This is a genomic window from Pseudomonas sp. F-14 TE3623 (genome assembly GCF_053629015.1).
Genome location: NZ_JBRJHM010000001.1, coordinates 1,852,501 through 2,759,563, shown reverse-complemented (window position 1 = coordinate 2,759,563; position 907,063 = coordinate 1,852,501). Strand labels below are relative to the sequence as shown.

The window sequence follows — 907,063 nt, the reverse complement described above, 5'->3', positions numbered from 1 at the left end:
GAATGCAGCCGCGCTCGACGACCCGCCATTCACTGGCGGGGATACTGCGGGGAATGGTGTCGAAGGGAATCAGGCGCTCTGTCCCCTGCTCATCACCATAGAGCGTGAATGTAATCCCGGCACGATGAAATAACAGATCGGCCTCGCGTCGCCGTTGTGCCAAAAGCTCGTCAGGCGTTTCGGCCAGCCAACGGGCAAACTCCCGATAATGCGGGCGGACCTGGCCGCCGGCATCGTACATCTCATCAAAATAGGTGCGGATCATGCCGTACTCCTTGTCACCCGGACATCCAAGCCTTCGCAAGGCCCGTGCCATCGGCATAAACGCTTTGATATCAATCAGTTGGATAATGGCGTTGTATGCACCGCACCAATCCTGTGCGGTAAATGCCCCAACCTGATCGCCCCCGCTTCATGGCGAAGCAATGCTGTCGCCTATCTGCAGCATAGTCAGAGTTGATTTCACTGCCCGGGGGGCGGTGCGGATAATCGACGCATTCGCTGGAAACCTTATTGTTCTTCCCTTTTAGCCGCCTGTTCAGGTGGCTTTTTTTGCGCTTTTGAAACGTTATGAATCAAAAGCACGATCAAGAGATTCAAACCGCGAAACGAAAACGGCCAACCCAAAGGTCAGCCGTTGCTGAGTGTTGTCACTGTTCATAAAGTTATGCGAGTAGCCCTCGTACCTCCTGCTTGACGCCCCATCCCTCGATGATACCGCCCAGAGGCTCGACCACCGCCTCGAAGTCCTGTTCAAAGTCGCCGATCCCGTCGTAGGTGGCGTACATCACTTTGCTCAGTTCCAAATGCCACGCGCCGTCGTCGCGCACGCTGATCTGGGCATTCAAGGATTCACCACTGAAATGACCTGCCGCCCTGCGTGCCCGCTCCTCGTCCGGGAAAATGGCGTAGAACTCGATGGGGTGGAATCGTGAAAAGTCGAAACCGCCTTCTTTCATGCGGCGCAGCACGCTGCTGCTGATGTCTTCTTGATAGGCTGTGCTCATGAAACGTCCCCCTCAGACTGATGGATAGACTTTCCGTATTCCCTGCACTTTCAACCGATTGGTGAAAGTGATACGGCAACAGAGGTTGCCGACGGGAAACAAGCATGTAGCTGACAAGACCAGACCTTAGCGAGTCATTCGCTGATCTCGCTTGCAGAGTAGCCCCAAGATAGAGCTGCTGCCAAGGTCTGGTTGTGAATGTGACAGGAGGTGTATCAGATCGGGGTAATACTGATGATTTCAATGCTGTTCTGGGATTTCAGACTTTTGACGGTCGGATCATCGGTACGACCCTCCAGATCATTGAGATCCAGTTCGGCAGCGACCGGCAGGCACCGGGCGCGAATGAGCTTGGCGGCTTGCTCGCTGTTCGGGCATTCCTCGCACTCGAAGAGTTCGTCCACTGTTTCACCGTGATCATCCACGAAAGTGATTTTCCACTTTTGCATCGGTGCCTCCTCGATAAAACCCATGGATGGGCTTACAAGTATCTGGACTTTTGCGCTGACTGATCGTTCAAACGAATTGCGGTGTTCTGACAGGAAAAACAAGACCCCTTGTGGGAGCGGGCTTGCTCGCGAAAGCGGTGATTCAGTCAATATGCATGTCGACTGAATCACCGCTTTCGCGAGCAAGCCCGCTCCCACAGGGGAGTTGTGTGCAACCTTTAGTCGTTGCTGGGTTTGTTCACCGCTTGCAGTACGTATTGCGGCAAGGCGAACGCACCGATGTGGATTTCCGGGTTGTAGTAGCGGGTGATGATGCCGCTGCCGGCGAACCGCTGTTGCAGGGTTTCGCGGGACAATTTGCGATAGGCGGTATTGGTTGCGCCCCAAGCGAAGGTCATCGCGCCGCCGATGTAGGTCGGCACGGCCGCCTGATAGAAGTGCCAGTCCGGAAACAGGCTGCGCAGACGGCCGGCGGTGGTTTTGACTTCTTCGATTTGCATGAACGGCGTGCCATTCTGGGTCACCAGGATGCCGCCTTCGTTCAGGCAGCGACGGCAAGCCTGGTAGAAGTTTTCGGAGAACAGCACTTCGCCCGGGCCGATCGGGTCGGTGGAGTCGGAAATGATCACGTCGAACTTTTCGGTGGTGGTGGCGACGAAACGCATGCCGTCGTCGATCACCAGGTTCAGGCGTGGATCATCGAACGCCCCCTTGGAGTGATTCGGCAGGAATTCCTTGCACATGTCGACCACGGTGCCGTCGATCTCGACCATGGTGATGTGCTCGATGCTGCGGTGCTTGGCCACTTCACGCAGCATGCCGCCGTCGCCGCCGCCGATGATCAGCACGCGCTTGGCAGTGCCATGAGCGAGGATCGGCACGTGGGTGAGCATTTCGTGGTAGATGAATTCGTCGGCTTCGGTGGTCTGGATCACGCCGTCCAGTGCCATTACCCGGCCCATGCGCGGATTCTCGAAGATCACCAGGTGCTGGTGTTCGGTGCGCACTTCGTGCAGCAGTTTTTCCATGCGAAAACGCTGGCCATAGCCTTCGTAGAGGGTTTCCAGGTACTCGCTGGTTAGAGTATTGCTCATGGGAAGTGCTCCGTGAATGCGGGTGGCAACGGACGGTTACCCGCCCATGACGGCCAATTGATCGCCTCGATCGACCGGGAAAGACGCGCATTCTATGTCGCGGAACATGACAGGTCGAACGTTCCCCGAGCGAACATTATTCTCAAAGGCTCGATGAACCAATGTGGGAGCGGGCTTGCTCGCGAAAGCGGCTTATCATTCAACATTGATGTCGACTGACAGTCTGCATTCGCGAGCAAGCCCGCTCCCACAGGGTCCGGCGTTCCTACAGGGGAAAAGTGTCAGTCTGTCAGATCCGCACATTGCCTCGCGGCCCGGCGATGGCCCAGATGATCAGGCCCAGGACCGGCAGCAGGAGGATCAATAGCACCCAGATGATTTTCATCCCGGTTTCGGCGCCACTTTTAAGCACGTTGATGATGGCCCAGATATCCAGGGCAAGAATAATCAGACCGACCAGGCTGTTGAACGTGGAACCCATGGTGACGCTCCCGAAGAGTGGTATGCACTCTTAGGATAGTCGGGCCTTGCGAGGGTTCCGTTTTATTACCGTTCTAGACAGCTTCAGACATGGATCGCCACTTTCAGGGCTTCCAGGGCGGGCGCGGCGGCGATGCCGACTTCGGCGCACAATTCGAGAACCCGTGGCACGTCATTACCGTAGACCAGCACCACTTGCAGTTCATCGTCGAGCAACTGGCTGAAGTTCATCAGCGTGTAACCGCCGTTTTCCTTGTTCATGCTGCTCATCTGCACCTGAATGCGATTGAGCGCCGTCAGGGCTTCGGTCTTGGCCAGCTGCTTGGGTTTGATGTTGAAATCGACGCTGGGACCGAACGAAGCGACGATCTGCGCAAACAGGTCCATGTAGGTGTCAGCCTGGAACAGCACGGTTTCCGGCAAGCTGCCGACGACCACCCACTCACCCAACGAAATCGGGAAGGTTTCGTCGTAGTTGATGTCCGGATTGGCCGCCAGAAAAGCCTCTGGATCGGCGTAAGCCTGAGCCGCTTCGTCAGCGACTTTCAGGATTTCGTCATCGCTCATGCACCCGGAGCTGATTTTGCTGATGAGTTCGACGAGTGCGGCTTTCATGAGGTGGATCCTGTAGCGAGGGAGATTTGAGGGCGCGAAGGATAGCGCAGGTTAAACGCAAAGACGAAAAGATCGCAGCCTTCGGCAGCTCCTACATTGGCATGACGTGCGCGCTGTAGGGCTGCCGAAGGCTGCGATCTTTTAATGTTATCAGCCGAGCAGTTTTTGCAGCTGAGCCGTGGTATCCACCGCGCCCATGGTTTTGGCCGCGTCCAGCGCGGATACGCCGTTGGCATCCTTGGCTTTCGGATCGGCGCCTTTGCTGATCAGGTAGTCGACGATTTCGACGCGGTTGAACATCGCCGCCATCATCAATGCAGTGCGACCGTCGAAGGACGAACCTTCCACTTGCGCGCCACCTTCCACCAACGCCTTGACCACCGCCAGATCACCCTTGAACGCCGCGCCGGCAATCGGGCTCTGGCCGTTGTCGTTGCGGATTTCCGGATCGGCCTTGTGCTCGAGCAGGACTTTTACCGTCTCGACATGGCCGTGGTACGCAGCGAGCATCAGCAAGGTATCGCCCTTGTGGTTGCGCAGGTTCGGCGGCAAGCCCTTGGTCAGCAGCGCAGCCATCATGGCCGCATCGCCCTCGCGCGCTTTGTTGAACACCTGTTCGGCAAATTCGGCAGCCTCTTCGGGTGTCATCTGGCGGCTTTTGTCTGACATTGGGGACTCCACATTCGGTCAATCGGAAAAGCCGATAGTTTCCCGAGCGCTCCGGAACCTGTCACTTCTTTTTTCTCATGGAAAGCCATAGCCACATTTAATAAGAGCCACATTCAATAGCGGTACCTGCCACAGTGAATATCCGCCAGCACCTGCTCGGTGACTTGCACATAAGTCTGGGTGCCCGGCAACCAGGCGTAGATCGGGTCATCGCCGGTTTTGTTCGGGTCGAAGGCTTCGTCCTTGAGTCGGGTTTTCTGGTATTTGAAGGTCCCGGTGGTTTCCATTTTCACTTTCACCCGTAGGAAAAGTGGCACCGCATAGGCAGGCATTTGCTGCCTGGCGAAAGCCAGCAACTCGCTGAAATCCAGGGTCGCCAGGGATTCAGCCGGCGTGATTGCAGCCATCCCGGCACGTCCGTTGGTGTTGTGGATTTCTACGCCATAAGCCACGGCTTCGGCGATCTGCGGGTGTTGCAGGAGGATGTTCTCGACCTCGGTGGTCGAGACGTTTTCGCCCTTCCAGCGGTAGGTGTCGCCCAAACGATCGACAAACTGGGCGTGGCCAAACCCGATGTTGCGCAGCAAGTCACCGGTATTGAAGTAACGGTCGCCCTTCTTGAACACGTCGTGGAGCACGACTTTGGCGGTCTTCTGCGGATCGGTGTAGCCGTCCAGCGGCGCCTTGTCGTCGATCCTCGCCAGCAGCAAACCCTGCTCGCCCTTGGCCACTTTGCGCATGAAGCCCTTGGCATCACGGGTGGGTGCACCGCTGTCGTGGTCGTACGCCACCAGTTCCCAGGACATCAGGGAAAAACCGATGGTGTTGTCGAAGTTGAGGATATTGGTGAAGCCGATATTGCCGTCGCTGGCGGCGTACAGCTCGCAGATATGGTCAACGGCAAAACGCGTCTTGAACTCGCTCCACGCGCCGGGGCGCAGACCATTGCCGATCATCTTCGTCACGCTGTGCCGACTGTCATCGACGCTGCGCGGTTGATCCACCAGGTAGCGGCACAATTCGCCGACATAACCGAGGGTGGTCGCCCGGTATTTGCGCACGTCGCTCCAGAACTGGCTGGCGCTGAACTTGCGGCGGATGGCAAACCCCGACGCCCCGCTGATTGCCGAGCCCCAGCACACGCAGAGCCCGGTGGCGTGGTACAGCGGCAAGGTGCAATAGACGACGTCCTGCGGCTGCATATCCAGGGCAATCAGCCCGAAGCTGGCGGAACTGCGCATCCAGCGGCCATGCTTGAACACCCCCGCCTTGGGCAACCCGGTGGTGCCCGAGGTGTAAATGTAGAAACAAGGATCGTCGAGAAAAACCTGCTGACTGCTGACGGGGTTATCGCTGCACGCTTCGGTGCTGACCCTCATCAGGTTGATGAAGCCATCGGGCGAATTGCCCGGGTCGCGATAAGTGTCTTGATCGGCGACAAACCAGGTGCGCGCCGCGTCGATGGACACCCGCTCGCGGACCGCATTGAAGGCCGGAACCAGCTCTTCTCCGACCACGATCGCCACCGGCGCCCCCAGGTTCAGGCTATGGGCCAGGGTATCGCGGGTCTGGGAGGTATTGAGCAAGGCGCTGATCGCGCCGACCTTGGCCACCGCCAATATCGTCACCAATAGTTCCGGACGATTTTCGATAAAGATCGCCACCACATCGCCCTTGCCGATGCCTTGGGCTATCAAATGATAGGCGATGCGATTGGCCCACTGATTGACCTGTGCATAAGTGAGCGCTACCTCGCCCTGCAGCAAGGCCGGACCATCGGGATTACGCAATGTCGCCTGCTCGAAGCTCCAGCCAAGGCCGCACGGTTGGGTCGGGTCCTTGACGTTGGCGGCTTTCATGCCCTTCACCACGCGGGGAATGGCTTTGGCAATGGAAGGCAGCTTGCGGAGCATCATGCCCCAGGTAATCGTGTCGTTCAGCGTGCGGCTCATGGTGCTCCCGTTCGATCTTCTTATTGTCGGGTGGCGTTGATTGAGGCCGAAAATACGTCAGCGGTTCTTGCGCTGTACACGCAGTTTTTGAAATGTTTTGTATCCGCGACTGAAGCGTTCAGACCGAAGATCGAAAAGCGGAACCCTGGCGTTGTGATTGGTTCCATCGAATCGATGCCGACCACGCAAAATGCAGGATGCACGATGACCATTCATGCAGATTGCACGAAAGCACAAAAACACAATTTTATTAACTTATTGATTTATATGAATTTTTAAAAAATAGGGCGCTGGCACAATCACTGCAACTACCTCTCCATGTTGCCCTTCAAAGCACTCACGGAGCTGATAGACATGAGCCTGATCCAGGAAAAATTTTCGTCGCTGTTCTCCAACTTCGAAGTGACCACCCAGCCACGGCCTGACGGCGGCATTCTGCTGACCCTTCGCAGTACGGACGGCAAAGTCTTCAAACGTTCGATTTCCTACCAGCAATTGCATGCCGGCGATCAGCTGTCATGGGTGATTAGCGCGATACGTCGTGACGTCGCCGAACAGGCCAGCGAACTGCCGCAGATCTCCATGCTGCAAAGCCAGCAACGGTTCGCCTTGCCGACCTATCACTCGGTTTAAAAGCACAACGCTACAAACAAACAGGCCGTGAGAGCTTTCGCTTCACGGCCTGTTTTGTTTTCTGGAGCGTAATCCATGTGGGAGCGAGCCTGCTCGCTCCCACATGTTATGTGCGTTGATCTTTAAAAAGTGGAAGGATTTATCCGCGCAAAGCTGTCGACGGTCACATGCCCTGCCAGTTCTCCACCCTCACGGGCCAAGCCACAGGTTGCCATCCCGGCCGCCTGCGCGGCATCCAGCTCTTGAACGATGTCGGACAGAAACAGAATCTGCGAAGCCTCGACGCCAATTGCCTGGGTAATGCGCTCGTAGGACTGCGCTTCGCGCTTGGGCCCTGAGGTGGTGTCGAAATGGCCGCTGAACAGTGGCGACAAATCCCCCGCGTCCGAGCAACCGAAGATCAGTTTTTGCGCCTGAATCGAGCCCGAAGAATACACAAACAGTTGATAGCCTTCCTGATGCCAGCGCTTGAGCGCTTCAACGGCATCCGGGTACACGTGGCCTTTCAACTGCCCGACCTGATAACCCTGCTCCCAGACCATGCCTTGCAACGCCTTGAGTGGCGTGGCCTTGCGGTCTTCGGCGATCCACCCCAGCAGGATTTCGATGACCCGTTCGACGTCGGCTTGCGGCTCACCGCTGTCACGCCGAACAGCGGCGAGCTGCTCGGCAACGTCGGCGCGTTCGGCGTTTTCGCGAACGAAATCCGGTAGGTGTTTGGCCGCGTAGGGAAACAGCACGTCGAACACAAAACTCACCGCACTGGTGGTGCCTTCGATGTCGGTGAGAATCGCTTTGATCGGCATCGACTCAGTCCTCGAGACGCGGGAAGCGGCTGGCGATGTCATCGCCGGTGAAACTGGCCACCCAGCCTTCGGGGTTGTTGAACAGTCGGATTGCGACAAAATGCGGGTGCTCGCCCATGTCGAACCAGTGCTTTGTGCCGGCCGGCACCGAGATCAAGTCGTTTTTCTCGCAGAGCACGGCGTAGACGTAATCGCCGATGTGCAGGCTGAACAAGCCACGGCCGGCGACGAAAAATCGTACTTCGTCTTCAGCATGGCGGTGTTCATCGAGGAACTTGGCGCGCAACTCGGCTTTTTGCGGGTGATCGCTGTTCAGGCTGATCACGTCGACAGTGATGTAACCGCGCTCGGTCATCAGCTTGTCGATTTGCTCCTGATACGCGGCGATCACTTCTTCATGGCTGGCGCCGGGCTGGATTTTCGCCGTGGCTTGCCAACGGTCGAAGCGCACGCCCTGCTCGGCCAGGGTCGAGGCAATGTCCTCGAGGTGGGTCAGGACTTTGTTCGGTATTTCAGGGCTGGAGACGTGATAAACGGACAGGCTGCTCATCTGGGCAACTCCTTAACGGTTCATGCTTTATGGTTCGAGAGCGAGCGCGTCTTCAACTCGCACTCGAACAAAAATTCAAAGGCCTCGATCTGCCGCAGCGCGTCGCTCATGCGCGCGCCCCACGTGTAGAGGCCATGGCCGCGGATCAGGTAGCCGACGCAATCGGGGTGGGCATCAAGCCAAGGCTGCACCTTGGCGGCCAGCCGTGCAATGTCCTGATCATTGTCGAAAATCGGCACGCGCACCCGGGATTCGTGGGTCGAGACGCCGCTGAAGGCTTTTTGCAGTTCGTAGTCTTCGAACTCGATGAAGTCTTCCGGCGTCAGGCGCGACAGCACCGTGGCATTCACCGAATGGGTGTGCAGCACCGCGCCAATCTCCGGGCGCCAGCGGTAGAGCTGAGTATGCAGCAGGGTTTCGGCGGACGGTTTTTTGCCCGGCTCCAGGCTATTGCCCGACAGGTTGGTGGCCAGCACATCATCCAGGCTCAACTGGCCTTTGTGCTTGCCAGACACCGTCAGCAAGGCTTCGGTCGGCGACAGGCGGGTCGAGTAATTACTGCTGGTGGCCGGCGACCAGCCACGCCCATACAGAAATCGCCCGGCGTCGATGATTTCCTGGGCGAGGTGTTCACGGGTAAGGCTCATGGCCTGTCCTCTTGCATACGTGTTGCAATGATAACGGCAGCGGCGAAGGCTGCGAGGCTGGCAATACTAAAGGTCAATGTGGCGCCGAGGGCATTCCAGCTATAGCCGGAGTACAGCGCGCCCAGTGCACCGCCAGTGCCGGCCAGCGCGGCATACAACGCTTGGCCCTGTCCTTGCTGACGCGCGCCGAAGCTACGTTGCACGAACTGGATGGCAGCCGCGTGAAAGCTGCCGAAGGTTGCGGCGTGCAGCACTTGGGCAAACAGCAGCACCCAGAGAAACTCGGCAAACGAACCGAGCAACAACCAACGCAACGCCGCCAGCAGGAAACTCGCCAGCAGCACTCGGCGCACCGAGAAACGCGTAAGGATTTTGCTCATGGCCACAAACATCAAGACTTCGGCAACCACGCCGACTGCCCAGAGCATGCCGATCAGCCCGCGACTGTACCCGAGTCGCTCAAGGTGCAGGGTCAGAAAGGTGTAATACGGCCCGTGACTCATCTGCATCAGCGCCACGCAACCGTAGAACGCCAATACCCCGGGGTTGCGCAATTGCTGGAGGAATCCCTCCCCCGCCAACCGTTCACTCTGAATCGGTTGCGCGTTAGGCACCCATAAACTGCTGACGACGATCCCGGCCATGATCAGCACCAACGCCACCGGATAGATGTCCAGGCTGAGCCATTCGAACATCCGTCCGAGGGCGACCACGGTGATGATGAAACCGATGGAACCCCACAGGCGAATCTGACTGTAGCGAGATGTCTGGCCGTTCAAGTGCGCCAGGGTGATGACTTCGAACTGCGGCAATACCGCGTGCCAGAAGAACGCGTGCAAGGCCATGACCATCGCCAGCCAGGCGTAGCTTTTGCTGACGAAAATCAGTGAGAAGGTCAGCAGCGTACAGACCGCGCCGAACCGCACGATGGCCAGCCGTCGCCCGGTGTAGTCACCGAGCCAGCCCCAGATATTCGGCGCCACGCAGCGCATCAGCATCGGGATCGCCACCAGTTCGCCGATGCGCGCACTGGAAAAGCCCAGGTGATCGAAGTACAGCGCCAGGAATGGCGCTGTCGAACCGAGCAAGGCGAAATAGAACAGATAGAAACTGGAAAGCCGCCAGTACGGAAGCGCCGCCATGGTCGTCAGACCCCGGCGGCCATAAGGTCAGCCATTAAAGCTGACCCAGCACCGGAGTGCTCACGCGCACATTGAGGTTCTGCCCGCGGTGACGCAGCAAGTGATCCATCAACACGATGGCCATCATCGCTTCGGCAATCGGTGTGGCGCGGATGCCGACGCACGGGTCGTGACGGCCCTTGGTGACGACCTCAACCGGGTTGCCATGGATGTCAATGGAACGGCCCGGCGTGGTGATGCTCGAGGTTGGCTTGAGCGCCAGATGCGCAACGATCGGCTGACCGGACGAGATGCCACCGAGAATGCCGCCGGCGTTGTTGCTGAGGAAACCTTCCGGGGTCATTTCATCGCGGTGTTCGGTACCACGTTGGGCGATGCTGGCAAACCCGGCACCGATTTCCACGCCTTTGACCGCGTTGATGCTCATCAGCGCGTGGGCCAGTTCGGCATCGAGACGGTCGAAGATCGGCTCGCCGAGGCCAGGCATCACGCCTTCGGCAACCACGGTGATCTTCGCACCGACCGAATCCTGGTCGCGACGCAACTGGTCCATATAGGCTTCCAGCTCCGGCACTTTGTCCGGGTCAGGGCTGAAGAAAGCGTTTTCTTCCACCGAATCCCAGGTCTTGAACGGAATTTCGATCGGGCCGAGCTGGCTCATGTACCCACGAATGACGATGCCCTGGGTGGCCAGGTACTTTTTCGCAATCGCCCCTGCCGCCACGCGCATGGCGGTTTCACGGGCCGAACTGCGACCGCCGCCGCGGTAATCACGCTCGCCGTATTTGTGGTGGTAGGTGTAGTCGGCGTGGGCCGGGCGGAACAGATCCTTGATCGCCGAATAGTCCTTGGACTTCTGGTCGGTGTTGCGGATCAACAGGCCGATGGCGCAACCGGTGGTGCGGCCTTCAAACACGCCGCTGAGGATTTCGACTTCGTCGGCTTCCTGGCGCTGGGTGGTGTGGCGGCTGGTGCCGGGCTTGCGGCGGTCCAGGTCGCGCTGCAGATCCTCAAGGGAAATCTCCAGGCCCGGCGGGCAGCCATCGACAATGGCGACCAACGCCGGACCATGGCTTTCGCCCGCGGTGGTGACAGTGAACAGCTTGCCGTAGGTATTGCCGGACATGCGGGACGCTCCGTGAAATCGAAACTAAAATACGTAATGCGCGCCAGTATACGCAGGCTACCCGACTAGTTCATCCTCGAACCTTATGGGTGCCTGCGAGTCCAACCGGCACCTTGTTGATGATGGCGTGATGATGCTGCGAGTTCTAGCCTTGAGCCTTACCTTGTTTACCGGCTTTGCACAGGCCACTGTCCTGCAACGCCCGATCACATTGGACACGGGCAGCGGCGAGCTTTTCGGCTCGCTCTTGCTGCCCAAGTCCGACACGCCTGTACCGGTTGTCCTGATCATTTCCGGCTCCGGTCCTACGGATCGTGACGGAAACAACCCCGATGGCGGACGCAACGACAGCCTCAAACGGCTGGCCTGGGTGCTGGCCAAACACAACATCGCCAGTGTGCGCTACGACAAGCGCGGCGTGGCGGCGAGCCTGGCTGCGACTCCAGACGAACGTAATCTGTCGGTGGAGGCCTATGTGGCCGACGCCGAAGCCTGGGGCCACAAGCTCAAAGCCGATCCACGCTTTGGCAAACTGATTTTGCTGGGCCACAGCGAAGGTGCGTTGATCGCCAGCCTGGCGGCGCCAAACGTCGATGCCGCGGCGGTGATTTCCATGTCCGGCAGCGCCCGGCCGATCGATCAGGTACTGCGCCAGCAGCTAAGCAATCGCCTGCCGCCTCCCTTGATGTTGCGCAGTAATGAACTGCTCGACAGCCTCAAGGCCGGCCGCACCGACGACAACGTGCCCCCGCAATTGCAGGTGATTTTCCGCCCCAGCGTGCAGCCATATCTGATTTCGTTGTTCCGCCAAGACCCGGCGGCGGCCTTCGCCAAATTGAAAATGCCGGCGCTGATCATCCAGGGCAGCAACGACATTCAGGTCGGCGTCGGTGATGCCCAGGCGCTCAAGGCGGCCAAACCGGACGCCGAGCTGGCGCTGATCGAAGGCATGAACCACGTGATGCGCATCGTGCCCAACGATGTGAAGCGGCAATTGGCCTCCTATAAGGATCCGCAATTACCACTGGCAGCCGAACTCGGCGCGCGAATCCTCGGGTTTATTGACGGACTTCGCACCCGTTAAGCGCTGTCAGTGGACGTTCTCAACTCGTTTTCACGCCGCGGGAAAACGAGTTGAGAACGGCCTCTACCCTCCAGTCCTGAAAAAAACGGCCGATAAGCCTTTGTCGCCAGCGCACTGGCTGGCGGCAAGCAGGGCTTGGACAGGATCTCGCCGTTATGACTGATACCCAGACTTCACCCGACACCACCGCTGAAAAAGACGCACCGCCAGCGGTCGAGCTGCCGTGGGCGGACGTCCACGTCGAGCACCACAAAATGCTCCGCCTGGCGCCGCTGCAAACCGACCGCAACACTGGCGGACGGCCGTTGCGCTTTGTCGAATTCGGTTACGCCGAGCGCAATAGCAAGGAACACAGCCTGCTGCGCATGACCATCAAGCTGCCGGGCCAGCGGGTGCGCAAAGAACAGAATCATCTGGACGTGTGGGTCAATCACACGACCAAACGCGTGCATTTTGGGCCGGAAAGCGGTTTGCAGATCGAGCCGATGAACCGCGGTATCGGGCGCTATATGGCCGCTCAGGGCATTACCTGGGCGAAGAAGAGATGGCCCGCCTACACCGTCGACGGCACTGACCTGAACAACAAGGATGCGCTGAACGAAGACACCCGCCTGCGCCGCGATCACTTTCTGCGGGTGCACGGTTTTGACGTGGTCTACGCCGACGCCCAGCATTTGAAGGGCAGCGTTAAAGAGGTGTCGGTCGGTGATTTGCTCGGCGACTGGAACAGCGAAAAGCTACAGCAGGTAGAAATCCTCGAAGCCGCGCAGATGCTCCAGCAAGCCGAGCAGAACCTGGCGGAACAGGAAGTCAAACTGAAGAAGCACGAAGAAAAAGTCAGCAAGTACAAGCGCGAAGACGCCGGGCTGCGTTTTACCATTACCTGTCTGGTGGCGTTTGCGGTTTTTCAGGCGGGGTTGTTGATCTGGATTGCTACGCACCGTTGAAGGCTTGAGACCGCGGCGCGGCCATCGCGGGCAAGCCTCGCCCCCACAGGTTTTGTGTCGTGTCCAAATGATGCGGCACACACAAAACCTGTGGGAGCGTGGCTTGCCCGCGAAGGCTTTCTAAGGTCAGACGCGAGAAGCAAACAACGCCTGATGATCGCGGCATTGCTCAGCTGTCAGCATGAACACCCCATGCCCACCGCGCTCGAACTCAAGCCAGGCGAAGTCGACTTCCGGGTACAGCGCTTCGACGTGAACCTGGCTGTTACCCACCTCGACAATCAGCAAACCCTTCTCGGTCAGATGATCCGCCGCTTCGGCGAGCATGCGGCGCACGAGGTTCAAACCGTCGTCGCCACAGGCCAGGCCCAGCTCCGGTTCGTGCTGATACTCATCCGGCATGTCGGCGAAATCTTCCGCATCGACGTAAGGCGGGTTCGACACGATCAGGTCGAAACGTTGACCCGGCAAGCCATCGAAACCATCACCCTGAACGGTGAACACTCGCTCATCGACACCGTGACGCTCGATATTCTGGTTCGCCACTTCCAGCGCTTCGAACGACAGATCGGCCAGTACCACTTCGGCATTCTGGAACTCGTAAGCACAGGCAATGCCGATGCAGCCGGAACCGGTGCACAGGTCGAGAATGCGCGCAGGTTCGGCGCCGAGCCACGGCTCGAAACGCTTTTCGATCAGCTCGCCAATGGGCGACCGCGGGATCAGCACGCGCTCGTCGACAATGAACGACATGCCACAGAACCAGGCTTCGCCCAGCAGGTAAGCGGTCGGAATGCGCTCTTCGATGCGGCGTTTGAGCAAGCGTTGCAGATTGACCAGTTCATCATCTTCCAGACGGCAGTCCAGATAGCTGTCGGCGATTTCCCACGGCAAGTGCAGCGCACCCAACACCAGTTGACGGGCTTCGTCCCAGGCGTTGTCGGTCCCATGGCCGAAAAACAGATCCTCCCCATGGAAGCGGCTGACGGCCCAACGGATATGGTCACGCAGGGTACGAAGTCGGGAAGTGATCACGGGGCAAACTCCAGAAAAAACGACTGACGATTCTAACAGCCAAAAGACGCCACGACGACGCAGGAAAAACACCGGATCAGATGTAGGACTCTTCTATTTTTTCAGCAAGCTATTGAACAGAACGAGTATCTTGACAAGGCTGCGACCCAACAACGGCGGTGCCTACGATGGTAGCGATTCACAGAAGCGCTCAGCCAGAGGACAATGTCGCAAAAGCCCCACCCGAAGGAGCCCCAGAATGTCCGTTCCAAAAACGATGTTTCAACTCAGCGGCCGTGGTTACGCAGCGGCCAATCTGGGTCATGCGACCCTTGTCATCATCGATGCCCAGAAAGAATACCTCAGCGGCCCCTTGGCACTGAGCGGCATGGATGCTGCCGTCGCGAACATCAAGCAACTGGTGGCCGCTGCCCGTGCAGCCGGTCGGCCGATCGTACACGTGCGCCACCTCGGCACCGTTGGTGGGCTGTTCGACCCGCAAGGCGAGCGCGGCGAGTTCATCCCGGGGCTCGAACCACAGGGCGACGAAACCATCATCGGCAAATTGCTGCCGAGTGCGTTTCACGGCACCGAATTGCTGGAGCGCCTGCAGAATCTCGGCTCGCTGGACCTTATCGTCTGCGGCTTCATGAGCCATTCCAGCGTCAGCACGACTGTGCGCGCCGCGAAGAACCTGGGTTTTCGTTGCACATTGGTTGAAGACGCCTGCGCGACTCGCGACCTGCCTTACAAGGGTGGCGTACTCACTGCCGAGCATGTGCAACACACCGAAATGGCGATCATGGCGGACAACTTCGCCACCCTCGCCCTGACGCACGAACTGATCTGATCGACCGTCGATGAGCGGTCCATGCCGCCGCTCATCCGCAAAAGCCTCTCATTTGCTGTAATTGCCCTAGCCTCAGGAACATCCCGGTCAACTCCCGGTCGAAGGGCCGATACCCATTGAGGAAGGTCGGAATGAAGTTATCCGATGGTTTTGATGCACGCCGCTTGCGGCCCAAAGGCCAAAGCAACTGGCGTTTTCGCTTCGGCGCAGCGTTCGCTGCCTTGCTGGCGACGTGCGGTGTGTTGCTGGCGATGGCCGGCGCGGCCAGCCTGCTGGGCCGGCCACCGGCGCTGGGCGAGTTGAATGCCAGCCCGCTGGGCTCGGCGATCATTCTGGGCGTGGGCCTGTTCGTGCTGTACATCGGCGTGTGGCTATGGCGACGCTGCCGTCGCCGCTCGCGCCAGTCGCAAGAGCTGAATATGGCACCGCATCTGATGAAAAAACACGACTGAGCCCAACGCCGGACGTTTTGTCGCGCCCGATTCGTCCCGACTTGGGTAAACTGGCCGCCCTTCGCGGAGGCTGACATGCAAGACGACGATTTTTCCCTGTTCAAAAACGCGATCCAAGGCGTCAAGCCGATCAAGCACGATCGCGCCGAAACCGGCAAACCCAAGGCCGACCGCGCGCAAATCGCCAAGCTGCGCCAGGCCGCCACTGTGCGCACCGATGCCACCACCGTTGACGGGCTGTCCGATCAGTTCGTCATTGATGTCGGCCCCGAAGATGAGCTGATGTGGGCCCGTGACGGTGTCCAGGAAAGCCAGATGCGCAAGCTCAAGATCGGACAGATTCCGTTTGAAGGCAGCCTCGACCTGCATGGCATGAATGTGGAAAAGGCCCGTGAAACCCTGTGGGCCTTTCTGGCAGAAGCGACAAAATTCGAAATCCGCTGCGTACGTGTCACCCACGGCAAAGCGGTTCGCCTGGACGGCAAGCGGCCGATGATCAAGAGCCACGTCAACACGTGGCTGCGCCAGCATTCACAGGTGCTCGGCTTCACCTCGTGCCAGCCGAAACACGGCGGCGCCGGAGCGGTTTATGTGATGCTCAAACGCACCATGATGGAAGGTCGCGACGAGTGATGCCGTCGCTTCACGCTTGCAGCGCCGTGTCCGTCACCGTACCCTTGCCCTTTGCGTAAAATCCCACAGGTAGTTTCATGTCCCTGGAACAGAATTACACCGACATGTTCAGAGGTGTTTACTAAGTTTTCAAGGGCAATGAAATCAAGGACTTAACGCCCAGGCCAACTCAGAATTTCCTGCCAAAACGCAGTCATTGGTACAAAAATTGGTACGGGATCCCCTCCTCAAGCAACACATAAAAAGCCCCGCTCCGGTTGTACCGTGCGGGGCTTTTTTACGACTTACAGCTGGTGCTCTGAACGCTGGCTGAAAGGCGGCTATCGGCCAAAAGCGGCCCTTGATTATCTACAAAATCAGGGCCCATTCAGTAGCCGCAGCAAGAAAGTCGGTGTTGGTTATCAGAAGATCCCGCAGTCCTCAGCTACGGATTAGTCAGAGCCAGCGGCGAACCTTGGCCTTGTAGCGGCGGTAGTCGTCGCCGAACTTCGCTTCGAGATAGCGCTCCTCGCGAGCGATCACCTGCCTCTGGATCACGATTAGCACCAACGGAAGCAAAGCCAAGGCGATCGCTCCGTCGAAGCTGACCGCAATGCCGGCGTAGACCAGCGCCATGCCGAGATACATGGGATTGCGGGTCCATCGATAAGGGCCGGTCGTTGCGATGAGGGTCGTTGGTCGCGACGGCGGAACGTGGGTGCCCAGGCGCCGAAACAGCCCCGTCGCCGCAAGCATCGTCGCCGCGCCGGTAGTGAACAGCAGCGCGCCCGTCGCGACCAGCAACCACCGGTCGATGCCGAAAGAGCGCAGGGCTACGAACCGCTCCGCCGCCAGCCCCAAAAGCAGCGCTCCCAGATAGATGAAGGGCGGAGGGAAGCGCACCCCCGCGCTGTCCGGATCGACGGCCATGTTCATCTCCTCTCTATGCGCTCAAGCCAGCATCGACTGCTGGGCGAAAATACCCGCCATCGCGCCCTGCGATGATGCCTGGGTGACCGAGGGCAATATGGGCGTGGTGAGATCGCCGGCGGCGTAGATGCCGGGCGTGCTGGTTTGGCGGCGCTCGTCGACCTTGAGCACGACGCCGGTGGGCGTATCTATCGTGGCAAGGCCCAGCGATTCATGTAGGTTTGCGGACGGCTTGTTACGCGGATGAGCAAACAGGATGTCGACCCCGACAGTGGAGCCAGTGTCGAGATTGACGGTAGCGATATGCCCCTGGTGATGGGCAATCTCGACGATCCGCCCGCCGACGACAGGTATGTTGCGGTACGCCAGATCGGCCTGGATATCAGGCGTAATGTCGTGACCATCGGCAAAGACAGTCAACCTGTCGGTCCAATCGAGGAACAGCCTGACCTGGTTGTGCGATTGCGGGCCGGACCATACGAGGCCCCAATGCTGGCCGGCGGCTTCAAAGCCGTCGCAATAGGGGCAGGGGACGACGGACGTGCCCCAACACTCGGCAAAGCCTGGAATATCAGGCATCTGGTCGGCGACGCCATAGCTCAGGATCACGCGGCGGGTCCTTAGGCTTTCGTGATCGTCAGTGACAACGCAGAAATCGTCGATTACGCCAGAAATTTTCTCCGCCCGGGCATTGACCAGCCTGACCGTTGGATAGCGAGCCAACTGCTGCCGCGCCGCGGCCAGGATGTCCAGCGGCGGCATGTGATCGTGACCGAGCAGACCATGCGAATGGCCGGCAAAGCGGTTACGCGGCCGGCTGGTATCGAGAACGATGACCTTGCGACGGGCACGGCCGAGCTGCAACGCGCCGGCGAGGCCGGCAAAACTTCCGCCGATGATGATGACGTCATTCATGGTGATGGGCTCCGCTGGAGGGCAGGTTGTAACCTAGCCTTTGGATTGCATATTTAAGACACTGAATGGTATCGTATATCTTAATTTAAGATACTGTAAAGTACCAATATCATGACCGAAACCATACAGGGTCGGCGCGGCCGGCCCACCAACGAGGCGCTTGCCCAAACGATACTCGACGCCGCGAGCCAACTTTTTGTGGAATTGGGTTTTCAAGCGACGACGTTGGACAAGGTCGCCCAGCGGGCGAAGATATCCAAGCTCAGCATCTATAGGCGCTTCGAGAACAAGGAGGCGCTGTTCAGCGCAGCCATCGCGGCCGGCTGCCAGCAGTCGTTTGCACCACCGGCCCTGCTTGAAGGTGCTGAAGGTTCGGTCGAAGACCAACTTATGGCGGTGGGAACATCACTGCTGCGCACGCTGTTGAGACCAGACGTCAGCAGTATTGAAGCCATGGTCACGGCCGATAAAAAGAGTCAAAACGCCCTGAGCAAGCGCCACTACGAAGCCGGCGCTGCCCATGTCATCGCCTACATCGAGGCCCTGTTGCGCCAACTTCACGCGAAGGCGCTTCTCAACGTGCCCGATCCCCTCCAAGCCGCCCGCTTGTTTGCCGCGCTCTTCAAAGGGTCCGATCTGCTGATGATCGCCCGCTTCGATCAGGCGAGAGCAGAGGACGAAATCGAATCCTACTGCCGGTCGGCCGTCGCCATGTTCATCGCCGCGCACGGTCGCAGCGACCAAGATTTATAGACTCCTTCAAACTGCTGTCTCTGGCCAGGAGCGGCTGCTATTGGCCGATTTCTGCCTGTCGCCAACGTCAGCTTTGGGTCCAAAAGTAAGCCAGGCATAACCTACCACTGACATACGCCGATTGTGCTGGAGTATTTCGGTCGTTAAGCCACAACCCCATGTGTTTATTGGGGCTCGGCGCATATCACCCCCCGCATGCACAAACGCATGATTGGCATTGAATGGCATGGATTGGCGTACGGTTTGCCCCATTTTTGCCCCACACTCATCAGTCCCGCATCCCCTAGTTCACGTTCCCTCCAGGGAACTCTAATGATGGGAAACTAAATCCCTTTGACAGGCAACAATCGGCCAGAAGCGGTCGCTCGGCAGGTCCTGATTTTTGGATGGGCAAGTGATACACATCTGGTATTGCCCAACGAACATCGGTAAGCGTACGAGGAATACGCCTTGTGCAGGGTATGCGCGCGGTGAAGGCCGTACTCAAGTTAGTGCCGTAGGCCAGTGGCATGGACGTTAGCCCTATGAGACCAATGGCGTGCACTAGAGCTGGAGATTGCTAGATCGCGTTAGCCAGGCGGCTTGCCTTGAAGGGAATGGCGTTCAAGCAGCCATTCGGTGAAGGAATTGAGTGCTGCCGAGAATTTAGCGGCACGCGAACTCTATTTATTCCGTTACCCAATTTAGCTCGTGACTTAGGCCCGCCACGGTGGAAGAGCCCCTTCGAAAAGTGAAAAGGCTCGACCCAGAAAACTGTTGAAGCGAGCGGCATCATGTCGCAGCCCTGCCTGTTGACCACCAATCAGGCACAGATGGGCCACCCGACCAATCACTTCTGCTTCGCCTGGCAAAGGGACCAAGCGCCGGCACGTCCGTATCGCGAAGTCTAGTCGTCTTATGTCAACACGCTGCTGAAACTCGCCTACCAACGGATCGTGCAGCGACCAGGCGCGGATGGAAACTTCCCGCCCAGGTTGTTTTTCAGCGGCAATACTCAAGTAGCGTTTCAAGATTTCGCCCGCACTACGACCCTGCGCCGCATAAGCGAGCATGCGCTCCGTGTAGTCTTCTTCCCAAGCGGCCAGCAAGGTGCGGACAAAGTCTTCGCGATTACGGAAATGGTGATAGAACGATCCGCGGGTCACATTCAATCTGCGCGATAGACTCTCGGCCGAAACACCACTATGTCCTATTTGGTCGAGGGCCTCAAAACCAGCCGCGATCCAATGGTTGCGAGTTAATTTTCCCACCCGTTATTTCGCTCCATATTTCGCGCCATACAGACTGTGTATGGTGCGCAACCGATTGATACGCTGCGAACACCAGCAAAGATAGCCGTTGCGTTTTGCACGCTAGCACTTTTCATGGAGCTCGCCTTGAAGAACATCGTTCTGGTTGCTTTCGACCAATTCACTGATATCGACCTATTCCTGATGTGGGACATTTTGGGCCGCAACATTGAGGACTGGCACGTCCGGATATTGGGTTCTAGCGCTATCGTGCGATCGGCGCACGGCCTGCCAGTTTCGGTGCACGGTCCGCTTTCCGAGGCCAATAGTGCCGACGCGGTATTGTTTGTCAGCGGCAAGGAAGGGATACCCGCTGCACTTGCCGCCCCAGATTTCCTGCCGTCGTTTGAACTTGACTCCAGACGCCAGCGAATCGGCTCGATATGCGCCGGAGCTTTCATTCTCGAACGGCTTGGGCTGCTCAGCGGCCAAGCAACTACACACCCGGATGCACGATCGAGCTTGCAAGCTCTGGGACTTGAACCCGTGGACCAGCCTCTTGTATGCCAGGGGAACGTTGCAACTGCTGGTGGATGCCTTTCGGCGCTCTATCTGGTGGGATGGCTGGTTGAATCCTGGTTCGATGTCGGCAAGCGCCGTGCGACGTTGCTCCCTGTTTTGCCAGCTGGGCAGCAAGAGTTCTATGATGCCTTGATCGGGCTCAGTATCCGACAAGGAACGTTATACGACAAACCATCGAAACAAGAAACGCGACATGGCATGTCATCTAATTGGTAGTTGGAACTCAGGAGAGATCCCCGATGCCCCGAGACTTTGAGCTCATTATGTCCGTGCCAGTACCCCCGAGGTCCGGCATCACCCACCTTTACAAGTCGATGAACCTGGCGGACGCTTTTGCGATTCGGCTCCCGGCGGGCACCTCTCGCAATCCAGATTTGCTTGCTCGATTCATCCTTTCCCACCAGCCATCCTGGATCGGATGGCTCATGAAAGTCCGAGACACTATCGTTGCCTGTTTTGGTATCAAGACAGCCAAACATTTGGCAACACTTGCGAATCGGATTCAAATCTTCAAGATCTACAGCTCGAACCAGACTGAAATCGTGTTGGGAGAGGACGACAAGCACCTCGACTTCCGGATATCGATCCTGTGTTTTGGAGAGGCAGATCCAGAAGGCAGTCGCCAACTCGTTTTTTCAACCGTGGTCCAGTGCCACAACCGTCTAGGCAGGGCCTACATATTCGTTATTGCCCCGTTTCACCGCTTGGTTGTTAAGGCTAGCCTCCTCCGTGCAGCGCGCATCGGTTGGCCTCTGGCTACCGGCCCCCAAGGCTGAGAACCGTTGCTGATCCATTGGGCACGAGATCTCGTCACTTTGACGGTGCCACGCGGGTGCTGGATTTCAACGCAGATGCTCGATGAAGGAGCCAGGTGATTTCAGGGACAGACCACATTTTCTAAATGTGGTCTGCCCCCTAATGACCTTTTCTGCCTTTCGCCACCGGCAGCTATGGGTCGATTCTGTTGAAAAAGTCGGTTTGCCCAAACCGCTCGAATAATGATGGGTGAAAACACCTCTTTTGCACGCTGCTACGTGAAATCCGAGTCCTGAACCTTCTGCCCAAAACACAGAATTCAATCTCAGGCGCGTACTTTTTGCCGTGGAAACCGAAGCAGACTTTTTCAACAGAATCGGTCGGATGCAGTCATTAGGAAACCCAATTACATGGATAGGGATTCGAACCCCTTCACGTGTTGCTGAGGACCGCTCCAGACATTAAAAGCGACGTTTTCATACTCCGTCTGAGGCCTACTACGGCCTGTGGCGGCCCTGAATCTGCCCTAATTTTGCCCTAGAAACATTCCCACTTAGCAGAGCTGACCGTGATCGAGCTTGGGGCTTGCGGTGGCAAGGCAATCCCAATGATGGATTGGGTCTAGCAGTCCTCCAACGCCCCAGCCAGCCCGGCCAATCCGATGCGACTTCTTCGCGCCGTAGCTGTCAGTACCGATGCAAAACTGACCCACCCTACCGGTTGAAAACTGACCCACTTGGGCAAAATGCAGCTTTTGCGAGCTGCCCATGCTGTCCAAGGAGCAACACGTGGAAATCAGTGTTCTTGTTCGTCAGGGTTTGTCTATTCGAGCTATCGCTCGGCAGATGGGCTGCTCACGCAATACCATTCGACGCCACCTCAAATTACAAGCCCAGCGCCAACCCGTCGTCTACGGTCCGCGCGCGGAGCGCGTGGGCAAGCTTGCGCCTTTCGAGGCCTTCCTGCGTCAACGCGTAGATACCGCTCGGCCACACTGGATCCCTGCGATTGTTCTGCTCAGAGAGATCCGAGAACAGGGCTATACGGGCGGTTACTCCATCCTCACCAGCTTTCTGCTGACCTTGAAATCCAAGGCCAACGAGCCCGTTGTGCGCTTTGAAACAGAGCCTGGCGAACAGATGCAGGCGGATTTCACGATCATTCGACGTGGCCGCGATCCGCTGTTGGCATTTGTCGCAACGCTGGGTTGGAGTCGCGCCACTTACGTTGTTTTCTCGCGACGGGAAGACTCCGCAGCCTGGTGCGCTGGCATTGAAAAAGCCCTGCATTTCTTCGGCGGCACGCCACGCAAAGTGTTGTTCGACAACGCCAAGACCATCATCCAAGAGCGCGATGTCTATGGCCCCGGCGAGCACCGTTGGAACCCGGCTCTGTTGAGCTTGGCAGAACGCTATGGCTTTAGGCTAAAGGTTTGCCGGCCCTATCGAGCGCAAACCAAGGGCAAGGTTGAGCGCTTCAACCACTACCTGAAAAACAGTTTCGTCGTGCCGCTGGCAGCGACACTTAATCAGGTTGGTTTGGTGCTGGATGTCGAAGTCGCGAACAGCAAAATCGGCCCTTGGCTGATCGATATCGCCAATGCCCGAACTCACGCTACGACCGGTGAAATCCCTCAGTATCGCCTGGATAAAGAGGTGCACTATTTGCTGCCGCTGCCAGCGCTTCAAGGCGTTCCGAGCGTTCTGATACAAGCCATTCAGCCCATACCGGTGGAGAGCCTGCAACATCCACTGTCGGTCTACCAAGCCCTGCTTGAGGTGCGAGCATGAGCCTTCAACACCTGCGCATTGAAGCGCTCTGCCAACAGTTCAAACTCGATACCTTCGCCACGGACTGGCCCGCTCTGGCGCAGCGAGCAGCCGAAAAAGAAACGAGTTACGCCGACTTCCTGGAACAACTTCTGTTGGGTGAAGATCGCGCCAGAAACGAACGGCGGCGACAGACACTGCTGCACTTGTCCGGGCTGCCGGCTGTAAAAACCGTTGAGCAATACGACTTCAAATTCGCCAGCGGAGCGCCGCAAAGTCAGATCCTTGAACTGGCCGGACTGGCCTTTATCGAGCGTAAGGAAAACGTGGTGCTGCTGGGGCCGTCCGGCGTTGGCAAAACGCACTTGGCCAGCGCGCTAGCGCACCGGGCGATCATGGCGGGCATCTCGACAAAGTTCATCACCGCCGCCGATCTGACATTGCAACTGGTCGCCGCACATCACCAGGGGCGTTTGGCTCAGTATTTCAGTCGAGTGGTGCAGCGCTCGAAATTGCTGGTGATCGATGAAATAGGCTACCTGCCTTTTGGCCGTGACGAAGCGAATCTGTTCTTCAACGTCATCGCCAAACGCTACGAACATGGCAGCATCGTGCTGACCAGCAATTTGCCGTTTAGCCAGTGGGCAACGACCTTTGCGGATGACTCGACACTGACCGCCGCGCTATTGGATCGGCTTCTGCATCATGCGCATATCGTTCAGGTCAGCGGGCAAAGTTACCGGTTGAAGGACAAGTTGAAATCTGGCCAGGTGGTACCGCGAGAGACGGCTTCGCCGAAGCTATAAACAGACTTTAAATACCGCCGGGGTGGGTCAGTTTTACTTCGGTAGGGTGGGTCAGTTTTCAACCGGTGTTGACACGTAGCAATTTCTAAGCAAGCTGCAATTACTACCTCACATGGGCACTGCCGGTACTATGCTTGGGTTTTCTCGAGAGGAATCGACACTATGCCAAGCGATTATTCACTGTCGGAACTACTGGAAAGGCTGTACGAAAATCAGGAGGCCTTGGAGGCGGCCATTATGGAATTGACTCTACTCGTTGAGGAGCAAGGGGCACCGGAAGTGGGTGGAAATGTCCGTGGAGCCCTGGAGACGATGAGAGAGAATGCCGGCTATATCAAACAAGGCTTGGCTCGGCTGAAGAAACGGGACATTGGTTAGCCGATTATGTCTAACTTCGTGCTCCACATCGGAATATCTTTATTGGCAGGCATGGTAGGCGGCGGCATTTTCTTCATTCTGATAATTCTGTCCCTAAGCCAAATTAAACCGGAATTAAGAATATCGAGATACATAGCCAAATCAGTCCATCAAGGTGTGGCGCGCTACGACTTTAAGATTATAAATTGCTCTTCGCGACGAGCCGTAAAAAACATCAGCGTCGAGTTTATTCTAATTAAAAACAACGAGAGCGAGAGTGGGAGTGGGAATAGTTCTGCACATATCCTGAGCGGAACAGATATATATAATAGCAACATTTCTAGCTTGGATAAATATAATAAGCACGATAAAAAAGCCGGATACACAGGAAGAGTCTCAACCCACCTCAACCTGGACGAGCTATTAGCGACTGGAAATTTAAGCTTTCAATTAAGCGTAACAGCTACCGACTCCTTCAGTGGAGTAACCAAAGTTTTTGTGCAGACTTTTTCCGATAAATCCCTAATAAAATTAGGACTCCACGAACTGGGTGTATCAGTGAATGTCTCGCCGCAACCAAATTCATCAATCCAATCTGTTATCTAGAACGTGGCGCACTCTTTTTGCCGCAGTCCCGATCTCCGACCTGTTTTCCCGATCGCACTAATCAATGCCATGTCCTTCGCAGGCTGGAAGCACTATTTCTCCATCGCGATGGGAGCAAGAAAGGGCCGGTTTCGACGCGCTCCCAAAATCCCCAATAGCACCAAAAAAAGGTGCCTACACTGAAGGTTCCAACTCTTGCTGCAATCAGACTGCCGCCTCCGAGGAACCGACGAGTGAATCGACATTGGAAACGACTGTTGCCCGTCTCAGGCGTAGTCATCGTTGTGGAAGGCGACCCAACAATACGTGCATTTATGATGGAAGTTTTGTCTGACATCGGCCTTCCTCTCTTGGGTTTCGAAAACGCCGACGATGCATTTACACACCTATCAGAGATGCAAGGAGAATGCCCGCTCGTGATTGCAGATCAAGGGTTACCTAGACAATTGCAAGGGACTGAATTCATCGAAAAGGTGAAAAGCCAATGGCCTTCCATAGCCGCGATTCTGACATCTGGCTATGACGAGGGGTCCCATGCGGTGCCCCCTTCAGGGATCTATCTGCGTAAGCCTTGGTCTTTGGATGAGCTGGTGGCTACGGTCGCCACCTTGCTTCAACCGGGTACTCCCATTCATAAACGGTGGATCTATACTTATTAATCCCGTTACCCATTGCGGGCATCGCCATGACTGAAAAATACTTCATTGGCATGCTGTTGGCGCTGGGCATGGTATGGATTGCGGTTGTTTGGTGGATCGTGGTGCCGTATGTGGGAGGCACCTTCCCGTGACAGGATGTGAAATGACGCCAATGGCCTGAAAGGACTACCACCCTAGCCATTTGCAGCTTCGGTGGAAATTGAATTACCAGCCAATATGCGTCTGGCTAGAGCTTGTCAGGATTCGAAAAGCCGCCTCCGATTTTCAGTCGCCGGTCTTATAGACCGGGGTTTCCAGAATGTCCGCAGCCCCCCGCGCCTTTGAGCGTTCTGTAACCCTTCTTCATTTCTTTGCAAAGTCTTGCACACTGTAAATTTGCCACTCATCCCACAGAGCCCCTGGCATGCCTGGGTCCGCCCGCCGATTGCACCATCACGATCCTTTGGACAAAAAAACGGAAGCAAGGCCTGTCGGCGGGAGGGATAAGTGCTTTTCGTCATGCTTTTTTTGCCATCGGGTGTTTTTGGGTCGGGCTGCTATGATTTCAATATCAGACGATGAGCCAAAGGGGCATCGCGATGAGCGAGAACGGGATGCTAAAAATTAGCTACAAGGAGCTCGGTTATCCGCTGGAGATGTTTATCGCCGTGCCGTTGTCTGCGAGAGCAGATGAGTACGCTGCGCTGTTCAATATTCTTAGACACTATAGGAAAAGCGTCGGCATCGATTTGGCCGTAGCCGGGGCAGAGAAACTGCGTCCAGAGGTAGCAGCGTTAGGTATAACCGACGTCATGTGGGAATTCATATAGGTCGGCCCGATGCATGAGAATGCCCAACTGGAATGCCATGGGAATATCAGACAGTGAGTCAAAGGAGCACAAGGATGAACGTGAACGGGCTGTTAATAATCACCTTCAAGAGATGGGACCGGCCGCTACAGATGTATATAGTCATCCTCTCTACGACGAAAGTAGATGAGGTCACTGTGTTGCTCCAGATTTTAAATCGCTTTGAAATCCGGAAAGGCATCAATATTGAGTTCAATGAAGCAGAAGCAAATCAGTTGCGTCCGCGAGTGGCAGCGCTAGGTATTACCGATGTTGCATGGGAGCGAATGGGATCCTACCATGCGCCAAAAATTGTCCTACAATCTATGGTTCATCCCACGTAATGGAGTACGCGAAATGGCCTCACCAGGATCCCATCGGCCTAGAGAGAAAGACCGCGACATTGAGGGAAGTGGCGCTGCACCCTCCAAAGAAACTGATCGTTCCTTGGAGGACTATTATAAGTCGTGGTACCACTCGACCACTTGCGAATGTGGTTGCGGTGGAGCCGGAAAAAACTGGATTGCCCGACAACGGGAAAAAAAATAAGAAATAAGCAGTTTGCAATGCATCGAGCGGCTAGACGATATCCTGCCGCTCGGTCTCGATTTGCCGCCATAAGGCTTCTTCAATGAGCTCAGAATACTGTTCGGCGAGAGCCGCGCAAGCATTGCGCCCGGCGTCGGTGGCCACGCCGTTTTCGTCATATACCTGGCCCGACACCACGCGAAACTCCAGTTCACGATAGCCATAGGCATCCCAGTCACTGGTGGTGACCTCCGGATTGGGTGGCTCATCCAGCAACGAGGTCACTTCGCATTGCAGGCAGTATTGGTCGATGTTCACCTCATACGGCATATGCGCCTCCCGCTACCGCTGGACGTGCTGCGCATAGCTATTTTGAGCGTTGACCTGAACAAAAGTGCAGGGAAAGCTTGATCCAGCGAATACTGCTTTTCTCACCCTCATCTCAGCCCGCCCCCTCCTCCCCAAACTCTGCAGCTCGTCGACTAACCCTCGCCAGAATGCTTGCGCCTCGACTACTGTACATACAACCAGCATCTGTACAGCGAACCCGTCTGATGAATTTTGAACAGGCTAAAGCGCTGAGGCTTCAGCAGTGGCGCTCGACCCTCGACGATCACGATTTTCGATTGCAAAACCCCGAGGCGCACCGACAGCACCTTCACTCCATGACCGACGCTCTGGTGGCCGAAGGGCTGATCGATACGTTCGAACAATTCGATATGAATGAAATGGCCAACGCCGCGTACTGGCATGCCGTGGAAGAACTGCAGAGCCATCCTGTCCGCTATTGCGGTGCATCGTTCTATGACGTCGTGGCCTGCGACGGCTCCCTGATACTCGGGAAAATCGGACAAACCATTTTTAACGCGAGAAGAAACAACCAGGACATCGCTCGTACCACCTACGATGGCAAGGTCTATCGAGACGGCACCGGAGCAAATCTTGTTTTCAACCCATCAGGCGTCACGGCACGCATTGAAGGCCTTACGCTGACCCTGCTCGATGGTCGACAGTTCGATCTCATCGAAATGGGTCGGATGATTCTCGGAGTCATCCACAAGCCAATTGAAGACCCCGATATTTATCGTGCCCTGGTCGACGCGGCGCAAGTCGCGGGGGAAGGTCGCGACCTGAACGCCTACGAAAAGATGCGGCCGTTTATTGATCTGGCCAGATTCAGTACTTGCCCGACTTGTGTCGACCGCTTTGACCGAAGAGAAGATTGCCCCGCCTGCTCCGGACAAGGTTTCGTCATCAAGCCCACAGGTTCTGATCTACGCTGAAAACACAATCGGAGGGCTCCAACCATGTGCGGACGTCTTTCTCAGTACCGCGGCATTCATGACTTTGTCGCGGCGCTCAGCATTCCAAACACATTGATTAACTATGCAGGCGACCAGCCTTTCGAGCTCTACAACGCCGCGCCGCCCGCTCAGCTCGCCCTCTTTCACCAGGAAGGTCAGTTTTTGCGAGCCGATAGGGTGCGCTGGGGATGGCGGCCGCGCTGGGCAATGGATCATTCCGCGTTGATCAATGCCCGGGTAGACAGAGTTGCCCACGATCCATTCTTCAGGGCGATATGGCCGCACCGGGCGATCACCGCGATCGACAACTGGTTTGAATGGATTGATGAAGGCGGGCCAAAGAAGCAGCCCTACCTGATCCGCCGGAAGGATCGCGCACCAATCCTCTGCGCCGCGATAGGTCAATACCCCCACGCCGAGCATGCACCGGACGAGCACGACGGCTTCGTGTTCATCAGCGCCGACAGCAAGGGCGGCGTGGTGGATATACACGACTGGCAGCCGGTGGCGCTCAATCCCGAATTGGCGCGGGAATGGCTGAATCCGGCCACATCGGAAAAGCGCGCTGAGCAAATAATGCTATTACAGTGGGAACCGCCCGAGGCTTTCGAGTGGTTCAAGGTCGACCGCGCTATCGGTAATCTCCGCAATCAGCAAAGCGGCCTGATCAATCCCAGCGATCCGCTGATCTGAGTGCCTGCTCTAAACTAATAGCAGCGTTGGGACCTAAATCAGCTCATCCAACGCGCCATGATCACCAGCTCGCCGCTGATCTCATCCTTTGCCTTGGTTTGTTTCGGCGTAGCGTGCGCCGTGAAAGCACACTATTTTTCAACCAACTACAAACCAAACAACAGCTCCAGTCACCGATGATTAATTTGACCACCCTATCTGTCGATAGGGTGGCCCGCCGCCAATCAGAATATACTTTTGATAAATGCTGCAATTTTCGCAAAAGTTTGCTTGATCGCATCAAATGCGTGAACAATCCAACTTGGCAATGTTCTGATTGCATTAACTATGAAATCAGTGATTTCATTAATAACGCCCGAAATCCCCTTCTCAACAACATTTGTCATAAAACTAACAAGCGCATTCTGCTCTGATGGGCTCATGTTACGGGCAAGGTCTTCGGCTTTATCATAGGCCTTATCAATCGCCCTATTTGCGTTATTTGTGGCGTGTGCCTTGCTTTGCTCCATTTGCTGCTTGAAGGCCGCGCTGGCATTGGCATCTCTCGCACTATTCATGTACGTATTTGTAATGGTCGTAATCTCATTTTGAGCTTGGTCAGCGGTGGCGGTGGCACCTATATTGGCCACGGCCTTTATTTGCTGCAGAGCATCATCAAGCGCATCACTGTTAGAGATTGGAAGCGATCCCAATTGCTCACCCGCCGAAAGACCGATGGTACCTCCAGACGGATTCGCGATGCTTTTGTGGGCCAGTGCGCGCTGCTTTTTCAAAACAGCCAGAAAATCGTTTGAAGCGACAGTTGCAAAAGTCATGTCCATTTTTCCTTGTGCGATTCTAAAAGTGCTCGGAGTTTTCCTTTTCGCGCCTTCACTGTAGCAGAACAAAACGAATGGATTAGAACAGCCCACCTAATGCCGCTGGCTCCCAATTCATGATCACCAACTCACCGCTCACCTCAGCCTTCCCTTGCCGCTGATTGGTGTTGCTATAGCGGATGTCCAAAGTCTCGAAGTGAAAGCCTCCGAACACTCGTCGAATATCCGGATGATCATTGATGCTGACCATCACCTTGCCTTTGCAGCGACGCATGAAGTCGGCCATCCGCTCGTAGTTTTCAAACGAGAAGTCAACGCCATAACCGGCGGTCTGCCAATAAGGCGGGTCCATGTAATGGAAGGTATGAGCACGGTCGTAGCGTTCGGCGCATTCGAGCCAAGGTAGGTGTTCGACATAAGTGCCAGACAGACGCTGCCAGGCGGCCGAGAGGTTTTCCTCGATCCGCAACAGGTTGATGGCAGGGCCGGTGGTGGCGGTACCGAACGTCTGCCCGGTGACCTTACCGGCGAAGGCATGGTGCTGCAGGTAGAAGAATCGGGCGGCGCGCTGGATGTCGGTGAGGGTTTCGGGGCGGGTCATTTTCTGCCACTCGAACACCTGGCGCGAGCTGAGCGCCCATTTGAACTGGCGCACGAATTCTTCCAGATGGTTCTGCACGACGCGGTACAGCGTGACCAGGTCGCCGTTGATGTCGTTGAGGACTTCAACCGGCGCGGCCTGGGGCCGCATGAAGTAGAGTGCGGCACCACCGGCAAAGACTTCGACGTAGCATTCATGGGGCGGGAAGAGCGGAATGAGGCGGTCGGCCAGGCGGCGTTTGCCGCCCATCCAAGGGATGATGGGTGTAGACATAGAGAGCAAGACCTTTACTGTATGGATAAACAGGTGCTAGGCTCGCCGCGCTTCGTGCACGGAGTAAGAGCCTGGCTGGACTTGCAGGGACAATCTGCAGGGACGGCGGCCGGATTGGATGTTGACGCATCCACTCCGGTCGCTCTTTTTTACTTCGGTGTTGAGACTTCTTTGGCATAGGCCTGACAGGCCGCCAGGGCGATCAGTCTTTGGTCGCCGGCATCGGTGATGCCGATAATTCGTTGAGCATGCGCCGGGTCAAGTTGGGCTCTTGTGGCGCCATGAACCACGCTGCCGGTTGAGGTGGTGGCTGACACTGTGCTGTCACTGGCTGACTCGGTGGCGTCGAGTAGGACTGACAGGCGCAGATCAGCAGTGGCAAGGCGGTCGCGCAGGCGACCTTGATCACGTTGGGCATCGCTCAGAGCTCGGTAGTGGGTTTGTTCACTGGCTGAAAGCCGCTGCTCCAGGGCCAGACGTTTGTCCTGTTCGGCTTGTTGCTGCGCAGCAGCGGTCAGCGTCAGTTGGTTGAGGTGTTCCGCCTGCAGGCGGGCTTGTTGCTCCAGCTGCCGGCCGTAGCGCCAGTCCTGAACCTGCCACGCTAACGCGGCAGATCCACCGGCCAAGGCGGCCAGCAGCACGACGATGGCCAGCAGCCGATACGGCGTCGGGATCACGTCGATGACACGCATAGCACTGCCCTCGCCCGTTCCCACAATTGCAGCCGATCCGCTAGGCCATTGAGGCCACCGTTAATCTTGCGGGTGATCGCCTCAAACTCATCCCGATCCGCCAGGGCGTTTAGCTCGCGCCCCCACCAGAACCACGCGGCCGACTCGGCCGCCCATTGCGGCAGCTCGAGCAACTCCGGGGTGCGCAGCAATCGCTCGTCGCCGAACAAGGCCAAGCTGCAGCGCAGGTAGTTGTTGCGGCCGGTCACCTGGATCAGGCCACGACCGCGATAGCGCTGGCCATCACCGTCCGGCTCTGGTGTATTGCCAAGCTTCACGGCCAGACTGCCGGTGTCGTACTTGCCCAGGTACTGATCGCCGCCCAGTTCGCGGACGTACTGCAGTTGACCGGACTCGTGCCCGACCTGGGCCAGGAAGGCGGCCTGTCGCTTCGGCGTATTGATTTGCCGGTGGGCCATGGCGGTGTTTAGGGCGGATACAAAAACGCCCGCTTGGCGGCGGGCGTTCGGCATGATGAGTTGCAGCTGTTTCTCGGTTAAGGACATACAAACTCCAGGCATAAAAAAACCGCACTCGGCGGCTATGGATTCGTTTTCGCGTTACTTCAGGGACACGACTTTGACCGGCTTCGCCTCTTTCTTCTTTTTCCTGCCTTTGGCCTTGGCCTTGCCGTTCTTGCCGCCGTTGCACTCGACGGTGGTCGACCAACCGGCTTGGGTGTAGACCTGCTCGACCGAATCAATCAGGTATTCGCCATCGAGCCCGACCTTGAAACCCTGGGCATTGATGGACCGCTCGGCAAACAGATCCGTGCGCCCGACCATTTCAAAGCGAACATCCGCGCTCGAGCGGTTGAACGCCGCCAAACGCGCCTTGGCCGCCGATTCCGCGGCGGTCTTGTTCGGGTGAATGTGCCGATCGGTATGCACCGCCGGCAGGCCGTCCGGCACGTCGTCATTGTCCAGGGAGACGACCGAAAGCTTGCCGGTCTTCTTGTCCTGGTGCTTGGTGGCCACCGCCTTGTGCGCGCTGCGATCGCCAAAGCGAAATTGCCAGCGACTGACGTCACTGCGGGTCAGGGTGACCGCCCCGAACGCCTTGCCGCTGGCCGTCTGCCCGCCTTGGCGGGGCATCACCAACAGCTTCCCGTCGCCCACCTTGGCGGTACAGTCGTATTGCTTGGCCAGGCGCGTGATGAAGTTGAAGTCGGATTCGCTGAGCTGGTCTGCCCGGGCGACCTTCGTCGTGACCGGGCACACCGGCTGCCAGCCGTTTCGCGTGGCGACATCGCTGACGATCTTGGACAGCGGCACGTTCTCCCAGCTACCGCTGCGGATGGTCTTGCCGCTGCCGCGCATGTCGCTGGCCTTGCCTTTGATCACGATCACATCCGGCGGACCGGATACCGTGACCTCGTCCACCACATAACGCCCCAAGCGCGCCAGGGTCGTCTCGGCATAGCCCAGGTAGATCTCGATACCAATGCCCTTGCGGGGCAGCGTCACCAGCCCGTCGCGGTCATCGATGCGCAGTTCGAACTCGTCCGACTCCATGCCGGGCTTGTCCGTGGTGCTGAGCTGCAACAGCCGATCGTTGATCAGGCTCGTGATATCGGTACCATCGGCCACGATGCGAAAGATGGGCGTCATGAATTTTTTCCAAAAAAATACCCGCACAAGGCGGGCAAGAAAGTAAGGAGCTTGAAGCGATAAACGACACGAGTGTAGACCATCAATCCCATAGCGTTACCTGCTCTGTAGCAGGAGCCAGCAGATCCGGCAGCGTGATGACTACTCCGGCGCGATAGGGTTGAGGCTCGTCAGCCAAACCCTGATTGGCATCCAGCACCGCCTCGACACTGCCGACCAGATGGCCGTAGTAGTTGTGACAGATGGTGTCCAACAGATCCCCGTCAGACGTTCTGCATGTCGTCGCCATAGCGTACAAACTCCAGCGTGAACCCTTGTTTGCGCGGGATGCCACCCTGCATCAGCGCGCTCTGTTCTTCTTCAATGCTCTTGAGGCACCAGTTCCCCAGCACGTCGCCATAGCCCGTCACCAGGCTCAACGGTTCAAGCCTGGCGCCGATCGCGCGTAACGTGTCGAGCTGCTTGAGGCCGCCCTTGAACCCCGGAAAAATCGCGCCCTTGAGCGTGATCTTCTCATCCCCCATGCCCACGGCCTGCTGCGCCGGCCGGCGTGACAGGCGCTCCTGTGAGGCCCAGCGGAATTCGGTCGAGCGTCGCAGCTCGTCAAAGGCCGCCGTGTCGAGGTTGAAGAAATACGGCTGCGCCTTGGGGTCTTTGGGCTGGATGATCAGCAAGTGCGGGAACGGCTTCACCGCCTCCGGCGCCGGCGTCGAATCCGTGGCAAAGGCCCTGCTGGGCACGATGTTGGCCAGCGCCGGACTGGCCTTGCCGGCGATCTTGTTGATCGCCGTCGCTGCCTTGCCCGCCTGCTCCTTCAGCACCCCCATGCGCTCGTCGATCTGCGACAGCGCCCGGGTGGCCGTGTTGTACGTGGCCACCACCTGCCCGACCTTGGCCTGAGCCGCACTCACCCCGCGCATGACGCGCTGTAACTTGGCCCCGATCGCCGGCCCGACAAAGGGCAGCCCCTCCAGCTCGGACGTCGCGCCGGTGATTTCCCCGATCGCGCCATTCACCGGCCCCAGCATGCCGTCCAGGCTGCGCCGGCCGGTTTCCCCGGCGGAGGCCAGATACTTCAGCCCCGACTGTAATTGCCCCAATGCTTCCATGAGCCCTCCTGATTAAACGTGCGGTTCGTCGTAGAGCTTGCGGCCTTCCAGTTGCTTGGCGACATCGCGGTAATGCTGATCGAGGAACGGTTTGATTTGCGCATACACCGCCGCCCCGTCTTTCACATCACCGTTAACCACCAGCGAAAACGGCGCCTGAATATCCACCTTGGATTCGATCTTGGCGGGCTCCGGCTTCACGGCCGGCGCCAGGACCTTGGCCAGCGGCCCCGCCCCGATATCGGCGCTGGCCGGCGGCAACATCATGGAGCGCGCGGCATCACCGGGCTGCGTTTCGGCAGCCGGCATCACCGGAGCGTCGCCACGGGCCATCACCAGCGACCCGGCCACTGGCGCGGCGAACGACTTGGCAATGCCACCTATCACCGGCGGGATGTCCTTGCCGGCATTGCTCATCATCAGCGGCCCGGCGGCCGGCATCCGCTTCAGCTCATCGGGCGTGCCAAACATCGACTTGCCGATCGCACCACCCAGCGCGTCACCGCCCTGGCTGCCGAGATACCCTCCAATCAACCCGCCGACAAATGTGCCGATCACCGGCAACACCGCCGTACCGATCGCCGCACCAGCGGCGGCACCGGTCAGCGTGCCCGCCAACCCACCCGCCGCCGCGCCGTAGCCCTCGGCCTTCTCGTCCTGTGTCTCGGCGTTCTGATAGGTGTCATAGGTCTTGTAACCGGCCTCAGCGACCGCGAACACCGCCGCCCCTTTGACCACAGCACCGATACCACCTCCACCACGCACGCCGCCCTTGCCGCCCACCCGGCCTTTTTTGCCTTTCTTGCCTTCGCCACCAGCATCGAGGTCGCCGCCATCCAGCCCGCCGGCACCACCGGCCGGCATGTTGGTGACGATCACCTTTTGCGGGATGTTGGGATTGCCCATCAGCGAGCCGCGCCCGATGTTCATCAGGCCCTTAGCAATCTTGAAGCTGCTCATGGCGGTCTGAAGGCCAATCACGGCCGCGACGGCCGCACCGATGCCCGTCACCAGCCGGGGCGACTCATCGGACAGCTTTGCGAGGCCTTGCGTGACAGAGGTCACCCCGTCGACTACCGCGTCAGTCACCGGTCGAAAGGCATCACCGATACCACGCATGGCGTCGTCGATGCCCTGGACCATTTCTGCCTGTTTCTGTGCGGACGACTGCCGGCGTTCCTCAAGGTTCTTGTCCAGAATCCCCGTGGCGCTGGCCGACTCGCTTTTCAACTTTGCATACAGATCCTTGTTCTGCATGTACGCGGTCAAGGCGCCCTTGACCTGCATGTCGGCGAACAAATCGCCGGTGCGCAAGGCCTGCTCCAGGGAGGCAATCATGGCCTTGGCTTTTTCCGGATCGGTCTCCTTGCTGATCTTGGCCGTGGCTTCCGCCATGGCGGCGGCCTTCTTCGGATCGGTTGCCGCGATGTACTTCTGCGCCAGCTCAAAGCTGGATTCCAGCGTGGACTTGCCATTCTGCAGGCCGGTGTTCATTGAGCCCTGATAATCGATCCCGGCCTTTTTGTAGGCCTCGACCGTGTCACCCGAACCGATCTTTTCCATCCAGTTCTTGAGGTTGTTCGCCGCCTCGTCCGAGCCGCCGGCGGTCTTCATTTGCACCTGAAGCATCGCGCCCAGTTGCGTGACCGAATCCATACCGGTGATGCCCAGCTTGCCCATGCCCGCCAGCAATTCAGGGAACCAGCGCGCCATGTCGGCCGCCTCGAAGCTGCCCGCCTGCCCTTGGTAGGCGATCGCCTCCAGCGCCTTTTGCATCATGGCCGGATCGGTGATTTTGGCGTTCTGCCCCAGGGCGTTGATCATGCGCGCGGTTTCGCCGCCATCAGAACCCTGGCCCACGGCGAACTTGGCCGCCGTCGGGGCATATTGCAGGGCCTTGTCCAGCTCCATGCCAGCCCCCACCAGCGCGTTGACCACTTCGGCCACCTGATTGCGCGCCATGCCGGTGTCGCGAGACGTGTCGATCACCGTCTTGGACAAGACGGCCTCTTCGGGCTTATTGGCAATGTTCGACTTGATCGCAATGTCACGAATGATCGCGCCGTAGTCCGCGCTGATCTTCGCCGGGATCGCCAGCGCCGCCGTGCCGGCGACCGCTTGGCCAACACTGTTTCTCAGGCGCTGCTTGCCCTCATCGAGCTGATGGTGACCTTTGGCTTTCAGCTCGGCCTTGGCCGCCATCTGACCCATGGTGTTGTAGGCCTTGGCCAGATTGCGGACTTCAACGCCTTGCTTCTTCAGGCTGCTGAGATTGCTTTCCAGCTGTTTCAGTAGCGCGCCGGCGCCCTTCTCGCCCGCCATGTGTGCCTTGCGCCATTCATCGCGCAACCGCATGGTGTCGCCAATGGTCTTTTCCAGCACCCGGGCTTTTTTGCCTTCGGCCTCCAGGCGCTTGATGCGACTGGTGACATCCTTGAACGCGGAACCCACGGTTGAGCTGACCGCCCCGCCAATGACCAGGCCGAGCGCGTGTTTGTTCGCCATGTACTTGCCCTATACGTCGGGTCGATCAAACAGCGGCTCAATCCGTGAGCCACCAAACCATCTCTGAAAAGGGCATGGCCGTAATCTCGGCGACAGAGAAACCGGTCTCTTTCGCCAAGCGTTGGGCCGCCATTTTGAGGGTGGTCGCGTTAAACGTCGTCTTCTTCGACCAGGCGAAAATAGCCCGCCGATAGGCGCTGATAGTCCTTGTATTTCAGGCTCAACAACTCCGCCTCGGTGAGCCCCAGCAAGCTGCTAAACAGCGACAATTCCTGTTTTTCATAATCGCCATTGCCCGCCACCTTGGAGGCGCGCCAATCCATGACGCTGGGCGCACGCATCATCAGTTTGTCGGTCAGGACACCGCTGATCAGGGTTTTGTATTTGAGCGTTACGGTAACGCCCTCATCGCTCAGCTTCAGCCAGCTCGGCAGTTCTTGGTCTTGGGTTACTTGGGTCATGTGCTTTTGTCCTTAGAGGCCGAGAGCCGAGCGTTCGGCGGCTGCTTGATCGACGCCGTCGACCACCATCACCATGTTGAGCGGGTCGATCTCGTACATGACCCGGCCGTCGATCTCCAGCTTGTAGTAGACCAGTTTGACCGCGTGCTTGATTTCAGCCTTGTCGGCCGGTTTCCAGTCGCCCATGTCGACCTCTTTGATGCCGCCGCGCATGGTCACAATGACCGGCGTGACCACGCCCCGCAGGCCCTTGAAGGCGCCGCGGAACACGAGATTGCAAGCGGTCTGATCAGCCAGGCCGAAGTACTTCAGCGCCTCGCGGCGCACGCCGTTGGTGGTAAACGCCGCTTCCAGCTTTTCCAGCCCCATGGCGATTTCGACCGGCGACAACATGCCGCCGCCCTGGTAGTCGTCGGTCTTTTGGGTCAGCTTGGGCAGCGACAGGGTCGGCACGTCGCCGGCGAAACTGACGCCGTCGACGAACGCGTTACAGTTGGAGAGAACTTGAGGAATCATTGAACGGCCCCCTTAGGCTGCTTCAAGAACTTCGGTCGCCCATTGATCGGTGACTTCGAAGAGGAAATTCGGGTTTTCCGCCGGCGGCACGTCGGTGAAACGGATGCGCCAGTAGACTTTGCCCTGCATGATTTGGCTGGCCGTGCTCATTTCGTCGTCCGCGTAGACTTCGAAATTGATCACCGCCCCCCGGTTCTTTTCGTCGCGCATGAACGCCTGAAGGCCTTCGGTGACGTCCTTGACATAGGTCTTGGTGATCGAGCGGTCGACCGCCCACTTGTGCCCGGCCTGCACCGCATCCATGAGGATGTCGCAAGTCCTCACGCGGGTGATGAACGCCCATTTCGGATCGCTGGACAGCGTGCGGTTGCCCCACAGACGGAAACCGCCGTCGCGAATGATCGTGGTGATGTTCGCGTTATTGAGCAGGTTGGCCCGGCAGGTGGCGTCGCCATCCAGGTACTCGACCGGGCGGCTCGTGCCGGTGATGCCGACAAACTCCTTGTTCGATGGCGACGCCCAGTAGCCGTACTCGGCATCGGTCCAGGCAAACAGACCCGCCGTCCACGCCGAGCCTGGGGCATCGACCGTCGCGCTCTCGACCGTGTCCCAGAACTGCACACCCGGATCGACCATAAACAGGCGCTTGCTGCCGAAGTTCAAGGCATAGGCCATGGCGGCCTCATCGGTGGTATTCGGCCCGTCGATGATGGCGATCGCGCGCAACTTGCCGGCCAGGGCATCCATGGCTGTGGCCACGGCCTGCGTCGACGAATGCCCCGGGGCGATCAACAGTTTGGGCTGGGCGTTGTGCTTGCTCTTGCCGTCCAGCAGCGCCTGAAGGCCGGTACGCTGGCCATCGGCGAGAACTCCACCGATGATGGCGGACGTTTGCAGCGCGGCGTCTTCGAGCTTGGGCACGCCGACAGCGACGATCACCGCCTTGGCACGCACGTAGATCGCGGCCGCCGCTTTGGCGATGGCCGAGCCTGCGCCGAACGCCGCGATGGCTTCGCGCTCAGAGGTGATCAGCTTCAGCTCGCCGGCCTTGGCCGTACCGCCGCCGAGGAGGCCTGGGGTGAAGGTGCCGCACAGACCGATGATCGACGACGACGGCAGCGAAATGGTCCGCGCCCCGGTGTCGAGCAGCGTGGTCGTAACGCCGTGAAAGAAACTCATAAGGCAATCTCCAGAAACGAGAAAGCCCCGCATAAGCGAGGCTGTGAGGGATGTTCGTGTTACGCGTAACGGAAAAGAAAACGCCCTGTCAGTGCGGGGCGTTTATTGGGCTTGGTCGGCGATCCAGTCCGGTGCCGTTGGCCGGTGCTGGCTGTCGGAAAAATCTGGCGACTGAGGCCAATCGCGCAGGGCCTGCATGTATACCAAAAGTTCGTTAAATTGCACGGGCATCAGCGTCGTTTGCTCGCCAATGTCGAGTTGGTCGCGGTGCCGCTCACGCAGCCACTTAACACGCTCGATCTCTGCATCACGCCATAACCGCTCTTGCACCGAAAGCGCCTCGGCCGTTGGCGGCAAGGGATCGATCAGAACCGGCAGACCCTGCGCATCGTGGCCGCGAATCTTTCCGGGGGCCGGGTTGCCAATCACCGACAGAAAGCGCTCTTCATCGATAGGGACCACATCGGCCGGCATATTGGCGCCGTGTACGCTGGCCAGGTAGGTGCAGCCCGTGGTTTTACTGTAATAGCGAGTGTCCATGGCGTGTCCTTAGTAACCGATAGAGAGGTAAGTGACTTTGGCGTTCTGGACGACCGCTGACCACTCCAGCGCCGCCCACATGAAGCCTGAAAGACTCTTGCCGGTGAGGTACGCATTCCAGTTACCGGCGGCACTTTCTGCACAGGACAGCAATGTCTGATAGTGGGCATTAGGAAATGCCAGCGGCAGCGAATAAGGCACTGAGACGCCACTCGCAATGTCGCCGACCGGAATTTGGCCCCACTGAATAATCAGGCCACCCAACCATGTCGGGAAAACGATGTAGCCGTTGTCTGCGCGGCTGATCGCGAACCCCCAACGCAATTTTTTCGGGGTGACGATCGTGGTGTCATTCACGCCGGCATCCGTCAGCGCCTGTGTGGCGATTTTGGCTGTGCCCTGATTAGTTTCCGTAGCCTGAGCCGCCAAAGCAGCCAGTGCGGCAATATCAATATTTCCCTGATTGATCGGCGCGTTCCAGGCCTTGATGCACCACATCACCGCCAAGTTGCGCGGGCGGGTTTCACCGCCCCCCATAGCATCGCCGTTTAGAGCTTCCACTCCCGATGTTTTACTGGTCGTATCAGGCTGCCCAGAAAGGCCCAGCTGCACCGTAGCAGCCACAGACGAACCAGTACCGCCGCCGTACTTTGCCGACATGTAATGCTGGTGTTCTTTGACTTCATCACCCTGATAGCTACCGATGGCCCGCCCAGCATCGATCCCGCGCCCATGGTCCCAGCCACGCAGGAACTCGCCGCGCGACTCAGGCAGACGGAAATTGCCCACCCCTTCGTTGCCCAGGTTGAAGGTAGTACCAAGGAACGCCGCCAAATCTGGATAGGCCGCAATACTCTTGACGCTGCCGTCAATCTCCAGAAACCCGGGCGCGATCTTGTCCAGTGGAAACGCCACCGTGGCCCCTACTGGCAACGCCGAAGCCTGCGCAATCATCGCCTCGATTTGGGCCTTGGTGAACGCGTCCGTGATGCCCATCCCGGCCAACGTGTTGGGGTTATCACCCGATACCACAATCCCCCGATCGTTGGTCTTGACTCGCGTGTATTCGCCGGGCGCCTTGTTCTTCGGCAGCACTTCCAGAATGGCCGCGTCGACGTAGGCGCGCGAGGCCAGCACAATCGCCGGATCGATCTTGAGCGTGATGTTGCCGGTGCTGGTGACGATGAAGTTCATCCGCACGATTTGCGTGCGGCCCGAGCCTTGCGACAGGATCGGCTTGAAGCTCGGCGCACAGTTGGCCACCGCCACCAGATCCCCATCCGCGTCGTACAGACCGATTTCGCGAATCCACTTGCCACCCTCCTCCGCCGGGATAATCTGCTCGGCGATCAGCACCGCAGGGTTGATCGGGTCGATCTTGAGCTGATTCAGCGGCCGGCGACGCCATTCGTTGATCAGCGTGGTTTGCGAGGCATTGGGGATCGGGTCGGTGTTGTTAGCATCGCCCACACCCATTTCGGTGATCTTCCAGGGAATGCCGAGCGCATCGGCGTTCGCCTGCTTGGCCATTCCCACGTTCGTGAGGATGGCGAAAAACTGGGAATTCACATCAATCATGGTAAACGTCCAGGGTATCTATGGAGTGTTCGCGCCCCACCACGCCGAAGCGGCCCGTGACCTCGATGTCACGCATCACCGGCGGGTAAACGTCGATTTCGTCGCCTTCGTACAGGGCGACACTGATGTTCAGATTGCCTTGGGTTTCGAGGCTGATCGCCAATCCCGTCAGGTGCCGGGTGACCGGCTTGGCGTCGTCGATCAGGCGTTCCAGCTCCTGATACATTTCTTCGGTGATCCCGGTATCCAGAACACCAACCTTCAGCGCGAAGGTGCCCGGCACGCCTTTGGGCACCGTCTTGAACCACTCGACGATTTCGATCAGGTAGCCCAGGGGCTCGACCACCCGGCGCAAGGCGCCGATGGTCCCCTTGTGGGCATGGATGTAGAACGAGGCCTTGATCGCGGCGCGCTTGGTCGCTTCAGGCCACCGGTAATCCCAGCGATCGACTGACCACGCCCATGCCAGATGGGGCAGCAGATGCACCGGGCAGGTATCGGCGTTGTAGAGCGTGCGCAGCGGGACAATCGTGCGCTCGTAAAACGTCGCCTCCAGGGCGCGCTCCAGTTGCGTGCTATTGCTGGGCAGCAGACTCCTCATGTCGCCCCCGCCATCGTCACGCTATAGTCGAAGCACCAGGCCGCCTGCGCCTTGGTCGGGGCCAGGTCGACCCAGCCGGGCAACTCGACCCGGGAAACGCCGGCAACGTGCAACTGAGCGTCAATCGCCGACCGCGCCACCTCAACCCCCAACCGCTTGCGGGGATTGATCCAGGCCGCCAGTCGCTTGATGGCCTCGGCCAAACTGGCATCCCCCTCAGGCCCGGCGCTGCTCATGTGCAAAATGGCGTCGATGCGGTAGCGGATAATCTCCGCGCTCTGCACCGTCACCCAGTCGGTCAGCGGCCGCACATCCTCATCATTCAGTGCCGTGTCCACGACGGCCAATAGATCAGGGCCGGCCTCGCCTTCCCCTTCCGAACTCAGCACCGTTACCGTAACGCAGCACGGCGCCGGGCTTTCCGCCGTGGCGTCCGCCACCAACCCCGACGCGTTACGCGAATGCAGGATGTAGCTGTTACGCGGGCCGGCCGTGGTCAACCCCTCAAAGGCCAACTGGATGCGCTCGCGAAACGGATCGTCCTTTTCCCTGATCTCCGGTACCGGCGGCACCGCTGTCAGATCCTCGGCCTGAATCACCAGGCGCTTCAGGTTGTAATTAGCTCCCAACTGGTCGAGGTCGCTGCCTATGGCATGGGCCAGTAACAGCGCCTTGGCGCCGTCGTTGACCCGGGCGCGGTTCCCGACCTTGATGTAAGCCCCGAGCTCGATCACTTTGGTGACCGGGTCACTTTCCAGCGTCGCGGTCCAGTTGCTCCCCATGTAGTCGCGAAAGACGCCCAGCCCTTCCTCATAGGTCGCCTCAAAGTCCAAAGGCTCCAGCACATCTGGCGCCGGCAGGGCCGACAGATCCAGTAGACTCATACGCTGACCTCCACAAGAAAGCTGTCACCGAGGTAGTCGCCGGCAATGCTCAGATTGATTTGCCCGCCCAGTACCGACAGCACGCGCACGCGCTCCAGCTTCAGCCGCGGCTCCCAGCGTTCCAGGGCACGAATGGCTTCCGCTTGCACGGAGCTTTTCCACCCCTCATTGACGGGCAAGTCCACGTAGGAGCGAACCTTGCTGCCGTACTCCGGCCGGTGCCGGCGGCTACCCAGTGACGTGCCCAGGACGTCACCCATGGACTGGCGCAGATGCTCGATGCCGGAAATGGGCTGGCCGGTATGGCGATCCATTCCGATCATCTACATCACTCCTTCAGCGGCTCAAGCTCGGGATGGGCATTCAGGTACGCGACGGCCTGCTCATCGGAAACGGACACCTCGACGCGCCCCTTGGCCACCGACAGCGTGCGATCACTGTCAGGGATGATCAGGGTGCGCGACGTATAAACCTTGTCGCGAAAGGTCAGCAGCAGATCCGTCGGCGACTGATCGGCGGCAGGCTGTTCGGTGGTCTTGGCCATGTTTTCTCCAGGCATAAAAAACCCGCACTAGGCGGGCTGGATGGATTGTTGATTAGTGCGTGTGATGGTTGTCGCTGGATCCTGCCGCGAGGATCGAGGCACCACCGGTGATGTCCTGCGTTACGTGTAACGTGCCGGCAATTTCCACTGCCGCGACCAACTTGATCGCGGCCGATTTGACCGTCATAGAATCGGGAGTCAGTGCGGCCTCGGTGCCGCCGACCTTCACCGTCACGGCGTTATCCGTCACGGTGACCTCGGTGCTGCCGACCTTGATCATCACTGTCCCGGTGGGCAGCGTGATGGTGTAGGTCTTGGCCTGCCAGTCGTAGATCAGCGAGCCCCCATCATCAAAGCGCCAGACCTCCACATGATCGCGGTTGTCCGGCTGGGCCCCGGCATTGCCATACAGGCCCGGGATAAAGGTGCCCATGGCTGCCTGCCCGCTGGGGTTGAACAACACGCCTTGCTCGCCCAGGCTCGGCGCGCGCCAGTGTCGCGCCTTGCCGGCCGCGAGGCTGTGCCAGCGCACCCAGGCGCTGATCCATTCGCCATTGGAGACACGGATCATCGCCGCCGGCAGATCCACGCCGACCACCACGCACGGCATCAGCATGGCGGCGATCATGCGGTCATGTTCCGCACTGGCGTAGCTCACGACAGATCCTCCGGCGCTACAAAATCCTCTTTGGCATCGTCATTGATGCCAACCATCAGCGTACCCGGCGGCTCGTCCGGCCATGGCCATTCCTCAACACCCAAATAAATCTGGTGGGTCCACTCCACCAACCAGACCACGTAGCCGTCGAGCTCCGGCTTGGTCCAGTCCTGTGTGGCCTGCACGAACTCGGCTGGCTCTACCTCCAAGCCCCAGGTTTGCAGGCGCAACAACACGGCCAATTGCGCCGCCAGGTGCGCGGCCTGCTGGCAGTGCTTCGGGCGGATCGGATCAACGATGATCCGCGCTTCGAACCGGCAAATCAGGCTGGTCTCGCCGGTACCGATATCAACACCCGGTTCCATTTCTGCCATTTCAATGAACACCACCGGCAATGCGATGCGGTCCTTGACGTTGGGCCACGCTGTGACCGCTTTGACGCCAGACAGATTGCTCGCCAGGTGCTGCTCGATCGTCTGATAAAGTTGGTCCAGGCTAAAAGTCTCGTCAGACATGGGCCGCCCCCTTCAGGTACTTCTGCAGCTCAAAGTTGAGCTCTTGTTGCAGTATCTCCAGCAGACGTGCATCGGCCCGTTTGACCCAGGTGTCGAAGTGCGGACGGGCTTGCTCCAGCGACACCTTGGCTTTGGCCAGCGGAAAGCGATCGCCGTTTTCCGCAACCCAACCCGAACTGGCACCACCGCCTCCCGACACTGTGCTGTCGGGATAGTCGTCCGCGTTGAAGTGCTTGCTCGCGGTGCGGATCCAGATGTCGGGTTTGTTGCCATAGACCTTCTTGAGGAAGGCCCCTTGATACCGCCGACCGGCCACCGACACGCCGCTGCCGGACTGCCGTGCTCGCCCGATCCGGCTGGACTCGATCGCGTTGAGACCAAACCACAACTTGCCACTCGTGGCTCCACCGGACACCGGATAACTGCGCAGACGCTGACGCACCGCCGCGACGGCGATGCGCTCTTGCCGGCTGACTGCTCGGGCAATGTGAGTGCGCAGCCAACCCAGCGTCTTGTTGATCGCTCGACGGTGCGCTGCTGCGGCTGCTTTCGGTACCAGCTTGGCGAAGTCTTGGAACGCTTTCAGGTCCGCCGCCGAGGACTGGATGGACAGCATCCCGCCCCCCGCCGACGGTTTGAAGTAGCTGCCGACACTCATGCGCGCATCCTCAAAATCAAGGCGACCAGACCGTCACCGCTAGGCTCCAGCTGCAGCAGGTCATACTCGCCACCACCGTCCAACTCTGGCAGTTCGATGGTGACCAGCAAACCCTGCTCCAGTCCATGCGAGTCGCTGACGCGAATCTCGAAACGAGGCTCGCGCAGACCGGTGTTGAGCTTGCCGATCTTCGGCTGCAGCCAGGGCGCGGAGAACATGCCCAGCACAGGTTCCTCCCGGCCTTCGATCCGCGCGGTGTCACCCAGGGTCTCGAACACCACCGCGTCGACTTCGGCGATCAGATCGCGAAAGCCCATGGTCAGAGCTCCAGCAGGATCTGCGCGAGCGGTCGGGTGCACAGGTGCAGCGGGTTCGATTGGGCTTCACCGGCCATGCCTTTGTTGAACGGCATCGGTTCGATCTTGCTGTAGTACGGCACGCCCTCAGTGTTGACCGTTTCCATGTAGTCCGCCGGGGCAAACACCGAGATGTACAGGTCCGGGACGCCTTCAGGAATCAACAGCGCCTTGTCGTCATGGATGAAAGTCACGCCCGCGATCTTGCCGCGATAGCGCTCCCAGACGATGCCGCCAAACTCGAAGCTTTCACGGGCATCACCGCGCAATGCGGCCGCCTGCTGGCTGTTGAGGAACGTTTCCTTGACCGACTTGTGGACGATCAGCTTGTTCCAGAAGTTCTTGCCACACAGCGCCCGCGATCCGCTGCTGGTGACACTGCCCAGTGCATCCTCCTGCAAGTCCAACGCTTCGCCGCATTTGACCCGCAGCTCCGTATCGGGGCTGTTGAGGCCCATGGACATTTTCTTACGCGTCACGCCAAAGGTTTTATAGATGTCCAGCAGGACCGTCGAACCGTCTGCATCCAGAATCTGGCCATTGAGCGCACCCATGCGCTGGAATTCGTGCGTGGCATCGAGCTGTCGACGCGCTTTGGCCAGCCGTTTGTTGACCACGTCCTGCACCGCCTGCAACTCGGAACGCGTACCGAACGCGCGGATCCCCTGAATCTCATCAGCCTTGATCGCAAAGCGCTGTGGCAGGTGTACGGTGTTGAACGGGATCAGGTTGCGTTTGGTGCCGCTGACCACCAGACCGGACGTGCCGCGCTCACCCGCCGGGACCAGTGCCAGGGTGTCGCCGTCCTTTTCAATCTGCACCGTCAGGGTGGTGATGCCCTCTTCCTGAAACAGGCCGAGGCTGCTAATACGGCCCGGCAGGTATTCCTGTTCGTTGATGGCGGCGGTCAGCGAAGAGACCGAAAACGCGTCATCGTTAAAGATTTCAATGTCAGCCATGAAGCTATCTCCAGAAAGCAAAAAACCCGCACTCGGCGGGTTCGGTAATCAGGGGATCGTCTTAGCGGACGATCAGGAAATGGGTGGCCAGCGCCTTTTCAGCGGCCGGATCCAGACCGGTGAGATGGGCTTCGCTGACCTCGGCCAAGCGCACCACGGCACGGCCGCGACGGACCACATCGGACTCGCCCAGTGGACCGTAGAGAATGGCGATAGCGTTTTCGCTGCCGTCTTCGGCGGTTGGGTTGTACGGGGCGAACTCACCGCTAATGCTAACCAGGCCGAGGATCTGCCCCGGCTCCAGCGCCGGCCCAGCCGCGACGTTGATGGCTTCGCGGGAAATGGTGCCGGCGGCTTCGGACAGGAGGAACTCGCCTGCATGCATCGGCTCTCGTTGAATCGTCATCGTCTTGCTCCTGTAGCAGATTGGGGTTTAGCGGTTTGCGCGGCTTGGCGCGCCGACCAGATAGAGGGTTGATCGATTTGCTTGGCCTGCACCTTCGGTGCTGGGTCGTCGTCCAGCGGTAGACTGTTGTCGATTTCGAAGCCCTTGCCGCTGCCGACGATCTTGTCGAAGAGGCGCGCCCGAACCGCCGCTGCATCCAGGCCGGCCGCGACGAACTCGACACTGAACTCTGGCAACCGTGCTGCCACACAGAGGTCATTCACGGCCTTGGCGCGGGTCAGCCCCGCCTGAACGATCTCCTCGCTTTCGAGGTTGGTCGAACTGAGCAACGGCGCCACCAGGTTGCTGATGCCCGCCTCGCCGCAACGCTGGGTGATCATCAGCGCTAATTTGGCTGCATCGACTACGGTCGGCTCCGGTGGCGGGTTGTCTGGCTCTAGTTCGGGATCCGGTTCAGGTGACTCGTCGAGCTGGGCCAGCAGTTCGGCCGGTGCGTGCTGGTAACGCTGCAGCACACCACCCTGGCCGAGGCAGGCCTTGACCTTGATCCCGTCACCGACTTCATCGGCCAGGCCCAAGACCACGGCTTCGTTGGCGGTTAGCCAAGTTTCAGCGGCGACCAACCGGCGCAACTCGACCTCATCGATCTCCGGCGCCTTGGCCTTGTAGGCCGCAATGATCGCCTCCATGGTTTGGTCGAGGACATCGGCCACCTTGCGGAAGTCTTCGGCATCCCCGGCCGCGTAGGTCCATGGGTTGTGAATCATCAGCATGGCGTTGGCTGCAATGACAACCTTGTGCGCACCGCACACCGCGACGCTGGCCGCACTGGCGGCCAGCGCGTCAATCCGACCGGTGCAACGCTCGCCCAAACGCGACAGCGCGTTGTGCATGGCCAAGCCGTCAAACAAATCGCCGCCGATGCTGTTGAACGCGGCGATTACCGGCGAGACGCCATCGTCCATGGCGCGCAGATCCTGCACGAACTGATTGGCGGTAATACCCCAGGCGCCGATCTCACCATAGACGAACACTTCAATGACTCGCTCGGCGGCTTCGCCGCTGGCTTGCAGGGCATACCAGGTTTTGTCCTGTACCTGCACGCGTTGGCCCGCTCGGTTATAAATGCGCGGGCGCGCTTTCTTGCTCATGGTTGCTCCTTGTCGTCGATGGGGACGAAAGCTTCGAGAGTGGTGTAATTGAGGCCTAGAGCTGTGGCCCGGGCCAGATCGGCGGCGTTTTCCGCGTCGACCGTTTCCGCGTCATAGCCGGTGCGCAGGACCATCTCGCTACGCGAGGCAAAGCCCGCCTGCACTTCCATCCGCCGGGCCTGCACGTCCTGCACCGGCTGGATGTAGGCCCAGCCTTGCGGCACCCAACGTGTGCGCAGGTATTCGCGACGACGCTGTGCGTAGTCTTCCAGCACCAGAGCGCCCGACAGCACCGCCATGTCCATCCAGGCAGCCCGGACCGGGCGGCAGAGCTGGTGGACGTAAACGCTGAATTGCAGTTGCTCCAGGCGACGCCGGAATTCGTTGAGCACCACCCGCAGCGCCCGGTCGTTGACCTCGCGCATGTCGCCCGTGAGGATCTCGTAAGGCGTCCCCGTCCCCGCTGCCGCAGCCATCAGCTGCTGTCGCATGAAGTCCGGGTAGTTGTTACCGGCATCCGGCGGCTTGGAGAACTCGACCTCTTCACCCGGCCCCAGCTCTTGCATAGTGCCGGGCTCCAGCGCCACCATCGGCGTGAAGCCGTCACGGTCCAGGCTCAACGGTTGGCCGGTGACGGGATCTCTCGGCACTGGTCCAGAGTCCTGCGGCGGTCGACTGATGAAACCGGCAAACAGGTTGGCCACCTCCTGACGGAACAGCACCGCGTCGTCGTAGTTGTCGAGACTGCGCAGGCGCTTGAGCACCGGCGACAATCGCGGCACACCGCGCAACTGACCCGGCTCGACTGGCTCGAAGATGTGCAGCACCTGGGCGGCCGGCACGCGCACCAATTGGTTGTATCCGGCGTTCAGTGACGACGCATCACGCGGATGCGACAGGTACATCCAGTACGCTTCTCGTTTGCCGCCCGGAGTGAACTCGATCCCGGCACGGATGATGTTGCCGTCTCGGGTGGTCTCGAACTTGTCGTGCGGAACAAATTCCGGCGCCAGCGCCTGGATCTGCAACGGCACCGCCAGGCCCTCGTCCAGACTGCGCGGCCGCAGGCGAACAAAACATTCGCCGGAGGTCTCTACCGTGCGGGCGATCAGCGCCTGCTGGCCGTAAAAGTCGGTGCGCTCATCCGCGTCCGACTCGTCGACCCAGTCCTCCCAGAGTTCCTGCAGCAACTTGCGCAGGGCTTCGTCGTCAGTCTTGGGACGCGGCGTGATACCGGTGCCAATCAGGTTACTGACGCGCTTGTCGATCACGTTGTAGGCATACGGATCGTTGCGAACCGCTGCCCGTGAACGCGAGCGCAAGTTGCGCAGTGCCGGGGTGTTGATGCTGTTGATCCCGTTGTCGGGAGCATCCCAGCCAGTGGATCGGCGCCCCTCTCCGGCGCCTTCGTAACTGGCCTTGATGTTCGACGGCAGCAAGAATCCGTTACGGGTCAGCGTCGGATAGTGGCGGGCCATTAGACTCCTTTGCCTCCGTGGTACAGCCGAACCACGCGCGAGCGTGGCCCGGCAGCGCTGATCAGCGACGTGCGGATTTCTTCGCGAGCCTTGAGCAACTCGTCAACGGTGCGGTACTCCACGGTGCGGTCGGTGTAGCGCACGGTTTTCTCACCGCGAGCAATAGCCGCCTCAACCGCGTCGAGGTGCTTCTGGGTAAATGACATATCAGCGTCTCTTCAGGTAACCGCTGGTGGAACTGCGGCGTTGAGGTGGCGGTGCTGCGGGTCGCGATGGCGCGGCCGGAGCAGCGAGTTGCGGAGTCGGTTGTAGAGCAACAACGGGGGTTGCATGACCAGCACTGCTAACGCGTTCGCCCTGAACGGGCTTGATGCCCAGGGCTTCGTCAAACAGACCGGATTGTGCCAGGGACTGACGCACCCGCTCCCAGTCGTGTTCCTTGTAACGGTTGAGGCCCAAGTAGTGCGCCATCGCCAGGCAGTACACCATCAGGTCGAGTGCTTCGTTACGCTCAGCCTTGCCCTTGACCCATTCGATTCGCTTGTGTCCGCGGATGTAGCGGGCGACCTTGCGCTCCGCAACGCACTGGTCGAAGAAGTCATCCGGCAGGTCATTGGCAAAGTGCAGCGCGCCCGGACCGGCTTCGAACGGGTAGCGGTTGTAGATCCAGTCCTTGGCAGTGTCGGTACCAACGAACCAGAGCTCGGCGCCATTGCGTTCGGTCTGTCCCTTCCACGTTACGTCGACCATCGACGGCCGCTGAGCAATCACCGGCTTGCCGGGCTTGCTCGCACCCTTGATGGCGAACACGTTTCGCCAGCGACGGACGCGGCAGAACTGATAGACCTCGTCGGTGTGATGACCACCGGAATCGACGGCCACCGCAAGAATGCCGAGGCCGACACCGCACGGGTGGCGGTATTTAGCCTTGAGCAGTTCATCCAGCGCGGTCCAAGTACGCTCGTCTGCGGGATCACCCGAAACCACCTGGTAGTCGACGACCCAGCGCTCCATGCCCACGCCCCAGCCCATGGCCATGAACTCCAGACGGTTGGCCTGAACGTCGACGGCACCGGTGATCATCAGCACGGCAGCCGGCAGCGAGCCAAGACCGAAGCCTTCCAGCCGCGCCCGTTGTCTGAGCACATCGGCTTTGGTTTGCTCTTGGGCGGCGTCCCAGACCTTCGCCAGACGGGTGTTGTAGAACACCTGCATCGGCTCAAGATCGCCTTTGGCCTGGGCCTTTTTGGCCTTCTCGAATTGCTTGGCCAAGGACTTCCAGTCCATCCAGCCCAGCGGCGAATACAGCGCGTTGAGGTGAAAGCCGACCGTCTCGCCATCACCCTCGGCATGGGCACGCCACTCGCCGTTAGCAAGCATCTCGCCCTTGTAGTATTCCTCGATCAGCACGTCGCAGTCAGGGCCTGCGCACTGGTAATGCACGACGCTGAAGTCCTGCGAGTAGTGCAGCCGTTCCCACTCCAGGGTTTGCATGTGTCCGCAAGTCGGGCAAGGCACGTAGTAGTGGCGCTGATCGCTGCCGTCGAACAGGTCGGCGATCCGCGACGCGCCCTTGATTGTTGGCGAGCTGGAGAAGTAGAACTTAGCGTTGCGGCCGAAGGTGCTGCCCCGGGTTTCCGCCAGCTCGATGGGGTCGCCCTCCTCGCCGATATCCACCTCCCAGCGATCAATCTCGTCGCCATAGACATAGCGTGCCGACAGCTCCGACAAGTTGGCCGCCGAACCGGCGGTGGTGACGTACAACGTCCCGCCCTCAAACTCCTTGGTGTCCATAGTGTTGCGTGAATCCCGCGAGCGGTTGGCCGCCACTCGTTCGCGCAGCACTGGCGTGGCCTTGATAGTCTTGCCGATCCGTGACGACACCCGTTTGGCCAGGCCTAGGCTTGGCAGCAAGGCCAGAATGTTGGACGGCGCCATGTGCATCAGGCCGCCGATCCAGTTCAGGCCGATCTGGGTTTTCATCAGCTGCGACGCGACCATGGTGATCACGCGCTTGCAGGGGTGAGCCGGTGACAGACAACGCATGGGCTCGCGGGCATATGGCGTGCGCGAGGTGCGGTACTGGCCCGGCTCAGCGGCGCCGGTGTCACGCGGAATCCGCATGTATTCATCGGCCCACTGATCGATCCAGACGTCCGGGTCGGGCCGTAGCCCACGGAAATACGCCTCGCGGTACACCTCTGCACCGTCAGGAATTTCCGTGGGCATGGGCTTAACTCGTGGTCAGTTCGTGTTCAAGGTCCGCTGAAGACATGCGCTCGGCGTCTTCCAGCGAGCGACGGATCGCCGCCGTGAGGTGCTTTTCGATTTCCCAAGGATCCGTCATGGAGGCCAGTTCGGGCGCTAGCTGCGGTGGCATGCCCAGCAGCTGATCGCGCAGCATGCGGCCGGCGTTGTAGGCGCCGGTCTGAACCGCCGTCATGGCGACCAGAGAACCCTTGGCCTTGTGCAACTCGATCTCGGCGAGCTGGGCCAGGTTGTGTTCGCGCAGTGCGCGGGCTTTCTGAAAGTCGGGCAGCTGCCCCGCAGGAGTAATCGCGGGCGGCGGCGCAGCCATTGAAGTCGGCTCGACCTGACTGGATAGCTGGCTGTACACGTCACGCTGAAGCCGGTCTTGGTGGTGGCGGTCAGCGACGGCGGTCTTGCTGGGGTCAGCGGTGTCGCGAATCAACGCTTCGCTGGCCAGCACATCCACCTGCTTGCCGTCGGCGGTCAGCACCAGTCGGTCGTTGTTTTTCAACCAGGTGATGTAGCTGGGCGCCCTGCCGATCCGAGCCGCGAAGGCGCTCTTTGACAGGTACATTGGTTCTGTCATAAGCCCTCCTTTTCAACGGCTTTTCAATGGAAACCTTTCAATTTCAATGGATTGAATTTCAGTAAGCTGGCAACCCTGCCGCTAACACTTTCCCGCGGGTTTCCGACCCCGTACCCCTCGGATAACTCCAGGGTCCCCGGCGATTTTCGGCGCCCCGGAACGGTGCATCACCCCTGTTCGCTGCGTGCCGGCGACACCTCGCTGACGCCCAGCCGCTTGGCAGCCCAACGTTCGTAGAGACCGATGGCAACATCGGCGCCGGCCATCGCGGTCAGACAGCCCAAGCTGCCCGCCGTCCAGATCGACATACCTGCGGCAATCATCAGCATCATCGCCGACACGCCGCAGACAATGCAGGCACCGGACCGCAGCGCCAGTCGCCGCAACAATGCCCAGCCCCGCGCCCCGTCTTTATCGGCTCGCCACATCTCACCCGATACGCCGCCGACCAAGGCCAGAACGATCACTAACCAAATCGGCATCTCTGCCAGCGCTTGCTGCTCGTTTGTCATATGATTTTCCTGATTAATCGTCGACGACTCTTCGGTTGTGTATTGCGCTGCCAAGTCATTGCTGAGTTTCATAACTCGCATGTTCTTTTTTTCTTATGGGGGTATTCATGACGGGCTTTGAGTTGGTAAGCCTTGCAGTTGGTGTTGCTGGTGTACTGGCAGGGTTGGTAGCTGTTCCTGCTTTTGTCCTGATGTGGACACAAGCCACTGAAGACCAGAAAGAACGCTTCCGAAGGTTTTGGGCCAAGCTGGGTCAAAAGGCATACAGGGTCTGGGTTTACTTATCCTGTGCAGTCCTTGTAGCGACTGGGGTCGGGAAAGTGGCTCAGTTTGCAACCAACTCCGCCCCCATGACTCGGCTCGACGTTCTGCTGCTGCTCATGAATTTGATGAGCCTTACCGTCTTTTCAGTGGTATCGCTGGTTGTGATCGTTGGCTTTCAGCTAACGGACAAGAAGAAAAGCGCACACGCCGCAAGTCTGTAATTCAAAAACGCAAAAACCCGGCGCAATGGCCGGGTTTGGTGTGTGGTGCCTGCCGCTCTCTGCGGTCGCACCTATCGAAGATGACTACTTTTTACAGGTGGATTCCGGTGGCAGCAACCCCACTTTAATGCCACCCGGTGAATATGTGGGTAACGCAGGGTGAACGCCTAGGCAATGTCGGTGAATACACCACCTCGGCTATTTGTTGCTGTTGTGCTGTCCCATCTGTCCCACCTTTCAGAATCGAAGTGGGACGCCTGAGAGCGCCTACATTCGGGGCTTTGCCCCACTGTCCTACTTTTCTATCTTCTTTCTCGTGTAAAGGAAGGAATTGAATAACACGCGTGCGCGCCACGGGCGCGTGCTGGTGTCCGCTGTGCTCACATGGGCGGGGCGCTCCAACAGGCGGGACGGTGGGACAGCCCAACAACGACGCGGCCCGCGCTTGTCCCACCACGTTAAAACGCAGTGGGACAAGGCGGGCCAGTGGGACAACGACAGCCGGAGTTGTGCCTGGGGTCACGCAGCCTTCCCCATCAACATGCCGGCGATACACAGGTGCGCCTCATGCAAGCGCTGGTAATAGGTCTCGCGACTGCAACCGCAATGGGTGTACTTCTGCGACAAGAAGCTTTCGTGATTGCAGTAGTGCTCTCGCACGACCACCGACAACTGCGGCGCCAGATGCTTGTTCACGATCAGCTCGATATCCGCCGATTCATCCAGCAGCACCCGGCTGCCGCGAGTCCCGCGAATCAGCTCTCCTTTGCATTCCATCAACATCGCAATCATGTTGCCGCCGCCCAATTCCGAACCGCCTTCGTGTTGGCTGTGCAGATCCTCAGCCCACAGCTTGAGCATCTCGTCGATTCGCTTAATCAAAGCAAGGCTCCTCAAACGCTTCCCGCTGCAACGCCGAGGCACCACCCCAACCTGCCGGTTTCTTGTAGGCCCACGGACGCTGCCCACTCTTCGCCAACGCCGGCATGCGGGTACGCCTCCAGCCAAGCCGATGCATGATTGCCCCCACCCGCATCTGCTCAGGCTTGCCCCAATGCCCGAAGTCGAGCTTCAGCGCGCTGGTCAGCACCTCGCTGCCAGTTGTGGTTTCACCGATCTGCGATTCCTCCAACCAGGTCAGGATTGGCCCTTCCCATTCGTCCACCACAAAACGCTCATCCTGTGCCTCGGCGAACATCGGGGCTTCGTCAGGCGTCACCCACCAGATATCCCCCGCCTCATAGCAGAACATCGCCTCGGCCCAGAGCTGATCGCGGATCTCGCGTAGTTTCTCCAGGTCGACCTTGGTGCAGGCGACCGGCCAATAGCGCCGGTTACCGGTGGCGTCCTTGAGGTACTCGTCCTGGTTGGTCGTACCCACGAACACACACTGGCGTGGCACGTCGTTCGTTCTGCGGCCGTAGCTCTCGCGGTAGGTATCGGTGGATGCGGAGAAAAACTGCTTGGCCTTGGTGCTCTCAGCCTTGTTAAAGCTGTCCAGCTCGCCCAGCTCGACAATCCACTTGCCGCGGATTGCCTGAAACCCGTCCTTGTCGCCCAAGGCAAAAGGCGTGTCCATAAACCATTCGCCACCAAGGATGCTCATCGCCGTCGATTTACCAGCGCCCTGTGCACCTTCCAGAATCATCACCGAGTCAGCCTTGCAGCCGGGCTTCATCACCCGCCCCACCGCCGAGAGCATCCAACGCTTGCCGACCCTGGCCGAATAGCCGCTGGCCTGCACGCCCATCACATCGGTCAGCCAGCTTTCCAGCCGAGGCATCCGGTCCCATTCAAGTTTGTTCAGGTACTCACGCACCGGATGAAACGCATGGTCATGCGCCACGACACTCACCGCCTCAATCACGTGCGACGACTTCACCCGCAGGTTGTACTGCTGCGCGAGCCACTTCATCACCCGCACGTCGTCGATATCAGCCCAGTCTCCGGTGCCACCGCCATAAGGCGCGGAGCGTAGCTTGACGATCTTGGAACTGAAGGCGCTGTAACTGATCACCCCAGCCCAGCGTTCGTCGTTGCCGAGAATCAACTCGACGTTCTGCATGTGCGCGATCAGCGCACCGTTTTCAGTGCGGGCTAATTGATCCTTCCAACCACCCGCTGCCGGTGGCTTGACCACCGCTAGGACCTGACGACGGACCGCCTCCAAGCCTTCGGCAACGTGCAGGTCATTGAAATCGGTCCACTTGTCTTCCCGCTCACCAGAGAAGATCGGCGCAACAACCTGACCGCCGACGATCAATGCGGCGTTGTTCGCCTTTTCTTCACCGGGGTTCCAGGGCTCGCCATTAGGGCGCTTGGTCTTCCAGTCATCATCGCGGCAGACGATTAATGGGCAACCCGGAAAGCGCTCGCGCATGGCCTTGCAGACAACCAGCAAGTTACCCGCGTCGAAGGCGATGGCCACGGTCAGCGAGGTCGCCATGTGCAGGCTGGCGCCGGTAGCGTACCCCTCACACACCAGCACTGGTTCACCCGGTTCAGGGTGAGGACCAATCAGGTGAAAGGCGCCCTCTTTGGACATCCCGTAAGGCCAGTAGGATTTGTCCCGACCGGTGTCTTCCTGCTTGGTAGGAAACACCACCTGGAGGCCGACGATCTGATCCCGCACGTTGCACATAGGCACCAAAAACGCGCCCGTGCGCGGCGCGTAGCGAACACCAAAACCGACGATCTGCTTTCGTGCCAGATAGTCGCTGCGGCCCTTTTCCGGCATGCGCTTGAACAGGCCCGCCGCCCGGTTTGCCGCTCGACGTGCCGCGTTGGCCGCGATCTCGGCCGCGCGGCGCTTGGCGTCTTCCTGCCGAGCGCGCATGACCTCACGCTCTTCCGGCGACATCCGCCCGGCCTTGACTTTGATCTTTTGCGACTCACCCGAACGCCAGTCACCGAAACTGCCGAAGATCAGCGTTTCATTTTTCTCGGTCCGATGCTCATGGACGACGTACCAACCGTTTTTTTCCTTGCCCTTGTCCTGCGAAGTCTTGCACCGGGTCAGCTTGCCGAAAATCAGCGGCTGCTCAGGCTCAAGGCCATAGTCTGCGAATTGACCCAATACCTCATCGAGCATGCCGGGCCTCTCGCGATTCTTCGATGGACTGGCAGCTCAAGCACTGAGTGCAACCCGCTTGAGCCAACCGGCGAGACTCCGGAATCGGATCATCACAACTCTCGCAGAACAGAAATGAATGCACCGCCAAAGCGGGCTTGGCGGCGTTACGACGGGCAGCCAGGGCTTGATCAAGACGCTCCTGAACCAGATCATTAGCAAAGTCGGCGATATCAGCCATGGTCGACACCCCGCGTTGTCTGATTGACATAGGTGGCGCGGTTGAACATCCCCAGCAGCCCCTGAATACCGCGAAACACCTGCAGGCGGATCGCGGCCAGTTCGTGGTCACTGACCACGCCGTCACCGATGCTCTTGGCCCATGTATCAGCCAAGTCCGCTACTTGCCGAAAGTACTCAGCAATGCCGGTAGTCAAGGTTTCCGGCATGTCGTTGGTGTACGCCTCGGCCAATTCCTGCCAGGTCGTATCCCCCACCAACGCGTGTACCGCATCCAGAATGCGACGGTCCTTGGTCAGCTCCAGGATCTCGCCAAACTCCTGAATGTTGACCGTGTGACTTGGGTGCGTTGGAGAAAGCTTGTGCTGCAGCGTGCTGGCGTTTCTGCCGGTGGTGGCGGCAATTGCAGCGGCGCCGCCGGGATAGTCCCGAGCAGCATGGTAAAGCGCTAGATCGAGCGGCAGAATTTCCCGCTGCGCCCGTTCTACAGAACTCAGAGCGATTCGACTCATGGCATTAATCCTTGTAAGTTGCCAGTGCCGCGCGACATGCAGTGGTGATACATTTGCCGCGTGGCTTGAAAGGGCCCAAACGCCGGCTAGATCCTCAAGATCGATACCGGCACCGTGTCGAGGCAAACGATCCGTCGTTCACCTCTGGCGCAACAGCTGCCCAATCTGTGGTGGAAAAGGCAGCAACACCAAGGCTTCCGAGCCTTGGAAAGCGCGGTAAAAGAAGGCGGTTTAGCATGTGGTGTGCCCGCCTATCTTTATCGCGACCCGACAGCGCTGTGGTGGTGCGTGCCGGGAGGAACTGGGCGGCCCTTGGGTCGCCTTTTTTCTAAGCAGCTTTTGATGTTTCCCGCTCTGGTGGAAAAACATCGTCAAGTGAGCAAGCGGCCCCCAATTGATTCAGAGCAGAGGTGATTGCCCTACACTCACTGAGGCCTGGCATTCTGTGACCAGACTCGTAGTTACTTAGCCTTGTCTGGGTCCAACCAAGCAGCTCACCAAGATCCCTTTGTTTTATCTGTGCCTCCTTTCTGAGGCTGGCAATTCGGTTCATGAATCTGACTCCTTTTGACCTCGCACACTCTAAACACGCATCGTGATTATTTCAACACGATAAGTGAGAAAAAAACATTTCATTACGTGATAAAAATTCCGAATGGAAACTTTAGGCTCCCGCATCAAGCGGCTCAGAAAACAAAAAGGGTTCAGCCAGAAACAATTGGCTGAAGAATGCGGCTGGTCATCACAATCCCGAATAGGGAACTACGAGAGCGACCTCAGGGAACCTAATCTCGCAGACCTGACACTGCTTGCTCCTGCGCTTGGCGTATCGATCGCAGAGTTGATTAGTGGCACCAATTCTCAACAACTCGTTCCGGCACAGGCCAATCTTGAACCGCAGATACTGAGCAGGGCACCCAAAAAGACAGCAGGTGTTGTCAAGCCGATTGGACCTACGAAGGAAGGAGTGGTGCCAGTAGTCGGCACGGCAAAACTAGGCATGGATGGTTATTTCGAGGCACTAGATTTCCCTGTCGGGCATGGTGATGGCTATCTCCACATTTATAGTGATGACCCTAACGCGTACGGCCTCAGGGTCATCGGCGATAGCATGCATCCACGAATCAAAAGTGGCGAATACGTTCTCATTGAGCCCAACAAGATATACGTCACCGGAGACGAGGTGATGGTTCAAACCCAAGACGGCCGGTCAATGATCAAAGAGTTCATCTACCTGCGAGATGGCGTATATCGGTTTGACAGTGTCAACCAGGACCATAGCCCCCTTCACCTCGATCAGCATGACGTCTCCAAGGTACATCTAGTGGGCGGGATACTGAAGTCATCACGGTTTGCGCATGACAAGCCCGAATAATCACGCACCGTGTTGACACGGTAAACACAATACGTGATATTTGTCTCACTCTTCCACCACAGAGCGAGGCAACACCATGCACACCACAGCAACCTTGCACGTCCATCCCGCGTGCACCAGCAACCGGAAACTAATCGAGCAGCTGCAATCCACCACCGGCTGCTTGATCATTATCCACAACAACAAACCCAAGCTCGTCGCCCAAAACTATCAGCCCTTCCCCTCCGACCCAAATGGCGGAGGGCACGCAGCATGAGCAAGTTCAAACTCGACAACCGCACCCTGCAGTTGCTCAACGCTCAGGTCAACCTGACCGAGACCTTCAATCACGTACTGAGGTCGGCCCCCAAACGTGAATCCTTGGCGTTCCGTCTCAAGGTTGAACGTGACACATCGGAGACCATTTTCGTCGTCGAACTGGGTAGCGAACGCCACACGCTGACCTTGAAAAACGCCAAGAAGATGCACCTCAAACTGGCCGACTTCATCGAAGAAATTGCCAACGGCCCGTTCGACCCGAGCAACACCAGCGACCTGGAGCATCGTCCTCACGCAAGCCGCGAATACGGCCGGTTTGAAATCCAGGACAAACAGCGCGTGTTCGAGCTGGTGCGCACCGGCGGCACACTGAGTCTCGACATGGGCTTCGACGTCCCCCTGCACGTCGCGGTGCACCGCACCCACACGCGCCCCGGCGTCACCACCATTCTCAGCATTGGCGTAAAGAGCCCACACACCAAATGCTTCACCGTGTGCGGCACCGATGTCGAGATCTACGGCAAGGTCACCGAGTCCATTAACCATCTCGCTGCAGCGGCAACCCCAGCCGCGCACGCTGCATGAGGGGGATGCCATGGAACGCACGCTCGCCCAAGCCGCAGCCCAACTTGGCCTGACCCGGACCCAGCTAATAGCTCTCATGCAGGAAAAAGGTCTGCTCAACGAATGCAGATTGCCGGCTTACCCCATCCGCGACCGCGAATACCTGCGGGTCAAGGATGGACAGTGGTATCACGAAAAATTCGGCCTGCAGTACAGCCAGTCGACCCGGGTCAAGCAAGCCGGCATCCGTTGGCTGGCCGACCAGTTGAGTATCGACCTTCCTGCTATCCCGGCAGACAACCGTGACGTGGCCTAGGGAATATGCCCGCCAGATCATCGCCATGCGGACACGCGAGGAGCGCAATGCCGCGCTCCTCGAAGTGCCCGAACATCTGCGCGAGCTGACCAGATGCCACTGCCTGAATGCCTGGAATCATCCAGCAAGAAAACAACGCAAGGAGGCTGAACAAGCCGATGACTAACACCGGACAATCCCCACTCCGGCTACAACCCGCACCCGAATCGGCCACCGTAGAACTGCTCTACCGCACCTTCGGCGACGTGTTGATCCCACTGGAAAAAGTACGCGAGCAGTACTTCCGCAACCTCAACGAGCAGTCGTTTGTAGCGGAGATCAACAGCGGCCGGATTCAGCTTCCCATCACCACGCTGGACACCAGCCGCAAGGCACCGAAGTACGCCCACATCCGGCATGTCGCCTCACTGATCGACATCCGTGCCTACAAGGCGGATGAAGAAATGCTGCGACCGCAGGACGAACCAACCGAGTAAGACCACCAACCCAAATGGCTGCCACCACCAGCCAAGTGATACCAGGAGCACACCACATGACAGCGATTCAACCAGCGCCTGATGGACCAACTCGCTATCGAACACCGGAGGAAAGCGGCATGAAAACGAACCGGCATACCACCCAGGCATCGACCGCTTTGCTCCGCCACGCTAATGGCGTCGACGCACAAAAAACAAAGAGTCTCTGCTGCGCAGCAGCAGGCATTACTGCGTCTATCAGCGCCACTGCCGAAGCACTTATACCCCACGAAAAGCTGCGCCAAGCAGCCACATCCAATGCAACGCTAAACGCTTGGGATCGCCCGCCCGCGCAGCCTGTTGTGGGGTATACGCACTTCGACAACTCAGCAGAACCACTCGCTCAGACCTACCAGATCGACAAAATTCCGGAAGACAAGATGGCCGAACTGGTCGGCACCACCCGCCGAGCGTTGCAAGGCAAGCGCGCCAGAGGCGTCATCCCCAAAGGGGTCTGGAACACCATCGACAGTCGCATTTACTACAGCCTAAGGAGATACGAAGCATGGCTCGAGAGCCAATGGGATTGCCCACCGGAGTTGAATTTGCTGGACAGTCCGTCCGTATTCGCTTCACCTGGAACGGGCAACGCCGTTGCGAAACCCTCCCCTATCCCCAAACGCCGAAGGGGATTAAGGCTGCCGCCGACCTACGCGCTCACGTAACCAGCCTGATCAAGCATGGCGTGCTGGATGATCAGCGCTATGCCGAACTGTTCCCCAACTCCACTTACGCCAACTACTCGGCGACTCCCCGTTTCGGGGAGTACGCCCAGGAGTGGCTTAACAGTCGCGAGATCGTGGCCGGGACGCGCAAGAACTATCTAGGTTCCCTCAATTTGTACTGGATGCCCTACCTCGCAATGCTGCCCATCGACAGCATCACGTCGGTGATGCTGCGCAAGGTGGTAGCGAACACCGAATGGCCATCACCGGGTGTGAAGCGCTCGGCGATCCAGCGCCTGACCACGGTGTTCGGCACCGCGGTGAAAGACGGGCTGATCAACCGCAACCCGGTTGAATCGATCGAACTGCCGGCGAAAGCCAAGAAGCCGATTGACCCCTTCACGGTGGATGAGGCCAATAAGATCATCGCTCACCTGTACGAGACCCTGACCCACTCGATGCGCATCTACGCGGCGTACTTCGAGTTCGCCTTCTATACCGGCATGCGCCCGAGCGAAATGGCGGCGCTGCGCTGGGAGGAGGTCGACCAGGAGAAGCGCCTGGTCAACGTGTGTCGGATCGTCGCGGACTACAAGATCGAGGAGCGCACCAAAACCCGCACTATCCGCCAGGTCATGCTCAACAGTCGCGCTTTGCACGCTATAGAACAAGCCGAGCGCATGGCCAAGCAACGCACGCAGCAGAGCCGCCGCAAGCAAGCGAAGTCGCCGTTTGTGTTCCCGCCGACCAAGAACTTCGAGTTCATCCAGCAATCGAGTGTGACCGACAAACATTTCCAGGCTGCGCTGACCGAATTGGGGATTCGCACTCGCCGGCAATACAACTGCCGACACACTTACGCAACCATGTGCCTCATGGCGGGTATGAACCCTGCGTTTATTGCCACTCAACTCGGTCATAGCGTTCAGATGTTGCTATCGACCTACGCCCGATGGATCAACTCCAGCACCGACTGGGGTGAGCTCGGGAAGCTCGAAAACAGCTGGAGTGGTAAAAAATTGCTACAGACAGAAACAGTACCCCACTGAAACTATGGAATCAGCCTCTGTGACACTGGAACCACCCCGCTACGTTATAAGAGCGGTTTTCTAAGTGTCCCGGGGCCTTATTGCAGACTTTAGAATCAAGCCGCTTATAGCCGATAGCAATAACACTTATTTTATATATTTCGGATACCTATAGCTTCTGAAATCCGCCCTTGCTAACCGGATTGGCTTGGCTTGGCCGGGAGCGGACAGGCCTGAGGCCTTCATGTTCTTCCCGTGGCTCCAATGTAAAGGTAAATACGCTACCGTTGATGCCAGAGAGTTTACTTCTACTCTTCATGCGAAGCTATGACCTCGTTTTTTGCATTGGTAGGTAACTATCACCCTTGGCGAAGCCCCGAACTTCTTCACTTTTAGTTTCAGCTCAGGCACTTAGGATCAAGAAAACGTCATTCAAATTATCCTCCCTTTAGCCATAAATAAATAATTGACGAATTAGGCATTCAAACATTTGACAGAGTGAGTTCTCCCAACAAGAATTGCCCAGCGCGTTTCCAAGGTTGGGATCGCGCAACAAGGAGAAATTCTTTTCTAGAATTTCAGCGCAGATAAAAAAAGGAAATTAAAATGTCTGAAGCACTCAAGGAAAAAATCTCGAACGACATCTTTGGGCCAGTTCAAACCTACACCCTCTTCAATCAGAGTGGCATCCTGATTACCTTGGATGTGCCCAGCCCAGTGATGCTCAATCTGAACAGCCAGGACTATTACCCCCCCCTCACGGACCTATCCACAAAAGTCGTTCCAGTTGTGAAGAACACCTCGGGTCTTGACCTCAAATCGGCGACGTTCACTATCCAACTCAATGACGTAAAAGAGGACGACAACACGATCGCGAATGTGCGGTGGTGGAGCACCGGTCAGGCACAGGGGCTACAGTCCATGGTATTCACTTGTGGACCGATTGATAACGGGACCCAAGACTCAGGTACCGCCACCACTTCTGGATACGCTCGAATCCGGTGGGCCACCATGGCGAACACCGGGCGCAAAAATGAAACCTTTACCGTGAGCGATGTCTCGCTCACCTTCAAAGCTGCTTCTTCGATTACTACGGGTGCAACTGACGGGCCGATTGTCAGGGTTGGCTAGCTGATCTGCCACCGCGGGGCCCAGAGTTCCGGTCCCCGCGGTCCTCCCCGCCGCTGCGATGTTTTGCCAAATCGACATGCTGGACGGACCGAAAAGGTTTGAAGCCGATTCGCCGGTCTTAAGTCAAGGTTAAAAGCCACCGCGCCAGCAGTGTTCAACCGCAGGGTTTGCCCTTTAACTCACCTGATCGGTTGAACCCGTCGAACCCGTTTCCTCTTCATTGGCTACGACCGAATCGTGCCTGACAGCCATGTGGATCAAGCGGTAGTGAGAACACCTGCACCGCTCTGGCAGTCAACTCCCCCCGAGAAACGCTGGGTGCCGCCAATGGGCCCAAAACGTGTCATCGAACGTTGGCTAGTGCCCAACACATCCAGTGCCGACGGACTCACTTGGCAGACGATTCGGTTGTAACAGACTCAGGCGGTGACAGCCGGCCGCCAATCAGATTTTATGGCTCACACCAGTCCCTTTTTGACTGGGAGTCATCACCTTAACTCGCCCGGCAGACGAAACAGCGCTTGGCATCGAAAGGCTGTTTCTCCTTCACCCATTTGCAGCTTCGCGCCCGCCGGCAATACAACTGCCGACACACATACGCTACCATGTGCCTCATGGCGGGTATGAACCCTGCATTTATTGCCACTCAGCTCGGTCATAGCGTTCAGATGCTGCTATCGACCTACGCCCGATGGATAAACTCCAGCACCGACTGGGGTGAGCTCGGGAAGCTCGAAAACAGCTGGGTTGGTACAAAATTGGTACAGACTGAAACAGTACCCCTCTGAAACCCTTATGGAATCAGCCTCTGTGACACTGGAACAGAATTACACCGAGATTCTCGGCCAATTGGGCGAGGACGCCTCCCGCGAGGGCCTGCTCGACACGCCAAAACGTGCCGCCAAAGCCATGCAGTACCTCTGCCGCGGTTATGAACAGACACTGGAAGAGGTCACCAACGGTGCCTTGTTCAGCTCCGACAACAGCGAGATGGTGCTGGTCAAGGACATCGAGCTCTACTCGTTGTGCGAGCACCACATGCTGCCGTTCATCGGTAAGGCGCACGTTGCCTACATTCCGAGCGGCAAGGTCCTGGGGCTGTCGAAAGTCGCGCGCATCGTTGATATGTACGCCCGACGCCTGCAGATCCAGGAAAATCTCAGCCGCCAGATCGCCGATGCGGTCCAGCAAGTCACCGGCGCCATCGGCGTTGCAGTGGTGATCGAGGCCAAGCACATGTGCATGATGATGCGCGGTGTAGAGAAACAGAATTCGACGATGATCACCTCGGTGATGCTCGGCGAGTTCCGCGAAAACGCGGCCACCCGCAGCGAGTTTCTCAGCCTGATCAAGTAACTCGCAGCACGAAGAAAACCGGCACTGATCGCCGGTTTTTTTTCGCCCGTGAAAAATCAGGTAAGCTGCGCGCCTTCTGTTTGCTCCTGTGAGGCTTGTACCGTGTTAGTAAAAGCGCTTCGTGTCGGCCTCGGCCAACTGATCATCTTCATTGATTTCATTACTCGTCCAGGCAAGAAGCAGCGCCCCGCCGCTGCTCAGGCTCAGGTCGAAACGGCCGCCAAGGACCTGACCCTGTATCAGTTCCACGCCTGCCCGTTCTGCGTGAAAACCCGCCGCACCCTGCGCCGCCTGAACGTTCCGGTGGCATTGCGCGATGCCAAGAACAACGAACAGGATCGCCAGGCTCTGCTGGAGCAAGGTGGCAAGATCAAGGTGCCGTGCCTGCGCATCGAAGAGAATGGCCAGACCACCTGGATGTATGAATCCAAGGTGATCATTGATTATCTGGATAAGCGGTTTGCTGCTGCCTGATGGTTTTGTGGCGTGATGGATGACGTCTTCGCGAGCAAGCCCGCTCCCACATTGGTTTTGTGTTCACTATCGATCCAATGTGGGAGCGGGCTTGCTCGCGAAGAGGCCGGCACAATCACCACAAAAATCCAGACAAAAATAAACCGGCCGACTGGCCGGTTTATTCGTTTCTACCCCCTCTCCCACCAACAGCCTCAGGCCGCTTGCGCCGCCTGAGCCTGACGCACCACCGTAGCCAATCGCTTGAGCCCTTCGTCCAGCCGCGCCGGGTCGATATGGCTGAAGTTCAGCCGCAGATGACCGGGGTTCTTGTCCGGCTCTGGGAAAAACGGTTCGCCCGGCATAAACGCCACATCCGCCGCCAGCGCAGCCTTGAGCAGCGTGCGGGTATCCAGCGGCTGCTTGAGCGTCAGCCAGAAAAACAACCCGCCCTGCGGCACGTTCCACTCCGCCAGATCGGAAAAGTGCGTTTCCAATGCCGACTGAAACGCATCCCGACGAACCCGATAGAAGTCCCGCAACTCACCCAAGTGCTGTTGGTATTTCTCAGTGCCGATCCATTGCAGCGCTTGCCACTGCCCGATGCGGTTGGTGTGCAGATCGGCCGATTGCTTGAGCCGCAACAAGTGCGGAAACAGGTCCGGACTGGCGATCAGGTAACCAACCCGCAAGCCCGGCAACAGGGTTTTCGACACGGTGCCGGTGTAGATCCAGCTGGCCTTGTTCAAGCGACTGACGATCGGCGTGGCACTGCCGCCGTCGAAGGTCAGTTCGCGATAGGGTTCGTCTTCGATCAGGGTCACGCCGAACTCGTCGAGCAATGCCGCCACTGCATCTCGCTTGGCCTCGCTGTAGCGCACCGCCGACGGGTTCTGAAACGTCGGAATCAGGTAGGTAAACGCGGGTTTGTGTATTTCCAGACGACTGCGCAATTGCGCCAGGTTCGGGCCGTCGGCTTCCAGCGGGACGGTGATGCAGTCGGCGCCGAACAGCTGAAAAATCTGCAACGCCGCCAGGTAGGTCGGCGCCTCAAGCAGAATCTCGGTGCCTTTGTCGATATAGAGCTTGGCCGCCAGATCGAGGGTTTGCTGGGAACCGCTCACCACCAGCACCTGACTCGCCTCGCACGGCACGCCCAACGCTCGGGCTTCGGCCGCCAGCGCCTCACGCAGCGCCGGTTCGCCTTCACTCATGCCGTATTGCCCCATGGACAGCGGCATGTCCGCCCACTCGACTTTCGGCAGCATGGCTTCGGCCGGCAAGCCGCCAGCGAACGACATCACTTCCGGACGCTGGGCGGCGGCGAGGATTTCACGGATCAAAGAACTTTTAAGGCGCGAGACACGTTCGGAAAAAGCCATGGGGTCACCGGTAGCGAGGCCTGAGGAAAATGAGTCAAACTGGTTGACCGAAATTACGACAGACCGAGCGGATACGTCAACATGCTTGACCTTAAAAACCCCAGCACTCAGCAACAAGCCATGGAAGCGTTTTTCTTCGGTTACCAGGCGTTCACCGCCAAAGCCGACGAAATGCTCGAGCGTCGCGGCTTGAGCCGGGTGCATCAACGCATCGTGTTTTTCATCGCCCGTTACCCTGCCCTCAGCGTCAAGGAGTTGCTGGCGTTGCTCGGCGTGAGCAAGCAGGCGCTGAACATTCCGCTGCGGCAATTGGTGGAAATGCATTTGGTGAACAGCGTCGCGTCCGAGACCGACAAGCGTAAGCGGCTGCTGGAACTGACCGACGATGGTGCGCGGTTTGAGCAGTCACTGCGGCGCGAACAGGTGAAATTGCTGGAGCGGGTGTTTGCCGAGGCTGGGGAGACGGCGGTGAATGGGTGGCTGGCGGTGAATCTGGCGCTGGGTAAAGCCCAGGTCTTTCCAAGCTGATCGTTCCCACGCTCTGCGTGGGAATGCATCCCGTGACGCTCTGCGTCACATCAACGGCGGACGCAGAGCGTCCATGGCGGCATTCCCATGCAGAGCGTGGGAACGATCGTCTATAGCCGATATATCCCGATCAACAAACTTTTCGTCTACAAAATCAAAAACATTATTTGCTTTATTTGTATACAAAAGCATAATTCGCTTCGTGCGAGTTCCTGACCAAGAGGTCAACAAATTCGCAAGTGCCTCAAAGGGCCGCTGCCACCCTCATGGGTCCGGCCCTGGAAATAACAATAAAACTCTTGAGGAGTACTCGCTGTGGAAAGCCGCAAATCCGAAGCCCCGACGCTGGAACTCTCGCCGCCATTACGCAATGGCTGGCTGGAGCGCATCTTCAAACTCAGCTTGCACGGCACCACGGTGAAGACCGAGCTGATCGCCGGTCTGACAACCTTCATCACCATGGCCTACATCATCTTCGTCAACCCGAACATCATGGCCGATGCCGGCATCGATCACGGGGCGGCGTTCGTCGCCACATGCATCGCCGCCGCGCTGGGTTGCCTGCTGATGGGCCTGTACGCCAACTGGCCAGTGGGCCTGGCGCCGGGCATGGGCTTGAACGCGTTCTTCACTTACACCGTGGTCGGCACCATGGGCTACAACTGGGAAACCGCCCTCGGTGCGGTGTTCGTTTCCGGTGTGTTGTTCATGTTCCTGACCTTTTCCCGGATTCGCGAATGGCTGCTCAATAGCATTCCAGTGAGTTTGCGCTTTGCCATGGGCGCCGGTGTGGGCCTGTTTCTGGGGCTGATCGGTTTGAAAACCGCTGGCATCGTTGTCGATAGCCCGGCCACTCTGATCAAGCTTGGTTCCCTGCGCGAGCCTGGCCCGCTGCTGGCGGCCATCTGCTTCCTGATGATTGCCGTGCTCAGCTATCACAAAGTGTTCGGCGCGATCCTCATCAGCATCATCACCGTGACCCTGGCCGGTTGGGGCCTGGGCCTGGTGCACTACGAGGGCATCATGTCTGCCCCGCCGAGCCTGGCACCGACCTGGATGGCCATGAATGTCGCCGGCGTATTCAACGTCAGCATGATCAGCGTGGTGCTGGCCTTCCTCTTCGTACACATGTTCGACACCGCCGGGACACTGATGGGCGTCGCCCAGCGCGCCAACCTGGTGAACGCTGACGGCCGAATCGAAAACCTTTCCCGCGCCATGAAAGCCGACAGTGCTTCCAGCGTATTTGGTGCGGTGGTCGGTGTTCCGCCAGTCACCAGCTATGTGGAAAGTGCCGCTGGTGTAGCAGCGGGTGGTCGGACTGGTCTTACCGCCGTGACCGTAGGTGTGCTATTTATTGCCGCAATGTTTTTCGCCCCGCTGGCTGGCATGATCCCCGCTTATGCAACCGCAGGTGCACTGATTTATGTGGCGATGCTGATGATGGGCGGCATGGCGCATATCGAATGGGACGAAGCGACCGACAGCATTCCGGCGATCGTTACCGCGATCATGATGCCGCTGACCTTCTCGGTCGCCGACGGCATCGCGCTGGGCTTCATCACTTATGTGGCGCTGAAGGCCGGCACCGGTAAGTACAAGGAAATTTCCGTCAGCCTGTGGGTGCTTTGCGCGATCTTCATCGCCAAGTTCATTTTCTTGTAAGCCGTCTACGTTTCAAAAACAGTGTTTCAAATCAGCCTCACCCCGTCGGGTGAGGCTTTTGTGCAAATGGAGGAAAGTGATGAGTCTGGAAACCTGGCTGCTGTTCAGCGGCGCTGCGCTGGTGGTGATCCTGATCCCGGGGCCACTGTCGTTGCTAATGATCAGCAACAGTCTGAATTACGGTTTGCGCCGTTCTTACCCGGCGTTTCTGGGCGGCGTGATTGCGTCGATCTGCCTGCTCAGTGCTTCGGCGCTTGGCTTGGGCGCATTGTTGCTGGCGTCGGAACAGCTGTTCAGCGCCCTGAAAATCGTCGGCGCGCTGTACCTGTTTTATCTCGCCTGGCAGAGCTGGCAGCAATCGCGCCTGCCAACCCAAGGCGCCGAAGTGCCCCAGGCTGCACCAGTGCCGCGCTTTCGCGCACTGTTCGGGCGCGCGTTCATGCTCGGCGCGAGCAATCCGAAAGACATTTTGTTCTTCGCCGCTTTCCTGCCGCAGTTTTTGAGTGCCGAGCAACCCTTCTTGCCGCAGTTGCTGGTGATGATTGCCACCTGGACCGTGCTGGATTTGCTGTGCAAATTGGCTTATGGGCTGGGTGCTCACGGCGCCGCGCGGTATCTGCGCAGCGGCAAGGGGCAGAGCTGGTTTAACCGGGTGAGTGCGGGGTTGTTCAGTGGTGCCGGCGCGGCTTCGTTGTTGAGTCGTTAAAAGCAAAAGCTTCGCGAGCAAGCCCGCTCCCACATTTGATCTCTGCCGGTCACAAATAATGTATACGCAGAAGATCCAGTGTGGGAGCGGGCTTGCTCGCGAAGGCGTCATCAGCAACACCACATATCTCAGGGCAAAAAAAAGCCCGCAGTGTGAGCGGGCGAAAGACCAAAGAAGCTTATGCGCAGCTTTTTTTGAGAAGAAGGGGACTGGGGGGGAAAGTCCTAGCTTCCTCTGTAGGTCGAATAGCTATACGGCGAAATCAACAACGGCACATGGTAGTGATCCTGTTCCGCAGAGATGCCGAAACGCAGCACCACCACATCCAGGAACGCAGGCTCAGGCAGCTGAACCCCACGGGCGCGGTAGTAATCACCCGCGTGAAACTGAAGCTGATAGACCCCGGACCGATAGTCATCGCCTTGCAGCAGCGGCGCATCGACACGGCCATCGCTGTTGGTGAGCGCAGTGGCGACCCATTCCAGCTGCGAACCTTCAACGCGGTACAACTCGACCTTGATCGAACTGCCCGGGCAACCGTGTGCAGCGTCCAAAACGTGTGTAGTCAAACGTCCCATTGATTCTGCGCGCCTGCCTGCGTGGAGCAGTCAGACCTCGCGCCTCCCGAAGCCAGTTGAAAAGGAGACCGCACCGTTTCGGAGCACGAAAAGCTGCGGCGAGCGACTGATTAAGACATTTTTCAAAAAAATTGTACACAATAAAAACGACATTTTTACCGCTACCACCGTCATTCAGCCTTTGGCAGCGAATCTTGCGCCAAACCATAAGATCAAAGGACCTCTTATCCATTAGCTGACCAGTCAGGCAGGTTTCTTGCAATACTCTCCAAAGAGGGCAGTCAGTGAAAAATGCAAAAAATCAGGCTTACAAAGTGAATATAAAGTTGTATACAATCACTCCATCACTGTGACGCCAGCCTGCCCTCTCATCGCCAGGCCGCCACACACACCCTGACTTTGAATAAGTCGACACGAACAAGAAGGAAGACTGCAGTGAGCGCTGACTATCCACGCGACCTGATCGGTTACGGCAGTAACCCTCCTCACCCACACTGGCCGGGCAATGCCCGGATCGCGCTGTCCTTCGTGCTCAACTACGAGGAAGGTGGCGAGCGCAATATCCTGCACGGCGATAAAGAGTCCGAAGCTTTCCTCTCGGAGATGGTTTCGGCGCAGCCGCTGCAAGGCGAGCGCAACATGAGCATGGAATCCCTCTACGAGTATGGCAGCCGTGCCGGCGTCTGGCGGATTCTGAAACTGTTCAAGGAATTCGACATCCCGCTGACCATCTTCGCCGTGGCCATGGCCGCCCAGCGCCACCCGGACGTGATCCGCGCGATGGTCGATGCCGGTCACGAAATCTGCAGCCACGGCTATCGCTGGATCGACTACCAATACATGGACGAAGCGCAGGAACGCGAGCACATGCTCGAAGCGATCCGCATCCTCACCGAAATCACCGGCGAGCGCCCACTGGGTTGGTATACCGGCCGCACCGGCCCGAACACCCGTAGGCTGGTGATGGAAGAAGGCGGTTTCCTCTACGACTGTGACACCTACGACGACGACCTGCCCTACTGGGAACCGAACAACCCGACCGGCAAGGCGCATTTGGTGATCCCGTACACCCTGGACACCAACGACATGCGCTTCACCCAGGTCCAGGGTTTCAACAAGGGCGACGATTTCTTTGAGTACCTGAAAGACGCCTTCGATGTGCTGTACGCCGAAGGCGCCGAGGCTCCGAAAATGTTGTCGATCGGCCTGCACTGCCGGCTGATCGGCCGTCCGGCACGTCTGGCTTCGCTCAAACGCTTTATCGAATACGCTAAAAGTCATGAACAGGTGTGGTTCAGCCGTCGCGTCGACATCGCCCGTCACTGGCACGAAACCCACCCGTATCAAGGGGCCGCGAAATGAGCCACTTCCAAACCCTGAAGCCATCGACCCTCGGCCGCGACGCGTTTGTCGCCGCCTTCGCCGACATCTACGAACACTCGCCATGGGTGGCCGAAAAGGCCTTCGACCTGGGCCAGGACGCTTCGATCGACGAGATCGAAACCCTGCACCAGCGCATGAGCGACATCCTGTTGAGCGCTGATCACGCAAGCCAACTGGCCCTGATCAACGCGCACCCGGACCTGGCCGGCAAAGCCGCCGTCCAGGGCCAGCTTACCGCAGCCAGCACTGAAGAACAGTCTGGCGCGGGTATTCACCAATGCACGGCCGAAGAGTTCCAGCGCTTCACCGAGCTGAACGACGCCTACAAGGCCAAGTTCAAGTTTCCCTTCATCATGGCGGTAAAAGGCAGCAACCGGCATCAGATCCTCGCAGCGTTCGAAACGCGCATTCACAACTCGGTCGACACCGAATTCAAATGCGCGCTGGCGCAGATCAACAAGATCGCATTGTTCCGATTACTGACCCTATAAGCGAGCCTGGCCCGAGTGCTCTTAAACGCGAAAAGTATCCAGGGCCCTGCAAGCATCCCAAGCCAACTTATTTAAAGGCAGACAAGAAGAATGAAAGCTTACGCCGTACCTTTCGAGAAGTTCGTCAACCTGGCCGACGCCCGTCTGGGCACCAAAATCATCTCGGTCACCGATGACTGGTTCGCAGACGCCAACCGTCTGTTCCAACCGACCCCGGCCGTGTGGAAGGAGGGCGTGTTCGATGACAACGGCAAGTGGATGGACGGCTGGGAGTCGCGCCGCAAGCGCTTCGAAGGCTACGACAGCGCGGTGATCCGCCTAGGCGTACCGGGCTCGATCAAAGGCGTGGACATCGACACTTCATTCTTCACCGGCAACTTCCCGCCGTCGGCCTCCCTGGAAGCCTGCTTCCTGGCCTCGGGCGAGCCGGACGAAAACACCCAGTGGACTGAAGTGCTGTCGGCCGTCGAGTTGCAAGGCAACAGCCACCACTACCATGAAATCAACAACGACCAGGCGTTCAGCCACCTGCGTTTCAACATCTACCCGGATGGCGGCGTCGCCCGTCTGCGTGTGTACGGCATTCCGTTCCGCGACTGGTCAGCTGTGGGCGACAACGAACAGGTCGACCTGGCCGCAGCTCTGAACGGTGGCCGTGCGCTGGCCTGCTCCGACGAACACTTCGGCCGCATGAGCAACATCCTCAACCCGGGCCGTGGCATCAACATGGGCGACGGCTGGGAAACCGCACGTCGTCGTACACCGGGCAATGACTGGGTGATCGTCGCGCTGGGTCATGCCGGCGAGATCGAGAAAGTCATCGTCGACACCCTGCATTTCAAAGGTAACTACCCGGACACCTGTTCGATCCAGGGTGCATTCGTGAAGGGCGGCACCGACAGCCAGATCGAAACCCAATCGCTGTTCTGGCGTGAACTGTTGCCAAGCCAGAAGCTGGAAATGCACGCCGAACACACCTTCGCCGAGCAGATCAAGGCGCTGGGCCCGATCACCCACATCCGCCTGAACGTGTTCCCGGATGGGGGCGTGAGCCGCCTGCGGGTATTGGGCAAGGTCGCGAAGTAACACCCGATCGTTCCCACGCTCTGCGTGGGAATGCATACCGTGACGCTCCGCGTCACAGTGGACGCGGAGCGTCCATGGCGGCGTTCCCACGCAGAGCGTGGGAACGATCAAATTATAAAGACTAAGAAGACCAGCATGCGCACATTGACGATTGAACCGCTGACCAAAGAAGCCTTCGCCCCTTTCGGTGACGTGATCGAAACCGACGGCAGCGATCACTTCATGATCAACAATGGTTCGACCATGCGCTTTCACAAACTGGCTGTGGTCGAAACCGCCACGCCAGAGGACAAGGCGATCATCAGCATCTTCCGCGCCGACGCGCAGGACATGCCGCTGACCGTCTGCATGCTGGAGCGTCACCCGCTGGGCAGCCAGGCTTTCATTCCGCTGCTCGGCAACCCCTTTCTGATCGTGGTCGCGCCACTTGGCGATGAACCTGTATCAGGCTTGGTCCGCGCCTTCGTCACCAACGGCAGGCAGGGCATTAATTACCATCGCGGCGTTTGGCACCACCCGGTGCTGACGATCGAAAAGCGGGATGACTTCCTGGTGGTTGATCGCAGTGGCACAGGCAACAACTGCGATGAGCATTTTTTCAAAGAGGATGAGCGTTTGATCCTCGCCCCCCACCAATAAGAGAAGGTCTGATCACTCGACGACAGAGTGACAGGCGAGAGGTAAAGACTGTGGAAGCACATCTGTTGGAATGGCTGAACCTGAGCGTGCGCTGGGTTCACATGATTACTGGCGTGGCCTGGATCGGTGCGTCGTTCTATTTCGTCTGGCTGGAAAACAACCTCAACCGGGTCAATCCGAAAAACGGGCTGGCGGGCGATTTGTGGGCGATCCACGGCGGCGGTATCTATCACCTGGAAAAATACAAACTGGCTCCACCGACCATGCCGGACAACCTGCACTGGTTCAAGTGGGAAGCCTACTTCACCTGGCTGTCGGGGGTCGCACTGCTGTGCGTGGTGTTCTACTCCAACCCGACGCTGTACTTGCTCGCTCCGGGCAGCAGCCTGACCGGCCCTGAAGGTGTTCTGCTGGGCATCGGTTCGCTGTTCGTCGGCTGGTTTGTCTACTCCTTCCTCTGCGACTCGGCCCTGGGCAAACGCCCTGCCCTGCTCGGTTTCATCCTGTTTGTGCTGATCATTGGCGCCGCTTACGGCTTCAGCAAAGTGTTCAGCGGTCGTGGTGCGTACCTGCACGTCGGCGCGATCATCGGCACCATCATGGTCGGCAACGTGTTCCGTATCATCATGCCGGCGCAGCGCGCCTTGGTGGCGGCGATCGCCGAGAACCGCACGCCCGATCCGGCGCTGCCGGCCAAAGGCTTGCTGCGTTCGCGCCACAACAACTACTTCACCTTGCCGGTGCTGTTCATCATGATCAGCAACCACTTCCCGAGCACCTACGGCAGCCAATACAACTGGCTGATCCTGGCCGGGATCGCGGTGCTGGCGGTGTTGGTGCGTCACTACTTCAACACCCGTCATGACAGCCACAAGTTTGCCTGGACCCTGCCCGTTGCGGCGGTCGGCATGATCTGCCTGGCCTACGTGACCGGGCCGGCACCGATGTCCAGCGCACCGGAAGTGGCCAAGGCGCCTGGGACCATCGAGTACCAGCCGCTGCCGGAAACGGCCCTTGGTGGTGGCAAGAAACCGGCTGAAGCTGCACCCGCGGCGGCCCCTGAAACTGCACCCGCCCAGGCATCAAATGCCGGTCCTGCCTTCGACAAGGTGCACGACGTGATCCAGGAACGCTGCACGGTCTGCCATTCGGCCAAACCCACCAGCCCGCTGTTCAGCGCAGCGCCCGCGGGCGTGATGTTCGATACCCCGGAGCAGATCAAGCTCCAGGCCCCGCGCATCCAGGCCCAGGCTGTTGCCAGCCAGATCATGCCACTGGGCAACATCACCCAGATGACCCAACAGGAACGTGACCTGATTGGTGCGTGGATTGTTCAGGGGGCCCAAACCCAATAAGCAACACGCCGTTGTGGCGAGGGGGCTTGCCCCCGTTCGAACGCGAAGCGGTCGCAAAACCAGAGGATGCGGTCCTCCAGATAGGACGCGGTTGTTGGTTTTGGGGCTGCTCCGCAGCCCAACGGGGGCAAGCCCCCTCGCCACAGGTCCACCTGACACAAATCACAAGAATAAAAAAGATCCGAGGTGTTGCATGTCCGAGCTATCCGAAGCCCGCATCCCCGACGCACCCGCCATTCAGCGCTTACCCCTTTTGCAACTGATCCTGGTCGGTCTGCAACACGTTCTACTGATGTACGGCGGAGCCATCGCGGTGCCGCTGATCATCGGGCAGGCCGCAGGGCTGAGCCGTGAAGAAATCGCCTTCCTGATCAACGCCGACCTGCTGGTGGCCGGCATCGCCACCATCGTCCAGTCGCTGGGCATCGGCCCAATGGGCATCCGCATGCCGGTGATGATGGGCGCCAGTTTCGCCGCGGTCGGCAGCATGGTGGCCATGGCCGGGATGCCTGGCATCGGCCTGCAAGGGATTTTCGGTGCGACCATCGCCGCCGGATTCTTCGGCATGGTCATCGCGCCGTTCATGTCCAAAGTCGTGCGCTTCTTCCCGCCACTGGTGACCGGCACCGTCATCACCTCGATCGGTTTGTCGCTGTTCCCCGTGGCCGTGAATTGGGCCGGCGGCGGTGCTGACGCAGCTCAATTCGGTTCGCCTGTTTACCTGGCTATCGCTGCATTGGTACTGGCTACGATTCTGTTGGTCCATCGTTTCATGCGCGGTTTCTGGGTCAACATTTCGGTGCTGATCGGTATGTGCCTGGGCTACGTCATCTGCGGCGTCATCGGCATGGTCGACCTCAGCGGCATGGCCCAGGCACCGTGGCTGCAAATCGTCACGCCACTGCATTTCGGCATGCCGCAATTCCACCTCGCGCCGATCCTTTCGATGTGCCTGGTGGTGGTGATTATCTTCGTCGAGTCCACCGGGATGTTCCTGGCGCTGGGCAAAATCACGGGGCAGGACGTCACGCCACGGATGCTGCGTCGCGGCTTGCTGTGTGATGCCGGCGCTTCGTTTTTCGCCGGTTTCTTCAACACTTTCACCCACTCCTCTTTCGCCCAGAACATCGGTTTGGTGCAGATGACCGGCGTGCGTTGCCGTTCGGTGACCATCGTTGCCGGCGGCTTGCTGATAGTGCTGAGCCTGCTGCCGAAAGCGGCATTCCTGGTGGCGTCGATTCCCCCTGCGGTACTCGGCGGCGCGGCCATTGCGATGTTCGGCATGGTCGCCGCCACCGGGATCAAGATTCTTCAGGAAGCCGACATCGGTGACCGTCGCAACCAATTGCTGGTGGCGGTGAGCATCGGCATGGGGCTGATCCCGGTGGTACGCCCGGAATTCTTCGCGCACCTGCCAATGTGGATGAGCCCGATCACCCACAGCGGCATCGCCATGGCCACGCTGAGCGCCTTGGCGCTGAACCTGTTGTTCAACATTCTTGGCGGTCACGAGCGCGAAACCGTCAACGACTGTCACGCGCACTAACAAGTAACAACACAAACCCTGTGGGAGCGGGCTTGCTCGCGAAGGCGTCGTATCAGTCGACATTCATGTTTCTGACACACCGCTTTCGCGAGCAAACCCGCTCCCACAGGTTGGATGCCTGCGCCTCAAACAATAAAAACAAGAGGGAGCAACAGATGATTCGGACAAAAACCAGCGTGCTGTTGGGCACTGGCCTGTTGGCCGCGAGTCAAGCCATGGCCGGGGATTTGCTGCTGTGGCAGACCAACAGCCTGAGCTATCTGTATGGCAAGGATTTCGCGGTCAACCCGTCGATCCAGCAGACGATAACCTTTGAGCACGCCGACCGCTGGAAGTACGGCGACAACTTCCTGTTCGTCGACAGCACTTACTACAACGGCGAGAAAGACCGGAACAAAGGCGTTCACGCCTATTACGGCGAGTTCAGTCCGCGCCTGTCTTTCGGCAAAATCCTCGACCACCGTTTCGAATTCGGCCCGATCAAGGACGTGTTGCTGGCCATGACCTACGAGAATGGCGAAGACGACACTGAGGCCTATCTGATCGGCCCCGGTTTCGACCTCTCGGTACCGGGCTTCAATTTTTTCACCTTGAACTTCTACTATCGCCAGACCGAAGGCTCGCGTCCCGGCGACGATGTCTGGCAGATCACGCCGGCCTGGTCCTACACCCTGCCATTGGGCAGTTCGAACCTGTTGATCGACGGCTACATCGACTGGGTCGTGGATAACGACCAAAACTCACATGGCAGCTACCACGCCAACCTGCACTTGAACCCGCAGATCAAATATGACCTGGGGAAGGCCTTGGGCTGGCGGGAGAAACAGGTGTACGTCGGCGTCGAATACAGCTACTGGAAAGACAAATACGGCATCGAAAACAACGCCAACCTCGACACTAACGAGAACACCACCAGCCTGCTGGTGAAGGTGCATTTCTAGATGATCCGCAACCGTGCTCCAAACCTGTCGTCGATGCGCTGTTGCGGGGCACTTGAGACCTGGCCGAGGAGTCAGTATTCTCCGCGGCCGCCCGAATCTGGTCTAAAAAAAAGCCCGGATTTAATTCCTGACCAGAAAGCCAACTTATCCCGGCGCTGGACGGTACCAAGGCACTCCAAAACCACTCTCAATCGACTGCTCTTGAGCCGCCGAACGGGAGTTTTTTGGCTTTTTAAAAGCCTTGGCTCAGCTCTTGCTAACAGCACTGAAGCTGACCGATTGGATGATTTTTTACAGCTAAAGAAAAAGGCGCCACACCAGAGCGCCGACCTTAGAAAAATAACGTGGAACCACCTACTTTTTGGGAGCAACCGAATGAAACGTACGTGCACCAGCCTGATGCTCGCGGGATCCTTGCTGGCCGGGGGCCAGGCAATGGCCGGCGACTTGCTGCAATGGCAGAACAACAGTCTGACCTACCTCTATGGCAAAGACTTCCAGGTCAACCCGCGCATTCAGCAAACCGTCACCTTCGAGCACGCCGATGCCTGGAAATACGGCGACAACTTCGTGTTCGTCGACAAGATTTTCTACAACGGCAAAGAAGACAGCGGCGTCGGCTCGAACACCTATTACGGCGAAATCAGCCCGCGCTTGTCGTTTGGCAAGATCTTCGATCAGAAACTGGAGTTCGGCCCGGTCAAGGACGTGCTGCTGGCCATGACGTACGAATTCGGTGAGGGCGATACCGAGTCCTACCTGATCGGTCCTGGTTTCGACCTGGCGATTCCCGGGTTCGACTACTTCCAGTTGAACTTCTACCAGCGTCACACCGAGGGCAGTCGCCCGGGTGACAACGTCTGGCAGATCACCCCGGTCTGGTCCTACACCATTCCCGTGGGCGATTCGAACATCCTGATCGATGGTTTCATGGACTGGGTGGTCGACAACGACAAGAACAGCAAAGGCACCTACCACGCCAACCTGCACTTCAACCCACAGATCAAATACGACTTGGGTAAAGCCCTGAACATTGGCGAGAAGCAGTTGTACGTCGGTGTCGAGTACGACTACTGGTCAGACAAGTATGGGATCAAGGACAGCCAGTACTTCAAGACCGATCAGAGCAACACGAGCTTCCTGGTGAAGTTCCACTTCTAATCGTAAAAGCTTCGCGGGCAAGCCTCGCTTCCACAGGTTTTGTGTCGTTCGCCGATGATGTGAACGACACAAAACCTGTGGGAGCGAGGCTTGCCCGCGAATTGCCGCACCGCAAATCTCAAGCCGAAACCGCAGGCTCCACCAACCCCAGAAACCGGCACAGCTCATCCCGCTTGGCCAACGCATCGCGCCGCCCCAGATCGATCAACTCGCTGCAATACCCCGCCTCAAACAGCAGATAACTCAGCACCCCCGCCCCGCTAGTCTTGGTCGCCCCCGGCCCGCGCAAAAACAGACGCAAGGCCGCCGGTAATTCCTGGCGATGCCGCGCCGCAATTTCATCGATTGGCTGACTCGGCGAAATCACCAGCACGTCCACCGGCGCTGCTCCCAATGCACGACTCGGTACGCCGTCGGGCAGCAGATGGCTGAACTGATTCAGACGCTGCAGCAACTCGATGTCACTTTCCAGGCTGTCAATGAACGTACTGTTGAGCATGTGCCCGCCTATTTGTGCCAGGGTCGGCTGCTGACCGGTGTAGGCGCGTTGCAGCGGCTGTTCCGGGTCGACCCCGCGCGGGTTGCCGCTGACGCCCACCACCAGCACGCGGCTGGCACCCAGGTGCAGGGCCGGGCTGATCGGTGCCGATTGACGTACCGCGCCATCGCCAAAATATTCTTCGCCGATTTTCACCGGCGCAAACAGCAATGGAATCGCCGAACTGGCCAGCAAGTGTTCGACGCTCAATTGGGTCGGCACGCCGATTCGCCGATGGCGCAACCAGGATTCGATGGTGCCGCCACCCTGATAAAACGTGACGGCCTGACCGGACTCATAGCCAAACGCCGTGACCGCCACCGCCTTCAATTGCTTTTGCGCGATGGCCTCGGCAATCCCGGGCATGTGCAGTTTGTCGTTGAGCAAACCGCGCAGCGGCGAGCTGTTGAGCAGGGCCACTGGCACCGGAGCGCCAATCCCCATCAGATTGTGACTGACAAAACGGGTGGCTTGGTGGATCACCCCAGGCCAGTCGCTGCGCAATACCAGATGGCTACGGAAACCTTGCCAGAAGGCGGTCAGACGCTGAATCGCGCCGCGAAAGTCCATTGCCCCACTGGCCAGGCTGACCGCGTTGATCGCGCCGGCCGAGGTGCCGACGATCACCGGAAACGGATTCGCCGCCCCCACCGGCAGCAGCTCGGCAATCGCCGCCAGCACGCCCACCTGATAAGCCGCCCGAGCCCCGCCGCCGGAAAGTATCAACCCTGTAACCGGTTCAGCAGAACTCATCGCAACACTCCATGGTGCTTAAAGGGATCGGTGACTCAACCGCGTTTGGCGTACAGCTTCGGTTCGCCCGGTGGACGGCTCTTGAAGCGGCGATGTGCCCAGAGGTATTGCTCCGGACATTCGCGCAAAGCACTTTCGACCCACTGGTTGATGCGAATGCAGTCAACCTCTTCCGTCTCGCCGGGAAAACCCTCGAGCGGCGCATGAATCACCAACCGATAACCACTGCCGTCAGCCAGGCGTTGCTGAGTGAACGGTACGACCAGCGCCTTGCCCAGCCGCGCGAACTTGCTGGTGGCGGTGACGGTCGCCGCCTGAATCCCGAACAACGGCACGAAGATACTTTGCTTGGCGCCATAGTCCTGATCCGGTGCGTACCAGATCGCTCGGCCTGCCCGCAGCAGTTTGAGCATGCCACGCACGTCGTCGCGCTCCACCGCCAGCGAGTCAAGGTTGTGCCGCTCGCGGCCACGACGCTGGATGTAGTCGAACAGCGGATTTTTGTGTTCGCGGTACATGCCATCGATGGTGTGCTGCTGACCGAGCAGCGCCGCGCCGATCTCAAGCGTGGTGAAATGCACGGCCATCAGAATCACGCCCTTGCCGTCGCGCTGGGCCTGCTGCAAATGTTCCAGGCCTTCGACATGAGCCAGTTTCGCCAGACGCCTGCGCGACCACCACCAGCTCATGGCCATCTCGAAGAAGGCGATGCCGGTGGAGGCGAAGTTTTCCTTGAGCAGACGCTTGCGCTCGGCAGCGGTCTTTTCAGGGAAACACAGCTCAAGATTGCGCTTGGCAATGCGCCGTCGGTCGCCGGCCACTCGATACATCAATGCACCCAAGACGCGACCGACCGACAGTAACGCCGGATACGGCAGCTGCACAATCAGCCACAACAGCCCCAAGCCACACCACAGCGGCCAGAAACGTGGAGAAAGAAATGCTGTTCGAAAACGCGGGCGATCCATTAAAGGTTCCGTCAAGACAGTGGCCGCGCATTCTACATCGTTCGACCCGGCTTGCGGCCTGCGGGCGTTCTCGTTATAAGTCTCGGCACTTTTAGTGACAAGCCGTTGTATGCCGACCATGAGCCAAACCGAACCGCTAGACCAAAATCCCGTGTTCCAGTTGAAGGGCAGCATGCTCGCCATTACGGTGCTGGAACTGGCCCGTAACGACCTTGAGAACCTTGATCGGCAACTCGCCGCAAAGGTCGCCCAGGCGCCCAACTTCTTCAGTAACGCGCCGCTGGTCCTGGCCCTGGACAAACTCCCGGCCAGCGAAGGCTCGGTCGATCTGCCCGGACTGATGCGCATCTGCCGCCAGCACGGCCTGCGCACCCTGGCGATCCGTGCCAGCCGCATCGAAGACATCGCCGCCGCCATCGCGGTCGATCTGCCGGTGCTGCCGCCGTCCGGTGCCCGTGAGCGGCCGCTCGACCCGAACGAAGGCATCGTTGCAAAAAAACCGGAAAAACCACCGGAGCCGACCATCAAACCGACCAAAATCATTACCTCGCCGGTACGCGGTGGCCAGCAGATTTATGCTCAGGGTTGCGATTTGGTGGTGATTTCGTCGGTCAGCCCGGGGGCGGAACTTCTCGCCGATGGGAACATCCATGTATACGGCGCGATGCGCGGTCGTGTCTTGGCCGGCGTCAAAGGTGACACGAAAGCCAGGATTTTCTGTCAGCAAATGACCGCTGAACTGGTCTCCATCGCCGGCCACTACAAGGTTTCCGAGGATTTGCGTCGTGATCCATTGTGGGGCGCGGGCGTACAAGTCAGCCTGTCGGGCGACGTGTTGAACATCATTCGGCTTTAACGGATACTGCCGCATTTTCCAAGCATCTCTAAAACGTAGCGAAAACGGCTCAAACGAAGTAGGAAAAAGGCTAAAAGCAGTGTTTACCGGGGGTAAACGCCGCTCAGAACCGGATTCCAGCCAAGGCTGTCCGACTGCAGTAGTTTTTCAAGAGATGTTTTTCAGGGGCTAAACGTCCTTTTTCCTTAGGGGTAAAACACCTTGGCCAAGATTCTCGTGGTTACATCCGGCAAGGGTGGTGTGGGTAAGACCACCACCAGCGCCGCTATCGGTACCGGCCTCGCTCTGCGTGGTCACAAAACAGTTATTGTCGACTTTGACGTCGGCCTGCGTAACCTCGACCTGATCATGGGTTGCGAGCGCCGCGTGGTGTATGACTTCGTCAACGTGGTAAACGGCGAAGCCAACCTGCAACAGGCGCTGATCAAAGACAAGCGCCTGGAAAACCTCTACGTCCTGGCCGCCAGTCAGACCCGCGACAAAGACGCGCTGACCCTGGAAGGCGTGGAAAAAGTGCTGATGGCACTGAAAGAAGACTTCGAATTCGTGGTCTGCGACTCCCCGGCGGGCATCGAGAAAGGCGCCCACCTGGCCATGTACTTCGCTGATGAAGCGATTGTCGTGACCAACCCGGAAGTGTCATCGGTACGTGACTCGGACCGCATGCTCGGCCTGCTGGCCAGCAAGTCCCGTCGCGCCGAGAACGGCGAAGAGCCGATCAAGGAACACCTGCTGCTGACCCGCTACAACCCTACACGCGTGAGCAACGGCGAAATGCTCGGCGTCGAAGACGTCAAGGACATCCTCGCAGTTACCCTGCTGGGCGTGATTCCGGAATCGCAAGCCGTCCTCAAAGCCTCCAACCAGGGCGTGCCAGTGATTCTCGACGACCAGAGCGACGCCGGTCAGGCGTACAGCGATGCGGTCGATCGTCTGCTGGGCAAAACCGTGGACCATCGTTTCCTCGATGTCGAGAAGAAGGGATTCTTCGAGCGACTTTTTGGAGGTAGGTAATGAACCTTTTTGACTTCTTTCGTGCCAACAAAAAGCCTAATACCGCCTCGGTAGCGAAAGAGCGTCTACAGATCATCGTGGCGCATGAACGCGGCCAGCGCAGTACGCCGGATTACCTGCCAGCCTTGCAGAAGGAACTGGTGGAAGTGATCCGCAAGTACGTCAATATCGGGTCCGATGACGTGCATGTCGCTCTGGAAAACCAGGGCAGCTGCTCGATTCTGGAACTCAATATCACCCTGCCAGATCGCTGAGTCGATCCGACAGGAGCCACGGCGGCGCAGAACCTTCGAGCCTGTGTAGGAGCTGCCGCAGGCTGGGATCTCTTGATCTTGTTTTAAAAGCAAAATCAAAAGATCGCAGCCTGCGGCAGCTCCTACACGGACAGTGAAGGTTCTGAGCCGCCGTTGGCGTTTGTTACGAGGCTGTTTTAATGCCGTTGTCCAACATCCGCATCATCCATCAGGACGCCGCCGTACTGGTGGTAGACAAGCCGACCCTGTTGCTCTCCGTCCCTGGCCGGGCCGATGACAACAAGGACTGCCTGATTACGCGTCTGCAAGAAAACGGCTACCCGGAAGCACGAATTGTTCATCGGCTGGACTGGGAAACCTCCGGCATCATTCTGCTGGCCCGCGACCCGGATACACATCGCGAGCTGTCTCGGCAATTTCACGACCGCGAAACCGAAAAGGCCTACACCGCCCTGTGCTGGGGGCAACCGGAACTGGACAGCGGTAGCATCGACCTGCCCCTGCGCTACGACCCGCCGACCAAGCCACGCCATGTGGTGGACCACGAGTTCGGCAAGCATGCCTTGACCTTCTGGCGTGTGCTGGAGCGTTGTGGCGACTGGTGCCGCGTCGAGCTGACGCCGATCACCGGCCGCTCTCACCAGTTGCGCGTGCACATGCTCTCCATCGGCCACCCGCTGTTGGGTGACGGGCTTTACGCCCATGAGCAAGCACTCGCTGCCTGGCCACGTCTGTGCCTGCACGCGAGCATGCTGAGTTTCACTCACCCGCAAAGCGGCGAACGCTTGCGATTCGAGTGCCCTGCGCCCTTCTGAATAACACGCCGGACACACATAACGCCCTTCCGTCGAAGGGCGTTTTTATTTGCTATTTGCTAACACAAAACGCCGTTAAGATAACGTGAAGAAATTGTTATGGTTTTGTAAAAAAATCGTGAAATGATCGCACTTAGATATCAGGCAGGACGCCCTTGTGTTCAGCAGTAAGACACTCCAACTCGACTACCCCTTCACTTTCAGCCTGTTCAACACCACGCTGCACTTGAGCGAACAGCCTTGCGTCGAAACCCGACAGGCGCTTGAACAGCTGATTAACAAACGCCGCGCTCGCAAACTCTCACGGGCAAGCGCGCCACTGGTATCCGGCGATACACCGCTGTTTGCCAAGGTCCAGCCGCTGGACTCCTTCAAGGCTAAAGTCCGGGTAACCCTGGGCAAGCCGCAGCGCAATGGCCGATTCGACTGGCCACTGGAAGAGCTGATCAATACCCATGAAGCGCAACACCGCGGGGTGCAAATGCCACCTCTGCAAGGCTTCGGCTATACCCGTGATCGAATGGGCCTGACCCAAGAGTATTTCATTCTCACGCGCCTGCTCGACGACCATGTCAACGGCGTGCAATGGCTCATCCAGCACCCGAAGCACGTCGAAGCCTTCATTCTCGATGCGTTCGAATTGCTGCATTCCTTGGCCCTGAAGAACATCACGCACATGGATTTCTGGGCCGGCAACATCATGATTCCCGAAACACGCAAACCTCTCAAAGCCATCGATTTTGAAAACTGCTTTTCCGGCAAGACTGCTCATTCCAGCGAAACCCTGGGTTTCCAGTTGGGATTCTTTTATCGCCGGGATATCTACAAGTTCATCACCGAAGCCGACTATGACCGTTTGGTGGATGAATACGTCAGACAGCAACCCGACTTTTCGCGGGAAAAATTCGACCCGGTATATCTCGCAAGCAAACATGAACACGTTGGCCGCAAGCAGCGTCGCGAAGTGTTCCTCTGTGGCGAACTGATCACCGGCTGACTTTCCAGTAGTCGTTACACCGGATGGCATTGTGTCTGCAATGCCGTGGGCCAATACGTTAAACTGGCGCCACTGCTGTCTGGAGCTTCTTATGCGCGAAGAGTTGAACCAAGGCCTGATCGACTTCCTCAAGGCCTCCCCTACCCCGTTCCATGCCACCGCCAGCCTAGTTCAGCGTCTGGAAGCGGCCGGCTTTTTGCGCCTCGACGAACGCGAGCCGTGGACCACTGAAGCCAATGGTCGTTACTACGTCACCCGTAACGACTCTTCAATCGTCGCGTTCAAAATGGGCCGTCATTCGCCCTTGCACGGCGGCATCCGCCTGGTCGGTGCGCACACCGACAGCCCGTGCCTGCGGGTCAAACCCCAGCCGGAGCTGCAACGCCAGGGTTTCTGGCAACTGGGTGTCGAAGTCTATGGCGGTGCACTGCTGGCGCCGTGGTTCGACCGCGATCTGTCTCTGGCCGGCCGCGTGACGTTCCGCCGTGATGGCAAGGTCGAGAGCCAATTGATCGACTTCAAGGCACCGATCGCGATCATTCCGAACCTGGCCATTCACCTCAACCGCGAAGCCAACATGGGCTGGGCGATCAATGCCCAGACCGAACTGCCGCCGATCCTCGCGCAATTCGCCGGTGACGAGCGTGTGGACTTCCGCGCCGTGCTCACCGATCAACTGGCCCGCGAACATGGCCTGAACGCCGACGTGGTGCTCGATTACGAGCTGAGCTTCTACGACACCCAAAGCGCCGCGGTCATCGGCCTGCATGGCGATTTCATTGCGGGTGCGCGCCTGGATAATTTGCTGTCGTGCTACGCCGGCCTGCAAGCATTGCTGACGACTGAAACCGACGAAACCTGTGTGCTGGTCTGCAACGATCACGAAGAAGTCGGTTCCTGCTCGGCCTGTGGCGCCGACGGCCCGATGCTTGAGCAAACCCTGCGCCGTCTGTTGCCTGAAGGGGATGAATTCGTACGGACCATTCAGAAATCCCTGCTGGTCTCGGCCGACAACGCCCACGGCGTGCACCCGAACTATGCGGACAAGCACGACGCCAACCACGGCCCGAAACTCAACGCCGGCCCGGTGATCAAGGTCAACAGCAACCAGCGCTACGCCACCAACAGCGAAACCGCCGGTTTCTTCCGCCATTTGTGCATGGCTGAAGAAGTACCGGTGCAGAGCTTCGTGGTACGCAGCGACATGGGCTGCGGTTCGACCATCGGCCCGATTACCGCCAGCCATCTGGGCGTGCGCACCGTGGACATCGGCCTGCCGACGTTCGCCATGCACTCGATCCGCGAGCTGTGCGGCAGCCATGACCTGGCGCATCTGGTCAAAGTGCTGAGCGCGTTCTACGCCTGCCGCGAATTGCCGTAGTCCTTGGTGATTAAAAGGTAACTCTTGTGGCGAGGGAGCTTGCTCCCTCGCCACGATGATCTTCATCACCTCCGCTCGCCCGAAAGCCGCCTAGACTTGCAATACCCCTCTCCGACAAGGCTGTCACCATGATCTCGATGTCATCATTCCACTCCATGCTGATCCCGATTCTTTCCGGGATGATCATGCTGGCCATCGGCTTCAACTTTCGCGACAAGAACGTTGGTGTGTTCGCGATGTGGGTTGGCATGCTGATGATCCTCGCCACCGTGATCTACAAGATCCTCGCCAAACTCAACGAATAAATCCTCCCGCCTGGCTCGCATTGATTTTGACGGGCTCGTACACTCGGCCGATTCGTTCATCCGAGGTTGACCGTGTTCGCTCGTCTTTTTGCCCTCCCGTGTTTATTTCTTGTCTGCCTGATGACACTGCTGCCGATGGCACCTGCCCAGGCGGTCAGTTTACCGGGGCTGCTCAATGGCTCGGCGAAAACCCAGCCGCAAGCACAGGAGCCGCTGGGGCAATCGCTGGACGAAGTCATCAAGTCTCTGGAAAACGATCAGCAGCGCACCCAGCTACTGACGGACCTGAAAAAACTGCGCGACGTCACCCAAAAGGCTCAGCCAACCACCGAAGAAGGCGTGCTGGGCCTGATCGGCGGCACCCTGGCCGGTTTCGAAAAACAATTTTCCGGCGCCGACAGCCCCCTCAATCGCTGGTCCGAAGAGGTCGATCTGGCCAAGGATGAACTGGCGGCGCTGATGCTGCCGGCCAATGAATGGCTGCCGATCATCTTCGCTTTCGCTGTGATCCTGATGGTCTGGAGCCTGCTGGCCGCCGCCCTGATCTGGCTCGGCCACCGGGTACGCATGCGCTTTGGCCTGACCGAAGAATTGCCGCAACACCCCAAGGCGCTGGACATGCTGCGCTTCGCCTTACGCAAACTCGGGCCGTGGTTGATTGCCTTGGTCATGACGGTTTACATGACCTACGCCCTGCCTTCGTCATTGGGCAAAAGCCTGGCCATGGTGCTGGCCTATGCGCTGGTGGTCGGCACCTGTTTCTCAGCGATCTGCGTGATCGCGTTTTCCGTGCTGGATGGCCCGCATCGTCATCGCGCCTTGTACATCCTGCGGCATCAGGCCTTTCGCCCGTTGTGGCTGATTGGCAGTTTCGCCGCCTTCGGTGAAGCCCTCAGCGATCCACGTCTGGTTGAAAGCCTCGGCAGTCACCTGGCTCACACAGCAGCGACGTTCGCCAATGTGTTGGCGGCGATCTTCACCGGTTTTTTCATTCTGCGTTTCCGTCGGCCCATCGCCCACTTGATCCGCAACCAGCCGCTGTCCCGGCGCCTGACTCGTCGAGCCTTGAGTGACACGATCGAAATCCTCGGCACCTTTTGGTATCTGCCGGCGCTGGTGCTGGTGGGCATTTCGCTGTTCGCCACCTTCGTCTCCGCCGGCGACACCAGCACTGCCTTGCGTCAGTCACTGATCTGCACCGTGCTGCTGGTGTTGTGCATGGTCATCAACGGGCTGGTGCGCCGCCACTCACTCAAACCGCAACGCAGCGTGAAGCGCCACGCGCTGTATTCGGATCGCCTGAAAAGCTTCTTCTACACCCTCGCCCATCTGCTGGTGTGGCTGGCATTCATCGAACTCGGCCTGCGCGTCTGGGGCATGTCGCTGATCCGCTTCACCGAAGGCGAAGGCCATGAAGTCAGCGTCAAACTGTTCAGCCTCGGTGGCACGCTGATTTTTGCCTGGCTGATCTGGATTCTCAGTGACACCGCCGTGCATCACGCCCTCACCCGCTCGCGCAAAGGCCTGGCCAATGCTCGCGCACAGACCATGATGCCGCTGATCCGCAACGTGCTGTTCGTGGCGATTTTCATCATCGCGCTGATCGTCGCTCTGGCGAACATGGGCATGAACGTTACGCCGTTGCTGGCCGGTGCCGGTGTGATCGGTCTGGCCATCGGCTTCGGCGCGCAGTCACTGGTGGCCGACCTGATCACCGGGCTGTTCATCATCATCGAAGACTCCCTGGCCATCGACGACTACGTGGACGTCGGCGGCCACCTGGGCACGGTCGAAGGCCTGACCATCCGCACCGTACGCCTGCGGGACATCGACGGTATCGTTCACACCATTCCGTTCAGCGAAATCAAAAGCATCAAGAACTACTCCCGGGAATTCGGCTACGCGATCTTCCGGGTGGCGGTGCCCTCCAACATGGACATCGACGAGGCGATCAAACTGATGCGCGACGTCGGCCAGAAAATGCGCACCGACCCGCTGCAACGGCGAAACATCTGGTCGCCGCTGGAGATTCAGGGGGTAGAAAGTTTCGAGTCCGGCAACGCGATTCTTCGCGCACGCTTTAAAACCGCACCGATCAAACAGTGGGAAGTTTCCCGGGCGTTCAACCTGTCGCTCAAGCGACATCTGGATGAAGCCGGGCTGGATCTGGCGACGCCACGGATGAGTGTCCACGTCGCCACGGCGACGGGTGGGCCGCAGAAAGAATAGCCTTGGCTTCCAGGCCGCCATCGCGAGCAGGCTCACTCCCACATGGGGTTTTGTGAACGACATAGATCCATTGTAGGAGCGAGCCTGCTCGCGATGGCGGCGACTCGGTTTTTCTGCGAACTAAACCACATCCACCCCGACATGAATCGCATCATGGCGCCAGAACTCCAGGTCACAATCGATCAATCGCTGGTGCTGATCGTAATTGACCCGGGCAATCCGCAACCCCGGGCTGCCCACCGACACCCGTAAAGCCGCCGCTGCGTCCACCGACAACGCCGTTGGCACAATCTCGAAGCGCACCCGTCCGTAATGCAAGTCGTAATGCCGGGCATACAGTTCGGTCATCGACTGATTCAGATCGAAGTCCAGAATCCCCGGGAAAAACTGTGGGTTCAGGTAGTGCTCCACATACAGCACCAATCGCCCGTCAATCCGTCTTGAGCGGCAGATCTGGATCACGCTCGACAGCGCCGGCAACTGCAACCAGGCACACACCGCCGCCGACGCCGGTTGCAACCGCGCCGAGATCACCTCGGTGGACGGCACCCGCCCCTGCGCACTGACCATCGCGTGAAAGTGGCTGCGCTGCATCAGGTTATAAGCCAGCCGGGGTGGCGATACGAACCAGCCGCGTCGCTCCTCGCGATAAATCTGCCCCTGGGCCTCCAGTTGCAATAACGCCTCACGCACGGTGATACGCGTGGTACCGAACAACTCACTGAGCTTGCGCTCCGCCGGCAACTTGCTCCCCGGCGCCAACAGACCGTGGTCGAGCTGCTCCTGCAGAACCTGCCCGATGGCTGTCACCGCTTTGGTGGTCTCGATGCGCATCAACGTTACCTATCTGGACTAGACCAGCACTGATTCGGGGCAGAACCGTCATTTAAATCGGTTCCATCAACTGCCTGCAAGCCTAGGCACTGCATATGACTGACAGATGACAAAGCCGCCGAACGGTTGCGCCAGACGCCTGCAATTTTATGGCCAAGTCCCTTTCATATCAGCTCTTTAGCCATGGTCTACGCTTATCTCGCACCCCGCGTATCCGAGCGCAGAAAATTCAGGCCGACCGGTCGTCGACATCAAAATGTCATCCAATCCGCCTAAATTGGCTCAGGTATTGCTGACCTAGACCAACACAACCGCAATCGCAGCGTTGAAAACGCCCAAAGGAGCTTCGGATGAAACAGTTTTTCCTGGCATCACTGTTAGGCTCGACCATTGCCCTGTGCACCTCCGCCATGGCGGCGGATGATCTGAAAACCCTGGAAGCCGCTGCGAAAGCGGAAGGCTCAGTCAACAGCGTCGGCATGCCCGATGACTGGGCCAACTGGAAAGGCACCTGGGAAGACCTGGCCAAGAAATATGGCCTGAAACACATCGACACCGACATGAGCTCGGCTCAGGAAATCGCCAAGTTCGCCGCCGAAAAAGACAACGCCACCGCCGACATCGGCGACGTCGGTGCCGCCTTCGGCCCGATCGCGGTCAAGCAGGGCGTGGTGCAACCTTATAAGCCAACTACCTGGGAACAGATTCCGGATTGGGCCAAGGACAAGGACGGTAACTGGGCGCTGGCCTACACCGGCACCATCGCATTTATCGTCAACAAAAAACTGCTGCACGGTTCTGAAGCACCGACCAAATGGGCTGACCTCAAGACTGGCAAGTACAAAGTTTCCATCGGTGATGTAAGCACCGCGGCCCAGGCTGCCAACGGTGTACTGGCCGCCGCCCTCGCCAACGGTGGTGACGAGAAAAATATTCAGCCAGCCCTGTTGCTGTTCGCTGACATCGCCAAGCAAGGCCGCCTGTCAATGGCCAACCCGACGATCGCCACCATGGAAAAGGGTGAGATCGAAGTCGGCGTGGTCTGGGACTTCAACGGTCTGAGCTACAAGGCCAAGATGGCGAATCCGGATGACTACATCGTGCTGATTCCATCCGATGGCTCGGTGATTTCCGGTTACACCACCATCATCAACAAATACGCGAAAAACCCGAACGCCGCCAAGCTGACCCGCGAATACATCTTCAGCGATGCCGGCCAAATCAACCTGGCGAAAGGCAACGCCCGTCCGATCCGCGCCGAGCACATCAAACTGCCGGAAGACGTGAAAGCCAAACTGTTGCCTAACGAGCAGTACAAAAAGGTTACGCCAATCAAAGACGCCGACGCGTGGGAGAAGACTTCCAAGTCGCTGCCGCAGAAGTGGCAGGAAGAAGTCATCATCAACATGCCGTAACACCGCAGATCCCCATTCGGGGATCAGATGGAGACCCAATGTGGGAGCGGGCTTGCTCGCGAAGAGGGACTGACATTCAACATTGATGTTGGCTGACAGTCCGCCTTCGCGAGCAAGCCCGCTCCCACAGGGGATTGGTTGCGTACTTGAATCATCTGTTTTTGCGGAGTCCCAGCCCTATGAAGCACAACGTCATCCTTGTCGTGCTCGACGGCCTCAATTACGAAGTCGCGCGCCACGCCATGGGGCATCTGCAGGCTTACGTTGGCGCAGGACGCGCGGCACTCTACAAGCTGGAGTGCGAACTGCCGGCCCTGTCCCGACCACTTTATGAATGCATCCTGACCGGCGTTACGCCGATCGACAGCGGCATCGTTCACAACAACGTCTCGCGCCTGTCCAACCAGCGCAGCATCTACCATTACGCCACCGACGCCGGCCTGAAAACCGCGGCCGCGGCCTATCACTGGGTCAGCGAGTTGTATAACCGTTCGCCGTTCGTGGCCGCCCGGGATCGTCATACCGATGACCCCAGACTACCGATCCAGCACGGTCACTTCTACTGGAACGACCACTACCCGGACTCGCACCTGTTCGCCGACGCGGAAAACTTGCGCCTGCGCCACGCGCCGAACTTTTTATTGGTCCATCCCATGAACATCGACGACGCCGGGCACAAGCATGGCCTCGACACCTCGCAGTACCGCAACAGCGCCCGCTCGGCTGACATCATCCTCGCCGATTATCTGCAAGGCTGGCTCGACGCCGGTTACCAGGTGCTGGTGACGGCTGACCACGGCATGAACAACGACCGCTCGCACAACGGCCTGCTGCCCGAAGAACGCGAAGTGCCGCTGTTCGTCCTCGGCGATGCCTTCAGCTTCAACAAAAACGCCGCACCGAAACAGATCGACATCTGCGGCACCGTCTGCGAACTGCTGGGCGCGCCCCACGACAAACCTGTGTGCCGGGAGCTGCTCAAGTGAACGCCATGACCCGCGGTAAATGGCTGGCCGCTCTGTGCCTGGTGCCCTTCGCGATTTTCTTCTTCGTGTTCCAGATCGCCCCGCTGCTCTGGGTGATGATCAACAGCCTGGAATCGGAAGAGTTCGGCTGGGGCCTGGCCAACTTCAGCAAAATCTTCAACTCGAAGTTCTATCTGCAGGCGATCCAGCACAGCCTCGAGATCAGTTTCTGGTCCAGCGTGTTCGGCATCATCATCGCCGTACTCGGCGCCTACTCCTTGCGCCGGGTCGACTCGAAACTGCGCAACTTCGTCAACGCCTTCGCCAACATGACCAGCAACTTCGCCGGCGTGCCCCTGGCCTTCGCGTTCATCATTTTGCTGGGGTTCAACGGCACCTTCACCATCATGCTCAAACAGGCGGGGATCATTCAGGATTTCAACCTGTACTCGAAAACCGGGCTGATCATTCTCTACACCTACTTCCAGATCCCCTTGGGCGTGCTGCTGCTCTACCCGGCTTTCGACGCCTTGCGCGAAGACTGGCGTGAGTCCGCCGCGTTGCTCGGTGCCAACGGCTGGCAATTCTGGCGGCACATCGGTTTACCGGTGCTAACCCCGGCGCTGCTCGGCACATTCGTAATCCTGCTGGCCAATGCCCTCGGCGCGTACGCCACGGTATACGCCCTGACCACCGGCAACTTCAACGTATTGCCGATCCGCATTGCGGCGATGGTCTCCGGCGACATTTCCCTCGACCCGAACCTGGCCAGCGCCTTGGCCGTGGTGTTGGTGGCGTTGATGACCCTGGTGACCATCGTGCATCAGCTGCTGTTGAAGAGGAGCTACCATGTCTCGCGTTGAACTGGGGCCCGTCGGTGTCTATCACCGCGTCGTGGCGTATTTGTTGTTTGCCATTCTGCTGTTGCCGCTGCTCGGAACGCTGATCTACTCGATCTCCAGCAGTTGGTCCGCGACGATCATGCCCAGCGGTTTTACCTTCAAGTGGTACCTCCAGCTGTGGAGTGATCCGCGCTTTCTCGACGCGTTCGGCCAGTCGTTGCTGGTCTGCGTCGGCTCGTTGATTCTGTCGGTGGTGCTGATTCTGCCGCTGCTGTTCGTGGTGCATTACCACTTCCCGAAACTCGACGCTTTGATGAACATCCTGATCCTGCTGCCCTTCGCGGTGCCGCCGGTGGTGTCGTCGGTGGGGCTGTTGCAGCTCTACGGCTCGGGGCCGTTCGCGATGGTTGGCACGCCGTGGATTCTGATCGGTTGCTACTTCACCGTGGCGCTGCCGTTCATGTACCGAGCGATCACCAACAACCTGCAAGCGATCAACCTGCGCGACCTGATGGACTCCGCACAACTGCTCGGCGCCAGCACCTGGCAAGCGGCATTCCTGGTGGTGCTGCCGAACCTGCGCAAGGGTTTGATGGTGGCGTTGCTGCTGTCGTTCTCGTTCCTGTTCGGCGAGTTTGTGTTCGCCAACATCCTCGTCGGCACCCGCTACGAAACCCTGCAGGTTTACCTCAACAATATGCGTAACAGCAGCGGCCACTTCACCAGTGCGCTGGTGATCTCCTACTTCTTCTTTGTGCTGGTTCTGACCTGGGCTGCCAATATCTTGAACAGGGACAAAAGCGAATGAGCTACGTGAGCGTCCAACATCTTCAAAAAAGCTACTCTCAAATAGGGCAGTCCGGCACCACGGTGTTCAGCGACATCAACTGCGAAATCAAGAAAGGCGAATTCGTCACCCTTCTCGGTCCATCCGGTTGCGGCAAGTCCACCCTGCTGCGTTGCATCGCCGGGCTGACCTCGGTGGACGGCGGCAAGATCCTGCTGGAAGGTCAGGACCTCGTCCCGCTGAGCCCGCAAAAACGCGGAATCGGTATGGTGTTCCAGAGTTACGCGCTGTTCCCGAACATGACCGTGGAGCAGAACGTCGCCTTCGGCTTGCGCATGCAGAAGGTCAACGCGGACGACAGCCACAAGCGCGTTGCCGAAGTGCTGGCACTGGTAGAGCTCAAGGACTTCGCCGCCCGTTACCCGCATCAATTGTCCGGTGGCCAGTGCCAGCGTGTCGCCCTGGCTCGCTCGCTGGTGACCCGGCCTCGGTTGTTGTTGCTGGATGAGCCGCTGTCGGCATTGGATGCACGCATTCGCAAGCACCTGCGCGAACAGATCCGACAGATCCAGCGCGAACTGGGCCTGACCACGATCTTTGTCACTCACGATCAGGAAGAAGCCCTGACCATGTCTGATCGAATCTTCCTGATGAACGAGGGAAAGATCGTACAGAGCGGCGATGCCGAAACCCTTTACACTGCGCCAGTCGATGTTTTTGCCGCAGGCTTCATCGGCAACTACAACCTGCTGGACGCCGACAGCGCGTCGAAACTATTGCAGCGACCGATCACCCATCGTCTGGCGATTCGCCCGGAAGCCATCGAGCTGAGCCTGAACGGCGAACTCGACGCGCAGATTCGCAGCCACAGCCTGTTGGGCAACGTGATTCGCTATCGGGTCGAAGCCCGGGGCGTGGAATTGGTGGTGGATGTGCTGAACCGTTCGGCGGCCGACCTGCACCCCGATGGTCAGCGTCTGGCGCTTTCCATCGATCCGACGGCCCTGTGTGAGGTAGCCTGATGACTTTGCTGATGTTGAAGAGAGAACTGCACTGATGGCCCTGGCAATTTTTGATCTGGACGAAACCCTGATCCACGGCGACTGCGCCACCCTCTGGAGCGAGCAAATGGGCCGCCTGGGCTGGGTCGATCCCGAGTCGTTCATGCGCAAGAACAATGAGCTGATGGACGCCTACAGCCACGGCAAATTGCGCATGGAAGAGTACATGGACTTCAGCCTCGAACCGATGATCGGTCGCACGCCGGAAGAGCTTGAACATTTGGTGGCGCCTTGGGTGGAAGACTTCATCGAGCCGATCATCTTCAGCGACGCCACCAAAGCCATCGCCGCCCATCGCAAGGCCGGCGACCGGATCCTGGTGATCTCGGCCTCGGGCACACATTTGGTCAAGCCGATTGCCGACCGCTTGGGCATCGACGAGATTCTCGGCATCGAGCTGGAACTGCTGCACGGGGTGTACAGCGGCAATACCATTGGCACCCTGACGTACCGCGAAGGCAAGATCACCCGGTTGATGGAGTGGCTGGATGCGGAAGAGGAAAACCTCGAAGGCGCGAGTTTCTATTCCGACTCACGCAATGATTTGCCATTGCTGCTGAAGGTGGATTTCCCACATGTGGTGAATCCGGATCCGGTGCTGCTTGAGCACGCCGAAAAGGCCGGCTGGCCGATCCATATCTGGAAATAACCCGCCCCTGTGGGAGCGAGCCTGCTCGCGATGAACGATAACGCGGTCTTACAGATGAACCGCGTCGCCTGAATCGCGAGCAGGTTCGCTCCCACAGGTTCAGAGCATTGTCGTCAGGTCAGGCTGTCGTCGATCACCAACACCAGTTTGCCGGAAACCTTATTGGTCGCCAGTTCCGCAAACGCCGCTTCGGCATCCTTGATCGCAAATGTCCTGGCCAGTTGCGGGCTCAAACGCCCTTCGGCAAACAGCGGCCAGACATGCTGGCCAAGATCACTGAACAAATCGGCCTTGAACTGCTCGTCGCGACTGCGCAGGGTCGAACCCAGCAGTTGCACACGCTTGGCCAATACCTGCGCCAGATCCAGCTGCGCTTCACGACCACCCATCAAACCGATCAGTACCCAACGACCATCGCGAGCCAGCAGCTTGAGGTTCAACGCCGCATAGTTGCCACCCACCGGGTCGAGGATCACATCGAACGGCGCGAGATCATTCAAGCTATCCAGATCGCCATTGCGCACTACGCCACCCTGTGCGCCCAACGCTTCGCAGTAAGCCAGACGCTCGGCAGAACCGACGCTGACCCAGCACGGGTTACCAAACGCCTTGCACAGCTGAATGGCAGCTGAACCGATTCCACTCGCTCCGGCGTGCAGCAGAACTTTCTCACCCGGTTTGAGCGCAGCCAGTTGAAACAAATTCAGCCAAACGGTCGCATACACTTCCGGCAGTGCTGCCGCCTCGGCCAGGGACAAACATTCGGGAACCGGCAACACATGCCGTCCGTCGACAACTACCTCTTCAGCCATCCCACCCCCGGCCAGCAAGGCGCAAACCCGATCGCCGACCTGCCAGGAAGAGCCCGGACCGACCTCGCTGATCACCCCGGAGCACTCAAGACCCAGTACTTGACTGGCCCCCGGCGGTGGCGGGTAAAGTCCTGCTTTCTGTAACAAATCGGCGCGATTGAGTCCTGCTGCCGCTACTCGGATGCGAACTTGTCCTACATCGCACGTAGGACTCGGCTCTTCAACCCACTCCACTCGCCCCTCAACGCCTTGCAATGCTTTCACAGTGCCTCCATAGTGAGTCTGGACTGAGCCCGAAGCTGTAGCGCCGGGCTTTTTGCATTATGCGACCGGTCCCTGTGGATCCGGCGACTTCAAAGACGGCCTAATATGCGTTATCAATTGTCCCCGCGTCGAATCAGCATGAAGCATCTGCTCCCCAGCACCGCCCTCGCTCTTGTCATTGGTCTCGGTCTTTTGCCGATGTCGAGCAATTCGTTCGCAGCCAACAGCTGGGACAAGCTTCAGCCCGATCGTGACGAAGTAATCGCCAGTCTGAACGTCGTCGAATTGCTCAAGCGTCACCATTACAGCAAGCCACCGCTCGACGATGCACGCTCCGTGATCATCTACGACAGCTATATCAAGCTGCTGGATCCATCGCGTAGCTACTTCATGGCCAGCGATATTGCCGAATTCGACAAATGGAAAACCCAGTTTGACGATTTCCTCAAAAGCGGCGACCTGAACGCCGGGTTCACCATCTACAAGCGCTACCTGGATCGCGTCAAGGCGCGTCTGGACTTTGCCCTTGCCGAGCTGAACAAAGGCGTCGACAAGATCGACTTCACCGCCAAGGAAACCTTGCTGGTCGATCGCAAGGATGCCCCTTGGCTCAAGACCAACGCAGAACTGGACGACCTGTGGCGCAAACGCGTCAAGGACGAAGTGCTGCGGATGAAGATCTCCGGCAAAGAGTCCAAGCAGATTCAGGAAACCCTGACCAAGCGTTACAAGAATCAGCTGGCGCGTCTGGACCAGACCCGTGCGGAAGACATCTTCCAGGCGTACATCAACACCTTCGCCATGTCCTACGACCCGCACACCAACTATCTGTCGCCGGATAACGCGGAAAACTTCGACATCAACATGAGCCTGTCCCTGGAGGGCATCGGCGCCGTGTTGCAGAGCGATAACGATCAAGTGAAAGTCGTTCGTCTGGTGCCTGCCGGTCCGGCCGACAAGACCAAGCAGGTTGCACCGGCCGACAAGATCATCGGCGTGGCCCAGGGCAACAAAGAGATGGTCGACGTGGTCGGCTGGCGCCTGGACGAAGTGGTCAAGCTGATTCGTGGTCCGAAAGGCACCGTGGTGCGCCTGGAAGTGATTCCGGCCAGCAATGCACCGAACGACCAGACCACCAAAATCGTGCCGATCACCCGCGAAGCGGTGAAGCTTGAAGACCAGGCGGTGAAGAAGTCGGTCCTCAACCTCAAGCAGGATGGCAAGGACTACAAGCTCGGCATCATCGAGATCCCGGCCTTCTATTTGGACTTCAAGGCCTTCCGTGCTGGCGATCCGGACTACAAGAGCACCACCCGCGACGTCAAGAAGCTGCTGACCGAGCTGCAAAAAGACAAGGTCGACGGCGTGGTCATCGACCTGCGCAACAACGGCGGCGGTTCCCTGCAGGAAGCCACCGAGCTGACCAGTCTGTTCATCGACAAAGGTCCGACCGTACTGGTGCGTAACGCCGATGGCCGGGTCGATGTACTGGAAGATGAAAACCCGGGCGCATTCTACAAAGGCCCGATGGCATTGCTGGTCAACCGTTTGTCCGCCTCGGCTTCGGAGATTTTCGCCGGTGCCATGCAGGACTACCACCGTGCGCTGATCATCGGCGGCCAGACCTTCGGTAAAGGCACCGTGCAGACCATTCAACCGCTGAACCATGGCGAACTGAAACTGACCCTGGCCAAGTTCTACCGGGTTTCCGGTCAGAGCACCCAGCATCAGGGCGTACTGCCGGACATCGATTACCCGTCGATCATCGACACCAAGGAAATCGGCGAAAGCGCCCTGCCGGAAGCCATGCCGTGGGACACCATTCGTGCGGCTATCAAGCCTGCGCTTGACCCGTTCAAACCGTACATCACGCAGCTCAAGTCCGAGCATGACGTGCGCACGGCCAAGGACGCGGAGTTTGTGTTCATCCGCGACAAACTGGCCCTGGCGCAGAAGTTGATGAGCGAAAAAACCGTCAGCCTCAATGAAATCGACCGTCGTGCACAGCACGCCGATATCGAAGCCAAGCAACTTGCCATGGAAAACATCCGTCGCAAGGCCAAGGGCGAAGAGCCGCTCAAAGAACTGAAGAAAGAAGACGAGGATGCCATCGCGGCCGAGCAGGACAAGACCAAGCCAGAAGACGATGCTTATCTGAGCGAGACCGGGCGGATTCTGCTGGATTACTTGAAACTCAACACCGCGGTTGCCAAGCACTAAGTTGTTACAAGCAAGATGATGGCAATTTAATGTTGACGCTCCCCTGAGCGTCATCAAACAGTCATCATTCTGTCGTGAAATACAGGACTGGGCGTGCTCTTTAACGAGAACACGCCCAGTCCTTTTTTTATCGCCAGAGAACGCCATGACCACGACCGAACAGCTGAGTGCCTTGAGTTCAATACTGACTCAAAGCGGTTTGCACAGCCTGTTCCAGCCGATCATTTCCCTCTCTGAACGACGCATCATCGGTTATGAAGCCCTCAGCCGTGGTCCCTCCAATAGTCCGTTGCACTCCCCCGTCGCCCTGTTCGCAGTAGCCCGCCAGGCCGGTCGCCTCAGCGAACTGGAGATCGCTTGCCGTCAAAGTGCTTGCCGCCGTTTCAATGAACAGCAACTGCCCGGCAAACTCTTCCTCAATGTGTCCCCGGAATCCCTGCTCGAAGCCGCCCACCAACCCGGACGCACCCTGCAACTGCTGCAGGACTTCGGCATACCACCGAGCCAGGTGGTGATCGAACTGACCGAACAGACCCCGACCGACGATTTCCAGTTGCTGCAAACCGCCCTGCATCACTATAGGGCAATGGGCTTTTCCATTGCCCTGGATGATCTGGGTGCGGGTTATTCGAGCTTGCGGCTCTGGTCTGAATTGCGCCCGGATTACGTCAAGATCGATCGGCACTTTATCGACGGCATTCATCAGGACGCGCTCAAGCGTGAGTTCGTCGGCTCGATCCTGCAGATAGCCAAGGCTTCGCGTGCAAAAGTGATCGCCGAAGGCATCGAATTGCCGGAAGAACTGGCGGTGCTGACCGAAATGGGCGTCGATCTGGTCCAGGGTTATCTGCTCTGCCGACCCCAGGAGCATCCGCCCCGGGATGTCCGAACCTTGATGCCCAAACCAAACAGCGTCGCCGCGATACTGAACGAGGAAGTCAGTGACCTCAGCGCCCTGCTCAACGACCAACCGGCGGTGACCAGTGATACCCCGACCGCCACCGTGCTGGAAGCTTTCCGCCGCCAGGCCAACCTGAACTCCCTGGCGGTGCTCGACGAACAGGGTCAGCCCTGCGGCATCGTCCACCGTCATTCGCTCTCGGACGCCCTGCTCAAACCCTTTGCCACCGACCTGTTCGCCCGCAAACCCATCAGCCGCTTGATGAGCGACGACTTCCTCGCCGTGGAGCTGAGCCAGTCGCTGCAACAGGTCAGCCGCTTGATCACCAGCCGCGCCCGCCAGCGCATCGAAGAAGACTTCATCATCACCCTCAACGGCGGCTATCTGGGGCTGGGCCGAGTGATCGACGTGCTCAAACTGATTACGGAACTGAAAATCCAGCAAGCCCGCTACGCCAACCCGCTGACCCTGCTACCGGGCAACGTGCCGATCCAGCAGTGCCTGACACGGCTGCTGCAACAGAAACGGGAATCGGTGATCTGCTACGTGGACATCGACAGCTTCAAACCCTTCAACGACATCTACGGCTACGGTCGCGGGGATGAAGTCCTGCTGTGCCTGGCACAATGTCTAAACGACCGCGTCGACCCTTCCCGCGACTTCGTCGGCCATATCGGCGGCGACGACTTCCTGCTGGTGCTCGGCCCGGAAGACTGGCGCAAACGCCTGAATCAACTGCTGGATGACTTCCACAGCCAATGCCGACGCTTTTACCGCAGCGAACACCTGGAAGCCGGCTGCTTCATCGCCCCCAACCGCCAAGGCGTAAGACAAGAGTTTCCACTGCTGTCACTGTCCATCGGCGTGGTGCATTTGCATCCACAGGCCTGTGGACAACTCGATGCGAGCCAGTTGGCAGAGATGGCATCACAGGCCAAGCATCACGCGAAGAATGTGCCGGGGTATAGCGTGCATGTGATTGATAGCCTGGCGATGCCCGGACCTGAAGAAGAACTACTCATTGGACATCGCTGATTGATCTGACGCCTTCGCGGGCAAGCCTCGCTCCCACAGGTTTTGTGTTGTTTGTGAATATTGCGTACGACACAAAACCTGTGGGAGCGAGGCTTGCCCGCGAAGAGGCCCGCTCAGGCACCATAAATTTCCAGGGCTAATCCGTCACTAGGCATCGCCTGAAGGCCGAGCCCGCAACCGCCGCCCAATCACATCCAGCACATCGCAGCCATCGCGCAGTGGAATGGCACAGAGCAAGGCAAAGTCGCTGAGTATCGTCGAATCACACTCGACTGAACCGCGCATGGACAGGTTCTCAAGTACCTGCGTGACGGCGCGAATTCGATAGTTGGCAGCGTCATACTAAACATCGAGCGGCGCGTGGGTATCGACGAACAGCGTGGGCATGTCATTGCAGTTGCTGGTGAGCGCCATGAAACGGCTATTGGGGTGGGGAATTGGTTTTTCGTAGGGTGGGTCAGGGGTAATTACTGTCATTGTTTGATTCCTAACGTATGGATTGGAGCCGCCAGAAATCACTTCCACGCAATAGGTGGCGGCTGTACGCAGGTGTGGAAGACCAGGACGTTAGGCACCTGGCGCACTCGAAAGCGCCCCGCGCACAGCCACCATAAAACACAGGCGATAAAAAACGCCGAACTGGTGGCGCTTGATGCGCCTAACGATAGAAGGGCTTCCACGCCCTGTCACTGAATTTGCAGTGACAACCCCAAGACTATCGATGGAGCGCATCGCGCACCAGTTCATGAAAACCGCTACAACTTGAAGGAAATCTCCGATGGATCTGCCCGGCAATAAACGCGCGAGACTTTGCGGGGGATCAATCAGGAAAGAAGTCGGGAAAGGATGATGTTGACGTAGGGTGATTCTCTAATGATCACTCAACTAATCAACAAGCAGGAATAAACGCAAACGTGGCGAGAGGTTTCCCTTTCGCCACGTTAATTTGTCAGACACACAATTATTTAATCCGCAGAACCACGAGACGCCAACTCTTTCAATTTGAGTTCGGCCAGCGGATGCCCGGCCTTCGCCGCCATTTCCCACCAGCGAGCCGCTTCAGCCGGATCAGGCGCCTTGCTCGGCGTTCCGGCCAGGCTGATCACACCAACCTGATAGGCCGCCTTGCCATCCCCCGCCAACGCGGCCAGGCGCAGTAATCGCACACCTTCCTCGCGAGCCCCAAGACCGACGCCGCGAAAGGCTAGAATGTGGCCGTAGAAGCTCTGGGCGCCGACATCACCCAGGTTCGCCATACGCGCGAACTGGCCCTCGAGCCAACTCCAGCCTCGCGGCTGACGCACAAACCACGACCAGTGGAACAACCGGCGGGCCAGCCAGTAACTGGCCCGCGCCTTGAGTCGTAAAAACACTCAGGCTTCCGCCGACTCGGGGTACTCGTATTCGAACACTCGCACCACTTCCGAGGCATGCCAGGACGCGGCAGCCACGCCATCGGACGGTCCGGAGAAGCGCCCGAGGCGCTCGACACATTCGAAGAAGCCGGTGCGCGGCAAGCGGCTGGCGCCCTGGCTGATCACCAACGAGCTGCGCAACGGCTGCTCGGCTCTGGCATCCAGCGCCGCCAGGTGCTCAAGAGCTGCGGTCAAGGTTTGCATGGCCGGCGTGGGTAGCTGCAAACGCTCCAGCAACGCCCGATAAGTCAAAAGATGGCGCTGACGACGCGCCTGATCCAGCTCCCCCAGCAATCCATCCCAGTGTTGACGACTGATGCGTACGCTCACGATTCATCCCTCCATCCTGGCACCGTCAATTCCCAGGCGAGGCTGCGGCGAATAGCAGCGTCGGGTTGACGCTCACCGCTTTCGATCAAGGCGAGATATGACGGGCTGATGCCTACCGTGCGGGCGAGCGCCTCAATGGCGATGCCCTTCCCTTCGCGCAAATTGCGTAGTTGATCCAGACCCGGAAGAGTCTGGTCTGACGCCGCCGCGGGAGGCACTGTGGCGTCACGCGGTGGTTGTTGCTTGATGCCTGCTGCTTTCAGTAGAGCCTGATACTGAGCCCATGGCAGAACCGCATATTCGGGTTCGCCTTCGCGTGTAATTATCTGAATATCCATGACTACCCCGTAGGACAACGACACTTAGCGAGTCGGCGCTTTTCCTTAGAAGTGTAATCCTAACAGCGGCCAAGGTCGCGGTGGGGTATGAATATATGGAGGATTCTGAATTGGCTCAGTTTTTTTTCGGGCCTTGCAGCTGTAATTGTTCGGGGGTATCAGGCAAGCGCTCGACTACCGCGAGCTTCTCCGGCAGCTGACGCTTACGCCAGGCGCGGAAGGCGTTGAGCTCGTCATCGAGGACTTTCATCAACCAGGCCAGCACGGCAATGTCGTCGAGCATGCCGAACATCGGGATGAAATCCGGGATGGCATCCACCGGGCTCAGGAAATACATCAGGCCGGCCACCACAGAAATCAGTGCTTTCGGGCTGATGGCCCGGTATTCGCCACGCCAGTAAGCCAGGCAGAGTGCCTGCAACAGGCGCAGATCGTCTTTGAGTTTGCCCAGACGATTACCCTGGCTGGCACCTTTGCTGGCAACCGCGAACAGCAGGGTCGGCAAACGACCACGGGCGAGCAGGCGTCCGGCCAGAGGCAGGAAACGAGCGAAATTCCAGGGCGTTTTCATTTGTTCCTCTCGCTGAAATGTTATCCACACAAATTGTGGATAACCTTGTGAACAGAGCTGCATTTCATCGCTGAAAGCCCCGTTTCATAAGGGTCTGACTCAGATCGGGCGTTTTTTACTCACATAAAAAAACCCAAGATTTCATTGACTTGGCGTTCTGACCCGTCTAGCTCGAGCGCCCTCACTGGCTATGACTTCAGCGTATCGCATCCGTTCGCTTTGTTTACCGCCACTGAACGCCAGATGCAACAACGCCCCGCATAAGCGAGGCGTTGTTTTTAGAGCAGACGCGTATTACTTGGTGGCGTCTTGTTTTGCTGGATCCTTGATGGCCAGCAGCTCCAGGTCGAATACCAGCACCGAGTTGGCTGGGATCGCAGGGCTTGGGCTCTGGGCGCCGTAAGCCAGTTCGCTAGGGATGTACAGTTTGTACTTCTCGCCAACGTGCATCAGTTGCAGGCCTTCGACCCAACCCGGAATCACACCGCTGACCGGCAGATCGATCGGGCTGCCGCGCTCGACGGAACTGTCAAAAACGGTGCCGTTGGTCAATTTACCGGTGTAGTGAACAGTCACTACGTCGGTCGGCTTAGGCTGAGCGCCATCGGCTTTCTTGACCACTTCGTATTGCAGGCCGGAAGCCGTGGTGGTGACACCCGCTTTCTTGCCGTTCTCTTCGAGGAATTTCTTGCCGGCGGCTGCCGACTCTTCGCTCATCTTGGTCAGACGCTCTTCAGCACGCTTTTGCAGTGCGGCGAAGGCTTCGACCAACTCTTCATCTTTCAGCTTCTGTTCTTTCTTGCCAACGGCATCTTCGATGCCCTGGGCAACTGCTTTGGAATCCAGGTCATCCATGCCTTCCTGAGCCAGGCTTTTGCCCATGTTCAGGCCGATACCGTAGGAAGCTTTTTGCGCCGGGGTTTTCAGCTCTACGCTGGTCTGCGAATCACAACCCGCAAGTACCAGGCCAACCAGGGCCACCGCCGCCGCCAACCGATGCTGTTTCATGCTATTTCCTTGTTCATGCGCCTAAAGGGCAATCGAGTAAAGCCGCGAGCTTATCAGGCCGCCACGACCAATGGCTACCGGCATGAGAGCAGGAAACGTCTGATAAGTTCAGGTGTTTAAACGCATTTCGGCTATAGAAGGATGAAGCTTCTGTCATTTGGCTCTTATAGACTCAAGGGCCGGTTCCCACAGCCTCTGGCGTAATGGCCTCTTGCCGCACCTCGTCAGCTGAGGCATAAGGGAGCTACAAATTGACAAGGATGTTTTATCTTGCGCCTCATATTCCGCTTGCTGATTCTGATCGCCGTATTCCTGGGGCTAGGCCTCGCCCTCGTGCTGTATTACGTCGCCAACCCGAGATTACCGGCCTGGTCACCGGCGCAACAGGTGAATTACCTGGAGCAATGGAGCGCCGCCGACCGCCAGGCTTACTACTTCACACCTCAAGGTACCCAGGTCAAAGGCTTGCGTTATGACTGGTTCAACGCCTTGGAATTGCCCTTCTCGCAAAAACGATTCGCCGCTCCTGAATACCTCGCACGCTTTGGTTTTCTGATCGACCCGAGCCAGAAAGCCACGCCGAACAACCCCGGTAACCTGCCCGTCGGTTTTGCCCGTCATCAAAACCCCGGCAGCCAGGACGAGTTTCTGGACATCACCTGCGCCGCCTGCCACACCGGCGAATTGCGCTTCAATGGCCAGGCCGTGCGCATCGACGGTGGCTCGGCCCAGCATGTATTGCCGTCCAGCGTCCCTACCTTGCGTGGCGGCAGCTTCGGCCAGGCACTGGTGGCCAGCCTCGCCTCGACTTACTACAACCCTTGGAAATTCGAACGTTTCGCACGCAACGTTCTGGGCCAGGACTACGACGCACGGCATCAACAGCTGCGCCAGGATTTTAAAGTCTCACTCGATACCTTCTTGAAAGTGGCCTGGAACGACACCCATCGCGGTCTCTACCCCACCGAAGAAGGCCCTGGCCGCACCGATGCCTTCGGGCGTATTGCCAACGCCAGCTTCGGCGACGCGATTTCACCCGCCAACTACCGTGTGGCTAACGCTCCGGTGGACTACCCGCAACTGTGGGACATGTGGACCTTCGACTGGGTGCAGTGGAACGGTTCGGCGCAGCAACCGATGGCCCGTAATATCGGAGAAGCCTTGGGTGTGGGCGCCACGCTGAATTTCTTCGACAGCAGCGGGCAGCCGTTCAAGGGCGACGACCGCTACCCGTCCAGCGTCCGGGTGCGCGATCTGCACCGGATCGAAGAAACCCTGCAACGACTCAAACCGCCCGCCTGGCCGGAAGCTCTGTTGGGCAACATCGACAAGCCCCTGGCCGCAAAAGGCCGTGAACTATTCGCTGAAAACTGCGCCGGGTGCCACGTACCCCGCGTCACCCAAAGCGATGGCAGACCGGTGCATCATCTGAAATTACTGCCTGTGGAGGAGATTGGCACAGATGCCGGCGCCGCCAACAATATTGCTGATCACCGCTTCGATCTGACGGCCTTGCAGTGGGATCCGGCAGAGCTTGCGCAACTGGACGTACAACTGCATCCAAAACCCACAGAACCCTTGGATATGAGCCAGTTGTCCGTGGCCAAGGGACTGGCTTACGTCACTGCTTTCGTGAGCAACCAGGCCTACCGCGAAGCCAATGTGACACCTGCAGAGCGCCCGAACCTGGATGGATTCGGCCTGCCGATCGGCGTTCAAGAGTTGCGTAGCTATAAAGCCCGACCATTGGCAGGCGTCTGGGCCACGCCGCCGTTTCTGCACAACGGTTCGGTGCCGACCATCTATCAACTGCTCTCGCCACAAAGTGAACGCGCCGCCACGTTCTACAAGGGCACCTTCGAATACGACCCCAAACATTTGGGCTATCGCACCGAAGCCTTCACCAACGGTTTTGTGTTCGACACCCGTATCACTGGTAATCACAACAGCGGCCACGAGTTCCGCGCAGGCGAGCGCGGGAACGGCGTCATTGGTCGTCTGCTGCAACCGGAGGAACGCTGGGCGCTGCTGGAATACCTGAAGGTGTTGGGCGGCCCGCTTGAGTCGCAATTGCCAGTCCGCCTTCTCAGTCAAAAGGATTGACCCATGCTGATCACTCTCTGGTTGCGCCTGGGCGCCTTCCTCGGCAAAACCCTGCTGTGGCTGCTGGGTCTGGGCCTGCTCGGCTGGGCGCTGATCATGGCCTGGTCCGCCTGGCAGCATCGCGGCCCGGTATCAGCTGAAGAACTGATTCCGGACGGCGAAGCGGCGATGACCCAGGACATCATCCAGACGGCCGTGCGCATCGTCGATCAACACCGTGAAAGTACTCGCTACCTGCGCGATGCCCATGCCAAGGCCCATGGCTGCGTGAAGGCCGAGGTTCAGGTGCTGCCGGAGCTGGCGGCGGAGTTACGTCAAGGCGTGTTCAGCGAGCCCGGCAAAACCTGGCAAGCGACGATGCGGCTGTCCAATGGTAATGCGTATCCGCAGTTCGATAGCATCCGCGATGCTCGGGGCATGGCGATCAAACTGTTCGATGTGCCTGGTAAACAGCTGCTGAATGACCAACAAGGGCGCAGCGAACAGGATTTCGTGATGTTCAACCATCCGAACTTCTTTGTCAGCGATGTCGCCGAGTATCGTCAGAATGTGGCCGCTCAGGCTGATGGCAAAAAGGTCATGGCGTTCTTCCCGGGTTGGGACCCGCGCACCTGGCAGGTTCGCCATCTGTTTATTGCGCTGGCGACGCTCTCCCCTGCCCCCACAAGCCCGACGCAGACCACTTACTTTTCGGTTTCGCCGTACAAGTTCGGTGAAGCCAATGCCAAATTCCGGGTGATGCCGGATCCTGATAACTGCCCGGCCTACGCGCTGCCCACGCAAAATCAAAACCTGCCGAACTTCCTGCGCAGTGCGCTGAACCAGCAGCTGTCGACCGATCGGGTGCCGGCGTGTTTCGTCTTGCAGATCCAGCGTCAGGATGCGGGCAAGTACATGCCGATCGAAGACACCAGCATCGAATGGCGTGAACGCGATGCACCCTTCGAAACCGTGGCCCGGATCAAACTGCCTGCCCAGGATTTCGACACCCCGGCGCTGAACCTGCAATGCGACAACCAATCGTTCAACCCATGGTTCGGCCTTGAAGCCCATAGGCCGATTGGCGGGATCAACCGGTTACGCAAAGCGGTGTACGAGGCCGTCAGCGACTACCGGCACAGTCGTAACGCCGAACAATAGGCAAGGCAGAAACGAAAAAAGCGACCAGAACAGGTCAATGCTGGTCAGGTGCGGAACCTGCGGGAGCGGGCTTGCTCGCGAAAGCGGTGTATCAGGCAACATCAATATTGACTGTGCCGCCGTCTTCGCGAGCAAGCCCGCTCCCACATGGATTGCGTTTAACTGGCATTGCCCGAACAGGTCGCATTTGCAGTGGGAACCAGCACAAAGCCAAATCCCAGACAGCAAAAAGCCCGCATTAAGCGGGCTTTCTGTGGTGATCTGGCGTTCAGCGTTCCAGATACCGAATATGGCGCAGCGGACGGGACTCGAACCCGCGACCCCCGGCGTGACAGGCCGGTATTCTAACCGACTGAACTACCGCTGCGCGTAGCGTTGAAAGTAAGTGGTGGGTGATGACGGGATCGAACCGCCGACATTCTGCTTGTAAGGCAGACGCTCTCCCAGCTGAGCTAATCACCCTTTACCTTCGTTGCGGGGCGCATTGTGCCACAGATTTTCATAAAGTGTTGATTTAATTGATAAATTTATCAAAAAAATCTGAAAACCGGTAAAACGACACGACCTGCAGGAACAACGTTCAAACCATGGACAGAAAAAAACCCGCGTTAGCGGGCTTTTCCGTGGTGACCTGGCGTTCAGCGTTCCAGGTTACCGAATATGGCGCAGCGGACGGGACTCGAACCCGCGACCCCCGGCGTGACAGGCCGGTATTCTAACCGACTGAACTACCGCTGCGCGTAACACTAAAGCGAATGGTGGGTGATGACGGGATCGAACCGCCGACATTCTGCTTGTAAGGCAGACGCTCTCCCAGCTGAGCTAATCACCCTTCACTTTCGGTGTGGCGCGCATTCTACGGAGCGACCCAACCTCTGGCAAGAACTTTTTTAATTAATTTTCTCAGGCCTTCCAAAGGCTTAGAGAAGGGTTGGCCTATGGCACACGGAGGACAATAATGCCCCCCTTTGTATAAAGGAGAGACTCACCCCATGTGGTTCAAAAACCTGCTTATCTATCGCCTGACCCAAGATCTGCCTTTTGATGCCGAGGCGTTGGAAACTGCACTGGCCACCAAACTGGCGCGTCCATGTGCAAGCCAGGAGTTGACCACCTACGGTTTCGTCGCGCCATTCGGTAAGGGCGAAGACGCGCCGCTGGTGCACATCAGCGGTGACTTCCTGCTGATCGCCGCCCGAAAGGAAGAGCGCATTCTGCCGGGCAGCGTCGTACGCGACGCGGTGAAGGAAAAGGTCGAAGAGATCGAAGCCGAACAAATGCGCAAGGTCTACAAAAAGGAACGCGATCAGATCAAGGATGAAATCATCCAGGCCTTCCTGCCCCGCGCCTTTATCCGCCGCTCGTCGACCTTCGCCGCCATCGCGCCGAAACAGGGCCTGATCCTGGTTAACTCGGCCAGCCCGAAACGTGCCGAGGACCTGCTGTCCACCCTGCGCGAAGTGATCGGCTCGCTGCCAGTGCGTCCGCTGACGGTGAAGATGTCGCCGACCGCCACCATGACCGAATGGGTCACCACCCAGAAAGCCGCGAATGATTTCTTCGTGCTGGATGAGTGCGAGCTGCGCGACACCCACGAAGACGGCGGCATCGTGCGCTGCAAGCGTCAGGACCTGACCAGCGAAGAAATTCAGCTGCACCTGAGCACCGGCAAAGTGGTCACTCAACTGTCGCTGGCCTGGCAGGACAAACTGTCGTTCGTGCTCGACGACAAAATGGTGGTCAAGCGCCTGAAGTTCGAAGACCTGCTGCAAGATCAGGCGGAACAGGACGGTGGCGACGAAGCCCTGGGCCAACTGGACGCCAGCTTCACGCTAATGATGCTGACCTTCGGCGACTTCCTGCCGTCGATGGTTGAAGCGCTGGGTGGTGAAGAGACCCCGCAAGGTATCTAAGCCGACGCACAGTCTAAATGTGGGAGCGGGCTTGCTCGCGAAGGCGTCCTGACAGTCAACATCATCGCTGAATGTCAGACGAGCAAGCCCGCTCCCACATTGGTTTGTGGTGCTACTTAACAATAAGGATCAGGCCATGCGCGCACTGGCTGCATTGAGTCGTTTTGTCGGCAACACTTTCGCTTACTGGGTACTGATTTTCGCCGTCGTGGCGTTTCTGCAACCGGCCTGGTTCATCGGCTTGAAAGGCGCCATCGTGCCGCTGCTGGGGCTGGTGATGTTCGGCATGGGCCTGACCCTCAAGCTCGAAGACTTCGCCGAAGTCGCTCGCCATCCATGGCGCGTGGCCCTGGGCGTGGTTGCCCATTTCGTGATCATGCCCGGTGTGGCGTGGTTGCTCTGCCAGGTTTTCCACCTGCCGCCAGAAATCGCCGTCGGGGTGATTCTGGTCGGCTGCTGCCCAAGCGGCACCTCGTCGAATGTGATGACCTGGCTGGCGCGCGGCGATCTGGCGTTGTCGGTGGCCATTGCCGCTGTCACCACCCTCCTCGCTCCGCTGCTGACACCGGCGCTGATCTGGTTGCTGGCCTCGGCCTGGTTGCCGGTTTCGTTCATGGAGCTGTTCTGGTCGATCCTGCAAGTCGTGCTGCTGCCGATCGTGCTCGGCGTGCTTGCCCAGCGCGTACTCGGTGATCGGGTTCGTCACGCCGTAGACGTGTTGCCACTGGTGTCGGTGGTGAGCATCGTGATCATCGTCACTGCCGTGGTGGCCGCCAGTCAGGCGAAGATTGCCGAATCCGGCCTGCTGATCATGGCCGTGGTGATGTTGCACAACAGCTTCGGTTACTTGCTGGGTTACTTCACCGGGCGCCTGTTCAACCTGCCACTGGCCCAGCGCAAATCCCTGGCACTGGAAGTCGGCATGCAGAACTCCGGCCTGGGCGCGGCCTTGGCCAGTGCGCACTTCTCGCCGCTGGCGGCGGTGCCAAGCGCGTTGTTCAGCGTCTGGCACAACATTTCCGGGGCGCTGCTCTCGACGTATTTCCGTCGAATGAGCGAGAAAGAAGACCGGCAACTCGCTGCTCAACAGGCAGCGGATTAAGCCGCAAACTTGATCCTCGGATTAATGATGGGCACTCTAATGCGCAATGCGGGGACGACCTCGCGGCTCGATCGAGTGATTAATCCGGGGACGACCCCATCCATTGATGGAGGTCTTTGATGTCCTGGATCATTCTGTTTTTCGCTGGCCTGTTCGAAGTCGGCTGGGCGGTTGGCCTGAAATACACCGACGGTTTCAGCCGCCCTCTTCCTACCGCACTGACCGTCGCCGCCATGGCGATCAGCCTTGGCCTGCTGGGCCTTGCCATGAAGGAATTGCCGCTGGGCACGGCCTATGCGGTCTGGACTGGCGTGGGCGCGGTGGGCACGGTAATCGCCGGGATCATTTTGTTTGGTGAGTCCATGGCGTTGTTTCGCCTGGCCAGTGTGGCGCTGATCATTGCCGGGTTGATTGGGCTCAAGGTTAGCGCTTAGGCCACTACCGCTTTCGCGAGCAAGCCCGCTCCCACATTGGACCGCATTCCACTGTGGGAGCGGGCTTGCTCGCGAAGAGGCCCGCAAAGTCACCGACTATCTAACGGCCCCACGCAATTCCCCCACCAACCCTTGCAACGTCGCCGGTTCAGCCACTTCAACGGCCACCGCCGGCCCCGCCACCAGGGTCACCCGCGACCACAGCCTGCGAAACACGCCCTTGTCCGGATCACGACTGAAGAAACTCCCCCACAACCCCTGCAACGCCAGCGGAATCACCGGCACCGGCGTTTCTTCGAGAATCCGCGTCAGCCCGCCCTTGAATTCGTTGATCTCGCCATCGGAGGTCAACTTGCCTTCAGGAAAAATGCACACCAGCTCACCATCCTTCAGGTACTGGGCGATGCGGGTGAAGGCTTTTTCGTAGATCTGAATGTCTTCCTGACGCCCGGCAATCGGAATCGTCCCCGCTGTGCGGAAGATGAAGTTCAGCACTGGCAAGTTGTAGATTTTGTAATACATCACAAAGCGAATTGGCCGACGCACTGCGCCGCCAATCAGCAACGCGTCGACGAACGACACATGGTTGCAAACCAGCAATGCCGCGCCTTCATCGGGAATCAGTTCCAGATTGCGATGCTCAACGCGGTACATGGAATGGCCAAGCAGCCAGATCATGAAGCGCATGCTGAACTCGGGGACGATTTTGAAGATGTAAGCGTTGACGCCGATGTTCAGCAGCGACACCACCAGGAACAGCTGCGGGATTGACAGCTTGGCGAGGCTCAGCAAGACGATCGACACAATCGCCGAGACCACCATAAACAGGGCGTTAAGAATGTTGTTCGCAGCGATCACCCGCGCCCGTTCGTTCTCGACGGTACGCGACTGGATCAGCGCATACAGAGGCACGATGTAAAAACCGCCGAAGATCCCGAGCCCAAGAATATCGATCAACACCAGCCAGGCGTGGCCAAACCCAAGGACTTCGATCCAGCCATGGCCGGCAACGCTGTCCGGAATTCCACCGGAATGCCACCACAGCAACAGGCCAAACACCGTCAGACCGAATGAGCCAAACGGCACCAGACCGATCTCGACTTTGCGCCCGGAGAGCTTCTCGCAGAGCATCGAACCCAGTGCGATACCGACCGAGAACACTGTAAGAATCAGCGTTACTACGGTCTCATCGCCGTGCATCCATTCCTTGGCATACGCCGGGATTTGCGTCAGATAAATCGCCCCGACAAACCAGAACCACGAGTTGCCGACGATCGAACGCGATACCGCGGGCGTTTGCCCGAGGCCCAGCTTCAAGGTGGCCCAGGATTGGCTGAAGATGTTCCAGTTCAAACGCATTTCCGGCGATGCCGCCGCGGCTCGGGGAATGCTGCGGCTGGCCAGGTAACCGAGTACCGCGATCCCGATGATTGCCATGGACACGACCGGCGCGTAGTTGCTGGTGGACATCATGATCCCGGCACCAATCGTCCCGGCGAGAATCGCCAGGAAAGTGCCCATTTCCACCAGACCGTTGCCGCCCACCAATTCTTCTTCGCGCAAGGCCTGCGGCAGGATTGAGTACTTCACCGGCCCGAACAGCGCCGAGTGGGTACCCATAGCAAACAGCGCCAGCAGCATCAGCGACAGGTGATCGAACATGAAACCGACCGCCCCTACCGCCATGATGACGATCTCCCCGAGCTTGATCAGTCGGATCAGTGCGTCCTTAGCGAACTTTTCCCCGAATTGCCCGGCCAAAGCCGAGAACAGGAAAAACGGCAAGATAAACAGCAACGCACACAAGTTGACCCAGATCGAACGGTCACCCTCGATGGTCAACCTGTACAAAATGGCGAGGATCAGCGACTGCTTGAAGATGTTGTCATTGAAGGCCCCGAGGGACTGCGTGACAAAAAACGGCAGGAAGCGCCGAGTGCGGAGCAAGGTGAATTGTGAGGGGTGACTCATCTTCCATGTGTCCCTGATTTTGGCTGGAGAGTGGCGCGGATACTGTTATTGGATGCCGGACATCGATCCAGGCCACAGATTACCTAATCTTTGCCCCTTATTTCTTTAATCCTGCAATGCACGGCGAGACAAACAGCTCACCTCGCCACGCACCCTGTACCGTCCGATTGGCGACAAGCAGCCACATCACTGCCAGCATGGCCACCAACACGCAACCAAAGACACTGAAAAACGTCAGGCTCAAGGTGCTGGCCAGTTTCAGCGTAGCCAGTGAATAGACACCCAGCGGGAAAGTGAAGCCCCACCAGCCGAGGTTGAACGGGATACCGGCGCGCAAGTAACGCACGGTGATCAACAGCGCTATCAGCATCCACCAGAGCCCGAAGCCCCACAACGTGATGCCGGCCACCAAGCCAAGCCCAGCGGCGATCTCGCCAATACCCGGCAGACCGTTGGCGGCGAAGATCGCTGGCGCGTCGGCGCCCAACAGCAACATGCCCAGCGCACCGGTGCCAATCGGCCCAAGGGCCAGCCAGCTCGAGGCGGCCATGTTTTCGTGGGGCAATTTATGCAACGCCATGCGCAGCAACAGGATGGTCAGAATGCTGAACGCTACCGGCAGGGAAAAGGCCCAGAGCACGTAGCTGGTCACCAACACCACCAGTTGTGAATGAGCATCGGCCAAGTGCGGCGCCAGCAAGCCACCGCTGGCAGCCGCCACTTCCGCTGCCACCACCGGCAACAGCCAGACGGCGGTCATCTGGTCGATGCTGTGCTCCTGCCGGGTGAACATCATGTAGGGAATCAATACCCCGCAGGCCAGCGACATCGCCACGTCCAGCCACCACAGTATTTCGGCGAGATGGATCACACCGTCACCCCAGCGCGGTAAACCGAACAACAGAAAACCGTTGATGATGGTCGCAAGGCCCATGGGAATGGTGCCGAAAAACATCGAAACCGTGGAGTGTCCGAAAATCCGTCGCGCCTCGTCGAAGAACATGACCCAACGGGCGGCATACATGGCCGTGAACACAACAAACAGGACAATATTGAACAACCACAGGCCTTCGGCAAACGCATGCAGACCGGGATTCGATACCGGCAATTGCGCAAGCGCCAGCGCCAACACGCCAGTGCCCATGGTCGCCGCGAACCAGTTGGGAGTGAATTGTCGGATGGCCTCCCGAGGGTGCTGCAAATGACTGAGCGGTTTGATACCGGGTTTAACGCTATGGGTGCAGGTCATGGTGAACTCCTGTCCTCTTGTGAGGTGGAGTTCATGGTAGATCCGAATCGAATATCGATATAACGGGTAATATCTCTAACTGTTATCTGCTTTACAGATACTGCATCAGACGCTGCCTTCAGTCTCGATCACCAATATGCGCGCCACACCCAGTGGATGAGCCACGTGCTCGGTGCCTACCGAGGCATAAAAAATATCGCCGATCTCGAGTAGCGTTTCCTTTTCCAGTCCTTCTTCGCGATAACGCATCTGCACCTGCCCATCGAGCACCACGAACACTTCCTGGCCATCGTTGATGTGCCATTTATAGGGCTGATCGGTCCAGTGCAAACGGGTGGTAATGCCGTTCATGTTGGCGATGTCCAGCGCCGCCCAGGCGCGGTCACCGGTGAAGGACTTGCTGCGGATGATCTTCATGGGGCGGTCCGTCGAAATGAATGGCGGTGCCAAGGCTAACGGTCATCGAACATCGACGCCACAGGCTTTGACAGTCTGCACACGTATCAACCCGACCAACGCACCAAGCGACAGAATAATCAGCACCGCGCCATAACCATCGGTGGTTGCCACCAGGCCAAAGGTCCGCGTCAGACCGCCAGCCAGCAACGACGGCAAACAGAACGCCAGGTAACTGAGCGCATAAAACGCCGACATCAAACCCGCCCGCTCATGAGGCAAGGCCAGCGGCACGATGCTTCGCAAGGCACCCAGGAAACCCGCTCCAAAACCGCCGCCCGCCACCAGGGTACCGAAGAAGAACAACGGCAGGCTGGCGCTGTGTACCGCCAGCAAAATCAGCGCAACACCCGCAGGCAACAGGCTCGCGCCCAACAGCAAGACTTTGTCGGCCGGCCGATTGCGCAAGGTGTAGATCATCAATGCACCGGTCACTGTCAACACGGCCACCGTAGCCCCGCCAATCAGATTCGAGGTGGACCCAGTGGCGGTCCGCACCAGAGACGGCGCCAGGGAAGCGAAAAAACCACCGAGCGCCCAAACCGCTAGATCTATCGGCAGCACCCGCCACAGCATCCGCCGCGCCTGAATCGGCACATGCAGGGTCGGGCGCAACGAGGCCCATGCACCTGGTTGCCGACTGACGCTTTCCGGCAGGCGCCAGACGTACAACGCTTGCATCACAAACAGCGCGAACAGCACCCAATAGGTCAATTGCAGCGGCAGCGGCGCAAACTCGGCCAACACACCGCAGCCCATGGCACCCAGCGCCATGCCCAGCAACGGCGCGACGCTGTTGACCATCGGCCCTTGCTGACGGTCGGTGTCCAGCAGCGCCGCACTCAAAACGGCGGTGGCCATGCCCGTGGCAAAACCCTGCAGGACCCGCGCACTGATCAGCCAGGCGACGCTGTCGGCGTTGATAAACAGCAACATTGCCAGCATGTTCAGCAATACGGCGGTAAAAATCACCGGTTTGCGCCCCAGATAATCAGAAAGCGAACCGACCGTGAGCAACGCCGCCAGCAAGCTGAGGGCGTAGACGCCGAAAATCAGGGTCAGGGTCGCTGCCGAGAACTGCAGGTGTTCTTGATACAAGTGATACAACGGCGTTGGCGCGGTGGAAGCGGCGAGAAAACTGAGTAAGGTGATCGCCAGAAACCACAGGCTGGAACGGTTTGATGTTAGACGGGACATAAGCACACTCCGCAAAAGCTAACTTTTTGCTTTTGCGGAGTGTGCTACTGGTAAACGCTTAAAGCAAATTCTTTGTGTTAAGGTCCGCCGTATGGCTATTAAAGAAGGTTTACGTCCTGGTGGCCGCAGCGCCAGGGTGCAAGAGTCAATTCATTCGGCAGTCCGCGCCCTCCTCGAAGAACAGGATCGCGCGAGCGTGACCGTGCCGCAAATCGCTGCCCGAGCCGGGGTGACGCCGTCGACCATTTACCGGCGCTGGGGTGATCTGTCGGCGCTACTGGCCGACGTCGCCCTCGCCCGCATGCGCCCCGACAGCGAACCGGCCAACACCGGCAGCCTGCGCGGTGACGTGCGGGCCTGGGCGGAGCAGTATCTGGACGAAATGAGTTCCGAGCCCGGGCGCAACATGATGCGAGACGTGCAATCCAGCGCCACGCCGGGCTATTGCGTGACGATCATTGGCGGGCAGTTGCAGACGATTCTGGATCGCTATCCCGGGCAGCCGAAGCCGAGTGTCGATCGACTGATCAATATGGTGGTGGCGCCGACGGTGTTTCGCATCCTGTTTGCGACGCAGGCGCTGGAGGTTGAAGAGTTGCATCGGTTGATTGATATTGCGCTCAGTCAGTAACGCCGCCTTCGCGAGCAAGCCCGCTCCCACACTGGATTGAGGATGCCCACAAATTTTGCGTTCACTGACGATCGAGTGTGGGAGCGGGCTTGCTCGCGAAGAGCCCCGAAAGCACACCAAAAATCCAACTGACTCCCAACCTGCGACACCCCACCACGCCACGACCTTGGTCGACACTGACTAACTCAAGCGGTCATGCGAGACTGTCCTGACCGGGCGGAGTCTCGGATGTCTTTTGTCTGGAGTTCCCATGTCGCTGTCCATCGGGCTGATCGCCACCGTCGCCCTGGCCTATATGGCCATCCTGTTCGCTATCGCCTTTTACGGTGATCGGCGCAGCACGCCGTTGCCGCCTCGGGTGCGTGCCTGGGTGTACAGCCTGTCGCTGGCCGTTTATTGCACCAGTTGGACATTCTTTGGCGCCGTGGGCCAGGCGGCCGAACAACTCTGGTCATTCCTGCCGATCTACCTCGGGCCGATCCTGCTGCTGGTGTGCGCGCCGTGGGTTCTGCAAAAAATGGTGATGATCAGCAAACAGGAGAACATCACCTCCATCGCTGACTTCATCGCCGCCCGCTACGGCAAATCCCAGTCGCTGGCGGTGGTGGTGGCGCTGATCTGTCTGGTCGGCGTGCTGCCGTACATCGCCTTGCAGCTCAAGGGCATCGTGCTGGGCGTGAACCTGTTGATCGGCGCCGGTGCCGACGCCATGGGCACGCGCGCGCAAGACACGGCGCTGATCGTCTCCTTGGTACTGGCGCTGTTCACCATCGTTTTCGGTACTCGCAACCTCGACGCCACGGAACACCACCGCGGCATGGTGCTGGCGATTGCCTTTGAATCGTTGGTCAAGTTGTTCGCGTTTCTCGCGGTCGGCGCGTTCGTGACCTATGGCCTGTACGACGGTTTCGACGACCTGTTCGACCAGGCCATGCTCGCCCCGCGCCTCGAAGCGTACTGGAAAGAAACCATCAACTGGCCGTCCATGGTGGTGCAAACCGGCGTGGCGATGATGGCGATCATCTGCCTGCCCCGGCAGTTCCATGTAACCGTGGTGGAAAACATCGATCCCCAGGATCTACGCCTGGCCAAGTGGGTGTTCCCGGCCTATCTGGCGCTGGCGGCGCTGTTTGTCGTGCCAATCGCGCTGGCCGGTCAGATGATGCTGCCCAGTTCGGTGCTGCCCGACTCCTTCGTCATCAGTCTGCCTCTGGCGGAATCTCATCCTGCCTTGGCGATGCTGGCGTTTATCGGCGGTGCTTCGGCGGCGACCGGTATGGTGATCGTGGCCAGCGTGGCGCTGTCGACCATGCTTTCCAATGACCTGCTGCTGCCGTGGTTGCTGCGGCGCAACAACGCCGAGCGACCGTTCGAAGTATTCCGCCAGTGGATGCTTTCGGTGCGGCGGGTAAGCATCGTGGTCATTCTGCTGCTGGCCTACGTCAGTTATCGACTGCTGGGCTCCACCGCGAGCCTGGCAACCATCGGCCAGATCGCCTTCGCTGCCGTCACCCAACTGGCCCCGGCCATGCTCGGCGCGCTGTACTGGAAACAGGCTAACCGTCGCGGAGTGTTCGCTGGGCTGGCCGCAGGCACGTTCCTCTGGTTCTACACCCTGGTGTTGCCGATCGCCGCCAAAAGTCTCGGCCTGCCCTTGAGCAGTTTTCCGGGCCTGGCCTGGCTGCAAGGCAACCCGTTGAACCTGCCGATCACGCCGCTGACTCAAGGCGTGGTGCTGTCCCTGGCGGGCAACTTCACCTTGTTCACCTGGGTCTCGCTACTGTCACGCACCCGGGTTTCGGAACACTGGCAGGCTGGCCGCTTCATCGGCCAGGAAATCAGTGCTCGCCCCAACGCCCGCTCAATGCTGGCGGTACAGATCAACGACTTGCAGCAACTGGCCGCCCGTTTTGTCGGCGAAGAGCGGGCTCGTCAGAGTTTCCTCCGTTTCGCCTACCGTCAGGGCAAAGGCTTCAACCCGAACCAGAACGCGGACGGTGAATGGATCGCCCATACCGAACGCTTGCTGGCCGGTGTACTCGGCGCTTCCTCGACCCGGGCGGTGGTAAAAGCCGCCATCGAAGGTCGGGAAATGCAACTCGAGGATGTCGTGCGGATCGCCGACGAAACCTCGGAAGTGCTGCAATTCAACCGCGCCCTGCTGCAAGGCGCCATCGAGAACATCACCCAGGGCATCAGCGTGGTCGACCAGTCGCTGAAACTAGTGGCCTGGAACCGGCGCTACCTTGAGTTATTCAACTACCCCGACGGTTTGATCAGCGTTGGCCGGCCGATTGCCGACATCATTCGCTACAACGCCGAGCGCGGTCTGTGTGGGCCCGGCGAAGCGGAAGTGCATGTCGCCCGCCGCTTGCACTGGATGCGCCAGGGCCGGGCCCATACCTCCGAACGGTTGTTCCCCAATGGTCGAGTGATCGAGCTGATCGGCAACCCGATGCCCGGCGGCGGTTTCGTCATGAGCTTCACCGACATCACCGCGTTCCGCGAGGCTGAGCAGGCACTGACCGAAGCGAACGAAGGTCTCGAGCGACGGGTCACCGAACGGACCCACGAGCTGTCGCAACTCAACGTTGCCCTGACCGAAGCCAAAGGCACCGCCGAATCGGCCAACCAGTCGAAAACCCGTTTTCTGGCTGCCGTCAGCCATGACTTGATGCAACCGCTGAACGCCGCACGACTGTTCTCTGCCGCCCTCTCCCACCAGGAGGAAAACTTATCCAGTGAAGCCCGGAAACTGGTTCATCACCTGGACAGTTCACTGCGCTCGGCCGAGGACCTGATCAGCGACCTGCTGGACATTTCCCGCTTGGAAAACGGCAAGATCAACCCTGATCGCAAACCCTTCGTGCTCAATGAGTTGTTCCATACATTGGGCGCCGAGTTCCAGGCACTGGCGCAGGAACAGGGGCTGAAATTCCGCGTCAGGGGCAGCGCGCTGCGGGTCGATAGCGACATCAAACTGCTACGGCGGATTTTGCAGAACTTCCTGACCAATGCCTTCCGCTATGCCAAAGGGCCGGTGCTGCTCGGCGTTCGGCGGCGCAACGGTGAGCTGAGCCTGGAGGTCTGGGACCGTGGACCGGGCATTCCGGAAGACAAACTGCAGGTGATTTTCGAAGAGTTCAAACGCCTCGACAGCCACCAGACCCGGGCCGAGAAAGGTCTGGGCTTGGGCCTGGCGATTGCCGATGGGCTGTGTCGCGTGTTGGGTCATACCTTGCGCGTGCGCTCCTGGCTGGGTCGCGGCAGCGTGTTCAGTGTCAGCGTGCCGCTGGCTCGGGTACAAACCGCGACGCCGGCCAAGGTGGCCGAACTCAATGGCCATTTGCTCAGCGGCGCGCAGGTGCTGTGTATCGATAACGAAGACAGCATTTTGATCGGCATGAATAGTTTGCTCACGCGCTGGGGTTGCCAGGTTTGGACCGCGCGCAACCGTGAGGAATGCGCGACGCTGCTCGGTGATGGGATGCGTCCGCAATTGGCGCTGGTGGATTACCACCTGGACGATGGCGAGACCGGGACCGAGTTGATGGCGTGGTTGCGCACGCAACTGGGCGAGCCGGTGCCGGGGGTGGTGATCAGTGCCGACGGACGGCCAGAGACGGTGGCGCAGGTGCATGCAGCGGGCCTGGATTACCTGGCCAAACCGGTGAAACCGGCGGCGTTGCGGGCGTTGTTGAGTCGGCATTTACCGTTGTAGTGCGGCAGGTTTGAACCCTGCAGTGGGGCGATTGACGCCTTCGCGAGCAAGCCCGCTCCCACAGTGGATTGGTGTTGTTGCACAAATAGAGTGAACGCCACAAACCCCTGTGGGAGCGGGCTTGCTCGCGAAGCTTTTCGGCTACTCCGGCAGTTCGGCCAAGCCATCAACATCCGTCATCGCCCGCTCCAGCAGGTCCGCCGGCAAGCTCTTGCTGGCCCGCGCCCCGAGCAACTTGAGCTGCTCGCTGCGACTGACCAGGTTGCCGCGGCCTTCAGTCAGTTTATTGCGTGCAGAGCTGTAGGCTTTGTCCAGTTGTTGCAGGCGATTACCGACCTCATCCAGATCCTGAATAAACAACACGAACTTGTCGTATAGCCAACCGGCGCGCTCGGCGATTTCCCGGGCGTTCTGGCTCTGGCGCTCCTGCTTCCACAGGCTGTCGATAACCCGCAAAGTGGCCAGCAACGTGGTTGGGCTGACGATCACGATATTGCGGTCGAATGCCTCCTGAAACAGCGTCGGCTCAGCCTGCAACGCCGCAGAAAACGCCGCTTCGATCGGGACGAAAAGCAGAACGAAATCCAGGCTGTGCAAGCCGTCGAGCCGCTTGTAGTCCTTGCCGGCCAAGCCTTTTACGTGAGTGCGCAAGGACAACACATGCTGCTTGATGGCAATCTGGCCGATGGCATCGTCCTCGGCCGCTACATATTGCTGATAGGCCGTGAGGCTGACCTTGGAATCGACCACGACCTGCTTGTCGCCGGGCAGGTAAATAATCACATCCGGCTGGAAACGCTCACCGTCCGGCCCCTTGAGATTGACCTGGGTCTGGTACTCACGCCCCTTCTCCAGCCCCGCATGCTCAAGCACCCGCTCGAGAATCAGTTCGCCCCAGTTGCCTTGGGTTTTCTGCCCTTTCAAGGCCCGCGTCAGGTTGGTGGCTTCGTCGCTCAGGCGCAGGTTCAGTTGTTGCAGCCGTTCCAGTTCCTTGGCCAGGGAAAAACGCTCGCGGGCTTCAGCCTGATAGCTTTCCTCGACGCGCTTTTCGAACGACTGGATACGTTCCTTCAACGGATCGAGCAACTGCCCCAAACGTTGCTGACTGGTTTCGGCAAAACGCTGCTCACGTTCATCGAAGATCTTGCCCGCCAACTCGGCGAATTGCGCGCGTAGCTCGTCCCGCGAGCCTTGAAGGTCGTTGAGGCGCTGCTGATGGCTTTCCTGCTGCTCACGCAGCTCGGCATTGAGGGAGGCGGCCTGCGCGTCGAGGCGGCGCAACTCAGCCTCTTTGCCGGCGCGTTCGATGTTCCAGGCGTGGGCCGCGTCGCGGGCGTCGTCGCGTTCGATCTGGAGCAGTTCGACTTCACGGCGCACGGCGGCCAGATCGGCCTGTTTGGCGGAGTTGGCCTGGCTCAGGTCGGCGATTTCATCACGGCAGGTGTCAAGCTGAGCATTCAAGCCGTCCTGCGTCAGCTGGGCGATGGCAAGGCGCTCTTCCAGCAGCGCCAGCTCGGCCTGTCCCGCACTCGCTCGACGCTGAAGTTGCCAGGCCAGTATCAGTAACGGCAGTGCAGCGCCCGCCAGACCCAGCACTGCGCTGGTCAAGTCCATCGCCATAACCACTCCTGCCGATTAGTTAAAGCGTGAAGGTTAACCAAGGCGTCAGGTCTTGGACAGCTCAGTCTTCGGTCTGGCCCAGTTCCTGTTGCGCGCGTCGGTCGCCCGCACGCGCGGCCTGACGCAACAGTTCCTGGCCAATTCGGCGATCCCGGGCGTTACCGCATTCGCGGCACATCAGCTGGCCGAGACGGCTTTGCGCGGCCACCACGCCTTCCCGGGCAGGCTGCTTGAGCAAGCGTCCGGCGAAGTGTTTGACGTTGGAGTTTTCGCCCAGGCGCGGGCTGTCCAGCAGCCACTCGGCCACGCGCATCGAAAAGCGCTTGGGTGGGGTAACACCAGGGGGTGTTGAGGCAGCAGAGATTGATACTGAGCGAAACTTCATAAAGCACTGTGGGGCAGATCGGAAGGCGCGCCACTCTACTCTTTTTTTCGTACAGGTAAAGTCGAAAAAAGCCTGCACGCCCGTCCTAGAGCAAGCGCTTGGGACAATCCACAGAAGCTGTGGATAACTCAGTGGACAACCGTCTTTGAACTCGCGCAAAGCCCTGTGGAATGGGGCTCGCAGTCAAACTGACGATTTTTTCACCAGTAAAAAAAAGCGATGTTTTTCATTGACTTAAATTTTCGTTACAGGCACCCACTCCCGTTGAAGCCAGGATGACAGTGGGATGACAGTCCGCGCAACTTATGTGCACAAGTACCTGCGAGGCGGTTATATCGATGCGCTTTTTCGGCGCGTTTTTCCGTAAAGCCAGGGGATAAACCCGGGCAACCCGCGCAACGATTGATCCTGGCTCGATCGTCCTCTCGGATCAACGGTCGGGTTCTGGGCTATTACGGGGCGCGGGTCTGCCGGTGGCTCTGTCGATGGTCTTCGAATCACTCAGCCGGGACTAGTCGACAGGCACCCCAGCGATCTTTTTTGCGATCAGGCTTCCCTTTGGCAATTCAATCCGTTAGTATCCGCGGCGTTAGTACCAAGCTGAAAGTCAATTCTGGTCGAACAAATCCCCCGGTCAGCCTTCCCTAAGAGAAGCCTCCACCGACAAAACGGGATCGACCACCTCGATGGTTTCCAGGTAAATCTTGCACCAACACAGCCTTTGAATCGAAAGCAAAGGGTGTTGCCAAGCTCACTTACTCTGACCGAACCAGCCTGCAAATTGATCAGGATCTTCACCCCGGGCCCAGAACCTTTGCCCTTGATGTGTTGCCTGCCCTCCTAAGTACCTACCTGCCAGCCCAAGCGCGCCAATTTATCAGCGCTTCAAACTGGCTGCTTTGTTCCAGTCGGGTTCTTCGTTCGACCAATGGTGGTCGTCGTCACTGGAACGTTTTAACTTTGCACGGTTCTTATCCGTGTCGCTTGTAGGAACACCAATTATGTCCACTCAAATCCACACTCAGGATGCCATTCGCACCCTAACCAACGCTTTTGCTCCAATGAACTGCCTGATCATGGCCGCTCGCAAAGGCTGCTTCAGCTTCACTCTGGTCAACGAACACGGCATCGCGCGTCACAGCGAACGCCTGTACCCGGATCAATACTCCAGCGCAGAACCGCTGCAGGCTGTGATCGAGCGTACTCGCCAGGCACTGGTTGCCTGAGACGCCAGAAAGGCTGAAAACCTCAAAAGCCCTGCTGAAAAGCGGGGCTTTTTATTGCCCGATATTTCTCATTTCGTGGTCAACGGCTAAGCACCAACCGATATAACGGTTATAACTCGAAGCCGGAAATATTTTAAAAACAGTCCTTTACAGCGAAATAATGACACTACACTTCAACTCAAGCGGCTTGATCCGCTTCCGGCGAGCCTGAATCGATCCACTGCTGCCAAGGCCCCCTTCAGGTATCGCCGACCACTTGATGTTTCGAGGGCTTTATGGGAATCGCTGCCAGCGAACTGTGTCGTTATGTGATCCGTCCGACGTTGATCTATCTCGGACGCCATAGCGCAACTGCCGAATCCCTGCTGCTGGGCATTGCCGCCAGTCAGTCAGCCCTTGGGTCAGCCTTGCACGACCGCCGTGGACACGGCCTGTACCGAATCGCCGAACCCCGCCACCAGGCCCTATGGGATCACTATTTGGCCTTGGACCCGGATCGCGCGAGCCTGGTCCGCGGCCTGGCCAGCCAGCATGCTTTTCTCAGCGGGCCGCATCTGGAATTGACCGTCAACCTGCGTTACGCCACTGCCATCGCCTGGCTGCTGGTAGAAGAACAGAACACTCCCCTCCCCGCCTCCGATGACCTGTTGGGAATGGCCCGAATCTGGCGCCAGACTTTCCAGCCCCAAGGTCGTCTGCGAGATTTCACCTACGCCTGGCAAACCTGTGTTTCATCGTTGAATCAGGTCGCCTGCTGACCCACCCATTTCCGAAGATCGCGTAACTTGTCGCGATTTTGGTCGGATTGTCCTACAAAACCGCTCTAAATCAAGCGTTACAGGCTATAGCGCCCGGACGAAAATGTTGGTAATTTTCGCCCCGGTGATCACCAGGAGTTCTAATAATGAAAAAAGTAATGCTCAAAACCACCCTTAGTCTCGCCGTTGCCTTGGCATCCACCCAGATCTTCGCAAGTGGCTTTGCCATCAACGAACAAAGCATCAGCGGGATGGGCACAGGTTTTGCCGGGCGATCTTCTTCTGCCGACGACGCAAGCACCATTTTCGGCAACCCTGCCGGCATGTCTCGCCTCAAGCGCGAACAAGTGACCGGCGGCGCTGCACTGCTCGACGCACACACTGACATCAGCCACGCCAGTTCCAGCCCGAACAGCGGCAGCAACGATGGCGACATGGTTCCCTTCATCGCCGTGCCGATGGGTTACTACGTCAAGCCAATCGATGAACATTGGGCATTCGGTGTGGGCATGTACGCGCCATTCGGTCTGGTGACCGATTACGAGAACGGCTTTGCCGGCCGTTACTTCGGCAGCAAGAGCGAAGTAAAAATCGTAACCCTGCAGCCAACCGTCAGCTACGCCTTCAACGACAAGGTGTCGATCGGTTTCGGTCCGACCATCAACCGCATTGACGGCACCCTGGAATCGAATCTGTCGCTGAACCCTCGCGCAGCGGACGGTAACGTCAAGATCAAGGGTGACGACACCGCGCTGGGTTACAACATCGGCATCCTGGTTCAGGCCACCGACAGCACTCGCGTCGGCCTGACCTACCACTCGAAAGTGAAGTACAAGCTCGAGGGTGACACCAAGGTCAACTACAACCTCCTGGGGGCCCTTGGTCAGAACCCGAGCCAGAAGTACGACGCGTCGCTGGACATCACCACGCCTGAGTCGGTCGACTTCTCGGTCACTCACCAGCTGGACGATAAATGGACTCTCTACGCAGGCAGCACCTGGACTCGCTGGAGCCGCCTGAAAGAAATCTCCGTTGAGAACAGTGGCGTTCCTGCCGCTCTGAACGGTCGGTTTGGCACCATCACCGAAGAACAGAACTGGCATGACACCTGGGCTCACGCCATCGGTGCTTCGTACCAATTGAACAAGCAATGGGTCCTGCGTACCGGCCTGTCCGTCGACCAGGCACCGACCAACAACGAAAACCGCTCCCCACGCATTCCGACAGGCGATCGCAAGATTTTCAGTCTTGGTGCTGGCTGGAGCCCGACCGACGACTTGACTATCGACGTAGCGTACTCGTACCTGCGCGAAGAATCGGTCAAGGTCAACAACAGCAACGGCCGTCAGAACTACAGCGCAGAGTATGAAAACTATGCGAACGGTTTCGGTGTTGGCGCGACCTACCGTTTCTGATGATTCACGGCGACTCCCTCGCCGCCTGAATTGAAAAAGCCCCGCACTCTTGTACAGAGGCGGGGCTTTTTAGTGGCCGTCGATCAGGGTTTCGAGGCCAGGGCTTTCTCAACTGCCTCGATGAACTCGGGATTATCCGGCTTGGTCAGGCTGGAGAAATTGGCGATCACTTTGCCTTGGCGATCGACCACGTACTTGTAGAAATTCCACTTGGGCGAACTGCTTTGTTCAGAGAGAACCTTGAACAAATGCGTTGCATCATCGCCGCGGACTTTCTGTGGCTCGGTCATGGTGAAGGTCACGCCGTAGTTCACGTAACAGACTTTGGCAGTCTCTGCGCCATCTTTGGACTCTTGCTTGAAGTCATTGGATGGAACACCAACCACCTCAAGCCCTTGATCCTTGTAACGCTGATACAGCGCCTCAAGGCCTTTGAACTGCGGGGCGAAGCCACAGAAGCTCGCGGTATTGACCACCACCAGTGGCTTGCCGGCGAAGCGCTGGCACAGATCGATGGATTCCTTGGCACGCAGCTTGGGCAATGAGCCTTGTAATAATTCCGGGCATTCTGCCGCCTGGGCCAACCCGGTAAAAGCCGTCAGCAACGCGGGGACTGCAAGCCAGCGCATCAGCATGTCGGTGCATCCTTGAACAATCGTCAGAAAACGAAATTACTCGCCTTCGCCGCTCGCTAGCAAGCACCCATGCCCAACTGCATCAACGCCAGGCCACCCTGATGCCAGCCCCACCACGCCAGGGCCAGCAGCAATATGCCGACGGCGCAAGCAGCCATTCGCGGCCAAAGACTGTTCATGCGGCACTCATCCGGGTTTGCAGACGCGCCACCGGCTGCTCGCGCACCGGCCAGTTCAGGGCTGCGGCCACCAGACTCAAGAGAATTGCCACCTGCCAGATCAAGTCGTAACTCCCGGTTCGGTCATACACCACCCCACCCAACCAGCCGCCGAGGAACGAGCCGAGCTGATGGAAGAGGAAAACGATCCCACCGAGCATGGACAAATTTCGTACACCGAACAAGGTCGCCACCGTGCCGTTGGTCAAGGGCACCGTCGACAACCAGAGAAAGCCCATGGCCATGCCGAACAGATAAGCCGTGATCTGAGTGACCGGTGCCCAGAGGAACAGCACAATCACCACCGCCCGCAACAGATACAGACCGGTGAGCAGGCGCGGTTTGGACACTCGCCCGCCGAGCCAGCCTGCTGTATAGGTGCCAAAGATATTGAACAGCCCGATCAACGCCAACACCGTGGTGCCGACGGAGGCTGGCAAGTGTTGGTCCACCAGATAGGCCGGCAAGTGCACGCCGATAAACACCACTTGAAAACCGCAGACAAAAAAACCAAACGCCAACAGCCAGAATCCTGAATGGGAACAGGCTTCATGCAGCGCTTCAGAGAGGGTTTGCTCGTGCCCAAGAACCGGCAGCGGCTTGTCCTTGAGCATGCTCACCAGCGGCACAATCAGCGCCACCACCAGGCCCAACACCAGCAGTGCCGCGGACCAGCCAAGCCAGCCGATCAGCCCCAGCGTGCCGGGCAACATGGCGAATTGACCGAAAGAACCGGCGGCGCTGGCGATCCCCATGCCCATGCTGCGTTTTTCCGGTGGCACGGCACGGCCAACCACGCCGAGGATCACCGAGAACGAGGTGCCCGACAGGCCGATACCGATCAACAGCCCGGCGCTCAAAGACAAGGTCACCGCCGAATCAGACAGCCCCATGAACACCAGACCCAGGGCGTACAGAACACCACCGATCAACACCACTTTCGCAGCGCCAAAGCGGTCGGCCAGTGCGCCAGTGAACGGCTGCGCCAGGCCCCAGATCAGATTCTGCAAGGCAATGGCGAAAGCAAACACTTCGCGGCCCCAGCCGAACTCGGCACTCATGGGCGCCAGAAACAGCCCGAAGCCGTGTCGCACACCCAGGGATAACGCCAGAATCAGCGCACTCCCCAACAGCACCCAACCGCATGTACGCCACATTGATGTCATTCTTGTTCTCCGGTAGCGGGTATATACCCGCTTAAGATCGAACAAACTGGCCTCAAGCCAATTCGTCCAGCAATTTCAGCAAGGTTTCACGCTTCTCGGCACCCAGACGGTCGATCAACCGTTGCTGCGCCGCTTCCCATGCCGGCAAGGCCGCTGCCAGACGTTCGCGCCCTGTCTCGGTGAGCAGGACGATGCGATTGCGCATGTCCTCACCCTCAACCAGCGTCACCAGGCCTTCACCTTCCAGCACTCGCAGATTGCGCCCGAGGGTGCTGCGATCCAGTCCCATGGCTTCAGCCAGAGACGAGATGCTCGGCTGATCCAGACGCTGCAGATTGCACAGCAGAGAATACTGGGCAACGTTGATCCCGAAGCCGTCAAGGGCGCCGTCGTAATGCCTGCTGACGCCTCGAGCGGCGCGACGCAGGTTAGTGCACAAACATTGAGAAGGAAGCATAGTGCGTGTATATACCCGCGGTTAAATGAAAGCAAATTTTTTGAAACATATTACCTGTGGGAGCGGGCTTGCTCGCGAAAGCGGTGTGTCAGGCGATACCTATGTTGACTGTGCCGCCGTCTTCGCGAGCAAGCCCGCTCCCACAGGGATTCAGAGCAGTGCCAACCCCACCAGCACCGCCACCTCCAGCAATTCCAGCAACGCCCCCGCCGTATCGCCAGTCGCCCCGCCCAGTCGTCGCACCATCACTTGCCGCAACCAGGCAAACACAGCCACCGCCAGCGCAAGCGCCCATACACCGCTGAACCCGGCCATCAGCACACAGGCCACCGCACTGATCACCAACACCTGTTTGCCGGCCAAACGCGGTAGATGATCAGCCAGCGCCTGTCCTAATCCACCGGGACGCACATACGGCGTGGTGAGGAATAACCCCAGTAACGCGCTGCGGCTAATCAGTGGAACGATGATCAGGACCACACTGTGCTGCTGCTCGATCAACGCCAGCAGCGCGGCGAATTTGAGCAGCAACACCAGCACCAGCGTCACCACGGCGATCGGCCCGCTACGTGGGTCTTTCATGATGGTCAGGGTGCGTTCACGGTCGCCATAGCCACCAAGCCACGCATCGGCGCTATCGGCCAGGCCGTCCAGGTGCAACGCGCCGCTGAGCAAGACCCAAACGCTCAGCAGCAGTGCGGCGTGAAGCAATAATGGCGTGCCCAGCAATAGCCAGTTCAGCCCCCACAGAATCGTGCCGAACAGCAAACCGACCAGCGGATAAAACAGCAACGACCGGCCCAGCTCCTCGGGCGTCGGCATGCCCGGCAGACGAATCGGCAGACTGCTCAAAAATTGCAGGGCGATCCAGAACGGCAACATGATTAGATCGCTTCCCTTAACAAGACGCCGGTTTCGACCGACAGCGAGAACAGCGCGCCATGGCCGACTTCAACGTTGAGCAACTGCTCACGCGGCAATCCGCGCGCTTGAGCCAGCAACAAACGCATGACGCCGCCATGGCTGATCAGCAAGATTCGCTCACCGGCATAGGCCGCGTGCAGCCGCTCGATGGCCGCCAACACCCGCGTTGAAAAGTCCGTAACCGGCTCACCCTCAGGCGGCGTGAACGAATAAGGATCGGCCCAGAACAAGCCCAACGCCTCGGCGCTGGTCTCCATCAGCGCCGCCGCGCTCTGCCCTTCCCAGGCGCCGAAGTGCAGCTCTTGCAGATCCTTATCCAGTTGCACCGGCAAACCCAGTTGCGCCCCAAGCTCTTCAGCAAAACGCGCACAACGCTGCAACGGCGAACTGACCAGTCGATCCCAGGGCCCCTGCTCGATCACCGCGGCGCGCATTTGCTCCCAGCCCTTGCCGGTCAGCGTATCGTCTAGGCTGCCGCGCAATCCGCCGCCGAGTTCAGTTTCGCCGTGGCGCAACAGGTCCAGGCGCAAGATCATGCCGGACGATCCGCCACTGCGGCTTCGGCAAACGTCGCCATCTGCCCGTGCAGGTCGCAGGCCAGACGAAGCAATGGCACGGCCAATGCCGCACCGCTGCCCTCGCCCAGTCGCAGGCCGAGGTCCAGCAACGGTTCGGCGTTCAGGGTTTCGAGCACATGGCGATGACCCGGCTCGGCGCCGCGATGACCGAACAGCAACCACTCACGGCAGGCCGGATTCAAACTCACCGCCACCAGCGCGGCGACGCTGCAAATAAACCCGTCGACCAACACCGCGACACCTTCCTGAGCACAGGCCAGGTACGCGCCGACCAGCGCAGCAATTTCAAAACCGCCGAGGTTGAACAGGGTCTGCAACGCATCGCCCCGTTGAGCGCTGTGCAACACCAAGGCGCGTTCGATGACCAGGGCTTTATGGTTGACACCCGCCGCGTTCAATCCGGTGCCCGGCCCGGCCAGATGCACCACAGGGCAGTCGAGCAATGCACAGGCCAACGCACTGGCCGCGGTGGTGTTGCCGATGCCCATTTCGCCACCGATGAACAACTGCGAGCCGGCTGCGATGGCGCGCTGCGCACTGTCACGACCCGCCTGCAAGGCGAGTTCGCCCTGGGCCTGCGTCATCGCTGACCCCTGGACGAAATTCGCCGTACCCGGGCCGATGTTCAGGTGACGCACACCCGGCAGATTCAACGACGGCGTGACGGTGCCGAGGTCGACCACTTCCAGGGATGCCCCCAACTGCCGCGCCAACACGCTGATCGCCGCGCCGCCGCTGACAAAGTTGTGCAGCATCTGCCCGGTGACTTCCTGCGGAAACGCCGACACGCCTTCGGCGACCACACCATGGTCACCGGCAAAAATCGCGATCCACAGCCGATCGAGCGTCGGCTTGACTTGCCCCTGCAACCCGGCCAATTGCACCGCCACCGATTCTAGCCGGCCGAGCGAGCCGGCAGGCTTGGTCAGTTGCTGTTGACGCGCCTGCGCCTGCTCGACCGCTTGCGCATCGATTGGCTTGCACGGGTTCAGCCACCAGGAGTGAGTCATAACGCAGTTCCTTTCAAAGTCAGGGGCAGGCCGGCGACGGTCAGGACGACTCGCTGACAGCGCTCGGCCAAGGCTTGATGCAGCCAACCGGCTTCATCGACATAGCGGCGAGTCAATTCGCCCAGCGGTACGACACCCATTCCGGTCTCGTTGCTGACAAAAATGATTTCACCCGGCAATGACGCCAGGCAGTCCAGCAAAGCTTCACGCTCGGCCGACAAGCGCTCGGCATCATCTAGCATCAGCAGATTGGTCAGCCACAGCGTCAGACAATCCACCAGCAAGCAACGATCGGCACTGGCGTTTTCGCGCAGCACGCGGGCCAGTTCCAGCGGTTCTTCGATCAACGCCCACTCGGCTGGACGACGGGCGCGATGATGAGCCACCCGTTCGTTCATTTCATCGTCCAGGGGTTGGCTGGTGGCGATGTAGGTGACTTGGAGCTGACTGTCTGTCGCCAGTTTTTCAGCCAGGCGACTTTTGCCGGAGCGGGCGCCGCCGAGGATCAGTTGCAGCATGGTTCATTCCTTTAAATGTGCGGTGAGGCGACTTCAGTCTTCGCGAGCAAGCCCGCTCCCACATTGGAACTGCAACACCTCACATCCAATGTGGGAGCGGGCTTGCTCGCGAAGAGGCCAGCACATTCCCCCTAAAACCCACAGAGTTCACGCAACAACCCGGTATCCAGATGCTTCTCCACCAGATCCGCCAGCCGTTCGATATCGCGCTCGCGCAAGGCGTGGTAATCGACCTCCTGCACATCCTGCAACCCGGCCCAGCGCAACAGCGCACTGCACGCTGCCGGCGACTCGAACAGGCCATGCAGATACGTGCCGAAAATCTGCCCATCGACACTTTGCGCGCCATCGCAGCGACCATCGTCGAGCTGCACCGCGGCGTTTTCCAGCGCCGGTCCGGTGGTCACGCCGGCATGGATTTCATAGCCGCTGACCTGCGCATCCTCCAGCGCCAGGCGCCCACGTACATTGCGCAACTGCTTCTCTTCTTCGAGCTGCGTTTCGAACGCCAGCAGGCCCAAACCGACACTGGAACCCGGCGCGCCTTCGAGGCCCAGCGGGTCATGCACCTGCTCGCCGAGCATTTGCAGACCGCCGCAGATCCCCAGCACTTTTCCACCGTAGCGCAAGTGCCGCGAGATAACTGTGTCCCAACCGTTGGCCCGCAGATACGCAAGGTCGCTGCGCACGCTTTTCGAGCCGGGAAGAATGATCAGGTCGGCCGGCGGAATCGCCTGACCGGGGCCGATGAATTGCAGGTCCACTTGCGGATGCAGGCGCAGCGGATCGAAATCAGTGTGGTTGCTGATGCGCGGCAGTACCGGCACCACCACGTTGAGCACCTGATCGGCCTTGTCGGTCTGACGCTGATCGAGGCCGTCCTCAGCCTCAAGATGCAGGTCCATCACATACGGCAAAACGCCGATCACCGGTTTGCCGGTGCGCGCCTCCAGCCAATCGAGGCCCGGTTGCAGCAAGGCGATGTCGCCGCGAAAACGGTTGATGATGAAGCCTTTGACCCGTGCCTGTTCACTGGGCGACAGCAGCTCCAGCGTACCGACCAAATGCGCGAAAACCCCGCCGCGATTGATGTCGGCGATCAACACCACCGGGCAGTCCACCGCCTCGGCAAATCCCATGTTGGCGATGTCGCCGGCGCGCAGGTTGATCTCTGCCGGCGAACCCGCGCCTTCGACCATCACCACCGGATACGCCGCGCTCAAACGTTCATGAGAGGCCAGCACCGCTTGCATCGCGATGGCCTTGTAGTCGTGATAAGCGACCGCGTTCATCGTCGTGACCGCGCGACCATGAATGATCACCTGAGCGCCGGTATCGCTATTGGGTTTGAGCAACACTGGGTTCATATCGGTGTGCGGTTCGAGGTTGGCCGCCTGGGCTTGCACCGCTTGAGCGCGACCAATCTCGCCACCGTCGGCGGTTACCGCGCTATTGAGGGCCATGTTCTGCGGCTTGAACGGCACGACGCTGACGCCCTGGCGAGTGACCCAGCGACACAGCGCCGTCACCAGCGTGCTTTTACCGGCGTCGGACGTAGTGCCTTGCACCATCAAAGTAGCGCCCTGCACCATCAAAGTCGCGCCCGACACCTTCAACGTAGTCATTGCGCTTCCTTAACGTAAGCTTCAAGCGCTTGCTCGAGACGTTGCCAATCCGCTTCATCGGCGGGCAAGCCAAACCGCAGGCTGCTGTTGTGGGTGAACAACCGCAGCAGAATGCCGCGCCGGGACATGAATTCATGCAGCGCTTCGGCGCACTCGGTGATCAGCCATTGGAACAATGCGCAGCCGCCCTGAGGTTTGAAACCGTACTGTTCAAGCAGCAACGCCAGACGCTCGCCGGCCTCGTCAGTACGAATGCGCTGTCGAGTGTGCCCGTCCGTATCCGTCAGGCACGCCTGGCCCAGTACTCGGGTCGGACCGCTGACCGCCCAAGGGCCGACCTGTTCGGCCAGCAGTTTGAGCAACTTGCGCTCGGCCAATACAAAACCCAGCCGCACACCGGCCAAGCCGAAAAACTTGCCGAAGGAGCGCAGCACGATCAAGCCGATCTGATTGGCAAACGGCGCCAGACTCAAATGCGGGGTGTTGTCCATGAATGCCTCGTCCACCACCAGCCAGCCGCCGCGCTGGGCCAGCCGCGCATGCCAATCCAGCAGGCGAGCCGGGGTCAGGCTCAGCCCTGTCGGATTGTTCGGGTTGACCACCACCAGCACGTCGAGGCTGTCGAGAAAGAAATCGACTTCCGACTCCAGCACTTCACGCACGATGTAACCGTTGCGACGCCAGGCTTCAGCGTGCTCGGCGTAACACGGCGACAGCACGCCGACTTTGCCGGCCCGGCGCAAACGCGGCAGCAACTGGATCGCCATTTGCGAGCCGGCTACCGGCAACACTTGGGCCGCACCGTAATAGTCGCAGGCGGCCTGCTCCAGCCCGTCATCGGTTTCCGGCAACCGAGCCCAGGCCCGCAGCGGGATGTCCGGGACCGGGAATGGCCAGGGCGCCAGGCCACTGGACAGGTCGAGCCAATCGGCTTCGGCAATGCCGTATTCAAGCGCCGCCTTGCGCAAGCGGCCACCGTGCTCAAGCATAGAACTCAGCCCCCACGCAGAGAATCAGCAGCCATAACCATACCCCGCGCTGGACCAATTGCCAGCCACGGTCGATGGAATCGGCATCCGCCGGCACGCCTTCGCCCAACTGCGGACGCTGATGCAGTTCACCGTGATAAATCGCCGCCCCGCCCAACTCGACACCCAGCGCACCGGCACCGGCCGCCATCACCGGCCCGGCATTCGGGCTGTCCCAGGTCGGGCCTTGTGTACGCCAGCACTTCAATGCCAGTCGGGTTTTACCCAGCAGTGCGTAGGTCAACGCCACCAGGCGTGCGGGAATGTAGTTCAGAACATCATCGATCTTCGCTGCCGCCCAACCGAAACGTTCGAAGCGTTCGTTGCGATAACCCCACATCGCATCGAGAGTGTTGCTCAGACGATAGAGCACCACGCCGGGCGCACCCGCCACGGCAAACCAGAACAGCGCGGCGAACACTGCATCGCTGCCGTTCTCCAGCACCGACTCGGTGGCGGCGCGGGCAACTTCGGTTTCATCCAGTTCGCTGGTTTGACGGCTGACCAGATAACCAACACGTTTGCGCGCCTCGATCAGATCATCACTACGCAGGGCCTTGGCCACTGGCTCGACGTGCTCGCCGAGACTGCGCATGCCAAGGGCGCAATAGAGCACGAGAATCTCGACGATCCAGCCAACGTAAGGCGCCCAGGAAAGTGCGGTGGCCAACAAGGTCAGCGGCACGACCGCCATCACCCAGGCCGTAACGCCATGACTGCGCCAGCCGCGGCCACCGGAGTTGAAACGTTGCTCGATGCGATCGGCAAAACGACCGAACGCCACCAGCGGATGCCAGCGTCTGGGTTCACCCAGTAGCGCATCCAGCGCGACCGCAGCGACACTCAACAACGCCACACTCATTGACTCACTCCCCAATAATTTTCATACAGCAACTCGCTGAGTGGACGCGCCTGCGCCCAGCCTTCGAGTACCAACATCGGCGCCGGATAGAATTCCTTGACCGGCCCCAGGCAAAGAACGGCCAAAGGCTTGGCCCCGCTCGGTAAACCCAGCAAGTCCGCGAGCGCTTGCGGCTCGAACAATGACACCCAGCCCATGCCCAGGCCTTCGGCGCGGGATGCCAGCCAAAGGTTCTGGATGGCGCAGGACAACGAAGCCATGTCCATTTCCGGCAATGTACGACGACCGAAGATATGCCGCTCACGATCGTCCATCAGCGCGGCGACCAGCACCTCGGCGCAGTCGTTGATGCCTTCGACCTTGAGCTTCATGAATTCGTCGGAGCGCTCGCCGAGGGCTTCGGCGGTGCGGATGCGTTCTTCTTCCACCAGTTGCTGGATCTTGCCGCGCAGTGCCCGGTCGCTGATGCGGATGAAACGCCAGGGCTGCATCAGGCCGACACTCGGCGCCTGATGCGCGGCTTCGAGCAGACGACGCAGCAACTCGGGCTCGACCGTGCCGCCGCTGAAGTGCCGCATGTCGCGGCGTTCGGCGATGGCTCGGTAAACGGCTGCGCGTTCGGCTTCGGAAAATGCGTTGTCTGTCATGGCCTCTTCGCGAGCAGGCTCGCTCCCACATTCGACGGTGTAGATCCTGAAGAAACTCGGTCCACTGTGGGAGCGAGCCTGCTCGCGAAGGCGGCCTTAAGATCAGGCACAAACAGCGCGGCAATCGCCGATGGATTGGACGGAAAATAAAAATGCACATAAGAGGCCGTCATCCGCCCCTCACGATAAACCGCCTCCGCCCCTCGCCCGCCATTCGGGCTCAGCCCACGAGCAATCGGCTCAAGTTCGGTGCTGGTCAGCGAGTGGTGATAGGTGTGCCCACGCAGCAAACCTTCCGGCAATTCGACCGCCTGCAAGGCCAACGCGGCAAGACGCTTCTGCATTACAGCATCACCGGCCAGCAAACCGACCAGTTCAGCGCGAGTGCCCTCGACATCGGTCAATGAGTCGAGCAAATACAGCATGCCGCCACACTCGGCGAGCAACGGTTTACCCGCCGCGTGATGAGCGCGGATCGCGGTCAGCATCGGCGTGTTTTGCGACAACGCCACATGGTGCAATTCCGGGTAACCGCCTGGCAAATACAGGCTGTCTGTCTCCGGCAATTCGGTGTCGCGGATGGGTGAGAAGAAAGACAATTCGGCGCCCATGGCCCGCAACAGATCAAGGCTCGCGCCGTAGGTAAACGCGAAAGCTTCGTCCCGGGCCACGGCAATCCGCACACCGGCCAGCAACGGTTCGGCGGCGATCATTTCAGGCGCGGCGAACTCCACGGCTGGCGGTAGAGCCACATCGCAACTGCTGGCCAAGGAGTCGGCCGCCGCATCGAGACGCAGGTCGAGATCATTCAGCTCGCTGGCCTGAACCAGACCGAGATGCCGACTCGGCAATTCGATCCCGGTCTCCCGGGACAAGGCGCCGTACCAGCGCAAGCCTTCAGTCAGGCTACCTTCGAGCAACTGCGCATGGCGCACGGTGCCGACCCGGTTGGCCAGCACACCGGCAAACGGCAAGTCCGGCTGATAACGCGCAAGGCCCAGGGCCAGCGCGCCAAACGTCTGCGCCATGGCGGTGCCGTCGATCACGCCGAGCACCGGCACACCGAAGTGCCGCGCCAGATCGGCGCTGGACGGCGTACCGTCGAACAGCCCCATGACGCCTTCAATGAGGATCAGATCGGCTTCGCCAGCGGCCTCCCACAATAGACGCCGACTTTCCTGCTCGCCGACCATCCACATGTCGAGTTGATAGACCGGTGCACCGCTGGCGCGCTCGAGAATCATTGGGTCGAGAAAATCCGGGCCGCATTTGAACACGCGAACCTTGCGCCCCTGATTACGATGCAAACGAGCGAGCGCGGCGGTGACGGTGGTCTTGCCCTGACCGGAGGCCGGCGCGGCGATCAGTACCGCCGGGCATTGACGATGGCTATTCATAAAGTGCAGCTCACAACTCGACGCCTTTTTGCGCTTTGATTCCGGCCTGGAAGGCGTGCTTGATCATGCCCATTTCAGTGACGGTGTCGGCCAGCTCGATCATCTCCGGTTTGGCGCCGCGACCGGTGACCACCACGTGTTGCATCGGCGGACGGGCCTGCAAGTCGCTGAGCACCTGATCGAGATCGAGGTAGCCGTGCTTGAGGGCGATGTTCAACTCATCGAGCACCACGAGGCCAATGGCCGGATCACGCAGCAATTCGCGGGACACCGCCCAAGCGGCTTCGGCGGCGGCAATGTCACGCTGGCGATCCTGGGTTTCCCAGGTGAAGCCCTCGCCCATCACATGAAAACGCACCTGCTCCGGGAAGCGCCGGAAGAACAGCTCCTCGCCGGTGCTGGTGCGCCCCTTGATGAACTGCACCACGCCGCACTGCATGCCGTGGCCCATGGCCCGCGAAAGCATGCCGAACGCCGAGCTGCTCTTGCCTTTGCCGTTGCCGGAAAGTACCAGCAGCAAACCGCATTCATTCGGCGAGTTGGCGATGCGTTCGTCGATCACCGCTTTTTTGCGCAGCATGCGCGCCAGATGGCGTTCGTCACGATCGGGGGTATCAGTCATGGGGAGCTCTCCGTTGAGGCTGGATAACGGCGGGCAGGCACAAGAATAGACGGCAAGAAGCCTGGCATCGCCCACCGTGATGCCGTTGGATGAATCAGGCCGGTCTCCGGGCTCATGAGCGGCTTTGCGCCTGACTGCGCGCCTTCCCATGTCGTTGACACAGTGGCTCAAGGCGCAGTCTTCACTCATTTACCGTTGCGGGGGCAGCGCCGGGATCGTGATCATTCTTCGCTGGAAGAAATTCACTCACCGGCTTCCCTGTTTCACTCTGTCGACCAAGGTCACAGAGCACCTGAAACAAGCCGCGAAGGTTAGAGGGTTGGGGGTGGAGCGTCAATTAAAGCCGGGGCGCCGCTGAGCGAATAACTGCCATCGATCAATTAACTGACGCCAATCTTGTGCCAAACTGCCAGCAGTGATATCAAAGAGCCACAACCTGACAACACAATAACAAGGGTGAGCCACATGCAAGGCATGATCATCAGCAATCCGAAGCTGGAATTCCTGCGGCCGGTGCTGGAACGCTGGTTTGACTGTATCGACCGCTTCAACGCCATACGCGGCGATAACGATACACCTTACTGGTACGACGAAAACGCCAACCTCGGCCTGCTCTCCGCCGCGGCCTGGATGGCAGAAATGGTCACGCTACAACAAACATCCACGCGCAAACAGACCGAAGAAGGCGAACGCAACGCCCGCGCCGATCTGTTTATCGCCAGCAGCGAAGAACGCGCGTATCTCCAGGCCACCCAGCGCTGGCCGCGAGTCAATAACCTGAACCTGACCCAGGCACTGGCAGACATCACCAGTGACGCGAAGCGAATCAGCTACGCCAGCGATCTGAAACTCGGCTGTCTGTTTGTCGCACCACAAAAAGCCCAGCACAGCGCCACCCCGGAAGAACTCCAGGACATGGTCGACGACCTGCAAAAGGAACATACCTGCGCCGTGGCCTGGTATTTCCCTTACGCCTACCGCAAGTTGCGTAATGAAGCCGGCAACTACCATCCAGGCATCGCTATTTTGCTCAAGGAAGCCCGCGGCTGACCGGTTGAACCATCGAGCGTCTACGCTTCTCTATGATTACGTCCATGCATTCATAGGGAAGATCAGTAATGCGCAAACCCCAGCTCGTTTTCATCATCGCGCTCGCCGGAGGGCTCGCCGCCTGTGGTGAAACCTCCAGCCTGCAAGTCTCGGATGGCACAGGCCCCTCGCCCAAACTGCCAGAACCGAATAAAACCCTGATCCCGACGGTGAACATCGCCCCGGCGATTGGCTGGCCTGAGGGTAAGAAACCCGTCGCCGCGGCAGGGACTCAAGTGGCGGCGTTTGCCGAAGGCCTCGAGCACCCGCGCTGGCTCTACGTATTGCCCAATGGCGATGTTCTGGTAGCCGAAACCAACGCGCCGCCCAAACCCGATGACGGCACAGGCATTCGCGGTTGGGTCATGGGCAAAGTCATGGGCCGTGCCGGTGCCGGCGTCCCCAGCCCGAACCGCATCACCCTGCTGCGGGACAAGGACCACGATGGCGTCGCCGAAACCCGCACGGTATTCCTGGAAAACCTCAACTCGCCATTCGGCATGACCCTGGTCGGCAATGACCTGTACGTCGCCGACACTGATCGTCTGCTGCGTTTCCACTACGAAAACGGCGAGACAGCGATCAAGGCGCAGCCGATCAAGGTGGTCGATCTGCCGGGCGGTACACTGAATCACCACTGGACCAAAAATGTCATCGCCAGCAAAGATGGCAGCAAGCTGTACGTCACCGTGGGCTCGAACAGCAACGTCGGTGAAAACGGCATGGACCAGGAGGAAGGCCGCGCGGCGATCTGGGAAGTGGATCGCGCCACTGGCAATCATCGGATCTTCGCCTCGGGGATTCGTAATCCAAACGGTCTGGCCTGGGAGCCTCAGAGCGGCGCACTGTGGACCGCCGTCAATGAGCGTGACGAAATTGGCAGCGACCTGGTGCCGGACTACATCACATCCGTGAAGGACGGCGGGTTCTACGGCTGGCCTTACAGCTATTACGGCCAGCACGTCGACATTCGCGTCGAGCCGCAAAACCCCGATCTGGTGGCCAAGGCCATTGCGCCAGACTACGCGGTGGGACCACATACCGCGTCACTGGGCCTGACCTTCGCCGAAGGCAGCAAACTGCCTGCACCGTTCACTCAAGGCGCTTTCATCGGCCAACATGGCTCGTGGAACCGCAAGCCGCACAGCGGCTATAAAGTGATTTTCGTGCCGTTCAGTGCCGGCAAACCGACCGGGCAGCCGGTGGATGTGCTCACTGGTTTCCTCAATGACGAGGAAAAAGCCATGGGCCGGCCGGTGGGCGTGGTGATCGATCAGCAGGGTGGCTTGCTGGTGGCGGATGATGTCGGGAACAAGGTGTGGCGCGTTTCCGCCGCCCAATAACTGCAACACATATTACCTGTGGGAGCGAGCCTGCTCGCGATGGGGTCAGCACATTCAACAACGATGTTGCCTGATGCACCGCTATCGCGAGCAGGCTCGCTCCCACAGGGATCAGCGTTTACGACAGAACGTCAACCTATCGCCCAGCGGTAACAGGCACAGGCCCACACGCGAGTCATCCTTCAAGCGTGCGGTCATGACAACCTCCGCTATGGATTATGTGCCAAGTGCTCGGGTTGCAAGACGCGCTTGGCGCTCAGATAGGCTTTCTGCCAGTAAGCCTTGGACAAACTGTCCAGCTTGACCGTGCCGCCCGTGGCTGGCGCGTGGACGAAGCGGCCTTCGCCGACGTAGATCCCGGCGTGGCTGACCTGGGAACCACCATTGGTGGCGAAGAAAATCAGGTCACCGGTTTGCAGGCCTTCCTTGCCGATATTGGGGGCCTGCATGCCGATCATCTCGCGGGTGGAGCGCGGCAAGGAAATGCCTGCGACATCGCGATACACATAACCGATCAGACCGCTGCAATCGAACCCGGAATCCGGCGTGTTGCCGCCCCAGCGATAAGGCGTTCCCACCAGACCCAGCGCGCGAAACAGCACGTCTTCTGCCGCAGGGGAAAAGGCTTGGGAAGGACCGAAAACAATCGGAGCGCGGACCACCGGCGCAGGTGGCGGTGTGCGGCTGGCGCAGGCGCTGAGCAGCGCTGCGAAGAACATGAGTGCGAGGCGGGCCGACATCGTCATAAACAGAACATCCTGATCTGGCTGCGGCTTTTTCCACCGAAAAGGCAGAAAAGAAAACCGCCTGCGTAGAACGCAGGCGGTTTGCCATCAATAATAGATCAGGATTCTAGCGGCTACGCAGCAAACTTCAAGTAAGACTTTAAGTTCGCCTTACAAACTGTCCGCTTACTTGCGTGCCGTGACGATAGCCGGGGCCGCTGCCGGCGCCATCGCGAGTGCACGCTTGGCTTCGATGAAGGTCTTGCTCCAGTAACTGTCGCCCAGGCTATCGATCCGGACACCACCGCTGCGGCGGCTGCTGGAGTGGATGAACTGGTTGTCACCCAAGTAGATCCCGGCGTGACTGACACGACCGCGACGACCATTGGTGGCGAAGAACAGCAGGTCACCTGGCTTGAGGGCGCTGCGAGCAACCAGGGGAGCGTCAACGTTGATCATTTCGCGAGTGGAGCGCGGCAGGTTCATGCCGGCCTCTTCACGAAACAGATAACCGATGAAGCCGCTGCAGTCGAACCCAGCCTCGGAGGTGCCGCCGAAACGGTAACGGGTACCGATCAGGGACATGCCACGTTCGAGGATGCTGTCGGCCAGAACCGGAAGCTGGTACGACTTGCCGCCGGCGAAGTCTGCCAGTTCTTTATCGGTGGCCGTCTCTTCCTGGTAAAGAGTTTCCTGGAAAAGAACGGAAGACTGCGCGGTAACTGAATTTGAAACCTGCGGTTGTGGCGCTTGCTGGGACACTGGAGAGTGGGCAGCGCAACCGAACAACAGGGTGACGAGTGCGAGAGGCACGAGGGGTGCGAAGCGATTTAGCATGGGCACGACCGTGGCTGATAGTTTCTAAAGAAGCCGAGACTATGCCCGCTATCAACCTCATTTGCAAATTCAATCGATCTTTATGTGACTTATCGGTTTCTCGTTTACATCTAAGCGCTTAAGCCCATTTTGAACCTTTGCGCAGCCTGCCGTCTTGCAGGAAAGCGGATTTGTTGACGCCTGTAATATGCCGAAACCCGTGTAAAACCTGAGTCTGATCCAGGTTTTTACCAACCAAGGGTTTCTTTCAGGAACGGGATTGTCAGCTTGCGCTGAGCTTGAAGGGAGGCCTGATCGAGGCGTTCAAGCAGCTCGAAAAGCGCACTCATGCTGCGGGTACCGCGGGTCAAAATAAAATGCCCGACTTCATCGGTCAGGTGCAGGCCGCGACGGGATGCGCGCAACTGCAAGGCACGCAATTTGTCTTCATCAGAGAGTGGCCGCATCTGGAAGATGAGTGCCAGTGTCAGCCGCGACTTGAGATCTGCCAGCTTCACCGGCAGTTCGCGCGGGGATGTCGAGGCGGCGATCAGCAAACGCCGGCCGCTGTCACGCAGACGATTGAACAGATGGAACAACGCCTCTTCCCAATCCGCCTTGCCGGCAACCGCCTGCAAATCGTCCAGGCAGACCAGTTCGTATTGTTCGAGGTTGTCGAGGATTTCGATGCCACGATCCAACAACTCGGCCAACGGCAGGTACACCGCCGGCTCCCCCAGTTGTTCGAAACGCAGACACGCTGCCTGCAACAAGTGCGTGCGCCCTACCCCGTCCTTGCCCCAGAGGTAAATCAGGCTTTCCGTCCAGCCGGCGTCGGCTTCGCAGAGCCGCTCGACATAGCCGAGTGCAGCGGCATTGGCGCCTGGGTAGTAATTGATAAAGGTAGCGTCATCACGCAGACGCACACCTAGGGGCAGCTGAATCGGTTTCATGCTGACTGAACAGTTCCAAAGGAACCGTTAGTGGCCTCTGTGTAAAGTTTGCGAAGTTTATACCCGTGCGGCTGACCGCACAATGCGACAGACCATAAGCAAAATCAAAGGTTTGCGTTAATGCATTGGTTTTATGACAGATTCTTTGACGGCGCATATGACAGCCACGCCAGCGATACGGGCAAACCTGGCACGAAACCAGACTGCCCGCTACGAGCGATTAAAAACTTACAGCTCGGATTCGTCGACACCGCCGTAGATATCTGAATCCTTATACAAATCGTGTACGTGACGCACCAGGACCATGATCACCGCCGCCACCGGCAACGCCAGCAACACACCGGTAAAACCAAACAGCTCGCCGCCGGCCAGGATCGCGAAGATCACCGCCACCGGGTGCAGGCCGATCCGGTCGCCCACCAGCAATGGTGTCAGGACCATGCCTTCCAGCGCCTGACCGACCATGAACACCGCGACAATACCGATCATGGGATACAAATCGCCACCGAACTGGAACAGACCGGCAATCAACGCCGCACCAATCCCGATGACGAACCCCATGTACGGCACGATCGCCGCCAGACCGGCAATCAGACCGATCAACAGCCCCAGCTCCAGCCCGACGATCATCAAGCCTGCGGCGTAGATCACGCCCAGCGCCAGCATCACCAGCAACTGACCGCGCACGAATGCCCCGAGCACTTCATGGCATTCTCCCGCCAGGGACATGACGCGCTCTTCACGATCACGCGGCAGCAGGCTGCGGATCTTGGCCATCATCAGGTCCCAGTCGCGCAGCAGATAAAAACTCACCACCGGAATCAGCACCAGGTTGGCCAGCCAGCCAATCAGTGCAAGACCTGAAGCCGTCGCCTGACTCAGCACTACGCCGACCACATCGGTGGTCTGGCCCATGTGCGCGCTGAACGCCGCCTTGAGCTTGTCGAACTTCCAGAAGCCGTCCGACAACCCGATCTTCGATTGGGCCCACGGCACGGCGGTGTGCTGCAACCAGTCGAGCATTTGCGGCGCCAGTTCATACAAACGGAACAGCTGCTTGGCGAGCATTGGCACCAGCACCAACAGCAACGCGGTGACGATCAATGTGAACAAGGCGAACACCGCCACCACGCCCCAGGTCCGTGACAGACCGTACTTCTCCAGCCGATCCACCAGCGGGTCGAACAGATAAGCCAGCAACAGCGCCACCAGGAACGGCGTCAGGATCGGGTGCAACAGGTAAACAAACGCGCAAAGCAGGACCACCCCACCGAGCCAGAACCAACGCCGTGTATCGGCCATGTACCACTCCTGCTTCTATATAAGGAAAAACTACCAGCGAAAACGTAACTGCGGCGTCGGTGCCGGGGCCGGCGCTGCGACCGGTGTCGAGCCAGCCGCCACGGGTTGAACAGGCGCAGCGGGGGCCGGCGCCTCACCGGCCGGAATTTCCTGCAACTTGGCCAAAGACAACTGCGCCCGCAGCTGATCGGGGCTGCCGTTGACCCGATAAAGCACGCGGTCGCCGTCGACACTCTGCAGACGTGCGCCAAAAGGCTCCAGCAAACGCCCGAGCGTCGCATAACGCTCCAGGCTCATCCCCTGCACTTCCAGCAATTGCTCGCTCGACGCACCCGGCTTGGCGGCAAAACGCGGCGCCAGGCGTTGGCTGACCGCCAGCATCACCGCATCGGCCAGCGCGGCGGTATCGGCGCCCTGCACGTTACCGGCTTCTTTCTGATCGCCCAACCACAAACGCCACTTGGCTTGCCATTGGCCACCCTCTTCACGGGCATGCACCGCCAGCAAGGCGTCGGCATTGTAACGGTCGGATGCGCCCCGCAGCGGTGCCGGGTCTGCACTTTCCAGATTCGGCGCAGTGGCGACAATCTGCTCGTTCAGGTCCGCCAGTGGCAAACGCAGCGGAAGCCCACGATGTTGCGCCGCTCGAAGCAGTGGCGTGGCACTGGCCTGGCCATCGCCGACCAGGCTTGAACCTTCAGTGGAATCGTTCAACCACCAACCGAGAATCGACGGCCGGTTGCTGCCCCACATGGCCAACCCGGCACGCCGCAAGGCCTGTTCGGTGGTGGCCGGATCGAAATCGACTTTCAGCACTTGCGGCGGCCCGGCCTCATAACCGAACTGGCTGATGATCTGCTGAGGGTCTTTGCGCACGGTCGCCAGGCCCGGGCTCTGCGCCGCCTTGGGGTCGCCGGTCAGGCGCAACACCAACGTATCCAGCGCCCGCTGAGTCGCCTGATCGCGCTCCTCTGGCGTCTGGCTGCTGACAGGTTCGCGCACTTGATAGAGGCTTTTGACTGTTTCGGCATGACTGGTCAGGCTGACCATGGATAAACAGCCCACGAACAAGAATTTAAGAAAACGCATAAAAAGATTCCTGACGACAAGAGCGGCTGGAACAGACCGCGTGAAGATGATTGAACCGGGGTCTGTTGACCACACGTTCAAGCAAAACATTCACCCGATCCCGGTAAGTTTTCGCACTGTCATAACGATAGACGGTTAACGTCGATACCTTATACAGCCATCCGGGACGCCACCAACACGGGCAATATCGGTTTTTTTAACGCGATATGCCTCTGCCCGTCGGCACGAGGATGGCCGCTGCCCCTCAAGCCTGATAAAATCGCGCGCCTTCGCAGACCGGCAACAGCCGGGCACCCTGAAATTCGCGGATGGCACTCGCCTTCGTTTGTTTCGGCGGTCCCACTGGACTCGGTCGTTACCCCTGAATCCCCCCTAAAGGCCTGGATCATGAGCAAGCAACCCTCCCTGAGCTACAAGGACGCCGGTGTAGACATCGACGCCGGTGAAGCATTGGTCGAACGCATCAAGAGCGTCGCCAAGCGCACTGCGCGCCCGGAAGTCATGGGCGGCCTGGGCGGTTTCGGCGCCCTCTGCGAAATCCCGGCCGGTTACAAACAACCGGTACTGGTATCGGGCACTGACGGCGTCGGCACCAAACTGCGCCTGGCGCTGAACCTGAACAAGCACGACAGCATTGGCATCGACCTGGTTGCCATGTGCGTGAACGACCTGGTGGTCTGTGGCGCCGAGCCGCTGTTCTTCCTCGACTACTACGCCACCGGCAAACTGAACGTCGAAACCGCGACCCAGGTCGTGACCGGCATCGGCGCTGGCTGTGAACTGTCCGGCTGCTCCCTGGTCGGCGGCGAAACCGCTGAAATGCCTGGCATGTACGAAGGCGAAGACTACGACCTGGCCGGCTTCTGCGTCGGTGTCGTGGAAAAGTCCGAAATCATCGACGGTTCCAAAGTCGCTGCCGGCGATGCCCTGCTCGCCCTGCCGTCTTCCGGCCCGCACTCCAACGGCTACTCGCTGATCCGCAAGATCATTGAAGTGTCCGGCGCAGACATCGAAAACATTCAGCTTGACGGCAAACCGCTGACCGACCTGCTGATGGCCCCGACCCGCATCTACGTGAAGCCGCTGCTCAAGCTGATCAAAGAAACCGGCGCCGTCAAAGCCATGGCCCACATCACCGGTGGTGGCCTGCTGGACAACATTCCGCGCGTTCTGCCAAAAGGCGCACAAGCGGTGGTTGACGTTGCAAGCTGGACTCGCCCTGCCGTGTTCGACTGGCTGCAAGAGAAAGGCAACGTCGATGAAAACGAAATGCACCGCGTACTGAACTGCGGCGTCGGCATGGTCATCTGCGTGGCTCAGGAGCACGTTGAAACCGCGCTGAACGTACTGCGTGAAGCTGGCGAGCAGCCTTGGGTCATCGGTCAGATCGCCACCGCTGCCGAAGGCGCGGCTCAGGTTGAACTGAAGAACCTCAAGGCTCATTGATGTCCCAGACCTGTGATGTGGTGGTGCTGTTGTCCGGCACCGGCAGTAACTTGCAGGCCTTGATCGACAGCACGCGGACCGGCGACAGCCCGGCCCGCATCGCTGCGGTGATCTCCAACCGCGCCGACGCCTACGGCCTGCAACGCGCCAGGGACGCGGGTATCGACACCCGCACCCTGGATCACAAGGCTTTCGAAGGTCGCGAGGCCTTCGATGCCGCGCTGATCGAACTGATCGACACCTTCAACCCCAAACTCGTGGTACTGGCCGGCTTCATGCGCATTCTCAGCGCTGACTTCGTGCGCCACTATCAGGGTCGCCTGCTCAATATCCATCCCTCGCTGCTGCCCAAATACAAAGGGTTACACACTCATCAGCGCGCGCTGGAGGCCGGCGACACTGAACACGGCTGTTCCGTGCACTTCGTCACCGAGGAACTCGATGGCGGACCACTGGTCGTACAGGCAGTAATACCGGTAGAGTTGCACGATTCGCCGCAGAGTCTGGCGCAGCGAGTCCATACCCAGGAACACCTGATCTACCCGATGGCCGTACGCTGGTTTGCCGAAGGCCGTTTATCACTCGGTGAACAAGGTGCTTTACTGGACGGACAGTTACTCGCGGCCAGCGGCCACTTGATTCGAACCTAGGAGATTTTATGCGTCGCGCCCTGCTCTTCGCTTGCGCTCTGCTCGCCCTGCCGTTTGCGCAGGCCGCAGACCTTCAGCCCTTCTCCGCCAGCTACACCGCCGACTGGAAACAGCTGCCCATGAGCGGCACCGCCGAACGCAGCCTGACCAAGGGAGCCAACGGCGTCTGGAAACTCAGCTTCAAGGCGTCGATGATGATCGCCAGCCTGACTGAAGAAAGCACCCTGACCCTAGACAAGGACACGCTGCTGCCGCAGTCCTACCACTTCGAACGTGGTGGCCTGGGCAAAGCCAAGAAGGCTGATCTGGATTTCGACTGGACCAATAAGATGGTCACCGGCACCGATCGCGGTGACGCCGTCAAGCTTCCGCTCAACCGCGGCATGGTCGACAAGTCCACCTATCAACTGGCGCTGCAGCATGACGTGGCCGCCGGCAAGAAAAGCATGAGCTATCAGGTGGTCGATGATGGGGAAGTCGATACCTATGACTTCCGCGTGCTGGGTTCGGAGAAAGTCGACACCAAGGCTGGCCAGATCGATGCGATCAAGGTCGAGCGCGTGCGCGACCCGACACAAAGCAAGCGCATCACCGTCCTGTGGTTCGCCAAGGACTGGGATTACCTGCTGGTCCGTTTGCAACAGGTCGAAACCGACGGCAAGGAGTACAACATCATGCTCCTCGACGGTACGGTCAACGGCAAGACGGTCAAAGGCAGCTGATCTGCAACAACATGAAAGCCCCGCAAACGCGGGGCTTTTTTTCGTCTGGCATTTGGCCGGGCGAGAGCGCGATCAGCGCACGGTAAAGCGTTGCTGGGCCAGCAGGCGATCGCCCTGGAACACCATGAAACGCCATTCACCGGGAACGACTTCGTGGCTTTCGGTGAACTCGTATGCCATCACATCCTGCGGAGCACCGGGTACCAGTTTTTGAGTGACTTCCAGTTTGTCGTGACGCACGCCATCCGGAGTGCGAATGCCCGGAGTGAAATAGAGCAAAGTCAGCGGTTGGTCTTCGGCGACCTTGCCGGCCTGGTAACGCATACCGAACTTGGTGCCGAGTTTGGCGGGGACGATTTCAGTTTGCTGGATCTGTTCATTGCTACGGCGCAAAACTCGCTCGCCCGATTGCAGTTCGGCTTTCGGGCCAGCAAACACGCCGTATTCCACTGGGCCTTCGACGCGGACTTCGGCACTGGCCAGACCACTGACGAACATCATTGTGGCCAGGGCGGCTAAACGGGTGAGGTGCATGGTGCGCTCCTTGATTGAGATGGCCGGAGCGTATGACACGGACATGACTTATTGATGACAGGTCCGAGTTTGGCGACAGGTTCAACAAATGGGTTGAATTAGCTATCGCTTTCGCGAGCAAGCCCGCTCCCACACTGGATCTCGGTCGTTTACAACATCTATGTACACAGGAGATCCAGTGTGGGAGCGGGCTTGCTCGCGAAGGCCGCGCCGCGAAATCAGCTTTTACCTACGGAACGAGGCAAAATCGCCAAAAAGTTATCCCGCGCAACCTTTCTGGCAACATCCTCCGGCAAGGCATCAAGAAACGGATCGAAGCCGCGCATTTCCTTACCGAGCTTGTTGAAACGTCCCACCACATCGGAACCGAGCATGAAGCGCTCCGGAAAGCGCTCCACCAGCTTCACCCATTCATCCCGAGGCTTGCCCTGCTCGTCCAGCAGGTAAGGCGTCAGCATGCTCCAGGACAGGTCAACGAACAGATTGGGGTAAGCCTCGAGCATTCGCGACAGCGTCGGCAACAGAAAATCCAGCTGAGTCTGATGCCGATGAATCTCCGCACTGGTGCCTGCATGAGCCCAAATGAATCGCGTGTGTGGATGATTGCGCAGCGGCTCTTCGACTTCTGCCAGGTACAGCGGATTTTTTTCACGCTTGGAGGTGATGTTGGAATGCAGCATCACCGGCAAATCATTCTCGGCAGCCAGGTGGTAGATGCGGGTCATCGCCTCATTGTTGGCCCGCGGCGTGTCGCCGGCCGTCAGCGCAGTCAGATCGTCGTGACGGGTAAAAACTTCGCCAATGCCCTGCCAAAGCCCGGGATTGAGGTCGAGCATGCGCTGGATGTGTGCCGCGGAGTTTTTGTCATTCGGGTTGAAGCCAGACAGAAACGGGTGGAATCGCTGGCGCTGCTCGGGCGTCAGCTTATTCACCGCCGCCGCGACGATCACATCGGTCGCGCTGTACCAGTAGGCATCGGCGTCATCGCCGGCGTAATAACGTGGGCGCTTGGGTTCATCTTCGTGCCATTTCTTTGCCACAGGAATGCCGGAAATCATCACATGCTCAATGGCATTGTCGTCCATGGCCGTAAGCAATTTCGACATGCCCGCCGTTTCCTGAAAGAAATCGACGTAATGCAGGTGCGCATCGCTGTAGGCATATTCGCGGGCATAAGCATCAACGCAGCACAGCGCCAACAGCCAGGCGAGGCTCAAGCGGATCGGGGGCACGGGATTCTCCTGGATATGAGCATCTGCGGTATGAGCAACATAGACCGCACCACGCAAACCAGGGTTCAGCCGGCAAGAAAGTGGAACGCGAACTTGAAGGAATGCTCTATAACTTCACGGTCTTTTTTGATCGAATGACTTTTCCACTGCCCGCGAGGTTTCCCATGACTGTTACCGTCAATACTGTCTCCGCCGAAGGTTTTCGTCACAGCGTCCAGATCGATGAGCACGAGCTTTTTGCCGATGTGCCGAAAACCTCGGGCGGCGAAGGCACCGCGCCTGAACCACACGACTACTTCGACGCAGCTCTGGGTGCCTGTAAGGCCCTGACGCTGAAAATGTATGCCAAGAAAAAGGACATCCCGCTGACGGGCGTCGAGGTTGAGGTCACGCGCGACAACAGCGAAGAGCAGAAAGGCAAATATGCCCTGCACGTCGAACTCACGCTCAAGGGTGTGCTCACCGACGCCCAGCGTGACGAGCTGCACCGCGTGGCCGACCGCTGCCCGGTACACAAGCTGATGACCACTTCCGACATCAGCATCGAAACCCATCTGTCCGAAGGTGCCTTCAGCCAATAGCGGCAAGGGCTGCGCAAGCGGGTTATGCTCCCTGCGTCACCCGCTCAGCCTGGAATGCACCATGAACACGCCACTCGTGATCCGCCCCCGCGCCGAAGATGTCGAAGGCCAGCCGATTCTTCGTCCGTTGCCGTCAGCCAAATGCCGCAACGTCGGGCCTTTCGTGTTTTTCGACCACATGCTCGAAACCCGTTACCCGGCGGGTAAAGGCATGAACATCCGTCAGCATCCGCACATCGGCCTGTCCACCCTCACCTACCTGTTCGAAGGGCAAATCCAGCACAAGGACAGCCTCGGCTCCGATCAGGTGGTGAATGCCGGCGATGTCAGCTGGATGACGGCAGGTAGCGAAATTGCCCACGTCGAACGCACGCCCGAACCCTTGAAAGACAGCGGCTTTACGATGCACGGCTTGCAGATCTGGCTGGCGTCGCCCAAGGATCGTGAGCACGGCCTGGGACACTACAGCCACCATCCGGCTGCCACGCTGCCCGTCAGCGATAACCTGGGCGTGAAGATACGGATGATCGCGGGGTCAGGCTTTTGCCTCGAATCGCCAGTCCCGGTGCTTTCCCCTACGCTGTACGCCGAATTGAACCTGCAAACGGCGACCACATTGCTGATTCCCACCGAGCATGAAGAACGGGCACTGTATGTGCTGAGCGGTGAAGCGAAACTGGATGGCGAGCTGCTGGAGCCGCATTCGCTGGTGGTATTGCCGGTCGGGGAAGAGATGACCTTGTTCGCCGAGAGCGACTGTCATGCCGTGCTGTTTGGCGGCGCGCCGCTGGATGGGCCGCGACGGATCAACTGGAATTTCGTGGCCAGTGATCCGGCACTGATCGATGAAGCACGTCGGCGTTGGGCGGCCGGGGATTGGCCGACAGTGCCTGGGGAAAGTGAGCGGATCGAACTGCCGAAACACCGAAGCCCGCCAACGCCCCTGTAACGATCAAAAAAAAACCCGCCGAAGCGGGTTTTTTACAACGCAGTTAAACTGACAGTTCAACCAGCAGCTTGTTCAGACGGCGCACATAAGCGGCCGGGTCTTTCAAGCTGTCGCCGGCCGCCAGGGCCGCTTGATCGAACAGAATGTGCGACAGGTCGCCGAAGCGCTCGTCGCTCTGCTCGTTGTCGAGTTTCTCGATCAGCGGGTGAGCCGGGTTGAATTCGAAGATCGGCTTCGAATCCGGAACCTTCTGACCGCTGGCTTCCAGGATCTGACGCATTTGCAGGCCCAGGTCCTGCTCGCCGATGGCCAAAATCGCCGGGGAATCGGTCAGGCGATGGGAAACCCGCACTTCAGCAACGGAGTCGCCCAAAGCGGTCTTGAGACGCTCAACCAGGCCTTCTTTGGACTTGGCGACTTCTTCCGCGGCTTTTTTGTCTTCTTCCGAATCCAGATTGCCGAGGTCCAGGTCACCGCGTGCCACGTCGACAAAGCTCTTGCCGTCGAAGTCGTTGAGGTAGCTCATCAGCCACTCGTCGATGCGGTCGGTCAACAGCAGCACTTCGATGCCTTTCTTGCGGAAGACTTCCAGGTGCGGGCTGTTTTTGACTTGCGCGTAGGTTTCGCCAGTCAGGTAGTAGATCTTGTCCTGACCTTCCTTGGCGCGAGCCAGGTAGTCGGCCAGACCTACAACCTGCTCGCCGTCGTCGCCCTGAGTGGACGCGAAACGCAGCAGGCCGGCGATTTTCTCTTTGTTGGCGAAGTCTTCTGCCGGGCCTTCTTTCATGACCTGACCGAAGTTCTTCCAGAAACCTTTGTATTGCTCAGGCTCGTTCTTCGCCAGTTTTTCCAGCATGTCCAGAACGCGCTTGGTCAGCGCCGACTTCATGGAGTCGATGATCGGGTCTTTCTGCAGGATTTCCCGCGACACGTTCAGCGACAGGTCGTTGGAGTCGACCACGCCTTTGATGAAGCGCAGGTACAGCGGCAGGAACGATTCGGCCTGATCCATGACGAATACACGCTGCACGTACAGCTTCAGGCCTTTCGGCGCTTCACGCTGGTACAGGTCGAACGGAGCACGGGTCGGTACATAAAGCAGCGAGGTGTACTCAAGTTTGCCTTCGACCTTGTTGTGGCTCCAGCTCAGCGGGTTTTCGAAATCGTGAGCGACGTGTTTGTAGAACTCCTGGTATTCCTCGTCTTTTACTTCAGTGCGAGGACGAGTCCACAGGGCGCTGGCGCGGTTGACGGTTTCCCATTCAACGGCAGGCTTGTCTTCGCCTTCAACGGCTGCCACTTCTTTCGGCAACTCGATCGGCAAGGCGATGTGGTCGGAGTACTTCTTGATGATGTTGCGCAGACGCCAGCCATCGGCGAATTCGTCTTCCGCGGACTTCAGGTGCAGAACGATGCGAGTACCACGGTCGGCTTTCTCGACAGTAGAAATTTCGAACTCGCCTTCGCCCTTGGACGACCAGTGCACGCCTTCGCTGGCAGCGAGGCCGGCACGGCGGCTGAATACGTCAACTTTATCGGCGACGATGAAGGCCGAGTAGAAACCGACACCGAATTGACCGATCAGGTGCGAGTCTTTTTTCTGATCGCCAGACAAGTGCTTCATGAAATCGGCAGTGCCGGACTTGGCGATGGTGCCCAGATGGGTCACCGCGTCTTCACGGCTCATGCCGATGCCGTTGTCTTCGAGGGTGACGGTTTTAGCGTCTTTGTCGAAGCTCACACGGATTTTCAGTTCAGCGCCGCCTTCCAGCAATTCAGGCTTGGCGAGGGCTTCAAAGCGTAATTTGTCGACAGCGTCAGAGGCGTTCGAGATCAATTCGCGAAGGAAAATTTCCTTGTTGGAATACAGCGAATGGATCATGAGGTGCAGCAGTTGCTTCACCTCGGTCTGGAAGCCCAGGGTTTCCTTTTGAGTTTCCACACTCATGGTCATCAAACTCCAATCAGATGGCAGTGGCCGCGACCTTGAGGGTCGGCGGCGGGTTGTCCTCAGAGTTGGGGGCTGAGATCAGGATTTCAAGGGCTCTTCGATTTTGAAATGAGCGCGGGCCGTGGCAATGGGCTCGGCCTCAGTGCTTTGCCAGGCGGTAATCGCCACGTTTGCCACCCGGCGCCCCTGACGACACACCTGGCATCTGGCCCAGGTATCGCGAAACTGTCCCGCGCGCAGGTAGTCGAGGGAAAAGTCGATAATCTTCGGCACGCCGGGCGAACCGGTGAAGATCAGCAGGTGCAGTGCCGCCGAGAGCTCCATGAACCCGGCAATCACCCCGCCATGGATCGCCGGCAATAAAGGATTACCAATGTTGTCCTTGTTGGCCGGCAGACGAAACAGCAGCTCATCCCCCACCCGCGAGCATTCAACGCCGATCAGTCTGGCGTAGGGAATCAGGTCCAGCAGCGAAGCGTAGTCCCCCTGCGCATGAGCCTGTTGAAGTTGTTCCTTGAACGTGTCGGTCATTTCGCACCTCCGGCGATGGCACCGGCAAAACCTTTGGTGCCTTTGATGCTCTTGCCCATGCGCATGAAGGTGCCCACCACATGGGCGATGGGCTGTTCGGGGTCGTCCTGATAGGCAAAACCGCGCGCGAAGATCACGTCGGTGGTCACTCGGTAGCATTGGGCGAAGCCGTATACGTCCTTGTGCGGCTTGGCGGCATGCATGTAGTCGATGCGCAAGTCGAGCGTCGGACAGACTTCGAACTCGGGCAACACGCAAAGGGTGGCCATACCGCAGGCAGTGTCCATCAGTGAGGTCAGCGCACCGCCATGAATCACCCCGGTTTGCGGGTTGCCGACGATCTGCGGGTTGTACGGCAGAATCACCGTCAGCCCTTCGCTACTGGCGCTATGAACACGCAAACCAAGCACCTGACAATGCCGCAATGCCGACAGGAATCGCGTCGCACGCTCAAAAACGGGGTTTTCGGCCATTTGATAAAACTCTTCTTAGTGTCTGGGCAAAGTAGCGGGCTAGAAGGCAAAAGTTCCGCAGCAAAACAAACTTATATATCTGTGCGAATTGAGGAACTTAACCCTATTCGCTGTGCTCGAAAGGCCAGTAGATATTTTCCATAAGGAGAAACACCCCATGCGTAAGACTTTAGCTATTGCCTTGATGTTGACCGCTTCCCTCGGTCTCGCTGCTTGCGATAAAAAATCCGAGGACAAAGCTCAAGATGCTAACCAACATGCCGAGCAAGCTCAGGAAAAAATGAGCGAAGCTCAGGATAAAGTGAACGACGCAGCAAAAGAAAACGCCGAAGCTGCCAAAGCTCAGGCCGAATCGAACGAAGCTGCGACAAAAGAAGCCGCGCCAGAAGCACCTAAAAACTAAAAGCGTTTTTAGTGATAAAAGAAAACCCGCCAAGTGCGGGTTTTCTTTTATCTGCGGCTTTTGTTTGCAATGCAGTATTAGATCAAAATCGTCCTAAAAGTCGGACTAATCATCAGCAACAACGAACACACTAAACCCACGAACCACACCAGACTGCGCTGCCAGGCCAGATCTCCCCAATAGCACAACAAGTAAATGATGCGTGTGATCACGAAGATGATTGCCAGCGTATCGATCAGCCACCCCGCCGTCTGCGTGGTGTGCGCCATCAACACCCCTACCGCAAACAATATGAACGCCTCGAAACTGTTCTGATGGGCCGCCAATGCGCGGGCGCCGAAACCGGTTAGTTGGGCCTGTTGCTGACGCGGCAGGTGATTGTCGTAACCGCCCTGCTCGTTCATGGCTTTGGCCACCGGAATCTTTGCCACGTAAATCAACAATGCGCTGATCAACACACACCAGAACGGAATACTCATCAAGCAGCCTCCTTGTTTGCTTCAGGCAATGGCGCCTCTGTAGGGGTATAGACCATCACATCAAGAACGTCGGAGTGAAACTCGCGGCGATACAACACCAGCACGACGCCGGCACTCATCAACATGAACAACCAGGGGCTGACGAACCACGCCAGCATGGTCATGCCGAAGTAATAGGAACGCAGACCGAAGTTGAACTGGTTGGCCGCCATGGAGATGACACGGGCGGCTCGGGAAGCGAAGGCTTTACGCTCTTGCTCGGACACATGGCGCTCGCCGATCATCGGCGCCGAGCCCACGAGAATCGCCGCAAAGTTGTACTGACGCATGCACCAGCTGAACGTAAAGAACGCATAGACAAATACCAGCGCCAGGCACAACAACTTGATCTCTGACATCCCTTGGGAAGCCTGTTGCACCATCGGGATATCCGCCAGCAACGAAACGGCTCTGTCGGACGCACCCAACACCGTGAGAATACCGGCCAGGATAATCAGCGTACTGGAGGCGAAGAACGAGGCATTGCGCTCCAGGTTACCGATCACGCTGGCATCGGCAATGCGATTGTCGCGCAACAGCATGCGGCGCATCCAGTCTTCGCGATACAGGTGCAGCACGCTGGCCAGGCACGCAGTGTCGCGGCCCTTCCATGAGGCGTAACGGGTGTAACCGCCCCAGCAGACGACAAACCAGAGCGCGGCGAGGATGTGGATCAGATTGGCGTGGATGAACGACATGCAGGTCCTTGTGATGTGTTTGCGGGGAACTGAAACCCTGTGGGAGCGGGCTTGCTCGCGAAGGCGGTGGGTCAGTCGACATCAATGTCGAATGATAAGCCGTCTTCGCGAGCAAGCCCGCTCCCACATTAGATTTGGTAGTGCTTCGACGTTAGCGCAAGGAAAAAGACACCGCATCCTGCCCATAAAAAATGCCCCGTATCGATTGATACGGGGCATTTCTATTTTTGTGCACGACAACTCAAGGCCCGCTTGTGGCGGGCCATGAAGCAGTTTAAGCCAGCGCTTCGGCGCGCTTGCCCAGCAGACGATCGCAGACCACGGCGACCACCAGGGTCATGAACGACGGCACCAGCCACGCCAGACCTTGCTCGCTCAGCGGCAGATGAGTCAGCTGAGTCGGCATCCAGTCAGCCAGACCAGCACCCTTGAGCGCATCGATCAGGCCGAAGATGAACGACACCAGCATCACCGGACCGACGATGCGGCCCTGCTCATGCCAGAAGTCCTTGCAGAAGCTCAGGGCTACCAGGGCGATGCACGGCGGGTAGATGGCGGTCAGCACCGGGATCGAGAACGCAATCAGCTTGGTGAGACCCAGGTTGGACACCAACAGGGAGAACGCTGCCAGGATGATCACCAGCGTCTTGTAGGACAGTGGCAGTACACGGCTGAAGTATTCGGCACAGGCACACGTCAGACCAACCGCTGTCACCAGGCAGGCCAAGGAGATCAGCACCGCAAGGAAACCGCTGCCGAGCGAACCGAATGTGTGCTGCACGTACGCGTGCAATACCGCCGCGCCGTTGGCAGCACCGGTGGCGACTTCATGGCTGCCCGAACCGAGACGGAACAGACTGATGTACACCAGCGCCAGACCCACGCCGGCAATCAGCCCGGCGATGATCGCATAACGGGTGATCAGCGCTGGCGATTCCACACCGCGGGAGCGGATCGCATTGACGATGACAATGCCGAATACCAACGCGCCCAAGGTATCCATGGTCAGGTAACCATTGATAAAGCCTTGGGAGAACGGTGCTGCGACATATTCAGGAGTGGCCACGCCGATATCACCGGCCGGCAACGCGAACGCGGCAATGCCGAGAACGGCCAAGGCGATGATCTTCAACGGTGCAAGGAAACGTCCTACGGTGTCCAGCAGACGGCCCGGATAGAGCGAGATGAAGAACACCAGCAGGAAGTACACCGAGCTATAGAGAAACAGCGCCAGCGGGCTCTCGCCAGTCAACGGCGCCAGACCCACTTCGAACGACACCGTCGCGGTGCGCGGCGTCGCGAACAACGGGCCGACAGCGAGGTAGCACGCGGCTGCCAGCAGGCCACCGGCGACTTTACCGATCGGGCTGCTCAAGGCATCCATCGCACCACCGACCTTGGCCAGGGCGACAACGGTGATCACCGGCAGACCGACCGCGGTGATCAGAAAACCCAGCGCCGCCATCCAGACATTAGGCCCGGACTGCAAACCGACGATAGGCGGGAAGATGATGTTGCCAGCCCCGACGAACAGGGCAAATGTCATAAAACCCAGTGCCAGGATGTCCTGGCCTTTCAACACTTTCATTAAGGAAATACCACACTACTGAATCGGAATTTAGAGAGGGATTTCCCTTATGGGTGAGGGAAATGCTGTCGGCCCGTATAGGACTAACCCGTTTAGCGCGTTGCTACCTTGTGGGCCGCGGACGCAAAAATGGCTGCTAGCCTAACGAATTTGCACGACAAACGCACTGTTACGGGGCGAACTATCCGATACGCGACACTTCGATGTCGCGTTTACATACCTAATTTTCCTACCTTGGATCACCCGGAAACGACAAAGGCCACCCGAAGGTGGCCTTTGTTTGGTGAAGCGTCAGTTAAGCGCGAGGCTTACTTGATCGCCCAACCGGTCAGCTCGGACAAAGCCTTGCCGATGTCTGCCAGCGAACGCACGGTTTTAACGCCTGCGTCTTCCAGGGCAGCAAACTTCTCGTCTGCAGTGCCTTTGCCGCCAGAGATGATTGCGCCAGCATGGCCCATGCGCTTGCCCGCAGGGGCAGTCACACCAGCGATGTAGGAAACAACCGGCTTGGTCACGTTTGCCTTGATGTAGGCAGCCGCTTCTTCTTCAGCCGAACCGCCGATCTCACCGATCATTACGATCGCTTCGGTCTTCGGGTCTTCCTGGAACAGCTTCAGGATGTCGATGAAGTTCGAACCCGGGATCGGGTCACCACCGATGCCGACGCAAGTCGACTGACCGAAACCGGCGTCAGTAGTCTGCTTCACAGCTTCGTAGGTCAGGGTGCCGGAACGGGAAACGATACCGACCTTGCCTGGCAAGTGAATGTGACCTGGCATGATGCCGATCTTGCATTCGCCTGGAGTGATCACGCCTGGGCAGTTAGGACCGATCAGGACTACGCCCAGTTCGTCGCACTTGACCTTGGCATCCAGCATGTCCAGGGTAGGAATGCCTTCAGTGATGCAAACGATCAGCTTGATGCCGCCGAATGCTGCTTCCAGGATGGAGTCCTTGCAGAAAGGAGCTGGAACGTAGATCACGCTGGCGGTGGCGCCAGTGGCAGCTACAGCGTCTTTCACGGTGTTGAACACTGGCAGGCCCAGGTGCTCGGTGCCGCCTTTGCCAGGAGTTACGCCACCCACCATCTTGGTGCCGTATTCGATGGCTTGCTGGGTGTGGAAACTACCTTGCGAACCGGTAATACCCTGGCAGATAACTTTGGTGTCTTTATTGATCAGGACGCTCATTATTTGCCCTCCGCAGCTTTAACGACTTGTTGAGCAGCGTCGGTCAGGCTGGTAGCAGCGATGATGTTCAAACCGCTTTCTGCCAGTACTTTAGCGCCCAGCTCAGCGTTGTTGCCTTCAAGGCGAACAACAACCGGGATTTTCACGCCGACTTCTTTCACAGCACCGATGATGCCTTCGGCAATCATGTCGCAACGAACGATGCCGCCGAAGATGTTGACCAATACTGCAGCGACGTTAGTGTCGGACAGGATGATCTTGAACGCTTCGGTAACGCGTTCTTTGGTAGCACCGCCGCCCACGTCGAGGAAGTTGGCTGGTTTGCCGCCATGCAGGTTGACGATGTCCATGGTACCCATGGCCAGGCCAGCACCGTTGACCATGCAACCGATGTTGCCTTCCAGTGCTACGTAGTTCAGTTCGAACTTGGCAGCGTGCGCTTCGCGCGGATCGTCTTGCGACGGATCGTGGAAAGTCTTCAGCTTAGGCTGACGGTACATGGCGTTGGCGTCGATGTTGATCTTGGCGTCGAGGCAATGCAGATCGCCGTCAGCCTTGATCACCAGCGGGTTCACTTCCAGCAGAGCCAAGTCGTGATCCTTGAACAGCTTGGCCAGACCTACGAAGATCTTGGCGAACTGAGCAACTTGCTTGCCTTCCAGACCCAGCTGGAATGCCAGCTCGCGACCCTGGAATGGCTGAGCGCCAACCAGTGGATCGATAGTGGCCTTGAGGATTTTTTCAGGGGTGTCGTGAGCGATTTTCTCGATGTCCACGCCACCTTCGGTGGAAGCCATGAACACGATGCGACGGCTCGAACGGTCAACGACAGCGCCCAGGTACAGCTCTTTAGCGATATCAGTGCACGATTCAACCAGGATCTTGGTGACTGGCTGACCATTGGCATCAGTCTGGTAAGTCACCAGACGCTTGCCCAACCACTGTTGAGCGAATGCTTTGGCGTCTTCTTTGCTGCGAACCAGCTTTACGCCGCCCGCTTTACCGCGACCACCAGCGTGGACCTGGGCTTTGACAACCCACTCGGTGCCGCCGATTTTGTCGCAAGCTTCTGCTGCTGCTTCCGGGGTGTCTACTGCGTAGCCGGTGGAAACTGGCAGGCCGTACTCAGCGAACAGCTGCTTACCCTGATACTCGTGAAGATTCATGCTTATTACCGTCTTCGTTAGGTACTGCGCATTCGGTGCTGCACTAGTTGAAGTGCCGCACCACCTGTGACTGCTGCTTGCGTAGCTGAGCTACGCAAGACTGCGTCCAGCGGACATTCCGCGGTGAGTCTTGCATGCAAGGCTCACGACGGGCCGTACCGCCGTGGTTTCTTATTGTCTTAACGCTTCTTGCGGTTGGCGATGTGGATGGCGCCGCCATTCACAGCCAAAGCTGCTTCGTGCAAGGCTTCAGACAGGGTCGGATGGGAGAAAACCATCATGCCCAGGTCTTCAGCGCTGGTGCCGAATTCCATACCGATCGCGCCCTGCTGAACCAGTTCTGCAGCGCTCGGGCCAATCACGTGGACGCCCAATACGCGGTCAGTCTTGGCATCAGCAATGACTTTCACGAAACCGCCGGTGTCGTTGGCTGCCATGGCACGGCCACTGGCTGCGAACGGGAAGGTGCCAACGTTAACTTCAACGCCTTCAGCCTTCAAGGTCTGCTCGGTTTTGCCGACCCACGCGATTTCCGGGTGAGTATAAATAACTGACGGGATCAAATCATAGTTCATCTGGGCTTTGTGGCCCTTGATGCGCTCAACGACCATGATGCCCTCTTCCGAGGCTTTGTGTGCCAGCATCATGCCGCGAACCACGTCACCGATGGCGTAAACGCCCGGTACGGTGGTGGCGCAGTGATCGTCAACGTGCACGAAACCGCGCTCGTCCAGGGTCACGCCGCAATCAGCAGCCAGCAGATCAGTGGTCACCGGACGGCGACCAACGGCTACGATCAACTTGTCGAACGTGATGTTCTGTTCGCCGTTGGCATCGGTGTAGTTCACAACGACTTCGTCGCCGTTCACTTTGGAACCGGTAACGCGAGCGCCCAGCTTGATGTCCAGACCTTGTTTGGTCAGGGTTTTCAGCGCTTCCTTGGAAACGGCAGCGTCAGCGGCCATCAGGAAGGTGTCCAGCGCTTCGAGAACGGTAACTTCTGCGCCCAGACGGGACCAGACCGAACCCAGTTCCAGACCGATCACGCCAGCGCCAATCACGCCCAGACGTTTTGGAACCGATTGGAATTCCAGCGCGCCGGTGGAATCGACGATCACATTCTGGTCGACCGGAGCCGGTGGAATGTCGATCGGACGCGAACCTGGAGCCAGAATCACGTTCTCGGCTTCAATGATTTCTACCGAACCGTCAGGCTTGGTGACTTCGACTTTCTTGCCGGCCAGCAGTTTGCCGTGGCCCTGGATCGAGGTCACACCGTTTGCCTTGAACAGGGTCGCAACACCCGAGGTCAGGCCTTTGACGATGTTGGCTTTACGGCCGACCATTGCTGGCACGTCCATGGTCACGCCAGCGTGATTGATACCGTGGATCGCGAAGCCATCTTGGGCTTCGTGGAACTTCCAGGAGCTGTCCAGCAGCGCCTTGGATGGAATGCAGCCGACGTTCAGGCAAGTACCGCCGAGGGCCAGTTTGCCTTCCTTGTCGGTGTATTTCTCGATGCAGGCAGTGGAGAGGCCCAGTTGCGCTGCTTTAATGGCAGCCACGTAGCCGCCAGGGCCCGCGCCAATCACTACCACGTCGAATTTCTGAGTCATGTGTCATTCCTTCTCGAATCAAACCGGACGGCCCCTTTTGGGGACCGTCGTGGGACGAAGCTGGTCATTACAGAAGGGCCGCCCATCGCTGAGCGGCCCGTGCAACGAAATCAGATATCCAGCAGCAAACGAGCCGGGTCTTCCAGCAGGTTCTTGATGGTAACCAGGAAGGTCACAGCTTCTTTGCCGTCGATCAAACGGTGATCGTAGGACAGAGCGAGGTACATCATCGGACGGATAACGACTTGACCGTTGATCGCCATAGGACGCTGCAGAATGTTGTGCATGCCCAGGATGGCCGCTTGTGGCGGGTTGACGATCGGGGTCGACATCATCGAACCGAAAGTACCACCGTTGGTGATGGTGAACGTACCACCGGTCATTTCGTCCATCGACAGCTTGCCGTCACGAGCCTTCTTGCCGAAGGTGGCGATGCCGCCTTCGATTTCAGCCAGGCTCATCAGTTCGGCGTTACGCAGAACCGGTACAACCAGACCGCGGTCGCTGGAAACAGCAACACCGACGTCAGCGTAGCCGTGGTAAACGATGTCGGCACCGTCGATCGACGCGTTGACAGCCGGGAAGCGTTTCAGCGCTTCGGTGGCAGCCTTGACGAAGAACGACATGAAGCCCAGGCGCACACCGTTATGGCTCTTCTCAAAGAGATCCTTGTACTTCGAACGCAACGCCATGACTTCGGTCATGTCGACTTCGTTGAAAGTGGTCAGCATTGCCATGTTCGATTGAGCTTCAACCAGACGCTTGGCAACGGTGGCCCGCACGCGGGTCATCGGTACGCGCTTCTCGATGCGATCGCCGGCAGCGAACACTGGAGCAGCAGCGGCAGGCGCAGCAGCCTTGGCAGGCGCGGCAGCCGGAGCGGCTTTCTTGGCGGCAACAGCTGCTACCACGTCTTCCTTGGTCACACGACCGCCTTTGCCAGTGCCGGCAACGGAAGCGATGTTGATGCCGTTTTCTTCAGCCAGCTTGCGAGCAGCCGGTGCAGCAACAGGATCGTCTTCGCCCGCTTCGGCAGGAGCAGCGGCAGCGGCAGCAGGTGCAGCAGCGGCGGCTGGAGCGGCAGCAGCACTGCCCTCACCGATGGAGCCCAGAACTTCGTCGGACAGAACGGTGTCGCCTTCGTTCTTGACGATAGCGCCCAGCACGCCGTCAGCGGTAGCCAACACTTCCAGTACGACTTTGTCAGTTTCGATGTCGACGATCAGTTCGTCACGCTTGACGGCGTCGCCCGGTTTTTTGTGCCAGGTGGCAACGGTGCCATCGGCAACCGATTCCGGGAAAGTGGGGGCTTTGATTTCGATAGCCATTATCTGTGGGTCCTTAAATTCGGTTTCAGGTGCGCGAAGGCGTTAAACAGTAAAGGCGTCTTGCAGCAGTTGTTCCTGCTGCTCAGCGTGCATCGATGCATAACCACAAGCAGGGGCAGCAGAAGCATCACGGCCCGCGTACTCGAGTACGAGAGACTTGTCGTGATTGCCAACGATGCGGCGCATGTGGTGTTGGCTGCAGTACCAGGCCCCCTGGTTCATCGGCTCTTCCTGACACCAAACGATATGTTTGAGGTTGGTGTACGGAGCCAGGACTTCGTTCAAGTCGTCCTCAGGGAATGGGTACAGCTGCTCGATACGCACGATGGCGATGTCATCACGACCTTCGGCACGGCGTTTTTCCAGCAGGTCGTAGTAGACCTTGCCGCTACACAGAACAACGCGCTCGACCTTTTTCGGGTCCAGGGCATCGATTTCCGGGATAACGGTCTGGAACGAACCTTCGGCCAGATCTTCCAGAGTCGAGATGGCCAGTTTGTGACGCAGCAGCGACTTCGGAGTCAGAACGATCAACGGCTTGCGCAGCGGGCGAATCACCTGACGACGCAGCAAGTGGTAGATCTGAGCCGGCGTAGTCGGAACGGCGACCTGAATATTGTGCTCGGCGCACAGCTGCAGGTAACGCTCCAGACGAGCCGAAGAGTGCTCTGGACCCTGACCTTCATAACCGTGCGGCAGCAGCATGGTCAGACCGCAGAGACGACCCCACTTGTGCTCGCCACTGGTGATGAACTGGTCGATAACCACTTGGGCACCGTTGGCGAAGTCGCCGAACTGGGCTTCCCAGATCACCAGCGCCTCAGGCGTGGTGGTCGAGTAACCGTATTCGAACGCCAGCACGGCTTCTTCGGACAGGAACGAATCGTACAGGTCGAAACGTGGCTGGCCCTTGTACAGGTTTTGCAGCGGGACGTAGGTACCCGCGTCTTTCTGGTTGTGCAAGACAGCGTGACGGTGCGAGAACGTACCGCGACCGATGTCCTGACCCGTCATGCGAATCGGGTGACCTTCGAACGCCAGGGTCGCGTACGCCATGGTTTCGGCGTAACCCCAGTTGATCGGCAGGCCGCCGGCTTGCATTTTCTGACGGTCTTCGTAGATTTTCGAGACTTGGCGCTGAACCACGAAGCCTTCTGGAATTTCCAGCAGCTTGGCGGACAGTTCCTGCAAGGTTTTCAGATCGAAGCGAGTGTCGTGACGCGCGGTCCAGGCGTGGCCCAGATACGGACGCCAGTCCACGAACAACTCTTTGTTCGGCTCTTTGACCAGGCTTTTTACAACATGCAGACCGTTGTCCAGCGCATTGCGGTATTCGTCGACTTTCGCCTGAACACGTTCTGCGTCCAGCACACCGCCCTGGGTCAGACGATCGGCATACAGCTCACGGGTGGTGCGCTGTTTGGTGATCTGCTGATACATAATTGGCTGGGTGCCGCTAGGCTCGTCGGCCTCGTTGTGGCCGCGACGGCGGTAGCAGACCAGGTCGATCACCACGTCACGCTTGAACTGCATGCGGTAGTCGATGGCCAGCTGGGTCACGAACAACACGGCTTCCGGATCATCACCATTTACATGGAGGATCGGCGCCTGGATCATCTTCGCAACGTCGGTCGCGTACTCGGTGGAGCGCGAGTCCAGCGGGTTGCTGATGGTGAAACCGACCTGGTTGTTGATCACGATGTGCACGGTGCCGCCGGTCTTGAAACCGCGGGTCTGCGACATCTGGAAGGTTTCCATCACCACACCCTGACCGGCGAATGCCGCGTCACCGTGGATGGAGATCGGCAGAACCTTCTCGCCGGTAGGGTCGTTACGACGATCCTGACGGGCGCGAACCGAACCCTCGACCACCGGGGAAACGATTTCCAGGTGAGAAGGGTTGAACGCCATGGCCAGGTGAACTTCACCGCCGGTGGTCATCACGTTGGACGAGAAGCCCTGGTGATATTTAACGTCACCGGACCCCAGCTCGACCTTCTTCTTGCCTTCGAACTCGTCGAACAGCTCGCGCGGGTTCTTGCCGAAGGTATTGACCAGTACGTTCAGACGACCACGGTGGGCCATGCCGATCACGATTTCCTTGGTGCCGTAGGAACCGGAACGCTGGATCAGCTCGTCGAGCATCGGAATCAGGCTCTCGCCGCCTTCCAGACCGAAACGCTTGGTACCCGGGTATTTGGTCCCGAGGTATTTTTCCAGGCCTTCGCCGGCGGTGACGCGCTCAAGCAGGTGGCTCTTGATGTCGACGGAGTACGTCGGACGGCCGCGCACGCTTTCCAGACGCTGCTGGAACCACTGGCGCTGCTCGGAATCGGTGATATGCGTAAATTCAGCGCCGATGGTGCGGCAATATGTCTGCTGCAACGCTTCGTGAATTTCGCGTAGGCTCGCCTCCTCTTTGCCGATGAACAGGTCGCCGGCACGGAAGGTCGTATCAAGATCGGCATTGGTCAAGCCGTAATGATTGATTGACAGGTCTGCAGGTGCAGGACGCTGCCACAGCCCCAGCGGGTCAAGCTGGGCTGCCTGGTGGCCACGCATACGGTAGGCCTGGATCAATCGCAGCACTTCAACTTGCTTCTTCTCGTGCTCACTGCTCACGCTGCCGGCGGAAACCGGTTGGGCGCGGCGCTGGTTCTTTGCCAGCAAGACGAAATGATCGCGAATTGTGGAGTGCGAAACATCGGTGGCAGTGTTGCCATCAGCAGGCAACTTCTGGAAGTAGGTGCGCCACTCTTCTGGCACAGCGTTAGGGTCGTGCAGGTAGAGCTCGTAGAGCTCTTCCACATAGGCAGCGTTACTACCGGATAGGTAGGCGCTGTTCCACATGCGCTGCATCACGCTTTCTTGCATGCTTGGTCACCCTCGGTTAGGGGAACACCACCGGCGTCGACACCGAGAAAACTTGCAGAAGTCCGAATGCAGCGACTAAAACAAGCCACTTAGGATCACGCTGATAGTCCGGGTACCAGCCCGGATGCCCCTGCTTGTCTCATTTCTTCAAAATAAGAGCCGCAGCCTTATAAGCTGCTGCTCAGGTTAAAACTACGGCGCCGGTTGAAGCCTGCGCCGTAGCATCTACGGGTACAGCGGTCCTACGGGTACAGCAGCTGAATCACACGCCGCTTTGCAGCAGCATGTTACGAATGTGACCGATGGCCTTAGTCGGGTTCAGGCCTTTCGGACAAACGTTGACGCAGTTCATGATGCCCCGGCAGCGGAATACGCTGAACGGGTCATCCAGCGAAGCCAGACGCTCGGATGTCTTGTTGTCGCGGCTGTCTGCCAGGAAGCGATAGGCTTGCAGCAGAGCAGCCGGACCCAGGAACTTGTCCGGGTTCCACCAGAAGGACGGGCACGAAGTCGAGCAGCAAGCGCACAGGATGCACTCGTACAGACCGTCGAGCTTTTCACGCTCTTCAGGGGACTGCAGACGCTCGATGGCCGGAGCCGGCGTGTCGTTCTGCAGGTATGGCTTAACCTTTTCGTATTGCTTGTAGAAGATGCTCATATCGACGACCAGGTCACGGATAACCGGCAAACCTGGCAACGGACGAACGATCAGCTTGTTACGTTTTACGACGGCAGACAGCGGCGTGATGCATGCCAGACCGTTCTTGCCGTTGATGTTCATGCCGTCGGAACCGCAAACACCTTCACGGCAAGAGCGACGATAGGAAAAACCTTCGTCCTGCTCTTTGATCAGGGCCAGCACGTCCAGCACCATCAGGTCTTTACCACCGGTATCAACCTGGAATTCCTGCATGAACGGCGCAGCGTCCTGATCAGGGTTGTAACGATAAACACTGACTTGCAACATGGCGGCCACCCTTAATAAGTCCGAATCTTAGGTTCAAAAGTCGGAACAGTCTTCGGCGAGAAGTTCACAGCACGCTTGGTCACGCGCTTGTCACCCGGGAAGTACAGGGTGTGGCACAGCCAGTTTTCGTCGTCACGGTCTTCGAAGTCTTCACGGGCGTGAGCACCGCGGGACTCTTTGCGTACTTCTGCAGCGATGGCAGTGGCTTCGGCCACTTCCAGCAGGTTCTGCAGTTCCAGCGCTTCGATACGCGCGGTGTTGAACGCCTGGCTCTTGTCGTTGATCTTGACGTTGGCGATACGGCCACGCAGATCAGCCAGCTGAGCAATACCCTTCTGCATGTATTCGCCGGTGCGGAACACACCGAAGTAGTTCTGCATGCAGTTTTGCAGTTCGCGACGCAGGGTTGCCACGTCTTCACCTTCGGTACGCTCGTTCAAAGCGGACAGACGTGCCAGGGCCGCGGTGATGTCAGCGTCGGTGGCCTCATCGTATTCGATACCGTCGGTCAGCGCTTTTTCCAGGTGCAGGCCGGCAGCGCGGCCGAATACCACCAGGTCGAGCAGCGAGTTGCCGCCCAGACGGTTGGCGCCGTGAACCGATACGCACGCCACTTCACCCACTGCGAACAGGCCAGGGATGATTTCGTCTACGCCTTCGTCGTTCTGGGTGATTGCCTGACCGTGAATGTTGGTCGGAACGCCGCCCATCATATAGTGGCAGGTCGGAACAACCGGAACCGGAGCAACAACAGGGTCAACGTGTGCGAAAGTCTTGGACAGTTCGCAGATGCCTGGCAGACGGCTGTGCAGCACTTCCTCGCCCAGGTGGTCGAGTTTGAGCATTACGTGGTCGCCATTCGGACCGCAACCGTTACCGGCAATGATTTCTTTAACCATCGAACGGGCAACAACGTCACGACCGGCAAGGTCTTTGGCGTTCGGAGCATAACGCTCCATGAAACGCTCGCCGTGCTTGTTGATCAGGTAACCACCTTCACCACGGCAACCTTCAGTAACCAGAACACCGGCGCCGGCGATGCCGGTCGGGTGGAACTGCCACATTTCGATATCTTGTACCGGTACGCCGGCACGCAGCGCCATACCAACGCCGTCACCGGTGTTGATCAGGGCGTTGGTGGTCGAAGCGTAGATACGACCTGCACCGCCGGTGGCCAATACAGTGGCCTTGGCACGGATGTAGGTGGTTTCACCGGTTTCGATGCAGATGGCAATCACGCCGACGAATGCGCCTTCCTGGTTTTTCACCAGATCAACAGCGTAGTACTCGTTCAGGAACGTGGTGCCAGCTTTCAGGTTGCCCTGATAAAGGGTGTGCAGCAGCGCGTGACCGGTACGGTCGGAAGCGGCGCAGGTTCGGGCGGCCTGGCCACCTTTACCGTAGTCCTTGGACTGACCACCGAACGGACGCTGATAGATACGACCTTGTTCGGTACGCGAGAACGGCATACCCATATGGTCCAACTCGTATACGGCGGCAGGACCTTCCTGACACATGTATTCGATAGCGTCCTGGTCACCGATATAGTCGGAACCCTTGACGGTATCGTACATGTGCCAGCGCCAGTCATCGTTCGGATCGGCAGACGCAATGGCGCAAGTGATGCCGCCCTGGGCCGACACGGTATGCGAACGAGTCGGGAAAACCTTGGTGATCACGGCAGTCTTGTGACCGCCCTGTGCCAGCTGCAGCGCTGCGCGCATGCCGGCACCGCCACCACCAATAATGATGGCGTCGAAAGAAATCGTTGGAATGTTAGCCATGGATCAGATACCCCAGAGAATCTGCACACCCCAGACGAAGTAAGCGAACATCGCAACGCCGCATACTGCCTGGAAAAGGAAACGTACTGCAGTCGCGGACTTGCCCAGCGCCATCGGCGTCAGGTAGTCAGTCGCGATGGTCCACATGCCGACCCAGGCGTGAGCGCCCAGGGCCACAAGGGCCAGCAGACTGAAGATACGCATCCAGTTGCTTGCGAACAGTTCGTGCCATTGGGTGTAGCCAATGCCAGGATTCGCAACGAGGTATCCGATCAGGAAGATGAAATAAGCCGCGAGAACGACCGCAGACACACGCTGTGCCATCCAGTCATAGAGGCCCGAACGCGACAGGTTCGTAACGCTGGTTACCATATCCAAACTCCCGCCAGAACGATCAACACCGCAGACACGGCGATAATGATTTGCGAGCCCAGCTTGCCGCCTTCCAGCGTCTCACCGATGCCCATATCCATAATCAAGTGGCGCACACCGGCTACCAGGTGATACAGAAGAGCGGACAGGAGGCCCCATGCTACGAACTTGGCCAGCGGACTGGTCAAGCATGCCTTCACGTCGGCAAAACCTTCCTCGGAACCCAGAGACTTGCCCAATGCATACAGCATGAAGCCAAGGCCCAGGAAGAGGATGATGCCGGAAACACGGTGAAGAAACGACGTAACGCCGGTGATGGGGAGTTTGATGGTCCTTAGGTCTAGGTTTACAGGTCGTTGGCTTTTCACGGCTTTTTTTCACACTGAAGAGCCCCTAACAATCAGGGCAAAGTTGTTGGGGAGTGCACTGGTCAGGTAACCACCACCCAGGGATGCGACCCCCAATAAAGCAGGCCCAAAAGCCCCTGGCGGTCGGTGGCCGAGTATAGACAGTTAGGCTACTAATGACAACGCGTTCGCCTTCCCCTAATAGCTGATTGCACAAGTGAGATAAAAGGCGTAAATGGCAGGCAATTTCGAGGAAAAAGTCCGGTTAAAGCCTTCTGGAGCAAGACTTTAGGCAAATTGACATTCGAATTTATCTCACTATAGTGGTGCGGGCCCTGCGTGGGGGGTCTGTCTGATGATTTCAAGCATAAATAGGAGGCCACATGGCTGACAAAAAAGCGCAGTTGATCATCGAGGGCGCAGCCCCCGTCGAGCTGCCCATTTTAACCGGCACCGTTGGTCCCGATGTTATCGACGTTCGGGGCCTGACGGCCACGGGCCGTTTCACCTTTGACCCTGGTTTCATGTCGACTGCCTCGTGCGAGTCGAAGATCACCTACATCGACGGCGACAACGGCATTCTGCTGCACCGCGGCTACCCGATCGAACAGCTGGCTGAAAAGTCGGACTACCTGGAAACCTGCTATCTGCTGCTCAACGGCGAATTGCCGACCGCAGAACAGAAGGCCCAGTTCGTAGGCACCGTGAAGAACCACACCATGGTTCACGAGCAATTGAAGACCTTCTTCAACGGCTTCCGTCGCGACGCCCACCCGATGGCCGTCATGTGCGGCGTAGTTGGCGCCCTCTCGGCCTTCTACCACGACTCCCTCGACATCAATAACCCGCAGCATCGCGAAATCTCCGCGATCCGCCTGGTTGCCAAGATGCCGACCCTGGCCGCAATGGTTTACAAGTACTCCATGGGCCAACCCATGATGTACCCGCGCAACGACCTGTCGTACGCGGAAAACTTCCTGCACATGATGTTCAACACCCCGTGCGAGATCAAACCGATCAGCCCGGTACTCGCCAAGGCCATGGACCGGATCTTCATCCTCCATGCCGACCACGAGCAGAACGCATCGACTTCTACCGTACGTCTGGCCGGTTCGTCGGGTGCCAACCCGTTCGCCTGTATCGCCGCCGGTATCGCTGCACTGTGGGGCCCTGCCCACGGCGGTGCGAACGAAGCCGTTCTGACCATGCTTGACGAGATTGGCGATGTTTCGAACATCGACAAGTACATCGCCAAGGCCAAGGACAAGAACGATCCGTTCAAATTGATGGGCTTCGGTCACCGGGTTTACAAAAACCGCGACCCACGCGCCACCGTCATGAAGCAAACCTGCGACGAAGTACTGAAAGAGCTGGGCATCACCAACGATCCGCAACTCGAACTGGCCATGCGCCTGGAAGAGATCGCCCTGACCGATCCGTATTTCATCGAGCGTTCGCTGTACCCGAACGTCGACTTTTATTCGGGGATTATCCTCAAGGCGATCGGCATTCCGACCAGCATGTTCACCGTGATCTTCGCGCTGGCGCGGACCGTCGGCTGGATTTCCCACTGGAAAGAAATGCTCTCCAGCCCGTACAAGATCGGCCGCCCGCGCCAGTTGTACACCGGCTACGAGTCGCGTGATATCACCAAGCTGGAAGACCGCGAATAAGACCTGTCTTGCGATAATGTCTTGAGCTGTACCGGGAACGGCCTCTATTGGATAGGGGCCGTTTTTGTTTGTGCCTGACGTTGAATGACGCGGCGGCCTGAGGGCCGACCGGGCTCTATGGTTGTGTCCATATCCGTTTCTTCGGTTGCGCCGGCTGGCGGTTCCGCTCTTACAGCGGGTCACTTTCGAAAAGCGCGAAAGTAACCAAAGCGCTTCTGCCCCTGTCGTTCGGTGCCTCGCCTAGGCTCGGCATACCCTCGCTCCGGTCCTGCTCCGTGGGCCCGCCGCCATCGGCCATCCATGGCCGGGGGCGGCTAACCCGGCATCCATGCCGGGTTGCCCACTGCGCAGAACCTCCACTCGGCCTCTCGAGGGGGCGGTGCGTCAAAATCAAAAGCTGCAGGCGAGCTAACGCTCGGCCTGTTGAGTGGTGAAAAGCAGAGCGGATATGCTCTGATTTTTTTTGGGAGCGGGCTTGTCGGGTCGCCGCATCGCTGCGATGGCGCCTGTCAGCCGACCAATTTTCCCCGGATGTACCCAGTCCAACTGTGGGAGCGGGCTTGCTCGCGAAGCTGTTGATCTTGCCGTTGCTTTGGCTTTGGCTTTGGCTTTGGCTTTTGATCTTGATCGTGATCTGTTGCCCCTTTCCCAGAGGCCGAACGCAGGTATTGCGCAGGGGGCACCGCGGCAAGGATGCCTCGGTAGCCGCCCCCGGCCATGGATGGCCGATGGCGGCGGGCCCCCGGAGCAATGCCTTCGTTATGGCATGCCGAGCCTAGGCGAGGCACCGAATGGAGGGGCAAAGCCTTTTGGTTCCTTTTCGGCGTTTGGAAAAGGGACTCGCTGTAAGAGCGAAACCGCCAGCCGGCGTTACCGCAGAAACGGATATGTACACCATCAAAGAGCACGGTCGGCTATCAGGCCGCCTTCGCGAGCAAGCCGAACAGAGTGCGATAACCGCCCAATAAAAAATGCCCCGATCTCTCGACCGGGGCATTCGTTTTAGCGCGGCTTATATATAGAAGCCTTAGTGCGAAACCGCCCCACTCGCCCCCAACCCGGTCTGCGAACGAACAAACTGCGGGAAGAACAGCGCCCGCTCGTTCACGCCCTCGGCGGACTTGTCAGTGATCGAGAAGAACCAGATCCCGACAAACGCAATGGCCATAGAGAACAGCGCCGGGTATTCATACGGGAAGATCGCCTTCTCGTGACCGAGGATCTGCACCCAGATGGTTGGCCCCAGCACCATCAAGCCAACAGCACTGACCAGACCCAGCCAGCCGCCGATCATCGCACCGCGAGTCGTCAGCTTCTTCCAGTACATCGAAAGCAGCAGCACCGGGAAGTTGCAGCTCGCCGCGATGGAGAACGCCAGGCCCACCATGAACGCGATGTTCTGCTTCTCGAACAGAATGCCCAGGCCGATCGCCAGCACCGCCAGAGCGATGGTGGTGATTTTAGAGACGCGGATCTCGTCCTTCTCGTTGGCCTTGCCCTTCTTGATCACACTGGCATACAGGTCATGAGACACCGCCGATGCGCCGGCCAGGGTCAGACCAGCTACCACCGCCAGGATGGTTGCGAACGCCACCGCCGAGATGAAGCCCAGGAAGATACTGCCCCCGACCGCGTTGGCCAGGTGCACCGCCGCCATGTTGTTGCCGCCCAATAGCGCGCCGGCCGCATCTTTGAAGGCCGGGTTGGTGCTGACCAGCAGGATCGCGCCGAAGCCGATGATGAAGGTCAGGATGTAGAAGTAGCCAATGAAGCCGGTTGCATACAGCACGCTTTTACGTGCTTCTTTAGCGTCGCTCACGGTGAAGAAGCGCATCAGGATGTGCGGCAGGCCAGCGGTACCGAACATCAGCGCCAGACCAAGGGAGAACGCCGAGATCGGATCTTTCACCAAGCCGCCCGGGCTCATGATCGCTTCACCTTTAGGGTGAACCTTGATCGCCTCGGAGAACAGCGCGTTGAAGTCGAAGTTGACGTGTTTCATCACCATCAGCGCCATGAACGAGGCACCGGACAGCAACAGCACCGCCTTGATGATCTGCACCCAGGTAGTCGCCAGCATGCCGCCGAACAGCACGTACAGGCACATCAGGATACCGACCAGGATCACCGCAACGTGATAGTCGAGACCGAACAGCAGCTGAATCAGTTTACCGGCACCCACCATTTGCGCGATCAGGTAGAACGCCACCACCACCAGCGAACCGCAAGCGGACAGCGAGCGAATCTGGGTTTGCCCCAGGCGGTAGGACGCCACGTCGGCAAAGGTGTACTTGCCCAGGTTGCGCAGGCGCTCGGCGATCAGGAACAGAATGATCGGCCAGCCCACCAGGAAGCCGATCGAGTAGATCAGGCCGTCGTAGCCCGAGGTGAACACCAGGGCGGAAATACCCAGGAAGGACGCCGCGGACATGTAGTCACCGGCAATCGCCAGACCGTTCTGGAAACCGGTGATCTTGCCGCCCGCCGCATAGTAGTCGGCGGCCGAGTTGTTTTTCTTGGAAGCCCAGTAAGTGATATATAAAGTCGCGCCGACGAACGCCACGAACATCAGGATCGCCGCGACGTTCAGGGGTTGTTTGGTCACTGCACCGGTCAAGGCGTCAGCCGCCCAGGCGCCAGGTGCAAAAGCTGCGATGCTCAATAGAGCCATTAGACGCCGGATCATTGCTGAGCCTCCTTGAGAATCGCATTGTTCAAGTCGTCGAATTCGCCATTGGCGCGTCGCACGTAGATGCCCGTCAGGATAAAGGCCGAAACGATCAGCCCGACTCCGATCGGAATGCCCCAGGTAATCGAAGACTCGGGGCTGATTTTCGCGCCCAGAATATGCGGCCCGTAAGCAATCAAAAGGATGAATCCGGAGTACAGCCCAAGCATGATCGCTGAAAGAATCCAGGCGAATCGTTCTCTCTTGCTGACCAGCTCTTTGAAGCGCGAGCTGTTTTGAATCGAGAGGTAAATGCTGTCGTTCATTGTTTTTATCCTCGCAGCACAGATTTAGTTGGAACGGTATCCACTCTATGCGGCTGCCGGACAGGTTCCAGACGACCTTAGTATTAGAACGACATGACAGAGTCGCCATTTTTCAGCATGCATTAAACATATAAAAAAGCAAAAGGCCCCTTGGCATATATGCCAAGGGGCCTTGAGAGATACTGACTAGACGCTTCAGGTCAAATCATTTGGTCCAGTCGGCAACGCGGTCCGGGTGTTTGGCAATCCAGTCTTTCGCTGCGGCTTCAGGCTTGGCGCCCTCCTGAATAGCCAACATGACCTCGCCGATTTCGTCTTTCGACGCCCACTGGAAGTTCTTCAGGAACTTCGCAACTTCAGGTGCTTTGGCATCCAGGCCTTTGCTACCGATGCTGTTCACGGTTTCAGCCGCGCCATAAACGCCTTTCGGGTCGTCCAGGAAGCGCAGTTTCCACTTGGCGAACATCCAGTGCGGCACCCAACCGGTGACGGCAATGGATTCGTTTTTCTTCTCGGCACGAGTCAGCTCGGCAATCATACCGGCGCCGGAACTGGCCTTGAGGGTGTAGCCGTCCAGGCCATAGTCCTTGATCGCCTGCTCGGACTTGAGCATCACGCCTGAACCGGCGTCGATGCCGACGATACGGTTTTTGAAGCTGTCGTCGGTTTTCAGATCGGCAATAGACTTGGCCTTGACGTACTCCGGCACGATCAGGCCGATTTTCGCATCCTTGAAGTTCGGGCCGTAATCGACGACCTGATCCTTGTTCTTGGTCCAGTATTCACCGTGGGTCACGGGCAGCCACGCCGACAGCATGGCGTCGAGTTTGCCAGTGGCCACACCCTGCCACATGATCCCGGTGGCAACCGCTTGCAGCTTCACGTCATAACCGAGTTTCTGCCTGATCACTTCTGCGGCCACGTTGGTCGTGGCGACGCTGTCCGACCAGCCGTCTACATAACCGATCGTCACTGCCTTGCCTTCAGCACTGGCCACTGTAGAACTGATCGCCAGCACCAAAGCGGCACCTGCGCCCAAGAGTCGTCGCATCTTCATCGTTACTTCCCCGAAAGTGCTGCGCTCGACGGATGCCGAGCCGCTCAACGTATTGTTATGGTGCACAGCGCCCCCATCACGCCTCACTGCAAACTCGTTCAAACATCAGCGGAGTACTGACGATTGGATGATCAACCTGACGCCCACGATGACCTGCTCTGCCAGCGACCTCAAGGCATCGAGAAACGACATCAGAAGGCCATTAATTGCAACCGTCGCAACTCCATCCGCCACCCCGCCCGAACTTTGCATGTCAAAATTATGCAGGCCACCAAGCGCGGGACAAATGCAGGTAACATGCGCGGCTTTGTTCCCAGACGGCCTGACCATGCCCGCGACATCCCGCTTTCCTTTTTTTGCTTATTTATTCGCCTGCCTGCTGGGGCTTTTTGCCCTCGGTGGCTTCTGGTATGGACTCGGCAAACCGGTGATCCTGCCGGACGTGGCCAGCGCGACGCACAAGCTGCAATGCGCCTCCTACACCCCGTTCGATAAAGACCAATCGCCGTTCGATGTGCCGTTCAAACTGCGCCCCGAGCGCATGGACGCCGACCTCGCACTACTGGCAACCCGCTTCGAATGCATCCGCACTTATTCCATGACCGGCCTCGAGGCCCTGCCCGACCTGGCACGCAAGCACGGCTTGAAGCTGATGATCGGCGCCTGGGTCAACAGCAACCCGGTGGACACCGCCAAGGAGGTCGACCTGCTGATCGCCTCGGCCAATGCCAACGCCGATGTCGTGACCTCAGTGATCGTAGGTAACGAAACCCTGCTGCGCAAGGAAGTCACCGGCGCACAGTTGGCAACGCTGATTAACAAGGTCAAAAGTCAGGTCAAACAACCGGTGACCTACGCCGACGTCTGGGAATTCTGGCTCAAGCACCCGGAAATCGCCCCGGCAGTAGACTTCCTGACCATCCATTTGCTGCCGTACTGGGAAGACGATCCGTCGAACATCGACGCCGCGCTGCAGCATGTGGCCGAAGTGCGTCAGGTGTTCGGCAACAAATTTGCGCCCAAAGACGTGATGATTGGCGAGACCGGCTGGCCGAGCGAAGGCCGTCAGCGCGAAACCGCCCTGCCGAGCCGGGTCAATGAAGCCAAGTTCATTCGCAGCTTTGTGATCATGGCCGAACAGCAAGGCTGGCATTACAACCTGATCGAGGCTTTCGACCAGCCCTGGAAACGCGCCAGCGAAGGTGCGGTCGGAGGTTATTGGGGACTGTTCGACGCCGATCGCCAAGATAAGGGCGTACTCGCCGGACCAGTCTCGAACGTACCGTACTGGTCGCAATGGCTGGCGGTGGGTGGCTTGATCTTCATCGGCACGCTGATTCTCGGCGGTCGCGTTCGCAGTACCCGCGCGGCGTTGGTTCTGCCACTGCTCGGTGCGTTGGCGGCCTGTTCGATTGGCGCCTGGGGCGATCTGGCCCGTGTCACCACCCGGTTTGCCAGTGAATGGCTGTGGGTCGCCTTGCTGACAGGGTTGAATCTGTTGGTGCTGGCGCATGCCGCGCTGACCTTGAGCGCTCGCACCGGCTGGCGTGAACGCGCCTTCAATGCACTGGAACGTCGCGCCGGCTGGTGGCTGGCAGCGGCAGGTTTTGCCGCGGCGGTGATGATGCTGGAGCTGGTGTTCGACCCGCGTTATCGCAGCTTCCCTAGTGTCGCGTTCATCCTGCCGGCGCTGGTGTACCTGTGCCGTCCGGTGAACGTACCGCGTCGGGAAATCGCCGTGCTGACCTTCATTATCGGTGCCGGTATTGCGCCGCAACTGTATCAAGAAGGTTTGCAAAACCAGCAGGCCTGGGGTTGGGCGCTGGTGAGTGTGTTGATGGTGGCAGCGTTGTGGCGCAGCTTGCGGGTTCGCAAGGGCTGATTTTCAGCGCGCCTGCTGGCCTCTTCGCGAGCAAGCCCGCTCCCACATTCGATCGCATCTAACATGAGAATGCGGTCAACTGTGGGAGCGGGCTTGCTCGCGAAGGCTGACTATCAGGCGCTGCGAGAAGCCCGGACCAGACGCAAAGCAGCAATCACCACCGCAAACACCGCCAATGTCGTGTTGTACAACGCCAGCGCCGGAAACCCGAATACCAGCGCCAGCACCGCCAACCACCACCCCGCTCGCCCCGGCAGCACAAAACCGATAACGGCTGCGGCCAATGCCGTCCAGCCCAGCACCTTGAAATGAATCATCAGGCCCAGGTTCGAACGAATCTGGCATTCCCAACGACTGGCCTCATCAACGCAAATGCCGACCCATTGAGCGTCCTCCATGAAGCCATAACGCGCGCCATAACTGGCGGCCAGCCATAACGGCAGAAGAACGAGCAACAGGATCACGGGCAGACGGCGGGACATGCAACACTCCAATAAACGAAATCGGCGGCCAGCTTAATCCCCCGCCCGCGGTAAGCAAGTGACATCAACAGATAACTGTTCATGAAATAGCTGCAAAGTGTATCGTTCCGCTACCGTTGCTCCGAAATCAGGCCTGATTGGTGCCCATCATGGCACTTTGGCGCAATTCCTGTGGTCATAGCCTGCGAACTTCATCCGGCACCTTCCTCTAAGGGATCTAGTCATGCTCCGTTCCTTGCGCTGCGCCGCCCTGTTTGGCGGCTTGTTTTTAAGTGCGTCCGCACTGGCGGCCGACATTGATGCCGCCAGTTACGGCTACCCCCTGACCAACCCGTTCGAGGCGACCATCGCCACGACACCGCCGGAGTTACGCCCGGAATTGCCGCTGGACGACGACATCAATCAGGAGGATCGCAGCGTCACATTGCGCCCGGAGCGTGAATTCAGCCTGCCGGACAACTTCTGGCCGGTAAAGAAACTCACCTACCGCATCGCCACACAAGATCAAGCGGCACCGTTGATCTTCCTGATCTCCGGCACCGGTGCACGCTATGACAGCACCCTCAATGAGTATCTGAAAAAGCTCTACTACAAGGCCGGCTATCACGTGGTGCAGCTGTCGTCGCCGACCAGCTTCGACTTCATGACCGCCGCTTCGCGTTTCGCCACCCCCGGCGTGACCAAGGAAGATGCCGAAGACATGTACCGGGTGATGCAGGCCGTGCGGGCGCAAAACCCGAAACTGCCGGTCACCGACTATTACCTGAGTGGCTACAGCCTCGGCGCCCTGGATGCGGCCTTTGTGGCGCACCTGGATGAAACCCGTCGCAGCTTCAATTTCAAGAAAGTCTTGCTGCTCAACCCGCCGGTCAACCTTTACACCTCGATCACCAACCTGGACAAGCTGGTACAAACAGAGGTGAAAGGCATCAACAACAGCACCACCTTCTATGAGCTGGTGCTGGACAAACTGACCCGCTACTTCCAGCAGAAAGGCTACATCGACCTCAACGATGCCCTGCTCTATGACTTCCAGCAGTCCAAGCAGCACTTGAGCAACGAGCAGATGGCCATGCTGATCGGCACTTCGTTCCGTTTCTCGGCGGCCGACATCGCCTTCACCTCAGACCTGATCAACCGCCGTGGCCTGATCACACCACCGAAATACCCGATCACCGAAGGCACCACCCTCACGCCGTTCCTCAAACGTGCGCTGCAATGCGACTTCGACTGCTACCTGACCGAACAGGTCATTCCGATGTGGCGCGCCCGCACCGATGGCGGCAGCCTGCTGCAACTGATCGATCAGGTCAGCCTGTATGCACTCAAGGATTATCTGCATGACAGTCCGAAAATCGCCGTCATGCACAATGCCGATGATGTGATCCTCGGCCCTGGCGACCTGGGGTTTCTACGCCGGACCTTCGGCGACCGTTTGACTGTTTATCCATTGGGCGGCCATTGCGGCAACCTCAACTATCGCGTCAACAGTGACGCAATGCTGGAGTTTTTCCGTGGCTAAATACCCCCTGCTGATCGCAGCGTTACTCTGTGCAGGCGTGGCCAACGCCGACAACAGCAAAGCCAATGCACCTGTGGTGGTCGATAGTGACGGCTTCAAGGAACCGCTGAGCAAACTCAAGTTCAACCCGGGGCTGGATCAGCGCGAGTTCGAACGCTCGACGCTCAACGCGCTGAACGTCTACGACCCGCTGGAAGAGTGGAACCGCCGCGTCTACCACTTCAACTACCGTTTCGACCAATGGGTGTTCCTGCCCGTGGTCAATGGCTATCGCTACATCACCCCAAGTTTCCTGCGCACCGGCGTCAGTAACTTCTTCAACAACGTCGGCGATGTACCGAACCTGGTGAACAGCCTGCTGCAATTCAAGGGTCAGCGCTCGATGGAAACCACCGCGCGCCTGCTGCTCAACACCACCATCGGTGTCGCCGGTCTGTGGGATCCAGCCACCTCCATGGGGCTGCCGCGCCAGAGCGAAGACTTTGGTCAGACATTGGGCTTCTACGGCGTACCAGGCGGCGCCTACTTCGTGCTGCCGATCCTCGGCCCGTCGAACCTGCGTGACACCGCAGGCCTGGTGGTGGATTACACCGGCGAATCGGCGATCAACTTCCTGAACGTGGCCGAAGTCAGCTCCAACCACCCGGAAGTCTGGGCACTGCGCGCCGTCGATAAGCGCTATCAGAACAGCTTCCGCTATGGTCAGCTGAATACGCCGTTCGAATATGAAAAAGTGCGTTACGTGTACACCGAGTCGCGCAAGCTGCAGGTTGCCGAGTAATTCCGACGGCAACAAAAAAGGCCATTCGATTTGCGTCGAATGGCCTTTTTTATGTGCGGCGTCTCAAACACCACCAATCAACTGTGGGAGCGAGCCTGCTCGCGATGAGGTCATCACATTCACCATCAATGTTGACCTGCTAGACCGCTATCGCGAGCAGGCTCGCTCCCACAGGTTCAGGCCTTTACCGTTTTCCAAACCTTGCTGACAGCCATCACCCCAACCAACACCGCCGCACCCGCCACAATCCCGGCCACCGCGTTCAGCAATGTCGGCACGATAAACCCGGCCCCACCAGCACCCGCGCTGACACTCTCGATCCAGTGATGAATCACCGGCACGCCGTGGGTCAGAATCCCGCCGCCGACCAAAAACATCGCCGCGGTGCCAATCACCGACAGGCTTTTCATCATGTACGGCGCCGCACGCAGAATCCCGCCGCCGATGCTTTTGGCCATCTGGCCGGGCTTCAGCGCCAGCCACTGACCGAGGTCGTCGAGTTTGACGATGCCGGCCACCAGGCCGTATACGCCGATGGTCATGACGATGGCGATGCCCGAGAGCACGATCACTTGCTGGGTCAGCGAAGCGTCTGCCACGGTGCCCAGGGTGATGGCGATAATTTCCGCCGAGAGGATGAAGTCGGTACGGATCGCACCTTTGATCTTGTCCTTCTCGAACGCCACCAGATCGACCGCCGGGTTGGCCACAGCCTCGACCAGTTCTGCGTGTTCAGCCTGATCTTCAGCTTTGCTGTGCAGGAATTTGTGCGCGAGTTTCTCGAAACCTTCGAAGCACAGGTAAGCGCCACCGACCATCAACAACGGCGTGACCAGCCACGGAATGAACGCACTGATGGCCAACGCCGACGGCACCAGGATCAGCTTGTTGAGGAACGAGCCCTTGGCAACCGCCCACACCACAGGGATTTCCCGCTCGGCACGCACGCCGGAAACCTGCTGGGCGTTGAGCGCCAGATCGTCGCCAAGCACGCCGGCGGTTTTCTTCGCGGCCATTTTGGTCATCAACGCCACATCGTCCAGTACGGTGGCGATGTCGTCGATCAGCACCAGCAAACTGCTTCCTGCCATGAATCAGGTTTCCTTCTTGAATGAATGGTGCGCAGCATAGCGCGACCCGAGGCCAGACGGGGCATTCTTGAGCGCCGCGCGAGGCCGGTGCTACCATGCGCAACCGCCAGAACAGGCAAGGAACTCCTTGGTTTATGAGCACCATCCGCGAGCGCAACAAAGAACTGATCCTGCGTGCCGCCAGTGAAGAATTTGCCGACAAGGGCTTCGCTGCGACCAAAACCAGTGACATCGCGGCCAAGGCCGGGCTGCCCAAGCCTAACGTCTACTACTACTTCAAATCCAAGGAAAATCTCTACCGCGAGGTCCTGGAAAGCATTATCGAGCCGATCCTGCAGGCCTCGACGCCGTTCAACGCCGACGGCGTGCCCAGCGAAGTACTGAGCGGCTACATTCGCTCGAAAATCCGCATCTCCCGTGACCTGCCCTTCGCCTCCAAGGTGTTCGCCAGCGAAATCATGCACGGCGCCCCGCACCTGAGCCCCGACCTGGTCGAGCAGCTCAACGGCCAGGCCAGGCACAACATCGACTGCATCCAGACCTGGATCGACCGCGGCCAGATCGCCCCGATCGACCCCAACCACCTGATGTTCAGCATCTGGGCCGCCACCCAGACCTACGCCGACTTCGACTGGCAGATCTCTGCGGTTACCGGTAAACCCAAACTGGATGAGGCCGACTATGAAGCGGCGGCGCAGACGATTATCCGGTTGGTGCTTAAGGGGTGTGAGCTGGACCGGTAGACCGCGGTGCGGCCTTCGCGAGCAAGCCCGCTCCCACATTGGATCTACTGCGTACACAAAATCGGTGAACAACCGAGATCAACTGTGGGAGCGGGCTTGCTCGCGAATGGGGCAACTCGGTTCCCTATCAAACCCAAATGGCATCCCACAACGGATAGTCACCCAACTTCTCAACCAGCCCCGCCCGCAATGGGTTGGCAACGACATACCGTGCCACTCTTACCAAACTCTCCTCTTGCCGCAGCGCATGATCATGAAAACTCTGCTGCCAAAGACTGCCTGTCCGTCCACTCGCCGAATTGATTGATCGAGTGCTCAAGGATTTCGCCTGGCACATCAACTGCCCCAGCGATCCCTTTTGCAATTGAACAAGCCAATGAAAATGATCGGGCATGACAACCCAGGCCAATGAATCGGCAAAACCCTCGCTCTGTGCTTGCTTGAATTGATGTACGACCATCCTGCCCAAGGTGTAATCCTTGAAAACAGGCTCCCGCCCAAGGGTATTGGCCGTCAGTAGGTAGATGCGGTTTTGCTCTGCATAGCGACCAATGCGCAGGCGATGTGATGCTGACAGTTCAGGCATTCCTTTGCCCCTTCATGGATGAAATCATGAAAAGGCTAGATCAGCGAATACCGGATAGTGGGGCAGACTTTTAGCTGGATGTGTCTGGAACATCGCCTTCGCGAGCAAGCCCGCTCCCACCGTTGATCTGCGGTGTTCACACAATTTGTGTCTACCGACGATCAGTGTGGGAGCGGGCTTGCTCGCGAAAGCGGTAGATCAGTCACCGAATAATCAAGCGGTCACCCCCGCATCCGCCCTCAACCCCTGCGCCTCGATCGCCCTGATCGCACACTGCTCATCAACATCAGACAAATCACCGCTGATGCCCACCGCCCCCAACACACTCCCATCCTGATCCCGAATCAACACGCCGCCCGGTACCGGGACGACGCTGCCTTGCCCCAGGCTATTCAGCGCGGCGAAGAAAGCCGGGCGTTGCTGGGCGTCCTGGGCCAGCAGGCGTGAGCCTTTGCCCAGGGCGATTGCGCCCCAAGCCTTGCCGATGGCGATCTGCGGGCGCAGCAGGCTCGCGCCGTCTTCGCGTTGCAGCGTTATCAAGTGCCCACCGGCGTCCAGCACGGCAACGGTCAAGGGCGCGGCAGAGATTGCACGACCTGCGGAGAGGGCCTGAGTGGCCAGATTGACTGCGACGTTCAAGGTTAAAGCGCTCATGGTGCCGTCCTCATTTTGTTATTGGGAAAGCCGTTGGATTGCTTTCTGTTGCGCAATCCGATGCAACAAATAGAACACAATGAATTATTTTTTTGTATACAATAATTTTCCAAAAGCGCCACATGCGACGAAAAGCCACAGTCCTTCGGGCTTCCGACGAATGAAACAGCTGCTTGAGAAAATGGATTGACCTGCGCCGTCCGCCGTGAATACACTCTGCGCAAAGCCACTTGTATACAATTACAAAACGTAAGAGGCACAAAACAATGAGCAAAATGAGAGCAATCGAAGCCGCCGTTCTGGTGATGCGCCGTGAAGGGGTTGATACCGCTTTTGGCATCCCCGGAGCCGCGATCAACCCGCTGTACTCCGCCTTGCAGAAGGTCGGTGGCATCGATCACGTCCTCGCTCGCCACGTTGAAGGCGCCTCGCACATGGCCGAGGGCTACACCCGCACCAAGGCCGGCAACATCGGCGTGTGCATCGGCACCTCCGGCCCGGCCGGTACCGACATGGTCACCGGGCTCTACAGCGCCTCGGCCGACTCGATCCCGATCCTGTGCATCACCGGCCAGGCCCCGCGGGCCCGGATGCACAAGGAAGACTTCCAGGCCGTCGATATCACCAGCATAGTCAAGCCGGTCACCAAGTGGTCGACCACCGTTATGGAACCGGGCCAGGTGCCTTACGCGTTCCAGAAAGCCTTCTATGAAATGCGCTCCGGCCGTCCAGGCCCGGTGCTGATCGACTTGCCGTTCGACGTGCAGATGGCTGAAATCGAATTCGACATCGACGCCTATGAACCGCTGCCGCTGGCCAAGCCGACCGCTAACCGCGTGCAAATCGAGAAGGCCCTGGCCATGCTCGATCAGGCTGAACGTCCATTGCTGGTCGCCGGTGGCGGCATCATCAATGCCGACGCCAGCGAGTTGCTGGTGGAGTTCGCTGAGCTGACCGGTATTCCAGTGATCCCGACCCTGATGGGCTGGGGCACCATCCCGGACGATCACCCGCTGATGGTTGGCATGGTCGGCCTGCAAACCTCGCACCGTTACGGCAACGCCACGATGTTGAAGTCGGACGTGGTGCTGGGCGTCGGTAACCGTTGGGCTAACCGTCACACCGGTTCGGTCGACGTTTACACCGAAGGCCGCAAGTTCATTCACGTCGACATTGAACCGACCCAGATCGGCCGCGTGTTCACCCCGGACCTGGGCATCGTATCCGACGCCGCTGCCGCGTTGACCGTGTTCATCGAAGTCGCTCGCGAATGGCAAGCCGCCGGCAAGCTGAAAAACCGCAGCGCCTGGCTGCAAGACTGCCAGCAACGCAAAGCCAGCCTGCAGCGCAAGACTCACTTCGACAACGTGCCGGTCAAGCCGCAACGGGTTTACGAAGAGATGAACCAGGTGTTCGGCAAGGACACCTGCTACGTCAGCACTATCGGTTTGTCGCAGATTGCCGGCGCGCAGTTCCTGCACGTCTACAAACCGCGTCACTGGATCAATTGCGGTCAGGCCGGCCCGCTGGGCTGGACCATTCCGGCAGCACTCGGTGTGGTCAAGGCTGATCCGACCCGCAAAGTGGTGGCGCTCTCGGGCGACTACGACTTCCAGTTCATGATCGAAGAACTGGCGGTGGGCGCGCAGTTCAAGCTGCCGTACATCCACGTTGTCGTGAACAACTCGTACCTGGGGCTGATCCGTCAGGCTCAGCGCGGTTTCGACATGGACTACTGCGTGCAGCTGTCCTTCGACAACCTCAACGCTCCGGAACTCAACGGTTACGGTGTCGACCACGTCGCTGTCGCCGAAGGCCTGGGTTGCAAGGCGCTGCGGGTATTTGAACCGGATCAGATCCAGCCTGCCCTGCGCAAGGCTCAGGAACTGATCGAGGAGTTCAAAGTGCCGGTGATCGTCGAGATCATTCTGGAGCGCGTGACCAACATTTCCATGGGCACCGAGATCAACGCCGTCAACGAATTCGAAGACCTGGCGCTGGTCGGCAACGATGCGCCAACGGCGATTTCGCTGCTCGATTAACTGCTGACCGTTCCCACTGTGGGAGCGAGCCTGCTCGCGAAGGCGGCTTCACATCCAACAAAGATGTTGGCTGACATACCGCTTTCGCGAGCAGGGCTCGCTCCCACAAGGGACCTCACACATATACGGGAGACCACCATGCCGCGTTTCGCAGCCAACCTGTCCATGCTGTTCACCGAACAGGATTTTCTTGCCCGTTTCGACGCTGCCGCCAAGGCCGGCTTCAGTGGTGTCGAATACCTGTTCCCCTACGATTTCAGCTCCGCCGAAATCAAAGCCAAGCTCGATGCCAATGGCTTGACCCAAGTGCTGTTCAATCTGCCAGCCGGTGACTGGGCCAAGGGCGAGCGCGGTATCGCGTGCTTGCCGGATCGGGTCGAAGAATTCCGCGCCGGTGTCGATCTGGCCATCGCTTACGCCAAAGTGCTGGGCAATACCCAGATCAACTGCCTGGCCGGTATTCGTCCACAAGGCGTCGACGATGCCACCGTGGAAAAGACCTTTGTCGCCAACCTCAAGTACGCGGCCGACAAGCTGCAAGCGGTGGGCATCAAACTGGTAATGGAAGCGATCAACACCCGTGACATCCCGGGCTTCTACCTGAACAACACGGCGCAAGCCCTGTCGATTCGCGAGCAGGTCGGCAGCGCCAACCTGTTCCTGCAATACGACATCTATCACATGCAAATCATGGAGGGCGACCTGGCCCGGACCATGGCCGCGCACCTGGGCGAGATCAACCACATCCAGTTGGCCGACAACCCAGGGCGCAACGAACCGGGCACTGGTGAAATCAATTACCGCTTCCTGTTCGAACACCTGGACCGCATCGGTTATCAGGGTTGGGTTGGCTGTGAATACAAGCCGCTGACCACCACTGAAGCGGGTCTGGGCTGGTTGAAAACCCATAACGCGATTTGATCTGACACCTGTGGGAGCGGGCTTGTGTGGTGAGGGGGCTTGCCCCCGTTCGGCTGCGAAGCAGTCGTAAAAACCGGCACATGCGTTCTACCTGACTCACCGCGAAAAAACATTTGGGGTCGCTTCGCGCCCCAACGGGGGCAAGCCCCCTCGCCACAAAGAGCTCATCGGTCCAGAGCCGGGAGCCACACAAAAACAAGAGGATTTTCTCATGGCTAAAATCGGATTTATCGGCACCGGCATCATGGGCCACCCAATGGCGTTGAACCTGCAGAAAGCCGGTCACAGCCTGTTCCTGTCGGCACACCACGACCCAGCCCCTGCCGATCTGGTCGCCGCTGGTGCCATCGCGCTGGCGAACCCGAAAGAAGTGGCCCAGGAAGCCGAGTTCATCATCGTCATGGTTCCGGATACCCCGCAGGTCGATGACGTGCTGTTCCGCGCCGACGGCGTTGCAGCGGGCGTGAGCAAGGGCAAAGTCGTGATCGACATGAGCTCGATCTCGCCGACCGCCACCAAAGCCTTCGCTGCCAAGATCAACGAGAAAGGCGCTCAATACCTCGACGCACCAGTGTCCGGCGGTGAAGTCGGCGCCAAAGCCGCGACCCTGAGCATCATGGTCGGTGGCGATGCCGATGCGTTCGAACGCGCCCTGCCACTGTTCCAAGCCATGGGCAAGAACATCACCCTGGTCGGTGGCAACGGCGACGGTCAAACCGCGAAAGTGGCGAACCAGATCATCGTCGCGCTGAACATCCAGGCCGTGGCCGAAGCGCTGCTGTTCGCCTCGAAAAACGGTGCCGATCCGGCCAAGGTGCGTGAAGCGCTGATGGGCGGTTTCGCATCATCGAAGATCCTTGAAGTTCACGGCGAACGCATGATCAAGGGCACCTTCGACCCGGGCTTCCGCATCAGCCTGCACCAGAAGGACCTGAACCTGGCCCTGGCCGGCGCTCGCGAACTGGGCATCAACCTTCCGAACACCGCCAATACCCAGCAAGTGTTCAGCACCTGCGCGGCTATCGGCGGCAGCAACTGGGACCACTCGGCGCTGATCAAGGGCCTGGAACACATGGCGAATTTCTCGATTCGCGATAAATAAAGCCTTGCGCAAAAACCTGTGGGAGCGAGCCTGCTCGCGATGAAATCGCCGCGATGCACCTGACATACTGCGGCGCCTGAATCGCGAGCAGGCTCGCTCCCACAGGGAACCGAGTCGCCCTCCAATAACAAGAATTCCGGGAGCCCGCCATGTCGGTCGATCCGCAACAACTGCTGCGCGAGCTGTTTGCCACAGCCATCGACGCGGCCCATCCGCAGCACGTCCTCGAAGCCCATTTACCCAAAGATCGCAGCGGTCGGGTGATCGTCATCGGCGCCGGTAAAGCCGCAGCCGCCATGGCCCAGGTGGTCGAGCGCTGCTGGCACGGCGAAGTGTCGGGTCTTGTGGTGACCCGTTACGGCCACGGCGCCCCGTGCGAAAAAATCGAAGTGGTCGAAGCCGCGCACCCGGTGCCGGATGCTGCTGGTTTGGCTGTCGCGAAACGGGTGCTGGAACTGGTCAGCGACCTCAGCGAAGACGACCGCGTGATCTTCCTGCTCTCGGGCGGAGGCTCTGCCCTCCTCGCCTTGCCCGCCGCCGGCATCACCCTCGCCGACAAACAATCGATCAACAAAGCCCTGCTCAAATCCGGTGCGACCATCGGCGAGATGAATTGCGTGCGCAAGCACCTCTCGGCAATCAAGGGCGGTCGTCTGGGCAAAGCCTGCTGGCCGGCCACGGTTTATACCTATGCGATTTCCGATGTACCGGGCGACCTCGCCACGGTCATCGCGTCCGGCCCCACTGTGGCCGACCCCAGCACCTCGGCCGAAGCGCTGGCGATCCTCAAGCGTTATGGCATCGAAGTCCCGGTCTCGGTGCGCAACTGGCTGCAAAGCCCGGAATCGGAAACGGTCAAACCCGGCGATCCGAGCCTGGCCCGTAGTCATTTCCAATTGATCGCCCGCCCACAGCAATCGCTGGAAGCGGCAGCGGTGAAAGCCCGTCAGGCTGGCTTCAGTCCGTTGATTCTCGGCGACCTGGAAGGTGAATCCCGAGACGTGGCGAAAGTCCACGCCGGCATTGCCCGGCAGATCGTCCAGCACGGCCAGCCGCTGGCAGCGCCGTGCGTGATTCTGTCCGGCGGCGAAACCACCGTCACCGTGCGCGGCAATGGCCGTGGCGGGCGCAACGCCGAATTCCTGCTGAGTCTCACCGACAGCCTCAAAGGCCTGCCCGGCGTCTACGCCTTGGCGGGTGACACCGACGGTATCGACGGCTCGGAAGACAACGCTGGCGCCATCATGACCCCGGACAGCTACGCCCGCGCCGCCGCCCTAGGCCTGAGCGCCAGCGATGAACTGGACAACAACAATGGCTACGGCTATTTCGCCGCGCTGGATGCACTGATCGTCACCGAGCCGACCCGCACCAACGTCAACGACTTCCGCGCCATCCTGATTCTCGAGAGCCCTAAACATGACGCCTGATAAGAAGGTCAAAATCCTCGCCACCCTTGGCCCGGCCACCAACGGAATCGACGACATCCGTGAGCTGGTACAGGCCGGAGTCAATATCTTTCGCCTGAACTTCAGCCACGGCGATCACGCCGACCATGCACAGCGCTATCAATGGATTCGTGAAGTCGAGCGTCAGCTGAATTACCCGCTGGGGATTCTGATGGACCTGCAAGGCCCGAAACTGCGGGTCGGCAAATTCGCCGAGGGCAAAGTGCAGCTGCATCGCGGTCAGGCCTTGCGTCTGGACCTGGACTCGACGCCGGGCGATGAGCGCCGGGTCAACCTGCCTCACCCGGAAATCATCGCAGCGCTGGAGCCAGGCATGGACCTGCTGCTGGACGACGGCAAGCTGCGCCTGCGGGTGGTGACCAAGTACGCCGACGCCATCGACACCACGGCGCTCAATGGCGGCGAGCTGTCGGATCGCAAAGGCGTCAACGTGCCGCAAGCGGTGCTGGACCTGAGCCCGTTGACCGCCAAGGATCGTCGCGATTTGAGCTTCGGTCTGGAGCTGGGTGTGGATTGGGTCGCGCTGTCGTTCGTGCAACGCCCGGAAGACATCCGCGAAGCCCGCGCACTGATCGGCGACAAGGCGTATTTGATGGCGAAGATCGAGAAGCCATCGGCAGTGACTCAACTGCGGGAAATCGCCGAATTGAGCGATGCGATCATGGTCGCTCGCGGTGACTTGGGCGTGGAAGTCCCGGCCGAAAGCGTGCCGCAGATTCAGAAAAACATCATCAGCACCTGCCGCCAACTCGGCAAACCGGTGGTGGTGGCGACGCAGATGCTGGAGTCGATGCGCTTCTCCCCGGCCCCGACCCGCGCCGAAGTCACTGACGTCGCTAACGCGGTGGCCGAAGGTGCGGACGCGGTGATGCTGTCGGCGGAAACCGCGTCCGGTGAGTACCCGCTGGAAGCCGTGCAGATGATGAGCAAGATCATCCGTCAGGTGGAAAACGGCCCGGACTATCAGACCCAACTCGACGTGAGCCGACCGAAAGCCGAGGCCACGGTGTCGGACGCGATCAGCTGCGCCATCCGCCGCATCAGCAACGTGTTGCCGGTGGCGGTGTTGGTTAACTACAGCGAATCCGGCACGTCGAGTCTACGGGCGGCGCGGGAACGGCCGACGGTGCCGATCCTCAACCTGACACCGAACTTGCAAACCGCGCGGCGTTTGACGGTGGCGTGGGGCGTGCATTCGGTGGTCAATGATCGGCTGCGCCAGGTGGATGAAGTGTGCTCGACGGCGCTGGAGATTGCCCAGGCACAGGGCATGGCTCAGCGGGGGGATACGTTGTTGATCACGGCGGGAGTGCCGTTCGGGCAGCCGGGGTCGACCAATTCGTTGCGCATTGAGACGTTGATTTAGCGCCTGTACCGGCCTCTTCGCGAGCAAGCCCGCTCCCACATTTAATCTGTGTTCGACACAAGACCAATGTGGGAGCGGGCTTGCTCGCGAAGCAGGCGACTCGGTCCCCCAGACACACAGACCCCATCATGCCTGCCAACCACTTCAACACCCACTGCCCCGACTGGGCCACTGCCCTGCTCAATGGCTTCAGCCAAATCTTTCTCCAGCGCCATCCGCTGTGCGGTCTGCTGTTTCTGTTGGCGATTCTATTCAGCGCGCCGGCCTTGCTCGGCGGTGCGTTGCTGGGAGGGGTTGCCGGGTTGCTCACCGCGCAACGTCGCGGGTACACCAAGGCTGATCGTCAGGCCGGGCTGTTCAGCTACAACGGTATTCTGCTCGGTCTGCTGCTGAGCCTTTATTTCCCATGGTCAGCGCTGTTGCCACCGCTGATCATTGCCGCTGGGGGCCTGAGCGCGATGCTCACCCAGCAATGGCTCAAGCGTTCGCGCGATCATCATTGCCTTCCCGCCTATACTGCGCCCTTCGTCGGGATGAGCTGGTTGCTACTGTCGTTTGCCGCTCCCCAGCAACCCGCGCTGCTGATCGAAATGACCACACTCAACTTGCTCGCCGCGTCATTGAAAGGGCTCGGTCAGGTGCTGTTTCTCGGTCATCCGCTGGCTGGAGCTCTGATTGCCACGGGTTTGATGATCGCTGACCGTCGTGCCTTCCTGTGGGCTCTGCTCGGCTCCGTTGCCGGCCTTGGATTCGCCCTTCTGCATCACGAAACATTAACCGCCCTGCAGGGTTTGAGCGGCTACAACGCCGTGCTCGCCGCCCTCGCCTTCAGCCAAAATCGTCGCCAACCTTGGCTGCCATTGTTGGGAATCCTGCTGGCGGTGTTACTCACACCGGGGTTCGCCGCACTCGGCCTGGCCATGTTGACCGCGCCTTTCATCCTCGCCTGCTGGCTGATTCGCGCAGGCATTCGGGTGCTGCGTCAGGCCGCCATAGACAGCGCGCCTTGCGCTACCGGGGAGAATCGACCTAGGCTTCGCTGATTCTCGATTCAGGCGTTTTCCATGGACAGCAGTAAAAACTGGCGTGAAGAGCTTTACGTCATCATCTTCCAATCCGATACCCCGGCCGGCCGGCGCTTCGACAGCATTCTGCTGTTGATCATCCTCGCCAGCCTGGTGATCGTGATTCTGGACAGTATCGACAGCGTTCACCAGAACTACGCCGACATACTGGCGTACATCGAGTGGGGCTTCACCGTCGTTTTCGCCATCGAGTACGGCCTGCGCCTGTACTGCTCGCCCAAGCCGCTGCGCTACGCGTTCAGCTTCTATGGGCTGGTGGATTTGCTGGCGATCGTGCCTGGCATTCTCGCGCTGTATTACAGCGATGCGCAGTACCTGCTGATCATCCGGATCATTCGGATGCTGCGGATTTTCCGCGTGCTCAAACTCAGCCCGTATCTGAAGCAAGCCAACTATTTGATGACGGCTCTGCGCGGCAGCAAGCAGAAGATCGTGGTGTTTCTGCTCAGCGTCAGCACCCTGGTGACGGTGTTCGGCACTCTGATGTACGTGATCGAAGGCCCGGAACACGGCTTCACCAGCATCCCCAAAGGCATCTATTGGGCCATCGTCACGCTGACTACCGTGGGTTTTGGCGACATCGTGCCCAGGACGCCGTTGGGTCAGGTGGTTTCATCGCTGGTGATGATCACCGGTTACTCGATCATCGCCGTGCCAACAGGGATCTTTACCGCGGAATTGGCCAACGCCATGCGCGGTGAACAATTGCAACACGATTGCCCGACCTGCCAGAAAAACAGTCACGAACACGGCGCAGCATTTTGCTCCCGTTGCGGCAATGCGCTGTTCAAGAAACTGGAATAAGCAAAGTGCTTTTTAATCTTTAAAGGACTATGCGAGCCCGGCTATAGTCGCTGGCAAATTGCCAACACTTTCCATAGAACATGTTTGATAAAACAAGGAATGCGCAGTGAAAAAACTCTTTGGCGCCTCACTTCTGGCCGCTGGCCTGGCCTTGGGTAGCATGGCTCAGGCTGCACCGACCCTGCTTAACGTTTCCTACGACGTGATGCGAGATTTCTACAAGGACTACAACGCTGCCTTCCAGAAACACTGGCAAGCCGAGCACAACGAAAACATCACGCTGCAGATGTCCTTCGGCGGTTCCAGCAAACAGGCGCGTTCAGTGATCGATGGCCTGCCGGCTGACGTCATCACCATGAACATGGCCACTGACATCAACGCCCTGGCGGACAACGGCAAACTGGTCCCGGACAACTGGGTCACGCGCCTGCCAAACAACAGCGCGCCATTCACGTCGGCCACCGTGTTCATCGTGCGCAAAGGCAACCCGAAAGCCCTGAAAGACTGGCCGGACCTGCTCAAGGACGGCGTGCAAGTGATCGTCCCCAATCCGAAAACCTCGGGCAACGGCCGCTACACCTACCTCTCGGCCTGGGGCTACGTGCTGAAAAATGGCGGTGACGAAAGCACGGCAAAATCCTTCGTCGGCAAACTGTTCAAACAAGCACCGGTGCTGGATACCGGCGGCCGTGCAGCCACCACCACGTTCATGACCAACCAGATCGGCGACGTGCTGGTGACCTTCGAAAACGAGGCGGAAATGATTGCGCGTGAGTTTGGTCGTGATCAGTTTGAAGTGATTTACCCGAGTGTTTCCGCTGAGGCCGAGCCACCAGTGTCTGTGGTCGACAAAGTGGTCGAGAAAAAAGGCACTCGCGCTGCCGCTGAGGAATATTTGAAGTACCTGTGGTCGCCTGAAGGTCAGGAAATTGCGGCTGCCAACTACCTGCGTCCCCGTGATCCTGCGGTATTGGCCAAGTACACCGATCGCTTCCCGAAAGTGGATTTCCTTTCGGTGGAGAAGACCTTTGGTGACTGGCGCACGGTGCAGAAGACCCACTTCAATGATGGTGGGGTTTTTGATCAGATTTACAGCGGTCAGTAATTCCTGAGCCAAACGAAAAGGCGACCTGCAATGGTCGCCTTTTTTGTAGGTGCATGCTTGTGTGGCGAGGGGGTTGCGTCATGCCGTTACATTGGCGGGGTTATGCCGTCCTTGCCCGCTGCAACCGATTGGGCAGTGAGTGTCCCGTCGGCGCTTTGGGTGACGAACGTTACGATCTTCACGCCCACCTTCAGCAAGCTCCGATCCCCCGGCACCAGATTCACGATCGGCACATCCTCCGGCACCAGAATTTTCTGCTGGCCGCCCTTGTAGTTGACGGTCAGAACCCGGCCGTTGCTGACCACCAGATCGCCGACGCTGCCGTTGGTCATGCTGCTGCCCTTGACCAGATCAAAGGGCCGATGACCGTCACCGCTGCCGGCCAGTTCCGGTGGGAACACGTGCACTTCCAGGGCCTTGAGAGCGCCATCTTCCTGCGGCACGGCAGCCGAGCCGATGTAGCTGCCGGGTTTGATGTCTTCGATGTTGGCCACGGTAACGGCGCGGACTTTGGTGTCCTTGGTCAGGTTGATCACCACGTCTTCGCCGCTGTTGACGTGGACTTTCAGAATGTCGGCGCTGATACCGGTAATCTCGCCGCGTACACCGATGCGCATACCCGGCGCGTCCTGGGCCTGAGCCAAGGTTGTCGCGAACACAGTGATCAAGGTGACTGCTGAAGCGCCTCGGATCAGATGACGGAACATCGCATTCATGAAAGTGCCTTCCGGTTTATGAAGCGTTAAGAGAGAACATAAGCACGCTATCGAACAAGATGTTAGTGAATGTATCATCGGACGCGACGATCGCGACCGACGATTCAAAGGTCCAAATGAACAGCCTCTCTCAATCATTCTTCAGAGGCATGATGACTATCACCCTATTCCCTCTTCCGCCGCTCTAGCCAGCCTATTAGCCTCTGCGCATTCCTTCTTGTTCAACGAGACCCGTTATGAATCCAACGACTCAGGTGCCCCTCGGTGCCGCGACAATGACCCGAGGCATGGTGCTGCTCTTCGCCTTCTGCTGCGGCGCCATCGTGGCCAACATCTACTACGCCCAGCCGATCATCGGCCTGATCGCGCCGGACATCGGCCTGACCGACACCATGGCCAGCCTGATCGTTTCGCTGACGCAGATTGGTTATGCGCTGGGTCTGTTCTTCCTGGTGCCGTTGGGTGATCTGCTGGAAAACCGCCGCTTGATGATCATCACCACCGTGGTGGCGATTGCCAGTCTGCTGGGCGCCGCGTTCACCGATCAGCCGAATGTGTTTCTGTTGATCTCGTTGCTGGTGGGGTTCAGCTCGGTGTCGGTGCAAATCCTGATTCCACTGGCCGCCCACCTGGCGCCGGAAGAATCACGCGGCCGCGTGGTCGGCGGCATCATGGGTGGTTTACTGCTGGGGATTCTGCTGGCTCGACCGGTGTCCAGCGTAATAGCCGACCACTTCGGCTGGCGTGCGATGTTCGTCATCGCTGCGGTATTGATGGCGGCCATCAGCATCGTGCTGGCCCTGACCATCCCCAAGCGCCAGCCTGATCACAGTGCTTCTTATGGCCAGTTGTTGGGTTCGCTCTGGACGCTGTTGCGTCAGCAGCCGGTGTTGCGTCAACGGGCGTTTTATCAAGCCTGCATGTTCGCCACCTTCAGTCTGTTCTGGACTGCAGTACCGCTGGAACTGTCGCGTAATCATGGCTTGTCGCAAACCCAGATCGCGATCTTCGCCCTGGTCGGCGCCATCGGCGCGATTGCCGCACCCATCGCCGGTCGACTGGCCGATGCCGGCCATACCCGCATCGCCTCGCTGCTGGCCCTGCTATTCGCCAGCCTGAGCTTCCTGCCCGCCTTCATCCACCCGGTCTACAGCGTTATCGGCCTGGCCGTGACAGGGGTAGTGCTGGATTTCTGCGTGCAAATGAACATGGTCCTCGGCCAACGCGCGGTCTACACCCTCGACGCTAAAAGCCGCGGCCGTCTGAATGCGCTGTACATGACCAGCATCTTCATCGGCGGTGCGTTTGGTTCTTCGGTGGCCAGCGCGGTGTATGAGCATGGTGGCTGGTTGTGGATCGTGATTGTGGGTAGTGCGTTTCCGTTGTTGGCGTTGTTGCGGTTTTTGAGTGTTTCGCAGAGGCGTTCGTTGGCGACGGCTTAGGACGCTAAAAGCTTCGCGGGCAAGTCGGATCGCCGCACCGCTCGCTCCTACAGGGGTAATGCAAGACATGTAGGTGTGAGGCTTGCCCGCGAAGGCGATTCGACTGATGCCACTCAAGGCCGAACCAGTTTCTCCATCGCCGCATCCGCGAGAAAAGAGGAGCGGCTTTTGACATTGTGCTCTCGCACATAGCGGTCAATGCGCTGGATCACGTAGCCAGGCAGCGTCACATTGACCTTCTCGGTCTTGCCCAGATACGGCGAGATGTCGAGTTCCAGCATCCCCCACCCCATGTCGGCAAATTCCGGATTCTCGCGGTGCGCAGCCGCTGAGGTCGGCATCGGAATTGACTCCCCGCCTGCCATGAGCTCCTGCAGCATGATGTGGGCAATTTCGACCGCCGCGTTGTAAGCATCTTCAAACGTATCCCCGGCCGTTACGGCACCTGGGATATCGGGGATCTGAATACCGATGGCGGTGTTCTCGTCGCCCCACTCGATACAGATTGGGTATTGCATTATGGATCTCCTGCCAAACTGGCTCCCGGGCAATAAAGCCCGGCTCGCCTCCTGATGCTTTTAACCGTCCCGACCGGCAAATCCTTCTTCGGATGAGGGACGGGTATCGTGTAAGGGTTGTAACGGTGAGTGAAGATGTGATGACTGCCGGTGACCCGTTCCAGTGCCCAGCCCGCCTCTATCAGTTCCTTGATCAATAACCTGCTCTGCACCATCAGCCTCCTTGCTCCGGCTCAAACAAAAATAACCCTGGAGTTACTTTTACTCAAGCACAAAAAACCGGATAGCGACGCTCGGTTGTTTTACAGGGTGTGATTTTGATCGGACCTACAAAGGCTCTGGATTACGTCCAGGCCTTGCTGTTAAAAGAGCCTTAAACAAGCTCTTTTTTCGTTTATTGCGATTTTCGTTTGATTCGAATAGCCTTTCAGCATCGCTACTCAGAATGTTGAAATTTCATCATGTCCTTAATCATCCACCCACCGATCAACCTGCCCATGGCGCGCGAAGTTCAGGCCGCTATCGAAGGCCAGCGCGCCCTCGCGGCCTATCTCGCGACTCAATTCGAAACCCAATGCATCCAGATTTTCGACGAACAGAATGAAGCTCACAGCGTCGAACTGCCCACTTCAGCCCTTCGATTGCTGGTCGACATCCTCGCTGCATTGGCAGAAGGCAATGCGGTAAAGGTCGTCCCGGTTCATGCGGAACTGACCACCCAGGAAGCGGCGGACTTACTCAATGTCTCACGCCCGCACCTGATCAAACTGCTGGAGTCCGGCGAGTTGTCCTACCACAAAACCGGCAAGCACCGACGTGTGCGCTTTGCCGATTTGATGGATTATAAAAACCGGCGCGACACCGCCAGCGAGCAAGCAATGACGCTTCTCGCCGAGCAAGCACAAGCGTTAAGGACAGGATAGGAGTGAGGCACTCCCCTTTACCGCTGTATATGACGCATGTGTTTTGTACCCAGCTCCCCTGAGAGACTTTCTGATGTGGCTAGCACTCTCAGGACGTTTTCGGGCGCGATGGTCACTGGAGATACACAACGAATGGAAGCGCAATCTGTTGAAAAACCGTCCGGACCTGACAACAGAGCAATTGGATCGCACGTCCGACTTGATGGATCAGGCCATACCCGATGCTTGCGTATCCGGTTACGAAAAGCTGATCGAAGGGCTCACATTGCCCGACATCGATGACCGGCATGTTCTGGCTGCCGCCATACGCTGCAACGCCAGTGTCATTGTGACTTTTAATCAGAAAGACTTTCCCGATGAAACACTCGGACCTTTTGGCATCGAGGCCCAGCATCCTGACGAGTTCGTCGATAACCTCTTTGACCTGGACCCGGCAGCGGTTGTCGCGGCAGCACAACGGCAACGCAAACAGCTAAAGATGCCGCCAATGGATGTCGGTACCTATCTTGATCTGCTCTTTCGCCAAGACCTGATTCAGTCGAGCAAGGCGTTGACCAATTATCGGGCGATTCTTTAATCGCCTCTCACAAACCCTAAAAAGCAAAACGGCGATCCTCAGATCGCCGTTTCCATTCACTGCCCGAATTGCCGTCCCAACCCACCCGGCACGCCATTGATGTTCGTCTCTTCCCACGGCCCGTTCGGGCTGATCGAACGGCTCCAGCCGTTGTTCCAGCGGTAGTAGGTGCGCTGGCGGTAGAAGGTGTTGGTCTGATCATCGAGAACGTAAACACCGAGTTTCGCGTCCCAATGGCTGTTGCCCCCCGGTGGCGGGGCGAAGCTGGCGGAGGTGCGCGGCACGGGTTTTGACGGTTTGACCGGAGTGCTTGGTTTACTCGGTACCGTCGGCGGGGGCGGTTTGGTGCTTGGCCCCGAAGGCGGGATCGGCGGCAGTCGTGTGGGCTCGGGCTGCTGGACCGCACAAGCGCTTAACCCCAAAACCATGCTGAGGAGAGTGATACGAGCGATGGCGGTCATTGTGGCGTTTCCTGTTATTTATCCGGACTGTCGATGATTAGTTTTTGTTGCGCGGTGGTGCTGGTGGCCAAGGGTTGGCTGCGACCGATCCATTCGCCGGCAGTCGGTTGGCCAGCGCGGGAGATGCGCGCAACCAGTTGGACTTCAGGGAAGTTCGACAGTTTCAACTGCGGCATCATGGCGTCGGCATCACCCAGTTCGACGGTTGCCGGCAAGTCGGCGACAGTCAGACGCTTGGCGGCCAGCGGCGCGGGCGGGCCGGAAATGGCGCGGGCGAAAATGAACACGCTGTCACCCGGTTGGACCTTGGCTTTGAGCTCTGGCGCCAGATCGACCTGCACTTTGAGCAGTGCTGCAGCTTTGGCCGCAGGCGCCTGGGCAACCTTGCCACCACTGGCTTCGAGTTTCTCGGCGGCGCGAGTAATGCCACCTTGCAGCGCGACGCGGGATTTATCATCCGGCGGCAGTTGCGCCAGCAGGCGATTCCAGTAGTCGATGGCGTCTTGGTAACGCTCGCCTTCGAAGGCCGCGATGCCCAGCAGACCGAGGCTGGTGACTTCTTTCGGATCAGCTTTCAGCGCTTCGTCGGTCAGGGCCTGAACCTTGTCCGACCACTTCTTGCCGTCGGCGAAATATTGCGCCTGGGCCCATTGCCCGAGCAGTTCCGGCTGACGACCGGCCAGGGTCACGGTGCGTTCGAAGATCTTCGCTGCATCAGCCGGACGGTCCTGAGCCATGTAGGTGCGGCCGAGGAAGTACAGGCCCTCGGCCGAGTCCGGTTGGGCGGCGACCGCACGCTCCAGGCGACGGGTCATCTCTTCCATCGACTGCGGCGCCTGGGCGAACTCGCGGGTCAGCTCGACTTTGTCGCTGGCGCCGAAATGCAGGTACAGCCCAAGGCCCAGCACCGGTACCAGAATCGCCGCCAGCAAGGGCAATGGTTTGCCCAGACGCGACACGCGCGGCGCCTCGACGCCTTCGGTGTCGGCGAGCAGTTCACGAGCAGCTTCGGCGCGGCCGGTGTCCATTTGTTCGGCGTTGAGCACGCCCTCTTCCTGCTGAGTCTGCAACTCAGCCACGCGCTCCTGATAAAGCGCGACGTTCAGTGCCGTGCGGTCCTCTTCAAGCTGGGCACGACGACCACGCAGAACGGGAATCAGCAGAAAACTCAGGGCAACCAGGAGCAGCAGACCTGCAGCGAGCCAGAAATCAATCATTCTTGGTTTTATCCAACAGGTGGTCGAGGCGCTCGCGCTCCTCGGCAGAAAGCGTGTCCGGGCTGTCAGTGCGTTGCACGCGACGACGGCGGACGATCACGGCGATGATCACAAAACCGCCCAGCAACAGGCCGGCGGGGCCGAACCAGAGCAGTGCAGTTTTGGCGTTCAGGGCAGGTTTGTAGCGGACGAAGTCACCGTAGCGGTCGACCATGAAATCGATGATCTGCTGGTTGTCCTTGCCCTCGCCAAGCATGCGAAAAATCTCTTTGCGCAGGTCGGCGGCGATCGGTGCGTTGGAATCGGCGATGTCCTGATTCTGGCACTTGGGGCAACGCAGCTCTTTGGTCAGCTCGCGAAAGCGCTCACGGTCGCCTTCTTTGGCGAACTCGTAGGTGTCGATGGCCGCGTGGGCCACACCGGCCATGCTCAAACCCAGCACGGCGGCGGCGATCCAGCGCTTCATGGTTTGGCCTCGTCGACCAGCGCCTGATACTTGGCCGCCAGTTTTTCGCGCCAGACTTGCTCGTCGATCACGCCGACGAATTTGTCGCGGATGATGCCCTTGGCGTCGATGAAGAAGGTTTCCGGTGCGCCGTACACGCCAAGGTTCAGGCCCAGGGTGCCGGCATCGTCACGGATGTCCAGTTGATACGGGTTGTGGAACTCGGCCAGCCACTTCAAGGCATCGGTGTTGACGTCCTTGTAGTTGACGCCGTAGATCACCACGCCCTGCCCGGCCAGTTTGTTCAGCACCGGGTGCTCGACCCGGCAGGAAATGCACCAGGTGCCCCAGACGTTGACCAATGCCGGTTTACCCAGAAGGTCCGCTTTGGTCAGGGTTTTGTCACCCTGCACCGAAGGCAACGAAAACTCCGGGAACGGTTTGTTGATCATCGCCGAAGGCAGCTCGGCCGGGTCCAGGTACAGACCCCGATACAGAAAAACAGCAACCACCAGAAAAATCGCCAGTGGCAACAGCATCAACCAACGTCTCATGCCGTGGCTCCCGTCATGCCGAGCGCTTCACGCACGCGGCTTTTCACCTTGACCCGATAACGGCGATCAAGCGCCGCCAGCAGCCCGCCGAGCCCCGTAAGCAACCCACCAAACCAGATCCAGCGCACGAACGGTTTGACGTGCACGCGGACCGCCCACGCGCCCTCGCCCAACGGTTCGCCCAATGCGACGTAAAGGTCACGGGTGAAACCGGCGTCGATCCCGGCTTCGGTCATCACCGAATTTTGCACGGTGTACAGGCGTTTTTCCGGGTGCAGCACGCTGACTTCCTTGCCGTCGCGGATCACCCGCACGGTGCCCTTGTCGGAGGTGAAATTCGGCCCTTCGAAGTGCTTGGCGCCTTCGAACACAAATTGGTAGCCGGCCAGGCTCATGGATTCACCCGGCGCCAGGCGCAGATCACGCTCGGCACTGTTCTGGCTCGACAACACGACACCCAGCGCGCACACGGCAATGCCCAAATGCGCGACTTGCATGCCCCAATAGCTGCGAGTCAGGGTAGGCAGACCTTTGATCAGGCCCTTGTGGCGAGTCTTGTCGAAGATATCCCGCACACCGGCCAGCAACACCCAGGCAGCCAGCATGAATGTCGCCAGAACTGCCCAATTGAAATCGCCGTAAGCGACGCCCGCCACGATGGCCAGCGCAGCGCTGCCGAGCAACACCGGGGTCAACATGCTCATCAGCCATTTGACCGGGGTGTCTTTCCAGCGCACCAGCATGCCGACCGCCATCACCACCATCAGCAACGCCATCAATGGAATGAACAGCGCGTTGAAGTACGGCGGGCCGACCGACAGCTTGGCGCCAGTCATCGCATCGAGAATCAATGGATACAAGGTGCCGAGCAGGATCATCGAAGCGGCCACCACCAGCACCAGGTTATTGCCCAGCAGCAGGGTTTCCCGGGACCAGAGGTTGAAACCAACATGGCTCTTGACCACCGGAGCGCGCAGAGCGAACAGCGTCAGCGAACCACCGACCACAAACAGCAGGAAGATCAGGATGAACACACCGCGCTCGGGGTCGGACGCAAAGGCGTGAACCGAGGTCAGCACGCCGGAACGCACAAGGAAGGTCCCGAGCAAACTCAACGAAAACGCGGCGATGGCCAGCAGCACCGTCCAGCTCTTGAACACCCCACGTTTTTCCGTGACCGCCAACGAGTGAATCAGCGCCGTGCCCACCAGCCAAGGCATGAAGGATGCGTTTTCGACCGGGTCCCAGAACCACCAGCCACCCCAGCCGAGTTCGTAGTAGGCCCACCAGGAGCCCAACGTAATACCGATACCGAGGAAAGCCCAGGCCACGATGGTCCACGGACGCGACCAGCGCGCCCACGCCGCGTCGAGACGACCGCCCAGCAGCGCGGCAATGGCGAAAGCAAACGCCACAGAGAAACCGACATAGCCCATGTACAGCATCGGCGGGTGAACGATCAGGCCGATGTCTTGCAGCAGTGGATTGAGGTCGCGCCCATCCGTCGGCATCTGCGGCAGGATTCGGGCGAACGGGTTGGACGTCAGGATCAGGAACAGCAGGAAGCCGGTGCTGATCATGCCCATCACTGCCAATACGCGAGCCAGCATCACTTGCGGCAATTGTCGGGAGAACACCGACACCGCGAAGGTCCAGCCGCCGAGGATCAGTGCCCACAGCAGCAACGAACCTTCATGAGCGCCCCAGACGGCGCTGAATTTGTAGTACCACGGCAAGGCGCTGTTGGAGTTGCTGGCCACGTAAGCAACGGAGAAATCATCCGCCATGAACGCGTAAGTCAGGCAACCGAAAGCGAATAGCAGAAACGCGAACTGTCCCCATGCGGCCGGCTGGGCCAGGCTCATCCACAAACGGTCGCCACGCCAGGCACCGAGCAACGGCACCACGGCTTGAACCAGCGCGAAGCACAGCGCGAGGATCATGGCCAGGTGGCCGAGTTCGGGGATAAAGATTGCGGACGTCATCGATCAACCCTCCTTCGCGGGCGTTGGAGCAGATTGACCACTGTCTTTCAAAGCCTTGGTCACTTCCGGCGGCATGTACTTCTCGTCGTGCTTGGCCAGTACTTCGTCGGCCACCACCACGCCGTCAGCATTGAGCTTGCCGAGGGCGACAATGCCCTGCCCTTCACGGAACAGGTCCGGCAGGATGCCGCGGTAGCTGATAGTCACGGATTTGTTGAAGTCGGTGACGATGAATTTCACGTCCAGGGAATCGCCGGAACGTTGCAGCGAACCTTTCTCGACCATGCCACCCGCACGAATGCGCGTGTCTTGCGGCGCTTCACCGTTGGCGATCTGGGTCGGGGTGTAAAACAAATTGATGTTTTGCTGCAGGGCGCTCAGGGCCAGGCCGACAGCAGCGCCGACTCCGACCAGGATCGCGAGAATGATGATAAGACGCTTTTTACGCAGCGGATTCACTTGCCGTTCTCCCGGCGCAGACGACGCGCCTCTTGTTGCAGATACCGCTTGCGGGCCAGGATCGGCGCCGCCACGTTAAGGGCCAGCACCGCCAGGCTAATGCCGTAGGCTGACCAGACATACAGGCCGTGATGGCCCATGGCGAGAAAGTCGCCGAATGAAGCGAAACTCATCGAGCGGCCTCCAGACTGTTCTGCACTTCGGTTTTCACCCAGCTTGCCCGGGCTTCGCGCTTGAGCACTTCAAGGCGCATGCGCAGCAACAGCACCGCGCCGAAGAAACAGTAAAAACCCAGCGCCGTCAGCAGCAGTGGCAGCCACATTTCGACTGGCATCGCCGGTTTTTCGGTAAGCGTGAAGGTCGCGCCCTGGTGCAGGGTGTTCCACCACTCCACCGAGTATTTGATGATCGGGATGTTGATCACGCCGACGATCGCCAGCACCGCGCAGGCCTTGGCCGCACTGTCACGATTGCTGATGGCGTTGCCAAGCGCAATAAGACCGAAGTACAGAAACAGCAGAATAAGCATGGACGTAAGTCGCGCATCCCAGACCCACCATGAGCCCCAGGTCGGTTTGCCCCAGATCGCGCCGGTGACCAGCGCCACGGCGGTCATCCAGGCACCGATCGGCGCGGCGCATTGCAGGGCGACGTCGGCCAGCTTCATCTTCCAGACCAGCCCGACGATGCCGCACACGGCCAGCATCACGTAGATGGACTGCGCCAACATGGCGGCCGGGACGTGGATATAGATGATCCGAAAGCTGTTGCCTTGCTGGTAGTCCGGCGGCGCGAAGGCCAACCCCCAAACCACACCGACGCTAATCAGCAGCAACGCCGCGACGCTCAGCCATGGCAACAGTTTGCCACTGATACCGTAAAACCATTTGGGTGAGCCGAGCTTATGAAACCAGGTCCAGTTCATTGCTGTTTCCATCACGGTTGCTGTTCGTCATCACGAGCAGCGAAGGGTCTTTACTGATCAAAATTTGATCAGACCTCATTATTCGCCGACGCTGATCTTCAGGCCAGCAGCGATTGCAAAAGGTGTCAGGGTTATCGCCAGGGCGGTCAGGCTACCAAGCCACAAGAGATATCCGGTCGCCGGCATGCCCTGCAATGCTGCCTGCAAGGCGCCACTGCCGAGAATCAAGACCGGGATGTACAGCGGCAGAATCAGCAACGCCAGCAACAAGCCGCCGCGCTTCAATCCTACCGTCAACGCCGCGCCCACCGCACCGAGCAGGCTCAGCACCGGTGTACCCAGCAATAAAGAAAGCAGCAACACCGGCAGACAGGCGGCAGGCAAACCCAGCATCAACGCCAGCAAGGGTGCGAGCAACACCAGCGCCAGGCCGGAGAACGCCCAGTGTGCCAGCACCTTGGCCAAAACCAGAATAGGCAGGGGGTGCGGCGAAAGGACCCACTGTTCAAGCGATCCGTCTTCGAAATCACTGCGAAAGAGCCCGTCCAGCGAGAGCAAGACCGATAAAAGTGCTGCCACCCAGACCAGCCCCGGGGACAAGGTTTGCAACAATTGAGGCCCGGCGCCGACCGCCAACGGGAACAAAGAGACGACGATGGCGAAGAACACCAGTGGATTCGCCAATTCGGCAGGGCGGCGGAACAGCAAACGGGCCTCGCGGGCGACCAACAGGCCGAATACACTCATACGGCCCAGTTCCCCAAATCAATGTCGCGATAGCCGGCCGGCATCCGGGTCAGCGTGTGATGAGTGGTCAGGACCACCATGCCACCCCGCTCGCAATGCGCCGCCAAGTGTTCTTCGAGTTGCGCCACGCCTTGTTTGTCGAGCGCGGTGAACGGCTCATCGAGAATCCACAGCGGCGGGCTGTCCAGGTATAACCGCGCCAAGGCCACGCGACGTTGCTGGCCGGCCGACAGGGTGTGACAGGGAACATCCTCGAAACCGCGCAGCCCCACCGCCGTCAGCGCCTGCCAGATCGCCTCATGGGAGGCCGGTTGATGCAAGGCGCAGAGCCAACTGAGGTTTTCCTCAGGGGTCAGCAAATCCTTGATGCCGGCGGCATGGCCGATCCACAACAGGTTTCGCGCCAGTTCGCTGCGTTGCTCGTGCAATGGCTGGCCGTTTAGCAATACTTGACCGGCGGTCGGGTGCATCAAACCGCATAGCAGGCGTAAAAGGCTGGTTTTGCCACTGCCGTTGGGGCCGCTGATTTGCAACATTTCGCCACTGGCCAGTCTCAATTCGAGATTTTCGAAGAGCAGCCGAAGGTCTCGCTCACAGGCAAGGGCAACGGTTTGCAGGACAGGACTGGTCAAGAGATCACGGGCCTTTTGCGGTTCAAGTCGGCAGTGGAGCGGCCGCTAAAGAGATGCAGGATAGATGCATTGGCGGCCCGTTTTAGAGAGCTGCGTCAATCAATTGCAATGTTTTCAGCGCCCAGGTGCAACGGAGCGGCATTATACATGCCATGCCCGACTCTAAAGAGCGCAATTTCCACAGGTTGTGACCGCATATGACAGGCGAAATGAACATCCTTCCGCTGCCGCAGACCACGCCCGCGACTTCGCGGCCGCTGGTGGTGAGTGGTGAGCTACTCAAGCTGCTGACGCCGATGGAGGGCCTGATTTCCGTTGGGCAAACCGCCAAGGCTGAAGTGCTCTCGCTCAAGCAGACGGATCAGACCTTTCAGCTGTTGCTCAAAGTCACCCTCGACAGCGGCCGCCAGACCACGGTCCAGGCCACCAGTACTCAGCCGTTGCCTCAGGGCACCAGCCTGGCGATCACTCAACCTTCAGCGGGCAACCTGGCAGTCACGGTGCAACAGGCCATCGCCTCCAGCATCGCGACCCTCACCCGCATCGACACGGCGCAACTGCCGGTCGGCACCTTGCTGCAAGGCAAAGTGCTGACCTCTCAGGTAATGCCGCAGGTGCCGGGCCAGCCGACGGTGTTTCGCTCGATGGTGAGCCTGCTCAACACGGCGCTGAGCGGCAGCACGCTGAGCATCGACAGCCCGACGCCACTGCGCATCGGTACGTTGCTGAGCGCCCTGGTGCAAGACACCCAGACCCTGAAATTCGTCCCATTGAGCAGCCGCCAGGAACAGTTGGCGGTGACGCAGCAATTGGTCAACCAGCAAAGTCGCCAGGGCTCTCTGGATGGCTTGCTCAAACTCCTGCAGAACCTGCCGCCGTCGGATCAGACCTCCAGCGACCTGCGCGCCGCCGTGGACAAATTGCTCGCCGGCCTGCCGGATGTTCAGCAACTGAGCACGCCCAAAGGCCTGGCCCAAGCGCTGGCCAACAGCGGCCTGTTCCTTGAAGCGAAACTGCTGACTGGACAAAACCCGACGCTGACGCCTGACATGAAAGGCGACCTGCTCAAACTGATCGCACAACTGACGCCGGGGCTACCGGCCAACACCAATCTCAACGCAATCATTGCCGCCAACACACTGGCCCAGGCCATGCCGAACTTCGTGCGCAGCGCTTTGGGCATGCTGGGACAAGTCAGCGCCAAACCATTGCCGACCAGTTTTCCGCTCCCCGAGCGTCTGCTGCAAAGTCAGGACGGTGAAGGCGATCTGGAACATTTGCTGCGCCTGGCAGCAGCGGCCGTCTCGCGTCTGCAAAGCCATCAACTGTCGAGCCTGGAACAGACCGGCCTCACCGACGACGGTCGCCTGCTCAGTACCTGGCAACTGGAAATCCCCATGCGCAACCTGCAGGACATCGTGCCGTTGCAGGTCAAATTCCAGCGCGAAGAAGCGCCCGAGAAAGAACAACCGCACGAACGCCGCGACGAACGCGAACCCATGCAACAATTGTGGCGAGTCGATCTGGCGTTCGACATGGAGCCGTTAGGACCGTTGCAGATTCAGGCACAGCTGATCAAAGGCAGTCTCTCCAGTCAGTTGTGGGCCGAGCGGCCGTACACCGCGAGCCTGATCGAAAGCAATCTGGCCAGGCTGCGCGAACGCCTGCTGGCGTCAGGCCTGAACGTCGGCGATCTGGATTGCCACCTCGGCACACCGCCGCAAGGCCCTCAAACCCGCCTCGAACAACGCTGGGTCGACGAAACCGCATGAACGAATCCACCACACCGCGCCAGGCCATCGCCCTCAAATATGACGGCAGCCACGCCCCTACCCTCACGGCCAAAGGCGACGAGGAACTGGCGGAAGCCATTCTGCAGATTGCCCGTGATTATGAAGTGCCGATCTACGAAAACGCCGAGCTGGTGAAACTGCTGGCGCGGATGGAATTGGGGGAGAGTATTCCCGAGGAGTTGTATCGCACGATTGCCGAGATTATTGCGTTTGCGTGGAATTTGAAGGGTAAGTTTCCGACAGGGCATGATCTGGAAGCGGTGATGGTAGAGAAGGATGTCACCGATCGAGGGGACGATTACTGAGGATTCGAGGACGCCTTCGCGAGCAAGCCCGCTCCCACAGTGAATTGGCGGCGTTCACACATTCTGTGTCCACCAGCGATCCACTGTGGGAGCGGGCTAGCTCGCGAATAGCGATCTCAACGCCGGCGCGGAAATCAGTTCTTGTGCAACTTACTCATCAACTCCGCCTCAGCCTGGGTCAACCCGCAAGATTGAGTCAGTTCATCGACACTGGCCCCCATCCCCACCAGGCGCGCTGCCTGAGCGAATGAAAGACTCGACGGATCACGTTGCTCCAGCTGGGCCAGTTTGTCCGGCAACGGGCCGACAACGGCGCGCAGTTCGTGCAGGTCTTCACCCATGCGCACGTTGCCGTTCTGGTAGTCGTCGACGCGTTTGGCCAGGTCCTTGATGCGCTGATCGCGCAGCGCATCGCCCTCGGCCTGTTGCGCGGCGATCTGCCGCTGAGCGCGGATGTACGCCAGGAACATCGCCAGCGTGCCTGCCCAGAAGAGGAACAGGACAATGACAGCTACCTCAAGAATCAATCAGATACTCTCCAGTTCCGACCATTCTTCTTCGCTCATCATCTTGTCCAGCTCGACCAGGATCAGCAGTTCGTTGTTCTTGTTGCACACGCCTTGGATGAACTTGGCGGACTCTTCGTTACCGACGTTTGGTGCGGTCTCGATTTCCGACTGACGCAGGTAAACCACTTCAGCCACGCTGTCGACCATGATCCCGACCACTTGCTTGTCGGCTTCGATGATGACGATGCGGGTGTTGTCGCTGATTTCGGCATTCATCAGGCCGAAGCGCTGACGGGTGTCGATCACGGTGACCACGTTACCGCGCAGGTTGATGATGCCCAGCACGTAGCTCGGAGCACCCGGGACCGGGGCGATTTCGGTGTAGCGCAGGACTTCCTGAACGCGCATCACGTTGATGCCGTAGGTTTCGTTGTCCAGCTTGAAGGTTACCCATTGCAGGATCGGATCTTCGGAACCCTTTGCAGCTGTCGCCTTATCATTCATACCCTGACCCCTCAAAAAACCGCCCTGGCGGTGTGTGTTCTGTGCGACGGCACTGAATGCCGTCGCCTGTCTGTTGTGCAGCTTTATGTCGGTTTGTGGGTCGGCTTGCTGCCGCCCATGTGCTTTGCCCCACCGCTGGCGATCAGCTCGGCCAGTGCGGAAACGTCGAGCAAGGCACACATGTGTTCAATCACCGTGCCCGCCAGCCACGGCCGTTGGCCCCGGTGGCTGCGCCATTTGATTTCGTTCGGGTCCAGGCGCAATGAGCGGCTGACCTGATGCACTGCCAGCCCCCACTCATAGCCCTGAACCGAAATAACGTATTGCAGGCCCTGGCGGAAATCATCGCGATAACGATCCGGCATGACCCAGCGCGCGGTATCCAGCACTTTCAGGTTGCCGGCCTGGCTCGGCAGGATCCCGAGGAACCATTCCGGCTGGCCGAACAACGGCGTCAACTCGTGACCGGCCAAAGAATAAATCGAGCCCAGGCATACCAGTGGCACCGCCAGGGTCAACCCGGCGACGTCGAACAACAGGCATTCGAACGGCTCGGCAGCCCATGCCGGACGACCGTCGGTTTCCACCGGTGGCGGCGTGTTGCTGGGTGGCAGATGAACTTCAACCACTGGCGGCACCAACGCTTGCAGCAGTGGTGCAATCGTCGACACGGGCGCCAGAATCGGTGCCGGCGCTTCCATCACGGCCACCGGTGCTTTCACCACTGGCGCAACGATGGGTGCAGCGGCCACGGCCGGTTTCTGCGCATCACGGGCCTGTTCTTCAAGCACGGCAGCCTGGAACTCATCCAGCGCAGCTTCAACCTCGACAACCTCAGGAAGCGCCTCGACTTCTGGCAGCAACTCTTCGGTCGCGTCCTGCAGCAAGCTGTCCAGATAAGACTGGAGGGCCAGTTGCGGGCGCGAGGTGATCTTCACCGGCCGAGTCATGCGCACACCATCGCAGGCGCTGCCGAAGGCTGCGATCTTTTGGCGGATTCGAAGATGTCACAAAGCAAGATCAAAAGATCGCAGCCTGCGGCAGCTCCTACAGGGATTGAGTTCATCTCACGCCACCTGCGGAACAAGTTGCGCCGCCAGCAGATGCTTGAGCAGTGCACGGTAAGCAAGAACGCCACGGCTCTTGCCGTCGAATTGCGATGGCGTCAGCCCTGCTCGGCTAGCGTCACGCAAGCGGGTGTCGATCGGGATGTAGCCTTGCCAGATTTCTTCCGGGTACTTGTCGCGCAGCACGCGAAGGGTGCCGAGAGACGCCTGGGTACGACGGTCGAAAAGGGTCGGCACAATGCTGAACGGCAGCGCCTGTTTACGCGAGCGGTTGATCATCGCCAGGGTATTGACCATGCGTTCCAGGCCTTTGACCGCCAAGTGTTCGGTCTGCACCGGGATCACCAGCTGCTGGCTCGCCGCCAAGGCATTGACCATCAGTACGCCGAGCAACGGCGGGCTGTCGATTACGGCGTAATCGAAGTCCTGCCAAAGTTGCGCCAGGCTCTTGGCGATCACCAGGCCCAAACCACTCTGGCCCGGCGACTGGCGCTCAAGGGTTGCCAGCGCGGTACTCGATGGCAACAGGGAAATGCGTTCGTCACTGGTGGGCATCAGCAACTGACCGGGCAAGCCTTGCGGCACATTGCCCTTGTGCAAAAACAGGTCGTAGCTGCTGTGTTCCAGGCTGTCGGGGTCGTAACCGAAGTAGCTGGTCATGGAGCCGTGGGGGTCGAGATCGACCACAACCACGCGCTTGCCCGCCTCAGCCAGCAAACCGGCTAAAGCGATGGAGGAAGTGGTTTTACCGACACCACCCTTTTGATTGGCGACTGCCCAGACTCTCATTCGGATTGTTCCTCCCGGTCGAAAAGATCGACCGAGAAATAGCTCAACGTATTAATGCGGGTGACGGAGAATTGACGGCGCTCTCTCGTCCCGGCGACTTGACCGGAGCCGGTGCAGTTTGTGTGCCAGCCCGCTTCAACGCGGCATCCGGTTGTGCATTGGCCGTTCCGGTACCAGTGAGGCTGCGGCGTACATCGAGATTTCGTGAAACCACCAACACCACCCGACGGTTACGCGCTCGGCCTTCGGCGGTGGCGTTATTGGCCACCGGCTGGAACTCGCCATAACCTACCGACGCCAGCCGACCGGGGTTCACGCCCTGCATCGCCAGCATGCGCACGATGCTCGCCGAACGGGCCGAGGACAGCTCCCAATTGGTCGGGTATTGCGCGGTGCGGATCGGTTGATCGTCGGTGAAGCCTTCAACGTGGATCGGGTTGTCGAACGGCCTGAGGATCGCGGCGACCTTGTCGATGATGTTGAACGCGATGTCGCTGGGCATCGCATCGCCGCTGCCGAACAACAGGCTGGAATTGAGCTCGATCTCGACCCATAACTCATTGCCGCGCACGGTCATCTGGTTGGAGCTGATCAAGTCGCCGAATGCTGCGCTGATGTCATCGGCAATGCTTTTGAGCGGATCATTGGCGGCCTGGGCGATGCCGGCGTCGATCTGTTCGCTGTCCTTGACCAGCGGCTTGGCCGGGGTCACGGTCTTCGGTCGCTCGTCACCAATCGGGATCGGCTTGAGGGCTCGATCGGAATCGGTAAACACCCCGATCAGCGCCTCGGAAATGACCTTGTACTTGCCTTCGTTGATCGAAGAAATCGAGTACATCACCACGAAGAAAGCGAACAGCAACGTAATGAAGTCGGCGTAGGAAACGAGCCAGCGTTCATGGTTTACGTGTTCTTCAGGTTGCCGGCGACGAGCCATGGTCCATTTCCCCCATCAATCCATGAAGCCCTGAAGCTTCAATTCGATAGAGCGAGGGTTTTCACCTTCGGCGATCGACAGAATGCCTTCCAGCAACATCTCGCGATATCGCGACTGCCGCAACGCGATGGACTTGAGCTTGGCGGCAACCGGCAGCAATATCAGGTTGGCACTGGCCACGCCATAGATGGTGGCGACGAAGGCAACAGCAATGCCGCTGCCTAGTTGCGACGGATCGGCCAGGTTGCCCATGACGTGGATCAGGCCCATCACCGCACCGATGATGCCGATGGTCGGCGCGTAGCCGCCCATGCTTTCAAAGACTTTGGCGGCTTCGATGTCGCGGCTTTCCTGGGTGTAGAAATCCACTTCCAGAATGCTGCGAATCGCTTCCGGCTCGGCGCCGTCCACCAGCAGTTGCAGGCCTTTTCGTGAGTAGCTGTCGGGTTCGGCGTCGGCCACTCCTTCCAGACCGAGCAAACCTTCCTTGCGAGCGGTCAGACTCCAATTCACTACGCGATCGATGCCGCCGGCCAGGTCCACGCGCGGTGGAAACAGGATCCAGGCGAGAATCTGCATGGCGCGCTTGAAGGCACTCATCGGCGATTGCAGTAGCGCCGCACCGACGGTCCCGCCTAGTACGATCAACGCTGCCGGGCCGTTGGCCAACGCGCCGAGGTGACCACCTTCAAGGTAGTTGCCGCCAATGATGGCGACGAACGCCATGATGATCCCGATAAGACTGAGTACATCCATCAGAGACACGCCTCGACCAGGTGTCGGCCGATATCGTCCAGGCTGTAGACCGCGTCCGCGAGCTCGGCTTTGACGATCGCCATTGGCATGCCGTAGATCACGCAGCTGGCTTCGTCCTGAGCCCAGATCGCACTGCCGCCCTGCTTGAGCAGACGCGCGCCTTCACGACCGTCGGCGCCCATGCCGGTCAGTACCACCGCCAGAACTTTGTCGCCGTAGGATTTGGCCGCGGAGCCGAAGGTGATGTCCACGCACGGCTTGTAGTTCAGACGTTCGTCGCCCGGCAGGATTTTCACCGCGCCACGGCCGTCGATCATCATTTGTTTGCCGCCCGGGGCCAGCAGCGCCAGGCCCGGACGCAGGATGTCGCCATCCTCGGCTTCCTTGACGCTGATGCGGCACAGCTTGTCCAGACGTTCGGCGAAGGCCTTGGTGAAGGCTGCCGGCATGTGCTGGATCAACACGATCGGTGCCGGGAAGTTGGCCGGCAACTGCGTCAGCACCCGTTGCAGGGCAACCGGGCCACCGGTGGAGGTACCGATGGCGACCAGTTTGTAAGCTTTGCGTTTCGGCGCTGGAGACGATGGAGTCGCTGCATGGGTGCGAGCCGGAATCGGCGCCGGAGCCGGTGCCGAACGCGCCGGCGCACTGCTGCCGTAGCTGCTGACGCTCGAAGGCGCAGGCGTCGGGGCTGGCGCAGCTACCGGCGCCGGGGCGCTGTAGGCGCTGACACGACGGTTACTGCGCGAGATGCTGAGAATCTTTTCGCACAGCAGTTGCTTGACCTTCTCCGGGTTACGGGAGATGTCTTCGAAATTCTTCGGCAGGAAGTCCACCGCGCCGGCGTCCAGCGCATCGAGGGTGACCCGCGCGCCTTCGTGAGTCAGCGAGGAGAACATCAACACCGGGGTCGGGCAGCGCTGCATGATGTGCCGCACTGCCGTGATGCCATCCATCATCGGCATCTCGTAGTCCATGGTGATCACGTCTGGCTTGAGGGCCAGAGCCTGATCGATCGCCTCTTTTCCGTTGGTCGCCGTACCGACGACCTGGATATTCGAATCCGCTGAAAGAATTTCCGAGACGCGGCGGCGGAAAAACCCCGAATCGTCCACCACCAGGACTTTGACTGCCATAAACACTCCGTTAGACGGGGCGAGGCTCAGTCGCCCCGCTCCCCCAGAATCAAATACGCCGTGCGGCGTAACGCTTGAGCATGCTCGGAACATCGAGAATCAGCGCAATGCGGCCGTCACCGGTGATGGTGGCGCCGGACATGCCGGGGGTTCCCTGGAGCATTTTGCCCAATGGCTTGATGACCACTTCTTCCTGGCCCACGAGTTGATCGACGACGAAGCCGATCCGCTGAGTGCCCACCGAAAGGATCACCACATGGCCTTCGCGCTGCTCTTCGTGAGCGGCGGAACTGACCAGCCAGCGCTTGAGGTAGAACAGAGGCAGCGCCTTGTCCCGCACGATCACCACTTCCTGGCCGTCCACCACGTTGGTGCGCGACAGGTCGAGGTGGAAGATCTCGTTGACGTTCACCAGCGGGAACGCGAACGCCTGGTTGCCGAGCATGACCATCAGCGTCGGCATGATCGCCAGGGTCAACGGGACCTTGATGACGATCTTCGAGCCCTTGCCCTTGGTCGAGTAGATATTGATGGTGCCGTTGAGCTGGGCGATTTTGGTTTTCACCACGTCCATGCCCACGCCGCGCCCGGAGACGTCGGAGATTTCGGTCTTGGTCGAGAAGCCCGGAGCGAAAATCAGGTTGAAGCAATCGGTCTCGCTGAGACGGTCCGCCGCATCCTTGTCCATCAGGCCTTTCTTCACGGCGATACCGCGCAGAACATCAGCGTCCATGCCTTTGCCGTCATCGGAGATGGACAACAGGATGTGGTCGCCTTCCTGTTCAGCGGACAGGATCACTTTGCCGCTGCGAGGTTTACCCATCGCTTCGCGCTCGGCCGGCTCTTCGATACCGTGGTCGACCGAGTTACGCACCAAGTGGACCAGCGGGTCGGCCAGGGCCTCGACGAGGTTCTTGTCGAGGTCGGTTTCTTCGCCGACCAGCTCCAGGTTGATCTCTTTCTTGAGCTGGCGAGCCAGGTCGCGAACCAGACGCGGGAAGCGCCCGAAAACTTTCTTGATCGGTTGCATCCGGGTCTTCATGACCGCGGTTTGCAGGTCGGCCGTGACCACGTCGAGGTTCGACACGGCCTTGGACATGGCTTCGTCGCCGCTGTTGAGGCCCAGACGGACCAGGCGGTTACGCACCAGTACCAACTCGCCGACCATGTTCATGATTTCGTCGAGACGCGCGGTATCGACCCGCACCGTGGTCTCGGCTTCGCTGGCCGGTTTTTCCGGTGGCGGCGCAGCCGGGGCACGGGCAGGAGCCGGTGCAGCAGCCGCAGCAGGCTTGGGCGCTTGGGCTTGTGGTTCAGGTGCTTTGGCAACAGGTGCCGGCGCCGCAGCCTTGACGACTGGGGTTGCTACCGCGGAAGCAACAGAACCGGTGCCCACTTCAGTGAACTTGCCCTTGCCATGCAATTCGTCGAGCAGCGATTCGAACTCATGATCCGAGATCAGATCGCTGCCGGCCGCTTTAGCAGTTGGCGCAGCCGGGGCCGGGGCCGAAGCAATCGCCGACTCCAGCGCATCGACCGCAAAGTTGCCTTTGCCGTGCAGCTGATCGAGCAGTGCTTCGAACTCGTCGTCGGTGATGTCGGAGCTGTCGCCTGCCGCTTTCGGGGCAGCCGGTGCGGCGGGCGCCGCGACCACTGCATCGGGGGCGAACTGGCCTTTGCCGTGCAGTTGATCGAGCAACGACTCGAACTCGGCATCGGTGATTTCGTCGCTAGCCGCCGCATCGGCGGCAGGCGGCGAAGCAACCACGGGAGCCTCGGCCTGAGCCTTGACGGCATTCAGCGAGTCCAGCAGCTGTTCGAATTCGTTATCGGTGATGTCACCTGATTCGCTTTCGGCGGCAGGTGCCTGCACCACTTCAGCGACAGGTGCCGCTTCATCGGCGGTTTGCGGCTCGGCCAAACGGGCCAACGCTGCAAGCAATTCAGGCGTGGCAGCCGTGATCGGGCTGCGTTCGCGGACTTCGCTGAACATGCCGTTCACCGCGTCCAGTGCCTCGAGAACCACGTCCATCAGTTCCGAGTCGACGCGTCGTTCACCCTTGCGCAGAATGTCGAACACGTTCTCGGCGATGTGACAGCACTCCACCAGCTCGTTGAGCTGGAGGAAGCCGGCGCCCCCTTTTACAGTGTGAAAACCGCGAAAAATTGCATTGAGCAAATCCGCATCATCCGGTCGGCTTTCAAGCTCGACCAGCTGTTCGGACAGTTGCTCTAGAATCTCGCCGGCCTCAACCAGGAAATCCTGAAGGATCTCTTCATCGGCGCCGAAGCTCATTAAGGGGGTGCTCCTGAGGTCTAAAAACCTAAAAAACCTAAAATACTAAAACTCTAAAATCCTAGGCTGGATAACAAATCGTCCACATCGTCCTGACCGGACACAACGTCTTCTCTTTTATCGGCATGAATCTGCGGACCTTCACCCTGAGAGAGATGTTTTTGCGGATCTTTTTCAGCAAGCATCGCTTCACGGTCATGTTCGATACCCGCAAAGCGGTCGACCTGACTGGCCATGAGCACGAGCTTGAGCAGGTTGCTTTCAACGTCGGTGACCAATTGGGTCACGCGCTTGATCACCTGACCGGTGAGGTCCTGGTAATCCTGGGCCAGCAGAATGTCGTTGAGGTTGCTCGACACGACGCGGTTGTCTTCGCTGCTGCGTGTCAGGAAACCGTCAACCCGCCGGGCCAGTTCGCGGAACTCTTCAGCCCCGACTTCGCGGCGCATGAACCGACCCCAATCCGTGCTCAGCGCCTGAGCTTCGTCGCTCAGGCTGTTGATCAGCGGCGTGGCGTTTTCCACCAGGTCCATGGTGCGGTTGGCCGCGGCCTCGGTCAGCTTGACCACATAACCCAGGCGCTCGGTGGCATCCGTAATCTGAGACACTTCCTCGGCTTGCGGCATGTGCGGGTCAATCTGAAAATTGACGATCGCGCTATGCAGCTCGCGAGTGAGCTTGCCCACTTCCTGGTACAGGCCGCGGTCACGGGTCTGGTTGAGCTCATGGATCAGTTGCACAGCGTCGCCGAACCTGCCTTTTTCAAGGCTTTCGACCAGTTCGACCGCGTGTTTTTTCAGGGTCGACTCAAAATCGCCCTGTGAAGATTCGTTATGCTCCATAGCTCCCCCGTGACGGACTGGCTTTGCACATCAACCGATGCGTTCGAAGATCTTTTCAATCTTGTCTTTCAACGCTTGAGCCGTGAATGGCTTGACCACATAGCCGTTCACACCCGCCTGAGCGGCTTCGATGATTTGCTCGCGCTTGGCTTCGGCCGTGACCATCAACACCGGCAGGTGTTTGAGTTTTTCATCGGCACGCACGTGGCGCAGCAGATCAATACCGGTCATGCCGGGCATGTTCCAGTCCGTTACCAGAAAGTCGATGCTCCCGCTGTTGAGGACCGGAATCGCGGTAATACCGTCATCCGCCTCGACCGTGTTGGTGAACCCAAGGTCACGCAACAGGTTTTTTATGATCCGCCGCATCGTTGAGAAGTCATCAACGATGAGGATTTTCATATTCTTGTCCAATTCGACCTCCAAGCAGTCTTAAAACGCGCGCAGCACCTGAACGCGCCGTTCAATCAATTCGGCGTAACACTCAACAGTTGTATGGATTACAACGGGCCGTGACGGGTGCAGCAAAATGCCGTACCAACCTCGTTCGCAGTGTCCCCACACTGCCTGTCAGCGCGCTCGCCACTCCCCCAAACGCCCCCGCAAACGGGCCGCGCACTGGCTGTGTAACTGGCTGACCCGCGATTCGCTGACCCCCAGGACCTCACCGATTTCCTTGAGATTCAACTCTTCGTCGTAGTACAGCGCCAACACCAGTCGCTCACGCTCCGGCAAATTGGCAATCGCGTCCGCCAGCGCCGCCTGGAAGCGTTCATCTTCCAGATCGCGTGACGGCTCGAGATGAGCACTGGCGCCATCCTCGTGCAGCCCTTCGTGTTCGCCGTCCTGCAACAGATCGTCGAAACTGAATAACCGGCTGCCCAGGGTGTCGTTCAAAATCCCGTAATAATCGTCGAGACTCAATTGGAGTTCGGCCGCAACTTCGTGATCTTTAGCGTCACGGCCGGTTTTAGCTTCAATCGAGCGAATCGCGTCGCTGACCATGCGGGTATTGCGGTGAACCGAACGTGGCGCCCAGTCCCCCTTGCGCACTTCATCGAGCATCGCGCCGCGGATTCGAATGCCCGCGTACGTCTCGAAACTCGCGCCTTTGCTGGCGTCGTATTTGGTTGATACTTCAAGCAGGCCGATCATCCCGGCCTGGATCAAGTCTTCGACCTGGACACTGGCCGGCAAACGCGCCAGCAAGTGGTAGGCAATGCGTTTGACCAGTGGCGCGTAACGCTCGATCAGCTCGTACTGCGCGTCACGTGCCGACTTCTTGTAGAGGTTGTAGCCACTGGCTGTCATAGGACGGGTCCTGCCGTTTGTTGCACGAGGCGCTCGACGAAAAACTCCAGATGCCCGCGAGGGTTGGCCGGCAGTGGCCAGGTATCGACCTTCTGCGCAATGGCCTTGAACGCCAGGGCGCACTTGGAGCGCGGGAAGGCTTCGTAGACGGCACGCTGCTTCTGCACGGCCTTGCGCACGCTTTCGTCGTAAGGCACCGCACCGACGTATTGCAAGGCGACGTCGAGGAAACGATCCGTGACCTTGGTCAACTTGGCGAACAGGTTGCGGCCTTCCTGCGGGCTCTGCGCCATGTTGGCCAGGACGCGGAAACGATTCATGCCGTAGTCGCGGTTAAGCAGTTTGATCAGCGCGTAGGCGTCAGTGATGGAGGTCGGCTCGTCGCACACCACCAGCAAGACTTCTTGCGCTGCGCGGACGAAACTGACTACCGAATCTCCAATGCCCGCAGCGGTGTCGATCACCAATACGTCGAGGTTGTCGCCGATGTCGCTGAAGGCCTGGATCAGGCCGGCATGCTGGGCCGGGCTCAGATGAACCATGCTCTGGGTGCCGGACGCAGCCGGGACGATGCGGATCCCGCCAGGCCCCTGCAACAGCACGTCACGCAGCTCACAGCGGCCTTCGATCACGTCGGCCAGGGTACGTTTGGGTGTCAGCCCCAGCAGGACGTCGACGTTCGCCAGCCCCAGATCGGCATCCAGCAGCATGACGCGCCGGCCGAGCTCAGCTAGAGCCAGGGACAAGTTCACTGACACGTTAGTCTTCCCGACGCCACCTTTGCCGCCGGTCACCGCGATCACCTGTACGGGATGCATGCTGCCCATGTTATTTCTTTACCTTGTCTTACTTAGACGGAGGCCACATTACTGGCTGCGCGTTCACAAACTGAACAATGCATGGCAGACCATCGATGTAGGTACAAAAACTGTTCATTAATACCTCAGCCAACCCGCTTGGTCGGACTGTGGTAAAGGTCAGCGAACATGTCAGCCATGGCTTCTTCGCTGGGTTCTTCCTGCATTTGCACGCTAACGGCGCGACTGACCAACTGATGACGACGCGGCAGATGCAAATCATCCGGGATCCGCGGGCCATCGGTCAGGTAAGCCACCGGCAGTTCATGACTGATGGCCAGGCTCAACACCTCGCCCAAGCTTGCCGTTTCATCCAGTTTAGTCAGGATGCAGCCGGCAAGGCCGCAACGTTTGTAACTGTGATAAGCAGCGGTTAGAACCTGTTTCTGGCTAGTGGTTGCCAAGACCAGATAATTTTTTGATTTGATGCCGCGTCCGGCCAGGCTTTCGAGCTGCATGCGCAGTGCCGGATCGCTGGCCTGCAGGCCGGCGGTATCGATCAGCACCACGCGTTTGCGCAGCAAAGGCTCCAGCGCCTGCACCAGCGATTGGCCCGGGTCGACATGAGTCACTGACACATTGAGGATGCGGCCCAGAGTCTTGAGCTGTTCCTGAGCACCAATGCGGTAGCTGTCCATGCTCACCAGCGCGATGTTTTGCGCGCCGTACTTGAGCACATAACGCGCGGCGAGTTTGGCCAGCGTGGTGGTCTTGCCCATACCGGCTGGGCCGACCATGGCAATCACACCGCCCTCTTCCAATGGCTCGACTTCCGGGGTGGCAATCATCCGTGCCAGGTGCGCGAGCAACATGCGCCAGGCCTGACGGGGTTCTTCAATATCGGTAATCAGTGCCAGCAGATCGCGCGACAACGGGCCGGACAGGCCGATGCGTTGCAAGCGACGCCAGAGGTTGGCCTGGGCTGGACGGCTGCCTTGCAATTGATTCCAGGCCAGCGAGCCGAGTTGAACTTCCATCAGTTCACGCAGGCTGTTGAGTTCGAAACGCATCGAGTCGAATGCACGCGGGTCGACGCCGGTCGCTGCGACAGGCGCAGGTGCCAGGCGCCGAGGTTCGGCCAATGTCGGTTCGATCAGCGGCTCGGCGGCGGTCAATGGCAGGCCGGCGAACAATTGGCGATTGGTGGCTTTGTCGCTCTCGCCATCGCTACGCAGGCTCAATTCGGCCTGGGCGGTGACGATCCGCGACTGGGTCTTGCGCAGCTCGTCCTCGAGTTCCATATTCGGAACACGCGGGGCCAGCGCCGACAATTTGTAATCCAGGGCAGCCGTTAGCTCGACACCGCCGGCGATCCGGCGATTGCCAATGATGGCGGCATCGGCGCCCAGCTCATCACGAACCAGTTTCATGGCCTGACGCATATCGGCGGCGAAAAAACGCTTAACTTGCATAAACCACTACCTCAGCCGTTGGGCCCTACTGTCGCAACGATGGTCACTTGCTTGTTGTCAGGGATTTCCTGGTAAGCCAACACATGCAAACCCGGGACTGCCAGTCGGCCAAATCGCGAGAGCATCGCGCGAACCGGACCGGCCACCAGCAGAATCACCGGTTGACCTTGCATTTCCTGACGCTGCGCCGCTTCGATCAACGAGCGTTGCAGTTTCTCTGCCATGCTTGGCTCCAGCAGAACACCCTCTTCCGAGCCTTGTCCTGCCTTCTGAAGACTATTGAGCAATATTTGTTCCAACCTTGGCTCCAAGGTGATCACAGGCAGCTCCGACTCAGTACCTACAATGCTTTGCACGATTGCACGGGATACGCCGACGCGCACCGCGGCCACCAAAGCGGCAGTATCTTGACTCTTGGCGGCGTTGTTCGCGATGGCTTCGGCGATGCTGCGAATGTCCCGTACCGGCACCTGTTCGGCCAGCAACGCCTGCAAGACTTTGAGCAACTGCGACAGCGAAACCACCCCCGGCACCAACTCCTCGGCCAGTTTCGGTGAGCTTTTGGCCAGCAATTGCATGAGTTGTTGGACTTCTTCGTGGCCAATCAGCTCGCTGGAATGCTTGTACAAAATCTGGTTCAAATGCGTTGCCACTACCGTACTGGCATCCACCACGGTGTAGCCGAGGGATTGCGCCTGGGCCCGCTGGCTGATTTCGATCCAGACCGCCTCCAGACCAAAAGCCGGATCTTTGGCGGTAATGCCGTTGAGCGTGCCGTAGACCTGCCCCGGGTTGATCGCCAGTTCGCGGTCCGGGTAAATCTCGGCCTCGGCCAGGATCACGCCCATCAGGGTCAGGCGATAAGCGCTGGGCGCCAGGTCGAGGTTGTCACGGATATGCACGGTCGGCATCAGGAAGCCCAGGTCCTGGGAGAGCTTTTTACGCACACCCTTGATCCGCGCCAGCAACTGACCACCCTGGTTGCGATCCACCAGCGGAATCAGGCGGTAACCGACTTCCAGGCCGATCATGTCGATCGGGGTCACGTCATCCCAGCCAAGCTCCTTGGTTTCCTGGGCGCGGGCCGGCGATGGCAGCAGTTCCTGCTGACGCTTGACCTCTTGCAGGGCCTGAACCTTGACCGCGTTCTGCTTCTTCCAGAACAGGTAAGCGCCACCGGCCGCCAACGCTGCCATGCTCAAAAAGGAGAAGTGCGGCATGCCCGGCACCAGGCCCATCACCGCCATCAAGCCAGCGGCCACCGCCAAGGCTTTCGGCGAGGCGAACATCTGACGATTGATCTGCTTACCCATGTCTTCTGAACCGGAAGCACGGGTCACCATGATCGCAGCGGCGGTCGACAACAGCAGTGATGGCAATTGCGCCACCAAACCGTCACCGATGGTCAACAAGGCATACACCCGACCGGCATCGCCAAAGGTCATGCCGTGCTGGAAGATACCGACCGCCATGCCGCCGATCAGGTTGATGAACAGAATCAGCAGGCCGGCGATTGCGTCACCGCGCACGAACTTGCTGGCACCGTCCATCGAGCCGTAGAACTCGGCTTCCTGGGCCACTTCCATCCGGCGCAGTTTCGCCTGGTTCTGATCGATCAGGCCGGCGTTCAAGTCGGCGTCGATCGCCATCTGTTTGCCGGGCATCGCATCGAGGGTGAAGCGCGCGCTCACCTCGGAAATCCGCCCGGCGCCCTTGGTTACCACGACGAAGTTGATGATCATCAAAATCGCGAAGACCACGATACCAACCACGTAGTTACCGCCGATCACCACTTCACCGAAGGCCTGGATCACCTTACCGGCGGCGGCGTGGCCGTCCTGACCGTGGAGCATCACCACCCGTGTCGAGGCCACGTTCAGCGCCAGTCGCAGCAACGTCGCCACCAACAGAATGGTCGGGAACACCGCAAAATCCAGCGGCCGCAAAGCGTACACGCAGACCAGCAACACCACGATGGACAAGGCAATGTTGAACGTGAAAAACACGTCCAGCAGGAACGGCGGCACCGGCAACATCATCATGGCCAGCATGACCAGCAGCAACAGCGGCACACCCAGATTGCCCCGACTGAGGTCGGCAACGTTTGTGCGTGCAGTGTTGAATAACTGAGAGCGATCCACCGGTTTTCCCCGTTCCTTTAAAGCAAACTTTTGACGCCTGAAGCAGGCGCAGGGCGGCTATTGCAAGAAGCCTTCCAACTTTTGCCGGGGCTTGAAATAGAGGTCTGTTTCGGGGATTTGTATTGCCTGAACCGACGCCTTCGCGGGCAAGTCGGAACGCCGCCCGCGAAGAGGCCAGCATTGCCAACACAACTAACAGGAGTCGCGCCGCAGATCCGGTGGAATTGGCAGATCGCCATGGAGCCGGCCGCGAACAGACGCAGGACGGCTATCACCACTATCGCCGAGGAATAAAAAATCAGAGAACCCGGCGCACTGGCGGAGTCAGCCCGCAGTCCAAATTTGCTTTGGATTAATGGCGCCAAACTGCAATTCGCGGCCCACCATGTAGCGCGTCCCCCTACGCATTCGAGTGTCCTCCACCGCCACAAAATCTTCCTCAGCATAACCAAGCACAACCGCCGTAGCAGGCGCTATAAGGGGGAACGAAAACTCGTGACCCTGCATAAGGTTAAGCGCCCACCCAAATTGAATGATCGGCAAATCGTCTATCAGCATCGGACGCTTATCCTTACGACGAAAGTCCATCCGCGAAGTAACCTGCAACTTCCCATCGACCACTGCAAACTCTGGTTTGCCGTATCGACGTTGTAACGTGCCCGCTGACCACTCCGTCATGTAGTACAAGGGATTGGTGAAAACCTCGAATAAGACCAAACTGTTTCCAATGCTGCCCGCCGCACCAAAGAGAAGGAATAGTGATAGGCCAACCCTTCCAGCTCGGGCCGAATAGCATTGAGCGGATTATTCAGGTAATCCTCAATGTACTGATTGGCCATGTGGACAAAATGCGTAAAGTCCAATGACATTCTGAACGTAACCGAGTAACCGATCGCCCGTTCAGAGGAATTTTCCTCTAAAACACCCGAAACAAACGCCAACTCCATCCCTTGAAGCTTTCTGTACTGACGCTCTGCCATGACCGTGCTCCCATGAACATCACCTGGAAAGATTTCCGAGCCCATGACAACGCGTCAGACGGTGGGCGTCTACTGTCAGAACTAACAGGTAAAGTTTTTTCGGATAGATGGAAGGCCGCGATCTTTTGATCTATCAGGAATCGCGACGCAGATCCGGCGGAATCGGCAAATCATCCTTGAGCGGATCCGGGCGCTTGCCCTTGCCGGCGCGGTACTGGCGGATCTGGTAGACGTAGGCCAGTACCTGGGCGACTGCCAGATAGAGCCCGCCGGGAATTTCCTGCTCTAGCTCGGTGGAGTAGTAGATCGAACGCGCCAGCGCCGGCGATTCGAGCAGCAGCACATTGTTGGCCACGGCGATTTCGCGGATCTTCAAGGCCAGGAAGTCGCTACCCTTGGCCAACAGCACCGGCGCATTGCCTTTGTCTGGATCGTACTTGAGGGCCACCGCGTAGTGAGTCGGGTTGGTGATGACCACGTCGGCCTCGGGAATGGCCGCCATCATCCGCCGCTGGGACATCTCGCGTTGCAACTGGCGAATGCGTTGCTTGACCTCTGGCTTACCTTCCTGATCCTTGTGCTCGTCGCGCACTTCCTGCTTGGTCATCAGCAGTTTCTTGTGGCTTTCCCAGAGCTGCACCGGCACGTCGACCGCAGCGATGATGATCAACCCACAAGCCATCCACAAGGTGCTCCAGCCGACCACTTGCAGGCTGTGAATGATCGCCATGTCCAATGGCTCATGGGCGATGCGCAGGAGATCGTCGATGTCCGCCGACAAGACCGCCAACGCCACGAACAACACGATGAAAAACTTCGCCAAGGCCTTGAGCAACTCCACCAGCGCCTTGGCCGAGAACATTCGTTTCAGCCCCGCCCCCGGATTCATGCGACTGAACTTGGGCGCCATGGAGCCGGCCGCGAACAGCCAGCCACCCAGGGAGATCGGACCGATCAGCGCAGCCAGCAGCAGGGTGATCATTACTGGCTGAATCGCAACGAGGGCGATCTGCCCCGAGTGCAGCAGGTACGTGCCCATGGAACGCTGATCCAGAATCACTTCCCGCGAGAGCGAGAAGTTCATGCGCATCAGCTCCATCATGTCCTGCGCCAATGCGCCGCCAAAAATCAGCAACCCGCCGGCGCCGGCGAGCATGACCGCCAGGGTGTTGAGCTCCTTGGAGCGCGCAATCTCGCCCTTCTCACGGGAGTCCTTTTTACGTTTCTCCGTGGGGTCTTCTGTTTTGTCCTGACCGCTTTCGCTCTCAGCCATGACTCAGCGCGCCCGTGCCAGTTCGCGTAACAACTGCAAAGCCTCGGAGGCCAGCGGTTGATACTGATTGAGAATGTCCGCCAGACCGACCCAGACAATGAACAGCCCGAGCACCAGGGTCAGCGGGAAGCCGATCGAGAAAATGTTCAACTGCGGCGCCGCCCGGGTCATCACGCCAAACGCAATGTTGACCACCAGCAACGCCGTGATCGCCGGCAACACCAGCAACAGTGCCGCACCGAGTACCCACCCGAGCTTGCCGGCCAATTCCCAAAAATGATGGACCATCAACCCACCACCGACCGGCAACGTGGTGAAGCTTTCGGTGAGGACTTCGAACACCACCAAGTGGCCATTCATCGACAGGAACAGCAGGGTCACCAGCATGGTGAAAAACTGCCCGATCACCGCCACAGACACACCGTTCGTAGGGTCGACCATCGAGGCAAAGCCCATACCCATCTGGATCGCGACAATTTGCCCGGCGACCACAAAAGCCTGGAAGAACAGCTGCAAGGAGAAACCCAACACCGCGCCAATGATGATTTGCTCGGCGATCAGCAGCAGCGCGCTCAGGTCCAGCGCGTTGACCGGCGGCATCGGCGGCAGGCCGGGGGCGATCACGAAGGTGATCGCCAGGGCGAAGTACAGACGGATGCGCGTGGGCACCAGGGTCGTGCCGAAAATCGGCATGACCATCAGCAACGAGCCGATGCGAAACAGCGGCAACAGGAACGTCGCCACCCAGGTGCTGATCTGGGTATCGGTCAGCTGCAGCAGCGACATGGTCTAGCCGATGACCTGAGGAATACTGCCGTACAACTGCAGGATGTATTCCATGAAAGTCTGCACCAGCCATGGGCCGGCGACGATTAGCGTCACCAGCATCACCAGCAGGCGCGGCAGGAAGCTCAGGGTCTGTTCGTTGATCTGGGTGGCTGCCTGGAACATCGCCACCAACAAACCCACCAGCAGGCTCGGAATCACCAGCACGGCAACCATCATGGTGGTCAGCCACAACGCTTCGCGAAAGATGTCTACGGCAACTTCCGGCGTCATGGTGAAACGCCGCCGAAGCTGCTCGCCAAGGTACCGATGATCAACGCCCAGCCATCCACCAGCACGAACAGCATGATTTTGAACGGCAGGGAAATGATCAGTGGCGAGAGCATCATCATACCCATCGCCATCAGTACACTGGCCACCACAAGGTCGATGATCAGGAACGGGATGAAGATCATGAAGCCGATCTGGAACGCGGTTTTCAGCTCAGAGGTCACGAACGCCGGCACCAGAATCGTCAGCGGCGCCTGATCAGGCGTAGCAATGTCGGTGCGCTTGGACAAGCGCATGAACAGTTCCAGATCGCTGCTGCGAGTCTGGGCCAGCATGAAATCCTTGATCGGCACCTGCGCCTTGGTCACGGCATCCTGAGCGGTGAGTTTCTCCGCTAGATACGGCTGCAAGGCATCCTGATTCACGCGATCGAATACCGGCGCCATGATGAACATAGTCAGGAACAGCGCCATGCCGGTGAGGATTTGGTTCGACGGTGTCTGCTGCAAGCCCAGGGCCTGACGCAGGATCGAGAACACGATAATGATCCGGGTGAAACTGGTCATCAGCATGACGAACGCAGGGATGAAACTCAGCGCAGTCATGATCAGCAGGATTTGCAGGCTGACCGAGTATTCCTGAGCGCCTTCGGCGTTAGTGCCCAAGGTGATCGCCGGGATCGACAACGGATCGGCGGCGAACGCCAGCGGCGCGACCAGCATCAGGGCCAGCGTCAAGACGATGCGTAGCGCACCCATTACTTCTTATCCTTGTGGTCCTTGCCCAACAGCTCCAACAGGCGCTGGGCAAACTCTGGGGTCGCTTTTTCAGTCCCGCTCGGCACTTGCACCGGCTCCTTGAGCACATGCAACGCAGTGATGCTGCCGGGGCTCAGGCCGAGCAGGATTTGTTCGTTGCCGACCTGCACCAGCATCAAACGATCACGGGGACCTAGCGCCCGTGAACCGATCAGCTCGATCACCTGCCCCTTGCCGGCCGGCCCAGCCTGTTGGACCCGGCGCAGCAGCCAGGCGAGGAAGAAGATCAACCCCAGCACCAGCAGCAAGCCGAACACCAACTGCGTCAATTGCCCGGCCACACCGCTACTGACGGCCGGTGCGGCAGCCGCTGTCGCAGCCGACGTCGTGGGCTCGGCCGCCAAAACGCTTAACGGCAAGGCCAGCGCCAACCCAAGCACAAAACCCAGAACCTTTTTCACTCAGCGCAGCTTCTTGATGCGTTCGCTTGGGCTGATCACGTCGGTCAGGCGAATGCCGAACTTTTCGTTGACCACCACCACTTCACCGTGGGCGATGAGCGTGCCGTTGACCAGCACGTCCAGCGGCTCGCCGGCCAGACGATCGAGCTCGATCACCGAACCCTGGTTGAGTTGCAGCAGGTTGCGGATGTTGATATCGGTACTGCCGACTTCCATGGAAATCGATACCGGAATATCGAGGATCACATCCAGGTTCGGACCGTCCAGCGTCACCGGATCGTTGTTCTTTGCCACGCTGCCGAATTCTTCCATCGGTAGACGGTTGGACGGCGAACTGGCGGCGTCGGCGGCCAGCAAGGCATCGATATCGTCCTGCCCGGCGTCACCGGTTTCTTCCAGGGCTGCAGCCCACTCATCAGCCAGTGCCTGGTCGTCCTGGGCGTTCATATCGTCATTCATCATTTGTCCTCGGCGGGCACCTGCTCAATCAAGAGCAGTCAATTAAAAGGGGGGGTTGGAGCGCCGGTCAGCGGCGCTCGATCGGCTCGATCACCTGCAACGCAAGGTTGCCTTTGTGCGAGCCCATCTTGACCTTGAAGGCCGGTACGCCGTTGGCGCGCATGATCATTTCTTCCGGCATCTCGACCGGAATAATGTCCCCGGGCTGCATGTGCAGGATGTCGCGAAGGCGCAGCTGTCGGCGGGCCACGGTGGCACCGATCGGTACGTCGACGTCCAGCACGTCTTGGCGCAAGGCGTTGATCCAGCGCTCGTCCTGATCGTCGAGGTCCGACTGGAAGCCGGCGTCGAGCATTTCACGCACCGGCTCGATCATCGAATACGGCATGGTCACGTGCAGGTCGCCGCCACCGCCATCGAGCTCGATGTGGAACGTCGACACCACAACGGCTTCGCTCGGGCCGACGATGTTGGCCATGGCCGGGTTCACTTCCGAGTTGATGTACTCGAAGTTCACTTCCATGATCGCCTGCCAGGCTTCCTTCAAATCGACGAAGGCCTGTTCCAGCACCATGCGCACGACACGCAGCTCGGTGGGGGTGAATTCACGCCCTTCGATCTTCGCGTGACGGCCATCGCCGCCGAAGAAGTTGTCCACCAGTTTGAACACCAGTTTGGCGTCGAGGATGAACAGCGCAGTACCGCGCAGCGGTTTGATCTTGACCAGGTTGAGACTGGTCGGCACGTACAGCGAGTGCACGTATTCGCCGAACTTCATCACCTGCACGCCACCGACGGCAACGTCCGCCGAGCGGCGCAGCATGTTGAACATGCTGATGCGGGTGTAGCGGGCGAAACGCTCGTTGATCATCTCCAGGGTCGGCATGCGTCCACGGACGATGCGATCCTGGCTGGTCAGGTCGTAGCTTTTGACACTGCCGGGTTCGGCAGCGTTATCGGTCTGTACCAGACCATCGTCGACGCCATGCAATAGCGCATCGATCTCATCCTGGGACAGCAGGTCCTGCACGGCCATGTCGTGTTCCTACTGCAGTACGAAATTAGTGAAAAGCAACTGTTCGATCACCACTTTGCCCAGCTCTTTCTGCGCCACTTCCTGGACGCTGGCCGTGGCCTTCTGACGCAACATTTCCTGCCCGACCGGGGTCGCCAGCGTGGCGAAATCCTGACCGGAAAACAGCATCACCAGGTTATTGCGGATCACCGGCATATGGACTTTGAGCGCTTCCAGATCGGCCTGATTGCGGCCCTGCAGGGTGATACTCACCTGCATGTAGCGCTGGCGGCCGTTCTGGTTGTAGTTGGCCACGAAGGCCGGCGCCATGGGCTCAAAGATCGCCGGCTGCTTGCCGACCACAGCGGTTTCAGCCTCGGGGGCAGGCTTGCTTTGGGCGCTGTGCATGAAGAACCAGGTCGCCCCCACGGACAAGCCGATCGCCAGCAACAAGGCCACGACGATCACAATGATCAGCTTGATTTTGCCTTTGGTTGCGGGGTCTTTCACTGGTGCTGCGTCGCTCTTAGCCATGCCAATAATCCGTCACTATTCGGGTTTTCACAGTCGCACGGCAAGGCAAGAGCAAGTGTTATGCCAGAAGTGTCGGGAGGTAGGGAGACGGCGAATGATCGGCGAGCACCAATCAAATGTGGGAGCGGGCTTGCTCGCGAATGCGGGGTGACAGCCAACATAAATGTTGAATGTGAAATCGCATTCGCGAGCAAGCCCGCTCCCACAAGGTTTTCTGCGTTTGATCAGGCGTAGTAGTCGACGGCGCTGGTGCCAATCACGCTGGCAGTGTTGGCGGCTACTTCAGCGACAGTAGCAGGGAGTTCTTCATCGACAGAATCGAGGCGACCGCCACTAGCGTTGGTACGTCCACCTTGCCCCTGTTGAGCCTGCTCCTGACCCTGTCCCTGCCAGCCACGAGACTGATCGGAAACGTTGACGTCGACCTGTCCCATGCCCTGCTGCGCGAACATGTCACGCAAGCGATGCATTTGCCCGTCGAGCGCTTCGCGAACGCTGGGGTGGGCGCTCATGAAAGTCACCTGGGTCTGCTGATCCGGAACCATGTTCACCCGAATATCGAGGCGCCCCAGTTCGGCCGGTTGCAACTGGATATCGGCCGCCTTGAGATTGGCACTGGACAGGTACATGACCCGGTTGACCACTTCTTCGGTCCAACCGCTCTGATGCATGGCGATTGGCTGATTCACCGGCAATGCATTGGCAGTCTTCGGCGTTGCCGCCTGAGTCAGTGCCGCCAGACGGTTGGCGAAATCATCGACACGAGTATCGCTGCTGGCGGACTTGAGGTCCTTGAGGCCGTCATCGATCAGGCCACTGAAAGCCTTTTCGCCACCCTGACTGGTGCTGTCCTGATCGGCTTGCACATCCAGCATGCTCGCCATGCCCGCGGCAAAGTTTTGTGCCGAAGTCGGCTCGCCGTCGACTTGAGCCGAGGCTGGTGCCGCTTTTGGCTGGGCCTGGCTGGCGGCCGAAACGTGCCCGCCCTGCTCCATGGCCATGCGCACGGCTGGCAGCGCATCGAGAGGATCGGCTTCGGGGTCGAAATCTGGATCGATGGTCGCAACAGTCTGTGCCGCTGCCGCGGTAACGACGGCGGCGACAGGTGCCTCAACGGGTTGCACAGTGGCCACAACGGCTGGGGTTTCCGGCACAGCGGCTGGCACCACCGGCTGCATCAACGCAGGATCGAGGGCCGGATCGACAGGCGCGGTATTGGCCACCGGCGTCGACGCCTCGGACGGATCCGACGTGTCATTGCTGGCCGTCTTGTCGTCAGCCTGCGCCGGTTTATCGGCGGGCAAGGATTTGCCGCTATCGGCAACAGTCGGTTCCGGGGCGGCAGACTTGTCGTTGATCACGTCTTTTTTTGCCGACGCTGTCCGAGACTTTGTCGCGTGCGGGTTTAGCCGAGCCATCCGCCAGGGCGGAGGGTTTATTCTGGGCCTGATTGGCATAGACCTGAGCGAAGCTGGAGGCCTTGTCCCCGGGCTCAGCTGTCAGCGCCGGAGCATTGGCGGACGCGGCTTGAGCCTTGGCCGTCGTGGCGGCCTGAAGAAGAATGTTTGGGGTAACGGGCATAAAACGGTCTCCGCTGCACTGGGATCGTAGGTACAGTTGAGTAAGTTATTAGCAAGGGTCGAGCCAGCTTTGTTCGCTGACCGCTAAAAGCGTCGGACGGTAGTTTTATTCAGCAAGGGAACGCTGACGTTCCGCTTCGTAGAGTGGCCGGACAATGGCAAATTCGCCGTCAATTTCTCCGACCAGCGCCTCAATGCCTTCGAGGCTTTTCTGCTTGGCTCGCTGCTCCAGCTCATGGCACAGCTCGGCCAGCCGGGTAGCGCCCATATTGCTGCTGCTGCCTTTGAAACTGTGCGCAGCGGCGCCCAGTTTATCGGCATCGTCAGCCTGACGTAGCAGAGTCAGGCGCTCTTCGGAATCGGCGAGAAAGGTATCGAGCAATTCTGGATACCCGTCTTCCATAACTTCCTGCAACGCGCTCAGCACGTCACGGTCCAGATGTGTATCAGCCACTTGTTCACTCCTTGATCAAGAATGCCTGGGATTATGCCAGAGCCTCCCAGAAGAACTCCACGTGAGCACTTCGACCATTATCGGTCCAGCGTGCATGATGGCTCAATTGACGGATCAAACTGACGCCACGTCCCGACAGACGGACACCATCGACGGGACGCTCCATCACCCGGGCCACATCGAAGCCCTTGCCACTGTCTTCGACCCGAATCGACAAACAACCGCCCTCACCTTTTGGCATCACCTGCAAATGCACCCGCACATAACCGTCGCGCAATTCGTCCAGGCGCGCATTGCGCTGCTGATAATAACGCGCAAAACCCGAAGCATCGCGCTTCAGACTCGAATCCAGGCCCAGCACGCCATGCTCCAGGGCATTGGAATAAAGCTCTGCCAGCACACTGTAGAGTGCGCCACTCTGAGCCCGCAGGCCATGCACCTCAAGCAGCAATTGCAACAAGTACGGCAGCGGGTTGAAGCGTTTGAGCGTGGCGGCGCGGAACTCGAAACTCACCGACCAGTCCAGCGGACTGGATTGGCCGCTGTCGGAGTACACCGGCGCTGGCGGACTCAGTTGCGCAGCCTCCAGCAGACTGACCTCAACCATGCTCACGTCATCGCGGGCCTCCCCGCGAAAGTCCCGCAGGGCCTGTTCGATCTCTTCGAACAGCGCATCAGGCTGACGATTGGCCGCAAACACCTGCTCCAATCGTTCTACGCCAAACAATTGTTCATTGGCATCGCAGGTATCGATCACCCCGTCAGATAGCAGAAACACCCGATCCCCGACGGCCATCGGGAACACCTCAGTGCGATCATCGAAGGTTTGCGGACTCAGCACGCCCAGCGGCAAGTGCCTTGCCGTCAGAGCGATACGTTCGCCGCTGGCGGTGCTGTGCAAGTAACCGTCCGGCATCCCGCCGTTCCAGACCTCCACCGATCCTCGCTGAAAACTCAGGCACAGCAAAGTCGCACAGCAGAACATGTCCACCGGCAGAATACGTTTGAGCTTGGCGTTCATCTCGCGCAGGGTTTCGGACAAACCGTAGCCCTTGGCCGTCATGCCATAGAAGACTTCAGCCAAGGGCATCGCGCCGACGGCGGCCGGCAAACCATGACCGGTGAAATCGCCGAGCAACACATTCATGTCGCCAGCAGGGGTGAACGCGGCCAACAACAGATCGCCATTGAACAGCGCATAGGGCGATTGCAGGTAACGAATATTCGGTGCGTTCAGACAACCGGAATGGGCGACCTTGTCAAACACCGCTTTGGCTACCCGTTGTTCGTTCAGCAAGTAATCGTGGTGCCTGGCGATCAGGTCGCGCTGCTCCAGCACCGTAGCTTGCAAACGTCGCAAGCGATCCATGGCCTTGATTTTGGCGGCGAGGATCACCTGGTTGTAAGGCTTTGCCAGAAAATCGTCGCCCCCGGCCTCCAGACAACGGGCCAGCGCCTCGCTTTCGGTCAGCGACGTCAAAAAGATGATCGGCACCAGGGTTTCGCCGGCCAGCGCCTTGATCTGCTGCGCAGCCTCGAAACCGTCCATCACCGGCATCATGGCGTCCATCAGCACCAGGTGCGGTCGTTGCGAGCGGAACGCTTCGACCGCCTCGGCGCCATTGGCTGCCGTCAGCACTTCATGGCCCTGGCGCCGGACGATAGTCGACAGCAGCAGGCGATCAGCCGCACTGTCTTCAGCGATCAGTATCGTCAGCGGTTCGAGCTGCTGCATGATCAACTGATGTCGAACAACTTGTCGAAGTTGGAAATGGCGAGGATTTTCTTCACATCGGAACTGCTGTTGACGACGCGAATATCGGAACTGTCGCCACCGGCGTGATCACGCAGCAAGAGCAGCATGCCCAGTGCCGAGCTATCGAGATAAGTGGCTTTCTTCAGGTCCACCACAATGGACTCGGGTTTACTGTTGAGTCGCTCGTAGGACTCGCGAAACTCCTGATGCCGACCGAAATCGAATCGTCCCTCGATCGAAATCGTCAGCTTCTTCCCATCCTGAGATACTTCTGTAACGACTGACATTTCACGGCTTCCTTGTCATTGGCGAACGTACGTGTACAAGGTTTAGCACTTGATAGGGGCTGGAGCAAGGTCAAAAGATCGCAGCCTTCGGCAGCTCCTACATTGACCGAATGCAAACCCGATCCTGTAGGAGCTGCCGAAGGCTGCGATCTTTTAAAACCGGCACTCAATACGGATCATGACGCGGCAACCGCTGGGACAGTTCATCCAGCAACTTCTGCTCGCGCTTGTCTTCCAGTTGCCGCGCCTCATCCCTGTAGCGCTGAACCAGTTTGCGCAAGCCTTCGACCCGGGCAAACGCCTGCTGCCAGGCTTCCCGGGACTTGTCCAGATTGTTTTGGTGCCAGTTCAGGCTCTGACGCTGCTGGTCGATGGCCGTGCCCAGTTGTGCGAGAAAGCCCTGATAACCCAGCAACCATTGGCCCGACACGCCGCTACTGCCGCGCACGATCCATTGTTCCTGGTATTCGAGGCGGAAGTTTTCCAGGTCGGCGAGTTTGCTTTCCGCCAGACGAACCTGGCCCTGGAAGTGCCCGAGGCGCATGACTGCGGTTTTTTCGGCCTTTTCGGCCATTTCCACCACAGGTGCAAGGCGTGCCGCGCGGCTCTGGGCCATGGCTGGTTAGCCGCCCGCTGCCGGGGCGAAGATCGAGGCGAGATGGTTTTCGCTGGCGCCCATGCCGATGTTGTCGTTCAAGCCCTGGCGCAGGTACATGGTCATGGCTGGTTGCAGATTGATCGCGGCGTCAGTTTCCCGGTCACCGCCGGGCACATAGGCGCCGACGCTGATCAGGTCGCGGCTCTGCTGATAGCGCGACCAGTATTGCTTGAACATCTGCGCGTGGTTCATGTGCTTGATGCCGACCACCGACGGCATGACCCGACTGATGGACGCTTCGATATCGATGGCCGGGTAATGCCCTTCCTCGGCCAGACGCCGGGACAGCACGATGTGCCCGTCGAGCACGCCCCGCGCCGAGTCGGCGATCGGGTCTTGCTGATCGTCGCCTTCGGACAATACGGTGTAAAACGCAGTGATCGAACCACCGCCCTTTTCGGCATTACCGGCCCGCTCCACCAGTTTCGGCAGCTTGGCGAACACCGACGGCGGATAGCCCTTGGTCGCTGGCGGCTCGCCAATGGCCAAGGCGATTTCCCGCTGGGCCTGGGCGAAACGGGTCAGGGAATCCATGAGCAACAGGACGTTCTTGCCCTTGTCGCGGAAATATTCGGCGATTCGCGTGCAGTACATGGCCGCGCGCAGACGCATCAGTGGCGCATCGTCCGCCGGCGACGCCACCACCACCGAACGCTTGAGCCCTTCTTCACCAAGGATGTGCTCGATGAATTCCTTAACTTCTCGACCGCGCTCACCGATCAGCCCGACGACGATAATGTCGGCCTCGGTGAAGCGGGTCATCATGCCCAACAGCACACTCTTGCCCACGCCGGTACCGGCGAACAGCCCGAGCCGCTGACCACGACCGACCGTCAACAAACCGTTGATGCAGCGAATGCCCACGTCCAGCGGCTGGCTGATCGGGTCACGCTTGAGCGGGTTGATGGTCGGGCCGTCCATCGGCACCCAATCTTCAGCCTTCATCCCGCCCTTGCCATCCAGCGCGCGACCGGCGCCATCGAGCACCCGCCCGAGCATGCTCATGCCCATCGGCAAGCGACCGGTATCGGCCAAGGGCACCACACGGGCACCAGGGGCGATGCCGGCGACGCTGCCGACCGGCATCAGAAAAACTTTGCTGCCAGAGAAGCCCATGACTTCAGCTTCGACCTGCACCGGGTGATAGCTGTCGTCGTTGATGACCATGCAGCGGCTGCCCATGGCGGCGCGCAAGCCTTCGGCTTCAAGGGTCAGGCCGACCATGCGCAACAGGCGACCTTCGAGGATTGGCGCGCCGGCAAGCACAGTGGCCTCGGCGTAGCTACCGAGGCGCTTGGCGAAGCTGGTGCGATCAAGGCGCATCGGGGTCGTCCAGTTCCGGCTCGACCGGGACAACCGCAGGCTTTTCGTCGTTCGGCAGCTCCAGGCTCAGGTCCGGCGCGGCCGGGTGCAGCGCCTGATCGTGCAACTGATCAAACAGCTTGGCCATGACTTGGGTGATACGGGTTTCAATGGTGGCGTCGATCCGACTGTGCTCGGTCTCGACCCGACAACCGCCCGGCAACAAGGACTCGTCCTCAACGATGCGCCAGGTTTCTTCATGACGCTCGCGCAGGGCTTTGACCTGTTCGAAATCCTGCGGATTGACGTACAGCCGCACGTTGCCCACACCCAGCGGCAAGAGTTTGAGCGCTTCGCGCATGACGTGTTCGATCTGCGTCGAGTCGATGGCCAGTTCGCGCTGAATCACTTGTTTGGTGATGTGCCGCACAAGGTCGACCAGCGACTTTTCGATCTGGGTGTCCTGCTCGGCAATCGGCTCGAACAGATTGACCATCAGTTGTTCCAGGCCAGCGATCTTGGCCGTCAGGGCCACTTCGGCTTCCTGACGGACTTTGAGCGTGGTGCTGTGAAAACCTTCTTTCTCGCCAACAGCGAAGCCTTCGTTGTAGGCCTCCTGGCGAATGCTTTCGAGCTCTTCGAGGGTCAGTGGCTGGACTTCTTCCAGCGGCACTTCTTCCATTTCCGGCGGTTCGGGCTCTGGCTCCGGCTCGGGTTCCGGCACAAACGGATCGAAGCTGGGCAGTGACCAGATATCGAAACCACCGACGTCCTTGGCACGGATCAGGTCGGTATTGGACTCATCATGTTTGGACGACATAGTGACCTTAAATCATCTCTTCGCCGCCCTTCCCGCCGAGAACGATTTCTCCGGCTTCGGCCATACGGCGGGCAATGGTGAGGATTTCTTTCTGCGCGGTTTCCACATCGCTGACGCGCACCGGGCCTTTGGCCTCGAGGTCGTCGCGCAACAGTTCGGCCGCCCGTTTGGACATGTTCTTGAAAATCTTCTCCTTGACGCCTTCGTCCGAACCCTTGAGGGCCAGCACCAGGACGTCCGAGGACACTTCGCGCAACAGCGCCTGAATGCCGCGGTCGTCGACATCGGACAAGTTGTTGAACACGAACATGAGGTCTTCGATCTGACCGGACAGGTCTTCGTCGACTTCGCGGATCGAATCCATCAACTGACCTTCGATCGAGCTGTCGAGGAAGTTCATGATGTCGGCCGCACGCTTGATGCCACCCAGGGTGGTGCGCGAGGCATTCGAGTTGCCGGAGAACTGCTTCTCGAGAATCTGGTTGAGTTCTTTCAGGGCCGCGGGCTGCACAGTGTTCAGCGAAGACACTCGCAGGATAATGTCTAACCGGACCTTGTGGTCGAAGTTACCCAGTACTTCACCGGCCTGATCCGGGTCGAGGTACGCCACCACGATTGCCTGGATCTGCGGGTGCTCGTAACGGATCACGTCGGCGACGGCGCGCGGTTCCATCCACTTCAGGCTGTCGAGGCCACTGGTGTTGCCGCCCAGCAGGATCCGGTCGATCAGGCCGTTGGCCTTGTCTTCGCCCAGGGCCTGGGTGAGCATTTTTCGCACGTAGTCATCGGAGCCGACGCCCAGGCTGGTCTGGTCGCCGACGATGTCGACGAACTCGCTCATGACCTGTTCGACCTGCTCGCGGTGCACGTTGCCCATCTGGGCCATCGCCACACCCACACGCTGGACCTCTTTGGGCCCCATGTGGCGCAGCACTTGCGCGGCGTCGGTAGAACCCAGGGACAGCAGCAGAATCGCGGCTTTGTCGACCTTGGTCAGTTTGGCGGCAACGGCTCGGTTATCACTCATCTGCGTTAATCCACTCTTTCACGACCTGGGCCACGCGACCCGGATCTTCTGCCACCAGACTCTTGATTGCGTTCAACTGTGCGTCATAGCCTTCGCTCGGGCTCGGCAGCAGGATGCTGGTCGGGCCACCGAGGCTGACGCGGTCGTTGGCCAGTTCGCCGTCCAGGCCGCCCATGCCACCGAGCTCGACGTCACTGCCCAGGCCTGCGAGTTGCTTGTCTTTGCCGCCACCAGTGATGTTGTTGAGCACCGGACGCAGCACGCCGAACACCAGCACCAGGATGAACAACACACCCAGCACTTGCTTGACGATGTCCCAGAACCACGGCTGGGAATAGAACGGAATTTCGGCGATCACTTCACCGCGCTCGGCGGAGAACGGCATGTTGATCACGCTGACGCTGTCGCCACGGCTGGCGTCGAAACCGACCGCATCCTGTACCAGACGGGTGAAGCGCGCCAGTTCATCGGCGCTCCACGGCGCACGAGTCGTTTCGCCGTTGGCCGCATTGACCTTGACCTGATCATCCACCACCACCGACACCGACAGGCGATTCAAACGACCCTGTTGTTGTTTGGTATGGCTGATGGAACGGTCGAGTTCGAAGTTCTTGGTGGATTGTTGACGCTTGTCGGCCGGGTACGGCGCCAGCATCGGCTGGCCGGTGGCCGGGTCCATGATTTGCTGACCGTTAGCATCGAGCAATGGCTGGCCTGGCTGCACCATGCCGGCCGACGCGGTGGCGCCACCGGTGGTTTGCGGCGCCGAGGCTGGCGACGGCGGCTGGTTGCTCAGGGCACCCGGCACACCTTGCGGGCCATTGCTGGCGGTACGTTGTTCGTTGACCGATTGCTCGCTGCGCAACGCTGGCTGATCCGGATTGAACTGCTCGGAAGTCGACTCGACGGCACTGAAATCCACATCGGCCGAGACTTCGGCTTTATAGCGGTCATTGCCCAACACCGGTTGCAGGATGTTGTGCACACGCTGGGTCAGCATGCTTTCCATGCGGCGGCTGTAATCGAATTGCTTGCCGGCCATGGTCAGTTCGGAGTTTTCCGCCTGATCCGACAGCAGGTTGCCCTTCTGGTCGACCACGGTGATCTGCGACTTGCTCAGTTCAGGAACGCTGGTCGCCACCAGATTGATGATGGCGATGACCTGGCCTGGCTCCAATGAGCGACCGGAATAGAGTTCAACCAGAACCGAAGCGCTGGGCTTGCGTTCATCACGCACGAACACCGAGCTTTTCGGAATCGCCAGGTGCACGCGGGCACCCTTGACGTTGTTCAGGCTGGAAATGGTCCGGGCCAGTTCGCCTTCGAGGCCGCGACGATAACGGGTCGCTTCCATGAACTGGCTGGTACCCAGCCCCTGCTCCTTGTCGAGGATCTCGAAACCGATGTTGCCGTCGCTGGGAGTGACACCAGCGGCCGCGAGCTTGAGCCGCGCACGGGACAGGTCATCGGCCTTGACCAGCAAGGCACCGGAGTTCGGTTCAACGGTATAGGGAATATCGGCGGCGGCCAGGGTTTCCATGACCTGCTTGGCATCCATGCCGGCAAGGCTGCCGTACAGAGGCCGGTAGTCTGGCTGCTGGGACCACAACACCACGGCAAAACCAATCGCCACGCTCGCAGCCAGGCCGACCAACAGGCCCACCTGACGCAACATGGTCATCTCGGAGAGGTTTTCCAGGAAGGACAACCCGAACAGCGGCGGTTTGCCGTCTATTGGGGTGGCCTTGGCCGGAACATTATCGGCGATTGCTTCTGCCATGACTCAATCTCGTCCTTAAACCGGCATCTGCATGATGTCTTGGTAAGCCTGAACCAGCTTGTTACGCACTTGGGTCAGTGCCTGAAAAGACACGCTGGCCTTCTGTGAGGAAATCATTACGTCCGTCAGGTCGACGCCGCTTTTGCCGATCTCGAAGGCACTGGCCAACTGACTGGACGCCTGCTGGGTGTCGTTCACTTTATTGACGGCCTGACCGAGCATGTCGGAAAAGCTGCTGCCACCCAATTCAGGGACTGCGGCAGTCGATTTCGGCGCAGACATGGCATCCATTTGCATGGAGCGCATGTCCAGCATCAATCGATTGAATTCAATACCTTGGCTCATGGTTTCTCTCTTTGACGAAGCTACGTCTTTGGCTACCCGCAATTTTTTGACACTCACTCGGCGGGTAGTGAGGTGTTAGCAACAAGGGTGCCAGCTCGGTGGCCGCTCTAAACAAAAGCCTTCCGGGCTTTGCTTTAACCATGAATCACCGCAAAACAAATGTGGGAGCGGTGTTGCTTGCGTCAACTTTCAGGTGGCGAACAAGTAGCCTTCCACGTCCATCCCGGCGTCGCGCATCTGCGCCAGCTTGTAACGCAAGGTGCGCGGGCTGATGCCCAGTCGCTCCGCGGCTTCTTTGCGGCGGCCGCGCTCAGAGCGCAAGGTGTCGATGATCATCTGGAACTCACGGCGCCGCAGGTCATCGCCGAGGGCGCCCGCCGATTCGGCTTCGACTTCTACTGCGCGCACGGGTGTCGGCGCCAATGCCGGCAACGGCGCGCACGCCACAGGTCCGACCAGGCAGAAATCCTGCGGCTGGATCAAGCCGCCCTGCTGCAGAATCAAAGCACGCTGGATCGCGTTATCCAGCTCACGCACGTTGCCCGGCCATGGATAACCGATCAGGCACGCCTGCGCCTCAGGCGAGAGCTTCGCCGCAGCATGCTTCATTTTATTGACGTGTTTGGCCAGCAGTCGCTCGGCCAGCGGCAGGATGTCGGCGGTGCGCTCGCGCAACGGACGCCAGGCCAGCGGAAACACCGACAGGCGATAGTAAAGGTCTTCACGAAAACGCCCCGCCGCCACTTCAGCGGCCAGGTCACGGTTGGTGGTGGCGACCACTCGGATGTCCAGCGTGATCGGCTTGCGTGCGCCGACTCGCTCGACTTCACGCTCCTGCAATACCCGCAGCAACTTGGCCTGCAGGCCGAGGGGCATTTCAGAGATTTCATCGAGCAGGATCGTTCCGCCATCGGCCTGCTCGAACTTGCCGGCCTGCGCCGCGATGGCGCCAGTGAAGGAACCCTTTTCGTGACCGAACAAGGTGGCTTCGAGCATGTTGTCCGGGATCGCTGCACAGTTGATCGCAATGAACGGCTGACTGACGCGGTGAGAGTGCTGATGGATGTAACGCGCCAGCACTTCCTTGCCGGTTCCGGACTCACCAGAGATCAACACCGTGGAGTCACTGCGCGCCACCCGTGCGGCCAATTCCAGCAATTGCGCACTGGCCGGCTCGAACGCTACAGGTCCCTCGCTCTCGGTTGCGCCGAGATTGCCCAAGGCGTGACGCGCCACCAGATCGAGCAAGGCTTTGGGTTCGAACGGCTTGACCAGGTAATCGGCTGCGCCCTGACGCATGGCGTCGACTGCGCGCTCGACCGCACCGTGAGCAGTCATCAGCAGCACCGGCAGTTGCGGCTGACGAGCCCGTAGCAATCCCAGCAGTTGATGACCGTCCATGCCCGGCATGTTGACGTCGCTGAGCACCAGGTTAAACGCCTCGGCGCCGACAGCCTCTAGCGCCTCTTCCGCCGAACCGACCGCCGTGTAATCGTGCCCGGCAAGCAACAGCGTATCGGCCAATGCTTCCCGTAGCGCGCGGTCATCCTCGACCAGTAAAACCTTGATGGCCATGTCCTTCACGTCGCTCCCTGAGCACTGGATTGTTCCGCAGAAAAAAGCGGCAAGATCACTTGTGCGCAAGTGCCGCGACCCAGGCGCGAGCGCAGCTGCAATTCTCCCTGATGGGCGCGGGCCACTGCCTTGACCACGGTCAGGCCCAGGCCGGTGCCGGTGGTTTTGGTGGTAAAAAATGGCTCGCCCAGTCGCGCCAGCACCTTCGTGTCGATGCCACTGCCGCTGTCACTGACGCACAGCCGCAGGTTGTTGCCGCGGGTATACAGGTGAACTTTCAAACGGACATCGCCGGCACTTGCCTGAATGGCGTTCTCGATCAGATTGAGGATCGCCCCGACCAAGGTGTCGCGATTGCACAGCAACTCACCGGCATGACTGTCGCACTGCCAGCGAATCGGCAGGTCCTGAACATGGGTCAGCGCTGCCGCTTGAAGCGACTGCATCAGCATCTTGGGGGTGACGCGGTCAGTCAGCGGCAGCTCGCCGCGAGCGAATACCAGCATGTCGCGAACCTGGTGTTCCAGCTCATGCAGGCGCTCTTTCAGGCGCCCGGCAAAACGTTGCTGGGTCTCGACCGGCAACTCCTGCTCAGTCAAATGACTGGCATAGAGCAACGCAGCGGACAATGGTGTGCGAATCTGATGAGCCAACGATGCGACCATGCGACCGAGAGACGACAGGCGCTCATGACGAGCCAGTTGATCTTGCAGATGACGGGTTTCAGTCAGGTCGTTGAGCAGCACCAACTGGCCGGGCTCGGCATCCAGCGAGCGCGTGGCGATCGACAAACGCCGACCGTCCTTGAGAGAGATTTCGTGACCGTCATCCTCGCGCGGCGCAAAGCATCGAGCGATCACATGACGCCACAGCTCGCCTTCGAGCGGCAGGCCGAGCAGTTCACTTGCAGCGGGATTGGCTTCGCGCACGATGCCTTGGGCGTCGATGACGATGACGCCGCCGGGCAACAGATCGAGGAGATTTTGCAGACGGTTGGCCAGGCGTTCCTTTTCCGCCAGCTCCTGCATGCGTTGAGCACTGACCACCGCCAGCTCGCCCTTGAGCTCGGTGACCCGGGCTTCGAGCATGCTGTAGGAATCGGTCAATTGGCTCGACATCTGGTTGAACAGCGCAAACGCCTGCTCAAGGCCAAGCCGGCTTGCCTGCTCTACGGACGACGGTTGCCCCGAAGCATCTGGGACAGGAGACATCTGGGCGGCTGGGGGCATCGTGCTCTCTCGCGTGGTTGACCGTCAGTTAAACGGAACGTTGCGAGGGATGTAGCAATACCCGTGCCTAAAAAAAACCGCTTATAAATGAAGGAGTTGAAAAACAGGCGTCAATCATCCGCCTGTTCATCTCCGTCACGACGGCTCATGCCGTACTTGCGCATCTTCTCTACCAGCGTGGTGCGACGAATCCGCAGCCGTTCTGCCGCCCGCGCCACGATGCCATTGGCATCATCCAGCGCCTGCTGAATCAGCCCTTGTTCCAGACCGCCGAGGTAGTCCTTCAGGTCCAGGCCTTCCGGCGGCAGCAGGGCATTGGCGGTGAAGTCGGGGGTATGACCGTTGATGGCCACTCGCTCTTCAAGATCGCTGCGCAGGCTGTCGACCAGTTGCTCGTCTTCGTCATCGACGTAGCGGAATTTCTTCGGCAACTCGACCACACCGATCACCCCGTACGGATGCATGATCGCCATACGCTCCACCAGGTTGGCGAGCTCGCGAACGTTGCCCGGCCAGCCGTGACGGCACAGCGACATGATCGCTGCCGAGTTGAAACGGATCGAACCGCGCTTCTCGTGCTCCATGCGAGAGATCAACTCGTTCATTAGCAACGGGATGTCTTCGACGCGTTCGCGCAATGGCGCCATCTCGATCGGGAACACGTTCAAGCGATAGTAGAGGTCTTCGCGGAAAGTGCCGATCTCGATCATGCTTTCGAGATTCTTGTGGGTCGCCGCAATGATCCGCACATCGACGCTTTGGGTCTTGTTGCTACCCACACGCTCAAAGGTGCGCTCCTGCAAGACACGCAGCAGCTTGACCTGCATCGGCAGCGGCATGTCGCCGATTTCGTCGAGGAACAAGGTACCGCCGTTGGCCAGCTCGAAACGCCCGGCACGACTGGTGATCGCTCCGGTGAAGGCGCCCTTCTCGTGACCGAACAATTCGCTTTCCAGCAACTCGGCCGGGATCGCCCCGCAGTTGACCGGAACGAACGGCGCGTCACGACGCTTGGAGTGGTAGTGCAGGTTACGCGCGACCACTTCCTTGCCGGTCCCGGACTCGCCGAGGATCAGCACGCTGGCGTCGGTGTCGGCGACTTGCTGCATCATCTGACGGACGTGCTGAATCGCCCGACTGGTGCCGACAAGGCTGCGGAAAAGATTGGGTTCACGGTGACGACCGCGCTCACGGGCCTGGTCATACATCTCGCGATAGACCTGGGCACGGTGCAACGAATCGAGCAATTTGCTGTAGCTGGGCGGCATTTCGAGAGTCGAAAGCACTCGGCGACGCTGGTCTTCTGGTAAGTCAATGGAAGAATTATCACCCATTAACAAAACTGGAAGGAACTCATCCCAGGTTGAGAGTGTCTTTAACAGGCCCAAAAGTGCACCAGGAGCATTTACCGTCCCGATGAGGACACAGATTACTTCACGACTTGATGACAAAGAGCCGACCGCCTGCTGCCAGTCATGGCTGCCACAGGGTAAATTTTCTTCGCCAAGAAAATTTAAAATCACCGCCAAGTCGCGGCGGCGGACGCTATCGTCATCAATCAGCAGAATTTTGGTTTCACGCCACATGCAATAGCAACTTCCCTAGTCAACTCAATGCCCAAAATGAGGGGCAAGCTAGACGCTTGCAGACACGTTATGCCTGTAGACGCCTGAAATCTGGAACCAGCCACTAGTTAAGTCAAAAAACCGTGCACAGTCAAATTTATGGCGCACTATGTTTGGATTAACTGAGGGTTAACTACCCAAACAGATGGTAAACCTTTGCCGCGTTCTGCGCTTGGTGGATCTGCGACATCTCATCGACTATCGCTTGGCGCTCCCCCGTCGCCGCCTCCAGAAGCTGTTTATACACTCCCAGCAACTCCTCAAGGTTGTCGCGCAACGCGGCCTCGTCCACCGAAGCTTCACTCAAGACGTCTTCCATGCAGGAACGGCAAGCCAGGTCCAATTCACCAATGGCTTCCCAATTGCGCTCGGCCAATGCCCCGACGAGGGCATCGCGGGTTTGTTCGATACGCTGCAAGACAAGACTCATGGTGATCTCCTTAAAACTGCGGACCCGGCGCGGCAATGGCATCCCAACCGTCTTTGACCGTGCGAAGCAGGTCGGCGACTTCGTCGAGAATTTTTGGATCGGTCTTGAGATTGGCTTCAGCCAGACGCTTCATCATGTAGGTGTAGAGGTTATCCAGCTCAGTCACCGAGTCAGCCTGGTTTTCCAGATCCAGACCTTCACGCAGACCTCCGATGATGCCGATGGCCTTGCCGATCAGAACGCCTTTGTTGGCGACATCCTTGCGCTCCATGGCACCTTTGGCCTGAGCGATGCGATCCAGACCACCTTCCATAAGCATTTGCACCAGACGATGAGGACTGGCCTCGGAAGTCTGGGCTTGCGCGCCAATCTTCTGATACTGCCGAAGGGCTAACATCGGGTTCATGCTGTACCTCATTCAAACTCTGTGATTCGTATATTCACTCTATCGACACGGCGTCAAAAATCTTTAGACCAAACCAAAAAAAGCCCGACAAGCGGAATCCGCTGCCGGGCTTTTGGCGTTTATGCACTACGAGGCGTTTTTCTGCGCGTTCATCGCCTCGAACATTGAGGTGATGTTACTGGCAGTTGCCTTGAGTTTGCCGACCAGAGAATCCATGTCGTTGTATTTTTTGGTCAGCACAGCAGTCAGCGTCTCGATACGGCGATCCAGGGCTGCCTGCTGGTTGGCCAGATTCGACTTGGTCTTGGCCAGGCTGGTCGAACGGGCATCGAGGATACCCTCGCTGCCCGTGACCGTGTAAGGGGTGATTGCATCGTTCATGCGCGTCAGCAAGCCCTTGGCGGCATCGCCAGTCGCCGTCGGATCACCCAGGAACAGCTTCTGAACCTCACCACCGAGCTTTTGGGTATCCATCGCGGTCGTGAACTTGGTGCTATCGAAATCCAGCGCACCGGTTTTCTGATTGGTGGTGATGCCCAGTTGCGACAGAACAGTGAGCTTGTCACCTGCGCCGGTAGTGACCAACGGCTGACGAATGGATGCCAGAATGCCGCGCGCCAATGGGTCACCGGTGAGTGCAGCGGCGATGGTCGGATTGCCATCGTCATCCAGAGAAGGTTTGGTCAACGCATTAACACTGGTCACAACCTGGTTATATGCGTCAACGAAAGCTTGAATGGATTTTTTCAGGCCATCACTGTTCGGGCCGACCGTCACTGTCGTCTCACCACCACCGGCGACCAGATTCAGGGTCAAGCCGGAAATAGCTGCGTCAACCTTGTTACTTTTACTGGTCAGCGCAAGCCCGTCCACGGTGAACTTGGCGTCCACCGCGAATTCGCCGATGGCACCCGCCGAAGTAGCGGTCGGTGTTGCACCCATTTGCTGGCCGGCATTGATCTCCAGACCCGCAATACCGCTGAGGGTGATATCGGAACCGGCACCGGTCACCGTGGAACCCAACACCAGACGCGAACCAAACGAGTCAGTCACGATGTTGGCACTGAAGCCATTGGCGCCTTGCTGGGTGTTAATCGCATCCCGAACCGACTGCAACGTCGCGCCCGCCGGAATGGTTACAGAACTGGAAACGCCATTTTGCGTGATATTGAGCGTGCCGCTTGGGATAGCACTGCTGGTACCGCCGGCAAATGCTGCGGTGGCCACTTTGGATGAGGTCGCCAGATTAGTGACCTTGACCACGTAAGTACCGTTGACAGCCGTGTTACTCGCTACAGCGGTCAATACTTTCGCGTCGGCGGAGGTGGCGTTAAAGCCCAGGAATTGCGGAGTCTGCGTATTGCCCAGATTCTTGATTGCAGTCTGGAAGTTCGCCAGGACACTTTTGAGGGAACCAATACCGGAAATCTGCGCGGTGTTGGTGGTCGTCTGACGGTCGATCTGGTTCTGTTTGGCTGCTTTGTCGGCGTTGACCAAGGCTTTGACAATAGCACCGGTATCAAGGCCAGAGCCTAAACCTGTGCCCGGTAGAATTGGACTTGCCATGCATATCTCCCTTCAGTGTGTCGCCGGTCTTTTGACCACTACAACGTCCAAAAGAACATAGCAACAATATTCATGCCAGCTGTCAGGCTTTCGCGCTGAACAACAAGCTGCTTGCATCATTCAAACTATTAGCCAGTTTCAGGACTTCTTCATTGGGGATTTGGCGAACCACCTCACCCGAGTCACTGGCAATAACCTTGACGACTACTTTTCCTGAAGGCTCGTCGATCGAGAACTCCAGATTGCGTTTGACCGACTGAACGAACTTTTCAATTTCCTGAACGGCCATCTTGAGTTTGTCCCGCTCGGATACCGCGTCGTTCTTTTGTTCATCATTGACCGGCGCCACCACCAAGGCATCGGTTCGAGGCTTCTCCACCGGCTTGTCAGCAACAGTCGTCGCCGGCTTCGCAGCTGGATAAGACAAGTTCAGCTTAACGCTCATATCCATGTCCATCACCTCTTAAACTGAAAAAGCGAGAGAGCGCGCATACGCACTCCCCCGCCAAAACACATCAGCTATTACTGAAGCAGTTTCAGTACAGCGGATGGCAGTTGGTTGGCCTGGGCCAGAACTGCGGTGGAAGCTTGTTGCAGAGTTTGTTGCTTGGTCAGCTGTGCAGTTTCTGCAGCGAAGTCGGTATCTTGTACGCGGCTCAGTGCAGCACTGGCGTTTTCGTTGATGTTCTGCAGGTTGGAAATGGTAGTCGAGAAACGGTTTTGAGCAGCACCCAAGTCAGCGCGAGTGGCGTTGATGTTTGCCAGAGCAGCGTCGATAGCCGAGATAGAGGCATCAACGTTAGTATGGTTAGTTGTATTATCAACGCCGGAAATGACAGTACCGGTCATGCCCAGGGCGCTGGCGTCGAAGCTGGTCGACAGGGTCAGAGTGATCTGGTTGTCGGAAGTAGTGTTCGAACCTACCTGGAACTCCATCGCACCAGCAGTACCGTCGATCAGCGCTTTGCCGTTCAGGTTGGTCGACTGAGCGATACGGGTCAGTTCAGCGATCGACTGTTGGTATTCTTTGTCCAGAGCGGTACGGTCAGCGGTGCCGTTGGAGTCGTTTCGCGCTTGCAGTGCGATTTCACGCATACGCTGCAGAATGTTGGTCGACTCTTGCAGAGCGCCTTCAGCGGTCTGAGCGATCGAAACACCGTCGTTGGCGTTTTTGATAGCCATGGTCTGGCCACGGATTTGCGAAGTCATACGGGTAGCGATCTGCAGGCCGGCGGCGTCGTCTTTGGCGCTGTTGATTTTCAGGCCGGAGGACAGGCGGGTCATCGAGGTCGACAGTGCGTCCGACGCACGGTTCAGGTTCTTCTGAACACTCAGGGAAGTAGTGTTGGTATTTACTGTTAAAGCCATGACGAATTCCTCGTTGGTTGGGTACTGCGGCTTCCGGCCCTGGCAACCGCCCGGTATGGCCTAGAGAACCTTCGTAATAGTTATCGTCGCCAACGCAGGTTGCTTGAGGGGATTTTTAAAATTTTTTGCCATCACCCTGCCACCCCCTGTAAAACCAAGGCTTAGCGACGATCCAACCACCAAAAAATGACGCCAGAGAACTGCCACAACCCTTTCTTACAGCCCCGCTCCCGCTGATCTGCCACGGCATTACGCGGAATTGACAGCCATCAGCAAATCGATCAGTTCGTATTCAAGGTAGTCCGCCAGCGCCAGCCAATCCTGTCGTTCCTGGCTATCCAGCATGCCTGTCAGCAATGCCATCCACCGGGCCGCGATCTGGCTGTCTGCCCCGCCGACCCGCGACTGCACCCGCTCCGCTACCTCAACCATGACCAGCGCAGCCTCGACATCCCTTCCCAAGCGAAACAACGCTGAACATTGCCGGGCCTGATCAACAAGTAACACTTCGCTCATCGACTGAACTCCGGATGAAATGTCGTGCCGGCAATCATGGCTCCGGCTCGACTACTGTTGTAGAAGGCTACTTGTGGCTGCGCAGCGATATAGCGCTCCAGCTCACACAAGTAGCTGCGGAAGTTGAGCTGTGTCTTGACCCGCTGCCCATTCCCGTCCAACACCCAATGGCGAGCCGCGCCCAATTGCGGGCCAAGATCGCCATCATTCCAGCCGGCATGAGTCTTATTGTTGGGGAACGCGAAGTCAGCCCCGAACAGCGTGATCTGACTGGCCCCCATTTTCACCGCCAGATCCACCGCCGGATGAATCACGCTGCCGCCTGCAAACAGCCCGGCGCGAGGCAACTGCTCACGCAAATCACGGAAAACCGGGCTCGCCGAGTAGGCGACATAGCGTTTGCCTTGCCAGGCCTGCAACACGACAGGGTCCACCAGCGGCATGTAGACCAGTGTGGTATTTGCGCTGTCCTCGGGTGGCAGGTGACGCTGCGAGATACGCTGATCAATCGTGACGACCACATCCGGCTTGATGCCGTGCTCGATCAACGGCCGGTAAGCGGTATCGACACAAACGAACAGTGGTCGCGGGGTCTGGCCGCGAATGGATCGCAAGGTCACGAAGTGCTGTTCCAGACTCGGCCCGGTGGCGATGACGAACATTGGCTGGCCAGCGTGTGTTGCGAACAATTGTGCGGCGTCGCTATCAATGCGGATCTGTTCGACACTTTCCAGCAGGCGTGCCGCTATTTCCGGAGTGTCCGGATCGAACTCACGGTTGTTGAATGTCAGATGGGTTTCGCTGATCAAGCGGTCTCGGATCCTGGCGTTGTAGTCATCGGCCAACACCAGCTCTGAAGGCAGGGCAAAGAACGGCAAACAAATTTCAGCCAAATCACCAGCGTAGTGCAGCTGGACACGCGAATCGCTGAGCCACGACTGCTGATCGAGCAATTGCAAGACCAGCCCAAACACTGCGCCGTTGAGGATATGTACATGTAGTTGAATCGGCCCTGAACGCTGCAGCAGTTCCAGTTGCAGATCACCCAGCCCCGTGCCGTAAACATGCAACACCGGACTGTCGACCGGCAGGCTTTCGGCCTGAAGCTGCGCTTCGCGGATGCGGTCATGGCGACTGGTCAATTGAATGCCGTTGATGCTCAGGGTCGAGCCGAGCCCTTCCACCAGATCGGCCTGCAACGGGCCCGGATCTTCAGTCAGCAGACGCTCAGCCACGGCCGGCCAGCGGCGCTGGATGACCTCGGCGTTGCGCTCAAAGAACTCGCTCATGGAGCCTCGCTTTTCATTCGGGCAAAAAAATAGCGTTCAAGGTTACACCTTGAACGCTATTTTTGTGCCTGGCTTTTAGATGTTCAAGGGCGATAGATGATCGCCGAACCCCAGGACAGTCCTACCCCGAAACCACTCAGCGCCACGCGCTTCCACTTCGAGTCCAGCACGTGTTTTTCCAGCAGCAGCGGAATGCTCGACGACACGGTATTACCGGTCTCGACCATGTCCTTGATGAACTTCTCGGGCTCGCCCTCGAAACGCCGCGCCACGGCGTCGACAATTGCCGCGCTGCCCTGGTGAATGCAGAAGGCGTCGATATCGTCAGCCGTCAGGCCGGAGTCGCCCAGCAGCTCGTGCAAATGCGCCGGCACTTTGAGCAGCGCGAAGTTGAAGACCTGACGGCCGTTCATGAAGAACACCCCGTCGGAAACCTTCAGGTGCGGCGCGCCGGAACCGTCAGTGCCGAACTTGGCCTTGCCCAGCTGCCATGGTGCATCTTCGCCCATCCAGGTGGCAGTGGCGGCATCGCCGAAGAGCATGGTGGTGTTGCGGTCTTCCGGGTCGACGATCTTGGAGTACGGATCAGCGGTCACCAGCAAGCCATTCTTCAGGCCAGCAGCTTCCATGAAACCCTTGATGGCGTAGATGCCGTAGACGTAACCGGAGCAGCCCAGGGAAATATCGAACGCAGCCACGGTCGTCGGCAGGCCCAGTTTGTCCTGAACGATGGCGGCGGTGTGCGGCAGACCTTCTTCGTCACCATTCTGGGTAACGACGATCAACACGTCGATGGCTTCACGCTTCAATTCGGGATTGTTGGCGAACAGCGCGTTGACTGCTTCGACACACAGATCCGAGGTTTCCTGACCGGCATCTTTGCGCGGCAGAAAGGCCGAACCGATCTTGCCCAGGATGAATTCTTCATCCTTTTCGAATTTTGCACCTTGTGCGTAATTGTCCACGCCGGCTACAGGAACGTAGCTCGCAATGCTCTTTATGCCAATCATTACGGCTTCCCAATAATAAACAGCCCAATACCACCGCTCGCAAGGAATCGAGGGGCGCCGACAAACAACGAATAACGTCGCCCTCAAGGGGGCGACAGCAGGAAGAATAAAAGGCCATCACTGGGCTAAAAACAGTCCAGGCGCCATCTCCCCTTTTTATACAATACAGTGAAGATGCGCGTTATGACTCGCAGGTCACGCTATTTTGCCGAATCAGACCCACAACAGGTTATTCGACCAGCGACCAGTCCAACGGCGTTCCGCGTTTGATGGCTTGTCGGGCGCGGCGGCCCAGAAGGGCTTCAGCGTGTTTGGGGGCGAGCCCCAGGCCAGGCCGGATGGCCCGCAGATTGGCGGCGGTGAAAGGTTCTCCGGCGACCATGTCCTGAGTGATGTACAGCGAACGGCGGTATACCAGAGACTTGCGCTCGGCCTCGGTCACGCCGTAATGCACCTGGCCCATCGCCTGCCAAGCGCGTTCGGTTTCAATCACCAGGCTCGCGAGTTCAGCAGGCTCCAGGGAAAAACTGGCGTCCACGCCACCGGCGGCACGGTCAAGGGTGAAGTGTTTCTCCACCACCGTTGCCCCCAGCGCTACTGCAGCGACGGACACTCCGACGCCCATCGAATGATCGGACAAACCGACTTCACAGCCAAATAACTCGCGCAGATGAGGAATGGTGCGCACATTACTGTTGGCTGGCGTCGCCGGGTACGTGCTGGTGCACTTGAGCAACACCAGATCCTTACAACCGGCCTCACGGGCGGCGCGCACGGTTTCATCGAGCTCGGCGATGCTGGCCATGCCGGTGGAGATGATCAGCGGCTTGCCGGTGGCAGCGACCCGCCGGATCAATGGCAGATCGGTGTTCTCGAAACTGGCAATCTTGTAGGCCGGCACGTCCAGGCTTTCGAGAAAGTCCACCGCCGTGTCATCGAACGGTGTAGAGAACGCCAGCATGCCCAGCGCTTTGGCCCGGGCGAAAATCGGCGCGTGCCATTCCCACGGCGTATGGGCCTTCTCGTACAGCGCGTACAGCGAAGAACCGGCCCACAGGCTGTTGGGGTCCTTGATGAAGAACGCGCCTTCGGACAGGTCCAGCGTCATGGTCTCGGCGGTATAGGTTTGCAGCTTCAAGGCATGCGCACCGGCCTTGGCCGCGGCTTCGACGATTTGCAGCGCCACGTCCAGCGACTGATTATGGTTGCCGCTCATCTCGGCAATGATGAACGGCGGCGCATCGGCACCGATCGAGCGGTTGCCGATCTTGAAACGGGTCATGGGTGATCCTTTAAAACGCGTGTGAACGCACAAGCACTCTGAGTGAAACCTGCCTCGCGGAAAACTTTCAGCGACGCCTGGTTGGCCGGCAGCACCTGAGCGGTGATGGCTTGCAGTGACGGCCAGTAAGCGGTCACAAAGGCTTCGCCCCGCGCCAGCAACGCCCTCCCCCAACCCAGGCCGATTCGGCTTTCGAACAAATAAATCGAGACTTCGGCATGAGCATCGTCGAGGTCATAACGCAGCACACCGACCGGACCGTCATTCGCCTCGGCGATCAACAGCAACCGCCGCGGGTTGCTCAGGCTCGCGGCCAGCCAGGCCTGATGCCGTTGCCAGTCGATGATGTGCGTGTCCAGCGACCAGCGCCGTACCGCCTCGGCATTGCGCCCGTCGAATAACAATTGCGCATCGTCCTGAGTGGCCCGACGAACCGGCAACACCGCCCCCGCCAGCGCTGCTGCGACCCGCTGCGCCCCACGGCCATCGACCAACTGCCGCGAACGTTCGGCCAGACTTTGACGAATTCCCTGATTGCCCACGACAAAACCGATGGTCTGGCGCAATTGCTCGACGCCGACCTGCTCGCGGTTGCCCAGGAACACATGAGCCCCCGAGGTCGCCATCACCTCGCCGTTGGCCTGCTGATTATTCGAGACCGCAATGCAGATCGTCGGCAGCCCCATGGCCGCCCGCTCCCAGCTGGTACCGCCACCGGCACCGATGAACAGATCGACCTCGGTCATCAGCCGGTAAAAGTCGCTGACAAAACTGTGCAGGCGCCAGTTCGGGCGATAGTCCACCAGACTCTGCATCTGCTCCCAGGCCGGGTTATCGGCACCCGCCACGAAATCGACTTCCAGCTCATGGAGGTCCGCCAGCGCCAACATCGCGTGGTGGGTCTGCATGGCCGCATCGAAACCGCCGAAGTTCACCAGCACTCGCCTGGCTCGAGGTTTGATCTCGATTGCCGGGCAACAGAACTCATCACGCAGCAGGGCAAACCGTGGGCCCAGCAGGGTCTGGCAATCGGGCGTCAGCAGTGAGGCATAAGCCTCTGGCGTGCCCGACAGATTTTGATTGAGCAGCAGATCGACGCTGTATCGCCGAGTGGCCAAATCGTCCACCGCCGCGATTCGCGGAGCCCAGCGGCGGGCCGCGGTCTGCCAATGGTGATCGAGACCATAGTGGTCGACGATGATCCAGTCGAAAGCCGGATGACTTTCCAATGCTTGCCCCAGCGCAGCGATGTCCGCCTGCCACGGCAGCATCGACTCGATGGCCTGCTGTGGGTCTTCATCGGGATAGCGCTCCGGCAGCGCGAAAGTCTCGAAATCCTCAGACTGCAGACTGTCCAACCGATGCCCCGGCAACTGACGACAAGCGAAGGAAACATGCGCGCCCTGCTTGCGCAACACCCTGGCCAGGGTCAGGCAGCGGGCGATATGGCCAGTGCCGATGGTCGGCGATGCATCAGCGCGGATCAGTACCCTCATTGCAGCTCACCCCCAGCCTTCAAGGCGGAATAGAGATATTCGGCACGCGTCCAGTCTTCAAGCGTGTCGATATCCTGCACCAGATGCCGCGGCAGAATCACCGGCAGGCTTGCCGGCGAGAACAGCACATCGCCACGCAACCAGGCCTCGCTGCGCCCCCAGTAGAACTGGCCGGCATCTTGAAAAGCTTCGGGCAAGTCCTGGGAACGGGTCTCGCGAAATTCCGGGTAGAGCGAGGTCAAGGCGCCCTGCTCGTCCAGGGTCAAGGCCCGTTGTACCGGGAAGCCAAAACCGGCGACTGAAAACACGAAAGACTTGTCCGGATGCTGCACCAACAACTCATGCCCCTGACGCAAATAACGCGCCTGCAACAGGGGCGCCGTCGCGTAGACGCAGCACGCATAGTCGAACGCTGGCAATTGCTTCAAAGCATGCACGATCACCGCTGCGGTCCCGATGAAATCGTCGGCAAGCGCTACGGGCCGCATGAACGGCACTTGAGCCCCATGGGCCCGTGCGACCTCGGCGATCTCTTCATCGTCGGTGCTGACGATCACCTGGTCGAACAGATCCGACTCCAGAGCCGAGCGAATCGAACGGACGATCATCGGCACGCCGTCGAACGGCTTGAGGTTCTTGCGCGGAATTCGCTTACTGCCACCGCGGGCCGGGATGATCGCAACACTGCTCAAGATTCACTACTCCTCAAGTCACTACGCCTCAAGGATCAGTCGTCGTAATTGCTCGACCACATAATCCTGTTGTTCATCGCTCAGCAGAGGAAACAGCGGCAGGCTGATGGCCTCGGCGTAATAACGTTCGGCCTGAGGGAAATCACCCTCGGCAAAACCCAGGTCGCGATAGTACGGCTGCAAGTGCAGCGGAATATAGTGCAGGTTCACACCCACCCCGGCCGCTCGCAAGCCTTCAAACACCTGTCGATGGCTGAGGCTGATCCGCTCCGGCTGCAAGCGCACCACGTACAAATGCCACGCCGATTCGGCCTCAGGCTGCGCGCTGGGCAAAGTCAGCGGCAAGTACGCCAGCAACCGGTCATAACGCGCCGCCAGTTCACGCCGACGCTCGATGAAACCATCGAGCTTGTTCAGCTGCGACAGACCGAGGGCCGCTTGCAGGTCGGTGATGCGGTAATTAAAGCCCAGTTCCACTTGCTGGTAGTACCAGGGACCATGGCTGAGTTCGGTCATCTGCGCAGGGTCACGGGTCATGCCGTGGCTGCGCAGGCGCTGCAAGCGCTCGGCCAGCTCCGGGCGATTGGTCAGGACCATGCCGCCTTCGGCGCTGGTGATGATCTTCACCGGGTGAAAACTGAACACCGTCATCGCCGCGAATTCGCCGCAACCCACCGGACGCCCGGCATAAGACGCACCGACCGCGTGGGAGGCATCCTCGATCACGGTGAAACCATAGCGCTCGGCCAGTTCGGCGATCATGCGCATATCGCAGCTCTGCCCGGAGAACGCCACCGCCACCAGCACTTTCGGTAGTTTGCCGTCGCGCTCGGCGATCTCAAGCTTCGACGCCAAAGTGTAGGCGTCGAGGTTCCAGGTCAGCGGATCGATATCGACGAAGTCGACGTCGGCGCCGCAGTAACGCCCGCAGTTGGCCGAGGCCAGAAAGGTGTTCGGCGTGGTCCACAAGCGATCGCCGGGCCCGAGGCCGGCGGCGAGGCAGGCAATGTGCAACGCCGCCGTGGCATTGCACACCGCCACCGCAAAATCGGCCTGGCAACGTACGGCCATGGCCTGTTCGAAACGCTCGATGGTCGGCCCTTGCGTCAGCCAGTCAGACTGCAACACGGCCACCACCGCATCGATGTCCGCCTGATCGAGGCTTTGCCGACCATACGGAATCATGCCGACAGCTCCGCGTGCAGGTCAGCGATCTGGCCGACCGACAGGAAGTGCGGGTTGGTGTCGGAGCGGTACTCGAAATCTTCGCTCACCGGCCGGCCCTGCTCGCCCAGTTTGTCGACGGCAAAATCCACGTCGACGCTGGTGAAACGAATCGACGGCTGAATGGTGTAGTGATCATCGAATTCCAGGGTCATGCGCGCGTCGTCCAGCGGCACCATCAGCTCATGGAGTTTTTCCCCCGGACGAATGCCGACGTTTTTGTGCGGCAAATGTTCAGCCATGCCCCGCGCCAGATCGACGATGCGAATCGACGGGATCTTCGGCACAAACACTTCGCCGCCGTGCATGCGGGCGAAGCTGTCGAGCACAAACTTCACGCCGTGATCGAGGGTGATCCAGAAACGCGTCATGCGCTCGTCAGTGATCGGCAGCTCTTTGGCGCCCTCGGCAATCAGTTTGCTGAAGAACGGCACCACCGACCCCCGCGAACCGGCGACGTTGCCGTAGCGCACGACGGCAAAGCGGGTCTGCTGTTCACCGGCAATGTTGTTGGCGGCCACGAACAGTTTGTCCGACAGCAGCTTGGTCGCGCCGTACAGGTTGATCGGGCTGGCGGCCTTGTCGGTTGACAGCGCGACGACTTTTTTCACGCCGTTGTCGATGGCAGCGGCGATGATGTTTTCCGCGCCGTTGACGTTGGTACGGATGCATTCGGTGGGGTTGTATTCCGCCGCAGGCACTTGTTTCAGGGCCGCGGCATGCACCACGTAATCGATGCCGCGCATGGCCTGACGCAAACGCTCGGCATCGCGCACATCACCGATGAAGTAACGCATGCACGGCGCGTTGAACGTCTGCTGCATCTCGTACTGCTTCAGCTCATCGCGGGAAAATACCACCACCCGTTTGGGTTGATATTGCTCCAGCAGCCGGCGGATGAAATTGCGCCCGAACGAGCCGGTGCCGCCAGAGATGAAAATCGATTTACCGTTGAACATGCCTTGAGTCCTTTTACCTGTCAGCCAGGCTTATGCGAGCAACTGCGCCCAGTTCACACGGGTCGGTTTGCTGAGAGTAAAGCCCTTGCCGGTCAAGGCCAGGTTCTGGTTGTAGGCTGAATCCTGTTCGAAGCGCGATTGCCACTTGTCGCGCAGAGCGGCTGCCGCCTGCGGGTGATCCGGCAAAGTGCCGGGATGGGTGATTTGCACTTGCGGGGTCCATACGGTCAGCAACCCGGCATCAGCGACTTTCAGGCAAAAGTCGACATCGGCATACGCTTGCTCGAAATGTTCTTCATCCAGCCCGCCCAGTGCGTCGAACACCTCCTTGCGCACCATCAGACAAGCATCGGAAACGGCCGAATAGTTCTGCTCGACCAGCAGACGATGCATGTGCCCCGGTGCATCTTTTTTCTCCCCGATGAACGCAGAAGCCACGCCATCATTGAGACCCAGAATCAGACCGGCACCGGTCACGCTGCCTTCGCGATCAACCAGTTTGGCACCCACCACACCCACTTCAGGACGCTGAGCCTGGTTGAGCAAGGCTTCGATCCAATTGGCATTGACCACCTCGGCGTCCGCCGCGAGCAGTATCAGATACTCACCTTGGGCCTGAGCAGCGGCCTGGTTGAGCAGTGCTGACGGGCTCACGCGCTGCTCGTTCTTGATCAGGCGAATCCGCCCGCGGCCGTTTTGCTCCAGACTGTCGAGCCACGTCAGCAGGTCGGTTGACTGACTGTGATTGTCGGCGATGATAATTTCGTTGTTCTGATAGCGCGTGCGCTGCAATACGCTCACCAGGCAGCGCTGCAATTGCTCCTGACCGCCTTCGCTGCGCACGATGATCGATACCTTCGGACGCGCGGCATGGCGGTAGTCGATCCGCAAGCCACCAAATGCCTTGGCACTCACCTGAGCCTGATAGCCACGGGTTGCCAAGTGGCGCACCAGGGTCTGACGTTGGTGCTCGTTCGGTGCCAGCTCCACCGCCGGGGTGATAAGCAATGGCTCGGCCAAATGCGCCAGACCCGCCAGCCCGCCAGTTTCGATCAGGCGCAGCAGCAGGTCGAATTCCAGTGCATCGCTGAACTCGCGGTCGTAACCACCGACATCCACTAGCACCTCACGTCGGATCAGCCAGTGCCGGGCGGTCAACGCCGGCAGACTTTGCAGCAGGTCGAGGTTGAAGGCCGGGCGGAAAACTTCGGTCAATGTGCCGTTACTACGACGCTGAATCTCATCCATCGCCACCGCACGGCAACCTTCGGCGTTCTGCAACTCAAGGCTGGCGCGCAGCAAGCCGGCAGCGGTGAACTCATCACCGGCCTCGGCCAACAGCAGCCAGTCCGAGGTCGAGCGCTGGGCAAGCTGGTTCAGTCTATCGACGTAGTTGCTTGCGCTGACCTTTACAAAATGCACGGTATTTTGTTCGGTGGTGACCTCGGGCAAATCACCGGTGGTGAAGACCACCACCTTGAAAGCGCGGAAAGCGCTTTCCATCAGACTGTCGAAGGTGACCTGCAACTTGTCCATGTCGGCTTCAAGGTCCAGCAACAGAATGCCGAACTGAGGCCCGCCCTCGTTGGCCGCCAGATGTTGATTGATTTTCCGTACCGCGGTGTCGTTCGGCTCGCGGGCCTGTAGCCAGTTCAACAGTCGACCCGAGGGCATACTGTCCAGCAACTGACGACTGTCGTAGGTCGGTACGCTGTCCAAACGTGCAATCCAGTCCATCAATATTTCCGCATCGGCGCTCTCCCCCATGTCCAGCAGTTGCTGCACCAGCTTTTGCACGACCCGACGGTTGAAGGCGCCCAACTGTACGGCATGCAGCAAACGGTTCTGAATGGTCTCGGACGTGTCATTGGAATAGAGGCGCTGCAATGTGTGCTGTTGAAGTAATGCACCTTCCATTTCTTCCAGCTGCAAGCGTCCAGCGGGCATCGCATGGAGCAGGAATTCGCACTCGGTCAGTTGATCAAAAAACGCCTGGTTGTAGAACGGCATCTCGACATACTGCTGAGGCCCGAATGCGCGTTTCGGGCCGATGGTGGGGTCCTTCCAGTAGGACTCGAAGATCGGTTCGATCGTCAATGCATTGCGCGCCGCCAGGCTGTCGGCCAGGGCCTGGAAACTTTGCAGGGCAAACTCGGCGGTCTGCGTCTGGTTCAGGTCACTGATGCCGGTCGGCAGCGTGGCGAGGAAACCGGCAAAGCGCTCACGCTCGGCGACGGAGCGTGCGTCTTTGAAACTCAGGACGTGAATGATTTCGGTATTGTGATCCGAACGGCCATAGTTGACCTCACGCACCACATAAGGCGTTGGCAAAATCCGCGCCTTGGCCCGCGCGAGCATGTAATACACATGGCCGATTTCCTGCCACTCGAAAATCGTGCCTTGCGGCATGGCCGCGTACCAGTCCTGCAACAACGAAGTGCGGTGCACCGCATAGAACGGCGGAATGTACTGGCTCATGTAGTCCAGTACACGATCCTGACCGCGCTCGGCGTTGTAATCCTCTTTCACCTTCTTGTCGCGACGGTAGTACTGCACATAGTTGGAGTGCGTCAGGTACATCAGGCAGTAGCCGTGGCACATACCGTAATCGGGGTTGGCCTCGAGGAAGTTCACCGACTCGGTCAATGCATCGTGCAGCAGGAAATCATCGTCAGCGGCCAGTACCATGTAGGGCGTGGTGACCTGGCTTGCGCCGTACGCAAGCTTTTGCTGAAACCCCGTATAGGTGAACTGCGGCAAATGGCGATAGTCGACCGACGGAAAATCGTCCGCGATGCGTTCGTCGCCCTGCACGGACGAATCCAACACCAGCACCTTGGCGGAGTAACTGCTGTAGTACTGCAAGGCGCGTCGCAGGAACGCACTGCGGTTGTGGGTGATTAAAACCACCGTGAACAGCTCGTTCAGCGGTGTCACGTTGGTTTGAGTGCTGCTTTGAACCTGCATTTTCCTATCCCCACAACCGGCCGATCGCCAAGTACCTGAAGCTGTTTTTTGATTAACGAACGCGACGCAGATAGCCGTCCGGCGCCACGGTGATCAGCAATTTGTTTTGCAGCTGCCGGTCAATTTCGAAGTCCTTGTTCTCTTCCAGGTACTTCCATACGGCAGTTTTCGGGTTGTCGCCCGGGCCCCATGGACGATCCGGGAAGAAGTCGGCCGGCATGTCTTCAACGACGGTGTCCATCACCACGCAGTAGCTGTCCACCGACACCAGCGGTGCATACAGGCGCAGCTCTTCGAGCACGTGATCGTGGGTATGGTTGGAGTCCAGCACCAGAATGACTTTCTTGCCTTCGGCGGCGGCGCGCACTTGTGCGGCGATCGCAGGATCAATGCTCGAACCTTCGATCATCTTGATGCGCTTGCTCATCGGGTGGCTTTCGATGGCTTCACGGTTGTGCGGACGAATGTCGAGGTCGATGCCCAGCACTTCGCCGTGGCCTTGCAGCTCCAGCAAGGAGGCGTAGTAAATGATCGAACCGCCGTGGGCGATGCCGCACTCGATGACCAGATCCGGTTTGACCTGCCAGATGATTTCCTGCACCGCCATCATGTCTTGCGGCAACTGAATGATCGGACGGCCCATCCACGAGAAGTGATAGCTGTATTTGTGCTTGGCCGATTCGTTGAAGAACTCCTGGGCCAGACCGGTGAGTTTCTGGTCGTCACCCTGACGCGCGATTTCTGCCTGGCATTCGGCTTCGAAGGCTTTATTGATGGTGTTGTCGGTCATTTTTGGAATCTCAATAGTCACTGGAACGAAGCGCTGTCGACGGCGTGGTAGACGTAGCGTCCACCGGTCATCCGCTTGATTTCTTCGAGGTAATTGGAGTTCATCACAAACAGGTTGGCGCCTTCGGGCAGAGCGTCCATGGCCTCTTGCGGCGAGGACACCCGCGCGCCGCTCAGGGGCAGATATCGGCCCTGTTTGGCCGGGTTGATATCCACCACGCGATCCACCGCCACACCCGCTCGTTGCAGGAACAGCGAATAAATCACGCCTTTGGACGAGGCGCCCCAGATCGCCGAACCCTGTTCGGGAGCGGCCTGAATGATCTGCACGGCGCTGTCGAGGCTGGCGGTGAAACCTTCGGGCAGCGTCAGGCGCGGCACCGGTTGCTCCGGGGTCAGACTCAACGTGGCCAGGTCGGCGACGATATACAGGTATTGACCACCGAACAGGTGACCGGCTTCGTGCACGGTGCCGAACATCCGGCGCAGGTCATCGAGGCGGAAATAATTGACGTGTTCGTAGAACAGATCGAACCAGGCACGGTGCTCGAGAATCCAGTCGAAACACGGCACTTCGATGTAGATCTGCCCGCCCTGATTGGCCTCGGCGATGACCGCCAGAAAGCTCAACGGTTCCTGAATATGCTCCAGCACATGGCGCAATACGATGGCATCCGCCGACAGCCCCAGGCCGCGAGTGAACGGCGCCCTGATCACATCGCAGTTGTCGCCTTCGTAGGCCGGGTCGATGCCGGTGATGGCGTAGCCCAGGCCTTTTAGCAGCTCAAGAAAATAGCCTTTGCCGCAGCCGACTTCGATCAGCGCCTGACCCTTGAAGTGGCGGGCGATGATCCCTTCGACATCACTCAGGTGCTTCTGGAACTGGCCGGAATGCGCCTGCTCGTTCTGATAGTCAGCGTCGTAGCTGAGCTTGTCGGCGTCGAAGGCCTGATTGAAGATCAGCCCGCTCGCCTCGTCTTGCACCAACACCATGTCGGCGCAGGCCGAAGCTTTCGCTGATTGCGCATCGGCAAAGGTCCGGTTCTGCAACACCGGCAGGTCGGCGACCCGATACAACTCATGCCTCATGCTCTGCTCCCAGTAGCTGTTGCAAGCAGTCCGCCACGCCCCAGAACGCCATCGGCTCGTGGGTCGGGTATGGGTAATGACCCAGACTCAAATCGATCGATGCGCCGCGCTCACGCAACCGTTGTTCGACCAGCGCTCTGACCGATATCGGCTGGCCGCTGGAACAATTGATCACGCCGTCAAATTCGCGCTGTTGCAGGATCGCGGCGAGGTAACCCGCGGCCGTGTTGATCGCCAGGTAATCACGCAACTGCTCGCCGGCCGACATATTGAAACTGTCGTCCCCGGCCTCGATTGCCCGATCCAGTGCCGCCAGCAAACTGTTGGGGTTCTGCCCTTCCCCGTGCAGGTAAAACAACCGCGCCCATTGCAAGGTGAATGGCTGTTGGCGCTGCAGGTTTTCGAGGAACAGACGCAAAGTGTTCTTGGCCAGCCCGTACGGGTTACTCGGCCGCGCCTCGGTCTGTTCGCTGAGTGGCCCGCTCTGCATGCCGTACTCGAAGCAGGTACCGGTCACGAGAATTTGCTTCACGCCCGCTGCCACCACGCTTTTGATAAAGCAGTAATCGGCCATCAGGTTGTGCTCGAAGTGAAATAGCGCCTGATAGTTCGGCAACCCTGGCCAGGCGAGATGCGCCAAGGCATCGACGCCATCGGTCAGTGCGCCGAGGTCCAGGTCGGCGGTATGAATATCCGCCGCCACGAACTCCACGGCGTTGATCCACGGCAACTGCGCAGCGGTCTCGGCGTTACGTGCCACGGCCCGGACTTCGCAGCCACGGGCGAGCAAGGATTCGACCAAATGACGGCCGACGAACCCGGTGGCTCCGGTCACGAGCACTTTCACAGCACGGTCAACTCAGGCACGGCGATCACGAATCGGCCGTCCCACTGCCGCACCTGAGCCAACTGTTGACTTACCTCGCGCAACAGGTTCCACGGCAACACCAGGATGTAATCCGGCTTTTCCAGATCGATCTGCGCCGGCGAAACGATCGGAATACGACTACCCGGCATGTACTTGCCCTGCTTGTGCGGATTGACATCGGCCACCCAGGCCAACAGGTCCGTTTTGACCCCGGCGTAGTTGAGCAACGTGTTGCCCTTGGCCGCAGCACCATAACCGGCTACACGCTTGCCGTCGGCCTTGGCTTGCAACAGGAACCGTAGCAGTTCGTGCTTGATGCCCTCGGCCGCTGGCGCCAGGGTTGCGTAGTATTCGGGGTTTTTCACCCCCGCTGCACATTCGGCCTGCAGCTGCTGCTGAACACTTGTCTGCACCTCTCGGCGAACACCGTCGGCACGCTGGACGAACACCCGCAACGACCCGCCGTGGGTCGACAGCTGACTGACGTCGAACACCTTCAGGCCATTGCGCTCGCACAAGGTCTGCACGGCAGTCAGGGACAGGTAGGAATAGTGCTCGTGATAGAGCGTGTCGAACTGCTGGCCGGCCATCAGCGTCAGCAGTTGCGGAAACTCGAACGTCGCCACACCGGTCGGCTTGAGCAAGCAGGCAAAACCACCGAGGAAATCATTGATGTCCGGGACGTGGGCCAACACGTTGTTGGCGACCATCAGGTCGGCGGCCCAGCCTTCGCTGTTCAGTTGCGCAGCGGTGTCGCGACCGAAGAACAGTTCGCGAATCTGCAGACCTTTTTCCCGCGCCGCTTGCGCGGTGCCGCGGGTCGGTTCGACGCCCAGACAGGGAATGCCGCGCCCCGCCACATACTGCAACAGGTAACCGTCATTGGCGGCGATTTCCACCACGCGGCTGTCGGCGCTCAAGCCGAAGCGCTCGACCATCTCGGCCACATAGCGCTCGGCATGGGCCAGCCAGGTGCTGGAGAACGAACTGAAATACGCATACTCGGCGTCGAACAGGCTATCGGCGCGGAAGTAATCCTCGATTTGCACCAACCAGCAGTGCTGACACACCGCAGCCTTCAGCGGCATCCATTGCTCGGCCTGCTCCAGTTGATCGGCGCGCAGGTAGGCATTGGACGGCGGCGATGTGCCGAGATCGATCAGTGGCAAGGCCAAAGAAGTACCGCAACCACGGCAGTTGTTCATAGACGCACTCCAGAGAAGTGTTCATCGAGCAAGGAATGGCTGGCGTCCCGGACCGCCAGATTATTGACAGGCAACGGCCAAGTGATGGCCAGCCGTGGATCGTTCACCGACAAACCGCCCTCGTGCTCCGGTGCGTAATCGGCGCTGTGCAGATAGAGCAATTCGGCATCATCGGTCAGGGTCTGGAAACCGTGGGCAAACCCGGCCGGGATCAACAGGCTGCGGCCGTCACCCGCCTTCAGGTGCTCGGCGTGCCAATGCAGAAAGGTTTCTGAGTCGGGACGCAAGTCCACCGCCACATCCCAGACTTCGCCCCGCAGGCAAGTGACCAGCTTGGCCTCCGGCGCATTGGAATTTTGATAATGAAGCCCCCGTACACTGCCTCGTAAACGTGTGCAGGAATGGTTGATCTGGCGGATATGAAACGGCTCGCCGAAGGCGCTCAAGCTGCCTTCGCAGAACAGCCGGGCAAATTGCCCGCGGTCATCTTCAAAACGTTTGTGCTGCACGCTGAACAAACCGGCCAGCGGCAAGGCTTTCAACAGAAATTCACTCATAGTGCGCCTCGGTACAGGTTCAACTGGCCCAGGGTGACTTCACGCATGTCATCGCCGTTCTGCCACGCCAAGTGCCAATCGAGGGTCTGGGTCAGGCACTGCTGCAACGACCAGCGCGGTTGCCAGGCCAACAGTTGACGGGCACGGCTGCTGTCCAGGCGCAACAGGCCGGCCTCATGCAAATTACTCGGTTCGATGCGCAAGCCACGCGCTTGCGGCCAGCGGCTGGCGAGCAGCTCGACCACTTCGCCGACGCTGCACATGTCCGCTTCGCTCGGGCCAAAGTTCCACGCGCCGGCAAACGCCGGGCCTTGCTCGTAGAGGCCGGCGGCCAATTGCAGATAACCGGCCAACGGTTCCAGGGCGTGCTGCCACGGGCGCACGGCCTGCGGGTAGCGCAGGGTCACGGGCTCATTCGCCGACCAAGCCTTGAGCACGTCGGGAATCAGGCGCTCAGGCGCGAAGTCCCCGCCGCCCAGTACATTACCGGCGCGCGCGGTGGCCAACGCCAGACCGTGTTCCGCGTACTTGTCAGCCGGGAAAAACGACGCGGCGTAAGACTGCGCCAACAATTCACAGCAAGCCTTGCTGCTGCTGTAAGGATCGTGACCGCCGAGGGCTTCGTCTTCGCGGTAAGGCCACAGCCATTCCTTGTTGGCGTAGACCTTGTCGGTGGTCACCAGCACGCAGGCGCGCACGCCACCGACCTGGCGGATCGCTTCGAGCAGATTGAGGGTTCCCATCACGTTGCTGGAATAGGTGCCGAGCGGATCGCGATAGCCTTCGCGCACCAGCGGCTGGGCCGCCAGGTGCAGGACGATTTCCGGCTGCACTTCGGCGATCAGCTCCAGCAAGGCGCCGAGGTCACGCAGGTCGCCGCGCTGATCGTTGATGCCCTCATGCACCCGGACCAGTTCGAACAGGCTCGGTTCGGTGGACGGATCGAGCGAAAACCCGCTGACCTCGGCACCGAGGCTTTGCAGCCACAACGTCAGCCAGCTGCCCTTGAAACCGGTGTGGCCGGTCAGCAGAACCCTTTTACCGCGCCAGAATTCCGGACTCAGGCCCATTGCTTCCATGGGGCCTCCCCGCTCTGCCACAACGCTTCGAGGTGGTTCTTGTCACGCAAGGTGTCCATCGGATGCCAGAAGCCTTCGTGCTCGAAGGCCTTCAACTGTTCATCCTGGGCCAGACGGGCCAAAGGCTCGGCTTCCCAAGTGGTGTCATCACCGCCGATGTACGGCAGCACTTTGGGCGAAAGCACAAAGAAACCGCCATTAATCCAGCCGCCGTCACCACGGGGCTTCTCGGTGAAACCGAGCACCTGATCGCCGTGACGCTCCAGGGCACCGTAACGGCCCGGCGGTTGTACGGCAGTGACGGTCGCCAGACGACCGTGGGCGGTGTGGTAGTCCACCAGTTGACGGATATTGATATCGGAGACGCCGTCGCCGTAGGTAAAGCAGAAGGCCTCTTCATCCTTGAGGTAGCGGCCGGCGCGGAGCAAGCGGCCACCGGTCATGGTTTCCTCGCCAGTGTCGATGAGGGTGACGCTCCACGGCTCGCTGTAGTTCTGGTGCACGTCCATGCGGTTGTTGCGCATGTCGAAGGTGACGTCGGAGGTGTGCAGGAAGTAGTTGGCGAAGAAATCCTTGATCGCATAGCCCTTGTAGCCAAGGCAAATCACGAAGTCATGAATCCCGTGGGCGGAGTACTGTTTCATGATGTGCCAAAGAATTGGCTTGCCGCCGATCTCGATCATCGGCTTGGGCTTGAGGTGCGACTCTTCGCTGATGCGCGTGCCCAGGCCACCCGCCAGAATTACTGCCTTCATCGTCTCCCCTCTTGTTCTTCACAGAGCTCGGCCAAGCTATTTCAGGCTTTTGCGGGCTGTCTGGCTAAAACGCTCTGCCGTGGTCAGGCGCTGGCGTACCGGCCGCAGCGCTCGTTTTATGGCGATATGAGGGGGACTTGCAGGAAACGCGCCAGCTCATAAATCCAAATAGAAGGCACAAAAAAGGGACGAACCCGGATCATGTAGACCGGGTGCGTCCCCAAGCGTATGGCCTTTAATACTGGATCAGTTTGGCAACCAGCCCTCGGCCCAGTAATTGAGGTTGTTGCCCTTGAGCATGTAATCGCGCAGCACCTCTTCTCTCAGTGCATCACCCATGCGATAGCTCGCATCAGGGTCGGACAGGTGCATGCGGATTGCCTCAAGCCATTCTTCGGTACTGTTGCTCACAACCTTGGTGCAGGGTAGATAGCCGCGATAGGCTTCGGTGTCGGTGCAGATCACCGGATAACCGCAGGCGCCGTACTCCAACAAGCGCAGGTTGCTCTTGCAGTCGTTGAAGATGTGGAACTCCAGGGGAGCCAGCGCCAGGTCGAGGTTCAGGCTGGCCAGTTTGGCCGGATAGGCTTCCAGGCCGACGCTGGGATGAAACTCATGGACAAAAGGACGCAAAGCCGGCGGACACATGCCGAAGAACACCCATTCGACTTCGTTGGCCAGCAGGCGCACCACGTCCGCAATGATGGCCAGATCTCCATCATGGCTCGTCCCGCCACCCCAACCCACGCGAGGTTTGCGAGAAGTGCGGCGCTGACTGGTGAGCCCGACCCAGAGGTGCGGCGCGAGCATGTTCGGGACGACCCGGATATCGTGATGCATGTCACGCAATGCATCAGCCAAAGGCCGGGTCGAGACCACGACGCGATCACACAACCCTACGCCACGACGCACTATTTTATCGACCCCGACCTCGGCCTTGCGCAGGTGTGCGTTCTTTTTCGGAACATCAATCACATAATCGTCAAGTTCGTAGATCCGGAAAGCGCGAGAGCAGTTTTTGATTCGTTCGACCTCATTGACCGCGCCCTGGCTATAGCGCCCCTGCAACACGATCACGTCGGGAGAACGCCGCTCGAGCTCAATATCCGTCGGCGCCTGATAAGTCAGGTGCCCCACCACACGCCCGGCCGCCTCCAACTCAAGGAACGGCTGAGTGACCCGGTAATGACCCACGGCAGTCGTATTGATTGGAATCGCCAGAACATTGGGCAAAAGCTGACGCGAGAACGGGTTCCAGCCATCCTTGAGTCCCGGCTCCAAACTGAAATTACTGGTGCCCAGACTCAGATTGGGGTTGTAGGCCGGATCCCTGGCCACCACTGGCAACCATCGCTGGTAAAAACTTTTTTGCTCGGCCTGCAACACCTTGGGAGCGGGATTGAAGGCAGAGGACGGAACCACTCGCATCAACTCGGCGTAGGGCGTCCACACCACCAGGTATCCGCTTTGCTTCACACGCAGACAGAAGTCAGCGCCATTGAGTGCTTGCGCCAGATTTTTCTCGTCCAGGCCATGAAGATCATCAAAAACCTTCTTGCGCACAAGCAGGCAATCGATGCCCACGGCACTGAAATTCTGCACTGTCTGCTGGCGCTGCATGTAACCCGACGTGTTGAGCGGCTCACCACGATTGGGAACACCCACGGCACCCCGCAATCCCAGCACCAGGGCCGTCCCCTCGATACGTCCTTGCGGGCTCAGCAGCCGACCACCGACCACGCCGACTTCCGGACGCTGAGCGTGATTGAGCAACTCGTCGAGCCAATCCGGGTTGATAACGACACTGTAGGGGCTGAGAAACAGCAGATAGTCGCCGCGGGCGTGGCCGGCAGCGAAGTTCTGCACTGCCGCCAGATTGTCGCCATGATCGCAGCGCAACACCCGAAGTTTGTCACTGCCCACCTGCTCCATCGCCGACAGCCAATTGCAGGCATCCACAGCCGTGCTGGCGTTGTCTACAATGAGAATCTCATATCGCGTGCAAGCGGTTTTATCCAACAGACTTTCGACACAACGCTCCAGAGAGCCGAGCTCATTGCGGGTCGCAATGATGATCGAAACCATGGCCGGCTGATCGTGCAGATAATCCACACGGTTGATCATAGGCTGGCTGCCGGAGCGGATGCGGTGGGGTGCGCCGAGCCGCTCCAGATGCGCAGCCAGCACACACGGGTTCTGTTGGATGACCTGCGGTTGCGCCAGCCACTGGGACAGACGCAAGGTGGACTCCACAAGGACTTCGGCAATATGACCGATAGCGTGCGGCCCGTTACTCTCCACCACACGCCAGACCAGATCATGCACACCCAGCTCGCCAAAACCGTCTGCCATGCCGCCCAGCTCGATAACCCGTTGCCGCTGCAGGGCCAGCACCCGGCCGATATAGGGGTAGCTGCGCATCAGATCCAGGTTGAAATCCGGCTTAAACACCGGCTCGATCGATACCTCATCGCGCAATCCGCCTTCGTCACTGTAAAGGCAGCGCACGTCAGGCGTTTCAACTATGCGCTCTGCCAGTAACAGTAAAGCCAGTTCATTCAAGCGATCGCCCGCGCGAACCAGATAGATCCAGTCTGCGTTGTCCAACTGGGCCAGCAGGCGATTGAACTGGGCAACCGAATCATCTTCCAGACGCACATGACGCACGCCGTCGCACGAGGCGCGCTGCGAATCGGACAGCACCACCACTTGCTCGGCGGCATAGGTTTGCTGACGAATGCTCTTGAGCGTCTCCTCGAGCGCCGGAACATCGCCTTCGCTGTCGAGAACAATCGGCACGATGCGCGGACGCCAGCTCCAACTCTGCAAACGAGCCTCGAGCAAACGTTGCTGAGCCGGGTTCAAATGACGGCAGGACAGCCAATGCCCATACATATCGGTAAAGCTGTCGCAGTCGTCACCTACCCGAGTGCGCACCACCGTTTGAATGAAGCCCAGTTGCCGGCCAAGACTGGTTTCTTCCCAGGCATACGCTTGACCCTCAATCGCATCGGCCAGTGCCAGATAACGCACCCAGCCCGGTGCAGGCGCTGGCTCGCCACTGCGCAAGGCAAGCATTTGCTTGAGCCAATCGAGCTCTGTCATTACCGCAGCCTTGATTGGCGCCTGATTGCTCAGCCGCGCCGGATGCAAGCGCTCAAGACTCAATACCTGACTCACCACCACCAGATTGCCACGCCGTAGCAGACAGGCGAACAAGGCGAAGTCCAGACGGGCGACAAAACCTTCGCCAATCTGGGTCAGGGCCGGCAAATATTCCAGCGCATGTCGGGTTCGCAACAATGCCCCACTAAGACCACTGAGAAAGTTGATCGGGGTGCTTTCCAGAATGCCCAGCAGATCCTCGCCCTTGAACAAGGTGACACCTGTGGAAAAGCAGCAGTTTTCCACACGGTCGGAAAGCAGGATGTAATCACCGTCGTAAAACTGCCGCTGGCCGATCACCAGGTTGACGTCTTCGTGGTCGATGAAGCCGATGATCTGCTGAGTGATGCATTCAGGGAGCAGTTGGTCGTCGTCGCACAGCAACTTCAGATAGTCACCGCTGGCCTCTTGCGTACAGGCCATGAGGTTGGCCTGAAAACCCAAGCACTGCGGATTGCGCACATAGCGCAGGCGAATCGAGACAGGCACCTCACAGGCATCGACAATCTCGCGGATCTCGTCACCTCCACTGTCATCGCAGACGATCACTTCAAGATTGGCGTAGGTCTGACTCAGCGCACTTTGCAGCGCTGTCTGGAAGAACTGCGGGTTGAAGGCGGGAATGGCAATGGTGACAAGAGGTGCTGGTTTCACGGCGGGAGAACTCGCGAGCGGCGGGAGCTTACTTCAACGAAGTGAAACTCCCCGAACCGCTGAATAAAGACGGTTTGCACTCGGCAGTCGCAAGCCTTCGCGAGATCATCGCGAAGGCCTTGACTCAGACTTTGTTGAACAGCCCCAACTGAGCGATCTTGCTGAACGCCAGTTGCGAAGCTTGCAGCATGGTCTGCTGCAGAGTCAGGCGGGTCATCACTTCAGCCGGATCGGAATCGCGAATGGCCGATTGGGTCTGGGTGTTGGCGAGTGCCAGGCTCTGGTTGATATCGGTCTGAGTCACCAATGACGCACCGCGACCACCTACAGAACTGATACTCGAAGCAAGTTGATCCATGCCGCTGGACAGGTTGCCGATACCGGCAGTGACTGCAGCGTTCATTTTCTGAGTGATAATCGGATCATTGTTGGTTGGCGTCGACAGCGCTGTTTTCAGTTGGCTGACGGTATCCAGAATGTTCTGGGTCTGATGCGTATTGACCGCCACCGAGAACTGATCACCTGCCCCCGGCGTACCGGCCAAGGTGAACGAGACACCCGATGCTGTCGCGGTCGTACCGGCCATGGTACCGGTGGACACCGGCTTACTGTTGGCGGTCACTGGCGCGGCATAAAGTTCGAAGTTCGTCGCACTGGTGAACTTGAGAATCGCCCCGCCGCCCGGGAAGCTGGCATGGTAGTCGATGCTGTTGGTTACAGAAGCGTCAGTCACCAATGCAGTCGACGGATTGCCCGGACTGCGCGATGTGTTGAAGCTGTCCGGCTTGGCTGCCAGCGTGAAGCTGTGCCCGGCGATGACCGTGTCTGGGGTGGTATCACCCGACTTGAGGTTGATATTGAGTTTCAGGTCAAGACCACGAAAACTCACGGTTTGAGTGGCTGCGTTACTGGAAGAGAACACACCGCCCTGACTGGCTTCTGCCGTTACGTCATTACCCAGCGCATCGGTGATTTGTAACTGTGTGCTGCTCAGGAACGACACGGTGTAAGGCTCGCCGCTGCGGAACTTGGCGTTGTAAGTGACATCGGAGCCCACCTGACCGTTGGACAACACCACACGACCATCATCGACCGCAGGCGCGGTGAGCGTGGTCTGCGTCCGGGTGGTGTTGATCGCCTGCTGGAACACCTCCCAACCCGTGCTGTTGGTGGCCATCGACTGGGTATCGCCAATTGGCAGATCCAGTGTGACCTGATCACCGTTGTAGGTGTAGCTGCCATCGGTGTTGCGGCTGAACGGCACGACATCGCCCTTGGATCCGGCAAAGATGTACTTGCCGTTTTCATCCTTGGTGTTCATCAGGCTGAGCAATTGCTCTTCAATCTGACCCAATTCGGAAGCGTTCGCCTGGCGGTCGGCATCGGTATAGCCGGCGTTGCCAGCGCCCAACGCCAGCTCCTTGGCGCGTTGTAGCACGTTGCCGATACTGGTCATCACCGCTTCGGTCTGCCCGAGCGTGCCCTTGATGGTGGTCATGTTGGCTGAGAATTGGTCGAGCATCGAAGCCTGTTGACCCAATTGCAGCAAGCGCGCAGCGCCGACCGGATCATCGGCCGCGGTGTTGACGCGAACGAGGCTGCTGGCCTCTTCGCTGCTCTTGACCACGTTGGAGAAATTCTTCTGATAGTTGGCAGCAGAGGACTCGTAAAACTGGGCGGTAGAAATGCGCATGGGCTACGACTCCTTAAAGACTGTTGATCAGTGTGCTGAAGATTTCCTGCGCAGCCTTGATGATCTGCGAAGACGCGGTGTAGTACTGCTGATACTTGACCAGATTGCCGGTTTCCTCATCGAGGTCGACACCCGATAGCGAATCGCGAGCGCCTTTGGCATTGGCCAGAATCGCTTCGGTGGCAGCGCTATCGAGTTTTCCCTGGGCCGCCTTGGCACCAACACCCGAGACCAGTTTGCCGTAGGCATCGTTCAGGGAAATACCGTTGCTGGCCGAACCGGTGTCCACAGTCTGCTTGGTCTGAAGACCGGCCAGTACGGTGCCGTTACGGTTGTCCAGGGAACCTGGCTGACTGAGCGACACGTTGATCGCCGTCGAGGTACCCGGCGAGCCCGCGATGGTCATGTCGAATGATGCAGTACGCTGCACGACTGGCGGTCCCGGATCATTGATCGCGGCACCGTTGGCGTCGACCAGAGGAATGGTCAGGCTCAGCGTATTGTTCTGGCCCGGCACAATGGTGCCGCTGCTGAGTGGGTTACCTTGGGCATCGAGCATCTGGTAAGTCTGAGTCGTACCACCGGCCGCACCAAACACGATCTTGACCGGCGTCGAAGTCTTCAGGCCGTTCTGGATCGCTGTAGTGGTGGCCGAGTCATAAATATCGAACTGCGTAGTCAGGGTCGGTTGACCGCTGGCCGGAATCGTCAATGTGCCGCTGCCGCCAGCAGCAATTGCCGCACCCAACGGTGCCGCGATGGCCAGACGCTTGGAGTCGGTCATCTCGGTCTTGATGTTGGTCGCCGCGTTGCGGGTCGGGGTGATCTTGAAGGTGTCGCCGGCGGCTGCAGTACCACCGGTGAGTTTCATGGAGAAACCATCGATCACTGGCGGCGGCGTGGTCAGCGTGCTGAACGCGCCCATGGCGGTGCCTTCAGGCAGGCGCTGCAAGGTGTAGTCGGTGGCACTGGTGAACGTGACCTTGTAATCGTTGATGGTCAGCTTGCCGCTGTCCTCGATGGTCACATCGAAATTGCCCGAGCCCGCACTGTTGCCGACTGTGGCAATACTGCGCTGGGCCATTTGCGCGGCACTGTTGATGCTGTTGAACAGATTCGAGCCGAAGTCACCGTTCTTGTCGATGCCTTGGGCCTGAATGGTATCCATCTGATCGGCAACGACCAGCGCCACACGCCCCAGCTCGTTCATGGCCGGGTCCAGCACGGTGCTGCGATAGCGCAGCAAACCGCCCATCTCGCCACCGGTCATCACCGAGGTGACATCGATGGTGCTCGAACCGCGATTGAGCTGAATGGCCGAACGCGACGGGTCGGCTTTGCTCGGCACCACTTCCAGCTTGCTGACGGTGCTGCCCATGACCAGCGGCTGACCGCTGCCCAGGTAAACATCAAGGTTGCCGTCACGCTCGATCACTTGCGCACCGGTGAAGGTGGACAACTGGCGTACGGTCTCGTTGCGCGCGTCGAGCAGGTCGTTGGGCATGCCGCCGGCGTTGGAAACTTCAGAAATCTTCTGGTTCAGCTGGGCGACGGTGGCGGCCAGTTTATTGACCTGATCGGCCATGTCCGCCAGGTTGCCATTGACGTTGGCGTTCTGCTGCGTCAACTGGCTGGAGATCGAGTTGAATCGGTTGCTCAGGGCTTGCGCATCGCTGAGCAGCAGTTGGCGGGAAGCATCGTCGCCCGGTTTGGCGTTGACGTTCTGTACCGAGGCGAAGAATTTGGTCAGGGCGCCATTGAGACCGGTGCCGCTGTCCGACAGCAACGCATCGAGCGGGCTGATCTGCCCGGCGTAGGCCGCCGAGTCGCTATTGAGTGAAGTGGTGGTCTGCAGCTGCGCATCGAGGTAGCTGTTGTACACCCGACGCACATCGGCCAGGGTCGTACCGGTGCCGATGTAGACATTGCCGAACTGATTCGAGGCCTTGGTGCCCTGCACGGTTTGCTGGCGTGAGTACCCGGAGGTGTCGGCGTTGGCAATGTTATTGCCGGTAGTCATCAGCGCGGTTTGGCTAGCGGATAAACCCGACATCCCGATATTGAGCAAACTCATGGTTCAAACCTTATACCTTGTGCCTATAAAGGCGTGGTGGAAGCGCCCGCCGCAGCGTAGTTTTGGTAACTCGTCATCTGCTTGGCTATCTGCGAAATCTTGCTTGCGTAATCCGGGTCGGTTGCATACCCGGCTTTTTGCAACTCGCGTACAAACTGTTCTGGGTTATCGGCCGACTTCAGCACATCTTGATAGCGATTATTGCTTTGCAGCAGCGTCACGAGGTCATGAAAGCTGTCTTTGTAAGAGCCGTAGGAACGGAACTCGGCCGTCTCCTTGACCCTCTCGCCATTTCTGAATTCGCTGGTGATCGCGCGCGCCGAATCGCCCTTCCAGTTACTGCTGGCCTTGATGCCGAACAGGTTGTGGCTGCTGCTGCCATCCTGGGCGCGCATGACCGATTTGCCCCAACCGGTTTCCAGGGCAGCCTGAGCCACCAGATAACGCGGATCGACACCGATACGGTCGGCAGCTTCTTTGGCCATCGGCAACATGGTGTTGACGAATTCGTCGGCGGAACTGAAGGCTTTCTTTGGCGGCGCCAAGGGTATTTGAGCCATGGCACGACCATAAATCTGCAGGCGTCCGCCGGCTGCTGTATCCGTTTGCGAAGCCAGCCAATCGCCGTTGTAAAGGGGACCGGAACCGGTCTTGGTGCTCTGCGGTAATTGGATATTGTTCTGCACCGTTGTGGCGGTCGTTGCAGGCTTCGATACCGACGGCACCAACCCGGCGAGCAAACGATCGGCCAGTTTCGGCGGCAGCGCCAGACGCCGCTGATTGATCAGCGCCATGTCATTGCGATGAGCGCCCTCGCCCGCGCTTGCCGGCGTCTTCACCGAACGCGAAGCCCACAACGGGCGCTCACCATTGAGACGCGACAGCGGCCCGTTGGTGGCGACTGTACCGGCGGCAATCGGCGTTTCCACGGCGGCTTTCGCGGCAGCTTGCTTGGCAGCAGACGCTGCCGCGGCCTCCCCCGGCGCCATCGGTTTGTTCTTCGACATCTGCCGCATCAGCACGTCCGCCAGGCCAATACCGCCGCCTTCGCGGGACATGGAAACGGCCAACTGCTGGTCGTACATTTCCTGGTATTGCTTGGCTGCCGGTGTGTTCAGCGGATTGTCCTGGCCCAGCGCTTCGGTGGCCGAGCGCATCGACTTGAGCATTTCACCGAGGAACAGCGATTCGAATTCCTGCGCCACTTTGCGCATGTTCGCATCGCTGTTCTTGTCGCCGACCTTGAGCTGGTTCAGGCGGTTCAGGTCCGAGTAGGAACCCGAGTCGCTGCTGCTGACCAGACCGCTTTTACGCATATCCATGGCCGCCGTCCTCAGATCACGATCAGGTCGGCTTGCAACGCGCCGGCCTGCTTCAGCGCTTCGAGGATCGCCATCAAGTCACCCGGTGCCGCGCCGACCTGGTTCACCGCTCGGACGATTTCGTCGAGGGTGGTGCCCGGGCCGAACTTGAACATCGGCTTGGCTTCTTGCTGAGCGTTGACCCGCGAGCGCGGCACGACCGCTGTCTGCCCGTTGGACAGCGGGCCGGGCTGGCTGACGATCGGGTCTTCGGTAATGGTTACGGTCAGGCTGCCGTGGGTCACGGCGGCCGGGGAAACCTTGACGTTCTGACCGATCACGATGGTGCCAGTGCGCGAGTTGATGATGACTTTCGCCACCGCCTGGCCCGGGTCGACTTCGAGGTTTTCGATGATCGACAAATAGTCGACCCGCTGGCTCGGATCGAGTGGCGCAGTCACGCGAATCGAACCACCGTCGATGGCCTGAGCGACGCCAGGGCCAAGCATGTTGTTGATCTTGTCGACGATGCGCTTGGCAGTGGTGAAATCTGAACGGTTGAGGTTCAGGGTCAGGCTGTTGCCTTGATTGAAACCGCTTGGCACTGCACGCTCGACCGATGCACCACCCGGGATGCGACCAGCCGACGGAACGTTGACAGTAATCTTCGAACCGTCACGACCCTCGGCATCGAAACCACCAACCACCAGGTTGCCCTGAGCGATAGCGTAGACGTTGCCGTCGATACCTTTGAGCGGCGTCAGCAACAACGTACCGCCGCGCAGGCTCTTGGAGTTACCGATGGACGCGACGGTGATATCCACCTGTTGACCCGGCTTGGCGAACGCTGGCAAGTCGGCACTGATCGACACCGCCGCGACGTTCTTCAACTGCACGTTGCCCGAACCTGCCGGCACCTTGATGCCGAACTGCGAAAGCATGTTGTTGAACGTCTGCAGGGTGAACGGGGTCTGGGTCGTCTGGTCACCGGTGCCGTTAAGCCCGACCACCAGGCCGTAGCCGATCAATTGGTTGGAACGCACGCCGGAAATACTGGCGATATCCTTCAGCCGCTCGGCTTGAGCATCAAAGGCTGCGGACAGCAACAGGGCGCCCACCATCAGGTGCTTGAAGTTCAACATGCTCACCAGAGAAGCCACCTAGAAAGGGAACAGCGGGCTGAGGAAGAAACGGTCGAACCAGCCTGGCTGACTCGCATCGGCAAACGCACCGGTGCCCGAATAGGTGATGCGTGCATCGGCGACGCGGGTCGACGACACGGTGTTGTCGGTGGCGATGTCATCGGCGCGAACGAGGCCGGCAATCCGCACCAGCTCATCACCGGTGTTGAGGGTCAGCCACTTCTCGCCGCGTACAGCGATGATGCCATTGGGCAACACGTCAGCAACGGTCACGGTAATCGAACCGGTCAGGCTGTTGCTCTGGCCGGACTTGCTGTCGCCCTTGGTGGCGCGGTCGGCGCTATAGCCGGCGTTCAGACTCAGGTCATTGCTACCGATCGGGTTATTGGTGGTCAGGCTGGAGCCGAACAACGAGGTCAGGCCGACACTGGTGTCGCTGTTCTTGTCGATCTGCGAGTTGGCGTTCTTGCTCGCCTGGGTGCGCTCGTTCAGGGTGATGGTGATGATGTCACCGACCCGGAACGCCTTGCGGTCGCTGTACAGGTTCTGTTCGAAACCGGCCTGGTAGATCGAGCCATTATTGGCGGCAGCCGGCAGCGGCGTGCGCGGCAACACCGGGGCGTAGTAAGGGTCATTGGGCTTGGGCGGCGGGGCAACGCAGCCCGTGAGCACGACGACCCCACTCAGTGCCAGAACAGATACAAAGCGATTCATGACCCTACCTCACGGTATTGCAGGCGACCTCATGGCCGCCTCATAGACTTGATTACAGATTCTGCGTTACGAACGAGAGCATCTGGTCGGCGGTGGAGATCACTTTGGAGTTCATCTCGTAGGCGCGCTGAGTGGTGATCATGTTGACCATCTCTTCAACGGTGCTGACGTTGGACGTTTCCAGGGTGTTCTGCAGCGTGGTGCCGAAACCGGCGAGGCCCGGGGTGCCGACTTGCGGTGCGCCACTGGCAGCGGTTTCCAGGAACAGGTTGTTACCCACCGCTTGCAGACCGGCCGGGTTGATGAAGTCGGCGGTTTGCAGGTTGCCGATCACCTGGGAGGCCGGGTTGCCGGCAACGGTGATGGACACAGTGCCGTCACGGCCGACGGTGAAGGTCTGGGCGTCGTTCGGAATGACAATCGCCGGTTCCAGGGCGAAGCCGCTGGCGTTGACGATCTGGCCGTTGGAATCCAGGTGGAAGGTACCGTCACGGGTGTAGGACGTGGTGCCGTCCGGCTGCAGAATCTGGAAGAAGCCGCGACCGTCGATGGCCATGTCCAACGGCTGCTCGGTGGTTTGCAAGCTACCGGCGGTGAAGTTTTTCTGGGTGCCGACGATGCGCACACCAGTACCCACCTGCAGACCCGACGGCAATTCGCTGTCCTGGGTCGACTGGGCGCCTGGCTGGCGTTTGATCTGATACAGCAAGTCCTGGAACTCGGCGCGGTCACGTTTGAAACCCGTGGTCGATACGTTCGCCAGGTTGTTGGAAATGGTGGTGAGGTTGGTGTCCTGGGCGGACAGACCTGTTTTGGCAACCCATAGAGCCGGAAGCATTCGATTCTCCTCGTGCGCCTGTTTTACGGCGCGACGTTCTGATAATTAGCTGATCTGCAAGACCCGAGCCATGGCCTGGTCATCGTCTTTGGCGGTGTTCATCATCTTGATGTGCAGTTCGAACTGCTTGGCCAGCGCCAGCACCGAGGTCATTTCTTCCACGGCATTGACGTTGCTCGACTCAAGGAACCCGGACACCAGCTTGACGTTGGCATCGGCTTGCGCCGGCTTGCCGTCCTTGGTGTGGATCGAACCGTCCAGGCCTTTGGTCATGTTCTTGAAGTCTGGGTTGACCAGTTTGATGCGGTCGACTTCGGCCATCACCCGTGGGCCTTCACCCATCGCACGGATGCTGATGGTGCCGTCTTCGCCGACTTCGATTTGCTGCTCGGGCGGCACGGCAATCGGCCCGCCATTGCCTACCACCGGCATACCGTTGCCGGCACGCAGCACGCCCAGCGCGTCCACGTTCAAGCTGCCGGTGCGCACGTAGCTTTCACCGCCATCGGGGTTCTGCACGGCGATCCAACCGTTGCCTTGCACCGCGACATCGAGGTCGCGACCGGTTTGCACCAGCGCACCCGGGGAGAAGTCGGTGGCCGGACGCTCGCTCATGGCAAACGCACGCGCCGGAAAGCTGTCACCAAACACCGGCATCGAACGGGCCTGTTCCAGGTCCTTCTGAAAACCGTTAGTAGAGATGTTCGCCAGGTTGTTCGCATGAGCCTTCTGCGCCAGTGCATTCTGGCTGGCGCCGGTCATTGCCACATAAAGGTACTTGTCCACACTCTTTCCTCTGCATGCCGGACGTTTGCCGCCCACCGCTGTACTGCTGAGCCATAAGCAATTTGCAGACCAACTTTTTTCTGGCGGCGCCGGGCCCGGCAAACAAAGGACTTGAGGGATTCAGAGGGGATTGGGGGAATGTGTCGAAGACGAAAAACCGGCGGTGTTATGCCGCTTGCGGCAAGCGTCGACCTTGGCAGCCAACACGGCCCCCTCGCCACAAAAGCTGTCTAGCCCGGCTCTTTACCGACCTCATACTCACGCAACTTATTGGCAATGGTCGTATGCGAAACCCCCAACCGCTTGCCCAGTTGCCGACTGCTCGGATGCTCGGAATACAAACGTTCCAGCACCGCCTTTTCAAAGCGCCCGACAATCTCGTCCAAGCCGCCCTCAAGGGAAAAATCGCCAAGCGGCTGACGCACGCCGTAGTCAGGCAGACGAATGTGCTCGGCTTTGACTGTCCCGCCGTCGCACAGGGAAACCGCCTGGAACAGTACGTTTTCCAATTGCCGCACGTTGCCCGGCCAATGATAATGGCTGAGCCGTTCCATCGCCGCCGGCGCCAGTTTCGGCAACGGACAACCGATCTGCCGACTGGCCTGATCGAGGAAGTGCTCCACCAGCGGCGCCAAGCCGTCGAGGCATTCTCGCAGCGGCGGGATGTGTAGCGAGAGCACGTTCAAGCGGTGGTACAAATCCTGGCGAAATTCACCGCGAGCACACAGCTCGGACAAGTCCACTTGCGTTGCGCAGATCACCCGCACATCCAGATAGACCTCTTCATCACTGCCGACACGACGGAAGCAACCGTCCTGCAGAAAGCGCAGCAATTTCACCTGTAAGCGCGGGCTCATTTCGCCGACGCCGTCGAGGAACAACGTGCCGCCCGCTGTCAGCTCCAACAGCCCGAGCTTGCCTTCGGCCCGCGCCCCTTCGAAGGCACCGGGGCCGTAGCCGAACAGTTCGGTCTCGGCCATGGACTCCGGCAGACCGGCGCAGTTGAGCGCCATCAGCGGTGATTGCCCACGCGGGCTCGCCAGGTGACAGGCCCGCGCCAACAACTCTTTGCCGGTGCCGGTTTCGCCTTCTATCAATAGCGGCGCATCCAGCGGTGCCATGCGCCGCGCTTCGCGCACCACCGCCGCCATCACTTTCGAACTCTGGAAAATGCTGTCGAAGCCGCGCAATTCCTGCTTGCGCACGTTATAGATGCGCTCGCCCACCCGATCCGCCCGGTGCAACGTCAACACCGCACCGGCCATGGCCTCGCTTTCGTCATGCTCCGATTGCAGCGGCGCGATGTCGGCGAGAAACACGTCACCCTTGACCTTCACCCGCAAGCCGTTGATCCGTGACTTGTTGGCGCGCACCAGCTCCGGCAAATCGAAATCTTCGGCGTACCGCGACAGTGGTATCCCCGGCACCTCGTCCACCCGCACCCCGAGCAACTGCGCTGCTGCACGGTTGGCCGCGACGATGGAGCCGCCCATGTCGATCGACAGCACCGGAAACTCCAGGGCCCCGAGCAAGGCATTGAGCTCCATGTGCCGACGCTCGCTGGGCATCAGCCCTACGCGCTTGACGCCGAATACCCCGCCAATCGCCTCAAACTTCGGACGCAACGCCTGGAACTGAATGTTGATCAGGTTCGGGCAGTGCAGATAGATCGCATTGCCGTGCTCACCACCCACTTCGCCGCGAGCAACGTTGATCCCGTACTCGACCAGCAGGTTGAGAATATCGCGCAGGATACCGATGCGGTTCTGGCAGTGGACTTTGATACGCATATAAAGGCCCGTAACAGCGGTGATCGAGGCCCGGCGCAAGAAATTTTCTGCGTGGGCACCAAGTTAGTCGTCAAGATTATGTGACACCTGTGAGCCATTTCAAACCCGCAAATATCAATACTTGCGCCTTAGCGATCAATCCGTAACGAATACTTTACGAAAAGCCGAGATTTTTCCTACTCTCACCGCGGATCACCTGCTGCAACACCGCACCCCTTGGGGTATTTCTAGGTCTATAGCTGTACACACAACAAGAACGAATCCCCTAGCAGGAGAGCAGCATGAAGCAGACGCAATACGTGGCTCGCGAGCCCGATGCGCAAGGTTTTATCGACTACCCCGCCGAAGAACACGCGGTGTGGAACACGCTGATCACTCGCCAATTGAAAGTGGTCGAGGGCCGTGCGTGCCAGGAATACCTGGACGGTATCGAAAAACTCGGTCTGCCCCACGACCGCATTCCGCAACTCGGTGAAATCAACAAGGTCCTCGGTGAAACCACCGGTTGGCAGGTTGCCCGAGTCCCCGCGCTGATTCCCTTTCAGACCTTTTTCGAATTGCTGGCAAACAAGCAGTTCCCGGTGGCGACCTTTATTCGTACCCGCGAAGAGCTGGATTACCTGCAAGAGCCGGACATTTTCCACGAGATCTTTGGCCACTGTCCGCTGCTGACCAACCCCTGGTTCGCCGAATTCACCCACACCTACGGCAAACTTGGCCTACAGGCTTCCAAGGAAGAACGCGTGTATCTGGCGCGCCTGTACTGGATGACTATCGAGTTCGGTCTGGTCGACACCCCACAAGGCCTGCGCATCTACGGTGGCGGTATTTTGTCCTCGCCGAAAGAAACCGTTTATTGCCTGTCAAACGAGCCTGAGCATCAGGCGTTCGACCCGCTGGAATGTATGCGCACGCCGTACCGCATCGACATTCTGCAACCGCTGTACTTTGTCCTGCCCAACCTCAAGCGCCTGTTCGATCTGGCTCACGAAGACATCATGGGCATGGTCAAGCAAGGTATGCAGTTGGGGTTGCACACGCCGAAATTTCCGCCAAAAGCTGCGTGACCCGCGCCTTTTGGCATCAAGTGAGTCTGTTACGGATCGCCGCTTTGCTTTAGCGTGGTCCCACTGACGACCGTTTTTCAAAACACTCGATTTCAGGAACACATCATGTCCACATTAAACCAAGCCCATTGCGAAGCCTGCCGCGCCGACGCCCCTCAAGTCAGCGACGAAGAATTGCCGATCCTGATCAAGCAAATCCCTGACTGGAACATCGAAGTCCGCGACAGTGTGATGCAGCTGGAAAAAGTTTTCCTGTTCAAGAACTTCAAACACGCGCTGGCGTTCACTAACGCCGTCGGTGAAATCTCCGAGGCCGAAGGTCACCACCCGGGCCTGCTGACCGAGTGGGGCAAAGTCACCGTCACCTGGTGGAGCCACTCCATCAAAGGCCTGCACCGCAACGACTTCATCATGGCCGCGCGCACTGACGAAGTGGCCAAGAACGCCGAGGGCCGCAAATAATGCATTTCGACGCCATCGGTCGAGTACCTGGCGACCCGATTCTCGGCCTGATGGAGGCCTATGCGCTGGACCCTAACCCGCGCAAATTCGACCTCGGCGTGGGTGTCTATAAAGACGCCCAGGGCCTGACGCCAATCCTCGAAGCGGTGAAGCTCGCCGAGCAGCACCTGGTGGAGCGTCAATCCACCAAGACCTACATCGGCGGTCACGGCAATGTAGCGTTCGGCAAGGTCATCAATGAGTTGGTGCTTGGCGCTGATTCGGCGCTGATCACCGAACAACGGGCCGGCGCCACTCAAACGCCGGGCGGCACTGGTGCATTGCGCTTGAGCGCTGACTTCATCGCCCAATGCCTGCCGGGCCGTGGCGTGTGGTTGAGTAACCCGACCTGGCCGATCCACGAAACCATTTTCGCGGCGGCCGGGGTCAGGGTCAGTCATTACCCATACGTGGGCAGCGACAATCGTCTCGATGTGGAAGCGATGCTGGCGGTGCTCAATGAAGCCCCCAAGGGCGATGTGGTGCTGCTGCATGCCTGCTGCCACAACCCGACCGGTTTCGACCTGTCCCATGACGATTGGCGTCGGGTGCTGGACGTGGTGCGCAGTCGCGATTTGCTGCCACTGATCGACTTCGCCTATCAGGGCTTTGGCGACGGCCTGGAGCAAGATGCCTGGTCGACCCGGCTGTTCGCCGCCGAGTTGCCGGAAGTGCTGATCACCAGTTCCTGCTCGAAGAACTTCGGCCTGTACCGCGACCGCACCGGCGCATTGATTGTCTGCGCGAAAACCGCCGACAAACTGGTGGATATCCGCAGCCAACTGGCCAACATCGCCCGTAACCTGTGGTCGACGCCACCGGATCATGGCGCCGCCGTGGTCGCGACCATCCTCGGCGATCCAGAGCTGAAAAGCCGCTGGGTCGACGAAGTGGAAGCCATGCGTTTGCGTATCGCGCAGTTGCGCAGCGGTCTGGTCGAAGCACTTGAACCCCATGGTTTGCGCGAGCAATTTGCGCACATTGGTGTGCAACGCGGGATGTTTTCCTACACCGGTTTGTCGCCGGAACAGGTCAAACAGCTGCGCGAGCATCACAGCGTGTACATGGTGAGCTCGGGCCGGGCTAACGTGGCGGGGATTGATGCAACGCGCCTGGACTTGCTGGCCGAAGCTATCGCTGACGTCTGCAAGTAACCATCAAGCACTGCAAGTCACTTTGTGGGAGCGGGCTTGCTCGCGAAGGCGGAGGGTCAGTCGACATCATCGTTGCCTGACACTCCGCTTTCGCGAGCAAGCCCGCTCCCACATTTGCACGGTGTCGCCCCCTCTTGCTGACCTGTCTAGACAATCCCATCCGTCGCAACAATTGGATATAAAAGTCTATTTGTCATTTCTCCTGCTGTATCCTGCGCAGGCTTTTTTAAAAGCGCGGATCTACCAGATCTATCAACAGACTTAGCGAGGAGCGCGACATGCACGAGATCCCTAATCTCCCCTTCCCAAGCCTGCACGAAACTGAGCAGACAACCACGCAACAAGCCGGTGCCCAACAGCCCGAGACGAAAGAAGCACCTGAACGCCGCCAGGCCGACAGCGAAGACTGATACACCCGCACGACCAGACCGTGTGGAAAGCGCTAATATGCGCTTTCCACACCGCCTGAACCTTGAGCTTTCCCATGACCGATGAATCCAGCGTCACCTTCAACGAAGCTCAGGCCAGCGTCCTGATCGGCACCGCCGAGAAGATGATCGAGATCTGGAACCGCCTTTCCCCCGAGAAACAAGCCGCTCTGCTGGCCCGCTTCGGCAGCGAAGAAAACGCCTTGGCCGCCTTGGTCACGACGCAATTGGTTGCCCCCGCAAAATCCTGATTATCCCCATCCGGCAAATAGTTTTACTTTTTCACGACCCGCGACCGTCCGCGCCGCTATCATAAGCAGCCTATCTATCCTGCTGCCCCGTGGATCTTTACCCATGCCAGAAACCCAGCGCCCCATGACGGTCACGCTGCAAGTCGTTTCCATCGTCCTGTTCACGTTCATCGGTTACCTGAATATCGGCATTCCCCTGGCCGTATTGCCGGGCTATGTCCACAGCGACCTCGGTTTCGGCGCCGTGATCGCCGGGCTGGTGATCAGCGTGCAATACCTGGCCACCCTGCTCAGCCGCCCTTACGCCGGGCGCATCATCGATAACAAGGGCAGCAAGCTGGCGGTGATGTACGGCCTCGCCGGCTGTGGTTTGAGCGGTGTGTTCATGTTGATTTCGGCCTGGACGCAAAGCCTGCCGATGTTGAGCCTGATCAGCCTGTTGATCGGCCGACTGGTGCTCGGCAGCGCAGAAAGCCTGGTCGGTTCCGGGTCGATCGGCTGGGGCATCGGCCGGGTCGGCGCGGCGAATACCGCCAAAGTCATCTCCTGGAACGGCATCGCCAGTTACGGCGCGCTGGCGGTCGGCGCGCCGCTGGGGGTGCTGCTGGTGAGTCAGTTGGGTTTATGGAGCATGGGCGTGAGCATCGTGCTGCTGGCCGTTCTGGGCCTGGCGCTGGCCTGGCCAAAAACCGCTGCACCAATCGTTGTAGGCGAACGCCTGCCGTTTATGCACGTGCTGGGGCGGGTGTTTCCTCATGGTTGCGGTCTGGCCTTGGGCTCCATCGGCTTTGGCACCATCGCCACATTCATCACCCTGTATTACGCCACTCAGCACTGGTCCAACGCGGTGCTGTGCCTGAGCCTGTTCGGCGCCAGTTTTATCGGTGCGCGATTGCTGTTCGGTAACCTGATCAACCGCCTCGGCGGCTTTCGCGTAGCGATTGCCTGCCTGTCAGTGGAAACCCTTGGGTTGTTGCTGCTGTGGCTGGCACCCGATGCACACTGGGCACTGGCCGGTGCGGCGCTGAGCGGTTTCGGCTTTTCGTTGGTGTTCCCGGCGCTGGGCGTGGAAGCGGTCAACCTGGTACCCGCCTCCAGCCGTGGCGCGGCGGTTGGGGCGTACTCGCTGTTTATCGATTTGTCGCTGGGGATTACCGGGCCACTAGCCGGTGCGATTGCGGCTGGATTCGGGTTTGCCTCAATCTTCCTGTTTGCCGCATTGGCTGCTCTGAGTGGCCTGGCACTGAGCGTTTACTTGTACCGGCAGGCGCCAAAGTACAGGGAGGAACGCAACACCCGCTAGAAATCCACCTTGCCGCGTCCAGCCTTGATGCTGCCGCGTTTGGTCTTGGATTCGAGCCGACGCTTCTTCGAACCGAGGGTCGGCTTGGTCGGGCGGCGTTTCTTTTCCACTTTGGTGGCGCTGAGGATCAACTCGGTCAACCGCTCCAGCGCATCAGCGCGATTGGCTTCCTGCGTACGGTATTGCTGGGCCTTGATGATCAACACGCCGTCGCTGGTGATGCGGCTGTCGCGCAGCGCCAGCAGCCGTTCCTTGTAGAACTCGGGCAAGGACGAGGCCGGAATGTCGAAGCGCAGGTGCACGGCGCTGGAGACCTTGTTGACGTTCTGCCCACCGGCGCCCTGGGCGCGAATGGCCGTCAATTCGATCTCGGCATCCGGCAGATGCACGTTGTTGGAAATCACCAGCATGGAAAAAAGTCCGTATTCAGAACAACAAGAATACCGCGATTAGACAGAAGAAATGCGGCCCCTGTGGGAGCGTGTATGGAACCCATAAACAACAAACCCGGCACAGGGCCGGGTTTGTTGTTTATGCGTTTTGCACTTACTTGGCAGCGGAACCTGCAGCCTGCAAAGCATGCCGCTCACGACGCTTGTTCTTGATGCCGTAGCAGACCCACATGAACGCGACCCACACCGGAATCGCGTACACCGAGATCTGGATGCCCGGGATCAGCAGCATCACGCCGAGGATGAACACCACGAACGCCAGGCAAACATAGTTGCCGTACGGGTACCACAGAGCCTTGAACAACGGCGTCTGTTTGGTCTTGTTCATGTGCTGACGGAACTTGAAGTGCGAGAAGCTGATCATCGCCCAGTTGATCACCAGGGTGGCCACCACCAACGACATCAACAGTTCCAGTGCATGTTGCGGAACCAGGTAGTTCAGCAGCACCGCGACCAGGGTCACGGCAGCCGACGCCAGGATCGAACGCACCGGCACGCCACGCTTGTCGATCTTCGACAAGGCCTTCGGCGCATCGCCCTGCTCGGCCATGCCCAGCAGCATGCGGCTGTTGCAGTAAGTGCCGCTGTTGTACACCGACAGCGCCGCGGTCAGGACCACGAAGTTGAGGATGTGCGCGGCGGTGTCACTGCCAAGCATCGAGAACACTTGCACGAACGGGCTGCCGCTGTAGGAATCACCCGACGCGTTCAGGGTCGCCAACAGGCTGTCCCATGGCGTCAGCGAAAGCAGGATAACCAGCGCACCGATGTAGAAAATCAAAATCCGGTAGATCACCTGATTGATGGCTTTCGGGATCACGGTTTTCGGCTTGTCGGCTTCAGCAGCGGTGAAACCGAGCATTTCCAGGCCACCGAAGGAGAACATGATAATCGCCATGGCCATCACCAGGCCGCTGACGCCGTTCGGGAAGAAGCCGCCGTGTTCCCACAGGTTGGTCACAGAAGCTTGCGGGCCGCCGTTGCCGCTGACCAGCAAGTAGCTGCCCAGGGCGATCATGCCGACAATCGCCACAACCTTGATGATCGCGAACCAGAACTCGGCCTCACCGAAAACTTTGACGTTGGCCAGGTTGATCAGGTTGATCAATACGAAGAATCCGGCTGCCGATACCCAGGTCGGGATGTCCGGCGCCCAGTAATGGATGTATTTGCCGACCGCAGTCAGCTCGGACATGCCCACCAGGATGTACAGAATCCAGCAGTTCCAGCCCGACAGGAAGCCGGCGAAACCGCCCCAGTATTTGTGGGCGAAGTGACTGAAGGAACCGGCGACCGGCTCTTCAACGATCATTTCGCCCAGCTGGCGCATGATCATGAAAGCGATGAAGCCGCAAATGGCGTAGCCGAGAATCATCGACGGGCCGGCGGATTTGAGCACGCCGGCCGAGCCGAGGAACAACCCGGTACCGATCGCGCCACCGAGGGCGATCAGTTGAATATGGCGATTTTTCAGGCCGCGTTTCAGCTCGCCTGAATGCGAGTTTTGTCCACTCATGAAAAGGGTCTCACGCAAGGTTTGATGATGTTCAGTAGACGTTGCTGCTCGGTTGCGATTTCAAGCAGCGCCGATCAAACCCCAGCGCAGGCACCAGGAGTTCAGCGTTTTTACGACAGTCATGCGTCACCTGTTTATTTTTATCTGTGACGAAATCGAACCCGACACGCTCGTGACGCGGCGGAGTGAACAAGGCGGATAGCCTTGAGGTTTGCGCTGTTGCGCAGAGGGTCACAGTTAAAACGCGGCGCATTGTACACCTGTAACCCCCTGCTGCCAGACACCGCTGGATCAGCGCGTCGGTTGCCGGGATTGCCTGTGTCCGCCTCGAGGGTCTCGGGCGACTGCAAAAATTGAGTAAGACCTTTGCAGGTCATCGATAAGGGCAGCGGAAAAATCGCCCTTCGGGGAGAGATGGAGATGAGTCACGGCGTACATTGCGCCTCCTTCTTGTTATGCACCTGCACGACAGGCATGGGGCGCATCTCACCCTTCATACGCTGCCGAAACAAGCGTGCCAGAGCCCTTGAAGACTACAAACCCGGCGGTTGGCGGAAGGTTTTCCTTACAGACCTTACACTCGCGGCATTCCACGGGGTTTAAGAGGGCTTTTCGTAAGGTTTTATTGACAAGGCGTAACGTAAATTTTCCAAATCAGATCCAGAAGCCCACTGACTGTAAATTGACGATAGGAAGCTTCCTAAGTAAATGTCCTGTTTAGTTTTCTGTTTTTTATTAAGAAAATTGGCTTTCGAAAAATGGAATAAATAGTTCAAATGAAAATTGTTTAATTATTTTTTTGCATTCTAAAACCCTGTGAACTAGGTTTTCAGCGACTTGCCGAGCCGCATCGACCGGCATGTTGATGTGCTCTTCAACGAGTGAAAAGCACGCCGCTGTTCTTACCGAAGAAGTCATCTAGGAGATTCACCATGCAAGCACTGGACAAAGACTTGGACACTGAGCTGCAACTGGACGATTGGTTTGAAGCACCGACCCATGATGCCGCCGTCGAAATGATGCAAGCCGACGCGGTTGTTCCGTTCGGCACGGCGATGTGGCCTCTGTAAGACATCCCGGCAGGCACGATCCGGCCGGTCGTGCCTGCCACTTTCTCGGTTTGTCAGGGAGGACTACATGGATAAGCAACGTGCCATCTCGCATTTCCTTTACTACCTCGAACATCACCCTGCCGTTGCCGGTATCAACCCGGCGAAGGTCTTGCTCGGCCATACCGCTGATTACGAGGCACTGACCGGCGCCATCGCCGAACAGGCCGGTAACAGCCCACGGTTCAGCTTCAGCGCAATGCGTCTGGACCTCGAACCCACCGAATTGCTGACCCAGGCGATTACCGACAGCGATCTGTACATTTTCTTCTACGACTCTTCCACCCTGCCCAACCCGCGTCCCGACGGCCCGGAGTTTGTCCGCGCGCTACAAGGCGTGATGGCGGAGAACTGGAAGAAGTCGTTGCTGTTCAAGGATTACGGCGATTACTTCTACGACACCTTCAGTGTCACCCCGCAGCGAATTGCCGGGTTGAACAGCCACTTGATCCAGCGCATGTCCCACGCCACCACCCTGAGTTTCAAAGATGATCATGGGTCGTGGTTCGAAACACCCTTGAGCAGTATCAAGAAGTGGACCGACATCAACGGTATCGGCAACTTCGACCTGGCGCCCGGCGAGATCGCTACTCATAGCGAGGCCATTAATGGGCGGGTGAAGTTTATGGGGACTTTCCTCAGTACGATTCCATTTGCCCGCAAGTACGGCGTATTGGCGTCACCGCTGGAGTTGTGGATCGAAAACTCCACCATCAGCAAAATCGCCACCGATGTGCCGGGGCTGGAACATGACTTCAACAAGTACCTGGACGCCAATCCGTCCAATCGGCGCATCGAAGAGTTGGGGATCGGCACCAACGAAGGCGTGAAAGATTTGTATGCGCGCAATGCCGGGTTCGAGGAGCGCCATTGCGGCTTGCACCTTGGCTTGGGCGGAGGTGCCAAAGGTAGCCATCATTTGGACCTGATCTTCTCCAGTGGCGTGTTGGCGCTGGATGATGACCCGCTGTTTGATGGACGGTTTGTGTTTTAACCCAAGATTTTGCGGTGATGCGGCTGACGTCTTCGCGAGCAAGCCCGCTCCCACAGGTGACCGAGTTCTCTTAGGGGAATGCGATCAAATGTGGGAGCGGGCTTGCTCGCGAAGACGGACTCACAAACACCACATCACAAAAACCAGCCCCCAAAAAAAACGCCATCCCAAAGGATGGCGTTTTTCATGAAGCGCTTACCGATTACTCAGGCTTGCGACGACCGAAGCCCGGACGCTGGCCGGAACCGGCTGGTGCGCCGCGGCGTTTGCCCGATGGCGCGTCACGGTCGACCAGCACGATGCCTGGGCGTTTCTTCGGCGCCGGCTTGGCCGGGCGCTTGGTGTCGGCCGGGCGGTCTGCCACGGGCGTACCACGACCGGCAGGCGCGCCGCGATCGCTACGACCACCGGACGGAGCGCCACGGCCTTCGCCGCGCTCAGTGCGACCGTTGGCCGGACGCGGTGTACGTGGACCGCGCTCGCCGTCCTGACGTGGTGCTGGCTTGCGGGCCGGACGTTCGCCTTCGATCTGTGGCTCGCGGGATTCGCGCGGGCTGGCAGCGGTCGAACCAGCGGCTGGACGCAAGGTACGCACGCGTTCGGTCTTGCCCACCGGACGGGACGATTTGCGCTGCATACGCTCAAGCTTGTCTTTGCTCTTGGCGTTCATTTGCGGCATCGCCACCGGGGTGAGGCCGACTTCAGCGCTGAGAATGTCAACTTCGTACTGGCTCATTTCGCGCCAGCGGCCCATTGGCAGGTCGGAGTTGAGGAACACCGGACCGAAACGCACGCGCTTCAGGCGGCTAACCACCAGACCCTGGGATTCCCAAAGACGACGGACTTCGCGGTTACGACCTTCCATCACCACGCAGTGGTACCAGTGGTTGAAACCTTCGCCACCCGGAGCCTGTTTGATGTCGGTGAACTTGGCCGGGCCGTCTTCGAGCACCACGCCTGCCTTCAGGCGTTCAATCATCTCGTCGTCGACTTCGCCACGTACACGTACCGCGTATTCACGGTCCATTTCGTAGGATGGGTGCATCAGGCGGTTGGCCAATTCACCGTCGGTGGTGAACATCAGCAAACCGGTGGTGTTGATGTCCAGACGACCGATGTTGATCCAGCGACCTTCTTTGGGGCGCGGCATCTTGTCAAACACGGTCGGACGACCTTCAGGGTCGTTACGGGTGCAGATTTCACCGTCGGGTTTGTTGTACATGATCACGCGGCGTACCGACTCGGCGGCTTCTTCGCGCTTGATCACCCGGCCATCGATGGTGATGGCGTCATGCAGGTCGACGCGCTGGCCGAGGGTGGCGTCTTTGCCATTGACCTTGATGCGGCCATGGCTGATCCAGGCTTCTACGTCACGGCGCGAGCCGACGCCGATACGGGCGAGGACTTTCTGCAGCTTTTCGCCTGCAGGGCCGATTTCCTGGTCGTCTTTCTGGTCGTTGATACTCATCTGGGCACCTCCCGGTGTGGTCTGTTCAGGTTTTTGCCTGAAGCGATGTAAATCTGGGTACTTTTTGAAGAACTTGGGCGAAGGGATCGCCGAAGGGTCGCGAATCATACGCTCATGGAGACGTTCGCGCATCAGAGACTAGCTGATCGATGGAAGGTTATTTGTTTTTCCGCCGACCGGTGGCACTGAGCTCGATTAACCGCAGTCAACACAACACCCTGTGGGAGCGGGCTTGCCCGCGATTGCGGTGGGTCAGGCAGCAATGATGTTGACTGACACTCCCTCTTCGCGGGCAAGCCCGCTCCCACAAGGATTCCCATTGCCCCCAGGCTTTGGGTCAATCGTCGAACTGGCGGCGCTCGGCTTCGATTGCTTCTGCCAGAGCCTTGGCTTCGGCTTCTTCGTCGGTCAACTCGGGCTCGGGTTTCGATTGTTCGAGCGCGGCGACGGCGGCCAGGAGCTTTTCGCGAGCTTCGGCAACGCCAAGAATGTCATCTTCCTGTTCTGGTTCTGGTTCAGCTTCAGCTTCAGCTTCGACCTGAGGTTCAACTTCGGCTTCAGGCTCGGGCTCTGCCAACTCCCCTTCGGTCTCGGTCACAGCCCCATCCCGCAGCAAATCGTCGAAGTCGGTCTTGAGCCCCTCTTCCATGGTGTCCAGTTCCAGCAACAGCGTGTGGAAACTGGTTTCCTCCTTCGGCTCTTCCGGTTCAGCGCTGGCGTCGGCCAGTTCCTGCAAGCCTTGCGGCACCGGAGCGTCGTCGAAATCGAGGACAGGATCAGGCTCCAGCTCACGCAGTTCGGCGAGCGGCGGCAGGTCGTCGAGGTTTTTCAGGTTGAAGTGATCGAGAAACGCCTTGGTGGTGGCGAACATCGCGGGTTTGCCGGGTACGTCGCGGTAACCGATGATGCGGATCCACTCACGTTCCAGCAGGGTTTTCACGATGTGGCTGTTGACGGCCACGCCGCGCACATCTTCGATCTCACCCCGAGTGATCGGCTGGCGATAGGCGATCAGGGCCATGGTTTCGAGCATGGCGCGGGAATAGCGTTGCGGCCGCTCTTCCCACAAACGTCCGACCCACGGCGCGAACTTTTCGCGGATCTGCAGGCGATACCCGGAGGCGACTTCCTTCAATTCGAAAGCGCGGCCGTCGCAGGATTTGGCCAGAATCGTTAGCGCTTTCTTGAAAACAGGGGGCTCGGGCCGCTCGCCTTCTTCGAAGAGTTCGAACAGGCGTTCAAGCGATTGCGGTTTTCCCGAGGCCAACAGAAAGGCTTCAAGCAGTGGCGCCAGCTCGCGGGGTTCAGTCAGGTTCATGATTCAACTCGTTATTCGGCTCGGGCCCGGACATGTATGGCCGCGAACGGCTCATTCTGCACCAGCTCGACCAAGGATTCCTTGACCAGTTCGAGGATCGCCATAAAGGTCACCACCACCCCCAGGCGTCCTTCTTCAGCGGTGAACAGCTCGACAAACGGCACAAAACCGCCACCTTTGAGCCGTTCCAGCACATCGCTCATGCGCTCGCGGGTGGACAGCGCTTCACGGCTGACCTGGTGGCTTTCGAACATGTCGCCACGGCGCAGGACCTCGGCCATGGACATCAGCAACTCTCCCAGGCTCACATCCGGCAACAATTTGCGCGCCCGGGCTTCCGGGGCATCGAGCTTGGGCACCACCACGTCGCGGCCGACGCGGCTCAGGCCATCGATGCCTTCGGCGGCAGCCTTGAAGCGCTCGTATTCCTGCAGACGACGGATCAGTTCGGCGCGAGGATCGTCTTCTTCGTCTTCGATCGTCTCGGCACGGGGCAACAGCATCCGCGATTTGATCTCGGCCAGCATCGCGGCCATCACCAGGTACTCGGCGGCCAGCTCCAGGCGCACCGACTGCATCAACTCGACATAGCCCATGTACTGACGGGTGATTTCCGCCACCGGGATGTCGAGGATGTTGATGTTCTGTTTGCGGATCAGGTACAGCAGCAAGTCGAGCGGACCTTCGAAGGCCTCAAGGAATACTTCGAGCGCATCCGGCGGGATGTACAGGTCCTGCGGCATTTCCATGACCGCCTGGCCATAGACCATGGCGAAAGGCAGTTCTTGCTGGGCGCCGGCCTGGCTGTCGACGGGTTCTACTGCAGACATCTAGGCCTCGGCCATGAAAGGCGCAGGGTCGCCGCAACCGACGCGGATGACTTCCGGTTCGCCGTCGGCGAGGCTGATCACGGTGGATGCCTTGATCCCGCCGAAACCGCCGTCGATGATCAGGTCGACCTGATGCTCGAGCAACTGGCGCATTTCGTAAGGATCGCTCAACGGATCGGTGTCGCCAGGCATGATCAGGGTCACGCTCATCAGCGGCTCGCCGAGTTCTTCCAGCAATGCCAGGGCAATAGGATGGCTTGGCACACGCAGGCCGATGGTGCGTTTTTTCGGGTGCAGCAACAGCCGCGGGACTTCGCGGGTGGCGTTGAGAATGAAGGTGTAAGGGCCAGGCAAGTGAGCCTTGAGCACACGAAAGGTGCCGGTATCGATCTTGGCAAACAGCCCCAACTGCGACAGGTCGCTGCAGATCAGCGCGAAGTTGTGCTTATCATCCAGCTGACGTAGCCGGCGCACGCGCTCCACGGCGTTTTTGTCGCCGATTTGGCAACCAATGGCGTAGGAAGAGTCTGTGGGATAAATCACCACCCCGCCGTTGCGGATGATCTCTACAGCCTGTTTGATCAGGCGCGCTTGCGGGTTTTCCGGATGAATCTGGAAAAATTGACTCACATTCTCTACCTGTTCAGACGGCGGCAATAATTGGGTCATGTTTGAATCGACACCACAGTGGTGGCAGATCCTCCGGGAGCGGGCGGTATTCACCGATCTCGGACCAGCCTCCAGGGCCATGAAAATCACTGCCGGCGCTGACCAGCAGACCAAACTCGCGGGCTAGAATCGCCAAACTGCCCACCTGTTCGGCGGGTTGATGGCCATTGACCACTTCTATCGCGTGGCCCCCTGCTTGAATATAGTCGGCAATCAGGCGACGACGCTTGCTGCGAGTGAAATCGTAGTGCCAGGGATGCGCCAGGCTGACCCAGGCACCCGCGGCGCGCAGGGTTTCGACGGTGTCTTCCAGGGTCGGCCAGTGTTGTTTGACGTCCCCCAGTTTGCCGGCGCCCAGCCATTTGCGGAACGCTTCGGCGCGATCCTTGACGAAACCTTCGCGCACCATCCAGTCGGCAAAATGCGGACGGGCCGGCGCATTACCGCTGTCGCCCAACTCCTGTTGAATGGCCCGGGCGCCGTCAAGCGCCCCCGGCATGCCTTTCAACGCCAACTTGCGGCTTATTTCTTCGGACCGTAGCCAGCGGCCATCGTGCAATTTCGCGATGGCCTCGACCAACGGCGGCGCATTGACGTCGAACCCGTAGCCCAAAACGTGAATGGTCGCCCCGCCCCAGGTGCAGGACAATTCGACGCCATTGACCAGTTGCATCCCCAGCGCCGTCGCGGCGCTACGGGCCTCGTCGAGGCCTTCAAGGGTGTCGTGATCGGTCAAGGCCAGGACTCGCACGCCTTTCTCGAACGCACGCGCAACCAGTACCGCAGGCGCGAGGGCGCCATCGGAAGCCGTGCTATGGCAGTGCAAATCAACATTCACAGGACTGTGTAACCTCAAATCAGCTGACGCTATCGCGCGTCAATATGTTTGTTATTATGCCGCCACATCCTGCTTCTGGCTGCCACTGTGAAACAATTCATCGACTTCATCCCGCTCCTGCTGTTTTTCATCGTCTTCAAAATCGATCCACGGATCGTCGACATCGGCGGTTATCAACTGTCTGTCGGTGGTATTTACAGCGCCACCGCAGTGCTGATCATCAGCTCCCTGGTGGTTTACGGCACGCTGTTCATCAAGCAGCGCAAGCTGGAGAAGAGCCAGTGGCTGACCCTCATCGCCTGCCTGGTCTTCGGTAGCCTGACCCTGGCGTTCCACAGCGAGACCTTCCTGAAATGGAAAGCCCCGGTGGTCAACTGGCTGTTCGCCCTCGGGTTCATCGGCAGCCACTTCATCGGTGACCAGCTGCTGATCAAACGCATCATGGGCCACGCGCTGACCCTGCCGGAGCCGGTCTGGACCCGTCTGAACATCGCCTGGATCGGGTTTTTCCTGTTTTGCGGCGCCGCCAACCTGTTCGTTGCGTTCACCTTCCAGAGCTACTGGGTCGACTTCAAAGTCTTCGGCAGCCTGGGCATGACGTTGCTGTTCCTGGTCGCCCAGGGCATTTACCTGTCCCGCCACCTGCACGATGCCGACACCACAACGCCAAAAACCGAGGACTGACATGCTTTACGCAATCATTGCCACAGACGTCGCCAACTCCCTGGAAGCCCGCCTGGCCGCACGGCCTGCGCACCTTGAGCGCCTGCAAGTGCTGAAAGGCGAAGGTCGTATCGTACTGGCCGGCCCGCACCCGGCGGTCGACAGCAATGATCCGGGCGCTGCGGGTTTCACCGGCAGCCTGATCGTCGCCGAATTCGATTCGCTGAGCGCCGCACAGGCCTGGGCCGATGCCGATCCGTACATTGCCGCAGGCGTCTACGCCAACGTTTCGGTCAAGCCGTTCAAGCAAGTCCTCCCGTAAAGTTCTCCCGCGCGATGAGTCTTGTCGGTTCATCGCGCGTTCAATCGCTCATTATTCTCGTTTACCGGCCGACAACCTGCCCAATACTCGTATTGGAATCAGGAGTTGCGATGCGCAAAGGTCCGTTGTGTCTGATGTTGGTGACGTTGTCGATCATGGCGCCCGCCCATGGTGAAGAAAGTGCCAATGGCGGTAGTTCGACGCCGCTGTCCTTGAGCGCCGGCAGCCAGATCACCGAGTTGCAGCAGCGCTTGAAGGCAAGCGAACAGCAACGAGAAGAATTGAGCAAACAACTGCAAAATACCAATAGCGAACGCGAAAGCGCCCAGCTGAGCCGGTTGCGCCAAGAGAATCAGCGCCTGAAGCTGCAACTCAAGGAAGCCCAGGCCAGCAGCCCGCTTCCACGCCTGCTGACAGATCAGCAGCAATGGTTCGTTATCGGTGCCGCAGTAGCGCTATCGGCCCTGCTCTGCGGTATCTTCGCCAGTGGTGCAACCAGAAAACGTCGGCAATGGCTAAATTGAGTGAGTCATGAGCGAGCTGTTATTAATTGATGATGACCAGGAGCTGTGTGAGCTCCTGAGTAGTTGGCTGAGCCAGGAAGGCTTTCAGGTCCGCGCCTGCCACGACGGCCAGAGTGCTCGTCGCGCACTGGCTGAAACGTCCCCCGCGGCCGTGGTGCTGGACGTGATGCTGCCGGATGGCAGCGGCCTGGAACTGCTCAAGCAACTGCGCAGTAACCACCCGGATTTGCCGGTGCTGATGCTTTCGGCCCGTGGCGAACCGCTGGACCGTATCCTCGGCCTGGAACTCGGTGCCGATGATTACCTGGCCAAACCGTGCGATCCGCGGGAACTGACAGCCCGCCTGCGCGCGGTGTTGCGTCGCAGTCATCCGACGGCAGTCTCCAGCCAGCTCGAATTGGGCGACTTGTGCTTCAGCCCGGTGCGTGGCGTGGTCAGCATCGATGAACAGGAGTTCACCCTCACCGTCTCCGAAAGCCGTCTGCTCGAAGCCCTGCTCAAGCAGCCCGGTGAACCGCTGGATAAACAGGAACTGGCGCAAATCGCCCTCGGTCGCAAACTGACCCTGTACGACCGCAGCCTGGACATGCATGTAAGCAACCTGCGCAAAAAAATCGGCCCGCACCCCGACGGCCGCCCACGCATCGTTGCCCTGCGCAGTCGCGGTTACTACTACAGCCTCTGAATCCGAACGCGATGCGACCTGCGACCACCTCCGTAGGAGCTGCCGCAGGCTGCGATCTTTTGATCTTGATCTTGGTCGGTAAAAGCAAAATCAAAAGATCGCGGCCTGCGGCAGCTCCTGCGCCAGACCGTGGTGCATCGTGGAATTGTCAGGAAGGTAGAAAATCGTCTTTACCCAAGCTTTACGCTCCGCTGACCGCCGCTGACCTTGATCTCCGTAATCTGCACACATCCGGAACGTACCGGGAACGAGACAAGGAGATACACCATGCGCAAGACTCTTATCGCTCTGATGTTTGCTGCCGCCCTGCCGACCGTTGCCATGGCCATGCCTGAAGGCGCAGGTCCGATGGGTGACCACATGGACGGCTCACGCCACGGCGGTCAGATGCACGGCATGCACGGTAAAGGCCCTTACAGCCAACTGGACCTGAGCCGCGAACAGCGCGAGCAAATCCGCAAGATCATGGGCGAGCAGATGCATGAGCGTCAGCAATTGGTCGACAAGTACCTGGAAAAACTCTCGCCAGCCGATCAGAAAGCCCTGAAGGACGAGATGGCGAGCAAGCACAAGAAAGCCGAAACCGACGTTCGCGCACTGCTGAAACCGGATCAACAGAAGCAATTCGACGAGATCCAGAAGAAAAAGGCTGAACGTCGCGCCGAATGGGCCGAGTTCAAGGCCTGGAAAGCGCAGCAAGCGCAAAAAGCGCAATAATGCGCTAACCCTGGACCCAACGGCTAAACCCCGTTGGGTCTGTTGCCACTCAATTTAATGTGGGAGCGGGCTTGCTCGCGAAGGCGGTGTGCCAGACAGCGCTACAGTCGCCTGACACGCCGCCTTCGCGAGCAAGCCCTCTCCCATATGGATTTGCGCTAGTTGAGGATTTTCTGTGCGCTCATTGTTCTGGCGTATCCTGGCCAGCTTCTGGCTGGCCATTGCTCTGGTTGCAGGGCTTTCCATTCTGCTCGGGCACATGCTCAACCAGGACGCGTGGATTCTCAGTCGCCACCCGGGCCTCAACACCCTGGCCGAACAGTGGACACAAACCTACGAAAGCCAAGGTGAAGAAGCCGCCCAGGACATTCTGGAACAGCGCAAGCGTCAGTATCACATCAACGTTCAAGTGCTCAACGAGGCAGGTGACCCGGTGGTCCGCGGCACCTTCCCTCGGCGAGCGGCGGCCTTCGAGGCACGGCAGAACAATGACGATCGGCGCCTGCCATGGCGGCGTCTGACCGATGAATACACCAGCGCCAAGACAGGCGACACCTACCTGCTGATCTACCGCGTTCCGCACCCGGAACTGGATGCCTGGCACCGCGAAAGCCTGCTTTGGCCGTTGAGTGCGCTGGGCATCGCGCTGGTGGTGTTGACTCTGTTCAGCTTGCTGGTGACCTTTTCCATCACCCGGCCACTGAGCCGTTTACGAAGCGCCGTGCATGACTTGGGGCAGACAACGTATCAACAGAACAGCTTGGCGCAACTAGCCAACCGCCGCGATGAATTCGGCGTGCTGGCCAACGACTTCAACCGCATGGGCGCACGCCTGCAAAGCCTGATCGGCAGCCAGCGACAACTGCTGCGGGACGTGTCTCACGAATTACGCTCACCCTTGGCCCGACTGCGCATTGCCTTGGCGCTGGCCGAGCGGGCCAATCCTGAGGAGCGGGAAAAACTCTGGCCACGCCTGACCCGTGAATGCGATCGCCTGGAAGCGCTGATCAGCGAAATCCTGATACTGGCGCGCGTCGATGCCGACAACGCCAGTGCTGAAGAAGTGGATCTCAACGCGCTGCTCAATACCCTGCAAAAAGACGCTCAGTTGGGTTCGCCCGAGCAGAGCGTGCGCCTTGAGGCCGAGCCGCAACTGAACCTCAAAGGCTGGCCGACCATGATCGAGCGCGCCGTGGACAACCTGCTGCGCAATGCCCAGCGCTTTAACCCGGTCGGGCAACCGATCGAAATGCAGGCGTTGCGTCAGGGCGACAGGATTGTGGTCAGCGTGCGCGACCACGGCCCCGGCGTAGAGGCCGAGCATTTGAATCAGCTGGCTGAACCCTTCTATCGGGCGCCGGGACAAACAGCGGCCGGGCATGGCCTGGGCCTGGCCATCGCGCGCCGTGCGGCGGAACGGCATGGCGGCAGTCTGGTGCTGGCCAATCATCCGGAGGGCGGGTTTATTGCCAGCCTGGAATTGCCATTGGTGCCGGGGGCGGTGGTTCAACCCTGAACCCTGTGGGAGCGGGCTTGCCCGCGATGGCGGCGGCACATTCAACATCTCAGTGCCTGACACTCCGCTATCGCGGGCAAGCCCGCTCCCACAGGGGAATCGTTTCCTTAGTTACTACCTGTCCAGGCGCTAACGAACTCGGTCAAATCAACCTTCTCCGCCACCCGCGGTTCTTTCTGCGGCGTGCCAAGGTAAAGAAACGCAATCACCTCTTCCCCTTCCGCCAACCCCAAACCTTTAGCCACATGCGCCGAATAAGCCAGCTCACCGGTGCGCCACACCGCGCCAATGCCCTGCGCATAGGCCGCCAGCAAAATCCCGTGAGCTGCACAGCCTGCCGCCAATAGTTGCTCGGACTTGGGATACTTGTCGTGCTCCTGCAAACGCGCAATCACCACAACCACCAGCGGTGCACGCAACGGACCGTTGCGCGCCTTGTCCAGCAAGGCTTCGGACACATCACTGTCTTGCAGCTTCGCCGCTTCGGCCAGCAACTCGCCCATTTGCTCGCGCGCCGCGCCTTCGACTGTCAGGAAGCGCCAAGGCTGCAAGTGGCCATGGTCTGGCGCGCGCATCGCGGCGGCAAACAACACTTCCCGTTGCTCGGCAGTGGGCGCCGGATCGAGCAGTCGTGGGACGGAAACACGGTTGAGCAAAGCGTCGAGAGCCTGCATCGGCCACCTCCTGTAGAAAATGTTTGGCTATTCTAGCGTCAACTGTCGTGACGGCGTCGGTTTACATGCCCTGCCTCGCAGGTAGAATGGCGCCCTTCCTACTATCAGCCCGAGCGGACTTCATGGCGTTGCCGACCTTACGGATCATTGGTTTCATCATCGGCATCTTCCTGATCACGCTGGCCATCGCCATGGTCGTGCCCATGGCCACCCTGGTGATCTTCGAGCGCACCAGCGACCTGCCGTCGTTCCTCTGGGCGAGCATGATCACCTTTGTCGCCGGTCTGGCCCTGGTGATACCGGGGCGCCCCGAGCACATCCATCTGCGCCCGCGAGACATGTACCTGCTGACCGTCAGCAGCTGGCTGGTGGTGTGCATTTTCGCCGCTCTGCCGTTCCTGCTGACCCAGCACATCAGCTACACCGACTCGTTCTTCGAAAGCATGTCCGGCATCACCGCCACCGGTGCGACGGTGCTCAATGGCCTGGACAACATGTCTCCCGGCATCCTGATGTGGCGTTCATTGCTGCACTGGATCGGTGGCATCGGCTTTATCGGCATGGCGGTAGCGATTTTGCCATTGCTGCGCATCGGTGGCATGCGGCTGTTTCAGACCGAGTCGTCGGACCGTTCCGAAAAGGTCATGCCCCGTTCGCACATGGTGGCGCGTTTGATCGTTGCGGCCTACGTCGGCATCACCATTCTCGGCAGCCTGGCGTTCTGGTGGGCTGGAATGAGCCCGTTTGATGCCATCAATCACGCGATGTCGGCGATTTCCACCGGCGGTTTCTCCACCTCCGACCAGTCCCTCGCCAAGTGGCCGGAACCTGCGGTGCATTGGGTCGCCGTCGTCATCATGATTCTCGGTGCCCTACCGTTCACCCTGTACGTAGCGACCCTGCGCGGTAACCGTCGGGCCTTGATCAAGGATGAACAGGTTCAAGGCCTGCTTGGCATGTTGCTGGTGACCTGGCTGGTGCTAGGCACCTGGTACTGGTGGACTACTCAGCTGCATTGGCTGGAAGCCTTGCGGCATGTGGCGCTGAACGTGACGTCGGTAGTGACCACCACCGGTTTTGCACTGGGGGACTACAGCCTGTGGGGCAACTTCTCACTGATGCTGTTCTTTTATCTGGGGTTTGTTGGCGGCTGCTCGGGTTCGACCGCTGGCGGGATCAAGATTTTCCGTTTTCAGGTTGCCTACATTCTGCTCAAGGCCAACCTTAACCAGTTGATTCACCCGCGCGCGGTGATCAAGCAGAAATACAACGGCCACCGTCTCGACGAAGAGATCGTGCGCTCGATCCTGACCTTTTCGTTTTTCTTCGCCATCACCATTTGCGTCATCGCGCTGCTGCTGTCGCTACTGGGCGTGGACTGGATGACCGCGCTTACCGGCGCGGCCGCCACGGTGTCTGGCGTAGGCCCGGGGCTTGGCGAAACGATTGGCCCGGCGGGTAACTTCGCCAGCCTGCCGGATGCCGCGAAGTGGATTCTCTCATTCGGCATGCTGCTGGGCCGGCTGGAGATCATTACGGTGTTTGTTCTGTGTATCCCGGCGTTCTGGCGTCACTGATCGGCAGGGGCGTTTCCATCAGCCGCGTCCGGTATTCGCCGGGGGTGGAATCGAACCAGCGTCGGAAGGCGCGGAAGAAGTTGCTCGGATCGGCAAACCCCAGCAGGTAGGCAATTTCCAGCAGAGTCATGTTCGGTTGCGCCAGGTATTGCTCGGCCAGTTCACGTCGGGTGTCATCCAGCAACGTCTGAAAACTCGTGCCCTCTTCCTGCAAGCGACGCTGCAAGGTGCGTTGCGACAAGTGCAGCGTCTGGGCCACCGCATCGCGCTTGGGTTCGCCCTGGGGCAGCAGACGGCATAACACCTGCCGTGCCTTGTGGGTCACGCGGCTCTCGGAAAACCGCGCCAGATACTCGCCGGCAAACCGGTCGTGGAGCCGCGCCATGGCCTCGTTGGCGGTGGGCAGCGGTGCCTCCATGTCGGCGCGCTCGAAGATCAAGGCGTCATAAGGTGCGTTGAACATCAACGGGGCGTGGAAGGCTTGTTTATAGGGTTCAAGATCAACGGGGTCATCGCCTTGCAGCAAGACCTTGCGCGGCTGGAGCGCGCGGCCGGTCAGCCAGCCGCAAAGTGCCAGGGCGCAGGCCATTGATGCTTCGGCACTCTGTCGGGTCGGCGGCAGGTGATCGCCATGGACCGTCAGAATCAGCGCATAACCCTCATCCAGCAATCGGAAACTCAAGTCGGCACTTTCGGCGATGATTCGCTGATAACGCACCAGACGTTGAAAGCCTTCGGCCAGGGTCTGACTGGACATCAAGGCATAACCGGCGACATGGAAGGACGCCGGTCGCACCACCTTGCCCATGTTCAGGCCGATCGCCGGGTTGCCGGACAGCTCGACCGCGCGCTGCCAGAGCCGCGTCATGGAATCTTGCGGGAAGCGCGCATCCGGATCATCCAGTGCTGCATAGTCGAGCCCTAGCTGCTTGAACAGAACCCGGCAATCCAGGCCGTCCATTTCCAGTGCTTTGACAATCCCCATCGCCCAGCTTGCAGAAGTCGTTCGTTCGCTCATGGCGTTTTCTACGTGATGGCCGCATGCCACGACCCAAGACCCAAGGATAGTAAAGTGGCGCCTATTGTCACTGGCTGATACCAATGATCACTCTAGACTTAAATAAGCTACCCGCAGAACAACTTGTCGCGTGAACAGCCACCACAGAGATCGCAGTCGTGGAAAACATCAAACGCTTCAACAATTTCGCTGAGTTTTACCCGTATTACCTCAGCGAACATCGCAACAGCACCTGTCGACGATTGCACTTTGTCGGCACCTCCTTGGTTATTTTCATTCTGGCGCTGACCATCGGCAACGGCGCGTGGTGGATGTTGCTGGCCCTGCCGCTGGCCGGTTACAGCTTCGCCTGGGTCGGGCATTTCTTCTTCGAGAAGAATCGTCCTGCCACCTTTCAGCATCCTCTTTACAGCCTGCTCGGCGACTTCGTCATGTACCGCGACATGATTCTGGGTCGCGTGGCGTTCTAGGCTCCATTGGCCACAAAAGCGTTTTGAGCAGCCAATGCAGCCTTGGATCCAAGTCCTACACTCAATACATCCCTTTCGATCAGAACAAGAGGATAGCCGATGAATGTCCATGCCCGTTTTACCCATATGCAGGACGGGACGCAGGAAGAGTGGGCGATCATCGCCGCAGATTTCAGCGCCTATGCCCGGCAATTGCCCAAACGGATCGTGGCGCACCTGAAGTTACTGGAGGGGGATTTTGGCGGTTTCCCGGTGGATCGCCTGACCCACTCCCTGCAAACCGCCAGCCGCGCCTGGCGCGATGGTCGCGACGAAGAATACGTGGTCTGCGCCCTGCTCCATGACATCGGCGACACACTGGGCTCCTACAATCACCCGGACATCGCGGCGGCGATCCTCAAGCCGTTCGTCAGCGCCGAGAACTTGTGGATGGTGGAGAAGCACGGGATTTTCCAGGGGTATTACTTCTTTCATCACCTGGGCATGGACCGGCATTTGCGCGAGCAATTCAGCGGTCATCCGCAGTATCAGGCGACCATCGAATTTTGCGCCCGGTACGATGCGGCGGCGTTTGATCCAGCGTACGACACGCTGCCGCTGAGCTTCTTCGAACCAATGGTGGAACGGCTGTTTGCGCAGCCGAAGAATTCGATTTACAAGGCGGCGATGGAAGAGCACGCGCCGGCCTGATGAATGTCGGGGACCGCTGCGCGGTCCATTCGCGAGCAAGCCCGCTCCCACATTGGATCGTCGGTGGTCACAAATATTGTGTTCACCGACGATCCAATGTGGGAGCGGGCTTGCTCGCGAAGAGGCCCGACCAGACACTCCATTTCTCGCAGGTTATACCGGCTCCACGACCTTAACCGCCTTCAACTCGGCCTCCCGCGCTTGGGCATCGGCCAACCGATACAACTCGATCGACCCATCCCAATGCTCGATCAGCGCCGTGCACGACTCCACCCAATCCCCGCAATTGAGGTAATCCACCTCGCCGACCTTACGAATCTCGGCATGGTGAATGTGCCCGCACACCACCCCGTGCAGCTCGCGTTTGACGCATTCGTGGGCGATGGCTTCTTCAAAGTCGCTGATGAAACTGACGGCGGTCTTGACCTTGTGTTTGAGGTACGCCGACAGCGACCAGTAGCCGTAGCCATAACGGGCACGCCAATGGTTGAGCCAGCGGTTGAGCGTCAGGGTGAATTCGTAGGCCGAATCGCCGAGAAACGCCAGCCAGCGGTGGTAGCGGGTGATCACGTCGAACTGGTCGCCATGAATCACCAACAGATGACGGCCATCGGCGGTCACGTGCACGGCTTCGTCCACCAACTGAATATTGCCCAAAATCAGCTTCGAATAACGGCGCAGGAATTCGTCATGGTTGCCGGTGACGTAGATCACTTCTGTGCCGCGCTTGCTCATGGTCAGCAGGCGACGGATTACATTGGTGTGCGCCTGGGGCCAATACATGCCGCTGCGCAGTTTCCAGCCGTCGATGATGTCGCCGACCAGGTAGATCTTGTCGGTGTGATAGCCCTTGAGAAACTGCGACAGGTGTTCGGCCTGGCAGTCCCGGGTGCCCAAATGCACATCGGAAATCCACAAGGTCCGCACACGTTGCTTACGGCTGGGTTTGGCGAGCTCGGCGCTGGTCATGGGCAACCCTCAGGACAAGTTTTGGCAAGCTTGCGCCGGTCGGGTTAATTGCCCATGACAGTGGCAAGTCAGTCTTGTGACAGCGCGAGTCGGGCCGCACCCGGTGTAGACTGGCGACCTGCACAGGAGACCTGCGATGAGACCGATCCTCACGCTACGCCAGTACACCCACGACCTGATCGTCCACAGCCATGACCACGCGCAACTGGTGTTCGGGCTGTCGGGTGCGCTGGATTTCGAGGTCGACGGTCGTGGCAGTCAGGTGGTGCAACAGAGTTTCGTAGTCGTGCCGTCCGGTTTTCATCATGCCTGCGGCAGCGCCAACGGCAGTCGTTGCCTGGTGCTGGATGTGCCGAGCGACCAATGGGTTTCGCAGTCCCTTGGCGATCACGCCGAGGCCAGCCGCCGCATGCTCGACAACGCTGGGCGCCTGCCCCTGGACGCCGGGCAAAGCCAATTGGTCAGTTGGCTGGCGGGGAGTCAGGTCAGTGATCCGCTGATTGCGCAGCAAGGTGCAGTGCTGTTGCTGGCCAGTTTGAACAACGCCAAACCCGACAGTGTGGGCGGTCGGCGTCTGCCTTATGCGGCGCTGAATGCGCACATCGATCAATACGCGGCCTATCCACTGCAAGTCGCCGATCTGGCGCGCATTGCCGGGCTGTCCAGTGCGCGATTGCACGCACGGTTCGTGGTGGAATGCGGGCAGACGCCGATGGACTACATTCGCAGTCGTCGGCTGCACATTGCCGTGAGCCTGTTACGCGATTCGGCGTTGCCCATTGGCGAAATCGCCTGTCGGGTCGGTTACAGCTCGCAGAGTGCGTTCGCCGCGGCCGTGTTGCGCGAGTTCGGTGCCTCACCCGGTAAATTGCGCCGCGAGGCTGGCGACAAATGACGCGAGTCTGGCGACAGACATAATCGGCTCAGCACGATTCAATGTAGGAGCTGGCGAAGGCTGCGATCTTTTGACCTTGTTTTTGGAGATCAAGATCAAAAGATCGTCCGAACGCGGCCCGAGCCTTCGGCAGCTCCTACACATTTGTTCGTTTGTCGTTAAGGATTGCAATGACTCCCCGTACCGCCCTTGGCGCTCTGCATATCGGTGCACTGATGTTCGGCCTGACTGGCGTATTCGGCAAACTCGCCGCTGCCTCGCCGGCCATCATCGTGTTCGGCCGTGCCGCGTTTGCCGTCCTCGCCCTGACGTTTTTCGCACGGTTCGCCAGCAATACCCGTTGGCAGAAACTCGATGCAGTGGACCTGCGCCGCCTGCTGCTCAGCGGTTTGCTGCTGACCGGGCACTGGGTGAGTTTTTTCATCGCGGTGAAGGTGGCCGGGGTGGCGATCGCGACCCTGGGTTTTGCCAGTTTCCCGGCGTTTACCGTGGTCCTCGAAGGACTGATCTTCCGCGAGCGCATCCGCGCCAATGAAATCCTGCTGGTGGTGCTGGTCAGTATTGGACTGGTACTGGTCACGCCGGATTTCGATCTGGCCAGCGGCGCCACCACTGGCCTGTTGTGGGCGGTGGCTTCCGGCTTGCTGTTCGCCCTGCTGTCTCTGACCAACCGCGCCAGCACCGGACGAATTCCGCCGGTGCAGGCAGCACTGTGTCAGAACGTGGTGGTTGCGATCTGCCTGCTGCCGGTGGCGGTGCCGCAGTTGAGCGAAGTGCGCGCCATCGACTGGCTGTGGATCGGACTGCTCGGGGTGTTCTGCACCGGCGTCGCCCACAGCCTGTTCGTCGCCAGCCTGGCGGTGATCAAAGCCCGGACTGCGTCAGTGGTGTTTGCTCTGGAGCCGGTTTACGGCATCACTCTGGCTTGGCTGTTGTTTGATGAAAACCCGACCCTGCGCATGTTGATCGGCGGTGCACTGATTATCGTGGCTATCGTGGTCTCGAGCCGGTTGTCCGGCAGTTCAAGCAAGAACGCCGTGGCGGCAGAAGCCGCGTCTCACTGAGTGCGGTCGTTGTGGCCCAGGTCGCGGTCCGGATCGATCTGATCGCGGACCCGCTGCTTGAGCACCTTGGCCTCGGGAAAACCACCATCGGCCTTGCGCTCCCAAAGCTGCACATCGTCACAGAAAATGTGAAAAACCCCACCGGTGCCGGGCACCAGGGACACTTTGCCCAAGTCATCGCCGAAGGTGCTGAGCAGTTCCTGGGCCAGCCACGCGGCGCGCAACAGCCATTGGCATTGCGTGCAATAGGTGATGACGATTTCCGGTTTACATGCGGTCATGATTGGCAAAGTTCCTGAGCCTGAGGGGCAATAGCGGTAAAGTGCGCTTCAGCGTCGGTGTTAATGATGCGGACGAACAGGCGGTTTCACAGGAGCGAGGCCAGGTGTTATCGAATACCGGCCAACAGCGTCCGGGCCGTCTCCTTGAGCGGTTCATCGCCTTCCTTGAGTAGCTCGTTAAGCAACTCGATGGCGCTGTCCAGATCGCCGTCGTCGATGCAGGTCTGGGCCTGTTCAAGTTTACCCGCACTGCTAGGCCCCGCCGGTTCAAGATCCATCAATTCAGCACTGAGCGGCTCAAGCTCCAGTGGCTGGCCGGGATCGCTGAACTCGTTGAGAAAGGCCTCGTCCAGAGACTGAGCGTCAGGTTCGGCGATCCACTCAAGCTCGGGCTCGTCCAGCGTCGGCTCCTCGGGCATTTCGAAGACATCGGGCAACACATGCAGATTCGAAGTGAACCCGGAGTCGTCTACCTGCTCTGACTCATTCGACGGTTTAGCGCTGGATGATGAGTTTTCGAAGGGACTGATCAGGTCCCAATTCGAATCCATCGACAGGTCATCGAGGTTCAACTGGAACTCATCGCTCGGTGCCGCTTCAGGGATTGCAAGCGTGGGAGGAACCACTGCCACGGCGGCGACCACCGGTGCGGCGCTGATCAGTTTCGGATGGCGGGCGCGGATGTCCTGAAGTTGCTGTGCATCGAACCCGGCGTCGCGCAGGCTACTTTCCTGCGCGTCATAAGCTTGCACATCACCCTGTTTACCGAGGACTTCCAACAACTGCACAGCCAGATCGGTGCGCTGGGGTTCCCTGACCAACGCATCTCGCAACAAACCGGCTGCCTCGGACAAACGGCCATACGCCAGGTAGATGCCTACCCCTTCCAGCACGTCGCCTGCGGGAATCTCTTCGGCCGCTCCGGCTAGCGGTTGCGGCCGGGGCGCCGGACTGGCCGGTTCTGTTGCGCGGCTGAGCACCGGTTCATGACGCGACGGCAGCACGGGTAACGGCTCGGACTGGACCTGATCCTGATCCTGCTCCTGCTGTCGTTGACGGCGAATGAATACACCAAGCAACGCCAACGCCACCACCGCCAGCAACCCGATGATCAGCAGCCACGGAGTCGGTTCAGACTCCTCTACGACAACGGGCACCGGTGCCGTCACCTGGGGAGCGACCGGCTCTACCGATGCCTGTTTGACTTCCGCCAATTGGGTTTGCAGCTCGATCACCTGCTTTTTCTGGCCGGCGATCTGCTCGTCCTGAGCCTGAAGCTTCGCATTGAGTTCATCGATGGTTTTTTGCAACTGTTGGTTCTGCAGCACGCTCGCGGCCAGTTGTTCGGCAACAGCATCATTCGCGGGCGCAGCAGCTGGTTTTTCGACATCAGGCTTGGGCGTCGTCGCCTTCGCAGCAGGTGGCGGTGCAACAGCCGGTTCGACGGACGGGAACGCGGAAGACTGAGGGCGCGGCGCGGGGTCGTCGTTGACGGGAACAATGCCCGGCGAACCCGGCGGATCGATCAGCACTGTGTACTCGCGCAGCAAACGCCCGTTGGGCTGATTGAGCTGAACCAGAAAATTCAGGAAGGGCTCCTTGACCGGTTTGCTGGAAGTTACCCGGATCAAGCTGCGGTTGCCCCGCAGGATCGGAGTGAACTTCAGGTCGTTGAGGAAGAACACCCGTTCGACGCCAGCGCGACTGAACTCGTCCGGCGTCGCCAGGCTGACCGATAGCTCGCCCTCTTCCAGACCACCGGCGTCCACCAGGGCGATGTCGGCATTGAACGGCTGATTCAACGCCGAATGCTGAGTGATCTCGCCCAACCCCAGCGCAGGGGCCAATGCCGAGTAAGTGACGGCACCACCGACCAGCAGCAGCCTGGTGCAACACCGCAATACAACGTGCCAACTCTCGAGCATGAGCATCCCTTAGATAACCAGAACCAACCTGTACGTATTCGCACATCCGGTACGAACACGATATTGCCTAGTAGTTCTTTATAGTCTGCCCAACGGGGTATCTCAAAAGTCCGGCGCGTGGTTGTGCCTCAAGATTTTTCCAGGTTGGCCAGGATGTGCCCGTGGACTCGCATGCAGACCTTCAAATCCGCCTCATCGACGCCTTCGAACAGTTCGTGGCGCAATTGAGTGGCAATGGTTTCAATTTGTTCGATCAAGGGCCGGGCCGGGGCACAGAGGACGATTTTTTTCGCCCGACGGTCTTCCAGCACGGATTGGCGCTGCACCAGCCCCTGACTTTCCAGGCTGTCAAGCAATCGAGCCAGGGTGGGCCCTTCGACGCCGACGCTTTGCGCCAGTTCGCGTTGGGTGGGGGCATCATCGAAACGCGCCAGATGCAGCAGCACCAGCCAGCGCGCCTGGGACAGACCCAGGCCAGCCAGTCGGCGGTCCAGTTCGGCACGCCAGCCCCGAGACATCTGGGCCAGTTGCATGCCAAAGCGGTGTTGATCGGTTAACGGCATAAAACACTCATGGTTAGACTGAAATAGAGAAAAACTAATTATTAGTCAGCTAAGCATGACCTTTGGCTATAGGCAAGGCTTGCTCTGTACTGAATCGTTACATCTGTGCCGCAGGTCATTCAGACTTCGAATTCCGACTGCAGGGCGGCACGAACGCAATACAAAACACCTTCCGGAACTCTCCCTGCGAACAGCGCGGCAATCTCCGACACCGGCGGCAGTTCGCCTTCGCCGTCGAGGAAAGCGTCCTGAACTTCGCCCATCAATTCTTCCGGCAGGTCCAGCGCCTGCTCAAGCGACAACTGCTGCTTGCCAATCGCCTCGGCGAGCATCGCGTAGACGTTCTTTTCCGAGCATTGCAGCTGACCGGCGATCTGCAACGGTGTCATGCCGGCCCGAGCCAGTGTGATCAGCTCGTGGCGCACATCGGCCACCACTTTCGGCGCCTCGACCTGACCGCCGAGCACTTCGAGGAAGGCCTCGCCGTAACGCTCCAGTTTGCGCGCACCAACGCCGCTGACCGTGGCCATTTCTGCCAGCGAGGTCGGCTGGCTGCGGAGCATTTCCAGCAGGGTCGAGTCGGGGAAGATGACGTACGGCGGCACGCCATGCTCTTCGGCCAGTTTGCGACGCAGGGCACGCAAGGCTTCCCACTGTTCGCGTTCTTCGCCGCGAACCAGTTGGCTGGCCTGGCTCTTGCTGCTTTTGGCGGTGGTTTGCGGCTTGAGGTCGCGGCGCAGTTCCAGGGTCACTTCGCCCTTGAGCAACGGCCGACAGGTGTCACTCAGCCGCAGCCCGCCGTAGCCTTCGAGGTCGATGTCGGCCAGACCACGGGCAACAAGCTGGCGGAACAAGGAGCGCCATTCGCTTTCCCCCATCGCTTTGCCTACACCGTATACCGACAAATGCTGATGACCGAAGCTGCGGACCTTTTCGTTGTCCTTGCCTAGCAATACGTCGACCAGATGACCGACGCCATAACGCTGACCGGTGCGGTAAATCGCCGACAGCGCCTGACGGGCCGGCTCGGTGGCATCCCAGGTCTGTACGCCGTCGACGCAGTTGTCGCAATGGCCGCAGGGCTCGGGCATGTCTTCGTCGAAGTACGCGAGCAGGGTCTGGCGGCGGCAGCGGGTTTCTTCGCAAAGCGAGAGCATGGCGTCGAGCTTGTGCTGCTCCAGACGCTTGTGGCGCTCGTCGCCTTCGGAGTTTTGCAGCATCTGCTTGAGCATCACCACGTCTTGCAGGCCGTACGCCATCCAGGCATCCGCCGGCAGGCCATCACGACCGCCGCGACCGGTTTCCTGGTAGTAGGCCTCAAGGGACTTCGGCAAATCGAGGTGCGCGACAAAACGTACGTTAGGCTTGTCGATGCCCATGCCGAACGCCACGGTGGCGACCATGATCAGCCCTTCTTCGTTGAGGAAGCGCTTCTGGTGATGGGCCCGCGTGTCGTTGGGCAGACCGGCGTGGTACGGCAGCGCCGGGAAACCCTGCTCGCTGAGGAACACCGCTACTTCATCAACCTTTTTGCGCGACAGGCAGTAAACGATACCCGCATCGCTGCGCCGCTCGGCGAGGAACGCCAGCAACTGCTTGCGCGGCTGTTCCTTGGGCACGATGCGATAAAAAATGTTGGGGCGGTCGAAACTCGAGAGAAAGCGCTCGGCATCCTGCAAATGCAGGCGATCGACGATTTCTTCGCGGGTGCGCTTGTCGGCCGTCGCGGTCAGGGCAATACGCGGGACGTTGGGGAACAATTCCGCCAACTGGCCCAACTGCAGGTATTCCCGACGGAAGTCATGACCCCATTGGGACACGCAATGCGCTTCGTCGATGGCGAACAGGGCGATTTCAAGGCTTTGCAAGAACGCCAGCATGCGCGGCTGAACCAGGCGCTCGGGCGCCAGGTAGAGCATTTTCACCTCGCCGCGCTTGATCCGCGCCGCCAGATCACGCTGTTGCTCAGCGCTCAGCGTGGAGTTCAACGCCGCCGCAGCGACGCCCAGCTCTTCGAGGGTGGCGACCTGATCGTCCATCAGCGCGATCAGCGGCGATACCACCACCGCCAGGCCTTCGCGCAGCAGTGCCGGCACCTGGAAGCACAAGGATTTGCCGCCACCGGTAGGCATCAGCACCAGGGCGTCGCCGCCACTGGCCACGCGCTCAATGATTGCACCCTGACGGCCACGGAAACTGTCGTAGCCGAAGATGTCCTTGAGGACGCGTTGAGCCTGTTCGAGCATAAAAACTCCAAAAATCACCGAAACATCCCTGCAAGGCTGGTTCAGAATCATGAAAGCTGCACCGACAAATCGTAAGTGCGCATTGCATGACGCTGCACATTTCAGCCGTGACGCCAGCAGGGCATCACAAAACGCGCGAGTATACCCGACGCCTGTCCGGCAAAGGGCGCCGCTGAGAAGACACATGAAAGCCAACTTGTGGGAGCGAGCCTGTTCGCGACAGCGGTGGGCCAGTCAATATTGTTATTGAATGTTATGTCGTTATCGCGAGCAGGCTGGCTCCCACAGGGAATGCTGTGTCCCGCATGCCTGCATAGGGGCAAATATGCCGAGCGGCTGGCCTGAGCGCTCAAGAAGGCCTAGAATTCCCGCATCGTATATTCCCCAAGGTAGCCCTTTAATGTCCTTCGCTGAGCAACTAACCCGCCTGCAAGTCTTCCTCGACGCCGACGAGCTGCATGACGAGGCGCTGGACTACGTGGCCGCCCACGGCTACCTCACCGCGCTGTCGATCTGTTCCGAAAGCGTTCCCGACCGTGAATGGATCGACGCACTCTTCGCCGAAGAGCCGCATTACGCCGACGACACCGAGCGTGAAGCGATCGAATCCACCCTGCTGTTGCTCAAGGCGCACATCGCCCGCCAACTGGCGTCCGACGAAGAGTTCGAGCTGCCGTGTGACCTGGACTTGGGCGAAGAGCCGGATGACTCCGACCTGCGCGGCTGGTGCATCGGTTTCATGGAAGGCGTATTCCTGCGCGAAGCCGCCTGGTTCGAAACCGCCGAAGACGAAGTCAGCGAAATGCTGCTGCCGATCATGGTCGGTTCCGGTCTGTTCGACGAACAGCCAGAGTTCGAAGACATCGCCAAAGACGCCAACCTGATGGACGACATGATCGTGCAGATCCCGGAAGCCCTGACCGCGCTGTACCTGCTGTGCCAGGCGCCAGACGAAAAACCGGCGATTCTCAAGCCACGTCACCACTAAGGTTTTGCCTATGGACAACCCCATAGGCAACCGCCCCCTGATGTTGCGCTACGTCCTGCTGGCCATCGGCTGGCTGAGCGTAGCGCTGGGGGTGATCGGGATTTTCCTGCCGGTGCTGCCCACCACACCGTTCCTGTTGCTGGCGGCCGCCTGTTTCGCCCGCAGCTCGCCGCGTTTCTATCAGTGGCTGGTTGAACATCCACGGCTGGGGCCGTGGGTTCGCGACTACCTGAGCGGCAATGGCATTCCGCTCAAGGGCAAGGTCTACGCCATCGGATTGATGTGGGCGAGCATCCTGCTTTCCTGCTATCTGGTGCCCCTGCCGTGGGCGCGCGGGTTCATGCTGACCAGTGCAGTGCTGGTGACGGTTTATATCCTCAAGCAGAAAACCCTGCACAAATCTTGAGATTGATCGTTCCCACGGTCCCCGTGGGAACGATCATCGACTCTGCGTCTTTCGTCCGACGACCTGCCCTTCCTCGCTGAAAACACCGCCTAGACTTCAGACATCTGCACCCGAGCAGCCAGACATGTCCCGCAGTCCGCGTAGTCCAGGATGGTCAACGCTCCGACTTCGGTTCGGCGGATGGCTGCTGCTGACGAGTTTTCTGCTGGCAGGGTTGGGCAGCGTATGGGCCGACTGGGACTTTGCGCAGATTCTGCAAACGGCCGAAAAACGCTACGCCCCCCTTGGCCTGGCCCGGGGACGGATCGAGGCCTGGAGTCAAATGCTGCAAAGCGAACGCAACCAGCCTGAGCGCGAACAACTGAACGCGGTCAATCGCTTCTTCAATCAACAACTGAGCTTTCAGGACGACACGCGTATCTGGCGTCAGACCGATTACTGGGCCACGCCCGTCGAATCCTTGATCAAGGGCGCCGCCGACTGCGAGGACTACGCCCTGGCGAAATATTTCAGCCTGCGTCACCTAGGCATTCCCAGCGAGAAACTGCGCATCACCTACGTCAAGGCCCTGACCCAGAACCAGGCGCACATGGTGTTGACCTTCTACAGCAGCCCCACGGCCGACCCGCTGGTGCTGGACAATCTGACCGGGGAGATCCGCCCCGCGTCCCAACGCAAAGACCTGTTGCCGGTGTACGCCTTTAACGCCGAAGGCCTGTACTTGCCGGGAGCCCATGGTGGCAAACGCAGCAGCGACTCGAAAAAACTGTCGCGCTGGCAAGACGTGTTGAAAAAAATGCAATTTGAAGGGTTCGCCGTGGGCGAAGGCTAGCCGCTACTGCAAGGAGCGTTTATGTCACTGCGTAAACAGTTGTTTCTCGCCATTTGCCTGTTCTTGCTGGTGGCCTTCGGCGGCAGTTTTTTTGTCAGCCTGGAAAGCTCTCGCGAACAGACGCTCAGCCAGTTGCGCTCCCACGCCCAGGACGCCGCCACGGCGCTGGGCTTGTCATTGACTGCACAGATCGATGACCCGGCGATGATCGAGTTGATGGTCAGCTCGATTTTCGACAGTGGTTATTTCAGCAGCATCCGGGTCGTCAATATTGTGGATGAACAAGTGTTGGTGGAACGCAGCGCACCGCCGCAAATCGAGGGTGTTCCCGGCTGGTTCGTCAGTCTGGTTGACCTGCGTCCACAGGGTGGCGATGCGCTGATCATGCGTGGCTGGGAGCAAGCGGCTCGGGTCGAAGTGCTGAGCAATCCGCAATTCGCCTTGGCCAAACTCTGGGACAGTACCCTCGGCAGCCTGATCTGGTTGCTGATTTGCGGGTTACTTAGCGCGGTATTTGGTGGCTGGCTGTTGCGCCGGCAATTGCGCCCGCTCGACAACATGGTCAAACAGGCTGAAGCCATCAGCAAACGCGAGTTTCGCAGTTTGCCGAAACTGCCGCGCACACCGGAACTCAAACGCGTGGTGCTGGCCATGAACCAAATGGTCGAGAAGCTCAAAGCGTTGTTCGCCGAAGAAGCCGCGCGCAGCGAAAAACTGCGCTCCGAATCTTATCAGGACAACCTCACGGGCCTGGCCAACCGGCGCTTGCTGGATGAACAACTGGCCGACCAATTACTGGTTTCCGAGCAAAGCCGCGACGGCCATTTGCTCATGCTGCGGATCAATGACCTGATCGGCCTCAACCAACGTCTGGGCGGTCAGCGCACCGATGCCCTGATTGGCGCCGTCGGCGAATTGCTCAAACGCCTGACGCTGCCACCAGAACGTCGAACCTGGCTCGCGGCGCGCAATCGCGGTGGCGAATTCAGCTTGCTGACCCCGGGCCTGGACAGCAAGGATGCTGCACGCCTGGCTTCCGAAATCAGCGCCACCCTGGAAAACCTGCGCCTGACCGGTGCCAGCGACTGCATGCCCGTGGCACATCTGGGCGTGGTCGCCTATCACCCCGGCGAACCGGCGAACGACGTGCTGCTGCGCCTCGATCAAGCGCTGACCCAGGCCCGGCAACACCCCGAGCGGCCGTGGATACACATGACCCATTCCGATACCGCGCCGAACCAGTCCCAACACGATTGGCGCAGCTGGATCGACGACGCGCTGACCGAGGGTAAGATGCAGCTGTATTTTCAACCGGTGGTGCAGTGCGCCGATACCAGCCAGGTGTTGCATCACAAAGTCCTCGCGCGCCTGCTCGACCCGCAAGGCGACGCGATCGCCGCCGGACATTTCCTGCCGTGGATCGAGCGCCTTGGCTGGTCGGCACGATTCGATCTGGTGATGCTCGAAACCACTCTCGAATATCTGGCCGCCAACCGTTGGCCACTCGCGTTGAGCCTCTCCGGCAGCACCCTGCGCGATCAAGCGCAGCTGCAACAAATTCTCGATCTGCTGGAATCACTGCCGGAACTCGCGCCACTGCTGACCCTGGAAATCGACGAACGCCAACTGCCGCCCCCCGAAGAACTGCAACGTCTGAGCCACAGTCTGCTCAACACCGGTTATCGCATCGGGCTGCAGCACTTCGGCGGTAGCTTCAACCAGATCGGTAACCTGACGCAGTTGGGGCTGGCTTACCTGAAAATCGACGGAGCCTATATTCGGGGCATCGATGAACAGACTGACAAACGCCTGTTCATCGAGGCGATTTTCCGGGCAACCAACAGCATTGATTTGCCGTTGATTGCCGAGATGGTGGAAACGCAGGGGGAACTGGAAGCGATTCGGGAGCTGGGGTTGTTTGGGGTGATGGGAAGACTGATTGGGCCACCGGAGCCGATGTGAGTCGCAAGGCCCGCATGATCAGATACACCGCGTCATCGTTCATCGCGAGCAAGCTCGCCCCCCAAAGGTGTTCAGTGCCAGCGCCTCAGGGCCGGCGATCCTCGACCCGAGCCTGACTCTTGCTCCAATCGGTCAGCAGGCTGTAAGCCACGGCCAACAACGTCGGGCCGATGAACAGACCGATAAACCCGAACGCAATCAACCCGCCAAACACCCCAAGCAGCACAATCACCAACGGCAAATTCCCGCCCCGACTGATCAGGTACGGCTTAAGTACGTTGTCGACTCCGCTGATGATGAACGTACCCCAGATCCCGAGGAACACCGCCATCCCGTACTCACCCTTCCAGGCCAACCACGCCGTGGCCGGAATCCACACCAACGGCGGCCCCATCGGAATCAGACTCAGCAAAAACGTCACAATCCCCAGCACCAGCGCCCCAGGCACGCCGGCAATCAGGAAACCGATCAACGCCAGCACGGCCTGAGCCGCCGCCGTACCGATCACCCCATTGACCACCCGCTGCACCGTGCCCGCCACCAGGTCTATGTAATACCCGGCGCGGTCGCCAATCAGCCGTTCCAGCAACCCATGGACAAACACCGCCAACCGCGGACCGTCCCGGTAGAAAAAGAACACAAAGACAATACTCAACGTCAGCTCGAGGATGCCACCGCCAATCTGTGCACTGCGCGCCAGCAACCAGTTACCGACCTGCCCCAGATAAGGCTTGATCGCCAGCATCATCGCTGCGCCTTGCTGATCGATGCTGTTCCAGATACCCACCAACCGCTCGCCGACCAAGGGAATACTGCCCAGCCAGGTCGGTGCTTCAGGCAGACCGTCGACTTGCACATCCTTGATGAACACCGTGGCATCGCGTACATGATCCGCCAGGTTGAAGCCCAGCCACACTAGCGGTGCTGCCACCAACAACATCCAGCCCAACGTCAGTAACAGCGCCGCCAGGGATTCACGGCCATTGAGCCAACGGGTCAACAAACGCATCAGCGGCCAACTGGCAAACGCCAGCACCGCCCCCCAGAACAGCGCCGACCAGAACGGCGCCATTACCCAGAAGCTCGCGCCAAACAGCACCAGGAGCAGAATCTGCACCAACAGCCGATCGTTATTGGGCATGTATGATCCCGAAAAAAGTCAGACGAAAAAGTCAGTCAACGAAGAGTAGGCGAATGCGCAGAACACGTTCGCCCAATGAAGCTTACCGCAACAGCTCGAAGTGCAGGCCAGAGCCTTCGACGTTGCCGGTTTCCATCCGTGCCGACCGTACGCCTTGGCCGATCAGCGCCTGGCGCCAGGCTTCAGCATTGGGCCCCGAAACATTGACGCGCAATGTGGTGTCCAGGTTCAGGCCTCGGGAAATCAAACGCAGCCAGGTGTCGTCAGGGTCACCGTCGAGTTTGGGAAAATCAAGTTCACCGGTGCTCTTGAGCTGCCGCAGCAAGGTCGCGGAAGTTGGCAGCAAATCACCCAGCGGCGCCGTGGCATCGAACTGTTCGACGTGCAGATAAGCCCTGCGATTACCGCGCGTGATGCTGTAAAGCGCCACGAGCGTATTGTCTTGAGGGGCCGCCAGACGCAACAGCAAATAAGCCTGCTGATTATCGGCGCCATACAATTTGGCATTACCGAAGACTTCATTGGCCCACAGGCTGCTTTCGCCACAATCCCGGGCCTGGCACCAGAACAACAACTCGGCGCCCTGCTTTTGCAAGGCTTCGCGAGCGTTGGTGAAGGCATCGGTAGAGGAATGCTCCGGTGGTAATTCGTAGGTCACCGAGGTGGTTTGACCCCGGGCGGTGACTTGGCCGTCAAAGCGCAACTGACCACTGATCTTGCGGATAGAACCCAGCGGGTAGATCCGCTCAAGCTCGACAGCCGGGCGATAGTCGACGATCTGCGCATCGGCCATACGCGGCACGATCGGCAGGTCCTGACTGCCAGGGATATCAGCGGCAAATAAAAGAGGACTGAAACAACACAGCGCCAGCAGAGTGAGTGAACGCATGGAGAGACTCATCGAATCAGCATGGCCTGGGCACCCTTGATGACACTGTCGTCATCGATGCGCTCGGGCACCAGTAAACCGCGTTGGATCGCAGGGCGCGCCTCCATGGTCGCCATCCAGCGCTGCAGGGCTGACAAGCCATCCACCGCGACACCGGACCATTCATGGCCACGAACCCACGGAAAAGTGGCAATGTCGGCAATGCTGTATTCGCCCGCCAGAAACTCTACGGCTTGCAGACGCGTGTCGAGCACTTCATACAAGCGCCGGGTTTCATGTTGATAACGGTCGATGGCGCCTTGGAGTTTTTCCGGGAAGTAACGGAAAAACACGTTGGCCTGGCCCTGCATCGGCCCGATCCCACCCATCTGGAACATCAGCCACTGCAACACCACCGAGCGCCCCTTGGGGTCCTGGGGCAGCAGTTTGCCGGTCATCTCGGCGAGGTAAATCAGGATCGCGCCGGACTCGAACACGGCGAAATCGCCATTGGCACGGTCGACAATCGCCGGAATCCGGCCATTGGGATTGATCTTGAGGAAGTCCGGGGACTTCTGTTCCTTTTTGTCGAAACTCAAGGCATGCACCGTATAGGGCAGGCCGAGTTCCTCGAGCACGATAGAGACCTTGTGGCCATTCGGGGTCGCAGCGGTGTACAGATCTATCATGGTTGTCTCCCATTTCAACCCGCCCAGCCTCGACAGTTGCCGGGCGCAAGTCAAGGAACGGCGAAGAACCGATTGAAACAGTCTGCGACAAGGTCGGCACCGGGTTCGTCATTCAGGTGCAAATGATGGCCGCCAGGCAACTGTTCACGGCTAAAGGGTAGACGTTCCAGCAACTCGGGATGTTTGGCGAGCATGCCGTCAGCCGCGACCACCAGATGTGCAGGACAACTGACACGCTGGACGAAGGCCATCGCCTGTTCAGTGGTCAGACGTAGCGGCGATGGAAGGGTCAGGCGGTTGTCGGTGCGCCAGGTATAACCGCCCGGCACCGGCATCAAGCCACGCTGGGCCAGCAGTTCGGCGGCTTCGCGACTGACCGCCACCAAGCCTTTCATTCGTGCTTCGATGGCGCGATCGAGGGTGTTGTAGACCGGTTTGCGTTTGTCCCGCAGATCCAGCTGCGCTTGCAGGGCCATGCCCATGCGCTCGGCAGCGTTTTCGCCTTTGTCTGTAGGAGGAATGATGCCGTCGATCAAGGCCAGATGAGTCACCCGCTCCGGCAACGACCCGGCCAGCACCAGCGAGACGATCGCCCCCAGGGAATGCCCCAGCAGTGCAAAACGTTTCCACCCCAACTGCTCGGCCACTTGCAGCACATCGTGGGCGTAGTCCCACAGCGCGTAACCGGCGCCATTTGGCCGATGCCCCGAGTGACCATGCCCGGCCATATCCAGCGCGATGATGCGCAAACCCTTGAGCTTCGGTGCCAACCTCGCAAAGCTGTTGGCGTTGTCCAGCCAGCCGTGCAAGGCGATCACCGGCAAGCCGTCCTCGGGCCCGAACAAGTGCGCCGCCAACTCGATATGCGGCAGGCTCAGGCGAACTTCTTCGACGACGCTGTTCATGCGCAATCCTGTTGGCTGCGACCGTCCCAGCGACTGAACAGATTCTTCAGCAGCGTGGCCGTGTCTTGTGGACGTTCGAGGGGAAACATGTGCCCGCCGGGCATGGTCAAGGATTCGCCCAAGGGCATGCGCCCGACGGAACGGGCGTGATGGCGCATCACCACACGGCTTTTGTGCCCGCGAACCACCGCCAGCGGCACTTTCAACTGCCGTGCCCGACCGGGGCTGGTGTGGGGCACGCCACGGTAGATGCTGATTTCCGTGGCCGGGTCGAAACGCAGGCGCAACTTGCCACCGACATTGTGCAAACCATGTTGAAGATAAGCCTCGAAGCATTCCGGATCGAAGCCACGAAACAGGGTTTTACCGGCGAAATACAGGCGGGCTGAGTCCAGATCGGCAAACTCTTCCCGTCGTCCCAACGTACGGCCGGCGGGGGTCAGCCGATCGATGAAACCGAAGCGCTTGGCGGCCCGGATCACCCATTGATCGGCGCGGGTCAGCACCGGCGAATCGAGCATTACCACGCCGCGATACAGCTCAGGGCAACGCAAGGCGGCGTGCAGGTGCAGCACGCCGCCAAAGGAGTGACCGACGCCCCAGACCGGTTCCGGTTGCTGCTTGAGGTGATGAAGCAGCTCATCCACCAGATTGTTCCAGTTGTCGTCCGCCGGAAAGCGCGGGTCGTGGGCGTGCTGCTCCAGATGCGTCACCTGATACTCGGGCGCCAGCGCCACGAACAACTTGCCGTAGGTCCCCGAAGGAAAGCCATTGGCGTGGGCGAAAAATATCTGTTGCGACATACCTGCAAATCCATGAGCGAGAACGGGGGTTGATTGTCCGTAAGACCATGTCCTACAGCAATGACCATAACTGCCAGGAATGGTGGTAGGAGATGTCGCCGCCAAAATTAAAAGATCAAAAGATCGCAGCCTTCGGCAGCTCCTACCGAAGCCTGCGATCTTTTGATCTTGCTGCTTCAACGCGCCGGCGGATTCTCCCCCACCGGCACCACCGCCATGGTCAACCGCGACACACAACTGGCTTTGCCCTCGTCGCTGCTCAAGCGGATATCCCAGACATGGGTCGTGCGGCCAATGTGAATCGCCTTGGCCACCGCCGTCACTCGCCCACTGCGCAGGCCGCGCAAATGATTGGCGTTGATTTCCAGGCCCACGCAATAAAACTTGCTGGCGTCGATGCACAGGTAACTGGCCATCGAGCCAACGGTTTCGGCCAGCACCACGGAGGCGCCGCCGTGCAACAAACCATAGGGCTGGTGCGTGCGATGGTCGATGACCATGCTTGCGGTCAGGGACTCGTCATCGAAGGCTTCGAAGCGAATATCCAGCACTTCGCCGATGGTGTTTTTCTGGATTGCGTTCAACTGCTCGACGTTGGGAGTGGTGCGCCACAGACTCATCGTTACGTTCCTTTGTTGGAGTTGTTCGTGGCTCAATCCTGCCACAGCACCGCCTCGCTGCGCTCGCTCCATTCTGCAAACCGAGCACCGTAAGCCGCTTCGATCATGTTGCGCTTGATCTTCAGGGTCGGTGTCAGGAAGCCGTTTTCCACCGCCCAACTGTCCTTGACCACTACCAACCGGCGCAAGCGCTCATGCCTGTCGAGAACGCCGTTGACCTCCTCCAGCAGTTTTTCCAGACTCGAATGCAAACCCGCCCGAGCCGACCCCTTCGCGTCCTGCTGACCGACCGCCGACAGCACGCACAACCCCAGTGGTGCGCTCAGCCCATCGCCAACCACGCACACTTGTTCGATCCGCGCATGCACCGCCAGGCGATTTTCAATCGGTGCCGGGGCAACGTATTTGCCTTTGCTGGTTTTGAAGATTTCCTTCAGGCGCCCGGTCAGGCGCAGGTTGCCTTCGGCGTCTTCCTCGCCCTTGTCACCGGTGCGCAGGAAACCGTCTTCGGTGATGGCTTCGGCAGTTTTCTCAGGTTCCTTGAAATAGCCGAGCATGGTCGCGCCGCTGCGCACCAATACTTCACCAGACGGCTCGATGCGCACTTCGACTTCCGGGCATGGCTTACCGATCCAGCCGGGTTTGTTCTGACCCGGCAGGCCGATGTGGGAATAACCGCAACTTTCGGTCATGCCATACACCTCCAGCACATCCAGCCCCAGTTTTTGGTACCAGCGCAACAAGGTCTGCGGCACGGGCGCAGCACCGGACAAGGCGATGCGCAAGGCGTCCAGCCCCAGCCCGGCGAGGACTTTGTGCCCTACCCGTTTGCCGATGAAGGGCAAGCCGAGCAGAAAGTCGAGGCGTTTAGCCGGGATCTTGCTGTAAACGCCCATCTGGAATTTGGTCCAGATCCGCGGCACACCGAATAGCGCGGTGGGCCGGGCACGTTTTAAATCAGTGAGAAAAGTGTCGAGGCTCTCGGCAAAAAATACTGTTTGCCCGGTGTAGATCGACGCCAACTCGACGAACATCCGCTCGGCGACGTGGCACAGCGGCAGGTAGGACAGCAGGCGATCCGACTCATTCAGGCCGAATAACTGCGTGCCGCGGGTGGTGGCAAATCCCAAGGTGCCGAAACTGTGCATCACGCCTTTGGGTTGGCCCGTGGTGCCGGAGGTGTAGATGATGGTCGCCAGTTGATCGGCGAAGGGTTTGGGGTCGTCCTGAATCGGCGAACTGCGCTGCAGATCGGCCCAGCTGAAATCGAAAGTGCCGGCCGGACACAGCGGCAGGCTGATGGTCGGCAGGTCGGGGTTGACCCCAGTGGACATGCCCGGCCAGTCATCCAGCTTGCCAATGAACACCAGCGCGGCTTCGGAGTGATTGAGTACCTGAGCCACGGAATCGGCGGTCAGATTGGGATATAGCGGCACCGAGACGTGCCCGGCCATCCAGATCGCCAGGTCGGCGATGATCCAGTGGGCGCAATTTTTCGAGATCAGCGCGATATGGCTGCCTTGTGGCAATTCGCGAGCCCGTAGCCAGTGGGCGGCACAGCGCGCCTGATGGCCGACGTCGGCCCAGGTCAGCGTTTCGACCTGGCCGCCCCCCATTGGCTGGACCAGAAAGCGCTGGCGGGGATGACGGGCTTCACGCTCGTAGAAGGCGTCCAATGGCAAACGGGAAGCAGCAGACATGCGACTTGCTCCTTTATTTTTTGTCTGGAGCAAGCGTAGTCAACCAAGCAAGTGCTTGGTTGACTATTTCACACAAAAAAATCAGGAGCGACACTTAACCTGTGGGAGCGAGCTTGCTCGCGAAGAGGGCGTATCAGTCGACACCATTGTTGCCTGACACACCGCCTTCGCGAGCAAGCCCGCTCCCACATTAGCCCGGGTTCGTCGGGAACTATGGGTGCTTGATGCCGTTGAGCTTCATCGACCCGATCAGCAGTTCATTGTTCTCCAGCTCGGCCAGCCCGGCGGTGCTGACTTTTTCCGGTGGATAGCCAGCGCCGTGCTGCAGATAGCTCAGCAGGTTGCCCACCAGCGGATTGTGACTGACCAGCAGGACATCACTCACCGATACAAGCTGCTCCGCCACTTTGTCCGGATCAGTATCCGGGGTCAGCCAGTCGACCGTGCGAATCTCGGGCACGAAACCCAGCGCCGTACGCACAATTTCTGCCGTCTCCTGCGCTCGCAGAAGAGGGCTGGAATAAATGGCGGTGAGCGGCTTTCCGATCAATTGGGCGGCAGTGCGCAACACCTCTTCACGCCCCTTGACGGTCAATGCCCGCTCGGAGTCCGGACGAGTGCCGTGAGGTTCGGCTTCGCCATGACGCAATACCCAGAGTTTCATAGTTTTGGCTCCTCATCTCGGGCCGGATGCGGTGCTGGCGCCACAACGTGCGGAGCTTCACCTTCCGGTGTACGCGGCGTCGGCCAGTCGGCGAACGGCCAAGGCTTCTGGTCGCTGTGAAAGCTGCCGAAACGACCGATCTGCGCCAGAAACTGGCTCAGGCTGTCGCCGAAGTTCATCAGGCTGGCGCTCGGTGCGCCATAAATCAAACGATAGATCAGCTGCACCAATACCACCGCACCGAGGATCAATTGCGCCACTTGCCAGACCAGCACATAGACAATCATCCACAGCACCCGCAGCAGGATGGATTCGTACTTGGCTTCTACTTTCGGATCATTCATGTCTTGCTCCCTGCCCTGTAGATGGGGTGTTTAGTTGAAACCGCTGGTGGAGATAAAGTCGACGTCGGTTTTAGGCTCGGCACGCATCAGTAGACCGATGACCTGCTCCAGCGTGCGCCCTTCAAAGAGGATGGCATGCAATCCGGCGACCAGCGGCATATACACGCCCGCTTCCTGCGCCTTGGCCTTGAGCACCTTCAGGGTGTTCACGCCTTCGGCGACTTCACCAAGACGCGTCACCGCATCCTCAAGGCTCAAACCCTGACCGAGGGCAAACCCGACCTGATAGTTTCGGCTTTTCGGCGACGAGCACGTCACGATCAAGTCGCCCACGCCCGCCAGCCCAAGGAACGTCATCGGGTTGGCGCCTTGATTCACCGCGAAGCGGGTCATTTCCGCCAGCGCCCGGGTGATCAGCATGCTCTTGGTGTTTTCACCCATGCCCAGCGCCACCGCCATGCCGGCGATGATCGCGTAAACGTTTTTCAACGCCCCGCCCAATTCCACGCCAAAGCGGTCAGCGCTGGCGTACACACGAAAGGTCTTGCCATGCAGCGCTTCCTGAACCCGTTGGCAAAGTTCTTCGTCTTCACTGGCGACCACCGTGGCGGTCAGCGCGTGTTCGGCGATTTCACGAGCCAGATTCGGGCCAGACAGTACGCCGATGCGCGCTTGTGGGGCGATCTCTTCGAGAATCTCGCTCATCAGCTTGAAGGTGTGAGCCTCGATGCCTTTGGTCAGGCTCACCAGCAATTTGCCGCTCAAACGCTCGGCGTGAGGGACCAGCACCGAGCGCAGCGCGCTGGACGGCAGCGCGACGAAGCACAGGTCGCAGGCCTCCAAGGTGGCTTGCAGGTCCGTGACCGCTTCCACCGCCGGAAGAATCTTGATGCCTTTGAGGTAACGCGGGTTCTCGCGATTGACCCGAATGGCCTCGGCCTGTTCGGGGTCTCGCATCCACAGCCGGACCTGATGCCCATTCTCGGCCAGCAGATTAGCCACGGCGGTACCAAAACTTCCGCCTCCCAGGACCGCAATTGGGCGCTGTTCAGTCATATGCAATCCGTTAATCCATACCAGTGGCGATGCCGGCATTATACGGAGCGGCCCGGTCGCGGCCAGCCCCAGCATCAATTACCGACACTTGTAGGAAGAAGACCAAGAAAACCGAGGAAAATGCCCACAACGTGACTGGAAAAGTCTTTGCGCTCGGTTAACATGCGCGCCAACTAATCGCTATCAAGGCCGTGCCGTGTCTTTTGGCTTTCCCTGCCCTCGCTCGCCGATGGTACTGGCGCTGATCTTCAGCTCGCCATTGCTGGCCGACGATCTGTTTCTCGACAATGATCCGTTGCCGCAAGTGCTGACGGCGACGCGCCTGAAGCAGTCGCCTGCGGCCGTGCCGGGGAGCATGACGGTGATCGACAGCGAACTGATCAGTGCCAGCGGCGCGCGGGACATCAGCGAGTTGCTGCGGCTGGTGCCGGGAATGATGGTCGGTAATATCAGCGGCAATCAGGCGGCGGTGAACTACCACGGCACCAAGGCCAGCGAAGCGCGACGCATGCAAGTATTGATCGACGGCCGCTCGGTGTACCGCGCAGGCCTGGCCACGGTGGACTGGAGTGATATTCCGGTGGCCATGGAAGACATCGAGCGCATCGAGGTTTTCCGTGGCCCGAACACCGTCAGCTACGGCGCCAACGCACTGATGGCGGTGGTCAATATCATCACCCGCAAACCGGCCGACAGCCACGGCACGCGGCTGAAAGTCACCCGTGGCCAGCGCGGTATCAACGATTTCTATGCCAGCCAGGGCATGGGCTGGGACAGCGGCGACTTGCGGCTGTCATTGTCCGGCCAACAAGACGACGGCTTCGACTCGGATCGCACCGGCGCCGATTACCGCGACAGTCGTCGCTTGAACCGCTTCAGCCTCGCCGTCAGCCAGATGCTCAATGAAAACCAGAGCATCGACTGGCAACTGAATGCCAAGGACGGGACTAACCAGCGGCCCTATACCTACCGTCCGGTGTTCTCAGGGATTACCGCCGCGGGGAACAATTCCGACGTCATCGCCAAGGACTATGCCGGCTCGCTGCGCTGGAACCTGGACATCAATCCCGATCACAGCCTTTATATTCAAGGCTCGGCCCAACACTGGGATCGCCAGCAGACCTGGCGTGCCTGCGATGCCGAGATCTCGTTCAGCCCGGAGCTGACCCAACTGTGGCAACTCAACCCGAACTACACCGAACGTCTGGCGCGCAACATGGACCGCTACACCGTTTCCGGCGCACCGGCAGGGACCGCGGCTGAGCGTGCGCTGGGCAATCAGGTACTGAGGCAATGGCAAGACGGCGCCCGGCAAACCCTCTGCGGCGACATTGACCAGAGCGCCCGGGAATCGCGCTACGACCTCGAACTGCAAGACACGCTCAGCCTGTCCGACAGTCTGCGGCTGGTCAGCGGCATGAACTATCGTTACGACCGGGCCAATTCCGAGACCTACTTCAATGGCACGCTCGACGACACCACCTGGCGGGCGTTCGGCCAACTCGAGTGGCGCGCCACCGAGCACTGGTTGCTGCAGGGCGGTGCGATGTACGAAGACACACAATTGACCGGTAACTCACTGACCCCACGGGTGGCGGTCAATTACCTGATCAACCCGCGCCACGGCTTGCGCGCGGTGTATTCGGAAGCCATCCGTTCACCGGACATGTTCGAGAACAACGTCAACTGGAGTTATCAGGTGACCAACCTGAAGCCCAGCGCCTACGGCCAGTCCAGCGCCCGTTATTTCGTCAAGACCCGCGGCCCGGGCGACCTCGAACAGGAACGCATGCGCTCCAGAGAGTTGGGCTACAACGGCTACTTCGCAGAGTGGGGGCTGGCGGTCGACGTGAAGCTGTTTTACGACGAAATCACCGGCATGATCAGCGAACCGTTGCGTAACAACCAATACATCGCCAGCAACTCGAACAGCTCGCGCTTCAGCGGAACTGAAACCCAGCTGGATTGGCGCGTCAGCAGCGCCGATCGTCTGCGCCTGACTTATGCCTACGTCGATGCCGAGGCCAGCAACCCGCTGGATGCACAACAGACCGCGCGCAACAGCGGCTCCGCTGGTTGGCTACGCAGTTGGGGCCAGGGCTGGAACAGTGCGCTTTTCTACTATGGTGCCGACGCCCTCAACGGTTATCGCTTCGAACGGGTCGACACCCGCATCGCCAAACGCATTGGTTTGGGCAAGGCCAATCTGGAACTGGCCGGGATCCTCCAGCAACGCCTCGACAATCAGCCCACCACCTTCGTCGACAACAACTACGACGATCGCCGGGTGCTCTACTTCAGCGCGGAGCTGGAGTTTTAAGATGCCGCATCGCCCGCCACCGAAGACGCCAACCCTTGGCTGCCTGCTGGCCGGGTTGTGCCTGGTGTTTACCGGGCTGCTATGCAATCTGCCGGCACGGGCCGCTGACATTCTGCTGACCGGTGCCGAGGACAGTCCCGGCATGCAGTCTTTCGTCCAGGCCCTCAGCGAGCTGCGCCCCACCGACAGCGTGCGCTTCCAGCCTGTCGCCAGCCTACCGGCGCCAGGCCAACTGCCCGTCGACACCCGCCTGATTCTGCTCGACTTGCCGAGCCTCGACTGGCGTCTGCAAGACGCTCAGGGCCCTGCAACGCTGGTTCTGCGCATCAGCCGTCTGCAAGCCCGCCAACGCTTGGGCAATGAAATGCCCACGCACCTCAGCCTGCTCTGGAGCGATCCTCCGCTGGATCGACAGTTGCGCCTGACCCGACTGCTCCTGCCTGAGGCTCGACGGGTCGGCGTGCTTTTCGACAGCCACAGCGAATTCTTGTTGAAGGAAGTGCGTCAGGCCGCCCTGCCCCTGGGCCTTGAAGTGGTCACCGAGCGTTGGGATAACACCAATGACAGCCGCCCCTTGCAGGCCCTGCTGAAAAACAGCGATGTGCTGCTGGGCCTGGACGACCCTGATCTGTACAACCCGAAAACCGTGAAAAACCTGCTGCTCAGCAGCTATGCGCGGCAACTGGCACTGATCGGCCCCAACGCAGCCTTTGTCAGGGCCGGCAGTCTGGCCAGTACTTACAGCGACCAGAACGATTGGCTGAAGATTCTCGACGAACTGCTCGACCGCCCTTCGAGCACCTGGCCGCGCGCGCTTTATCCGCAACACTTCAAGGTCTTAAGCAACCCGCAAGTGGCTCGTTCACTAAGTATTGAACCGATGAATGAAGCCTCTGTCGCAACACAGCTGGCCGAAGGAGAACGCCGCCCATGACCTTCCGTCGCGGTTGGGACATCAATACCCGCACCCAGATCATCAGCCTCGGCCCGGCCCTGCTGCTGACGTTGCTGCTGATCAGTTTTTTCACCTTCGTGCGAATCCAGGACCTGCGTCAGGAACTCAATCACACCGGTCAGCTGATCGCCAATCAACTGGCGCCGGCCACCGAATACGGGGTCATTTCGGGCAACAACGAGGTGCTCGAGAGTTTGCTCAAGGCCACCCTGGCCACGCCCAACGTACGCTTTCTGGAAGTGCAGGACAGAGCCAACCGGATTCTGGTGTACGTCGAACAACCGTCGGAAGCCCACCACCGCTCGCATCAGGTCGAAGTGTTCCAGGCACCGGTGCGCCTGCAACGCATCGCGCTCAACAATGACTTTTTCCAGAACAGCCGCACCGTCGCCAGCGCGCCGGGCGAGGATTATCTGGGCCGGGTGATCGTCGGCCTGTCCAATGACGCCTTCAACCAGCGCCAACAGGAAATCCTCTTCAAGGCCGGGATCCTCGCCTTGTTCGCTCTGCTGTTTACATTTTTACTGGCTCGGCGCCTGGCCGGCAGCCTGTCGCAACCGATCCACGACATCGGCAACGCCGTCAAGGCGATTCAGAAAGGCGACTACAAAACGCCCCTGCCGATTGTCGACGACACTGAACTGGGCGCCCTGTCGCAGCACATCAATAACCTTGCCCAAGGCCTTGAGCAAGCCAGTCGCGAACAGCATCAGGCCATGGCGCAATTGATCCAGACCCGCGAGGAAGCGGAAAAGGCCAACAACGCCAAATCCGATTTCCTCGCGATGATGAGTCACGAATTACGCACGCCTATGAATGGCGTGCTGGGCATGCTGCAACTGCTGGAAACCACGGAGATGACTGAGGAGCAGATCGAGTACGCGGCGCTGGCCTCGGAGTCCACCGAACACCTGCTCAAAGTGATCAACGACATTCTCGATTTCTCGCGCATCGAGCGTTCGGAACTGGAGCTGGAGCACATTCCATTCAACCTCGCGGACCTGATCGGCAGTTGCGCCCAGTCGTTCCAGCACAGCGCGGTGCAACGCGGGCTAGAACTACAACTGCAGGTACCCGAGGACATGCGCGCCCTGCAGGTTCAGGGCGATCCGACGCGGATTCGGCAGATTCTGGTCAATCTGGTCGGCAACGCGCTGAAGTTCACCGAACGGGGCCGCGTCACGATCGAACCGCAGTGGCAGTCCCTGGATCACGAACTGCTGTGGTTCACCTGCACCGTGCGCGACACCGGGATCGGCATCCCGGCCGAAAGCCTGGAATTAATGTTCAATGCATTCCAGCAGGCCGACAGTTCTATTTCAAGACGTTACGGCGGCACTGGACTGGGCCTGCCGATTGCCCGCACTCTGGCTGAGCGGATGGGCGGCACCTTGCGCGCTCAGAGCGAAGAAGGCGTTGGCTCGGTGTTCACCCTGGAAATCCCTTTGGCTCTGTATAAGCAGCCACTGCCGGTGCTGACGCCACGAGGACATACCGGCAATGACCACGGCGAAGGTCGTGATGTGCTGCTGGTGGAGGACAACGCGGTCAATCGCACCGTTGTCGAAGCAATGTTGCGCAGTCTGGGCTTTACTGTGAGCGTCGTCACCGATGGTGCACAAGCGGTGCGTAGCGCCAAGAGCCGGAGTTTCGACGCGATTCTGATGGACTGCCGACTGCCGGTCATCGACGGCTACGAAGCCACCCGACAGATTCGCCAACTACCCGGCTGTGCTGACGTGCCGATCATCGCGCTGACGGCCAATGCCTTGCAGGGCGACCGTGAAGCCTGTTTATCGGCGGGAATGAACGATTACCTGGCCAAGCCCTTCAAACGCACGGATCTACAGCAAATTCTGCAGCGTTGGGTGCAGTAGTGCAGGCCTTTCGGCTATCTGCGACTGGCGTGAAACACGAAAGTGCGGCAGTCTTAGGCACCCGAACAGGCCCGAAAAGGGGCTTGAATAATAATTTCAGTGCACAAGTGTACATTCATGTCCTTGGTGCTGTGACTTTCACCACAACGCAATAGTCTATGAGTAGGCTGCTGACTCGAGGCATGAACGCTTCGATCGGCCGGGAAGATTCGCCCCACCCTGCCGCATGGACTATTGAGGAGCTCGCATGACCAAACAAAACGCCTTTACTCGGGAAGACCTGCTGCGCTGCAGTCGTGGTGAGTTGTTCGGCCCAGGTAACGCGCAACTGCCCGCCCCGAACATGCTGATGGTCGATCGCATCACCCATATCAGCGAAGAGGGTGGCAAGTACGGCAAAGGTGAATTGGTCGCCGAGCTGGATATCACTCCAGACCTGTGGTTCTTCGCCTGCCACTTCGAGGGTGATCCGGTAATGCCGGGCTGCCTGGGCCTCGATGCCATGTGGCAACTGGTCGGTTTTTTCCTCGGCTGGCAAGGCTTGCCAGGCCGCGGACGCGCCCTGGGTTCGGGCGAAGTGAAATTCTTTGGCCAGGTACTGCCAACCGCCAAGAAAGTCACCTATAACATCCATATCAAACGCGTCCTGAAGGGCAAGCTGAACATGGCCATTGCCGATGGTTCGGTGACCGTCGACGGCCGCGAAATCTATACCGCCGAAGGCCTTCGGGTCGGCGTTTTCACCTCCACTGACAACTTCTAAGGGTTATCCGCATGCGCCGCGTCGTTATCACTGGTCTGGGCATCGTTTCGTGCCTGGGCAATGACAAAGAGACCGTCTCCGCTAACCTGCGTGCAAGCCGCCCTGGCATCCGGTTCAACCCGGAATATGCTGAAATGGGTCTGCGTAGCCAGGTTTCCGGCTCCATTGACCTTCCCCTCGAAGAATTGATCGATCGCAAGATCTTTCGCTTCGTCGGCCACGCGGCGGCTTACGCCTACCTGGCCATGAAAGATGCCATCGCAGACTCCGGTCTGACCGAAGAGCAGGTTTCCAACGTGCGTACCGGCCTGATCGCCGGCTCCGGTGGCGCGTCGACCTTGAACCAGATGGAAGCGCTGGACATCCTGCGCGAGAAAGGCGTCAAACGCGTGGGCCCGTACCGCGTCACGCGGACCATGGGCAGCACCGTTTCGGCTTGCCTGGCCACGCCGTTCAAGATCAAAGGTGTGAATTACTCGATCTCCTCCGCGTGCGCCACCAGTGCTCACTGCATCGGTAACGCCATGGAACAGATCCAGATGGGCAAGCAGGACGTAGTGTTCGCTGGCGGCGGTGAAGAAGAACACTGGAGCCAATCGTTCCTGTTCGACGCCATGGGCGCACTGTCCAGCCAGTACAACGAAACCCCGGAAAAAGCTTCCCGTGCCTACGACGCCAAGCGTGACGGTTTCGTCATCGCCGGCGGTGGCGGTATGGTCGTGGTCGAAGAGCTGGAACACGCTCTGGCCCGCGGCGCGAAGATCTACGCGGAAATCGTTGGCTACGGCGCGACCTCCGACGGCTACGACATGGTCGCCCCAAGCGGCGAAGGCGCCATCCGCTGCATGCAGATGGCCATGTCCACCGTCGACGCACCGATCGACTACCTGAACACCCACGGCACCTCGACTCCGGTCGGCGACGTCATGGAAATGAAAGGTGTGCGTGAAGTGTTCGGCGACAAGGCTCCAGCCATCAGCTCCACCAAGAGCCTGTCGGGTCACTCCCTGGGCGCCGCCGGCGTTCACGAAGCGATCTACTGCATGCTGATGATGGAAGGCAACTTCATGGCGGGTTCCGCCAACGTCGACGAACTGGACCCGGAAGTGGCAGACATGCCAATCCTGACCAAGACTCGCGAAGACGCCACCATCAACACCGTGATGAGCAACAGCTTTGGCTTCGGTGGCACCAACGCCACGCTGGTACTGAAGCGCTGGCAGGGTAAGTAATACCCCGCCGCTTCGCTTCAAATAAAACGCCCCGACTGGTTCGGGGCGTTTTTTTTTGCCTGAATAAAGCAGCCAGTTAAGCACAAACCTGTGGGAGCGGGCTTGCTCGCGAAGACGACCGCACATTCAACATCAATGTGTCTGTCAGACCGCTTTCGCGAGCAAGCCCGCTCCCACAGGTTTTGCGGTGCTCAATCGATCAGGCTCGAACCGTGGTTTTCTGCCTCTCGAACATGAAACATTTGTCATGAAACTCAATGGCCTGCGACCGAATGTCGCGTATTTCGCGGGCTGCAGGACTTTTGCCGATTCTGCAAAAATGGGTTGCCGAACTCTGTCGTTTACTTAGCCAGCTAACAAAATATATAACAAAGGCCTGCACACGCCTTGCTGCAGATAACAGAGATTGGAGCTAGCAGATGACTGTAAAAGTAACTGAACGCGACGATTCACATATGTCCCATGAAGGCATCGCCGCCGGTATCCGCATCTGGGATGTACATCAACAAGACCTGTTGGTCGGGATGTTTCACTCCGAAACCGAAGCCCACCAATACAAGGCCGAACTGGAAACACTGGAGCAGCAGCGCGAAGCGCGTTCTGCATAATGACCGCATTGAAAACGACAAACCCCGCCATGAGCGGGGTTTGTCGTTGTTGCAGTCTCTAACGGCTTACCACATCAGATCATCAGGGATCTGATAGGCCGCGTACGGATCGTCTTCGACGCTGACTTCTTCTGTCTTCACATTCAGCTGCACGATGCGCTGTGGATCGCGCTCCTGAATCTTCAGAGCCGCTTCACGCGGGATCACTTCGTAACCGCCGGCGTGGTGCACGATCGCCAGGAAGCCATTGCTGAGCTGGTTGCGCATCAGGGTGTTGACGGAGATGCGCTTGACCTTCTTGTCGTCGACGAAATTGTAGTAGTCCTCGGTGGTCAGCTTGGGCAGGCGCGAGACTTCGATCAATTGCTTGACCTGGGCGGCGCGGGCCTTCGCTTCGGCCTTCTCCTGCTGCTGGCGGTTCAGTTCCTGGTCGCGCTTGACCTTCTCGGCCATGGCTTCCTGAGCGGCACGCTGCTGGGAGTCATCGAGTTCAATCTGACCTTTGTGGGCCAGACGTTGCTGCTTCTGCTTCTCTTTGCCGACCTGTTTGGCCTGCTTTTGATTGACCAGCCCTGCTTTGAGCAACTGGTCGCGAAGGGAAATGCTCATGGTGCTTATTTCTCACTTAGGCAACTGCTCAACCGCAGCTGGGCAAATTCTTTTCCTGACGTTTGGCTTCGCCCCACAAGGCGTCCAACTCTTCGAGGGTGCAATCTTCTATGGGACGGTGGGTGTCGCGCAATGCCTGTTCGATAAATCGGAAGCGTCTTTCAAACTTTGAGTTCGCGCCGCGCAGTGCGGTTTCCGGATCGACCTTGAGGTGTCGCGCCAGATTGACCACAGAAAACAGCAAGTCGCCGACTTCATCGGCAATCGCTACCGAGTCATTGTCGGCCATGGCTTCGAGCACTTCATCGAGCTCTTCGCGCACCTTGTCGAGCACCGGCAAGGCGTCCGGCCAATCGAAACCGACCCGCCCTGCGCGCTTCTGCAATTTTGCCGAACGGGACAGCGCCGGCAACGCGGCAGGCACGTCGTCGAGCAAGGATAACTGCTGCGGCGCCGAAGACTTCTCGGCGCGCTCTTCAGCCTTGATCTCTTCCCAGCGTTGCTTGACCTGCTCCTCATTCAAACGCGGGATGTCCAGCGGCGCGTACAGATCACCGGTAGGGAACACGTGAGGATGACGGCGGATCAGTTTGCGCGTGATGCTGTCGACCACGCCTTCGAACTCGAAGCGCCCTTCTTCCCGGGCCAGTTGGCTGTAATAAACCACCTGGAACAACAAGTCGCCCAACTCACCCTGCAAATGATCGAAGTCCCCGCGCTCGATGGCGTCAGCGACTTCGTAGGCTTCTTCCAGGGTGTGCGGGACGATGGTCGCGTAGGTTTGCTTGATATCCCACGGGCAGCCGTACTGCGGGTCGCGCAGACGGTTCATCAGGTGCAATAGATCTTCAAGGTTGTACATCAATCACTCTCACTGCAAAACCCTTGTGGGAGCGGGCTTGCTCGCGAAGACGGCGGCACATCCAACATCAATGTGTCCTTCAGACCGCTTTCGCGAGCAAGCCCGCTCTCACATTTGATCGCCGCGAACCATGTCGTTACGGCGTGCGGTTACGGCGGGTTTCGATGATGTTCGGCAACTGGGAAATCCGCCCCAGCAACCGCCCCAACGCATCCAGCCCCGGAATCTCGATGGTCAGGGACATCAACGCGGTGTTGTCCTCTTTATTCGAACGGGTGTTGACCGCCAGCACGTTGATCCGCTCGTTGAGCAGCACCTGCGACACGTCACGCAGCAGACCGGAACGGTCGTAGGCGCGAATGATGATGTCCACCGGATAGGTGAGCACCGGCACCGGCCCCCAGCTGACCTGAATGATCCTCTCCGGCTCGCGCCCGGCCAGTTGCAGCACCGAGGCGCAGTCCTGACGGTGAATGCTCACGCCACGGCCCTGGGTGATGTAACCGACGATCGCATCCCCCGGCAACGGCTGGCAACAGCCGGCCATCTGGGTCATCAGGTTGCCGACGCCCTGGATCTGAATGTCGCCACGCTTGCCCGGTTTGTAGCCGGTGGCTTTGCGCGGGATCAGTTCCAGCTGTTCGTTGCCGCGTTCCGGCTCGACCAGTTGCTGCGCCAGGTTCACCAGTTGTGCCAGGCGCAAATCGCCTGCGCCCAATGCGGCGAACATGTCCTCGGCGGTCTTCATGTTGGCCTTCTCGGCCAGCTTGTCGAAGTCCACCTGCGGCAGGCCGAGGCGATTGAGTTCGCGCTCGAGCAAGGTTTTACCGGCCGCGACGTTCTGATCGCGCGCCTGCAATTTGAACCAGTGAACAATCTTCGCCCGTGCCCGCGAGGTGGTGATGTAACCCAGGTTCGGGTTCAGCCAGTCGCGGCTTGGGGTGCCGTGCTTGCTGGTGATGATCTCGACCTGTTCACCGGTTTGCAGACTGTAGTTGAGCGGCACGATACGCCCGTTGATCTTGGCGCCGCGGCAGTTGTGACCGATTTCGGTGTGCACGCGGTAGGCGAAGTCCAGCGGTGTCGCGCCCTTCGGCAAGTCGATGGCGTGACCGTCCGGGGTAAAGATGTAGACCCGGTCCGGCTCGATATCGACCCGCAATTGTTCGGCAAGGCCACCAATATCGCCCAGCTCTTCGTGCCACTCGAGGACCTGACGCAGCCAGGAGATTTTCTCTTCGTAGTGGTTCGAGCCGGACTTGACGTCGGTGCCCTTGTATTTCCAGTGGGCGCAGACCCCCAGTTCGGCTTCCTCGTGCATGGCGTGGGTGCGGATCTGCACTTCCAGCACCTTGCCTTCAGGGCCGATCACCGCGGTGTGCAGCGAGCGGTAGCCGTTCTCTTTCGGGTTGGCGATGTAGTCGTCGAACTCTTTCGGGATGTGCCGCCACAGGGTGTGGACGATGCCGAGCGCGGTGTAGCAGTCGCGCATTTCCGGCACCAGTACACGAACCGCGCGCACGTCGTAGATCTGGCTGAACTCCAGACCCTTGCGCTGCATTTTGCGCCAGATCGAATAGATGTGTTTGGCCCGGCCGCTAATGTCGGCATCGACGCCGGTAGCCTGCAACTCGTCTTTGAGTTGGGTCATCACATCAGCGATAAAGCGCTCGCGATCCAACCGTCGCTCGTGGAGCAACTTGGCGATCTGCTTGTACTGGTCGGGCTCAAGATAGCGGAAGGACAAGTCCTCCAGCTCCCACTTGATATGACCGATACCGAGGCGATGGGCCAGCGGCGCGTAAATGTCGAAGACTTCACGGGCGACGCGGTTGCGCTTCTCGTCGTCGGCAGTTTTCACCGCGCGGATCGCACAGGTACGTTCAGCCAGTTTGATCAGCGCGACGCGCACGTCGTCGACCATGGCCACGAGCATTTTGCGCAGGTTCTCGACCTGGCCCTGAGTGCCCAGCACCAAGGATTGACGGGGGCTCAGGCTGGCGCTGATCGCCGCCATGCGCAACACGCCGTCGATGAGTTTGGCGACCACCGGACCGAAACGCTGGCTGACCGCCGGCAATTGGATCTGACCTTCGCGCACGCCGCGGTACAGCACCGCTGCGACCAACGAATCCTGGTCGAGTTTGAGGTCGGCGAGAATCTCGGCGATCTCAAGGCCGGTGCGGAAACTCGAGGTCCCTTCGGACCACAGATTCTTCGCCGCATTGGCTTGTTGTTCGGCCTCGCGAGCGAACTCGCAGGCTTCCTTCAAGGCTTCGCGATCCAGTGCCGCATCGACACTGACCGCATGATCGAGCCAAGCCTCGAGATTGATACTGCCGTCGGTGTTGATCGGCTGGTGTGCTCTCACCTGTACCATCTTGCTTTACCTTCCCTACGACGCAGATTCAATGCGTCAAATCGCTGACCTTTGCTGCCCGTGTGCACTCGCGGGGCTAAGACGAATGCGCTTTGCACGAGCGGGTCAGTCGGACCAGACGAGCCGTCCTAGCTCGCTTCAAATAACGCCATGGCCTCGACATGTGCCGTCTGAGGAAACATATCGAGAATCCCGGCACGTTTTAACCGGTAGCCCTGCTTGATCAATTCGACTGTGTCGCGCGCCAGCGTTGCAGGGTTGCATGACACATACACCAATCGTTTGGCGCCCAGGGACGCCAGCTTGCGCACCACCTCGAAAGCGCCGTCGCGAGGTGGGTCCAAGAGTACCGCACAAAAGCCTTCATCTGCCCATTCGGCATCGGCCAAAGGCTGGGATAAATCGGCCTGAAAAAACTTCGCATTATGCAAATTGTTGTCAGCGGCATTCGCGGCGGCCCGCTCGACCATTGCCTGCACGCCCTCCACCGCCACCACTTCGCGGACGGTTTTGGCCAGCGGCAAGGCAAAGTTGCCCAACCCACAAAACAGATCCAGAACCCGCTCATCAGATTTCGGCGCCAGCCACGCCAACGCCTGGGCGACCATTGCTTCGTTGACCCCGGCGTTGACCTGGATGAAATCTCCTGGCCGATACGCCAGGTTCAAGTCCCACTGTTCAAGGCGATAGCCCAGCGACTGATCGGCCTCGACCGGTTGCGGCTCGCCGTCGCCATGCAGCCACAACTGGGCTTCATGGAACGCGCAGAATTCCTTGAGGATGGTCATGTCGGCTTCGGACAACGGCGCCATGTGCCGCAGCAATACCGCCAATGACGAACCGCTGAACAACTCCACATGCCCCAGTGCCTGAGGTTTGCTCAAGCGCCGCAGCATCTCCGGCAAGCGGGTCATGATCGGTTGCAAGGGCTGTACCAGCACCAGGCATTCGTTGATGGCGACGATGTCCTGACTGCCGGCAGCGCGGAAGCCGACTTCGAGTTTTTTCGCTTTCATGTCCCAACGCACCGCCACTCGGGCGCGACGACGGTAGCCGAATTCCGGACCGCTCAACGGCGCTGCCCACTCTTCAGGTTCGACACCGGCCACCCGCGACAATTGCTCGGCGAGCATGCGCTGTTTCAGGGCGAGCTGTTCGTTGTGGGGCAAATGCTGCACGCTGCAACCGCCGCAGCGAGCGGCATGAGCGCACGGTGCCGGGCGGCGCAATTCACTGGCCTGGAACACGCGCTCGGTGCGCGCCTCGACCACTTTGCCGTGGGCACCCAAGACCCGCGCCTCGACTTCTTCACCGGCCAATGCGCCGATGACGAACCAGGTGCGACCTTCGAAAAACGCGATACCGCGACCGTCATTGGCCAAGCGCTCGATGGTCAAGCGCTGCTTTTTGCCGGTCGGGACTTGCGGGGCCTTGCTGCCGCCCGTGGGCTGGAAGCGCAGGCCTCTCTCTTGCTTGGCCATCAGTTGGGCGCGTCGAAAATGCCGGTCGACAAGTAACGGTCGCCACGGTCGCAGATGATCGCGACGATCACCGCGTTTTCAACTTCTTTGGACAGGCGCAGCATCGCCGCCACGGCACCGCCCGAAGACACGCCGCAGAAGATGCCTTCTTCGCGCGCCAGACGACGGGTCACGTCTTCGGCTTCGCTTTGCGCCATGTCGACGATCCGGTCCACGCGCTCGGCCTGGTAGATCTTCGGCAGGTATTCCTGCGGCCAGCGACGGATGCCCGGAATCGCCGAGCCTTCCATCGGTTGCAGCCCGATGATCTGCACGTTGTCGTTCTGCTCTTTCAAGTAGCGCGAAACGCCCATGATGGTGCCGGTGGTGCCCATCGAGCTGACGAAATGAGTGATGGTGCCTTCGGTCTGGCGCCAGATTTCCGGACCGGTGGTGGTGTAGTGCGCCTCAGGGTTGTCACCGTTGGCGAACTGATCCAGCACTTTGCCGCGGCCTTCGGCTTCCATTCGCTGGGCGAGATCGCGAGCGCCTTCCATGCCTTCTTCCTGGCTGACCAGAATCAGCTCGGCGCCATAAGCCGTCATGGCGGCTTTACGCTCGGCGCTGGAGTTGTCCGGCATGATCAGGATCATCTTGTAACCCTTGATCGCGGCAGCCATGGCCAGGGCGATCCCGGTGTTGCCCGAGGTCGCTTCGATCAGCGTATCGCCGGCGTGGATCTGCCCGCGCAATTCGGCGCGGGTGATCATCGACAGCGCCGGACGGTCCTTGACCGAACCCGCCGGGTTGTTCCCTTCGAGCTTGAGCAAAAGGGTGTTGCTGGTGGCGCCAGGCAGGCGCTGCAAACGGACCAGCGGAGTGTTGCCGACGCAATCGGCGATGGTTGGGTACTGCAAGGTCATGGCGTATTCGCAATCCAGACTGCGGGGGCGCCTATCATACCGGCAAACGTGCGCAGGCCATATCACGCAAAGTAAGGGGCTTATGGCGAATGGGAATAAGGGGCTGGATCAGTACTCTTCACCTTGCGCGACATTCAATGCATAGAACTCATGCAACTTGGCCTGCAACAACTGTTTGTCCGGTAGCTGCACCTGGTATTCAGCGATCAGCGCTGGCGACAGGCTGCGGTTAAGGGCGTATTCAACCACCTCGTCATCCTTGCTGGCGCAGAGCAATACACCAATGGCCGGGTTTTCGTGGGGTTTGCGCTCCTTGCGATCCAGCGCTTCCAAATAGAAGTTCAGCTTGCCCAAATACTCCGGTTTAAAACGACCGACCTTAAGCTCAATGGCTACAAGACAATTAAGGCCGCGGTGGAAGAACAGCAGATCCAGGGCAAAATCACACCCACCCACTTGAAGCGGATACTCGGAACCGACAAAGCAGAAATCGCGGCCGAGTTCGCTCAGGAATTCTTTGAGGCGCGCCATCAACCCTTTATGCAGATCAGTTTCGGCATGGCCACCCGGCAGGTCGAGAAAATCGAGCATGTAGGCGTCGCGGAATATCTCAAGCGCTGCCGGGTGGGCTTGTCTCAGCACTGCTGAGATTTTTGCTGGTTGGGTCACGCTTCGTTCGAACAGTGCGGTCTTGAACTGACGCTCTAGTTCGCGCTTCGACCATTTCTCCTGAACTGCCAAACGGACGTAGAACTCCCGCTCTTCCGGCCGTTTACTCTGGCTGAAAATGATCAGGTTGTGCGACCAGGACAATTGTCGCACCAGTGGTGCGACTTTCTCTTCAGCGTGATAAGTCTCATAGAACTGGCGCATGCGAAACAAGTTCGACCGAGTAAAACCGCGCAACCCAGGTTGAGACGTGGCCAGATGCTCAGCCAGTTGGCTGACCACAGAATCGCCCCACTCAGCCTGTTCCAGTTTGCGACTGATGTAAGCACCCACCTGCCAATACAGCTCGATCAACTGGGTATTCACCGTCTGCATGGCCTGCTGTTTGGCACTTTGAATCAGCGCAAGCACTTCATTGAAACGATCGTCGGTTGCGTTGTCGGGGACACTGGATGCATTCATGCCGAACTCCTTGAGGACGAGGAAAAACGCGAGTCTATTCCGTCGAATCAGGCATAAGGTGTCGGCAATACCCTTTAGGAAAGGTCGTACAAATAAACGGGAACGCTCCGGCAAAAGCTGAACGGCGGTGGCTGGAAGAGCGGCATCGCGAGCAGGCTCGCTCCCACAGGAGTCTAGGTTGATCACACTATCTGTGGCTTACACACACCCAATGTGGGAGCGAGCCTGCTCGCGATGGCGTCCTTAAAGATGCCATCATTCTCAGTCACCAACCGCATATTCAGCCGCAATCCACGTCCGGTATTCTCCGCCCAAAGCCGCCCACCCTGCCGCTGCACCGCATTCCTCGCGATGCTCAAACCCAATCCAAATCCGCCATCCCCCGGCCGCGAACCATCGAGCCGGATGAACGGCGAAAAAATCCGTTCAAGATCCTCGTCAGCCACCCCGCCGCCCTCGTCTTCCAGCCATAGATGCCAGAAGTCGCCATCGCGCCGACCACCGAGCGTCACGACACCGCCCTTGGGTGAATGACGAATGGCGTTGCGCAGAATGTTTTCCAGCGCCTGGGCCAGGGTATTGAGATGGCCGCGCACCCAGCAGGATGCATCCACCGCGCAGTGCAACTGACTCACCGGCCAGCCACTTTCATAGCAGGCGTTTTCCGTGAGCATTTCCCATAAGGCCTGAACCTGGATCGCTTCATCGGGCAACGGCGCGCGCTCGGTGTCGAGCCAGGCGAGTTGCAGGGCGTCCTCGACCAGGCGCTGCATGCCGTCGACTTCTCGGCCAATGCGTTCACGCAGTTGCCCGAGGCTTTGCTCGCTTTCGCTGGCCACCCGCAGCCGGCTCAGCGGTGTGCGCAATTCATGGGACAGGTCGCGCAGCAGTTGCTGTTGCAGGGCCACCGTGCTTTGCAGGCGCTCGGCCATGTGATCGAAGGCCCTGCCCAGTTCACCCAATTCATCCGAGCGGTTGGTGGTGCGACTCGATAAACGCACAGTCAGTTGGTCGGCGCGCCAGGCGTTGGCCTGTTCGCGCAGGCTGTTCAATGGCACGACCAGCAATCGATACAGCCCCACGCACAGCAGCAGGGTAAACAGCCCGGGAATCACCCCATTGGTGATCACCCGCCAAAACACCCGGTAGCGTCCAGGCATGAAACGCTGAGGCAACTCGATCACCAGGCTGCCGGCAGACGGGTCGTTGGGAAATGGAATTTTCAGCCACGGCAGGCCCTGATTACGCCGACTCACTGGCCAATCCAGACCGCGCAAAAAAGTCAGTCGCTGGATTTCCTGGTTGGCCAGCGGATAACTGCTCAAGGATTGCAAGTCGCCACCAATGACACCGACCCAGGTCGACTCGTGCTGGCCGATACGCCGCAACCAGGCATCAATGCCTGCACTCTGCTGTTCGTTCCACGCCCGCTCCGCCTCGGCGGCGTAGCGCGTCAGGGTGCCCCGGGCTTCGTCGGACAGGAAGAGGTTCTTCTTTTCCATGTAGCGGCCCCAGGACCAGCTCAACCAGATCATCAGCAGACAGAACGCCACCAACAAACAAGCCAGTTTCCAGAACAGTGAATGCCGGCCCGGCACGTCAGACCATTTCATCGGCCGCACTCAATACATACCCCTTGCCCCAGACCGTACGCACTTCGCGCTCGGTGTAACCGATGGCCTTGAGCTTGCGGCGAATCTGACTGATGTGCATGTCGAGGCTGCGGTCATGGGGCGCATAACCGCGCTGTAACACCTGCTGATAAAGGAATGCCTTGCTTAGTACTTCATCACCGTTGCGATTCAATGTATCCAACAACCGATATTCGCTGCGAGTCAGGCCGGCCGCGTGCTCGCTCAAAAAGACCTCGCACCGTTCATCGTCGAAACGCAGGCTGTCCATCGCAGGTGCAATCGGTGCCGGCGCCGGCCGCCGGTCGAGCGCCACCCGCCGCAGGATCGCCTCGATGCGCACCCGCAACTCGGCCATGCTGAAAGGTTTGGGCAGGTAATCGTCGGCGCCGAGGCGAAAGCCACTGATGCGATCCGCCTCCGCGCCCAGCGCCGACATCAGCACCACCGGCGTGGAATGGCTCTGGCGCAATTGGGTCAGCACCGCCAGGCCATCCAGCCCCGGCAGCAGAATATCCATCAACACCACATCGAAGGCTTGTTGGCGGGCAATGTCCAACCCTTCCTGGCCGTTCTGGCACCAGGTCACCTGAAAACCGCTGCGCCCCAGATGCTCATGGACGTAGGCACCGAGCACCAGATCATCTTCGATGGAGAGGATGCGGGGATGGTTAATAGAGATGGGAGTCATGAGTATCTGCAAATAATTCTCAGTTGCCGATTATTCAAGATTGCCCCACCAGGGGCAAGCCAAGGTTTGCCCCCGAGAGCAAAGCATTGATCTGGCCGACGAATGACGACATCAATTTTACGAAGATTGCCCGCATGCAAATCGCTACACTGCGCAGGTGGCGCGTGCCGGAAGTACGTGCAGGTCAATAAACAGCTGGATGCGGGAGAGATGCGTGCTCAAGAAACTGGGAATTAAAGGCCGCGTGCTGTTGCTGACTCTGTTGCCGACCACCCTGATGGCGCTGGTCCTGGGCGGCTATTTCACCTGGATGCAGCAATCAGACCTGCAATCCCAACTCATGCAGCGCGGCGAAATGATTGCCGAACAGTTGGCGCCGCTGGTGGCCCCGGCCATGGGTCGCAAAGACGACGACCTGCTGGAACGCATCGCCACCCAGTTCCTGGAACAAACCGACGTGCGCGCGGTGACGTTCCTCGCCCCCGACCGCACACAGTTGGCCCACGCCGGTCCGACCATGCTCAATCAGGCCCCTTTGGGCAACGGCTCACAGCTGTTGCCCAAAGGGGCAATGACGCCACGCGCTACCTGCTGCCGGTGTTCGGCAAGCACCGCAACCTGGCCGGCGACCTAATCCCCGATGAAGCCGACCGCCTGCTGGGTTGGGTCGAACTCGAACTGTCACACAGTGGCATGTTGCTGCGCGGTTACCGCAGTCTGTTCGCCAGCCTGCTGCTGATCGGCGGTGGCCTGGTCGGTGCGGCGCTGCTGGCGTTGCGCATGGGCCGGACCATCAACCGGCCATTGAGCCAGATCAAACAAGCCGTGGCACAGCTCAAGGACGGTCATCTGGAAACCCGCCTGCCGCCCCTCGGCAGCCATGAGCTGGATGAACTGGCGTCCGGCATCAACCGTATGGCCGGAACCCTGCAGAACGCTCAGGAAGAATTGCAAAACAGCGTCGACCAGGCCACCGAAGACGTGCGTCAGAACCTGGAAACCATCGAAATCCAGAACATCGAGCTCGACCTGGCGCGCAAGGAAGCCCTGGAGGCGAGCCGGATCAAATCAGAGTTCCTGGCCAACATGAGCCATGAAATCCGCACACCGCTCAACGGCATTCTCGGCTTCACGCATTTGCTGCAAAAAAGTGAATTGACACCACGCCAGCTCGATTACCTGGGCACCATCGAAAAATCCGCCGATAGCCTGCTGGGGATCATCAACGAGATTCTCGACTTCTCGAAAATCGAGGCCGGCAAACTGGTGCTCGACCATATTCCGTTCAACCTGCGCGACCTGCTGCAAGACACCTTGAACATCCTTGCCCCGGCTGCCCACGCCAAAGAGCTTGAGCTGGTGAGCCTGGTTTATCGCGATACTCCATTGTCGCTGGTGGGCGATCCCCTGCGACTCAAGCAGATCCTCACCAACCTTGTGAGCAATGCGATCAAGTTCACCCGCGAAGGCACCATCGTCGCCCGGGCCATGCTCGAAGAAGAGTATGAAGACAGGGTGCAACTGCGCATCAGCATTCAGGACACCGGCATTGGTCTGTCGAACCAGGACGTGCGCGCCTTGTTCCAGGCCTTCAGCCAGGCCGATAACTCGCTGTCCCGACAACCTGGCGGCACCGGCCTGGGGCTGGTGATTTCCAAACGCCTGATTGAACAGATGGGCGGCGAGATCGGCGTCGACAGTACACCGGGCGAAGGCTCGGAATTCTGGATCAGCCTGAGCTTGCCCAAAGCCCGCGACGACGCCGAAGACCTGCCCGGTCCACCGCTGCTCGGACAACGGGTGGCGGTGTTGGAAAACCATGAGCTGGCCCGTCAGGCCTTGCAGCATCAACTGGAAGACTGCGGCCTGACAGTCACGCCGTTCAACACCCTGGAAAGTCTGGCCAACGGCGTGACCGGCGCCCATCAGACCGATCAGGCAATCGGCCTGGCAGTGCTCGGCATCACCAGCAATGACATGCCGCCGGAGCGCCTCAACCAGCATATCTGGGACCTCGAACACCTGGGTTGCCGAGTGTTGGTGCTGTGCCCGACCACCGAACTGACGCTGTTCCACCTCTCGGTGCCCAACCCCCACAGCCAGCTGCAGTCCAAACCGGCCTGCACGCGCAAACTGCGGCGGGCCCTGTCCGATATGGTCAACCCGCGCCAGCAGCGCAGCGACCCCGGCGAGCCCCTTTCCAGCCGCGCGCCGAAGGTCCTGTGCGTCGACGACAACCCGGCCAATCTGCTGCTGGTGCAAACCCTGCTCGAAGACATGGGCGCCAAAGTGCTCGCAGTGGAAAGCGGTTACGCCGCGGTCAAGGCCGTACAGAACGAAACCTTCGACCTGGTGCTGATGGACGTGCAGATGCCCGGCATGGATGGCCGCCAAAGCACCGAATCCATTCGCCAGTGGGAAAACGAGCGGCATTGCACGCCGCTGCCGATCGTTGCCCTTACCGCCCACGCAATGGCCAACGAAAAACGCGCGTTGCTGCAAAGCGGTATGGATGACTACCTGACCAAACCCATCAGCGAACGGCAACTGGCGCAGGTGGTGTTGAAATGGACCGGCCTGGCGTTGCGTAATCTGGGGCCGGAGCGTTCCAGCGAAAGCAACAACGGTAATGATTTGCAGGTGCTCGATCACGAAGAAGGCCTGCGTCTGGCGGCCGGCAAGGCTGATCTGGCGGCGGACATGCTGGCCATGCTGCTGGCCTCCCTGGAGGCTGACCGCGAGGCCATTCGCGTCGCTCGTGAAGCCAATGACCAGAATGCCCTGATCGAACGAGTCCACCGCCTGCATGGGGCCACCCGTTATTGCGGCGTCCCGCAACTGCGCGCCGCCTGCCAGCGCAGCGAAACCCTGCTCAAGCAACAGGACGCAAAAGCCCCCGGCGCGCTGGAAGAACTCGAACGAGCCATCAATCGCCTGGCGGCCCATGCGCGTATCAATGCCTGATGCAGCGCAATAACGCCGGGCGCCTTGAAGGCTAAGCTCATGGCCTGTAGCAGCTGCCGAACGCAGGCTTCGCCAGCTGCTACAGGTAACTTCCAGGAGGACAACATGCGCACGATTCTTTTCAGCAGCCAGACCTACGACCGCGACAGTTTCTTGAGTACCGACCTGCCCGCCGGCATCGAGCTGCATTTCCAGCCGGCGCGACTGAGCCTCGACACGGTGGCGCTGGCGGAGCATCACGAAGTGGTCTGTGCCTTCATCAATGATGACCTCAGCGCTCCGGTACTCGAACGTCTGGCCGCGGGCGGTACACGCCTGATTGCCCTGCGCTCGGCCGGTTACAACCATGTCGACCTGGTGGTAGCGAAGCGCCTGGGGTTGGCGATTGTGCGGGTTCCGGCCTACTCGCCTCACGCGGTGGCCGAACATGCGGTGGCGCTGATTCTGGCGCTTAATCGCCGACTGCACCGTGCCTATAACCGTACGCGCGAGGGGGATTTCAGCTTGCATGGGCTGACCGGTTTCGACCTCGTGGGCAAGACCGTCGGCGTCGTCGGTACCGGGCAGATCGGCGCGACTTTCGCGAAAATCATGAACGGCTTCGGCTGCCAGTTGCTGGCCTGTGATCCTTACCCGAACCCGCAGGTCGAAGCGCTCGGCGCGCGCTACCTCAGCTTGCCGCAACTACTCGCCGAGTCGCAGATCATCAGCCTGCATTGTCCGCTCACCGAACAGAGCAAACACTTGATCAACAGCAAGTCACTGGCGCAGATGCAGCCGGGCGCAATGTTGATCAACACCGGGCGCGGCGGTCTGGTGGACACGCCGGCGCTGATCGATGCGTTGAAGGACGGCCAATTGGGCTATCTGGGGCTGGATGTTTATGAAGAGGAGGCGCAGCTGTTCTTCGAGGATCGCTCCGACTTGCCGCTGCAGGACGATGTGCTGGCGCGCCTGCTGACCTTTCCGAATGTCATCATCACGGCGCACCAGGCCTTCCTCACCCGCGAAGCCCTGGGCGCGATTGCCGCGACCACCCTGCAGAACATCGCGGCCTGGGCGGCCGGTTCGCCACAGAATCAGGTCGAGAGCTGATCGACTCAGGCCTTGGACAAAAGGATCATCAGGGCCAGCCAGCCGAAGCCCAACAAGCGCTGCCCCAGCGAATGACCGCGACGCAGCAGGAACCAGACAAAAAATGGCGGCAGCAAGAAAATCATCAGTTTCAGCCAGAGTTCCACCGGACGCGGCCCACCGGGTGCCGGTGCCGGGATCTCTGCCTCGACTTCGGCTTTACGTTTGCGCCCGAAAGCGGCCGGGGTCACCCGGGGCACGCTTTCATTGGTCGGTAAACGCCCGAAAGAAAGAGGCGCCTGCGTAGGCGTTGCCGTCGACGTAGCCGCTTGCACTGCCACCGCAGGTGCACCGCAATGAATGCAAGCAGGCGCCGTGGAGCTGATGCGTTGCTTGCACTCAAAACATTCGATCAACGCCATTTCCGTTCCTTAGAGATGCAAAAGCGGCAGTGTGCCATGACTCGACAGGTAATTTGAACCAGATCGAAGGTCACATGCCCGCGCCATGCTGCGTTCATGCCCGTGCTAGCATATCGCGCATATTTGGAGGACCCATGGTCGAACACGATTTCCGCTACAGCCTGATGAACCCGCAACACACCCTCACCGAATGCCGCGCCCTTGTGCCGGGGCGTTATCAAGTCACCGGCAACGGCGGCTCGATTCGTAATAACGACGTGCTGGTAGTGACCCTTAAAGGCAGCAAGGACTTGTCCATGCGCCTGACCGTCGAAACGGTTCGCCATCTGATCAATCCGCCGGGCCAATGGGTCGCGGTGGCCAGTGGTCCGGTGTTCGGCGAACTGGCGATCCACACCTGGAAGGTCAATTGCGACAGCTGCGCCAAAGAACTGAGCTTTGAGTTCGCGGTCGACGCCAAGCTGGGCAACAAGGCGGAAAAACCGGCGGCCACTGCGCGCATTGCCGAGCTGGGCTGGGCCACCGTTGCCGACAAGCACCTGTGCAAGAAGTGCCAGGAGCCTGCGTGATGAAACGCCTTGCTCTGAGCGCCATGGCCGGCGCCAGCCTGTTGGGCTGCGCCGCCGAACCGGTGCAATTGCAACACAACCGCAGCTACATTCTGGAATGGATCGGCGAGCGTCCGCTGATGGACTACAGCCATCTGACCATCACCCTCGATGAAGACGGTCGGGCCTATGGCAACGGCGGCTGCAACCACTGGTTTGCGCCGTATACCCTGGAAGGCGACAAGCTGAGCTTCGGCAAGATCGGCAGCACCCGCAAAATGTGTGCGCCGGCGTTGATGGAGCAGGAAAAACGCTTCCTGCAGGCGCTGGAAAACGTGCAGCGCTGGGATGTTTCACCGATCGACCAGATGCGCTTCTGGCCGGCGCAAGGCAAACCGTTGCGTTGGTGGCTTGAAGAGGGTTGATCTCCACGGCTGTAACCAAGTGACTTGTGGCGAGGGGGCAAGCCCCCTCGCCACAAAAGCTCCCTCGCCACAGGTCGGCGCTCGATCAGTTAGTCGCCTGCAACGCCTCAAGCTTCGCCATCACCCCCGCCGCCGTCTGCTCACCCATCAACTGTTCCCGCACCTTGCCCTTGTCATCGATGATGTAAGTCACCGGCAGCGCTTCACTGCGCGGCAATTCGAAAAGGTCGGCCGGGTCCTGGGCCAGCACGGTGAAGGCGATTCCCAGTTTCTCGCTGGCGCTTTTCAGCTCTTCGCCCTGCACATTGTCGAAGTTGACCCCGAACACCCCGATCTTCTTGCCCTTGAGCTGCTCGGCCAGCACGTTCAACTCGGGAATTTCGGTACGGCACGGACCGCACCATTCGGCCCAGTAATTGAGCACCAGCCATTGTTTGTCCAGACGCTCGGCGGCGACTTTGTGACCGTTCTGGTCGACGCCATAGTCGTTGCCGCAGCCCCCCAGCAATAACGCTCCCAAGATCGCCAATGCTGCTGCCAGTCGCCTTGTCATGTCTCAATCCTTGTCAAAAATAGAATGCACCTGCGACCCATCGCCTCCCAAGGTTCTGGATTACGCGCCGCACAGTTAGAATAGCCGCCACCTTACGCAAGATGCGACCCGCACATGACCGATCTGACGCTTTATCACAACCCGCGCTGCTCGAAATCCCGCGGTGCGCTCGAACTGCTCGAAGCCCGTGGCCTGGCCCCGACCGTGGTCCGCTACCTGGAAACCCCGCTGGACGCCGCGCAAATCCAGAGCCTGCTGAGCAAGCTCGGCATCAGCGCCCGGCAATTGCTGCGCACCGGCGAGGACGAGTACAAAACCCTCAACCTGGCCGACAGCAGCCTGAGCGAGGCGCAACTGATCGCCGCCATCGCCGCGCACCCGAAACTCATGGAGCGCCCGATTCTCGAAGTCGGCGACAAAGCCATCATCGGCCGTCCGCCGGAGAATGTGCTGGAGTTGCTGCCGTGAGTGCGCCGTATATTCTGGTTCTGTATTACAGCCGCAGCGGTTCGACCAATGAAATGGCCCGGCAGATTGCCCGTGGTGTCGAGCAGGCCGGCCTGGAAGCCAGGTTGCGCACGGTGCCAGCGATCTCCACTGAATGCGAAGCCGTGTCGCCGGACATTCCCGATGAAGGCGCGCTGTACGCCAGCCTCGACGACTTGAAGAACTGCGCCGGTCTGGCCCTCGGCAGCCCGACCCGGTTCGGCAACATGGCCGCACCGTTGAAGTACTTTCTCGATGGCACCAGCAACCTGTGGCTGACCGGCGCGCTGGTGGGCAAACCGGCCGGGGTCTTCACCTCCACCGCAAGCCTGCACGGCGGCCAGGAAACCACGCTGCTGTCGATGATGTTGCCGTTGCTGCACCACGGCATGCTGATCACCGGCCTGCCTTACAGCGAGTCGGCGCTGCTGGAAACCCGCGGTGGCGGCACGCCTTACGGCGCCAGCCATCACGCCGGTGCCGATGGCAAAAGCGGTTTGAATGAACACGAAGTTGCGCTGTGCCGGGCCTTGGGCCTGCGGTTGGCGAAGACTGCGCAAAAGTTGGTGAGCTGATATGGCCAAAAAGCCGAAAATTCTGCCTTCCATCGAATGGCTCGAACCGCGAGTACGGGCGATGCGCGTCATCAGCCTGCTGTGCTTTTTCGGCCTGGTGGGACTGCTCTGCGTCTACTACCTGGTATTCGCCGACCTGCATGGCGCGCGACCGTGGGTGATTCTGCTGATCGAACTGGTGCCGCTATTGTTGATGGCGCCGGGGATGATCGTCGGCAGCGCCCGTGGGCATTCGTGGATGTGTTTTGTGGTGAACCTGTATTTCATGAAGGGCGCATTGGCCGCGTATGACCCGAACCGGCAGCTGTTCGGTTTACTGGAGATGGGCGCGAGCCTGGCGGTGTTCTGCTCGGCAATGTTGTATGTGCGGTGGCGGTTCCAGTTGAACCGCAAGTTGGCCGGAGAAGGCGAGACCAGTGTCGCCTGACAGGACGCTATCGCGGGCAAGCCCGCTCCCACATTGGATCTTCAGTGGTCACATAATTTGTGAACACTCAAAAATCCTGTGGGAGCGGGCTTGCTCGCGAAGGGATCGACTCGGTCTCAATGATTCACGGTGTACGCCAGCATCATCGAAATCTGGCTCATCGGCCGCCCACCGCTCTCTTCGTGCCACTGGTTGAACGCATTCTGCACCGTGGCCATGTCCCGCAGGCTGGTCGGCACCTTGTCGACGATCTTCTGCGCACTCAGCGCCGCCACCACGTCGTAGCTCGGCACGAAGGTGTCCTTGCCGACCATCCGCAAGAATCGCGGTGCCGATAACCCGCCCAACTGGTGCCCGTGTTTTTTCAGGTAGGTCCACAAACCGACGATATCGGTCACCGGCCATTCGGCGATCAACGCGCCAAAACTGCCCTTCTCATGGGCCACGTCCAGAATGAACTGCGCATTGCGCGGCACGCTCTTGAGCTTGCCCAGGTGGCGGATGATTCGCGCGTCCTGCATCAAGCGCTCCAGATGCTCGGCGCTCATCAGCACGACTTTTTCCGGGTCGAACTTGAAGAACACCTCTTCGAACGCCGACCACTTGGCGTCCACCAGGCTGTGCTTGAGCCCGGCGCGGAACACCCGCAACGCCATGGTCGAGAGGTAGCGGTCATCGCTGATCTTGCGCAATTGCGCCGGGGTCTTGGGAACGGGCAGATGGGCTTCCAGTTCAGCTGCCGAACCGAAGCGGTTCAAGCAGTATTCGTTCAGCCACTTGTAGTCGCGCATGCCCTCTCCTGAGGATTGAAATGAAAACGGCGCCTGTGAGCGATAAAACCTGTGAGAGCGGGCTTGCTCGCGAAAGCGGTGTGCCATTCAACATGAATGTCGGCTGACACTACGCATTCGCGAGCAAGCCCGCTCCCACATATTGCTCAGAGGTTTACTACGTTGACGAACCGCGAAGCCGCCGTTTCGTCAATCTTGAGGCTGGTGAAGTCAAACAGGTTGCGGTCCGCCAGTTGCGACGGAATCACGTTCTGCAAACTGCGGAAAATGCTTTCGGTACGACCCGGGGTCTTGCGTTCCCACTCCTGGAGCATCTCTTTAACCACTTGGCGTTGCAGGTTTTCCTGGGAGCCGCAGAGGTTGCACGGGATGATCGGGAATTGCTTGAAGTCCGAGTAGGCCTGAATGTCTTTTTCATTGCAGTAGGCCAGCGGGCGGATTACCACGTTGCGACCGTCATCGGCGCGCAGCTTCGGCGGCATGGCCTTGAGCGAACCGTTGAAGAACATGTTCAGGAAGAATGTCTCGACGATGTCGTCGCGGTGGTGACCGAGGGCCATTTTGGTCGCGCCGATTTCATCGGCAAAGGTGTAGAGCGTGCCGCGACGCAGGCGCGAGCACAGCGAGCAGGTGGTCTTGCCTTCCGGGATCAGCTCCTTGACCACCGAATAGGTGTCTTTCTCGACGATGTGGTACTCGATGCCCAGTTCTTTGAGGTAAGCCGGCAGCACGTGCTCGGGAAAGCCTGGCTGCTTCTGGTCCATGTTCACGGCCACGATCTCGAACTTGATCGGGGCGACCTTCTGCAAATGCATCAGCACGTCGAGCATGGTGTAGCTGTCCTTGCCACCGGACAGGCAGACCATGACCTTGTCGCCATCTTCAATCATGTTGAAATCGGCGACAGCCTCACCGGCCTGGCGGCGAAGGCGCTTTTGCAGTTTGTTCTGGTTGACCGTGAGAGTGCCCATGACGCGAAATCCGTGAGGTGTGACGAAAGGCCGGCATTTTACGCAAAAACCCTTTCGGGGCGAAGCCTGCACTTTTAATGACTTGAGCATACCCCTGTGGCTCCCCACAGGATTCATTCGGCACAGACCCGGCGGCGATTAACAAGATTGTTTACAGCGCGATTTGCTCTAAGCCCCTCGCACTATTACCGGTAACTCCTTTCTATACTGCGGCATAAGGTCGCACACGTATTCAGACCTGTACTTACCTGGCCACTTTGGCCCGTAAGCGCTCCGCTGGGGGGCGATGGCAACAACAAGAGGAGTGACTGGCATGATCCATCACGTAGTGGGGCTCTTCACCCACCCTGACCAGGAATGGAAAGAAATCCGTGGCGACCAGGAGGAAAGCATCAGCCACATGTACCTCACGCACACCCTGATTCTGGCGGCGATCCCCGCCGTATCGGCGTTTATCGGCACCACGCAGGTCGGCTGGGTCATTGGTAACCGGGCGCCGGTGATGCTGACCATGGAAAGCGCGCTGTGGATGACCATCATGTCGTACCTGGCGATGCTCGGCGGTGTCGCGGTGATGGGCGCGTTCATCCACTGGATGGCCCGCACCTATGACGCCAACCCGAGCCTGGCACGCTGTGTCGCCTTCGCCACGTACACCGCGACTCCGCTGTTCATCGGCGGTCTGGCGGCGCTGTACCCGCACATGTGGTTGGGAATGATCGTCGGCACCGCAGCCATCTGCTACACGGTGTACTTGCTGTATGTGGGCCTGCCAACGTTCATGAACATTCCGTCGGACGAGGGATTCCTGTTTTCAAGCTCGGTGCTCGCCGTTGGACTGGTGGTGCTGGTGGCGATCATGGCGTTCACGGTGATTGTCTGGGGACTTGGCGTGGGGCCGGTCTATACCAATTAGCAACTCACCCACCAAAAACAAGATCTGCCAACACAGGCCGCCGCAAGGCGGCCTACTAATGTGAGGTACGACCATTCGGCGCCTGAGCGATTCGCAAGTCCCGAGGGTTGCGGCATACTCGACGTCTCTGGAGATCCATCAAGCATGCCCGAGCAACTCAATACCCGCGTCGAAGACTGTTTCCAACAAGCCGAATCCTTTTTCAAACGACCTTTCAAACGCCCCGTGGTGAGCCTCAAGCTACGCGGGCAAAAAGCCGGTGTCGCGCATCTGCACGAGAACCTGTTGCGCTTCAATCCGCAGCTGTACCGGGAAAACACCGAAGACTTCCTCAAACAAACCGTGGCGCATGAAGTCGCGCACCTGATCGCCCATCAATTGTTCGGCGACCGCATCCAGCCTCACGGCGAAGAGTGGCAACTGATCATGCGCGGTGTTTACGAACTGCCGCCCAACCGCTGCCACACCTACGACGTCAAACGCCGCAGCGTGACCCGCTACATCTACAAATGCCCGTGCGCCGACAGCGATTTCCCGTTTTCGGCGCAGCGCCATGGTCTGGTGAGACAGGGGCGGCGGTATTTGTGCCGGCGGTGCAGAAACACATTGGTGTTTAGTGGGGAGATGCGGGTCGAATAACGGGATTTGTGGTGTTTGGGCCGGCCCCTTCGCGAGCAAGCCCGCTCCCACATTGGATGTGTGTCATGGCGAAGGTTAAATGTGGGAGCGGGCTTGCTCGCGAAGGCGCCCTTACAGGCACTACACAACCACCCTGGCACGCCGCAATTCCTCGATCCGCTCAACACTAAACCCCAACTCCCCCAACACCTGATCCGTATGCTCACCCAGTCTCGCCCCGATATGCCGCGGCTCAGGCAATCCATCCGAAAACTTCAACGGGCAAGCCATCTGCGCCTGAGTCGAACCATCGCCCCTCGGCACCTCAGTCACCAATTCCCGCGCCTTCAACTGCGGATGCCGCACCGCTTCGCCCAGGCTCAACACCGGTTCGACACACGCGTCGAGTTCGGCAAACAGCGCGCACAACTCGTCAAAATCGTATTTTTCGAATTCAACTTTCAACGCCTCCTTGAGTACCTGTTGCCGGGCGGGTATGGATGACAAGCCCTGGGGCGCCAGTTCCTCCACCCCCAGCGCCGTGCAGAGTTGCTGCATGAACACCGGCTCCAGACTACCCACCGACAACCAGCGCCCATCGCGTGAACGGTAGTAATCGTAGAAGCTGCCGCCGTTGAGCATCTGCTCTTCCCTGCCCGGCTCCACGCCACAGGCCAGGTACCCGGCACCCGCCATGGCATTCAGGCTGAAGGCGCAGTCGGTCATGCTCACATCCAGATGCTGCCCCTGCCCGGTCTGCTGCCGCACGATCACCGCTGCCAGCAGGCCGATCACCCCGTGCAGCGAGCCACCGGCGACATCCGCCACCTGCATGCCCAACGGCACCGGCCCGCTGTCGACACGACCGGTGTAGCTCGAAAGCCCCGCCAGCGCCAGGTAGTTGATGTCGTGGCCGGCGCGATCCTTGTAGGGGCCGGTCTGGCCATAGCCGGTGATCGACACATAAATCAGCTTCGGGTTGATCGCCTTCAAGGCTTCATACCCCAAACCGAGCCGGTCCATCACGCCCGGACGAAACTGCTCCAGCACGATGTCGTGGTCCTGCAGCAATTGCTTGATCACCTCCAGCGCCTCGGGCTGCTTGAGGTCCAGCGCCAGGCTGCGCTTGTTGCGATTGAGGTACGCGTGGCTGGCCGACACGCCTTGATCATGCGGCGGCAATACTCGCAACAGGTCCATGCGGGTCGGCGATTCGATGCGCAGCACCTCGGCGCCCATATCTGCCAGCAGCAACGAGGCGAACGGCCCCGGCAGCAGTGTCGAGAAATCCAGAACCTTGAGTGATGCCAGTGGACCGAGCATAAGTGTTCTCCAGTGCGATCCCCCAAGCCTAGGCAGCCGAGGACATTGCAGCAATCACCTTATGTGTCAGTGGCGGTGACCGTTGCGCTCAAATTGCAGGCATGAAAAAACCCGCCGAAGCGGGTTTTTCATGCAGCCAGAGTACTTACTTGACGCTGGCCGGGGTTGGGCCTTCAGCCACACCCAGATCGTCGACTTCACGCTCGTCGGAGATACCGCGACCGCCGGAAGCCAGCTCGACTTGCAGCTTGTCTTCGTCCAGCTCTTTGACCCACTTGGCAACCACGATGGTGGCTACGGCGTTACCAACAAGGTTGGTCAGCGCACGGGCTTCGGACATGAAGCGGTCGATACCGAGGATCAGCGCCAGGCCGGCCACCGGCAGAGTACCCACGGCCGACAGGGTGGCTGCCAGCACGATGAAACCACTACCAGTCACACCTGCCGCACCTTTGGAGGACAACAGCAGCACCAGCAGCAAGGTAATCTGGTGAGTGAGGTCCATCGGGGTGTCAGTCGCCTGAGCAATGAACACAGCCGCCATGGTCAGGTAGATCGAAGTACCGTCGAGGTTGAACGAGTAGCCAGTCGGGATCACCAGACCCACAACCGATTTCTGCGCACCCAGGCGTTCCATCTTGATCAGCATGCGTGGCAGTGCGGATTCCGAAGAGGAAGTGCCCAGCACGATCAGCAGTTCTTCACGGATGTAGCGAATCAGTTTGATGACGCTGAAACCGTGTGCGCGGCAGATCGCGCCCAGTACCAGGACCACGAACAGGATGCAGGTGATGTAGAAGCAGATCATCAGCTGACCGAGTTGCACCAGCGAACCGACACCGTAGGCACCGATGGTGAAGGCCATCGCACCAAACGCGCCGACTGGAGCGAGCTTCATGATCATGTTGATGATGTTGAACATCACGTGAGCAAAGCGATCGATGAAGTCCAGCACCGGTTTGCCATAGGCACCCAGGCGATGCAGGGCGAAACCGAAGATCACCGAGAACATCAGCACTTGCAGGATGTCGCCATTGGCGAAGGCGCCGACGATGGTGTTCGGGATCACGTTGAGGACAAAGGCAATGATGCTCTGGTCTTTACCGGCCGAGATGAAACCGGCGATTTTGCTGGTGTCCAGGGTCGTCACGTCGATGTGCATGCCGGCGCCCGGTTGCACGACGTTGACCACGACCAGACCGATCAGCAAGGCAATGGTGGAGACGATTTCGAAGTACAGCAGCGCATAGCCGCCTGTCTTGCCCACCGATTTCATGTTCTGCATGCCGGCGATACCACTGACGACGGTACAGAAGATGATCGGCGCGATGACCATTTTGATCAGTTTGATGAACCCGTCACCCAGCGGCTTGAGGGCTACACCGGTCTGCGGGTAGAAGTGACCGAGCAGGATGCCGATAGCGATGGCAACGATCACCTGGAAGTACAGGGATTTATACAGTGGCTGACGAGTCGTCATTGCAAAGTTCCTCAAGAGTGCCTCAGAACAACATCCATCTGTTGTCCCTGACACCTCAATTGCGAACCCTCCTGCACTGGAGGGATTTGTTTTGTCGAGCTGCGCTACGGCAGACCTCTGCGGCTTGTATCGCAAGCCCCGTGCCACCTTCGAAAAAAACCCTGCCAGCCTTGTGACATCAAGGGTTACAGGTTTTTCTTCGTCACCAATCAGCTACAACGATGTGGCGGATTTCCGCCCATCAGCCAACCCTCATCCTGCAATTTGGCGGATATCCGCCTTGTTCATTCTCGACGGGCACCGCTACCATCCATTGCTCAGTGGACGGACCTGCCCTCTATGCGCGAACGCACCATCGCCAGCCATTTCGCCCGCGCCGCCCTCGGTGGCGCGCGCCGGCATGGCTACGACTATTCGAGTCTGTTGCAGCAACTGGGGATCAGCCCCGAGCTGCTCGAGGAGCCGCGCGCCCGAATCGCGCCCGAGCAGTTCGCCCGATTAATCCAGGGGCTGTGGTTGGCTCTGGACGACGAATACCTGGGCTTCGGACAGGCCCCGAGCAAACCCGGCAGCTTCGCGATGATGTGCCACGCGGTGATCCACAGCCGCACGCTGGAGAAAGCGCTCAATCGCGGTTTGTTGTTTTACAGCCTGTTCCCCGGCGCGCCGCGTCTGACGCTGAGCCGCGAAGGCGACAGGGTTCGCCTGAGCCTGGACGATTCGCCGCTGTGGGACCCGGACCATTTCCTCAGCGAGAGCCTGTTGGTGATCTGGCATCGGTTCGGCAGTTGGCTGATCGGCCAGCGCATTCGTCTGGAGCAGGCTACGTTCAGCTACCCGAGGCCCGAACACGGGGCCGAATACGACTTGCTGTTTTCCTGCCCGCTGAGCTTTTCCACCGTAAAGAGCACGACGGCGCAAAGCAGTCTGTTATTTCACAGTCGCTACCTGAACATGCCGCTGTTGCAGGACGAACGAACCCTCAAGCACTTTCTCGAGCGCTCCCCCGCCGACCTGCTATCGCGCCCCGACGAAGGCGACAGCCTGAGCAGCCGGCTGCGGCGCTTGCTCAGCCACGACAGTGCGCGCTGGCCGGACCTGGAAGCGGTGGCCGCGCACCTGCACATCAGCCCGCAAACCCTGCGTCGACATTTGCGCGAAGAAGGCACGAGTTTTCAGGAGTTGAAGGATCAGTTGCGCCGGGACATTGCGATTTATCACCTGGGGCGTGCGGACCTGTCGTTGCAACAGATTGCCGAGCAATTGGGGTTTTCCGAGCCGTCGGCGTTTCACCGGGCGTTCAAGAAATGGACGGGGTTGACGCCGGGGGCCTATCGCGCCCAAGAGCTTTAAGATCAAAAGATCGCAGCCTGCGGCAGCTCCTACCTGGGATTGTGTTCGACCGAGAGATGGCGGCGAACACCGAATCTGTAGGAGCTGCCGAAGGCTGCGATCTTTTGATTTTTTTTCTGGCTAGCCTCGCGGATCGAGGTTATCCAGCACCCGATTCACCGCCAGCTCGCCGAGCATGACCACTGATTGAATCCCCAACATCATGTTGCGATGTGGCATGTCCATCAATCCGGCGAACTCACTGAGCATCATGCTCGCCGAGGCCAGGGATGCACAGGCATTGACCAGCAGGGTTTCGTTATCGACCTCGGCACCGACGTGGTAAATGGTGCTGGGTTTGCGCGGGGTGTCTTTGGGGATGGGCGGTTTGAGGTAGTAATCGAGGGCGCGGTCGGCGGCTTCGTTGAGTTTTTTGGAATCGAGGGATTCGTAGGGGGAAACGTCGTCGGTTTCCGGAGGATTTGGCGTTGGTTTGAACATGGTGAAACTCCTTGATCAATGGAGTCGCCACATGTCGCTGCTAAACGAGAAATGGTGGCGACTGTACGCGGGTTAGCAGACCAGGGATCAAGAAACCCGGCGCACCGAAGTGCCCCACGCACAGCCACCATAACGCAGACCAGCGTAGGCAAAAATAGCCGACTGATCGAGAGGTGGCACTGCGTGCCTTGATATTTACCGAGCTGCTAAACCCGATCGCTGATTGGTCAGCGACCCGGAAACGATAGAGCCCGGCCTCAAGGCGCACAAGCCGGCGGATTCTGGCGTAGTCGTAGGCAGCGGCGCAAGGATGTGTAGCCTGGGAGAGTATCTGGAAGTGTCGTTTAAACAGTGCTTGTTTAGCGGTCTGACTGTGGGTCTTGTGCTGGATGGGCTGGCCTCTTCGCGAGCAAGCCCGCTCCCACATTGGATCTCCTTAGAACACATTATTTGTGACCGACACTAATCAACTGTGGGAGCGGGCTTGCTCGCGAAGGGGCCCGAGAGAACACCCTCCAACTTCCAGTCAAACCACCGGAAAATGAATCCGGAACGCCGCGCCGCCCATCGGCGAATCCCCCAGTGTCAGCTTGGCGTTGTAGCTTTCGATGATGTCCTTGACCACCGCCAACCCGATCCCCTGCCCCGGATGCTGGCGATCCAGCCGCTCGCCTCGCTGCAGAATCCGCGCACGCTGGTCCGGTGGCACGCCCGGGCCGTCATCTTCGACGCACAACTCAATCCCGCTAAGGGTTTCGCGCACGCTGATGCGCACTTCGCCGAGGCACAGGCGATAGGCGTTTTCCAGCAGGTTGCCCATCATTTCCAGCAAGGCGCCTTGCTCGATCGGCACGTAGCACTGCTCCGGCAGGTCGAACGCGACACGCACACGTTTGTCGCGGTAGACCTTGTCCAGCGTGTCGCAGAGGCTTTTCAGTACAGGGCGCAGGCGCACCTGATGGCGCACCAGACCGCTTTTGCGCAGGCTCGCGCGTTGCAGCTGATAGCCGATCTGCTGGCTCATGCGTTCGATCTGGGTTTGCAGCACCCAGGCCTGCTCGCGCTCTTGCGGCTTTTGCGCCATGTCTTCGCTGACCCCTTGCAACACCGTCAGCGGGGTTTTCAGGCTGTGAGCCAGGTCGTCGAGGGAATCGCGATAACGGCTGCGCTGTTCGCGTTCGCTGTGCAACAAGCGGTTGAGCGAGCCAGTCAAGCGCAGCAGTTCACGAGGGTGTTGTTCGCTGAGGCTTTCCCGGGTGCCGCTTTCGATCTGGTCCAGCTCCTGGCTCAGCCGACGCAACGCCTGCAAGCCCCAGGTCAGGCCGATCCACAGCAAGGCGAGCAATACCAGCAAGGCTGCGCCGAAGCCCAGGTAAAGATTTTCCCGCAGGCCTTCGAGGGTGACTTCGTATTCGCGCACCGGTTGCAACGCGACGATGCTGAACGCCGCGCTTTTGCCACCCAGCAGTTTGACCTCGACGTCATAGACGAAGAACTCTTCCCCATTGGCTTCGCGAATTCTCGCGAACTCATTACCGCGTCCGTCGTAACGCGGTTTGTAGTTGATCTTCTCTTCCTGGGTAGCCTTCGAGCGCCAGACCAGATGAGCTTCGCGGTCAAAGATGTAACCGAGTAAACGGCTGTCGGTGAGGTTGAAGCGCTCATCGGGCAGCTGCGTCGGCATCTGCAGGGTGTTGTTTTCCACCCGCGCGGCGGAGATCAGCGTGGTGACGTCCGACGCCAGGCGCTGCTCAATGGAATCCTGTAACGCCAGGCTGAACGCGCCCTGCATCGCCGGCAGTAACGCCAGCATGAACAACACCGCCAGGATCGTGGCGGCGAGCATCAATCGGACACGAAGGGAACGAATCAAGTGCAGCGCTCGTTAAACAGGTAGCCGAGGCCACGCACGGTATCGATCGGCTTGAAGCCGGATGGGCCTTCGAGTTTGCGGCGCAAGCGGCCGACCAGCACTTCGATCACATTCGGATCGCGCTCGTCGTCATCCGGGTAGAGCTGCTCCATCAAGCGGTCCTTGGCCACCACTTGCTGGTGATGGCGCATCAGGTACTCGAGGATTCGGTACTCGTACGCGGTCAGCGCCAGCGGTTGTTCATCGAGGGATGCCTGTTTGCGGTTGAGGTCCAGCAACAAGGGACCGGCGACGATGGTCGACTGGGTGAAACCGCTGGAGCGGCGCAGCAAGGCATTGAGCCGGGCGTCCAGCTCTTCGAACTGGAACGGCTTGACCACGTAGTCGTCGGCACCGGCGGCGAGGCCTTCGACCTTGTCCTGCCAGTTGCCGCGCGCGGTGAGGATCAGAATCGGAAAGCTCTTGCCCTGGGAACGTAACTGACGAATCAGGTCGAGCCCACCCATGCCCGGCAGACCGAGGTCGATCACCGCCAGGTCATGGTTGAACTGCCCGGCCTGGTACAGCGCCTCCTCGGCATTGGCCACGGACTCGACCACGTGGCCGCTATCCGTCAGACGGGTTTGCAGGTGATGGCGCAACAGCGCTTCATCTTCGACGACCAGCAATTTCATAACGCTCTCCTGGGCAAATCAACATCTCCAAAGACATAACGCGTCCAAAGGCACGCAAACCTCGATGGCTGACAGGGCGACGCCAGTCAATCAAGCCGCGGAACATGTGGGAGCGGGCTTGCTCGCGAAGACGGTGGCACAGTCAACATTAATGTCGCCTGACACACCGCTTTCGCGAGCAAGCCCGCTCCCACAGTGATTGCGTTTAACCAACTGAGGCATACCCTCACGAAACGCTTTTTAGAAAGCGTAGTTGGCGGACAGGTAGGTCTGGGCACTGCTGGTCAAGTCCAGCGAACCCTGTTTGCTGCCCCCGTGCTCGCTCATCTCGGTGCTGGCGTTGCTGCGCAGGTAACGGTAACCCAGCTCGACCGAGGTGTTTTGCGAAACTTGCTGCAATACACCGACCTGACCGCCAATGGCGTAACCGATGTCGCTGTCACGGCTGAAGCCTGGTGAATCCTGGGTCAGTTTGGTCAGCCCGGCGGTGGCGCCACCGAATAATTTGGTGCTGCCGCCCACCGGGTAGAACAGATCGTAGCTGCCCAGCAGGTTTTCCTGGCGCAGTTTAATGCCATTGTGCGAGCCCGACACATTGTCGTAGGTGGCGTAGTAGCGGCCCTGACTGTCTTGCTGACCCAGACGCACGCCCCAGGTGTTGTCCTTGCCGATCACACCGTCGGCATTCGGGTGGTTGAGGTTGTCGTTCAGGGCGCTGGATTTTTTAACCTTGTCGCTGGTCTGGCCAAAGGTCAGGCCGGCGAAATTGGTGGTATCGGCGTGGGCCGCCACACTGGCGCCCATCATGGTGAAAGCCAGAAGCAGTTTTTTGAAAGTAGTCATTGGGGAGTTTCCTCATGCGCTATGTGCTTTTTGGGTACGGGGCAAGGTTACTGCCCCCTCCCTGTACTGCCCCTGAACGCACTCTGAACCTGAGCTGAATCAAATCGACTACGCTGTTCTCACGATTCTTAATAAGGAGATTTGATCATGCGTGCGTTCTTCGCCCTCGTATTACTGGCTCTGAGCGGCGTCAGCCAGGCCGCCATCCAGACCCAGGAAATTCCCTACCAGAGTGCCGACGGCACCAAGCTGATCGGCTATTACGCCTACGATGACGCCATCAAAGGCCCGCGACCGGGCGTGGTGGTGGTACATGAGTGGTGGGGCCTCAACGATTACGCCAAGCGCCGCGCCCGTGATCTGGCCGGTCTAGGCTACAGCGCGCTGGCCATCGATATGTTTGGCGATGGCAAGAACACCGAACACGCCAAAGACGCCATGGCCTTCATGCAAGCCGCATTAAAGGACAGCGCCGCAGCCAGCGCGCGGTTTCAGGCCGGGCTCGATTTGCTGAAGAAACAGCCGCAAACCGATCCGGACAAACTGGCGGCCATCGGTTATTGCTTCGGCGGCAAGGTGGTGCTGGATGCCGCGCGTCAAGGCGTGCCGCTGGCAGGCGTGGTGAGTTTCCATGGTGCGCTGGTGACCAATACGCCGGCGACACCTGGCAGTGTGAAGGCGAAAATCCTGGTCGAGCATGGCGCCCTGGACAGTATGGTCACGGCGGAAAACGTGATGGCATTCAAAGCAGAAATGGACAAGGCCAAAGCCGACTACAAATTTGTCACCCTCGAAGGCGCCAAGCATGGGTTCAGCAATCCCGAGGCGGATCGTCTGAGCCATGGCGACCACGGCGGGCCGGACATTGGTTACAGCAAGACCGCGGATGAGAAGTCTTGGGCGGACATGCAGGCGTTTTTCAAGAAAATCTTTGGTTGATCAGGTAGACCGCGGCGCGGCTATCGCGAGCAGGCTCGCTCCCACAGGGGATCTTCGGTGTGACATAGATCCAATGTGGGAGCGAGCCTGCTCGCGATGGCAGCACCGTCGATCTGAACCTTGGGACTACCCAGCCTCAAGGCAACCCGGCAAAATGCCGGTCATGAATCCCGTCCCCGCCCTACCCGTCTGCTGCACTCCACTCGACGCCCATTGGCCGCTGCCGTTTGTGCTGCCCGATACGGTCTTGTTGGGTACCCACTTCGATACCAAGCAACTGGCCAGCGATGATTTCCAGCGCAGCGCCATCGAGCCGCCCGCGAGCATCCAGCGGTCGGTGGCCAAGCGCCAAGCCGAATTTCTCGCCGGGCGGGTCTGCGCTCGGGCGGCGTTGCAACAACTGGAAGGGCTGAATTTCATTCCCGCCATTGGCGAAGACCGCGCACCGGTGTGGCCAGCGCATATCACCGGCTCGATCACCCACAGCACCGGCCGTGCCGCGGCGATTGTCGCGAACAAGGCGCACTGGCGCGGTCTGGGGATGGACCTGGAAAACCTGCTCTATGCAGAGCGGGCCGAACGCCTGGCCGGGGAAATTCTCACCGGGCCTGAAATGCAACGCATGGCTGCCGGGGCTGAGGATCAACTGGCAATGCTGGTGACGTTGACGTTTTCAGTGAAGGAAAGCCTGTTCAAGGCGCTCTACCCGATCGTGCAGAAGCGCTTCTATTTCGAACACGCCGAAGTGCTGGAGTGGAGCGCGGGTGGTGAAGTGCGGTTGCGGTTGCTGACAGACCTGTCCAGTGAATGGCGTAACGGCATTGAGCTGGATGCGCAGTTTGCAGTGATGGATGGGCAGTTGTTGAGTCTGGTCAGTATCAAGGCTTGAGGGTTTTCAGCGCCTGTCAGGGCCTCTTCGCGAGCAAGCCCGCTCCCACATCTATGGTTACCCCCTTTTCTGCAATACTGTTTTTGATGCGTGTTTGGCTTGCTTTCATCTATCCGGCGTCTGAGTGGGGTTGTGGCCCCGCGCCTCGATGAGAATCGATGCCCGACGATCCTAATTATTCGAACGGCCTTTCAGCCGTGTGGGAGCTCAGGGTTGTCGTCAGGCCGGTTAGCCGTTCACGTCATCAGTTATCCAGCATCGCAAAACCAGGTGGGTGGTGCTCGGGTGACAGCAGGGTCAGGCGTTCATCGCGGCTGGCCCTGCATCGAATTCAGTGTGGTGGGCCGCAATCGCCCAGGCGATCCTCGCCAGCTTGTTGGCCAGCGCGCAGACCACATGGTTGGAGTGATGGTGGACCAATAGCTGCCGGACCCAGTCCGCCAGCCAGCCTTTCTGGCGGTCCAGCTGCATCAAGTAAACACGGGCACACTGGACAAGCAGGCGCCTCTGGTTGCGATCGCCGCGCTTGCTGATGCCCAGCAGTACGGTCTTGCCGCCCGTGGAATGTTGTTTGGGCACCAGCCCGATCGAGGCCGAATAGCCCCGGCCGCATTTGAACTGTTTGCCATCGCCCAACTCGGCAGCCAGGACGCTGGAGGTGATCGGGCCGACACACGGCATGGTCATCAAACGGGCCGCCAGATCATCTTCAGCGGCCTGGCATTCCACGTCCTTGTCCATTGCCTTGACCTGCTCATCCAGATAGTTGAAGTGTGCATGCAGCAGCGTCAGAATTTTTTTGGTGCGCTCAGAAAATGAACCCGCCTCCAGCAGCGCCGGCAGCTCTTTGATGGATTTGAAGCCTGGGGCCAGGCTGACGCCCACCTCCAGAAGAACGGCGTGAATCCGATTGACGGTCGCGGTGCGGTCCTTGATGAACGAATCGCGTGTCGAATTGAGCATGGCCAGCTCTTGCTGAGCCTGGGTTTTGGGGTGCACAAAGCGCATCGTTGGACGCGTCGCCGCCTCGCAGATCGCCTCGGCATCAGCGAAGTCGTTCTTGTTGCTTTTCACGTAAGGACGCACAAGGTGAGGAGCAATGAGCTTGGGCGTATGCCCCAGCTTGGCGACCTCCTGCGCCATGAAGTGGGCTCCGCCACAGGCCTCCATCACGACGGTGCAGGGTTCAAGGTTCGCCAAGTGTTGAATGAGCGCCACGCGAGTAAACTTTTTGCGGTAAAGCTCATGGCCTCGATCATCTTGCGCATGCAGGTGAAAGGCGTGTTTTCCCAAATCGATGGCGGCAATAGCTACTTTCATGGCAACGGTCTCCGGTGAGCCCCCTGCGAAAGCTTAGTGGGCGATCGCAGGGGGCGGCGGGGGTAGCCATTTCATTATTGGATCTCCTGTGGACACACAATGTGTGAACAACACAGACCCAATGTGGGAGCGGGCTTGCTCGCGAAAGCGGTGGATCATTCACCGCAGACCTCAACGCCGCTCCTGATTCCTCGGCCAGCTCAAACTGAAACAGGCCCCGCCCAGGCTTTTGCTCTTGCCGATCAACGCTCGCCCGTCATGCCAATGGATGATTCGCCGCACAATCGATAACCCCAACCCATGCCCGCCCGAGGCGCGGGTGCGGCTGTCATCGAGGCGCAGGAACGGAGTGAAGATTTTCTCCCACGCGGTTTCCGGCACACCCGGCCCGTCATCCTCGACATCCACCCGACAGCGCTGCTGTCCTACCTGATAACTGACGGTCACCCGCGAATGGGCGTGGCGCATGGCGTTGCTCACCAGGTTCTGCAACGCTCGGTGCAAGTAACGCGGCTCGGCCTCGACCCAGGCGTCGTCGCAATCGGCGGCCGACAGGCACAAGCCGCGCTGCACCGTAACCTCGGCGCGCAGTGGCGCCAGTTCTTCGATCACCTGATTGACCAACGCATCCAGATCGATCCGCTGAAAGTTCAGCGCCGGCGAACCCTGCTCCAGCCGCGCATAAGTGAGCATCTCGTCGACCAGCCGATCGAGATCCTCGATGTCGTGGTCCATCCCTTCGCGGTATTTTTCCAGAGCCTCAGGCGTGGTGGCCGAGCCGATCATCTCCAGGCCAAAACGCAAACGCGCGACCGGCGTGCGCAGTTCATGGGACACGGCGCGCACCAGCTCTCGCTGTATCGCCAACAATTGCTGCAAGTGCTCGGCCATGCCGTTGAACGCCGACGCCAGACGCCCCACCGAGTCCGCGCCGCGTGCCGGTACGCGGGTTTCCAGGCTGCCCTTGGCGATGCGCGTGGCGGCGGCTTCCAGCCCGCGCAAACGGCGCTCCAGCTGGCGCACCAACAGATAGACAATCAAACCGATCAGGCTCAGACCAAGGGCCGCGATCAGCACCAGCCACTCGGGCGGGTAAGGATTCATCTGATACAGCGGTCCGATTTCCAGCACCCACGGTGTACCGACCATGCCGGCAAACACCCGGATCGAATCGCCACCCTTGCCCAGCGCCATCACCGTGTCGCCTTCGGATATGCGGCGACTCTGGTCTTCGTCCATGTCGGCCTGATCGATCGTGACCAGCTGCAGATCAAAGCCGAAACCCTTCTCTTCCTTTAACTGCGCCAGACGCTTGGGCTGCTCGGCCACCGGATAGCGCACCAGTTCATCGGCCAGCAGGTAAATGGTCGCCCGCGCCAGTTGCTCGCTGATCTGCTGGACTTCCCCCGTGAGCACCAGTTGTTCCTTGTCGCTGACCAAGCGGTAAACCTTTGCCGCGTGCGGGCCGGTCTGCTCCACCAAGGCCTGGCCGCGCAGCACGCGGGTGCGCTGGGTCAGATCGAGGTCGGTCTGGGGGAATGTCTTCAGCGCCAACGGAATGCCGAGCAAGCGCTCCCACACCAGCAAGGCCCGATGGCGCTCGGTTTCGTTCATCGGTTGCAGGTTATCGGCCATCAACGAAAACGTGCCGTGGGCCAGACGCTCGCGGTATTGCTCGCTGCGCACCTGATTGAGCAAGTGCAAGGCCAGCACGCCGAGCACGGCCACCAGAATCAGCGCCGCGCACATGCCGCCGTAGATGCGCAGGAAGATCGAGTTCACAGGGTGCAGGCTTCCGGAACGAACAGATAGCCTTTGCTGCGGATGGTTTTGATCAGTCGCGGATGCTCAGGGTCATCGCCGATCTTCGGCCGGATGCGTGAAATGCGCACGTCGATGGAACGGTCCTGGCCGTCATAACCGATACCGCGCAGCGCGGTGAATATTTCTTCGCGGGACAGAATACGCCCGGCGTTGGCCACCAACAGCCAGAGCAAATCGAACTCGGCACTGGTCAACTCGATGCCTTTGTCATGCAGCCAGGCCTCGCGCAACGCGTTATCCACCACCAACGGGCCGAACTGCAGACGCCGTTGTTTTTCCGGCGCGGTTTCAGGGGGTTCACTGCGCCGCAACAAGGCCTGGATGCGCGCCAGCAGCAGGCGTGGGCGCACCGGTTTGCAGACGTAGTCATCAGCGCCAAGGTCGAGGCCGAGGATTTGATCGGTGTCATCGGTGCGCGCGGTGAGCATCAGGATCGGGCCGTCATATTTGTCGCGAACCTTGCGGCAAATGCTCAGGCCATCTTCGCCAGGGAGCATCAGGTCGAGGATCACCAGGTCCGGTTTCTCCTTGATGATGCGTGCCGCGGCGAGGGCGCCGTTGCCCTCGATCGACACGCGCAGGCCATTGGCTTCGAGGTAGTCGCGAGTCAGTTCGGCCAGACGCTGGTCGTCCTCGACAATCAATACCTGCCAGACTTCTTGCTCCACGGTGACCTCTGCTTGCCAACATCACTTTAAAGGGACGGATCCGCCCGTCTTTTTGTAATGATTGGGGAGGATAAGAATGCATCTGCATTGGCCGATTGTATAAACGGCGCACGTCTGGAACACAAGCGGGTAAATGCGTTCGGACACGACGGTTTTTTGTGATAGGGTTCGCGCCCTTAAAAATCCGAATGACTGTTTTCAATCGCTGAAAATCAGTGAAAAACAGTCCGCTCCAGCTAGGTCGCGGCCTACACGCTCGTTCCACCTTTCACACACAATTTACGCACAGGTTTATCCACAGGTAGAACGTTGCAACACCCTCAAAAACGCATTATCTTGTACCTCGGCGCTAAAAAAACCCTACATGTAGGGTTTTAGCTTAAAAGCCCAACCACATTTCAGACCAGAAACTCAAGCGCTTTATTGCCTGTTTATGGTTGAACCAAGCACGATTTTACAAGCCCAAACCGCCTGTGCGGATGGCACCGTTTTTTCAGGCCAGAACAGCCAGAACGGTACGGGTGTTGCAGTCAAAACTGGCACCCCAGAAAGGAATCCGGCTTCGAGCCCAGGCTCGCGGCCAAAGACTTCGGCAAGGAAGCGGCATCATTAGCCTTCTTCCTACTGTCCCGAAGTTGTTATGCCCGACGCCACGTCGGTTGTAGTGCTTCAGGACAGAACGGTGGGCACCGTAATGGTGCCCAAACAAACATAGAGAATGTGGAGACAACCCCCCATGCAAACCGACACAACTCGCGAGAACCCGCAGGGCACCTTGCCGCAGGCCGCCGATTCGAATTCGGATCTGTCCGCCACCGCGCCTGGCCAACTGCGCGTGATCAAGCGTAACGGGACTGTCGTTCCTTACACCGATGACAAAATCACCGTCGCCATCACCAAAGCGTTTCTTGCAGTTGAAGGCGGCACCGCTGCCGCTTCGTCGCGCATCCACGACACCGTTGCTCGCCTGACCGAACAGGTCACCGCGACCTTCAAGCGTCGCATGCCATCGGGCGGCACCATCCACATCGAAGAAATCCAGGACCAGGTCGAACTGGCCCTGATGCGTGCCGGCGAGCAGAAAGTTGCCCGCGACTACGTGATCTACCGCGACGCCCGCTCCAAGGAACGCGCGGTACGCGCCCCTGCCGAGGACGCGGTACAGGCTCACCCGTCGATCCGCATTACCCGCGCCGATGGCAGCCTTGCACCTCTGGACATGGGTCGTCTGAACACCATCGTCACCGAAGCGTGCGAAGGCCTGGAAGAAGTCGACGGCGACCTGATCCAGCGCGAAACCCTGAAGAACCTGTACGACGGCGTGGCCCTGACCGACGTCAACACCGCTCTGGTGATGACCGCCCGTACGCTGGTCGAGCGTGAGCCGAACTACTCGTTCGTGACCGCCCGCCTGCTGATGGACACCCTGCGTGCCGAAGGCCTGAACTTCCTGGGCGTCGCCGAGAGCGCGACCCATCACGAGATGGTCGACCTGTACGCCAAGGCGCTGCCTGCGTACATCGCCAAAGGTATCGAATTCGAATTGCTGAACCCGGTTCTGGCGTCCTTCGACCTGGAAAAACTCGGCAAGGCAATCAACCACGAGCGCGATCAGCAGTTCACGTACCTGGGCCTGCAAACCCTGTACGACCGTTACTTCATCCACAAGGACGGTATCCGCTTCGAACTGCCGCAAATCTTCTTCATGCGCGTGGCCATGGGCCTGGCGATCGAAGAGAAGAACAAAGAAGACCGTGCAATCGAGTTCTACAACCTGTTGTCGTCCTTCGACTACATGTCCTCGACCCCAACCCTGTTCAACGCCGGTACCCTGCGTCCACAGTTGTCGAGCTGCTACCTGACCACCGTGCCGGATGATCTGTCGGGCATCTACCACGCGATCCACGACAACGCCATGTTGTCGAAATTCGCGGGCGGCCTGGGCAACGACTGGACGCCGGTTCGTGCACTGGGTTCGTACATCAAGGGCACCAACGGCAAATCCCAGGGCGTTGTACCGTTCCTGAAAGTAGTGAACGACACCGCCGTCGCCGTTAACCAGGGTGGCAAGCGCAAAGGCGCTGTGTGTGCTTACCTGGAAACCTGGCACATGGACATCGAGGAGTTCATCGAACTCCGTAAGAACACCGGTGATGACCGTCGTCGTACCCACGACATGAACACCGCCAACTGGATCCCTGACCTGTTCATGAAGCGTGTCTTCGATGACGGCCCATGGACCCTGTTCTCGCCATCCGAAGTTCCGGATCTGCACGACCTGACCGGCAAGGCTTTCGAAGAGCGTTACGAGTACTACGAAGCCCTGTCCCAGTACCCGGGCAAGATCAAGCTGTTCAAGACCATTCAGGCCAAAGACCTGTGGCGCAAAATGCTGTCCATGCTGTTTGAAACCGGCCACCCATGGCTGACCTTCAAAGACCCGTGCAACCTGCGCAGCCCGCAGCAGCACGTGGGCGTGGTTCACAGCTCGAACCTGTGCACCGAGATCACCTTGAACACCAACAAGGACGAGATCGCCGTTTGCAACCTGGGCTCGATCAACCTGCCGAACCACATCACCAACGGCAAGCTGGACACCGCCAAGCTGGAACGCACCGTGAACACCGCCGTTCGCATGCTCGATAACGTTATCGACATCAACTACTACTCGGTGCCGCAAGCGAAGAACTCCAACTTCAAGCACCGTCCGGTCGGTCTGGGCATCATGGGCTTCCAGGACGCTTTGTACCTGCAGCACATCCCTTACGGTTCCGACGCTGCCGTCGAGTTCGCCGACAAGTCGATGGAAGCGGTCAGCTACTACGCGATCCAGGCGTCCTGCGACCTGGCCGACGAGCGCGGCGCTTACGAGACGTTCCAGGGTTCGCTGTGGTCCAAAGGCATCCTGCCGCTGGATTCGCAACAGATCCTGATCGAACAGCGCGGCCAGCAGTATATCGACGTTGACCTGAACGAAACCCTGGACTGGGCACCGGTTCGCGCCCGTGTACAGAAAGGCATTCGTAACTCCAACATCATGGCCATCGCACCGACCGCGACCATCGCCAACATCACTGGCGTGTCGCAGTCGATCGAACCGACTTATCAGAACCTCTACGTGAAATCGAACCTGTCGGGCGAATTCACCGTGATCAACCCGTACCTGGTTCGCGACCTCAAGGCTCGCGGTCTGTGGGACTCGGTCATGATCAACGACCTGAAGTACTATGACGGTTCGGTACAGCAGATCGAGCGCATCCCGCAAGAACTCAAAGAGCTCTACGCAACTGCGTTCGAAGTGGACACCAAGTGGATCGTTGACGCGGCCAGCCGTCGTCAGAAGTGGATCGACCAGGCTCAATCGCTGAACCTGTACATCGCCGGCGCTTCGGGCAAGAAGCTGGACGTGACCTACCGCATGGCCTGGTACCGTGGTCTGAAAACCACTTACTACCTCCGCGCCCTGGCCGCGACCAGCACCGAGAAGTCGACCATCAACACCGGTAAGCTGAACGCTGTTTCCAGCGGCGGCAACCACGGTGACGACTCGGTCCTGGCTGCTCCTGCCGGCCCTGCTCCAGTGCCGAAGGCGTGCGCGATTGACGAGCCGGATTGCGAAGCCTGCCAATAAGCTGAGCGGGTGAGCGCTGAAAGGCGCTTACCTCGACAACCCCCGATCAGTCCTCTGGATTGGTCGGGGGTTTTCTTTTGCCTCAAGGAAAGTGGGACTGTGCTGACGCCATCGCGGGCAAGCCTCGCTCCCACAGGTTTCGTCGTTCACGATTCCTACGTACGACACAAAACCTTGTGGGAGCGGGCTTGCCCGCGAAGAGGCCATCACTGACAACGCAAAAATTCGGCACCCGAGACAAATCCCGACCATAAAAAAAGCCCCTCTCACGAGGGGCCGCTTTCTGCAGCGCTAACCAGCATCAGGTCATCTGAATGATGGTCTGCATGATGGTGCTCTGGGTGGAGATGGTCTTGGCGTTTGCCTGGTAGTTGCTCTGAGCTTTGATCAGTTCGACCAATTCGTTGGTCAGGTTGACGTTGGACTCTTCCAGGGAGTTGGACACGACCGAACCCAGAGTGCCGGTTGTCGGCGCATCGACACCCGCCACGCCTGAGGCGAAGGTTTCTTTCCAGCGGGTACCACCGATCGGCTGCAAGCCTTGCTCGTTGGCGAAGCTGGCGACTGCAACCTGGCCGATTGCCTTGGTTTGCTGGTTGCTGAAGTTGGCGGTCATGACGCCGGTGGCGTCGATGGTCAGGCTGGAGATCTGGCCGGTGGCGTAGCCGTCCTGAAATTGCTGGGTACGGGCCGTCGGCGAGTTGTAGGAGGTGGTTTTGGTCATGTCAAAGCTCACACCACCAGTGGCTGCAACCGAACCGTTAGGACCCCAGACGTTCGGCGTTACGGTGGCATTGGTCACCACGCCAGGCACCCAACCGGTCAGCTGGAACGTTTTGCCGGTCACAGCAAAACCGGTACTGCCAGTCATGGTGTTGACGGTACCGTCAGAGTTGAAGGTGACGGTGGCAGTCACTGGCACCGGTGGCTCAGTGGCCGGGTTGGAAGGCGAACGACCGTCTACGTAGGTGTACATGGTCCATGCGTTAGTACCGGTTTTCACGTAGTACTGATCCAGGGAATGCTGGTTACCCTGGCTGTCGTAGATCGGGGTGGAGATCGGCTTGTTATAGCTCAATGGCTCGGCCGGGTTGAACGGCGTAACGGTCGGAAGGGTTTCCGAGGAGTTCAGGTTCATCGTCTGGTCGACGCGAGTGGTTGCCTTTGGCGACAGGCTTGAGGTGTCGATTTTCAGGTCGGTCAGTACGCCATTGATGATCTTGCCGTTGGCATCAACGCCATAACCCTGCAAACGGTTGCCGTTGTTATCGACCACATAGTTTTCAGCGTCAGTCTTGAACGCACCGGCACGGGTGTAGCTCAAGGAACCGTTGTCGCTAAGGATGAAGAAGCCGTTGCCCTGGATGCCCATGTCGAGCACGTTGCCGGTGTTGTTCACGTCGCCCTGGCCGAACTGCTGGGAAACGTTGGCCAGACGCACGCCGTTGCCGACGGTCTTGCTGCCGGTACCCAGGCGAGTGGCCGAGTACACGTCTTCGAATTCTGCACGGGAGGATTTGAAACCGGTGGTCGCGACGTTGGCGATGTTGTTGCCGGTCACGTCCAGTTGTTTGTTGGCTGCATAGAGACCGCTAAGGCCGATATTGAAAGACATATTCCACTCCTTGTGCCGTGTTAGTCGGCTCTATATACCAATGGTTTGTACTTTGGACAGGGCAACGCTGCCCATGCCTGCCAGGTTCAGCATCAACTCACCGCCAGTCTGGCTGATGGTCACACTGTTGACCGTTGCCGGCAGGTAAGTAATCAGTGAGGTGTTTGTGCTGTCGATGGTGGTCGACGCGCCGAAGGTGTAAGTACCCGCCGGTGCCACCGCGCCCGCATCGTCCTTGCCGTCCCAGATGAAACTGGCGTTACCGGCACTTTGACTGCCCAACTCGAGCGTACGGATGGTCTTGCCTTCCGAGTTGGTAATCTTGACGGTGGCGGCGGCAACCGAGGTTGGCACCACGATGGTCCCGTTGAGGCTCTTGGAGGTGTCGACCACCGCTTTGTCGGTCTGCGCGATGACCGAACGGCCCACCAGTGAAGAAGCCTGCAAGGCTTGCGAGGAGCTATAGCTGCTGGCAAGGCCGCTGACCGTATCGTTCAGCGTGGTGATACCTTCCAGGCTACTGAACTGCGCCAACTGTGCCACGAACTCGCTGTTGTCCTGAGGATCGAGCGGGTTCTGGTTTTTCAGCTGAGTCACCAACAGTTGCAGGAACGCGTCCTTGCCCAGCGACTGACCGCCGGTAGCGGCCGAGGTCAGGCTGTCTTTGGTGGTAGGGGTCTGGACCGAAGAGTTGGCCAGAACATCGCTGATAATGCTCATATGAATCGCCCCTTATCACTGACCGAGGGTCAGGACCTTCTGCATCATGGTTTTGGCGGTATTCATCATTTCGGCGTTGGTCTGGAACGAACGGCTCGCGGAAATCATGTCGGCCATTTCTTCGACGACGTTGACGTTCGGGTAGTAGACGTAGCCCTTGCCATCGGCAGCCGGATGGTTCGGCTCGTAGCGCGCTTCAAGGTTGCTCTGGTCTTCGACCACGCCCAGCACTTGCACGCCTTGACCGGCCGCGTCCTGGTTCTGGAACAGCGAATCGCTGCCGCCGCTCTGGCCGCCCTGGAACATGGTGGCGAATACCGGGTGACGGGCACGGTAGGTCTGGTCGATGCTCGACGAGACGGTCTCGGCGTTGGCGATGTTCGAGGCGACGGTGTTCAAGCGAGTGGTCTGGGCACTCATGCCGCTACCGGCGATGTTGAAAACACTGGCAAGGGACATGACTTACTCTCCACGCAGGGCTGATACCAGCCCTTTGAATTTACTGTTGAGCAGGGTGAAGCTGGCCTGGAAGTTGACCGCGTTTTGCGCGTAGTTCGACTGTTCCAGTTGGGCGTCCACAGTGTTTTGGTCGATCGACGGTTGCATCGGCGTGCGATACATCAGCGACTCGTCGCCATTGCCCATGCCTTCAGCTTCGATGTGACGGCTGTTGGTCATGTTCAAGGCGAACTTGCCGTTTTTGGTCTTCTCGTTCTGCTCGGCGAGCACTTTCGAGAAGTCCAGATCCCGAGCCTTGTAGTTCGGGGTGTCGGCGTTGGCGATGTTGTTGGCCAGGACTTCGGCACGCTGAGCGCGGAAGCCCAGGGCTTGTTCGTGGATACCGAGCGCTTTATCGAAGCTGATGCTCATGTCGGGAAACCTTCGGGTGACCTGATTTTCGTACGATGGATATAGCAAGCGGCGTGCCAATTCAAAAAAGCCCGTAAACCGGGGCTTTGCGCGCGGTGGCAAGACGGCAATGCCAGAAAAGCGGCAACCGGTTTCCGTCGCCTGCCGCTTTTCTGCCGCTTATCACGATCGAAAGAACATCATTTCCCTCTGTGGGAGCGGGCTTGCTCGCGAAGGCGTCGTGTCAGTCGACATTTGCTTTGACTGGCATACCGCATTCGCGAGCAAGCCCGCTCCCACATTGGATTGTTGTAGGTTCAGGGAAATCATCAGGCATAAAAAAACGGGAGCCCCCCCTAAGGACTCCCGTTTTTTTATGCTTGCCGCTTTTGAATCACTTCGCCTTGTAAATGATCCCCGGGCTGCACTGGACCATCTGGTAATGATCCGGCAAACCGTTCAGCGCTTCGGACGCACCAAGGAACAGATAACCGCCCGGCTTCAGCGTGCTGTGAATGCGCAACAGGATGTCTTTCTTCACCTCGGCGGAGAAGTAGATCAGCACGTTGCGGCAGAACACGATGTCGAACTTGCCCAGGCTCGCGTAGCTGTCCAGCAGGTTGAACGAGCGAAACTCCACCCGGCTCTTGATCGGCGCCTTGATGGCCCAGCGTCCCGGCCCTTTCGGGTCGAAGTAACGCTGAAGGCGCTCGGGCGACAGACCGCGACCGATGGCCAGGCTGTCGTACTCGCCGGTCTTGCAGTTGGTCAGCATAGTGCCGGACAGGTCCGTGGCAACAATCTGCACGCCCATTTTCAACTGGCCCATGTTGACCCGCTCGAATTCATCGATGGACATCGACAGCGAATAGGGTTCCTGGCCCGACGAACACGCTGCCGACCAGATCCGCAGGCGCTGGCCGGGGGCTGCCTTGATCGCTTCGGGCAATACCTTGTTCTTCAAGACTTCAAACGGATAGGTGTCACGAAACCACAGGGTTTCGTTGGTGGTCATGGCATCCACTACCATCTCGCGCAAACCGCTGCGTGGCTGGGTCTGGATGCGCTGAACCAGCTCACCCAATGATTTGATGCCCTGCTGTTCCATCAGTTTGTTGAGACGGCTCGAGACCAGGTATTGCTTGTTTTCACCGAGCAAAATGCCACAGGCTTTTTCCAGGAATACCCGGAACTGTTCGAAATCCAAATTACCCGTAGACAAAGATGCCGCCTCTTAAATCGTGTTGACCGCCAGGGGCAAAAGGCCCCTAGCTGTTATCTGCTGCTTTGATCCGGTCGACTACCCGGGATGCCAGGTCATCAGGACGGAATTTGGCCAGGAAGTCATCGGCACCGACCTTCTTGACCATCGCCTGATTGAATACACCCGACAACGAAGTATGCAGGATGATATGCAGCTTTTGCATGCGCGGGTCGTTGCGGATTTCGGCCGTCAGGGTGTACCCGTCCATCTCCGGCATCTCGATGTCGGAGATCATCATCAGGAACTCGTCTTCCGGCTTCTTGCCCTCGTCGACCAGCTTGCGCAGGTAATCCAGCGCTTGCCGACCGTCGTTCAACGCCACCACTTCGACTCCGACCGTTTGCAGGCAACGGCTCACCTGCTTGCGCGCCACCGATGAGTCATCGACCGTCAGCACCCGCAAGGACAACGCCTTGTGCTGAGTCTCGACATCCACCACGCCCGACGAAATCGCTTCCGGCGTCGGCGCCACTTCCGCCAGCACCTTTTCGACGTCGATGATTTCAACTAGCTGATTGTCGACCCGAGTCACCGCCGTCAGGTAGTGATCGCGCCCGGTGCCCTTGGGTGGCGGATGAATCTCCTCCCAGTTCATGTTGACGATGCGCTCCACCGACCGAACCAGGAAACCCTGGGTCTTGGTGTTGTACTCCGTGATGATCACGAAGGGATTGCTTTGATCTTTCAGCGCTCCGGAACCGGTCGCCATCGCCAGATCCAGAATCGGAATGGTCGCCCCCCGAATATTCGCCACACCGCACACGACAGGACTGGACTTGGGCATCAGGGTCAGCTTGGGGCATTGCAGCACCTCGCGAACCTTGAACACGTTGATCCCATACAGCTGCTGGCCGTCAAGACGGAACAACAACAGCTCAAGGCGATTCTGCCCTACCAGTTGCGTGCGCTGGTTCACCGAATCCATTACACCAGCCATGCCCAGACTCCTACACCAACGCTAAGTGTGTTGCGACGCACATTCATCACTAAACGGCACGGCGCTTGCTTTTTAACTCTTATGAACACAGAACCGACATTTTTCCGACACCTGACACTAACCTGTCGCAGATTGCTCTGCGCAATGTCGGCCGCTTGCCTGTTCAACGCTGGCAGCCCTGCCCTTGCTGACGCGGTTACCTTGCCTGACATGCTTATCGGCGTCACTCAGGGCTTTCTTGAATTCACCGTAGAAGACTATCTGGCGACGAGTCAAACGCAAGGACGCTATGAGATCGAGGTCAACCAACTCGATCCGCGCCTGCGCATGCCCATGTGCGACAAGGAATTGACAGCCACCCTTGAGAGCCCGGCGAGGCCTCTGGGCCGGGTCACGGTCAAGGTTCGCTGCGAGGGCGCTTCCCCTTGGACAGTCTTCGTACCCGCTCAAGTACGGCTGTTTCGCGACATCGTGACCACCACCCGTCCGCTCAAACGAACAGGGATTATCGAACCGCAGGACGTGACCCTGCGCGAGCGCGATATCAGCTTGATAAATCAGGGTTTTCTGACCTCCGTCGATCAGGCGATCGGACAAAAACTTACCCGACCAATGGTCGCCGATCAGGTCATTACCCTGGTGCACCTCGAACAGGCGGAAGTGATTCGCAAGGGCGATCAGGTGGTGATTACCGCCCGCAGTGGTACGCTCAGTGTACGTATGCCGGGTGAAGCGCTGTCCAACGGCGGCATGAGCGAACAGATTCGCGTGAAAAACCTTAACTCCCAGCGGGTCATCAAGGCGCAAGTTACCGCGCCCGGCCAGGTGGAAGTGGCCATGTAAGGATCTCTGTTCGTGAAAAAATGGCGCGCTACTCGCCTGTTCCCTAAACTGTGCCGCATGCAGGACACGCGCTGGCGCATGCAAGCTCATTGATAAATGGGCCTAAAGTTTTCCGGGGGAGAGCCGAAAACATGGCAAGCGTCCAAATACCCAGAGGTTTTTTGTCATGGTCATCGATTTCAGTCGTTTAAACAGCTCCTCGTCACTTACGGGCAGTACACGTACCAGCGCTGCGAAGGAAACCGCCGAAGCCGGCCAATCCGCGCCGCTGAATACCCCGGCCGAACAGGCTGGTACCACCAAAAGCGGGGAGTCGGTACACCTCAGCAATGAGGCTCAGCAGTTGCAGAAGGTCACTGACAAGCTGCGCGATCAGCCTGCCGTCGACAAAGCCCGCGTGGCCGAGTTGAAAGCAGCGATTGCCGATGGCAGCTATAAAGTCGACAGCAACCGTGTAGCCAGCAAACTGCTCAACTTCGAAGCCCAGCGCTAGGCCACGGCCCGCGCCAGGCTTTTGGACGCTTAAAACCCAAGGCCAGCCATGCACGACACTAATTTACTGCAACTGATCATCGACGACTTTGCCCCGGCGCAACACCTGCTGGAGCTGCTGCAAACCGAGTCCCTCGCGCTGCACGGTCGCGACATGCCACTGCTTGAAGAGATTCTGGCGCAGAAACAGGCATTGATCATTTTGCTTGAGCAGCATGGCCGCAAGCGCAGTGAAATCCTCGCCAGCCTCAACCTGCCGCCCAATCGTCAGGGCCTGGAGCAACTTGCCAGCCATTCGAGCATTGGCGACCAGTTGCTAGCACAGAGCGACGTGCTGACCGACCTCCTGGCCCAGTGCCAGGCCGCCAACGTGAATAATGGCCAGTCGATTCTGGTGCAGCAGGCCGCCACGGCCAACCAGCTGAAAATCCTCACCGGCGGCGAGCCACCAGCGCTCTATGATGCCCGCGGTTCAACCTCCAAACTCGCAAAACCACGCCCGCTCAGTCAGGCTTGAGCCTTTCAATGAGCACGCTCTATCAAGACGCGAAACATGCTGGCAGAATGCTAGCCAGTAGTCATATTTGTCTGGAGATTGATGCCCCGTGTTCAATGCCTTAAACGCGGAAGATGCTCCGCAGCCACCCAAGGTGCTCACCACGCCCCTGGAAATCTCCGGCAATCTGCGTCAGCTGCAAGACAGCCATGACCCGCTGATCATCACGTTCCATGAGCGCAGCCAGCGCTTCCAGAGTTATCTGGTGGACATCGACCGTGACAGCAACATGATCGCCCTGGACGAAATGATCCCGCGCGACGGCGAACGCTTTTTGTTGGCCGGCGAGCCGTTCAAGGTCGAAGGCTTTCACGACGGTGTACGCATCGCCTGGGAAAGCAATGGCCCGCTGACCATCGACGAATCCGGCGATGGCCGTTGCTACCGTGGCGCGCTGCCCGATGAGGTGGTTTACCACCAGCGCCGCAATGCTTTCCGCGCTGCGTTGAAGCTGGCGCAATTGGTCAATGTCGATCTGGGGGGTGACAAACTCAAGTCGCCCGTCAGCGGCAAACTGCTAGACATCTCAGCCACCGGCTGCAAGTTACGCTTCGAGGGCGACATCACCGCCAGCCTGCAACTGGGCCAGGTCTACGACCGCTTCGTCGCCGCCCTGCCCTTCGGCAGCATGACGGCACCGGTCGAACTGCGTTACCTGCACTTCGAAGAGAAGATCAACACCACCTTCGCCGGCGTGCGTTTTCACAACATGAGCGGCCTGGTGCAGCGGCAGGTCGAGCGGTTCGTCTATCAGCTTCAGCGCGAAGCGCGGCGCTTCGATAAAGACGATTTCTGATTCGCCGCCCCTATAAAAAACGGGCAGTCCCTTGCGGTGACTGCCCGTTTTTTTATGCCTTGATCAAGGCCTCGCTTCGGTAAAGCTTTGCTCGCGCCCCGTGTCAGGGTCTTCTGATTCCGAGTCTGTTTCTGTTTCAACTTCTGATTCGGGCTCGGCATCCGGATTGAAATCAGCTTCCGGGTTGACCGGGTTCTGCATCTGATCCTGCACCACCTGCTCATCGACTCGCGGGTCAAGGCAAGCGACCAGTGGCGAACTCGACATACTGTCCGGCATGGCCACGTGATGCAGCGGAGCATCGTCTACCTGATGCAGGTTGGTGACCGCTTTCGGGCGGATTCGCCACACCAGCACCAGGGCGAAGAAGCTGAAGAAGGCATAGAGCATCTGACTGCCGAACAGCTTCATCAGCACCCCGGCCACCAGCGGCCCGATACTCGCGCCGACACCGTAGGTCACCAGTAGCATCGCCGTCAGCGACACCCGGCGATCACCCTCGACGTGGTCGTTGGAGAACGCCACCGCCAACGGGTACAGGCAGAACTGCACCAACGAACAGAAAAACCCGGCGATGAATAGCACCTCCAGCGGCACCTGCCGCATGATCGCCAGCGGCAATGCAGCCAGCGCCAGGCTAAACGCGAAGCAGCGGATCAACAGCGCCCGGTCATAGCGATCCGACAGCCAACCCAACGGCCACTGCACCACTAAGCCTGCAAAAATGCAGCTACCCATGAACAGACCGACCTGTTCGGTGGACAGCCCTTGCTGCGAGGCATACAGCGGCGCCAGACCGTAGAACGAACCGACGATCAAACCCGACCCCAACACCGTACTCAACGACTGCGGCACGCGCTTGATGAAGAACCGTGGCTCCATCGGCGCCGGGTGCAAAGGCGCCGGGTGAATCCGCCGCGTCAAGGCCACCGGCACCAGGCACAGGGCGAAGCACAGGGCAACCAGCATCAGCAGTTCCAGACCCAGGCCCGGGTGCATGACCAGAATCAGTTGACCCAGCACCAACCCCAAGTACGAGGCGATCATGTAACCGCTGAACACCACGCCACGCTGCTTGGCTTCTGCCTGCTCATTGAGCCAGCTTTCGATCACCATGTACTGGCACATCATGCCCAGGCCGACGATCACCCGCAGGAACAACCACGCGGGCAACCAGTCCACCAAGCCATGGCCCAGCACTGCCGCGCCAACGATCCCGGCGCAGGCTGAATAAGCTCGAATATGCCCGACCCGGGCAATCAGCCGGTGGCCGATCTTGCCGCCCAGCACCAGGCCGAAATAGTTGGCTGCCATCAACGCACCGACCCACAGGCTGTCGACGTTATCGGCCGCCAGGCGCAGGGCAAGGTAAGTACTCAACAGGCCCGAGCCGATCAACATCATCAGCGAGGCGAAATACAGCCCCCGAAAAGATTTCAAGATTTGGCGCATCGGCTTTCCGAGCGGCTCCTTGCAGTGAGTATCGGGCTATCGACAAACGATAGCCCGACGGCGACGGGTCGTCAGGCCTGGGCTGCTAGAACACGCCGTTCCCAGGGAGTAATTTCATCAAAGAAGCTGGTCAACTCCATGGTCTTCGAAGCGATGTAGCCTTCGATGAACTCCTTGCCGAACAGTTCCTTCGCCAATTGGCTACGTTTCAGACGTTCGAGAGCGGCATGCAAGGTACACGGCAACGAAAGATTATCCGGCACAACGAACTCACCCTGGATCGGCTCGCTCGGCTCCAGTTTGTTTTCGATGCCATACAACCCCGCGGCCAGGCTCGCGGCGATCGCCAGATACGGATTGGCATCGGCCCCCGGCAAGCGGTTTTCGACCCGACGAGCGACCGGTGAACTGGCCGGAATGCGCAGCCCGGCCGCGCGATTGTCGTGGGACCAGCAGGCATTGTTCGGCGATGCGAAAGGATGGCACAGGCGCTGATAGGAGTTCACGTTCGGCGCAAACAGCGCGGTGAAATCCGCCAGGCCGGCCTGCTGACCACCGATGAAATGACGGAAGGTCGCGGTCGGCTCGCCGGCCTTGTCGCTGAACACGTTACGCCCGGTGCCGATCTCCACGATGCTCTGGTGAATATGCATCGAACTGCCCGGTGTGTGGGCCAACGGCTTGGCCATGCAGACCACGGTCAGGCCATGCTTGAGCGCCACTTCTTTGAGCAGATGCTTGAACAACAAGGTCTGGTCGGCCAGCAGAAGCGGATCGCCGTGCAGCAGGTTGATCTCGAACTGGCTGACGCCCATCTCGTGCATGAAGGTATCGCGCGGCAAGCCCAGCGCCGCCATGCATTCGTAGACTTCATTGAAGAACGGCCGCAAGCCGTTATTGGAACTGACGCTGAACGCCGAATGACCGTCCTCACGACGACCGTCCAGGCCCAGTGGTGGCTGGAAGGGTTGCGTCGGGTCAGGGTTGGGCGCGAAGACGAAGAACTCCAGCTCGGTCGCCACCACCGGCGCCAGACCGAGAGCGGCGTATCGAGCGATCACGGCCTTGAGTTGGCCGCGGGTCGACAACGGCGAGCTCTCGCCAGTCAGCTCGTCCGCATCGCAAATGGCCAACGCCCGAGGCTGCTGGCTCCAGGGCAAGCGGTGGATCTGCGCGGGATCAGGCACCAGCGCCAAGTCACCATCATCACTGCCGTAAAAGCGCGCCGGCGGATAACCGCCCATGATGCATTGCAGCAGCACTCCCCGCGCCATCTGCAAACGCCGCCCTTCAAGAAATCCTTCGGCGGTCATCACCTTGCCGCGTGGTACGCCGTTCAGGTCCGGCGTGACACATTCAATCTCATCAATGCCCGTCAATCGCTGCGCGAGTGAACGATGGCCATCGGTTGTCATGACGCAATCCTTGTTGTTGTACGAGCCGCGAACGGCGACTCGTACAAAATAGGCTCCGGCTGTTCGGAATATCAAGCAGCGTCAAACAAAAAGATATTCAGGGAAGGTAAAGGCTGAACACGCCGCCGCCCAGTGGGCCGCCGTTGCTGACTTCTGTGCGTCCGCCCACGCCATTGCGCTGATGCAACGCGGCAATTCGCCCGGCAAAGTACAGGCCCAGGCCGGTGCTGCCACTGCTGTGATTGATGCCCTGCACGTAATCGGCCTGACGCCCGATCATCTCGGCTGGATAACCCTCGCCATCGTCATTGATGGTCAGCACCAGTTGCCCGGCCTCGTCGCTGACGCTGATCAACAAGGCATGGCGGGCGTAACGAATGGCGTTGTTGATGCAATTGGCAAGCACCGAGGCAATGAGCTCACGATCGAAGAAACCCAGCGGGCTCAACGGGTCCACTTCATAGGTCGCGATAATGCCGCGGCTGGCGAACACTTCTTGATGAGCCGCCAGTTGCGCCTCAATGAAATCATCCAGCTCATGGTAGGCCGGTTGCAACGGCATCTGGTTGACGCCGAGTTTGTACAGCCCCAGCAGCTGCACCAGCATGCCATTGAGGTGGGCAAACTCGAAGTCGATCACGCCCTGCTCCGGGGTGTGCTGCTCCGGATCGGGCAGGCGCGCCAGCCATTGGCTGTGCGCCTGCATCAGCATGGCCAGTGAGTTCTTCATGTCATGCACGGTGGAGGCAATCACCGTGGAAAAGTCGAGTGACGGTTCGCTGTCGATCATTCGCCGAACGCCTTGATTTTCAGTTTCTGGTAGCGCGGATAACGCGCGTCGGTATCGGGCATCAGGCCGACGGTTTTCAGGCAGGCGCGACATTCTTCCAGTTCGGCCGACGGCACGCTGGTGTCGGTGCCATGCAGCAGCGACTGCGCCATGTTCAGGGCAATACTGATGTTTTTCGGCTGCAGTGCCAGGGCTTTGCGGAATACATCCCGGGCTTCCACCAGGTTGCCGGTCTTGTACACCCGCACGCCCTGACGGTTAAGGTCGGCGGCCGCGTTGCCGGAGTTGAGGATGGTCGGGTCGTCGGTCAGCTTGGCGATGCCTTTCATCACGGTCGGATCGTCGCCGTAGATCTCCGCACAGTTTTTCAGCATCGAAGCGCCGGCACTCGCCTGCCCGAGCATTTGCAACTGCTTGGCCACCAGCAGCGCCGCTTCGGCGCTCATGAACTGCTCCATGCCATCGAGGCGCATCATCGCCTGTTCGGTGAGCTTCTCGGCGGTTTCAGCATCGTTGAGCAGCAGGCTGGTGGCTTTCATCAGGCGCGCACGAATTTGCAAGCCGGGATCGGAAGGATTCTCCTTCGCCACCGCACTCAGCGTTGTGTTGATTTCAAGGCGGGTCCGGGTGTCTAGCCCCTTCTCACTGCCTTTGCTGATCAAGGCATGGGCCAGGCCGAGGTTGCTTTCCGCATCCTTGAAACGTGACTGCGCCCCTTGGGCCACGGCCTGTCGATAAGCTTTGGAGGCGGTATCAAAATCCTCGTTGGCCATCGCCAGCTTGCCCAGCAACGCTTGCCGGCGCACCGCCAGCGGCGACAGGCGAATAGCCTCTTCCAAGACTCGCTGCGCCCCCTTGGTGTCCCCTTCGGCGACCAGCACATCGGCCATGCCGTCGTAGAGAGCCGGCATCATCGGGAAGACTTTCAGGGCTTTTTCATAAATGCCTTTGGCCTGGCTGACCTGACCACGCTTGAACAGCAACTGGCCCAACCCGGCAAACGCCCAAGGCAAAGGCCGATCAGCAATGATGCTGTCATAGAGACGCTCCAGCGCTTCGTTCTGGTTCAAGTCGCGCAACGCATCGGCGCGGTAACGCAGGCACAGCGGCGAATAACGAATGTCCTGCTTGCACAGGGCGATGCAAGCATTGAGCACTTCAACCGGTTTGCCCCGGTCAAGGGCTTGCAGGATCGGTTTGAGCAAGGTTTTGCGCTGCTCCAGGCGCTCCAGGCGCTGGGCCAGGCCCGAACGGTTGAACGGCTTGGTCAAGTAAGCATCAGGCTCATGTTCCAGTGCGCTGAGCACCATGGCCTGGCTGGTTTCGGCAGTGACCATGACAAACACGCTTTCATGGCTGATCAGCTTCTCGATCATCAGGTCTTCAAGCACCTGCTGACCGTTCTTTTTGCCATCGCCCAGGTGGAAGTCCTGCAGGATGAAATCGTAGGACTTCTGCGAGCACATGCGCAGCGCCTGTTCACCGGTATCGGCGGTATCGACGTCCTTGACGCCCAGCTCCCGCAGCATGGACCTGACGGAACTGCGGAAATCCGAGAAATCATCGACGATCAGAAAACTCTTTTGGTGATACGACAGCATCGAAGATTTCCAGGCAATTAAGAAGAACAACCCAAAGGCAACCACACGGGCGAGCTCAGCTTCGCGGCCTTTTTGACGCGCAGATGATAGCGGGAGGCCATAAGCCATCAAGCAATTTCGCATAAACCCGTGACGCCAGTTGCCGGCCGTCAGAAGTAAAAATGACAACGACTGGTCGGGTTATCGGCCAGTAGTCGCGTTCCCTTGAAGCAGCAGGAGTGCAATTGCGCATTTGCTTGTCAAAAACGTATATAGGCCCATAAATGCGCGCTAAATAATTGAAGGGGTTATTGAAAAACGGGATTATTCTGTTTTATGACCCGCGCTTTTTATACCCGCTTGCATGCACAGCGTTTTACATCGCCAGCAAAGGCAGAATGAAATGACCACCACCCCCAAGCCTTCGGCCACGGCTCCCGAGCGACAGGCCTTGAGTCCCAGCACCCTGGACTTTCCGGTGGTAGGCATCGGCGCGTCGGCGGGCGGACTCCAGGCCATTAAGTTGTTCTTCGAGAACATGCCTCACGACAATGGCATGTCGTTTGTAATCATTCTTCATCTGTCGCCCGACCATCAAAGCATCGCTGACAAGATCATCCAGGAATCGACCCGGATGCCGGTCTTGCAGGTCACCGAAACCGTGCCGATCGAGAAAAACCGGGTGTACGTCATCTCGCCGGCGCAGCGACTGACGCTGAATGACAACAACCTTGAAGTGGGTGAAAACGATCCACAGCTGGGACGCCACGCCTCGATTGATCTGTTTTTCCGCGATCTGGCGCAAGTGCACCGCGAGCGCGCCTTCTGCCTGGTGCTCTCGGGCACCGGCTCCGATGGCGCGGTCGGCTTGTCGCGCATCAAGGAACAGGGCGGTATCACCCTCGCCCAGGTGCCGGAAGACGCCGAGTTCGACGGCATGCCACGAGCGGCCATCGAGACCGGCATGGTCGATCTGGTGTTGCCCGTGGTGGAAATGCCGCAAAAGCTGCTGGACCTGTGGCACAACTCCCGGGAAATCACCTTGCCCGCCGCCAACGATCCGGAACTTCAATCCTTCGCGTCGGTGTCCGAGCGTGATGCAGCGCTCGCCGAACAAATGCTGCACGACATCCTGATCCAGTTGCGCACCGGCACCGGCCATGACTTCAAGCACTATAAACGTGCGACGGTATTGCGCCGGATCGAGCGCCGGATGCAGGTCACTGGCCAGCCAGACTTGGGGGCTTATTACCATTACCTGCAAAGTAATCCCGAAGAAACCAAGGCGCTGCTGGGGGACATGCTGATCGGCGTGACCAATTTCTTCCGTGATCGCGAAGCCTTCGAAGCGCTGGAACGCGATGTCATACCGCAACTGGTCAGTGCCGCGGTGTCGGCGCAGCCTGAGAAAGAAGAAATTCGAGTGTGGTCGGCTGGTTGTTCCACCGGCGAAGAAGCCTATAGCCTGGCGATGCTGGTCAACGATCAGCTGCAACAGGAAGCCAGCCAGGCCTCGCTGCAAGTTTTCGCCACCGACATCGACGAGCGCGCCATCAGTTTCGGCCGGGCCGGTCTGTACTCGCAAGCCATCGTCACGGATGTGCCGCCCCCCCGTCTGCGGCACTATTTCATCAAGGAAGACGACCACTACCGGATTCGCAAGGAAATCCGCGAGAAGGTGCTGTTTGCCAAACACAGCCTGCTGTCCGACCCGCCCTTTTCGCAAATCGACCTGATCGTTTGCCGCAACTTGTTGATCTATCTGGATCGCGAAGTACAGCGCGAAATCCTTCAGATGTTCCACTTTGCATTGCGTCCCGGCGGCTTCCTGTTCCTGGGTTCTTCCGAAAGCGCCGAAGCTTGTCATGAGCTGTTCACGCCGGTGGACAAACGCAACCGGATCTTCCGCGCCAAGACCGGCACCGCCAATAGCCGACGCACGCCCACCGTGCCGCGCGGTGGTTATGTGCGCACCAGCGTTTCCCGGCAGGAACCGCAACACACCGTGCAGCGCAAGCTGTCCTTCGCCGACATCCACCAGCGCGCCCTCGAACGCTCCGGCCCGCCGAGCATGATCGTCGATACCAACGCCGACATCTTGCACATGAGCGAAAGTGCCGGGCGTTTCCTGCGGCATGTGGGCGGTGAGCTGTCACGCAATCTGTTGACGTTGATCCTTCCGGAACTGCGCCTGGAAATCCGCACCACGCTGTTCCAGGCACAGCAGAGCGGCGTGGCCGTCAAATCCCGCGAGGTGCCGCTCAAGCGCGAAGACCGACGTTACAAGGTCAGCCTTGAAGTGCAGCCCTACAAGGACGAAGAGTCGGACGGCGATTTTGTCCTGGTGATTTTCGAGGAAGTCGAAGTCGATCCTTCGCAGACGGCCATGACCCTGCTGCAAACCGAGAGCCAGGTACTGTCCAACCTGGAGCGTGAACTGCAGCGCACCAAGCTGCACTTGCAAGACACCATTGAACAATCGGAAATTTCCAGTGAAGAACTGAAAGCCTCCAACGAAGAAATGCAGGCGATCAACGAAGAACTGCGTTCGGCCACCGAAGAGTTGGAAACCAGCAAGGAAGAGCTGCAATCGATCAACGAAGAGTTGCTGACGGTCAACTACGAACTGAAAACCAAAGTCGAAGAAACCGACAAGATCAACGACTACCTGACCAACCTTATCGCCTCCACCGACATTGCCACGGTCTTTGTCGACCGCAGCATGCGGATCAAGTGGTTCACCCCGCGCGCCACCGACATTTTCAGCATGTTGCCGATGGATACCGGCCGCTCCCTGCTCGACATCACGCATCGCCTGGACTACGACGACCTGGCGGGTGACGCCGCACAGGTATTCGAACCATTGAACATGATCGAACGCGAAGTCAGCAGTACCGACAAGCGCTGGTACATCGCCCGCCTGCTGCCCTACCGCTCCAGCGAAGACCATATCGACGGCACCGTGCTGACCTTCATCGACATCACCAAACGCCGCGCGGCCGAAGAAGAACTGCGCCTGGGCGAAGAACGCATGCGCCTGGTGGCCGAAAGTACCCGCGACTACGCGATCATCACCCTCGATGAACAGGGTGTGATCACCAGCTGGAACAAAGGCGCCGAATTGATCTTCGGCTACAGCAAGGCCGAGGCCGAAGGCGCGTATTACGACTTCATTTTTTCCGCCGAAGACCGCGCCACTGGGGTGCCCGAAACCGAACTGCAGGCCGCACGCACCCATGGCCGATCCGAAGATGAACGCTGGCACCTGCGCAAGGATGGCAGCCGTTTCTATTGCAGCGGCGAAGTAACCCTGCTCAACGGTGACCATCTTCGGGGCTACGTGAAAATCGCCCGTGACCTGACCGGTCACAAACGCCAGCATGAAGAGCAGAGCCAACAACTGGCCGAGACGCTGAACACCAATTACCTCAAGGATGAGTTCTTCGCGGTCATGTCCCACGAACTCAAGCACCCGCTGAACCTGATCCAGCTCAACGCCGAACTGCTGCGCCGCTTACCGGTGACCAAAGCGGTTGCCCCGGCCGCCAAAGCGGTCAGCACCATTTGCGATGCCGTCAGTAGCCAGGCACGGATCATCGACGACCTGCTGGACGTCGCCCGTGTCCGTACCGGCAAGCTCAAGCTGAAACCAATCGCCGTGGATCTGGCCAGTGTGCTGCGCGATATTCACGACGTCGTTCTCAATGATCGGCACAGCACCACCGTTGAGTTGCAAGTTCCTTCGGAGCCGTTGATGGTCCATGCCGATCCAACGCGCCTGGAGCAGATCATCTGGAACCTGGTGAACAACGCACTGAAATTCACCCCGCCCAATGGCCGCGTGCAATTGATCGCGAGCAAGGCTGGGAACATGGCGCGGCTGGACGTCAAAGACAACGGCACCGGCATTGCGGCCGAGAACCTTGAACACGTATTCGACCTGTTCGGGCAGGCTGAGACACAACACACCAACCACCAACGCGAGGGGCTGGGCATCGGCTTGTCATTGGTTCGCCAATTGACCGAAGCACAAAAGGGTACGGTTGAGGTGAGTTCACCGGGCATCGGGGCCGGCTGTACCTTCAGCGTTTACTTGCCGCTGGCCCACGCCGAAGGTGAAACTCAAGCCGCAGCCCCGATCGACGAGGCGTCAGGAAGATTGAGCGGCTTGACGATCCTGCTGGTCGACGACTCTGCCGAGGTGCTGGAAACCTTGAAAATGCTGCTGGAAATGGAAGATGCCGAAGTCGTTGCCTTTGATCGTCCGGCGGCCGCTCTGGACGCGGCGAAGAGCACCCGTTTCGACCTGATCATTTCGGACTTGGGCATGCCGGTCATGAACGGCCATGAGTTGATGAATGCACTGCGTCAGTTGCCGCTCACCAAGGATGTGCCGGCCATTGCCCTGACCGGTTATGGCTCCAGCAGCGACATTAAAAAGGCCCGTCAATCAGGTTTTAACCAGCACATTGGAAAACCGGTTTCCTACGATGACTTGATCGCTACCATCGAGACCCTGCGCCAGCCCCGGACCTGACGAGCCGGCAATGGCTCAGCGTAAATAGGCGCGTTGCACACAAACGCGCCGATCGATTGCTTGTCTCAGTCGCTCCTTGTGGTCTGCCCATACCTTGGGATCGACTTTAGACGCTCGCATGAGGTTCAACATGGCCGCCTTGGCGGCCAGGTATTCCGACCAAGCGTCTTCGCATCTGAGCTTCAAACGCTCATGCTCGCTCATTTCCATCCGCCGCAACGCCAGTACCGACTCATCGGTGATGACCGGGCCTAGCGCCAACTGCACCCGATGCGGTGCGACGAACCCCTTTGTGTCCGCCATTATCTCCCTGGCTCGCTGAGCCCCCCACTTCAACGCCGCGCAGTAAGGCTCTTCGCGGTCCCTGTCGTGAAACTCCTCACACAGCATGACCCCATGATCATCGTAAATACCTATGAACACCTGGGTGACACCTTCATGACTCACCCGCACCCGCACTTCCACTTGCACGCCATCGCTGAGCACTTCTTCATGAGTGTGGAGAGGTAACCGGTTATCGGTCCATAACCAGAACCGCGCGCCTCTGTGTCGCATTGCTTGGCTCCTTGTGGAGTGAGCAGTAAGGCACAGCAATGACAGACTTTCCATGTAGGTCGTCGGGTGGTTCGGGCGTAAAAAAAACCGCCAAAGCAGAGGCTCTAGCGGGCGTTTTTAACAGCTGAATGCTGAGATTTGATGAAGTCCAAGAGCCGGTATTCCTCAGCCAGACCATGCCCCACTTGGGTTTCAGCTCATTCGACCAAGCCATTATTGAGTGCCTCTGGCCCCCTTCGCCAAAAACAAATCGACATAATATTGACACCCAAATACCCGCCTGTCGGAATATTGGCACACCGCACTGTTAGCTGCGGTTAACACCTTTACAAAGCCTGCCCCCACAACTAAACACACATCAAACTGATATCAGGAAAGGCCGTATCCCTGAGTCAGTGCTACCTCAAAACACGGCCTCATCCAGCCATTATTTCAGGAGTCCCTGCCACATGGGTGCTCTCAGTCTATTGCGTGCCATGTGCAGCGCAGCCCCAGCTTCGGGCTCACATTCGCCCGACCTGTCCTGCAATCCGCTCCTCAAGCGCGGCGAATTTTTCCATCCTCGCAATACCCACGCGCCTCTGCCTACAGCGCCTGGCCCGTCAGGCCGGCGATGTCCGGCGGCCGCCTCGCACCACTCTTGAACTACCTGAGCGGTGCAAGAACCGGACTTCGTCCTGTTAGCAGTCCCTAGCGATTCTAAAAATAAAAAAATGGCATTTTCGGGAGAAAGACATGGCTACCACCACAACGACCAGCGGCGGCACCGTTACTTCGCTTTCCAACACTCCGCAGGCGCAGGACGACATTTTCACTACCGGTGTTATTGGCACGAGCACCGCGGACATCACAGAAGACCTGCTGGGGGTCGTGTACCTGGACGTCATGTCCAATGACCTCGGCGGCAGCGCAAAGACATTGTGGTCACTGGATGACGCGACCAGTCTTTCCACTGCCACCAAGATTTATGCGCCGGCCGATCTCCTGATCCGGGACACAGGCAGAATTGAGGCGACAAGTACTGACACCAGTTTCAACGGGGCAAAGATCTGGATTACGTCGGATGGCAAGGTCGGCTACGACGCCGCAACGTTGTCGACTGCTTTCAAGGCACAACTCCAGTCACTTGCCGCTGGAGCGTCCCTGACGGACAGCTTTACTTATGCGATTCGTCTCGGCAACGGCACGCTCAGCTGGGCCACTGCGCAGGTGCAGTTCGCTGGCGTGAATGACAGTGTGACGATGAGCATCGGCGTTCAGGCTGGCACGGTAACCGAAGATGCGACCATGACGCCGAGCCCGACCGACTCGCTGAGCACCTCGGGCACTATTGCCTTTAGCGATGTTGACCTGAGTGACACGCATACCGCCTCTTTCGTGGCTGCGGGAGGCAATGCCACCGCGCTGGGCAACTTTACCCTTGCATCAGTCACTGAAGCGGCCAACGCAGCCGACGGCACGGTTAACTGGACTTACGCCCTGGATAATGCGGCAGCCCAATCCCTGGCCCAGGGGCAGACAGTTACTGAAACCTATGTGGTCACCATCAATGATGGGCATGGCTCGTCGACCACGCAGAATGTGACTATCTCCATCACCGGCACCAACGATCAGGTGCAGATCACCAGCGGTGTGCAGGCCGGCGATGCCGGGGAAGACAGCGGCGACTACGCGGCCAGCGGCAGCATCACCTTCGCCGACGTCGACTTGATCGACACCCACAGCGTCACCGTCACGCCGGGCGCTTCCGGTTATCTGGGCAACTTCACCACCGATCCACTGAGCGACAGCATCGGCACGGGAAGCGGTTCGCTGGGCTGGAACTTTGTGGTAAACAACTCCGCGTTGCAGTTCCTCGGCGAAGGCCAGATTGTCACCCAAACCTATAACGTGGCGATCGGCGACGGCGCGGTGCAGACCGTGACCATCACCATTACCGGCATCAACGATCAGGTGCAGATCACCAGCGGCGTGCAGGCCGGCGATGCCGTGGAAGACAGCGGCGACTACGCGGCCAGCGGCAGCATCACCTTCGCCGACGTCGACTTGATCGACACCCACAGCGTCACCGTCACGCCGGACGCTTCCGGCTATCTGGGCAACTTCACCACCAATCCACTGAGCGACAGCACCGGTACGGGCAGCGGTTCGCTGGGCTGGAACTTTGCGGTGAACAACGCCGCGTTGCAGTTCCTCGGCGAAGGCCAGATCGTCACCCAAACCTATAACGTGGCGATCGGCGACGGCGCGGTGCAGACCGTGACCATCACGATTACCGGCGACAACGATCAGGTGCAGATCACCAGCGGCGTGCAGGCTGGCGATTCCGGGGAAGACAGCGGCGACTACGCGGCCAGCGGCAACATCACCTTCGCCGACGTCGACTTGATCGACACCCACAGCGTCACCGTCACGCCGGGCGCTTCCGATTATCTGGGCAGCTTCACCACCAATCCACTGAGCGACAGCACCGGTACGGGCAGTGGTTCTCTGGGCTGGAACTTCGCGGTGAACAACACCGCCCTGCAGTTCCTCGGCGAAGGCCAGAGCGTCACGCAAACCTATAACGTGGCGATCGGCGACGGCGCGGTGCAGACCGTGACCATCACCATTACCGGCGACAACGATCAGGTGCAGATCACCAGCGGCGTGCAGGCCGGCGATGCCAAGGAAGACAGCGGCGACTACGCAGCCAGCGGCAACATTACCTTCACCGACGTCGACCTGATCGATACCCACAGCGTCAGCGTCACGCCGGGCGCTTCCGGCTATCTGGGCAGCTTCACCACCAATCCACTGAGCGACAGCACCGGCACGGGCAGCGGTTCGCTGGGCTGGAACTTCGCGGTGAACAACGCCGCCCTGCAGTTCCTCGGCGAAGGCCAGAGCGTCACGCAAACCTATAACGTGGCGATCGGCGACGGCGCGGTGCAGACCGTGACCATCACGATTACTGGCACCAACGACCAGCCGACGCTGACGATTACCGACACCACCGGCGCAATGAGCGAAGGCAATGGCACGGCCACCCTGAGCGACAGCGGTGCACTGAGCTTTGCCGATCTGGACAGTACCGACACGGTCACCGTGTCGCAGACCGCCAACGGTGACATCGCCTGGAGCGGCGGCGCCCTCAATGCGACCGTGGCCTCGGCACTGGTAGCTGGTTTCTCGGTCGACCAGAACAGCTGGGACTACAGCAGCAATCAGAACCTCGACTTCCTCGGTGCGGGTGAAACCATCACCTTCTCGTACGCGGTGGTCGCCACTGACGACAGCGGCGCAGCTAATGCCGCCTCGGCGACGCAGACGGTGACCATCACTATCACCGGCACTAACGACGCGCCCGTGCTCAGCTTCGTGACGGGCAACGATGCCGGCGCAGTGCAGGAAGACACCGCGCTCAGCGTGAGCGGTCAGTTCAGTTCGGCCGACATCGATCATGCTGCCACGGCCACTTGGAGCATCGCCGGTACGAATACCGGCGCCTATGGCTCGATCGCGGTGGATAGCACTGGAAAATGGACTTACACCTTGGCCAATGGCACCGATGGTGTCGCCAGTGCAGTGCAGTCGCTGAAGGCTGGCGAAAGTCACGATGAGGTGTTCAGCGTGCAGGTCAGCGATGGCCTCGGCGGCGTAGACACCCAACTGGTGACCGTTACCGTCAGCGGCACTAACGATGCGCCGGTCCTCAGCTTCGCGACAGGCAATGATGCCGGCGCAGTGCAGGAAGACACCACGCTCAGCGTCAGCGGCCAGTTCAGTTCGGCCGACATCGATCACGCGGCCACGGCCACTTGGAGCATTGCCGGTACGAATACCGGCACCTACGGCTCGATCGCGGTGGACAGCACCGGCCAATGGACTTACACCCTGGCCAATGGCACCGATGGTGTCGCCAGTGCGGTGCAGTCACTGAAGGTGGGCGAGAGTCATGACGAAGTGTTCAGCGTGCAGGTCAGCGATGGCCTCGGCGGCGTAGACACTCAGTTGGTGACCGTCACCGTCAGCGGCACTAACGACGCGCCCGTGCTCAGCTTCGCAACGGGCAATGATGCCGGCACGGTGAAGGAAGACACCACGCTCAGCGTCAGCGGCCAGTTCAGTTCGGCCGACATCGATCACGCTGCCACGGCCACTTGGAGCATCGCGGGTACGAATACCGGCACCTATGGTTCGATCGCAGTGGATAGCACTGGGAAATGGACTTACACCTTGGCTAATGGCACCGATGGTGTCGCCAGTGCGGTGCAGTCGCTGAAGGTGGGCGAGAGTCATGACGAAGTGTTCGGCGTGCAGGTCAGCGATGGCCTCGGTGGCGTAGACACCCAACTGGTGACCGTTACCGTTACCGGTACTAACGATGCGGCCGTGTTGTCCTCGGCCAACGTCACACTGACCGAAACCGATGCCCCGATGACCACCACCGGTACGCTGACCATCAGTGACGTCGACAGCGCCGCGACCTTCGTCGCGCAACCTGGCACCGCCGGCAGTTATGGCCAGTTCTCCATCGGCACCAATGGTGCCTGGACCTATGTCGCCAATAACGCCCACAACGAGTTCGTCGCCGGCACCACCTACACCGACACTTTCGCGGTGAGCAGCGCCGACGGCACCCTCACTTCGGTCACCGTGCATATCCTCGGCACCAACGATGCCGCGGTGTTGTCCGTCGACAGCGTCAACCTGACCGAAACCAATGCCGCCGCCGACATCTCCACCAGTGGCAACCTGACCATCAGCGACGTCGACAGCGCCGCAACCTTCGTCACCCAGACCAACACCGCCGGCAGCTACGGCCAGTTCTCCATCGGCACCAATGGTGCCTGGAGCTATGTCGCCAATAACGCCCACAACGAGTTCGTCGCCGGCATCACCTACACCGACACCTTCGCGGTGAGCAGCGCCGATGGCACCGTCACCTCGGTCACCGTCAATATCCTCGGGACCAACGATGCCGCGGTGTTGTCCGCCGACATTGCCAACCTGACCGAAACCAATGCCCCGCTGACCGCCAACGGCACCCTCACCATCAGCGACGTCGACAGCGCCGCAACCTTCGTCACCCAGTCCAACACCGCCGGCAGTTATGGCCAGTTCTCCATCGGCACCAATGGTGCCTGGAGCTATGTCGCCAATAACGCCCACAACGAGTTCGTCGCCGGCACCACCTACACCGACACCTTCGTGGTGAGCAGCGCCGATGGCACCCTCACTTCAGTCACCGTGCATATCCTCGGGACCAACGATGCCGCGGTGTTGTCCGCCGACATTGCCAACCTGACCGAAACCAATGCCCCGCTGACCACCAACGGCACCCTCACCATCAGCGACGTCGACAGCGCCGCAACCTTCGTCGCCCAGTCCAACACCGCCGGCAGCTATGGCCAGTTCTCCATCGGCACTAATGGTGCCTGGAGCTATGTCGCCGACTCCGCCCACAACGAGTTCGCTGCAGGCACCACCTACATCGACACTTTCTCAATGAGCAGCGCCGATGGCACCCTCACCTCGGTCACCGTCAATATCCTCGGGACCAACGACGCCGCCGTGCTGTCCTCAGCCAGCATCACGCTGACCGAGACCGATGCCGTCACCGACATTTCCACCAGCGGTACGCTGACCATCAGCGACGTCGACAGCGCCGCGACCTTCGTCGCCCAGTCCAACACCGTCGGCAGTTATGGCCAGTTCTCCATCGGCACGGACGGGGCCTGGAGCTATGTCGCCAACTCTGCCCACAACGAGTTCGTCGCTGGCACCACCTACACCGACACCTTCGCGGTGAGCAGCGCCGATGGCACCCTCACTTCAGTCACCGTGCATATCCTCGGGACCAACGATGCCGCGGTGTTGTCCGCCGACATCGCCAACCTGACCGAGACCAATGCCCCACTGACCACCAACGGCACCCTCACCATCAGCGACGTCGACAGCGCCGCAACCTTCGTCACCCAGACCAACACCGCCGGCAGTTACGGCCAGTTCTCCATCGGCACTAATGGTGCCTGGAGCTATGTCGCCGACTCCGCTCACAACGAGTTCGTCGCCGGCACCACCTACACCGACACCTTCGCGGTGAGCAGCGCCGATGGCACCGTCACCTCGGTCACCGTCAATATCCTCGGGACCAACGATGCCGCGGTGTTGTCCGCCGACATCGCCAACCTGACCGAGACCAATGCCCCACTGACCACCAACGGCAGCCTGATCATCAGTGACGTCGACAGCGCGGCGACCTTTATCGCGCAGCCTGGCACCGCCGGCAGTTATGGCCAGTTCTCCATCGGCACCAATGGTGCCTGGAGCTATGTCGCCAATAATGCCCACAACGAGTTCGTCGCCGGCACCACCTACACCGACACTTTCGCGGTGAGCAGCGCCGACGGCACCCTTACCTCGGTCACCGTGCATATCCTCGGGACCAACGACGCCGCAGTGCTGTCCGCCGACATCGCCAACCTGACCGAAACCAATGCCCCGCTGACCACAGCTGGCACCCTCACCATCAGCGACGTCGACAACCCGGAAACCTTCCAGGCCCAATCCGGTACCGCCGGCACCAACGGAACCTTCGCCATCAATACCGCGGGCAACTGGAGCTATACCGCCAACTCGGCCTTCGACTCACTGAATGTCGGCGACAGCTTGACCGACACCTTCACGGTACTCAGTGCCGACGGCACTGCGACCGCGGTGACAGTCACCATCAACGGCACCAACGATGCCGCAGTGCTGTCCTCGGCCAGCGTCACGCTGACCGAAACCAATGCCCCGCTGACCACAGCTGGCACCCTCACCATCAGCGACATCGACAGCCCGGAAACCTTCCAGGCCCAATCCGGTACCGCCGGCGCCAACGGAACCTTCGCCATCAATACCGCGGGCAACTGGAGCTATACCGCCAACTCGGCCTTCGACGCACTCAATGTCGGCGACAGCCTGACCGACACCTTCACGGTACTTAGCGCCGACGGCACCGCGACTTCGGTGACGGTGACCATCAACGGCAGCAACGACTCCCCGACGATCACCTCTAACGGAGGTGGTGCGACCGCTTCGGTCAGCGTGGTGGAGAACACCACGACGGTCACGACGGTGGTGGCCAGCGATGCTGATCTTCCGGCACAAACCCTGAGCTACAGCATCGTCGGCGGAGCGGATGCCGCGAAGTTCTCGATCGTTTCAGGCACCGGCGCGCTGAGCTTTATCTCTGCGCCCAACTTTGAGGCGCCGACTGATTCGGGAACGAACAACGTCTATGACGTAATTGTGCGGGCATCGGACGGCACGCTGTTTGACGACCAGTCGATCGCGGTGACCGTGACGGGAGTCAACGACAACACCCCGACGATCACCTCCAACGGGGGCGGTGCGACCGCTTCGGTCAGCGTGGCGGAGAACACCACAGTAGTCACAACAGTGGCGGCGACCGATGCCGATCTACCAGCGCAAACCCTGAGCTACAGCATTGTCGGCGGAGCAGATGCCGCGAAGTTCTCGATCGTTTCAGGCACGGGCGCGCTGAGCTTTGTTTCTGCGCCCAACTTTGAGGCACCGACTGATTCAGGAACGAACAACGTCTATGACGTGATTGTGCGGGCATCGGACGGCACGCTGTTTGACGACCAGGCGCTCGCGGTGAGCGTGACGGGCGTCAATGACAACAGCCCGGTGATCACCTCCAACGGTGGTGGTGCGACAGCTTCGGTCAACGTGGCGGAGAACACCACGGCGGTCACGACAGTGACGGCAACCGATGCTGATCTTCCGGCGCAAACCCTGAGCTACTCGATCCTGAATACGGCCGGGACGGACTTCAGCAAGTTCTCGATCAGTTCAAGCGGGGTGCTGACGTTCAATTCGGCGCCGGATTACGAGAATGCCCAGGATGTCGGTGGTGCTGACGGTGACAATGCCTATGTTGTGGACGTTCTGGTGGCGGACGGCAATGGCGGAACCGACACCCAGACGATTACGGTGAATGTGCAGAACGTAGTTGAAACTCCAGTTGATACCGTGGCGCCGACGGTGACTTCCATAACCGCGGCCACAACGTCAGGGACACCGTTAGGGAACACCGGTAGCGGCAAAATAACCATCACGTTCAGTGAAGCTGTGAGTAACTTCGATATCGATGATTTAAGTATCACCGCAGACCGCGGAACCCTCAGCAACTTCTCCGGTAGTGGCAATACTTATACGGTGGACTTCACAAGAACCAACAATGGATCTGTAAAAGTCAGCGTTGCAAACACCTATACGGACTTGGCTGGTAATACGGGCGTTGCGTTCGGCCCTAGTACAAACCTCCCGGCAGGTGTGGCTGGCGAACCCATCAATCTAGCCCTCAACATTCCGTTGGCCGAAATTAGCAGCCTGATAACGGTGACGATCGGCGGTGTTCCCTCGGGATGGACATTCAGCGCAGGAACCGACAACGGCGACGGCACCTGGACCGTGCAGACCAGCGATCCCGGCTCACTGACCGTGACAACCCCGGCCGACTTCGCTGGTGCGCTGGTGCTTGATGTCAACATGACCTGGACCAATGCCGATGGCAGCATTGGCAACGCCTTCGTTTTCGACAACGTCGAAGCCTACGCCCCCGGCTCACCGATCTTCGCCCTGTCAGCGGACGACAACCTCACCGGCTCCAGCGGCGCCGATCTGTTCGTCTTCGCCCAGCCGATCGGCAACAACGTCATCCACAGCTTCGATGCGGCGGCAGACAAGATCGACTTGATCGGCTTCGCGGGCGTCACCAACTTTGCTGATTTGAGTATCACTAACGACGCCAACGGCAATGCGCTGGTCAGCATCAGCTCCGGCCAGTCGGTCACCCTTAAAGGTGTCGATGCCGCTAACTTGAGCGAAGCGAACTTCCAGTTCGATGTGGATCCGGTCATGACCAATACCGGTACCCTCACCATTGCCGACGGCGCGATCATGCCGTTCGGTGGCAGCATTCATAATAGCGGCACCATCGAACTCGGCTCCACTGGCAGCGAGACCAATCTTGAGATTCTGTTCCGTGGCGCGACCTTGACCGGTGGCGGCCAGGTGCAGCTATCCGACAGCGCGCAAAATGTGATTTTCGGCGGCAGTGCCGACACCGTCCTGACCAACGTCGACAACCGTATTTCCGGCGCCGGCCAGTTGGGTGCCGGGCAGATGGTATTGGTTAATGCGGGGTTGATCCTGGCCAGCGGGCTGAACAGCCTGGTGCTCGACACCGGCACCCACACCATCACCAACAGCGGGGTGCTGGAGTCCACAGGTGAAGGCGGCATGACGGTGGTCAGTGCGGTCGACAACTCCGGCCACTTATGGGCCAACGGTGGCGACATGCGCCTGCTGGCCGACGTGATGGGCAACGGCAGCGCCACCATCGACGGCGATGCGACACTGACCTTTTCTGGCGCGGCACACGGGTCCGTCGCGTTCCACGGCGAAGGCGCGGGCACACTGGTGATCGCACAGGCCGAAGCGGCGGGGTCCTTGGTCGGCATCCTCGGTCTGGAAAGCGATGACATGCTGACCTTCGGCGATCTCGCCTTCGGCGCCAACACCCAGCTCACCTACAGCGCCAACGCCTCTGGCGCCGGCGGCCTGCTGACGGTGGACGACGGCGTGCACCGGGCCGAGGTGAACTTGCTGGGGCACTACTCAGTGGATGACTTCCAGGCCACCGACGGCGGCGAGGCCGGTACCCAGATCAGTTACAACGGCGCATCCAGCGGCACACTGGTGGGCAGCATGGCGGCGGACGTACTCAGTGGTGGCGACGGCAACGACATCCTCGCAGGTCGTGGCGGGGAGGACACGCTCAGCGGTGGCGCAGGAGCCGATATGTTCGCCTATCTCAACGTGGCTGAAGGCGGAGACACCATCCTCGACTACAACTTCGCCGAAGGTGACGCGCTCGACCTCTCCGCACTGCTCAGCGCCAACTTCGTTAGCGGCGTCAGCCAGGCGTCCGACTTCGTCCAACTGGCGCAGTCCGGCAGCGACATCACCGTGAAGGTGGATGCCGATGGTGCAGCCAATGGTACGAACTTCGCCGATGTGGCAGTCCTTGCCAACACTGGCACGAGCGGTACCGATCTGGTGCGCACCTGGTTCGGGGAGGCTGACCATACACTGACGGCGTGATGTTGGGCTGGAGTTGAGCAGTTAATGATAGTGGTGTCCCAAGGCAGGTCGAACCATTATCCGGCTACTCAACTCCTTCGCTCACGCTGCATGGAACCGCCGCCCCTGCTGGTCCCGACCGCAGAGCCTGTTTTTGCAGACTGGCCAGCTGGTTGTGGATTCAACCGGTGGATGTAACACGCTAGATAAGCATTTGGGCTGCGTCTCATAGTTTAATGTGCACCTCCCTGGAAAAGGATTTCATCGTGTACATCAAAGGACGCTACATCGTGTCTGCCTGCGCGCTGCTGTTTTTCCAGCACGCACTGGCGACCGGAATGGACTGCACAAAAGCGGCAAACGCTGTCGAAAACACAATTTGCGCGAACAAAGGGTTGTATGAACTGGATACGCAAATGGGTTCGGCCTATCGAACGCTGATGAACACCGCTTCGCAGGCGCAGGTTGAACTGAAGAGATCCCAGCGCCAGTGGTTGAAAGTGCGCAATGAATGCGTCGAAGACGTCGCCTGCCTGGACCAACACTATCGCGAACGCTTGCAGGTATTACACGTGCAATGGGTCGACGCCGTTGCCTATCAACCCGGCGACGTCGATAAACAGGTGATGGAGGATTTGCAACAACGCATCCTGGACCTGAGCAAGGACAATCCGGAGTTTGCGCTGGAGCGGGCACTCGACTCTATGGCGTTCGACAGCGGCGCAACGTCATTCTCTGGCGACTTGGGTGAAGATGAGCAGCCCCTCTTTCCCAAGACCATTCCCCAAAATGTCACGGAGGACGAGTGGAAGGCACTGAAAGCGTCCAACATCGACGGCGCCGCTGAATCCGGGCGGACCTCATACACGCTGATGGATATGGATAGCGACGGGCAGCGTGACCTCATCGTTGAAACCTATTCCGGCGGCACCGGGATGTTCAGTTACACAGAAACCTACCGTCGCAGTGAAGGTCGGTTCATCAGCACGACATCGGGGCCAGCCCATGAATCCGGCTCACTTTTCTATACCAATGACCGCGGCGCCAACCAATCCGTGAACTGGATCAAGGTTCGCGGAAAAATGTACTTCGCCTACCGAAACGGTAGCTACGGCGTTGACCAAGTCTTTCTTCTCAATCCCCTGAAGATCAATAACAAAGTGCCCACACTGACCGTGCGCTACGGCTATCAACTGACAGTGCCTCACACTCAATATTTGGAGGGCAGCACTACCCCTTTCGAACTGGAGCCCGCGCTGCAAAAGGTACTGGCGAAAGCCTTGATCAAAGTGAATGCAAGTGAAGCACTGGAGACTGGCCAGCAGAAAACCCCGATCTGCCCCATCCCCTCTTCAGTACAAGACAGTGATGACTATTACAGTTTCGGGGCGAGTTATTACGCAGTCGAACCCGTCGCCGATATGCCGGTGGTCATCGGCAATGAATGCTTCATTGCAAGACTGATCAATTGGTACGGGAGCTACGGCGACAAGGACGGACTGTTTGCACAACTGACGTTGCGCAAACCGGGATCTGAAGACCAGGTACGCAGTTATTCGGTCAACGGACGTCGACATATCACACAGGTGAGCACATCGATTGGCAAGGCCGAAGGTGGGGCTGAATATTTTTAGTCCGTTATCCACCGATGGACAGTCACAAAAAAGCCCCACCAGATCACTCTGCGTGGGGCTTTCAAATATGTGGTGTCCCAAGGCAGGTTCGAACTGCCAACCTTCCTCTTAGGACGCAACAATATCAACTAATTACAGCACCCTTTGGGCCACTGGCGCCACAAGTGGCTTTCATGCCGTCAGTGCCACGGGGGTTCCGTCGACTGTGTAGGTGCTGCTGCCCTAGGTAGTGTTACTTGATTGATAGATGTTACACCTAAGCATGCCTCCATCAACTCAATGCTTGTGAAAATGATGGGTAGCCATTGCCCGCAAGGATTACAAGCAGCGCCGCGATCGGCAGGCACAGGGTATCGAGAAGGCCCGGGCCGCGGGCAAGTACTAAGGCCGGCCAGTGGATGCCGATCTGCACAAACGGCTGAAGGAGTTACTGAAAGCTGGTCTGGCTCATCTCAAAATCATCGATTTTTTGAAATCACACCACTCATGTATTGATTTAAATCGCGCAGATCCTTAACACTCCAAGAGTGCGTCGATAGCTTTACACCATTCTCTTTCAATGTTCTTGGAATCAAGTCTCCATTTGGACGAAGTATTATCGATGACACAATAACGCCCGGATAGTCATTTAGGCGTTCTTTGAAAGTGGATGTTGTAAGATCAGGTGTAGGAGGATTGCTTTTATTAGCCAATGGTCCTGTTCCTTTGAGATCTATTCCGTGGCACATAACGCATCTCTGCGAATAGAGATTTTTCCCATTGACATTATCCGCGAAGGATAGTGATGTTTGAATTAGCGATAAAATCCCTAGCGAAGCGATGAATAATATTTTCATTTCTCATGTGGCCTTGTTGTATAAATCAGATCCGAATAGAGGGCAAACCCCGGAGGGGCCACTGCAACACTCAATTCTCTCGATAACATTTGAACCGAGATTGTTCATTATCAATATGATCGCGCCCGCGAGAGGTCGATTGGCTCGCCGGCATTGCCCCGCAAGCCCTCAAACCACGGTCTTCAATTTCGCGCGACGGCCAGGCGCAAGACTGGCTTGACGTTTCTTGCATCGTCACCCCACAGGGCGAGAATTCCAGCAGGCTTTTCCATCAGCATCTTCCCTGAGCCGTGAATACGAAAAAGCCCCCTCCAGATCATCCTGAAAGGGGCTTTATTTATTCCTCCTGCTGCCACGCTGCTCTCACAGAGAAACGTAGTAGTCAGGAGAATGGCCAGAAAGGCCCGAGTTATATGGTGTCCCAGGGCAGGTTCGAACTGCCAACCTTCCCCTTAGGAGGGGGATGCTCTATCCAATTGAGCTACTGAGACACAAGTCGCCCCGCAAGGAATGCGGAGCGATGGACGGCGTGCATGTTAACGGGCAGGCCCGCTTTTGTCATGTCGTCCGTAGGCTTTTTAAGTGTAGGCAGACGCCTCACGGTAGCGTGGCTTTGTTTACCGTGCAAATTGCATCACCGCAAAATGCCATCATTGCAAAATGCAATGCGGGTATTTTGCAAAAATATCTTAATTCATTGTTTTTAAAGGATTTAATAGCCGTTAAACTTTTGGCATGCAGGCTGCTTCGGCTGTTCTCACAGAACACAGGAGGTCAGCCCTATGAACAGCGCTCTGTTAGTCGCAAACGCGGTCGCTTTGGCGGTTCTGGTGGGTTTTCATTTCTTCCCCGAAAACGATGTTGCGACGATTGCTCAACGCATCCCCCATTACCTGCAACTGCAAAAAACACCGCAGTTGGCAGTCATGAGCGATCAACGCGGTTTTGTCAGCCAAGAGGTGAGCCAGGAGACTGTTCAGCCGCGTACACACTCTTTCGAACGCTTGGTATTTTGAATCCCCCCATCAGGAGCACCGTATGTCCAAATCAGCCGCAGGATTTTTCGTCCTCGCCTTACTGAGTGGCATCCTTCATCTGTCATTGGTCGAGGACACGGTCGTCACCCTGCCCCTGATTGCTTGCGGCGTGTTCGGTGCATTGTTCGTGTTGGCGCTGATCGCCGGGCGCAAGATCAAGTTCGATCCGGTGTTGCGCTGAGGCTCAGCAGTTTCAGTAGATTGGCAACGGTGCCAGCAAGGTCGCCGGAGTTATCGAGTCGGCGGATCTGCAGATCACCGATTGAATCATCAGCCGTAAACAGCGCATTACGGCGCAGTCTTGCTTCAATTTCTGCCGGGCTCTCACGCCCCCGCCGTAGCAGACGCTCGCGCAGGGCTTCATCCTTGACCGTCAACAACACCGGCAATAGCGTGGGATAGCGCTGTTGCGCTTCTGCCAGGTGCCCGCGAGAACCGTTGATCAACACATCGCGACCGTCCGCGAGCCATTGGTCTATGCGCACAGGAATACCGTAACTCAGCCCATTGGCTTGCCACGACAATGCAAAATCCCCTTTGGCTCTGCGTCGCTCGAACTCTTCGCGGGAAACCTCGATGGCGTCTTCACCCACGGACTCCGCCGAGCGCGTGATAACGCGGCGCACGACTTCACAATTGCCTGCGCGCAACGGCCCGCGAGCGGCTTCGATGAGGCTGTCCTTGCCGGATCCCGAAGGCCCCATTAAATAAATCAGCCTGCCATCCATCCTGAAATTATCCCGCGCCACGTGCCCACACTAGTAAATCGGCCATTTGCCACTATCCTGTATAAGGTAAGGAACAAGGATCGAATCCGCATAGCATGCACCTTCAGGCGTCTTCGGGCATCACCTGTCGGGCAAGAGGACGCGGTTCAGCGATACGGACTCATGGATTATTTTCAAACCAGTCCGCATTTCTGATAATAGGTGCTGGCATTAAGCCTTTACCCAGATCAATATTTGTCACAGAATTGACGCCAATGATCTGGCTAATTTGAGGCATGATGCGCGCCTCTATCAATTCAGGTTGAACATTTGGCCGGAGTGCTTGTCCTATCTGACATCCTGCGGCCTATCCCGAGAACCGCTCCCCTGAACTAACCGGTTAAATATATGCGCCCATTGAAACAGGCAATTTATTCCAGCCGTACGGCTGACAAGTTCGTCGTACGTCTGCCAGACGGAATGCGTGAACGCATTGCCGAGGTGGCTCGCAATCATCATCGCAGCATGAACTCCGAAATCATCGCGCGCCTTGAGCAGAGCCTTATTCAGGAAGGCGCGTTGGGTGAAGAATTGAGCATGCGCCTGGACAGCCCCGAGCTGTCATTGCATGAACGCGAACTGCTGCAACGCTTCCGCCAACTCTCCCACCGTCAGCAAAACGCTCTGGTTTCGCTGATCGCCCATGACGCCGAAATGGCCGCAGACGCTTCCTGATTTATCCCGAAAGCTCAAGCCAGCGTAATTGCTGGCTTTTTTTTGCCTGAAATTTGGCTAAAAAAAACCCGCCGATCAGGCGGGTTGTTTTTTGAAGCAGGATGTTAAAGCAGGAAAATCGTCGCCAGCCCGAGAAATATGAAAAAGCCACCGCTGTCGGTCATGGCAGTGATCATCACACTTGCACCCATTGCCGGGTCGCGCCCAAGCCGTGCCAGGGTCATCGGAATCAAAACCCCCATCAATGCGGCAAGCAACAGGTTAAGCGTCATGGCGGCGGTCATCACCACGCCCAGGGACCAACTGCCATAAAGCAGGTAGGCCACCACACCAATCACGCCGCCCCAGACCAGACCATTGATCAAACCGACCGCCAACTCCTTGCGCATCAGCCGCGATGTATTGCCGGTACTGACCTGATCCAGCGCCATGGCCCGAACGATCATGGTGATCGTCTGGTTACCCGAGTTGCCACCGATACCGGCAACGATCGGCATCAATGCCGCAAGTGCTACCAGTTTCTCGATAGAGCCTTCGAACAGGCCGATCACCCGGGATGCAATGAACGCAGTAATCAGGTTCACCGCCAGCCAGGCCCAACGGTTGCGCAGGGATTTCCAGACTGACGCGAAAATATCTTCTTCTTCACGCAGACCCGCCATGTTGAGAACTTCGTTTTCGCTCTCTTCACGAATCAGGTCGACCATTTCATCGATGGTCAGACGACCGATCAGCTTGCCGTTCTTGTCGACCACGGGGGCCGAGATCAAGTCATAACGCTCGAATGCTTGAGCGGCCTCGTAAGCGTCTTCGTCCGGATGAAAACTCACCGGGTCGCTGGCCATGACTTCCGATACTTGCTTTTCCGGGTCGTTGACCAGCAGACGCTTGATCGGCAACACGCCCTTGAGCACGCCGTCGTAATCGACCACGAACAGTTTGTCAGTGTGGCTCGGCAGCTCCTTGAGACGGCGCAGGTAACGCAAAACCACTTCGAGACTGACATCCTCACGGATGGTCACCATCTCGAAGTCCATCAGCGCACCGACTTGCTCCTCGTCATAGGACAACGCGGAGCGGACGCGCTCACGCTGTTGACCATCGAGGGTTTCCATCAGCTCGTGGACGACGTCTCGCGGCAGCTCGGAGGCCAGGTCAGCGAGTTCGTCGGCATCCATGTCCTTGGCCGCTGCCAGGAGCTCGTGATCGTCCATGTCGGCGATCAGGGTTTCACGAACCGAATCGGATACTTCGAGCAGAATGTCGCCGTCGCGATCGGCCTTGACCAATTGCCAGACCGTCAGGCGATCGTCCAGCGGCAAGGCTTCAAGGATGTAGGCAACGTCGGCGGAGTGCAGATCATCGAGCTTGCGCTGTAACTCGACGAGGTTTTGCCGGTGAACCAGGTTCTCGACCCGGTCGTGATGCGGACCTTCCTGGCGGTGAGTCAGGTCTTCGACCACCCGCTGACGCTGCAGCAGCTCAACGACTTGAGCGAGGCGGTCTTGCAAGCTTTCCTGCGTTTTCTTTACTTCAACTTCAGACATAGGCGAACTCCACTCCCAGCAGCGGGGCACGCCGGAAGGATCAATCAGTCAATTCATGATTGGAAAAACGGGGTACTGAGTAACTACTGGGTAAGTCCATGGAGGTATTCCACAAGCCCCGGCGGGGCTGACGGGCGCAATGATAACACCGCCTGACGGTTTTAAACGTTAAAAAATCGCGGCTGAAACAAGTGCTTGCGAGACAAACTTGAGCGCCATCCTGATCCATAAAACTGCGACGACTTATTCTGAAAAGAAAACACACTGCCGCCTGAAAATGTAATGACTACCCTTGATGGAGACCGTCATGGAGGACGTCGAATGCCATCGATTGCTCGTTATTTACTTGCCGCCCTGCTCTGCCTGCCGCCCCAGGCGCTTGCTACGACCGTCCACCGGTGCGAAGCCGCCAATGGGCACATCACCTTCACGACCTTGAGCTGCACGGCTGGAGAAAGCCTCTCACTTCAGGACGTACACTCGTTTTTGCCGGGCAGCGCGACGCCCCTGATGCCAGAAGCAGAGTTTCGCGAAACACCTGGTACGAAATTCCAAAGGAGAGAGCCGACGATCGTTGGTCAGTCCGAGGGTAAATGTGGAAATCTGCTCAGCGCGAAGGAACGCCGCATAGCGATCATCAATCAGCGGATCGTTGCCGGCATGAGTCAGCAGGACGTCGAAAACGCTCTCGGCAAGCCAGACAAGATCAACACCCGCAATTCAGCCACAAGCTATCGCTATGACAACAAGCGCGGGCGAAGTGCTCATATCGAGTTCGACGAGAAAGGTTGTACCAAAGGAAAAGCCAAATCGCAGACGGCAAAAAGCCCGCGTTAAACGCGGGCTTTTTGGTGTTTGGTGCACTCGACAGGATTCGAACCTGTGACCGCTCGGTTCGTAGCCGAGTACTCTATCCAGCTGAGCTACGAGTGCATTTGTGTTTTTATACCAGATCACAACTGGTTGAAGCCAAGTTATTCACATTACTGCAAACAACTCTTAAATGGTGCACTCGACAGGATTCGAACCTGTGACCGCTCGGTTCGTAGCCGAGTACTCTATCCAGCTGAGCTACGAGTGCATTTGTTGCCGCGCATTATAGGCCGTTGAATCTTTTTGTAAAGCGCTTTTTTCTAGTAATTTCAACAACTTACCGAAGAAGCCAGATTACAACGTACTACGCAAATAATGGCGGAGAACGGGGGATTCGAACCCCCGACACCCTTTTGAGGTGTACTCCCTTAGCAGGGGAGCGCCTTCGGCCACTCGGCCAGCTCTCCGCAACACGGGGCGTATCTTAACCAACCTTTTCCCCGTTTGCAAACATAAAAAACGATAAAAATTAATGGCTTGGTTCTTCGTCCTTCTCTTTCTTTATACGCAGGTAAATTTCTTCACGGTGCACAGCAACCTCTTTCGGGGCATTGACACCGATACGCACTTGATTTCCTTTAACGCCGAGCACGGTCACAGTGATTTCGCCATCACCAATAATCAGGCTTTCTGCGCACCGACGAGTCAGAATCAGCATACCTTTCTCCTCACGCATTTCATTTCAGGGACAACAGTCTGCAAAAAAAAGGCATTCGACCTACAACCAGAACGATCGCAGCCCTACATGCCTGAGTATTGACTAGCGCGGGCAAAAGAACAGCTTTGGGCCGCGCCATTCAAAAAAACAAAGGGCGCGGTCAGACCGCGCCCTTCGGGAAACGCATTACTCGCCCTGTCGGGCCGGCGCATCCAGTTCGAAAGCCGTGTGCAGAGCGCGCACAGCCAGTTCCAGGTACTTCTCTTCGATCACCACGGATACTTTGATTTCCGACGTCGAGATCATCTGGATGTTGATGCTCTCTTTCGCCAGCGATTCGAACATACGGCTGGCCACGCCCGCATGGGAGCGCATGCCAACGCCGACGATCGAGACCTTGGCAATCTTGGTATCGCCAATGACTTCACGGGCACCGATCTCGCGAGCAGTGTTTTCCAGCACGGTTTGCGCCGCCTGGAAGTCATTGCGGTGCACGGTGAAGGTGAAGTCGGTGGTGTTATCGTGCGCAACGTTTTGCACGATCATGTCGACTTCGATGTTCGCGGCACTGATCGGGCCGAGAATCTTGAACGCCACGCCCGGGGTGTCTGGCACGCCACGGATGGTCAGCTTGGCTTCATCGCGGTTGAAAGCGATGCCGGAAATGATCGGCTGTTCCATGGTTTCCTCTTCATCAATAGTAATGAGGGTGCCCGGACCCTCCTTGAAGCTGTGCAGTACGCGCAGCGGAACGTTGTACTTGCCGGCGAATTCCACCGCACGGATCTGCAACACCTTGGAACCGAGGCTGGCCATTTCCAGCATCTCTTCAAAGGTGATTTTGTCCAGGCGCTGAGCCACGGACACCACACGCGGGTCGGTGGTGTAGACACCGTCGACGTCGGTGTAGATCTGGCATTCGTCAGCCTTCAGGGCCGCTGCCAGCGCCACGCCGGTGGTGTCGGAACCGCCACGACCGAGCGTGGTGATATTGCCGTGCTCGTCGACGCCCTGGAAACCGGCGACAACCACCACGCGACCGGCCTTCAGGTCACCGCGAATCTTCTGGTCATCAATCTGTAAGATACGCGCTTTATTGTGCGCGCTATCCGTCAGAATCCGTACCTGATTGCCGGTGTACGACACCGCTGGCACGCCGCGCTTGATCAGCGCCATGGCCAACAGTGCAATCGTCACCTGCTCACCGGTGGATACGATCACATCCAGCTCACGAGGAACCGGCTGACCGTCGCCACTGATTTGCTTGGCCAGATCGATCAGACGGTTGGTTTCGCCGCTCATTGCAGACAGCACAACCACCAGGTCATCGCCCGCATCGCGGAATTTCTTAACCTTGTCGGCGACCTGCTCGATTCTCTCGACAGTGCCGACTGAGGTGCCTCCAAATTTCTGTACGATCAAAGCCATTTCAAAGCCGCCTCTGCCCATGAAGGGCGCCCAATAATCACTCAAACAGCGTTCTGGCCCGCCACTAGACCACGGGCCAGAAACACTGCCTTATAAACCCTGCTCTACAAATGGAACAGTCAGGGCCAATGCGGCATCCAGTGCGCCAGCGTCAATACCGCCGCCCTGCGCCATGTCTGGACGACCACCGCCCTTCCCGCCCACTGCCGCAGCAGCCTGTTTCATTAAATCACCGGCTTTGAGTTGGCCAGTCAGGTCTTTGGTCACGCCTGCAACCAGAACGACCTTTTCCTCATGGACACTGCCGAGCAGGATCACTGCGCGGCCGAGTTTGTTTTTCAGTTGATCGACCAGCGCCAGCAGCGCCTTGCCATCCTGACCGTCCAGACGCACGGCCAGCACTTTCACGCCTTTGACGTCCAGGGCAGAAGCCGACAGATCGTCGCCCGCCGCGCTGGCCGCCTTGGCCTGCAACTGCTCGAGTTGCTTCTCCAGCAGACGGTTGCGCTCCAGCACAGCCGACAGCTTGTCGATCAGGTTATCGCGGCTGCCCTTGACCAGGTTGGCCGCTTCCTTGAGTTGTTCTTCAGCCGCGTTCAAGTAGGCCAGCGCTGCTGCGCCGGTCACTGCCTCGATACGACGCACACCGGAGGCCACACCGCCTTCGCTGATGATTTTCAGCAGGCCGATGTCGCCGGTACGGTTGGCGTGAATACCGCCGCACAGCTCGACGGAGAAATCGCCGCCCATGCTCAGCACGCGAACACTGTCGCCGTACTTCTCGCCGAACAGCGCCATGGCGCCTTTTTGCTTGGCGGTTTCGATGTCGGTTTCTTCGGTTTCAACTTCGGAGTTCTTGCGAATCTCGGCGTTGACGATGTCTTCCAGCGCTTTCAGCTGTTCAGGCTTGATTGCTTCGAAGTGGCTGAAGTCAAAGCGTAGACGCTGACTGTCGACCAACGAGCCTTTCTGCTGAACGTGCTCGCCCAATACCTGGCGCAATGCGGCATGCAGCAAGTGAGTGGCGGAGTGGTTCAGCGAAGTCGCGTGACGCACTTCGGCATCCACATGAGTCTCCACCGGAGTACCCACGATCAGGCTGCCCGAATCCAGCACACCGTGGTGCAGGAACGCGCCGCCGGTCTTGGTGGTGTCGCGCACGTCGAAACGCGCAGCGCCAGCCTGGAGGAAGCCGCAGTCGCCAATCTGACCGCCGGACTCAGCATAGAACGGGGTCTGATTGAGAACGACTACGCCCTCTTCGCCTTCGCTCAGTACGTCAACCGATTGCCCGTCTTTATAGAGAGCAACGATTTTGGCGGAACCACTATGAGCGGTGTAACCGGTGAACTCAGTGGCCACATCAACCTTGACCAGGCTGTTGTAGTCCATGCCGAAGGAGCTGGCGGAGCGAGCACGGACGCGCTGGGCTTCCATTTCGCGCTCGAAGCCTTCCTCGTCGATGGTCAGGCTGCGCTCGCGAGCGATGTCGCCGGTCAGGTCCATCGGGAAGCCGTAAGTGTCGTAAAGCTTGAACACCACGTCACCCGGCACCACGTCGCCTTTGAGGTCGGCCAGATCCTGCTCGAGGATCTTCAGGCCTTGCTCCAGGGTCTTGGCGAATTGCTCTTCTTCGGCTTTCAGGACGCGCTCGATGTGCGCCTGTTGGGATTTCAGCTCAGGGAATGCTTCACCCATTTCGGCGACCAGGGCCGCAACGATCTGGTAGAAGAAGCTGCCCTTGGCGCCCAGTTTGTTACCGTGACGGCAAGCGCGACGAATGATCCGGCGCAGCACATAACCGCGACCTTCGTTGGACGGCAGCACGCCATCGGCAATAAGGAAGCCGCACGAGCGAATGTGGTCAGCCACGACTTTCAGCGAAGCCTGAGCGTCGTTGGTGCAACCGATGGCTTTGGCCGATGCGGTCAGCAGGCTCTGGAACAGGTCGATTTCATAGTTCGAGTGTACGTGCTGCAGCACGGCACTGATCCGCTCCAGGCCCATGCCGGTGTCCACCGACGGCGCTGGCAACGGGTGCAACACGCCATCGGCGGTGCGGTTGAACTGCATGAACACGTTGTTCCAGATCTCGATGTAACGGTCACCGTCTTCTTCCGGCGAGCCCGGTGGGCCACCCCAGATGTCGGCGCCGTGATCATAGAAAATCTCGGTGCAAGGACCGCACGGGCCAGTATCGCCCATGGTCCAGAAGTTGTCGGAAGCGTACGGCGCGCCTTTGTTGTCGCCGATGCGAACCATGCGCTCGGCTGGCACGCCGATGTCTTTGGTCCAGATGTCGTACGCCTCGTCATCGCTGGCGTAGACGGTGACCCAGAGCTTTTCTTTCGGCAGGTTCAGCCACTTCTCGGAGGTCAGGAAGTTCCAGGCGTAGGTGATGGCGTCACGCTTGAAATAATCACCGAAGCTGAAGTTACCCAACATTTCGAAGAAGGTGTGGTGACGGGCGGTATAACCGACGTTTTCCAGGTCGTTGTGCTTGCCGCCGGCGCGCACGCATTTCTGGCTGCTTACAGCGCGGGTGTACGCGCGCTTTTCCTGGCCCAGAAAGCAGTCCTTGAACTGGTTCATCCCCGCGTTAGTGAACAGCAGGGTTGGGTCGTTGCCCGGAATCAAAGAGCTGGAGGCTACACGGGTGTGGCCTTGCTCTTCGAAGAAGCGAAGGAAGGCTTCACGGATTTCTGCGCTTTTCATTAGGTTCTTCCACGGAGGCTGCGGCCAAAGGCCTGTTCGAAACGTCAACAGACGAAGCGACGGCAAAGGGCCGCATTATATCGGCCCTGCGCGCGGGGTACAGCGTGTTTATACGATAGAAACGGTCAATTGGACCGCTAACGCGATTAGATGCGGGAAAAGTCGACGAATGTAGCGACGACCTGCTCGATTTGCGCACGGCTGACGTCCATGTGCGTAACCATTCGCAGGCGACCGGCAGCGCTGAGCTTGATCCCGCGCGTCGCCGCGAAGGCCTTGATCGCGTCAGCCTTGTCGCCCATCTGCACGTAAACCATATTGGTCTGCACCGGCTCGACCTCATAGCCCGCCGCGCGCAAGCCTTCAGCCAGCTTTTGTGCGTTGACATGGTCATCGGCCAAGCGCTGAACGTTGTTGTCCAGCGCATACAGCCCCGCCGCAGCGAGAATCCCGGCCTGACGCATGCCGCCGCCGACCATTTTGCGCAGACGCCGCGCCTTGGCGATCAACTCGACCGAGCCGCACAGCACCGAACCGATCGGCGCGCCCAGACCTTTGGACAGGCAGACCGAAACCGAATCGAAATGCTGAGTGATCTCCCGGGCGTCGACACCCAACTTGACCGCCGCGTTGTAGAGTCGTGCGCCATCCAGATGCAGCGCCAGACCGTTTTCACGAGTGAAATGGCGAGCCCGGGCCAGATATTCCAGCGGCAAAACCTTGCCTTGCATGGTGTTTTCCAGCGCCAGCAAACGGGTGCGGGCGAAGTGGAAGTCATCCGGCTTGATCGCAGCGGCGACCTGCGCCAGGTCCAGCGAACCATCGGCCTGCACTTCCAGCGGCTGCGGCTGGATCGAACCGAGCACAGCCGCGCCGCCACCCTCGTATTTATAGGTGTGGGCCTGCTGACCGACAATGTATTCGTCACCGCGATCGCAGTGGGCCATCAGGCCAAGCAAGTTGCTCATGGTGCCCGTCGGCACGAACAGCGCAGCGGCAAAACCCAGTCGTTTTGCCAGTTCGGCCTCCAGGCGGTTGACCGTCGGATCTTCGCCATAAACGTCGTCACCGGTGGCCGCATTGGCCATCGCGTCGAGCATCCCTGCGGTCGGTTGGGTGACGGTGTCGCTGCGAAGATCGATAACGCTCATGAATCTGGCCTCGGTAAGCAGGGAGAATCCCTTTTGGATTGGAATTACTGCGGTCATGTCGGCGAATAATCAAGCCTTGAACGAGGAAAAGGCACGTTACTCCTCGAGAAAGCACAATCCATGTGGGAGCGGGCTTGCTCGCGAAGGCGGACTGACAGTCAACATTTGCGTTGAATGTTAAACCGCTTTCGCGAGCAAGCCCGCTCCCACAGGTTCTGCATTTTGATTGACCGGTATTGGACATGCACGCCCCGAAAATATGTGTTAAAAACGCTTCGCCGCCAAACAATCTGGCGGCAAAACGTTCTCAGGGCGGGGTGTAACTCCCCACCGGCGGTAATTGCGCGCAATGCGCATAGCCCGCGAGCGCTTGGCGACAGGCACGGCAATGGCTGTGATGACGACAAGGTCAGCAGACCCGGTGTGATCCCGGGGCCGACGGTCATAGTCCGGATGAAGAGAGAACGGGATTGGCGCCGCCTAGGCTCTATACCAAAGCGCCGTCCGCAGGCATTTGTGCCTGCGTACCCTAAAATCCCATTCGATTCATAACGCCCTGTTTTTCACACAAACAGGAGTCAGAACATGCAACCCACCGCAATCGATAGCAAAAGCAAAAACCATCAGGGCGAGCGCGTCGCGTTCATCCAGGCCTGCTGGCACAAGGAAATCGTCGATCAGAGCCGTAAAGGCTTCGTCGCCGAAATGATTGCTCAGGGTTATCAGGAGTCAGACATCGATTTCTTCGAAGTCGGCGGCGCCTTTGAAATTCCGCTGCACGCCAAACTGCTGGCCAAGTCCGGCCGCTATGCCGGCATCGTCGCGGCGGGCCTGGTGGTCGATGGCGGCATCTATCGCCACGAATTCGTCGCTCAGTCGGTAATCAGCGGCCTGATGCAGGTTCAGCTGGAAACCGAAGTGCCGGTGTTCTCGGTGGTTTTGACCCCGCACCACTTCCATGCCGGCGAAGAGCATCAGAAGTTCTTCTTCGAGCATTTCGTGCATAAAGGTCAGGAAGCGGCGAAGACGTGCGCGGATACGCTGCACAAAATGCGGGCGTTGCGTCGCAGTGAGCCACGCGCAGTAGCCGTTTAAACACAAACCTGTGGCATGGGTGACGTCTTTGGCTTCACCCAAATCAAATGTGGGAGCGGGCTTGCTCGCGAAAGCGATTTAACATTCAACGTATTTGTTGACTGTTAGTCCGCTTTCGCGAGCAAGCCCGCTCCCACATTTGTTATATGTTGTGCTTAAGCGAGGTTTTCGTCGGTAGTCGGCACGATCAGGATGCCGGCGCGCAGGCCGTTCTTGACCCTGGGGTTCGGGAAGATGATCCGGGCGCCCTTCTCTTCGATGATCCAGCGGGTATTGGCGATATCCTCGGCCAGCACATACCCCACTTTCAACTCCGAAAAGTTTTCGATATCCGCCGGCAGGTTCAGACGGAAGCTATCGCTGTGCTTGATGATTTCCCGTGCGACGCTGAACAACTGCAAGCCATCCAGCCCTTCGTCGGTCATTGGCGGCTCGGTGCCTTCGATGATCTGCTTCAGGCGGGTTTCAAGAAGGTCGACGTTGACCCCGTCGTTCTGCCCGAACGGCCGGGCCTTGCCCAGCTCCAGGGTGAAGGACTCGGCATCGAGCTTGTCGTAGGTGTAGGAGCTGAAGACGATGGAGGGTTTGTTCTGCAGCAGCACTGCTTCCATGCCGGCGGCGCGCAAGCGAGCCAGTTCCTGGCGTGAATGCTGACGACCTTCTTTCCAGGGATACAGGGCGAACTGCTCGATTTTCGAGCCACGGATCGCTGTGTGCAGGTCGTAGTGCAGGCGATTGCGGTCCGGCAGGCTGAAGAAAGTCGCCGCCAGCCGCTCTAGCTCACAAGCGCGTAACGCCTCGGAACCGCTGGTTTGTTCGTGACGGCCGTTGAACAGCCGATTGACGTCCTGCTCGATAAAACGCTCGCCGCGGCGGATAGCCTCGGGGTTGCCGAACAGAAACAGAATACGTGCGCGCGGCTTCAAGTCACCGCGGGCGATGTCATGCAACAGACGATCGAGCAGCTCGATCGGCGCTGTTTCGTTGCCATGGATGCCAGCCGAGAGCAGCAGGTCCAGGCCATTGTCGCGGGCTTCAGGTGGCCGGACTTCCAGCGCACCTTCGCTCAACCAGCGCATCCGCACGCCTTCGACAGTCAGTTGAGTCTTCTCCGCCGGTTCGCGGCCGGCGAGGGTCAGTTCAAGCAGTTTGCCGAGGGCGAGCATAGAGCGGTTTCCTTAGTGGTCGTGATTGCAATCCGGGCCGTGTACATGGTCCTCATCATCACCGACGTCGGCCGGTTCCATCTCCAGTTGCAGACTTACCAGATTAGTCGCCAATGGGCGCAGCAGCAGGTTTGCGTATTCAGCGTCACCTTCTTCGACGTCCACGCCGATCAGCAACTGGCCACGGCCGTCCTGCTGGATCCACAGCTCTTTGCCTTGCCACATGACCGCGACGCGGGTGCAGGAAGTTTCCAGTTGCGTGCCGTCGGTGTCTTCAAGGATCAGCTGCAGGGTATCGCTCATGTGTTTTACGCTCTCGACGTTCAATTGATCTGGAATGGATAAACCGCGCCCAGTTTAAGGATTTGCGTCAGTTCATCCAGTGCCGTCCGGCACTCAAGCAGCAATTGCGGGTCCGCGAGATCGTTTTCGGTCATGCGGTCGCGGTAGTGCTTGTCGACCCATTCGGTCAATGTGCCGTACAACGGTGCCGTCATGATAACCCCTTGGTTGACGGCCGCCAGTTCGGTTTCGTTAAGTGCGACACGTAACCGCAGGCAAGCCGGGCCACCGCCGTTCTGCATGCTCTGTTTGAGATCGAAAACTTTTACTTCGCGGATCAGGCTGCCAGAACTGGTCAGGCCTTGCAGGTACTGCCAGACACGCTCGTTGCCACGGCATTCTTCCGGCACGATCAATAGCATGGAGCCGTCAGGACGCGACAGCAGCTGGCTATTGAACAGGTAGGAACGAACGGCGTCTTCCACGGTGACCGCGGAACGCGGTACGCAGATCGACTGAAATTTCCCACCGACTTTTGCGAGTTTGCCGTGCAGTTCAGCGAGCATCTGTTCGGTGTCGAGGAAGGCGTCCTCGTGATAGAACAGCACTTCGCCGTTACCCACTGCGATCACGTCGTTGTGGAACACACCTTGATCGATCACCGAAGGGTTCTGCTGCGCATAGACCACGCCCTCATCGCTCAGACCGTGCAGACGCGCGACGGCCTGGGACGCTTCGAGCGTCTGGCGTGCCGGGTACTTCTGCGGATTCGGGTAACGAGTGTCGAACGCACTGCGACCGAACACGAAAAACTCGACGCCAGCTTCACCGTAGTCACGGCAGAAACGGGTGTGGTTGGCCGCGCCTTCGTCACCGAACTGCGCGACGGCGGGCAAAGCAGCGTGGTGAGCAAAGTGCTTCTGATCGGCGAACATCGCCCCCAGTACGCGGCTGGTGGTCGGGTGTTCGATGCTGCGGTGGTATTTGCAGTTCAGGTTGGCGGCGGTGAAGTGCACGCGACCATCCGCGGTGTCGGCACTCGGGCTGACCGTGGCGGCGTTGGCCACCCACATGCTCGACGCCGAGCAACTGGCAACCAGCAGCGGCATGGCATCTCTAGCGGCGCGCTCGATTACCTGAGCATCGGTACCGCTGAAACCCAGGCGGCGCAGTGCGGCTACGTCCGGACGTTCTTGTGGCGCCAAAACGCCTTGCTGAAAGCCCATCTCCATCAGCGCTTTCATCTTCGCCAAGCCTTGCAGCGCGGCTTCCTTCGGGTTCGAAGACTGCTGGCTGTTGCTCTGGGACGCGACGTTGCCGTAAGACAGGCCGCCGTAGTTATGGGTCGGCCCCACTAGACCGTCAAAATTGACTTCATAGGATTTCATCAGCGAGGCTCCACGAGAATCTGTTGTTATAGGCATCAGTAACTAACTGTTCAGTGCGACCAAGTCGCGACCATCGCGGGCAAGCCCGCTTCCACAGGTTCGGAGGTGTTCACAAATTTTGTGTTCCTCTCAATCACTGTGGAGCGGGCTTGCCCGCGATTGGCGTTAAGCCATCTTCACGCCAGGCGTCAAAGCAGCAGGCAACACCAAGTTCGGGGTTTCCAGCGAGGCTACCGGGTACGCGCAGTAATCTGCGGCGTAGTAGGCACTGGCGCGATGGTTACCCGATGCGCCGACACCGCCGAATGGCGCGCTGCTCGCCGCACCGGTCAGCTGCTTGTTCCAGTTGACGATACCGGCGCGGCTTTCCAGCCAGAACTGCTGATAACGCGCTTCGGAATCCGACAGCAGACCGGCCGCCAGGCCGTAGTCGGTGTCGTTGGCTTCAGCGATCGCCGCTTCAAAATCAGCGTAGCGGATCACTTGCAGCAGCGGACCAAACAGTTCTTCGTCCGGGCGATCGGCAACTGCCGTCACGTCCAGAATGCCCGGGGTCAGCAAGGCTGCCTGAGCCTGAGGCTGAGTCATTTCCAACAGCGCCACGGCGCCGTTGGCCAGCAGATGTTCTTGCGCATCCATCAGCGCTTTCGCAGCGCCGAGGGAAATCACCGAGCCCATGAACGGCGCCGGTTGCTGATCGAACGCACCGACTTCAATCGTCGAGCTGACCGCCACCAGACGCGCCAGCAGCGTATCGCCCCAGGCGCCTTGCGGCACCAGCAAGCGGCGGGCACAGGTGCAACGCTGACCGGCAGAAATGAATGCCGACTGAATGATGGTGTAAACGGCGGCATCGAGGTCCGCAACCTGATCCACCACCAATGGATTGTTGCCGCCCATTTCCAACGCGAGGATCTTGTCTGGACGACCGGCAAACTGCTGGTGCAAGTGATTGCCGGTACGGCTGGAACCGGTGAAGAACAGACCGTCGATGCCCGGGTTCGCCGCCAGGGCGATACCGGTTTCGCGAGCGCCTTGCAGCAGGTTCAGCACGCCAGCCGGCAGACCGGCTTCGATCCAGCACTTGACCGTCAGCTCGGCAACTTTCGGGGTCAGCTCACTCGGCTTGAACAGCACACTGTTACCGGCCAGCAGCGCTGGCACGATGTGACCGTTCGGCAAATGGCCGGGGAAATTGTAAGGGCCGAACACCGCCACCACACCATGGGGTTTGTGGCGCAACACCGCAGTGGCGTCGCCCAGCGGGCCGCTCTTCTCGCCGGTACGTTCGCGGTAGCTTTGCACCGAGATGGCAATCTTGTTGACCATGCTGGTGACTTCAGTCGCCGCTTCCCACAGGGGTTTGCCGGTTTCTTCACCGATGGTGCGAGCCAGTTCGTCGGCGTGATTCTTCAGCGCAGCGGCAAAGGCTTCCAGCACACTGATGCGCTCTTCCAGGGTACGGCGGGCCCAGCCTGGGAACGCCTGACGCGCAGCTTGCACAGCCGACTCGACCTGACCGGTCGTGGCGCCTTCGCCGGTCCACAGCACTTGCTGGGTCACCGGGTTTACCGATTGAAAGGTTTCACCCTGGCCAGCCAGCCATTCACCGGCGATGTATAGCGAATTCATTATTTCGACTCCCGAGCAGCGGACAACGGAACGGCGCGCACTTGATCGCCGGCGTTGAGTTGAAGACGTTTGGCGGTCAGCGGATCGACCACCAAAGTGCCGGCGGCGAAGCGTGCTGGTGCGGCAGTGATCCGGCAGTCTTCACGCTTGCGGTTATGAATCAGGAACGGCGTGGAATCGTCACCCGGAGTGCCGATGGCCAGCACCAGCGCCTGGCTGTCGCGTACTGCGCGAATCTTGGTGGTTTCGCATTCCACCGCAGGGCCGGCATCGAAGATGTCGACGTAGCCTTGGTAGCTGAAGCCTTCGCTCTTGAGCATCGACAGCGCCGGCTCGGTGTCCGGGTGAACCTGGCCGATCACGTTGCGCGCATCTGGCGACAGGAAGCAGGTGTACAGCGGGAATTTCGGCATCAGTTCGGCGATGAACGCCTTGTTGCCCACACCGGTGAGGTAATCGGCCTGGCTGAATTCCATCTTGAAGAAATGCCGACCCAGGCTTTCCCAGAACGGCGAACGCCCGGCGTCATCGGACACACCGCGCATTTCGGCGATGATTTTGTTGCCGAACAGTTGCGGGAACTCGGCGATGAACAGCATCCGCGCCTTGGCCAGCATGCGGCCGTTGAGGCCAGTGCGGAAATCGGCGTGCAGGAACAACGAGCACAACTCGGAATTGCCGGTCAGGTCGTTGGCCAGGAACAGCGTCGGAATTTCGCGGTAGATGTTCAGCTCTTGCGAGGCGCTGACGGTCAGGCCGACCCGGAAGTTGTACCAAGGCTCACGCAGGCCGACGGCGCCGGCAATGGCGGAAATACCCACCACGCGGCCGTTGTCGTCTTCGAGCACGAACAGGTAATCCGCATCGCCCCGCCCGGCTTCGCCGCGGAAGGTCTTCTCGGCCCAGCCGACCCGATGGGCCAGACGCTCTTCGTTGGCCGGCAAGGTGGTCAGGCCGGTGCCGGTGCTGCGGGCCAGGTCGATCAGAGCGGGTAAATCGCTGCTGCGTACGGGACGAACGATCATGCTATCTCCTCAAACGGGCCGCTGACGCCACCCGTGAAACTCGCTGCTTTACTAAGCATTCATTCTTTATAGGCATAGCAGCAGGCGTTAAACCGCCACCAGGCGCACGCTGGCACCTTCGCCGACGCCCAAGGCTTCGGCCGCTTCCAGATCCAGGGTCACGGGTTTGCCCGGCGCGTAATCGAGCTCAAGCAAAACAGCGCGGTAATCCTGCAGTTGGGCGTTGGCCACCAGGTACTGACGACCGGCACCTTTGACCGGCTCGCCGATTTTCACCGGGACTACACGGCTCTGGGCGATCGAACGGATCCCCGAGACGCGGGCGTGCAGAGTCGGGCCACCGTCGAAAATGTCGATGTAGTGGTCGGTCTCGAAGCCTTCGCGCATCAGGATGTCGAAAGTGATCTGCGCCCGTGGGTGCACCTGGCCCATCGCCTCTTGAGCGGAGTCCGGCAGCAACGGCACGTAGATCGGGTAATGCGGCATCAGCTCGGCCAGGAACGTGCGGCTTTTCAGACCACACAGACGCTCGGCAGCGGCGTAGTTGAGGTCGAAGAAGTTGCGACCGATGGCATCCCAGAACGGCGAGTCGCCATTTTCGTCGCTGTAACCGACGATCTCGGTCACCACCGAATCGGCAAAGCGTTCCGGGTGGCTGGCCACGAACAACAAACGACCACGGGAATTGAGCTCCGCCCAAGGCGAACCCACCAACTCCGGCTTCACGTAGAAACTGGTCAGCAAGCTGTTGCCAGTCAGGTCGTGGCACTGGGAGAGCACGTGGATCTTGTTGTGAATCTTCAGCTCGCGGGAGGCATGCACGAAAGTTTCGTTACGAAAGCTGTAAAACGGCTCGGAGTAACCGGCCGAGGCAACGATGGCAGAACAGCCGACCAACTTGCCGGTGGCCGTGTCTTCGAGGACGAAGAAATAGCTCTCTTCACCGTTGAAGCTGACTTCGGCGGCGAACGAAGCTTCGCTAGCCGCGATCTTGTCGCTCAGGCGTTCAACGTCATCCGGCAAGGAAGTGACACCAATCGGGCTGTCCGCAGCCAGACGCTGTACCTCGCCCAGATCAGCCATTTGCGCGGGGCGCATCACCAGCATGGTGTCACTCCTTTCTCATTTAACACTTTTAGGAAAAATAACCGGGCTGTCATTGAAGACACTCGGACTAATGTGGGAGCGGGCTTGCTCGCGAAAGCGGTGGGTTAGTCGACATCATTGCTGTCTGACCCACCGCTTTCGCGAGCAAGCCCGCTCCCACATTGAATCTGGCCCAGCATAAAAATCGGGTTCGACGCCTGAACAGTTCAGGCGTCGAAGGGACTATCAGGCTTGCGTCAGCTTCGCCGCGGCGCGCTCGAAACGGTCCAGACCGGCATCGATATCGGCGTCTTCAACCACCAGGCTTGGCGCGAAACGAATCACGTCCGGGCCGGCTTGCAGAATCATCAGGCCTTCACGCTCGGCGGCGTTGAAGATGTCTTTGGCCTTGCCTTTCCAGGCATCGTTCAGCACGCAACCGAGCAGCAGGCCCAGACCGCGGACTTCAGTGAAGAGGCCGTACTTCTCGCCGATCTGCTCAAGACGGGTCTTGAACTTGTCGTGCTTGGCATTGACGCCGTTCAGCACTTCAGGCGTGTTGATCACATCGATCACCGCTTCAGCGACAGCACACGCCAGCGGGTTGCCGCCGTACGTGGTGCCGTGGGTGCCGACGACCAGGTGTTTGGCCAGGTCTTCGGTGGTCAGCATCGCTGCAATCGGGAAACCGCCGCCCAGGCTCTTGGCGCTGGTCAGGATGTCCGGGGTCACGCCGTAATGCTGATAGGCGAACAGCTTGCCGCTGCGGCCCATGCCGGTCTGAACTTCGTCGAAAACCAGCAGCGCGTTGTGCGCGTCGCACAGTTCACGAGCACCTTGCAGGTAAGACAGCTCGGCCGGCAGTACGCCGCCTTCGCCCTGGATCGGCTCCAGAACCACCGCGCACGTCTTGTCGGAAACAGCGGCTTTCAGCGCGGCCAGATCGTTGTAAGGCACGTGGGTGATGCCAGTGATCTTCGGACCGAAGCCGTCGGAGTACTTCGACTGGCCACCGACGTTCACGGTGAACAGGGTACGGCCGTGGAAGCTGTTGAGCGCGGCAACGATTTCGTACTTCTCGGTACCGAAACGGTCATGGGCCACGCGACGGGCCAGCTTGAAGGCGGCCTCGTTGGCTTCGGCGCCAGAGTTGCAGAAGAACACACGCTCGGCAAACGTGGCGTCGACCAGCTTGTGGGCCAGGCGCAAGGCCGGCTCATTGGTGAACACGTTGGACACGTGCCACAGCTTGTTCGCCTGCTCGGTCAATGCAGCGACCAGCGCCGGGTGCGCATGGCCCAATACGTTAACGGCAATCCCGCCGGCGAAGTCGATCAGCTCGCGGCCAGACTGGTCCCAAACACGGGAACCGGCACCACGCACAGGAATGAAAGCGGCTGGCGCGTAGTTGGGAACCATTACCTGGTCAAAATCGGCGCGTTCTACCGCAGCGTGCTCAACGGACATCGGAGTCTCCTGAAGAGGAACACTCGCCTGAAACTGGCGAGCGATGAGGGGATTGTAAGGACAGTTTTCAGCCCGGCCTTGCCGCCAAGCGACAACTTCTTATAGCGCAAACACAGGTTTGGCCCGGGTTTATGGCAATGCGACAAATAGCGTCGCAAAGGCGCAGTTTAAACTGCCTGCAGGGTTTGCGGCAGGTTGCGAGGATCTTACTCATCCGGATTTTGCGGTGGCGGTATATATGTACCGCACGTCGCTGGCGCTCATGGTGTTTTCTGAAGCCTTCTTAACGCCAACGGCAACCTTCATGAGCCTTATTAACGAAAATCCGGACGCTATCGATCTCGATCCGATGCCACCCTTCAGCAGGGACACCCATTACCAGCATCTGGTGAGCGTCATCCCCCACTGGCTGACGCAGGCGACTCCGCAAAAGCGTGAAGCCTTGAGCAAGGCCAAGCCTCGCCTGCCGACCGGCCTCAACAACGCGTCCCGCAGCCAGCACGCCGAATTACGCACACTCAATGCCTTGCACTGGCAAGCGCAGAATCGCGTCGATCAGTCCCTGGCCAAGGTAAAAAATGCCAACGACTTTGCCGAACCGTTGCTGGTTGCAGCGCTGAAGGAGCGCTTCGGTCTGGAGCTGGACGTCCACCAAACCTTTTTGCGTCTTTATATTCCCGCCCATATCCCGTGGCTTCGACTGAAGTCGGGCGCGGCGCGCATCTGGACGGTGTCGCTGCTGGACGCCGCGCTGCACAACTTCGAAAGCAGCGAGACCGAGGACGACGCCTTTGAGCCCGCCTCGACCTACATCAGCGCCCCCTCCTCTGTAGGGCATTTCAATGAACTGCCGCACGTCCTGCTAAAAATGCCCATCACGGCATTCACACAGCTGTGCCGGGAACTGGATATTGGCGAACACTACAAAACGTACCTCGAAGAAAACCTGGGCATCAGCAACCCGGCGCTCGCGGCGACCCTGCAACCCAGCATCCGCGACAGCCAGAAAACGGCCCTCAACACCGCCCTGCAAATGGCCTACATGCAAAACCAGCTTGGCGGCGATGTCCATCGCCTGATCCTTGGCTTACTCGACGGCCTGCAACATCTACGTCTGCGCGGACAGGCATGGGGCTGTCATGAACTGACTATCATGAACGCACGCCTGACTGGCATCGTGCTGTTTTCCCCGGATCTGGAACGTGCGCCTGAAGTGGCCCGAGTGGTGGCCTATATCCCCGACGACCCCGAACACCCGATCAAGGAATATGCCTCCTCCGGCGCATTCGCCCAGGAGTTGACCCAGCGCTTGCGCAGTCCTGACTATCAACAGTTCTTCAGCCGCTTTATCGATCATGAGGATCGCGGGCACTTCTTCGCTCAGTTAAACGACCGACTTGTCCCCATTACCTGGCAACCGGTTCAACCTGGCGACCCACGCCCCACCTGGAGAGAAAAACCAAGCCAGCGCGCCAACCTGCAAATGACGGCGACGCCGATCAAAGGCGATCTGTGGGTCCATCTCTACCAACGCAAACTCGACAAGATCCTCAACGATGCCCGAGTCATCGCGGTATCCACGGCGACGGTCGATCAGAAAGCTCGCTGGGCATTATGGGACTCCTTCACGGAAATCGCTTCGGCACTGCTAAACATCGCAGCCTTTGTCGCCCTGCCATTCGTGCCATTCCTCGGCGAGCTGATGCTGGCTTACATGGCGTACCAGTTACTCGACGAAACCTTCGAAAGCATTGTCGACTGGGCAGAAGGTCAGACGAGCGAAGCCTTCGAGCATTTCATGGGCGTGGTTGAATCGGCCGTGCAACTGGGCACCTTTGCTGTCGGCGGCGTCGTGGCAGCGGCCGAGTTTCGCGCCGTGTTGCCGCGCGAAATCGTTCAGTTCATCGACCGGTTCCATTCGGTCAAAACGCCCCAAGGCGAAAGCCGCTACTGGAAGCCGGATCTGAGCATTTATGAACAGCCCGGCACCCTTCCTCAGGCTGCCAGCCCCAATGAACTCGGGCTGTACCGCCACGACGGTAAAACCCTGTTGTCACTGGATAACAAACCCTACGCCGTCAGCCAGGACTCCGTAACTGGTGAGCACCGCATCGATCACCCGAGCCGTCCTGAAGCCTATAAGCCCGCACTCAAACACAATGGCGCCGGAGCCTGGCAGACCGAAATCGACCAGCCGTTGAGCTGGGATCAAGCTACCGTGCTGCGCCGCCTCGGCCCTGACATGGAGCGATTCGCACCCTCGATGCGTGAGCGAATGCTGCAGATCAGCGGCTGCCACGAGAATGCCTTGCGCAAGATGCATGTGAATTCCAGTCAGACGCCTGCGCTGCTCGCCGATACACTGAAGCGTTTCAAGATCGATCAGGACATCCAGACCTTCATCGAGCTGATCGGCAGCGAGCAACCGACCGACTACCTGAAAGCCGACCTCGTCACGCAACTGGAACTGCTCTGCGACAACAGCTACTGGCCTGCTGACAAAGGACTGCGCCTGGTCGACAGCAAAGCACAAACCCTCTGGGAACGCGGAGCCGATGGCCAACCCATGGTCCAGATCAATCAGGCGCACCTCAGCAACGGCGACCTGATCAAAACGCTATTGCTGAACTTGGGAGAAACCGAAACCAGAACGCTGATGGGCGAACATTTCGGCACGCCCTCCCCCAGCTTGAGCACCCGCGCCCGCACGTTGCGCCGGACCTTGGCAACGCTCGCCGAGAGCAAGCGAGAAACCCTGTTCGACAATCGATACCGCCGACTCGATCGCGCTACCTCTGGGCTCACGCAAAAACTCATCGACGCCGAACACGGTTTGCCGAGCAGCGTGGCAGAAGCACTGCTGCAAACCGCCAGCGATAAAGAGCTGCAACAACTGGGGCGCGGTATCTTGCCCGAACGCCTCGAACAACTCACCCGTGAAGCCCAATTACAAGTCAGGATCACCCGGGCTTACGAAGGCCTGGAGATTCCCTCAAGCGCCAACAACCCCGACACCGATCGACTGGCCCTGCACACCCTGAAACGACTGCCGGGCTGGTCAGGGCAGATACGCCTGGAAATCCGCGAATACGCCCATGGTGGACGCCTGCTCGACAGTGTCGGCAATGCCGATGCGCCAATCCGCAAAGTGCTCGTTCTAAATGCGGATGGCAGTTATCAGGCGTTTGACGATGCCGGTCTTGAGCTCAGCGGCGCGAGCACGTTCTATCTGGATCTATTGCAGGCGCTACCGGACAGCGAGCGCTCGGCACTCGGCATCCACATTGGCGAAGGTGAAAAACTCAAACGGCTGATTCGCACCCATGCCCTGAATCGCGAGGAACTGCACTCAGTCCTGACGCAACACCCAATCCTGAAGCCCACCTACGATCCGACCGTCATGCGTTTGCTCGGTGGCACGGATGGCTATCATCGCGCAAGGTTCGGTACGCCAACTCTACAGGCCTACGCCCATGACCTTTTCCCGCACTTGTCACGCGAGGAACTGCAAACCTTTGTCGAACGCTTGCAACAGCACCCGAACGGCCCACGGGCAGAGCTGACCCGGCTCATGGCCGAACGCGCCCGACTCAGCAATGCCCTGCAACTCTGGCGTAACGAAATCCCACTGTTCATGCCGGATACCCAGATCAGAATCACCCCTGAACAATTCAGCATTCAGCAGCGAAATCGCCGATTACTGGCAGACGAATTACTCGATTGCTGGCGACAACAAGCCACACCGCTCCATGGTGAGGCCCCTCTGGTCGAATTCCGTTTTTCCCAACCAATACTGGGTGAATTTCCGGTACTCGGCGAGGGCTTCAGTCACGTGACAAGCCTGTCGCTGGACGGCCATAGCGCCACACGCGGGATGCATGATTTTTTGCGAGGATACTCAGGCTTGCGTCGCCTCGCCTTGCGCGGCTTCAGGCTGAATCACCTTCCGCAAGCCATTGTGCAATCGCCGAACCTCACCGAACTGATTCTCAGCGACTGCGCCATCACCCTCACACCAGAGAGCCACGCCACCCTGTCAGCGCTGAACAAACTGGTGGTTCTGGATCTGTACAAAAACCCGCTGGGGTTCAACCCCACTGTCGAGAACATGCCGCAGCTAAGCTACATCGACGTATCGGACACCGGCATTTCCGGCCTCCCTCCCGGTTTGCTGACGCGCCCACACCTTCGAACTGCCCTGCTCAATGACAATCACATCCAGGAACTGCCCACCGCGCTTTTCGATCTCCCCACTGCCACCAGCGAGGGCGTCGACCTGGGCGGTAACCCGCTTTCGGCCGCCACTCGCGAACGCATAAAAATCCATTTCGGCCGTACGCGTCAGGACTTCGCCGTGTTTGCCGAACAGGCTGATATCAATCGGGTGCAGGCGCTGTACCCAGGCATGGACCAGGAAGAAGCCAGTGAGTTTATCTATCTGCAGCCTGGGACATTGGCCGACGGCAAAATGGCGATCACACGCCTGGAAACCGAATTCAACACCCTCAACAACGACCTGTCAGCCTGGACAGCAGACGTACCGGCGGTGCACCCGGTGAGCGGAGCCCCTTTCACCGCGCAAGAGTTGCTCAGCGAACATTCGATCAGGGATGAATTCAAACGGATTGTGGAACTTTGCTGGCGCCGGCAAACCGATCTGGACGATTTCAATCAGCAACTTCAACCCACCTACGAGCTGAGCCTGCCCACCATTATTATCGGTAACTTGCCGGCGCTGCGGGCCGACTTCAGTCACGTCTCGCTGCTGTATTTACACAGCGTTGATGGACTGACCTCAGGGGCCGAGCGTTTTCTGGAGAGCTTTCCCCGTCTCAAGGGGCTGACCATTCGTAACTACCGGCAGCAGAATTTCCCCGAGCCGATTTCCAGGATGGGCGATTTGACCGCATTGTCGATGACCGATTGCCAACTCACCCTGACGGCGCAAAGTGCACTGGAACTGGCACAGATGGAGCGGCTTGATTATCTGGACCTGAGCGACAACCCGCTGGGTGCCACGCCAGACGTGAGCCAGATGCCTCGTCTCACGACCCTGTTGCTGAACAACACCGGCATCACTGAATTGCCGCCGGGCCTGTTGCGACTCAAATCCCTGGACACCGTGGATCTGAGTGAAAACGCGATCACCCACATACCCGCCGATATTCTGGAATTGCCGCGGGACGTCAGTGAGAGCATCAATCTGAGGGGCAATCCACTGTCAGAGGAAAGCGTACAAACGCTGATCAATTATTTCAGGCAGACAGGTTTCGATTTCGGAGTCGATGAGGTCATTGATCAAGCGGAAATGGAGGTGTCGTCGTCCGAAGGCTCTGACGTCGATGAGTGATCGACGCCAGACTTAACGACGGATCAACCGCGTTCCGACGGCACCGATGACAACTCGAACGGACTGCTGCTGCGCCGCTGGTTGCGATCTTCCCGCGGCGTGGCGCCGAAGAAGTTGCGGTAGGCGCTGGAAAAATGCGGCCCCGAAGAGAAGCCACACGACAGGCCGATCTGGATGATCGACTTGCTGGTTTGCATCAACATCTGCCGGGCCTTGTTCAGGCGCAATTCCAGGTAGTACTGGCTCGGCACACGGTTGAGGTATTGCTTGAAGATCCGCTCCAGTTGCCGACGCGACACGCACACATGCTGGGCGATTTCGTCGGTGGTCAACGGCTCTTCGATGTTAGCTTCCATCAGCAACACCGCTTGGGTGAGCTTCGGATGACTGGACCCCAAACGGTTCTGCAACGGAATGCGTTGGCGCTCGCCGCCTTCACGGATGCGTTCGACAACCAGTTCTTCCGACACCGCACCAGCCAGTTCAGCGCCGTGATCACGGGCCAGCACTGCCAGCAGCAAGTCGAGTACCGACATACCTCCGCATGCGGTGAGGCGATCGCGATCCCAGTCAAACAGGTGACTGGTGGCAATCACTTTCGGGAAACGCTCGGCGAAATCGTCCTGCCAGCGCCAATGCACGGCAGCGCGGTAACCGTCGAGCAAACCCAACTGCGCCAACGGGTAAACACCGGCAGATAAACCGCCGATCACACACCCGGCTCGCACCAGTTGTTTCAGCCCACTGCTGAGCGCTGGCGCAAGTGAGGTCGGCGGCTCGTCGGCGAGCAAGAACAGTTTCTGGAAGTTTTCGAGCTTGCCGGCCCAGGGCTCACCCGGCAATTGCCAGGCGCCTTCGATCTGCGGTTCGGCCTGCAAAAACGACAGTTCGTAAACAACGTCCGGGTGCACACGCTGGGCAACACGCAAGGCCTCCTCAGCCAGCGCAAGCGTCAGAGCTTTAGTGCTGGGCCAAATCAGGAAACCAATTCGATGGGCAGTCATGGCGGGCAATCCGAAACGAAAACAGTGATGAAGGCATGGGCCAATGCTAGCCCGTAAATGAACGCAAATCTCAAAACTAATAGCGATCACCTGTGGGAGCGGGCTTGCTCGCGAAGGCGGTGGTTCAGATAGCAACGATGTTGACTGATACACCGCTTTCGCGAGCAAGCCCGCTCCCACAGGGAATTGGGGCCAGCCTTTAGGTTGCGAAGCATGCACTATACCGGTGCGCAACGGGAGTTCGGTTTACTTCAGGCTGCCCGAGAGGAATTGTTGCAAACGTTCAGACTGCGGATTGACCAGCACTTCGCGCGGGTTGCCGCTTTCTTCGACGACGCCTTTGTGCAGGAACACCAGCTGGTTCGACACTTCACGGGCAAAGCCCATTTCGTGCGTCACCACCACCATGGTCCGGCCTTCCTGCGCCAGGGCCTGCATGACTTTCAGCACGTCACCGACCAATTCAGGGTCCAGAGCCGAAGTCGGTTCGTCGAACAGCATCACCTCTGGTTCCATCGCCAGTGCACGGGCAATCGCCACACGCTGCTGCTCGCCGCCGGACATGTGGCCAGGGTAAGCGTCTTTGCGATGAGCAACACCGACCTTGTTCAGGTAGTGCTCGGCCTTCTCGCGGGCTTCGGTCTTGGACATGCCGAGCACGTGGACCGGCGCTTCCATGATGTTTTCCATCGCGGTCATGTGCGACCACAGGTTGAAATGCTGGAACACCATCGACAGGCGCGAACGCATGCGTTGCAGCTGCTTCGGGTCGGCGGCTTTCAGCGCGCCGTCCTTGTTGGCGACCAGTTTCAGCTCTTCATTGTTGAGCAGAATCTTGCCCGCGTGCGGCTGCTCGAGCAGGTTGATGCAGCGCAGGAAAGTACTTTTGCCGGAGCCACTGGAGCCGATGATGCTGATCACATCGCCAGCCGCCGCTTTCAGGGACACGCCCTTGAGCACTTCGTGACTGCCATAGCGTTTATGCAGGTCTTGGACTTCAAGTTTGTACATGCGGTCGGTTCTCACAAAAACAGTCAGTCAGTCGTTGAGCAAGCGCCCGTGACGCAGCGCATCGCGCCCCGCCACCTTGGCCAGCCAGAAACCGGGTTGGGCATAACGCAGCCGTTCAATGGCAAACAGCACCCCGGACGTACCAGCACACACCGTGCTGACCCGATCCGATAACGGATCGATCACTTCAAAAATCTCATCGCCCGCTTCAACCCACTCACCGGGTTTACGCAGGAAACTCACCACGCCAGGATGCGGCGCGAACAGCAATTCTGTGCCTTCGAACGGCATGCCTTCGCAAGCCTCTTGCGCAGGCTTTGGCCACTCACCGCTGATCAAGCCCTGTTCAGCGAGGAACGCCAGAATGCCTTCGGCGTAAGCCTGCGCCTCTGGGCGACCGGTATCGGATTGGCCGCCCAACTCGATGGTCGTCGCCAAGCAGGCCAGTGGAATCTGAGCGTCCGGAAATAGACGCGACAGACGCAGCCATGGCAGCGAACACGCTTCATCAAAGGAGCTGCCGCCGGAATCTTCCGCCAGCAGGCCGACCTTGACGTTCAAGTGTGCAGCCAGTGAACGCCAATGCGGCCAGTGTTGCGGCAAGGCATACATGTGCAGCGCCGCTTCGCAATCGCAGTGCAAATCCAGCACCACGTCGGCATTGCAGGCATGGCTGAGCAAAATGCGCTGCATGCCTTGCAACTGACTCGCGGCAGGCGGCAATGCAGCCAGCACATCGCTCATGGTTTCACGGATCAAACGGATATTGGCGTGAGGATCGTCACCCAGGTGCCCTTGGAGCTCAGCGGCAACCGGCTCGCTCAGTTCGACGAAATCCCGGTTGAAGTTCTTGCCGCTGCCGGCTTCGAAACGCCCTTGATGGTTACCCTGAAGCAGTTGACCGAGGCCCAGTGGATTGGCCACCGGTACCAGTTCAATCACACCGTTCAGCAAGCCTTGGGCTTCGAGTTCGGTCAGGCGCTTTTTCAGCTCCCAGGCGGTGCGCATTCCCGGCAGTTCATCGGCGTGCAGGCTGGCCTGAATGTAGGCCTTGCGCTCGCCAGCGCCGAAGCGGAACACCGAAATCCGGCGTTCGCTGCCCAGGTGGCTCCACGGCAAAGCATGATCGATGCGTTCCATATCAGTGCTTCCGCGGGGCCAGATAGCCCAGCCAGCGGTGCTCGGCCATTTTGAACAGGCGCACCAGAATGAACGTCAGGCACAGGTAGAACACGCCGGCGGTGATGTAGGCTTCGAACGGCAAGTAGAACTGAGCGTTGACCGTGCGCGCGGCACCGGTGATGTCGATCAGGGTCACGATGGACGCCAGACTGGTGGTCTGCAGCATCATGATCACTTCGTTGCTGTATTGCGGCAGTGCCCGGCGCAGGGCCGATGGCAGCAAGATCCGCTTATACATTTTGACCCGCGACATGCCCATAGCCTTGGCCGCTTCGATCTCGCCGTTCGGCGTGGCGCGCAGGCTGCCGGCGATGATTTCAGCGGTGTAAGCGCTGGTGTTGATGGCGAAGGCCAGGCACGCACAGAACGTGGCGCTGGACAGCCATGGCCAAAGGAAGCTTTCACGCACCGCTTCGAATTGCGCCAGACCGTAGTAGATCAAAAACAGCTGCACCAGCATCGGCGTGCCGCGGATCACGTAGGTGAACAGCCAGGCACTCATGTTGACGACCGGCTGCTTGGAGACGCGCATCAGCCCCAGCGGCAGTGCTGCCAACAGGCCGAAAAACAGCGACAGCGCGAGCAATTTAAGGGTGGTCACCAGGCCGCCGAAGTACAGCGGCAAGGCCTCCCAAATGACGTTGTAGTCGAAGATCATAGATCAGCCGCCCTTACGCCTACCGAGTAGCGCTTCTCAAGGTGACGCAATGCCAGCAACGAGACGCTGGTAATCACCAGGTACATCGCCGCCACTGCGAGGAAGAAGGTGAAAGGCTCGCGGGTAGCATCTGCCGCCTGCTTGGCCTTGAACATCATGTCTTGCAGACCGACCACCGAAATCAGTGCGGTCGCCTTGGTCAATACCAGCCAGTTGTTGGTGAAACCCGGAATCGCCAGACGAATCATCTGCGGCACCAACACCCGGAAGAACACCTGAAAACTGCTCATGCCGTACGCCATGCCGGCTTCTGCCTGCCCCTTCGGGATTGCCATGAAGGCACCGCGAAAGGTTTCCGACAGGTACGCACCGAAGATGAAGCCCAGGGTGCCAATACCGGCGGCCAACGGGTTCAGGTCGATGTAGTCGTCATAGCCGAGCATCGGCGCGACGCGGTTGAGCAGGTCCTGGCCGCCGTAGAAAATCAGCAGGATCAGCACCAGATCGGGAATACCGCGGATCACCGTGGAATACAGGTCGCCCAGCCAGGCCAGCCAGCGCACCGGCGACAGACGCAGCGCAACGCCGATCAGCCCCAGAACGATGGCCAGGGCCATGGACGACAAGGCGAGCTGAAGCGTCAGCCATGCGCCATCGAGGATGACAGCCCCGTAGCCTTTCAACATGATTCAGGTCCTCGAAAGTTGGGATGAAAAAATGGCGCAAACCTCAGAGATCCTGCTGCTTGCGCCATTTCGGACTTGTTGCGGGGACGATTACTTGCCGTAGATATCGAAGGCGAAGTACTTGTCCTGGATTTGCTTGTATTTGCCGTTCTCGCGAATGGCCGCGATCGCGGTGTTGATCTTCTCTTTCAGCGCGTCGCCCTTGCGAACCGCGATACCTACGCCGTCACCGAAGTATTTGACGTCGGTGAAGGCCGGGCCAACGAAGGCGAAACCCTTGCCAGCGTCGGTTTTCAGGAAACCGTCATCCAGCAAGGTCGCGTCTGCCACGGTGCCGTCGAGGCGACCGGCGGCCACGTCGAGGTAGATTTCGTTCTGCGAACCGTAAGGCTTGATCTCGGCACCCAGTGGGGCCAGGACTTCGCGGGCGAAACGCTCGTGGATCGAACCACGTTGCACGCCGATGTTCTTGCCCTTCAACTCAGCCAGGTTTTCGCTGACCTGAGTGCCGGCCTTCATGACCAGGCGAGCCGGGGTGTTGTAGTACTTGTTGGTGAAGTCCACGGACTTCTTGCGGTCTTCAGTGATCGACATGGACGACAGGATCGCGTCGATCTTGCGCACTTTAAGTGCCGGGATCAGGCCGTCGAACTCTTGCTCGACCCATACGCACTTGACCTTCATCTCTTCGCACAGGGCGTTACCGATGTCGTAGTCGAAACCCACGATGCTGCCGTCCGGCGCCTTGGAGGCGAACGGAGGGTAAGCTGCTTCGATACCGATTTTTACAGGCTTGTCATCGGCGAAGGTCGGCAGGGACAGCACGGACAGTGCCAGGGCGCCAAGCAGCACAAGTTTCTTCATCTTGGGACTCCATCGGTAAAGGGCAAAAACGGCAGAGTGAGCGACAGCCCAATATGCGAATGGGTTAAACAGCTAAGCGGTGCTGCGTCCTGGGATGCATGCGCTGAATTCAACATTGAGTTCAACACCGGCAACGACGAGCGAGTGATCGGCATTCTAACGACAGGCCCGAAGCCGATATTTCTTCAATGCGACAACAAATTACAGATGCACCGAGAAAGCCGCTTGAGCGCGTTGACAGCCTTGCAATTTCATGCAAGAGCAAAAGACAGTGAACCGATCTATATTGCAAATTGCGGGCCTATTATTGGCAAACCCTTCTAATCCAGCAAGCGCAGCGTTGTGTCTTATTTTTCATGGCCGATTGAGAGGCCCTGAGACTGGGCTTTGCGTTTCCCAATGCCTCGTATCGGAGCGTGCGGTTACACATTCAGTTACTTGAAGGGTGATGGGTAACAGTGGGACAGCGCCTACAGGCGAACCGATAAATATTGGTTCGGGTTTATTTATGTGGCGCCTGTCAGACCGCCTTCGCGAGCAAGCCCGCTCCCACATTTGATCTCCAGTGAACACAGATTTTGTGCGCAACTCAGGTTCAATGTGGGAGCGGGCTTGCTCGCGAAGAGGCCCGAACAGCCACCACCACCCCCAACCTGATCACCATAAAAAAACCCCACCAAACTCAACGTCTGGCGGGGTTTCGATGACTCAAGAACCGCTGTTAAGCGACGTTCATGGTCTTGTGCGTATCAATCAAATGCTGCACCACACCCGGGTCGGCCAAGGTCGAAATATCCCCCAATCCATCGTATTCGGCCGTAGCAATCTTGCGCAGAATCCGGCGCATGATCTTGCCCGAACGGGTTTTCGGCAGGCCCGGCGCCCACTGAATCACATCCGGCGAAGCAATCGGGCCGATCTCTTTACGCACCCAGTTTTTCAGTTCCAGGCGCAGTTGCTCGCTCGGCTCTTCGCCACCGATCAACGTGACATAGACATAAATGCCCTGCCCCTTGATGTCGTGCGGCACACCCACCACCGCCGCTTCGGCGACTTTCGGGTGCGCGACCATCGCGCTTTCGATCTCGGCAGTACCCATGCGGTGCCCGGAAACGTTAAGCACGTCATCCACACGCCCGGTGATCCAGTAGTAACCGTCCTCGTCACGACGCGCACCGTCACCGGTGAAGTACATGCCACGGAAGGTCTTGAAGTAAGTGTCGACGAAGCGGTCATGGTCGCCATACAGCGTGCGCGCCTGGCCTGGCCACGAATCGAGAATCACCAGGTTGCCCTCGGCCACGCCTTCGATGATGTTACCGAGGTTGTCCACCAGCGCTGGTACCACCCCGAAGAACGGACGTGACGCCGAACCCGGCTTGAGCGCGTGAGCGCCCGGCAGCGGGCTCATCATGTTGCCGCCGGTCTCGGTCTGCCACCAGGTATCGACGATCGGGCAACGGGATTGACCGACGTTCTTGTAGTACCAATCCCACGCTTCCGGGTTAATCGGCTCACCGACCGAACCCAACAGACGCAGGCTGCTGCCATCGGCGCCTTCTACAGCGGCGGTGCCCGACGCCATCATCGCGCGAATCGCGGTAGGTGCGGTGTAGAGGATGTTGACCTTGTGCTTGTCGACGATCTTCGCCACCCGGGTGATGTCCGGATAGTTCGGCACGCCTTCGAACAGCAGCGTGGTCGCGCCATTGGCCAACGGGCCGTAGACGATATAAGTGTGGCCGGTGACCCAGCCGACGTCGGCGGTGCACCAGTAGATTTCGCCCGGACGGTAGTCGAACACGCGCTCGTGGGTCATCGCCGCATACAGCAGATAACCGCCGGTGGTGTGCTGCACGCCCTTCGGCTTGCCGGTGGAACCGGAGGTATAAAGGATGAACAGCGCTTCTTCGGCGCCCATCTCTTTCGGCGCGCACACACTGCCCGCCACTTTCATCAGGTCTTCGTACCAGATGTCGCGATGCTGGTTCCACTTGATATCGCCACCGGTGCGCTTGCACACGATGACTTTCTGAATGCTGCTGGTTTCCGGGTTGGTCAGCGCGTCGTCGACGTTGGTCTTCAGCGGAATTTTCTTGCCGGCACGAATGCCTTCGTCAGCGGTGATCACCACTTTGGATTTGCAGTCGATGATCCGGCCAGCCAGGGCTTCCGGCGAGAAACCACCGAACACTACCGAGTGAATCGCGCCGATCCGGGTGCAGGCCAGCATGGCGACCACGGCTTCGGGGATCATCGGCATATAGATTGTCACCACGTCGCCGCGGTGCACATCCTGGCCGCGCAAGGCGTTGGCGAACTTGCAGACTTGTTCGTGCAGCTCACGGTAGGTGATGTTGCGGCTTTCGGCAGGGTCATCCCCTTCCCAAATAATCGCGATTTGATCGCCGCGCTCGGCCAGATGACGGTCGAGGCAGTTGTAGGAAACGTTCAGCGTGCCGTCGGCGAACCATTTGATATCGACATGGTGATCGTCGAAGGACGTCTGCTTCACCGTGGTGAAAGGCTTGATCCAGTCGAGGCGCTTGGCTTGTTCACGCCAGAAGCCGTCCGGGTTGACGACCGACTGCTGGTACATGGCCTTATAGGTGGCCTCGTCAGTCAGCGTGTTGGCTGCTACCTCGGGACGAACGGGATACAAAGAAGCCGCACTCATCTTTCTTACCTCGGTGGAATAGTTGTTTTTGTATGGCCCCAGTTGTAGCCGGGCCGGGCCTATAGAACCATTCGACGATGGTAGTAACAAGCCCCTACAAAATGTGGCTATACCGCGACAAGGCGCTCAAACCCGGCTGTTCTAGGCTTCTTGGGGGATTGTTACCGAATTTGCCAAAGGTGTTTATCAAAAGCACGGCTATATGCACGCCACCCCCAGGCCTAAAATCAGCCTCGCCAACACGGCAACGCGATTAACCCAGTTGCAGCCCCCACAAAGGCAGTTAATCCAAGACTCTTTATTAAAGCTCCACACGCAATCCCAAAAAGATTGCGTGACCCCCTTCGACTTCAGAAAGGTAAATTTGAAATGAAAGCTTTATTGGTTCTGGCCCTCAGCAGTCTGTGCGCAACCGCCATGGCGGATGAGGTCTCGACTGATGTCGCACAGCAACAACCCGCCATTGAGGAATACACCTACTCCACCCATCTGGACATCGCCAAAGTTATATCGATGAGCGAAATCCCGAACGTCTGCGAAGTGGTTCCAGCCAAAATGGAATACGACGACTCCAAAGGTCAGCGGCACATTCTGCGCTACAGCGTCATGGGCAACGGCTGCTCTAACGGCTGATCCGCCCCCTTCTATCTCCCAAGGCTCGACCCATCCTTTTTAAAGACAGATGAAGCGCCAGGCCTTATATCGACAAACACGATTGTTTTAAGCGTTTATTTGCGCTTTTTAATCAAAATAGTTGGCGTAGGATGAATTCCACACCCAAGGCACAAAACGCCAACGAACCTGGAGCCACTACCATGAAAACCAAACTGATCCTCGCCCTGACCCTTTCCGTCCTGGCCGCTAACACCTTCGCCGCCGATGGCTACGACCGCACTGGCTCGTCTACTTTCACTGAAGCGGCTGTCGCTTCTGATGGTTACGACCACACTGGTTCGGCTTCTTTCGCTTCTGATGGTTTTGATCGCACTGGCGCTGCCAAGGTGGCTGCTGATGGTTTTGATCACACTGGCGCCGCCAAAGTCGCCGCTGATGGCTTCGATCACACTGGCGCTGCCAAGCTCGCTGCCGATGGTGCTGACCACGTAGGTGCAGCTCGTTTCAGCTGAAAACTGAATACGACCTCACAGCCCGACTTCGGTCGGGCTTAGTTGTGTCTTAAGTGGTCAAAAATCGACCAAAACCACTACATGTAGTAAAAAATGCCGCTTCTGGTTATTTTTTGAGCAATTTATTTCAAGAATATTTTCAGCCAAAAACTGCACACAATCTCACCCACAAAAACGCCTCCCCTCCCCTGAAAGCCCCGCCCCACCTGGCTTGCAACACAACAGCAGACCCTAACGGCGCCAACACCCAGCCCTCACCGTCAAAAACCAGCCAAAACAGACGAAAAAAAAACTTCCTCCGCCAAAGCCCTGTAAACCCTCGCTCCAACCTGAAAACGCCCCTCGCCGACCGCTCCGAGTGCCATTTCGCCGCACCACGGGGCTGAAAATTTCCTTATAATGCGCACTTAAACGGGCCTGCAATATTCCCTTACAGGGGTGAAAAGCCAGTCTGAAGCCCACGCAGAAGCGACTCATGTTTTTTGCGCCCATCAGCGGCTTCGGAACACCCGTACAAAATTCTGTTTGTTGCCTGCTTACCGCCGCAAAAAACGGTACTGCTGCAAAAAACGATTTCCTTTAGATCCAACGCGGCCAGAAACGGCTGTGTGAAAAACCAACCTATCAGTTTTCACACGGGCAATCTGGCCCTCACGCAGGAGACGACACGTCATGCTGAGCTGGGACGAATTCGACAAAGAAGATGACGGCGAAGTCGCTGTAAAAGGCGCCAACGCCGGCCACGCTTCTGAAGCCAACATGGACCGCCTCGACAGCGCCGGTGGTGCCGCCGCTCAAGAGGCCCGCGCCGTGACCGCGACGGACTCCGCCGCAATCGCCCGCGCCAAGGCTGCCTTGGACTCCCTCGACGTCGCCGAAGGCCTCGCCGAACTGGAAGGCGCCTCTGCCCGTGTAGCTGTCGATGAAAAGCGCATGATCAACTGCCGCGCCGACCTCAACCAGCTCGTCCCATTCAAATATGACTGGGCATGGCAGAAGTACCTGGACGGCTGCGCAAACCACTGGATGCCGCAAGAAGTCAACATGACCGCCGACATCGCCCTCTGGAAAAACCCGGAAGGCCTGACCGACGACGAGCGCCGCATCGTGATGCGCAACCTCGGCTTCTTCTCCACCGCCGACTCCCTGGTTGCCAACAACCTGGTCCTGGCCGTGTACCGCCTGATCACCAACCCGGAATGCCGCCAGTACATCCTGCGCCAGGCGTTCGAAGAGGCGATCCACACCCACGCCTACCAGTACTGCATCGAATCGTTGGCCATGGATGAAGGCGAGATCTTCAACATGTACCACGAGATCCCATCGGTCGCGAAAAAAGCCACCTGGGGCCTGAAATACACCCGTTCGATCTCCGATCCGAAGTTCGAAACCGGCACCGTCGAAACCGACAAAGAATTGCTGCGCAACCTGATCGCCTACTACTGCGTTCTGGAAGGCATCTTCTTCTACTGCGGCTTCACCCAAATCCTCTCCATGGGCCGCCGCAACAAAATGACCGGCGTCGCCGAACAGTTCCAGTACATCCTGCGCGACGAATCCATGCACCTGAACTTCGGCATCGACGTGATCAACCAGATCAAAATCGAAAACCCGCATTTGTGGGATGCTGAAATGAAGGAAGAAGCTTCGCAGATGATTCTGCAGGGGACTCAGCTGGAGATCGAATACGCTCGTGACACCATGCCTCGTGGGGTGTTGGGCATGAATGCGGCGATGATGGAGGACTACCTGAAGTTTATTGCTAACCGTCGTCTGTCGCAGATTGGTCTTAAAGAAGAGTATCCAGGGACGACTAACCCGTTCCCTTGGATGAGCGAGATTATGGACTTGAAGAAAGAGAAGAATTTCTTTGAGACTCGGGTTATTGAATACCAAACCGGTGGTGCGCTTAGCTGGGATTAATAGCCTAGCTCGCCATGATTTGACGATTGCAGCCTGAGTCGACAAGTCAAAAAAGCAAAGCCCCGATCTGATCGGGGCTTTTTTATGGGCAATGAGTAGTCCTTTTCCATCCCTACGTCACAGCGCTAAATCTCCTACAGCACTTACAGCTGCTTCTCCATTGATACCCGCTAAAAGCACCTCTAAGCTCCATCGCAGGTGCCTAAGAAACGCCCAACGTAGAAAGCTTGGTCAATCACACAGATTCGCAATTCACCCTTTGGTGGTTTGTCGTTGGAATGTGACGGCTTTGCTCGTTGGGATTTTCTAATTCCACTCTACGTTGGGTCTGGCCCTGTCCCCTTAATACGTAGAGGTCACGGATTATGTCCACTCAACTCGCATCCAGAAATTTATCCACACCAATGAACGACGAGTGGGAGCCTCTCCCATGCACCCTATTCACTCGCCACGACATTCATCTCCACGCCCTACTCTTCGAAAACCAAGCCTGGTTTTGCGCGCGCGATATAGGGCGATTGATGGGTAAATATTTGGACGAGCGAATGTCCCGAAAACTCGATATGGATCAGCGACGGATGTTGTTGGTACATGCTCATGGAGTAGCAGAGGAGCGACTGATGCTCAGCGAGTCGGGCGTGTATGCATTATTGGTTTATCACTATTGCCCCGAATATCGCTCACTACGCGAATGGCTGACGCATCAGGTTGTAGCTGCACTGCGTGACGCAAGACCAGCGCAGGCAGTTGAGCGTCCGACCTTGAGCGTTCTGGATTGGCCACAGATGCAACTGAGTTTGCTGCATTGGCAGAATGAACCATGGATTCGGATGCGGGACATGCCTTGCATCCTGCTGACTCAACAGCAAACATCTTGGTGGAGGAAAGCTTCACGGCTATTTCTATTTTAGAAAGCCGCTAAAAATGGGTGCAGCTTTCTGCACCCATTTGATTGGGAGCATTGAGCATCACGCCGACTGTTCACTTGATCGCTGTTGCTGAGAGTGAAGCGGGAACCCTTCAGGAGCGCCTAACAATACGCCACGCTCCATATCAAACGGCAGCACCCAAAGCTTGAGTTGCGGTGCAAACTCGAATACCTGCAACGGCGCATCAAACGCAGATCGTCTTGGATAAATCAGCACCAACTCCCCCTCGCCCGATAGGTATTTGTGGCCATAGGCGAACAACTGATAGAAATCAGACTGCTTCAAACCGTAGCTCTTATCCTCACCAGATGAGTTCAACCGCTTCCATTTTGTGTCTAGCACCCAGCGTTTATTCTGATGGTGAACTATCAAATCCGGTCGCAATTGAAAGAAGTTTTTGCCTTTGTGCTGACACAAATATTCAGTGTGGGCTTGAGTTTGAAGCCGAGCGTCTTGCAGCAGATCCCTGTCTAGACTCGCAGCTACATAGCGCTCAAACAGCTTCTCCATAGGAAACAACAAGCTCATGCCATGCCACTCCCCGGCGACCGCCAAAGGCATCTTTTGATTGATAATCAGCTCGCACCAGGGCTTCACTGGCACGTAGTGCGCCATCAGTCGCTCGCTACTCCATTGTTTGAAATCCTGCTGCACATTGCGACTTGGAGGAACCTCTAACAACACACTTCTTAACTCGTGAGCCAGACGCCAGTTACCAGCATCTTTTGTTGCTTTGCAGACCTCATCTAACGCGAATTTGAGTAAGCGGTTTTCTGATCGGTCGGGCAAATAGATATCGTGTCGAATCTGGAAATGGTGCTGGCGCCCAGGGGGTTGGCGCATTTGCTTAACCACATCCAATTGACCACGTAGGAACCGTTGTTCCTCCTCTACGCGCTGGTAGTCAAAGCGTAGACCTCGCTTGATCAAGTGATCCAGAGCCAGTAGGAATCGGCCCATGACCCATTCGCTCAGCGGTGCATCGAAATTTTGAAGATCTGCCGCGCCGACTTCACGGGTGGGTAAATTTAGAGAAGCTTGGATCATGCGCCGCAACAACACTCTGCTCTGCTTAATGCAGTCCTCTCGCTCAAAATGTTTGGGGAGAATTTCAAGACGCGTGCCACAGGGTGTTTCCAACACACCAACGTAGTTGTCGAGTTTGAGTAAACACCGATTTTCAAGCTGAACCAGTGCAGCTCCAGCATTGCTGAAAGTAGCATTCAATTTGCACAGCCAGTCAAAGGCGGAAACCGATACCTGAGCAAGATCCAATGTCGGCTCAGTGATTTTATCTGTCGTCAGCCTCGCGTACTCGCGGACCGTGATGATGGGTTTCACACCGTCACGCCTTTCAATGCGCTGATTACGGCCGCGCCAAGATGGCGAGTATTAAACTCAAGACCACTTGCATGGTGTGTTGTCAGGCCATGTGCTGCGGCAAGCTCTCGCAAAATAGGTTTAGATGGGCTGACGATCTTCCCAGACTTTAAAACCTCGATTGATCCGCTTTCAAGCTGACGAACCTGAATGTCGTCTTTTTCAGCTTCAATAGCCTCCTGGACCTTTGGAGGTACTGCTTGGTGATCAATGACGCCCCAGAAAGACTCAATCCGAGCAAAGGCGTCTTCGTTGATAATCCATTGGTTATTTTGGTTACTTAGCACCACTTGATCGCCAAACAAAGATCCTGAGTTGAATAGCGCCTGCGCGATAAAGCAGTTTTCAGGGGCCTTGCGATGATCGTTAAGGACCCATTGAATCCGTAGCCAATCTTCGAAGAAATACTCTTGCAGCAATGGGAGCACTTGCTCGCGAAAGATTTGGCCCAATCGCTCCAGCGTTGGCTCATCCTTTAACGGCATGAAATACGCGTGTCCTAAGCAATGATCTCGGTCTAAAAGCATTTCAATTCGTTGATTCATCACTATTAGGAGTTGGGCAACATTGAGTTCCCCCACGGTGACGTCGTTCAGCAGCTCAGGCTTAGGCGGCATTTCGCGGAACGTGAAACGACGACGCAGTGCGATATCTAGACCGGCCAATGAACGATCAGCGGTGTTCATGGTGCCAATGAGGTAGACATTACTCGGAACGCTGAAATGATCCTTCGAATACGGCAGCGTCACCTTTAATGCCTCGTCGACTCCTGCACGCTTGGATGGCTCGATGAGAGTAATCAGCTCACCGAAGATCCGAGAGATATTGCCGCGATTTATTTCATCGATGATGAGTACGCGTGCGTCGCTGGATTGAGTTGTTTCCTTGACCTTTGCGTCTTCGGATGACGTATCCAAAATCCGCTGAACCAAAACCGGCAAAATATTGTTGTAGCCATTGATGAGATATGGTTCCAGCTTAGTTTCTGACACTTTGTCAAAAACTAGCTTGTTGCGAACATCTGCGACGGTTAACCGCCCTGCCCGCACATATTCAGCGAGCGTGTGAAGAATACTCATCCCAATCGGTAGCTCTTTACCATTAGGTTTAACCAAGCTCAGCAACTCAGCAGATGCACTCGCGACTATGTACCCCGAACCAAATGACTCCCCCTTTATAAATAGAGCACCGGGGCTCTTTACTTTGGCCATGGCAGAGGTGCACATTTTTTTGAACACACCATCGACGACTTCGTAGCGCAATTGCCCATCTTCTCCGCTTTCAGCACGTAGACCTTCGACGAAGTCCTCGTAGCTGAAGCTTTGATGAAAGGTGACGAACTCAACGTGCCCATCTTCGGCTAACTCATCAAAGCGTTTCTTTAAAGCCACCCGTTTGCCTTTGTTGGCCCGAAGAAACTCAGGAGCAAGAATTTCCAGCGCGGCCTCGATAGTGGCGAACGTCTTACCGGTTCCCGGTGGGCCAAACAAGATTTGGTTAAGTGCAGGCGAAGTCATCGAGTCGCTATCCTTGCTACGTGAGCAAATGGTCATCGCGGGGTGCGGCTCGATCACAGTCGACACGGGTTGCAGAAACCGAAACTCGACGTAGGAAATAGCGCACAGCCGCAGGAAATTTATCCTACAACGGTAGCTACATTGCCATCACTGGTAAAGCCGCACAGAGAAGTAGATCGCGCAGTGGAAAAAGCTGTGCAGGACGAACGCTTAGCGACTATAAAAACGATCCCCTCAAAGAGCCCGATAGCCCATGAAATTCGACCTCGCCTACTGCCTCAGCCTCGACGACAAGCTGTCGATCTATGACGTGCGCGATTTGAATTTCGACGAGACGATGGAGTTCGATTCCGCCAAGGAGCATTTCCAGTGCCCCAACGATGCCTGCCGTTCAGCGTTTGATGCGACCAACGTGTTGGGGACGTTCAACGCCAAGAATGTGAATTACGTGCGCACGCCGCACTTCAAGAACATTCCCAGCACGCGGCATGTCGAGGGTTGTCCTTATGTCAGTCTGAAAACGCCGGCGTCGGGACTGGATGCGGATGGTGCGGAATTGGATGACAGTCGGGAGGAGCATTTCCCATCGGAGTTGTTGCTGACTCGGCGTGAGTATGTGCGCAAGCCGTCCAACCCGGCTGTGGCTGCGGATGTCATGCGGGATGACCCCAAACCAACTTCAGCGGCCAGTAACGTCGAGCATCCGAGCCGGGAGTCGGCGCCCGACAAGACCAGTGTCTTCGCCCACCCGGTGGAGTGTTTTGTGTCGAACTTCGAGGACAAGGAGCTTCTCAAGCGCATGCCGCTGAAGATTGGCGAGCACACGGCGCCTTATGGGTCGTTCTTCAAGAAGATCGAATACCTGCAGGACAACAAGGGGTTGATTTACTGGGGAAAAATCAAGGAGATCAAGGATTACACCCAGAGCTTTCGCATCGATTTCGAACAGAAGGTCTGGTTCAAGCAACCGGACGAGGCGAAGAAGAAGCCTTACTCGGTGAATGTTTACCTGAGCAAGAAGCTGATCGACAACTACCGCAAGCGCAAAGCGTTTCTGGAAGAGATCAAGCATGCCGTCGACAGTGAGGCGCAGTTGTATTGCTTCTTTTATGGGGTAACGCCGGAGTTGAAGCAGGTGCCGAGCAAGAAAAACCCCGAACAGACGTTCGGGGTGTTTAGCGCGAATATTGAGAATCTGGATCACTTCATTATTCGTGAAGCGCCGGGGTTGGCGGCGAGCTAGGAATTAGTTCTGAGGCAGTTGGAGTTTGACCGCGCCGGGATGTTGCTTGACCACGGCGTACGGCAGCACTGACCAGCCCGGATCATCGCAATTGCGTTGCACGCGGGCGAAGTACGGTCCCAGGTACAGGCCTTTGGCGGTGAAGTGCCAGTTGGAATAACCCCAAACACTTTCGTCGGTGTAGTCGCAGTCGTTCTCGTCCGTCGGTTTCTGCATTTCGCCGGGGTACAGTGTGGTGAATTGTTTGATCAGCCACGGCACGAACACTTCGCGCTGATAGGTGAATCGCGCGTTGCTCTCTTCCTCGGTCAAGGATGTGTCGCCCGCGCTGTCGCGATCGGCGTGCAGCAGTGGCTTGCCTTTGCCAACCCACAGCACGTCGTCCAGCGACAGGCTATGACCGGTGTGAACGTCGAGGTTGATCGGTGAATCGCCAAAATCCGGGTGAGCGCCGCCGCAGCTGTAGCTGGTGGCGATGCTCAGGCTGACCACATCGGGCGATAGGAATTGGGGGCTGACACCTTGGTCGAACTCGGCATATTGCCCACCTTGCAGCAAACAGCCGTGATAGCTGATGACTTCGCTCCAGAGCCGCTCCAACAATTGCTGATTGACCCGCTGCTGGTCGGCTTTCGGGTAGCCGGACTCGATGCTGAACATGGAGAGAGTGGACTCGGGCTGCGTCCACCATTGCAGGTCGTAGCCCATGAAGGACTCTTTCTTGCCCGGTTTGAGCTTCAAGCCTTGCAGGCGAAGATATTCATAAGGATCGCTTTTCGGCAGCGCGGCGATGAAGGGCAAGGCGTCCGCCGCCGGTGCCGGCAGCTTGGCCTCGGTCAACTGCATTTGCAGGATTTTACCCTTGGGGCTTTTCCATTCGCCCTGCCAGCCGTTGGCCGTTTCTTGCAGCTTCAGGGTCGGCAGGGGGTTGTCGTCGCCGTAGCGGTTATTGCCTTCGGTTAGCGTCAGGGTCTCTTCTTGCAGCGAACCGCTCAGCTCCAGGTCGCGATGGTACTTTTCATAGAAGTAGCGGCCGGTCACTTCGTCAGGCTGAAAGAGGTTCATTTCCAGCACGATTGGCATCTTGCCCAGCGTGCCGGTGAACACTCGTCTCCCATCCTCGCCATGAGCAGTGGAACACAGCATGAGTAACAACGCGGCGACTGGCGCCAGACGTAACAATCCTTTGAGCATTAATCGATCCCTGAATGAGTCGGAAGCAGCGCCGGCAGGTTGAAGGCGGCGCAGGTTGAACGAGGACGGATTATGGCGAGGTTGCAGGAGGGAATCGAGCTTCATTGCGCACTTCACTTCATCGCCATACTGAGCATCACCACCACCAGCAAACCAATATAAACCCGCGCATGCACCCGATCCGGTATCCGCCCGATCCACGGCGTGGCCAGCCGAATCCCCACCAACGCCCCAGCCGTCAGCACCAAAAACGCCAGCACATCCACATAACCGATAAACCACGGCCCCAGATCAAACTCGGTAAACCCCGCCATCGCCATGTAAGTCAGCGTCCCGGCCACCGCAACCGGCAGACTCAACGGATTGGCCATGGACGTTGCCCGAGACATGCTCAGCCCACAACGCCGCAATAACGGCACGGTCATGACGCTGCCGCCCACGCCGAGAAACGTGGCGATGGTGCCGATGCCTACACCGCCGCCAGACACTTCTGCCCTGCCCAATCGCCGTGGGATTACGGCGTCGGACTGTGTGAGAAAACCGCGTCGGAACAAGCAGTCCAGTATCGTCACGCCGAGGTAGGCGATGAAGGCAAAACGGATCAGCTCGCCACTCGCCCACATTGCAGCAACGGCTCCGACGATCGCGCCCAGGCCGATGAACCCGCCCAACGGCCACACGTAACGGCGAATGAGATTACCGGCGCGTTGATGTTTTGCGGTGGCGATCAGGGCGTTGACGATCATCACGCAGGTCGAGGTGGCCACGGCGATGTGCATCGCCGATTGGCTGATGGGATCGTCGGCGCCGTGACTGGCCGTGAGCATGCGGTACAGCAAGGGCACGACGACGAATCCGCCGCCGAAGCCGAACAGCACGGCGGTGACGCCGGTCATGCAGCCGAAGAGTGCCAGCAAGAGGTAGAAGAACATCGCGCATCGTCCGTTGGTTGAGAGTGAAAGAACAATCCATGTGGGAGCGGGCTTGCTCGCGAAGACGGCGGCACAGTCAACATTGATTTCGCCTGACACACCGCTTTCGCGAGCAAGCCCGCTCCCACATGGATTGCTCTTAACTTACTGGTATTAGGGCTTGGCCTGCTTCAGCAAGTAAGCCAATAATGTTTGCGTTTACGCCAACTGCTGGATGCCGCTCGATGCGCAATGTTTCGATTGATCTGCTGGACGATACGCCACGGCCGGTGGTGGCTATCGGTACGGATTACCCCGACGGTCGTCTATTGCCGCGCCATACCCACCGGCGGGCGCAGTTGTTGTACGGTGCCACCGGGGTGATGCAGGTGAGTACGCACGACGGCAATTGGGTGGTGCCGCCGCAGCGGGCGGTGTGGATTCCGCCGGGGGTGGCGCACGAGGTGTTGATGCTGGGGGTGAGCACGCGCAGTTTGTACATCGAACCGGGGGCGGTTGATTTGGGCAACCGCTGCCAGGTGATCAGTGTTTCGCCGTTGATGCGGCATTTGTTGATGGAGGCGGTGGAGGTTGCGCAGGAGTACGACGAGGCTGGGCGCGATGGTGCGCTGATCGACTTGCTGCTGCATGAATTGGCCCGTAGCGCTCACCTGCCGTTGCACATTCCGTTGCCCATGGATTCGCGGCTGCTTGGGTTGTGTCAGACGTTTCTCCAGCATCCGAACACTCATCAATCGCCGCAGCAATGGGCCGATCAGTTGCATATCAGTTTGCGTACTTTCAATCGTTTGTTCCGCCAGCAGACTGGCCTGAGTTTCAGCCAATGGCGGCAGCGGGCCTGTGTGGTGCTGGCCTTGGCGCGGCTGGCGGTGGGCACGCCGGTGACGCGGATTGCGCTGGATTTTGGTTATGACAGCCCGGCGGCGTTCTCGACGATGTTTCGTCGTGTGCTGGGGCAGGCACCGTCCGTTTGGTTGGAAGGGGTGAAATAGAGAGGGCACAGTCGCCAATGTCAGCCGGTCAAGCGCAATTCATGTGGGAGCGGGCTTGCTCGCGAAGACGGCGGCACAGTCAACATTGATGTTGCCTGATACACCGCTTTCGCGAGCAAGCCCGCTCCCACAGGTTCTGCGCTTGGCACTTCATTTTCTTTACTGATCGGTCTTAGCCACTGCCTTGTTCTGACAGCAACTCAAAACTCTGCTCCTTCACATCCTGGGAATCCAGACCGATCTGCACCCGGAACTCGCCCGGCTCGGCGGCGTATTCCAACTGGCTGTTGAAGAACTTCAAGTCGTTCTCATTGATGCTGAAATGGACTGCTTTCTCCTCTCCGGCCTTGAGCATGATTTTTTGAAAGTTCTTCAGTTCTTTGACCGGACGGCTGACGGAGCCCACGACATCGCGGATATACAGCTGAACCACCGTTTCGCCATCGCGCTGGCCGATGTTCTTCACCATGATGCTGGCGACGAGATTGTCGGTCTTGCTCAGCGTGGTCGAAGACAGGGCCATGTCGGTCAGGCTGAAATCGGTATAACTCAGCCCATAGCCGAAGGGATAAAGCGGACCGTGGGATTGATCGAAATATTGAGACGTGTAGTTGCGAAGCGCACCCGCTATGTAGGGGCGACCGGTGTTCAAGTGACTGTAGTAATTCGGGATCTGCCCCACGGAGCGCGGAAAGGTGATGGGTAATTTGCCAGACGGGTTGTAGTCCCCGAACAACACATCGGCAACGGCATTGCCCCCCTCGGAGCCGCTGTACCAGGTTTCCAGAATCGCATCGGCCTGTTTCTGCTCCTTGCCGATGGAAAGTGGCCGGCCGTTCATCAATACCAGTACCAGCGGCTTGCCGGTGGCTTTCAGGGCAGTGATCAATTCACTCTGGCGCCCAGGCAGATCGAGGCTGGTTCGACTGGCCGCTTCATGAGACATACTGCGGGGCTCGCCCACTACCGCAATCACCACATCGGCTTGCTGTGCAGCCTTCACCGCTTCGTCAATCATTTCAGCTGCCGGACGAGGGTCGTTCGCGATTTCGGACACTCCCTGGTACTCCAGGTATTTAACGACCTCCTGATCCTCCTCGAGATTGGCGCCTCGGGCATAGATCAGCGAGCCTTGGCTCATCGCGTTTTTCAGCCCGTCGTAGATCGTCACCGATTGCGCGGGCACGCCGCTTGCGGACCAACTGCCCATGATGTCGACGGTACTTTTTGCCAACGGGCCTATGAGTGCGATCACGCCCTCTTTTTTTAACGGCAAGAGCGAATTTTCATTCTTCAGCAGCACCAATGTCTTGCGCGCGACCTCACGGGCCTGCGTTCTGTGCAGACGGTATTCGGCGTTGTTATCAGCGGGGTCTTCACTGGCAACGCCGATGCGCCGGTAAGGGTCTTCGAACAGCCCCATGTCGTACTTGGCCCCCAGCACTTCCCGCACCGCGTTATCAATATTGCTCTGGGAAATAGCGCCTGACTCAAGCAGCCCCGATAGCTCCGGCCCATAGGAGAAATCGTTCATGCTCATATCAACGCCAGCCCTGATCGCGAGCCTGGCCGCTTCGCGGTGATTCTTCGCAACACCATGCTGAACCAGATCGTTTATCCCGTTATGGTCGCTGATGACCAGTCCCTTGAAGCCCCATGCTTTGCGCAACAGGTCTTGCATCAACCAGGCATTGGAAGCGGCTGGCACGCCATTTATCGAGTTAAGCGCCACCATCATCGCCCCCGCGCCACCCTCAATTGCCGAACGATAAGGTGGCAGGTAATCCTGGTGCATTCTGGCCAGGCCCATGTCGACGCTGTTGTAGTCGCGCCCACCCTCTACAGCCCCATACAACGCAAAGTGTTTGGCGCTGGCCATGATGCTGTCGGGTGCATTCGGGCTTGTGCCCTGGTAGGCCTGAACCATCGCTTTGGCAATGCGCGAAACCAGGTAGGTGTCTTCGCCAAAGCCTTCGGAGGTGCGTCCCCAACGAGGATCCCGGGCGATATCTATCATCGGGGCGAAGGTCATATCGATACCGTCCGCACTGGCTTCTTTTGCCGCTATGCGACCGCTTAACTCGATAGCGCCAATATCCCAGCTGGAGGCCAATGCCAGGCCAATGGGGAAAATGGTTCGATGGCCGTGTATCACGTCCCAGCCAAAAAACATCGGTATTTTCAGGCGACTTTGTTGAGCCGCGTCCTGCATGGGTCGGTTTACGTAACGGCTTACAGAGCCGTAGGTAGCACCGATTCGCCCGGCGGCGATCTCTTCGCGTATTTTTTCGGGCGTCATCTTTTCATCAATAGCGATCAGCCGCAGTTGGCCGATTTTTTCCTCCAGGGTCATCTGATTTATCAGGTTGGTGACGAAGGCATCTTTGCTCAACAATGCCATATCAGCCGCGACGGGCAGACTTGTAAAACCGATCAGGGCACATAGCAGACGTAGTCTTTTCATGATTCCCTTCCCTGCATAACGCTGTGACGCACTGCGTCATAAACGCCACCTTTCCCTGTATTGAAAATCAGAAAGCTGACGTTCAATCATTGCTGCTACGGGAGCTGAAAGCCCTGAGCTATCGGGATCCCGCATAGAAACAGCGTAGTCGCTCCCAAGCTCCTGCCTGACTGAAAAGTGTAATCAATCAAAAAAATGAGTTTGATCCGGGATCAAAACAACTGTACAAAAACACAGTACATTTTGAATCAGCACTCTCGAGCCCGGAGAACACCATGGCCACTCTTGCGATGAAAATCACCCTGGAACGTATCGCCCTCTTCCAGTTCACCCCCGCCCACTGTGCCCAGGCCCGAGCGATGCTGGGCTGGAGTGTTGAAGAATTGTCCGAGGAGTCCGGGGTTTCCGTTGACGCCATTCAGCGTTTCGAGGCGGAACGCGATGTGCTGGATGTCACCCGGCTGGCGTTGGCGTATCGGTTTGAGTCGCAAGGTCTGGTGTTCTTCCCGGGGTTTGCACCGGGCAGAGGGATGAACGTGAGAGGGTCGACACCGGATCCGGTGGGGCGGGCGGATTATGCGATGGTTGAGTGAGTGAAGTTATCGATTGAAGGGTTTGCGCAGGATCACGCAAAAGGAATCATCCTGAGCATGACATACCGGGCCAGTGACACCGCAAACTCACTGGCCCGGTTACATCCCTTTACTGCTGTTTAAACGCCGGATCCTGGCGTTCTAACGAAGCCTGTTCATAGCTGTAAGCCAGCGCCAACAATTTAGGTTCACTCCAGCGCGGGCCGTAAAAGAACACAGAGGTGGGCAGGTCGCCATTCATGCCCGACGGGAGTGTGATCGCTGGGTAGCCAGCTGCTGCGGCACTGAATTGCGAGTATCCGTCGGCATCGGCGATCAAGGCGTCCAGATTGTGCTCGGACAGTTGCTCATCGATGGCGCCCTTGAAGTCGGCCGTGAACGCCGCGAACAGTTCAGTCGCCTGTTCGTGGGTCATGTCCAGTTCGTTGATTTCTTTGAGCATCTGCTGACCGTAACCTTCGGGGCCAGGATTGAGTTCGTTGAAGTCGATCAATGCTTGAAGCGTTTGGATCGGCAGCCCGGAGCGGCTGGTCAGGTACTCGGGCAGTTCATGTTTCATGCCCGCCATGAGCGCGTTGAAGTAACCGTCAATGTTCGGCAACCGGACTTTTAATGGCACTAAGGTAGCGCCTTGCTCTTCCAGTGTGGCCAGAGCTATCAGGAACTGAAAATCAGGACGAAGCACGGTGCCGTTCGGCCCTGTGTACTCGACCGGATAACCGATTCGCTTGCCGCTCAATGCGTCTGTGGCGAGCAATGCGGTGTAATCGATACCTACCGGTGCGTCGCCGGTTGCGGCGTCCGAGGCATCGACACCTTGCAGGGCGTTGAACATGAGCGCGGCGTCACGAACGGTGCGCGTCATGGTGCCGGGAGTGTCTTGCAGGCGTGTGATCGGAATGATGCCGGAACGGCTGAACAGCCCCAGCGTCGGCTTGACACCCACCACGCCGTTGGCCGAGGCCGGACAGGTGATCGAGCCATTGGTTTCGGTGGCAATGGCCAGTGGTGCGAACCCGGCGGCTACGCCTGCGGCCGAACCGGAACTGGAACCGCATATTTCGCCACCCAGTACGTGGGGATTTTTCCCTTGGCCGCCTCGACCACTCCAGCCATGGGGCAAGCCCATTTGCCGAACGTAAGCCCATTCGCTCATGTTGGTTTTGCCGAGAATAACCGCGCCTGCGTCGCGAAGCTGTTTGACGACAAACGCATCGTTTGCCGCTGGTTGGCCGATCATGGCCAATGAACCCGCGCTCGTTTGCATTGTGTCTGCGGTATCGACGTTGTCTTTAAGCAGAACCGGAATCCCGTGAAGCGGACCGCGAATTTTTCCATCCTCACGTTCTTTGTCCAAGGCCGTCGCAATCTCGATGGCCTGGGGATTGAGCTCCATGATTGCGTTGATTGCTGGCCCTTGCTTGTCCAGTGCCTCGATACGCGCCTGCAAGTGTTTCACCAATGCTACAGAGGTGAGTTCGTTACGCTCCATCTGTGCAGTGAGTTCGCTGACGCTCGCGTATTCGAGCGCATTGACAGCAGCTGATTTCGTAGCGCTGCCATCCGCATAAGCGGAACCCGCGACTGAAAGCAGAATGGCCTGCGCCAGCACCGTCATGCGTTTTTTGAAAATGTCCTTCATGTAAAACGTCCTTGTTATGGCTAATCACGAGTGAGTCATTTCACTCGCCGCACAGCCTACCGAAGCCGTAGGAAACGACTGTCAGCAACAAGGATCGGGCGCTGTACGAAAGTTCATCCAGACTTGTAGCCGCTACAAGCCAAGTGCCCTTTTTCCTTCATCGTACTTTCCAGATCCAGCCACCAGGTGCGCCCACGCTGCGGATGCATCACATTGAACGCCTCGCCCATCTGCGGCGTGGTGATCGACACGCTCCGCTCCCAGGCCAACGCCAAAATACGATCGAAGGGTTCGTACCAGGCGTGCATCGACAGGTCGAAGGTGCCGTTGTGGATTGGCAGCAACCAGCGCCCCTTAAGGTCTATGTGCGCTTGCAGGGTTTGCTCCGGCTGCATGTGAACGTGCGGCCATTCGACGTTGTAGGCGCCGGTTTCCATGAGCGTGAGGTCGAACGGACCGTACTGTTCACCGATGCGTTTGAAGCCGTCGAAGTAGCCGCTGTCGCCACTGAAGAAGATCCGCGTGTCGCCGTCGATCATCACCCACGACGCCCAAAGCGTGCTGTTGGCGTCGAACAGCCCGCGACCGGAAAAGTGCTGCGAAGGGGTGGCGACGAATCGAAGGCCATCGACCTCGGTACCCTGCCACCAATCCAGTTGCCGTACTTTGCTGGCATCGACACCCCACTTGATCAGGGTGTCGCCCACACCCAGCGGTGTAAGGAAGTATCGGGCTTTGTCCGCCAGTTTGAGGACGGCCTGATAATCGAGGTGGTCGTAGTGATCGTGGGACAGGATCACCGCTTCAATCGGCGGCAGTTCTTCGAGGCCGATCGGCGGCTGGTGGAAACGCTTCGGGCCGGCCCATTGCACCGGAGAAGCGCGTTCGGCGAAAACCGGGTCGGTGATCCAGAATTTGTCCCGCAGCTTCAGCAATACGGTGGAATGACCAAGGCGATAGACGCTGTGGTTGGGTGCAGCGATCAACGCAGCCTGGGTCAGGGTTTGCACCGGGACCGGGGCGGACGGACGGCTGTCGCCTGGTTTATGGAAGATCATGTTCCATATGATGCGCAAGGTTTTGCGAACACCTTGGCGCTGCACCGGCACATGGTTTCGGTACTGCCCTTGAGCCTGTCGTGAAGCTTCAGGCGTTGAGGCGTTATCCGCTGGAGAAGTTGAAGTGGCCATGACTGAGTGACTCCAGAAAAACCGCACGATTGACGATTTTCCGTTTGGGACGATAAATGGCCAAGGCACGCACGCATCAGCCGCAGATTCTATTTTTTACTGGGCAGGATTAACAAAATATTACACTGCACAGTGTAGTTCCAAGGTTGCATCAAAGCTGATCACAAGTAAACTACCAAGTGTAGTTACCCACTTCTTCCTGCCTAAGCGTATTTATGACAGCTCCACAGCGCCTCACTGACCGTAAACGCGAAGCCATCATCCAGGCGGCGATTGCCGAATTTCGTGCCAACGGTTTCGACATCACCAGCATGGACAAAATCGCCGCCACCGCTGGCGTGTCGAAGCGCACCGTGTACAACCACTTCCCGAGCAAGGAAGAGTTGTTCGCCGAAATCCTCAATCAATTGTGGGCGCGGGTAACGGCTGAACAGGAAGCGGCCTATCGCCCTGACTTGCCCCTGCGCGATCAGTTGCGCTTGATGTTGCAGGCAAAACTGCAGATGCTGGCCGATGACAATTTTCTCGACCTGGCGCGGGTGGCGATCGCCGCCACCATCCATTCTCCCGAGCGTGCGCAGAACATGGTCACCCGAATGAGTGAACGCGAAGAAGGCCTGACCGTGTGGATTCGCGCTGCCCAGGCCGATGGCCTATTGAAACCGGTCGCACCCGAGTTCGCCGCGCAACAGGTCCAGGGATTGCTCAAGTCCTTTGCCTTCTGGCCGCAGATATCCATGGGCCAGCCAGGCTTGTCGCCCGAGATGCAGCACACCGTTGTGGAGTCGGCGCTAGACATGTTCCTGGCCTGTTATGAGCTCTGAGTCGAGCTGCAAAAAATGACACTGTCCGCGGCTTTATCGCTGACCGATCGCTCTGAGTAGAAACACCGAGATGTGTTTCAGAATGAAACTGGTGCTGGAGCTATAGTGAGCCTCAGTCCCAGCGGCCATGCAGAGAGCACCATGAGCACCCCGACCCGCGAAACCCAAACCGAAACCACCGGCCCCGTCGATCACCTGCGCTTCCATCGCCCTCACGCTCATCTGGCACCTACTTTCGGCACTGACCGTTTTGCCTTGCGCGCCGAGGCCTTTGCGCGGTTCTTCGGCACGCCGACGTTTCTCGGCGCCCAGACCTTGATTGTGGTGGTCTGGATATGCCTGAACCTGTCCGGCGTGACTGATTTCGATATGTACCCGTTCATCCTGCTCAACCTGGCGTTCAGCCTGCAAGCGGCCTATGCCGCACCGCTGATTCTGCTGGCCCAGACGCGTCAGGCGGCGCGGGACAAAGCCCAGTCAGACGCCGATGCGCGCCATCGTGAAGCCTTGGCCGTGGCCAACAGCGATCGTCAGGCCCAGGCCGCGCGACACACCGCGCAACTGTTGGAACTGCTGGAGCAAAACACCCGGCTCACCGAAATCACCAAGACCCTGACCGAACGCATCGAAAGCCTGACGTCGGAAATGCATCAACACTTCGTAGGCAAAGAGCCGCCGAAGGCGTGATCCGACTCAAGGCAACTTCAGCGCCCGCCCCAACTCATCGAACAACGTCACCACCGAGCGCAATGCGCGGCAGTCTGGTCGAGTGAGCAACCACAGCGCCGTGTCGTAACCGTGCAAGGACTCGGTCAACGGTTGCAGTCCATCACCGATGAGGAAGTCCGGCAATGCCGCGACACCCAGCCCGGCCCGTACCAACTCGGTCACCGATAACATGCTGTTGCAGCGATAGCTCGGTATCACGCCAGGCAATTGTTGACGTCGCCAGGCGACGGTGGGGTGATCGGCTAGGAAGTCGTCGGGAGCGATCCAGGTCAATGCAGCCAGGTCGTGGGAATCAACCGATTGCAGATAGGCCGCGCTGGCACAGACCCGATAGGAAATATCCGCCAGTCGCCGGCCAACCAAATGCTCGGGTGGTGTGCGGGTCAGCCGCAAGGCAATGTCGGCGTCGCGACGGCTGAGGTTGGCGAAGTCGTTTGAGGTGCAGAGTTCAATGGTCAGCGCCGGGTAAGACGGCATGAACCGCGCCAGCGCCGGCAACAATAAACTTTGCAGGACCGAATCGGTGCAGGTCAGGCGCACGGTGCCGCTGATGACTTCACCGCCCTGCTCCACGCCAATGCGCGCCGCCTCCAGCGCTTGTTCGGCGCGTTCAGCCTGCTCGGCCAGGGTCTGCGCCAGCGTGGTCGGCAGGTAACCGGCGCGGCTCTTTTCGAACAGTTGCTGGCCCAACGCGGCTTCCAGACGGCGGACGGCGCGAAACACCGTCGAGACGTCGACTTTCAACAACGCCGAGGCCCGGGCCAGAGAGCCGCCGCGCACCAGGGCGAGGATCAGGGACAGGTCCGGGTAGTCGAGTCGATAGTGCGTCGGTGCATTGATCACTTGGGATAACGCCAATATTGATTGCGTGAACGCCAATCTATAGTGGGTGCCAGGAATCAACAAGCGTCGAGATCACTCATGGAAACCAGCGCCATCCGCATCGCCCTGATCGGCGATTACGACCCACAGGTCATCGCCCACCAAGCCATTCCCGTTGCCCTCGGCATGGCCGCCGAGCACTCAGGCAAGGACATACAGTTTCAATGGTTGGCCACCGACACCATCAACGCCGATACGCCACTGAATGATTTCGATGGTTTCTGGTGCGTGCCCGCCAGCCCTTATCGCGACATGAACGGTGCGTTACGGGCGATCGGTTTTGCCCGCGAGCAGCAGCGACCTTTCCTCGGCACTTGCGGCGGTTTTCAGCACGCGGTACTCGAATTCGCCCGCAATGTTCTGGGCTGGGAGGATGCCGAACACGGCGAGACATCGCCCGAGGCGACGCGAGCATTACTCACGCCGCTGACCTGTTCGCTGGTGGAAGCCGTCGACAGCATTCATTTGGTTGAAGGCTCGTTGATCGCCAAGGCGTACGAAAACGCTGAGATTCGCGAGGGATATCGCTGCCGTTATGGTGTGAATCCTGAGTTTGAACGGGAGCTACTGAAACAACAGTTGCACGCGGTTGGCCACGATTCGGCGGGGGATCTGCGGGCGGTGGAGCTAAACGATCATCCGTTCTTCGTCGCCACGTTGTTCCAACCGGAACGCGCCGCGCTCAAGGGTATTCTGCCGCCGTTGGTCCGTGCGTTGATCGAGGCTTGTGCGAGGCAACAATCATGATCGCCCAGACACCGGCAACGCCTTACTACGCAGTGATTTTCACCTCACTGCGCACCGACGGCGATCACGGTTACGAGCAGGCCGCCGAACGCATGGTGGAACTGGCTCGGGAGCAACCCGGCTTCCTTGGCGTGGAATCGACCCGGGGTGCGGATGGGCTTGGGATTACGGTGTCCTACTGGGATAGCGAGGCGGCGATCCTGGCCTGGAAACACCATCCCGAGCACAGCGCGATTCGCGAGCGCGGGCGATCGACCTGGTATTCGGCGTGTCATACGCGGGTATGTAAGGTTGAGCGGGCGTATTTGTTTGAGCAGTGATTGCTGCGGTGTTTTTTAAATCGCCTTCGCGAGCAAGCCCGCTCCCACATTTGATCTCGGTCGTTCACAGATTTTGTGTACGCATAAGATCCACTGTGGGAGCGGGCTTGCTCGCGAAGAGGCCCGACTGGACACCGCAAAAACATCAACCCCGCACCAAACTCCTCACCGCCGTAATCTGCGGCACTTCCCGCCGGTTCATGTACACCCGCAACGGTTCGGTGATGTTGATCCGGTCGTCGATGTTCTGGTCCAGCAGCAACTGGATCAGCTCGCGCTTAAGCGTCATGGTCTGCTCGGGGCCTGGTGCCCAGACGAATTCACTGGTGGGGATGATGCCGTCATCAGCCACGTCCATGCCGAACGAGTCTTCGCTGAAACGAACAATGTATTGGCCGGTCTTGCGATTGAGGCCGACGAAGCCTTTGAGTTGGTCGGCGGCCTGGCAAATGAGCTGGGAAGTGATGCGCATGATAAACCTCACAAAAGGTCGTAAAGGACCGGTGATCGATGGTTTACACGCAGGGCAAGCGAACGGGTTTCCCTCTGCCGGGGAAATTGCCGGGGCCAAGAGTACTGCAAAGAGCCGCACAAAAGCGCTGAAAAAAAATGCTTTAAATACGTTTATGTCGGTCTGGCGATAGCGCAAGCGGCGCTCAGTTGTTAAAAGATAGGTCTTTGAAAATCCATCGCAAAAGGACTTCGACCATGCCTGTCACCTTCACCAAGAGCGCCCTGCTGCTGAGCTTGATGCTCGGACTCGGCCAGGCACAGGCCGCCAACGAGCCAAGCCCCACCGCAGTGGCGACCCGTCTGGGCATTCCGCACCCGGCGGTGATCGCCCACCGTGGTGCGTCTTTCGATGCACCGGAATCCACCGCCGCGGCCTACAAACTGGCCCGCGATCTGGGCGCCGACTACCTGGAGATGGACCTGCAACGCAGCAAGGACGGCGTGTTGTTCGCCCTGCACGACAACAACCTGCAACGCACCACCGACGTCGCTACCAAGTTCCCTGAACGCAAGGACAGCCTGGCCAACGAATTCACTATCGCCGAACTCAAAACCCTGGATGCCGGCAGCTGGTTCAACAGCGCTTACCCGGATCGCGCGCGTCCGTCTTATACAGGTCTGAAGATCCTGACCCTGGACGAAATCATCGACATCGCCCAGGGCAACCCGCTGCACAAGCCTGGTCTGTACATCGAAACCAAAGAGCCAAAGCAGTTTCCCGGCATCGAGCGTGACCTCAAGGATAAATTGCAGGACCGCGGCTGGCTGAGCCCGACCGGCTCAAAACTGGCGAAGAGCAATCTGGCGGTCGGCCAGGGCAAAGGCAAAGTAGTGCTGCAAACCTTTGAGAAGAGCAGCCTCGAATTGCTTGAGAAAGAAATGCCGCAAGTGCCGAAAATCCTGCTGCTGTGGGTGGGCGAAGGCAGCATCGAGCCGAAATCCAAAGTGACGTTCGCCGAGTCCGGTGACAAGGACAAAGCGACCTACTACGCCAGGCAGGAGCCAAAAGACAAAGCCGAATTCCAGCAATGGGTCGAGTACGCCAAGGCCCAGGGCGCTATCGGTACCGGCCCTTCAGCCGCACTGACCAAGGGTGGCGATCAGAGCTATTCGGACCTGGTGAAACCGTGGATGAACCAGTACACCCACGATCAGGGCCTGCTGGTGCACGTCTACACCATCGACGATGCGGTGGACTATCAGAAAGTGGCGGAGGCCGGTGTCGATGGCATCTTCACCAACCGCGCCAGCGAACTGCTGAATTTCTATAAGCGTCCGGCGGCGGCGAGCGTTGCGCAGTTGTTGCAGAACAACGGTTACTGATTCGAGACCGTGGCGCCTGTTTCGCGGGCAAGCCACGCTCCCACAAGGTCTGCGCAAAACCTGTGGGAGCGCGGCTTGCCCGCGAAGCTTTAGTTTGGCGCCACGGGCAATTAAGGGTGAATTAAGTTGCACGAGCTAACCTGATCCCACTTAAACAGCTCATCCAAGGAAAGAACTTCATGAAAACCTTAACTGCCCTGTTCACCGCTGCTGCCCTGACCCTCACTGCTGGCCTGGCCCAGGCTGACGTTCGCGTCGACCAGATCCCTGAGTTGGTCAAGAGCGGCAAGATCAAACCACTGGAAGAACTGAACCAGGCGGCCTTGAAGTTGCACCCGGGTGCCACGATTACCGACACCGACCTGGATAACCACTTCAACGGCTACGAATATGAAGTTGAACTGCGTATGGCTGACGGCACCGAGTGGGACGTGGACTTCGATGCCACTACCGGCAAGGTTCTGAGCGACAAACAAGACACGTGATTCAACAGCAAAAAGCCGCACGACTTTCGGGTCGTGCGGCTTTTTTGCGTTCGGCGTCAGGCAGTTTGCTGAAGTGACGAACGAAGCCGCGACAATTCGCGCAAGCCCGCTAGAATCCCTCAAAACCATTTGGCATGTTGAAGCAGAGAACCAAGGATATGGGGCAAACAGCGGCAGCAGACATCACCACAATCAGCCGGATCAGTGCGGTGCCGGCGATTCTTCAGGTGATCAGTGAGCTGACCGGCTTGCGGTTCGCGGCGGTGGCCCGTGTTACCGAAGAGGCTTGGACTGCCTGCGCGGTGCTCGATCGACTGGATTTCGGTTTGCAGGTGGGCGATGAATTGGACCTGGTCTCCACCCTGTGCAACGAAATCCGCCAGGGCCACCATTCGGTGGTGATCGACAAGGCCAGTGAAGATCCACTCTATCGCGATCATCAAACGCCCCACACCTATCAATTCGAAAGCTACATTGCCGTCCCGATATTGCGCACCGACGGGCGCTTTTTCGGCACTATTTGTGCCCTTGATCCCAATCCGGCACCGCTCAAATCCAGCACGATCCAGAGCACCATGGAGTCGTTCGCCCGGATGCTCGCGCTACAGATCGAAGCTGATGAAAACCTGCAACGGACCGAAGCGGCGCGGATCAAGGAACGCCAAACCGCCGAACTGCGCGAACAGTTCATCGCCGTGCTCGGCCATGACCTGCGCAACCCCCTGTTCGCCATCAGCGCCGGCGCCGAAATGCTCCTGCGCAAAGTCTCTGACCCGGCGAATGAACGACGGGCCAGACACATCCTCACCAGCGCTCGGCGTGCGACCAAACTGGTGGACGATGTGCTGGACTTCGCGCGGGGGTCACTGGGCCGAGGCATTCCGGTGAATATCGAGCCTTGCCCGGATCTGGGGGATGCGTTGCGGCACGTGATTTCCGAGATCCAGAGCATTCACCCAAAACGCATCATTCAGTCGTCGATTGGCGACCTGAGCAATGTTCATTGCGATCGCGAACGGGTCGCGCAATTGCTATCCAATCTGGTGGCGAACGCCGTTGTCCACGGAGACCCCAACGGCCCGATCGAGGTCAGTGCGCAGATCAAGGAAGGACACTTTGTATTGAGCGTAAGAAACCAAGGGCTGATTGCCGAAGATGCGCTGCCGCATCTGTTCCAGCCCTACTCGAAACCAGCCAGCGCAACACCGCAGGCCGGCCTCGGGTTGGGGTTGTACATTGCCAGTCAGATTGCGCAGTCCCATGGCGGGAAGCTGGAGGTGGTATCGACCGAGCAACAGGGCACGACATTTACCTTCAGCTTGCCCTCACGGACTTAAGCGGCGGTGCTGACCACCGAACCCGACGTACTGCCACCCTCATCCTGCAACGCCTGCAACAACGCCGCCGTCACCGTCTGCAACGAAGCCGACGTGGCATCGACGGGCGCGGCACGGACTTGAGAGTGACTGTGCACCGATTCGGTATCTGAACCGATACACAGCCCATTTCACTAAGCGCTCAATCGCGCCGTCACTTCATTCAACTGCCCCGACAAGCCATGCAGATTGTGGCTGGCCGCTTCGGTGCGCTGTACGTTGTCCAGGTTAGTACTGGCGATGCTGGTGATTTCGGTGAGGTTGCGCGAGATGTCTTCAGCCACTGAAGTCTGCTCTTCAGCGGCAGTGGCGATCTGGCGGTTCATGTCGCGAATGGCCTCCACGGCATGGGTGATGCGCTCGAGCATGGCGCCGGCCTGAGTCACTTGCTCGACGCTTTCTTCGCTGCGCGACTGACCGCTTTCGATTGCCTGGGCCGCGTCCACCGCACCGGTCTGCACGGTTTGAATGATCTGGTTGATCTCTATGATCGACGCTGCCGTGCGCTGGGCCAGGCTGCGCACCTCATCGGCGACCACCGCAAAACCACGCCCGGCTTCTCCGGCACGGGCCGCTTCGATTGCGGCGTTGAGCGCCAGCAGGTTGGTCTGTTCGGCGATGCCGCGAATCACTTCCAGCACTTTACCGATGCGTCCACTGTCAGCTTCCAGACGACGGATGACCGTGGCGGTGTTGGCGATTTCGCCGCGCATTTGGGTAATGGTGTGAATGGTGCCCTGCATGACTTTTTCGCCCTGCTGAGCGGACTGGTCGGCATCGTCGGCCGCACGTGCCGCGTCGGCTGCGTGACGCGCGACTTCTTGCGCGGTGGCGGACATTTCGTTCATCGCCGTGGCCACCTGATCGGTGCGGTTGAATTGCTCGTTGGTGCCGCTGGCCATGAGGCCGGCAATCGAGTTCAGCTCGCCGCTGGCGCTGTCCAGGTCCGTCGCGCTGCGCTGCAAACGGCTGAAGGTTTCGGCGAGGAAATCGCGCAAGGTGTTGGCGGCCTTGGCCAGGTTGCCCAACTCGTCCTGACGGCTGCTGGCCACGCGCTCGGCGAAGCGCCCCTGGCTGAGTTGTGCCACATAGTCGATCAGTTTACGGATCGGCTCCACCAGGTTGCGGTTGACCAGCCACAGGCTCAACAGGCCAATCAGCAGACCCGACACTAACATCACGATGATCCCCAACAACACCGTCTGATCGGCGCTGGCACTGATCAATGCCGACTGCTCGGTGCCCTGCTTGCGCAGTTCGCTGACCAGTTCACTCATCTGCTCGCTGGCAGCACGGTCCACGCCTTTGACCGCGTTGTCGCCAGCCGTTGGATCAGCACCGGCTGCCACGTAGGCATCACGGCCCTTTTGATAGGCCGTACCTAATACACGATGCTCTTCACGCAAGCGTTCGATGCGGGTCTTGAGTTGCGGCTCGATGCCCTTCTGCCCGGCCAGTTCACCGAGGATGCCCTGCACGTCGCGTTGGCGGTCCTCGAACTGCTTCCAGTATTTGTCCAGGTCCGCTGGTTGCTTACCGCGCAGCAGAACGTTTTTCCATTCCTGGACCTGCACCTTGAATTGCAGGTTGGCTTCATCGATCAATTGCGACGCGTGCAATGGACCTTCGATCAGGTTCGCGTAGCTCTGAACGCCACTGGACAGAAAGTGAAAGCAGGCCAAAGCGATCAGCAACATCGCCAACAGGCTGCCGCTCAACAGGGCGAGGATTTGCGCTCTCAGGGATTTTTGCAAAAACATCGAGTGATATCTCATGACAGGGATAAGGCACGCCCAAGTGGCGTGCAAGATGTCCGGACATCCCTGTCAGCGACGCTGGTTCACCACCAGAATCGGAAGATCAACATTAGCGTCATCGGCGGGGCAGAGCCTTTCTTGAGCCCTTCCGACCACCGGTAGGAGGCGAATTTTCAGCACCATTCAACTGTCACAAAACCTTCAAGTTGCGTTGCGATGATGGGGCTCAAGTGAACCTGTGAAACCCGTGACAGGCGTCCCCCTCACAGCGAGACCTCATGAACCACAGCATTGACCAGCGCCATCGCGATTCCGATCTGTTCGGCCTGCTTTACGGTTTCAGTTTTCGCCCCGGCGAGCGTGGCCGAGAGATCGATTCGGCCAAGGCGTTGCACTGCCTGCAACAACCGGACGACAGTGATGAATTCCTCTGGCTGCACCTGAACCTGGCCCATGCTGCGTGCGAGCGCTGGATGAAAAGCCATCTGGCATTGCCCGACGAGTTTTTTGAAGCGCTGCACGAAGGTTCTCGCTCGACGCGCATCGAGCATGTCGATTCAGCGTTGCTGGCGGTGGTCAACGACGTGGTGTTCAACCTCAGCAGCATGGTCTCCTCGGATGTCTCGACGCTGTGGGTTTGCGCCCGCAGTCGGCTGATCATCAGCGCACGCCTGCAACCGCTGCACTCGGTGGACAAGCTGCGCTCTTCGGTGAAGGCCGGTGAATGCTTTCGCTCACCGCTGGAATTACTGGTGCATTTGCTGCGCGATCAGGGCGAAGTTCTGACGCAGATCGTGCGCAAGACCAGCCTCAGTGTCGATCAGATCGAAGATGAGTTGCTGTCTTCGCGCCTGTCGACCAACCGCGCCGAACTGGGCGCCAACCGCCGGGTGCTGGTGCGCCTGCAAAGATTGCTGGCGTTGGAGCCGGGGTCGTTGCTGCGCCTGCTCAATCGCCCGCCGCAATGGTTGCAGAAGGAGGACGTCAAGGAGCTGCGCAAGTCCACCGAGGAGTTTGCGCTGATCATCAACGACCTCACGGCCCTCGGTGAACGGATCAAGCTGTTGCAAGAAGAGATCGCCGCCAACCTCAATGAACAGAGCAACCGCACGCTGTTCACCCTGACCGTGGTCACGGTGCTGGCGCTGCCGATCAACATCATTGCCGGTTTCTTCGGCATGAACGTCGGCGGCGTGCCGCTTTCCGGCGATCCGGAGGGGTTCTGGATTCTGGTGGCGCTGGTCGCGACGTTTACCCTGATTGCCGGACGCTGGGCGTTTCGTAAGCGCCAGGATTATTGAATCCTTCGGCCCCACCGATACATTGTGGCGAGGGAGCTTGCTCCCGCTGGGTTGCGCAGCGACCCCAAATCCTGCAACCCGGTTTCTTCAGATAGAACCAGGTTACCTATTTGACGACTGCTTCGCAGCCGAACGGGAGCAAGCTCCCTCGCCACAGATGTTTGCCTGCCCCACAAAAAAACCAAACACTGACCCAGCGCAGCCTCTCTGTAATATTTAGCAACGATCATGACCGATACTCCTTCTCTGCTCAGGATTATCCGGCATGGCTACGCCTTCCTTCACCGCTGCTGCCCAGGCTCCCGCCAGCAGCGCCAAGCCGCAGCTCGATAAAAAACCCGGCCTGCTCACTATCGTGATGTTCTTTGCAGTGCTGGGCTGCGGACTGTTGTTCACCGCCTATAGCCTGATGCATGACATGAGCGAACTCGGCACGGTGGTCACGACCTGGACGCCGTTTCTGCTGTTGGGCGTCGCGCTGCTGATTGCCTTGGGCTTTGAGTTCGTCAACGGTTTTCACGACACCGCCAACGCCGTGGCGACGGTGATTTATACCAATTCCTTGCCGCCGAATTTCGCCGTGGCCTGGTCCGGGTTCTTCAACTTTCTGGGGGTGTTGCTTTCAAGCGGCGCGGTGGCGTTCGGCATCATCGCGCTGTTGCCGGTGGAGCTGATTCTGCAAGTCGGTTCCTCCGCCGGTTTCGCGATGATCTTCGCGCTGTTGATCGCCGCGATCCTGTGGAACCTCGGCACTTGGTGGTTGGGTTTGCCGGCGTCTTCGTCGCACACCCTGATCGGCTCGATCATCGGTGTCGGCGTGGCCAACGCCCTGATGCATGGCCGCGACGGCACCAGTGGCGTGGATTGGGCCCAGGCGACCAAGGTCGGTTACGCGTTGCTGCTGTCGCCGCTGATCGGCTTCGCCTTTGCTGCGCTGTTGCTGCTGGCGTTGCGCGCCTTCGTCAAAAATCGCGCGTTGTACAAGGCGCCGAAGGGCGACACCCCGCCACCGTGGTGGATTCACGGCATGTTGATTCTGACCTGCACTGGAGTGTCCTTCGCTCATGGTTCCAACGATGGCCAGAAAGGCATGGGCCTGATCATGCTGATTCTGGTCGGTACCCTGCCGATGGCGTATGCGCTGAACCGGACCATGCCGGCGGATCAGGCCTTGCAGTTCGCTGCGGTGGCTGAAGTTACTCAGCAAGCGCTGATGAAAAACTCGCCGCTACCGGCACCCGCCGATCCACGCCCGGTGCTGACCGATTACATGCGCAGCAAGGAAGCCACGCCGCAATTGATACCCGCCCTCGCCGCACTGGCGGGCCACATCGGTAACGAAGTGAAGGGGTATGGCTCGCTGTCGAAAGTCCCGGCCGAAGCGATGGGCAACGTGCGTAATGACATGTACCTGACCAGCGAAACCATTCGCCTGATGGACAAGAACAAGGTCGGCAACTTCGACGCCGATACCACCGGCAAGCTGCAATTGTTCAAGCAACAGATCGACAACGCCACACGGTTTATTCCGCTGTGGGTGAAGATCGCGGTGGCCATAGCCTTAGGGCTGGGCACCATGGTTGGCTGGAAACGCATTGTGGTGACGGTCGGCGAAAAAATCGGCAAGACGCACCTGACCTACGCCCAGGGTGCCTCGGCGGAAACCGTGGCGATGTTGACCATCGGCGCTGCCGACATGTTCGGCCTGCCGGTGTCGACCACCCACGTATTGTCTTCAGGCGTGGCCGGAACCATGGTCGCCAACGGTGGTGGCTTGCAGATGAAGACCATCCGCAACCTGCTGATGGCCTGGGTGCTGACCTTGCCGGCGGCGATTCTGTTGTCGGGCAGTTTGTACTGGTTGTTCACCCAGCTGTTCTGAAGCACCGCACTACCCTGTGGGAGCTGCCGCGGGCTGCGATCTTTGCTTTTAAACCTCGCAAGCCCTGCGCACCAACAGCCGATCACGCACCACGTCGTAACCCCAGTGGTATACGTAGGTGTATGGCAGGAAAAACAGCAGCACGCCAATGTCCAGCAAGAACGCCTGCCACAGGCTGATCTTCAACCACCAGGCAATCAACGGCACGCCGAACGCGACCAGACCGCCTTCGAACAACAGCGCATGCACCACGCGGACCCACGCGTTACGCACAATGGCAAAGCGCTTGAGCAACCGGTCGAACAGGCCGTTGAAGACCACGTTCCAGGCCAGGGCAAGGGCTGCAATGGCCATGGTTACCGCGCCCATTTCCAGGATGGGTTTGTCCATGACCCAAGCCAGCAGCGGAGTACAGATCAATATCGCCAGCAGTTCGAAACCGATGGCCTGGAAAATTCGTTCAGTGATGGATTTGTTGGCGTTCATGGCCAGACTCCCTGAGTGACTACGGTTGCCATGATCTGTCATCACACCGATACTTCATAACCAATAACCATCGATCAAGGCGATAGTTCATGGCTTCCCACGAAGTGTTGCTGGCGTTTGTCCAGGCGGCGACTCAAGGCTCATTTTCTGCTGCAGCGCGCAAGCTCGGTCGTAGTCAATCGACCATCAGCGCCGCAGTGGCCAGCCTGGAAATCGACCTGAACCTTGCCCTCTTCGACCGCAGCAGCCGCAAGCCGAGCCTGACCCCGGCCGGGCACGTCATGTTGCAGCGGGCCGAAGAGATTCTGGCCGCCACCAGCCGTCTGGAAATGACCGCCAGCCAACTGTCCCAAGGCGTCGAGCCGAAGCTGACCGTGGCGATTTCCGACACTTATCAGTCCGACCGTTTTGAAGCGGCGCTCAGTGCTTTTGAGCAGCGTTATCCAGATCTGGAACTTGAATGCCTGATCGCCGAATGCGATGACCTGGTGGCGCTGGTGCAACGCGGCCGAGCGCATGTCGCCTTCGCCGAGATGCAGGACAGCTACCCACCAGACCTGGTCAGTTCGACGGTGGACGAGCGCACGGAAATCGCCCTGTTCGTGTCCCATGCTCACCCGTTGGCGAAGCTGAAGGGCATCGATCAGGACGTGCTGCAACAGCACCGCGAGCTGCGTCTGGCGACAATCGTCAATCCGTATGAAAGCCGGGCGAAGGGGCGCGTCTGGTCGGCGCCGAGTTACCTGATGCTGCTGGAAATGGCCCAGGGCGGGTTCGGCTGGGCGCCGTTGCCTCGGTGGCTGGTGGGGCGGTTTGGGGCAGGTTCGTTGGTGGAGCTGAAGGTGCGCGGCTGGCCGAAACCCGTATGCGTCGATGCGCTCTGGTCGCGGCTGCACCCACCGGGGCCGGCGGGCAGTTGGTTGCTTGGCAAGATGCTGGAATAGCGGTGCTGCCATTCGCGAGCAAGCCCGCTCCCACATTTGATCGTCGGTGTACGCAGAATATGTATCCGACACAAAACCACTGTGGGAGCGGGCTTGCTCGCGAAGAGGTCAGCCGCCGCGCCACACATCCATGATCACTCCAACGCCTTGAGCCGCCCCTCGATAAACCGCCGCTCGGGCACTTGCTGTGTCAATTCCAGCGCCCGTTCATACGCCGCTCGCGCCTCATCCACCCTCCCCAACTGCCGGTAAAACTCTGCCCGCGCCGAGTGCGCCAAGTGGTAATCCAGCAACTCGCCCCGCGCCAGAATCCCTTCGATCAACGTCAACCCGGCCAACGGGCCATCTCGCTTGGCCAGCGCCGCTGCACGGTTCAGTTCAATTACCGGTGACGGCACGGCCCGCAGCAGCACATCATACAAACCGACAATCTGCGGCCAGTCCGTTTCCGCCGCCGTGGGCGCTTCGGCATGCACCGCCGCAATCGCCGCTTGCAGGCAATAAGGCCCGAAACGCCGCGTCGTCAGCGCCTGTTCCACCAGTGCGCAGCCTTCGGCAATCAAATCGGCGTCCCACAACGAGCGATCCTGCTCGTCCAGCACAATCAGCTCGCCGTCGGGAGAAGTCCTGGCCGGGCGCCGGGATTCGTGCAACAGCATCAGCGCCAGCAGCCCCATCACTTCCGGTTCGGGCAGCAATTCCATCAACAACCGACCGAGACGAATCGCTTCACGCGTCAGGTCTTCGCGGGTCAATTCGTTGCCGATAGACGCCGAGTAGCCTTCGTTGAACACCAGGTAAATCACCCGTAGCACACTGTCGAGACGCTCGGGCAGTTCCGTCAGGGTGGGCACCTGATAAGGGATTTTCGCGTCTCGAATCTTGGCCTTGGCCCGCACGATACGCTGGGCGATGGTGGCCGGTGCCGCGAGAAAGGCCCGGGCGATTTCTTCAGTGGTCAGGTCGCAGACTTCACGCAGGGTCAGCGGCACTTGGGCGTCCGCCGCCAATGCCGGGTGACAACAGGTGAAAATCAGCCGCAAGCGATCGTCTTCCACATCTTCATCACTCCAGTCAGCCTGCTCCAGCTCTTCCAGTTGAGCGATCAACATCGGCCGGGATGCGTTAAAACGCGCACGCCGACGTAACACATCGATGGCCTTGAAGCGCCCGGTAGACACCAGCCAGGTGCGCGGATTGTCCGGCACACCGTCACGCTGCCAGCGTTCGACCGCGACGAAGAACGCCTCGTGCAGCGCTTCTTCGGCGAGGTCGAAATCGCCGAGCAGACGGATCAGGGTCGCCAGAATCCGCCGCGAGTCTTCGCGGTAGACCTGCTCGACTCGCGCCCGTACCGACTCGCCAGGCATCAGTCCGGTATGCCTTCAGTCACCAGCGTCTCCAGCCGATCGAGGCTTTGCCCCCAACCGTCATGAAACCCCATGGCCTCGTGCGCCTGACGATCCTCTTCGCTCCAATGCATGGCGCGAGCGGTGTAGAGGGTTTTGCCGTTCCGGTCTTCGAGCGTCACTTCGGCGGTCATGAACGGCTTGCCGGAGGGAATCCAACCGGGAAGGAAAGCGTCGGTGAACACCAGACGCTCCGGGGCGACGATCTCCAGAAACACGCCCATGGTCGGGTACTCGGAGCCATCCGGCGCCCGCATCAGGGTGCGAAACTGACCGCCCACCCACAGGTCCATTTCGCACTCGGGCGTGGTCATGCCGTGAGGCCCCCACCATTGGGCGAGCAACGCGGGCTCGGTCCAGGCGCGGAAGATTTTGCTGCGCGGCGCATCGATCAGGCGGCTGATGGACAGCTCGAATTTGGCCGGCTTTCGCTGGACGGATTGCGGACTCATGAAAGAACTCCTGTTGTGATTGTTATTCAGGGATTCAACTGGCGAACGGGCCGCACCTCGACACAGCCGACCCGGGCCGCCGGGATGTTGCCGGCGACCTGGATGGCTTCATTGAGGTCCTTGGCATCGATCAGGTAGAAGCCGGCCAACTGCTCCTTGGTTTCAGCGAACGGGCCATCGGTGACCGCCATTTTGCCGTTGCGCATGCGCACGGTGGTCGCGGTCTGCACCGACTCCAGCGCTTCGGCGGCGATCATCCGGCCGCTGCCCTGGATCGACTCGGCGTAAGCCATGCACTCGGCGTCATTGGGGCTTTCGGGCAGCGAGTGCAACTCGTGCTCGTTACTGTAGACCAGGCATAAATACTTCATGGGGACTCTCCATTCTTTGGGGCTCTCCATCTCTTGGAGCTCTGCCCTGATCGAACTGATCAACTATGGCTGCAGATGGGTGCTTTGGCGTTGCTTTCCGATAAACAGCCTGACGAATCAGACCGACCATCAGGGTTCCAGATTGAACATCGCCGCGCCGCTCGTCATGTCGAACGGTGCCGACCAGTGTTCGTGGACGATCTGCCATAGGCCCGCTTCCTGGCGGTAACACGCGGTGACACGCATCCAGCAGGCCTGGGTTTCAGCCTTTTCATTGGTGCCGCCGCAATGCGCCAGCCAGTGAGCGAAAGCGATCTCCTGCGACGGCACGATGTCGATCTCGTGGAACTCGAAAATGTGCGGGCCGGGGCACATCTCCATGCATTCCTGCCAATGCGCACGGTAGGCCGCCTTGCCCTTGAATTGCAGCGCTTTGACGGCATCGAAGGAGACGATGTCGTCGGCGTACAGGGCCATGACCTTTTCCACGTCCTTGGCGATGACCGCCTGGCGATAGTTCTCGATCAGGTTATGGATTTGTGTCTGAGCATTCATGATGGTTCTCCGTGTTTTTTTGTTGAAGACACCCTTAGTCGTCTGGCGAAAAGCCAAATCGACAACCGAAATAAAAATAATCCATGGGTGCAAATTCGCTAGAATCCGAGGCTCATTTCCGTTGGAAAAAGGACACTCCAGTGACTGCCCGACTCGTGCCTTACGAAAGCCTGAACGCTCTGCAGCGCCAACAGGTCGAGGCGATCGAAATCCACGCCGAACAAATCAGATTCTCCGGCGACATTCATGGTGCGTTGCACACCTTGCTGTCCAAGCCTGGCCCTGGCGTCAAAGGCTTTGCCCTACTGGTGGAGGATGTTCCGGTGGCCTTCCTGCTGCTCAAGCGCCCGCCGGTGCTGCCGGCCTGGGCCGATGAACACAGCGCAACTCTGCACGCCCTGCAAGTCGATCGCCGCGCACAGGGCAAAGGCTATGGCAAAGCCTGCCTGCAAGCCCTGCCCGAGGTTGCGCGCCAGGCCTGGCCGGAAATCAAAGGGCTGGAGTTGTCGGTGGATGCGGACAATGAGTCGGCCATCGCGCTGTATGCCAAATATGGCTTTGTCGACAGCGGCGAAGCGTACAAAGGCCGGATCGGTTACGAGCGGCGGATGGGGCTGGTTTTCTGATTCGTAGAGGGATGAACGATGTTGAATTCAATCGAAGCGCTGGAAGCGATCTACGGCCTGCCCCATGACCGCGCCGTGCGCAAGCAGATCCCGTTTCTGAACGAGGACTATCAGGCGATGGTCCGCGCCTCGCCATTGGTGATTATCAGCTCGGTCGGCCCCGACGGCATGGACGGCTCGCCGCGTGGCGATACACCGGGTTTCGTGCGGATTGTCGATGAACGCACGCTGGCGATTCCGGATCGACCGGGCAACAACCGCATCGACACGCTGCGCAATGTCGTGCTCGATTCGCGAGTATCGCTGCTGTTCATCATTCCGGGGATAGGCGAGACATTGCGGGTCAATGGCACGGCGCAGATCAGCGCTGATCCCGGGTTGCTGGAGAGTTTTGCAGTCAACGGCAAACCGGCGCGCACGGTGATGCTGGTGACGGTGGAAGCGGCGTATTTCCACTGTTCGAAAGCGATTGTGCGTTCGGATTTGTGGAACCCGCAGAAACACCTCGAACGCTCTGCCCTGCCGACCGCCGGGGCGTTTCATAAGCGCCTGAACGATGGACAGTTCGATGCCGAGGCGTATGACCGGGAAGCACCGGTGAGAGTGCGCGATAGCCTCTACTGATCACCTGACACCACCATTCAATGTGGGAGCGGGCTTGCTCGCGAAAGGGCCATTACATTCAACATCAATGTTGGATGACAGACCGCCTTCGCGAGCAAGCCCGCTCCCACATTGGATCTGCGAACCGCCACAACCCTTTGAGCACGGGCTCTGGCGGTTTTTTATGGTCACTGGAATTTCATTAAAACCCTGCTGTACTCAGGCAAGGTTCTGGAGATGGTTCTGTAGTCCATCTGCTGGATGCACAACGACAGTGTTATCTCGACAGGGAAATTCGCTATGTCTTTGTTCAAACGCTCGGCTACAGAATTGGTGGGGACGTTCTGGTTGGTGTTAGGGGGGTGCGGCAGTGCGGTCCTGGCGGCGGCGTTTCCAGAGGTGGGGATCGGTTTGCTGGGGGTGTCCCTGGCATTCGGTTTGACCGTGCTGACGATGGCCTTCGCTATTGGCCACATTTCGGGCTGTCATCTCAACCCTGCGGTTTCGGTCGGGCTGGTGGTCGGCGGACGATTCCCTGCCAAAGAACTGCCCGCCTACATCATCGCCCAAGTGATTGGCGGGATCATCGCAGCGGCTCTGCTGTACTTCATCGCCAGCGGCAAACCCGGTTTCGAACTGGCCAGCGGCCTTGCATCCAATGGCTACGGCGAACACTCGCCAGGCGGCTACTCGATGGCAGCGGGGTTTGTCAGTGAACTGGTGATGACCGCCATGTTCATCCTGATCATTCTCGGCTCCACCGACAAACGCGCCCCGGCCGGACTGGCGCCCATCGCCATCGGCCTGGCGCTGACCCTGATCCACCTGATCTCGATTCCGGTCACCAACACCTCGGTCAACCCGGCTCGCAGTACGGGCCCGGCGTTGATTGTCGGCGGTTGGGCAATTCAACAACTGTGGCTGTTCTGGCTGGCGCCGATTCTGGGTGCCGTCATCGGCGGCGTGACCTATCGCTGGCTGGGTAAAGAGGACAGCTAACAAGGGACATAACGCGAAGATCAGCCTTGTCGGTAGGGCAAGGCGGTCTTCGCTTCTTCTGCATACCCCATGACCCCGACCCGCTCACGCTCAAGGAAATCTTTCACCGCCGACTTCAAGCCCGGGTGGCGCAGGTAATGCCAGGAATGGGTGATCACCGGCTCAAAGCCACGAATCAACTTGTGCTCGCCCTGAGCGCCAGCGTCGAAACGTTGAAAGCCGTTGGCAATCGCGTAATCCATGCCTTGATAGAAACAGGTCTCGAAATGCAGGCGATCGAACTCCGCCAGGCAGCCCCAGTAACGACCATAAAAACTGTCGCCACCGACCAGACTGAAGGCCATGGCCACCGGTCGAGAGCCTTGTTTAGCCAAAACCACACGAATCGATTCCGGCATGCGCTCGGCCAACAGACTGAAAAATTCCCGCGTCAGGTACGGCACTTGCCGACGCACCGCGTAGGTATTGGCGTAGCAGGCATACACAAAGTCCCACTGCGCCTGATCCAGTTGTCGTCCTTCCAGCCATTCGAAATCGATGCCCTGCCCGGCCACTTGCTCACGCTCCTTGCGCATTTGCTTGCGCTTGCGCGAACTGAGGGCGTCGAGGAAGTCCTGAAAATCCCGATAACCGCGATTCTGCCAGTGGTACTGACAGCCAATGCGCTGCAACCAGCCAGGCTGTTCGGCCAATGCCGCGTCGGTGAATGGATCGGTGAAGTTGATATGGGCGCTGGAGAGTCCTTCGATTTCCAGATAACCCGGCAGGCTCTGCAGGAGCTCGAAACCGTCCTCGATCGTCGCCGCCAACAATCGCGGCCCGCTGACCGGGCTGAACGGCACCGCCGTCAACAGCTTGGGGTAGTAGTCGATGCCGGCACGCTCGCAGGCTTCGGCACCAGGCATGGTCGAACACATATTCGCCGTAGGAATGCCATTTGCGGTAACTGGGCAGCGCGGCGATCAGGCGATCGCCTTCAACATGCAGCAGATGCTCGGGCTGCCAGCCGGAATGCGGGCCGAGGCTGCCGCTGTCTTCCAGCGCGCTCAGAAAGGCATGACGCAGAAACGGCTGAGTTTCCGGCACCAGCGCGTCCCAGGTGTGCGGCGCGATTTCGGACAGACTTTCCAGACGTTGCAGCGGCATTAGCATCCCAACCATCATTTTCTACAGATGGGACGAGTATCGCTTATCTGATTGCCTAACCCGAAACAAAAAAAACCCCGCCAAGGCGGGGTTAAAACGAGAGGAGCATTAACGGATGAAGAAAGAGCTCGTACAGCGTTTACTGCAATTTAGAACACGTATTGAGCGCGGACCACGAAGCCGTCACCGCTGTCATCACCGGTACGACGTGCCGGGGTAGTACCGCTGGCAGCCGTGGCATTGGTCACGTTGTCCGTCTTGGCCTTGAGGTAGGCGCCAGTGATTTTCACGGCTTCGTTGGCGTACCAGTTGACGCCCAGGGTGTGCACTTGGGCTTCGGCATCGCCGACATCGCGGGTCAGACTGGCGGTGGTGATGTTGTCGTCTTCGACGGTCAGGCTGTCGTAACGATAGAACAGCTCCCAGGCGCCGATGGACTTGTTGGCTGGCTTGATCGCGTCGAACTTGCCGACTTTATAGCCACGGGCTTCGCCGGTGAGGGTGTAGGCACCCTGAACGTAGAAACCGTGCCCCTTGATGTCTTCAAGGTTGCTGGCATCGGCCTTGGTTTTGCGGGCGATGTATTCACCCTGGATCGAGGCCGGGCCCATGGCGAATGCGGCTTCCAGGCCGTAAGCGTCGTCACGGTCATAGGAGCCGGCAGCCGAAGAGGAACTGCCGCCCAGCACCGGACGGTTGCCGTTGGTGCCAGCATCGTTGCCGCCGAGGGTTTCCACGCCACGCATGCCCATGCGGGTGCGATAACGCGAATCGAAGGCCGTGTCGGAGACATCACGGGACGCCACGTTCACACCAAAGTGCAGCACGCTGCCGGCGTCATGCATCGGCGCGAATACAAAGCGGCCGTTGACCTGTTTGACGCTGTTGCCATCAGTATCGTCGGTGTCTTTGCTGAACACGCCGGCGGAAGCGTAGAACGAATCAGCGAAGGTGCTGGAGGCTTGCAGGCCCAGACCATTCTGGTGGCTGTTGGCCCAATCGACCATGTCGTACGCCATGTTGCGTTCTGGAGCGGTGACCCACTTGGAGCTGGTGGCTTTTTCCAGGCCGAAATCCGGGTCGAAACGACCGACTTTGATCGAGACCGGTTTGAAGCCGTTGTAGGCCAACGACGCTTCGTCGAAGTAACCGTTGTCGGAATCACCGCTGTTGTGGGAGAAGTCGTAGTTGATGGTGTAAGCCCAATCCGTGTACAGCACACCAGACAGCTCCAGGAACCCACGACGGATGTAGGCCGCGTCAGCAGTATCGCCGTTTCTGGTGTAGACGCCATCGAACTGGCTGTAGTCAGCCTGCAAGCGACCGCCGAGTTTGAAGCTGAATTCTTTATCGGTAGTGGCGACTTCGAGGCCGCCCTTGGTTTTGACTACGATATCGGCGCCGTCAGTGGTGACGGTGCCAGCGAAAGCCTGGGCGGTTACTGCCATGGCCAGTGCGCTGGCGGCAAAACCGGCGAAGTGCTTACGGATCATCGAAGAGTTCCCCTAATTGGTGGTCTGTAGCTTGGAAACACGCGGGTCTGGCCCGCTTGTGTTGGGAGGGAATCTTGGAGGCGGGGTATTTCAGCCGGGTTGCTGATAGATAAAGATTTTATGACAGGGGAACTTTTTTACTTCGAATTGAAATAACGAAAATGCAGCGCCAAGGGATGAGCTGCAAGCCGCAAGCTAGAGCGGCTGAAGGGGTGTGTTACGGGCGGGAAAATCTACGGTTTGTTCTTCAGATGCTCGTTGGCAAGCCGTTCAGCCAGCGCATCCAGATCAGCTACAGGCGGCTCGGGCATCACCTTCAGGGTGGCCTGCATCAACCGCATCTGCCGAATGAACCGTCGGCAATTAGGGCAGAACATCAAATGATGCCGCACCATCAGTCGCTCTCGAAAACTCAACTGGCCATCGAGATAATCACTGGAGCGCGCCACTTGTTCTTTGCAGGTCAACATTCGCCGGTTTCCTCAAAATGCTCCACGGTCGCAAAGACCTTCAACCGTGCCCGATGCAGCAGCACACGAACATTGGAGAGCGAGATCTCCAGAAGATTACAGATCTCCTCCAGCTCCAGCCCCTGTCGCTCGCGTAACAGCAAAACACTGCTTTGCAGTTCCGACAGGCTGAGCAACGTGTGCTCCAGACATTCGCGCAGCTCGTTTTCGGTCAACAGGGCCTCTGGGGTGTCCTGATGCCAGGCGTACGGCGCCACCAGCCAATGACCATCAGTCGATGAAAAACGATCGTCATCGACCGTGCCGTGAGGCGACGGCAGGTCATCGAGCAGCACTTCCCGGCGGTTTTGCTTGTAGCGGCTTTTGGCCGAGTTGGCGGTGATGGTCAGCAGCCAGGTCTTGAGGCTCGAACGCCCCTCAAACCCGCCGAGATTGCGCACCACCGACAGCCAGGCATCCTGTACTACCTCGTCGACGTGTCGGTTGCCGACGATGGCATAGGCCACCGCGCGCATGGCGCTCTGGTAAGTGCTGACCAGTTCCTTGAAAGCCCTCTGCTCGCCCGCCAGCAGGCGTTCGAGTAGTAGAGCGTCGTCAGCTGCGGCCATGCAAACCTCGTTTCAGAACCACCGATATTCCAGTGTCGGACACCATTGTGGGAGCGGGCTTGCTCGCGAAGAGGGAGTGTCGGTCGACATGAATGTTGCCTGATACACCGCCTTCGCGAGCAAGCCCGCTCCCACAGGTTCCGCGCCTTAACCGAGAATGGCATTGGGACAATGCCACCTCGCGACAGCTTCAGCGCTTGCGCAGAATCACGCTACCGATCGAGTAGCCAGCGCCGAACGAGCTGAGTACAGCCAGCGAACCGCTGACCAGATCGTCCTGATTCTTGTGAAACGAAATCACCGAACCGGCGGAACTGGTGTTGGCATAGGTGTCGAGAATCACCGGGGCTTCTTCTTCGGTGGCTTCGCGGCCCAGCAGCTTCTTGACGATCAGGTGGTTCATGCTGAGGTTGGCCTGGTGCAGCCAGAAGCGCTTCACGTCGCTGACGTTGAGCTTGTTTTCTTCCAGGTGCGTGGCGATCAGCTCGGCGACCATCGGGCAGACATCGCGGAACACCTTGCGGCCTTCCTGGACGAACAGTTTGTCGGGGGCACCGATGCCCTCTTCCGCGGCGCGGTTGAGGAAGCCGAAGTTGTTGCGGATGTTGTTGGAGAACTTGGTCAGCAGTTTGGTGCTGACTACATCGAACTGATACTTGGACGTCGCGAGATCCGCACGTTCGATGATCACCGCGGTGGCGGCGTCGCCGAAGATGAAGTGGCTGTCACGGTCGCGGAAATTCAGGTGACCGGTGCAGACTTCCGGGTTGACCATCAGGATCGCTCGGGCCTGGCCCAGTTGCACGCTGTTGGCCGCAGCCTGGATGCCGAAGGTCGCCGAGGAGCAGGCGACGTTCATGTCGAAACCGAAACCCTGAATGCCCAGCGCTTCCTGAACTTCGATGGCAATGGCCGGATAGGCGCGTTGCAGGTTGGAGCAGGCGACGATCACGCCATCGATGTCAGCGGCGGTCTTGCCGGCACGCTGCAAGGCTTGTTCGGCCGCACCGATGGCCATCTGGCAAAGCACCGACCACTCGTCGTTGGAACGTTCTGGCAGGCGTGGTGCCATGCGTTGCGGATCGAGAATGCCGTCCTTGTCCATGACAAAGCGGCTTTTGATGCCGGACGCTTTTTCGATAAACGCTGCGCTGGATTCGGTCAATGCCTGGATTTCGCCGCGCGCGATGGCGTCGGCGTTGTCGGCGTTGAACAGCGCGACGTAAGCGTTGAAAGACTGCACCAGCTCTTCATTGGAAATGCTGTTGGCCGGGGTATACAGGCCGGTGCCGCTGATGACGACATTATGCATGGTCGTTTCTCTAATCCGTTCAGGCAGAAAGCGCTGGCACCGACGTACCAACACACAAAGGGTCTATTCCAGGTTCCGGACGCAAACCTGGCATCGCTTTACTCCGATCCGCCCGGCCCGTGAAGGCTCAAAACCGCGGGACTGGCGTTTATAGGCGCGAAGTTTGCCATAAACGCTGGCTTTTGGCGCCTTTTGCGAGAGCAACAGCATACGTGTGGGAGTCGGTGTGGCGAGGGGGCTTGCCCCCGTTCGGCTGCGTAGCAGTCGTAAAACCAGCGCACTCGGTATAACTGATACACCGGGGCCACAGGTTTGGGGCGGCTTCGTCACCCAACGGGGCGATGCGGCGTTCCGACAAGCCCCCTCGCCACACCGGCTCCCACAGGATCAAGGCTCGACCTGGCTCCATTGCTTGTTCAGGCGTTTGTCGGAGATCGGCACCTTGGTCCCCAATTGCTGAGCGAACAGCGAAACCCGGTATTCCTCCAGCCACCAACGATAGAGTTCCAGCTGCGGATCGCGCTTGCCTTCCTGGGTGTGTTTGTTGGCGCGGGTCTGGTATTGGCTCCAGAGCCCGGACAATTCACCGCTCCAGACCCGGTCTTTCTGCACCTGAGCGCCGAGTTTTTCGAAACGTTGCTCGACAGCCTTGAGGTAACGCGGCAGTTCCTTGAGCCACGGCATTGGCGTTTCACGCACGAACCCCGGATACACCAGATGGCTGAGCTGCTGCTTGATGTCGTTCAAGGCCACGGCTTGCGCCAGGTCGATCTTGCCCTTGAAGCGTTTTTGCAAGCCGTGCCACAGCTTGAGAATCTCCAGCGTCAGCTTGGCCAACCGTTCGGCGTGCTCGGTCCAGCCACCGCGTTTACGCTCAGCCAGCGACGCCAGTCCGGCACCATCGCGTGGCAATGGGTCTTCACCGTCGAGAATGCAGCTGTCGAGACTGGCCAGCAGAATGTCTTCCACCAGGCTGTCGACACGCCCCATGTCGCGGTACATCAGGCCCAACTCGGTCAGCCCCGGCAACTTGCCGCGCAGGAACTTCGCCGGTTCCGCCAATTGCTGCATCAGCAAACGCTGCAAGGCCCGGCGATGCTGGAACTCGGCTTCGGCCGGGGTCGAGAATCGACCTTCCTTGACCATACCGCCCTCTTCCACTAGCGCCGGATACACCGTCATCGATAGCCCGGCGATTTTCTGCTGGGTTTTCTCGGCAACGGCGGCAAAGACTTTCGGCTCCACCGGTTGTTGGCTCTTCGCCGTTTGCGGCACCGCCAACGCAGCCTGACTGGCCTCGGCAAAGCGCGCGGTCAGTTCGGCCAAGTCACGGCCTTCACCGAGGAACTTGCCCTGACCGTCAACGATTTCCAGGTTCATCCGCAAATGGCTTTCGACCTGCTGCGAGGCTTCGGCCCAGGCTTCATCGCTGACCCGCGCGCCGGTCATACGCAGCAACTCGCGGCCCAGCGCCTGAGGCAACGAGCCCTCGGCAAACGTGATGCGCTGCAACGCGGCTTTGACGAAGTCCGGCACCGGCACGAAATTCTTGCGCAGGGCCTTGGGCAGGTTGCGCACCAGCGCAATGCACTTGGCCTCGATCACGCCCGGCACCAGCCATTCCAGTCGTTCCGGCGGCAGCATTGGCAACAGCGGCGCCGGCACGCGCAAGGTCACGCCGTCGCGCGGATGGTTGGGCTCAAAGTGATAACTCAGCGCCAGTTCCAGATCGCCAATGTGCAGGGTGTCCGGGTAATGCGCGGCGGTGACTTCGCTGGCTTCGCGAGCCAGCACGTCTTCTTCGCGCATGATCAGCAGCTGTGGGTCTTTCTGACTGTTGACCCGGTACCAGCTGTCGAAAGTCGCGGTCTGGTGAATCTCTGCTGGCAGTCGCGCATCATAGAAGGCGAACAAGGTTTCTTCGTCGGCGAGGATGTCGCGGCGGCGCGCCTTGGCTTCCAGTTCGTCGAGCTGTTCCAACAACTGTGCATTGGCAGACAAACACTTGGCTTTGGATTGAATCTCGCCACGCACCAGACCTTCGCGAATAAAAAACTCACGAGACACCACCGGGTCGATCGGCCCGTAATGCACTGGCCGGCGTCCGACCACAATCAGCCCGAACAGGGTGATTTGCTCGAAGGCCACGACCTGACCGCGCTTCTTCTCCCAATGGGGTTCGAAGTGATTTTTCTTGATCAGGTGCCCGGCCAGCGGCTCGATCCAGTCGGCGTCGATCTTGGCGACCATCCGCGCGTAAAGCTTGGTGGTTTCCACCAGTTCGGCGGTCATCAACCATTGCGGACGCTTCTTGCCCAGGCCCGACGACGGGTGAATCCAGAAGCGCCGCTGACGGGCGCCGAGGTAATCACCGTCTTCGGTTTTCTGGCCGATCTGGCTGAGCAATCCGGAGAGCACGGCTTTGTGCAGTTTCGGGTAATCCGCCGGCTCTTTGTTGAGGCTCAACTGCATGTCGCGGCAGATCAGGCTCAACTGACGATGGGAGTCGCGCCACTCGCGCAGACGAAGGTAATTGAGGAAATTCTTGCGGCACCAGTTGCGCAGCGGACTGGCGGTCAGGGCCTGGCGCTGCTCTTCAAAACCACGCCACAGATTAACCAGCCCGGCGAAGTCCGAGTCCACGTCTTTCCACTGGGCGTGAGCCTGATCGGCGGCTTGCTGACGCTCCGGCGGACGTTCGCGCGGGTCCTGAATCGACATGGCGCTGGCGACGATCAGCACTTCCTGCAAGCTGCCCAGTTTCGCCGCTTCCAGCAGCATGCGGCCCATGCGCGGGTCCACCGGCAGCCGCGCCAGTTGGCGACCAAGCGGCGTCAGTTGACTGTTGCGGTCCACCGCCGAGAGTTCTTGCAGCAGGTTGAAACCGTCGCTGATGGCCTTGCCGTCCGGCGGCTCGATAAACGGGAAATCGGTGATCTCGCCGAGGCGCAGATGGAGCATCTGCAGAATGACTGCTGCGAGGTTGGTACGGAGGATTTCCGGGTCGGTAAATTCCGGGCGGCCGATGAAATCTTCTTCGCTGTAGAGGCGGATGCAAATGCCCGGCTCGACCCGCCCGCAACGACCTTTGCGCTGGTTGGCGCTGGCCTGGGAAATCGCTTCGATGGGCAGGCGCTGGACCTTGGCGCGGTAGCTGTAACGGCTGATGCGCGCGGTGCCGCTGTCGATCACGTAACGAATGCCCGGCACCGTCAGCGAGGTTTCGGCGACGTTGGTCGCCAGCACCACGCGACGCCCAGGGTGCGACTGGAAAATCCGCTGCTGCTCGGCCGGCGACAGTCGCGCGTACAACGGCAGAATTTCGGTGTGTTTGAGCTGGGCCTTGCGCAGCATGTCGGCGGCGTCGCGAATCTCCCGCTCGCCGGGCAGGAACACCAACACGTCGCCGGGACTCTTGCGCTCACTGCGTTCGAACGCGGCGATTTCGTCGAGGGTAGCGAGGATCGCCTGATCCACGGTCAAGTCATCCTCGACACGGTTGCCCTCCTCGTCCTGCTCCAGGGTCAGTGGGCGATACCAGGTTTCCACCGGGAAGGTACGGCCGGAGACTTCGACAATCGGGGCATCATCGAAATGCTTGGAAAAACGCTCCAGGTCGATGGTGGCCGAGGTAATGATGACTTTCAGGTCCGGACGACGCGGCAGCAGGGTTTTCAAGTAACCAAGCAGGAAGTCGATGTTCAGGCTGCGTTCGTGGGCTTCGTCGACGATGATCGTGTCGTAGCGTTCGAGGTAGCGGTCGTTCTGGGTTTCCGCCAGCAGGATGCCGTCGGTCATCAGTTTGATCAGGGTGTTGGAATCGCTCTGATCCTCGAACCGCACCTGATAGCCGACCAGCGCGCCCAACGGCGTCGCCAATTCTTCCGCGACCCGGCTCGCCACGCTGCGCGCGGCGATTCGACGGGGCTGGGTGTGGCCGATCAAGCCGTGCTGGCCGCGGCCGATTTCCAGGCAGATTTTCGGCAACTGGGTGGTTTTACCCGACCCGGTTTCGCCGGCAATGATCAGCACCTGATGCTTGAGCAGCGCCTCTTTGATTTCGTCGCGTTTGGCGGCGATTGGCAGGCTGTCGTCGTAACGAATCACCGGCAGGCTGGCGCACCGCGCCAACACCTGATCACAGGACGCCTGCGTGCGCGTCACCCACTGGGCCAGTTTGGCCTCGTCAGGTTTCTTGCGCAGCTCAAGCAACTGCCGCCGCAGCCGGTGGCGGTCGGCGAGCATGGCGTGATCGAGGTTTTTCAGCAGTTTGTCGATTGAAGGCGATTCGTCAGTCATCAGGTACGCAAAAGTCGTCTAGTGGCGCAGGGGGCGGATTGTCGCAGATTTGAACGCATGGCGACGAATGCAACCTGCTTTTGTGGCGAGGGAGCTTGCTCCCGTTCGGCTGCGAAGCAGTCGTAATCCTGTCATCGCGGTTTGCCTGAAGCTCCGAGATGAATGGTTTTGGGGGCGCTTCGCGACCCAGCGGGAGCAAGCTCCCTCGCCACAGTGTGTTCACTCAGGTGGGCTACTCGTTATCGAGACCCTTGCGCCGATACGGAAATACATCAATCACCTTCCCCGCCCGAATAGCCTCCTGCAAACTCTTCCAGTAATCAGCGTTGTACAACTCACCGTGCAACTGATCGAACAACTTTCGTTGCCCCGAATCAGCAAACAAAAACGGTGGAAACTCCTCGGGGAATACATCCAGTGGCCCGATCGAGTACCACGGTTCGGAGGCCATTTCGTCTTCCGGTGTACGCGGTTGCGGGATGTGGCGGAAGTTGGCTTCAGTCAGGAAGCAGATCTCGTCGTAGTCGTAAAACACCACCCGCCCGTGACGGGTGACGCCAAAATTCTTCAGCAACATGTCGCCGGGGAAAATGTTCGCCGCCGCCAGTTGCTTGATCGCCAGACCGTAGTCCTCCAGCGCCTCGCGAACCTGCGCCTCGTTGGCGTGTTCCAGATAGAGGTTCAACGGCGTCATCCGACGTTCGGTCCAGCAGTGGCGAATCAGCACCGTATCGTCCTCCACCGAAACCGTGGATGCGGCCACTTCGAGGAGTTCTTCCAGGCATGCCGGCTCGAACTTGCTCAAGGGAAAACGGAAGTCGGCGAACTCCTGGGTATCGGCCATGCGCCCGACCCGGTCGACGCTTTTCACCAGGCGATACTTCTCGATCACCGTGGCGCGGTCGACGTTTTTCGACGGTGAGAAGCGGTCTTTGATGATCTTGAAAACGGTGTTGAAGCCCGGCAGGGTAAACACGCTCATGACCATGCCGCGCACGCCGGGGGCCATGATGAACTGATCGTCGGTGTTGGCCAGGTGATTGATCAGCGCCCGATAAAACTCGGACTTGCCATGCTTGTAGAAGCCGATCGAGGTGTATAGCTCGGCGATGTGCTTGCCCGGCAGGATGCGCTTGAGAAAGCCGATGAATTCCGCTGGCACCGGCACATCGACCATGAAGTACGAACGGGTGAAGGAGAAGATGATCGACACTTCCGCCTCGTCGGTGATCAGCGCATCGATCTGGATGCCCCGGCCTTCGCGGTGCAGCAGCGGAATCACCAGCGGCCATTGCTCGTCGGGGGTGTAAATGCGCCCCACCAGGTACGCACCCTTGTTGCGATAAAGCACCGAGGAAAACAGCTCGACACTCAGCTCCGGGTCCTTGCAGACCCAGTCCGGCAGGTTCTCGCGCAACTGCGCTTCAAGGCGGCGCAGGTCGCCGGGCAGATCGGCGTAATCTTCGCTGAATCGGTAGTCGGCAAAGATGCTCGTGAGCATGCCCGACAACTGCCCCTGCGGCTTGTAGGTGCGGGTTTGCGCGGCCCGGGCCCGGCGCAGGCTCGGCCGCGTGGTGTGGATAAACATGCAGCCGTCGCTGATCAGGTCGTGGCTGAACAGGCCGCAGAAAATCGAGTTGTACCAGGTCTCGGACAGTTCATCGTCGAAGCGCAGGTCGATCAGGCTGATGTAAGCGCTTTTGACCAGCGGCCAGTTGCTGACATCCATCAGCACCTCGGTCGCGAACGACGCATGCAAGCGCCCTACCGTTTCGCCGACCTTTTCTTCATAGAGGTTGATTCGCGCCGCCGACGCGACTTGCGTTTCCTGCCACTGGGCCTGCTCGAAGCGGGTTCGGGCGCCGTCGGTGATCTGACGGAAATGCTCACGGTAATCGTCAAAGCCATCGAGGATCATTCGGGCGATGTCGGCGGCTGGCCATTGCTGCGGCATAGGTAAAACCTCGGCGGCTGTTCTTGTCGTTGGAGCCTGAGCTTAGTGGCCCTGTGTGACGCAACGCAACCATTGCCTTGTGCCCTGACTGGCGCGACACTTGCGCGCCAATCAAGGAAGGAAAGTGCTGTGAACCCCGTCGATATCCTGCGTATGTTGTCGCTTGCCGCCATTTGGGGTGCGAGCTTTCTGTTCATGCGCGTTATTGCCCCAGTGATTGGCACAATCCCCACAGCTTTTTTTCGCGTGTCGATTGCCGCCGTCGGGCTGCTGGTGATCCTTGGGCTGATGCGCATTAGCTGGGATTTCAAAGGCAAGCTCAAGACGGTGATGCTGCTCGGGATGATCAACTCCGGGATTCCAGCAACCCTCTATTCCGTGGCCGCCCAAGTGCTGCCGGCCGGTTACTCGGCGATTTTCAACGCAACCACGCCTTTGATGGGGGTATTGATCGGGGGCCTGTTCTTCCATGAAAAACTCACCGCCGCCAAGTTGGGCGGGGTATTTCTCGGCCTGTTCGGCGTCGGCATCCTCACCAGGGCCGGGCCAGTGGCGTTCAACCTGGAACTGCTGATGGGCGCACTCGCGTGTCTGATGGCCACCACCTGCTATGGCTTTGCCGGGTTCCTCGCCCGGCGCTGGCTCGACCATGCCGGCGGCCTCGACAGTCGCCTTTCAGCGCTGGGCAGCATGCTCGGCGCGACGTTGTTGTTGCTGCCGTTGTTTGGCTACAGCGTGATCAGCCAGCCACCGGCGAGCTGGGGCGGCTGGAATGTCTGGTTGTCGTTGCTGGGGTTGGGTTTGGTCTGCACGGCCTTTGCCTACATTATTTACTTCCGTTTGCTGACTTCGGTTGGCCCGGTGAAATCCATGACCGTGACGTTCATGATCCCGCCGTTCGGCGTGTTGTGGGGGGCGCTGCTGCTGGATGAGCCGTTGTCGATGGCGCATCTTTATGGCGGGGTGTTGATAGCGGTGGCGTTGTGGTTGGTGTTGAAGCCGGCGGTGGTGAAACCGGTTGAAGTAGTTGCTCGGTAGTGCTGCTGACAATGCCATCGCGAGCAAGCTCGCTCCCACAATGGATCGGTGTCACGACGAAGATCCAATGTGAGAACGGTGCCCGAAGCAATGCTCCGGGCCTTGTTTGACTCAAGCAGTTTTACGGAAGACGAACACCAGACCAATGATAATCAGCAGCATGCCGAGCATACTCAATGCCGCCAGGCGGTTGCCAAAAATCAGGAAGTCCATGACCGCCGTCACCGCCGGCACCAGGTAAAACAGGCTAGTGACATTCACCAGATTGCCTCGTGCAATCAGCCGATACAGCAGCAGTGTCGCCAGCACTGATACCACCAACCCCATCCACAACACCGGCACGATGAATCCTGTGCTGTGTTCGACGTGAAACGGCTGGAACGGCACGAAGATCCCGCAAAGCAACAACCCCGCCAGATACTGCACCGGCAGTGTGCCGAGGGGATTATCGGTGATGCGTTTCTGCATGATCGAGCCGAAGGTCATGCTCGCCAGCGCCAGCAAACCGAAGAGCATGCCCGCCAAAGACATGCCGGCCAGACCGATGCCCTGATAGACCACCATGATCAACCCGGCCAAGCCTAGCGCCAGACCGAAGATCCGGCTTATTGATCGGTGCCGCTCCATGATCACTACCGTGAGAATCGGTTGCACGCCCATGATGGTTGCCATCATGCCCGGTGTGACTTTCAGGTCCAGAGCCAGCAGATAGAAAATCTGATAAGCCCCCAGCAACACCACACCCGTGGCCATCGCATACAACATCGGCTTGCCGCCCTTGGGCAGTTTCAACTTGAGTAACGGTGCCAGCAGCACCAACCCGCACAGGGCGATGGCGAAGCGAACCAGCAGAAAGGCAAAGGGTGACGCATGGGCCAGGCCCCATTTGGAGAAGATCGCCCCGCTGCTCCACAGCAAAACGAACAGGCTCGTGGACGCCGCCGCGAGCGCGGATTTTTTCGAAAGGACAAACATGAATACCACCTGTAGTCAGGCAAAAAGCCAACTCAGCCGAAGCTGAAATTCAGTAGTTTTTTCAGGCGCTTTTCAGATGGGCATGGGAACAGCAGAAAAAAGCTGATCAGCCCGAAAAGCCAACGCCTGGCGGTGATACAACTGCGCACACCGGCGTGCTACTGACAGGTGGGGGGTAATGACTGATCTGCGCAGGCTGCTGATTCCCGCACGGCACGACGCCAGCGTTGACCGCTGAATCGACTACCGCGTTGATGGGGGAAGCTGACATGGGCTGATCTTTTTTGATGGGTGAAGGGGTGGTTCAGGAAACCACCGAGGGCCGACTATAACCACCGTGTGACATGGATTGCAATGACTTGGACAAAGGGCCAGTAAAGACAGCCAGGGAAGTGCTGCTTACTCTGGGAGAAATGGAATCGCCCATGATGGGGGACATGGAATGCAAGAGATCAAATGCCCAGGGAACGGACTCATCTTCGGTATCAGTTGTATCGGTCAAGGGCTAGAAAGCTGGCTGGTATTAGTACTGCCCAACTGCAACATGAACTGGAGCTAGCCGGCCCAACGGCCCTCGACTTATCCAGGGTACGCTTCGAAGCGATCGACACGCAGGCACTGGATGCTTGTGAGCTCTGGGATGATCCACACTTTTCATGGAATGAGGTTGTTGGGTGGAAAGCGAGGGAGCCATTGGCATTGGACATCGCCATCTGGTTCGATGAAGAACTGTGCGGACTATGCTTCGCAAACCCAAACAACAGCCGGCGACGAATCCGTATCGTGCGATTGGAGGGACGTCCAAGAGAGGTCCATCCTCTAAAGAACCGTATTGCGCCATTGGCCATATTGGTCATTGAACAGTACGCCCAAATGATCGGCGGCAGGTTCATCGAGGTTCAGGAGCCGCTGGAGGGTGCGATTTCTATTTATCAACAACTCGGCTTTTACTTCGATGCTGAGGACCGACTTGTCAAAGCTGTGGAGAGCCTAGTATCGTGAAAACTGTTCAATTAATAACCAATAGCGGAGGGAATATGCGCAAAGTGATTAAAAAGTCCCCCACAAGGAAAAGCTCGCCCCCAACAGAAAATAAAACCATTGCTGTAGAGCTGACAGCCAGTCAGCGGCGCATTCTGCAGGTTGTTGCGACGGGTACCGAAACTGAAGAGCCTAGTCTGCTCGCCGGGCGTCCCTAAAACTTGCGGGCACAAAAAACCGCTCCCAAGGAGCGGTTTTTTCATTCAGTAATCGACTTCAACCAAACAACCAATACCCCAACAACGTCAACACCACCACCGCCAGCACCGGCCGCAGTACGCGGTAGGCCTTGGGGTTACGACGCTTCCACTGTTTGACCATACCGCTGATTTTGTCGCTGAAGCGCTTGCTCCAGGCATAGACCTGGTTGATCCCGCCAACGCGTTCATCGTCAAGGTTCTGGGGTGCAGTGGCGCGCCCCAGCAAGCCGCTTATCGAGCGGTTGATGCGGGTCATAAGACGGTTGCTCAGCGGTCGCTCGATGTCGCAAAACAGGATGACCCGGGTTTGCTCGGTTTCGTTCTTGACCCAGTGCACGTAGGTCTCATCGAACATCACATCTTCGCCATCACGCCAGGCATAAACCTGACCGTCGACGAAGATGCGGCAATGATCGGAATTCGGCGTCGACAGCCCCAGGTGATAACGCAGGGAGCCGGCGAATGGGTCGCGATGCGGGTTGAGGTGACTGCCACCGGGCAGTAGCGCAAACATCGCGCCTTTGACATTGGGAATACTGCTGACCAACGCCACGGTTTTCGGGCACATGATTTCGGCCGATGGCAGCGGTCTGTCGTACCACTTGAGATAGAAGCGCTTCCAACCCTTTTTGAAGAACGAGCCGAAACCGGCGTCGTTGTTCTTTTCGGCGGCGCGAATAAAACCCTCGTCAAACAAGTGCATGGCTTCGTCGCGAATAACTTCCCAATTGTCCTTGAGCACATCCAGTTCGGGGAACTTGCTGCGGTCCAGGTAGGGTTTGGATGGCACGCTGGAGAACAGGTACATCAGGGCGTTATAGGGTGCAAACAGGGCCGAGTGATTGACGAACTGACGCAGAACCGGCAAACGCGCTTTGCCACGCAAGTGCACATAGAGTGTGCTGCCGAGAAACAGCAACAACACCGACGCCTTCGCCACAAAGGAAAAGTTCATCTACAACTCCTTGATAGTAGGTAACTTTGCACAACGCCATTTACCCGACGTGGCAGTCGGCCATGATCCACATTACCGGCCTCGGGAAAAACCCGCATAACTCACATTCAGTGTTAAGGATTACGCAATAAACACTTATTAACACAAGGTACCTGAACGGGGGCTGACCTGAATCACCCCCCTTTCAGACGAGAATCAAAAGCAAGATTCAAAAGATCGTCCGAACGCGGCCCGAACGTTCGGCAGCTCCTACTGTTTATTCTCCTGTTCGGTGAACAAATCACTGAACAGCATGCTCGACAGGTAGCGCTCGCCAGAATCGGGCAGGATCACCACGATGGTCTTACCCTGCATTTCCGGGGTTTCCGCCAACCGCACAGCCACCGCCATGGCGGCACCGCACGAGATACCGCTCAAAATCCCCTCTTCCTGCATCAGGCGCAGGGCCATCGCCTTGGACTCATCGTCGCTGACCAGTTCGACCCGATCGACCATCGACAGGTCCAGGTTCTTCGGCACAAAACCAGCGCCGATGCCCTGGATTTTGTGAGGGCTCGGTTTGATCTCTTCCCCGGCGATTGTCTGGGTTATCACTGGAGACACCAGCGGCTCCACCGCCACCGAGATTATCGGCTTGCCCTGGGTATTCTTGATATACCGCGAAACTCCGGTAATGGTTCCACCTGTTCCGACACCCGCCACCAGTACGTCGACGGCACCGTCGGTGTCATTCCAGATTTCCGGCCCGGTGGTTTTTTCGTGGATGGCCGGGTTGGCCGGGTTTTCGAACTGCGCCGGCATGTAGTAGGTCGATGGATCACTGGCGAGGATTTCGGCGGCCTTCTCGATCGCGCCTTTCATGCCTTTGGCCGGCTCCGTCAACACCAGTTCGGCGCCAAGGGCTTTGAGCACCTTGCGCCGTTCGATGCTCATGGATGCGGGCATGGTCAATACCAGTCGATAACCGCGGGCGGCGGCAACGAACGCCAGGCCGATGCCGGTATTGCCCGAAGTCGGTTCGATGATGGTCATGCCGGGCTTGAGTTTACCGCTGCTTTCGGCCTCCCAGATCATGTTCGCGCCGATCCGGCACTTGACCGAATAACCGGGGTTGCGCCCTTCGATCTTGGCCAGGATGGTGACACCGCGCGGGGCGATACGGTTGATTTGCACCAGCGGCGTATTGCCAATGGAATGGGCGTTGTCAGCATAAATACGGCTCATGGCTGGGTCCTTATACAGCGTTGAATTAGCTGTCCAAGGTATGCCTGTTACCCGTGGTCGTCCAGTCAGTCGAACGTCCGCTTAGCCCCGCAGTCAATCGCTTTATACCGCCAGAGATTTGCCGCCATGAAGCGTCGATACAGTTGGCCCCTGTGGACCCTCGCCGGCCTTGTTGTGCTGCTGGTTGCCCTGCACATTGCCCTGCCCTACATGGTGCGCGATTACCTCAACGAGAAACTGGCGGACATGGGTGACTACAGCGGGCAGATTACCGATGTAGACCTGGCCCTGTGGCGCGGTGCTTACAAAATCAACGGACTGAAAATCGTCAAGGTCAATGGCAAGGTCCCCGTACCTTTCGTCAACGCCCCCTTGATTGACCTCTCCGTCAGCTGGCACTCGCTCTGGTACGACCATGCCGTGGTGGCCGAGGCGCAGTTCGACAAACCCGAGGTGAATTTCGTCGACGGTGCCACCAAGAAAAACTCCCAGACCGGTCAGGGCACCGACTGGCGGGCACAATTGGAAAAATTGCTGCCGATAACCCTGAACGAAGTGCGGATCAACGACGGGCGGGTCACCTTTCGAAACTTCAATTCAAAACCGCCGGTGAACATGAATGCCACCCAGGTTAATGCCAGCATTTACAACCTGACGAATGTGGTCGATACCAAAGGTAAACGCGACGCCCGTTTCGATGGCAAAGCGCTGTTGCTGGGGCATGCACCGCTGGAAACCCTGGCGACCTTTGATCCATTTAGCAATTTCGAAGACTTCGAATTCCGCCTGCGCGCCAAGAACCTTGAACTCAAACGCATGAATGACTTCGCCTCGGCTTACGGCAAGTTCGACTTCAATTCCGGCCATGGTGACGTGGTTATTGAAGCCGAAGCCAACAAGGGCCAACTCACTGGCTACATCAAGCCGCTATTGCGGGACGTCGATGTGTTCAATTGGCAACAGGACGTGGAGAACAAAGACAAAGGGATTTTTCGCTCCATCTGGGAAGCACTCGTCGGTGGTACCGAGAATGTGTTGAAGAATCAACCGAAAAACCAGTTCGCGACGCGCGTCCAGCTCAGAGGCAGCGTACATCAGAAAGATATCAGCGCATTCGAGGCGTTTTTGCAGATTTTACGTAATGGTTTCATTCAGGCGTTCAATGCCCAGTACGAACGACCCAAGCCGGATACGGACTGAGTCAAGATGTGACGCCCCATTCAGAGACTGAATAAGTCGTCTGCGTTCACAGTCGACCGGGCAGCGCGTTATAGTCGAGCCTGACAATTTATTGCGCCCCGCCCTGCCTCGTTCAGGTCGGCGTTACCGTTCGAGGATTAGCAGATGAAGTTCGAAGGCACCCAGGCCTACGTCGCCACCGATGACCTGAAGCTGGCGGTCAACGCCGCTATTACTCTGGAGCGGCCACTGCTGGTCAAGGGCGAGCCGGGCACCGGCAAGACCATGCTCGCCGAGCAACTGGCCGAGTCCTTCGGCGCCAAGTTGATTACCTGGCACATCAAGTCCACCACCAAGGCACATCAAGGTTTGTACGAGTACGACGCGGTCAGTCGCCTGCGGGACTCGCAGCTGGGTACGGAGAAGGTCCACGACGTTCGCAATTACCTGAAAAAGGGCAAGCTCTGGGAAGCTTTCGAGTCCGAAGAGCGGGTGATTCTGCTGATCGACGAAATCGACAAGGCCGACATCGAGTTTCCTAACGACCTGCTGCAAGAACTCGACAAGATGGAGTTCTACGTTTACGAGATCGACGAGACCATCAAGGCCAAGAAGCGCCCGATCATCATCATTACCTCCAACAACGAGAAAGAGCTGCCGGACGCCTTCCTGCGCCGCTGCTTCTTTCACTACATCGCCTTCCCGGATCGCGTCACGATGCAACGGATCGTCGACGTGCACTACCCGAATATCAAGAAAGACCTGGTCAGCGAAGCGCTGGACGTGTTCTTCGATGTGCGCAAAGTGCCGGGCCTGAAGAAGAAGCCATCGACCTCTGAACTGGTGGACTGGCTGAAGTTGTTGATGGCCGACAACATCGGCGAAGCGGTGCTGCGCGAGCGCGATCCGACCAAGGCCATTCCGCCACTGGCAGGCGCCCTGGTTAAGAACGAACAAGACGTGCAATTGCTTGAGCGCCTGGCGTTCATGAGCCGTCGCGGCTCTCGCTAAGCCCCGATAGAGAGAGGCGATCGCCATGCTGCTCAACCTGTTCAATGAAATGCGTGCAGCCAAGGTGCCGGTCTCGGTACGTGAGCTGCTGGACCTGATCAACGCGCTGAAACAGCGCGTGACCTTCGCCGACATGGACGAGTTCTATTACTTGTCACGGGCGATTCTGGTGAAGGACGAAAAGCATTTCGACAAGTTCGACCGGGCGTTCGGTGCCTATTTCAATGGCCTGGAAAAGCTCGACGATCACCTCCAGGCATTAATCCCGGAAGACTGGCTGCGCAAGGAATTCGAACGTTCCCTGACCGATGAAGAGCGGGCCGCGATCCAGTCCCTGGGTGGGCTGGACAAGCTGATCGAAGAGTTCAAAAAGCGCCTGGAAGAACAGAAAGAACGCCATGCCGGCGGCAACAAGTGGATCGGCACCGGCGGCACCAGCCCGTTCGGCTCCGGCGGCTTCAACCCCGAAGGCATTCGGGTCGGCGACGCCGGCAAGCGTCAAGGCAAAGCGGTCAAAGTCTGGGATCAGAGAGAGTACAAAAACCTCGACGATTCGGTCGAACTGGGCACGCGCAACATCAAAGTCGCCCTGCGGCGCCTGCGTAAATTTGCTCGTCAGGGCGCAGCCGAAGAACTGGACATCGACGGCACCATCGACCACACCGCGCGCGATGCCGGGCTGCTGAACATCCAGATGCGTCCGGAGCGCCGCAACACCGTCAAGTTGTTGCTGCTGTTCGACATCGGCGGCTCGATGGACGCCCACGTGAAGATCTGCGAAGAACTGTTCTCGGCCTGCAAGACCGAGTTCAAGCATCTGGAGTACTTCTACTTCCACAACTTTATTTATGAATCGGTGTGGAAAAACAACATGCGCCGTACCTCCGAGCGCACCGCCACCCAGGACCTGCTGCACAAGTACGGCGCCGACTACAAAGTGATCTTCATCGGCGACGCCGCCATGGCGCCCTATGAAATCACCCAGGCCGGTGGCAGTGTCGAGCACTGGAACGAAGAAGCCGGTTACGTGTGGATGCAGCGCTTCAAGGAAAAGTACAAGAAGCTCATCTGGATCAACCCGTACCCGAAAGACACCTGGGGCTATACCTCGTCGACCAATATCGTGCGGGATTTGATCGATGACCAGATGTATCCGCTGACGTTGCGGGGGTTGGAGGAAGGGATGCGGTTTTTGTCCAAGTAAAGATTGTTGTTGTCTGTGATGCCGCCTTCGCGAGCAAGCCCGCTCCCACATTGGATATTCGTCGTACACAAACTCTGTGTCCGCTGGAGATCAAATGTGGGAGCGGGCTTGCTCGCGAAGCTTTTAGCTATTCAGGAATCGCCGCAAATACTCAACGTGTTCCCGATGAGCGACATCCTGCACCACCGGCTTCAACCGCACCTTCGTCCCCGGCAAACACTGCGCCAATCGCGCCAATGCCAACGGCGTCAACGCCCCCAGTCGCGGATAACCGCCAATGGTCTGTCGATCATTGAGCAGCACAATCGGCTGCCCGTCCGGCGGCACCTGGACCGCGCCCAGCGGGATGCCTTCGGAAATCATCGGCTTGCCCTGATACTGCAACGCCGTTCCCAACAGGCGAATACCCATGCGGTCGGCGCGGCTGTCGAGGGTCCAGACGCTGTTGAACGCGTCGAACAAACTCTGCCCGCTGAACTCGCCGATCTGAGCACCGAGCACCAAGTCCAGCGGCGCATTGAGTTTGAAATTCGGCACTTGTTCGGGCGCCAACTCCCCCAGTAGTAGCAGCGAACTCCCCGAATAGCTCAACTGCGCATCTTTGGCCAACGCCCGCCCCATGCCATCCAGCCCACCGAGTTCCTCACGGACCACCGTTGCGCTACTGCCCAACACCTTTGGCGCATCAAATCCGCCCGGGGCTGCCAAATAAGCCCGAGCACCAAGCAGCGGCTGAGTGAATTGCAATTGCTGACCTTTGTTCAGCCTAAAACTGCGCCACGGTGCCAATGCCTCGCCATCCAACTGCGCCCCCAGATCCGCTCCGGCCAACGCCAGCACGCAATCTTCCTGGGCAACGACCGTAAACCCGCCAAGGGTGATTTCAATCACCGATGCATCCAGCCCATTGCCCAGCAGCCAATTGGCCCACGACATCGATCGCCAATCCGCCGCCCCGCCCTGGGTCACGCCCAAATGCCGCACGCCGAATCGCCCGGCATCCTGCAACAGACACAAGGGCGTACTTGCTTCAATCGTCAGTCGGCTCATGCCAGGGCCTCCAACGGCGTGTCATCACCGCCCAGATTGATGAACTCGGCATGGCTGACTGCTTCGAAGCGCACGGTGTCGCCCGGTTGCATCAGGCTGTAGCCGTCGCGCTCGCGGTCGAACAATTTGGCCGGGGTGCGGCCGATCAGGTTCCAGCCGCCGGGGGACACCACCGGATAAGCGGCCGTCTGGCGTTCGGCGATACCCACACTGCCGGCAGCCACTTTTTTGCGCGGAGTATTCATACGCGGTGCAGCCAATATTTCCTCCACCAATCCCATGAAAGCGAACCCCGGTGCGAAGCCCAATGCGAACACCTGATACTCATGTTCGCTGTGGCGACGGATCACCTCCTCCACCGTTAATCCACTGCGCTGAGACAGCAACGTCAGTTCCGGGCCGACACTCAAGTCATACCAGACCGGCAACACATGGCATTTACCGCTAGTGCGAGCGTTGGGGGACAGATCGATCAAGGCTTCAGCAATCAATTCCCGCGCCTGGGCCGGATTCAGCGACATCAAATCGTAATGCACCATCAACGTCGTGTAGGACGGCACCAGATCGATCAAATGGCTGGCGAACGCTTCTCGCAAACGCTCGCTGGCGGCGAGCATCCACGGCATGTTGGCTTCGCTGATTTCATCGAACAGACGCACCATCAGGCAATCCAGCGCCACCACTTCCACCCGTGGTTTCATGATGCGCTCTGCTGATTCAAGGCTTCGCGAATGCGCTGCACGGCGGCCACCGAACTGGCGTTATCGCCGTGTACGCACAAGGTGTTGGCCTGCAAGTGCAAGGCGCTGCCATCGCTGGCCGTGAGGTTGTCACCGCGGGCAATGATCAACGCCTGTTCGATGATTTTCTCGGGATCGTGATGCACGGCGCCCGGCAGTTGCCGAGAAACCAGCCTGCCTGCGCTATCGTAAGCGCGATCGGCGAAGGCTTCGAACCACAACGTCACGCCAAATTCATCGCCAAGTTGCTGCGCGGCACGGTTGTCGCGGGTCGCCATCAGCATCAACGGCAAGCTCCGATCATAGGCTGCCACGGCCTGAATCACAGCGCGAAGTTGCGCCGGGTTGGCCATCATGTCGTTGTACATCGCGCCGTGGGGTTTGACGTAACTCACTCGCCCGCCCTGCGCCCGGCAGATGCCGTCGAGGGCGCCGATCTGGTAATGCAACAGGTCCTGCAGTTCCTGGGCGGTGTAAGCCATGGATCGACGACCGAACCCCACCAGATCCTGATAGGCCGGATGGGCGCCGATCTGCACGCCGCGGCTCAGGGCCAGGCTGACGGTCTTGCGCATGATGCTCGGGTCGCCGGCGTGGAAGCCACAAGCGATGTTGGCGCAGTCGATGAAGGGCATGACCTCGGCATCCAGACCCATGGTCCAGTTACCGAAACTCTCGCCGATGTCGCAGTTCAATAGCAGGCGGTTCACGGTGAACGCTCCTGTAGGCTTTTATCTTCTTAGCTGAAGGACATATGCCCCTCAGATTATCAGTTACCGGATATTCGGTTATTGAGTGTCGAGTTGCTTGCCACGGGTTTCCGGCAGGCTCAGGGCCGCCAGGATCACTACCCCGTAGGACACCGCCGCGAAGGCCCCGATTCCCACACTCAGTGGCACCTTCTGGCTGAGCAAGCCGATCAACAGCGGGAACAACGCCGCCAATGCCCGACCAATGTTGTAGCAAAAACCCTGGCCCGAGCCGCGAATCCGCGTCGGAAACAGCTCAGTCAAAAACGCGCCCATGCCGCTGAAGATCCCCGAAGCGAAGAAGCCCAGGGGGAAACCCAGCCAGAGCATCACGCCGTTGCTGACGGGCAATTGGGTGTACAGCAGAACAATGGTGAATGAGCCGACCGCGAACAGAATGAAATTCTTTTTACGACCAAGGATGTCAGTCAAATACGCGCTGATCACGTACCCGACGTAGGACCCGACGATCACCATCGCCAGATAGCCACCGGTGCCGAGTACGCTCAAGCCCCGTTCGTTTTTCAGAAACGTCGGCAGCCAGGAAGTGATCGCGTAGTAACCGCCGAGCGCGCCGGTGGTCAGGATCGACGCGCGGATCGTGGTGAAAAGGATGCCCGGGGCGAAAATCTCGTAGAACTTGGCCGGGTTGCTTGGCTCTTCCTTGGCTTTGGCTTCGCGGTAGATTTCCGGGTCCTTGACCAGGCGGCGGACGAAGATCACGAAAACCGCCGGCACGATGCCAAGGATGAACAATGCCCGCCAGGCGTCTTCCGGCGGTAATACGGAAAATAGCAGCGCATACAGAATCGCCGTCAGCCCCCAACCCAACGCCCAACCCGATTGCACCATGCCGACGGCTTTGCCACGGTCCTTGGCGCGAATCACTTCGCCCATCAACACCGCGCCAGCGGTCCATTCACCGCCGAAACCAAAGCCCATCAACGTGCGGCTGATCAACAGTTGTTCGTAGTTCTGGGCGAAGCCGCAGAGGAAGGTGAAGAACGCGAACCAGAGCACCGTCAGTTGCAGGGTGCGCACCCGGCCGATGCGGTCAGAGAGAATCCCCGCCACCCAGCCACCGATAGCCGAAGCGATCAGGGTGCTGGTGTGAATCAGCCCGGCTTCGCCAGTGGTGATGCCCCACATGGCAATCAGGGTCGGCACCACGAAACTGAGCATCTGGGTGTCCATGCCGTCCAGGCCATAGCCGATCTTGCAGCTCCAGAACGTACGACGTTCCTGCTTATTGATGTTGTGGTACCAATCGAAGGGTCCCGGGCGAGCCGTGGCTTTGGGAATGAGGGTGTCGGGCGCACTCATGGCAAGTCTCCGTGCAAATTTTATTGGTATTGTTCTGAGCCCCGACGACGCCTATCGTGGGAACCGGATGTGCCGATTTTTGGGCCGCCGGCCCTGCTGCGTCCAACTAATAAAACCCCGCCCTAGACATAAGAAAACCTTATCCGACGGGCTAAGCCCCAAGAGCTGATCCCATGAACCTGAAGTTTCTCGAGACCTTTGTCTGGGTCGCCCGACTCAAGAGTTTCCGCCTGACGGCAGACAAACTCTTCACCACCCAGGCGTCGATTTCCAGCCGCATTGCCGTGCTCGAAGGCGAGCTCGGGGTGAAGCTGTTTCTACGCGATTCCCGCGGTGTGAGCCTGACACCCGAAGGCTTGAAAGTGCTCGAATACGCCGAGCAGATGATGGATACGATGCAGGCGCTCAAGCAGTCGATCGAGACGCGTTCGAGTAAGGTCGGGCGGATCCGGATTGGCGTCATGGACACCGTGATCCACACCTGGCTCAGCCCGTTGGTGGCGCAGATGATGGATCACTATCCGCTAGTGGAAATCGAACTGGTGGCCGATACCGCGCTCAACCTCTGCGATCAGCTGCAAAAAGGCTTTCTCGATCTGATCCTGCAAACCGACCTGTTGCGCCAGGAAAGCGTGCGTAGCCTGGAGCTGGCCAGTCATCCGATGGGCTGGATCGTCGCCAGCAATTCCATCTACAACCGCGAGTATTCAGGTGTCGCCGACCTGGCGCGGGAGCGGATCATCACCTATTCGAAAAACTCCCATCCTCATCAGGATATCTTGAGCCTGATGCAGGCCAACGGGGTCATGGCGCCACGGCTGAACTGCGTGAATTCAGTGTCGGCGATTACCCGTTTGCTGAGGGACGGCTTCGGCATTGGCGCGTTACCGCCGGTGCTGGTGGCCGAGGAATTGGCGCGGGGGGAATTGACCTTGCTGGCCATCGATCAGCGGCCACCGAATTTGCAGGTGGTGGTGTCGTGGCGGGTTGGCGTGGAATGGGTCGAAGAAATCGTGGCGTTGTGTCAGCAAGTCGTGGAGCGCTATGCGCATAAGGTGGGCGAGCAGTACGTCGTCTTGAGCAAACCACAGGCACGCATCTGAAGGACATTTCCCAAACTCTAAATATGAACCACTATCATTTGCATTATTTTTTCAAGCCGGTATTCTCTGCGCGCTTTCAGCTAAACAATTGTCCAGAAGGAGTCGGACCTGATGCGCGGCTATACGCAAAAACAGCAACAATTGCTCGCTCACTGGAGCGAAGCTCTTGGCACGCAGGCTTTCCAGTCCCACCGCATCACGCTCGATCATTTGAGCAATGCCCTGGAGCCCGCCGCCCAACGCTGTTTCCAACGCCTGATCCAGGCGCTGTTTCGTGAAGATCTGATCAACCCTGACACCTGCGAATACGACGACTCTAGCCGCTGCTGGCTGCCACTTGGCGATGGCGCGCATCTTTGCTTCGAGCACTTGTCCGGCGGCAGAATGAACAGCTGGGACGTACGCGGCAGCATCGTCTTGCATACTCCCGACAGACTGCCCCAAAAAATCCAGTTGCCCAGCGAACTGCTCGCACACCTGAGCACTCAGCTCAACCCGCCAGCCTCCCCGCAGGTACTGGAACGTCTGGCCCGGGAGCTGGATGACAGCTTCAGCAACGACACCCTGTGCCTGGCGTTTCACCATGGATGGACCGAGCGCCTGAGAGAGCAGATCGACACCGAGTACGAGGATAATCTGCTCGCTTGGCTCAAAGCCGGCCCCGGCCACCAGAACCCTACGTCATTGCTCGAACAATGGGGCACGCTCGGCCATCCATGGCACCCGAACTACAAGACCAAACTGGGCTTGAGCGCAGCGCAGGTCATCGCTTTCTCGCCTGAATTCGAAGCCAGTTTTCCGATCGTGCTGTGCGCCCTGCACCGCCAGTACGCACACGTCGAAGCGCTGGCTGGCACCGCCGATTACTGGGACTGGTGGCAAGGTCACTTCCCACAGGCCGCCGAGCAATTGCAACGCCATTTGCAGCAGCTGGGTCTGGAAGCAAAGGACTATCTCCCGCTCCCGTCGCACCCATGGCAAGCCCATGAAGAGCTGCCGCATTCGTTCGCCAACGAGATCGCCGATAACCTGCTGATCATCACTGACATCGTGGCGTTTACCGGTCACCCGACCATGTCGTTCCGCACGGTCCTGCCGCAGGCCAGTCGCGTGGCACCGATGGTCAAACTGCCGGTGGCTTTGCGACTGACCAGCGTGCAGCGCACCGTGTCGCCGCGCTCCGCCCGGATGGGTCCGCGCATCAGCCAACTGGTATTGGATATTCTCGATCAAGAGCCGCAGATTCAGCGTCTGCTGAACATCGTTCCAGAGCGCATCGGCGTGCACTACGCCCCCCTGCCGACCGATGACGAGCGCTCCCGGCATGTTGCTGTGCTGTATCGCGATAACCCGCTTACCCTCCTGCAAGAAGGCGAGTTGGCGGTGCCGGTCGGCAGCCTGTTCGCCGTCAACGAATTTGAACAACCGTTGCTGCGTGATTGGGTAAAACTGGCTCAGGGCAGTGACGATAGCAAGGCCATGCTGGCGTTCTTCGATGATTACCTGTCGATTGCCGTACCGAGTCTGTTGGGCATTTATTTGATGTATGGGGTGGCGTTCGAAGCGCATCAGCAAAACAGTTTCATGGTGATGGGCGCTGATGGGCAGTTGAATCGGCTGCTGTTGCGTGATTTCGGCGACGTTCGTATCGATCGTAAAACCCTGCACGCCAAGGGTCTGGATATCCAGTTGCACGATCCGAAAATGACCCTGTATGACGACTCCGGTTTTGTCCGCGACAAACTCCTGCACACCACCTTCATGTGCCACCTTGGTGAGCTGACGTTGCTCTGTGCCCGCCACTGGAATGTGCCGGAAAATATCCTTTGGGAGAAATTGGCATCGCAAGTTGCGCAATGCTTCGAGACCTTGCGCGAGCGCGTTGAACCGGCACGTTGGGAAAGCGAGCGCCAGGCCTTGCTGGAACAGGATTGGCCCGCCAAATCGTTCATGCGCATGCGCTTGCTCGACAGTCATGCAGACATCGTCGGACGCCTGAGTAACCCGCTGCGACCAAACGCCCATGCTCGCTGACGGTCGCGCTTTGCGACTACTGATCGTCATCCAGTTTGTCTCCATGGGCGCAATGGAAATGAGCGGCCCGTTCTGGCCCTTGCAGATCCAGCATCTGCTCGGGCCGGAGGGCGCCGGCTACACCGCGCTGTTATCGGCGATGGTCTATGCCGGTCCGATGCTGGCGGCCATGCTCCTGACGCCCATGTGGGGCCGGTTGGGTGATCGCACCGGGCACAAACCGATGATTGTCCGGGCGTTGCTGGCACTCGCGCTGTGCCAAGGGTTGGCGGCCATCACCCTCGACCCGTGGCTGCTGGTGGGTATTCGCGTGATGCAAGGCGCATTGGCCGGTTTTCTCGCTGCCGCGCAAGCCTACGCCCTGGCCTGCTGCGACAGTTCAAGACGGGGTCAAACCCTGGCCCGCCTGCAATCGGCCACCGCCGTCGGCTCATTGATCGGCCCCGTGCTGGGTGGCTGGCTGATGGACGTCTCGGGGTTTGCCCTGCTCTGTTATGGCGCGACGGCGATTTGCCTGCTGTGCGCACTGGGGAGTTTTTTCCTGCCGGCCGACAAGGCTCGGATCACGAAGAAAAAAGCGGTTGAACCGGTTGCCCTGCCCAAAGGCTGGCTCGGTGGAATCCTGTTGGTGATCGTCTTGATTCAGGCCGCGAAGATGATGCCGCAGTCGTTCTACGCGCTGTACGTCGCGAACATTCTGCATGCCCCAAGCTGGCTGATCGGCGCCACCTACGCGGCGAGCGCCGCGACCCTGGCCATTTCCGCACCGCTGTGGGGACGTCTGTTCGACCGCTGGCAGCCGGCCCACACCTTGCGCGTCATCGAAGGCGTGGCCTGGCTGTGTGCCCTGACGCTGGCGGCCACGGCATTGGCCAACGAATGGCTGGGGTTTCTCGTCAGTCGCCTCGTCTGGGGCCTCTGGCAAGGCGCCCTGCTGCCCGTCGCCTATGCACTGATCGCCAACACCATTTCCGAAAACCAGCAGGGCTTCGCGCTCGGCCTGGGCAACAGCGCGGCAAAGGCTGGCGCTCTGCTCGGTGTCGTCCTTGGCGGGATCGGCATGGGCCTGGTCGGCCTGGCTCACAGCTTCTGGCTGGTGGCGCTGACTTACGCCATCGCCGCCATCGGGATCCGCTGGGTACGCTCGTTCAACGCCACGCCTGACCGCTCGACCTTATCTCCCCACACTTATCACAACTAAAAAAAGACCACGTCATGATCCGAACCAAGCTCTCCCTTCTGATCCCGCTGCTCGGTACCTTCAGCGCCCAGACCTGGGCCGAGGATACCGAGCAGCAGCCCGGCACCTTGAACATGCAAGCCACCGTCGTCTCCGCTACTCGCAGTGAAGCGAGCATTGCTTCGATTCCGGGCTCGGTCCAGGTGATCGATGAACAGCAGGTCCGTGAACAGAGCGGCGCGGGCCGCCGGGTCTCCGACATCCTCGGGCAATTGGTCCCCGGCCTTGCGCCGGCCAGCGGCGGGATGAGCAACTTCGGTCAGACCCTGCGCGGGCGCAACATGCTGGTGTTGATCGACGGCGTATCGCAGAACGCCACGCGCGATAACTACCGCCAGCTCAACAGCATCGCCCCGGCCAGCATCGAACGCATCGAAGTGATTTCCGGCGCCAGCAGCATCTACGGTGCCGGTGCTTCAGGCGGCATCATCAACATCATCACCAAGCGCAATCAGGGCCAGGACATTGCCTACAGCAGCAAACTGGGCCTGACCAGCGGCAACAACCTCAACCGAAAAGGCTTCGCCTACGAAGCCTTTCAGAGTGCGACGGGGCGCAAGGATGCCCTGGACTGGTACGTCTCCGCCGACCTGACTCAGCGTAACGATCAGTTCGATGGCAACGGCAATCGCATCCCTCAGGACACTTCCCAGGGCAGCAACATGGACACCGAAACCTATGACCTGCAAGGTCGTTTCGGTTACGAACTGGATGCCGACAAAAAACTTAGCCTGTCGCTGCAGGACTACAAGGACCAGCAGGACACTGGCTACACAAAAGACCCGACAAACCGGCAGGAAGCCGTGGCGGTCAAAGGGCTGAAACTCGACGACCAGCCCTATACCCATAACCAGGCGGTCAACCTCAACTACACCGACAAGGACTTCTACGGTCAGGGCCTGCAACTGGAAAGCTACTGGCGCCGCGCCGATGCACTGTTCTTTCCGGACCTGTCGCGAGGCAGGGCCGGGATCTCCGACAACAACAGTGTGCAGGATGTCTACGGCCTGCGCGCGGCCATCGACACACCGCTGCCGGCGATCGGGAGTGCCACGGGCAATCTGGTCTGGGGCGCCGACTATGATAATGAGCGTTCTCGCCAACGAGGTGACCAATACACGCTCAATGGCCTGAACTACACCAAGACCGGCACCACCTACGAGCTGGGCCCGGACATCGAAACCACCACCAAATCGCTGTTTGGGCAGATGTCTTGGGACATTGGTGACTGGACCTTGCGTGGCGGTGTGCGCCGTGAATGGATCGAAAGCGACGTCTCCGACAGCATTGCTTATGGTCAGATCGTCCAGACCGGCGTACGCGCAACGCTGCCCGGTGACACGCTCAAATACGATGCCACCCTGTACAACCTGGGGGCGGTCTACCACCTGAGTGAAAACCAGGATGTCTTCGCCAATTACAGCCAGGGGTTTTCGCTTCCGGATATCCAGCGCTTCATGCGTGATGTCAGCAGCACCTTCGACATTCAGAGTCTCAACGCCCAGGCCATCAAGGTCGACAGTTACGAGCTGGGCTGGCGCGGTAACTGGGACCAGTGGCAGGCCGACGTCACCGTGTACGAAAACACCTCGGACGTGACCCAGTTCTACGATGCCAATGATCGCGTATTGCGCCTGATCAACCAGAAAGAGCGAGTTCGCGGCATCGAAAACAGCCTGACCTACCGCGCCACCGATCGCTGGTCGGTGGGTGGCACTTATGCCTGGGCCAAAGGCGAGACCGAACAGAACGGCAAATGGATCGATCTGCCGGCTACGCGCATCTCACCGGCCAAGACCACACTGTTCGTTGGCTACACCGAAGACGACTACACCCTGCGCCTGCAAGGCATGCATTTGTCCAGTTACGACGCCGCCGCCAAGGACAACAACGGGCGCGAGATCGAAGGCTATACGCTGGTGGACCTGCTCGGCTCGGTGCAACTGCCGGTCGGTCGTCTTGAAGGCGGCGTGTACAACCTGACCAACCGCACCTACCAGAACCTGTTCACCCAGGCCAACGCCAGAGCGCCGTACGCCAACGCCGAAGGCCGCACGCTGAGCATGAGCTACTCGGTCGATTGGTAAAAAGCGGAGCCGGCTTGCCAGCGATGCGATCTGCCAGGCATTCGTGTCGCGGCAATCGCCGGCAAGTTGGCTCTACAGGGTTACAGCCCCCGTACATCCCGGTCTTCGATCGGCCGGCTCTGGCGTAAACGCTTGCCGCCCAGCACCACCCAGTCGATCAGTCGGAACAGGCATTCAATGCCGAACGACAGCAGCAACGCGCCGCTCATGCCCCAAATCATCGCTTCCGGCGTTAGCAGGATCTGGTAGCTGTAGCCGTTCCAGGTTTCTTTGCGAATATCCGGGTCGGCGGCCAGGGCCACTTGCAGGACGCGGATGTACCACGGGCCCTGCATGGCCTGGAATTGCTTGTCGAGGGCCAGTTGACGGGTGAGCAAGGTGCTCAGGCTGTCGGCATCGCTGCGAAAGATCGGATCTTCGCTGGCACGGTAATGGGCCACGAGCGCCTGCATGTCACCCTTGAAAAACTGATTGGCAGTGCCCTGAAAACCGCTCAAACCGGTCTGTGCCTCAATCAGATGCGCCTCGACCCGCTTGGCATAGTCACTGATGAACCCAGGCACCTGGACACCGATCAACAGACCCGCCGCGAACAACACCAGCCGTAGATAACTGAGCAACATGGGGGAGAGATCCTTATTCGGTCTTGCCTTGGCTGACGCATTCACCGCGTCGCCAGAGGCTCCATTGGCCCGGCTCGTAGCGGGTCCAGGTTTCGTTTTCGGTCAAGGGTTCGGTAGCGATCACCGTGACCACATCGTTGGGCGTGGTTTCGGCCTGGAAGTCGACGATCACATCGACGTCCTTCAAACGCGCCGGGCCGAACGGTGCACGGCGGGTGATCTGCGCCAGTTTGCTCGAGCAGTAGCAGAACAGCCAGTCGCCGTCGCTGAGCAAGCAGTTGAACACGCCTTTGCTGCGGTACTCGGCGCAGGCGGCCACCAGGTTCGGCAACAGTGCTTCGATCTCTACCGGCTCGGGGAACGCTGCACGCACCCGATTGAGCAAATCGCAAAACGCCGCTTCGCTGTCGGTATCACCAACGGGGCGGTAAAAACTGGCGGTTGGGTTGAAATCGGCCAACTGGCCGTTGTGGGCGAAACACCAGTTGCGCCCCCACAACTCACGCACGAACGGGTGGGTGTTGGACAGGCAGACCTTGCCGACATTGGCCTGGCGGATGTGCCCGATCACCACTTCGCTTTTGATTGGATAGCGCTGCACCAGGTTCGCCACTTCCGACTCGCTGCTCGCCGCAGGGTCCTGGAACAGCCGCAGGCCACGGCCTTCATAAAAAGCGATGCCCCAGCCGTCACGATGCGGCCCAGTGCGACCGCCGCGCTGCATCAGCCCGGTGAAGCTGAACACGATATCGGTCGGGACATTGGCGCTCATGCCCAATAACTCACACATGCTCGGACTCTCGATTCAGTACAGGGGCACGGTTACAGACGCGGCTCGACCCGCGAACGCTGAGGATTGCTCGGTACCGGTGGCCGGCCGTAACGATCATCGCCGGCACCGCCGAAAGGCTGATCGTCGTCAGGCTCGTCGGCCTGCGCCGCTGTCTTGGCGGCAGCCGCCTGTTCCTTGCGAGCGTTGGAGGCACGCTCGATGGGAAAACGGATGGCCACGAACACCAGATAAATGCCGAAGGCAATCATGCCGTACATGAACAGATCAGAAACCGCGCGCCAGGCGTTGTTGCCGACCTTGAACAGCAAGTCGAGGGCAGTAATGGCGATGGACGGGGCGATCTTTTCTTTCACCGGGTCGATGATGGTCGGGCTGAACAGCAACACGGCTACCAGCAGCCGCAGCGGCTCACGCAGCCAACGCCACATCCAGCGGGTGATGCGCATCCACACCAACAGGCAGCCTAAAGCGGCAAAGGCGTAGAGGCCCCAAGCGATCAGATAGTCGTTCTCGGTCATGGTGTCCATGGCAAGGCAGGCAAAGAGGCGCTTATAGTAACGACTTTTCGCACGTCAGGCTTGTCCCAATACCAGCGAGTTAAGCGCATTCCATGTGGGAGCGGGCTTGCTCGCGAAGAGGGAGTATCACTAGACATTGATGTTGCCTGACACACCGCCTTCGCGAGCAAGCCCGCTCCCACAGGTTGCGAAGCCCCTATTCCGTACATTGTTCGAGAGCCATTCATGCCCCTATCCGCCAACGTCACCAGTGCTCCGATTGCCCACAAGGCCGACGGTTCTGACCCGTATGCCTGGCTGCAGGCGCGCGACACCGACGCGGTGCTCGATTACCTGAAAGCTGAAAACCGCTATCAAGAGGCGCAAACCGCCGATCAGGCTGGCCTGCGCGAAACCCTGTTCGAAGAGATCAAGGGGCGGATTCTCGAAACCGACCTGTCGCTGCCCTCGCCTTGGGGCCCGTACCTGTATTACACCCGCACCACCGCCGGCGACGAATACGCCCGTCACTACCGTTGCCCGCGTCCGGCCGATGGCAGCCTGCTGATCGACGAAAGCCAGGAACTGCTGCTGCTTGATCCGAACGTGCTGGCCAAGGGTGGCTTTTTTTCCCTGGGCGCGTTCAGCATCAGCCCGGACCACCAGCGTCTGGCCTACAGCATCGACTCCAGTGGTGAAGAGATTTACACGCTGTTCGTGAAGGAATTATCCAGCGGCCGCGTCAGCGAACTGGAATTCCAGGATTGCGACGGCAGCATGACCTGGGCCAACGACAGCCTGACGCTGTTCTTCGGCGAACTCGACGACACCCATCGCCCGCACAAACTGTTCCGCTATCGGCTGGACGGCACCGCGGCCGAAGAGGTGTTCCATGAGCCGGACGGCCGATTCTTCCTGCATTGCTACCGCTCCAGTTCCGAACGGCAACTGCTGTTGTCGCTTGGCAGCAAGACCACCAGCGAAGTCTGGGTGCTCGACGCCTCGCTGCCGCATCAGGCCTTTACCTGCCTGGCGCCGAGAGTTGAAGAGCATGAGTACGATGTCGACCACGGCAAACTCGATGGCGAGTGGACGTGGCTGATCCGCACCAACCGCGACGGCATCAACTTCGCCCTGTACCAGGCCGCCGATACCGGCGTCGCGCCGACCGAAGCCGACTGGCAGAACCTGATTCCCCACAGCGACACAGTGATGCTCGAAGGCATGAGCCTGAACGCCGAGGCCATGACCTTGAGCCTGCGCGAAGGTGGCCTGCCGATCATCGAAGTCCGCCCACGGGACTTGGTGCCCTATCGCGTGCAATTGCCGGACGCGGCCTACAGCCTGCACGTGCAGAACAGCCTGGAATTTGTCAGCGACCGGATTCGTCTGCGCTACGAAGCCTTGAACCGTCCGGCGCAGATCCGCCAACTGATTCTGACCACCGGCGAGCAGCAAGTCCTCAAGGAAACCCCGGTGCTCGGCCCGTTCGACGCCGATGCGTATGTCAGCCAGCGGCTCTGGTCGACGGCACCGGATGGTACGCAAGTGCCGATCAGCCTTGTGGTCAAACGCGAGTTCCTCGGCAAGCCGACGCCGCTTTATCTGTACGGCTACGGCGCCTACGGCGAAAGCCTCGACCCGTGGTTCTCCCACGCCCGCCTGAGCCTGCTGGATCGCGGCATGGCGTTTGCCATCGCCCATGTACGCGGTGGCGGTGAGCTGGGCGAAGCCTGGTACCGCGCCGGCAAGCAGGAACACAAACACAACACCTTCAGCGACTTCATCGCCTGCGCCGAACACCTGATCGCCAACGGCTTCACAACTCCATCACAACTGGTGATCAGCGGTGGCAGCGCCGGTGGCCTGTTGATTGGCGCTGTGCTCAACCAGCGGCCGGAGCTGTTTGGCGCGGCGATTGCCGAAGTGCCGTTCGTCGACGTGCTCAACACCATGCTCGACCCGGAGCTGCCACTGACCGTCACGGAATACGACGAGTGGGGCAACCCGCAAGAACCGGACGTCTATGATCGGATCAAGGCCTACGCCCCGTACGAAAACGTGACTGCGCAAGCCTATCCGGCAACGCTGGTGATCGCCGGCTACAACGACAGTCGCGTGCAGTACTGGGAAGCGGCCAAGTGGGTGGCGAAATTGCGCGCGACCAAAACCGACACCAATACCTTGTTGCTCAAGACCGAACTGGGCGCCGGGCATGGCGGGATGAGCGGTCGTTATCAAGGATTACGTGACGTAGCCCTCGAATACGCATTTGTTTTCAAGGTTTTGGGCATCGCCTGAGGAACTTGGCCCGGTGTGCCGGTCTTAACACCAGACACCGGACCGGATGCAGCACAAAACCAATGTGGGAGCGGGCTTGCTCGCGAAGGGGCCATCACATTCAACATCGATGTTGACTGACACACCGCTTTCGCGAGCAAGCCCGCTCCCACAGGGGATCAATTGCTACCCAAGATCCGGAACAGACACAGACACAAGAAAAAGACCGTGACGACATGTCAGAACCGACCTTACTGAACAACGAAATTCGCGACTGGCTGATGGACTGCGGCCTGTTCGATCAACTGCTGCCGGCAGACTTCGTGGCGGCTTCGGGTTACTTCAGCATCAGCACCATCGCCGAAGGTGAAGAGATTTTCCATGAGGGCGATGCCGGCAGTTTCATGTGCATCATCCACACCGGCCAGGTCGCGGTGCAGAAGACCAACAGCGACGGGCAACGGGTGACCATGGCCACTTTGCGCAGCGGTCGGGCGTTCGGCGAAATGGCCGTGCTCGACGGCGAACGGCGCTCGGCCAGTTGCGTGGCCGCGAGCAATTGCCAGTTGCTCAATCTGGGCAAGGACTCCTTGGAAAAGATGCTTAACGACGCGCCGAAAATCGCCGCCAAGATCATCCGCGCCCTCGCCGTTTCCCTCTCCAAACGCTTGCGCATGGCAGACGGGCAACTGCTCTCGCAACAGATTTAGACACTAACCGCCCGGCGTTTTGATTTTCGTCGTGGTCGGTTCAAGGCCCGGCAAGGTCTGGTCTTTGGGTGGATTGGGCATTTCGATCGGCGGCAACAGTGGTGGCCCGCCACTGCCGGAACCGGCCTTGGGCACGCTGGTCGGGGTGATCTGCGGATACGGCGTCGGAGTGGCGGTGCCGGGAGAACCGGGCGTCGGCACGGGGCTGGTGGGGATGGTTTGCAGCTCCTGGGCCTGCACTGCAGTTATCGAGAGCGCGGCCAAGGCAATGACCGTTAGAATGGTGCGCTTCATCAATGGCTCCGTTGGCCTTGTTGTCTTTTTGCAGGCTACTCCCAACTGCGCGTGTTTGCCTTCCTCCGTATATCAATTTCTCCTCAAGAGAGCCCCATGAAACGTTTCGTTCTGCTCGACACCACCCCCATCCCTGAAAACGGCGGTGCCCTGTGCCTGTTCGAATACGGCGAGGACTTCGTCATTAAGATTCAGGGCGGCGACGGCGGACAGTTGATGAACACCCGCATGCACGGCTCCGAAGATGCCCTGGCCGAAATCCCCTGCCGCAAGGTCGCCGGCCGGCCGAATTCGCGGGTATTGATCGGTGGCCTGGGCATGGGCTTCACCCTCGCCTCGGCGCTCAAGCATTTGGGCAAAACGGCTGAAGTGGTGGTCGCTGAGCTGGTGCCCGGTGTGGTTGAGTGGAACCGCGGACCGCTGGGCGAGAAAGCCGGCAATCCGCTGCTCGACCCGCGAACGGTAATCCGTATGGAAGATGTGGCCAAAGTGCTGCAAGCCGAGCCGCAAGGTTTCGATGCGATCATGCTCGACGTCGACAACGGCCCCGAAGGCCTGACCCAGCGGGCCAACAGCTGGCTTTACTCCGCCGGTGGCCTGAGCGCCTGTGCCAAGGCGTTGCGGCCCAAAGGCGTGCTGGCGGTGTGGTCAGCCAGCGCCGACAAGCAGTTTTCCGACAAACTGAAGAAGGCCGGTTTCAAGGCCGAGGAAGTCCAGGTTTTCGCCCATGGCAACAAAGGCACCCGCCACACCATCTGGATTGCCGAGAAGCTTAAGGGCTGAGCTAAACTCACGTCATAACCGTCATTAGTCTTTTACAAAGGTGAACCCATGAGTTCGTCCACCCCAACCAACACATCGAAGCTGGACCGCATCCTCGCCGACAACCAGCGCGACAAGGAAATGGGTTACCGCGACAAGGCCCTGAAGATGTACCCGCACGTGTGCGGCCGCTGCGCCCGTGAGTTCTCCGGCAAACGCCTGAGCGAACTGACCGTGCATCACCGCGACCACAACCACGACAACAACCCTCAGGATGGCTCGAACTGGGAGCTGTTGTGCCTGTATTGCCACGACAATGAACACTCGCGTTATACCGATCAGCAGTATTTCGATGAAGGCTCGTTGAGTACGCCGAAGATTGCCAAGGCGACGCACAACCCGTTTGCGGCGTTGGCCGGGTTGATGAAGAAAGAAGACTGAAGACCTTCAGCGCCTGCACCGGCCCCATCGCGGGCAAGCCCGCTCCCACATTTAATCTGCGGCGTACACAAATAGTGTGTTCACCCGAGATCCAGTGTGGGAGCGGGCTTGCTCGCGAAAGCGATCGAACAATCACCACCAATCTACAATCTGCCCCCCCTCCCCCAATCCCCGTATAATCGCCGTTTTTTCCCCGAAGGCACCCCGCTCGTGGCAGATAAACGGTACAGCTGCATTGGTTTGTATAACCCCAAATCACCGGAGAACGTCGGTTCGGTGATGCGCGCCGCCGGCTGCTATGGCGTGGCGTCGGTGTTTTACACCGGCAAGCGTTATGAACGCGCCGCCGATTTCGTGACAGACACCAAGAAAGTCCACTACGACATTCCGCTGATCGGCATCGACGACCTGAAAAAAATCCTGCCCCTGGGCTGCGTCCCGGTTGCCGTGGAACTGGTCGATGGCGCCCGCTCGCTGCCGGAATACACTCACCCGGATCGTGCCCTCTACATCTTCGGCCCCGAAGACGGTTCGCTGGATAAAGAAATCCGCGAGTGGTGCGAAGACGTGGTCTACATCCCGACCACCGGCTGCATGAACCTGGCGGCCACCGTCAACGTTGTGCTGTATGACCGCATGGCCAAAGGCAACAACACCCGCTCTGGGCCGAAATTCCGCTGAATTGCCACATATTCGATGGAACAAGCCGCTCGCCCAGGCAGTCAGCTAAATATCTATTGCTGAAGCAACCCTTCCCTGCCTGGAGACAGATCATGCGCGAGTTCAATCCTGTAGAACGTATCGAAACCACCCCGTTCCAGAGCCCTTCCGAAAAGAACGTTCATGGCTGGGAACGCGCCGGGTCCCTGGCGGGTGGCGTGGTCATGCTAAGCAAGGGCTTGCGACGCGGCGGCGTGTTCGGATTGATTGAAATAGCCATCGGCGGCATAGCCCTGGCCCGGGGCATCACTGGGCATTGTTCGGCGAAAAGACTGTTGGAAAAGAACCGTCAGGACATGGAAAACGCACGCGCGAGAATCGAGCGCGCCGGGGATGACCTGAGCCGCATGAAAGCCAATGCCGAAGCGGCGACCAGCACGGCGACCGTGACGGGAAATGATTCGTTGAACTCGCCGAAAGCCGGGGTCTGATCCGAAGGTTGCGGTGGGGCTCAGGGCCTCATCGCGATCCGACTTGCCCGCGATGGCGGTGCTACTGAAGCAACCCGGTATCAAGCACCTTGGAAGACTCGCCAATAACGCTTTGCGCGAGCTGAACGAATGCCTTGGTATCCACACTCTCCAAATGAATCGCCCCACGCAGCACATCATCCAGTGAGCGCTTGTTGCGGGTTTTCAGGCGAATTTCGCGATCCAGTTCCTGTAACAACACCACCGCTTTGGCCACCTGCGCCGGGTTGATCTGCTCACCGCGCAAAGTGCTGACCTTCTGGCTGTCCTTGACCAACTTGCTGTGTAGGCTCTCATACCGCTCATCACTCATGCCGCCTGCGCGGCGCACCAGTTCGATGGCGTAATACTCGGCAAACCCTTCGCTGATCCAGTCGCTGCGCTGGCTGTCGTTGATCCGCCCCAACACTTGAGCCAGTTCACGCACCAGCGCACTGGTGCCGCTTTCGCTGACCAGCGGCAGACGCGTGTTCAGGTAGATCGATTCATGCGCGGCCGAGCTGCCGCGCCACATCGGGTCGTTGCCGCCGACAATCAGCAACTTGCTGGGATGACGCGGAAAAGTTTCCTGCACTTGCGGCCAGACAAAGGTCAGCAGCGTCAGCACGTCCATGCGGCGCATGCCCTGCCCCTGTGGCGAGGCGACGGTGACTTCGGTTTCCCCCAGCCGCGTGCGACGGCTGCCTAGATGGCCGGCGAGCATCCAGCCAGTGGGACGGTCGAACAGACGCGAGACGTTATCGATCCGGAACTTGTTCTTGCCGATCCGCGGCCAGGCGGTTTCGACGCTTTTCCAACCGGTGGGCAATTCGAATTCAAGGCGTGAGACCAGTTCGATGCCGTCCTGCTGATCGAGTTTGGCCGCGGGCACCAGGTCATCGCCACGCATCAGCGCCCAGTTCGGCGTCATGCGGGTGTCGAAGCTGCCGCTCTTGCGCCCATGGCTGATGCGCACGCGGTAGGTCAGGCTGGCCTTTTCGGCGGTCGGACGCCAGACACCATGGGCCTGTTTGCCCGGTGTGAGCTGCCATTGGCCATCGGCCTTGAAATCACTGTAATGACTGCCATCGCCCAAGTCGAAATCCAGACTGCGCACCGCCGAGCCCTGGGCCAGGGTCAGGCGTACTTCGGCCTGATCGCTTTGCGGCAACAAGCGCACGTGATAATCCAGATCGACTTTCTTCGCCGCCCATACAGGCAAACTCAGGGCCAGCAGCCCGACAGCCAACGCCCGCCGCACTCCCACAGCCATACACACTCCTGGTGTGGCGAGCGAGCAACCTCCCTCACCACCATAAGCAATGGGAATCAACCCGCGCGAAAAATCAGATGGTCTTCCCAATCGTCTTCGGCCACGCTGCCCTCGGCGAGCATGCGCCCGGACTGGGAAATACGTTCGTGATGCACCGCCTCCCGATCACCGCACACCAGGTGATGCCAGAGCGGCAAATCCTTGCCTTCGCTGACCAGTCGATAACCGCAGGTCGGTGGCAGCCATTTGAACTCATCGGCCTTGCCCGGCGTGAGCTGGATGCAATCGGGCACAAAGTCGCGGCGGTTGGGGTAATCGGTGCACTGACAGGTTTTGAGGTCCAGCAACTTGCAGGCGATGCGCGTGTAGTAGACGGCGTTGTCGTCTTCGTCCTCGAGTTTTTGCAGGCAGCACAGGCCACAGCCATCGCACAGCGATTCCCATTCCTCTTGATCGAGTTGATCGAGGGTTTTGCGTATCCAGAACGGTTCGACTTTGGCGGCCATGGCTCAAGCATCAACATCAGGTGGTGAAAAGGCCGCCAGTCTAGTGCCAAGGCACCGGCGGGCCAAGCATTGGCGACTGCCGGTACACGGCACTTGTGAGTTTTTGCGCCGCCCGGTAGCTTTGCCAGTCACAAAGAGCCCTACCCACGTGCCATTAACGCTCAACCGCGTTGCATTCAGGTGAACGGCCCAGGCTCTCGGAAAACCCCATCGCTCAGCTCAACTGCGCTCGCCGGTTTTTAGACGACCCTCACTTTCAAACGTAAAGGAATCTCTTGATGAGTGCTAACCCACGCGTTGCCGATTACGCCATTCACCCTCAGTTCACCGATCGCTGGTCGCCCCGTGCCTTCACCGGCGAAACCATTGCCGAAGAGACCCTGCTGAGCTTCTTCGAAGCCGCGCGCTGGGCACCATCGGCGTACAACTCGCAACCTTGGCGGTTTCTCTATGCGCGTCGCGACACGCCGAACTGGGAGCGTTACCTGGGCCTGCTGAACGAGTTCAACCGCAGCTGGGCCCAGTATGCCTCGGCGCTGGTGATCGTGGTCTCGAAAACCACCTTTGCGATACCTGGCGCCACCGAAGAAACACCGGCGCAATCCCACACTTTCGACACCGGTTCGGCCTGGGGCCACCTGGCGCTGCAAGCGAGTATCAGCGGCTGGCACACTCACGGCATGGCCGGTTTCGATCAGGAACTGACCCGCAAAGAGCTGAATATTCCTGAGGGCTATGCGCTGCACGCGGCGGTGGCGATCGGCAAGCTGGGCGACAAGGCGACGCTGGCCGAGTACCTGCAAGCGCGCGAAGAGCCAAGCCCGCGTCGTCCGCTGAGCGAGTTGGCGGCTGAAGGTGATTTCACCCTCTAACCAACGATGAAGTTCAAATGTGGGAGCGGGCTTGCTCGCGAAAGCGGTGTGTCAGTCACCTTGAATATCGGCTGACACATCACCTTCGCGAGCAAGCCCGCTCCCACATTTGATTGGTGGTGGATTTAATACCCGCGCGCGAAATCCACTTCCCCACGCAACGCTTCGCCCGCCTGATACGCCCTCAGGTTTTCGACGAACAACTTCACCATCATCGGTGGCGAAGTCGGTGCAGAACTGTGGCCGGTCAGCAGCAGGCCCCACGCGGTCCAGAATGGATGGCGTTGCGGCAGCGGCTCCTGACGGCAGACATCAATCACAGCCCCGGCCAGATGCCCTTCCTTCAAGGCTTCCACCAGATCCGCATCGACCACCGCGACGCCGCGCCCGACGTTGATGAACAACCCGGTCGGCTTGAACTGCTTGAACAGTGCGGCGTCGTACAGGTCGTGAGTATTCGGGGTGTTCGGCAGCAGATTGATCACGTAATCCACTTCGCCGACCAGGCGCGGCAAATCACTTAGCGCGCCGACTTCGACAAAGGGCGCCTGCTCGCGGGCTTCGCTGGCGATGCCATATAACTCGACGCCGAACGGCAGCAGAAACTGCGCCACGGTCTGACCGATGTCACCGGTGCCGACGATCAACACCTTGCGCCCGGCCAGGCTTTGACCCTGGCGGTTGTCCCATTTACGCTCGACCTGGCTGACCAGTCGCGCCAGTACTTCGCGCTCGTGGCCGAGCATGTAAGTCAGTACGTATTCGGCCATGACCTGACCGAAAATCCCTACCGCGCGAGTCAGGCGATAGTGGCGTGGCAGGCCGTCGGCCAGCAACGGCGTGATGCCGGCCCAGGTCGACTGCAGCCATGCCGGCGTGTGGCCCTGACGCAACAGCGTCGCCAGCAGGTCCGGCTGACCGAGCCAGACTTGGCAATCGGCGGCCTGACGGGCCAGTTCGGCGGAGTCGCCGCTGGTCAGTACTTCCAGATCAGGCGCTGCCTGACGCAACAATTGGGCATACACAGGGTGGTCGTGTTCAGCAATCAGAACGCGCATGGTTCAAACCTTTCAAAAACAGTGCAGACAGCCGCCGACGGAGTATCACTCCATCGCCCTGGCCATCGCCAAAATCATTCCAGTATTTCATACAGGCTCTGAACAGAGCCTGTCTGCCGATTACATCGGGTCGTTGCGTCGCAGCAATTCTTCCGGCAGATGCTCGATGTATTCGTCTTCGGCCGGCGGCATTTGCAGGTGGTAACCCTGCTTCTCGAGGTTTTCCAGCACCACAGTGATGTCTTCGCGCGACAACTTGCGCTCGGGTGTCAGCACCAGATCGAAAGCGTGATGCGGTTTGCCGAAGGCCGCCATCAGACTTTCCGGAACGCGCTCCAGTGCATCGCTTTTGAGCACATAGAGGTACATCTCGTTTTTCTTCAGGCTTCGATAGATGGAGCAAATACGTTTCAAGGCTGTTCTCCGGCGGTGGCCAGGCTGTCGAGCAGCGCCTGGCCCATCAATTCGCGGCGCCAGCCACGCAGCGAATCAGGCAATTGGTAAGGACCATTGGGGAAGCCGCTTTTAAGCAGCGCTTCCAGGGTTTTCTTGCGCAGCATCAGTTCTGGGGCGATGTTCAGGCGCTCGGCTTCGGCCTGTCCGATGGCGCGCAGCTGTTTGACCAGCGCGGCGGCGTCCACCGGCAACGGCTCCGGCACTGCAGGCGGCCATTGATCAGGCGACACACTGCCAGAGCGCTTGATCAGATCAAGCAGAAATTCGCCATCCTGACGCACGGTACGCGGGTGCATGTCTTCGATTTTCGCCAGCGCGCCAAGGTTGTCCGGTTGCGTGCGAGCCAACGGCCACAGGGAATGTTCACGGACGATGCGGTTGCGCGGCAGATCACGGGCACGGGCCTGCGTCTCACGCCAGGCGCAAAGTTCACGCAACACGGCGAGTTGGGCGCGGGACAGTTTCCAGGCCAGTTTGGCGTCGCGATAGACCTCATACGGGTCGACCTCGCGACGCAGATTGGCCACCAGCTCGGCACCGTCTTCCAGGACCCAGGCGTATTTTTCGTCAGAAAGCTTCGGACGCAGCTGTACGAAAACTTCCGCCAGGTGCAAGGCATCTTCGGCAGCGTAGCTGATCTGGGTGTCGGACAGTGGACGTTGCAGCCAGTCGGAACGGGTTTCGCCTTTGGGCAGGTCAATGCCGAGCACTTCCTGCACCAGCCGCGAATAGCCCATGGAAAAACCCAGGTTCAGGTAAGCGGCGGCCAGTTGGGTGTCGAACAGCGGCGCCGGCAGGCTGCCGGTCAGACGCAGCAGAACTTCGAGGTCTTCGCTGCACGCATGCACGACTTTGACCACGGCCGGGTTTTCCAGCAATGCGGCCAACGGCTGCCAATTGTCGATGGTCAGCGGATCAATCAGGTAAGCGCGTACGCCATCGCCGATCTGCAGCAGGCCTGCGATCGGGTAAAAGGTGTCGACCCGCATGAATTCGGTGTCGAGGGCAACGAATGGCAGCTGCTGCCACTCGGCGCAAAACTGACCGAGGCTATCGTTGTCGCGAATCCAGTGAATATCGATGGCCACACGGCTCTCCCTTGAAGAATGGCGCGCAGTATATATCGCCCCCGGCGATTTCCGCGCATCCACTGAACAAGAGCTTTAGCGAAAATACCTACTGGACCGCAAGAATAGTCTGACAGAAGGAGACTAGGGGGCGTTCTCCATTAGTTTCCCCGCGGTGTGGAAACTAATGGAGAACGCCCCCTAGCCGCCCTTACGCAGCACGTAGACCCGCATCCGCGCACAACCCGGCAGGAAGTCCTGATGGCTGAGCAAGTGGAAACCCGCTTGCCTGAACTCGGCCTCAAGCTCGGCCTTGCTCGCCTGTGGCTGGGACTGTGCGCCTTCCACACCGGATCGGCGCAGCTTGAAATGCGCATCAGCCCGCACTGCAACGATCACCGTGTCGCGACTGACCCGATGGAACTCGCCCAGCATGGCCAACCGATGCTCAGGACTGGCGATGTGTTGAAACAGTTGCATGCAAAAAATGCAATCAACCGCGTTCGCCGACAAACCGATGGTGAAGGCTGAACTCTGAAAGGTCTTGATCCGCTCCAGCAGGTGTTGCGGATGGTGGGTGCGGGCATGATCGAGCATGTCCTGAGACGGATCGGTCGCAAGAATCACCCGATTCGCATGCTCGGCCAGTATCGACCAGAAGCGCCCGACACCGCAGGCCACATCAAGAATCAATCCCGGTTCGCCAGCGACTTGAAGCGCGTTACGCACCAGTTGCTCGTCGCGCCAGAACGTCAAACGCCCCGCCAGGCCACGCGGCCGCGACTGCAGGCAGACGCGTGCGTGTTCCTGATCGTAGCGCCGGGCGAACTCGAGTTCGATGGCGGATGGGGGCAGCGCGGACATGTGCAATGGCTCTTATTGGAATATCGACTGACGGCAGGTTAACCACTGGCGCGTGAAAAAAAGGTCGACGGGCTCATTTTTTGGCCAGCACACCGTCAATCACCGCACCGCGGCAGCCGGCAAACATGTCCAGCCCCGGGTCGTAGACCTTGCTGTTGACCTCCAGCAGGCCAAGCATCGAATGGAACAGGTTGTCCTGGCTCAAGGGCTTTTCGCGACTCAGTTGCAGGCAATGAGTGTCCACCGAGAACGATTTTTGATAGCTGTCGGAGAACCACGCCAGCATCGCTACATGCTTCTGTTGTTCCGGCGCCAGCATGTAAGGCGTGCCATGAAGGAACAGGTTGTATTCGCCCAGCGATTCGCCGTGATCCGACAGATAAAGCATCGCGGTATCAACTTTGTCCTGATTGCTGCGCAACAGGTCGATCAGGGTCGACAGCACATGGTCGGTGTACACCAATGTGTTGTCGTAGCCATTGACGATACTTTCGCGGCTGCAATTGTTCAGTGCATTGCTTTCACACACCGGGGTGAAGTGTTCGTACTCTTTCGGGTAGCGCTTGAAATATTCCGGACCGTGACTGCCCATTTGGTGCAGTACCAACACGGTGTCTTTATCCAGCGTGTCGATAAAGTGCTGCAAACCTTGCAGGAGAATTTCATCGCGGCACTCGCTATTGGCACACAACGCCGGGTCTTTCAGATTACTCACGTCGTCGACAGTGACCCGATCGCAGGTGCCTTTGCAGCCCGACTGATTATCCCGCCAGATCACCTCGAGGCCGGCGTGTTTGAGCACGTCCAGCAGACCTTCCTCGTTCTTTGCCTTGCTGGCGTTGTAATCCTTGCGGCCCATGTTGGAGAACATGCAAGGCACCGACACGGCCGTTTCCGTGCCGCAAGAATGCACATCGGTAAAGGCAATCAGGCCGGTTTCCTTATCCAGTTGGGGAGTGGTGTCGCGGTCATAACCCAGGATGCCGAAGTTCTCGGCCCGGGCACTTTCGCCCACCACCAGTACCGTCAGGGATTTACGGCCGTGGGTCTGCCAGACCGGGTTTTTCTCGGCATCTTCACCGAGTTTGACAAAGGGTTGTTGGGCAGAAACGACTTGCTCGCGCAGATAACCGAGCGAGGCGCCGATGTAGTTGCTTGGCACCACCATCAGGCGCAATTCATGGTGATTGCGAAACAACGACGACAAACCTTGATAGTTGACCAAGGCGACACCGCCGATCACCGTAATCGATGCGACAGTTACCAGCACTTTGCTTAATAACTCACGGTGCCAACGACGGTAATTAATCGGTGTCTTCCACAACAGCCACGACGGTAAAATTCCGAGAAATACAATATAAATAAACAACTTCACGGACAGTAAATCGCGCACTTCGGTGGCATTGGTTTCTGCGAAGTTACGAAACATACCGGCGTCGATCAACACACCGTATTGGCTCATGAAATAGACCACGCCGGCACTGACCAAAAAGATCAGCGTCAACACGGGTTTCATCACAGGCCGGAATGCCAGCAAGGTCAGCACAATGTTGAAGACCGCCAGGATCATCGCCCCGAACGCGACGCGCATGGCGATGCCTTGACCGTCTGCAGCGGTGATAACGAACAGGTGTTGCCAGAGCACTGAATTGAACCCTGCCAATAAAAAGGCGCTGGCAATCAACGTCACCCACTCGGGGCGCACGGCTTTGAACTTCAACATGATGAACGGCTGTTCCTGAAAAGAAGTGCCCGCGATTAATGTGAAAATTTCATTTACCGCGACAACACAAATCTTAAGCAGCCAACCATCAATTTTTTGTGAAAAATACGCCAACGATTAGTTGGCTCGTAACAATCAGGCCCAAACTTCCAACAGTGGAAACTCGTTTCAAGCCTGATGCAGGTACCAGCGCCAGTCCTGCTCACCGACTTCTCCCATGAACTGTCGGTATTCGGCGCGTTTCACCGCCAGATACACGCCAAGAAACTCACTGCCAAAGGCCTCCCGCGCCCAGCTCGAAGCCTCCAGCGCTCGCAATGTGGTCAACCAGTCGGTGGGCAGCAATTCCGTAGCCTGGGCGTACCCATTGCCCTCCACGGGTGCTCCAGGGTCAAGCTGCTCGCGGATGCCGCGATGAATCCCGGCCAGGATCGCCGCAGCCGCCAGGTACGGGTTGGCATCGGCACCACAGATGCGGTGCTCGATATGCCGAGAGAATGCCGGCCCGCCGGGCACCCGCAAACTCACGGTGCGGTTGTCCACGCCCCAGGTGGCCGCCAGTGGTGCGTAGCTGTTGGTCTGGAAACGACGGTACGAGTTGGCATTCGGACAGAACAGCAGCAATGAATCGAGCAACGTGCTGAGCATTCCGCCGACCGCTTGCTTAAGCAGCGGCGTGCCGTCCGGGGCTTCGCTGGCGAACAGGTTATTGCCCTCCTTGTCCGCCAGGCTGACGTGCATGTGCATGCCGGTGCCGGCCAGATCATCAAACGGTTTGGCCATGAAACAGGCCGCCATCCCATGCTTGTGGGCCACGCCCTTGACCAGCCGTTTATAGCGCACCGCTTCATCCATCGCCTGCAAAGCATCGGTGCGGTGTTCGAGGGTGATTTCCACTTGCCCCGGCGCATATTCGGAGATTGCTGTGCGCGCCGGAATGCCCTGCAGCTTGCAGGCGCTGTAGAGGTCGGCCAGAAACGGCTCGATTTGCTCCAGCTCACGTAAGCCATAGACCTGCGTGGAGCGTGGCCGCCCGCCATCGACATCCCGCGCTGGCTGCGGCCGACCGTTACTGTCGCGCTGCTGATCCAGCAAATAGAACTCCAGCTCCGCCGCCATCACCGGGTAATAACCGTCGGCCTGCAAGCCTTCGATGACCTTGGCCAGCAGGTGCCGTGGGTCGGCGATGGTCGCGGGCATGCCCTCTTTTGGATGCATGCTGACCTGCACCGCCGCCGTGGGAATCAAGCGCCACGGCATGCGCTGCAAACTGCCGCTGATCGGGTAGGCCCGGCAATCGATATCACCGACGTCCCAGACCAGCCCGGAATTTTCTACGTCATCGCCATTGATGGTCAGGCCCAGAATGGTACTCGGCAGCGGCCGCCCGCTTTCGTACACCGCCAGCAGTTCATCGCGATGCAGCAACTTGCCCCGTGGCACACCGTTGTTGTCGAGGATGAACAGCTCGAACATCTCGATATCCGGATGGTGTTCCAGGAAGGACAGGGCTTCTTCTTTCGTGGCGAAGGATGTCGTGGCACAGCTCATGGGAATTCTCGTCTATCCGCGTCAGGCAAACGCACAGGCGCCGCCGGTTTGATCCCGGCGCACAGCGCGGGACCTGTCAGAACAATCAACGGGACATGCAGGAATCCGGCGGGCGTGCGTGGCGGCAATGCCACAGTGCCCAGAAAGCCAGTTCAGAAGGGAGTGCAGACAGGCTTGGCGCGCTGGCAGGCCTGTATAGACGACGTGGTTGAAGGCTTGAAGTGGCACCAGACGCCTCGTGTTTGATGCCGATCAGCCAGACGTCCATGGAAAAGACCGCAGTAAACAGATGCAAAGCAGCGTCACACGGGCAGATAAGCCGTTAAATCCAGACTTGATGAACCTTGGTTGCAGATCGGCTAAACATTCCTCCCGGTAACCAACCTAATTTCTCGATAGTGCCAGCGACTTTTCAGTTTGCCCCTGCAGGCTTGGAGCGGCCTAATCACAACCTTGTATATTTGGGGTTCCGTTATGGAAAACGTTCGTACTACAAGCTCCTATGCCGGATGGCTGATGGTCAGCGTGGTACTGGTGGCACTGAACCTGAGGCCTTCGATGGCCGCTGTCGGGCCGTTGTTGTCGGCCATTCGCGGGGATGTTCCATTAAGTTTCAGTACCGCCTCGCTGCTGACCATGCTGCCCGTCATGGCAATGGGGCTGGCGATGTTCCTGGGAATGCGCATCGCGCAACGGGTTGGTGAACACCGCACCATCATCCTGTCCTTGTTGATCATCGGTGTGGCCACTGTCTCGCGGCTGTACCTGGACAGCAGCCTTGAGTTGATCCTGAGCGCGGTATTGGCCGGACTGGGGATCGCCCTCATTCAGGCAGTGATGCCGGCACTGATCAAGTCACGCTTCAGCGACAACGTTTCGCTGTTTATGGGTTTGTATGTCACCTCGATCATGGGCGGAGCCGCGATTGCGGCATCGTTCTCGCCTTTCGTCCTCGCGCAAACCGGTAGTTGGCGGATGGGCCTGGCAATCTGGGCGCTACTGACGCTGGTTGCCTTGGTCTTCTGGCTTGCCCAGCGCTCGGCAATCGCGCCATTGCCGGCGGCGCCGATGGGGCGCCAGGAGTCCTTCGTCGGTAACTCACGGGCCTGGTTGCTGGCGATTTTCTTCGGCTTGGGCACTGCCTCCTACACCTGTGTGCTGGCCTGGCTAGCCCCGTATTACGTGGAAAAAGGCTGGAGCGAACAGAATGCCGGCTTACTGCTGGGGTTTCTCACGGCCATGGAAGTTGTGTCCGGGCTGATAACACCCGCGATTGCCAACCGCAGCCAGGACAAGCGTCTGGTACTGGTCGTTCTGCTGGCCTTGATCATGGCCGGCTTCTGCGGCCTGATCCTCAGCCCGGAACGCTTTAGCCTGCTATGGCCGTGCCTGTTGGGCCTGGGCATTGGCGGTCTGTTCCCGATGAGCTTGATCGTGTCCCTTGATCACCTGGATAACCCGCGTCGTGCCGGCGGCCTGACGGCCTTTGTGCAAGGCATCGGTTACCTGATCGCGGGCCTCTCGCCGCTGATTGCCGGGATGATTCGCGACCAATTGGGTAGCTTCGAATGGGCCTGGTGGTCACTCACAGCGGTGATGGCGGTGATGATTGTAATGGTGCTGCGCTTCAACCCAAGGCAATACGCGCAGCATATCCAATAGTCTTCGAAGGTCCTTTCAAGGCCCGCCTACAGATCCGATTTACCCTTAACTGGCTGGCATTACCGACTGCGCCCGCTAAATCTATTTTCAAACGCTGGGGAAGGAACTCATGAAACAAGTCGGTTTTGCAGAAGCTCACTGGGGCATGCTGATCTGGGCGATGTTGATCGCATCGTCTTTCTTTGCGGCGGCAGAAGTCAGCCAATCGATAGATCCAATCCTGTTGACCGGGCTGCGCTTGTTGTTGTCAGCCTTGATGTTCTTGCCGCTGCTGTTATTGAAAAGCACTTCACCGATCTCGGCCAAAGGCCTGCTGGCCCATGCGGTTCTTGGGCTGCTGCTGGCGACGTATTTTGGTTCGCTGTTTGAAGCACTGCGCTACACCACGGCGGTCAATACCGCGACGCTGTACACGCTGGTGCCGCTGATGACGTTATTCTTTGAGGTATTCCTGCTACCGAGTACGAGTCTGAAGACCCGATTGTTGCCGATGTCGATTGCGGCAATCGGCGCCCTGCTGCTGACGCTCAAAGGGGCGGCTCCGGGCGAACTGCCCGCGTTGTACCCGGTACTGGTCTTCGGCGTCGGCTGTCTGGCGATGGCGCTCTATTCGCCACTGAGCCAGCGATTCAAGGCCAAGAGTTTGAAGGGGCGCGACCCGGTGGCGATGACCTTCTGGAACATGCTTTTCGGTTCGCTGTTTCTGTTTGTGTTCTGTCTGTTTAGCGGCGGTTGGCGCAGCGGCGCGCAGTTGTCGTCGAGCGATATGTTCTGGCTGGTGTACCTGGCGCTGTTTGGCACCCTGGCGACATTCTGGCTGCTGCATCGGGCAATCGGGGTGATTTCACCGTCAACGGTGGTTTCCTACGTCTACCTGAACACCCTGTTTGTCACATTGTTTCACTGGTTCTGGCTCAGACAGCAACCGGTATTGATAGATGTCACCGGTGCGGTGCTGGTGGGTGTCGGCATGCTGGCAATGGTGATCACCAGCCGTCACGCCAAAACCGTTACGGCTTGAGTTCCTTCAGAGAGTGACTGTGTCCAACGGGGCCACCGGACTCCAGCGCTCCAGTTCGCGTTCAAGGAAATTGGCCACGGCCAGCAGCTGCTCTTCCTGCCAATGCGGGCCGATTATCTGGATGCCGATCGGCATCCCGTTGGCCGGATCATGTCCGGCGCGAATGACCACCGCCGGTGAACCGGAGAGGCTGAACGGAAACACAAAGGCATAGCGATCACGATCCTGCAAAGACTCGCCATGAGCGAATGCCACGTCCGGGAACACCGGACAAATGAACAGATCGTGCTGATTGAAGAACTTCGCCAAGTGATAGCGAAACGTATCGATCAGAATCCAGTCGCGCTTCATTTCATCCACGCTCAACTCGACCTCTTCGCTCAAGCGAATCAACCCTATGGTGGCGGGCGTATAGGTCTGTTTGTCCATGGACTGGAACAAACGCTTCCAGCCACGCCCGGCATCCCCACCCGTGATGAAAACCCGCCATAGCACATCGCAGGCCTCGTCGAGCATCTGCGGAGCCGTCGGTGTAACCTGCGCCACCACACTGCTCAGGCAACTCTCGACCCGTTGCAGAACCTGCTTCACCGCCGGGCTCACCCGGGTTCTGGTGGATTCCCAGGACAGCGCGACACGCATTTGGTCCAGTGGCTTACTGTCAGCGAACGGCACATCGACGGTGTCCGGATCGTGACCGTCAGCGCCGCTGATCAGTTGCCCGAGTAACGCCAGATCGTCGACATAACGCCCCATCACGCCAAACGCCGACGTCAGATGAAACAGCCCGGAGCGATCACAGGGAAACTGGCCGGTCAACGGCACACGCCCCTGGGTCAGTTTCATGCCGCAGATACCGTTGAAATGCGCCGGAATCCGCACACTGCCGCCAGCATCCGAGGCCAGCCCGGCCGGCGAGCAACCGGCCGCGATGGCTGCCGCTTCCCCGCCACTGCTGCCACCGGCGGAGCGCCACCCGTCATGGGGATTGAGCGTGCGGCCATACAGCAGATTGTCGGTTTCAAAGGCCATGCACAGCTCGGGAACATTGGTGATCCCAAGGATGATCGCCCCCGCCTGGCGAAGCCGGGCAACGACCGTGGCATCCTCCTGACTGGCCTCGCCCAGCAACTCCTTCAGGCCTCGCGACATTCGGAAGCCGCGCACATGGCAGACGTCCTTGATGGTCATGGGGATGCCGTGTAAAGGGCCACGAATCTTTCCGATGCGGGCCATCTCATCGGCCTCCCGGGCCTGTCGACGCAGTTCGTCGACAGACTCCAGTTGAATCAGGGCATTGATCTGCGGATTGCGTTCGGCGATACGCTGCAGGTAGAACTCCAGCAAGTTGACGCTGGTCAGCATACCGCGGCGCAGCAGACCGGCCATTTCGCGCAGGGTCAACGTATCGGGATTGAACATACTCAGCGCTTCCCTTTGCTGCGCAGTAGCTTGTTGGGGATGTGGTACATGTTTCTGACCACCAGGGAAAACGCCTTGACCGCCAGCTTCGGACGCCGAGCGATCGCCTCAAGGGCTTCCTCGGTCATCGTCAGCACATGCCGAAGCGCTTCGGGTGTGATGTTCAGCGGCGGGTAAAAGCGCAGAACCGGGTGCGCGGCTTTTTCATTCATGGAATGCCCGGCATGCACGCCACGCTTGCCCAACTCCATGCTCATCAGCGCTTCGTAGACCGAACCGCGCAAGCGCAGGCCGGTCATCAGGCCGACACCGGGCACATCCTCGACAATCTGCGGATAACGCTGAGCCAGCCGTTGCAGGCCATGGCGCAGCAAACCGCCATTGATCCGTGATTGCTCGACCAGGTTGTGCTGCTCGATGTAATCGATAGCGGCCAGTGCCGAGGCGCACGCCACCGGATGCCCGCCATTGGTTCGCTGGTCAGGCTCGATCTCGCTCAGCGGGTATTGCGTGGTCAGTCGCCAGCTGTACATCGCGCAGGCAAACGAGGTGTAACCGCCCGTCAGGCCTTTAGAGAGAATCATGATGTCCGGCACGATGTCGTCATACTGCACGGCGAACCACTTGCCACAGCGGCCGAAACCGGTCTGGATTTCGTCGGCCACCAGCAAGGTCTCAGTGGCATCGCACAGGGCGCGGATGTTCGCCATGTAACCCACGGGCGGAACCTGTAAGTGGGCGCCCCCCAGAATCGGCTCGACATACACCGCACGCACACCCTCGCCTACCGCTCTCTGCAAGGCGGCGAAGTCACCGTACGGCACATAAGTCACTTCCGAGGCCGCGGTGCCGTAGCTGCGATGGTGCTGTTTCTGCCCAAGAATACTCATCGCCGCCAGCGTCTTGCCGTGATAGGAATCACTCATTACCACGATTCCACGCCGGTGCGGCTGTACCTTGAGCACATACCGCATGCTCTGTTCGATGGCTTCGGCACCCGAGACCATAAACTGCACATCCCCCCACTTCCCCGGTACCAGATTCCGAAGGCGCTCGGACAATGCGCCTTGCAGCGGATGCACCCGCCCCTCAGGAATCCAGGCCATCTGGTTCAACTGGGTCTGCACCTGTTCACGTACCATCGGATTACGATGGCCGACGATGAACACCCCATAGCTGCATGCGCAATCGATAAAGCGCTTGCCGGCATGGTCGGTGACATAGATGCCATCGGCGTCCTTTTCGACGCTGGTTTTACCCAGGCGATAGAGCTTGGCCGCCGAGGCACTCCAATGTCGCTGGCAGTCATCCAGCAGTTGTTCATGCGATAGGGTTAAGGACATGGCTTAAAGTCTCCTTGAGAATCCGGGATGCGCGCTGGATGTGTTCGGCTCGTGCAGTGATCGGGCAGCGCAGAATCAACTCGCGGCCACGGGGTGCACTGACATAGATGCCACGCTGATAAAGCTCCTCGCACAATTCGGCGGGATTGAGGTCGGCTGGCAGCGGCAGGCTGACCCAGGCACCGCAGGCGACAGCACCGAATGAGGCGAGCGCTTGCGCCAGAATCTTGCCGTTAGTGAGGCACTGTGTGGGCAAGTCGTGTGCCTGCACATAATCAAGTGCCGCCATGGCGGCCACACAGGCCATCGGGTTGCCGGCGGTGGTGCTGCCATGTTTCGCCGGGCTGCTGCGACCATAGACCTGATACGCCATCTGTTCGCTGCAGGTATAGGTGCCGATAGGAATCGCGCTGCCGCCCAGCGGCCCGCCCAACACCACGATGTCCGGGGTATTGCGAAAACGCTGGAAACCGAACAGCGTGCCGAGGCTCCCCAGACAACTTTGCACGTCGACCGCGATGACCGGCACCGACGCATTGGCCGCCGCGACATACAAGTGATCGAGTAGCACCTGCTCTATCAGGCGCAAGCGACCGTCTCCATCCATCACGGTGCTGGTGTGGCAAACCGCGAAGCAATCGTTCCAGTCCACTTTATCCAGGTCGCGGACATGCCTGATCGCCACGAGCTCGAAGCCCAGGAAACGCTGCATCTGCAGATAGTTTTGCGGCGTGCTGAGGCAACGTCCGTAACTCAGCGAGCCATAGTCGCCGCCCTGGACAACAACAATGGTGTTGCCCTTGGGTTTGAGACCTTTGCACAGTTTCAAGGCGCCTTCGAATGCTTCATCGCCGGAGCTGCACACATAAGAGCTGACCAGCGGCTGCGGTAGCAGCTCGGCCAAGCGCCGGCACAAAGCGATCAGTGGGTCGGACATCAGCACTCGATTGGACAGCCCCATGCTTTGCGCCTGAAGGCTGACCGCGTCGATTACCGCCGGCACCTGAAAGCCAAACCCGCCGGCCAGATCGACTATCTGGCGACCGTCACCGTCGATATACGTCTCGTACTGACCTGAAATGATCTGCTTGTTATTGGTCTTCATGAATAGGTCTCAGCGGTAGCTCAGGGCATTGAAGATACGGCGGCGCTCGTCGACGATGGCCTCACGGCCATGCATTACCCGACGGTTGTCGATCATCACCATGTCATGGTCGCGCCAGCCGACCGGGTAGGTGTATTGCGCGGAAACCTCGGCAATTTCGTGCAGGAATTCGCCGGGAATGGGCTGCCCGGACGATGTATCGATCACTGGCACTTCATAGTTGAAGGACGGCCCGAGAATGCTGTTGGCAAACGCTGGACGCTGGCTGAATTCGGAGACCAGAATCGCCGGGGTACTGAAGGCGTAATGAATCGAATCATCAAATGCATTGAAGGAGATCTGTGTCTGCGGATCGTCGCCGATGATCTGCATCAGATCTTCGATCCTGACCGCCGCCGGGTCCGAGAGCGCTGGCGAATAGTGGCAAACCAGCCGACGCCATTTGTCGCCGGCAACGGTGCGGCTGTAGCGAATCGGGTTGTCCTCGAAAAATGTGCGGCAGGCGGATGACAGCTTCGCCAGTACTTTCTCACCGTCGCACAAGGTGGTTTGCGAGCCTGCGCGCGGCGCTTCCTGGCAATAGAACCAGGTGATGTCCGGCCAGAACGGTGAGTTACCATTTTCGCAATGCAGACCGATCGCCTGGCGGCCCGCATCCACCAACTGCGCGGCTCCACCGACCATGACGCGAGCCGGGTCGAGGCTCAGCCGCGAGCTGTTCTGCTTCACATAGGCGCTGAAATCCTCGGCATTGTGGATGCAGTTACGTAACAGGACGACACCGTAATGCCCCAGCAAGTCGTACAGCTCTGCCTTGCCCAGGCTTGCGAAATGGCGCGGCTCAATAATGGATACGTCGGGGCTTTCACAGTGATAGGCAGGTGTGTTCATCAGATGCATTCCCTTGCAGATTGGCGAAAACAGTAGCGATATCGGCGCGTTTTGGACGGCCGGTGACGGTGTAGAGTTGCTCGAGCAATGGATCGTCCTTGGTCAGCAACCACAGGCGACTCGGCCGCTCGATGTCGGAAAAGCGCCGGGCTGACCAGCTGGCCAGCTCATCGCGATCCGGTGCCGACTCAACACACAACAACGCCACCAGACCATGGGCCTCATCGAAAAACACAGCGGCATCGCGCACACCGGGATATTCGCGGTATTCCAGCTCGACCTGTTCCGGGCTGACGTTGCGGCCATTGGGCAGGCAGATCACATTTTTCTTACGACCGCGAACATAGAGAAAGCCATCAGCATCCAGCTCTCCCAAATCCCCGGTGTCCATCCAGCCATCGTCGGACATCGAACAGGCGCTCGGGTCTTTGCCCGAGTAGCCGCTGAACAACGAACTGCTCTTGACCTCAATGGTCTGGTCGGCGCCGATGCGCACCTGAACATGCGGCAACGGCCTGCCCACACTGCCCAGACGTTGGTGTTGCAAGGTATTCATACTGACGACCGAGGCGTTCTCGGAGAGCCCGTAACCCTGGAACACCGCAATACCATCCTCGGCGAGGGCGTGCAGGATATCGATGCTGACGGCCGCGCCGCCGCACGTGATATGCACCCCCGAATGCAGGTAACGAGACAGGCGCTCACCCTGCGCGCCGCCTTCGGTCAATAGCTCGTGAAAGCGATTGAGCATCACCGGTGGCACCGTCAAGGCCGTCGGTTCGACCCGCAGGATCCATTCGATCAAGCGCTGCGGCGACATTCCCGGTTCCCCCAGCAGTGCTTCGCCTTCAGGCAGGAAATGCACGATCCCACCGGCCAGCAGCGGCAAATACGCGGCGGTCACTTGTTCCAGCAGCAGGCTCAACGGCACCAGTGACAGGTAGCTGCGATGGGCATCGACCGGCATCCACTGGCGCAGGGAAGTCAACACCGCCCCCACCGCCGCCGTGCTCAGGCGCACGCCCTTGGGCCGACTGGTAGTCCCCGAGGTGTGAATGATTTTGCAGATCCACGCGCTATCGCCGTCCGGTTCTCGCAACAACGGCTGCTCCAGGGCAGGTTCGTCGATACGTCTGAGGCGGCTGTCGGGAAAGTCCAGCCTCCACCGCTCAGCCAGCGTCCGCTCGCCTGCGGCATCCACCAGAAACCCGTCACAACGCTCGGCAAGGTGCTCGGCCTGGGACTGACTGAACGCCAGCGGCAAAGGCAATGCGGTAATTCCGGCAAACAGGCAAGCCAGATCGGCAATCAACCAGTCACTGCTGTTACGCGTCGCAATCCCCAGCACAACGTGATCGCCATGAGCCGCCGTGTCGAAACGCCGCTGCAGTTCTGCCGCCAGATTCAGCGCCCGGGACTCCAGCTCGCCATAGGTCATGACAGCGGCGTGTTCCAGGCCGGTCGGAGCACAATCGATAGCGCAGACCTTCTGACGATTGATCTGTAATGCCAGCCGCAGGTCCGCAATGAAACGACCGCTCATGACTGCGCCCTCGTCGGCAAATTGTTCGGCAACTGGGTGAACAAAGTACCGAGGGTCATAGCGGCGAATCGCGAACGTTTCGGGTCCACGCGGATAAAACCGGTGACGGGTAATTTCGAGTAGTAGGTACCCCAGTTCTTGCCACCATCGTCGGCCAGACGCTGAGGGTCGGCCGTGAGTAGTGGTTCGAAATCGATCTGGCAGCTTTCCATCATTTTCCGGACCCGGGGCGTAACGGTGCAGAGCAAATATTGAGCCCCCATGCACCAGGCCAACAACGGAACCATGTTGACCATGATCATTCCGGCCGTCAGATGATGAGAAATCAAACTGCCTATTTCAGCAATAACTGACCGATCAATCATCTTTTCAAAACGCTGGGACAGAATCGTTTCTATCGGTTGCGACAGGTATTGCTCCGAGAAAAGTGTGCGGTCATCCGCAAAAGTTATACCGGCGCAAGAAAGAATCCGTTCCTCACTGTCCTGGGTGACCGCAAAATACTGCGGGCTCGGTTCTACGGATGCCTTATAAGAGCTGCGAAACTTTTCTTTCACAACTTCAGTCGCCTGCATCCATAACGGCGTTTGACTTTCCGTGACTCGTACCAACACTTCGCCCTCCTATCCCTGCTCAGGGTTCTCTGTAAGTGGAACGAGAATATATTGAGGAAATTTCCCACAGACTATTTAAAAAACCAATTGCTTCCACTAATATATAAATAAACAACCTTGTCACAAAACATGACGTAACGTGACACACATGGATTTTCACCGAGATGGACCTTTATGCTTAATAGCAATCTGCTAAGAAAACTGGATATGCAGGACCTTATGGTTTTCGTGGCTGTGTATGAACAAAGAAGCGTCACCGAGGTCTCCGAAACCCTTTGCGTCAGCCAGTCCACGGTGAGCTACTGCTTGAAAAAGCTGCGCACGAGTTTCGACGACGAGCTCTTCATCAATACCCGCAATGGCATGTGGCCAACACACAAAGCCGCCACGATGTACAGCCATGTTCTCAAAATCCTGAAGAGCATAAACATATGCCATTCCGGACTACACTCATTCGACCCAGCGCAAAAAGAGATAACTTTTAATATTTGTGCACCTGAATACTTTGAACTTCTTATACTTCCAAACTTATTGAAACGCTTTATCGGCAGTAGTTTTCCGGTCATTGTAAATATCCAGAAATTCCACAGAGACATCCCTAACGATGAACTGATGGATGGCCGTTTCGATCTGGTAATTTGTTTCGGCCCCAATTTTCATCGCAATACTAAAAACTTGAAATCACAAGTACTGCTGGAAGATGACTTGGTCTGCGTCGTCGATAAAGACTTTGCGCCTCCAGAGGGCGAGTTCAGCCTGGACACCTTTGTCGCACGCCAGCATATCTTCCCGACTCCATGGACTTCAGACACCAACATGGTGGATGGCTGGCTCAGCAAATGGGATTACACCCGTCAAATTGTCGCACGAGCTAATAGTTACGTTGCAGCACTCAACATGATCCCCGGAACCGATTTTGTTCTCACTCTGCCTCGGCGCATCCAGATGCTGATCAGTAATGAAGCCAGATTCAGCCATTGCAAACCACCGACGGGTTTACCGAACTTCACACTGGACATGTTGTGGAACGAGAAACCAGGTCAAGACAGCGCCAATAACTGGTTTCGCGAACAAATTGTCAGCGTGTGCGCGCAAGACGGATTGCTGTAATAAGACTTCACTTTACTGACCGACCGCAGCCAAGTGTCTGGGCGTAACTTCAGCGCTTGGCCGGTGGGATATTCAGCGCCTGGCACTCGATACAGATCACTTTCGAGCAGTCCGCGCTGATCCAGAAAATCCCGGAAAGCCCCCTCTTCAGGCCAGCGATTGAATGTGTAGGTCGTGTTACCTACACGTTGTGTCCCACATCTGACAATGAAGCTTCCTACAAGGCATTCTCCTGGCACTATCGTTCCGTTATCCTTTTATGGATAGATCGCATTCAAAACAGAACAGGGAGTTCATGGGGATGGGGCAGATGCTTAACAGCAATTTACTTAGAAAGCTCGATATGCAGGACCTCATGGTGTTCGTCGCCGTGTATGAACAAAGTAGCGTCACCGCCGTCTCCGAAACCCTGGGGGTCAGCCAGTCCACCGTCAGCTATTCGCTGAAAAAGCTGCGCACCGGCTTCAAAGATGATTTGTTCATCAACACCCGATCAGGAATGCGTCCAACCTACAAAGCCACCACCATGCACGAGCATGTGCTGAAGATTCTGGAAGGCATCAACTTCTGCCATTCCGGAGCTCAAGCCTTTGATCCGACGCTAAAAGCCGTCACCTTCAACATTGGCGCGTCGGAGTACTTCGAACTGCTGGTACTGCCGCGGCTGTTGAAGAACTTCGACTTCGCCAACCTGCCAGTGATCGTCAATGTGCAAAAACTCGATACCGCCCTGCCCGCCGATGAACTGCGCGATGGCAGTCTCGATCTGGTGATCTGCTTCGGTCACGACTTTCAACACAGCCACACTGACTTCAAATCCCGGAGGCTGGTTGAAGACGAGTTGGTTTACGTCTTCGATAAACGCGCAACCCCGCCGCAATTACGCCCAAGTTTGCGATCGTTCATTGAATATCGTCACGTGCTCTCTCCATACAAGACCTTCGACACCCACAGTGTCGATCACAAACGACAGCTTATCGCGCGATCCAACAGCTACAGGGCAGCCCTCAAGATGATCACCGGCACCGACCTCATCCTGACGCTACCGCGGCGCATTCAAACGCTGCTGGCCAATGACGCGGTATTCAGTCATTGCGAAGCACCAAAGGGCTTGCCAGGATTTACCCTCGACATGCAATGGAGCGAAGCCAGCGATCAGGACAGCGCCAATACCTGGCTTCGCGAGCAAGTGGTCAAAGCCTGCGCAGAACAGGGTTTGCTCTGAACCCAAGACCAGGCCTGTCAGAGGCCGATGGCAGTCTTGGTGTAGGACTCGCGATCAATATCCAGAATTTCCGCACACAACTGCACTTCTACGTTGGCCGGCCATTCGCATAAGTCCTGCAACACTGACAACAGGCTTTGCGACAACTGCCTCTTGATCTCCGCCGAACGCCCGCTCAACAGTGCCAGCTTGATATGCACAAAAGCCCGCTCGCCCAATGCGGTGCCAACCTTGAAGCTCTCGACCTTCACTGCACGGCTCTTGATATCGAACTCGGACGCAAACTGACCGGAAGCCATCAACGCATTGTTGAGTCGCATCAACGCCACGTCGGCATTCAGTTTGGACAAGTTAGCGGTGTATTCCATGTGCAGGTGAGGCATGACAGGGCTCCTGAAGATTGGTAGAAAGTTCGTACATATAACACAGCGCCGTCCTACTCACTGGCACAGCGGAAGGATCGGCCGCTCACTCATGAACGCCTCCAGACGCGAGCGCAGCCAGCGTTCGGCGGGATCGCTGTCGACATGACTGAGCCAGACCATGGACAGGTCCAGGGTCGGCGTCTTGAACGGAAACGGTTCCTTGAACAGTTGGCCGGACGCGGCCATCGCTTCGGCCGTGTAATCCGGCAGGCTGGCGATCAGGTCGGTGCCGGCGAGCAAGGCCGGCAATGAGCTGTATTGCGGCACCGAGAGCACCACATGACGAGTGCGGCCGATTTCCGCCAGCCACTCATCGGCGTAGCCACTGACATTGGCGGTGTGAGACACCAGCACATGTGGCCGCGAGCAATATTCATCGAGGGTCAGCGGTGTATCCGATGCGTCTGCACGCAAAATACTGGGCTGAATGTGTCGCAGCAATTTGCGCTTGGCGTTGGCGGGCAACCCGCGGGTCTGGCTGATACCAACGGTGATATCGCCAGACGCCAGCAGGTCGGGAATGCGCCAGTAGTCGACATGCTGGACCACGAACACCACCTTCGGTGCTTCCTGGCGCAATGCACGCAACAGCGGCGGGAGCAGACCGAACTCGACATCGTCCGACAGCCCGATGCGAAACGTCATGGTGCTGCTGAGCGGATCGAAATCATGGGTCAGGCTCAAGGCCACCGACAGCGAATCCAGTGCCGGTGACAGGTGCAGAATAATTTCCTCGGCCCGCGCCGTCGGCTCCATGCGATGGCCGACCCGAATGAACAGCGGATCATTGAACATCGTCCGCAAGCGGTTCAGCGCCGCACTGATCGTCGGCTGACCGAGGAACAGCTTCTCCGCCACTCGCGTGACGTTGCGCTCGAGCATCAATGTCTCGAACACCACCATCAGGTTGATGTCGGCCTTGCGCAGTTCGTTGCGATTCATCCATTGCACCCCGATCCCCAAGACTTGGATGACAGTTTAGGGAGGTGTCGTAATCGGCGTCTATGCAGGCTGGCAAATGACCTGATCCATAAAAACAGGGAGCCCGAAAAAACGAAGCTGCTCTGACTGAGCAGCTTCACCGCCCTGGAGCCTATATCTCCTTGACCGGGGTCTGATCATGAGTCCCTTTGATCAAACTGATGGCATGCACGCAATCAGACTTGTTGACGTAAGCCTCCCCACTGGCAATCGTTTCATGATTCCCCGCCCGCAAACGCCAGCGCCATTGGCCCTTGCCGGTTTGTGCGATACCACGGGTTTGCCTGTAAATCTCAAAATACATTGATCGCTCCTTGCGACTGCTGATTACGACAGATCAGTGACCTGCGAAACCAGAGTAGATGAGGAATTTTTGAGGCAATGTCTTTCAATGTGAGGGGATATTTCGAAGAAAAACCCTTGATTCGCGGGACGACCAATAGATACGGGGGGCGGTAATTAAAGAGACTCGGCGGAGTCAGTTTTCCCGTAAATATGCATATTTTTCTTACGCTGCTATGCCGATTCATCCGACACTGGAAGCAATCAGGGGCTTGGGCGAGCGCGCTGTGTAGTAAATGAAAACGGGCGACTATAAGTTCGCCCGTTTCACGCTCCAATAGAGACAGCGCCGCTAGTACCCTCCGTGGAAGATCCCGGATTGACTCGCATCGCCCCAGCCATTGGTTCTCTGGATATACTGGGCCTGCTTCACAAGCTCAAATATCCACCCCATATTCAGTTCATGGATCGAATGAAAACATATCTCACTCTTCCGTTAGCAATGACTCTCGCTTTTGTAATGACCGGTTGTGGCAGCCGCCAAGCGAGTGTTCAACCCTCCTCCAAGCCGGTGGCCCCACTGGCATCGGATGAGCATCATGCAAGCCTTACCTTCCGCACCCTCGGCGGCGCAGGTGATCATCCGGTCAGCTATTCCCTGGGGCCTGCCGACGCGAGTGAGTACGCCATGTCTTCCGCTGGCGAGCCTGTCTATGATGTAAACTACTTCCAGCGCATACCGGGTTACCTGAAGAACATGGCAGGTGGCACAGACAGTATTGATAAGTTAGTAGAGGCCGAAAAAAACCTGAAAGTGAATGCTGCGGTGAAAAGGCAGATAGCCACCCTCAACGGTATTCCCATGCATTCATTGTTCGGCTACTCCATAACGCCCTGCCCCACTGGTATTCACACCGAAACCGCATAAGAACTACCTCATCGAAACGGTGATCGCGGATAACTACATCATGAAGGTTTATGAAATTTCCACGACGGGTGAACGCAAAGAGGTGAGTGTGACTGTTGGCGCTGATGGAGACCTGACCCAACCTGCCGATTGAAATCTAACTCAGAGAGAAAGGGTACATAGGACAAACGGGGGCAGGCTCTGGAGTAGATTTGTGGGGATCCCTCAGGGTCTGCCCCCTATTTCTCAACGCTTAGGGCGATGGTAGACACATCAGTTTAAGTGGACACCATTTTTAGCCCATTAAGCGGATCGCCATGCAACGACGGCACTCTTACCCCAAGTCCTTCAAAGCCCAGGTCGTGCAGGTATGTTTGCAAGCCCCGCGCTCCTCTTAACTTACTTTCTTTACATGAACATATGTAACAAGACGACTGTTAGCGTCATAGCACACCGTCACCACTCGTCCATCAGTTAAAAACTCATAACCTGGGGTGGTAGGAGCGACACCAGGAATACGTATAGAGGGCACATCGCGCACGGGCTGGCCTAAGAAAGCAACTGAGTCTTCAACTGTCGTAATCCCACAGCATGCCTTCTTTGTTTCAACAGTAGCAGGGTAATACTCCCCAACCGCTTGGTAATAGACTCTGTAGGCTACGACAACTCCCTCGCTGCCAGCTTGGAAGTAAACGCCACTCCCTGGCAACTTCAAAAACTCATCATGCTCAACCTTAGTATATTCAACCAAAGGGAATGCATCTTTTAACTCCGCCAACAAACCAATTAACGGGCGACCTACATAATCATTTGGATTCATATTTAACACCCATCCCATCAAATAATTTTTTATTCAAACCATGAATTTCTTCACGAGTTTTTTCTATTTTACTCACTGACCAACCTTCGCTCCTCCAGACGGGGACCCAAGTATTTATATCCGCCTCAGCCGCTTTATAAAGATCGGAGCCATCCGATTTTATTTTCTCTTGACTATTTCTACCGCCAAAAGTTCTTGAGTCTGCCATATGACTACAGGTTTTCACGACAACACAATTAGTACTGTTGTGAAGGGATTTCTCAGGGACAGACCACATTTAATCGAGGGACACAGCCTCTTCCTTAGAAAATCGTGGTCCGTCCCTGAGGGACACAGCTTGAGGATTCACTGTGGGAACTCCCACATCATGGAGTTTGCCGAGCATGTCAATTTCATCGGAAATCGCTTGCGAATTCGTTCCGTATCCCAGCACACCTTCAGATTCCTGAAACATCAATGACACCAGTATAGCTAGCAACTAAGCGTATATGCTCAAGTTGCGCCTATGCCGGCGCGTTGTAAGAAACATCTCCCGAGTCGCGCCAAACTCCATTCGCAAAGCTCACTGGCCGCTGTGGATAACAAACCAGCAGCCCTTCGATGAACTGACAAAAAGACAAGTCAAGTCGCGTTATCCAACGCATATTGTCGACTTCCAACAATCGCCAGTTGTCTCCGCTGTCGAAACCGAAAGCAGTCCCGGTGCTATCCCAGCCGAACAGCCACACCTCGCCCTTCGCGCCCGGTTCATAGGGCCCGTCTTTATAAATTCCATCATCACGAAAGTAGTCTGCCGCAGCAGGATGCAACGTCGGTAGAATCGTCAACAGCGGCAGCGCACAGTCGTCCTCCTTGATCTCACCGTGCCCCCGTTCCTGCATAAAAGCAAAGTACTCGTCGGGAGCCGCCGGCCACTGCTGCCGCAGCATACTTACTTCATCTGAAGAAACAGGAGTCAGCCGCTCCAATAGCGCACGTCCCAGTGCATTAAAAGCTTCTAAATTTTCGTACATACTCATGGTAGCCTCGGGGGATGCTGCGGAAACGCTGTCGTAGTTGGACTTGCTGGGGCATGGACGCCACCTTGGTGAGCACTTCCACCCGGCACTGGATGCAAATTCCACCACTGGTTAGGTCCACCGTACTGCTGTGGTATCACATGGTGCGCTTGAAAATCCACACCACTCGCCGTTTTGGGCCATGTCAAACCAGTATTCAACTCCCACTCACGTTTGAGGTTATTCCGCTGGCTATTGTATTGACGCTGTAGGGCTTGATAGTCACTTCTCGGCGCGACATAAGAGTGATCAACCTGACGCAACTCATCCGCAAGTTGCGTGCGCTGATTAGAAGGCATCGACACACCTGAATGGTACTCGACGTCCCGGACCACCGCGCGGGCGTCACTCGAGATGCTCGTCCATGCGGATGTGGATGTTGCTATAAAATTCGCATCATTCGCTGCTGGTGCACCGCTCCCCACTACTTTGGTTTCACCAGACAGCAGTCCCGTCGCAGGTCCTTTTGCCCCTCCCCCAACTATTCCCCCCTTCACCCCTCCAGCAGCCCCCGAACCAACAACGTTCAGCGCCCCCGTCACAATATTGCCAGCTGCCGCCCACGTGTCTCCCTTATAGGCCTGAGTATTAGGGGACAGACCACACTTTTGCTTACCCATCAAAAAAATGTGGTCTGTCCCCTATTCCCCCTGCAACAGAAATTCATGTGCAGCAGATAAAGCGCTACGAGGCTGGTAGCTCCTTGCCTATAGCCGATGCACTGAAAAAAACTGGCTATCGCGCTGTACGTGACCTCGGACTTTTTGCTATTTGAAACCGACGAACGCGGGCCAGATGATCGCCTGCGCTACCAGTTCGAAGCGATTTTCACGCATGCCCATGGAAGAGCAAGAACTGCTACGTGGCCTGCTCGATGCGGTGATTGTGAAACACCAGGTAGCCGCGCCATTGCCCGTGCAGCAGGGCCAGAGACTAAAGGGAAAGAACAAGCGGGCGGCTAAATAAAAGCCAGGAAATCAAAAGCCAGATAAAACAACACCGGCGCGAGGCCGGTGCTGAGAGTAATACGCAACGATGAACCACTCACCAGACCTCATGAGTCTCCGCTCTATAGTTTTTTTCAATACGCTCAACAAGCAATGGCGCGCTGATAATTCCTTCTGTCGGATACTCCAGCTCATCAGGCCTAAAATCTCTTTCGAGTCGAAATGACTCTTTACCATCCCACAGCCAAAGAGAACCACCCGGCCCGCCATTCCTGGAACGGAACATAGGAAACACTTGTAAACTTTCGGGAACCGGGACATTTGCCACAACGGACAGGAGGCCTTGATTTACCGCACTTTGAACAACAAAAAATGCAGAAAATTGTGGCTCGCCATTAACCACAACCGAAAAATCTTTTGGTTGTTCATTGTGAAATTCTGGGAAAACACGAATCAAAAAACCAAACTCTGGGTGCTTGTGAGTAACTTGAGCATATGCAACACCCTGCGAGGTTAATACCTGCAAGATGTCGCCCAGCTTTATCTTCTTAGCCATTTAAAATCCTTCATATCCTGCTTTCTTCAGCAGTTCAGCGCCACGAATCAAACCTTGCTCATACTTAGTTTGGTTTTTAACCGAAGATATTGAGTTGATCTTGTTGATTAACGTGCCGCCATCTTTTCCAAGGCCATGGTAATCGATCAGTGTTTGCTCAACTGCCCGTGCGTCAGCACGAGAAATATTGTCAAGCCCTCTGATTTTTGAAATCACTATACCTTTTCCTCTGAGATGAGCTTGACCACGCTTAACTATGTCGTCGATTACTCCAACATAACGAGTCACGCCATCAACAACACAGTTATAAACACAAGTCTTTCCGCCTATAGAAGCAACCTCATCTGCGCCTTTTGCACCGAATGGCACTCAAACAAGCGGACCTTACGACTTGGTAGCCGCATTCAAACGAAGACTTTTTATCACTGGGCTTTCGCCTCCGGTTACTTCTATTTTAAATTCGGCATAAGCCGTCTCAAGATCATCATACTTCCGTAGACCACCCTCGGTAAAATTATATGCCCCTGGAACGTCCCGCCATTCAATGGGAGCCACAATTTTTCCTGTACAAGCATCGTTGATCAATTTTGACAGCGCATCAAACAAATCGCTGACCTCGGCATCAACAGACGAATATTGAGCAAGAAGTTGCTCCAATTTCTCTGCGCTCTTGGCTAGTAGTACTTGATCCATTTTCAGTCTCCTTTAATTTTCAATGTTCCTATGTGCGTTGGGAGTGACCACGGGCCACGATTTGGCACAACATATTGTATCGCGCCGCCAGGTCTTGATACCAACCCTCCAAGCTCAGTCGTCGGAGCAACTTTGCTCACAAAGACGGTCGCCGGACCACTTGGAGAAATCTGATAAATATCATACAACTGCGCCTCACTCCTTACAGGTAAACCAAAATAATCAGCAAGGCTATACCCAGATTTTGAAGCTGCATCTAGATCAGCCGCTGTCGTGAAAAATGGCGAATATGGGGAAACCGTCTGCCCTTGAGGAACAATCTTAACCAACGGTGAATTTGTAGTTAGCAGTTCCGGCTTACCTGATCCAGACCCCAACTGGTCTACTGCCCGTGCATATATTTTGCTTATGTCGGCGGTTGGGTCAGCGGCGCTAAGCTCCCTTAAAAGCTGCTGTCCTTGGAATGTGGACAAATAGCTATCAGCAGTTCCTCGATCAACGCCATACGTCTTGAACGTGCTGAAGCTATCAATCTCTGCCGTGTGCGTTGTACGAAGCGTATCGAGGTCAGGCACCACATCTTTTGCACCAACCAAAGAGCCGAAAAATTACAAAACACTAACGCCCTTGACCACGCCTTCTGTTGATAGCATCCAAAAGCAGTTCTAGCTCAAGGCCATAACTATTCGGCTCAAAGCTCTCCTCTATGCCATTCATCAGGAACTCATTGAAAATCAACTCGCATAGCTCGTCTATTTCACTTGACGATAATGAACCATGAAGTAATTTCTCAGCTAGTTCCAGTTGGAGCTCTCCCGCTAGAAAGCACAACGCAACTAAAAGCTGCCATTGGGCGCTTGTTAAGACCCTGTTCATTTTCCAGTCCCCTAAGACGATTTCCCCCAACCGGTGACCACTTCACCTTCAGCATTGACCACTATGACTGCATCCGTCCCCGTATACCTAAATGTTGGACCGTACTTTGAAGGGACATATTAAATTTTTAGAGGGCTAGACCAAGCACTACTGAGTGCAGACGGGCTAACACCAATGCCGCCATCCCTTCCTGCAAATTGCTCCAATGCGTGATTTGAATAGCTAGTGATCTGTGTAGGTGCCCTTTCTCCGGCCGCCTGTTCAGCAACCATTTGCATTTTGAGTCTAGCAGCATTAGCTGCACTGCTTGCTCCTGAGTCAGGAATAGAGGGAATGCCTTTTGCACCGAGTAGTGAATATTAATCAATCGACTCGATCTGGAAAACCAAAGTAGAAAAGTCGACTACCTCAGTGCCGCCACTACACTCCAATTTTGTTATGCAACCCTCCTCACTTATTACAATTCCTGCGTTCCCAACCCAAGCCTGCACGATATCGTTCACACGCCATACATTCCAGACCTTTAGTTCGCAAGCTTTTTTGGACACCACCGTAAAAAAAACTGACTCCGGGCTAGTATCAGCCCATAAAATTATTTCAGAGTGACGCTGGTTATTTACTTCTAGCTCGCCCTTTACCACTTTTAAACGCAGTCCAGACACCAGCTGTTTAGATGATTTCAACCTTCGAGCCAAGAATCTGCTTCGGCCTGCCCTAATCTTTTTTTGAAAAATCGGGTGCGCAAGCCCCTCAGCAACTTCAATAGGAGCCCCTCGAGTCCGCTGAAAAATTGAAGACAGTGTTTCCGTCATTTATCAATATCCTGGCTTTCGGTAAGGATCGACAGCGGCGTGATCTTGCGGCCAACGAGGAACAAAGTCTTTCCCTCCATCCCGAGCAGGAATGGGTTCGTGACTCAACTCCATAGACTCAACTCCACCTTTATCCGCGTTATATCGCTGCGGTGCGAGCCCTTTACTCATTCGATCAAGGTTCTCTGATCCATATGTACTCGCAGCATCGGGAGCAGATGCCTCGTTTTTCCAAAACCTAGACCGGACAGCAGACCAAGAAGGGTCGTTACCTTTAGCCGTTTGATTATAAACATCATCACCAACCTTCCATCCATTCTTCACGGGCGGACTGTCGATCTGGGCAGGTGCTTTTGCACCTTTAACAGAGGCCCACGCTGCTCCCAACATCGTCATCGCATTGTCTATCAGATGCTGCGTACCCTTGGCAATCTCCCGCTCTACCTCATTGCTGTAGTCCAGAGGTACTCCAACAACCTCATTGCCCACACCGTCAACATGAAAAAGCTGCTTTCCGAAGTCGATAATGCCGTTTACGGAGTCACTAGGGTAATTCACGATCCCTTTACCCAAGCCGCCAAGAGCAGTACTGCGCGTGGCGTCCCATATCTCGCTTTCTTTTTGAGACTGGGTTTTGCTTGACGCGGCGCTCAACATCGCCTGCTGCTCGTTTGTAAACTGGCTCCATGTGTGGCCGTACATCCCGGCGTTTTCGTAAGCATCTTTGCCGCCCGGCGCAAACATCAACATCACGCGTCCGTTTTCGTCGACAAATGTGTCTGCCTGGGAGCGTAGAAAGACGACCGCACCGGTATCAACCATTGCATGGTCGGTAGCGAAGTCCTTGTCGACATTCTGCTGAGCCTGGGCAAGCAGTCTGGCTTCCGCCTCCTGGACGGAAATATCCTGATCTTTGGCAAACTTACCGGCTAGCGCCTTTATTCTATTGACCTCGATGGCATGTAACTGGCGGTTATAGAGGTCAACCGAGGCCGCGGCGCTGCCCGCAACCACCGCGCCGCTGACTCCGTTTCCTGTACCAAGCGCAGCCCCCAAACCCGTCGCAATTAGCGTGGCCAGCGCGTTTTGCTCTTTCTCATTCAGCGAGCTACCACTTAGCGCTTCACTGATGGTTGGCATCAGTGCCGCAGACGCGCCAGCCCCAAGCGCACCACTTTCCACATTGCCGCTGGACAACCCTATCGCGGCGCCCGCCAACGCGTGCAACAAGATGCGTGCCGCGCCGCCCTCAGCCCACGCGGCTTTGGTGGTGCTATCGATGCCCTTTCTATTTTTCTGAGCGTCGGCAAACGTACCGATCCTGTTGGAAATATCACTGGACGATATGTTGGCTACAATCCCAACCGCAGTCCCGCCCGTTGCACCGCCCAAGCCGACGGCGATCAGGCCAGAAGCGATATCGGCCATCATTTTTTTATCGCCACCGACCTGCCAACTCTTGGCCTCCGCGAACGCAGCGTCGGCTGCCCGAGCTGTTTCAGCGGCGTCAGACGAACCCGCGTCGGTCCGGGCATCGGCCTGCCTGCGTAATTTCTGCGCCTCATTCATCTTGGCTTCAGCGACCATATTGATCACGCTGCCAGACAACTGCGCCGAGCTTTGGATCAGGTCGATCCGCTCCTGCATCGCCTTCTCGTCAGGCCGATCAATATGTTTGTTGGCGTTGGTGGTGTCGCGACTCAAGCCGACAAGATCGTTCGTCCCGGCAGCATCACGCACGGTGATGGTTCCTGGGCTGACTGCGCTGCGGGTTTTACTGCTGTCGGAATCCGTGAGCATCAACGGTATCGTTCCGCCGACGCCGGAGCGGGCGTCGTCAAATCCTGCGGTGGCACCGGAGTAACTCAGGCTCGCGGCCTGGCTTTTGATATCGCTTTTGTTTTTGATGTCACTGACCAACAACCGACCAGTGCTGAGATAGTTTTTGTCGACGTTGGCTTCACTGGCAATCACTGCGCCCTGAAGCGTGGTGTTTTTGCCAACGTTGATGTCGTAGCCACCCTTGCCCGCAAATAAGCCGGTCTGATCGGTGACACCCCGGTAATCGCTGTTCATTTTGCTGCCAGCAAGTTCGGCAGAGCCCGATACCATCGACCCCAGGCAGAACGGAGGCACACAAATACTCACGCCCGCGCCACCGCTGGTTTGTTTGTTCTTCTGGCTTGCCTCGTCCTGGCGCGAGGCGATATTCAGGTTGCCACCGATATCCGCCTTGATAGCATCAGCCCGCACTTGAGCGCCCGTCAGCGTGGTGTCCTGACCACTTTTTAGAACCAGAAGCCCCGTGTCTACCGTGCTGTTGACTTGGGTGACGTCATGACCGGTACCCATGCCCTTGGCCATTTTTGCACCAAGGTCGAGGGTGAAACCGAACTGCTCACCAATGTTGAAACTGGCGCCGATGCTGGTCTTGTTGGTGGTGTTCTGGTTATCCCAGTTTCTTCGATCCTGAGCACTTTCCAGGGTGATGTTGTTTTTCGCTAGCAACAGGGTGTCGTTGGCCTTGATGCTGCTGCCAATAACATGGATATCGCCTTTGGTAGCCGGCGCGTTGCCAGTGGCGACGATGGCCAGGCTGCCACCGCTGTTGAGCGTCGATTGTTTGACTGTTTCGGCGTTGTATTCGCTGGTGCTTTTCTTGCGTGTAGAAGCCAGTTCGGTACCAATCTTGATCACAGAGCCTTTGCTGTTAGCGGGCCTGCCGTCCGACTCATTGGCCGCGCTGTCATCGCCGCTCATTGCGTTGTAGGTCGAAAGCAACGCCTGCGCGGCTTTAACTGCCTTCAAGCGGCTGTCATCGGCCTGTTGCGCGGCCCGTACGTCATTACGGATGCTCTTGACAGTATCGACCACCATCCCGCCGATCACGCGGCCCACGGCCAAGCTTTTGGAGCTGTCCTTGCTGGTCTGGTTCGCCGTTTCAGTCCCGGCAGCGATGGTGACATCAGCGCCATTCAAGGACATGTCCTTGGTACTGACCAAATCACTGGCCACCACACTCAACTCGCGCCCAGCCGTCAGCGTCACATTGCCGGCACTGGAGCCGATTGTGCTGCCGGTAAGCGTGACTTCAGTAGCGGTGCCGTTGTGCTTCTGGCTGTTGATAAACAGGTGCTGGTTGCCAGTCATGTCATCCACGCCCAGCTTGTTACCGGTCAGCACACCGGTCAGGTCGCGATTCTTTTCCTTGTGCATATCGGTGCGCGAGAAGGTGTTCTGCGCCGCATCGATGGTCAGATCGCGCCCGGCCTGGACCGCCAAATCACCAGTACTGACCAGGGACGAGCCCGTCACTTTCACATCTTGGCCGCCCGCGACGGTGACCGTCTCGCCTGAGACCATGCTGCCCACCGCAGTGGTGCGTGTCTCGTCGACCTTGTCCTGGACTTTGCTCGACTTGAACCCACCCCAGCTGCTTTTGCTCTCCTTACGCTCATGGCGGGCGCTGTCGGAGTCGCTCACGGCAAGAACCTGTACGTCCTTGCCCGCGACCAATTGCGCCGCACCTTTCTCGGCGGTCACGGCGCTACCCGCCAGCAGCAGATTTTCACCCGCCACCAGCGTGCTGTTGCCACCGGAACTGACCAGGCTGCCCACATGGGTGGTGCTGTCCGTTTCATCCAAGCGGAATTTCTTGCCTGACGAGGTCTTCTTGGTCTTGCTATAGAAGCTGTAGTCCTGATCTGCAGCCGCCTTGAGATCAAGGTTTTTACCCGCTACCAGATAGGCTTCACCCCCGGCATTGACCGTACTCGCCACCAGCGCCAAATCCTGCCCAGCGCTCAACGTCACATCCCCACCCGCTTTGAGCGTGGTGGACACCTGCTGGACATGATCCTCGATGCTCTTGACCTTCTTGCTCTTGCCATACGAATGCTGTTCATCCGCCGCCGACGCCAGGGTCAGGTCGCCGACAGCGCTCATGCCCAAATCACGCTTGGCCTCGATCTGGCTAGCAACCACTTTGAGATCGCCGCCCGCAGTGGCCTGAAGATCCCGCCCGGCAGTCACGCTGGAGCCATGCTGAGTGATGTTCGAATCGCGATGATTGGCGCCGCGCGTATTGCTGTCCGATTGCTCGGCGGCGGTGATCTTCAGATCCCGGGCAGCGCGCAATGTGGTGTCGTTGCCGCTCTTGAGCACGCCACCGATGTTGGCGATGTCCCGTCCGGCACCCAGCGTCAGATCATTGCTCGCCTCGATCCGCGCCGCGTTGTCGGCAAAGTCGCGTTGTTCGGTCTTGTAGCCGGTGCTGCTGGCGTGGCGGGTGATGGTGCGTTCATTGCTCACGTCACCGGCCAGGGCGACGACGTTGACATCCCGCCCAGCAATAATGCCGCCGGCCCGGTTAGTGAGGTTATTGCTCACCAGCGCCTCAAGCCGATTACCCGCTTCCAGCAAGCCGCTGTTGACCAGGCTGTCGTTAGCGGTGGCCCTCAGGTTGCTGGAGGCGCGCAGGGTGCCGGCGTTGTTCAGGTTTTTACCGGCGATCAGGCTCACATCAGCGCCCTGGATCAACGCACCATTGGCCGCCAGGCGGTTGTTGGTCTGGGCCATGTACAACACCGGTACCAGAACCTGTTCGTTGTTCACGGTCCGGGTTTCCATCCAGACGATATCGTGGGTCAGGGCCGCAACCTGTTCGGCGGTCAGAGTGACACCCAGGGACAGGTGGAGGGCGTCCTTGCTGGCGATGGCGTTGTTCATCAGGTACTTGAACATGCCGTCGTCTGAGGTCTGGCCGTCGAGGAAGCGTTGGCCGGTGCGGGCGATCACCGCCTGTTGGATCAGCCGCTGTTCGTAGAAACCGTCACCCAGGCGCTTGGCGGCGAGGTCCGGATCGTAGCCCAGGTTTTTCAGCAGGTAGTCCGAGCTCATGAACTGGCGCATGTCGGTCAGCGCCGGGTTGGTCTCGATCAGGTACTTGTGCGGATTGGACCTCATCGAACGGTCAGCCAGCCCGCGCACCTGCAGCAGGCCGGCGCCCCGGGTCGGCGTGGTCGAGCCGTCGCCGCTCATGCGGAACAGGCCGTTTTGCCCGGTTGGCAAGTCAAAACCCGGCAAGGCCAGCGGATCGACCTGCTGTTGGGTCAGGTTCGGGGCTAGCTGCCGATTGACGCTGATGCGGGTCGAGAAGGCATTGTCGGACTGGGTGTCGGTACGCGGCCCGGCGCCGACGTAGTTGTAGCCGCCACGCACGACGCGGTTGTCGGCGTTGCCCTGGGTGCGGATATCGACCGCGCCGCCAGCCTGGATAATGGCCGCGTAGGTCTGGCTATCGGTGGAGGCCGTTTGAGTGCGAAGCGAAGGGATTTCGCGCTCGGTCATGCCGATGAAGCGGCTCATCGCCGCTTCGAGGCCTCCCAGGTCGTTGGCGTTGTAACCGGGGCTCTGCAGCCAGTATTTGTTGGTGAAGTCATTCGCGGCGGCGCGCCAGCCACGCGGGTGGCGCGTGCGTTCGGACATGAAGGTGCGCGAGGTTTCGGTCTCGCCGGTTTCGATGCCGATGTTGTTCAAGCTGACGAGATTGGCGGTCAATGCGCCGCCGACGCCGATGCTGCTGCTCCGGTTGGTCAGGGTGTCGCCCTGGATATCCAGGTTGCCGCCGGTGGTGATGCTGGACGCGGCGCTGGCCGCGGTGACTTCGAACTTATCGCGCTGAATGATCTGCCAGACGTGGTTTACCTTGGGGCCGTCGCAATCACCGGCATTGACCCCTCCGATGCAGGCCACTTCCCTGATCGAGGCGGTGTAGATGCCAGCATCGTTGGTGGTCAAGACCTCGCGGACGTTGTCGATGGTGCTGGCCGCCAGACGCATATTGCCGTCGCTTTGCAGCGAGCCGGAGCTGTTGAGGATGCTGCGGGCGCGGGTGCCGAGGCCGTCGCGATCAATGCTCAGATCACCCAGGCTGTAGATATCGGCATAACGATTAGTCAGGCTATCGACACGCAGGCTTGTATTGCCGCCGCTGAAGATCAATCCGTGTTCGTTGAGCAGGGCGCCGGTCGATACGCCAAGCGCCTCGGCACTGCCCAGCGTGCCGTAGTTGTTGATCGTGGCGGCAGTGACGCTCATGTCCGCCGCCGAGGTCAGCCGACCGTAGCTGTTGAGGACGCCATCGACCACGACGGTTGTGCTGCCGCCGCCAGCGATACTGCCGCTCGCCTCCAGATTGATCAGCGCGGCCTTGATCCCCAGGACACCCAGGCTGCTCAAGCGGCCGCTACCTGCATATTCGCCGGTCAGTTGCAGGTCGATAACTCCATCGCTGCCGATCAGGCCATCAACACGCCAATTGATGCCACGGCCTTCCATGCCATTGGTACTGAGCAACTGGCCAGTGGCGGTCTGGGTCAACTGGTTGACATGAACGACCAGATGCCCGGCCTGGATCGAGGTGCTGTTGGTCCAGCTGTCGGCCTTCACGTTCAAGGTGCCGTAGGTCACCAGGCGGCCACCGGCCTGCCCCAGGTTGGCCTGGCTGATGCCAAAGAGTCCCAAGCCGGTGTGCAACAGGTTGCCACCCACGTTCTGGACACTGCCCGCACCTAAACCAACATCATTACTGGCGGTTTCCAGGGTGCCGTCGCTGTTATCGAACAGACCTCCAATGTTGAACACCGTCATGCTGTTCTTGCCCAAGGTGCGCAGTTGACCTTTCCGGTTGCTCAGGCTGGCGGCGAGAATATCCAGGCTGTCCTGGCTTTCGATGATGCCCGCGTTGTTGTTCAGTGCGCCCGAAAGGTCAAAGTCGATGCGATTGGCACTGACCTGCCCGCCGCCGCTGTTGTCCATGTCCCGGCCAATGACCTGGACCTTGCCCGTGGCATATATACCGCCGTTGCGATTATTGATATCCGCAGCCGCGTTGGTGATCACGACATCGCCGGCTTGTGCGGCCAGGCGCCCGCCGTCGTTGAACAGCCCAGCCAAGGCTTTGATGTTCAGCCCTTGAGCCTGGATCGTGCCGCCCTGACGGTTCACGTCATAGCCGTTTTTCAGCACACCCGTGGCCCGCGCCTCCAGCGCGGCCTTGACGCTGGACAGCACGCCACCCCGGTTGTCCAGGTTGGTCGCGAAGACATTCAGGTTGGCGTCCTGAGCGATGATGCTGCCGCTCTGGTTATCGATATCGCCCGAGACATCCACGGTTACCAGGCCCTTGCCTTGCAGCGTGCCCCTGGCGTTGTCCAGGCTGGCGGCCTTGAGCTCGACGCCGGCACTGCGGCTGGCGATCAGGCCTTGGTCAGCGTTATTGACCTTGCCGGTCGCCGTGACCACCAGCTTGCCATTGGCGGCGACGGTGCCTTTGCTGCGGTTGTCCAGGCTGGCGGTGCGCACGGTCACGATGCCTTGGCTGGACAACTCGCCGCCCTGGTTGTTGATCGCGCCCGCGTTGGTGATGTCGAGGTTTTTACCGGCCATGACCAGGCCAGTCAGGTTGTCCAGGCTGCCGAGGACCAGGGTCGCGCTGTTCAGGCTCGAGAGTTCACCTGCATTGTTTTCCAGATGGCCCAGGTTGGCAGTCAGAAGGCCCTGGCTATTGATCAGGCCGCCCCGGCTATTGAGGACTTGATCGGCGCTCAGGTGCAGTTCGGTGTTACCCAGGATCCGGCCTTTATTGCGGTTATCCACAACATTGCCGGTGACGGTGGTCTTGCGCTGTCCACTGAGCGTACCGCCCTGGTTGTTCAGCGCCGCAGTGGTCGTGACATTCAGGTCGCGACTGGCGATGACGGTTTTGCCGCCATTGTTCAGTTGCTTGGCAGTGAGGGTGACATCACCCGTGGTATTGCGGCTGTTATCGGCGTTGACCCCGGCTTCGATGATGCCGTTGTTGCTCAGCTTACCGCCGCTGTCCAGGTGAATGCTGTCGCGCGCCACCAAGTTGTTCTGGCTGGTCAGGTCGCCCTGTGTCTTCACGTCCAAGCGGCTACCGGCGTACACTTGCCCCTGCGTTTCCAGGCTTTTGGCCTTGATGTCGATGGCACCGGCAGCAGCCGTCTGCGCCAGGCTCAAATGCCCATTGGCATCCAGCTGAATATCCCCCCCACTGGCGACCATCTTGCCGTCCAGCTTCACGCCAACCCCGGCCTCGGTGCCCACCAGTTTGATCGCGCCAGCGTACATACCGCCCAAGGCAGAGGAATCGATAGCCAGTTCTGGTTTCGCACTGCCGTCATCGGCGCGGGCGGTGGCATCGAGGGTATTGGCATTGACGTCGTTGCGCCCGGCCACGATGGTCAGGTTCTTGGCCTGGATCTCGGCATTGATCCTGGCGCTGCGGGTGATGATTTCGAAGCGGTCGACGTTGTTGGCGTTCAGACCCGCACCTTCAATCGCGACACTGCCCTGGTCCACCTGATAGCGACCCACCTGGCCGTTTTCGATGATCGGTTTGCCCGTGGTCAGGGTCGCCTTTGGGGTATTGATAAACCCGCAGCCATTGCAGGTGATGCCATAGGGGTTGGCGACGATGACGTGGGCCGACTGCCCTGCCACTTCGGTGTAGCCGCGCAACTGGCTGGGATTGCCGCCGTTGACTTCGTTGAGGATGGTTTGCGCGGCGGTGCCGTTGAGGTTCGGGTTACCGAGGATGATCCCGCCCAGTTGTGTGGGCTGGGCGGTATTGGTGGCGTTGTTGAGGATCACGCCGTTGCTGCCGACGTTGTAGTCCTTGAACTGGTTGTGAGACAGGCCGCTGCCGTTGGGCTTGGCGATGTTGACGATGGGCACGCCATTGCCGGCCTGGCCGAGGCTGGTGCCCGGCGCGCTGACCACGATGCCATCCGCCTGGGCCCACATCGGCTGCCAGAACATGACATTGGCCAACAGGAACGCCAGGCCGCGCTTGGGCATGCCCCAGAAGTGCTCGCGTTTTTTGACCGCAGCAGAGGGCTGGCCAGCGAGGAAGGCGTAGTGGCGAACGTCCATGATCGAATCTCGTTTAAAGCAAAATTTAGAGGAAGAAATCCACGCGGAAATAGATCGGCGCTTCGCGCTCGGTCAGGGCATCCGGGCGTTCCAGGGAATGGGCGAAGGTGACGCTGGCGCTCAGGTGCTCACCACGGGCAAACAACTCCAGTGAGTTGCTCGACATGCGCCCGTGCTGATCGCCGTTGTAGCGATCGCCACGAATCACACCCTGGTCGTAACCGAGGCTGGTGCCGTATTCGGCGAACACCGGGCGTAGCCATTCCAGTGTCACGGGACGGCTCCAGCGCAGATCATTGCGCCAGTAGCCACCGCTGTCGCCGGACAAGGACTGGTCCTTGTAACCACGGATCGACGATTGTCCGCCCAAGCTCATGCGCTGAGGGCTGAATAGCACGTCTTCACTGCGCTGACCGGTCATCAGGCTGCTGAAACTGAAGGACTCGCCACCCAGCACAAAGGGCTGCAAATAGCTGAGGGTGGCGGTGTATTTACGATAGCGCGCATCCGGCAACCCAGGCCCCGGCTCGTGATCGCCCTGGGCATCGAGGGCGCCGATGCCGTTTTGCAGGCCCAGGTCGAGGTTGACGAAGGCATTGCCGACCCGTCGCCCATGGTTGATGCCAAACTGCGCCTCGGTGATGCGATTGCTACTGTCGGTGAGTTTGCTGTCTTCGATGAAGTTGTTGGTGCGCAGGTACGCCAGCCCGGTGTTGAGCGAGGTCTTGCTCACCGCGTCGCGATGAATCACCCGCTCCAGGCGCAACTGATGGTTCTGGCTGTCGCCGCTCTGCTTGAAATTGAAGCCGTTGGCCTGGCCCAGCGCCCGGTATTCGCTCTGGCTGTAGGTGTAGCTCAGGTTCCACCAGCCAAACGGCAGGTTGTAATAGAGCATGGCATTGCGCGAGGTTTTCTGATGGTCGCTGATGGCATCGTGGCCGCCGCGCAAGGCCAGTTGGTCAGCCAGGCCCAAAGGGCTGTCCCAGTCCAGGGCGGTTCCCCATTGCTGCTCGCCGGTGCTTTTCTGCCCATCGTTATGCCGCGAGAGGCCGACGCGCCAGGGTTTCTGCGCAGAGTTATTGACCAGCACTTCGCTGCCACCGATGCTCTGCCCTGGTGTCAGTTCCATTTGCGCACGGTTGGATGGCAAACGGTTCAGTTGATCGACCATCTGTTCGATCTCCCGCAGGTTGACCAAGTCGCCGGCCTTACCGGGAAACGCCATCGCCAACTCGCGGTCCGACAGTTTGCTGTTTTCGGCGCCTTTCAAGCCTTCGAGTCGCCCTTCCACTACCAGCACACTCAAATGCCCGCCGGACAAATCCTGCTGCGGTAGATAAGCGCGGCTGGTGACCAGGCCTTTTTCGAGATAGTGGTTGGTGATGACCTTGAGCAACTGGTTAAGCTGCGGCACGCCCAGGCACTGGTTGAGAAAGGGCTTGAGCAGACGTTGACGCTCGCCCTCGGACAGGGCATCGGCGCCCTTGAGCTCAATGGTCTTGATCGGGAAGCAACGGCTGTCGGTAGGGGCCGTCGGCTGGGTAGGCTTCGCCTCCTTGCCGGGCAGGTCCTTGAGCTCCTCAAGACGTCGGCGCTGTTCTTCGAGCAGGCGGTCCTGACGCTCACGGATCAGGTCCGTGTCACCGGGGGTTGGCGCAGCATAAGCGAGCGTTAGCGGAGAAAGGCACAGCAAAGCCAGGCACAACCTCGCCCAATGGGCGGGTGAGAACATGTTCGATCCCTCGATACGGAAATGACAGCACGCTCGCGAGCGGACGAATAGCCATATACCGGCTTACTCCCACAAAACGCTCACGTTGCTGATGCGCAAAACTACGCGCACACCAGACCCCGCATATCGTTTTCGGTTCAAGGGCGCGGAAACTTTCTACTAAAAAAAAAGACGTATCTCACAGGACGCGTCTGAAATTACGACTGAACAAGGCAGATCTTTTCACGGCGGCTGAGCTACCGCTCCAGACTCAAAAGCAGGGCAGAAGCCTTCAAAGGGGGTTAGGGAGAGATAAGCCGCACCGGGAGCACTTCCTGTGAACGGAACCACACCCTGCCGTTAAAATAGTGGCCACTCTGGGAGCATTTGGCGTGACATTTGAATTGGTGGCAGGGATGTAGAAGGGATGATTTCAAAACGCAAGAAGGTTCTGCTGCGATCACGGTCGTACACGAACACCCAAGAGCCCGCGTACCTGATTTACTCATGCCAACAGTGCCGTATCGCCTCAAAACAGCATGGCTTGAGTAGTACAATCGAGTAGTACAACCGGAAAACAAAAAGCCCCGTAACTCATTGAGTTACGGGGCTTTTCTATGTATGGCGGAGAGATAGGGATTCGAACCCTAGGTACCGGTGAAGGTACAACGGATTTCGAATCCGTCCCATTCGGCCACTCTGGCATCTCTCCAACGGCGCGCATCATAACAACACTTTTGCCGGAAGCGAACCCCCTAAGCAAAATTTTTCCGTGCTATCAGATGCTTGCGTCGATTACAGCGGTACGCCCAGACGATTGGCGACTTCTTCATAGGCTTCGATGACGTCACCGAGGCCCTGACGGAAGCGGTCCTTGTCCATTTTCTTGCCGGTGGCCTTGTCCCACAGACGGCAGCCGTCCGGGCTGAACTCGTCGCCCAGGACGATGGAGCCGTCGGAGAAAACGCCGAATTCCAGTTTGAAGTCGACCAGCAGCAGGCCAGCGTCGTCGAACAGTTTGCTCAGGACTTCGTTGACCTTGAGCGACAGTTCTTTCATGCGAACCAGTTGCTCGGCAGTGCCCCAACCGAATGCCACGACGTGGGATTCGTTGATGAACGGATCGCCCTTGGCGTCGTCCTTCAGGAACAGTTCGAAGGTGTAAGGGTTGAGCTTCATGCCTTCTTCGACGCCCAGACGCTTGACCAGGCTGCCGGCAGCGTAGTTACGCACGACGCACTCGACCGGAATCATGTCGAGCTTTTTCACCAGGCATTCGTTGTCGCCCAGCAGTTTGTCGAATTGAGTCGGCACGCCGGCTGCTTCGAGTTTCTGCATGATGAAGGCGTTGAACTTGTTGTTCACCATGCCTTTGCGGTCGAGCTGCTCGATGCGCTTGCCGTCGAACGCCGAGGTGTCGTTGCGAAACAGCAGGATCAAGCGGTCAGCGTCATCGGTCTTGTAAACCGATTTGGCTTTGCCGCGGTAGAGTTCTTCACGTTTTTCCATGATGGGCTCCGCTTGCTAAGTAGGTGGGCTAGGCGATGTGTCGCCAGTCGAGCCCTGAATCTTGATCGGCCAGTTGCAGCCAGTCCGGGTCGCACCCGAGGGTGTCGACAAAACATTGCCGGGCCAGCTGCGGCAGGTTGTTCTTGCTGCTCAGATGGGCCAGGACCAGGTGTTGCAGGCCTTGCCAGCCCAACTCGGACACCAGGAATGCCGCCTGATGGTTGTTCAAATGTCCCAATTCACCGCCCACCCGCTGCTTGAGAAAGTACGGGTAGTGACCGCGAGCCAGCATGTCACGGCAATGGTTGGACTCGATCATCAATGCATCGAGGTCCCGGTAGCCGTCCAGCACCGTATTGCAATACGAGCCCAGGTCGGTCAACAGGCCGAAACGCCGTTGACCGTCACTGAAGACATACTGCGTCGGTTCCTGTGCATCATGCGCCACGGCAATGACGCCGATGCTCAGGTTGCCGATTTGCAGTTGCTCGCCGCCAGCCAGAAAGCCTGCGGGTTCAATCGGTTTGCGCATCCCGCGCAGGGTCCCGCGACTGAGGTAGACAGGCAGATTGTAACGCCGAGACAGCAGACCCACGCCATGCACGTGGTCGGCATGTTCGTGGGTCACGAGTATCGCGCTCAGCTGCGAAGGGTTCACACCCAGTCGCAGCAGGCGTTTTTCGGTTTCTCGCAGGGAGAAACCACAATCCACCAGTACATACGTGTCGTCGCTGGCTATCAGCGTGCCGTTCCCTTGGCTACCGCTGCCGAGAACGGCAAAACGCATGTGATCAGCCCAGGTTGTCCTGAATCACGCTCAACACTTTACGCGCCACGTCTGCTGGCGCCACGGTGTTGATGTTTTTCTCGACGGTGACTTGGACGTTCTCGCCAACCTTGCTCAGGCGAACCTGATAACGCTCGGCGCGAGCTTCAACTTCTTCCTTGTCCGGCTTGCTGCCGAACAGACCGCTGAAGAAACCTGGCTTCTCGTCCTTTTTCTCGGCTTTTTCGGCGAGGTTGATGTAGTACAGGCCCAGGCTGCGGTTGATGTCTTCAACACGCCATTCGCCCTGTTCCAGCGCACGACCGACACTCGACCAGGCACGATCCAGATCGGAACCGACGTTGAGCACCGGGTTGCCGCTGCCATCTTCGGTCAGGCTGACACGACTTGGCGTATCGAAATCACGAGAGGCCAGCATGGAGACCGAACCGCCCTTCTCCGAAGTACGGCTCATGCTCGCGAGCATGTCGTCGACCAGTGCTGCGTCCAGGCCAGTGTTGACCGAGCGATTGGTGAAATCCACATTGGCGGTGCTGCCGGCAGGACGCTCGGCGCTGACCACGTAGACTTCACTGGTGTTGCGCTGCACGCCTGGTTCGATACGCACCCGCACACGGCTTTCACTGTCGGCGCCGACACCGGCTGCGCTCAGGCGCTTGGCCATTGCGGCGGACAATTCGTCGGAATGCTGCCAGGTGGTGGTGAATTCGCCGGTTTGCGGGCGTTGTTCGTCCAGACGGAAGCCGTTGTCCTGGAAGAACTGCACGGCCACGGGCCAGACTTCGGCCGGTGGGTGCTGGGCCATGACCCAACGCGAATCGCCGCTCTTCTGCAGGGTGTAGTCGCTGGCATCAGCCGCTGCCGACAGCGGCTGCGGACGAGGCACGATGTATTCGCCTTTGGCAGTGTCGTCGGCCACGTTGCGCGGTATCGGCAACAGCGGATCCAGACGCTTGGCGGTGCTGACGTCCGGTGGCAGTTGCATCGGTGCAGTCTGTTGCGCTTCCAGGTAGTCGCTACCACGGTCACGGAAATAACCTTCCGGGCCCCAGATCCATCCGCAGCCACTGGTGCTGGAGATAATCAAGGCAAGTGCGGAAAGTCCGGCCATTCGCTTCATGCGTAGTACTTCCTCAATTAAACCAGGACGCCGGACTGGCGCATGGCCTGCCGCAGCGGTTCGTGACAGGCAGCGCTGAGCCAGGTGAGCGGCAGACGAATACCGTCCGGCATCAAGCCCATTTCATGCAGTGCCCATTTCACGGGGATAGGGTTGGATTCGATAAACAGGGTTTTATTGAGCGGCATCAGCTTTTCGTGGATCGCCCGGGCTTTGACAGCATCGCCGGCCATGGCCGCGGCGCACAGGTCGCTCATGGCGCGCGGTGCGACGTTGGCGGTCACCGAAATATTGCCCTTGCCGCCGAGCAGCATCAGCTCGACTGCGGTCGCGTCGTCTCCGGAATAAACCAGGAAGTCGCTGCTCACGCCGGCCAGGATGTCCTTGGCGCGCTGCAGGTCGCCCGTGGCTTCCTTGATGCCGATGATGTTCTTCACGGTCGACAGGCGAATCACCGTCTCGGCCTGCATGTCGCAAGCGGTACGGCCCGGCACGTTGTAGAGAATCTGCGGGATGTCGACGGCTTCGGCGATTGCCTTGAAGTGCTGGTACAGGCCTTCTTGCGTCGGCTTGTTGTAATAAGGGGTTACCAGCAGGCACGCGTCGGCGCCGGCGTTCTTCGCGTTGGTCGTCAACTCGATCGCTTCGCGCGTCGAATTGGCGCCCGTACCGGCGATCACCGGAATACGCCCTGCAACCTGAGCAACCACGCGACGAATCACTTCAATGTGCTCGTTCACGTCAAGCGTGGCCGACTCACCTGTAGTGCCGACCGCCACGATGGCGTTGGTGCCCTCTTGCAGGTGGAAGTCCACCAGTTTGCTCAGGCTGTCCCAGTCGAGACGACCCTGTGCATCCATGGGTGTGACCAGTGCCACCATACTGCCCGCAATCATGCAACCGCTCCTGCCGGAAAAAGAGAGCGGTAATGGTACTGGCGCCAAGATGCTTGTACAAGCGAAGTACTGCGCTACTGCCATTCCCCTTGGCGCTGCTTTTCGCTACCCTTCAGACTTTGATCGGTACTGATAAGCTCGTACGCCGTGTTCCAGCCTCCATTTTCGGCATCACAAGCCCCGATCCAGCGTTGCCACCCCTCGCTCTCGCCACTCTGGAGCACGTTGCAACCTTCGGCCGGGTTTTCTGAATTCGCATCCGCAGGCTCGTCCCGGTAAAAAAGCGCATAAAAGTATCGACCGCTCATCGCTTTAGGAATGCTGCATGTCCACCCCCACAGTTCGCGAACAATTCCTTGTCATCAGTGCCCTCGGCGCCAACCCCATGGAGCTGACTAACGTCCTGTGCCGCGCCAGCCATGAAAACCGCTGCGCCGTGGTCACTTCTCGGCTGACGCGCCATGGCGAATGCAGTGCGTTGATCCTTGAAATCTCGGGCAGCTGGGACGCCCTGGCGCGCCTCGAAGGCAGCCTCCCAGTGATGGCCAAACGGCACGCCTTCACCGTTAACGTGGTCCGCAGCGCTGCCCTGGAGAACCGTCCGCAAGCCCTGCCGTACGTTGCCTACGTCAGCTCAGCCTACCGCCCGGACATCATCAACGAGCTGTGCCAGTTCTTCATGGATCACAACGTCGAGCTGGAGAACCTGACCTGCGACACCTATCAGGCCCCGCAGACCGGCGGCACCATGCTTAACGCTACGTTCACCGTGACCTTGCCGGCCGGCACCCAGATCAGCTGGTTGCGTGACCAGTTCCTGGATTTCGCCGACGCCATGAACCTGGACGCACTGATTGAACCGTGGCGCCCACAAAACCCAATGTAAGGAAGCTTTCATGGCCGTAACCATCGACCAACCGGTTGCCGACTTCGAAGCACCCGCCACCAGCGGGCAATCCGTCAGCCTCGCGGGCCTCAAAGGCAAGCAAGTGGTGATTTACTTCTATCCGAAGGACAGCACGCCGGGCTGCACCACTCAGGGTCAGGGTTTTCGTGATCAGCTTGACGCCTTTAAAGCCGCCAATACCGAAGTCTTCGGCGTGTCTCGCGACAGCCTGAAATCCCACGAAAACTTCAAGGCCAAGCAGGCGTTCACCTTCGAGCTGATCAGCGACAAGGAAGAAGCGCTGTGCCAGCTGTTCGACGTGATCAAACTGAAAAAGCTCTACGGCAAGGAATATATGGGCGTTGATCGCAGCACATTCCTGATCGACAAGGATGGTGTGCTGCGTCAGGAATGGCGCGGTGTGAAAGTGCCGGGGCATGTGGATGCGGTTTTGGCTGCTGCTCAGGCGCTGAACAAGGCCTGATTATTTGGGCGTCTGTTCGGACGCCTTCGCGGGCAAGTCGGATCGCCGCACCGCTCGCTCCTACAGGATTTGCGCAATCCCTGTGGGACCGAGCCTGCTCGGGCTGAGGCCATTCGCCTCACTGAAAAGTCCAGCCTGACAATTAAAGCAGTGGCGCCACAATCGGCTCTTTGCGCGGCCAGGCATCCAGCACGGCCTTGAACAGCGTCGCCAGGGGAATCGCAAAGAATACGCCCCAGAAGCCCCACAACCCGCCAAACAACAGCACCGCGCAAATGATCGCCACCGGATGCAGGTTGACCGCCTCCGAGAACAGCAGTGGCACCAACACGTTGCCGTCCAGCGTCTGGATGATCCCGTAGACCGCCATCAAATAGATGAACTGATCGCTCCAGCCCCACTGGAACAGTGCAATCAGCAGCACCGGCACGGTCACCACCACTGCCCCGACGTAAGGCACCACCACCGACACACCCACCAGCAACGCCAGCAACGCCGAATAGTTGAGCCCCAGCGCCACGAAGGCGATGTAAGTCACGCCACCGCAAATGAAGATTTCGATGACCTTACCGCGAATGTAATTGGCGATCTGCCGGTTCATTTCCTGGGCGACCCGGGTGATCAGCGCCCGCTCACGCGGCAGATAACCGCGCACCCACTGGCCGATCATCTCCCGGTCCTTGAGAAAGAAGAACACCAGGATCGGCACCAGCACCAGGTAGATCATGATGTTCACCAGCAGCGGCAGACTCGACAGCGAGAATGTCAGCGCCCACTGACCGAACTTGCCGATCTCGCCCCGCGCCACTTCGATCGCCTGCAGCACTTGTTCATCCGACACCAGGTGCGGATAGCGCTCGGGTAGCAGCAACAGCAGCGACTGCCACTTGGCAAGCATGCCGGGCAATTCGTTGAACAACGTGATCAGTTGGTGCCAGAGCAGTGGCACCACGATGATGATAAAGACCAGCAACAACCCCATGAATAACGCGAAAACCAGCCCCACCGCCACGCCACCAGGCACACGCAGGCGCTCGAGGGTCACTACCAGCCCCTGCATCAGATACGCCAGCACCATACCGGCCAGTACTGGCGCGAGCATTCCACCCAGGGTAAGCACCGCGGTAAATGCCAGAAACAGCAGCACCGCCAGTACCACAGCCTCTTCATCCGAGAAATAGCGCTGAATCCAGTCGCGTAACACCTTGAACATCAATAATCCTTAGAAACGAACGCAGCAGGTTTCAGGCTTTTTTCAACCAATAGCGGTAAACGCCCGCCTCATCTTCTTCACGAAGCAGCGTATGACCGGCCAATCGGGCAAAGGTGCGAAAGTCGCGCTGGGAACCCGCATCGGTAGCAATCACCTTGAGTACCGCACCGCTGGCCAGTCGGTTGAGTTCCAGTTTGGCCTTGAGCAACGGCAACGGGCAATTCAGACCGCTGGCGTCCAGTTCGGCGTCGTGGGTTACTGCGTCAGTCATCGAATCACTCCGGGGCAGGGGGTTAAGCAGCTTAGAATATCTGGTCCCAAGCGTAGTGTCCGGCTACAGTAAGGTCTTTGTCGACTAAGGCTTTGTGCATGACTTTTTTGCGCCCTACCCTGCTGACGCTCGCTTGCCTGCTCGCCTCACCAGGCTTCGCCGACGACTTGCCGTCACTCGGTGACGCCAGTTCTGCCATCGTCTCGCCGCAACAGGAACACCAACTGGGCCGTGCGTGGCTGGCGCTGTTGCGCAGCCAGGTGTCGCAGCTCAACGATCCGCAGCTCAAGGATTACGTCGAATCCAGCGTCTACCGACTGGTGGAAACCAGCCAGGTCAATGACCGGCGCCTGGAGTTCATCCTGATCAACAGTCCGCAGCTCAACGCATTTGCCGCGCCGGGCGGGATCGTCGGCGTCAACGGTGGCTTGTTCCTCAATGCCCAGACCGAAGGCGAATATGCCTCGGTACTGGCCCACGAACTGGCTCACTTGTCGCAGCGTCACTTCGCCCGCGGTGTCGAAGCGTCGCAACGCATGCAAGTGCCCATGATGGCTGCGCTGCTGGCCGGCATCGTGATTGCCGCGGCCGGTGCAGGCGATGCCGGGATCGCGGCCATTGCCGGTACTCAAGCGGCGGCGATTCAGGAACAACGACGCTTCTCGCGCCAGAACGAGCAGGAAGCCGACCGTATCGGCATCATGAATCTGGAAAAGGCCGGTTACGATCCACGTTCGATGCCGACCATGTTCGAACGCCTGATGCGCCAGTACCGCTTCGACGCCAAGCCACCAGAATTCCTGCTGACTCACCCGGTGACCGAATCGCGGATCGCCGACACCCGCAACCGCGCCGAACAGGCCAAGCCGGGCGGTATTGAAGACAGCATGCGTTACCAACTGATTCGGGCGCGCGTGCAGCTGATCTATGAAGAAACCCCAGGCCTGGGCGCCAAGCGCTTCCGGGCCCAACTCGATGAAAACCCGAAAAATGACGTCGCACGCTATGGCCTGGCGATCGCCCAGATCAAGGGCGGCCAGCTGAATGAGGCTCGCGAGAACCTCAAGCTGCTGCTGGCCAAATCGCCGAACGAGATCATCTACAACCTGGCGCAGGTCGATCTCGACATCACCAATAATCGTCTGCCCGATGCTCAATCACGGGTCGACCGGATGCTCACTCAATACCCCGGCAACTACCCGCTGAATCAGGTGCGCGTCGACCTGTTGCTCAAGCAGAATCGAGCGGCCGATGCGGAAAAAGCGCTGGAGAACCTGCTCAAGAGCCGGCCCGATGATCCGGACGTCTGGTACATGGTGGCCGAGACTCGCGGTCTGTCGGGCAACATCATCGGCCTGCATCAGGCTCGCGCGGAGTACTTTGCGCTGGTCGGCGATTATCGCCAGGCGATCCAGCAACTGGACTTCGCCAAGCGCAAGGCTGGCAGCAACTTCCCGCTGTCATCGCGCATCGACGCACGGCAACGTGAGTTGATGGAGCAGGAACGCATGGTCAAGGACATGATGGGCTAACGCCTTCAGATATAAAGCTCAGTAACAAAAAATACAGGTACAAAAAAACCGCCTCTTTCGAGGCGGTTTTTTATTCAGCCGACAACCGGTTTATTCAGCCAGTTTGAAGGTGATGAAGCTGGCACGACCTTGACGCAGAACCCGCATCGACACCGAGCGGTTCTTCGGCAGCGCCTTGGCAATGTCGGTGAACTCCTTGGAGGAGCCGATCGCCTGGTTGTTGAGGTGAGTGATCACATCGCCCGGCTGCAAGCCGATCAGGGCAGCAGGACCGTCCTGAACTTCCTTGATAACCACCCCACCTTTGAGGTCGAGGGTTTTCTTCTGCTCTTCGGTCAACTCGGCCACCGAAACACCCAGGCGATTGCTGCTGCGCTCGACGCTGGATTTAGGCAGGGCTTCCAACTCTTTGCCTTCTTCGGGAATAGCGCCAACGGTCAGCTCGACGTTCTTGCGCTTGCCTTCGCGGATCACTTCAAGATCGGCTTTCGAGCCAGCCTTCAGCGCGCCCACCAGATGCGGCAGATCGGCGGACATCACGATCGGTTGTCCGTTCATGCTGAGGATCACGTCGCCCACTTGCAGGCCGCCCTTGGCAGCAGGACCGTCATCCTGGATCTGAGCCACCAGCGCACCGGCCGGTTTCTCGAGACCGAACGACTCGGCCAGATCCTTGTTCACTTCCTGGATCACTACGCCTAACCAGCCACGACTGACTTTACCGCCGCTTTTCAGCTGATTGGAAACGTCCATCGCCACATCGATAGGGATTGCGAAGGACACGCCCATGAAGCCGCCGGAACGGGTATAGATCTGCGAGTTGATGCCGACCACTTCACCCGCCAGGTTGAACAGTGGACCACCAGAGTTGCCCGGATTGATCGGCACGTCGGTCTGGATGAACGGCACATAGTTTTCGTTCGGCAGGCTACGGCCGATGGCGCTGACGATGCCCTGGGTCACCGTGTGATCAAAGCCGAACGGCGAACCGATGGCCACGACCCACTGACCGGCTTTCAGATCCTGCGACTTGCCAAGCTTCAGAACCGGCAGGTCCTTGCCTTCGATTTTCAGCAAAGCGACGTCGGAGCGCGGATCGGTACCGATCAGCTTGGCCTTCAACTCACTGCGATCGGCGAGGCGCACGAGAATCTCGTCGGCATCGGCAATCACATGGTTGTTGGTCAGGATGTAGCCGTCGGACGAAATGATAAAGCCCGAGCCCAGGGATTGGGCTTCACGCTGACGATCACCGCGGGGGGAACGTGGCTGCTGCGGCATGCCCCGCTCAAAGAACTCGCGCAGCATCGGCGGCAAGCCTTCAAGGTCAGGCATTTGCTCGCTGGACACTTTACGGTCCGGCAGCTTCTGGGTCGTACTGATGTTAACCACCGCGGGCGAGGCTTGCTCGACCAACTGCGTGAAGTCAGGCAACTCGACCGCTTGCGCAGCGACCGCCTGACCGAGCACCAGCACGGTGGCAAAAATGGAGAGATAAGACTTCAAGCGTGGAATCGACATACGGCTCCCGTTACGACGAGCATGGTTAAGCGATATGGAGCAAGGAACACCGGAAACGATACGCCGGTATTTTTGTTCCGGGAACAACAAACAAGGCCAGAGCCGAGAGGCTCTGACCTATAAAAAAATTTCGGGATTTTTGCAAATGAAAATGCTCGGCAAAACATTTCGAGGCATCAACGGCAGGACAGCCATTGTCGACCTCCCGCACCATCCAGACCCCGATAGATGAGCATGGCTGATCAGCTTACTGCTTGCTGGTAGCCGCGGCATCGTTGCGCATGGACAGCGCAATCCGTTCGGCGGTACCAATCGGTATTTCACCGACCACAGTCACCATCATCTCGCCTTGCGGAGTAGTCAATCGCCGGGAGACAGCAACGGTTGGCCCTAGCTGGGTGCGCGTGTCAGTGACTGTTGCGCCATTCAACGGCTCAAGGAACACCGAGAATCGGGCCAGACCGTCGTCGAACATCAGACTGTTGACCTGGGCCTTGGTTTCCGGGTCCTTGTGAGAGGTACTGCTGGTCAGCTCGAAACCTGGTGGTAACCAGTCCGAATGCCAGACCTGCGCAGTTTTGACGGCGGAAGCCTTGTCACTGTCGAGGGTAATGGGTTTGCAATCAGAACCTGCCTGCAAATCGCTGTCGGAAGGCACTTCGGCAGTATCCAGTCGGGTGAACTGGAACCGCTCCAGCAGTTGCCCTTTGTCATTGAGCAACAACGACTTCAACGGCAAACCGGTTTCCTTGTCCAGATGCAGTTCAAAACCGTAGCGATGCTGATCGCGAGGTTTCAACGACACGATCACCGCCGCACGCCCGGCGACACGCGACTTGCCAATGACGGCAAGGTCATACCAATTCTTTAGCTTTTGTGGATCGAGTGCACGAGCGGTGGAGTTGGGTGAGTCCCCCAGCCCTGCTATCAGGGTGCCGCTCACGCATTGAGTATGCCCATCAATGCGCACGACTTCCTGTGCCGAGCCGTCGAGCTGGAGTAAACGCTCGCGGACCTTGCCATCCTGGACGCGATGCCAGATGTTGTGGGTAGAGAAACTACCGTTACGCTCGTAGACGAAAGTACCGTGAAAGCTCTGCGTTTGCTCCGCCTGTCCCAGACGCTTCAGCCAGTCCTGGGCTTCATCGGCGTGGGCTGGAACAACGAACCAGCCACTGAGCAGAAGCGTAAGTAGAGGTATGGCGCGCATGATCCTCCTTAGCGGTTTTCCAGGCTTGCTGCACGAGCGTAAGGCAGAGCGCTCTCAGTACCTTTCAGTGCAGCTTGTTGAGCATGTTGGCGCAAGTAACCTGGCAGACGCTGATCATGCCAGCCTGGTTGACCTTGCAATACGCCGTTGGCCATAGGGCCAGTGGCTTCCGAGCTCTCATTGTAGCCTGCCAATACAGCTGGACCCTTGACCTGAGGAGCGGTCAGACCCGGTTGACTGGATTGCTGGGCCAACTCGACACCGGCGATCTCGTCCTGGTTGTACAGACGCACACCCGCCAACACGGCAACGGTCACCGAAGCAGCGACTGCCAGACGACCCAGGCTGCGCCATGGACCGCGAGAGGCTTTTGCCGGTACGGCTTCGTCAGCCAGCGCAGCAGAGACTGCCGCAGCAATGTCCAGACGAGGAAGCAACAAATCCTTGTGCATAACTGCCCGAGCGATCTGGTAACGAGCCCAAGTATCGCGGGTTTCAACATCGTCGAAGGCATTCAACACCCGACGCAATTCCAATTCGTCCGCTTCGTTATCCATCACTGCGGACAGCGATTCCTGCAGGGCTTCACGACTCATGGCGTTCCTCTCTTGGCTGTCGCCGCTGTCTCAGTTTTCCTGCAACAACGGCTGCAGGGCTTTATCGATGGCTTCCCGAGCGCGGAAAATCCGGGAGCGCACGGTACCCACCGGACACTGCATGACGCTGGCAATGTCCTCGTAACTCAGACCATCGAATTCACGTAAAGTTAAAGCCGTACGCAAATCTTCTGGCAGTTGCTGAATGGTTCGATGGACGGTGCCTTCGATCTCATCCCGCAGCAATGCACGTTCTGGCGACTCGAGATCCTTGAGGCCATGATCGCCATCGTAGAACTCTGCATCCTCGGAACTGACATCGCTATCCGGCGGCCGACGGCCGCGTGAAACCAGATAGTTTTTCGCCGTGTTGATGGCGATGCGGTAAAGCCACGTATAAAACGCGCTGTCTCCGCGAAAATTACCAAGTGCACGGTATGCCTTGATAAAGGCTTCCTGTGCGACATCCTGGGCTTCATGGGTGTCGTGCACGAACCGCACGATCAACCCGAGAATTTTGTGCTGGTATTTCAGCACTAGCAGATCGAAAGCTCGCTTGTCGCCGCGTTGAACGCGCTCGACCAGCTGCTGATCCTCTTCCTGGGTTAGCATGAACACTCCTCGATAAGCTCGAAGGAGGCTTGCATTACTGAACGACCAGACTTGCAAACATAGACTCGGGCTTTTCGCAAAAGTTCTCCCCCTTCAAGCAAGTTTCCTGCGCGCTCTGATTTGGCACGCACGAAAAGCGCAGCGCGGGATAACCCGGCTGCGCGAATAATCTTGTCATCGGATTCGTCAGCAAAGACCCAACCGCAAGTCCCGCACCGAAGCCGACACTGTCCCTTGTTTCAGGCAACCTTCTATTGATCTTGGGCCTTTGGCAAAAGTTCCATATTTATAGCTGCCCGAAACCGACATTGTGCAATTCTGAAGAGAAAAAGACTGTTAAATCCACGATACAGTCGCCACGTCGCCGAAGCCCTCAAAAAAAACTTCCGACGAAGCGTCCAGCCTTTTCCGTCACAGTAGTTTCACAATGCCATGCTGGCCCGGCTATTGTGCCGATCCCCCCCTCTATATACTAGTGGGCTGTGTGGCTGTCTTGACTCGCCGATCCAGCTGTCTTGCGCCAACCCCGTCCCGGGTCGCTTTGAGCGGAATCCTGAAATGAGCCAACAGTTTCAACACGATGTTCTGGTAATTGGCAGCGGTGCTGCCGGCTTGAGCCTTGCGCTGACCTTGCCCGGTCATTTGCGCATCGCCGTATTGAGCAAAGGCGACCTCGCCAATGGCTCAACCTTCTGGGCCCAGGGTGGTGTCGCTGCCGTTCTGGATGACACCGACACTGTCGAATCCCATGTCGATGACACCCTCAACGCCGGTGGTGGCCTATGCCATGAAGACGCGGTGCGCTTTACTGTCGAGCACAGCAGAGAGGCTATCCAATGGCTGATCGACCAAGGCGTGCCCTTTACCCGCGATGAACAGTCCGGCACCGAAGACGGTGGTTTCGAGTTTCACCTGACCCGCGAAGGCGGCCACAGCCATCGGCGTATCATCCACGCAGCCGACGCAACGGGCGCGGCGATCTTCAGAACCCTGCTCGATCAGGCCAAACAGCGTCCCAACATCGAACTGCTGGAGCAGCGAGTCGCGGTCGACCTGATTACCGAAAAGCGCCTGGGCCTTGAAGGCGATCGTTGCCTCGGCGCCTATGTGCTCAACCGCAGCACCGGTGAAGTCGACACCTACGGCGCGCGTTTCGTGATCCTTGCCTCGGGCGGCGCGGCAAAGGTCTATCTCTACACCAGCAACCCCGACGGTGCCTGCGGCGATGGTATCGCCATGGCCTGGCGTTCGGGCTGCCGGGTGGCGAACCTGGAATTCAACCAGTTCCATCCCACTTGCCTTTATCACCCGCAAGCCAAGAGTTTCCTGATCACCGAAGCCCTGCGCGGCGAAGGCGGGCATCTGAAGCTGCCCAATGGTGAACGCTTCATGCAGCGCTTCGACCCACGGGCCGAGCTGGCACCACGGGACATCGTCGCCCGCGCCATCGACCATGAGATGAAACGCCTGGGTATCGACTGCGTTTACCTCGATATCAGCCACAAGCCCGAAGACTTCATCAAGACGCACTTCCCGACGGTCTATGAACGCTGCCTGGAATTCTCCATCGACATCACCAAACAACCGATTCCGGTTGTGCCGGCGGCGCATTACACCTGCGGCGGCGTAATGGTCGATCAGCGGGGTCGCACCGATGTGCCGGGCCTGTATGCGATTGGTGAAACCAGCTTCACCGGCCTGCATGGCGCCAACCGCATGGCCAGCAACTCGCTGCTGGAGTGTTTCGTTTACGCCCGTTCGGCTGCAGCGGACATTCTTGAGCAGTTGCCAGACGTGTCGATTCCGACCGCCCTGCCCGTTTGGGATGCGAGCCAGGTCACCGATTCCGACGAAGACGTGATCATTGCGCACAACTGGGACGAACTGCGGCGATTCATGTGGGACTACGTCGGCATCGTGCGCACCAACAAGCGCCTGCAGCGGGCCCAGCACCGGGTGCGTCTGTTGCTGGACGAAATCGACGAGTTCTACAGTAACTACAAAGTCAGCCGGGATCTGATCGAGCTGCGTAACCTGGCGCAAGTAGCCGAGCTGATGATTCAGTCAGCCATGGAGCGCAAGGAAAGTCGCGGCCTGCATTACACCCTCGACTACCCGAACCTGCTGCCGGTCGCCCTGGACACTATTCTGGTGCCGCCCACCTACGCCGACTGAACTTGAGCCGAACCCGCAGGCGTCGGTGCACATCCGCCGCCTGCGAATCGCGTGGCACACAGATCGCCCTGACCCGTCGCTCATCGCACAGACGAAAACGCAGCACCACAATCAATGGCAACGCCAGACTGTCCGGCCGCAGCTGCACGGGCTGCCAACCCACCGCCTGATTCCACAACTGCCAACCATCGGCATCGCGACGCAAGCCGCTAAACGCCTGCGGGTGTGTCAGCAGAATCTGTCGCGGCAATGCCCAGACGCCATGAGCCAGACAGCAAAAAGCGCCGAGCAAACTGGCCCAGACCGGTAGGGAAAGAAGAAACAACGAACCCAGAGCGAATAGCTGGGCCACAAGATAGGCCGCCAGCAACTGCCGTGAGGCATGCCAGCGGCATTCGAACGCGTTACTTGGGCTGAACACGATCCAGGATCATGCGAACCATGCGCTGCAGCTCCGGATCTTCCGATTCGGCACGTTCCATGAACCAGCCGAACATGTCCTGATCCTCACACGTCAGCAGACGGACATACAGATCACGATCCACCTGGTTGAGGTGCGGGTAAACCTCTTTCACAAACGGCACCAGCAACACGTCAAGCTCAAGCATGCCGCGGCGGCTGTGCCAGTAGAGGCGATTCAGTTCAACTTGTTCGACCATGGAGCGCTCCTCAAATAGGCGGCAAGTATACAGCCCCAAAGCGAGCCTAACAGTCGGCTTTGGTCGGGACCGACGATCCTTTGTGAACTACCCATTTCAAGGGCGTCCCCTTATGATGTCCCTCGGACTCTTTACCCTGCGATGACCCATGGCCGATTCTGCTTTTTTCTGCACCCTGTCTCACGAAGGCGTTCTCGCGGTACGCGGCGCGGATGCCGGCAAATTCCTGCAAGGCCAATTGACTTGCAACCTTGATTACCTGAGCGACACCCAGGCCAGCCTTGGCGCGCGCTGCACGCAGAAAGGCCGGATGCAGTCGAGTTTCCGCATTCTGCTGGAAGGCGACGGTGTGCTTATGGCGATGGCCAGCGAGCTGCTGGAGCCGCAACTGGCGGACCTGAAAAAGTACGCGGTGTTCTCCAAATCGAAACTGACCGATGAAAGTGCCAGCTGGGTTCGCTTTGGCCTTGAGCATGGCGATGCGGCACTGACCAGCCTGGGCCTGGAACTACCGGCTGAAACCGACAGCGTGGTGCGCAATGACGGCCTGATCGCCCTTCGCGTCTCGCCGGATCGCGCTGAATTCTGGGTTCGCGCCGATCAAGCCGACACCATCAAGGGCAAGCTGTCCGCTCTGTTGACCGAAGGTGAATTGAATCAATGGCTGCTGGGCCAGATCCGCGCCGGGATCGGTCAGGTCATGCCGAGCACCCGCGAGCTGTTCATCCCGCAGATGCTCAATCTGCAAGCCGTCGGAGGTGTGAGTTTCAAGAAAGGTTGCTACACCGGCCAGGAAATCGTCGCGCGCATGCAATACCTTGGCAAACTCAAGCGCCGCCTGTATCGCCTGCAGCTGGAAGCCAGCGAATTGCCGGAGCCCGGCACCCAACTGTTTTCCCCGACCCACGGCAGTTCGATCGGTGAAGTGGTGCTGGCCGCCCGCACCGAGCAAAACATTGAACTCCTTGCGGTGCTGCAAGCCGAAGCGGCAGAAGATGGCAACCTGCACCTTGGCGCACTCGAAGGTCCGGGCCTGCATCTGCTCGACCTGCCTTACCAACTGGATCGTGATCGCGAAATCCAGCGTTAACAGCAGCATTTGTCGCAATACCCTAGAGAAAAGAAATGATCGAGCTGGCGGATAAGGTCCAACAGGATTTGGTTGAGGCCATCGATAACGATGACCTGGTTCTGCCAACGTTACCGGAAGTGGCCCTGCAGATTCGCAAGGCCGCTGAAGACCCGGAAATCAGTGTCAGCACACTCAGCAAAGTGATTGGCCGCGATACCGCGCTGTCGGCGCGCCTGATCAAAGTGGTCAATAGCCCGTTGCTGCGCGCGACCCAGGAAGTGACTGACCTGCACACGGCCATCACCCGGCTGGGCGTCAATTACAGCAGCAACCTGGCCATTGGCCTGGTGATGGAACAGATCTTCAATGCCCGTTCCGAAGTGGTGGAACAGAAAATGCGCGAGGTCTGGCGCAAAAGCCTGGAAATCGCCGGCGTCAGTTACGCGTTGTGCCGCAGTTATACGCAACTCAAGCCTGATCAGGCGGCGCTCGGCGGGCTCGTGCATCAGATTGGTGTCCTACCGATCCTGACCTATGCCGAAGATCACTATGAATTGCTGTCTGACCCGATCAGCCTCAACCATGTGATCGACCGGATTCATCCGCTGCTCGGCGACAAATTGCTCAGGGTCTGGGAGTTTCCGGAAATGCTGGTGCAATTGCCGGGGCTGTATCTGGATTTCAAGCGGCAATCGGAACGGGTCGATTATGTCGACCTGGTGCAAGTGGCCAGCCTTTACTGCCACAAGGACACCGATCATCCACTGGCCCGTATCGACCCCTTCAGCGTACCGGCCTTCAAGAAGCTGGGGATCGATCCGGAGAACAAGGCGATGTGCAAGGATCTGGAAGAGTCACGCTCGATGTTTTACTGATCAAGACTGCATACCCCCAATCGCGAGCAGGCTCGCTCCCACATTGATCTATCTAACACCGAAGATCTCCTGTGGGAGCGAGCCTGCTCGCGATTGGGCCGGTCCAGACACCACAGGACTACCCCGCAATAAAACTCACCCGCACCTTCAGCCCCGCCTGCTCGCCATCGTGCAGGCTGATCTGCGCCAGGTGAGCACGGCAGATCTCGCCGACAATGGCCAATCCCAGCCCCGATCCGGCCACCTGCTGGTTGCGCCGATAAAAACGCTCGAACACCCGATCCCGCTCTTCAAGAGGAATCCCCGGGCCATCGTCTTCGACCTCCAGCACCGCGGGTGCCATGACCCGCAAAATCACATTGCCGCCCGGTGGCGTGTGGGCCAGCGCATTGTCTACCAGATTGCTCAACAGTTCATTCAACAACGTCGGTTCGCCGCGCAGCCACACCGGTTCGTCGGCCTCCAGCGCCAATGCCACGCCGCGCGCGTGGGCCAGCGGTGCCATCGCCATGCCCAGTTCCCGGGCCAACTGACTGAGGTCGAGCAACTGCGCACCGCCCTCGGCGATTGCCCGGGCGCCGTTTTCGACCCGTGCCAGCGAAAGCAATTGATTGGCCAGGTGAGTCAGGCGATCCGTCCCTTGGGCGGCGGTTTCCAGGGTGCTGCGCCAGATTTCGGGTTCGTTAGACCGCAAGCCCAGTTCGAGTCGTGCCTTGAGCGCCGCCAACGGGGTACGCAATTCGTGGGCGGCGTCGGCGATGAACTGCGCCTGGCGCTCGAACTGCCCGCGCAAACGTTCGGTAAAGTGATTGAGCGCACGCACCAGTGGCCCCAATTCGTGTTGCACTTCCACCAGCGGCAAGGGCCGCAAGTCATCGGGCTGACGCTCTTCCACCGCCGTGCGCAAGCGCTCCAGCGGACGCAACGCCGCACTGACCGCAAACCACACCATCAGCAACGCACCGATCGCCAGCATGCCCAGACGCAACAACGTGTCGGCCATCAGGCTGCGAGCCATGCGGACCCGCGCTTCATCGGTTTCCGCCACGCGGATTTCCGCCATGCCGTTCATGTTCGGCTCGCTGACCGCTTTGAGCAGGCTGACCACTCGCACGTTCTGCCCTTGATAAGTGGCGTTATAGAAACGCGCCAGCGCCGGATAATCATCGGTGCGCGGCGTTCCCGGCGGCGGCGGTGGCAGGTTTTCGTAGCCCGAGATCAGCTTCTGATTGATGTCATTGACCAGGTAAAAAATTCGCCCGGCGCTGTCGTAGGCGAACGTATCGAGGGCCACGTAAGGCACGTTGGCACTGAGGCTGCCATCGCGCTGGGACAGGCCCGCGGCGATGGTCCGCGCCGAGGCCAGCAAGGTCCGGTCATACGCGGTGTCAGCGGCTTCACGACCGTTCCAGTACGCGCTCAAACCACTGGCGAGCATCAACACCACCAGCAGCAACGCGAGGTTCCACAGCAGCCGCCAACGCAGACTGCTGAGCTTACGCATCGCGGCTTTCCAGCAGATAGCCAAGGCCGCGGAAGGTCACGATGGCTACCGGTTGACCGTCGAGTTTCTTGCGCAAGCGGTGAACGTAGATTTCGATGGCATCGGGACTGGCCTCCTCGTCCAGACCGAACACCTGGGCGGCCAGTTGCTCTTTGCTCATCACCCGACCGGGACGGGCGATCAGGGCCTCGAGCACCGCCTGTTCGCGGGAGGTCAGGGTCAGCAATTCTTCGCCAAGGGTGAAGCGCCGGGTGTCCAGATCATAGGCCAGCACGCCACAACGCTGCTGGCGTTCACCGCCGAGCACACTGCGACGCAGCAAGGCTTTGACCCGGGCTTCGAGCTCTGTCAGCTCGAAGGGTTTGGCCAGGTAATCGTCAGCCCCAAGGTTCAGGCCGTGGACCCGATCCTTGACGTCGCTGCGGGCAGTCAGCATCAGCACCGGCAGGTTCTTGCCCCGGGCCCGCAGGCGCGCCAGCACTTCGAAACCATCCATGCGCGGCAGGCCGACATCGAGGATCGCCACGGCGTATTCCTCGCTGCTCAAGGCCAGGTCGGCCGCCACACCGTCGTGCAGCACATCCACGGTCAGCCCGGTGCTCTTGAGCGCCTGAGCGACACTTTCGGCAAGCTGCAGATGGTCTTCAACGAGCAGAACACGCATGGATCTTTACCTCATTCAGGGATGGTCGACGCCATTCTTTGGCGCGGAGTTTACAGCCGCATCCGTCGCTGTGAAGCCCGAAAACCGTGAAAGTCAGCTGAAAGGTTAGCGAAAGGTTGGCCAGTTAGAGTCCAGCCACGGACAGTTTCGACTGCCGTTGCTAGTGCCCATAGCAGTACGAGAAACGCCTCGAAGCGTTTTCGCCAATAAGAACAATAAACGGAGTACGTCACCATGCTGTCCATGCAGCTTCAGGCTCGTCCGCCTGCTCGTTTTTCCCGTCTCAGCCATACCGCCCTTGCCAGTGCCGCCGCCCTCGCCGGCTTTTCGCCGTTGAGCCAGGCTGCCTTCTTCGAAGACAGTACGGCAACCTTCGAAACCCGCAACATGTATTTCAACCGCGACTTTCGCGACGGCACCAGCGCCCAGCAATCCAAGCGGGACGAATGGGCTCAGGGGTTCATGCTCAATCTGCAATCGGGTTACACCGACGGCACCGTGGGGTTCGGTGTCGATGCGCTGGGCATGCTGGGGGTAAAACTCGATTCAAGTCCGGACCGCACCGGCACAGGCTTGTTGCCGACCCATGACGACGGTCGCGCGGCGGATGAATATTCCAAGCTCGGCCTGACCGGCAAAGTGAAAATCTCCGCCACGGAACTGAAAATCGGCAGCCTGATTCCGGAATTGCCGATCCTAAAAGCCAACGACGGGCGCATTCTGCCGCAGACCTTTGAAGGCGGCCTGCTGACCTCCAAAGAGATCAAGAACCTGACCTTCACCGGCGGGCGTCTGGAGAAAGCCAAGGACCGCGACAGCACCGACTTCGAAGACATCGCGCTCAACAACAAGAACAGCCGCTTCGCCGGAACCGCGGCGGGTAAGCACTTTGACTTTGGCGGCGTGGACTACAAGTTCACCGACAAGATCACCGGCAGCTACCACTTCGCCCAACTCGATGAAGTCTATAACCAGCACTTCCTTGGCGTGGTCGCCTCGCAACCGTTCGGTCCCGGCACGTTCGGCACCGATCTGCGATTGGCCGTCAGTGACGACCAGGGCGCGGCCCGGGGCGGCAAGATCGACAACCAATCCCTGAACGGTCTGGTGAGCTACGCCTTGAGCGGGCATAAATTCAGCGCCGGTTATCAGCACATGTCGGGTGACAGTGCCTTCCCCTACGTCGATGGCAGCGATCCGTACCTGGTCAACTTCGTGCAGATCAATGACTTTGCCGGCGCCGAAGAACGTTCCTGGCAGGCACGTTACGACTATGACTTCACCAAACTCGGCATTCCGGGCCTGAGTTTCATGAGCCGTTACCTGAGCGGTGACAACATCAAGCTCAAGAACGGTGACGAAGGCAAAGAGTGGGAACGCAACACCGAGATCAAATACGTCGTACAAAGCGGCGCCCTGAAAGATGTCGCCGTACGCCTGCGCAATGCCACTTACCGTTCCAACTACTCCGCTCGCGATGCCGATGAAGTGCGTCTGCTGGTGAGCTATAGCGTTGCCCTTTGGTAAACACACGTTCAATAACAATAATGAATGCCCGTGGAGACTCAAATGAACTTATCAATGCGTAAAGTTGCTCTCGCCGCCAGCTGTGTGCTGTTTGCCAGCCAATTGATGGCCGAACCGAAACGTCCGGAATGCATAGCACCGGCCTCGCCAGGCGGCGGTTTCGACCTCACCTGCAAACTGGCGCAGAGCGCGCTGGTCAACGAAAAACTGCTGACCAAACCGATGCGCGTGACCTACATGCCCGGCGGTGTCGGCGCGGTGGCGTACAACGCGGTGGTCGCTCAGCGTCCGGCCGATGCCGGCACGCTGGTGGCGTGGTCCAGCGGTTCGCTGCTGAACCTGGCGCAAGGCAAGTTCGGTCGTTTCGATGAAACCAACGTTCGTTGGCTGGCAGCTGTCGGCACAAGCTATGGCGCCATCGCGGTGAAAAGCGATTCGCCTTACAAGACCCTGGACGACCTGGTTCAGGCGCTGAAGAAAGATCCGAGCAAAGTGGTGATCGGTTCCGGCGGCACCGTCGGCAGTCAGGACTGGATGCAGACCGCATTGATCGCCAAAGCGGCCGGGATCAACCCGCGCGACCTGCGTTATGTCGCCCTCGAAGGTGGTGGTGAAATCGCCACTGCCCTGCTCGGCGGCCACATCCAGGTCGGCAGCACCGACATCTCCGACTCCATGCCACACATCCAGAGCGGCGACATGCGCCTACTGGCAGTGTTCTCGGAGAAGCGTCTGGATGAGCCGGAAATGAAAGACATTCCGACCGCTAAAGAGCAAGGCTACGACATCGTCTGGCCAGTGGTTCGCGGTTTCTACCTCGGACCAAAAGTCAGTGACGAAGACTACGCCTGGTGGAAAGGCGCCTTCGACAAACTGCTGGCCTCCGAGGATTTCGCCAAGCTGCGCGATCAGCGTGAACTGTTCCCGTTCGCCATGACCGGTCCGGAGCTGGACACCTACGTCAAGAAGCAGGTCGCGGACTACAAAGTGCTGGCCAAAGAGTTCGGCCTGATCCAGTGATCGCCTCTGTCTAGCGGCCACGACCCCGGTTCTCGGGGTCGTAGCCCAGGAGTTCCTCATGCTCATACAACGCATTTTTGCTTCGGTGCTGTTGCTGGCCTGTATCGGCCTGGCGCTGATGGCGTGGCCGTATCAAGCGGCTTTTTCCTACGAACCGGTTGGGCCTCGAGCCTTCCCCCTGCTGATGCTCGGCCTGATGGGCCTGGCGTTGCTATACATGGTGTTTCGACCGGCGCCGATCGTGCACAGCGACGATGACCCGAAACTGGACCGCGAAACCCTGACCAAAATCGGCATTTGCGTGCTGCTGTTGCTGGTGTTCGCCGGGACCTTCGAACCCCTTGGTTTCATCGTCGCAAGCATTCTGATCGGTGTCCCGATGGCGCGCCTGTATGGCGGCCGCTGGCTGCCCAGTACAGTGATCATCAGCCTGATGGCTATCGGTCTTTATCTGCTGTTCGACAAGTTGATGGACGTGCCACTGCCGCTAGGCGTGCTCGACGTTCTGGAGAACTGATATGGATACTCTTGGCTATTTGGGTCAGGGCTTCGGCGTCGCGCTGACCCCGTACAACCTCGTGACCGCGCTGTGCGGCACCCTGATCGGCACCGTCGTCGGGCTGTTGCCGGGGCTGGGTCCGATCAACGGCGTGGCGTTGCTGATTCCGATCGCATTCGCCCTCGGCCTGCCACCGGAGTCGGCGCTGATCCTGCTGGCGGCGGTGTACCTGGGTTGCGAATACGGCGGCCGGATCAGCTCGATCCTGCTGAACATCCCGGGCGAAGCCTCCACCGTAATGACCACTCTCGACGGTTACCCGATGGCCCGCAAAGGGCTGGCCGGTGTAGCGCTGTCGCTGTCGGCGTGGAGTTCGTTCATCGGTGCATTCATCGCGACTTGCGGCATGGTGTTGTTCGCCCCGCTGCTGGCGAAATGGGCGATTGCCTTCGGACCGGCAGAGTATTTCGTACTGATGGTGTTTGCGATTGTCTGTCTCGGCGGCATGGCCGGCGACCGACCGCTCAAGACCTTCATTGCGGCGCTGATCGGTCTGTTTCTGTCGAGCGTCGGGATCGATGCCAACAGCGGCGTATACCGTTTCACCGGGGATAACATTCACCTGACGGACGGCATTCAGTTCGTCGTACTGGTATTGGGCCTGTTCTCCATCAGCGAAATCCTCCTGCTGCTGGAAAAAACCCATCGCGGCCAGGAAGCGGTGAAAGCCACCGGGCGCATGATGTTCAACTTCAAGGAAGCCTCGGCGGTGTTCGTGGTGAACATCCGTTGCGGTTTGCTGGGTTTCATCATGGGCGTGTTGCCGGGTGCCGGTGCGACGTTGGCCAGCGCTGTGGCCTACATGACCGAGAAACGTATCGCCGGCGCCAAGGGCACGTTCGGACAAGGTGACATGCGCGGCCTCGCGGCTCCGGAAACCGCCATCGGGGGCGCCGCCTGCGGTGCACTGGTGCCGATGCTGACTCTCGGCGTTCCGGGCTCAGGTACCACGGCGGTGATGATCGGCGCGCTGTCGTTGTACAACATCACCCCTGGCCCGCTGTTATTCCAGCAGCAACCGGACATCGTCTGGGGCCTGATCGCGTCGTTGTTCGTCGCCAACGTGATGCTGGTGATCCTCAACATTCCGATGATCCGCATCTTTACCCGCATCCTCGCCGTGCCAAACTGGGCGCTGGTGCCGGTGATCGCGATCATCACCGGGATCGGCGTCTACGCGGTGCATGCCACCACGTTCGACCTGTTCCTGATGATCGGCATCGGTATTTTCGGCTACATCCTGCGCAAGCTGGACTTCCCGTTGTCGCCAGTACTGCTGGGTTTCATCCTTGGTGGTCTGATGGAGCAAAACCTGCGTCGCGCGCTGTCGATTTCCAACGGTGCGCTGGAAATCCTCTGGTCGAGCCCGATCACGTTCGGTTGCTGGGTACTGACTGCAATCATGTTGCTGATGCCGCTGCTGCGTATCTGGCGCAAACGTTCGGTCGCCCGGCGCGCTATCGCCGATGTCTGATCGGCCCCCCTTCAAAAGCTGGTGGGGAACACCGCTGGTCGGTCTGCTGGGCGGTTACCTCGCCAGCCAGATCGGCTGGCCACTGCCGTGGATGGTCGGCTCGTTGCTGGCGATCATCCTGGTGCGCTGTCTGACACCCTGGCAATTGGCGGAAATCCCTGGCGGCCGCAAGTGCGGCCAGTGGATCGTCGGCATCGGTATCGGCCTGCACTTCACCCCAGTGGTGATGGAGCAGGTACTGAGTCACTTCGGTTTGATCTTCTTCGGTGCGCTGGTTACCAGCCTGTCCGCCGTGGTGGGGGTCTGGTTGATGCGGCGCACCGGGGAAGATCGCGCTACTGCATTCTTTTCCAGCATGCCCGGCGGCTCCGGGGAGATGGTCAACCTCGGCGCCCGCAACGGCGCGGTGCTCAGCCGGGTCGCGGCGGGACAGAGTTTGCGGGTGTTGGTGGTGGTGCTGTGTGTGCCGGCGGCGTTCAAATATCTGTTAGGCGACGGTGCGCCGGTCTTGCATCCAACGACCGTCGACTGGTGGTGGCTGGCCATTCTGTTCCCGGCGGGTGCTCTTGCCGCCTGGATCTGGGAGCGTCTGCGACAACCCAATCCCTGGCTGTTCGGACCGTTGCTGGTGACTGCGACGGTGAGCATTGCTTGGGACCTGCACATCGGTCTGCCCAACGGCGGCAGTCAGATTGGCCAGTGGTTGATTGGCAGCGGGTTGGGGTGTCACTTCAATCGACAGTTCTTCCGGCGGGCACCGTCGTTCATGGGCCGAACCCTGCTTGGCACGGTGTTGACCATGTTGATCGCCACGCTGGCGGCGTTGGGTTTGAGCGCGCTGACCCATCTGGATCTGCGTTCGCTGACCTTGGGCATGATGCCCGGCGGAATTGCCGAAATGAGCCTGACGGCGGAGACCCTGCAATTGTCGGTACCGTTGGTGACAGCGATGCAGGTGATGCGGTTGTTGTTTGTATTGTTTCTGGCGGAGCCGTTGTTTCGGTATTGGAACCGGGAGCCGGATTCTCCCTGATAGACCGAGTCGCCTGCTTCGCGAGCAAGCCCGCTCCCACATTAGACCGAGTTGTCCAGGCATACACGGTCTAATGTGGGAGCGGGCTTGCTCGCGAAGGGGCCCTCCCGGTCAACACATCAGACCGACGGCAATCGCCACTCGATCGGCGTCTCGCCATTCTGCTCCAGAAACTTGTTCGCCCGGCTGAAGTGCCCGCATCCGAGGAAGCCGCGATAGGCGGACAGCGGCGACGGGTGGACCGAGGTCAGCACCAGGTGTTTGGTGGCGTCAATGAGTTTCTGCTTGCTCTGGGCATGCGCGCCCCATAGCAGGAACACCAGATGTGGCTGATGTTCGCTGACCACTTCGATAATCCGGTCGGTAAAATATTGCCAGCCCTTGCCCGCATGGGCGTTGGCATTTGCGCGCTCCACGGTCATGGTGGTGTTGAGCATCAACACGCCCTGCTCTGCCCAACTCTGCAGGTAGCCATGGTTGGGAATGTCGATGTTCAGGTCGCGCTTCAACTCTTTATAGATGTTCACCAGCGACGGCGGTGCCGGCACGCCCGGTTGCACCGAGAAGCACAACCCATGGGCCTGGCCCGGGCCGTGGTAAGGGTCTTGACCAAGGATGACCACTTTGACCTTGTCCAGCGGGGTGGAATTGAGCGCGTTGAAAATCATCGGTCCGGGTGGATAGATCTCTTTGCCCGCCGCGCGTTCCTGTTGCAGGAATGTGCGCAACTCTGCCATGTAAGGCTGGTCGAATTCGGCACGCAGTGCCTCCTTCCAGCTCGGTTCGAGTTTGATACGGTCGTCAGCAGTCATGGTTACATCCGGCAAAAACAATGGGGCGAACCCTAGGAAACCCTATCTCCCTTGTCAATTGATCTGACGCAGATCCGGCACTTTCCTATAGAGCGATCATACTGAACGCTCAATTTCCCGATCGAGGTCACGATGAATCTGCACTTCGAAGAACTCACCGGCACCGACGGCGCACGCATCGGCATCGCCAGCCTGGATGCCGAAAAGTCCCTCAACGCCCTCTCCTTGCCGATGATCAACGCCTTGCGCGATCAACTGGACGCCTGGGCCAAGGAGCCACAGATCGTTTGCGTGCTGCTGCGCGGCAATGGCGCCAAGGCTTTTTGCGCCGGCGGTGAAGTACGCAGCCTAGTGGAGGCGTGTCGCGCCCATCCCGGCGAAGTGCCACCCTTGGCCGCAAACTTCTTTGCGGCAGAATATCGCCTCGACTTCAACCTGCACACCTACCCCAAACCGCTGATCTGCTGGGGTCATGGTTACGTGCTGGGGGGTGGCATGGGGCTGCTGCAAGGGGCGAGCATTCGGATTGTCACGCCGAGCAGCCGGTTGGCGATGCCGGAGATCGGCATCGGCTTGTACCCGGATGTCGGCGCCAGTTGGTTTCTGTCGAGATTGCCCGGCAAGCTCGGATTGTTTCTCGGCCTGACCGGTGCCCAGATGAACGGTCGTGATGCGATCGATCTGGACCTCGCCGACCGCTTCCTGCGCGATGATCAACAGCATGAGCTGCTCGAAGGTTTGCTGCAATTGAACTGGCAGGAACAGACAGCCATGCAGCTCAACAGCCTGCTCAAGGCCTTGCAGCAGGAAGCGATCGCGCAGATGCCCGAAGCACAGTGGCTGCCTCGACGCGAGCAGATCGACGAACTGTTGGATGTCAGCGACGTTCGTTGCGCCTGGAAGGCCATCAGTGCGCTGCACGATCATTCTGACCCGTTGCTCGGTCGTGCCGCCAAGACCATGACTGAAGGCTCACCCCTGACCGCCCATCTGGTGTGGGAACAGATCGCTCGCGCCCGGCATCTATCGTTGGCTCAAGTCTTTCAGATGGAATACACCATGAGCCTTAACTGCTGCCGTCATCCGGAGTTCAGCGAAGGCGTACGAGCGCGGTTGATCGACAAGGACCAGAAACCTCGCTGGCACTGGCCGGATATCAACACGGTGCCGGAGGCGGCGGTGGAGGCGCATTTCCATAAAGTCTGGGAAGGCCGGCATCCTTTGGCTGATCTCTCGGAATACTAAGAATCAGACACAAAAAAAGCGGCGCTTCATGCGCCGCTTTTTTATTGAGTGGTTTACCGGTGGTTGCCTCGGCCATCCCGATCGCCATTACGGTGATCGCCCCGACCGCCACGATTATCCGACCTATTGTGGCCTCGATGGTCATCGCCTCGACCGCCGCGGTGACGGCCATCCCAGCCGCCACGATCACGACGGTCATGACGGGCCCATCCACGATTCTGATAGACCCGGTAATCTGCTCGTGGCGCCGGCTGGTAATAGCGCGGTGCCGATTGATAAACCCGCGGCTGGTGGTAATAACGCGGCGTTGGCTGGTAATACCGTGCTGGCGGTGAGTAATACCTGCGCGGGGCCGAGTAGTAACGCCCGTCGGAGTAATAAGACCCGCCACCGGAGTAATACGGCGCTGGGGACGTGTAGACATCAGAACGGTAGTAGCTGCCTCCTCCATCGGAATAGGGTACGCACGCACCAAGAAACAATCCCGATAGAGCAATCAGCAGAATTTGGTGGAGCTTTTTTTGACAGAGCATGGCGGCCTCCTGGACCGCGAGTGAGCCATACCAGCGACGCTGGCAGGCGACAGTCAATTGTTCACAACTGTCGAAAGATCAGACAGTGAATTCAGAATCTGGTGCGCTCCAGCAACACGTTGAAACAAGTAGCCGATGAAAGGTTTTTCATCTTTTCAAAAAAACGGCGCGTCCGTGAGCCGGACGCGCCGCTGTATTGATGAGCTGATTAACGGTGCCCGCGATGATGTCCTCCGTGGTGATGACGGGGATGTCCACCGTAGTAAAAATAGCGATAGCCCCCGTAAAAACGCGGGCCGCCGTAGTAGTAAGGAGAGTAGTAATAGCCAGGGTAGTAATAAGGTGTCGAATAAACGTCGGCACCCCCTACGTAGTAATAGCAGCCGGACAAGCCCAGACCCAAAAACACACAGAGCAGTATTCGGCGGAGCTGTTTTCGACAGAGCATGGCGGCCTCCTGGAAGACCCGCAACAGCAGTCGGCACAGGCCGGCTGACACCTTTTTTGACTTTCAAACCGGTACCGAGTGCCAGAGAGCTTCGGCCTTCAGATCAGCGGCCACTGCGTCCATCTACGGTGCATAGGCATGCGCCAACGCACCACGACAAGGCAGGGCATGCCGCTCGTTTATCTTCCCCCTTTCCTCTATGCCCCAAGCCAGAGGGCTCAAGCCGACTTGGCACGGCTCTCGCTTAACCAAAGACGTGCAGGAGTCATCACAGGTTCGCGGCACCACAATTTGCAATGGCTGACTAGGGTTCCGGCTCGCTTAGGCGAGTGGCTGGTCCGAGAGTTGGCGACCTCCAGTTGAGGTTACACGGCGGGACAAAAGCCCGGGAGACAAGCCACCGTTCGCGGTGCCGCTGCCTTCCTGTCCGCCCTTGATCAACTGGAGAACCATCCCATGTCCCGACTTCGTTTGCCCGCCCTGCTCGCCACTGCTTTTGCAGCCCTCGTGAGCGTCTCGTCCCAAGCCGCACAGAAAGACCATTTCAGCGTCTGCTGGACTATTTATGCCGGCTGGATGCCCTGGGAATATGCCGGCAGCCAAGGCATCGTCGACAAATGGGCGAAAAAGTACGGCATCAAAATCGATGTGGTACAACTCAACGATTACGTCGAATCCATCAACCAATACACCGCCGGCCAGTTTGACGGTTGCACCATGACCAACATGGATGCGCTGACCATTCCGGCTGCCGGTGGCGTCGACAGCACAGCGCTGATCGTCAGCGACTTCTCCAATGGCAACGACGGGATCGTGCTCAAAGGCGAAGGCAAGAAAGTCGCCGACCTCAAGGGCATGGATGTCAATCTGGTGGAGCTCTCGGTGTCCCACTACCTATTGGCCCGGGCACTCGATTCGGTGGACCTCACCGAGAAAGACCTGAAAGTGGTCAACACCTCCGACGCCGATATTTCGGCCGCCTTCAACACCGACCAAGTCAACGCCGTCACCACCTGGAACCCGATGCTCTCGGACATCAAGGCCAAGCCCGGCGTGACCGAAGTGTTCAACTCCAGCCAGGTTCCCGGCGAAATCATGGACATGATGGTGGTCAACAGCGCCACCCTCAAAGACAACCCGGCCCTGGGCAAAGCCCTGACCGGCGCCTGGTTTGAAGTGGTGGAATTGATGAACACCAAAAACGCCGCCAGCAAAGCCGCCCTCGAACACATGGCCAAAGCCTCGGGCACCGACCTGGCGGGTTTCCAGGCGCAACTCGACACCACCAAATTGTTTGCCACACCGAAAGAAGCGTTGGAGTTCGCCACCAGCAAGCAACTGCCCGACACCATGCGCAAGGTCGCCGAGTTCTCGTTCCAGCACGGCTTGCTCGGTGAAGGCGCCAAGGACACCAGCGCCATCGGCATGGCCTTCGCCAATGGCGTGACCAGCGGCGACAAGACCAACCTCAAGCTGCGCTTCGACCCGAGCTACGTGCAGATGGCTGCCGACTCCACGTTGTAACAACGGAGGACTAGGCCATGCGCCTGATCAATCGCCACCCGGATCGCCCGAGTCGCCTGCTGTTGGTGATCCTGCCGTTCGCGCTGGTGTTGTTCGCCTACTTCATGGGCTCGGCCGATCGGCTGATGGACAACCCCAACGACAAACTGCTGCCCAGTGCCGTGCAGATGACTGACGCAGTGAAACGCCTGGCCTTCACCGCCGACACCCGCACCGGTGAATACCTGCTCTGGCAAGACAGCGCCGCCAGCCTGCGACGGCTGGCCATCGGCCTTGGCATCAGTGCGTTGGCCGGGCTGTGCCTGGGCATCGCCGCCGGGACCCTGCCGCTGTTTGGCGCACCGTTGTCGCCGGTACTCACCGTGCTGTCGATGGTGCCGCCGCTGGCGATCCTGCCGATTCTGTTCATCGTGTTCGGGCTGGGGGAGTTGTCGAAAGTGATGCTGATCGTGATCGGTATCACCCCATGCCTGGCGCGGGACCTGGAACAGCGCGCCCGGGAAATTCCCGTCGAGTTGCTGATCAAGGCGCAGACGCTCGGCGCTTCGACCTGGACCTTGATGCTGCGGGTGGTGCTGCCGCAATTGTTGCCGCGCCTGTTGATATCGCTGCGACTGATGCTGGGATCGGCGTGGTTGTTCCTGATCGCAGCCGAAGCCATCGCCTCCACCGATGGTCTCGGCTATCGGATTTTCCTGGTGCGCCGCTACCTGGCGATGGACGTGATCCTGCCGTATGTCGTCTGGATCACCCTGCTTGCCTGGCTGATGGATTGGGGCCTGAAACGCCTGACTCAGCGTGCTTTTCCCTGGCACCAAGGTGCCTCCAAATGAGTTATGAAGGGGCCCGCGCATGAGCTTCATCAAAGTGAAAAACGTCTGGCAGCAATACGCCGATCAGGTCGTGCTTGAAGGTCTGAACCTGAACGTCAACGAGGGTGAGTTCTGCACCTTGGTGGGTGCGTCAGGTTGCGGCAAATCGACTTTCCTGCGGCTACTGCTGGGCCAGGAACGGGCCAGTCGCGGCGAGATTCTGTTGGACGGCCAGGCCCTGGCCAGCGAACCGGATGCCAGCCGTGGCGTGGTATTCCAGCGCTACTCGGTGTTCCCGCACCTGAGCGTGCTGGACAACGTTGCCCTCGGCCTCGAACTGCCGCGCTCGCCCCTGCTGGGGCGGTTGTTCGGCAACGCCAAACGCGAGGCGCGGGAACAGGCTTCGGTGCTGCTGCACAAAGTCGGCCTCGGTCACTCGCTGGACAAGTACCCGGCGCAGCTCTCCGGCGGTATGCAACAACGGCTGGCGATTGCCCAGGCGCTGATCATGAAGCCCAGAGTGCTGCTGCTCGACGAACCCTTCGGTGCGCTCGATCCGGGCATCCGCAAAGACATGCACGGCTTGCTGCTGGAGCTGTGGCGCGAGACGCAGCTGACGGTGTTCATGGTCACCCATGACCTGTCCGAAGGTTTCAGCCTCGGCACCCGTTTGCTGGTGTTCGACAAAGTCCGCATCGACCCGCATGCCCCCGGCGCCTATGGCGCACGCATCACCTACGACATCCCTTTGAACAGCGACCGCCGTGCCAATCGCGCCGCCGTCGACGCCCTGCCGGCTCAGTTGGCAGGTTCGCTTCGCATCGCTTAGAGGAATTTACACATGACTGATTCGACCCAACTGTTCCCGCCCTTCGCCGAAGAAATGCTCCCCGGCGGCGGCCATCGTTCTTTCGTTCTGAAACGCGGCCAATTGCTGCGCCTGACCGACCTGCGCGGCGGTGCCAACGTCAGCCTGACGCTGCTCAATGCGCATGAAAAAACCGAACGCCTGAACCTGCCCGACAGCCTCAAATGCCAACACACCGCCAAGCTCACCACTGGCCATTGCCTGTACTCGGACATGGGCCGCGTCTTGGCGGCAATCACTGCCGACACGTGCGGCTGGAGCGACAGCCTCGGCGGCGTGCTGTGCGCTGAAGAGGTCGCGCAAAAGTACGGCGCGGGCCGCTATCAGGAACTGCGCAACGGCTTCTTCCGCAACGGCACCGACAACCTGTTGGTGGAACTGGGCAAGTGGGGTTTGGGCCTGTCCGACCTGTTGATGACCCTCAACCTGTTCAGCCGCGTGAACGTCGATGAGGCCGGGCGTTTCCACTTCGTCGAAGGCAATTCCAGGGCCGGTGATTACATCGAGTTGTACGCGCCGATGGACACCTTGGTGGTGCTCACCGCGCTGCAGCATCCGATGGATCCGGCGCCTGAGTACGCCCCCAAACCGCTGAAGCTCAGCTGGATGAACGCTGACGCGAGTGTCGCCGAACACTGCCGCACCTCGCGCCCGGAAAACGAGCGCGGCTTCATCAACACCGACCGTCTGTTCGCCTGAGGATCGCTGCCATGTCACTCGCTATCGCCACCGCTGCCGTTACTACAAACAGGCAACCAGAAACCGCGATCTACCGCGCCACCATCCCTGCCGGCGAACCCTGGCTGATGGAGGTCAAGGCCGGCCAGACCTTGCGCATCCTCGATCTGGAAGGCAATCAGGCCGTCGACACTTGTTCTACAGCCTCGCCAATCCCAAGGAGCGCTATGACGTACAGCGCACGTTGCGTCGGCAGAACAGCGTCTACCTGAGCACCGGCAGCGTGCTCTATTCCAACCTCGGAAAACCGATGCTGACCATCGTCGCCGACACTTGCGGGCGTCACGACACCCTCGGCGGTGCCTGCGCCCAAGAGAGCAACACGGTGCGTTATGCACTGGAGAAACGCTACATGCATAGCTGTCGCGACAACTACCTGCGCGCCTGTGCCCACGATGGTCGGCTGGGCAAGGGAGACATCGGGCCGAACATCAACTTCTTCATGAACGTGCCGGTGACGGCCGACGGTGGCCTGACCTTCGAAGACGGGATTTCGGCGCCGGGCAAATACGTCGACCTGCGGGCCGAGATGGACGTGATCGTGCTGATCTCCAACTGCCCGCAACTGAACAACCCCTGCAACGCCTACAACCCGACTCCTGCGGAGCTGCTGGTATGGAACTGAAAATTTCGCGCTTGCGGCGGTGGTTGTTTGCCCTCTGCCAGTCCCGCTCCGGCCAGTGCCTAAAAAAGTAAAAACACTACAACCCAAATGTGGGAGCGGGCTTGCTCGCGAAGGGGCCGTCACATCCAGCATTGATGTCGACTGACACTCCGCTTTCGCGAGCAAGCCCGCTCCCACAGGGGGTCAGCGGTGTTTTTGAAGTGAACAGATTCTGCCGCCGAGGACGACCTCGGCGCCTATCGAAAAACTGCGGGACGGCCCGCATCCCAGGTCGAGGCTGATGCGTTATCGCCTCCGGGGGTTATGCCATGTTCGAAAAAGTCCTTATTGCCAACCGCGGCGCCATTGCCTGTCGCATCTTGCGTACCTTGGATGAATTGCAGGTCAAGGGCGTTGCCGTTTACTCCGAAGCCGATGCCGCCAGCCTGCACATCCTGCAAGCCTTTGAGTCCCAAAGCCTCGGCGAAGGCGCTGCCGCTGGCACTTATCTGGCCGTGGATAAAATCCTCGCCATCGCAAAAGCCACCGGCGCCACCGCGATTCATCCCGGTTACGGCTTTCTCTCGGAAAACGCTGCATTCGCTCAAGCCTGCGAAGCGGCCGACATCGCCTTCATCGGCCCCACACCGGAGCAATTGCGGGTGTTCGGCCTCAAGCACACCGCCCGCGCACTGGCCAAGCAACACGGCGTACCAATGCTCGAAGGTACCGAGCTGCTCGATAGCCTCGATGCAGCGTTGATAGCGGGCGAACAGGTCGGTTATCCGGTGATGCTCAAAAGCACCGCCGGCGGGGGCGGCATCGGTATGCGCGTGTGCCGTAGCGCCGACGAATTGAGTGAATCATTCGAAGCCGTCAAACGCCTTGGTCAGAACAATTTCAGCGACGCCGGCGTGTTCATCGAAAAGTACATCCAGCGCGCCCGGCATCTGGAAGTGCAGGTCTTCGGCGACGGCCAGGGCGAGGTACTTGCCCTCGGCGTGCGCGACTGCTCAGTGCAGCGACGCAACCAGAAAGTCCTCGAAGAAACCCCGGCACCGAACCTGCCCGAGGGCATGGCCGAGGAACTCTGTGCAGCGGCAATCAAACTGGCCAAAGCGGTGAGTTACCGCAGCGCGGGCACTGTTGAGTTCGTCTTCGACAGCAATGCCCAGCGTTTCTATTTTCTTGAAGTGAATACCCGTTTGCAGGTGGAACACGGCGTCACCGAACAAGTGTGGGGCGTCGATCTGGTGCGCTGGATGGTGGAACTGGCGGCCGGTGATTTGCCGCCACTGCGCGAGTTGAGCCAGGGATTGAAAGCCAACGGTCATGCGATTCAGGCACGACTTTATGCCGAAGATCCTGGTCGGGATTTCCAGCCGAGTCCCGGTCTGCTCACTGCCGTCAACTTCCCGGTTACCGATGGCAAACACCTGCGCATCGACACTTGGGTCGAGGCCGGTTGCGAGATCCCGCCGTACTTCGATCCGATGATCGCCAAGGTCATCAGTTGGGCACCGACTCGCGAAGCAGCGCGCGTCGATCTGCATCAGGCTCTGGGTGACAGCCTGCTGTACGGGGTAGAAACCAACCGCGATTACTTGCGGCAGATTCTGCTCGATACGCCCTTTGCCAGCGGCAAGCCGTGGACCCGTTGCCTGGAAGGTCTGGTCTATCAAGCCAACACCTTTGAAGTGCTCAGCGCCGGCACGCAGACCAGCGTTCAGGACTATCCGGGACGCCTCGGTTACTGGGCGGTGGGCGTGCCGCCGTCGGGGCCGATGGACAGCCGGGCACTGCGTCTGGGCAATCGTTTGCTGGGTAACGATCAAGGTGCAGCGGCGCTGGAAATCACCATGAGCGGGCCGCTGCTGCGTTTCAATTGTGAGGCGGTGGTGGCTGTTACGGGTGCGGTGATTCCGTTGATGCGCAACGGTGAAGCGGTGCCGATGAATACCGCACTGTTGATTCCTGCCGGTGCCACTTTGAGTCTCGGCACCATTGGCGGTGCAGGCGCACGCAGCTATCTGTGCCTGCGCGGCGGCGTGCAAGTGCCGGATTATCTGGGCAGTAAAAGTACCTTCACCCTCGGCCAGTTTGGCGGCCATGCCGGTCGTGCATTGCGCGCTGGGGACGTATTGCATATTCCGGCCTTGAGCGACCACAGCGCCGGGCAAAACCTGGCGATACAGCACGTTACCGAGTTACCCGCCGTGCGGCAGATTCGGGTGATCTACGGCCCTCACGGTGCCCCGGAATATTTCACTGAAAACTACATCGCCACCTTCTTCGCTACGCAGTGGGAAGTGCATTTCAACTCCAGCCGCACCGGTGTGCGGCTGATCGGGCCGAAGCCTGAATGGGTACGGGCCGACGGTGGTGAAGCGGGATTGCATCCGTCGAATATTCATGACAATCCGTACGCGATTGGCGCGGTGGACTTCACTGGTGACATGCCAGTAATCCTCGGTCCCGATGGCCCGAGCCTTGGTGGTTTTGTCTGCCCGGTGACGGTGATCGAGGCGGACCTTTGGCAACTGGGGCAGCTCAAGGCTGGGGACAAGGTTCAGTTCGTCCCGGTCGATCTCAAGACCGCCCGCAATCTCGCCTTGAAATGGGATTCCTGTGGGAGTGGGCTTGCTCACGAAGAAGTTGATGCGGTGCCTGATCTGGCCCCTTCGCGAGCAAGCCCGCTCCCACAGGGGATTGTGTCGCCTGTGGTGTTGGATATTGGTCAGGGGGATACGCGGCTGGTTGCACGTCTGTCGGGCGACACCCATTTGTTATTGGAAATCGGTGCCCCCGAGCTGGACCTGGTCCTGCGCTTTCGCGCTCACGCGTTGATGCAGGCATTGGAAAGCAAACACCTGCACGGTGTGATCGACCTGACGCCGGGCATCCGCTCGCTGCAAGTGCACTACCAACCGGAGCAACTGCCGCTGGCCGATCTGCTGGGCATTGTCACCGGTGAATGGGACTCCGTGTGCGCCGCCAAGGACCTGCAAGTGCCCTCGCGCATCGTCCATCTGCCACTGTCCTGGGATGACCCGGCCTGCCAGTTGGCGATCGAGAAATACATGACCACCGTGCGTAAAGACGCGCCCTGGTGCCCGAGCAATCTGGAGTTCATCCGCCGCATCAACGACCTGCCGAACCTCGACGAAGTGCAGCGCACAGTGTTCGACGCCAGCTATCTGGTGATGGGCCTGGGCGACGTCTACCTCGGCGCACCGGTCGCCACCCCGCTCGATCCTCGGCATCGCCTGGTGACCACCAAGTACAACCCGGCCCGCACCTGGACCGCGGAAAACTCGGTAGGCATCGGCGGCGCCTACATGTGCGTGTACGGCATGGAGGGCCCCGGTGGTTATCAGTTCGTCGGTCGCACGCTGCAGATGTGGAATCGCTACCGCGAAGTCGCCGCGTTCGACGGCAAACCGTGGCTGCTGCGCTTCTTCGACCAGATCCGGTTCTACCCGGTGAGCGCCGATGAACTGCTGCGCATTCGTCGGGATTTCCCGCTTGGGCGCTTTGATCTGAACATCGAACACAGTCAGCTGAATCTGGCGGATTACCAGGCGTTTTTGGCGAAAGAAGCCCAGGGCATCGCGGCATTTCGGGATCAGCAGAAAGGTGCATTCGATGCCGAGCGCGAACGCTGGATCGCCAGCGGCCAGGCGCATTTCGACAGCGAAGAGCTGGCCCCGGAAGTTACCGAAGAGGCACCGTTAGCCGACGGTCAGCAGAGCGTCGACAGCCACATCGCCGGCAACCTCTGGCAGGTTCAGGTGCAGGCTGGCAGCCGGGTCGCGGCGGGGGATGTGCTGGTGATTCTGGAGTCGATGAAGATGGAAATCCCGCTGCTCGCGCCCATGGCGGGCGTGGTGCGCGAGATTCGCGTGCAACCGGGTTCGGCGGTGCGCGCCGGGCAGCGTGTGGTGGTGCTGGAACTCGATTCAAGCCATTAAAAAAGGATTAACGCCATGAACATCAATCTGCAACTCGACGCCCTGCGCAACGCTTACCGTGACGGCAGCACTACGCCTCGGCAACTGCTGCTGAGCCTGCGTGAAAAAGCCGCGGCACTGAACCCGGACTATCACCTGTTCATCCATTTGCTCAGCGCCCTGGAACTGGAACCGTACCTCGCCGCACTCGACGATCGTGACCCAGGCAGCCTGCCGCTGTACGGCGTGCCGTTCGCGATCAAGGACAACATTGACCTGGCGGGCATTCCCACCACGGCGGCGTGTCCGGCGTTTGCTTATGTGCCGGAACGCTCGGCAACCATCGTCGAGCAACTGCTGGCGCTGGGTGCGATTCCGTTGGGCAAGACCAATCTCGACCAGTTCGCCACTGGCCTCAATGGCAGCCGCTCGCCGTATGGCGCTTGCCCGAACAGCGTGTTGCCGGAATATCCGTCGGGCGGTTCCAGCGCCGGGTCATCACTGGCGGTGGCGCTCGGCGTGGCGAGCTTTTCCCTGGGCACGGACACGGCAGGCTCCGGTCGCGTGCCGGCGGCATTGAATAATCTGGTCGGTTTAAAAGCCAGCAAAGGGCTGATCTCCACTGCCGGTGTGGTTCCGGCCTGTCGAACGCTCGATTGCGTCACGACCTTCACGGCCACGGCCCGGGAGGCCAGTCAGTTGCTCGCACTCACCGCTCATCTCGATCCACGGGACGAATACAGCCGCAGTAATCCGCTGTGGAATGACGGTTCGGCCTTCGGCACACCGCGTCCATTCCGTTTCGGCGTACCCCGTGCGCAGGATCTGGCGTTCTTCGGCTGCCCTGAAGGCCCGTTGCTGTTCGGCGACGCCATCGACCAGCTCAAAGCCATGGGCGGCGAAGCGGTCGAACTGGATTTGTCGCCGTTTCTCGAAGCGGCGCGGTTGCTCTACGAAGGGCCGTGGGTGGCGGAACGTTACAGCGTGGCCGGCGAGTTGATGGAGCAACATCCTCAAGCCGTGCTGCCGGTGATTCGCGCCGTATTGGCCAAAGCCCCAGCGGTGACCGGCGTACAAACCTTCCGCGCCCAATACCGTCTGCAGGCTTTGAAAGCGCTGTGCGACAAAGCCCTGGAAGGCCTTGATTGCGTGGTCACGCCAACCATCGGCCGCCCGGTGACACTGGCGGAGCTTGCGGCCGAACCGGTGCTGCGCAACTCGGAACTGGGCTACTACACCAACTTCATGAACCTGCTCGATTACGCCGCCGTCGCCGTGCCCAGCGGATTCATGGGCAATGGTTTGCCATGGGGCGTGACGTTGTTCGGCCGGGCATTTACCGATCAGTATCTGTTGAGCGTGGCGGATGCCTTGCAACGCCAGCAAGGGTTGGCCGCGCCTGCGCCGACGAATAGTGCGCGCAATGATCGCGCACGGCTGGTGGTCTGCGGCGCGCATCTGGATGGGCTGGCGCTGAACTGGCAACTCAAGCAGCGTGGAGCCCGTTTGCTCGAAGCCACTCACAGTTCCCCCGACTATCAACTGTATGCCCTGGCCGGTGGCCCACCCTATCGCCCTGGCATGGTCCGAGTGAAGGAGGGTGGCGCGGCGATAGCGGTAGAAGTATGGGAGTTGCCAAGCAGTGAGTTGGGTTCGTTCCTGACCGCTATTGCGGCACCGCTGGGGTTGGGCAAGGTACAACTGGCGGATGGGCGCTGGGAGAGCGGGTTTATCTGTGAGCCTTATGGGCTGGAGGGGGCGGTGGATATCAGTCATTTGGGCGGGTGGCGGGCGTATCTGCAAGATCGGCGTTGATTTGCGGGATCGCCGGCTTGCGCAGGAGTGCTTGCCGGCCGATCATGCGCGGTCTCGGGCCAAACAAACCGGCCGTAACCGAATGCCCCTTCATGAATAAACCTGACCTCTGCCCGGCTTGCGGCGCCTCCAACGACTGCAGCCTGGCTGACCCGCGAACCGTTGATCGTGCCTGCTGGTGCTACGGCGTCAGCATCGATCCGGCGGTGCTCCAGGCATTGCCCGCCGAGCTGCGCGACAAGTCCTGCCTGTGCCCGGCCTGCGCCCAGGTCGAGATGCAGTTGCAAGCAGCCGCTTGGCCGATCACGTAAGATGCGCCCCCCTTTTCCCACCGATCCCTAGCCATGCGCGTTGACCGCTTCCTCAGCAACCTGCCCCGCTTCAACCGTAAGCAGGTACGCCTGTTGCTGGTGGAAAAACGCGTCAGGGTCGACGGAGAAGTCGTCAGCGACCCTCACGCCGAGGTGCTCGAGTTCAGCCGCGTGGAAGTCGACGACGAGGTGCTGCAGGTCGGCAAGCCGGGCCGCTACTTCATGCTGTACAAACCACCCGGCTGCGTCAGTGCCACCCGCGACCCGCAACACCCGACGGTACTCGACCTGATCGATGAACCGGACAAGGATGACCTGCACATCGCCGGTCGCCTGGATTTCAACACCACCGGCCTGATGCTGATCACCAACGATGGCAGCTGGTCGCGACGCCTGACCCAACCGCAGACCAAACTGCCCAAGGTCTACTACGTCGAGACGGAGCAGGACATCACTGCCGAATATGCGATCACCTTCGCCAAAGGGCTGTATTTCGCCTTCGAAGACCTCACCACACAACCGGCCGAACTGTTCGTGCTCGGGCCAAAATCTGCGCGCCTGAGCATCGTCGAGGGCCGCTATCATCAGGTCAAACGGATGTTCGGCCACTTCGACAACAAGGTGTTGCGCCTGCACCGCGAATGCATGGGTCCGCTGGTGCTCGACGACACGTTGAAGCCCGGCGAATACCGGCCGTTGAGCAGCGATGAGATCCGAATGATCTAAGCAGGCGACCGCTCAGCAGAAGCCGGTGAAAATTTTTCGAAAGATACTTGCGCGATGACGTGACCCCTGCTTGAATCAGGACGTCGGCGCGAAACGTGACCGACGAGTCACAAAACTACTCTAAGAAACTTTTTGCCGGCAGAGAACCCTCAGGTTCCGCCTTCCCCCGGCAAACTGCCCGCTTATAACAATACCCGTCGACCGGCTTTCAATGGATCGACATGGGCCTTCAAAATTCCAGGCGTATGCCTACCTGTCACAAAGCTCGTGCAATCTGATTTGCGCGCATACCCGCTTGCCAGGAGTCTTATGACATGAGGCCAGAAATCGCTGTGCTGGATATACAAGGTCAGTATCGGGTTTACACGGAGTTCTATCGCGCAGACGCCGCAGAAAAGACCATCATTCTGGTCAACGGCTCGATGTCCACGACTGCGTCGTTTGCCCAAACCGTGAAAAACCTTTATCCGCAGTTCAATGTGGTGTGCTACGACCAGCCCTACGCGGGCAAGTCAAAAGCCCACAACCTGCATGAGAAAATGCTCACCAAGGAAATCGAAGGGCAGATCCTCCTTGAGCTGATCGACCACTTCGCCGCCGAGCACGTGCTGTCGTTTTCCTTTGGTGGCGCCGCCACTCTGGTCGCCCTCGCCCAACAGCCACGGCGCATCGAAAAGGCTGTGATCAGCTCGTTCTCGCCGGTGGTCAACGAGCACATGCTCGACTACCTTGAGCGCGGTGTCGATTATCTCGGCAGCCGTGACGGGAACCGGGTCGGTGACTTGGTGAACAGCACCATCGGCAAACACCTGCCCTCGCTGTTCAAGCGCTTCAACTACCGTCACGTCAGTTCATTGGCCGAACATGAATACGGGCAAATGCATTTTCACATCAGCGACGTACTTCACAGCGACCGTCAGTGCTACCTGAACGCGGCGAAGAAAATCAACGTGCCAGTGCTGTTCATGAACGGCGAATGGGACGAGTACACCGCCGCCGCCGATGCCAAGCTATTCGCCGGCCACGTGCAGCACAGCACCTTCAGCACCCTTCAGGCCACCGGCCACTTTCTCGACATGGAGCACAAAGCTGCCTGCCGAGACAGCCGCAACGCACTGCTGGGCTTCCTGAAACCGGCGCAACACGAAAGCCGGCCGCGTTACCACTACGTCCAGGACCACCATGCATTGGCAATCTGAAACAGAGTCATCGCGAGCAAGCCCCACCCTGCAGCGTTAAACGCATTCCTGTAGGAGCGAGGCTTGCCCGCGAATGACCGCTACGCGGTCGATGCTTTCGTTTCACCCGTGCTAAAGCCATCGCGCGCAAAGAAAAACTTCATTTTCACGCCCACATCTGGTACAAAGTCAGCCGCTCTGAGCGGGTGTCGTATAATGGCATTACTCCAGCTTCCCAAGCTGATAACGAGGGTTCGATTCCCTTCACCCGCTCCAATCGAATTTTTATCTCACGTCAGTTTTTGACGGGGGATGCAGGAACAGAAAAAAACCGGCCTTGATGGCCGGTTTTTTTGTGTCTGGGGTTTAGGGGCTTGCGCCAAGCCCTGCCACCTCTCAGATCTTGACGTTACCCGTCCCACATACTAGCGAATGCTATACTTCCTACGAATTGCATGAAGTGTGCAACGTACCCACGTGTACAGATACCGACTGCAAATCTCAGTTAGCGGCTGCAGGACAGAGGAGGTTCACAGCCAACACGAGATGGGAGGTGTGGCATGAATCGGCACTATTACATCAGTGACAATCTCGACGATCTCGAAGCCGTTGAAAATGAACTGGAAGCCAACGGCATCAATACCGAACAAATTCACGTGCTCAGTGAACAAGTTGCTGATGTTGAAGAACATCACCTCCACGAGGTTAACTCGTTAATGAAACAGGATGTTGTTCACTCTGGCGAGATTGGTGCTGTGGTCGGTGTGCCACTCGCGGCGCTGATCCTTGCCGGCGCCTATTGGATGGGCTGGACCGAATCCGCCGCAGGCTGGGTGCCTTTTATTTTCCTGGCCATTGTTATATTTGGCTTCTGCATCTGGGAAGGCGGCTTTTTTGGTATCCAGGTGCCGAACGCTCACTTCCGCAATTTTAAACAGATGGTAGAAGAGGGAAAACATATCTTCTTCGTGGATGTTGAACCGGATCAGGAACCAGTATTGGACCGGGTCATCGAACATCATCCAACGCTGACGGTCGCCGGCACGGGAACGGCAGCCCCCCACTGGACAGTGGCCTGGCAGCACAAATGGCATCAGTTCAAGCGAGTGATATCGGGTTAGCCCTGGAGACTCATGGCCATTCGGAGGCTGCTTATTGGCCGAAGGAAATGACCCGGCTGAGGAAAACATAGTCTGCCTCGGTGGCCATCAGTCCGACGAGCACCAGTAAACATAAAGGTGGCAACAATATGGCGTAGACCATGGTCAACCGTTCCCAGGCCATGTGCATGAAGATGGAGACAATTAAACCTGCCTTCAACAACATGAAAGTGATAATCAGGGACCACCGAAGGTAGCCATGGAAGTGGAAATAGTCGACAAGGTACGACAGCGTGCTGAGGACGAATAACAGCCCCCAGATTTTAAGGTACAAACTGATTGGATGTTGCTGACCCTGAGCATGTGCCATCACCGTGCTCCTCTACCATAAATAGAAGAAAGCAAAAATAAACACCCACACCAAATCCACGAAGTGCCAGTAGAGCCCGGCTATCTCGACGTTCTGATAGTTTCCGGAGCGCTCATAATCTCCCCGCATTACTTTCAGCGCCACAATACCGAGGTAGAGGGCGCCGATAGACACATGCAGTCCGTGGAAACCGGTAATCATGAAAAAGCTGGCACCAAATTGCGCCGCCCCCATGGGGTTCCCCCAAGGACGCACTCCTTCCGCGATGAGCTTGGTCCATTCAAATGCCTGCATGCCGACGAAGGTCACCCCCAAGGCAGCGGTCGCCAGCATCAGGGCAGCGGTTTTCGCGCGCTCACGGCGATAGGCGAAATTAACGGCCATGGCCATGGTGCCGCTGCTACTGATCAGCACAAAGGTCATGATCGCGATCAGAATAAGCGGGATTTCTTGACCGGCAATCGTCAATGCGAACACTTCACTGGGGTTCGGCCAGGCGGTGGTGATGGTCATGCGTACCGACATGTAGCCGGTTAAAAAACAGGTGAATATAAAAGTATCGCTGAGCAGGAATATCCACATCATCGCCTTGCCCCAAGGGACCTGCTTGAAGACCTCTTTATCCGAGGCCCAGTCGCTGGCGATGCCCTGCCATCCCGGTGCAGGCGGTGAGTCTGGGGGATTGGATGAACTGGATTCGCCTGGGGCGAGTGGGTGCGATGCCATGGCTTTTCACCTCAGGCCGCAGAATCTGGCGATCGCTTCATAGGTTTCCGGCGTGCTGGCCAGCAAAGCGAATAGCACGAACCAAAGACCCAGTAAGTAATGCCAATAAATGGTACAGAGTTCTACGCTGACGCTGAGTTGCGGCAACGGCACGCGACGCAGGAATTTAGCGACGATTATTCCCCAGGCTATCAGCCCGCCCAGCAGGTGGAGCCCATGCAGGCCGGTCAACAGGTAGAAGAAGCTGTTGGCCGGATTGCTGGCGACAAAGTAGCCCCACGCGACAAACTGCTGCCAGACCCAGAATTGCCCCACCAGAAAGGCAATGGCAAATACGCCCCCCAATGCAAAACCGATGACCGTTGCGTCCAGTCGAGCCTGTCGGGCGGCCATACGCGACCACTGCAGTGCTATGCAACTCAATACCAGAAAAGCCGAATTCAGCCATAGCTGCCAGAGATTGGCTAACGGCGCCAAGGGGTCTGTCAGGGGGAGCCAGTCGGCCATTTGTGAACGGGCAATAAAGGCGAACAGGAAGAGAAAGAATAACGAGCTCACCACGACCAGAAACAAGCGCAGGCCCGTTCTTGCGATTTGACTTCTATCAGCCTCGGTGGCCTGAATACCCCCAGGGTCGCGACTCCAACTGCCGCCGGGGTCAGCACCGTCGGCGTTTCTCAATAGCAGCCTTTTCATGTTTTAACGTCCGCTATCTTGGTTCCGGCACTCAGTTGCCGCATCTGCTCCAGCTCCTCGGCGGAGACCGTTTGCGGAACGAAATCCTGTTCTATCCCCGGCACACTGTAGTCATAGGCCCAGCGATGCACGACCGGCAGCTTCGCTCCCCAGTTACCGTGTATCGGCGGGGTGTTCGGCGTTTGCCATTCCAGACTGGCCGCGCCCCAGGGATTACTGCCTGCGGGCTTGCCCTTGAATGCACTCCAGGCCAGGTTGAACAGGAACAACAGCTGGGAAACACCGACGGTCAATGCGATCACCGTAATGAAGGCATTCAACTCTTGCGCCGACTGCGGGATGAACGCGTAGTTTTCATAGGCGTAGTAACGGCGTGGCATCCCCTGAAAACCGAGGTAGTGCATGGGAAAGAAGATGGCGTAGGTACCCAGAAAGGTAATCCAGAAATGCAGTTTGCCCAGGGTGTCGTTCAACATGCGCCCGGTTACTTTCGGGAACCAATGATAAATGCCGCCGAAGACCACCAGCACCGGTGCGACCCCCATGACCATATGAAAATGGGCTACGACGAAATAGGTGTCCGAGAGCGGAATATCCACGATCACATTGCCGAGAAACAACCCGGTCAGACCGCCGACCAGGAAGGTGACGATAAAGGCCAGGGCAAACAGCATCGGCACGGTCAGATGAATGTCGCCCCGCCACAGGGTCAGCACCCAGTTGTAGACTTTCAGTGCGGTCGGCACCGCGATGATCAAGGTGGTGACGGCGAAGAAAAAGCCAAAGTACGGGTTCATTCCGCTGACATACATATGGTGCGCCCAGACCACAAAGCTGAGTACGCCAATCGCAATAATGGCCCACACCATCATTCGGTAGCCGAAGATATTTTTACGCGCATGCGTGCTGATCAAGTCGGAGACCAGGCCAAACGCAGGGAGAGCAACGATGTAGACCTCCGGGTGGCCGAAGAACCAGAACAAGTGCTGGAATAATATTGGGCTGCCGCCCTGGTGATCGATCTGCTGCCCTAGCGAGATCATCGCCGGCATAAAGAAGCTGGTGCCCAACAGCTTGTCGAACAGCATCATGACCGCACTGACGAACAACGCCGGGAACGCCAGCAAGGCCATAATCGAGGCCATGAAGATTCCCCATACGGAGAGCGGCATGCGAAACAATGTCATGCCGTGCGTGCGCGCCTGCAACACCGTGGTGACGTAGTTCAACCCGCCCATGGTGGCTGCAACAATAAAAATCGCCAGTGAGACGAGCATCAGGACGATGCCCCACTCGACCCCCGGTGTTCCCTGAGAAATGGACTGTGGTGGATAGAGCGTCCAGCCAGAACCGGTGGGGCCGCCGGGGACAAAGAAACTGGAAAGCAACACCACTACCGCTAGCAGGTAGAACCAGTAACTCAGCATGTTGACATAGGGGAAGACCATGTCGCGGGCGCCCACCATCAGCGGGATCAGATAGTTACCGAAGCCACCCAGAAACAAGGCCGTCAGCAAGTAAATGACCATGATCATGCCGTGCATGGTCATCGCCTGATAGTAAGCACTGGCGTCCATGAACTCCAAAGCGCCGGGGAAGCCAAGCTGTATGCGCATCAAGCCGGACAACACCACGGCGATAACGCCCACGAATATAGCCGTCAAGGAATATTGAATGGCTATGACCTTGTGGTCCTGACTCCAGATATATTTGGTCAGGAAACTTTTGGGTTCGTGTAGTGCTTCTGTTTCGGCTTGCTCCGCATAGGCCATCACGTCATCCTCCTGTTCGAAGTTTCGGTGCATTCCTGGCTGCTTTACGGCTACTTCCCTGGCTCCGCCTTGCTCGCATCAGCGTCGGCTTTCGCTTTGGATTTGATAAAAGCGATCAGTGCGTTCAACTCCTGATCACTCGGCGCAAAGGCCGGCATGACGGCTGCGTAGCCTTTGACGATTTTGGCGCCGGGATTAAGAATCGAATCCTTTATATAGCCCTCCTCGGCCTTGATACTCGTACCGTCGGCAAGGGTTACGGTCTCGCCATAGAGACCCTGCCAGCTGGGGCCGACACCCTTGCTACCATCGACACTGTGACAGGCCAGACAGCCGAGCGACTCGGCCAGCCGCTGCCCCTGCGTCGCCAAGTCGTCACCTCTGTCCAACTTTTCGCTGGCAGAAGGTTCTTGCTGCGCGGCACCCAAAGATTTGATCAGGGCGACGACAGCACCCAGTTCATCTTCAGTGAGAGTATAGGCCACCATGACTGGCGGGTAGCCCTGTACCAGTCGGGCCTTCGGATCGAGGATCGACTCCTTCAGATAGGCCTCATCGACCAGTGCACTGGTGCCATCGGCAAACTGTTCAGTGCGACCGTACAGCCCCTTCCATCCAGGGCCGAGACGGGTACTGCCATCCTGGCTATGGCAGGCACCGCAACCGTATTGTTCGACCAGTAAGCGACCTTTTTCCAGCACGCTGTCCTGACTGGGTTTGGCAGCTGTCGTTAATGTCTGTGCAAAAGTCGGTTGGCTGCTCAGCCATTGATCGAAGGCGCCCTGCTCTTCCACGATCATCTGGCCGCGCATGTTGTAATGACCTACGCCACAATATTCAGCACAAAGGATTTCATATTTCCCGGTTTTAGTCGGCGTAAACCAAAAGTACGACACCATCCCCGGCACCATGTCCATCTTGCTGCGAATTTGCGGGATATAGAAGTTGTGCAGCACATCTTTAGAGCGCAGTAAAACTTTCACTGGCTGATCGAGCGGAAGGCGAACTTCATTGTTTTTTATAAGCACATCGTCCTGCCCAAGAGGATCTTTGGGATCAAGGCCGAGGGGATTGGTGAAATTAACAAACTTGATATCCGATTTACCCAGCTTGCCGTCCTGACCGGGAAAACGAAAGGCCCACTGCCACTGCTGGGCGACCACTTCAAGTTCATAAGCATTTTTCGGCACCCGGATAAAATCACTGTAAACCACCAGGCCTGGCGCCAACATTGCAGCGATACCTACCGAGGTCACGATAATCAACCATGTTTCCAGTTTTTTACTTTCTGGCTGATAGTGCGCCCTGGCACCCTCTTTGTGACGATAACGCATCACGGCTACCGCCATAAATACCGTGATGGCGATGAAAAATATCCCACTAATGATCAGGGTGATGAACAGGGTGGTGTCTATTGATCCCCAGTTGGAAGCTGCCGGTGTCGCATGCCAAGGCGCTAGAACATGGAACAGCACTGATGCAATAACGATTAGTATCAAGATAATTGCTATTGCCATTTTCTGTTCATCCTATTCCTGTTGTTCACTGGTTATGCAACAGCATCGCCACTGACGTCCAAGCAGGGCAGACAAGTACCATCCATTCCGACGGCAAAGTCCGCAAGAAGTATAGTGCATGGACGGATCAAGCGCTTTTTCTGAAAATTCCGGGGCCCGGATATTCCAATTCGAACATTAAGTTAATCGTTTAAAGCTATTCGCTACATATAACTATGGATATTCAGCATTACGTCTCTCGGGACTAAATAGGCGTGGCGAATTGACGTGGGTACAGCAAGCAAGGCCGAGTTGCCAGCTATACTCAATCCTGATGATGAGAAGAGACAAGAGCTACAGAGTCCAGCAGTCCACGACGGAGATTTCGTCATGAGTAACCTGACGATCGAAGGCTGGTGCAAACCCAGCGGCGCCCAAAAATCCACCCCGGTGGGTGAGATCAGCTTTGATGTCGATGGCCCCCTCCATCTGCGTCTGGAGCAAGCTGAAGAACGCCTACAGAAGACCCATGAGCCTGAAGCCATGGTTGATGTCGACATGAGCTCAATGGATTTGATCCTGCCAGAGGGATACGACCCCTTGTCCGACTGCCAAATGCGCGTCTACTTGCAGCACGGGCGCGGTCAGTTCCATTTGGTCGGGCATCGAGCGAGCGATGGAAGCTTGGTCTATACCAACGCGGTTTTGATTGATCAGCTGATTTAAAAGCTACAGCGTGATACTCGAGGGAACACAAGAGCCGGTCCGAAGTGGCCGGTTTTTTTATGCATGAAATTTGATCTCCCTCGCTCTCCAGCGCCTCGGCAAAACCCTGCAATACAGAAGCCGGCCTTGCCCAAGTTACGCCAAATGCCCTCCTAGACTCGTTTCATGCCGCTAACACCTCGGTGCTCAGGATGCATTGGTGGTTATAGTGTTGATTAGTGGATTTCAGTAGGTATAGTAACCACAAGCACACCACACGGAAGTGATGTGAATAGCCGGTTTTTGATAAGCCAAATCGTTGCAGATGGCTGGTATCTGGTACCAATCAAGGGAAGCCATCACCATTTCAAGCATCCGACCAAGCCAGGACTGGTAACGGTTCCTCCTCCGAAAAAGGATCTGCTCAAAAAAACGGCCATCAGTATTTTGCAACAGGCGCTGCTCTGACGAGCCGATGGACAGCGCCTTCGGAGGATGACGAACATGCTTTACCCAATTGCGATTTCCATGAGCGATGACGAACACGCCTGGGGTGTAGAAGTACCGGATATTCCGGGTTGTTTTTCCGCCGGCGAGGATCTGGATGACGCCATGGCCATGGCGCGCGAAGCCATCGAAGGCCATTTCGAAATATTGGCGGAAGACGGATCACCGATTCCGCCCGCCAACAAAGTGACCCTGCATGCGGCCAATCCGCAATACGCAGGGTGTACGTGGGCCGTGGTGGACATCGATGTCACCAAATACCTGGGCAAGGCCCAGAAACTCAACATCACCCTGCCCGGCTACCTGCTCAACCGCATCGATGAGTACGTACTGCATCATCCGGAAGAGAAGAGTCGCTCCGGGTTTCTGGCCTCGGCGGCGCTCAAGGTTTTGCAGCAGGGCTGATGGTTCGAAGGTTGGTCAACCAAAGGGACAAACAGCCAGGCATATCCCTTTGTAGGTCAGCGCGTCGCCACCATGAACAACCGCGGAAACGGCAACAGCACTGAACCATCGCTCAGTGCCGGATAGGCCCTCTCGATCGCCGTCAGATACTGCTCGAGATACTGCACTCGCTCCGCTTCATTCAGCGGCTCAAGAAAAGGCCGCAAACCGCTGCCCTTGAACCACTCGACAATGCCCGACGCGCCATCCGCGAGGGGATGATAGTAAGTGGTGCGCCATACATCGACCCGGGTGCAGTGGGCACGCAGCATCGAGTAGTAACCACCCGCATCCTCCATTTCCGTTCGCAGGCCAGCGACTCTTGCCAGTTTGTCAGCCCAAGGGCCGTTCGCTGCGACCTCGCGCATCAACCTGTGCGACGGTTCGTTGAGGTTGTCGGGCATCTGAATCGCCAGGCTACCGCCGGGAGCAAGCCTGGCCACCAATGACGGCAGCAACCGGGCGTGATCGGGCAGCCACTGCAATACCGCGTTGGCGAAAATCACGTCGAACGGACCGGTCTCGTTCCAGGTATCAATGTCAACCGTGTCGAAACGCAGGTGAGGCATGCGCTTGCGGGCGGCCTCGATCATATCGGGTGAACTGTCCACCCCTCGCACCGCGGCATTGGGAAAGCGCTGCACCAGCAACTCGGTGGAATTTCCCGGGCCGCAACCGATGTCGATTGCCGATTGGACGTCCATTGCGGGGATGACGGCCAGCAAGTCACGCGCCGGGCGCGTTCGCTCATCTTCAAAAGCTACGTATTGTTTGGCGGACCAACTCATATCGCTCTCCTGTCGGTGGTTATAGTCAGAGGCAGATAACCGGTTCGCTACGATACATTGACCGGTGTGCGCTGCCCTATCTCCACTTTTGGAGGCATAGGGATCTGAGTGAGCTTTCTCTTATCGCAAAATCATTGAAAGTGATAACCAAAAGCACCGTTCGTCGACCGAAGGCAAAAGCGATTTTGACAGTATAAAAATGGCATCTATAGTCCTACTCGCGGCCTGTTGGAAGGAACCCAACCCGTCATTTCAAGGCAAGGAGCAAGGCCAGCTCGTACCCCCGTGATCGAATGGGTTCCCCAGTAGTGTGTTCGCAACGGCCGCAAGGCAACAAGCGTTGTCGTACCTGGTAGGTAGCCAGGTAATCACTATGTTCAAAGGAGCTTTACTATGTCTCGAGTCACGGATGTACTTGTTTCGATCGACACCGAAACCATTCTGAAAAACTACCCGAACATCAGCAAAAACCCTGCTGCGCCAACGCTGATCGACGTCAGTCATGTATACATGGTGACCAATCAGAACAACGTGGTAAGTGGCCAGGCCGGTGGTGAGCTCAACTTGAAAGCCCAGGTGGGCGATCTGATTCGCTGGCGTGAAACCAGCCTGTCGCAGAGCTTCGAGACTGCGGTGATTTTCTACAAGTTCATCGGTAATGTAGGCAACGAGTTGATCTCCACACCCACGCCGCGCAAGGCTACCGCCTGCGTCGCCGTCCCTAACACCAGCAACCCATCGGTGCCTAGCTGCCAGAAAGTCGATAACCATTACTGGTCTTCGGAAACACTTTCGTGCGGCAGTGTGACCTATCACTTCCACTTTCTGATCGTGGATCGCGACTGCCAAATCGTCGGCTGCTGCTCGTGGGATCCGTTCATTACCATCCGCAACTGATGATGGGCCGGGCCCCTTGGCAACAAGGGGCCTACCGGGCTCGTTGCCGCCTCGGCTGGAATGGATTTCTTGCTTGAACCGAAGCGGCTATCGATATGCGTCAACATCATGAAAGGAATCCATGATGACTTCCGAACCGATTACCTCCCCTTCGGCGAGCGTCGTGACAGCCAATAATGTGCTGCTGATCGTCGATGCCGAATCGCTGCTGTCCCGTTATCCGCAACCCAGCCTTGAACCGCAAAACCCGACTGTGATTGAAGACGGCTTCATTTTCGCCATCAGTGGTACAACGACAACACAAAATGCTAAAAATGACAGTAAAATTACGCTAACAGCCAACGGACAAGTCTTTCATATCCGCGGCAGAACCGTCAGCCTGCTGGCCGAACACAGCGTTGTATTTCACAACATTTCGATGGGCGATACCGGGATTCTCTCGCCGCCCAAACTGGTCGTCCACGGCGAACAGACAGTCCCCGCGCCCGACCCATCCAACCCGACCCAACCGGGCAGCCACACGGCCGATGATCATTATTGGGAGTGCTCGCAACTGAGCACCGGCGTGGCGGCCTGCGAACTGAGCTTCATGCTGATTAACCAGCGCTGTGAAGCGTTGGGGTACTTCAGCTGGAAGACTGAGGTGACGCTGTCGGCGTGAATAGATAGATACAAAAAAACCAATGCCAGTTCAGGCGCGGAACCTGTGGGAGCGGGCTTGCTCACGAATGCGGTGTGTCAGGCGACATCAATATTGACTATGCCGACGTCTTCGCGTGCAAGCCCGCTCCCACATGGATTCGCACTTATTTCTTGTGGTGCAACGGTAGCAGCGACTCACCGCTACTTACTATCCGCCCCCTTCTCCTGCATCTGCACCGAAGACTTGGTGCCATCAGTATTGTCTTTAGTCTCGTTATCCGAGTTATCGAAGCAGCCCTGCAGCGCAAGCAGGCAGCAACAAAGGTAAAACGAGCGGGTGAGGTTCATGCTGTTCTCCAGTTTCAGGGGCTTGAAGTAGTGACCCATGTCGGTGGAAATGGTTGCGACTTTTTCGGCGCCGAGCGATGAGCACTGACAAAGGGTTCAGCGCACCGGCTTTTCATCCCGCAGGTAATATTCAGCAGAATTTTCGTTTTGCCCGTGCTGTCTGAAAATCAGGCGCATCCCTATAAGGAACACGGCAATGAAATTCGCAAAAATTGCACAGAAACTTTCCCTGTGGGCCGGCCTGCCCCGGACATTTCTGGGGGCGATCGTTCTGATTATCCTGTGGGGTTTGAGTGGACCGATTTTCCATTTCAACGATACCTGGCAGCTGATCATCAACACGTCGACCACCATCATCACCTTCCTGATGGTGTTCCTTATCCAGAACACCCAGAACCGCGACACGGATATTTTGCACTTGAAGATCGATGAGTTATTGCGAGTAACGAAAGAAGCGCAGAACGCGATGCTGGGGCTCGAATCGCTGGATCTCAAACAGTTGGAAGAATTGAGAAAGAAATATCGCCACCTCGGCGAGGGCGAAACGATTTCCCTGGACGGTACTGTCGTCCCGGAAACAAAGAAACAGGATGAATGAATGTTGACCCATGCCCCGCGGGTGACCAGCGACGTCACCCGCGCCATTGGTGCTAGCGACTGGCTTGCAGGGCCCTGGCCATTTGCAGATGGTTTTGCAGTTTGGGCAGGGTTTCTTCGGCGAACGCTTTGATTTGCGGCACGTCCGTGGTCTGCGCTTGTTGCTGAAGCTGCTCGATGGTCTGTTGGGTGGTTTTCACCTGACTGGCGGCATACGCCTGATCGAAAGACGCATCGTCCTTCACCTCTGGAATCAAGGCTTTGGCCTTATCCATCACCTCTTCGCGCGGTGCGACCGGTAAATCGAGTTGCTTGGCAATTTTCGCCAGATGCTGGTTGGCGGTGGTGAGGTCGTTGATCACCACGATGGTGTAATCCTTGACCTCTTTGGACTCGGTTTTCTGGTGCGCCAGGCGACTGGCTTCGATGTCGGCCATGCCTTTGGCCGATGCTTCATTGATGAATTCAGCGGCTGACTGGGCAAAGGCACTGTTGGCAAACAGGCCCAGTAACGTGACAAAACTGGCATTGCGTAAACGGGTGGCCATCCGGCTCATGGTCGCGCCCTCCTTCTTTGAAAATTCAAACGGGAGCTTGCGCCCCCGTCTTTTAATAAAACCACCTTCACTATTACCGGGATTTCTGACCACCTTTGCGGCCCATGCCGCCTTTCGCGGAGTCTTTATCAACGGTCGTCGTGGTGGTTTTCCCACCTTTGCGACCAGCTTCAGACGCCTTCGTTCGATCATGGGCACTACCCGGACTCGGATTTTTTGAAGTAGGCATGGTTTTCATCCTCTTGATGATGAGAGCAGCGAGCAGCCGCCCGCATAGAATAAGAATTTCCATAGCCAAAAAGGTTTAGAAAAACTGGCAACGCTGCGACGAACGGTGACGAGCTTTCAGGCCCCGAGACGCAGATGATGCTGGCGCTTGGCGCTGTACATCGCCTCATCGGCATGCCTGAACAGCTGGTTCTCTTCAGTGCCATGCTCGGGGTATCGCGCGACACCGATACTCGGCTGGATGTTCAGGCTATGCCCGTCCAGGCGCAGGGGCTGAACCAGTACCTGGCGGATTTTTCCCGCCACATTCTCGGCGTCTTCCGCGGCGTGGATGCTGTGCAACAACACGACAAATTCATCACCGCCGATACGCGCTACGGTGTCGGTTTCGCGCACGCAGCCCTTGAGCCGATTGGCGACCGCTTGCAGCAGCATGTCGCCGACCGCATGACCAAGGGTGTCGTTGACTTGCTTGAAGCGGTCGAGATCGACGTAGAGCAACGCCATTCGACCGGAGTCTTCCCGGGCCAGCGCCAGTGAGGCCTTGAGGCGTTCGCGCAGCAACTCGCGATTGGGTAACTGAGTCAGTTGGTCGTACTGGGCCATGCGCTGGAGCCGGGCATGCAATTGCTTGCGCTCGATAGCAGTCGCGACCTGAGCGCAAACATACTGCAGCAGTTCCTTGTCTTGCTCGGTGTAACGCTCGCCGCCCGGTACGCTTTTAACGATCAACGCGCCAATGGTGCCGTTGTTCTGCGAACTCAATGGCACGCCCAGCCAGCAGGGCGAATCCTGGCCCGCGACCAGCGCCGCAAAACCCGCCGGCGGATTGTCCTGATCCGGGGTCAGCAGAATCGGCAAGCCGCTGCGAATTACTTCACTGCAAAGACGCCCGGTCACAGTCCCGGGCTCCTCGGGTTGCGGTTCACGGTCGTCGACGTGATAGGGAAAATTCAGCTGCGCGCAGTGCTCGTCATACAGCGCCACGGAGAAATTCAACGCCGGGAGCCATTCGCCGATGATCGAATGGACGCGTTTGAACAGCGCCAGCAGATCTTCCGCCGCGTGGGCCGCCTCGGAGATTGCGTACAGCGCCGCTTGCCGGGACTCGGCCTGTTTGCGCTCGGTGATGTCGCGCGCCACGGCAATGCGCAGCTGATCGATCTCCGACCAGCGCGCCGACCAGAGAATATGCACCACCCGGCCATCCTTGCGCAGGTAACGATTTTCAAAGTTGAGCTTGGGCTCGCCCCCCATGATCTCCCGCGCGGCGTCGAGGGTGCGCTGTCTGTCGGCGGGATGCACCAGGTCGATCATCGGCTGGCCAATCAGCTCGTCGGGGGTGTAACCGAAAATGCGCTCGCAGGCCGCGCTGACAAATACGAAGCGACCTTGTTTATCCACCGCACAGACGGCGTCCAGCAAGAGGTCGATGTAGCTGGCCAGTGGTGCGGAATTTCTGGTTTCCATGATGCCGAGAGCGTGTCCGGACAATGCAACATTGAACAACCCTCCCTGACCGGTCATACGCCCGAGCGATGACTGTGCAGCTGACGCTTCCTTGCGATCAGCCTCAAGCCTTGTTCGTCACCAGCCCCGGCAGCGCATGCACCAGGGCATTAATGGCAAAACCGATGAACATTACCCCGCACAACCGCGTGATCACCAGTTCATGGCGTTGATACAACGTGCGCACCTGACGTGCACCGACGATGCCTATGAGGATAGCGTAGGCCATAAGGCCACCAATGAAGCTGAGGACGATCAACCACGGCAGCATCGACCAATGCAGCAATTCTGCACGGCTGGACAGCAGCGCAGTAAAGGTCGCCACCGCCACCGGGTATGCCTTGGGGTTGGTCAGACCGAACATGATGCCGTGCCAGAACGGCTGCCGCGCCGGCCCCTGAGGCGCCTCGACACTGCCCCGCCGAGCCCGAACCGCGCGCAGACCCAGCCAGAACAAGTAGAGCCCACTGAATACGCCCAGCACATCGAACGCTGTGCTGCCGATTTCCCGCGCACCGACAATCGCGATCAGCGCCGTGCTGCACCAGACCACGTCGCCCAGCAAATGCCCGCACAGAAATCCCGCTCCGGCCCGCCGACCGCGCGCCGCGCCGATGCCGAACACCGCCAGCACACCCGGCCCCGGCGTGATGCCATAAATGAAGCCCGAGGCGAGAACGGCCATTAGCAGCGATGGGGTCATGGGAATTCCTGTTGAAACGCCGGACGAATGGACGCAAGTCTATCTCAGGACCCCGAGCATCGACTCACTGATCGTCGAAGAACTTCATCCCCGCATACGGCCGTTGCCGACACGCCGCCAGCCGCGACGCCAGATCCCCGACATGCGCCTCAAGCTTGTGCCCGTCCGGGTCGAGAAAATAGAACGACGCGCCTTCGCTGCGGTTGTCTCGCCATTCCGGCACCTTGGCGGATCGCAGGTGTTCGACGAACAACGGAAAGTCCGTAGCGCCGATACTGAAGGCGTAATGGGTATAGTCAGCGGCGGGCGCGGACTCGCGCAGCGGATCGAGAGACAGGCACAGCCATAGACCGGGTAATGAGAGATAGGCACCGGTGTCCCACGTGGCTTCGAGCTGAAGTTGCAGCAGATCGCGATAGAACGCCACGCTGCGGTTCAGGTCGGTGACGGCGAGGGTCAGGTGGTTGAGGCCGGTTAGCATGTGTTTAGCAACCTTGAGGCTGGGTCCGACCGGAGCGTACAACTTAAACGTCCTTGAGCGTAGAACCACTAGTGCTTTGTTGCTGTGAGTCAGTCTTCGCGAGCAAGCCCGCTCCCACACTTGACCGAATTCCAAAGTTGGACACGGTTAAATGTGGGAGCGGGCTTGCTCGCGAAAGCGGTTTTCCTGACGCCGCAGATTTCAGAACTTATCGAGCGTGCGCAGCTTCTGCGGCAACCCCCACAGCAGCAACGCAGCGGCGATCAGCGCGGCGACGCCGATGACGTACAGGGCCGGGGTGGTGCTGCCGGTCAGGTCCTTGATTCGCCCGACCATGACCGGGCTGACGATCCCACCGAACTGGCCAAGGGTGTTGATCACCGCGATTCCGCCAGCGGCACCTGCGCCGGCACCGGCCAGCAGTTTCGGCGGCAAGGTCCAGAAGCTCGGGATGGAGGCGATGATCCCGGCACCGAGCAAGCCCAGGGCGACAATCAGGAAAGTCGTATGGTTAGCGAAGATCCCTGCGCTGAAGAACCCCACCGCGCCTACCGCCACCAGACCTGCGACAAACTTGCGCCGCTCACCGGTGGCATCGGACAACCGCCCGATCACCACCATGCTGATGGCGCCGCAGACATAGGGAATGGCGGTCAGCAAGCCGATCATCACCGGACTCTCGGTGCCGGCACTGCGGATCAGTTGCGGTGCCCAGAAATTCAAGCCGTAGGACGCTACCTGAATCAGAAAGTAAATCAGCCCCAGCATCAGGAAACCCGGAATCCGCAAGGCTGCCAGCAAGGAACCGCCGCTCTTGTGCGGTTCGTGGTGAGCGATACGGCTGGCGAGCAGTTTCTTCTCCGACGACGTCAGCCAATGGGCGTCTTCGATGCGGTCCTTGAGCAAGGTCAGCACCAACAAACCGAGGCCGATGCAAGGCACTCCACCGAGCAGAAACAGCCAATGCCAGCCGCGCATATCAAGGAAGCCATCAAGGTGTTGCAGCACCAGCCCGGAGAACGGTGCGCCAACCAGCCCGGCAAACGCCGACGCGAGAAACAGCATCGAGGTTATGCGCCCGCGATAGTGCTGCGGAAACCACAGTGTCAGGTAATACAGCACGCCGGGCGCGAAACCCGCCTCCATCGCACCGATCACGAAGCGCAAGGCGTAGAACTGCCATTCGCTGTTGACGAAGACCATGGCCGCCGTGGCGACACCCCAGGACATCATGATCCGGGCGATCCAGCGCCGCGCACCGACCTTGTAGAGCATCATGTTGCTCGGCACTTCGAAGATCACGTAACCGACCACAAACAGCCCGGCACCGAGGCCGTAAGCGGTGTCGCTCAGGCTCAGGTCGGCCTGCAACTGGAACTTGGCGAAGCTGATGTTGATGCGGTCGAAAAACGCGAACAGGTAGCACACCATGATCAGCGGCATCAGTCGCCAGGCGACTTTGCGGACCAGGGCTTTTTCGGCGTCGTGGCTAACGGACGGGCTCGCGCCCGCCTCCAGTACATTGAGGCTCATAGTGTTTCTCCAGATGGACTTCACGAGGGAGTCCCGATTGTTTTTGTTGTCTGGTTTAAGTGATCTGTGTGGGTGCTTTATGTGGGAGCGGGCTTGCTCGCCAAAGCGGTCTAACACTCAACATTGATGGTGACTGACACGCCGCCTTCGCGAGCAAGCCCGCTCCCACAGGGTGTTCGGTGTGTTCAGGTGGGTGTCGGGTGCAGGTCGCAATTGCGTCCGGCCTTGGCGAGTTGCCCGGGCACTTCGTGGCCCAACAATGCGGGTAACCCTCGGGACAACTTCAGCAACAACGGCAGATCGATGCCGGTGTGAATACCGATTTCATCGCACAGGTTGACCAGATCTTCAGTGCAGATATTGCCCGAAGCACCCGGCGCAAACGGGCAACCGCCAAGGCCGCCGAGGGCCGCATCGAAACGACGGGCACCGGCCTCATAGGCGGCCAGGACGTTGCACAAACCGAGGCCGCGAGTGTTGTGAAAATGCAGGGTCAGATCTGCCGACGAAACCCGCTGCAAGACTTTGCGCACCAGCCGATCGATCTGACGCGGATTGGCCATGCCGGTGGTGTCGGCCAAGGTAATGCCCTGAATCCCGAGCTCCTGATAAGCCTCGACGATTTGCAGCACTCGGTCCTCATCGATCCTGCCCTCGAACGGGCAGCCGAAGGTCGTGGCGATGCTGCCGTTGAGCCGCACCTGCGTGCCGCGAACGAATTCGACGATCTCGCCAAACGCCGCCAATGACGCCTCGCAGCGCATCCGCATATTCGCCAGGTTGTGGGTCTGGCTGGCGGACATCACCAGGTTCAGCTCATCGGCCCCCGAGTCCAGCGCTCGTTGTGCGCCTTTGAGGTTGGGGATCAATGCGACATAGATCACGCCTGGCCGTCGGGCGATGCCCTTGAACACTTGCTCGCCATCACGTAGCGCCGGAATGGCTTTGGGCGAAACAAACGAGCCCGCTTCGATGCGGCTGAACCCCACCAGCGACAACTGATCGATCAGCGAAATCTTGTCGACGGTTTCGACCCAGGTCGGCTCGATCTGCAAGCCGTCACGAGGGGAGACTTCCTGAACGATCAGGGTCTGGGAATAATCAGTGATCATTGCACCACCCCTTCAGCTTTCAGCCGTTCGATGTCCTGGTCAGTCAGGCCCAGCCCCGCGAGGATGTCGTCGGTGTGCTGACCCAGACTCGGTCCCGACCAGTTCACGCCGCCGGGGGTCTCGGACATTTTCGGTACGATGCCCGGCATCTTCACCGTGGCACCACCGGGCAGTTCGGCGCTGAGCAGCATGCCCCGCGCCTGATAGTGAGGATCGGCGACGATATCAGCCACCGAATAGATGCGCCCGGCCGGGACTTCGGCAGCTTCCAACGCCGACAGCACTTCGTCGATAGGTAGGCTGCTGGTCCAGTGAGTGATGGCGGCGTCGAGCACATTACTTTTGGCGGCGCGGCCATCGTTATGCGCAAACTCCGGCGCTTCGGCCAGATCGACCCGACCGATCACCGCCATCAGGCGCTTATAGATCGGGTCGCTGTTACCGGCGATCACCACGTAAGCGCCGTCGGCGGTCAGATAAGTGTTGGACGGCGCGATACCCGGCAATGCCCCGCCGCTGCGCTCACGAACATGACCCAGCATGTCGTATTCCGGCACCAGGCTTTCCATCACGTTGAATACGCTTTCGGCCAAAGACACATCGACCACCTGCCCGCCGCCCTGCCCTGTCTTGACTCGCAGCAGCGACATCAAGGCGCCGATCACCGCATGCAGCGAAGCCAGCGAATCGCCGAGACTCACACCCACTCGGGCGGGCGGTGAACCGGGGGTGCCGGTGGTGTAGCGAATCCCGCCCATGGCCTCGCCGATTGCACCGAAACCCGGGCGATCACGGTACGGGCCGGTCTGGCCATAACCGGAAATACGCACCAGCGTCAGGTTGGGATTGAGAGCATGCAACACGTCCCAGCCCAGGCCGAGTTTTTCCAGGGCGCCGGGGCGCAGATTTTCGATCAGCACATCGGCGTCGGTCGCCAGTTGCTTGACCAGCTCGATGCCTTCGGGGGATTTCAGATTCAGCGCAAGGGACTTCTTGTTTCGCGATTGCAAGTACCACCACAACGAAGTGCCTTCGTGCAGCTTGCGCCATTTGCGCAGGGGATCGCCCTGGCCCATGGCTTCGATCTTGATCACTTCGGCGCCGAACTCGGCGAGCATGCGTGCTGCGAACGGCGCGGCAATCAGTGTGCCTATCTCGATCACTTTGATTGCACTCAAGGGGGCAGTCATCGCGGGGTACCTCTTGTTCTTGGAATATGAGCCAAGGCTAGAGGACCGAGGGGCAAGGAATCCAACCTTCAGTTGGCAACGACCGTTCGCGAAACGCGAATGCTCGGCAGCAGAATTGCCGCGACCTTAAGTCCGCCATCGCGAGCAGGCTCGCTCCCACAGGGGATTTGTGAACACCGAAGATCAACTGTGGGAGCGAGCCTGCTCGCGATGAGGCCGGCCCATTCAATAGAGAACTGTCAGGCCTGACCGCGCAACTGCTCAAACAACATCCGGCTCACCGGCGACAGCCTCGCTTCATCGCGCACCACCAGAATCAACGCACGATCCGACCAGTCATCCGTCAGCGGCACCGCGTGCAAACCCAACGCCCGACCAAACAGTTCATAGGCCTTTTGCGGCAGGATGCCGATGCCCATGTTGGCCTGGACCATCCGGCACATGGCATCGAACCCCGGCACATGAATCCGCAGCCTCAGCACCTTACCGGCCTTGCGCGCGGCCGCATGGGTGCGCCTGTTGATGGAACTGGCGGCGTGCAAGCCGACGTAATCACTGCCCAGCGTGTCGGCAAAAGCCAGGGTCGAACGAGTCGCCAACGGATGATCGGACGGCATCAACACCATCAGTTTGTCCCGGCGATAAAGAACACTGTGCAGACCTTTGACGTCACTGTCGCTGGAGCAGATCCCAAGGTCCGCGACGCCATCAAGCACGCCCTGAATCACCCCGCTGCTGGGGCGTTCTTCGAGGTCGGTCTTGACCTGCGGATGGCGCTCGGAAAAGTCCCGCAAGTCTTCAGGCAGGAACTGAATGATCGCCGACAGGTTGGCGAGCATTCGCACATAACCGCGTACACCGTGGCTATGCTCGCCCAGCTCAAGACCCATTTTCTCGACGTTGAACAGCATCTGCCGGGCGTGGTGCAGCAGGGTTTCACCGGCCGGCGTCAAGGTCATGCCCTTGGCCTGGCGCACGAACAGGCTGATGCCCAGCGCCTCCTCCAACTCCATCAAGCGCTTGCTGGCCGCCGACACCGCGATCGATTCGCGAGCAGCGGCACGGGTCAAGGTGCCCTCTTCATGGACGGCCACAAACAGTTGGAGAGTGATCAGGTCGAGGCGGCGGATCAGGCTTTTTTGCAGCATGGGAGGGCTCGATGATTTCGGTTCGACTAAGTCGGCAGGATAGCCCGGTTTCGTTTCGTCCCCGCGATCCAATTACCCGACAGCACTTCAGGGCAGTTCACCGCACTCTGGAATTCCATCGCGTTGAAGGAAAAGCTTTACGTTAATATCCGCCAGGTTTTTTTCACTTCGGCAGTGTTTTCCCCGGTGGTCGCACAAGGCAAGGCAGCCATCAGAATCACGTTGCGCGCCGACATGGAGACGACGCTGATACGCCATTTCTGCGAACTCATCAGCGAGCTTTTACGCACTCACGGCCGGGACATCGGCAGCTGAAACTCAGGGAAGATCAAATGAAGAGCAGCACCACCCTCCTCATCACCTGCTGCACGGTTTTTCTCGCTCAATTGGGCATGAGCATTTATCTGTCGGCGCTGCCGGAAATTGCCCGGGATTTAACCGCCGATGCCTCGCAGGTTTCATGGGGGCTGGCGGTGTATCTGATAGGCATGGCGCTGCCGATGCTGTTCTGGGGCAGCCTCGGTCAGCGCATTGGCCGCAAACCGGTGCTGCTCGCGGCACTCGGTATCTATGGGGTGGGCAACCTGGCCCTGCCGCTGGGCCAGACGCTGGAGTCATTCCTGTTTTTTCGACTGATTCAGGGTGTAGGCGCCAGCGGAATTTCGGTCATGGCCCGAGTGCTGATCCGCGACAGCTTTCACGGCGACCTGCTGGCCAAGGCATTGTCCTGGATATCGATTTCCTTTGTGGTGGCGCTGGGTATCGGCCAATACCTGGGGTCGATTATCCAGGTGGCGCTGGGTTGGCCGATGATCTTCTACTTGTTGGGTGGCGTAAGCCTGTCGATGGCGGTGGTGGTGGCCCGACTCACGTTCCCGGTGCTGGCAGCAGAGAACACACTGTCATCCGCCTGGACGAGTTACTGGCACATTCTGGGTCATCGGGGCTTCCTGTTGCCGGCCCTTGTCGGCGGCTTGGGGTACGGGGTGATCGTCGCATTCAACACCGCGGCGCCGTTGATTCTGCAAGGCCCCTTCAACTGGTCGGCAGTGGAATACGGATTGTTGGGTTGGCCAATCAGCGCGGCCTATTTTCTCGGGGCTGTGGCGGTCAATCGCTTTGTGTTGCGCACCGGTCAGCGCCATCTGATGACGGCAGGCGTTGGGCTGGTACTGGCGGGCTGCGCAGTCATGTTGCTGGGTAGCATCGCCGGTACGTCGATAGCGCTGCTGTTCTGGTTGCCCTATTGTTTTGCGGTGTTTGGCCAGTCGCTGAATTACCCGATCAGCCTGTCCCTGGCCAACGAAGGTTCGCCGGTTGGCGGTGCTTATGCGATGGCATTGAGCGGTTTCATTCACCAACTGATGGCCGCCACTATCGGCGGTATCGCCAGCCTGATAGCGAGCCAGCAGGCATGGCCATTGTCGCTGTTATGCACCTTGCTGGCCGTGGGCGCGCTGCTTTGCGTAGTGTTCGCGCCCGGCCGTCGAACCACTTAGAACGCGTTGCGGAAAATCTCCTCGATCTGCCGCTGATCCGCCTTCCGTGGATTGGTCAGTCCACAGGCGTCTTTCAAGGCATTGGTGGCAAGCACCGGAATGTCGTTGAGCCGGGCACCGAGCTCGCGTAAACCGGCGGGGATTTCCACGTCCTTGGCCAGGTTGCGAATGGCCGCGATGGCTGCCTGAGCGCCCTCTTCCGGGCTGAACCCGCGAATGTCGGCGCCCATCGCGCGGGCAACATCGGTCAGGCGGTCGGCGCAGACCAGCGCGTTGAAACTTTGCACATGAGGCAGCAACACCGCATTGCACACGCCATGGGGCAAGTCGTAGAAACCGCCCAACTGGTGGGCCATTGCGTGAACGTAGCCAAGGGACGCGTTGTTGAACGCCATACCCGCCATGAACTGCGCGTAAGCCATGTTTTCCCGCGCGATCATGTCACTGCCGTCGCGTACGGCCAGACGCAGGTTATTGCTGATCAAAGTGATGGCTTTCAGCGCACAGGCATCGGTAATCGGGTTGGCCGCCGTGGAGACGTAGGCTTCGATGGCGTGGGTCAGAGCGTCCATGCCAGTGGCGGCCGTCAGGCTCTTGGGCATGGCGACCATCAGCGCCGGATCGTTGACTGACAGCAGCGGTGTGACGTTGCGATCGACGATGGCCATTTTCACGTGACGGGACTCGTCGGTGATGATGCAAAAACGGGTCATCTCGCTGGCGGTACCGGCGGTGGTGTTGATCGCGATCAACGGCATTTGCGGTTTGGCCGACTGATCGACACCTTCGTAGTCACGAATTGTCCCACCGTTTGTGGCGCACAACGCGATGCCCTTGGCGCAGTCGTGAGGCGAACCGCCGCCCAGCGACACCACGAAATCACAGCGACTTTCCTTGAGCAGGCCCAGGCCAAGTTCGACGTTGGCGATGCTCGGATTCGGCTTGGCGCCGTCGAAGATCACCGAGTCGATGTCCTGGATCGCCAGTTTCTCGGCAATCATCGTTGCCACGCCAGCCTTGGCCAGCCCGGTGTCGGTGACGATCAGCGCCTTGCGAAAACCATACTTGCGAATGGCGTCCATGGCTTCGTCGAGGCAACCGGTGCCCATGATGTTCACAGCGGGGATGAAAAACGTACTGCTCATGCGCGAGTCTCCTGGCTGAAGCCGAATCAACAGCACCGATCCGGCGGGTGCGCACAGGATCGACCCATTAGTCGCGCGGTAACTTGATCTGGCTCAAGTCCGGGTCGTGATAAAGTCGCCGTCCATCAGACCTTTTGCTTTGAGACAACGAACGCAATGACCGATTTCCAGGATGTCGATGCCCAACTTGAAGACTGGAACGCCTTGCGCACCACCGCCTCTTTCGGCGGCCTGCTGGTGGGTAACGGTGCCAGTCGTGCGGTATGGGACGACTTCGGCTATGACTCGCTGTTCGAAAACGCCCGCACGGTTGAAGAAAAGCCTCTGAGCCAATCCGAACTGAGCGTGTTCGACGCGATGCAAACGCGCAGTTTCGAACAAGTGCTTGGGGCGCTGAAAACCACCAGCCGGGTCAACAAGGCGTTGGCCGTCAGCTCTGCCGCGCCGCGCAACCGCTATTACGCGATCAAGGAAGCGCTGATCAACACCGTGCATGCGGTGCATATCCCTTGGCGATTGGTGGTGCCCTCGACGCTGGCGACGATCAATCAGGAACTGGGCAGCTATCGAACGGTGTTCACCACCAATTACGACTTGCTCAACTACTGGGCAATCCAGCACCGGCCTGACGCTATTACCGATCTGTTTCAAGGCACCGAGCCGCGCTTTGATCTGAGCATCACCGCGACAGACAAAACCCGGCTGCTGTACCTGCACGGCGGCCTGCATCTGGTGCGCAATCAGGACGGCACAGCGCGCAAATTGATGTCGACCGAAGGTACGTTGCTGGGCAGTTTCGCCATCAACAATACTATCAAGACCCTCGATGACGTGCCGCTGTTCGTCACCGAAGGTCCGACCCAGGACAAGCTCAAAACCATTCGCAGCTCGGATTACCTGTCGTTCTGCTACGACCAGTTACTGGGCCATGGCGATGGGCTGTGCATCTTCGGACACGCCCTTGGCGAGCAGGACAGTCACATCATTCATGCATTGCGCCAGGCGAAGCCGAAGACAGCGGCGATCTCGATTTACCCGCGCAGTAAAGCGTTCATCCAGCATCAGAAGCGGCATTACACGAAGGTGTTTGAGGGGACGGGAGTGGCGCTGCGGTTTTTTGATTCGAAGACGCATGCGCTCGGTAGTCCCAAGCTGACCGTACCGGTCGAGGTTTAGCGGCGCCCGCCGAACCTATGTGGGAGCGGGCTTGTTCGCGAAGGGGGCTTAACATTCAATGAAGATACTGAATGTCAGACCGCTTTCGCGAGCAAGCCCGCTCCCACAGGGGATGTGTATTGGACTTATCAAGCGGTGTGTTTAGAGCACCGGCAAGGTCTTGTCCTTGATCACCGTGGTCGGGCCGTTGGCTTTGACGCTGGCGATGCCTTTATCCCTCGCGGCGTCCGATGAGTAGGATTCGCTGCTGCCGATGATCTCGTGGTTACCGGCCTTCAGGTTGAAGTAAGGATGACCGTCCTTGGTGGTTTTTTTCTCGTAGCGTTCGTCCAGCGGACTGTTGGCCTGAACCGAGGCGATACCGCCATCGGCCGCACCGCGAGAGGTATACAGCTCACTGGTCAGAATGGTTTCGGCATTGGCCGCTTTCAACACAAACTTGAACTGACCGTTGCTGGTTTTGCTCACTTCGTACCATCCAGACATGCTTTTTCTCCTTGGCGATTGAGAGGTTTCGCGCTTCAGAGTAAAGACCAGCTTGCTGCTTCTGTCGCCTGTACCGCCGCCATCGCGAGCAGGCTCGCTCCCACAGTGAGATTGTGTACATCAATCCATTGTGGGAGCGAGCCTGCTCGCGATGAGGCCGGCAAAGCCACCACAACACCTCGCTATTTCACCGCAGCCCGCACTACTGATAACTCAGGTGTCTGCACCCGTCTCTGGCTCAGGTAGCGCATACAGCTAACCCGCAAGAACGAGGCGAAATTCACCACTTCGCCGCGGTAGTCCATCACCTCTTCATACAGCTTGGCGATCAACTGGTTGGTGGTCATGCCGTCGACCTCGGCGATTTCGCTGAGGATGTCCCAGAACTGATTCTCCAGCCGCAGGGTGGTCACCACCCCGCAGATGCGCAGCGAGCGGGAGCGCGACTCGTAGAGAATCGGATCGGCCTTGACGTAGAGCTCGCACATGGACAGGTCCCTCGTTACAGCGTGATTTTGGTGCCCAGCAACCCGAGGAAACCGGCCAGCCAGCTCGGATGCGCCGGCCAGGCCGGTGCAGTGGCCAGATTGCCTTGAACGTGACCTTCCGTCACCGGGATATCGATGAACGTGCCGCCAGCCAGGCGCACTTCCGGAGCACATGCCGGATAGGCGCTGCACTCGCGGCCTTCAAGAATGCCTGCAGCGGCCAACAGTTGCGCACCGTGACACACCGCGGCGATCGGTTTGCCTGCCTTGTCGAACGCTCGCACCAGGTCCAGGACTTTTTCGTTCAGGCGCAGGTACTCCGGCGCACGACCGCCCGGCACCAGCAGCGCGTCATAGTCCGTCGCGTCTACCTTGGCGAAATCGAAGTTCAGGGCAAACAGGTGACCGGGTTTTTCGCTGTAGGTCTGGTCGCCTTCGAAGTCATGGATCGCTGTGCGCACGGTCTGGCCGGCGGTTTTGTCCGGGCAAACGGCATGCACCGTGTGGCCGACCATCAGCAGTGCCTGGAACGGCACCATCACTTCGTAGTCTTCGACGTAATCGCCGACCAGCATCAGAATTTTTTTAGCCGCCATGGGGAGGACTCCTCTGGGAAATGCGTGGGCATGCAGGAGTATTCAAGGTAGTCCTTATCCGGCGGGGTGGGTAATAACCAGCTACTACCTGATGGACCGCGTTATCGTTCTTCGCGGGCAAGCCACGCTCCCACAGGTTTTGCATCTGCCGCAAGAACGGCACAAGACCTGTGGGAGCGGGCTTGCCCGCGAAAGCGTCCGCAAACTGTACGCCTATCTTTGCGCCTAGCTGTAACAGCGGCATACCCAGCGTTTGTGGCTAGATGAAGACTCTTCCCGCCACCCTCGATTCTGGTTGCCATCATGTCCTCGCGCGAAAACACCGGCATGGCCCTCGGCCTGCTCGGCGTCGTTATCTTCAGCCTGACCCTGCCCTTCACACGGATCGTCGTGCAGGAACTTCATCCCCTGCTCAACGGCCTCGGCCGTGCGCTGTTCGCGGCGATTCCGGCAGCGTTGCTATTGCTGTGGCACCGTGAAAAATGGCCCACGTGGAAACAGATAAAAGGCCTGACGCTGGTGATCGCCGGGGTCATCCTTGGTTTCCCGGTGCTGTCGGCTTGGGCCATGCAGACCTTGCCCGCCTCTCATGGAGCACTGGTCAACGGCTTGCAACCGCTGTGCGTGGCGCTGTATGCCGCGTGGCTGTCTCATGAGCGACCATCGAAAGCCTTCTGGGCCTGCGCGGCGTTGGGCAGTGCGTTGGTGCTCGGTTATGCATTGATCAGCGGCGCGGGCAGCATTCAGGCCGGTGATTTGCTGATGCTCGGCGCGATTGCCGTGGGTGGCCTGGGTTATGCCGAAGGCGGCCGGTTGGCCAAGGAGATGGGCGGCTGGCAGGTGATCTGCTGGGCACTGGTGCTGTCGACGCCGCTGCTGATCGGACCGGTGCTGTACCTGGCGCTGCAACATCAAGGCGAAATTTCGGCCAAAACCTGGTGGGCGTTTGGTTACGTCTCGCTGTTTTCACAGTTCATCGGGTTCTTTGCCTGGTACGCCGGGTTGGCCATGGGTGGCATTGCCCGGGTCAGCCAGATCCAGTTACTGCAGATCTTCTTCACGATCGCGTTTTCGGCGTTGTTCTTCGGTGAGCATGTCGAGCCGATTACCTGGCTGTTCGCGGCCGGGGTGATCGTGACGGTGATGTTGGGGCGCAAGACGGCAGTCAAATCAAATGTGGGAGCGGGCTTGCTCGCGAAGGGGGCTTAATATTCAACGAAGATGTTGAATGTCAAACCTCTTTCGCGAGCAAGCCCGCTCCCACAGGATCAGAGGTAACCGTCAGCCCGCAGCAATGTTTCCAGGCAATGTTCGCTGATGTGGTAGAAGTCCTTCAGTTCCTGAATCTTCACCAACAGCTGAGCCGGGTCCACCGGTTCGGCGCGTTTGACCGCCAGGATCATCTTGTTCTTGTTGGTGTGGTCCAGTGAGATGAACTCAAAGACCTTGGTCTCGTAACCACAGGCTTCCAGAAACAACGCACGCAAACTGTCGGTAACCATTTCCGCCTGCTGGCCCAGGTGCAGGCCGTATTGCAACATCGGCTTGAGCAGCACCGGGCTCTGGATCTGCAGGCGGATCTGCTTGTGGCAGCACGGTGAGCACATGATGATCGAAGCGCCGGAACGAATGCCGGTATGAATCGCATAGTCGGTGGCGATGTCGCAAGCATGCAGCGCGATCATCACGTCCAGCTCGCTCGGCGCGACACTGCGCACGTCACCGCATTTGAACACCAGCCCCGGATGCTCCAGCTTCGCAGCGGCGGTGTTGCACAGGTTGACCATGTCTTCGCGCAGCTCGACGCCGGTCACCTCGCCCTCGGCCTTCAACGTGTTGCGCAGGTAGTCATGGATCGCGAACGTCAGGTAGCCCTTGCCCGAGCCGAAATCCGCCACCTGCACCGGTTTGTCCAGCGCCAGCGGCGACGAGGTCAGCGCATGGCTGAAGACTTCGATGAACTTGTTGATCTGCTTCCACTTGCGTGACATCGCCGGGATCAGCTCATGCTGCGCGTTGGTCACGCCAAGGTCTTTGAGAAACGGCCGGCTCAGGTCGAGAAAACGGTTTTTCTCGCGGTTATGCTCGGCGGACGGCACTTCGCGCAATTGTTGAGGTTTGCTCTTGAATAGCGAAGATTTGCCTTTTTTGCTGTATTCGAGCTGGGCTTCGTCGGTCAATGACAGTAAATGCGCATTTTTGAACGAGGCCGGCAACAGTGCAGCGATGGTCGCCATGCCTTCGGCAATTGGCAGGTTCTTGGTGATGTCGCGGGTTTTGTAGCGATAGACGAAGGACAGGCAAGGCTGATCCTTGACCGTCAGCTGCTTGATGATCAGCCGCTGCAAATCCGCTTCGCCACCGACGTACTTGGCCAGCACCAGTTTGATGAAGGCGTTCTGATCGAGGCTGGTTTGCAGCAGGTCGATGAACTGGGCGTGATGATCCGGCGCGAGGCTGGCGGGAGTGGCGGTGACAGACATGGGAAAAAACGGCCTCGGGCGGTGCGAATCGGGGAATGACGGGTATTTTAGGGGGGATGGCCGTTCGGGACACGCAGTTATTTGCTGAACGGTGCGAATCCTGAGGCTAGCGAGCTCTTTGTGGCGAGGGGGCTTGCCCCCGTTGGGCTGCGAAGCGGCCCCTATGTATCTTCAGTCACACCGAGTTTTCTGGTTCGACGACTGCTTCGCCGCCGAACGGGGGCAAGCCCCCTCGCCACAAAAGCTCCCTCGCCACAAAAGCATGTAGGAGCTGCCGAAGGCTGCGATCTTTTGATTTAGCTCAACACCACCAACCGATTCGGCAATTCATTGCGCACATGGGTCACCGGCACATGCACTTTGAGCAACTCGCCGCAGGCCTCGATGCACGTCACAAACCCCTGCAATGTCTGCCCCTGTTTCACCTGTTGCGTAAACGCCGCCACAATCGCGTCCCAGTTCTTGTTGTCCAGCCGTTTGGAAATGCCTTCATCCACCAGAATCTCCACATAGCGTTCGGCCTCGGAGACGAAAATCAGCATGCCGGTGCTGCCCACGGTGTGGTGCAGGTTTTGCTCCAGGAACTGCCGGCGCGCCAGGTTTGACGCGCGCCAGTGACGAACCGTGCGCGGGATCAGGCGCGTGGTGACTTTGGGGATCCGGAACACCAGGCACAACACGATGAAGCTAAGCCATTGCACCAGCAACAGGCTGTGCATGGTCAGCCAGCCCGTCAGGTAATGCACGATACCCGGCACCACCAGCGCCAGCAGACTGGCCCAAAGCAACGGGATATACGCGTAATCGTCGGCGCGGGCCGCAAGCACCGTCACCAGTTCGGCGTCGGTGTCGCGCTCGACCCGGGCAATCGCCTCGGCGACTTTGCGTTGTTCGTGTTCAGTCAGTAATGCCATGTTTATGAATGCCTGCTCGCTATTGTTGTTTTTACCTGCAGTGTGATCACCAGCCGCCCGACGAACCGCCGCCCCCGAAACTGCCCCCGCCGCCGCTAAAGCCCCCGCCGCCACCGCCGCCAAAACCTCCGCCGCCGAATCCGCCTCCCGAGCCGCCACGGCCTCCGCCGCTTGGCAGAATACCGAACATCTGCCCGACGAAGATCGTCAGGATGAACAGCATCAGCAGAAGCACGAACAACCCCGGATGCCGCCCAACGAAATCACTCTCCTGATCGCCACGCGGTTCATACACTGTCGACGGTTCGTCCAGCGGATTGCCGCCCAGCACCACCAGCATCGCCGCAATGCCGTCGCTGATGCCTTTGCTGAAGTTGCCCGCCTTGAACGCGGGCGTGATCACCTGATGGATGATCACCGAACTCTGCGCATCGGTCAGGCGACCTTCCAGGCCATAACCGACTTCGATCCGCAGCTTGCGCTCGTCACGGGCGACGATCAGCAATGCGCCGTTGTTCTTATCCTTCTGGCCGATGCCCCAGTAGCGCCCCAACTGATAACCGAAATCCGCGATGTCAGCACCCTGCAAATCCGGCAATGTGACCACCACCAATTGCTCGCCGGTGGTTTTTTCGTGGGCGTTGAGCTGTTGCGTCAGCTGCTCGCGCACCGCAGGCTCGATCATCTGGGCGTTGTCCACCACCCGCCCGGTCAATTCCGGGAACTTCAACTCGGCCTGGGCCGCCAGGGCAAACACCCAGAACACCAGCACCAGGCCCACTTTCAACACGCGCATTGGCAACCTCATCCTTGGTGACGCTTCAAGCCCGTTCCGGCGCTTACTGGAACTTCACTTCAGGCGCTTTCTCGGCACCGGGGCTGGTGGCCTCGAAGGTTTCGCGGATTGGCAGATCGCTATACATCACGGTGTGCCACAGGCGACCGGGGAAGGTGCGGATCTCGGTATTGTATTTCTGCACCGCCAGGATGAAATCGCGACGTGCCACGGCGATGCGGTTCTCGGTGCCTTCAAGTTGCGATTGCAGTGCCAGGAAGTTCTGGTTGGCCTTGAGGTCCGGGTAGCGCTCGGACACCACCATCAACCGACTCAGCGCGCCGGTCAGCTGATTCTGCGCCTGCTCGTACTGTTTGAGTTTTTCCGGATTATCCAGCGTGCTGGCATCCACCTGAATCGAGGTGGCCTTGGCGCGGGCTTCGATCACCGCGGTCAGGGTTTCTTGCTCATGCTGGGCATACCCCTTGACGGTTTCCACCAGGTTGGGAATCAGGTCGGCGCGACGCTGGTACTGGTTCTGCACCTGGCCCCAGGCGCCCTTGGCTTGTTCGTCGAGGGTCGGGATATTGTTGATGCCGCAGCCGGTCAGTAGTGTTGTCAGCCACATCAAGGCTGCAACCTGCAGGCTCGACCGATAATGGTGTCGTACATTCATCTGGTTGATGCTCCCTTGCACATTCCGTTGATGAAACAACCTGCGAACTCTGACCCGACTCTTGGGGCATAATCTGCGCCGCTACTGGATTGCATCGAGCCAATGGGCTAAAAGATGCCCAGCACTGAGACTCTGCAGAAGTGTGCTGCATTTACCTGAACAACAATAGTCGCTCCCCAAATTTTGGCTGACCGGCGTGTATTCACTGCCGTTTAGGCTTTTGAGAAAACAATTCATGAAGAAGCTGTGTTTGCTGGGCCTGTTCGTCAGCCTGGCCAGTCATACCGTATTGGCCGCCACGACGCCCGCACCTATAGAGAACAAGGACGCCTTCATCAGCCACCTGATGAAGCAAATGACCCTCGATGAAAAGATCGGCCAGTTGCGCCTGATCAGCATCGGTCCGGAAATGCCTCGGGAGATGATCCGCAAGGAGATCGCTGCCGGCAATATCGGCGGCACCTTCAACTCGATCACCCGCGCCGAAAACCGTCCGATGCAGGACGCGGCCATGCGCAGCCGGTTGAAGATCCCGATGTTCTTCGCCTATGACGTGATCCACGGCCACCGCACCATTTTCCCGATTCCGCTGGCCCTGGCCTCGAGCTGGGACATGGACGCCATTGGTCGCTCCGGGCGCATCGCCGCCCAGGAAGCGGCGGCTGACAGCCTCGACATCACCTTCGCGCCGATGGTCGATATCTCGCGCGACCCACGCTGGGGCCGCACGTCCGAAGGCTTCGGCGAAGACACTTATCTGGTTTCGCGGATCGCCGGCGTAATGGTCAAGGCCTTCCAGGGCACCGGTGCGAACGCGGCCGACAGCATCATGGCCAGCGTCAAGCATTTTGCCTTGTACGGCGCGGTCGAGGGCGGTCGCGACTACAACGTCGTCGACATGAGCCCGGTCAAGATGTACCAGGACTACCTGCCGCCATACCGCGCGGCGATTGACGCCGGTGCTGGCGGGGTGATGGTTGCGCTGAACTCGATCAACGGCGTGCCGGCCACCGCCAACACCTGGCTGATGAACGACCTGCTGCGCAAGGAATGGGGCTTCAAGGGCCTGGCGGTCAGTGATCACGGCGCAATTTTCGAGCTGATCAAGCACGGCGTCGCCGCTGACGGTCGCGAAGCCGCGAAGCTGGCGATCAAGGCCGGCATCGACATGAGCATGAACGACACCCTCTATGGCAAGGAATTGCCAGTGCTGTTGAAGGCCGGTGAGATCGAACAGAAAGACATCGACAACGCCGTGCGTGAAGTGCTCGCCGCCAAGTACGACATGGGCCTGTTCAAAGACCCGTACCTGCGCATCGGCAAGGCCGAGGATGACCCGGCCGACACCTATGCCGAAAGCCGCCTGCACCGCGCCGAGGCCCGTGATGTTGCGCGCCGCAGCCTGGTGTTGCTGAAGAACCAGGGCGAAACCCTGCCGTTGAAGAAAACCGCGAAAATCGCTCTGGTCGGTCCACTGGCCAAGGCGCCGATCGACATGATGGGCAGTTGGGCCGCTGCTGGCCGTCCCGAGCAATCGGTGACCTTGTTCGACGGCATGACCAATGCGCTTGGCGCGCAGTCGACGCTGATCTACGCCCGTGGCGCGAACATCACCAGCGACAAGAAAATCCTCGATTACCTGAACTTCCTCAACTTCGATGCACCGGAAGTGGTGGATGATCCGCGCTCGGCCAATGTGTTGATCGATGAAGCGGTCAAGGCTGCCAAGCAAGCGGATGTGGTGGTGGCAGCGGTGGGCGAATCCCGTGGCATGTCCCACGAATCGTCGAGCCGCACCGACCTCAACATCCCGGCCGCCCAGCGCGAGCTGATCAGGGCGTTGAAAGCCACCGGCAAACCGCTGGTGCTGGTGTTGATGAATGGCCGTCCGCTGTCGATTCTCGAAGAGAACGAGCAGGCTGACGCGATTCTGGAAACCTGGTTCAGCGGCACCGAAGGCGGCAACGCCATCGCTGACGTGCTATTCGGCGACTACAACCCGTCGGGCAAACTGCCGATCACCATCCCGCGCTCGGTGGGTCAGATTCCGACCTACTACAACCACCTGAGCATTGGCCGGCCGTTCACACCGGGCAAACCGGGCAACTACACCTCGCAGTATTTCGAAGACACCACCGGACCGCTGTTCCCGTTCGGCTTCGGTCTGAGCTACACCCAGTTCAGCCTGACTGACATGGCGCTGTCGTCGACCACACTGAACAAGACTGGCAAGCTCGACGCCAGCGTCGTGGTGAAGAACACCGGCAAGCGTGACGGCGAAACTGTGGTGCAGCTGTACATCCAGGACGTGACCGGCTCGATGATCCGCCCGGTCAAGGAACTCAAGAACTTCCAGAAAGTATTGGTCAAGGCCGGCGAACAGAAAGTCGTGCACTTCACCATCACCGAGGATGACCTGAAGTTCTACAACGCCCAGCTCAAGTACGCCGCAGAACCGGGCAAGTTCAACGTGCAGATCGGCCTGGACTCCCAGGACGTGACGCAGCAGAGCTTTGAGTTGCTGTAACCCCTGACACACCGCAAAACAAATGTGGGAGCGGGCTTGCTCGCGAAGACGGCTTAACATTCAACAAAGATGCTGAATGTCAGACCGCTTTCGCGAGCAAGCCCGCTCCCACATTAGGTCAGGGTGTTTGGAGGAATGTATTCAGCCCCGTCGATCCAGCAAATTCACCACCAGCCGATCCACCCATCCCCACACCCTCTGCTTGACCCGCCGCCACAACGGTCGGCGTTTCCATGCTTCGAGGCTGACTTCCTGGCTCAGGGCAAAGTCATTTTCGAAACTCGCCGCCACCGCCCGGGTCAGTCCGGGGTCCAGGGCTTCGAGGTTGGCTTCCAGATTGAAACGCAGATTCCAGTGATCGAAGTTACATGAGCCGATGCTTACCCAGTCATCGATCAACACCATTTTCAGGTGCAGGAAACACGGCTGGTACTCGAAGATTTTCACCCCGGACCTGAGCAGACGCGGGTAGTAGCGATGCCCGGCGTAGCGCACCGATGGGTGATCGGTGCGCGGCCCGGTCAGCAGCAGCCGCACATCGACGCCACGAGCTGCCGCCCGGCGCAGTGAGCGGCGGACCTTCCAGGTCGGCAGAAAATACGGCGTGGCCAGCCAGATTCGGCGTTGGCCACTGTTCAGCGCGCGAACCAGCGATTGCAGAATATCGCGGTGTTGGCGGGCGTCGGCATAGGCGACCCGGCCCATGCCCTCGCCCATGGCCGGCACTCGCGGCAAGCGCGGCAAACCGAAGTGCGCAGTGGGTTTCCAGGCGCGCCGATGGCGGTTGGCGATCCATTGGCGATCGAACAGCAACTGCCAGTCGAGCACCAACGGGCCGCCGATTTCCACCATCACTTCGTGCCATTCGCTGGTGTCTTCACCCGGTGTCCAGAACTCATCGGTGACCCCGGTGCCGCCGACCACGGCCAGGCATTGATCCACTAGCAGCAGCTTGCGGTGATCGCGATAAAAGTTGCCCACCCAACGGCGCCAGCTCAAACGATTGTAGAAACGCAACTCGACACCGGCAGCGATCAGGCGCTGACGCAAGGTCAGGGTGAACGCCAGGCTGCCATAGTCATCGAACAGGCAGCGCACCCGCACGCCGCGCTCGGCCGCCTGGACCAGCGCCTGAACCATGGCCTCGGCGCAGGCTCCCGCCTCCACCAGGTACAGTTCCAGTTCGACTTGTTCTTCAGCGCGGGCAATCGCTACCAGCATTCGCGGAAAAAACTTCGGGCCATCAATCAGCAGTTCAAAGCGGTTGCCGTCGCGCCACGGGAAAATTGCGCCGCGCATTCTCAGCGCGCCGTGAAAATCAGCACCGCACCCACCGGCACCGACAAACTGATGGCCGACAAACCGGCAACCTTGCGCAAGCTTTCCAGGCCCGGAGCCAGGTCGAAATCTTCAGCGCTGATCACTAAAGGTTCGAGAGTCACCACTTGGAAGCGTCGATCATCGAGACGGGTCGCCAGCAGCTCGGCGTTGTATTGGTGTTGTTTGCCATGCAGGTTGACGGTCAGCGGCAAGCGCAACTCCAGTTGCGCACCGGGCGCCAGGTCGTTGATCGGCCGCAAATCGATTTGCGTGGTGATCAGCGCTTCGGGAAACGTCTGGATCTCGAACAGTTCGTTGCGCATGCGTTCATCACGCAACGGAATGCCGCTGTTGACCGACTCCATTTCAACCTCCACCTGCGCCAGGCCTTTGGGATCAACCTTGCCGTGCAGCACCAGAAAGCGCTGCACTTCAGAGATGTTGGCGTTTTTAGTGCTGATGAACGACAGCCGCGAGGACTCGCCGTCCAGATACCAATTGGCCTGGGCCGACACGGTGACACCGGCCAGCAGCAGGAAAGCGAGGGTTTTGCAGACAAAGCGGTTGAACATAGAGACTCATGGGCAGATAAACCTGAGCGAACCTTAACTGGCCTGAGGCAGGTTGCAAACTTTCTGTTACTCCGACCCACCCTTTGTGGCGAGGGAGCTTGCTCCCGCTGGAGTGCGAAGCGCTCCCAAAATCAGACAATGAGTTCTTCCAGTCAGACCTCGGCCGCTGGTATTACGACTGCTTCGCAGCCGAGCGGGAGCAAGCTCCCTCGCCACAAAAAAACTGACCCTGTCAGGGTTGCAGGCGACAGCCTTGGCGTTCACCAACCCAAACAGCGCTATTGCTGCGTCCCATACCACCAACCGTCACACGCTTGTTCGCGGCGTCATCGACGAACCCGCTGGTGGGCAAATACTGCTTCACATAGCTCTGGCAATACTCCATAGGATTGTTCATCACATAGCGGCACGAGCAGTATTCCTTGGCGGTGTAGGCGCTGATGATGTCCGGGAAAGCCAATAACGCCACTCGCTCCTGCCAGATCCAGCCAAGCAAGGCGATCAGCAGCACCAGCAACAGCGTGCTGAACGGCCGACGACGAATAAAACGGCGGCGGCTCATGGCTGCACCTTCATGGCAAACGCCCTGAGCGCGAGTTTGAGCAATTCGTTGTGCCGATAACTGCCATCGCGATCATCGCCGTAGCGCACGATCACCAGCTTCTCGCTGGGAATCACGTACATCGCCTGACCCCAATGGCCCAGCGCGGCGAAGGTATCGGCGGGGGCATCGGGCCAAGGTTGTGTCGCGCCATCCACCGCGCGATTGAGCCACCAGTGACCGCCGGGCACTGCTTCATCCTGGTTGGCTTGATAGCCAGCGTAAGGCTCACGACTGAAGTCGACCCAATCTTTGGGCAACAATTGCCGCTCGCGCCAACGACCGTCGCGCACCATCAACAGCCCCACCCGCGCCAGATCCCGGGCGGTGAGGTAGGCATAGGACGATGCGACAAACGTGCTCGTGGCATCCGCTTCCCAAACCGCACTGCGAATCCCCAAGGGTTCGAACAGCGCAGTCCATGGATAATCAGGATAACGGGTCGGGCCGACGATGGTTTTAAGCGCAGCGGACAGCAGGTTGCTGTCGCCGCTGGAGTAGCGGAATGCCTGACCGGGCTTGGCGTACTCGTCATGGTTGGCGGTGAACGCGGCCATGTCGCGGTGACCACGGGTGTAGAGCATGGCCACCACCGAGGACTTCAATGGGGCGTATTCATAGTCTTCCTGCCAGTCCAGGCCCGAGGCCCAGTGCAACAGGTCGGCCATGGTCATGGCGGGGTGTTTTTCCAACGGTGGATAGAACTTCACCGCCGGGTCCTGCAGTTTGAACAGCCCTTCGCCATAGGCCACCCCGAGCACCGCGGCCATCAGGCTTTTGCTGATCGACCAGGTCAGGTGCGGCGTTTCAGCAGTGGTCGGGCCGGCGTAGCGTTCGTAGACGAGTTGGCCGTCGCGGATCACCAGCAAGGCATCGGTGCGAATGCCTTGGTGAGTGGCATCGTCGCGGGGTGGGAAGGCGTAACTCTCCAGAGCCTGAAGTGCCGGCCCGGTGACTTTCGGGCCGGGCGGCCATTGCTCGGCTGGCCAGTTTTCGGCGTGGGCCGCGAGGCTGAGCAGCAGCATGACAATCAGGGACAAGCCTTTGAACATGAGGGGCGCTCGGAGGGATGAACCTGCAGAGCCTAGTCGAGCTTGATGACAGTTCTGGGATTTGTGTTGCCAATGAGGCCGCCTTCGCGAGCAAGCCCGCTCCCACAGGGGATTTGTGGTGAGCACAAAATGTGTGAACACCGCAGATCAACTGTGGGAGCGGGCTTGCTCGCGAAGAGGCCCATCAACCCAGCGAAGATCCCGCCAACGCCTTGGCCAACCGCTTCCCCCGAGCCCCTGCCGCCAAATCCATCACGGTCTGATCGCGCAGCCACATCGCCGCCCATAGTGGCGGGCCATCGGCCAGGGCCTGATTCACTTCAGCCTTGAGCCCATCGAACTGCGCAAATAACCCGCCCAGCAATACATGCCCGGCCGGATTGTTCGGCGCCTGGCGGCTGACTTCCGCGCACCCGGCCAGCAGCGCCAGCAAGCGCAGTTGCAAGGTTTGCGGCCAGTCGCTGTCCTGGCCGACGCCGAACAGCCACGCGGTCATGGCGCTCAGCACATAAATGTCTTCCAGGGTTCGGAACGGTTTGACGTACGCATCCCAGCCATCCCCTGCGAGCAATTCACACAGTGCGTTGTCGAGAAACAACCGGCCGTGGCTTATGTCTGGCATCAGAGGCATCGGCGCGAGTTTTTCCAGACGCACACCCGGTTCGCCGGGGTAAACCACCGCAAGGTTCAAGCGCGGCACTTCGCCGGGTTCTTCACTGCGAGCAGCGACCAATAGCCAGTCGGCGGCATCGCCAGCGGTGACGAAATCCTTGCGACCGCTCAGGCGCAAATCGCGCAGCCGGGTCTGCATGTCCGCCACCCGCAAACTGCGCTGTTCGGTCGCGCACAACGCGCCGAGGCTCAGCGGCGCGCTCGGCCAGAGCATGCGCAACGCCGCCTGATAACCCACCAGAAATGCCAGCCCTGGCGTCGCCATCAGCCGTCCGCCGGCCACCGCCAATTCGAACGGCGACACCGTGCCCAATTGTTGCAACAAGGCTGCGAAGCCTTCGCCCAGGTCCGGGTTGGTGGGCAGACGATCGCGGCGTTTCAACAGGGTTTGCCAGGGCATAAGAGGCTCCTTGTGGGCTGTCATATAAGCATCACCAAAGCTTCATGGCGATGACACCGGGGCTACATAGCCTGACTTTGCACAACACGGCTGCATAAAGAAAGTCGATCGGCTGCAACCCAAGACGGGTGGCCAGCCCGTACGGAGACTCACAATGACTCAGATCGCCCGCATCAGCGACACCGGCAATGAACGCCGCCTGCAAGCCGAACGCCTGGTGGGCGCCGAGGCGTTGCAGGAAGCCCAGGCCTTGCGCTTCAACGTGTTCAGCGGCGAATTCAACGCCAAGCTGAAAGGCGCGGAGCTGGGTCTGGACATGGATGACTATGATGTTCACTGCGCCCACATCGGCGTGCGTGACTTGAACACCGGGCGCCTGGTGGCGACTACTCGTTTGCTCGACCACACAGCGGCCAGCAGTCTGGGCAAGTTCTACAGCGAAGAAGAATTCAGTCTGCATGGTCTGGTCCATCTGAAAGGCCCGATCCTGGAAATCGGTCGCACCTGCGTCGACCCGGCCTACCGCAACGGCGGCACTATCGCCGTGCTCTGGGGTGAACTGGCCGAAGTTCTGAACCAGGGCGGCTACAGCTATTTGATGGGGTGCGCGAGCATTCCGATGCAGGACGGCGGCATTCAGGCCCACGCGATCATGCAGCGCCTGCGCGAACGCTACCTGTGCACCGAACACCTGCGGGCCGAGCCGAAAAAACCACTGCCGACGCTGGATATTCCGTCCAACGTCATCGCCGAAATGCCGCCGCTGCTCAAGGCCTACATGCGCCTGGGCGCAAAAATCTGCGGCGAGCCGTGCTGGGACGAAGACTTCCAGGTGGCCGACGTGTTCATCCTGCTCAAGCGCGACGAGCTCTGCCCGCGTTATGCCAAGCACTTCAAGGCGGCTGTGTAATGAGCCGCTTGCGGGTGTACGCGCGAATTGCGCGAGTGCTTTTGGTGGTGACGCTGGGCTTGACCATGGCCAGTGTGTTCGGGTTGTTCGAGCGACTGGGGATTGCCCATTCGATGGTCCGTCGCCAGCGCTGGTCGCGTTTTTTCATGGCGCGGCTGAGCAATGCCCTGCCCTTTCGCGTAACCGTGCATGGTGAATTGCCGAAGGCGCCGATGCTCTGGGTCAGCAATCACGTGTCCTGGACCGACATTCCGTTGCTGGGCATGCTCACACCGCTGTCGTTCCTGTCCAAGGCCGAAGTGCGCACCTGGCCGGTGGCGGGCTGGTTGGCGGCCAAGGCCGGCAGCCTGTTCATTCGCCGTGGTTCAGGCGACAGTCAATTAATCCGTAAACAAATGACCCGCCATCTGGAGCAGGAACATCCGCTGCTGATGTTCCCCGAAGGCACCACCACCGATGGCCGCTCGCTGCGCACATTTCATGGTCGTTTGCTGTCAGCGGCGATCGATTCCGAAGTGGCGTTGCAACCGGTGGCGATTCGTTATTTGCGCGATGGCGAGCTCGATACCCTGGCACCGTTCATTGGCGATGATGATTTGCTCTCGCACCTGATGCGCTTGTTCGCCAATGATCGGGGTGAGGTGGAAATTCATCTGCTCAAGCCGATCGAATGCCAGGACCGGGAACGCGCGGCGCTGGCGTTCGAAGCGCAGCAGGCGGTGCAGAAGGCGTTGTTCGGGGCGATTCCGCAGACACAACAGGAGCCGCTACGCCCTGCGATCGCGGCCTGACACAAATCCCCTGTGGGAGCGGGCTTGCTCGCGAAAGCGGTTTGACAGCCAGCACATGTGTTGAATGTGAAGCAGCCTTCGCGAGCAAGCCCGCTCCCACATTAAATTCGCGGTGTCGCAGCGAATGCCTGCAACTCGGGATAGAACAACCGGAAATCCTCGCTCAACGGCTCATACAATCGTCGCAATTCCTGCATCGCCTCGGCCAACTCCTCGGGCCGGGTCAACCTGCGTGAAATCCCCCGCAGCACCTGCTCCAGCACCGCAAATTCCCGGTAAGAACCCAACCAGTCATTGGCCACCATGTGCGGCGCTATCATCGCCAGGCGCTCCGGCAACTGCGGCTCGGCGGACAGCACCCGGTAAACGTCCGAAGTGAACTGCGCCAGCGGACGGTCGGCGTACAACTCCCAGTCCCGTGCCAGGCAGTGGTCGAAAAAAACATCGAGCACGATCCCGGCGTAACGCCTGCGCGTGAGGGAAAACCGCGACAAGGCGATGTCCACCAGCGGATGGCGGTCGGTAAACACGTCGATGCTGCGGTGCAACTGAATGGCCGCTTCGATCTCCGGATCGAACTGCCCTTGCAGCCGTCCTTTGACGAAATCACCATACAGACTGCCGAGCATTTGACCGGGGCGCTGGCCACCGAGGTGCAGATGTGCGAGATAGTTCATGCGCGCAGCTTAACACTGCGCCATCCATATCGTTATAACCCGATATACCGATTTACATGGCTATCAGACCAAAATCATATTGGTATATCGCGAAATACCGATTTAAAGTTCGCCTCATCGCGATATAGCGTTTTACTCATCACGAGCCCAAACCATGACCCTCGACCTCGACGAAATAATAAAAGCGCTGGCACACCCAGTACGCCGAGACATCCTCATCTGGCTGAAAGACCCAAAAGTCCAGTTCCCGGAACAGCTCCACAACCATGAGTACGGCATTTGCGCCGGACAGATCGATCAACGCTGCGGCCTGTCGCAGTCGACCGTGTCCGCCCATTTGGCGACCTTGCAACGGGCGGGACTGATCAGCAGCCAGAAAGCCGGTCAATGGCACTTCTTCAAACGCAACGAGGACGTGATTCAGGCGTTCCTCGACGCCATCGACAAGGAGCTCCGCGCTCCGACAAGGAACTGACAATGCCCCTCTCGCTACTCATTCTGGCCTTGAGCGCCTTCGCCATCGGCACCACCGAGTTCGTCATCATGGGCCTGTTGCCCGAGGTGGCGGCCGATCTCGGTGTGTCGATCCCCGGCGCCGGCTGGCTGGTGACCGGATACGCCCTGGGCGTGGCCATCGGTGCACCGTTCATGGCACTGGCCACCGCCAGACTGCCGCGCAAGGCCGCTTTGGTAGCGTTGATGGGCATCTTCATCATCGGCAATCTGCTCTGCGCCCTGGCCAGTGATTACAACGTCTTGATGTTTGCCCGTGTGGTCACCGCGCTGTGTCATGGCGCCTTCTTCGGCATCGGTTCGGTGGTGGCAGCAGGTCTGGTACCGGCCAACAAACGTGCGTCGGCCGTGGCCCTGATGTTCACCGGCCTGACCCTGGCCAACGTCCTCGGCGTGCCGCTGGGCACTGCGCTCGGTCAGGAAGCCGGCTGGCGTTCGACCTTCTGGGCGGTGACCGTGATCGGTGTGATTGCGCTGATTGGTTTGATTCGCTTCCTGCCGGCCAAGCGCGATGAAGAGAAGCTCGACATGCGCGCCGAACTGCGCGCCCTCAAAGGCGCTGGGATCTGGCTGTCACTGAGCATGACTGCGCTGTTCGCCGCCTCGGTCTTCACCTTGTTCACCTATGTCGCCCCGCTGTTGGGCGAGGTCACCGGAGTCTCGCCACGCGGCGTGACCTGGACCTTGATGCTCATCGGCTTGGGCTTGACGGTCGGCAACATCATCGGCGGCAAGCTGGCGGACAAAAGCCTGGCTGCAACGCTGATCGGTGTGTTCATCACCATGGCGGTCGTGTCCACCGTGCTGACCTGGACCAGCATTGCCGTGATCCCGACCGAAATCACCCTGTTCCTCTGGGCCACCGCGTGCTTCGCCGCCGTGCCCGCCCTGCAAGTGAACGTTGTGACCTACGGCAAGGCGGCACCGAACCTGGTGTCGACCCTGAACATCGGCGCTTTCAACGTTGGCAACGCACTCGGTGCGTGGGTCGGCGGCAGCGTCATTGCCCACGGCTTCGGTCTCACCAGCGTGCCGCTCGCAGCAGCCGCACTGGCGGTACTCGCCCTGCTGGTGACCCTGATTACTTTCCGTCAGAGCGGCAATGCCGAACTGGCCCCCGCTACTAACTGATCGCTAAAGAGAGCTATTTCATGACGACTATTTTCGATCCGATCAAACTGGGCGACATCGAGTTGGCCAACCGCATCATCATGGCGCCGCTGACCCGCTGCCGCGCCGACGAAGGCCGTGTGCCGAACGCGCTGATGGCTGAGTACTACGTGCAACGCGCCTCTGCCGGCCTGATCCTCAGCGAAGCCACGTCGGTGACGCCGATAGGCGTGGGCTACCCGGACACTCCCGGCATCTGGTCCAACGACCAGGTGCGCGGCTGGAGCAACGTGACCAAAGCAATCCACGGCGCTGGCGGCAAAATCTTCCTGCAACTGTGGCACGTGGGTCGGATTTCCCACCCCTTGTACCTGAACGGCGAAGCACCGGTCGCGCCGAGCGCCATCCAGCCCAAGGGTCATGTCAGCCTGGTGCGTCCATTGGCCGACTTCCCAACCCCGCGCGCCCTGGAATCCGCTGAAATCGCCGACATCATCGACGCTTACCGCGTGGGTGCCGAGAACGCCAAGGCTGCCGGTTTCGACGGTGTGGAAATCCACGGCGCCAACGGTTACCTGCTCGACCAGTTCTTGCAAAGCAGCACCAACCAGCGCACCGACAACTATGGCGGCTCCCTGGAAAACCGTGCGCGCCTGTTGCTGGAAGTGACCGATGCCGCCATCGAAATCTGGGGCGCGGGCCGCGTGGGTGTGCACCTGTCACCGCGTGCCGATCTCCATGACATGGGCGACGAAAACCTGTCCGAGACCTTCACCTATGTCGCTCGCGAACTGGGCAAGCGTGGCATCGCCTTCATTTGCTCGCGCGAGAAAGAAGCTGGCGACAGCCTCGGCCCACAACTGAAGGAAGCCTTCGGTGGCCCGTACATCGCCAACGAACGCTTCACCAAGGACAGCGCCAACGAGTGGCTGGCCAGCGGCAAGGCTGATGCGGTGGCGTTCGGTGTGCCGTTCATTGCGAACCCGGATCTGCCGGCGCGTTTGAAGGCCGATGCGCCGTTGAATGAAGCACGTCCGGAACTGTTCTATGCGAAGGGGCCGGTCGGTTACATCGATTACCCGGCGCTGTAAACAACATCAAAAAACAAGAAGCCCTGCCTCGAAAGAGCCAGGGCTTTTTTCATTTACATACATTTAAATAGTCGCCACTCTAACAATATAAACTTAATCCTCACCCAGCAACTAACGAACTGCAAAACAACAAACTTAATTCAATAAGGACATATAAACATGGATGTTTTAGACCCGAACAAACTTACGGTTCTCCTGCAAATCACCAACGCCACGGATTCTACTTTCTGGCTTGATGATTCCTCTCCAAAGCACCCACCTGTGACTCGCATCGACAAGATCCTCCCTTACCAGACTGTCTTTATGACGTTTGAAGGAGATCCTCATTTGAAGCAGGACATCGACATTGATTACGATATCAAAAAAGAAGTATTCACCACTTACATCTGCTACACCAACTACAAACAAAAAGTACAGTTCGACACCACGCTCAGTTATTGCCACAGACAAACTGCGGGCCACCGAATTCCAGAAGTCGAACTCTTCTGGGAAACCAATGCTTACTCTATCGGCGCCGAACCAATCACCTGCGGCGCAGCCCTACAAAATGAAAACCCGGTTTACCCTTACAACTATAAGATGATCGCCTTTATGACACCATCGGCCTGATAAAGGGTTACTCGCAGGTTCTGAAATTAGTCGGATCAACCACGACGCTTGCTTTGATCCCAGGCGACCGCAAGACCGCTGAGGCAAATCACCGCAATCCCGATCACGCCGAAACTGTCCGGGGCATGGTCGAAGATCACATACCCGTAGATCCCGGCAAACAGAATCTGCCCGTAACTGAAGGGTGCCAGCATCGCCGGTGCCGCATGGCGGAAGGCCTGGGTCAGCAACATGTGACCGAGCATGCCGCAAGTGCCCAGCCCGATCATGAACAGGCCATGTAGCAGCGTCGGCGTGCTCCAGAAGAACGGCAACAGTGCAGTCATGATCAGGCTGTTGAGAATACCGGTGAGAAAGTTGCTGGTGGTCGGGCTGTCGATACCGCTGAGCAGGCGGGTGAGCAATTGATAGAAGCCAAAACACAAGGCCGAGCACAGTGGCAACAAGATCGCCGGGGTGAACAGCGCACCGCCGGGCCGCACGACGATCAACACGCCGACAAATCCACCCAGCACCGCCAGCCACTGATTGCGGGTTACCCGCTCATGCAGCAACGGTACGGATAACGCGGTCACCAATAAAGGAGCAAGAAAGGTGACGGCGGTGGCTTCAGCCAAGGGGATGTAACGCAGGCCGGTAGTGAAAAACAGGCTGGTGCCGATCAGGCACAGGGCGCGTAATAACTGCAAACCCGGACGCTTGGTGCGCACTACCACCGAGAAACCACTGCGTGGCACGAAAATCACCAGCATCAACAAGGTGTGCACCACGTAGCGCGCCCAAACCACCATCACAATCGGATAGAACCCGGACAGGTACTTGGACAACGTGTCGTGACTGGCGAACAACAAAACCGCAAGGCAGATCAGCGCAATACCCTTTATCGGCTGCTCGGCGCCCTTGTAGCCCGGGTTGTTAACATTCATTCACAGACTCGACACAAAATTCCTACAAAATACGTAGCTCGCTACCTATCAACCTGGCAAACGTACGTATATAAAAGCACCCCATTACAGAAAGGCGAGCGAAGCAGGGACATTTCCCCGCTTCAAGTCTTGACACAAATGGATCCAATTACGCATTTTGTTTCAATTGCGCAGGCTCGGACTCAAGCGCAGCATATCCAACCCTGTATCGACGCAACGCTCGGCTTCGGTGTGCAGTTGAAAACTGTCGGGAGCCAATAGCCACTGATACAGGATGCCATCGATATACGCATGCAGGCTGATGGCCGCGCGGGCAGTGTCGAGGTTTTCCGGCAACTGCCCGCGATTCACCGCATTACTCAGGGCCAGAGCGATTCGCACATTGCAATCGAGACTGGCCGTTCGGCGCTGCTGGCGCAGATCGCACATTTCATCGGTGAACTCGCACTTATGAAACAGAATCTCGTTGATGCGTCGGGTTTTCGGGTCCAAGGCAACTTGATGAAACAAATGAATCAGCAGCTTGCGCATGCAGCCCAGCGGATCGAGTTCATCTTCGCTTTCACTGGCCTTGGCCATTTCATCCAGCGGCTCATGCAAGGTATCGAGCATCGCCTGCACCAGATCCGCCTTGTTACTGAAATGCCAGTAGATGGCCCCGCGAGTCACGCCGGCCAGGGTCGCGATATCCGCCAGCGTCGTGCGTGCCACGCCCCGCTCGTAAAAGGCTTTTTCTGCCGCTTCGAGTATCTGGCTTCGGGTTTCTTGAGCTTCCTCTTTGGTACGACGGACCATGGCAGTAAAACCTCAATCAGGGTGCATCAGCGATGTCTGAATATCAGCTGAATAAAAGTGGGGCGAGCGCTCTTGGGCGTCTCATCAGGCCTACAATTCAAACCTTTGAACGGCTTTTGTAACCGTGTGGGTACACCGCCAAGGCCTTTACAAACAACCATGAACGTAAGTATATTCCTTAGCAAGCTACTTATCCACCCGGCGTAAATTTTTTAACCTTCCACATTTCTTGTGCGCAATGTGCGCGCCTGACCCGAGGATCTTCATGCAATTCAAGCCAGCTGTTACCGCTCTGGTTACTGCCGTCGCCCTGGCATCGCTACTCAGCGGATGTAAAAAGGAAGAGGCGGCACCTGCCGCACCAGCCCCTCAGGTCGGCGTCGTAACCCTGCAACCACAAGCCTTCACCCTGACGTCCGAACTTCCGGGGCGCACCAGTGCGTTCCGCATCGCCGAAGTTCGCCCACAGGTCAACGGCATCATTCTCAAGCGACTGTTCAAGGAAGGCGGCGACGTCAAGGCCGGTCAGCAGCTCTATCAGATCGACCCATCGGTCTATGACGCGACCCTGAAAAGCGCCGAAGCCAACCTGCGTTCGACCAAGTCGATCTCCGACCGCTACAAGCAACTGGTCGACGAACAGGCTGTCAGCCGTCAGGAATACGACACCGCGCTGGCCAACCGCCTGCAATCGGAAGCGTCCTTGCAGACCGCCCAGATCAACGTGCGCTACACCAAGGTTTACGCACCGATCTCTGGTCGCATCGGCCGTTCTTCAGTGACCGAAGGCGCGCTGGTCAGCAGCGGCCAGACCGACGCCATGGCCGTCATTCAGCAACTGGACCCGATCTACGTCGACGTCACCCAGTCTTCGGTGGAGCTGCTTGAGCTGCGCCGCGAACTGGAAAGCGGTCGTCTGCAAAAGGCTGGCGATAATGCCGCCGCAGTCAAGCTGACTCTCGAAGATGGCAGCCAGTACAAGCTGGACGGCAAGCTTGAGTTCTCCGAAGTTTCGGTTGACCAGACCACCGGCTCCGTGACCCTGCGTGCCGTGTTCCCGAACCCCGATCACACCCTGCTGCCGGGCATGTTCGTTCACGCCCAGTTGCAGGCCGGTGTGGACAGCGCGGCGATTCTGGCCCCGCAACAAGGCGTGACCCGCGACCTCAAAGGCTCTCCGACCGCACTGGTCGTCGGCCCGGACAACAAGGTCGAACTGCGTCAGCTCAAGGCCAGCCGCACCGTCGGCAACCAATGGCTGATTGAAGATGGTCTGAAGGCAGGCGATCGCGTGATCACCGAAGGGCTGCAATACGTCAGACCTGGCGTCGAAGTGAAAGCCACTGAAGCCACTAACGTTGGCGCAAAGAGCCCGGCCACCGCACAGGCAGCTAATACTGCTGCCGGCGGCAAAGGGGAGTAAACCATGTCGAAATTTTTTATCGACCGTCCGATTTTCGCCTGGGTGATTGCCCTGGTGATTATGCTGGTCGGGGCTCTATCGATTCTCAAACTGCCGATCAACCAATACCCGAGCATTGCGCCTCCGGCCATTGCCATCTCGGTGACCTACCCAGGCGCGTCTGCACAAACCGTGCAGGACACCGTGGTGCAAGTGATCGAGCAACAGCTCAACGGTATCGATAACCTGCGTTATGTCTCGTCGGAAAGTAACTCCGACGGCAACATGACCATTACCGCGACCTTCGAGCAGGGCACCAACTCCGATACCGCGCAGGTTCAGGTCCAGAACAAGCTGAACCTGGCCACCCCGCTGCTGCCGCAAGAAGTGCAGCAACAGGGTATCCGCGTGACCAAATCGGTGAAAAACTTCCTGATGGTCATCGGCGTGGTGTCGCGCGACGGCAGCATGACCAAGGACGACCTGTCCAACTACATCGTGTCGAACATGCAGGACCCGATTTCGCGCACCGCCGGTGTCGGTGACTTCCAGGTCTTCGGTGCCCAGTACGCGATGCGGATCTGGCTCGACCCGGCTAAGTTGAACAACTACAACCTGACCCCGGTGGACGTGAAAACCGCCATCGCGGCGCAGAACGTTCAGGTCTCGTCCGGTCAACTCGGCGGCTTGCCTGCCCTGCCCGGCCAGCAACTGAACGCGACAATCATCGGCAAGACCCGTCTGCAGACCGCCGAGCAATTCAAGGCGATCCTGCTGAAGGTCAACAAGGACGGCTCGCAAGTGCGTGTCGGCGACGTTGCGGAAGTCGGTCTGGGTGGCGAAAACTACTCGATCAGCGCTCAGTTCAACGGCGCCCCGGCCTCCGGTCTGGCGGTGAAACTGGCCAACGGTGCCAACGCCCTCGACACCGCAAAAGCCCTGCGCAATACCATTGATACCCTCAAGCCCTTCTTCCCGGAAGGGATGGAAGTGGTGTTCCCGTACGACACCACCCCGGTGGTGACCGAGTCGATCAAGGGCGTGGTTGAAACCCTGGTCGAAGCGATCGTGCTGGTGTTCCTGGTGATGTTCCTGTTCCTGCAAAACTTCCGCGCCACCGTCATCACCACGATGACCGTACCGGTGGTATTGCTGGGTACGTTCGGGATCCTCGCGGCGTTCGGCTTCAGCATCAACACCCTGACCATGTTCGGTATGGTGTTGGCCATCGGCTTGCTGGTGGACGACGCCATCGTCGTGGTGGAAAACGTCGAACGGGTCATGAGCGAAGAAGGCCTGTCACCCAAGGAGGCCACCAAGAAATCCATGGGGCAGATCCAGGGTGCCCTGGTCGGTATTGCCCTGGTGCTGTCGGCGGTACTGCTGCCGATGGCATTCTTCAGTGGCTCCACCGGTGTGATCTATAAACAGTTCTCGATCACCATCGTCTCGGCCATGGCCCTGTCGGTACTGGTAGCGTTGATCTTCACCCCGGCGCTCTGCGCGACCATGCTCAAGGCGATTCCGAAAGGTGAGCACGGCACGCCGAAACGCGGCTTCTTCGGCTGGTTCAACCGCAGCTTCGACCGTGGCGTCAAAAGCTACGAGCGCGGCGTGGGCAACATGCTCGCGCACAAGGCTCCATACCTGCTGGCGTACCTGATCATTGTGGTCGGCATGATCTGGCTGTTCACCCGTATTCCAACGGCGTTCCTGCCGGAAGAAGACCAGGGCGTACTGTTTGCCCAAGTGCAGACACCGGCCGGTTCCAGCTCCCAGCGTACGCAAGTGGTCGTGGACGAAATGCGCGAATTCCTGCTGCGTCCGAGCAAGGAAGGCGGTGAAGGCGACGCGGTGGCCTCGGTGTTTACCGTGACCGGTTTCAACTTCGCCGGTCGTGGTCAGAGTTCGGGTATGGCGTTCATCATGCTCAAACCATGGGAAGAACGTAACGCCGACAACAGCGTGTTCAAACTGGCGGCCCGTGCCCAACAGCACTTCTTTACCTTCCGCGACGCCATGGTGTTTGCCTTCGCGCCACCGGCGGTACTGGAACTGGGTAACGCCACCGGTTTCGACGTGTTCCTTCAGGACCGCGCCGGTATCGGTCACGAAAAACTGATGGAGGCCCGTAATCAGTTCCTCGGCATGGCGGCGCAAAGCAAGGTCCTGTCGCAAGTGCGTCCTAACGGCCTGAACGACGAGCCGCAATACCAGCTGGAAATCGACGATGAGAAGGCCAGCGCCCTGGGCGTGACCCTCACCGACATCAACAACACCCTGTCGATTGCCCTGGGCAGTAGCTATGTGAACGACTTCATCGACCGCGGTCGCGTGAAGAAGGTCTACATCCAAGGCCTGCCTGGCGCTCGCATGAGCCCCGAAGACCTGAAGAAGTGGTACGTGCGCAACAGCGCCGGCACCATGGTTCCGTTCTCGTCGTTCGCCAAGGGTGAGTGGATCTACGGTTCGCCGAAACTGGCCCGTTACAACGGCGTAGAAGCGATGGAAATCCTCGGTGCCCCGGCGCCTGGCTATTCCACCGGTGAAGCCATGGCCGAAGTCGAAGCCCTGGCCAAGAAACTGCCGGCCGGTGTCGGTATTTCCTGGACCGGTCTGTCGTACGAGGAACGTCTGTCCGGCTCGCAAGCGCCAGCGTTGTACGCCTTGTCGCTGCTGATGGTGTTCCTGTGTCTGGCGGCGTTGTATGAAAGCTGGTCGATCCCGATCGCGGTGATGCTGGTGGTGCCCCTGGGGATTATCGGTGCACTGATGGCGACCAGCCTGCGCGGCTTGTCCAACGACGTGTACTTCCAGGTGGGGCTGTTGACCACGATCGGTCTGGCGGCGAAAAACGCCATTCTGATCGTCGAGTTCGCCAAGGAACTGCATGAGCAGGGACGTAGCTTGCGCGATGCCGCGATCGAAGCCTGCCGGATGCGTCTGCGACCGATCATCATGACCTCGCTCGCGTTCGTGCTCGGTGTGGTTCCACTGGCCATCTCTACGGGCGCAGGTTCGGGTAGCCAGCATGCGATCGGTACCGGGGTGATTGGCGGTATGATCACAGCCACTGTGCTGGCGATCTTCTGGGTTCCGTTGTTCTTCGTCACCGTGTCGTCCATGGGCCAGCGCAAAGTCGCCGACCAGGATGACGCCATTGAACCATCTAAAGAGGCTGGCTAATGAGCAAGTCGCTACTCTCCATCGCAGTCGCTGCCTTCGTGCTGAGCGGCTGCTCGCTGATACCCGACTATCAGCAGCCCGAAGCACCGGTGGCGGGCCAATACCCCCAAGGCCCGGCGTATTCGCCGGCCCAGGCGCCCAACCAGGCCGCCGCCGAACAGGGCTGGAAGCAGTTTTTCCACGATCCGGCGCTGCAACAGATGATTCAGACCGCGCTGGAGAACAACCGTGACCTGCGCGTCGCGGCGCTGAACATCGACGCTTATGCGGCTCAATACCGCATCCAGCGTGCCGATCTGTTCCCGGCCGTTTCGGCCACCGGCAGCGGCAGCCGTCAGCGAGTTCCGGCACGGGCCTCGCAAACCGGTGAAACGGCCATCAGCAGTTCCTACTCGGCTACTGTTGGCATCAGCGCTTATGAACTCGACCTGTTCGGTCGGGTTCGCAGCCTGAGCGAAGAAGCTCTGCAGAAATACTTCGCCACTGAAGAAGCGCGCCGCAGCACGCAAATCAGCCTGGTGGCCAGTGTGGCCAATGCCTATCTGACCTGGCAGGCTGACAAAGAGCTGCTGAAACTGACCCAGGAAACCCTCGGTGCCTACGAGGAGAGCTTCAAGCTCACCTCGCGCAGCAACGAAGTGGGTGTAGCCTCGGCGCTGGATCTGGCTCAGTCGCGTACCTCGGTGGAAAACGCCCGTGCACAACAGGCCAAATACACCCGTCAGGTCGCTCAGGATGAAAACAGCCTGGTGCTGCTGCTCGGCACCGGTATCCCGGCCAATCTGCAAGCGGCCAAGCCACTGTCGGACGACCTGCTGAGCGAAGTGCCGGCCGGTCTGCCGTCGGACTTGCTGCAACGTCGTCCAGACATCCTTCAGGCCGAGTACAACCTCAAAGCTGCCAACGCCAACATCGGCGCGGCACGGGCTGCGTTCTTCCCGAGCATCAGCCTGACCGCCAATGCCGGTTCCCTGAGCCCGGACCTGTCCGGTCTGTTCAAGGGCGGTTCGGGCACCTGGTTGTTCCAGCCGCAGATCAACCTGCCGATCTTCAACGCCGGCAGCCTGCGCGCCAGCCTGGATTACTCCAAAATCCAGAAAGACATCGGCGTGGCGAACTACGAGAAGTCCATTCAAACGGCCTTCCAGGAAGTCGCCGATGGCCTGGCCGCACGCCAGACCTATACCGAGCAGTTGCAGGCTCAGCGTGACTTCGTCAGCGCCAACCAGGACTACTACCGTCTGGCCGAGCGTCGCTACCGCATTGGTGTCGACAGCAACCTGACCTTCCTCGACGCCCAGCGTCAGCTGTTCAGTGCTCAACAAGCGCTGATCACCGACCGCCTGGCGCAGCTGGTCAGCGCGGTCAATCTGTACAAAGCGTTGGGTGGTGGCTGGAATGAACAGACGGCGAAGAACGAGCCATTGAAAGAAGAAGCGCCGAAGATGAAGTTGTTCTGATAGCACGGTAAACACGAAGCCCACCGATTGGTGGGCTTTTTGTTGGCCATAGGAAAAGTTGTATTGGTCATGCTGGCCCCATCGCGGGCAAGCCCGCTCCCACAGGTTCAGCAGGGCTCACAGAGTTTGTGTTCGATACGGACCCCGCTCCTACAGGCTCAGCGGGGCCGACAGAATCTGGGTTCGACACGGACACTGTGGGAGCGGGCTTGCCCGCGATGGGCCGGTCCCGACACCACAAAGTCCGGATCAATCTTACGTTCGATAATCGCCCAGAACCCGCCCGCCCCCGATTGAACCACTTAGTCCGTTTCCCTCACCATCTGTCGCACAAAACCAATAACAACAGGTCGACACCATGTCCCCGCGCCCTGCCCTGTCCGGCTGACCTCGCCCCGCTTTTCTGAATTCGAATCTTTTGTCTGCAACCCGAACGTTGCGGCACCGCCCTGTTTCATCCCTAACAATTAGAGAGACCGAAGCCCATGACGCCTTCCCCGCAGTATTTCTTTCCCAGCCTGATCGCCATCGCACTGGCCGGTGCGGCTCTGCCCGCCATGGCTGAGGAAGCCGGTTTTGTCGAAGGTGCCAAGGTCAATCTGAACCTGCGCAACTTCTACATCAACCGTAACTTCACCAACCCGACCAAGAGCCAGGGCAAGGCTGAGGAGTGGACGCAAAGCTTCATCCTCGACGCTAAATCCGGGTTCACCCAGGGCACCGTCGGGTTCGGCATGGATGTGCTGGGGTTGTATTCGGTCAAGCTCGACGGCGGCAAAGGCACCGGTGGTACGCAGTTGTTGCCGCTGGATCACGATGGTCGCCCGGCGGATAACTTCGGTCGCACCAACGTGGCGTTCAAGGCCAAGCTGTCCCAGACCGAAGTGAAGGTCGGCGAATGGATGCCGGTATTGCCGATCCTGCGTTCGGACGACGGCCGCTCGCTGCCGCAAACCTTCCGTGGTGGCCAGATCACCTCGAAGGAAATCGACGGTCTGACCCTCTACGGCGGCCAGTTCCGCGCCAACAGCCCGCGCGATGACAGCAGCATGAATGACATGTCGATGACCGGCAAAATGGCGTTCACCTCAGACCGCTTCAACTTCCAGGGCGGTGAATACGCCTTCAACGGCAAGCGCACTCAGATCGGCCTGTGGAACGCTGAACTCAAGGACATCTACAGCCAGCAATACGTCAACTTGATCCACACCCAACCGCTGGGCGACTGGACATTCGGCGCCAATTTGGGGTTCTTCTACGGCAAGGATGACGGCAGCGCCCGGGCTGGTGAACTGGACAACAAGACCTGGTCGGGCCTGTTCTCGGCCAAATATGGCGGCAACACCTTCTACGTCGGCCTGCAAAAACTCACAGGCAGAAGCGCCTGGATGCGGGTCAACGGCACCAGCGGCGGCACCCTGGCCAATGACAGCTACAACGCCAGCTATGACAATGCGAAAGAAAAATCCTGGCAACTGCGCCACGACTACAACTTCGCCGCCCTTGGCGTACCAGGCCTGACCCTGATGAACCGCTACATCAGCGGCGACAACGTACACACCGCAACCACCACCGATGGCAAGGAATGGGGCCGCGAAAGCGAACTGGGCTACACCGTGCAGAGCGGCACGCTCAAAGACCTCAACCTCAAATGGCGCAACTCGACCATCCGCCGCGACTTCAGCAACAACGAGTTCGACGAGAACCGTTTGATCATCAGCTATCCGATCAGCCTGCTGTAAACACAGACCAAATGTGGGAGCGGGCTTGCTCGCGAAAGCGGTGTCTCAGCTTGCATCAATGCTGAATGTTAAACCGCTTTCGCGAGCAAGCCCGCTCCCACAAGGGGTTGTGGTGGACAGTTATTCCCGCGATTCAACCCCCAACTCATCCCACACCGATTCAGCCAGATGGAACGTCGCGTTGGCCGCAGGGATGCCGCAGTAGATCGCGCTCTGCATGATCACTTCCTTGATCTCGCCACGGGTCACGCCGTTGTTGGCGGCGGCGCGCAGGTGCAGTTTGAGTTCTTCGTTGCGGTTCATGCCGATCAGCATGGCGATGGTGATCAGGCTGCGGGTATGGCGCGGCAAGCCCGGGCGGGTCCAGATGTCGCCCCAGGCGTGGCGGGTGATCATCTCCTGGAACTCCGAGTTGAACTCGGTCAGCGCGTTCAGGCTGCGGTCGACATGGGCGTCGCCAAGTACCGCACGACGGACGTTCAGGCCCTCGTCGTAACGTTGTTTCTCGTCCACAAAAATCCCCTCAATGAGCTGACAAAAACGCCAGTACCCGGTCGCTGAACGCAGCGCCGGCCTGGACGTTGGACAGGTGCGCGGCGTAGAACTCGGCGTACTCGGCGCCACGCACTTGCTCCTGAATGAAATGCCCGCCGGACGGCGGAGTCACCGCGTCCTCGGTGCCGGCGATCACCAGCAGCGGCACCTGAATCGAGGACAACTGATCGCGGAAATCGGCGTCACGCACCGCCGCGCAATTGGCCGCGTAACCTTCAGGCGAAGTCGCCGCGAGCATGTCGGTGATCCGCTTCACCACTTCCGGATTAGCCTCGGAAAAATCTGCGGTAAACCAGCGCGCTATCGACGCATCGCGCAGGGCAACCATTGCCTCTGTGCCGTCACGCAGCACAGTTTCGATCCGTGGATTCCACACCGACGGATCGCCGATTTTCGCCGCGGTGTTGCATACGATCAGTTTATTCAAACGCTGACCGGCATTGATCCCCAGCCACTGACCGATCAACCCGCCCATGGACAGACCACAGAAATGCGCGCGTTCGATGTGCAAGGCATCCAGCAGCGCCAGCACGTCACGGCCCAGTTGCTCGATGCTGTACGGCCCCGGCGTCACCAACGACTGGCCGTGACCACGGGTGTCGAAACGCAGCACGCGAAAATGCTCGGTGAACGCCGGGATCTGCGCGTCCCACATGTGCAGGTCGGTACCCAGTGAGTTGGACAGCACCAGCACCGGCGCCTCGACAGGGCCATCGAGTTGCGGCCCTTGAATTTGGTAGTGCAGTTCGCCCTCGGCGAGTTGTACGAATGCCACAGCAGTCTCCTTCAAGAGGTCAACGCAAAATGTTCAGCCACCGCTCGCTCGACCCAGGTATGGGCCTGACCGAGGTAATGGGCGGGGTCCAGCAGACGATCGAGTTCAGCATCCGACAGCTCGGCGGTCACTTGCGGCTCGTCGCCGAGTACCGCGCGCAGATGTCGTTGCTCAGCCACTGCGCGCTTGCAGCATTGCTCCAGCAGATGGTGCGCGGTGTCGCGACCGACCCGTTGCGCCAGCACGATGCTCACGGCTTCGGCCAGCACCAGGCCCTGGGTCAGGTCGAGGTTGCGCGTCATTCGGTCGGCGTCCACTTCCAGTCCGTCGGCCACCAACAGCGCTTGCTGCAAACTGCCTGACACCAAACAGCAGATCTCCGGCAGGGTTTCCCATTCGGCATGCCACAGGCCCAGGCTGCGTTCGTGCTCCTGCGGCATCGCACTGAACAAGGTCGAGAGCAAACCCGGCACTCGCGTCGCCGCGCCGATCAGCACCGCTGCGCCCACCGGGTTGCGTTTGTGCGGCATGGTCGAGGAACCGCCCTTGCCCGGCGCCGACGGCTCGAACACTTCGCCGGCCTCGGTCTGCATCAACAGGCTGATATCGCGGCCGAGTTTGCCGAGGCTGCCGGCGATCAATCCAAGCACCGCGCCGAACTCCACCAGACGATCACGCTGGGTGTGCCAGGGTTGATCCGGCAAGGTCAGTTGCAGTTCTACGGCCAAGGCTTCGGCAATCGGCATCGCCTGTTCGCCGAGGGCCGCGAGGGTGCCGGATGCGCCACCGAATTGCAGCACCAGCAGGCGCGGTTTGAGTTCCAGCAGACGCTGACGGCTGCGCGTCACCGCCCCCAACCAACCGGCGATCTTCATGCCGAGGGTGACGGGCGTCGCGTGTTGCAACCAGGTGCGCCCGGCCAACGGCGTGGCGACGTAACTCCAGGCCTGGGTAGCGAGGGTTTCCCCCAGCTGCATCAGATCAGCTTCGATCAATTCCAGCGCGCGGCGCAGTTGCAGCACCAGGCCGGTGTCCATTGCATCCTGGCTGGTCGCGCCCAGATGCACGTAACGCTCGGCTTCGGCATTGCTCTTGGCGATCTGCTTGCCCAATGCCTTGACCAGCGGAATCGCCGAATTCCCTGCCGTGGCAATGGCCTCACCAAGCGCGGCGAAGTCGTAATGCTCGGCCCGACATGCCGCTTCGATAGACGCAACAGCCGTCTGCGGAATCAGGCCAACCCGCGCCTCGGCCCGGGCCAGTGCCGCTTCGAAATCAAGCATGGCCTGAACCCGGCCCTGATCGCAGAACACCTCACGCATGTCGCGTGCAGTGAAGTAGGCTTCGAACAATTGATTGCCCGGTCGCTGGTTCATAAACAGTCCTTGCAGGCGAGGGCCGGTCAGGCCCCCGCGTAAAGATCAAAGGTCGTTTTGCAAATACTTCGCCTGTTTCGGCAGACGCAGGCTGAACAGGAACGCGACCGCCATCATCACCGTCACGTACCAATAGAACGAGTTTTCCATGCCCCCGGCTTTAAGGCTCAGCGCCACATACTCCGCCGAACCGCCGAAGATTGCATTGGCCACCGCATACGCCAGGCCGACGCCCAAGGCGCGTACCTCTGGCGGGAACATTTCGGCTTTCACCAGACCGCTGATCGAGGTGTAGAAACTCACGATCGCCAGCGCCAGGGTAATCAGGACAAAGGCCAGGAACGGACTGCTGACACTTTTCAGGCTCAACAGGATCGGTACGGTGAACAACGTCCCGAGGGCGCCGAACCAAAGCATCGAATTGCGCCGGCCGATCTTGTCGGCGAGCATGCCGAAGAACGGTTGCATGCACATATAAAGGAACAGCGCGCCGGTCATGATGTAGCTCGCGGTCTTGGCGTGCATGCCGGCGGTATTCACCAGGTACTTCTGCATGTATGTGGTGAATGTGTAGAAAATCAGCGAACCGCCGGCGGTGTAACCCAGCACGGTGATGAACGCAGCCTTGTGATCGCGGAACAGCGCACGGATGCTGCCGGCGTCCTTGTTTTCGCGCATTTCCTTGCTGGTGGTTTCCTTGAGCGCACGACGCAGGAACAACGAAATCAATGCCGCAGCCGCACCGACCACGAACGGAATTCGCCAGCCATAGGCACGCAATTCATCTTCGCTGAGGAACTGCTGCAGGACCACCACCAGCGACACCGCCAGCAGTTGCCCGCCAATCAGCGTGACGTACTGGAATGAGGCAAAGAAACCGCGCTGGCCCTTGAGCGCGACTTCACTCATGTAGGTCGCGGTGGTGCCGTACTCGCCGCCCACCGACAAGCCCTGCAGCAGGCGCGCGAACAACAGCATGATCGGCGCCCAGACCCCGATGCTGTCGTAGGTCGGCAGGCAGGCGATGAGCAACGAACCGAAGCACATCATCAGAATCGAGATCAACATCGAATTCTTGCGCCCGTGTTTGTCCGCCACCCGACCGAAGATCCACCCGCCAATTGGCCGCATCAGAAACCCGGCAGCGAATACGCCCGCCGTGTTCACCAGCTGCACCGTGGGGTTGTCGGAGGGGAAAAACGCCGGGGCGAAATAGATTGCGCAGAAGGCGTAGACGTAAAAGTCGAACCATTCAACCAGATTGCCGGACGAGGCGCCGACAATCGCAAAGATCCTTTTGTTGCGTTCTTCACTGGTGTAGAGAGCTGTGAGAGTTGTCATCGTTCTTCACTATTTTGGGGACCGTGAGAGTCTAGACACACTTTGCAACAATCCCGTTCCGCAAATGCATTAGCGACGCGAATCCCTGTGGGAGCGGGCTTGCTCGCGAAGAGGACGGCACAGTCAACATTGATGTCGCCTGACACACCGCTTTCGCGAGCAAGCCCGCTCCCACAGGTTTTGCGGCGCTCAATCAATAATCAAAAAACACCGTCTCCGCATCCGTCCCCTGCAAAATCACATTCCACTGATAAACACCCGCAGCATCCTGCTTCGCCAGCAAGGTACCGCGGCGTTCAGCAGGCACGCACTCCAGCAGCGGGTCCGCCACGTTGGCCGGTTCGCCGTCGAAGTAAATCCGCGTCAGCAAGTGCTTCACCAACCCGCGAGCAAACACCAGCACCACCAAATGTGGCGCCTGGGTCGTACCCTTCAAGCCTTCCACTGTGCCCGGTTTGATCGTGGTAAAGCGGAAGCGCCCTTCTGCATCCACCGGCACCCGGCCAAACCCTTCGAAGTTCGGGTCCAGGGGTTTGTCTTGATCGTCTTCGGGATGGTCGTACTTGCCTGCGGCGTTGGCCTGCCAGACTTCCAGCATCGCATCGTTGACGAAGTCGCCGTTGCCATCGACGACTTGCCCGGTGATCGCCACGCGCTCACCGAGAGTCTGTGCAACGGTCAGGTCTTCGCGGTTCAGCCAGGTCAGGCCGATGTGGTAATACGGCCCGACGGTGTGGGACGTGGTCGCGTTCAGCGTCATCTTATTTCTCCATCGGCGTGGCTTCGCGCCCGCGCAAGACGATGTCCCAGCGATAACCGAGGGCGTAGGAAGGGATGGTTTTTTCCAGGTCGAAACTGGCGATCAGGCGCTCTTTGGCACTCGTATCAGGCACGCAGTTGTAGATCGGGTCGTAAGCCAGCAACGGGTCGCCCGGGAAATACATCTGGGTCACCAGGCGCGTGAGAATACTCGGCCCGAACAGTGAGAAATGGATGTGCGCCGGGCGCCAGGCGTTGTGATGGTTACCCCATGGATAGGCGCCGGGCTTGATGGTCTGGAACTGATACCAGCCATCGGCGTCGGTCACGGTGCGACCGGTGCCGGTGAAGTTCGGGTCCAGCGGCGCGTCGTGCAGGTCGCGGGCATGGGCGTAGCGGCCGGCCGCGTTGGCCTGCCAGATCTCCACCAGAATTCCCGGCACCGGCAGACCGTTTTCATCCAGCACACGGCCGTGAATGATGATCCGTTCACCCAATGGCTCGCCCGAGTGCTGGGCGGTCAGGTCGTTGTCCTGCTCCTCGATGCGATCGGCGCCAATGGTCGGGCCGGTTATTTCCGACAGCGAATGAGGCAAAAACACCAACGGCTTGGACGGCGAGCGAAGGTTGGTGGATTGATAAGGAGGGTGCAGGTATTCCGGCTGAGTGCCCGCCTGTGGGCGACGGTAACCAGGTTTGTCAGTCATTGCGCTTTCCTCAGTTCTTATTAGTCGACGCTTTTAATTCACAGCCAGCGTGTCAGACCCGTTCGATCGCCAAGGCCAGCCCCTGGCCGACACCGACGCACATGGTCGCCAGACCTTTCTTGCCACCGGTTTTTTCCAGTTGATGCAGCGCGGTCAGTACCAAGCGTGCACCGCTCATGCCCAGCGGATGGCCCAAGGCAATGGCGCCACCGTTCGGGTTGACCTGGGCCGCGTCATCCGCCAGTCCCAGTTCACGCAGCACGGCCAAGCCCTGGCTGGCGAAGGCTTCGTTGAGTTCAATCACGTCGAAATCTCTGACCGCCAAGCCCAGGCGTTCGGTCAATTTGCGCACCGCTGGCACCGGGCCGATGCCCATCACCCTGGGTGCGACACCGGCACTCGACATGCCCAACACGCGAGCGCGGGCAGTCAGGCCATGTTTCTTCACCGCGTCGCCGGAGGCCAGAATCAACGCCGCCGCACCGTCGTTCACCCCGGAAGCATTGCCGGCGGTAACGGTTTTGTCCGGGCCATTGACCGGTTTGAGTTTGGCCAGGGTTTCCAATGTCGTGTCAGCGCGGGGATGTTCATCCTGCGTGATGACGCTTTCCCCCTTCTTGTGGGCAATGCGCACTTCGACGATTTCTTCGGCAAAAAAACCTGCAGCTTGCGCGGCCGCTGTGCGTTGCTGACTGCGCAGGGCGAAAGCATCCTGATCGGCGCGGGAAACCTGGTAATCATCGGCCACGTTATCGGCGGTCTGCGGCATCGCGTCCACGCCGTACTGGGCTTTCATCAACGGATTGATGAAACGCCAGCCGATGGTGGTGTCTTCCAGTTTCATGTTGCGCGAGAACGCCGCATCGGCCTTGCCCATCACGAACGGTGCGCGAGACATCGACTCGACGCCGCCGGCAATCGCCAACTCCATCTCGCCACTGGCGATGGCCCGGAACGCCGTGCCGATCGCATCCATGCCCGAAGCGCACAGGCGATTGAGGGTGACCCCGGGAATGGTTTCCGGCAGGCCGGCCAGCAGCAACGCCATGCGTGCCACGTTGCGGTTGTCTTCGCCGGCCTGGTTGGCGCAACCGAGGAACACTTCGTCTACCGCGTTCCAGTCTACCGACGGGTTGCGCGCCATCAGCGCTTTGATCGGCACGGCGGCCAGATCATCGGCGCGAACCGCCGACAGGCCGCCGCCGAAACGGCCGATGGGGGTGCGAATGGCGTCACAGATATATACGTCACGCATCAGGCTTCTCCGGGTGCTTGGCCGTGGGCTGCAGCGGTGCGGGCTTCCAGATCGCGCAGCGCGGTCAGCTCGACATCGGTTGGCTCGGCGGTGTTTTCCACCTGATCGGCAAAACGAATCGCCCAACCGGTGGCCGCAATCACTTGCTCGCGGGTCACGCCTGGGTGCAGCGCGGTGACCACGAATTCATGAGTATCCGCTTCGGGTTCCATGATGCACAGGTCGGTAATAATGCCGACCGGACCGGCGCCTGGCAGACCCAGACGCTTGCGCGAATCACCGCCCTCGCCATGACCGACCGAGGTGATGAAGTCGAGTTTGTCGACAAAGGAGCGCGCCGACTGCTTGAGGATGATCAGCACGCTCTTGGCGGAACCGGCGATCTCCGGCGCGCCACCGGCGCCCGGCAGGCGAACTTTCGGCTGATGGTAATCGCCCACCACCGTGGTGTTGATGTTGCCGAAACGGTCGACTTGCGCGGCGCCGAGAAAACCGACGTCGATGCGCCCGCCCTGCAACCAGTAGCGAAAAATCTCACCGGTCGGGACGACAGTGTCGGCGGTTTCCGCCAGTTCACCGTCACCGATCGACAGCGGCAATACGCTCGGCTTGGCACCGATCGGCCCCGATTCATAGATCAGGACTACATCTGGCGAGGAAGTCAGACGCGCCAAGTTGGCGGCTTTCGACGGCAGGCCGATGCCGACGAAGCATACCGAACCGTTTTTCAGACGGCGGGCGGCGGCGACGGTCATCATTTCATTGGTGGTGTAAGTCATTACTTGGCCTCCGAAGCAGCAGCTAGCTTGGCCTGGAACTCACTGAAGTCAGCGCAACCGTGGATGTACTCGTTGATCCACGCGGTGAAGGTTTCACGGTCGCGGGCAATCGGGTCCCAGGCTTGGTAGAAGCGGTTATCGCGCTCGGTGTAACCGTGGGCGTAGGACGGATGCGCACCACCCGGTACATGGCAGACCGCGCTCAAGGCCCAGGTCGGCAGCACGCAAGCGTTCATCGGTGCGTTGAGGTCGTCGACGATTTCTTCAACAGTGACGATGCAACGCTTGGCGGCCAGCGCCGCTTCTTTCTGCACGCCGAGAATGCCCCAGAGCAGCACATTGCCTTTGCGGTCGGCTTTCTGCGCGTGAATCACGGTGATGTCCGGGCGCACCGACGGCACCGCCGCCAGCACTTCGCCGGTGAACGGGCACGTGACGGTTTTGATCAGCGGGTTGACCTTTGGCAGGTCGGAGCCGGCGTAGGCACGCAGCACCGCGAACGGTAAGCCCGAAGCGCCCGCGACGTAGGCATTGGCCAGGTCGGCGTGGCTGTGCTCTTCGATTTCCAGCGCATGCGGCCACTGCCTTTCGACCGCGTCACGCAGACGGTGCAGCGAGCCCACGCCTGGGTTACCGCCCCAGGAGAAAATCAGTTTGCGAGCACAACCGGCACCGATCAACTGGTCGTAGATCAAGTCGGGCGTCATCCGCACCAGGGTCAGATCTTTCTTGCCCTGACGGATGATTTCGTGACCCGCCGCCGTAGGGATCAGGTGAGTAAAGCCTTCGAGCGCGACGGTATCGCCGTCGTTGACGAACTGCTTTACCGCGTCATGCAGCGAAAGGATTTCAGCCATGGGGCAGGCTCCCGTTTTGTTATGAACCGACAGTGGTAGAAAAAGGCGCGAGGTTCAGCACCGGAATGACTGAAGAGTAAGCCCCTGGAAAACGCCAAACAATCCGATAATCGACTGAGTGTTCGTTTATCGAACAGATTGTTGTCTCCCTACCGATCTCCTGCGCCGATCGTTCCCACGCTCCGCGTGGGAATGCAGCTCGGGACGCTCCGCGCCCCAGAAGCGGACGCGGAGCGTCCGTTGAGGCATTCCCACGCGGAGCGTGGGAACGATCACATCTCGGAAATTGCCCTCAGGTCGCATCCGCATGACTGACCATGCCCTTGATCACCACCGCCGTCGTCGCTAACGCGGCTGGAATTACCAGTGCCGTCAGCACCTGTTCGAAGTTCCAGCCCAGGCCCAGCAACGTTGCGCCCATCCACGCACCGAGGATCGCGCCGAAGCGGCCAATCCCGAGCATCCACGACACACCGGTCGCCCGCCCTTGAGTCGGATAAAACCGCGCCGCCAGCGACGGCATCGCCGATTGCGCGCCGTTGACGCACATCCCGGCCACCAGCACCAGGGTTGCCAGCAACGTGATGTTGCCCAGGCTCTGCCCTACCGCGTAGGCAAACACCCCGGCGAATAAGTAGAAAATGCCGATGACCTTGTGCGGATTGAACCGGTCCATCGCCCAGCCCACACCCACTGCGCTCAACACCCCACCGAACTGGAACAGCGCACCAATGAACGCCGCCTGTTCCATGCTCGCGCCGCTGTCACGCATCAGCGTCGGCAGCCAACTGGTCAGCAGGTAAACAATCACCAGCCCCATGAAGTACGTCAGCCACAGCAACAACGTACCGGTGCTGTACGTGCCGGAGAAGATCACGGCAAACACATTGCGCGCCTTCACGGTTTTCTGTTCCGGCACGCTGAAGCTCGAAGCCTGAGCCACCACCATTGGGTCGATCGGCGCCAAGGCCTTGCGCACTTTGTCCGTGCCACGGTTGCGCACCACCAGATAGCGCGCCGATTCCGGCAACCAGAACAGCAAGACGACGGCGAGGATCAACGGCAGAATTCCGCCGATCATCAACAGGCTGTGCCAGCCGAAGGCCGGGATCAGTTTGGCCGAGATGAACCCGCCACCGGCCATACCAAGGTTGAAGCCGCAGAACATGCTGGTCACCAGCAGGGATTTCTTGCGCTCTGGAGTGTATTCGGAGAGCAACGTGGTGGCGTTCGGCATGCCGGCGCCCAGGCCCAGACCAGTGAGGAAACGCAGCACCAGCAGTTGATCGACGTTGGTGCTATAGGCCGACGCCAGGCTGAAAGCGCCGAACACCAACACCGCGCCCACCAGTACGACTTTTCGCCCGAAGCGGTCAGCCAATGGGCCAGACCCCAGCGCACCGAAGACCATGCCGATCAACGCCGCACTCATCACCGGGCCGAGACTGGCGCGATCGATGCCCCAGTCCTGGGACAATGCAGGCGCGATAAAACCCATGGCCGCAGTGTCGAGGCCATCGAGGAAAACAATCAGGAAACATAGAATCACCACCCGCCATTGGTAGCGCGAAATGGGTTGAGCATTGATGAAGGACTGCACGTCGAGGCAGTTTCCTACAGCAGACTGAGGCTGGTTCATTATTTTTATTCCACGCAAAGAACGCAGTCGAACAGGTGTCAGCCGGGGCTGACGCTGTCACTAGAAAAGGAGGTCGGGATCAGGCGATTCGGTTTCGGCAGCTAAACCGGTGGGAACAGCGACAGTCGGGAAACGTGCGCATGACAATGCCTCTTCTCATTGTTATTGGGGCGTGATCCGGCGGCTGAAGGCCAACTAGTGCCGGATGACGCTGCCGCGACATTAATGAGCCAAGGGAAAGAGCGTCAATTCGACAAACGCGACTCTGTGCGTTTATCGAACAGCTTAGGCAAAGAGTTGCGCGCTCAGATCACGACTGGCGCTTAGCAGGCCGGGCAGGAAACGCTGTTCCAGCTCGCTGCGACTGACCCGGCCGGCGTGGGTGCTGACGTTTAACGCCGCCACCACTTGGCCGGAAGCGTCGTACACCGGAACGGCAATCGAGCGCAGGCCCTGCTCCAGTTCCTGATCGACGATGCACCAGCCTTGTTGCCGTACCTCTTGCAGGCATTCGAGCAACGCCTCGGGGGTATGCAACGTGCGGCTGGTTTTGGCTTGCAGCTCTGCATGGTCGAGGTATTCGCGCAGTGACGTGTCGTCCAGCGCGGCGAGAAGAATCCTGCCCATGGACGTGCAATAGGCCGGCAGCCGCCCGCCCACCGAGAGGTCGACGGAAATCAGCCGCTGGGTGGTCGCCGAGCGCGCAATGTACAAAATGTCATCGCCCTCCAGCGTGGCCATGTTGCAGGCCTCATGCAGTTGCTCGCTCATGCGGTCCAGATATGGCTGGGCAGAAACCGCCAATGGCGTCGACGACAAATAGGCATGGCCCAGGGTCAGTACTTTGGGCAGCAGCGAATAAGTACGCCCATCAGTGGTGGCGTAGCCGAGCTTGATCAGGGTATGCAGGCAACGTCGCACAGCGGCGCGGGGAATTTCCGTGCGATGGCTGATCTGCGCAATGGTCAGGTGCCGCTTGCGCTCCTGGAACGCTTGCACCACCGCCAGACCACGGGCCAGGGAGGTCATGAAATCCGGATCACCGGTCAGGGCCTGGATTCGCTTGGCGGGCGAGGCAACGATCGGCGGTGCCACTGAAGCGAAGGAATTGCGCATTTGATCGTTCATATCAGTTATTTCCCACACGGATCAGCGACTATTACAAGCGGCTGCCGGTCTGACACACAAGCCATCGGCCACCAAGATTGGGCGATTATCGAACCACGGGCCGATAATCGCAATCAATGGCTGCTTATGATGAGCCATACTGCTTTCAGTCCCCCTGCAATACGATTGTTATTTTCGGTCACGATTTAAAGAAGCACCGGTGTAATAATTCGTTCGGCTTAATGGCGCCAGAAAGTCATCGCTGTAACTGGCATCACGGCGCCCTAGTTACCGGTAAAAGTTTGCGAGTAACAAAACAATCACACACGAGGAACTACTTTTAACTCTCAAGAGATAGTGTTCTTCGGATCGACCGCTATAATACATCTCAGTGGCGACCGGTTTTTTATGTGCCGATTCCGCCAACCGGCAGCGCAATATCCATTGCCGCTGTCCGCAGCAAGCGCCTGACGCTCATTTCATATGCACCGCCAACGCGCTCGCTGAAACAGGAGACTGATGCTACGTCAGCTGTTTTTCTCTGGTGCCGTGGCCGCCTGCAACAAGGACGAATTGATTGCTCCGAGGGAACGATGCCGTGTCAGGCATTGTCCCTTCAACGAGCGTGGTCAATAAATCGATGCAGCGCGTTTCACCAGAATTAATCTCAACTCAATCAGGTAGCACTGTGACGAAAGACGAACTGCGCGCGGAACTTGAGCGCCAGGAACAACGTTACAAGGAAGTTTACGGCGGGGAAGTCACCACCTACGCCGCTCAGCCCGAACCCGAACGCAAACCCTGGCGTAAACGCGCCACCGTTCAGGATCAGGCCTTCTCCCAGGAATTGCAGAAGATGGAAAAGGAACTCAAAGCCGAAGAGCCATGACCGCCTCGGCTTGAACCTTTCAAGAGCCTGCATCTACACCTGTTAAAAGCGGGTTGTATGGATGATGCTTTTCGTGCCCGCTACAAGCGGGCAGCGGTCTCCTCATCCATTGGATGAGGCAAATGGCTCCTGTCTGACCCTCTTCCAAGAAATTTCACACACACCTTCAAGCCTCGCGCTTCGCCGGGAGAAACCCTTGTGGCTACGGCCTTTACAAGTAAATTCAATGACTTGTAAAACCCCGAAAAAACCTGGGGCCTGGGGGATTGCCACAAATTAATTCGTTGAAGAATGTTACCGATGAGCAGCAAGTGCATCGATTAGCAGTCTTTTCTGGCATAATCGCGCCCCCTTACGACCGGGTCAGAAAACCTTCATGATCGATTTATTCAGCGGACTGGATGCTTGGGTGCTTGTGAGCCTCTTGCTCGCCCTGGCCTTTGTCCTCGCCTTCGAGTTCATCAACGGCTTTCATGACACCGCAAACGCGGTGGCCACTGTTATCTACACCAAAGCCATGCCGCCCCATCTGGCGGTGTTCTTTTCCGGTGTGTTCAACTTCCTCGGCGTGCTGCTGGGCGGTGTGGGCGTGGCGTATGCCATCGTCCATTTGCTGCCGGTAGAACTGCTGATCAATGTGAACACCGGTCACGGACTGGCCATGGTGTTCTCGTTGCTCGCCGCCGCCATCACCTGGAACCTGGGCACCTGGTACTTCGGTATCCCGGCCTCCAGTTCCCACACGCTGATCGGTTCGATCCTCGGTGTAGGCCTGGCCAACGCCCTGATCAACGACATTCCGTTGGCCGATGGCGTGAACTGGCAGAAGGCGATCGATATCGGTGCGTCCCTGGTATTCTCGCCAATGGCCGGTTTCCTGATCGCAGCCCTGGTGCTGATCGGTCTTAAATGGTGGCGTCCGCTGTCCAAGATGCACAAGACACCGGAACAGCGCCGCAAGATCGACGACAAGAAACACCCGCCGTTCTGGAACCGTCTGGTGCTGGTGATTTCGGCAATGGCAGTCAGCTTCGTGCACGGCTCGAACGATGGCCAGAAAGGTATCGGCCTGATCATGCTGGTGCTGATCGGTATCGTGCCGGCGCAGTTCGTTCTCGACCTGAACAGCACCACCTACCAGATCGAACGTACTCGCGATGCGACCCTGCACCTGAGCCAGTTCTACGAGCGCAACCGCGAATCCCTGGGTGAGTTCCTGGCACTGGGTAAAAGCGTGAAAGGCGATCTGCCGGAGAAATTCCGTTGCAACCCGCAACAGACCGAACCGACCATTTCAGCTCTGCTTGGCACCCTTAAAGGTGTAGCCGACTACCATTCGTTGCCGTCGGAAAGCCGCATCGAAGTACGTCGCTACCTGCTCTGCCTGGACGACACAGCGAAGAAAGTCGCCAAACTGCCAGGCCTCGCGGCCCGTGAAAAGGCTGACCTGGACAAACTGCGCAAGGACCTGACCACCACCACCGAATACGCCCCGTTCTGGGTGATTCTGGCGGTCGCACTGGCCCTCGGCCTGGGTACCATGGTCGGTTGGAAACGCGTGGTACTGACCATTGGCGAGAAGATCGGCAAGCAAGGCATGACCTACGCCCAAGGTATGTCGGCGCAGATCACCACCGCGTGCATGATCGGCGCGGCGAACATCTTCAGCCTCCCGGTTTCCACCACTCACGTTCTGTCCTCAGGCGTGGCCGGCACCATGGTCGCGAACAAAAGCGGCCTGCAAGGCGGCACCGTCAGAACCATCCTGCTGGCCTGGGTCCTGACCCTGCCAGCCACCGTGGCCCTGTCGGCCGGCCTGTTCTGGCTGGCGTCCAAGGCACTGGGTAGCTGATACACCGCTACTGAAAAAGGCGCGTTCCGTGAGGTTCGCGCCTTTTTTATTGCTGCTTGGATACACCACCAATCAATTGTGGGAGCGGGCTTGCTCGCGAAGGCGGCTTAGCAGCCAACATAGATGTTGAATGTTATGGCCTCTTCGCGAGCAAGCCCGCTCCCACATTGGCTCTATGTACACCCTGATAGAAATTCGCAGACAAAAAAAAGGGCGACCGAAGTCGCCCAAAATGCCTTGCGTGCTCATTGCTCCAGAAAGACCTACGGTTTGCGCTTATGCGAATCCTTCCAGATAAAAAATCCAAACCCTGCAAAAAACAGAACCATGAGGCCGACTGTCAGCACTCCGGCGATCACCACGTTGTCGAAAAACATGACTAGCCTCCTGCACTTGCCCTGTTGCGATGGGGCTAAGTTAACCAATCAGGCAGGAGAGAAAATTGACCGGGATCAATGCCGCCCGAGACAGGGAGTAAAGGAGGGGAAATAACTGACCTGCATCAACCGATGCAGGGTGTTTCAACGTTTTTTCGGTTTGTTCTTCGGCTTTTTCTTCGCTTTGCCCAACGGCATCGCCTGCTCGAACGCCTGGCGCACTTCGTTCAGGCGCTTTTCATTAAGGTCATGAACCCGCTTGGCGCGTTCAGTATTGAGATCGATCAGCTTGTCATCTTGGCTCATGGCGTTCAGTGCATCGCTTGGAAATGAATTCAACTGCCGGTAGACGCGACAGGATTACGCCAATAATGCGGTCTGGCGCGGACGCTGACCAGTGATCCGGCACTTCAGATCTCGATATCGACCCACAACCCCTGACGTGGCTGATCCTCCATCAACGGCACCACTGGTACGGTGTTGTCGGCATTGAGCTCATTACCGGGGATCGCCAGGTGTTCTTCAGGATCTTCATCGGCCTCACGACGGCGCCGCTCTCGTTCCTGCTGCCGACGCTGTTCCTCGCGCAGTTGCAGGCCAGCCTCTTCCGGGTCGCGCTTTTGCAGGTCGATAGTGCTTTCGTTGGAGCTTTCCTGCACCGGCACCACGGGCGGAATATCCGGGCGCTGGCGGATCGGATCCTGCTGTGACGTGATCGGTACGGCGCTCAAGGGGAGCATCGGTGGCAGCATATTATTAGTCTCCTGTCAGCAGGCTGTCGGCTGCGGGAATCGCGACTTGAGCCATCGGTCGCAAACTTGTGATCCACCTGGCATCGTAGGATGCTGGTGCAGCCTGCGATCTTTTGATCTTCATCTCCCGAAAAGTTCGCATTCCTCCATCAGCGCACGCATGTAATCCTTTGGCCTGAAGGCTCATTCCGTTAAGATAGCCCGCTTTTTCAAGGTGGGAGTCAGGCAGCATGGCGCAGCAGTATCAACCGGGGCAACGCTGGATCAGTGACAGCGAAGCCGAGCTGGGTTTGGGCACCGTTCTGGCACAGGACGGCCGCTTGTTGACCGTGCTCTATCCGGCCACTGGCGACACTCGCCAGTACGCGCTACGGAATGCGCCCCTCACCCGCGTGCGGTTTTCGCCGGGTGACAGCATCACTCACTTCGAAGGCTGGAAACTGACCGTACAAGAAGTCGACGATGTCGACGGCCTGCTGGTCTACCACGGCCTCAACGCGCAGAACGAAGTGGTCACCCTGCCGGAAACCCAACTGTCGAACTTCATTCAGTTCCGTCTGGCCAGCGACCGTCTGTTCGCCGGCCAGATCGACCCGCTGGCCTGGTTCTCCCTGCGTTATCACACCCTGGAACACACCAGCCGCCAGTTGCAGTCCTCCCTTTGGGGCCTGGGTGGCGTGCGTGCGCAACCGATCGCGCACCAGTTGCACATTGCCCGTGAAGTCGCTGACCGCATCGCGCCGCGGGTTCTGCTGGCAGACGAAGTGGGCCTGGGCAAGACCATCGAAGCCGGCCTGGTGATCCATCGCCAACTGCTCTCGGGCCGCGCCAACCGCGTGTTGATCCTGGTGCCGGAAAACCTCCAGCACCAATGGCTGGTGGAGATGCGCCGCCGCTTCAACCTGCAAGTCGCGCTGTTCGACGAAGAACGCTTCATCGAAAGCGATGCCGCCAACCCGTTCGAAGACACCCAGCTTGCATTGGTTGCGCTGGAATGGCTGGTGGACGACGAGAAGGCCCAGGACGCACTGTTCGCGGCCGGCTGGGATTTGCTGGTGGTCGACGAAGCGCACCACCTGGTGTGGCACGAAGACCAGGTCAGCCCTCAGTACTCACTGGTGGAACAACTGGCCGAAGTCATCCCCGGCGTCTTGCTGCTGACCGCGACCCCGGAACAACTGGGTCAGGACAGCCATTTCGCCCGTCTGCGCCTGCTCGACCCGAACCGTTTCCATGACCTGCACGCCTTCCGCGCCGAGAGCGAAAACTATCGCCCGGTGGCCGAAGCCGTTCAGGAGCTGCTCGACAAGGGACGCCTGTCGCCTGAAGCGCACAAGACCATTCACGGCTTCCTCGGCAACGAAGGCGAAGCGCTGCTGAGCGCCGTCAACGATGGCGATATCGAAGCCAGCGCCCGTCTGGTCCGCGAACTGCTGGACCGTCACGGCACCGGCCGCGTGCTGTTTCGTAATACCCGCGCCGCCGTGCAGGGTTTCCCGGAGCGCAAACTGCACCCGTACCCGCTGCCGTGCCCGGCCGAATACCTCGAACTGCCACTGGGCGATCACGCCGAGTTGTACCCGGAAGTCAGCTTCCAGGCCCAGCCGGACGCCAATGAAGAAGAGCGCTGGTGGAAATTTGACCCGCGTGTCGAGTGGCTGATCGACACCCTGAAAATGCTCAAGCGCACCAAAGTGCTGGTGATCTGCGCCCACGCCGAAACCGCCATGGACCTGGAAGACGCCCTGCGCGTACGTTCCGGCATTCCGGCCACGGTCTTCCACGAAGGCATGAACATCCTCGAGCGTGACCGCGCCGCCGCCTACTTCGCCGACGAAGAATTTGGTGCTCAAGTGCTGATCTGCTCGGAAATCGGCAGTGAAGGTCGCAACTTCCAGTTCTCGCACCATCTGGTGCTGTTCGATCTGCCGTCGCACCCGGACCTGCTGGAGCAGCGTATCGGTCGTCTCGACCGGATCGGTCAGAAGCACATCATCGAACTGCACGTGCCGTACCTGGAAACCAGCCCGCAAGAGCGGCTGTACCAGTGGTATCACGAAGCGCTGAACGCGTTCCTCAATACCTGCCCGACCGGCAACGCCTTGCAGCATCAGTTCGGCCCGCGCCTGCTGCCGCTGCTGGAAAACGCCGATGACGGCGAGTGGCAAGCGCTGATCGACGAAGCCCGCGCCGAACGTGAGCGTCTGGAAGCCGAACTGCACACCGGTCGCGACCGCTTGCTAGAACTCAATTCCGGCGGCGCCGGCGAAGGCGATGCGCTGGTCGAGGACATCCTCGAACAAGACGATCAGTTCGCCCTGCCGATCTACATGGAAACCCTGTTCGACGCCTTCGGCATCGACAGCGAAGACCATTCGGAAAACGCGCTGATCCTCAAGCCAAGCGAAAAAATGCTCGACGCCAGCTTCCCGCTGGGCGACGACGAAGGCGTGACCATCACCTACGACCGCAACCAGGCGCTGTCTCGCGAAGACATGCAATTCATCACCTGGGAACACCCGATGGTTCAGGGCGGCATGGACCTGGTCCTGTCCGGCTCGATGGGCAATACCGCCGTAGCGCTGATCAAGAACAAGGCGCTGAAACCGGGCACCGTGTTGCTGGAACTGCTCTACGTCAGCGAAGTGGTTGCCCCGCGCTCGCTGCAACTGGGCCGTTACCTGCCGCCGGCCGCCCTGCGCTGCCTGCTCGACGCCAACGGCAACGACCTGTCGACCCGGGTGTCGTTCGAAACCCTGAACGATCAACTGGAAAGCGTGCCCCGCGCCAGCGCCAACAAGTTCATCCAGGCCCAGCGCGACCAGCTGACGCCACGGATCAACGCCGGCGAAGAGAAAATCACCCCGCGTCACGCCGAGCGCGTGGCCGAGGCGCAACGTCGCCTGGCGGCGGATACCGACGAAGAACTGGCGCGCCTGACCGCGCTGCAAGCGGTCAACCCGACCGTGCGCGACAGCGAACTGGTTGCCCTGCGCAAGCAACGTGAGCAAGGCCTGGCCATGCTCGACAAAGCGGCGCTGCGACTGGAAGCGATTCGGGTGTTGGTGGCGGGTTAAACCCTGCCCTGCCCCGCAAAAAAAGAAGGCCCGCAGTGATGCGGGCTTTTTTTTGTCTGCTTGATTGTTGTGGTGTTGCTGATGGCCCCTTCGCGAGCAAGCCCGCTCCCACATTCGACCGTATTTCTCCTGAAAGGACTCGGTCAAATGTGGGAGCGGGCTTGCTCGCGAAGGCGATCATGCAGTCGCCGCAGAACCCACAGGCTCAACCACGGCCACCAACCCTTCCTTCATCCGCTTGGCATCCCTGACAAAACACCGCGAGGCCAAAAACAGAAACACCATGGTAAAGAACAGCGCCACCGGAATCAGATACATCGCGTCATGCAAACCGACAGCCTTAAACGCTTCAGTCATCTGCTCGGCGCCGGCCGAGAGCATCGCGGTGTGCGCAAAGTGATCCGACAAACCGCCGACCACCACCGGTCCCAATCCCCCACCCAGCAAATACAACCCGGCAAAGAACAACGCCATCGCCGTGGCCCGCAGGCGCGGTTCGACCACGTCCTGGATCGCCGTGTACACGCAGGTATAGAAGTTGTAGGCGAATAACCATCCCAGGCTGAACACCCCGACAAATACCCCGATCTCGATCCGTCCGGCATGCAGCGCCCAAGCCGTGCACACGGTCGAAATGATCAGGCTGAACGCCGCGAACAGCAGCCGCCCATTGGCCACGCGCTGGTGAATCTTGTCGGCAATCCAGCCGCCGAGCGTCAGGCCGAACAACCCCGTCACCCCGACGATCACTCCGGTCGCCACCGCTGCGTCCTGCAACGGCATCAGGAAATAACGCTGCAGCATCGGCACCAGAAACGAGTTGCAGGCATAGGTCGCGAAGTTGAAGCACAACCCTGCCATCACCAGCCACAGGAAGGTCGGCACCGCCAGCACTCGACGAATCGGCCGGTCCACGCGTTCCTGAGACACTTGCACGCTTTCCGCCGCGCCGCGTTTCGGCTCCTTAATGAAGAACATGAACACCGCCAGGATCAGCCCCGGCACCGCCGCGATAAAGAACGGCGCGCGCCAGCTGTCGAACGCCTTGACCATCCAGCCGATGGTGAAGAACGCCAGCAGCAGGCCCAACGGCAAACCAAGCATGAAAATGCCCATGGCCCGAGCCCGACGATGAGCCGGGAACAAATCGCCTATCAGCGAGTTGGCGGCCGGTGCATAACTGGCTTCACCGATGCCGATGCCCATGCGCACGATCAGGAAACTCCAGAAACTGCCCACCAGCCCGTTGACTGCGGTCAGCCCGCTCCACGCCGCCAGACCCCAACCCATCAACTTGCTGCGCGAACCGGTATCGGCCAATCGCCCCAGGGGCAGGCCGGCAATGGCGTAAACGATGGTGAATGCGGTGCCGATGATCCCCAGTTGAAAGTCGCTGAGGTGCCACTCCATGCGGATCGGCTCGATGATGATGGCCGGGATGGTGCGATCGAAGAAGTTGAACAGGTTGGCCAGGAACAGCAGGAACAGAATGCGCCAGGCATTCGCCGCTTGGGTCGAGTTCTGCATGGGTCCGTCTCTTTATTGTTATTGGGGCTTCATTGCCAACGCATTCGAGCCCGGAACCGTCAATCTAGTCAGGCCCGCCAGCGATGTCTGTAATTATTCGTAATCCTGATACCCCTCCATGGCCACCCATGCGGGCCATGCAACAATTTATTTCCAATCGTTCTAAAAGCCATTCCAAAAACGTTGGCATTAATATGCCACCACCCCTTGCGCTCCATGCAAGGCCTCTATACTGCAAGCATTCGCCAGTGTACATGGCGCAGGATGATTCAGAGATGGGGCATGCTATGGAGTGGCTTGGTTTGCATTTCATGACCGGGCTACCGGAGGGCGGGCAGGTCATACTCGATTGCACCCATAACCCTTTTCTGGTGTTGCTGGCCTATCTGGTGGCTTGCGTGGCCGGCTTCGCCACGCTGGACATGACCGAGCGGGTCGGCCATGTGGAAAAATCCGCCTCCCAACGACTCTGGCGTTGGGTCGGTGCCGGGTGCCTGGCGGGTGGTATCTGGGCCATGCACTTCATCAGCATGCTGGCGTTCCAGGCGCCGATCGAAATTCATTACCACTTGCCCACTACCCTGCTCTCGCTGTTATTCGCCCTGACCGCCTCATGGCTGGCCATGCACACCCTCAGCCATCCTCAGTTGAATTTCTGGCAATACCTGCGGGCCGCGGTATGGATCGGCCTGGGCATCGCAACCATGCATTACGTGGGGATGGCCGCCCTGCGCTCGAATGCGATGGCCTACTACCAACCCGTGCTGTTCGTGCTTTCCATCGTGATCGCCATCGGTGCCAGCCTGGCTGCCCTGTTGATTTCCAGTCATCTGCGCGATGGCGCCGGCGTGTTTCATCAATTGCTCAAATACACCGCCAGCCTGGTGCTCGGCGCCGGCATCGTGAGCATGCATTTCACCGGCATGGCGGCGTTCAGCCTGGTGCTGCCCGCTGGCAGTCTTGAGCCCCTGCCCAGCGACAACAATCACCTGCAATTGGGGCTGACGGTAGCGGTCATGACGCTGCTGATCATCGGCAGCGGCATCAGCGCTGCATGGGCGGACAAGAAACTGCAACACAAAGAGCATGACCTGCAGCGGGTCAACGCCCTGCTCAGTCAACTGGATCAGGCACGCATGTCGCTGCAACAGGTGGCGCATTACGACCCCTTGACCAACCTGATTAACCGACGAGGCTTCAACCAGATTTTCGCCGAGAAACTCATCGAGAAAACCAACGAAGGCGGCATGCTGGCGGTGATGTTCCTCGACATCGACCACTTCAAGCGGATCAATGACAGCCTCGGCCATGACGCCGGCGACGAATTGCTCAAAGTCCTGGCCGGCCACATCAAGGCCTCGGTGCGCAGTCACGAAGACGTGGTGGCGCGCTTTGGAGGCGACGAATTCTGCATCCTCATCACTCTGTACGACCTTGAAGAAGCGCGGCAAATGGCTCAACGCATCATGCTGAAAATGAAGGAGCCCATCGAGTTGTCCGGACGGCGTATGGTCATGACCACCAGCATCGGCATCAGCCTGTTTCCGGAAGACGGCAAGACCTGTGAAGAATTGCTGAAAAACGCCGACCTGGCGCTGTATCAGTCCAAGGACTGCGGTCGTAACGCCCTGCACTTTTTCAGTTCAAACCTGAAAACCCGCGCCACCCTGGAGTTACAACTCGAAGAGGAGCTGCGTCACGCCCTGCGCGAAAACATCGGGTTGATGCTGTATTACCAGCCGATCTATGACCTGAGAATCGGCCAGGTCACCAAACTTGAAGCGCTGATTCGCTGGCAGCACCCGGTTCACGGATTGCTCACGCCAGATCGGTTCATCGCCATTGCCGAAGCCAATGGCCTGATCGCCGATCTGGACAACTGGGTGCTGCGCAAGGCCTGCGAAGACTTGGGCGAGCTGTCCCGGCACGATTGCGAAGAACTCCGAATTGCGGTGAATTGCTCGCCCCTGAACCTGGCGCGAGAAGAACTGGCCGATGAAATCGAACACGCCTTGCACGCCTTCGGGGTGGCGCCACACCGACTGGAACTGGAAGTGACCGAAAATGCGCTGATGGGCAATATCAGCAACACCCTGGTGTTGCTGCGGCAGATTCGCGCCCTCGGGGTCTCGTTGTCGATCGATGACTTCGGCACCGGCTATTCATCCCTGGCCTACCTCAGGCGCCTGCCATTAAACACGTTGAAGATCGACCGCTCGTTCATTCAGGACATCCCCAAGGCCACCCAGGACATGGAGATCGTCCAGGCCATTATCGTCATGGCCCATACCCTGCATTTGCAGGTCGTCACCGAAGGCGTCGAAACCTTCGAGCAATTCGATTTTCTCGAACGCCATGGCTGCGATTTCGTTCAGGGCTACCTGCTCAGCCGTCCGGTGCCGCTGGCCGAATTGCGTCCGGTGCTGGCCGAAATCAACCAGCGCAAACACACGCACACCATCAATCCTTTGAGTCTGGCTCGCGGTATAACTGCACTAGCGTCGACGGATCCTTTTCCAGAAACCCCTGCCCCCCATGGAGGCGCATCAGTTGTGCGGCCAATCCGCTGATCGGTGTGGCCGAGCCTTGTTCGCGGGAGAATTTCACGGCGGTGTCCAAATCCTTGAGCAGCGTGCGCACGTGCCATTTCACGGGTTCGAAACGGCTTTCGGCCATTTGCGGCGCAAGAATCTGCAACGGTTTTGAATCGGCGAAACCACCGGCCAGCGCCTCGGCGATCAGGCGGGCGTCGACCCCGGAACGCTCGGCCAGAGCCACTACTTCGGCAATGACCAAGGCATTGCAGGCAACGATCATCTGATTGCAGGCCTTGGTCACCTGCCCCGCACCGACGGCGCCCATGTGAGTCACGCGCTGGCCAAGGGTCAACAACACCGGCCGCATGCGCGCAAGGTCCGCCGCTTCGCCACCGACCATGATCGCCAGGCTGCCGGCTTCGGCCCCGACCACCCCACCGGACACCGGCGCATCCAGCCAACTCATACCGGTTTTACTGGCTAATGCGCTCGCCATTTCCCGCGTCGCGGTGGGTTCCAGGCTGGAAAAATCCACCAGCAACTGTCCGCTTTTCGCACCCTTGGCAACGCCCGCCGCGCCAAACACCACCTCACGTACAACAGCCATGTCAGCCAGACATAGCATCACCAGGTCCGCGTGCTGACACAGTTCAGCCGGTGTCGCCACTTGCCGCGCGCCGGCCTCGACCAGCGCTGCGCACTTGGCCGGGTTGCGGTTCCACACCGTCAGCGGATAACCCGCCGCCAACAGGCGTCGGCACATCGGCATGCCCATCAGACCGATTCCGGCAAACCCCAGCGCAGGTAACGTTGCCATCATTTAGCCTCCTTTTGATTAAAGATCATCGAATATTGGCCGATTCATCATGATTAAGGAAAGGATTCCCCCGAGCGACTCTCAGGCCCAGGCCCTGACGCTTGGGCCACATTCGCGCTGCGAAAAGACGCGAGATCCCATTCCGTGATGACTCGATGACACTTGTCGCCGAGTCAACCAGTCCAGGTATATGGCGCACAATGACTTCTAAAAACAATCCGGCCACCGCGGTATCCGACCTGACCCTGAGCCCCGCGGCGAACAGCCCTTCATCGTCGAAGCCATTGACCCCGTCGCGTCCGCTGGCGACTCAGCAATACTTGTACTTCACCGAAACCAATACCGACCGCATCCTCGACAACCTCGACGGCCTGCGCGATATGGTGTTCCCGCGCCCGCCCCACCTGGAAGGCGACAACGAACAGCACAGCGATCAGGAATTCCCGTCGGTGTGCCTGATCGGCCTCGGCCGTTGTGGTTCGAACATCGCGCTGGACGTGGCGGAGTTGGTGTACAACGCCCGCAAGTTCTACCTCAACGAGTTCAACAACGAAGACCGTCTGTCGCCGGATAAACGCTACGCCGAAAAGGGCTACAGCCCGGCACAATGGATTCGCAATAACCTGCGCCTGGGGCCGAACAAGGCCAGCAAACCGGTGTTCCTGGTCGAACCGCTGGTGATGCTCGGCGACTTGGACAAAGACATCGCCGGTCGCATCCGCTTCTCGCGCAAGGGCGAAAAAAGCGGCTTTTTGCGCGACTACAGCAAAATGAAAATCATGGACTTGTCGGAAGTCCACGCCGGTGGCGCCGGTAACGCGCCGATCCTCGGCCAGTACCTGGCCAAGATCATCCTGAACAAGGACACCCAGCGGTTTTCCAGTCCTGACTGGAAGATGATTCACTCGTACCTGATCGACAGCTGCGGGATCAAGGCCAACCAGTCGCGCCTGTATTTCTCGATCTTCAGTGCCGGCGGCGGTACCGGTTCGGGCATGGCCTCGGAGTTCGGCCTGGCCCAGCAGCACTCGTACATGAACAAGACGTTCGACACCAAGCCGATGGACGAGCACGACAGCAAGAGCGGTCATTCCTTCGTCTTCGAGCCGATCTTCACCAGCGGTATTTGCGTACTGCCGAACATTTCCGATCACCGCAGCGAAATGTCCGAGGCGCTGCACATCAACGCCGGTCGCCTGCTGTGTAAATACCTGTCGGAAGAGTGGGACTTCTCCTACAACTTCGCCAACGAAGACAGCAGCGAAGCCAGCGTCATGGGCCGTATCCGTCCATGGAACGCGATGATGCTGATCTCCAACGACATCATGCGTTATGCCGAAGAAAGTGATGACGGCAACATCCAGAACATTGATGTCAATGCCATGGAAAAGCACGCCAACCAGTACATCTCACAGCAGATCTTCAACATTCTGACGGCGCAGGCGGTCACCACCGACTACGACCAGAACTACTTCCGTCGCGCCGGCATCGACATTGGCGAAACCATTCGCCTGGACGCCAATGACCTGTTCATGAGCCTGGCCGGCCCAGTGGCGATTGCCTATGCCGAGTCCGTGGTGCCGGAAACACCGCCGCCAAGCAGCGACAAGTTCAAAGTGTTCGAGAAAGAGCCGCAGCGCCTGAACATCGACGACCTGTTCTTCCGCTCCATCGACCTGCCGCACTTCAACAAGGTCACCCAGGCAATCGAAGGCATCAGCCTGCTGCCGATCGAGTCCAAGCGCTATCGCGCTTCGCTTGAGCAGTACAAGAATTCGGGCTATGACGCGGCCGCGTTGCACGACCTGCACTTCTTCAAGAATTGCTCGTCGGTGGTGTCGATTGTTTCGCTGCCCAAAGACTACAAGCTGTCCTACATGGACCTGAACCGGTTGAAGACTCACCTCAACAGCCTGTTCCCCAACACCACGCTCAAGCGTTATGCGCTGGTGATCGGCGCCTCGGCCAACCTGTCGCTGACCACCCTGATCGCCAAGAGCCCGTGCCTGTCGGACGACTTCCTGACCCTGATCGTGGCCTTCATCAAGCGCTGCTTTGCGAAAAACCCGTACCGCTTCGACGAGACGCTGGACAACTCGATCCTGGACTTCATCATCAATGAAGACTTCGACGAAGACCGCATCGACGAACTGCTCAACGAATTCGAAAACCCGGCGAAGATCCTCGACACCAATTGGTACGCGATCAAACCGATGTATGAGAAGAAGTACCGCGAGCTAATCAACGACAAGGACAAGTTTGTCTCGATCAATGACATTCGTTTGTCCCGGGATTGCGTGAAGAAGGCGATCAAGTATCTGCGCGAGATTTACCGTCACCGGATTGGCAAGACCAAGGTTATTTCGCTTAATAATCATACGGGCAAGACCGCTTAGTTAGCGGCGCGCCCATTCGCGAGCAAGCCCGCTCCCACATTTAACCGGGTTCCTCCAGAAGGAATGCGATCAAATAATGTGGGAGCGGGCTTGCTCGCGAAAGCGGTCTGACATTCACCGCATCAGCCGCCGATTTACCAACATCCAGAAACAATTAAGCAGCCCATCGGCTGCTCAATAAACTGTTCCCGTTACGTTTACGTCACCCTCGCCAAGACCCTTCTGTGGCCTTTCTCCACGGCAACATGCCATCACGCTACTCGGCTACACACTTTTAACCGGCAAAGCCGCGCACCAATTAAGTGCAAGCACTCAGCTCGTCGCCCTTTCCTGGATCAGAATCCATGGCGAAACCACTACGGCCCAAAGCTCGGGATCACGTTCAAAAAGATCCAGCGCCCGCGTTTCAGACAGCTTGGCGACCTTGTCGGCGGCCAGCCAGGCAGCGACTTTCTCGCCTTCATCGGTTGCCACTGCTTCTGCCGCAGCGATCAAATCCAGGCCTGGGTCGACCCACAATAGGGCACCCCTGGCGAAGAACGGCTCCAACTCTTTCCAGGTAATAGATGCGGTCTCACCAAGCAGTTTGGCATAGAGGGTGCTAGGTTCTTGAGTCATGGGTTTCTGTCCGCAAAGAAAATCGACGTGAATAATAACGTCGGTATTGCGCCAGAAAAACCCGGATGCAATTGCGTTACCGATTGAAAAACGCAGGAAAGCCAAGGAATGCTGCTGAATTCAAGTATTAGCCAGCTAACATCCCGCCGCGATTCTGTCTTTTTCTTTCAATAAAGCGACACCCTCAGGTTTTGCCCCCTGGCGCCAGCTTCCCAGGCTAACAATCGGCGCTCTACACTGTACCGGTACAGTTGCCGGGGGCATTTTCCGGAGGATATCAACGATATCTGACCCGGTTCTGCTGCTACGGCGCCAGGACTATAAAAACTACAACAGTAAGAGTGGAGCACTATGACTAAGGCTACTAAGCAGATTTCAAAACTGTTTGCCGCTATGGTTCTGGCCGGGGTTGCCAGCCATTCGTTCGCCGCTGACACCATCAAGATCGGTATCGCCGGCCCTAAAACCGGCCCTGTAGCCCAATACGGCGACATGCAGTTCAGTGGCTCCAAAATGGCCATCGAACAAATCAACGCCAAGGGCGGCGTCGACGGCAAGAAACTCGAAGCCGTTGAATACGACGATGCCTGCGATCCAAAACAAGCGGTTGCTGTAGCGAACAAAGTCGTCAACGACGGCGTCAAGTTCGTGGTTGGTCACCTGTGCTCCAGCTCCACTCAACCGGCTTCGGACATTTACGAAGACGAAGGCGTGATCATGATCACTCCGGCTGCCACCAGCCCGGACATCACCACTCGCGGCTACAAAATGATCTTCCGCACCATCGGTCTGGACAGCGCCCAGGGCCCTGCCGCCGGTAACTACATTGCCGACTTCGTAAAACCGAAAATCGTTGCTGTGCTGCACGACAAACAGCAATACGGTGAAGGCATCGCCAGCGCCGTGAAGAAAACCCTCGAAGCCAAAGGCGTGAAGGTTGCCGTGTTCGAAGGCATCAACGCCGGCGACAAAGACTTCTCTTCGATGGTCTCCAAGCTCAAGCAAGCCAACGTCGACTTCGTTTACTACGGCGGCTACCACCCGGAGCTGGGTCTGCTCCTGCGTCAATCCCAGGAAAAAGGCCTGAAAGCCAAGTTCATGGGTCCGGAAGGCGTGGGTAACGACTCCATTTCGCAGATCGCCAAGGAAGCTTCCGAAGGCCTGCTGGTGACCCTGCCGAAATCCTTCGACCAGGATCCGGCCAACATCGCCCTGGCTGACGCGTTCAAAGCCAAGAAAGAAGACCCGAGCGGTCCGTTCGTGTTCCCGTCCTACTCGGCTGTGCAAGTCATCGCAGAAGGCATCAAGGCGGCCAAGAGCGAAGACACTGCCAAAGTCGCTGAAGCTATCCACAAAGGCACGTTCAAAACCCCGACCGGCGATCTGTCTTTCGACGAAAAGGGCGACCTGAAGGACTTCAAATTCGTGGTTTACCAGTGGCACTTCGGCAAACCTAAAACTGAAGTTTCGCCTCAGTAAGGCCTTGGCCTGACTGACTGCCAATAAAGCCCACGGCGTGCCGTGGGCTTTGTTTTACGAACGTATTGGGCCGCGCTGGCGTGATCCGCCAGTCTCCCCACCTGAAAATCTCAAAACCGTCATCAGCGGTTCGCTGGCAAACCTCGAATTCGAAGTGGATGCAGATCCACGGGGCTCGAGCGGGAAAATGACTCCACCAGTGAAATGCGTATCAGGTTTTTAGGAGCGCTGTAATGCCTGACATCTATCACTTCTTCCAACAGCTGGTTAATGGTCTGACCATTGGCAGCACGTATGCCCTGATCGCCATCGGCTATACGATGGTTTACGGCATCATTGGAATGATCAACTTCGCCCACGGCGAGGTGTACATGATCGGCTCTTACGTGGCGTTCATCGCCATCGCCGGGCTGGCCATGCTGGGACTCGACAGTGTCCCGCTCTTGATGACCGCGGCTTTCATCGCGACCATCGTCGTTACCAGTGCCTACGGTTACAGCATCGAACGGATCGCCTACCGCCCCTTGCGCGGCAGCAACCGTCTGATCCCGCTGATTTCCGCCATTGGCATGTCGATCTTCCTGCAGAACACGGTTCTGCTGGCGCAAGACTCCAAGGACAAATCCATCTCCAACCTGATCCCTGGCAACTTCGCCATCGGGCCAGGTGGCGCACATGAAGTGCTGATTTCCTACATGCAAATCGTGGTGTTCGTGGTGACCCTGGTCGCCATGCTCGGCCTGACGCTGTTCATCTCCCGCTCTCGCCTGGGTCGCGCCTGCCGCGCCTGTGCCGAAGACATCAAGATGGCCAACCTCTTGGGTATCAACACCAACAACATCATCGCCCTGACCTTCGTCATCGGTGCCGCACTGGCGGCCATCGCGGCCGTGCTGCTGAGCATGCAATACGGCGTGATCAACCCGAACGCCGGTTTCCTGGTCGGCCTCAAGGCCTTCACCGCCGCAGTATTGGGCGGTATCGGCAGCATTCCCGGCGCGATGCTCGGCGGGCTGGTGCTTGGGGTGGCGGAAGCCTTTGGTGCCGATATCTTCGGCGACCAGTACAAGGACGTCGTGGCGTTCGGTCTATTGGTTCTGGTGTTGTTGTTCCGGCCAACCGGCCTGTTGGGCCGTCCGGAGGTTGAGAAAGTATGACTAGGAATCTTAAACAGGCGTTGTTCAGCGCCTTGCTGGTGTGGGCTGTTGCCTACCCGGTACTCGGTCTGAAACTGACCATTGTCGGCATCAACCTCGAAGTCCATGGCACCAGCACTGCAACGCTGATCACCATCGCCGTGTGCTCGGTGTTGATGTTTCTGCGGGTGCTGTTCGACCAGCAGATCAGCTCGGCCTGGAAAGCCTCGCCCAACCTGCCGGTGATGCCGGCCAAGGCCAGTACCTTCCTGACCCTGCCGACCACCCAGCGCTGGATCATCATCGCGTTGATCATCGGTTCTCTGGTCTGGCCGTTCTTCGGCTCCCGCGGAGCGGTGGACATCGCCACTCTGGTGCTGATCTACGTGATGCTCGGCCTGGGCTTGAACATCGTGGTCGGCCTGGCTGGCCTGCTTGACCTCGGTTACGTCGGCTTCTACGCCGTGGGCGCCTACAGCTACGCGCTGCTGTCGCACTACTACGGCCTGAGCTTCTGGATCTGCCTGCCGATCGCCGGGATGATGGCAGCCACCTTCGGCTTCCTGCTCGGTTTCCCGGTACTGCGTCTGCGCGGTGACTATCTGGCAATCGTGACCTTGGGTTTCGGTGAAATCATCCGTCTGTTCCTGCGTAACCTGACCGACCTCACCGGCGGCCCGAACGGCATCAGCAACATTCCCAAGCCAACGCTTTTCGGACTGACCTTCGATAGAACTGCCGCAGACGGACTGCAGACCTTCCACGAGTACTTCGGCCTGACCTACAACCCGGTAAACAAGGTGATCTTCCTTTACCTGATCGCGGTGTTGTTGTCGCTGTTCGCCCTGTTCGTCATCAACCGTCTGCTGCGCATGCCCTTGGGCCGTGCCTGGGAAGCGTTGCGTGAAGACGAAATCGCCTGCCGTGCATTGGGTCTCAATCCTACGGTCATCAAGCTGTCGGCCTTCACCCTCGGTGCTGCGTTCGCCGGTTTCGCCGGTAGCTTCTTCGCCGCGCGCCAAGGCCTGGTGACACCGGAGTCCTTCACCTTCATCGAATCGGCGACCATCCTCGCCATCGTGGTGCTGGGTGGCATGGGCTCGCAACTGGGCGTCGTACTCGCCGCCACGGTGATGATCCTGTTGCCGGAAATGATGCGTGAGTTCAGTGAATACCGCATGTTGATGTTCGGCGCCTTGATGGTGCTGATGATGATCTGGCGTCCTCAAGGTCTGCTGCCGATGCAACGCCCCCACATGGAGCTGCGCAAATGAGCCGTGAGATCCTGAATGTAAGCGGCCTGAGCATGCGCTTCGGCGGCCTGTTGGCGGTCAACAGCGTGGCCTTGACCGTCAAAGAGAAACAAGTGGTATCGATGATCGGCCCCAACGGCGCCGGCAAGACCACCGTGTTCAACTGCCTGACCGGTTTCTACCAGCCAACCGCTGGCAGCATCGTGCTGGACGGCGAGCCGATCCAGGGCCTGCCGGGCCACAAGATCGCCCTCAAAGGCGTAGTGCGCACCTTCCAGAACGTGCGGCTATTCAAGGACATGACGGCAGTCGAGAACCTCTTGATCGCGCAACACCGTCACCTGAACACCAACTTCCTGGCCGGCCTGTTCAAGACCCCGGCGTTCCGCAGAAGCGAACGCGAGGCGATGGAATACGCCGAGTACTGGCTGGAAAAGGTCAACCTCAAGGAGTTCGCCAACCGTCCGGCCGGCACCCTGGCCTACGGTCAGCAACGTCGTCTGGAAATCGCTCGCTGCATGATGACCCGTCCGCGGATTCTCATGCTCGACGAACCGGCCGCTGGCCTCAACCCGCGGGAAACCGAAGACCTCAAGACACTGATCGGCACCCTGCGTGAAGAGCATGATGTGACCGTGCTGCTGATCGAACACGACATGAAACTGGTCATGAGCATTTCCGACCACATCTTCGTGATCAACCAGGGCACGCCCCTGGCCGACGGTACGCCGGAACAGATCCGCGACAATCCTGAAGTGATCAAAGCCTACCTGGGGGAAGCGTAAATGCTGCAGTTCGAAAACGTTTCCACCTTCTACGGCAAGATCCAGGCGCTGCACAGCGTCAACGTCGAAGTCCGCCAGGGCGAGATCGTGACCCTGATCGGCGCCAACGGTGCCGGCAAGTCGACCCTGCTGATGACCCTCTGCGGTTCGCCGCAAGCCCACAGCGGCAGCATCCGCTACATGGGCGAAGAGCTCGTCGGCCAGGACTCGTCGCAGATCATGCGTAAAAGCATCGCAGTGGTCCCGGAAGGCCGTCGGGTGTTTGCCCGTCTGACCGTGGAAGAGAACCTCGCCATGGGCGGATTCTTCACCGACAAGGGCGATTATCAGGAGCAGATGGACAAGGTCCTCGGACTTTTCCCACGCCTGAAAGAACGCTTTGCCCAACGCGGCGGCACCATGTCTGGCGGCGAACAGCAAATGCTCGCCATCGGTCGTGCGCTGATGAGCAAGCCCAAGCTGTTGCTGCTCGACGAGCCATCGCTGGGCCTGGCACCGATCATCATCCAGCAGATCTTCGACATCATCGAACAACTGCGCAAGGACGGTGTAACGGTGTTCCTGGTTGAGCAGAACGCCAACCAGGCCCTGAAAATCGCTGACCGTGCCTACGTGCTGGAAAACGGCCGTGTAGTGATGACAGGGACAGGTGAAGCGCTGTTGACCGACCCGAAAGTGCGCGAAGCGTATCTTGGTGGTTGAGCCTTGGCGGTAAACAAAAAACGGCTTTCGGGCCGTTTTTTTATGCCTGCCACCAACTTCACAACAACAAAGATCCAATGTGGGAGCGGGCTTGCTCGCGAAAGCGGTGGGTCAGTCCCCCCTATGTTGAATGTCAGATTGCATTCGCGAGCAAGCCCGCTTCCACAGGGAATTCGTGCGTTTCGAGAATTTCTGAAAAAGTTTTGGGGTGAGCTGTAACGCATCGCCCTGTCGTTTCTCTAGAGCAGTAAGCAAGCACAAACGCTTGCCAACCCAAGCTCACTTTCGGAGAAACATCATGACTGCTACCACCCGCACCCTGTCCGCCACCGCCCTGGTTCTGGCCCTCGGTTCTGCCCTGAGCATCGCCGCTGTCTCCACTGCCCATGCCGCTGACGACAACATGGAAAAATGCTTCGGCGTGGCCATGAAAGGCAAAAACGATTGCGCCGCAGGCGCTGGCACCACTTGCGCCGGCACTGCAAAAACCGACTACCAGGCCAATGCCTGGAAACTCGTCCCTAAGGGCACCTGCACCACCACGATGAGCAAAACCTCGCCAACTGGTTTCGGCCAGCTGGAAGCCTACAAAGCCAAGTCGTAATCAGCACCCAGCCTGAGTGTCGACCATGAATCCTTTATCTTCCGGGCTCCCGCCCCGCTCCGGGCTGGGGCTCAAGACCGAGCACTTTCGTGAAGTGCTCGGTGCACAACCGGACATCGGTTTCTTCGAAGTCCACGCCGAAAACTACATGGTGGCCGGCGGCCCGTTTCATCATTTTCTGGGGTTGATCCGCGAGCAATATCCGTTGTCGTTGCACGGCGTTGGCCTGTCCATTGGTGCCGAAGGTCCGCTGGATAATCAGCACCTGCAAAGGCTTGCCGCGCTGATCGAACGCTATCAACCCCAATCCTTTTCCGAACACCTGGCCTGGTCCAGCCATGGCCCGGTGTTTCTCAATGACCTGCTGCCCCTGGCCTACGATGCGCCGACGCTGAACCGCGTCTGCGAGCATATCGATCAGCTGCAGAGCACCCTCAAACGCCCGATGCTGCTGGAGAACCCGGCGACGTATCTGGCGTTCCAGCGCTCGACAATCGATGAAGCCGACTTCATCAGCGAAGTCATTCGCCGCACTGGCTGCGGGCTGCTACTGGACGTCAACAATATCTACGTCTCTTGCATCAATCACCAAAGAGATCCGCTGGCCTACATCGACGCGCTGCCGCTGCATGCAGTGGGAGAGATTCATCTGGCCGGGTTTGCCGAAGATACCGACAGCCTCGGCGACCGTCTGCTGATCGACGATCACGGTGCGCCCATCGATAACGCGGTATGGACGCTGTACAGGCAGGTGCTGGAACGGGTTGGCCCGATCGCCACATTGATCGAGCGCGATAACCAATTACCAGCCTTCAGCGTGCTGCATGCCGAAGCCCGTCAGGCCGATGAGTTGCTGCATTGCGCGGGGGGCCGGTCATGAGCACCCAAGCCGCGTTTGCCACCGCCCTGCTCGATCCGCAACGGCCCTGCCCCGAGGGTTTGTTCAGCGCCAATGGTGCCGATCCCGCCAGCCGTTTCGCTGTGTATCGCAACAATGTGCAGAGCTCGCTGATCAACGCCCTGGCCGACAGTTACCCCGTGGTTTCGCAGTTGGTGGGCGATGAGTTCTTCCGCGCGATGGCGGGGCTGTATGTACAGCGTTGCCCACCTCAAGGCCCACTCATCAACGATTACGGCAAGGACTTCGCCGAGTTCATTGACCGCTTTGAACCGGCAGCCAGCGTGCCTTATCTGGCCGACATGGCGCGGCTGGAGCGGTTGCGCGTTCAGGCCTATCACGCCGCCGACGCCCAGCCGTTGCGCCATGAACAGATTGCTGCCGCACTGTCGGACCCGCAGGCGCTGAGCGAACTGACGGTCGGGTTTCATCCCTCCCTGAATCTGCTGACTTCAGCTTTTGCCGTGATCTCGATCTGGGCGGCGCATCAACAGGACGCGACGCTGGCCGGGATCGAACTCGACCACGGGCAAAACGCGCTGGTGTTGCGCAATGGTCTGGAGGTTGAGGTTTTCGCCATCGACCACGGCGCCGGCACCTTCATTCAGAACCTGCAAAACGGCCAGTCCCTGACCCAAGCGTTAGAGACAGCGCCCGCCTTCGACCTCAGCCAAACCCTGGCGCTGCTGATCAGCCACAACGTCATCACCCATTTAAACCACAAGGTATCGCCATGAACCTCCATCACAACCCCATCGCCCGCGCCATCGCGCTGCTGGAAAAAATCCCCCACAGCCTGATCGCCTTTATCGCGCGCTTTTCCATTGCCGCGGTGTTCTGGAAGTCCGGGCAAACCAAGGTAGAAGGCCTGGCCATCGACTTGATCGACGGCACGTTTCAACTCGGCGTACCAAGGCTGGCGGACTCGACTATTCCGTTGTTCCAGAGCGAATATCACCTGCCGCTGCTCTCCCCGGAACTGGCGGCGCACCTGGCGGCCTTCGCCGAGCATTTCTTTCCGGTGCTGATTCTGATTGGTTTCGCCACACGTTTTTCGGCGCTGGCACTGCTGGGCATGACGCTGACTATTCAGCTGTTTGTATATCCCGATGCCTATCCGACTCACGGCACCTGGGCGGCGGTGTTGCTGTACTTGATGGCTACCGGGCCGGGCAAGTTGTCGATTGATCATCTGATTGCCAAGCGTTACGCCCGCTGATCCCTACTCAGAACTCCAGACGATGTAGAACCAATGTGGGAGCGGGCTTGCTCGCGAAAGCGGTATCACATTCAACAGATATGTTGGCTGACACACCGCTTTCGCGAGCAAGCCCGCTCCCACAGAGGTTGCGTGGTGAGACGTCATCGTTGAAGTCGATCCAACGCCTCCCCACTGCGCTTGAACCAACCGATCAAATAATCCGCCAGCACTTGAGTGCGTTTCGGCAAACCGCCTTGATACGGGTGCACCAGGTACATCGGCATGCTGCGGGTCTGATAATCGCGCAGGAGCCAGCGCAAACGCCCGTCAGCCAATTCCTCTTGCAGCAAGTACGACGGCAAACGCGCAATGCCCGCATCCGCCAGCGCCGCCTTCTTCAAGAGGTTGTAGTGATTGCTGGCGAACGGCCCCGACACTCGCACCCGCAGTAACTCGTGCTGTTGGTGATAGAGCCATTCTTCCCGGCCGCTGTAATGGCTGTTGAGCAGGCAGCGGTGTTCCGCCAGTGCCTGAGGCGTCAGCGGTTCACCGAATCGCTCAAGGTACGCAGGGCTGGCGCAGGTCATCTCGTGCCAGGCCAGCAACGGTCGGGCGACCAGGCGTTCGTCGTTGGCCACTTCCGAGCGGATCGCCAGGTCGAAACCGTCCCGGGAGAGGTCACGGTAGTTATTGTTGAGCTCCAGTTCGATCTGCACCTCGGGGTACTGCCGGGAAAACTCCAGCAGCGCGCCGTCAAAGAAGGTCTCCCCCAGTGAAACCGGAACCGTCATCCGCACCGGGCCGGCCATGTCGTCTTTCAATCGCGCCAAGGCCTGACGCGCTCGCTCGACTTGAATCACCAGTTCCTGGGCTTGCGGCAACAACGCCGCGCCCGCCGCCGTCAGGCTCAAGCGGCGCGTGGTGCGTTGCAGCAACACCACGGCAAACCGCGTTTCCAGCAGGCTGATGCGTTTGGAGAGTTGTCCTTTGCTACAACCCAGTTGCTGGGCGGCCAAGGTGAAACTGCCCGCCTCGATCAACACCGCGAACGCTGCCAGGTCGTCCATTTCGCTCATTGGATTGTTTCCATTTGAAAACCAAAGGTTGCCTATTAGCCCGCTTATTAATGGAAAAAACCACTCTAAACTTGAAATTCAATCCAACCCATTCAGGTACAGCACGATGAAAATTCTTTTGATTGGCGCCTCTGGCACCGTCGGTTCGGCGATTGACCATGAGCTGTCCCAACGCCACGAAATCATCCGTATCGGCCGTAAAAGCGGTGAGTTCCAGGTCGACATCAGTGACAGCGCCTCGATCCGCAAATTGTTCCAACAGACCGGCAACTTTGATGCCCTGATCTGCGCCGCTGGCAGCGTCAACTTCGTGCCGCTGGCGACTATGACCGAACAAGACTTCGAGCTCGGCTTGCGGGATAAGCTGATGGGCCAGGTCAACCTGCTGCTGATCGGCCGGGAATTCGCCAATGACGGTGCGTCATTCACCTTTACCACCGGCATCCTCAGCCACGATCCGATTCGTACCGGCAGCTCGGCCTCCATGGTCAACGGCGCCCTGGACAGCTTCGTCCGTGCAGCGGCGATCGAACTGCCGCGCGGCCTGCGCATCAACTCGGTCAGCCCGAATGTGCTGGTCGAAGCCATGGGCAGCTACGCCCCGTACTTCCGTGGTTTCAAACCAGTTCCCGCCGCCGAAGTGGCACTGGCCTACGCAAAAAGCGTGGAAGGCTTACAGACCGGCCAGACTTACCGCGTCGGCTAAACCAAACACGCCCTGTAGGAAAGCGAGGACATTGCAGGGTTGTGATGAGCGGTCAGGCTAAGTAACGTGGCGACACTTGTCAGGAGACTCAAAGATGCGTGTTGCCCGTTCCTTAGTGCTTGTTGCCCTGCTTCCGCTGTTCGCCGCCTGCCAGTTGCTTGATGGCCCGCGCGAAAGTGCTTCCCATGTGGGCCAGACCCGCATGCAGGGCCAGTTGACGGCGGCCGATGGCAAGTTGCTGTTCCAACCGTGCAACGAGCAGCGCAGTTATGTGGTCAACGACACCGGCGGCACCAGCGTCCTGCAAGAGGCCGCAACCCTGGCCGACGACCAGGGCAAATTGTTTGCCGACGTGCGCGGTCGGATCGTTGCCAGTGGTGCCGATAGCCGACTCGATCTGGAGCAGCTGTATCGCGTCGAGCGCTCGGGCACGGCGTGCGACGATCCCAATTTCAAACAGCTGATTCTGCGCGCCGCCGGCCACGGTCCTGAATGGAACGTCAAAGTCAGCGGCAAGGGCATGGTCATCGACCGCGCCGGTCAGCCGCCCTTGGCCCTGCCGTATGTTGAAGAGCAACTGGGCGATGGCCGCTTCAACCTCAGCACCGAAGCCAATAATCAGCGCATCGAGCTCTGGGTCGCGCCGCAACGCTGCGTCGACAGCAGCACCGGCAGCGTGCAGCACATGAGCGCCGAGCTGCGCATCGATGGCAAGGTGCAACGCGGCTGTGGGTATTTCGGCGGATCGCGTAACGACTGATCGTTTTAGCCTCACGGGAATCATCCTTTGAGGCTTATAATCGCGGGCCTCAAACGCCTTGGCGCAGTTGTGCGCCCCGCGAACCGGATCCCGTCATGTTACGAATCACCGAACTCAAGCTGCCGATCGACCATCCCGAAGAAGACCTGCGCCCTGCCATCGTGCAGCGTCTGGGCATCGCCAGTGATGACCTGCTCGACTTCACCTTGTTCAAGCGCAGCTACGATGCGCGCAAAAAGTCCTCCGAACTGTGCTTCATCTACACCATCGACCTCAACGTTCGCGATGAGGCGTCGGTGCTGCACACATTCGCCGATGACCGTAACGTCAACGTGGCGCCGGATGTCAGCTACAAAGTGGTCGGCCAGGCGCCGGCTGATCTTGAGCAACGTCCTGTCGTCGTGGGTTTCGGCCCGTGCGGGATCTTCGCCGGGCTGCTGCTGGCGCAAATGGGCTTCAAGCCGATCATCCTCGAACGTGGCACCGAAGTGCGTCAGCGCACCAAGGACACTTGGGGCCTGTGGCGTAAAAGCGTGCTCAACCCCGAATCCAACGTACAGTTCGGTGAAGGCGGCGCGGGTACGTTCTCCGACGGCAAGCTCTACAGCCAGATCAAGGACCCGAAATTCATCGGTCGCAAAGTCTTGCACGAGTTCGTCAAGGCCGGCGCGCCGGAAGAAATCCTCTACGTCAGCAAACCGCACATCGGTACATTCCGTCTCACCGGTGTAGTGGAAAACATGCGTGAGCAGATTCGCGCCATGGGCGGCGAAGTGCGCTTCCAGCAGCGCGTCACCGATGTGTTGATCGAGGACGGCCAACTGGTCGGCGTCGAGCTCAATGGCGGCGAGCAGATCCATTCGAAACACGTGATTCTGGCCCTCGGCCACAGCGCCCGGGACACCTTCCGCATGCTCCACGGCCGTGGCGTGTACATGGAAGCCAAGCCGTTCTCGGTGGGCTTCCGCATCGAGCACCCGCAGTCGCTGATCGACCGCGCGCGCCTGGGCAAATACGCCGGGCACCCGAAACTCGGCGCTGCCGACTACAAGCTGGTGCACCACGCCAGCAACGGACGCTCGGTCTACAGCTTCTGCATGTGCCCGGGCGGCACCGTGGTGGCGGCGACCTCCGAGCCGAATCGCGTGGTCACCAACGGCATGAGCCAGTACTCGCGTAACGAGCGCAACGCCAACTCCGGGATCGTCGTCGGGATCACCCCGGAAGTCGATTATCCAGGTGGTCCGCTGGCTGGCATCGAGTTGCAGGAACGCCTGGAATCCCACGCCTTTGTGCTGGGCGGCAGCAATTACGAAGCGCCGGCGCAACTGGTTGGCGACTTCATTGCCGGCAAACCGTCGACTGAGTTGGGCAGCGTCGAGCCGTCCTACAAGCCGGGTGTTGCCTTGGGCGATTTGGCCCTGGCTTTGCCGGCGTTCGCCATCGAAGCGATTCGCGAAGCCTTGCCGGCGTTCGAGAAGCAGATTCGTGGCTACTCGTTGCACGACGCCGTGTTGACCGGGATCGAGACGCGCACGTCATCGCCGCTGCGGATTACCCGTAACGAGTCGATGCAGAGCCTGAACGTGAAAGGCTTGTTCCCGGCCGGTGAAGGCGCGGGTTATGCGGGCGGGATTCTGTCGGCGGGCGTCGACGGTATTCGGATAGCCGAAGCGGTGGCCCGCGACATCCTTGGCCTCGAGGCCTGACCCAATTTAAATGTGGGAGCGGGCTTGCTCGCGAAAGCGGTGGATCAGCCAACATCTCTGTTGAATGTGAAACCGTATTCGCGAGCAAGCCCGCTCCCACATTTGGTTTCGGTGTGTCAGATGTTGGCGCGTAGTACCGTCGATGGCAGCGGCTCGCCGCGCTCGACACTCGCCGCCACGGCATCCATCAAACCACTCAACTCATACCCCTGGGCCTTGAGCCAGGCCTGATCGTAATAGGTGGTGGCATAGCGCTCGCCGCCATCGCACAAAATCGCCACGATCGACCCCGACTCCCCCGCCGCCACCATCTGCTGGGCTGCCATCAAGGCGCCGATCAGGTTGGTCCCGCTCGATCCGCCGACCCGTCGCCCCAAACGCTGCGCCAGGTAATGCATGGCCGCCAGCGACAACGCGTCCGGTACTTTGACCATCGCATCGATCACCTTGGGCAGGAACGACGCTTCCACCCGCGGCCGACCAATGCCTTCAATCCGTGACCCGCAATCCAGGCGCAGGCTGGCATCACCGGTCTGGTAATAATCGAAGAACACCGAACGCTCGGCATCGGCGCACAGCACGCGGGTGCAATGCTGGCTATAGCGCACGTAACGGCCGAGCGTCGCGGTAGTGCCTCCGGTGCCGGGGCTGGAAATCAGCCAGCTCGGTTCCGGGTGCTGCTCGAAACGCATCTGCTGGAAGATCGATTCAGCGATGTTGTTGTTCGCCCGCCAGTCGGTGGCGCGCTCGGCGTAGGTGAACTGGTCGATGAAGTGCCCATCGTGTTCGCGAGCCAGGCGTTCGGACTCGGCGTAAATCTGCGTCGGATCGTCCACCAAATGGCTCTTGCCACCATAAAAAGCGATCTGCGCGATCTTCTCCTTGGACGTGGTCGCGGGCATCACCGCAATGAACGGCAACCCCAGCAACCGGGCGAAGTACGCCTCGGAAATCGCCGTCGAACCGCTGGAGGCTTCGATCACTGGCGCACCGGGTTTGAGCCAGCCGTTACACAGGGCGTAGAGGAACAACGAGCGCGCCAGCCGATGTTTCAGGCTGCCGGTGGGATGGCTCGACTCATCCTTGAAATACAACTCGATGCCCGGCAACCCCGGCAGCGGCAAGGGGATCAGGTGGGTATCGGCGCTGCGCTGGAAGTCGGCTTCGATGATCCGGATGGCTTCGCGGGCCCACTGTCGATTGTCGCTCATGATGGTTTTCTCGTTGAATCAGGCAAAGAATCGGCCTTGTCGCAAGCCTCAGCCCACAAGCTTAGGAAAGAACCTACATCATGCACAGATACAGCTGAGGTCCAATACGTTCGGCAACTGCTAGGCTCTGGCCTTTCCTGACTGCCGACGTTGTAACGCTATATAACAAAAAAGAATATAACTTTTGTTTTAACAACTAACGGTACGGGTTAGGGTGTGCCACCTTTTGAATTCATCGATGGAGAGCGACCTTGCCTCTGCGTAGCACGTTCACGCGTTTCTTTCAGTTGGAAGCTGCCAGCGGTCTGTTATTGATCGCCGCGGCCGCTCTCGCCTTGATCATCAACAACTCATCGCTGTCGTGGCTCTATAGCGGCTTGCTGGACACCCCCGTGGTGGCTCAGATCGGCGCGCTGAAGATCGCCAAGCCGCTGCTGCTGTGGATCAACGATGGCCTGATGGCCCTGTTCTTCCTGCTGATCGGCCTGGAAGTGAAACGTGAGGTTCTCGACGGCCAACTGTCGAAACCATCGCAGATCGTGTTGCCCGGCGCGGCGGCGATTGGCGGCATGGTGGTACCGGCGCTGATCTACTGGTTCCTCAATCGCGACAACCCGCCTGCCTTGAGTGGCTGGGCGATCCCGACCGCCACCGACATCGCCTTCGCCCTCGGCGTACTGGCCCTGCTGGGCAAACGCGTGCCGGTGTCGCTGAAACTGTTCCTGATGACCCTGGCAATCATCGACGACCTGGGCGCGATCATCATCATCGCGATCTTCTATTCCGGCGCACTGTCGACCTTGTCCCTGGCGCTGGCTGCGGCCTGCATCGCGGCCTTGATCGGGATGAATCGACTCGGCGTGGTGAAGCTAGGGCCGTACATGATCATCGGCCTGATCCTCTGGGTCTGTGTGCTCAAGAGCGGTGTGCACGCCACGCTGGCCGGTGTAACCCTGGCCTTCTGCATTCCCCTGCGCACAAAAAACGCCGAGCCTTCACCGCTGCTGACTCTGGAACATGCCCTGCATCCGTGGGTGGCCTACGGCATCCTGCCGCTGTTTGCCTTCGCCAATGCCGGCCTGTCCCTGAGCGGCGTGACCGTCGAAAGCTTCACCCACGACGTGCCGATGGGCATCGCCGTCGGCCTGCTGCTGGGCAAGACCATCGGTGTCTACGGCCTGACCTGGCTGGCGGTAAAAATCGGCATCGCCACCCTGCCCCAAGGCGCCAACTGGGGTCAGGTATTGGGTGTTGCGATCCTCTGCGGCATCGGTTTCACCATGAGCCTGTTTGTCGGTTCCCTGGCCTTCGTGCCCGGCACCAGTGAATACGCCGGGATGGATCGAATGGGGATTCTGACCGGCTCAATTCTGGCGGCATTGATCGGTTATGCAGTGACGGCGGCGGCGAGTCGCAAGAGCACTGCACTGCAGTCCTGAACGATAGAGAACACTCTTAGCGACATTCAGGATTCGTCCTACAGCCACGATTAGCCACGTTCGTTAACGTCGCGCAGCCCCTCTTTCGGGGGTTGCCGATGGACGAGCGAAGGGACAATCAGTGGCTGGCAACAAGGACATTCCCCGGGTTCAAAACCCACCGTCAGGCGACGGGCATCACGTCACCCACCGCTACATGACGGCCACCGAGTTGGCGGAGCGGGACGCCAGGCAAAATGCCTACGACGCCATGCTCGCCAGGCAGCAGGCCTTCGAAGACAGCCTTCAAGTCGCTGCGAAAAAGGATGACGTTGGCCGCGCCGGATGCGTGTTCGCCAAGTCCTGCAAGCTGCCCGACGCAATCATCGACTACACGACTCCCTCCGGCGTTATTCCGACTGACAGCCTGAAAGATTACGGCGAGCTGGTTCTGCTCGGCGCTCGCGAGGCCGATGAAAGCGGTGTCGTGCCGCTCAAGAAAATCAGTAGCACTGCGATTCCGGCAGGTTTCGGCAGCTTTGCTTTGGCCGGCTCAGCGTTCGCCGCACTGCCCGCAGTCGCCGCCAGCACCGCTGCGGCCACCTTGGCAGGCTTGGTGGCCCTGGTCATACCGTCGAGCCTTGGCGACAGCTCGCTCTACACCGAAGACCAATTGCGCGCCCTTAATCAGGCCCGCACCCGCGTGCGCCTGCGGGTCGAGCAACAGGCTGACGGCAGTCTCAAGGGATACGGGTTCTACACCGGCAAAAACCGTGACTGGGAAATGGTCGATGTCGCGCAATTCACCTTGCGCGGCAGTCAGCAGGTGGCTGATCTTGGGGATGGCGTTGAGCTGATCTGGACACCGGCCGAGGACGGTTCAAACATCCTCGGCATCCCCGCGCTGGAAGCCGCACCGCAAGCACCGCACATCTGGGTTTACCCGCCGACGAAGGCGGCTGACAGCATCATCGTGAACCCGGTGTACCCGCCTGAGTACAAGGATTTCATTCTGGTGTTTCCAGCGGATTCGGGGGTGGTGCCGGTTTATATTGTGGTGAGTGTTGCTGGAAGACGAATTCCTAACCCCGATCACGACTATCACTCTGCACCTGAAACAGAGGAAATCACTGGCTTCTCGGGTTTGAAAGTAGCAAAAAAGAAAACCCCACGACAAGGGGGTGGTGGACTTCGAGAGCGTTGGATTGATGCCAAAGGTCGAACAATTTATGAATGGGACTCTTTGCACGGGGAGCTGGAAGCTTATCGTGCAAGCGATGGAAGCCATCTAGGCTCGTTCGACCATACAACAGGCGAGCAAATAGATCCGCCCAAGAAAAACCGCAGCATTAAAAAGTACTTGTGAGGATGGCATGGGACTGAAAGTCAGATTGGATTGGTATGACAAGGAAACGGAAATAGCGGAAGGAAAGGAGTACTCCGCAGACCTTGGCGACGATGGTTCAATCATCGAAGCATTAGGCTTGATGGCGGAAAGCGAAATCTACGACGGTGGATTTGATGTTTTATCGGCGTGGGTGCCAGAGCTTCAGCCTCTGTTCAAGCATAAGATTAATACTGCCGCTTTTGATTACCAGGTTGCGTTCCGATATCGGCAAGTATGGTAATTCCCCAACTTCCCCGAAGGCTTGGAATATTTCATCGGTACCGGCGCGGCCCCTGAACAATCACTCAACGCCCCCAACCAAGCGACAGCACAAGAATGATATTTATCGTAATCACCGGTTTCTTCGACGAACCAAACCCGGACGATTCATTGCAGTACGAAAAAGATGTGCCGCGGGCCTTAGAGCGGGCGGTGCTTAACGTTATGGACCGGCCAACCTTGTGGGATGTCCCCATGGGCGAGCACAAATTATCCCCACCTCAAGTCAGCACGATTATGGAACTGGTTGGCGACTCTTTCAGAGACGACTTGGTGTACTACATGGGACTTTGCCAAAACTAACGATATTGAATCTGACGTCACTGAAAGCAGCAGACACAAAAAACCCCGACCAGTCACCTGATCGGGGTTTTGTGTTACCCGTTCCGCTTAGTGCGCAACGCGGCTCGTACCATCAACAGTGGCGATCCGCACCCGCTCACCCACACGGAACACTTCGTTTGGCTGAACTTCCTGCACGTAGGCGCGCATGCTGCCATCGTCTTCGCGCACGGTGATTTCAACACCTTGCGTACGGGTCAGGCCTTCTTCGGCAGCCGAGCCCATCAGGCCGCCGGCGACAGCGCCGATGACCGCTGCGACGATACTGCCGCGACCACCGCCGATGGCGCTACCGCCGACACCACCCACGACTGCACCAGCGGCGCTACCGATTGGGGTTTTGGTGCCTTCGATTTTCACCGGACGCAGAGCTTCGATGGTACCCATGCGAATCGTCTGCACACGACGCGCTTCGTCACGGGAGTAGGAGTCACCGGTCAAGCTCGATTGGCAGCCAGTGAGCAACATCGCCATCGTGGAAAAGGAAGCAACCAGCAGAACAGACTTACGCATAGCATCAAACTCCATAGGACAGGTATCCATTAAACTCCGCAGCTTGACGCCTGTCACGACTTCACCCGGATAAAATTGGTTTCATTCAGGCCCGATACAGGCGCTTTTTCGAACTCACCACACAGTAGCGTCAAATTACAAAATCTGCGCCGCTGACCCAAGGATTTTCATGGATTACTTCATCATTGTCGTCACGACCGTCGCCGGCTTGTACTTCCATTGGTGGCTGTACGTGCGGATCAAACGCTGGATGGACCGCGATCTGGCGTTGTCACTGGCGGGTAAAGACCAACAGAAAAGAGCCTTTATGCTCCAGCAACTGGCGAACGCTCAAACGCAGAAGATCAAGCGGCGGGACCTGCCTCAGTGGCTGGAGGCCGCTGCGGCAGGGTATCCCGATCGGTAGACTATTTACGGCGCCAGGCGTTCCCGAACCCAGTCGGCGCCTTGCAAGCGGTAGTTGAGGCGATCGTGCAGACGGCTCGGACGGCCCTGCCAGAATTCGATGCGCTCGGGTAGCAAGCGATAACCGCCCCAATGCTCGGGGCAGTGAGGCTGAGTATCGCTGAAACGTTGCTCGGTGTTCTTGAGCAGCGCTTCCAGTTCGCCGCGATCGGCGATCACCCGGCTCTGGGGCGAGGCCCAGGCACCGAGACGACTGCCCAGAGGACGAACCTGATAATAAGCGTCGGACTCTTCAGGCGTGACCTTCACCACCCGCCCTTCGATGCGCACCTGGCGCTCCAGGGCCGGCCAGAAGAACGTCATGGCCGCAAATGGATTGGCTGCCAGTTGCTGACCCTTGTCGCTTTCGTAGTTGGTGAAGAAGGTGAAGCCCTGCTCGTCCAGGCCCTTGAGCAGCAGAATACGGCAATGCGGCCGACCGTCCTGATCGACGGTGGCCAGCGTCATGGCATTCGCCTCCACCGGCACCTGCTCGGTTTTCACCGCATCGGCAAACCACTGATGGAACAGCGCGAACGGCTCGGCCGGGGCTTGCGCCTCGGTCAGGCCATCTCGGGTGTAGTCGCGACGCATATCTGCCAAGGGCCGGGTCATGGCGCATTCCTTTTGGTTAACGAATCACTTCTTTGTGTCATCGGCGACAGCGACTTTCTTGGTATCGACAGCGGCTTTAGCGGGCGCAGTCTTTTTCACCACTGCTTTTTTGGCTGGAGCCTTGGCGGCTGCTTTCTTGGCCGGTGCCTTTTTCGTCGCCGGGACAGCCGCTTTCTTCGCAGCAGGCGCCGGGGTCACAGGCTTGGCCACTGGCTTGATGTCTTGCGCAGCGATCATGGTTTTCACCGGTGCAGGAGCCGGCATGTTGTACTTGCTCAGCAACGCGACCATGGTATTTGCCGGGGTCACCAACAGCTCGACGCGACGGTTCAAGGCACGACCTTCAGAACTGTCGTTGGCGGCACGCGGAGCCTCACCACCCATGCCGCGCAGCATCAGGCGATCACGCTGCAGACCGCTGAGACGGAAGATCGCCGCCACTGCCTGGGCGCGTTCCTGGCTCAGCTTCACGTTGGCCGGTGCGGCGCCCGACGTATCACTGTGACCGAGTACCAGCACGGCAGTCTTTGGATCGACTTCGAGGATTTTCGCGACACGGGTGAACGGGCCGAGGGTCACCGGCAGCAGCATGGACGGACGGTCAGGGTTGAACGAGCCTTCTACCGGTGCCGTGACGACCAGCACGTTCTCGCGGCGCTCAAGTTTCAGGTTGCTGTCCTTGATCGCTTCGCGCAGGCGCGGTTCGTAGTCGTCGAGCCAGGCCTGGGTGACTTTCGGGTCGGGCATCGGCACGGCCTTAGCGGTGCTCTGCTCCTTGCCGCCGAACGGCCACCACCAATTGCCACCAGCATCAGCTTCAGCCTTGGCTGCAACGGCCGGCTTGGCTTCAGGTTTAATTTCCGGTTTCACGTCCAGTTTGGCCACTTTGTCGGCAGCGTCATCGGAACCGAACGGCCAGTACCAAGGGGATGCGCTGTCAGCCTTGGCGACGGGTGCTGTTGCAGCAGGTTTCAGCGGGGCTGGGGCTGGGTCTTTGGTCGCAACCTTGTCGGAAGAGCCGAACGGCCACCAGCTGCCGCCGTCTGCGTCATTTTGTGGGGTTTGTGCGCAACCGGTGATAGCGAAGCACAGGGCCAGGGCGAGAGTTTTATTGGATGACATTGGATATCCACAAAATGAAGTAATGAAGAATCAGACCGGGTTAGCCCGGATAAACAGCGCTTTGAAACCACAAAGGCTTTCGGGTTCCGGCCCTGGCCCCCTTAAGCGTGATTTACAGACAAGTGGCCAGTACTCGCACAAGCTTTTGGGCTCGTGGATCCATCAAGACGTACGGCCCCAGGGTATTTGTCACAAAGCCGAAGGCCACATCGTATTCTGGGTCAGCAAAACCGATGGAGCCGCCGGCGCCGGGGTGACCGAACGCCCGTGGGCCGAGGCCGTAGGTGGCGTTGGGTACGTCCGGTTGATCGAGCATGCAACCCAGGCCGAAGCGGGTCCTGGTCAATAAAGTCTTGTCTTCGCCGACGCTGTGTTCGCGGGTCAGCTCGTCGAGCATTTCGCTTTCCAGCAGGCTGCCATCGAGCAGACCGGCGTAGAACCCGGCCAGGCTGCGGGCATTGCCATGGCCATTGGCGGCCGGCTGCTGCATGCGCCGCCATTCCGGTTTGTTGGTGCTGGTCATTATAGACGGTGGGTTGGTGAAGGCCCGGGTGCTCATGGCCGTCGGCTCACGCATGGTCACTTGCAGCAAGCGCTGGGCCGCGGCATCGCCGAGGTTGCCCTTGCTACGGGCAATATGTGCCACGCGATGGAACTCTTTGTCGGCGAGGCCGACGTGGAAGTCCAGCCCCAAAGGCTTCGCGACCCGTGCCACGATGGACTCACCCGGCCCACGACCATCGGCGCGACGCAGCAACTCACCGACCAGCCAGCCATAGGTGATCGCCGCATAACCGTGACCTTCACCTGGCGTCCACCACGGCGCTTCGGCGGCCAGGGCATCGACCATGGTCTGCCAGTCGTAAAGTGCCTCAGGGGCCAGCAACTCGCGCAAAGCAGGCAGGCCGGCCTGATGGCAGAGCAAGTGGCGCAGGGTCACGGATTCTTTGCCGGCGGCAGCGAACTCGGGCCAGTAGCGAGCGACTGGAGCATCCAGTTGCAGCTTGCCTTCGGCCACCAGTTGCAGCGCGGTCACGGCGGTGAAGGTCTTGGTGCAGGAAAACAGGTTGGCAATGGTGTCGCTGTGCCAGGCTTCGGTGCCGTCCTTGTCGGAGGTACCGCCCCAGAGGTCGAGAACGGTTTCCCCGCCAATCCGGATGCACAACGCCGCGCCACGCTCCTGAGGATCGTCGAACAGCGCCGCAAAAGCTTCGCGCACCGCTTCGAACTTAAGCTCGTAATGACCCTGAATCTGCACCCGCAACTCTCCCGGATAAACGCTCTACAAAGTGGCCCGCATTGTTCCAGCCCTTGAGGGTTTTGGGAACAGGGTTGGGCCGGGCGGTCGCCCGGCCTTGAGAATGCCTCAGACATCGATGGTGCGATCCCTGTGGTGTATCAGACTCAATGACCATTGCCCGAATGCCCACCCGCATGGCCGGCGCCCTGCTCCGCCCCCTTGTCGGCAGCACCTTGCTTGCCGCCCTCGCCCTCGTGGTTCTCGGTGGCTTTTTCCGCCTCGGCCCTGGCCTTCTCGGCCTCTTTGCCGAGCTGATCGACAGCCTGCAAATTGCTTTTGCGCACAGTGTCGACAAAGCCCTGGAACGGCAGATCGGTAATGCCCACCAGACCGAAGTGACCGTTCTCGCCGTCCAGCAGGCGACCGGTCACCGGTTGATCGAGGTACTGGAACCAGTGCACCCCGACAATCGACGGTTCGCTCATCGCTTGTTTGAGGAAGTTGGCGTAAGCCGGGCCGCGATCTTCTTCTTTCGCCAGTTGCGTCACGCCCCCCCAGAACGGGCCGCGATCCTTTGATCCGAAGTTGAACTCGGTAATCAGCACCGGTTTGTCCAGGCTGCGCAGTCTGGCGAAGTCATAACCGTCCTGAGGTTGCAGGGTGTACATATTGAAGCTCAACACGTCGCAGTATTGCGCGCAGGACTCGACGGCTTCCGGGGTGCTGACGGCAAAACGGCCACCCAGTAATAACTGGTTCGGCGCATGCCACTTGAGCGAATCGGAGACGGTTTTGAAGTACGTGTCGGCGAAGACTTTCTGGAAGTATTTGAAGTCGGCTTCGATTTCCGGGTATTCGGCGCTCGGCTGCGGCGGCACGAAACCCGGGTCTTCCATCAACTCCCAGGCCGGCAGATCAATGCCCCATGCTTTGGAAAGGCCCGCCTGGTTGCGGTACTTGTCACGCAGTTGTTTGAGGAAGGCACGTTTGGCCGGTACATCGGTGGTCATTTTCAAAGTGCCATAGGCCAACGCATAACGGGCCTTCGGGTCAGCGCCGGGACCTGCCCAAGCCAGTTCGTTATCGGCGAAGTAACCGATCAGCCACGGATCGTCGCGATGGTCGCGGGCGGCGATGGCCACGGCGCGTTCGGTGGCCATGGCGAAACGCGGATCGAACGGGTCAGGCATGCCGCCCCACCAATCGGTACCGGTGCTGATGCTGGCGTAATCGCCGACGATCGACAGCGGCAAGGTGTATGGCACTCGGTCCGCGTTGCCAAACCCCGGGGCGCTCCAGTTGCCAAGGGTGTTGAAACCCCAGGCTTGCAGGCGATCGAGGGTATGACTGGCCCAGCGTTGTTCGTCGAAAACCACTTTGCAGGGCTCGGCGGCCGTTTGCTCGGCCGCTTTTTCGACTGACGCTTCAACGGCGCCGGTCTTGGCCGCGTCGGCAACGCCAGCCGCGGATTCGGTCGCCGCAGGAGCGGCTGATTGCTCGGCAGCCTTATCGGTCGCCGCCTCGACCGCATCGGCCTTGGCTGCTTCAGCGACACCGGCCTTGGTCTCGCTGCCCGGTGCGCAAGGTTTGCCATACAGACGCTGCAGGTTAGCGCCATAGAAATCGTACCAGCGCCCGACATTGTAGGCTCGTCCCTGATCGGCGCCATTACCGCCACGGTTGTCGCCTTCACCATAATAACTGGCAAGAGGCTCGTCGGGTTTGGGCAAGGACTCGAACATCCACTCGCGACCGGCGACGTAGGTCTGGTTGACGCTCGGGTTCACGCTGTTGACGCCGAGGGAATAGAACGGATGCCCTTCCGGGGTCACCAGGTACCAGCGGCCGTCACGCTTTTCGGTGCGGAAAAAGCCGCTGGCCTTGAACGCCGGGCCTTTGGTCCAGCCGCCGAACTTGTCCAGGGACTGCTTCTCGCGCTCGGCCAGCCAGGTTTTCAGTTGTTGCTGTTCTTTGGCCGCCGCGGACTTCAGTTGCTCGTCGCTGCTGACCTTCTCCGGCCACTTGGCCCGGGTCGATTGGCCGTAAGCATCCACCAAAGCGCCATAAGCGGCCTTGGTGACCGCCTCGCCATCCTGCACGCCGAAGCGCTCGAGCAGGATGCTTTGGGCGACTTTCGGCTGATCCATCGACAAGGTCACCGACACTACTTGGCTGCGGTCCAGCTCACCGGTGCTGCTGGCCAGCAATACACGCTGGCCTTCGAAGGTGATCGGCATCGGCGGGCCGGCTTTCATGCCCTGGCTCAAAGGTGAACTCGGTTGCAGTGGTACCAGCAGGGTTTGCGCAGGGCCGGCCGGCAGATCGACACGGCTGAGCAAGGTCTTGCCGTCGTTGCTCTGGATTTTCACGTACAAGGTCACGGCCCAGTTCATCGCGCTCTGGATCCGCAGGCTCATGACGCCCGACTGCGACCAGTCCCAGGCACCGGTCTGCGGCGTCAGGCGCAAGGTCGGCTGGGCGACCGGATTAAAAGTCACGCGACGCAGCACTTCGCCTTCGGCCGTTTGCTCCGCGTTCGATTGCGGCAGGCTGGCGTCCTGCGTCGCCACCTGAACCACGTCGGCGGGACGCACAAAGTTGAACAACGTTTGCTGGCCGGCAGGGGCTGCCAGCAAAGGGGCTGCGAACATCAAGGCAAAAACAGCAGGCAACGAACGGCGAATCATAGGAACGTGGATCTCCCAAGCGACCATCAATGGGCCAGTGGAAAAGCGGTGGCAGTGAGGTAGACAACGCGGCGGGCCTATTTGCCCACCGGTGCATCAGGAAATTTCACGACGGAATGGCGGCAATGCATTGAGAATAGCTTTGCCGTAGCGCTGCGTGACCAGACGGCGGTCGAGCAAGGTGATGGTGCCGCGGTCTTCTTCGGTCCGCAGCAAGCGACCGCAGGCCTGGACCAGTTTCAGCGAAGCGTCCGGCACGGAGATTTCCATGAACGGATTGCCACCGCGAGCCTCGATCCATTCCGCCAGGGCCGCTTCGACAGGATCGTCGGGCACCGAGAACGGAATCTTGGCGATCACCACGTGCTCGCAGTAGGCACCGGGCAAATCCACACCTTCGGCGAAACTCGCCAGACCGAACAGCACGCTCGAATCCCCGCCATCAACTCGCGCCTTGTGCTTGTTCAGGGTTTCCTGCTTCGACAGGTTGCCTTGAATGAACACTTGCTTGCGCCAGTCGCGATCCAGACCGTCGAACACGTCCTGCATCTGCTTGCGAGAGGAGAACAGCACCAGGGTGCCACGGGAGCCTTCTACCAGTTGCGGCAAGTCGCGAATGATCGCCGCGGTGTGGGCCGGCGCGTCACGCGGGTCGGCTTTCAGGTCCGGCACCCGCAGCACACCGGCGTCGGCGTGATGGAACGGGCTCGGGACCACCGCGGTGACGGCTGTTTTAGGCAGGCCGGCACGCATGCGGAAGCGGTCGAAAGTGCCGAGAGCGGTCAGGGTCGCCGATGTCACCAGCGCCCCGTAGGCCACGTTCCACAGGTTGCGCCGGAGCATGTCCGCCGCGAGGATCGGGCTGGCATTGACCTCGATATCGAACAGCGAACCGCTTTCGGCCAGGGTCAGCCAACGGGCCATGGGCGGGTTGTCTTCCGGGTCTTCGACAGTGAAAGCGGTCCACAACTCCCAATTGCCCGAAGAACGCGACAACAGGCTGCCGAACAGCGGATACCACTCTTCGGCCTGGTTGCTGGCGATGCCGATATTGACCTCGCCGTCCATGCCTTCCTTGAGCAGTTCGGTGAGCCGGGTGAACAGGTCGGTCAGGCGGGCAAAGCCCTTCTTCAGCTCGATGCCCATTTCGCGCATGTGCTCGGGAATCACCCCGCCGACGAAACGGTGACGTGGGCGCTCACGGCCTTCGACGTCTTCGCCGGGCTTGAAGTCGGCGGCTTGCTCACAGGCGCTGAACATGAACTGCTGCTGGGTCTTGATCTCCCGCGCCAGCTCCGGCACCTGCTCGATCAACTTGCCCAGATCCCCCGGCAAGGGGTGCTGGGCGAGCAATTTGGTGAGGTTCTTGGCGGTGGTTTCCAGCCAGTCGGCAGTGGAACGCAGACGCGTGTAGTGAGCGAAGTGACCGATAGCCTTGTCCGGCAGGTGATGGCCTTCGTCGAATACGTAGATGGTGTCCCGCGGATCGGGCAGAACCGCGCCGCCGCCCAGAGCCAGGTCGGCCAGGACCATGTCGTGGTTGGTAACAATCACGTCGACTTTGCCCATACCTTCGCGGGCCTTGTAGAAGGCGCACTGGCCGAAGTTCGGGCAATGACGGTTGGTGCACTGGCTGTGATCGGTAGTCAGGCGCGCCCAGTCGGCGTCTTCCAGCGCTGTCGACCAACTGTCGCGGTCGCCGTCCCACTTATTGCCGGCGAGCTTCTCGATCATGCTGGTGAACAGCTTCTGGCTGGCTTCATCGACCTCGATCTTGAAGCCTTCCTCTTCGAACAGCTGCGCGGTGGCAGTCTGCGCGTGACCTTCCTGGAGCAACATGTCGAGCTTGGACAGGCACATGTAGCGCCCGCGGCCCTTGGCCAGGGCGAAGCTGAAATTCAGTCCGCTGTTGCGCATCAGGTCGGGCAAATCCTTGTAGACGATCTGCTCTTGCAGGGCCACGGTGGCCGTGGCGATCACCAGACGCTTGCCGGCGGCCTTCGCGGTGGGGATGGCCGCCAGGCTGTAGGCCACGGTTTTGCCGGTACCGGTGCCGGCTTCCACCGCGACAATCGCGGGGTCGCCACTGCGCCGGCCTTCATCGTCGGTGTCGATGGCACCGAGGACCTTGGCTATTTCGGCGATCATCAGGCGTTGGCCGTAGCGCGGCTTGAGGCTCTTGGCTTCGAGAAAACGCGAGTAGGCGCCCTGGATCGTGGTTTTGAGTTCGGTGCTGATCATGGATTGTCGGGCGCAAAAAACGCTGGATAAATTTTCAGTGGTTCGGATCGGCCGCTATCATACCCCGCTAATTAATCCCGCGCAGAACGGAGTACCTCAATGACACCTTTTGGCATCGTTTATACCCTGCATGTACTGGCCGCCCTGGTGTGGGTCGGCGGCATGTTTTTCGCCTGGATGGTCTTGCGCCCCGCGGCGATGAAGGCGCTGGAAGGCCCTGCCCGATTGAAGCTGTGGGTGGAAGTGTTTCAAGGTTTTTTCCGCTGGGTCTGGATCGCGGTGGTGCTTTTGCCGATCAGCGGCGTGGGCATGATTCATCTGCAGTTCTCCGGATTTGAAGCCGCGCCGCGGTATGTGCAGGTGATGATGGGATTGTATGTAGTGATGACAGCGCTGTTTATCCGGATTCAGGCGTTGCTGCTGCCAGAGTTGCGCACAGCGGTAACGGCTCAGGATTGGCCGGCGGGCGCAGCGGTGCTGGGCCGGATTCGTCGGTTGGTGGGGATTAACCTGGTGGTCGGGTTGGCGCTGGTGGCGATTGCTGCGGCTCGGCCGATGTTCTGAGGAATATGTAGTTTGGGGGAGCTTTTGTGCCCCCCGTTCGGCTGCGAAGCAGTCGTAAATCACCGCGTTCATTCTGAAAGAATGGGGTCGCTGGTTTTGGGGCCGCTTCGCGACCCAGCGGGAGCAAGCTCCCTCGCCACAGGAGGGCTTACATCCGTTGAATGCTCACCGAACCCGCCACTCCCGCAGGCCCTGGCTGGCCATCGGCACCGGGACGACCACTCTTGCCACCATCGGCTTTATAGACGACGCAGCCCTTGGCCTTGCCACCCGCTCCCGGTTTGCCACCAAGCCCTGCCGCGCCACCAACCCCGCCTGCAACCTCGACCTTGATCTGCTCCGTCGGGTAATCACGCGGCACTTCCAGCCGAACCAGCGCCCCTGGTGCGCCTGGCTGGCCGTCGCTGCCATCACTGCCATCGGCGCCGCGACCGGCCTGGCCCCAGGTACAACCCGGTGCTTGACCATTAGCCCCATCAAGGCCGACAAAACCTGGAGCACCCGCGCCACCGCGAGCGTCTACGGACAATTGCGGCGCGTTCAACGCTTTGATCTGCACATCCAGATTGCGCCCGGAGCGAGCGGCCTTGAGGTAAGTCCCCGGCGCGCCCCGCGCAGTGATCTGGCTGCCTTCGGCCAACTCGGCACGGCTGACCTTCAACGCCAGGGCTTGTTCGCTCGGCACAATGGCAATCCGCGCGTCGCGTCCCAGGCGCAGTTCGCCGACCGTCACTTCGGTCACGTTCGAGGGAATCAGCAAGGTGCCGTAATCGGCGACTTCCAGCCGTTCCAGTTGCAAGGTACTGGCCGTGTTAGGCAAGCGCATCAGCGAGTTGGTTTCGACGCTCACCACCTGCGCGCAGGCCAATGGGCTGATAAGTGCAGCGAGCAGACAGAGTTTACGCATGGGAGGCCTTCGAAGCGGCCGGGGCCGGAATGGTTTGCAGGTGGAAAACGCCGAAAAAGACAATCTTCAGACGATCACGCCAAGGGTGGGCTCGACCTTTGAGGCTGCGGTTGCAGAACACCAACTCCAGAAGATGGAGCCCTGCCAACAGGCTGCCTGCAAAATTGATCAGCAGGTGAAAGGGATGGATAAACGGTATGAGCAGATTGACCAGCGCCACTAACCAGAACAGCAGGGTCAATAACTTTCCCAGCCCCCAAAACACCTTCATACGCGCCCCCGTTGAGAATTATTCTTTGCGCGCACAGTAACGGCTTACGCGCGGGATAAGCCAGAGGCCAACAAAAAATTCTTCCGGAAGGTCGCCACTTGGCCGCCGGAACAACCTGAATGGTCGTCCGACGGCTCTATCATAGGGCTCAGCGATTGATGTGCAACTCCACGCGACGGTTTTGCGCCCGCCCTTCTTCCGTGTCGTTATCGGCCACCGGCTGGCTTTCGCCCCGGCCTTCGCTGGTGAGTTTGTTCGGCGCCAGCCCCTGACTCAACAGGTAGGCCGCCACGCTGCTGGCACGACGTTCCGACAGTTTCTGGTTATAGGCGTCCGAACCCTGGCTGTCGGTATGACCGATGACTTTAACGCTCACCACATCGGCGTTCTGCAATTTAGCCATCAGCGAATCCAGCTCACTGCGCGCTTCGGGCATCAGGTTGGATTGGTTGTAAGCGAACAGCACGTTGCCATTCAGGGTGATGACTTCGGATACCGGTGGTTCGACAGGTTTCACGCTGGCCGGGTATTGCGGCAGCGGGCAACCGTGATGTTCGACAGGGGTATCGGCAGGTGTATCAGGGCAGCGATCGCGTCGATCGAAAACACCATCATCGTCTTCATCGCCATCCTGGGCGTAGCAGATCAGGCCACCGGTCAAGATTCCGAGCGCCGCTCCACCCGCGGCCCAGGCACTGCTTTCAATTGCGCCCAAACCGCCACCGACCAGTCCGCCAATGACGCTGCAGATCGGCCACGTACGTTGATTGAGGGGGGCAGTGCCATCGCTGTGAGTCGCACAACCGGTCAGAAGACTGCCAAGCAGCAGAACCGGGAAGACGGTCCTTGTGAGAACGCTCATTGTGAATGCTCCTGTGTCACCGGCCCATACCGGTCACACAGGAGTAAAGACCCGCATCCGCGACTGTACAAGCCGCGGAGCACAAGGGATCTAGCGGTTGATTTTGATTTCCGTGCGACGGTTCAACGCACGGCCGTCCGCAGTTTTGTTATCGGCCACCGGCTGGCTTTCACCGGCACCGGTCACAGTCACGAAACTGCTGCGTGGCACGCCTTGGGAAATCAGGTATTCCACCACCGAATGGGCGCGTCTATCCGACAGTTTCTGATTGTAGGCATCGCTGCCGACGCTATCGGTATGACCGGTCACGGTCAGTTGGGCGCTGGAGGATTCCTGTTTCAGGCGCGTGGCAATGGTGTTGAGTACGTCTTTATCGGCAGGGGTGAGCTTGGCCGAGTCGAACTGGAAGTGCACATCACGGATAACGATGACTTCTTCCTTGACCACCGCAGCCTCCTCGACCACCGGCGCAGGCGCTGGTGGAGGGCAGCCGTCGGCATCGACCCGCACGCCTTTAGGTGTACCCGGGCACTTGTCGCGACTGTCCGGCACGCCATCGCCGTCTTCGTCGCCATCGCCGTGCACCCAGCAATAGGCGGCTGCCGTGCCGCCGACCACCAGCGCGCCATACCCCGCCCATGCCGAGCTCTCGGTCGCGCCGAGCCCTGCACCAATGACACCACCGACCGCCGCACAGGACGGCCAGTCGGTTTTCTGCAAGCCTGCACAACCAGTCAACACACTGGTTAGCAGAACCAAGGGTAATGCTGTCCGAATTATGCTCATCTAGTTCTTCTCCTGAGGGATCGGCTTAAAACCGATTCTAGGGAGTAAAGACCCGACTTTTAATCTCCGCCAGCAATAGGCCATTGCTGTTTTTCCCCGTGTTCGCGGAAGATCGGCGCTTTTTAGCTAAACCCGCAAGAAAGGACACTAGGCCCGGACGTTGGGGCAGGCTAGTCTTGGCGCTCTGATTGAGGATCTTCGATGATTGCAGGTATTTCTTCGCGCACGCCCCAGCAGGCGTTGGCCGCTTTGCTTGATCGTTATGCCCCGGCGCGTCTGTTGCTGATTGGCGCTAGCGAATTCCCCGCGCTTGAGGCATTCAAGCTCGCGCACCCGGACAGCATCGTCTCCTTTGCTGCACCCGGGACACTGCCCGCCGAGTTGGCAGCACAACGGTTTGATCTGGCGCTGGTGGTCGATTGTCTCGAACACTTGCCCAAGCGCGACGGCCTGAATCTGCTTGGCGGCATACGTAACCTTAATGCCAGTCGCATTGCGGTACTGGCCGACTTGCCGGCATGCGGTTGGCAGGAGACGGACTTTTTCTCCCTGGCGCTGCAAGCCAGCGAACGCTTCCAGCGCGACGATCAAGTACTGACCCTGTTCACCTATGATCTGCTTGACTATAAACAGGTGCCCGACTGGCTGAACTCACGCTTCTGGGCCAATCCGGAAAATTTCGGGAAATATTGGTGGTAACTCAATGAGTACATCCATTTGCCCTTGCGGCAGCGGCACGCTGCTCAATGCCTGCTGCGGTCATTACCACGCCGGCCACCCCGCCCCCAGCGCCGAAGTCTTGATGCGTTCGCGCTACAGCGCCTATGTACTGGGGTTGATCGACTATCTGGTGGCGACCACCCTGCCCGCACAACAGGCCGGCCTGGATCGCCAGTCGATCAGCGACTGGAGCGCCCAAAGCACCTGGCTGGGCCTGGAGGTCGAAAGCGCCGAGGTTTTCGGCGGTCAGCCGGAGCACGCTTTCGTCACTTTCACCGCTCGCTGGCACGACAGCAGCGGCGAACACAGCCACCGCGAACGTTCGTCATTCGTACAGAACGCCGGCCACTGGTATTTCATCGACCCCACCGTGTTACTCAAGGCCGGGCGTAATGATGCGTGCCCGTGCGCCAGCGGGCAGAAGTTCAAGAAGTGCTGCGCGAGTTATTTCGGCGCTTGAGTTGACCAAGGCTAGACTGGGTCTCAAGGGAGATAACTCACCATGACCCGTCAACGACGCGCATTACAGCTGCTCACCCTGCTCCTGTTTCTGGGGCTCGGCGGCTGTGCGTCGTGGTTCGACTTCGACAACGATCTGCCAGAGCCGCAAGTACATCTGGTCAAGGTCGAAGTGGTCCGGGCCAAACTACTGGAGCAGAAGTTCCTGCTGCACTTTCGCGTCGACAATCCCAATGACCAAGACCTGACGGTACGCGCCCTGGAATATCGCATTCACCTCGGGGACATACTGCTGGCCGAAGGTGAGCACGAACACTGGTTCACGGTCGGCCCCAAACGCAGCGCTTATTTTAAAGTGCCGATCCGCACCAACCTTTGGCCGAAAGTCCGGGACCTGGTGAAATTGCTGAAAAAACCCGATCACCCCATTCCCTATCGTCTGGAAGGTGAACTGGAAACCGGTTTATTCATCGCGCACTACGTGCACCTGGCGCGTAATGGCGTGATAATCGCCGCCGATTTAATTCCGGAGTGACCCCGATGACTCAGCAACCTCATGTCCATGGCCCTGACTGCAACCACGATCATGACCATCACAACCATCACAACCATCACGACCACCATGATCACGACCATGGCCATGTCCACGGCCCGAACTGCGGCCACGCCCACCAGGAACCGGTGCGCAACGCCCTGAAAGACGTCGGCCGCAACGATCCTTGCCCATGCGGCAATGGCAAGAAATTCAAGAAGTGCCACGGCGCTTGATGCTTCGGGCGGATATCTTTTTCGCCTGTTGAATCGTCTTCGCGAGCAAGCCCGCTCCCACAGGTATCTTTTGTGAACACACAAAATTGTGAGCACCGCCGATCAACTGTGGGAGCGAGCCTGCTCGCGATGACGGCGGCACATTCACTATCAATTTGGCAGTTAGAACGCTATCGCGAGCAGGCTCGCTCCCACAGGTTTTCAGCCAGCCGTTAATATTTCTGCTGTGCCGACGACCGTCGCATATTCGCCATGCAAATTACCCAGCGACATCGCATGCACTTCCTCGGCTGAATGGGCGTTACCGAAAAAATCCGCCTTGTCGAAGGTAAAGCACGCATCCTGCGCAACCCACGCTTCAAACCCCAGATTCCCGACCGTTCGCGCCGTGGACTCCACCGAGTTGTGGGTCGCCACGCCAACGATGATCAACTGATCGATCCCCGCCTCGCGCAAACGCGCCTCCAGTCCTGTCGAACAAAAGGCATCTGGCACCTGCTTCTGAATCAGCCACTCACCCATCGATGGTTGAAAGCGCTCCTGAAATTCCACCCCCGATTGCTGCGGCCAGAACACTGAGTCCTCTGAGCGGGACAGGTGCTGCACATGAATCACCGGCCGCCCGGTAAGACGCCAATGCACCAGCAGTTCCAGCATGCGCTCTTCGGCCTGAGGATTATTTCGGCGGCCCAACCTGGGATGCAGAATGCCTTTTTGTTGATCGATGATGATCAGCGCCGCGTTTGTCTTGAGCTCCATGCCGACTTTTCTCCTGCTGGGGCATTGAATTCCCCGCACTTCAGCATCACCTCTTGCTACTGGCAAGCCATCAAACGCAAACAGGACGACCTGATGCCGACGGTCGCTGTCCGTACCTGACGATGTCTCTTGATTTGGAGTACTTCATGATCGACTTGTATTACTGGACCACCCCCAACGGCCACAAGATTTCGATATTCCTGGAAGAAGCCGGCCTGCCGTACAACGTTTACCCGATTAACATCAGCCAAAACGACCAGTTCAAACCCGAGTTCCTGAAGATCTCGCCGAATAATAAAATCCCGGCCATCGTCGATCATGAGCCGGTCGATGGCGGTGAGCCGTTGGCATTATTCGAGTCGGGGGCGATTCTGCTGTACCTGGCGGAGAAAACCGGCAGGTTCCTGCCCAAAGACCTGCGCGGTCGCCAGCAAGCGCTGCAATGGTTGTTCTGGCAGATGGGTGGCCTGGGGCCGATGGCGGGGCAAAATCATCACTTCAGCCAGTTCGCACCAGAGAAAATCCCCTACGCGATCAAACGTTACATCGATGAAACCGCCCGCCTCTATGGGGTGCTCGACAAGCAACTGGCCAACAATGACTTTGTCGCCGGCAGCGAATACAGCATTGCCGACATGGCGATCTATCCGTGGATCGTTTCTCACAAGTGGCAGAGCCAGAACCTGGAAGACTTCCCCAACGTACTGCGCTGGTTCAACCACATCCAGAACCGCCCGGCGACGGTGAAGGCGTATGCGTTGGTGGCCAAGATTAATCCACCTAAATCCTGATAGAGAAAGATCAAAAGATCGCAGCCTTCGGCAGCTCCTACAGGGAATCGGCGTACACCCGTAGGAGCTGCCGAAGGCTGCGATCTTTTGGGTTTAACAATTAAATCCCGAAATAAGATCTGTACCCCGCTTGCGCGCCCACCTCCTGCTCACTAACGTAGCGCCTTTATTGCGTCACTACCCCCGCAGGAGCTTTGCCATGGCCTCGCCAGCCCTCACACATTTTCTTCCCCGGTTCGGCGTTGCCGCAGCAGTGGCCGGTGTTTTAAGCCTGACGGGTTGTCAGACCTGGAACACTCAAGACACCCTCCCGCCGGCCTCAGGCGTGCAACCGCTCAAAGGCTTGGCGCAGAACGTTTCGATTCGGCGCAATGCCATGGGCATGCCGCTGATCGAGAGCAACAGCTTCCACGATGCGCTGTTCACCCTCGGCTACGTGCATGCCAGCGACCGCATCAGCCAAATGGTCACTCTGCGTTTGCTCGCCCAGGGCCGTCTGGCGGAGATGTCCGGTTCGGACCTGCTCGATGCCGACCGCTACATGCGTGCAGTCAATCTGAAGAAAAGCGCGGGTGAGCTGTACAAGGCCTCTTCGCCGCGCCTCAAGCGTTTCTTCGAAGTCTATGCCCGTGGGGTCAACGCCTACCTGTTCCGCTACCGCGACAAACTGCCTGCCGATCTCGCGGCCACTGGCTACAAGCCTGAGTACTGGAAACCAGAAGACTCGGCGCTGATTTTCTGCCTGCTGAATTTCAGTCAATCGGCGAATCTGCCGGAAGAAATTTCCTCATTGATGCTGGCCCAGACAGTCAGTACCGACAAGCTGGCGTGGCTTGTGCCGTCCGCTCCCGATGAAAAACTGCCGGTCGCAGAAGCGGAAAAACTCCAGGGTATCAAGCTCAACGGACAAATCCCGGGGCTGAGCGAAATCAGCAGGGCTACGGGCCAGCTGTCCGACCTGAACTTGCTGGGCGCCACGTCTTCGAACAACTGGGCGATCGCCCCGCAACGCAGCCGCAGCGGTAAAAGCCTTCTGGCCAGCGACAGCCATGGGCCGCTGGGCGTGCCGTCGTTGTTCAGTTACGTGCAGATTCGCGCGCCGAAATACCAGGCCTCCGGCGTGACCATTGCCGGGTTACCCATGGTGCTGGGTGGTTTCAACGGCAAAGTGGCGTGGAGCATGACCACGGTCATGGGCGACAACCAGGACCTGTTCCTGGAAAAAATCAAACGTCAGGGCAGTGGCCTTTCCTACGAAGTCAGCGGCAAATGGCAGCCGGCGATCGTGCGCAACGAAACCTACTTCGTCAAAGGCCAGAAGCCGATCCGCGAAGCGGTGTACGAAACCCGCCATGGGCCGTTGCTCAACAGCGCCCAAGGCACCGCACTGGCAAATGGTTTCGGCTTGGCCTTGCAGACGCCGAACTTCACCGACGACAAAACCCTGGACGCCTTTTTCGATCTGTCCCGAGCGCAGAGTGTCGAGAAAGCCTCGGACGCCAGCCGTGAGATACGCGCCATCGCCCTGAATCTGGTGTTTGCCGGTGCCAGCAATATCGGCTGGCAAGTTACCGGTCGCTACCCGAACCGTCGCGAAGGCGAAGGCTTGCTGCCGTCGCCGGGCTGGGAAGGTCGTTACGACTGGGACGGTTACGCCGACCCGATGCTCCATCCGTATGACCAGGACCCGGCTCAAGGCTGGCTCGGCACCGCCAACCAGCGGGTCATTCCCCATGGCTACGGCATGCAGCTGTCCAATTCCTGGTCGACACCGGAACGCGGCGAACGCATGGCCGAACTGGCGGGCGTGGGCAAACACGACACGCGTAGCCTGATCGCCATGCAATACGACCAGACCACCACCTTCGCCGCCAAACTGAAGAAGGTGTTTGAAGCGCCGGGCATGGCCCAGCCACTCAAACAGGCCATCGAAGCACTGCCGGTGGCCGATCGTGGCAAGGCTCGCGAGGCTTATACGCGTTTGATGGCTTTCGACGGCAAACTCAGCCCGACCTCCGCCGACGCGGCGATCTACGAGCTGTTCCTGCAGGAAAGTACTAAACAGATTTTCCTCGACGAACTCGGCCCGGAAAGCACCCCGGCGTGGAAAGCCTTTATCGCCAACGGCAAGTTGTCTTACGCGGCTCAGGCCGATCACCTGCTGAGCCGTGAGGACAGTCCGTTCTGGGATGACCTGCGCACTACGCAGAAAGAAGACAAACCGGCGATTCTCGCCCGTAGCCTGGCGGCCGCGATCAGTGCGGGCGACAGCCAGTTGGGTGGCGATCACAAAGCCTGGCAGTGGGGCAAACTGCACCGCTACGAGTGGAAGAACGCCAGTGGCCAGACCGTACGCGGTCCGCTGCCAGCCGGTGGCGACCACACCACGCTCAACACCGCCGCGTTCACCTGGGGTCAGGACTTCAACACCACACTGGCGCCGGCCATGCGCTTTATCGTCGATTTCGGCCAGGCCGAACCGCTGATGGGCCAGAACGGTACCGGCCAATCCGGCAACCCGGCCAGCGCGCATTATCTTGATAGCGTCGATCCATGGCTCAAGGGGCAATACATGAGCCTGCCGATGCAGCCGCAGAACTTTGACAAGGTGTATGGCAAGACGCGGTTGACACTGACACCTGGCAAGTAACCCCGAGTGGGACCGGGATTGCTCGTGAAGGCATGCTGCCGGTCCCCTTGATGTGGATGCACCATCGCTATCGCGAGCAGGCTCGCTCCCACATTTGTTCGCATTCTTTCTGACAGAACTCGATTGAATGTGGGAGCGAGCCTGCTCGCGATAGCGGCCTGATTAACGCCTCCATTCTTCCTCAAAAATAAATAGAACTCTCGTCTCGCGCAAACCTCCTAGCTAGCAGGCCTCCCCATTTGGGTAACAACATGGACCTTGTTATCGCTCGTCCTGAAGGTTTGTACTGCCCGCCCGGTGATTTCTATATCGACCCATGGCAGCCGGTCGAACGCTCCGTAATCACCCATGCCCACAGCGACCATGCTCGCCGTGGCAATCAACATTATCTGGCGGCGGCACCGGGTGCAGGCATTCTGCGCGCGCGTCTGGGCCAGGACATCAACCTGCAAACTCTGCACTACGGCGAGCCATTGCTGCACCGCGGCGTAAAACTGAGCTTTCACCCCGCGGGCCACGTGCTCGGCTCGGCCCAGGTGCGCCTGGAATACGACGGAGAAGTCTGGGTCGCCTCGGGGGATTACAAAACCGAACCCGACGGCACCTGTGCGCCGTTCGAACCGGTGCGCTGCCACACGTTCATCACGGAATCGACGTTCGGCCTGCCGATTTACCGCTGGCAACCCCAGACGCAGATCTTTGCCGAGATCAATCAGTGGTGGCAGACCAACGCCGCTGCCGACAAAACCAGCGTGCTGTTCTGCTATTCCTTCGGCAAGGCTCAGCGGATTCTCCACGGCATCGATGCCAGCCTCGGTCCCATTCTGGTACATGGCGCGGTTGAGCCCATCAATCGGATTTATCGCGAGAGCGGCATTTATTTACCGCCAACGATCTATTCCGGCGAAGTAAAAAAACATGACCCGATGATGCGCAAAGCCTTGGTCCTCGCGCCGCCTTCGGCGGGTGCCAGCCCTTGGGTACGGCGTTTCGGTGACTACAGCGATGCCTTCGCCAGCGGTTGGATGCGCTTGCGCGGGACACGGCGGCGGCGCGGCGTGGACCGCGGTTTCGTGCTGTCCGATCACGCCGACTGGCCCGGTCTGCTCTGGGCCATCGAACAAACCGGAGCCGAACGCGTGATCGTCACCCATGGTTCGATTGGAGTGCTGGTGCGCCATCTGCGCGAACAGGGCCTCGATGCCATGAGTTTCAGCACCGAATACGGCGATGATGAAGACACCACAGTCCTCGAACCCGAGAGCGCTGAGGTGCTGGCATGAAAGCCTTCGCCGACTTGTATGCCGAGCTCGATGCCACCACCTCGAGCAACGCCAAACTGGCGGCGATGCAAAGCTATTTCGCCCAGGCCGTGCCTGAAGACGCCGCCTGGGCGGTGTACTTTCTGTCCGGTGGACGACCTCGGCAATTGGTGCCGGTACGAATGCTGCGGGAAATGGCAACCGCATTTTCCGGGCTCTCACCCTGGTTGTTCGAAGAAAGTTATCAGGCCGTCGGTGATCTGGCGGAAACCATTTCGCTGGTGCTGCCTGAAACGCACCACACATCCACCGATGGGCTGGCGGTGTGGATTGAAGACAAACTGCTGCCGCTGCGTAACGCGCCCCCGCCGACCCTCGCCGAATGCTTGCCCGCCCTGTGGGCGCAACTGGATCGCCAGAGTCTGATGCTGTGCATCAAATTGATCACTGGCAGTTTCCGTGTCGGTGTCTCCAAATTGCTGGTCACCCGCGCCTTGGCGGCGATGGCCGGGCTCGACAGCAAGCGCGTGGCCCAGCGGCTGGTGGGTTATACCGATCTATCTAACCGCCCAAGCGCCGCCAGTTACCTGAAGCTGATCGCCCCCGAATCACCCGATGAACATGCCCACCGAGGTGGCCAGCCGTACCCGTTTTTCCTCGCCCATGCGTTGTCGCACCCGGTCGAGCAGTTCGACGCCCTGCTGGGGCCGGCCAGTCATTGGCAAGTGGAATGGAAGTGGGATGGCATCCGCGCCCAAGTGGTCAAGCGCGATGGGCGCCTGTGGATCTGGTCGCGAGGTGAAGAACTGGTGACCGAACGCTTCCCCGAACTGGAAAGCCTGGTTCATGGCTTACCCGACGGTACGGTGATCGACGGAGAAATCGTCGCCTGGCAAGCCACACAACCAGGCACCAAGGACGCCTTCGACCCACAATCGCCGTCGTCCCCTTCCGTGCAGCCTTTCGCCCTGTTGCAACAGCGGATCGGCCGTAAAATGCTGAGCAAAAAAATCCTCGATGAAGTGCCCGTGGTCGTCCAGGCCTATGACCTGCTGGAATGGCAGGGTGAGGATTGGCGTAACCAGACTCAAGCCACGCGCCGCACTCAGCTGGAACAACTCATCCTCACCTGCGCAAACCCGGTGTTACTGAGCTCGCCCGTGTTGACCGGCGAAGACTGGTTCGACCTCGCCCGCCAACGAGAGGCCTCCCGCAGACTGGGCGTCGAAGGCATGATGCTCAAGGCCCGCGATGCGCTGTATGGCGTCGGGCGGACCAAGGACATGGGTGTGTGGTGGAAATGGAAAGTCGACCCGTTCAGCGTCGATGCGGTGCTGATCTACGCCCAACAGGGCCATGGCCGTCGGGCCAGTCTCTACACCGACTACACCTTCGCTGTGTGGGACGGCCCGCCCTCTGCCCGCGAGCGAACACTGGTGCCTTTCGCCAAGGCCTACTCCGGGTTGACTGACGAAGAAATGCGGCAGGTCGATAGCATCGTACGCAAGACCACGGTGGAAAAATTCGGACCGGTGAGTAGTGTGAAGCCGACCTTGGTGTTTGAGCTGGGATTCGAAGGCATTGCCTTGTCGAAACGGCACAAGAGCGGGATTGCGGTGCGGTTTCCGAGGATGCTGCGTTGGCGGCAGGACAAGTCGGTGGAGGACGCTGACAGCTTGGCGACGTTGCAGGATTTGCTCGCCTGACCTGATTTCTGTGCCCCAATACAGGTCAGTTAAGGTGCAGAACCTGTGGGAGCGGGCTTGCTCGCGAAGAGGGAGTATCAATGTTGCCTGGCACACCGCTTTCGCGAGCAAGCCCGCTCCCACATGGATTGTGGCTACTGATCTGGCAGTGGCTTCCCACACTTGGCACCATCCTGGCGCAGGAATTTGGCGATGCCCATTTTCGTGCACACATCGCGCTTTGCCACTTCTTGTATTACCTTTTAAACGCTTGTTCGGGACTCTGGTTCGGAAATTGCTACTTTGAATAGGTCTTACGCTTTCCAGTAACAGTACTTCTGCGCCACAAGCGCTCATATTGGTTCTTAGGGATTGAATAATGAAAAAAGCATTGCTGACCCTTTCTGCACTGGCGTTGTGCATGGCTGCCGGCTCCGCGCTGGCCAAGGAATACAAAGAATTGCGTTTTGGCGTTGACCCATCTTATGCGCCGTTCGAGTCCAAAGCAGCCGACGGCAGCCTGGTAGGTTTCGACATCGACTTGGGCAATGCAATCTGCGCCGAACTGAAGGTCAAGTGCAAATGGGTCGAAAGCGATTTCGACGGCATGATTCCGGGTTTGAAAGCCAATAAATTCGACGGTGTGATCTCTTCGATGACCGTCACCCCGGCCCGCGAAAAAGTCATCGACTTCTCCGACGAGCTGTTCTCCGGCCCAACCGCTTATGTCTTCAAGAAAGGTTCCGGCCTGAGCGAAGATGTTGCTTCGCTGAAGGGCAAGACCGTCGGCTATGAGCAAGGCACCATCCAGGAAGCTTACGCCAAGGCCGTACTGGACAAGGCTGGCGTGAAAACCCAGGCCTATCAGAACCAGGATCAGGTGTATTCGGACCTGATGTCCGGTCGCCTCGACGCAGCAATCCAGGACATGCTGCAAGCCGAACTGGGCTTCTTGAAGTCACCAAAAGGCGAAGGCTACGAAGTCAGCAAGCCGGTCGACAGCGAATTGCTGCCGTCGAAAACAGCTATCGGTATCTCTAAAGGTAACAAAGACCTCAAAGACCTTTTGAATAAAGGTATCAAAGCGTTACACGACGATGGCACCTACGCCACCATTCAGAAGAAACACTTTGGCGATCTGAATCTGTACAGCGGCAAATAATGCCCGGCGCCCATCTCGCGATGGGCGCTTTTTTTACCCGATCAGGTTGCTGATTTATGTTCGAAAACCTATTACAAAGCCTGGGGCTCTCTGCCTTCAGCCTCAAGGGCTTCGGTCCGTTGCTGATGGAAGGCACCTGGATGACCATCAAATTATCGGTGTTGTCACTTTTACTGGCCGTATTGCTCGGTCTGCTCGGCGCCAGTGCCAAGCTGTCAAAAGTCAAACTGGTGCGCGTACCTGCCCAGATCTACACCACGCTGATTCGCGGGGTTCCAGACCTGGTGCTGATGCTGCTGATTTTCTACAGCCTGCAAACCTGGTTGACCTCATTTACCGATTTCATGGAATGGGAATACATCGAAATTAACCCGTTCAGCGCCGGGGTCATCACCCTGGGCTTCATTTATGGCGCGTACTTCACTGAAACCTTCCGTGGCGCGATCCTCGCCGTACCGCGGGGCCAAGTCGAAGCCGCCACTGCCTATGGCCTCAAACGCGGTCAGCGTTTTCGTATCGTGGTGTTCCCGCAAATGATGCGCTTCGCCCTGCCGGGCATCGGTAATAACTGGATGGTGATGCTCAAGGCCACCGCGCTGGTCTCGATCATCGGCCTCGCCGATTTGGTCAAAGCCGCACAGGACGCCGGTAAAAGCACTTATCAACTGTTCTACTTCCTGGTGCTTGCCGCATTGATTTACCTGCTGATCACCAGTGCCTCCAATGTCGTCCTGCGCTGGCTCGAACGCCGCTACGCCGCCGGTTCCCGGGAGGCGGTACGATGATCGAACTCTTGCAGGAATACTGGAGACCTTTCCTTTATACCGACGGCTACAACATCACTGGTCTGGCCATGACCATGTGGCTGCTCAGCGCGTCGATCTTCATCGGTTTTGTGGTGTCGATCCCGCTGTCCATCGCCAGGGTTTCGCCCAAGGTCTACGTCCGCTGGCCGGTGCAGTTCTACACTTATCTGTTTCGGGGTACGCCGCTCTATATACAACTGCTGATCTGTTACACCGGCATCTATAGCCTGGCAGCCGTGCGTGCCCAGCCAATCCTCGATGCGTTCTTTCGCGATGCGATGAACTGCACAATCCTGGCGTTCGCCCTCAACACCTGCGCCTACACCACGGAGATCTTCGCCGGGGCGATTCGCAGCATGGCCCACGGTGAGGTCGAAGCGGCCAAGGCCTACGGTCTGACAGGCTGGAAGCTTTATGCCTACGTGATCATGCCGTCGGCCCTGCGTCGCTCGTTGCCTTATTACAGCAACGAAGTGATTCTGATGCTGCACTCGACCACCGTGGCGTTCACCGCGACTATCCCGGATGTATTGAAAGTCGCTCGTGATGCGAACTCGGCAACCTTCATGACATTCCAGTCGTTTGGCATCGCCGCGCTGATCTACCTGACCGTTACCTTTGCGCTGGTCGGCCTGTTTCGCCTCGCCGAACGCCGATGGCTTGCCTTCCTCGGGCCGACTCACTAGGACAACTCGTACATGCGCCACCAGATTCATGACCTGCTGGCCCCGCTGCCGGGGACCGTGCGACAGATTCACAGCTTCCACTTCGGCCCGCAGTCGGCCAAAGGCAAGATTTACATCCAGTCCTCCCTGCATGCCGATGAATTGCCCGGCATGTTGGTGGTCTGGCACCTCAAGCAACGTCTGGCGGAGCTGGAAGCCGCCGGCCGGCTGCGTAGCGAAATCGTGCTGGTGCCCGTGGCCAACCCGATCGGCCTGGAACAAGTGTTGATGGACGTTCCACTGGGCCGCTACGAGCTGGAAAGCGGGCAGAACTTCAATCGCTGGTTCGTCGACTTGAGTGAAGAAGTCGGCAACGAGATTGAAGGCCTGCTCGGCGACGATCCGCAACGTAACCTCGAACTGATCCGCGACAGCCTGCGCAAGGCGTTGGCGCGGCAGACCGCAGGCACGCAACTGCAATCCCAACGCCTGACCCTGCAACGGCTGGCCTGCGATGCAGACATGGTGCTGGACCTGCATTGCGATTTCGAAGCCGTGGCGCACCTTTACACCACGCCCGAGGCCTGGCCGCAGGTCGAGCCGCTGGCGCGCTACATCGGTTCCGAAGCCAGCCTGCTCGCTACCGATTCGGGTGGTCAGTCGTTCGATGAGTGCTTCACCCTGCTTTGGTGGCAGTTGAAAGAGCGTTTCGGCGAGCAGTTCGAGATTCCGCTGGGCAGTTTTTCAGTCACCATCGAATTACGCGGCCAGGGTGACGTCAATCACCCACTGGCCAGCCTCGACTGCCAGGCGCTGATCGATTACCTGATTCATTTCGGTGCGATTGCCGGTGAGCCGGCGCCATTGCCTGAGCTGCCCTACCCAGCCACGCCGCTGGCCGGCGTTGAACCGGTGGCGACACCCGTGGGCGGGCTGCTGGTGTTCACGGCCCTTCCCGGGGAATATCTGGAGGCCGGGCAACTGATCGCCGAAATCATCGACCCGATCAATGATCGCGTCACCCCTGTTCATTGCACCGCCGCCGGGCTGATGTACGCCCGTTCGCTGCGGCGCATGGCCACTGCCGGTATGGTGATCGCCCACGTCGCGGGCACCGAAGCCTATCGCAGCGGCTACCTACTTTCGCCTTGAGGATGCATGCCCCATGTACAAACTGACCATTGAAGGCCTGCATAAAAGCTATGGCGATCATCAGGTGCTCAAAGGCGTTTCGCTCAAGGCCAAAACCGGCGACGTCATCAGCCTGATCGGCGCCAGCGGCTCGGGCAAAAGCACCTTTTTGCGCTGCATCAACTTTCTCGAACAACCCAACGACGGCGCCATGAGCCTGGACGGCCAGTCGATCCGCATGATCAAGGATCGCCACGGCATGCACGTGGCCGATGCAGATGAACTGCAGCGGATCCGCACCCGCCTGGCCATGGTGTTCCAGCACTTCAACCTGTGGAGCCACATGACGGTGCTGGAAAACATCACCATGGCCCCGCGCCGGGTACTGGGTTGCAGCAAGCAAGAGGCCGAAGACCGCGCCCGGCGTTACCTCGACAAGGTTGGCCTGGCGGCACGCGTGGCAGATCAGTACCCGGCGTTCCTTTCGGGCGGCCAGCAACAACGGGTAGCCATTGCCCGCGCACTGGCCATGGAACCGGAAGTCATGCTGTTCGACGAACCGACCTCGGCGCTCGACCCGGAACTGGTGGGCGAAGTGCTCAAGGTGATCCAGGGCCTGGCCGAAGAAGGCCGGACCATGATCATGGTCACCCACGAAATGAGCTTCGCCCGCAAGGTATCGAGCCAGGTGCTATTCCTGCACCAAGGGCTGGTGGAAGAAGAAGGGGCGCCGGAGGATGTACTGGGCAATCCGAAGAGTGAGCGACTGAAACAGTTCCTCAGCGGCAACCTCAAGTAACCCACCTTCCATGAACAACATCGAACCCTGTGGGAGCCGGGCTTGCCCGCGAAGACGTCGGCACCTACAGCATCGATGTGGCTGAAAAACCGCTTTCACGGGCGATCTTTGTCATAGGCGATAAAAAAATATGGCCAGTCAGCTGAAATCTTTTACAGATATCAGCTGACTGGCCATCTATTTTCAGCGACAGGGATCAAGCCACAGGCGCAGGAGGTGGCTCATCCGGCAGCGTGGGCTCTCCGGGCTCTGTCGGCTGTTCGTTGGGGGTGTCGGGATCAGGCTGACCGGGGATTCCCCCTGCCATGCTGACTGGCGGATGTGCCAACAAGGACCAGGCCAGCACGCCAACCTGATTGGGCTCAAGCCTTGCCAGTTCGGCACTTATTCGCGGATCGATCTTCATGAAGCACTCCTGAGCGATGGCCCGATCCGCCTTGCGCGAATCGGAGCAGTACATTCCATAGAGTGTACGCCCGCTCAGGAATTCCAACGGTTTGTCAGACGGCTGACTCAGGTACGCGGCAGGGTCACGCCACGCTGGCCCTGATACTTGCCGCCACGGTCCTTGTAGGAGACTTCGCACTCTTCGTCCGACTCAAGGAACAACATCTGCGCCACGCCTTCGTTCGCGTAGATTTTCGCCGGCAGATTGGTGGTGTTGGAGAACTCCAGGGTCACGTGACCTTCCCACTCAGGCTCGAGCGGCGTGACGTTGACGATGATGCCGCAACGCGCGTAGGTGCTTTTACCCAGGCAAATGGTCAATACGTTACGCGGGATGCGAAAGTATTCGACGGTGCTGGCCAGAGCGAAGGAGTTCGGCGGAATGATGCACACGTCGCTGTGGATGTCGACGAAGCTGCCAGCATCGAAGTTTTTCGGGTCGACGATCGCCGAATTGATGTTGGTAAACACCTTGAAGTGATTGGTGCAACGCACATCGTAGCCGTAGCTGGACACGCCGTAGGAGATCACACGGCTATCGTCGCTGCCGCGCACCTGACGCTCGACGAAAGGCTCGATCATGCCGTGTTCCTGCGCCATGCGGCGAATCCACTTGTCCGATTTGATGCTCATGGCGGGTGTCCTGAATAGCGAGGTGGAAAAATTCTGTCCGGCATCTTACCGGGCAGGCGCTCCGGGTTCAAAGTCCGGGAGACAATTCTCGACGATCCCCCGTGAATTCCGGGCCTTCACCGCTATTCGATGCACCGTCAGTCATGAAAACAGAGAAACCTTCGCAAGAACCATTGGCACGTTCCGGAAAAAGGGTTAAGGTGGCGCCACTGTGCTGCTTGTGTCACTGAGAATCTCTACACGATATGTTGAATTTCGATCCAACCATCTACAAGAATTTTTCCTGCTCTTTGCACTCAGTCTCGGCCAGGGTTCTTCCTGCGTCGCAGTTATCTTTGTTCAAGGAGTTACACCATGTCTAATCGCCAAACCGGTACCGTTAAGTGGTTCAACGATGAAAAAGGCTTCGGCTTCATCACTCCACAATCCGGTGACGACCTGTTCGTTCACTTCAAAGCTATCCAATCCGACGGCTTCAAAAGCCTGAAAGAAGGCCAACAGGTTTCTTTCATCGCTACCCGCGGTCAGAAAGGCATGCAAGCTGAAGAAGTTCAAGTTATCTAACTTGTAACTGCTTTAGTAAAAAGCCCCGCCCTTAAAAGCGGGGCTTTTTTGTGCCTGTGTGTTTTGCATGGCCAAAAAAGATCGCAGCCTTCGACAGCTCCTACAGGGTGTACCTCAATCCTGTGTAAGAGCTGCCGAAGGCTGCGATCTTTTGATCTTTCAGTGTTACCAGGTCACGCCAAAACCTGCGGTATATCGAGTCTTGCTCAGGTCAGCCTCATCGCTACCGCTGATGATGTCTTTCTCGGCCTTCAGGTTCAGCGACGCCCAATCGGTGACTTTGTAGCGCAGGCCTACTTCGGCATCGAGGGCGTAATCCGCCACGCCCGACAGCGGCTTGCCGACCTCGCCATTGGTGAAGAACTCGACCTTCTTGCCGACCAGATAACGGTTGTAGTCCCACTTCATCGCCAGGGAGTAGAAGTTTTCCTTCTTGCCGTTGGAATACTCATAGTCCGTGTTGTTCAGGAGCGAGCCCAAGGAGAAGGCGCCCAGCTCGTTATCCCAGAACTGATAACCGGGGCCGGTACCGATGGTGCGCTGGCGGGCGAGCTCTTCGATCTGGTCACGCTTGTAATTCAAACGCCCTTGCCAGAACCACTTCTCGGTGAGGAATCGGTCGAGAGAATATTCGGCACGCCAGTTATCAGTGGTGACGACGTCATCCTGGAACTCGCGGTTGTACTCACCTTCCGCCGTATGACGCCACCGACCATGACGCGCGGTGGTTTTGAAACCAACGTCATAATCATCAGTATCTTTTTCGGCCCGCTGATAATCCAGCGCCATGTCGACATTACCTTTCCACACCAAATCCTCAACCACCGGCTTGGGCTTGAGCATCTGCTGGATACTGGCCAGCTCCACGGTCTTGGGGCCATCGCCGTTGGCCAGGGTGACTTTGCCGTCTTCTGCCGCATGCAGCGCCTTGGCCTTCTCTCCGGTATAGGCATCCTGTTTGACCAACAGTTGCTGATCACTTTCCAGGGTTTTGACCTGTTTCCAGTCGATCGGGACCGCGCCCGCGTACTCGGTCTGAATCAGCAGTTTGCCACCATCGAAGACGGTGATTTTGCCGCTCAATTTGTCACCGTTCTTTAACCAGACGGTATCGGCGAGCAAGGGAGTGGAAGCACTGACGACAGCGACGCACAGCAAGGTTCTGGACAACATAAGCGAATCGAAGGCTCAACTTTGCGAAAAAAAGTCGGCATTATCCTTACGAATAAGGCCATGACAAGGACTGACCCGACTATTTCTATTGAGTTCATTTCTCAATAGGCAATTCAGGATTTACTCTACAGACGGTCAATTGCGCATTTTTCAGGAAACCCGGGACGTGACCGACTCAACCGCTGAAACCGAAAGCGCGGCGCAAATCCGACGCACGGCGCTCTACCTGACCCTGGCACAAGTGCCCGAGGGCAAAGTCGTGAGCTATGGCCAGCTCGCCGAGCTGGCCGGACTGGGTCGTGCTGCCCGCTGGGTCGGGCGAACACTGAGCCAATTGCCCGGCGACACTAAATTGCCCTGGCACCGCGTGCTGGGTGCCGGCGGTCGGATCAGCCTGCCCGTGGGCAGCCCTTCAGGGGATGAACAACGGGCCCGATTGCGCATGGAAGGCATCAGTGTCCTGAACAATCGTGTTGATATTCAGCGTCATGGGTGGCGCCCGGTAGAGCACAGCGGTTAGAGTGCGCGCTTTGTTTCCGTAATTCTTGAGGCAGACTCCAGCCCATGCCCCGTAAAACCTGGCGCGCCGCGCTCGCCGCCTATGCCAGCCCCTCGACGCTCGTGCTGTTGCTGCTTGGTTTCGCCGCCGGCCTGCCCTACATGCTGGTGTTTTCGACGCTTTCAGTCTGGCTGCGCGAGGCCGGTGTTGCCCGCGAAACCATCGGCTATGCAAGCCTGATCGGCTTGGCCTATGCCTTTAAGTGGGTCTGGTCCCCGCTGCTCGACCAATGGCGCCTGCCATTGCTCGGCAAGCTCGGTCGACGACGCTCCTGGCTGGTACTGGCCCAGGCACTGGTGATTCTAGGCCTGATCGGTATGGGATTCTGCGACCCGCAAAAGCACCTTTCCTGGCTGATTGCCATCGCCGTGGTCGTCGCCTTCGCCTCGGCGACGCAAGACATCGCCGTCGATGCCTATCGCCTGGAAATCGCCGATGAAAGCCGTCAGGCCGCGTTGGCAGCCAGCTACATGGCCGGTTATCGGGTCGCGGCCCTGCTGGCGACGGCCGGCGCACTGTTCTTCGCCGAAGGCTTCGGCTCCACCGGTTTCAACTATAAGCATGCGGCGTGGACCGGCACCTACGTGCTGTTCGGCGTCTTGATGGTCCCGGCGTTGCTGACCACTCTATTCATGCGCGAACCGCCGGTGCCTCTGCGTACTCAATTGCAGGCCGGACGCTATAGCTTTGTGCACCAATTGGCATCGGTGTTCGTGCTGATCGTGCTGCTGGTGTCCGTACCGGCCATGTTCACTCAGCTCTATAACACTGACTTCGCCAGCGTACTGTTCGAAGGCGCCAGCGTGCTCGACCTGCTGCTCGAAGACCGCGCGTTCCTGCGGGCGATCCTCTATATCACGCTGACCGGCCTGTGCTTGTCGGCCATGGGTCGCCGTGGCCTGGCTCCGGTGCTGACGCCGGTCAACGACTTTATCCTGCGTTACCGCTGGCAAGCCCTGCTACTGCTCGGGCTCATCGCCACCTATCGGATGTCCGATACGGTCATGGGCGTGATGGCCAACGTGTTCTACATCGACCAGGGGTTCACCAAGGATCAGATTGCCAGTGTCAGCAAGATTTTCGGCCTGATCATGACGCTGGTCGGCGCCGGCATGGGCGGCCTGCTGATCGTGCGCTTTGGCATTCTGCCCATCCTGTTCATCGGCGGTGTGACATCGGCCGGCACTAACCTGCTGTTCTTGATGCTCACGGATATGGGGGCCAATCTGCAGATGCTGATTGTCACCATTTCACTGGATAACTTCAGTTCGGGCCTGGCGACTTCGGCATTTGTCGCTTACCTGTCGAGCCTGACCAATCTTAAGTTCTCCGCCACTCAGTACGCCCTGCTCAGCTCGATCATGCTCCTGCTGCCCCGCCTGATCGGCGGTTACTCAGGGGTCATGGTGGAGAAATTCGGTTATCACAACTTCTTCCTGATCACTGCCCTGCTGGGCGTTCCGACTCTCCTGTTGATCGCGCTGCACTGGTTCCAGGAAAACCGCCGCGCGGGCCCGACACCGACGCCGGAACCGGTTCAGACCCAGGTCGCGGAAGAATCGTAGGCTTTTTAGACAGGAAGCATCACAGAGGGCGGGCAGAATCTCGCCCTCTGCGACACAGCCGGCCGCACTCCTGTACGCCAGCAGATCTCGCCCGTACAATGTTCCGTCATTTCTCGTCATCAGCAACCGACAACGGCCAACCATGCGCACCAGTCAATTTTTGCTCGCCACACAGAAAGAAACGCCTTCCGACGCGGTCGTCATCAGCCATCAGCTGATGCTGCGCGCCGGCATGATCCGCAAACTCGCCTCGGGCCTGTACACCTGGCTGCCCATGGGCTTGCGAGTGATGCGCAAGGTCGAAGCCATCGTGCGTGAAGAAATGAACGCCGCCGGCTCTCTCGAAGTGTTGATGCCGAGCACGCAACCGGCTGAGCTGTGGCAGGAATCCGGTCGCTGGGAAGAATACGGCCCGGAATTGCTGCGCTTCAAGGATCGCCATGGTCGCGACTTCTGTGCCGGCCCGACTCACGAAGAAGTCATCACCGACCTGATGCGCAACGAGCTGAGCAGCTACAAACAGCTGCCGATCAACCTGTATCAGATCCAGACCAAATTCCGTGACGAAATTCGCCCACGCTTCGGTTTGATGCGCGGCCGCGAATTCATCATGAAGGACGCCTATTCGTTCCACGCTGACCAGCCTTCGCTGCAGATCACCTACGACCGTATGCACCAGGCGTACTGCAACGTGTTCACTCGCTTGGGCTTGAAATTCCGTCCGGTTGAAGCCGACAACGGCTCGATCGGTGGTGCCGGCTCCCACGAGTTCCACGTGCTGGCCGAATCCGGTGAAGACGATATCGTCTTCAGCAACGGTTCCGACTACGCAGCCAACATCGAAAAGGCCGAAGCCGTACCGCGCGAAACCTCTCGTGCCGCGCCTGCCGAAGAGCTGCGCCTGGTCGACACGCCGAACGCCAAGACCATTGCGCAACTGGTCGAAGGCTTCAATCTGCCGATCGAAAAGACCATCAAGACCTTGGTGGTGCACGCTGAAGAGCAAGGAAAACTGATTGCTCTGATCATCCGTGGCGACCACGAGCTGAACGAAATCAAGGCCGCCAACCAGCCTGGCGTTGCCAGCCCGCTGGTCATGGCTTCCGAAGCTGAACTGCGCGACGCCATTGGCGCCGGCGCCGGTTCTCTTGGCCCGTTGAACCTGCCACTGCCGATCATCATCGACCGTTCCGTCGAGCTGATGAGCGACTTCGGCATCGGTGCCAACATCGACGACAAACACTACTTCGGCGTGAACTGGGAACGTGACTTGCCGGTTCCGACCGTCGCCGACCTGCGTAACGTCGTGGCCGGTGATCCAAGCCCTGACGGCAAAGGCACCCTGGAAATCAAGCGCGGTATCGAAGTCGGGCACATCTTCCAGCTGGGCAACAAGTACAGCAAAGCGATGAAGTGCGAAGTGTTGGGCGAGAACGGCAAGCCGGTCACCCTGGAAATGGGTTGCTACGGCATTGGCGTATCCCGCGTGGTGGCGGCCGCCATCGAACAGAGCAACGACGAGAACGGGATCATCTGGAGCGACGCTCTGGCTCCGTTCCAGGTTGCCCTGGTTCCGCTGCGCTACGAAACCGAACAGGTTCGCGAAGCCACCGACAAGCTCTACGCAGAACTGACTGCCGCCGGCTTCGAAGTGCTGCTGGACGACCGCGACAAGAAAACCAGCCCGGGCATCAAGTTCGCGGACATGGAGCTGATTGGCATCCCACACCGGATCGTGGTCAGTGACCGTGGCCTCGCCGACGGCAATCTGGAATACAAGAGCCGCACAGAGGCCGAGGCGCAAGCACTGCCGGTCGCTGACGTGCTGTCTTTCCTCCAGGCCCGTATCCGCCGCTGACACCAGATAGAGACGTCATGTTCAAGCGAAACACCTTAGGCCTCGGTAGCGCCGCCTTGTGCGGCGCGCTGCTGGTCAGCGGCTGTGCCAATCAGATGTCACAACGTAGCGAGCACGAGGAACGGATCGAGCGCAAATTGCTCGATCACAGCCTGCAGATCGATGTCGGCGAGCCCAAGGTGCTTGAGCTGCCGCAACGTCGGGTGAAAATCCACGAGCAGAAGACCTTCGAAGTCACCGAGTTCGAAGTCACGCGTCACTACGATCGCTACACGCCTTACCAACCCTGGAGGGAGGTCTACGAGATCCCGCTGGGCGCGGTGGCCGTGGTGGCCGGTGTCGGTGCGAACGTGGTCAACGTGTTCGCCCTCGGCAATCTGCCGGACAGCGTGACGAAGGACTGGCTCAGCTATGGTTTCGCCGGGCTGAATCCGTTCATGAACGCGCAGTCCCATGGTCGGGCGCAACAGAACCTGGCGGGTATCGACGAAGTCCAGCGCGACAAGCGCACGGAATACTCGAGCCTGCCGTGGAGCGAGCGCCCGGTGCAGGTCAAGGCTGGCAAGAACACCTTCGAACTGAGCACCGACCGTAACGGCGTGTTGCGCCTGAACCTGCTGGACAGCCCGTTCGCCGAACATGACCTCAATCATCTGGGCAAGCTGCAGATCAGTGTCGAGGACAACAAGGACGATGTGCACACCGACTCGTCCCTGATGATCAGCGGCAACTTGCGCGGCAAGCTGCTCGAAGCGCATGGGCTGATTTACGACGACCTCGAAGACGACGAAGTGAGCCAGTGGGTACACCGGGTCAAACGTCTGTCGGAACTGGGTCTGGAAGAAGAAGCCAGCGAACTGGAACAGAGCCTGATCGAACTGACCCGCAACGATCCCGAGTTGCAGACCGAATTCCTCAAGTCGCTGACCAAGGATGCCGGACGACTGGTGGCGGATCCAGGGCCGAACTAAAAGCCTAAAAGCTTCGCGAGCAAGCCCGCTCCCACATTGGTTTTGTGAACACCATAAATCCAATGTGGGAGCGGCGGTGCGACGATTCGACTTGCTCGCGAAGGCGCCATTACATTCACCACCACACCAAAACCCTGCCCCTACCGCTCAAACAACTCCATCTGCTCAAACCCGCCCCGCAAATCCTCCAGCCTCACCCCAATCCCCAACAACCGCACCGGTTTCCCGCCACGGTTAAAGGCTTGGGTCAGCAGCAACTGATAACTCCCCAGATCCCGCCCTGCCCCGGCCTGCTCCAAAGTAGTCTGGGTAAAGTCATGGAATTTCACTTTGACGAACGGCTTGCCCGGCCGATAACTGCTGTCGATCCGCGCCATGCGGCCATTCAGGGACTCCAGCAACTCAGGCAATTTATCCAGACAACTCACCAAATCCGGCAGGTCCACGTCGTAAGTGTTTTCGACGCTGATCGACTGCCGGCGACTGTCGTTATGCACCAACCGCTCATCGATCCCACGGGCCAGGCTCCAGAGTCGCTCGCCAAAACTGCCGAATTCGCGCACCAGTGCCAACTTGTCCCATTCGCGCAAATGCGAGCAATCGACAATACCGAGCCTGCCGAGTTTGTCGGCAGTCACTTTGCCAACCCCGTGCAGCTTGCTCACTGGCAAACCACTGACGAAGTCTTCCACCTGATCCGGCGTGATCACGAACAAGCCGTTAGGCTTCTTCCAGTCACTGGCGATTTTGGCGAGAAACTTGTTCGGCGCCACGCCAGCTGACACGGTGATGTGCAACTGATTGGAGACCCGGCGGCGAATGTCCTGGGCGATTCGCGTGGCGCTGCCGCCAAAATGCGCGCTGTCCGACACGTCGAGGTAGGCCTCATCCAGGGAAAGCGGCTCGATCAGATCGGTGTAATCGCGAAAGATCGTATGAATTTCCTTCGACGCCTCTCTATAGGCATCCATGCGCGGCTTGACGATGGTCAGGTCTGGACAGAGCTTCAAGGCATGCCCGGAAGACATGGCCGAGCGTACGCCATAAGCCCGCGCTTCATAGTTACAGGTGGCAATCACCCCACGCCGATCCGCCGAGCCGCCCACCGCCAATGGCTTACCAGCCAGGCGCGGGTCGTCACGCATCTCGATGGCGGCGTAGAAACAGTCACAATCGACGTGGATGATTTTTCGCTGCGTCATATAAAAGCAGTGTTCATGGCGAAGAAATGATGTGTGGGTGAGTCATACCGGCAGTATCTCACTGACACCTGTATATAGCACCAGTACTCTGAATGTTCTTTCTCCTTTGTAGGAAAAGGGTCAGGGGAATTTATTTTCTCAATCGAAAGACCCCACTCGATAGAGCCACAAGCCTTGCCCTGCCTGCGTTTCAGGCCGGTCAGCCGTTGCTTTTTTCACCTAAGCGCTTGAACGGGAACAGGTTTTACCGAGATTGAAGGTTGACAGCCCTGCGATCCTCTGTAGAATGCCGACACACAGACGCGGGATGGAGCAGTCTGGTAGCTCGTCGGGCTCATAACCCGAAGGTCGTCGGTTCAAATCCGGCTCCCGCAACCAAACATCAAAAAAGGCTACTCGAAAGAGTGGCCTTTTTTGTGCGCGCCTGTTTTATAAAAGTCAGCGGTCTATGCCTTTCGGCCCAGAAACAAGAAATCGTTCTGATTCCGAAACTTAGGTCTCCCCCGCTACCGTTCACCGTCGCTTTACACTTATTTGAGCCATACTGGGATTAACGGTTGACACTCCGGCGTTCGCCTGTAGAATGCCGCCACACAGACGCGGGATGGAGCAGTCTGGTAGCTCGTCGGGCTCATAACCCGAAGGTCGTCGGTTCAAATCCGGCTCCCGCAACCAAACATCAAAAAAGGCTACTCGAAAGAGTGGCCTTTTTTGTATCTGTTGAAAAAGTCCTTTCGCAACAATGATCTGTCACTGTGCAGCGAGCCGTTCGGGATCGCCAGACTGTGAGTTCAGCGCAGGCTGAACCACAGATGAAACTTCCTACGACTGAATGACGCGCCATCGCCCACATCCGGTGAGAGGCGTTAATATTTGTGATTATTTTTTTCCACAGGGATTGGTAACTTGGCTGGATACCTCCATCCTGTCGCGCACAATCCAAGAGGTGATTGATGCGCGCCAACTCGTCTGATCCACAAGACACCGTCACAGCGACACAACCGATCAAAGCCGAGCGCCTGCGCTTGCTGGATCGAATCAGCAAATATCGCCAACCCATCGGGCTGGCGGTCACTTTGCTGTTGTTCGCCATTGCGCTGATTGCCTGTCGTCACCTACTGAGCGAACTCGATCTGTACGCGCTGCACGACTCGATTCTGGAAGTGCCAAAACCGGCCTTGCTGGGTGCGCTCGGCGCGACCGTCATCGGCTTCATCATTCTGTTGGGTTACGAATGGTCGGCCAGCCGTTATGCCGGCGTGACGCTGGCGCCGCGAATATTGGCATTGGGCGGCTTCACCGCGTTTGCCATTGGCAACGCCATCGGCCTTTCGCTGCTGTCAGGCGGCTCGGTTCGCTACCGTTTATATGCACGTCATGGTGTAGGGGCTTCGGAAGTCGCGCACATGACCTTGTTTGCCAGCCTCTCGCTCGGCTGCGCCCTTCCGCCCCTGGCCGCCCTCGCTACCCTCAGCAACCTGCCCGCCGCCTCCGTGGCCCTGGGTTTCTCCGAAACGTTGCTGGGTGCGATTGCAGTGGTCGTGCTGCTGCTCTCCACCGTGCTGGCCATCGGCATCTATCGCCGTCGTTTGCCGGAACAGCCCTACCCCGACAACCTGCTGGTCAAGGTCGGTCGCCGCACCTTGCGCCTGCCAGGTCGACGCCTGACGTTCCTGCAACTGGTCATCACCGCTCTGGACGTGGCCGCCGCCGCGACCGTGCTCTATCTGTTGCTGCCGGAAGCGCCGCCCTTTGGTGCGTTCCTGCTGGTCTATCTATTGGCCCTGGCCGCTGGCGTGCTCAGCCATGTACCGGGCGGCGTCGGGGTATTCGAAGCGATTTTGCTCGCTGCCTTCGCCGACAAACTCGGTGCCGCGCCACTGGCCGCCGCGCTGCTGCTCTACCGCCTGATCTACGTGGTGTTGCCGCTGCTGGTGGCTTGCGTACTGCTGCTGGTTAATGAAGGCCAGCGCCTGTTTCAATCGCGTCAGTCCTTGCGTGCTGCATCTGGCATGGCCGCGCCGATTCTGGCGGTACTGGTGTTTCTGTCTGGCGTGGTGCTGCTGTTTTCCGGTGTGACGCCGGAGATCGATACCCGCCTTGAACACATCGGTTTTCTGATTCCGCATCGCTTGGTCGACGCCTCGCACTTCGGCGCTAGTCTTGTAGGTGTCCTCTGCCTGCTGCTGGCTCAGGGGTTGCGTCGCCGCCTGTCAGCCGCGTGGATGCTGACCACCATTCTGTTGTTGGTCGGCGCCCTGCTCTCTCTGCTTAAAGGCTTCGACTGGGAAGAGGCTTGCCTGATGACCCTGACGGCGAGTTTGCTGGGGGTTTTCCGGCGTTCGTTCTATCGCCCCAGTCGCCTGACCGAAGTGCCGTTTTCGCCGCTGTATCTGGTGGCCAGCCTCTGCGTACTCGGCGCATCGATCTGGCTGCTGCTGTTCGCCTATCAGGACGTACCCTACAGCCATCAACTCTGGTGGCAGTTCACCCTCGACGCCGATGCTCCGCGTGGCCTGCGCTCGCTGCTCGGCGCCGCGGTCCTGCTGGTGGTGGTGTCCCTGACCTGGCTGCTGCGCACCGCGCGCCCGGTGATCCATCTGCCAACGCCCGATGAGCTGGACCGCGCGGTAAAGATTCTCATGGCCTCGTCCCAACCGGATGGCGGCCTGGCCCTGACCGGTGACAAGGCGCTGCTGTTTCACCCTAACGACGAGGCGTTTCTGATGTACGCCCGCCGTGGTCGCAGCCTGGTGGCCTTGTATGACCCGATCGGCCCGACCCAGCAACGGGCGGAAATGATCTGGCAGTTCCGCGACCTCTGCGATATCCATCACGCCCGCCCCGTGTTCTATCAAGTACGCGCCGAGAATCTGCCGTACTACATGGACATCGGCCTGACCGCGATCAAGCTCGGCGAAGAAGCCCGGGTCGATCTGCACCGCTTTGATCTCGAAGCCAAGGGCAAAGAGATGAAGGACCTGCGCTACACCTGGAACCGCGGCACCCGTGATGGCCTGTCGCTGGAAATCCATGAGCCGGGGCAAGCACCGATGGATGAGCTCAAGGCTATTTCGGACGCCTGGCTGACTGGCAAGAACGTGCGCGAGAAAGGCTTCTCGCTCGGGCGTTTCAGTGATGACTACCTCAAGCACTTCCGTGTCGCGGTGATTCGTTTCGAAGGGCGCCCGGTGGCGTTCGCCAACCTGCTCGAGACTTACGGCCATGAACTGGCCAGCCTCGACCTGATGCGCGCGCACCCCGACGCCCCCAAGCTGACCATGGAGTTCATGATGGTCGGCCTGATTCAACATTATAAAAATCATGGATACGCGCGCTTCAGCCTGGGCATGGTGCCGTTGTCGGGGTTACAACCCCGGCGCGGCGCACCACTGACCCAGCGCCTGGGTTCGATGGTATTCCGCCGTGGTGAGCAGCTGTACAACTTCCAAGGTTTGCGCCGCTTCAAAGACAAGTTCCAGCCCGACTGGGAACCCCGTTATATGGCCGTGCCCGCCGGACTCGATCCGCTGGTTGCCCTGGCCGACACTGCCGCCCTGATTGCGGGCGGCTTGACTGGATTGGTGAAACGCTGATGATTCAACGCTCCCTGCGGTACGTACTGGCCACACTGGTAGTGCTGGCCCTTATTGTCGGTGGCGGTTACTGGTACCTGAAACGCCCGGCACCAGAACCGACCCTCGAACTGCTGACGCCGGCCGATGGCGCCGCGATGACCCGCGTCATCCCCGGCAACACGCCGCGCGCCCAGCTGCTGGTGGCGGTCAATGAAGAGCAGAAGCTCAGCGACAAACAATTGCTGACCCTGAGCCGCAGCGGCTCGGCGCAGATCGTCCAGGTGATCCTGCCCAAGGACTGCATCCTGCAAGGTCGCGCTCTGCAAGCAGGTCTCAGGCAACTCAAAGGCCCGGCAACCCTTGTCAGCGGCATCGGCCCTGGCGCCGTGCTGGCGTGGCGCTGGCTGGCCGAACAGAAGGACGAAAAGGCCCAGGCGATTTCGGTCGACCTGGCCCTGGAAAAACCCGGCTGCACTCACCTGCTGCCGAAAAGCGCTGCCCATGGTCACTGGCTGGTGGCCTGGAACGACAACCCGGACGACACCAGCGCCGGTTTCGTGCGTGACCAGGCCAATGCCGAAACCAGCATCAGCGACTACGACATCAACCTGCCGCAAGTGCTGAACAACGAACTGCGCAAGATCCTCGTCGGTGGCGATAAAGCCGCTGGCGGCCTGCAGATCCCGGTGGTCGAAGTGCCGGCCGGTCAGGCCAAGGACACCGTCACCCTGTTCCTCTCTGGAGACGGCGGCTGGCGCGACCTCGACCGCGACGTCGCGGGCGAGATGGCGAAGATCGGCTACCCAGTGGTCGGCATCGACACCCTGCGCTACTACTGGCAGCACAAGAGCCCGGAGCAAAGCGCTCTGGACCTGACCGAACTGATGCAGCACTACCGGCAGAAATGGGGCACCAAACGCTTCATCCTGACCGGTTACTCGTTCGGCGCGGACGTACTGCCCGCCATCTACAACCGCCTGCCGGAAGCTGAACAGCAGCGCGTCGACGCAATCATCCTGCTGGCCTTCGCCCGCACCGGCAGCTTCGAAATCGAAGTCGAAGGCTGGCTCGGCAACGCCGGCAAAGAAGCCGCCACCGGCCCGGAAATGGCCAAGCTGCCGCCGGCAAAAGTGGTGTGCATCTACGGTGAGGAAGAAGTCGACGAGAGCGGCTGCACCGACAAGACCGCCGTGGGCGAAGCGATGAAACTGCCCGGCGGCCATCACTTCGACGAGAACTATCCTGCATTGGCACAGCGTTTGGTGGATGTGATCGAGAAGCGTCAAGGGAAGGAGACGGCGGCTCAAGAGTGATCTGAGCAGCGCTCACAAAAAGCCCCCGACACCTCACGGTGCGGGGGCTTTTTCATATGAGTGCAAGTTAACCAAACACCGCAGATCCCCTGTGGGAGCGGGCTTGCTCGCGAAAGCGGTATGTCAGTCGACGTCAATGTTGAATGTTAGTCCGTCTTCGCGAGCAAGCCCGCTCCCACAGGATCTGCGTATCGCCTGTGCGGATGCGTCTACCGCCCGCGAGCTCTTAGGCTTTCCTGGCGTACCGTGCCCGCATATCGTCGTGACTAACTGCCTTGGCCTGATCAAACCCTATCAATCGCTCCCCGGCTGCTGCTTCAACGCGAAGATCCTTAAGCTCGTCGAGCATTTCCTGATACACATCGACATTGATAATGACCGCTGCTGGCCGATTATCTTTGAAAATGACCAGGCGCTCGGTGGCACGGCTGGAGATCTCCTCGAGTCTCGCACTGAAGCCCCTGACCATTGCAGGCATCGATGTCGCTTGGTCAGCACGCTCTAATGATGCCGTCATACCTATCTCTCCTCACAATCATGCAGATTTGAACACACAGCTCCACGCAGAGCATTGAGTCGAACTCGACATACAGAAAGCTGCAAAAAACGCGAATTTACCAAGCTGCGTTTTTCAAGCTCACTGGGCATGTTTAGTTTCGTTTACTAAAAGATCTCGCAATATCGGATGACGCCCGCAGACCTTGTAGGCAAACTCCTAATCTTGCCAATTGGGTACGTTTGGGCACTTTGCTGCCTTGTTGGGCTTTTCTTCGACGGGATACTCTCCGGACGTCGCTGACCATTCAGCGATCGGGCTTGGAAACCCGTCGAGCGAATAGTAACAACGTGCCCAACATGACCGCAGACCTTTACGGCTGCAATCTTGTGTCATGGCGGTTGTGCGCGGGACGTCTTCGGACGTGCCGGTTTCCTAGGCTCCCGGTTTTCCAACCTGCGCACAGCTGCCACCCATTCGCTTGGAAACGAACGTGGCAGTTCCTCAAGCTTAGGGAATAGACATGTCCAAAATAGATTCGACCGCGATTTCAGAACTAAAAACCATCGGCCTCACCCCGCTCATCTACTGCTCGGATCAGGCGTTGTTCAATGTCCGTGCCGGCGTCCCCATCGTTGATGCATTGTCACAAGCCTCCGACCTACTGTTCCTCGCCAAATCATTTACCGAGGATGCAGCCTACATAAAAGACACCGACCGCCACGCCTGGGCCGCGCATTATTTGACGGCTATGTCCAAGGCAGTGATTGATGATGTGGTGAAGGTGCTGACACCGCGACCTGCTCGGACAAAGACTGAATCTGAAGAAGAGCTGCCTGAAAGCAAGTAAAGGCATAGAGACGGAAAAGCCGCGTAACTACGCGGCTTTTTTCATACATGCCAGATCCCCTGTGGGAGCGGGCTTGCTCGCGAAGGCAGTGTGTCAGGCAACATTGATGTCGACTGACACTCCCTCTTCGCGAGCAAGCCCGCTCCCACAAGGGATCTCCTTGACTCCAAAAAATGTACTCCGACACAAAAAAGCGCCCGCTACCTTCATGGCAACAGGGGCTTTTTCATGTGGCTTACATCTCGACTTGCGTACCCAACTCAATCACCCGGTTCAGCGGCAAATTGAAGAACCGCAGGTTGCCGTTAGCATTCTTCAACATGAAGGCAAACAACGCCTCGCGCCAGCGGGCCATGCCTTCGAGTTTGGAGGCAATAACCGTCTCGCGGCTGAGGAAGTAGGTCGTGCGCATCGGACTGAAATTCAGGTCATCCAGATGGCACAGCTTCAAGGCCTCAGGCACGTCCGGCTCGTCGGTGAAGCCGAAGTGCAGGATCACCCGGAAGAACCCTTCGCCGTAGGAATCGACATCGAAACGCCGTTGTGGCGGGACGCGCGGGATGTCTTCGTACACCACTGTCAGCAACACGACTTGCTCGTGCAGCACCTGGTTATGCAGCAGGTTGTGCAACAGCGCGTGAGGCACGGCATCCGGGCGGGCGGTAAGAAACACAGCCGTTCCCTGGACCCGATGCGGCGGTTGCACGCGGATACTGCTGATGAAGATCGGCAGCGGCAACCCGCCTTCGTCCAGTCGCTCCACCAGCAGTTGCTTGCCGCGTTTCCAGGTGGTCATCAACACGAACAGCGCGATACCGGCAATTACCGGGAACGCACCGCCCTGAATGATTTTCGGCACGTTGGCAGCGAAGTAAAGACCGTCCACCAATAGGAAACCCAGCAACACCGGAACCGCGAGGATCGGTGGCCACTTCCACAACAGCAACATCACCGCCGACACCAGGATGGTGGTCATCAGCATCGTACCAGTCACCGCCACGCCGTAAGCCGAAGCCAACGCGCCGGAGGACTCGAAGCCCAGTACCAACAGAATCACGCCAACCATCAGCGCCCAGTTCACCGCGCCGATATAGATCTGGCCTTGCTCGGCACTGGACGTGTGCTGGATGTGCATGCGTGGAATGTAGCCGAGCTGGATCGCCTGACGAGTCAGGGAGAACGCACCGGAGATGACCGCTTGCGAGGCAATCACCGTGGCCATCGTCGACAATCCCACCAATGGAATCAACACCCAGCTTGGCGCCAGAAGATAGAACGGGTTACGAGCGGCTTCTGGATCACCAAGCAGCAATGCGCCCTGCCCGAAGTAGTTCAGCACTAGCGCCGGCAGAACCAGAATGAACCAGGCCCGGGCGATCGGCTTGCGACCGAAGTGGCCCATGTCGGCGTACAACGCCTCGGCACCGGTCAATGCCAGCACCACGGCGCCAAGAATCGCGATCCCCATGCCCGGATGGACCATGAAGAAGCGCACGCCCCACACCGGATTCATTGCCTGCAACACTTCCGGGTGCTGGCTGATGCCATACACGCCCAGCGCGCCCAGCACCAGAAACCAGGTGACCATGATTGGCCCGAACAAAATACCGATCCGCGCCGTACCGTGGCGCTGAATCAGGAACAACGCCACCAGCACGATCAATGACAGCGGCACCACCCAATGGTCGATACCCTCGAATGCCAGCCCCAGGCCTTCAATCGCCGAGAGAACGGAAATCGCCGGGGTGATCATGCTGTCGCCATAGAACAGCGCCGCGCCGATCAGCCCGCAGACCACCAACAACGTGCGCAATTTTGGATGCCCGGCCGCTGCTCGTCGGGCCAGGGCGGTCAAGGCCATGATCCCGCCTTCGCCCTGGTTGTCGGCACGCAGCACGAACATCATGTATTTGATTGAGACGACCCAGATCAGCGACCAGAAGATCAGCGCCAGAATGCCCAGCACGCCGTCATGGTTGACCGGCACGCCATAGCCACCGGAAAACACTTCTTTGAGGGTGTACAGCGGGCTCGTGCCGATATCGCCATAAACCACCCCGACCGCCGCGACCAGCATGCCGATCGGCTTCGCCGCCGAATGCTCGGCACCCGCAGCCTGACTACTTGCCTGACCCATCCACCACTCCTACTTCCAGACCCGGACTTCTTTGAAAAAGACACTATGCTTTGCGTCGCAGCATGCACTGTTTTACTTGTTGTTACAGACGTTTTGTTGACTGTAGAAAATCGGTAAAGCGCAACGGCGCGAAGCATAGCGCAGCACTCGTCGTATTTCCCTGCATAAAGCTGGTCAAGTGCGCCTCTCACCGCTAGAATTGCGCACTTTTTGACCAGAGGCGCAACATAGCGCCCGTCTGTCGCCTTGCCGTCTTCGGCTGGAGGCGTCCCAAAACACCGAGGTTAGACATGTCCACCACTCCTGCGCCGGCCAATCCAAAGGTTGGCTTCGTTTCCCTGGGTTGCCCGAAAGCACTGGTCGACTCCGAGCGCATCCTTACCCAGCTGCGCATGGAAGGCTATGACGTTGTGTCCACTTATCAGGACGCCGACGTCGTGGTGGTCAACACCTGCGGCTTCATCGACTCGGCCAAGGCTGAGTCCCTGGAAGTGATCGGCGAAGCCATCAAGGAAAACGGCAAGGTCATCGTGACCGGCTGCATGGGCGTCGAAGAAGGCAACATCCGCAACGTGCACCCAAGCGTATTGGCTGTGACCGGTCCGCAGCAGTACGAGCAAGTGGTCAACGCCGTGCACGACGCCGTGCCGCCGCGTCAGGATCACAACCCGCTGATCGACTTGGTGCCGCCGCAAGGGATCAAACTGACCCCGCGTCACTACGCCTACCTGAAGATTTCCGAAGGCTGCAACCACAGCTGCAGCTTCTGCATCATCCCGTCGATGCGCGGCAAACTGGTCAGCCGTCCGGTCGGCGACGTGCTCGACGAGGCTCAGCGCCTGGTCAAGGCCGGCGTCAAAGAGCTGTTGGTGATTTCCCAGGACACCAGCGCCTACGGCGTCGACGTGAAATACCGCACCGGCTTCTGGAACGGCGCGCCGGTGAAAACCCGCATGACCGAACTCTGCGAAGCCCTCAGCACCCTCGGTGTCTGGGTGCGTCTGCACTACGTTTATCCGTACCCGCACGTCGACGAGCTGATCCCGCTGATGGCCGCCGGGAAAATCCTGCCGTACCTGGACATCCCGTTCCAGCACGCCAGCCCGAAAGTCCTGAAAGCCATGAAACGCCCGGCCTTCGAAGACAAGACCCTGGCGCGGATCAAGAACTGGCGCGAAATCTGCCCGGACCTGATCATCCGTTCGACCTTCATCGTCGGCTTCCCTGGCGAAACCGAAGAAGACTTCCAGTACCTGCTGAACTGGCTGACCGAAGCGCAGCTGGACCGCGTTGGCTGCTTCCAGTACTCGCCGGTCGAAGGCGCACCGGCCAACCTGCTGGACGCGGCCATCGTGCCGGACGACGTCAAGCAAGACCGTTGGGACCGCTTCATGGCTCACCAACAAGCCATCAGCTCGGCACGCCTGCAAATGCGCATCGGCCGTGAAATCGAAGTGCTGGTCGATGAAGTCGACGAGCAAGGCGCGGTTGGCCGTTGCTTCTTCGATGCCCCGGAAATCGACGGCAACGTGTTCATCGACAACGGCAGCAACTTGAAGCCAGGCGACAAAGTCTGGTGCAAAGTGACCGACGCCGACGAATACGACCTGTGGGCTGAACAGATCTAAACGCAAAAAATACAAAAAGCCCTGCTCTCTTGACGAGATGTGGGGCTTTTTTACGTCTATCGTTTTGTGAGAGAAAGAACTCGCGTCATCCACGCAAGAGAGGCCAGCGGGCATGCGCCAACACTCGGTCATTCACACACCGAAACAGAGCGACTACGAAGAACTCACCCAAGTGTGGGAAGCCTCGGTGCGCGCCACCCATGACTTTCTGCCCGACAGCTACATCGACCTGCTGAAGAATCTGGTACTGACCCGCTACCTCGACGCGGTGATGCTGATCTGCACCAAAGACTCGCGCCAGCGCATCACCGGGTTCGCTGGCGTGGCGGCGGGCAAGATCGAAATGCTCTTCATCGACCCGGCGCATCGCGGCAAGGGCCTGGGCAAGCAATTGCTGCGCTACGCCCTGGAACACCTGAACGCCGATGAACTGGACGTCAACGAGCAAAACCCACAGGCCTTGGGGTTTTACTTCAAACAGGGCTTTGAGGTGATCGGTCGCTCCGAGCACGACGGTATGGGTCAGCCCTATCCGTTGCTGCACATGCGTTTGCGTCAAAACCAGCAAAGTTCACAGCATGGCTGACACAACACGGAACAAATGTGGGAGCGGGCTTGCTCGCGAAAGCGGTGTGTCAGTCAACATTGATGTCAGCTGACAAATTGCATTCGCGAGCAAGCCCGCTCCCACAAAAAAGCCACACGGCGCAAATGGATTCGCGATTAACCGGCGCCAGGCAGGTACAATGCCCACCCCTTTTTTGTTACGGCCCTGTCATGACTGACCCGATTCGTCTCTCCAAACGCCTCATCGAACTCGTCGGCTGTTCCCGTCGGGAGGCTGAGCTGTTCATCGAGGGCGGCTGGGTCACCGTGGACGGTGAAGTCATCGACGAGCCGCAGTTCAAGGTCGACAACCAAAAAGTCGAGCTCGATCCCGAAGCAAAAGCCACTGCGCCAGAGCCGGTGACCATTCTGTTCAACGTACCTGCGGGCATGGACGCGGACACGGCCATGGCGACCATCAGCGCCGAGACCCTGAGCGAAGAACACCGCTACGGCAAACGCCCGCTCAAGGGCCACTTCCTGCGCCTGACCGCCAGCACCGATCTGCAGGCCAATGCCAGCGGTCTGCTGGTGTTCACCCAGGACTGGAAGATCCTGCGCAAACTCACCGCAGACTCCGCCAAGATCGAGCAAGAGTATGTGGTCGAAGTTGAAGGCGACATGGTGGCTCACGGCCTCAACCGTCTGAACCACGGCCTGACCTACAAGGGCAAGGAACTGCCGCCGGTCAAAGCCAGCTGGCAGAACGAAAACCGCCTGCGCTTTGCGATGAAGAACCCACAACCGGGCGTGATCGCCCTGTTTTGCCAGGCTGTAGGCCTGAAGGTCGTCGCCATCCGCCGCATCCGTATCGGCGGCGTGTCCATCGGCAAAGTGCCGTTGGGACAATGGCGCTACCTGTCCGGCAAAGAGAAGTTCTAAGACTTTTCACGCCGCCATACATTTCGGCGCCGCTGCTTATGCGGCGCCCACTGCTGAATATCAGGACTGCACACCATGATTCATAACGACGTACTGCGCAGCGTGCGCTACATGCTCGACATCAGCGACAAGAAAGTCATCGAAATCATCAAGATCGGTGGCATGGACGTGTCCCTGGAAGACTTGCTGACCTACCTCGACAAGAAAGAGGAAGACGAGGAAGGCTTCGTACGCTGCCCGGACGAGGTCATGGCGCATTTCCTCGATGGCCTGGTGATCTTCAAGCGCGGCAAGGACGAAAGCCGTCCGCCGCAGCCGATCGAAGTGCCGGTGACCAACAACATCATCCTGAAGAAGTTGCGTGTGGCCTTCGAACTGAAGGAAGACGACATGCACGCCATCCTCAAGGCTGCCGAGTTCCCGGTGTCCAAGCCTGAGCTGAGCGCGCTGTTCCGCAAGTTCGGCCACACCAACTACCGTGCGTGCGGCGACCAGTTGCTGCGCAATTTCCTCAAGGGCCTGACCCTGCGCGTTCGCCCGCAGTAAATCGCCCACGAACCTGTAGGAGCACAGCTTGCTGGCGAAGGCGATCTTGAAAACGCCTTCGCCAGCAAGCTGTGCTCCTACAGGGATGGTGGCAAAGGCTGTATAGACCCTCATTCCTCGCAAAAATAGTGGCTCCGCTTCTGGCGGCTGACGACTAGGGTGTATTGACCCTCAGCTCTCAGGATTCGCCATGCATCCCTACTTTTCCCTGCAAGGCCGCACCGCTCTGGTGACCGGCGGCACCCGTGGTATCGGCAAAATGATCGCCAAGGCTTATGTCGAGGCTGGCGCCACTGTGTACGTGTGTGCCCGCGATGCCGACGCCTGCCAGCAAACTGCCAACGAACTGAGTGCCTTCGGGGTTTGTCACGCGGTAGCTGCCAACCTGGCCCATGAAGAAGGCGTCCAGCAATTGGCTGCGCACCTGAGTGAACAGATCGGTCAGCTGGATATTCTGGTGAACAACGCCGGTACCACCTGGGGCGCGCCGCTGGAGAGTTACCCGGTCAAGGGCTGGGAAAAGGTCATGCAGCTCAACGTGACCTCGGTGTTCAACTGCATTCAGCAATTTCTGCCGCTGCTGCGCAAGGCTGGTTCCGAAGCGAATCCGGCGCGGATCATCAACATTGGTTCGGTGGCCGGGATTTCGTCCTTTGGCGAACAGGCGTATGCCTACGGCCCGAGTAAAGCCGCCCTACATCAACTGTCGCGGATTCTGGCGCGGGAGCTGGTGAGCCAGCACATCAACGTCAACGTGATTGCGCCGGGGCGTTTTCCGAGCAAGATGACTCAGCACATAGGGAATGATGAGCAGGCGTTGGCCGAGGATACGGCGTTGATTCCGATGAAGCGTTGGGGGCGGGAAGAAGAGATGGCTGCCTTGGCTATCAGTCTGGCGAGTACGGCCGGGGCGTATATGACTGGGAATATTATTCCTTTGGATGGAGGGTTCAGCCTTTAGTCCGTGGCGCGGCCTTCGCGAGCAAGCCCGCTCCCACACTGGATATCCTGTGACCACACCATTTGTGGCCAGCATAAATCCAGTGTGGGAGCGGGCTTGCTCGCGAAGGCGATCTGTCAGTCACCTCCGCCCCAAGGGCCGCTCGGGTTATCATGCCCACCCACACCCCGCCTCGACCCCAAACCATGACCTACAGCGTTTCCCCCATCGGCTTCGTGCGCTCCTGTTTCAAGGAGAAGTTCGCCATTCCGCGCCAACCGCAACTGGCCCCGGCCGCTCGAGGCGTGCTGGAGCTGGTGGCGCCGTTCGATCAGGGTGATGCGGTGCAGGGGCTGGAGCAGGTCAGCCATGTCTGGCTGTTGTTCCTGTTCCATCAGGCCCTGGAAGAAAAGCCACGCCTGAAAGTCCGCCCTCCACGTCTGGGCGGCAACAAATCCATGGGCGTGTTCGCCACTCGGGCGACGCACCGACCCAATGGCATTGGTCAATCGGTGGTCAAACTGGATAAAGTCGAAGCCAATCGGCTGTGGATCTCCGGCATCGACCTACTCGACGGCACGCCGATTCTCGACATCAAACCTTACGTGCCTTACGCGGACATCATCGACACGGCGTCCAACAGCATCGCCAGCGCCCCGCCACAGTTGATTCCCGTGCAGTGGACAGACTCAGCGCTGCAACAGGCTCACGACCACGCTCAGCGGCTTGATGAGCCCTTGGTCGAGCTGATCGAGCAATGCCTGGCACAAGACCCACGCCCGGCGTATCAGATTCCTGCACCGGAAAGGGAATACGGCGCGCAGTTCTGGGATGTGGACGTGCGCTGGCATTACCCTACGCCTGACCTGATCCGCGTCCTCGAAGTCATTTCCGTATCCAACACGTAGGAAATTTCGTCCGGCATAAAAAAGCCCGCGCAGCCTTAAGGCTACGCGGGCTTTTTATGGTCTACGCCAAACCAATGTGGGAGCGGGCTTGCTCGCGAAAGCGGACTCTCAGTCAACATCATCGTTGAATGTTAAACCGTCTTCGCGAGCAAGCCCGCTCCCACATTTTTCAGCGAAACTTACTTCTCGACGAACGCACGCTCGATCAGGTAATCACCCGGCTCGCGCATCCGCGGCGAAACTTTCAGGCCGAAGCTGTTCAACACTTCGCTGGTCTCGTCGAGCATGCTCGGGCTGCCGCACAGCATGGCGCGGTCGTCCTGCGGGTTGATCGGTGGCAGACCGATGTCGCTGAACAGCTTGCCGCTGCGCATCAGGTCGGTCAGGCGGCCTTCGTTCTCGAATGGCTCGCGGGTCACGGTCGGGTAGTAGATCAACTTGTCACGCAGCGCCTCGCCGAAGAACTCGTTCTGCGGCAAGTGCTCGGTGATGAACTCGCGGTAAGCGACTTCATTGACGTAACGCACGCCGTGGCACAGGATCACTTTTTCGAAACGCTCGTAGGTTTCCGGGTCCTGGATGACGCTCATGAATGGCGCCAGACCGGTACCGGTGCTGAGCAGGTACAAATGTTTGCCAGGCTTCAAGTCATCCAGCACCAGGGTGCCGGTAGGCTTTTTGCTGATGATGATCTCGTCGCCTTCCTTCAGATGCTGCAACTGGGAAGTCAGCGGGCCATCAGGCACCTTGATGCTGAAGAACTCGAGATGCTCTTCCCAGTTCGGGCTGGCAATCGAGTAAGCGCGCATAAGCGGGCGGCCATTGGGCTGTTGCAGGCCGATCATCACGAACTGACCGTTCTCGAAGCGCAGGCCCGGATCGCGGGTGCACTTGAAGCTGAACAGAGTGTCGTTCCAGTGGTGAACACTGAGGACACGCTCGTGGTTCATGTTGCTCATGTACGTGGGACTCCTGGAGATTTGCCTGCGCCGATGATGTGCGCAATTGCAGCGCATTCTAATGGCAGCGACAATATCTGTTAACTGGATTATTAAGATAAGGGTTATCGGTTATATCGATATGCGATTTACTCTCCGTCAACTTCAAGTATTCGTCGCCGTTGCCCAGCAGGAAAGCGTATCCCGTGCTGCATTGACGCTCAACCTCTCGCAATCGGCGGCGAGCACCTCAATCACCGAGCTAGAGCGTCAGTGCAGCTGTCAGCTGTTCGATCGCGCCGGCAAACGGCTGAGCCTCAACGCCCTCGGCAAACAGCTGTTGCCGCAGGCGGTGGCCCTGCTCGACCAGGCCAAGGAAATTGAAGACTTGCTCAACGGCAAGTCCGGTTTCGGCTCCCTGGCGGTCGGCGCGACCCTGACCATCGGCAATTACCTCGCCACCCTGCTGATCGGCAGCTTCATGCAGCGCCATCCGGAAAGCCAGGTGAAGCTACATGTGCAGAACACTGCCAACATCGTGCAACAGGTCGCGCACTATGAAATTGATCTGGGTCTAATCGAAGGCGATTGCAGTCATCCGGACATCGAAGTACAGAGCTGGGTCGAAGATGAGCTGGTGGTGTTCTGTGCGCCTCAGCATCCGCTGGCCAAACGCGGCATCGCGACCATGGAGGAGCTGAGTCATGAGGCGTGGATTCTCCGCGAACAAGGTTCGGGCACCCGGCTGACGTTCGACCAGGCCATGCGACACCATCGCAGCGCGCTGAACATTCGCCTGGAGCTGGAACACACCGAAGCGATCAAGCGCGCGGTGGAATCAGGTTTGGGGATTGGCTGCATTTCGCGCCTGGCGCTGCGCGATGCGTTCCGCCGCGGCAGCCTGGTGCCAGTGGAAACACCGGATCTGGATCTGGCGCGGCAGTTCTATTTCATCTGGCACAAGCAGAAATATCAGACATCGGCGATGCGCGAATTCCTCGAACTGTGCCGCGCGTTCACCGCCGGGGTTCAGCGCAGCGACGAGATCGTTCTGCCCACCATCGCTTAAAGCAGAATCACCGCCCACACCAGCGCGATCATGCTCAACGCCACGAATTGAGCGGCGCTGCCCATGTCTTTGGCGTTCTTGGACAGTGGATGCAACTCAAGGGAAATGCGGTCGATGGCCGCCTCCACCGCCGAATTGAGCAACTCGACGATCAAGGCCAACAGGCAGACCGCAATCAGCAGCGCCTGCTCGACACGACTGACGTTCAGGAAGAACGACAGCGGAATCAGGATAACGTTGAGCAACACCAGTTGCCGGAAGGCCGCTTCACCGGTGAAGGCCGCGCGCAGGCCGTCCAGAGAGTAACCAGAGGCGTTGAGGATGCGTTTGAGGCCGGTCTGGCCTTTGAAAGGTGACATAAAGTAGGCAACTGACCAAAAAGGAGTGGGAAAGCTAGATGAAGCAAAGTCAAAAAAGCGTGAACACGTAGCTCCTTAGTTGCTCGAAATTGACTCAAGTTGTTGCAAGAGCAGCGCTGCCTGAGTCCGGGTCCGCACATTCAGCTTACGGAAAATGGCCGTGACGTGGGCCTTGATCGTCGCTTCGGAAACGCTCAACTCGTAAGCAATCTGCTTGTTCAGCAAACCTTCACAGACCATGGTCAACACCCGGAACTGCTGGGGTGTCAGGCTGGCAAGGCCTTCGCTGGCAGCCTTGGCTTCGGCGGAAACGCTGACCGCTTCAAAGGCCTGGGGCGGCCAGAAAACATCGCCATCCAGCACCGCGCGTACGGCTTTCTGAATGACGCTCAAATCACTGGACTTGGGAATGAAACCGCTGGCGCCGAATTCACGGGATTTCACCATGATCGACGCTTCTTCCTGAGCCGACACCATCACCACCGGAATCTGCGGGTACTGCCCACGCAACAGCACCAACCCCGAAAAACCGTAAGCCCCCGGCATGTTCAGGTCCAGCAATACCAGATCCCAGTCGGCCTTTTCGTCCAGACGGGTTTCCAGCTCGGCAATGCTCGCCACTTCCACCAGGCGGACATCCGGCCCCAGGCCCAGGGTCAACGCTTGATGCAGGGCGCTACGAAAAAGAGGATGGTCATCGGCAATCAGGATTTCGTATGTGGCCATTTTTCAAATGATCCTGTTTTTTATGGGGACGCCTGATGCATTTCAGGCCTCGCCAAAACAACTCGAGGTGCAGCCACGCAGCAGCACCAACAGGGCACGTTCAACGCCAATTACGTAAAAAAAGCAGCGTTTCAAACCTTGGCCGCGCCCTAATCGGCGCCAAGCATGCCCAGCGAAGCCGGGGTGGTCAAGTTGCGTGCCCCCCGCTAGCGCGGCCTGGTTCTTTGCAGTATGGGCGATGTTCAGCAGATGACGGGCGCCGCGTGCTGCACAAAGGGCATCAGCTCGGCGTGGGCCGGTGTTGCAACATTCATATCCAGCTGATGTTTAGCGTCCAGATAATGCTGGCTGAACACATCAAAATAAGCGTCCAGCGCAGAGGCAGCGTCTGTATCACCGGCAAGATCGAGGCACAGCGCCGCCACTTCGGCCGTGCACAGGTGCTCGCTGCGAGTGGACCTGCGCAATCGGTACCGTGAAAGCTTCTCAGGAAGCAGGCTCAGAATCGGGAACGCATCAAAATAGGGGCTTTTCCGGAAAATCTTCCGGGCTTCGGTCCAGGTGGCGTCCAGCAGGATAAACAGTGGGCGCTTGGTGCCGTCGATCTCGACGCTGTGGGTCACTCGCTCGGGCTCGACGTATTCACCCGGAAACACCAGGTACGGCTGCCATTGCGGGTCGGCTAACAGCGCCAGCAGTTGTTCATCAACTTCCGTGCGCGACCAGATGAACGCATGGTTGTCGCGCACCACATCGGCAATCAGCCAACCGGTGTTGCTTGGTTTGAACACTTCTTTATTGGTCATGATCAGGCACACGCCGCTACGGGTGTCGACCTGCGGGCGCCAGGCGCATAGGCAGTGGCTCTCAATCACACGGCAGGCACGGCAACGGGTTGCTCGCCAGCCACGGGCCTGAATCGGCTTGATGCCCTCTTCCTCTCGCTGATCACGCAAGAGGGCTACGGCGTTGGGGGCGTGGTTCATCGTAGGCAACACCGGTAGACAGGAAAACTCGACACAAACGGCACTCGGCAAGGCAATAAAGGCCAGCAGTTTACCAGAGCGGCCGGCGCAAGCCTGTACCGTCCAGGCGCGCTCCCCTATAATTCGCCGCCACTGAACGCACAGTCACGTGGCTGGTCGAACCACCAGTCACTGAACCAGGAGAGTTTCATGCTGCGCCTTATCGTTCCCACCGCTGCCGTTTTGCTGGCGTCGTCCTTCAGTGCTCAGGCTGCGTCCTTGAGTGAGCAGAATCTGAACAGAGAGCTGCGAAACGTCGCCGTACAAAGCAGTGTCGGCACGCCACGGGCGATCAACGAAGACATTCAGGATCAGGGTTATACCGTCGAAGGCAATCAGCTGATCAACCATCTGAGTGTTCAGAGCAGCCACGCCGACAAGATGCGCGCCGATCCGAAAGCCGTGTACTTCCAGCTTGGCGCCTCCGTCTGCAGAAACGAGGGGTTCCGCAAACTGATGGCCAAGGGCGCGATCATGCGTTACGACTTCACCGAAGTGAAATCCAACCGCCCGGTCGGCTCCGCAAGCTTCCAGGAATCGGATTGCCCGAAAGCCACACCGGCCAAGAAAAAGTAATCAACGAGAATTGGCGCGCCGCTGTTCATCCTCGGCGCGCAGTTCTGCCAACAGCGCCTGCAAGTAGCGCGAACGTCGCTCCCCGCCCTCCAGACGCCGGCAGCACTCCTCTTCAAGACTCAAATGATTAGTCTCGGCTGATAATTTCAGCAATCGATACAGTTGCGCATCGATTTCCAGAGTGACTCTGGGCATGGTTTACCGCCTCCCTGCACGCAGTGATCGTCGTTGATCACGCGATAAATCCCTGAATTGCTAAAACGTTGCGTCCTGCCATTGACGCAAAGTTGTCGTGTCACGCCTGTAACTTAGTAAATCAGAGCGCAGGACATACGGCTTGCGTTCAGACGAGCGGTGAAAGCACCTTGCAAATCGTCAATAAGCGGTTGCCAGGAAAGACTTTGCGGCGCAATGATCAAGCAGCAAAAATCGTTGCGAGGGTCTAAATTCAAAGTGTTCACGTTGATTTTTTTCCGGGCAGAAAAGGGGCTGCCCATTGCGTGCCTTATTGTGCGAACGTTTCTTTCATTCAAGGGATAAGCAGAGCCCGTATGGATGGCTCGATTGCAACCGAGTCAGATGGAGCGCCCAGGCAAGGGCTTGGGCAGACAGCGACACAAGGGGTGTCGCGGCGCCGACGATTGTTTTGTCGGGCCAAGGGTTCTGTGCAGAAGGAGAAGTTGAATGCCTTACCAACCGAATGACCTCCTGAGCCGTCATTTTCAAGAAAGCGGCCACGACCTCACCAGCAAGGTCGAAGAACAACTCAACCTGGTTTCACCCAACAGCCCCAACATCCCGATTTACCGCGACATGATCCTGACTGTGCTGCGCATGGCCCAGGAAGATCACAACCGCTGGAATGCCAAGATCACCCTGCAAGCCTTGCGCGAACTCGAGCATGCCTTCCGTGTGATGGAGCAGTTCAAGGGACGACGCAAAGTCACCGTTTTCGGCTCGGCCCGCACGCCGATAGAACACCCACTGTATGGTTTGGCCCGAGAGCTTGGCGCCGCTCTGGCGCGCTCGGACATGATGGTCATCACCGGTGCCGGTGGCGGCATCATGGCGGCGGCCCATGAAGGTGCCGGCCTGGAACATAGCTTGGGATTCAACATCACCCTGCCCTTCGAGCAGCATGCCAATCCCACGGTCAATGGCACCGGGAATCTACTGCCCTTCCACTTTTTCTTTACCCGCAAGCTGTTCTTCGTCAAGGAAGCCGATGCGCTGGTCCTGTGCCCGGGCGGTTTCGGTACGCTGGATGAAGCGCTGGAAGTGCTGACCCTGATTCAGACTGGCAAAAGCCCATTGGTGCCCGTGGTGCTACTGGATGCGCCGGGCGGCAAGTTCTGGCAAGGCGCGCTGGACTTCATTCATCATCAACTGGAGGAAAATCGCTACATCCTGCCAACCGACATGAAGCTGTTGAGTCTGGTCTACAGTGCCGAAGAGGCAGTGGAGCAGATCAATCAGTTCTACAGCAACTTCCACTCCAGCCGCTGGCTCAAGCATCAGTTCGTGATTCGCATGAACCACAAACTCAGCGACCGGGCGCTTGAACACATGCAGGAGGCATTCGCCGACCTGTGCCTGAGCGATCACTTCCATCAACACGCCTACAGCGGTGAGGAGCACGACGAACCGCAGTTCAGCCATCTGGCGCGACTTTCCTTCACCTTCAACGCCCGTGATCATGGTCGTCTGCGGGAGTTGGTGGATTACATCAACCTGCCGGAAAACTGGGCCCAGTCCAAACCCCAGGCGCAACAACGCACACGGGAACCGTCCAAGGTAACGTGAGGCAAAAAAACGGCCCGCTATCGAAATAGCGAGCCGTTCATTCAATCGTCCATCCCTCGGCCGCTGAACAAGCGGCTGATCATTTCCATGGAATATCCCCGATAACTCAGGAACCTGCCCTGTTTGGCACGTTCCCGGGCGTCTATCGGTAAGTGCCCAGCAAATTTGCGCCTCCAGGTGTCTTCCAGTTGTTCCTGCCAGTTGATACCGCTCTCGCGCAAAGCGAGTTCGATGTCAGTACGTTGCAGACCGCGCTGGCTCAACTCTTCACGAATTCGCAAAGGGCCATAACCGGAACGGGCACGGTAGGAAACAAAGCTCTCGAGGTAACGGGACTCGGACAACAGGCCCTCTTCCGTCAAGCGGTCGAGTGCTGTGTCGATCATTTCCGGGAGGGCGCCGCGCTGACGCAGTTTACGCGTCAGCTCGACTCGACCGTGCTCGCGTCGCGCGAGCAGGTCCATTGCGGTTCGCCGCACCGCGACGAGTGTATCGAGTACGGCGGTCATCGGATCAATCAGATATCAGCGTCAGCCAGGTCATCAGCCGTCTCTTTGACTGGCGATGCTTTGACGTCCGGCGCTGGAGTCAACAGCTTGTCGCGCAGTTGCTTCTCAAGTTTCGCGGCGATCTCCGGGTTGTCCGCCAGGAACTTGGCCGAGTTGGCCTTGCCCTGACCGATCTTGGTGCCTTCGTAGGCATACCATGCACCGGATTTCTCGACGAAACCGTGCAGAACACCCAGGTCGATCATCTCACCGTTGAGGTAGATGCCCTTGCCGTAAAGAATCTGGAACTCGGCCTGACGGAACGGCGAAGCCACCTTGTTCTTCACGACTTTGACGCGGGTTTCGCTACCGACGACTTCATCACCTTCTTTCACCGCGCCAGTACGACGGATGTCCAGACGAACCGATGCGTAGAACTTCAGCGCGTTACCACCAGTAGTGGTTTCCGGGCTGCCGAACATCACGCCGATTTTCATACGGATCTGGTTGATGAAGATCACCAGGCAGTTGGCGTTCTTGATGTTACCGGTGATTTTACGCAGCGCCTGGGACATCAGACGGGCTTGCAGGCCCACGTGCATGTCGCCCATTTCGCCTTCGATTTCAGCCTTTGGCACCAGAGCGGCCACGGAGTCGACGATGATCACGTCTACCGCGTTGGAACGCACCAGCATGTCGGTGATTTCCAAGGCCTGTTCGCCGGTATCCGGCTGGGAAACCAGCAGGTCGTCGACGTTGACGCCCAGTTTGCCGGCGTACTCAGGGTCGAGGGCGTGTTCGGCATCGACGAATGCGCAGGTCGCGCCGGCTTTTTGAGCCTGGGCGATCACCGACAGTGTCAGGGTGGTTTTACCGGAGGATTCAGGACCGTAGATCTCAACGATACGGCCTTTTGGCAGACCGCCAATGCCGAGCGCGATGTCCAGACCCAGAGAGCCAGTGGAAATAGCCGGGATCGCCTGACGGTCCTGATCGCCCATACGCATTACGGCACCCTTGCCGAATTGACGTTCGATCTGACCCAGGGCCGCAGCCAAGGCTTTCTTCTTGTTGTCGTCCATTAAAGTCCTCACGTAATCAATAAGGCCTGACGGCCAACACCTGTATAAGTAGCCAGTATTATTCCACAGCGTTTCAGGATCGCCTACCCCTGATTTGAGATTTCTCCAGAGGTATACCGCAACAGCCCCTCTAGCGCGGCCTTCACCGTTTGTCGGCGGACCTCGTCACGGTTACCGGGAAAGTACTGCACCTCGCTGAACACCTGCTCACCGACACCCCAGGCCAGCCACACCGTGCCCACGGGCTTGCTCGGCGAACCGCCATCCGGCCCTGCCACACCGCTGACCGCCACGGAAAAACGCGCCCGGCTTTTTTCCTGCGCGCCGCGGACCATGGCCTCGACTACCTCGCGACTGACCGCCCCGACGGTTGGAAACAACTCGGCCGGGACATCCAGTTGCTGGGTTTTCTGGCGGTTGGAGTACGTGACATAACCGGCCTCGAACCAGGCTGAACTCCCCGGAATGCGGGTGATCGCCTCGGCAATCCCGCCACCGGTACAGGATTCGGCGGTGGTGACATGGGCATTGAGAACCTGCAAGCGTCTGCCAAGTTCAGCGGCCAGCTGAGTGATATCTTTCACGACTCTCTCCTGATCGAGCGGAATGAGGCCTACCGTACACGAGCCGATCACGCTTGCAAGGTTCAGGATCGATCAAAATGTTAGCGAACGAGGGCTCTGACATAGGCCTGACACGCCTGCAGGGCAATCAGTCCGCTATCGCCTGCGTCGGTGATGGCGATAATTCGTTGAGCATGCGCCGGGTCAAGTCGGGCTCGCGAGGCGCCATGATCCACGCCGCGGGTGCCGGAGGTGGCTGGCACTGCACAGGTTGCGGTAGCGTCATGGGCATCGAGGAGGACTGACAAGCGCACATCAGAAGTGGCAAGACGATCGCGCAGGCGACCTTGATCACGTTCGGCATCGCTAAGCGCTCGATAATGGGTTTGTTCACTGGCCGACAGCCGTTGTTCCAAGGCCAGACGTTTGTTCTGTTCAGCCTGTTGCTCGGTGGCCGCCGTTAGTGTCAGTTGATTAAGGGTCTCGGCGTGCAGCCTGGCCTGCTCCGCCAGTTGCCGGCCGTAGCGCCAATCCTGAAACTGCCAGGCCAATGCCGCCGAACAACCGGCCAACACCAGCAGACCAATCAGTCGCCAACCGATCAGACCGAAGGCTGGCATAACACCGCCCTCGCCCGCACCCAGAGCTCCAGACGATCTTGCAACCCGTTAAGCCCCCCATTAATCCGGCGAGTGATGCTGTTGAACTGATCGCGGTCGGCCAGTTCATTCAAGCCGTTCTGCTCCCAGAACCATGCTGCTGATTCGGCCGCCCACTGAGGCTGCTCCAACAGTTCAGGCAGAGACAGCAGACGCTCATCGCCAAACAGGCCGAGGCTGCATTGACGGTAATTGTTGCGGCCGGTGATCTGGATCAGGCCTCGGCCACGGTATTTTTGACCGTCACCGTCGGGTTCTGGAGTGTTGCCCAAGCGCGCGGCCTGGGTGCCGGTGTCGTATTTGCTCAGGTATTGAGTGCTGCCCAGTTCACGTACGTACTGCAACTGCCCCGATTCGTGACCGACTTGCGCGAGGAAGGCGGCGATGCGTTTGGGGGTGTTGATGTTGCGGTGAGACATGGCGGTGTTCAGGGCGGAAATGAAAACGCCCGCTTGGGAGCGGGCGTTTGGCATGATGCTTAGAACTTCTTCGTTCGTGACAGACATTTCAATCTATCCACTCTCTTGCGTTAAAAGGAGGCTTAATTGTTTTTTCGAAGGCTGTCTTCAAGCCAGCCGGGTTTGACAGGGCGATATTCGATTCCAGGAAAATTCGGCGCCAATGGCCAATCCCGGAGTTGCTGCCTGTAAGCAAGCAACTCCTTGAACTGCACGGCGGTCAATGTTGTGCCTTCACCCATTTCCAACTCTTCACTATCACGAACGATAAGCCACTGAGTCATTTCCAGCGCCTTGCTTCGCCAAGCCCTTTCAATGTCTGAACTGGATTGCACAGCCAGTAAAATCCGCTCCGGGTGCCCATCACTGTTCAAGGAGAGCACTGTGCCTTCAGGTGCATCGATTACCAGCGAGCCATACTCCTCTTCGCTAACTTCGAACGCATCAGAGGGTATATCTGCCCCATGTAACCCTGAATGATAAAAACCTGAAGTAGCAGGGGAAAAATAATACATATTCAATACCCTATTCCGATAACCCTAGCGGCGATTGAGTTTGTAGGCCAATCCGGACAACGCACATTAATCCCCACAAGTCGACTCACTGACAGATTATTAGTCCATGTCAAAAAAGTTCCGGAGGCCGTACCTTCATGAGTTGCAACAGCGAGAAACAGTGCATTGGGAAACGCCAACGGCCATAAATTGAGATCACCATAACCACCATTGGCGGCCTGACTTGCAGAACCGGTGATCCACTGAATGATGAGGCCACCCATCCAGGAAGGAAAAACGATATACCCAGAGGCGCCAAGCCTCACCAAAAATCCAAGTCTCAGTTTTTTGGGTGTCACAATGGACGCATCGCTTACTCCAGCATTGACCTCGGCCTGTGAGGCTATTTTTGCAATGCCCACAACTGCTTCCGTCGCCTGAACCACTTTCTTTGCAATAGCCTGAAAAACACGCAGCGGGGTCATCAGCTTAGCGATATTGGTGCCTGCCTCTGCGTCCTCTTGACCCGCCAGGCTTTCAGTCTGCTTTTTTGCGATCAGACTGGTAATCGCGGTTTTCAACTGAGCGTTATCATTCTCATCGGGAATCTCCCCGACACTTTCAATAACCCCGAGAATCTCCTGCGTAACGCCATTCCCCCAACTTGCTGGAATCAACGATCCCGGCACACCGGTCAGCGGATTTTCATCCACAAATTTCCCACTTACCAAACCAGCACTGGGCACACTTCTCGGATAATCCATGTCAACCTCTCCTATACGTCGAAACAATCCCTGCCAATAGCATCGGCTAACCAATCAGGAGCCTCCGGCCGGGCAGCTATAGCTGGAAAGCTTTCAGCGGCAGGCCAGTCGCGCAACGCTTGTCGGTACTCAAGCAACTCCAAGTGATGTTTCACCGTGAGCGTTGTAACGCGTCCAAGCTCCTGCTCATCACGATGGCGCGTCGTCAGCCATTGACTGCTCGCAAGAATGGATTGGCGCCAGACACGTTCCTGCGCCCATGGATTTTCGCGCTTTGTATCCGATGTATCAGCCATACCTGATGCACCCAATACAACGGGAAGCTCGAAGGTCTGTCCTATATCGCTAATCGAAGTGCCTGGCTTTACATCAACACCTTCGGGTACACGTACCATCGAGGTCAGAAAATCCGGAGCAAATAATTGGTTAATCTCGTAGTCGCCCGTATCAACCAACTCAACAACGACTCCATCTTCTACACGTGCATAAACGGCCATTATTCGTACTCCCAGATTTCACAAAAGGCATTGCCGCCGGGTCCGCTCAGGCACGAGGCCGAAGCATTGGTCGAGCAGCTGCCGCTGCCTCCTGAACCTCGCGCGCCGGGATTACCATTGCCGTTCACGCCTGTGAAAGAGCCACCACCGTCGAATGGGCTGGCGCCTCCCGCTCCAGATAGAAGCCCCCAGTTGGTGTTGCTCATCGCATAACCACCGTGAATACCGCGAGCGTTGGCCAGATTTCCTCCTGTTACAGCCAGCCCTCCCGCGCCTCCCTGAACAAATCCGGAGGTGTTTGCTACAAACGTCAGAATTTGTCCGCCATAACCTCCCGCTGCGCTCATGTAGGACCCGAAGGAAGCGCCGCCTCCCGCAGCCCCCATCGCATTGCGCGCGGCACCTCCAGCTCCCAATGTAATAGGTATCCCTGCCAACATTTCCGCGCTCACGTCATAGAGACTTTCGGCATAGGCACCTGAGCCACCGCCACCGCCCAAACTTTGATAAGTCGCCGCGACAGGCGGGCAGCCGGCCCCGGAACCACCGGCGCCCACCAACCGCACGCGAATTCGTTTGGCCTTGGGATTGGGGCGGTAGACCGTGATCCCGACAGTATCGAATTGCTTGACCGCCAACAGTCGGCCTACGGCATCGGTGATGCCGTAACCACTTAGTGTGGTAGGGGTGTTGTTCATCTTGGTGAAATCGACCAATGCGCCAATCGACAGCACCAATTGGTCATTTTTGGCTTCGTCAGGTGTCAGCCCCGCAGCCTTGATGACGTTCAGAATCTCTTGTGTCACGCCATTGCCCCAGGTCGCGGGAATCAACGATCCCGGTGTCCCGACGATGGGATTTTCATCGACAAACCAGCCGTTGACCAAGCCGACGCTGGGCACGCTTTTTGGATAATCCATACGTCTTTCGTTCCTCTGAAATAACAAATGAACCGTGTCGATGCGGTTATCGGTGCAATCGCGACCACGGTTATTCAATAAAAAAAAGCCCACGGATACGTGGGCCTGAACAAGGGAATTGAATGGCTTTTGCCTAGTCAGCCAGACCGCTGACGAACTCACGAATAGCCACCAACGCTTCATCGCCAACACTACGGGCCAGATTGATATTGCCCTTGGCCGCGTTCGCGCGGATTTGCGTTTTGGCCTTGAGGCGCAATGTGCGCAGGGTCAGTAAGTTGTCGCTCAGTTGTGCGGCTTTGCTCAGGATCTGCTCGGCGGCCTGTTTGGCCGTTCGGCCTTTGACGGCCCATGCGGAGACGGCCAGCGGTACGTCTTTTTTCGGGTAGCCCGCGTCCTGAAAGGCTTGGGCGTCAGCGGCGGCCTGGGCGTATTCCATGGCTTTGAGTGGATCACCGGCCAGGGCAATGCGTGCTTTGTCTGCCGCGGCATCGACTTTGGCACAGAGACGTTCGGTTTCCTGTTGTTCCAGTTCTGCGACTTTCAAAGAGTCCAACACCCACGTTTCACCATTCCAATCATGGGATGGAGAGGGCTGAGCAGGACGTAGTTCATTTTCAAACAGGTGAAGTTCTTGAATGACATTCATCGAATCAACTCCCAAGTAAAATTGACATTGACTGCAGCGCTGAAATTGATCGCAATACCATTCGAATAATCTGATTGAGAAAAAGCCTTGATACCCATGCTCAGCAAAAGTTCGTCGCTGTCGGCGATCCCGGCACCATAGGTATGTTCGGCCTGATACGCCTGCCAGAGCGAGCGCGCCTGCGTATGGTCAAAACTCGCCGCCAGTGTGGAAATCGTCGTGTCGTTCAGGACATTACTGGTAAATATTCGGACGGCATCGTTAGCAGTACTCCACCCGTTCCAACCGCTCGCAGTCGTCGCTGCCGGACTCAGAAATGAATAGTTACCACCGAGCCATCCCCCCGGAGCAAAGCCCACAACGGTGATAGCTGTCGGATGAGGTATCGGATTGCCGACGACTAGACGTGCAGCCCGGGAAAGAGGATCCAGAGGCAGATAAATCAAACCATCACCGTTCACCGTTCTGGTCCAGCACAACGTAGAACGGTTATAGATCAACCGGACCGTAGGCGTGGTACCGGGTGCAGAAGTTGAAACCCACGCAATACACATATCCAGCGGCGTGGACTGAAATCCACCGCCTGCTGTGCCGTTGACTGTGCCCTTCAACCCCTCAGGTTGTGCGTCGTTCAAAGCACCGCGTTGCATGTAAAACGTCAGTATGTTGCCGACCACTTGTGCCCTGAGGAAATATACGGTGCTAGGCAACAGATCCAGACTGCTCCAAGCCGCAGTGCTAAAGGTCCGGGTTCTGCCCAACTGCCCAGCAACGACTTCCTGACCGATGCTGACAAACACCCCCGCCGGAATCGAAACCTTGCCGCCATTCGTAGCCACAGCAATCGCAGTCACTGGCAAACGCCCATCCGCCGTCGCCACCGTAGCCGTCGGCAGCGAGCCGATTGGCAACGCCGAATCCAGATTCCAGCCCTTGGCCGAAACGCTCTGAATGGCTTGCAGCAACTGATCGTACTTCGTCTCGTCCGGAGTCAGATCCCCAGCCTTGATGACATTCACAATCTCCTGCGTCACGCCATTCCCCCAATCCGCCGGAATCAACGACCCCGGCGTCCCGGTCAGCGGGTTCTCATCCACAAACTTCCCATTCACCAACCCGGCGCTGGGCACACTCTTTGGATAATCCATCCCTCTACTCCCTAGTCATAATTGATGTGCACCTTGGTATGCGCCGGTGCGCTGCGGTGGATCAGGCATTCCAGTGCCGAGCCCGGGTTCACGCCGAAGCGTTCGCCCCAATAACTCGCGCCAAAACGCCGGCCCAGCAGCAATCGCCCGCCTGTATTGAGCGTCCACATGAACTGCGCTTCCCACGTGCCCCAGTGCGCAGCACCGAAACGCGAGCGCCCCATGCGCGGGGCTTCCAGTTCGGTGATGGTGGCGTTCGGGTAGCCCTGGCTTTTGGCGATTTCGAGGTAGTAGCCGACGGCCTGGCTGCCGACCGCCAGCAGGCGGCGACGTACCGCGAGGCGGCGGTCATCGAACAGTGGCGTAGCGCCGAGGCACGGGTCGGGCAGGTTCATCACCCGCTCCCAGTCCGGCACCAGTTCACTGACGCCGGCCGGGTCCATTTCGTTGAGCAGGTCGGCGGCGCGGGCGTCGAGGCGGGCCAATTCCTGGGCGACGCCTTCGAGGACTTCTTCGAGTTCCGGCACCCGTTCAGGGTCCCAGGCCGGGCCGGTGGGCAGCAGGCTGCGCAGTTGGGCATGGTATTGCGCGGCGGTTCTTATGCCCCCCATACGCAACCTCCGAAGGTCAGCAGCTCATTGCGCTCGGTTTCGACATCAGCGACAGGCGAGGTAAGTACATGGTCGTTTTCGCCGCTGGTGCTGCTGATCGCTTCACGGATGTGACTGATCAACAACTTCTGGCCGAGGTCGGCTTCACGGTTATGCAGGTCTCGCAGCTGCGCTTCAACGGCGGCGCGTATCGCGGTGGTGTCGGGGGTCAGCGTCAGGTGATAGACCACCGGCACCTGAACCGGCCGCTGCACATGCACCTCGGCAGTGACTGGGCGCAGGGGCTCGATGTAGGCCTGGACTTCGGCCAGTTGTTCATCGTTCGGCACCGGTTGCGGGTCGTCGTCGCGCATGATGAACAGGCTGACCGTACCCGGCCCCAACAAACCGCCACGGCACCAGGCGCGGGTCACGCCGGGGCATTCCAGCGCCCAGGTTTCATAGTCCTGGGCCGAACCGCCGTGAGGGATGATGCGGTAGGAGCGGATCACCCGCGCACGCAGCGACTCCAGGCTTTCCCGCGCCACACCGCCGTTGATACCTGGCGCAAGCACGGTAAAACTATTGCCGACGATACCCGCAATCGGTTGCACCGGAATCAGCGTTATACCGGCCTCGGCATTGCCCAGGCTGCCGGCCTCGAGCGCGGCGATGGTGGTGGTGTTGAGGCCATTGCTGGTGGTGCGTGCGGCGGTCACTTTGTAGGCGCGACCGTCGCTCGATTGCAGCAAAGTGTCGACATCCAGCACGGCACCGGCGCTGGCGGTAAAGCTGACGCTGCCGCTGGCCGCCTGTGCGGGTTTGCGCGGCTGGTTCAAACGCAGTGCGGCGATCCGTTCCAGGGTCGACTCATCGGCCTTGTCCGGGAGGATCTGCTCGGCGATCCAGTCCAGGTAGCCATACAAGCCATAGGCGGCGCCACCGAGGGTGCGGGCGAGCACTTGCGCATCGGACTGGCGCAGCGAATCGCTGGCCAGGTCGCTTTGGGTGCGCTTGATCAGCACCGGCAGCGAAGGGGTTTCAAACGGCATAGATCACCTGCCAACTGTTATCAGGGTTGATGTCCAGGCGCTCGCCATCGGCCAGGGTCAGGACCATGCGCAGGTTCAGGCGCTGGGCGTCGAGGCGTTTGCTGATGATGTCGATGGCGCTGCAATGGCCGTCGTCGATCAGCCATTGCAGGGCTTCGCGGGCATAGAATTCGGCGTCCATCTGGGTTTGTCGGGTCAACTTGACCCGGCGCAACAGCCACAGCCGCGAACCGATGCGGTCGTCTGCCACCGTAGGAAAGGTGTCGCCCCACCAGCCGAAACGTTCTTCGTCATCGAGGGCATCGTCATCGGCAGCGCGGCGCCAGGTGAATAGGCTGATCAGCACTGAGCGGGTCAGGGCGGCATGCAGGTTTTGGCTGATGAACATCATTGCCCTCCTGCCGGTACGCCGGTCTGGCCATTGCCTGCTTGAACGCCGACATGCACGTGTTTGATCTGGCTGATGCCGCCGGCAATCTGATCGCCTTGGGAGACGATCTTGCCGGTCTGGGTCAGGGTCGGTGTGTCGATGTTCACGGCGCTGCTGGCGCGGATATTGAGCGTGGTAGTTTCGATGTCGATGATCCGCCCTCGCTTGAAGTGAATTTTGTCGCCTTCATCGGTGTAGATCGCCACTTCACCAGCGGCCAGGGACTGGAGGCGATAGCGACGGTCGGCGACCACCAGCACGATGGCGTGGGAGCGATCACCGCCCAGGAAGGTGGCGATACCTTCGGCGCCGGCCAGCGGATTGCTGGTGAAACCGTAGGGTTCGAAGTGCTCCATGTCATCGTTCACTTCGCCGGCGGTGAGGCGCATTTGCAGCGATTGAAGCTTGGTGGCCGAATTGGCGAGCACGACAGTGCCGCGCGCCAGGAGGCGTGTCAGTAGGCTCATTGGGGGTCCTTCAATGATCAGGTCGGACGCGGTCGAGTGTGGGAGCGGGCTTGCTCGCGAAAGCGGTGGGTCAGTTGACTTCAGTGTTGAATGATCAACCGCCTTCGCGAGCAAGCCCGCTCCCACAAGGCTCGGTGGAAGGCTCAGGTTTTCTTCGGAGGCTCTGGATTGGCATCGAAGGTATGCGGCGGTGCGACTTGCAGGGTGGTGACCGAGCCTTGCGCCGACAGCGAGTAGGTCACCTTCGAGATCAGCATGTCGTCATCGAACCCCAGCACCGGATCCTTGACCCGCACCAGCGTGTTGTGACGCCACAGATCGCCATTCGATTGCCGCCAGCCTTGCACCTGATAGGTGGTGGCTTTGGCCTTGCCCACGCGGGTGGCGCTTTCCCAGTTGGCCCGTTGCAAGGCGAGATCGGGATTGATCTGCATGCCTTCGTTGATCACCGTGACCCGTCGACGCTTGTAGCTCAGGTCGGCGGACACCGATTCAACCTCGCTGACCGCTGCACCGCTCTTCTTGTCCGTGCCCTTGTGCTGACCGATTACCCGGTATTCGGAGAACACCTGGCTGTAATCCATTGGCGCGTTAGCCGACAGAATATTTTTGCCCAACTCCAGCGCATCGCTGGCCCGGCCACCACTGCCAGGCCGGGCCAGCACCAGCCGGCCCTGGGCATCATCGGTAGAAAATACCCGGAACAATGTCAGCAAGCGGTCGATGGATTGAAACACCGTTTCTCCCGGCACAATGGTGTGACTGCTGAGCCGGGCGGTCTCGGGAATTTCGCTGACAACAAAGACCTTGTAGGTGATCGCCAACGCTTCGACGATGCTCAATAGCGATTGCTCATGCCATTGGTTCGGACGGTTGGTCGCGGCGCAATCCACCAGATCCTGGGTGCAGGAACTGCCTTCGATGTTCAGGCTGATCTGCCGCCCGTCATAACTGATCGGCGCCTTGAACACATACCCGGTCAGCACCAGATCCTGGCCGATGCGCACTTCACAGGCGTCACCGGGCTGGATCCGTTTGTCCACGGTCTGCCCCGGCCATTGCCAGGTGATGTTGAGTTTAAAGGTGCGGAACTGGCGCTCCAGATCCGCAGTGATTTCCACGCTTTTCCAGCCACCGTATTCCAGGCCGCCGACGGTCAGGGTGACCCGGTTATCCATGTCGTTCATGGTTCACTTCCCGGAAACTTTCACATCGTTCGGCGGCAGGAACCCCGGATGGACAACACCGTTGCGTTGAGTCACTTCCGTGACCCGCGTGGCATCGGCAAATTGCCGATAGGCCACGACGACGGCAGGCAGGCTCTCCTGAAAGGATTTGCTGACCAGCCGCACACCGGACGACGCCACCGCTTTTAGGTGCGCATTCAATTTCTGCTTCAGATCGTTGATGGCCTGATAGTGCGCGGGGCTGGCCTTGTTCAGTGCCAGTTGGATCGCTTCGTTCAACTCCTTTTGCAACAACTGCAAATCGTCGGTGACCGGCACTTCCTGACGGGTGACCGGCTGCAGCGTCTGATGATCCAGCGACGGCTGCGAGGTCAGTTTCACCGGCGTCGACGCCACAGGCATCGAAGCGACCCATTGCGCCACCTTCACCAGCAGCGTGTCCTGCACCAGATCGGCCATGGCTTGCGCCGCCGCCGTGGTGTCCTTGCCGGTGGTGAGCTTCGGTGCATCGGCCTTGCGGATGGCTTCGATCTGCTGGGAAACGTTGGCAATCACGCCACGATAGCCCTCCTTCGCGAAGTCCTTGAGCGATTTGATATCGCCGAGCAATCCCTTGAATTCCGCCGCTACTTCCTTGGGCAATTCCTTGACCGCTTTGACCAGCTCGCTAATTTGCCGGTACTCCTCGATCAACGGTTTGAGCTGTTCCTGGATCACTTCATAAACCCCAGTCAGGCTGTTGCGCAGATTGGCGATGCCGATCCGCGCAGCCTTGATCAGGGTCATGGCCTGTTCGAAACGCGTCACCGCCGAGCCCAGCAGCGTGTCCGCCGATGACAGCAGCAGCTTTTGCGTGCTGACCGTGGCCATCGGAAATTGCAGCGGCTGATCGGGGTAGAACTTCAGGGCAAAGGTCACCAACCCGCCGTCCTGACGGGTCTGGGTCATGTCGCATTCACCGACCTTCACTTGCATCCGCCCCAACCACGGGTGGACCAGTTCACCACTGCCCAGCTCCAACGCCTTGAGCAGTTTGTCGCGCTGCTCCAGGCAATCTGCGCCGACAATGAATGCCGTCAGATCATGGATCTTCGCCTGCTGGCCAAGGCCCTCGAAAAACGGCTGATCGCGTTGTGGATACTCGTGCAACTGGCCCTTGTGGCCGACCGGGGTTTTCGCCTGATCGACCCAAAAACCGACACCGCGAAAGGATGCCGGCAACAAACGGTCACGCCAGTTCATTGGAACCTCCCAGAGACAGCGAGCGATAGCCGATGCGCGAATTGAGCGACAGCCCCGGTTGATTGGTTTGCGGTTGATCGGTGCGCAGCCCGGCCGGCGCGTTTTCGAAGCGCACGGTCAGGCCGCCTTCGAGTTGCGTGCGGTTATTGGCGGCGGTTTGCTGCACCAAGGCGTTGGAGCCTTGGGCCAGGTTGTTCGGCAGCAGCGCCGTGTCATTGCTGGCACCAAAGAACGCAGGTGAGAGCTCGCCCTTGCCTTCGGCATTGGTTTTCTGTTGCGCCGCGGTCAGGCCTTCGACCTGACCGGTGACACTGGCAATGAAACCGCCAAAACCACCGTTGAACATTTCCTTGATCGGCGCGATCAGTTCTTGCAGCTTGCCCCACCAAGTGGAGAACCACTCGGTGACCGGCTCCCAACCTGCCTTGAACATGTCCAAGGGTGACCAATCAAAGAGTCCCTTGAAGTAATCCACTGTCGGTTGCGCCAGCAATTGCAGGTTCTGCCACATCCCCGAGAAGTAATTGCTCACCGGATCCCAGGCTGCACGAAACACTTCAGACGGCGACCAGTCGAACAGGCCTTTGAAAAAATCCATCGTCGGTTGCGCCTGCACCTGCAGGTTCTGCCACATCCCCGAGAAGTAAATGCTCACCGGGTCCCAGGCTGCACGGAACACCTCAGACGGCGACCAGTCGAACAAGCCTTTGAAAAAATCCACCGCCGGTTGCGCCTGCACTTGCAGGTTTTGCCACATCCCCGAGAAGTAATTGCTCACCGGGTCCCAGGCTGCACGAAACATCTGCGTCGGCGACCAGTCGAACAGGCCTTTGAGAAAATCGACCGCCAACGCGACCAGCGCACGAAGCACATCCCATGTCGCCGAAAAGAACGCAACCAGCGGTTGCCAGGTACGGGCGACGTTGTCCAGCACGTTCCAGTCAAAGAGCTTCTTGAGAAAACTCATCGCCGGCACTGCCAAGGCCCTGAGCAAATCCCAGACCGCGGAAAACAACCCCACCAGCGGCTGCCAATTGCTGGCAACGATGACGAACGGATGCCAGGAAAACAGCGTCTTGAAAAAATCGCCGATCGGTGCGGACAGGTTTTTTATTTCCTGCCAGAGCGAACCGAAAAAGCCACTGATCGGTGCCCACGCAGCTTCGATCAACGCTTCGGGCGACCACTCGAAGATCGCCCGGAAGCCTGCCCAGGTCTGCGTCGTCGTGTCGGAGATCGATCCCCACAGCTCAGAAACGAAACCGCTGACCGGCGCCCAAGCCTCTTTCAACGTTTCGAGCGGCTTCCAGTTGAACAGGCTCTGGAACGCTGCAAACGTCGACTCCGCCGCCCCTTGCATCGCTTGCCAGATACCTTTGAAGAATCCCGATATTGGCTTCCAGTAAGCCACAATCAAACCCGCAGTCAGGGCAATCACTGCCGCGACGATGCCAATCGGCGAAGTCAGCAGCCCCATCACTGCAACGAGCCCCATGGCCCCTGCGGTGACCACCGTGAAGGCCACGGCTGCCGCCGTCAACCCTTCGACCAGTGAAGGGTTATTGGCGACAAATTCGCCAACGGCAGTGATCAACGGCATCAGGCCGGTGACCACACTGTTGACGGCAGGCAGCAGCACCTGCCCCATTTTCAAGGAAATACCGTCTACCGCATCGTTGAACTGCTTGAGGTTGGTCGCTGTATTACCGAGCGGCACCTCAGGCGCTTTCAGCGTCGTGGTTTTATTGGATTTTCCCTCGAGTTCATCTTCTGCCTTGATTGCCTTTTTGATGCCGCTGATGAAGGGTTCCAGCAGCCCGCCCCCACTGATGAAAGCGCCCGCATCGAGAGTGCCAAGACTGTCCTCGATGCTTTTCTTGAATGCGCCGATCCTGGCCTTGATGCCCTTGAGCTGGGTGTCCAGCTTCTGGGCATTAATCACGACCACGGACATGTTCACCGTGGTCTGAATGTTCGTCAGGCTCACGCTTTGTTGTAAGTTCGCCATCACTGCACCTGCTGCATCGCATTGATCCGTTGCGCGTGCTCCAGCGATTCGCGGAGCACATCCAGTGGCCTGGCCATCATCTGTTCGGGGTCAACCTTCCAGAACCAGGCCAGGTCATAGGCGACTGCGATCAGGTCGGTGATGGCTCCGACGCCGCACTCATGAAAAAACTCGCGACGGCCCAACTCAGCGCGTTGAGGTCAGCCAGATCCAGCTGGTTGACCGACGACGGCGGGATGCCGGCGCACACCGCGATGTATTTGGCCGCGACGTCCATGTCGAGGCTGACCTCTTCGCTCTTGTCGATCTTGTACGGCAGCGCCTTGATCGCTCGAACTTCCTGCACCGTCGGACGGCGCAGGTTGAGTTCGGTCAAGGGCTCGCCGTGGGCTTCGATCGCAACTTGAAGCTTCACGGCGTTGCTCATTGCCAAGTCCCCTTGATGCCTTCGAATTTCAGTTCGATGGTGGCGTCATCGCCTTTCGATACCGGTTCTTCCACCAGGTAGGCGCCGGCCAATACGTAGACTTTGCCGTTGCTGAATTCGCAGGTGACGGTCATGTCAGTGCCTGCGATCAGTTGCTTGAGCGGGAAGTCCGCGGTGTGCAGCGCCGTCACTTTGAACGACGGCGCGATGTCGGTTTCCTTGTAGAAGCCCGGCACGACGGTTTCCCGTTTAACGGCCATCAACGGCGCTTCGCAGCCGCCGTTGATGGTCAATTGAGCGCCGTCCACTTTGACGTAGCAGGTGCCCGCAATCAGTTGCCCCATGGTGTTTCTCCCTTCAAATAAAAAGCCCACGCGAGGTGGGCTGAAATCACACAGTCAAAGGCAGCGATCAGGCTGCGTCGTCGTACTGCAGACGGAACTGGTTGAGCAGCGCGAACACGCGCAGGCCGTTGATGTAATCCGGCGGGAACAGCACGTTGACCCGGCTCGGGTCCTGAACATCGCGCTCGACGATCAGGTGTTCGGCGAACAGTTCGGCGTTTTCCACGTGGCCTTCCAGTTCGAGCTTGGCGTACTGGGCGATCAGCTCACCGCGAATGGTGCTTGGGGTGACGATGGGCTGGCCGGCGCCGAAACGGGTGCCATCGGAGGCCAGTTTGTGCCGACCGTATTTGCTGGTAATCACACTTTGCAGACGACGCACGATGAACGCCGACTGGTGCATGGTTTCGCTGTCCAGGTAGGAGTTATCTGCCTGGCCGTAGGCGTTCTTCTGATAGGTGGTGATCGAACGCTGAATGCGCACGTAGCCGCCTTCGTAGTACGCGGTAGCGATGCCGTAGTTGAGCAACGACTGACGCTCGGTCAGAGTGAAACGCTCGCTTGCCGGTGCCGGGTCCAGACCTGGCAGGCTGCCGCTTTGGGTCGGACGGCTGGCGTCGGCAGAGATAAACACCGAGGTGCGCGCAGCCAGTGCAGCGGCCTGCACCCAGAACGGTTGCGGAACACCCGGTTCCAGCGCCTGGATGGTCATGTGCTGGTCGTTACGCACCTGACCGGCCGCCACCAGCGTACCGAGGGTGCCGCGCTTGGCGCTGTAGACGTGACCGAACAATTGCTTGGCCCACGACCAACGACCGGTGCTGTCATCCATGACGGCTTGCCAGGTGTTGAGGGTCGACAGATCCGACCACGGCATGCAGATGAACTCGAACGGTTCATCGCCCAGCGCCGCCACGGCAGCCACTTGATCCGGCACACCGGCGCCGCCGGTCATGGCGGTGATCGCCGAGGTCAAGCCAGCCGGCGTTTCTTCGCCGTTGCTCTTGCCCAGGCGATTGAATTGCAGGCTGATGTCATTGCCGCTGTCGCCAGTCCATTTGGCGCTCAGAGTGACCACGCCTTCGGCCGCTGCGGCAGTGACCGGCAGATCGGCGCTGGCATTGATTTTCAACGCCAGCGCGGTGGCTGCTTGAGCAGCCGTGGCGCCATTGACGATGGCCGCTTGAACACGAACGCCGCCGACGTACAGGTTGAGCACGCCGCTTTGCGTCGCCGCACCGGTCAGGGTGAGCACGCCTTTGGCAATGCTGCCTTCAGTGTTGTGCAGCGGCAGGCACCAGATCTCGCCGATCGGATCGGTCTTGCGCCAGGTTTCGTACATCGAGGCGAGCATCGAACCTTGGCCGCCAATGCTTTTTGCCAGCGCCACGCTGGACACCAACACCAGTTTGCCTACATCGGCCGGTGCGATGTTGTCGTTGACCTGAGCGACGATCAGGCGGCGCATGACCGACGACGCGCTATTGGCAGCCGAGTTGTCCATTTCGGCATAAAACAGCGGAACACGGATGTCCGCGGGGATGTTGCTGAATCCGATCGCCATTATTTGGCTCCCTGTGGTTTCGCCGCTTTCACGGCTTTGGTAGTGATATCGCCATCGGCCAGACGTCGACGCCACCAGGCGTTGTCCGGCACTTCACGGCCCTCGAGGGGCAACAGATCGCCCGCTTCCGGGTCCGGCACGACACGGCCCGGGGCCGGCAGCACGGTGATGCGTTTGCTCATGGGGTTACGTCTCCAGAGAAAGTCAGTTCCAGGCGCCCGTCGGGGCCTGGGCGTTTCAGATTGGGGTCCGCCGGATCGATCGCATCGACCCGCACGGTGACCCCGGTAAAGGACGACAAGCCGTCCAGTTCACGCTCGTGCCAACTCTCCGCCGGCTGACCCGGCAGATTGCGACCGAGCTGGAATTCGGCAAAAAAGCGCAGGCGATACAGCACGCGGCTGCTGTTGATGGAAACCAGTTCGCCGCCGTCGTACTCGATGGCCTCGTAGTCGCTGCCGGGCTTGAAACCCACCAGTGCGCGCCAGAGTTCGGCGCGTAGGTCATGCAACAGATCCAGCGCTTTTGTAGGGTCCGTGGTGTCGAGTACCAGGGTGACTTCGAAGCGGTCGCGGATCGGTTGCAACATCAGGTTTTGCGCGAGGCTCTTGCTCGCCAGATCGGCAATCGGCACCACATAGGCGCAGGGGGTTTGCAGCGGGGTGTTGGCTTGCAGCGTGGCGAGGTCGATGCCGGCCGCCACTCGATTGGCCAGGGTTGGGCATTGATCGCGCAGCTGTGTGATCAGGGCTGTAATCTTCATAGTTCTTCACCGGGCAATAAAAAAACCCGCCGCGGCGGGTTTGAGTGAATGGTACTGGTCGTGGGAAACCCGCGTCCTTGCGGGTCAGTGCGCTATGCACTGTGGATGACGCTCCTTCAGATGAAGGGCTCAATGATCCTGAGACGAATCACGCGGTGGAACCTCGCAAACGCCAATTCGCTTGGCGGCCCAGCGTTCGTATAGACCAATGGCCACGTCCGCCCCGGCCATCGCCGTCAGGCAGCCAAACGCACCGGCGGCCCAGATCGACACGCCGGCGGCGTACAGCAGCATGATTGCCGAGACCCCGCAGATCATGCAGGCCCCGGAGCGCAGCGCCAGGCGCCGCAGCAGCGACCAGCCACGGGCGCCTTCCTTGTCGGCGCGCCACATTTCGCCGGACACCCCGCCCACCAAGGCGAGAACGATGACCAGCCAGATCGGCATGTCCAGCAACGCTTGTTGCTCGTTTGTCATGTCACGCCTCCTGGGGGTGATTGATGAGTGATGTGTGTTGAGTTCAAACGATGTCTCTTGAGGTAGGCATTCCAAAAAGCCCGGCACTCGCCGGGCTTTTCAGTAATGCGGTCCTTCGCCTTCCTTTAATCCTGTGTCAAAAAGGAAGCTGACTTTTCGGCGCTACTGGCGCGGTACGAGTCCATTCAAATTGTTTTTCCGACCGCGGTCCCTGCCCGCCGGATAACTGCTTCTGGTGCTTTACGCTGCACACCCGGGTCAGTTGCCAACCCTCTGAACCGTTGAGGCCGGTTCATCGCTGCCTTTGTGGTGGAACTAAAGAGCTTCGTTTCAAGCCGCTTTGTTGAGCTGCTTGAGACAAAGAATATGCATGGATGCATATACAGTCAATGCACAAATGCATTTATTTATGCACGACAAATGCACGGACGCATAAAAGCCCCGCTGGCAAAGGCGTTGGCGGTTTTGAGCAGGCGAAAAAAAACCCGCCGGGCAGCGGGTTTTATCTGACAGCATTGAGGTTAACGGGCGTACATGCCCCACCAGAAGACGTGACCGAGGATGACAATCTGCTCTTCCTGGATTTCCTGGAAGCTGTAGTCCTCGTCCGGATGCTCATCGCGATTGAAACTGCGCAGGCGAATCCCTGTCGGCAGGCGATAAAGCTGTTTCACCCGCAACTGGCCGTTGTGGTTGATGGCGTACAGGTCGCCATCGACGATGTCGCCAATCCCGCATTTACCGGCATTCACCCCGACCGTGGCGCCATCGCGCAGCACCGGCAACATGCTGTTGCCGCGCACAGTCACGCATTTGGCCTGGTCGAACTGCACCCCGTTGTGGCGCAGGCTGCGCTTGCCGAAGCGCAGGCTAGAGCGCTCGCTTTCTTCGATGACGAATCTTCCTGATCCAGCAGCCAATTCAACCTCGCGAAGAAAGGGGACCGACACCTCGTCGTCATCGACTGGCGTATCGTCGTCCCACAGGCTTATGTCCTTGAGTTCCGAATGCGACTCATCGCGCCCAGCACTGGCGGCGTGCGCGACATCCGCGCGGCCACGCAACTGATCGGTGCTCACGGCAAAGTAATCGGCAATCTTCGAAATATGTTTATCCGAGGGATCGACGATCTTCCCGCTGAGGATCCGCGAGAGAGTGGATTGAGGCACGCCAGTGCGACGGTGAAGCTCCGTGGGGGAGATCCCGTGCTGATCGAGCAGTGCTCTTAAGACGGTAGAAACATTGCGTTTTTGCATAACGTGCATAGTGCTTGATCTTTTTTCGGAAGACAAATGCTGATTCGCATAGATCATGCATAGCCAGCAGAAACGTACCCGGAGGCTTTCATGCCTGCGTCAGGCAGACCGCCCATGGTAATCTTGCGCCCATCGCGGAAAAGCCGGGCCAATGCCCCTCCTTTGCCCTACACCTTTCAACGAGTTTTCCTGAATTTCCGATGAATAAAGCCCTCTCCGATCTGTCCTCCCACACGCCAATGATGCAGCAGTACTGGCGCCTGAAGAACCAGCACCCTGACCAGCTGATGTTCTACCGCATGGGCGACTTCTACGAGATCTTCTATGAAGACGCGAAGAAGGCCGCCAAGTTGCTGGACATCACCCTGACGGCTCGTGGGCAATCGGCGGGTCAGGCGATTCCGATGTGTGGGATTCCTTACCACGCCGCGGAAGGTTACCTGGCGAAACTGGTAAAGCTCGGCGAGTCGGTGGTGATTTGTGAGCAGGTCGGCGACCCGGCCACCAGCAAAGGGCCGGTGGATCGTCAGGTGGTGCGGATCATCACCCCCGGCACCGTCAGCGATGAAGCGCTGCTGGATGAGCGTCGGGACAACCTGATTGCGGCGGTGCTGGGTGACGAGCGTCTGTTCGGTCTGGCGGTGCTGGACATCACCAGCGGCAACTTCACTGTGCTGGAGATCAAAGGCTGGGAAAACCTGCTGGCGGAACTGGAGCGGGTCAATCCGGTAGAGCTGATGATCCCGGACGACTGGCCGAAAGACCTGCCGGCGGAGAAACGTCGTGGGGTTCGTCGCCGTGCACCGTGGGATTTTGAGCGCGACTCGGCGCTGAAAAGTCTTTGCCAGCAGTTTTCCACCCAGGACCTGAAAGGTTTCGGCTGCGAGAACTTGACCCTCGCGATCGGCGCTGCTGGCTGCCTGCTCAGCTACGCCAAGGAAACCCAGCGCACCGCCCTGCCCCACTTGCGCAGCCTGCGTCATGAACGCCTGGACGACACCGTGGTGCTGGACGGCGCGAGCCGTCGCAACCTGGAACTGGACACCAACCTGGCCGGCGGCCGCGACAATACCTTGCAATCGGTGGTCGATCGCTGCCAGACCGCCATGGGCAGCCGCTTGCTGACTCGCTGGCTGAACCGTCCGCTGCGGGATTTGACCGTATTGCTGGCGCGTCAGAGCTCGATCACTTGCCTGCTCGACGGTTACCGCTTCGAAAAACTGCAACCGCAGCTCAAGGAAATCGGTGACATCGAGCGGATTCTGGCGCGGATCGGCCTGCGTAATGCCCGTCCTCGTGACTTGGCGCGTCTGCGCGATGCCCTCGGTGCACTGCCAGAGTTGCAGGTAGCGATGGCCGAGCTTGAAGCTCCGCACATCATTCAACTGGCGACGACCACCAGCACCTATCCGGAACTGGCGGCGCTGCTGGAAAAAGCCATTATCGACAACCCGCCCGCAGTCATCCGTGACGGCGGCGTGTTGAAAACCGGTTACGACAGCGAACTCGACGAACTGCAATCGCTCAGCGAAAACGCCGGGCAATTCCTGATCGATCTCGAAGCGCGTGAGAAGGCCCGCACCGGCCTGTCGCACTTGAAGGTCGGCTACAACCGGATTCACGGATACTTCATCGAGTTGCCGAGCAAGCAGGCCGAATCGGCGCCCGCGGACTATATTCGCCGGCAGACCCTCAAAGGAGCCGAGCGCTTCATCACCCCGGAACTGAAGGCGTTCGAAGACAAGGCGCTGTCCGCCAAGAGCCGCGCCCTGGCTCGGGAGAAGATGCTCTACGAAGCGCTGCTCGAAGACCTGATCGCCCAGTTGCCGCCCTTGCAAGACACAGCCGCCGCACTGGCCGAACTGGACGTGCTGAGCAACCTTGCCGAGCGCGCACTGAATCTGGACCTGAACTGCCCGCGTTTCGTCAGTGAGCCGTGCATGCGCATCACCCAGGGTCGTCACCCGGTGGTCGAGCAAGTACTCACCACGCCGTTTGTGGCCAACGACCTGAGCCTTGACGACAACACCCGTATGCTGGTGATCACTGGTCCGAACATGGGCGGTAAATCTACCTACATGCGTCAGACTGCGTTGATCGTGTTGCTAGCGCATATCGGCAGTTTCGTGCCGGCAGCCAGTTGCGAATTGTCCTTGGTAGACCGGATCTTCACCCGAATCGGTTCCAGCGATGACTTGGCGGGTGGACGATCGACCTTCATGGTTGAAATGAGCGAAACCGCGAACATTCTGCACAACGCCACCGAACGCAGCCTGGTGCTGATGGACGAAGTCGGTCGCGGCACCAGCACCTTCGACGGTCTGTCCCTGGCCTGGGCCGCGGCTGAGCGTCTGGCGCACCTGCGGGCCTACACACTGTTCGCTACCCACTATTTCGAGCTGACAGTGCTGCCGGAAGCCCAGCCGCTGGTGGCCAACGTCCACCTCAATGCCACTGAACACAACGAGCGCATCGTGTTCCTGCACCACGTGTTGCCTGGGCCTGCCAGCCAGAGCTATGGCCTGGCGGTTGCGCAGTTGGCCGGGGTGCCGAGCGAAGTGATCGTGCGTGCTCGCGAGCATCTGAGTCGACTGGAATCCACAGCGCTGCCTCATGAAGTTCCAAAGCCATCCAAAGGCAAACCGGCCGCGCCGCAGCAGAGCGACATGTTCGCCAGCCTGCCGCATCCGGTACTGGATGAACTGGCCAAACTTGATCTGGACGACATGACACCGCGTCGTGCGCTCGAAATGCTCTATACACTAAAGACACGGGTCTAACGCACTTGCCTGCAAGCTGTTAGAATCTCGCGCGGTTTGGGATGCTGCAGGCTAATAGCCTGGTCTGCAGACTATCGCTCCCAAACCTGGCGACCCCAACGTGAAGGGGCTCCGCTGCCGCCGCCTGAGGAGAGAATTAGAAATGACCTTCGTCGTCACCGACAACTGCATCAAGTGCAAGTACACCGACTGCGTAGAAGTCTGTCCGGTGGACTGCTTTTACGAAGGCCCGAACTTCCTGGTGATTCACCCGGATGAGTGCATCGACTGCGCACTGTGCGAACCAGAATGCCCTGCCGTAGCCATCTTCTCCGAAGATGAAGTTCCGGAAGATATGCAGGAATTCATTCAGCTGAACGTCGAGCTGGCTGAAATCTGGCCCAACATTACCGAGAAGAAAGAATCGTTGCCCGACGCCGAAGAGTGGGATGGCGTCAAAGGCAAGATCAAAGACCTCGAACGCTGATTACCCCCGCGTTTTCAAAAAGGCCCCTTGTGGGCCTTTTTGCTTTTCTGCAGGCAAAAAAAAGGGGCGGTATGACCCGCCCACATTTTTTCCCTATTCCTTGTGTTCCTTTTCATCGTCCTGATGAACCGCTTCCTGCGATGTCCGTTCCCCTCTTCCTTGAAGGGCGTGTCTATCCGTCGACACAGTTCAGATACTAGAGAATTCCCCACCGAGAGCAATCGGCTTCAGCCGATCAAATCGCTTGTCATATGCTGTTAATCTAAAAAAATAATCATGTAAATCAATAAGATAAAAAAGAATCACACCTCGAATAGACGACTGCCAGGGTGTAAAAATAACGAACACTTACGAAAGAGTAAGCAAAGACTTACAACACGAGACTACAAACTTGAGGTGATGTCGGCGACAACTCCCTTCCCATATTCCAGACAACAAAAAGCCCCAAACCAGTCGGGGCTATTTGTTACCGGTTGAGCGAATTGCTTATTGGAACAGCGACTCACTCGACAGGCCGTTTTTCTCGAGAATCTCGCGAAGACGTTTGAGGCCCTCAACCTGGATTTGCCTGACCCGCTCCCGGGTCAGACCGATTTCCAGACCTACGTCTTCAAGCGTGCTGCTCTCGTGACCTCGCAAGCCGAAGCGGCGTATGACCACCTCGCGTTGCTTGTCGGTCAGCTCCGAGAGCCATTGATCGATGCTCTGTGACAGGTCGTCGTCCTGCAACAGTTCGCATGGATCGGTCGGGCGGTCGTCGGTCAGGGTGTCCAGCAAGGTTTTATCCGAATCAGGACCCAGCGAGACGTCGACCGAAGAAACTCGCTCGTTCAGGCCGAGCATGCGCTTGACCTCGCCTACCGGTTTCTCCAGCAGGTTGGCGATTTCTTCGGGTGAGGGTTCGTGATCGAGCTTTTGAGTCAGCTCCCGTGCGGCTCGCAAGTACACGTTGAGCTCTTTGACCACATGAATCGGCAACCGGATGGTCCGGGTCTGATTCATGATCGCGCGCTCGATGGTCTGACGAATCCACCAGGTGGCGTAGGTCGAAAAGCGGAATCCACGTTCAGGATCGAACTTTTCTACTGCCCGGATCAGGCCGAGGTTGCCCTCTTCGATCAGGTCCAGCAGCGACAGCCCACGATTGACATAACGTCGGGCGATTTTCACCACCAGCCGCAGGTTGCTTTCAATCATGCGCTTGCGTCCGGCCGGATCGCCACTTTGCGACAAGCGCGCAAAATGAACTTCTTCTTCCGGGGAGAGCAATGGGGAAAAGCCGATTTCGTTGAGGTACAGCTGCGTGGCATCGAGTGCCCGCGTGTAGTCGATGTACTTGTGTTGCTTAAGCGAAGCGGAGTGTTTGGATTTGGCACGAACGGAAGGTGGTGCATCCCCTTCATCATTCGACATCGAATCCGTGGCGATGCCGGTCTCCATCAGGAGAACCTCATCGTCGATGTCAAACTCCGGCACTTCTTTACTGAGAGCCATTGTTATAGTCCTTTGGTGAGTTCGACCTCAAGCTCAAGCGGCGCCTTTATCCTTGGCAACGCTGGAGCCTGTTCCCTCTACGTGACGGAACAGGCTGGCTAACAAATCAACGACGTGGCAGGAATTGCAGCGGATCCACTGGTTTACCTTGTCGGCGAATCTCAAAATGCAGTTTCACCCGGTCTGTACCCGTTGACCCCATTTCGGCAATTGTCTGTCCGACTTTGACCTGCTGCCCCTCCCGAACCAACAGCCTGCGGTTATGTCCGTAGGCACTGACGTAGGTGTCGCTGTGTTTGATGATGACTAATTCGCCGTAGCCCCTTAAGCCACTCCCGGCGTATACCACCGTCCCATCAGACGCAGCTAAAACAGGCTGTCCCAAATCTCCGGCGATATCAATTCCTTTATTCAAACTACCGTTTGAAGAGAATTTACCAATCAGAATGCCATTAGAAGGCCACCCCCAGCCCGTCGGGGCCGGACCGGCAGGAGGCAATGGAGCGGGCGCCGGCTTATTGGCGACGGACGGTACAGGCACTGTTGTACTGGTTGTCGCGCCATTTGCCTGGCGCCGAATGACTGTGGTTTTACTCGACGACGAAGGCGAGGAACTGGACGAACTCACTACCGCCGTCGGCGTTGAACCGCTGCGACCGTCGAAGCGAATCGTCTGACCCGGATGGATCGTGTAGGGCGTAGGAATGTTGTTCCGTGCCGCGAGGGCTTTGTAGTCCCAACCGTAGCGAAAAGCGATGGAGAACAAAGTGTCCTTGGGGCGGACAACGTACTGCCCGGTGGTCACGGCCGGACGCTGGGCGACCGCGTTGTTGCGATCGACGACACTCGCACTACCTGATTTGGTGCTGGAACATCCGACCAGCAAGGTACTCAAGACAAGGCCAGTCACCAGACGCTGAAAGCTCGTTATACCCATTCGCTGCGCAATGACTGTGAGACTCACCCGCCGCTCCCTTTGTGGTGGCTGAAAATATGAATTGCCGTGCTCCGGCACGAAATGTCGCAAGTATAACGGGCCGAACAGGCTTTACCTTTAATGAAGCGGATTCGCTTCGCGCACACGTTTGCTGTCTGACGATGAATTCCGTTTATCCAATCGATGCCGCTGTAAGACCCGGGCAATCGAAGAGAATTCAGCGTGCTTAAACAAATGCTCAGGCCAACGGCCCATTGAGCAATGGCACAAAGCGCACAGCCCCCAGAACACGCCTGGAAAAGCCCTGCTCTTCACGGATGATCAACATCAATTGTTGAACTTCACCAGAGCCGACCGGAATCACCAGTCGCCCGCCCGGTGCCAATTGATCGAGCAGTGCCTGAGGCACGTCGGTGGCCACGGCGGTGACGATGATGCCGTTGTAAGGCGCCAGCGCCGGCCAGCCTTCCCAGCCATCGCCCCAGCGAAATACCACGTTGCGCAGGTTCAGCTCCACCAGGCGCTCTTTGGCCCGGTCTTGCAGAACCTTGATGCGCTCCACGGAAAAAACACGCTCGACCAGTTGCGACAACACGGCCGTCTGGTAACCCGAACCAGTGCCGATTTCCATCACCTTGTCCAACGGGCCGGCTTCCAGCAGCAGCTCGCTCATGCGTGCCACCATATAAGGCTGGGAGATGGTCTGGTTATGCCCGATCGGCAGCGCCGTATCTTCATAGGCTCGATGAGACAACGCTTCATCGACGAATAGGTGACGCGGGGTGCGACGGATGACTTCCAACACCTTGGCGTTGGATATTCCCTCTTCATAGAGACGCTGAATCAGACGCTCACGGGTCCGTTGAGAGGTCATCCCGATACCGCGATGCAGAATATGGTCTTGTTCACGAGCCATTAACGCAGACCCTCCAGCCAGCCATCGAGACTTCTGAAGGCATCATTAAAGGTGCGATCCAGTTGCAGTGGCGTGATTGAAACATAGCCTTGCATCACCGCATGAAAATCGGTGCCCGGGCCACCATCTTCAGCGTCCCCCGCGGCGGCGATCCAGTAACCGGATTTACCGCGCGGATCGACCACTTTCATCGGTGCCGCGGCGCGGGCACGATGGCCTAGGCGGGTCAGCTGAATACCGCGGATGTGCTCAAGCGGCAAGTTGGGAATGTTCACGTTCAGTACCGTGCGCGGTGGCAGATCGAGGTCCGCGTGAGCCTCGACCAGTTTGCGCGCAAAATAGGCGGCTGTGGGAAGGTTCTCTACTTGCCGTGAGACGAACGAAAAGGCAAACGAAGGGCGCCCAAGGAAACGTCCCTCGAGGGCCGCCGCCACGGTGCCGGAATACAGCACGTCATCCCCCAGGTTGGCCCCCAGGTTGATGCCGGAAACTACCATGTCCGGCTCGATTTCCAGCAAGCCGTTAAGGCCCAGATGCACGCAGTCGGTGGGTGTGCCGTTGAGGCTGATAAAGCCGTTGGCCAAGGTTTGCGGGTGCAACGGACGGTCGAGCGTCAGCGAGCTGCTGGCGCCACTTTTGTCTTGGTCAGGGGCGATAACCACGCATTCGGTGTAATCCGCCAGCGCAGCATAAAGCGCGGCAAGACCGGGTGCGGTTACCCCATCGTCGTTAGAAATCAGAATACGCATGGGCTGTCCGTCTGCCCCACCGGCACCAGATCGACGAGTTCACGCACCAATACGGTGGCGAAGCATCCGGCCGGCAGGACGAATTCCAGTTGCAGAATGTCAGGCTCGGGATAATGCCACGTCAACCCGCCAATGGGCAGCCGCAGGATGCGACGTTCGTGGCTCATTCCGGCGTTAATCAACCAATCGCGCAAATCCGCTTCGCGCGCGGCGATTGCCTGCTCCAATTCATGGACAGCGCCTGACGTCGGCGAGTCACCTTCGCCCCACTGCGGGCCGGTCGGGTGCAGGTCGAGAATCGCCAAGCGCGGGTCGTTGCATTCGGCTTCACCTGCCGGGAAAAAACTGCGGCTGTCGGTGAATGCCAGCAGATCGCCTACTTGGGCGCGCTGCCAGGTGCCATCGGCGACGCGCGCTGCCAACACCTGGTTAAACAGAAAACTACGGGCGGTGGAGAGCAAACGCGAACGGACGTTGCGCTGCTCCGGCAAGGCCTTTCGCGCAGCCCAGGCACGGGCGTCGATCACGTTGCCGCCATCAAAGCCGAACCGCTGGGTGCCGAAATAATTTGGAATACCTTGCTTGGCGATCAGTTGCAAACGCTCTTCGATCGCCGTCTTGTCACCGGCGAACTGGGTCAGGCGCAAGGTGAAGCCGTTGGCCGAGTGGGCACCGCGTTGCAGTTTGCGTTTATGCCGACCGGTCTTGAGGATTTTCAGCGTGTCGTTTTCCGCCGCCGACAGATCAGGATCGGCCTTGCCCGGCAGTTGCACGCTGAACCACTGGCGAGTCAACGCCTGACGGTCCTTGAGGCCGGCATAGCTGACGGTGCGCAATGGCACACCCGCCGCCTTGGCGATGCGCCGTGCCGCTTCTTCGGTATTCAGACCGCGCTTTTCTACCCAGATCCACAGGTGTTCGCCGTCGCCGCTCAGGGGAATATCAAGGACTTCGTCGACCTGGAAATCTTCCGCCGTGGCTTTCAGTACAGCGGTACCGAGAGACTCACCATAGGCCCGAGGGCCGAGCAATTGCAGTTCGTTCATGCGCGCAGCAACAGAGCAACGGAGTGCACGGCAATGCCTTCTTCGCGACCGACAAAGCCGAGCTTTTCGGTGGTGGTAGCTTTCACGTTCACTTGATCCAACTCAACTTGAAGATCCGCGGCAATCAGCGCGCGCATCGATTCGATATGCGGGGCCATTTTCGGGGCCTGGGCAACAATGGTGTTATCGACGTTGCCGACTTTCCAGCCTTTGGCATGGATCAGTGCGACCACGTGACGCAACAGCACACGGCTGTCGGCGCCCTTGAATTGCGGGTCGGTGTCCGGGAAGTGCTTGCCGATATCACCCAGCGCGGCAGCGCCGAGCAAGGCATCGCTCAAGGCGTGCAGCAGGACATCACCGTCGGAATGGGCGAGCAGCCCGAAGCTGTGTGCAATCCGCACGCCGCCCAGTGTGATGAAATCGCCTTCAGCGAAACGGTGCACATCGTAGCCGTGGCCAATACGCATAAAAAAACGCCCCGATTTTTGTCAGGGCGTGATTCTACCTGCTTTGTCGGACATTAGGCGCCTAGAGCGCGCGTGTGATGCTGCAAGTGGTCGTCAATGAAGCTGGCTATGAAGAAATAACTGTGGTCGTAGCCCGGTTGCAGACGCAACGCCAGCGGATGACCTGCCAGTTTGGCGGCCTGCTGCAAGGCTTCAGGCTTGAGCTGGGTGGCCAGGAAATCATCGCGATCCCCCTGATCGACCAGCAGCGGCAGCTTCTCGTCAGCCTCGGCGATCAATGCACAGGCATCCCATTCGCGCCACTTCGAACGGTCCTCTCCCAAGTAACGGGAAAAGGCTTTCTGCCCCCAAGGGCAATCAATCGGATTGTTGATCGGCGAGAACGCCGACACCGACAGATAACGCCCCGGATTGCGCAACGCACAGACCAACGCGCCGTGGCCACCCATGGAGTGACCGCTGATGCCACGCTTGTCCGATGCAGGGAAATGCGCTTCGACCAATGCCGGCAATTCCTGCACGACATAGTCATGCATCCGATAGTGCCGGGACCAGGGTTCCTGCGTGGCATTCAGATAAAACCCGGCACCGAGACCGAAGTCCCAGGCGCCGTCCGGATCACCCGGCACATCAGGACCGCGCGGGCTGGTGTCCGGTGCGACGATGATCAGCCCAAGCTCAGAGGCCATGCGCATGGCGCCGGCCTTTTGCATGAAGTTCTCGTCGGTGCAGGTCAGGCCGGACAACCAGTACAGCACCGGCAGTTTACCGCCCTGCTCCGCTTGCGGCGGCAGGTAAACGGCAAAAACCATGTCACAACCGAGCACGTCGGAGCGGTGCCGATAGCGCTTGTGCCAGCCGCCAAAGCTTTTCTGACAGGAGATATTTTCCAGGCTCATGACCGACCTCAGAAATGGATGACGGTACGGATGCTTTTGCCTTCATGCATCAGGTCAAACGCCTTGTTGATATCTTCCAGGCCCATCGTGTGGGTAATGAAAGTATCCAGCGGGATTTCGCCGGTCTGGGCCATTTCGACATAGCTCGGCAACTCGGTACGCCCGCGCACACCACCGAACGCCGAACCGCGCCAGACGCGACCGGTCACCAATTGGAACGGACGAGTAGAGATTTCCTGACCGGCGCCGGCCACGCCGATGATCACCGACTCACCCCAACCCTTGTGGCAGCACTCAAGAGCAGCACGCATCAACTGGACGTTGCCGATGCATTCGAAGGAAAAGTCGACGCCGCCATCGGTCATGTCGACGATCACTTCCTGAATCGGACGATCGAAGTCTTTCGGGTTTACACAATCGGTAGCGCCCAATTGCTTGGCGATCTCGAACTTGGCCGGGTTGATGTCGATGGCGATGATCCGCCCTGCCTTGGCTTTGACCGCGCCAATCACCGCCGACAGACCGATACCGCCCAGACCGAAGATGGCGACGGTATCACCTGGTTTGACCTTGGCAGTGTTGATGACCGCGCCGATGCCAGTGGTGACGCCACAACCCAGCAGGCAGACTTTTTCCAACGGTGCTTCTTTAGGAATTTTAGCGACGGAGATTTCCGGCAGCACGGTGTACTCGGAAAAAGTCGAGGTGCCCATGTAGTGGAAAATCGTTTCGCCCTTGTAGGAAAAACGCGAAGTGCCATCCGGCATCAGGCCTTTACCCTGAGTCGCACGAATCGCCTGACAGAGGTTGGTTTTGCCCGACAGACAGAATTTGCACTTGCCGCATTCCGGGGTATACAGCGGGATCACATGGTCGCCTATCGCGACCGAAGTCACGCCCTCGCCGATCGCTTCGACCACCGCGCCACCTTCATGACCCAGGATCGACGGGAAGATACCTTCCGGGTCCGCGCCCGAGAGGGTATAGGCATCGGTATGGCAGACACCGGAGGCGACGACGCGCAGCAGGACTTCACCCGCCTTGGGCATAGCGACATCGACTTCAACGATCTCGAGGGGTTTCTTGGCCTCGAAGGCAACGGCGGCGCGCGACTTGATCATGCTGTCTCTCCAGTGAATAAAAACGAGACAAGGAGTGTAATACAGCGGCTTACGATGAATAATCGGGACAAAAGCAAAACATTATTGCCATACAGGGATAATCCTGATGTCCGAAAACCGCTGGGAAGGCATCGATGAGTTCGTTGCCGTGGCCGAGTGCAGCCAATTCACCGCTGCGGCTGAGCGTCTTGGGGTGTCTTCCTCCCACATCAGTCGCCAAATCGTACGACTGGAAGAGCGCCTGCAAACCCGTTTGCTCTATCGCAGCACCCGCCGTGTCACGCTAACTGAGGCCGGGCAAACCTTCCTGCAACATTGCCAGCGTTTGCAGGACGGTCGCGAAGAAGCACTGCGCGCGGTCGGCGACCTGACCAGCGAACCCAAGGGCATGCTGCGCATGACCTGTGCCGTGGCCTACGGTGAACGATTCATCGTGCCACTGGTGACTCGCTTCATGGGGCTGTATCCGCAATTGCGCGTCGACATCGAACTGAGTAACCGCCCGCTTGACCTTGTGCATGAAGGGTTGGACCTGGCCATCCGCCTCGGCCGCCTGCAGGATTCAAGATTGGTCGCCACGCGTCTGGCACCACGGCGCATGTACCTGTGCGCCTCACCGTCCTACCTGGAACGGTATGGTCGCCCACATAGCTTGTCGGAATTAAGTCGCCATAACTGCCTCATCGGTAGCTCGGACATCTGGCAACTGGAACAGAACGGGCGGGAATTTTCCCAGCGAGTGCAGGGAAACTGGCGCTGCAACAGTGGGCAGGCAGTGCTGGATGCCGCGCTACAAGGGGTTGGATTGTGTCAGTTACCGGATTACTACGTGCTGGAATACCTGAAAAACGGCGAATTGATTTCGCTGCTGGAAGCCCACCAACCGCCGAACACAGCGGTTTGGGCGCTTTACCCACAGCAACGGCATCTGTCGCCGAAGGTGCGCAAGTTGGTGGATTACTTGAAGGAAGGGTTGGCCGAACGGCCGGAGTACCGTAATTAGATCTATTAGTGAACATCAATGACAGGTTCATTGCCTTAGCTACCGCTTTCGCGAGCAAGCCCGCTCCCACACTGGTTCTGTGTCAGACCCCAAACATGCAACCGACTGAGATCAAGTGTGGGAGCGGGCTTGCTCGCGAAAGGCGCGACGCGGAACCCCGCCTGAACACGAAAAGGCTTAGCGGCGGTTAGCCCAACGCTGCCGCAACCACTCCAGATCTTCGGGGCGAGTGACTTTGATGTTATCGGATCGCCCCTCAATCAAGCGCGGCGCCTGGCCCGACCATTCCATGGCCGAGGCTTCATCGGTGACGACAACGTCCGCCACCAGACTGTCCGCCAACGCCCGATGCAACGCGCCAAGGCGAAACATTTGCGGCGTATAGGCCTGCCAGATCACGCTGCGATCCACCGTTTCCAGCACGCGCCCATGCTGGTCGACCCGCTTGAGAGTGTCGCGTGCAGGCACGGCCAACAGACCGCCCACCGGATCGTCGGCCAGTTCACTGAGCAATTTATCGAGATCATCACGCGCCAGATTCGGTCGTGCGGCATCGTGAACCAACACCCAATCCTCATCGTCAGCGCCTTGGGCATGCAGATGCAGCAAGGCATTGAGCACTGACCCGGAACGCTCGGCGCCACCTTCGACCCGCTGAATTCGCGGATCGGAAGCACATGCCAGGTTCGGCCAGTAAGGATCGTCGATTGCAAGACTGACCACCAACCCTTTCAGGGCAGGATGATCGAGGAAACAGCCAAGGCTGTGTTCGAGAATAGTGCGCCCGCCCAGTTGCAAGTATTGCTTGGGACGGTCCGCAGCCATACGGGCACCGACGCCCGCGGCAGGAATCACGGCCCAGAAGGCCGGTAACGAATTAATCATTGGGCCAACTGGTAAAGGGTTTCACCGTCCTTGACCATGCCCAACTCATGACGAGCCCGTTCTTCAACGGTCTCCATGCCCTTTTTCAATTCGCTGACTTCGGCGTCCATCACCCGATTGCGCTCCAGCAACGCCTCGTTCTCGGCGTGTTGATCCGCAATCTGCTGCTTCAGCTCGGCCACTTGCGCCAGACTGCCATTACCCACCCACAGGCGGTACTGCAGGCCAGCCAGCAGCAAGAGCAAGACGAGGAACAACCAATTGGGACTGCGCATCGAATATCAGGTATCCAGTGAAAAAAGACAGCCATGCCAAAACTTTGAAGCTTCTGATAGCACGAAGCCTGGAAGAACCAGGCTTGTGCTCTTAAGGCATCAGATTAGTGGCAAATCCATCGCTGCTGCGATTTTTCCGACACAATCCGGTGTCTTTTTTACTTCGTAGCAATTAGCCGCGGAATTCGCTACGACCGTTGTACTTGGCTTTACCATTCAACTGCTCTTCGATACGCAGCAGTTGGTTGTACTTGGAAACACGGTCGGAACGGCACAGAGAACCGGTCTTGATCTGGCCAGCCGCGGTGCCCACAGCCAGGTCGGCAATGGTCGAATCTTCGGTTTCGCCGGAGCGGTGCGAGATTACGGCGGTGTAACCAGCGGCCTTGGCCATCTGGATCGCTTCCAGAGTTTCGGTCAGGGTGCCGATCTGGTTGAACTTGATCAGGATCGAGTTGGCGATCTTTTTATCGATGCCTTCTTTCAGGATCTTGGTGTTGGTCACGAACAGGTCGTCGCCCACCAGCTGAGTCTTCTCGCCGATTTTGTCGGTGAGGATTTTCCAGCCAGCCCAGTCGGACTCGTCCAGACCGTCTTCGATGGAGATGATCGGGTAACGCTCGGTCAGACCTTTCAGGTAATCGGCGAAACCTTCAGCGGTGAACACCTGGCCTTCGCCGGACAGGTTGTACTTGCCGTCTTCGTAGAATTCGCTGGCTGCGCAGTCCAGAGCCAGGGTCACGTCGGTACCCAGCTTGTAACCGGCATTGGCCACGGCTTCGGAGATCACTTTCAAAGCGTCTTCGTTGGAGGCCAGGTTCGGCGCGAAACCACCTTCGTCACCGACGGCAGTGCTCAGGCCGCGAGCCTTCAGTACAGCTTTAAGGTGATGGAAAATCTCGGTGCCCATGCGCAGACCTTCCGAGAAAGACTTGGCGCCTACTGGCTGAACCATGAATTCCTGGATGTCGACGTTGTTATCGGCGTGCTCGCCACCGTTGATGATGTTCATCATCGGAACCGGCATCGAGTAAACACCCGGGGTGCCGTTCAGGTTAGCGATGTGTGCGTACAGCGGCAAGTCCTGGTCCTGTGCTGCCGCCTTGGCCGCGGCCAGGGAAACGGCGAGGATCGCGTTGGCGCCCAGGGTCGCTTTGTTTTCGGTGCCGTCCAGCTTGATCATCGCGTGATCCAGCGCTTTCTGGTCGCTTGGGTCTGCACCCAGCAACAGGTCGCGGATCGGACCGTTGATGTTGGCGACGGCTTTCAGAACGCCTTTGCCCAGGTAACGGCTCTTGTCGCCATCACGCAGCTCGAGTGCTTCACGCGAGCCAGTGGAAGCACCGGATGGCGCGCAAGCGCTGCCGATGATGCCGTTATCGAGAAGCACGTCTGCTTCCACAGTGGGATTGCCACGGGAGTCGAGAACTTCACGACCTTTGATGTCGACGATTTTTGCCATTGTTGTAAACACTCCAAAGTTGACGAAAACGACGCAGCTGAAGGAAATCTTTTATCGTCGGCAAGTGACAGACAGCGGGCAGGCTTGCGGACGATAAGGCTCAAGCCCGAGGGCTTGAGCATTAAATCGTGCGGTACTTTACCGGAGAATTGAGGTTTACGCGGTTTCTACCGTCGGAAAACTCTTCACCAGTTCGTCCAGTGCTTTGAGCTGGGCCAGGAAGGGTTCCAGTTTGTCCAGACGCAAGGCGCAAGGGCCGTCGCATTTGGCGTTATCCGGGTCCGGGTGCGCTTCAAGGAACAAACCGGCCAGCGACTGGCTCATGCCGGCCTTGGCCAGGTCGGTGACCTGGGCGCGACGACCACCAGCGGAATCGGAGCGACCGCCGGGCATTTGCAGGGCGTGGGTCACGTCGAAGAACACCGGGTATTCGAACTGCTTCATGATGCCGAAGCCAAGCATGTCGACCACCAGGTTGTTGTAGCCGAAGCTCGAACCACGTTCGCAGAGGATCAACTGATCGTTACCGGCTTCTACGCATTTGTTCAGGATATGTTTCATTTCCTGAGGCGCAAGGAACTGGGCTTTCTTGATGTTGATCACCGCGCCGGTCTTGGCCATCGCGACCACGAGGTCGGTCTGGCGCGACAGGAAGGCCGGCAACTGGATGATGTCGCAGACTTCAGCGACGACCGCGGCCTGATCAGGCTCGTGGACGTCGGTGATGACCGGCACGCCGAAGGCTTGCTTGATGTCCTGGAAAATCCGCATGCCCTCTTCCAGGCCGGGGCCACGGTAAGAGGTCACAGAAGAACGGTTCGCCTTGTCGAAACTGGCCTTGAACACGTAAGGGATACCGAGTTTTTCGGTGACCTTTACGTACTCTTCGCAGACCTGCATCGCCATGTCGCGGCTTTCCAGCACGTTCATGCCACCGAACAGCACCATGGGCTTGTCGTTGGCAATCTCGATGTTGCCTACGCGGATGATCTTCTGCGCCATCAGGTTTATGCCTTCTTCTGGTGTTGGGTCAAAGCGGCTTTAACGAAGCCGCTGAACAACGGGTGACCGTCGCGTGGCGTCGAGGTGAACTCAGGGTGGAACTGGCAAGCGACGAACCATGGATGATCCGGTGCTTCGACCACTTCAACCAGCGCGCCATCACCGGAACGACCGGAGATTTTCAGACCGGCCTCGATGATTTGCGGCAGCAGGTTGTTGTTCACTTCGTAGCGATGACGGTGACGCTCGACGATCACATCCTTGGCGTAGCAATCGTGCACCAGGGAACCTGGCTCAAGCAGGCAATCCTGAGCGCCAAGGCGCATGGTGCCGCCCAGATCAGAGGTTTCGGTGCGGGTTTCGACTGCGCCGGTGGCATCTTCCCACTCGGTGATCAAGCCCACGACCGGGTGACCGCTGGTGCGATCGAACTCGGTGGAGTTGGCGTCTTTCCAGCCCATGACGTTACGAGCGAACTCGATAACGGCCACTTGCATGCCCAGGCAGATACCCAGGTATGGAACCTTGTTTTCGCGAGCGTATTGAACAGCAGTGATCTTGCCTTCAACGCCACGCAGACCGAAGCCGCCCGGTACCAGAATCGCGTCGACACCTTCCAGCAGCGCGGTGCCCTGGTTTTCGATATCTTCTGAATCGATATAGCGCAGGTTGACCTTGGTGCGGTTGCTGATGCCGGCGTGACTCATCGCTTCGATCAGCGACTTGTAGGCGTCCAGCAGTTCCATGTACTTGCCGACCATCGCGATGGTGACTTCGTGTTCCGGGTTCAGCTTGGCATCAACCACCGCTTCCCACTCGGACAGATCGGCGCTGTCGCATTGCAGGCCGAAACGCTCGACGACGAAATCATCCAGGCCCTGGGAGTGCAGAATGCCCGGGATCTTGTAGATGGTGTCGGCGTCTTCCAGCGCGATCACCGCACGTTCTTCAACGTTGGTGAACTGGGCGATCTTGCGACGCGAAGAGATGTCGATCGGGTGATCGGAGCGGCACACCAGCACGTCTGGCTGCAGGCCAATGGAACGCAGTTCCTTGACCGAGTGCTGAGTCGGCTTGGTTTTGGTTTCGCCGGCAGTGGCGATGTACGGCACCAGCGTCAGGTGCATCAGCATCGCGCGCTTGGCGCCGACTTCGAAACGCAATTGACGGATCGCTTCGAGGAACGGTTGCGACTCGATATCACCCACGGTGCCACCGATCTCGACCATGGCCACGTCGGCATCGCCGGCGCCCTTGATGATCCGGCGCTTGATTTCGTCGGTGATGTGCGGGATCACCTGAATGGTTGCGCCCAGGTAATCACCACGGCGCTCTTTGCGCAGGACGTGTTCGTAGACACGGCCGGTGGTGAAGTTGTTGTTCTGGGTCATGGTCGTGCGGATGAACCGCTCGTAGTGGCCCAGGTCCAGGTCGGTCTCGGCGCCGTCGTGGGTGACGAACACTTCACCGTGCTGGAACGGGCTCATGGTGCCCGGGTCAACGTTGATGTACGGGTCCAGCTTCAGCATGGTGACCTTAAGTCCCCGCGCCTCCAGGATGGCCGCCAATGAAGCCGAGGCAATGCCTTTCCCCAATGAAGAAACAACACCGCCCGTGACGAATATGTAGCGCGTCATGAAAAACCCTAGAAGTCTGCGTTAAAGCGGTCCGAGCCGCCGGGGAAAGCGAAGGAAGGCCGAAGCCCCCGATCACCTGCATTAATCACAGTGCACCTTTCAAAAAAACCGCCGCGTTGGGACAGACCGGTAGATGAAACACCGGAAGGTTGCTCGCTACACATTTTTTGGAATCGCCCAGCAAAGACTGCTTGGTAATCGGCAACTCCTGCGATTCAGGAGAATCCACAGAAGTTGTATCAAGAAGGGAGCGTAGTCTACCGGAAAGCCCCTTTCAGCTCAAACCTTGATCTTCGATCAGCGGCTGCCAATGCAAATACCAGCCACCTTGCTCACCGCCATTTAGCCCCCGCAGGTTCGCCACCGCCAGCAATTGCTGGCCTCTGTAGACCAGCGGCAATCTGCCACGGGCGAAGCCCGGCACACCGCGTTCGTTGAGCAAACGCTTCAAGTCACGGTGGCCGCGATCGGGCAGGTTCATCACCTCCCCGCCTTCACGATAGCGGATTTGCAGCGGGCCATCTGGGGGCTGACCGGTGAACGTAAGGACGCCGTTATCCGGCAACGCCAGTGATACCGCGGGATCAGCCCAAGACACTGGGGGTGGCGGAATGCGCAGCCAACCACCAGACAACCACCAGAGACGCCCGCCCGCGCGATGCAACTCACCCGCCGCGAGCCGCCAAACCGGACGCGCATCGCCGGTCGCATCGCGCAAACTTTCCCAACCCGACCAATGGTCACTGTCCGGCAAAGTCGTCAACGGTTTGAGCCAGTGACTTAGTGCGTTGCGCTGGCGCGCATCAGACAGTTTTTCCAGTGGTGCCAGCTCCAGCGACGGCAAACCCAGCCAATCGAAATCACTGACCGTGGTGGCGTGGGCCAGATCGATTTGCGCCAATTCGTCGAGCAGTCCCTGCGCTTCGCTCAGATGCGCAGCGCTGCGGGCCATGGTCGCCACCGCTTGCGGCCAGCGCGCGGTCAACACCGGGAACACTTGATGACGCAGATAATTGCGCGAGAACTGGCGATCCTGGTTCGACGGATCCTCGATCCAGCTCAACTGATATTCAGTCGCGTAGGCCTCAAGCTCGGCGCGAGTGACGTCGAGCAAGGGTCGCAGCAGATGCCCCTGGCCCAAAGGACGCTCGTTCGGCATGCCCGACAAGCCTCTCACCCCTGCCCCACGCATCAGCCGAAACAACAGGGTTTCCGCCTGATCGTCCCGGTGTTGGCCTGTGAGCAGCACTTCACCAGCATAAGTCGCCGCGTTGAAGGCGCCATAACGCGCATCCCGCGCCGCGCGCTCAAGGCTGGCGCCGGGTTCAACCTGAACACGCACGACCTCTAGCGGCACGCCCAACGCATCACAGACCGACTGACAATGCTCCGGCCACGCATCAGCCGCAGCCTGAAGGCCGTGGTGGACATGGATGGCGCTCAGCGCCGGCAGGGGTTGGGTTTTCGCAAGGTGCGCGAGAAGGTGCAGCAGGACGGTGGAGTCGAGACCACCGGAGAAGGCGATGCGCCAGGTTGTAGCGGTGCGCCAAGGTGTGAGGTTGCGCAGGAGCCTGGTAGGCAAATCAATCGTGGGCTGACTCATATCGATCACTTCGCACAAATCAAATGTGGGAGCGGGCTTGCTCGCGAAAGCGGCTTAACATTCAACACATCAGTTGACTGTTATACCGCTTTCGCGAGCAAGCCAGCTCCCACATTGGTTATCCAGCATTTGCCGAAGCAGCGTCAGATCAGAGACCGTAGCTCATCAGACGCTCATAACGACGGGCCAACAGCGCCTCGTTGTCGAACTTCTTCAGCATCGCCAGTTGCGAACTCAGTTCGGCGCGGATCGAGGCAGCCGCAGCGGCCGGATCACGATGAGCGCCGCCCAATGGCTCGCCGATCACTTTATCGACAATGCCCAGGCCCTTCAGACGTTCGGCAGTGATGCCCATGGCTTCAGCAGCATCCGGGGCTTTCTCGGAAGTTTTCCACAGAATCGAGGCGCAACCTTCCGGCGAAATCACCGCGTAGGTCGAGTACTGCAGCATGTTCAACTGATCGCAGACACCGATCGCCAGTGCACCACCGGAACCACCCTCACCGATCACGGTGGCGATGATGGGGGTTTTCAGGCGAGCCATGACGCGCAGGTTCCAGGCAATTGCTTCGCTCTGGTTGCGCTCTTCGGCGTCGATGCCTGGGTAAGCACCCGGGGTGTCGATGAAGGTCAGGATCGGCATTTTGAAACGCTCGGCCATTTCCATCAGACGGCACGCCTTGCGATAGCCTTCCGGACGCGGCATGCCGAAGTTGCGGCGAACCTTCTCGCGCACTTCGCGGCCTTTCTGGTGACCGATGATCATCACCGGCTGGTCGTCCAGACGGGCAACACCGCCAACGATGGCAGCGTCGTCGGAGAAATGACGGTCGCCGTGCAGTTCGTCGAACTCGGTGAAGATGTGTTCGATGTAGTCCAGGGTATACGGACGTTTCGGGTGACGCGCCAGACGTGCGATCTGCCAGCTGGTCAGCTTGCCGAAGATGTCTTCGGTCAGCGTGCTGCTCTTGTCCTGCAGGCGGGAGATCTCATCGCCGATATTCAGCGAATTGTCATTACCGACCAAGCGCAACTCTTCGATCTTGGCTTGCAGGTCGGCGATCGGCTGTTCGAAATCTAGAAAATTCGGGTTCATAGGCGTCCGTCTTGGGTCGACCTTCCAAGAGAGCTTGGGCCGGCCGGTTGTCTATTCGCGCCCTACCTTAAGGGACAGGCGCGTTCAGGTCGAGATTAAAAATTTGGGTCGGGATCAGGCGCGCTCTAATGGTAAAGAATGGCACCTGACCGTCAACGGTATTGGAGGAAGACGTTGTCTCGCCCGAACTGGTCACGCAAGGCTTGAATCAAGGCATCCGCCGGATCGATCCGCCAAGTCTCGCCGAACTGCAACAAGGCCTTCGCATCGGGACTGGTGTACTCCATGGTGATCGGGCACGCGCCGCGATGGCGCTTGAACAGCTCGCCCAGCCAGCGTAGCTGATCCCCCTTCAAATCCTTGGTGTGCAATTTCAGGCGCAGGCTTTCGGCCAGGTTGGTGCGCGCGTCTTCCATGCTCATCACACGCTTGACCCGCAACCGCAGGCCACCAGAGAAGTCGTCGTTGCTGACTTCGCCTTCGACCACCACCATCGCGTCGGTCTGCAACAGCGACTGCGCGGAGTGGAAGGCGTCGGCGAACAGCGAGGCTTCGATTCGGCCGGAGCGGTCGTCGAGGGTGATGAAACCCATCTTGTCGCCCTTTTTGTTCTTCATCACTCGCAGGGCGATGATCATGCCCGCGACCGTCTGAGTATCGCGAGCCGGCTTCAGGTCGATGATGCGCTGACGGGCGAAGCGACGAATCTCGCCTTCGTACTCGTCAATCGGGTGACCGGTCAGGTACAGGCCCAGGGTGTCTTTCTCCCCTTTCAGGCGTTCCTTGAGGGTCAGTTCCTTGGCCTTGCGATGATTGGCGTAGACGTCGGCGTCTTCCTCGACGAACAAGCCGCCAAACAGATCGGCGTGGCCACTGTCGTGGGTACGCGCGGTTTGTTCGGCAGCCTTGATCGCCCCTTCCATCGCGTTCAACAAGACCGCGCGGTTCTGGTCGATACTGGCTTGATAGGCTTTTGGTTCGTCATGGAAATACGGGCCCAGACGATCAAGCGCGCCGCTGCGGATCAAACCGTCCAGGGTGCGCTTGTTGATCCGTTTGAGATCGACACGGGCGCAGAAATCGAACAGATCCTTGAACGGTCCGTCCTGACGCGCCTCGGTGATCGCTTCCACCGGCCCTTCGCCCACACCCTTGATTGCGCCGAGACCATAAATAATGCGGCCTTCGTCATTCACCGTGAACTTGAACTCCGAAGTATTCACATCCGGCGCGTCGAGACGCAGCTTCATGGTGCGAATTTCTTCGATCAAGGTCACGACCTTGTCAGTGTTGTGCATATCCGCCGACAGTACCGCGGCCATGAACGGCGCCGGGTAATGGGTTTTCAGCCACGCGGTCTGGTACGACACCAGGCCATACGCGGCGGAGTGGGATTTGTTGAAGCCGTAACCGGCGAACTTTTCTACCAGGTCAAAGATGTTACCGGCCAGGTCGGCGTCGATATTGTTGATGGCGCAACCTTCAATGAAACCGCCACGTTGCTTGGCCATTTCTTCGGGTTTTTTCTTACCCATGGCTCGACGCAGCATGTCTGCACCGCCAAGGGTGTAACCGGCCATGACCTGGGCAATCTGCATCACCTGTTCCTGATACAGGATGATGCCGTAAGTCGGCGCCAGGACTGGCTTGAGGCCTTCGTACTGGTAATCCGAGTGCGGGTACGCGAGCTCCGCGCGACCGTGCTTACGGTTGATAAAGTCGTCAACCATGCCTGATTGCAACGGGCCCGGACGGAACAGGGCCACCAGTGCGATCAAGTCTTCCAGGCAGTCGGGCTTGAGCTTTTTGATCAGCTCTTTCATGCCGCGCGACTCGAGCTGGAACACCGCAGTGGTTTCAGCTTTTTGCAGCAGCGTGTAAGTCGGTTTGTCGTCCAGCGGGATAAAAGCGATATCCAGCGGCGGCTCGTTGACCTTGGCGCGATCGCGGTTGATGGTTTTCAGCGCCCAATCGATGACCGTCAGGGTCCGCAGGCCCAGGAAGTCGAACTTCACCAGACCGGCAGCCTCGACGTCATCCTTGTCGAACTGGGTTACCAGGCCATCGCCCGCTTCGTCGCAATAAATCGGCGAGAAGTCGGTCAGCTTGGTCGGCGCGATCACCACACCACCGGCGTGCTTGCCGACGTTACGCACAACGCCTTCGAGCTTGCGCGCCATCTCCCAGATTTCCGCAGCCTCTTCATCGACCTTGATGAAGTCGCGCAGGATTTCTTCCTGCTCGTAGGCCTTTTCCAGGGTCATGCCGACTTCGAACGGAATCATCTTCGACAGACGATCCGCCAAGCCGTAGGACTTGCCCTGCACCCGCGCCACGTCACGGACCACCGCTTTCGCCGCCATGGAACCGAAGGTGATGATCTGGCTAACCGCGTTACGGCCGTATTTCTCGGCCACGTAATCGATTACCCGGTCACGGCCGTCCATGCAGAAGTCGACGTCGAAGTCGGGCATGGATACCCGTTCCGGGTTAAGGAAACGTTCGAACAGCAGGTCATATTCCAGCGGGTCGAGGTCGGTGATTTTCTGCACATAGGCCACCAGCGACCCGGCACCCGACCCACGACCCGGACCTACCGGCACGCCGTTGCTCTTGGCCCACTGGATAAAGTCCATAACGATCAGGAAGTAACCGGGGAAGCCCATCTGGATGATGATATCCAGCTCGAAATTCAGCCGGTCGACATAGACCTGACGCTTGGCTTCGTAGTCTTCGGTGGTGTCCTTGGGCAGCAGAACGCTGAGTCGCTCTTCCAGACCGTCGAAGGAAACCTTGCGGAAGTACTCGTCGATGGTCATGCCATCGGGAATCGGGAAGTTGGGCAGGAAGTGCTTGCCCAGTTTCACGTCAATGTTGCAGCGCTTGGCGATCTCGACGGTGTTTTCCAGCGCCTCGGGCAAGTCACTGAACAGCTCGGCCATTTCCTCGGCGCTTTTGAGGTATTGCTGATCGCTGTAATTCTTCGAACGCCGCGGATCGTCGAGGGCGCGGCCCTCACCGATGCACACGCGGGTTTCGTGGGCTTCGAAGTCTTCCTGCTTGATGAAGCGCACATCGTTGGTCGCCACCAGCGGCGCGCCGATCTTCGCCGCCAGCGCCACGGCGCCGTGCAGTTGCTCTTCGTCATTGGGGCGGCTGGTGCGCTGGACTTCCAGATAGAAACGATCCGGAAACACCGCCATCCACTCGCGTGCCAGGGCTTCGGCTTCGTCCGGGTTACCGCTGAGCATGGCCAGACCGATCTCGCCCTCTTTCGCCGCCGACAGCATGATCAAGCCTTCGCTGGCTTCAGCCACCCACTCGCGCTCGATGATGACCGAGCCATTGCGCTGGCCGTCGATGAAGCCGCGAGAGATCAGTTCGGTGAGGTTGCGATAGCCCACGGCGTTCATCGCCAGCAGGCTGATCCGGCTCAAGGAGTTGTCCGGATCCTTGTTCGACAGCCACAGGTCGGCGCCGCAGATTGGCTTGATCCCCGCCCCCATGGCAGCTTTATAGAATTTGACCAGGGAACACATGTTGTTCTGGTCGGTGACCGCCACGGCAGGCATGTTCATGCCGACCAGGGTCTTGACCAGCGGTTTGATCCGCACCAGACCGTCGACCAGGGAATATTCAGTGTGCAGGCGTAGATGAACGAATGAAGCCGGCATAGTGATCCTGTCTAGAAACTAGAAACGTAAAGACAACAAGGCCCGGATTGTACCGGGCCTTGAGTAAAACATCAGCCTGCGACTAACTACCGATCAGGTTTTCCCGCGCTTCATACGCCAAGCGGACCGGGGCGAACGAGCGGCGATGAATCGGGGTCGGCCCCAAGCGGGCCAGCGCTTCCAGATGAACGGGCGTCGGGTAGCCTTTATGGCCTCCGATCCCGTAACCCGGATAAATCAATTCGAACGCCGCCATTTCTCGATCACGGCTGACCTTGGCCAGAATCGATGCCGCGGCAATGGCCGGCACCTTGCCGTCACCCTGAATTACCGCTTCGGCGCGCATAGAGAGTTTCGGGCAACGGTTGCCGTCGATCATCGCCAGTTTCGGCTGAATGTGCAGCCCCTCGACGGCACGCTGCATGGCCAGCATGGTGGCGTGAAGAATGTTCAGTTCGTCGATTTCTTCTACTTCAGCCCGAGCGACATACCAGCTCAGGGCTTTTTCGCAGATTTCGTCGTAAAGCGCATCACGGCGAGCTTCGGTGAGCTTCTTCGAATCATTGAGGCCCAGGATGGGGCGGCTCGGATCAAGGATCACCGCCGCCGTCACCACCGCGCCACACAGCGGGCCGCGACCGACTTCATCGACACCCGCCACCAGATCTTCAAGTTCATCGACTAGCATAAAATCCAGGCCCAGCTGCTTACTTGCTTTGCTCATTATGCTCTGCCAATCAGGTTCAGTACCGCGTCCGCTGCCTGATTGGAGGCGTCCAAGCGCAGGGTTCGGTGGATTTCGTCAAAGCCTCGGGTCTGCTCCTGGCCACCTTCGATCAGTGGCGACAGGGTCTGGGCCAAGGCCTCTACCGTCGCATCGTCCTGCAACAACTCCGGCACCAGCAGGCGCTGGGCCAGCAAATTCGGCAAGGAGACGTAGGGACTTTTCACCATCCGTTTGAGAATCCAGAACGTCAGCGGTGCCAAGCGATAAGCGACCACCATCGGCCGCTTGTACAACAATGCTTCCAACGTAGCTGTGCCCGAAGCGATCAACACCGCGTCGCAAGCAGCCAGGGCCAGATGGGATTTGCCGTCGAGCAAGGTCAGCGGCAGATCGCGACCGGCCAGCAGCTCTTCAAGCTGGGCCCGGCGCTGCGGGCTCGCGCATGGCATGACGAACCGTACGCCCGGGCGCATGGCGCGCAAGCGCTGGGCGGTGTCGAGGAACAGCGCACCAAGGCGCCCAACCTCACCACCCCGGCTACCCGGCATCAGGGCGACCAGCGGCCCATCCGGCAAACCAAGTTCGGCCCGCGCGGCGGCGCGATCAGCCTCAAGCGGAATCGCATCGGCCAGGGAATGGCCGACAAACCGCACCGGCACGCCCTTCTCTTCATAAAATTTAGCTTCGAACGGAAACAGCGTCAGCATCAGGTCGCAACCTTCGCGAATCTTCAGCACCCGCTTCTGCCGCCAGGCCCAGACCGACGGGCTGACGTAATGCACGGTCTTGATCCCGGCCTGACGCAGCTTGAGTTCGATATTGAGGTTGAAATCCGGAGCATCGATACCGATGAACACGTCCGGCTTCTCGGCGATCAGGTCCGCGATCAGTTTCTTGCGACGCGCCAACAGCTCGCGCAAACGGCCCAGCACTTCCACCAGGCCCATGACAGAAAGGCGTTCCATGGGGAAATACGACGTCAGGCCTTCGGCCTGCATCAGCGGACCGCCGACACCAATGAACTCGACTGCCGGATGCCGAGCCTTGAGCGCGCGCATGAGGCCCGCACCCAGAATGTCACCGGAAGCCTCTCCCGCCACCAGCGCAATACGCAAATTGGCCATGGTTAACGGGTGATGCCGCGGGTCGAAGACTGGATGGAGTCACGGAATACAGCGACTTCCGGGAACTGAAGCGAGGGTTCGGCCAGCTCGGCAAGCGCCTGTTCGACCGTCAGGCCCTGGCGGTAAACCACCTTGTAGGCACGACGTAGCGCGTGGATCGCATCTTCGCTGAAACCGCGACGGCGCAGGCCTTCGAAGTTCATGCTGCGGGCTTCGGCGGGGTTGCCGAATACCGTGACGTAGGCTGGAACGTCCTTGCCAATAGCAGTGCCCATGCCCGAAAAGCTATGGGCCCCAATGTGGCAATACTGGTGAACCAGGGTAAAACCGGACAGGATCGCCCAGTCTTCAACGTGCACATGGCCCGCCAACGCGGTGTTGTTGACCAGGATGCAGTGGTTGCCGATAACGCTGTCGTGACCGATGTGGGCATAGGCCATGATCAGGTTGTGATCGCCCAGGGTCGTTTCCGAACGATCCTGAATGGTCCCGCGATGGATCGTCACGCCTTCGCGAATGACGTTATGGTCACCGATGACCAGACGGGTTTCTTCGCCCTTGTATTTCAAATCGGGCGTGTCCTCGCCTACCGAAGAAAACTGGTAGATGCGGTTGTGCTTACCGATTCGGGTCGGGCCCTTGAGAATCACATGCGGCCCGATCACTGTCCCCTCGCCGATTTCCACACCTGCGCCGATGATCGACCAAGGGCCGACCTCGACGTCGTCGGCCAGAATGGCCGTCGGATCGATGATTGCGCGAGGGTCAATCAAACTCATAGTTTGCGTTCCGCGCAGATGATTTCAGCGGAGCAGACTGGCTTGCCATCGACCGAAGCCTGGCACTCGAACTTCCAGATCTGACGCTTGCAACTGATGAACTTGGCTTCAAGAATCAGTTGATCGCCCGGCAGCACCGGCTGACGGAAGCGCAGTTTGTCGGAGCCGACGAAGTAGTAAAGGGTGCCGTCTGCAGGTTTCACATCCAGCATTTTGAAACCAAGGATCCCGGCAGCCTGAGCCATCGCTTCGATGATCAATACGCCCGGCATGATTGGATGCGCAGGGAAGTGACCATTGAAGAACGGTTCGTTGATGCTGACATTCTTGTAGGCGCGAATGCGCTTGCCTTCCACATCCAGATCCACGACCCGATCCACCAGCAGGAACGGGTAACGGTGAGGCAGGTATTCGCGAATCTCGTTGATGTCCATCATTTCGGGGGGAAGCCTATGTAAAGATTGGGAGCGCGCGACTGACGCGCACTCCTCTAGCAAATCAAGGAGGCAGTCTAGCGGCTGTGCACACTTGATATGGAAATGGTATCAGCCATCTGATGAAGCATTACCGTCAGGGGTCACGTCCCCCACACGCTTTTCCAGCTGTCGTAGTCGTCGCGCGATGTCATCGAGCTGACGGATACGGGCCGCGCTTTTGCGCCATTCGGCTGCCGGTTGCATCGCCGTACCGGAAGAATAGGAGCCCGGCTCGGTAATCGAGTGGGTCACCATGGTCATCCCGGTCAGGAAAACGTTGTCGCAAATCTCGATATGCCCCACCAGCCCTACGCCACCGGCGAGCATGCAATGCTTGCCGATTTTGGTGCTGCCGGAGATTCCCACACAGGCGGCCATGGCGGTGTGGTCACCGACCTGGACGTTGTGGGCGATCTGAATCTGGTTATCGAGCTTCACACCATTGCCGATAACGGTATCGGCCAGTGCGCCGCGATCGATAGCGGTATTTACGCCTATTTCCACGTCATCGCCGATCGAGACACCACCGATCTGCGCGATTTTCTGCCAGACACCTTTCTCGTTGGCAAAACCGAAGCCTTCACCGCCGAGTACGGCACCGGATTGAATCACCACCCGTTTGCCGATGCGCACGTCGTGATACAGCGTGACCCGCGGGGCCAACCAGCCGCCCTCGCCGATTTCGCAGCGCGCACCGATGAAGCAATGAGCCCCAACGGTCACACCTGCGCCAATACGCGCTGCACTTTCGATCACCGCAAAAGCACCGATGCTCGCCGCCGGGTCGACCACTGCATCCACTGCCACCACCGCTGTCGGATGAATACCGGCAGGCGCTTTGGGCTTGGGATCGAACAGGTGGGAAACGCGCGCGTAGGCCAGATACGGATCCGGCACCACCAATGCATCACCGGCAAAACCTTCAGCGTCAGCGGCCTTCAGCAATACAGCCGCGGCCTGACTGTCAGCCAGGTATTTACGGTATTGAGGATTTGCCAGAAAGCTCAACTGAGCTGGGCCAGCCTCTTGCAAAGTGGCTAGCCCAGTAATTTCTTTCTTCGGGTCGCCACGTAAGGTGGCGCCGAGGAACTCGGCCAACTGGCCGAGCTTTATAGTCGCTGTCATGGGTTACTTCAGCTGATTCATGCGCTCGATAACCTGGCGAGTGATGTCGTACTGAGGCTTGACATCAATCACTGCGCCACGCTCGAAGACCAGGTCAAAAGCACCTTTCTTGATGACTTCTTCCACAGCGCTGTCCAGTTTCGGCTTGAGCTGTTTCAGCATTTCACGATCGGCAACGGCTTTGGCTTCGTTCAGTTCCTTGGACTGGAACTGGAAATCACGGGCCTTTTGCTTGAACTCGAGCTCCAGACGTTCGCGCTCGCCTTGCTGCATCTTGTCGCCGCCGGCCATCAGACGGTCCTGGATACCCTTGGCGCTGCTTTCCAGGCTTTTGAGCTTGGTCAGTTGCGGGCCGAATTTTTTCTCGGCATCCACGGCGTATTTTTTCGCCGCGTCGGATTCCAGCAATGCCATTTGATAATTCAGCACGGCGATTTTCATGTCGGCAAAAGCCGGACCTGCTACCAGTACGGTCGCCAGGAGAACCAATTGAGTCAACTTACGCACGATGCACTCCTACAAAATCCATTGTCGTTATCTTGGGTCAGACGCTTAGAACGTCTGGCCGAGGGAGAATTGGAACACTTGAGTCTCAGCGTCATCCGGTTTCTTGATCGGCATGGCCAACGCGAAGCTCAAAGGACCCAGTGCGGTAACCCAGGTCACGCCGACACCGACGGAACTGGCCATGTTGCTCAGGCTGATGTCGTTGCACTGCGTATTGGACTTGGAACCGTCAGCATTCCTGGTCTCTTTGCACGTCGAGTCGAACACGTTACCCACGTCCCAGAATACCGAAGTACGCAGGGAGCGCTGATCCTTGACGAACGGCAGAGGGAACAGAACCTCAACACCGCCCTGGATCAGGACATTACCACCGAATGGCAGTGGATCCTGGTCCGGGTCGACCGACGTCCCCGGGTTTTTACCGGTACTTGGTGTACTGCGAGGCCCCAGAGTACTGTCCTTGAAGCCACGCACCGAGTTGAAACCACCGGCGTAATAGTTTTCATAGAACGGCAAGCCATCGGTCGAACCGTAACCATCGCCATAGCCCAGCTCGGTGTGCAGACGCATGGTGTAGTTTTCGGACAATGGCTGGAACAGCTGGCCACGGTAATCGAGCTTGAAGAACGACAAGTCGCTGCCAGGGGTGGTGGTTTCCAGAGTCAGGCTCTGAGAACGACCACGGGTCGCCAGCACGCCTTTGTTCAAAGTGGACTCGGACCAACCGGCCGAAGCCTTGAAGTTCAGGTAGCTGTCGCCCTCGCGGTTAACGAAGTCGAAAATCTCGTCAACGGTGTACTGGCCGGTCTTGATATCGTCCTGTTGCGCGGTCAGGCCGAAGGTCAGGCGCGAAGTCTCGCTGATCGGGTAGCCGACGCTCACGCCCGCACCCAGGCTGTCTACGGCATAGCTGGCCACGTCGACATCGAGGTCGTCATAGTCTGTGGTGCGATAGAAAGCGTTGTAACCCAGGCTCACACCATCAGCAGTCCAGTAGGGGTCGACATAACCGAAGTTATAGCGGCTCTGGTATTCACTGCGAGTCAAACCGATGCTGACCTTGTTACCGGTACCCAGGAAGTTGTTCTGGGTGATCGAACCACCGAGGATCAGACCGGCACTCTGGGCGAAACCGACGCTCGCGGTAATCGAGCCGGAGGCCTGTTCTTCAACGCTGTAGTTCACATCAACCTGGTCGTCTACGCCCGGCACGGCCGGCGTTTCGACGTTGACTTCCTTGAAGAAGCCCAGACGCTCCAGACGGGTTTTGGATTGGTCGATCAGGTAAGTCGAAGCCCAACCACCTTCCATCTGACGCATTTCACGGCGCAGCACTTCGTCTTCGGACTTGGTGTTGCCGCGGAAGTTGATACGGTTCACGTAAGCACGCTTGCCCGGATCGACAGCGAACGTGATGTCGACCGTGTGGTCGTCATCGTGAGGCTGAGGCACGCCGTTGACGTTGGCGAAGGTGTAACCCTCGTTACCCAGGCGACGGGTAATCAGTTCGGACGTGGTGGTCATCAGCTTGCGCGAGAACACCTGGCCTTTTTGAACCAGCAGCAGGGACTTGACCTGGTCTTCAGGCACTTTCAGGTCACCGCTGAGCTTGACGTCACGAACGGTGTACTTCTCGCCTTCGTTGACGTTGACGGTGATGTAGACGTGTTTCTTGTCCGGAGTGATGGACACCTGGGTCGAAGCGATATCCATATTGATATAGCCGCGATCCAGATAGTAGGAACGCAGACGCTCCAGGTCACCGGAGAGTTTTTCACGAGCGTACTTGTCATCGTTCTTGAAGAACGACAGCCAGTTGCTGGTTTTGAGTTCGAACAGGTCGATCAGGTCTTCATCAGGAAAAACCGTGTTACCCACCACGTTGATGTGCTGGATAGCTGCAACGGTGCCTTCGTTGATGTTGACCTTCAGGCCCACGCGGTTACGCGGCTGCGGCACCACTTCGGTATCGACGGTGGCCGAGTAACGGCCCTGAGCGACGTATTGACGCTGCAGCTCGTTACGCACACCTTCAAGGGTGGCGCGCTGGAAGATCTCGCCTTCGGCCAGACCGGATTGTTTGAGGCCCTTCATCAGGTCTTCAGTGGAGATCGCCTTGTTGCCTTCGATCTCGATACTGGCGACCGACGGACGCTCGACTACAGTGATAACGAGGACGTTGCCATCGCGACCCAGCTGGATATCTTGAAAGAACCCGGTTTTGAACAACGCACGAGTGGATTCCACCAGGCGACGATCATCCGCCTGTTCGCCGACGTTCAACGGCAAGGCACCAAAGACGCTACCCGCGGAGACCCGCTGGAGGCCATTGACCCGAATATCAGAGATAGTGAAGGACTCGGCGTGAACTTCGGCGATCATCAATACGGTGAGAACCGCAGTTAGCAGCAGACGTTTCATGAAGTCCTTTCTTATTCCAACTGGCAATAAAAACTGCCGCAAAATGCGGCAGATTCGCAATTCAGCGAAGCGTTACAGTCGACCCAGATCATTGACCAGAGCAAGTAACATCACCCCGACCACCAAACTGATTCCGATCTGTATCCCCCAACCTTGCACCCGATCCGACAAGGGACGACCACGCGCCCACTCGATCAGATAAAACAACAAATGCCCCCCATCCAGTACAGGAATGGGCAACAAATTCAGAACCCCCAAGCTAATACTCAGATAAGCAAGGAAATTCAGGAAATCAGCGACGCCCGACTGGGCAGAAGCGCCCGCCACTTTAGCAATGGTTATCGGTCCACTCAAGTTTTTTACCGAGAGCTCACCGAACAACATTTTCTTGAGCGAATCGAGGGTCAGTACGCTCATGGTCCAGGTACGTCGGGCACCCTCGCCAATCGCAGCCACCGGACCGTAACTGACTTCGCGAATCATCTCTGGTGGCCAATCGACCGCTTTCACCCCGGCGCCCAGATAACCACTGGGTGACTTGCTCTCGCCGCGAGCGGCCAACGTCACAGGGACGTCGATTTGAGCACCATCGCGCTCGACACGCAGCATGATTTTGGTATCCGGATGCATACGGACGATATCGACTACTTGCTGCCAGTCGTCCAGCGCCTTGCCATCAAGGGCCAACAAGCGGTCACCCGGCTTCAGGCCCGCAGCCTTCGCCGGCCCTTTCGGATCAAATTCGGCCAGGACTGGAGGCAACGCCGGACGCCAAGGACGAATACCCAGCGAGCGAATCGGATCTGGCTCCTCAGCACCCTTGAGCCACTTGTCCAGCACCAGCTCACGGGGTGAGTCCACCGTGGAGCCCTGTTCGCGGACCAGCAATTGAAGGGAACCGCTCTCACCCAGACGACGGATCAGCTGCAGGTTCACCGCGGCCCAACCGGAGGTTGGCTCGCCATCGATGGCCATAATTTCCTGGCCCGGGCTCAAACCTGCCTTGGAGGCAATACTGCCGGACTCGACCGCACCGATAACCGGCCGCACCTGCTCGCTGCCCAGCATTGCCAATGCCCAGAAAAACACCATTGCCAATAGAAAGTTGGCGATCGGGCCGGCTGCAACGATGGCGATGCGCTGACGGACAGATTTGCGATTGAAGGATTGATCGACTTGATCGGCCGGGACCTCGCCTTCGCGCTCGTCGAGCATCTTCACGTAGCCACCCAACGGGATGGCGGCGATCACGAATTCAGTGCCTTTGCTGTCGTGCCAGCGCAGCAGCGGCATGCCGAAGCCCACGGAGAAGCGCAGCACTTTGACCCCACAGCGACGCGCGACCCAGAAATGGCCGAACTCGTGGAAGGTAACCAGCACACCCAGCGCTACCAGGGTGCCGACAATCATATAGAGCGCGCTCATGTATTTTCTCCGCAACTATCGGTGCTGCATGGGGCAACGTATTGCAGCACTTATCGCCCGTGACGGCTCAGCCATTGCCCGGCCAGTACCCGTGCTTTCGCATCAGCCGTAAACACTGCCTCGAGATCATCTACCGCAACCACAGGCTCGAGGTTCAACACTTCCTCGATAATACTCGCGATTTCCAGGTAGCGAACCCGTCCGTCGAGAAAGGCCGCCACAGCCACTTCATTCGCGGCATTGAGCATGGCCGGCGCGCTGTTGCCAGCCTCGGCGGCTTGACGCGCAAGGCGCAGGCAAGGGAAACGTTCTTCATCCGGCGCCTGGAAATCCAGGCGAGCGATGGCAAACAGGTCCAGCGGCGCAACACCCGAGTCGATTCGCTCTGGCCAGGCCAGGGCATTGGCAATCGGTGTGCGCATGTCCGGATTGCCCAACTGCGCCAACACTGAGCCATCGACGTAGTCGACCAGCGAATGAATCACGCTCTGCGGGTGAATCACCACTTCGACCTGGGAAGGCGTGGCGTCGAACAGCCAGCAGGCCTCGATCAGCTCGAGCCCTTTGTTCATCATGCTGGCCGAATCCACCGAAATCTTGCGCCCCATGGACCAATTCGGGTGCGCACACGCTTGCTCGGGGGAAACATGCGCCAGCTCGGCCATTGGCGTCTGCCGGAACGGGCCGCCAGAGGCTGTCAGTAAAATCCGGCGCACACCGACCGCACCAAGTCCACGGGCGAAATCCTGTGGCATGCACTGGAAAATCGCGTTGTGCTCGCTGTCGATCGGCAGCAGCACTGAACCGCTTTTGCGCACGGCCTGCATGAACAGCGCACCGGACATCACCAGTGCTTCTTTATTGGCCAGAAGAATTTTCTTGCCGGCCTCGACCGCCGCCAGGGTCGGACGCAAGCCTGCAGCACCAACAATGGCCGCCATCACCGCATCGACTTCCGGATCGGAGGCGACCTGACACAAGCCCTCCTCCCCCACCAGAACGCGGGTCGACAGACCGGCCGCGCGCAAATCGTCCTGCAAGCCCCGGGCAGCGGCAGATTCCGGCACGACCGCGAAGCGCGGCGAATGACGCACACACAGCGCCAGCAACTCACTCAAACGAGTGAAACCGCTCAAGGCGAAAACCTGATAACGCTCGGGATGACGGGCAATGACGTCGAGAGTACTCAGACCAATCGAACCGGTCGCTCCCAGCACGGTAATCTGTTGTGGGCGGCTCATGCTGCCATCCACAGCAGCACAGCGAATACCGGAATCGCCGCCGTCAGGCTATCGATGCGGTCCAGGACGCCGCCGTGGCCGGGCAGCAGATTACTGCTGTCCTTGATCCCCGACTGGCGCTTGAACATGCTTTCGGTGAGGTCGCCCACCACTGAAATGAATACGATAATTGCGGCACCGAACAGGCCCATCAACATCTGAGCGAAACTCCAGTCCCGCACAAAACCGACGATTGCTGTAATCACCAGACTCAGCAGCAAGCCGCCGTACACGCCTTCCCAGCTCTTGCCAGGGCTGACCTGTGGCGCCAGTTTGCGTTTGCCAAAGGCCCGGCCGGAAAAGTACGCACCGATATCAGCACCCCAGACCAGCACCATCACCGCCATGATCAGCCAGTTACCCAAGGGCTCCTGCTTGATCAACACCAGACCTTGCCAGGCGGGTAACAGAATCAACAAACCGATTACCAGCTTGCAGGCTGCGCTAGCCCAGTGTTCGCTGGACTGTGGATAAGTCAACACCAAGTACGTGGCCACGCCCCACCAGAGCACCGAAGCGCCCAACACCCAAGGCGCGAGCCCCGGCAGGATGTGCATGACAAACAGCATCAACGCGACCACAGCTGCATAGGCAACGCGGATCGACTGAGCAGTGAAACCTGCCAGGCGCGCCCACTCCCATGCCCCGAGCGTCACCACCAGCCCGATGAACAGCGCAAAACCGGACCCTTCGAGCAGGAAAAACCCGCCCAAGGCGATCGGCAGCAGGATCAGCGCCGTGATGATTCGTTGTTTAAGCATTAAACCCGGGCTCCAGCCTCGACCTGCTCGCTCGTTTTACCGAAGCGACGCTGGCGAGAAGCGAAATCAGCTAGCGCATTGCGCATGGCGTCGTGTTTGAAGTCCGGCCAGAACAGGTCGGAGAAGTACAACTCGGCGTAAGCCAGTTGCCACAGCAGGAAGTTGCTGATGCGATGCTCGCCACCGGTACGGATGCACAAGTCCGGCAACGGCAGATCACCGGTCGCCAGACAGGTTTGCAGCAGCTCAGGGGTAATGTCCTCCGGACGCAGATGCCCGGCCTGAACTTCTCGGGCCAGGCGCTGCGCGGCTTGCGCGATATCCCACTGACCGCCGTAGTTGGCGGCGATCTGCAGGACAAAGCGGTTGGCACCGACAGTCATCGCCTCGGCTTCGCGCATGGCGGCCTGAAGCTCCGGGTGAAAACGCGAACGATCGCCAATGATGCGCAAACTGATGTTGTTGTCGTTGAGGCGCTTGGCCTCGCGACGCAACGCCTTGAAGAACAAATCCATCAAGGCACTGACCTCATCGGCCGGGCGCTGCCAGTTCTCGCTGGAGAAGGCGAACAAGGTCAGTACTTCGACCTTGGCCTCGGCACACACCTCGATTACCGCACGCACTGCATCCACACCCGCTTTATGCCCGGCGACACCCGGCATAAAGCGTTTTTTCGCCCAGCGATTATTACCATCCATGATGATCGCGACATGGCGCGGCACCGCGGACGGCGCAGTCTGCTTTGTCTTATCCATTAAAACGTGACCCTTATACGGCCATCAGGTCTTTTTCTTTCTGCGCCAAATTCGCGTCGATTTCAGCCACGTACTTTTTGGTCAGATCATCAATTTCGCCAGTAGCGCGACGTTCTTCGTCTTCGCTGATTTCCTTTTCCTTGACCAGATCCTTGAGCTGGCTGTTCGCATCACGACGGATGTTGCGCACCGCAACACGGGCATCTTCAGCGACATCGCGAGCCTGCTTGGTGAAGCCCTTGCGGGTTTCTTCGGTCAGGGCCGGCATGGAGATCAGCAGCAACTCACCCAGGTTGGTCGGGTTGAGGTTCAGACCCGCGCTACCGATGGCTTTGTCGACGGCACCCAGCATGTTGCGCTCGAAGGCAACTACTTGCAGGGTACGGGCGTCTTTAACGGTGATGTTCGCCACCTGTTTGATCGGAGTATCGGAGCCGTAGTACGGAACCATCACACCTTCCAGAATGCTTGGGTGCGCCTGGCCCGTACGAATACGACCGAAGTTATGCGCCAGCGATTCCACGGATTTTTTCATGCGCTCTTGAGCGTCTTTCTTGATTTCGTTGATCATTGTTGGCCTTCCTCGATCAGGGTCCCTTCAGCGCCGCCATGTACGATGTTCAGTAGGGCGCCGGGCTTGTTCATGTTAAATACGCGCAACGGCATCTTGTGGTCGCGGCACAAGCAAATAGCCGTCAAATCCATTACACCCAGCTTGCGATCCAGTACTTCATCATAAGTCAGATGATCGAACTTCTCGGCATGCGGGTCTTTGAATGGATCAGCCGTGTAAACGCCATCGACCTTGGTTGCCTTGAGCACGACGTCAGCGTCGATTTCGATTGCACGCAAGCAGGCTGCCGAATCCGTGGTGAAGAACGGATTACCAGTACCGGCCGCAAAAATCACGACTTCCTTGGCGTTCAGGTGGCGCATGGCTTTGCGGCGATCGTAGTGATCGGTCACACCAACCATGGAAATGGCCGACATCACGATGGCCGAGATATTGGCACGTTCCAGCGCATCGCGCATCGCCAAGGCGTTCATCACAGTGGCCAGCATGCCCATGTGGTCGCCAGTAACCCGATCCATGCCCGCCGCGCTGAGCGCCGCGCCGCGGAACAGGTTGCCACCACCAATCACCAGACCGACCTGAACACCGATGCCGACCAGTTGGCCAACTTCCAGCGCCATGCGATCCAGAACTTTGGGGTCGATCCCGAACTCTTCCGAGCCCATCAGGGCCTCGCCGCTAAGCTTGAGTAGAATGCGTTTATAGCGAGCCTGATAACCACTGCCCTGCTGAGCCATTGCGAATCTCTCCTGCGGCGTATTTTAAAAATTCTTTGCGAGCTGTTTACAGCTGGCGTTCACTCTAGCTTGGCACTGCTTCAGCGCCATCGGAACATGGCTTTGTAAGCCAGTTCCAAAAGGAAACCAATTAAAATTGGCAACCCCATCTGAAAAGAGGCTGCGCGCGTGAGCGGGCAGCCTCTTCAGGGCGACAGTTAAAAAACCGTCTTATTGCTTGGCGGCAGCCAGCTGGGCAGCAACTTCTTCAGCGAAGTTGTCGACCGGCTTCTCGATGCCTTCACCTACTTTGAAGTAGGTGAAAGAAACGATTTCTGCACCGGCTTTCTTGGCCAGTTCGCCAACCTTGATTTCAGGGTTCTTGACGAACGCCTGCTCAACCAGGCTCGCTTCAGCCAGGAACTTGCTGATACGACCTTTGACCATGTTTTCAACGATGTTTTCTGGCTTGCCAGCGATCTTGTCAGCGTTGAGGGTCAGGAACACGCCTTTCTCGCGCTCGACCGCTTCAGCGGAAACTTCCGATGGCAGCAGGAATTCAGGGTTGGTGGCCGCTACGTGCATAGCGATGTCCTTGGCCAGCTCAACGTTGCCGCCTTTAAGAACAACCGCGACACCGATCTTGTTGCCGTGCAGGTAACCACCAACAACATCACCTTCAACGCGAGCCAGGCGACGGATGTTGACGTTTTCGCCAACCTTGCCCACCAGAACCAGACGATCGGCTTCTTGGGATTCGATCAGCGGAGCGACGTCAGTCAGCTTGTCAGCGAACGCTTTTTCTACGCTGGAAGCAACAAATGCCTTGAAGTCGTCTTGCAGGGCCAGGAAGTCGGTCTGCGAGTTCACTTCCAGCAGAACGGCGGATTTACCGTCTTCTTTAAGAGCGATCGCGCCTTCAGCGGCAACGTTGCCAGCTTTTTTGGCAGCCTTGATGGCGCCCGAAGCACGCATGTCATCAATGGCTTTTTCGATGTCGCCGCCAGCCTTGGTCAAGGCCTTTTTGCAGTCCATCATGCCTTCGCCGGTACGCTCGCGCAGTTCTTTGACCAACGCTGCAGTAATCTCTGCCATTTTAAAATTCCTCTTGGATAGGTTTTCAACCATTCCACCCGATCGAACGGGCGTTCAATTCTTCCCGAACCACCCTTGTTAGCCGCTGCACGTTACAAATGCTGTAGCTGCGCTGCTCACAAATGGTTTTCGAGGTGGCAAAAAGGGGGCCAAGCCCCCTTTTTGCTTACTGAGTCAACGCCAGGGCGTCAATTACTCAGCTGCAGCTGCCGGAGCTTCTTCAACGAACTGCTCGGTGCCGCCAGCAACGTGGTTGCGACCGCGGATTACAGCGTCAGCCATCGAACCCATGTACAGCTGGATAGCGCGGATTGCGTCATCGTTGCCTGGGATGATGTAGTCAACGCCTTCCGGGCTGCTGTTGGTATCGACTACGCCGATAACCGGGATGCCCAGCTTGTTGGCTTCGGTGATCGCGATGCGCTCGTGATCAACGTCGATAACGAACAGAGCGTCTGGCAGACCGCCCATGTCCTTGATACCACCCAGGGAACGATCCAGCTTCTCAAGATCGCGAGTGCGCATCAGCGCTTCTTTCTTGGTCAGCTTGGCGAACGTACCGTCTTCGGCTTGCACTTCAAGGTCACGCAGACGCTTGATGGAAGCACGGATGGTTTTGAAGTTGGTCAGCATGCCGCCCAACCAGCGGTGATCGACGTACGGCGAACCGCAACGTGCTGCTTCTTCAGCAACGATCTTGCCAGCGGAACGCTTGGTGCCGACGAACAGAATCTTGTTTTTGCCCTGGGCCAGACGCTCTACGAAAGTCAGAGCTTCGTTGAACATTGGCAGGGTTTTTTCAAGGTTGATAATGTGGATCTTGTTACGCGCGCCGAAAATGTATTTACCCATTTTCGGGTTCCAGTAACGGGTCTGGTGACCGAAGTGCACACCGGCCTTCAGCATATCGCGCATGTTGACTTGGGACATGATAGTTCCTTAATAAGTCGGGTTTGGCCTCCACGTATCCCAATGACCAACCAGCAGCATCAGCTGAAGGCACCCAGGTCATCGTGTCGACACGTGTGTGGATTTAAGCTTTCTAGGGTATCCCCGGAAAGCGGCGCATTTTATATCACAAGGCAGAAAAAAACGGAACCCGGATTCTGCAAACCTGGGGAAAGCTTTTGGCCCCCGCCTTGGAATCCCCCCAGAATGCGCCATCCTATAAAGAGAAGCGATGCACAGAGGCTCAGATTTGCGCTGATCGTCTGATAGAATCGTGTTTTTCAGGGTCGCGACAATTATTCGCGCAATGCCCATTTCGTTTTAGAAGGCGCCATTGAGCGCAGAGAGAGCCTGTATGACCGTCACCCTCAAAACCCCAGAGGACATCGCAAAAATGCGGATCGCCGGCAAATTGGCCGCCGATGTGCTGGAAATGATTGCTGATTATGTCAAACCGGGTGTCACCACCGAAGAACTGGACCGCATCTGTCACGACTATATCGTCAATGAGCAGAAAGCCATCCCTGCCCCGCTCAACTACAAAGGCTTCCCGAAGTCGATCTGCACCTCGATCAACCACGTGGTCTGCCACGGCATCCCGAACGAGAAACCGTTGAAGGATGGCGACACGCTGAACATCGACGTCACCGTGATCAAAGACGGCTACCACGGCGACACCAGCCGCATGTTCCACGTCGGTTCCGTGCCGGTCTGGGCCGAGCGTCTGTCCCAGGTGACTCAGGAATGCATGTACAAGGCCATCGAACTGGTCAAACCCGGCTGCCGCCTGGGCGATATCGGTGAAGTGATCCAGAAGCACGCGGAAAAGAACGGCTTCTCGGTGGTTCGCGAGTTCTGCGGCCACGGCATCGGCAAGGTGTTCCACGAAGAACCGCAGATCCTGCACTACGGCCGCGCCGGCACCGGCATGGAACTGAAAGCCGGCATGACCTTCACCATCGAGCCGATGATCAACCAAGGCAAGGCCGACACCAAAGTGCTGGGCGACGGCTGGACCGCCATTACCAAGGACCGCAAGCTGTCGGCACAATGGGAACACACGCTGCTGGTGACCGAAACCGGTTATGAGATCTTCACTTTGCGCAGCGACGATACTATCCCGCGCGTTTCGGCCTGATCCCGCCCGCTCCGTTCCCAGCCTTATAGAAAGGAAAGCCAATCGATGCCGCAGGTGGATCCCGAACTCTTCGACCGCGGCCAGTTCCAGGCTGAACTGGCCTTGAAGGCAAGCCCTATTGCTGCTTTCAAGAAGGCGATCCGTCAGGCCCGCGAGGTGCTCGACGAGCGGTTTCGCAGTGGCCGGGACATTCGCCGGCTGATCGAGGATCGCGCCTGGTTTATCGACAACATCCTGCAACAGGCCTGGGAACAGTTTAACTGGAGCGAAGACGCCGATATCGCCCTGGTGGCGGTCGGCGGCTACGGTCGCGGCGAGTTGCACCCCTATTCCGACATTGATCTGCTGATTTTGCTGGACAGCGCCGATCACGAAATTTTTCGGGACTCCATCGAACGCTTTCTGACGTTGCTGTGGGACATCGGCCTGGAAGTCGGCCAGAGCGTTCGCTCGGTAGACGAATGCGCCGTCGAGGCCCGTGCCGACCTGACGGTCGTCACCAATCTGATGGAAAGCCGCACCATTTGCGGCCCCGAGCGTCTGCGTCAGCGCATGCTGGATGTCACCAGCACCGCGCACATGTGGCCGAGCAAGGACTTCTTCCTGGCCAAGCGCGCCGAGCAAAAGGCCCGTCACCACAAATACAACGACACTGAATACAACCTGGAACCCAACGTCAAAGGCTCGCCCGGTGGTCTTCGGGATATTCAGACGATTCTGTGGGTGGCCCGTCGCGAATACGGCACCCTGAACCTGCGGGCCCTGGCGGGTGAAGGTTTCCTGGTGGAGAGCGAAAACGCCCTGCTGGCCTCGTCCCAGGAGTTTCTGTGGAAGGTACGTTACGCCCTGCACATGCTCGCCGGCCGCTCCGAAGACCGCCTGCTGTTCGATCACCAGCGCTCGATTGCAGGGCTGCTGGGTTTCAAAGGCAATGACGCCAAACAAGCCATCGAAAACTTCATGCAGCAGTACTACCGGGTGGTCATGAGCATTGCCCAGCTCAGCGACCTGATCATCCAGCACTTCGAAGAAGTGATCCTGGCCCCCGAAGACGAAGCACCACCGCAACCGATCAATTCGCGGTTCCAGCTGCACGACGGCTACATCGAGGCGCGTAGCGACAACGTGTTCCGCCGTACGCCATTCGCCATGCTCGAGATCTTTGTGCTGATGGCCCAGCAACCGGAGATCAAAGGCGTACGCGCCGATACCATCCGCCTGCTGCGCGAGAATCGTCATTTGATCGATGACGATTTCCGCAACGATATTCGTAATACCAGCCTGTTCATCGAGCTGTTCAAGTGCAAGATCGGCATCCACCGCAATCTGCGGCGGATGAACCGTTACGGCATCCTTGGGCGCTATCTGCCGGAGTTCGGTTTCATTGTCGGGCAGATGCAGCATGACCTGTTTCACATCTATACGGTCGACGCGCATACCCTGAACCTGATCAAGCACCTGCGTAAGTTGCAGTACACCCAGGTGTCGGAAAAATTCCCGCTGGCCAGCAAGCTCATGGCCAAACTGCCCAAACCCGAGCTGATTTACCTGGCCGGTCTGTATCACGACATCGGCAAGGGTCGGCATGGCGATCATTCGGAAATCGGCGCAGTGGATGCCGAAGCCTTTTGCCAGCGCCACCAATTGCCGGTGTGGGACAGCCGCCTGATCGTGTGGCTGGTGCAGAACCATCTGATGATGTCGACCACGGCCCAGCGCAAGGACCTGTCCGACCCACACGTGATTCACGATTTCGCACAGACCGTCGGCGATGAAACCCGCCTCGATTATCTGTATGTGCTGACCGTTGCGGACATCAACGCGACCAACCCGACGCTGTGGAACTCCTGGCGCGCGAGTCTGTTGCGCCAGCTCTACACCGAGACCAAGCGCGCCTTGCGTCGTGGCCTGGAAAACCCGGTGGATCGCGAAGAGCAGATCCGCCAGACCCAGAGCGCTGCACTGGACATTCTGGTACGCGGCGGCAACGACCCGGACGATGTCGAGCAGTTGTGGGCGCAATTGGGCGATGACTACTTCCTGCGCCACACCGCCGGCGATGTGGCCTGGCACACTGATGCGATCCTGCAGCAGCCAGCCGATGGCGGCCCGCTGGTACTGATCAAGGAAACCACCCAGCGCGAGTTCGAGGGCGGTACGCAGATATTCATCTATGCACCGGACCAGCACGACTTCTTCGCCGTGACGGTGGCGGCGATGGACCAGCTCAATCTGAACATTCACGACGCCCGGGTCATCACCTCCAGCAGCCAGTTCACCCTCGACACCTATATCGTGCTCGACACTGATGGCGACTCGATCGGCGACAACCCGGCACGGGTCAAGCAGATCCGCGAAGGTCTGACCGAAGCCCTGCGCAACCCGGACAACTACCCGACCATCATCCAGCGTCGGGTGCCACGCCAGCTCAAGCATTTCGCGTTTGCGCCACAGGTGACGATCCACAACGACGCTCAGCGTCCGGTGACCGTGTTGGAGCTTAGCGCCCCGGATCGCCCCGGCCTGCTGGCACGGATCGGCACGATCTTCCTCGAGTTCGACCTGTCGTTGCAGAACGCCAAGATTGCCACTCTGGGCGAGCGCGTGGAAGACGTGTTCTTCATCACCGACGCGAACAATCAGCCGCTGTCCGACCCGTTGCTGTGCAGCCGTTTGCAGGATGCAATCGTCAAGCAGCTGAGCGTCAGCCAGGAACCCGATATCAAACTGTCGCGACTCAGTATCTGAATTAATAACTTTCCCTGTGGGAGCGCCTGTGGCGAGGGGGCTTGCCCCGTTTGAGTGCGTAGCACTCACAAGATCTTTGGTACATCAGAGAATTTGGGGCTGCTTTGCAGCCCAACGGGGGCAAGCCCCCTCGCCACAAGCTCGCCCCCACATTGAACGAGGCCTCCATGAACAACGCTCTGAACCAGTTGCAGCCCTACCCGTTCGAAAAGCTCCGCGCCCTGCTCGGCAGCGTTACGCCAAACCCGGACAAACGCGCCATCGCGCTGTCCATCGGCGAGCCGAAACACCGTTCGCCGAGCTTCGTCGCCGAAGCACTGGCGAGTAATCTGGATCAGATGGCCGTATACCCGACCACCCTCGGCATCCCGGCCCTGCGTGAAGCCATTGCCGCCTGGTGCGAACGTCGCTTCAGCGTCCCGAACGGCTGGCTCGACCCTGCGCGCAACGTGTTGCCAGTTAACGGCACCCGTGAAGCGCTGTTCGCCTTCACCCAGACCGTGGTCAATCGTGGCGACGAGGCCTTGGTGGTCAGCCCGAACCCTTTCTATCAGATCTACGAAGGTGCCGCGTTCCTCGCCGGTGCCAAGCCGCATTACCTGCCATGCCTGGATGAAAACGGCTTCAACCCGGATTTCGACGCCGTTTCGCCAGACATCTGGAAACGCTGCCAGATCCTGTTCCTGTGCTCGCCGGGTAACCCGACCGGTGCCCTGACTCCTGTCGACACCCTGAAGAAGCTGATCGCCCTGGCCGACGAATACGACTTCGTGATCGCCGCCGACGAGTGCTACAGCGAGCTGTATTTCGACGAACAAACCCCACCGCCAGGCCTGCTCAGTGCGTGCGTGGAACTGGGCCGCAAGGACTTCAAGCGTTGCGTGGTGTTCCACAGCCTGTCCAAGCGCTCCAACCTGCCGGGCCTGCGTTCAGGTTTTGTCGCCGGCGATGCAGATATTCTCAAAGGCTTCCTGCTCTATCGCACCTACCACGGCTGCGCGATGCCGGTTCAGACCCAACTGGCCAGCGTTGCCGCATGGAATGATGAAGTGCATGTGCGCGCCAACCGCGCGCTGTATCGCGAGAAATACGATGCGGTGCTGGAGATTCTCAGCCCGGTGATGGATGTGCAGCGTCCGGACGGTGGTTTCTACCTGTGGCCTAGTGTGGATGGCGATGATGCGGCGTTCTGCCGGGATCTGTTCGAGCAAGAACACGTGACTGTCGTGCCGGGCTCCTATCTGTCCCGCGACGTGGATGGCGTCAATCCGGGTGCCGGGCGTGTGCGTTTGGCGCTGGTGGCACCGCTGGCTGAATGCGTAGAAGCGGCCGAACGCATTCGCAATTTCATACAGCGCCGCAAATAACAGCCTCGCGCCGACATAAATTCCAGGCGCTGCGCCCGCAGCGCCTTCAAACGCACACGTCGCCCCAGCAATCGTTGCCCCCATTTGAAGTGCCATATTTGCCGTTTAGACTGAAGTCTGACCGCTGCCCCGATGTCGCACGAAACATCTGATGGCGCCAAGTCAAAAGACAAACCCGACCACAGCCGACGCGAAACCGTCCGGTCATGGCATAATCCGTCACCTTTTATTTTCAGCACCTGCAAAGGGGGCAATTCCTTGACCGTTTCAAGCAAAACGTTGCACCTTTTCGGCATCAAAGCCTGCGACACCATGAAAAAGGCGCGCACCTGGCTCGATGAACACGCTGTCAACTACGACTTCCATGATTACAAAACGGTAGGAATCGACCGTGAACACCTGAACCAATGGTGCGACGAGCACGGCTGGCAAGTGGTGTTGAACCGTGCAGGCACGACCTTTCGCAAGCTCGACGACGAACGTAAAGCCGATCTCGACCAGCCGAAAGCCATCGAACTGATGCTCGCGCAACCCTCGATGATCAAGCGCCCGGTGCTCGATCTCGGTGACCGAACCCTGATTGGCTTCAAGCCAGATATCTACGCGGCCGCACTCAAGTAAGGCAGCCCGTTCCATTTTGTTAGAGGTATCAACATGTCCACTACCCTGTTCAGCCTGGCCTTTGGTGTCGGCACTCAAAACCGTCAAGGCGCATGGCTGGAGGTGTTTTACGCGCAGCCACTGCTCAACCCGTCGGCCGAACTGGTCGCTGCCATTGCGCCGGTTCTGGGCTACACCGAAGGCAATCAGGCCATCGCCTTCAGCACCGCTCAGGCGTCCCAACTGGCCGAAGCGCTGAAAGGCGTCGACGCTGCCCAGGCTGCGCTGCTGACCCGTCTGGCTGAGAGCCACAAGCCATTGGTCGCCACTATTTTGGCCGAAGACGCTCAGCTGACTTCCACGCCTGAGGCTTACCTCAAGCTGCATTTGCTGTCCCATCGCCTGGTCAAACCGCATGGCCTGAACCTGGCCGGCGTGTTCCCGCTGCTGCCAAACGTGGCCTGGACCAGCCAGGGCGCGATCGACCTGGCCGAACTGGCCGAGCATCAACTGGAAGCCCGCCTGCGCGGCGAGCTGCTGGAAGTGTTCTCGGTGGACAAGTTCCCGAAAATGACCGACTACGTGGTACCGGCCGGCGTGCGTATCGCTGACGCGGCGCGTATTCGTCTGGGCGCTTACGTGGGCGAAGGCACCACCGTGATGCACGAAGGTTTCGTCAACTTCAACGCCGGCACCGAAGGCCCGGGCATGATCGAAGGTCGTGTCTCGGCGGGCGTGTTCGTTGGCAAGGGTTCGGACCTGGGCGGCGGTTGCTCGACCATGGGCACCCTGTCGGGTGGTGGCAACATCGTGATCAAGGTCGGCGAAGGCTGCCTGATCGGCGCCAACGCCGGTATCGGTATCCCGCTGGGCGATCGCAACACTGTTGAGTCGGGCCTGTACGTGACCGCCGGCACCAAGGTTGCGCTGCTGGACGAGCACAACAAACTGGTCAAAGTCGTTAAAGCCCGTGAACTGGCCGGTCAGCCTGACCTGCTGTTCCGCCGCAATTCGGAGACCGGTGCCGTGGAGTGCAAAACCCACAAATCGGCCATCGAACTGAACGAAGCGCTGCACGCTCACAACTAAGCAGAGCGTCAAACGATCACCTGATCTTGTAGGAGCGAGGCTTGCCCGCGAAGCTTTTGGCGACCTCAAGGGCCCCTTCGCGAGCAAGCTCTGCTCCTACACAGGTCAGGCGTTCCACCCGCCCATGTTCACCAGGGCCCAATAGCATGATGATTCCCTCTCCCTGGCGCGCCGATTTTCCGGCCATCGCCGCATTGCAACGGCAAGACCAGACTTATCTGGACAACGCCGCCACCACGCAAAAACCTCAAGCCCTGCTGGATGCCCTGGCGCATTACTACGCCAATGGCGCGGCTAACGTGCATCGGGCGCAACACTTGCCCGGCGCCCATGCCACCCAGGCGTTCGAGGACAGCCGCAGCAAAGTTGCGCAATGGCTCAATGCCGGCGATTGCGGACAGATCATCTTTACCCACGGCGCGACGTCCGCGCTGAACCTCCTGGCCTATGGCCTGGAACACGTATTCAATCCGGGCGATGAAATTGTCATCAGCGCTCTGGAGCATCACGCCAACCTGTTGCCGTGGCAGCAACTGGCCCACCGTCGCGACTTGAAGCTGGTGATCCTGCCGCTGGATGCCGACGGTTTGATTGACCTTGAAGCCGCCGCTTGCCTGATCGGCCCGCGTACACGCCTGTTAGCGGTCAGCCAGCTGTCCAACGTGCTCGGTGCCTGGCAGCCATTGCCCGCGTTACTGGCGATGGCCAAGGCACACAATGCAATGACCGTGGTCGACGGCGCTCAAGGCGTGGTGCATGGTCGGCATGACGTGCAGGCGCTGGGCTGCGACTTCTATGTGTTTTCCAGCCACAAGCTCTACGGCCCGGATGGCCTGGGTGCGATGTTCGGTCGTCATGAAGCGCTTGAGCAACTGCGTCCGTGGCAGTTCGGCGGCGAAATGGTGCTGGATGCCAACTACCACGACGCACGCTTTCGTCCTGCGCCGCTGGGGTTCGAGGCGGGTACGCCACCGATTTCCAGCGTGATTGGCCTGGGGGCGACCCTGGATTATCTGGCCGGGCTGGATCAGGACGCCGTGTCCGCCCACGAAGCCGCGTTGCATGACTATTTGCTCAAAGGCCTTGAGGCGCGCAACGGCATCCGGTTGCTGGGCAAGCCGCAACTGGCGCTGGCCAGTTTTGTCGTCGAGGGTGTGCATAACGCTGATCTGGCACATTTGCTGACCGAACAGGGAATCGCCGTTCGCGCCGGTCATCATTGCGCCATGCCGTTACTCAAAAGCTTTGAACTGGCCGGGGCGATTCGGGTGTCGTTGGCGTTGTACAACGATTCCGAAGACCTTGAGCGCTTTTTTGAAGCGCTCGATCAGGCCCTGGAGTTGTTGCGATGACCTTGCCCGTCGATGCCGTCATGGCGCTGGATACTTTTCAGAAGACTGCGAGTTGGGAACAGCGGGCGCGGTTGCTGATGCAATGGGGCGACCGCCTGCCAGCGTTGCGCGATGTGGATAAAGTCGAGGCCAACCGCGTGCATGGCTGTGAAAGCCAGGTGTGGCTGGTCGGCGCGCTGCAGGACGGTCATTGGCAGTTCAGCGCCAGCAGCGATGCGCGGCTGATTCGCGGGTTGGTGGCGCTGCTGCTGGCGCGGGTCAATGGGTTGTCCGCTGCCGAGCTGCAACAGGTGGATTTGCCGGATTGGTTTAATCAGCTGGGGCTGTCGCGGCAGTTGTCGTCGTCGCGCAGCAATGGCCTTAATGCCGTGCTACAGCGAATGCGTGAGCTAGCGCACGGATCATTCCCACGCAGAGCGTGGGAATGATCCGGTTAGGCCGGTTTGACCCGATCCGCCGGGCGCCGAACCCCGGCCACAATCTTATCCACAGCCTTGGTCGCCGCGACCATGCCGAACGTTGCCGTCACCATCATCACCGCGCCAAAGCCCCCGGCGCAGTCGAGCTTCACGCCATCCCCGACAAAACTCTTCTGCAAGCAAATGCTGCCATCCGGTTTCGGGTAGCGCAGTTGCTCGGTGGAAAACACGCAGGGCACGCTGTAGTGACGGGTCACGGTGCGGGAGAAGCCGTAGTCGCGGCGTAGCGTGGAGCGCACTTTCGACGCCAGCGGATCGTTGAACGTGCGGTTCAGGTCGCAGACCTGGATCAGTGTCGGGTCGATCTGCCCGCCCGCGCCGCCGGTGGTGATGATCTGGATTTTGCGTCGCTTGCACCAGGCGATCAGCGCCGCTTTGGCGTTGACGCTGTCGATGCAGTCAATCACGCAGTCGATGTTCGGCGTGATGTACTCGGCCATGGTTTCGCGGGTGACGAAGTCCGCCACCGCATGCACCGTGCAGTCCGGGTTGATCCCGCGCAGGCGCTCGGCCATCACCTCGACCTTGGGCTTGCCGACGGTGCTGTCCAGCGCATGCAGTTGACGGTTGACGTTGCTGACGCAGACGTCATCCAGGTCGAACAGCGAAATCTCGCCCACGCCACACCGGGCGACAGCTTCCGCCGCCCAGGAACCGACGCCACCGACGCCGACGATCGCCACATGGGCCGCGCGCAAACGCTCCAGGCCTTCGATGCCATACAAGCGGGCGATGCCAGCAAACCGCGGATCTTCTGTACTCATGACCATTACCCCAAAAACCGGCGCGCATTATAGGGCCGTCGGCGGTCAAGAGCACCTTTGGGCTATGGACGGCAGTCTTGACGGCTTCAAATGACTACAAATTATTGGAATTGGGCTATAGCGCCCCGGTCAAAGAACTTAAGTCGACCTGGATTGCCCAATGTCGGGCGTTTCCCTGTTCGCTGTACGGTCAGAGAACCTCCAGTGTAGGATGCGCGCCCCTGCCACCTGGCAGCCGGCCGCCAACCGTTCCTTCGTTCCACAGCCTTTGGAACCCGAAAAAGCTATGTCATCGCGTAAATTTGGACTCAACCTGGTCGTGGTGCTCGCCATCGCAGCCTTGTTTACCGGCTTCTGGGCGCTGGTCAATCGCCCGGTTACCGCCCCCAACTGGCCTGAACAGATCTCCGGCTTTTCGTACTCGCCGTTTCAACAAGGCCAGTACCCGCAAAAAGCCCAGTACCCGACCGACGATGAAATGCGTCGCGATCTGGAGATCATGAGCAAGCTGACGGACAACATCCGGACCTACTCGGTCGACGGCACCCTGGAGAACATTCCCAAACTGGCGGAAGAATTCGGTCTGCGGGTAACCCTGGGGATCTGGATCAGCCCGGACCAAGAGCGCAACGAGCGCGAGATCACCCGCGCCATCGAAATCGCCAACACCTCGCGCAGCGTGGTTCGTGTGATTGTCGGTAACGAGGCGATCTTCCGTAAGGAAATCACCGCGGCGGAGCTGAGCCTGATCCTGGATCGCGTCCGCGCGGCCGTAAAGGTTCCGGTCACCACCTCTGAACAGTGGCACGTCTGGGAAGAAAACCCGAGCCTGGCCAAGCACGTCGACCTGATCGCCGCTCACGTCCTGCCCTACTGGGAATTCGTTCCGGTGGACAAGGCCGGTCAGTTCGTCCTCGACCGCGCCCGCGACCTGAAAAAGATGTTCCCGAAAAAACCGCTGCTGCTCTCCGAGGTTGGCTGGCCGAGCAACGGCCGCATGCGCGGTGGCGCCGATGCGTCGCCGGCGGACCAGGCGATTTACCTGCGCACGTTGGTCAACAAGCTCAACCGCCAAGGCTTCAACTACTTCGTGATCGAAGCGTTCGACCAGCCGTGGAAGGCCAGTGACGAAGGTTCGGTGGGCGCGTATTGGGGTGTGTTCAACGCCGCGCGTCAGCAGAAATTCAACTTCGAAGGCCCGGTGGTCGCGATCCCGCAATGGCGCGTGCTGGCTATCGGCTCGGTCGTGCTGGCCCTGCTGTCGCTGACCCTGCTGATGATCGACGGCTCGGCCCTGCGTCAACGTGGCCGCACCTTCCTGACCTTTATCGCGTTCCTCTGCGGTTCGGTGTTGGTGTGGATCGGTTATGACTACAGCCAGCAATACAGCACCTGGTTCAGCCTGACGGTGGGTTTCCTGCTCGCCCTCGGTGCACTCGGGGTGTTTATCGTTCTGCTGACCGAGGCCCATGAACTGGCCGAAGCGGTCTGGACCCACAAACGTCGGCGTGAATTCCTGCCAGTGGTGGGCGATTCGCACTACCGTCCGAAAGTGTCGATCCACGTACCTTGCTACAACGAGCCGCCGGAGATGGTCAAACAGACCCTCAACGCCCTGGCCAACCTCGACTATCCGGACTTTGAAGTCCTGATCATCGACAACAACACCAAAGACCCGGCGGTTTGGGAACCGGTACGCGATTATTGCGAAACCCTCGGCCCGCGCTTCAAGTTCTTCCACGTGGCACCGCTGGCCGGCTTCAAGGGCGGCGCGCTGAACTACCTGATTCCGCACACCGCCAAGGATGCCGAAGTGATTGCGGTGATCGACTCGGACTACTGTGTCGACCCGAACTGGCTCAAGCACATGGTGCCGCACTTCGCCGATCCGAAAATCGCCGTGGTGCAGTCGCCGCAGGATTACCGCGACCAGAACGAAAGCACCTTCAAGAAGCTCTGCTACGCGGAATACAAAGGCTTCTTCCACATCGGCATGGTCACCCGCAACGACCGTGATGCGATCATTCAGCACGGCACCATGACCATGACCCGGCGCTCGGTGCTCGAGGAACTGGGCTGGGCCGACTGGTGCATCTGTGAAGACGCCGAGTTGGGTCTGCGCGTGTTCGAAAAAGGTCTGTCGGCGGCGTATTACCACACCAGCTACGGCAAAGGCCTGATGCCCGATACCTTTATCGACTTCAAGAAACAGCGTTTCCGCTGGGCCTACGGAGCGATTCAGATCATCAAGCGTCACACCGCCAGCCTGCTGCGCGGCAAGGACACCGAACTGACCCGTGGCCAGCGTTACCACTTCCTCGCGGGCTGGTTGCCGTGGGTGGCGGACGGCATGAACATCTTCTTCACCGTCGGCGCGTTGTTGTGGTCGGCGGCGATGATCATCGTGCCGCAACGGGTCGATCCACCGCTGCTGATTTTCGCAATCCCGCCGTTGGCGCTGTTCGTGTTCAAGGTCGGCAAGATCATCTTCCTGTACCGCCGTGCGGTCGGGGTCAACCTCAAGGATGCATTCTGCGCGGCATTGGCAGGGCTAGCGTTGTCGCACACCATCGCCAAAGCGGTGTTGTACGGCTTCTTCACCAGCAGCATTCCGTTCTTCCGCACCCCGAAAAACGCCGATAACCACGGCTTCTGGGTCGCGATTTCGGAAGCGCGCGAAGAAGTATTCATCATGCTGCTGTTGTGGGGCGCTGCGCTGGGGATCTTCCTGGTGAACGGTTTGCCGAGCAACGACATGCGCTTCTGGGTGGCCATGTTGCTGGTGCAATCGCTGCCGTACCTGGCGGCGCTGATTATGGCGTTCCTGTCGTCGCTGCCAAAACCGGTGGCCGAAGCCACGACCGCACCGGCTGTCTAAATCAGTACAGATGCACTAAACGGCGGCCAATGGTCGCCGTTTTGCTTTAAGATAACCGCCATTTTGCAGGCCTTGGCCGGGCACGTACCAACGGCCAAACGCCATACCTGTGGGAGCGGGCTTGCTCGCGAAGCTTTTGGCGTCAGTAATGGCCCCTTCGCGAGCAAGCCCGCTCCCACATTTAGCCCGCGCCCATATTTCATGTTTTCGGAGCTTTCCATGACGGCCCACGCCGACCTTTCGCCGACCCTTCAACTCGCCATCGACCTGATCCGCCGTCCGTCCGTGACGCCGGTCGACGCCGATTGCCAGAAGCAGATGATGCAGCGCCTGGGCGATGCCGGTTTCAAGCTGGAACCGATGCGCATCGAAGATGTGGATAACTTCTGGGCGACCCACGGTAAACACGAAGGCCCGGTGCTGTGTTTCGCCGGTCACACCGACGTGGTCCCGACCGGTCCGGTAGCCGCCTGGCAGATCGATCCGTTCAACGCGGTGATCGACGAGCACGGCATGCTCTGCGGCCGTGGCGCGGCGGACATGAAAGGCAGCCTCGCGGCCATGACCGTAGCCGCTGAGCGCTTCGTCGCCGACTACCCGGACCACAAGGGCAAGGTCGCTTTCCTGATCACCAGCGACGAAGAAGGCCCGGCACATCACGGCACCAAGGCTGTGGTTGAACGCCTCGCCGCCCGTAAGGAACGTCTGGACTGGTGCATCGTCGGCGAACCGTCGAGCACTACCCTGGTGGGTGACGTGGTCAAGAATGGCCGTCGCGGTTCCCTCGGCGCCAAATTGACCGTGCGCGGTGTGCAGGGTCACGTGGCCTATCCGCACCTGGCGAAAAACCCGATCCACCTCGCCGCCCCGGCGCTGGCCGAACTCGCCGCCGAGCACTGGGATCACGGCAACGATTTCTTCCCCCCTACCAGTTTCCAGATCTCCAACGTCAATTCCGGCACCGGCGCGACCAACGTGATTCCGGGTGATCTGGTGGCGGTGTTCAACTTCCGCTTTTCCACCGAGTCCACCGTCGAAGGCCTGCAAAAGCGCGTCGCCGATATTCTCGACAAGCATGGTCTGGACTGGCACATCGACTGGGCGCTGTCCGGCCTGCCGTTCCTCACCGAACCGGGCGCCCTGCTCGACGCGGTATCGGCGAGTATCAAGGACATCACCGGTCGCGAGACCAAGGCCTCCACCAGCGGCGGTACTTCCGACGGGCGCTTCATCGCGACCATGGGTACACAAGTGGTCGAACTGGGCCCGGTCAACGCGACGATCCACCAGGTCAACGAGCGCGTGCTGGCGGCCGATCTCGACGTGCTGACCGAAATCTACTACCAGACCCTGATCAAGTTGCTCGCCTGATGCTTGCGTGTCCGATCTGCAGCGAACCGCTGAACGCGGTGGACAACGGCGTGGCTTGCCCCGCCGGGCATCGTTTCGACCGTGCGCGGCAGGGTTACTTGAACCTGTTGCCGGTGCAGCATAAAAACAGCCGCGACCCTGGGGATAACCTGGCGATGGTCGAAGCCCGTCGCGACTTTTTGAACGCCGGCCATTACGCGCCGGTGGCCAAGCGTCTGGCGCAACTGGCGGCGCAATACGCGCCCCAACGCTGGCTGGACATCGGTTGTGGCGAGGGTTACTACACCGCGCAAATCGCCGAAGCCTTGCCCAATGCCGACGGCTACGCCCTGGACATTTCCCGGGAAGCGGTCAAACGCGCCTGCAAACGCAACCCTGCGCTGACTTGGTTGATCGCCAGCATGGCGCGAGTGCCGTTGGCCTCCGCCAGTTGTCAGTTTCTCGCCAGCGTTTTCAGCCCGCTGGACTGGGAAGAAGCCAAACGCCTGCTCAGCCCCGGCGGCGGCTTGATGAAAGTCGGGCCGACCAGCGGCCATCTGATGGAATTGCGCGAGCGGCTGTACGACGAAGTGCGCGAGTACACCGACGATAAGCACTTGGCGCTGGTGCCGGAAGGCATGGCGCTGCAGCACAGCGAAACCCTGGAGTTCAAACTGACGCTTGCCAGTGGTCAGGATCGCGCGAACCTGTTGGCCATGACACCCCACGGCTGGCGCGCCAGTGCCGAACGCCGGGCAGCCGTCATCGAACAGGCCGAGCCGTTCGAGGTCACCGTGTCGATGCGCTACGATTATTTTGTTCTTCAATAAACTCTAAAATTTGGTCTTGAGCAAACAGCTTGAGGCCGGCTAAATCCGCGAATGGATTTTTCAGACCCGCAGTGAGGACATCCATGCGCCAACCCGATATCGAGATTTACCTGAAAGACGCCGACGTCGACTACAAGGCCATCGCAGCCTGGCTCGGCGCAGCTTTAGGCCCGTGCACCGATTGGGTTCAGAAAGGCCAGACTTACAAGTGCAAGGCCGGCAGCGTGCCGGTGACCTGGCTGCCGAAAGCCGTCGGCAAATGGAACAGCCTGTACCTGGAAAGCGACCAGACCCCATGGGAAGACGACATCGCCTGCGCCCGCGCAGCCTTTGCCGCGCTGAACGTCGAAGTGCGTTGCGCGCCGGGCAGCTGGGTCGAGGAAGAGGGTGAAGAGACGGCTGATCGCTGGATGCGCATCAGCGCCGATGGTGAAGAAGAAATCACCTGGAAAACCGCGTAAAAAATCCGTACGACGGACGTATGCACAACGCGGATCAAATGTGGGAGCGGGCTTGCTCGCGAATGCGGTGTGTCAGTCAAAATTGATGTCGACTGACACACCGCATTCGCGAGCAAGCCCGCTCCCACATTGGTTTTGTGTAATGTGAAGGGTTGTGTTTACAAGCCCACCACATCCTCAGCCTGCAAGCCCTTCTCGCCGGTCACCACTGCATACTCAACCTGCTGACCTTCAGTCAGCGAGCGATGCCCTTCGCCGCGGATCGCGCGGTAGTGCACGAACACGTCCACCCCGTCCTCGCGCTGAATGAAGCCATAGCCCTTGGCGTCGTTGAACCACTTCACATTGCCGGTTTCGCGTGTTGCCATTTGTTCATACTCCCTTTTTATTATTGATCGGGCTTTTCGCAGGAAAGCCTCGGGAACGTCAGCCTGCGCATACCGGTCCCATGAGGGCAACGGCGACAGAGTGCCGAGTATATGACAGGCACCAGAACTCTCAATAGGAGTTTACTTCGCTGCTTTTTTGCCGATTTTCGACGAATACGGCACACTATCTACCGCCCGAGCAAACGCTCGGTTTTTTTCACTCACGCAGAAGCCGTATGACCCGTTCCCCGTTTCGCCGTCTTGTGTTTGGCACCCTGCGCCGACTGCTGTACCTCTGGGTTCGCTCGGAGACGATCAATCAGTCGTCGTTCACCCTTAACCTCGACCGCAGCCGGCCGGTGTTCTACGTCCTGCAAAATCCTTCATTGACCGACCTCGCCGTGGTCGATACCGAATGCAGCAAGGCCGGCCTGCCCCGCCCGGTATTGCCAGTATCGGTGGGCGCGTTGGTAGAGCCCGCCGCATTCTTTTACCTGACGCCGGAGCCCGACTGGCTCGGCCGTCAGGACAAGCGCGGTGCGCCACCGACCCTGACCCGTCTGGTCAGCGCCCTGAGCCAGAACGCCGCCGAAGACGCGCAGATCATTCCGGTCAGCGTGTTCTGGGGCCAGTCGCCGGACAGCGAATCGAGCCCGTGGAAACTGTTGTTCGCCGACAGTTGGGCGGTCACCGGGCGTTTGCGTCGGCTGCTAAGCATCATGATTCTGGGGCGCAAGACCCGGGTGCAGTTCTCGGCGCCGATTCATTTGCGTGAACTGATCGATCACAACAAAGGCCACGAGCGCACCGTGCGCATGGCCCAGCGGATTCTGCGGGTGCACTTTCGCAACCTGAAAGCCGCGGTGATTGGCCCGGACATTTCCCACCGCCGCAACCTGGTCAAAGGCCTGCTCAATCAGCCGTCGGTCAAACAGGCGATCCTCGACGAAGCCGAGCGCGAGAACATCTCCCCGGAAAAAGCCAAGGCACAAGCCTTGCGCTACGGCAACGAGATCGCCTCGGACTACACCTACACCGCGATCCGCTTTCTGGAAGTGGTGCTGAGCTGGTTCTGGAACAAGATCTACGACGGGATCAAGGTCAACCACATCGAAGGTGTGCAGAAAGTCGCCCAGGGGCACGAAGTGATCTACGTGCCGTGCCACCGCAGCCACATCGACTACCTGCTGCTTTCCTATCTGCTGTTCCGCAACGGCCTGACTCCGCCGCACATCGCCGCCGGGATCAACCTCAACATGCCTGTGATCGGCAGCCTGCTACGACGTGGCGGCGCGTTTTTCATGCGCCGCACCTTCAAGGGCAACCCGCTCTACACCTCGGTGTTCAACGAATACCTGCATACCCTGTTCACCAAAGGCTTCCCGGTCGAGTACTTCGTCGAGGGCGGCCGCTCGCGCACCGGGCGCATGCTGCAACCGAAAACCGGGATGCTCGCGATCACCCTGCGCAGCTTCCTGCGTTCGTCGCGCATGCCGATCGTCTTCGTGCCGGTGTACATCGGCTACGAGCGCGTGCTGGAAGGCCGCACCTACCTCGGCGAATTGCGTGGCGCGAGCAAGAAGAAAGAATCGATTTTCGACATTTTCAAAGTCATCGGTGCGCTCAAACAGCGCTTCGGTCAGGTTGCGGTCAACTTCGGAGAGCCGATCAAACTGGCGGAGTTCCTCGACAGCGAACAGCCAGACTGGCGCCAACAGGAACTCGGTCCGCAATTCAAACCGGCCTGGCTCAACGAAACCACCAACCGCCTCGGCGAGAAAGTCGCACAGCATTTGAATGAAGCGGCGGCGATCAATCCGGTGAATCTGGTGGCCCTGGCGTTGCTGTCCACCAGCCGTCTGGCGCTGGATGATCGCGCTATGGCGTGGGTGCTCGATCTGTATCTGGCGCTATTGCGCAAGGTTCCCTACTCCTCGCACACCACCCTGCCGGAGGGCGACGGTCGGGCGCTGATCGAGCATGTGAAGGACATGGACCTGCTGTCCGAGCAAAGCGATGCGCTGGGCAAGATTCTGTACCTGGATGAACAAAACGCTGTCCTGATGACCTACTACCGCAACAACGTGCTGCACATCTTCGCGTTGCCTTCGTTGCTGGCGAGTTTCTTCCAGAGCACCTCACGCATGAGCCGCGAGCAGATCCTGCGCTACACCCGCGCGCTGTATCCGTACTTGCAATCGGAGCTGTTCATTCGCTGGACGCTGGATGAACTCGATGGCGTGGTCGATCAATGGCTCGAAGCCTTCGTCGAGCAAGGCCTTCTGCGTTTCGAGAAAGACGTGTACCTGCGTCCGGCACCGAGCTCGCGGCATTTCGTGCTGTTGACGCTGCTGTCGAAAAGCATCGCCCAGACCTTGCAGCGCTTCTACATGACCGTTTCCTTGCTGCTCAACAGCGGCCAGAACAGCATCAGCGCCGAAGAACTCGAAGACCTGTGCACGGTCATGGCCCAGCGCCTGTCGATCCTCCACGGCCTGAACGCCCCGGAGTTCTTCGACAAGAGCCTGTTCCGTCACTTCATCCAGACAATGCTGGACCTCGACGTGCTGCGCCGCGACGAGGCCGGCAAGTTGAGCTATCACGAACTGTTAGGCGAACTGGCCGAAGGCGCCGCCAAACGGGTATTGCCAGCGGAGATCCGCTTGTCGATCCGTCAGGTGGCGCTGCATCGCAGTGAAGATGCGGCGGATCAAGTCGCGGCTCCCGCGCAGACCGTCTAAATTCCTACAGGCGCCAGGCTTCTTCTGGCGCCTTTGATACGGAGATCTTTGATGAAAAAACTCTCTCTTGTTCTGCTGACTGCCCTGCTCGGTGCCTGTCAGTCGACACAACCGATCGCCAACGCCAGCCTCGACGGCGAAGTGTTCTACTTGCAACGCATTGCTCTGCCACCGAACGCGACCTTGAGCGTCAGCTTGCAAGATGTGTCCTTGGCCGACGCACCGGCGGTAGTGCTCGACGAGCAGAAAGGCCCGGTCAAGGGCCAAGTGCCGTTGCCATTCCATTTGAGCTACGATCCGGCGCAGGTCAAACCCGGCCATCGCTACTCGGTCAGCGCCCGCATCGAAGTGGACGGCAATCTGATGTTCATCACCACTGAAAATCACGCCGTGAAACTGGACGGCAAAGATCCGCAACCACTGAAAATCCGCGTCGACGCAGCACGTTAACTCTCTTTTATGAACAAGGAAGCCGCCATGCTCCGCCCTACCCTTCGCTTCGCCGGCCTGTGCGCAGGCTTGATGATCTGCGCCAACGCCCTGGCCCTGTCGCTCAATGACCTGTCGCAACAAGATGCCACCGGCGGTCTCAAGGACGCCCTGACTCAAGGCGCGCAACTGGCCGTTAAACAACTCGGCACACCCGGCGGCTTCAGCAACAACCCGGACGTGAAGATCGAACTGCCGGGCAAGCTGGGTAAAGTCGCCAAGAAAATGAAACAGTTCGGCATGGGTGATCAGGTCGATCAACTGGAAACCAGTATGAACAAAGCGGCTGAAACGGCCGTGACGCAAGCCCAGCCGATCCTGGTAGATGCGGTGAAGAAAATGACCGTGGAAGATGCCAAGGGGATCCTCAGCGGCGGCAAGGACTCGGCCACTCAGTACCTGAGCAAAAGCAGCCGCGAACAGATCCGCACCAAGTTCCTGCCGATCGTCAAACAAGCCACCGATCAAGTCGGCCTGGCGCAGCAGTACAACGCATTCGCCGGACAAGCCGCGACCTTGGGCGCGCTGGATGCGAAAAATGCCAACATCGAAAGCTATGTGACCGAACAGGCGTTGAACGGTTTGTTCGAGATGATTGGCAAGCAGGAAGAAACCATTCGCCAGAACCCTGCGGCGGCGGCGACCGGTTTGGCGAAGAAGGTGTTTGGTACGCTCTAAACCTCAACTCCGATCCTGTGGGAGCGAGCCTGCTCGCGATTGCGGTGTTTCAGCCACAGTTGATGTCGACTGACACAGCCTCATCGCGAGCAAGCCCGCTCCCACGAAAATCAGATCATCGACGCTGCCCGCAGAAAGAATACCCACTCGCGCCCCATCTTCCTTTTCTCGAACACCTTCAACTCGACCAACCCGTTCAGGGTGGCCGACGCGGTGTTGTAAGAGCAGTTCAGATTCTCCTTCACATTGACCGCCGTGAACTCCTTGGCCATTCCACTCTTGGCCACTTGGTATACGGCTCGCTGTTTCTCGGTGAGCTGGTCGAAGAAACCTGACTCCAGCAGCCATCGATCAAAGCTTTCGGTGTAGGCAAGGCTTTTTCGATAAGCCTCAGTAAAAGCGCTGACTGCCCGGAAGATCACTGAACACTGGAAGTCGATGAAATAGGTCATGTCCAGATCATCGGCCTCGGTATTCAGATACGAGCGCCCATATTTCACCGGCGCATTGCGCAGCAACAGGCTAATCGCGATGTAGCGAAAGGCCGAAAAATCATTCTTGAACATGAACCAGTAAAACAGTGCCCGCGCGACCCGACCGTTGCCATCGCGAAAAGGATGCTCATAGCCCAGCGCAAAATGCAGCGCGATACCTTTGATCAATGGATGAAGGTAATCCACTTGATCGGGATCGTCGTGAGACTGGTTGATCCACTTCGACAGCACCTGCAATCGTGACGCGAGTCCCGCTGCGGGGGGCGGCGTATGAACAGTGTTGCCCTCACCGTCCTGCACCACCACGTCATCGTTGATCCTGAAAGCACCCGGTGAATATTGCGGGTCATCGATACCTTCAACGCCAACACGATGCATCGCCGTGATCAGTTCGATGCTCAAGGGGTCATAACGCTTTTCCCAAGCGAAGTTCATCATCTTGTAGTTGCCGATGACCATCCGCTCATCCGGCGTACGCGGCAGGCGTTTGCGCTTGAGCATGTCCTTGGCCACGCGGGTGGTGGTCGCCGCACCTTCGAGCTGGCTGCTGCTGATGGCTTCGTCTTCGATCAGATCGTTGAGCAGATAGCTGAAATGCGCTCGTTCGCCGATCTGTCCGGTCATGTATTCAAGGGCTGCCGTCGTCGCTTGTCGATCAACGGCCGAAACAGCTTTCTGGGCCAATGGGGTCAGCACAAATTTCCCCCACTGAATGGGCTCGCCCAATGGCAAAAGGCTGGAATACTGCGCGGTCCGGGCTTTCTTGACCAAGGCCCAGCACAGATTCGAATCCAGCCCCGGCGCCCAGCGGTAGCGCAACTCATCGAACGGAAGATAGCGCCCCTGATCGTCCAGAGGCTTGAGCAGTGCGAGGTAGTCCGAGAGGCGTTCCTTGTGGGGAGATTGCCCCAAACGATCGAACACCGGGTCGGATCTGCCCTTCAGCATGGGCGGCTTTTTCATTATTGGTGTCTCAACAACTCACGAAATTGAGTCTTGAGTACACCAGTGCACCTACGTTGACTCAATATCAGACGGATCTGAAATATGTGTAGGAGCCTGGACCACCTTCGCGGGCAAGCCTCGCTCCTACAGTGGAGCTGCGTATACACGCCCCAAAGAGTCAGACCGGCTCTTGCTTGACCCTGAACCAAGCCGCATACAACGCCGGCAAAAACAGCAACGTCAACGCCGTCGCCACAATCAGCCCGCCCATGATCGCCACCGCCATCGGCCCGAAAAACACGCTGCGCGACAATGGAATCATCGCCAACACCGCCGCCAACGCCGTCAGCACAATCGGTCGGAAGCGTCGCACCGTCGCCTCGATAATCGCCTGCCAAGGCTTAAGCCCGGCCGCGATATCCTGCTCAATCTGATCCACCAGAATCACCGAGTTACGCATGATCATCCCGGACAAGGCGATCGTCCCCAGCATCGCCACAAAACCGAATGGCTGGCGGAACACCATCAGAAACAGCGTCACACCAATCAGCCCCAGTGGCGCCGTCAGAAACACCATCACCGTGCGTGAGAAACTGCGCAGTTGCAGCATCAGCAACGTCAGCACCACCACGATAAACAGCGGCACACCGGCCTTCACCGAGTTCTGCCCACGGGTCGAGTCTTCCACCGTACCGCCGACGTCCAGCAGATAGCCGTCTGGCAGCTCGGCGCGAATCGGATCGAGGGTCGGCATGATTTGCTGCACCAGCGTCGCCGGTTGTTCTTTGCCATAGATGTCGGCGCGAACCGTCACGTTAGGCAGGCGGTTTCGGTGCCAGATGATGCCCTCTTCGAAACCGTATTCCAGCGTTGCGATCTGCGACAGCGCCACACTGCGACCGTTGTCGGTCGGCACGGCCAGGCTTGGCAGCAACGCCAGTTCGGTGCGCTCATGAACCGTGCCGCGCAGCAGGATCTCGATCAACTCGTTGTCTTCGCGGTACTGGCTGACGCTGGCACCGGTCAGTGAGCTTCGCAGGAAACCCGAGAGGTTTGCCGTGCTCACACCCAGCGCCCGCGCGCGGTCCTGATCGACGTTCAGGTAAACGACTTTGCTCGGCTCCTCCCAGTCCAGATGCACGTTGACCACGTGAGGATTCTCGCGAACCTTGGCCGCAACTTTGCGCGCCAGGGCACGGACGTCTTCGATGTGTTCACCGGTGACCCGGAACTGCACCGGATAGCCAACCGGCGGGCCATTCTCCAGCCGCGTGACCCGTGAACGCAGGGCCGGAAATTGTTCGTTCAGGGTTTCGATCAGCCAGGTGCGCAGGGTTTCGCGATCCTCGATGGTTTTGGCCAGCACGACAAACTGCGCAAAGCTCGCTGCCGGAAGTTGCTGATCCAGTGGCAGATAGAAACGCGGCGAACCGGTGCCAACGTATGCCACGTAGTTGTCGATCCCGGCGTGATCCTTGAGCAGGCCTTCAAGGCGTTTGACCTCCTCGGCGGTGTTGCTCAAAGACGCCCCTTCGGCCAGTTTCAGATCAACCATTAACTCCAGTCGCCCCGAAGCCGGGAAGAACTGCTGTGGCACGAAACGGAACAGCACCACTGACGCGACGAACATCACGATGGTCAGGACGATCACCGTTTTGCGCCGACGCACGCACCATTCCACCAGCCGTCTGACGCGCTGATAGAACGGCGTGCCATAAGGGTCGGGTTGGCCGTCGCCGATGCCATGCTTGGCGGCGTGAATTTTCGCCAGATCCGGTAGGAGTTTTTCCCCCAGATAAGGCACAAAGACTACGGCGGCAATCCACGATGCCAGCAACGCGATGGTCACCACCTGGAAGATCGAACGGGTGTATTCGCCGGTGCCCGATTGCGCGGTGGCAATCGGCAAGAAACCGGCCGCGGTGATCAATGTGCCGGTGAGCATCGGGAACGCGGTGCTGGTCCAGGCATAGCTGGCGGCTTTGACCCGGTCGAAGCCCTGCTCCATTTTGATCGCCATCATTTCCACGGCGATGATCGCGTCGTCCACCAGCAACCCCAGCGCCAGCACCAGCGCGCCGAGGGAAATCTTGTGCAGGCCGATGCCTAAGTAATACATGCAGGCGAACGTCATCGCCAACACCAGCGGAATCGCCAGTGCTACGACCATGCCGGTGCGCACACCGAGGGAGAAGAAACTCACCAGCAACACAATCGCCAGCGCCTCCACCAATACCTGAACGAACTCGCCGACACCGGTTTTCACCGCGGCGGGTTGATCGGACACTTTGCGCAGCTGCATGCCGGCCGGAAGGTTCTTCTGGATTCGGGCGAATTCGACTTCCAGCGCCTTACCCAGAATCAGAATGTCGCCGCCATCCTTCATGGCCACCGCCAGACCGATGGCGTCTTCAGCCATGAAGCGCATGCGCGGCGCCGGTGGATCGTTGAAGCCACGGCGAACGTTCGCCACATCGGCGATGCGGAACGTGCGATCACCCACGCGGATCGGGAAGTTCTTGATCTCATCGACCGTCTGAAAATTCCCCGAAACCCGTAGCTGCAAACGCTCGCTGGTGGTTTCGAAGAAGCCTGCGGTGGACATCGCGTTCTGCTCTTCAAGCGCCTGCTGCACCACCGCCAACGGCAACCCGAGGGTGGCCAGTTTGACGTTGGAGAGCTCGATCCAGATCTTCTCGTCCTGCAGCCCGAGCAGATCGACCTTGCCCACATCCTTGACCCGTTGCAGCTGAATCTGGACACGGTCGGCGTAGTCCTTGAGCACCGCGTAATCAAAACCTTCGCCGGTCAGGGCGTAGATGTTGCCGAAGGTGGTGCCAAACTCATCGTTGAAGAATGGCCCCTGGATGCCCGGTGGCAGGGTGTGGCGAATGTCGCTGATCTTCTTGCGGACTTGATACCAGAGCTCCGGGATTTCCACCGAATGCATCGAATCCCGAGCGATGAACGTGACCTGAGACTCACCCGGGCGGGAGAATGAAGCGATCCGGTCGTACTCGCCGGTTTCCATCAGTTTCTTTTCAATACGCTCGGTAACCTGGCGCGACACTTCCTCGGCCGTGGCCCCCGGCCAGGTGGTGCGAATCACCATGGCCTTGAAGGTGAACGGCGGGTCTTCGCTTTGGCCGAGCTTGGTGTAGGACAACGCGCCGACGACGGCCAGCAAAAGCATCAGGAACAGGACGATCTGACGGTTACGCAGCGCCCATTCGGAAAGATTGAAACCCATCGGGGATTACTCCTTGTGCGCCAGATTGACCACGCGGTTGGAGCGATCCACCGGGCGCACTTGCTGCCCGTCGTGAAGCACATGAACACCGGCCGCCACCACCCAGTCGCTGGCATTCAGGCCTTCGAGCACCGGCACGGTTTTCTCACCGAATGCACCGACCCGAACCGGGGCTTTTTTCAAGGTGTTGTTGGCGCCGACCACCCACACATAAGTGGCACCGTTTTCCGCGGTGACCGCCGACAGCGGCACCGACAACGACACCACATCGGCGGTCTGGATGAACACCCGGGCGCTCTGGCCGAGTTCGGCGGGAACCTTGCCGGCGGTAAAAGCGATACGGGCGGCGAAGGTGCGGGATTTCGGATCGGCCGCAGGCGACAGTTCACGGATGCGTCCGGGGAAACGTTGATCGGGCTGGGTCCAGAGTTCCACCGAGACCGGCTGGCCGACCTTGAAACGACCGAAGCTCTGCTCCGGCAGGCTGATCAACACTTCACGCTCGCCATCGGTGGCGAGGGTAAACACGGTTTGCCCGGCCGCGACCACTTGCCCGACTTCTACCGCACGTTTGGCCACCACGCCATCCTGGGGCGCGCGCAGCACCGCGTAACTGGCCTGATTGGTCGATACGTTGAATTCGGCTTTGATTTGCTTGAGGCGTGCTTCACCGGAGCGGTAGAGGTTTTCCGCGTTGTCGTACTGCGAACGGCTGACCATTTGCCGCTCCATCAGGGTCTTATAACGATCGCGCTCGGCGCGCACCAGGCTCAGGTTGGCCTCGGCGGCCGCGACTTGGGCACGGGTGGCTTCCAGTTGCAGGCGCACGTCCTGAGGATCGAGTTCCGCCAGAGGCTGGTCAGCCTTGACCCGCTGGCCTTCCTCGACCAGTCGTCGGCTGACTTTGCCGCCAATGCGGAAGGCCAGATCTGGCTCATAGCGCGCGCGGACTTCACCGGGATAACTTTCCATGGCCTGAGCCGAGGGCTCTGGCTGTACGACCATGGCCGGGCGGACGGTGACTTGAGGCGCCTCTTCATGGCCACACGCAGACAATAAAAAAGCCAGACTGACCGGCAATGCGAGGGGCAAAGCATAGCGGAACATGGAGAAGGACCTTTCGCTAATGGTGCTTGGAATAATTATACTGACCAGTATGTTATTAATAGCAAACTCACCAGTCCAGTATTAAAGCGAAGAATGTCGAACAATCTTTCAACACCCAGTGGTCCGGGCCGTCCCAAGGATCTGGCCAAGCGCCAGGCAATCCTCGACGCGGCGAAAATCCTGTTTCTGAGTAAGGGATACGCCAACACCAGCATGGATGCCGTGGCGGCCGAGGCCGGCGTGTCGAAGCTGACGGTCTACAGCCATTTCAATGACAAAGAGACGCTGTTTGCCGCCGCGGTGATGGCCAAGTGCGAGGAGCAACTGCCAACGCTGTTTTTTGAGTTGCCGGACGGCATTGCCGTGGAAACCGTGCTGCTGAACATCGCGCGCGGCTTTCATCAGCTAATCAACAGCGACGAATCGGTGAACCTGCACCGGTTGATGGCGACGCTGGGCAGCCAGGACCCGAAACTTTCGCTGATTTTCTTCGAGGCCGGGCCAGAACGCATGCTGCACGGCATGGAGCGGTTGTTGACCAAGGTCAATCAGAGCAGCGCGTTGAGCATCGATAAACCGCGCAATGCGGCAGAGCATTTCTTCTGCCTGCTCAAGGGCGCGGGGAATTTCCGCTTGCTGTATGGCTGCGGCGAGCCGGTGACCGGGGATGCGGCTGAAGCCCATGTGCGGGAAGTGGTGGGGTTGTTTATGCGGGCTTATCGGCCGGACTCGGCCTGATAAATTGAGGTGTCTGCGCTGACGCCTTCGCGAGCAAGCCCGCTCCCACATTGGATCTCCGGTGTACACAAAATCTGTGACCGACAAAGGTCCAATGTGGGAGCGGGCTTGCTCGCGAAGCAGGCGACATGGTCTTAGGGCTTGAGCGCTTTCTTCGGATAAATATCGTATCGGCTGGACTTGCCATCCAGCGCGTGACTCGGCTTCGGCCCGTCGATGCACGGCGCCTTGCGTGGGCGTTTGACCACCACCCGGTGACTGGCCAGGGCCAAAGCCGCTTCGAGCAATGCCGGCGCATCCGGGTCATCGCCTACCAGCGGCCGGAACAGGCGCATTTCCTTCTTCACCAACGCAGTTTTCTCACGATGGGGAAACATCGGGTCGAGGTAGATCACCTGCGGTGGCTCGCCTTCCCAGTTGCGCATCACCTCGATCGAATTGCCCTTGAGCAAACGCATCCGCGCCACGATCGGCGCCACGTCGAAATCTTCCGCGCCGCGCGCCAGGCCATCTTCCAGCAACGCGCCGATCAGCGGCTGGCGCTCGATCAGGCTCATCTCGCAGCCCAGGCTGGCCAGCACGAACGCGTCCTTGCCCAGCCCCGCCGTGGCATCCAGCACGCGCGGGCGCACGCCTTGGGCGACGCCGACCGCTTTGGCGATCATCTGACCGCTGCCGCCACCGTATAACCGACGATGGGCCGCGCCGCCCTCGACAAAATCCACCCGCACCGGTCCCGGTGCGTCCGGCCCCAGTTGTTGCAGCTGCAACCCCTGCTCGCCCACCTGCAAGGCAAACTCGCCGTCATCCACCTGCAACGGCAACCCCAGGCGCTCGGCCCATTGCTCGGCCTGTGGCTGAAAGGTCGTGCCCAAGGCCTCGACATGGATGCGGCAGGCCGCAGGTTGCTCAATCATGGGAAAACACGCTCAAAAAATTAATGATCGGCAAAAACGGCCGATAACCAAACTATCGAGCATTTTGCCAGAGCTGAGCGTCGACCGAGAGAAATGTCAGACATTCAACGCACATCGATAGGTTACATCTCGCCCCACGGCGATTTTGGCCTGCGAAATTCCCAAGCACTGAGCGGCGTCAGTCACCTGTGGCAGGATTTTTTTGCCCAGGCCCTGGCCGATCAGTCGGGCGATGTCGTGCCGGAGTCTCTCAACTTTCCGCCGGTTGATCTCGACAGCCCGGTCGAACCGACCGTTGGCAGCGAGCTGCTGGCGCACATCATTTCCCAGCGCGAATGTGATGTGATCGAAACACCAGTCCGCCCGCCAGAGCCGCTATTCCTGCCGATTGCCGAGTTCGAAATGGACCTGGCCGATAAACCTTTCCCGCCGTTCCCGCCGGAAGAAATCGTCGCGCAACAGAAACAACAGGACTTCGACAGCGGCTGGGTACGCCCGATCGTGCTCACCGCCGGTCAACCGCTGCCAGAGCCTGGCACCGCACCGCAACCGCGTCCGCTGCACTTGCCGATCGCCGAGTTCGAACTCGACCTGCTGGACAAACCGTTCCCGCCGTTCTCGCCCGAAGAGCTGGTGGAACAACAGAAACAATTCGATTTCGATAACGGCTGGGCACGCCCGATCGTTCTGCAGAACCTGCGCATCGCCGCGTAACCCTCAGCGACACCGCCACCACGGCCCGACATCCACATGAAAGTGATTGCGATGGGCGGCGTTGTAGTCCGGGCTCAACACCACGCTGAACATGTCGCAAGCGCCGTCGCGGACCTGATGGAGAAATCTCCCGTCCTGGTTATCCTTCGGCCAATCCTTGAGCACGCTGATGAATCGACCATCCGCCAGCCGGAATCCAGTGATATCCAGTGCATCAGCCGTGGCATGCTGGCTGCGTCTGCCGTTTTCGCGGTTGTAGACGTTGCGACAGGCAAAGCTGCCGAGATGGTCGACCCGTTTCACCCCCTGTCCGTAGACCGCCTGAGCCGTCGGTTGCAGGGCGTGGCGTTCGAACAAAGCGAACGCCACAGCCAGACGGCAACTGGCGAGGAAACTGCTGCTCAGCGCCGCCTCGCCACCTTGCACACGCAAGGCGTTGGTCAACGGGCAGGCCGCGTCCGGGCTGTCGGCCTGACGGGCCACCCGCAAATCTGAGCTGCTCAGCGCCTGGTCGCATAACTGCGGATCATCGCGTAGACGCATCAGTTTGTAGCGGGTCAGCAGGTTCGGTTCGGCCTTTACGTCCAGCGGCGCCCATGGGTTCCATTGCGGGGGAATGGAAACCCAGCCGCGCCAGACGCTCAACCCGGCAGCGCCGATGATCAACAGCACCAGCAACAGCCCCCACCGAAACCGCATCGTCAGCCTTTGAACAATTGATTGGCCTTCTGGAACGGCATCGACCGAGAGGTGAAGCCGAAGGTCCCGTGTTGCTGGATTTCCTCGGCAGCCCGGAAGAACTCGCCATACGCCGCCAGGGCCAGGGCCGAACCGACGCTAATGCGCTTGACGCCCATTTCACTCAACTGCTCGACCGTCAGCTTGAGCCCGCCAGACATCAACACATTGACCGGTTTCGGCGCCACCGCGCGGACCACCGCCAACACTTCTTCAGCGCTGCGCAGGCCCGGTGCGTAAAGCACGTCGGCCCCCGCCTCGGCGAATGCCTGCAAGCGGCGAATGGTATCGTCGAGGTCAGGATTGCCGTGTAGAAAATTCTCGGCACGCGCCGTCAGCACAAAGGGGAAAGGCAAACTGCGGGCCGCCGCGACGGCCGCTTCGATACGCGCCACGGCATGCTCGAAGCAGTAGATCGGACCGTCCTCACGCCCGGTGGCATCTTCGATCGAACCGCCGACCGCACCGACCTTTGCCGCACGCACAATACTTTGAGCGCAGTCGGCGGGGGCGTCGGCAAAACCGTTTTCGAGATCCACTGCTACCGGCAGATCAGTGGCCGCGACAATCGCTTCAACGTTCGCCAGGGTTTCATCGAGCGTCAGCCCACCATCGGGACGGCCCCGGGAAAACGCGTAACCGGCACTGGTGGTCGCCAGCGCCTCGAAGCCAAGGCTGGCGAGCATCTTCGCCGATCCGGCGTCCCAAGGGTTGGGAATGACAAAAGCGCCCTCACGTTCGTGCAGTGCTTTGAACGCCTGGGCTCGAAGGGTTTGCGCATCCATTGGCAGGCTCCTGAAAGGGAAATAACCCGCTTCAGAGCAAGCCAAGTTGCTCGGCGGCGGGCTCTCTGTATAGCTCAGGCAGCGGCGGCAAGCCAGGCAAACGCAGCATCAGTTGTGCGTGAAAACGTTGTGCCAGTTTCGCTGCCAGCAGGTTATCGGCGGTGTGCAGGAAGATATAGGGCGTGCGGCCCTCTTCGATCCAGACTGCGATTTTCTCGACCCACGGCACCAGGAATGGATCGTTGGCTTCCAACTGCGGATGGCCGATGAAACGCACCTGTGGAAACTGAGTAAACGCAGCAGGTCGAGGCGGCACCCGGGGCTTTTTCGATTGGGCGTGGAGCACCGAAGGATCGGTCGAGGTGCAGCTGAACAGCGCTCGCGGATCGAGGCAGATGCGCTCGACACCGCGGTCCAGCAATAGACGATTGAGCATCCGCTCGGCATCGCCCTTGGCGAAAAACTCATCGTGCCGCACTTCGACCGCCAAGGGCCGGTCCACCGCGTCGATAAAACCGGCCAGCTCGGACAAGCGTTGAGGGGTGAAGCTTTTCGATAATTGCAGCCAGAGGGGAGAAACCCGTTCACCCAGAGGGCTGAGCAATTGCAGGAAGGTTTCGGCAGCGGTCAGCTGGTCGCGCAGGTCGCCGCTATGGCTGATGTCGCCAGGGAACTTGGCGGTGAAGCGAAAGTGTTCGGGCATGGTCTCGGCCCAACGCTGCACGGTGGCGGCAGAGGGGCTCGCGTAGAAGGTCGTATTGCCTTCGACGGCGTTGAACACTTGAGAATAAAGATTGAGAAACTCGGCGGGTCTGGCGTCTTGCGGATACAAGTAATCGCGCCAGGCGTTTTCACTCCAGGACGGGCAGCCGAGGTAGTAAGGCAGCAACATCAGATGTACAGGTCGAGACCCAGTACATCCGCATCCCAATCGACAAAAGTGGCGGTGCTCAGGTAACTGGCCAGTGCCATCGCCACGCTTTTGCTCATGGCGCGGTGATAAATCATGTCTTGTTGACGAGCGGGGAGATTGCTCAGGCGTTGCGCGGAGGCTTTGGCGGCGCGGGCGGCCAATTGCTCTTCGGTGGGGAGTTCCAGCTCGCCGTCGATATCGACGGAGTCATCCTCCACGACATGGCCTTTGCGAGGCTTGCGCTTGATGGGGTAGGACTGGGAGGAAACGCCGTCTATACGCATGAGTACATGTCCGGTATCAGTGATGGCAGCTTAGTGGCACATGGCCCACTTCGCAAACTGCCGAGTGATAACTAGAACACAGAAAAGACAAAAGGTTTAAAAGCGCAGGAGAGAAAATGACGATTGTCGCTGGCGTCATCGCGGGCAAGCCCGCGATTGGACCCGCTCGGTCTGGGAAATTAACGCGCTTTGGGCGTCGCAACTTTATCGCGCAGATACACCGGCTGCGCCTGATCGGCCACGATCGCTTCACCGCGTTCCCAAGCAAAACGTGCCAGAGTCAGCAGGTCTTCGGCGTGAGGCAGCATGCCCGCGTCCTGCCCGCTCAGGTTGACGGCAATGCGCTCGACATACCCCCAACCGGTGCCTGCGCCGAACCACTCGCCGCTGGCATCGGCTGGCAACGCAGCGGCTTCCGGTGGCAGTACCGCTTCGTTGCCCACCAGTCGCATCTCCCCCGCCGTTTCGCGGTAGCAACCCCAATACACTTCATCCATGCGCGCATCGATGGCCGCCGCGACCTGGCTGACGCCGTGTTCGCGATAGGCCCGCTGGGCGAGAACGGCGAGGTTGGAGACCGGCAACACCGGGCGATCCAGCGCAAACGCCAAGCCCTGGACCACGCCGATAGCGATCCGCACACCGGTGAACGCGCCCGGACCACGGCCGAACGCAATGGCATCGACCGCTTGCAGCGTGGTTCCGGCATCGGCCAGCAGTTGCTGGATCATCGGCAGCAGCTTCTGCGCATGCAGGCGCGGGATCACCTCGTAATGACTCGTGACTTTGCCGTTATGCAGCAAAGCAACGGAGCAAGCTTCAGTCGCGGTGTCCAGGGCCAGCAAGGTGCTCATCGATGTTTCCGTAAGAGAGGTCAGAAAAAGTGCGCCAGTATAAACAACTACGGCCCGCAAGCGGGCCGTAGAAGATGAAGCCGATCAGACTTTTCAGCTCAGTGCTTCAAGCACCTTGCCGGTGATCGCTTCTACCGAGCCAACACCTGGGATATGGCTGTATTTCGGCTTGCCCTTATCAGCGGCCAGCCCTTGGTAGAACTCCACCAGTGGTTTGGTCTGGGAGTGGTAGACCGACAGGCGATGGCGCACGGTTTCTTCGGTGTCGTCCTTGCGCTGCACCAGCTCTTCACCGGTGATGTCGTCTTTGCCGGCGATTTTTGGCGGGTTGTAGACGGTGTGGTACACGCGGCCGCTGGCCTCGTGAACGCGACGACCGGCGATACGCTGAACGATTTCTTCGTCATCGACGGCGATTTCGACCACGTTGTCCAGTTCCACACCAGCTTCAACCAACGCTTCAGCTTGCGGAATGGTGCGCGGGAAACCGTCGAACAGGAAACCGTTGGCACAGTCAGGCTGCGCGATACGGTCCTTGACCAGAGCGATGATCAGATCGTCAGAGACCAGACCACCGGCATCCATGATGCCTTTGGCTTTAACACCCAGCTCGGTACCGGCTTTTACAGCGGCACGCAGCATGTCGCCGGTGGAGATTTGCGGAATGCCGAATTTTTCGGTGATGAACTTAGCCTGAGTACCTTTACCGGCCCCGGGAGCTCCCAGCAGAATGACGCGCATCGATGTGCTCCTCAATTTTTTATATAGATAACGTCAGATTCGCCTCTTGGGGCCAATCTCAAAAATAGGATCGCGACCGCCCAAACGGCCAAAGGCTGATCAAGATACACAGCAGGCCCTGCCCACACAAGCCGCCGAAAGTCGGAGAAACCCGCGCCTGAGGAGACCCTGCCAAGGGGTGACCCAAGTCGCAACCCCATCATTAACTGTCGCGTGGCAGACCTTTTCGACCGCTCGCCAACAGGCACTCGACGCTCGCGTCGGGTGCCTGTCCCCCACGATGAAAACCTTAGCCGGTATTTCGCAAACCGGCGGCAATCCCCGCCACAGACACCAGTAACGCCTGTTCTACCGGGCTGCCCTGAGCCACATCCTGTTGCCGCGAACGTGCCAACAGTTCGGCCTGCAATAGATGTAGCGGGTCGAGGTAAGTGTTGCGCAGGCGGATGAATTCAAGGGTAGCTGGGCTATGTGCCAGTAGCTGCGACTGACCGGTCAACCCCAGGACCACCGCACAGGCCTGCGACAATAGGTCGCGTAAATGCGCCCCCAAAGGGAGCAGATCCGGCTCGACCAAGCGCTCATCGTAAGATTGGGCGATATCGGCGTCGGCCTTGGCCAGCACCATTTCCAGCATATCGATGCGGGTACGGAAGAACGGCCACTGCTCGCGCATCTGCCCCAGCAGCTCACCCTCGCCGCGCTCCAGCGCCTTGCTCAATGCCGCTTCCCAGCCAAGCCAGGCCGGCAACATCAGGCGCGTCTGGGTCCAGCCGAAGATCCATGGAATGGCGCGCAGGCTTTCAATCCCGCCAGCGCGGCGCTTGGCCGGGCGGCTGCCCAAAGGCAAACGCCCCAACTCCTGCTCTGGGGTGGATTGGCGGAAATACTCGACGAACTGCGGATTCTCTCGCACCACGGCGCGGTAAGCCTTGACGCCATCGGCGGCCAATTCGTCCATCAAATGGCGCCAGGCAGGCTCAGGGGGTGGCGGCGGGAGCAAGGTCGCCTCCAGCACCGCCGCCAAGTACAGATTGAGGTTTTGCTCGGCGATGTCCGGCAGGCCAAATTTGAAACGAATCATTTCCCCCTGCTCGGTGGTGCGGAAACGCCCCGCCACCGACCCCGGCGGCTGCGACAGAATCGCCGCGTGCGCCGGACCGCCGCCACGGCCCACGGTGCCACCGCGACCGTGGAACAACAGCAGTTCCACTTGCTGTTCGCGACAGATGTCGACCAAACGCTCCTGCGCCCGATACTGCGCCCAGGCCGCCGCTGTAGTGCCGGCGTCCTTGGCCGAGTCGGAATAACCAATCATCACTTCCTGCGGCCCTTGCAGGCGCGAGCGATAGCCCGGCAGCAGCAAGAGTTTTTCGATCACCGGGCCAGCGTTATCGAGGTCGGCGAGGGTTTCGAACAGCGGCACCACGCGCATCGGCCGCAATACGCCGGATTCTTTGAGCAGCAATTGCACGGCCAGCACGTCGGAAGCGGCACCCGCCATGGAAATCACATACGAACCGAGGGAAGCTCCCGGTGCCGCGGCGATTTCCCGGCACGTCGCCAGCACTTCGGCGGTGTCGGCAGACGGCTTGAAGTACGCCGGCAGCAACGGCCGGCGATTGTTCAGTTCGCGCATCAGGAAGGCGATGCGCTCCTCTTCGCTCCAGTCCTCATAACGGCCCAGGCCGAGGTAATCAGTGATTTCGGTCATGGCCGCCGTGTGGCGAGACGAGTCCTGGCGCACATCGAGGCGCACCAGAAACAGCCCGAAGGTCACCGCACGGCGCAGGCAATCGAGCAACGGGCCATCGGCGATGACGCCCATGCCGCACTCATGCAGCGAGTGGTAGCACAGCTCCAGCGGGTCCAGCAGGTCGCGGTTGTTTTGCAGCACATCGGCCGACGCTGGCGTGGTTGCCGTCAGGGATGCGTGGGCCCAATTACGGGTCGCGCGCAGGCGTTCACGCAATTGTTTGAGCACTGCGCGGTAAGGCTCGGCACTGTCGCCGGCCTTGGCTTTCAACTCGTCACTGGCCTGCTGCATCGACAACTCGGCGGCGAGGTGATCCACATCGCGCAGATACAAATCGGCGGCCATCCAGCGCGCCAGCAGCAACACTTCGCGGGTCACGGCGGCGGTGACGTTGGGGTTGCCGTCGCGGTCGCCGCCCATCCATGAGGCAAAGCGAATCGGCGCGGCCTCCAGTGGCAAGTGCAGGCCGGTGGCGGCATGCAGGGCCTGATCGGCTTTACGCAAATAGTTGGGAATCGCCTGCCACAGCGAATGCTCGATCACCGCAAAGCCCCACTTGGCTTCGTCCACTGGCGTGGGGCGGGTGCGACGGATTTCTTCGGTGTGCCAGGCTTCGGCGATCAGGCGCTGCAACTTCGTCTTGATCTGCTCGCGCTCGGCGCTGGTCAGGTCACGGTGATCCTGGGCGGCCAGTTGCGCGGCGATCGCGTCGTACTTCTGGATCAGCGTGCGACGCGCCACTTCGGTGGGGTGCGCCGTCAATACCAGCTCGATTTCCAGCCGCCCCAATTGCCGCGCCAGGGACTCGGCATCATGGCCCGCAGTCAGCAGGCGAGCGAGCAGTTCCGGTAACACTCGGGCCTCGAACGGCTCGGGCTGCGACTCTTCGCGGCGATGAATCAGCTGATATTGCTCGGCGATATTGGCCAGATTGAGGAACTGGTTGAACGCCCGCGCCACCGGCAGCAACTCGTCTTCGCTCAACTGGTTGAGGCTGGCGCTGAGTTCGGCGTCCATCGAACCGCGACGATCAGCCTTGGCGCCTTTGCGGATCTGCTCGATCTTGTCGAGAAAGTCGTCCCCGTACTGTTCACGAATGGTGTTGCCCAACAGCTCACCCAACAGGTGAACGTCCTCGCGCAAGCGTGCATCAATATCGGTCATCAGCAGTTCTCCAGCGAAAATCCGGGCGGCTATGCTTGGTTATTAGAGGCTCTGATAGAGAGTGCCGTCGTAAAGCGCTTCTTACAAGCGGACGACTAAGGGACTTCACCTGACGCTAGTCTCAATAATAAGCCGTACAACGGCTTGCCGCCGGCCACCGCCGGAGACTCACCCGGCCTGCCACGAGCAGGTGCGCAATGAGGTTATTATGAAAATCCGCGAGCTCGCCAAGCATTGGGAAGAAAACGCCAAGGGTCGCCTGACCGACTCGGGCTACACGATTCGTCTGGACGTGGAAGCCGCCGCACGGCTGGCAGCGATTATCGAGATGTACCCCAAGCGGCACCCCGAAGAACTGCTCGGTGAGCTGATCGGCGCCGCCCTGGAAGAGCTCGAAGCGAGTTTTCCGTACGTGCAAGGGTCAACGGTGGTGGCCACTGACGAAGAAGGCGATCCGCTGTACGAAGACGTTGGAGCGACGCCGCGCTTTCTAGCCTTGTCCCGTCGTCATTTACACGATTTGTCGGACGATAACGACAAGCAAAAACACTGAATTTGCCGCCGAACGTGTGGGAGCGGGCTTGCTCGCGAAAGCGGTGTGTCGACAACAGAGATGTTGAATGTTAAGCCGCTTTCGCGAGCAAGCCCGCTCCCACATTGGCTTGCATACTCCTTCGATAATTGCGTATTCCCGGGCCATGAAACGATCGGGTATACCACTGCATATCGCTAAAATTCCCCGTTTAGAGCCTTGTCTTCTCGATCAAGTTTTTTCGGGCGATAGGCCATCTTCTCTGAACTTTTGAAAAACACTTCGGGTCAACCCAGTAACCACGCCTGGGACGGCCGTTTAAGAATGCTCTGGAAATTGAAGGTTGCGGCTCCTTGCCCAGGATGGATTCAGATGTTTTTCAGGAGTTATCCAATGGAGTTGAAGACCATGAAGACCAGCACTGCCCCATCCTCGTTCACCCACCTGCGCGGTCTCAAACTGGCGGCCCTGGCCATCGGCAGCAGCTTCGTACTGGCCGGTTGCGCCGGTAACCCGCCGAGCGAGCAATACGCCGTGACCCAATCGGCCGTGAACAACGCCGTCAGCGCCGGCGGTACCGAATTCGCCGCCGTGGAAATGAAGGCCGCTCAAGACAAGCTCAAACAAGCCGAAATCGCCATGCACGACAAGAAGTATGACGAAGCCAGAATGCTGGCCGAGCAAGCCGAGTGGGACGCCCGTGTCGCCGAGCGCAAGGCCCAGGCGATGAAAGCCGAACAAGCTGTGAAGGATTCCCAGAAAGGTGTTCAGGAACTGCGTCAGGAAAGTCAGCGCACCGTGCAGTAAGCGCGCATCCCGATTTCCAGACCTGAAACTCTTATCGATATAAAGGACGAACCATTATGCGCAAACAATTGATGATCCCCGCCCTCCTGGCCGCAAGCGTTGCACTGGCTGCCTGCTCCACACCGCCAAACGCGAACCTGGAACAAGCCCGTACCAACTACACCGGCCTGCAAGCCAACCCGCAAGCGAGCAAAGTTGCGGCGCTGGAAACCAAAGACGCCAGCGAGTACCTGGACAAGGCCGAAAAGGCTTACCTGGACCGGGAAGACCAGGCCAAGGTCGACCAACTGGCTTACCTGACCAATCAGCGTGTTGAAGTGGCCAAGCAAACCATCGCCCTGCGCACCGCTGAAAACAACCTGAAAAATGCCGCGGCACAACGGGCCCAGGCTCGTCTGGATGCCCGCGACCAGCAGATCAAACAACTGCAAGACAGCCTGAATGCCAAACAGACCGATCGTGGCACGCTGGTGACGTTTGGTGATGTGCTGTTCGCCACCAACAAGGCGGACCTGAAGTCCAACGGCTTGGTGAATATCAACAAACTGGCGCAGTTCCTTCAGGAAAACCCGGACCGTAAAGTGATCGTCGAAGGCTACACCGACAGCACCGGCTCGGCGTCGTACAACCAGTCGCTGTCCGAGCGTCGCGCGACCTCGGTGCAAGTGGCCCTGATCAAGATGGGGGTCGATCCTGCACGCATCGTGGCCCAGGGTTATGGCAAGGAATACCCGGTTGCGGAGAACTCCAGCGTCTCGGGCCGTGCGATGAACCGTCGGGTGGAAGTGACCATTTCCAATGACAACCAGCCGGTCGTCCCGCGTTCGGCGATCAGCGCCAAATAAGCTGACCACGCTGATACTTAAAAGCCCCGCCTGAATTGATCAGACGGGGCTTTTTATTTGACGATCACTGAACCTGTGGGAGCGGCGGTGCGACGATTCGACTTGCTCGCGAAAGCGGTGTGTCAGACAACAGAGATGTTGGATGTCACACCGCTTTCGCGAGCAAGCCCGCTCCCACATTGGATCTTCGGTGAACACAGCATTTATGTACGAACGGGTTACTGTTCGAGTTTTTGCGGGGTTTCCTGGCCCATGCAGCGCACGGCTTTTTTCTTGCTGTTGATCAGCACGCCGGTCAGGCCCTTCTGGTCGGTGTCGAACAGCACCAGCACGCCATCGATGCACTGGGCCACTTGCGGGGCCGGTTCCAGGGAGACTTTATAGTCTTCGCCCGGCACGGTCTTGAGCATGGTGAAGTCGCTGAGCAGTAGCGCATCTTCGGGTTTGGCGAAGTGCAGGTAGCCGTACCACCACAGGGCGCCAACGGTGCCGAGGATGCTGCAAATACCGGTGATGATCAGCGGGATAGCGTTACGTTCTTCACTCATTGCGGACTCTCTGGGGGTTCATCTTCAGAATTCGGGGGTGCCGGGTAATTCGGGACTTCACCCAGGCGGCGCAGGCCGTTGAAATGCTGCGGGTCTTCGAGGTAGCGCAGCATGACCTTTTGCCAGACCGGGTCGGCGAAGGTTTGCACATGACCGCCCCGGGTCAGTTGCAGCACTCGCGGCGGCGGCGCAGCTTGATACAGTCGGATGCCGTTGGAAAGGGGCACCAGCTGATCATCGATACTGTGATAAATCAGTTTCGGTACGCCGTTGAGCTGCGTCATGGAATGGATCGCGCTGTCGCCGTCCGGCACCAGCCAGGACAACGGCACCTGGAACGGCCAGGTCATCCATGACGTGCTCAGGGCGAAACGCCCGACATCGCGGTAACTGGCAGGCACACCATCGAGCACAAAGGCCTTGAGTTGCCGCTGGCGCTCGGGATGCTGGGCCAGGAAATGCACGGCCATCGAGCCGCCAAGGCTCTGACCGAGAAGGATCAGCGGCTTGCCCTTTACCTCCGGGGCCTGGTCGAGCCATTTGAACGCGGCGTCGATGTCTTGATAGATCGCCGGCAACGCCGGTTTACCTTCGGACCAACCGTACCCGCGATAGTCCACCAGCAACACTTGATAGCCCTGCTCCGGCAACCACCAGCTCCCACCCAAATGCCACGCCAGGTTGCCGCCGTTGCCGTGCAGATGCAGCACCGTGCCTTTGACCTCGACACCTTTTTTCGCCGACAGCCACCAGCCATGCAGCTTGAGGCCGTCAGTGGTGACCAGGGTAACGTCGCGGAATTCGAGTTTGGCTTTTGCCGGGGTGAACGGCTGGCCTGGCTCGGGATAGAACAGCAGAGAGTCGCAACCGCCGAGGGCCAGGAGCAAGCAAAAGATACCGAGGATTCTCATCCGGTGAAGCCTCGCGAAAAATGGGGGTTGGAATACGATCCAATGTGGGAGCGGGCTTGCTCGCGAAAGCGGTTTTCCATTCAGCATTGATGTCGACTGACACACCGCTTTCGCGAGCAAGCCCGCACACATTTGGACTGCGCCATGGCTAGAGAATATTGGAATAATCCGCTTCGATCCGGTCCAGGCTCAGGTGGTTCAGGAAGTTGGAGAAGCACATCCAGGCCGATAGCGCGTTCATGTCGCGGAATTGGTCGGGCAGGTACTTGGGCGGCACCACCAGGCCTTCGTCCACCAATTGGCGCAAGGTCCGCATGTCTTCCAGCGTGGTCTTGCCGCAAAACAATAGCGGTATCTGCTCCAATTTGCCTTTACGCACGGCCAACTGAATGTAGTTGTAAACCATGATAAAGCCCTTGAGGTAGGACAAGTCTTTGGTAAATGGCAGACCGGTCGGCACCGAGCCGCGGAAAACCCGACTGGCATTGCCATAGCTTTCGGCCATTTCGAAGCCTTGCTCACAGAAGAAATCGTAGATCTGCAAGAAGTCCGCGCCCTCCTCCACCATATGAATGGCACGGGTGCGGTTGGTCAGTTTGCGCAGGCGGCTCGGGTAGGAGGCGAAGGTGATGATTTCCATCAGGATCGCCAGGCCTTCCTGGGTCACGGTGGACGACGGCGGGCCTTTGGACAGGAAGGTACAGATCGGCTGATTCAGGCCGTTGAGCGTGGTGCCCACATGCACCAGCCCTTCGTGGACTTCCAGCGCACGCACGTCGCGGTCGTTGAACATTGCGTCGGCGCGGATCTTGATGTAGTCGGCACCGGCCGCCGCATCGGCGACGATCCCGTCGGACTCGAATACCCGAATGGTTTCCTCGGCCTCGCCAAATACCTTGTTCAACCGATGCTGCAGCAGGTCGACGGCCTCCTTGGCGGTGAGAAGTTTCGGTTCGTCCTTGAGGTCGCCACGGCCATCGATGTTGTTCAGGTAATCGGAGAGCATCAGGCCCAGGTCGGCCAGGGTCGGGTCGCCGGCGTGAAACGCATCGGACGCCGCGCCATACAATTCCTGAGAAATCAGCCCGAAATCCTCGGTGCCGCGCGCTTCGAGCATGCGCACCACCATCCGGTATTCCTTGCACATGCGGCGCATGATCTGGCCGACCGGGTTGAACTGGCCGAGCTGGCGGGTGATGTCGCGCTCGATGTTCTGGAATTCCAGCTTCACTTTGCTGGAGTCAAATGCCAGCGGTCGATTGAGGTAGTAGTCGCGGTCCACGGCTGGCATTTCCTTGCCCTTGCCTTTGAGGAACCCCTTGCGAATGCTGTCGTCCCACTTGACCGCATCCAGAACGCGAATCGGCGTCTGCGCCAGCACTATGCGATCGGACAAAATGCGTATCGTCTGCTGGTATTCGTCCACCCGAAACTCCTGTAGTAAAACCGTTACGTGCTGGGTTTATTTGGTTTTGGCCAGGCGCTGGTAGCGCACCGCTTCGACGAAAACATCGGAATTGGCCGGATCATCGAGGTAGGCAAACACCTGATCCAGGCTGTTGTTGATCAACACCCCGTCGCCGTCGTCGGTCTGGAAGCCTTGGCCACTGAGGGCTTCTTGGCCCATGGCCTGTTTGATCTGTTCGAGGTCGAGGTTGTAGACCACCAGTTCGTGCTTATCGTTGAGCTCGAAACCGGTAATGGTGAAGTTCCCGCCGAACTGCGCCGGCACCTTCGCCGACAGGTACCAGCGATTGCCATGGCGCGACACGGTGAAGGGATAAGCCTCACGCTCATGGGGATTGGCCTTGAAGTAGCTGACCGCCTGATAACGATTGTCGCCGATGCGCGTCAGTTCCAGGTTCATCGGCTCGCCCCAGGCATTGGTGCTGGTCCATTTGCCGAGCAGCCCTTTGGGCGCGGGCTCGCTGGCGGGCAGCGGCTCCTTGAAGGTCACCAGACAGCCACTGAGCAGCAGGATCGACAAGGCGATCACAACGACGCGCCAGGCTTTCATTCAACACTCCCTATGAACACAACACCAACCTCAAGTGAACGCCGGCCCCTGTGGGAGCGAGCCTGCTCGCGATGGCGGTGTGTCAGGCAACAGAGATGTTGAATGTCAGACCGTCATCGCGAGCAGGCTCGCTCCCACAAGGGTTAGCCTCCACTCAGGGGTTACACCGACGCCAACACCAAATGCATGTAGCGGTTGAGGATGCCGAGCATTTCCTCTTCGGCAACAGGCTCGGCGTCGTTGAGCAGGCCCTGATATTCCATCCGTCCGATAATCGCAGTCAACACTTTGGCATCCTGTTGTGGCTCACGGGAACCCAATACTTCGAAAAGTTGGCAGGTGCCCTGCAGCAGAATTTGCTGATGGGAGCGCACCAACAACGCCAGACGCGGGTTGAGCAAGGCTTCCTGGCGGAAGGCTTGTTCGGCCATCAAGTGCTCGCGGCGATTGATCAATTGCCGATGAACATAGTCAGCCATCAGCCGTGCGATATCGTCCGCCAGCTGTGAGCGGGACTCGGGAGTGCCATCGCCGCTGACAACCATTTCGCGCAACAGGCCTTCGTTGTTGGCCCACAACCGGGCCATGAACGCCGCGCTGCGTTCCACGTATTGGGCGAAGGTATCGGTGAGCAGGTCATCGATGTCCTTGAAATAGTAGGTGGTGGCCGACAGCGGTACACCCGCTTCAGCGGCCACTGCACGGTGCCGCACGGCCCGCACCCCATCGCGCACGACAATGCGCATCGCCGCGTCAAGAATGTCCTGTCGACGCTGTTCACTGCCCTGTCGGCTGGCCTTGCGGCCCTGGTACTGAACACTTTCAGCGACCGCAGTGGCGATACCCGCTGCACCTTCTTGAGCCATTGCACGATTCACGACAGGTATTCCTCTCTAAACGTCAAAAGTAACCAATTGATACGTTTGTACCAGACAGGCAATAAAAAGCCGCCTGTTATAGGCGGCTTTTTAATTGAAACACTTACGCTTGTGGCCGCATGTGCGGGAACAGGATCACGTCGCGGATCGACGGTGAGTTGGTCAGCAACATCACCAGACGGTCAATGCCGATCCCTTCACCGGCGGTCGGCGGCATGCCGTACTCCAGCGCGCGAACGAAGTCGGCGTCGTAGTGCATGGCTTCGTCGTCGCCGGCGTCCTTGTCGGCCACCTGCGCCATGAAGCGCTCAGCCTGGTCTTCCGCGTCGTTCAACTCGGAGTAGGCGTTGGCGATTTCGCGGCCACCGATAAACAGTTCGAAACGGTCAGTGACGTTCGGGTTCTCGTCGTTACGACGGGCCAGCGGCGACACTTCGAACGGGTACTGGGTGATGAAGTGCGGCTGCTCCAGCTTGTGCTCGACCAGCTCTTCGAAAATCATTACCTGCAGCTTGCCCAGACCTTCAAAGCCGAGCACCTTGGCGCCGGCCTTCTTGGCGATGGTGCGGGCCTTGTCGATGTCAGTCAGGTCGTCAGCGGTCAGCTCAGGGTTGTACTTGAGGATCGAGTCAAACACCGACAGACGCACGAACGGCTCGCCGAAGTGGAACACCTTGTCGCCGTAAGGCACGTCGGTGCTGCCCAGAACCAACTGAGCCAGTTCGCGGAACAGTTCTTCGGTCAGGTCCATGTTGTCTTCGTAGTCGGCGTAAGCCTGGTAGAACTCCAACATGGTGAATTCAGGGTTGTGACGGGTCGAAACGCCTTCGTTACGGAAGTTGCGGTTGATCTCGAAGACTTTCTCGAAACCGCCGACTACCAAGCGCTTGAGGTACAGCTCAGGCGCGATACGCAGGAACATTTCCATGTCCAGCGCGTTGTGGTGAGTCTCGAACGGCTTGGCCGCCGCGCCGCCTGGAATGGTTTGCAGCATCGGCGTTTCCACTTCCAGGAAGTCACGCTTCATCAGGAAGCTGCGGATGTGCGCAATCACTTGCGAACGAACGCGGAAGGTCTGGCGCACCTCTTCGTTAACGATCAGGTCAACGTAGCGCTGACGATAGCGCTGCTCGGTGTCGGTCAGGCCGTGGTGCTTGTCCGGCAGCGGGCGCAGGGATTTGGTCAGCAGGCGCACGCTGGTCATTTCGACGTACAGGTCGCCTTTGCCGGAACGCGCCAGGGTGCCTTCGGCGGCAATGATGTCGCCCATGTCCCAGGTTTTCACCGCGGCCAGGGTGTCTTCGGACAGGGTTTTACGGTTGACGTAAACCTGAATCCGCCCGGTCATGTCCTGAATCACCATGAACGAGCCACGGTTGAGCATGATGCGACCCGCCACCTTGACCGGGATCGCAGCCTCTGCCAGCTCTTCCTTGGTCTTGTCCGCGTACTGTTTCTGCAAATCTTCGCAGTAATTGTCGCGGCGGAAGTCGTTGGGGAAGGCATTGCCCTTGGCGCGCTCGGCAGCAAGCTTTTCCTTGCGCAGGGCGATCAGGGAGTTTTCTTCCTGTTGCAGGGCTTGCGGGTCGAGTTGTAGGTCGCTCATGTCTTTAAATATTCCATCAGGTTCGTTGCCCCCGGCATTCGCCGGGGTTCGCGGGCAAGCCTCGCTCCTACAGGGTTATGACACCCCTGTAGCGCGTGCCTTTACAGCCCTTGTTTCAAGCTGGCCACCAGGTATTCGTCAATGTCGCCGTCGAGCACCTTGTCGCAGTCGCTACGTTCGATGTTGGTACGCAGATCCTTGATCCGCGAGGCATCGAGCACGTACGAACGGATCTGGTGACCCCAGCCGATATCCGACTTGGTGTCTTCCAGGGCCTGGGAAGCGGCGTTGCGCTTCTGCACCTCCTGCTCATACAAACGCGCCCGCAACATTTTCATCGCGGTGTCTTTGTTCGCATGCTGGGAACGTTCGTTCTGGCAGCTGACCACGGTGTTGGTCGGTACGTGCGTAATACGCACGGCCGAGTCGGTGGTGTTTACGTGCTGACCACCGGCACCGGAGGAGCGGTAGGTATCGATGCGCAGGTCCGACGGGTTGATGTCGATTTCGATGTTGTCATCGATTTCCGGCGACACGAACACGGCCGAGAACGAGGTGTGACGACGGTTGCCGGAGTCGAACGGGCTCTTGCGCACCAGACGGTGCACGCCGATTTCGGTACGCAGCCAGCCAAAGGCGTATTCGCCCTTGATGTGCACGGTAGCGCCTTTGATACCGGCGACTTCACCGGCCGACAGCTCCATGATGGTCGCGTCGAAACCGCGTTTATCAGCCCAACGCAGGTACATGCGCAGCAGGATGTTGGCCCAGTCCTGGGCCTCGGTACCGCCGGAGCCGGCCTGGATGTCCAGGTAGGCGTTATTGGCGTCCATCTCACCGCTGAACATGCGACGGAATTCAAGTTTTTCCAGGGACTCGCGCAGGCGCTCGACTTCGGCAGCGACGTCATCGACGGCGGCCTGGTCTTCTTCTTCGGCGGACATCAGCAGCAGGTCTTTGGCATCGGCCAGGCCACTGTGCATTTCGTCGAGGGTTTCGACGATCTGAGCCAGCAGCGACCGCTCGCGGCCCAGCTCCTGAGCGTACGACGGGTTGTTCCAGACACTCGGATCTTCAAGCTCGCGATTGACTTCAGTCAGACGCTCATGCTTTTGATCGTAGTCAAAGATACCCCCGAATAGTTTCGGAGCGCTCGGACAGGTCCTTGATACTGTTAAGGATCGGGTTGATTTCCATGGCGGGCAGCACTCGTTGGCGAACTTTTGAAAGCCGACGAGTATAACGTAATGAAGCTGTCAAGGCAGCCCGCCTGGCGGCTTTAGCGGCGAATGAACCTGATGGTTCATTCAATCCCCACTTGATTACGCCCATTGTTCTTCGCCAGGTACAGCCCCTTGTCCGCCGCCGAGATCAATTGCCGACAATCGCTGCCCGGCTGGGGGATCAAGGTCGACAGGCCGATGCTGATGGTCAGGCTCGAACCTTCGGTCGGGAAAGTGTGCGGGATCTTCAACCCGGCCACAGTCTGGCGCAGTTTTTCCGCCACCATTCGCGCACCGCCCGGCGAGGTGTTGGGCAGGACCAGCACGAACTCTTCGCCGCCGTAACGCGCAGGCAAGTCCGAAGGTCTGGAGCTGGCGTCGCGAATCGCCGTGGCGACTTTGCGCAGCGCCTCATCGCCTTCGAGGTGGCCAAAGCTGTCGTTGTAGGACTTGAAGTAGTCGACGTCGATCATCAACAACGACAGTTGGGTCTGATCACGCAGCGAGCGCCGCCACTCCAGCTCCAGGTATTCGTCGAAATGCCGGCGGTTCGACAGCCCGGTCAGGCCATCGGAGTTCATCAAGCGTTGCAGCACCAGGTTGGTGTCGAGCAACTGCTGCTGGCTGACCCGCAGCGCGCGATACGCGGCGTCACGCTGCAGCAGGGTCATGTAGGAGCGCGAGTGATAGCGGATGCGCGCCACCAGTTCGATGTTGTCCGGCAGTTTGACCAGGTAATCGTTGGCGCCAGCGGCAAACGCCGCGCTCTTGATCAGCGGATCTTCCTTGGTCGACAGGACAATGATCGGAATGTCCTTGGTCGCCGGATGGTTACGGTATTCGCGCACCAGGCTCAGGCCGTCGAGGCCGGGCATGACCAGATCCTGAAGGATTACCGTCGGTTTGATGCGGATCGCCTGGGCGATGGCCTGGTGCGGGTCGGCACAGAAATGGAAGTCGATGTTTTCTTCGTTCGACAAACCACGCCGCACTGCCTCGCCGATCATCGCCTGATCGTCCACCAACAACACCATGGCGGCGTTTTCGTCGGTTTTGAAGTCGTCGAGCTGTAAATCATTCATGTGCGGTCACCTGAGTACTGCCTTGGCCACGATTGCTGCTAATAATAGTCATTTTGAGAAGATCTCCAGCAATCGTGGCGCTATCTTGTCCAGTGGGCGAACTTCCACCGCCGCGTGAATGGCTGCGGCCGCCTTCGGCATTCCGTACACCGCACTGCTTTGTTGGTCCTGAGCGATGGTCAGGTAGCCCTGTTGGCGCATGAGTTTAAGCCCCTGCGCGCCATCGCGCCCCATACCGGTCAGCAGAACGCCCACCGCGTCACCACTCCAGTAACTGGCCACACTCTCGAAAAACACATCGATCGAAGGCCGATAGATCTCGTTGACCGGTTCGGCGGTGTAGGCCAGCGTGCCGTTTTTCAGCAAGCGAATATGATGGTTGGTCCCGGCCAGCAGGACCGTGCCGCTTCGTGGCGGTTCACCTTCCTGGGCCAGGCGCACATTCAGGCCACTGGCGCTGGCCAACCATTCGGCCATGCCGGCGGCGAACACCTGATCCACATGCTGGACCAGCACGATGGCCGCCGAAAAATCTCGTGGCAGGCCCTTGAGCAGCACTTCCAGCGCCGCCGGCCCGCCAGCGGATGAACCGATGGCCACCAAATGCTGGCGCGAGGAAGAGTGGCGGTGCGAGCTCGGTGCCGATTGCACCCGATTGCTATGGTCGCCGATCAGCCAGCCAATGTTCATGATCTTGCGCAGCAACGGTGCGGCGGCGTCCTGAGGATTGCCGCCCCCGATAGCCGGGGTATCGACCACGTCCAGCGCGCCGTAGCCCATGGCTTCGAACACCCGGTGCACGTTCTGCTCGCGGTCGACAGTGACAATGACTATCGCGCACGGAGTCTCGGCCATGATTCGCCGGGTCGCTTCCACACCGTCCATCAACGGCATGATCAAATCCATCAGGATCAGATCCGGGGTGTATTCGGCGCAACGTTGCACCGCCTCGGCCCCATTGCCGGCGACCCAGACCACCTCGTGCGCCGGTTCGAACGCCAAAGCGCGGCGCAAAGCCTCTACCGCCATGGGCATGTCATTGACGATAGCGATTTTCATGCCCGCGCGCCTCCAATGAGCTCAACCACTGCATCCAGCAAAGCGTCATCATGAAAACTCGCTTTGGCTAGATAATAGTCGGCTCCGGCGTCCAGTCCACGGCGGCGGTCTTCTTCGCGGTCCTTGTAGGACACCACCATCACCGGCAGGGATTGCAGGCGGTTATCGCGACGCAACAAAGACACCAGCTCGATGCCATCCATGCGCGGCATGTCGATGTCGGTGATCAGCAGATCGAAATCCTCCGAACGCAGGGCGTTCCAGCCATCCATACCGTCCACCGCCACGGCGACGTCATAGCCGCGATTGAGCAGCAATTTGCGCTGCAATTCACGAACGGTCAGCGAGTCATCCACCACCAGAATCCGTTTGCGCGCCACTTCGACGGCCTGATTGGCATGCCGGGCAATGCGCTCCAGACGCCCGGTATTGAGCAGTTTGTCCACCGAACGCAGCATGTCTTCGACGTCGACGATCAGCACTACCGAGCCGTCGTCGAGCAAGGCTCCGGCAGAAATGTCCTGCACCTTGCCCAGGCGCTCGTCCAGCGGCAGCACCACCAGCGTCCGCTCGCCGATAAACCGCTCGACCGCCACCCCGTAAATCGCCTCGCGCTCGCGGATGACCACGACTTTGAGGGTCTGCGCGTTGTTCTGGCTCGCCGGTCGCTGCAACAGCTGACTGGCGGCGACCAGCCCGACATGCCGGCCTTCGTGCCAGAAGTGCTGCCGGCCTTCGACTTGCACGATGTCCTCCGGCGCCAGGTCGCACATGCGCTCGATGTGCGCCAGCGGGAAGGCATACGCCTCGTCACCGACTTCCACCACCAGGCTGCGCACCACCGACAGCGTCAGCGGCACTTCGAGATGGAAACGACTGCCCGCGCCCGCCGTCTGCTCCAGCACCACGGCGCCGCGCAATTGGCGAACCATGTGCTGAACCGCATCCAGCCCGACGCCGCGCCCGGAGACTTCGGTGACCGTGTCGCGCAAGCTGAAACCCGGCAGAAACAGGAACGTCAGCAGCTCCTCTTCGCTCAACTGGGCAGCAGTCTCGGCTGGGGATAGCTGCCGCTCGACGATGTTGCGACGGAGTTTTTCCAGGTCGACGCCATTGCCGTCATCGCTGAGCTCCAACACCAGCAGACCGGCTTGATGGGACGCGCGCAGACGGATCAGGCCTTCCTCCGGTTTACCGGCCAATAGCCGTTGTTCCCGGGTTTCGATGCCGTGATCCACCGCATTGCGCAGTAAGTGCGTCAGCGGCGCTTCGAGTTTCTCCAGTACGTCGCGGTCGACCTGAGTCTTATCGCCCTCGATCTCCAGCCGCACCTGTTTCCCAAGGTCACGGCCGAGATCGCGGACCATGCGCACTTGCCCGCTCAGCACGTCGGCGAATGGCCGCATGCGGCAGGCCAGCGCCGTGTCATACAACACCTGCGCGCGCTGGCTGGCGTGCCAGGCGAATTCATCGAGTTCGGAGTTCTTTTCCGCCAGCAATTGCTGGGACTCTGCCAGTAACCGACGGGCATCGCCCAAGGCTTCCTGGGCTTCGAGGCTCAAGGCATGGTCCTTGAGATGGACGTTAAGGTTTTCCAGCGCCCGCAGGCCGTTGCTCTGCATGCGTTTAAGGCGCTGCATAGTGGCCAGATGCGGCTTGAGCCGCTGGGTTTCCACCAGGGATTTACTCGACAGGTCGAGCAGGCTGTTCAAGCGCTCGGCCGTGACGCGCAATACGCGTTCGCCACTTTCGGTGGTGCGTTTAGCCATGGGCGCTGGCTCGGCGGGTGTTGCCAGGGGAGCTTCGGTGGCGGCCGGCATGGGCGGCTCAACCTTGGGCGTCGGCGGTTCCAGCTGAAGTTCTGCCATCGGCGGCGTCATCGGGGCAGTGGCCGCCATGTGATCAAGCAGCCGTCCCATCAAGACGACATAAGCGTCGATATCCGCAGGCGCCGGAGCGTTGCCCGGCGTCGCAATCCGCATCAGCAGATCGGTGCCTTGCAACAGTGCATCAATGTGTTCGGGCCGCAGGTACAGGCGCCCTTCCTGGGCGCTGACCAGGTAATCTTCCATCACATGGGCGACGCTGACCCCGGCATCGACACCGACAATCCGCGCCGCGCCCTTGAGCGAATGGGCCGCGCGCATGCACGACTCAAGGTAATCGGCCTGGGTCGGATCACGCTCAAGCGCCAAAAGGCCTGCGCTCAGCACCAGGGTCTGGGCCTCGGCTTCGAGGCTGAACAGTTCCAGCAAAGAGGCGTCACGCATTTGCTCGGGGGTCATGTGAGGCTCCGGGTCACGGCGGACAGCAGCTGTTCTTCATCCAGCCAACGCAGGCTGCGACCTTTGAATTGCAAAACGCCACGGGTGTATTTGGCGCTGGCCTGGGTGCCGGACTGAGACGCCGCATCGAGAATGCGCTCGTCGATGGCATGAATCCCGTCCACCTCGTCCACCGGCACCACCACTGGCCCGCCGTGAGCGGCAATGATCAGCATCCGCGGCATCACCCGCGCGCCGGATGCCACGCCACTGGTGGCGTCGAGCCCCAGCAGCTCCACCAGCGAGAGGCACGCCACCAAGGCACCGCGCACATTCGCCACGCCGAGCAACGCCCGGGAGCGCTGATGCGGCAACGAGTGAATCGCCTGCAGCGGCGCCACTTCGACCAGGCTGCGAGTGGCCAGGCCCAGCCATTCTTCGCCGAGGCGAAACATCAGCAGCGAGCGGGTTTTCACATCGCTCTCAGCCGTTGTGGAGACTTGCTGGCGGTCGTCCTGCTGCAACGCATAGCGGTCGAGCAAGCGTGTGGCGGCAGCCGAATACACCGCACAGTTGCGGCAATGAATGTGCTCGCTCAGCAATGGGCAGGACTGGTCGCCGTGGATACCGATACGGTTCCAGCAGTCGTCGATGGCCTGGGCATCTTCATGGGTGACGCTCAAGGTGTCGGCGGCGTTCATCGTTTACGCTCACTGTCAGCGGCGCGCTCGCTGCGGGCGGCGCGGGCCTGCAATCGTCTGGCACCGGCCGTGTCGCCCTGGGACTGCAGCAAAGCGGCCAGATGCATCAATGCGTCGGGGTGTTGCGGTTCGAGGTACAACGCCTTGCGATAAAAACCCTGGGCCTCGAGGGCGCTGCCTGCGATATCGCTGAGCAGCCCCAGCCAATAGAACACCTGCGCCACCGGCTCGTGACTGCGCAAAAAACTTTCGCACGCGGCGCGGGCCTCAGCGCTTTTGCCTTCATTGGCCAGCGCGGCGATGTTCGCCAGCAGCGTGGCGGCGTCCGAAGGGGTAGCCGAAGGGGTGGCGGCGACCTGAGGCATCGGCACCACCGTCGCGAAAGGCCGACTGCGCGCTGGCGGCGGTGTCACGCTGCGCACCGGTTGTTGCACTGGCAGCGGCGTCGGCACGAAGGACACAAGCGGTTCCGGCGCACTTTGACGACTGAAGGCAAACGACTGCGGGATGCCGATCGAGCGCATGCCGAAACGTCCCAGCAGACTGCCCTCCGCCGGGCCGATAAACAGCACGCCGTCGACGTGGGTCAGGCGCTTGAGCACTTCGAACACTTGCTGCTGGGTCGGCTGATCGAAATAGATCAGCAAATTGCGGCAGAACACGAAGTCATAAGGTGGCTCACTGGCCAGCAAGGCCGGATCCAGCAGATTGCCGACCTGCAAACGCACCTGCTCAAGCACGCGCCCGCTAAGACGATAGTTGTCGTTTTCAGCCGTGAAATGCCGCTCGCGAAAGTCGATGTCCTGTCCGCGAAACGAATTCTTGCCATACAGCGCGAGCCTGGCCTTTTCCACCGACAGCGGGCTGACATCCATGCCGTCGACCTTGAACTGGTGCGGCGCCAGCCCGGCATCAAGCAATGCCATGGCGATGGAGTACGGTTCTTCGCCGGTGGAACACGGCAGACTGAGAATCCGCAGGGCGCGCATGTTATTGATCGCCGCCAGCCGCTTGGCCGCCAGTTTCGCCAGCGTGGCGAAGGATTCCGGGTAACGGAAAAACCAGGTCTCGGGGACGATTACCGCTTCGATCAGCGCCTGTTGTTCGTCGCGCGAGCCCAGCAGGGTGTGCCAGTACTCATCGGCCGTCAGCGCCCGCGCGGCCGTGCAGCGCTGGCGCACCGCGCGTTCGATGATCGCCGGGCCGACCGAGCCCACATCGAGGCCGATACGTTCTTTGAGGAAATCGAAAAACCTTTGATCGCTGCTCATCCCTGCTCCTCAAACTGCGCCAGGTCCAACGGCGGCGAGGGAAACAACAAGGCGCGGACCTGTTCGTCCAGCAAATCGGCAACCCGCACCCATTGCAGTAAACCCTGGACATCTTCGCGCACCGGGCCCAGATACGGCGCTTGGCGATTGTCCAGGCCATAGGGCTGAAAGTCCGCCGGATTGCAGCGCAACGTGTCGGTAACCTGCTCCAGAATCAGCCCGAGCAATTGCGCAGGCGTCGCTTCATCCGGACGATAGTGCACCAGCACCAGCCGCGTGCTGGTGCGGGCCTGGGCCGGTTGGCCGAACGTCAGGGCGCTGAGGTCGATCACCGGCACCACCGCGCCGCGATAGGCGAACACCCCGGCCACCCAGTCCGGCGCCCGGGGAATCGGTTTCAACGGCAGTTGCGGCAGCACTTCGGCCACCTCGATGGCCTGCAAGGCGTAACGCTCGTTGCCGATGCGGAACACCAGAAACAACGACTGTTTCACTGGCATCACCGCGCCGCGTTTGACCGCGAGCTCGCTCATCAGACTTTGAATCGCGAGACGCCGCCACGCAGCCCCACGGCCACCTGGCTCAGTTCATCGATGGCGAAACTGGCCTGACGCAGGGACTCGACGGTCTGGCTGCTGGCATCGCCCAACTGCACCAACGCGTGGTTGATCTGCTCGGCGCCGGTGGCTTGGGCCTGCATGCCTTCATTGACCATCAACACCCGTGGTGCCAGCGCCTGAACCTGATGGATGATCTGCGACAGCTGCTCGCCCACCGACTGCACCTCGGACATGCCACGGCGCACTTCTTCTGAAAACTTGTCCATGCCCATGACCCCCGCCGACACCGCCGACTGGATCTCGCGCACCATCTGCTCGATGTCGTAGGTGGCCACCGCGGTTTGGTCCGCCAGACGCCGCACTTCGGTGGCGACCACGGCAAACCCGCGACCATATTCACCGGCCTTCTCGGCTTCGATTGCGGCGTTCAGGGACAACAGGTTGGTCTGGTCGGCAACTTTGACGATGGTCACCACTACCTGATTGATGTTGCCGGCCTTCTCATTGAGGATCGCCAGTTTGGCGTTGACCAGATCGGCCGCGCCCATCACCGAATGCATGGTGTCTTCCATGCGCGCCAGGCCTTGTTGTCCGGAACCGGCCAGCACCGAAGCCTGATCGGCGGCAGTGGAGACTTCGGTCATGGTGCGCACCAGATCCCGCGAGGTGGCGGCAATTTCCCGCGATGTCGCACCGATTTCGGTGGTGGTGGCTGCGGTTTCGGTGGCCGTGGCTTGCTGCTGCTTGGACGTCGCGGCGATTTCCGTGACCGACGTGGTGACCTGCACCGAGGAGCGCTGGGCCTGGGACACCAGCGAGGTGAGCTCGGTCATCATGTCGTTGAAGCCGGTTTCCACTGCGCCGAACTCGTCCTTGCGATCAAGATTCAGGCGGCTACTGAGATCACCGGTGCGCATGATTTCGAGGATATCCACGATGCGATTCATCGGCGCCATGATCGCGCGCATCAGCAGCAGGCCACAGAGGCCGGCGACGATAATCGCCACCAGCAAAGAGACGCCCATGCTGATTTTGGCGGTCGTCACTGCGTCACCAATGGCCAGTGTGGCTTCTTCAGCCAGATCGTGATTATGCTCGATGAGGCTGTTCAACTGCTTGCGCCCATTAACCCAGGCCGGGGTGAGCTTTTGCTCCAGGGCAAGACGCGCTGGTTCGTACTCTTTGCGCTGATAGAGATCGATGACGTTCGTCAGTTCTTGATTGAAAAGCTGATGGTACGCTTCGAATTTGTCGAAAGTAGCCTGATCTTCCGCTGTGAAAATGGTCTTGCGGTAGCTGGCCATCTGCTCGCTCAAGCGCTCTTCGAAGCTCTTGTACATAGCGTGATCGGCGGGTGTTATTTCGCGACGCCCGGAAAGGCCGACAATCTGCTGGGTCAGGTTGTAACTGTCGACCCAGGCACCGCGCATCATCGAACTGAAATACACCCCGGGCACCGCATCGGTGCGGACCCTGTCTGCGCTGGCATCGATCTTCATCAACCGGGAAAAAGACACCACGACCATCAACAGCATGATCGCGATAATCACCGCAAAGCTCGCCAAAATGCGTTGGCGCAACGTCCAGTTCTTCACAGTCAGTCCTCGGTGCGGTTCAAATTGCGGGGGAGTATAGCCGAGGGTGGTGTTTCATTTATCAGATGCTGAGCTCCGCTTCTCATCCTGCCAACAAAAAGCCGGGATTCGGCAGAAACAGACCGTGGATTGGTCATTGGGGGAAAGTTGTCGGGGCTGAGGACGCCATCGCGAGCAGGCTCGCTCCCACAGTAGATCCGCAGTGAACACGCAGCCTGTGCGCGACAGTAATCAACATGTGGGAGCGAGCCTGCTCGCGAAATCGGTCTAAAAACCTATACCGAAGCCTGACGCACCTGTTTCTCCAGCTCCGCCTTCAACCCCGGCTCCAGCTTCAACTGCCGCGCCAGCTCATCGAGGTAGGACTTCTCCATGAAGTTCTCCTCATCCACCAGCATCACACTGGCGATGTACATTTCAGCCGCCATTTCCGGGGTGCTGGCGGCGCGGGCGACGTCGGTCGGGTCCAGAGGTTTGTTGAGTTCGGCGTGCAGCCAGTGTTGCAGCTCCTGATCATTGTCGAGCTTGGTGAACTCGCCTTCGATCAATTGACGTTCACGCTCATCGACATGACCGTCAGCCTTGGCCGCGGCGACCAACGCCTTGAGGATCGCCTGGCTGTGTTGCTCAACCTGGGCCGCCGGCAAGCGGTCGATAGTTTGCGGCTCGGTTGTGGCTGCGGTGCCCTGCTGGGCCTGCCAGTTGCCATAGGCCTTGTAGGCAATCACGCCCAATGCGGCGAGGCCGCCGTAGATCGCCACTTTGCCGCCGACCTTGCGCACCTTCTTGTTGCCGAGCAACAGGCCCATGGCGCCAGCCGCCAGAGCACCGCCGCCGGCGCCGGATAGCACACTGCCGAGGCCGCCCGAACCACTGGAGCCTCCGAGCAAACCGCCCAAACCACCGCTGGATGCTTTGTTCTGGGTACCGCCGGCCTTGTTCTGCAACAGGTCCTGACCGGATTTGAGTAGTTGATCGAGCAATCCACGAGTGTTCATTTTGCTGCCTCCACGAATTCGGGTTAACCGGATCATTAAGGCCACCAGCCTAGATCGAAAGTGCCCGACATCTCTCGATGAGAGTGCTTCCGGATGTTGCTCAATTGTCAGGCAAACCGGCGGAAACACATCCACGCAATCTATTTCATCGAATGCAGCCTTGAAGATTTGTCGACCGTAGAACCGCGCACTAGGCTGGATAAATTCAAAGACACCCCGGCCTCAGTCAGCCTTCCACAAAGCGCACTACGCTAATAACAAGCCGTTCATGACGTACCACCCCGTTCAACACTGCCCCGACCATAATTTAAAGAAGAGGGTTCACCCATGCTTGTGCACAAGACCGCACTGCTCAGTGCAATCACCACAGCACTGCTGGCCAGCACCAGCCTGCAGGCCGCCGAACCGCTGAAAGCCGTTGGCGCCGGCGAAGGTCAGCTGGATATCGTCGCCTGGCCTGGTTATATCGAACGGGGCGAAACCGACAAGGCTTACGACTGGGTCAGCGCTTTCGAGAAGGAAACCGGCTGCAAGGTCAACGTCAAGACCGCCGGCACGTCCGATGAAATGGTCAGCCTGATGGCCAAGGGCGGTTACGACCTGGTGACGGCGTCCGGCGACGCCTCCCTGCGCCTGATCGCCGGCAAACGTGTGCAGCCGATCAACACCGCACTGATTCCCAACTGGAAAAATCTCGATCCGCGCCTGAAGGATGCACCGTGGTATGTGGTCGACAAGCAGACCTACGGCGCCCCCTATCAATGGGGCCCGAACGTGCTGATGTACAACACCAACGTATTCAAGCAACCGCCAACCAGCTGGAGCGTGATATTCGACGCGCAGAACCTGCCGGATGGCAAACCCAACAAAGGCCGGGTGCAAGCCTACGACGGCCCGATCTACATCGCCGACGCGGCGCTGTACCTCAAGACCGCCAAGCCAGAGCTGGGTATCCAGAACCCCTACGAGCTGACCGAAGCGCAGTACAAGGCTGTGCTCGATCTACTGCGCGCACAGCAAAAGCTGATCCATCGTTACTGGCACGACACCACCGTGCAAATGAGTGACTTCAAGAACGAAGGCGTGGTGGCGTCCAGTTCCTGGCCCTATCAGGTCAATGGCCTGATGAACGAGAAACAGCCCGTCGCGTCGACCATCCCGAAAGAAGGCGCCACCGGGTGGGCTGACACCACCATGTTGCACGCTGAGGCCAAGCACCCGAACTGCGCTTACAAGTGGATGGACTGGTCGCTCACGCCGAAGGTCCAGGGTGATGTAGCGGCGTGGTTCGGTTCGTTGCCGGCGGTTCCGGCGGCGTGCACAGGCAGCGAATTGTTGGGCGCCGAAGGTTGCAAGACCAACGGTTTCGACCAGTTCGACAAGATCGCCTTCTGGAAAACCCCGCAGGCAGAGGGCGGCAAATTTGTGCCTTATAGCCGCTGGACCCAGGATTACATTGCGATTATGGGCGGTCGTTAAGCCCTCTTCGCGAGCAGGCTCGCTCCCACATTTGATCGCGTTCCCCTGTGGGAGCGAGCCTGCTCGCGATACTTTTAAAGATTCAGATTCTTGGAGCTCCGCACCATGACGCTTGCAGTCCAGTTCTCCAACGTTTCCCGTCAGTTCGGCGAAGTGAAGGCCGTTGACCGGGTTTCTATCGATATCCAGGACGGCGAGTTCTTTTCCCTGCTGGGCCCTTCCGGCTCGGGCAAAACCACCTGCTTGCGCCTGATCGCTGGTTTCGAACAACCGAGCACTGGCTCCATCCGTATTCATGGCGCCGAAGCCGCCGGGCTGCCGCCGTATCAGCGCGACGTGAACACCGTGTTCCAGGATTACGCGCTGTTCCCGCACATGAACGTACTCGACAACGTCGCCTACGGTTTGAAAGTCAAAGGCGTCGGCAAGTCTGAACGCCAAAAACGCGCCGAAGAAGCCCTCGACATGGTCGCTCTCGGCGGCTACGGCGAGCGCAAACCGGTGCAACTCTCCGGCGGCCAACGTCAGCGCGTAGCCCTGGCCCGCGCGTTGGTCAATCGCCCTCGCGTGTTGCTGCTCGACGAACCTCTGGGCGCCCTCGATCTGAAACTGCGCGAGCAAATGCAAGGCGAGCTGAAGAAGCTGCAACGCCAGCTCGGCATTACCTTTATCTTCGTCACCCACGATCAGACTGAAGCGCTGTCGATGTCCGACCGCGTGGCGGTGTTCAATAAGGGCCGCATCGAACAGGTCGACACGCCGCGCCATCTCTACATGAAACCGGCGACCACCTTTGTCGCCGAATTCGTCGGCACTTCCAATGTGATTCGCGGCGATCTGGCCCGGCAGTTGAGCGGAAATCCACAGCCGTTTTCGATCCGCCCGGAACACGTGCGTTTCGCCGAAGGCCCGCTGGCCAGCCATGAAATCGAAGTCAGCGGCCTGCTGCATGACATCCAGTACCAGGGCAGCGCCACCCGCTATGAACTGAAACTGGAAAACGGCCAGACCTTGAACATCAGCCAGGCCAACGTCCAGTGGCTGGACGTCAGCAAGCAACATCAGACCGGGCAACGCATCAGCGCTCGTTGGGCGCGCGAAGCGATGATCCCGCTGCACGACAATGTTGTGGGCGGGGCCTGAGATGAACAGCGTGACCGTTCCTCAAACCCCGGCCAGCGGCTCGCCGTTGCGCCGGTTTTCCAACCTGCTGTACCGGCGGCCGAATCTTTATTTGTCGCTGCTGCTGGTGCCGCCGTTGCTCTGGTTTGGGGCGATCTACCTCGGCTCGCTGTTGACGTTGTTGTGGCAAGGCTTCTACACCTTCGATGACTTCACCATGGCGGTCACGCCCGACCTGACCCTGGCGAATTTTACCGCACTGTTCCAGCCGTCGAACTTCGACATCATCCTGCGCACTCTGAGCATGGCGATTGTCGTGTCGTTCGCCAGTGCAATCGTGGCGTTCCCGATTGCCTACTACATGGCGCGCTACACCAGCGGCAAGACCAAGGCGTTTTTCTACATCGCGGTGATGATGCCAATGTGGGCCAGTTACATCGTCAAGGCCTACGCCTGGACCTTGCTGCTGGCTAAGGGCGGCGTGGCCCAGTGGTTCGTTCAGCACTTGGGGTTGGAGCCGGTGTTGCAACTCGTGCTCGGGATTCCGGGCGTCGGCGGCAGCACCTTGTCGACCTCGCATCTGGGGCGGTTCATGGTGTTCGTCTACATTTGGCTGCCGTTCATGATCTTGCCGATTCAGGCGTCACTGGAACGCCTGCCGCCGTCGTTGCTTCAAGCCTCGGCGGACCTCGGCGCCAAGCCGCGTCAGACCTTCATGCAAGTGATTCTGCCGCTGTCGATTCCGGGCATCGCGGCCGGTTCGATCTTCACGTTTTCACTGACCCTGGGCGACTTCATCGTGCCGCAATTGGTGGGCCCGCCGGGCTACTTCATCGGCAGCATGGTCTACGCCCAGCAAGGAGCGATCGGCAATATGCCGATGGCGGCGGCCTTCACGCTGGTGCCGATCGTACTGATCGCCATTTACCTGTCCATCGTCAAACGTCTGGGGGCTTTCGATGCGCTCTGATGCTTCATCTCAAGACCGGGCATCCCTAGGCCTGCGCATCGCCGCCTGGGGCGGGTTGATGTTCTTGCACTTCCCGATCCTGATCATCTTCCTCTACGCCTTCAACACCGAAGACGCAGCGTTCAGCTTTCCGCCCAAAGGCTTCACCCTGAAGTGGATCGGCGTGGCGTTCTCCCGGCCGGACGTGCTGGAAGCGATCAAGTTGTCGTTGCAAATCGCCGCCATCGCGACGCTGATTGCGATGGTCCTCGGCACTCTTGCGTCGGCGGCGTTGTACCGGCGGGATTTCTTCGGCAAGCAAGGCATCTCGCTGATGCTGATCCTGCCGATTGCCCTGCCCGGGATCATCACCGGGATCGCGCTGCTGGCGACCTTCAAGACCTTGGGGATTGAGCCGGGGATGTTTACCATCATCGTCGGTCACGCGACCTTCTGCGTGGTGATCGTCTACAACAACGTCATCGCCCGCTTGCGCCGAACGTCATACAGTTTGATCGAAGCCTCGATGGACCTCGGCGCCGACGGTTGGCAGACCTTCCGCTACATCGTCCTGCCAAACCTTGGCTCGGCGTTGCTGGCCGGCGGCATGCTGGCGTTTGCGCTGTCGTTCGACGAAATCATCGTAACCACGTTCACCGCCGGCCACGAACGCACCCTACCATTGTGGCTGCTCAATCAGCTCAGCCGCCCACGGGACGTGCCGGTGACCAACGTCGTCGCAATGCTGGTAATGATGGTGACCATGCTGCCGATCCTCGGCGCTTATTACCTGACCCGAGGTGGGGAGAGCGTTGCGGGCAGTGGCGGGAAATAACGGACAACGACTAACCCTCTGTTGGAACGGAGATCTAATGTGGGAGCGGGCTTGCTCGCGAAGGCGGTGGGTCAGCCAACATCAATGTTGAATGTGATGGCCTCTTCGCGAGCAAGCCCGCTCCCACATTAGATCCGGTTCCCATAGAGGAAATACAATCGCTTCGATGAGGACATAGCCATGCAAACCAAACTCTTGATCAACGGCCAACTCGTCAATGGCGACGGCCCTGCCCAAGCCGTGTTCAACCCGGCCCTCGGCCGTGTGCTGGTAGAAATCAACGAAGCCAGCGAAGCTCAGGTCGACGCCGCCGTGCGGGCCGCCGACAACGCCTTCGAAGCCTGGTCGCAAACCACGCCGAAAGAACGCTCGTTGCTGCTGCTCAAACTCGCCGACATCATCGAAGCCCATGGCGAAGAGCTGGCCAAACTGGAGTCGGACAACTGCGGCAAACCCTACAGCGCTGCGCTGAACGATGAGATCCCGGCGATTGCCGACGTGTTCCGTTTCTTCGCCGGCGCCAACCGTTGCATGAGCGGCGCGCTGGGAGGGGAATACCTGCCCGGACACACCTCAATGATCCGCCGCGACCCGGTGGGCGTGATTGCCTCCATCGCGCCGTGGAACTACCCACTGATGATGGTCGCCTGGAAAATCGCCCCGGCCCTGGCCGCCGGTAATACCGTGGTGCTCAAGCCGTCGGAACAAACCCCACTGACCGCCCTGCGCCTGGCAGAACTGGCGTCGGAAATCTTCCCGGCTGGCGTGCTTAACCTGGTATTCGGTCGTGGTCCTACGGTCGGCAGCCCACTGGTCACTCACCCGAAAGTGCGCATGGTGTCGCTGACCGGCTCCATCGCCACCGGCTCGAACATCATTTCCAGCACCGCCGGCAACGTCAAACGCATGCACATGGAACTGGGTGGCAAGGCGCCGGTGATCATCTTCGACGATGCCGACATCGACGCCGCCGTGGAAGGCATTCGCACCTTCGGTTTCTACAACGCTGGTCAGGATTGCACCGCCGCCTGCCGTATTTACGCGCAAGCAGGCATCTACGACCAGTTCGTCGAGAAGCTCGGTGCGGCCGTCAGCAGTATCAAGTACGGCTTGCAGGACGATCCATCGACGGAGCTTGGCCCGTTGATCAGCGCACAACATCGCGACCGCGTGACCGGATTGGTCGAGCGTGCGATGGCGCAACCACACATTCGTTTGATCACTGGCGGCAAAGCGGTGGAAGGCAACGGTTTCTTCTTTGAACCGACGGTGCTGGCCGACGTGCAACAGGACGACGAGATCGTGCGCCGCGAGGTATTCGGGCCGGTAGTGTCGGTCACCCAATTCACCGATGAAGCCCAAGCACTCGCCTGGGCCAACGATTCAGACTATGGCCTTGCGTCGTCAGTCTGGACCGCGGACGTTGGTCGCGCGCATCGCCTGTCTGCACGCCTGCAGTACGGCTGCACATGGGTGAACACCCACTTCATGCTGGTCAGCGAAATGCCTCACGGCGGTCAGAAACTGTCCGGTTATGGGAAAGACATGTCGATGTATGGGCTGGAGGACTACACCGTTGTGCGGCATGTGATGTTCAAGCATTAAAAGCTTCGCGGGCAAGCCTCGCGCCTACAGGGATCGCGTCGTTTGATCGACACAAAACCTGAGCGAGCGGTGCGGCGATCCGACTTGCCCGCGAATGCCTCACCGCACAATCAAGGCAGACGCCGGCGGTTTAACTCCGTAAAAGCCAAATGGCTCTCACGGAAACCTCCTCCGCTCAAAACCGCGAAACACTGCGCATCGCATCCACCAGATACCGCATCGCAATCCGATCACTCTCCGACAGCTCGCGATACCGCTCCACCAACTTCAACTCCTCCGAACTGAGCCGACGCCTTCGCCGACCGATGGCCAGGCAGGGGAAGATTCCTAATATTTCAGTGATGCCTTGTACTTTCGACATGGACGATGTCCTTCTATACGTCAGAGAAAACTTCAAAACCGCATCGCCCTATCACTTCAGCGGTCACCTTGTACCCGCTGAACCCACCGGTCTGAAGGGCCGAAACCGGTCATGCCCCATAGAATAGAAATTAAATCGGCGCTGAAAAGCGTTTTTAGAGTAATTAGTCGAAAAAAGCAGATATGCCCTATAAATCAGAAAGTGCTGTGAGAAACGTTACCTGAAATGTCTTGTTTCATTGCCGCGCTGTCGCTGTGCCATCAATCATTTTTGCTCTGCAACCGAACGGTTTAAAGTATTTGGCATCTCTTTAGGGGGCGTTCTCAATTAATTTCCCCGCCGGGGAAATTAACTGAGAACGCCCCCTAGTCCGTTGCGTTTGGCCAAGGCATGTCCGAACCGATATTTCTGATCCAGCACGTGCCAGGAACGGCGCGGGATTGTTCACGACAGGTTGTACTTATGCACCGCAGGAATTTGCTCAAAGCCTCCATGGCCATCGCGGCTTACACTGGTCTTTCGGCCACCGGCCTATTGGCTGCACGCGCCTGGGCTGGCAGCAGCACCGCTGATGGCGACGCTGTGGCGTTCGACTTCGAAGCGCTGAAGAGCCAGGCCAAACAGCTCGCCGGCAAGCCCTATCAGGACACCAAGCAGGTGCTGCCGCCAACGCTGGCGACCATGACCCCGCAGAACTTCAACGCGATCCGCTACGACGGTAATCACTCGCTGTGGAAGGACTTGAAAGGTCAGCTGGACGTGCAGTTTTTCCACGTCGGCATGGGTTTCAAGCAACCGGTGCGCATGTACAGCGTCGATCCCAAGACTCGACTGGCGCGCGAGGTGCATTTCCGCCCGTCGCTGTTCAACTATGAAAAAACCACTGTCGACACTAAACAGCTCAAAGGCGATCTGGGTTTCTCCGGGTTCAAGCTGTTCAAGGCCCCGGAGCTGGATCAGCACGACGTGTTGTCGTTCCTCGGCGCCAGCTATTTCCGCGCGGTAGATGCCACCGGCCAGTACGGTCTGTCGGCCCGCGGCCTGGCAATCGATACCTACGCCAAGAAGCGCGAAGAATTCCCGGATTTCACCAAGTTCTGGTTCGAAACCCCGGACAAGGACAGCACCCGCTTCGTGGTTTATGCCTTGCTCGATTCGCCGAGCGCCACCGGCGCCTACCGTTTTGATATCGATTGCCAAGCCGAGCGTGTGGTGATGGAAGTCGATGCCCACGTCAATGCCCGCACCGCCATCGAGCAACTGGGTATCGCGCCGATGACCAGCATGTTCAGCTGCGGCACCCATGAACGGCGTATGTGCGACACGATTCACCCACAAATCCACGACTCCGATCGCCTGGCCATGTGGCGCGGCAATGGCGAGTGGATCTGCCGCCCGCTGAATAACCCGGCCACCCTGCAATTCAATGCCTTTGCCGACACCGATCCGAAAGGTTTCGGCTTGGTGCAGACCGATCACGAGTTCGCCAATTATCAGGACACCGTCGACTGGTACAGCAAGCGCCCGAGCCTGTGGGTAGAACCTACAACCGCGTGGGGCGAAGGCTCCATCGATTTGCTGGAAATTCCTACAACCGGCGAGACCCTGGATAACATCGTCGCGTTCTGGACGCCGAAAAAACCGGTCGCGGCCGGGGATTCTCTCAACTACGGCTACAAGCTCTATTGGAGCGCCCTGCCGCCGGTGAGTACGCCGCTGGCGCGGGTCCACGCGACCCGTTCGGGCATGGGTGGTTTCATTGAAGGCTGGGCGCCGGGCGAGCATTACCCGGAAGTCTGGGCGCGACGCTTTGCCGTGGACTTTACCGGTGGTGGTCTGGACCGCTTGCCCGAAGGCGCGGGGATCGAACCGGTGGTGACCTGCTCTAACGGCCAGGTGAAGGACTTCAATGTGTTGGTGCTTGATGACATCAAGGGCTACCGCATTACTTTCGACTGGTACCCGACCAATGACAGCGTGGCCCCCGTGGAGCTGCGGTTGTTCATTCGCACCAATGACCGGACATTGAGTGAAACCTGGTTGTACCAGTATTTCCCGCCGGCACCGGAGAAGCGTAAGTACACCTGAGTGTTAGTCGGGGTCTGAAATGGCCCCTTCGCGAGCAAGCCCACTCCCACATGTGAACTTTGTCGTACACGGAATCTGTGCACCATGAAGATCCACTGTGGGAGCGGGCTTGCTCGCGAAGACGGCCGAACAGCCAACTAATATCCCGACCCAAGAATCAAAAAGCCCCGGTCAACACGACCGGGGCTTTTTTTACAGCAACATTCAATCACGCAAATCCGATTCATGAATCGGCTGGTCACGATGGGTGGCCCGCTGGTATTGCGCCGGCCAGATAGCCTTGTTCCCGCCCAGATCGTCATCGGCATGCAGCGGCCAATACGGATCACGCAACAACTCTCGGGCGAGGAAGATGATGTCGGCCTGACAGGTACGCAGAATGTGCTCGGCCTGGGCCGGTTCGGTGATCATTCCTACGGTGCCGGTGGCAATGCCTGACTCCTTGCGTACCCTCTCGGCGAAACGGGTCTGGTAACCGGGGCCTGTAGGAATCTCGGCGTTTACCGCCGTACCACCCGATGAGACGTCGATCAGGTCTACGCCCAGATCTTTGAGGCGTCGCGCCAACTCCACCGTTTCATCGGGGTTCCAGCCGTCTTCCACCCAATCGGTGGCCGACACCCGCACAAACACTGGTAACTCTTCAGGCCACACGGCGCGCACCGCTTCGGTGACTTGCAGCACCAGCCGAATTCGATTCTCGAACGAACCGCCATACTGATCGCGCCGCTGATTGCTCAAGGGCGAAAGAAATTGGTGCAACAGGTAACCGTGGGCGGCGTGTACTTCGACCACTTTGAAACCAGCAGTCAGCGCCCGTTTGGCCGAATCGACGAAAGCTTGAATGATGTCCGCAATCTCACCGTCATCGAGCTGCTTGGGTGGGGTGTGCTGGGGGTCGAAAGCGATCGGCGAAGGGCCGACCGGGACCCAACCACCGTCTTCCGGCTTGACGCTGCCATGCTTGCCGAGCCACGGCCGATGCGTGCTGGCCTTGCGCCCGGCATGAGCCAACTGGATGCCGGCAACGGCGCCTTGGGCGGAGATGAAGCGCGTAATACGCTGCAAGGATTCGATCTGTTGATCATTCCAGAGACCGAGGTCCTGGGCGGTAATGCGCCCATCAGCGGTGACCGCCGTGGCTTCGGTGAATACCAGACCAGCCCCGCCGATAGCACGGCTGCCGAGGTGGACCAGATGCCAGTCATTGGCCAGCCCATCCACGCTGGAATACTGGCACATCGGTGATACCGCAATGCGGTTAAGCAAGGTCAATTGACGAAGGGTATAGGGTTCAAGCAGCAGACTCATGGGGCACCTCTCGAATCAGTGGGCAGGCTCCAGGGTTCTGTTTGAATAGTCGACGAGTGACAGGAAAAAGGTGCAGCACCCGCCCCCGCGGGCAAAAAATTCGACAAGACGTCACAAGGATAATCAAGCAGTGCTTAGAGCCTAGTCGACATCGGGGGATGAGGGAGGGTTCCGAGAGATTGGGTGTCAGAAAGATCGCTTTCGCGAGCAAGCCCGCTCCCACAGGATTTGCGCAGATCCTGTGGGAGCGGGCTTGCTCGCGAAGGGCTTAACGCGGTTCGATGTGGGCAATCATCAACTGCACAGTCTCGTTGCCACGAAATTCATTGAGGTCGAGCTTGTAAGCCAATTCAACCCACTTGATGGTCGGATTTGGCCAGATATCACGGTCGATACCGAAGGCAATGCCGTCCAGCTTCACCGAACCACATTCACTCTTCAGCACCACTTTGAGGTGTCGTTCACCCACAACACGCTGCTCGACCAACTGAAACACCCCGTGAAACAGCGGCTCCGGGAAGTGTTGCCCCCAAGGCCCGGCGTGGCGCAGGGCACGGGCCAGTTCCAGGTGAAACTCTTCGACCGCCAAAGTGCCGTCCGACAGCAGGCGCCCGGTCAGGTCTTCTTCACGCAATTGCCTACGCACTTCTGCGTCAAAGGCCTCGGCAAACAACGGAAAATTCGCTTCCGGCAAGGTCAGGCCGGCCGCCATGGCGTGGCCGCCGTATTTGCTGATCAGGTTCGGATGCTGCGCCGCGACCACGCTCAAGGCATCGCGAATGTGAAAACCCTGAACCGAACGCCCCGAGCCCTTGAGCAGGCCATCGCCGGCATCGGCAAAGGCAATGGTCGGACGGAAATAGCGCTCTTTCATACGCGACGCGAGGATACCGATGACGCCCTGATGCCACTCGGGATCGAACAGGCACAGGCCGAACGGCATCGATTCCACTGGCAAATCCTTGAGCTGGGCCAGCGCCTCACGCTGCATGCCCTGCTCGATGGATTTGCGGTCCTGGTTCATGCCATCCAGCTGAGCGGCCATCTCACGGGCAGCGCCCGCGTCTTCGGTGAGCAGGCATTCGATGCCCAGGCTCATGTCATCCAGACGCCCCGCCGCGTTCAGACGCGGGCCGAGGATGAAGCCCAGGTCGGTGGAGGTAATGCGCGAATGGTCGCGCTTGGCCACTTCAAGGATCGCCTTGATCCCCGGCCGCGCGCGCCCGGCGCGAATTCGCTCCAGGCCCTGATGCACCAGAATCCGGTTGTTGGCATCCAGCGGCACCACGTCGGCGACGCTGCCCAGCGCCACCAGGTCCAGCAGTTCGCCAATGTTCGGCTGCGGCTTGCTTTCGTACCAACCCAGGCTGCGCAAGCGCGCGCGCAGGGCCATCAGCACATAGAAGATCACCCCTACACCGGCCAGGGCTTTACTCGGAAACTCGCACCCCGGCTGATTCGGATTGACGATGGCATCGGCCAACGGCAACTCATCGCCGGGCAAGTGGTGATCGGTGACCAGCACCTTGAGCCCGGCCTTTTTCGCCGCCGCCACGCCTTCGACGCTGGAGATGCCGTTGTCCACGGTGATCAGCAGTTGCGGCTCGCGGGTCAGCGCCACTTCGACGATCTCCGGCGTCAGGCCGTAGCCGTACTCGAACCGGTTCGGCACCAGATAGTCGACATGCGCCGCGCCCAACAGGCGCAACCCCAGCATGCCCACGGTACTGGCCGTCGCACCATCGGCGTCGAAGTCACCGACGATCAGAATCCGCTGACGCTGCTCAAGGGCCGTCACCAGCAGATCGACCGCCGCATCGATGCCTTTGAGCTGCTGATACGGAATCAGCCGCGCCAGGCTCTTGTCCAGTTCAGCCTCGGACTGCACGCCACGCGCCGCGTAAAGGCGGGTCAGCAGCGGTGGAATATCACCGAGGAATGGCAGGGTGTCGGGCAACAGGCGAGGTTCGATGCGCATGGGGTGACAGGTGCTTCTCTTGAATACGTAGGATAAAACCGGGTAACGCGGTTCAGCGGCAAATAATCAGCCGCGTTCACCGCTCAGCCATTGCAACTGGACTTCGTGCTGACCACGGTCGTCGGTGACGAAAATCGTTCCTTCGCTGATCATCACATCCCACTTGATAACGCGCGGCATGTCCTTGGCCAGGGTTTCCAGCACTTCCTGGGGCACAGCGGCGATGTGAACGTTCTTCAGGTTTTTGATCGCCGGGATCACTTTGGTTTCCCAGACACGCAGGCTGCCGTAAGCCAGCAGGCTGGTGCGCTCGGTGCGGCGCGAGCACCAGGTCAGGCGATCGGCGTCTGGCTGGCCGACTTCGATCCAGTGCAGGACACGATCATCCAGGCTCTTTTCCCACAGCGCTGGCTCATCCACGTCTGACAGACCGCGACCGAAGGACAACTGCTCGTTGTACCAGAAGGCGTAGGCCAGCAGCCGCACGGTCATGCGCTCTTCGGTTTCCGAAGGGTGACGGGCGATGGTCTGCTTCACGCTCTCGTAGACGCTGCGGTCGAGGTCGGTGAGGTTCAGTTCAAACTTGTAGGTCGTGGACGGCTGGGCCATGAACGGGCTTCTTGATACGGGGAAAGGCGGCAAGTCTAACCGATGCAACAGGCAATCAACGAATTGAAGGCGATCAACTTTGGGCGACAGACGTCGGCCTATGTTAAAACTCTGCATCCGCTCAGCCTTTGTCCTACAGGATTCAGCATGCCGTTCTCCAACAAACCGCTCTCCGGTCTGAAAGTCATCGAATTGGGTACGTTGATTGCCGGGCCGTTTGCCTCGCGTATTTGCGGCGAATTCGGCGCCGAAGTGATCAAGATCGAGTCCCCGGACGGCGGTGATCCATTGCGCAAATGGCGTAAGTTGTATGAAGGCACTTCACTGTGGTGGTTCGTTCAGGCGCGTAACAAGAAGTCGTTGACCCTGAACCTGAAACACCCGGACGGCCTGGCTATTCTGAAACAGCTGCTCAGCGAAGCGGACATCCTGATCGAGAATTTTCGCCCCGGCGTGCTGGAAAAACTCGGGCTGGGCTGGGAAGTCTTGCATGCGTTGAACCCGAAACTGGTGATGGTGCGGCTTTCAGGCTTTGGTCAGACCGGGCCAATGAAGGATCAGCCAGGCTTCGGTGCGGTCGGTGAATCCATGGGCGGCTTGCGTTACATCACCGGGTTCGAGGACCGGCCGCCAGTGCGTACCGGGATTTCCATCGGCGACTCGATTGCCGCGCTCTGGGGCGTGATCGGCGCACTGATGGCCTTGCGTCATCGCGAGGTCAACGGCGGCTTGGGCCAAGTGGTGGACGTGGCGCTGTACGAAGCGATCTTCGCCATGATGGAAAGCATGGTCCCGGAGTTCGATGTGTTCGGCTTCATCCGCGAACGCACCGGCAACATCATGCCGGGCATCACGCCCTCCTCCATTCACACCAGCGCCGACGGCAAACACGTGCAGATCGGCGCCAATGGCGATGCGATCTTCAAGCGTTTCATGCTGATCATCGGTCGCGAAGACCTGGCCAACGATCCTGTGCTGGTCAGCAATGACGGACGCGATAGCCGTCGCGACGAGATTTACGGGGTGATCGATCGCTGGGTCAACTCACTGCCGCTGGACGCGGTGATCGAGCAACTGAATCAGGCCGACGTGCCTGCCAGCCGGATTTTCAGCGCCGAAGACATGTTCAGCGATCCGCAGTACCTGGCCCGGGAAATGTTCCTGCAAGCCAAGCTGCCCGATGGCAAGGACTTCAAGATGCCCGGCATTGTGCCAAAACTCTCTGAAACACCCGGCAGCTCCGAATGGGTCGGGCCGCAGCTGGGTGAACACAATGCGCAAGTACTCCAGGACCTTGGCTACGACTCGGCACAGATCACACGGTTGCGTGAAGACGGGGCCATCTAAGCTGAAGCGCCTGCTTTCATCAGTCATCGATTACGCCGGCATAGGTCGCGCGCTGACGGCGCTCGGGCTGTTGGCGGGACTGATGTCCCCGGCCCAAGCGCAACCTAAAGAGCATTTGCTCTGGCTGCTGCGCGATCTGCCGCCCGTGACGATTTTCGAAGGCCCGAAAAAAGGCCAGGGGGTTATCGATCAACTGATGCCGCTGTTGATCGCCGGCATGCCGCAATACGAACACACCCTGATGCGGGTCAATCGCGCCCGTGGCATGCAAATGCTCCATGAAAAATCCTTTACCTGCGACCCTTCGCTGATCTGGAGCGAGGAGCGCGAACAATGGATCGCCTTTTCCATTCCGGCTTTCCGGGCGGTCAGCAATGGGCTGGTGATTCGACGCGAAGATCGGTCGGTGCTGGAGCCCTTTCTCATTGGCGATGAAGTCGATTTGGCAGCACTGTTGGCCAGCCGTCGAGAAAAAGTCGGTGTAGTGGCCGAGCGCCGTTACGGTCAGTTCCTCGACACGCTGCTGCAACAGGCGCCGCCCGGCGTGCTGGCGCCTCACTACGGCAACAACGCCCTCGGCAGTCTGTTACAGATGCAGCGCCTGGGTCGTTTGCAGGTGGTCTTGGGTTACTGGCCGGAAATCCGCTACCAGGCTCGTCAGGAAAATATTACCGATGAGCAGTTGGAATTCTATCCGGTCAAAGGCACGGGCAAATACTTGTCCGGGTACATCGGTTGCTCGAATACGCCCCAGGGGCGACAGGCAATCAGTGAAATCAATAAGCTATTGCGCGCCCTGCCCCGCGAGCGCCTGGACCCGCTGTACGCCGACTGGCTCGATCCGCAAAGACGCAAGGACTACCTGGAAGAAACCAGGGCCTTTTTCGAGCGTCAGGCCGCGCAGTGACAAATCGCAGGCAAAAAGAAACCCCGAGAAGTGGGGAGACGACTCGGGGTTAAACGTGGCCTACATAAAGACCAGTGGCAACAAGCTACAAGCACCGGAGCACAATGCTTGATCCTGCTGTTACATGGTCTGACTGACCTTGGCGCAGGAAGGTTCCCACAAAAAACAATTCAATTTCGGCTGGCCAGGATCTTGTCCTGAGCAGCATTGCGCAACGCCGCGATGACACAGGGCTCCAGACGTCCTTCAGCGATCAGCACGTCGCGGTGCAATCCGTCGACGACATCCGTCAGCAGACGTTTATCGGTTAACTGGGCCTGATTGAACGCCCGTTCGACCACGATAGCGCCGCTCGTACTCTTCAGCGTCACCAGGCATTCGCCATGGGCACCCGATGGGGTCAACTTGACCAGATACGGGCTTAGAGCCTCACCGAGCAATAGACTGATACTTTCCATCTCGATCACCACTCAATAGTCCGAAAACAAAGTGCCTGGGGCGTGTCCACAGTAAATGACCACAGGCCCGAGAAGAAAGTTCTGGATTCCAACGGCAGGCGCACCGGCGCCTCTGGTAGTTAGAGCATGCACGGTAAAGATGACAGTAAAAAAACAGCTGATTCACACCTGCCTTGTACGCTTGCCGATGTCGCTCCATCCGCCCAGCAGTCCTCGCAATTGACCGTCCGCACTGTAGAACGGCACCGTCCACTGGTAGATGTCCCTGACGCCATCCTTGAACGTTAACTGACGTTCGCTGAAGCGGGTCTTGTGAGTACCGAGCTGGGCCATGAATTCGGCGTGCAGCTGCTCGGCGGTCTCTTTGGGCAAGACGTCGAGTTCGATCAATTGTCGCCCCTGAACCTGGTCGAAACGGGTCGACAAGCGCTCCTCATAACTTTTGTTGCACATGATCAAACGCCCTTCCAGATCACGCACGAACATCGGATCGGGCATGGCGTCTATCAACGCGTGCTGGAATGCGAGCTGGTCATTGAGGTCTTTCTCGGCGTCCCGACGTTGCTTGATCAGTACAGCGAGCCGACGGTTCCAAAGCAATGAGAGCAAGCCGAACAGGCTAACGATGAACATGCTCCAGCAACCCCACTGGGTTATCCGCTGCCAGGCTGAGGGCGCGTGTACCGGCGCAATTCCGCTCAGCCATTGCAGCCGCATGGCGCGTAACTCGGCGGGGGGAAATGCCTCCAGCGCCTTGTTGAGGATACTCAATAACTGCGGCTGTCCTTTGCGGACTGCCAAATGATCAGCCTCCCATTTGCCTTCCACTGCATGCCCTACCTTGAGCCGGCCCAAGGGGTAGAGCTGCGCTCCGATTTCGTTTTCAATGGTGGCGTAGGCCTCGCCACTTTCCACCAGTGCCCGGGCTTCAGCGTAGGTTTTGACCGAGCGCAGCTCGATCGCCGGGTAGTCACGACGAATCACACCTTCCAGGGCGTGCCGGGTCGGCAGCACCAGGACTCTTTTCGAAAGCTGTTCCAGGGACTGTAACGCTGGCGTACCTGCCAGCCCCACGAGCACCCAGCCCGCCCCGCCGAACGCATGGCTGAAATCGAGAAACACCTTGCGCTCGTCATTCATTGCCAGCGTCGTGCTCATGTCCGCCGCGCCGCTTTCCAGCCGCTCCAGCAGTTGGTCGGTGGAAAACGACTCTTCATGGACGAACCGCAACCCTGTCATGGCGCTGATGCGGTTGAGCACATCGTTGTTCAAACCGCTCCAGTGACCGTGCTCATCCTTGAACAGATACAGCGGGTACTGCGCCGACGCCACGATAACCATCGGATGTTCAGCAATCCATTGCCGCTCCTGAGCATCCAGCTCAATGCGTGCGACGGTGGCTGACTCCCGGGATTCATGTGTCGCCAATTGTGCGGCCTTTACCCATTGCCCAAAGCCCAGGGCGCCCAATAAAAACATCCAGCACACGGCTGGTTTAAACCCTCTAAAAAACAGCATTGCCACTTCCTTGGTGATCGTCTCGCCCGTCCTTCATGGGCGGCTCTTCTTTTACGAAACCCGACAAGTGTGGCATGCAGAAATGAGAAAGCCCGTCAGGAGACGGGCTTCAAAATGTGACAGCTTTTACCGGTTACAGCGGCTTGCCGCGGTTGCCATGCTGACTGACAAAGGCCTGCACGGCTTTCAGGTCGTTCGGTAATACGGTGCAACGCTCATCTCGTTCAAACAAATCAGAAAGATGTGCAGGTAGTTCGAGCGCTTTTCCTACACCGGCTTTTTCCACTGCGTCCGGGAATTTGACCGGATGGGCCGTGCCGAGGATCACCATCGGGATATCCAGGCTGCGACGGCATTCGCGCGCGGCCTTCACGCCGATGGCAGTGTGTGGGTCCAGCAGCTCGCCGGTTTGCTCAAAGACTTCGGCAATGGTTTCGCACGTTTGGGCGTCGTCCACGGCCAGCGAATCGAACAGTTTGCGTGCCTCGGTCCAGCGTTCCTCTTCGACGCTGAAACCGCCGCCCTGCTTGAAGGTGTCCATCAAACCGGCAATCGCCGCGCCGTTGCGACCGTGCAGGTCGAACAGCAGGCGTTCGAAGTTCGACGACACCATGATGTCCATGGACGGCGACAGCGTGGCGTGCAGGGTTTCCTTGACGTACTGATTGCCGCTCATGAAGCGGTGCAGGATGTCGTTGCGGTTGGTGGCGACGATCAACTGGTTGATCGGCAAGCCCATGTTGCGCGCCAGGTAACCGGCGAAGATATCGCCGAAGTTGCCGGTCGGCACCGAGAACGACACCGAACGCGCCGGGCCACCCAGTTGCAGGGCCGCGTGGAAGTAGTAAACGATCTGGGCCATGATCCGCGCCCAGTTGATAGAGTTCACCGCCACCAGACGCGTGCCCTTGAGGAAGCTCTGGTCGGCGAAGCTGGCCTTGACCATTTCCTGGCAGTCATCGAAGTTGCCTTCGATGGCGATGTTATGGATGTTCTCGCCGAAGATGGTGGTCATCTGGCGACGCTGCACTTCGGACACACGGTTGTGCGGGTGCAGGATGAAGATGTCGACGTTTTCGCAGTGCTTGCAACCTTCGATCGCCGCCGAACCGGTGTCGCCGGAGGTAGCGCCAACAATCACCACGCGCTCGCCGCGCTTTTCCAGCACGTAGTCGAGCAGACGACCCAGCAATTGCAGGGCGAAGTCTTTGAACGCCAGGGTCGGGCCGTGGAACAGCTCCATTACCCATTCGTTGCTATTCAGCTGACGCAACGGTGCCACGGCGTTGTGGGAAAACACGCCATACGTTTCTTCAAGAATCTTTTTGAAATCGGCATCGGGGATGCTGCCGGTCACGAATGGGCGCATCACCCGGAAGGCCAGCTCGTGATACGGCAGGCCGGCCCAGGAAGCGATTTCTTCCTGGGTAAAACGTGGCAGGTTTTCCGGGACGTACAGACCGCCGTCGGTGGCGAGACCGGCCAGCAGGACATCTTCGAAATTCAGGGCCGGTGCCTGGCCGCGGGTACTGATATAACGCATGACTGGCTCCAATAGACAGTGTTCGCAATGCCGGGCCCGCGTGCGAGCCCGGTGAACGATAACGGCTTAGTTCAGGTGCTCGACGCGGATCCGTACGACCGGGCCGACCACGCCTTCCAAGGCTTCCAGGGCGGTGATCGCGTCGTTCATGTGCTGTTCCAGCACACGGTGCGTCAGCAGGATCATTGGCACCAGACCGTCATGCTCTTCGACTTCTTTCTGCATGATCGATTCGATGTTGATGCCGCGCTCCGACAGGATGCTCGCCACCTGAGCCAACACGCCCGGATGATCCTTGGCCTGAATGCGCAGGTAGTACGCGCTTTCGCAGGCTTCGATCGGCAGGATCGGATGGGCCGACAGCGAGTCCGGCTGGAAAGCCAGGTGCGGTACGCGGTTTTCCGGGTCGGAAGTCATGGCGCGAACCACGTCCACCAAGTCGGCGATCACCGACGAAGCCGTCGGCTCCATGCCCGCGCCAGCACCGTAGAACAGGGTCGAACCGGCAGCATCACCGTTGACCATCACTGCGTTCATCACGCCGTTGACGTTGGCGATCAAGCGATCGGCCGGGATCAGCGTCGGGTGCACACGCAGCTCAATACCGGCCGCGGTGCTGCGCGCCACGCCCAGGTGCTTGATGCGATAGCCCAGCGCTTCGGCGTAGTTCACGTCAGCGGTGGTCAGCTTGGTGATGCCTTCGGTGTAAGCCTTATCGAATTGCAGCGGAATGCCGAACGCGATGGACGCCAGGATCGTCAGCTTGTGGGCTGCGTCGATGCCTTCGACGTCAAAGGTCGGATCGGCTTCGGCGTAACCCAGGGCTTGGGCCTCGGCGAGTACGTCTTCGAAGGTGCGACCCTTCTCGCGCATCTCGGTGAGGATGAAGTTGCCGGTGCCGTTGATGATGCCGGCGACCCAGTTGATGCGGTTGGCCGACAGGCCTTCACGGATCGCCTTGATCACCGGGATGCCGCCGGCCACGGCCGCTTCGAACGCCACAATGACGCCCTTCTCGCGAGCCTTGGCGAAAATTTCATTACCGTGAACGGCGATCAGTGCCTTGTTCGCGGTGACCACATGCTTGCCATTCTCGATGGCCTTGAGTACCAGCTCGCGGGCAACGGTGTAGCCGCCCATCAGCTCTATAACGATGTCGATCTCTGGGTTCGTGGCCACTTCGAACACATCGTTGGTAATCGCAATACCGGTCGTCTGGAACTGAGGCTTTGGCGTGCGCATGGCAATTTGTGCCACTTCGATTCCACGCCCGGCACGACGAGCAATTTCCTCGGCGTTGCGCTGAAGTACGTTGAAGGTACCGCCACCGACGGTCCCTAACCCACAGATGCCTACTTTGACCGGTTTCACTGTGAACTCCCCATAAAACGGCCGACTCAAGGCCGGCCGTGAAAACAACCGCATACTCGCGGCTCTCTATTAATGGCCCGACAATGTTGCCGCCAGACCATGATCGTCAAGGCTGACCGTGACGATGCGAAACTATTTCGCGCCCAGTGCCAGTTTGGCGACTTGTGGCGCAGGCTGGTAGCCCGGAATGACCTGTCCGTCGGCCAAAACGATGGCCGGCGTACCGTTCACGCCAATCGACTGACCGAGGGCGAACTGTTTTGAAACCGGGTTCTCGCACTTGGCGGCCTTGATTTCCTTGCCATCGACCATTTTGTCCATGGCGGCTTTCTTGTCTTTCGAGCACCAGACCGCTTGCAGCTGTTCGTCACCCGGTGAGCCCAGGCCCTGGCGCGGGAACGCGACGTAACGCACTTCGATGCCGCGCTTGTTCAGCTCAGGCACTTCGGCATGCAATTTGTGGCAGTACGGGCAGGTGGTGTCGGTGAAGACGGTGATGTGCGATTTAGTTTCGCCGATGGCCGGGTAAACCACGGTTTCCGCGACCGGAATCTCGTTGACCAGCTTGGAAATGCCCAGGCGTTCGGTCTTCTCGGTCAGGTTGACCGGCTTGCCGTCCTTGAGCTGGAACATGTAGCCCTGAACCACGTACTGGCCGTCGGCGCTGGCGTAGAGTACGCGGCTGCCCTTGAGTTTGACTTCGTACAGACCAGGCAACGGGCTGGCGGAAATGCTTTCTACCGGCACTTCGAGCTGGAGGTTTTCCAGGCTTTTACGAATGGCTTTGTCGGCCGCGTCATCGGCGACGGCAAAGGTGCTGACCAACGCAATGGCTGCGGCGGCGAAAATCTGGGTCAGACGCATGAGAACTCCTGAAGGCGGACAAATGGGACGATCAGAACGCCCGTGCCAAAACACCGGGTCATAACCGCCCATCGTACAAACCGGCAAAGCCTACCACATAAGGCCCCCGTGGCGAGGGGGCTTGCCCCCGTTGGGTTGCGCAGCAGCCCCAAAATCTGTCACCCGATTTCATCAGATCGACCGCGAAACCCGGTTCACGACTGCTGCGCAGCCGAACGGGGGCAAGCCCCCTCACCACAGGTAAGCATTTCCATTCCAGGAACTGCATTAACCGCGCGGGTGATGTTTGGCGTGCAGGTCCTGCAACCGTGCGCGGGCGACGTGAGTATAGATCTGGGTGGTCGAGAGATCGCTGTGGCCGAGCAGCATTTGCACCACTCGAAGGTCGGCACCGTGGTTGAGCAAGTGCGTGGCAAAGGCATGACGCAGGGTATGCGGCGACAGCGACTTGCCGATCCCGGCGACCTTGGCCTGGTGCTTGATGCGATGCCAGAAGGTCTGGCGGGTCATCTGTTCGCCGCGAAGGCTGGGGAATAGCACATCGCTGGGACGCCCGCCCAGCAGTTCGCCACGGGCATCGCGCATGTAGCGCTCGACCCAGACAATCGCCTCTTCGCCCATCGGCACCAGCCGCTCCTTGCTGCCCTTGCCCATCACCCGCAGCACGCCCTGGCGCAGGTTGACCTGTTCCAGCGTCAGGCTGATCAGTTCCGTGACCCGCAAACCACAGGCATAAAGCACCTCAAGCATGGCGCGGTCACGCTGACCGATGGCTTCGCTCAGGTCTGGCGCTGCCAGTAGCGCTTCCACATCGGCTTCCGACAAGGATTTAGGCAACGGCCTACCCAATTGCGGCATATCGACGCGCAATGTCGGATCGACAGCGATCAACTTTTCCCGCAGTAAATAGCGATAGAAGCCACGCACACCGGAAAGAAACCGCGCCGTAGAACGGGGCTTGTAGTTTTGCTCCAGACGCCAGGCCAAGTGATCAAGAATCAACTCGCGTCCAGCGTTGATCAGTTCCAGGCCCTTCTCCTGCAACCAGCCGTTGAACAGGGCCAGGTCACTGCGATAGGCATCGCGGGTGTTATCGGAAAGGCCTTTTTCCAGCCACAGGGCGTCGAGGAACTGGTCTATCAGGGGATGATCGATGGCAGGCATGGAATCTCAGACAGGCAGGCGTAAGGCCGCGAAAAATGAAGAGTCTTTCATAGCACGCTGGCGGTGAACATAAAATTCAGGCACAAAAAAAGCATCCCCTGCGGGATGCTTCTTTTTGCTTGAGGCGCTCAGCTTATTGTTGAGCCGGTTCGTTTTGCCCCAGGATCAACTTGCCTTCCTTGTCGACCGGAATCTGGTTGCCCGGATCGCGATCCATCCGCACTTTGCCTTCCTTGCCATCCAGCGAATAACGAACGTCGTAGCCTACAACCTTGTCGCTGATGTCATTCACGGTGTTACAGCGGGTTTGAGTGGTGGTGTAGGTATCACGCTCCTGCATGCCTTCCTGCACCTTGTTACCCGCATAACCACCGCCGACCGCACCGGCCACTGTGGCGATTTTCTTGCCTGTACCGCCGCCGATCTGGTTGCCCAACAGGCCACCCGCCAGCGCGCCGACCACCGTACCGGCGATCTGGTGTTGATCTTTTACCGGCGCTTGCCGGGTAACCGTAACGTCCTTGCACACTTCACGTGGAGTTTTGATTTGTGTCTTGACCGGCTCAACAGCCAACACTTGCGCATACTCAGGGCCGCTTTTAACCAGGTTGTAGGTGGCAACAGCACCCCCGGCAGTGACACCGACAGCACCCAATACCGCACCAACCAGCAACGACTTGTTCACATGAACCTCCTGACCATCACAGACGGGACAAACCCGCGCTTCTCCCAGCCTTGGAGCATAAAAAAAGGCGCGAGTTCAATACTCGCGCCTTCTCGGCCTACAGCTGGAAAAGCGATAACCGTTATGGACGGTCGTCGACTTCCGTCTCTACCGCCGCAGCAGGAATCAGGTCCTCGCTGCTCAGGTTCAGCCAGATCAGCACCACGTTCGCGATGTAGATCGACGAGTAAGTACCCGCCAGAACACCGATGAACAGGGCAATGGAGAAGCCGAACAGGTTGTCGCCACCGAAGAACAACAGGGCCGCGATCGCCAGCAATGTGGAGATCGACGTCGCCATGGTCCGCAGCAGGGTTTGCGTGGTCGAGATGTTGATGTTCTCGATCAGGCTGGCCTTGCGCAGTACCCGGAAGTTCTCACGAACCCGGTCGAATACCACGATGGTGTCGTTGAGCGAATAACCGATGATCGCCAGCACCGCCGCCAGTACCGTCAGGTCGAAGGTGATCTGGAAGAACGACAGGATGCCGATGGTCACGATCACGTCGTGGATCAAGGACACGATCGCACCGACCGCAAACTTCCACTGAAAGCGGAAAGCCAGGTAGATCAAAATACCGCCCAGCGCCATCAGCATGCCGAGGCCGCCCTGGTCGCGCAGCTCTTCACCGACCTGAGGGCCGACGAACTCGACGCGCTTGACCACCGCTGGGTTGTCGCCACCGACCTTCTGCAAGGCCTCGGCCACCTGGTGACCCAGCTGCGGGTCTTCACCTGGCATGCGCACCAGCAAATCGGTAGTCGCACCGAAGCTCTGTACGATCGCCTCGTGATAACCCGATGTAACCAGCTGTTCACGCACCTTGGTGACATCGGCCGGACGCTCGTAGGTCAGCTCGATGAGCGTACCGCCGGTGAAGTCCAGGCCCCAGTTCATGCCCTTGGTGGCGACACTGAACAATGCCAATGCCGTGAGGAACAATGTGACGCCGAACGCAACGTTGCGAACGCCCATGAAGTTGATTGTACGTAACATGGCAGCCCCTTAAATCCACAACTTCTTGAAGTCACGACCGCCGAAGATCAGGTTGACCATCGCGCGGGTCACCATGATGGCCGTGAACATCGAGGTAAAGATCCCGAGGGACATGGTCACTGCGAAGCCTTTGACCGGGCCGGTGCCCATGGCAAAGAGAATCCCGCCCACCAACAAGGTTGTCAGGTTGGCGTCGAGAATCGCGGTGAATGCCCGGCCGAAGCCTTCGTTGATTGCCCGCTGCACAGTCATGCCAGCCGCAATCTCTTCACGTATCCGCGAGAAGATCAGTACGTTGGCGTCGACCGCCATACCCATGGTCAATACGATACCGGCGATACCCGGCAGGGTCAGCGTGGCACCCAGCAGCGACATCAAGGCCAGCAGCATCACCATATTCACCGTCAACGCGACGGTGGCGATGAGGCCGAAGAAGCGGTAGATGGCCATGATGAACAGCGAGACAAACAGCATGCCCCACAGCGATGCATCGATACCTTTGGTGATGTTGTCAGCACCCAGGCTTGGGCCGATGGTACGTTCTTCAGCGAAGTACATCGGAGCCGCCAGACCACCGGCACGCAGCAGCAGTGCCAGTTCGGACGATTCGCCCTGGCCGTTCAGGCCAGTGATGCGGAACTGGGCACCCAGTGGCGACTGGATGGTCGCCAGGCTGATGATCTTCTTCTCTTCTTTAAACGTCTGAACCGGTACGTCTTTCTCGACGCCGTTGACCACTTGCTTGGTGTAAGTGGTGACAGGACGTTGTTCGATGAAGATCACCGCCATGCTGCGGCCGACGTTGTTGCGAGTCGCACGACTCATCAGCTCGCCACCGTGGCCATCCAGACGGATGTTCACTTCTGGCGTGCCTTGCTCGCCGAAGCCAGCCTTGGCGTCAGTCACCTGGTCACCGGTGATGATCAGGCCACGCTCGATCAGTGCCGGAGGACGATTGCCTTCACGGAACTCGAACGACTCGGAAGTGGCTTTCGAAGCGCCAGGCTCAGCCGCCAGACGGAACTCAAGGTTGGCCGTCTTGCCGAGGATACGCTTGGCTTCTGCGGTGTCTTGCACGCCCGGCAGCTCAACCACGATGCGGTTGGCGCCTTGGCGCTGAACGATAGGTTCGGCAACACCCAGCTCGTTGACGCGGTTACGTACCGTGGTCAAGTTCTGCTTGATGGAATATTCGCGGATTTCCGCCAGCTTGGCCGGGGTCATCGCCAGACGCAGTACCGGTTGGCCATTGAGGTCGGCCGGAACAATGTCGAAATCGTTGAAGTTCTTGCGAATCAGCGCACGCGCTTCTTCACGGGCTGCTTCATCAGTGAAGCCCAGCTGAATGGCACCACCCAGTTGCGGCAGGCTGCGATAGCGCAGACGCTCTTTGCGCAACAGGCTCTTGACGTCGCCTTCGTAGACTTTCAGGCGTGCGTCGAGGGCTTTGTCCATGTCCACTTCCAGCAGGAAGTGCACACCACCGGACAAGTCCAGACCCAGCTTCATCGGGTGCGCGCCAAGGCTGCGCAGCCATTGCGGGGTGGTTTGTGCCAGGTTCAGTGCAACGACGTAGTCATCACCCAATGCCTTGCGCACGACGTCTTTGGCTGGCAGCTGATCTTCAGCCTTGGTCAGACGGATCAGACCGCCCTTGCCGCCCGCAGCCAGGGTGGCCGCCTTGACGTTGATCCCGGATTCCTTGAGCGCGGTGCTCACACGATCCAGATCAGCCTGAGTGACCTGCAGTGCAGTGCTTGCACCGCTGACCTGAATGGCCGGGTCATCAGGGTATAGATTGGGAGCGGAATAAATCAGACCGATCGCCAGCACCGCCAGGATCAGAATGTATTTCCACAGAGGGTATTTGTTCAGCATCACGCCGCCCGCTTATGACGCGGGGCGCCTTGCGCGCCCCGTCGATTGAGTAGAATTTGAAACTTAGATCGCTTTGAGCGTGCCTTTTGGCAGCGTGGCGGCGATGGCGCCTTTCTGGAATTTCATTTCGACGGTGTCGGAGACTTCCAGAACTACGAAGTCGTCGGACACTTTGGTGATCTTGCCGGCGATACCACCGGTGGTCACAACTTCGTCACCTTTTTGCAGGCTGCCCAGCAGGGTTTTCTGCTCTTTGGCGCGCTTGGCCTGTGGACGCCAGATCATCAGGTAGAAGATGACCAGGAAACCGACCAGGAAAATCCACTCAAAGCCGCCGCCCATTGGGCCCGCAGCAGGTGCAGCGGCGTCAGCCATGGCATTAGAGATAAAAAAGCTCATTTAGCACTCCAGTTGCAAATGTTGAATCTTGGGGTCAGAAAACTCAGTCCAAAGGCGGAACAGGTAACCCGCGTTTGGCGTAGAAGGCATCGACAAAGGCGGCCAATGTACCCTGTTGAATAGCCTCGCGCAAACCAGCCATAAGCACCTGGTAATGGCGCAAATTGTGGATGGTATTCAACATGCTACCCAGCATTTCGCCGCACTTGTCCAGATGGTGCAGATAAGCACGGGAGAAGTTCTGGCAGGTGTAGCAATCGCAGGTTGGATCCAGCGGCGAATCATCATGGCGATGGAACGCGTTACGGATCTTCAGCACGCCTGTATCAATGAACAGATGCCCATTGCGGGCATTACGGGTTGGCATCACGCAATCGAACATGTCCACACCGCGGCGCACACCCTCAACCAGATCTTCCGGTTTGCCAACGCCCATAAGGTAACGAGGTTTGTCAGCCGGCATCTGGCCCGGCAGGTAATCCAGCACCTTGATCATCTCGTGCTTGGGCTCGCCCACCGACAGACCGCCGATGGCCAGGCCGTCGAAGCCGATTTTGTCGAGGCCTTCCAGGGAACGCATACGCAAATCCTGGTGCATACCGCCCTGAACGATGCCGAACAGCGCCGCCGTGTTGTCGCCATGGGCATTTTTCGAACGCTGGGCCCAGCGCAACGACAGCTCCATCGAGACGCGAGCGACGTCTTCATCGGCCGGGTACGGGGTGCATTCGTCGAAAATCATCACGATGTCCGAGCCCAGATCGCGTTGGACCTGCATCGACTCTTCCGGGCCCATGAACACTTTGGCGCCATCGACCGGAGAAGCGAAGGTCACGCCCTCCTCCTTGATCTTGCGCATCGCGCCCAGGCTGAACACCTGAAAACCGCCGGAGTCGGTCAAAATCGGGCCTTTCCACTGCATGAAATCGTGCAGGTCGCCGTGCTTCTTGATCACTTCGGTGCCAGGACGCAGCCACAAGTGGAAGGTGTTGCCCAGAATGATTTCCGCGCCAGTGGCGACGATATCCCGCGGCAGCATGCCCTTGACCGTGCCGTACGTGCCCACCGGCATGAAGGCCGGGGTCTCGACGGTACCACGCGGGAAGGTCAAACGACCGCGACGAGCCTTGCCGTCAGTAGCAAGTAACTCAAACGACATACGACTTTGGCGACTCATTCTGTTTCCTCGGGGCCACGTGGTGCGGGGTTACGGGTGATAAACATCGCATCACCGTAGCTGAAAAAGCGGTATTCGTTGTCGACGGCGGCTTTATAGGCGGCCATGGTCTCGGGATAACCGGCGAATGCCGAAACCAGCATCAACAACGTGGATTCAGGCAAATGGAAGTTGGTGACCAGGGCATCGACCACATGAAACGGCCGGCCCGGGTAGATAAAGATGTCGGTGTCGCCACTGAACGGCTTGAGCACGCCATCGCGCGCGGCGCTTTCCAGAGAACGCACGCTGGTAGTCCCCACGGCCACCACGCGACCACCGCGAGCGCGGCAGGCTTCGACGGCATCGACCACGTCCTGACCGACTTCCAGCCACTCACTGTGCATGTGGTGATCTTCAATCTTCTCGACGCGCACTGGCTGGAACGTGCCCGCACCCACGTGCAAGGTCACGAACGCAGTCTCGATGCCCTTGGCGGCAATCGCCTCCATCAGCGGCTGATCGAAATGCAGCCCCGCCGTCGGCGCCGCCACCGCGCCCAGGCGCTCGGCGTACACCGTCTGATAACGCTCGCGGTCCGAGCCTTCATCCGGGCGATCTATATAAGGAGGCAACGGCATGTGCCCGACACGGTCGAGCAACGGCAACACCTCTTCGGCAAACCCCAGCTCGAACAACGCATCGTGACGCGCCAGCATCTCGGCCTCGCCACCGCCGTCGATCAGGATCTTCGAACCCGGTTTCGGCGATTTGCTGGAGCGCACATGCGCCAGCACGCGATGACTGTCGAGCACCCGCTCCACCAGGATTTCCAGCTTGCCGCCGGAAGCCTTCTGGCCAAACAGCCGCGCCGGAATCACCCGGGTATTGTTGAACACCATCAAATCGCCCGGGCGCAAATGCTCGAGCAAATCAGTGAATTGACGGTGCGCCAGGGCGCCGCTGACCCCGTCCAGGGTCAACAGGCGACTACCGCGACGCTCAGCCAAAGGATGGCGAGCAATCAGCGAATCAGGGAGCTCAAAGGTAAAGTCAGCAACGCGCATGATGGGGTTCGTCTAGCAGGGCCGGGAAGTCTAGCGGAAATATCAAAAATTCTCCATGTACCTGATTGACCAACGGTTATCTCATCTCTATACTTCGCCGCCATTGAGCCCTGATGGCGGAATTGGTAGACGCGGCGGATTCAAAATCCGTTTTCGAAAGGAGTGGGAGTTCGAGTCTCCCTCGGGGCACCATTTGCAGTACATAGACGACTACCAGCGTCTACGCAACACCCTAGAGCCCGCTAACTGCGGGCTTTTTGGTCTCTGGGGTTCCATCTCCGTCCCTTGCAAGCCAGCCTCTTTTTGGTACATTTTCTGTACAGATTCCAGTTCGAGAACCGGAGGTGTACAGCCATGCCCCTCACTGCCTTGCAAGTCAAAGCGTCCAAGCCTGCCGACAAGCAATACACGCTGAGTGATAGTTCGGGTCTTGCCCTTCTAGTCCAGCCGAACGGCCACAAGTACTGGCATTTCCGCTATTCGTATCGTGGTCGCCCGGCGCGCATGTCATTGGGCGTCTACCCGAGCATCTCCTTGCAGGAAGCTCGCGAACGGGCTGCCGAATGCCGCAAGCTGCTCAAGGAAGGAACCAATCCTGGAGCCAAACGCCGGGATGACAAGCAGCAGCAACGGGAGGCTGGGCTCAACACCTTCAGGCGAGCTACGGAGTACTGGTATCAGTTCAAGGCCGACTCCGGCCGCAGCCATGCGACGCTAAAGAAGATTCGCGACTACCTCGACAAGGATCTGCTACCGGCACTCGGCGAGATGCAGCTGGAGCACATTACTCGCGCCGACTGCGCGAAGTTGCAGGCCAGCATCGAAAAGCGCGGGGCGTTCAATGTGGCAGACAAGGCTCGGACCTGGCTCAAGCAGATTTTCAGTCAGGCGATTGCGCGGGGGTTGTGCGAACACAATCCGGCTTCAGAACTTCACGCCATCGCGTTGGCGCCGCCTTCCCCTGAGCACTATCCGCATTTACGTGAAAGCGAGCTGCCGGAATTTCTTCAGGCGCTGAGCAAGACCACCAGCCGGTTGCCGTCGAGGATTGCTTCGTGGATGGCAATACTGACGGCGAGCCGACCCGGCATGGTTCGGTATGCGACGTGGGATGAAATCGATTTTGAAGAAGGGACGTGGACCATACCGGCTGAACGCATGAAGATGCGCCGGGACTATGTCAGTCCCCTACCTCATCAACTGATCGCGATGCTGATCAAGCTGCACCAATGCACTGGACGCAGCCGCTACCTGTTTCCGGGTAGTGGTGAGAAACGGCCCGTCATCAGCGAGAACACGATCAATCTGGTGTTTGCCAAGATTGGCTATAAAGGGCGGATGGTGAGCCATGGCGTTCGCCACACCGCGAGCACGCTGCTGCGCGAACATGGGTGGCTGAAGGATCATGTTGAAAGTCAACTGGCTCATGTCGAGGGTGGAATTGCTGGGGAGTACAACCAGGCGCTGTACCTGACGCAACGGCGGATCATGATGCAGTGGTATGCCGATTATCTCGATGCGCTCAGGGTTGGGATTACGGCGAGCCTGCGGGATCAGTTTGATACGCGGGTTAATCAGTTTCTGTCGCGTAAGTCTTCGGAGCTTCTCGGAGTTAACTCGGCCAGTGGTGGCATCAGCGCCTTGGAAGATGAGCGTGGCGCATTCCAGCGCTAACACGTCAGTGAAATCTCCACAGCTTTGCCTTCCACGCGGGCCCTTCCAAGCAGGGCTGCAAAGCCGCCCTGCTTGGAAGGGCCTCACTTGAAAAAGCTAAAAATCAGCGTAACCGTCTTCTAGAAACCGCGGATTTCCATAGACGGCTTATGCCATTCGCAGCCGCAGAATTCTCGAAAAATCGAGCATTGACCCTGTCTATCGGATCGCGTAGAAAAGATCGTGCAAACGCTGTCGTTGACAGCAACCCAGGTAGCCAGAACCTCTAAGGCTACGCCACACCGTGGTGGTTCTCCCAAAGTGCGATTAGCGTCCGGCGGCTCGCACGGTCACAGCGATGTGATGGATGCCTACTTTTACCAGTGTGCCCACTGCGGCAACTCACCCCCTTTCATAGCTGCCCTGCAGCAACCTATTCGCTTGGCCATTTCCTTGCGCCAACCTGCGCCCGTCTCTTTCTCCCGGAAAGAGACGGGCGCTCCTACCGCTGCTGCAGCCCAACTCGTACAAGGCTTTGCGGCATTTCCCCTAGTGACAATCGGCGTGACAAACACCGACGTCACCAGCAACAGCGATGCAGATGATGGTGCCGCAGCCCACGGAATGGACTGCACCTGACTGACAGTCAGGTATGCCCCGATCATCGCTTCACTGCCTTCACCCGACTCAGGATCTCGCGGCGTTGGTCTCGTCAGCCAGTGCAGCCTCCACCCGCCCACTTCTCCGGAAGTGTTCAGGAGGCCAGATCATGAGATGCCCATGCTCCCGGTCGTAAAGAGCCGTCAGTCCCGCGTCAGTGGACAACCCTCACAGGTCGCAGGGGCCTTGATCCCTGATAACACTCAACATCCATGGCGGGATGACGTGGGGAAGGCTTCAAAGGTTTGGCTTCGAGAGGAGTTTGATCATGGCATTGGTCGGTAGACGGGACGGGCGCAATTTTGGCTATGGTCGGCAACTGAGTTATGCCGGGCCGCAGGCTCTCAAAGATCTATTTGGCGGTGGGCATTACGGGACAGTCAAAGCACACAGCGATCGGTGGCAGGTGTTTGTGCGGTGGTGTCGGTCGGAGGATGGACCAGGGTTTAACGATGCGCGACAAATTGATCGGCAGACCTTGCAGGACTACGTCGGACATTTGCGTAAGCAAGTTGAACAAGGTGAGCTCGCTATCGCGACTGCGCAAAACCGATTATCCAGTGTGAATCGGACCATGGCCGCGCTGCGAGGTGATCAGTATGTGAAGGTGTCGAGTCCGAGCAAGGCTTTAGGACTGCAACGCACAACCGTCCGCACAGCAGCCCCGCAAGGCCAGGATCGTGAACAGTTGAAGCGGATCGTCGAGGCGCTCTGCGAATACCAACTGCCGCGCGCGGCTGCCATCGTGCAGCTGGCCCGAGCCACAGGCATGCGCTTACGCGAGGCGATTTTGGCCGACCTTCCGCGCTTGAAGCATGAGGCCGAACAATACGGCAAGATCAACATCCAGGACGGTACCAAAGGTGGCCGTTCAGGCGCGTCAGCACCTCGCTGGATCAGGGAGGATGATCATATTCGTGACGCACTGAGGTTTGCCGAAAAGGTCTCGCCCGACGATAGCCGCAACCTGCTTGCACCGAACGAACGCTACCTCGATTTCTTGCAGGGAATCGTCGGCCCCGCACGGGACATCCTCCATAAGCACAACCTCAAAGGATTCCATGAATTGCGGGCAGCCTATGCATGCGAACGTTACGAGCAAATCACCCATCATCCCGCGCCTATCAACGGTGGCCATTGCTATCAGCTCATCCGACACCTCGATCAGGAGGCCCGAGTACAAATCAGCTATGAGCTGGGGCACGGCCGTATCGGCGTGGTATCGGCTTACATTGGTGGTCGAGCATGAACACGGCATTCGATATGGAGCTGTTCCTGGCGGGCGTCTTGACCGGGTCACATACCACACGCCAACGCCACCTGCGTCAGGCGAAGACTATCCAAACAGCGATCGCTGAGCGCTGGCAATGCGACAATCCATGGACTTGGCAGAGAAAACACCTTGCGTGGTTTTTGAATCAGCATCTAAACCAGCGCACTGAATCGACGCGCTATTACTATTTGCTGACCATGCAATTACTCACTCATCGTCTAGGAAAATCCTGGCAGTTCAACCCCTAAGCGAAGGTCAGAAAACGGCCAAAAGCAGCCGGTGACCGGAACGATCGAAAATGAGGTGCTATGCTTGGTTTACTGCCGGTACCGCCCATGGTGTAGCGGCCCCTGACCATCACAATACCCGGAACTAGTCAAAAGTAGACAAGAGAATGATGAATATTTTCTACCGAGCACATGTAAATATTATTACTCAGTACTGAGCTAGTATTGCATTATGCACTGGAGTTGCATATGGATATAGTATTTATTGAGCATGACGACAATGACAGATTTAGGGACGTGCGTCTCCGCAATAAATTCTACAGCGTAATAAACTCACTTGAGTCAAGGCTTCTGGTGATTTATACGGAGTTAAACGAAGGAGTGCTAAGCGCTGCAAAAATATCAATCATGGATGCGACCTCAGTCATTGACTGCACATGTTGCACCAGAAATACAAACAACAAAAACTGGTTTCTTATAAAGATGGTGTTTTCATCGAGCAATGATGCAGTAGAGATGCTTATCCATGAGCTTTGCCATGTAATGCAATATTTGTCAGGCCAATTAGACGCAGGCAGTTCAGTGAGCGAGCTGACTTGGAAAGGCGAGAAATTTATATTAAATGACATTGAACCGCACAGAAGGCCATGGGAGAGAGATGCTATCTTGAATGCGCTGACGCTGCACAAATATTATATAGCATCCAGCAGTTCTACATAAGTTATGCTCATGTAGCCACCGCCGGCGGTGACATCGGGCTTTAGGATGGCTTTGCAGAGCAAACAGGGGCAGTTTTTTTGCATTTGAAGATATTGGCGAAACTGTAGTTCTGACAGGATCTGCCGGCAGACGGCGAATCAGCTTCTGCTCTCCTATGTCGCGCCCGTCGCTGAGGCGAGTGACGCTTCACGCTACTTGCTTAATGAAATCAGCTAGTTAAGGTATGGAAAGAAAAGTTACTCGAGATTCAATAGGGTGTTATGACGGCAGCGTCGCCCGACAATAGTTGGCAGGAGATAAAATGGCAGGCTTCTTAGATAAAAATGCACCATCGGAAGAAGCAGAGTACTCGCGCTACTTGGACGGCGATATACTTGGGAAAATCATCACCAAAAATTTTCTTATGAATTGCGCAGGATACACCACGGACGAAATATTCGTTCCGGTAGGGCGTTATGGTGATGCGGATATAAAATACTCAAATACCAATCCAATTTGCCTTGATCCTGGTGATGGGCATATTAAAACCCCAAATGGAAACTTAACTTTCGAAATAAAATGTGCACGTATAAATATTGCAAATCGACACGCTGGGAAAAGTGCAGAAAACTGGGCGTTCTCCAATATACGTAGAACGCCAAAAAAATCAGAGAAAAAATATGATTTATTAATTGCGGTTGGAGTGAACCTGCTAGGGCTAGAGGATCAAAATTACTGGGCACACCTCCAAGAAAGCAAAAACAAAATACAACAAAGTGGTGGTGATTTTTCTTTGGAAACTATGCCCCACCAACCAGAATTTCTTAATTTATGCAGCTTCTTCATTATTCCATTTAAAGATGTTGAGAAAAATTACTTCAGAGTAACGCTGCACAAAATTTCAAAAAGTCTATATCACCAAAACCTGGCTCTAGGCAGTGACCCGGACCGATGTGTAGAGGTATGGAGAAATGCCCTGAAAAAGTTGGCCAATGACGATAGCTGCTAAATGCACGCGCCTCTCGCTCGTCACTAATGGCAGGAGTTGGCCAAACGCTGCTTGTCGGGAGGGGCAGTAATCGACCCAAGCCGGCCGATCGCGCAATCGGCAGAAAACGGCCAGAAGCAGCCAGTTGCGATCGGCTGCAAACGGTCAGCGACTTGCTGCTTGGCCATGGCAGAGTTCAATTACGTGTTGGCGACCTCCGGCCCAGCAAGTTAGAAAACTCAAATAAAATCCACACCCAAAACGTCAAAGAGAGCAGAAAATACGCAACGCTCCCACCAGTTATCAATAATCGATTTCCCGACATCGTCTTAAGCACATGATATGAGTAACGTAGATCACTACTTGGCAACACTTGAAACAGCGGGACCAACAAAAGCATTAGCATGAACCCGACGCTCAAAACCCTTACAAGATAGCTTTTACTCTCAATAGGTTGTAAAGCATGCATGTGAAGACGAGTCAATGACATCACAATAGCAGCAACCCATGACAAAATAATCGCCATAGAAAAACTAACCATTATTACCAATGGATACCTTGAGCCTTCACTAATGCTCCCAATATCCTTGTAACAAACCAAAATCATCTGCTGGACCAGCAACCACCCCCCCTTAGCCGTATCGGGCACAAGGGCGCTGACCATTACCAGTAAAAGGAGAAGCAACACAATCACCAGTTTTGCCTGCCCTATGCTGAAAACTGGAAAAAAAATACTTGTCCTGCTGCGTCCATAGCCGTCATCGGACATAACCTAACCTCAGTTGATACCTGTGTATTGTGATCGAGATATGCTAATGCGAGTGTAGACCAGAAAATTCCGGTAAATTAGAAACGCTTAGATCAAAATACTATCGCGCATGTCGGGACGAAGACCTGCCGCTCGCCAAATTGTAGAGCTCATGGATTGCACTATTGCGCGTATCGAGAGTTGGCATCGAAAATAAGCGAGCAACTTGCAAGAGCGACTCTACGAATGACCGCTTCGGGTCGTTTGCGGCCCGTCGCGACAGGTAGAAAACGGCCAGAAGAGGTCATTCAAAGCCGGCAATAAATCGGCGCCTGGCGACACAATCGTACTGGGAAGGTGTGCGATCTTTATCAAATACTGGAATCGATAATCCTGAGCCAAGGCCAGCGAGCTTGATAACTTTTCGCCTTCTGAGCAAACAAGTCTGGTTTTGGATTTCTCGGGTTTATACGGAGAATCCCTTGATCCGTGTCGCCTAGCCCATTGGGAGAGTAGACTTCGCCAGTGTCCACATCCAGACCAATGCACGTACCTGCAATCAGATATCGATCGATACCGTCTTTAGTTGAATCAAGCTGAGGATAGGACCCGCCAAATCGCTGGCTGTACCAAAGGTGGACGCGAGCCTGGTTCTTGATCTCGACATTTACATCGAGGTCCTGAAACAGACGCCGAACTGAATGGATAACCTCATCCTCGGCCTCCCAGGACAAATCATCATCGAAGTAAAAGACGTCGTAATCCTTCACTCCCCATGCTGGCGGCAGCCGCGACCGATGATTCCAAATGGCTTGGAACAAGCAACCAGCCGTAAGCATGCACTGACCTAAACCGAGCGCAGGCAAGCGTGAGGTGATTTCAGCGTTTATTGGATTGGCCATTGCCACCCGGACCAAATCTTCGACAGTCAATGTCATCTTCATCCTTTGAGATCGATCTAATTCTGGGGGGGCGACGATACCTCAGCGGTACGCAAAATTCGCGAAATGACTGTGCTTCTCGCTCGCATACGGGGTTATCTCTGCCGGTTGCGAGCGGCAGTTAGGGGTCGATTTCTGCCTGTCACGAAGGGCTGAAATCGGCCGATTCTGTTGAAAAAGTAACTCCCCTGCCTGGCCTGCGGCAAAATCTCTACATTGGCCAGCAGGGAAGCACGCAGCATGATGGGACAGTTATCGAGTGGGCAGGAACGGCTGTTTTACTCGTTCCACCTTGAAGATCACATCCCAGCCAATCACCTTCTGCGCAGCATTGATCGGTGTCTCGAACCGCGCATCCCTGCGCTCTTGCACGACTTCACCCTGGAGCGTTTCAATCGCGACCCGTTCGGATGTGCATGCGCACAGAAACGGTACGCGGATTGACATCATGAACCAGTGCCTCCAGCGCCCGTAGTGCGCCCCGGTAACGATAGTGACGCTGTGCGGTTCATGCCGCTTCCAGCGCACCGATCCTCTCATGCGCCTCGACCACCCGCGCCAGCAATTCCTGCATGTTCCGTTCCTTGACTCGGTTTGCGTAGCGGAAATCAACGACCCTTGAATTCGAGCTCCAGACGCGGCGTACCGGCCTTCAGGGCCTTGATGGCCGAAGCAAGCCCGTTCTTCACGTCTTCTGTCTCGAATAAGGGCATGGCAATGTTGAACATCACATCGTCGGCCGCCTGGACACCGCCGTTGGCCCAGGCGCGCAGCAAGGCCTTGTGAGCGGCGTGGGCGCGTGTGGGGCCATGCACGAACTTCGCGGCGAAGGCATGCGCCGCTGTAAGCAGTTCGGCATCGGCGACAACGTGGTTGATTACCCCGAAGCGCTCCATTGTCGCTGCGGGGACACGCTCGGAAGTCAGCGCCCATTCCATGGCACGTACGCGTCCTGCGCGCTCGGCGACGCGGCATATGCCGCCCAACAGGGTCACTAAGGCAAGCGACTGTTCCGGATGGCAGAATGTTGCGCTTTCGGCGGCAAAGATTACATCGGCACGCAACGCCAGTTCGAAACCACCGCCTGCGCACAAGCCTTGCACCACGGCGATGACAGGCAAGGGCAGACGTTCGAAGCGATTGAAGACGTCCATGTAACCCTCGAAGCGTGCACGCAACTGGCGGGGGGTGTCATCGGGCCAGGACGTGATGTCGCCGCCAAAGCTGAAGCTCTCGCCTTCGGCGCGCACCAGCACGACGCGTGCGTCACTGCGTTCGATCGCGCTGACTGCCGTAGCCAGTTCGTCAACCATCTGGTCGTCGATGCGGTTTTGCGGCGAGCGATCAAGAATGATCGTTGCTATGCCGTTCTCGATGGTATGGGTGAGATGAGACATGTCGGGCTCCTGCGTTGTCGCAAGTTGAGGTTAGGAGAGGCGTTCCTTGAACCAGTCCAGCGCGGCGGTACTTGATTGATCGAATCTGGTGATGTACGGATCGAAGTGGCCGCCGGGAATCGTCACGAGGCGCTTTGGCTCAACGGCACGCTCGTAGGCGGCCAGCTCAAGATCGGTCAGCGTGATCGTGTCCTGCAGCGCGACGACCATCAGCAGCGGCGTGGGGGACACGCGCGCAATCCACGTGCCCGGTTCGTACATGCGCGCAGCGCGCGTCGAGCGCACCGTGACGCTGTTCTCCCAGGCGCCGTCGGGTACGGGCTGCAGATAGAACTCGATGGCTTCCTTGGTGCGATACGAAGCAGGGACGGCCGGATCGGCGCTGACGATTGCCTGCCTACGCGGCGGCTCGCCGCGTGCTTGCGCGCGCTCGTCCGCCGTGAAGGCATCCTCGATGGCGGCGACAGCATCGGGCGGAATGCGGCGCAGTCCTTGCTCGAAGCCGCTGATCGTCGGCACCTGCGCGACGACCGCACGCAAGCGGCGTTCGGTTGCGCCAAGCACGAGTGCGTGACCGCCGGAATAGCTCGTGCCCCATAAGCCGATGCGCTTCGCGTCGACGGCGTCCTGGTCTTCGAGGAAGCTGATCGCGCGCCGCCAATCGGCGATCTGACACCATGGGTCGATATCCTGGCGCGGCGTGCCTTCGCTGGCGCCGAAATTGCGGTGATCGTGCAGGAGGACGACAAAGCCGTTGGAGGCAAATTTCTCAGCGAATGGCTCCAGGCCGTGCTCCTTCACGCCGGCATAACCATGCGCCATCGTGATGGCAGGATAGGGGGCGGTGCCGCCGGTGGGAATATAGAGCCAGCCGCGCAGCGTGACGCCGCCCTCGGCTTCGAACGCGATATCGGTACGTCGAAACATGGAAGTTCTCCTTGTAGAAAGAGGTCAGGCGGCGCCGTAAACCCTATGCGCAGCGGCAGTTCATGCCTTCCACCCTTTTGCCTCGGTCACTCGATGCCAGGTCAATTGCCTGGTCGCTCAAGCGTGAAGAGCTGCTCCGCGCCGATTTCGAAATAGTCGGCCGGCCCACCTCCGCGCAGGATCGGGCGCGCCTGCGCAGTCTGATACACGCCGTCTTTGATCAGTTGCTGGTCAATGTGGATCGCTATTACTTCGCCCAACACCAGCCACGCCGGGAGCGCCGCACCGCCTTGCGCCTCAAGCTGCACGATCTGGGTGACCACGCACTCGAACTGCACCGGGCTAGCCGCAACGCGCGATGGCCGTACTTTTGCGGAGGGCAGCGTCTCCAACTTGGCCAACTCGAATTCATCGACGTCCGCTGGCGCCATCTCCGCAGAGGCGTTCATCGCCTCGGCGAGTTCTCGCGTCGCCAGATTCCATACGAACTCGCCGGTCGCACGCGCATTGGCGAGCGAGTCCTTCGCGCCAAGCGAGCAAAAGCCGATAATCGGCGGCTTGTAGCTGAATAGGTTAAAAAAGCTGTAGGGAGCAAGGTTACGTACGCCGTCGTTGGAGACCGTACTGATCCAGCCGATCGGGCGCGGAGCGACGATGGCGTTGAGCGGATCGTGCCGCAGGGAATGTCCCTGTGCCGGTTCGTAGAAATGCCAATCGGTCATAGCTTACCTCTTTTGGGACGAGCGCAAGGACTGCCGCTACAGTGCCTCCGGCTCAGTGCGCGTGCGCAACACCATGGTCGAAGTGATGGCTGCATTCATCCCGATACCCGTCCAGAACATGGTGTCGGATCGGAGCCACATGAGCCCCACGCCTGAGAAACGAACGAGACATTCGTTTCGAGTCAATTCTGCTGCGCCGTTTCTAAAGAACGGGGCGGCTTTCGTATTTCTTACTTGTTTACCCAAGGCATGGAGAGGTCAATGTCAGAGACCAGCTTGCCACCGCCGAAGCTCATGTTCTCCAGGGGAACGGCATACATGATCAGGCTGATATCGTCCTGGCTGACGCCCACCTTTTCTACCGCGTAACGGGTGACCAACTCCGCGAGCTTGCGTTTCTGCTCCACTGTCCTGCTCGTGCCTATCGTCACCGTTACGACCATGCGCTTGTCAGATCTCTTCATGTCAGGAAAAGTCGGATGGATGAAAAGCTCATCGTCCTTGTGCTCACTGATGATGACGAAACGGTCATCCTTGGGCGTATCCATGGCTTCATGAAGAGCGAGATTCAAGGCATCCGCCAGCGCGCGTTTCTCTTCGCTAGAGAATTTTTGAGCTGGAATGTGGGCGTGAAAAATTGGCATGAGTGTTTCCTCAGTTGTGTTGTTCAGCTAATACGCGGCGACGAATTGGCCCGGCTTAGCTAAAGAAGTCTTGACCGAGTGTTTCTTCGAGTCGCTCTTTCAGGCCAGCCGAGAACTCACGAACGACGGGGAACGGGCTTTGAAAGAGCTTGATATTGTGGACGAGGCCAGACTCATTCCGAGTGACAATGGTGGTGCCGGCGACCGGCTTACCACCGTGGATGGCATCCCACTCAAGGTAAGTCTTCGCACCGTCAACCGTCTCCGCGGTGAACACGAAGTCTTCGTACATCGTACTTGTCGCGGCAAAAAATGCCCCGATGAGTGTCGGGCCGACCACGGCCTTACTGAGGGCTGAGGTCTGAAGGCTGGCGTCAGCGGTGAACGACGTCGCGAAGTCGCTGGTTCCTTTTTTCTTTACGATTTGCATCCATGCTGTTCCCGGTGGGTTGGTGTCAGTAGTCATTACAATCTCCTATCTAATGTCTGCAGTTTTGCAGTGTGCGTGCGCGTGCTAGTCAGCGAGGTGCCCGACGAGAAACTCGCCAGCTCTCTGGAGCGCGTCGTGGGCCTGAGGTAAAGAGGCTGTCTGAATGTGCCAGACGTGCAGCATCTCCGGCCAGACCTCAAGGTGCGATTCGCCGCCGGCCGCGCGCACCTTTCTGTCAATTTCAAGCGCGTCGTCGAGAAGTACTTCGTCGCTTCCGACATGTATGAGCAGCGGAGGAAAACCGTGCATGTCGGCGAACATGGGTGAGATGCGCGGATCCTTCAAATCGTGGTTGCCAGCGTAAGCCTCTACCATCTCCCGCATCGCGCTCGCGTTGACCATTGGGTCGCGGTGAGCCAGTTGCGTTAACGAGGGCAGCGTCAGCGTTAAGTCTGCCCATGGGCTAATTAGTAGCGCTGCTCGCGCGTCCTTGTGGCCCTTCGAGGCTGCATAGGCCAGAACGTTGAGAGCCATGCCACCGCCACTGGAGTCACCTGTCACGGCGAACGGCTTGCCAAACGCACGCAGTGCTTCGTAGCCGCGGATGGACTCGTCGTAGGACGCTGGAAATGGGTGCTCGGGTGCCTTGGAGTGGTCCAGAACGATGACCTGGGACTTCGCCGCTCGAGACAGCTCTCCGAGCATGCCCAAATGCGAGGCAGGAGAGCCAGCCACCCAGCCACCACCATGGAAATGGTAGATGACTCGATCTTTGGATGCGCCGGGAGCCGTAATCGCCACCGCCGCTACGCCACCGAGGTCGGTCGTCTCGACGATTAGGTCAGCCGCCGGAGGGTTTGCTTGTGAAATTGCCTCCATGCCAACGCGGAGCGTCTCGATGGTCCGTACGGGATGCGCAAAGTCGAAGGCGAACATCGCATCACGGAGCTTACGGATGGAAGTTGAATCATAGGTCATAGTTAGTTCACTCCAGGTCGAGGAAAGTCGCCGGTACCCAGTCGTAGCCCGCGCCGTTGTCGGCTTTGCGAAGACGGCCTAGGCCAGGGAACGGCATGTGGGCTGCGGCAATCATCGTTTTATCCGCAGCGAGTTTCACCAAAAGGGCTTCACGCGTTTTGACAGCCGATGCGCTGTCTGAGTCGAAGACGATACTGATTTCTGGGTGTGGCATCTGGACGGCGCCAACATGAGCAACGTCGCCCCAGACGAGCAGCGACTGACCCTTTGAGGAAATCATGTAGCCGGTGTGACCGGGCGTGTGGCCGGGAATGGCATACGGTGCAATGCCGGGAACGATTTCGGCCATGCCTTCGTACGGCTTCCATTTGCCCGCAGCGATATAAGGCGCGGCGCCATCCTGTGCGACCTTGAAGAAGATTTTTGCGTCCTCCGGGGCATTGGCCATGATTTCCTTCGACAGCCAGAAGTCGGCGTCGGCCTTCGTCATCATCACGGTCGCGTTCGGAAAGACGCGTTTCCCGTTTTGGTAGATACCGCCAGCATGGTCAGCGTGAAGGTGAGTCAGTAGAACCAGGTCAATCTGCTCCGGCTTGTAGCCGGAGGCCTTCAAGTTCTGCACGAGCTTGCCCAGCGTGGGAGGGCCCCAGTGGCCGCCTGCACCAGTATCGATGAGAACGAGTTTGGAGCCGGTGTTAACGAGGAAGCCTTGGACGGTTGCCGAAACATGCTTGGGATCGTTTTGGAAGGAGCGCGCCAAGAGGGACTGAATGAGCGCGGGATCACCTTGTAGGAGGCTGGAGTCGATACTGCCGCCGCCGTCATAGAGCGCAGTGACTTCATAGTCGCCAATCATCGTGCGATAGAAGCCCGGCACCTGCTTGTGCTGCATCGGTGCTGCAGCTTGGGCCGGTACTACAGCAGCGAAGGTGCCCGCGAATGCTAACGATACCGCGAGCAGGGTACGCGAAGTGATGGTGGAGAATTTCATAGTGTTCCTAACCATTGTGTGTGGTGGGTATGTAGGTACGTACAGCTGTAATGATCTTCAGCGAAACGCCAGCTCATCGTGCCAAGTCGCTGTTACCGTCATTTCGGCCATACGCAGCACCGAATTGCCGCTGTTACCCGTGTTGAAAAGCCCAGATGTTTGATTCTGTTAGCACTTGCAAAGTGCAAGTGGTTGAATAATATTCGCGCTGCTTGCATAGTGCAAGTGGATATTTAAGGGGAATAGCAGTGCAGCAAACAAGACGATCGGGCTGCCCGATCAACCTGACGCTTGAGCAGACCGGCGACCGCTGGAGCCTGATCGTTATCCGCGATGTTATGTTTGAGAACAGACGCACTTACGGCGTCCTGCTGGAGAAAAATCAGGAAGGCATCGCCACGAACATCCTTGCAAGTCGGCTGAAGCGTTTGACCGCTTCTGGCCTGCTGACACGATGTCCGGATCCAAATCATCAACAGAAAGGAATTTACAGCCTCACGGAAGCGGCAATACAGCTTGTACCTCTGCTCGCACATATGGCTGCCTGGGGTGTCCGGCACACGCATCCGAGCAAGGAAGCCTCTTTGCGCGCAGAGGTTCTGGAAAAGGGCGGCCCTTCACTTTGGAGCGCCTTGATGGATGAGCTACGTTACCTGCATCTCGGTGCACCGCGTCCGGCACGCTCAGTTTTGGACAAGCTCCGAGCCGACGACGAGCAGGCAATTGCTACTTAGTACCAATCTGTGGCGTCATGACATCCACCATGTGGTGCAAAGTGTTGGCGCTGATGCGATTTTGACCCAGGTCAAAATCGCATCAGCGCCAACAGAACGACCGCATTTGGCCGTTTTCTGCCTATCGCGAATGACCGGTTTGGGTCGACTGCGGCCCTTCGTGACTGGCAGCAATCGACTGTGGATGCACCCTCCTCCCGGCGTCCTTCCGACCATACGCAACTCCCTACCTAGGTCAGTAATCCCCCTGCTACGCTGAAAATTTCACGGAGGATTGCACAATGCCAAACTCAGACTTACTCCCTTCTGCTATTTAAGATCAACGAAAACCAGCTCGCCCTGGAGGCCGCCATCATGGAGCTTTCGAACTGGGTAGAGATGCGGGGATCGGCGGACGTCGCCGACAATGTTCGGGGCGCCCTGGACACGATCGATTCGAAACGAGGAGTTCGGTTCGGCATTTTTTGGCAGACCAGGGAGTCTATCCGTAACCAGTCTCTTGTAAATATTATTCACAGCTCGTCGGAAATTGGATGGAGAAATCCGATCAAGCTTCCATCCACACCAGTCCTTATTGGAGGCAGATAGGGTGTACACTTCACGGTACAACGTGGAAGTGTACACATGCAAAAAACTATGTTAATTATACAGTTATGCTATTATTCGAGTCTCCCTCGGGCACCAAAATTAAGAAAGGTCTTGCTTTGCAAGGCCTTTTTTTCGTCTGTAGAAAAGTGACTTTGCCCCGCCGCCCCGTAGGAGCTGCCGAAGGCTGCGATCTTTTGATCTTGCTTTTGAGGCGCTATAACCCAAACCGCTCGGCTAACGAATCAAGGATTCACACAATGGAATTGCCACTGGAAACCGTTGCCCTTTTCGCCTTCAAGCTGGCTTATGAGACGGAAGGTGAAAGTCCGATTTTGCGGGATGATCCGATCATGAGTGATTATGAGAGGGAGGTGTTTGGGTTGCTGGTGCGCAGGGGCGATGTTGAGGGTATCCAGTTTAGAGTGGCACACTGCGTGAGTTCGGCGATGGAAGCTTTAGGCGGTGTTGATACGCCGCTGGGGCGTGAGCTGCATCGGTTGTCTGCTGATTTCAGCAATGCGCGGACGATGGAACAGCTTGAAGCGCTGGTCATTGCGCTCAAGGATTATCTGAAAGACATCCAGTGAGTGAAGGCGGGCGTCCTAAAGCGAGAATGCACGATACTCGGACGGACGCTGGTCACGACTTCCAATGATAAATCTATTCCCTTTTGTCTTCGCCACCTTTTTTCCCTTCGACTCGTATGCTACTGGGCGACCTTCTTTTAGCCATCTCTATGGCCATCCCTTGCCTAGGCGATGGGGATGGCCGGCCTACTTACTGTTGCGGTTTTTTATGCCGCAACCGAGCGCTTCTAGCCTTGATGACGATCGAGGTGTAAGCGATAGACAGTGAAATGGCATTGGGCTGTTCAGCAAGCATCAGCAGATGATTACCAATTACCTGTGGGTCAAACCCTTTGATAGCTTCGTTGGTTAGGGCATCCAGGTCGATGGAGGACACCAACGGCAGCTCATGAGATGAATGATTCGTTTCATGAGTAAGCTTGGGGGGTTGTGTAAAAGCAGCTGTTGCAACCGTCTGTTTTGGATTGGAAGTAATTTGGGGCGGAACGAGTGGTTCTTTTTCACTCGCGGCAGCTGCATTATTAGGAAGCTCGTTATGCTGAAACATATCGGGCGTGTCCATACGGGCTGACTCATTCAATAGCATTGGCGGGCTCAGTTTTGCCTCAGATCGATAGCGAACCAGAACCGATTGACCGAAGCTCAGTTTGAACCAGCACCAGACATTGCTCCTTTGCAACCCGGACCAAACCTCACCCACCGGTTGAACGCTGCCAAGCCCCGCTAGGGCGAGGCCTTTCTCATCACGCTTGAGCATATCTATCGCTGTGCGTGGCACTTGCCAATAAAGCGTATCTGGATAATTGAACGTTAATGCGGACTTTCCTTCGCTCACCATATACAGCCGTGTGGCCTCCGCGACGATATAGTCCTGATCCTGGATCGCGCCAATGAATTGGGCATCAGGGTTGGCGGCCCCTACAAGTGCACCGGCCATTGTCCCGATCGTATCGGTGTCACTGTCCAGTAGGTTGGCGACCGTCTCGATGATTTCTTGCGAACCGTATCGCCTGCCGAGGAAGGCTGCGACGTTTGCAAATAAAGCACACTTAAGCCCAGACCCTCGCTCTTCTTTGCTCAAGCCGTTTTCAAGGGTAATGAACTGGTTGTAGGTTACCGCGCAATCTGCCTGAGACGTGGTGTTGAGAAGCTCAATCGCGACCCGTACTGACCCAGTCCACTCCTGTACGACGTCATTCACCGCGACGCTCAAGCTGCGCCCGCTTTTCTGCTCCCACACCGGAAGCCAAAAGGTTGAAAGTTCACTATCTAAGGCGATGAACTGTGGAATATTTCGGATATCTTCAGCTAACTCGAGCCACTGCTCAGGACCCGGGACTTTCCCTGTATCGAGCGCGTAGGCGAGGCTGACGGCATGAACAACGGCACCGGCGATGCCACGCATATGACCATGCGTGCATAGAGCGTTACGAATGACGTCCGGAAGATAAGAATCTTTATTGGTTACATCGGCAGCAGCCCATACATGAGGCTGAACCCGCATCGCCGCGCCATTGCCGCCGCCATTTTCATAACCAGTAAAGAAATTTGCGAACCAGTTATTACTGCGGTTGCACAAAGCATTGGCCGCCGCCTTGCTGCCACGACCAGCGCCTAAAGCGTAGCACTGCCAGACCGGCAACTCGATTTTGGCAAACGCTTCAACATCGAAATAACCCTGGCCGGTGATGGCACGGCTTGTGGAAAGCCTAAGCTGAGTATCATCAGAGTAGGTGCCCGCGGGCAGCTGAATCTGTGCCCCAAAGCGTCCGCCAATCTGGCGCTTCCATGACTCAGGACGAGAAATTTTGGATTGGCCAATGCGTTGCTGAACAGTTCGATCCGAGGCGAGCTCAGTCGGAAATCCCAAAACGTCGCCGTATGCCGACCATAGGGCGGAAGAAATCGTGCGTTTGAGTCGATTTTCGGACATTGAATTGCTCACTTGATATCGCCAAACAGGCCAGGATTCACAACGACAGGGATATCCCGATGCCCCATCGCATACATCTGAGCGGCGATTTCATCACTGTCAGAATCGCATCGGGCATAAATCCGCTGAAGATACTGTGTCGACACTTCGGCTGGGTACAGGACTTCTGCTTGAGGACACGTGGGGAGAAACGATGGATGGTTGGCTGACCGGGTAACGATATTACCCTCCCAAAGGACGGTGGTCTCCTGAAACGCAGCATCAAGGCCAGCAAGCCCCTGGGCTTGGCGTACACCTGTGTAGATGTTGTTAGTCGTAGCGAACCAGACCCCTTCGTGTTGCATAATCTCAGGGGAAAAGTCGAAAATGCACCAGAAAAAGTTTTTCTCTTTGTGCCAGTTACCTGAGTATTGGAAGAAGCTGGTGTTGATGCGACTAATCGATAGGTTCGCGTAATCCAACCATTTGGCGTCTTTGTTCCGGCGCTTGGCGTTTGGTTGGAAGATGTGGGCCAACTGCTGATCGGCATTCAGGCGCTGTCGCGACTTCAATCCTCCAGAGGCGAACACACCGAGAGATCCACGGTTGGTCGTGAAATGCACCACCGATTCGATACCTCGGTCTTGAATGAACTGCTCGATACTCATACCTTGACTTCCGTGTACAGGTCGTTTGCTACGAAACGCATGATATCTGGTGTATCGGATGGCTTAAACCCAAGGATGACGCTTTCCCTTGCGCGACCAATTCCCATCGCTATCAAGCGCCTAAGCCTCGCCGAAAGCTCATAGTCGTCCTTGGTAGCTTCGCCATCCTCGTCAACACCCGAAATATCCAGAATGCTGCCGTCCAGGCCAATCATGATGACATGGTCAAACTCCAAGCCTTTACTCGAATGGACACTACACAATGCAATGTTTTCCGAACCTTGGGGCCAGTTGGGGTCGCCTGTGAGCTCCACGTACTCCAGCCCGTGAGCTTGAAGTCGCGGCTTGAGATCGCGAAACCATATCCTCGGGTGGAGGAATGCTACTGATTCTGTCTCCAGATTTATCCGACGAACGTAGTCAACCGCATATTTCACCTGGGCGGGATAGTCGCCTAAAAGCACAACGGGCTTAACCCCATTTGATCTGGCACTGTCGAAATTGGGCATCGTGCCGTTGTCATCCAATGTGATGCCAGTAAGCAATGCACTGGCGAACCGGGCAATTTCCTTGGTATTCCTGTAATTGGTCTGCAGCGTGCTGCTTTTCTCAGGCCTCAAGGTCACTCCGACTTCAGCCCAGATGAAGTTACGACTATAGATCCGTTGAGCGCTGTCGAGCACGAAGGTCACTGTTGCGTCATCAGACCTCTGATTCAAAACCGCACGGATCTCGTTGGCAGAAAAATCCTGGGTCTCATCAACCACGATCACATCGTATTCACACATTTTTTTAGTGGCGATGATCGACGCCAAGTCGTTCCAATCGACGTGGTTGCTTGCCTTTTTCATTGCGTTGTAGGGCCGGATAACCTCGTCGAGCAAACGCTGGCGAGCTGGTTTTTCCATTCTAGGTGTGACGCCTCTCCCATCACGCCGTGCCGTTAGATAGTCATCCAGCTTGTCGGGCTCAAATCGACCAAGAACATACATCGCCTCATCGATGACGAACTCTCGGTCGAGTTTCATGGCTCCAGCGAAACCGTTGAGGTAATCAACCGTAGCCTTAATGTTGATGATGTTCTGAGCGTCCGTAAGATGTTTAGCCCATTTGTTGAACGTGAAGAAATCTAGGTTCACGAGAGGCTCACCCGCGAATTGGCGCTCGGTGAGTTCGGCGATGTATCCACGCAACGTTCGATTGAATGTCAGAACGAGGATACGTACCGGCACAGGATGTGGGCGCTTCTTCGCCCGGTTCAGGTAGAACCCGGCCGATGATTTCAATTTCAGCAGTGCAGTAGTTGTCTTGCCGCTGCCGGCAGCCCCCCGAATGACCTCTACTCCCGCGCTACTCCGGGCGAACAAAGCCATTTGCTCTGGGCTAGGCCTCACGTTGATCAGTGCTTTCATGATTCCCTATCCATGGCAAGTGAGGGCCAAAAGCCATCACCAATCTTGATCCTGTTACACATTTTCCAAAAGTGGTACTCAAGGGTTGAATGCGGATTATTTCACCAGCTTTCGCAGCCCCCATGGTCACACCGGGGTAGCAATAGAAAGTTTCGGCGTCTTCCGCTGCAGCAATTGGCGGTGAAGCCAGCCGTTTCTAGCGCGAAGAGCTTGCGTTGAACTTAGTTGGAGGTTGCGGCAAAGGAATCCGCACGATACCCTCTCACCGTCGCTGCCAATTCAGCGACCGGGTGTGGTAACCCGAGTTATTCAAGGCGCAACAGCGCCCCATCACGTATGCCGGCGCTTTTTTATGCCTGCAAGCGTGAGTTATGGCGGCTGTGCGTGGGACGCCCTCGGGCGTGCCGGTTTCCTTGATTCCCGGTTTACCACCCTGCGCACAGCTGTCACCCATTCGTGTGGTAACGAACGTGGCAGCTCCTCATATCAAGGAGTCTGATAATGCGCAGCATCAATCCGTACAAAATTTGGCTGTACCCTCAAAGCAGTCCCCAATCGCGTATCGCCTCACCATCCACCCTCTCCCACCGCCTCTCCGTCATCGGAGGTGGCAAATGACCGAACAATCAGAGCTGAAAACTATCGGCCTAACACCCGCCATCTACTGCGCGGATCAAGCCCTGTTCCATGTCACCAGCGGCGTCCCCCTCGGCGATGCGTTAGCCATGGCTTCTGATTTCCTGTTTCTCGCCAAAAAGCTGACCGAAGATGCTGCTTACGCTAGGGACACTGACCGCCACGCCTGGGCCGCGCATTATTTGACGGCGATGAGTAAGGCTGTGGTGGATGATGCGGTGAAAGTGCTTGCGCGGGATCGGACTTCTGCACCGGCCCCCAAACAGGCGACGGCGAAATCCGAAGGGTAGCCCCCGAGGACCGATGAGCCCCGAATTCTTCGGGGCTTACAAATGTGCAGCGCTTGGCGGCCGAAAATACGTGACGGCGCCCCTCCCTTGTAGTCAGATACGGCTATCGTTTGAATTAGCTGTGTAGAGGCATTTTGCTGGAATGGTCATGACACCAAAACGGAATCACACATGGAAGCGCTGATTAATCCGCACGTTCTGCGATGGGCACGTGAGCGAGCATCCCTGAGCACGAGCACCCTGGCCAAAAGTCTTGGCACGCAGGAAGACAATGTGCTGGCGTGGGAGCAAGGCAAGAAAAAGCCCTCCTTCAACCAGGCCATGAACTACGCCCGGCAGACGTACATCCCGTTTGGGTACCTTTACCTGTCTCAGCCACCAGAGGAAAGCCTTCCTCTGCCGGATCTCAGAACGATCAATGGAAAACGCGACCACGGATACAGTCTCGCCCTCATGGATACCATTAGGTGGGCCATGGAAAGACAAGAATGGTATCGCGACTACCTGATCAGCCAAGGCGTCACTGAAAATAGAGTCGTCGGAAAATTTTCGGTGAGCGATAGCATCGAAGTAATCGTTGCAGACATCCGTGCAACCTTAGGCATACCCAACAAACCAAATCGCGGCGATTTTGATGACTACTTTAAAAATCTGGTCAGCAAAATTGAAAGTGCGGGCATACTTGTGATGCGCAACAGTATTGTCAACAACAATACGAGCAGGCCCTTGTTTGTAGAAGAATTTCGTGGCTTCGCAATCAGCGACAAATTAGCTCCCGTCATATTTATCAATACAGCTGATTGCCCTGAGGCAAGACTGTTCACTCTAGCTCATGAACTGTCTCATATTTGGATAGGTCGTTCTGGCGTGTCTGATGGTGACCCTGCAAATCACAGATCGGAAGAAATTTTGTGCAATGCAGTAGCGGCAGAGCTATTAAGTCCCGGGCGCGAATTCCTTTCCTCTTGGGACGCCGATATTGAGTGGCAAGAAAACATCCCCCACTTAACAAAAATCTTCCATGTTAGTGGCTGGGTGGTAGCTAGGCGCGCCCTTACTTTCAACCTCATAACAGCATCCGAATATGGGGCATTTATCGCCAAAAAGATCGCTGAGCACAAAGCTCGCAGCAAGAATGGAGCACCGCCGTACAATAGACTGCAGACAGGGCGTGTTAGCAAAACGCTTGCTACAGCAGTGGCCAGTGAAGCATTAAGCGGAAGAATGCTTTATCGAGATGCAGCGCGCCTTATTGGCGTGAAGCCGCATAAGTTATCTGACTATTCTAAAAAGGAACTTGGATTTTGAGTTATCTGCTAGATGCGAATTCCTACATACAGGCAAAAAATACTCACTACCGGATGGGTTTCTGCCCCGGTTTCTGGGACTGGTTAGACAGCGCATACGATGCCGGCAAGATTTCCAGCGTATCACTTGTATATAAGGAACTAGCTGACTACGGCGACGAACTATCCAGATGGGCGAAAGACAGGCCAAACCACTTTTTACCTGTCGACGACTCCAACACACAGAAAACTTTTATACAGATCGCTGCGTTTGTCATGGATCTACCTCTCCCTAAACAAACAGAAAAAATACGCTTTCTCGATGGCGCCGACCCTTGGTTGATTGCAAAAGCGTGTGCAACTAGACAGACAGTTGTAACCCACGAGGTGTTGGTGCCTCCGACAAGTCAGAAAATCAAAATCCCAAATATTTGCCAGCAGTTCAATGTGCCATATATAAGCGCATTTGATCTACTCGATACGCTAAATGCAAAACTTATTCTTGGCACCCATTCTTAAAAAAGCGAAAAAGGGGGACAGACGACGTTCACCCCACTATCAATGCTACAGCGCTCGTCATCGAGACGGGTCATGAATTTACATACCTCTGTTGGTCAATAGCGCAACCAAATCAGGTATGTACGGAACGGCTTCCAGAGGCTGGGTAGACAATTTCCATGTTCCAAAAACAAGAAGACCCGAACGTAATGCCGGACTGAGCCAGCACCAGAGGATCGGGCGCGATTGGGATTAATGCTGCCGTAGCCAAATGACCAAGTCAATGTGTGTCACATAAAACGCGGCGAACATTAGGTTTATGCCCGAACTTAAAACCATCGGCCTAACCCCCGCCATCTACTGCGCGGATCAAGCCCTGTTCCACGTCACTAGCGGCGCTCCCCTCGCTGACGCGTTAGCCATGGCTTCTGATTTTCTGTTTCTCGCCAAGAAGCTGACCGAAGATGCTGCTTACGCCAGGGACACCGACCGCCACGCTTGGGCCGCGCATTATTTGACGGCGCTGAGTAAGGCGGTGATTGATGATGCGGTAAAGGTGCTTAGGCGGGATGGTTCTGATGCCAGTCAGTAAGGCATAAGGCCTGTGGGAGCCCACTGCTTGTGATGACGGCAGTGCATTCAGCATTGATGTTGGCTGAGCTGGCGCTTTCGCGAGCAAGCCCGCTCCCACAGGGATTTGCGCTTAACGGGTAGGCATTATTAGCCCCGAGATTGTCGGGGCTTTCGATCACTCAGCTCACAGTAAATGCGGAGAAATCAGCTTCGAAATCTCCACCATCGATGTCCTGCCGGTGAATTCACCTTCCCCTACGATGAAAAACAAATCTCCAACTCGGAATCCAACCCACATCAAACACCAACGCCCTTCAGCACAGAGCTATCAGTTTGATTTCGTGCCTCCTCGCGTCATCTCATCAAGGATGCCCAATGGCGGTTTCAGGGGCATGGTTAACAAGGAAAAGGATTGAATGCAGCTAATCGGCATGTTGGTGTTCTTCGCTGCGACAGTGGGGATGTGGGTTTGGGTGGTGAGAAACCGTGGCACCATGAATCTGTGGCTCGCTAACCTGGCAGGTGCCGTGGGTAGTTTTATTGTCGGGATTGCGGTGCTGATTCTGTTCAACAGATGGTTTGTCCCCGGAGGAAACTCCGCACGGGGCGTTGTATTCATGTTCTATACATTGATGGCAATTTTAGGTGCCTTTGTTGGAACTTGGCTTCTGGTGAGCGCCAGGTTCAATCGGTCTGAATCCCCCATCGTCCGTCATTTGATCGCCGGAGCGTGCAGTGTGTTGGCGGCACTGACCACGGTGGTGTTGTGGGTGATGATCCTTCCCGCCAAGTGAGTGTTTTGATACTCCGCTCATCGAGCTCAAGGGTTTCCTGAAAAATACTCAGGGAGCGAACGCCTCAGGCTGCGCTCTTCTAGACTTAACAGGTAGTCGTAGACAGAATCGAACACGTCGCTTTGGTGCAGATGAATCAAAGGCAGCATGGCAAGCTGCCTGATATGCCCTGAAGAGGTGCGGCAAAGACCGCACCGGGCCCAACAAGATGCCCGCTCAGGGTGCCTGGCCAACGGCCTGAAAATGCCACGATACCGTGACGTGGTGTGACTGCCGCAGCCGACACTTTCGGACAACCGACAACCGCCTGGTTTGTCCGTGATCGTGAGGAATGCTGTATGCCTGATGAGATGTTGCACCTGCCTATGGTCAACAGCCTGCTGGAGCGCCACAAACGCTCCCCCGGCGCACTGTTGCCCATCCTTCATGAGATTCAGGAGGGCATCGGTTACATCCCCGATGCCGCCATCCCCGAGATTGCCCACGCGCTCAACCTGAGTCAGGCCGAGGTTCGTGGGGTGATCAGCTTCTACCATGACTTCCGCACCGCGCCCCCCGCCCGGCATATCCTGCGTCTGTGCCGGGCCGAGTCCTGCCAGAGCCGCGGCGCCGAGCAGCTCGCGGCGCAATTGCGCGAACGTCTGCAACTGGATGACCACGGCAGCAGCGCCGATGGCAGCATCAGTCTGCGTCCGGTGTATTGCCTCGGCGCCTGCGCCTGTTCGCCTGCTCTGGAACTGGATGGTCAGGTGCATGCGCGGCTCAGCGCCGAGCGTCTGGATGCCCTGCTCGATACTTGCCGGGAGGACGCATGATGCCGGCTTTTTATCTGCCCCATGATTCGCTCGCACGTGCCGTGGGTGCCGAAGAAGTTGCGGTGGCCTTGATCACCCATGCCCGGGGACGCTTTGCGCCTCTGGAGTTGCAACGCACCAGTTCTCGCGGCCTGTATTGGCTGGAACCGCTGCTGGAAGTGGACAGCCCGCAGGGCCGTATCGGCTTCGGCCCGCTGACGGCTGCCGATGTGCCATCAGTGCTCGATGCCTTGCAAGGCGAGCCGTCTGCTCATCCGCTGGCCTTGGGCCTGGTGGAAGAGCTGCCCTATCTGAAGACACAACAACGCCTGTTGTTTGCCCGCGCTGGCATCACCCGGCCGCTATACCTCGACGATTACCGGGATCATGGCGGTTTCGAGGGTTTGAAAAGAGCCATCACCATCGGTGGCGAACAAACCGCGACTGAGGTATTCGATTCGGGTCTGCGTGGCCGTGGTGGCGCGGCTTTCCCGGCCGGGATCAAGTGGCGCACGGTGCGCGCCACCCAGGCGGCGCAGAAATACATTGTGTGCAACGCCGACGAAGGCGACTCCGGCACTTTCGCCGACCGAATGTTGATGGAAGGTGACCCCTTCCTGCTGATCGAAGGCATGGCCATTGCCGGTATCACCGTCGGCGCCAGCTACGGCTACATCTACGTGCGCTCGGAATACCCACAAGCCGTGGCCACCCTGCGCGCGGCGCTTGAAATCGCCCGATCCGCCGGTTACCTCGGCGCCAATGTCGGCGGCAGCGGTCTGGCCTTCGATATGGAAGTGCGAGTCGGTGCCGGTGCTTACATCTGCGGTGAAGAAACCGCGCTGCTGGACTCGCTCGAAGGCAAACGCGGGATCGTCCGCGCCAAGCCGCCGATCCCCGCCTTGCAGGGTCTGTTCGGCCTGCCAACGCTGGTGCACAACGTGCTGACCCTGGCCTCGGTGCCGCTGATTCTGGCCAAGGGCGCGCAGTTCTATCGCGATTACGGCATGGGTCGCTCTCTGGGCACCATGCCCTTCCAGCTGGCGGGCAATATTCGTCATGGTGGCTTGGTGGAGCGGGCCTTTGGCTTGACCCTGCGGGAACTGGTGGAAGACTACGGCGGTGGTACCGCCAGTGGCCGGCCGCTGAAAGCCGCCCAGGTTGGCGGCCCTCTTGGCGCCTGGGTGCCACCGTCGCAATTCGACACCCCGCTGGATTACGAAGCCTTCGCCGCCATCGGCGCCATGCTCGGTCACGGTGGTGTGGTGGTGGCTGACGACACCCTGGACATGGCCCACATGGCGCGCTTCGCCATGCAGTTCTGCGCCGAGGAATCTTGTGGCAAATGCACCCCATGCCGCATCGGCTCGACCCGGGGTGTGGAGGTGATCGACCGCCTGCTGGCTGCGCCGGACCAGAACAGTCGTGATGAGCAGGTGATCATCCTCAAGGACCTGTGCGACACCCTGCAATACGGTTCGCTGTGCGCGTTGGGCGGCATGACTTCCTATCCGGTGGCCAGCGCCCTCAAGTACTTCCCCGCCGACTTCGGTCTGCAGTCCTCGGAGGCCGACCAATGATCACTCTCTTCGACCCGAAAACAGATATCGACCTGGGCACCCCGGCCCGCGAAAGTCAGGTGCAGGTCACCGTGAACATCGACGGCCGCAGCATCAGCGTGCCCGAAGGAACCTCGGTGATGCGCGCCGCCGCGCTGCTGGGCACTACCATTCCCAAACTGTGTGCCACCGACAGCCTGGAAGCCTTCGGCTCCTGCCGTATGTGCCTGGTGGAGATCGATGGCATGCGCGGCTACCCCGCGTCCTGCACCACGCCGGTCAGCGAAGGCATGAGCGTGCACACCCAGACGCCGAAGCTCGCCACGCTGCGGCGCAACGTCATGGAGCTGTACATCTCCGATCACCCGCTGGACTGTCTGACCTGCTCCGCCAACGGCAACTGTGAGCTGCAAACCGTCGCCGGCCAGGTTGGCCTGCGAGAAGTGCGTTACGGGTATGAAGGTGAAAACCATCTGGCGGACCAAAAGGACACTTCCAACCCCTACTTCGATTACGACCCGAGCAAGTGCATCGTCTGTAACCGCTGCGTGCGCGCCTGCGAAGAAACCCAGGGCACCTTTGCCCTGACCATTACCGGGCGCGGTTTCGAATCCCGGGTCGCGGCCGCCGGTGGCGACAACTTCCTCGACTCGGAATGCGTGTCCTGCGGCGCCTGTGTGCAAGCCTGCCCCACCGCGACCCTGATGGAAAAAAGCGTGGTCGAACTGGGTCAGCCCGAACGTAGCGTGATCACCACGTGCGCCTATTGCGGCGTGGGCTGCTCGTTCCGCGCCGAGATGAAAGGCGACCAACTGGTGCGCATGGTTCCAGACAAGAACGGCCAGGCCAACCACGGCCACTCTTGCGTCAAAGGACGCTTTGCCTGGGGCTACGCCACTCACCCGGATCGCATCACCAAGCCGATGATCCGCAAGCACATCAACGATCCTTGGCAGGAAGTCAGCTGGGATGAAGCGGTGACCTACGCCGCCAGCGAATTCCGCCGGCTGCAGCAAAAATACGGCCGCGATTCCATTGGTGGCATCACCTCCAGCCGCTGCACCAACGAAGAAACCTATCTGGTGCAAAAACTGGTGCGCGCCGCCTTCGGCAACAACAATGTCGACACCTGTGCGCGGGTCTGCCACTCGCCGACCGGCTATGGCTTGAAACAAACTCTTGGCGAATCCGCCGGCACTCAGAGTTTCGACTCGGTGATGCAGGCCGACGTGATCCTGGTGATGGGCGCCAACCCCAGCGACGCCCACCCGGTGTTCGCCTCCCAGCTCAAACGCCGCTTGCGTGAAGGCGCGCGACTGATCGTCATCGACCCACGACGCATCGATCTGGTGGACTCGGTGCATGCCCGCGCCGAACTGCACCTGGCCCTGCGTCCGGGCACCAACGTCGCCATGCTCAACGCCTTGGCCCACGTCATCGTCACCGAAGGTTTGCTCAATCAAGCCTTTATCGACGCCCGTTGCGAGGGCAGCGATTTCGCTCGCTGGAGCGAGTTTGTCAGCCGCCCGGAAAACTCTCCGGAAATCCTTGGCGCCGTCTGCGGCGTCGCCGCTGCCGACATCCGTGCCGCCGCTCGCCTGTATGCCACCGGTGGCAATGCGGCGATCTACTATGGCCTGGGCGTCACCGAACACAGCCAGGGCAGCACCGCGGTCATGGGCATCGCCAACCTGGCCATGGCCACCGGCAACATCGGCCGCGAAGGCGTGGGCGTGAACCCGCTGCGCGGGCAGAACAACGTTCAGGGTTCCTGCGACATGGGCTCCTTCCCCCACGAGTTGCCCGGTTACCGACACGTCTCCAACGAGGTGGTACGGGCGCAGTTCGAACAGGCCTGGAACGTCACCCTGCAACCCGACCCGGGCCTGCGCATCCCCAACATGTTCGAAGCAGCCCTGAGCGGCAGCTTTAAGGGCCTGTATTGCCAGGGCGAGGACATCGCCCAGAGCGACCCCAATACCCAACACGTCACCGCGGCCCTGTCGGCCATGGAATGCATAGTGGTGCAGGACATTTTCCTCAACGAAACCGCCAAGTTCGCCCACGTGTTCCTGCCGGGCAGCTCGTTCCTGGAAAAAGACGGCACCTTCACCAACGCCGAGCGGCGCATCTCTCGCGTGCGCAAAGTCATGGAGCCGTTGGGCGGCAAGGCCGACTGGGAAGGCACAGTAGCCCTGGCCAACGCCCTCGGTTACCCGATGAACTACCAACATCCGTCAGAAATCATGGATGAAATCGCCAGCCTGACGCCGACCTTCACCAACGTCAGCTACACCGAACTGGATCGCCACGGCAGCCTGCAATGGCCGTGCAACGCCGCGGCACCGGACGGCACGCCGACCATGCACATCGAGGAATTCGTGCGCGGCAAGGGGCGCTTCATGCTCACCGGCTACGTGCCCACCGAGGAAAAGGTCAACAGTCGTTATCCCCTTCTGCTGACCACCGGACGCATCCTCAGCCAGTACAACGTCGGCGCCCAGACCCGGCGGACAGACAACGTCGCCTGGCACTACGAAGACCGCCTGGAAATCCATCCGACCGACGCCGAGAGCCGTGGCATCAACGAAGATGATTGGGTCGGCATTGGCAGCCGCGCCGGACAGACCGTACTGCGTGCGCGGATCACCGAACGGGTAGCCCCAGGCGTGGTGTACACCACCTTCCACTTCCCTGAATCGGGGGCCAACGTCATTACCACCGACAACTCCGACTGGGCCACCAACTGTCCGGAGTACAAGGTCACCGCCGTGGAAGTGAGCCGCGTCTACCACCCTTCCGAGTGGCAAAAACGCTATCAGGAATTCAGTGACGAACAACAGCGTCTGCTCGACGAACGCCGCCATGCACGCACCGCCGGAGCAAAAGCCGAGGTACGCCGATGAGCACTGAAAACCTGATCAAGATGGCCAACCAGATCGCCCAGTACTTCGCCAGCGAACCGGACCAGCAACAGGCCGTGCTCGGCGTGCGTAATCACCTGCAGATGTACTGGACGCCCGGCATGCGCAAGGAGTTGCTGGCCTGGCAGACGGCGCATCAGGGGGCAGACTTGCACCCACTGGCGCAGGCTGCGGTCAGTGGGGCGGGCTGGGAGGCTTAGGTTTACACGATCCCTTGGGGAGGATTTTGCCTGTTGACTCAAAACCTGTGGCGAGGGAGCTTGCTCCCTCGCCACAGGTGAGCAGTATTGCGAGTCTTTCGGGACTAATGCACCGGCAACACCACCAACGCTTCCAACCCGCTCTTCGACCGATTTCGCAGTGTCAGCTCGCCTCCGTGCTCCAGCACAATCGCCCGCGCCGCCGATAACCCCAAACCAACACCCCCAGTGCTTTTATTCCGCGAGCCTTCCATCCGGAAGAACGGCACAAACACTTGCTCAAGGCAGGTATCTGGAATACCCGGCCCACGATCCAGTACTTTGATCCGCACCTGGCCAGCGCTCGGGTTCAGCTCAATCCCCGGCTCACTGCCGTACTTGATAGCGTTGTCGAGCAAGTTGGTAATCACCCGTTTCAGCCCCAACGGACGCCCGAAATACACCAACCGCAGCGGCCCGCTGAACGTAATGTCGACGCCCTGATCTCGATAATCATCAAGCAACGTTTGCAGCAGTTCCGCCAGATCAAACTGGGTCGCCGGTTCAAGCCGCGCATCATCACGAAAGAACTCCAGCGCCGAGTTGATCATTGCCTGCATTTCATCCACGTCACGAAACAGCCGCTGCTGTTGCTCACTGTCTTCGATGAATTCGCCACGCAAGCGCATCCGCGTCAGAGGAGCGCGCAGGTCGTGGGAGATGGCGGCGAGCATTTGCGTGCGGTCGCGAATGAAGTGTTGCAACTGCGCCTGCATGGCGTTGAACGCGAGAATGGCCTGGCGGATTTCGTGGGGGCCGAGCGGTTCGATCGGCGGTGCGCGGAAATCCACACCGAAGCGACGGGCGCCTTCGGCGAAGCGCTGCAAAGGGGTGGCGAGGCGGCGGGTGGCGATCAGCGCGACCAGTGCGGTGGAGATCAGCACCAGCAGGATGACGATCAGGTAGCGTGGCGCTTCGTCGAGGCCCCAGCTGCGCGAGGGTGCGGAGAACATCAGCCATGATGAATCCGATAGCTCGATCAGCAGCGCGTAATGCGCGTCCGCCGTGTGCTCCGTCCAGTCGGCCGGTTCATAGGCTTCGATGCGTCGGTCAGGGGCTCTGAGCATCGGCTGCAGGATGGTCGAGCCGATGTCAGACTTCGGATCGTCCACTGTCGGCAGGTTGAGATCGTGCCGGTCAGGGTGCCAAGTGACAGTGAAGCCGTTCTCGTTGGCGGCTTGCGCCAATGGGTTGCGCAGTGGCGCCGGGGCGGCCTCGATGATGCGGGCGATGGCGGCGGCTTTTTCCAACAAGCCGATTTCGGTCAGTGGCGGGCGCGCCCATACGCCGGCCAATTGGATAAACAGCCCGTTGAGCGCCAGTGAAATGAGCATGGCCAGGATGATCGTCAACGCGATCCAGCGCGCAACCGTATCTTGCGGCCAGTCTCGGACGCGAATCCGTTTCAGCCAGCTCATCGCCGCGTCACGCTGGGGGTGAACAGGTAACCGCCGTTGCGCACGGTGCGAATCATCGCCGGCCGTTTGGTGTCGGACTCGAGTTTGCGCCGCAGGCGGCTGACCTGAACGTCGATGCTGCGATCGAACGCCTCATGGCAATGCCCGCGCGCCAGGTCCAGCAATTGCTCGCGGGTGAGAATGCGCTGCGGGTGTTCGACAAAGACCAGCAGCAGGTCAAACTCACCGGCCGACAGCGGGATCATCACGTTGTCCGGCGAGCGCAACTCACGGCGAGTGACGTCCAGGTGCCAGTCAGCGAAATCAATCAGTGGCCGTGGCCGTTCCTGCGATACCGGACGGCGCTCGTCCACTCGGCGCTGCACGGCACGCACTCGGGCCAGCAGTTCACGGGCGTCGAAGGGTTTGGTCAGATAATCATCGGCGCCCAGCTCCAGGCCGACCACCCGATCACTGAGTTCGCCCATGGCCGTCAGCATGATCACCGGTATTGCGTGTCGAATCCGCAGTTGCTGACACAGGATCAGCCCGCTGTCGCCGGGCAACATCACGTCCAGAATGATCAGGTCCGGCGCCTGGCGCTCTATGGCCGCCCACAGCGACGCACCGTCTGTGGCGACCTCGACGCTGTAGCCGTGCTGCACGAAGAATTTTTTCAGTAGATCAAGGACTTCAAGGTCGTCGTCCACAATTAAAAGGCTGTTCACCGAAGGTCACTTAAGGGGCGAATGGAACCGCCATCTAAAACTATTCACCGCCGCGCGTCATATATTTCAACTCTGCAATAAAGCGTCAGCACCGCAATAAACCAGACATCTTTGCGCAAGGCTTGGAGCTCAGCATCACGGCGAATTCCTCCTGAGACTTGCATCCATGTCGCCTTTCAAGTGTTCCCCCTGGTTGACCCGCAACACCTCAATTGCCGTGTTGGCCGCAGGGCTGACGGGTTGCAGCAGCCAGCCACAGCCCAACACCGACGTGGCCTGCGCCGACATCGCCTATTCGGTGAACGACCCGGCGGAACCGTTCAATCGCGGCGTCTTCGCGTTTAATCGGGTGGTTGATGATTACGCCTTGGCGCCGGTCGCGCGCGGCTACCGCTACACGCCGGACTTTTTCCAGACCGGTGTGCATAACTTTGTAGCGAACTTTGGCGAACCGAAGGTCTTTATCAATGACCTGTTGCAAGGCAACCCGATGCGCTCGGTCAATACCCTGGGGCGTTTCGCGCTCAACACCACGGTAGGTGTGGTGGGCTTAATCGATGTCTCCGGCATGGCCGGTATCCCGCGTCACGACTCGGACTTTGGCCAGACCTTCGGCGTGTGGGGCATCGGCAACGGTCCGATCGTCGAACTGCCATTGCTCGGAACCTCCAACAGTCGTGACGCTGCCGGCCGCGTGCTCGGATTTGTGGTCGATCCGTTCGGCAGCAATAGCGATACCGTGGAGACGCTGTCCACTATCAGCACTGTCGGTGGCATCGTCGATGGTCGGGCAGAAGCCTTACCGCTGACCGACAGCCTGCAAAAACTGCCGGACTATTACAGCGCGTTGCGCAATGTGGTGGCCGAGCATCGCGCTGCTTACGTGGCCGATGGCAAACAAGGCTCGCCAGAGAACACCACTCCTAAATGCACAGGAGCACCGGCCGATGGGTTCTGAAAGCAATAGCCTGACTCTGCAGCAACGGGTGATCCGGGATGACCCTACCAATCTGCATTGTCGAGAAATCACCCTGCGCCTGTCACCGGACTGTCGCCAACTGGTGCTCACCCGCTACACCGAACACTACGGGCCGGCGCTGGTACGCTGGATAGAGCGCAGCCACACGGTGTCGGTGGCCGAGCTGTTTCGTTGGCTCGTGGCTAATGGTGAGGCGGGGGTCATGAGAGCGAGCAGCCAGTCGCAGCCTTGATTTCAGGGTGATGATACGGAGGATGGAAGTCTTCCGGTCATCATCCCGCCCGAAGCCTACAGCGAAACTGAGACAAATCTATTTCCCCTCGCACAGTGGCTGCAGCCCTTACCAGCAATCATGCTCGCACATAGACCCAGGCGCTGATGCCTGACTTGAGGGTCACACTGACGCGTTTATAGTCCGCCACCTCGTATTCGTCGGCCGCGACCAGCTCTTGGGCCGTGATCTCGAAAACCCTGCATCACCTTCGTGCCCTTGACAGGCTGCGCCCATGTCGATGAAGAAAATGCTCATCGACATGACGCCTGAGCGAGACTGTGACAGCCGTGGATGGTCCGATGATACGGTACGAACTTTCCTGCGGACAAAACAAAACCCCTACCTGCATACGCAGATAGGGGTTTCGGAATTTAATCTTGACGATGACCTACTCTCACATGGGGAAACCCCACACTACCATCGGCGATGCATCGTTTCACTGCTGAGTTCGGGATGGGATCAGGTGGTTCCAATGCTCTATGGTCGTCAAGAAATTCGGTAGCCAGCTCGTTTGCCTTGCGGCTCACGCTCCAGCGAATGGGTATGCGATAGTTTGGTGTTTTGTGAGTATCTCGAACTTTCGGTTCGTTTCGTCTTCACACACCGCAATCTGGTGCCTTTTCAGGTCAGCAAATTGCTTGGGTGTTATATGGTCAAGCCTCACGGGCAATTAGTATTGGTTAGCTCAACGCCTCACAGCGCTTACACACCCAACCTATCAACGTCGTAGTCTTCGACGGCCCTTCAGGGGACTCAAGGTCCCAGTGAGATCTCATCTTGAGGCTAGTTTCCCGCTTAGATGCTTTCAGCGGTTATCTATTCCGAACATAGCTACCCGGCAATGCCACTGGCGTGACAACCGGAACACCAGAGGTTCGTCCACTCCGGTCCTCTCGTACTAGGAGCAGCCCCTCTCAAATCTCAAACGTCCACGGCAGATAGGGACCGAACTGTCTCACGACGTTCTAAACCCAGCTCGCGTACCACTTTAAATGGCGAACAGCCATACCCTTGGGACCGGCTTCAGCCCCAGGATGTGATGAGCCGACATCGAGGTGCCAAACACCGCCGTCGATATGAACTCTTGGGCGGTATCAGCCTGTTATCCCCGGAGTACCTTTTATCCGTTGAGCGATGGCCCTTCCATACAGAACCACCGGATCACTAAGACCTACTTTCGT

The 907,063-nt window shown here is 58.9% G+C and carries 863 protein-coding genes, 13 tRNA genes, 2 rRNA genes, 13 pseudogenes and 3 riboswitches (2 of these 894 running past the window's edge); of the genes and pseudogenes, 343 read left to right on the top strand and 548 right to left on the bottom strand.

Annotation, left to right across the window (positions count from 1 at the left end):
* The 8 genes from AB7M29_RS12730 to AB7M29_RS12695 all read right to left on the bottom strand — a co-directional run.
* On the bottom strand, positions 1-265 hold the start of the coding sequence (locus AB7M29_RS12730) for a circularly permuted type 2 ATP-grasp protein (protein WP_007902187.1). 1,145 nt of this gene lie to the left of the window's left edge; only the first 265 of its 1,410 coding nucleotides appear in the window; its start codon is at positions 263-265; its stop codon lies off the left edge, out of view.
* Positions 266-665: 400 nt separating this feature from the next.
* Positions 666-1,007, bottom strand: a complete 342-nt coding sequence (locus tag AB7M29_RS12725) for a ribonuclease E inhibitor RraB (protein WP_008005633.1) — start codon at positions 1,005-1,007, stop codon at positions 666-668.
* Between the two features lie 215 nt (positions 1,008-1,222).
* On the bottom strand, positions 1,223-1,456 hold the full coding sequence (locus AB7M29_RS12720; protein ID WP_038979787.1) for a hypothetical protein: 234 nt from the start codon (positions 1,454-1,456) through the stop codon (positions 1,223-1,225).
* 218 nt (positions 1,457-1,674) lie between these two features.
* Positions 1,675-2,550 carry a polyamine aminopropyltransferase gene (gene speE, locus AB7M29_RS12715; RefSeq protein ID WP_454246972.1) on the bottom strand — a complete coding sequence of 292 codons (876 nt, stop codon included), beginning with the start codon at positions 2,548-2,550 and terminating at the stop codon, positions 1,675-1,677.
* Positions 2,551-2,839: 289 nt separating this feature from the next.
* Positions 2,840-3,031: a PLDc N-terminal domain-containing protein gene (locus AB7M29_RS12710; protein WP_007902193.1), complete on the bottom strand. Its 192-nt coding sequence runs from the start codon at positions 3,029-3,031 to the stop codon at positions 2,840-2,842.
* A gap of 83 nt (positions 3,032-3,114) precedes the next feature.
* Entirely contained in the window at positions 3,115-3,645 is a 531-nt protein-coding gene (locus AB7M29_RS12705) for a hypothetical protein (RefSeq protein WP_217858009.1), read from the bottom strand.
* Positions 3,646-3,795: 150 nt separating this feature from the next.
* The gene (locus AB7M29_RS12700; RefSeq protein WP_217858010.1) at positions 3,796-4,314 is read right to left on the bottom strand and encodes an ankyrin repeat domain-containing protein; all 519 of its coding nucleotides are present in this window, start codon (positions 4,312-4,314) and stop codon (positions 3,796-3,798) included.
* 113 nt (positions 4,315-4,427) lie between these two features.
* Entirely contained in the window at positions 4,428-6,266 is a 1,839-nt protein-coding gene (locus AB7M29_RS12695; protein WP_454246971.1) for a long-chain-acyl-CoA synthetase, read from the bottom strand.
* A gap of 354 nt (positions 6,267-6,620) precedes the next feature.
* Between AB7M29_RS12695 and AB7M29_RS12690 the strand changes: the two genes are divergently transcribed.
* Positions 6,621-6,899, top strand: coding sequence for a DUF3509 domain-containing protein (locus AB7M29_RS12690; protein WP_007898807.1), 279 nt, complete (start codon positions 6,621-6,623; stop codon positions 6,897-6,899).
* Between the two features lie 122 nt (positions 6,900-7,021).
* Here the strand turns inward: AB7M29_RS12690 and mtnC are convergent, their stop codons facing one another.
* Genes mtnC through aroC form a run of 5 tightly spaced genes read right to left on the bottom strand, consistent with a single transcriptional unit; the run spans position 7,022 to position 11,170 of the window.
* Positions 7,022-7,705 carry an acireductone synthase gene (gene mtnC, locus AB7M29_RS12685; RefSeq protein ID WP_454246970.1) on the bottom strand — a complete coding sequence of 228 codons (684 nt, stop codon included), beginning with the start codon at positions 7,703-7,705 and terminating at the stop codon, positions 7,022-7,024.
* Positions 7,706-7,709: 4 nt separating this feature from the next.
* Entirely contained in the window at positions 7,710-8,255 is a 546-nt protein-coding gene (locus AB7M29_RS12680; protein ID WP_217858013.1) for a 1,2-dihydroxy-3-keto-5-methylthiopentene dioxygenase, read from the bottom strand.
* A 20-nt stretch (positions 8,256-8,275) separates the two neighbouring features.
* A complete protein-coding gene (locus AB7M29_RS12675; protein WP_454246969.1) occupies positions 8,276-8,902 on the bottom strand; it encodes a methylthioribulose 1-phosphate dehydratase in 627 nt (208 codons plus the stop codon).
* Positions 8,899-10,044: an MFS transporter gene (locus AB7M29_RS12670; protein ID WP_217858015.1), complete on the bottom strand. Its 1,146-nt coding sequence runs from the start codon at positions 10,042-10,044 to the stop codon at positions 8,899-8,901. The genes AB7M29_RS12675 and AB7M29_RS12670 overlap by 4 nt, the downstream gene beginning before the upstream one ends.
* A 34-nt stretch (positions 10,045-10,078) precedes the next feature.
* The gene (aroC, locus tag AB7M29_RS12665; RefSeq protein WP_052963693.1) at positions 10,079-11,170 is read right to left on the bottom strand and encodes a chorismate synthase; all 1,092 of its coding nucleotides are present in this window, start codon (positions 11,168-11,170) and stop codon (positions 10,079-10,081) included.
* Positions 11,171-11,255: 85 nt separating this feature from the next.
* Here aroC and AB7M29_RS12660 point away from each other — a divergent pair, with 85 nt between their 5' ends.
* Both AB7M29_RS12660 and AB7M29_RS12655 read left to right on the top strand, forming a co-directional pair.
* Complete coding sequence (locus AB7M29_RS12660; protein WP_454246968.1) at positions 11,256-12,254, top strand: alpha/beta hydrolase; 999 nt, start codon at positions 11,256-11,258, stop codon at positions 12,252-12,254.
* 155 nt (positions 12,255-12,409) lie between these two features.
* A complete protein-coding gene (locus tag AB7M29_RS12655; RefSeq protein WP_454246967.1) occupies positions 12,410-13,201 on the top strand; it encodes a hypothetical protein in 792 nt (263 codons plus the stop codon).
* Between the two features lie 126 nt (positions 13,202-13,327).
* Here AB7M29_RS12655 and prmB read toward each other — a convergent pair whose 3' ends face one another.
* Positions 13,328-14,236, bottom strand: coding sequence for a 50S ribosomal protein L3 N(5)-glutamine methyltransferase (gene prmB, locus AB7M29_RS12650; RefSeq protein ID WP_052963689.1), 909 nt, complete (start codon positions 14,234-14,236; stop codon positions 13,328-13,330).
* A gap of 238 nt (positions 14,237-14,474) precedes the next feature.
* On the opposite strand from prmB, the gene AB7M29_RS12645 reads away from it, so the two are divergent.
* The 3 genes from AB7M29_RS12645 (at position 14,475) to AB7M29_RS12635 (ending at position 16,150) form a co-directional block, all read left to right on the top strand.
* On the top strand, positions 14,475-15,065 hold the full coding sequence (locus tag AB7M29_RS12645) for a cysteine hydrolase family protein (RefSeq protein WP_217858018.1): 591 nt from the start codon (positions 14,475-14,477) through the stop codon (positions 15,063-15,065).
* Between the two features lie 131 nt (positions 15,066-15,196).
* On the top strand, positions 15,197-15,517 hold the full coding sequence (locus AB7M29_RS12640; RefSeq protein WP_052963687.1) for a hypothetical protein: 321 nt from the start codon (positions 15,197-15,199) through the stop codon (positions 15,515-15,517).
* A gap of 75 nt (positions 15,518-15,592) precedes the next feature.
* Positions 15,593-16,150 carry a Smr/MutS family protein gene (locus AB7M29_RS12635; protein ID WP_095051889.1) on the top strand — a complete coding sequence of 186 codons (558 nt, stop codon included), beginning with the start codon at positions 15,593-15,595 and terminating at the stop codon, positions 16,148-16,150.
* 435 nt (positions 16,151-16,585) lie between these two features.
* Here the strand turns inward: AB7M29_RS12635 and AB7M29_RS12630 are convergent, their stop codons facing one another.
* Together AB7M29_RS12630 and AB7M29_RS12625 are read right to left on the bottom strand one after the other, a co-directional pair.
* Positions 16,586-17,059, bottom strand: a complete 474-nt coding sequence (locus AB7M29_RS12630; protein ID WP_454246966.1) for a methyltransferase family protein — start codon at positions 17,057-17,059, stop codon at positions 16,586-16,588.
* A gap of 21 nt (positions 17,060-17,080) precedes the next feature.
* Positions 17,081-17,974, bottom strand: a complete 894-nt coding sequence (locus AB7M29_RS12625) for an NAD(P)/FAD-dependent oxidoreductase (RefSeq protein WP_454246965.1) — start codon at positions 17,972-17,974, stop codon at positions 17,081-17,083.
* Between the two features lie 111 nt (positions 17,975-18,085).
* Here AB7M29_RS12625 and AB7M29_RS12620 point away from each other — a divergent pair, with 111 nt between their 5' ends.
* Positions 18,086-18,727 (top strand): TetR/AcrR family transcriptional regulator, encoded by a 642-nt coding sequence (locus AB7M29_RS12620; protein WP_454246964.1) that lies wholly within the window; start codon positions 18,086-18,088, stop codon positions 18,725-18,727.
* Positions 18,728-19,422: 695 nt separating this feature from the next.
* Here AB7M29_RS12620 and AB7M29_RS12615 read toward each other — a convergent pair.
* Entirely contained in the window at positions 19,423-19,977 is a 555-nt protein-coding gene (locus AB7M29_RS12615; protein WP_454246963.1) for a TetR/AcrR family transcriptional regulator, read from the bottom strand.
* Between the two features lie 126 nt (positions 19,978-20,103).
* Here AB7M29_RS12615 and AB7M29_RS12610 point away from each other — a divergent pair, with 126 nt between their 5' ends.
* The 9 genes from AB7M29_RS12610 (at position 20,104) to AB7M29_RS12570 (ending at position 26,662) form a co-directional block, all read left to right on the top strand.
* Complete coding sequence (locus tag AB7M29_RS12610) at positions 20,104-20,754, top strand: DJ-1/PfpI family protein (RefSeq protein WP_454246962.1); 651 nt, start codon at positions 20,104-20,106, stop codon at positions 20,752-20,754.
* Positions 20,755-20,777: 23 nt separating this feature from the next.
* Entirely contained in the window at positions 20,778-21,314 is a 537-nt protein-coding gene (locus tag AB7M29_RS12605; protein WP_454246961.1) for a DUF2867 domain-containing protein, read from the top strand.
* A 747-nt stretch (positions 21,315-22,061) separates the two neighbouring features.
* Positions 22,062-23,084: an IS21 family transposase gene (gene istA, locus AB7M29_RS12600; RefSeq protein ID WP_454246960.1), complete on the top strand. Its 1,023-nt coding sequence runs from the start codon at positions 22,062-22,064 to the stop codon at positions 23,082-23,084.
* A complete protein-coding gene (gene istB, locus AB7M29_RS12595; RefSeq protein WP_123359355.1) occupies positions 23,081-23,869 on the top strand; it encodes an IS21-like element helper ATPase IstB in 789 nt (262 codons plus the stop codon). The genes istA and istB overlap by 4 nt, the downstream gene beginning before the upstream one ends.
* Before the next feature lie 162 nt (positions 23,870-24,031).
* Positions 24,032-24,247 carry a hypothetical protein gene (locus AB7M29_RS12590; RefSeq protein WP_454246959.1) on the top strand — a complete coding sequence of 72 codons (216 nt, stop codon included), beginning with the start codon at positions 24,032-24,034 and terminating at the stop codon, positions 24,245-24,247.
* A 6-nt stretch (positions 24,248-24,253) separates the two neighbouring features.
* Entirely contained in the window at positions 24,254-24,832 is a 579-nt protein-coding gene (locus tag AB7M29_RS12585) for a hypothetical protein (RefSeq protein WP_454246958.1), read from the top strand.
* Positions 24,833-25,065: 233 nt separating this feature from the next.
* Positions 25,066-25,491 (top strand): response regulator, encoded by a 426-nt coding sequence (locus AB7M29_RS12580; protein WP_454246957.1) that lies wholly within the window; start codon positions 25,066-25,068, stop codon positions 25,489-25,491.
* Between the two features lie 578 nt (positions 25,492-26,069).
* Complete coding sequence (locus AB7M29_RS12575; RefSeq protein WP_429542830.1) at positions 26,070-26,300, top strand: hypothetical protein; 231 nt, start codon at positions 26,070-26,072, stop codon at positions 26,298-26,300.
* A gap of 74 nt (positions 26,301-26,374) precedes the next feature.
* Positions 26,375-26,662 carry a hypothetical protein gene (locus tag AB7M29_RS12570; protein WP_454246956.1) on the top strand — a complete coding sequence of 96 codons (288 nt, stop codon included), beginning with the start codon at positions 26,375-26,377 and terminating at the stop codon, positions 26,660-26,662.
* A 235-nt stretch (positions 26,663-26,897) separates the two neighbouring features.
* On the opposite strand, the gene AB7M29_RS12565 is transcribed toward AB7M29_RS12570, so the two are convergent.
* A complete protein-coding gene (locus AB7M29_RS12565; protein ID WP_454246955.1) occupies positions 26,898-27,176 on the bottom strand; it encodes a hypothetical protein in 279 nt (92 codons plus the stop codon).
* 224 nt (positions 27,177-27,400) lie between these two features.
* Here AB7M29_RS12565 and AB7M29_RS12560 point away from each other — a divergent pair, with 224 nt between their 5' ends.
* Both AB7M29_RS12560 and AB7M29_RS12555 read left to right on the top strand, forming a co-directional pair.
* Positions 27,401-28,129, top strand: coding sequence for a hypothetical protein (locus AB7M29_RS12560; RefSeq protein WP_454246954.1), 729 nt, complete (start codon positions 27,401-27,403; stop codon positions 28,127-28,129).
* 24 nt (positions 28,130-28,153) lie between these two features.
* Positions 28,154-28,843, top strand: coding sequence for an SOS response-associated peptidase family protein (locus AB7M29_RS12555; protein WP_454246953.1), 690 nt, complete (start codon positions 28,154-28,156; stop codon positions 28,841-28,843).
* Positions 28,844-29,067: 224 nt separating this feature from the next.
* On the opposite strand, the gene AB7M29_RS12550 is transcribed toward AB7M29_RS12555, so the two are convergent.
* From AB7M29_RS12550 to AB7M29_RS12410, 29 genes are all read right to left on the bottom strand, one after another.
* Positions 29,068-29,658, bottom strand: a complete 591-nt coding sequence (locus tag AB7M29_RS12550) for a hypothetical protein (RefSeq protein WP_454246952.1) — start codon at positions 29,656-29,658, stop codon at positions 29,068-29,070.
* A gap of 82 nt (positions 29,659-29,740) precedes the next feature.
* Positions 29,741-30,535 carry a DNA adenine methylase gene (locus AB7M29_RS12545; RefSeq protein ID WP_454246951.1) on the bottom strand — a complete coding sequence of 265 codons (795 nt, stop codon included), beginning with the start codon at positions 30,533-30,535 and terminating at the stop codon, positions 29,741-29,743.
* 149 nt (positions 30,536-30,684) lie between these two features.
* On the bottom strand, positions 30,685-31,227 hold the full coding sequence (locus tag AB7M29_RS12540; RefSeq protein ID WP_454246950.1) for a lysis protein: 543 nt from the start codon (positions 31,225-31,227) through the stop codon (positions 30,685-30,687).
* A complete protein-coding gene (locus AB7M29_RS12535; protein ID WP_454246949.1) occupies positions 31,209-31,772 on the bottom strand; it encodes a glycoside hydrolase family 19 protein in 564 nt (187 codons plus the stop codon). Before AB7M29_RS12535 ends, AB7M29_RS12540 begins: the two co-directional genes overlap by 19 nt.
* Positions 31,773-31,826: 54 nt before the next feature.
* On the bottom strand, positions 31,827-32,876 hold the full coding sequence (locus AB7M29_RS12530) for a phage late control D family protein (RefSeq protein ID WP_454246948.1): 1,050 nt from the start codon (positions 32,874-32,876) through the stop codon (positions 31,827-31,829).
* 82 nt (positions 32,877-32,958) lie between these two features.
* Positions 32,959-33,165 carry a tail protein X gene (locus tag AB7M29_RS12525; RefSeq protein WP_123720933.1) on the bottom strand — a complete coding sequence of 69 codons (207 nt, stop codon included), beginning with the start codon at positions 33,163-33,165 and terminating at the stop codon, positions 32,959-32,961.
* A complete protein-coding gene (locus AB7M29_RS12520; RefSeq protein WP_454246947.1) occupies positions 33,140-33,985 on the bottom strand; it encodes a phage tail protein in 846 nt (281 codons plus the stop codon). The genes AB7M29_RS12525 and AB7M29_RS12520 overlap by 26 nt, the downstream gene beginning before the upstream one ends.
* Before the next feature lie 12 nt (positions 33,986-33,997).
* Positions 33,998-36,490, bottom strand: coding sequence for a phage tail tape measure protein (locus AB7M29_RS12515; RefSeq protein ID WP_454246946.1), 2,493 nt, complete (start codon positions 36,488-36,490; stop codon positions 33,998-34,000).
* 149 nt (positions 36,491-36,639) lie between these two features.
* A complete protein-coding gene (locus AB7M29_RS12510; protein ID WP_123720930.1) occupies positions 36,640-36,951 on the bottom strand; it encodes a phage tail assembly protein in 312 nt (103 codons plus the stop codon).
* A 12-nt stretch (positions 36,952-36,963) separates the two neighbouring features.
* Positions 36,964-37,467: a phage major tail tube protein gene (locus AB7M29_RS12505; protein WP_201059377.1), complete on the bottom strand. Its 504-nt coding sequence runs from the start codon at positions 37,465-37,467 to the stop codon at positions 36,964-36,966.
* A 12-nt stretch (positions 37,468-37,479) separates the two neighbouring features.
* Positions 37,480-38,646 (bottom strand): phage tail sheath subtilisin-like domain-containing protein, encoded by a 1,167-nt coding sequence (locus AB7M29_RS12500; RefSeq protein ID WP_454246945.1) that lies wholly within the window; start codon positions 38,644-38,646, stop codon positions 37,480-37,482.
* Positions 38,647-38,748: 102 nt separating this feature from the next.
* Positions 38,749-39,186, bottom strand: a complete 438-nt coding sequence (locus AB7M29_RS12495) for a phage tail protein (protein ID WP_454246944.1) — start codon at positions 39,184-39,186, stop codon at positions 38,749-38,751.
* A gap of 9 nt (positions 39,187-39,195) precedes the next feature.
* Positions 39,196-40,764 (bottom strand): phage tail-collar fiber domain-containing protein, encoded by a 1,569-nt coding sequence (locus tag AB7M29_RS12490; RefSeq protein WP_454246943.1) that lies wholly within the window; start codon positions 40,762-40,764, stop codon positions 39,196-39,198.
* A complete protein-coding gene (locus AB7M29_RS12485; RefSeq protein ID WP_454246942.1) occupies positions 40,757-41,365 on the bottom strand; it encodes a phage tail protein I in 609 nt (202 codons plus the stop codon). The genes AB7M29_RS12490 and AB7M29_RS12485 overlap by 8 nt, the downstream gene beginning before the upstream one ends.
* Positions 41,362-42,249, bottom strand: coding sequence for a baseplate assembly protein (locus AB7M29_RS12480; RefSeq protein WP_454246941.1), 888 nt, complete (start codon positions 42,247-42,249; stop codon positions 41,362-41,364). Before AB7M29_RS12480 ends, AB7M29_RS12485 begins: the two co-directional genes overlap by 4 nt.
* The gene (locus AB7M29_RS12475) at positions 42,246-42,572 is read right to left on the bottom strand and encodes a GPW/gp25 family protein (protein ID WP_201059388.1); all 327 of its coding nucleotides are present in this window, start codon (positions 42,570-42,572) and stop codon (positions 42,246-42,248) included. The genes AB7M29_RS12480 and AB7M29_RS12475 overlap by 4 nt, the downstream gene beginning before the upstream one ends.
* A gap of 5 nt (positions 42,573-42,577) precedes the next feature.
* The gene (locus tag AB7M29_RS12470; RefSeq protein ID WP_454246940.1) at positions 42,578-42,793 is read right to left on the bottom strand and encodes a hypothetical protein; all 216 of its coding nucleotides are present in this window, start codon (positions 42,791-42,793) and stop codon (positions 42,578-42,580) included.
* 52 nt (positions 42,794-42,845) lie between these two features.
* The gene (locus tag AB7M29_RS12465) at positions 42,846-43,451 is read right to left on the bottom strand and encodes a phage baseplate assembly protein V (RefSeq protein WP_454246939.1); all 606 of its coding nucleotides are present in this window, start codon (positions 43,449-43,451) and stop codon (positions 42,846-42,848) included.
* Positions 43,448-43,966, bottom strand: coding sequence for a hypothetical protein (locus AB7M29_RS12460; RefSeq protein ID WP_454246938.1), 519 nt, complete (start codon positions 43,964-43,966; stop codon positions 43,448-43,450). The genes AB7M29_RS12465 and AB7M29_RS12460 overlap by 4 nt, the downstream gene beginning before the upstream one ends.
* Positions 43,959-44,624: a hypothetical protein gene (locus AB7M29_RS12455; RefSeq protein ID WP_454246937.1), complete on the bottom strand. Its 666-nt coding sequence runs from the start codon at positions 44,622-44,624 to the stop codon at positions 43,959-43,961. The genes AB7M29_RS12460 and AB7M29_RS12455 overlap by 8 nt, the downstream gene beginning before the upstream one ends.
* Positions 44,621-44,941 (bottom strand): head-tail joining protein, encoded by a 321-nt coding sequence (locus AB7M29_RS12450; protein WP_201059397.1) that lies wholly within the window; start codon positions 44,939-44,941, stop codon positions 44,621-44,623. Before AB7M29_RS12450 ends, AB7M29_RS12455 begins: the two co-directional genes overlap by 4 nt.
* 2 nt (positions 44,942-44,943) lie before the next feature.
* A complete protein-coding gene (locus tag AB7M29_RS12445) occupies positions 44,944-45,939 on the bottom strand; it encodes a major capsid protein (protein ID WP_403138681.1) in 996 nt (331 codons plus the stop codon).
* A 61-nt stretch (positions 45,940-46,000) separates the two neighbouring features.
* Complete coding sequence (locus tag AB7M29_RS12440; RefSeq protein WP_454246936.1) at positions 46,001-46,345, bottom strand: head decoration protein; 345 nt, start codon at positions 46,343-46,345, stop codon at positions 46,001-46,003.
* Entirely contained in the window at positions 46,342-47,496 is a 1,155-nt protein-coding gene (locus AB7M29_RS12435) for a head maturation protease, ClpP-related (RefSeq protein WP_454246935.1), read from the bottom strand. Before AB7M29_RS12435 ends, AB7M29_RS12440 begins: the two co-directional genes overlap by 4 nt.
* Positions 47,493-48,974 carry a phage portal protein gene (locus tag AB7M29_RS12430; RefSeq protein ID WP_454246934.1) on the bottom strand — a complete coding sequence of 494 codons (1,482 nt, stop codon included), beginning with the start codon at positions 48,972-48,974 and terminating at the stop codon, positions 47,493-47,495. Before AB7M29_RS12430 ends, AB7M29_RS12435 begins: the two co-directional genes overlap by 4 nt.
* Positions 48,974-49,180 carry a phage head-tail joining protein gene (locus AB7M29_RS12425; RefSeq protein ID WP_201059406.1) on the bottom strand — a complete coding sequence of 69 codons (207 nt, stop codon included), beginning with the start codon at positions 49,178-49,180 and terminating at the stop codon, positions 48,974-48,976. The genes AB7M29_RS12430 and AB7M29_RS12425 overlap by 1 nt, the downstream gene beginning before the upstream one ends.
* Position 49,181: 1 nt before the next feature.
* Entirely contained in the window at positions 49,182-51,203 is a 2,022-nt protein-coding gene (locus tag AB7M29_RS12420) for a phage terminase large subunit family protein (RefSeq protein ID WP_454246933.1), read from the bottom strand.
* A gap of 4 nt (positions 51,204-51,207) precedes the next feature.
* Entirely contained in the window at positions 51,208-51,810 is a 603-nt protein-coding gene (locus AB7M29_RS12415) for a terminase small subunit (RefSeq protein WP_454246932.1), read from the bottom strand.
* Between the two features lie 167 nt (positions 51,811-51,977).
* Complete coding sequence (locus AB7M29_RS12410) at positions 51,978-52,322, bottom strand: phage holin family protein (RefSeq protein ID WP_454247028.1); 345 nt, start codon at positions 52,320-52,322, stop codon at positions 51,978-51,980.
* Between the two features lie 107 nt (positions 52,323-52,429).
* On the opposite strand from AB7M29_RS12410, the gene AB7M29_RS12405 reads away from it, so the two are divergent.
* A complete protein-coding gene (locus AB7M29_RS12405; RefSeq protein ID WP_454246931.1) occupies positions 52,430-52,807 on the top strand; it encodes a hypothetical protein in 378 nt (125 codons plus the stop codon).
* Between the two features lie 519 nt (positions 52,808-53,326).
* Here AB7M29_RS12405 and AB7M29_RS12400 read toward each other — a convergent pair.
* The 5 genes from AB7M29_RS12400 to AB7M29_RS12380 form a co-directional block, all read right to left on the bottom strand.
* Complete coding sequence (locus tag AB7M29_RS12400; protein ID WP_454246930.1) at positions 53,327-53,689, bottom strand: PA0613 family protein; 363 nt, start codon at positions 53,687-53,689, stop codon at positions 53,327-53,329.
* The gene (locus AB7M29_RS12395; RefSeq protein ID WP_454246929.1) at positions 53,682-55,898 is read right to left on the bottom strand and encodes a VapE domain-containing protein; all 2,217 of its coding nucleotides are present in this window, start codon (positions 55,896-55,898) and stop codon (positions 53,682-53,684) included. Before AB7M29_RS12395 ends, AB7M29_RS12400 begins: the two co-directional genes overlap by 8 nt.
* Complete coding sequence (locus AB7M29_RS12390) at positions 55,888-56,118, bottom strand: TraR/DksA family transcriptional regulator (RefSeq protein ID WP_454246928.1); 231 nt, start codon at positions 56,116-56,118, stop codon at positions 55,888-55,890. Before AB7M29_RS12390 ends, AB7M29_RS12395 begins: the two co-directional genes overlap by 11 nt.
* Positions 56,111-56,629, bottom strand: coding sequence for a phage regulatory CII family protein (locus AB7M29_RS12385; RefSeq protein ID WP_454246927.1), 519 nt, complete (start codon positions 56,627-56,629; stop codon positions 56,111-56,113). Before AB7M29_RS12385 ends, AB7M29_RS12390 begins: the two co-directional genes overlap by 8 nt.
* Before the next feature lie 328 nt (positions 56,630-56,957).
* Complete coding sequence (locus tag AB7M29_RS12380) at positions 56,958-57,182, bottom strand: helix-turn-helix transcriptional regulator (RefSeq protein ID WP_454246926.1); 225 nt, start codon at positions 57,180-57,182, stop codon at positions 56,958-56,960.
* A 102-nt stretch (positions 57,183-57,284) separates the two neighbouring features.
* On the opposite strand from AB7M29_RS12380, the gene AB7M29_RS12375 reads away from it, so the two are divergent.
* From AB7M29_RS12375 to AB7M29_RS12330, 10 genes and pseudogenes are all read left to right on the top strand, one after another.
* A complete protein-coding gene (locus AB7M29_RS12375) occupies positions 57,285-58,004 on the top strand; it encodes an XRE family transcriptional regulator (RefSeq protein WP_218394271.1) in 720 nt (239 codons plus the stop codon).
* 252 nt (positions 58,005-58,256) lie between these two features.
* Positions 58,257-58,847 (top strand): hypothetical protein, encoded by a 591-nt coding sequence (locus AB7M29_RS12370; protein ID WP_454246925.1) that lies wholly within the window; start codon positions 58,257-58,259, stop codon positions 58,845-58,847.
* Between the two features lie 10 nt (positions 58,848-58,857).
* Positions 58,858-59,142 (top strand): phage antirepressor KilAC domain-containing protein, encoded by a 285-nt coding sequence (locus AB7M29_RS12365; protein ID WP_454246924.1) that lies wholly within the window; start codon positions 58,858-58,860, stop codon positions 59,140-59,142.
* Between the two features lie 158 nt (positions 59,143-59,300).
* Positions 59,301-59,618, top strand: coding sequence for a pyocin activator PrtN family protein (locus AB7M29_RS12360; protein WP_454246923.1), 318 nt, complete (start codon positions 59,301-59,303; stop codon positions 59,616-59,618).
* 56 nt (positions 59,619-59,674) lie between these two features.
* The gene (locus tag AB7M29_RS12355) at positions 59,675-60,322 is read left to right on the top strand and encodes a hypothetical protein (protein ID WP_454246922.1); all 648 of its coding nucleotides are present in this window, start codon (positions 59,675-59,677) and stop codon (positions 60,320-60,322) included.
* The gene (locus AB7M29_RS12350; protein WP_454248709.1) at positions 60,223-61,371 is read left to right on the top strand and encodes a tyrosine-type recombinase/integrase; all 1,149 of its coding nucleotides are present in this window, start codon (positions 60,223-60,225) and stop codon (positions 61,369-61,371) included. The genes AB7M29_RS12355 and AB7M29_RS12350 overlap by 100 nt, the downstream gene beginning before the upstream one ends.
* 585 nt (positions 61,372-61,956) lie before the next feature.
* Positions 61,957-62,481 carry a hypothetical protein gene (locus tag AB7M29_RS12345; protein ID WP_454246921.1) on the top strand — a complete coding sequence of 175 codons (525 nt, stop codon included), beginning with the start codon at positions 61,957-61,959 and terminating at the stop codon, positions 62,479-62,481.
* Positions 62,482-63,035: 554 nt separating this feature from the next.
* Positions 63,036-63,269, top strand: a pseudogene (locus AB7M29_RS12340) (site-specific integrase); the annotation flags it as partial.
* A gap of 22 nt (positions 63,270-63,291) precedes the next feature.
* Positions 63,292-63,837 (top strand): GTP cyclohydrolase I FolE, encoded by a 546-nt coding sequence (gene folE, locus AB7M29_RS12335; RefSeq protein ID WP_052963648.1) that lies wholly within the window; start codon positions 63,292-63,294, stop codon positions 63,835-63,837.
* A 102-nt stretch (positions 63,838-63,939) separates the two neighbouring features.
* The gene (locus tag AB7M29_RS12330) at positions 63,940-64,311 is read left to right on the top strand and encodes a glutathione S-transferase N-terminal domain-containing protein (protein ID WP_454246920.1); all 372 of its coding nucleotides are present in this window, start codon (positions 63,940-63,942) and stop codon (positions 64,309-64,311) included.
* Between the two features lie 194 nt (positions 64,312-64,505).
* Here the strand turns inward: AB7M29_RS12330 and AB7M29_RS12325 are convergent, their stop codons facing one another.
* Positions 64,506-65,672 (bottom strand): aminotransferase-like domain-containing protein, encoded by a 1,167-nt coding sequence (locus tag AB7M29_RS12325; protein ID WP_454246919.1) that lies wholly within the window; start codon positions 65,670-65,672, stop codon positions 64,506-64,508.
* Positions 65,673-65,753: 81 nt separating this feature from the next.
* On the opposite strand from AB7M29_RS12325, the gene AB7M29_RS12320 reads away from it, so the two are divergent.
* The 3 genes from AB7M29_RS12320 to AB7M29_RS12310 all read left to right on the top strand — a co-directional run bounded on the left by AB7M29_RS12320 (position 65,754) and on the right by AB7M29_RS12310 (position 68,571).
* Entirely contained in the window at positions 65,754-66,200 is a 447-nt protein-coding gene (locus tag AB7M29_RS12320) for a MarR family winged helix-turn-helix transcriptional regulator (protein WP_217858023.1), read from the top strand.
* 315 nt (positions 66,201-66,515) lie between these two features.
* Positions 66,516-67,865, top strand: a complete 1,350-nt coding sequence (locus AB7M29_RS12315; protein WP_008005650.1) for an NCS2 family permease — start codon at positions 66,516-66,518, stop codon at positions 67,863-67,865.
* A 79-nt stretch (positions 67,866-67,944) separates the two neighbouring features.
* Positions 67,945-68,571, top strand: a complete 627-nt coding sequence (locus AB7M29_RS12310) for a LysE family translocator (RefSeq protein WP_454246918.1) — start codon at positions 67,945-67,947, stop codon at positions 68,569-68,571.
* A gap of 224 nt (positions 68,572-68,795) precedes the next feature.
* Here AB7M29_RS12310 and uraH read toward each other — a convergent pair whose 3' ends face one another.
* The gene (gene uraH, locus AB7M29_RS12305) at positions 68,796-69,149 is read right to left on the bottom strand and encodes a hydroxyisourate hydrolase (RefSeq protein ID WP_217858025.1); all 354 of its coding nucleotides are present in this window, start codon (positions 69,147-69,149) and stop codon (positions 68,796-68,798) included.
* A 435-nt stretch (positions 69,150-69,584) separates the two neighbouring features.
* On the opposite strand from uraH, the gene puuE reads away from it, so the two are divergent.
* The 8 genes from puuE to AB7M29_RS12265 all read left to right on the top strand — a co-directional run bounded on the left by puuE (position 69,585) and on the right by AB7M29_RS12265 (position 77,751).
* Positions 69,585-70,511, top strand: a complete 927-nt coding sequence (puuE, locus tag AB7M29_RS12300) for an allantoinase PuuE (protein ID WP_201059443.1) — start codon at positions 69,585-69,587, stop codon at positions 70,509-70,511.
* The gene (gene uraD, locus AB7M29_RS12295) at positions 70,508-71,023 is read left to right on the top strand and encodes a 2-oxo-4-hydroxy-4-carboxy-5-ureidoimidazoline decarboxylase (RefSeq protein ID WP_454246917.1); all 516 of its coding nucleotides are present in this window, start codon (positions 70,508-70,510) and stop codon (positions 71,021-71,023) included. Before puuE ends, uraD begins: the two co-directional genes overlap by 4 nt.
* A gap of 90 nt (positions 71,024-71,113) precedes the next feature.
* A complete protein-coding gene (gene alc / locus AB7M29_RS12290) occupies positions 71,114-72,109 on the top strand; it encodes an allantoicase (protein ID WP_030131652.1) in 996 nt (331 codons plus the stop codon).
* Between the two features lie 135 nt (positions 72,110-72,244).
* Positions 72,245-72,748 (top strand): ureidoglycolate lyase, encoded by a 504-nt coding sequence (locus tag AB7M29_RS12285; protein ID WP_052963640.1) that lies wholly within the window; start codon positions 72,245-72,247, stop codon positions 72,746-72,748.
* Between the two features lie 50 nt (positions 72,749-72,798).
* Positions 72,799-74,103 carry a urate hydroxylase PuuD gene (locus AB7M29_RS12280; RefSeq protein WP_454246916.1) on the top strand — a complete coding sequence of 435 codons (1,305 nt, stop codon included), beginning with the start codon at positions 72,799-72,801 and terminating at the stop codon, positions 74,101-74,103.
* 193 nt (positions 74,104-74,296) lie between these two features.
* The gene (locus AB7M29_RS12275; RefSeq protein ID WP_217858029.1) at positions 74,297-75,649 is read left to right on the top strand and encodes a nucleobase:cation symporter-2 family protein; all 1,353 of its coding nucleotides are present in this window, start codon (positions 74,297-74,299) and stop codon (positions 75,647-75,649) included.
* A 155-nt stretch (positions 75,650-75,804) separates the two neighbouring features.
* Positions 75,805-76,590 carry an outer membrane protein OmpK gene (locus AB7M29_RS12270; RefSeq protein WP_217858030.1) on the top strand — a complete coding sequence of 262 codons (786 nt, stop codon included), beginning with the start codon at positions 75,805-75,807 and terminating at the stop codon, positions 76,588-76,590.
* 375 nt (positions 76,591-76,965) lie between these two features.
* The gene (locus AB7M29_RS12265; protein ID WP_217858031.1) at positions 76,966-77,751 is read left to right on the top strand and encodes an outer membrane protein OmpK; all 786 of its coding nucleotides are present in this window, start codon (positions 76,966-76,968) and stop codon (positions 77,749-77,751) included.
* A 118-nt stretch (positions 77,752-77,869) separates the two neighbouring features.
* On the opposite strand, the gene AB7M29_RS12260 is transcribed toward AB7M29_RS12265, so the two are convergent.
* A complete protein-coding gene (locus AB7M29_RS12260; protein WP_217858032.1) occupies positions 77,870-79,042 on the bottom strand; it encodes a patatin-like phospholipase family protein in 1,173 nt (390 codons plus the stop codon).
* 35 nt (positions 79,043-79,077) lie between these two features.
* Entirely contained in the window at positions 79,078-80,010 is a 933-nt protein-coding gene (locus tag AB7M29_RS12255) for a lipid A biosynthesis lauroyl acyltransferase (RefSeq protein ID WP_454246915.1), read from the bottom strand.
* A 118-nt stretch (positions 80,011-80,128) separates the two neighbouring features.
* Here AB7M29_RS12255 and minC point away from each other — a divergent pair, with 118 nt between their 5' ends.
* From minC to AB7M29_RS12215, 8 genes are all read left to right on the top strand, one after another.
* On the top strand, positions 80,129-80,866 hold the full coding sequence (gene minC, locus AB7M29_RS12250; protein WP_052963713.1) for a septum site-determining protein MinC: 738 nt from the start codon (positions 80,129-80,131) through the stop codon (positions 80,864-80,866).
* A gap of 201 nt (positions 80,867-81,067) precedes the next feature.
* Complete coding sequence (minD, locus tag AB7M29_RS12245; RefSeq protein ID WP_050681334.1) at positions 81,068-81,880, top strand: septum site-determining protein MinD; 813 nt, start codon at positions 81,068-81,070, stop codon at positions 81,878-81,880.
* Positions 81,880-82,134, top strand: coding sequence for a cell division topological specificity factor MinE (gene minE / locus AB7M29_RS12240; protein WP_048394400.1), 255 nt, complete (start codon positions 81,880-81,882; stop codon positions 82,132-82,134). Before minD ends, minE begins: the two co-directional genes overlap by 1 nt.
* A 179-nt stretch (positions 82,135-82,313) precedes the next feature.
* A complete protein-coding gene (locus AB7M29_RS12235; RefSeq protein WP_028941050.1) occupies positions 82,314-82,949 on the top strand; it encodes an RluA family pseudouridine synthase in 636 nt (211 codons plus the stop codon).
* Positions 82,950-83,106: 157 nt separating this feature from the next.
* The gene (locus AB7M29_RS12230) at positions 83,107-83,946 is read left to right on the top strand and encodes a hypothetical protein (RefSeq protein WP_454246914.1); all 840 of its coding nucleotides are present in this window, start codon (positions 83,107-83,109) and stop codon (positions 83,944-83,946) included.
* Between the two features lie 91 nt (positions 83,947-84,037).
* Entirely contained in the window at positions 84,038-85,327 is a 1,290-nt protein-coding gene (locus tag AB7M29_RS12225; RefSeq protein ID WP_052963632.1) for a M18 family aminopeptidase, read from the top strand.
* Between the two features lie 128 nt (positions 85,328-85,455).
* Positions 85,456-85,632, top strand: a complete 177-nt coding sequence (locus tag AB7M29_RS12220; protein WP_167344810.1) for a hypothetical protein — start codon at positions 85,456-85,458, stop codon at positions 85,630-85,632.
* Between the two features lie 72 nt (positions 85,633-85,704).
* Complete coding sequence (locus AB7M29_RS12215; protein ID WP_217858034.1) at positions 85,705-87,861, top strand: mechanosensitive ion channel domain-containing protein; 2,157 nt, start codon at positions 85,705-85,707, stop codon at positions 87,859-87,861.
* A gap of 120 nt (positions 87,862-87,981) precedes the next feature.
* Here AB7M29_RS12215 and AB7M29_RS12210 read toward each other — a convergent pair whose 3' ends face one another.
* Complete coding sequence (locus tag AB7M29_RS12210) at positions 87,982-88,695, bottom strand: UTRA domain-containing protein (RefSeq protein ID WP_123360108.1); 714 nt, start codon at positions 88,693-88,695, stop codon at positions 87,982-87,984.
* A gap of 350 nt (positions 88,696-89,045) precedes the next feature.
* On the opposite strand from AB7M29_RS12210, the gene AB7M29_RS12205 reads away from it, so the two are divergent.
* The 6 genes from AB7M29_RS12205 to AB7M29_RS12180 all read left to right on the top strand — a co-directional run bounded on the left by AB7M29_RS12205 (position 89,046) and on the right by AB7M29_RS12180 (position 94,414).
* The gene (locus AB7M29_RS12205) at positions 89,046-90,110 is read left to right on the top strand and encodes an ABC transporter substrate-binding protein (RefSeq protein WP_217858035.1); all 1,065 of its coding nucleotides are present in this window, start codon (positions 89,046-89,048) and stop codon (positions 90,108-90,110) included.
* A 179-nt stretch (positions 90,111-90,289) separates the two neighbouring features.
* Positions 90,290-91,096: an alkaline phosphatase family protein gene (locus AB7M29_RS12200; RefSeq protein ID WP_217858036.1), complete on the top strand. Its 807-nt coding sequence runs from the start codon at positions 90,290-90,292 to the stop codon at positions 91,094-91,096.
* A 5-nt stretch (positions 91,097-91,101) separates the two neighbouring features.
* Positions 91,102-91,938 carry an ABC transporter permease gene (locus tag AB7M29_RS12195; RefSeq protein WP_305426962.1) on the top strand — a complete coding sequence of 279 codons (837 nt, stop codon included), beginning with the start codon at positions 91,102-91,104 and terminating at the stop codon, positions 91,936-91,938.
* A complete protein-coding gene (locus tag AB7M29_RS12190) occupies positions 91,925-92,725 on the top strand; it encodes an ABC transporter permease (RefSeq protein ID WP_217858037.1) in 801 nt (266 codons plus the stop codon). Before AB7M29_RS12195 ends, AB7M29_RS12190 begins: the two co-directional genes overlap by 14 nt.
* The gene (locus tag AB7M29_RS12185) at positions 92,722-93,726 is read left to right on the top strand and encodes an ABC transporter ATP-binding protein (protein WP_052963625.1); all 1,005 of its coding nucleotides are present in this window, start codon (positions 92,722-92,724) and stop codon (positions 93,724-93,726) included. The genes AB7M29_RS12190 and AB7M29_RS12185 overlap by 4 nt, the downstream gene beginning before the upstream one ends.
* A gap of 34 nt (positions 93,727-93,760) precedes the next feature.
* Positions 93,761-94,414, top strand: coding sequence for an HAD family hydrolase (locus AB7M29_RS12180; RefSeq protein WP_217858038.1), 654 nt, complete (start codon positions 93,761-93,763; stop codon positions 94,412-94,414).
* A 113-nt stretch (positions 94,415-94,527) separates the two neighbouring features.
* On the opposite strand, the gene AB7M29_RS12175 is transcribed toward AB7M29_RS12180, so the two are convergent.
* On the bottom strand, positions 94,528-95,490 hold the full coding sequence (locus tag AB7M29_RS12175; RefSeq protein ID WP_217858039.1) for a zinc-binding dehydrogenase: 963 nt from the start codon (positions 95,488-95,490) through the stop codon (positions 94,528-94,530).
* 138 nt (positions 95,491-95,628) lie between these two features.
* On the opposite strand from AB7M29_RS12175, the gene AB7M29_RS12170 reads away from it, so the two are divergent.
* Both AB7M29_RS12170 and AB7M29_RS12165 read left to right on the top strand, forming a co-directional pair.
* Complete coding sequence (locus AB7M29_RS12170) at positions 95,629-97,710, top strand: carboxy terminal-processing peptidase (protein ID WP_454246913.1); 2,082 nt, start codon at positions 95,629-95,631, stop codon at positions 97,708-97,710.
* Between the two features lie 145 nt (positions 97,711-97,855).
* On the top strand, positions 97,856-99,646 hold the full coding sequence (locus AB7M29_RS12165; protein WP_217858040.1) for a bifunctional diguanylate cyclase/phosphodiesterase: 1,791 nt from the start codon (positions 97,856-97,858) through the stop codon (positions 99,644-99,646).
* A 147-nt stretch (positions 99,647-99,793) separates the two neighbouring features.
* Here AB7M29_RS12165 and AB7M29_RS12160 read toward each other — a convergent pair.
* The 6 genes and pseudogenes from AB7M29_RS12160 to AB7M29_RS12135 form a co-directional block, all read right to left on the bottom strand.
* Positions 99,794-100,123: pseudogene (locus tag AB7M29_RS12160) on the bottom strand (hypothetical protein).
* A 488-nt stretch (positions 100,124-100,611) separates the two neighbouring features.
* A complete protein-coding gene (locus AB7M29_RS12155; protein WP_454246912.1) occupies positions 100,612-101,019 on the bottom strand; it encodes a sel1 repeat family protein in 408 nt (135 codons plus the stop codon).
* Positions 101,020-101,391: a hypothetical protein gene (locus AB7M29_RS12150; RefSeq protein WP_007898892.1), complete on the bottom strand. Its 372-nt coding sequence runs from the start codon at positions 101,389-101,391 to the stop codon at positions 101,020-101,022.
* Positions 101,388-101,729 carry a helix-turn-helix domain-containing protein gene (locus tag AB7M29_RS12145; RefSeq protein WP_052963710.1) on the bottom strand — a complete coding sequence of 114 codons (342 nt, stop codon included), beginning with the start codon at positions 101,727-101,729 and terminating at the stop codon, positions 101,388-101,390. Before AB7M29_RS12145 ends, AB7M29_RS12150 begins: the two co-directional genes overlap by 4 nt.
* A 115-nt stretch (positions 101,730-101,844) precedes the next feature.
* Positions 101,845-102,300: a YkvA family protein gene (locus AB7M29_RS12140; RefSeq protein ID WP_217858042.1), complete on the bottom strand. Its 456-nt coding sequence runs from the start codon at positions 102,298-102,300 to the stop codon at positions 101,845-101,847.
* Positions 102,301-102,594: 294 nt separating this feature from the next.
* Positions 102,595-103,308: an FKBP-type peptidyl-prolyl cis-trans isomerase gene (locus AB7M29_RS12135; protein WP_217858043.1), complete on the bottom strand. Its 714-nt coding sequence runs from the start codon at positions 103,306-103,308 to the stop codon at positions 102,595-102,597.
* Positions 103,309-103,578: 270 nt separating this feature from the next.
* On the opposite strand from AB7M29_RS12135, the gene AB7M29_RS12130 reads away from it, so the two are divergent.
* Together AB7M29_RS12130 and AB7M29_RS12125 are read left to right on the top strand one after the other, a co-directional pair.
* Complete coding sequence (locus tag AB7M29_RS12130; protein ID WP_454246911.1) at positions 103,579-105,411, top strand: di-heme-cytochrome C peroxidase; 1,833 nt, start codon at positions 103,579-103,581, stop codon at positions 105,409-105,411.
* Between the two features lie 3 nt (positions 105,412-105,414).
* Positions 105,415-106,551, top strand: coding sequence for a catalase family protein (locus AB7M29_RS12125; RefSeq protein ID WP_217858045.1), 1,137 nt, complete (start codon positions 105,415-105,417; stop codon positions 106,549-106,551).
* 290 nt (positions 106,552-106,841) lie between these two features.
* Here the strand turns inward: AB7M29_RS12125 and AB7M29_RS12120 are convergent.
* The 4 genes from AB7M29_RS12120 to AB7M29_RS12105 form a co-directional block, all read right to left on the bottom strand.
* Positions 106,842-106,918 (bottom strand) — tRNA-Asp (locus tag AB7M29_RS12120).
* Between the two features lie 19 nt (positions 106,919-106,937).
* Positions 106,938-107,013: transfer RNA gene (locus AB7M29_RS12115), tRNA-Val, on the bottom strand.
* Between the two features lie 199 nt (positions 107,014-107,212).
* A tRNA-Asp gene (locus AB7M29_RS12110) sits at positions 107,213-107,289 on the bottom strand.
* An 18-nt stretch (positions 107,290-107,307) separates the two neighbouring features.
* Positions 107,308-107,383, bottom strand: a tRNA-Val gene (locus tag AB7M29_RS12105).
* Positions 107,384-107,543: 160 nt separating this feature from the next.
* Between AB7M29_RS12105 and rdgC the strand changes: the two genes are divergently transcribed.
* From rdgC to sugE, 3 genes are all read left to right on the top strand, one after another.
* Positions 107,544-108,464 (top strand): recombination-associated protein RdgC, encoded by a 921-nt coding sequence (gene rdgC / locus AB7M29_RS12100; protein ID WP_052967943.1) that lies wholly within the window; start codon positions 107,544-107,546, stop codon positions 108,462-108,464.
* A 136-nt stretch (positions 108,465-108,600) separates the two neighbouring features.
* Positions 108,601-109,566 carry a bile acid:sodium symporter family protein gene (locus tag AB7M29_RS12095; protein ID WP_217858046.1) on the top strand — a complete coding sequence of 322 codons (966 nt, stop codon included), beginning with the start codon at positions 108,601-108,603 and terminating at the stop codon, positions 109,564-109,566.
* A 119-nt stretch (positions 109,567-109,685) separates the two neighbouring features.
* A complete protein-coding gene (gene sugE / locus AB7M29_RS12090; protein WP_052967941.1) occupies positions 109,686-110,000 on the top strand; it encodes a quaternary ammonium compound efflux SMR transporter SugE in 315 nt (104 codons plus the stop codon).
* A gap of 96 nt (positions 110,001-110,096) precedes the next feature.
* Here sugE and AB7M29_RS12085 read toward each other — a convergent pair whose 3' ends face one another.
* The 4 genes from AB7M29_RS12085 to AB7M29_RS12070 form a co-directional block, all read right to left on the bottom strand.
* Complete coding sequence (locus tag AB7M29_RS12085) at positions 110,097-111,971, bottom strand: MFS transporter (protein ID WP_217858047.1); 1,875 nt, start codon at positions 111,969-111,971, stop codon at positions 110,097-110,099.
* Between the two features lie 97 nt (positions 111,972-112,068).
* Positions 112,069-113,220 carry a TDT family transporter gene (locus AB7M29_RS12080; RefSeq protein ID WP_217858048.1) on the bottom strand — a complete coding sequence of 384 codons (1,152 nt, stop codon included), beginning with the start codon at positions 113,218-113,220 and terminating at the stop codon, positions 112,069-112,071.
* Positions 113,221-113,325: 105 nt separating this feature from the next.
* Positions 113,326-113,637 carry a cupin domain-containing protein gene (locus AB7M29_RS12075; protein WP_201059466.1) on the bottom strand — a complete coding sequence of 104 codons (312 nt, stop codon included), beginning with the start codon at positions 113,635-113,637 and terminating at the stop codon, positions 113,326-113,328.
* Between the two features lie 42 nt (positions 113,638-113,679).
* On the bottom strand, positions 113,680-114,873 hold the full coding sequence (locus AB7M29_RS12070; RefSeq protein ID WP_454246910.1) for an MFS transporter: 1,194 nt from the start codon (positions 114,871-114,873) through the stop codon (positions 113,680-113,682).
* 91 nt (positions 114,874-114,964) lie between these two features.
* Here AB7M29_RS12070 and AB7M29_RS12065 point away from each other — a divergent pair, with 91 nt between their 5' ends.
* Positions 114,965-115,504: a TetR/AcrR family transcriptional regulator gene (locus AB7M29_RS12065; RefSeq protein WP_217858050.1), complete on the top strand. Its 540-nt coding sequence runs from the start codon at positions 114,965-114,967 to the stop codon at positions 115,502-115,504.
* Positions 115,505-115,754: 250 nt separating this feature from the next.
* Positions 115,755-119,225, top strand: coding sequence for a hybrid sensor histidine kinase/response regulator (locus AB7M29_RS12060; protein ID WP_454246909.1), 3,471 nt, complete (start codon positions 115,755-115,757; stop codon positions 119,223-119,225).
* Positions 119,226-119,366: 141 nt separating this feature from the next.
* On the opposite strand, the gene rmuC is transcribed toward AB7M29_RS12060, so the two are convergent.
* Both rmuC and AB7M29_RS12050 read right to left on the bottom strand, forming a co-directional pair.
* Positions 119,367-120,731, bottom strand: a complete 1,365-nt coding sequence (gene rmuC, locus AB7M29_RS12055; RefSeq protein WP_187326434.1) for a DNA recombination protein RmuC — start codon at positions 120,729-120,731, stop codon at positions 119,367-119,369.
* 175 nt (positions 120,732-120,906) lie between these two features.
* On the bottom strand, positions 120,907-121,230 hold the full coding sequence (locus AB7M29_RS12050) for an SEL1-like repeat protein (protein WP_080370557.1): 324 nt from the start codon (positions 121,228-121,230) through the stop codon (positions 120,907-120,909).
* A 1,001-nt stretch (positions 121,231-122,231) separates the two neighbouring features.
* Here AB7M29_RS12050 and AB7M29_RS12045 point away from each other — a divergent pair.
* The 3 genes from AB7M29_RS12045 (at position 122,232) to AB7M29_RS12035 (ending at position 124,629) form a co-directional block, all read left to right on the top strand.
* Positions 122,232-122,456: a hypothetical protein gene (locus tag AB7M29_RS12045; RefSeq protein WP_007898912.1), complete on the top strand. Its 225-nt coding sequence runs from the start codon at positions 122,232-122,234 to the stop codon at positions 122,454-122,456.
* A gap of 275 nt (positions 122,457-122,731) precedes the next feature.
* On the top strand, positions 122,732-123,214 hold the full coding sequence (locus AB7M29_RS12040) for a hypothetical protein (protein WP_038979731.1): 483 nt from the start codon (positions 122,732-122,734) through the stop codon (positions 123,212-123,214).
* 146 nt (positions 123,215-123,360) lie between these two features.
* Positions 123,361-124,629: an OmpP1/FadL family transporter gene (locus AB7M29_RS12035; RefSeq protein WP_217858053.1), complete on the top strand. Its 1,269-nt coding sequence runs from the start codon at positions 123,361-123,363 to the stop codon at positions 124,627-124,629.
* Between the two features lie 83 nt (positions 124,630-124,712).
* Here the strand turns inward: AB7M29_RS12035 and AB7M29_RS12030 are convergent, their stop codons facing one another.
* The 14 genes from AB7M29_RS12030 to cobO form a co-directional block, all read right to left on the bottom strand.
* A complete protein-coding gene (locus AB7M29_RS12030; RefSeq protein WP_217858054.1) occupies positions 124,713-125,264 on the bottom strand; it encodes a glutathione peroxidase in 552 nt (183 codons plus the stop codon).
* A 56-nt stretch (positions 125,265-125,320) separates the two neighbouring features.
* The gene (locus AB7M29_RS12025) at positions 125,321-125,443 is read right to left on the bottom strand and encodes a hypothetical protein (protein WP_454246908.1); all 123 of its coding nucleotides are present in this window, start codon (positions 125,441-125,443) and stop codon (positions 125,321-125,323) included.
* Positions 125,440-126,648, bottom strand: a complete 1,209-nt coding sequence (locus tag AB7M29_RS12020; RefSeq protein ID WP_454246907.1) for an MFS transporter — start codon at positions 126,646-126,648, stop codon at positions 125,440-125,442. The genes AB7M29_RS12025 and AB7M29_RS12020 overlap by 4 nt, the downstream gene beginning before the upstream one ends.
* 52 nt (positions 126,649-126,700) lie before the next feature.
* On the bottom strand, positions 126,701-127,105 hold the full coding sequence (locus AB7M29_RS12015) for a MarR family winged helix-turn-helix transcriptional regulator (RefSeq protein WP_048394362.1): 405 nt from the start codon (positions 127,103-127,105) through the stop codon (positions 126,701-126,703).
* Positions 127,106-127,255: 150 nt separating this feature from the next.
* Positions 127,256-127,987 carry an adenosylcobinamide-GDP ribazoletransferase gene (locus AB7M29_RS12010; RefSeq protein WP_217858056.1) on the bottom strand — a complete coding sequence of 244 codons (732 nt, stop codon included), beginning with the start codon at positions 127,985-127,987 and terminating at the stop codon, positions 127,256-127,258.
* A 2-nt stretch (positions 127,988-127,989) separates the two neighbouring features.
* Positions 127,990-128,565, bottom strand: coding sequence for an alpha-ribazole phosphatase family protein (gene cobC, locus AB7M29_RS12005; protein ID WP_454246906.1), 576 nt, complete (start codon positions 128,563-128,565; stop codon positions 127,990-127,992).
* The gene (cobT, locus tag AB7M29_RS12000) at positions 128,562-129,617 is read right to left on the bottom strand and encodes a nicotinate-nucleotide--dimethylbenzimidazole phosphoribosyltransferase (protein WP_454246905.1); all 1,056 of its coding nucleotides are present in this window, start codon (positions 129,615-129,617) and stop codon (positions 128,562-128,564) included. The genes cobC and cobT overlap by 4 nt, the downstream gene beginning before the upstream one ends.
* Complete coding sequence (cobU, locus tag AB7M29_RS11995; protein WP_454246904.1) at positions 129,614-130,135, bottom strand: bifunctional adenosylcobinamide kinase/adenosylcobinamide-phosphate guanylyltransferase; 522 nt, start codon at positions 130,133-130,135, stop codon at positions 129,614-129,616. The genes cobT and cobU overlap by 4 nt, the downstream gene beginning before the upstream one ends.
* Positions 130,136-130,266: 131 nt before the next feature.
* Positions 130,267-131,727 carry a cobyric acid synthase gene (locus tag AB7M29_RS11990; protein WP_437180803.1) on the bottom strand — a complete coding sequence of 487 codons (1,461 nt, stop codon included), beginning with the start codon at positions 131,725-131,727 and terminating at the stop codon, positions 130,267-130,269.
* A gap of 29 nt (positions 131,728-131,756) precedes the next feature.
* Entirely contained in the window at positions 131,757-132,749 is a 993-nt protein-coding gene (gene cobD / locus AB7M29_RS11985) for a threonine-phosphate decarboxylase CobD (protein ID WP_454246903.1), read from the bottom strand.
* A complete protein-coding gene (cbiB, locus tag AB7M29_RS11980) occupies positions 132,742-133,650 on the bottom strand; it encodes an adenosylcobinamide-phosphate synthase CbiB (RefSeq protein ID WP_052967207.1) in 909 nt (302 codons plus the stop codon). The genes cobD and cbiB overlap by 8 nt, the downstream gene beginning before the upstream one ends.
* Entirely contained in the window at positions 133,647-134,297 is a 651-nt protein-coding gene (gene bluB, locus AB7M29_RS11975) for a 5,6-dimethylbenzimidazole synthase (protein WP_201059492.1), read from the bottom strand. The genes cbiB and bluB overlap by 4 nt, the downstream gene beginning before the upstream one ends.
* On the bottom strand, positions 134,294-135,694 hold the full coding sequence (locus tag AB7M29_RS11970) for a cobyrinate a,c-diamide synthase (protein WP_454246902.1): 1,401 nt from the start codon (positions 135,692-135,694) through the stop codon (positions 134,294-134,296). Before AB7M29_RS11970 ends, bluB begins: the two co-directional genes overlap by 4 nt.
* Positions 135,695-135,704: 10 nt before the next feature.
* A complete protein-coding gene (gene cobO / locus AB7M29_RS11965) occupies positions 135,705-136,316 on the bottom strand; it encodes a cob(I)yrinic acid a,c-diamide adenosyltransferase (protein WP_052967210.1) in 612 nt (203 codons plus the stop codon).
* 80 nt (positions 136,317-136,396) lie between these two features.
* Positions 136,397-136,627, bottom strand: a riboswitch (cobalamin riboswitch).
* 154 nt (positions 136,628-136,781) lie between these two features.
* Between cobO and AB7M29_RS11960 the strand changes: the two genes are divergently transcribed.
* Both AB7M29_RS11960 and AB7M29_RS11955 read left to right on the top strand, forming a co-directional pair.
* Entirely contained in the window at positions 136,782-137,366 is a 585-nt protein-coding gene (locus AB7M29_RS11960; protein WP_454246901.1) for a hypothetical protein, read from the top strand.
* A 68-nt stretch (positions 137,367-137,434) separates the two neighbouring features.
* Entirely contained in the window at positions 137,435-138,748 is a 1,314-nt protein-coding gene (locus AB7M29_RS11955; RefSeq protein ID WP_052967212.1) for a PQQ-dependent sugar dehydrogenase, read from the top strand.
* Positions 138,749-138,957: 209 nt separating this feature from the next.
* Here the strand turns inward: AB7M29_RS11955 and AB7M29_RS11950 are convergent, their stop codons facing one another.
* The 5 genes from AB7M29_RS11950 to AB7M29_RS11930 all read right to left on the bottom strand — a co-directional run bounded on the left by AB7M29_RS11950 (position 138,958) and on the right by AB7M29_RS11930 (position 143,633).
* Positions 138,958-139,494 (bottom strand): C40 family peptidase, encoded by a 537-nt coding sequence (locus AB7M29_RS11950; RefSeq protein WP_038979712.1) that lies wholly within the window; start codon positions 139,492-139,494, stop codon positions 138,958-138,960.
* A gap of 165 nt (positions 139,495-139,659) precedes the next feature.
* On the bottom strand, positions 139,660-140,310 hold the full coding sequence (locus tag AB7M29_RS11945) for a C40 family peptidase (RefSeq protein WP_217858065.1): 651 nt from the start codon (positions 140,308-140,310) through the stop codon (positions 139,660-139,662).
* A gap of 227 nt (positions 140,311-140,537) precedes the next feature.
* Positions 140,538-141,242, bottom strand: coding sequence for a DnaA regulatory inactivator Hda (gene hda, locus AB7M29_RS11940; RefSeq protein ID WP_007898944.1), 705 nt, complete (start codon positions 141,240-141,242; stop codon positions 140,538-140,540).
* A gap of 228 nt (positions 141,243-141,470) precedes the next feature.
* Positions 141,471-142,544: an AI-2E family transporter gene (locus tag AB7M29_RS11935; RefSeq protein WP_217858066.1), complete on the bottom strand. Its 1,074-nt coding sequence runs from the start codon at positions 142,542-142,544 to the stop codon at positions 141,471-141,473.
* Between the two features lie 30 nt (positions 142,545-142,574).
* Positions 142,575-143,633: a DUF2066 domain-containing protein gene (locus AB7M29_RS11930; protein WP_217858067.1), complete on the bottom strand. Its 1,059-nt coding sequence runs from the start codon at positions 143,631-143,633 to the stop codon at positions 142,575-142,577.
* Between the two features lie 387 nt (positions 143,634-144,020).
* Between AB7M29_RS11930 and purM the strand changes: the two genes are divergently transcribed.
* The 3 genes from purM to AB7M29_RS11915 are packed head-to-tail and all read left to right on the top strand — an operon-like array spanning position 144,021 to position 146,451.
* Positions 144,021-145,079, top strand: coding sequence for a phosphoribosylformylglycinamidine cyclo-ligase (gene purM / locus AB7M29_RS11925; protein ID WP_008013877.1), 1,059 nt, complete (start codon positions 144,021-144,023; stop codon positions 145,077-145,079).
* The gene (gene purN / locus AB7M29_RS11920) at positions 145,079-145,729 is read left to right on the top strand and encodes a phosphoribosylglycinamide formyltransferase (RefSeq protein WP_454246900.1); all 651 of its coding nucleotides are present in this window, start codon (positions 145,079-145,081) and stop codon (positions 145,727-145,729) included. The genes purM and purN overlap by 1 nt, the downstream gene beginning before the upstream one ends.
* Before the next feature lie 8 nt (positions 145,730-145,737).
* Positions 145,738-146,451: a DUF3108 domain-containing protein gene (locus AB7M29_RS11915; RefSeq protein WP_123496149.1), complete on the top strand. Its 714-nt coding sequence runs from the start codon at positions 145,738-145,740 to the stop codon at positions 146,449-146,451.
* 72 nt (positions 146,452-146,523) lie between these two features.
* On the opposite strand, the gene AB7M29_RS11910 is transcribed toward AB7M29_RS11915, so the two are convergent.
* Together AB7M29_RS11910 and AB7M29_RS11905 are read right to left on the bottom strand one after the other, a co-directional pair.
* Positions 146,524-146,985 (bottom strand): DUF3859 domain-containing protein, encoded by a 462-nt coding sequence (locus AB7M29_RS11910; protein ID WP_454246899.1) that lies wholly within the window; start codon positions 146,983-146,985, stop codon positions 146,524-146,526.
* A gap of 218 nt (positions 146,986-147,203) precedes the next feature.
* Entirely contained in the window at positions 147,204-148,217 is a 1,014-nt protein-coding gene (locus AB7M29_RS11905) for an amidohydrolase family protein (RefSeq protein WP_217858068.1), read from the bottom strand.
* A gap of 164 nt (positions 148,218-148,381) precedes the next feature.
* Here AB7M29_RS11905 and AB7M29_RS11900 point away from each other — a divergent pair, with 164 nt between their 5' ends.
* Both AB7M29_RS11900 and AB7M29_RS11895 read left to right on the top strand, forming a co-directional pair.
* Positions 148,382-148,798, top strand: a complete 417-nt coding sequence (locus AB7M29_RS11900) for an OsmC family protein (protein ID WP_217858069.1) — start codon at positions 148,382-148,384, stop codon at positions 148,796-148,798.
* A gap of 61 nt (positions 148,799-148,859) precedes the next feature.
* Positions 148,860-149,747 carry a pirin family protein gene (locus AB7M29_RS11895; protein ID WP_454246898.1) on the top strand — a complete coding sequence of 296 codons (888 nt, stop codon included), beginning with the start codon at positions 148,860-148,862 and terminating at the stop codon, positions 149,745-149,747.
* Between the two features lie 43 nt (positions 149,748-149,790).
* On the opposite strand, the gene htpG is transcribed toward AB7M29_RS11895, so the two are convergent.
* The 3 genes from htpG to AB7M29_RS11880 all read right to left on the bottom strand — a co-directional run bounded on the left by htpG (position 149,791) and on the right by AB7M29_RS11880 (position 152,702).
* Positions 149,791-151,695, bottom strand: coding sequence for a molecular chaperone HtpG (gene htpG, locus AB7M29_RS11890; RefSeq protein ID WP_123721239.1), 1,905 nt, complete (start codon positions 151,693-151,695; stop codon positions 149,791-149,793).
* 81 nt (positions 151,696-151,776) lie between these two features.
* Positions 151,777-152,229 (bottom strand): PaaI family thioesterase, encoded by a 453-nt coding sequence (locus AB7M29_RS11885; RefSeq protein ID WP_030131718.1) that lies wholly within the window; start codon positions 152,227-152,229, stop codon positions 151,777-151,779.
* The gene (locus AB7M29_RS11880; RefSeq protein WP_454246897.1) at positions 152,226-152,702 is read right to left on the bottom strand and encodes a PaaI family thioesterase; all 477 of its coding nucleotides are present in this window, start codon (positions 152,700-152,702) and stop codon (positions 152,226-152,228) included. Before AB7M29_RS11880 ends, AB7M29_RS11885 begins: the two co-directional genes overlap by 4 nt.
* Positions 152,703-152,859: 157 nt before the next feature.
* Here AB7M29_RS11880 and AB7M29_RS11875 point away from each other — a divergent pair, with 157 nt between their 5' ends.
* Positions 152,860-153,105, top strand: coding sequence for a hypothetical protein (locus AB7M29_RS11875; RefSeq protein WP_123720744.1), 246 nt, complete (start codon positions 152,860-152,862; stop codon positions 153,103-153,105).
* 77 nt (positions 153,106-153,182) lie between these two features.
* Here AB7M29_RS11875 and AB7M29_RS11870 read toward each other — a convergent pair whose 3' ends face one another.
* From AB7M29_RS11870 to sdhC, 12 genes are all read right to left on the bottom strand, one after another.
* A complete protein-coding gene (locus tag AB7M29_RS11870; RefSeq protein ID WP_217858073.1) occupies positions 153,183-153,584 on the bottom strand; it encodes an MAPEG family protein in 402 nt (133 codons plus the stop codon).
* Positions 153,584-154,321, bottom strand: a complete 738-nt coding sequence (locus AB7M29_RS11865; protein WP_030131722.1) for a DUF599 domain-containing protein — start codon at positions 154,319-154,321, stop codon at positions 153,584-153,586. The genes AB7M29_RS11870 and AB7M29_RS11865 overlap by 1 nt, the downstream gene beginning before the upstream one ends.
* 274 nt (positions 154,322-154,595) lie before the next feature.
* Positions 154,596-155,909 carry a branched-chain amino acid transport system II carrier protein gene (gene brnQ, locus AB7M29_RS11860; RefSeq protein WP_217858074.1) on the bottom strand — a complete coding sequence of 438 codons (1,314 nt, stop codon included), beginning with the start codon at positions 155,907-155,909 and terminating at the stop codon, positions 154,596-154,598.
* A 308-nt stretch (positions 155,910-156,217) separates the two neighbouring features.
* Complete coding sequence (gene sucD, locus AB7M29_RS11855) at positions 156,218-157,099, bottom strand: succinate--CoA ligase subunit alpha (protein ID WP_007898976.1); 882 nt, start codon at positions 157,097-157,099, stop codon at positions 156,218-156,220.
* Positions 157,099-158,265 (bottom strand): ADP-forming succinate--CoA ligase subunit beta, encoded by a 1,167-nt coding sequence (sucC, locus tag AB7M29_RS11850; RefSeq protein WP_007898980.1) that lies wholly within the window; start codon positions 158,263-158,265, stop codon positions 157,099-157,101. Before sucC ends, sucD begins: the two co-directional genes overlap by 1 nt.
* Before the next feature lie 179 nt (positions 158,266-158,444).
* On the bottom strand, positions 158,445-159,881 hold the full coding sequence (gene lpdA / locus AB7M29_RS11845) for a dihydrolipoyl dehydrogenase (RefSeq protein WP_007898983.1): 1,437 nt from the start codon (positions 159,879-159,881) through the stop codon (positions 158,445-158,447).
* Between the two features lie 110 nt (positions 159,882-159,991).
* Positions 159,992-161,209, bottom strand: a complete 1,218-nt coding sequence (odhB, locus tag AB7M29_RS11840; protein WP_007898985.1) for a 2-oxoglutarate dehydrogenase complex dihydrolipoyllysine-residue succinyltransferase — start codon at positions 161,207-161,209, stop codon at positions 159,992-159,994.
* 42 nt (positions 161,210-161,251) lie between these two features.
* A complete protein-coding gene (locus AB7M29_RS11835) occupies positions 161,252-164,083 on the bottom strand; it encodes a 2-oxoglutarate dehydrogenase E1 component (protein ID WP_007898987.1) in 2,832 nt (943 codons plus the stop codon).
* Positions 164,084-164,345: 262 nt separating this feature from the next.
* On the bottom strand, positions 164,346-165,050 hold the full coding sequence (locus AB7M29_RS11830; RefSeq protein WP_007898989.1) for a succinate dehydrogenase iron-sulfur subunit: 705 nt from the start codon (positions 165,048-165,050) through the stop codon (positions 164,346-164,348).
* 11 nt (positions 165,051-165,061) lie between these two features.
* Positions 165,062-166,834: a succinate dehydrogenase flavoprotein subunit gene (gene sdhA, locus AB7M29_RS11825; RefSeq protein WP_123720740.1), complete on the bottom strand. Its 1,773-nt coding sequence runs from the start codon at positions 166,832-166,834 to the stop codon at positions 165,062-165,064.
* A 3-nt stretch (positions 166,835-166,837) separates the two neighbouring features.
* A complete protein-coding gene (gene sdhD / locus AB7M29_RS11820; protein WP_052967227.1) occupies positions 166,838-167,206 on the bottom strand; it encodes a succinate dehydrogenase, hydrophobic membrane anchor protein in 369 nt (122 codons plus the stop codon).
* Positions 167,200-167,574, bottom strand: coding sequence for a succinate dehydrogenase, cytochrome b556 subunit (gene sdhC / locus AB7M29_RS11815; protein WP_123360162.1), 375 nt, complete (start codon positions 167,572-167,574; stop codon positions 167,200-167,202). Before sdhC ends, sdhD begins: the two co-directional genes overlap by 7 nt.
* Before the next feature lie 362 nt (positions 167,575-167,936).
* Between sdhC and gltA the strand changes: the two genes are divergently transcribed.
* Entirely contained in the window at positions 167,937-169,226 is a 1,290-nt protein-coding gene (gltA, locus tag AB7M29_RS11810; protein WP_007898998.1) for a citrate synthase, read from the top strand.
* 1,027 nt (positions 169,227-170,253) lie between these two features.
* Here gltA and AB7M29_RS11805 read toward each other — a convergent pair.
* The 3 genes from AB7M29_RS11805 to AB7M29_RS11795 all read right to left on the bottom strand — a co-directional run bounded on the left by AB7M29_RS11805 (position 170,254) and on the right by AB7M29_RS11795 (position 173,277).
* Positions 170,254-171,912 (bottom strand): cation acetate symporter, encoded by a 1,659-nt coding sequence (locus AB7M29_RS11805; protein WP_217858075.1) that lies wholly within the window; start codon positions 171,910-171,912, stop codon positions 170,254-170,256.
* Positions 171,909-172,220 (bottom strand): DUF485 domain-containing protein, encoded by a 312-nt coding sequence (locus tag AB7M29_RS11800; protein WP_007894282.1) that lies wholly within the window; start codon positions 172,218-172,220, stop codon positions 171,909-171,911. Before AB7M29_RS11800 ends, AB7M29_RS11805 begins: the two co-directional genes overlap by 4 nt.
* 205 nt (positions 172,221-172,425) lie before the next feature.
* A complete protein-coding gene (locus AB7M29_RS11795; protein WP_217858076.1) occupies positions 172,426-173,277 on the bottom strand; it encodes a glycine betaine ABC transporter substrate-binding protein in 852 nt (283 codons plus the stop codon).
* Between the two features lie 286 nt (positions 173,278-173,563).
* On the opposite strand from AB7M29_RS11795, the gene AB7M29_RS11790 reads away from it, so the two are divergent.
* Positions 173,564-175,159, top strand: a complete 1,596-nt coding sequence (locus AB7M29_RS11790) for a glycoside hydrolase family 17 protein (RefSeq protein ID WP_454246896.1) — start codon at positions 173,564-173,566, stop codon at positions 175,157-175,159.
* A gap of 113 nt (positions 175,160-175,272) precedes the next feature.
* Here the strand turns inward: AB7M29_RS11790 and AB7M29_RS11785 are convergent, their stop codons facing one another.
* On the bottom strand, positions 175,273-175,641 hold the full coding sequence (locus AB7M29_RS11785) for a hypothetical protein (RefSeq protein WP_217858078.1): 369 nt from the start codon (positions 175,639-175,641) through the stop codon (positions 175,273-175,275).
* A gap of 223 nt (positions 175,642-175,864) precedes the next feature.
* Between AB7M29_RS11785 and AB7M29_RS11780 the strand changes: the two genes are divergently transcribed.
* Positions 175,865-177,163, top strand: a complete 1,299-nt coding sequence (locus AB7M29_RS11780) for a serine/threonine protein kinase (RefSeq protein WP_123720734.1) — start codon at positions 175,865-175,867, stop codon at positions 177,161-177,163.
* Positions 177,156-177,944, top strand: a complete 789-nt coding sequence (locus tag AB7M29_RS11775) for an MlaA family lipoprotein (RefSeq protein ID WP_123720733.1) — start codon at positions 177,156-177,158, stop codon at positions 177,942-177,944. Before AB7M29_RS11780 ends, AB7M29_RS11775 begins: the two co-directional genes overlap by 8 nt.
* A 176-nt stretch (positions 177,945-178,120) precedes the next feature.
* On the opposite strand, the gene AB7M29_RS11770 is transcribed toward AB7M29_RS11775, so the two are convergent.
* Positions 178,121-179,035, bottom strand: a complete 915-nt coding sequence (locus AB7M29_RS11770; protein ID WP_217858080.1) for a DUF808 domain-containing protein — start codon at positions 179,033-179,035, stop codon at positions 178,121-178,123.
* Positions 179,036-179,169: 134 nt separating this feature from the next.
* Between AB7M29_RS11770 and AB7M29_RS11765 the strand changes: the two genes are divergently transcribed.
* The gene (locus AB7M29_RS11765) at positions 179,170-179,778 is read left to right on the top strand and encodes a TetR/AcrR family transcriptional regulator (protein WP_454246895.1); all 609 of its coding nucleotides are present in this window, start codon (positions 179,170-179,172) and stop codon (positions 179,776-179,778) included.
* A gap of 127 nt (positions 179,779-179,905) precedes the next feature.
* On the opposite strand, the gene AB7M29_RS11760 is transcribed toward AB7M29_RS11765, so the two are convergent.
* Both AB7M29_RS11760 and AB7M29_RS11755 read right to left on the bottom strand, forming a co-directional pair.
* On the bottom strand, positions 179,906-180,364 hold the full coding sequence (locus tag AB7M29_RS11760) for an REP-associated tyrosine transposase (RefSeq protein ID WP_038979664.1): 459 nt from the start codon (positions 180,362-180,364) through the stop codon (positions 179,906-179,908).
* Between the two features lie 213 nt (positions 180,365-180,577).
* Complete coding sequence (locus tag AB7M29_RS11755) at positions 180,578-181,018, bottom strand: GlcG/HbpS family heme-binding protein (protein ID WP_217858082.1); 441 nt, start codon at positions 181,016-181,018, stop codon at positions 180,578-180,580.
* A 266-nt stretch (positions 181,019-181,284) separates the two neighbouring features.
* Between AB7M29_RS11755 and gcl the strand changes: the two genes are divergently transcribed.
* The 8 genes from gcl to AB7M29_RS11715 all read left to right on the top strand — a co-directional run bounded on the left by gcl (position 181,285) and on the right by AB7M29_RS11715 (position 190,912).
* Positions 181,285-183,060, top strand: a complete 1,776-nt coding sequence (gene gcl, locus AB7M29_RS11750) for a glyoxylate carboligase (RefSeq protein ID WP_008014981.1) — start codon at positions 181,285-181,287, stop codon at positions 183,058-183,060.
* A gap of 138 nt (positions 183,061-183,198) precedes the next feature.
* Complete coding sequence (hyi, locus tag AB7M29_RS11745) at positions 183,199-183,981, top strand: hydroxypyruvate isomerase (protein WP_008014978.1); 783 nt, start codon at positions 183,199-183,201, stop codon at positions 183,979-183,981.
* Positions 183,982-184,192: 211 nt separating this feature from the next.
* Positions 184,193-185,083, top strand: a complete 891-nt coding sequence (locus tag AB7M29_RS11740; RefSeq protein WP_007894261.1) for a 2-hydroxy-3-oxopropionate reductase — start codon at positions 184,193-184,195, stop codon at positions 185,081-185,083.
* 149 nt (positions 185,084-185,232) lie between these two features.
* Positions 185,233-186,513, top strand: a complete 1,281-nt coding sequence (locus AB7M29_RS11735; protein ID WP_454246894.1) for a glycerate kinase type-2 family protein — start codon at positions 185,233-185,235, stop codon at positions 186,511-186,513.
* Complete coding sequence (gene pyk / locus AB7M29_RS11730; protein ID WP_454246893.1) at positions 186,503-187,918, top strand: pyruvate kinase; 1,416 nt, start codon at positions 186,503-186,505, stop codon at positions 187,916-187,918. The genes AB7M29_RS11735 and pyk overlap by 11 nt, the downstream gene beginning before the upstream one ends.
* A 128-nt stretch (positions 187,919-188,046) precedes the next feature.
* Complete coding sequence (locus tag AB7M29_RS11725) at positions 188,047-188,961, top strand: urea transporter (RefSeq protein WP_454246892.1); 915 nt, start codon at positions 188,047-188,049, stop codon at positions 188,959-188,961.
* A gap of 21 nt (positions 188,962-188,982) precedes the next feature.
* Positions 188,983-189,807, top strand: coding sequence for an ion transporter (locus tag AB7M29_RS11720; RefSeq protein ID WP_123360178.1), 825 nt, complete (start codon positions 188,983-188,985; stop codon positions 189,805-189,807).
* A gap of 106 nt (positions 189,808-189,913) precedes the next feature.
* Positions 189,914-190,912: a sulfate ABC transporter substrate-binding protein gene (locus AB7M29_RS11715; RefSeq protein WP_217858086.1), complete on the top strand. Its 999-nt coding sequence runs from the start codon at positions 189,914-189,916 to the stop codon at positions 190,910-190,912.
* 86 nt (positions 190,913-190,998) lie between these two features.
* Here AB7M29_RS11715 and AB7M29_RS11710 read toward each other — a convergent pair whose 3' ends face one another.
* Positions 190,999-191,628, bottom strand: a complete 630-nt coding sequence (locus AB7M29_RS11710; protein WP_454246891.1) for a hypothetical protein — start codon at positions 191,626-191,628, stop codon at positions 190,999-191,001.
* Positions 191,629-191,864: 236 nt separating this feature from the next.
* Here AB7M29_RS11710 and AB7M29_RS11705 point away from each other — a divergent pair, with 236 nt between their 5' ends.
* Positions 191,865-193,070, top strand: coding sequence for an MFS transporter (locus AB7M29_RS11705; protein WP_217858088.1), 1,206 nt, complete (start codon positions 191,865-191,867; stop codon positions 193,068-193,070).
* 113 nt (positions 193,071-193,183) lie between these two features.
* Here AB7M29_RS11705 and AB7M29_RS11700 read toward each other — a convergent pair whose 3' ends face one another.
* Positions 193,184-193,588, bottom strand: coding sequence for a type II toxin-antitoxin system HicB family antitoxin (locus AB7M29_RS11700; RefSeq protein WP_217858089.1), 405 nt, complete (start codon positions 193,586-193,588; stop codon positions 193,184-193,186).
* Positions 193,588-193,800 (bottom strand): type II toxin-antitoxin system HicA family toxin, encoded by a 213-nt coding sequence (locus AB7M29_RS11695; protein ID WP_217858090.1) that lies wholly within the window; start codon positions 193,798-193,800, stop codon positions 193,588-193,590. Before AB7M29_RS11695 ends, AB7M29_RS11700 begins: the two co-directional genes overlap by 1 nt.
* Before the next feature lie 249 nt (positions 193,801-194,049).
* Here AB7M29_RS11695 and AB7M29_RS11690 point away from each other — a divergent pair, with 249 nt between their 5' ends.
* Positions 194,050-194,511 (top strand): helix-turn-helix domain-containing protein, encoded by a 462-nt coding sequence (locus AB7M29_RS11690; RefSeq protein ID WP_217858091.1) that lies wholly within the window; start codon positions 194,050-194,052, stop codon positions 194,509-194,511.
* Between the two features lie 13 nt (positions 194,512-194,524).
* Positions 194,525-195,088: pseudogene (locus AB7M29_RS11685) on the top strand (PIN domain-containing protein); the annotation flags it as partial.
* 56 nt (positions 195,089-195,144) lie between these two features.
* Here the strand turns inward: AB7M29_RS11685 and AB7M29_RS11680 are convergent.
* The 10 genes from AB7M29_RS11680 to ccmA form a co-directional block, all read right to left on the bottom strand.
* Positions 195,145-195,549: a hypothetical protein gene (locus AB7M29_RS11680; protein WP_217858093.1), complete on the bottom strand. Its 405-nt coding sequence runs from the start codon at positions 195,547-195,549 to the stop codon at positions 195,145-195,147.
* A 14-nt stretch (positions 195,550-195,563) separates the two neighbouring features.
* Positions 195,564-196,766, bottom strand: coding sequence for a c-type cytochrome biogenesis protein CcmI (gene ccmI, locus AB7M29_RS11675; RefSeq protein ID WP_454246890.1), 1,203 nt, complete (start codon positions 196,764-196,766; stop codon positions 195,564-195,566).
* Positions 196,759-197,232: a cytochrome c-type biogenesis protein gene (locus AB7M29_RS11670; protein WP_007894247.1), complete on the bottom strand. Its 474-nt coding sequence runs from the start codon at positions 197,230-197,232 to the stop codon at positions 196,759-196,761. Before AB7M29_RS11670 ends, ccmI begins: the two co-directional genes overlap by 8 nt.
* Complete coding sequence (locus AB7M29_RS11665; protein WP_052966781.1) at positions 197,229-197,765, bottom strand: DsbE family thiol:disulfide interchange protein; 537 nt, start codon at positions 197,763-197,765, stop codon at positions 197,229-197,231. The genes AB7M29_RS11670 and AB7M29_RS11665 overlap by 4 nt, the downstream gene beginning before the upstream one ends.
* The gene (locus AB7M29_RS11660) at positions 197,762-199,750 is read right to left on the bottom strand and encodes a heme lyase CcmF/NrfE family subunit (protein WP_454246889.1); all 1,989 of its coding nucleotides are present in this window, start codon (positions 199,748-199,750) and stop codon (positions 197,762-197,764) included. Before AB7M29_RS11660 ends, AB7M29_RS11665 begins: the two co-directional genes overlap by 4 nt.
* 3 nt (positions 199,751-199,753) lie before the next feature.
* Positions 199,754-200,209 (bottom strand): cytochrome c maturation protein CcmE, encoded by a 456-nt coding sequence (gene ccmE / locus AB7M29_RS11655; protein ID WP_008026817.1) that lies wholly within the window; start codon positions 200,207-200,209, stop codon positions 199,754-199,756.
* On the bottom strand, positions 200,206-200,382 hold the full coding sequence (ccmD, locus tag AB7M29_RS11650; protein WP_007894243.1) for a heme exporter protein CcmD: 177 nt from the start codon (positions 200,380-200,382) through the stop codon (positions 200,206-200,208). The genes ccmE and ccmD overlap by 4 nt, the downstream gene beginning before the upstream one ends.
* A complete protein-coding gene (locus AB7M29_RS11645; protein ID WP_448723411.1) occupies positions 200,379-201,134 on the bottom strand; it encodes a heme ABC transporter permease in 756 nt (251 codons plus the stop codon). The genes ccmD and AB7M29_RS11645 overlap by 4 nt, the downstream gene beginning before the upstream one ends.
* 78 nt (positions 201,135-201,212) lie before the next feature.
* Positions 201,213-201,881 (bottom strand): heme exporter protein CcmB, encoded by a 669-nt coding sequence (gene ccmB, locus AB7M29_RS11640; protein WP_008072659.1) that lies wholly within the window; start codon positions 201,879-201,881, stop codon positions 201,213-201,215.
* Positions 201,878-202,513 (bottom strand): cytochrome c biogenesis heme-transporting ATPase CcmA, encoded by a 636-nt coding sequence (gene ccmA, locus AB7M29_RS11635; protein WP_030131760.1) that lies wholly within the window; start codon positions 202,511-202,513, stop codon positions 201,878-201,880. Before ccmA ends, ccmB begins: the two co-directional genes overlap by 4 nt.
* Positions 202,514-202,710: 197 nt before the next feature.
* On the opposite strand from ccmA, the gene fliK reads away from it, so the two are divergent.
* Positions 202,711-204,285 carry a flagellar hook-length control protein FliK gene (gene fliK / locus AB7M29_RS11630; RefSeq protein ID WP_454246888.1) on the top strand — a complete coding sequence of 525 codons (1,575 nt, stop codon included), beginning with the start codon at positions 202,711-202,713 and terminating at the stop codon, positions 204,283-204,285.
* Complete coding sequence (locus AB7M29_RS11625; RefSeq protein WP_454246887.1) at positions 204,282-204,611, top strand: EscU/YscU/HrcU family type III secretion system export apparatus switch protein; 330 nt, start codon at positions 204,282-204,284, stop codon at positions 204,609-204,611. The genes fliK and AB7M29_RS11625 overlap by 4 nt, the downstream gene beginning before the upstream one ends.
* A gap of 134 nt (positions 204,612-204,745) precedes the next feature.
* On the opposite strand, the gene AB7M29_RS11620 is transcribed toward AB7M29_RS11625, so the two are convergent.
* From AB7M29_RS11620 to AB7M29_RS11290, 67 genes and pseudogenes are all read right to left on the bottom strand, one after another.
* A complete protein-coding gene (locus AB7M29_RS11620) occupies positions 204,746-205,138 on the bottom strand; it encodes a DUF2802 domain-containing protein (RefSeq protein ID WP_038979621.1) in 393 nt (130 codons plus the stop codon).
* Positions 205,139-205,624, bottom strand: coding sequence for a chemotaxis protein CheW (locus AB7M29_RS11615; RefSeq protein WP_007980742.1), 486 nt, complete (start codon positions 205,622-205,624; stop codon positions 205,139-205,141).
* Between the two features lie 83 nt (positions 205,625-205,707).
* Positions 205,708-206,574, bottom strand: coding sequence for a CheW domain-containing protein (locus AB7M29_RS11610; RefSeq protein ID WP_454246886.1), 867 nt, complete (start codon positions 206,572-206,574; stop codon positions 205,708-205,710).
* Between the two features lie 117 nt (positions 206,575-206,691).
* Positions 206,692-207,480, bottom strand: a complete 789-nt coding sequence (locus AB7M29_RS11605; RefSeq protein ID WP_052966787.1) for a ParA family protein — start codon at positions 207,478-207,480, stop codon at positions 206,692-206,694.
* 43 nt (positions 207,481-207,523) lie between these two features.
* Complete coding sequence (motD, locus tag AB7M29_RS11600; RefSeq protein WP_052966788.1) at positions 207,524-208,417, bottom strand: flagellar motor protein MotD; 894 nt, start codon at positions 208,415-208,417, stop codon at positions 207,524-207,526.
* 15 nt (positions 208,418-208,432) lie between these two features.
* On the bottom strand, positions 208,433-209,173 hold the full coding sequence (locus tag AB7M29_RS11595; RefSeq protein WP_008072647.1) for a flagellar motor protein: 741 nt from the start codon (positions 209,171-209,173) through the stop codon (positions 208,433-208,435).
* Positions 209,173-210,309: a protein-glutamate methylesterase/protein-glutamine glutaminase gene (locus tag AB7M29_RS11590; protein ID WP_454246885.1), complete on the bottom strand. Its 1,137-nt coding sequence runs from the start codon at positions 210,307-210,309 to the stop codon at positions 209,173-209,175. The genes AB7M29_RS11595 and AB7M29_RS11590 overlap by 1 nt, the downstream gene beginning before the upstream one ends.
* Positions 210,310-210,358: 49 nt before the next feature.
* A complete protein-coding gene (locus tag AB7M29_RS11585; RefSeq protein ID WP_454246884.1) occupies positions 210,359-212,605 on the bottom strand; it encodes a chemotaxis protein CheA in 2,247 nt (748 codons plus the stop codon).
* 53 nt (positions 212,606-212,658) lie between these two features.
* Entirely contained in the window at positions 212,659-213,447 is a 789-nt protein-coding gene (locus tag AB7M29_RS11580; protein WP_217858102.1) for a protein phosphatase CheZ, read from the bottom strand.
* 30 nt (positions 213,448-213,477) lie between these two features.
* On the bottom strand, positions 213,478-213,849 hold the full coding sequence (locus tag AB7M29_RS11575; protein ID WP_008072643.1) for a chemotaxis response regulator CheY: 372 nt from the start codon (positions 213,847-213,849) through the stop codon (positions 213,478-213,480).
* A 168-nt stretch (positions 213,850-214,017) separates the two neighbouring features.
* Entirely contained in the window at positions 214,018-214,758 is a 741-nt protein-coding gene (gene fliA, locus AB7M29_RS11570; protein WP_007894214.1) for an RNA polymerase sigma factor FliA, read from the bottom strand.
* On the bottom strand, positions 214,755-215,585 hold the full coding sequence (gene fleN / locus AB7M29_RS11565) for a flagellar synthesis regulator FleN (RefSeq protein WP_003222917.1): 831 nt from the start codon (positions 215,583-215,585) through the stop codon (positions 214,755-214,757). Before fleN ends, fliA begins: the two co-directional genes overlap by 4 nt.
* Positions 215,586-215,701: 116 nt before the next feature.
* Positions 215,702-217,027, bottom strand: coding sequence for a flagellar biosynthesis protein FlhF (gene flhF, locus AB7M29_RS11560; protein WP_454246883.1), 1,326 nt, complete (start codon positions 217,025-217,027; stop codon positions 215,702-215,704).
* Between the two features lie 11 nt (positions 217,028-217,038).
* Positions 217,039-219,168, bottom strand: a complete 2,130-nt coding sequence (gene flhA / locus AB7M29_RS11555; protein ID WP_454246882.1) for a flagellar biosynthesis protein FlhA — start codon at positions 219,166-219,168, stop codon at positions 217,039-217,041.
* Between the two features lie 324 nt (positions 219,169-219,492).
* The gene (locus AB7M29_RS11550; protein ID WP_454246881.1) at positions 219,493-219,726 is read right to left on the bottom strand and encodes a hypothetical protein; all 234 of its coding nucleotides are present in this window, start codon (positions 219,724-219,726) and stop codon (positions 219,493-219,495) included.
* Positions 219,727-219,842: 116 nt separating this feature from the next.
* On the bottom strand, positions 219,843-220,148 hold the full coding sequence (locus tag AB7M29_RS11545; protein ID WP_454246880.1) for a hypothetical protein: 306 nt from the start codon (positions 220,146-220,148) through the stop codon (positions 219,843-219,845).
* A gap of 133 nt (positions 220,149-220,281) precedes the next feature.
* Positions 220,282-221,421, bottom strand: a complete 1,140-nt coding sequence (flhB, locus tag AB7M29_RS11540; RefSeq protein ID WP_052966795.1) for a flagellar biosynthesis protein FlhB — start codon at positions 221,419-221,421, stop codon at positions 220,282-220,284.
* A 3-nt stretch (positions 221,422-221,424) separates the two neighbouring features.
* Entirely contained in the window at positions 221,425-222,207 is a 783-nt protein-coding gene (gene fliR, locus AB7M29_RS11535) for a flagellar biosynthetic protein FliR (RefSeq protein ID WP_052966796.1), read from the bottom strand.
* 3 nt (positions 222,208-222,210) lie between these two features.
* Complete coding sequence (gene fliQ, locus AB7M29_RS11530; protein ID WP_007948918.1) at positions 222,211-222,480, bottom strand: flagellar biosynthesis protein FliQ; 270 nt, start codon at positions 222,478-222,480, stop codon at positions 222,211-222,213.
* Entirely contained in the window at positions 222,477-223,235 is a 759-nt protein-coding gene (gene fliP, locus AB7M29_RS11525) for a flagellar type III secretion system pore protein FliP (RefSeq protein ID WP_052966797.1), read from the bottom strand. The genes fliQ and fliP overlap by 4 nt, the downstream gene beginning before the upstream one ends.
* On the bottom strand, positions 223,235-223,696 hold the full coding sequence (gene fliO / locus AB7M29_RS11520) for a flagellar biosynthetic protein FliO (protein ID WP_217858107.1): 462 nt from the start codon (positions 223,694-223,696) through the stop codon (positions 223,235-223,237). Before fliO ends, fliP begins: the two co-directional genes overlap by 1 nt.
* Positions 223,697-224,155, bottom strand: a complete 459-nt coding sequence (fliN, locus tag AB7M29_RS11515; RefSeq protein ID WP_437180802.1) for a flagellar motor switch protein FliN — start codon at positions 224,153-224,155, stop codon at positions 223,697-223,699.
* Between the two features lie 67 nt (positions 224,156-224,222).
* The gene (fliM, locus tag AB7M29_RS11510) at positions 224,223-225,191 is read right to left on the bottom strand and encodes a flagellar motor switch protein FliM (protein WP_008072629.1); all 969 of its coding nucleotides are present in this window, start codon (positions 225,189-225,191) and stop codon (positions 224,223-224,225) included.
* 9 nt (positions 225,192-225,200) lie between these two features.
* The gene (fliL, locus tag AB7M29_RS11505) at positions 225,201-225,704 is read right to left on the bottom strand and encodes a flagellar basal body-associated protein FliL (protein ID WP_052966706.1); all 504 of its coding nucleotides are present in this window, start codon (positions 225,702-225,704) and stop codon (positions 225,201-225,203) included.
* Between the two features lie 224 nt (positions 225,705-225,928).
* Positions 225,929-227,285: pseudogene (locus tag AB7M29_RS11500) on the bottom strand (flagellar hook-length control protein FliK).
* Between the two features lie 105 nt (positions 227,286-227,390).
* Positions 227,391-227,738 carry an Hpt domain-containing protein gene (locus tag AB7M29_RS11495; RefSeq protein ID WP_217858356.1) on the bottom strand — a complete coding sequence of 116 codons (348 nt, stop codon included), beginning with the start codon at positions 227,736-227,738 and terminating at the stop codon, positions 227,391-227,393.
* Positions 227,739-227,769: 31 nt separating this feature from the next.
* A complete protein-coding gene (locus tag AB7M29_RS11490; RefSeq protein ID WP_454246879.1) occupies positions 227,770-229,473 on the bottom strand; it encodes an ATP-binding SpoIIE family protein phosphatase in 1,704 nt (567 codons plus the stop codon).
* A 2-nt stretch (positions 229,474-229,475) separates the two neighbouring features.
* Positions 229,476-229,781 (bottom strand): STAS domain-containing protein, encoded by a 306-nt coding sequence (locus AB7M29_RS11485; RefSeq protein ID WP_217858358.1) that lies wholly within the window; start codon positions 229,779-229,781, stop codon positions 229,476-229,478.
* 166 nt (positions 229,782-229,947) lie between these two features.
* The gene (fliJ, locus tag AB7M29_RS11480) at positions 229,948-230,397 is read right to left on the bottom strand and encodes a flagellar export protein FliJ (protein WP_217858359.1); all 450 of its coding nucleotides are present in this window, start codon (positions 230,395-230,397) and stop codon (positions 229,948-229,950) included.
* 6 nt (positions 230,398-230,403) lie between these two features.
* Positions 230,404-231,762, bottom strand: coding sequence for a flagellar protein export ATPase FliI (gene fliI / locus AB7M29_RS11475; protein ID WP_454246878.1), 1,359 nt, complete (start codon positions 231,760-231,762; stop codon positions 230,404-230,406).
* Positions 231,752-232,561 carry a flagellar assembly protein FliH gene (fliH, locus tag AB7M29_RS11470; protein ID WP_454246877.1) on the bottom strand — a complete coding sequence of 270 codons (810 nt, stop codon included), beginning with the start codon at positions 232,559-232,561 and terminating at the stop codon, positions 231,752-231,754. The genes fliI and fliH overlap by 11 nt, the downstream gene beginning before the upstream one ends.
* A 7-nt stretch (positions 232,562-232,568) precedes the next feature.
* On the bottom strand, positions 232,569-233,588 hold the full coding sequence (gene fliG / locus AB7M29_RS11465) for a flagellar motor switch protein FliG (protein ID WP_007894195.1): 1,020 nt from the start codon (positions 233,586-233,588) through the stop codon (positions 232,569-232,571).
* Positions 233,581-235,368 carry a flagellar basal-body MS-ring/collar protein FliF gene (gene fliF / locus AB7M29_RS11460; protein ID WP_052966713.1) on the bottom strand — a complete coding sequence of 596 codons (1,788 nt, stop codon included), beginning with the start codon at positions 235,366-235,368 and terminating at the stop codon, positions 233,581-233,583. Before fliF ends, fliG begins: the two co-directional genes overlap by 8 nt.
* A gap of 15 nt (positions 235,369-235,383) precedes the next feature.
* The gene (gene fliE / locus AB7M29_RS11455; protein ID WP_010456962.1) at positions 235,384-235,713 is read right to left on the bottom strand and encodes a flagellar hook-basal body complex protein FliE; all 330 of its coding nucleotides are present in this window, start codon (positions 235,711-235,713) and stop codon (positions 235,384-235,386) included.
* A gap of 189 nt (positions 235,714-235,902) precedes the next feature.
* Positions 235,903-237,288 (bottom strand): sigma-54-dependent transcriptional regulator, encoded by a 1,386-nt coding sequence (locus AB7M29_RS11450; RefSeq protein ID WP_454246876.1) that lies wholly within the window; start codon positions 237,286-237,288, stop codon positions 235,903-235,905.
* A 5-nt stretch (positions 237,289-237,293) separates the two neighbouring features.
* The gene (locus AB7M29_RS11445; protein ID WP_217858363.1) at positions 237,294-238,499 is read right to left on the bottom strand and encodes a sensor histidine kinase; all 1,206 of its coding nucleotides are present in this window, start codon (positions 238,497-238,499) and stop codon (positions 237,294-237,296) included.
* 128 nt (positions 238,500-238,627) lie between these two features.
* Positions 238,628-240,103, bottom strand: a complete 1,476-nt coding sequence (locus AB7M29_RS11440; protein WP_007894189.1) for a sigma-54 dependent transcriptional regulator — start codon at positions 240,101-240,103, stop codon at positions 238,628-238,630.
* Between the two features lie 172 nt (positions 240,104-240,275).
* Positions 240,276-240,572: a hypothetical protein gene (locus AB7M29_RS11435; protein WP_052966715.1), complete on the bottom strand. Its 297-nt coding sequence runs from the start codon at positions 240,570-240,572 to the stop codon at positions 240,276-240,278.
* 10 nt (positions 240,573-240,582) lie between these two features.
* On the bottom strand, positions 240,583-240,978 hold the full coding sequence (gene fliS / locus AB7M29_RS11430) for a flagellar export chaperone FliS (protein WP_217858364.1): 396 nt from the start codon (positions 240,976-240,978) through the stop codon (positions 240,583-240,585).
* 126 nt (positions 240,979-241,104) lie between these two features.
* Positions 241,105-242,544 carry a flagellar filament capping protein FliD gene (gene fliD / locus AB7M29_RS11425; protein WP_217858365.1) on the bottom strand — a complete coding sequence of 480 codons (1,440 nt, stop codon included), beginning with the start codon at positions 242,542-242,544 and terminating at the stop codon, positions 241,105-241,107.
* An 82-nt stretch (positions 242,545-242,626) separates the two neighbouring features.
* Positions 242,627-242,995, bottom strand: a complete 369-nt coding sequence (locus tag AB7M29_RS11420) for a flagellar protein FlaG (protein ID WP_454246875.1) — start codon at positions 242,993-242,995, stop codon at positions 242,627-242,629.
* A 71-nt stretch (positions 242,996-243,066) separates the two neighbouring features.
* A complete protein-coding gene (locus tag AB7M29_RS11415) occupies positions 243,067-243,912 on the bottom strand; it encodes a flagellin domain-containing protein (RefSeq protein WP_217858367.1) in 846 nt (281 codons plus the stop codon).
* A 249-nt stretch (positions 243,913-244,161) separates the two neighbouring features.
* A complete protein-coding gene (locus AB7M29_RS11410) occupies positions 244,162-244,428 on the bottom strand; it encodes a hypothetical protein (RefSeq protein WP_217858368.1) in 267 nt (88 codons plus the stop codon).
* Entirely contained in the window at positions 244,425-245,717 is a 1,293-nt protein-coding gene (locus tag AB7M29_RS11405) for a motility associated factor glycosyltransferase family protein (protein ID WP_454246874.1), read from the bottom strand. Before AB7M29_RS11405 ends, AB7M29_RS11410 begins: the two co-directional genes overlap by 4 nt.
* 83 nt (positions 245,718-245,800) lie before the next feature.
* Positions 245,801-246,727 carry a ketoacyl-ACP synthase III gene (locus AB7M29_RS11400; protein ID WP_038979567.1) on the bottom strand — a complete coding sequence of 309 codons (927 nt, stop codon included), beginning with the start codon at positions 246,725-246,727 and terminating at the stop codon, positions 245,801-245,803.
* A gap of 229 nt (positions 246,728-246,956) precedes the next feature.
* Entirely contained in the window at positions 246,957-248,009 is a 1,053-nt protein-coding gene (pseI, locus tag AB7M29_RS11395) for a pseudaminic acid synthase (RefSeq protein ID WP_217858370.1), read from the bottom strand.
* Positions 248,006-249,505, bottom strand: coding sequence for a UDP-2,4-diacetamido-2,4,6-trideoxy-beta-L-altropyranose hydrolase (pseG, locus tag AB7M29_RS11390; RefSeq protein ID WP_454246873.1), 1,500 nt, complete (start codon positions 249,503-249,505; stop codon positions 248,006-248,008). The genes pseI and pseG overlap by 4 nt, the downstream gene beginning before the upstream one ends.
* Entirely contained in the window at positions 249,502-250,197 is a 696-nt protein-coding gene (pseF, locus tag AB7M29_RS11385; RefSeq protein ID WP_454246872.1) for a pseudaminic acid cytidylyltransferase, read from the bottom strand. The genes pseG and pseF overlap by 4 nt, the downstream gene beginning before the upstream one ends.
* 21 nt (positions 250,198-250,218) lie before the next feature.
* The gene (gene pseC / locus AB7M29_RS11380) at positions 250,219-251,382 is read right to left on the bottom strand and encodes a UDP-4-amino-4,6-dideoxy-N-acetyl-beta-L-altrosamine transaminase (RefSeq protein ID WP_454246871.1); all 1,164 of its coding nucleotides are present in this window, start codon (positions 251,380-251,382) and stop codon (positions 250,219-250,221) included.
* The gene (pseB, locus tag AB7M29_RS11375) at positions 251,379-252,380 is read right to left on the bottom strand and encodes a UDP-N-acetylglucosamine 4,6-dehydratase (inverting) (RefSeq protein ID WP_030130522.1); all 1,002 of its coding nucleotides are present in this window, start codon (positions 252,378-252,380) and stop codon (positions 251,379-251,381) included. Before pseB ends, pseC begins: the two co-directional genes overlap by 4 nt.
* Before the next feature lie 30 nt (positions 252,381-252,410).
* Entirely contained in the window at positions 252,411-255,347 is a 2,937-nt protein-coding gene (locus tag AB7M29_RS11370; RefSeq protein WP_454246870.1) for a TIGR00180 family glycosyltransferase, read from the bottom strand.
* A 52-nt stretch (positions 255,348-255,399) separates the two neighbouring features.
* Entirely contained in the window at positions 255,400-256,137 is a 738-nt protein-coding gene (locus tag AB7M29_RS11365) for a cephalosporin hydroxylase family protein (RefSeq protein WP_217858375.1), read from the bottom strand.
* Between the two features lie 17 nt (positions 256,138-256,154).
* Positions 256,155-257,225, bottom strand: a complete 1,071-nt coding sequence (locus tag AB7M29_RS11360; protein ID WP_454246869.1) for a class I SAM-dependent methyltransferase — start codon at positions 257,223-257,225, stop codon at positions 256,155-256,157.
* Complete coding sequence (locus AB7M29_RS11355) at positions 257,215-258,072, bottom strand: NAD-dependent epimerase/dehydratase family protein (RefSeq protein ID WP_454246868.1); 858 nt, start codon at positions 258,070-258,072, stop codon at positions 257,215-257,217. Before AB7M29_RS11355 ends, AB7M29_RS11360 begins: the two co-directional genes overlap by 11 nt.
* Positions 258,069-259,298 carry a methyltransferase domain-containing protein gene (locus AB7M29_RS11350; RefSeq protein ID WP_454246867.1) on the bottom strand — a complete coding sequence of 410 codons (1,230 nt, stop codon included), beginning with the start codon at positions 259,296-259,298 and terminating at the stop codon, positions 258,069-258,071. The genes AB7M29_RS11355 and AB7M29_RS11350 overlap by 4 nt, the downstream gene beginning before the upstream one ends.
* Complete coding sequence (locus tag AB7M29_RS11345; protein WP_454246866.1) at positions 259,295-259,855, bottom strand: dTDP-4-dehydrorhamnose 3,5-epimerase family protein; 561 nt, start codon at positions 259,853-259,855, stop codon at positions 259,295-259,297. Before AB7M29_RS11345 ends, AB7M29_RS11350 begins: the two co-directional genes overlap by 4 nt.
* On the bottom strand, positions 259,852-260,934 hold the full coding sequence (rfbG, locus tag AB7M29_RS11340) for a CDP-glucose 4,6-dehydratase (RefSeq protein WP_454246865.1): 1,083 nt from the start codon (positions 260,932-260,934) through the stop codon (positions 259,852-259,854). Before rfbG ends, AB7M29_RS11345 begins: the two co-directional genes overlap by 4 nt.
* Positions 260,916-261,689: a glucose-1-phosphate cytidylyltransferase gene (gene rfbF, locus AB7M29_RS11335; RefSeq protein WP_217858381.1), complete on the bottom strand. Its 774-nt coding sequence runs from the start codon at positions 261,687-261,689 to the stop codon at positions 260,916-260,918. Before rfbF ends, rfbG begins: the two co-directional genes overlap by 19 nt.
* Positions 261,690-261,935: 246 nt before the next feature.
* Positions 261,936-265,508 carry a glycosyltransferase gene (locus AB7M29_RS11330; protein WP_454246864.1) on the bottom strand — a complete coding sequence of 1,191 codons (3,573 nt, stop codon included), beginning with the start codon at positions 265,506-265,508 and terminating at the stop codon, positions 261,936-261,938.
* A gap of 124 nt (positions 265,509-265,632) precedes the next feature.
* Positions 265,633-267,201, bottom strand: coding sequence for a flagellar hook-associated protein 3 (locus AB7M29_RS11325; protein ID WP_454246863.1), 1,569 nt, complete (start codon positions 267,199-267,201; stop codon positions 265,633-265,635).
* 13 nt (positions 267,202-267,214) lie between these two features.
* Positions 267,215-269,275 carry a flagellar hook-associated protein FlgK gene (gene flgK, locus AB7M29_RS11320; RefSeq protein ID WP_454246862.1) on the bottom strand — a complete coding sequence of 687 codons (2,061 nt, stop codon included), beginning with the start codon at positions 269,273-269,275 and terminating at the stop codon, positions 267,215-267,217.
* Positions 269,276-269,298: 23 nt separating this feature from the next.
* Positions 269,299-270,597 (bottom strand): flagellar assembly peptidoglycan hydrolase FlgJ, encoded by a 1,299-nt coding sequence (flgJ, locus tag AB7M29_RS11315; RefSeq protein WP_454246861.1) that lies wholly within the window; start codon positions 270,595-270,597, stop codon positions 269,299-269,301.
* Positions 270,598-270,608: 11 nt separating this feature from the next.
* Entirely contained in the window at positions 270,609-271,718 is a 1,110-nt protein-coding gene (locus tag AB7M29_RS11310) for a flagellar basal body P-ring protein FlgI (protein ID WP_454248708.1), read from the bottom strand.
* A gap of 18 nt (positions 271,719-271,736) precedes the next feature.
* A complete protein-coding gene (flgH, locus tag AB7M29_RS11305; RefSeq protein ID WP_454246860.1) occupies positions 271,737-272,432 on the bottom strand; it encodes a flagellar basal body L-ring protein FlgH in 696 nt (231 codons plus the stop codon).
* A 52-nt stretch (positions 272,433-272,484) separates the two neighbouring features.
* A complete protein-coding gene (gene flgG / locus AB7M29_RS11300) occupies positions 272,485-273,270 on the bottom strand; it encodes a flagellar basal-body rod protein FlgG (protein WP_008011001.1) in 786 nt (261 codons plus the stop codon).
* Positions 273,271-273,315: 45 nt separating this feature from the next.
* The gene (locus AB7M29_RS11295; RefSeq protein ID WP_063342887.1) at positions 273,316-274,056 is read right to left on the bottom strand and encodes a flagellar basal body rod protein FlgF; all 741 of its coding nucleotides are present in this window, start codon (positions 274,054-274,056) and stop codon (positions 273,316-273,318) included.
* Positions 274,057-274,286: 230 nt separating this feature from the next.
* Positions 274,287-275,846 (bottom strand): sigma-54-dependent transcriptional regulator, encoded by a 1,560-nt coding sequence (locus tag AB7M29_RS11290; protein WP_123720667.1) that lies wholly within the window; start codon positions 275,844-275,846, stop codon positions 274,287-274,289.
* Positions 275,847-276,127: 281 nt separating this feature from the next.
* Here AB7M29_RS11290 and phhA point away from each other — a divergent pair, with 281 nt between their 5' ends.
* From phhA to AB7M29_RS11260, 6 genes are all read left to right on the top strand, one after another.
* Positions 276,128-276,913 (top strand): phenylalanine 4-monooxygenase, encoded by a 786-nt coding sequence (phhA, locus tag AB7M29_RS11285; protein ID WP_052966741.1) that lies wholly within the window; start codon positions 276,128-276,130, stop codon positions 276,911-276,913.
* A gap of 105 nt (positions 276,914-277,018) precedes the next feature.
* Positions 277,019-277,375 carry a 4a-hydroxytetrahydrobiopterin dehydratase gene (locus AB7M29_RS11280; RefSeq protein WP_010457024.1) on the top strand — a complete coding sequence of 119 codons (357 nt, stop codon included), beginning with the start codon at positions 277,019-277,021 and terminating at the stop codon, positions 277,373-277,375.
* A complete protein-coding gene (locus AB7M29_RS11275) occupies positions 277,375-278,568 on the top strand; it encodes an amino acid aminotransferase (RefSeq protein WP_454246859.1) in 1,194 nt (397 codons plus the stop codon). Before AB7M29_RS11280 ends, AB7M29_RS11275 begins: the two co-directional genes overlap by 1 nt.
* Before the next feature lie 278 nt (positions 278,569-278,846).
* On the top strand, positions 278,847-278,978 hold the full coding sequence (locus AB7M29_RS11270; RefSeq protein ID WP_007902501.1) for a hypothetical protein: 132 nt from the start codon (positions 278,847-278,849) through the stop codon (positions 278,976-278,978).
* A 74-nt stretch (positions 278,979-279,052) separates the two neighbouring features.
* On the top strand, positions 279,053-279,247 hold the full coding sequence (locus tag AB7M29_RS11265) for a hypothetical protein (RefSeq protein ID WP_217858386.1): 195 nt from the start codon (positions 279,053-279,055) through the stop codon (positions 279,245-279,247).
* Positions 279,248-279,350: 103 nt separating this feature from the next.
* Positions 279,351-280,550, top strand: coding sequence for an MFS transporter (locus AB7M29_RS11260; protein WP_454246858.1), 1,200 nt, complete (start codon positions 279,351-279,353; stop codon positions 280,548-280,550).
* Here the strand turns inward: AB7M29_RS11260 and arfB are convergent.
* Together arfB and AB7M29_RS11250 are read right to left on the bottom strand one after the other, a co-directional pair.
* On the bottom strand, positions 280,547-280,960 hold the full coding sequence (arfB, locus tag AB7M29_RS11255) for an alternative ribosome rescue aminoacyl-tRNA hydrolase ArfB (RefSeq protein ID WP_003222786.1): 414 nt from the start codon (positions 280,958-280,960) through the stop codon (positions 280,547-280,549). The genes AB7M29_RS11260 and arfB overlap by 4 nt on opposite strands.
* Positions 280,961-281,096: 136 nt before the next feature.
* Positions 281,097-282,518: an amino acid permease gene (locus AB7M29_RS11250; protein WP_217858387.1), complete on the bottom strand. Its 1,422-nt coding sequence runs from the start codon at positions 282,516-282,518 to the stop codon at positions 281,097-281,099.
* A 932-nt stretch (positions 282,519-283,450) separates the two neighbouring features.
* Between AB7M29_RS11250 and AB7M29_RS11245 the strand changes: the two genes are divergently transcribed.
* Positions 283,451-283,588, top strand: coding sequence for a hypothetical protein (locus tag AB7M29_RS11245; RefSeq protein ID WP_038979531.1), 138 nt, complete (start codon positions 283,451-283,453; stop codon positions 283,586-283,588).
* 67 nt (positions 283,589-283,655) lie between these two features.
* Entirely contained in the window at positions 283,656-284,621 is a 966-nt protein-coding gene (locus AB7M29_RS11240) for a leucyl aminopeptidase (protein WP_448723372.1), read from the top strand.
* A gap of 202 nt (positions 284,622-284,823) precedes the next feature.
* Here the strand turns inward: AB7M29_RS11240 and rluB are convergent, their stop codons facing one another.
* From rluB to AB7M29_RS11215, 5 genes are all read right to left on the bottom strand, one after another.
* Positions 284,824-286,089 carry a 23S rRNA pseudouridine(2605) synthase RluB gene (gene rluB, locus AB7M29_RS11235; protein ID WP_008074896.1) on the bottom strand — a complete coding sequence of 422 codons (1,266 nt, stop codon included), beginning with the start codon at positions 286,087-286,089 and terminating at the stop codon, positions 284,824-284,826.
* A 337-nt stretch (positions 286,090-286,426) separates the two neighbouring features.
* Entirely contained in the window at positions 286,427-287,407 is a 981-nt protein-coding gene (scpB, locus tag AB7M29_RS11230) for an SMC-Scp complex subunit ScpB (RefSeq protein ID WP_454246857.1), read from the bottom strand.
* 11 nt (positions 287,408-287,418) lie between these two features.
* A complete protein-coding gene (locus AB7M29_RS11225; RefSeq protein WP_217858441.1) occupies positions 287,419-288,177 on the bottom strand; it encodes a segregation and condensation protein A in 759 nt (252 codons plus the stop codon).
* Positions 288,178-288,237: 60 nt separating this feature from the next.
* A complete protein-coding gene (locus AB7M29_RS11220; RefSeq protein ID WP_052966766.1) occupies positions 288,238-288,867 on the bottom strand; it encodes an L-threonylcarbamoyladenylate synthase in 630 nt (209 codons plus the stop codon).
* Between the two features lie 13 nt (positions 288,868-288,880).
* A complete protein-coding gene (locus tag AB7M29_RS11215) occupies positions 288,881-289,744 on the bottom strand; it encodes a PHP domain-containing protein (protein WP_052966750.1) in 864 nt (287 codons plus the stop codon).
* Positions 289,745-289,831: 87 nt separating this feature from the next.
* On the opposite strand from AB7M29_RS11215, the gene AB7M29_RS11210 reads away from it, so the two are divergent.
* From AB7M29_RS11210 to AB7M29_RS11185, 6 genes are all read left to right on the top strand, one after another.
* Positions 289,832-290,428: a septation protein A gene (locus AB7M29_RS11210; protein WP_008010987.1), complete on the top strand. Its 597-nt coding sequence runs from the start codon at positions 289,832-289,834 to the stop codon at positions 290,426-290,428.
* A 1-nt stretch (position 290,429) separates the two neighbouring features.
* A complete protein-coding gene (locus AB7M29_RS11205; protein ID WP_008156126.1) occupies positions 290,430-290,729 on the top strand; it encodes a YciI family protein in 300 nt (99 codons plus the stop codon).
* 110 nt (positions 290,730-290,839) lie between these two features.
* Positions 290,840-291,253, top strand: coding sequence for a translation initiation factor 2 (locus AB7M29_RS11200; RefSeq protein ID WP_052966751.1), 414 nt, complete (start codon positions 290,840-290,842; stop codon positions 291,251-291,253).
* Between the two features lie 7 nt (positions 291,254-291,260).
* Positions 291,261-291,938 carry a response regulator transcription factor gene (locus tag AB7M29_RS11195; RefSeq protein WP_052966752.1) on the top strand — a complete coding sequence of 226 codons (678 nt, stop codon included), beginning with the start codon at positions 291,261-291,263 and terminating at the stop codon, positions 291,936-291,938.
* A 267-nt stretch (positions 291,939-292,205) separates the two neighbouring features.
* Positions 292,206-292,655 carry a Spy/CpxP family protein refolding chaperone gene (locus AB7M29_RS11190; protein ID WP_217858390.1) on the top strand — a complete coding sequence of 150 codons (450 nt, stop codon included), beginning with the start codon at positions 292,206-292,208 and terminating at the stop codon, positions 292,653-292,655.
* 175 nt (positions 292,656-292,830) lie between these two features.
* Complete coding sequence (locus AB7M29_RS11185) at positions 292,831-294,171, top strand: sensor histidine kinase (protein ID WP_454246856.1); 1,341 nt, start codon at positions 292,831-292,833, stop codon at positions 294,169-294,171.
* A gap of 107 nt (positions 294,172-294,278) precedes the next feature.
* Here the strand turns inward: AB7M29_RS11185 and AB7M29_RS11180 are convergent, their stop codons facing one another.
* Positions 294,279-294,845, bottom strand: a complete 567-nt coding sequence (locus tag AB7M29_RS11180; protein WP_454246855.1) for an NAD(P)H nitroreductase — start codon at positions 294,843-294,845, stop codon at positions 294,279-294,281.
* Positions 294,846-294,967: 122 nt separating this feature from the next.
* Here AB7M29_RS11180 and AB7M29_RS11175 point away from each other — a divergent pair, with 122 nt between their 5' ends.
* The gene (locus AB7M29_RS11175) at positions 294,968-296,422 is read left to right on the top strand and encodes a TrkH family potassium uptake protein (protein ID WP_052966756.1); all 1,455 of its coding nucleotides are present in this window, start codon (positions 294,968-294,970) and stop codon (positions 296,420-296,422) included.
* On the opposite strand, the gene AB7M29_RS11170 is transcribed toward AB7M29_RS11175, so the two are convergent.
* Positions 296,379-297,440, bottom strand: a complete 1,062-nt coding sequence (locus tag AB7M29_RS11170; protein ID WP_448723368.1) for an AraC family transcriptional regulator — start codon at positions 297,438-297,440, stop codon at positions 296,379-296,381. The genes AB7M29_RS11175 and AB7M29_RS11170 overlap by 44 nt on opposite strands.
* 158 nt (positions 297,441-297,598) lie before the next feature.
* Here AB7M29_RS11170 and AB7M29_RS11165 point away from each other — a divergent pair, with 158 nt between their 5' ends.
* Positions 297,599-297,910, top strand: coding sequence for a DUF962 domain-containing protein (locus AB7M29_RS11165; RefSeq protein WP_052966758.1), 312 nt, complete (start codon positions 297,599-297,601; stop codon positions 297,908-297,910).
* A 99-nt stretch (positions 297,911-298,009) separates the two neighbouring features.
* Entirely contained in the window at positions 298,010-298,600 is a 591-nt protein-coding gene (locus AB7M29_RS11160; RefSeq protein ID WP_454246854.1) for an HD domain-containing protein, read from the top strand.
* 153 nt (positions 298,601-298,753) lie between these two features.
* On the opposite strand, the gene AB7M29_RS11155 is transcribed toward AB7M29_RS11160, so the two are convergent.
* On the bottom strand, positions 298,754-299,569 hold the full coding sequence (locus tag AB7M29_RS11155) for a UDP-2,3-diacylglucosamine diphosphatase (RefSeq protein WP_217858394.1): 816 nt from the start codon (positions 299,567-299,569) through the stop codon (positions 298,754-298,756).
* A 136-nt stretch (positions 299,570-299,705) separates the two neighbouring features.
* Here AB7M29_RS11155 and AB7M29_RS11150 point away from each other — a divergent pair, with 136 nt between their 5' ends.
* A complete protein-coding gene (locus AB7M29_RS11150; RefSeq protein WP_123720652.1) occupies positions 299,706-300,464 on the top strand; it encodes a helix-turn-helix transcriptional regulator in 759 nt (252 codons plus the stop codon).
* Positions 300,465-300,634: 170 nt separating this feature from the next.
* Positions 300,635-301,528, top strand: coding sequence for a DMT family transporter (locus tag AB7M29_RS11145; RefSeq protein ID WP_454246853.1), 894 nt, complete (start codon positions 300,635-300,637; stop codon positions 301,526-301,528).
* Here AB7M29_RS11145 and AB7M29_RS11140 read toward each other — a convergent pair.
* The 4 genes from AB7M29_RS11140 to recQ form a co-directional block, all read right to left on the bottom strand.
* Complete coding sequence (locus AB7M29_RS11140) at positions 301,522-301,809, bottom strand: SelT/SelW/SelH family protein (protein WP_217858396.1); 288 nt, start codon at positions 301,807-301,809, stop codon at positions 301,522-301,524. The genes AB7M29_RS11145 and AB7M29_RS11140 overlap by 7 nt on opposite strands.
* Positions 301,810-301,916: 107 nt before the next feature.
* Complete coding sequence (locus AB7M29_RS11135) at positions 301,917-303,734, bottom strand: FimV/HubP family polar landmark protein (protein ID WP_454246852.1); 1,818 nt, start codon at positions 303,732-303,734, stop codon at positions 301,917-301,919.
* Positions 303,735-303,862: 128 nt separating this feature from the next.
* Positions 303,863-304,297: a MarR family transcriptional regulator gene (locus tag AB7M29_RS11130; RefSeq protein WP_007895007.1), complete on the bottom strand. Its 435-nt coding sequence runs from the start codon at positions 304,295-304,297 to the stop codon at positions 303,863-303,865.
* Positions 304,298-304,416: 119 nt separating this feature from the next.
* Positions 304,417-306,543 carry a DNA helicase RecQ gene (recQ, locus tag AB7M29_RS11125; RefSeq protein ID WP_008010974.1) on the bottom strand — a complete coding sequence of 709 codons (2,127 nt, stop codon included), beginning with the start codon at positions 306,541-306,543 and terminating at the stop codon, positions 304,417-304,419.
* Between the two features lie 400 nt (positions 306,544-306,943).
* Between recQ and AB7M29_RS11120 the strand changes: the two genes are divergently transcribed.
* From AB7M29_RS11120 to lapD, 4 genes are all read left to right on the top strand, one after another.
* Positions 306,944-307,531, top strand: a complete 588-nt coding sequence (locus AB7M29_RS11120) for a UPF0149 family protein (protein ID WP_038979493.1) — start codon at positions 306,944-306,946, stop codon at positions 307,529-307,531.
* Between the two features lie 10 nt (positions 307,532-307,541).
* The gene (locus tag AB7M29_RS11115; RefSeq protein WP_052966914.1) at positions 307,542-307,937 is read left to right on the top strand and encodes a YbaN family protein; all 396 of its coding nucleotides are present in this window, start codon (positions 307,542-307,544) and stop codon (positions 307,935-307,937) included.
* A gap of 124 nt (positions 307,938-308,061) precedes the next feature.
* Positions 308,062-308,769 carry a cysteine protease LapG gene (lapG, locus tag AB7M29_RS11110; RefSeq protein WP_052966913.1) on the top strand — a complete coding sequence of 236 codons (708 nt, stop codon included), beginning with the start codon at positions 308,062-308,064 and terminating at the stop codon, positions 308,767-308,769.
* A 21-nt stretch (positions 308,770-308,790) separates the two neighbouring features.
* Entirely contained in the window at positions 308,791-310,731 is a 1,941-nt protein-coding gene (lapD, locus tag AB7M29_RS11105) for a cyclic di-GMP receptor LapD (RefSeq protein ID WP_217858399.1), read from the top strand.
* An 85-nt stretch (positions 310,732-310,816) separates the two neighbouring features.
* Here lapD and AB7M29_RS11100 read toward each other — a convergent pair whose 3' ends face one another.
* The 10 genes from AB7M29_RS11100 to AB7M29_RS11055 form a co-directional block, all read right to left on the bottom strand.
* On the bottom strand, positions 310,817-311,872 hold the full coding sequence (locus AB7M29_RS11100) for an AI-2E family transporter (protein WP_123360272.1): 1,056 nt from the start codon (positions 311,870-311,872) through the stop codon (positions 310,817-310,819).
* An 82-nt stretch (positions 311,873-311,954) separates the two neighbouring features.
* Positions 311,955-312,761: a DUF4892 domain-containing protein gene (locus AB7M29_RS11095; RefSeq protein WP_217858400.1), complete on the bottom strand. Its 807-nt coding sequence runs from the start codon at positions 312,759-312,761 to the stop codon at positions 311,955-311,957.
* Positions 312,762-312,769: 8 nt separating this feature from the next.
* Entirely contained in the window at positions 312,770-313,429 is a 660-nt protein-coding gene (locus tag AB7M29_RS11090; protein ID WP_217858401.1) for a glutathione S-transferase family protein, read from the bottom strand.
* A gap of 50 nt (positions 313,430-313,479) precedes the next feature.
* Positions 313,480-314,334: an alpha/beta hydrolase gene (locus AB7M29_RS11085; RefSeq protein ID WP_217858402.1), complete on the bottom strand. Its 855-nt coding sequence runs from the start codon at positions 314,332-314,334 to the stop codon at positions 313,480-313,482.
* The gene (locus AB7M29_RS11080) at positions 314,331-315,137 is read right to left on the bottom strand and encodes an alpha/beta fold hydrolase (RefSeq protein ID WP_454246851.1); all 807 of its coding nucleotides are present in this window, start codon (positions 315,135-315,137) and stop codon (positions 314,331-314,333) included. Before AB7M29_RS11080 ends, AB7M29_RS11085 begins: the two co-directional genes overlap by 4 nt.
* 176 nt (positions 315,138-315,313) lie before the next feature.
* A complete protein-coding gene (locus AB7M29_RS11075; protein WP_052966908.1) occupies positions 315,314-315,757 on the bottom strand; it encodes a hotdog fold thioesterase in 444 nt (147 codons plus the stop codon).
* 32 nt (positions 315,758-315,789) lie between these two features.
* On the bottom strand, positions 315,790-317,457 hold the full coding sequence (locus AB7M29_RS11070; protein WP_217858404.1) for an AMP-binding protein: 1,668 nt from the start codon (positions 317,455-317,457) through the stop codon (positions 315,790-315,792).
* Positions 317,458-317,668: 211 nt separating this feature from the next.
* The gene (sixA, locus tag AB7M29_RS11065; RefSeq protein ID WP_217858405.1) at positions 317,669-318,121 is read right to left on the bottom strand and encodes a phosphohistidine phosphatase SixA; all 453 of its coding nucleotides are present in this window, start codon (positions 318,119-318,121) and stop codon (positions 317,669-317,671) included.
* The gene (locus tag AB7M29_RS11060; RefSeq protein WP_052966905.1) at positions 318,118-318,465 is read right to left on the bottom strand and encodes a DUF4389 domain-containing protein; all 348 of its coding nucleotides are present in this window, start codon (positions 318,463-318,465) and stop codon (positions 318,118-318,120) included. The genes sixA and AB7M29_RS11060 overlap by 4 nt, the downstream gene beginning before the upstream one ends.
* A gap of 30 nt (positions 318,466-318,495) precedes the next feature.
* A complete protein-coding gene (locus AB7M29_RS11055) occupies positions 318,496-319,521 on the bottom strand; it encodes an NAD(P)H-dependent glycerol-3-phosphate dehydrogenase (RefSeq protein WP_052966904.1) in 1,026 nt (341 codons plus the stop codon).
* 196 nt (positions 319,522-319,717) lie between these two features.
* On the opposite strand from AB7M29_RS11055, the gene AB7M29_RS11050 reads away from it, so the two are divergent.
* From AB7M29_RS11050 to AB7M29_RS11025, 6 genes are all read left to right on the top strand, one after another.
* A complete protein-coding gene (locus tag AB7M29_RS11050; RefSeq protein WP_454246850.1) occupies positions 319,718-321,841 on the top strand; it encodes a TonB-dependent receptor plug domain-containing protein in 2,124 nt (707 codons plus the stop codon).
* Between the two features lies 1 nt (position 321,842).
* Positions 321,843-322,775 carry an ABC transporter substrate-binding protein gene (locus AB7M29_RS11045; protein ID WP_217858407.1) on the top strand — a complete coding sequence of 311 codons (933 nt, stop codon included), beginning with the start codon at positions 321,843-321,845 and terminating at the stop codon, positions 322,773-322,775.
* Positions 322,772-324,673 carry an ATP-binding protein gene (locus AB7M29_RS11040; protein ID WP_217858408.1) on the top strand — a complete coding sequence of 634 codons (1,902 nt, stop codon included), beginning with the start codon at positions 322,772-322,774 and terminating at the stop codon, positions 324,671-324,673. The genes AB7M29_RS11045 and AB7M29_RS11040 overlap by 4 nt, the downstream gene beginning before the upstream one ends.
* Before the next feature lie 247 nt (positions 324,674-324,920).
* The gene (gene fabA, locus AB7M29_RS11035) at positions 324,921-325,436 is read left to right on the top strand and encodes a 3-hydroxyacyl-[acyl-carrier-protein] dehydratase FabA (protein ID WP_007899046.1); all 516 of its coding nucleotides are present in this window, start codon (positions 324,921-324,923) and stop codon (positions 325,434-325,436) included.
* Between the two features lie 11 nt (positions 325,437-325,447).
* A complete protein-coding gene (gene fabB, locus AB7M29_RS11030; protein ID WP_052966900.1) occupies positions 325,448-326,668 on the top strand; it encodes a beta-ketoacyl-ACP synthase I in 1,221 nt (406 codons plus the stop codon).
* Between the two features lie 419 nt (positions 326,669-327,087).
* A complete protein-coding gene (locus AB7M29_RS11025) occupies positions 327,088-327,276 on the top strand; it encodes a hypothetical protein (RefSeq protein WP_030130084.1) in 189 nt (62 codons plus the stop codon).
* A gap of 66 nt (positions 327,277-327,342) precedes the next feature.
* Here the strand turns inward: AB7M29_RS11025 and AB7M29_RS11020 are convergent, their stop codons facing one another.
* The 8 genes from AB7M29_RS11020 to AB7M29_RS10985 form a co-directional block, all read right to left on the bottom strand.
* Positions 327,343-327,885, bottom strand: coding sequence for a DUF2058 domain-containing protein (locus tag AB7M29_RS11020; RefSeq protein WP_052966627.1), 543 nt, complete (start codon positions 327,883-327,885; stop codon positions 327,343-327,345).
* A gap of 28 nt (positions 327,886-327,913) precedes the next feature.
* Entirely contained in the window at positions 327,914-328,747 is an 834-nt protein-coding gene (gene mazG / locus AB7M29_RS11015) for a nucleoside triphosphate pyrophosphohydrolase (protein WP_201059628.1), read from the bottom strand.
* A gap of 136 nt (positions 328,748-328,883) precedes the next feature.
* On the bottom strand, positions 328,884-331,127 hold the full coding sequence (relA, locus tag AB7M29_RS11010; RefSeq protein ID WP_038979473.1) for a GTP diphosphokinase: 2,244 nt from the start codon (positions 331,125-331,127) through the stop codon (positions 328,884-328,886).
* 128 nt (positions 331,128-331,255) lie between these two features.
* A complete protein-coding gene (gene rlmD, locus AB7M29_RS11005; protein ID WP_454246849.1) occupies positions 331,256-332,608 on the bottom strand; it encodes a 23S rRNA (uracil(1939)-C(5))-methyltransferase RlmD in 1,353 nt (450 codons plus the stop codon).
* Complete coding sequence (gene cysM / locus AB7M29_RS11000; RefSeq protein ID WP_007899067.1) at positions 332,608-333,510, bottom strand: cysteine synthase CysM; 903 nt, start codon at positions 333,508-333,510, stop codon at positions 332,608-332,610. The genes rlmD and cysM overlap by 1 nt, the downstream gene beginning before the upstream one ends.
* Positions 333,511-333,618: 108 nt before the next feature.
* Complete coding sequence (locus tag AB7M29_RS10995) at positions 333,619-334,641, bottom strand: PDDEXK nuclease domain-containing protein (protein WP_454246848.1); 1,023 nt, start codon at positions 334,639-334,641, stop codon at positions 333,619-333,621.
* A 182-nt stretch (positions 334,642-334,823) separates the two neighbouring features.
* Positions 334,824-336,254 (bottom strand): histidine kinase sensor domain-containing protein, encoded by a 1,431-nt coding sequence (locus tag AB7M29_RS10990; protein ID WP_454246847.1) that lies wholly within the window; start codon positions 336,252-336,254, stop codon positions 334,824-334,826.
* Entirely contained in the window at positions 336,241-336,963 is a 723-nt protein-coding gene (locus AB7M29_RS10985) for a response regulator transcription factor (RefSeq protein ID WP_454246846.1), read from the bottom strand. Before AB7M29_RS10985 ends, AB7M29_RS10990 begins: the two co-directional genes overlap by 14 nt.
* Before the next feature lie 214 nt (positions 336,964-337,177).
* On the opposite strand from AB7M29_RS10985, the pseudogene AB7M29_RS10980 reads away from it, so the two are divergent.
* Both AB7M29_RS10980 and AB7M29_RS10975 read left to right on the top strand, forming a co-directional pair.
* A pseudogene (locus AB7M29_RS10980) lies at positions 337,178-339,927 on the top strand (response regulator).
* A gap of 105 nt (positions 339,928-340,032) precedes the next feature.
* Positions 340,033-341,022 (top strand): 2-hydroxyacid dehydrogenase, encoded by a 990-nt coding sequence (locus tag AB7M29_RS10975; RefSeq protein ID WP_217858412.1) that lies wholly within the window; start codon positions 340,033-340,035, stop codon positions 341,020-341,022.
* A 5-nt stretch (positions 341,023-341,027) separates the two neighbouring features.
* Here the strand turns inward: AB7M29_RS10975 and AB7M29_RS10970 are convergent, their stop codons facing one another.
* Positions 341,028-341,423: a hypothetical protein gene (locus tag AB7M29_RS10970; RefSeq protein WP_123720625.1), complete on the bottom strand. Its 396-nt coding sequence runs from the start codon at positions 341,421-341,423 to the stop codon at positions 341,028-341,030.
* 134 nt (positions 341,424-341,557) lie between these two features.
* Here AB7M29_RS10970 and AB7M29_RS10965 point away from each other — a divergent pair, with 134 nt between their 5' ends.
* Both AB7M29_RS10965 and AB7M29_RS10960 read left to right on the top strand, forming a co-directional pair.
* Positions 341,558-341,992 carry a hypothetical protein gene (locus AB7M29_RS10965; protein WP_007899088.1) on the top strand — a complete coding sequence of 145 codons (435 nt, stop codon included), beginning with the start codon at positions 341,558-341,560 and terminating at the stop codon, positions 341,990-341,992.
* Positions 341,992-342,396: an META domain-containing protein gene (locus tag AB7M29_RS10960; protein ID WP_052966618.1), complete on the top strand. Its 405-nt coding sequence runs from the start codon at positions 341,992-341,994 to the stop codon at positions 342,394-342,396. The genes AB7M29_RS10965 and AB7M29_RS10960 overlap by 1 nt, the downstream gene beginning before the upstream one ends.
* 85 nt (positions 342,397-342,481) lie before the next feature.
* Here AB7M29_RS10960 and AB7M29_RS10955 read toward each other — a convergent pair whose 3' ends face one another.
* Positions 342,482-342,949, bottom strand: coding sequence for a TlpA family protein disulfide reductase (locus AB7M29_RS10955; RefSeq protein WP_217858414.1), 468 nt, complete (start codon positions 342,947-342,949; stop codon positions 342,482-342,484).
* 114 nt (positions 342,950-343,063) lie between these two features.
* Here AB7M29_RS10955 and arsC point away from each other — a divergent pair, with 114 nt between their 5' ends.
* From arsC to AB7M29_RS10940, 3 genes are read left to right on the top strand one after another with little or no spacing between them, the layout of a single operon-like run.
* Positions 343,064-343,417: an arsenate reductase (glutaredoxin) gene (gene arsC, locus AB7M29_RS10950; RefSeq protein ID WP_052966616.1), complete on the top strand. Its 354-nt coding sequence runs from the start codon at positions 343,064-343,066 to the stop codon at positions 343,415-343,417.
* Positions 343,414-344,010: an NAD(P)H:quinone oxidoreductase gene (wrbA, locus tag AB7M29_RS10945; RefSeq protein ID WP_095634377.1), complete on the top strand. Its 597-nt coding sequence runs from the start codon at positions 343,414-343,416 to the stop codon at positions 344,008-344,010. The genes arsC and wrbA overlap by 4 nt, the downstream gene beginning before the upstream one ends.
* Before the next feature lies 1 nt (position 344,011).
* Positions 344,012-344,437: a DUF2069 domain-containing protein gene (locus AB7M29_RS10940; protein WP_038979465.1), complete on the top strand. Its 426-nt coding sequence runs from the start codon at positions 344,012-344,014 to the stop codon at positions 344,435-344,437.
* 116 nt (positions 344,438-344,553) lie between these two features.
* Here the strand turns inward: AB7M29_RS10940 and AB7M29_RS10935 are convergent, their stop codons facing one another.
* Both AB7M29_RS10935 and ttcA read right to left on the bottom strand, forming a co-directional pair.
* On the bottom strand, positions 344,554-345,228 hold the full coding sequence (locus AB7M29_RS10935; RefSeq protein ID WP_454246845.1) for a DNA-3-methyladenine glycosylase I: 675 nt from the start codon (positions 345,226-345,228) through the stop codon (positions 344,554-344,556).
* Positions 345,229-345,374: 146 nt separating this feature from the next.
* Entirely contained in the window at positions 345,375-346,199 is an 825-nt protein-coding gene (gene ttcA, locus AB7M29_RS10930) for a tRNA 2-thiocytidine(32) synthetase TtcA (protein ID WP_052966613.1), read from the bottom strand.
* A gap of 313 nt (positions 346,200-346,512) precedes the next feature.
* On the opposite strand from ttcA, the gene AB7M29_RS10925 reads away from it, so the two are divergent.
* Positions 346,513-347,115, top strand: coding sequence for a Yip1 family protein (locus AB7M29_RS10925; protein ID WP_030131100.1), 603 nt, complete (start codon positions 346,513-346,515; stop codon positions 347,113-347,115).
* Positions 347,116-347,259: 144 nt separating this feature from the next.
* Positions 347,260-347,754 carry a SprT family zinc-dependent metalloprotease gene (locus tag AB7M29_RS10920; protein WP_048394212.1) on the top strand — a complete coding sequence of 165 codons (495 nt, stop codon included), beginning with the start codon at positions 347,260-347,262 and terminating at the stop codon, positions 347,752-347,754.
* A gap of 120 nt (positions 347,755-347,874) precedes the next feature.
* Here the strand turns inward: AB7M29_RS10920 and AB7M29_RS10915 are convergent, their stop codons facing one another.
* The gene (locus AB7M29_RS10915; RefSeq protein ID WP_454246844.1) at positions 347,875-349,056 is read right to left on the bottom strand and encodes a CaiB/BaiF CoA transferase family protein; all 1,182 of its coding nucleotides are present in this window, start codon (positions 349,054-349,056) and stop codon (positions 347,875-347,877) included.
* A 145-nt stretch (positions 349,057-349,201) separates the two neighbouring features.
* Entirely contained in the window at positions 349,202-350,536 is a 1,335-nt protein-coding gene (locus AB7M29_RS10910) for a dicarboxylate/amino acid:cation symporter (RefSeq protein WP_038979460.1), read from the bottom strand.
* A gap of 339 nt (positions 350,537-350,875) precedes the next feature.
* Here AB7M29_RS10910 and AB7M29_RS10905 point away from each other — a divergent pair, with 339 nt between their 5' ends.
* Positions 350,876-351,889, top strand: a complete 1,014-nt coding sequence (locus AB7M29_RS10905) for an AraC family transcriptional regulator (protein WP_454246843.1) — start codon at positions 350,876-350,878, stop codon at positions 351,887-351,889.
* 120 nt (positions 351,890-352,009) lie between these two features.
* Here AB7M29_RS10905 and AB7M29_RS10900 read toward each other — a convergent pair whose 3' ends face one another.
* The 4 genes from AB7M29_RS10900 to AB7M29_RS10885 all read right to left on the bottom strand — a co-directional run bounded on the left by AB7M29_RS10900 (position 352,010) and on the right by AB7M29_RS10885 (position 355,759).
* Positions 352,010-352,369 carry a DUF6124 family protein gene (locus tag AB7M29_RS10900; RefSeq protein WP_454246842.1) on the bottom strand — a complete coding sequence of 120 codons (360 nt, stop codon included), beginning with the start codon at positions 352,367-352,369 and terminating at the stop codon, positions 352,010-352,012.
* 526 nt (positions 352,370-352,895) lie between these two features.
* Entirely contained in the window at positions 352,896-354,242 is a 1,347-nt protein-coding gene (locus tag AB7M29_RS10895; RefSeq protein ID WP_217858418.1) for an ATP-binding protein, read from the bottom strand.
* Positions 354,239-354,916, bottom strand: a complete 678-nt coding sequence (locus AB7M29_RS10890; RefSeq protein ID WP_217858419.1) for a response regulator — start codon at positions 354,914-354,916, stop codon at positions 354,239-354,241. Before AB7M29_RS10890 ends, AB7M29_RS10895 begins: the two co-directional genes overlap by 4 nt.
* A 240-nt stretch (positions 354,917-355,156) precedes the next feature.
* Positions 355,157-355,759, bottom strand: a complete 603-nt coding sequence (locus AB7M29_RS10885; RefSeq protein ID WP_217858420.1) for a porin family protein — start codon at positions 355,757-355,759, stop codon at positions 355,157-355,159.
* Positions 355,760-355,906: 147 nt separating this feature from the next.
* On the opposite strand from AB7M29_RS10885, the gene AB7M29_RS10880 reads away from it, so the two are divergent.
* Positions 355,907-356,698 (top strand): dienelactone hydrolase family protein, encoded by a 792-nt coding sequence (locus tag AB7M29_RS10880; protein WP_217858421.1) that lies wholly within the window; start codon positions 355,907-355,909, stop codon positions 356,696-356,698.
* 163 nt (positions 356,699-356,861) lie between these two features.
* Positions 356,862-357,587, top strand: a complete 726-nt coding sequence (locus AB7M29_RS10875; RefSeq protein ID WP_217858422.1) for a 4'-phosphopantetheinyl transferase family protein — start codon at positions 356,862-356,864, stop codon at positions 357,585-357,587.
* Between the two features lie 297 nt (positions 357,588-357,884).
* On the opposite strand, the gene AB7M29_RS10870 is transcribed toward AB7M29_RS10875, so the two are convergent.
* From AB7M29_RS10870 to AB7M29_RS10860, 3 genes are all read right to left on the bottom strand, one after another.
* A complete protein-coding gene (locus AB7M29_RS10870) occupies positions 357,885-358,907 on the bottom strand; it encodes an IS110 family transposase (protein ID WP_454246555.1) in 1,023 nt (340 codons plus the stop codon).
* 171 nt (positions 358,908-359,078) lie between these two features.
* Positions 359,079-360,689, bottom strand: a complete 1,611-nt coding sequence (locus AB7M29_RS10865; protein ID WP_123720611.1) for an ATP-binding protein — start codon at positions 360,687-360,689, stop codon at positions 359,079-359,081.
* Positions 360,686-361,399, bottom strand: a complete 714-nt coding sequence (locus tag AB7M29_RS10860) for a response regulator (protein WP_217858423.1) — start codon at positions 361,397-361,399, stop codon at positions 360,686-360,688. The genes AB7M29_RS10865 and AB7M29_RS10860 overlap by 4 nt, the downstream gene beginning before the upstream one ends.
* A gap of 736 nt (positions 361,400-362,135) precedes the next feature.
* On the opposite strand from AB7M29_RS10860, the gene AB7M29_RS10855 reads away from it, so the two are divergent.
* Positions 362,136-365,030: a ribonucleoside-diphosphate reductase subunit alpha gene (locus AB7M29_RS10855; protein WP_454246841.1), complete on the top strand. Its 2,895-nt coding sequence runs from the start codon at positions 362,136-362,138 to the stop codon at positions 365,028-365,030.
* Between the two features lie 301 nt (positions 365,031-365,331).
* On the opposite strand, the gene flgE is transcribed toward AB7M29_RS10855, so the two are convergent.
* The 6 genes from flgE to AB7M29_RS10825 form a co-directional block, all read right to left on the bottom strand.
* Positions 365,332-366,645 (bottom strand): flagellar hook protein FlgE, encoded by a 1,314-nt coding sequence (flgE, locus tag AB7M29_RS10850; protein WP_217858425.1) that lies wholly within the window; start codon positions 366,643-366,645, stop codon positions 365,332-365,334.
* 30 nt (positions 366,646-366,675) lie between these two features.
* Positions 366,676-367,365: a flagellar hook assembly protein FlgD gene (flgD, locus tag AB7M29_RS10845; protein ID WP_052966599.1), complete on the bottom strand. Its 690-nt coding sequence runs from the start codon at positions 367,363-367,365 to the stop codon at positions 366,676-366,678.
* A 15-nt stretch (positions 367,366-367,380) separates the two neighbouring features.
* Positions 367,381-367,824 carry a flagellar basal body rod protein FlgC gene (gene flgC / locus AB7M29_RS10840; protein ID WP_008071781.1) on the bottom strand — a complete coding sequence of 148 codons (444 nt, stop codon included), beginning with the start codon at positions 367,822-367,824 and terminating at the stop codon, positions 367,381-367,383.
* A 3-nt stretch (positions 367,825-367,827) separates the two neighbouring features.
* A complete protein-coding gene (gene flgB / locus AB7M29_RS10835) occupies positions 367,828-368,235 on the bottom strand; it encodes a flagellar basal body rod protein FlgB (RefSeq protein ID WP_052966598.1) in 408 nt (135 codons plus the stop codon).
* A gap of 373 nt (positions 368,236-368,608) precedes the next feature.
* A complete protein-coding gene (gene cheR, locus AB7M29_RS10830; protein ID WP_052966597.1) occupies positions 368,609-369,436 on the bottom strand; it encodes a protein-glutamate O-methyltransferase CheR in 828 nt (275 codons plus the stop codon).
* 46 nt (positions 369,437-369,482) lie between these two features.
* Positions 369,483-370,415: a chemotaxis protein CheV gene (locus AB7M29_RS10825; protein WP_454246840.1), complete on the bottom strand. Its 933-nt coding sequence runs from the start codon at positions 370,413-370,415 to the stop codon at positions 369,483-369,485.
* An 81-nt stretch (positions 370,416-370,496) separates the two neighbouring features.
* Between AB7M29_RS10825 and flgA the strand changes: the two genes are divergently transcribed.
* The 4 genes from flgA (at position 370,497) to AB7M29_RS10805 (ending at position 373,102) form a co-directional block, all read left to right on the top strand.
* Positions 370,497-371,258: a flagellar basal body P-ring formation chaperone FlgA gene (gene flgA, locus AB7M29_RS10820; RefSeq protein ID WP_217858442.1), complete on the top strand. Its 762-nt coding sequence runs from the start codon at positions 370,497-370,499 to the stop codon at positions 371,256-371,258.
* Positions 371,259-371,424: 166 nt separating this feature from the next.
* The gene (gene flgM / locus AB7M29_RS10815) at positions 371,425-371,751 is read left to right on the top strand and encodes a flagellar biosynthesis anti-sigma factor FlgM (RefSeq protein ID WP_454246839.1); all 327 of its coding nucleotides are present in this window, start codon (positions 371,425-371,427) and stop codon (positions 371,749-371,751) included.
* A gap of 48 nt (positions 371,752-371,799) precedes the next feature.
* A complete protein-coding gene (locus AB7M29_RS10810; RefSeq protein ID WP_217858428.1) occupies positions 371,800-372,267 on the top strand; it encodes a flagella synthesis protein FlgN in 468 nt (155 codons plus the stop codon).
* An 88-nt stretch (positions 372,268-372,355) separates the two neighbouring features.
* Positions 372,356-373,102: a flagellar brake protein gene (locus AB7M29_RS10805; protein ID WP_217858429.1), complete on the top strand. Its 747-nt coding sequence runs from the start codon at positions 372,356-372,358 to the stop codon at positions 373,100-373,102.
* Between the two features lie 63 nt (positions 373,103-373,165).
* Here AB7M29_RS10805 and AB7M29_RS10800 read toward each other — a convergent pair whose 3' ends face one another.
* From AB7M29_RS10800 to AB7M29_RS10785, 4 genes are all read right to left on the bottom strand, one after another.
* Entirely contained in the window at positions 373,166-374,554 is a 1,389-nt protein-coding gene (locus tag AB7M29_RS10800; protein ID WP_454246838.1) for an MFS transporter, read from the bottom strand.
* A gap of 71 nt (positions 374,555-374,625) precedes the next feature.
* Positions 374,626-375,867: a glutamine synthetase family protein gene (locus AB7M29_RS10795; RefSeq protein ID WP_201121232.1), complete on the bottom strand. Its 1,242-nt coding sequence runs from the start codon at positions 375,865-375,867 to the stop codon at positions 374,626-374,628.
* Between the two features lie 199 nt (positions 375,868-376,066).
* A complete protein-coding gene (locus AB7M29_RS10790) occupies positions 376,067-376,759 on the bottom strand; it encodes a sensor histidine kinase (RefSeq protein WP_454246837.1) in 693 nt (230 codons plus the stop codon).
* Positions 376,756-378,360: a tetratricopeptide repeat-containing response regulator gene (locus AB7M29_RS10785; RefSeq protein WP_052966588.1), complete on the bottom strand. Its 1,605-nt coding sequence runs from the start codon at positions 378,358-378,360 to the stop codon at positions 376,756-376,758. Before AB7M29_RS10785 ends, AB7M29_RS10790 begins: the two co-directional genes overlap by 4 nt.
* A 382-nt stretch (positions 378,361-378,742) precedes the next feature.
* Here AB7M29_RS10785 and AB7M29_RS10780 point away from each other — a divergent pair, with 382 nt between their 5' ends.
* A complete protein-coding gene (locus AB7M29_RS10780) occupies positions 378,743-382,876 on the top strand; it encodes a CheR family methyltransferase (RefSeq protein WP_454246836.1) in 4,134 nt (1,377 codons plus the stop codon).
* 15 nt (positions 382,877-382,891) lie between these two features.
* On the opposite strand, the gene AB7M29_RS10775 is transcribed toward AB7M29_RS10780, so the two are convergent.
* Positions 382,892-383,431 (bottom strand): hypothetical protein, encoded by a 540-nt coding sequence (locus AB7M29_RS10775; RefSeq protein ID WP_217858433.1) that lies wholly within the window; start codon positions 383,429-383,431, stop codon positions 382,892-382,894.
* A gap of 735 nt (positions 383,432-384,166) precedes the next feature.
* Between AB7M29_RS10775 and AB7M29_RS10770 the strand changes: the two genes are divergently transcribed.
* The 3 genes and pseudogenes from AB7M29_RS10770 to AB7M29_RS10760 all read left to right on the top strand — a co-directional run.
* The gene (locus tag AB7M29_RS10770) at positions 384,167-393,592 is read left to right on the top strand and encodes a VCBS domain-containing protein (RefSeq protein WP_454246835.1); all 9,426 of its coding nucleotides are present in this window, start codon (positions 384,167-384,169) and stop codon (positions 393,590-393,592) included.
* 245 nt (positions 393,593-393,837) lie between these two features.
* A complete protein-coding gene (locus AB7M29_RS10765; protein WP_454246834.1) occupies positions 393,838-395,205 on the top strand; it encodes a lysozyme inhibitor LprI family protein in 1,368 nt (455 codons plus the stop codon).
* A gap of 267 nt (positions 395,206-395,472) precedes the next feature.
* A pseudogene (locus AB7M29_RS10760) lies at positions 395,473-395,722 on the top strand (hypothetical protein); the annotation flags it as partial.
* On the opposite strand, the gene AB7M29_RS10755 reads toward AB7M29_RS10760, so the two are convergent.
* Both AB7M29_RS10755 and AB7M29_RS10750 read right to left on the bottom strand, forming a co-directional pair.
* Complete coding sequence (locus tag AB7M29_RS10755; RefSeq protein WP_454246833.1) at positions 395,664-396,041, bottom strand: c-type cytochrome; 378 nt, start codon at positions 396,039-396,041, stop codon at positions 395,664-395,666. The pseudogene AB7M29_RS10760 and the gene AB7M29_RS10755 sit on opposite strands and share 59 nt — an antisense overlap.
* A gap of 414 nt (positions 396,042-396,455) precedes the next feature.
* Positions 396,456-396,532 (bottom strand) — tRNA-Arg (locus AB7M29_RS10750).
* Positions 396,533-396,823: 291 nt separating this feature from the next.
* Here AB7M29_RS10750 and AB7M29_RS10745 point away from each other — a divergent pair.
* Positions 396,824-397,057, top strand: coding sequence for a hypothetical protein (locus tag AB7M29_RS10745; protein ID WP_454246832.1), 234 nt, complete (start codon positions 396,824-396,826; stop codon positions 397,055-397,057).
* Positions 397,058-397,079: 22 nt separating this feature from the next.
* Positions 397,080-397,259 (top strand): PA3371 family protein, encoded by a 180-nt coding sequence (locus AB7M29_RS10740; RefSeq protein WP_052966533.1) that lies wholly within the window; start codon positions 397,080-397,082, stop codon positions 397,257-397,259.
* Here AB7M29_RS10740 and phnN read toward each other — a convergent pair.
* The gene (gene phnN / locus AB7M29_RS10735) at positions 397,234-397,806 is read right to left on the bottom strand and encodes a phosphonate metabolism protein/1,5-bisphosphokinase (PRPP-forming) PhnN (RefSeq protein ID WP_454246831.1); all 573 of its coding nucleotides are present in this window, start codon (positions 397,804-397,806) and stop codon (positions 397,234-397,236) included. The two genes, AB7M29_RS10740 and phnN, sit on opposite strands and share 26 nt — an antisense overlap.
* 387 nt (positions 397,807-398,193) lie before the next feature.
* On the opposite strand from phnN, the gene AB7M29_RS10730 reads away from it, so the two are divergent.
* Positions 398,194-398,520, top strand: a complete 327-nt coding sequence (locus AB7M29_RS10730; RefSeq protein ID WP_003178899.1) for an Arc family DNA-binding protein — start codon at positions 398,194-398,196, stop codon at positions 398,518-398,520.
* Positions 398,521-398,624: 104 nt separating this feature from the next.
* Here the strand turns inward: AB7M29_RS10730 and mgtE are convergent, their stop codons facing one another.
* Positions 398,625-400,067, bottom strand: coding sequence for a magnesium transporter (mgtE, locus tag AB7M29_RS10725; protein WP_052966531.1), 1,443 nt, complete (start codon positions 400,065-400,067; stop codon positions 398,625-398,627).
* Between the two features lie 321 nt (positions 400,068-400,388).
* Between mgtE and AB7M29_RS10720 the strand changes: the two genes are divergently transcribed.
* A complete protein-coding gene (locus AB7M29_RS10720) occupies positions 400,389-400,904 on the top strand; it encodes a cell envelope protein SmpA (RefSeq protein WP_454246830.1) in 516 nt (171 codons plus the stop codon).
* 19 nt (positions 400,905-400,923) lie between these two features.
* Here AB7M29_RS10720 and AB7M29_RS10715 read toward each other — a convergent pair.
* The 7 genes from AB7M29_RS10715 to ltaE all read right to left on the bottom strand — a co-directional run bounded on the left by AB7M29_RS10715 (position 400,924) and on the right by ltaE (position 406,892).
* A tRNA-Arg gene (locus AB7M29_RS10715) sits at positions 400,924-401,000 on the bottom strand.
* A 71-nt stretch (positions 401,001-401,071) separates the two neighbouring features.
* Positions 401,072-401,148: transfer RNA gene (locus tag AB7M29_RS10710), tRNA-Arg, on the bottom strand.
* 108 nt (positions 401,149-401,256) lie between these two features.
* A tRNA-Ser gene (locus AB7M29_RS10705) sits at positions 401,257-401,347 on the bottom strand.
* A 62-nt stretch (positions 401,348-401,409) separates the two neighbouring features.
* Positions 401,410-401,598 (bottom strand): carbon storage regulator CsrA, encoded by a 189-nt coding sequence (gene csrA, locus AB7M29_RS10700; RefSeq protein ID WP_002554426.1) that lies wholly within the window; start codon positions 401,596-401,598, stop codon positions 401,410-401,412.
* A gap of 186 nt (positions 401,599-401,784) precedes the next feature.
* Complete coding sequence (locus AB7M29_RS10695) at positions 401,785-403,026, bottom strand: aspartate kinase (RefSeq protein WP_052966529.1); 1,242 nt, start codon at positions 403,024-403,026, stop codon at positions 401,785-401,787.
* A 90-nt stretch (positions 403,027-403,116) separates the two neighbouring features.
* A complete protein-coding gene (gene alaS, locus AB7M29_RS10690) occupies positions 403,117-405,741 on the bottom strand; it encodes an alanine--tRNA ligase (protein ID WP_454246829.1) in 2,625 nt (874 codons plus the stop codon).
* Positions 405,742-405,887: 146 nt separating this feature from the next.
* Entirely contained in the window at positions 405,888-406,892 is a 1,005-nt protein-coding gene (ltaE, locus tag AB7M29_RS10685) for a low-specificity L-threonine aldolase (RefSeq protein ID WP_454246828.1), read from the bottom strand.
* 299 nt (positions 406,893-407,191) lie between these two features.
* Positions 407,192-407,362: riboswitch (FMN riboswitch) on the top strand.
* 115 nt (positions 407,363-407,477) lie between these two features.
* Between ltaE and AB7M29_RS10680 the strand changes: the two genes are divergently transcribed.
* Positions 407,478-407,987: a 6,7-dimethyl-8-ribityllumazine synthase gene (locus AB7M29_RS10680; protein ID WP_008071834.1), complete on the top strand. Its 510-nt coding sequence runs from the start codon at positions 407,478-407,480 to the stop codon at positions 407,985-407,987.
* A gap of 155 nt (positions 407,988-408,142) precedes the next feature.
* On the opposite strand, the gene astE is transcribed toward AB7M29_RS10680, so the two are convergent.
* The 7 genes from astE to AB7M29_RS10645 form a co-directional block, all read right to left on the bottom strand.
* Positions 408,143-409,153 (bottom strand): succinylglutamate desuccinylase, encoded by a 1,011-nt coding sequence (gene astE / locus AB7M29_RS10675; RefSeq protein ID WP_217856519.1) that lies wholly within the window; start codon positions 409,151-409,153, stop codon positions 408,143-408,145.
* Positions 409,154-409,165: 12 nt separating this feature from the next.
* Positions 409,166-409,456, bottom strand: coding sequence for a hypothetical protein (locus tag AB7M29_RS10670; RefSeq protein WP_007904718.1), 291 nt, complete (start codon positions 409,454-409,456; stop codon positions 409,166-409,168).
* Positions 409,457-409,476: 20 nt separating this feature from the next.
* The gene (gene astB, locus AB7M29_RS10665; protein ID WP_454246827.1) at positions 409,477-410,823 is read right to left on the bottom strand and encodes an N-succinylarginine dihydrolase; all 1,347 of its coding nucleotides are present in this window, start codon (positions 410,821-410,823) and stop codon (positions 409,477-409,479) included.
* 165 nt (positions 410,824-410,988) lie between these two features.
* On the bottom strand, positions 410,989-412,458 hold the full coding sequence (gene astD, locus AB7M29_RS10660) for a succinylglutamate-semialdehyde dehydrogenase (RefSeq protein WP_217856797.1): 1,470 nt from the start codon (positions 412,456-412,458) through the stop codon (positions 410,989-410,991).
* A complete protein-coding gene (gene astA, locus AB7M29_RS10655) occupies positions 412,455-413,480 on the bottom strand; it encodes an arginine N-succinyltransferase (protein WP_454246826.1) in 1,026 nt (341 codons plus the stop codon). Before astA ends, astD begins: the two co-directional genes overlap by 4 nt.
* A gap of 87 nt (positions 413,481-413,567) precedes the next feature.
* On the bottom strand, positions 413,568-414,587 hold the full coding sequence (gene aruF, locus AB7M29_RS10650) for an arginine/ornithine succinyltransferase subunit alpha (RefSeq protein ID WP_007904685.1): 1,020 nt from the start codon (positions 414,585-414,587) through the stop codon (positions 413,568-413,570).
* A 225-nt stretch (positions 414,588-414,812) separates the two neighbouring features.
* A complete protein-coding gene (locus AB7M29_RS10645; RefSeq protein WP_038979422.1) occupies positions 414,813-416,033 on the bottom strand; it encodes an aspartate aminotransferase family protein in 1,221 nt (406 codons plus the stop codon).
* Positions 416,034-416,337: 304 nt separating this feature from the next.
* Between AB7M29_RS10645 and AB7M29_RS10640 the strand changes: the two genes are divergently transcribed.
* Entirely contained in the window at positions 416,338-421,383 is a 5,046-nt protein-coding gene (locus AB7M29_RS10640) for a dermonecrotic toxin domain-containing protein (RefSeq protein ID WP_454246825.1), read from the top strand.
* A 23-nt stretch (positions 421,384-421,406) separates the two neighbouring features.
* Here the strand turns inward: AB7M29_RS10640 and argR are convergent, their stop codons facing one another.
* The 6 genes from argR to AB7M29_RS10610 form a co-directional block, all read right to left on the bottom strand.
* On the bottom strand, positions 421,407-422,387 hold the full coding sequence (argR, locus tag AB7M29_RS10635; protein ID WP_448723322.1) for a transcriptional regulator ArgR: 981 nt from the start codon (positions 422,385-422,387) through the stop codon (positions 421,407-421,409).
* A 246-nt stretch (positions 422,388-422,633) separates the two neighbouring features.
* Complete coding sequence (locus AB7M29_RS10630; RefSeq protein WP_007904680.1) at positions 422,634-423,398, bottom strand: ABC transporter ATP-binding protein; 765 nt, start codon at positions 423,396-423,398, stop codon at positions 422,634-422,636.
* Positions 423,399-423,425: 27 nt separating this feature from the next.
* Positions 423,426-424,538: a M14 family metallopeptidase gene (locus tag AB7M29_RS10625; RefSeq protein ID WP_217856524.1), complete on the bottom strand. Its 1,113-nt coding sequence runs from the start codon at positions 424,536-424,538 to the stop codon at positions 423,426-423,428.
* A 1-nt stretch (position 424,539) separates the two neighbouring features.
* A complete protein-coding gene (locus AB7M29_RS10620; protein WP_123495817.1) occupies positions 424,540-425,238 on the bottom strand; it encodes an ABC transporter permease in 699 nt (232 codons plus the stop codon).
* Positions 425,235-425,924 carry an ABC transporter permease gene (locus tag AB7M29_RS10615; protein WP_007951063.1) on the bottom strand — a complete coding sequence of 230 codons (690 nt, stop codon included), beginning with the start codon at positions 425,922-425,924 and terminating at the stop codon, positions 425,235-425,237. Before AB7M29_RS10615 ends, AB7M29_RS10620 begins: the two co-directional genes overlap by 4 nt.
* Before the next feature lie 90 nt (positions 425,925-426,014).
* The gene (locus tag AB7M29_RS10610) at positions 426,015-426,788 is read right to left on the bottom strand and encodes an ABC transporter substrate-binding protein (protein WP_217856525.1); all 774 of its coding nucleotides are present in this window, start codon (positions 426,786-426,788) and stop codon (positions 426,015-426,017) included.
* 36 nt (positions 426,789-426,824) lie between these two features.
* On the opposite strand from AB7M29_RS10610, the gene AB7M29_RS10605 reads away from it, so the two are divergent.
* Positions 426,825-427,112: a hypothetical protein gene (locus AB7M29_RS10605; RefSeq protein WP_454246824.1), complete on the top strand. Its 288-nt coding sequence runs from the start codon at positions 426,825-426,827 to the stop codon at positions 427,110-427,112.
* A gap of 397 nt (positions 427,113-427,509) precedes the next feature.
* Here AB7M29_RS10605 and acs read toward each other — a convergent pair whose 3' ends face one another.
* Positions 427,510-429,465 carry an acetate--CoA ligase gene (gene acs / locus AB7M29_RS10600; protein ID WP_448723319.1) on the bottom strand — a complete coding sequence of 652 codons (1,956 nt, stop codon included), beginning with the start codon at positions 429,463-429,465 and terminating at the stop codon, positions 427,510-427,512.
* Between the two features lie 369 nt (positions 429,466-429,834).
* On the opposite strand from acs, the gene AB7M29_RS10595 reads away from it, so the two are divergent.
* The 4 genes from AB7M29_RS10595 to AB7M29_RS10580 all read left to right on the top strand — a co-directional run bounded on the left by AB7M29_RS10595 (position 429,835) and on the right by AB7M29_RS10580 (position 433,426).
* Complete coding sequence (locus tag AB7M29_RS10595; protein WP_217856528.1) at positions 429,835-430,098, top strand: DUF2790 domain-containing protein; 264 nt, start codon at positions 429,835-429,837, stop codon at positions 430,096-430,098.
* A 182-nt stretch (positions 430,099-430,280) separates the two neighbouring features.
* Positions 430,281-430,592 (top strand): hypothetical protein, encoded by a 312-nt coding sequence (locus tag AB7M29_RS10590; protein WP_217856529.1) that lies wholly within the window; start codon positions 430,281-430,283, stop codon positions 430,590-430,592.
* A gap of 672 nt (positions 430,593-431,264) precedes the next feature.
* Positions 431,265-432,515: a ribonucleotide-diphosphate reductase subunit beta gene (locus AB7M29_RS10585; protein WP_007934889.1), complete on the top strand. Its 1,251-nt coding sequence runs from the start codon at positions 431,265-431,267 to the stop codon at positions 432,513-432,515.
* A gap of 365 nt (positions 432,516-432,880) precedes the next feature.
* Positions 432,881-433,426, top strand: coding sequence for a BRO family protein (locus tag AB7M29_RS10580; RefSeq protein WP_437342750.1), 546 nt, complete (start codon positions 432,881-432,883; stop codon positions 433,424-433,426).
* A gap of 57 nt (positions 433,427-433,483) precedes the next feature.
* On the opposite strand, the gene AB7M29_RS10575 is transcribed toward AB7M29_RS10580, so the two are convergent.
* Together AB7M29_RS10575 and AB7M29_RS10570 are read right to left on the bottom strand one after the other, a co-directional pair.
* The gene (locus AB7M29_RS10575; protein ID WP_052248619.1) at positions 433,484-434,785 is read right to left on the bottom strand and encodes an McrC family protein; all 1,302 of its coding nucleotides are present in this window, start codon (positions 434,783-434,785) and stop codon (positions 433,484-433,486) included.
* Positions 434,782-436,341, bottom strand: a complete 1,560-nt coding sequence (locus AB7M29_RS10570) for an McrB family protein (protein ID WP_038979412.1) — start codon at positions 436,339-436,341, stop codon at positions 434,782-434,784. Before AB7M29_RS10570 ends, AB7M29_RS10575 begins: the two co-directional genes overlap by 4 nt.
* 253 nt (positions 436,342-436,594) lie before the next feature.
* Here AB7M29_RS10570 and AB7M29_RS10565 point away from each other — a divergent pair, with 253 nt between their 5' ends.
* Positions 436,595-437,584, top strand: coding sequence for a hypothetical protein (locus tag AB7M29_RS10565; protein WP_454246823.1), 990 nt, complete (start codon positions 436,595-436,597; stop codon positions 437,582-437,584).
* Positions 437,585-437,587: 3 nt separating this feature from the next.
* Here AB7M29_RS10565 and AB7M29_RS10560 read toward each other — a convergent pair whose 3' ends face one another.
* Together AB7M29_RS10560 and AB7M29_RS10555 are read right to left on the bottom strand one after the other, a co-directional pair.
* Complete coding sequence (locus tag AB7M29_RS10560; RefSeq protein WP_454246822.1) at positions 437,588-438,778, bottom strand: hypothetical protein; 1,191 nt, start codon at positions 438,776-438,778, stop codon at positions 437,588-437,590.
* Positions 438,779-438,891: 113 nt separating this feature from the next.
* Entirely contained in the window at positions 438,892-439,710 is an 819-nt protein-coding gene (locus AB7M29_RS10555; protein WP_454246821.1) for a sulfite exporter TauE/SafE family protein, read from the bottom strand.
* Positions 439,711-439,934: 224 nt separating this feature from the next.
* On the opposite strand from AB7M29_RS10555, the gene AB7M29_RS10550 reads away from it, so the two are divergent.
* Complete coding sequence (locus tag AB7M29_RS10550; RefSeq protein ID WP_454246820.1) at positions 439,935-440,702, top strand: AraC family transcriptional regulator; 768 nt, start codon at positions 439,935-439,937, stop codon at positions 440,700-440,702.
* A gap of 172 nt (positions 440,703-440,874) precedes the next feature.
* Here the strand turns inward: AB7M29_RS10550 and bglX (AB7M29_RS10545) are convergent, their stop codons facing one another.
* Entirely contained in the window at positions 440,875-443,166 is a 2,292-nt protein-coding gene (bglX, locus tag AB7M29_RS10545; RefSeq protein WP_454246819.1) for a beta-glucosidase BglX, read from the bottom strand.
* Positions 443,167-443,441: 275 nt separating this feature from the next.
* Here bglX (AB7M29_RS10545) and AB7M29_RS10540 point away from each other — a divergent pair, with 275 nt between their 5' ends.
* On the top strand, positions 443,442-443,759 hold the full coding sequence (locus tag AB7M29_RS10540; RefSeq protein ID WP_038979406.1) for a helix-turn-helix domain-containing protein: 318 nt from the start codon (positions 443,442-443,444) through the stop codon (positions 443,757-443,759).
* Between the two features lie 109 nt (positions 443,760-443,868).
* Here the strand turns inward: AB7M29_RS10540 and AB7M29_RS10535 are convergent, their stop codons facing one another.
* Both AB7M29_RS10535 and AB7M29_RS10530 read right to left on the bottom strand, forming a co-directional pair.
* Complete coding sequence (locus tag AB7M29_RS10535; protein WP_454246818.1) at positions 443,869-445,401, bottom strand: amidase family protein; 1,533 nt, start codon at positions 445,399-445,401, stop codon at positions 443,869-443,871.
* A 113-nt stretch (positions 445,402-445,514) separates the two neighbouring features.
* Positions 445,515-446,591 carry an MBL fold metallo-hydrolase gene (locus AB7M29_RS10530; protein WP_217856539.1) on the bottom strand — a complete coding sequence of 359 codons (1,077 nt, stop codon included), beginning with the start codon at positions 446,589-446,591 and terminating at the stop codon, positions 445,515-445,517.
* Between the two features lie 215 nt (positions 446,592-446,806).
* On the opposite strand from AB7M29_RS10530, the gene AB7M29_RS10525 reads away from it, so the two are divergent.
* Positions 446,807-447,415 (top strand): TetR/AcrR family transcriptional regulator, encoded by a 609-nt coding sequence (locus AB7M29_RS10525; protein WP_217856540.1) that lies wholly within the window; start codon positions 446,807-446,809, stop codon positions 447,413-447,415.
* A 141-nt stretch (positions 447,416-447,556) separates the two neighbouring features.
* On the top strand, positions 447,557-448,102 hold the full coding sequence (locus tag AB7M29_RS10520) for a DUF1003 domain-containing protein (protein ID WP_217856541.1): 546 nt from the start codon (positions 447,557-447,559) through the stop codon (positions 448,100-448,102).
* 6 nt (positions 448,103-448,108) lie between these two features.
* On the opposite strand, the gene AB7M29_RS10515 is transcribed toward AB7M29_RS10520, so the two are convergent.
* Positions 448,109-449,050, bottom strand: a complete 942-nt coding sequence (locus AB7M29_RS10515) for a LysR family transcriptional regulator (RefSeq protein ID WP_454246817.1) — start codon at positions 449,048-449,050, stop codon at positions 448,109-448,111.
* A 15-nt stretch (positions 449,051-449,065) separates the two neighbouring features.
* Here AB7M29_RS10515 and AB7M29_RS10510 point away from each other — a divergent pair, with 15 nt between their 5' ends.
* Together AB7M29_RS10510 and AB7M29_RS10505 are read left to right on the top strand one after the other, a co-directional pair.
* Positions 449,066-449,773 carry a CTP synthase C-terminal region-related (seleno)protein gene (locus AB7M29_RS10510; protein ID WP_217856543.1) on the top strand — a complete coding sequence of 236 codons (708 nt, stop codon included), beginning with the start codon at positions 449,066-449,068 and terminating at the stop codon, positions 449,771-449,773.
* On the top strand, positions 449,770-450,093 hold the full coding sequence (locus AB7M29_RS10505; protein ID WP_454246816.1) for an antibiotic biosynthesis monooxygenase family protein: 324 nt from the start codon (positions 449,770-449,772) through the stop codon (positions 450,091-450,093). Before AB7M29_RS10510 ends, AB7M29_RS10505 begins: the two co-directional genes overlap by 4 nt.
* Positions 450,094-450,238: 145 nt before the next feature.
* Here the strand turns inward: AB7M29_RS10505 and AB7M29_RS10500 are convergent, their stop codons facing one another.
* Positions 450,239-450,565 (bottom strand): DUF2025 family protein, encoded by a 327-nt coding sequence (locus tag AB7M29_RS10500; protein ID WP_030132586.1) that lies wholly within the window; start codon positions 450,563-450,565, stop codon positions 450,239-450,241.
* Between the two features lie 236 nt (positions 450,566-450,801).
* On the opposite strand from AB7M29_RS10500, the gene AB7M29_RS10495 reads away from it, so the two are divergent.
* The 3 genes from AB7M29_RS10495 (at position 450,802) to AB7M29_RS10485 (ending at position 453,751) form a co-directional block, all read left to right on the top strand.
* A complete protein-coding gene (locus AB7M29_RS10495) occupies positions 450,802-451,929 on the top strand; it encodes a glycerophosphodiester phosphodiesterase (RefSeq protein WP_217856546.1) in 1,128 nt (375 codons plus the stop codon).
* A 179-nt stretch (positions 451,930-452,108) separates the two neighbouring features.
* A complete protein-coding gene (locus tag AB7M29_RS10490; RefSeq protein ID WP_217856547.1) occupies positions 452,109-452,414 on the top strand; it encodes a PepSY domain-containing protein in 306 nt (101 codons plus the stop codon).
* Positions 452,415-452,572: 158 nt separating this feature from the next.
* Entirely contained in the window at positions 452,573-453,751 is a 1,179-nt protein-coding gene (locus AB7M29_RS10485; protein ID WP_454248707.1) for a GAF domain-containing sensor histidine kinase, read from the top strand.
* Here AB7M29_RS10485 and AB7M29_RS10480 read toward each other — a convergent pair.
* Together AB7M29_RS10480 and AB7M29_RS10475 are read right to left on the bottom strand one after the other, a co-directional pair.
* On the bottom strand, positions 453,748-453,888 hold the full coding sequence (locus AB7M29_RS10480; protein ID WP_217856809.1) for a hypothetical protein: 141 nt from the start codon (positions 453,886-453,888) through the stop codon (positions 453,748-453,750). The two genes, AB7M29_RS10485 and AB7M29_RS10480, sit on opposite strands and share 4 nt — an antisense overlap.
* Positions 453,889-453,924: 36 nt before the next feature.
* Positions 453,925-455,550 (bottom strand): methyl-accepting chemotaxis protein, encoded by a 1,626-nt coding sequence (locus AB7M29_RS10475; protein WP_217856549.1) that lies wholly within the window; start codon positions 455,548-455,550, stop codon positions 453,925-453,927.
* A 275-nt stretch (positions 455,551-455,825) separates the two neighbouring features.
* Between AB7M29_RS10475 and AB7M29_RS10470 the strand changes: the two genes are divergently transcribed.
* Both AB7M29_RS10470 and AB7M29_RS10465 read left to right on the top strand, forming a co-directional pair.
* Positions 455,826-456,848: a transporter gene (locus AB7M29_RS10470; RefSeq protein WP_007898751.1), complete on the top strand. Its 1,023-nt coding sequence runs from the start codon at positions 455,826-455,828 to the stop codon at positions 456,846-456,848.
* A 265-nt stretch (positions 456,849-457,113) separates the two neighbouring features.
* Positions 457,114-458,730: an inorganic phosphate transporter gene (locus AB7M29_RS10465; RefSeq protein ID WP_454246815.1), complete on the top strand. Its 1,617-nt coding sequence runs from the start codon at positions 457,114-457,116 to the stop codon at positions 458,728-458,730.
* 48 nt (positions 458,731-458,778) lie between these two features.
* On the opposite strand, the gene AB7M29_RS10460 is transcribed toward AB7M29_RS10465, so the two are convergent.
* Positions 458,779-459,216 carry a multidrug/biocide efflux PACE transporter gene (locus AB7M29_RS10460; protein ID WP_454246814.1) on the bottom strand — a complete coding sequence of 146 codons (438 nt, stop codon included), beginning with the start codon at positions 459,214-459,216 and terminating at the stop codon, positions 458,779-458,781.
* 89 nt (positions 459,217-459,305) lie between these two features.
* On the opposite strand from AB7M29_RS10460, the gene AB7M29_RS10455 reads away from it, so the two are divergent.
* The gene (locus tag AB7M29_RS10455) at positions 459,306-460,160 is read left to right on the top strand and encodes a LysR family transcriptional regulator (RefSeq protein WP_217856552.1); all 855 of its coding nucleotides are present in this window, start codon (positions 459,306-459,308) and stop codon (positions 460,158-460,160) included.
* Between the two features lie 134 nt (positions 460,161-460,294).
* Here the strand turns inward: AB7M29_RS10455 and AB7M29_RS10450 are convergent, their stop codons facing one another.
* The 4 genes from AB7M29_RS10450 to AB7M29_RS10435 form a co-directional block, all read right to left on the bottom strand.
* The gene (locus tag AB7M29_RS10450) at positions 460,295-461,530 is read right to left on the bottom strand and encodes an RNA polymerase sigma factor (protein ID WP_454246813.1); all 1,236 of its coding nucleotides are present in this window, start codon (positions 461,528-461,530) and stop codon (positions 460,295-460,297) included.
* The gene (locus AB7M29_RS10445; RefSeq protein WP_217856554.1) at positions 461,530-462,021 is read right to left on the bottom strand and encodes an SRPBCC family protein; all 492 of its coding nucleotides are present in this window, start codon (positions 462,019-462,021) and stop codon (positions 461,530-461,532) included. The genes AB7M29_RS10450 and AB7M29_RS10445 overlap by 1 nt, the downstream gene beginning before the upstream one ends.
* A gap of 26 nt (positions 462,022-462,047) precedes the next feature.
* The gene (locus AB7M29_RS10440; RefSeq protein ID WP_052966488.1) at positions 462,048-462,392 is read right to left on the bottom strand and encodes a YciI family protein; all 345 of its coding nucleotides are present in this window, start codon (positions 462,390-462,392) and stop codon (positions 462,048-462,050) included.
* Between the two features lie 129 nt (positions 462,393-462,521).
* Positions 462,522-462,947 carry a YybH family protein gene (locus tag AB7M29_RS10435; RefSeq protein ID WP_454246812.1) on the bottom strand — a complete coding sequence of 142 codons (426 nt, stop codon included), beginning with the start codon at positions 462,945-462,947 and terminating at the stop codon, positions 462,522-462,524.
* A 140-nt stretch (positions 462,948-463,087) separates the two neighbouring features.
* Between AB7M29_RS10435 and AB7M29_RS10430 the strand changes: the two genes are divergently transcribed.
* The 3 genes from AB7M29_RS10430 to aqpZ all read left to right on the top strand — a co-directional run bounded on the left by AB7M29_RS10430 (position 463,088) and on the right by aqpZ (position 465,175).
* Complete coding sequence (locus AB7M29_RS10430; protein WP_205890170.1) at positions 463,088-463,573, top strand: GNAT family N-acetyltransferase; 486 nt, start codon at positions 463,088-463,090, stop codon at positions 463,571-463,573.
* A gap of 18 nt (positions 463,574-463,591) precedes the next feature.
* Positions 463,592-464,197 carry a pyridoxamine 5'-phosphate oxidase family protein gene (locus AB7M29_RS10425; protein WP_217856557.1) on the top strand — a complete coding sequence of 202 codons (606 nt, stop codon included), beginning with the start codon at positions 463,592-463,594 and terminating at the stop codon, positions 464,195-464,197.
* Between the two features lie 279 nt (positions 464,198-464,476).
* Complete coding sequence (aqpZ, locus tag AB7M29_RS10420; protein ID WP_217856558.1) at positions 464,477-465,175, top strand: aquaporin Z; 699 nt, start codon at positions 464,477-464,479, stop codon at positions 465,173-465,175.
* Positions 465,176-465,195: 20 nt separating this feature from the next.
* Here aqpZ and AB7M29_RS10415 read toward each other — a convergent pair.
* From AB7M29_RS10415 to aceK, 7 genes and pseudogenes are all read right to left on the bottom strand, one after another.
* Positions 465,196-466,321 (bottom strand): annotated as a pseudogene (locus AB7M29_RS10415) (GNAT family N-acetyltransferase).
* A gap of 149 nt (positions 466,322-466,470) precedes the next feature.
* Positions 466,471-467,814: an OprO/OprP family phosphate-selective porin gene (locus AB7M29_RS10410; RefSeq protein ID WP_217856559.1), complete on the bottom strand. Its 1,344-nt coding sequence runs from the start codon at positions 467,812-467,814 to the stop codon at positions 466,471-466,473.
* A 233-nt stretch (positions 467,815-468,047) separates the two neighbouring features.
* Positions 468,048-468,284 (bottom strand): anti-sigma factor family protein, encoded by a 237-nt coding sequence (locus AB7M29_RS10405; RefSeq protein ID WP_008071928.1) that lies wholly within the window; start codon positions 468,282-468,284, stop codon positions 468,048-468,050.
* The gene (locus AB7M29_RS10400; RefSeq protein WP_048394099.1) at positions 468,278-468,892 is read right to left on the bottom strand and encodes an RNA polymerase sigma factor; all 615 of its coding nucleotides are present in this window, start codon (positions 468,890-468,892) and stop codon (positions 468,278-468,280) included. Before AB7M29_RS10400 ends, AB7M29_RS10405 begins: the two co-directional genes overlap by 7 nt.
* Before the next feature lie 190 nt (positions 468,893-469,082).
* Positions 469,083-470,204 carry a beta-ketoacyl-ACP synthase III gene (locus tag AB7M29_RS10395; RefSeq protein ID WP_052966476.1) on the bottom strand — a complete coding sequence of 374 codons (1,122 nt, stop codon included), beginning with the start codon at positions 470,202-470,204 and terminating at the stop codon, positions 469,083-469,085.
* A gap of 387 nt (positions 470,205-470,591) precedes the next feature.
* Positions 470,592-474,503, bottom strand: coding sequence for an ATP-dependent RNA helicase HrpA (hrpA, locus tag AB7M29_RS10390; RefSeq protein ID WP_454246811.1), 3,912 nt, complete (start codon positions 474,501-474,503; stop codon positions 470,592-470,594).
* 232 nt (positions 474,504-474,735) lie between these two features.
* Complete coding sequence (aceK, locus tag AB7M29_RS10385; RefSeq protein ID WP_454246810.1) at positions 474,736-476,457, bottom strand: bifunctional isocitrate dehydrogenase kinase/phosphatase; 1,722 nt, start codon at positions 476,455-476,457, stop codon at positions 474,736-474,738.
* Between the two features lie 129 nt (positions 476,458-476,586).
* On the opposite strand from aceK, the gene AB7M29_RS10380 reads away from it, so the two are divergent.
* The gene (locus AB7M29_RS10380) at positions 476,587-477,495 is read left to right on the top strand and encodes a DMT family transporter (protein WP_052966473.1); all 909 of its coding nucleotides are present in this window, start codon (positions 476,587-476,589) and stop codon (positions 477,493-477,495) included.
* A 111-nt stretch (positions 477,496-477,606) separates the two neighbouring features.
* On the opposite strand, the gene AB7M29_RS10375 is transcribed toward AB7M29_RS10380, so the two are convergent.
* A complete protein-coding gene (locus AB7M29_RS10375; RefSeq protein ID WP_217856564.1) occupies positions 477,607-478,470 on the bottom strand; it encodes a DMT family transporter in 864 nt (287 codons plus the stop codon).
* Positions 478,471-478,926: 456 nt separating this feature from the next.
* Between AB7M29_RS10375 and AB7M29_RS10370 the strand changes: the two genes are divergently transcribed.
* Complete coding sequence (locus tag AB7M29_RS10370; RefSeq protein ID WP_454246809.1) at positions 478,927-479,472, top strand: hypothetical protein; 546 nt, start codon at positions 478,927-478,929, stop codon at positions 479,470-479,472.
* Positions 479,473-479,507: 35 nt separating this feature from the next.
* A complete protein-coding gene (locus tag AB7M29_RS10365; protein ID WP_217856565.1) occupies positions 479,508-479,669 on the top strand; it encodes a hypothetical protein in 162 nt (53 codons plus the stop codon).
* A gap of 58 nt (positions 479,670-479,727) precedes the next feature.
* Here AB7M29_RS10365 and AB7M29_RS10360 read toward each other — a convergent pair whose 3' ends face one another.
* Together AB7M29_RS10360 and cysK are read right to left on the bottom strand one after the other, a co-directional pair.
* Positions 479,728-480,666 carry an aspartyl/asparaginyl beta-hydroxylase domain-containing protein gene (locus AB7M29_RS10360; RefSeq protein ID WP_217856566.1) on the bottom strand — a complete coding sequence of 313 codons (939 nt, stop codon included), beginning with the start codon at positions 480,664-480,666 and terminating at the stop codon, positions 479,728-479,730.
* A 249-nt stretch (positions 480,667-480,915) separates the two neighbouring features.
* Positions 480,916-481,890: a cysteine synthase A gene (cysK, locus tag AB7M29_RS10355; RefSeq protein WP_052966470.1), complete on the bottom strand. Its 975-nt coding sequence runs from the start codon at positions 481,888-481,890 to the stop codon at positions 480,916-480,918.
* A 126-nt stretch (positions 481,891-482,016) separates the two neighbouring features.
* Between cysK and AB7M29_RS10350 the strand changes: the two genes are divergently transcribed.
* From AB7M29_RS10350 to AB7M29_RS10340, 3 genes are all read left to right on the top strand, one after another.
* On the top strand, positions 482,017-483,090 hold the full coding sequence (locus AB7M29_RS10350; protein WP_454246808.1) for a DUF748 domain-containing protein: 1,074 nt from the start codon (positions 482,017-482,019) through the stop codon (positions 483,088-483,090).
* A gap of 144 nt (positions 483,091-483,234) precedes the next feature.
* Entirely contained in the window at positions 483,235-484,080 is an 846-nt protein-coding gene (locus AB7M29_RS10345; RefSeq protein WP_038979370.1) for an AAA family ATPase, read from the top strand.
* A 25-nt stretch (positions 484,081-484,105) separates the two neighbouring features.
* Complete coding sequence (locus AB7M29_RS10340; RefSeq protein WP_030132618.1) at positions 484,106-485,284, top strand: vWA domain-containing protein; 1,179 nt, start codon at positions 484,106-484,108, stop codon at positions 485,282-485,284.
* Positions 485,285-485,407: 123 nt separating this feature from the next.
* On the opposite strand, the gene AB7M29_RS10335 is transcribed toward AB7M29_RS10340, so the two are convergent.
* The 4 genes from AB7M29_RS10335 to AB7M29_RS10320 form a co-directional block, all read right to left on the bottom strand.
* Positions 485,408-486,334: a 5-oxoprolinase subunit C family protein gene (locus AB7M29_RS10335; protein WP_217856568.1), complete on the bottom strand. Its 927-nt coding sequence runs from the start codon at positions 486,332-486,334 to the stop codon at positions 485,408-485,410.
* Positions 486,331-487,035 carry a 5-oxoprolinase subunit PxpB gene (gene pxpB, locus AB7M29_RS10330; RefSeq protein WP_217856569.1) on the bottom strand — a complete coding sequence of 235 codons (705 nt, stop codon included), beginning with the start codon at positions 487,033-487,035 and terminating at the stop codon, positions 486,331-486,333. The genes AB7M29_RS10335 and pxpB overlap by 4 nt, the downstream gene beginning before the upstream one ends.
* Positions 487,032-487,784: a 5-oxoprolinase subunit PxpA gene (locus AB7M29_RS10325; RefSeq protein ID WP_454246807.1), complete on the bottom strand. Its 753-nt coding sequence runs from the start codon at positions 487,782-487,784 to the stop codon at positions 487,032-487,034. The genes pxpB and AB7M29_RS10325 overlap by 4 nt, the downstream gene beginning before the upstream one ends.
* A 78-nt stretch (positions 487,785-487,862) precedes the next feature.
* Positions 487,863-489,146 carry an MFS transporter gene (locus AB7M29_RS10320; RefSeq protein WP_454246806.1) on the bottom strand — a complete coding sequence of 428 codons (1,284 nt, stop codon included), beginning with the start codon at positions 489,144-489,146 and terminating at the stop codon, positions 487,863-487,865.
* A 173-nt stretch (positions 489,147-489,319) separates the two neighbouring features.
* On the opposite strand from AB7M29_RS10320, the gene AB7M29_RS10315 reads away from it, so the two are divergent.
* The 4 genes from AB7M29_RS10315 (at position 489,320) to AB7M29_RS10300 (ending at position 495,610) form a co-directional block, all read left to right on the top strand.
* Entirely contained in the window at positions 489,320-490,249 is a 930-nt protein-coding gene (locus AB7M29_RS10315) for a LysR family transcriptional regulator (RefSeq protein ID WP_217856572.1), read from the top strand.
* A gap of 111 nt (positions 490,250-490,360) precedes the next feature.
* The gene (locus AB7M29_RS10310; protein WP_454246805.1) at positions 490,361-492,283 is read left to right on the top strand and encodes an IucA/IucC family protein; all 1,923 of its coding nucleotides are present in this window, start codon (positions 490,361-490,363) and stop codon (positions 492,281-492,283) included.
* Complete coding sequence (locus tag AB7M29_RS10305; RefSeq protein WP_454246804.1) at positions 492,273-493,484, top strand: MFS transporter; 1,212 nt, start codon at positions 492,273-492,275, stop codon at positions 493,482-493,484. The genes AB7M29_RS10310 and AB7M29_RS10305 overlap by 11 nt, the downstream gene beginning before the upstream one ends.
* A 14-nt stretch (positions 493,485-493,498) precedes the next feature.
* Positions 493,499-495,610, top strand: a complete 2,112-nt coding sequence (locus tag AB7M29_RS10300; RefSeq protein WP_217856575.1) for a TonB-dependent receptor — start codon at positions 493,499-493,501, stop codon at positions 495,608-495,610.
* Positions 495,611-495,690: 80 nt separating this feature from the next.
* On the opposite strand, the gene AB7M29_RS10295 is transcribed toward AB7M29_RS10300, so the two are convergent.
* Genes AB7M29_RS10295 through AB7M29_RS10285 form a run of 3 tightly spaced genes read right to left on the bottom strand, consistent with a single transcriptional unit; the run spans position 495,691 to position 497,553 of the window.
* Complete coding sequence (locus AB7M29_RS10295) at positions 495,691-496,233, bottom strand: DUF2937 family protein (RefSeq protein WP_008067554.1); 543 nt, start codon at positions 496,231-496,233, stop codon at positions 495,691-495,693.
* A 13-nt stretch (positions 496,234-496,246) separates the two neighbouring features.
* Positions 496,247-497,023: a class II glutamine amidotransferase gene (locus AB7M29_RS10290; protein WP_217856577.1), complete on the bottom strand. Its 777-nt coding sequence runs from the start codon at positions 497,021-497,023 to the stop codon at positions 496,247-496,249.
* 32 nt (positions 497,024-497,055) lie between these two features.
* Positions 497,056-497,553 (bottom strand): MFS transporter, encoded by a 498-nt coding sequence (locus tag AB7M29_RS10285; protein WP_217856578.1) that lies wholly within the window; start codon positions 497,551-497,553, stop codon positions 497,056-497,058.
* Between the two features lie 216 nt (positions 497,554-497,769).
* Here AB7M29_RS10285 and AB7M29_RS10280 point away from each other — a divergent pair, with 216 nt between their 5' ends.
* Both AB7M29_RS10280 and AB7M29_RS10275 read left to right on the top strand, forming a co-directional pair.
* Entirely contained in the window at positions 497,770-499,824 is a 2,055-nt protein-coding gene (locus tag AB7M29_RS10280; RefSeq protein ID WP_454246803.1) for a S9 family peptidase, read from the top strand.
* 215 nt (positions 499,825-500,039) lie between these two features.
* The gene (locus AB7M29_RS10275) at positions 500,040-500,513 is read left to right on the top strand and encodes a cyclic nucleotide-binding domain-containing protein (RefSeq protein ID WP_038979360.1); all 474 of its coding nucleotides are present in this window, start codon (positions 500,040-500,042) and stop codon (positions 500,511-500,513) included.
* 3 nt (positions 500,514-500,516) lie between these two features.
* Here AB7M29_RS10275 and AB7M29_RS10270 read toward each other — a convergent pair whose 3' ends face one another.
* Entirely contained in the window at positions 500,517-500,807 is a 291-nt protein-coding gene (locus tag AB7M29_RS10270; RefSeq protein WP_454246802.1) for a hypothetical protein, read from the bottom strand.
* Between the two features lie 96 nt (positions 500,808-500,903).
* Here AB7M29_RS10270 and AB7M29_RS10265 point away from each other — a divergent pair, with 96 nt between their 5' ends.
* The 4 genes from AB7M29_RS10265 (at position 500,904) to AB7M29_RS10250 (ending at position 503,161) form a co-directional block, all read left to right on the top strand.
* Entirely contained in the window at positions 500,904-501,590 is a 687-nt protein-coding gene (locus AB7M29_RS10265) for a spermidine synthase (RefSeq protein WP_217856581.1), read from the top strand.
* Positions 501,591-501,638: 48 nt separating this feature from the next.
* Positions 501,639-502,010: a YajD family HNH nuclease gene (locus AB7M29_RS10260; RefSeq protein WP_007898702.1), complete on the top strand. Its 372-nt coding sequence runs from the start codon at positions 501,639-501,641 to the stop codon at positions 502,008-502,010.
* A gap of 210 nt (positions 502,011-502,220) precedes the next feature.
* Positions 502,221-502,691, top strand: coding sequence for an RNA methyltransferase (locus AB7M29_RS10255; protein ID WP_052966455.1), 471 nt, complete (start codon positions 502,221-502,223; stop codon positions 502,689-502,691).
* Positions 502,692-502,783: 92 nt separating this feature from the next.
* On the top strand, positions 502,784-503,161 hold the full coding sequence (locus tag AB7M29_RS10250) for a YgaP family membrane protein (protein WP_052966454.1): 378 nt from the start codon (positions 502,784-502,786) through the stop codon (positions 503,159-503,161).
* 61 nt (positions 503,162-503,222) lie between these two features.
* Here AB7M29_RS10250 and AB7M29_RS10245 read toward each other — a convergent pair whose 3' ends face one another.
* Together AB7M29_RS10245 and AB7M29_RS10240 are read right to left on the bottom strand one after the other, a co-directional pair.
* Complete coding sequence (locus AB7M29_RS10245; protein WP_454246801.1) at positions 503,223-504,452, bottom strand: hypothetical protein; 1,230 nt, start codon at positions 504,450-504,452, stop codon at positions 503,223-503,225.
* Between the two features lie 56 nt (positions 504,453-504,508).
* Positions 504,509-504,958: a YcgN family cysteine cluster protein gene (locus tag AB7M29_RS10240; protein ID WP_052966452.1), complete on the bottom strand. Its 450-nt coding sequence runs from the start codon at positions 504,956-504,958 to the stop codon at positions 504,509-504,511.
* A 278-nt stretch (positions 504,959-505,236) separates the two neighbouring features.
* Between AB7M29_RS10240 and AB7M29_RS10235 the strand changes: the two genes are divergently transcribed.
* Entirely contained in the window at positions 505,237-505,830 is a 594-nt protein-coding gene (locus AB7M29_RS10235; RefSeq protein ID WP_454246800.1) for a nitroreductase family protein, read from the top strand.
* A gap of 125 nt (positions 505,831-505,955) precedes the next feature.
* Here the strand turns inward: AB7M29_RS10235 and AB7M29_RS10230 are convergent, their stop codons facing one another.
* The 6 genes from AB7M29_RS10230 to AB7M29_RS10205 all read right to left on the bottom strand — a co-directional run bounded on the left by AB7M29_RS10230 (position 505,956) and on the right by AB7M29_RS10205 (position 512,549).
* Positions 505,956-506,888 carry a D-2-hydroxyacid dehydrogenase gene (locus AB7M29_RS10230; protein WP_217856584.1) on the bottom strand — a complete coding sequence of 311 codons (933 nt, stop codon included), beginning with the start codon at positions 506,886-506,888 and terminating at the stop codon, positions 505,956-505,958.
* Between the two features lie 120 nt (positions 506,889-507,008).
* On the bottom strand, positions 507,009-507,302 hold the full coding sequence (locus AB7M29_RS10225; protein ID WP_007898694.1) for a YcgL domain-containing protein: 294 nt from the start codon (positions 507,300-507,302) through the stop codon (positions 507,009-507,011).
* Entirely contained in the window at positions 507,299-508,432 is a 1,134-nt protein-coding gene (gene rnd / locus AB7M29_RS10220; protein WP_123360405.1) for a ribonuclease D, read from the bottom strand. Before rnd ends, AB7M29_RS10225 begins: the two co-directional genes overlap by 4 nt.
* Before the next feature lie 180 nt (positions 508,433-508,612).
* Positions 508,613-509,275: a class I SAM-dependent methyltransferase gene (locus tag AB7M29_RS10215; protein ID WP_217856586.1), complete on the bottom strand. Its 663-nt coding sequence runs from the start codon at positions 509,273-509,275 to the stop codon at positions 508,613-508,615.
* A 73-nt stretch (positions 509,276-509,348) separates the two neighbouring features.
* On the bottom strand, positions 509,349-510,998 hold the full coding sequence (locus AB7M29_RS10210) for a phosphoethanolamine transferase (RefSeq protein ID WP_454246799.1): 1,650 nt from the start codon (positions 510,996-510,998) through the stop codon (positions 509,349-509,351).
* Between the two features lie 168 nt (positions 510,999-511,166).
* Positions 511,167-512,549 (bottom strand): glutamine synthetase family protein, encoded by a 1,383-nt coding sequence (locus tag AB7M29_RS10205; RefSeq protein ID WP_217856588.1) that lies wholly within the window; start codon positions 512,547-512,549, stop codon positions 511,167-511,169.
* Between the two features lie 474 nt (positions 512,550-513,023).
* Here AB7M29_RS10205 and AB7M29_RS10200 point away from each other — a divergent pair, with 474 nt between their 5' ends.
* Both AB7M29_RS10200 and AB7M29_RS10195 read left to right on the top strand, forming a co-directional pair.
* Positions 513,024-514,211 carry a cyanate transporter gene (locus AB7M29_RS10200; protein ID WP_217856589.1) on the top strand — a complete coding sequence of 396 codons (1,188 nt, stop codon included), beginning with the start codon at positions 513,024-513,026 and terminating at the stop codon, positions 514,209-514,211.
* Positions 514,212-514,320: 109 nt separating this feature from the next.
* Entirely contained in the window at positions 514,321-515,232 is a 912-nt protein-coding gene (locus AB7M29_RS10195) for a DMT family transporter (RefSeq protein ID WP_454246798.1), read from the top strand.
* A 6-nt stretch (positions 515,233-515,238) separates the two neighbouring features.
* Here AB7M29_RS10195 and AB7M29_RS10190 read toward each other — a convergent pair whose 3' ends face one another.
* The 6 genes from AB7M29_RS10190 to AB7M29_RS10165 are packed head-to-tail and all read right to left on the bottom strand — an operon-like array spanning position 515,239 to position 522,150.
* Positions 515,239-516,654, bottom strand: a complete 1,416-nt coding sequence (locus tag AB7M29_RS10190) for an amidase (RefSeq protein ID WP_454246797.1) — start codon at positions 516,652-516,654, stop codon at positions 515,239-515,241.
* A 2-nt stretch (positions 516,655-516,656) separates the two neighbouring features.
* Entirely contained in the window at positions 516,657-517,997 is a 1,341-nt protein-coding gene (locus AB7M29_RS10185; RefSeq protein ID WP_052966442.1) for an aspartate aminotransferase family protein, read from the bottom strand.
* The gene (locus AB7M29_RS10180; RefSeq protein ID WP_217856591.1) at positions 517,975-519,102 is read right to left on the bottom strand and encodes an aminotransferase class III-fold pyridoxal phosphate-dependent enzyme; all 1,128 of its coding nucleotides are present in this window, start codon (positions 519,100-519,102) and stop codon (positions 517,975-517,977) included. Before AB7M29_RS10180 ends, AB7M29_RS10185 begins: the two co-directional genes overlap by 23 nt.
* Positions 519,103-519,111: 9 nt before the next feature.
* On the bottom strand, positions 519,112-519,993 hold the full coding sequence (locus AB7M29_RS10175; protein ID WP_217856592.1) for a TauD/TfdA family dioxygenase: 882 nt from the start codon (positions 519,991-519,993) through the stop codon (positions 519,112-519,114).
* Positions 519,968-521,536: an AMP-binding protein gene (locus tag AB7M29_RS10170; protein ID WP_052966440.1), complete on the bottom strand. Its 1,569-nt coding sequence runs from the start codon at positions 521,534-521,536 to the stop codon at positions 519,968-519,970. The genes AB7M29_RS10175 and AB7M29_RS10170 overlap by 26 nt, the downstream gene beginning before the upstream one ends.
* Entirely contained in the window at positions 521,533-522,150 is a 618-nt protein-coding gene (locus tag AB7M29_RS10165; protein ID WP_007898678.1) for a thermostable hemolysin, read from the bottom strand. Before AB7M29_RS10165 ends, AB7M29_RS10170 begins: the two co-directional genes overlap by 4 nt.
* 174 nt (positions 522,151-522,324) lie before the next feature.
* Here AB7M29_RS10165 and AB7M29_RS10160 point away from each other — a divergent pair, with 174 nt between their 5' ends.
* Both AB7M29_RS10160 and AB7M29_RS10155 read left to right on the top strand, forming a co-directional pair.
* Positions 522,325-523,260: a LysR family transcriptional regulator gene (locus AB7M29_RS10160; RefSeq protein WP_217856594.1), complete on the top strand. Its 936-nt coding sequence runs from the start codon at positions 522,325-522,327 to the stop codon at positions 523,258-523,260.
* 310 nt (positions 523,261-523,570) lie between these two features.
* Complete coding sequence (locus AB7M29_RS10155) at positions 523,571-524,485, top strand: LysR family transcriptional regulator (protein ID WP_217856595.1); 915 nt, start codon at positions 523,571-523,573, stop codon at positions 524,483-524,485.
* A gap of 17 nt (positions 524,486-524,502) precedes the next feature.
* Here the strand turns inward: AB7M29_RS10155 and AB7M29_RS10150 are convergent, their stop codons facing one another.
* From AB7M29_RS10150 to AB7M29_RS10140, 3 genes are all read right to left on the bottom strand, one after another.
* Positions 524,503-524,868 carry a 5-carboxymethyl-2-hydroxymuconate Delta-isomerase gene (locus AB7M29_RS10150; protein WP_217856596.1) on the bottom strand — a complete coding sequence of 122 codons (366 nt, stop codon included), beginning with the start codon at positions 524,866-524,868 and terminating at the stop codon, positions 524,503-524,505.
* A gap of 57 nt (positions 524,869-524,925) precedes the next feature.
* A complete protein-coding gene (locus AB7M29_RS10145) occupies positions 524,926-525,852 on the bottom strand; it encodes a LysR substrate-binding domain-containing protein (RefSeq protein WP_217856597.1) in 927 nt (308 codons plus the stop codon).
* A gap of 151 nt (positions 525,853-526,003) precedes the next feature.
* Complete coding sequence (locus AB7M29_RS10140; RefSeq protein ID WP_008074435.1) at positions 526,004-526,195, bottom strand: YegP family protein; 192 nt, start codon at positions 526,193-526,195, stop codon at positions 526,004-526,006.
* 357 nt (positions 526,196-526,552) lie between these two features.
* Here AB7M29_RS10140 and AB7M29_RS10135 point away from each other — a divergent pair, with 357 nt between their 5' ends.
* The gene (locus tag AB7M29_RS10135; protein WP_454246796.1) at positions 526,553-527,101 is read left to right on the top strand and encodes a hypothetical protein; all 549 of its coding nucleotides are present in this window, start codon (positions 526,553-526,555) and stop codon (positions 527,099-527,101) included.
* Between the two features lie 373 nt (positions 527,102-527,474).
* On the opposite strand, the gene AB7M29_RS10130 is transcribed toward AB7M29_RS10135, so the two are convergent.
* The 16 genes from AB7M29_RS10130 to dapA form a co-directional block, all read right to left on the bottom strand.
* Positions 527,475-527,900: a hypothetical protein gene (locus tag AB7M29_RS10130; RefSeq protein ID WP_454246795.1), complete on the bottom strand. Its 426-nt coding sequence runs from the start codon at positions 527,898-527,900 to the stop codon at positions 527,475-527,477.
* Positions 527,887-528,126 carry a hypothetical protein gene (locus AB7M29_RS10125; protein ID WP_454246794.1) on the bottom strand — a complete coding sequence of 80 codons (240 nt, stop codon included), beginning with the start codon at positions 528,124-528,126 and terminating at the stop codon, positions 527,887-527,889. The genes AB7M29_RS10130 and AB7M29_RS10125 overlap by 14 nt, the downstream gene beginning before the upstream one ends.
* A gap of 277 nt (positions 528,127-528,403) precedes the next feature.
* Positions 528,404-528,919, bottom strand: a complete 516-nt coding sequence (locus AB7M29_RS10120; protein WP_454246793.1) for a hypothetical protein — start codon at positions 528,917-528,919, stop codon at positions 528,404-528,406.
* 1,083 nt (positions 528,920-530,002) lie between these two features.
* A complete protein-coding gene (locus AB7M29_RS10115; RefSeq protein WP_454246792.1) occupies positions 530,003-530,461 on the bottom strand; it encodes a hypothetical protein in 459 nt (152 codons plus the stop codon).
* Positions 530,462-530,830, bottom strand: coding sequence for a hypothetical protein (locus AB7M29_RS10110; RefSeq protein WP_454246791.1), 369 nt, complete (start codon positions 530,828-530,830; stop codon positions 530,462-530,464). It abuts the gene before it with no gap.
* A gap of 15 nt (positions 530,831-530,845) precedes the next feature.
* Complete coding sequence (locus tag AB7M29_RS10105) at positions 530,846-531,154, bottom strand: hypothetical protein (protein WP_454246790.1); 309 nt, start codon at positions 531,152-531,154, stop codon at positions 530,846-530,848.
* A 2-nt stretch (positions 531,155-531,156) separates the two neighbouring features.
* Positions 531,157-531,729, bottom strand: a complete 573-nt coding sequence (locus AB7M29_RS10100) for a hypothetical protein (RefSeq protein ID WP_454246789.1) — start codon at positions 531,727-531,729, stop codon at positions 531,157-531,159.
* 43 nt (positions 531,730-531,772) lie between these two features.
* Positions 531,773-532,030, bottom strand: a complete 258-nt coding sequence (locus tag AB7M29_RS10095) for a hypothetical protein (RefSeq protein ID WP_454246788.1) — start codon at positions 532,028-532,030, stop codon at positions 531,773-531,775.
* 359 nt (positions 532,031-532,389) lie between these two features.
* Positions 532,390-532,842: a hypothetical protein gene (locus AB7M29_RS10090; RefSeq protein WP_454246787.1), complete on the bottom strand. Its 453-nt coding sequence runs from the start codon at positions 532,840-532,842 to the stop codon at positions 532,390-532,392.
* Between the two features lie 3 nt (positions 532,843-532,845).
* Entirely contained in the window at positions 532,846-541,800 is an 8,955-nt protein-coding gene (locus AB7M29_RS10085) for a hemagglutinin repeat-containing protein (protein ID WP_454246786.1), read from the bottom strand.
* A gap of 25 nt (positions 541,801-541,825) precedes the next feature.
* Positions 541,826-543,532 carry a ShlB/FhaC/HecB family hemolysin secretion/activation protein gene (locus AB7M29_RS10080; protein WP_454246785.1) on the bottom strand — a complete coding sequence of 569 codons (1,707 nt, stop codon included), beginning with the start codon at positions 543,530-543,532 and terminating at the stop codon, positions 541,826-541,828.
* A gap of 601 nt (positions 543,533-544,133) precedes the next feature.
* Positions 544,134-544,223 (bottom strand) — tRNA-Ser (locus AB7M29_RS10075).
* Between the two features lie 83 nt (positions 544,224-544,306).
* On the bottom strand, positions 544,307-545,020 hold the full coding sequence (gene purC / locus AB7M29_RS10070) for a phosphoribosylaminoimidazolesuccinocarboxamide synthase (RefSeq protein ID WP_007898671.1): 714 nt from the start codon (positions 545,018-545,020) through the stop codon (positions 544,307-544,309).
* 28 nt (positions 545,021-545,048) lie between these two features.
* Positions 545,049-545,807, bottom strand: a complete 759-nt coding sequence (locus tag AB7M29_RS10065; protein WP_123721941.1) for an MBL fold metallo-hydrolase — start codon at positions 545,805-545,807, stop codon at positions 545,049-545,051.
* Positions 545,808-545,811: 4 nt separating this feature from the next.
* Positions 545,812-546,927: an outer membrane protein assembly factor BamC gene (gene bamC / locus AB7M29_RS10060; protein WP_052966428.1), complete on the bottom strand. Its 1,116-nt coding sequence runs from the start codon at positions 546,925-546,927 to the stop codon at positions 545,812-545,814.
* 17 nt (positions 546,928-546,944) lie between these two features.
* Complete coding sequence (gene dapA / locus AB7M29_RS10055) at positions 546,945-547,823, bottom strand: 4-hydroxy-tetrahydrodipicolinate synthase (protein WP_217856605.1); 879 nt, start codon at positions 547,821-547,823, stop codon at positions 546,945-546,947.
* Between the two features lie 325 nt (positions 547,824-548,148).
* Here dapA and AB7M29_RS10050 point away from each other — a divergent pair, with 325 nt between their 5' ends.
* A complete protein-coding gene (locus AB7M29_RS10050) occupies positions 548,149-548,709 on the top strand; it encodes a glycine cleavage system protein R (protein WP_123721943.1) in 561 nt (186 codons plus the stop codon).
* A gap of 10 nt (positions 548,710-548,719) precedes the next feature.
* Positions 548,720-549,193, top strand: a complete 474-nt coding sequence (locus AB7M29_RS10045; protein WP_258620526.1) for a peroxiredoxin — start codon at positions 548,720-548,722, stop codon at positions 549,191-549,193.
* Between the two features lie 142 nt (positions 549,194-549,335).
* Here the strand turns inward: AB7M29_RS10045 and AB7M29_RS10040 are convergent, their stop codons facing one another.
* The gene (locus tag AB7M29_RS10040) at positions 549,336-550,406 is read right to left on the bottom strand and encodes an AI-2E family transporter (protein WP_217856607.1); all 1,071 of its coding nucleotides are present in this window, start codon (positions 550,404-550,406) and stop codon (positions 549,336-549,338) included.
* Between the two features lie 31 nt (positions 550,407-550,437).
* Positions 550,438-550,677 (bottom strand): sulfurtransferase TusA family protein, encoded by a 240-nt coding sequence (locus AB7M29_RS10035; RefSeq protein ID WP_007898654.1) that lies wholly within the window; start codon positions 550,675-550,677, stop codon positions 550,438-550,440.
* Between the two features lie 98 nt (positions 550,678-550,775).
* Between AB7M29_RS10035 and AB7M29_RS10030 the strand changes: the two genes are divergently transcribed.
* Entirely contained in the window at positions 550,776-552,209 is a 1,434-nt protein-coding gene (locus AB7M29_RS10030) for a M48 family metalloprotease (RefSeq protein ID WP_048394060.1), read from the top strand.
* A gap of 90 nt (positions 552,210-552,299) precedes the next feature.
* Here AB7M29_RS10030 and AB7M29_RS10025 read toward each other — a convergent pair whose 3' ends face one another.
* The 4 genes from AB7M29_RS10025 to rpoE all read right to left on the bottom strand — a co-directional run bounded on the left by AB7M29_RS10025 (position 552,300) and on the right by rpoE (position 556,148).
* Positions 552,300-553,730: a DegQ family serine endoprotease gene (locus tag AB7M29_RS10025; protein WP_008014849.1), complete on the bottom strand. Its 1,431-nt coding sequence runs from the start codon at positions 553,728-553,730 to the stop codon at positions 552,300-552,302.
* Positions 553,731-553,977: 247 nt separating this feature from the next.
* Positions 553,978-554,940, bottom strand: a complete 963-nt coding sequence (locus AB7M29_RS10020; protein WP_217856608.1) for a MucB/RseB C-terminal domain-containing protein — start codon at positions 554,938-554,940, stop codon at positions 553,978-553,980.
* An 8-nt stretch (positions 554,941-554,948) separates the two neighbouring features.
* A complete protein-coding gene (locus tag AB7M29_RS10015; protein ID WP_007898648.1) occupies positions 554,949-555,536 on the bottom strand; it encodes a sigma-E factor negative regulatory protein in 588 nt (195 codons plus the stop codon).
* Between the two features lie 30 nt (positions 555,537-555,566).
* Positions 555,567-556,148 (bottom strand): RNA polymerase sigma factor RpoE, encoded by a 582-nt coding sequence (rpoE, locus tag AB7M29_RS10010; RefSeq protein WP_003172477.1) that lies wholly within the window; start codon positions 556,146-556,148, stop codon positions 555,567-555,569.
* A gap of 558 nt (positions 556,149-556,706) precedes the next feature.
* On the opposite strand from rpoE, the gene nadB reads away from it, so the two are divergent.
* Positions 556,707-558,323, top strand: a complete 1,617-nt coding sequence (gene nadB / locus AB7M29_RS10005) for an L-aspartate oxidase (protein WP_123721946.1) — start codon at positions 556,707-556,709, stop codon at positions 558,321-558,323.
* On the opposite strand, the gene AB7M29_RS10000 is transcribed toward nadB, so the two are convergent.
* A complete protein-coding gene (locus AB7M29_RS10000) occupies positions 558,292-558,744 on the bottom strand; it encodes a protein YgfX (protein WP_454246784.1) in 453 nt (150 codons plus the stop codon). The genes nadB and AB7M29_RS10000 overlap by 32 nt on opposite strands.
* A complete protein-coding gene (locus AB7M29_RS09995; protein WP_217856610.1) occupies positions 558,728-558,982 on the bottom strand; it encodes an FAD assembly factor SdhE in 255 nt (84 codons plus the stop codon). The genes AB7M29_RS10000 and AB7M29_RS09995 overlap by 17 nt, the downstream gene beginning before the upstream one ends.
* A 148-nt stretch (positions 558,983-559,130) precedes the next feature.
* Here AB7M29_RS09995 and ygfZ point away from each other — a divergent pair, with 148 nt between their 5' ends.
* Together ygfZ and AB7M29_RS09985 are read left to right on the top strand one after the other, a co-directional pair.
* Positions 559,131-560,072, top strand: coding sequence for a CAF17-like 4Fe-4S cluster assembly/insertion protein YgfZ (gene ygfZ / locus AB7M29_RS09990; RefSeq protein ID WP_454246783.1), 942 nt, complete (start codon positions 559,131-559,133; stop codon positions 560,070-560,072).
* Between the two features lie 35 nt (positions 560,073-560,107).
* On the top strand, positions 560,108-560,929 hold the full coding sequence (locus tag AB7M29_RS09985; protein WP_123721949.1) for an HDOD domain-containing protein: 822 nt from the start codon (positions 560,108-560,110) through the stop codon (positions 560,927-560,929).
* Positions 560,930-561,047: 118 nt separating this feature from the next.
* Here the strand turns inward: AB7M29_RS09985 and AB7M29_RS09980 are convergent, their stop codons facing one another.
* Complete coding sequence (locus tag AB7M29_RS09980) at positions 561,048-562,433, bottom strand: sensor histidine kinase (protein ID WP_217856612.1); 1,386 nt, start codon at positions 562,431-562,433, stop codon at positions 561,048-561,050.
* Entirely contained in the window at positions 562,426-563,097 is a 672-nt protein-coding gene (locus AB7M29_RS09975) for a response regulator (RefSeq protein WP_007898613.1), read from the bottom strand. The genes AB7M29_RS09980 and AB7M29_RS09975 overlap by 8 nt, the downstream gene beginning before the upstream one ends.
* Before the next feature lie 234 nt (positions 563,098-563,331).
* Here AB7M29_RS09975 and AB7M29_RS09970 point away from each other — a divergent pair, with 234 nt between their 5' ends.
* The 5 genes from AB7M29_RS09970 to AB7M29_RS09950 are packed head-to-tail and all read left to right on the top strand — an operon-like array spanning position 563,332 to position 568,710.
* Positions 563,332-564,624, top strand: coding sequence for an OprD family porin (locus tag AB7M29_RS09970; protein ID WP_217856613.1), 1,293 nt, complete (start codon positions 563,332-563,334; stop codon positions 564,622-564,624).
* 42 nt (positions 564,625-564,666) lie between these two features.
* Entirely contained in the window at positions 564,667-565,644 is a 978-nt protein-coding gene (locus AB7M29_RS09965) for a Bug family tripartite tricarboxylate transporter substrate binding protein (RefSeq protein ID WP_217856614.1), read from the top strand.
* Between the two features lie 58 nt (positions 565,645-565,702).
* Positions 565,703-566,161, top strand: a complete 459-nt coding sequence (locus tag AB7M29_RS09960) for a tripartite tricarboxylate transporter TctB family protein (RefSeq protein ID WP_123721953.1) — start codon at positions 565,703-565,705, stop codon at positions 566,159-566,161.
* Position 566,162: 1 nt separating this feature from the next.
* On the top strand, positions 566,163-567,677 hold the full coding sequence (locus AB7M29_RS09955; protein ID WP_192344354.1) for a tripartite tricarboxylate transporter permease: 1,515 nt from the start codon (positions 566,163-566,165) through the stop codon (positions 567,675-567,677).
* Positions 567,670-568,710 (top strand): AbrB family transcriptional regulator, encoded by a 1,041-nt coding sequence (locus AB7M29_RS09950; RefSeq protein ID WP_123721955.1) that lies wholly within the window; start codon positions 567,670-567,672, stop codon positions 568,708-568,710. The genes AB7M29_RS09955 and AB7M29_RS09950 overlap by 8 nt, the downstream gene beginning before the upstream one ends.
* Positions 568,711-568,829: 119 nt before the next feature.
* Here the strand turns inward: AB7M29_RS09950 and ung are convergent, their stop codons facing one another.
* On the bottom strand, positions 568,830-569,522 hold the full coding sequence (ung, locus tag AB7M29_RS09945; RefSeq protein ID WP_008074486.1) for a uracil-DNA glycosylase: 693 nt from the start codon (positions 569,520-569,522) through the stop codon (positions 568,830-568,832).
* Positions 569,523-569,654: 132 nt separating this feature from the next.
* Between ung and AB7M29_RS09940 the strand changes: the two genes are divergently transcribed.
* A complete protein-coding gene (locus tag AB7M29_RS09940) occupies positions 569,655-570,767 on the top strand; it encodes an enoyl-CoA hydratase/isomerase family protein (RefSeq protein ID WP_217856615.1) in 1,113 nt (370 codons plus the stop codon).
* A 53-nt stretch (positions 570,768-570,820) separates the two neighbouring features.
* On the opposite strand, the gene AB7M29_RS09935 is transcribed toward AB7M29_RS09940, so the two are convergent.
* Both AB7M29_RS09935 and AB7M29_RS09930 read right to left on the bottom strand, forming a co-directional pair.
* The gene (locus AB7M29_RS09935; RefSeq protein WP_454246782.1) at positions 570,821-571,300 is read right to left on the bottom strand and encodes a hypothetical protein; all 480 of its coding nucleotides are present in this window, start codon (positions 571,298-571,300) and stop codon (positions 570,821-570,823) included.
* 208 nt (positions 571,301-571,508) lie between these two features.
* Entirely contained in the window at positions 571,509-571,748 is a 240-nt protein-coding gene (locus AB7M29_RS09930) for a hypothetical protein (RefSeq protein ID WP_225923019.1), read from the bottom strand.
* A 293-nt stretch (positions 571,749-572,041) separates the two neighbouring features.
* Positions 572,042-572,142, top strand: a riboswitch (guanidine-I (ykkC/yxkD leader).
* A gap of 62 nt (positions 572,143-572,204) precedes the next feature.
* Here AB7M29_RS09930 and AB7M29_RS09925 point away from each other — a divergent pair.
* From AB7M29_RS09925 to AB7M29_RS09870, 12 genes and pseudogenes are all read left to right on the top strand, one after another.
* Positions 572,205-573,272 carry a putative urea ABC transporter substrate-binding protein gene (locus AB7M29_RS09925; protein ID WP_454246781.1) on the top strand — a complete coding sequence of 356 codons (1,068 nt, stop codon included), beginning with the start codon at positions 572,205-572,207 and terminating at the stop codon, positions 573,270-573,272.
* 17 nt (positions 573,273-573,289) lie between these two features.
* A complete protein-coding gene (locus AB7M29_RS09920) occupies positions 573,290-574,105 on the top strand; it encodes an ABC transporter permease (protein ID WP_123721960.1) in 816 nt (271 codons plus the stop codon).
* Between the two features lie 19 nt (positions 574,106-574,124).
* Positions 574,125-574,913 carry an ABC transporter ATP-binding protein gene (locus tag AB7M29_RS09915; protein WP_217856619.1) on the top strand — a complete coding sequence of 263 codons (789 nt, stop codon included), beginning with the start codon at positions 574,125-574,127 and terminating at the stop codon, positions 574,911-574,913.
* Positions 574,914-574,925: 12 nt separating this feature from the next.
* On the top strand, positions 574,926-575,651 hold the full coding sequence (locus tag AB7M29_RS09910) for an urea amidolyase associated protein UAAP1 (RefSeq protein ID WP_123721962.1): 726 nt from the start codon (positions 574,926-574,928) through the stop codon (positions 575,649-575,651).
* Between the two features lie 11 nt (positions 575,652-575,662).
* Positions 575,663-576,315: pseudogene (locus AB7M29_RS09905) on the top strand (urea amidolyase associated protein UAAP2).
* Between the two features lie 308 nt (positions 576,316-576,623).
* A complete protein-coding gene (uca, locus tag AB7M29_RS09900; protein ID WP_454246780.1) occupies positions 576,624-580,265 on the top strand; it encodes an urea carboxylase in 3,642 nt (1,213 codons plus the stop codon).
* 15 nt (positions 580,266-580,280) lie between these two features.
* Positions 580,281-582,059: an allophanate hydrolase gene (atzF, locus tag AB7M29_RS09895; RefSeq protein WP_454246779.1), complete on the top strand. Its 1,779-nt coding sequence runs from the start codon at positions 580,281-580,283 to the stop codon at positions 582,057-582,059.
* 92 nt (positions 582,060-582,151) lie between these two features.
* Positions 582,152-582,370, top strand: a complete 219-nt coding sequence (locus AB7M29_RS09890; RefSeq protein ID WP_052964783.1) for a cysteine-rich CWC family protein — start codon at positions 582,152-582,154, stop codon at positions 582,368-582,370.
* 33 nt (positions 582,371-582,403) lie between these two features.
* The gene (locus tag AB7M29_RS09885) at positions 582,404-583,096 is read left to right on the top strand and encodes a pseudouridine synthase (RefSeq protein ID WP_454246778.1); all 693 of its coding nucleotides are present in this window, start codon (positions 582,404-582,406) and stop codon (positions 583,094-583,096) included.
* A 314-nt stretch (positions 583,097-583,410) separates the two neighbouring features.
* Positions 583,411-584,295 carry an alpha/beta fold hydrolase gene (locus tag AB7M29_RS09880; protein ID WP_454246777.1) on the top strand — a complete coding sequence of 295 codons (885 nt, stop codon included), beginning with the start codon at positions 583,411-583,413 and terminating at the stop codon, positions 584,293-584,295.
* Between the two features lie 181 nt (positions 584,296-584,476).
* Positions 584,477-584,550, top strand: a tRNA-Gly gene (locus AB7M29_RS09875).
* Between the two features lie 284 nt (positions 584,551-584,834).
* On the top strand, positions 584,835-585,395 hold the full coding sequence (locus AB7M29_RS09870) for a magnesium transporter (protein ID WP_454246776.1): 561 nt from the start codon (positions 584,835-584,837) through the stop codon (positions 585,393-585,395).
* A 31-nt stretch (positions 585,396-585,426) separates the two neighbouring features.
* Here AB7M29_RS09870 and AB7M29_RS09865 read toward each other — a convergent pair whose 3' ends face one another.
* The 5 genes from AB7M29_RS09865 to AB7M29_RS09845 are packed head-to-tail and all read right to left on the bottom strand — an operon-like array spanning position 585,427 to position 590,455.
* Positions 585,427-585,744, bottom strand: coding sequence for a cytochrome C oxidase subunit IV family protein (locus AB7M29_RS09865; protein ID WP_030132679.1), 318 nt, complete (start codon positions 585,742-585,744; stop codon positions 585,427-585,429).
* A gap of 12 nt (positions 585,745-585,756) precedes the next feature.
* Positions 585,757-586,470, bottom strand: coding sequence for a heme-copper oxidase subunit III family protein (locus AB7M29_RS09860; RefSeq protein WP_123721971.1), 714 nt, complete (start codon positions 586,468-586,470; stop codon positions 585,757-585,759).
* Positions 586,471-586,476: 6 nt separating this feature from the next.
* Entirely contained in the window at positions 586,477-587,166 is a 690-nt protein-coding gene (locus AB7M29_RS09855; protein ID WP_217856625.1) for a cytochrome c oxidase subunit 3, read from the bottom strand.
* Positions 587,163-588,938 carry a cytochrome c oxidase subunit I gene (gene ctaD / locus AB7M29_RS09850; RefSeq protein ID WP_454248706.1) on the bottom strand — a complete coding sequence of 592 codons (1,776 nt, stop codon included), beginning with the start codon at positions 588,936-588,938 and terminating at the stop codon, positions 587,163-587,165. The genes AB7M29_RS09855 and ctaD overlap by 4 nt, the downstream gene beginning before the upstream one ends.
* 50 nt (positions 588,939-588,988) lie before the next feature.
* On the bottom strand, positions 588,989-590,455 hold the full coding sequence (locus tag AB7M29_RS09845; RefSeq protein ID WP_454246775.1) for a c-type cytochrome: 1,467 nt from the start codon (positions 590,453-590,455) through the stop codon (positions 588,989-588,991).
* A 369-nt stretch (positions 590,456-590,824) separates the two neighbouring features.
* Between AB7M29_RS09845 and AB7M29_RS09840 the strand changes: the two genes are divergently transcribed.
* The 3 genes from AB7M29_RS09840 (at position 590,825) to AB7M29_RS09830 (ending at position 592,051) form a co-directional block, all read left to right on the top strand.
* A complete protein-coding gene (locus AB7M29_RS09840) occupies positions 590,825-591,160 on the top strand; it encodes a hypothetical protein (RefSeq protein ID WP_217856627.1) in 336 nt (111 codons plus the stop codon).
* Positions 591,161-591,427: 267 nt separating this feature from the next.
* Positions 591,428-591,607: a type II toxin-antitoxin system HicA family toxin gene (locus tag AB7M29_RS09835; RefSeq protein ID WP_217856628.1), complete on the top strand. Its 180-nt coding sequence runs from the start codon at positions 591,428-591,430 to the stop codon at positions 591,605-591,607.
* Between the two features lie 36 nt (positions 591,608-591,643).
* The gene (locus AB7M29_RS09830; protein ID WP_217856629.1) at positions 591,644-592,051 is read left to right on the top strand and encodes a type II toxin-antitoxin system HicB family antitoxin; all 408 of its coding nucleotides are present in this window, start codon (positions 591,644-591,646) and stop codon (positions 592,049-592,051) included.
* Between the two features lie 56 nt (positions 592,052-592,107).
* Here the strand turns inward: AB7M29_RS09830 and tam are convergent, their stop codons facing one another.
* Positions 592,108-592,878, bottom strand: a complete 771-nt coding sequence (gene tam / locus AB7M29_RS09825; protein ID WP_454246774.1) for a trans-aconitate 2-methyltransferase — start codon at positions 592,876-592,878, stop codon at positions 592,108-592,110.
* A gap of 393 nt (positions 592,879-593,271) precedes the next feature.
* Here tam and AB7M29_RS09820 point away from each other — a divergent pair, with 393 nt between their 5' ends.
* The 4 genes from AB7M29_RS09820 to AB7M29_RS09805 all read left to right on the top strand — a co-directional run bounded on the left by AB7M29_RS09820 (position 593,272) and on the right by AB7M29_RS09805 (position 595,363).
* On the top strand, positions 593,272-593,775 hold the full coding sequence (locus AB7M29_RS09820; protein WP_052964793.1) for an inclusion body family protein: 504 nt from the start codon (positions 593,272-593,274) through the stop codon (positions 593,773-593,775).
* Between the two features lie 124 nt (positions 593,776-593,899).
* Positions 593,900-594,436 (top strand): AidA/PixA family protein, encoded by a 537-nt coding sequence (locus AB7M29_RS09815; protein WP_217856800.1) that lies wholly within the window; start codon positions 593,900-593,902, stop codon positions 594,434-594,436.
* Between the two features lie 74 nt (positions 594,437-594,510).
* Complete coding sequence (locus AB7M29_RS09810) at positions 594,511-594,846, top strand: hypothetical protein (protein ID WP_454248767.1); 336 nt, start codon at positions 594,511-594,513, stop codon at positions 594,844-594,846.
* A gap of 115 nt (positions 594,847-594,961) precedes the next feature.
* Complete coding sequence (locus tag AB7M29_RS09805) at positions 594,962-595,363, top strand: low affinity iron permease family protein (protein ID WP_217856633.1); 402 nt, start codon at positions 594,962-594,964, stop codon at positions 595,361-595,363.
* A gap of 52 nt (positions 595,364-595,415) precedes the next feature.
* Here AB7M29_RS09805 and AB7M29_RS09800 read toward each other — a convergent pair whose 3' ends face one another.
* From AB7M29_RS09800 to AB7M29_RS09760, 9 genes are all read right to left on the bottom strand, one after another.
* Positions 595,416-595,919 (bottom strand): DUF4142 domain-containing protein, encoded by a 504-nt coding sequence (locus AB7M29_RS09800; protein WP_052964796.1) that lies wholly within the window; start codon positions 595,917-595,919, stop codon positions 595,416-595,418.
* Positions 595,920-595,992: 73 nt separating this feature from the next.
* Positions 595,993-596,148 carry a KGG domain-containing protein gene (locus AB7M29_RS09795; RefSeq protein ID WP_008014777.1) on the bottom strand — a complete coding sequence of 52 codons (156 nt, stop codon included), beginning with the start codon at positions 596,146-596,148 and terminating at the stop codon, positions 595,993-595,995.
* Between the two features lie 116 nt (positions 596,149-596,264).
* A complete protein-coding gene (locus tag AB7M29_RS09790) occupies positions 596,265-597,617 on the bottom strand; it encodes a sensor domain-containing protein (protein WP_217856634.1) in 1,353 nt (450 codons plus the stop codon).
* A 103-nt stretch (positions 597,618-597,720) separates the two neighbouring features.
* Complete coding sequence (locus tag AB7M29_RS09785) at positions 597,721-598,359, bottom strand: LysE family translocator (protein WP_217856635.1); 639 nt, start codon at positions 598,357-598,359, stop codon at positions 597,721-597,723.
* A gap of 64 nt (positions 598,360-598,423) precedes the next feature.
* Positions 598,424-598,840, bottom strand: coding sequence for a fosfomycin resistance glutathione transferase (gene fos / locus AB7M29_RS09780; protein WP_454246773.1), 417 nt, complete (start codon positions 598,838-598,840; stop codon positions 598,424-598,426).
* A gap of 201 nt (positions 598,841-599,041) precedes the next feature.
* Entirely contained in the window at positions 599,042-600,373 is a 1,332-nt protein-coding gene (locus AB7M29_RS09775) for an MFS transporter (protein WP_050682197.1), read from the bottom strand.
* A 185-nt stretch (positions 600,374-600,558) separates the two neighbouring features.
* Positions 600,559-601,485 (bottom strand): hydroxymethylglutaryl-CoA lyase, encoded by a 927-nt coding sequence (locus AB7M29_RS09770; RefSeq protein ID WP_217856637.1) that lies wholly within the window; start codon positions 601,483-601,485, stop codon positions 600,559-600,561.
* On the bottom strand, positions 601,482-602,675 hold the full coding sequence (locus AB7M29_RS09765) for a CaiB/BaiF CoA transferase family protein (RefSeq protein ID WP_217856638.1): 1,194 nt from the start codon (positions 602,673-602,675) through the stop codon (positions 601,482-601,484). The genes AB7M29_RS09770 and AB7M29_RS09765 overlap by 4 nt, the downstream gene beginning before the upstream one ends.
* Before the next feature lie 239 nt (positions 602,676-602,914).
* A complete protein-coding gene (locus tag AB7M29_RS09760) occupies positions 602,915-603,823 on the bottom strand; it encodes a LysR family transcriptional regulator (protein ID WP_217856639.1) in 909 nt (302 codons plus the stop codon).
* 159 nt (positions 603,824-603,982) lie between these two features.
* On the opposite strand from AB7M29_RS09760, the pseudogene AB7M29_RS09755 reads away from it, so the two are divergent.
* Positions 603,983-604,138: pseudogene (locus AB7M29_RS09755) on the top strand (aminotransferase class I/II-fold pyridoxal phosphate-dependent enzyme); the annotation flags it as partial.
* A gap of 17 nt (positions 604,139-604,155) precedes the next feature.
* Positions 604,156-605,322 (top strand): multidrug effflux MFS transporter, encoded by a 1,167-nt coding sequence (locus AB7M29_RS09750; RefSeq protein WP_454246772.1) that lies wholly within the window; start codon positions 604,156-604,158, stop codon positions 605,320-605,322.
* On the opposite strand, the gene yiaY is transcribed toward AB7M29_RS09750, so the two are convergent.
* The gene (yiaY, locus tag AB7M29_RS09745) at positions 605,319-606,467 is read right to left on the bottom strand and encodes an L-threonine dehydrogenase (protein ID WP_217856641.1); all 1,149 of its coding nucleotides are present in this window, start codon (positions 606,465-606,467) and stop codon (positions 605,319-605,321) included. The two genes, AB7M29_RS09750 and yiaY, sit on opposite strands and share 4 nt — an antisense overlap.
* A 156-nt stretch (positions 606,468-606,623) precedes the next feature.
* On the opposite strand from yiaY, the gene AB7M29_RS09740 reads away from it, so the two are divergent.
* Positions 606,624-607,643 (top strand): DUF4917 family protein, encoded by a 1,020-nt coding sequence (locus tag AB7M29_RS09740; protein ID WP_454246771.1) that lies wholly within the window; start codon positions 606,624-606,626, stop codon positions 607,641-607,643.
* 141 nt (positions 607,644-607,784) lie between these two features.
* On the opposite strand, the gene AB7M29_RS09735 is transcribed toward AB7M29_RS09740, so the two are convergent.
* From AB7M29_RS09735 to AB7M29_RS09725, 3 genes are all read right to left on the bottom strand, one after another.
* Entirely contained in the window at positions 607,785-608,129 is a 345-nt protein-coding gene (locus AB7M29_RS09735; protein WP_052964807.1) for a YegP family protein, read from the bottom strand.
* 182 nt (positions 608,130-608,311) lie between these two features.
* Positions 608,312-608,617: a ribbon-helix-helix domain-containing protein gene (locus AB7M29_RS09730; protein WP_007903755.1), complete on the bottom strand. Its 306-nt coding sequence runs from the start codon at positions 608,615-608,617 to the stop codon at positions 608,312-608,314.
* 14 nt (positions 608,618-608,631) lie between these two features.
* Entirely contained in the window at positions 608,632-609,213 is a 582-nt protein-coding gene (locus AB7M29_RS09725; RefSeq protein WP_038979285.1) for a DJ-1/PfpI family protein, read from the bottom strand.
* A gap of 303 nt (positions 609,214-609,516) precedes the next feature.
* Between AB7M29_RS09725 and AB7M29_RS09720 the strand changes: the two genes are divergently transcribed.
* Positions 609,517-610,422: a DMT family transporter gene (locus tag AB7M29_RS09720; protein WP_454246770.1), complete on the top strand. Its 906-nt coding sequence runs from the start codon at positions 609,517-609,519 to the stop codon at positions 610,420-610,422.
* 59 nt (positions 610,423-610,481) lie between these two features.
* Here AB7M29_RS09720 and AB7M29_RS09715 read toward each other — a convergent pair whose 3' ends face one another.
* The 4 genes from AB7M29_RS09715 to AB7M29_RS09700 all read right to left on the bottom strand — a co-directional run bounded on the left by AB7M29_RS09715 (position 610,482) and on the right by AB7M29_RS09700 (position 614,061).
* Positions 610,482-611,696, bottom strand: a complete 1,215-nt coding sequence (locus tag AB7M29_RS09715; RefSeq protein ID WP_454246769.1) for a class I SAM-dependent methyltransferase — start codon at positions 611,694-611,696, stop codon at positions 610,482-610,484.
* Positions 611,697-611,992: 296 nt separating this feature from the next.
* The gene (locus AB7M29_RS09710) at positions 611,993-612,610 is read right to left on the bottom strand and encodes a TPM domain-containing protein (RefSeq protein ID WP_448723213.1); all 618 of its coding nucleotides are present in this window, start codon (positions 612,608-612,610) and stop codon (positions 611,993-611,995) included.
* A gap of 46 nt (positions 612,611-612,656) precedes the next feature.
* On the bottom strand, positions 612,657-613,406 hold the full coding sequence (locus AB7M29_RS09705) for a TPM domain-containing protein (RefSeq protein ID WP_454246768.1): 750 nt from the start codon (positions 613,404-613,406) through the stop codon (positions 612,657-612,659).
* 43 nt (positions 613,407-613,449) lie between these two features.
* Positions 613,450-614,061 (bottom strand): LemA family protein, encoded by a 612-nt coding sequence (locus tag AB7M29_RS09700; protein ID WP_123719738.1) that lies wholly within the window; start codon positions 614,059-614,061, stop codon positions 613,450-613,452.
* Between the two features lie 235 nt (positions 614,062-614,296).
* On the opposite strand from AB7M29_RS09700, the gene bglX (AB7M29_RS09695) reads away from it, so the two are divergent.
* Positions 614,297-616,588, top strand: a complete 2,292-nt coding sequence (gene bglX, locus AB7M29_RS09695; protein WP_454246767.1) for a beta-glucosidase BglX — start codon at positions 614,297-614,299, stop codon at positions 616,586-616,588.
* A gap of 141 nt (positions 616,589-616,729) precedes the next feature.
* Here bglX (AB7M29_RS09695) and AB7M29_RS09690 read toward each other — a convergent pair whose 3' ends face one another.
* From AB7M29_RS09690 to AB7M29_RS09670, 5 genes are all read right to left on the bottom strand, one after another.
* Positions 616,730-617,887, bottom strand: a complete 1,158-nt coding sequence (locus tag AB7M29_RS09690; protein ID WP_454246766.1) for a phospholipase D-like domain-containing protein — start codon at positions 617,885-617,887, stop codon at positions 616,730-616,732.
* A 2-nt stretch (positions 617,888-617,889) separates the two neighbouring features.
* Positions 617,890-618,480 carry a YceI family protein gene (locus tag AB7M29_RS09685; protein ID WP_123360496.1) on the bottom strand — a complete coding sequence of 197 codons (591 nt, stop codon included), beginning with the start codon at positions 618,478-618,480 and terminating at the stop codon, positions 617,890-617,892.
* A gap of 232 nt (positions 618,481-618,712) precedes the next feature.
* Positions 618,713-619,042, bottom strand: coding sequence for an amidase (locus AB7M29_RS09680; RefSeq protein ID WP_454246765.1), 330 nt, complete (start codon positions 619,040-619,042; stop codon positions 618,713-618,715).
* Positions 619,039-620,133 (bottom strand): serine hydrolase domain-containing protein, encoded by a 1,095-nt coding sequence (locus AB7M29_RS09675; RefSeq protein ID WP_454246764.1) that lies wholly within the window; start codon positions 620,131-620,133, stop codon positions 619,039-619,041. The genes AB7M29_RS09680 and AB7M29_RS09675 overlap by 4 nt, the downstream gene beginning before the upstream one ends.
* Before the next feature lie 184 nt (positions 620,134-620,317).
* The gene (locus tag AB7M29_RS09670; protein ID WP_454246763.1) at positions 620,318-621,205 is read right to left on the bottom strand and encodes an acyl-CoA dehydrogenase; all 888 of its coding nucleotides are present in this window, start codon (positions 621,203-621,205) and stop codon (positions 620,318-620,320) included.
* A 154-nt stretch (positions 621,206-621,359) separates the two neighbouring features.
* On the opposite strand from AB7M29_RS09670, the gene olsB reads away from it, so the two are divergent.
* Both olsB and AB7M29_RS09660 read left to right on the top strand, forming a co-directional pair.
* On the top strand, positions 621,360-622,115 hold the full coding sequence (gene olsB, locus AB7M29_RS09665; protein ID WP_007903792.1) for an L-ornithine N(alpha)-acyltransferase: 756 nt from the start codon (positions 621,360-621,362) through the stop codon (positions 622,113-622,115).
* A complete protein-coding gene (locus tag AB7M29_RS09660) occupies positions 622,115-622,906 on the top strand; it encodes a lysophospholipid acyltransferase family protein (RefSeq protein ID WP_217856653.1) in 792 nt (263 codons plus the stop codon). The genes olsB and AB7M29_RS09660 overlap by 1 nt, the downstream gene beginning before the upstream one ends.
* 101 nt (positions 622,907-623,007) lie before the next feature.
* On the opposite strand, the gene AB7M29_RS09655 is transcribed toward AB7M29_RS09660, so the two are convergent.
* On the bottom strand, positions 623,008-623,583 hold the full coding sequence (locus AB7M29_RS09655; RefSeq protein WP_048393969.1) for an acyl carrier protein phosphodiesterase: 576 nt from the start codon (positions 623,581-623,583) through the stop codon (positions 623,008-623,010).
* 154 nt (positions 623,584-623,737) lie between these two features.
* Between AB7M29_RS09655 and AB7M29_RS09650 the strand changes: the two genes are divergently transcribed.
* From AB7M29_RS09650 to AB7M29_RS09635, 4 genes are all read left to right on the top strand, one after another.
* Positions 623,738-624,058, top strand: a complete 321-nt coding sequence (locus AB7M29_RS09650) for an ArsR/SmtB family transcription factor (RefSeq protein ID WP_052966917.1) — start codon at positions 623,738-623,740, stop codon at positions 624,056-624,058.
* A 2-nt stretch (positions 624,059-624,060) separates the two neighbouring features.
* Complete coding sequence (locus AB7M29_RS09645; protein WP_217856654.1) at positions 624,061-625,227, top strand: MFS transporter; 1,167 nt, start codon at positions 624,061-624,063, stop codon at positions 625,225-625,227.
* Between the two features lie 20 nt (positions 625,228-625,247).
* Positions 625,248-626,297: an alkene reductase gene (locus AB7M29_RS09640; protein ID WP_454246762.1), complete on the top strand. Its 1,050-nt coding sequence runs from the start codon at positions 625,248-625,250 to the stop codon at positions 626,295-626,297.
* Positions 626,298-626,456: 159 nt separating this feature from the next.
* Positions 626,457-626,906 carry a hypothetical protein gene (locus tag AB7M29_RS09635; protein ID WP_454246761.1) on the top strand — a complete coding sequence of 150 codons (450 nt, stop codon included), beginning with the start codon at positions 626,457-626,459 and terminating at the stop codon, positions 626,904-626,906.
* Between the two features lie 35 nt (positions 626,907-626,941).
* Here AB7M29_RS09635 and AB7M29_RS09630 read toward each other — a convergent pair whose 3' ends face one another.
* A complete protein-coding gene (locus AB7M29_RS09630; RefSeq protein WP_217856657.1) occupies positions 626,942-627,832 on the bottom strand; it encodes a DMT family transporter in 891 nt (296 codons plus the stop codon).
* 162 nt (positions 627,833-627,994) lie between these two features.
* Positions 627,995-628,627, bottom strand: coding sequence for an efflux system transcriptional repressor EmhR (emhR, locus tag AB7M29_RS09625; protein WP_038979269.1), 633 nt, complete (start codon positions 628,625-628,627; stop codon positions 627,995-627,997).
* Positions 628,628-628,892: 265 nt separating this feature from the next.
* Here emhR and emhA point away from each other — a divergent pair, with 265 nt between their 5' ends.
* The 4 genes from emhA (at position 628,893) to AB7M29_RS09605 (ending at position 636,417) form a co-directional block, all read left to right on the top strand.
* Entirely contained in the window at positions 628,893-630,050 is a 1,158-nt protein-coding gene (emhA, locus tag AB7M29_RS09620) for an efflux RND transporter periplasmic adaptor subunit EmhA (protein ID WP_217856659.1), read from the top strand.
* 3 nt (positions 630,051-630,053) lie between these two features.
* Positions 630,054-633,215 carry an efflux RND transporter permease subunit EmhB gene (emhB, locus tag AB7M29_RS09615; protein WP_052966923.1) on the top strand — a complete coding sequence of 1,054 codons (3,162 nt, stop codon included), beginning with the start codon at positions 630,054-630,056 and terminating at the stop codon, positions 633,213-633,215.
* Positions 633,215-634,675, top strand: a complete 1,461-nt coding sequence (emhC, locus tag AB7M29_RS09610) for an efflux RND transporter outer membrane subunit EmhC (RefSeq protein ID WP_052966924.1) — start codon at positions 633,215-633,217, stop codon at positions 634,673-634,675. The genes emhB and emhC overlap by 1 nt, the downstream gene beginning before the upstream one ends.
* Positions 634,676-635,160: 485 nt before the next feature.
* Positions 635,161-636,417: an OprD family porin gene (locus AB7M29_RS09605; protein ID WP_454246760.1), complete on the top strand. Its 1,257-nt coding sequence runs from the start codon at positions 635,161-635,163 to the stop codon at positions 636,415-636,417.
* Positions 636,418-636,537: 120 nt separating this feature from the next.
* Here the strand turns inward: AB7M29_RS09605 and pcaC are convergent, their stop codons facing one another.
* From pcaC to pcaR, 11 genes are all read right to left on the bottom strand, one after another.
* Positions 636,538-636,930, bottom strand: a complete 393-nt coding sequence (pcaC, locus tag AB7M29_RS09600; RefSeq protein ID WP_008005892.1) for a 4-carboxymuconolactone decarboxylase — start codon at positions 636,928-636,930, stop codon at positions 636,538-636,540.
* A gap of 10 nt (positions 636,931-636,940) precedes the next feature.
* Positions 636,941-637,747: a 3-oxoadipate enol-lactonase gene (gene pcaD, locus AB7M29_RS09595; RefSeq protein WP_217856661.1), complete on the bottom strand. Its 807-nt coding sequence runs from the start codon at positions 637,745-637,747 to the stop codon at positions 636,941-636,943.
* An 11-nt stretch (positions 637,748-637,758) separates the two neighbouring features.
* On the bottom strand, positions 637,759-639,123 hold the full coding sequence (locus AB7M29_RS09590; RefSeq protein WP_454246759.1) for a 3-carboxy-cis,cis-muconate cycloisomerase: 1,365 nt from the start codon (positions 639,121-639,123) through the stop codon (positions 637,759-637,761).
* Positions 639,124-639,168: 45 nt separating this feature from the next.
* Positions 639,169-640,464 (bottom strand): MFS family transporter, encoded by a 1,296-nt coding sequence (locus AB7M29_RS09585; RefSeq protein WP_217856662.1) that lies wholly within the window; start codon positions 640,462-640,464, stop codon positions 639,169-639,171.
* 193 nt (positions 640,465-640,657) lie between these two features.
* Entirely contained in the window at positions 640,658-641,224 is a 567-nt protein-coding gene (gene pcaG / locus AB7M29_RS09580) for a protocatechuate 3,4-dioxygenase subunit alpha (protein ID WP_123719757.1), read from the bottom strand.
* Between the two features lies 1 nt (position 641,225).
* Positions 641,226-641,930: a protocatechuate 3,4-dioxygenase subunit beta gene (pcaH, locus tag AB7M29_RS09575; RefSeq protein ID WP_217856663.1), complete on the bottom strand. Its 705-nt coding sequence runs from the start codon at positions 641,928-641,930 to the stop codon at positions 641,226-641,228.
* Positions 641,931-641,982: 52 nt separating this feature from the next.
* Positions 641,983-643,188: a 3-oxoadipyl-CoA thiolase gene (pcaF, locus tag AB7M29_RS09570; protein ID WP_217856801.1), complete on the bottom strand. Its 1,206-nt coding sequence runs from the start codon at positions 643,186-643,188 to the stop codon at positions 641,983-641,985.
* Complete coding sequence (locus AB7M29_RS09565) at positions 643,185-643,964, bottom strand: CoA-transferase subunit beta (protein WP_008005876.1); 780 nt, start codon at positions 643,962-643,964, stop codon at positions 643,185-643,187. The genes pcaF and AB7M29_RS09565 overlap by 4 nt, the downstream gene beginning before the upstream one ends.
* Positions 643,964-644,821 carry a CoA transferase subunit A gene (locus AB7M29_RS09560; RefSeq protein WP_007903838.1) on the bottom strand — a complete coding sequence of 286 codons (858 nt, stop codon included), beginning with the start codon at positions 644,819-644,821 and terminating at the stop codon, positions 643,964-643,966. The genes AB7M29_RS09565 and AB7M29_RS09560 overlap by 1 nt, the downstream gene beginning before the upstream one ends.
* A gap of 292 nt (positions 644,822-645,113) precedes the next feature.
* Complete coding sequence (locus tag AB7M29_RS09555; RefSeq protein ID WP_454246758.1) at positions 645,114-646,460, bottom strand: aromatic acid/H+ symport family MFS transporter; 1,347 nt, start codon at positions 646,458-646,460, stop codon at positions 645,114-645,116.
* Between the two features lie 285 nt (positions 646,461-646,745).
* Positions 646,746-647,588 (bottom strand): pca regulon transcriptional regulator PcaR, encoded by an 843-nt coding sequence (gene pcaR, locus AB7M29_RS09550; RefSeq protein ID WP_007903845.1) that lies wholly within the window; start codon positions 647,586-647,588, stop codon positions 646,746-646,748.
* A gap of 667 nt (positions 647,589-648,255) precedes the next feature.
* Here pcaR and AB7M29_RS09545 point away from each other — a divergent pair.
* Both AB7M29_RS09545 and AB7M29_RS09540 read left to right on the top strand, forming a co-directional pair.
* Positions 648,256-648,456, top strand: a complete 201-nt coding sequence (locus AB7M29_RS09545; protein ID WP_007903846.1) for a hypothetical protein — start codon at positions 648,256-648,258, stop codon at positions 648,454-648,456.
* A 376-nt stretch (positions 648,457-648,832) separates the two neighbouring features.
* The gene (locus tag AB7M29_RS09540) at positions 648,833-650,308 is read left to right on the top strand and encodes an inorganic phosphate transporter (protein ID WP_007903847.1); all 1,476 of its coding nucleotides are present in this window, start codon (positions 648,833-648,835) and stop codon (positions 650,306-650,308) included.
* 263 nt (positions 650,309-650,571) lie between these two features.
* Here AB7M29_RS09540 and ccoM read toward each other — a convergent pair whose 3' ends face one another.
* The 3 genes from ccoM to AB7M29_RS09525 form a co-directional block, all read right to left on the bottom strand.
* Positions 650,572-650,685, bottom strand: a complete 114-nt coding sequence (gene ccoM, locus AB7M29_RS09535; RefSeq protein WP_010462558.1) for a cytochrome c oxidase subunit CcoM — start codon at positions 650,683-650,685, stop codon at positions 650,572-650,574.
* A 144-nt stretch (positions 650,686-650,829) separates the two neighbouring features.
* Positions 650,830-650,991 (bottom strand): hypothetical protein, encoded by a 162-nt coding sequence (locus tag AB7M29_RS09530; RefSeq protein WP_007906621.1) that lies wholly within the window; start codon positions 650,989-650,991, stop codon positions 650,830-650,832.
* 104 nt (positions 650,992-651,095) lie between these two features.
* A complete protein-coding gene (locus AB7M29_RS09525) occupies positions 651,096-651,437 on the bottom strand; it encodes a hypothetical protein (RefSeq protein ID WP_052966937.1) in 342 nt (113 codons plus the stop codon).
* A 230-nt stretch (positions 651,438-651,667) separates the two neighbouring features.
* Here AB7M29_RS09525 and rapA point away from each other — a divergent pair, with 230 nt between their 5' ends.
* Positions 651,668-654,514, top strand: coding sequence for an RNA polymerase-associated protein RapA (rapA, locus tag AB7M29_RS09520; protein ID WP_052966938.1), 2,847 nt, complete (start codon positions 651,668-651,670; stop codon positions 654,512-654,514).
* A 177-nt stretch (positions 654,515-654,691) separates the two neighbouring features.
* On the opposite strand, the gene AB7M29_RS09515 is transcribed toward rapA, so the two are convergent.
* A complete protein-coding gene (locus tag AB7M29_RS09515) occupies positions 654,692-656,041 on the bottom strand; it encodes a spinster family MFS transporter (protein WP_052966939.1) in 1,350 nt (449 codons plus the stop codon).
* 287 nt (positions 656,042-656,328) lie between these two features.
* Here AB7M29_RS09515 and AB7M29_RS09510 point away from each other — a divergent pair, with 287 nt between their 5' ends.
* On the top strand, positions 656,329-658,611 hold the full coding sequence (locus tag AB7M29_RS09510; protein WP_454248705.1) for a putative bifunctional diguanylate cyclase/phosphodiesterase: 2,283 nt from the start codon (positions 656,329-656,331) through the stop codon (positions 658,609-658,611).
* Here AB7M29_RS09510 and AB7M29_RS09505 read toward each other — a convergent pair.
* Positions 658,502-659,398, bottom strand: coding sequence for an NAD(P)-dependent oxidoreductase (locus AB7M29_RS09505; protein ID WP_454246757.1), 897 nt, complete (start codon positions 659,396-659,398; stop codon positions 658,502-658,504). The two genes, AB7M29_RS09510 and AB7M29_RS09505, sit on opposite strands and share 110 nt — an antisense overlap.
* Before the next feature lie 197 nt (positions 659,399-659,595).
* Between AB7M29_RS09505 and AB7M29_RS09500 the strand changes: the two genes are divergently transcribed.
* On the top strand, positions 659,596-661,791 hold the full coding sequence (locus tag AB7M29_RS09500) for a hypothetical protein (protein WP_217856668.1): 2,196 nt from the start codon (positions 659,596-659,598) through the stop codon (positions 661,789-661,791).
* A 312-nt stretch (positions 661,792-662,103) separates the two neighbouring features.
* On the opposite strand, the gene AB7M29_RS09495 is transcribed toward AB7M29_RS09500, so the two are convergent.
* Positions 662,104-662,409 carry a DUF2288 domain-containing protein gene (locus AB7M29_RS09495; RefSeq protein ID WP_007906642.1) on the bottom strand — a complete coding sequence of 102 codons (306 nt, stop codon included), beginning with the start codon at positions 662,407-662,409 and terminating at the stop codon, positions 662,104-662,106.
* A gap of 351 nt (positions 662,410-662,760) precedes the next feature.
* Here AB7M29_RS09495 and AB7M29_RS09490 point away from each other — a divergent pair, with 351 nt between their 5' ends.
* From AB7M29_RS09490 to AB7M29_RS09450, 9 genes are all read left to right on the top strand, one after another.
* Positions 662,761-663,888: a branched-chain amino acid ABC transporter substrate-binding protein gene (locus AB7M29_RS09490; protein WP_217856669.1), complete on the top strand. Its 1,128-nt coding sequence runs from the start codon at positions 662,761-662,763 to the stop codon at positions 663,886-663,888.
* Between the two features lie 233 nt (positions 663,889-664,121).
* Entirely contained in the window at positions 664,122-665,045 is a 924-nt protein-coding gene (livH, locus tag AB7M29_RS09485) for a high-affinity branched-chain amino acid ABC transporter permease LivH (RefSeq protein ID WP_217856670.1), read from the top strand.
* On the top strand, positions 665,042-666,298 hold the full coding sequence (locus tag AB7M29_RS09480; protein ID WP_201059831.1) for a high-affinity branched-chain amino acid ABC transporter permease LivM: 1,257 nt from the start codon (positions 665,042-665,044) through the stop codon (positions 666,296-666,298). Before livH ends, AB7M29_RS09480 begins: the two co-directional genes overlap by 4 nt.
* Complete coding sequence (gene livG, locus AB7M29_RS09475) at positions 666,295-667,062, top strand: high-affinity branched-chain amino acid ABC transporter ATP-binding protein LivG (RefSeq protein ID WP_217856671.1); 768 nt, start codon at positions 666,295-666,297, stop codon at positions 667,060-667,062. The genes AB7M29_RS09480 and livG overlap by 4 nt, the downstream gene beginning before the upstream one ends.
* Positions 667,063-667,764: an ABC transporter ATP-binding protein gene (locus AB7M29_RS09470; RefSeq protein WP_030128348.1), complete on the top strand. Its 702-nt coding sequence runs from the start codon at positions 667,063-667,065 to the stop codon at positions 667,762-667,764.
* 298 nt (positions 667,765-668,062) lie between these two features.
* Positions 668,063-668,368 (top strand): BufA1 family periplasmic bufferin-type metallophore, encoded by a 306-nt coding sequence (locus tag AB7M29_RS09465; protein WP_217856672.1) that lies wholly within the window; start codon positions 668,063-668,065, stop codon positions 668,366-668,368.
* 25 nt (positions 668,369-668,393) lie between these two features.
* Entirely contained in the window at positions 668,394-669,248 is an 855-nt protein-coding gene (gene bufB, locus AB7M29_RS09460) for an MNIO family bufferin maturase (RefSeq protein WP_454246756.1), read from the top strand.
* Positions 669,245-670,003, top strand: a complete 759-nt coding sequence (locus tag AB7M29_RS09455; RefSeq protein WP_454246755.1) for an HvfC/BufC N-terminal domain-containing protein — start codon at positions 669,245-669,247, stop codon at positions 670,001-670,003. The genes bufB and AB7M29_RS09455 overlap by 4 nt, the downstream gene beginning before the upstream one ends.
* Positions 670,000-670,485: a DoxX family protein gene (locus AB7M29_RS09450; RefSeq protein WP_454246754.1), complete on the top strand. Its 486-nt coding sequence runs from the start codon at positions 670,000-670,002 to the stop codon at positions 670,483-670,485. Before AB7M29_RS09455 ends, AB7M29_RS09450 begins: the two co-directional genes overlap by 4 nt.
* Before the next feature lie 143 nt (positions 670,486-670,628).
* On the opposite strand, the gene AB7M29_RS09445 is transcribed toward AB7M29_RS09450, so the two are convergent.
* Entirely contained in the window at positions 670,629-671,543 is a 915-nt protein-coding gene (locus AB7M29_RS09445; RefSeq protein ID WP_217856676.1) for a LysR family transcriptional regulator, read from the bottom strand.
* A gap of 106 nt (positions 671,544-671,649) precedes the next feature.
* Here AB7M29_RS09445 and AB7M29_RS09440 point away from each other — a divergent pair, with 106 nt between their 5' ends.
* From AB7M29_RS09440 to AB7M29_RS09430, 3 genes are all read left to right on the top strand, one after another.
* The gene (locus tag AB7M29_RS09440) at positions 671,650-672,249 is read left to right on the top strand and encodes a short chain dehydrogenase (RefSeq protein WP_038979242.1); all 600 of its coding nucleotides are present in this window, start codon (positions 671,650-671,652) and stop codon (positions 672,247-672,249) included.
* Between the two features lie 94 nt (positions 672,250-672,343).
* The gene (locus tag AB7M29_RS09435) at positions 672,344-673,009 is read left to right on the top strand and encodes a COG3650 family protein (RefSeq protein WP_454246753.1); all 666 of its coding nucleotides are present in this window, start codon (positions 672,344-672,346) and stop codon (positions 673,007-673,009) included.
* A gap of 95 nt (positions 673,010-673,104) precedes the next feature.
* Complete coding sequence (locus AB7M29_RS09430) at positions 673,105-674,718, top strand: NAD(P)/FAD-dependent oxidoreductase (protein WP_052966952.1); 1,614 nt, start codon at positions 673,105-673,107, stop codon at positions 674,716-674,718.
* A 116-nt stretch (positions 674,719-674,834) separates the two neighbouring features.
* Here the strand turns inward: AB7M29_RS09430 and AB7M29_RS09425 are convergent, their stop codons facing one another.
* Positions 674,835-675,932, bottom strand: a complete 1,098-nt coding sequence (locus AB7M29_RS09425) for a PLP-dependent cysteine synthase family protein (RefSeq protein ID WP_217856803.1) — start codon at positions 675,930-675,932, stop codon at positions 674,835-674,837.
* Between the two features lie 248 nt (positions 675,933-676,180).
* Between AB7M29_RS09425 and nhaA the strand changes: the two genes are divergently transcribed.
* From nhaA to AB7M29_RS09405, 4 genes are all read left to right on the top strand, one after another.
* A complete protein-coding gene (gene nhaA, locus AB7M29_RS09420; RefSeq protein WP_454246752.1) occupies positions 676,181-677,368 on the top strand; it encodes a Na+/H+ antiporter NhaA in 1,188 nt (395 codons plus the stop codon).
* 121 nt (positions 677,369-677,489) lie between these two features.
* The gene (locus tag AB7M29_RS09415; protein WP_454246751.1) at positions 677,490-678,713 is read left to right on the top strand and encodes a colicin E3/pyocin S6 family cytotoxin; all 1,224 of its coding nucleotides are present in this window, start codon (positions 677,490-677,492) and stop codon (positions 678,711-678,713) included.
* Positions 678,714-678,720: 7 nt separating this feature from the next.
* Positions 678,721-678,975, top strand: a complete 255-nt coding sequence (locus AB7M29_RS09410) for a colicin E3-like toxin immunity protein (protein WP_217856679.1) — start codon at positions 678,721-678,723, stop codon at positions 678,973-678,975.
* Between the two features lie 95 nt (positions 678,976-679,070).
* The gene (locus AB7M29_RS09405; protein WP_367616753.1) at positions 679,071-679,316 is read left to right on the top strand and encodes a pyocin S6 family toxin immunity protein; all 246 of its coding nucleotides are present in this window, start codon (positions 679,071-679,073) and stop codon (positions 679,314-679,316) included.
* 87 nt (positions 679,317-679,403) lie between these two features.
* On the opposite strand, the gene AB7M29_RS09400 is transcribed toward AB7M29_RS09405, so the two are convergent.
* Positions 679,404-679,868 (bottom strand): outer membrane lipoprotein, encoded by a 465-nt coding sequence (locus AB7M29_RS09400; protein WP_095054089.1) that lies wholly within the window; start codon positions 679,866-679,868, stop codon positions 679,404-679,406.
* 169 nt (positions 679,869-680,037) lie between these two features.
* On the opposite strand from AB7M29_RS09400, the gene AB7M29_RS09395 reads away from it, so the two are divergent.
* Entirely contained in the window at positions 680,038-680,274 is a 237-nt protein-coding gene (locus tag AB7M29_RS09395; protein ID WP_052966960.1) for a hypothetical protein, read from the top strand.
* A 5-nt stretch (positions 680,275-680,279) separates the two neighbouring features.
* Here the strand turns inward: AB7M29_RS09395 and pdxH are convergent, their stop codons facing one another.
* The 5 genes from pdxH to dinG all read right to left on the bottom strand — a co-directional run bounded on the left by pdxH (position 680,280) and on the right by dinG (position 688,217).
* Positions 680,280-680,927 (bottom strand): pyridoxamine 5'-phosphate oxidase, encoded by a 648-nt coding sequence (gene pdxH / locus AB7M29_RS09390; RefSeq protein WP_217856680.1) that lies wholly within the window; start codon positions 680,925-680,927, stop codon positions 680,280-680,282.
* Between the two features lie 24 nt (positions 680,928-680,951).
* Positions 680,952-682,049, bottom strand: coding sequence for an OmpA family protein (locus tag AB7M29_RS09385; RefSeq protein WP_454246750.1), 1,098 nt, complete (start codon positions 682,047-682,049; stop codon positions 680,952-680,954).
* Between the two features lie 112 nt (positions 682,050-682,161).
* Entirely contained in the window at positions 682,162-683,307 is a 1,146-nt protein-coding gene (locus AB7M29_RS09380; protein WP_217856682.1) for a serine hydrolase domain-containing protein, read from the bottom strand.
* Between the two features lie 146 nt (positions 683,308-683,453).
* Positions 683,454-685,976 carry a beta-agarase gene (locus AB7M29_RS09375; RefSeq protein ID WP_454246749.1) on the bottom strand — a complete coding sequence of 841 codons (2,523 nt, stop codon included), beginning with the start codon at positions 685,974-685,976 and terminating at the stop codon, positions 683,454-683,456.
* Between the two features lie 96 nt (positions 685,977-686,072).
* The gene (dinG, locus tag AB7M29_RS09370) at positions 686,073-688,217 is read right to left on the bottom strand and encodes an ATP-dependent DNA helicase DinG (protein WP_008005800.1); all 2,145 of its coding nucleotides are present in this window, start codon (positions 688,215-688,217) and stop codon (positions 686,073-686,075) included.
* A gap of 99 nt (positions 688,218-688,316) precedes the next feature.
* Between dinG and AB7M29_RS09365 the strand changes: the two genes are divergently transcribed.
* Positions 688,317-688,781, top strand: a complete 465-nt coding sequence (locus AB7M29_RS09365; protein WP_454246748.1) for a CopD family protein — start codon at positions 688,317-688,319, stop codon at positions 688,779-688,781.
* A gap of 148 nt (positions 688,782-688,929) precedes the next feature.
* Here AB7M29_RS09365 and AB7M29_RS09360 read toward each other — a convergent pair whose 3' ends face one another.
* From AB7M29_RS09360 to AB7M29_RS09345, 4 genes are all read right to left on the bottom strand, one after another.
* Positions 688,930-689,688, bottom strand: coding sequence for a collagen-like triple helix repeat-containing protein (locus tag AB7M29_RS09360; RefSeq protein WP_454246747.1), 759 nt, complete (start codon positions 689,686-689,688; stop codon positions 688,930-688,932).
* On the bottom strand, positions 689,681-689,959 hold the full coding sequence (locus AB7M29_RS09355) for a DUF1145 domain-containing protein (protein WP_123719787.1): 279 nt from the start codon (positions 689,957-689,959) through the stop codon (positions 689,681-689,683). The genes AB7M29_RS09360 and AB7M29_RS09355 overlap by 8 nt, the downstream gene beginning before the upstream one ends.
* A gap of 148 nt (positions 689,960-690,107) precedes the next feature.
* A complete protein-coding gene (locus AB7M29_RS09350) occupies positions 690,108-690,821 on the bottom strand; it encodes an OmpA family protein (protein WP_217856686.1) in 714 nt (237 codons plus the stop codon).
* Between the two features lie 90 nt (positions 690,822-690,911).
* On the bottom strand, positions 690,912-691,607 hold the full coding sequence (locus tag AB7M29_RS09345) for an OmpA family protein (RefSeq protein WP_217856687.1): 696 nt from the start codon (positions 691,605-691,607) through the stop codon (positions 690,912-690,914).
* A gap of 201 nt (positions 691,608-691,808) precedes the next feature.
* On the opposite strand from AB7M29_RS09345, the gene AB7M29_RS09340 reads away from it, so the two are divergent.
* The 4 genes from AB7M29_RS09340 to AB7M29_RS09325 are packed head-to-tail and all read left to right on the top strand — an operon-like array spanning position 691,809 to position 693,554.
* The gene (locus AB7M29_RS09340; protein WP_454246746.1) at positions 691,809-692,306 is read left to right on the top strand and encodes a DUF6231 family protein; all 498 of its coding nucleotides are present in this window, start codon (positions 691,809-691,811) and stop codon (positions 692,304-692,306) included.
* Positions 692,307-692,310: 4 nt separating this feature from the next.
* Positions 692,311-692,787 carry a YchJ family protein gene (locus tag AB7M29_RS09335; protein ID WP_454246745.1) on the top strand — a complete coding sequence of 159 codons (477 nt, stop codon included), beginning with the start codon at positions 692,311-692,313 and terminating at the stop codon, positions 692,785-692,787.
* Between the two features lie 42 nt (positions 692,788-692,829).
* A complete protein-coding gene (locus AB7M29_RS09330) occupies positions 692,830-693,321 on the top strand; it encodes an LEA type 2 family protein (RefSeq protein ID WP_454246744.1) in 492 nt (163 codons plus the stop codon).
* A gap of 5 nt (positions 693,322-693,326) precedes the next feature.
* Complete coding sequence (locus tag AB7M29_RS09325; protein WP_454246743.1) at positions 693,327-693,554, top strand: SEC-C metal-binding domain-containing protein; 228 nt, start codon at positions 693,327-693,329, stop codon at positions 693,552-693,554.
* 201 nt (positions 693,555-693,755) lie between these two features.
* Here AB7M29_RS09325 and AB7M29_RS09320 read toward each other — a convergent pair whose 3' ends face one another.
* Positions 693,756-694,313 carry a cysteine hydrolase family protein gene (locus tag AB7M29_RS09320; RefSeq protein ID WP_454246742.1) on the bottom strand — a complete coding sequence of 186 codons (558 nt, stop codon included), beginning with the start codon at positions 694,311-694,313 and terminating at the stop codon, positions 693,756-693,758.
* Positions 694,314-694,459: 146 nt separating this feature from the next.
* On the opposite strand from AB7M29_RS09320, the gene AB7M29_RS09315 reads away from it, so the two are divergent.
* The 9 genes from AB7M29_RS09315 to AB7M29_RS09275 all read left to right on the top strand — a co-directional run bounded on the left by AB7M29_RS09315 (position 694,460) and on the right by AB7M29_RS09275 (position 705,264).
* Positions 694,460-695,104 carry a glutathione binding-like protein gene (locus AB7M29_RS09315; RefSeq protein WP_217856691.1) on the top strand — a complete coding sequence of 215 codons (645 nt, stop codon included), beginning with the start codon at positions 694,460-694,462 and terminating at the stop codon, positions 695,102-695,104.
* A gap of 199 nt (positions 695,105-695,303) precedes the next feature.
* The gene (locus AB7M29_RS09310) at positions 695,304-697,754 is read left to right on the top strand and encodes a penicillin acylase family protein (RefSeq protein ID WP_454246741.1); all 2,451 of its coding nucleotides are present in this window, start codon (positions 695,304-695,306) and stop codon (positions 697,752-697,754) included.
* Positions 697,755-698,005: 251 nt separating this feature from the next.
* Positions 698,006-699,037 (top strand): ligase-associated DNA damage response exonuclease, encoded by a 1,032-nt coding sequence (locus AB7M29_RS09305; RefSeq protein WP_454246740.1) that lies wholly within the window; start codon positions 698,006-698,008, stop codon positions 699,035-699,037.
* Positions 699,034-700,722: an ATP-dependent DNA ligase gene (locus AB7M29_RS09300; protein WP_454246739.1), complete on the top strand. Its 1,689-nt coding sequence runs from the start codon at positions 699,034-699,036 to the stop codon at positions 700,720-700,722. The genes AB7M29_RS09305 and AB7M29_RS09300 overlap by 4 nt, the downstream gene beginning before the upstream one ends.
* Positions 700,723-701,080: 358 nt before the next feature.
* Complete coding sequence (locus tag AB7M29_RS09295; protein ID WP_038979216.1) at positions 701,081-701,863, top strand: transporter substrate-binding domain-containing protein; 783 nt, start codon at positions 701,081-701,083, stop codon at positions 701,861-701,863.
* Between the two features lie 56 nt (positions 701,864-701,919).
* Positions 701,920-702,648, top strand: a complete 729-nt coding sequence (locus AB7M29_RS09290; protein ID WP_217856695.1) for an ABC transporter permease — start codon at positions 701,920-701,922, stop codon at positions 702,646-702,648.
* A complete protein-coding gene (locus AB7M29_RS09285) occupies positions 702,645-703,355 on the top strand; it encodes an ABC transporter permease (RefSeq protein WP_052966409.1) in 711 nt (236 codons plus the stop codon). The genes AB7M29_RS09290 and AB7M29_RS09285 overlap by 4 nt, the downstream gene beginning before the upstream one ends.
* A 12-nt stretch (positions 703,356-703,367) precedes the next feature.
* Positions 703,368-704,486 carry a succinylglutamate desuccinylase/aspartoacylase family protein gene (locus tag AB7M29_RS09280; RefSeq protein WP_454246738.1) on the top strand — a complete coding sequence of 373 codons (1,119 nt, stop codon included), beginning with the start codon at positions 703,368-703,370 and terminating at the stop codon, positions 704,484-704,486.
* Positions 704,487-704,499: 13 nt separating this feature from the next.
* Positions 704,500-705,264, top strand: coding sequence for an ABC transporter ATP-binding protein (locus AB7M29_RS09275; RefSeq protein ID WP_052966407.1), 765 nt, complete (start codon positions 704,500-704,502; stop codon positions 705,262-705,264).
* 196 nt (positions 705,265-705,460) lie between these two features.
* On the opposite strand, the gene AB7M29_RS09270 is transcribed toward AB7M29_RS09275, so the two are convergent.
* The gene (locus AB7M29_RS09270; RefSeq protein WP_008060697.1) at positions 705,461-705,670 is read right to left on the bottom strand and encodes a hypothetical protein; all 210 of its coding nucleotides are present in this window, start codon (positions 705,668-705,670) and stop codon (positions 705,461-705,463) included.
* A gap of 107 nt (positions 705,671-705,777) precedes the next feature.
* Positions 705,778-706,344 (bottom strand): dCTP deaminase, encoded by a 567-nt coding sequence (gene dcd, locus AB7M29_RS09265; RefSeq protein ID WP_007904652.1) that lies wholly within the window; start codon positions 706,342-706,344, stop codon positions 705,778-705,780.
* 354 nt (positions 706,345-706,698) lie between these two features.
* On the opposite strand from dcd, the gene AB7M29_RS09260 reads away from it, so the two are divergent.
* Positions 706,699-706,908, top strand: a complete 210-nt coding sequence (locus AB7M29_RS09260; RefSeq protein ID WP_002554837.1) for a cold-shock protein — start codon at positions 706,699-706,701, stop codon at positions 706,906-706,908.
* Positions 706,909-707,073: 165 nt separating this feature from the next.
* Here AB7M29_RS09260 and AB7M29_RS09255 read toward each other — a convergent pair whose 3' ends face one another.
* A complete protein-coding gene (locus tag AB7M29_RS09255) occupies positions 707,074-708,081 on the bottom strand; it encodes a DUF481 domain-containing protein (RefSeq protein ID WP_217856698.1) in 1,008 nt (335 codons plus the stop codon).
* A gap of 166 nt (positions 708,082-708,247) precedes the next feature.
* Here AB7M29_RS09255 and AB7M29_RS09250 point away from each other — a divergent pair, with 166 nt between their 5' ends.
* The 4 genes from AB7M29_RS09250 to AB7M29_RS09235 all read left to right on the top strand — a co-directional run bounded on the left by AB7M29_RS09250 (position 708,248) and on the right by AB7M29_RS09235 (position 713,034).
* Positions 708,248-708,601: an MGMT family protein gene (locus AB7M29_RS09250; protein ID WP_007940587.1), complete on the top strand. Its 354-nt coding sequence runs from the start codon at positions 708,248-708,250 to the stop codon at positions 708,599-708,601.
* A 44-nt stretch (positions 708,602-708,645) separates the two neighbouring features.
* Positions 708,646-710,205, top strand: coding sequence for an AmpG family muropeptide MFS transporter (locus AB7M29_RS09245; RefSeq protein WP_217856699.1), 1,560 nt, complete (start codon positions 708,646-708,648; stop codon positions 710,203-710,205).
* Between the two features lie 142 nt (positions 710,206-710,347).
* Positions 710,348-712,063, top strand: coding sequence for a proline--tRNA ligase (locus tag AB7M29_RS09240; protein WP_217856700.1), 1,716 nt, complete (start codon positions 710,348-710,350; stop codon positions 712,061-712,063).
* Positions 712,064-712,080: 17 nt separating this feature from the next.
* Positions 712,081-713,034, top strand: a complete 954-nt coding sequence (locus tag AB7M29_RS09235; protein WP_454246737.1) for a hypothetical protein — start codon at positions 712,081-712,083, stop codon at positions 713,032-713,034.
* A gap of 140 nt (positions 713,035-713,174) precedes the next feature.
* Here the strand turns inward: AB7M29_RS09235 and dinB are convergent, their stop codons facing one another.
* Entirely contained in the window at positions 713,175-714,236 is a 1,062-nt protein-coding gene (dinB, locus tag AB7M29_RS09230; protein ID WP_201059867.1) for a DNA polymerase IV, read from the bottom strand.
* Positions 714,237-714,537: 301 nt separating this feature from the next.
* Between dinB and AB7M29_RS09225 the strand changes: the two genes are divergently transcribed.
* The 4 genes from AB7M29_RS09225 to AB7M29_RS09210 all read left to right on the top strand — a co-directional run bounded on the left by AB7M29_RS09225 (position 714,538) and on the right by AB7M29_RS09210 (position 719,127).
* Positions 714,538-714,614, top strand: a tRNA-Met gene (locus AB7M29_RS09225).
* Positions 714,615-714,834: 220 nt separating this feature from the next.
* Positions 714,835-714,911 (top strand) — tRNA-Met (locus tag AB7M29_RS09220).
* 278 nt (positions 714,912-715,189) lie between these two features.
* Complete coding sequence (gene mprF, locus AB7M29_RS09215; protein ID WP_454246736.1) at positions 715,190-717,832, top strand: bifunctional lysylphosphatidylglycerol flippase/synthetase MprF; 2,643 nt, start codon at positions 715,190-715,192, stop codon at positions 717,830-717,832.
* A complete protein-coding gene (locus tag AB7M29_RS09210) occupies positions 717,832-719,127 on the top strand; it encodes an AcvB/VirJ family lysyl-phosphatidylglycerol hydrolase (protein WP_454246735.1) in 1,296 nt (431 codons plus the stop codon). The genes mprF and AB7M29_RS09210 overlap by 1 nt, the downstream gene beginning before the upstream one ends.
* A 226-nt stretch (positions 719,128-719,353) precedes the next feature.
* Here the strand turns inward: AB7M29_RS09210 and AB7M29_RS09205 are convergent, their stop codons facing one another.
* Positions 719,354-719,644 (bottom strand): type II toxin-antitoxin system Phd/YefM family antitoxin, encoded by a 291-nt coding sequence (locus AB7M29_RS09205; RefSeq protein WP_217856704.1) that lies wholly within the window; start codon positions 719,642-719,644, stop codon positions 719,354-719,356.
* A 502-nt stretch (positions 719,645-720,146) separates the two neighbouring features.
* On the opposite strand from AB7M29_RS09205, the gene AB7M29_RS09200 reads away from it, so the two are divergent.
* Positions 720,147-720,473, top strand: a complete 327-nt coding sequence (locus AB7M29_RS09200; protein WP_454246734.1) for a DUF3077 domain-containing protein — start codon at positions 720,147-720,149, stop codon at positions 720,471-720,473.
* 235 nt (positions 720,474-720,708) lie between these two features.
* On the opposite strand, the gene AB7M29_RS09195 is transcribed toward AB7M29_RS09200, so the two are convergent.
* Complete coding sequence (locus AB7M29_RS09195; RefSeq protein WP_454246733.1) at positions 720,709-722,610, bottom strand: potassium transporter Kup; 1,902 nt, start codon at positions 722,608-722,610, stop codon at positions 720,709-720,711.
* Between the two features lie 290 nt (positions 722,611-722,900).
* Between AB7M29_RS09195 and rimO the strand changes: the two genes are divergently transcribed.
* The 6 genes from rimO to tsaA all read left to right on the top strand — a co-directional run bounded on the left by rimO (position 722,901) and on the right by tsaA (position 728,120).
* Positions 722,901-724,238, top strand: coding sequence for a 30S ribosomal protein S12 methylthiotransferase RimO (rimO, locus tag AB7M29_RS09190; protein WP_123499342.1), 1,338 nt, complete (start codon positions 722,901-722,903; stop codon positions 724,236-724,238).
* A 112-nt stretch (positions 724,239-724,350) separates the two neighbouring features.
* Positions 724,351-724,824: a GNAT family N-acetyltransferase gene (locus AB7M29_RS09185; RefSeq protein WP_217856707.1), complete on the top strand. Its 474-nt coding sequence runs from the start codon at positions 724,351-724,353 to the stop codon at positions 724,822-724,824.
* Between the two features lie 191 nt (positions 724,825-725,015).
* Complete coding sequence (locus AB7M29_RS09180) at positions 725,016-725,726, top strand: rRNA pseudouridine synthase (RefSeq protein WP_038979194.1); 711 nt, start codon at positions 725,016-725,018, stop codon at positions 725,724-725,726.
* A 75-nt stretch (positions 725,727-725,801) separates the two neighbouring features.
* Entirely contained in the window at positions 725,802-726,272 is a 471-nt protein-coding gene (locus AB7M29_RS09175) for a YehS family protein (RefSeq protein ID WP_217856709.1), read from the top strand.
* A 190-nt stretch (positions 726,273-726,462) separates the two neighbouring features.
* Positions 726,463-727,233, top strand: a complete 771-nt coding sequence (locus tag AB7M29_RS09170; RefSeq protein ID WP_448723155.1) for an SDR family oxidoreductase — start codon at positions 726,463-726,465, stop codon at positions 727,231-727,233.
* A gap of 185 nt (positions 727,234-727,418) precedes the next feature.
* Positions 727,419-728,120, top strand: a complete 702-nt coding sequence (tsaA, locus tag AB7M29_RS09165; RefSeq protein WP_217856711.1) for a tRNA (N6-threonylcarbamoyladenosine(37)-N6)-methyltransferase TrmO — start codon at positions 727,419-727,421, stop codon at positions 728,118-728,120.
* A 179-nt stretch (positions 728,121-728,299) separates the two neighbouring features.
* On the opposite strand, the gene fpr is transcribed toward tsaA, so the two are convergent.
* Positions 728,300-729,079: a ferredoxin-NADP reductase gene (fpr, locus tag AB7M29_RS09160; protein WP_003443014.1), complete on the bottom strand. Its 780-nt coding sequence runs from the start codon at positions 729,077-729,079 to the stop codon at positions 728,300-728,302.
* Between the two features lie 121 nt (positions 729,080-729,200).
* On the opposite strand from fpr, the gene AB7M29_RS09155 reads away from it, so the two are divergent.
* Positions 729,201-730,127, top strand: coding sequence for a LysR family transcriptional regulator (locus AB7M29_RS09155; RefSeq protein WP_007907288.1), 927 nt, complete (start codon positions 729,201-729,203; stop codon positions 730,125-730,127).
* Here AB7M29_RS09155 and AB7M29_RS09150 read toward each other — a convergent pair.
* The 3 genes from AB7M29_RS09150 to AB7M29_RS09140 all read right to left on the bottom strand — a co-directional run bounded on the left by AB7M29_RS09150 (position 730,124) and on the right by AB7M29_RS09140 (position 732,198).
* Entirely contained in the window at positions 730,124-730,486 is a 363-nt protein-coding gene (locus AB7M29_RS09150; protein WP_008010143.1) for a diacylglycerol kinase, read from the bottom strand. The genes AB7M29_RS09155 and AB7M29_RS09150 overlap by 4 nt on opposite strands.
* A gap of 75 nt (positions 730,487-730,561) precedes the next feature.
* On the bottom strand, positions 730,562-731,212 hold the full coding sequence (gene erdR, locus AB7M29_RS09145; protein WP_007907284.1) for a response regulator transcription factor ErdR: 651 nt from the start codon (positions 731,210-731,212) through the stop codon (positions 730,562-730,564).
* Between the two features lie 242 nt (positions 731,213-731,454).
* Positions 731,455-732,198, bottom strand: a complete 744-nt coding sequence (locus tag AB7M29_RS09140) for a tRNA-uridine aminocarboxypropyltransferase (protein ID WP_217856712.1) — start codon at positions 732,196-732,198, stop codon at positions 731,455-731,457.
* 189 nt (positions 732,199-732,387) lie between these two features.
* On the opposite strand from AB7M29_RS09140, the gene AB7M29_RS09135 reads away from it, so the two are divergent.
* Complete coding sequence (locus AB7M29_RS09135; protein ID WP_048393838.1) at positions 732,388-732,813, top strand: PA3611 family quorum-sensing-regulated virulence factor; 426 nt, start codon at positions 732,388-732,390, stop codon at positions 732,811-732,813.
* On the opposite strand, the gene AB7M29_RS09130 is transcribed toward AB7M29_RS09135, so the two are convergent.
* Positions 732,814-733,008, bottom strand: coding sequence for a hypothetical protein (locus tag AB7M29_RS09130; protein WP_007907277.1), 195 nt, complete (start codon positions 733,006-733,008; stop codon positions 732,814-732,816).
* A 489-nt stretch (positions 733,009-733,497) separates the two neighbouring features.
* Between AB7M29_RS09130 and AB7M29_RS09125 the strand changes: the two genes are divergently transcribed.
* Complete coding sequence (locus AB7M29_RS09125; protein ID WP_123360605.1) at positions 733,498-734,616, top strand: LOG family protein; 1,119 nt, start codon at positions 733,498-733,500, stop codon at positions 734,614-734,616.
* A gap of 41 nt (positions 734,617-734,657) precedes the next feature.
* Here the strand turns inward: AB7M29_RS09125 and recX are convergent, their stop codons facing one another.
* From recX to AB7M29_RS09000, 25 genes are all read right to left on the bottom strand, one after another.
* A complete protein-coding gene (gene recX / locus AB7M29_RS09120) occupies positions 734,658-735,125 on the bottom strand; it encodes a recombination regulator RecX (RefSeq protein ID WP_048393833.1) in 468 nt (155 codons plus the stop codon).
* Positions 735,126-735,133: 8 nt separating this feature from the next.
* On the bottom strand, positions 735,134-736,186 hold the full coding sequence (gene recA / locus AB7M29_RS09115; RefSeq protein WP_007907270.1) for a recombinase RecA: 1,053 nt from the start codon (positions 736,184-736,186) through the stop codon (positions 735,134-735,136).
* 83 nt (positions 736,187-736,269) lie between these two features.
* A complete protein-coding gene (locus AB7M29_RS09110) occupies positions 736,270-736,770 on the bottom strand; it encodes a CinA family protein (protein WP_454246732.1) in 501 nt (166 codons plus the stop codon).
* An 80-nt stretch (positions 736,771-736,850) separates the two neighbouring features.
* Positions 736,851-737,369, bottom strand: coding sequence for a lysis protein (locus AB7M29_RS09105; protein WP_454246731.1), 519 nt, complete (start codon positions 737,367-737,369; stop codon positions 736,851-736,853).
* Entirely contained in the window at positions 737,351-737,914 is a 564-nt protein-coding gene (locus AB7M29_RS09100) for a glycoside hydrolase family 19 protein (RefSeq protein ID WP_454246730.1), read from the bottom strand. The genes AB7M29_RS09105 and AB7M29_RS09100 overlap by 19 nt, the downstream gene beginning before the upstream one ends.
* A 35-nt stretch (positions 737,915-737,949) precedes the next feature.
* On the bottom strand, positions 737,950-738,381 hold the full coding sequence (locus AB7M29_RS09095; protein WP_217856716.1) for a phage tail assembly chaperone: 432 nt from the start codon (positions 738,379-738,381) through the stop codon (positions 737,950-737,952).
* Positions 738,382-738,383: 2 nt separating this feature from the next.
* A complete protein-coding gene (locus tag AB7M29_RS09090) occupies positions 738,384-739,124 on the bottom strand; it encodes a gp53-like domain-containing protein (protein ID WP_454246729.1) in 741 nt (246 codons plus the stop codon).
* An 11-nt stretch (positions 739,125-739,135) separates the two neighbouring features.
* The gene (locus AB7M29_RS09085) at positions 739,136-739,621 is read right to left on the bottom strand and encodes a phage tail assembly chaperone (RefSeq protein ID WP_217856718.1); all 486 of its coding nucleotides are present in this window, start codon (positions 739,619-739,621) and stop codon (positions 739,136-739,138) included.
* Positions 739,621-740,541: a glycine-rich domain-containing protein gene (locus tag AB7M29_RS09080; protein ID WP_217856804.1), complete on the bottom strand. Its 921-nt coding sequence runs from the start codon at positions 740,539-740,541 to the stop codon at positions 739,621-739,623. The genes AB7M29_RS09085 and AB7M29_RS09080 overlap by 1 nt, the downstream gene beginning before the upstream one ends.
* Before the next feature lie 133 nt (positions 740,542-740,674).
* Positions 740,675-741,190, bottom strand: a complete 516-nt coding sequence (locus AB7M29_RS09075; RefSeq protein WP_217856719.1) for a phage tail protein — start codon at positions 741,188-741,190, stop codon at positions 740,675-740,677.
* Positions 741,187-742,338 carry a phage tail protein gene (locus tag AB7M29_RS09070; RefSeq protein WP_217856720.1) on the bottom strand — a complete coding sequence of 384 codons (1,152 nt, stop codon included), beginning with the start codon at positions 742,336-742,338 and terminating at the stop codon, positions 741,187-741,189. Before AB7M29_RS09070 ends, AB7M29_RS09075 begins: the two co-directional genes overlap by 4 nt.
* 11 nt (positions 742,339-742,349) lie before the next feature.
* Positions 742,350-742,949, bottom strand: coding sequence for a YmfQ family protein (locus AB7M29_RS09065; protein WP_123719827.1), 600 nt, complete (start codon positions 742,947-742,949; stop codon positions 742,350-742,352).
* Complete coding sequence (locus tag AB7M29_RS09060) at positions 742,937-743,980, bottom strand: baseplate J/gp47 family protein (RefSeq protein WP_454246728.1); 1,044 nt, start codon at positions 743,978-743,980, stop codon at positions 742,937-742,939. Before AB7M29_RS09060 ends, AB7M29_RS09065 begins: the two co-directional genes overlap by 13 nt.
* Positions 743,970-744,368 carry a phage GP46 family protein gene (locus tag AB7M29_RS09055; protein ID WP_217856722.1) on the bottom strand — a complete coding sequence of 133 codons (399 nt, stop codon included), beginning with the start codon at positions 744,366-744,368 and terminating at the stop codon, positions 743,970-743,972. The genes AB7M29_RS09060 and AB7M29_RS09055 overlap by 11 nt, the downstream gene beginning before the upstream one ends.
* A complete protein-coding gene (locus tag AB7M29_RS09050; RefSeq protein WP_454246727.1) occupies positions 744,368-744,877 on the bottom strand; it encodes a phage baseplate assembly protein V in 510 nt (169 codons plus the stop codon). The genes AB7M29_RS09055 and AB7M29_RS09050 overlap by 1 nt, the downstream gene beginning before the upstream one ends.
* A gap of 143 nt (positions 744,878-745,020) precedes the next feature.
* Positions 745,021-746,064, bottom strand: a complete 1,044-nt coding sequence (locus tag AB7M29_RS09045) for a phage baseplate assembly protein (protein WP_123719830.1) — start codon at positions 746,062-746,064, stop codon at positions 745,021-745,023.
* A 3-nt stretch (positions 746,065-746,067) separates the two neighbouring features.
* Positions 746,068-747,306, bottom strand: coding sequence for a DNA circularization protein (locus tag AB7M29_RS09040; RefSeq protein WP_454246726.1), 1,239 nt, complete (start codon positions 747,304-747,306; stop codon positions 746,068-746,070).
* Complete coding sequence (locus AB7M29_RS09035) at positions 747,293-749,314, bottom strand: phage tail protein (protein ID WP_454246725.1); 2,022 nt, start codon at positions 749,312-749,314, stop codon at positions 747,293-747,295. The genes AB7M29_RS09040 and AB7M29_RS09035 overlap by 14 nt, the downstream gene beginning before the upstream one ends.
* Positions 749,315-749,444: 130 nt before the next feature.
* Positions 749,445-749,741, bottom strand: coding sequence for a phage tail assembly protein (locus AB7M29_RS09030; RefSeq protein WP_123719832.1), 297 nt, complete (start codon positions 749,739-749,741; stop codon positions 749,445-749,447).
* Positions 749,738-750,085, bottom strand: a complete 348-nt coding sequence (locus AB7M29_RS09025; RefSeq protein WP_007907215.1) for a phage tail tube protein — start codon at positions 750,083-750,085, stop codon at positions 749,738-749,740. The genes AB7M29_RS09030 and AB7M29_RS09025 overlap by 4 nt, the downstream gene beginning before the upstream one ends.
* 67 nt (positions 750,086-750,152) lie before the next feature.
* Positions 750,153-751,649, bottom strand: a complete 1,497-nt coding sequence (locus tag AB7M29_RS09020) for a phage tail sheath subtilisin-like domain-containing protein (protein WP_217856725.1) — start codon at positions 751,647-751,649, stop codon at positions 750,153-750,155.
* Complete coding sequence (locus AB7M29_RS09015; protein ID WP_007907211.1) at positions 751,649-751,831, bottom strand: DUF2635 domain-containing protein; 183 nt, start codon at positions 751,829-751,831, stop codon at positions 751,649-751,651. The genes AB7M29_RS09020 and AB7M29_RS09015 overlap by 1 nt, the downstream gene beginning before the upstream one ends.
* Positions 751,828-752,412 carry a phage tail terminator protein gene (locus tag AB7M29_RS09010; RefSeq protein ID WP_217856726.1) on the bottom strand — a complete coding sequence of 195 codons (585 nt, stop codon included), beginning with the start codon at positions 752,410-752,412 and terminating at the stop codon, positions 751,828-751,830. Before AB7M29_RS09010 ends, AB7M29_RS09015 begins: the two co-directional genes overlap by 4 nt.
* A 129-nt stretch (positions 752,413-752,541) precedes the next feature.
* Positions 752,542-752,889 carry a phage holin family protein gene (locus AB7M29_RS09005; protein WP_217856727.1) on the bottom strand — a complete coding sequence of 116 codons (348 nt, stop codon included), beginning with the start codon at positions 752,887-752,889 and terminating at the stop codon, positions 752,542-752,544.
* A 521-nt stretch (positions 752,890-753,410) separates the two neighbouring features.
* Positions 753,411-754,145, bottom strand: coding sequence for an XRE family transcriptional regulator (locus AB7M29_RS09000; RefSeq protein WP_217856806.1), 735 nt, complete (start codon positions 754,143-754,145; stop codon positions 753,411-753,413).
* A 200-nt stretch (positions 754,146-754,345) separates the two neighbouring features.
* On the opposite strand from AB7M29_RS09000, the gene mutS reads away from it, so the two are divergent.
* A complete protein-coding gene (gene mutS, locus AB7M29_RS08995) occupies positions 754,346-756,925 on the top strand; it encodes a DNA mismatch repair protein MutS (RefSeq protein WP_217856728.1) in 2,580 nt (859 codons plus the stop codon).
* 142 nt (positions 756,926-757,067) lie between these two features.
* A complete protein-coding gene (gene fdxA, locus AB7M29_RS08990; protein ID WP_003222178.1) occupies positions 757,068-757,391 on the top strand; it encodes a ferredoxin FdxA in 324 nt (107 codons plus the stop codon).
* A gap of 486 nt (positions 757,392-757,877) precedes the next feature.
* Here fdxA and rpoS read toward each other — a convergent pair whose 3' ends face one another.
* The 8 genes from rpoS to AB7M29_RS08950 all read right to left on the bottom strand — a co-directional run bounded on the left by rpoS (position 757,878) and on the right by AB7M29_RS08950 (position 765,023).
* Positions 757,878-758,885, bottom strand: a complete 1,008-nt coding sequence (gene rpoS / locus AB7M29_RS08985; RefSeq protein WP_008072688.1) for an RNA polymerase sigma factor RpoS — start codon at positions 758,883-758,885, stop codon at positions 757,878-757,880.
* 106 nt (positions 758,886-758,991) lie between these two features.
* Complete coding sequence (locus AB7M29_RS08980) at positions 758,992-759,849, bottom strand: peptidoglycan DD-metalloendopeptidase family protein (RefSeq protein WP_217856729.1); 858 nt, start codon at positions 759,847-759,849, stop codon at positions 758,992-758,994.
* A 211-nt stretch (positions 759,850-760,060) separates the two neighbouring features.
* A complete protein-coding gene (locus tag AB7M29_RS08975) occupies positions 760,061-760,696 on the bottom strand; it encodes a protein-L-isoaspartate(D-aspartate) O-methyltransferase (RefSeq protein WP_173667553.1) in 636 nt (211 codons plus the stop codon).
* 41 nt (positions 760,697-760,737) lie between these two features.
* Complete coding sequence (gene surE / locus AB7M29_RS08970) at positions 760,738-761,487, bottom strand: 5'/3'-nucleotidase SurE (protein ID WP_052966378.1); 750 nt, start codon at positions 761,485-761,487, stop codon at positions 760,738-760,740.
* Positions 761,475-762,533, bottom strand: coding sequence for a tRNA pseudouridine(13) synthase TruD (truD, locus tag AB7M29_RS08965; protein ID WP_217856730.1), 1,059 nt, complete (start codon positions 762,531-762,533; stop codon positions 761,475-761,477). Before truD ends, surE begins: the two co-directional genes overlap by 13 nt.
* Positions 762,530-763,003, bottom strand: a complete 474-nt coding sequence (ispF, locus tag AB7M29_RS08960; RefSeq protein WP_038979164.1) for a 2-C-methyl-D-erythritol 2,4-cyclodiphosphate synthase — start codon at positions 763,001-763,003, stop codon at positions 762,530-762,532. The genes truD and ispF overlap by 4 nt, the downstream gene beginning before the upstream one ends.
* 53 nt (positions 763,004-763,056) lie before the next feature.
* A complete protein-coding gene (gene fghA, locus AB7M29_RS08955) occupies positions 763,057-763,902 on the bottom strand; it encodes an S-formylglutathione hydrolase (RefSeq protein ID WP_217856731.1) in 846 nt (281 codons plus the stop codon).
* 8 nt (positions 763,903-763,910) lie between these two features.
* Positions 763,911-765,023 (bottom strand): S-(hydroxymethyl)glutathione dehydrogenase/class III alcohol dehydrogenase, encoded by a 1,113-nt coding sequence (locus tag AB7M29_RS08950; RefSeq protein WP_217856732.1) that lies wholly within the window; start codon positions 765,021-765,023, stop codon positions 763,911-763,913.
* 106 nt (positions 765,024-765,129) lie between these two features.
* On the opposite strand from AB7M29_RS08950, the gene AB7M29_RS08945 reads away from it, so the two are divergent.
* A complete protein-coding gene (locus AB7M29_RS08945; protein ID WP_217856733.1) occupies positions 765,130-766,026 on the top strand; it encodes a LysR substrate-binding domain-containing protein in 897 nt (298 codons plus the stop codon).
* Positions 766,027-766,203: 177 nt separating this feature from the next.
* On the opposite strand, the gene ispD is transcribed toward AB7M29_RS08945, so the two are convergent.
* The 23 genes from ispD to rpsB form a co-directional block, all read right to left on the bottom strand.
* The gene (gene ispD, locus AB7M29_RS08940; RefSeq protein ID WP_217856734.1) at positions 766,204-766,911 is read right to left on the bottom strand and encodes a 2-C-methyl-D-erythritol 4-phosphate cytidylyltransferase; all 708 of its coding nucleotides are present in this window, start codon (positions 766,909-766,911) and stop codon (positions 766,204-766,206) included.
* The gene (gene ftsB / locus AB7M29_RS08935; RefSeq protein WP_007907178.1) at positions 766,908-767,186 is read right to left on the bottom strand and encodes a cell division protein FtsB; all 279 of its coding nucleotides are present in this window, start codon (positions 767,184-767,186) and stop codon (positions 766,908-766,910) included. The genes ispD and ftsB overlap by 4 nt, the downstream gene beginning before the upstream one ends.
* Positions 767,187-767,358: 172 nt before the next feature.
* A complete protein-coding gene (eno, locus tag AB7M29_RS08930; protein WP_007907175.1) occupies positions 767,359-768,648 on the bottom strand; it encodes a phosphopyruvate hydratase in 1,290 nt (429 codons plus the stop codon).
* A gap of 156 nt (positions 768,649-768,804) precedes the next feature.
* Positions 768,805-769,650 (bottom strand): 3-deoxy-8-phosphooctulonate synthase, encoded by an 846-nt coding sequence (gene kdsA / locus AB7M29_RS08925; RefSeq protein ID WP_008072675.1) that lies wholly within the window; start codon positions 769,648-769,650, stop codon positions 768,805-768,807.
* Positions 769,651-769,655: 5 nt separating this feature from the next.
* Positions 769,656-771,287, bottom strand: a complete 1,632-nt coding sequence (locus AB7M29_RS08920) for a CTP synthase (RefSeq protein ID WP_007907172.1) — start codon at positions 771,285-771,287, stop codon at positions 769,656-769,658.
* A 274-nt stretch (positions 771,288-771,561) separates the two neighbouring features.
* Entirely contained in the window at positions 771,562-772,890 is a 1,329-nt protein-coding gene (tilS, locus tag AB7M29_RS08915; protein WP_454246724.1) for a tRNA lysidine(34) synthetase TilS, read from the bottom strand.
* A gap of 148 nt (positions 772,891-773,038) precedes the next feature.
* Entirely contained in the window at positions 773,039-773,986 is a 948-nt protein-coding gene (locus AB7M29_RS08910) for an acetyl-CoA carboxylase carboxyltransferase subunit alpha (RefSeq protein ID WP_052966371.1), read from the bottom strand.
* A 152-nt stretch (positions 773,987-774,138) separates the two neighbouring features.
* On the bottom strand, positions 774,139-777,660 hold the full coding sequence (gene dnaE / locus AB7M29_RS08905) for a DNA polymerase III subunit alpha (RefSeq protein ID WP_454246723.1): 3,522 nt from the start codon (positions 777,658-777,660) through the stop codon (positions 774,139-774,141).
* An 82-nt stretch (positions 777,661-777,742) separates the two neighbouring features.
* Positions 777,743-778,384 (bottom strand): ribonuclease HII, encoded by a 642-nt coding sequence (gene rnhB, locus AB7M29_RS08900; RefSeq protein ID WP_008072671.1) that lies wholly within the window; start codon positions 778,382-778,384, stop codon positions 777,743-777,745.
* Positions 778,384-779,511, bottom strand: a complete 1,128-nt coding sequence (gene lpxB / locus AB7M29_RS08895; protein ID WP_217856737.1) for a lipid-A-disaccharide synthase — start codon at positions 779,509-779,511, stop codon at positions 778,384-778,386. The genes rnhB and lpxB overlap by 1 nt, the downstream gene beginning before the upstream one ends.
* Positions 779,512-779,513: 2 nt before the next feature.
* Complete coding sequence (gene lpxA / locus AB7M29_RS08890) at positions 779,514-780,290, bottom strand: acyl-ACP--UDP-N-acetylglucosamine O-acyltransferase (protein ID WP_008010226.1); 777 nt, start codon at positions 780,288-780,290, stop codon at positions 779,514-779,516.
* Positions 780,287-780,727: a 3-hydroxyacyl-ACP dehydratase FabZ gene (fabZ, locus tag AB7M29_RS08885; protein WP_007940511.1), complete on the bottom strand. Its 441-nt coding sequence runs from the start codon at positions 780,725-780,727 to the stop codon at positions 780,287-780,289. The genes lpxA and fabZ overlap by 4 nt, the downstream gene beginning before the upstream one ends.
* A gap of 108 nt (positions 780,728-780,835) precedes the next feature.
* Complete coding sequence (gene lpxD / locus AB7M29_RS08880; protein WP_217856739.1) at positions 780,836-781,891, bottom strand: UDP-3-O-(3-hydroxymyristoyl)glucosamine N-acyltransferase; 1,056 nt, start codon at positions 781,889-781,891, stop codon at positions 780,836-780,838.
* A 3-nt stretch (positions 781,892-781,894) separates the two neighbouring features.
* The gene (locus tag AB7M29_RS08875; RefSeq protein ID WP_007907155.1) at positions 781,895-782,398 is read right to left on the bottom strand and encodes an OmpH family outer membrane protein; all 504 of its coding nucleotides are present in this window, start codon (positions 782,396-782,398) and stop codon (positions 781,895-781,897) included.
* Positions 782,399-782,443: 45 nt separating this feature from the next.
* Entirely contained in the window at positions 782,444-784,819 is a 2,376-nt protein-coding gene (gene bamA, locus AB7M29_RS08870; protein WP_217856740.1) for an outer membrane protein assembly factor BamA, read from the bottom strand.
* Positions 784,820-784,891: 72 nt separating this feature from the next.
* Positions 784,892-786,244: an RIP metalloprotease RseP gene (rseP, locus tag AB7M29_RS08865; RefSeq protein WP_052966365.1), complete on the bottom strand. Its 1,353-nt coding sequence runs from the start codon at positions 786,242-786,244 to the stop codon at positions 784,892-784,894.
* A 50-nt stretch (positions 786,245-786,294) separates the two neighbouring features.
* The gene (ispC, locus tag AB7M29_RS08860) at positions 786,295-787,485 is read right to left on the bottom strand and encodes a 1-deoxy-D-xylulose-5-phosphate reductoisomerase (RefSeq protein ID WP_052966364.1); all 1,191 of its coding nucleotides are present in this window, start codon (positions 787,483-787,485) and stop codon (positions 786,295-786,297) included.
* Entirely contained in the window at positions 787,482-788,285 is an 804-nt protein-coding gene (locus tag AB7M29_RS08855; protein ID WP_217856742.1) for a phosphatidate cytidylyltransferase, read from the bottom strand. The genes ispC and AB7M29_RS08855 overlap by 4 nt, the downstream gene beginning before the upstream one ends.
* On the bottom strand, positions 788,285-789,040 hold the full coding sequence (gene uppS, locus AB7M29_RS08850) for a polyprenyl diphosphate synthase (protein WP_008015050.1): 756 nt from the start codon (positions 789,038-789,040) through the stop codon (positions 788,285-788,287). Before uppS ends, AB7M29_RS08855 begins: the two co-directional genes overlap by 1 nt.
* A gap of 13 nt (positions 789,041-789,053) precedes the next feature.
* A complete protein-coding gene (frr, locus tag AB7M29_RS08845; RefSeq protein WP_007907979.1) occupies positions 789,054-789,611 on the bottom strand; it encodes a ribosome recycling factor in 558 nt (185 codons plus the stop codon).
* The gene (gene pyrH / locus AB7M29_RS08840; protein ID WP_003172271.1) at positions 789,608-790,351 is read right to left on the bottom strand and encodes a UMP kinase; all 744 of its coding nucleotides are present in this window, start codon (positions 790,349-790,351) and stop codon (positions 789,608-789,610) included. The genes frr and pyrH overlap by 4 nt, the downstream gene beginning before the upstream one ends.
* A gap of 210 nt (positions 790,352-790,561) precedes the next feature.
* Complete coding sequence (gene tsf / locus AB7M29_RS08835) at positions 790,562-791,425, bottom strand: translation elongation factor Ts (RefSeq protein ID WP_123719849.1); 864 nt, start codon at positions 791,423-791,425, stop codon at positions 790,562-790,564.
* A 192-nt stretch (positions 791,426-791,617) separates the two neighbouring features.
* Complete coding sequence (gene rpsB / locus AB7M29_RS08830) at positions 791,618-792,355, bottom strand: 30S ribosomal protein S2 (protein ID WP_007907989.1); 738 nt, start codon at positions 792,353-792,355, stop codon at positions 791,618-791,620.
* A 373-nt stretch (positions 792,356-792,728) separates the two neighbouring features.
* On the opposite strand from rpsB, the gene map reads away from it, so the two are divergent.
* The 7 genes from map (at position 792,729) to AB7M29_RS08795 (ending at position 801,095) form a co-directional block, all read left to right on the top strand.
* Entirely contained in the window at positions 792,729-793,511 is a 783-nt protein-coding gene (gene map, locus AB7M29_RS08825; protein ID WP_052966361.1) for a type I methionyl aminopeptidase, read from the top strand.
* A gap of 45 nt (positions 793,512-793,556) precedes the next feature.
* Complete coding sequence (locus tag AB7M29_RS08820) at positions 793,557-796,259, top strand: [protein-PII] uridylyltransferase (protein WP_217856744.1); 2,703 nt, start codon at positions 793,557-793,559, stop codon at positions 796,257-796,259.
* Between the two features lie 167 nt (positions 796,260-796,426).
* Complete coding sequence (dapC, locus tag AB7M29_RS08815) at positions 796,427-797,626, top strand: succinyldiaminopimelate transaminase (protein WP_454246722.1); 1,200 nt, start codon at positions 796,427-796,429, stop codon at positions 797,624-797,626.
* Positions 797,627-797,884: 258 nt separating this feature from the next.
* Entirely contained in the window at positions 797,885-798,247 is a 363-nt protein-coding gene (locus AB7M29_RS08810; protein WP_052966424.1) for an ArsC family reductase, read from the top strand.
* A 33-nt stretch (positions 798,248-798,280) separates the two neighbouring features.
* Positions 798,281-799,315, top strand: a complete 1,035-nt coding sequence (dapD, locus tag AB7M29_RS08805; protein ID WP_452625122.1) for a 2,3,4,5-tetrahydropyridine-2,6-dicarboxylate N-succinyltransferase — start codon at positions 798,281-798,283, stop codon at positions 799,313-799,315.
* A 146-nt stretch (positions 799,316-799,461) separates the two neighbouring features.
* Positions 799,462-800,667, top strand: a complete 1,206-nt coding sequence (locus tag AB7M29_RS08800) for an aminotransferase class V-fold PLP-dependent enzyme (protein WP_454246721.1) — start codon at positions 799,462-799,464, stop codon at positions 800,665-800,667.
* Positions 800,664-801,095 (top strand): SufE family protein, encoded by a 432-nt coding sequence (locus tag AB7M29_RS08795; RefSeq protein WP_454246720.1) that lies wholly within the window; start codon positions 800,664-800,666, stop codon positions 801,093-801,095. The genes AB7M29_RS08800 and AB7M29_RS08795 overlap by 4 nt, the downstream gene beginning before the upstream one ends.
* Before the next feature lie 5 nt (positions 801,096-801,100).
* Here the strand turns inward: AB7M29_RS08795 and tcdA are convergent, their stop codons facing one another.
* A complete protein-coding gene (gene tcdA, locus AB7M29_RS08790; RefSeq protein WP_187326390.1) occupies positions 801,101-801,910 on the bottom strand; it encodes a tRNA cyclic N6-threonylcarbamoyladenosine(37) synthase TcdA in 810 nt (269 codons plus the stop codon).
* A 286-nt stretch (positions 801,911-802,196) separates the two neighbouring features.
* Here tcdA and AB7M29_RS08785 point away from each other — a divergent pair, with 286 nt between their 5' ends.
* From AB7M29_RS08785 to AB7M29_RS08770, 4 genes are all read left to right on the top strand, one after another.
* Positions 802,197-804,788: a glycosyltransferase gene (locus AB7M29_RS08785; RefSeq protein WP_454246719.1), complete on the top strand. Its 2,592-nt coding sequence runs from the start codon at positions 802,197-802,199 to the stop codon at positions 804,786-804,788.
* A gap of 219 nt (positions 804,789-805,007) precedes the next feature.
* Entirely contained in the window at positions 805,008-806,159 is a 1,152-nt protein-coding gene (gene dapE / locus AB7M29_RS08780) for a succinyl-diaminopimelate desuccinylase (RefSeq protein ID WP_454246718.1), read from the top strand.
* Positions 806,159-806,968: a putative RNA methyltransferase gene (locus AB7M29_RS08775; protein WP_217856750.1), complete on the top strand. Its 810-nt coding sequence runs from the start codon at positions 806,159-806,161 to the stop codon at positions 806,966-806,968. The genes dapE and AB7M29_RS08775 overlap by 1 nt, the downstream gene beginning before the upstream one ends.
* 83 nt (positions 806,969-807,051) lie before the next feature.
* Positions 807,052-807,429 carry a hypothetical protein gene (locus AB7M29_RS08770; protein WP_008070352.1) on the top strand — a complete coding sequence of 126 codons (378 nt, stop codon included), beginning with the start codon at positions 807,052-807,054 and terminating at the stop codon, positions 807,427-807,429.
* Between the two features lie 158 nt (positions 807,430-807,587).
* On the opposite strand, the gene AB7M29_RS08765 is transcribed toward AB7M29_RS08770, so the two are convergent.
* On the bottom strand, positions 807,588-807,797 hold the full coding sequence (locus tag AB7M29_RS08765) for a cold-shock protein (RefSeq protein ID WP_007964248.1): 210 nt from the start codon (positions 807,795-807,797) through the stop codon (positions 807,588-807,590).
* A 236-nt stretch (positions 807,798-808,033) separates the two neighbouring features.
* On the opposite strand from AB7M29_RS08765, the gene plsB reads away from it, so the two are divergent.
* The 3 genes from plsB to AB7M29_RS08750 are packed head-to-tail and all read left to right on the top strand — an operon-like array spanning position 808,034 to position 811,705.
* Positions 808,034-810,538, top strand: a complete 2,505-nt coding sequence (gene plsB / locus AB7M29_RS08760) for a glycerol-3-phosphate 1-O-acyltransferase PlsB (RefSeq protein ID WP_454246717.1) — start codon at positions 808,034-808,036, stop codon at positions 810,536-810,538.
* A gap of 51 nt (positions 810,539-810,589) precedes the next feature.
* Positions 810,590-810,988 carry a YbaY family lipoprotein gene (locus tag AB7M29_RS08755; protein ID WP_217856752.1) on the top strand — a complete coding sequence of 133 codons (399 nt, stop codon included), beginning with the start codon at positions 810,590-810,592 and terminating at the stop codon, positions 810,986-810,988.
* A gap of 27 nt (positions 810,989-811,015) precedes the next feature.
* On the top strand, positions 811,016-811,705 hold the full coding sequence (locus AB7M29_RS08750; RefSeq protein ID WP_217856753.1) for a DUF4197 domain-containing protein: 690 nt from the start codon (positions 811,016-811,018) through the stop codon (positions 811,703-811,705).
* A gap of 110 nt (positions 811,706-811,815) precedes the next feature.
* On the opposite strand, the gene AB7M29_RS08745 is transcribed toward AB7M29_RS08750, so the two are convergent.
* From AB7M29_RS08745 to AB7M29_RS08735, 3 genes are all read right to left on the bottom strand, one after another.
* Positions 811,816-813,162 carry a Fic family protein gene (locus tag AB7M29_RS08745; RefSeq protein WP_123719865.1) on the bottom strand — a complete coding sequence of 449 codons (1,347 nt, stop codon included), beginning with the start codon at positions 813,160-813,162 and terminating at the stop codon, positions 811,816-811,818.
* Between the two features lie 160 nt (positions 813,163-813,322).
* A complete protein-coding gene (locus AB7M29_RS08740) occupies positions 813,323-816,394 on the bottom strand; it encodes an efflux RND transporter permease subunit (protein WP_217856754.1) in 3,072 nt (1,023 codons plus the stop codon).
* 6 nt (positions 816,395-816,400) lie between these two features.
* Positions 816,401-817,501, bottom strand: coding sequence for an efflux RND transporter periplasmic adaptor subunit (locus AB7M29_RS08735; RefSeq protein WP_052967484.1), 1,101 nt, complete (start codon positions 817,499-817,501; stop codon positions 816,401-816,403).
* A 93-nt stretch (positions 817,502-817,594) separates the two neighbouring features.
* Between AB7M29_RS08735 and AB7M29_RS08730 the strand changes: the two genes are divergently transcribed.
* Positions 817,595-818,239, top strand: a complete 645-nt coding sequence (locus AB7M29_RS08730; protein WP_217856755.1) for a TetR/AcrR family transcriptional regulator — start codon at positions 817,595-817,597, stop codon at positions 818,237-818,239.
* 134 nt (positions 818,240-818,373) lie between these two features.
* On the opposite strand, the gene AB7M29_RS08725 is transcribed toward AB7M29_RS08730, so the two are convergent.
* Positions 818,374-819,156 (bottom strand): class I SAM-dependent methyltransferase, encoded by a 783-nt coding sequence (locus AB7M29_RS08725; protein ID WP_008012270.1) that lies wholly within the window; start codon positions 819,154-819,156, stop codon positions 818,374-818,376.
* A 93-nt stretch (positions 819,157-819,249) separates the two neighbouring features.
* Here AB7M29_RS08725 and AB7M29_RS08720 point away from each other — a divergent pair, with 93 nt between their 5' ends.
* Positions 819,250-819,870 carry an energy transducer TonB gene (locus AB7M29_RS08720; protein ID WP_454246716.1) on the top strand — a complete coding sequence of 207 codons (621 nt, stop codon included), beginning with the start codon at positions 819,250-819,252 and terminating at the stop codon, positions 819,868-819,870.
* 3 nt (positions 819,871-819,873) lie between these two features.
* On the opposite strand, the gene AB7M29_RS08715 is transcribed toward AB7M29_RS08720, so the two are convergent.
* The 7 genes from AB7M29_RS08715 to ppc all read right to left on the bottom strand — a co-directional run bounded on the left by AB7M29_RS08715 (position 819,874) and on the right by ppc (position 827,105).
* A complete protein-coding gene (locus tag AB7M29_RS08715) occupies positions 819,874-820,569 on the bottom strand; it encodes an extensin-like domain-containing protein (protein WP_217856757.1) in 696 nt (231 codons plus the stop codon).
* 2 nt (positions 820,570-820,571) lie between these two features.
* Entirely contained in the window at positions 820,572-821,393 is an 822-nt protein-coding gene (locus AB7M29_RS08710; RefSeq protein ID WP_454246715.1) for an isocitrate lyase/PEP mutase family protein, read from the bottom strand.
* Between the two features lie 31 nt (positions 821,394-821,424).
* On the bottom strand, positions 821,425-822,285 hold the full coding sequence (locus tag AB7M29_RS08705) for a DUF72 domain-containing protein (protein WP_454246714.1): 861 nt from the start codon (positions 822,283-822,285) through the stop codon (positions 821,425-821,427).
* Entirely contained in the window at positions 822,285-822,590 is a 306-nt protein-coding gene (locus AB7M29_RS08700; protein ID WP_052967478.1) for a hypothetical protein, read from the bottom strand. Before AB7M29_RS08700 ends, AB7M29_RS08705 begins: the two co-directional genes overlap by 1 nt.
* Before the next feature lie 179 nt (positions 822,591-822,769).
* Positions 822,770-823,444, bottom strand: a complete 675-nt coding sequence (gene tsaB / locus AB7M29_RS08695) for a tRNA (adenosine(37)-N6)-threonylcarbamoyltransferase complex dimerization subunit type 1 TsaB (RefSeq protein WP_217856760.1) — start codon at positions 823,442-823,444, stop codon at positions 822,770-822,772.
* Positions 823,445-823,537: 93 nt separating this feature from the next.
* On the bottom strand, positions 823,538-824,185 hold the full coding sequence (adk, locus tag AB7M29_RS08690; RefSeq protein WP_038979124.1) for an adenylate kinase: 648 nt from the start codon (positions 824,183-824,185) through the stop codon (positions 823,538-823,540).
* Between the two features lie 289 nt (positions 824,186-824,474).
* Entirely contained in the window at positions 824,475-827,105 is a 2,631-nt protein-coding gene (ppc, locus tag AB7M29_RS08685; protein WP_038979123.1) for a phosphoenolpyruvate carboxylase, read from the bottom strand.
* Between the two features lie 208 nt (positions 827,106-827,313).
* Here ppc and AB7M29_RS08680 point away from each other — a divergent pair, with 208 nt between their 5' ends.
* The 3 genes from AB7M29_RS08680 to AB7M29_RS08670 all read left to right on the top strand — a co-directional run bounded on the left by AB7M29_RS08680 (position 827,314) and on the right by AB7M29_RS08670 (position 829,289).
* Positions 827,314-827,658 carry a pilin assembly protein gene (locus AB7M29_RS08680; RefSeq protein WP_123360651.1) on the top strand — a complete coding sequence of 115 codons (345 nt, stop codon included), beginning with the start codon at positions 827,314-827,316 and terminating at the stop codon, positions 827,656-827,658.
* 372 nt (positions 827,659-828,030) lie between these two features.
* Positions 828,031-828,444: a DUF4398 domain-containing protein gene (locus tag AB7M29_RS08675; protein ID WP_052967474.1), complete on the top strand. Its 414-nt coding sequence runs from the start codon at positions 828,031-828,033 to the stop codon at positions 828,442-828,444.
* Between the two features lie 56 nt (positions 828,445-828,500).
* Entirely contained in the window at positions 828,501-829,289 is a 789-nt protein-coding gene (locus AB7M29_RS08670; RefSeq protein WP_454246713.1) for an OmpA family protein, read from the top strand.
* Positions 829,290-829,507: 218 nt separating this feature from the next.
* On the opposite strand, the gene AB7M29_RS08665 is transcribed toward AB7M29_RS08670, so the two are convergent.
* From AB7M29_RS08665 to AB7M29_RS08595, 15 genes are all read right to left on the bottom strand, one after another.
* A complete protein-coding gene (locus AB7M29_RS08665; RefSeq protein WP_008014068.1) occupies positions 829,508-829,837 on the bottom strand; it encodes a hypothetical protein in 330 nt (109 codons plus the stop codon).
* Complete coding sequence (locus tag AB7M29_RS08660) at positions 829,834-830,748, bottom strand: alpha/beta hydrolase (protein WP_217856762.1); 915 nt, start codon at positions 830,746-830,748, stop codon at positions 829,834-829,836. Before AB7M29_RS08660 ends, AB7M29_RS08665 begins: the two co-directional genes overlap by 4 nt.
* A gap of 148 nt (positions 830,749-830,896) precedes the next feature.
* The gene (locus tag AB7M29_RS08655; RefSeq protein ID WP_050683184.1) at positions 830,897-832,174 is read right to left on the bottom strand and encodes a flavohemoglobin expression-modulating QEGLA motif protein; all 1,278 of its coding nucleotides are present in this window, start codon (positions 832,172-832,174) and stop codon (positions 830,897-830,899) included.
* 36 nt (positions 832,175-832,210) lie between these two features.
* Positions 832,211-832,765, bottom strand: a complete 555-nt coding sequence (locus AB7M29_RS08650) for a hypothetical protein (RefSeq protein WP_217856763.1) — start codon at positions 832,763-832,765, stop codon at positions 832,211-832,213.
* Between the two features lie 161 nt (positions 832,766-832,926).
* Positions 832,927-833,643 carry a TetR/AcrR family transcriptional regulator gene (locus AB7M29_RS08645; RefSeq protein WP_217856764.1) on the bottom strand — a complete coding sequence of 239 codons (717 nt, stop codon included), beginning with the start codon at positions 833,641-833,643 and terminating at the stop codon, positions 832,927-832,929.
* 103 nt (positions 833,644-833,746) lie between these two features.
* On the bottom strand, positions 833,747-835,249 hold the full coding sequence (gene lysS / locus AB7M29_RS08640; protein WP_063342616.1) for a lysine--tRNA ligase: 1,503 nt from the start codon (positions 835,247-835,249) through the stop codon (positions 833,747-833,749).
* Positions 835,250-835,350: 101 nt separating this feature from the next.
* Positions 835,351-836,446, bottom strand: a protein-coding gene (prfB, locus tag AB7M29_RS08635; protein WP_095920368.1) for a peptide chain release factor 2 whose coding sequence is annotated in 2 segments (ribosomal slippage) — positions 835,351-836,373 and positions 836,375-836,446 — 1,095 coding nt in all. Because the reading frame shifts where the segments join, the coding sequence is not laid out codon by codon here.
* A 106-nt stretch (positions 836,447-836,552) separates the two neighbouring features.
* Positions 836,553-837,554, bottom strand: coding sequence for a response regulator (locus AB7M29_RS08630; protein ID WP_217856765.1), 1,002 nt, complete (start codon positions 837,552-837,554; stop codon positions 836,553-836,555).
* 48 nt (positions 837,555-837,602) lie between these two features.
* A complete protein-coding gene (cheB, locus tag AB7M29_RS08625) occupies positions 837,603-838,613 on the bottom strand; it encodes a chemotaxis-specific protein-glutamate methyltransferase CheB (RefSeq protein ID WP_454246712.1) in 1,011 nt (336 codons plus the stop codon).
* Positions 838,610-840,898, bottom strand: coding sequence for a response regulator (locus AB7M29_RS08620; protein WP_454246711.1), 2,289 nt, complete (start codon positions 840,896-840,898; stop codon positions 838,610-838,612). Before AB7M29_RS08620 ends, cheB begins: the two co-directional genes overlap by 4 nt.
* Positions 840,895-841,578 carry a chemotaxis protein CheW gene (locus AB7M29_RS08615; RefSeq protein WP_454246710.1) on the bottom strand — a complete coding sequence of 228 codons (684 nt, stop codon included), beginning with the start codon at positions 841,576-841,578 and terminating at the stop codon, positions 840,895-840,897. The genes AB7M29_RS08620 and AB7M29_RS08615 overlap by 4 nt, the downstream gene beginning before the upstream one ends.
* Complete coding sequence (locus tag AB7M29_RS08610; protein ID WP_454246709.1) at positions 841,575-842,849, bottom strand: CheR family methyltransferase; 1,275 nt, start codon at positions 842,847-842,849, stop codon at positions 841,575-841,577. Before AB7M29_RS08610 ends, AB7M29_RS08615 begins: the two co-directional genes overlap by 4 nt.
* Positions 842,846-843,382 (bottom strand): chemotaxis protein CheW, encoded by a 537-nt coding sequence (locus AB7M29_RS08605; RefSeq protein ID WP_052967462.1) that lies wholly within the window; start codon positions 843,380-843,382, stop codon positions 842,846-842,848. The genes AB7M29_RS08610 and AB7M29_RS08605 overlap by 4 nt, the downstream gene beginning before the upstream one ends.
* Positions 843,382-845,004 carry a methyl-accepting chemotaxis protein gene (locus AB7M29_RS08600; RefSeq protein ID WP_038979108.1) on the bottom strand — a complete coding sequence of 541 codons (1,623 nt, stop codon included), beginning with the start codon at positions 845,002-845,004 and terminating at the stop codon, positions 843,382-843,384. The genes AB7M29_RS08605 and AB7M29_RS08600 overlap by 1 nt, the downstream gene beginning before the upstream one ends.
* A 275-nt stretch (positions 845,005-845,279) precedes the next feature.
* Positions 845,280-846,002 carry a tellurite resistance TerB family protein gene (locus tag AB7M29_RS08595; protein ID WP_123719887.1) on the bottom strand — a complete coding sequence of 241 codons (723 nt, stop codon included), beginning with the start codon at positions 846,000-846,002 and terminating at the stop codon, positions 845,280-845,282.
* A 327-nt stretch (positions 846,003-846,329) separates the two neighbouring features.
* On the opposite strand from AB7M29_RS08595, the gene ydcS reads away from it, so the two are divergent.
* The 5 genes from ydcS to AB7M29_RS08570 all read left to right on the top strand — a co-directional run bounded on the left by ydcS (position 846,330) and on the right by AB7M29_RS08570 (position 851,992).
* The gene (gene ydcS, locus AB7M29_RS08590) at positions 846,330-847,481 is read left to right on the top strand and encodes a putative ABC transporter substrate-binding protein YdcS (RefSeq protein WP_454246708.1); all 1,152 of its coding nucleotides are present in this window, start codon (positions 846,330-846,332) and stop codon (positions 847,479-847,481) included.
* Positions 847,482-847,586: 105 nt separating this feature from the next.
* Positions 847,587-848,624: an ABC transporter ATP-binding protein gene (locus tag AB7M29_RS08585; RefSeq protein WP_454246707.1), complete on the top strand. Its 1,038-nt coding sequence runs from the start codon at positions 847,587-847,589 to the stop codon at positions 848,622-848,624.
* 1 nt (position 848,625) lies between these two features.
* Complete coding sequence (locus AB7M29_RS08580) at positions 848,626-849,573, top strand: ABC transporter permease (protein ID WP_454246706.1); 948 nt, start codon at positions 848,626-848,628, stop codon at positions 849,571-849,573.
* Positions 849,563-850,387 (top strand): ABC transporter permease, encoded by an 825-nt coding sequence (locus AB7M29_RS08575; RefSeq protein WP_217856773.1) that lies wholly within the window; start codon positions 849,563-849,565, stop codon positions 850,385-850,387. The genes AB7M29_RS08580 and AB7M29_RS08575 overlap by 11 nt, the downstream gene beginning before the upstream one ends.
* A gap of 180 nt (positions 850,388-850,567) precedes the next feature.
* Positions 850,568-851,992: a gamma-aminobutyraldehyde dehydrogenase gene (locus AB7M29_RS08570; RefSeq protein ID WP_217856774.1), complete on the top strand. Its 1,425-nt coding sequence runs from the start codon at positions 850,568-850,570 to the stop codon at positions 851,990-851,992.
* 175 nt (positions 851,993-852,167) lie between these two features.
* Here the strand turns inward: AB7M29_RS08570 and AB7M29_RS08565 are convergent, their stop codons facing one another.
* Positions 852,168-852,353 (bottom strand): hypothetical protein, encoded by a 186-nt coding sequence (locus AB7M29_RS08565; protein ID WP_123360676.1) that lies wholly within the window; start codon positions 852,351-852,353, stop codon positions 852,168-852,170.
* Between the two features lie 462 nt (positions 852,354-852,815).
* Here AB7M29_RS08565 and AB7M29_RS08560 point away from each other — a divergent pair, with 462 nt between their 5' ends.
* Complete coding sequence (locus tag AB7M29_RS08560; RefSeq protein WP_217856775.1) at positions 852,816-854,441, top strand: glucan biosynthesis protein D; 1,626 nt, start codon at positions 852,816-852,818, stop codon at positions 854,439-854,441.
* 204 nt (positions 854,442-854,645) lie between these two features.
* Here AB7M29_RS08560 and AB7M29_RS08555 read toward each other — a convergent pair whose 3' ends face one another.
* The 3 genes from AB7M29_RS08555 to AB7M29_RS08545 all read right to left on the bottom strand — a co-directional run bounded on the left by AB7M29_RS08555 (position 854,646) and on the right by AB7M29_RS08545 (position 858,339).
* Entirely contained in the window at positions 854,646-855,752 is a 1,107-nt protein-coding gene (locus AB7M29_RS08555; protein WP_217856776.1) for an NADH:flavin oxidoreductase/NADH oxidase, read from the bottom strand.
* A gap of 268 nt (positions 855,753-856,020) precedes the next feature.
* Positions 856,021-857,730: a single-stranded-DNA-specific exonuclease RecJ gene (gene recJ / locus AB7M29_RS08550; protein WP_123360679.1), complete on the bottom strand. Its 1,710-nt coding sequence runs from the start codon at positions 857,728-857,730 to the stop codon at positions 856,021-856,023.
* Between the two features lie 66 nt (positions 857,731-857,796).
* Positions 857,797-858,339 carry a YaeQ family protein gene (locus AB7M29_RS08545; RefSeq protein WP_007897614.1) on the bottom strand — a complete coding sequence of 181 codons (543 nt, stop codon included), beginning with the start codon at positions 858,337-858,339 and terminating at the stop codon, positions 857,797-857,799.
* Positions 858,340-858,486: 147 nt separating this feature from the next.
* Between AB7M29_RS08545 and AB7M29_RS08540 the strand changes: the two genes are divergently transcribed.
* Positions 858,487-859,686, top strand: a complete 1,200-nt coding sequence (locus tag AB7M29_RS08540; protein ID WP_217856777.1) for a CaiB/BaiF CoA transferase family protein — start codon at positions 858,487-858,489, stop codon at positions 859,684-859,686.
* Entirely contained in the window at positions 859,667-860,593 is a 927-nt protein-coding gene (locus tag AB7M29_RS08535) for a TIGR02285 family protein (protein ID WP_217856778.1), read from the top strand. The genes AB7M29_RS08540 and AB7M29_RS08535 overlap by 20 nt, the downstream gene beginning before the upstream one ends.
* Positions 860,594-860,763: 170 nt before the next feature.
* Here the strand turns inward: AB7M29_RS08535 and AB7M29_RS08530 are convergent, their stop codons facing one another.
* The 12 genes from AB7M29_RS08530 to queA form a co-directional block, all read right to left on the bottom strand.
* Positions 860,764-861,051, bottom strand: coding sequence for a DUF3509 domain-containing protein (locus tag AB7M29_RS08530; protein ID WP_008014014.1), 288 nt, complete (start codon positions 861,049-861,051; stop codon positions 860,764-860,766).
* A 162-nt stretch (positions 861,052-861,213) separates the two neighbouring features.
* The gene (locus AB7M29_RS08525) at positions 861,214-862,569 is read right to left on the bottom strand and encodes a transporter substrate-binding domain-containing protein (protein ID WP_217856779.1); all 1,356 of its coding nucleotides are present in this window, start codon (positions 862,567-862,569) and stop codon (positions 861,214-861,216) included.
* Positions 862,570-862,702: 133 nt separating this feature from the next.
* Positions 862,703-864,112, bottom strand: coding sequence for a threonine synthase (thrC, locus tag AB7M29_RS08520; protein WP_217856780.1), 1,410 nt, complete (start codon positions 864,110-864,112; stop codon positions 862,703-862,705).
* A gap of 66 nt (positions 864,113-864,178) precedes the next feature.
* Positions 864,179-865,483: a homoserine dehydrogenase gene (locus tag AB7M29_RS08515; RefSeq protein WP_052964768.1), complete on the bottom strand. Its 1,305-nt coding sequence runs from the start codon at positions 865,481-865,483 to the stop codon at positions 864,179-864,181.
* A 132-nt stretch (positions 865,484-865,615) separates the two neighbouring features.
* Entirely contained in the window at positions 865,616-866,347 is a 732-nt protein-coding gene (gene dsbC, locus AB7M29_RS08510) for a bifunctional protein-disulfide isomerase/oxidoreductase DsbC (protein WP_217856781.1), read from the bottom strand.
* 267 nt (positions 866,348-866,614) lie between these two features.
* Entirely contained in the window at positions 866,615-867,511 is an 897-nt protein-coding gene (xerD, locus tag AB7M29_RS08505) for a site-specific tyrosine recombinase XerD (RefSeq protein ID WP_019651849.1), read from the bottom strand.
* A 133-nt stretch (positions 867,512-867,644) separates the two neighbouring features.
* Positions 867,645-868,196: a glycine zipper 2TM domain-containing protein gene (locus AB7M29_RS08500; RefSeq protein ID WP_123498043.1), complete on the bottom strand. Its 552-nt coding sequence runs from the start codon at positions 868,194-868,196 to the stop codon at positions 867,645-867,647.
* A gap of 121 nt (positions 868,197-868,317) precedes the next feature.
* Positions 868,318-869,232: a protein translocase subunit SecF gene (secF, locus tag AB7M29_RS08495; RefSeq protein ID WP_123719898.1), complete on the bottom strand. Its 915-nt coding sequence runs from the start codon at positions 869,230-869,232 to the stop codon at positions 868,318-868,320.
* 9 nt (positions 869,233-869,241) lie between these two features.
* Positions 869,242-871,110 carry a protein translocase subunit SecD gene (secD, locus tag AB7M29_RS08490; protein WP_454246705.1) on the bottom strand — a complete coding sequence of 623 codons (1,869 nt, stop codon included), beginning with the start codon at positions 871,108-871,110 and terminating at the stop codon, positions 869,242-869,244.
* Positions 871,111-871,173: 63 nt separating this feature from the next.
* The gene (gene yajC, locus AB7M29_RS08485; RefSeq protein ID WP_007903559.1) at positions 871,174-871,509 is read right to left on the bottom strand and encodes a preprotein translocase subunit YajC; all 336 of its coding nucleotides are present in this window, start codon (positions 871,507-871,509) and stop codon (positions 871,174-871,176) included.
* A 43-nt stretch (positions 871,510-871,552) separates the two neighbouring features.
* Positions 871,553-872,668 (bottom strand): tRNA guanosine(34) transglycosylase Tgt, encoded by a 1,116-nt coding sequence (gene tgt / locus AB7M29_RS08480; protein ID WP_019651852.1) that lies wholly within the window; start codon positions 872,666-872,668, stop codon positions 871,553-871,555.
* Positions 872,669-872,682: 14 nt separating this feature from the next.
* On the bottom strand, positions 872,683-873,732 hold the full coding sequence (gene queA / locus AB7M29_RS08475; RefSeq protein WP_048393697.1) for a tRNA preQ1(34) S-adenosylmethionine ribosyltransferase-isomerase QueA: 1,050 nt from the start codon (positions 873,730-873,732) through the stop codon (positions 872,683-872,685).
* A 107-nt stretch (positions 873,733-873,839) separates the two neighbouring features.
* Between queA and AB7M29_RS08470 the strand changes: the two genes are divergently transcribed.
* The 6 genes from AB7M29_RS08470 to AB7M29_RS08445 all read left to right on the top strand — a co-directional run bounded on the left by AB7M29_RS08470 (position 873,840) and on the right by AB7M29_RS08445 (position 879,253).
* Positions 873,840-873,924, top strand: a tRNA-Leu gene (locus AB7M29_RS08470).
* A gap of 162 nt (positions 873,925-874,086) precedes the next feature.
* The gene (locus tag AB7M29_RS08465) at positions 874,087-875,406 is read left to right on the top strand and encodes a tyrosine-type recombinase/integrase (RefSeq protein ID WP_454246704.1); all 1,320 of its coding nucleotides are present in this window, start codon (positions 874,087-874,089) and stop codon (positions 875,404-875,406) included.
* Between the two features lie 907 nt (positions 875,407-876,313).
* Positions 876,314-877,294 (top strand): integrase domain-containing protein, encoded by a 981-nt coding sequence (locus AB7M29_RS08460; protein ID WP_454246703.1) that lies wholly within the window; start codon positions 876,314-876,316, stop codon positions 877,292-877,294.
* On the top strand, positions 877,291-877,566 hold the full coding sequence (locus AB7M29_RS08455; protein ID WP_454246702.1) for a hypothetical protein: 276 nt from the start codon (positions 877,291-877,293) through the stop codon (positions 877,564-877,566). Before AB7M29_RS08460 ends, AB7M29_RS08455 begins: the two co-directional genes overlap by 4 nt.
* A 228-nt stretch (positions 877,567-877,794) precedes the next feature.
* Positions 877,795-878,265, top strand: coding sequence for a hypothetical protein (locus tag AB7M29_RS08450; protein WP_454246701.1), 471 nt, complete (start codon positions 877,795-877,797; stop codon positions 878,263-878,265).
* Positions 878,266-878,566: 301 nt separating this feature from the next.
* Positions 878,567-879,253, top strand: a complete 687-nt coding sequence (locus AB7M29_RS08445) for a hypothetical protein (protein ID WP_454246700.1) — start codon at positions 878,567-878,569, stop codon at positions 879,251-879,253.
* Between the two features lie 175 nt (positions 879,254-879,428).
* Here the strand turns inward: AB7M29_RS08445 and AB7M29_RS08440 are convergent, their stop codons facing one another.
* Together AB7M29_RS08440 and AB7M29_RS08435 are read right to left on the bottom strand one after the other, a co-directional pair.
* Positions 879,429-880,001, bottom strand: a complete 573-nt coding sequence (locus AB7M29_RS08440) for a hypothetical protein (RefSeq protein WP_454246699.1) — start codon at positions 879,999-880,001, stop codon at positions 879,429-879,431.
* Positions 880,002-880,351: 350 nt separating this feature from the next.
* The gene (locus AB7M29_RS08435) at positions 880,352-880,918 is read right to left on the bottom strand and encodes a nucleotidyltransferase family protein (protein ID WP_454246698.1); all 567 of its coding nucleotides are present in this window, start codon (positions 880,916-880,918) and stop codon (positions 880,352-880,354) included.
* Between the two features lie 243 nt (positions 880,919-881,161).
* Here AB7M29_RS08435 and AB7M29_RS08430 point away from each other — a divergent pair.
* Positions 881,162-881,299, top strand: a pseudogene (locus AB7M29_RS08430) (IS5/IS1182 family transposase); the annotation flags it as partial.
* A 230-nt stretch (positions 881,300-881,529) separates the two neighbouring features.
* Here the strand turns inward: AB7M29_RS08430 and AB7M29_RS08425 are convergent.
* The 7 genes from AB7M29_RS08425 to AB7M29_RS08395 all read right to left on the bottom strand — a co-directional run bounded on the left by AB7M29_RS08425 (position 881,530) and on the right by AB7M29_RS08395 (position 887,010).
* The gene (locus AB7M29_RS08425) at positions 881,530-882,318 is read right to left on the bottom strand and encodes an enoyl-CoA hydratase/isomerase family protein (protein ID WP_454246697.1); all 789 of its coding nucleotides are present in this window, start codon (positions 882,316-882,318) and stop codon (positions 881,530-881,532) included.
* Positions 882,319-882,348: 30 nt separating this feature from the next.
* Entirely contained in the window at positions 882,349-883,245 is an 897-nt protein-coding gene (locus tag AB7M29_RS08420; protein ID WP_454246696.1) for an alpha/beta hydrolase, read from the bottom strand.
* A 101-nt stretch (positions 883,246-883,346) separates the two neighbouring features.
* On the bottom strand, positions 883,347-883,967 hold the full coding sequence (locus tag AB7M29_RS08415; RefSeq protein ID WP_123585014.1) for a flavin reductase family protein: 621 nt from the start codon (positions 883,965-883,967) through the stop codon (positions 883,347-883,349).
* 230 nt (positions 883,968-884,197) lie between these two features.
* Entirely contained in the window at positions 884,198-884,611 is a 414-nt protein-coding gene (locus AB7M29_RS08410; RefSeq protein ID WP_123585015.1) for a tautomerase family protein, read from the bottom strand.
* Positions 884,612-884,666: 55 nt separating this feature from the next.
* Complete coding sequence (locus AB7M29_RS08405) at positions 884,667-885,077, bottom strand: hypothetical protein (RefSeq protein WP_454246695.1); 411 nt, start codon at positions 885,075-885,077, stop codon at positions 884,667-884,669.
* A 48-nt stretch (positions 885,078-885,125) separates the two neighbouring features.
* Positions 885,126-886,019 (bottom strand): alpha/beta hydrolase, encoded by an 894-nt coding sequence (locus tag AB7M29_RS08400; protein WP_454246694.1) that lies wholly within the window; start codon positions 886,017-886,019, stop codon positions 885,126-885,128.
* Between the two features lie 7 nt (positions 886,020-886,026).
* Positions 886,027-887,010, bottom strand: coding sequence for an MBL fold metallo-hydrolase (locus tag AB7M29_RS08395; protein ID WP_454246693.1), 984 nt, complete (start codon positions 887,008-887,010; stop codon positions 886,027-886,029).
* A gap of 248 nt (positions 887,011-887,258) precedes the next feature.
* Between AB7M29_RS08395 and AB7M29_RS08390 the strand changes: the two genes are divergently transcribed.
* The 3 genes and pseudogenes from AB7M29_RS08390 (at position 887,259) to AB7M29_RS08380 (ending at position 888,919) form a co-directional block, all read left to right on the top strand.
* Positions 887,259-887,744 (top strand): winged helix-turn-helix transcriptional regulator, encoded by a 486-nt coding sequence (locus AB7M29_RS08390; protein WP_454246692.1) that lies wholly within the window; start codon positions 887,259-887,261, stop codon positions 887,742-887,744.
* Between the two features lie 281 nt (positions 887,745-888,025).
* Positions 888,026-888,249 (top strand): annotated as a pseudogene (locus tag AB7M29_RS08385) (hypothetical protein).
* A 340-nt stretch (positions 888,250-888,589) separates the two neighbouring features.
* On the top strand, positions 888,590-888,919 hold the full coding sequence (locus AB7M29_RS08380; RefSeq protein ID WP_454246691.1) for a hypothetical protein: 330 nt from the start codon (positions 888,590-888,592) through the stop codon (positions 888,917-888,919).
* Between the two features lie 190 nt (positions 888,920-889,109).
* On the opposite strand, the gene AB7M29_RS08375 is transcribed toward AB7M29_RS08380, so the two are convergent.
* The 3 genes from AB7M29_RS08375 to AB7M29_RS08365 are packed head-to-tail and all read right to left on the bottom strand — an operon-like array spanning position 889,110 to position 892,911.
* Positions 889,110-890,852, bottom strand: a complete 1,743-nt coding sequence (locus tag AB7M29_RS08375) for an ADP-ribosylglycohydrolase family protein (RefSeq protein WP_454246690.1) — start codon at positions 890,850-890,852, stop codon at positions 889,110-889,112.
* An 8-nt stretch (positions 890,853-890,860) separates the two neighbouring features.
* On the bottom strand, positions 890,861-891,499 hold the full coding sequence (locus AB7M29_RS08370) for a DarT ssDNA thymidine ADP-ribosyltransferase family protein (protein WP_454246689.1): 639 nt from the start codon (positions 891,497-891,499) through the stop codon (positions 890,861-890,863).
* Positions 891,496-892,911 (bottom strand): AAA family ATPase, encoded by a 1,416-nt coding sequence (locus AB7M29_RS08365; protein ID WP_454246688.1) that lies wholly within the window; start codon positions 892,909-892,911, stop codon positions 891,496-891,498. Before AB7M29_RS08365 ends, AB7M29_RS08370 begins: the two co-directional genes overlap by 4 nt.
* Positions 892,912-893,525: 614 nt before the next feature.
* Here AB7M29_RS08365 and AB7M29_RS08360 point away from each other — a divergent pair.
* From AB7M29_RS08360 to AB7M29_RS08345, 4 genes are all read left to right on the top strand, one after another.
* Positions 893,526-893,837: a DUF3077 domain-containing protein gene (locus tag AB7M29_RS08360; protein WP_454246687.1), complete on the top strand. Its 312-nt coding sequence runs from the start codon at positions 893,526-893,528 to the stop codon at positions 893,835-893,837.
* Between the two features lie 171 nt (positions 893,838-894,008).
* Positions 894,009-895,145 (top strand): ImmA/IrrE family metallo-endopeptidase, encoded by a 1,137-nt coding sequence (locus tag AB7M29_RS08355; protein WP_454246686.1) that lies wholly within the window; start codon positions 894,009-894,011, stop codon positions 895,143-895,145.
* Entirely contained in the window at positions 895,142-895,642 is a 501-nt protein-coding gene (locus tag AB7M29_RS08350) for a DUF4411 family protein (protein ID WP_454246685.1), read from the top strand. The genes AB7M29_RS08355 and AB7M29_RS08350 overlap by 4 nt, the downstream gene beginning before the upstream one ends.
* Before the next feature lie 289 nt (positions 895,643-895,931).
* On the top strand, positions 895,932-896,213 hold the full coding sequence (locus AB7M29_RS08345) for a DUF3077 domain-containing protein (protein ID WP_454248704.1): 282 nt from the start codon (positions 895,932-895,934) through the stop codon (positions 896,211-896,213).
* 165 nt (positions 896,214-896,378) lie between these two features.
* Here AB7M29_RS08345 and AB7M29_RS08340 read toward each other — a convergent pair.
* A pseudogene (locus AB7M29_RS08340) lies at positions 896,379-896,485 on the bottom strand (PH domain-containing protein); the annotation flags it as partial.
* A 125-nt stretch (positions 896,486-896,610) separates the two neighbouring features.
* Here AB7M29_RS08340 and AB7M29_RS08335 point away from each other — a divergent pair.
* The 5 genes from AB7M29_RS08335 to AB7M29_RS08315 all read left to right on the top strand — a co-directional run bounded on the left by AB7M29_RS08335 (position 896,611) and on the right by AB7M29_RS08315 (position 902,465).
* Positions 896,611-896,988, top strand: coding sequence for a hypothetical protein (locus AB7M29_RS08335; protein ID WP_454246684.1), 378 nt, complete (start codon positions 896,611-896,613; stop codon positions 896,986-896,988).
* Between the two features lie 338 nt (positions 896,989-897,326).
* Positions 897,327-897,803, top strand: a complete 477-nt coding sequence (locus AB7M29_RS08330; protein WP_454246683.1) for a formate dehydrogenase subunit gamma — start codon at positions 897,327-897,329, stop codon at positions 897,801-897,803.
* A complete protein-coding gene (locus tag AB7M29_RS08325) occupies positions 897,800-899,362 on the top strand; it encodes a formate dehydrogenase beta subunit (RefSeq protein ID WP_454246682.1) in 1,563 nt (520 codons plus the stop codon). Before AB7M29_RS08330 ends, AB7M29_RS08325 begins: the two co-directional genes overlap by 4 nt.
* Positions 899,359-902,247, top strand: coding sequence for a formate dehydrogenase subunit alpha (fdhF, locus tag AB7M29_RS08320; RefSeq protein WP_217858951.1), 2,889 nt, complete (start codon positions 899,359-899,361; stop codon positions 902,245-902,247). Before AB7M29_RS08325 ends, fdhF begins: the two co-directional genes overlap by 4 nt.
* On the top strand, positions 902,244-902,465 hold the full coding sequence (locus tag AB7M29_RS08315) for a formate dehydrogenase subunit delta (protein WP_217858952.1): 222 nt from the start codon (positions 902,244-902,246) through the stop codon (positions 902,463-902,465). The genes fdhF and AB7M29_RS08315 overlap by 4 nt, the downstream gene beginning before the upstream one ends.
* 104 nt (positions 902,466-902,569) lie before the next feature.
* On the opposite strand, the gene AB7M29_RS08310 is transcribed toward AB7M29_RS08315, so the two are convergent.
* Positions 902,570-903,922 (bottom strand): ATP-binding protein, encoded by a 1,353-nt coding sequence (locus AB7M29_RS08310; RefSeq protein ID WP_454246681.1) that lies wholly within the window; start codon positions 903,920-903,922, stop codon positions 902,570-902,572.
* The gene (locus tag AB7M29_RS08305) at positions 903,919-904,629 is read right to left on the bottom strand and encodes a response regulator (protein ID WP_217858954.1); all 711 of its coding nucleotides are present in this window, start codon (positions 904,627-904,629) and stop codon (positions 903,919-903,921) included. Before AB7M29_RS08305 ends, AB7M29_RS08310 begins: the two co-directional genes overlap by 4 nt.
* Before the next feature lie 166 nt (positions 904,630-904,795).
* On the opposite strand from AB7M29_RS08305, the gene AB7M29_RS08300 reads away from it, so the two are divergent.
* Both AB7M29_RS08300 and AB7M29_RS08295 read left to right on the top strand, forming a co-directional pair.
* Positions 904,796-905,587 (top strand): MlaA family lipoprotein, encoded by a 792-nt coding sequence (locus AB7M29_RS08300; RefSeq protein WP_454246680.1) that lies wholly within the window; start codon positions 904,796-904,798, stop codon positions 905,585-905,587.
* Positions 905,577-905,840, top strand: coding sequence for a hypothetical protein (locus AB7M29_RS08295; RefSeq protein ID WP_454246679.1), 264 nt, complete (start codon positions 905,577-905,579; stop codon positions 905,838-905,840). The genes AB7M29_RS08300 and AB7M29_RS08295 overlap by 11 nt, the downstream gene beginning before the upstream one ends.
* Positions 905,841-905,958: 118 nt before the next feature.
* Here the strand turns inward: AB7M29_RS08295 and AB7M29_RS08290 are convergent.
* From AB7M29_RS08290 to AB7M29_RS08280, 3 genes and pseudogenes are all read right to left on the bottom strand, one after another.
* Positions 905,959-906,078, bottom strand: a pseudogene (locus tag AB7M29_RS08290) (gamma-glutamylcyclotransferase); the annotation flags it as partial.
* 179 nt (positions 906,079-906,257) lie between these two features.
* A 5S ribosomal RNA gene (rrf, locus tag AB7M29_RS08285) occupies positions 906,258-906,373 on the bottom strand.
* Between the two features lie 158 nt (positions 906,374-906,531).
* A 23S ribosomal RNA gene (locus tag AB7M29_RS08280) occupies positions 906,532-907,063 on the bottom strand; it runs 2,360 nt beyond the window's last position.

What these genes read in the sequence shown, in the direction of transcription:
- AB7M29_RS12725 (WP_008005633.1), bottom strand. Translation starts at nt 1,007, where the DNA reads ATGAGCACAGCCTATCAAGAAGACATCAGCAGCAGCGTGCTGCGCCGC.
- AB7M29_RS12720 (WP_038979787.1), bottom strand. Translation starts at nt 1,456, where the DNA reads ATGCAAAAGTGGAAAATCACTTTCGTGGATGATCACGGTGAAACAGTG.
- speE (WP_454246972.1), bottom strand. Translation starts at nt 2,550, where the DNA reads ATGAGCAATACTCTAACCAGCGAGTACCTGGAAACCCTCTACGAAGGC.
- AB7M29_RS12710 (WP_007902193.1), bottom strand. Translation starts at nt 3,031, where the DNA reads ATGGGTTCCACGTTCAACAGCCTGGTCGGTCTGATTATTCTTGCCCTG.
- AB7M29_RS12705 (WP_217858009.1), bottom strand. Translation starts at nt 3,645, where the DNA reads ATGAAAGCCGCACTCGTCGAACTCATCAGCAAAATCAGCTCCGGGTGC.
- AB7M29_RS12700 (WP_217858010.1), bottom strand. Translation starts at nt 4,314, where the DNA reads ATGTCAGACAAAAGCCGCCAGATGACACCCGAAGAGGCTGCCGAATTT.
- AB7M29_RS12695 (WP_454246971.1), bottom strand. Translation starts at nt 6,266, where the DNA reads ATGAGCCGCACGCTGAACGACACGATTACCTGGGGCATGATGCTCCGC.
- AB7M29_RS12690 (WP_007898807.1), top strand. Translation starts at nt 6,621, where the DNA reads ATGAGCCTGATCCAGGAAAAATTTTCGTCGCTGTTCTCCAACTTCGAA.
- mtnC (WP_454246970.1), bottom strand. Translation starts at nt 7,705, where the DNA reads ATGCCGATCAAAGCGATTCTCACCGACATCGAAGGCACCACCAGTGCG.
- AB7M29_RS12680 (WP_217858013.1), bottom strand. Translation starts at nt 8,255, where the DNA reads ATGAGCAGCCTGTCCGTTTATCACGTCTCCAGCCCTGAAATACCGAAC.
- AB7M29_RS12675 (WP_454246969.1), bottom strand. Translation starts at nt 8,902, where the DNA reads ATGAGCCTTACCCGTGAACACCTCGCCCAGGAAATCATCGACGCCGGG.
- AB7M29_RS12670 (WP_217858015.1), bottom strand. Translation starts at nt 10,044, where the DNA reads ATGGCGGCGCTTCCGTACTGGCGGCTTTCCAGTTTCTATCTGTTCTAT.
- aroC (WP_052963693.1), bottom strand. Translation starts at nt 11,170, where the DNA reads ATGTCCGGCAATACCTACGGCAAGCTGTTCACTGTCACCACCGCGGGC.
- AB7M29_RS12660 (WP_454246968.1), top strand. Translation starts at nt 11,256, where the DNA reads ATGGGTGCCTGCGAGTCCAACCGGCACCTTGTTGATGATGGCGTGATG.
- AB7M29_RS12655 (WP_454246967.1), top strand. Translation starts at nt 12,410, where the DNA reads ATGACTGATACCCAGACTTCACCCGACACCACCGCTGAAAAAGACGCA.
- AB7M29_RS12645 (WP_217858018.1), top strand. Translation starts at nt 14,475, where the DNA reads ATGTCCGTTCCAAAAACGATGTTTCAACTCAGCGGCCGTGGTTACGCA.
- AB7M29_RS12640 (WP_052963687.1), top strand. Translation starts at nt 15,197, where the DNA reads ATGAAGTTATCCGATGGTTTTGATGCACGCCGCTTGCGGCCCAAAGGC.
- AB7M29_RS12635 (WP_095051889.1), top strand. Translation starts at nt 15,593, where the DNA reads ATGCAAGACGACGATTTTTCCCTGTTCAAAAACGCGATCCAAGGCGTC.
- AB7M29_RS12630 (WP_454246966.1), bottom strand. Translation starts at nt 17,059, where the DNA reads ATGGCCGTCGATCCGGACAGCGCGGGGGTGCGCTTCCCTCCGCCCTTC.
- AB7M29_RS12625 (WP_454246965.1), bottom strand. Translation starts at nt 17,974, where the DNA reads ATGAATGACGTCATCATCATCGGCGGAAGTTTTGCCGGCCTCGCCGGC.
- AB7M29_RS12620 (WP_454246964.1), top strand. Translation starts at nt 18,086, where the DNA reads ATGACCGAAACCATACAGGGTCGGCGCGGCCGGCCCACCAACGAGGCG.
- AB7M29_RS12605 (WP_454246961.1), top strand. Translation starts at nt 20,778, where the DNA reads ATGCCCCGAGACTTTGAGCTCATTATGTCCGTGCCAGTACCCCCGAGG.
- istA (WP_454246960.1), top strand. Translation starts at nt 22,062, where the DNA reads ATGCTGTCCAAGGAGCAACACGTGGAAATCAGTGTTCTTGTTCGTCAG.
- istB (WP_123359355.1), top strand. Translation starts at nt 23,081, where the DNA reads ATGAGCCTTCAACACCTGCGCATTGAAGCGCTCTGCCAACAGTTCAAA.
- AB7M29_RS12590 (WP_454246959.1), top strand. Translation starts at nt 24,032, where the DNA reads ATGCCAAGCGATTATTCACTGTCGGAACTACTGGAAAGGCTGTACGAA.
- AB7M29_RS12585 (WP_454246958.1), top strand. Translation starts at nt 24,254, where the DNA reads ATGTCTAACTTCGTGCTCCACATCGGAATATCTTTATTGGCAGGCATG.
- AB7M29_RS12575 (WP_429542830.1), top strand. Translation starts at nt 26,070, where the DNA reads ATGAGCGAGAACGGGATGCTAAAAATTAGCTACAAGGAGCTCGGTTAT.
- AB7M29_RS12570 (WP_454246956.1), top strand. Translation starts at nt 26,375, where the DNA reads ATGAACGTGAACGGGCTGTTAATAATCACCTTCAAGAGATGGGACCGG.
- AB7M29_RS12565 (WP_454246955.1), bottom strand. Translation starts at nt 27,176, where the DNA reads ATGCCGTATGAGGTGAACATCGACCAATACTGCCTGCAATGCGAAGTG.
- AB7M29_RS12560 (WP_454246954.1), top strand. Translation starts at nt 27,401, where the DNA reads ATGAATTTTGAACAGGCTAAAGCGCTGAGGCTTCAGCAGTGGCGCTCG.
- AB7M29_RS12555 (WP_454246953.1), top strand. Translation starts at nt 28,154, where the DNA reads ATGTGCGGACGTCTTTCTCAGTACCGCGGCATTCATGACTTTGTCGCG.
- AB7M29_RS12550 (WP_454246952.1), bottom strand. Translation starts at nt 29,658, where the DNA reads ATGACTTTTGCAACTGTCGCTTCAAACGATTTTCTGGCTGTTTTGAAA.
- AB7M29_RS12545 (WP_454246951.1), bottom strand. Translation starts at nt 30,535, where the DNA reads ATGTCTACACCCATCATCCCTTGGATGGGCGGCAAACGCCGCCTGGCC.
- AB7M29_RS12540 (WP_454246950.1), bottom strand. Translation starts at nt 31,227, where the DNA reads ATGCGTGTCATCGACGTGATCCCGACGCCGTATCGGCTGCTGGCCATC.
- AB7M29_RS12535 (WP_454246949.1), bottom strand. Translation starts at nt 31,772, where the DNA reads ATGTCCTTAACCGAGAAACAGCTGCAACTCATCATGCCGAACGCCCGC.
- AB7M29_RS12530 (WP_454246948.1), bottom strand. Translation starts at nt 32,876, where the DNA reads ATGACGCCCATCTTTCGCATCGTGGCCGATGGTACCGATATCACGAGC.
- AB7M29_RS12525 (WP_123720933.1), bottom strand. Translation starts at nt 33,165, where the DNA reads ATGGCGACGACATGCAGAACGTCTGACGGGGATCTGTTGGACACCATC.
- AB7M29_RS12520 (WP_454246947.1), bottom strand. Translation starts at nt 33,985, where the DNA reads ATGGAAGCATTGGGGCAATTACAGTCGGGGCTGAAGTATCTGGCCTCC.
- AB7M29_RS12515 (WP_454246946.1), bottom strand. Translation starts at nt 36,490, where the DNA reads ATGGCGAACAAACACGCGCTCGGCCTGGTCATTGGCGGGGCGGTCAGC.
- AB7M29_RS12510 (WP_123720930.1), bottom strand. Translation starts at nt 36,951, where the DNA reads ATGACCCAAGTAACCCAAGACCAAGAACTGCCGAGCTGGCTGAAGCTG.
- AB7M29_RS12505 (WP_201059377.1), bottom strand. Translation starts at nt 37,467, where the DNA reads ATGATTCCTCAAGTTCTCTCCAACTGTAACGCGTTCGTCGACGGCGTC.
- AB7M29_RS12500 (WP_454246945.1), bottom strand. Translation starts at nt 38,646, where the DNA reads ATGAGTTTCTTTCACGGCGTTACGACCACGCTGCTCGACACCGGGGCG.
- AB7M29_RS12495 (WP_454246944.1), bottom strand. Translation starts at nt 39,186, where the DNA reads ATGGACACTCGCTATTACAGTAAAACCACGGGCTGCACCTACCTGGCC.
- AB7M29_RS12490 (WP_454246943.1), bottom strand. Translation starts at nt 40,764, where the DNA reads ATGATTGATGTGAATTCCCAGTTTTTCGCCATCCTCACGAACGTGGGA.
- AB7M29_RS12485 (WP_454246942.1), bottom strand. Translation starts at nt 41,365, where the DNA reads ATGAGGAGTCTGCTGCCCAGCAATAGCACGCAACTGGAGCGCGCCCTG.
- AB7M29_RS12480 (WP_454246941.1), bottom strand. Translation starts at nt 42,249, where the DNA reads ATGAGTCTACTGGATCTGTCGGCCCTGCCGGCGCCAGATGTGCTGGAG.
- AB7M29_RS12475 (WP_201059388.1), bottom strand. Translation starts at nt 42,572, where the DNA reads ATGATCGGAATGGATCGCCATACCGGCCAGCCCATTTCCGGCATCGAG.
- AB7M29_RS12470 (WP_454246940.1), bottom strand. Translation starts at nt 42,793, where the DNA reads ATGGCCAAGACCACCGAACAGCCTGCCGCCGATCAGTCGCCGACGGAT.
- AB7M29_RS12460 (WP_454246938.1), bottom strand. Translation starts at nt 43,966, where the DNA reads ATGTCTGACGAGACTTTTAGCCTGGACCAACTTTATCAGACGATCGAG.
- AB7M29_RS12455 (WP_454246937.1), bottom strand. Translation starts at nt 44,624, where the DNA reads ATGAGTGTCGGCAGCTACTTCAAACCGTCGGCGGGGGGCGGGATGCTG.
- AB7M29_RS12450 (WP_201059397.1), bottom strand. Translation starts at nt 44,941, where the DNA reads ATGGGCTTTCGCGATCTGATCGCCGAAGTCGACGCGGTGGTGTTCGAG.
- AB7M29_RS12445 (WP_403138681.1), bottom strand. Translation starts at nt 45,939, where the DNA reads ATGGCTGACATTGAAATCTTTAACGATGACGCGTTTTCGGTCTCTTCG.
- AB7M29_RS12440 (WP_454246936.1), bottom strand. Translation starts at nt 46,345, where the DNA reads ATGACGATTCAACGAGAGCCGATGCATGCAGGCGAGTTCCTCCTGTCC.
- AB7M29_RS12435 (WP_454246935.1), bottom strand. Translation starts at nt 47,496, where the DNA reads ATGAGCAAGAAAGCGCGCCCGCGCATTTATAACCGAGCGGGCCAACGC.
- AB7M29_RS12430 (WP_454246934.1), bottom strand. Translation starts at nt 48,974, where the DNA reads ATGGCCCGCCACTATCCGACGCTGACCCGTAACGGATTCTTGCTGCCG.
- AB7M29_RS12425 (WP_201059406.1), bottom strand. Translation starts at nt 49,180, where the DNA reads ATGTCATTTACCCAGAAGCACCTCGACGCGGTTGAGGCGGCTATTGCT.
- AB7M29_RS12420 (WP_454246933.1), bottom strand. Translation starts at nt 51,203, where the DNA reads ATGCCCACGGAAATTCCTGACGGTGCAGAGGTGTACCGCGAGGCGTAT.
- AB7M29_RS12415 (WP_454246932.1), bottom strand. Translation starts at nt 51,810, where the DNA reads ATGACAGAACCAATGTACCTGTCAAAGAGCGCCTTCGCGGCTCGGATC.
- AB7M29_RS12410 (WP_454247028.1), bottom strand. Translation starts at nt 52,322, where the DNA reads ATGACAAACGAGCAGCAAGCGCTGGCAGAGATGCCGATTTGGTTAGTG.
- AB7M29_RS12405 (WP_454246931.1), top strand. Translation starts at nt 52,430, where the DNA reads ATGACGGGCTTTGAGTTGGTAAGCCTTGCAGTTGGTGTTGCTGGTGTA.
- AB7M29_RS12395 (WP_454246929.1), bottom strand. Translation starts at nt 55,898, where the DNA reads ATGCTCGATGAGGTATTGGGTCAATTCGCAGACTATGGCCTTGAGCCT.
- AB7M29_RS12390 (WP_454246928.1), bottom strand. Translation starts at nt 56,118, where the DNA reads ATGGCTGATATCGCCGACTTTGCTAATGATCTGGTTCAGGAGCGTCTT.
- AB7M29_RS12385 (WP_454246927.1), bottom strand. Translation starts at nt 56,629, where the DNA reads ATGAGTCGAATCGCTCTGAGTTCTGTAGAACGGGCGCAGCGGGAAATT.
- AB7M29_RS12380 (WP_454246926.1), bottom strand. Translation starts at nt 57,182, where the DNA reads ATGAACCGAATTGCCAGCCTCAGAAAGGAGGCACAGATAAAACAAAGG.
- AB7M29_RS12375 (WP_218394271.1), top strand. Translation starts at nt 57,285, where the DNA reads ATGGAAACTTTAGGCTCCCGCATCAAGCGGCTCAGAAAACAAAAAGGG.
- AB7M29_RS12370 (WP_454246925.1), top strand. Translation starts at nt 58,257, where the DNA reads ATGAGCAAGTTCAAACTCGACAACCGCACCCTGCAGTTGCTCAACGCT.
- AB7M29_RS12365 (WP_454246924.1), top strand. Translation starts at nt 58,858, where the DNA reads ATGGAACGCACGCTCGCCCAAGCCGCAGCCCAACTTGGCCTGACCCGG.
- AB7M29_RS12360 (WP_454246923.1), top strand. Translation starts at nt 59,301, where the DNA reads ATGACTAACACCGGACAATCCCCACTCCGGCTACAACCCGCACCCGAA.
- AB7M29_RS12355 (WP_454246922.1), top strand. Translation starts at nt 59,675, where the DNA reads ATGACAGCGATTCAACCAGCGCCTGATGGACCAACTCGCTATCGAACA.
- AB7M29_RS12345 (WP_454246921.1), top strand. Translation starts at nt 61,957, where the DNA reads ATGTCTGAAGCACTCAAGGAAAAAATCTCGAACGACATCTTTGGGCCA.
- AB7M29_RS12325 (WP_454246919.1), bottom strand. Translation starts at nt 65,672, where the DNA reads ATGGCTTTTTCCGAACGTGTCTCGCGCCTTAAAAGTTCTTTGATCCGT.
- AB7M29_RS12320 (WP_217858023.1), top strand. Translation starts at nt 65,754, where the DNA reads ATGCTTGACCTTAAAAACCCCAGCACTCAGCAACAAGCCATGGAAGCG.
- AB7M29_RS12310 (WP_454246918.1), top strand. Translation starts at nt 67,945, where the DNA reads ATGAGTCTGGAAACCTGGCTGCTGTTCAGCGGCGCTGCGCTGGTGGTG.
- uraH (WP_217858025.1), bottom strand. Translation starts at nt 69,149, where the DNA reads ATGGGACGTTTGACTACACACGTTTTGGACGCTGCACACGGTTGCCCG.
- uraD (WP_454246917.1), top strand. Translation starts at nt 70,508, where the DNA reads ATGAGCCACTTCCAAACCCTGAAGCCATCGACCCTCGGCCGCGACGCG.
- alc (WP_030131652.1), top strand. Translation starts at nt 71,114, where the DNA reads ATGAAAGCTTACGCCGTACCTTTCGAGAAGTTCGTCAACCTGGCCGAC.
- AB7M29_RS12285 (WP_052963640.1), top strand. Translation starts at nt 72,245, where the DNA reads ATGCGCACATTGACGATTGAACCGCTGACCAAAGAAGCCTTCGCCCCT.
- AB7M29_RS12275 (WP_217858029.1), top strand. Translation starts at nt 74,297, where the DNA reads ATGTCCGAGCTATCCGAAGCCCGCATCCCCGACGCACCCGCCATTCAG.
- AB7M29_RS12270 (WP_217858030.1), top strand. Translation starts at nt 75,805, where the DNA reads ATGATTCGGACAAAAACCAGCGTGCTGTTGGGCACTGGCCTGTTGGCC.
- AB7M29_RS12265 (WP_217858031.1), top strand. Translation starts at nt 76,966, where the DNA reads ATGAAACGTACGTGCACCAGCCTGATGCTCGCGGGATCCTTGCTGGCC.
- AB7M29_RS12260 (WP_217858032.1), bottom strand. Translation starts at nt 79,042, where the DNA reads ATGAGTTCTGCTGAACCGGTTACAGGGTTGATACTTTCCGGCGGCGGG.
- AB7M29_RS12255 (WP_454246915.1), bottom strand. Translation starts at nt 80,010, where the DNA reads ATGGATCGCCCGCGTTTTCGAACAGCATTTCTTTCTCCACGTTTCTGG.
- minC (WP_052963713.1), top strand. Translation starts at nt 80,129, where the DNA reads ATGAGCCAAACCGAACCGCTAGACCAAAATCCCGTGTTCCAGTTGAAG.
- minE (WP_048394400.1), top strand. Translation starts at nt 81,880, where the DNA reads ATGAACCTTTTTGACTTCTTTCGTGCCAACAAAAAGCCTAATACCGCC.
- AB7M29_RS12235 (WP_028941050.1), top strand. Translation starts at nt 82,314, where the DNA reads ATGCCGTTGTCCAACATCCGCATCATCCATCAGGACGCCGCCGTACTG.
- AB7M29_RS12225 (WP_052963632.1), top strand. Translation starts at nt 84,038, where the DNA reads ATGCGCGAAGAGTTGAACCAAGGCCTGATCGACTTCCTCAAGGCCTCC.
- AB7M29_RS12220 (WP_167344810.1), top strand. Translation starts at nt 85,456, where the DNA reads ATGATCTCGATGTCATCATTCCACTCCATGCTGATCCCGATTCTTTCC.
- AB7M29_RS12210 (WP_123360108.1), bottom strand. Translation starts at nt 88,695, where the DNA reads ATGCGCATCGAGACCACCAAAGCGGTGACAGCCATCGGGCAGGTTCTG.
- AB7M29_RS12205 (WP_217858035.1), top strand. Translation starts at nt 89,046, where the DNA reads ATGAAACAGTTTTTCCTGGCATCACTGTTAGGCTCGACCATTGCCCTG.
- AB7M29_RS12200 (WP_217858036.1), top strand. Translation starts at nt 90,290, where the DNA reads ATGAAGCACAACGTCATCCTTGTCGTGCTCGACGGCCTCAATTACGAA.
- AB7M29_RS12195 (WP_305426962.1), top strand. Translation starts at nt 91,102, where the DNA reads ATGACCCGCGGTAAATGGCTGGCCGCTCTGTGCCTGGTGCCCTTCGCG.
- AB7M29_RS12190 (WP_217858037.1), top strand. Translation starts at nt 91,925, where the DNA reads ATGTCTCGCGTTGAACTGGGGCCCGTCGGTGTCTATCACCGCGTCGTG.
- AB7M29_RS12185 (WP_052963625.1), top strand. Translation starts at nt 92,722, where the DNA reads ATGAGCTACGTGAGCGTCCAACATCTTCAAAAAAGCTACTCTCAAATA.
- AB7M29_RS12180 (WP_217858038.1), top strand. Translation starts at nt 93,761, where the DNA reads ATGGCCCTGGCAATTTTTGATCTGGACGAAACCCTGATCCACGGCGAC.
- AB7M29_RS12170 (WP_454246913.1), top strand. Translation starts at nt 95,629, where the DNA reads ATGAAGCATCTGCTCCCCAGCACCGCCCTCGCTCTTGTCATTGGTCTC.
- AB7M29_RS12165 (WP_217858040.1), top strand. Translation starts at nt 97,856, where the DNA reads ATGACCACGACCGAACAGCTGAGTGCCTTGAGTTCAATACTGACTCAA.
- AB7M29_RS12145 (WP_052963710.1), bottom strand. Translation starts at nt 101,729, where the DNA reads ATGGATATTCAGATAATTACACGCGAAGGCGAACCCGAATATGCGGTT.
- AB7M29_RS12140 (WP_217858042.1), bottom strand. Translation starts at nt 102,300, where the DNA reads ATGAAAACGCCCTGGAATTTCGCTCGTTTCCTGCCTCTGGCCGGACGC.
- AB7M29_RS12135 (WP_217858043.1), bottom strand. Translation starts at nt 103,308, where the DNA reads ATGAAACAGCATCGGTTGGCGGCGGCGGTGGCCCTGGTTGGCCTGGTA.
- AB7M29_RS12125 (WP_217858045.1), top strand. Translation starts at nt 105,415, where the DNA reads ATGCTGATCACTCTCTGGTTGCGCCTGGGCGCCTTCCTCGGCAAAACC.
- rdgC (WP_052967943.1), top strand. Translation starts at nt 107,544, where the DNA reads ATGTGGTTCAAAAACCTGCTTATCTATCGCCTGACCCAAGATCTGCCT.
- AB7M29_RS12095 (WP_217858046.1), top strand. Translation starts at nt 108,601, where the DNA reads ATGCGCGCACTGGCTGCATTGAGTCGTTTTGTCGGCAACACTTTCGCT.
- sugE (WP_052967941.1), top strand. Translation starts at nt 109,686, where the DNA reads ATGTCCTGGATCATTCTGTTTTTCGCTGGCCTGTTCGAAGTCGGCTGG.
- AB7M29_RS12085 (WP_217858047.1), bottom strand. Translation starts at nt 111,971, where the DNA reads ATGAGTCACCCCTCACAATTCACCTTGCTCCGCACTCGGCGCTTCCTG.
- AB7M29_RS12080 (WP_217858048.1), bottom strand. Translation starts at nt 113,220, where the DNA reads ATGACCTGCACCCATAGCGTTAAACCCGGTATCAAACCGCTCAGTCAT.
- AB7M29_RS12075 (WP_201059466.1), bottom strand. Translation starts at nt 113,637, where the DNA reads ATGAAGATCATCCGCAGCAAGTCCTTCACCGGTGACCGCGCCTGGGCG.
- AB7M29_RS12070 (WP_454246910.1), bottom strand. Translation starts at nt 114,873, where the DNA reads ATGTCCCGTCTAACATCAAACCGTTCCAGCCTGTGGTTTCTGGCGATC.
- AB7M29_RS12065 (WP_217858050.1), top strand. Translation starts at nt 114,965, where the DNA reads ATGGCTATTAAAGAAGGTTTACGTCCTGGTGGCCGCAGCGCCAGGGTG.
- AB7M29_RS12060 (WP_454246909.1), top strand. Translation starts at nt 115,755, where the DNA reads ATGTCGCTGTCCATCGGGCTGATCGCCACCGTCGCCCTGGCCTATATG.
- AB7M29_RS12050 (WP_080370557.1), bottom strand. Translation starts at nt 121,230, where the DNA reads ATGAAGTTTCGCTCAGTATCAATCTCTGCTGCCTCAACACCCCCTGGT.
- AB7M29_RS12045 (WP_007898912.1), top strand. Translation starts at nt 122,232, where the DNA reads ATGTCCACTCAAATCCACACTCAGGATGCCATTCGCACCCTAACCAAC.
- AB7M29_RS12040 (WP_038979731.1), top strand. Translation starts at nt 122,732, where the DNA reads ATGGGAATCGCTGCCAGCGAACTGTGTCGTTATGTGATCCGTCCGACG.
- AB7M29_RS12035 (WP_217858053.1), top strand. Translation starts at nt 123,361, where the DNA reads ATGAAAAAAGTAATGCTCAAAACCACCCTTAGTCTCGCCGTTGCCTTG.
- AB7M29_RS12030 (WP_217858054.1), bottom strand. Translation starts at nt 125,264, where the DNA reads ATGCTGATGCGCTGGCTTGCAGTCCCCGCGTTGCTGACGGCTTTTACC.
- AB7M29_RS12025 (WP_454246908.1), bottom strand. Translation starts at nt 125,443, where the DNA reads ATGAACAGTCTTTGGCCGCGAATGGCTGCTTGCGCCGTCGGCATATTG.
- AB7M29_RS12020 (WP_454246907.1), bottom strand. Translation starts at nt 126,648, where the DNA reads ATGACATCAATGTGGCGTACATGCGGTTGGGTGCTGTTGGGGAGTGCG.
- AB7M29_RS12015 (WP_048394362.1), bottom strand. Translation starts at nt 127,105, where the DNA reads ATGCTTCCTTCTCAATGTTTGTGCACTAACCTGCGTCGCGCCGCTCGA.
- AB7M29_RS12010 (WP_217858056.1), bottom strand. Translation starts at nt 127,987, where the DNA reads ATGTTGCCGTTCTGGATCGCCCTGCAATTTTTGAGCAGTCTGCCGATT.
- cobC (WP_454246906.1), bottom strand. Translation starts at nt 128,565, where the DNA reads ATGATCTTGCGCCTGGACCTGTTGCGCCACGGCGAAACTGAACTCGGC.
- cobT (WP_454246905.1), bottom strand. Translation starts at nt 129,617, where the DNA reads ATGACTCACTCCTGGTGGCTGAACCCGTGCAAGCCAATCGATGCGCAA.
- cobU (WP_454246904.1), bottom strand. Translation starts at nt 130,135, where the DNA reads ATGCTGCAACTGATCCTCGGCGGCGCCCGCTCCGGCAAAAGTCGCCTG.
- AB7M29_RS11990 (WP_437180803.1), bottom strand. Translation starts at nt 131,727, where the DNA reads ATGGTGCAGGGCGCTACTTTGATGGTGCAAGGCACTACGTCCGACGCC.
- cobD (WP_454246903.1), bottom strand. Translation starts at nt 132,749, where the DNA reads ATGCTTGAGCACGGTGGCCGCTTGCGCAAGGCGGCGCTTGAATACGGC.
- cbiB (WP_052967207.1), bottom strand. Translation starts at nt 133,650, where the DNA reads ATGAGTGTGGCGTTGTTGAGTGTCGCTGCGGTCGCGCTGGATGCGCTA.
- bluB (WP_201059492.1), bottom strand. Translation starts at nt 134,297, where the DNA reads ATGACAGACAACGCATTTTCCGAAGCCGAACGCGCAGCCGTTTACCGA.
- AB7M29_RS11970 (WP_454246902.1), bottom strand. Translation starts at nt 135,694, where the DNA reads ATGAATAGCCATCGTCAATGCCCGGCGGTACTGATCGCCGCGCCGGCC.
- cobO (WP_052967210.1), bottom strand. Translation starts at nt 136,316, where the DNA reads ATGACTGATACCCCCGATCGTGACGAACGCCATCTGGCGCGCATGCTG.
- AB7M29_RS11960 (WP_454246901.1), top strand. Translation starts at nt 136,782, where the DNA reads ATGCAAGGCATGATCATCAGCAATCCGAAGCTGGAATTCCTGCGGCCG.
- AB7M29_RS11955 (WP_052967212.1), top strand. Translation starts at nt 137,435, where the DNA reads ATGCGCAAACCCCAGCTCGTTTTCATCATCGCGCTCGCCGGAGGGCTC.
- AB7M29_RS11950 (WP_038979712.1), bottom strand. Translation starts at nt 139,494, where the DNA reads ATGACGATGTCGGCCCGCCTCGCACTCATGTTCTTCGCAGCGCTGCTC.
- AB7M29_RS11945 (WP_217858065.1), bottom strand. Translation starts at nt 140,310, where the DNA reads ATGCTAAATCGCTTCGCACCCCTCGTGCCTCTCGCACTCGTCACCCTG.
- hda (WP_007898944.1), bottom strand. Translation starts at nt 141,242, where the DNA reads ATGAAACCGATTCAGCTGCCCCTAGGTGTGCGTCTGCGTGATGACGCT.
- AB7M29_RS11935 (WP_217858066.1), bottom strand. Translation starts at nt 142,544, where the DNA reads ATGGCCGATACACGGCGTTGGTTCTGGCTCGGTGGGGTGGTCCTGCTT.
- AB7M29_RS11930 (WP_217858067.1), bottom strand. Translation starts at nt 143,633, where the DNA reads ATGCGTTTTCTTAAATTCTTGTTCGTGGGCTGTTTATCCATGGTCAGC.
- purM (WP_008013877.1), top strand. Translation starts at nt 144,021, where the DNA reads ATGAGCAAGCAACCCTCCCTGAGCTACAAGGACGCCGGTGTAGACATC.
- purN (WP_454246900.1), top strand. Translation starts at nt 145,079, where the DNA reads ATGTCCCAGACCTGTGATGTGGTGGTGCTGTTGTCCGGCACCGGCAGT.
- AB7M29_RS11915 (WP_123496149.1), top strand. Translation starts at nt 145,738, where the DNA reads ATGCGTCGCGCCCTGCTCTTCGCTTGCGCTCTGCTCGCCCTGCCGTTT.
- AB7M29_RS11910 (WP_454246899.1), bottom strand. Translation starts at nt 146,985, where the DNA reads ATGCACCTCACCCGTTTAGCCGCCCTGGCCACAATGATGTTCGTCAGT.
- AB7M29_RS11900 (WP_217858069.1), top strand. Translation starts at nt 148,382, where the DNA reads ATGACTGTTACCGTCAATACTGTCTCCGCCGAAGGTTTTCGTCACAGC.
- AB7M29_RS11895 (WP_454246898.1), top strand. Translation starts at nt 148,860, where the DNA reads ATGAACACGCCACTCGTGATCCGCCCCCGCGCCGAAGATGTCGAAGGC.
- htpG (WP_123721239.1), bottom strand. Translation starts at nt 151,695, where the DNA reads ATGAGTGTGGAAACTCAAAAGGAAACCCTGGGCTTCCAGACCGAGGTG.
- AB7M29_RS11885 (WP_030131718.1), bottom strand. Translation starts at nt 152,229, where the DNA reads ATGACCGACACGTTCAAGGAACAACTTCAACAGGCTCATGCGCAGGGG.
- AB7M29_RS11880 (WP_454246897.1), bottom strand. Translation starts at nt 152,702, where the DNA reads ATGGCCGAAAACCCCGTTTTTGAGCGTGCGACGCGATTCCTGTCGGCA.
- AB7M29_RS11875 (WP_123720744.1), top strand. Translation starts at nt 152,860, where the DNA reads ATGCGTAAGACTTTAGCTATTGCCTTGATGTTGACCGCTTCCCTCGGT.
- AB7M29_RS11870 (WP_217858073.1), bottom strand. Translation starts at nt 153,584, where the DNA reads ATGAGTATTCCGTTCTGGTGTGTGTTGATCAGCGCATTGTTGATTTAC.
- AB7M29_RS11865 (WP_030131722.1), bottom strand. Translation starts at nt 154,321, where the DNA reads ATGTCGTTCATCCACGCCAATCTGATCCACATCCTCGCCGCGCTCTGG.
- brnQ (WP_217858074.1), bottom strand. Translation starts at nt 155,909, where the DNA reads ATGAAAGTGTTGAAAGGCCAGGACATCCTGGCACTGGGTTTTATGACA.
- sucD (WP_007898976.1), bottom strand. Translation starts at nt 157,099, where the DNA reads ATGAGCGTCCTGATCAATAAAGACACCAAAGTTATCTGCCAGGGTATT.
- sucC (WP_007898980.1), bottom strand. Translation starts at nt 158,265, where the DNA reads ATGAATCTTCACGAGTATCAGGGTAAGCAGCTGTTCGCTGAGTACGGC.
- lpdA (WP_007898983.1), bottom strand. Translation starts at nt 159,881, where the DNA reads ATGACTCAGAAATTCGACGTGGTAGTGATTGGCGCGGGCCCTGGCGGC.
- odhB (WP_007898985.1), bottom strand. Translation starts at nt 161,209, where the DNA reads ATGGCTATCGAAATCAAAGCCCCCACTTTCCCGGAATCGGTTGCCGAT.
- AB7M29_RS11835 (WP_007898987.1), bottom strand. Translation starts at nt 164,083, where the DNA reads ATGCAAGAAAGCGTGATGCAGCGCATGTGGAACAGCGCCTACCTATCC.
- AB7M29_RS11830 (WP_007898989.1), bottom strand. Translation starts at nt 165,050, where the DNA reads ATGTTGCAAGTCAGTGTTTATCGTTACAACCCTGATCAGGACGCTGCG.
- sdhA (WP_123720740.1), bottom strand. Translation starts at nt 166,834, where the DNA reads ATGGCTAACATTCCAACGATTTCTTTCGACGCCATCATTATTGGTGGT.
- sdhD (WP_052967227.1), bottom strand. Translation starts at nt 167,206, where the DNA reads ATGGTAACCAGCGTTACGAACCTGTCGCGTTCGGGCCTCTATGACTGG.
- gltA (WP_007898998.1), top strand. Translation starts at nt 167,937, where the DNA reads ATGGCTGACAAAAAAGCGCAGTTGATCATCGAGGGCGCAGCCCCCGTC.
- AB7M29_RS11805 (WP_217858075.1), bottom strand. Translation starts at nt 171,912, where the DNA reads ATGATCCGGCGTCTAATGGCTCTATTGAGCATCGCAGCTTTTGCACCT.
- AB7M29_RS11800 (WP_007894282.1), bottom strand. Translation starts at nt 172,220, where the DNA reads ATGAACGACAGCATTTACCTCTCGATTCAAAACAGCTCGCGCTTCAAA.
- AB7M29_RS11795 (WP_217858076.1), bottom strand. Translation starts at nt 173,277, where the DNA reads ATGAAGATGCGACGACTCTTGGGCGCAGGTGCCGCTTTGGTGCTGGCG.
- AB7M29_RS11790 (WP_454246896.1), top strand. Translation starts at nt 173,564, where the DNA reads ATGCAGGTAACATGCGCGGCTTTGTTCCCAGACGGCCTGACCATGCCC.
- AB7M29_RS11785 (WP_217858078.1), bottom strand. Translation starts at nt 175,641, where the DNA reads ATGTCCCGCCGTCTGCCCGTGATCCTGTTGCTCGTTCTTCTGCCGTTA.
- AB7M29_RS11780 (WP_123720734.1), top strand. Translation starts at nt 175,865, where the DNA reads ATGCTCCGTTCCTTGCGCTGCGCCGCCCTGTTTGGCGGCTTGTTTTTA.
- AB7M29_RS11770 (WP_217858080.1), bottom strand. Translation starts at nt 179,035, where the DNA reads ATGGCAGGAAGCAGTTTGCTGGTGCTGATCGACGACATCGCCACCGTA.
- AB7M29_RS11765 (WP_454246895.1), top strand. Translation starts at nt 179,170, where the DNA reads ATGAGCACCATCCGCGAGCGCAACAAAGAACTGATCCTGCGTGCCGCC.
- AB7M29_RS11760 (WP_038979664.1), bottom strand. Translation starts at nt 180,364, where the DNA reads ATGCCTGAACTGTCAGCATCACATCGCCTGCGCATTGGTCGCTATGCA.
- AB7M29_RS11755 (WP_217858082.1), bottom strand. Translation starts at nt 181,018, where the DNA reads ATGAGCGCTTTAACCTTGAACGTCGCAGTCAATCTGGCCACTCAGGCC.
- gcl (WP_008014981.1), top strand. Translation starts at nt 181,285, where the DNA reads ATGAGCAAAATGAGAGCAATCGAAGCCGCCGTTCTGGTGATGCGCCGT.
- hyi (WP_008014978.1), top strand. Translation starts at nt 183,199, where the DNA reads ATGCCGCGTTTCGCAGCCAACCTGTCCATGCTGTTCACCGAACAGGAT.
- AB7M29_RS11740 (WP_007894261.1), top strand. Translation starts at nt 184,193, where the DNA reads ATGGCTAAAATCGGATTTATCGGCACCGGCATCATGGGCCACCCAATG.
- AB7M29_RS11735 (WP_454246894.1), top strand. Translation starts at nt 185,233, where the DNA reads ATGTCGGTCGATCCGCAACAACTGCTGCGCGAGCTGTTTGCCACAGCC.
- pyk (WP_454246893.1), top strand. Translation starts at nt 186,503, where the DNA reads ATGACGCCTGATAAGAAGGTCAAAATCCTCGCCACCCTTGGCCCGGCC.
- AB7M29_RS11725 (WP_454246892.1), top strand. Translation starts at nt 188,047, where the DNA reads ATGCCTGCCAACCACTTCAACACCCACTGCCCCGACTGGGCCACTGCC.
- AB7M29_RS11720 (WP_123360178.1), top strand. Translation starts at nt 188,983, where the DNA reads ATGGACAGCAGTAAAAACTGGCGTGAAGAGCTTTACGTCATCATCTTC.
- AB7M29_RS11710 (WP_454246891.1), bottom strand. Translation starts at nt 191,628, where the DNA reads ATGAATGCGATGTTCCGTCATCTGATCCGAGGCGCTTCAGCAGTCACC.
- AB7M29_RS11705 (WP_217858088.1), top strand. Translation starts at nt 191,865, where the DNA reads ATGAATCCAACGACTCAGGTGCCCCTCGGTGCCGCGACAATGACCCGA.
- AB7M29_RS11700 (WP_217858089.1), bottom strand. Translation starts at nt 193,588, where the DNA reads ATGCAATACCCAATCTGTATCGAGTGGGGCGACGAGAACACCGCCATC.
- AB7M29_RS11690 (WP_217858091.1), top strand. Translation starts at nt 194,050, where the DNA reads ATGTCCTTAATCATCCACCCACCGATCAACCTGCCCATGGCGCGCGAA.
- AB7M29_RS11680 (WP_217858093.1), bottom strand. Translation starts at nt 195,549, where the DNA reads ATGACCGCCATCGCTCGTATCACTCTCCTCAGCATGGTTTTGGGGTTA.
- ccmI (WP_454246890.1), bottom strand. Translation starts at nt 196,766, where the DNA reads ATGATTGATTTCTGGCTCGCTGCAGGTCTGCTGCTCCTGGTTGCCCTG.
- AB7M29_RS11670 (WP_007894247.1), bottom strand. Translation starts at nt 197,232, where the DNA reads ATGAAGCGCTGGATCGCCGCCGCCGTGCTGGGTTTGAGCATGGCCGGT.
- AB7M29_RS11665 (WP_052966781.1), bottom strand. Translation starts at nt 197,765, where the DNA reads ATGAGACGTTGGTTGATGCTGTTGCCACTGGCGATTTTTCTGGTGGTT.
- AB7M29_RS11660 (WP_454246889.1), bottom strand. Translation starts at nt 199,750, where the DNA reads ATGACGTCCGCAATCTTTATCCCCGAACTCGGCCACCTGGCCATGATC.
- ccmD (WP_007894243.1), bottom strand. Translation starts at nt 200,382, where the DNA reads ATGAGTTTCGCTTCATTCGGCGACTTTCTCGCCATGGGCCATCACGGC.
- AB7M29_RS11645 (WP_448723411.1), bottom strand. Translation starts at nt 201,134, where the DNA reads ATGAACTGGACCTGGTTTCATAAGCTCGGCTCACCCAAATGGTTTTAC.
- ccmB (WP_008072659.1), bottom strand. Translation starts at nt 201,881, where the DNA reads ATGAGTGTATTCGGCCTGTTGGTCGCCCGCGAGGCCCGTTTGCTGTTC.
- fliK (WP_454246888.1), top strand. Translation starts at nt 202,711, where the DNA reads ATGACAGGCGAAATGAACATCCTTCCGCTGCCGCAGACCACGCCCGCG.
- AB7M29_RS11625 (WP_454246887.1), top strand. Translation starts at nt 204,282, where the DNA reads ATGAACGAATCCACCACACCGCGCCAGGCCATCGCCCTCAAATATGAC.
- AB7M29_RS11615 (WP_007980742.1), bottom strand. Translation starts at nt 205,624, where the DNA reads ATGAATGATAAGGCGACAGCTGCAAAGGGTTCCGAAGATCCGATCCTG.
- AB7M29_RS11610 (WP_454246886.1), bottom strand. Translation starts at nt 206,574, where the DNA reads ATGACTCGGCCGGTGAAGATCACCTCGCGCCCGCAACTGGCCCTCCAG.
- AB7M29_RS11605 (WP_052966787.1), bottom strand. Translation starts at nt 207,480, where the DNA reads ATGAGAGTCTGGGCAGTCGCCAATCAAAAGGGTGGTGTCGGTAAAACC.
- motD (WP_052966788.1), bottom strand. Translation starts at nt 208,417, where the DNA reads ATGGCTCGTCGCCGGCAACCTGAAGAACACGTAAACCATGAACGCTGG.
- AB7M29_RS11595 (WP_008072647.1), bottom strand. Translation starts at nt 209,173, where the DNA reads ATGGATGTACTCAGTCTTATCGGGATCATCATGGCGTTCGTCGCCATC.
- AB7M29_RS11590 (WP_454246885.1), bottom strand. Translation starts at nt 210,309, where the DNA reads ATGGCAGTCAAAGTCCTGGTGGTGGACGATTCGGGGTTTTTCCGCCGC.
- AB7M29_RS11585 (WP_454246884.1), bottom strand. Translation starts at nt 212,605, where the DNA reads ATGAGCTTCGGCGCCGATGAAGAGATCCTTCAGGATTTCCTGGTTGAG.
- AB7M29_RS11580 (WP_217858102.1), bottom strand. Translation starts at nt 213,447, where the DNA reads ATGGAGCATAACGAATCTTCACAGGGCGATTTTGAGTCGACCCTGAAA.
- AB7M29_RS11575 (WP_008072643.1), bottom strand. Translation starts at nt 213,849, where the DNA reads ATGAAAATCCTCATCGTTGATGACTTCTCAACGATGCGGCGGATCATA.
- fliA (WP_007894214.1), bottom strand. Translation starts at nt 214,758, where the DNA reads ATGACAGCCAGTGGCTACAACCTCTACAAGAAGTCGGCACGTGACGCG.
- fleN (WP_003222917.1), bottom strand. Translation starts at nt 215,585, where the DNA reads ATGGGCAGCATGCATCCCGTACAGGTGATCGCGGTGACCGGCGGCAAA.
- flhF (WP_454246883.1), bottom strand. Translation starts at nt 217,027, where the DNA reads ATGCAAGTTAAGCGTTTTTTCGCCGCCGATATGCGTCAGGCCATGAAA.
- AB7M29_RS11550 (WP_454246881.1), bottom strand. Translation starts at nt 219,726, where the DNA reads ATGCTGATAGACGATTTGCCGATCATTCAATTTGGGTGGGCGCTTAAC.
- AB7M29_RS11545 (WP_454246880.1), bottom strand. Translation starts at nt 220,148, where the DNA reads ATGGCAGAGCGTCAGTACAGAAAGCTTCAAGGGATGGAGTTGGCGTTT.
- flhB (WP_052966795.1), bottom strand. Translation starts at nt 221,421, where the DNA reads ATGGCTGAGAGCGAAAGCGGTCAGGACAAAACAGAAGACCCCACGGAG.
- fliR (WP_052966796.1), bottom strand. Translation starts at nt 222,207, where the DNA reads ATGTCGCTGCTGCAGCTGACCGATACCCAGATCAGCACCTGGGTGGCG.
- fliQ (WP_007948918.1), bottom strand. Translation starts at nt 222,480, where the DNA reads ATGACGCCGGAAGTTGCCGTAGACATCTTTCGCGAAGCGTTGTGGCTG.
- fliP (WP_052966797.1), bottom strand. Translation starts at nt 223,235, where the DNA reads ATGGGTGCGCTACGCATCGTCTTGACGCTGGCCCTGATGCTGGTCGCG.
- fliN (WP_437180802.1), bottom strand. Translation starts at nt 224,155, where the DNA reads ATGAATGACGATATGAACGCCCAGGACGACCAGGCACTGGCTGATGAG.
- fliM (WP_008072629.1), bottom strand. Translation starts at nt 225,191, where the DNA reads ATGGCCGTGCAGGACCTGCTGTCCCAGGATGAGATCGATGCGCTATTG.
- fliL (WP_052966706.1), bottom strand. Translation starts at nt 225,704, where the DNA reads ATGGCTAAGAGCGACGCAGCACCAGTGAAAGACCCCGCAACCAAAGGC.
- AB7M29_RS11490 (WP_454246879.1), bottom strand. Translation starts at nt 229,473, where the DNA reads ATGCAGCAGCTCGAACCGCTGACGATACTGATCGCTGAAGACAGTGCG.
- AB7M29_RS11485 (WP_217858358.1), bottom strand. Translation starts at nt 229,781, where the DNA reads ATGTCAGTCGTTACAGAAGTATCTCAGGATGGGAAGAAGCTGACGATT.
- fliJ (WP_217858359.1), bottom strand. Translation starts at nt 230,397, where the DNA reads ATGGCCCAGAGCCGCGCGGCACGCCTTGCACCTGTGGTGGAAATGGCC.
- fliI (WP_454246878.1), bottom strand. Translation starts at nt 231,762, where the DNA reads ATGCGCCTTGATCGCACCAGCTTCGCCAAGCGCCTCGGTAGCTACGCC.
- fliH (WP_454246877.1), bottom strand. Translation starts at nt 232,561, where the DNA reads ATGTCGTCCAAACATGATGAGTCCAATACCGACCTGATCCGTGCCAAG.
- fliG (WP_007894195.1), bottom strand. Translation starts at nt 233,588, where the DNA reads ATGAGTGATAACCGAGCCGTTGCCGCCAAACTGACCAAGGTCGACAAA.
- fliF (WP_052966713.1), bottom strand. Translation starts at nt 235,368, where the DNA reads ATGGCAGAAGCAATCGCCGATAATGTTCCGGCCAAGGCCACCCCAATA.
- fliE (WP_010456962.1), bottom strand. Translation starts at nt 235,713, where the DNA reads ATGAGCCAAGGTATTGAATTCAATCGATTGATGCTGGACATGCGCTCC.
- AB7M29_RS11450 (WP_454246876.1), bottom strand. Translation starts at nt 237,288, where the DNA reads ATGGCCATCAAGGTTTTACTGGTCGAGGATGACCGCGCGCTACGGGAA.
- AB7M29_RS11445 (WP_217858363.1), bottom strand. Translation starts at nt 238,499, where the DNA reads ATGTCTCCTGTCCCAGATGCTTCGGGGCAACCGTCGTCCGTAGAGCAG.
- AB7M29_RS11440 (WP_007894189.1), bottom strand. Translation starts at nt 240,103, where the DNA reads ATGTGGCGTGAAACCAAAATTCTGCTGATTGATGACGATAGCGTCCGC.
- AB7M29_RS11435 (WP_052966715.1), bottom strand. Translation starts at nt 240,572, where the DNA reads ATGAGTCTTGTCTTGCAGCGTATCGAACAAACCCGCGATGCCCTCGTC.
- fliS (WP_217858364.1), bottom strand. Translation starts at nt 240,978, where the DNA reads ATGAACCCGATGTTAGCCCTTCGGCAGTATCAGAAGATTGGCGCGCAA.
- fliD (WP_217858365.1), bottom strand. Translation starts at nt 242,544, where the DNA reads ATGGCAAGTCCAATTCTACCGGGCACAGGTTTAGGCTCTGGCCTTGAT.
- AB7M29_RS11420 (WP_454246875.1), bottom strand. Translation starts at nt 242,995, where the DNA reads ATGGATATGAGCGTTAAGCTGAACTTGTCTTATCCAGCTGCGAAGCCG.
- AB7M29_RS11415 (WP_217858367.1), bottom strand. Translation starts at nt 243,912, where the DNA reads ATGGCTTTAACAGTAAATACCAACACTACTTCCCTGAGTGTTCAGAAG.
- AB7M29_RS11410 (WP_217858368.1), bottom strand. Translation starts at nt 244,428, where the DNA reads ATGAGCGAAGTGTTACTTGTTGATCAGGCCCGGCAATGTTCAGCGTTG.
- AB7M29_RS11405 (WP_454246874.1), bottom strand. Translation starts at nt 245,717, where the DNA reads ATGAGCGAGTTCTTTGAGCGCAACGCCGAGGTCATCCAGCGCCGCTGG.
- AB7M29_RS11400 (WP_038979567.1), bottom strand. Translation starts at nt 246,727, where the DNA reads ATGATTGGCATAAAGAGCATTGCGAGCTACGTTCCTGTAGCCGGCGTG.
- pseI (WP_217858370.1), bottom strand. Translation starts at nt 248,009, where the DNA reads ATGACCCGTTTCAAGATCGGCAACCGCTCGATCGGTGCCGATGCGCCG.
- pseG (WP_454246873.1), bottom strand. Translation starts at nt 249,505, where the DNA reads ATGAGGGTACTGATCCGCGCTGATGCATCGCCGACCATCGGCACTGGC.
- pseC (WP_454246871.1), bottom strand. Translation starts at nt 251,382, where the DNA reads ATGATTCCGTATGGTCGGCAAAGCCTCGATCAGGCGGACATCGATGCG.
- pseB (WP_030130522.1), bottom strand. Translation starts at nt 252,380, where the DNA reads ATGTTCAACGGTAAATCGATTTTCATCTCTGGCGGCACCGGCTCGTTC.
- AB7M29_RS11370 (WP_454246870.1), bottom strand. Translation starts at nt 255,347, where the DNA reads ATGCAGGTTCAAAGCAGCACTCAAACCAACGTGACACCGCTGAACGAG.
- AB7M29_RS11365 (WP_217858375.1), bottom strand. Translation starts at nt 256,137, where the DNA reads ATGACCGACAACACCATCAATAAAGCCTTCGAAGCCGAATGCCAGGCA.
- AB7M29_RS11360 (WP_454246869.1), bottom strand. Translation starts at nt 257,225, where the DNA reads ATGAGGCATGAGTTGTATCGGGTCGCCGACCTGCCGGTGTTGCAGAAC.
- AB7M29_RS11350 (WP_454246867.1), bottom strand. Translation starts at nt 259,298, where the DNA reads ATGAACAACTGCCGTGGTTGCGGTACTTCTTTGGCCTTGCCACTGATC.
- AB7M29_RS11345 (WP_454246866.1), bottom strand. Translation starts at nt 259,855, where the DNA reads ATGAGTGAATTTCTGTTGAAAGCCTTGCCGCTGGCCGGTTTGTTCAGC.
- rfbG (WP_454246865.1), bottom strand. Translation starts at nt 260,934, where the DNA reads ATGGAAGCAATGGGCCTGAGTCCGGAATTCTGGCGCGGTAAAAGGGTT.
- rfbF (WP_217858381.1), bottom strand. Translation starts at nt 261,689, where the DNA reads ATGAAGGCAGTAATTCTGGCGGGTGGCCTGGGCACGCGCATCAGCGAA.
- AB7M29_RS11325 (WP_454246863.1), bottom strand. Translation starts at nt 267,201, where the DNA reads ATGCGCATTTCTACCGCCCAGTTTTACGAGTCCTCTGCTGCCAACTAT.
- flgK (WP_454246862.1), bottom strand. Translation starts at nt 269,275, where the DNA reads ATGAGTTTGCTCAATATCGGGATGTCGGGTTTATCCGCTAGCCAAACC.
- flgJ (WP_454246861.1), bottom strand. Translation starts at nt 270,597, where the DNA reads ATGGATATGCGTAAAAGCGGTCTGGTCAGCAGCAGCGACTCGGGTTCC.
- AB7M29_RS11310 (WP_454248708.1), bottom strand. Translation starts at nt 271,718, where the DNA reads ATGTTGAACTTCAAGCACCTGATGGTGGGCGCCCTGTTGCTGTCCGCA.
- flgH (WP_454246860.1), bottom strand. Translation starts at nt 272,432, where the DNA reads ATGAATCGCTTTGTATCTGTTCTGGCACTGAGTGGGGTCGTCGTGCTC.
- flgG (WP_008011001.1), bottom strand. Translation starts at nt 273,270, where the DNA reads ATGCTTCCGGCTCTATGGGTTGCCAAAACAGGTCTGTCCGCCCAGGAC.
- AB7M29_RS11290 (WP_123720667.1), bottom strand. Translation starts at nt 275,846, where the DNA reads ATGCGTATCAAAGTCCACTGCCAGAACCGCATCGGTATCCTGCGCGAT.
- phhA (WP_052966741.1), top strand. Translation starts at nt 276,128, where the DNA reads ATGAAGCAGACGCAATACGTGGCTCGCGAGCCCGATGCGCAAGGTTTT.
- AB7M29_RS11280 (WP_010457024.1), top strand. Translation starts at nt 277,019, where the DNA reads ATGTCCACATTAAACCAAGCCCATTGCGAAGCCTGCCGCGCCGACGCC.
- AB7M29_RS11275 (WP_454246859.1), top strand. Translation starts at nt 277,375, where the DNA reads ATGCATTTCGACGCCATCGGTCGAGTACCTGGCGACCCGATTCTCGGC.
- AB7M29_RS11270 (WP_007902501.1), top strand. Translation starts at nt 278,847, where the DNA reads ATGCACGAGATCCCTAATCTCCCCTTCCCAAGCCTGCACGAAACTGAG.
- AB7M29_RS11265 (WP_217858386.1), top strand. Translation starts at nt 279,053, where the DNA reads ATGACCGATGAATCCAGCGTCACCTTCAACGAAGCTCAGGCCAGCGTC.
- AB7M29_RS11260 (WP_454246858.1), top strand. Translation starts at nt 279,351, where the DNA reads ATGCCAGAAACCCAGCGCCCCATGACGGTCACGCTGCAAGTCGTTTCC.
- arfB (WP_003222786.1), bottom strand. Translation starts at nt 280,960, where the DNA reads ATGCTGGTGATTTCCAACAACGTGCATCTGCCGGATGCCGAGATCGAA.
- AB7M29_RS11250 (WP_217858387.1), bottom strand. Translation starts at nt 282,518, where the DNA reads ATGAGTGGACAAAACTCGCATTCAGGCGAGCTGAAACGCGGCCTGAAA.
- AB7M29_RS11245 (WP_038979531.1), top strand. Translation starts at nt 283,451, where the DNA reads ATGCAAGCACTGGACAAAGACTTGGACACTGAGCTGCAACTGGACGAT.
- AB7M29_RS11240 (WP_448723372.1), top strand. Translation starts at nt 283,656, where the DNA reads ATGGATAAGCAACGTGCCATCTCGCATTTCCTTTACTACCTCGAACAT.
- rluB (WP_008074896.1), bottom strand. Translation starts at nt 286,089, where the DNA reads ATGAGTATCAACGACCAGAAAGACGACCAGGAAATCGGCCCTGCAGGC.
- scpB (WP_454246857.1), bottom strand. Translation starts at nt 287,407, where the DNA reads ATGAACCTGACTGAACCCCGCGAGCTGGCGCCACTGCTTGAAGCCTTT.
- AB7M29_RS11225 (WP_217858441.1), bottom strand. Translation starts at nt 288,177, where the DNA reads ATGGTCTATGGCCAGGCGGTCATGGAAATGCCGCAGGACCTGTACATC.
- AB7M29_RS11205 (WP_008156126.1), top strand. Translation starts at nt 290,430, where the DNA reads ATGCTTTACGCAATCATTGCCACAGACGTCGCCAACTCCCTGGAAGCC.
- AB7M29_RS11200 (WP_052966751.1), top strand. Translation starts at nt 290,840, where the DNA reads ATGCGCAAAGGTCCGTTGTGTCTGATGTTGGTGACGTTGTCGATCATG.
- AB7M29_RS11195 (WP_052966752.1), top strand. Translation starts at nt 291,261, where the DNA reads ATGAGCGAGCTGTTATTAATTGATGATGACCAGGAGCTGTGTGAGCTC.
- AB7M29_RS11190 (WP_217858390.1), top strand. Translation starts at nt 292,206, where the DNA reads ATGCGCAAGACTCTTATCGCTCTGATGTTTGCTGCCGCCCTGCCGACC.
- AB7M29_RS11180 (WP_454246855.1), bottom strand. Translation starts at nt 294,845, where the DNA reads ATGCAGGCTCTCGACGCTTTGCTCAACCGTGTTTCCGTCCCACGACTG.
- AB7M29_RS11175 (WP_052966756.1), top strand. Translation starts at nt 294,968, where the DNA reads ATGGCGTTGCCGACCTTACGGATCATTGGTTTCATCATCGGCATCTTC.
- AB7M29_RS11170 (WP_448723368.1), bottom strand. Translation starts at nt 297,440, where the DNA reads ATGAGCGAACGAACGACTTCTGCAAGCTGGGCGATGGGGATTGTCAAA.
- AB7M29_RS11160 (WP_454246854.1), top strand. Translation starts at nt 298,010, where the DNA reads ATGAATGTCCATGCCCGTTTTACCCATATGCAGGACGGGACGCAGGAA.
- AB7M29_RS11155 (WP_217858394.1), bottom strand. Translation starts at nt 299,569, where the DNA reads ATGACCAGCGCCGAGCTCGCCAAACCCAGCCGTAAGCAACGTGTGCGG.
- AB7M29_RS11150 (WP_123720652.1), top strand. Translation starts at nt 299,706, where the DNA reads ATGAGACCGATCCTCACGCTACGCCAGTACACCCACGACCTGATCGTC.
- AB7M29_RS11145 (WP_454246853.1), top strand. Translation starts at nt 300,635, where the DNA reads ATGACTCCCCGTACCGCCCTTGGCGCTCTGCATATCGGTGCACTGATG.
- AB7M29_RS11140 (WP_217858396.1), bottom strand. Translation starts at nt 301,809, where the DNA reads ATGACCGCATGTAAACCGGAAATCGTCATCACCTATTGCACGCAATGC.
- AB7M29_RS11135 (WP_454246852.1), bottom strand. Translation starts at nt 303,734, where the DNA reads ATGCTCGAGAGTTGGCACGTTGTATTGCGGTGTTGCACCAGGCTGCTG.
- AB7M29_RS11130 (WP_007895007.1), bottom strand. Translation starts at nt 304,297, where the DNA reads ATGCCGTTAACCGATCAACACCGCTTTGGCATGCAACTGGCCCAGATG.
- recQ (WP_008010974.1), bottom strand. Translation starts at nt 306,543, where the DNA reads ATGCTCGAACAGGCTCAACGCGTCCTCAAGGACATCTTCGGCTACGAC.
- AB7M29_RS11120 (WP_038979493.1), top strand. Translation starts at nt 306,944, where the DNA reads ATGTCCTTCGCTGAGCAACTAACCCGCCTGCAAGTCTTCCTCGACGCC.
- AB7M29_RS11115 (WP_052966914.1), top strand. Translation starts at nt 307,542, where the DNA reads ATGGACAACCCCATAGGCAACCGCCCCCTGATGTTGCGCTACGTCCTG.
- lapG (WP_052966913.1), top strand. Translation starts at nt 308,062, where the DNA reads ATGTCCCGCAGTCCGCGTAGTCCAGGATGGTCAACGCTCCGACTTCGG.
- lapD (WP_217858399.1), top strand. Translation starts at nt 308,791, where the DNA reads ATGTCACTGCGTAAACAGTTGTTTCTCGCCATTTGCCTGTTCTTGCTG.
- AB7M29_RS11100 (WP_123360272.1), bottom strand. Translation starts at nt 311,872, where the DNA reads ATGCCCAATAACGATCGGCTGTTGGTGCAGATTCTGCTCCTGGTGCTG.
- AB7M29_RS11095 (WP_217858400.1), bottom strand. Translation starts at nt 312,761, where the DNA reads ATGCGTTCACTCACTCTGCTGGCGCTGTGTTGTTTCAGTCCTCTTTTA.
- AB7M29_RS11090 (WP_217858401.1), bottom strand. Translation starts at nt 313,429, where the DNA reads ATGATAGATCTGTACACCGCTGCGACCCCGAATGGCCACAAGGTCTCT.
- AB7M29_RS11085 (WP_217858402.1), bottom strand. Translation starts at nt 314,334, where the DNA reads ATGAACAGCGTCGTCGAAGAAGTTCGCCTGAGCCTGCCGCATATCGAG.
- AB7M29_RS11080 (WP_454246851.1), bottom strand. Translation starts at nt 315,137, where the DNA reads ATGTCGCAACAGATATTTTTCGCCCACGCCAATGGCTTTCCTTCGGGG.
- AB7M29_RS11075 (WP_052966908.1), bottom strand. Translation starts at nt 315,757, where the DNA reads ATGAGTCTGTGGCGCACCACTCCCAACGTCGAGCAGTTGAACGCAATC.
- AB7M29_RS11070 (WP_217858404.1), bottom strand. Translation starts at nt 317,457, where the DNA reads ATGTCTGCTGCTTCCCGTTTGCCATTGGACGCCTTCTACGAGCGTGAA.
- sixA (WP_217858405.1), bottom strand. Translation starts at nt 318,121, where the DNA reads ATGAAACTCTGGGTATTGCGTCATGGCGAAGCCGAACCTCACGGCACT.
- AB7M29_RS11060 (WP_052966905.1), bottom strand. Translation starts at nt 318,465, where the DNA reads ATGAATGATCCGAAAGTAGAAGCCAAGTACGAATCCATCCTGCTGCGG.
- AB7M29_RS11055 (WP_052966904.1), bottom strand. Translation starts at nt 319,521, where the DNA reads ATGACTGAACAGCGCCCAATTGCGGTCCTGGGAGGCGGAAGTTTTGGT.
- AB7M29_RS11045 (WP_217858407.1), top strand. Translation starts at nt 321,843, where the DNA reads ATGCCGCATCGCCCGCCACCGAAGACGCCAACCCTTGGCTGCCTGCTG.
- AB7M29_RS11040 (WP_217858408.1), top strand. Translation starts at nt 322,772, where the DNA reads ATGACCTTCCGTCGCGGTTGGGACATCAATACCCGCACCCAGATCATC.
- fabA (WP_007899046.1), top strand. Translation starts at nt 324,921, where the DNA reads ATGACCAAACAAAACGCCTTTACTCGGGAAGACCTGCTGCGCTGCAGT.
- fabB (WP_052966900.1), top strand. Translation starts at nt 325,448, where the DNA reads ATGCGCCGCGTCGTTATCACTGGTCTGGGCATCGTTTCGTGCCTGGGC.
- AB7M29_RS11025 (WP_030130084.1), top strand. Translation starts at nt 327,088, where the DNA reads ATGACTGTAAAAGTAACTGAACGCGACGATTCACATATGTCCCATGAA.
- AB7M29_RS11020 (WP_052966627.1), bottom strand. Translation starts at nt 327,885, where the DNA reads ATGAGCATTTCCCTTCGCGACCAGTTGCTCAAAGCAGGGCTGGTCAAT.
- mazG (WP_201059628.1), bottom strand. Translation starts at nt 328,747, where the DNA reads ATGTACAACCTTGAAGATCTATTGCACCTGATGAACCGTCTGCGCGAC.
- relA (WP_038979473.1), bottom strand. Translation starts at nt 331,127, where the DNA reads ATGGTACAGGTGAGAGCACACCAGCCGATCAACACCGACGGCAGTATC.
- rlmD (WP_454246849.1), bottom strand. Translation starts at nt 332,608, where the DNA reads ATGGCCAAGCAAGAGAGAGGCCTGCGCTTCCAGCCCACGGGCGGCAGC.
- cysM (WP_007899067.1), bottom strand. Translation starts at nt 333,510, where the DNA reads ATGACCTTGCAGTACCCAACCATCGCCGATTGCGTCGGCAACACTCCG.
- AB7M29_RS10995 (WP_454246848.1), bottom strand. Translation starts at nt 334,641, where the DNA reads ATGAATGCATCCAGTGTCCCCGACAACGCAACCGACGATCGTTTCAAT.
- AB7M29_RS10990 (WP_454246847.1), bottom strand. Translation starts at nt 336,254, where the DNA reads ATGAAATGGTCTGACGTGCCGGGCCGGCATTCACTGTTCTGGAAACTG.
- AB7M29_RS10985 (WP_454246846.1), bottom strand. Translation starts at nt 336,963, where the DNA reads ATGACTCCCATCTCTATTAACCATCCCCGCATCCTCTCCATCGAAGAT.
- AB7M29_RS10975 (WP_217858412.1), top strand. Translation starts at nt 340,033, where the DNA reads ATGCGCACGATTCTTTTCAGCAGCCAGACCTACGACCGCGACAGTTTC.
- AB7M29_RS10970 (WP_123720625.1), bottom strand. Translation starts at nt 341,423, where the DNA reads ATGGCGTTGATCGAATGTTTTGAGTGCAAGCAACGCATCAGCTCCACG.
- AB7M29_RS10965 (WP_007899088.1), top strand. Translation starts at nt 341,558, where the DNA reads ATGGTCGAACACGATTTCCGCTACAGCCTGATGAACCCGCAACACACC.
- AB7M29_RS10960 (WP_052966618.1), top strand. Translation starts at nt 341,992, where the DNA reads ATGAAACGCCTTGCTCTGAGCGCCATGGCCGGCGCCAGCCTGTTGGGC.
- AB7M29_RS10955 (WP_217858414.1), bottom strand. Translation starts at nt 342,949, where the DNA reads ATGACAAGGCGACTGGCAGCAGCATTGGCGATCTTGGGAGCGTTATTG.
- arsC (WP_052966616.1), top strand. Translation starts at nt 343,064, where the DNA reads ATGACCGATCTGACGCTTTATCACAACCCGCGCTGCTCGAAATCCCGC.
- AB7M29_RS10940 (WP_038979465.1), top strand. Translation starts at nt 344,012, where the DNA reads ATGGCCAAAAAGCCGAAAATTCTGCCTTCCATCGAATGGCTCGAACCG.
- AB7M29_RS10935 (WP_454246845.1), bottom strand. Translation starts at nt 345,228, where the DNA reads ATGCGCGACTACAAGTGGCTGAACGAATACTGCTTGAACCGCTTCGGT.
- ttcA (WP_052966613.1), bottom strand. Translation starts at nt 346,199, where the DNA reads ATGGGCACTCTCACGGTCAACCAGAACAAACTGCAAAAGCGCCTTCGC.
- AB7M29_RS10925 (WP_030131100.1), top strand. Translation starts at nt 346,513, where the DNA reads ATGATCCATCACGTAGTGGGGCTCTTCACCCACCCTGACCAGGAATGG.
- AB7M29_RS10920 (WP_048394212.1), top strand. Translation starts at nt 347,260, where the DNA reads ATGCCCGAGCAACTCAATACCCGCGTCGAAGACTGTTTCCAACAAGCC.
- AB7M29_RS10915 (WP_454246844.1), bottom strand. Translation starts at nt 349,056, where the DNA reads ATGCTCGGTCCACTGGCATCACTCAAGGTTCTGGATTTCTCGACACTG.
- AB7M29_RS10910 (WP_038979460.1), bottom strand. Translation starts at nt 350,536, where the DNA reads ATGACGACTCGTCAGCCACTGTATAAATCCCTGTACTTCCAGGTGATC.
- AB7M29_RS10905 (WP_454246843.1), top strand. Translation starts at nt 350,876, where the DNA reads ATGCGCGAACGCACCATCGCCAGCCATTTCGCCCGCGCCGCCCTCGGT.
- AB7M29_RS10900 (WP_454246842.1), bottom strand. Translation starts at nt 352,369, where the DNA reads ATGTTCAAACCAACGCCAAATCCTCCGGAAACCGACGACGTTTCCCCC.
- AB7M29_RS10890 (WP_217858419.1), bottom strand. Translation starts at nt 354,916, where the DNA reads ATGAAATTGCTGGTCGTCGAAGATGAAGCGCTGTTGCGCCATCACCTG.
- AB7M29_RS10885 (WP_217858420.1), bottom strand. Translation starts at nt 355,759, where the DNA reads ATGACTACTTTCAAAAAACTGCTTCTGGCTTTCACCATGATGGGCGCC.
- AB7M29_RS10880 (WP_217858421.1), top strand. Translation starts at nt 355,907, where the DNA reads ATGCGTGCGTTCTTCGCCCTCGTATTACTGGCTCTGAGCGGCGTCAGC.
- AB7M29_RS10875 (WP_217858422.1), top strand. Translation starts at nt 356,862, where the DNA reads ATGAATCCCGTCCCCGCCCTACCCGTCTGCTGCACTCCACTCGACGCC.
- AB7M29_RS10870 (WP_454246555.1), bottom strand. Translation starts at nt 358,907, where the DNA reads ATGAAAGTAGCTATTGCCGCCATCGATTTGGGAAAACACGCCTTTCAC.
- AB7M29_RS10855 (WP_454246841.1), top strand. Translation starts at nt 362,136, where the DNA reads ATGCAAACCGACACAACTCGCGAGAACCCGCAGGGCACCTTGCCGCAG.
- flgE (WP_217858425.1), bottom strand. Translation starts at nt 366,645, where the DNA reads ATGTCTTTCAATATCGGCCTTAGCGGTCTCTATGCAGCCAACAAACAA.
- flgD (WP_052966599.1), bottom strand. Translation starts at nt 367,365, where the DNA reads ATGAGCATTATCAGCGATGTTCTGGCCAACTCTTCGGTCCAGACCCCT.
- flgC (WP_008071781.1), bottom strand. Translation starts at nt 367,824, where the DNA reads ATGTCCCTTGCCAGTGTTTTCAACATCGCCGGTAGCGGCATGAGTGCC.
- flgB (WP_052966598.1), bottom strand. Translation starts at nt 368,235, where the DNA reads ATGAGCATCAGCTTCGATAAAGCGCTCGGTATCCACGAACAAGCCCTG.
- AB7M29_RS10825 (WP_454246840.1), bottom strand. Translation starts at nt 370,415, where the DNA reads ATGGCTGGTGTAATGGATTCGGTGAACCAGCGCACGCAACTGGTAGGG.
- flgA (WP_217858442.1), top strand. Translation starts at nt 370,497, where the DNA reads ATGAACACAGAACCGACATTTTTCCGACACCTGACACTAACCTGTCGC.
- flgM (WP_454246839.1), top strand. Translation starts at nt 371,425, where the DNA reads ATGGTCATCGATTTCAGTCGTTTAAACAGCTCCTCGTCACTTACGGGC.
- AB7M29_RS10810 (WP_217858428.1), top strand. Translation starts at nt 371,800, where the DNA reads ATGCACGACACTAATTTACTGCAACTGATCATCGACGACTTTGCCCCG.
- AB7M29_RS10800 (WP_454246838.1), bottom strand. Translation starts at nt 374,554, where the DNA reads ATGCGCCAAATCTTGAAATCTTTTCGGGGGCTGTATTTCGCCTCGCTG.
- AB7M29_RS10795 (WP_201121232.1), bottom strand. Translation starts at nt 375,867, where the DNA reads ATGACCGCCGAAGGATTTCTTGAAGGGCGGCGTTTGCAGATGGCGCGG.
- AB7M29_RS10790 (WP_454246837.1), bottom strand. Translation starts at nt 376,759, where the DNA reads ATGATCGACAGCGAACCGTCACTCGACTTTTCCACGGTGATTGCCTCC.
- AB7M29_RS10785 (WP_052966588.1), bottom strand. Translation starts at nt 378,360, where the DNA reads ATGCTGTCGTATCACCAAAAGAGTTTTCTGATCGTCGATGATTTCTCG.
- AB7M29_RS10780 (WP_454246836.1), top strand. Translation starts at nt 378,743, where the DNA reads ATGACCACCACCCCCAAGCCTTCGGCCACGGCTCCCGAGCGACAGGCC.
- AB7M29_RS10775 (WP_217858433.1), bottom strand. Translation starts at nt 383,431, where the DNA reads ATGCGACACAGAGGCGCGCGGTTCTGGTTATGGACCGATAACCGGTTA.
- AB7M29_RS10770 (WP_454246835.1), top strand. Translation starts at nt 384,167, where the DNA reads ATGGCTACCACCACAACGACCAGCGGCGGCACCGTTACTTCGCTTTCC.
- AB7M29_RS10755 (WP_454246833.1), bottom strand. Translation starts at nt 396,041, where the DNA reads ATGAAAATATTATTCATCGCTTCGCTAGGGATTTTATCGCTAATTCAA.
- AB7M29_RS10745 (WP_454246832.1), top strand. Translation starts at nt 396,824, where the DNA reads ATGAACAGCGCTCTGTTAGTCGCAAACGCGGTCGCTTTGGCGGTTCTG.
- AB7M29_RS10740 (WP_052966533.1), top strand. Translation starts at nt 397,080, where the DNA reads ATGTCCAAATCAGCCGCAGGATTTTTCGTCCTCGCCTTACTGAGTGGC.
- phnN (WP_454246831.1), bottom strand. Translation starts at nt 397,806, where the DNA reads ATGGATGGCAGGCTGATTTATTTAATGGGGCCTTCGGGATCCGGCAAG.
- AB7M29_RS10730 (WP_003178899.1), top strand. Translation starts at nt 398,194, where the DNA reads ATGCGCCCATTGAAACAGGCAATTTATTCCAGCCGTACGGCTGACAAG.
- mgtE (WP_052966531.1), bottom strand. Translation starts at nt 400,067, where the DNA reads ATGTCTGAAGTTGAAGTAAAGAAAACGCAGGAAAGCTTGCAAGACCGC.
- AB7M29_RS10720 (WP_454246830.1), top strand. Translation starts at nt 400,389, where the DNA reads ATGCCATCGATTGCTCGTTATTTACTTGCCGCCCTGCTCTGCCTGCCG.
- csrA (WP_002554426.1), bottom strand. Translation starts at nt 401,598, where the DNA reads ATGCTGATTCTGACTCGTCGGTGCGCAGAAAGCCTGATTATTGGTGAT.
- AB7M29_RS10695 (WP_052966529.1), bottom strand. Translation starts at nt 403,026, where the DNA reads ATGGCTTTGATCGTACAGAAATTTGGAGGCACCTCAGTCGGCACTGTC.
- alaS (WP_454246829.1), bottom strand. Translation starts at nt 405,741, where the DNA reads ATGAAAAGCGCAGAAATCCGTGAAGCCTTCCTTCGCTTCTTCGAAGAG.
- ltaE (WP_454246828.1), bottom strand. Translation starts at nt 406,892, where the DNA reads ATGAGCGTTATCGATCTTCGCAGCGACACCGTCACCCAACCGACCGCA.
- AB7M29_RS10680 (WP_008071834.1), top strand. Translation starts at nt 407,478, where the DNA reads ATGCAACCCACCGCAATCGATAGCAAAAGCAAAAACCATCAGGGCGAG.
- astE (WP_217856519.1), bottom strand. Translation starts at nt 409,153, where the DNA reads ATGCTCGCCCTCGGCAAACTGCTTGAACTGACCCTCGCCGGCCGCGAA.
- AB7M29_RS10670 (WP_007904718.1), bottom strand. Translation starts at nt 409,456, where the DNA reads ATGAGCGATACCCTGCAGCTGATCCTTGAAGACACCGACGGCACGCAA.
- astB (WP_454246827.1), bottom strand. Translation starts at nt 410,823, where the DNA reads ATGAAATCCTATGAAGTCAATTTTGACGGTCTAGTGGGGCCGACCCAT.
- astA (WP_454246826.1), bottom strand. Translation starts at nt 413,480, where the DNA reads ATGATCGTTCGTCCCGTACGCAGCAGCGATTTACCCGCTCTGATCGAC.
- aruF (WP_007904685.1), bottom strand. Translation starts at nt 414,587, where the DNA reads ATGCTGGTGATGCGCCCCGCGCAAATGGCTGATCTGGGCGAGGTACAG.
- AB7M29_RS10645 (WP_038979422.1), bottom strand. Translation starts at nt 416,033, where the DNA reads ATGTCCGTTGAGCACGCTGCGGTAGAACGCGCCGATTTTGACCAGGTA.
- AB7M29_RS10640 (WP_454246825.1), top strand. Translation starts at nt 416,338, where the DNA reads ATGAGCCTTATTAACGAAAATCCGGACGCTATCGATCTCGATCCGATG.
- argR (WP_448723322.1), bottom strand. Translation starts at nt 422,387, where the DNA reads ATGACTGCCCATCGAATTGGTTTCCTGATTTGGCCCAGCACTAAAGCT.
- AB7M29_RS10630 (WP_007904680.1), bottom strand. Translation starts at nt 423,398, where the DNA reads ATGTACAAACTTGAAGTCCAAGACCTGCATAAACGCTATGGCAGTCAC.
- AB7M29_RS10625 (WP_217856524.1), bottom strand. Translation starts at nt 424,538, where the DNA reads ATGGAACGCATCGATCATGCTTTGCCGTGGAGCCACCTGGGCAGCGAA.
- AB7M29_RS10620 (WP_123495817.1), bottom strand. Translation starts at nt 425,238, where the DNA reads ATGATCTTCGACTACAACGTCATTTGGGAGGCCTTGCCGCTGTACTTC.
- AB7M29_RS10615 (WP_007951063.1), bottom strand. Translation starts at nt 425,924, where the DNA reads ATGTTGAAAGGCTACGGGGCTGTCATCCTCGATGGCGCATGGCTGACG.
- AB7M29_RS10610 (WP_217856525.1), bottom strand. Translation starts at nt 426,788, where the DNA reads ATGAAGAAACTTGTGCTGCTTGGCGCCCTGGCACTGTCCGTGCTGTCC.
- acs (WP_448723319.1), bottom strand. Translation starts at nt 429,465, where the DNA reads ATGAGTGCGGCTTCTTTGTATCCCGTTCGTCCCGAGGTAGCAGCCAAC.
- AB7M29_RS10595 (WP_217856528.1), top strand. Translation starts at nt 429,835, where the DNA reads ATGAAAGCTTTATTGGTTCTGGCCCTCAGCAGTCTGTGCGCAACCGCC.
- AB7M29_RS10590 (WP_217856529.1), top strand. Translation starts at nt 430,281, where the DNA reads ATGAAAACCAAACTGATCCTCGCCCTGACCCTTTCCGTCCTGGCCGCT.
- AB7M29_RS10585 (WP_007934889.1), top strand. Translation starts at nt 431,265, where the DNA reads ATGCTGAGCTGGGACGAATTCGACAAAGAAGATGACGGCGAAGTCGCT.
- AB7M29_RS10580 (WP_437342750.1), top strand. Translation starts at nt 432,881, where the DNA reads ATGTCCACTCAACTCGCATCCAGAAATTTATCCACACCAATGAACGAC.
- AB7M29_RS10570 (WP_038979412.1), bottom strand. Translation starts at nt 436,341, where the DNA reads ATGACTTCGCCTGCACTTAACCAAATCTTGTTTGGCCCACCGGGAACC.
- AB7M29_RS10565 (WP_454246823.1), top strand. Translation starts at nt 436,595, where the DNA reads ATGAAATTCGACCTCGCCTACTGCCTCAGCCTCGACGACAAGCTGTCG.
- AB7M29_RS10560 (WP_454246822.1), bottom strand. Translation starts at nt 438,778, where the DNA reads ATGCTCAAAGGATTGTTACGTCTGGCGCCAGTCGCCGCGTTGTTACTC.
- AB7M29_RS10555 (WP_454246821.1), bottom strand. Translation starts at nt 439,710, where the DNA reads ATGTTCTTCTACCTCTTGCTGGCACTCTTCGGCTGCATGACCGGCGTC.
- AB7M29_RS10550 (WP_454246820.1), top strand. Translation starts at nt 439,935, where the DNA reads ATGCGCAATGTTTCGATTGATCTGCTGGACGATACGCCACGGCCGGTG.
- bglX (WP_454246819.1), bottom strand. Translation starts at nt 443,166, where the DNA reads ATGAAAAGACTACGTCTGCTATGTGCCCTGATCGGTTTTACAAGTCTG.
- AB7M29_RS10540 (WP_038979406.1), top strand. Translation starts at nt 443,442, where the DNA reads ATGGCCACTCTTGCGATGAAAATCACCCTGGAACGTATCGCCCTCTTC.
- AB7M29_RS10535 (WP_454246818.1), bottom strand. Translation starts at nt 445,401, where the DNA reads ATGAAGGACATTTTCAAAAAACGCATGACGGTGCTGGCGCAGGCCATT.
- AB7M29_RS10530 (WP_217856539.1), bottom strand. Translation starts at nt 446,591, where the DNA reads ATGGCCACTTCAACTTCTCCAGCGGATAACGCCTCAACGCCTGAAGCT.
- AB7M29_RS10525 (WP_217856540.1), top strand. Translation starts at nt 446,807, where the DNA reads ATGACAGCTCCACAGCGCCTCACTGACCGTAAACGCGAAGCCATCATC.
- AB7M29_RS10520 (WP_217856541.1), top strand. Translation starts at nt 447,557, where the DNA reads ATGAGCACCCCGACCCGCGAAACCCAAACCGAAACCACCGGCCCCGTC.
- AB7M29_RS10510 (WP_217856543.1), top strand. Translation starts at nt 449,066, where the DNA reads ATGGAAACCAGCGCCATCCGCATCGCCCTGATCGGCGATTACGACCCA.
- AB7M29_RS10505 (WP_454246816.1), top strand. Translation starts at nt 449,770, where the DNA reads ATGATCGCCCAGACACCGGCAACGCCTTACTACGCAGTGATTTTCACC.
- AB7M29_RS10500 (WP_030132586.1), bottom strand. Translation starts at nt 450,565, where the DNA reads ATGCGCATCACTTCCCAGCTCATTTGCCAGGCCGCCGACCAACTCAAA.
- AB7M29_RS10495 (WP_217856546.1), top strand. Translation starts at nt 450,802, where the DNA reads ATGCCTGTCACCTTCACCAAGAGCGCCCTGCTGCTGAGCTTGATGCTC.
- AB7M29_RS10490 (WP_217856547.1), top strand. Translation starts at nt 452,109, where the DNA reads ATGAAAACCTTAACTGCCCTGTTCACCGCTGCTGCCCTGACCCTCACT.
- AB7M29_RS10485 (WP_454248707.1), top strand. Translation starts at nt 452,573, where the DNA reads ATGGGGCAAACAGCGGCAGCAGACATCACCACAATCAGCCGGATCAGT.
- AB7M29_RS10475 (WP_217856549.1), bottom strand. Translation starts at nt 455,550, where the DNA reads ATGTTTTTGCAAAAATCCCTGAGAGCGCAAATCCTCGCCCTGTTGAGC.
- AB7M29_RS10470 (WP_007898751.1), top strand. Translation starts at nt 455,826, where the DNA reads ATGAACCACAGCATTGACCAGCGCCATCGCGATTCCGATCTGTTCGGC.
- AB7M29_RS10465 (WP_454246815.1), top strand. Translation starts at nt 457,114, where the DNA reads ATGGCTACGCCTTCCTTCACCGCTGCTGCCCAGGCTCCCGCCAGCAGC.
- AB7M29_RS10460 (WP_454246814.1), bottom strand. Translation starts at nt 459,216, where the DNA reads ATGAACGCCAACAAATCCATCACTGAACGAATTTTCCAGGCCATCGGT.
- AB7M29_RS10455 (WP_217856552.1), top strand. Translation starts at nt 459,306, where the DNA reads ATGGCTTCCCACGAAGTGTTGCTGGCGTTTGTCCAGGCGGCGACTCAA.
- AB7M29_RS10450 (WP_454246813.1), bottom strand. Translation starts at nt 461,530, where the DNA reads ATGCCTGGCGAGTCGGTACGGGCGCGAGTCGAGCAGGTCTACCGCGAA.
- AB7M29_RS10445 (WP_217856554.1), bottom strand. Translation starts at nt 462,021, where the DNA reads ATGAGTCCGCAATCCGTCCAGCGAAAGCCGGCCAAATTCGAGCTGTCC.
- AB7M29_RS10440 (WP_052966488.1), bottom strand. Translation starts at nt 462,392, where the DNA reads ATGAAGTATTTATGCCTGGTCTACAGTAACGAGCACGAGTTGCACTCG.
- AB7M29_RS10435 (WP_454246812.1), bottom strand. Translation starts at nt 462,947, where the DNA reads ATGAATGCTCAGACACAAATCCATAACCTGATCGAGAACTATCGCCAG.
- AB7M29_RS10425 (WP_217856557.1), top strand. Translation starts at nt 463,592, where the DNA reads ATGTTGAATTCAATCGAAGCGCTGGAAGCGATCTACGGCCTGCCCCAT.
- aqpZ (WP_217856558.1), top strand. Translation starts at nt 464,477, where the DNA reads ATGTCTTTGTTCAAACGCTCGGCTACAGAATTGGTGGGGACGTTCTGG.
- AB7M29_RS10410 (WP_217856559.1), bottom strand. Translation starts at nt 467,814, where the DNA reads ATGATCCGTAAGCACTTCGCCGGTTTTGCCGCCAGCGCACTGGCCATG.
- AB7M29_RS10405 (WP_008071928.1), bottom strand. Translation starts at nt 468,284, where the DNA reads ATGTTGACCTGCAAAGAACAAGTGGCGCGCTCCAGTGATTATCTCGAT.
- AB7M29_RS10400 (WP_048394099.1), bottom strand. Translation starts at nt 468,892, where the DNA reads ATGGCCGCAGCTGACGACGCTCTACTACTCGAACGCCTGCTGGCGGGC.
- AB7M29_RS10395 (WP_052966476.1), bottom strand. Translation starts at nt 470,204, where the DNA reads ATGCATAATGTCGTCATCAGCGGCACCGGCCTGTATACCCCGGCCAAC.
- hrpA (WP_454246811.1), bottom strand. Translation starts at nt 474,503, where the DNA reads ATGACTGACGAATCGCCTTCAATCGACAAACTGCTGAAAAACCTCGAT.
- aceK (WP_454246810.1), bottom strand. Translation starts at nt 476,457, where the DNA reads ATGCCGCAGCAATGGCCAGCCGCCGACATCGCCCGAATGATCCTCGAT.
- AB7M29_RS10375 (WP_217856564.1), bottom strand. Translation starts at nt 478,470, where the DNA reads ATGTTTGTCCTTTCGAAAAAATCCGCGCTCGCGGCGGCGTCCACGAGC.
- AB7M29_RS10370 (WP_454246809.1), top strand. Translation starts at nt 478,927, where the DNA reads ATGCCCAGGGAACGGACTCATCTTCGGTATCAGTTGTATCGGTCAAGG.
- AB7M29_RS10365 (WP_217856565.1), top strand. Translation starts at nt 479,508, where the DNA reads ATGCGCAAAGTGATTAAAAAGTCCCCCACAAGGAAAAGCTCGCCCCCA.
- AB7M29_RS10360 (WP_217856566.1), bottom strand. Translation starts at nt 480,666, where the DNA reads ATGAACTTTTCCTTTGTGGCGAAGGCGTCGGTGTTGTTGCTGTTTCTC.
- cysK (WP_052966470.1), bottom strand. Translation starts at nt 481,890, where the DNA reads ATGAGCCGTATTTATGCTGACAACGCCCATTCCATTGGCAATACGCCG.
- AB7M29_RS10350 (WP_454246808.1), top strand. Translation starts at nt 482,017, where the DNA reads ATGAAGCGTCGATACAGTTGGCCCCTGTGGACCCTCGCCGGCCTTGTT.
- AB7M29_RS10345 (WP_038979370.1), top strand. Translation starts at nt 483,235, where the DNA reads ATGAAGTTCGAAGGCACCCAGGCCTACGTCGCCACCGATGACCTGAAG.
- AB7M29_RS10340 (WP_030132618.1), top strand. Translation starts at nt 484,106, where the DNA reads ATGCTGCTCAACCTGTTCAATGAAATGCGTGCAGCCAAGGTGCCGGTC.
- AB7M29_RS10335 (WP_217856568.1), bottom strand. Translation starts at nt 486,334, where the DNA reads ATGAGCCGACTGACGATTGAAGCAAGTACGCCCTTGTGTCTGTTGCAG.
- pxpB (WP_217856569.1), bottom strand. Translation starts at nt 487,035, where the DNA reads ATGAAACCACGGGTGGAAGTGGTGGCGCTGGATTGCCTGATGGTGCGT.
- AB7M29_RS10320 (WP_454246806.1), bottom strand. Translation starts at nt 489,146, where the DNA reads ATGAGTGCGCCCGACACCCTCATTCCCAAAGCCACGGCTCGCCCGGGA.
- AB7M29_RS10315 (WP_217856572.1), top strand. Translation starts at nt 489,320, where the DNA reads ATGAACCTGAAGTTTCTCGAGACCTTTGTCTGGGTCGCCCGACTCAAG.
- AB7M29_RS10310 (WP_454246805.1), top strand. Translation starts at nt 490,361, where the DNA reads ATGCGCGGCTATACGCAAAAACAGCAACAATTGCTCGCTCACTGGAGC.
- AB7M29_RS10305 (WP_454246804.1), top strand. Translation starts at nt 492,273, where the DNA reads ATGCTCGCTGACGGTCGCGCTTTGCGACTACTGATCGTCATCCAGTTT.
- AB7M29_RS10300 (WP_217856575.1), top strand. Translation starts at nt 493,499, where the DNA reads ATGATCCGAACCAAGCTCTCCCTTCTGATCCCGCTGCTCGGTACCTTC.
- AB7M29_RS10295 (WP_008067554.1), bottom strand. Translation starts at nt 496,233, where the DNA reads ATGTTGCTCAGTTATCTACGGCTGGTGTTGTTCGCGGCGGGTCTGTTG.
- AB7M29_RS10290 (WP_217856577.1), bottom strand. Translation starts at nt 497,023, where the DNA reads ATGTGTGAGTTATTGGGCATGAGCGCCAATGTCCCGACCGATATCGTG.
- AB7M29_RS10285 (WP_217856578.1), bottom strand. Translation starts at nt 497,553, where the DNA reads ATGGACACCATGACCGAGAACGACTATCTGATCGCTTGGGGCCTCTAC.
- AB7M29_RS10280 (WP_454246803.1), top strand. Translation starts at nt 497,770, where the DNA reads ATGCCCCTATCCGCCAACGTCACCAGTGCTCCGATTGCCCACAAGGCC.
- AB7M29_RS10275 (WP_038979360.1), top strand. Translation starts at nt 500,040, where the DNA reads ATGTCAGAACCGACCTTACTGAACAACGAAATTCGCGACTGGCTGATG.
- AB7M29_RS10270 (WP_454246802.1), bottom strand. Translation starts at nt 500,807, where the DNA reads ATGAAGCGCACCATTCTAACGGTCATTGCCTTGGCCGCGCTCTCGATA.
- AB7M29_RS10265 (WP_217856581.1), top strand. Translation starts at nt 500,904, where the DNA reads ATGAAACGTTTCGTTCTGCTCGACACCACCCCCATCCCTGAAAACGGC.
- AB7M29_RS10260 (WP_007898702.1), top strand. Translation starts at nt 501,639, where the DNA reads ATGAGTTCGTCCACCCCAACCAACACATCGAAGCTGGACCGCATCCTC.
- AB7M29_RS10250 (WP_052966454.1), top strand. Translation starts at nt 502,784, where the DNA reads ATGCGCGAGTTCAATCCTGTAGAACGTATCGAAACCACCCCGTTCCAG.
- AB7M29_RS10245 (WP_454246801.1), bottom strand. Translation starts at nt 504,452, where the DNA reads ATGGCTGTGGGAGTGCGGCGGGCGTTGGCTGTCGGGCTGCTGGCCCTG.
- AB7M29_RS10240 (WP_052966452.1), bottom strand. Translation starts at nt 504,958, where the DNA reads ATGGCCGCCAAAGTCGAACCGTTCTGGATACGCAAAACCCTCGATCAA.
- AB7M29_RS10235 (WP_454246800.1), top strand. Translation starts at nt 505,237, where the DNA reads ATGAGTGCTAACCCACGCGTTGCCGATTACGCCATTCACCCTCAGTTC.
- AB7M29_RS10230 (WP_217856584.1), bottom strand. Translation starts at nt 506,888, where the DNA reads ATGCGCGTTCTGATTGCTGAACACGACCACCCTGTGTATGCCCAATTG.
- AB7M29_RS10215 (WP_217856586.1), bottom strand. Translation starts at nt 509,275, where the DNA reads ATGTCCGCGCTGCCCCCATCCGCCATCGAACTCGAGTTCGCCCGGCGC.
- AB7M29_RS10210 (WP_454246799.1), bottom strand. Translation starts at nt 510,998, where the DNA reads ATGTTGAAGTTCAAAGCCGTGCGCCCCGAGTGGGTGACGTTGATTGCC.
- AB7M29_RS10205 (WP_217856588.1), bottom strand. Translation starts at nt 512,549, where the DNA reads ATGAGCTGTGCCACGACATCCTTCGCCACGAAAGAAGAAGCCCTGTCC.
- AB7M29_RS10200 (WP_217856589.1), top strand. Translation starts at nt 513,024, where the DNA reads ATGGAAAACGTTCGTACTACAAGCTCCTATGCCGGATGGCTGATGGTC.
- AB7M29_RS10195 (WP_454246798.1), top strand. Translation starts at nt 514,321, where the DNA reads ATGAAACAAGTCGGTTTTGCAGAAGCTCACTGGGGCATGCTGATCTGG.
- AB7M29_RS10190 (WP_454246797.1), bottom strand. Translation starts at nt 516,654, where the DNA reads ATGTTCAATCCCGATACGTTGACCCTGCGCGAAATGGCCGGTCTGCTG.
- AB7M29_RS10185 (WP_052966442.1), bottom strand. Translation starts at nt 517,997, where the DNA reads ATGTCCTTAACCCTATCGCATGAACAACTGCTGGATGACTGCCAGCGA.
- AB7M29_RS10180 (WP_217856591.1), bottom strand. Translation starts at nt 519,102, where the DNA reads ATGAAGACCAATAACAAGCAGATCATTTCAGGTCAGTACGAGACGTAT.
- AB7M29_RS10175 (WP_217856592.1), bottom strand. Translation starts at nt 519,993, where the DNA reads ATGAACACACCTGCCTATCACTGTGAAAGCCCCGACGTATCCATTATT.
- AB7M29_RS10170 (WP_052966440.1), bottom strand. Translation starts at nt 521,536, where the DNA reads ATGAGCGGTCGTTTCATTGCGGACCTGCGGCTGGCATTACAGATCAAT.
- AB7M29_RS10160 (WP_217856594.1), top strand. Translation starts at nt 522,325, where the DNA reads ATGCTTAATAGCAATCTGCTAAGAAAACTGGATATGCAGGACCTTATG.
- AB7M29_RS10155 (WP_217856595.1), top strand. Translation starts at nt 523,571, where the DNA reads ATGCTTAACAGCAATTTACTTAGAAAGCTCGATATGCAGGACCTCATG.
- AB7M29_RS10150 (WP_217856596.1), bottom strand. Translation starts at nt 524,868, where the DNA reads ATGCCTCACCTGCACATGGAATACACCGCTAACTTGTCCAAACTGAAT.
- AB7M29_RS10145 (WP_217856597.1), bottom strand. Translation starts at nt 525,852, where the DNA reads ATGAATCGCAACGAACTGCGCAAGGCCGACATCAACCTGATGGTGGTG.
- AB7M29_RS10140 (WP_008074435.1), bottom strand. Translation starts at nt 526,195, where the DNA reads ATGTATTTTGAGATTTACAGGCAAACCCGTGGTATCGCACAAACCGGC.
- AB7M29_RS10130 (WP_454246795.1), bottom strand. Translation starts at nt 527,900, where the DNA reads ATGAATCCAAATGATTATGTAGGTCGCCCGTTAATTGGTTTGTTGGCG.
- AB7M29_RS10120 (WP_454246793.1), bottom strand. Translation starts at nt 528,919, where the DNA reads ATGAGTATGTACGAAAATTTAGAAGCTTTTAATGCACTGGGACGTGCG.
- AB7M29_RS10115 (WP_454246792.1), bottom strand. Translation starts at nt 530,461, where the DNA reads ATGGCTAAGAAGATAAAGCTGGGCGACATCTTGCAGGTATTAACCTCG.
- AB7M29_RS10105 (WP_454246790.1), bottom strand. Translation starts at nt 531,154, where the DNA reads ATGGATCAAGTACTACTAGCCAAGAGCGCAGAGAAATTGGAGCAACTT.
- AB7M29_RS10095 (WP_454246788.1), bottom strand. Translation starts at nt 532,030, where the DNA reads ATGAACAGGGTCTTAACAAGCGCCCAATGGCAGCTTTTAGTTGCGTTG.
- AB7M29_RS10090 (WP_454246787.1), bottom strand. Translation starts at nt 532,842, where the DNA reads ATGACGGAAACACTGTCTTCAATTTTTCAGCGGACTCGAGGGGCTCCT.
- AB7M29_RS10085 (WP_454246786.1), bottom strand. Translation starts at nt 541,800, where the DNA reads ATGGACGTTCGCCACTACGCCTTCCTCGCTGGCCAGCCCTCTGCTGCG.
- AB7M29_RS10080 (WP_454246785.1), bottom strand. Translation starts at nt 543,532, where the DNA reads ATGTTCTCACCCGCCCATTGGGCGAGGTTGTGCCTGGCTTTGCTGTGC.
- purC (WP_007898671.1), bottom strand. Translation starts at nt 545,020, where the DNA reads ATGGAAAAACGTGAAGAACTCTACCGCGGCAAAGCCAAATCGGTTTAC.
- AB7M29_RS10065 (WP_123721941.1), bottom strand. Translation starts at nt 545,807, where the DNA reads ATGCGTTTTGCCGTTCTCGGCAGCGGTAGCCAAGGGAACGGCACGCTG.
- bamC (WP_052966428.1), bottom strand. Translation starts at nt 546,927, where the DNA reads ATGAAGCGAATGGCCGGACTTTCCGCACTTGCCTTGATTATCTCCAGC.
- dapA (WP_217856605.1), bottom strand. Translation starts at nt 547,823, where the DNA reads ATGATTGCGGGCAGTATGGTGGCACTGGTCACACCCATGGATGCACAG.
- AB7M29_RS10050 (WP_123721943.1), top strand. Translation starts at nt 548,149, where the DNA reads ATGTCCACCCCCACAGTTCGCGAACAATTCCTTGTCATCAGTGCCCTC.
- AB7M29_RS10045 (WP_258620526.1), top strand. Translation starts at nt 548,720, where the DNA reads ATGGCCGTAACCATCGACCAACCGGTTGCCGACTTCGAAGCACCCGCC.
- AB7M29_RS10040 (WP_217856607.1), bottom strand. Translation starts at nt 550,406, where the DNA reads ATGTTCAAGGTGTTACGCGACTGGATTCAGCGCTATTTCTCGGATGAA.
- AB7M29_RS10035 (WP_007898654.1), bottom strand. Translation starts at nt 550,677, where the DNA reads ATGACTGACGCAGTAACCCACGACGCCGAACTGGACGCCAGCGGTCTG.
- AB7M29_RS10030 (WP_048394060.1), top strand. Translation starts at nt 550,776, where the DNA reads ATGACTTTTTTGCGCCCTACCCTGCTGACGCTCGCTTGCCTGCTCGCC.
- AB7M29_RS10025 (WP_008014849.1), bottom strand. Translation starts at nt 553,730, where the DNA reads ATGTCGATTCCACGCTTGAAGTCTTATCTCTCCATTTTTGCCACCGTG.
- AB7M29_RS10020 (WP_217856608.1), bottom strand. Translation starts at nt 554,940, where the DNA reads ATGCGCGCCATACCTCTACTTACGCTTCTGCTCAGTGGCTGGTTCGTT.
- AB7M29_RS10015 (WP_007898648.1), bottom strand. Translation starts at nt 555,536, where the DNA reads ATGAGTCGTGAAGCCCTGCAGGAATCGCTGTCCGCAGTGATGGATAAC.
- rpoE (WP_003172477.1), bottom strand. Translation starts at nt 556,148, where the DNA reads ATGCTAACCCAGGAAGAGGATCAGCAGCTGGTCGAGCGCGTTCAACGC.
- nadB (WP_123721946.1), top strand. Translation starts at nt 556,707, where the DNA reads ATGAGCCAACAGTTTCAACACGATGTTCTGGTAATTGGCAGCGGTGCT.
- AB7M29_RS09995 (WP_217856610.1), bottom strand. Translation starts at nt 558,982, where the DNA reads ATGGTCGAACAAGTTGAACTGAATCGCCTCTACTGGCACAGCCGCCGC.
- ygfZ (WP_454246783.1), top strand. Translation starts at nt 559,131, where the DNA reads ATGGCCGATTCTGCTTTTTTCTGCACCCTGTCTCACGAAGGCGTTCTC.
- AB7M29_RS09985 (WP_123721949.1), top strand. Translation starts at nt 560,108, where the DNA reads ATGATCGAGCTGGCGGATAAGGTCCAACAGGATTTGGTTGAGGCCATC.
- AB7M29_RS09980 (WP_217856612.1), bottom strand. Translation starts at nt 562,433, where the DNA reads ATGCGTAAGCTCAGCAGTCTGCGTTGGCGGCTGCTGTGGAACCTCGCG.
- AB7M29_RS09975 (WP_007898613.1), bottom strand. Translation starts at nt 563,097, where the DNA reads ATGCGTGTTCTGCTCGTTGAAGACCATCTGCAGCTTGCCGAAAGTGTC.
- AB7M29_RS09970 (WP_217856613.1), top strand. Translation starts at nt 563,332, where the DNA reads ATGCTGTCCATGCAGCTTCAGGCTCGTCCGCCTGCTCGTTTTTCCCGT.
- AB7M29_RS09965 (WP_217856614.1), top strand. Translation starts at nt 564,667, where the DNA reads ATGAACTTATCAATGCGTAAAGTTGCTCTCGCCGCCAGCTGTGTGCTG.
- AB7M29_RS09960 (WP_123721953.1), top strand. Translation starts at nt 565,703, where the DNA reads ATGCTCATACAACGCATTTTTGCTTCGGTGCTGTTGCTGGCCTGTATC.
- AB7M29_RS09955 (WP_192344354.1), top strand. Translation starts at nt 566,163, where the DNA reads ATGGATACTCTTGGCTATTTGGGTCAGGGCTTCGGCGTCGCGCTGACC.
- AB7M29_RS09950 (WP_123721955.1), top strand. Translation starts at nt 567,670, where the DNA reads ATGTCTGATCGGCCCCCCTTCAAAAGCTGGTGGGGAACACCGCTGGTC.
- ung (WP_008074486.1), bottom strand. Translation starts at nt 569,522, where the DNA reads ATGACTGCTGACGACCGTATCAAACTCGAACCGAGCTGGAAGGAGGCA.
- AB7M29_RS09940 (WP_217856615.1), top strand. Translation starts at nt 569,655, where the DNA reads ATGAATCTGCACTTCGAAGAACTCACCGGCACCGACGGCGCACGCATC.
- AB7M29_RS09935 (WP_454246782.1), bottom strand. Translation starts at nt 571,300, where the DNA reads ATGCTCTGTCAAAAAAAGCTCCACCAAATTCTGCTGATTGCTCTATCG.
- AB7M29_RS09930 (WP_225923019.1), bottom strand. Translation starts at nt 571,748, where the DNA reads ATGCTCTGTCGAAAACAGCTCCGCCGAATACTGCTCTGTGTGTTTTTG.
- AB7M29_RS09925 (WP_454246781.1), top strand. Translation starts at nt 572,205, where the DNA reads ATGTCCCGACTTCGTTTGCCCGCCCTGCTCGCCACTGCTTTTGCAGCC.
- AB7M29_RS09920 (WP_123721960.1), top strand. Translation starts at nt 573,290, where the DNA reads ATGCGCCTGATCAATCGCCACCCGGATCGCCCGAGTCGCCTGCTGTTG.
- AB7M29_RS09915 (WP_217856619.1), top strand. Translation starts at nt 574,125, where the DNA reads ATGAGCTTCATCAAAGTGAAAAACGTCTGGCAGCAATACGCCGATCAG.
- AB7M29_RS09910 (WP_123721962.1), top strand. Translation starts at nt 574,926, where the DNA reads ATGACTGATTCGACCCAACTGTTCCCGCCCTTCGCCGAAGAAATGCTC.
- uca (WP_454246780.1), top strand. Translation starts at nt 576,624, where the DNA reads ATGTTCGAAAAAGTCCTTATTGCCAACCGCGGCGCCATTGCCTGTCGC.
- atzF (WP_454246779.1), top strand. Translation starts at nt 580,281, where the DNA reads ATGAACATCAATCTGCAACTCGACGCCCTGCGCAACGCTTACCGTGAC.
- AB7M29_RS09890 (WP_052964783.1), top strand. Translation starts at nt 582,152, where the DNA reads ATGAATAAACCTGACCTCTGCCCGGCTTGCGGCGCCTCCAACGACTGC.
- AB7M29_RS09885 (WP_454246778.1), top strand. Translation starts at nt 582,404, where the DNA reads ATGCGCGTTGACCGCTTCCTCAGCAACCTGCCCCGCTTCAACCGTAAG.
- AB7M29_RS09880 (WP_454246777.1), top strand. Translation starts at nt 583,411, where the DNA reads ATGAGGCCAGAAATCGCTGTGCTGGATATACAAGGTCAGTATCGGGTT.
- AB7M29_RS09870 (WP_454246776.1), top strand. Translation starts at nt 584,835, where the DNA reads ATGAATCGGCACTATTACATCAGTGACAATCTCGACGATCTCGAAGCC.
- AB7M29_RS09865 (WP_030132679.1), bottom strand. Translation starts at nt 585,744, where the DNA reads ATGGCACATGCTCAGGGTCAGCAACATCCAATCAGTTTGTACCTTAAA.
- AB7M29_RS09860 (WP_123721971.1), bottom strand. Translation starts at nt 586,470, where the DNA reads ATGGCATCGCACCCACTCGCCCCAGGCGAATCCAGTTCATCCAATCCC.
- AB7M29_RS09855 (WP_217856625.1), bottom strand. Translation starts at nt 587,166, where the DNA reads ATGAAAAGGCTGCTATTGAGAAACGCCGACGGTGCTGACCCCGGCGGC.
- ctaD (WP_454248706.1), bottom strand. Translation starts at nt 588,938, where the DNA reads ATGGCCTATGCGGAGCAAGCCGAAACAGAAGCACTACACGAACCCAAA.
- AB7M29_RS09845 (WP_454246775.1), bottom strand. Translation starts at nt 590,455, where the DNA reads ATGGCAATAGCAATTATCTTGATACTAATCGTTATTGCATCAGTGCTG.
- AB7M29_RS09840 (WP_217856627.1), top strand. Translation starts at nt 590,825, where the DNA reads ATGAGTAACCTGACGATCGAAGGCTGGTGCAAACCCAGCGGCGCCCAA.
- AB7M29_RS09830 (WP_217856629.1), top strand. Translation starts at nt 591,644, where the DNA reads ATGCTTTACCCAATTGCGATTTCCATGAGCGATGACGAACACGCCTGG.
- tam (WP_454246774.1), bottom strand. Translation starts at nt 592,878, where the DNA reads ATGAGTTGGTCCGCCAAACAATACGTAGCTTTTGAAGATGAGCGAACG.
- AB7M29_RS09820 (WP_052964793.1), top strand. Translation starts at nt 593,272, where the DNA reads ATGTCTCGAGTCACGGATGTACTTGTTTCGATCGACACCGAAACCATT.
- AB7M29_RS09815 (WP_217856800.1), top strand. Translation starts at nt 593,900, where the DNA reads ATGACTTCCGAACCGATTACCTCCCCTTCGGCGAGCGTCGTGACAGCC.
- AB7M29_RS09805 (WP_217856633.1), top strand. Translation starts at nt 594,962, where the DNA reads ATGAAATTCGCAAAAATTGCACAGAAACTTTCCCTGTGGGCCGGCCTG.
- AB7M29_RS09800 (WP_052964796.1), bottom strand. Translation starts at nt 595,919, where the DNA reads ATGAGCCGGATGGCCACCCGTTTACGCAATGCCAGTTTTGTCACGTTA.
- AB7M29_RS09795 (WP_008014777.1), bottom strand. Translation starts at nt 596,148, where the DNA reads ATGCCTACTTCAAAAAATCCGAGTCCGGGTAGTGCCCATGATCGAACG.
- AB7M29_RS09790 (WP_217856634.1), bottom strand. Translation starts at nt 597,617, where the DNA reads ATGGAAACCAGAAATTCCGCACCACTGGCCAGCTACATCGACCTCTTG.
- AB7M29_RS09785 (WP_217856635.1), bottom strand. Translation starts at nt 598,359, where the DNA reads ATGACCCCATCGCTGCTAATGGCCGTTCTCGCCTCGGGCTTCATTTAT.
- fos (WP_454246773.1), bottom strand. Translation starts at nt 598,840, where the DNA reads ATGCTAACCGGCCTCAACCACCTGACCCTCGCCGTCACCGACCTGAAC.
- AB7M29_RS09775 (WP_050682197.1), bottom strand. Translation starts at nt 600,373, where the DNA reads ATGAGCCTCAATGTACTGGAGGCGGGCGCGAGCCCGTCCGTTAGCCAC.
- AB7M29_RS09770 (WP_217856637.1), bottom strand. Translation starts at nt 601,485, where the DNA reads ATGATCACTGATTATTCCCAGACCCTGATCGTTCAGGAAGTCTCCCCT.
- AB7M29_RS09765 (WP_217856638.1), bottom strand. Translation starts at nt 602,675, where the DNA reads ATGACTGCCCCCTTGAGTGCAATCAAAGTGATCGAGATAGGCACACTG.
- AB7M29_RS09760 (WP_217856639.1), bottom strand. Translation starts at nt 603,823, where the DNA reads ATGCTGCAAAAAAGCCTGATCCGCCGCCTCGACCTGATCACTCTCCAA.
- AB7M29_RS09750 (WP_454246772.1), top strand. Translation starts at nt 604,156, where the DNA reads ATGAAGAGCAGCACCACCCTCCTCATCACCTGCTGCACGGTTTTTCTC.
- yiaY (WP_217856641.1), bottom strand. Translation starts at nt 606,467, where the DNA reads ATGAGCAGTACGTTTTTCATCCCCGCTGTGAACATCATGGGCACCGGT.
- AB7M29_RS09740 (WP_454246771.1), top strand. Translation starts at nt 606,624, where the DNA reads ATGACCGATTTCCAGGATGTCGATGCCCAACTTGAAGACTGGAACGCC.
- AB7M29_RS09735 (WP_052964807.1), bottom strand. Translation starts at nt 608,129, where the DNA reads ATGTCTGGATGGTACGAAGTGAGCAAAACCAGCAACGGTCAGTTCAAG.
- AB7M29_RS09730 (WP_007903755.1), bottom strand. Translation starts at nt 608,617, where the DNA reads ATGTGCGAGCTCTACGTCAAGGCCGATCCGATTCTCTACGAGTCGCGC.
- AB7M29_RS09725 (WP_038979285.1), bottom strand. Translation starts at nt 609,213, where the DNA reads ATGGCGGCTAAAAAAATTCTGATGCTGGTCGGCGATTACGTCGAAGAC.
- AB7M29_RS09720 (WP_454246770.1), top strand. Translation starts at nt 609,517, where the DNA reads ATGTCCTCGCGCGAAAACACCGGCATGGCCCTCGGCCTGCTCGGCGTC.
- AB7M29_RS09715 (WP_454246769.1), bottom strand. Translation starts at nt 611,696, where the DNA reads ATGTCTGTCACCGCCACTCCCGCCAGCCTCGCGCCGGATCATCACGCC.
- AB7M29_RS09710 (WP_448723213.1), bottom strand. Translation starts at nt 612,610, where the DNA reads ATGGCATTACTGACTGAACACGAACAACGCAAAGTCGCCGAGGCGATT.
- AB7M29_RS09705 (WP_454246768.1), bottom strand. Translation starts at nt 613,406, where the DNA reads ATGCGCGTGTTGAAAGTGGGCCTGGTGCTGGTGTTCTGGGTGTTTGCC.
- AB7M29_RS09700 (WP_123719738.1), bottom strand. Translation starts at nt 614,061, where the DNA reads ATGAATGTACGACACCATTATCGGTCGAGCCTGCAGGTTGCAGCCTTG.
- bglX (WP_454246767.1), top strand. Translation starts at nt 614,297, where the DNA reads ATGAAGAAGCTGTGTTTGCTGGGCCTGTTCGTCAGCCTGGCCAGTCAT.
- AB7M29_RS09690 (WP_454246766.1), bottom strand. Translation starts at nt 617,887, where the DNA reads ATGCGCGGCGCAATTTTCCCGTGGCGCGACGGCAACCGCTTTGAACTG.
- AB7M29_RS09685 (WP_123360496.1), bottom strand. Translation starts at nt 618,480, where the DNA reads ATGTTCAACCGCTTTGTCTGCAAAACCCTCGCTTTCCTGCTGCTGGCC.
- AB7M29_RS09680 (WP_454246765.1), bottom strand. Translation starts at nt 619,042, where the DNA reads ATGAGCCGCCGCCGTTTTATTCGTCGTCGGCCGTTCAGCACGCTGTTG.
- AB7M29_RS09675 (WP_454246764.1), bottom strand. Translation starts at nt 620,133, where the DNA reads ATGTTCAAAGGCTTGTCCCTGATTGTCATGCTGCTGCTCAGCCTCGCG.
- AB7M29_RS09670 (WP_454246763.1), bottom strand. Translation starts at nt 621,205, where the DNA reads ATGCCCTGGCAAACCCTGTTGAAACGCCGCGATCGTCTGCCCACCAAC.
- olsB (WP_007903792.1), top strand. Translation starts at nt 621,360, where the DNA reads ATGACTCAGATCGCCCGCATCAGCGACACCGGCAATGAACGCCGCCTG.
- AB7M29_RS09660 (WP_217856653.1), top strand. Translation starts at nt 622,115, where the DNA reads ATGAGCCGCTTGCGGGTGTACGCGCGAATTGCGCGAGTGCTTTTGGTG.
- AB7M29_RS09655 (WP_048393969.1), bottom strand. Translation starts at nt 623,583, where the DNA reads ATGAACTATCTCGCACATCTGCACCTCGGTGGCCAGCGCCCCGGTCAA.
- AB7M29_RS09650 (WP_052966917.1), top strand. Translation starts at nt 623,738, where the DNA reads ATGACCCTCGACCTCGACGAAATAATAAAAGCGCTGGCACACCCAGTA.
- AB7M29_RS09645 (WP_217856654.1), top strand. Translation starts at nt 624,061, where the DNA reads ATGCCCCTCTCGCTACTCATTCTGGCCTTGAGCGCCTTCGCCATCGGC.
- AB7M29_RS09640 (WP_454246762.1), top strand. Translation starts at nt 625,248, where the DNA reads ATGACGACTATTTTCGATCCGATCAAACTGGGCGACATCGAGTTGGCC.
- AB7M29_RS09635 (WP_454246761.1), top strand. Translation starts at nt 626,457, where the DNA reads ATGGATGTTTTAGACCCGAACAAACTTACGGTTCTCCTGCAAATCACC.
- AB7M29_RS09630 (WP_217856657.1), bottom strand. Translation starts at nt 627,832, where the DNA reads ATGAATGTTAACAACCCGGGCTACAAGGGCGCCGAGCAGCCGATAAAG.
- emhR (WP_038979269.1), bottom strand. Translation starts at nt 628,627, where the DNA reads ATGGTCCGTCGTACCAAAGAGGAAGCTCAAGAAACCCGAAGCCAGATA.
- emhA (WP_217856659.1), top strand. Translation starts at nt 628,893, where the DNA reads ATGCAATTCAAGCCAGCTGTTACCGCTCTGGTTACTGCCGTCGCCCTG.
- emhB (WP_052966923.1), top strand. Translation starts at nt 630,054, where the DNA reads ATGTCGAAATTTTTTATCGACCGTCCGATTTTCGCCTGGGTGATTGCC.
- emhC (WP_052966924.1), top strand. Translation starts at nt 633,215, where the DNA reads ATGAGCAAGTCGCTACTCTCCATCGCAGTCGCTGCCTTCGTGCTGAGC.
- AB7M29_RS09605 (WP_454246760.1), top strand. Translation starts at nt 635,161, where the DNA reads ATGACGCCTTCCCCGCAGTATTTCTTTCCCAGCCTGATCGCCATCGCA.
- AB7M29_RS09590 (WP_454246759.1), bottom strand. Translation starts at nt 639,123, where the DNA reads ATGAACCAGCGACCGGGCAATCAATTGTTCGAAGCCTACTTCACTGCA.
- AB7M29_RS09585 (WP_217856662.1), bottom strand. Translation starts at nt 640,464, where the DNA reads ATGACAACTCTCACAGCTCTCTACACCAGTGAAGAACGCAACAAAAGG.
- pcaG (WP_123719757.1), bottom strand. Translation starts at nt 641,224, where the DNA reads ATGACGCTGAACGCGACCACGTCCCACACCGTCGGGCCGTATTACCAC.
- pcaH (WP_217856663.1), bottom strand. Translation starts at nt 641,930, where the DNA reads ATGACTGACAAACCTGGTTACCGTCGCCCACAGGCGGGCACTCAGCCG.
- AB7M29_RS09565 (WP_008005876.1), bottom strand. Translation starts at nt 643,964, where the DNA reads ATGACTTACACCACCAATGAAATGATGACCGTCGCCGCCGCCCGCCGT.
- AB7M29_RS09560 (WP_007903838.1), bottom strand. Translation starts at nt 644,821, where the DNA reads ATGGCTGAAATCCTTTCGCTGCATGACGCGGTAAAGCAGTTCGTCAAC.
- AB7M29_RS09555 (WP_454246758.1), bottom strand. Translation starts at nt 646,460, where the DNA reads ATGAACCAGCCTCAGTCTGCTGTAGGAAACTGCCTCGACGTGCAGTCC.
- pcaR (WP_007903845.1), bottom strand. Translation starts at nt 647,588, where the DNA reads ATGAACGATCAAATGCGCAATTCCTTCGCTTCAGTGGCACCGCCGATC.
- AB7M29_RS09540 (WP_007903847.1), top strand. Translation starts at nt 648,833, where the DNA reads ATGATCGATTTATTCAGCGGACTGGATGCTTGGGTGCTTGTGAGCCTC.
- ccoM (WP_010462558.1), bottom strand. Translation starts at nt 650,685, where the DNA reads ATGTTTTTCGACAACGTGGTGATCGCCGGAGTGCTGACAGTCGGCCTC.
- AB7M29_RS09530 (WP_007906621.1), bottom strand. Translation starts at nt 650,991, where the DNA reads ATGAGCCAAGATGACAAGCTGATCGATCTCAATACTGAACGCGCCAAG.
- AB7M29_RS09525 (WP_052966937.1), bottom strand. Translation starts at nt 651,437, where the DNA reads ATGCTGCCACCGATGCTCCCCTTGAGCGCCGTACCGATCACGTCACAG.
- rapA (WP_052966938.1), top strand. Translation starts at nt 651,668, where the DNA reads ATGGCGCAGCAGTATCAACCGGGGCAACGCTGGATCAGTGACAGCGAA.
- AB7M29_RS09515 (WP_052966939.1), bottom strand. Translation starts at nt 656,041, where the DNA reads ATGCAGAACTCGACCCAAGCGGCGAATGCCTGGCGCATTCTGTTCCTG.
- AB7M29_RS09510 (WP_454248705.1), top strand. Translation starts at nt 656,329, where the DNA reads ATGGAGTGGCTTGGTTTGCATTTCATGACCGGGCTACCGGAGGGCGGG.
- AB7M29_RS09505 (WP_454246757.1), bottom strand. Translation starts at nt 659,398, where the DNA reads ATGATGGCAACGTTACCTGCGCTGGGGTTTGCCGGAATCGGTCTGATG.
- AB7M29_RS09500 (WP_217856668.1), top strand. Translation starts at nt 659,596, where the DNA reads ATGACTTCTAAAAACAATCCGGCCACCGCGGTATCCGACCTGACCCTG.
- AB7M29_RS09495 (WP_007906642.1), bottom strand. Translation starts at nt 662,409, where the DNA reads ATGACTCAAGAACCTAGCACCCTCTATGCCAAACTGCTTGGTGAGACC.
- AB7M29_RS09490 (WP_217856669.1), top strand. Translation starts at nt 662,761, where the DNA reads ATGACTAAGGCTACTAAGCAGATTTCAAAACTGTTTGCCGCTATGGTT.
- livH (WP_217856670.1), top strand. Translation starts at nt 664,122, where the DNA reads ATGCCTGACATCTATCACTTCTTCCAACAGCTGGTTAATGGTCTGACC.
- AB7M29_RS09480 (WP_201059831.1), top strand. Translation starts at nt 665,042, where the DNA reads ATGACTAGGAATCTTAAACAGGCGTTGTTCAGCGCCTTGCTGGTGTGG.
- livG (WP_217856671.1), top strand. Translation starts at nt 666,295, where the DNA reads ATGAGCCGTGAGATCCTGAATGTAAGCGGCCTGAGCATGCGCTTCGGC.
- AB7M29_RS09470 (WP_030128348.1), top strand. Translation starts at nt 667,063, where the DNA reads ATGCTGCAGTTCGAAAACGTTTCCACCTTCTACGGCAAGATCCAGGCG.
- AB7M29_RS09465 (WP_217856672.1), top strand. Translation starts at nt 668,063, where the DNA reads ATGACTGCTACCACCCGCACCCTGTCCGCCACCGCCCTGGTTCTGGCC.
- bufB (WP_454246756.1), top strand. Translation starts at nt 668,394, where the DNA reads ATGAATCCTTTATCTTCCGGGCTCCCGCCCCGCTCCGGGCTGGGGCTC.
- AB7M29_RS09455 (WP_454246755.1), top strand. Translation starts at nt 669,245, where the DNA reads ATGAGCACCCAAGCCGCGTTTGCCACCGCCCTGCTCGATCCGCAACGG.
- AB7M29_RS09450 (WP_454246754.1), top strand. Translation starts at nt 670,000, where the DNA reads ATGAACCTCCATCACAACCCCATCGCCCGCGCCATCGCGCTGCTGGAA.
- AB7M29_RS09445 (WP_217856676.1), bottom strand. Translation starts at nt 671,543, where the DNA reads ATGAGCGAAATGGACGACCTGGCAGCGTTCGCGGTGTTGATCGAGGCG.
- AB7M29_RS09440 (WP_038979242.1), top strand. Translation starts at nt 671,650, where the DNA reads ATGAAAATTCTTTTGATTGGCGCCTCTGGCACCGTCGGTTCGGCGATT.
- AB7M29_RS09435 (WP_454246753.1), top strand. Translation starts at nt 672,344, where the DNA reads ATGCGTGTTGCCCGTTCCTTAGTGCTTGTTGCCCTGCTTCCGCTGTTC.
- AB7M29_RS09430 (WP_052966952.1), top strand. Translation starts at nt 673,105, where the DNA reads ATGTTACGAATCACCGAACTCAAGCTGCCGATCGACCATCCCGAAGAA.
- AB7M29_RS09410 (WP_217856679.1), top strand. Translation starts at nt 678,721, where the DNA reads ATGGGACTGAAAGTCAGATTGGATTGGTATGACAAGGAAACGGAAATA.
- AB7M29_RS09405 (WP_367616753.1), top strand. Translation starts at nt 679,071, where the DNA reads ATGATATTTATCGTAATCACCGGTTTCTTCGACGAACCAAACCCGGAC.
- AB7M29_RS09400 (WP_095054089.1), bottom strand. Translation starts at nt 679,868, where the DNA reads ATGCGTAAGTCTGTTCTGCTGGTTGCTTCCTTTTCCACGATGGCGATG.
- AB7M29_RS09395 (WP_052966960.1), top strand. Translation starts at nt 680,038, where the DNA reads ATGGATTACTTCATCATTGTCGTCACGACCGTCGCCGGCTTGTACTTC.
- pdxH (WP_217856680.1), bottom strand. Translation starts at nt 680,927, where the DNA reads ATGACCCGGCCCTTGGCAGATATGCGTCGCGACTACACCCGAGATGGC.
- AB7M29_RS09385 (WP_454246750.1), bottom strand. Translation starts at nt 682,049, where the DNA reads ATGTCATCCAATAAAACTCTCGCCCTGGCCCTGTGCTTCGCTATCACC.
- AB7M29_RS09375 (WP_454246749.1), bottom strand. Translation starts at nt 685,976, where the DNA reads ATGATTCGCCGTTCGTTGCCTGCTGTTTTTGCCTTGATGTTCGCAGCC.
- dinG (WP_008005800.1), bottom strand. Translation starts at nt 688,217, where the DNA reads ATGATCAGCACCGAACTCAAAACCACGATCCAGGGCGCCTACTCGCGT.
- AB7M29_RS09365 (WP_454246748.1), top strand. Translation starts at nt 688,317, where the DNA reads ATGACACCTTTTGGCATCGTTTATACCCTGCATGTACTGGCCGCCCTG.
- AB7M29_RS09360 (WP_454246747.1), bottom strand. Translation starts at nt 689,688, where the DNA reads ATGCGTAAACTCTGTCTGCTCGCTGCACTTATCAGCCCATTGGCCTGC.
- AB7M29_RS09355 (WP_123719787.1), bottom strand. Translation starts at nt 689,959, where the DNA reads ATGAAGGTGTTTTGGGGGCTGGGAAAGTTATTGACCCTGCTGTTCTGG.
- AB7M29_RS09350 (WP_217856686.1), bottom strand. Translation starts at nt 690,821, where the DNA reads ATGAGCGTTCTCACAAGGACCGTCTTCCCGGTTCTGCTGCTTGGCAGT.
- AB7M29_RS09345 (WP_217856687.1), bottom strand. Translation starts at nt 691,607, where the DNA reads ATGAGCATAATTCGGACAGCATTACCCTTGGTTCTGCTAACCAGTGTG.
- AB7M29_RS09340 (WP_454246746.1), top strand. Translation starts at nt 691,809, where the DNA reads ATGATTGCAGGTATTTCTTCGCGCACGCCCCAGCAGGCGTTGGCCGCT.
- AB7M29_RS09335 (WP_454246745.1), top strand. Translation starts at nt 692,311, where the DNA reads ATGAGTACATCCATTTGCCCTTGCGGCAGCGGCACGCTGCTCAATGCC.
- AB7M29_RS09330 (WP_454246744.1), top strand. Translation starts at nt 692,830, where the DNA reads ATGACCCGTCAACGACGCGCATTACAGCTGCTCACCCTGCTCCTGTTT.
- AB7M29_RS09325 (WP_454246743.1), top strand. Translation starts at nt 693,327, where the DNA reads ATGACTCAGCAACCTCATGTCCATGGCCCTGACTGCAACCACGATCAT.
- AB7M29_RS09320 (WP_454246742.1), bottom strand. Translation starts at nt 694,313, where the DNA reads ATGGAGCTCAAGACAAACGCGGCGCTGATCATCATCGATCAACAAAAA.
- AB7M29_RS09315 (WP_217856691.1), top strand. Translation starts at nt 694,460, where the DNA reads ATGATCGACTTGTATTACTGGACCACCCCCAACGGCCACAAGATTTCG.
- AB7M29_RS09310 (WP_454246741.1), top strand. Translation starts at nt 695,304, where the DNA reads ATGGCCTCGCCAGCCCTCACACATTTTCTTCCCCGGTTCGGCGTTGCC.
- AB7M29_RS09305 (WP_454246740.1), top strand. Translation starts at nt 698,006, where the DNA reads ATGGACCTTGTTATCGCTCGTCCTGAAGGTTTGTACTGCCCGCCCGGT.
- AB7M29_RS09300 (WP_454246739.1), top strand. Translation starts at nt 699,034, where the DNA reads ATGAAAGCCTTCGCCGACTTGTATGCCGAGCTCGATGCCACCACCTCG.
- AB7M29_RS09295 (WP_038979216.1), top strand. Translation starts at nt 701,081, where the DNA reads ATGAAAAAAGCATTGCTGACCCTTTCTGCACTGGCGTTGTGCATGGCT.
- AB7M29_RS09290 (WP_217856695.1), top strand. Translation starts at nt 701,920, where the DNA reads ATGTTCGAAAACCTATTACAAAGCCTGGGGCTCTCTGCCTTCAGCCTC.
- AB7M29_RS09285 (WP_052966409.1), top strand. Translation starts at nt 702,645, where the DNA reads ATGATCGAACTCTTGCAGGAATACTGGAGACCTTTCCTTTATACCGAC.
- AB7M29_RS09280 (WP_454246738.1), top strand. Translation starts at nt 703,368, where the DNA reads ATGCGCCACCAGATTCATGACCTGCTGGCCCCGCTGCCGGGGACCGTG.
- AB7M29_RS09275 (WP_052966407.1), top strand. Translation starts at nt 704,500, where the DNA reads ATGTACAAACTGACCATTGAAGGCCTGCATAAAAGCTATGGCGATCAT.
- AB7M29_RS09270 (WP_008060697.1), bottom strand. Translation starts at nt 705,670, where the DNA reads ATGAAGATCGATCCGCGAATAAGTGCCGAACTGGCAAGGCTTGAGCCC.
- dcd (WP_007904652.1), bottom strand. Translation starts at nt 706,344, where the DNA reads ATGAGCATCAAATCGGACAAGTGGATTCGCCGCATGGCGCAGGAACAC.
- AB7M29_RS09260 (WP_002554837.1), top strand. Translation starts at nt 706,699, where the DNA reads ATGTCTAATCGCCAAACCGGTACCGTTAAGTGGTTCAACGATGAAAAA.
- AB7M29_RS09255 (WP_217856698.1), bottom strand. Translation starts at nt 708,081, where the DNA reads ATGTTGTCCAGAACCTTGCTGTGCGTCGCTGTCGTCAGTGCTTCCACT.
- AB7M29_RS09245 (WP_217856699.1), top strand. Translation starts at nt 708,646, where the DNA reads ATGCCCCGTAAAACCTGGCGCGCCGCGCTCGCCGCCTATGCCAGCCCC.
- AB7M29_RS09240 (WP_217856700.1), top strand. Translation starts at nt 710,348, where the DNA reads ATGCGCACCAGTCAATTTTTGCTCGCCACACAGAAAGAAACGCCTTCC.
- AB7M29_RS09235 (WP_454246737.1), top strand. Translation starts at nt 712,081, where the DNA reads ATGTTCAAGCGAAACACCTTAGGCCTCGGTAGCGCCGCCTTGTGCGGC.
- dinB (WP_201059867.1), bottom strand. Translation starts at nt 714,236, where the DNA reads ATGACGCAGCGAAAAATCATCCACGTCGATTGTGACTGTTTCTACGCC.
- mprF (WP_454246736.1), top strand. Translation starts at nt 715,190, where the DNA reads ATGCGCGCCAACTCGTCTGATCCACAAGACACCGTCACAGCGACACAA.
- AB7M29_RS09210 (WP_454246735.1), top strand. Translation starts at nt 717,832, where the DNA reads ATGATTCAACGCTCCCTGCGGTACGTACTGGCCACACTGGTAGTGCTG.
- AB7M29_RS09205 (WP_217856704.1), bottom strand. Translation starts at nt 719,644, where the DNA reads ATGACGGCATCATTAGAGCGTGCTGACCAAGCGACATCGATGCCTGCA.
- AB7M29_RS09200 (WP_454246734.1), top strand. Translation starts at nt 720,147, where the DNA reads ATGTCCAAAATAGATTCGACCGCGATTTCAGAACTAAAAACCATCGGC.
- AB7M29_RS09195 (WP_454246733.1), bottom strand. Translation starts at nt 722,610, where the DNA reads ATGGGTCAGGCAAGTAGTCAGGCTGCGGGTGCCGAGCATTCGGCGGCG.
- rimO (WP_123499342.1), top strand. Translation starts at nt 722,901, where the DNA reads ATGTCCACCACTCCTGCGCCGGCCAATCCAAAGGTTGGCTTCGTTTCC.
- AB7M29_RS09185 (WP_217856707.1), top strand. Translation starts at nt 724,351, where the DNA reads ATGCGCCAACACTCGGTCATTCACACACCGAAACAGAGCGACTACGAA.
- AB7M29_RS09180 (WP_038979194.1), top strand. Translation starts at nt 725,016, where the DNA reads ATGACTGACCCGATTCGTCTCTCCAAACGCCTCATCGAACTCGTCGGC.
- AB7M29_RS09175 (WP_217856709.1), top strand. Translation starts at nt 725,802, where the DNA reads ATGATTCATAACGACGTACTGCGCAGCGTGCGCTACATGCTCGACATC.
- AB7M29_RS09170 (WP_448723155.1), top strand. Translation starts at nt 726,463, where the DNA reads ATGCATCCCTACTTTTCCCTGCAAGGCCGCACCGCTCTGGTGACCGGC.
- tsaA (WP_217856711.1), top strand. Translation starts at nt 727,419, where the DNA reads ATGACCTACAGCGTTTCCCCCATCGGCTTCGTGCGCTCCTGTTTCAAG.
- fpr (WP_003443014.1), bottom strand. Translation starts at nt 729,079, where the DNA reads ATGAGCAACATGAACCACGAGCGTGTCCTCAGTGTTCACCACTGGAAC.
- AB7M29_RS09155 (WP_007907288.1), top strand. Translation starts at nt 729,201, where the DNA reads ATGCGATTTACTCTCCGTCAACTTCAAGTATTCGTCGCCGTTGCCCAG.
- AB7M29_RS09150 (WP_008010143.1), bottom strand. Translation starts at nt 730,486, where the DNA reads ATGTCACCTTTCAAAGGCCAGACCGGCCTCAAACGCATCCTCAACGCC.
- erdR (WP_007907284.1), bottom strand. Translation starts at nt 731,212, where the DNA reads ATGGCCACATACGAAATCCTGATTGCCGATGACCATCCTCTTTTTCGT.
- AB7M29_RS09140 (WP_217856712.1), bottom strand. Translation starts at nt 732,198, where the DNA reads ATGAACCACGCCCCCAACGCCGTAGCCCTCTTGCGTGATCAGCGAGAG.
- AB7M29_RS09135 (WP_048393838.1), top strand. Translation starts at nt 732,388, where the DNA reads ATGCTGCGCCTTATCGTTCCCACCGCTGCCGTTTTGCTGGCGTCGTCC.
- AB7M29_RS09130 (WP_007907277.1), bottom strand. Translation starts at nt 733,008, where the DNA reads ATGCCCAGAGTCACTCTGGAAATCGATGCGCAACTGTATCGATTGCTG.
- AB7M29_RS09125 (WP_123360605.1), top strand. Translation starts at nt 733,498, where the DNA reads ATGCCTTACCAACCGAATGACCTCCTGAGCCGTCATTTTCAAGAAAGC.
- recX (WP_048393833.1), bottom strand. Translation starts at nt 735,125, where the DNA reads ATGACCGCCGTACTCGATACACTCGTCGCGGTGCGGCGAACCGCAATG.
- recA (WP_007907270.1), bottom strand. Translation starts at nt 736,186, where the DNA reads ATGGACGACAACAAGAAGAAAGCCTTGGCTGCGGCCCTGGGTCAGATC.
- AB7M29_RS09105 (WP_454246731.1), bottom strand. Translation starts at nt 737,369, where the DNA reads ATGCCAGCCTTCGGTCTGATCGGTTGGCGACTGATTGGTCTGCTGGTG.
- AB7M29_RS09100 (WP_454246730.1), bottom strand. Translation starts at nt 737,914, where the DNA reads ATGTCTGTCACGAACGAAGAAGTTCTAAGCATCATGCCAAACGCCCGC.
- AB7M29_RS09095 (WP_217856716.1), bottom strand. Translation starts at nt 738,381, where the DNA reads ATGTATTATTTTTCCCCTGCTACTTCAGGTTTTTATCATTCAGGGTTA.
- AB7M29_RS09090 (WP_454246729.1), bottom strand. Translation starts at nt 739,124, where the DNA reads ATGGATTATCCGAGAAGTGTGCCCAGTGCTGGTTTGGTAAGTGGGAAA.
- AB7M29_RS09085 (WP_217856718.1), bottom strand. Translation starts at nt 739,621, where the DNA reads ATGGCCGTTTATGCACGTGTAGAAGATGGAGTCGTTGTTGAGTTGGTT.
- AB7M29_RS09080 (WP_217856804.1), bottom strand. Translation starts at nt 740,541, where the DNA reads ATGGATTATCCAAAAAGCGTGCCCAGCGTCGGCTTGGTCAACGGCTGG.
- AB7M29_RS09075 (WP_217856719.1), bottom strand. Translation starts at nt 741,190, where the DNA reads ATGAATGTCATTCAAGAACTTCACCTGTTTGAAAATGAACTACGTCCT.
- AB7M29_RS09070 (WP_217856720.1), bottom strand. Translation starts at nt 742,338, where the DNA reads ATGGATTATCCAAAGAGTGTGCCCAGCGCCGGGTTGGTGAATGGGAAG.
- AB7M29_RS09065 (WP_123719827.1), bottom strand. Translation starts at nt 742,949, where the DNA reads ATGGGGGGCATAAGAACCGCCGCGCAATACCATGCCCAACTGCGCAGC.
- AB7M29_RS09060 (WP_454246728.1), bottom strand. Translation starts at nt 743,980, where the DNA reads ATGCCGTTTGAAACCCCTTCGCTGCCGGTGCTGATCAAGCGCACCCAA.
- AB7M29_RS09055 (WP_217856722.1), bottom strand. Translation starts at nt 744,368, where the DNA reads ATGTTCATCAGCCAAAACCTGCATGCCGCCCTGACCCGCTCAGTGCTG.
- AB7M29_RS09050 (WP_454246727.1), bottom strand. Translation starts at nt 744,877, where the DNA reads ATGAGCCTACTGACACGCCTCCTGGCGCGCGGCACTGTCGTGCTCGCC.
- AB7M29_RS09045 (WP_123719830.1), bottom strand. Translation starts at nt 746,064, where the DNA reads ATGAACGACATGGATAACCGGGTCACCCTGACCGTCGGCGGCCTGGAA.
- AB7M29_RS09040 (WP_454246726.1), bottom strand. Translation starts at nt 747,306, where the DNA reads ATGAACTGGCGTGACCGTTTGTTGCCGGCATCCTTTCGCGGTGTCGGT.
- AB7M29_RS09035 (WP_454246725.1), bottom strand. Translation starts at nt 749,314, where the DNA reads ATGGCGAACTTACAACAAAGCGTGAGCCTGACGAACATTCAGACCACG.
- AB7M29_RS09030 (WP_123719832.1), bottom strand. Translation starts at nt 749,741, where the DNA reads ATGAGCAACGCCGTGAAGCTTCAAGTTGCGATCGAAGCCCACGGCGAG.
- AB7M29_RS09025 (WP_007907215.1), bottom strand. Translation starts at nt 750,085, where the DNA reads ATGGGGCAACTGATTGCGGGCACCTGCTACGTCAAAGTGGACGGCGCT.
- AB7M29_RS09020 (WP_217856725.1), bottom strand. Translation starts at nt 751,649, where the DNA reads ATGGCGATCGGATTCAGCAACATCCCCGCGGACATCCGTGTTCCGCTG.
- AB7M29_RS09015 (WP_007907211.1), bottom strand. Translation starts at nt 751,831, where the DNA reads ATGAGCAAACGCATCACCGTGCTGCCGGCCCCGGGCCGTGTCGTGCCG.
- AB7M29_RS09010 (WP_217856726.1), bottom strand. Translation starts at nt 752,412, where the DNA reads ATGAAGATTACAGCCCTGATCACACAGCTGCGCGATCAATGCCCAACC.
- AB7M29_RS09005 (WP_217856727.1), bottom strand. Translation starts at nt 752,889, where the DNA reads ATGACAAACGAGCAACAAGCGTTGCTGGACATGCCGATCTGGCTGGTC.
- AB7M29_RS09000 (WP_217856806.1), bottom strand. Translation starts at nt 754,145, where the DNA reads ATGCAAAAACGCAATGTTTCTACCGTCTTAAGAGCACTGCTCGATCAG.
- mutS (WP_217856728.1), top strand. Translation starts at nt 754,346, where the DNA reads ATGAATAAAGCCCTCTCCGATCTGTCCTCCCACACGCCAATGATGCAG.
- fdxA (WP_003222178.1), top strand. Translation starts at nt 757,068, where the DNA reads ATGACCTTCGTCGTCACCGACAACTGCATCAAGTGCAAGTACACCGAC.
- rpoS (WP_008072688.1), bottom strand. Translation starts at nt 758,885, where the DNA reads ATGGCTCTCAGTAAAGAAGTGCCGGAGTTTGACATCGACGATGAGGTT.
- AB7M29_RS08975 (WP_173667553.1), bottom strand. Translation starts at nt 760,696, where the DNA reads ATGACCTCTCAACGGACCCGTGAGCGTCTGATTCAGCGTCTCTATGAA.
- surE (WP_052966378.1), bottom strand. Translation starts at nt 761,487, where the DNA reads ATGCGTATTCTGATTTCTAACGACGATGGGGTAACCGCACCCGGTCTT.
- truD (WP_217856730.1), bottom strand. Translation starts at nt 762,533, where the DNA reads ATGAACGAACTGCAATTGCTCGGCCCTCGGGCCTATGGTGAGTCTCTC.
- ispF (WP_038979164.1), bottom strand. Translation starts at nt 763,003, where the DNA reads ATGCGTATTGGCCACGGCTACGATGTGCACCGTTTCGCTGAAGGCGAT.
- fghA (WP_217856731.1), bottom strand. Translation starts at nt 763,902, where the DNA reads ATGAGCCTGGAAAATATCTCCTGTCAGAAAAGCTTTGGCGGCTGGCAC.
- AB7M29_RS08950 (WP_217856732.1), bottom strand. Translation starts at nt 765,023, where the DNA reads ATGATCAAGTCGCGCGCCGCCGTTGCCTTCGAGGCCAAGAAACCCCTC.
- AB7M29_RS08945 (WP_217856733.1), top strand. Translation starts at nt 765,130, where the DNA reads ATGTCCGAAAACCGCTGGGAAGGCATCGATGAGTTCGTTGCCGTGGCC.
- ispD (WP_217856734.1), bottom strand. Translation starts at nt 766,911, where the DNA reads ATGATTAATTCGTTACCGGCCTTCTGGGCCGTGATTCCTGCCGCGGGC.
- ftsB (WP_007907178.1), bottom strand. Translation starts at nt 767,186, where the DNA reads ATGCGCAGTCCCAATTGGTTGTTCCTCGTCTTGCTCTTGCTGCTGGCT.
- eno (WP_007907175.1), bottom strand. Translation starts at nt 768,648, where the DNA reads ATGGCAAAAATCGTCGACATCAAAGGTCGTGAAGTTCTCGACTCCCGT.
- kdsA (WP_008072675.1), bottom strand. Translation starts at nt 769,650, where the DNA reads ATGGCGCAGAAGATCATCCGCGTAGGCAACATCGAGATTGCCAACGAC.
- AB7M29_RS08920 (WP_007907172.1), bottom strand. Translation starts at nt 771,287, where the DNA reads ATGACGCGCTACATATTCGTCACGGGCGGTGTTGTTTCTTCATTGGGG.
- tilS (WP_454246724.1), bottom strand. Translation starts at nt 772,890, where the DNA reads ATGAGTCAGCCCACGATTGATTTGCCTACCAGGCTCCTGCGCAACCTC.
- AB7M29_RS08910 (WP_052966371.1), bottom strand. Translation starts at nt 773,986, where the DNA reads ATGAACCCGAATTTTCTAGATTTCGAACAGCCGATCGCCGACCTGCAA.
- dnaE (WP_454246723.1), bottom strand. Translation starts at nt 777,660, where the DNA reads ATGCCGGCTTCATTCGTTCATCTACGCCTGCACACTGAATATTCCCTG.
- rnhB (WP_008072671.1), bottom strand. Translation starts at nt 778,384, where the DNA reads ATGAGCAAAGCAAGTAAGCAGCTGGGCCTGGATTTTATGCTAGTCGAT.
- lpxB (WP_217856737.1), bottom strand. Translation starts at nt 779,511, where the DNA reads ATGGCCAATTTGCGTATTGCGCTGGTGGCGGGAGAGGCTTCCGGTGAC.
- lpxA (WP_008010226.1), bottom strand. Translation starts at nt 780,290, where the DNA reads ATGAGTTTGATTGACCCTCGCGCAATCATCGATCCGACGGCCATTCTG.
- fabZ (WP_007940511.1), bottom strand. Translation starts at nt 780,727, where the DNA reads ATGATGGACATCAACGAGATTCGCGAATACCTGCCTCACCGTTACCCG.
- lpxD (WP_217856739.1), bottom strand. Translation starts at nt 781,891, where the DNA reads ATGACAGCGACTATAAAGCTCGGCCAGTTGGCCGAGTTCCTCGGCGCC.
- bamA (WP_217856740.1), bottom strand. Translation starts at nt 784,819, where the DNA reads ATGAAACGTCTGCTGCTAACTGCGGTTCTCACCGTATTGATGATCGCC.
- rseP (WP_052966365.1), bottom strand. Translation starts at nt 786,244, where the DNA reads ATGAGCGCGCTCTATATGATTGTCGGCACCCTGGTAGCGCTGGGTGTG.
- ispC (WP_052966364.1), bottom strand. Translation starts at nt 787,485, where the DNA reads ATGAGCCGCCCACAACAGATTACCGTGCTGGGAGCGACCGGTTCGATT.
- AB7M29_RS08855 (WP_217856742.1), bottom strand. Translation starts at nt 788,285, where the DNA reads ATGCTTAAACAACGAATCATCACGGCGCTGATCCTGCTGCCGATCGCC.
- uppS (WP_008015050.1), bottom strand. Translation starts at nt 789,040, where the DNA reads ATGGATAAGACAAAGCAGACTGCGCCGTCCGCGGTGCCGCGCCATGTC.
- frr (WP_007907979.1), bottom strand. Translation starts at nt 789,611, where the DNA reads ATGATCAACGAAATCAAGAAAGACGCTCAAGAGCGCATGAAAAAATCC.
- pyrH (WP_003172271.1), bottom strand. Translation starts at nt 790,351, where the DNA reads ATGGCTCAGCAGGGCAGTGGTTATCAGGCTCGCTATAAACGCATTCTA.
- tsf (WP_123719849.1), bottom strand. Translation starts at nt 791,425, where the DNA reads ATGGCAGAGATTACTGCAGCGTTGGTCAAAGAACTGCGCGAGCGTACC.
- rpsB (WP_007907989.1), bottom strand. Translation starts at nt 792,355, where the DNA reads ATGTCCCAAGTCAACATGCGCGATATGCTGAAGGCCGGTGTGCACTTC.
- map (WP_052966361.1), top strand. Translation starts at nt 792,729, where the DNA reads ATGACCGTCACCCTCAAAACCCCAGAGGACATCGCAAAAATGCGGATC.
- AB7M29_RS08820 (WP_217856744.1), top strand. Translation starts at nt 793,557, where the DNA reads ATGCCGCAGGTGGATCCCGAACTCTTCGACCGCGGCCAGTTCCAGGCT.
- dapC (WP_454246722.1), top strand. Translation starts at nt 796,427, where the DNA reads ATGAACAACGCTCTGAACCAGTTGCAGCCCTACCCGTTCGAAAAGCTC.
- dapD (WP_452625122.1), top strand. Translation starts at nt 798,281, where the DNA reads ATGTCCACTACCCTGTTCAGCCTGGCCTTTGGTGTCGGCACTCAAAAC.
- AB7M29_RS08800 (WP_454246721.1), top strand. Translation starts at nt 799,462, where the DNA reads ATGATGATTCCCTCTCCCTGGCGCGCCGATTTTCCGGCCATCGCCGCA.
- AB7M29_RS08795 (WP_454246720.1), top strand. Translation starts at nt 800,664, where the DNA reads ATGACCTTGCCCGTCGATGCCGTCATGGCGCTGGATACTTTTCAGAAG.
- tcdA (WP_187326390.1), bottom strand. Translation starts at nt 801,910, where the DNA reads ATGAGTACAGAAGATCCGCGGTTTGCTGGCATCGCCCGCTTGTATGGC.
- AB7M29_RS08785 (WP_454246719.1), top strand. Translation starts at nt 802,197, where the DNA reads ATGTCATCGCGTAAATTTGGACTCAACCTGGTCGTGGTGCTCGCCATC.
- dapE (WP_454246718.1), top strand. Translation starts at nt 805,008, where the DNA reads ATGACGGCCCACGCCGACCTTTCGCCGACCCTTCAACTCGCCATCGAC.
- AB7M29_RS08775 (WP_217856750.1), top strand. Translation starts at nt 806,159, where the DNA reads ATGCTTGCGTGTCCGATCTGCAGCGAACCGCTGAACGCGGTGGACAAC.
- AB7M29_RS08770 (WP_008070352.1), top strand. Translation starts at nt 807,052, where the DNA reads ATGCGCCAACCCGATATCGAGATTTACCTGAAAGACGCCGACGTCGAC.
- AB7M29_RS08765 (WP_007964248.1), bottom strand. Translation starts at nt 807,797, where the DNA reads ATGGCAACACGCGAAACCGGCAATGTGAAGTGGTTCAACGACGCCAAG.
- plsB (WP_454246717.1), top strand. Translation starts at nt 808,034, where the DNA reads ATGACCCGTTCCCCGTTTCGCCGTCTTGTGTTTGGCACCCTGCGCCGA.
- AB7M29_RS08755 (WP_217856752.1), top strand. Translation starts at nt 810,590, where the DNA reads ATGAAAAAACTCTCTCTTGTTCTGCTGACTGCCCTGCTCGGTGCCTGT.
- AB7M29_RS08750 (WP_217856753.1), top strand. Translation starts at nt 811,016, where the DNA reads ATGCTCCGCCCTACCCTTCGCTTCGCCGGCCTGTGCGCAGGCTTGATG.
- AB7M29_RS08745 (WP_123719865.1), bottom strand. Translation starts at nt 813,162, where the DNA reads ATGAAAAAGCCGCCCATGCTGAAGGGCAGATCCGACCCGGTGTTCGAT.
- AB7M29_RS08740 (WP_217856754.1), bottom strand. Translation starts at nt 816,394, where the DNA reads ATGGGTTTCAATCTTTCCGAATGGGCGCTGCGTAACCGTCAGATCGTC.
- AB7M29_RS08735 (WP_052967484.1), bottom strand. Translation starts at nt 817,501, where the DNA reads ATGTTCCGCTATGCTTTGCCCCTCGCATTGCCGGTCAGTCTGGCTTTT.
- AB7M29_RS08730 (WP_217856755.1), top strand. Translation starts at nt 817,595, where the DNA reads ATGTCGAACAATCTTTCAACACCCAGTGGTCCGGGCCGTCCCAAGGAT.
- AB7M29_RS08725 (WP_008012270.1), bottom strand. Translation starts at nt 819,156, where the DNA reads ATGATTGAGCAACCTGCGGCCTGCCGCATCCATGTCGAGGCCTTGGGC.
- AB7M29_RS08720 (WP_454246716.1), top strand. Translation starts at nt 819,250, where the DNA reads ATGTCAGACATTCAACGCACATCGATAGGTTACATCTCGCCCCACGGC.
- AB7M29_RS08715 (WP_217856757.1), bottom strand. Translation starts at nt 820,569, where the DNA reads ATGCGGTTTCGGTGGGGGCTGTTGCTGGTGCTGTTGATCATCGGCGCT.
- AB7M29_RS08710 (WP_454246715.1), bottom strand. Translation starts at nt 821,393, where the DNA reads ATGGATGCGCAAACCCTTCGAGCCCAGGCGTTCAAAGCACTGCACGAA.
- AB7M29_RS08705 (WP_454246714.1), bottom strand. Translation starts at nt 822,285, where the DNA reads ATGTTGCTGCCTTACTACCTCGGCTGCCCGTCCTGGAGTGAAAACGCC.
- AB7M29_RS08700 (WP_052967478.1), bottom strand. Translation starts at nt 822,590, where the DNA reads ATGCGTATAGACGGCGTTTCCTCCCAGTCCTACCCCATCAAGCGCAAG.
- tsaB (WP_217856760.1), bottom strand. Translation starts at nt 823,444, where the DNA reads ATGAGCACCTTGCTGGCCCTGGACACCGCGACTGAAGCTTGCTCCGTT.
- adk (WP_038979124.1), bottom strand. Translation starts at nt 824,185, where the DNA reads ATGCGCGTCATTCTGCTGGGAGCTCCCGGGGCCGGTAAAGGTACTCAG.
- ppc (WP_038979123.1), bottom strand. Translation starts at nt 827,105, where the DNA reads ATGACCGATATTGATGCACGCTTGCGCGAGGACGTTCACCTGTTGGGT.
- AB7M29_RS08680 (WP_123360651.1), top strand. Translation starts at nt 827,314, where the DNA reads ATGAAAATCCGCGAGCTCGCCAAGCATTGGGAAGAAAACGCCAAGGGT.
- AB7M29_RS08675 (WP_052967474.1), top strand. Translation starts at nt 828,031, where the DNA reads ATGGAGTTGAAGACCATGAAGACCAGCACTGCCCCATCCTCGTTCACC.
- AB7M29_RS08670 (WP_454246713.1), top strand. Translation starts at nt 828,501, where the DNA reads ATGCGCAAACAATTGATGATCCCCGCCCTCCTGGCCGCAAGCGTTGCA.
- AB7M29_RS08665 (WP_008014068.1), bottom strand. Translation starts at nt 829,837, where the DNA reads ATGAGTGAAGAACGTAACGCTATCCCGCTGATCATCACCGGTATTTGC.
- AB7M29_RS08660 (WP_217856762.1), bottom strand. Translation starts at nt 830,748, where the DNA reads ATGAGAATCCTCGGTATCTTTTGCTTGCTCCTGGCCCTCGGCGGTTGC.
- AB7M29_RS08650 (WP_217856763.1), bottom strand. Translation starts at nt 832,765, where the DNA reads ATGAAAGCCTGGCGCGTCGTTGTGATCGCCTTGTCGATCCTGCTGCTC.
- lysS (WP_063342616.1), bottom strand. Translation starts at nt 835,249, where the DNA reads ATGAGCGACCTACAACTCGACCCGCAAGCCCTGCAACAGGAAGAAAAC.
- AB7M29_RS08630 (WP_217856765.1), bottom strand. Translation starts at nt 837,554, where the DNA reads ATGAATGATTTACAGCTCGACGACTTCAAAACCGACGAAAACGCCGCC.
- cheB (WP_454246712.1), bottom strand. Translation starts at nt 838,613, where the DNA reads ATGAAAATCGCTATCGTCAATGACATGCCCATGGCGGTAGAGGCTTTG.
- AB7M29_RS08620 (WP_454246711.1), bottom strand. Translation starts at nt 840,898, where the DNA reads ATGACCCCCGAGCAAATGCGTGACGCCTCTTTGCTGGAACTGTTCAGC.
- AB7M29_RS08615 (WP_454246710.1), bottom strand. Translation starts at nt 841,578, where the DNA reads ATGAACGCCGCCGACACCTTGAGCGTCACCCATGAAGATGCCCAGGCC.
- AB7M29_RS08610 (WP_454246709.1), bottom strand. Translation starts at nt 842,849, where the DNA reads ATGAGCAGCGATCAAAGGTTTTTCGATTTCCTCAAAGAACGTATCGGC.
- AB7M29_RS08605 (WP_052967462.1), bottom strand. Translation starts at nt 843,382, where the DNA reads ATGAGCGAGCTCGCGGTCAAACGCGGCGCGGTGATGCCAGTGAAACAG.
- AB7M29_RS08595 (WP_123719887.1), bottom strand. Translation starts at nt 846,002, where the DNA reads ATGAACACTCGTGGATTGCTCGATCAACTACTCAAATCCGGTCAGGAC.
- ydcS (WP_454246708.1), top strand. Translation starts at nt 846,330, where the DNA reads ATGCTTGTGCACAAGACCGCACTGCTCAGTGCAATCACCACAGCACTG.
- AB7M29_RS08585 (WP_454246707.1), top strand. Translation starts at nt 847,587, where the DNA reads ATGACGCTTGCAGTCCAGTTCTCCAACGTTTCCCGTCAGTTCGGCGAA.
- AB7M29_RS08580 (WP_454246706.1), top strand. Translation starts at nt 848,626, where the DNA reads ATGAACAGCGTGACCGTTCCTCAAACCCCGGCCAGCGGCTCGCCGTTG.
- AB7M29_RS08575 (WP_217856773.1), top strand. Translation starts at nt 849,563, where the DNA reads ATGCGCTCTGATGCTTCATCTCAAGACCGGGCATCCCTAGGCCTGCGC.
- AB7M29_RS08570 (WP_217856774.1), top strand. Translation starts at nt 850,568, where the DNA reads ATGCAAACCAAACTCTTGATCAACGGCCAACTCGTCAATGGCGACGGC.
- AB7M29_RS08565 (WP_123360676.1), bottom strand. Translation starts at nt 852,353, where the DNA reads ATGTCGAAAGTACAAGGCATCACTGAAATATTAGGAATCTTCCCCTGC.
- AB7M29_RS08560 (WP_217856775.1), top strand. Translation starts at nt 852,816, where the DNA reads ATGCACCGCAGGAATTTGCTCAAAGCCTCCATGGCCATCGCGGCTTAC.
- AB7M29_RS08555 (WP_217856776.1), bottom strand. Translation starts at nt 855,752, where the DNA reads ATGAGTCTGCTGCTTGAACCCTATACCCTTCGTCAATTGACCTTGCTT.
- recJ (WP_123360679.1), bottom strand. Translation starts at nt 857,730, where the DNA reads ATGCGCATCGAACCTCGCCTGTTGCCCGACACCCTGCCATTCCTCGGT.
- AB7M29_RS08545 (WP_007897614.1), bottom strand. Translation starts at nt 858,339, where the DNA reads ATGGCCCAGCCGTCCACGACCTACAAGTTTGAACTGAACCTCACCGAC.
- AB7M29_RS08540 (WP_217856777.1), top strand. Translation starts at nt 858,487, where the DNA reads ATGCCGTTCTCCAACAAACCGCTCTCCGGTCTGAAAGTCATCGAATTG.
- AB7M29_RS08530 (WP_008014014.1), bottom strand. Translation starts at nt 861,051, where the DNA reads ATGGAAAGTATCAGTCTATTGCTCGGTGAGGCTCTAAGCCCGTATCTG.
- AB7M29_RS08525 (WP_217856779.1), bottom strand. Translation starts at nt 862,569, where the DNA reads ATGCTGTTTTTTAGAGGGTTTAAACCAGCCGTGTGCTGGATGTTTTTA.
- thrC (WP_217856780.1), bottom strand. Translation starts at nt 864,112, where the DNA reads ATGCGTTATATCAGTACCCGCGGCCAGGCACCGGCCCTGAATTTCGAA.
- dsbC (WP_217856781.1), bottom strand. Translation starts at nt 866,347, where the DNA reads ATGCGTCTGACCCAGATTTTCGCCGCCGCAGCCATTGCGTTGGTCAGC.
- xerD (WP_019651849.1), bottom strand. Translation starts at nt 867,511, where the DNA reads ATGCCTGCCATCGATCATCCCCTGATAGACCAGTTCCTCGACGCCCTG.
- secF (WP_123719898.1), bottom strand. Translation starts at nt 869,232, where the DNA reads ATGTTACGTACAATCAACTTCATGGGCGTTCGCAACGTTGCGTTCGGC.
- secD (WP_454246705.1), bottom strand. Translation starts at nt 871,110, where the DNA reads ATGCTGAACAAATACCCTCTGTGGAAATACATTCTGATCCTGGCGGTG.
- yajC (WP_007903559.1), bottom strand. Translation starts at nt 871,509, where the DNA reads ATGAGCTTTTTTATCTCTAATGCCATGGCTGACGCCGCTGCACCTGCT.
- tgt (WP_019651852.1), bottom strand. Translation starts at nt 872,668, where the DNA reads ATGTCGTTTGAGTTACTTGCTACTGACGGCAAGGCTCGTCGCGGTCGT.
- queA (WP_048393697.1), bottom strand. Translation starts at nt 873,732, where the DNA reads ATGCGCGTTGCTGACTTTACCTTTGAGCTCCCTGATTCGCTGATTGCT.
- AB7M29_RS08465 (WP_454246704.1), top strand. Translation starts at nt 874,087, where the DNA reads ATGCCCCTCACTGCCTTGCAAGTCAAAGCGTCCAAGCCTGCCGACAAG.
- AB7M29_RS08460 (WP_454246703.1), top strand. Translation starts at nt 876,314, where the DNA reads ATGGCATTGGTCGGTAGACGGGACGGGCGCAATTTTGGCTATGGTCGG.
- AB7M29_RS08455 (WP_454246702.1), top strand. Translation starts at nt 877,291, where the DNA reads ATGAACACGGCATTCGATATGGAGCTGTTCCTGGCGGGCGTCTTGACC.
- AB7M29_RS08450 (WP_454246701.1), top strand. Translation starts at nt 877,795, where the DNA reads ATGGATATAGTATTTATTGAGCATGACGACAATGACAGATTTAGGGAC.
- AB7M29_RS08445 (WP_454246700.1), top strand. Translation starts at nt 878,567, where the DNA reads ATGGCAGGCTTCTTAGATAAAAATGCACCATCGGAAGAAGCAGAGTAC.
- AB7M29_RS08440 (WP_454246699.1), bottom strand. Translation starts at nt 880,001, where the DNA reads ATGTCCGATGACGGCTATGGACGCAGCAGGACAAGTATTTTTTTTCCA.
- AB7M29_RS08435 (WP_454246698.1), bottom strand. Translation starts at nt 880,918, where the DNA reads ATGACATTGACTGTCGAAGATTTGGTCCGGGTGGCAATGGCCAATCCA.
- AB7M29_RS08425 (WP_454246697.1), bottom strand. Translation starts at nt 882,318, where the DNA reads ATGTCTCATCTCACCCATACCATCGAGAACGGCATAGCAACGATCATT.
- AB7M29_RS08420 (WP_454246696.1), bottom strand. Translation starts at nt 883,245, where the DNA reads ATGTTTCGACGTACCGATATCGCGTTCGAAGCCGAGGGCGGCGTCACG.
- AB7M29_RS08415 (WP_123585014.1), bottom strand. Translation starts at nt 883,967, where the DNA reads ATGACCGATTGGCATTTCTACGAACCGGCACAGGGACATTCCCTGCGG.
- AB7M29_RS08410 (WP_123585015.1), bottom strand. Translation starts at nt 884,611, where the DNA reads ATGCCAATTTTTCACGCCCACATTCCAGCTCAAAAATTCTCTAGCGAA.
- AB7M29_RS08405 (WP_454246695.1), bottom strand. Translation starts at nt 885,077, where the DNA reads ATGACTACTGACACCAACCCACCGGGAACAGCATGGATGCAAATCGTA.
- AB7M29_RS08400 (WP_454246694.1), bottom strand. Translation starts at nt 886,019, where the DNA reads ATGACCTATGATTCAACTTCCATCCGTAAGCTCCGTGATGCGATGTTC.
- AB7M29_RS08395 (WP_454246693.1), bottom strand. Translation starts at nt 887,010, where the DNA reads ATGAAATTCTCCACCATCACTTCGCGTACCCTGCTCGCGGTATCGTTA.
- AB7M29_RS08380 (WP_454246691.1), top strand. Translation starts at nt 888,590, where the DNA reads ATGGAATTGCCACTGGAAACCGTTGCCCTTTTCGCCTTCAAGCTGGCT.
- AB7M29_RS08375 (WP_454246690.1), bottom strand. Translation starts at nt 890,852, where the DNA reads ATGTCCGAAAATCGACTCAAACGCACGATTTCTTCCGCCCTATGGTCG.
- AB7M29_RS08370 (WP_454246689.1), bottom strand. Translation starts at nt 891,499, where the DNA reads ATGAGTATCGAGCAGTTCATTCAAGACCGAGGTATCGAATCGGTGGTG.
- AB7M29_RS08365 (WP_454246688.1), bottom strand. Translation starts at nt 892,911, where the DNA reads ATGAAAGCACTGATCAACGTGAGGCCTAGCCCAGAGCAAATGGCTTTG.
- AB7M29_RS08360 (WP_454246687.1), top strand. Translation starts at nt 893,526, where the DNA reads ATGACCGAACAATCAGAGCTGAAAACTATCGGCCTAACACCCGCCATC.
- AB7M29_RS08355 (WP_454246686.1), top strand. Translation starts at nt 894,009, where the DNA reads ATGGAAGCGCTGATTAATCCGCACGTTCTGCGATGGGCACGTGAGCGA.
- AB7M29_RS08335 (WP_454246684.1), top strand. Translation starts at nt 896,611, where the DNA reads ATGCAGCTAATCGGCATGTTGGTGTTCTTCGCTGCGACAGTGGGGATG.
- AB7M29_RS08330 (WP_454246683.1), top strand. Translation starts at nt 897,327, where the DNA reads ATGCCTGATGAGATGTTGCACCTGCCTATGGTCAACAGCCTGCTGGAG.
- AB7M29_RS08325 (WP_454246682.1), top strand. Translation starts at nt 897,800, where the DNA reads ATGATGCCGGCTTTTTATCTGCCCCATGATTCGCTCGCACGTGCCGTG.
- fdhF (WP_217858951.1), top strand. Translation starts at nt 899,359, where the DNA reads ATGATCACTCTCTTCGACCCGAAAACAGATATCGACCTGGGCACCCCG.
- AB7M29_RS08315 (WP_217858952.1), top strand. Translation starts at nt 902,244, where the DNA reads ATGAGCACTGAAAACCTGATCAAGATGGCCAACCAGATCGCCCAGTAC.
- AB7M29_RS08310 (WP_454246681.1), bottom strand. Translation starts at nt 903,922, where the DNA reads ATGAGCTGGCTGAAACGGATTCGCGTCCGAGACTGGCCGCAAGATACG.
- AB7M29_RS08300 (WP_454246680.1), top strand. Translation starts at nt 904,796, where the DNA reads ATGTCGCCTTTCAAGTGTTCCCCCTGGTTGACCCGCAACACCTCAATT.
- AB7M29_RS08295 (WP_454246679.1), top strand. Translation starts at nt 905,577, where the DNA reads ATGGGTTCTGAAAGCAATAGCCTGACTCTGCAGCAACGGGTGATCCGG.